General features: G+C 68.1%; 828 protein-coding genes, 8 tRNA genes, 6 pseudogenes and 1 riboswitch (2 of these 843 running past the window's edge). Of the genes and pseudogenes, 417 read left to right on the top strand and 425 right to left on the bottom strand.

The features are described from left to right. Both QM732_RS26250 and QM732_RS26245 read left to right on the top strand, forming a co-directional pair. On the top strand, positions 1-876 hold the 3' portion of the coding sequence (locus tag QM732_RS26250) for a Zn-dependent hydrolase (RefSeq protein WP_415659027.1). Its footprint begins 387 nt before the window's first position; the window shows 876 of its 1,263 coding nt (coding positions 388-1,263); its start codon lies off the left edge, out of view; the stop codon is at positions 874-876. A gap of 91 nt (positions 877-967) precedes the next feature. Continuing rightward, entirely contained in the window at positions 968-1,516 is a 549-nt protein-coding gene (locus QM732_RS26245; protein ID WP_415659026.1) for a hypothetical protein, read from the top strand. 55 nt (positions 1,517-1,571) lie between these two features. Here the strand turns inward: QM732_RS26245 and ilvD are convergent, their stop codons facing one another. Continuing rightward, a complete protein-coding gene (ilvD, locus tag QM732_RS26240) occupies positions 1,572-3,431 on the bottom strand; it encodes a dihydroxy-acid dehydratase (RefSeq protein WP_415659025.1) in 1,860 nt (619 codons plus the stop codon). A 122-nt stretch (positions 3,432-3,553) separates the two neighbouring features. Continuing rightward, entirely contained in the window at positions 3,554-3,955 is a 402-nt protein-coding gene (locus tag QM732_RS26235) for a hypothetical protein (RefSeq protein WP_415659024.1), read from the bottom strand. An 88-nt stretch (positions 3,956-4,043) separates the two neighbouring features. On the opposite strand from QM732_RS26235, the gene QM732_RS26230 reads away from it, so the two are divergent. After that, a complete protein-coding gene (locus tag QM732_RS26230; RefSeq protein ID WP_415659023.1) occupies positions 4,044-4,418 on the top strand; it encodes a MerR family transcriptional regulator in 375 nt (124 codons plus the stop codon). 3 nt (positions 4,419-4,421) lie between these two features. On the opposite strand, the gene QM732_RS26225 is transcribed toward QM732_RS26230, so the two are convergent. From QM732_RS26225 to QM732_RS26210, 4 genes are all read right to left on the bottom strand, one after another. Further along, on the bottom strand, positions 4,422-5,642 hold the full coding sequence (locus tag QM732_RS26225) for a methionine aminotransferase (RefSeq protein WP_415659022.1): 1,221 nt from the start codon (positions 5,640-5,642) through the stop codon (positions 4,422-4,424). Then, complete coding sequence (locus tag QM732_RS26220; RefSeq protein WP_415659021.1) at positions 5,602-5,976, bottom strand: carboxymuconolactone decarboxylase family protein; 375 nt, start codon at positions 5,974-5,976, stop codon at positions 5,602-5,604. Before QM732_RS26220 ends, QM732_RS26225 begins: the two co-directional genes overlap by 41 nt. A 77-nt stretch (positions 5,977-6,053) precedes the next feature. Continuing rightward, the gene (locus QM732_RS26215) at positions 6,054-6,512 is read right to left on the bottom strand and encodes a hypothetical protein (RefSeq protein WP_415659020.1); all 459 of its coding nucleotides are present in this window, start codon (positions 6,510-6,512) and stop codon (positions 6,054-6,056) included. After that, a complete protein-coding gene (locus QM732_RS26210; RefSeq protein WP_415659019.1) occupies positions 6,509-6,922 on the bottom strand; it encodes a VOC family protein in 414 nt (137 codons plus the stop codon). The genes QM732_RS26215 and QM732_RS26210 overlap by 4 nt, the downstream gene beginning before the upstream one ends. A 148-nt stretch (positions 6,923-7,070) precedes the next feature. Here QM732_RS26210 and QM732_RS26205 point away from each other — a divergent pair, with 148 nt between their 5' ends. The 3 genes from QM732_RS26205 to QM732_RS26195 are packed head-to-tail and all read left to right on the top strand — an operon-like array spanning position 7,071 to position 9,356. Further along, positions 7,071-7,670: an RNA polymerase sigma factor gene (locus tag QM732_RS26205; protein ID WP_415659018.1), complete on the top strand. Its 600-nt coding sequence runs from the start codon at positions 7,071-7,073 to the stop codon at positions 7,668-7,670. Beyond that, positions 7,667-8,179, top strand: coding sequence for a hypothetical protein (locus tag QM732_RS26200; RefSeq protein WP_415659017.1), 513 nt, complete (start codon positions 7,667-7,669; stop codon positions 8,177-8,179). Before QM732_RS26205 ends, QM732_RS26200 begins: the two co-directional genes overlap by 4 nt. 22 nt (positions 8,180-8,201) lie before the next feature. Then, a complete protein-coding gene (locus QM732_RS26195) occupies positions 8,202-9,356 on the top strand; it encodes a hypothetical protein (protein WP_415659016.1) in 1,155 nt (384 codons plus the stop codon). Positions 9,357-9,359: 3 nt separating this feature from the next. On the opposite strand, the gene QM732_RS26190 is transcribed toward QM732_RS26195, so the two are convergent. The 8 genes from QM732_RS26190 to QM732_RS26155 form a co-directional block, all read right to left on the bottom strand. Beyond that, entirely contained in the window at positions 9,360-11,045 is a 1,686-nt protein-coding gene (locus QM732_RS26190) for a flotillin family protein (protein WP_415659015.1), read from the bottom strand. 20 nt (positions 11,046-11,065) lie between these two features. Next, the gene (locus QM732_RS26185; protein WP_415659014.1) at positions 11,066-11,692 is read right to left on the bottom strand and encodes a YqiJ family protein; all 627 of its coding nucleotides are present in this window, start codon (positions 11,690-11,692) and stop codon (positions 11,066-11,068) included. Between the two features lie 30 nt (positions 11,693-11,722). Next, positions 11,723-12,400, bottom strand: coding sequence for a PspA/IM30 family protein (locus QM732_RS26180; protein ID WP_415659013.1), 678 nt, complete (start codon positions 12,398-12,400; stop codon positions 11,723-11,725). Position 12,401: 1 nt separating this feature from the next. Next, positions 12,402-12,905, bottom strand: coding sequence for a hypothetical protein (locus QM732_RS26175; RefSeq protein ID WP_415659012.1), 504 nt, complete (start codon positions 12,903-12,905; stop codon positions 12,402-12,404). 71 nt (positions 12,906-12,976) lie between these two features. Further along, positions 12,977-14,479, bottom strand: a complete 1,503-nt coding sequence (locus tag QM732_RS26170) for a GDYXXLXY domain-containing protein (RefSeq protein WP_415659011.1) — start codon at positions 14,477-14,479, stop codon at positions 12,977-12,979. A gap of 74 nt (positions 14,480-14,553) precedes the next feature. Then, entirely contained in the window at positions 14,554-15,537 is a 984-nt protein-coding gene (locus tag QM732_RS26165) for a DUF2157 domain-containing protein (RefSeq protein ID WP_415659010.1), read from the bottom strand. Positions 15,538-15,585: 48 nt separating this feature from the next. Beyond that, on the bottom strand, positions 15,586-16,638 hold the full coding sequence (locus QM732_RS26160) for a homocysteine S-methyltransferase family protein (protein WP_415659009.1): 1,053 nt from the start codon (positions 16,636-16,638) through the stop codon (positions 15,586-15,588). Positions 16,639-16,756: 118 nt separating this feature from the next. After that, positions 16,757-17,647, bottom strand: coding sequence for an alpha/beta fold hydrolase (locus tag QM732_RS26155; protein WP_415659008.1), 891 nt, complete (start codon positions 17,645-17,647; stop codon positions 16,757-16,759). A gap of 141 nt (positions 17,648-17,788) precedes the next feature. Here QM732_RS26155 and QM732_RS26150 point away from each other — a divergent pair, with 141 nt between their 5' ends. The 3 genes from QM732_RS26150 to QM732_RS26140 are packed head-to-tail and all read left to right on the top strand — an operon-like array spanning position 17,789 to position 20,888. Continuing rightward, positions 17,789-19,372 (top strand): ABC transporter substrate-binding protein, encoded by a 1,584-nt coding sequence (locus tag QM732_RS26150; RefSeq protein ID WP_415659007.1) that lies wholly within the window; start codon positions 17,789-17,791, stop codon positions 19,370-19,372. Further along, complete coding sequence (locus tag QM732_RS26145) at positions 19,369-20,268, top strand: LysR family transcriptional regulator (RefSeq protein ID WP_415659006.1); 900 nt, start codon at positions 19,369-19,371, stop codon at positions 20,266-20,268. The genes QM732_RS26150 and QM732_RS26145 overlap by 4 nt, the downstream gene beginning before the upstream one ends. Continuing rightward, positions 20,265-20,888 carry a M15 family metallopeptidase gene (locus tag QM732_RS26140; protein ID WP_415659005.1) on the top strand — a complete coding sequence of 208 codons (624 nt, stop codon included), beginning with the start codon at positions 20,265-20,267 and terminating at the stop codon, positions 20,886-20,888. The genes QM732_RS26145 and QM732_RS26140 overlap by 4 nt, the downstream gene beginning before the upstream one ends. A gap of 96 nt (positions 20,889-20,984) precedes the next feature. Here the strand turns inward: QM732_RS26140 and QM732_RS26135 are convergent, their stop codons facing one another. The 4 genes from QM732_RS26135 to QM732_RS26120 all read right to left on the bottom strand — a co-directional run bounded on the left by QM732_RS26135 (position 20,985) and on the right by QM732_RS26120 (position 25,326). Continuing rightward, a complete protein-coding gene (locus QM732_RS26135) occupies positions 20,985-21,971 on the bottom strand; it encodes a helix-turn-helix transcriptional regulator (protein WP_415659004.1) in 987 nt (328 codons plus the stop codon). A gap of 4 nt (positions 21,972-21,975) precedes the next feature. Then, positions 21,976-23,250: a winged helix-turn-helix domain-containing protein gene (locus QM732_RS26130; protein WP_415659003.1), complete on the bottom strand. Its 1,275-nt coding sequence runs from the start codon at positions 23,248-23,250 to the stop codon at positions 21,976-21,978. A 112-nt stretch (positions 23,251-23,362) separates the two neighbouring features. Continuing rightward, on the bottom strand, positions 23,363-24,928 hold the full coding sequence (locus QM732_RS26125) for a methyl-accepting chemotaxis protein (RefSeq protein WP_415659002.1): 1,566 nt from the start codon (positions 24,926-24,928) through the stop codon (positions 23,363-23,365). Positions 24,929-25,092: 164 nt separating this feature from the next. Next, entirely contained in the window at positions 25,093-25,326 is a 234-nt protein-coding gene (locus tag QM732_RS26120; RefSeq protein ID WP_415659001.1) for a DUF1653 domain-containing protein, read from the bottom strand. A 78-nt stretch (positions 25,327-25,404) separates the two neighbouring features. On the opposite strand from QM732_RS26120, the gene QM732_RS26115 reads away from it, so the two are divergent. Further along, complete coding sequence (locus QM732_RS26115; protein ID WP_415659000.1) at positions 25,405-26,442, top strand: S66 peptidase family protein; 1,038 nt, start codon at positions 25,405-25,407, stop codon at positions 26,440-26,442. Positions 26,443-26,524: 82 nt separating this feature from the next. Here QM732_RS26115 and QM732_RS26110 read toward each other — a convergent pair whose 3' ends face one another. From QM732_RS26110 to QM732_RS26065, 10 genes are all read right to left on the bottom strand, one after another. Then, entirely contained in the window at positions 26,525-27,004 is a 480-nt protein-coding gene (locus QM732_RS26110; protein WP_415658999.1) for an AAA family ATPase, read from the bottom strand. An 82-nt stretch (positions 27,005-27,086) separates the two neighbouring features. After that, on the bottom strand, positions 27,087-28,508 hold the full coding sequence (dacB, locus tag QM732_RS26105) for a D-alanyl-D-alanine carboxypeptidase/D-alanyl-D-alanine-endopeptidase (RefSeq protein WP_415658998.1): 1,422 nt from the start codon (positions 28,506-28,508) through the stop codon (positions 27,087-27,089). After that, positions 28,508-29,440, bottom strand: coding sequence for an ornithine cyclodeaminase family protein (locus QM732_RS26100; RefSeq protein WP_415658997.1), 933 nt, complete (start codon positions 29,438-29,440; stop codon positions 28,508-28,510). Before QM732_RS26100 ends, dacB begins: the two co-directional genes overlap by 1 nt. 84 nt (positions 29,441-29,524) lie before the next feature. After that, positions 29,525-32,428: a TonB-dependent receptor domain-containing protein gene (locus QM732_RS26095; protein WP_415658996.1), complete on the bottom strand. Its 2,904-nt coding sequence runs from the start codon at positions 32,426-32,428 to the stop codon at positions 29,525-29,527. Positions 32,429-32,649: 221 nt separating this feature from the next. After that, complete coding sequence (locus QM732_RS26090; protein WP_415658995.1) at positions 32,650-33,573, bottom strand: S66 peptidase family protein; 924 nt, start codon at positions 33,571-33,573, stop codon at positions 32,650-32,652. Next, positions 33,552-34,637 carry a serine hydrolase gene (locus QM732_RS26085; protein WP_415658994.1) on the bottom strand — a complete coding sequence of 362 codons (1,086 nt, stop codon included), beginning with the start codon at positions 34,635-34,637 and terminating at the stop codon, positions 33,552-33,554. Before QM732_RS26085 ends, QM732_RS26090 begins: the two co-directional genes overlap by 22 nt. Then, positions 34,634-35,875: a D-amino acid dehydrogenase gene (locus QM732_RS26080; RefSeq protein WP_415658993.1), complete on the bottom strand. Its 1,242-nt coding sequence runs from the start codon at positions 35,873-35,875 to the stop codon at positions 34,634-34,636. The genes QM732_RS26085 and QM732_RS26080 overlap by 4 nt, the downstream gene beginning before the upstream one ends. Before the next feature lie 122 nt (positions 35,876-35,997). Beyond that, positions 35,998-36,864, bottom strand: a complete 867-nt coding sequence (locus QM732_RS26075) for a hypothetical protein (protein ID WP_415658992.1) — start codon at positions 36,862-36,864, stop codon at positions 35,998-36,000. A gap of 14 nt (positions 36,865-36,878) precedes the next feature. Next, entirely contained in the window at positions 36,879-38,075 is a 1,197-nt protein-coding gene (locus QM732_RS26070; protein WP_415658991.1) for an aromatic amino acid transaminase, read from the bottom strand. A gap of 27 nt (positions 38,076-38,102) precedes the next feature. Beyond that, positions 38,103-39,224 carry a DUF2332 domain-containing protein gene (locus QM732_RS26065; protein ID WP_415658990.1) on the bottom strand — a complete coding sequence of 374 codons (1,122 nt, stop codon included), beginning with the start codon at positions 39,222-39,224 and terminating at the stop codon, positions 38,103-38,105. Between the two features lie 56 nt (positions 39,225-39,280). On the opposite strand from QM732_RS26065, the gene QM732_RS26060 reads away from it, so the two are divergent. Then, positions 39,281-39,931 carry a Crp/Fnr family transcriptional regulator gene (locus tag QM732_RS26060; RefSeq protein WP_415658989.1) on the top strand — a complete coding sequence of 217 codons (651 nt, stop codon included), beginning with the start codon at positions 39,281-39,283 and terminating at the stop codon, positions 39,929-39,931. 3 nt (positions 39,932-39,934) lie between these two features. Here the strand turns inward: QM732_RS26060 and QM732_RS26055 are convergent, their stop codons facing one another. Continuing rightward, a complete protein-coding gene (locus QM732_RS26055) occupies positions 39,935-40,426 on the bottom strand; it encodes a glutathione peroxidase (RefSeq protein ID WP_415658988.1) in 492 nt (163 codons plus the stop codon). Between the two features lie 165 nt (positions 40,427-40,591). On the opposite strand from QM732_RS26055, the gene QM732_RS26050 reads away from it, so the two are divergent. Next, on the top strand, positions 40,592-41,554 hold the full coding sequence (locus QM732_RS26050; protein WP_415658987.1) for a hypothetical protein: 963 nt from the start codon (positions 40,592-40,594) through the stop codon (positions 41,552-41,554). A gap of 105 nt (positions 41,555-41,659) precedes the next feature. Here QM732_RS26050 and lplT read toward each other — a convergent pair whose 3' ends face one another. Beyond that, positions 41,660-42,949, bottom strand: a complete 1,290-nt coding sequence (lplT, locus tag QM732_RS26045; protein ID WP_415658986.1) for a lysophospholipid transporter LplT — start codon at positions 42,947-42,949, stop codon at positions 41,660-41,662. Between the two features lie 118 nt (positions 42,950-43,067). Between lplT and alr the strand changes: the two genes are divergently transcribed. From alr to arfB, 3 genes are read left to right on the top strand one after another with little or no spacing between them, the layout of a single operon-like run. After that, complete coding sequence (alr, locus tag QM732_RS26040) at positions 43,068-44,180, top strand: alanine racemase (protein WP_415658985.1); 1,113 nt, start codon at positions 43,068-43,070, stop codon at positions 44,178-44,180. Positions 44,181-44,220: 40 nt separating this feature from the next. Further along, positions 44,221-44,481 carry a GlsB/YeaQ/YmgE family stress response membrane protein gene (locus tag QM732_RS26035; RefSeq protein WP_415658984.1) on the top strand — a complete coding sequence of 87 codons (261 nt, stop codon included), beginning with the start codon at positions 44,221-44,223 and terminating at the stop codon, positions 44,479-44,481. Between the two features lie 2 nt (positions 44,482-44,483). After that, positions 44,484-44,888 carry an alternative ribosome rescue aminoacyl-tRNA hydrolase ArfB gene (arfB, locus tag QM732_RS26030; protein ID WP_415658983.1) on the top strand — a complete coding sequence of 135 codons (405 nt, stop codon included), beginning with the start codon at positions 44,484-44,486 and terminating at the stop codon, positions 44,886-44,888. A gap of 1 nt (position 44,889) precedes the next feature. Here arfB and QM732_RS26025 read toward each other — a convergent pair whose 3' ends face one another. Further along, positions 44,890-46,215 (bottom strand): TolB family protein, encoded by a 1,326-nt coding sequence (locus tag QM732_RS26025; RefSeq protein ID WP_415658982.1) that lies wholly within the window; start codon positions 46,213-46,215, stop codon positions 44,890-44,892. 325 nt (positions 46,216-46,540) lie between these two features. On the opposite strand from QM732_RS26025, the gene QM732_RS26020 reads away from it, so the two are divergent. Next, entirely contained in the window at positions 46,541-47,197 is a 657-nt protein-coding gene (locus QM732_RS26020; protein WP_415658981.1) for a class I SAM-dependent methyltransferase, read from the top strand. On the opposite strand, the gene QM732_RS26015 is transcribed toward QM732_RS26020, so the two are convergent. Continuing rightward, positions 47,194-48,063 carry a DMT family transporter gene (locus QM732_RS26015; RefSeq protein ID WP_415658980.1) on the bottom strand — a complete coding sequence of 290 codons (870 nt, stop codon included), beginning with the start codon at positions 48,061-48,063 and terminating at the stop codon, positions 47,194-47,196. The genes QM732_RS26020 and QM732_RS26015 overlap by 4 nt on opposite strands. 76 nt (positions 48,064-48,139) lie before the next feature. Next, positions 48,140-48,769, bottom strand: coding sequence for a LysE family transporter (locus QM732_RS26010; protein WP_415658979.1), 630 nt, complete (start codon positions 48,767-48,769; stop codon positions 48,140-48,142). A gap of 124 nt (positions 48,770-48,893) precedes the next feature. Between QM732_RS26010 and QM732_RS26005 the strand changes: the two genes are divergently transcribed. From QM732_RS26005 to QM732_RS25975, 7 genes are all read left to right on the top strand, one after another. Continuing rightward, entirely contained in the window at positions 48,894-50,069 is a 1,176-nt protein-coding gene (locus QM732_RS26005; RefSeq protein WP_415658978.1) for an MFS transporter, read from the top strand. Next, complete coding sequence (gene radA / locus QM732_RS26000) at positions 50,069-51,433, top strand: DNA repair protein RadA (protein ID WP_415658977.1); 1,365 nt, start codon at positions 50,069-50,071, stop codon at positions 51,431-51,433. The genes QM732_RS26005 and radA overlap by 1 nt, the downstream gene beginning before the upstream one ends. A gap of 75 nt (positions 51,434-51,508) precedes the next feature. Beyond that, positions 51,509-51,940, top strand: a complete 432-nt coding sequence (locus QM732_RS25995; RefSeq protein ID WP_415658976.1) for a hypothetical protein — start codon at positions 51,509-51,511, stop codon at positions 51,938-51,940. A 22-nt stretch (positions 51,941-51,962) separates the two neighbouring features. Beyond that, complete coding sequence (locus tag QM732_RS25990; protein ID WP_415658975.1) at positions 51,963-52,310, top strand: antibiotic biosynthesis monooxygenase family protein; 348 nt, start codon at positions 51,963-51,965, stop codon at positions 52,308-52,310. Then, positions 52,307-52,684: a hypothetical protein gene (locus tag QM732_RS25985; protein WP_415658974.1), complete on the top strand. Its 378-nt coding sequence runs from the start codon at positions 52,307-52,309 to the stop codon at positions 52,682-52,684. The genes QM732_RS25990 and QM732_RS25985 overlap by 4 nt, the downstream gene beginning before the upstream one ends. A 37-nt stretch (positions 52,685-52,721) precedes the next feature. Then, complete coding sequence (locus QM732_RS25980) at positions 52,722-53,654, top strand: branched-chain amino acid transaminase (protein ID WP_415658973.1); 933 nt, start codon at positions 52,722-52,724, stop codon at positions 53,652-53,654. Between the two features lie 20 nt (positions 53,655-53,674). Beyond that, positions 53,675-53,890: a zinc-finger domain-containing protein gene (locus QM732_RS25975; protein WP_415658972.1), complete on the top strand. Its 216-nt coding sequence runs from the start codon at positions 53,675-53,677 to the stop codon at positions 53,888-53,890. Between the two features lie 3 nt (positions 53,891-53,893). Here QM732_RS25975 and QM732_RS25970 read toward each other — a convergent pair whose 3' ends face one another. After that, positions 53,894-55,846, bottom strand: a complete 1,953-nt coding sequence (locus QM732_RS25970) for a hypothetical protein (RefSeq protein ID WP_415658971.1) — start codon at positions 55,844-55,846, stop codon at positions 53,894-53,896. 51 nt (positions 55,847-55,897) lie between these two features. On the opposite strand from QM732_RS25970, the gene QM732_RS25965 reads away from it, so the two are divergent. Genes QM732_RS25965 through QM732_RS25955 form a run of 3 tightly spaced genes read left to right on the top strand, consistent with a single transcriptional unit; the run spans position 55,898 to position 57,858 of the window. Continuing rightward, a complete protein-coding gene (locus tag QM732_RS25965) occupies positions 55,898-56,353 on the top strand; it encodes a YybH family protein (RefSeq protein WP_415658970.1) in 456 nt (151 codons plus the stop codon). Positions 56,354-56,364: 11 nt separating this feature from the next. Continuing rightward, positions 56,365-57,330, top strand: a complete 966-nt coding sequence (locus tag QM732_RS25960; RefSeq protein ID WP_415658969.1) for a YheT family hydrolase — start codon at positions 56,365-56,367, stop codon at positions 57,328-57,330. A gap of 12 nt (positions 57,331-57,342) precedes the next feature. Next, positions 57,343-57,858, top strand: coding sequence for a DUF2946 family protein (locus tag QM732_RS25955; protein ID WP_415658968.1), 516 nt, complete (start codon positions 57,343-57,345; stop codon positions 57,856-57,858). A 73-nt stretch (positions 57,859-57,931) separates the two neighbouring features. Here QM732_RS25955 and QM732_RS25950 read toward each other — a convergent pair whose 3' ends face one another. After that, on the bottom strand, positions 57,932-58,471 hold the full coding sequence (locus QM732_RS25950) for a c-type cytochrome (protein ID WP_415658967.1): 540 nt from the start codon (positions 58,469-58,471) through the stop codon (positions 57,932-57,934). Between the two features lie 128 nt (positions 58,472-58,599). On the opposite strand from QM732_RS25950, the gene QM732_RS25945 reads away from it, so the two are divergent. Continuing rightward, positions 58,600-58,675, top strand: a tRNA-Arg gene (locus tag QM732_RS25945). A 442-nt stretch (positions 58,676-59,117) separates the two neighbouring features. Here the strand turns inward: QM732_RS25945 and QM732_RS25940 are convergent. Beyond that, positions 59,118-59,861: a DUF1353 domain-containing protein gene (locus tag QM732_RS25940; protein ID WP_415658966.1), complete on the bottom strand. Its 744-nt coding sequence runs from the start codon at positions 59,859-59,861 to the stop codon at positions 59,118-59,120. A gap of 221 nt (positions 59,862-60,082) precedes the next feature. On the opposite strand from QM732_RS25940, the gene QM732_RS25935 reads away from it, so the two are divergent. Together QM732_RS25935 and QM732_RS25930 are read left to right on the top strand one after the other, a co-directional pair. Continuing rightward, positions 60,083-60,433, top strand: a complete 351-nt coding sequence (locus QM732_RS25935; RefSeq protein ID WP_415658965.1) for a 7-cyano-7-deazaguanine synthase — start codon at positions 60,083-60,085, stop codon at positions 60,431-60,433. Positions 60,434-60,630: 197 nt separating this feature from the next. Then, entirely contained in the window at positions 60,631-61,581 is a 951-nt protein-coding gene (locus QM732_RS25930) for an Abi family protein (RefSeq protein ID WP_415658964.1), read from the top strand. On the opposite strand, the pseudogene QM732_RS25925 reads toward QM732_RS25930, so the two are convergent. The 5 genes and pseudogenes from QM732_RS25925 to QM732_RS25905 form a co-directional block, all read right to left on the bottom strand. Then, positions 61,563-62,525: pseudogene (locus QM732_RS25925) on the bottom strand (transposase); the annotation flags it as partial. The gene QM732_RS25930 and the pseudogene QM732_RS25925 sit on opposite strands and share 19 nt — an antisense overlap. Positions 62,526-62,594: 69 nt before the next feature. After that, positions 62,595-63,383, bottom strand: a complete 789-nt coding sequence (gene istB, locus QM732_RS25920) for an IS21-like element helper ATPase IstB (RefSeq protein ID WP_415654705.1) — start codon at positions 63,381-63,383, stop codon at positions 62,595-62,597. After that, on the bottom strand, positions 63,380-64,873 hold the full coding sequence (istA, locus tag QM732_RS25915) for an IS21 family transposase (protein WP_415658963.1): 1,494 nt from the start codon (positions 64,871-64,873) through the stop codon (positions 63,380-63,382). Before istA (QM732_RS25915) ends, istB (QM732_RS25920) begins: the two co-directional genes overlap by 4 nt. Positions 64,874-64,996: 123 nt before the next feature. Beyond that, positions 64,997-65,613 (bottom strand): annotated as a pseudogene (locus QM732_RS25910) (transposase); the annotation flags it as partial. Between the two features lie 515 nt (positions 65,614-66,128). After that, positions 66,129-66,419: a helix-turn-helix domain-containing protein gene (locus tag QM732_RS25905; RefSeq protein ID WP_415658962.1), complete on the bottom strand. Its 291-nt coding sequence runs from the start codon at positions 66,417-66,419 to the stop codon at positions 66,129-66,131. Positions 66,420-66,561: 142 nt separating this feature from the next. Between QM732_RS25905 and QM732_RS25900 the strand changes: the two genes are divergently transcribed. Further along, positions 66,562-66,876, top strand: a complete 315-nt coding sequence (locus tag QM732_RS25900) for a hypothetical protein (protein WP_415658961.1) — start codon at positions 66,562-66,564, stop codon at positions 66,874-66,876. A 177-nt stretch (positions 66,877-67,053) separates the two neighbouring features. Here the strand turns inward: QM732_RS25900 and QM732_RS25895 are convergent, their stop codons facing one another. The 7 genes from QM732_RS25895 to QM732_RS25865 all read right to left on the bottom strand — a co-directional run bounded on the left by QM732_RS25895 (position 67,054) and on the right by QM732_RS25865 (position 76,491). Further along, the gene (locus QM732_RS25895) at positions 67,054-67,977 is read right to left on the bottom strand and encodes a nucleotidyl transferase AbiEii/AbiGii toxin family protein (RefSeq protein ID WP_415658960.1); all 924 of its coding nucleotides are present in this window, start codon (positions 67,975-67,977) and stop codon (positions 67,054-67,056) included. Further along, on the bottom strand, positions 67,974-68,720 hold the full coding sequence (locus tag QM732_RS25890; protein WP_415658959.1) for a type IV toxin-antitoxin system AbiEi family antitoxin domain-containing protein: 747 nt from the start codon (positions 68,718-68,720) through the stop codon (positions 67,974-67,976). The genes QM732_RS25895 and QM732_RS25890 overlap by 4 nt, the downstream gene beginning before the upstream one ends. Before the next feature lie 414 nt (positions 68,721-69,134). Beyond that, positions 69,135-70,313, bottom strand: coding sequence for a tyrosine-type recombinase/integrase (locus QM732_RS25885; protein WP_415658958.1), 1,179 nt, complete (start codon positions 70,311-70,313; stop codon positions 69,135-69,137). Between the two features lie 361 nt (positions 70,314-70,674). After that, positions 70,675-71,976: a TniQ family protein gene (locus QM732_RS25880; protein ID WP_415658957.1), complete on the bottom strand. Its 1,302-nt coding sequence runs from the start codon at positions 71,974-71,976 to the stop codon at positions 70,675-70,677. Next, positions 71,973-73,148, bottom strand: coding sequence for an AAA family ATPase (locus QM732_RS25875; RefSeq protein WP_415658956.1), 1,176 nt, complete (start codon positions 73,146-73,148; stop codon positions 71,973-71,975). Before QM732_RS25875 ends, QM732_RS25880 begins: the two co-directional genes overlap by 4 nt. After that, entirely contained in the window at positions 73,145-75,919 is a 2,775-nt protein-coding gene (locus QM732_RS25870; RefSeq protein ID WP_415658955.1) for a transposase, read from the bottom strand. The genes QM732_RS25875 and QM732_RS25870 overlap by 4 nt, the downstream gene beginning before the upstream one ends. A 269-nt stretch (positions 75,920-76,188) precedes the next feature. Then, positions 76,189-76,491, bottom strand: a complete 303-nt coding sequence (locus QM732_RS25865) for a hypothetical protein (protein WP_415658954.1) — start codon at positions 76,489-76,491, stop codon at positions 76,189-76,191. A 230-nt stretch (positions 76,492-76,721) separates the two neighbouring features. On the opposite strand from QM732_RS25865, the gene QM732_RS25860 reads away from it, so the two are divergent. After that, positions 76,722-77,252, top strand: coding sequence for a hypothetical protein (locus tag QM732_RS25860; protein ID WP_415658953.1), 531 nt, complete (start codon positions 76,722-76,724; stop codon positions 77,250-77,252). Between the two features lie 302 nt (positions 77,253-77,554). On the opposite strand, the gene QM732_RS25855 is transcribed toward QM732_RS25860, so the two are convergent. Next, positions 77,555-78,514 (bottom strand): hypothetical protein, encoded by a 960-nt coding sequence (locus tag QM732_RS25855; protein ID WP_415658952.1) that lies wholly within the window; start codon positions 78,512-78,514, stop codon positions 77,555-77,557. A 69-nt stretch (positions 78,515-78,583) separates the two neighbouring features. On the opposite strand from QM732_RS25855, the gene QM732_RS25850 reads away from it, so the two are divergent. Continuing rightward, complete coding sequence (locus QM732_RS25850) at positions 78,584-79,921, top strand: SAM-dependent methyltransferase (protein ID WP_415658951.1); 1,338 nt, start codon at positions 78,584-78,586, stop codon at positions 79,919-79,921. Here QM732_RS25850 and QM732_RS25845 read toward each other — a convergent pair. The 7 genes from QM732_RS25845 to QM732_RS25815 all read right to left on the bottom strand — a co-directional run bounded on the left by QM732_RS25845 (position 79,911) and on the right by QM732_RS25815 (position 91,989). Next, a complete protein-coding gene (locus QM732_RS25845) occupies positions 79,911-81,050 on the bottom strand; it encodes a hypothetical protein (RefSeq protein ID WP_415658950.1) in 1,140 nt (379 codons plus the stop codon). The genes QM732_RS25850 and QM732_RS25845 overlap by 11 nt on opposite strands. Further along, positions 81,047-81,718, bottom strand: a complete 672-nt coding sequence (locus QM732_RS25840; protein ID WP_415658949.1) for a hypothetical protein — start codon at positions 81,716-81,718, stop codon at positions 81,047-81,049. The genes QM732_RS25845 and QM732_RS25840 overlap by 4 nt, the downstream gene beginning before the upstream one ends. Then, positions 81,715-83,787, bottom strand: coding sequence for an AAA family ATPase (locus QM732_RS25835; RefSeq protein ID WP_415658948.1), 2,073 nt, complete (start codon positions 83,785-83,787; stop codon positions 81,715-81,717). The genes QM732_RS25840 and QM732_RS25835 overlap by 4 nt, the downstream gene beginning before the upstream one ends. A gap of 621 nt (positions 83,788-84,408) precedes the next feature. Then, positions 84,409-86,835 (bottom strand): hypothetical protein, encoded by a 2,427-nt coding sequence (locus tag QM732_RS25830; RefSeq protein ID WP_415658947.1) that lies wholly within the window; start codon positions 86,833-86,835, stop codon positions 84,409-84,411. Between the two features lie 180 nt (positions 86,836-87,015). Next, on the bottom strand, positions 87,016-88,707 hold the full coding sequence (locus tag QM732_RS25825; RefSeq protein WP_415658946.1) for a hypothetical protein: 1,692 nt from the start codon (positions 88,705-88,707) through the stop codon (positions 87,016-87,018). Positions 88,708-88,711: 4 nt separating this feature from the next. Then, positions 88,712-90,109, bottom strand: coding sequence for a transglycosylase SLT domain-containing protein (locus tag QM732_RS25820; RefSeq protein WP_415658945.1), 1,398 nt, complete (start codon positions 90,107-90,109; stop codon positions 88,712-88,714). Further along, positions 90,109-91,989 (bottom strand): hypothetical protein, encoded by a 1,881-nt coding sequence (locus QM732_RS25815; RefSeq protein WP_415658944.1) that lies wholly within the window; start codon positions 91,987-91,989, stop codon positions 90,109-90,111. Before QM732_RS25815 ends, QM732_RS25820 begins: the two co-directional genes overlap by 1 nt. Positions 91,990-92,095: 106 nt before the next feature. Here QM732_RS25815 and QM732_RS25810 point away from each other — a divergent pair, with 106 nt between their 5' ends. Beyond that, positions 92,096-92,272 (top strand): hypothetical protein, encoded by a 177-nt coding sequence (locus QM732_RS25810; RefSeq protein ID WP_415658943.1) that lies wholly within the window; start codon positions 92,096-92,098, stop codon positions 92,270-92,272. 79 nt (positions 92,273-92,351) lie between these two features. On the opposite strand, the gene QM732_RS25805 is transcribed toward QM732_RS25810, so the two are convergent. The 8 genes from QM732_RS25805 to QM732_RS25770 all read right to left on the bottom strand — a co-directional run bounded on the left by QM732_RS25805 (position 92,352) and on the right by QM732_RS25770 (position 99,401). Beyond that, positions 92,352-93,455 carry an HNH endonuclease gene (locus QM732_RS25805; protein ID WP_415658942.1) on the bottom strand — a complete coding sequence of 368 codons (1,104 nt, stop codon included), beginning with the start codon at positions 93,453-93,455 and terminating at the stop codon, positions 92,352-92,354. A gap of 316 nt (positions 93,456-93,771) precedes the next feature. Beyond that, positions 93,772-94,473, bottom strand: coding sequence for a DUF6710 family protein (locus tag QM732_RS25800; RefSeq protein ID WP_415658941.1), 702 nt, complete (start codon positions 94,471-94,473; stop codon positions 93,772-93,774). Between the two features lie 276 nt (positions 94,474-94,749). Further along, positions 94,750-94,944, bottom strand: a complete 195-nt coding sequence (locus tag QM732_RS25795; RefSeq protein ID WP_415658940.1) for a hypothetical protein — start codon at positions 94,942-94,944, stop codon at positions 94,750-94,752. A gap of 11 nt (positions 94,945-94,955) precedes the next feature. After that, complete coding sequence (locus tag QM732_RS25790) at positions 94,956-95,786, bottom strand: metallophosphoesterase (RefSeq protein ID WP_415658939.1); 831 nt, start codon at positions 95,784-95,786, stop codon at positions 94,956-94,958. A 513-nt stretch (positions 95,787-96,299) separates the two neighbouring features. Next, the gene (locus QM732_RS25785) at positions 96,300-97,613 is read right to left on the bottom strand and encodes a type II toxin-antitoxin system HipA family toxin (protein WP_415658938.1); all 1,314 of its coding nucleotides are present in this window, start codon (positions 97,611-97,613) and stop codon (positions 96,300-96,302) included. Further along, positions 97,610-97,909 carry a helix-turn-helix transcriptional regulator gene (locus QM732_RS25780; RefSeq protein ID WP_415658937.1) on the bottom strand — a complete coding sequence of 100 codons (300 nt, stop codon included), beginning with the start codon at positions 97,907-97,909 and terminating at the stop codon, positions 97,610-97,612. Before QM732_RS25780 ends, QM732_RS25785 begins: the two co-directional genes overlap by 4 nt. Positions 97,910-98,076: 167 nt before the next feature. Then, on the bottom strand, positions 98,077-98,403 hold the full coding sequence (locus QM732_RS25775) for a nucleotidyl transferase AbiEii/AbiGii toxin family protein (protein ID WP_415658936.1): 327 nt from the start codon (positions 98,401-98,403) through the stop codon (positions 98,077-98,079). A gap of 107 nt (positions 98,404-98,510) precedes the next feature. Continuing rightward, positions 98,511-99,401 carry a LysR family transcriptional regulator gene (locus QM732_RS25770; RefSeq protein WP_415658935.1) on the bottom strand — a complete coding sequence of 297 codons (891 nt, stop codon included), beginning with the start codon at positions 99,399-99,401 and terminating at the stop codon, positions 98,511-98,513. Between the two features lie 95 nt (positions 99,402-99,496). Here QM732_RS25770 and QM732_RS25765 point away from each other — a divergent pair, with 95 nt between their 5' ends. Together QM732_RS25765 and QM732_RS25760 are read left to right on the top strand one after the other, a co-directional pair. Continuing rightward, positions 99,497-100,522 carry an NAD-dependent epimerase/dehydratase family protein gene (locus QM732_RS25765; RefSeq protein WP_415658934.1) on the top strand — a complete coding sequence of 342 codons (1,026 nt, stop codon included), beginning with the start codon at positions 99,497-99,499 and terminating at the stop codon, positions 100,520-100,522. Beyond that, entirely contained in the window at positions 100,519-101,256 is a 738-nt protein-coding gene (locus QM732_RS25760) for a peptidase (protein WP_415658933.1), read from the top strand. Before QM732_RS25765 ends, QM732_RS25760 begins: the two co-directional genes overlap by 4 nt. On the opposite strand, the gene nadC is transcribed toward QM732_RS25760, so the two are convergent. Together nadC and QM732_RS25750 are read right to left on the bottom strand one after the other, a co-directional pair. Continuing rightward, positions 101,257-102,132, bottom strand: coding sequence for a carboxylating nicotinate-nucleotide diphosphorylase (nadC, locus tag QM732_RS25755; protein WP_415658932.1), 876 nt, complete (start codon positions 102,130-102,132; stop codon positions 101,257-101,259). It lies immediately after the preceding gene. Positions 102,133-102,138: 6 nt separating this feature from the next. Next, positions 102,139-102,837 (bottom strand): fumarylacetoacetate hydrolase family protein, encoded by a 699-nt coding sequence (locus tag QM732_RS25750; protein WP_415658931.1) that lies wholly within the window; start codon positions 102,835-102,837, stop codon positions 102,139-102,141. 16 nt (positions 102,838-102,853) lie between these two features. Between QM732_RS25750 and QM732_RS25745 the strand changes: the two genes are divergently transcribed. Next, complete coding sequence (locus QM732_RS25745) at positions 102,854-103,750, top strand: septal ring lytic transglycosylase RlpA family protein (protein ID WP_415658930.1); 897 nt, start codon at positions 102,854-102,856, stop codon at positions 103,748-103,750. Here the strand turns inward: QM732_RS25745 and QM732_RS25740 are convergent. Beyond that, positions 103,747-104,487 (bottom strand): SDR family oxidoreductase, encoded by a 741-nt coding sequence (locus QM732_RS25740; protein WP_415658929.1) that lies wholly within the window; start codon positions 104,485-104,487, stop codon positions 103,747-103,749. The genes QM732_RS25745 and QM732_RS25740 overlap by 4 nt on opposite strands. 144 nt (positions 104,488-104,631) lie before the next feature. On the opposite strand from QM732_RS25740, the gene QM732_RS25735 reads away from it, so the two are divergent. Together QM732_RS25735 and QM732_RS25730 are read left to right on the top strand one after the other, a co-directional pair. Continuing rightward, a complete protein-coding gene (locus QM732_RS25735; RefSeq protein ID WP_415658928.1) occupies positions 104,632-105,810 on the top strand; it encodes a hypothetical protein in 1,179 nt (392 codons plus the stop codon). Between the two features lie 12 nt (positions 105,811-105,822). Further along, a complete protein-coding gene (locus QM732_RS25730; protein ID WP_415658927.1) occupies positions 105,823-106,398 on the top strand; it encodes a hypothetical protein in 576 nt (191 codons plus the stop codon). Positions 106,399-106,413: 15 nt separating this feature from the next. On the opposite strand, the gene QM732_RS25725 is transcribed toward QM732_RS25730, so the two are convergent. Beyond that, positions 106,414-108,459, bottom strand: coding sequence for a M13 family metallopeptidase (locus QM732_RS25725; RefSeq protein WP_415658926.1), 2,046 nt, complete (start codon positions 108,457-108,459; stop codon positions 106,414-106,416). Between the two features lie 61 nt (positions 108,460-108,520). Beyond that, the gene (locus QM732_RS25720; RefSeq protein ID WP_415658925.1) at positions 108,521-109,084 is read right to left on the bottom strand and encodes a YdeI/OmpD-associated family protein; all 564 of its coding nucleotides are present in this window, start codon (positions 109,082-109,084) and stop codon (positions 108,521-108,523) included. A gap of 33 nt (positions 109,085-109,117) precedes the next feature. Here QM732_RS25720 and QM732_RS25715 point away from each other — a divergent pair, with 33 nt between their 5' ends. Together QM732_RS25715 and QM732_RS25710 are read left to right on the top strand one after the other, a co-directional pair. Next, positions 109,118-110,050, top strand: coding sequence for an NAD(P)-dependent oxidoreductase (locus QM732_RS25715; protein ID WP_415658924.1), 933 nt, complete (start codon positions 109,118-109,120; stop codon positions 110,048-110,050). A 276-nt stretch (positions 110,051-110,326) separates the two neighbouring features. Beyond that, positions 110,327-111,736 carry a TonB C-terminal domain-containing protein gene (locus QM732_RS25710; protein ID WP_415658923.1) on the top strand — a complete coding sequence of 470 codons (1,410 nt, stop codon included), beginning with the start codon at positions 110,327-110,329 and terminating at the stop codon, positions 111,734-111,736. Between the two features lie 15 nt (positions 111,737-111,751). On the opposite strand, the gene QM732_RS25705 is transcribed toward QM732_RS25710, so the two are convergent. After that, complete coding sequence (locus QM732_RS25705; protein ID WP_415658922.1) at positions 111,752-112,318, bottom strand: hypothetical protein; 567 nt, start codon at positions 112,316-112,318, stop codon at positions 111,752-111,754. Between the two features lie 38 nt (positions 112,319-112,356). Beyond that, a complete protein-coding gene (locus QM732_RS25700) occupies positions 112,357-115,482 on the bottom strand; it encodes a diguanylate cyclase (protein WP_415658921.1) in 3,126 nt (1,041 codons plus the stop codon). Between the two features lie 216 nt (positions 115,483-115,698). On the opposite strand from QM732_RS25700, the gene QM732_RS25695 reads away from it, so the two are divergent. From QM732_RS25695 to QM732_RS25685, 3 genes are read left to right on the top strand one after another with little or no spacing between them, the layout of a single operon-like run. Continuing rightward, on the top strand, positions 115,699-117,051 hold the full coding sequence (locus QM732_RS25695; RefSeq protein WP_415658920.1) for an HD domain-containing phosphohydrolase: 1,353 nt from the start codon (positions 115,699-115,701) through the stop codon (positions 117,049-117,051). Between the two features lie 31 nt (positions 117,052-117,082). Next, a complete protein-coding gene (locus tag QM732_RS25690) occupies positions 117,083-117,658 on the top strand; it encodes a response regulator (RefSeq protein WP_415658919.1) in 576 nt (191 codons plus the stop codon). Between the two features lie 8 nt (positions 117,659-117,666). Beyond that, positions 117,667-119,364 (top strand): ATP-binding protein, encoded by a 1,698-nt coding sequence (locus QM732_RS25685; protein ID WP_415658918.1) that lies wholly within the window; start codon positions 117,667-117,669, stop codon positions 119,362-119,364. Positions 119,365-119,400: 36 nt separating this feature from the next. On the opposite strand, the gene QM732_RS25680 is transcribed toward QM732_RS25685, so the two are convergent. Next, positions 119,401-122,541, bottom strand: a complete 3,141-nt coding sequence (locus QM732_RS25680) for a two-component regulator propeller domain-containing protein (protein ID WP_415658917.1) — start codon at positions 122,539-122,541, stop codon at positions 119,401-119,403. A 61-nt stretch (positions 122,542-122,602) separates the two neighbouring features. Continuing rightward, a complete protein-coding gene (locus QM732_RS25675) occupies positions 122,603-123,586 on the bottom strand; it encodes a potassium channel beta subunit family protein (protein ID WP_415658916.1) in 984 nt (327 codons plus the stop codon). A 114-nt stretch (positions 123,587-123,700) separates the two neighbouring features. Between QM732_RS25675 and QM732_RS25670 the strand changes: the two genes are divergently transcribed. The 6 genes from QM732_RS25670 to QM732_RS25645 all read left to right on the top strand — a co-directional run bounded on the left by QM732_RS25670 (position 123,701) and on the right by QM732_RS25645 (position 127,461). Next, the gene (locus QM732_RS25670) at positions 123,701-124,882 is read left to right on the top strand and encodes an FAD-dependent monooxygenase (protein ID WP_415658915.1); all 1,182 of its coding nucleotides are present in this window, start codon (positions 123,701-123,703) and stop codon (positions 124,880-124,882) included. After that, positions 124,883-125,278 carry a GNAT family N-acetyltransferase gene (locus QM732_RS25665; RefSeq protein ID WP_415658914.1) on the top strand — a complete coding sequence of 132 codons (396 nt, stop codon included), beginning with the start codon at positions 124,883-124,885 and terminating at the stop codon, positions 125,276-125,278. It abuts the gene before it with no gap. 13 nt (positions 125,279-125,291) lie between these two features. Beyond that, complete coding sequence (locus QM732_RS25660; RefSeq protein WP_415658913.1) at positions 125,292-125,906, top strand: hypothetical protein; 615 nt, start codon at positions 125,292-125,294, stop codon at positions 125,904-125,906. Positions 125,907-125,930: 24 nt separating this feature from the next. Continuing rightward, the gene (locus tag QM732_RS25655; RefSeq protein WP_415658912.1) at positions 125,931-126,431 is read left to right on the top strand and encodes a GAF domain-containing protein; all 501 of its coding nucleotides are present in this window, start codon (positions 125,931-125,933) and stop codon (positions 126,429-126,431) included. Then, positions 126,428-126,838, top strand: a complete 411-nt coding sequence (locus tag QM732_RS25650) for a response regulator (RefSeq protein ID WP_415658911.1) — start codon at positions 126,428-126,430, stop codon at positions 126,836-126,838. The genes QM732_RS25655 and QM732_RS25650 overlap by 4 nt, the downstream gene beginning before the upstream one ends. A 68-nt stretch (positions 126,839-126,906) precedes the next feature. Continuing rightward, positions 126,907-127,461, top strand: a complete 555-nt coding sequence (locus QM732_RS25645) for a hypothetical protein (RefSeq protein WP_415658910.1) — start codon at positions 126,907-126,909, stop codon at positions 127,459-127,461. Here QM732_RS25645 and QM732_RS25640 read toward each other — a convergent pair. Next, positions 127,445-128,740 (bottom strand): MFS transporter, encoded by a 1,296-nt coding sequence (locus QM732_RS25640; RefSeq protein WP_415658909.1) that lies wholly within the window; start codon positions 128,738-128,740, stop codon positions 127,445-127,447. The genes QM732_RS25645 and QM732_RS25640 overlap by 17 nt on opposite strands. Before the next feature lie 56 nt (positions 128,741-128,796). Next, positions 128,797-129,591 (bottom strand): carbon-nitrogen hydrolase family protein, encoded by a 795-nt coding sequence (locus tag QM732_RS25635; RefSeq protein WP_415658908.1) that lies wholly within the window; start codon positions 129,589-129,591, stop codon positions 128,797-128,799. 123 nt (positions 129,592-129,714) lie between these two features. On the opposite strand from QM732_RS25635, the gene QM732_RS25630 reads away from it, so the two are divergent. Next, positions 129,715-130,557 carry a substrate-binding periplasmic protein gene (locus tag QM732_RS25630; RefSeq protein WP_415658907.1) on the top strand — a complete coding sequence of 281 codons (843 nt, stop codon included), beginning with the start codon at positions 129,715-129,717 and terminating at the stop codon, positions 130,555-130,557. A 55-nt stretch (positions 130,558-130,612) separates the two neighbouring features. Here QM732_RS25630 and QM732_RS25625 read toward each other — a convergent pair whose 3' ends face one another. After that, a complete protein-coding gene (locus QM732_RS25625; protein WP_415658906.1) occupies positions 130,613-134,650 on the bottom strand; it encodes a YhdP family protein in 4,038 nt (1,345 codons plus the stop codon). 37 nt (positions 134,651-134,687) lie between these two features. Here QM732_RS25625 and glnE point away from each other — a divergent pair, with 37 nt between their 5' ends. From glnE to QM732_RS25610, 3 genes are read left to right on the top strand one after another with little or no spacing between them, the layout of a single operon-like run. Continuing rightward, positions 134,688-137,408: a bifunctional [glutamate--ammonia ligase]-adenylyl-L-tyrosine phosphorylase/[glutamate--ammonia-ligase] adenylyltransferase gene (gene glnE / locus QM732_RS25620; protein WP_415658905.1), complete on the top strand. Its 2,721-nt coding sequence runs from the start codon at positions 134,688-134,690 to the stop codon at positions 137,406-137,408. Then, on the top strand, positions 137,387-137,953 hold the full coding sequence (rrtA, locus tag QM732_RS25615; protein ID WP_415658904.1) for a rhombosortase: 567 nt from the start codon (positions 137,387-137,389) through the stop codon (positions 137,951-137,953). The genes glnE and rrtA overlap by 22 nt, the downstream gene beginning before the upstream one ends. A 9-nt stretch (positions 137,954-137,962) precedes the next feature. Then, positions 137,963-138,562, top strand: a complete 600-nt coding sequence (locus QM732_RS25610) for a hypothetical protein (protein ID WP_415658903.1) — start codon at positions 137,963-137,965, stop codon at positions 138,560-138,562. A gap of 16 nt (positions 138,563-138,578) precedes the next feature. On the opposite strand, the gene QM732_RS25605 is transcribed toward QM732_RS25610, so the two are convergent. Together QM732_RS25605 and QM732_RS25600 are read right to left on the bottom strand one after the other, a co-directional pair. Continuing rightward, entirely contained in the window at positions 138,579-139,250 is a 672-nt protein-coding gene (locus QM732_RS25605; protein WP_415658902.1) for a hypothetical protein, read from the bottom strand. Positions 139,251-139,321: 71 nt separating this feature from the next. Further along, the gene (locus tag QM732_RS25600; RefSeq protein WP_415658901.1) at positions 139,322-140,974 is read right to left on the bottom strand and encodes an FMN-binding glutamate synthase family protein; all 1,653 of its coding nucleotides are present in this window, start codon (positions 140,972-140,974) and stop codon (positions 139,322-139,324) included. A gap of 85 nt (positions 140,975-141,059) precedes the next feature. Here QM732_RS25600 and sppA point away from each other — a divergent pair, with 85 nt between their 5' ends. Further along, on the top strand, positions 141,060-142,943 hold the full coding sequence (sppA, locus tag QM732_RS25595; protein WP_415658900.1) for a signal peptide peptidase SppA: 1,884 nt from the start codon (positions 141,060-141,062) through the stop codon (positions 142,941-142,943). Here the strand turns inward: sppA and QM732_RS25590 are convergent. The 3 genes and pseudogenes from QM732_RS25590 to QM732_RS25580 form a co-directional block, all read right to left on the bottom strand. Further along, positions 142,940-144,067, bottom strand: a complete 1,128-nt coding sequence (locus QM732_RS25590) for an ABC transporter permease (RefSeq protein ID WP_415658899.1) — start codon at positions 144,065-144,067, stop codon at positions 142,940-142,942. The two genes, sppA and QM732_RS25590, sit on opposite strands and share 4 nt — an antisense overlap. A gap of 71 nt (positions 144,068-144,138) precedes the next feature. Then, a pseudogene (gene ccmA / locus QM732_RS25585) lies at positions 144,139-144,846 on the bottom strand (heme ABC exporter ATP-binding protein CcmA); the annotation flags it as partial. Positions 144,847-144,928: 82 nt separating this feature from the next. Continuing rightward, positions 144,929-145,759, bottom strand: coding sequence for an HlyD family secretion protein (locus QM732_RS25580; protein WP_415658898.1), 831 nt, complete (start codon positions 145,757-145,759; stop codon positions 144,929-144,931). Between the two features lie 268 nt (positions 145,760-146,027). On the opposite strand from QM732_RS25580, the gene QM732_RS25575 reads away from it, so the two are divergent. The 3 genes from QM732_RS25575 to metW all read left to right on the top strand — a co-directional run bounded on the left by QM732_RS25575 (position 146,028) and on the right by metW (position 149,245). After that, a complete protein-coding gene (locus tag QM732_RS25575; RefSeq protein ID WP_415658897.1) occupies positions 146,028-147,362 on the top strand; it encodes a methyl-accepting chemotaxis protein in 1,335 nt (444 codons plus the stop codon). Between the two features lie 19 nt (positions 147,363-147,381). Further along, positions 147,382-147,457: riboswitch (SAM riboswitch) on the top strand. 43 nt (positions 147,458-147,500) lie between these two features. Beyond that, on the top strand, positions 147,501-148,673 hold the full coding sequence (metX, locus tag QM732_RS25570) for a homoserine O-succinyltransferase MetX (protein WP_415658896.1): 1,173 nt from the start codon (positions 147,501-147,503) through the stop codon (positions 148,671-148,673). Beyond that, complete coding sequence (gene metW, locus QM732_RS25565) at positions 148,670-149,245, top strand: methionine biosynthesis protein MetW (RefSeq protein ID WP_415658895.1); 576 nt, start codon at positions 148,670-148,672, stop codon at positions 149,243-149,245. The genes metX and metW overlap by 4 nt, the downstream gene beginning before the upstream one ends. Positions 149,246-149,254: 9 nt before the next feature. On the opposite strand, the gene QM732_RS25560 is transcribed toward metW, so the two are convergent. Genes QM732_RS25560 through QM732_RS25550 form a run of 3 tightly spaced genes read right to left on the bottom strand, consistent with a single transcriptional unit; the run spans position 149,255 to position 151,565 of the window. Further along, positions 149,255-149,461: a hypothetical protein gene (locus tag QM732_RS25560; RefSeq protein ID WP_415658894.1), complete on the bottom strand. Its 207-nt coding sequence runs from the start codon at positions 149,459-149,461 to the stop codon at positions 149,255-149,257. A gap of 38 nt (positions 149,462-149,499) precedes the next feature. Further along, entirely contained in the window at positions 149,500-149,745 is a 246-nt protein-coding gene (locus tag QM732_RS25555) for a hypothetical protein (RefSeq protein ID WP_415658893.1), read from the bottom strand. Between the two features lie 47 nt (positions 149,746-149,792). Continuing rightward, positions 149,793-151,565 carry a diguanylate cyclase gene (locus QM732_RS25550; RefSeq protein ID WP_415658892.1) on the bottom strand — a complete coding sequence of 591 codons (1,773 nt, stop codon included), beginning with the start codon at positions 151,563-151,565 and terminating at the stop codon, positions 149,793-149,795. A gap of 74 nt (positions 151,566-151,639) precedes the next feature. Between QM732_RS25550 and QM732_RS25545 the strand changes: the two genes are divergently transcribed. Together QM732_RS25545 and QM732_RS25540 are read left to right on the top strand one after the other, a co-directional pair. Further along, positions 151,640-153,115, top strand: coding sequence for a M20 family metallopeptidase (locus tag QM732_RS25545; protein ID WP_415658891.1), 1,476 nt, complete (start codon positions 151,640-151,642; stop codon positions 153,113-153,115). A gap of 8 nt (positions 153,116-153,123) precedes the next feature. After that, positions 153,124-154,080, top strand: a complete 957-nt coding sequence (locus QM732_RS25540) for a LysR substrate-binding domain-containing protein (protein WP_415658890.1) — start codon at positions 153,124-153,126, stop codon at positions 154,078-154,080. Here QM732_RS25540 and QM732_RS25535 read toward each other — a convergent pair. Then, positions 154,067-154,618 (bottom strand): hypothetical protein, encoded by a 552-nt coding sequence (locus QM732_RS25535; RefSeq protein ID WP_415658889.1) that lies wholly within the window; start codon positions 154,616-154,618, stop codon positions 154,067-154,069. The genes QM732_RS25540 and QM732_RS25535 overlap by 14 nt on opposite strands. A gap of 82 nt (positions 154,619-154,700) precedes the next feature. Here QM732_RS25535 and QM732_RS25530 point away from each other — a divergent pair, with 82 nt between their 5' ends. The 3 genes from QM732_RS25530 (at position 154,701) to rsmA (ending at position 159,240) form a co-directional block, all read left to right on the top strand. Further along, complete coding sequence (locus QM732_RS25530; protein WP_415658888.1) at positions 154,701-157,073, top strand: LPS-assembly protein LptD; 2,373 nt, start codon at positions 154,701-154,703, stop codon at positions 157,071-157,073. Beyond that, entirely contained in the window at positions 157,070-158,380 is a 1,311-nt protein-coding gene (locus QM732_RS25525; RefSeq protein ID WP_415658887.1) for a peptidylprolyl isomerase, read from the top strand. The genes QM732_RS25530 and QM732_RS25525 overlap by 4 nt, the downstream gene beginning before the upstream one ends. Before the next feature lie 89 nt (positions 158,381-158,469). Next, the gene (gene rsmA, locus QM732_RS25520) at positions 158,470-159,240 is read left to right on the top strand and encodes a 16S rRNA (adenine(1518)-N(6)/adenine(1519)-N(6))-dimethyltransferase RsmA (protein WP_415658886.1); all 771 of its coding nucleotides are present in this window, start codon (positions 158,470-158,472) and stop codon (positions 159,238-159,240) included. A 220-nt stretch (positions 159,241-159,460) separates the two neighbouring features. Here rsmA and QM732_RS25515 read toward each other — a convergent pair whose 3' ends face one another. From QM732_RS25515 to QM732_RS25505, 3 genes are all read right to left on the bottom strand, one after another. Continuing rightward, positions 159,461-159,856, bottom strand: a complete 396-nt coding sequence (locus tag QM732_RS25515; RefSeq protein WP_056268781.1) for a barstar family protein — start codon at positions 159,854-159,856, stop codon at positions 159,461-159,463. Positions 159,857-159,905: 49 nt separating this feature from the next. Continuing rightward, positions 159,906-160,340 carry a ribonuclease domain-containing protein gene (locus QM732_RS25510; protein ID WP_415658885.1) on the bottom strand — a complete coding sequence of 145 codons (435 nt, stop codon included), beginning with the start codon at positions 160,338-160,340 and terminating at the stop codon, positions 159,906-159,908. Positions 160,341-160,576: 236 nt separating this feature from the next. Further along, positions 160,577-162,874 (bottom strand): NADP-dependent malic enzyme, encoded by a 2,298-nt coding sequence (locus QM732_RS25505; protein WP_415658884.1) that lies wholly within the window; start codon positions 162,872-162,874, stop codon positions 160,577-160,579. A 91-nt stretch (positions 162,875-162,965) separates the two neighbouring features. Between QM732_RS25505 and thiL the strand changes: the two genes are divergently transcribed. Genes thiL through QM732_RS25490 form a run of 3 tightly spaced genes read left to right on the top strand, consistent with a single transcriptional unit; the run spans position 162,966 to position 164,930 of the window. Beyond that, complete coding sequence (gene thiL / locus QM732_RS25500; protein ID WP_415658883.1) at positions 162,966-163,904, top strand: thiamine-phosphate kinase; 939 nt, start codon at positions 162,966-162,968, stop codon at positions 163,902-163,904. After that, positions 163,901-164,428: a phosphatidylglycerophosphatase A gene (locus QM732_RS25495; RefSeq protein WP_415658882.1), complete on the top strand. Its 528-nt coding sequence runs from the start codon at positions 163,901-163,903 to the stop codon at positions 164,426-164,428. Before thiL ends, QM732_RS25495 begins: the two co-directional genes overlap by 4 nt. Before the next feature lie 4 nt (positions 164,429-164,432). After that, positions 164,433-164,930: a CinA family protein gene (locus tag QM732_RS25490; RefSeq protein WP_415658881.1), complete on the top strand. Its 498-nt coding sequence runs from the start codon at positions 164,433-164,435 to the stop codon at positions 164,928-164,930. A gap of 17 nt (positions 164,931-164,947) precedes the next feature. Here QM732_RS25490 and QM732_RS25485 read toward each other — a convergent pair whose 3' ends face one another. From QM732_RS25485 to QM732_RS25445, 9 genes are all read right to left on the bottom strand, one after another. Continuing rightward, complete coding sequence (locus tag QM732_RS25485; protein ID WP_415658880.1) at positions 164,948-167,350, bottom strand: putative bifunctional diguanylate cyclase/phosphodiesterase; 2,403 nt, start codon at positions 167,348-167,350, stop codon at positions 164,948-164,950. Next, positions 167,350-167,940, bottom strand: a complete 591-nt coding sequence (locus QM732_RS25480; protein WP_415658879.1) for a methylamine utilization protein — start codon at positions 167,938-167,940, stop codon at positions 167,350-167,352. The genes QM732_RS25485 and QM732_RS25480 overlap by 1 nt, the downstream gene beginning before the upstream one ends. Positions 167,941-167,972: 32 nt before the next feature. Beyond that, positions 167,973-169,043 carry a DNA polymerase III subunit delta gene (gene holA, locus QM732_RS25475; RefSeq protein ID WP_415658878.1) on the bottom strand — a complete coding sequence of 357 codons (1,071 nt, stop codon included), beginning with the start codon at positions 169,041-169,043 and terminating at the stop codon, positions 167,973-167,975. Then, a complete protein-coding gene (gene lptE / locus QM732_RS25470) occupies positions 169,043-169,528 on the bottom strand; it encodes an LPS assembly lipoprotein LptE (RefSeq protein WP_415658877.1) in 486 nt (161 codons plus the stop codon). Before lptE ends, holA begins: the two co-directional genes overlap by 1 nt. 76 nt (positions 169,529-169,604) lie before the next feature. After that, entirely contained in the window at positions 169,605-172,235 is a 2,631-nt protein-coding gene (gene leuS, locus QM732_RS25465) for a leucine--tRNA ligase (protein WP_415658876.1), read from the bottom strand. A 40-nt stretch (positions 172,236-172,275) separates the two neighbouring features. Beyond that, positions 172,276-172,701 carry an ExbD/TolR family protein gene (locus tag QM732_RS25460; protein ID WP_415658875.1) on the bottom strand — a complete coding sequence of 142 codons (426 nt, stop codon included), beginning with the start codon at positions 172,699-172,701 and terminating at the stop codon, positions 172,276-172,278. Between the two features lie 2 nt (positions 172,702-172,703). After that, positions 172,704-173,348, bottom strand: a complete 645-nt coding sequence (locus tag QM732_RS25455; RefSeq protein ID WP_415658874.1) for a MotA/TolQ/ExbB proton channel family protein — start codon at positions 173,346-173,348, stop codon at positions 172,704-172,706. Positions 173,349-173,350: 2 nt separating this feature from the next. Beyond that, positions 173,351-174,094 (bottom strand): 4-hydroxy-tetrahydrodipicolinate reductase, encoded by a 744-nt coding sequence (gene dapB, locus QM732_RS25450; RefSeq protein WP_415659438.1) that lies wholly within the window; start codon positions 174,092-174,094, stop codon positions 173,351-173,353. After that, entirely contained in the window at positions 174,082-174,660 is a 579-nt protein-coding gene (locus QM732_RS25445; RefSeq protein ID WP_415658873.1) for an outer membrane protein assembly factor BamE, read from the bottom strand. Before QM732_RS25445 ends, dapB begins: the two co-directional genes overlap by 13 nt. A 109-nt stretch (positions 174,661-174,769) precedes the next feature. On the opposite strand from QM732_RS25445, the gene fur reads away from it, so the two are divergent. Then, complete coding sequence (fur, locus tag QM732_RS25440; RefSeq protein ID WP_415658872.1) at positions 174,770-175,213, top strand: ferric iron uptake transcriptional regulator; 444 nt, start codon at positions 174,770-174,772, stop codon at positions 175,211-175,213. On the opposite strand, the gene QM732_RS25435 is transcribed toward fur, so the two are convergent. The 4 genes from QM732_RS25435 to hpf form a co-directional block, all read right to left on the bottom strand. Continuing rightward, positions 175,210-176,628 (bottom strand): nicotinate phosphoribosyltransferase, encoded by a 1,419-nt coding sequence (locus tag QM732_RS25435; protein WP_415658871.1) that lies wholly within the window; start codon positions 176,626-176,628, stop codon positions 175,210-175,212. The genes fur and QM732_RS25435 overlap by 4 nt on opposite strands. Next, complete coding sequence (gene hprK / locus QM732_RS25430) at positions 176,625-177,581, bottom strand: HPr(Ser) kinase/phosphatase (RefSeq protein WP_331177752.1); 957 nt, start codon at positions 177,579-177,581, stop codon at positions 176,625-176,627. The genes QM732_RS25435 and hprK overlap by 4 nt, the downstream gene beginning before the upstream one ends. Positions 177,582-177,588: 7 nt before the next feature. Continuing rightward, entirely contained in the window at positions 177,589-178,059 is a 471-nt protein-coding gene (gene ptsN / locus QM732_RS25425; RefSeq protein WP_415658870.1) for a PTS IIA-like nitrogen regulatory protein PtsN, read from the bottom strand. A gap of 253 nt (positions 178,060-178,312) precedes the next feature. Continuing rightward, on the bottom strand, positions 178,313-178,654 hold the full coding sequence (gene hpf, locus QM732_RS25420) for a ribosome hibernation-promoting factor, HPF/YfiA family (protein WP_415658869.1): 342 nt from the start codon (positions 178,652-178,654) through the stop codon (positions 178,313-178,315). A gap of 416 nt (positions 178,655-179,070) precedes the next feature. Here hpf and corA point away from each other — a divergent pair, with 416 nt between their 5' ends. Together corA and QM732_RS25410 are read left to right on the top strand one after the other, a co-directional pair. After that, entirely contained in the window at positions 179,071-180,045 is a 975-nt protein-coding gene (gene corA / locus QM732_RS25415) for a magnesium/cobalt transporter CorA (RefSeq protein WP_415658868.1), read from the top strand. A 439-nt stretch (positions 180,046-180,484) separates the two neighbouring features. Next, positions 180,485-181,354 carry a ferritin-like domain-containing protein gene (locus QM732_RS25410; protein ID WP_415658867.1) on the top strand — a complete coding sequence of 290 codons (870 nt, stop codon included), beginning with the start codon at positions 180,485-180,487 and terminating at the stop codon, positions 181,352-181,354. Between the two features lie 3 nt (positions 181,355-181,357). Here the strand turns inward: QM732_RS25410 and QM732_RS25405 are convergent, their stop codons facing one another. Genes QM732_RS25405 through QM732_RS25395 form a run of 3 tightly spaced genes read right to left on the bottom strand, consistent with a single transcriptional unit; the run spans position 181,358 to position 183,464 of the window. Continuing rightward, positions 181,358-182,224 carry a hypothetical protein gene (locus QM732_RS25405; protein WP_415658866.1) on the bottom strand — a complete coding sequence of 289 codons (867 nt, stop codon included), beginning with the start codon at positions 182,222-182,224 and terminating at the stop codon, positions 181,358-181,360. 20 nt (positions 182,225-182,244) lie between these two features. After that, entirely contained in the window at positions 182,245-183,114 is an 870-nt protein-coding gene (locus QM732_RS25400; RefSeq protein ID WP_415658865.1) for an ABC transporter ATP-binding protein, read from the bottom strand. Next, positions 183,111-183,464, bottom strand: coding sequence for a GntR family transcriptional regulator (locus QM732_RS25395; protein ID WP_415658864.1), 354 nt, complete (start codon positions 183,462-183,464; stop codon positions 183,111-183,113). The genes QM732_RS25400 and QM732_RS25395 overlap by 4 nt, the downstream gene beginning before the upstream one ends. 131 nt (positions 183,465-183,595) lie before the next feature. On the opposite strand from QM732_RS25395, the gene QM732_RS25390 reads away from it, so the two are divergent. The 4 genes from QM732_RS25390 to QM732_RS25375 are packed head-to-tail and all read left to right on the top strand — an operon-like array spanning position 183,596 to position 186,108. Beyond that, a complete protein-coding gene (locus tag QM732_RS25390) occupies positions 183,596-184,087 on the top strand; it encodes a hypothetical protein (RefSeq protein WP_415658863.1) in 492 nt (163 codons plus the stop codon). Continuing rightward, positions 184,074-185,042, top strand: a complete 969-nt coding sequence (locus QM732_RS25385) for a TniQ family protein (RefSeq protein ID WP_415658862.1) — start codon at positions 184,074-184,076, stop codon at positions 185,040-185,042. The genes QM732_RS25390 and QM732_RS25385 overlap by 14 nt, the downstream gene beginning before the upstream one ends. Then, complete coding sequence (locus tag QM732_RS25380; protein ID WP_415658861.1) at positions 185,039-185,899, top strand: TniQ family protein; 861 nt, start codon at positions 185,039-185,041, stop codon at positions 185,897-185,899. Before QM732_RS25385 ends, QM732_RS25380 begins: the two co-directional genes overlap by 4 nt. Next, the gene (locus QM732_RS25375) at positions 185,896-186,108 is read left to right on the top strand and encodes a hypothetical protein (RefSeq protein ID WP_415658860.1); all 213 of its coding nucleotides are present in this window, start codon (positions 185,896-185,898) and stop codon (positions 186,106-186,108) included. The genes QM732_RS25380 and QM732_RS25375 overlap by 4 nt, the downstream gene beginning before the upstream one ends. Before the next feature lie 42 nt (positions 186,109-186,150). Here QM732_RS25375 and QM732_RS25370 read toward each other — a convergent pair whose 3' ends face one another. Continuing rightward, positions 186,151-186,762, bottom strand: a complete 612-nt coding sequence (locus tag QM732_RS25370; protein ID WP_415658859.1) for a hypothetical protein — start codon at positions 186,760-186,762, stop codon at positions 186,151-186,153. 107 nt (positions 186,763-186,869) lie between these two features. Between QM732_RS25370 and QM732_RS25365 the strand changes: the two genes are divergently transcribed. Next, complete coding sequence (locus tag QM732_RS25365; protein WP_415658858.1) at positions 186,870-187,622, top strand: hypothetical protein; 753 nt, start codon at positions 186,870-186,872, stop codon at positions 187,620-187,622. 169 nt (positions 187,623-187,791) lie between these two features. Here QM732_RS25365 and QM732_RS25360 read toward each other — a convergent pair whose 3' ends face one another. The 4 genes from QM732_RS25360 to QM732_RS25345 all read right to left on the bottom strand — a co-directional run bounded on the left by QM732_RS25360 (position 187,792) and on the right by QM732_RS25345 (position 190,218). After that, the gene (locus QM732_RS25360) at positions 187,792-188,115 is read right to left on the bottom strand and encodes a hypothetical protein (RefSeq protein ID WP_415658857.1); all 324 of its coding nucleotides are present in this window, start codon (positions 188,113-188,115) and stop codon (positions 187,792-187,794) included. Beyond that, positions 188,116-188,487, bottom strand: a complete 372-nt coding sequence (locus tag QM732_RS25355) for a nuclear transport factor 2 family protein (protein ID WP_415658856.1) — start codon at positions 188,485-188,487, stop codon at positions 188,116-188,118. A gap of 56 nt (positions 188,488-188,543) precedes the next feature. After that, the gene (locus QM732_RS25350) at positions 188,544-189,452 is read right to left on the bottom strand and encodes an alpha/beta fold hydrolase (RefSeq protein WP_415658855.1); all 909 of its coding nucleotides are present in this window, start codon (positions 189,450-189,452) and stop codon (positions 188,544-188,546) included. A 178-nt stretch (positions 189,453-189,630) separates the two neighbouring features. Beyond that, positions 189,631-190,218, bottom strand: coding sequence for a TetR/AcrR family transcriptional regulator (locus QM732_RS25345; protein ID WP_415658854.1), 588 nt, complete (start codon positions 190,216-190,218; stop codon positions 189,631-189,633). Between the two features lie 152 nt (positions 190,219-190,370). On the opposite strand from QM732_RS25345, the gene QM732_RS25340 reads away from it, so the two are divergent. From QM732_RS25340 to QM732_RS25320, 5 genes are all read left to right on the top strand, one after another. Continuing rightward, complete coding sequence (locus tag QM732_RS25340) at positions 190,371-191,357, top strand: MDR family oxidoreductase (RefSeq protein WP_415658853.1); 987 nt, start codon at positions 190,371-190,373, stop codon at positions 191,355-191,357. Positions 191,358-191,465: 108 nt separating this feature from the next. Continuing rightward, positions 191,466-192,323 carry an alpha/beta fold hydrolase gene (locus tag QM732_RS25335; RefSeq protein ID WP_415658852.1) on the top strand — a complete coding sequence of 286 codons (858 nt, stop codon included), beginning with the start codon at positions 191,466-191,468 and terminating at the stop codon, positions 192,321-192,323. A gap of 10 nt (positions 192,324-192,333) precedes the next feature. Next, on the top strand, positions 192,334-193,245 hold the full coding sequence (locus QM732_RS25330; protein ID WP_415658851.1) for an enoyl-CoA hydratase/isomerase family protein: 912 nt from the start codon (positions 192,334-192,336) through the stop codon (positions 193,243-193,245). A gap of 23 nt (positions 193,246-193,268) precedes the next feature. After that, positions 193,269-193,973, top strand: coding sequence for a LuxR C-terminal-related transcriptional regulator (locus QM732_RS25325; RefSeq protein ID WP_415658850.1), 705 nt, complete (start codon positions 193,269-193,271; stop codon positions 193,971-193,973). 28 nt (positions 193,974-194,001) lie between these two features. Beyond that, positions 194,002-194,808 (top strand): SDR family NAD(P)-dependent oxidoreductase, encoded by an 807-nt coding sequence (locus QM732_RS25320; protein ID WP_415659437.1) that lies wholly within the window; start codon positions 194,002-194,004, stop codon positions 194,806-194,808. An 11-nt stretch (positions 194,809-194,819) separates the two neighbouring features. Here the strand turns inward: QM732_RS25320 and QM732_RS25315 are convergent, their stop codons facing one another. Continuing rightward, positions 194,820-195,077 carry a hypothetical protein gene (locus QM732_RS25315; protein WP_415658849.1) on the bottom strand — a complete coding sequence of 86 codons (258 nt, stop codon included), beginning with the start codon at positions 195,075-195,077 and terminating at the stop codon, positions 194,820-194,822. Then, a complete protein-coding gene (locus tag QM732_RS25310) occupies positions 195,077-195,610 on the bottom strand; it encodes a hypothetical protein (protein WP_415658848.1) in 534 nt (177 codons plus the stop codon). Before QM732_RS25310 ends, QM732_RS25315 begins: the two co-directional genes overlap by 1 nt. Before the next feature lie 126 nt (positions 195,611-195,736). Between QM732_RS25310 and QM732_RS25305 the strand changes: the two genes are divergently transcribed. The 3 genes from QM732_RS25305 to QM732_RS25295 all read left to right on the top strand — a co-directional run bounded on the left by QM732_RS25305 (position 195,737) and on the right by QM732_RS25295 (position 197,520). Continuing rightward, complete coding sequence (locus QM732_RS25305; RefSeq protein WP_415658847.1) at positions 195,737-196,567, top strand: thioesterase family protein; 831 nt, start codon at positions 195,737-195,739, stop codon at positions 196,565-196,567. Between the two features lie 154 nt (positions 196,568-196,721). Then, the gene (locus tag QM732_RS25300; RefSeq protein ID WP_415658846.1) at positions 196,722-197,108 is read left to right on the top strand and encodes a hypothetical protein; all 387 of its coding nucleotides are present in this window, start codon (positions 196,722-196,724) and stop codon (positions 197,106-197,108) included. Positions 197,109-197,169: 61 nt separating this feature from the next. After that, a complete protein-coding gene (locus tag QM732_RS25295) occupies positions 197,170-197,520 on the top strand; it encodes a hypothetical protein (RefSeq protein WP_415658845.1) in 351 nt (116 codons plus the stop codon). On the opposite strand, the gene istB (QM732_RS25290) is transcribed toward QM732_RS25295, so the two are convergent. Further along, positions 197,498-198,262, bottom strand: coding sequence for an IS21-like element helper ATPase IstB (gene istB / locus QM732_RS25290; protein WP_415656086.1), 765 nt, complete (start codon positions 198,260-198,262; stop codon positions 197,498-197,500). The genes QM732_RS25295 and istB (QM732_RS25290) overlap by 23 nt on opposite strands. Then, a complete protein-coding gene (istA, locus tag QM732_RS25285; protein ID WP_415656085.1) occupies positions 198,259-199,872 on the bottom strand; it encodes an IS21 family transposase in 1,614 nt (537 codons plus the stop codon). The genes istB (QM732_RS25290) and istA (QM732_RS25285) overlap by 4 nt, the downstream gene beginning before the upstream one ends. Positions 199,873-200,074: 202 nt before the next feature. Between istA (QM732_RS25285) and QM732_RS25280 the strand changes: the two genes are divergently transcribed. The 3 genes from QM732_RS25280 (at position 200,075) to QM732_RS25270 (ending at position 201,608) form a co-directional block, all read left to right on the top strand. Then, positions 200,075-200,290 (top strand): hypothetical protein, encoded by a 216-nt coding sequence (locus QM732_RS25280; RefSeq protein WP_415658844.1) that lies wholly within the window; start codon positions 200,075-200,077, stop codon positions 200,288-200,290. 254 nt (positions 200,291-200,544) lie between these two features. Then, positions 200,545-201,069 carry a hypothetical protein gene (locus QM732_RS25275; RefSeq protein WP_415658843.1) on the top strand — a complete coding sequence of 175 codons (525 nt, stop codon included), beginning with the start codon at positions 200,545-200,547 and terminating at the stop codon, positions 201,067-201,069. Next, positions 201,066-201,608: a hypothetical protein gene (locus tag QM732_RS25270; RefSeq protein WP_415658842.1), complete on the top strand. Its 543-nt coding sequence runs from the start codon at positions 201,066-201,068 to the stop codon at positions 201,606-201,608. Before QM732_RS25275 ends, QM732_RS25270 begins: the two co-directional genes overlap by 4 nt. Here QM732_RS25270 and QM732_RS25265 read toward each other — a convergent pair. Further along, a pseudogene (locus QM732_RS25265) lies at positions 201,590-203,166 on the bottom strand (IS3 family transposase). The gene QM732_RS25270 and the pseudogene QM732_RS25265 overlap by 19 nt on opposite strands. On the opposite strand from QM732_RS25265, the gene QM732_RS25260 reads away from it, so the two are divergent. Together QM732_RS25260 and QM732_RS25255 are read left to right on the top strand one after the other, a co-directional pair. Next, entirely contained in the window at positions 203,069-203,872 is an 804-nt protein-coding gene (locus tag QM732_RS25260; RefSeq protein WP_415658841.1) for a sensor histidine kinase, read from the top strand. The pseudogene QM732_RS25265 and the gene QM732_RS25260 overlap by 98 nt on opposite strands. After that, positions 203,869-204,621 carry a LytR/AlgR family response regulator transcription factor gene (locus QM732_RS25255; protein WP_415658840.1) on the top strand — a complete coding sequence of 251 codons (753 nt, stop codon included), beginning with the start codon at positions 203,869-203,871 and terminating at the stop codon, positions 204,619-204,621. Before QM732_RS25260 ends, QM732_RS25255 begins: the two co-directional genes overlap by 4 nt. Positions 204,622-205,024: 403 nt before the next feature. Here the strand turns inward: QM732_RS25255 and QM732_RS25250 are convergent, their stop codons facing one another. The 3 genes from QM732_RS25250 to QM732_RS25240 form a co-directional block, all read right to left on the bottom strand. Further along, a complete protein-coding gene (locus tag QM732_RS25250) occupies positions 205,025-206,530 on the bottom strand; it encodes a CHAD domain-containing protein (RefSeq protein ID WP_415658839.1) in 1,506 nt (501 codons plus the stop codon). 47 nt (positions 206,531-206,577) lie between these two features. Beyond that, positions 206,578-207,240, bottom strand: coding sequence for a glutathione S-transferase (locus QM732_RS25245; RefSeq protein WP_415658838.1), 663 nt, complete (start codon positions 207,238-207,240; stop codon positions 206,578-206,580). Positions 207,241-207,309: 69 nt separating this feature from the next. Further along, on the bottom strand, positions 207,310-208,206 hold the full coding sequence (locus QM732_RS25240; protein WP_415658837.1) for a DMT family transporter: 897 nt from the start codon (positions 208,204-208,206) through the stop codon (positions 207,310-207,312). 18 nt (positions 208,207-208,224) lie between these two features. Between QM732_RS25240 and QM732_RS25235 the strand changes: the two genes are divergently transcribed. Then, on the top strand, positions 208,225-209,382 hold the full coding sequence (locus tag QM732_RS25235) for an NAD(P)/FAD-dependent oxidoreductase (RefSeq protein WP_415658836.1): 1,158 nt from the start codon (positions 208,225-208,227) through the stop codon (positions 209,380-209,382). Here QM732_RS25235 and QM732_RS25230 read toward each other — a convergent pair. Continuing rightward, on the bottom strand, positions 209,379-210,002 hold the full coding sequence (locus QM732_RS25230) for a glutathione S-transferase family protein (RefSeq protein WP_415658835.1): 624 nt from the start codon (positions 210,000-210,002) through the stop codon (positions 209,379-209,381). The genes QM732_RS25235 and QM732_RS25230 overlap by 4 nt on opposite strands. A 208-nt stretch (positions 210,003-210,210) precedes the next feature. On the opposite strand from QM732_RS25230, the gene QM732_RS25225 reads away from it, so the two are divergent. Genes QM732_RS25225 through purB form a run of 3 tightly spaced genes read left to right on the top strand, consistent with a single transcriptional unit; the run spans position 210,211 to position 213,899 of the window. After that, positions 210,211-211,446: a YjgN family protein gene (locus tag QM732_RS25225; RefSeq protein ID WP_415658834.1), complete on the top strand. Its 1,236-nt coding sequence runs from the start codon at positions 210,211-210,213 to the stop codon at positions 211,444-211,446. After that, positions 211,443-212,489, top strand: a complete 1,047-nt coding sequence (locus QM732_RS25220) for a M48 family metallopeptidase (RefSeq protein ID WP_415658833.1) — start codon at positions 211,443-211,445, stop codon at positions 212,487-212,489. The genes QM732_RS25225 and QM732_RS25220 overlap by 4 nt, the downstream gene beginning before the upstream one ends. A gap of 33 nt (positions 212,490-212,522) precedes the next feature. Continuing rightward, on the top strand, positions 212,523-213,899 hold the full coding sequence (gene purB, locus QM732_RS25215; protein WP_415658832.1) for an adenylosuccinate lyase: 1,377 nt from the start codon (positions 212,523-212,525) through the stop codon (positions 213,897-213,899). Between the two features lie 64 nt (positions 213,900-213,963). On the opposite strand, the gene QM732_RS25210 is transcribed toward purB, so the two are convergent. After that, on the bottom strand, positions 213,964-214,473 hold the full coding sequence (locus tag QM732_RS25210; protein ID WP_415658831.1) for a GNAT family N-acetyltransferase: 510 nt from the start codon (positions 214,471-214,473) through the stop codon (positions 213,964-213,966). A 73-nt stretch (positions 214,474-214,546) separates the two neighbouring features. On the opposite strand from QM732_RS25210, the gene QM732_RS25205 reads away from it, so the two are divergent. The 4 genes from QM732_RS25205 (at position 214,547) to QM732_RS25190 (ending at position 221,727) form a co-directional block, all read left to right on the top strand. Next, on the top strand, positions 214,547-216,808 hold the full coding sequence (locus tag QM732_RS25205) for a putative bifunctional diguanylate cyclase/phosphodiesterase (RefSeq protein WP_415658830.1): 2,262 nt from the start codon (positions 214,547-214,549) through the stop codon (positions 216,806-216,808). Beyond that, the gene (pyrF, locus tag QM732_RS25200; protein ID WP_415658829.1) at positions 216,805-217,608 is read left to right on the top strand and encodes an orotidine-5'-phosphate decarboxylase; all 804 of its coding nucleotides are present in this window, start codon (positions 216,805-216,807) and stop codon (positions 217,606-217,608) included. The genes QM732_RS25205 and pyrF overlap by 4 nt, the downstream gene beginning before the upstream one ends. 83 nt (positions 217,609-217,691) lie before the next feature. Then, the gene (locus QM732_RS25195) at positions 217,692-221,006 is read left to right on the top strand and encodes a PAS domain S-box protein (RefSeq protein WP_415658828.1); all 3,315 of its coding nucleotides are present in this window, start codon (positions 217,692-217,694) and stop codon (positions 221,004-221,006) included. Positions 221,007-221,016: 10 nt separating this feature from the next. Continuing rightward, on the top strand, positions 221,017-221,727 hold the full coding sequence (locus tag QM732_RS25190) for a queuosine precursor transporter (RefSeq protein WP_415658827.1): 711 nt from the start codon (positions 221,017-221,019) through the stop codon (positions 221,725-221,727). 63 nt (positions 221,728-221,790) lie between these two features. Here QM732_RS25190 and QM732_RS25185 read toward each other — a convergent pair whose 3' ends face one another. After that, positions 221,791-223,854, bottom strand: coding sequence for an alpha/beta hydrolase family protein (locus tag QM732_RS25185; RefSeq protein ID WP_415658826.1), 2,064 nt, complete (start codon positions 223,852-223,854; stop codon positions 221,791-221,793). A gap of 66 nt (positions 223,855-223,920) precedes the next feature. Next, positions 223,921-226,977 carry a TonB-dependent receptor domain-containing protein gene (locus QM732_RS25180; RefSeq protein ID WP_415658825.1) on the bottom strand — a complete coding sequence of 1,019 codons (3,057 nt, stop codon included), beginning with the start codon at positions 226,975-226,977 and terminating at the stop codon, positions 223,921-223,923. Between the two features lie 416 nt (positions 226,978-227,393). On the opposite strand from QM732_RS25180, the gene QM732_RS25175 reads away from it, so the two are divergent. Continuing rightward, complete coding sequence (locus QM732_RS25175) at positions 227,394-228,062, top strand: esterase (RefSeq protein WP_415658824.1); 669 nt, start codon at positions 227,394-227,396, stop codon at positions 228,060-228,062. A 3-nt stretch (positions 228,063-228,065) separates the two neighbouring features. On the opposite strand, the gene QM732_RS25170 is transcribed toward QM732_RS25175, so the two are convergent. The 3 genes from QM732_RS25170 to QM732_RS25160 are packed head-to-tail and all read right to left on the bottom strand — an operon-like array spanning position 228,066 to position 231,676. After that, positions 228,066-228,830 carry an FAD binding domain-containing protein gene (locus tag QM732_RS25170; RefSeq protein WP_415658823.1) on the bottom strand — a complete coding sequence of 255 codons (765 nt, stop codon included), beginning with the start codon at positions 228,828-228,830 and terminating at the stop codon, positions 228,066-228,068. Positions 228,831-228,840: 10 nt separating this feature from the next. Further along, positions 228,841-231,198 (bottom strand): xanthine dehydrogenase family protein molybdopterin-binding subunit, encoded by a 2,358-nt coding sequence (locus tag QM732_RS25165; protein ID WP_415658822.1) that lies wholly within the window; start codon positions 231,196-231,198, stop codon positions 228,841-228,843. A 1-nt stretch (position 231,199) separates the two neighbouring features. After that, complete coding sequence (locus QM732_RS25160) at positions 231,200-231,676, bottom strand: (2Fe-2S)-binding protein (RefSeq protein ID WP_415658821.1); 477 nt, start codon at positions 231,674-231,676, stop codon at positions 231,200-231,202. A gap of 107 nt (positions 231,677-231,783) precedes the next feature. Here QM732_RS25160 and QM732_RS25155 point away from each other — a divergent pair, with 107 nt between their 5' ends. Next, positions 231,784-232,764, top strand: coding sequence for an XdhC family protein (locus tag QM732_RS25155; protein WP_415658820.1), 981 nt, complete (start codon positions 231,784-231,786; stop codon positions 232,762-232,764). A gap of 231 nt (positions 232,765-232,995) precedes the next feature. On the opposite strand, the gene QM732_RS25150 is transcribed toward QM732_RS25155, so the two are convergent. Then, a complete protein-coding gene (locus QM732_RS25150; protein ID WP_415658819.1) occupies positions 232,996-233,628 on the bottom strand; it encodes a DUF6515 family protein in 633 nt (210 codons plus the stop codon). Between the two features lie 119 nt (positions 233,629-233,747). Between QM732_RS25150 and QM732_RS25145 the strand changes: the two genes are divergently transcribed. Further along, positions 233,748-234,386, top strand: a complete 639-nt coding sequence (locus QM732_RS25145) for a glutathione S-transferase family protein (protein ID WP_415658818.1) — start codon at positions 233,748-233,750, stop codon at positions 234,384-234,386. Between the two features lie 76 nt (positions 234,387-234,462). Here the strand turns inward: QM732_RS25145 and QM732_RS25140 are convergent, their stop codons facing one another. From QM732_RS25140 to QM732_RS25130, 3 genes are all read right to left on the bottom strand, one after another. Continuing rightward, positions 234,463-235,215, bottom strand: coding sequence for a MerR family transcriptional regulator (locus tag QM732_RS25140; protein ID WP_415658817.1), 753 nt, complete (start codon positions 235,213-235,215; stop codon positions 234,463-234,465). A gap of 71 nt (positions 235,216-235,286) precedes the next feature. Further along, on the bottom strand, positions 235,287-235,685 hold the full coding sequence (locus QM732_RS25135; RefSeq protein ID WP_415658816.1) for a nuclear transport factor 2 family protein: 399 nt from the start codon (positions 235,683-235,685) through the stop codon (positions 235,287-235,289). A 14-nt stretch (positions 235,686-235,699) separates the two neighbouring features. Continuing rightward, complete coding sequence (locus QM732_RS25130) at positions 235,700-236,326, bottom strand: glutathione S-transferase (RefSeq protein WP_415658815.1); 627 nt, start codon at positions 236,324-236,326, stop codon at positions 235,700-235,702. Positions 236,327-236,362: 36 nt separating this feature from the next. Between QM732_RS25130 and QM732_RS25125 the strand changes: the two genes are divergently transcribed. Further along, positions 236,363-236,842, top strand: a complete 480-nt coding sequence (locus QM732_RS25125; RefSeq protein WP_415658814.1) for a hypothetical protein — start codon at positions 236,363-236,365, stop codon at positions 236,840-236,842. Between the two features lie 3 nt (positions 236,843-236,845). Here QM732_RS25125 and QM732_RS25120 read toward each other — a convergent pair whose 3' ends face one another. The 5 genes from QM732_RS25120 to QM732_RS25100 all read right to left on the bottom strand — a co-directional run bounded on the left by QM732_RS25120 (position 236,846) and on the right by QM732_RS25100 (position 240,788). Then, positions 236,846-238,219, bottom strand: a complete 1,374-nt coding sequence (locus QM732_RS25120) for an amidase (RefSeq protein ID WP_415658813.1) — start codon at positions 238,217-238,219, stop codon at positions 236,846-236,848. Then, positions 238,216-238,746 (bottom strand): peroxiredoxin, encoded by a 531-nt coding sequence (locus QM732_RS25115; protein WP_415658812.1) that lies wholly within the window; start codon positions 238,744-238,746, stop codon positions 238,216-238,218. The genes QM732_RS25120 and QM732_RS25115 overlap by 4 nt, the downstream gene beginning before the upstream one ends. A gap of 62 nt (positions 238,747-238,808) precedes the next feature. Beyond that, positions 238,809-239,588: a putative DNA-binding domain-containing protein gene (locus QM732_RS25110; protein ID WP_415658811.1), complete on the bottom strand. Its 780-nt coding sequence runs from the start codon at positions 239,586-239,588 to the stop codon at positions 238,809-238,811. Continuing rightward, positions 239,585-240,406 carry a DUF692 domain-containing protein gene (locus tag QM732_RS25105; protein ID WP_415658810.1) on the bottom strand — a complete coding sequence of 274 codons (822 nt, stop codon included), beginning with the start codon at positions 240,404-240,406 and terminating at the stop codon, positions 239,585-239,587. The genes QM732_RS25110 and QM732_RS25105 overlap by 4 nt, the downstream gene beginning before the upstream one ends. A gap of 124 nt (positions 240,407-240,530) precedes the next feature. Beyond that, positions 240,531-240,788, bottom strand: coding sequence for a hypothetical protein (locus QM732_RS25100; protein WP_415658809.1), 258 nt, complete (start codon positions 240,786-240,788; stop codon positions 240,531-240,533). 220 nt (positions 240,789-241,008) lie between these two features. On the opposite strand from QM732_RS25100, the gene QM732_RS25095 reads away from it, so the two are divergent. From QM732_RS25095 to sugE, 5 genes are all read left to right on the top strand, one after another. Then, the gene (locus QM732_RS25095) at positions 241,009-241,890 is read left to right on the top strand and encodes an N-acetylmuramic acid 6-phosphate etherase (protein ID WP_415658808.1); all 882 of its coding nucleotides are present in this window, start codon (positions 241,009-241,011) and stop codon (positions 241,888-241,890) included. Continuing rightward, positions 241,887-243,155: an MFS transporter gene (locus QM732_RS25090; RefSeq protein WP_415658807.1), complete on the top strand. Its 1,269-nt coding sequence runs from the start codon at positions 241,887-241,889 to the stop codon at positions 243,153-243,155. Before QM732_RS25095 ends, QM732_RS25090 begins: the two co-directional genes overlap by 4 nt. Continuing rightward, positions 243,152-244,285: an acyltransferase family protein gene (locus QM732_RS25085; RefSeq protein ID WP_415658806.1), complete on the top strand. Its 1,134-nt coding sequence runs from the start codon at positions 243,152-243,154 to the stop codon at positions 244,283-244,285. Before QM732_RS25090 ends, QM732_RS25085 begins: the two co-directional genes overlap by 4 nt. A gap of 4 nt (positions 244,286-244,289) precedes the next feature. Further along, positions 244,290-245,558: a glycoside hydrolase family 10 protein gene (locus QM732_RS25080; RefSeq protein WP_415658805.1), complete on the top strand. Its 1,269-nt coding sequence runs from the start codon at positions 244,290-244,292 to the stop codon at positions 245,556-245,558. Positions 245,559-245,768: 210 nt separating this feature from the next. Further along, a complete protein-coding gene (gene sugE / locus QM732_RS25075; protein WP_415658804.1) occupies positions 245,769-246,083 on the top strand; it encodes a quaternary ammonium compound efflux SMR transporter SugE in 315 nt (104 codons plus the stop codon). Between the two features lie 17 nt (positions 246,084-246,100). Here the strand turns inward: sugE and QM732_RS25070 are convergent, their stop codons facing one another. Next, entirely contained in the window at positions 246,101-246,484 is a 384-nt protein-coding gene (locus QM732_RS25070; protein ID WP_415658803.1) for a DUF779 domain-containing protein, read from the bottom strand. A gap of 61 nt (positions 246,485-246,545) precedes the next feature. Further along, complete coding sequence (locus tag QM732_RS25065; RefSeq protein WP_415658802.1) at positions 246,546-248,069, bottom strand: aldehyde dehydrogenase family protein; 1,524 nt, start codon at positions 248,067-248,069, stop codon at positions 246,546-246,548. A gap of 354 nt (positions 248,070-248,423) precedes the next feature. On the opposite strand from QM732_RS25065, the gene QM732_RS25060 reads away from it, so the two are divergent. Both QM732_RS25060 and QM732_RS25055 read left to right on the top strand, forming a co-directional pair. After that, positions 248,424-250,172 carry a PQQ-dependent methanol/ethanol family dehydrogenase gene (locus QM732_RS25060; RefSeq protein WP_415658801.1) on the top strand — a complete coding sequence of 583 codons (1,749 nt, stop codon included), beginning with the start codon at positions 248,424-248,426 and terminating at the stop codon, positions 250,170-250,172. Positions 250,173-250,239: 67 nt separating this feature from the next. Further along, positions 250,240-250,545 carry a high-potential iron-sulfur protein gene (locus QM732_RS25055; RefSeq protein WP_415658800.1) on the top strand — a complete coding sequence of 102 codons (306 nt, stop codon included), beginning with the start codon at positions 250,240-250,242 and terminating at the stop codon, positions 250,543-250,545. Positions 250,546-250,913: 368 nt separating this feature from the next. Here the strand turns inward: QM732_RS25055 and QM732_RS25050 are convergent, their stop codons facing one another. The 9 genes from QM732_RS25050 to QM732_RS25010 form a co-directional block, all read right to left on the bottom strand. Then, positions 250,914-251,729 carry an endonuclease/exonuclease/phosphatase family protein gene (locus QM732_RS25050; RefSeq protein ID WP_415658799.1) on the bottom strand — a complete coding sequence of 272 codons (816 nt, stop codon included), beginning with the start codon at positions 251,727-251,729 and terminating at the stop codon, positions 250,914-250,916. A gap of 413 nt (positions 251,730-252,142) precedes the next feature. Further along, entirely contained in the window at positions 252,143-252,787 is a 645-nt protein-coding gene (locus QM732_RS25045) for a response regulator (protein WP_415658798.1), read from the bottom strand. Continuing rightward, positions 252,784-253,644 (bottom strand): sensor histidine kinase, encoded by an 861-nt coding sequence (locus QM732_RS25040; protein ID WP_415659436.1) that lies wholly within the window; start codon positions 253,642-253,644, stop codon positions 252,784-252,786. The genes QM732_RS25045 and QM732_RS25040 overlap by 4 nt, the downstream gene beginning before the upstream one ends. After that, complete coding sequence (locus QM732_RS25035; RefSeq protein WP_415658797.1) at positions 253,641-254,351, bottom strand: hypothetical protein; 711 nt, start codon at positions 254,349-254,351, stop codon at positions 253,641-253,643. The genes QM732_RS25040 and QM732_RS25035 overlap by 4 nt, the downstream gene beginning before the upstream one ends. A gap of 2 nt (positions 254,352-254,353) precedes the next feature. Further along, a complete protein-coding gene (locus QM732_RS25030; protein WP_415658796.1) occupies positions 254,354-254,845 on the bottom strand; it encodes a hypothetical protein in 492 nt (163 codons plus the stop codon). Next, positions 254,842-255,453, bottom strand: a complete 612-nt coding sequence (locus QM732_RS25025; RefSeq protein ID WP_331177767.1) for a hypothetical protein — start codon at positions 255,451-255,453, stop codon at positions 254,842-254,844. Before QM732_RS25025 ends, QM732_RS25030 begins: the two co-directional genes overlap by 4 nt. 1 nt (position 255,454) lies before the next feature. After that, on the bottom strand, positions 255,455-256,117 hold the full coding sequence (locus QM732_RS25020; RefSeq protein ID WP_415658795.1) for a hypothetical protein: 663 nt from the start codon (positions 256,115-256,117) through the stop codon (positions 255,455-255,457). Continuing rightward, on the bottom strand, positions 256,114-257,049 hold the full coding sequence (gene pqqB / locus QM732_RS25015; RefSeq protein ID WP_415658794.1) for a pyrroloquinoline quinone biosynthesis protein PqqB: 936 nt from the start codon (positions 257,047-257,049) through the stop codon (positions 256,114-256,116). The genes QM732_RS25020 and pqqB overlap by 4 nt, the downstream gene beginning before the upstream one ends. A gap of 211 nt (positions 257,050-257,260) precedes the next feature. Next, positions 257,261-259,339 carry a sigma-54-dependent Fis family transcriptional regulator gene (locus QM732_RS25010; protein ID WP_415658793.1) on the bottom strand — a complete coding sequence of 693 codons (2,079 nt, stop codon included), beginning with the start codon at positions 259,337-259,339 and terminating at the stop codon, positions 257,261-257,263. Positions 259,340-259,579: 240 nt separating this feature from the next. Between QM732_RS25010 and pedF the strand changes: the two genes are divergently transcribed. The 9 genes from pedF to infA all read left to right on the top strand — a co-directional run bounded on the left by pedF (position 259,580) and on the right by infA (position 270,015). Next, positions 259,580-260,056 (top strand): cytochrome c-550 PedF, encoded by a 477-nt coding sequence (pedF, locus tag QM732_RS25005; protein WP_415658792.1) that lies wholly within the window; start codon positions 259,580-259,582, stop codon positions 260,054-260,056. Further along, positions 260,053-260,874 (top strand): substrate-binding periplasmic protein, encoded by an 822-nt coding sequence (locus QM732_RS25000; protein ID WP_415658791.1) that lies wholly within the window; start codon positions 260,053-260,055, stop codon positions 260,872-260,874. The genes pedF and QM732_RS25000 overlap by 4 nt, the downstream gene beginning before the upstream one ends. Before the next feature lie 33 nt (positions 260,875-260,907). Then, on the top strand, positions 260,908-263,028 hold the full coding sequence (locus QM732_RS24995; RefSeq protein ID WP_415658790.1) for a TonB-dependent receptor family protein: 2,121 nt from the start codon (positions 260,908-260,910) through the stop codon (positions 263,026-263,028). A gap of 11 nt (positions 263,029-263,039) precedes the next feature. Beyond that, a complete protein-coding gene (locus QM732_RS24990) occupies positions 263,040-263,981 on the top strand; it encodes a beta-propeller fold lactonase family protein (RefSeq protein ID WP_415658789.1) in 942 nt (313 codons plus the stop codon). 130 nt (positions 263,982-264,111) lie between these two features. Next, on the top strand, positions 264,112-266,613 hold the full coding sequence (locus tag QM732_RS24985; RefSeq protein WP_415658788.1) for a TonB-dependent receptor: 2,502 nt from the start codon (positions 264,112-264,114) through the stop codon (positions 266,611-266,613). A 261-nt stretch (positions 266,614-266,874) separates the two neighbouring features. Next, positions 266,875-268,011 (top strand): porin, encoded by a 1,137-nt coding sequence (locus tag QM732_RS24980; protein WP_415658787.1) that lies wholly within the window; start codon positions 266,875-266,877, stop codon positions 268,009-268,011. 465 nt (positions 268,012-268,476) lie between these two features. Then, entirely contained in the window at positions 268,477-269,148 is a 672-nt protein-coding gene (gene trhA, locus QM732_RS24975; protein ID WP_415658786.1) for a PAQR family membrane homeostasis protein TrhA, read from the top strand. A 312-nt stretch (positions 269,149-269,460) separates the two neighbouring features. After that, positions 269,461-269,679 (top strand): hypothetical protein, encoded by a 219-nt coding sequence (locus QM732_RS24970; protein WP_415658785.1) that lies wholly within the window; start codon positions 269,461-269,463, stop codon positions 269,677-269,679. A gap of 87 nt (positions 269,680-269,766) precedes the next feature. Continuing rightward, positions 269,767-270,015, top strand: coding sequence for a translation initiation factor IF-1 (infA, locus tag QM732_RS24965; RefSeq protein ID WP_415658784.1), 249 nt, complete (start codon positions 269,767-269,769; stop codon positions 270,013-270,015). 19 nt (positions 270,016-270,034) lie between these two features. Here infA and QM732_RS24960 read toward each other — a convergent pair whose 3' ends face one another. The 4 genes from QM732_RS24960 to dmeF form a co-directional block, all read right to left on the bottom strand. Then, positions 270,035-271,681 (bottom strand): acyl-CoA synthetase, encoded by a 1,647-nt coding sequence (locus QM732_RS24960; protein ID WP_415658783.1) that lies wholly within the window; start codon positions 271,679-271,681, stop codon positions 270,035-270,037. 76 nt (positions 271,682-271,757) lie between these two features. Then, positions 271,758-272,867, bottom strand: coding sequence for a threonine aldolase family protein (locus QM732_RS24955; protein ID WP_415658782.1), 1,110 nt, complete (start codon positions 272,865-272,867; stop codon positions 271,758-271,760). A 160-nt stretch (positions 272,868-273,027) separates the two neighbouring features. Next, positions 273,028-273,816 (bottom strand): fibro-slime domain-containing protein, encoded by a 789-nt coding sequence (locus QM732_RS24950; RefSeq protein ID WP_415658781.1) that lies wholly within the window; start codon positions 273,814-273,816, stop codon positions 273,028-273,030. Between the two features lie 179 nt (positions 273,817-273,995). After that, positions 273,996-274,949 carry a CDF family Co(II)/Ni(II) efflux transporter DmeF gene (dmeF, locus tag QM732_RS24945; protein ID WP_415658780.1) on the bottom strand — a complete coding sequence of 318 codons (954 nt, stop codon included), beginning with the start codon at positions 274,947-274,949 and terminating at the stop codon, positions 273,996-273,998. Positions 274,950-275,059: 110 nt separating this feature from the next. Between dmeF and QM732_RS24940 the strand changes: the two genes are divergently transcribed. The 10 genes from QM732_RS24940 (at position 275,060) to QM732_RS24895 (ending at position 287,484) form a co-directional block, all read left to right on the top strand. After that, positions 275,060-275,737 carry a DUF3348 family protein gene (locus QM732_RS24940; RefSeq protein WP_415658779.1) on the top strand — a complete coding sequence of 226 codons (678 nt, stop codon included), beginning with the start codon at positions 275,060-275,062 and terminating at the stop codon, positions 275,735-275,737. After that, on the top strand, positions 275,734-278,238 hold the full coding sequence (locus tag QM732_RS24935; RefSeq protein WP_415658778.1) for a hypothetical protein: 2,505 nt from the start codon (positions 275,734-275,736) through the stop codon (positions 278,236-278,238). Before QM732_RS24940 ends, QM732_RS24935 begins: the two co-directional genes overlap by 4 nt. Then, the gene (locus QM732_RS24930) at positions 278,231-278,896 is read left to right on the top strand and encodes an OmpA family protein (RefSeq protein ID WP_415658777.1); all 666 of its coding nucleotides are present in this window, start codon (positions 278,231-278,233) and stop codon (positions 278,894-278,896) included. Before QM732_RS24935 ends, QM732_RS24930 begins: the two co-directional genes overlap by 8 nt. Continuing rightward, the gene (locus tag QM732_RS24925) at positions 278,896-279,432 is read left to right on the top strand and encodes a DUF2894 domain-containing protein (protein WP_415658776.1); all 537 of its coding nucleotides are present in this window, start codon (positions 278,896-278,898) and stop codon (positions 279,430-279,432) included. Before QM732_RS24930 ends, QM732_RS24925 begins: the two co-directional genes overlap by 1 nt. A 161-nt stretch (positions 279,433-279,593) precedes the next feature. Beyond that, positions 279,594-280,511 (top strand): N-acetylmuramoyl-L-alanine amidase, encoded by a 918-nt coding sequence (locus QM732_RS24920; RefSeq protein WP_415658775.1) that lies wholly within the window; start codon positions 279,594-279,596, stop codon positions 280,509-280,511. 7 nt (positions 280,512-280,518) lie between these two features. Next, positions 280,519-281,532, top strand: a complete 1,014-nt coding sequence (locus QM732_RS24915; protein ID WP_415658774.1) for an ABC transporter permease — start codon at positions 280,519-280,521, stop codon at positions 281,530-281,532. Next, positions 281,532-282,428, top strand: coding sequence for an ABC transporter permease subunit (locus QM732_RS24910; RefSeq protein WP_415658773.1), 897 nt, complete (start codon positions 281,532-281,534; stop codon positions 282,426-282,428). The genes QM732_RS24915 and QM732_RS24910 overlap by 1 nt, the downstream gene beginning before the upstream one ends. Then, positions 282,428-283,381 carry an ABC transporter ATP-binding protein gene (locus QM732_RS24905; protein WP_415658772.1) on the top strand — a complete coding sequence of 318 codons (954 nt, stop codon included), beginning with the start codon at positions 282,428-282,430 and terminating at the stop codon, positions 283,379-283,381. The genes QM732_RS24910 and QM732_RS24905 overlap by 1 nt, the downstream gene beginning before the upstream one ends. Further along, the gene (locus QM732_RS24900; RefSeq protein WP_415658771.1) at positions 283,374-284,333 is read left to right on the top strand and encodes a peptide ABC transporter ATP-binding protein; all 960 of its coding nucleotides are present in this window, start codon (positions 283,374-283,376) and stop codon (positions 284,331-284,333) included. The genes QM732_RS24905 and QM732_RS24900 overlap by 8 nt, the downstream gene beginning before the upstream one ends. Before the next feature lie 157 nt (positions 284,334-284,490). Continuing rightward, positions 284,491-287,484, top strand: coding sequence for a TonB-dependent receptor (locus QM732_RS24895; RefSeq protein WP_415658770.1), 2,994 nt, complete (start codon positions 284,491-284,493; stop codon positions 287,482-287,484). Between the two features lie 62 nt (positions 287,485-287,546). Here the strand turns inward: QM732_RS24895 and QM732_RS24890 are convergent, their stop codons facing one another. From QM732_RS24890 to QM732_RS24880, 3 genes are all read right to left on the bottom strand, one after another. Beyond that, entirely contained in the window at positions 287,547-287,798 is a 252-nt protein-coding gene (locus QM732_RS24890; RefSeq protein WP_415658769.1) for a glycine zipper domain-containing protein, read from the bottom strand. A gap of 174 nt (positions 287,799-287,972) precedes the next feature. Then, a complete protein-coding gene (locus tag QM732_RS24885) occupies positions 287,973-288,257 on the bottom strand; it encodes a PsiF family protein (protein ID WP_415658768.1) in 285 nt (94 codons plus the stop codon). A gap of 82 nt (positions 288,258-288,339) precedes the next feature. Then, positions 288,340-289,677, bottom strand: a complete 1,338-nt coding sequence (locus QM732_RS24880) for a serine/threonine-protein kinase (RefSeq protein ID WP_415658767.1) — start codon at positions 289,675-289,677, stop codon at positions 288,340-288,342. A gap of 41 nt (positions 289,678-289,718) precedes the next feature. On the opposite strand from QM732_RS24880, the gene QM732_RS24875 reads away from it, so the two are divergent. The 8 genes from QM732_RS24875 (at position 289,719) to QM732_RS24840 (ending at position 296,867) form a co-directional block, all read left to right on the top strand. Beyond that, a complete protein-coding gene (locus tag QM732_RS24875; RefSeq protein WP_415658766.1) occupies positions 289,719-290,108 on the top strand; it encodes a VOC family protein in 390 nt (129 codons plus the stop codon). A 68-nt stretch (positions 290,109-290,176) separates the two neighbouring features. Then, positions 290,177-291,910, top strand: a complete 1,734-nt coding sequence (gene argS / locus QM732_RS24870) for an arginine--tRNA ligase (RefSeq protein WP_415658765.1) — start codon at positions 290,177-290,179, stop codon at positions 291,908-291,910. Then, a complete protein-coding gene (locus tag QM732_RS24865) occupies positions 291,907-292,530 on the top strand; it encodes an SPOR domain-containing protein (RefSeq protein WP_415658764.1) in 624 nt (207 codons plus the stop codon). Before argS ends, QM732_RS24865 begins: the two co-directional genes overlap by 4 nt. Before the next feature lie 30 nt (positions 292,531-292,560). Continuing rightward, entirely contained in the window at positions 292,561-293,229 is a 669-nt protein-coding gene (locus QM732_RS24860) for a thiol:disulfide interchange protein DsbA/DsbL (protein WP_415658763.1), read from the top strand. After that, entirely contained in the window at positions 293,226-293,885 is a 660-nt protein-coding gene (locus QM732_RS24855) for a thiol:disulfide interchange protein DsbA/DsbL (RefSeq protein WP_415658762.1), read from the top strand. Before QM732_RS24860 ends, QM732_RS24855 begins: the two co-directional genes overlap by 4 nt. A 71-nt stretch (positions 293,886-293,956) precedes the next feature. Continuing rightward, positions 293,957-294,562 carry a lipopolysaccharide transport periplasmic protein LptA gene (gene lptA, locus QM732_RS24850; RefSeq protein ID WP_415658761.1) on the top strand — a complete coding sequence of 202 codons (606 nt, stop codon included), beginning with the start codon at positions 293,957-293,959 and terminating at the stop codon, positions 294,560-294,562. Continuing rightward, a complete protein-coding gene (gene lptB / locus QM732_RS24845) occupies positions 294,562-295,347 on the top strand; it encodes an LPS export ABC transporter ATP-binding protein (protein WP_415658760.1) in 786 nt (261 codons plus the stop codon). Before lptA ends, lptB begins: the two co-directional genes overlap by 1 nt. A gap of 17 nt (positions 295,348-295,364) precedes the next feature. Beyond that, positions 295,365-296,867, top strand: coding sequence for an RNA polymerase factor sigma-54 (locus QM732_RS24840; protein ID WP_415658759.1), 1,503 nt, complete (start codon positions 295,365-295,367; stop codon positions 296,865-296,867). 12 nt (positions 296,868-296,879) lie between these two features. Here QM732_RS24840 and QM732_RS24835 read toward each other — a convergent pair whose 3' ends face one another. Continuing rightward, positions 296,880-297,746 carry an alpha/beta hydrolase gene (locus tag QM732_RS24835; RefSeq protein ID WP_415658758.1) on the bottom strand — a complete coding sequence of 289 codons (867 nt, stop codon included), beginning with the start codon at positions 297,744-297,746 and terminating at the stop codon, positions 296,880-296,882. A gap of 60 nt (positions 297,747-297,806) precedes the next feature. Between QM732_RS24835 and QM732_RS24830 the strand changes: the two genes are divergently transcribed. Beyond that, positions 297,807-299,087: a THUMP domain-containing class I SAM-dependent RNA methyltransferase gene (locus QM732_RS24830; protein ID WP_415658757.1), complete on the top strand. Its 1,281-nt coding sequence runs from the start codon at positions 297,807-297,809 to the stop codon at positions 299,085-299,087. Beyond that, positions 299,071-299,589: a hypothetical protein gene (locus tag QM732_RS24825; RefSeq protein WP_415658756.1), complete on the top strand. Its 519-nt coding sequence runs from the start codon at positions 299,071-299,073 to the stop codon at positions 299,587-299,589. Before QM732_RS24830 ends, QM732_RS24825 begins: the two co-directional genes overlap by 17 nt. On the opposite strand, the gene QM732_RS24820 is transcribed toward QM732_RS24825, so the two are convergent. The 7 genes from QM732_RS24820 to QM732_RS24790 form a co-directional block, all read right to left on the bottom strand. After that, positions 299,571-300,734, bottom strand: coding sequence for an MFS transporter (locus QM732_RS24820; protein ID WP_415658755.1), 1,164 nt, complete (start codon positions 300,732-300,734; stop codon positions 299,571-299,573). The genes QM732_RS24825 and QM732_RS24820 overlap by 19 nt on opposite strands. Beyond that, positions 300,731-301,444 (bottom strand): 16S rRNA (uracil(1498)-N(3))-methyltransferase, encoded by a 714-nt coding sequence (locus QM732_RS24815; protein ID WP_415658754.1) that lies wholly within the window; start codon positions 301,442-301,444, stop codon positions 300,731-300,733. Before QM732_RS24815 ends, QM732_RS24820 begins: the two co-directional genes overlap by 4 nt. Positions 301,445-301,483: 39 nt before the next feature. Continuing rightward, the gene (locus QM732_RS24810) at positions 301,484-301,981 is read right to left on the bottom strand and encodes a hypothetical protein (protein ID WP_415658753.1); all 498 of its coding nucleotides are present in this window, start codon (positions 301,979-301,981) and stop codon (positions 301,484-301,486) included. Between the two features lie 56 nt (positions 301,982-302,037). Beyond that, positions 302,038-303,711 (bottom strand): long-chain-fatty-acid--CoA ligase, encoded by a 1,674-nt coding sequence (locus QM732_RS24805; RefSeq protein WP_415658752.1) that lies wholly within the window; start codon positions 303,709-303,711, stop codon positions 302,038-302,040. A 110-nt stretch (positions 303,712-303,821) separates the two neighbouring features. Then, complete coding sequence (locus QM732_RS24800) at positions 303,822-305,243, bottom strand: NAD(P)(+) transhydrogenase (Re/Si-specific) subunit beta (RefSeq protein WP_415658751.1); 1,422 nt, start codon at positions 305,241-305,243, stop codon at positions 303,822-303,824. Then, on the bottom strand, positions 305,240-305,560 hold the full coding sequence (locus QM732_RS24795) for an NAD(P) transhydrogenase subunit alpha (RefSeq protein WP_415658750.1): 321 nt from the start codon (positions 305,558-305,560) through the stop codon (positions 305,240-305,242). Before QM732_RS24795 ends, QM732_RS24800 begins: the two co-directional genes overlap by 4 nt. A 2-nt stretch (positions 305,561-305,562) precedes the next feature. Beyond that, positions 305,563-306,678, bottom strand: coding sequence for a Re/Si-specific NAD(P)(+) transhydrogenase subunit alpha (locus QM732_RS24790; protein ID WP_415658749.1), 1,116 nt, complete (start codon positions 306,676-306,678; stop codon positions 305,563-305,565). An 83-nt stretch (positions 306,679-306,761) separates the two neighbouring features. On the opposite strand from QM732_RS24790, the gene QM732_RS24785 reads away from it, so the two are divergent. The 6 genes from QM732_RS24785 to QM732_RS24760 are packed head-to-tail and all read left to right on the top strand — an operon-like array spanning position 306,762 to position 311,826. Next, entirely contained in the window at positions 306,762-307,250 is a 489-nt protein-coding gene (locus QM732_RS24785; RefSeq protein WP_415658748.1) for an NUDIX domain-containing protein, read from the top strand. Between the two features lie 13 nt (positions 307,251-307,263). Continuing rightward, positions 307,264-308,124, top strand: coding sequence for an alpha/beta hydrolase (locus QM732_RS24780; RefSeq protein ID WP_415658747.1), 861 nt, complete (start codon positions 307,264-307,266; stop codon positions 308,122-308,124). Beyond that, a complete protein-coding gene (locus QM732_RS24775; RefSeq protein ID WP_415658746.1) occupies positions 308,121-308,822 on the top strand; it encodes a 2OG-Fe(II) oxygenase in 702 nt (233 codons plus the stop codon). The genes QM732_RS24780 and QM732_RS24775 overlap by 4 nt, the downstream gene beginning before the upstream one ends. Before the next feature lie 24 nt (positions 308,823-308,846). Next, entirely contained in the window at positions 308,847-309,968 is a 1,122-nt protein-coding gene (mnmA, locus tag QM732_RS24770) for a tRNA 2-thiouridine(34) synthase MnmA (RefSeq protein WP_415658745.1), read from the top strand. Beyond that, positions 309,965-311,176, top strand: coding sequence for a sensor histidine kinase (locus tag QM732_RS24765; RefSeq protein ID WP_415658744.1), 1,212 nt, complete (start codon positions 309,965-309,967; stop codon positions 311,174-311,176). The genes mnmA and QM732_RS24765 overlap by 4 nt, the downstream gene beginning before the upstream one ends. Beyond that, entirely contained in the window at positions 311,158-311,826 is a 669-nt protein-coding gene (locus QM732_RS24760; protein WP_415658743.1) for a response regulator, read from the top strand. Before QM732_RS24765 ends, QM732_RS24760 begins: the two co-directional genes overlap by 19 nt. Positions 311,827-311,906: 80 nt before the next feature. On the opposite strand, the gene QM732_RS24755 is transcribed toward QM732_RS24760, so the two are convergent. Beyond that, positions 311,907-312,434, bottom strand: a complete 528-nt coding sequence (locus tag QM732_RS24755) for a CAP domain-containing protein (RefSeq protein ID WP_415658742.1) — start codon at positions 312,432-312,434, stop codon at positions 311,907-311,909. A 51-nt stretch (positions 312,435-312,485) separates the two neighbouring features. On the opposite strand from QM732_RS24755, the gene QM732_RS24750 reads away from it, so the two are divergent. After that, the gene (locus tag QM732_RS24750) at positions 312,486-312,884 is read left to right on the top strand and encodes a hypothetical protein (protein ID WP_415658741.1); all 399 of its coding nucleotides are present in this window, start codon (positions 312,486-312,488) and stop codon (positions 312,882-312,884) included. A gap of 81 nt (positions 312,885-312,965) precedes the next feature. Here the strand turns inward: QM732_RS24750 and QM732_RS24745 are convergent, their stop codons facing one another. The 13 genes from QM732_RS24745 to QM732_RS24685 all read right to left on the bottom strand — a co-directional run bounded on the left by QM732_RS24745 (position 312,966) and on the right by QM732_RS24685 (position 327,458). Then, on the bottom strand, positions 312,966-316,139 hold the full coding sequence (locus QM732_RS24745; RefSeq protein WP_415658740.1) for a S8 family serine peptidase: 3,174 nt from the start codon (positions 316,137-316,139) through the stop codon (positions 312,966-312,968). A gap of 28 nt (positions 316,140-316,167) precedes the next feature. Further along, complete coding sequence (locus QM732_RS24740; RefSeq protein WP_415658739.1) at positions 316,168-316,929, bottom strand: NF038120 family PEP-CTERM protein; 762 nt, start codon at positions 316,927-316,929, stop codon at positions 316,168-316,170. A 227-nt stretch (positions 316,930-317,156) separates the two neighbouring features. Further along, complete coding sequence (locus QM732_RS24735) at positions 317,157-317,678, bottom strand: type II secretion system protein (protein ID WP_415658738.1); 522 nt, start codon at positions 317,676-317,678, stop codon at positions 317,157-317,159. Continuing rightward, a complete protein-coding gene (locus tag QM732_RS24730) occupies positions 317,675-318,052 on the bottom strand; it encodes a type II secretion system protein (protein ID WP_415659435.1) in 378 nt (125 codons plus the stop codon). Before QM732_RS24730 ends, QM732_RS24735 begins: the two co-directional genes overlap by 4 nt. A 2-nt stretch (positions 318,053-318,054) precedes the next feature. Continuing rightward, positions 318,055-318,522, bottom strand: a complete 468-nt coding sequence (locus tag QM732_RS24725) for a type II secretion system protein (protein ID WP_415658737.1) — start codon at positions 318,520-318,522, stop codon at positions 318,055-318,057. A gap of 15 nt (positions 318,523-318,537) precedes the next feature. Continuing rightward, positions 318,538-320,709, bottom strand: a complete 2,172-nt coding sequence (locus QM732_RS24720; RefSeq protein ID WP_415658736.1) for a secretin N-terminal domain-containing protein — start codon at positions 320,707-320,709, stop codon at positions 318,538-318,540. Next, complete coding sequence (locus QM732_RS24715; protein WP_415658735.1) at positions 320,706-321,221, bottom strand: hypothetical protein; 516 nt, start codon at positions 321,219-321,221, stop codon at positions 320,706-320,708. The genes QM732_RS24720 and QM732_RS24715 overlap by 4 nt, the downstream gene beginning before the upstream one ends. After that, positions 321,218-321,727: a hypothetical protein gene (locus QM732_RS24710; protein ID WP_415658734.1), complete on the bottom strand. Its 510-nt coding sequence runs from the start codon at positions 321,725-321,727 to the stop codon at positions 321,218-321,220. The genes QM732_RS24715 and QM732_RS24710 overlap by 4 nt, the downstream gene beginning before the upstream one ends. Further along, positions 321,724-322,860, bottom strand: coding sequence for a hypothetical protein (locus tag QM732_RS24705; RefSeq protein ID WP_415658733.1), 1,137 nt, complete (start codon positions 322,858-322,860; stop codon positions 321,724-321,726). The genes QM732_RS24710 and QM732_RS24705 overlap by 4 nt, the downstream gene beginning before the upstream one ends. After that, on the bottom strand, positions 322,853-324,364 hold the full coding sequence (locus QM732_RS24700) for a GspE/PulE family protein (protein ID WP_415658732.1): 1,512 nt from the start codon (positions 324,362-324,364) through the stop codon (positions 322,853-322,855). The genes QM732_RS24705 and QM732_RS24700 overlap by 8 nt, the downstream gene beginning before the upstream one ends. Further along, the gene (locus QM732_RS24695) at positions 324,361-325,554 is read right to left on the bottom strand and encodes a type II secretion system F family protein (RefSeq protein WP_415658731.1); all 1,194 of its coding nucleotides are present in this window, start codon (positions 325,552-325,554) and stop codon (positions 324,361-324,363) included. Before QM732_RS24695 ends, QM732_RS24700 begins: the two co-directional genes overlap by 4 nt. A 13-nt stretch (positions 325,555-325,567) precedes the next feature. Then, positions 325,568-325,990 carry a type II secretion system major pseudopilin GspG gene (gene gspG, locus QM732_RS24690; protein ID WP_415658730.1) on the bottom strand — a complete coding sequence of 141 codons (423 nt, stop codon included), beginning with the start codon at positions 325,988-325,990 and terminating at the stop codon, positions 325,568-325,570. A gap of 94 nt (positions 325,991-326,084) precedes the next feature. Next, entirely contained in the window at positions 326,085-327,458 is a 1,374-nt protein-coding gene (locus QM732_RS24685; protein ID WP_415658729.1) for a TIGR03790 family protein, read from the bottom strand. A 288-nt stretch (positions 327,459-327,746) separates the two neighbouring features. Between QM732_RS24685 and QM732_RS24680 the strand changes: the two genes are divergently transcribed. Next, a complete protein-coding gene (locus tag QM732_RS24680) occupies positions 327,747-328,508 on the top strand; it encodes a sulfite exporter TauE/SafE family protein (RefSeq protein ID WP_415659434.1) in 762 nt (253 codons plus the stop codon). Between the two features lie 36 nt (positions 328,509-328,544). Next, complete coding sequence (locus tag QM732_RS24675; RefSeq protein ID WP_415658728.1) at positions 328,545-329,363, top strand: HDOD domain-containing protein; 819 nt, start codon at positions 328,545-328,547, stop codon at positions 329,361-329,363. A gap of 3 nt (positions 329,364-329,366) precedes the next feature. Here the strand turns inward: QM732_RS24675 and QM732_RS24670 are convergent, their stop codons facing one another. From QM732_RS24670 to QM732_RS24645, 6 genes are all read right to left on the bottom strand, one after another. Continuing rightward, the gene (locus QM732_RS24670; protein ID WP_415658727.1) at positions 329,367-330,353 is read right to left on the bottom strand and encodes a GGDEF domain-containing protein; all 987 of its coding nucleotides are present in this window, start codon (positions 330,351-330,353) and stop codon (positions 329,367-329,369) included. 73 nt (positions 330,354-330,426) lie between these two features. Then, entirely contained in the window at positions 330,427-331,524 is a 1,098-nt protein-coding gene (locus tag QM732_RS24665) for a DUF484 family protein (RefSeq protein WP_415658726.1), read from the bottom strand. Further along, entirely contained in the window at positions 331,521-332,426 is a 906-nt protein-coding gene (locus QM732_RS24660; protein WP_415658725.1) for a pseudouridine synthase, read from the bottom strand. Before QM732_RS24660 ends, QM732_RS24665 begins: the two co-directional genes overlap by 4 nt. After that, the gene (locus QM732_RS24655) at positions 332,423-333,325 is read right to left on the bottom strand and encodes a hypothetical protein (RefSeq protein WP_415658724.1); all 903 of its coding nucleotides are present in this window, start codon (positions 333,323-333,325) and stop codon (positions 332,423-332,425) included. The genes QM732_RS24660 and QM732_RS24655 overlap by 4 nt, the downstream gene beginning before the upstream one ends. A gap of 4 nt (positions 333,326-333,329) precedes the next feature. Further along, positions 333,330-334,631, bottom strand: coding sequence for a UDP-N-acetylglucosamine 1-carboxyvinyltransferase (locus QM732_RS24650; RefSeq protein ID WP_415658723.1), 1,302 nt, complete (start codon positions 334,629-334,631; stop codon positions 333,330-333,332). Positions 334,632-334,737: 106 nt separating this feature from the next. Then, the gene (locus tag QM732_RS24645) at positions 334,738-335,535 is read right to left on the bottom strand and encodes a rhodanese-related sulfurtransferase (protein WP_415658722.1); all 798 of its coding nucleotides are present in this window, start codon (positions 335,533-335,535) and stop codon (positions 334,738-334,740) included. Positions 335,536-335,618: 83 nt separating this feature from the next. Between QM732_RS24645 and asd the strand changes: the two genes are divergently transcribed. Continuing rightward, the gene (gene asd, locus QM732_RS24640) at positions 335,619-336,455 is read left to right on the top strand and encodes an archaetidylserine decarboxylase (RefSeq protein ID WP_415658721.1); all 837 of its coding nucleotides are present in this window, start codon (positions 335,619-335,621) and stop codon (positions 336,453-336,455) included. Here the strand turns inward: asd and QM732_RS24635 are convergent. The 9 genes from QM732_RS24635 to QM732_RS24595 form a co-directional block, all read right to left on the bottom strand. Beyond that, positions 336,397-338,694 (bottom strand): putative bifunctional diguanylate cyclase/phosphodiesterase, encoded by a 2,298-nt coding sequence (locus QM732_RS24635; RefSeq protein WP_415658720.1) that lies wholly within the window; start codon positions 338,692-338,694, stop codon positions 336,397-336,399. The two genes, asd and QM732_RS24635, sit on opposite strands and share 59 nt — an antisense overlap. A 54-nt stretch (positions 338,695-338,748) precedes the next feature. Continuing rightward, entirely contained in the window at positions 338,749-340,728 is a 1,980-nt protein-coding gene (locus QM732_RS24630; protein ID WP_415658719.1) for a sialate O-acetylesterase, read from the bottom strand. Then, the gene (locus tag QM732_RS24625; protein ID WP_415658718.1) at positions 340,728-342,119 is read right to left on the bottom strand and encodes a glycoside hydrolase family 30 protein; all 1,392 of its coding nucleotides are present in this window, start codon (positions 342,117-342,119) and stop codon (positions 340,728-340,730) included. The genes QM732_RS24630 and QM732_RS24625 overlap by 1 nt, the downstream gene beginning before the upstream one ends. A 3-nt stretch (positions 342,120-342,122) precedes the next feature. Beyond that, the gene (locus tag QM732_RS24620; protein ID WP_415658717.1) at positions 342,123-343,178 is read right to left on the bottom strand and encodes an ABC transporter ATP-binding protein; all 1,056 of its coding nucleotides are present in this window, start codon (positions 343,176-343,178) and stop codon (positions 342,123-342,125) included. Beyond that, the gene (locus QM732_RS24615) at positions 343,175-344,035 is read right to left on the bottom strand and encodes a carbohydrate ABC transporter permease (RefSeq protein ID WP_415658716.1); all 861 of its coding nucleotides are present in this window, start codon (positions 344,033-344,035) and stop codon (positions 343,175-343,177) included. The genes QM732_RS24620 and QM732_RS24615 overlap by 4 nt, the downstream gene beginning before the upstream one ends. Next, the gene (locus QM732_RS24610) at positions 344,032-344,910 is read right to left on the bottom strand and encodes a carbohydrate ABC transporter permease (RefSeq protein ID WP_415658715.1); all 879 of its coding nucleotides are present in this window, start codon (positions 344,908-344,910) and stop codon (positions 344,032-344,034) included. The genes QM732_RS24615 and QM732_RS24610 overlap by 4 nt, the downstream gene beginning before the upstream one ends. Next, on the bottom strand, positions 344,910-346,151 hold the full coding sequence (locus tag QM732_RS24605) for an ABC transporter substrate-binding protein (RefSeq protein ID WP_415658714.1): 1,242 nt from the start codon (positions 346,149-346,151) through the stop codon (positions 344,910-344,912). Before QM732_RS24605 ends, QM732_RS24610 begins: the two co-directional genes overlap by 1 nt. A 132-nt stretch (positions 346,152-346,283) precedes the next feature. Beyond that, the gene (locus QM732_RS24600; RefSeq protein ID WP_415658713.1) at positions 346,284-347,636 is read right to left on the bottom strand and encodes a GH1 family beta-glucosidase; all 1,353 of its coding nucleotides are present in this window, start codon (positions 347,634-347,636) and stop codon (positions 346,284-346,286) included. Between the two features lie 68 nt (positions 347,637-347,704). After that, a complete protein-coding gene (locus QM732_RS24595; protein ID WP_415658712.1) occupies positions 347,705-350,449 on the bottom strand; it encodes a TonB-dependent receptor in 2,745 nt (914 codons plus the stop codon). Between the two features lie 209 nt (positions 350,450-350,658). On the opposite strand from QM732_RS24595, the gene QM732_RS24590 reads away from it, so the two are divergent. From QM732_RS24590 to QM732_RS24565, 6 genes are all read left to right on the top strand, one after another. Beyond that, positions 350,659-352,599, top strand: coding sequence for a glycoside hydrolase family 3 protein (locus QM732_RS24590; protein WP_415658711.1), 1,941 nt, complete (start codon positions 350,659-350,661; stop codon positions 352,597-352,599). 31 nt (positions 352,600-352,630) lie between these two features. After that, the gene (locus QM732_RS24585; protein WP_415658710.1) at positions 352,631-353,653 is read left to right on the top strand and encodes a LacI family DNA-binding transcriptional regulator; all 1,023 of its coding nucleotides are present in this window, start codon (positions 352,631-352,633) and stop codon (positions 353,651-353,653) included. A gap of 52 nt (positions 353,654-353,705) precedes the next feature. Then, positions 353,706-354,989: a tryptophan--tRNA ligase gene (locus QM732_RS24580; RefSeq protein WP_415658709.1), complete on the top strand. Its 1,284-nt coding sequence runs from the start codon at positions 353,706-353,708 to the stop codon at positions 354,987-354,989. 8 nt (positions 354,990-354,997) lie between these two features. Beyond that, complete coding sequence (locus QM732_RS24575) at positions 354,998-355,582, top strand: ECF-type sigma factor (RefSeq protein WP_415658708.1); 585 nt, start codon at positions 354,998-355,000, stop codon at positions 355,580-355,582. Then, on the top strand, positions 355,582-358,350 hold the full coding sequence (locus QM732_RS24570) for a protein kinase domain-containing protein (protein WP_415658707.1): 2,769 nt from the start codon (positions 355,582-355,584) through the stop codon (positions 358,348-358,350). Before QM732_RS24575 ends, QM732_RS24570 begins: the two co-directional genes overlap by 1 nt. A gap of 96 nt (positions 358,351-358,446) precedes the next feature. Next, positions 358,447-360,147, top strand: coding sequence for an AMP-binding protein (locus QM732_RS24565; protein ID WP_415658706.1), 1,701 nt, complete (start codon positions 358,447-358,449; stop codon positions 360,145-360,147). 355 nt (positions 360,148-360,502) lie between these two features. Here QM732_RS24565 and QM732_RS24560 read toward each other — a convergent pair whose 3' ends face one another. Continuing rightward, the gene (locus QM732_RS24560; protein WP_415658705.1) at positions 360,503-361,420 is read right to left on the bottom strand and encodes a LysR family transcriptional regulator; all 918 of its coding nucleotides are present in this window, start codon (positions 361,418-361,420) and stop codon (positions 360,503-360,505) included. Positions 361,421-361,568: 148 nt separating this feature from the next. Here QM732_RS24560 and QM732_RS24555 point away from each other — a divergent pair, with 148 nt between their 5' ends. Then, a complete protein-coding gene (locus QM732_RS24555) occupies positions 361,569-363,743 on the top strand; it encodes a malate synthase G (protein WP_415658704.1) in 2,175 nt (724 codons plus the stop codon). A gap of 74 nt (positions 363,744-363,817) precedes the next feature. Further along, positions 363,818-364,327 (top strand): hypothetical protein, encoded by a 510-nt coding sequence (locus QM732_RS24550; RefSeq protein WP_415658703.1) that lies wholly within the window; start codon positions 363,818-363,820, stop codon positions 364,325-364,327. Between the two features lie 6 nt (positions 364,328-364,333). Here the strand turns inward: QM732_RS24550 and QM732_RS24545 are convergent, their stop codons facing one another. Further along, positions 364,334-366,160, bottom strand: coding sequence for a putative 2OG-Fe(II) oxygenase (locus tag QM732_RS24545; protein ID WP_415658702.1), 1,827 nt, complete (start codon positions 366,158-366,160; stop codon positions 364,334-364,336). A gap of 132 nt (positions 366,161-366,292) precedes the next feature. Continuing rightward, positions 366,293-369,205: a TonB-dependent receptor domain-containing protein gene (locus QM732_RS24540; protein WP_415658701.1), complete on the bottom strand. Its 2,913-nt coding sequence runs from the start codon at positions 369,203-369,205 to the stop codon at positions 366,293-366,295. 345 nt (positions 369,206-369,550) lie between these two features. Between QM732_RS24540 and QM732_RS24535 the strand changes: the two genes are divergently transcribed. Continuing rightward, entirely contained in the window at positions 369,551-370,783 is a 1,233-nt protein-coding gene (locus QM732_RS24535; protein WP_415658700.1) for an NAD(P)/FAD-dependent oxidoreductase, read from the top strand. Here the strand turns inward: QM732_RS24535 and pcaF are convergent, their stop codons facing one another. From pcaF to QM732_RS24520, 3 genes are read right to left on the bottom strand one after another with little or no spacing between them, the layout of a single operon-like run. Then, positions 370,784-371,986 (bottom strand): 3-oxoadipyl-CoA thiolase, encoded by a 1,203-nt coding sequence (pcaF, locus tag QM732_RS24530; protein WP_415658699.1) that lies wholly within the window; start codon positions 371,984-371,986, stop codon positions 370,784-370,786. Then, positions 371,983-373,431 carry a 3-hydroxyacyl-CoA dehydrogenase gene (locus tag QM732_RS24525; protein WP_415658698.1) on the bottom strand — a complete coding sequence of 483 codons (1,449 nt, stop codon included), beginning with the start codon at positions 373,429-373,431 and terminating at the stop codon, positions 371,983-371,985. Before QM732_RS24525 ends, pcaF begins: the two co-directional genes overlap by 4 nt. Beyond that, a complete protein-coding gene (locus tag QM732_RS24520; RefSeq protein ID WP_415658697.1) occupies positions 373,428-374,225 on the bottom strand; it encodes an enoyl-CoA hydratase-related protein in 798 nt (265 codons plus the stop codon). The genes QM732_RS24525 and QM732_RS24520 overlap by 4 nt, the downstream gene beginning before the upstream one ends. Positions 374,226-374,339: 114 nt before the next feature. On the opposite strand from QM732_RS24520, the gene QM732_RS24515 reads away from it, so the two are divergent. The 3 genes from QM732_RS24515 to QM732_RS24505 all read left to right on the top strand — a co-directional run bounded on the left by QM732_RS24515 (position 374,340) and on the right by QM732_RS24505 (position 377,987). Further along, on the top strand, positions 374,340-375,398 hold the full coding sequence (locus tag QM732_RS24515) for a sensor histidine kinase (RefSeq protein ID WP_415658696.1): 1,059 nt from the start codon (positions 374,340-374,342) through the stop codon (positions 375,396-375,398). After that, complete coding sequence (locus QM732_RS24510; protein WP_415658695.1) at positions 375,395-376,159, top strand: LytR/AlgR family response regulator transcription factor; 765 nt, start codon at positions 375,395-375,397, stop codon at positions 376,157-376,159. The genes QM732_RS24515 and QM732_RS24510 overlap by 4 nt, the downstream gene beginning before the upstream one ends. A gap of 109 nt (positions 376,160-376,268) precedes the next feature. Beyond that, positions 376,269-377,987 (top strand): M14 family metallopeptidase, encoded by a 1,719-nt coding sequence (locus QM732_RS24505; RefSeq protein ID WP_415658694.1) that lies wholly within the window; start codon positions 376,269-376,271, stop codon positions 377,985-377,987. Here the strand turns inward: QM732_RS24505 and QM732_RS24500 are convergent. The 4 genes from QM732_RS24500 to QM732_RS24485 are packed head-to-tail and all read right to left on the bottom strand — an operon-like array spanning position 377,984 to position 381,059. After that, positions 377,984-378,979: a substrate-binding domain-containing protein gene (locus tag QM732_RS24500; protein ID WP_415658693.1), complete on the bottom strand. Its 996-nt coding sequence runs from the start codon at positions 378,977-378,979 to the stop codon at positions 377,984-377,986. The two genes, QM732_RS24505 and QM732_RS24500, sit on opposite strands and share 4 nt — an antisense overlap. Further along, a complete protein-coding gene (locus tag QM732_RS24495; protein ID WP_415658692.1) occupies positions 378,976-379,830 on the bottom strand; it encodes a 23S rRNA (adenine(2030)-N(6))-methyltransferase RlmJ in 855 nt (284 codons plus the stop codon). The genes QM732_RS24500 and QM732_RS24495 overlap by 4 nt, the downstream gene beginning before the upstream one ends. Positions 379,831-379,851: 21 nt before the next feature. After that, a complete protein-coding gene (locus tag QM732_RS24490) occupies positions 379,852-380,796 on the bottom strand; it encodes a serine hydrolase domain-containing protein (RefSeq protein WP_415658691.1) in 945 nt (314 codons plus the stop codon). Next, complete coding sequence (locus QM732_RS24485; RefSeq protein ID WP_415658690.1) at positions 380,763-381,059, bottom strand: hypothetical protein; 297 nt, start codon at positions 381,057-381,059, stop codon at positions 380,763-380,765. The genes QM732_RS24490 and QM732_RS24485 overlap by 34 nt, the downstream gene beginning before the upstream one ends. Positions 381,060-381,184: 125 nt before the next feature. Here QM732_RS24485 and QM732_RS24480 point away from each other — a divergent pair, with 125 nt between their 5' ends. Then, entirely contained in the window at positions 381,185-382,273 is a 1,089-nt protein-coding gene (locus QM732_RS24480; RefSeq protein WP_415658689.1) for an alkene reductase, read from the top strand. 62 nt (positions 382,274-382,335) lie between these two features. Beyond that, complete coding sequence (locus QM732_RS24475; RefSeq protein WP_415658688.1) at positions 382,336-383,520, top strand: hypothetical protein; 1,185 nt, start codon at positions 382,336-382,338, stop codon at positions 383,518-383,520. Between the two features lie 18 nt (positions 383,521-383,538). On the opposite strand, the gene QM732_RS24470 is transcribed toward QM732_RS24475, so the two are convergent. Beyond that, entirely contained in the window at positions 383,539-384,672 is a 1,134-nt protein-coding gene (locus tag QM732_RS24470; protein ID WP_415658687.1) for a hypothetical protein, read from the bottom strand. Then, entirely contained in the window at positions 384,669-385,238 is a 570-nt protein-coding gene (locus QM732_RS24465; protein ID WP_415658686.1) for an MOSC domain-containing protein, read from the bottom strand. The genes QM732_RS24470 and QM732_RS24465 overlap by 4 nt, the downstream gene beginning before the upstream one ends. A gap of 94 nt (positions 385,239-385,332) precedes the next feature. On the opposite strand from QM732_RS24465, the gene QM732_RS24460 reads away from it, so the two are divergent. The 4 genes from QM732_RS24460 to QM732_RS24445 all read left to right on the top strand — a co-directional run bounded on the left by QM732_RS24460 (position 385,333) and on the right by QM732_RS24445 (position 389,521). Further along, on the top strand, positions 385,333-386,580 hold the full coding sequence (locus tag QM732_RS24460) for a cation:proton antiporter (RefSeq protein ID WP_415658685.1): 1,248 nt from the start codon (positions 385,333-385,335) through the stop codon (positions 386,578-386,580). Beyond that, entirely contained in the window at positions 386,577-387,695 is a 1,119-nt protein-coding gene (locus QM732_RS24455) for a YbdK family carboxylate-amine ligase (protein WP_415658684.1), read from the top strand. The genes QM732_RS24460 and QM732_RS24455 overlap by 4 nt, the downstream gene beginning before the upstream one ends. 120 nt (positions 387,696-387,815) lie before the next feature. Next, positions 387,816-388,565 carry an SDR family oxidoreductase gene (locus tag QM732_RS24450; RefSeq protein ID WP_415658683.1) on the top strand — a complete coding sequence of 250 codons (750 nt, stop codon included), beginning with the start codon at positions 387,816-387,818 and terminating at the stop codon, positions 388,563-388,565. Positions 388,566-388,615: 50 nt separating this feature from the next. Beyond that, positions 388,616-389,521, top strand: coding sequence for an AraC family transcriptional regulator (locus tag QM732_RS24445; RefSeq protein WP_415658682.1), 906 nt, complete (start codon positions 388,616-388,618; stop codon positions 389,519-389,521). 60 nt (positions 389,522-389,581) lie between these two features. Here the strand turns inward: QM732_RS24445 and QM732_RS24440 are convergent, their stop codons facing one another. The 14 genes and pseudogenes from QM732_RS24440 to QM732_RS24375 form a co-directional block, all read right to left on the bottom strand. Further along, positions 389,582-390,019, bottom strand: coding sequence for an RNA 3'-terminal phosphate cyclase (locus QM732_RS24440; protein ID WP_415658681.1), 438 nt, complete (start codon positions 390,017-390,019; stop codon positions 389,582-389,584). 28 nt (positions 390,020-390,047) lie between these two features. Further along, positions 390,048-390,812 (bottom strand): IS21-like element helper ATPase IstB, encoded by a 765-nt coding sequence (istB, locus tag QM732_RS24435; RefSeq protein WP_415656086.1) that lies wholly within the window; start codon positions 390,810-390,812, stop codon positions 390,048-390,050. Next, positions 390,809-392,422 (bottom strand): IS21 family transposase, encoded by a 1,614-nt coding sequence (istA, locus tag QM732_RS24430; RefSeq protein ID WP_415656085.1) that lies wholly within the window; start codon positions 392,420-392,422, stop codon positions 390,809-390,811. The genes istB (QM732_RS24435) and istA (QM732_RS24430) overlap by 4 nt, the downstream gene beginning before the upstream one ends. A gap of 155 nt (positions 392,423-392,577) precedes the next feature. After that, positions 392,578-393,255 (bottom strand): annotated as a pseudogene (gene rtcA / locus QM732_RS24425) (RNA 3'-terminal phosphate cyclase); the annotation flags it as partial. A 20-nt stretch (positions 393,256-393,275) separates the two neighbouring features. Continuing rightward, positions 393,276-394,091: a nucleotidyltransferase domain-containing protein gene (locus QM732_RS24420; protein WP_415658680.1), complete on the bottom strand. Its 816-nt coding sequence runs from the start codon at positions 394,089-394,091 to the stop codon at positions 393,276-393,278. Positions 394,092-394,148: 57 nt separating this feature from the next. Further along, on the bottom strand, positions 394,149-395,366 hold the full coding sequence (locus tag QM732_RS24415) for an RtcB family protein (RefSeq protein WP_415658679.1): 1,218 nt from the start codon (positions 395,364-395,366) through the stop codon (positions 394,149-394,151). A 449-nt stretch (positions 395,367-395,815) separates the two neighbouring features. Continuing rightward, positions 395,816-395,992, bottom strand: coding sequence for a YecA family protein (locus QM732_RS24410; protein WP_327573675.1), 177 nt, complete (start codon positions 395,990-395,992; stop codon positions 395,816-395,818). 56 nt (positions 395,993-396,048) lie between these two features. Continuing rightward, positions 396,049-396,133 (bottom strand) — tRNA-Leu (locus QM732_RS24405). A gap of 12 nt (positions 396,134-396,145) precedes the next feature. Beyond that, positions 396,146-396,223: transfer RNA gene (locus QM732_RS24400), tRNA-His, on the bottom strand. Positions 396,224-396,247: 24 nt separating this feature from the next. Continuing rightward, a tRNA-Asp gene (locus QM732_RS24395) sits at positions 396,248-396,323 on the bottom strand. Between the two features lie 11 nt (positions 396,324-396,334). Beyond that, a tRNA-Pro gene (locus QM732_RS24390) sits at positions 396,335-396,411 on the bottom strand. A 111-nt stretch (positions 396,412-396,522) separates the two neighbouring features. Further along, positions 396,523-396,597, bottom strand: a tRNA-Glu gene (locus QM732_RS24385). Between the two features lie 10 nt (positions 396,598-396,607). Continuing rightward, positions 396,608-396,692: transfer RNA gene (locus QM732_RS24380), tRNA-Tyr, on the bottom strand. 27 nt (positions 396,693-396,719) lie between these two features. Then, positions 396,720-396,796, bottom strand: a tRNA-Arg gene (locus QM732_RS24375). A gap of 575 nt (positions 396,797-397,371) precedes the next feature. Here QM732_RS24375 and QM732_RS24370 point away from each other — a divergent pair. Both QM732_RS24370 and QM732_RS24365 read left to right on the top strand, forming a co-directional pair. Continuing rightward, entirely contained in the window at positions 397,372-397,737 is a 366-nt protein-coding gene (locus tag QM732_RS24370; protein WP_415658678.1) for a hypothetical protein, read from the top strand. A 587-nt stretch (positions 397,738-398,324) separates the two neighbouring features. After that, the gene (locus QM732_RS24365) at positions 398,325-400,199 is read left to right on the top strand and encodes a phosphoenolpyruvate carboxykinase (GTP) (protein WP_415658677.1); all 1,875 of its coding nucleotides are present in this window, start codon (positions 398,325-398,327) and stop codon (positions 400,197-400,199) included. A 94-nt stretch (positions 400,200-400,293) separates the two neighbouring features. Here QM732_RS24365 and QM732_RS24360 read toward each other — a convergent pair whose 3' ends face one another. Beyond that, positions 400,294-402,057: a hypothetical protein gene (locus tag QM732_RS24360; protein ID WP_415658676.1), complete on the bottom strand. Its 1,764-nt coding sequence runs from the start codon at positions 402,055-402,057 to the stop codon at positions 400,294-400,296. 150 nt (positions 402,058-402,207) lie between these two features. Between QM732_RS24360 and QM732_RS24355 the strand changes: the two genes are divergently transcribed. Then, positions 402,208-402,498 carry a hypothetical protein gene (locus tag QM732_RS24355; RefSeq protein ID WP_415658675.1) on the top strand — a complete coding sequence of 97 codons (291 nt, stop codon included), beginning with the start codon at positions 402,208-402,210 and terminating at the stop codon, positions 402,496-402,498. Here QM732_RS24355 and QM732_RS24350 read toward each other — a convergent pair. Next, positions 402,495-403,031, bottom strand: a complete 537-nt coding sequence (locus QM732_RS24350) for a DUF924 family protein (protein WP_415658674.1) — start codon at positions 403,029-403,031, stop codon at positions 402,495-402,497. The genes QM732_RS24355 and QM732_RS24350 overlap by 4 nt on opposite strands. 5 nt (positions 403,032-403,036) lie before the next feature. Then, positions 403,037-403,258 carry a hypothetical protein gene (locus QM732_RS24345; protein WP_415658673.1) on the bottom strand — a complete coding sequence of 74 codons (222 nt, stop codon included), beginning with the start codon at positions 403,256-403,258 and terminating at the stop codon, positions 403,037-403,039. Between the two features lie 115 nt (positions 403,259-403,373). Here QM732_RS24345 and QM732_RS24340 point away from each other — a divergent pair, with 115 nt between their 5' ends. From QM732_RS24340 to QM732_RS24310, 7 genes are all read left to right on the top strand, one after another. After that, positions 403,374-404,270 (top strand): AAA family ATPase, encoded by an 897-nt coding sequence (locus QM732_RS24340; protein WP_415658672.1) that lies wholly within the window; start codon positions 403,374-403,376, stop codon positions 404,268-404,270. Continuing rightward, complete coding sequence (locus QM732_RS24335; RefSeq protein ID WP_415658671.1) at positions 404,257-405,447, top strand: vWA domain-containing protein; 1,191 nt, start codon at positions 404,257-404,259, stop codon at positions 405,445-405,447. Before QM732_RS24340 ends, QM732_RS24335 begins: the two co-directional genes overlap by 14 nt. A gap of 117 nt (positions 405,448-405,564) precedes the next feature. Next, positions 405,565-405,885, top strand: a complete 321-nt coding sequence (locus QM732_RS24330) for a BON domain-containing protein (RefSeq protein ID WP_415658670.1) — start codon at positions 405,565-405,567, stop codon at positions 405,883-405,885. Positions 405,886-405,948: 63 nt separating this feature from the next. Beyond that, positions 405,949-406,503 carry a CoxG family protein gene (locus QM732_RS24325; protein ID WP_415658669.1) on the top strand — a complete coding sequence of 185 codons (555 nt, stop codon included), beginning with the start codon at positions 405,949-405,951 and terminating at the stop codon, positions 406,501-406,503. Positions 406,504-406,642: 139 nt separating this feature from the next. Beyond that, positions 406,643-407,725 carry an acyltransferase family protein gene (locus QM732_RS24320; protein ID WP_415658668.1) on the top strand — a complete coding sequence of 361 codons (1,083 nt, stop codon included), beginning with the start codon at positions 406,643-406,645 and terminating at the stop codon, positions 407,723-407,725. A 181-nt stretch (positions 407,726-407,906) separates the two neighbouring features. Then, positions 407,907-410,720, top strand: a complete 2,814-nt coding sequence (locus QM732_RS24315) for an ATP-binding protein (RefSeq protein ID WP_415658667.1) — start codon at positions 407,907-407,909, stop codon at positions 410,718-410,720. Positions 410,721-410,733: 13 nt separating this feature from the next. Beyond that, the gene (locus QM732_RS24310; protein ID WP_415658666.1) at positions 410,734-411,123 is read left to right on the top strand and encodes a DUF488 domain-containing protein; all 390 of its coding nucleotides are present in this window, start codon (positions 410,734-410,736) and stop codon (positions 411,121-411,123) included. A 253-nt stretch (positions 411,124-411,376) separates the two neighbouring features. Here QM732_RS24310 and QM732_RS24305 read toward each other — a convergent pair whose 3' ends face one another. The 3 genes from QM732_RS24305 to glpK form a co-directional block, all read right to left on the bottom strand. Beyond that, entirely contained in the window at positions 411,377-412,072 is a 696-nt protein-coding gene (locus tag QM732_RS24305) for a helix-turn-helix transcriptional regulator (protein WP_415658665.1), read from the bottom strand. Positions 412,073-412,144: 72 nt separating this feature from the next. After that, positions 412,145-412,540: a VOC family protein gene (locus tag QM732_RS24300; protein WP_415658664.1), complete on the bottom strand. Its 396-nt coding sequence runs from the start codon at positions 412,538-412,540 to the stop codon at positions 412,145-412,147. Positions 412,541-412,631: 91 nt separating this feature from the next. Next, on the bottom strand, positions 412,632-414,098 hold the full coding sequence (gene glpK, locus QM732_RS24295; RefSeq protein WP_415658663.1) for a glycerol kinase GlpK: 1,467 nt from the start codon (positions 414,096-414,098) through the stop codon (positions 412,632-412,634). A 27-nt stretch (positions 414,099-414,125) separates the two neighbouring features. Here glpK and glpD point away from each other — a divergent pair, with 27 nt between their 5' ends. Next, positions 414,126-415,592, top strand: a complete 1,467-nt coding sequence (gene glpD / locus QM732_RS24290) for a glycerol-3-phosphate dehydrogenase (RefSeq protein ID WP_415658662.1) — start codon at positions 414,126-414,128, stop codon at positions 415,590-415,592. Here the strand turns inward: glpD and QM732_RS24285 are convergent. Further along, complete coding sequence (locus tag QM732_RS24285) at positions 415,576-416,244, bottom strand: hypothetical protein (protein WP_415658661.1); 669 nt, start codon at positions 416,242-416,244, stop codon at positions 415,576-415,578. The two genes, glpD and QM732_RS24285, sit on opposite strands and share 17 nt — an antisense overlap. A gap of 55 nt (positions 416,245-416,299) precedes the next feature. On the opposite strand from QM732_RS24285, the gene QM732_RS24280 reads away from it, so the two are divergent. After that, entirely contained in the window at positions 416,300-417,268 is a 969-nt protein-coding gene (locus QM732_RS24280) for a DMT family transporter (RefSeq protein ID WP_415658660.1), read from the top strand. On the opposite strand, the gene QM732_RS24275 is transcribed toward QM732_RS24280, so the two are convergent. Together QM732_RS24275 and QM732_RS24270 are read right to left on the bottom strand one after the other, a co-directional pair. Beyond that, the gene (locus QM732_RS24275) at positions 417,243-418,010 is read right to left on the bottom strand and encodes a metallophosphoesterase (RefSeq protein WP_415658659.1); all 768 of its coding nucleotides are present in this window, start codon (positions 418,008-418,010) and stop codon (positions 417,243-417,245) included. The two genes, QM732_RS24280 and QM732_RS24275, sit on opposite strands and share 26 nt — an antisense overlap. Beyond that, on the bottom strand, positions 418,010-418,771 hold the full coding sequence (locus QM732_RS24270) for a UPF0149 family protein (protein WP_415658658.1): 762 nt from the start codon (positions 418,769-418,771) through the stop codon (positions 418,010-418,012). The genes QM732_RS24275 and QM732_RS24270 overlap by 1 nt, the downstream gene beginning before the upstream one ends. A 223-nt stretch (positions 418,772-418,994) precedes the next feature. On the opposite strand from QM732_RS24270, the gene QM732_RS24265 reads away from it, so the two are divergent. The 4 genes from QM732_RS24265 to QM732_RS24250 are packed head-to-tail and all read left to right on the top strand — an operon-like array spanning position 418,995 to position 425,143. Continuing rightward, a complete protein-coding gene (locus QM732_RS24265; protein ID WP_415658657.1) occupies positions 418,995-421,511 on the top strand; it encodes a TonB-dependent receptor in 2,517 nt (838 codons plus the stop codon). A gap of 47 nt (positions 421,512-421,558) precedes the next feature. Next, on the top strand, positions 421,559-422,812 hold the full coding sequence (locus QM732_RS24260; protein WP_415658656.1) for an MFS transporter: 1,254 nt from the start codon (positions 421,559-421,561) through the stop codon (positions 422,810-422,812). After that, complete coding sequence (gene treF, locus QM732_RS24255) at positions 422,809-424,404, top strand: alpha,alpha-trehalase TreF (RefSeq protein ID WP_415658655.1); 1,596 nt, start codon at positions 422,809-422,811, stop codon at positions 424,402-424,404. Before QM732_RS24260 ends, treF begins: the two co-directional genes overlap by 4 nt. A gap of 55 nt (positions 424,405-424,459) precedes the next feature. Then, positions 424,460-425,143, top strand: a complete 684-nt coding sequence (locus QM732_RS24250) for a CAAX prenyl protease-related protein (protein WP_415658654.1) — start codon at positions 424,460-424,462, stop codon at positions 425,141-425,143. Here QM732_RS24250 and QM732_RS24245 read toward each other — a convergent pair. After that, positions 425,112-425,888 carry a helix-turn-helix domain-containing protein gene (locus QM732_RS24245; RefSeq protein WP_415658653.1) on the bottom strand — a complete coding sequence of 259 codons (777 nt, stop codon included), beginning with the start codon at positions 425,886-425,888 and terminating at the stop codon, positions 425,112-425,114. The genes QM732_RS24250 and QM732_RS24245 overlap by 32 nt on opposite strands. A gap of 125 nt (positions 425,889-426,013) precedes the next feature. On the opposite strand from QM732_RS24245, the gene QM732_RS24240 reads away from it, so the two are divergent. From QM732_RS24240 to QM732_RS24200, 9 genes are all read left to right on the top strand, one after another. Further along, positions 426,014-427,237: an amidohydrolase family protein gene (locus QM732_RS24240; RefSeq protein ID WP_415658652.1), complete on the top strand. Its 1,224-nt coding sequence runs from the start codon at positions 426,014-426,016 to the stop codon at positions 427,235-427,237. Between the two features lie 107 nt (positions 427,238-427,344). Next, complete coding sequence (locus QM732_RS24235; protein ID WP_415658651.1) at positions 427,345-427,815, top strand: YiaA/YiaB family inner membrane protein; 471 nt, start codon at positions 427,345-427,347, stop codon at positions 427,813-427,815. 16 nt (positions 427,816-427,831) lie between these two features. Beyond that, positions 427,832-428,272, top strand: a complete 441-nt coding sequence (locus QM732_RS24230; protein ID WP_415658650.1) for a hypothetical protein — start codon at positions 427,832-427,834, stop codon at positions 428,270-428,272. Next, positions 428,269-429,051 (top strand): DUF2145 domain-containing protein, encoded by a 783-nt coding sequence (locus QM732_RS24225; RefSeq protein WP_415658649.1) that lies wholly within the window; start codon positions 428,269-428,271, stop codon positions 429,049-429,051. Before QM732_RS24230 ends, QM732_RS24225 begins: the two co-directional genes overlap by 4 nt. Continuing rightward, on the top strand, positions 429,048-430,955 hold the full coding sequence (locus QM732_RS24220) for an MFS transporter (RefSeq protein ID WP_415658648.1): 1,908 nt from the start codon (positions 429,048-429,050) through the stop codon (positions 430,953-430,955). Before QM732_RS24225 ends, QM732_RS24220 begins: the two co-directional genes overlap by 4 nt. Then, the gene (locus QM732_RS24215) at positions 430,952-431,215 is read left to right on the top strand and encodes a hypothetical protein (RefSeq protein ID WP_415658647.1); all 264 of its coding nucleotides are present in this window, start codon (positions 430,952-430,954) and stop codon (positions 431,213-431,215) included. The genes QM732_RS24220 and QM732_RS24215 overlap by 4 nt, the downstream gene beginning before the upstream one ends. Continuing rightward, a complete protein-coding gene (locus tag QM732_RS24210) occupies positions 431,212-431,481 on the top strand; it encodes a hypothetical protein (protein ID WP_415658646.1) in 270 nt (89 codons plus the stop codon). Before QM732_RS24215 ends, QM732_RS24210 begins: the two co-directional genes overlap by 4 nt. After that, positions 431,478-432,218 carry a prolipoprotein diacylglyceryl transferase gene (locus QM732_RS24205; RefSeq protein WP_415658645.1) on the top strand — a complete coding sequence of 247 codons (741 nt, stop codon included), beginning with the start codon at positions 431,478-431,480 and terminating at the stop codon, positions 432,216-432,218. Before QM732_RS24210 ends, QM732_RS24205 begins: the two co-directional genes overlap by 4 nt. Then, a complete protein-coding gene (locus tag QM732_RS24200; protein ID WP_415658644.1) occupies positions 432,215-433,681 on the top strand; it encodes a radical SAM protein in 1,467 nt (488 codons plus the stop codon). The genes QM732_RS24205 and QM732_RS24200 overlap by 4 nt, the downstream gene beginning before the upstream one ends. Here QM732_RS24200 and QM732_RS24195 read toward each other — a convergent pair. The 3 genes from QM732_RS24195 to QM732_RS24185 are packed head-to-tail and all read right to left on the bottom strand — an operon-like array spanning position 433,650 to position 436,128. Continuing rightward, positions 433,650-434,156 carry a hypothetical protein gene (locus QM732_RS24195; protein ID WP_415658643.1) on the bottom strand — a complete coding sequence of 169 codons (507 nt, stop codon included), beginning with the start codon at positions 434,154-434,156 and terminating at the stop codon, positions 433,650-433,652. The genes QM732_RS24200 and QM732_RS24195 overlap by 32 nt on opposite strands. A 37-nt stretch (positions 434,157-434,193) precedes the next feature. Next, positions 434,194-435,321, bottom strand: coding sequence for a tRNA guanosine(34) transglycosylase Tgt (gene tgt / locus QM732_RS24190; RefSeq protein ID WP_415658642.1), 1,128 nt, complete (start codon positions 435,319-435,321; stop codon positions 434,194-434,196). Between the two features lie 51 nt (positions 435,322-435,372). After that, complete coding sequence (locus QM732_RS24185) at positions 435,373-436,128, bottom strand: DUF2306 domain-containing protein (protein ID WP_415658641.1); 756 nt, start codon at positions 436,126-436,128, stop codon at positions 435,373-435,375. Between the two features lie 135 nt (positions 436,129-436,263). On the opposite strand from QM732_RS24185, the gene QM732_RS24180 reads away from it, so the two are divergent. Continuing rightward, positions 436,264-436,869 carry an IMPACT family protein gene (locus QM732_RS24180; RefSeq protein WP_415658640.1) on the top strand — a complete coding sequence of 202 codons (606 nt, stop codon included), beginning with the start codon at positions 436,264-436,266 and terminating at the stop codon, positions 436,867-436,869. Here QM732_RS24180 and queA read toward each other — a convergent pair. Beyond that, entirely contained in the window at positions 436,821-437,885 is a 1,065-nt protein-coding gene (gene queA / locus QM732_RS24175) for a tRNA preQ1(34) S-adenosylmethionine ribosyltransferase-isomerase QueA (RefSeq protein ID WP_415658639.1), read from the bottom strand. The genes QM732_RS24180 and queA overlap by 49 nt on opposite strands. 120 nt (positions 437,886-438,005) lie before the next feature. Here queA and QM732_RS24170 point away from each other — a divergent pair, with 120 nt between their 5' ends. The 4 genes from QM732_RS24170 (at position 438,006) to recG (ending at position 441,720) form a co-directional block, all read left to right on the top strand. Continuing rightward, the gene (locus QM732_RS24170; protein WP_415658638.1) at positions 438,006-438,368 is read left to right on the top strand and encodes a TraR/DksA family transcriptional regulator; all 363 of its coding nucleotides are present in this window, start codon (positions 438,006-438,008) and stop codon (positions 438,366-438,368) included. A gap of 27 nt (positions 438,369-438,395) precedes the next feature. Beyond that, the gene (locus QM732_RS24165) at positions 438,396-438,764 is read left to right on the top strand and encodes a hypothetical protein (protein ID WP_415658637.1); all 369 of its coding nucleotides are present in this window, start codon (positions 438,396-438,398) and stop codon (positions 438,762-438,764) included. 138 nt (positions 438,765-438,902) lie between these two features. Further along, positions 438,903-439,607, top strand: coding sequence for a substrate-binding periplasmic protein (locus tag QM732_RS24160; RefSeq protein ID WP_415658636.1), 705 nt, complete (start codon positions 438,903-438,905; stop codon positions 439,605-439,607). Positions 439,608-439,668: 61 nt separating this feature from the next. Beyond that, positions 439,669-441,720 (top strand): ATP-dependent DNA helicase RecG, encoded by a 2,052-nt coding sequence (gene recG, locus QM732_RS24155; protein WP_415658635.1) that lies wholly within the window; start codon positions 439,669-439,671, stop codon positions 441,718-441,720. A 40-nt stretch (positions 441,721-441,760) separates the two neighbouring features. Here the strand turns inward: recG and QM732_RS24150 are convergent, their stop codons facing one another. The 6 genes from QM732_RS24150 to QM732_RS24125 all read right to left on the bottom strand — a co-directional run bounded on the left by QM732_RS24150 (position 441,761) and on the right by QM732_RS24125 (position 446,718). Beyond that, a complete protein-coding gene (locus tag QM732_RS24150; protein WP_415658634.1) occupies positions 441,761-441,949 on the bottom strand; it encodes a hypothetical protein in 189 nt (62 codons plus the stop codon). A gap of 125 nt (positions 441,950-442,074) precedes the next feature. Beyond that, the gene (locus QM732_RS24145) at positions 442,075-443,208 is read right to left on the bottom strand and encodes a 6-phosphofructokinase (RefSeq protein WP_415658633.1); all 1,134 of its coding nucleotides are present in this window, start codon (positions 443,206-443,208) and stop codon (positions 442,075-442,077) included. A 13-nt stretch (positions 443,209-443,221) separates the two neighbouring features. Beyond that, positions 443,222-443,938 carry a LytR/AlgR family response regulator transcription factor gene (locus tag QM732_RS24140; RefSeq protein ID WP_415658632.1) on the bottom strand — a complete coding sequence of 239 codons (717 nt, stop codon included), beginning with the start codon at positions 443,936-443,938 and terminating at the stop codon, positions 443,222-443,224. Further along, complete coding sequence (locus tag QM732_RS24135) at positions 443,935-444,975, bottom strand: sensor histidine kinase (protein WP_415658631.1); 1,041 nt, start codon at positions 444,973-444,975, stop codon at positions 443,935-443,937. The genes QM732_RS24140 and QM732_RS24135 overlap by 4 nt, the downstream gene beginning before the upstream one ends. 20 nt (positions 444,976-444,995) lie before the next feature. Continuing rightward, complete coding sequence (locus tag QM732_RS24130) at positions 444,996-445,892, bottom strand: alpha/beta fold hydrolase (protein WP_415658630.1); 897 nt, start codon at positions 445,890-445,892, stop codon at positions 444,996-444,998. 121 nt (positions 445,893-446,013) lie between these two features. Then, on the bottom strand, positions 446,014-446,718 hold the full coding sequence (locus tag QM732_RS24125; RefSeq protein WP_415658629.1) for a peptidylprolyl isomerase: 705 nt from the start codon (positions 446,716-446,718) through the stop codon (positions 446,014-446,016). A gap of 138 nt (positions 446,719-446,856) precedes the next feature. Between QM732_RS24125 and QM732_RS24120 the strand changes: the two genes are divergently transcribed. Beyond that, positions 446,857-447,681: an FKBP-type peptidyl-prolyl cis-trans isomerase gene (locus QM732_RS24120; RefSeq protein WP_415658628.1), complete on the top strand. Its 825-nt coding sequence runs from the start codon at positions 446,857-446,859 to the stop codon at positions 447,679-447,681. On the opposite strand, the gene panC is transcribed toward QM732_RS24120, so the two are convergent. Together panC and panB are read right to left on the bottom strand one after the other, a co-directional pair. Next, complete coding sequence (gene panC, locus QM732_RS24115) at positions 447,674-448,513, bottom strand: pantoate--beta-alanine ligase (protein WP_415658627.1); 840 nt, start codon at positions 448,511-448,513, stop codon at positions 447,674-447,676. The two genes, QM732_RS24120 and panC, sit on opposite strands and share 8 nt — an antisense overlap. Positions 448,514-448,515: 2 nt before the next feature. Next, positions 448,516-449,325: a 3-methyl-2-oxobutanoate hydroxymethyltransferase gene (gene panB, locus QM732_RS24110; protein ID WP_415658626.1), complete on the bottom strand. Its 810-nt coding sequence runs from the start codon at positions 449,323-449,325 to the stop codon at positions 448,516-448,518. A 177-nt stretch (positions 449,326-449,502) separates the two neighbouring features. Between panB and QM732_RS24105 the strand changes: the two genes are divergently transcribed. The 7 genes from QM732_RS24105 to QM732_RS24075 all read left to right on the top strand — a co-directional run bounded on the left by QM732_RS24105 (position 449,503) and on the right by QM732_RS24075 (position 456,564). Continuing rightward, a complete protein-coding gene (locus QM732_RS24105; RefSeq protein ID WP_415658625.1) occupies positions 449,503-450,423 on the top strand; it encodes a hydrogen peroxide-inducible genes activator in 921 nt (306 codons plus the stop codon). Between the two features lie 150 nt (positions 450,424-450,573). Beyond that, complete coding sequence (gene katG / locus QM732_RS24100) at positions 450,574-452,724, top strand: catalase/peroxidase HPI (protein WP_415658624.1); 2,151 nt, start codon at positions 450,574-450,576, stop codon at positions 452,722-452,724. A gap of 209 nt (positions 452,725-452,933) precedes the next feature. Next, complete coding sequence (locus QM732_RS24095; protein WP_415658623.1) at positions 452,934-453,431, top strand: Dps family protein; 498 nt, start codon at positions 452,934-452,936, stop codon at positions 453,429-453,431. A 54-nt stretch (positions 453,432-453,485) separates the two neighbouring features. Beyond that, positions 453,486-454,091 (top strand): DJ-1/PfpI family protein, encoded by a 606-nt coding sequence (locus QM732_RS24090; RefSeq protein ID WP_415658622.1) that lies wholly within the window; start codon positions 453,486-453,488, stop codon positions 454,089-454,091. Between the two features lie 151 nt (positions 454,092-454,242). Then, on the top strand, positions 454,243-454,812 hold the full coding sequence (locus QM732_RS24085; protein ID WP_415658621.1) for a hypothetical protein: 570 nt from the start codon (positions 454,243-454,245) through the stop codon (positions 454,810-454,812). Further along, positions 454,809-455,846, top strand: coding sequence for a sensor histidine kinase (locus tag QM732_RS24080; RefSeq protein WP_415658620.1), 1,038 nt, complete (start codon positions 454,809-454,811; stop codon positions 455,844-455,846). Before QM732_RS24085 ends, QM732_RS24080 begins: the two co-directional genes overlap by 4 nt. 25 nt (positions 455,847-455,871) lie before the next feature. Further along, the gene (locus QM732_RS24075) at positions 455,872-456,564 is read left to right on the top strand and encodes a LytR/AlgR family response regulator transcription factor (protein ID WP_415658619.1); all 693 of its coding nucleotides are present in this window, start codon (positions 455,872-455,874) and stop codon (positions 456,562-456,564) included. A gap of 16 nt (positions 456,565-456,580) precedes the next feature. Here the strand turns inward: QM732_RS24075 and QM732_RS24070 are convergent, their stop codons facing one another. Continuing rightward, entirely contained in the window at positions 456,581-458,377 is a 1,797-nt protein-coding gene (locus QM732_RS24070) for a serine hydrolase (RefSeq protein WP_415658618.1), read from the bottom strand. A gap of 144 nt (positions 458,378-458,521) precedes the next feature. On the opposite strand from QM732_RS24070, the gene QM732_RS24065 reads away from it, so the two are divergent. From QM732_RS24065 to QM732_RS24050, 4 genes are all read left to right on the top strand, one after another. Continuing rightward, positions 458,522-460,150 (top strand): peptide chain release factor 3, encoded by a 1,629-nt coding sequence (locus QM732_RS24065; RefSeq protein ID WP_415658617.1) that lies wholly within the window; start codon positions 458,522-458,524, stop codon positions 460,148-460,150. A 7-nt stretch (positions 460,151-460,157) separates the two neighbouring features. Then, positions 460,158-460,877: a zf-TFIIB domain-containing protein gene (locus QM732_RS24060; protein ID WP_415658616.1), complete on the top strand. Its 720-nt coding sequence runs from the start codon at positions 460,158-460,160 to the stop codon at positions 460,875-460,877. Positions 460,878-460,944: 67 nt separating this feature from the next. Then, positions 460,945-462,042 carry a PQQ-dependent sugar dehydrogenase gene (locus QM732_RS24055; RefSeq protein WP_415658615.1) on the top strand — a complete coding sequence of 366 codons (1,098 nt, stop codon included), beginning with the start codon at positions 460,945-460,947 and terminating at the stop codon, positions 462,040-462,042. A gap of 314 nt (positions 462,043-462,356) precedes the next feature. Next, complete coding sequence (locus QM732_RS24050) at positions 462,357-464,648, top strand: TonB-dependent receptor plug domain-containing protein (protein ID WP_415658614.1); 2,292 nt, start codon at positions 462,357-462,359, stop codon at positions 464,646-464,648. Positions 464,649-464,867: 219 nt separating this feature from the next. Here QM732_RS24050 and QM732_RS24045 read toward each other — a convergent pair whose 3' ends face one another. The 3 genes from QM732_RS24045 to QM732_RS24035 are packed head-to-tail and all read right to left on the bottom strand — an operon-like array spanning position 464,868 to position 468,358. Further along, positions 464,868-465,641 (bottom strand): hypothetical protein, encoded by a 774-nt coding sequence (locus QM732_RS24045; protein ID WP_415658613.1) that lies wholly within the window; start codon positions 465,639-465,641, stop codon positions 464,868-464,870. Positions 465,642-465,647: 6 nt separating this feature from the next. Continuing rightward, entirely contained in the window at positions 465,648-467,699 is a 2,052-nt protein-coding gene (locus QM732_RS24040) for a hypothetical protein (RefSeq protein ID WP_415658612.1), read from the bottom strand. Between the two features lie 14 nt (positions 467,700-467,713). Further along, on the bottom strand, positions 467,714-468,358 hold the full coding sequence (locus QM732_RS24035; RefSeq protein WP_415658611.1) for a PEP-CTERM sorting domain-containing protein: 645 nt from the start codon (positions 468,356-468,358) through the stop codon (positions 467,714-467,716). Between the two features lie 241 nt (positions 468,359-468,599). Between QM732_RS24035 and QM732_RS24030 the strand changes: the two genes are divergently transcribed. Continuing rightward, the gene (locus QM732_RS24030) at positions 468,600-469,118 is read left to right on the top strand and encodes a YgjV family protein (protein WP_415658610.1); all 519 of its coding nucleotides are present in this window, start codon (positions 468,600-468,602) and stop codon (positions 469,116-469,118) included. Positions 469,119-469,224: 106 nt separating this feature from the next. Further along, positions 469,225-470,427, top strand: coding sequence for a diguanylate cyclase (locus QM732_RS24025; RefSeq protein WP_415658609.1), 1,203 nt, complete (start codon positions 469,225-469,227; stop codon positions 470,425-470,427). A 9-nt stretch (positions 470,428-470,436) separates the two neighbouring features. Here the strand turns inward: QM732_RS24025 and QM732_RS24020 are convergent, their stop codons facing one another. Beyond that, on the bottom strand, positions 470,437-471,372 hold the full coding sequence (locus QM732_RS24020) for an MBL fold metallo-hydrolase (RefSeq protein WP_415658608.1): 936 nt from the start codon (positions 471,370-471,372) through the stop codon (positions 470,437-470,439). Positions 471,373-471,631: 259 nt separating this feature from the next. Here QM732_RS24020 and QM732_RS24015 point away from each other — a divergent pair, with 259 nt between their 5' ends. The 13 genes from QM732_RS24015 (at position 471,632) to QM732_RS23955 (ending at position 485,968) form a co-directional block, all read left to right on the top strand. Further along, on the top strand, positions 471,632-473,827 hold the full coding sequence (locus QM732_RS24015) for a TonB-dependent receptor (protein WP_415658607.1): 2,196 nt from the start codon (positions 471,632-471,634) through the stop codon (positions 473,825-473,827). Between the two features lie 91 nt (positions 473,828-473,918). Further along, on the top strand, positions 473,919-475,430 hold the full coding sequence (locus QM732_RS24010) for a sigma-54 interaction domain-containing protein (RefSeq protein ID WP_415658606.1): 1,512 nt from the start codon (positions 473,919-473,921) through the stop codon (positions 475,428-475,430). 161 nt (positions 475,431-475,591) lie between these two features. Further along, entirely contained in the window at positions 475,592-476,791 is a 1,200-nt protein-coding gene (locus tag QM732_RS24005) for a substrate-binding domain-containing protein (protein WP_415658605.1), read from the top strand. 16 nt (positions 476,792-476,807) lie between these two features. Then, positions 476,808-477,551 carry an ABC transporter ATP-binding protein gene (locus QM732_RS24000; RefSeq protein ID WP_415658604.1) on the top strand — a complete coding sequence of 248 codons (744 nt, stop codon included), beginning with the start codon at positions 476,808-476,810 and terminating at the stop codon, positions 477,549-477,551. After that, complete coding sequence (locus QM732_RS23995) at positions 477,548-478,279, top strand: ABC transporter ATP-binding protein (protein ID WP_415658603.1); 732 nt, start codon at positions 477,548-477,550, stop codon at positions 478,277-478,279. Before QM732_RS24000 ends, QM732_RS23995 begins: the two co-directional genes overlap by 4 nt. Next, complete coding sequence (locus QM732_RS23990) at positions 478,276-479,250, top strand: branched-chain amino acid ABC transporter permease (protein ID WP_415658602.1); 975 nt, start codon at positions 478,276-478,278, stop codon at positions 479,248-479,250. Before QM732_RS23995 ends, QM732_RS23990 begins: the two co-directional genes overlap by 4 nt. After that, complete coding sequence (locus QM732_RS23985) at positions 479,247-480,329, top strand: branched-chain amino acid ABC transporter permease (RefSeq protein ID WP_415658601.1); 1,083 nt, start codon at positions 479,247-479,249, stop codon at positions 480,327-480,329. Before QM732_RS23990 ends, QM732_RS23985 begins: the two co-directional genes overlap by 4 nt. Beyond that, complete coding sequence (locus QM732_RS23980) at positions 480,326-481,171, top strand: alpha/beta fold hydrolase (protein ID WP_415658600.1); 846 nt, start codon at positions 480,326-480,328, stop codon at positions 481,169-481,171. The genes QM732_RS23985 and QM732_RS23980 overlap by 4 nt, the downstream gene beginning before the upstream one ends. Before the next feature lie 59 nt (positions 481,172-481,230). Then, positions 481,231-482,001, top strand: coding sequence for an ABC transporter ATP-binding protein (locus tag QM732_RS23975; RefSeq protein WP_415658599.1), 771 nt, complete (start codon positions 481,231-481,233; stop codon positions 481,999-482,001). Between the two features lies 1 nt (position 482,002). Next, positions 482,003-482,716: an ABC transporter ATP-binding protein gene (locus QM732_RS23970; protein WP_415658598.1), complete on the top strand. Its 714-nt coding sequence runs from the start codon at positions 482,003-482,005 to the stop codon at positions 482,714-482,716. A 34-nt stretch (positions 482,717-482,750) separates the two neighbouring features. Continuing rightward, on the top strand, positions 482,751-483,956 hold the full coding sequence (locus QM732_RS23965; protein WP_415658597.1) for an ABC transporter substrate-binding protein: 1,206 nt from the start codon (positions 482,751-482,753) through the stop codon (positions 483,954-483,956). A gap of 141 nt (positions 483,957-484,097) precedes the next feature. Then, complete coding sequence (locus QM732_RS23960; RefSeq protein ID WP_415658596.1) at positions 484,098-484,985, top strand: branched-chain amino acid ABC transporter permease; 888 nt, start codon at positions 484,098-484,100, stop codon at positions 484,983-484,985. After that, on the top strand, positions 484,982-485,968 hold the full coding sequence (locus tag QM732_RS23955; RefSeq protein ID WP_415658595.1) for a branched-chain amino acid ABC transporter permease: 987 nt from the start codon (positions 484,982-484,984) through the stop codon (positions 485,966-485,968). Before QM732_RS23960 ends, QM732_RS23955 begins: the two co-directional genes overlap by 4 nt. On the opposite strand, the gene QM732_RS23950 is transcribed toward QM732_RS23955, so the two are convergent. Beyond that, the gene (locus tag QM732_RS23950; RefSeq protein ID WP_415658594.1) at positions 485,898-486,821 is read right to left on the bottom strand and encodes a DMT family transporter; all 924 of its coding nucleotides are present in this window, start codon (positions 486,819-486,821) and stop codon (positions 485,898-485,900) included. The two genes, QM732_RS23955 and QM732_RS23950, sit on opposite strands and share 71 nt — an antisense overlap. Positions 486,822-486,922: 101 nt before the next feature. Here QM732_RS23950 and QM732_RS23945 point away from each other — a divergent pair, with 101 nt between their 5' ends. The 6 genes from QM732_RS23945 to QM732_RS23920 all read left to right on the top strand — a co-directional run bounded on the left by QM732_RS23945 (position 486,923) and on the right by QM732_RS23920 (position 491,126). After that, a complete protein-coding gene (locus QM732_RS23945; RefSeq protein ID WP_415658593.1) occupies positions 486,923-487,825 on the top strand; it encodes a helix-turn-helix domain-containing protein in 903 nt (300 codons plus the stop codon). Positions 487,826-487,902: 77 nt separating this feature from the next. Continuing rightward, positions 487,903-488,049, top strand: a complete 147-nt coding sequence (locus QM732_RS23940; RefSeq protein ID WP_415658592.1) for a hypothetical protein — start codon at positions 487,903-487,905, stop codon at positions 488,047-488,049. Between the two features lie 124 nt (positions 488,050-488,173). After that, on the top strand, positions 488,174-489,154 hold the full coding sequence (locus QM732_RS23935; protein WP_415658591.1) for a response regulator: 981 nt from the start codon (positions 488,174-488,176) through the stop codon (positions 489,152-489,154). A 16-nt stretch (positions 489,155-489,170) separates the two neighbouring features. Beyond that, positions 489,171-489,713 carry a hypothetical protein gene (locus QM732_RS23930; RefSeq protein ID WP_415658590.1) on the top strand — a complete coding sequence of 181 codons (543 nt, stop codon included), beginning with the start codon at positions 489,171-489,173 and terminating at the stop codon, positions 489,711-489,713. Between the two features lie 5 nt (positions 489,714-489,718). Further along, positions 489,719-490,111 carry a GFA family protein gene (locus QM732_RS23925; protein WP_415658589.1) on the top strand — a complete coding sequence of 131 codons (393 nt, stop codon included), beginning with the start codon at positions 489,719-489,721 and terminating at the stop codon, positions 490,109-490,111. A gap of 232 nt (positions 490,112-490,343) precedes the next feature. Then, entirely contained in the window at positions 490,344-491,126 is a 783-nt protein-coding gene (locus QM732_RS23920) for a hypothetical protein (protein WP_415658588.1), read from the top strand. Here the strand turns inward: QM732_RS23920 and QM732_RS23915 are convergent. From QM732_RS23915 to QM732_RS23905, 3 genes are all read right to left on the bottom strand, one after another. After that, positions 491,092-491,622 carry a hypothetical protein gene (locus QM732_RS23915; protein WP_415658587.1) on the bottom strand — a complete coding sequence of 177 codons (531 nt, stop codon included), beginning with the start codon at positions 491,620-491,622 and terminating at the stop codon, positions 491,092-491,094. The two genes, QM732_RS23920 and QM732_RS23915, sit on opposite strands and share 35 nt — an antisense overlap. A gap of 43 nt (positions 491,623-491,665) precedes the next feature. Further along, positions 491,666-493,132, bottom strand: a complete 1,467-nt coding sequence (locus tag QM732_RS23910) for an IS5 family transposase (protein WP_415654708.1) — start codon at positions 493,130-493,132, stop codon at positions 491,666-491,668. Between the two features lie 123 nt (positions 493,133-493,255). Further along, entirely contained in the window at positions 493,256-493,891 is a 636-nt protein-coding gene (locus tag QM732_RS23905) for a serine hydrolase (protein WP_415658586.1), read from the bottom strand. A gap of 119 nt (positions 493,892-494,010) precedes the next feature. Between QM732_RS23905 and QM732_RS23900 the strand changes: the two genes are divergently transcribed. Genes QM732_RS23900 through QM732_RS23890 form a run of 3 tightly spaced genes read left to right on the top strand, consistent with a single transcriptional unit; the run spans position 494,011 to position 497,571 of the window. Beyond that, positions 494,011-496,200 carry a heavy metal translocating P-type ATPase gene (locus tag QM732_RS23900; RefSeq protein WP_415658585.1) on the top strand — a complete coding sequence of 730 codons (2,190 nt, stop codon included), beginning with the start codon at positions 494,011-494,013 and terminating at the stop codon, positions 496,198-496,200. 55 nt (positions 496,201-496,255) lie between these two features. Then, positions 496,256-496,690: a hypothetical protein gene (locus tag QM732_RS23895; RefSeq protein WP_415658584.1), complete on the top strand. Its 435-nt coding sequence runs from the start codon at positions 496,256-496,258 to the stop codon at positions 496,688-496,690. After that, positions 496,651-497,571: a DUF2145 domain-containing protein gene (locus tag QM732_RS23890; RefSeq protein ID WP_415658583.1), complete on the top strand. Its 921-nt coding sequence runs from the start codon at positions 496,651-496,653 to the stop codon at positions 497,569-497,571. The genes QM732_RS23895 and QM732_RS23890 overlap by 40 nt, the downstream gene beginning before the upstream one ends. Positions 497,572-497,575: 4 nt before the next feature. On the opposite strand, the gene QM732_RS23885 is transcribed toward QM732_RS23890, so the two are convergent. Together QM732_RS23885 and QM732_RS23880 are read right to left on the bottom strand one after the other, a co-directional pair. Next, positions 497,576-498,862: a hypothetical protein gene (locus QM732_RS23885; RefSeq protein ID WP_415658582.1), complete on the bottom strand. Its 1,287-nt coding sequence runs from the start codon at positions 498,860-498,862 to the stop codon at positions 497,576-497,578. 126 nt (positions 498,863-498,988) lie between these two features. After that, complete coding sequence (locus tag QM732_RS23880) at positions 498,989-499,561, bottom strand: ECF-type sigma factor (protein WP_415658581.1); 573 nt, start codon at positions 499,559-499,561, stop codon at positions 498,989-498,991. A 113-nt stretch (positions 499,562-499,674) separates the two neighbouring features. Here QM732_RS23880 and QM732_RS23875 point away from each other — a divergent pair, with 113 nt between their 5' ends. Together QM732_RS23875 and QM732_RS23870 are read left to right on the top strand one after the other, a co-directional pair. After that, positions 499,675-500,733 (top strand): hypothetical protein, encoded by a 1,059-nt coding sequence (locus QM732_RS23875; protein WP_415658580.1) that lies wholly within the window; start codon positions 499,675-499,677, stop codon positions 500,731-500,733. A 37-nt stretch (positions 500,734-500,770) separates the two neighbouring features. Then, the gene (locus QM732_RS23870; protein ID WP_415658579.1) at positions 500,771-503,398 is read left to right on the top strand and encodes a protein kinase domain-containing protein; all 2,628 of its coding nucleotides are present in this window, start codon (positions 500,771-500,773) and stop codon (positions 503,396-503,398) included. 25 nt (positions 503,399-503,423) lie between these two features. Here the strand turns inward: QM732_RS23870 and QM732_RS23865 are convergent, their stop codons facing one another. Further along, complete coding sequence (locus QM732_RS23865) at positions 503,424-504,128, bottom strand: glutathione S-transferase N-terminal domain-containing protein (protein WP_415658578.1); 705 nt, start codon at positions 504,126-504,128, stop codon at positions 503,424-503,426. 55 nt (positions 504,129-504,183) lie between these two features. Here QM732_RS23865 and ubiA point away from each other — a divergent pair, with 55 nt between their 5' ends. Further along, the gene (gene ubiA, locus QM732_RS23860) at positions 504,184-505,083 is read left to right on the top strand and encodes a 4-hydroxybenzoate octaprenyltransferase (RefSeq protein ID WP_415658577.1); all 900 of its coding nucleotides are present in this window, start codon (positions 504,184-504,186) and stop codon (positions 505,081-505,083) included. A gap of 92 nt (positions 505,084-505,175) precedes the next feature. After that, on the top strand, positions 505,176-506,771 hold the full coding sequence (locus tag QM732_RS23855) for a S41 family peptidase (protein ID WP_415658576.1): 1,596 nt from the start codon (positions 505,176-505,178) through the stop codon (positions 506,769-506,771). Here QM732_RS23855 and QM732_RS23850 read toward each other — a convergent pair. The 6 genes from QM732_RS23850 to QM732_RS23825 all read right to left on the bottom strand — a co-directional run bounded on the left by QM732_RS23850 (position 506,768) and on the right by QM732_RS23825 (position 512,319). Continuing rightward, entirely contained in the window at positions 506,768-507,796 is a 1,029-nt protein-coding gene (locus QM732_RS23850; RefSeq protein ID WP_415658575.1) for a Gfo/Idh/MocA family protein, read from the bottom strand. The two genes, QM732_RS23855 and QM732_RS23850, sit on opposite strands and share 4 nt — an antisense overlap. Next, positions 507,786-508,928: an HPP family protein gene (locus QM732_RS23845; protein ID WP_415658574.1), complete on the bottom strand. Its 1,143-nt coding sequence runs from the start codon at positions 508,926-508,928 to the stop codon at positions 507,786-507,788. Before QM732_RS23845 ends, QM732_RS23850 begins: the two co-directional genes overlap by 11 nt. Before the next feature lie 111 nt (positions 508,929-509,039). Further along, positions 509,040-509,588: a hypothetical protein gene (locus QM732_RS23840; RefSeq protein WP_415658573.1), complete on the bottom strand. Its 549-nt coding sequence runs from the start codon at positions 509,586-509,588 to the stop codon at positions 509,040-509,042. 165 nt (positions 509,589-509,753) lie between these two features. Beyond that, positions 509,754-510,296 carry a chorismate--pyruvate lyase family protein gene (locus QM732_RS23835; RefSeq protein ID WP_415658572.1) on the bottom strand — a complete coding sequence of 181 codons (543 nt, stop codon included), beginning with the start codon at positions 510,294-510,296 and terminating at the stop codon, positions 509,754-509,756. Beyond that, positions 510,297-511,109 (bottom strand): pyrroline-5-carboxylate reductase, encoded by an 813-nt coding sequence (gene proC / locus QM732_RS23830; RefSeq protein WP_415658571.1) that lies wholly within the window; start codon positions 511,107-511,109, stop codon positions 510,297-510,299. Positions 511,110-511,119: 10 nt separating this feature from the next. Beyond that, positions 511,120-512,319 (bottom strand): diguanylate cyclase domain-containing protein, encoded by a 1,200-nt coding sequence (locus QM732_RS23825; RefSeq protein ID WP_415658570.1) that lies wholly within the window; start codon positions 512,317-512,319, stop codon positions 511,120-511,122. Between the two features lie 67 nt (positions 512,320-512,386). Between QM732_RS23825 and QM732_RS23820 the strand changes: the two genes are divergently transcribed. Beyond that, entirely contained in the window at positions 512,387-513,394 is a 1,008-nt protein-coding gene (locus QM732_RS23820; protein ID WP_415658569.1) for a hypothetical protein, read from the top strand. A gap of 56 nt (positions 513,395-513,450) precedes the next feature. On the opposite strand, the gene QM732_RS23815 is transcribed toward QM732_RS23820, so the two are convergent. The 3 genes from QM732_RS23815 to QM732_RS23805 are packed head-to-tail and all read right to left on the bottom strand — an operon-like array spanning position 513,451 to position 516,064. Continuing rightward, on the bottom strand, positions 513,451-515,316 hold the full coding sequence (locus QM732_RS23815; RefSeq protein ID WP_415658568.1) for an ABC transporter ATP-binding protein: 1,866 nt from the start codon (positions 515,314-515,316) through the stop codon (positions 513,451-513,453). A 39-nt stretch (positions 515,317-515,355) separates the two neighbouring features. Next, positions 515,356-515,631, bottom strand: coding sequence for a DUF2164 domain-containing protein (locus tag QM732_RS23810; RefSeq protein WP_415658567.1), 276 nt, complete (start codon positions 515,629-515,631; stop codon positions 515,356-515,358). Positions 515,632-515,641: 10 nt separating this feature from the next. Next, a complete protein-coding gene (locus tag QM732_RS23805) occupies positions 515,642-516,064 on the bottom strand; it encodes a hypothetical protein (RefSeq protein ID WP_415658566.1) in 423 nt (140 codons plus the stop codon). Positions 516,065-516,207: 143 nt separating this feature from the next. Between QM732_RS23805 and QM732_RS23800 the strand changes: the two genes are divergently transcribed. After that, entirely contained in the window at positions 516,208-517,761 is a 1,554-nt protein-coding gene (locus tag QM732_RS23800) for a methyl-accepting chemotaxis protein (RefSeq protein WP_415658565.1), read from the top strand. On the opposite strand, the gene QM732_RS23795 is transcribed toward QM732_RS23800, so the two are convergent. Then, the gene (locus QM732_RS23795) at positions 517,731-517,958 is read right to left on the bottom strand and encodes an oxidoreductase-like domain-containing protein (RefSeq protein ID WP_415658564.1); all 228 of its coding nucleotides are present in this window, start codon (positions 517,956-517,958) and stop codon (positions 517,731-517,733) included. The two genes, QM732_RS23800 and QM732_RS23795, sit on opposite strands and share 31 nt — an antisense overlap. Positions 517,959-517,993: 35 nt before the next feature. Here QM732_RS23795 and QM732_RS23790 point away from each other — a divergent pair, with 35 nt between their 5' ends. After that, positions 517,994-518,563, top strand: coding sequence for a GNAT family N-acetyltransferase (locus QM732_RS23790; RefSeq protein ID WP_415658563.1), 570 nt, complete (start codon positions 517,994-517,996; stop codon positions 518,561-518,563). Positions 518,564-518,895: 332 nt separating this feature from the next. On the opposite strand, the gene QM732_RS23785 is transcribed toward QM732_RS23790, so the two are convergent. Further along, positions 518,896-522,453 (bottom strand): L-glutamate gamma-semialdehyde dehydrogenase, encoded by a 3,558-nt coding sequence (locus QM732_RS23785; RefSeq protein WP_415658562.1) that lies wholly within the window; start codon positions 522,451-522,453, stop codon positions 518,896-518,898. 88 nt (positions 522,454-522,541) lie between these two features. Between QM732_RS23785 and QM732_RS23780 the strand changes: the two genes are divergently transcribed. Beyond that, on the top strand, positions 522,542-523,006 hold the full coding sequence (locus tag QM732_RS23780; RefSeq protein WP_415658561.1) for an Lrp/AsnC ligand binding domain-containing protein: 465 nt from the start codon (positions 522,542-522,544) through the stop codon (positions 523,004-523,006). Positions 523,007-523,033: 27 nt separating this feature from the next. Then, positions 523,034-526,135: a diguanylate cyclase gene (locus QM732_RS23775; protein WP_415658560.1), complete on the top strand. Its 3,102-nt coding sequence runs from the start codon at positions 523,034-523,036 to the stop codon at positions 526,133-526,135. Positions 526,136-526,144: 9 nt separating this feature from the next. Here QM732_RS23775 and QM732_RS23770 read toward each other — a convergent pair whose 3' ends face one another. Then, the gene (locus QM732_RS23770) at positions 526,145-526,726 is read right to left on the bottom strand and encodes a uracil-DNA glycosylase family protein (RefSeq protein WP_415659433.1); all 582 of its coding nucleotides are present in this window, start codon (positions 526,724-526,726) and stop codon (positions 526,145-526,147) included. Positions 526,727-527,121: 395 nt separating this feature from the next. Continuing rightward, the gene (locus QM732_RS23765; protein ID WP_415658559.1) at positions 527,122-527,817 is read right to left on the bottom strand and encodes a dienelactone hydrolase family protein; all 696 of its coding nucleotides are present in this window, start codon (positions 527,815-527,817) and stop codon (positions 527,122-527,124) included. Positions 527,818-527,904: 87 nt separating this feature from the next. On the opposite strand from QM732_RS23765, the gene ribA reads away from it, so the two are divergent. After that, the gene (gene ribA, locus QM732_RS23760) at positions 527,905-528,519 is read left to right on the top strand and encodes a GTP cyclohydrolase II (protein ID WP_415658558.1); all 615 of its coding nucleotides are present in this window, start codon (positions 527,905-527,907) and stop codon (positions 528,517-528,519) included. 63 nt (positions 528,520-528,582) lie between these two features. Here the strand turns inward: ribA and QM732_RS23755 are convergent, their stop codons facing one another. Next, positions 528,583-528,786: a hypothetical protein gene (locus QM732_RS23755; RefSeq protein ID WP_415658557.1), complete on the bottom strand. Its 204-nt coding sequence runs from the start codon at positions 528,784-528,786 to the stop codon at positions 528,583-528,585. Positions 528,787-529,044: 258 nt separating this feature from the next. Here QM732_RS23755 and QM732_RS23750 point away from each other — a divergent pair, with 258 nt between their 5' ends. After that, positions 529,045-530,772, top strand: a complete 1,728-nt coding sequence (locus tag QM732_RS23750; protein WP_415658556.1) for an ABC transporter permease — start codon at positions 529,045-529,047, stop codon at positions 530,770-530,772. Next, positions 530,772-532,076, top strand: coding sequence for a nitrate/sulfonate/bicarbonate ABC transporter ATP-binding protein (locus QM732_RS23745; protein ID WP_415658555.1), 1,305 nt, complete (start codon positions 530,772-530,774; stop codon positions 532,074-532,076). The genes QM732_RS23750 and QM732_RS23745 overlap by 1 nt, the downstream gene beginning before the upstream one ends. A 22-nt stretch (positions 532,077-532,098) precedes the next feature. On the opposite strand, the gene QM732_RS23740 is transcribed toward QM732_RS23745, so the two are convergent. From QM732_RS23740 to QM732_RS23720, 5 genes are all read right to left on the bottom strand, one after another. After that, positions 532,099-532,620 (bottom strand): DUF1697 domain-containing protein, encoded by a 522-nt coding sequence (locus QM732_RS23740; protein WP_415658554.1) that lies wholly within the window; start codon positions 532,618-532,620, stop codon positions 532,099-532,101. Positions 532,621-532,700: 80 nt separating this feature from the next. Beyond that, positions 532,701-533,480: a CPBP family intramembrane glutamic endopeptidase gene (locus QM732_RS23735; protein ID WP_415658553.1), complete on the bottom strand. Its 780-nt coding sequence runs from the start codon at positions 533,478-533,480 to the stop codon at positions 532,701-532,703. 148 nt (positions 533,481-533,628) lie between these two features. After that, complete coding sequence (locus QM732_RS23730; RefSeq protein WP_415658552.1) at positions 533,629-534,900, bottom strand: aspartyl protease family protein; 1,272 nt, start codon at positions 534,898-534,900, stop codon at positions 533,629-533,631. Beyond that, positions 534,897-535,730 carry a TrmB family transcriptional regulator gene (locus QM732_RS23725; RefSeq protein WP_415658551.1) on the bottom strand — a complete coding sequence of 278 codons (834 nt, stop codon included), beginning with the start codon at positions 535,728-535,730 and terminating at the stop codon, positions 534,897-534,899. The genes QM732_RS23730 and QM732_RS23725 overlap by 4 nt, the downstream gene beginning before the upstream one ends. 597 nt (positions 535,731-536,327) lie before the next feature. Then, positions 536,328-537,134 (bottom strand): helix-turn-helix domain-containing protein, encoded by an 807-nt coding sequence (locus tag QM732_RS23720; protein ID WP_415658550.1) that lies wholly within the window; start codon positions 537,132-537,134, stop codon positions 536,328-536,330. A gap of 110 nt (positions 537,135-537,244) precedes the next feature. Here QM732_RS23720 and QM732_RS23715 point away from each other — a divergent pair, with 110 nt between their 5' ends. Then, a complete protein-coding gene (locus tag QM732_RS23715; RefSeq protein WP_415658549.1) occupies positions 537,245-537,571 on the top strand; it encodes a DUF2834 domain-containing protein in 327 nt (108 codons plus the stop codon). 15 nt (positions 537,572-537,586) lie between these two features. Here the strand turns inward: QM732_RS23715 and QM732_RS23710 are convergent, their stop codons facing one another. From QM732_RS23710 to QM732_RS23670, 9 genes are all read right to left on the bottom strand, one after another. After that, positions 537,587-537,934, bottom strand: a complete 348-nt coding sequence (locus tag QM732_RS23710) for a GFA family protein (protein ID WP_415658548.1) — start codon at positions 537,932-537,934, stop codon at positions 537,587-537,589. 45 nt (positions 537,935-537,979) lie between these two features. Beyond that, on the bottom strand, positions 537,980-538,552 hold the full coding sequence (locus QM732_RS23705; protein WP_415658547.1) for a nucleotidyltransferase family protein: 573 nt from the start codon (positions 538,550-538,552) through the stop codon (positions 537,980-537,982). Then, entirely contained in the window at positions 538,549-540,216 is a 1,668-nt protein-coding gene (locus QM732_RS23700) for a long-chain-fatty-acid--CoA ligase (protein ID WP_415658546.1), read from the bottom strand. The genes QM732_RS23705 and QM732_RS23700 overlap by 4 nt, the downstream gene beginning before the upstream one ends. After that, positions 540,213-541,085: a DMT family transporter gene (locus QM732_RS23695; protein ID WP_415658545.1), complete on the bottom strand. Its 873-nt coding sequence runs from the start codon at positions 541,083-541,085 to the stop codon at positions 540,213-540,215. The genes QM732_RS23700 and QM732_RS23695 overlap by 4 nt, the downstream gene beginning before the upstream one ends. Before the next feature lie 62 nt (positions 541,086-541,147). Next, the gene (locus QM732_RS23690) at positions 541,148-541,363 is read right to left on the bottom strand and encodes a cysteine-rich CWC family protein (protein ID WP_415658544.1); all 216 of its coding nucleotides are present in this window, start codon (positions 541,361-541,363) and stop codon (positions 541,148-541,150) included. 8 nt (positions 541,364-541,371) lie between these two features. Next, positions 541,372-541,752: a hypothetical protein gene (locus tag QM732_RS23685; RefSeq protein WP_415658543.1), complete on the bottom strand. Its 381-nt coding sequence runs from the start codon at positions 541,750-541,752 to the stop codon at positions 541,372-541,374. Between the two features lie 6 nt (positions 541,753-541,758). Further along, a complete protein-coding gene (locus QM732_RS23680; RefSeq protein WP_415658542.1) occupies positions 541,759-544,380 on the bottom strand; it encodes a DUF3857 domain-containing protein in 2,622 nt (873 codons plus the stop codon). Between the two features lie 43 nt (positions 544,381-544,423). Beyond that, positions 544,424-545,125, bottom strand: a complete 702-nt coding sequence (locus QM732_RS23675) for a hypothetical protein (RefSeq protein ID WP_415658541.1) — start codon at positions 545,123-545,125, stop codon at positions 544,424-544,426. A gap of 170 nt (positions 545,126-545,295) precedes the next feature. Continuing rightward, entirely contained in the window at positions 545,296-546,642 is a 1,347-nt protein-coding gene (locus tag QM732_RS23670; protein WP_415658540.1) for a DUF4397 domain-containing protein, read from the bottom strand. A 186-nt stretch (positions 546,643-546,828) separates the two neighbouring features. Here QM732_RS23670 and QM732_RS23665 point away from each other — a divergent pair, with 186 nt between their 5' ends. Further along, positions 546,829-548,880, top strand: coding sequence for an FAD-dependent oxidoreductase (locus tag QM732_RS23665; protein ID WP_415658539.1), 2,052 nt, complete (start codon positions 546,829-546,831; stop codon positions 548,878-548,880). Positions 548,881-548,918: 38 nt separating this feature from the next. On the opposite strand, the gene QM732_RS23660 is transcribed toward QM732_RS23665, so the two are convergent. Next, positions 548,919-549,125 carry a hypothetical protein gene (locus QM732_RS23660; protein ID WP_415658538.1) on the bottom strand — a complete coding sequence of 69 codons (207 nt, stop codon included), beginning with the start codon at positions 549,123-549,125 and terminating at the stop codon, positions 548,919-548,921. Positions 549,126-549,327: 202 nt separating this feature from the next. After that, the gene (locus QM732_RS23655) at positions 549,328-550,005 is read right to left on the bottom strand and encodes a DNA alkylation repair protein (protein ID WP_415658537.1); all 678 of its coding nucleotides are present in this window, start codon (positions 550,003-550,005) and stop codon (positions 549,328-549,330) included. A gap of 72 nt (positions 550,006-550,077) precedes the next feature. Here QM732_RS23655 and QM732_RS23650 point away from each other — a divergent pair, with 72 nt between their 5' ends. After that, positions 550,078-551,619, top strand: a complete 1,542-nt coding sequence (locus QM732_RS23650; RefSeq protein ID WP_415658536.1) for a thioredoxin family protein — start codon at positions 550,078-550,080, stop codon at positions 551,617-551,619. On the opposite strand, the gene gstA is transcribed toward QM732_RS23650, so the two are convergent. Continuing rightward, on the bottom strand, positions 551,612-552,220 hold the full coding sequence (gene gstA / locus QM732_RS23645) for a glutathione transferase GstA (protein ID WP_415658535.1): 609 nt from the start codon (positions 552,218-552,220) through the stop codon (positions 551,612-551,614). The genes QM732_RS23650 and gstA overlap by 8 nt on opposite strands. Before the next feature lie 200 nt (positions 552,221-552,420). Here gstA and QM732_RS23640 point away from each other — a divergent pair, with 200 nt between their 5' ends. Genes QM732_RS23640 through QM732_RS23625 form a run of 4 tightly spaced genes read left to right on the top strand, consistent with a single transcriptional unit; the run spans position 552,421 to position 556,338 of the window. After that, a complete protein-coding gene (locus tag QM732_RS23640) occupies positions 552,421-553,896 on the top strand; it encodes an alpha/beta fold hydrolase (protein WP_415658534.1) in 1,476 nt (491 codons plus the stop codon). Then, a complete protein-coding gene (locus QM732_RS23635; protein ID WP_415658533.1) occupies positions 553,893-554,675 on the top strand; it encodes an ATP-binding cassette domain-containing protein in 783 nt (260 codons plus the stop codon). The genes QM732_RS23640 and QM732_RS23635 overlap by 4 nt, the downstream gene beginning before the upstream one ends. Next, positions 554,672-555,850, top strand: coding sequence for an ABC transporter permease (locus QM732_RS23630; RefSeq protein ID WP_415658532.1), 1,179 nt, complete (start codon positions 554,672-554,674; stop codon positions 555,848-555,850). Before QM732_RS23635 ends, QM732_RS23630 begins: the two co-directional genes overlap by 4 nt. Further along, positions 555,847-556,338 (top strand): hypothetical protein, encoded by a 492-nt coding sequence (locus QM732_RS23625; RefSeq protein ID WP_415658531.1) that lies wholly within the window; start codon positions 555,847-555,849, stop codon positions 556,336-556,338. Before QM732_RS23630 ends, QM732_RS23625 begins: the two co-directional genes overlap by 4 nt. On the opposite strand, the gene QM732_RS23620 is transcribed toward QM732_RS23625, so the two are convergent. Continuing rightward, positions 556,335-556,826, bottom strand: coding sequence for a hypothetical protein (locus QM732_RS23620; protein ID WP_415658530.1), 492 nt, complete (start codon positions 556,824-556,826; stop codon positions 556,335-556,337). The genes QM732_RS23625 and QM732_RS23620 overlap by 4 nt on opposite strands. 111 nt (positions 556,827-556,937) lie before the next feature. Between QM732_RS23620 and QM732_RS23615 the strand changes: the two genes are divergently transcribed. Further along, entirely contained in the window at positions 556,938-557,156 is a 219-nt protein-coding gene (locus QM732_RS23615; protein ID WP_415658529.1) for a DUF2061 domain-containing protein, read from the top strand. Here QM732_RS23615 and QM732_RS23610 read toward each other — a convergent pair. After that, a complete protein-coding gene (locus tag QM732_RS23610) occupies positions 557,144-557,410 on the bottom strand; it encodes a YkgJ family cysteine cluster protein (protein WP_415658528.1) in 267 nt (88 codons plus the stop codon). The two genes, QM732_RS23615 and QM732_RS23610, sit on opposite strands and share 13 nt — an antisense overlap. A 115-nt stretch (positions 557,411-557,525) precedes the next feature. On the opposite strand from QM732_RS23610, the gene mnmG reads away from it, so the two are divergent. The 8 genes from mnmG (at position 557,526) to QM732_RS23570 (ending at position 564,498) form a co-directional block, all read left to right on the top strand. Beyond that, positions 557,526-559,475 (top strand): tRNA uridine-5-carboxymethylaminomethyl(34) synthesis enzyme MnmG, encoded by a 1,950-nt coding sequence (mnmG, locus tag QM732_RS23605; RefSeq protein WP_415658527.1) that lies wholly within the window; start codon positions 557,526-557,528, stop codon positions 559,473-559,475. Next, complete coding sequence (locus tag QM732_RS23600; RefSeq protein ID WP_415658526.1) at positions 559,472-559,978, top strand: cysteine hydrolase family protein; 507 nt, start codon at positions 559,472-559,474, stop codon at positions 559,976-559,978. The genes mnmG and QM732_RS23600 overlap by 4 nt, the downstream gene beginning before the upstream one ends. Further along, positions 559,975-560,607, top strand: a complete 633-nt coding sequence (rsmG, locus tag QM732_RS23595; protein WP_415658525.1) for a 16S rRNA (guanine(527)-N(7))-methyltransferase RsmG — start codon at positions 559,975-559,977, stop codon at positions 560,605-560,607. Before QM732_RS23600 ends, rsmG begins: the two co-directional genes overlap by 4 nt. 61 nt (positions 560,608-560,668) lie before the next feature. Continuing rightward, positions 560,669-561,283, top strand: a complete 615-nt coding sequence (locus QM732_RS23590; RefSeq protein WP_415658524.1) for a LysE family translocator — start codon at positions 560,669-560,671, stop codon at positions 561,281-561,283. A 5-nt stretch (positions 561,284-561,288) separates the two neighbouring features. Beyond that, the gene (locus QM732_RS23585) at positions 561,289-562,065 is read left to right on the top strand and encodes a ParA family protein (protein ID WP_415658523.1); all 777 of its coding nucleotides are present in this window, start codon (positions 561,289-561,291) and stop codon (positions 562,063-562,065) included. A 6-nt stretch (positions 562,066-562,071) separates the two neighbouring features. Then, on the top strand, positions 562,072-562,620 hold the full coding sequence (locus QM732_RS23580) for a GNAT family N-acetyltransferase (RefSeq protein WP_415658522.1): 549 nt from the start codon (positions 562,072-562,074) through the stop codon (positions 562,618-562,620). Continuing rightward, positions 562,613-563,371: a GNAT family N-acetyltransferase gene (locus tag QM732_RS23575; protein ID WP_415658521.1), complete on the top strand. Its 759-nt coding sequence runs from the start codon at positions 562,613-562,615 to the stop codon at positions 563,369-563,371. Before QM732_RS23580 ends, QM732_RS23575 begins: the two co-directional genes overlap by 8 nt. Positions 563,372-563,475: 104 nt before the next feature. Next, positions 563,476-564,498: an OmpA family protein gene (locus tag QM732_RS23570; protein WP_415658520.1), complete on the top strand. Its 1,023-nt coding sequence runs from the start codon at positions 563,476-563,478 to the stop codon at positions 564,496-564,498. A 12-nt stretch (positions 564,499-564,510) separates the two neighbouring features. Here QM732_RS23570 and QM732_RS23565 read toward each other — a convergent pair whose 3' ends face one another. Further along, positions 564,511-564,894 (bottom strand): Lrp/AsnC family transcriptional regulator, encoded by a 384-nt coding sequence (locus QM732_RS23565; RefSeq protein ID WP_415658519.1) that lies wholly within the window; start codon positions 564,892-564,894, stop codon positions 564,511-564,513. 151 nt (positions 564,895-565,045) lie between these two features. Here QM732_RS23565 and QM732_RS23560 point away from each other — a divergent pair, with 151 nt between their 5' ends. Next, positions 565,046-565,669: a LysE family translocator gene (locus QM732_RS23560; protein WP_415658518.1), complete on the top strand. Its 624-nt coding sequence runs from the start codon at positions 565,046-565,048 to the stop codon at positions 565,667-565,669. Positions 565,670-565,687: 18 nt separating this feature from the next. On the opposite strand, the gene QM732_RS23555 is transcribed toward QM732_RS23560, so the two are convergent. From QM732_RS23555 to argC, 3 genes are all read right to left on the bottom strand, one after another. Then, positions 565,688-566,980, bottom strand: a complete 1,293-nt coding sequence (locus QM732_RS23555) for an esterase/lipase family protein (protein ID WP_415658517.1) — start codon at positions 566,978-566,980, stop codon at positions 565,688-565,690. A 70-nt stretch (positions 566,981-567,050) separates the two neighbouring features. Further along, positions 567,051-569,342, bottom strand: a complete 2,292-nt coding sequence (locus QM732_RS23550; RefSeq protein WP_415658516.1) for a hypothetical protein — start codon at positions 569,340-569,342, stop codon at positions 567,051-567,053. Between the two features lie 127 nt (positions 569,343-569,469). Then, positions 569,470-570,417, bottom strand: a complete 948-nt coding sequence (argC, locus tag QM732_RS23545) for an N-acetyl-gamma-glutamyl-phosphate reductase (RefSeq protein ID WP_415658515.1) — start codon at positions 570,415-570,417, stop codon at positions 569,470-569,472. Positions 570,418-570,468: 51 nt separating this feature from the next. Here argC and QM732_RS23540 point away from each other — a divergent pair, with 51 nt between their 5' ends. The 5 genes from QM732_RS23540 (at position 570,469) to QM732_RS23520 (ending at position 577,200) form a co-directional block, all read left to right on the top strand. Then, positions 570,469-571,008, top strand: a complete 540-nt coding sequence (locus QM732_RS23540) for an RBBP9/YdeN family alpha/beta hydrolase (protein ID WP_415658514.1) — start codon at positions 570,469-570,471, stop codon at positions 571,006-571,008. Between the two features lie 27 nt (positions 571,009-571,035). Next, the gene (locus tag QM732_RS23535; RefSeq protein ID WP_415658513.1) at positions 571,036-571,950 is read left to right on the top strand and encodes a ParB/RepB/Spo0J family partition protein; all 915 of its coding nucleotides are present in this window, start codon (positions 571,036-571,038) and stop codon (positions 571,948-571,950) included. A 435-nt stretch (positions 571,951-572,385) separates the two neighbouring features. Next, a complete protein-coding gene (locus tag QM732_RS23530; protein ID WP_415658512.1) occupies positions 572,386-574,308 on the top strand; it encodes a PrkA family serine protein kinase in 1,923 nt (640 codons plus the stop codon). 16 nt (positions 574,309-574,324) lie between these two features. Continuing rightward, positions 574,325-575,602, top strand: coding sequence for a YeaH/YhbH family protein (locus QM732_RS23525; RefSeq protein ID WP_415658511.1), 1,278 nt, complete (start codon positions 574,325-574,327; stop codon positions 575,600-575,602). Between the two features lie 89 nt (positions 575,603-575,691). After that, the gene (locus QM732_RS23520) at positions 575,692-577,200 is read left to right on the top strand and encodes a SpoVR family protein (protein ID WP_415659432.1); all 1,509 of its coding nucleotides are present in this window, start codon (positions 575,692-575,694) and stop codon (positions 577,198-577,200) included. 312 nt (positions 577,201-577,512) lie between these two features. Here QM732_RS23520 and QM732_RS23515 read toward each other — a convergent pair whose 3' ends face one another. The 6 genes from QM732_RS23515 to QM732_RS23490 all read right to left on the bottom strand — a co-directional run bounded on the left by QM732_RS23515 (position 577,513) and on the right by QM732_RS23490 (position 581,492). Then, positions 577,513-577,884, bottom strand: coding sequence for a hypothetical protein (locus tag QM732_RS23515; protein ID WP_415658510.1), 372 nt, complete (start codon positions 577,882-577,884; stop codon positions 577,513-577,515). Positions 577,885-577,904: 20 nt separating this feature from the next. Beyond that, a complete protein-coding gene (locus QM732_RS23510; protein ID WP_415658509.1) occupies positions 577,905-578,228 on the bottom strand; it encodes an ArsR/SmtB family transcription factor in 324 nt (107 codons plus the stop codon). Next, complete coding sequence (locus QM732_RS23505) at positions 578,228-578,548, bottom strand: antibiotic biosynthesis monooxygenase family protein (RefSeq protein WP_415658508.1); 321 nt, start codon at positions 578,546-578,548, stop codon at positions 578,228-578,230. Before QM732_RS23505 ends, QM732_RS23510 begins: the two co-directional genes overlap by 1 nt. Then, positions 578,545-578,856: an NIPSNAP family protein gene (locus tag QM732_RS23500; protein WP_415658507.1), complete on the bottom strand. Its 312-nt coding sequence runs from the start codon at positions 578,854-578,856 to the stop codon at positions 578,545-578,547. The genes QM732_RS23505 and QM732_RS23500 overlap by 4 nt, the downstream gene beginning before the upstream one ends. 231 nt (positions 578,857-579,087) lie before the next feature. Beyond that, positions 579,088-579,942: a class A beta-lactamase gene (gene bla, locus QM732_RS23495; protein ID WP_415658506.1), complete on the bottom strand. Its 855-nt coding sequence runs from the start codon at positions 579,940-579,942 to the stop codon at positions 579,088-579,090. 140 nt (positions 579,943-580,082) lie between these two features. Beyond that, the gene (locus tag QM732_RS23490) at positions 580,083-581,492 is read right to left on the bottom strand and encodes an FAD-binding oxidoreductase (RefSeq protein WP_415658505.1); all 1,410 of its coding nucleotides are present in this window, start codon (positions 581,490-581,492) and stop codon (positions 580,083-580,085) included. A 93-nt stretch (positions 581,493-581,585) separates the two neighbouring features. Here QM732_RS23490 and QM732_RS23485 point away from each other — a divergent pair, with 93 nt between their 5' ends. The 3 genes from QM732_RS23485 to QM732_RS23475 are packed head-to-tail and all read left to right on the top strand — an operon-like array spanning position 581,586 to position 583,078. After that, positions 581,586-581,819, top strand: a complete 234-nt coding sequence (locus QM732_RS23485) for a hypothetical protein (protein ID WP_415658504.1) — start codon at positions 581,586-581,588, stop codon at positions 581,817-581,819. Positions 581,820-581,861: 42 nt separating this feature from the next. Beyond that, entirely contained in the window at positions 581,862-582,440 is a 579-nt protein-coding gene (locus QM732_RS23480) for a cob(I)yrinic acid a,c-diamide adenosyltransferase (protein ID WP_415658503.1), read from the top strand. After that, on the top strand, positions 582,437-583,078 hold the full coding sequence (locus QM732_RS23475) for a hypothetical protein (RefSeq protein ID WP_415658502.1): 642 nt from the start codon (positions 582,437-582,439) through the stop codon (positions 583,076-583,078). The genes QM732_RS23480 and QM732_RS23475 overlap by 4 nt, the downstream gene beginning before the upstream one ends. 6 nt (positions 583,079-583,084) lie before the next feature. Here the strand turns inward: QM732_RS23475 and QM732_RS23470 are convergent, their stop codons facing one another. The 4 genes from QM732_RS23470 to QM732_RS23455 all read right to left on the bottom strand — a co-directional run bounded on the left by QM732_RS23470 (position 583,085) and on the right by QM732_RS23455 (position 585,183). Further along, a complete protein-coding gene (locus tag QM732_RS23470; protein ID WP_415658501.1) occupies positions 583,085-583,384 on the bottom strand; it encodes a hypothetical protein in 300 nt (99 codons plus the stop codon). A 25-nt stretch (positions 583,385-583,409) separates the two neighbouring features. Beyond that, positions 583,410-583,796, bottom strand: coding sequence for a phage holin family protein (locus tag QM732_RS23465; RefSeq protein WP_415658500.1), 387 nt, complete (start codon positions 583,794-583,796; stop codon positions 583,410-583,412). 7 nt (positions 583,797-583,803) lie between these two features. Then, positions 583,804-584,112, bottom strand: a complete 309-nt coding sequence (locus QM732_RS23460) for a DUF883 family protein (RefSeq protein WP_415658499.1) — start codon at positions 584,110-584,112, stop codon at positions 583,804-583,806. A gap of 102 nt (positions 584,113-584,214) precedes the next feature. Beyond that, positions 584,215-585,183: a helix-turn-helix transcriptional regulator gene (locus QM732_RS23455; RefSeq protein WP_415658498.1), complete on the bottom strand. Its 969-nt coding sequence runs from the start codon at positions 585,181-585,183 to the stop codon at positions 584,215-584,217. A gap of 127 nt (positions 585,184-585,310) precedes the next feature. Here QM732_RS23455 and QM732_RS23450 point away from each other — a divergent pair, with 127 nt between their 5' ends. After that, complete coding sequence (locus QM732_RS23450) at positions 585,311-586,357, top strand: hypothetical protein (protein ID WP_415658497.1); 1,047 nt, start codon at positions 585,311-585,313, stop codon at positions 586,355-586,357. 60 nt (positions 586,358-586,417) lie between these two features. Here the strand turns inward: QM732_RS23450 and QM732_RS23445 are convergent, their stop codons facing one another. The 3 genes from QM732_RS23445 to QM732_RS23435 are packed head-to-tail and all read right to left on the bottom strand — an operon-like array spanning position 586,418 to position 587,991. Next, on the bottom strand, positions 586,418-586,936 hold the full coding sequence (locus tag QM732_RS23445; protein WP_415658496.1) for a GNAT family N-acetyltransferase: 519 nt from the start codon (positions 586,934-586,936) through the stop codon (positions 586,418-586,420). 45 nt (positions 586,937-586,981) lie between these two features. Beyond that, the gene (locus QM732_RS23440) at positions 586,982-587,677 is read right to left on the bottom strand and encodes a PolC-type DNA polymerase III (RefSeq protein WP_415658495.1); all 696 of its coding nucleotides are present in this window, start codon (positions 587,675-587,677) and stop codon (positions 586,982-586,984) included. Between the two features lie 2 nt (positions 587,678-587,679). After that, positions 587,680-587,991, bottom strand: coding sequence for a nucleotide pyrophosphohydrolase (locus QM732_RS23435; protein WP_415658494.1), 312 nt, complete (start codon positions 587,989-587,991; stop codon positions 587,680-587,682). Between the two features lie 415 nt (positions 587,992-588,406). Here QM732_RS23435 and QM732_RS23430 point away from each other — a divergent pair, with 415 nt between their 5' ends. The 4 genes from QM732_RS23430 (at position 588,407) to QM732_RS23415 (ending at position 594,529) form a co-directional block, all read left to right on the top strand. Continuing rightward, a complete protein-coding gene (locus QM732_RS23430) occupies positions 588,407-589,573 on the top strand; it encodes an SGNH/GDSL hydrolase family protein (protein ID WP_415658493.1) in 1,167 nt (388 codons plus the stop codon). A gap of 29 nt (positions 589,574-589,602) precedes the next feature. Continuing rightward, on the top strand, positions 589,603-590,280 hold the full coding sequence (locus QM732_RS23425; RefSeq protein WP_415658492.1) for an OmpW/AlkL family protein: 678 nt from the start codon (positions 589,603-589,605) through the stop codon (positions 590,278-590,280). A 452-nt stretch (positions 590,281-590,732) separates the two neighbouring features. Continuing rightward, a complete protein-coding gene (gene ltrA, locus QM732_RS23420; RefSeq protein ID WP_415659321.1) occupies positions 590,733-592,124 on the top strand; it encodes a group II intron reverse transcriptase/maturase in 1,392 nt (463 codons plus the stop codon). A 323-nt stretch (positions 592,125-592,447) separates the two neighbouring features. Beyond that, positions 592,448-594,529: a hypothetical protein gene (locus QM732_RS23415; RefSeq protein ID WP_415658491.1), complete on the top strand. Its 2,082-nt coding sequence runs from the start codon at positions 592,448-592,450 to the stop codon at positions 594,527-594,529. A gap of 21 nt (positions 594,530-594,550) precedes the next feature. On the opposite strand, the gene queE is transcribed toward QM732_RS23415, so the two are convergent. Together queE and QM732_RS23405 are read right to left on the bottom strand one after the other, a co-directional pair. Next, positions 594,551-595,207 (bottom strand): 7-carboxy-7-deazaguanine synthase, encoded by a 657-nt coding sequence (gene queE, locus QM732_RS23410; protein WP_415658490.1) that lies wholly within the window; start codon positions 595,205-595,207, stop codon positions 594,551-594,553. Beyond that, on the bottom strand, positions 595,204-596,310 hold the full coding sequence (locus QM732_RS23405) for a 6-carboxytetrahydropterin synthase (RefSeq protein WP_415658489.1): 1,107 nt from the start codon (positions 596,308-596,310) through the stop codon (positions 595,204-595,206). Before QM732_RS23405 ends, queE begins: the two co-directional genes overlap by 4 nt. Positions 596,311-596,382: 72 nt before the next feature. Between QM732_RS23405 and QM732_RS23400 the strand changes: the two genes are divergently transcribed. Then, positions 596,383-597,747 (top strand): MFS transporter, encoded by a 1,365-nt coding sequence (locus QM732_RS23400; protein WP_415658488.1) that lies wholly within the window; start codon positions 596,383-596,385, stop codon positions 597,745-597,747. On the opposite strand, the gene QM732_RS23395 is transcribed toward QM732_RS23400, so the two are convergent. Further along, positions 597,744-598,316 carry a GAF domain-containing protein gene (locus QM732_RS23395; protein WP_415658487.1) on the bottom strand — a complete coding sequence of 191 codons (573 nt, stop codon included), beginning with the start codon at positions 598,314-598,316 and terminating at the stop codon, positions 597,744-597,746. The genes QM732_RS23400 and QM732_RS23395 overlap by 4 nt on opposite strands. Before the next feature lie 232 nt (positions 598,317-598,548). Between QM732_RS23395 and QM732_RS23390 the strand changes: the two genes are divergently transcribed. Further along, positions 598,549-599,571, top strand: coding sequence for a hypothetical protein (locus QM732_RS23390; RefSeq protein WP_415658486.1), 1,023 nt, complete (start codon positions 598,549-598,551; stop codon positions 599,569-599,571). A gap of 22 nt (positions 599,572-599,593) precedes the next feature. On the opposite strand, the gene QM732_RS23385 is transcribed toward QM732_RS23390, so the two are convergent. The 3 genes from QM732_RS23385 to QM732_RS23375 all read right to left on the bottom strand — a co-directional run bounded on the left by QM732_RS23385 (position 599,594) and on the right by QM732_RS23375 (position 602,952). Continuing rightward, positions 599,594-600,307 (bottom strand): response regulator, encoded by a 714-nt coding sequence (locus QM732_RS23385; RefSeq protein ID WP_415658485.1) that lies wholly within the window; start codon positions 600,305-600,307, stop codon positions 599,594-599,596. A 100-nt stretch (positions 600,308-600,407) separates the two neighbouring features. Further along, the gene (locus QM732_RS23380) at positions 600,408-601,646 is read right to left on the bottom strand and encodes a sensor histidine kinase (RefSeq protein WP_415658484.1); all 1,239 of its coding nucleotides are present in this window, start codon (positions 601,644-601,646) and stop codon (positions 600,408-600,410) included. Then, entirely contained in the window at positions 601,636-602,952 is a 1,317-nt protein-coding gene (locus tag QM732_RS23375) for a sigma-54-dependent transcriptional regulator (RefSeq protein WP_415658483.1), read from the bottom strand. The genes QM732_RS23380 and QM732_RS23375 overlap by 11 nt, the downstream gene beginning before the upstream one ends. A 154-nt stretch (positions 602,953-603,106) precedes the next feature. Between QM732_RS23375 and QM732_RS23370 the strand changes: the two genes are divergently transcribed. From QM732_RS23370 to QM732_RS23325, 10 genes are all read left to right on the top strand, one after another. Beyond that, complete coding sequence (locus QM732_RS23370) at positions 603,107-605,581, top strand: FtsX-like permease family protein (protein WP_415658482.1); 2,475 nt, start codon at positions 603,107-603,109, stop codon at positions 605,579-605,581. 38 nt (positions 605,582-605,619) lie between these two features. Continuing rightward, a complete protein-coding gene (locus QM732_RS23365; RefSeq protein WP_415658481.1) occupies positions 605,620-606,840 on the top strand; it encodes an efflux RND transporter periplasmic adaptor subunit in 1,221 nt (406 codons plus the stop codon). A 3-nt stretch (positions 606,841-606,843) separates the two neighbouring features. Further along, a complete protein-coding gene (locus tag QM732_RS23360) occupies positions 606,844-607,527 on the top strand; it encodes an ABC transporter ATP-binding protein (RefSeq protein ID WP_415658480.1) in 684 nt (227 codons plus the stop codon). A gap of 28 nt (positions 607,528-607,555) precedes the next feature. Next, positions 607,556-608,302 carry an AAA family ATPase gene (locus QM732_RS23355; RefSeq protein ID WP_415658479.1) on the top strand — a complete coding sequence of 249 codons (747 nt, stop codon included), beginning with the start codon at positions 607,556-607,558 and terminating at the stop codon, positions 608,300-608,302. Between the two features lie 60 nt (positions 608,303-608,362). Continuing rightward, positions 608,363-611,437 (top strand): diguanylate cyclase, encoded by a 3,075-nt coding sequence (locus tag QM732_RS23350; RefSeq protein ID WP_415658478.1) that lies wholly within the window; start codon positions 608,363-608,365, stop codon positions 611,435-611,437. A gap of 27 nt (positions 611,438-611,464) precedes the next feature. Continuing rightward, the gene (locus tag QM732_RS23345) at positions 611,465-613,444 is read left to right on the top strand and encodes a peptidase U32 family protein (protein ID WP_415658477.1); all 1,980 of its coding nucleotides are present in this window, start codon (positions 611,465-611,467) and stop codon (positions 613,442-613,444) included. A gap of 134 nt (positions 613,445-613,578) precedes the next feature. Next, the gene (locus QM732_RS23340; RefSeq protein WP_415658476.1) at positions 613,579-616,362 is read left to right on the top strand and encodes a xanthine dehydrogenase family protein molybdopterin-binding subunit; all 2,784 of its coding nucleotides are present in this window, start codon (positions 613,579-613,581) and stop codon (positions 616,360-616,362) included. Continuing rightward, the gene (locus QM732_RS23335; RefSeq protein ID WP_415658475.1) at positions 616,359-616,883 is read left to right on the top strand and encodes a (2Fe-2S)-binding protein; all 525 of its coding nucleotides are present in this window, start codon (positions 616,359-616,361) and stop codon (positions 616,881-616,883) included. The genes QM732_RS23340 and QM732_RS23335 overlap by 4 nt, the downstream gene beginning before the upstream one ends. Further along, a complete protein-coding gene (locus QM732_RS23330; RefSeq protein WP_415658474.1) occupies positions 616,880-617,884 on the top strand; it encodes a hypothetical protein in 1,005 nt (334 codons plus the stop codon). The genes QM732_RS23335 and QM732_RS23330 overlap by 4 nt, the downstream gene beginning before the upstream one ends. 17 nt (positions 617,885-617,901) lie before the next feature. Next, complete coding sequence (locus QM732_RS23325; protein WP_415658473.1) at positions 617,902-618,531, top strand: excalibur calcium-binding domain-containing protein; 630 nt, start codon at positions 617,902-617,904, stop codon at positions 618,529-618,531. Here QM732_RS23325 and QM732_RS23320 read toward each other — a convergent pair whose 3' ends face one another. Both QM732_RS23320 and QM732_RS23315 read right to left on the bottom strand, forming a co-directional pair. Further along, complete coding sequence (locus QM732_RS23320; RefSeq protein ID WP_415658472.1) at positions 618,532-619,200, bottom strand: glutathione S-transferase family protein; 669 nt, start codon at positions 619,198-619,200, stop codon at positions 618,532-618,534. Further along, complete coding sequence (locus QM732_RS23315) at positions 619,197-620,615, bottom strand: peptide MFS transporter (RefSeq protein WP_415658471.1); 1,419 nt, start codon at positions 620,613-620,615, stop codon at positions 619,197-619,199. Before QM732_RS23315 ends, QM732_RS23320 begins: the two co-directional genes overlap by 4 nt. 125 nt (positions 620,616-620,740) lie before the next feature. On the opposite strand from QM732_RS23315, the gene QM732_RS23310 reads away from it, so the two are divergent. Then, a complete protein-coding gene (locus QM732_RS23310; RefSeq protein ID WP_415658470.1) occupies positions 620,741-621,832 on the top strand; it encodes a serine hydrolase domain-containing protein in 1,092 nt (363 codons plus the stop codon). Continuing rightward, positions 621,829-622,857 carry an NAD-dependent epimerase/dehydratase family protein gene (locus QM732_RS23305; RefSeq protein ID WP_415658469.1) on the top strand — a complete coding sequence of 343 codons (1,029 nt, stop codon included), beginning with the start codon at positions 621,829-621,831 and terminating at the stop codon, positions 622,855-622,857. The genes QM732_RS23310 and QM732_RS23305 overlap by 4 nt, the downstream gene beginning before the upstream one ends. A gap of 18 nt (positions 622,858-622,875) precedes the next feature. Here QM732_RS23305 and QM732_RS23300 read toward each other — a convergent pair whose 3' ends face one another. Together QM732_RS23300 and QM732_RS23295 are read right to left on the bottom strand one after the other, a co-directional pair. Continuing rightward, positions 622,876-623,469: a hypothetical protein gene (locus QM732_RS23300; RefSeq protein WP_415658468.1), complete on the bottom strand. Its 594-nt coding sequence runs from the start codon at positions 623,467-623,469 to the stop codon at positions 622,876-622,878. A 53-nt stretch (positions 623,470-623,522) separates the two neighbouring features. Further along, positions 623,523-625,754 (bottom strand): helicase-related protein, encoded by a 2,232-nt coding sequence (locus QM732_RS23295; protein ID WP_415658467.1) that lies wholly within the window; start codon positions 625,752-625,754, stop codon positions 623,523-623,525. A 101-nt stretch (positions 625,755-625,855) separates the two neighbouring features. Here QM732_RS23295 and QM732_RS23290 point away from each other — a divergent pair, with 101 nt between their 5' ends. The 4 genes from QM732_RS23290 to arsC are packed head-to-tail and all read left to right on the top strand — an operon-like array spanning position 625,856 to position 627,712. Next, complete coding sequence (locus tag QM732_RS23290; RefSeq protein ID WP_415658466.1) at positions 625,856-626,398, top strand: dihydrofolate reductase family protein; 543 nt, start codon at positions 625,856-625,858, stop codon at positions 626,396-626,398. Positions 626,399-626,458: 60 nt separating this feature from the next. Next, entirely contained in the window at positions 626,459-626,776 is a 318-nt protein-coding gene (locus QM732_RS23285) for an ArsR/SmtB family transcription factor (RefSeq protein WP_415658465.1), read from the top strand. A gap of 11 nt (positions 626,777-626,787) precedes the next feature. Continuing rightward, positions 626,788-627,246: an ArsI/CadI family heavy metal resistance metalloenzyme gene (locus QM732_RS23280; RefSeq protein ID WP_415658464.1), complete on the top strand. Its 459-nt coding sequence runs from the start codon at positions 626,788-626,790 to the stop codon at positions 627,244-627,246. A gap of 34 nt (positions 627,247-627,280) precedes the next feature. Further along, positions 627,281-627,712: an arsenate reductase (glutaredoxin) gene (gene arsC / locus QM732_RS23275; protein WP_415658463.1), complete on the top strand. Its 432-nt coding sequence runs from the start codon at positions 627,281-627,283 to the stop codon at positions 627,710-627,712. Positions 627,713-627,721: 9 nt separating this feature from the next. Here the strand turns inward: arsC and QM732_RS23270 are convergent, their stop codons facing one another. Further along, positions 627,722-628,612, bottom strand: a complete 891-nt coding sequence (locus tag QM732_RS23270; protein ID WP_415658462.1) for a LysR family transcriptional regulator — start codon at positions 628,610-628,612, stop codon at positions 627,722-627,724. 96 nt (positions 628,613-628,708) lie between these two features. Here QM732_RS23270 and QM732_RS23265 point away from each other — a divergent pair, with 96 nt between their 5' ends. Then, positions 628,709-630,670, top strand: a complete 1,962-nt coding sequence (locus QM732_RS23265) for an alkyl/aryl-sulfatase (protein ID WP_415658461.1) — start codon at positions 628,709-628,711, stop codon at positions 630,668-630,670. Positions 630,671-630,680: 10 nt separating this feature from the next. Here the strand turns inward: QM732_RS23265 and QM732_RS23260 are convergent, their stop codons facing one another. Beyond that, the gene (locus QM732_RS23260) at positions 630,681-631,775 is read right to left on the bottom strand and encodes an MBL fold metallo-hydrolase (protein ID WP_415658460.1); all 1,095 of its coding nucleotides are present in this window, start codon (positions 631,773-631,775) and stop codon (positions 630,681-630,683) included. Positions 631,776-631,989: 214 nt separating this feature from the next. Here QM732_RS23260 and QM732_RS23255 point away from each other — a divergent pair, with 214 nt between their 5' ends. Beyond that, entirely contained in the window at positions 631,990-632,313 is a 324-nt protein-coding gene (locus tag QM732_RS23255) for a hypothetical protein (protein ID WP_415658459.1), read from the top strand. A gap of 27 nt (positions 632,314-632,340) precedes the next feature. Here the strand turns inward: QM732_RS23255 and QM732_RS23250 are convergent, their stop codons facing one another. From QM732_RS23250 to QM732_RS23235, 4 genes are all read right to left on the bottom strand, one after another. Continuing rightward, positions 632,341-634,428, bottom strand: a complete 2,088-nt coding sequence (locus QM732_RS23250; RefSeq protein ID WP_415658458.1) for a sensor histidine kinase — start codon at positions 634,426-634,428, stop codon at positions 632,341-632,343. Then, positions 634,425-635,126 (bottom strand): response regulator transcription factor, encoded by a 702-nt coding sequence (locus QM732_RS23245; protein WP_415658457.1) that lies wholly within the window; start codon positions 635,124-635,126, stop codon positions 634,425-634,427. Before QM732_RS23245 ends, QM732_RS23250 begins: the two co-directional genes overlap by 4 nt. Positions 635,127-635,181: 55 nt before the next feature. Continuing rightward, on the bottom strand, positions 635,182-635,703 hold the full coding sequence (gene sodC, locus QM732_RS23240) for a superoxide dismutase [Cu-Zn] SodC (RefSeq protein WP_415658456.1): 522 nt from the start codon (positions 635,701-635,703) through the stop codon (positions 635,182-635,184). A 96-nt stretch (positions 635,704-635,799) separates the two neighbouring features. Then, entirely contained in the window at positions 635,800-636,201 is a 402-nt protein-coding gene (locus QM732_RS23235; RefSeq protein ID WP_415658455.1) for a DUF1801 domain-containing protein, read from the bottom strand. Positions 636,202-636,355: 154 nt separating this feature from the next. On the opposite strand from QM732_RS23235, the gene QM732_RS23230 reads away from it, so the two are divergent. Both QM732_RS23230 and QM732_RS23225 read left to right on the top strand, forming a co-directional pair. Then, positions 636,356-637,606 carry an SPFH domain-containing protein gene (locus QM732_RS23230; RefSeq protein ID WP_415658454.1) on the top strand — a complete coding sequence of 417 codons (1,251 nt, stop codon included), beginning with the start codon at positions 636,356-636,358 and terminating at the stop codon, positions 637,604-637,606. 3 nt (positions 637,607-637,609) lie between these two features. After that, on the top strand, positions 637,610-639,082 hold the full coding sequence (locus tag QM732_RS23225) for a hypothetical protein (protein WP_415658453.1): 1,473 nt from the start codon (positions 637,610-637,612) through the stop codon (positions 639,080-639,082). Between the two features lie 47 nt (positions 639,083-639,129). On the opposite strand, the gene QM732_RS23220 is transcribed toward QM732_RS23225, so the two are convergent. Beyond that, complete coding sequence (locus tag QM732_RS23220) at positions 639,130-640,839, bottom strand: sensor histidine kinase (RefSeq protein WP_415658452.1); 1,710 nt, start codon at positions 640,837-640,839, stop codon at positions 639,130-639,132. 137 nt (positions 640,840-640,976) lie between these two features. Here QM732_RS23220 and QM732_RS23215 point away from each other — a divergent pair, with 137 nt between their 5' ends. From QM732_RS23215 to QM732_RS23175, 9 genes are all read left to right on the top strand, one after another. After that, the gene (locus QM732_RS23215; protein ID WP_415658451.1) at positions 640,977-641,324 is read left to right on the top strand and encodes a YciI family protein; all 348 of its coding nucleotides are present in this window, start codon (positions 640,977-640,979) and stop codon (positions 641,322-641,324) included. 126 nt (positions 641,325-641,450) lie between these two features. Beyond that, positions 641,451-641,852 (top strand): YciI family protein, encoded by a 402-nt coding sequence (locus QM732_RS23210; protein WP_415658450.1) that lies wholly within the window; start codon positions 641,451-641,453, stop codon positions 641,850-641,852. Positions 641,853-641,864: 12 nt separating this feature from the next. Beyond that, positions 641,865-642,404: an SRPBCC family protein gene (locus tag QM732_RS23205; RefSeq protein WP_415658449.1), complete on the top strand. Its 540-nt coding sequence runs from the start codon at positions 641,865-641,867 to the stop codon at positions 642,402-642,404. Then, positions 642,401-642,844, top strand: coding sequence for an SRPBCC family protein (locus QM732_RS23200; protein ID WP_415658448.1), 444 nt, complete (start codon positions 642,401-642,403; stop codon positions 642,842-642,844). The genes QM732_RS23205 and QM732_RS23200 overlap by 4 nt, the downstream gene beginning before the upstream one ends. 11 nt (positions 642,845-642,855) lie before the next feature. After that, a complete protein-coding gene (locus QM732_RS23195) occupies positions 642,856-643,245 on the top strand; it encodes a VOC family protein (RefSeq protein WP_415658447.1) in 390 nt (129 codons plus the stop codon). 9 nt (positions 643,246-643,254) lie between these two features. Then, positions 643,255-643,668 carry a VOC family protein gene (locus QM732_RS23190; protein ID WP_415658446.1) on the top strand — a complete coding sequence of 138 codons (414 nt, stop codon included), beginning with the start codon at positions 643,255-643,257 and terminating at the stop codon, positions 643,666-643,668. Further along, positions 643,665-644,150 (top strand): VOC family protein, encoded by a 486-nt coding sequence (locus QM732_RS23185; RefSeq protein ID WP_415658445.1) that lies wholly within the window; start codon positions 643,665-643,667, stop codon positions 644,148-644,150. The genes QM732_RS23190 and QM732_RS23185 overlap by 4 nt, the downstream gene beginning before the upstream one ends. 4 nt (positions 644,151-644,154) lie before the next feature. Next, positions 644,155-645,414 carry an RNA polymerase sigma factor gene (locus tag QM732_RS23180; protein WP_415658444.1) on the top strand — a complete coding sequence of 420 codons (1,260 nt, stop codon included), beginning with the start codon at positions 644,155-644,157 and terminating at the stop codon, positions 645,412-645,414. Between the two features lie 26 nt (positions 645,415-645,440). Further along, the gene (locus tag QM732_RS23175) at positions 645,441-645,827 is read left to right on the top strand and encodes a YybH family protein (protein WP_415658443.1); all 387 of its coding nucleotides are present in this window, start codon (positions 645,441-645,443) and stop codon (positions 645,825-645,827) included. 22 nt (positions 645,828-645,849) lie between these two features. On the opposite strand, the gene QM732_RS23170 is transcribed toward QM732_RS23175, so the two are convergent. The 3 genes from QM732_RS23170 to QM732_RS23160 form a co-directional block, all read right to left on the bottom strand. Further along, a complete protein-coding gene (locus QM732_RS23170; RefSeq protein WP_415658442.1) occupies positions 645,850-646,521 on the bottom strand; it encodes a hypothetical protein in 672 nt (223 codons plus the stop codon). Between the two features lie 25 nt (positions 646,522-646,546). Continuing rightward, positions 646,547-647,104 (bottom strand): DUF2242 domain-containing protein, encoded by a 558-nt coding sequence (locus QM732_RS23165; protein WP_415658441.1) that lies wholly within the window; start codon positions 647,102-647,104, stop codon positions 646,547-646,549. A gap of 425 nt (positions 647,105-647,529) precedes the next feature. After that, positions 647,530-648,141 carry an OmpA family protein gene (locus tag QM732_RS23160; protein WP_415658440.1) on the bottom strand — a complete coding sequence of 204 codons (612 nt, stop codon included), beginning with the start codon at positions 648,139-648,141 and terminating at the stop codon, positions 647,530-647,532. 440 nt (positions 648,142-648,581) lie between these two features. On the opposite strand from QM732_RS23160, the gene QM732_RS23155 reads away from it, so the two are divergent. Further along, the gene (locus QM732_RS23155) at positions 648,582-649,025 is read left to right on the top strand and encodes an OsmC family protein (RefSeq protein WP_415658439.1); all 444 of its coding nucleotides are present in this window, start codon (positions 648,582-648,584) and stop codon (positions 649,023-649,025) included. A 39-nt stretch (positions 649,026-649,064) separates the two neighbouring features. Here the strand turns inward: QM732_RS23155 and QM732_RS23150 are convergent, their stop codons facing one another. Continuing rightward, positions 649,065-650,336 carry a Glu/Leu/Phe/Val family dehydrogenase gene (locus QM732_RS23150; protein ID WP_415658438.1) on the bottom strand — a complete coding sequence of 424 codons (1,272 nt, stop codon included), beginning with the start codon at positions 650,334-650,336 and terminating at the stop codon, positions 649,065-649,067. Positions 650,337-650,519: 183 nt separating this feature from the next. Between QM732_RS23150 and QM732_RS23145 the strand changes: the two genes are divergently transcribed. Then, on the top strand, positions 650,520-652,511 hold the full coding sequence (locus QM732_RS23145) for a cation:proton antiporter (protein ID WP_415658437.1): 1,992 nt from the start codon (positions 650,520-650,522) through the stop codon (positions 652,509-652,511). A gap of 70 nt (positions 652,512-652,581) precedes the next feature. Continuing rightward, positions 652,582-653,844, top strand: coding sequence for an acyl-CoA dehydrogenase family protein (locus QM732_RS23140; protein WP_415658436.1), 1,263 nt, complete (start codon positions 652,582-652,584; stop codon positions 653,842-653,844). On the opposite strand, the gene QM732_RS23135 is transcribed toward QM732_RS23140, so the two are convergent. Beyond that, positions 653,828-654,703 (bottom strand): alpha/beta hydrolase, encoded by an 876-nt coding sequence (locus tag QM732_RS23135; RefSeq protein ID WP_415658435.1) that lies wholly within the window; start codon positions 654,701-654,703, stop codon positions 653,828-653,830. The two genes, QM732_RS23140 and QM732_RS23135, sit on opposite strands and share 17 nt — an antisense overlap. A 29-nt stretch (positions 654,704-654,732) precedes the next feature. On the opposite strand from QM732_RS23135, the gene QM732_RS23130 reads away from it, so the two are divergent. Both QM732_RS23130 and QM732_RS23125 read left to right on the top strand, forming a co-directional pair. Further along, positions 654,733-654,966 (top strand): DUF2805 domain-containing protein, encoded by a 234-nt coding sequence (locus QM732_RS23130; protein ID WP_415658434.1) that lies wholly within the window; start codon positions 654,733-654,735, stop codon positions 654,964-654,966. Position 654,967: 1 nt separating this feature from the next. Next, the gene (locus QM732_RS23125; protein ID WP_415658433.1) at positions 654,968-656,203 is read left to right on the top strand and encodes an AGE family epimerase/isomerase; all 1,236 of its coding nucleotides are present in this window, start codon (positions 654,968-654,970) and stop codon (positions 656,201-656,203) included. Here the strand turns inward: QM732_RS23125 and QM732_RS23120 are convergent. Continuing rightward, the gene (locus QM732_RS23120) at positions 656,185-657,447 is read right to left on the bottom strand and encodes a peptide MFS transporter (protein ID WP_415658432.1); all 1,263 of its coding nucleotides are present in this window, start codon (positions 657,445-657,447) and stop codon (positions 656,185-656,187) included. The genes QM732_RS23125 and QM732_RS23120 overlap by 19 nt on opposite strands. A 253-nt stretch (positions 657,448-657,700) precedes the next feature. Between QM732_RS23120 and QM732_RS23115 the strand changes: the two genes are divergently transcribed. From QM732_RS23115 to QM732_RS23040, 16 genes are all read left to right on the top strand, one after another. Beyond that, positions 657,701-660,574 (top strand): TonB-dependent receptor, encoded by a 2,874-nt coding sequence (locus QM732_RS23115; RefSeq protein ID WP_415658431.1) that lies wholly within the window; start codon positions 657,701-657,703, stop codon positions 660,572-660,574. Between the two features lie 82 nt (positions 660,575-660,656). Next, on the top strand, positions 660,657-661,610 hold the full coding sequence (locus QM732_RS23110; protein ID WP_415658430.1) for a family 43 glycosylhydrolase: 954 nt from the start codon (positions 660,657-660,659) through the stop codon (positions 661,608-661,610). A 117-nt stretch (positions 661,611-661,727) separates the two neighbouring features. After that, positions 661,728-663,482, top strand: coding sequence for an IlvD/Edd family dehydratase (locus QM732_RS23105; protein ID WP_415658429.1), 1,755 nt, complete (start codon positions 661,728-661,730; stop codon positions 663,480-663,482). 9 nt (positions 663,483-663,491) lie between these two features. Continuing rightward, positions 663,492-665,078 (top strand): aldehyde dehydrogenase (NADP(+)), encoded by a 1,587-nt coding sequence (locus QM732_RS23100; RefSeq protein ID WP_415658428.1) that lies wholly within the window; start codon positions 663,492-663,494, stop codon positions 665,076-665,078. Between the two features lie 41 nt (positions 665,079-665,119). Beyond that, a complete protein-coding gene (locus QM732_RS23095) occupies positions 665,120-666,664 on the top strand; it encodes an alpha-N-arabinofuranosidase (RefSeq protein ID WP_415658427.1) in 1,545 nt (514 codons plus the stop codon). 165 nt (positions 666,665-666,829) lie between these two features. Further along, positions 666,830-668,194, top strand: a complete 1,365-nt coding sequence (locus QM732_RS23090; RefSeq protein ID WP_415658426.1) for a glycoside hydrolase family 43 protein — start codon at positions 666,830-666,832, stop codon at positions 668,192-668,194. A 5-nt stretch (positions 668,195-668,199) separates the two neighbouring features. Continuing rightward, a complete protein-coding gene (locus tag QM732_RS23085; protein ID WP_415658425.1) occupies positions 668,200-670,566 on the top strand; it encodes a beta-L-arabinofuranosidase domain-containing protein in 2,367 nt (788 codons plus the stop codon). Positions 670,567-670,605: 39 nt separating this feature from the next. Beyond that, the gene (locus tag QM732_RS23080) at positions 670,606-671,562 is read left to right on the top strand and encodes an ABC transporter substrate-binding protein (RefSeq protein WP_415658424.1); all 957 of its coding nucleotides are present in this window, start codon (positions 670,606-670,608) and stop codon (positions 671,560-671,562) included. A 92-nt stretch (positions 671,563-671,654) separates the two neighbouring features. Beyond that, positions 671,655-673,184: a sugar ABC transporter ATP-binding protein gene (locus QM732_RS23075; protein ID WP_415658423.1), complete on the top strand. Its 1,530-nt coding sequence runs from the start codon at positions 671,655-671,657 to the stop codon at positions 673,182-673,184. 17 nt (positions 673,185-673,201) lie between these two features. After that, the gene (locus QM732_RS23070) at positions 673,202-674,197 is read left to right on the top strand and encodes an ABC transporter permease (protein ID WP_415659431.1); all 996 of its coding nucleotides are present in this window, start codon (positions 673,202-673,204) and stop codon (positions 674,195-674,197) included. After that, positions 674,194-675,210 carry a galactofuranose ABC transporter, permease protein YjfF gene (gene yjfF / locus QM732_RS23065; RefSeq protein WP_415658422.1) on the top strand — a complete coding sequence of 339 codons (1,017 nt, stop codon included), beginning with the start codon at positions 674,194-674,196 and terminating at the stop codon, positions 675,208-675,210. Before QM732_RS23070 ends, yjfF begins: the two co-directional genes overlap by 4 nt. Then, positions 675,210-676,166, top strand: a complete 957-nt coding sequence (locus tag QM732_RS23060) for a glycoside hydrolase family 43 protein (RefSeq protein ID WP_415658421.1) — start codon at positions 675,210-675,212, stop codon at positions 676,164-676,166. The genes yjfF and QM732_RS23060 overlap by 1 nt, the downstream gene beginning before the upstream one ends. Before the next feature lie 429 nt (positions 676,167-676,595). Continuing rightward, positions 676,596-676,898 (top strand): hypothetical protein, encoded by a 303-nt coding sequence (locus tag QM732_RS23055; protein WP_415658420.1) that lies wholly within the window; start codon positions 676,596-676,598, stop codon positions 676,896-676,898. A gap of 84 nt (positions 676,899-676,982) precedes the next feature. Beyond that, positions 676,983-677,648, top strand: a complete 666-nt coding sequence (locus QM732_RS23050; protein ID WP_415658419.1) for a Crp/Fnr family transcriptional regulator — start codon at positions 676,983-676,985, stop codon at positions 677,646-677,648. 119 nt (positions 677,649-677,767) lie between these two features. After that, positions 677,768-678,427, top strand: a complete 660-nt coding sequence (locus QM732_RS23045; RefSeq protein WP_415658418.1) for a peroxiredoxin — start codon at positions 677,768-677,770, stop codon at positions 678,425-678,427. A 22-nt stretch (positions 678,428-678,449) separates the two neighbouring features. Beyond that, entirely contained in the window at positions 678,450-679,580 is a 1,131-nt protein-coding gene (locus QM732_RS23040) for an NAD(P)/FAD-dependent oxidoreductase (RefSeq protein ID WP_415658417.1), read from the top strand. Between the two features lie 37 nt (positions 679,581-679,617). Here the strand turns inward: QM732_RS23040 and QM732_RS23035 are convergent, their stop codons facing one another. Next, positions 679,618-680,004: a c-type cytochrome gene (locus QM732_RS23035; RefSeq protein WP_415658416.1), complete on the bottom strand. Its 387-nt coding sequence runs from the start codon at positions 680,002-680,004 to the stop codon at positions 679,618-679,620. A 351-nt stretch (positions 680,005-680,355) separates the two neighbouring features. On the opposite strand from QM732_RS23035, the gene QM732_RS23030 reads away from it, so the two are divergent. After that, positions 680,356-681,324: a dienelactone hydrolase family protein gene (locus tag QM732_RS23030; RefSeq protein ID WP_415658415.1), complete on the top strand. Its 969-nt coding sequence runs from the start codon at positions 680,356-680,358 to the stop codon at positions 681,322-681,324. 7 nt (positions 681,325-681,331) lie between these two features. Here QM732_RS23030 and QM732_RS23025 read toward each other — a convergent pair whose 3' ends face one another. The 11 genes from QM732_RS23025 to QM732_RS22975 are packed head-to-tail and all read right to left on the bottom strand — an operon-like array spanning position 681,332 to position 693,496. Further along, the gene (locus tag QM732_RS23025; protein WP_415658414.1) at positions 681,332-682,312 is read right to left on the bottom strand and encodes a LysR family transcriptional regulator; all 981 of its coding nucleotides are present in this window, start codon (positions 682,310-682,312) and stop codon (positions 681,332-681,334) included. Positions 682,313-682,322: 10 nt separating this feature from the next. Further along, positions 682,323-683,075 (bottom strand): FadR/GntR family transcriptional regulator, encoded by a 753-nt coding sequence (locus QM732_RS23020; RefSeq protein ID WP_415658413.1) that lies wholly within the window; start codon positions 683,073-683,075, stop codon positions 682,323-682,325. A gap of 29 nt (positions 683,076-683,104) precedes the next feature. Beyond that, positions 683,105-685,000 (bottom strand): glycoside hydrolase family 97 catalytic domain-containing protein, encoded by a 1,896-nt coding sequence (locus QM732_RS23015; protein ID WP_415658412.1) that lies wholly within the window; start codon positions 684,998-685,000, stop codon positions 683,105-683,107. Positions 685,001-685,008: 8 nt separating this feature from the next. Then, on the bottom strand, positions 685,009-685,950 hold the full coding sequence (locus QM732_RS23010; protein ID WP_415658411.1) for a family 43 glycosylhydrolase: 942 nt from the start codon (positions 685,948-685,950) through the stop codon (positions 685,009-685,011). Then, the gene (locus QM732_RS23005; protein ID WP_415658410.1) at positions 685,947-687,482 is read right to left on the bottom strand and encodes an alpha-N-arabinofuranosidase; all 1,536 of its coding nucleotides are present in this window, start codon (positions 687,480-687,482) and stop codon (positions 685,947-685,949) included. Before QM732_RS23005 ends, QM732_RS23010 begins: the two co-directional genes overlap by 4 nt. Next, positions 687,482-688,813, bottom strand: coding sequence for an extracellular solute-binding protein (locus QM732_RS23000; RefSeq protein ID WP_415658409.1), 1,332 nt, complete (start codon positions 688,811-688,813; stop codon positions 687,482-687,484). The genes QM732_RS23005 and QM732_RS23000 overlap by 1 nt, the downstream gene beginning before the upstream one ends. Further along, the gene (locus QM732_RS22995) at positions 688,810-689,646 is read right to left on the bottom strand and encodes a carbohydrate ABC transporter permease (protein ID WP_415658408.1); all 837 of its coding nucleotides are present in this window, start codon (positions 689,644-689,646) and stop codon (positions 688,810-688,812) included. The genes QM732_RS23000 and QM732_RS22995 overlap by 4 nt, the downstream gene beginning before the upstream one ends. Beyond that, positions 689,643-690,530, bottom strand: coding sequence for a carbohydrate ABC transporter permease (locus QM732_RS22990; RefSeq protein ID WP_415658407.1), 888 nt, complete (start codon positions 690,528-690,530; stop codon positions 689,643-689,645). Before QM732_RS22990 ends, QM732_RS22995 begins: the two co-directional genes overlap by 4 nt. Then, on the bottom strand, positions 690,527-691,618 hold the full coding sequence (locus tag QM732_RS22985; protein ID WP_415658406.1) for an ABC transporter ATP-binding protein: 1,092 nt from the start codon (positions 691,616-691,618) through the stop codon (positions 690,527-690,529). Before QM732_RS22985 ends, QM732_RS22990 begins: the two co-directional genes overlap by 4 nt. Before the next feature lie 16 nt (positions 691,619-691,634). Beyond that, positions 691,635-692,567, bottom strand: coding sequence for an arabinan endo-1,5-alpha-L-arabinosidase (locus tag QM732_RS22980; RefSeq protein WP_415658405.1), 933 nt, complete (start codon positions 692,565-692,567; stop codon positions 691,635-691,637). Beyond that, positions 692,567-693,496 carry a dihydrodipicolinate synthase family protein gene (locus tag QM732_RS22975; RefSeq protein WP_415658404.1) on the bottom strand — a complete coding sequence of 310 codons (930 nt, stop codon included), beginning with the start codon at positions 693,494-693,496 and terminating at the stop codon, positions 692,567-692,569. The genes QM732_RS22980 and QM732_RS22975 overlap by 1 nt, the downstream gene beginning before the upstream one ends. Before the next feature lie 218 nt (positions 693,497-693,714). On the opposite strand from QM732_RS22975, the gene QM732_RS22970 reads away from it, so the two are divergent. The 4 genes from QM732_RS22970 to QM732_RS22955 are packed head-to-tail and all read left to right on the top strand — an operon-like array spanning position 693,715 to position 698,177. Beyond that, entirely contained in the window at positions 693,715-694,482 is a 768-nt protein-coding gene (locus QM732_RS22970) for an SDR family NAD(P)-dependent oxidoreductase (RefSeq protein WP_415658403.1), read from the top strand. Between the two features lie 2 nt (positions 694,483-694,484). Further along, on the top strand, positions 694,485-695,546 hold the full coding sequence (locus QM732_RS22965) for an aldose epimerase family protein (RefSeq protein WP_415658402.1): 1,062 nt from the start codon (positions 694,485-694,487) through the stop codon (positions 695,544-695,546). A gap of 3 nt (positions 695,547-695,549) precedes the next feature. Beyond that, entirely contained in the window at positions 695,550-696,467 is a 918-nt protein-coding gene (locus QM732_RS22960) for an SMP-30/gluconolactonase/LRE family protein (RefSeq protein WP_415658401.1), read from the top strand. Between the two features lie 42 nt (positions 696,468-696,509). Beyond that, positions 696,510-698,177 carry a serine hydrolase domain-containing protein gene (locus QM732_RS22955; protein ID WP_415658400.1) on the top strand — a complete coding sequence of 556 codons (1,668 nt, stop codon included), beginning with the start codon at positions 696,510-696,512 and terminating at the stop codon, positions 698,175-698,177. A 23-nt stretch (positions 698,178-698,200) separates the two neighbouring features. Here the strand turns inward: QM732_RS22955 and QM732_RS22950 are convergent, their stop codons facing one another. Continuing rightward, positions 698,201-699,565: a Kelch repeat-containing protein gene (locus tag QM732_RS22950; RefSeq protein WP_415658399.1), complete on the bottom strand. Its 1,365-nt coding sequence runs from the start codon at positions 699,563-699,565 to the stop codon at positions 698,201-698,203. A gap of 86 nt (positions 699,566-699,651) precedes the next feature. On the opposite strand from QM732_RS22950, the gene QM732_RS22945 reads away from it, so the two are divergent. After that, a complete protein-coding gene (locus QM732_RS22945) occupies positions 699,652-700,560 on the top strand; it encodes a LysR family transcriptional regulator (RefSeq protein WP_415658398.1) in 909 nt (302 codons plus the stop codon). 6 nt (positions 700,561-700,566) lie between these two features. On the opposite strand, the gene mnmE is transcribed toward QM732_RS22945, so the two are convergent. From mnmE to rpmH, 5 genes are all read right to left on the bottom strand, one after another. Continuing rightward, positions 700,567-701,931 (bottom strand): tRNA uridine-5-carboxymethylaminomethyl(34) synthesis GTPase MnmE, encoded by a 1,365-nt coding sequence (gene mnmE / locus QM732_RS22940; RefSeq protein WP_415658397.1) that lies wholly within the window; start codon positions 701,929-701,931, stop codon positions 700,567-700,569. Between the two features lie 208 nt (positions 701,932-702,139). Then, positions 702,140-703,858, bottom strand: coding sequence for a membrane protein insertase YidC (gene yidC, locus QM732_RS22935; protein ID WP_415658396.1), 1,719 nt, complete (start codon positions 703,856-703,858; stop codon positions 702,140-702,142). Continuing rightward, entirely contained in the window at positions 703,851-704,132 is a 282-nt protein-coding gene (yidD, locus tag QM732_RS22930) for a membrane protein insertion efficiency factor YidD (RefSeq protein ID WP_415658395.1), read from the bottom strand. Before yidD ends, yidC begins: the two co-directional genes overlap by 8 nt. Beyond that, positions 704,129-704,632 carry a ribonuclease P protein component gene (locus tag QM732_RS22925; RefSeq protein ID WP_415658394.1) on the bottom strand — a complete coding sequence of 168 codons (504 nt, stop codon included), beginning with the start codon at positions 704,630-704,632 and terminating at the stop codon, positions 704,129-704,131. Before QM732_RS22925 ends, yidD begins: the two co-directional genes overlap by 4 nt. Before the next feature lie 45 nt (positions 704,633-704,677). After that, positions 704,678-704,812, bottom strand: a complete 135-nt coding sequence (rpmH, locus tag QM732_RS22920; RefSeq protein WP_054021782.1) for a 50S ribosomal protein L34 — start codon at positions 704,810-704,812, stop codon at positions 704,678-704,680. A 283-nt stretch (positions 704,813-705,095) separates the two neighbouring features. Between rpmH and dnaA the strand changes: the two genes are divergently transcribed. The 3 genes from dnaA (at position 705,096) to gyrB (ending at position 710,531) form a co-directional block, all read left to right on the top strand. Beyond that, entirely contained in the window at positions 705,096-706,613 is a 1,518-nt protein-coding gene (gene dnaA / locus QM732_RS22915; RefSeq protein ID WP_415658393.1) for a chromosomal replication initiator protein DnaA, read from the top strand. A 213-nt stretch (positions 706,614-706,826) separates the two neighbouring features. Next, positions 706,827-707,939 carry a DNA polymerase III subunit beta gene (gene dnaN / locus QM732_RS22910; protein WP_415658392.1) on the top strand — a complete coding sequence of 371 codons (1,113 nt, stop codon included), beginning with the start codon at positions 706,827-706,829 and terminating at the stop codon, positions 707,937-707,939. 81 nt (positions 707,940-708,020) lie between these two features. Continuing rightward, the gene (gyrB, locus tag QM732_RS22905; RefSeq protein WP_415658391.1) at positions 708,021-710,531 is read left to right on the top strand and encodes a DNA topoisomerase (ATP-hydrolyzing) subunit B; all 2,511 of its coding nucleotides are present in this window, start codon (positions 708,021-708,023) and stop codon (positions 710,529-710,531) included. Positions 710,532-710,935: 404 nt separating this feature from the next. On the opposite strand, the gene QM732_RS22900 is transcribed toward gyrB, so the two are convergent. The 4 genes from QM732_RS22900 to QM732_RS22885 are packed head-to-tail and all read right to left on the bottom strand — an operon-like array spanning position 710,936 to position 713,149. Next, positions 710,936-711,412: a DUF6527 family protein gene (locus QM732_RS22900; protein WP_415658390.1), complete on the bottom strand. Its 477-nt coding sequence runs from the start codon at positions 711,410-711,412 to the stop codon at positions 710,936-710,938. After that, entirely contained in the window at positions 711,409-712,701 is a 1,293-nt protein-coding gene (locus tag QM732_RS22895) for a ThiF family adenylyltransferase (protein WP_415658389.1), read from the bottom strand. The genes QM732_RS22900 and QM732_RS22895 overlap by 4 nt, the downstream gene beginning before the upstream one ends. Continuing rightward, a complete protein-coding gene (locus QM732_RS22890) occupies positions 712,676-712,963 on the bottom strand; it encodes a multiubiquitin domain-containing protein (protein WP_415658388.1) in 288 nt (95 codons plus the stop codon). The genes QM732_RS22895 and QM732_RS22890 overlap by 26 nt, the downstream gene beginning before the upstream one ends. A gap of 9 nt (positions 712,964-712,972) precedes the next feature. Beyond that, positions 712,973-713,149, bottom strand: a complete 177-nt coding sequence (locus tag QM732_RS22885; protein ID WP_415658387.1) for a hypothetical protein — start codon at positions 713,147-713,149, stop codon at positions 712,973-712,975. 182 nt (positions 713,150-713,331) lie between these two features. Between QM732_RS22885 and QM732_RS22880 the strand changes: the two genes are divergently transcribed. From QM732_RS22880 to QM732_RS22855, 6 genes are all read left to right on the top strand, one after another. Then, positions 713,332-713,685 carry a helix-turn-helix domain-containing protein gene (locus QM732_RS22880; RefSeq protein WP_415658386.1) on the top strand — a complete coding sequence of 118 codons (354 nt, stop codon included), beginning with the start codon at positions 713,332-713,334 and terminating at the stop codon, positions 713,683-713,685. Continuing rightward, a complete protein-coding gene (locus QM732_RS22875; protein WP_415658385.1) occupies positions 713,682-714,626 on the top strand; it encodes an ImmA/IrrE family metallo-endopeptidase in 945 nt (314 codons plus the stop codon). The genes QM732_RS22880 and QM732_RS22875 overlap by 4 nt, the downstream gene beginning before the upstream one ends. A 115-nt stretch (positions 714,627-714,741) precedes the next feature. Next, entirely contained in the window at positions 714,742-716,100 is a 1,359-nt protein-coding gene (locus QM732_RS22870) for an IS630 family transposase (protein WP_415658384.1), read from the top strand. A 222-nt stretch (positions 716,101-716,322) separates the two neighbouring features. Then, on the top strand, positions 716,323-716,745 hold the full coding sequence (locus QM732_RS22865; RefSeq protein ID WP_415658383.1) for a helix-turn-helix domain-containing protein: 423 nt from the start codon (positions 716,323-716,325) through the stop codon (positions 716,743-716,745). A gap of 242 nt (positions 716,746-716,987) precedes the next feature. After that, positions 716,988-717,710 (top strand): Tn7 transposase TnsA N-terminal domain-containing protein, encoded by a 723-nt coding sequence (locus tag QM732_RS22860; protein WP_415658382.1) that lies wholly within the window; start codon positions 716,988-716,990, stop codon positions 717,708-717,710. Then, on the top strand, positions 717,673-719,415 hold the full coding sequence (locus QM732_RS22855; RefSeq protein WP_415658381.1) for a Mu transposase C-terminal domain-containing protein: 1,743 nt from the start codon (positions 717,673-717,675) through the stop codon (positions 719,413-719,415). The genes QM732_RS22860 and QM732_RS22855 overlap by 38 nt, the downstream gene beginning before the upstream one ends. Here the strand turns inward: QM732_RS22855 and QM732_RS22850 are convergent. Next, positions 719,375-720,138 (bottom strand): IS5 family transposase gene (locus tag QM732_RS22850; RefSeq protein WP_415654614.1). Its coding sequence is split into 2 segments (ribosomal slippage): positions 719,375-719,823 and positions 719,823-720,138, totalling 765 coding nucleotides; the frame shifts between segments, so codons are not numbered across the junction. The two genes, QM732_RS22855 and QM732_RS22850, sit on opposite strands and share 41 nt — an antisense overlap. A gap of 383 nt (positions 720,139-720,521) precedes the next feature. Between QM732_RS22850 and QM732_RS22845 the strand changes: the two genes are divergently transcribed. Continuing rightward, positions 720,522-721,058 carry a TniB family NTP-binding protein gene (locus QM732_RS22845; RefSeq protein ID WP_415658380.1) on the top strand — a complete coding sequence of 179 codons (537 nt, stop codon included), beginning with the start codon at positions 720,522-720,524 and terminating at the stop codon, positions 721,056-721,058. Here QM732_RS22845 and istB (QM732_RS22840) read toward each other — a convergent pair whose 3' ends face one another. Both istB (QM732_RS22840) and istA (QM732_RS22835) read right to left on the bottom strand, forming a co-directional pair. After that, positions 721,059-721,847 (bottom strand): IS21-like element helper ATPase IstB, encoded by a 789-nt coding sequence (gene istB, locus QM732_RS22840; RefSeq protein WP_415654705.1) that lies wholly within the window; start codon positions 721,845-721,847, stop codon positions 721,059-721,061. Beyond that, the gene (istA, locus tag QM732_RS22835; RefSeq protein WP_415654706.1) at positions 721,844-723,337 is read right to left on the bottom strand and encodes an IS21 family transposase; all 1,494 of its coding nucleotides are present in this window, start codon (positions 723,335-723,337) and stop codon (positions 721,844-721,846) included. The genes istB (QM732_RS22840) and istA (QM732_RS22835) overlap by 4 nt, the downstream gene beginning before the upstream one ends. 87 nt (positions 723,338-723,424) lie before the next feature. Here istA (QM732_RS22835) and QM732_RS22830 point away from each other — a divergent pair, with 87 nt between their 5' ends. From QM732_RS22830 to QM732_RS22820, 3 genes are all read left to right on the top strand, one after another. Further along, a complete protein-coding gene (locus tag QM732_RS22830; RefSeq protein ID WP_415658379.1) occupies positions 723,425-723,991 on the top strand; it encodes a hypothetical protein in 567 nt (188 codons plus the stop codon). Continuing rightward, positions 723,988-725,838 carry a TniQ family protein gene (locus QM732_RS22825; RefSeq protein ID WP_415658378.1) on the top strand — a complete coding sequence of 617 codons (1,851 nt, stop codon included), beginning with the start codon at positions 723,988-723,990 and terminating at the stop codon, positions 725,836-725,838. Before QM732_RS22830 ends, QM732_RS22825 begins: the two co-directional genes overlap by 4 nt. A gap of 187 nt (positions 725,839-726,025) precedes the next feature. Next, positions 726,026-726,403: a hypothetical protein gene (locus tag QM732_RS22820; protein WP_415658377.1), complete on the top strand. Its 378-nt coding sequence runs from the start codon at positions 726,026-726,028 to the stop codon at positions 726,401-726,403. 34 nt (positions 726,404-726,437) lie between these two features. Here the strand turns inward: QM732_RS22820 and QM732_RS22815 are convergent, their stop codons facing one another. Continuing rightward, positions 726,438-727,514 carry a hypothetical protein gene (locus QM732_RS22815; RefSeq protein WP_415658376.1) on the bottom strand — a complete coding sequence of 359 codons (1,077 nt, stop codon included), beginning with the start codon at positions 727,512-727,514 and terminating at the stop codon, positions 726,438-726,440. Positions 727,515-727,589: 75 nt separating this feature from the next. On the opposite strand from QM732_RS22815, the gene QM732_RS22810 reads away from it, so the two are divergent. The 3 genes from QM732_RS22810 (at position 727,590) to dgt (ending at position 731,189) form a co-directional block, all read left to right on the top strand. Next, on the top strand, positions 727,590-728,246 hold the full coding sequence (locus QM732_RS22810) for a hypothetical protein (protein WP_415658375.1): 657 nt from the start codon (positions 727,590-727,592) through the stop codon (positions 728,244-728,246). Beyond that, entirely contained in the window at positions 728,243-729,358 is a 1,116-nt protein-coding gene (locus QM732_RS22805) for a helix-turn-helix domain-containing protein (protein WP_415658374.1), read from the top strand. Before QM732_RS22810 ends, QM732_RS22805 begins: the two co-directional genes overlap by 4 nt. 388 nt (positions 729,359-729,746) lie before the next feature. Then, positions 729,747-731,189, top strand: a complete 1,443-nt coding sequence (dgt, locus tag QM732_RS22800; RefSeq protein WP_415658373.1) for a dGTP triphosphohydrolase — start codon at positions 729,747-729,749, stop codon at positions 731,187-731,189. 524 nt (positions 731,190-731,713) lie between these two features. Here dgt and istB (QM732_RS22795) read toward each other — a convergent pair. Both istB (QM732_RS22795) and istA (QM732_RS22790) read right to left on the bottom strand, forming a co-directional pair. After that, on the bottom strand, positions 731,714-732,502 hold the full coding sequence (gene istB / locus QM732_RS22795; protein WP_415658372.1) for an IS21-like element helper ATPase IstB: 789 nt from the start codon (positions 732,500-732,502) through the stop codon (positions 731,714-731,716). Next, on the bottom strand, positions 732,499-733,992 hold the full coding sequence (gene istA / locus QM732_RS22790) for an IS21 family transposase (RefSeq protein WP_415658371.1): 1,494 nt from the start codon (positions 733,990-733,992) through the stop codon (positions 732,499-732,501). Before istA (QM732_RS22790) ends, istB (QM732_RS22795) begins: the two co-directional genes overlap by 4 nt. A gap of 178 nt (positions 733,993-734,170) precedes the next feature. Between istA (QM732_RS22790) and QM732_RS22785 the strand changes: the two genes are divergently transcribed. Continuing rightward, a complete protein-coding gene (locus tag QM732_RS22785) occupies positions 734,171-734,914 on the top strand; it encodes a hypothetical protein (RefSeq protein WP_415658370.1) in 744 nt (247 codons plus the stop codon). Positions 734,915-735,407: 493 nt separating this feature from the next. Beyond that, positions 735,408-736,235, top strand: coding sequence for a restriction endonuclease (locus QM732_RS22780; RefSeq protein ID WP_415658369.1), 828 nt, complete (start codon positions 735,408-735,410; stop codon positions 736,233-736,235). A gap of 180 nt (positions 736,236-736,415) precedes the next feature. On the opposite strand, the gene QM732_RS22775 is transcribed toward QM732_RS22780, so the two are convergent. Genes QM732_RS22775 through QM732_RS22765 form a run of 3 tightly spaced genes read right to left on the bottom strand, consistent with a single transcriptional unit; the run spans position 736,416 to position 738,394 of the window. Further along, positions 736,416-737,114, bottom strand: coding sequence for a family 43 glycosylhydrolase (locus QM732_RS22775; RefSeq protein WP_415658368.1), 699 nt, complete (start codon positions 737,112-737,114; stop codon positions 736,416-736,418). Positions 737,115-737,129: 15 nt separating this feature from the next. Continuing rightward, a complete protein-coding gene (locus tag QM732_RS22770) occupies positions 737,130-737,438 on the bottom strand; it encodes a hypothetical protein (protein ID WP_415658367.1) in 309 nt (102 codons plus the stop codon). Further along, on the bottom strand, positions 737,435-738,394 hold the full coding sequence (locus QM732_RS22765) for an alpha/beta hydrolase (protein WP_415658366.1): 960 nt from the start codon (positions 738,392-738,394) through the stop codon (positions 737,435-737,437). The genes QM732_RS22770 and QM732_RS22765 overlap by 4 nt, the downstream gene beginning before the upstream one ends. 261 nt (positions 738,395-738,655) lie before the next feature. Here QM732_RS22765 and QM732_RS22760 point away from each other — a divergent pair, with 261 nt between their 5' ends. The 3 genes and pseudogenes from QM732_RS22760 (at position 738,656) to QM732_RS22750 (ending at position 740,759) form a co-directional block, all read left to right on the top strand. Continuing rightward, positions 738,656-739,273, top strand: a complete 618-nt coding sequence (locus QM732_RS22760; protein ID WP_415658365.1) for a mechanosensitive ion channel family protein — start codon at positions 738,656-738,658, stop codon at positions 739,271-739,273. A 70-nt stretch (positions 739,274-739,343) separates the two neighbouring features. After that, positions 739,344-739,787 (top strand): annotated as a pseudogene (locus tag QM732_RS22755) (GNAT family N-acetyltransferase); the annotation flags it as partial. A 441-nt stretch (positions 739,788-740,228) separates the two neighbouring features. After that, positions 740,229-740,759, top strand: coding sequence for a GNAT family N-acetyltransferase (locus tag QM732_RS22750; protein WP_415659430.1), 531 nt, complete (start codon positions 740,229-740,231; stop codon positions 740,757-740,759). 4 nt (positions 740,760-740,763) lie between these two features. Here the strand turns inward: QM732_RS22750 and QM732_RS22745 are convergent, their stop codons facing one another. Beyond that, the gene (locus QM732_RS22745; protein WP_415658364.1) at positions 740,764-741,540 is read right to left on the bottom strand and encodes a ThuA domain-containing protein; all 777 of its coding nucleotides are present in this window, start codon (positions 741,538-741,540) and stop codon (positions 740,764-740,766) included. A 47-nt stretch (positions 741,541-741,587) separates the two neighbouring features. Further along, positions 741,588-742,544 carry a DMT family transporter gene (locus QM732_RS22740; protein WP_415658363.1) on the bottom strand — a complete coding sequence of 319 codons (957 nt, stop codon included), beginning with the start codon at positions 742,542-742,544 and terminating at the stop codon, positions 741,588-741,590. Positions 742,545-742,677: 133 nt separating this feature from the next. On the opposite strand from QM732_RS22740, the gene QM732_RS22735 reads away from it, so the two are divergent. After that, positions 742,678-743,559: a LysR family transcriptional regulator gene (locus QM732_RS22735; protein ID WP_415658362.1), complete on the top strand. Its 882-nt coding sequence runs from the start codon at positions 742,678-742,680 to the stop codon at positions 743,557-743,559. Between the two features lie 22 nt (positions 743,560-743,581). Here QM732_RS22735 and QM732_RS22730 read toward each other — a convergent pair whose 3' ends face one another. From QM732_RS22730 to QM732_RS22710, 5 genes are all read right to left on the bottom strand, one after another. Next, positions 743,582-743,776 (bottom strand): hypothetical protein, encoded by a 195-nt coding sequence (locus tag QM732_RS22730; RefSeq protein ID WP_415658361.1) that lies wholly within the window; start codon positions 743,774-743,776, stop codon positions 743,582-743,584. A 49-nt stretch (positions 743,777-743,825) separates the two neighbouring features. Next, positions 743,826-744,176, bottom strand: coding sequence for a PRC-barrel domain-containing protein (locus tag QM732_RS22725; protein WP_415658360.1), 351 nt, complete (start codon positions 744,174-744,176; stop codon positions 743,826-743,828). 168 nt (positions 744,177-744,344) lie between these two features. Then, positions 744,345-744,983, bottom strand: coding sequence for a response regulator (locus QM732_RS22720; protein ID WP_415658359.1), 639 nt, complete (start codon positions 744,981-744,983; stop codon positions 744,345-744,347). Then, positions 744,958-747,411, bottom strand: a complete 2,454-nt coding sequence (locus tag QM732_RS22715) for a PAS domain-containing protein (RefSeq protein WP_415658358.1) — start codon at positions 747,409-747,411, stop codon at positions 744,958-744,960. Before QM732_RS22715 ends, QM732_RS22720 begins: the two co-directional genes overlap by 26 nt. Continuing rightward, positions 747,408-749,012, bottom strand: coding sequence for a methyl-accepting chemotaxis protein (locus tag QM732_RS22710; RefSeq protein ID WP_415658357.1), 1,605 nt, complete (start codon positions 749,010-749,012; stop codon positions 747,408-747,410). The genes QM732_RS22715 and QM732_RS22710 overlap by 4 nt, the downstream gene beginning before the upstream one ends. A gap of 151 nt (positions 749,013-749,163) precedes the next feature. On the opposite strand from QM732_RS22710, the gene QM732_RS22705 reads away from it, so the two are divergent. Both QM732_RS22705 and QM732_RS22700 read left to right on the top strand, forming a co-directional pair. After that, a complete protein-coding gene (locus QM732_RS22705; RefSeq protein WP_415658356.1) occupies positions 749,164-749,559 on the top strand; it encodes a response regulator in 396 nt (131 codons plus the stop codon). A 38-nt stretch (positions 749,560-749,597) separates the two neighbouring features. After that, on the top strand, positions 749,598-749,750 hold the full coding sequence (locus tag QM732_RS22700) for a hypothetical protein (protein WP_415658355.1): 153 nt from the start codon (positions 749,598-749,600) through the stop codon (positions 749,748-749,750). 94 nt (positions 749,751-749,844) lie between these two features. Here the strand turns inward: QM732_RS22700 and QM732_RS22695 are convergent, their stop codons facing one another. Beyond that, the gene (locus QM732_RS22695; protein ID WP_415658354.1) at positions 749,845-750,336 is read right to left on the bottom strand and encodes an RNA polymerase sigma factor; all 492 of its coding nucleotides are present in this window, start codon (positions 750,334-750,336) and stop codon (positions 749,845-749,847) included. A 5-nt stretch (positions 750,337-750,341) separates the two neighbouring features. Continuing rightward, on the bottom strand, positions 750,342-751,154 hold the full coding sequence (locus QM732_RS22690) for a hypothetical protein (RefSeq protein ID WP_415658353.1): 813 nt from the start codon (positions 751,152-751,154) through the stop codon (positions 750,342-750,344). A gap of 175 nt (positions 751,155-751,329) precedes the next feature. Here QM732_RS22690 and QM732_RS22685 point away from each other — a divergent pair, with 175 nt between their 5' ends. Next, positions 751,330-751,566, top strand: a complete 237-nt coding sequence (locus tag QM732_RS22685; protein ID WP_415658352.1) for a helix-turn-helix domain-containing protein — start codon at positions 751,330-751,332, stop codon at positions 751,564-751,566. A gap of 231 nt (positions 751,567-751,797) precedes the next feature. Here QM732_RS22685 and ssb read toward each other — a convergent pair whose 3' ends face one another. Continuing rightward, positions 751,798-752,313 (bottom strand): single-stranded DNA-binding protein, encoded by a 516-nt coding sequence (ssb, locus tag QM732_RS22680; RefSeq protein WP_415658351.1) that lies wholly within the window; start codon positions 752,311-752,313, stop codon positions 751,798-751,800. 164 nt (positions 752,314-752,477) lie between these two features. Continuing rightward, positions 752,478-753,134, bottom strand: a complete 657-nt coding sequence (locus QM732_RS22675) for a TetR/AcrR family transcriptional regulator (protein WP_415658350.1) — start codon at positions 753,132-753,134, stop codon at positions 752,478-752,480. Between the two features lie 178 nt (positions 753,135-753,312). On the opposite strand from QM732_RS22675, the gene QM732_RS22670 reads away from it, so the two are divergent. From QM732_RS22670 to QM732_RS22580, 19 genes are all read left to right on the top strand, one after another. After that, positions 753,313-755,040: a PHA/PHB synthase family protein gene (locus tag QM732_RS22670; RefSeq protein WP_415658349.1), complete on the top strand. Its 1,728-nt coding sequence runs from the start codon at positions 753,313-753,315 to the stop codon at positions 755,038-755,040. Beyond that, positions 755,040-755,810: an enoyl-ACP reductase FabI gene (gene fabI, locus QM732_RS22665; RefSeq protein ID WP_415658348.1), complete on the top strand. Its 771-nt coding sequence runs from the start codon at positions 755,040-755,042 to the stop codon at positions 755,808-755,810. Before QM732_RS22670 ends, fabI begins: the two co-directional genes overlap by 1 nt. A gap of 11 nt (positions 755,811-755,821) precedes the next feature. Continuing rightward, positions 755,822-756,892 carry an HlyD family secretion protein gene (locus QM732_RS22660; RefSeq protein WP_415658347.1) on the top strand — a complete coding sequence of 357 codons (1,071 nt, stop codon included), beginning with the start codon at positions 755,822-755,824 and terminating at the stop codon, positions 756,890-756,892. Then, positions 756,889-759,609, top strand: a complete 2,721-nt coding sequence (gene rbbA, locus QM732_RS22655) for a ribosome-associated ATPase/putative transporter RbbA (RefSeq protein ID WP_415658346.1) — start codon at positions 756,889-756,891, stop codon at positions 759,607-759,609. Before QM732_RS22660 ends, rbbA begins: the two co-directional genes overlap by 4 nt. A gap of 1 nt (position 759,610) precedes the next feature. Further along, positions 759,611-760,738 carry an ABC transporter permease gene (locus tag QM732_RS22650; RefSeq protein WP_415658345.1) on the top strand — a complete coding sequence of 376 codons (1,128 nt, stop codon included), beginning with the start codon at positions 759,611-759,613 and terminating at the stop codon, positions 760,736-760,738. 44 nt (positions 760,739-760,782) lie between these two features. Beyond that, on the top strand, positions 760,783-762,168 hold the full coding sequence (locus tag QM732_RS22645) for a bifunctional enoyl-CoA hydratase/phosphate acetyltransferase (RefSeq protein WP_415659429.1): 1,386 nt from the start codon (positions 760,783-760,785) through the stop codon (positions 762,166-762,168). Continuing rightward, complete coding sequence (locus QM732_RS22640) at positions 762,165-763,364, top strand: acetate/propionate family kinase (protein ID WP_415658344.1); 1,200 nt, start codon at positions 762,165-762,167, stop codon at positions 763,362-763,364. Before QM732_RS22645 ends, QM732_RS22640 begins: the two co-directional genes overlap by 4 nt. Next, positions 763,358-764,053 (top strand): DUF1538 domain-containing protein, encoded by a 696-nt coding sequence (locus QM732_RS22635; protein WP_415658343.1) that lies wholly within the window; start codon positions 763,358-763,360, stop codon positions 764,051-764,053. The genes QM732_RS22640 and QM732_RS22635 overlap by 7 nt, the downstream gene beginning before the upstream one ends. Next, positions 764,053-764,787, top strand: a complete 735-nt coding sequence (locus QM732_RS22630) for a DUF1538 family protein (RefSeq protein ID WP_415658342.1) — start codon at positions 764,053-764,055, stop codon at positions 764,785-764,787. Before QM732_RS22635 ends, QM732_RS22630 begins: the two co-directional genes overlap by 1 nt. A 7-nt stretch (positions 764,788-764,794) precedes the next feature. Beyond that, positions 764,795-765,130: a P-II family nitrogen regulator gene (locus QM732_RS22625; protein WP_415658341.1), complete on the top strand. Its 336-nt coding sequence runs from the start codon at positions 764,795-764,797 to the stop codon at positions 765,128-765,130. A 14-nt stretch (positions 765,131-765,144) separates the two neighbouring features. Beyond that, positions 765,145-767,967, top strand: coding sequence for a cation-translocating P-type ATPase (locus QM732_RS22620; RefSeq protein WP_415658340.1), 2,823 nt, complete (start codon positions 765,145-765,147; stop codon positions 767,965-767,967). 121 nt (positions 767,968-768,088) lie between these two features. Next, positions 768,089-769,192, top strand: coding sequence for a sensor histidine kinase (locus QM732_RS22615; protein ID WP_415658339.1), 1,104 nt, complete (start codon positions 768,089-768,091; stop codon positions 769,190-769,192). After that, the gene (locus tag QM732_RS22610; protein WP_415658338.1) at positions 769,189-769,932 is read left to right on the top strand and encodes a LytR/AlgR family response regulator transcription factor; all 744 of its coding nucleotides are present in this window, start codon (positions 769,189-769,191) and stop codon (positions 769,930-769,932) included. Before QM732_RS22615 ends, QM732_RS22610 begins: the two co-directional genes overlap by 4 nt. Then, complete coding sequence (locus tag QM732_RS22605) at positions 769,929-770,720, top strand: head GIN domain-containing protein (protein ID WP_415658337.1); 792 nt, start codon at positions 769,929-769,931, stop codon at positions 770,718-770,720. The genes QM732_RS22610 and QM732_RS22605 overlap by 4 nt, the downstream gene beginning before the upstream one ends. 85 nt (positions 770,721-770,805) lie before the next feature. Then, positions 770,806-775,899: an alpha-2-macroglobulin family protein gene (locus QM732_RS22600; protein WP_415658336.1), complete on the top strand. Its 5,094-nt coding sequence runs from the start codon at positions 770,806-770,808 to the stop codon at positions 775,897-775,899. A gap of 4 nt (positions 775,900-775,903) precedes the next feature. Then, positions 775,904-776,302, top strand: coding sequence for a hypothetical protein (locus QM732_RS22595; protein ID WP_415658335.1), 399 nt, complete (start codon positions 775,904-775,906; stop codon positions 776,300-776,302). An 11-nt stretch (positions 776,303-776,313) separates the two neighbouring features. Next, positions 776,314-776,697: a DUF5329 domain-containing protein gene (locus QM732_RS22590; protein WP_415658334.1), complete on the top strand. Its 384-nt coding sequence runs from the start codon at positions 776,314-776,316 to the stop codon at positions 776,695-776,697. Beyond that, positions 776,694-779,048 carry a penicillin-binding protein 1C gene (gene pbpC, locus QM732_RS22585; protein WP_415658333.1) on the top strand — a complete coding sequence of 785 codons (2,355 nt, stop codon included), beginning with the start codon at positions 776,694-776,696 and terminating at the stop codon, positions 779,046-779,048. The genes QM732_RS22590 and pbpC overlap by 4 nt, the downstream gene beginning before the upstream one ends. Before the next feature lie 16 nt (positions 779,049-779,064). Next, positions 779,065-779,286, top strand: coding sequence for a SlyX family protein (locus QM732_RS22580; RefSeq protein ID WP_415658332.1), 222 nt, complete (start codon positions 779,065-779,067; stop codon positions 779,284-779,286). A gap of 79 nt (positions 779,287-779,365) precedes the next feature. On the opposite strand, the gene QM732_RS22575 is transcribed toward QM732_RS22580, so the two are convergent. Further along, positions 779,366-779,860 carry a cupin domain-containing protein gene (locus QM732_RS22575; protein WP_415658331.1) on the bottom strand — a complete coding sequence of 165 codons (495 nt, stop codon included), beginning with the start codon at positions 779,858-779,860 and terminating at the stop codon, positions 779,366-779,368. A gap of 29 nt (positions 779,861-779,889) precedes the next feature. On the opposite strand from QM732_RS22575, the gene recQ reads away from it, so the two are divergent. Further along, the gene (gene recQ, locus QM732_RS22570) at positions 779,890-781,779 is read left to right on the top strand and encodes a DNA helicase RecQ (protein ID WP_415658330.1); all 1,890 of its coding nucleotides are present in this window, start codon (positions 779,890-779,892) and stop codon (positions 781,777-781,779) included. Between the two features lies 1 nt (position 781,780). Here the strand turns inward: recQ and QM732_RS22565 are convergent, their stop codons facing one another. After that, positions 781,781-782,056 carry a hypothetical protein gene (locus QM732_RS22565; protein ID WP_415658329.1) on the bottom strand — a complete coding sequence of 92 codons (276 nt, stop codon included), beginning with the start codon at positions 782,054-782,056 and terminating at the stop codon, positions 781,781-781,783. Between the two features lie 198 nt (positions 782,057-782,254). On the opposite strand from QM732_RS22565, the gene QM732_RS22560 reads away from it, so the two are divergent. Continuing rightward, entirely contained in the window at positions 782,255-785,785 is a 3,531-nt protein-coding gene (locus tag QM732_RS22560) for a hypothetical protein (RefSeq protein WP_415658328.1), read from the top strand. Here QM732_RS22560 and QM732_RS22555 read toward each other — a convergent pair. From QM732_RS22555 to QM732_RS22535, 5 genes are all read right to left on the bottom strand, one after another. Next, positions 785,782-785,922, bottom strand: coding sequence for a hypothetical protein (locus QM732_RS22555; RefSeq protein ID WP_415658327.1), 141 nt, complete (start codon positions 785,920-785,922; stop codon positions 785,782-785,784). The genes QM732_RS22560 and QM732_RS22555 overlap by 4 nt on opposite strands. Before the next feature lie 364 nt (positions 785,923-786,286). Next, a complete protein-coding gene (locus tag QM732_RS22550) occupies positions 786,287-789,271 on the bottom strand; it encodes an ATP-binding protein (protein ID WP_415658326.1) in 2,985 nt (994 codons plus the stop codon). A gap of 83 nt (positions 789,272-789,354) precedes the next feature. After that, complete coding sequence (locus tag QM732_RS22545) at positions 789,355-790,605, bottom strand: hypothetical protein (RefSeq protein ID WP_415658325.1); 1,251 nt, start codon at positions 790,603-790,605, stop codon at positions 789,355-789,357. A 153-nt stretch (positions 790,606-790,758) separates the two neighbouring features. Next, the gene (locus QM732_RS22540) at positions 790,759-790,980 is read right to left on the bottom strand and encodes a hypothetical protein (RefSeq protein ID WP_415658324.1); all 222 of its coding nucleotides are present in this window, start codon (positions 790,978-790,980) and stop codon (positions 790,759-790,761) included. A gap of 138 nt (positions 790,981-791,118) precedes the next feature. Further along, on the bottom strand, positions 791,119-793,101 hold the full coding sequence (locus QM732_RS22535) for an alpha/beta hydrolase family protein (protein ID WP_415658323.1): 1,983 nt from the start codon (positions 793,099-793,101) through the stop codon (positions 791,119-791,121). 72 nt (positions 793,102-793,173) lie between these two features. On the opposite strand from QM732_RS22535, the gene uvrA reads away from it, so the two are divergent. After that, the gene (gene uvrA / locus QM732_RS22530; RefSeq protein ID WP_415658322.1) at positions 793,174-796,056 is read left to right on the top strand and encodes an excinuclease ABC subunit UvrA; all 2,883 of its coding nucleotides are present in this window, start codon (positions 793,174-793,176) and stop codon (positions 796,054-796,056) included. 87 nt (positions 796,057-796,143) lie between these two features. Here uvrA and QM732_RS22525 read toward each other — a convergent pair whose 3' ends face one another. Next, on the bottom strand, positions 796,144-796,941 hold the full coding sequence (locus tag QM732_RS22525) for an MHFG family PEP-CTERM protein (protein WP_415658321.1): 798 nt from the start codon (positions 796,939-796,941) through the stop codon (positions 796,144-796,146). A gap of 217 nt (positions 796,942-797,158) precedes the next feature. On the opposite strand from QM732_RS22525, the gene QM732_RS22520 reads away from it, so the two are divergent. Then, a complete protein-coding gene (locus QM732_RS22520; protein WP_415658320.1) occupies positions 797,159-797,551 on the top strand; it encodes a response regulator in 393 nt (130 codons plus the stop codon). 309 nt (positions 797,552-797,860) lie between these two features. On the opposite strand, the gene QM732_RS22515 is transcribed toward QM732_RS22520, so the two are convergent. From QM732_RS22515 to QM732_RS22480, 8 genes are all read right to left on the bottom strand, one after another. Further along, complete coding sequence (locus tag QM732_RS22515) at positions 797,861-798,898, bottom strand: IS110 family transposase (protein WP_415654893.1); 1,038 nt, start codon at positions 798,896-798,898, stop codon at positions 797,861-797,863. Positions 798,899-799,040: 142 nt separating this feature from the next. Beyond that, a complete protein-coding gene (locus QM732_RS22510; protein WP_331176156.1) occupies positions 799,041-799,472 on the bottom strand; it encodes an SWIB/MDM2 domain-containing protein in 432 nt (143 codons plus the stop codon). Positions 799,473-799,771: 299 nt separating this feature from the next. Continuing rightward, complete coding sequence (locus tag QM732_RS22505) at positions 799,772-800,338, bottom strand: cytochrome b/b6 domain-containing protein (protein WP_415658319.1); 567 nt, start codon at positions 800,336-800,338, stop codon at positions 799,772-799,774. Positions 800,339-800,346: 8 nt separating this feature from the next. Further along, entirely contained in the window at positions 800,347-800,634 is a 288-nt protein-coding gene (locus tag QM732_RS22500) for a PepSY domain-containing protein (RefSeq protein WP_415658318.1), read from the bottom strand. An 18-nt stretch (positions 800,635-800,652) separates the two neighbouring features. Continuing rightward, positions 800,653-801,774, bottom strand: a complete 1,122-nt coding sequence (locus tag QM732_RS22495) for an alpha-hydroxy-acid oxidizing protein (RefSeq protein ID WP_415658317.1) — start codon at positions 801,772-801,774, stop codon at positions 800,653-800,655. Further along, positions 801,771-802,454 (bottom strand): Fe2+-dependent dioxygenase, encoded by a 684-nt coding sequence (locus QM732_RS22490; RefSeq protein WP_415658316.1) that lies wholly within the window; start codon positions 802,452-802,454, stop codon positions 801,771-801,773. Before QM732_RS22490 ends, QM732_RS22495 begins: the two co-directional genes overlap by 4 nt. Positions 802,455-802,472: 18 nt before the next feature. Beyond that, entirely contained in the window at positions 802,473-804,689 is a 2,217-nt protein-coding gene (locus QM732_RS22485; RefSeq protein WP_415658315.1) for a TonB-dependent receptor, read from the bottom strand. Positions 804,690-804,783: 94 nt separating this feature from the next. Continuing rightward, positions 804,784-805,533 (bottom strand): TonB family protein, encoded by a 750-nt coding sequence (locus QM732_RS22480; protein WP_415658314.1) that lies wholly within the window; start codon positions 805,531-805,533, stop codon positions 804,784-804,786. Between the two features lie 124 nt (positions 805,534-805,657). Here QM732_RS22480 and QM732_RS22475 point away from each other — a divergent pair, with 124 nt between their 5' ends. After that, positions 805,658-806,014 (top strand): phage holin family protein, encoded by a 357-nt coding sequence (locus QM732_RS22475; protein WP_415658313.1) that lies wholly within the window; start codon positions 805,658-805,660, stop codon positions 806,012-806,014. A 37-nt stretch (positions 806,015-806,051) separates the two neighbouring features. Here QM732_RS22475 and QM732_RS22470 read toward each other — a convergent pair whose 3' ends face one another. Further along, the gene (locus tag QM732_RS22470) at positions 806,052-807,644 is read right to left on the bottom strand and encodes a M48 family metalloprotease (protein ID WP_415658312.1); all 1,593 of its coding nucleotides are present in this window, start codon (positions 807,642-807,644) and stop codon (positions 806,052-806,054) included. A gap of 70 nt (positions 807,645-807,714) precedes the next feature. Here QM732_RS22470 and moaC point away from each other — a divergent pair, with 70 nt between their 5' ends. Beyond that, positions 807,715-808,197, top strand: a complete 483-nt coding sequence (gene moaC / locus QM732_RS22465) for a cyclic pyranopterin monophosphate synthase MoaC (protein WP_415658311.1) — start codon at positions 807,715-807,717, stop codon at positions 808,195-808,197. Here the strand turns inward: moaC and QM732_RS22460 are convergent. The 13 genes from QM732_RS22460 to recA all read right to left on the bottom strand — a co-directional run bounded on the left by QM732_RS22460 (position 808,194) and on the right by recA (position 821,035). Next, positions 808,194-809,903, bottom strand: a complete 1,710-nt coding sequence (locus tag QM732_RS22460; RefSeq protein ID WP_415658310.1) for a Wzy polymerase domain-containing protein — start codon at positions 809,901-809,903, stop codon at positions 808,194-808,196. The two genes, moaC and QM732_RS22460, sit on opposite strands and share 4 nt — an antisense overlap. Positions 809,904-809,955: 52 nt before the next feature. Beyond that, the gene (locus QM732_RS22455; RefSeq protein ID WP_415658309.1) at positions 809,956-811,365 is read right to left on the bottom strand and encodes an O-antigen ligase family protein; all 1,410 of its coding nucleotides are present in this window, start codon (positions 811,363-811,365) and stop codon (positions 809,956-809,958) included. 76 nt (positions 811,366-811,441) lie between these two features. Further along, positions 811,442-811,891: a pilin gene (locus tag QM732_RS22450; RefSeq protein WP_415658308.1), complete on the bottom strand. Its 450-nt coding sequence runs from the start codon at positions 811,889-811,891 to the stop codon at positions 811,442-811,444. Between the two features lie 238 nt (positions 811,892-812,129). Next, positions 812,130-812,915 (bottom strand): MBL fold metallo-hydrolase, encoded by a 786-nt coding sequence (locus QM732_RS22445; RefSeq protein WP_415658307.1) that lies wholly within the window; start codon positions 812,913-812,915, stop codon positions 812,130-812,132. 179 nt (positions 812,916-813,094) lie between these two features. After that, positions 813,095-813,748, bottom strand: coding sequence for an FHA domain-containing protein (locus tag QM732_RS22440; RefSeq protein WP_415658306.1), 654 nt, complete (start codon positions 813,746-813,748; stop codon positions 813,095-813,097). A 37-nt stretch (positions 813,749-813,785) separates the two neighbouring features. Continuing rightward, positions 813,786-814,595 (bottom strand): Stp1/IreP family PP2C-type Ser/Thr phosphatase, encoded by an 810-nt coding sequence (locus tag QM732_RS22435; protein ID WP_415658305.1) that lies wholly within the window; start codon positions 814,593-814,595, stop codon positions 813,786-813,788. Further along, entirely contained in the window at positions 814,592-815,725 is a 1,134-nt protein-coding gene (locus QM732_RS22430; protein ID WP_415658304.1) for a serine/threonine-protein kinase, read from the bottom strand. Before QM732_RS22430 ends, QM732_RS22435 begins: the two co-directional genes overlap by 4 nt. A 10-nt stretch (positions 815,726-815,735) precedes the next feature. Further along, positions 815,736-816,443, bottom strand: a complete 708-nt coding sequence (locus tag QM732_RS22425; RefSeq protein WP_415658303.1) for a TerC family protein — start codon at positions 816,441-816,443, stop codon at positions 815,736-815,738. 77 nt (positions 816,444-816,520) lie between these two features. Beyond that, positions 816,521-817,414 (bottom strand): succinate--CoA ligase subunit alpha, encoded by an 894-nt coding sequence (gene sucD / locus QM732_RS22420; RefSeq protein ID WP_415658302.1) that lies wholly within the window; start codon positions 817,412-817,414, stop codon positions 816,521-816,523. Positions 817,415-817,432: 18 nt separating this feature from the next. Next, a complete protein-coding gene (sucC, locus tag QM732_RS22415; protein WP_415658301.1) occupies positions 817,433-818,593 on the bottom strand; it encodes an ADP-forming succinate--CoA ligase subunit beta in 1,161 nt (386 codons plus the stop codon). A 26-nt stretch (positions 818,594-818,619) separates the two neighbouring features. Then, positions 818,620-819,195: a DUF2889 domain-containing protein gene (locus QM732_RS22410; RefSeq protein WP_415658300.1), complete on the bottom strand. Its 576-nt coding sequence runs from the start codon at positions 819,193-819,195 to the stop codon at positions 818,620-818,622. A gap of 192 nt (positions 819,196-819,387) precedes the next feature. Continuing rightward, the gene (locus tag QM732_RS22405; RefSeq protein WP_415658299.1) at positions 819,388-819,885 is read right to left on the bottom strand and encodes a regulatory protein RecX; all 498 of its coding nucleotides are present in this window, start codon (positions 819,883-819,885) and stop codon (positions 819,388-819,390) included. 100 nt (positions 819,886-819,985) lie between these two features. Beyond that, positions 819,986-821,035, bottom strand: coding sequence for a recombinase RecA (gene recA, locus QM732_RS22400; protein WP_415658298.1), 1,050 nt, complete (start codon positions 821,033-821,035; stop codon positions 819,986-819,988). A 174-nt stretch (positions 821,036-821,209) separates the two neighbouring features. Here recA and QM732_RS22395 point away from each other — a divergent pair, with 174 nt between their 5' ends. Both QM732_RS22395 and QM732_RS22390 read left to right on the top strand, forming a co-directional pair. After that, positions 821,210-821,881: a response regulator transcription factor gene (locus tag QM732_RS22395; RefSeq protein ID WP_293504703.1), complete on the top strand. Its 672-nt coding sequence runs from the start codon at positions 821,210-821,212 to the stop codon at positions 821,879-821,881. 86 nt (positions 821,882-821,967) lie between these two features. Further along, on the top strand, positions 821,968-823,494 hold the full coding sequence (locus QM732_RS22390; protein WP_415658297.1) for a sensor histidine kinase: 1,527 nt from the start codon (positions 821,968-821,970) through the stop codon (positions 823,492-823,494). Here the strand turns inward: QM732_RS22390 and QM732_RS22385 are convergent. The 6 genes from QM732_RS22385 to QM732_RS22360 all read right to left on the bottom strand — a co-directional run bounded on the left by QM732_RS22385 (position 823,484) and on the right by QM732_RS22360 (position 829,562). Further along, the gene (locus QM732_RS22385; protein ID WP_415658296.1) at positions 823,484-823,639 is read right to left on the bottom strand and encodes a hypothetical protein; all 156 of its coding nucleotides are present in this window, start codon (positions 823,637-823,639) and stop codon (positions 823,484-823,486) included. The two genes, QM732_RS22390 and QM732_RS22385, sit on opposite strands and share 11 nt — an antisense overlap. A gap of 20 nt (positions 823,640-823,659) precedes the next feature. Next, positions 823,660-824,814 carry a rod shape-determining protein RodA gene (gene rodA / locus QM732_RS22380; protein ID WP_415658295.1) on the bottom strand — a complete coding sequence of 385 codons (1,155 nt, stop codon included), beginning with the start codon at positions 824,812-824,814 and terminating at the stop codon, positions 823,660-823,662. Continuing rightward, positions 824,811-826,904: a penicillin-binding protein 2 gene (gene mrdA, locus QM732_RS22375; RefSeq protein WP_415658294.1), complete on the bottom strand. Its 2,094-nt coding sequence runs from the start codon at positions 826,902-826,904 to the stop codon at positions 824,811-824,813. Before mrdA ends, rodA begins: the two co-directional genes overlap by 4 nt. 71 nt (positions 826,905-826,975) lie before the next feature. Continuing rightward, positions 826,976-827,497, bottom strand: coding sequence for a rod shape-determining protein MreD (gene mreD, locus QM732_RS22370; RefSeq protein ID WP_415658293.1), 522 nt, complete (start codon positions 827,495-827,497; stop codon positions 826,976-826,978). Beyond that, positions 827,494-828,486: a rod shape-determining protein MreC gene (mreC, locus tag QM732_RS22365; RefSeq protein WP_415658292.1), complete on the bottom strand. Its 993-nt coding sequence runs from the start codon at positions 828,484-828,486 to the stop codon at positions 827,494-827,496. Before mreC ends, mreD begins: the two co-directional genes overlap by 4 nt. A gap of 32 nt (positions 828,487-828,518) precedes the next feature. After that, entirely contained in the window at positions 828,519-829,562 is a 1,044-nt protein-coding gene (locus QM732_RS22360) for a rod shape-determining protein (RefSeq protein ID WP_056191483.1), read from the bottom strand. A gap of 209 nt (positions 829,563-829,771) precedes the next feature. Between QM732_RS22360 and gatC the strand changes: the two genes are divergently transcribed. The 3 genes from gatC to gatB are packed head-to-tail and all read left to right on the top strand — an operon-like array spanning position 829,772 to position 833,008. Then, positions 829,772-830,071: an Asp-tRNA(Asn)/Glu-tRNA(Gln) amidotransferase subunit GatC gene (gene gatC / locus QM732_RS22355; protein ID WP_415658291.1), complete on the top strand. Its 300-nt coding sequence runs from the start codon at positions 829,772-829,774 to the stop codon at positions 830,069-830,071. Beyond that, positions 830,068-831,558: an Asp-tRNA(Asn)/Glu-tRNA(Gln) amidotransferase subunit GatA gene (gene gatA, locus QM732_RS22350; protein WP_415658290.1), complete on the top strand. Its 1,491-nt coding sequence runs from the start codon at positions 830,068-830,070 to the stop codon at positions 831,556-831,558. The genes gatC and gatA overlap by 4 nt, the downstream gene beginning before the upstream one ends. A 1-nt stretch (position 831,559) precedes the next feature. Next, positions 831,560-833,008 carry an Asp-tRNA(Asn)/Glu-tRNA(Gln) amidotransferase subunit GatB gene (gatB, locus tag QM732_RS22345; RefSeq protein WP_415658289.1) on the top strand — a complete coding sequence of 483 codons (1,449 nt, stop codon included), beginning with the start codon at positions 831,560-831,562 and terminating at the stop codon, positions 833,006-833,008. A 139-nt stretch (positions 833,009-833,147) separates the two neighbouring features. Here the strand turns inward: gatB and QM732_RS22340 are convergent, their stop codons facing one another. The 3 genes from QM732_RS22340 to QM732_RS22330 form a co-directional block, all read right to left on the bottom strand. After that, entirely contained in the window at positions 833,148-833,831 is a 684-nt protein-coding gene (locus QM732_RS22340; RefSeq protein WP_415658288.1) for a hypothetical protein, read from the bottom strand. Next, positions 833,831-834,499: an orotate phosphoribosyltransferase gene (pyrE, locus tag QM732_RS22335; protein ID WP_415658287.1), complete on the bottom strand. Its 669-nt coding sequence runs from the start codon at positions 834,497-834,499 to the stop codon at positions 833,831-833,833. The genes QM732_RS22340 and pyrE overlap by 1 nt, the downstream gene beginning before the upstream one ends. 86 nt (positions 834,500-834,585) lie before the next feature. After that, positions 834,586-836,916 carry a TonB-dependent receptor gene (locus QM732_RS22330; protein ID WP_415658286.1) on the bottom strand — a complete coding sequence of 777 codons (2,331 nt, stop codon included), beginning with the start codon at positions 836,914-836,916 and terminating at the stop codon, positions 834,586-834,588. A gap of 178 nt (positions 836,917-837,094) precedes the next feature. Between QM732_RS22330 and QM732_RS22325 the strand changes: the two genes are divergently transcribed. From QM732_RS22325 to QM732_RS22290, 8 genes are all read left to right on the top strand, one after another. Continuing rightward, on the top strand, positions 837,095-837,877 hold the full coding sequence (locus QM732_RS22325; protein WP_415658285.1) for an exodeoxyribonuclease III: 783 nt from the start codon (positions 837,095-837,097) through the stop codon (positions 837,875-837,877). 181 nt (positions 837,878-838,058) lie between these two features. Then, complete coding sequence (locus tag QM732_RS22320; protein ID WP_415658284.1) at positions 838,059-838,409, top strand: hypothetical protein; 351 nt, start codon at positions 838,059-838,061, stop codon at positions 838,407-838,409. Positions 838,410-838,445: 36 nt separating this feature from the next. Continuing rightward, positions 838,446-839,258, top strand: coding sequence for a hypothetical protein (locus QM732_RS22315; protein WP_415658283.1), 813 nt, complete (start codon positions 838,446-838,448; stop codon positions 839,256-839,258). A gap of 219 nt (positions 839,259-839,477) precedes the next feature. Continuing rightward, the gene (locus tag QM732_RS22310) at positions 839,478-839,987 is read left to right on the top strand and encodes a L,D-transpeptidase (RefSeq protein ID WP_415658282.1); all 510 of its coding nucleotides are present in this window, start codon (positions 839,478-839,480) and stop codon (positions 839,985-839,987) included. A 119-nt stretch (positions 839,988-840,106) separates the two neighbouring features. Beyond that, the gene (locus QM732_RS22305; RefSeq protein ID WP_415658281.1) at positions 840,107-841,663 is read left to right on the top strand and encodes a peptide MFS transporter; all 1,557 of its coding nucleotides are present in this window, start codon (positions 840,107-840,109) and stop codon (positions 841,661-841,663) included. A 173-nt stretch (positions 841,664-841,836) separates the two neighbouring features. Continuing rightward, entirely contained in the window at positions 841,837-843,018 is a 1,182-nt protein-coding gene (locus tag QM732_RS22300; protein ID WP_415658280.1) for an efflux RND transporter periplasmic adaptor subunit, read from the top strand. A gap of 18 nt (positions 843,019-843,036) precedes the next feature. After that, on the top strand, positions 843,037-846,327 hold the full coding sequence (locus QM732_RS22295) for an efflux RND transporter permease subunit (RefSeq protein WP_415658279.1): 3,291 nt from the start codon (positions 843,037-843,039) through the stop codon (positions 846,325-846,327). A gap of 1 nt (position 846,328) precedes the next feature. Beyond that, positions 846,329-847,732 carry an efflux transporter outer membrane subunit gene (locus QM732_RS22290; RefSeq protein ID WP_415658278.1) on the top strand — a complete coding sequence of 468 codons (1,404 nt, stop codon included), beginning with the start codon at positions 846,329-846,331 and terminating at the stop codon, positions 847,730-847,732. Here the strand turns inward: QM732_RS22290 and QM732_RS22285 are convergent. Genes QM732_RS22285 through QM732_RS22270 form a run of 4 tightly spaced genes read right to left on the bottom strand, consistent with a single transcriptional unit; the run spans position 847,729 to position 851,304 of the window. Beyond that, a complete protein-coding gene (locus QM732_RS22285; protein ID WP_415658277.1) occupies positions 847,729-848,340 on the bottom strand; it encodes a membrane integrity-associated transporter subunit PqiC in 612 nt (203 codons plus the stop codon). The two genes, QM732_RS22290 and QM732_RS22285, sit on opposite strands and share 4 nt — an antisense overlap. After that, the gene (locus QM732_RS22280) at positions 848,337-849,377 is read right to left on the bottom strand and encodes an MlaD family protein (RefSeq protein ID WP_415658276.1); all 1,041 of its coding nucleotides are present in this window, start codon (positions 849,375-849,377) and stop codon (positions 848,337-848,339) included. The genes QM732_RS22285 and QM732_RS22280 overlap by 4 nt, the downstream gene beginning before the upstream one ends. Further along, a complete protein-coding gene (locus tag QM732_RS22275; RefSeq protein WP_415658275.1) occupies positions 849,374-850,129 on the bottom strand; it encodes an ABC transporter ATP-binding protein in 756 nt (251 codons plus the stop codon). Before QM732_RS22275 ends, QM732_RS22280 begins: the two co-directional genes overlap by 4 nt. Before the next feature lie 47 nt (positions 850,130-850,176). Next, positions 850,177-851,304: an MlaE family ABC transporter permease gene (locus QM732_RS22270; RefSeq protein ID WP_415658274.1), complete on the bottom strand. Its 1,128-nt coding sequence runs from the start codon at positions 851,302-851,304 to the stop codon at positions 850,177-850,179. A gap of 199 nt (positions 851,305-851,503) precedes the next feature. Here QM732_RS22270 and QM732_RS22265 point away from each other — a divergent pair, with 199 nt between their 5' ends. From QM732_RS22265 to QM732_RS22250, 4 genes are all read left to right on the top strand, one after another. Beyond that, entirely contained in the window at positions 851,504-851,764 is a 261-nt protein-coding gene (locus QM732_RS22265; RefSeq protein WP_415658273.1) for a hypothetical protein, read from the top strand. A 77-nt stretch (positions 851,765-851,841) separates the two neighbouring features. Next, the gene (locus QM732_RS22260) at positions 851,842-852,909 is read left to right on the top strand and encodes a sensor histidine kinase (protein ID WP_415658272.1); all 1,068 of its coding nucleotides are present in this window, start codon (positions 851,842-851,844) and stop codon (positions 852,907-852,909) included. After that, entirely contained in the window at positions 852,897-853,601 is a 705-nt protein-coding gene (locus QM732_RS22255; RefSeq protein ID WP_415658271.1) for a LytR/AlgR family response regulator transcription factor, read from the top strand. Before QM732_RS22260 ends, QM732_RS22255 begins: the two co-directional genes overlap by 13 nt. A 96-nt stretch (positions 853,602-853,697) precedes the next feature. Next, on the top strand, positions 853,698-854,915 hold the full coding sequence (locus QM732_RS22250) for an acyltransferase family protein (RefSeq protein WP_415658270.1): 1,218 nt from the start codon (positions 853,698-853,700) through the stop codon (positions 854,913-854,915). 9 nt (positions 854,916-854,924) lie between these two features. On the opposite strand, the gene QM732_RS22245 is transcribed toward QM732_RS22250, so the two are convergent. Beyond that, entirely contained in the window at positions 854,925-855,461 is a 537-nt protein-coding gene (locus QM732_RS22245) for an HPP family protein (RefSeq protein ID WP_415658269.1), read from the bottom strand. A 100-nt stretch (positions 855,462-855,561) separates the two neighbouring features. Continuing rightward, positions 855,562-856,926 carry a cation:proton antiporter gene (locus QM732_RS22240; RefSeq protein WP_415658268.1) on the bottom strand — a complete coding sequence of 455 codons (1,365 nt, stop codon included), beginning with the start codon at positions 856,924-856,926 and terminating at the stop codon, positions 855,562-855,564. A 200-nt stretch (positions 856,927-857,126) separates the two neighbouring features. On the opposite strand from QM732_RS22240, the gene QM732_RS22235 reads away from it, so the two are divergent. From QM732_RS22235 to QM732_RS22215, 5 genes are all read left to right on the top strand, one after another. Then, a complete protein-coding gene (locus QM732_RS22235; protein WP_415658267.1) occupies positions 857,127-857,375 on the top strand; it encodes a type II toxin-antitoxin system Phd/YefM family antitoxin in 249 nt (82 codons plus the stop codon). Continuing rightward, a complete protein-coding gene (locus QM732_RS22230) occupies positions 857,375-857,872 on the top strand; it encodes a PIN domain-containing protein (protein ID WP_415658266.1) in 498 nt (165 codons plus the stop codon). The genes QM732_RS22235 and QM732_RS22230 overlap by 1 nt, the downstream gene beginning before the upstream one ends. Further along, on the top strand, positions 857,869-859,410 hold the full coding sequence (locus QM732_RS22225; protein WP_415658265.1) for a tryptophan halogenase family protein: 1,542 nt from the start codon (positions 857,869-857,871) through the stop codon (positions 859,408-859,410). Before QM732_RS22230 ends, QM732_RS22225 begins: the two co-directional genes overlap by 4 nt. A 132-nt stretch (positions 859,411-859,542) precedes the next feature. Continuing rightward, positions 859,543-860,649, top strand: a complete 1,107-nt coding sequence (locus tag QM732_RS22220) for a mechanosensitive ion channel family protein (protein ID WP_415658264.1) — start codon at positions 859,543-859,545, stop codon at positions 860,647-860,649. A 4-nt stretch (positions 860,650-860,653) separates the two neighbouring features. Next, entirely contained in the window at positions 860,654-861,892 is a 1,239-nt protein-coding gene (locus tag QM732_RS22215) for a potassium/proton antiporter (protein ID WP_415658263.1), read from the top strand. Here the strand turns inward: QM732_RS22215 and epsC are convergent. Then, positions 861,872-862,801 carry a serine O-acetyltransferase EpsC gene (gene epsC / locus QM732_RS22210; protein WP_415658262.1) on the bottom strand — a complete coding sequence of 310 codons (930 nt, stop codon included), beginning with the start codon at positions 862,799-862,801 and terminating at the stop codon, positions 861,872-861,874. The two genes, QM732_RS22215 and epsC, sit on opposite strands and share 21 nt — an antisense overlap. A gap of 282 nt (positions 862,802-863,083) precedes the next feature. On the opposite strand from epsC, the gene QM732_RS22205 reads away from it, so the two are divergent. From QM732_RS22205 to QM732_RS22195, 3 genes are all read left to right on the top strand, one after another. Next, on the top strand, positions 863,084-863,725 hold the full coding sequence (locus QM732_RS22205) for an MBL fold metallo-hydrolase (protein WP_415658261.1): 642 nt from the start codon (positions 863,084-863,086) through the stop codon (positions 863,723-863,725). A 122-nt stretch (positions 863,726-863,847) separates the two neighbouring features. Continuing rightward, positions 863,848-864,519 carry a helix-turn-helix transcriptional regulator gene (locus tag QM732_RS22200; protein ID WP_415658260.1) on the top strand — a complete coding sequence of 224 codons (672 nt, stop codon included), beginning with the start codon at positions 863,848-863,850 and terminating at the stop codon, positions 864,517-864,519. A gap of 152 nt (positions 864,520-864,671) precedes the next feature. Next, positions 864,672-865,304, top strand: a complete 633-nt coding sequence (locus QM732_RS22195) for a Crp/Fnr family transcriptional regulator (RefSeq protein ID WP_415658259.1) — start codon at positions 864,672-864,674, stop codon at positions 865,302-865,304. On the opposite strand, the gene QM732_RS22190 is transcribed toward QM732_RS22195, so the two are convergent. After that, positions 865,287-866,201, bottom strand: coding sequence for a M48 family metallopeptidase (locus QM732_RS22190; RefSeq protein ID WP_415659428.1), 915 nt, complete (start codon positions 866,199-866,201; stop codon positions 865,287-865,289). The genes QM732_RS22195 and QM732_RS22190 overlap by 18 nt on opposite strands. A gap of 117 nt (positions 866,202-866,318) precedes the next feature. On the opposite strand from QM732_RS22190, the gene QM732_RS22185 reads away from it, so the two are divergent. Then, on the top strand, positions 866,319-866,795 hold the full coding sequence (locus QM732_RS22185) for a flavin reductase family protein (protein WP_415658258.1): 477 nt from the start codon (positions 866,319-866,321) through the stop codon (positions 866,793-866,795). Positions 866,796-866,801: 6 nt separating this feature from the next. Here the strand turns inward: QM732_RS22185 and QM732_RS22180 are convergent, their stop codons facing one another. Next, the gene (locus QM732_RS22180) at positions 866,802-868,703 is read right to left on the bottom strand and encodes a potassium transporter Kup (protein ID WP_415658257.1); all 1,902 of its coding nucleotides are present in this window, start codon (positions 868,701-868,703) and stop codon (positions 866,802-866,804) included. A 116-nt stretch (positions 868,704-868,819) separates the two neighbouring features. On the opposite strand from QM732_RS22180, the gene QM732_RS22175 reads away from it, so the two are divergent. Further along, positions 868,820-869,269: an SRPBCC family protein gene (locus QM732_RS22175; protein WP_415658256.1), complete on the top strand. Its 450-nt coding sequence runs from the start codon at positions 868,820-868,822 to the stop codon at positions 869,267-869,269. Between the two features lies 1 nt (position 869,270). Here the strand turns inward: QM732_RS22175 and QM732_RS22170 are convergent, their stop codons facing one another. The 3 genes from QM732_RS22170 to QM732_RS22160 are packed head-to-tail and all read right to left on the bottom strand — an operon-like array spanning position 869,271 to position 871,998. Continuing rightward, positions 869,271-870,722 carry a hypothetical protein gene (locus tag QM732_RS22170; protein WP_415658255.1) on the bottom strand — a complete coding sequence of 484 codons (1,452 nt, stop codon included), beginning with the start codon at positions 870,720-870,722 and terminating at the stop codon, positions 869,271-869,273. Then, on the bottom strand, positions 870,722-871,609 hold the full coding sequence (locus QM732_RS22165; RefSeq protein ID WP_415658254.1) for an ABC transporter ATP-binding protein: 888 nt from the start codon (positions 871,607-871,609) through the stop codon (positions 870,722-870,724). The genes QM732_RS22170 and QM732_RS22165 overlap by 1 nt, the downstream gene beginning before the upstream one ends. Next, positions 871,606-871,998 (bottom strand): GntR family transcriptional regulator, encoded by a 393-nt coding sequence (locus tag QM732_RS22160; protein WP_415658253.1) that lies wholly within the window; start codon positions 871,996-871,998, stop codon positions 871,606-871,608. The genes QM732_RS22165 and QM732_RS22160 overlap by 4 nt, the downstream gene beginning before the upstream one ends. A 317-nt stretch (positions 871,999-872,315) precedes the next feature. Here QM732_RS22160 and QM732_RS22155 point away from each other — a divergent pair, with 317 nt between their 5' ends. Both QM732_RS22155 and QM732_RS22150 read left to right on the top strand, forming a co-directional pair. Next, positions 872,316-872,600 carry a FitA-like ribbon-helix-helix domain-containing protein gene (locus QM732_RS22155; RefSeq protein ID WP_415658252.1) on the top strand — a complete coding sequence of 95 codons (285 nt, stop codon included), beginning with the start codon at positions 872,316-872,318 and terminating at the stop codon, positions 872,598-872,600. 265 nt (positions 872,601-872,865) lie between these two features. Further along, positions 872,866-873,279, top strand: a complete 414-nt coding sequence (locus QM732_RS22150) for a copper chaperone PCu(A)C (RefSeq protein ID WP_415658251.1) — start codon at positions 872,866-872,868, stop codon at positions 873,277-873,279. Between the two features lie 15 nt (positions 873,280-873,294). Here the strand turns inward: QM732_RS22150 and QM732_RS22145 are convergent, their stop codons facing one another. From QM732_RS22145 to QM732_RS22110, 8 genes are all read right to left on the bottom strand, one after another. After that, complete coding sequence (locus QM732_RS22145; RefSeq protein ID WP_415658250.1) at positions 873,295-874,188, bottom strand: alpha/beta fold hydrolase; 894 nt, start codon at positions 874,186-874,188, stop codon at positions 873,295-873,297. Between the two features lie 79 nt (positions 874,189-874,267). Then, positions 874,268-874,864 (bottom strand): ATP-dependent Clp protease proteolytic subunit, encoded by a 597-nt coding sequence (locus QM732_RS22140; protein WP_415658249.1) that lies wholly within the window; start codon positions 874,862-874,864, stop codon positions 874,268-874,270. Between the two features lie 63 nt (positions 874,865-874,927). Then, positions 874,928-875,695 (bottom strand): DUF4184 family protein, encoded by a 768-nt coding sequence (locus QM732_RS22135; protein WP_415658248.1) that lies wholly within the window; start codon positions 875,693-875,695, stop codon positions 874,928-874,930. A gap of 43 nt (positions 875,696-875,738) precedes the next feature. After that, positions 875,739-876,572 (bottom strand): esterase/lipase family protein, encoded by an 834-nt coding sequence (locus QM732_RS22130; RefSeq protein ID WP_415658247.1) that lies wholly within the window; start codon positions 876,570-876,572, stop codon positions 875,739-875,741. Between the two features lie 172 nt (positions 876,573-876,744). After that, the gene (locus QM732_RS22125) at positions 876,745-878,400 is read right to left on the bottom strand and encodes a wax ester/triacylglycerol synthase family O-acyltransferase (protein ID WP_415658246.1); all 1,656 of its coding nucleotides are present in this window, start codon (positions 878,398-878,400) and stop codon (positions 876,745-876,747) included. Positions 878,401-878,528: 128 nt separating this feature from the next. After that, positions 878,529-878,861, bottom strand: coding sequence for a PspC domain-containing protein (locus tag QM732_RS22120; RefSeq protein WP_415658245.1), 333 nt, complete (start codon positions 878,859-878,861; stop codon positions 878,529-878,531). A 103-nt stretch (positions 878,862-878,964) separates the two neighbouring features. Continuing rightward, positions 878,965-880,761 (bottom strand): ABC transporter substrate-binding protein, encoded by a 1,797-nt coding sequence (locus tag QM732_RS22115; RefSeq protein WP_415658244.1) that lies wholly within the window; start codon positions 880,759-880,761, stop codon positions 878,965-878,967. After that, on the bottom strand, positions 880,761-882,569 hold the full coding sequence (locus tag QM732_RS22110; protein WP_415658243.1) for an ABC transporter substrate-binding protein: 1,809 nt from the start codon (positions 882,567-882,569) through the stop codon (positions 880,761-880,763). The genes QM732_RS22115 and QM732_RS22110 overlap by 1 nt, the downstream gene beginning before the upstream one ends. Before the next feature lie 152 nt (positions 882,570-882,721). On the opposite strand from QM732_RS22110, the gene QM732_RS22105 reads away from it, so the two are divergent. The 8 genes from QM732_RS22105 to gshA all read left to right on the top strand — a co-directional run bounded on the left by QM732_RS22105 (position 882,722) and on the right by gshA (position 894,946). Continuing rightward, positions 882,722-883,660, top strand: coding sequence for an ABC transporter permease (locus QM732_RS22105; RefSeq protein WP_415658242.1), 939 nt, complete (start codon positions 882,722-882,724; stop codon positions 883,658-883,660). Further along, entirely contained in the window at positions 883,657-884,718 is a 1,062-nt protein-coding gene (locus tag QM732_RS22100) for an ABC transporter permease (protein ID WP_415658241.1), read from the top strand. Before QM732_RS22105 ends, QM732_RS22100 begins: the two co-directional genes overlap by 4 nt. Beyond that, complete coding sequence (locus QM732_RS22095; protein WP_415658240.1) at positions 884,715-886,406, top strand: ABC transporter ATP-binding protein; 1,692 nt, start codon at positions 884,715-884,717, stop codon at positions 886,404-886,406. Before QM732_RS22100 ends, QM732_RS22095 begins: the two co-directional genes overlap by 4 nt. A gap of 137 nt (positions 886,407-886,543) precedes the next feature. Then, positions 886,544-888,619, top strand: a complete 2,076-nt coding sequence (locus QM732_RS22090; RefSeq protein ID WP_415658239.1) for a diguanylate cyclase domain-containing protein — start codon at positions 886,544-886,546, stop codon at positions 888,617-888,619. Then, the gene (locus QM732_RS22085; protein WP_415658238.1) at positions 888,616-890,655 is read left to right on the top strand and encodes a diguanylate cyclase; all 2,040 of its coding nucleotides are present in this window, start codon (positions 888,616-888,618) and stop codon (positions 890,653-890,655) included. Before QM732_RS22090 ends, QM732_RS22085 begins: the two co-directional genes overlap by 4 nt. Further along, the gene (locus QM732_RS22080) at positions 890,652-891,638 is read left to right on the top strand and encodes a Bug family tripartite tricarboxylate transporter substrate binding protein (RefSeq protein WP_415658237.1); all 987 of its coding nucleotides are present in this window, start codon (positions 890,652-890,654) and stop codon (positions 891,636-891,638) included. Before QM732_RS22085 ends, QM732_RS22080 begins: the two co-directional genes overlap by 4 nt. Before the next feature lie 105 nt (positions 891,639-891,743). After that, a complete protein-coding gene (locus QM732_RS22075; RefSeq protein WP_415658236.1) occupies positions 891,744-893,411 on the top strand; it encodes a SulP family inorganic anion transporter in 1,668 nt (555 codons plus the stop codon). Between the two features lie 41 nt (positions 893,412-893,452). Then, positions 893,453-894,946, top strand: coding sequence for a glutamate--cysteine ligase (gshA, locus tag QM732_RS22070; RefSeq protein ID WP_415658235.1), 1,494 nt, complete (start codon positions 893,453-893,455; stop codon positions 894,944-894,946). Here the strand turns inward: gshA and QM732_RS22065 are convergent. After that, positions 894,943-897,093 carry a putative bifunctional diguanylate cyclase/phosphodiesterase gene (locus QM732_RS22065; protein ID WP_415658234.1) on the bottom strand — a complete coding sequence of 717 codons (2,151 nt, stop codon included), beginning with the start codon at positions 897,091-897,093 and terminating at the stop codon, positions 894,943-894,945. The genes gshA and QM732_RS22065 overlap by 4 nt on opposite strands. A gap of 214 nt (positions 897,094-897,307) precedes the next feature. Here QM732_RS22065 and QM732_RS22060 point away from each other — a divergent pair, with 214 nt between their 5' ends. Beyond that, entirely contained in the window at positions 897,308-897,964 is a 657-nt protein-coding gene (locus QM732_RS22060; protein ID WP_415658233.1) for a YecA family protein, read from the top strand. Between the two features lie 93 nt (positions 897,965-898,057). On the opposite strand, the gene QM732_RS22055 is transcribed toward QM732_RS22060, so the two are convergent. Further along, positions 898,058-900,460: an alpha/beta hydrolase family protein gene (locus QM732_RS22055; RefSeq protein WP_415658232.1), complete on the bottom strand. Its 2,403-nt coding sequence runs from the start codon at positions 900,458-900,460 to the stop codon at positions 898,058-898,060. Positions 900,461-900,507: 47 nt separating this feature from the next. Then, entirely contained in the window at positions 900,508-901,794 is a 1,287-nt protein-coding gene (locus tag QM732_RS22050; protein ID WP_415658231.1) for a heat-shock protein, read from the bottom strand. Between the two features lie 94 nt (positions 901,795-901,888). Here QM732_RS22050 and prsT point away from each other — a divergent pair, with 94 nt between their 5' ends. Further along, a protein-coding gene (prsT, locus tag QM732_RS22045) for an XrtA/PEP-CTERM system TPR-repeat protein PrsT (RefSeq protein ID WP_415658230.1) crosses the window boundary here: on the top strand, positions 901,889-904,173 show its 5' portion. The gene runs 502 nt beyond the window's last position; only the first 2,285 of its 2,787 coding nucleotides appear in the window; the start codon lies at positions 901,889-901,891; its stop codon lies beyond the right edge, outside the window.

Genomic DNA, 904,173 nt, shown 5'->3' with positions numbered 1-904,173 from the left:
GAAGTGGCCTTCTGGACCAACGAGGAAGGCTCGCGCTTCGTGCCCGTCATGATGGGCTCGGGCGTTTTCGCCAAGGCCTTCACGCTGGAGCATGCCTACGCAGCCACCGACACCGAAGGCAAGACGGTCAAGGGCGAGCTGGAGCGCATCGGCTACATCGGTGACCAGGAGCCAGGCGACCACCCCTTCGGGGCCTACTTCGAGACCCACATCGAGCAAGGCCCGGTGCTGGAGGACCATGACAAGACCATCGGTGTCGTCACTGGCGTGCTGGGCATCCGCTGGTACGACTGCGTCGTCACTGGCATGGAGGCCCACGCCGGCCCCACGCCGATGGCACTGCGCAAGGACGCGCTGCAGGTAGCCACGCGCCTGATGCAGGAGGTCGTAGCCTGCGCCCACCGCCATCCACCGCATGGCCGGGGCACCGTGGGCATGGTGCAGGTCCACCCCAACAGCCGCAACGTCATCCCCGGCCGCGTGAAGTTCAGCATCGACCTGCGCAACGCGACCGATGCGCTGTGCGAGGCGATGGACGCGGACATCCGTTCAGTGGCCGCGAAGCTCAGCGCCGACAGCGGCCTGAGCATTGAGATCACACCGGTCAGCGCCTACCCCGCTCAGCCCTTTCACGCCGATTGCATCGCAGCGGTCCAGAAGGCCGCCGATGCGCTGGGCTACAGCAACATGCCGGCCGTATCCGGTGCCGGCCACGACGCCGTCTACATGGCCCGGCTGGCGCCTGCCGGCATGATCTTCATTCCCTGCAAGGACGGCATCAGCCACAACGAGATTGAGGACGCCAAGCCCGAGCACATTGAGGCCGGCTGCAACGTGCTGCTGCAGGCCATGCTGGAGCGCGCCAGGTTCGCATGAACCCGCGGCAGGCCTCTACCGCAAATGACGTTAGGCTTCAACGAAGATCCTGGCATTGTTGGCGCCACCCAGATACCTGCGGGAGAGCTTCATGAGAAGACAGCTTGCTGCCACCCGGCTGTGGACGCTCTGCGCGATTGCAACCTCGGCCGCGCTGGCCGGGTGCGCCAACGGCTACTCGAAGTTCTATCAGCCGGTCCAGGGCATTGGTGCCGGGGTGCGCGCCCAGCCAAGCGCGGGCGCGCCTGGAGAACTGCTTATAGAGCGCCTGGCCCCGGCAGCGGAGCTGCAACAACAGTTCGCCGCCTATGAAAGGCGCGGGTACGTGCTGATTGGGTCGTCGGCTTTCAACAGCGATCAGCGCCAATCCGAGATGGACGCCATCGCGCAAGGGCGCAGGATCGGTGCCGATCTGGTGGTCATCATGACCCCGCGCTACACAGGGTCGACAACCGGTGCGATCCCAATCAGGGCACCCGCGTCAGACAGGCACAGCCCCGTGACTTCGTTTGGAACCGGCAACGATGTGACGTTTGGTGAAGACAACCGGCCTAGGACCTACGGTACGCAGGCCGCCAACGTGACCGTCGCTGTACATCACATGGACTTTGGCGCCGGATATTTCGTCAAGCGGCGCTGAGTGCCTGGGGCGCGGTGCCGCGGTCCCCAAGCACTGCGCCAGCCGACGCCGGACGTCAGCTTTCCAGCTGGCCCAGATCGCGCACGGCCCCCTTGTCCGCCGACGTCGCCAGCAGCGCATAAGCCCTCAGCGCAGCGCTCACCTTGCGCGGGCGTGCCTCGACCGGCTTCCAACCCTTTGCATCCTGCTCCGCACGGCGCTTCACCAATTCCTCGTCGCTGACGAGCACATCAATCGTGCGGTTCGGAATGTCGATGCGGATACGGTCGCCGTTGCGCACCAGTCCAATCGCACCGCCAGCCGCCGCCTCGGGCGAGCAGTGGCCGATGGACAGGCCCGAGGTGCCACCCGAGAAGCGTCCGTCCGTCAGCAGCGCACAGGCCTTGCCCAGGCCCTTGGACTTGATGTAGCTGGTCGGGTAGAGCATCTCCTGCATGCCGGGCCCGCCCTTGGGGCCCTCATAGCGCACCACCACCACGTCGCCGGCCTTGACCTTGTCGTCCAGGATGTTGGCCACCGCCTCGTCCTGGCTCTCGACCACATGGGCCGGACCTTCGAAGACCAGCAGACTGTCGTCCACGCCGGCCGTCTTCACGACGCAGCCATCCAGCGCGATGTTGCCGCGCAGCACGGCCAGGCCGCCTTCCTTGCTGAAGGCATGCTCGAATGAGCGAATGCAGCCCTCGGCACGGTCCAAATCCAGGCTGGGCCAGCGCGTGTCCTGACTGAAGGCCACTTGCGTCGGGATGCCTGCCGGACCGGCCCTGTAGAAGGTCTGTACCGCCTCGCTGGGCGAGCGGGCGATGTCCCACTGATCCAGCGCGTCCTTCATCGTCTTCGCATGCACTGTTGGCGCGTCGGTGTGCAGCTTGCCGGCGCGGTCCAGCTCTCCCAGGATGGCCATGATGCCGCCCGCACGGTGTACGTCCTCGATGTGATACTTGTTGGTGTTGGGCGCAACCTTGCACAGCTGAGGCACGTCGCGCGACAAGCGGTCGATATCGCCCATGTCGAAGGCAATGCCGGCCTCCTGCGCCGCGGCCAGAATGTGCAGGATGGTGTTGGTTGAACCGCCCATCGCGATATCCAGCGTCATCGCATTCTCGAAGGCCTTCTTGCCGATGGCGCGCGGCAAGACGCTCTCGTCATCCTGCTCGTAGTAGCGGCGGCACAGCTCGACGACCGTGCGGCCGGCCTGCTTGAACAAGCGCTCGCGGTCCGCGTGCGTCGCGACCACGGTGCCATTGCCCGGCAACGAGAGGCCCAGCGCCTCGGTCAGGCAGTTCATCGAGTTGGCCGTGAACATGCCCGAGCAACTGCCGCAGGTCGGGCAGGCGGAACGCTCGACCTCGGCGAGGTCAGCGTCGCTGACCTTGGCGTCGGCGGCCATCACCATGGCGTCGATGAGGTCCAGCTTCTTGATCTCGATCTTGGCAGTGCCTGGCACCGCAAGGCGCACCTTGCCGGCCTCCATCGGACCGCCGGAGACGAACACGACGGGAATATTGAGCCGCATCGCGGCCATCAGCATGCCGGGGGTGATCTTGTCGCAGTTGGAGATGCACACCAGCGCGTCGGCGCAATGGGCGTTGACCATGTACTCGACCGAGTCGGCAATGATGTCGCGGCTGGGCAGCGAGTAAAGCATGCCGTCGTGGCCCATCGCGATGCCATCGTCCACGGCGATGGTGTTGAACTCCTTGGCCACACCACCCACGGCCTCGATCTCGCGGGACACCAGTTGGCCCAGGTCCTTCAGGTGCACGTGGCCAGGCACGAACTGGGTGAAGGAGTTCGCGATGGCGATGATCGGCTTGGAGAAGTCATCGTCCTTCATGCCAGTGGCGCGCCACAGCGAGCGGGCGCCGGCCATGTTGCGGCCGGCGGTGGAGGTCTTGGAGCGATAAGTGGGCATGGCAGCGGCCTGTGCGGTTCTGGAGCGGGAACCGCCGATTTTCCGGCAGCGCGGGGCCGGCGTCTCCTGGCGGATGCGTTCCCGGGGCCGGGCCGAAAGCTCGGTTGCACCATGCCGAACGCTCAGCGCTCCCGGACCGGCCAAAGCTGCACCGCCGCCCAGCCCAGTTCAGGCAACAGGAACAGCGCCAGCACGGGCAGTCCACCCTGCGTCCAGGCCCAGGCCATCCACAGGCTGAACAGCAACCGCGCGGCGCCGTCGTAGCGGCCAAACTGCACCGTGGGCCCCCGCAGCCTCAGCACGGACCAGACCAGCACCAGGCTACCCATCAACAGCGCAAACAGCATCTGTACCGGGCCGAAGGCCGGCAGCACCGGACCGCCCAGCGCCTGGTTGAGCGCACTGAGCTGCACGCGGTTGAGCTCGAAGGTCCAGGGCGTGGCGAAGGGCGCGGTGACGACGAGGTCGTACAGGGCGCTGAACCAGACGATGCGCAGGAAGCGAGGGGTGCTGAAGGAAAGCATGCGGGACTGCGAAGCAGTTGGGGTTGAAATGCCCGCATGCTCAACCCTGGATCACACTCCAGGGTCAAGTTCACTTTTCGACGACCCCATGCGCATCGGCACCCTTTCCACGCGCACCGGCCTGAGCCGTGACAGCCTGCGCTTCTACGAGAAGCGTGGCCTGCTGCAGGCCCGCCGCAGCGCCAACGGCTACCGCGACTACCCCGAGGAGGCCGTGCAGTGGCTGGGCTATGTACGTACCGCCCAGCAATTGGGCTTCACGCTGGCCGAGATCGCCGCCGATCTGCCACGGCTGATCCAGGGCGTGGACGCCGGCCCGGCGCTGCGGGCGACACTGTCGCGCAAGTTGGCGGACATCGACGCACGCATCACAGCGCTGCAGGCGCTGCGTGGTGACCTGGCGATCCGGCTTGCCGAGACGCCCGAGAGTGGCATCGATTGCCCTCTGCGACCTGCGGCCTGAGCTTCAGCGAAGTTTCGCCAGGCGCTTCGCCGCCTCCGCCAACGTCTCGTCTCGCTTTGCGAAACAGAAGCGCACATGCCGGCGCTCCTGCGGCTGCTGATAGAAGACCGAAAGCGGGATCGCCGCGACACCGATCTCGGTGGTCAGCCACTGCGCGAACTCCAGCTCCGGCAGATCGGACACGGCGCTGTAGTCCACCGTCTGGAAATAGGTGCCCTCGCAGGGAAGCAGCCTCAGCGGCGTCGCGGCGATGGACGCCCGGAAGGCGTCGCGCTTGGCCTGGTAGAAGCCGCTCAGGCCCTGCCACGGCGCCGGGTCTGCCAGGTAGTTGGCCAACGCATGCTGCGTGGGCGTATGCACCGTGAACACGGTGTACTGGTGCAGGCGCCGGAAGGCCGCGCTCAGCGCCGGCGGTGCGGCGACGAAGCCCACCTTCCAGCCCGTCACATGGAAGGTCTTGCCGAAGCTGCTGACGAGGAGGCTGCGCTCGCGCAGCCTGGGAAAGCGCGCCACGCTCTCATGCACCGAGCCATCGAACACCATGTGTTCGTAGACCTCGTCGCTGATGATGAAGAGATCGTGCTGCTCGGCAAGCCGCTCCAGCTCACGCAGGTCCTCACCCGTCGCAATCCGGCCGCTGGGGTTGTGGGGCGTGTTCAGCACGAGAGCCCGCGTGCGGGGCGTGATGGCGGCGCGCACGGCACTCCAGTCCAGCCGATAGTCACTCGTCATCGGCACGCCCACCGGTACGGCCCCTGCCAGGCGTATGGCCGGGTCGTAGCTGTCATAGGCCGGCTCGATGATGATGACCTCATCGCCCGCTCCGACACAGCATTGCAACGCAGTGAACAGCCCTTGCGTACCCCCGGCCGTGATCGTGATGTCCCGGTCCGCGTCATAGGTCGACCCGTAGAGCGCGTTGAGCTTGGCTGAGACGGCCTGGCGAAGCGCTGGCACACCGGTCATCGGCGGGTACTGGTTGCTGCCAGCGGCCATCGCTGCGCTGACAGCCTGCAGCAGGGCTGGATCGGCGCCGAAGTCCGGGAAGCCCTGGCCGAGATTGACGGCGCCATGCTCGGCGGCCAGTGCCGACATGACGGTGAAGATAGTTGTGCCCGTGTTGGGCAGCTTGGCAGGCAGGACGGGCATGGTGCCCGCCATTTTGCAGGGGCCGGCGGCCGGATCAGGCGGCCTTCGCGGTCTCGCTGCGCGCGTGGTCGCCACCGCATTGCTCGAAGGCGTCGAGGGCACGGGCGGCATACATCAGCGACGGTCCGCCACCCATGTAAACGCTGACGGCAAGCATCTCCTCGAACTCGACGCGCTTGCAGCCCAGCTTGACCAGGGCCTCGGCATGGAAGGCCAGGCAGGCATCGCAACGCGCAGCGATGCCGATGGCCATGGCGATCAGCTCCTTCGTCTTGCGGTCGAGCGCGCCTTCGCGCAGCGCCGCCTGCGACAGTGCGCCGAACCCGCGCATGGCGTCGGGGATGCCAGCGCGCAATTGGGCCAGCGTGCCGGATATCTCGTTCGAAAGGGCTCGGAAGTTGGTGCTCATGCAGGGCTCCTGAGGTCGACCACGGGCCATGCTCCCCCGGACTGCATCTAGGCGCCTTGACCTGCCGCAAGACTCCGTCAGCTGCGCGCGGGCCCGCCGAGCATGCAGCGCCGCGCCACCAGCGCGATCGGAAAACCGAACAGGACGCAGTGCGCGGCGATGGCAGCGGCGTCCAGCTTGGGCGGCCAGAACGGCGTGTGCAGGGCTGACAGCGGCAGCACCAGGGTGTTCATGCCGAAGTACACGACCAAGCCATAGGCCAGGCCCGCCACCGATGCACTGCGCAGCAGCGCCGGCAGGCGCAGCGCCGCGAAGCAGAAGATGCCAGCCCAGATCAGCGCGATGCCGTAGTGCAGCACCACGCCCAACGCGAACGTAGCCGCGCCACCACCGAAAGCGGCTTCCTTGCCGATGAGACCAGCGGCCACCGTCTGGAACACGCGCAGCGACATGCCGTAGTAACCAAACGCGAAGACGAGATCACCGCTGCCGGCCAGCAGGCCGCCCCAAAGGATGGCGCGCGTCAGCGACTTCACGCCAGCGGCCCCGGTGGGCCTTTGAGTTCGACGACGTTGCCCTCGGGGTCAGCCAGGTAGATGGACGGCCCCTCGCCCTCGGCGCCGTAACGGCTCTCGGTCTCACCGGCATCGACGCCATGCGCCGCAAGGTGGGCGCGGATGGCCGCCTCGTCGAAGGGCTGGACACGCAGGCAAAAGTGGTCCAGGTTGCGCCCTTGCGCGCCGGGTGCCGCGCCACCGACGCGGCCGAGCTTGCCATCCACCGGCACCAGGTCGATCAGCGAGCGGCCGGCGCGCAGTTGCACCAGGCCGATCTCGTCCTGCCTGCGCTCGACCGTGCAGCCCAGCGTGTCGACATAGAAGCGCAGCATGGCGCCGAGGTCGACGACGCGCAACACGAGGTGGTCAATGCCTTGCAGGTTCAGCATGCGAACGTTTCTGACAGTGTTGCGAGCATGATGCCGCGCCGCCCCCATGCCGGAAGTGACGGCGGGTTTGTCCTGAGTAACGACCCAACTTGCTCGCGCTCAATAGGTGCATGCAAGCCCCGCAGGCCCTTACACCGTGTACCCCGCCATGAACTGGCTGACCCGCCTCGGCTTCGTCGCCCCGGCCGCGTCGGCGACGGGCGAGGAGGCCGCGCTGCTGGCCCGCCTCGCCGACGGCGACGCCGACGCGCTGGCGCTGGTCTACCGGCGCGAAAGCGGCACCGTCTATCGCTATGCACTTGCACTGGCCGGCGACGAGGCCACGGCGCTAGACGCGGTGCAAGAGGCTTTCGCGCAGTTGCTGCGCGGCCCTCAGTCCTACCAGGCCAGCCGCGGTTCGCTAGGCGCCTATCTTGCCGGCATGGCGCGACATCAACTGCTGAACCAATGGCGCGACGCACGACGCCATGTGCCGCTGGACGACTCGCTTGACGCAGAGGACCCAGCCGAGGCCACACCGGCCAGCGACGCCCGCCTGAACCTGGCCCAGCAGCACGATGGCCTGTGGGCGGCCATCCGTGCCTTGAGCTGGCCGCAGCGCGAGGCCATCGTGCTGGTGGACCTGCAGGAGCGCAGCTACGCTGACGCCGCCGCGATCGCCGGCGTCGGCGTGGACGTGCTGCGCACCCGCCTGCATCGCGCCCGCCAGCGCCTGGCCGACCTGCTCGCCGTGGGAGAACGACCATGAGCAAGATCGACGATGACACCCCCGCGTGGCTGCTGCCGGCGCGCGCGGAATTCGCGCGGCTGCAACCCGACGCCCACCAGGACGCCGCGCTGCTGAGTCGCCTGACCGACCAGCTGCACGCCCGCCACCGCTCCACCGAGATGGCGGAGACGGCTGCATCCCATGAGCCGCGCTGGCTGCGCCGTTTGGCCTGGGGAAGCAGCGCCCTCGGCGCCACGGCCGCCGTGCTGCTGAGCGCCATGCTGCTGCTGGACCCGCCCGGCACCCAAACGGCCCAGGCGGCGCCCGCCAGCAGTGGCTTCATCCCACTGGTGCCGGACGGCGAACTGCGCCAGGCCCTCGCAGCTGGGCACGGCGGCGCCGTCTGGCTGCAGCCCACTGAGCTGCCACGCGAACGCCTGGCGCTGCTGGGCCTGCCCTTCGATGCTGCGCGTGCCGACGAGACGGTGCACGCCGAGCTGATGCTGGACCCGGGCGGCCAGGTCCTGGCCGTGCGCATCCTGAACTGAGTTGTTGACGACGGAGAACGACATGAAGACACCCCTGACCGGACTGGCGCTGTGCGCCCTGGGCACAGCGCTGGCGGCCTCGGCCGCCACGCCGGAAGCCGACCGCGCGTCTGAGCGCGACTTCGAACGCGACATCACGCGCCACGTGCAGCTGGCCCTGTCCGATATGCCCGTGCGTATCGCGCTGGGCGACCAGGCCCTTGCCTTCGCCGGCCGCGAGCTGGAGAGCGAGCGCGTGGTGCGCGGCGCCCCCTACTGCGCAACGGCCGTGCACGAGAACGTGCAGGCGCTGGCCGACGGCAACCGCATCGTCCGCAAGCAGCAAAGCCAGTTGTGCCGCGACGGCGAGGGCCGCACGCGCCGCGAAGTGCAGCGCGAAGGCGGCCCCAAGCTCATCTACCTGAACGACCCGGTGGCCAAGACCAGTTGGGTCATTTATCCAGACGAGAAGCGTATGCAGCGGCTGCGTGGCACGGCGAACTGGGCCACGGGCGCTGATGCGGCTGCGCAGGCGGCTTGGCAGGCTTCCATGCAGGATTGGAGCGAGCGCATGAAGGAACAAGCCACGCGTTGGAAAGAATGGGGCGCTCGCGTAGCTGAACAGGCGCGCAGCGCGGACGCCGAGCGCCTGCGCGGACGCGCGCTGGCGGGGGAGCCAGGCATCGTCATCGAACGGGAAGTCGCCGCGCCGTCCGCGCCTGGCGCCAGCGCAGTGGAACGAAGGCGTGAGCTGCGCATCATCCGCGCCAGCGAGCTGCCGGCCCTACCCGCGCCGCCGGCGCCCATGACCGTCCCCACGCCGCCGCAGCCCCCCGTCCCGCTGCTGCAGGGCATCACGCTGCTACCGCGCGAGGGCGGCACGACAACGGCACTTCCGTCCCGGGAGATCGACGGCCTCAAGGTCACAGGGGAGCGCACCACCTGGACCATAGAAGCCGGCAAGATCGGCAACGAGAAGCCCATCGTCAGCTCGCGCGAGGTCTGGCGCAGCCCCGAGCTGATGCTGACGGTGCAGAGTCGCGACGCCGATCCGCGCCAGGGCGAACAGAACTACCGGCTGGAGAAGATCAAGCGCGGCGAGCCAGACCCGGCGCTGATGAGGCCGCCGGTCGACTACAGCGAAGGTCCGCGACGCAGCGCTCGACCTGCCGCGAGCGCGCCGACGCGCTCGTCCTGAGACTCACTCCACCGGCGTCGCTGGCACGGCGGGCTTGAGCATCGCCGCGAGGTTCTGTGCCATGCCGGTGATGCCCTGGTTGGACAGGCCGGCGTCCTGCATGACGGCGTCGACGATGGGCTTGGCGATTTGGTACTGCAGCGCCGAGTTCATGACCTGCTCGGGGAACGTGCCGGCCGCACCACCGCCTTCGCCCGTACCGCCACCCTGGCCGGGCATGCCGTTGACTTGAACGATGCGGATGGAGTCGATGTTCTCCATCGGCTTCACGGCCTCGGCCAGGATGGTCGGCAGTTGCTGCAGCAGTTGGGTGCGCACCTGCAGGTCGATCTGCGCGGCGGACAGCATGTTCAAGGCCTCGTTGATCGCCCGACGCCCCTCAGCCTCGGCGATGGCCGCCGCCTGCTTGGCCTTGGCCTCGATGGTCAGCGCCTCGGCGCGGTCGATCGCCGCATCCTTCTCGGCGGAGGCCGACACCTTCACCGCAATGGCGCTCTGCTCGGCGTCCTTGCTGGCCTCGATGAGCTGGATCGCCTTCTCGCGCTCCGCCACGGCCACCTGACGCGCCGTATTGACAGTCTCCTCGGCCTTGACTGCTTCCGCGCGGGCCAGGTTGGCGGCAGCGTCCGCCTCGGATTGCTCACGCGACTTGGTGGCGATGGCGATCTGAGTGTCCTGGCGGGCAATCTCGACCTGCTTGCGCTGCTCCGCACGTTTGAGCTCGGCCTGGCGCTCCTGCTCGATCTCGCGCGTCTGGATGACGAGGTTCTTCTCGATCTCGGCAGCCTTGATCTCGCGTTCGGCCTCGATCCGGCGCTGACCCACCTGGCGCTCGGCCTCGATCTTCACCGTCTCCGCTTCACGACCCCGCTCAGCCTGTTGCGCAGCGATCAGCGCGACCTGCTCGGCGCGCGCAGTCTCGATCTCGCGCTGCTGCGACAGCGAGGCGAACTCCTGGTCCTTCTCGATGGTCAGCTTCAGTCGTGAGGCCTCCAAGTTCTTGGTGCGGACCTGCACCTCGGTGTCCTGCTCGACATCGTTGCGCTGCTTGCGGCGCGCCTCAGTCTGCTCGGTCAAACGCGTCAGGCCCTCGGCGTCGAAAGCGTTGTTGGGGTTGAAGAACTGCTTGTCGGTCTGGTCCAGACTCGTCAGCGACACAGACTCTAGTTCCAGGCCGTTCTTCTCCAGGTCTTCGGCAACAGCGTTCTGCACCGCCTGCACGAAATCGCGACGCTTGTCCTGCAGTTCCTGGATGGTCATGGTCGCGGCGGTGGCGCGCAGGCTGTCGACGAACTTGTCTTCTACCAGCGCCTTCAGCTCGTTGGGGCTCATGGTGCGCGCGCCCAGCGTCTGGGCTGCCGTACTGACTGCTTCCTCCGTCTGCTTCACGCGCACGAAGAAGGCCGCCGTCACATCCACACGCATGCGGTCGCGGGTGATGAGGCTCTCGCGTTCGCGCCGCAACACCTCCAGCTTGAGCGTGTTCATGTTGACGAGCACGCGTTCGTGGAATACCGGCAGCACGATGGCGCCACCGTCCATGATGACCTTCTGCCCGCCCAGACCGGTGCGCACAAAGGCCGTTTCCTTGGTGCTGCGCTTGTACAGCCGTGCGAAGACGAAGCCGATGGTCAGCAGACCGACCAGGGCAACGCCGGCAATGCCGACGATCTCGATGATGTTTTCCATACTTTCTAGCTCCCTCTTTGTCAGATCAGATGGGGGTGCGGGTTGGCAATGCAGCGGTAGAACGCCCCTGCCTTGCGCACGATGAGGATCTGCGCGCCCTCTTCAAACACTTCGTCGTCCAGATCCGGCTCGACCATCAGGTAGTGCGTGCGGCCATGGGCGTCGCGCACCCGTGCCTGCGCGGCCAGCCCACGCCGCGCCGCGCCTGCGCTGACGATGCCCGCTCGCCCCACCAGCGACTGCTCGCTGACGGCACTGCTCTCGTCGCGCGGCACGATGTGCGCGACGAGACTGCCGATGCCGCGCACGGTGGCCAGGCCCGGAGGAACGGCCAGCAAACCGGCGACCCAGGCGGGCACGAAGCTGCCGAACAGGTTGAATGCCACCTTCTGCAGCGCGTAGCCGAACAGCGCATAGCCCAGCAGGAACAGCAGCAGTAGCACGAGCGCCGGCACTCGGCCGAGGTGCAGCCAGCCGAGCACGCGGTCCAGCCCCGTCTCGGCAGCATGCTCCGGCAGCCAGCTGTCGATGAGGTTGCTGGGGCTGAGCGCGATCAGCATGCCCAAGCCTTCCAGCAACGCAATGGCCACGATCAGCGCGACCGCGACGCCGAAGGGCAGCGTCTCCGGCGAGATGAAGAGATTCATCGACCCTCCCTGTTGTGATGGACGTGAGTGTCAGGCCTCCCCGGCCTTGATCCGCGCCATGCGCTCGGCGATCTTGTGGTCGCGCACCAGCTCGTCCAGCTCGTCCAGCTCGCGCAGCTGCGCTGCCTGCTGCAGGCTGCCTGCGCGCTGCGTCCCGTCCAGCCCCGTTTGACGCTGGTAAATCTTGTCGAAGGCATCCGTAACCTTGCCAAGACGCTGCTCCACGTTCACCTGTCCCAGCGGCTGGGCGGCCGACTCTGTGGCGGTACGGCTCTTGCGAAACTCGGCCAGCGCGTCCTGCATCTCGCGCTTCTTGGCCAGCAGCGCGGCCGTAAAACCCTGCAGCTCCTGCTCCTGGCGAGCCAGGTCGGCCAGCGTCGTCTCCAGAACGGGGATCTGCGCCTCGATGTCGATCTGGCGCGACACCGCGGCACGCGCCAAATCCTCGCGCTGCTGGGCCAGCGCCTGCGAGACCTGATCGCGCAGCTCCTCGTGGCTGCGGTTGAGCTTGGCATGCTGCTGCTGTGCCAGGTGGCGATTGGCGCTGACAGTGCCCAACTCGTGCCGAACGTCATCGATGACGGTCTCGGCTTCACGAATGGCCTGCTCCATGGCCGCCTGCGGATTGATGTCCTCGATCTTGTCCAGCAGCGCGTGCATGCTGCCGGCGATTACGCGGCCCACGCGGGTCTTCAGGGAATCGGCCATCTCAAGCTCCTTGGGTGATGTTCAGTGTCGAGGCGAGCTCGACGGTGGCGGAGAGGTGGCGCTTCACCACCTCGGGGTCGAAGGCATGTGCCGTGCCAGTCGTGGCCTGACGCAGCAGGGATTCGCCAAGCAGCGCAGCGCGGCGCACCAGCGCATCCTCCAGCTTGGCGGCGTCGGCGGCGCTGGCTGGCGCGGCACTGATGACAAGGGCCATCAGCGACGTGACCTGCTCAACGAGCTGGCCCAGCACCTCGGAATGCCTGCCCTCGGCACCCTCGATGCGCACCAGCGCCTCGCGCAGCCGGTGCGTCAGCTCGCGCGCCCAGGCATGGGCCGCCACATAGTCGAACGCGCCGTCATGCTGGCGCTTGAGCTGACCCAGCAGCACGCGCAGCTTGTCGCTGTTCGTCGTCGCACCTTCGACCTGCAGCTGCGCCAGCCACAGGTAGAGGTCGCTTGGGATGCGCGCAGACAGCGGCTCCATCGTGATGGTCTGTGTCGCCATGGGACACCTGCCTTCGTGAGTTCCAACGAACACGAATGTATTCGTTTGAATTCATTTGTCAACAAATGACCTTAGAGCTTGCCGAGCGCCTCGTTCCGCAACCCCACGAGCAGGGCCTGGCCGTCCGGCTTCACTCGGAATTCTCCGAACCGTGCCGCCGACCAGCGTCGTGCCTCCCCCTCCTGGAAGAACCAGGCATCGGTCACGACGGTCCAGCGACCGCCCTTGGGCGTGAGCTCGATGAGCAGCTCGCCGGGCGCCAATGGCGAGCCGTCATGCAGCCTCAGCAGGCGCGCGATGCGACGCTCGTCCAGGCTGGCGACGACATGAGGGCGTCGTACGGCCAGCAGCCCGCCCGCCTGCGCAGGCACCTCGCCGGGCAGCGCGAAGTTCAGCCGCATGAAATCCCCTTGCATCAGCGAGCGCGGGTCCACTGGCGCCAAGGGCACAAAGATCGGCTGGCCATCGGCAATCAGTGCCTCCTTCTGCGCGATACCTGCATTGACCACCGCCAGCACCGCGACCAAACTGGCCGCGGCGCCGATGCGTGCATGTCCACGACCCACGCCGCCGCCGGCCTTAGAAGGTACCGTCAAGCCGCCGCGCGGCCACAAAGGCCAGGCCAGCAGCCCCAGCAGCACTCCCGCCGCCGCCAGCATCGCCGCCTTGGTGACCAGGGGCCAGCTCAGCTGGTAGTAGAAGCTGCCGACGATCCAGGTGGCAGCCAGCACGGCGGCAGTAGCCAGGCGCCACCGCGCCCGCGCCGCGCTGCCCGCCAGGGCCAGCAATGCCGCGCCCAGCGCCGGCATGAAGATGGCAAGCCCGGCCAACACAAGCGCCACACCGCCATAGGCTGGCCGGCGCAGCGACGGCCAGGCCAGACCCAGCCAGCCAGCGCCGAGCAGCGTCAGCCCCGACGACACGAAGCCGGGCCAGTCCGCCCGGGGATGCTCACCGGCGAAGCCAGCCTGCCGGCCGCCGAGCAACTGCTCCAGGTTGCACAACAAGGCCAGGCCCAGCAGGCACATGACCAACCAGCCGGTCGCCATCGCCACCAACCCCGAGCCCAGGCCGGCGCGCCGCTCCCGAAACGCGGCCAGCAGCCAGGCGCCGACACAAACGTGCCAGCCCAGCCAATAGGCCGCCGTGTCTCCGGGCGTGTGGGAGCTGGGTACCCACGACCAGAACACCATCGCCGTAAACAGGGCGGCCACGGCCCCCAGGCAGGCCTTGAGCCAGTGCTCGCGCACGGCCAATGCCGCACCCCATGCCATCAGCGCCAGCACTGCGGGCGCCGCGGGCTCCTGTAAGTCCCGGAACAGCCCGAAGCCCAGGCTGGCGCCCCCCGCCAGCAGCAAGGGCACGGCCAGTTGCTCCGCAAAGAGCGGCAGGTTCGCGCGCAGCATCGCCACGGCGCCCAGCAGCAGCATGACGCCGGCCAGGTAGGCGCCTCCGTGCTGGAACAAAGGGCCGAACATCAGCGCCACGGCCGCCAACAAGGGAACAGCCGCCAGCCAGGCCCCGGCCGCCGTGAGCAGGACCACGGGCCAGGGTCGGACCTCTGTGGCAGCCATGGGGGGCCTGGCACCGGCAGGAAGCAACCCGCGGGTCTGCGCCTCATGCCAAAGGACTTCGATCGAGGCCGGCTTCATAGATCGTCACCCTCGCGCGATCCGGGCCTGCGGGCCAGACGGAGCACGCCGCCCACTGTGGCCGCCAGCAGCCCCGCGGCGGCCAGTCCCAGCAGCAGGAAGCGCCCGAAGGGTGCGCCACCGGAAGGCCCGTTGAACAACAGGCGGGCCAACCCGCCCACCAGCACGACATTCAGGCCCAGCGCCACCGCACTGAGGTTGAAGAGGTCAAAGCCATCGGGCCGGGCGAGAGCCCACGCAGCGGCCCCGAGCGCAAGCAGAGCCAGCAGAGCCTGCACGGTCGGCTCCCTGCCGAACAACGCCGCCAGCGCCGTCGCCGTGACCAGCCCCGCCGCCAGGCAGGCCGCGGTGCGCCGCGCCCACACGCCGCAGCCTGCGCGCCGCCCCCAGTCGCCGTGCAGGGCCAGCGCCACCCCCAGTGCCGCGAGCCAGCCGAGCAGATGGACCACGACGTCGTCGGCCTCGGCACGCCAGCGGTGCCCGGCGTGTGCCGCCACCCACAGCGCGATGGCCGTCATGACCACCAGGCTCCACCCCGCCCACAACACGTCCGAACGCAGGCCCAGGACCAATGGCAGGGCCAGCCCGGCCCACAGCGCAAAGAGCTGCCAGGTGTCCGCACCGGTCTGGTAAGTCTGGCCGAAGAAGGCCAGCAGCCCGCCGATGGCCAGAAGGCTCCACAGCCCCAGCGGCAGGCACAGGCTGGGGCGCACGATGACGCCCAGGACGCCCAGCCCGAGGGCTGCCTGCAACAGGCCGAACTGCGTCGCGCGCGCCAGCCCGGACCAGTTTGCCGCGATCGCGAAGATCAGGCCCAGACCACAAAGCAGACAGGCCAGCCCCGCCAGCAGCAGCGGCAGACGCATCTGCAGCAGCGCTGGCTCGCGGTCCAGCCGCCCCAGGGCCAGCAGCTCAAGCCGCTGAGCGTCGCTCAAGCCATAGGCACGGACGCCGTCCGCCACCACGCCACGCCAATCCATGCTCGCTCCCTGAGGCCGGGCAAAGCTCCGGCCCGGGGCGCATGCTACTCAAGCAGCGTCCAGCATCTGGCTGAAAAACTTCTCACCGCTGACCCGCGGCCGGTAGGCCGACACGGCCTTGGCGATGGCCGCGATGTGGTCGGGCGTGGTCCCGCAACAGCCACCAGCAATATTCAGAAAGCCGGCCTGGGCAAACTCGCCCACCAGGCGGGCCGTGACATCCGGCGTCTCGTCGAAGCCGGTGTCGCTCATGGGGTTGGGCAGACCGGCGTTGGGGTAGCAGCTGACCGCCACCTCGCCCGCCACCTTGGACAGCTCCTCGATGTAGGGCCGCATCAGTGTCGCGCCCAATGCGCAGTTCAGCCCGATGGCGATGGGGCGGGCATGGCGCACCGAGTGCCAGAAGGCGGTCACCGTTTGGCCCGACAGGATGCGGCCGGAGGCGTCGGTCACCGTGCCCGAAATGATGACGGGCAGGCGCTCGCCAGTGTCTTCCATCAGCTCGTCCAGCGCAAAGATGGCTGCCTTGGCGTTCAGCGTGTCGAAGATGGTCTCGACCAGGAAGACGTCGGCACCGCCATCGAGCAAGCCCTTGGCTTGCTCGTAGTAGGCGGCTCGCAGCGTGTCGAAGTCGATGTTGCGCGCGCCTGGGTCGTTCACGTCAGGGCTGATGGACGCGGTGCGCGGCGTGGGCCCCAGCGCGCCAGCGACATAGCGCGGCTTGGCCGGCGTCGAATACTTGTCGCAGGCGGCGCGGGCGATTTGCGCGGCGACGAGGTTCATCTCGTAGGCCAGCTCGGGCAGGTCGTAATCCTCCTGAGCGACGGAGGTAGCGCCAAAGGTATTGGTCTCGACGAGGTCGGCGCCGGCCGCGAGATATTGTTCGTGGATCTCGCGGATGACGTCGGGCCGCGTGAACAGCAACAGTTCGTTGTTGCCCTTCAGGTCCTTGCCATGGTCCTTGAAGCGTTCACCGCGGTAGTCGGCCTCCCCCAGCTTGTAGCGCTGGATCATGGTGCCCATGGCGCCGTCGAGCACGGCGATGCGTTGCTGCAGCAGGGCAGGCAGTTCCTTGGCGCGGGTGTAGGCGATGGGCTTCATGGTGCCGGCATTTTCGCAGCCTTGGCAATGGACTTGCCCGGCGAGGCACATGACGGGCGCCGCCGAGGTCCGGCGCCCAGCCATACATGCGCAGGCCGTGGGCATGGCGCCTCCCGCGTCACCCCTCCCTGTCGAAGAACTCCGCCACCTCGGCCAGCACTTCGCCCGGCGCCTCCTCGGCGATGTAGTGCCCGCTGTCCACCGCGCGGCCACTCACGTCGTCGGCAGCCGTTCTCCAGAGTTTCAGCGGCTCGAAACAGCGCCCGACGACGCCTTCGGAGCCCCACAGCACACGAAGCGGCTGGGTGACGCGCCGCCCCGCGTCGCGGTCCGCACGGTCGTGCTCCAAGTCGATGCCGGCACCGGCGCGATAGTCGGCGCAGATGGCTGCGGCGCTGCCCGGACTGGCGATGCAGCGCTGGTACTCAGCCCAGGCCCGGGGGTCGAAGAGTCCTGCGCCGCGCCGGCCCATGCCATCGTGCAGATAGGCAATGGGGTCGGCCTCGATGAGGCGCTCTGGCAGCGGCGACGGCTGGATCAGGAAGAACCAGTGCCAATAGGCGCGCGCGAAGGCCTCGGTCGTGCCCTCGTACATGGCCAGCGTGGGCGCGATGTCCAGCAGCATGAGCCGTGTGACGGCCTGCGGATGATCCAGCGCCAGCCGGTGTGCGACGCGCGCGCCGCGGTCGTGCGCCAATACGGCGAAACGCTCATGGCCCAGCGAGCGCATCAGCGCGACGGCGTCCAGCGCCATCTCCCGCTTGGCGTAGGCGGCGCTGCCCTCGCCGGCAGGCGGCCGGTCGCTGTCGCCATAGCCGCGCAAGTCCATCAGCACCACACGGCGCGCAGCGGCCAGCGAGGGCGCCACTCGGTGCCACATGGCCATGGTCTGCGGGTGGCCGTGAAGCAGCAGCAGTGGCGTCCGAGCAGCATCCGCCGGGCCGCCCTGGCGGGCGAACAACGTGACGCCATCGCGCCGCACGCTAAGCGGTTGAAAGCCGGTCCACATGCGCTGAATTGTGATGCGCCGGCGCGACCAAGCCCGACCAAGCCCATGAGCTTTTGTTATGCCTCATGATCTCGTCCTCGCTTGCTGCTCCTGCCGGTGCTCCGAACAATGCCCGATCGTCCCCTTCCCTTGCCTGCCGCCATGAAGTTTGCCGCGCCGCTGCTGTTCGCCACCCTCGCCCTGCTCGGCCCTGCCGCCGCCCAGGCGCAGAGCAAGCCGCTGATCTACTGCGCTGACGCCAGCCCCGAGGGCTTCGACCCCGGCATGTGGGATAGCGCCAGCACCAACGCCGTCAGCAACCAGCTGTTCAACGGCCTGCTGGGCTTCAATCGGCCCTCGACGGAGCTGGCGCCCAAGCTGGCCACGAGCTGGGACATCTCCCCCGACGCCAAGAGCTTCACCTTCAAGCTTCGCCAGGGCGTGAAATTCCACAGCACAGCCTGGTTCAAGCCAACGCGGGACTTCAACGCCGATGACGTGCTGTTCACCTTCAACCGCTTCATCGACCCCAGCCAGCCGTTCAACAAGGCCTTCCCGGTCAACTTCGTCTATCCGCAGAACCTTGGCCTGGCCAAGCTGGTCGCTGGCATAGACAAGATCGACGAGCACACCGTCCGCTTCCGGCTCCACCAGCCCAACGTGACGTTCATCGCGAACTTTGCCTTCGCATGGGCCAGCATCCAATCCGCCGAGTACGCTGCCCAGTTGCTTAAGGAGGGCAAGGCCTCTCAGATCAACGTGCAACCAGTCGGTACTGGCCCCTACCGCTTCAGAAGCTACGCCAAGGACGACGTGCTGCGCATGGAAGCCAACCCCGACTACTGGGGTGGCAAGCAGCGCACGGGGATGCTGATCTTCAGCATCAGCCGCGAGCCGAATGTGCGGGTGCAGAAGATCGCCGCCGGCGAGTGCCATGTGACCTCGCCGCTGCGCGACGTGGACGTGACCTCGCTGGCCCGCAACGACAAGATCAGTATCGAGAAGATCCAGGCGCTCAACATCTCCTACCTGAGCTTCAATCTGAAGAAAGCCCCCACCGACAAGCGGGAGGTGCGCGAAGCGCTGGACATCGCCATCGACCGCAACGCCATCTTCAAGGCGTTGTTCGCGCGCGGCGATGCGATGCAGGCCGTGAGCGCCTTCCCGCCGGCCGTCCCGGGCTACAACAAGAAGCTGAAGAACGAGTTCGACCCGGTCAAGGCCAAGGCGTTGCTGGCCAAGGCCGGCTACCCGAAGGGCTTCGAGATCGACCTCTGGGCTCTGCCAGTGCAGCGCCCTACCAACCCCAACGGCCAGCTGATGGCCCAGCTCATCCAGCAGGACTGGGCCAAGATCGGCGTCAAGGCCAACATCAAGACCTACGAGTGGGGCGAGTACCTCAAGCGGGCCAACAATGGCGAGCACAGCGTCTACATGAGCGGCTGGAGCGGCGAGACCGGTGACGCCGACGAGTTCCTGACGCCCAATCTGAGCTGCGCCGCCAACAAGAACGGCATCAAGTTCTGCAACACCCAGTTCGAGAAGCTCATCGACGAGGCTCGCGCCACTCCTGACGTGGCCAAGCGCAACGCCCTCTACGAGAAGGCACAGGAGATCTTCAAGCACGAGCGCCCCTGGATCACGATGGCGCACTCCACCGTCTACATCCCCATCCGCAAGGATGTGGTGGGCTTCAAGATGGCGCCGAATGGTTCCGTCGATTTCGAGGGTGTCTACCGGAAATGAGACTGCGGCATATCGAGGTCTTCCACGCCATCATGCAGGCCGGCACCATCAGCGGCGCCGCCCAACTGCTGCACATCTCGCAGCCGGCCGTGACCAAGGTGCTGCAGCACTGCGAACTGCAGCTTGGCATGGCGCTGTTCGACCGCGTGCGCGGCAAGCTCTACCCGACGCCCGAGGCCCAGCGCCTCTTCGTCGAGATCGACAAGCTCAACCGCGACCTCGTCGGCATCCGACGGCTGGCGGCCAACCTGAAGAGCGGCGAGAGCGAACAGGTGCGCCTGGTCACCACACCGGCCCTGGCGATGGCTATCGTGCCGGCCGCGATGACACCGTGGTGCAAAGCCTATCCAAACGCCAACTGCTCGCTGGCCACACACCACACCCGCGAGATCGTGTCGGCCCTGCTGCTGGGCGAGGCCGACCTGGCGCTGTCGCTGCAGGATCCGCGCCACCCCGGCATCAAGGCCGAGTCCATCGCGAGCGGCACCATGGTGGCGCTGTGCCCGCTGAGCAGCCCCGAAGCCAAGGGTGAGGGCCCGCTGGGTCTGGCCGACATCCGCACCGAGATCGTTGGCCTGCAAAGCGACGACCCACTGGCCGGGCTGCTCCACCACGCCGGTGAAGCGCTGGGCCAGCCGCTGGCCAGCCGCATCAGCGTGCAGACCTACCAACTGGCGCGCGCCCTGGTCGAGGCCGGCGTCGGCATGACCATGGTGGACCCCTTCACCGCCGCGAGCGCCGACCCCACACGGGTCCGCGTACGCTCCCTATCGCCGGCCGTGCCCGTACAGCTCTACCTGCTCAGCGCTGCCAGCGCACCGCTCGGCCAGGCCGCTCGCCGCCTCGTCAAATTCATCACCGCCGCCGCCCACGAGCACCTGGCCCGCTTGCCGTGACCCCTGCCCTGAACAGCCTGCACATCGAAGACATCGACGGCCACCCGGACTTCCGACGCCTGGCCACGCTGCGGCATGGCATCGCCGTGGATCTGCGCTACGCGACCGCCGACAACTTCGTCGGCCACGCCGTCTACGACGGCATCGCCTGCGACTGGCTGCGCCGCGAGGCCGCCGACGCCCTGGAGCACGCTGCCGCCTGGCTGCACGAGCGCCGTCCCGGCTACCGCCTGCTGGTGCTGGACGCGCTGCGCCCGCAGCGCGTCCAGCAGCGCCTGTGGGACGAACTGCAGGGCACGCCGCTGACGATGTATCTCGCCCCCCCGGAGCGCGGCTCCATCCACAGCTTCGGCATGGCCGTGGATTTGACCCTCCTCGACCCGGCGGGCCGCGAGGTCGACATGGGCAGCGGCTTCGACGAGATGACGCTGTCCTCCCACCCCGACCACGAGGTCGAGCACCTGGCGCTGGGCACACTCAGGCCCGAACACCTGATCGAGCGCGGCTGGCTGCGTGCGGCAATGCGCGAAGCGGGTTTCCACGGCATCACCACCGAGTGGTGGCATTTCGATTTTGGCGACCGCGTGGCGGTCAGGCGCGATCTGCCGCGGGTGCTCTGAGCCTGCCGGCCAGGCGCCCATCGCATCGCAGGATGCGCTCGCCACAGCGGCGAGCGGAAATGGGGCCTGTCCGGCTCCCTTCGTTCCTGCGACGACCTACTCGCTCACCCCCTCACCGAGGTGTTGCTGCGCCAGAGCCGCCGCCCACTGCGCCACCCTGGCCCGCAGCTCCGCCGGCGCAACGACCTCGGCTTCGGGCGCCAGCGACAGCACCAGCCGCGCCGCCTGGTCCACGCTCTCGATGGGCAGCTGCACCCGTACCCAGCACTTTGGCCCTAACGGCTTCTCGGCCACCGCCGCAGCGACGGCCTGGGCCGCATAGCGGCCGCGCTCGGCAAGGCGGCGGCACCCCTCGGCCGTCACGCGCAACACCGCCCGCCCCGGCCGCAGATCGCGCTCGAAGCGCTGCAGCGAAGCCTGCCACCAGGCTGCAAGATCAAAGTCCCCAGGGCGTTCGAAGGTCTCCTCGGCCACCGCCAGCGCCAGCACGTTGGCCACTTTCAGCGTCATCGTGCGCGCGCCGCAGCGCATGACGGCATACCAGCTGCCGCCCTTGAGGACGAGGCCCAGCGGTTCGCCCCGCCAGTGGCTCTCGCCCTTCCAGCTCAGGTAGTCCAGCTCGATGCGACGGCACTCCAGCACCGCCTGCGCGAGCGCTGGCAGGTGCTGGACCGGCTCGCCGCCCTGGTACCAATCCAGCGGGTCCACATGCAGCCGAGCCTGCAGCCGACCGGCCAGCGCCGCCGTGTCACCCGGCATGGCCGACTGCAGCTTGAGCCGCAGCCGCTGGGAGGCTCCGCCCAGACCCAGCTCGCAAGCTGCTCCTGGCAGGCCCAGCAGCGGCAGCGCCTGCGCCTCGTCGCCCAGCAGGCCGTTGAGCCGCGTTGCAAAACCCTCGCGCAGCCTGAAGCCACCATCGCGGCCGCGCTCGGCATAGACGGGTACGCCGGCCGCAGAGAGTTCGTCGATGTCACGCAGGATGGTGCGCACCGACACCTCAAACTCGCGCGCCAGCGCCGGCGCCGTGATCTGTGGACGCAGCTGCAACAGGATCAGGATGGAAAGCAGCCGGCTGGCGCGCATGCGTTCAATGCCGGCCCGCCGCCGATCGCCACTTGAAGAATGCCTGCAGTCGCTGCACGGGCGGACAGGTCGCCAGCAGCTGCAGTGGCGCATTGAGCAACAGCGGCAGTAATCCGCAGCGCGCCTCGAAGGCTGCCTCTATCAGCGCCACCGCACGATCCAGATGGCCCAGCACCCCCAGCGCCGGTGCGAACAGCACGTTGCTGGCCGCACCGGCCTGTTCGCCGTTCAGCGCTGCATCGATCAGCGCCTGCGCCTGCGCGTGTTCGCCGCAGCGAGCGAGCACGTAGGGCTGCGTCGCACGCACATAGGACGGCGCGTCGGACCGCGCGAGCAACTGCAGCGACGGCGCAACCAGCTCCGGACCGGGCCAGCGGCTGGCTCGCAGCAGCAGGCGCTGGCCGATCGCGATGGCGCTGTCGGGATGATCCAGCTCGGCCTGCTCGGCCTCCTGCAGCGCAGCCTCGGTCTGACCGGCATAGCCAAGAGCACGCGACAGCATCACACGCGGGTAGACGGCAAACGGGCGCTGCGCCACCGCGCGGCGCAGCACCTGTACCGCCTCGCCGCTGCGACCCGTAGCCAGAAGGTGCCAACCGAACAGCGGCAGCAGCTCGGCGTCGTCGGGCTGCTCGCGGTAGGCCGCGCTGAACAGCTGCTCGGCGTCGTCAAAGCGCCAGTCCATGTCTGCCAACCAGGCGCGTGCGACGCGCAGGCTGATGGCGCTCGCATCGTGGCGCTCCGCGGCGTCCAGTTCAGCCTGGGCCTCTGCCACGGTCACGCCCAGCTCCATGGCCATCCCCCAGCCGACCGCAGCACCAATTGTGGCGGCCAGCGACACGCGGGCCGGTGCATAGTCGGGGTACTCGGCCGCGATGGCGCGCAGCACGGTCAGCGCTCGGCCCATCGCGCGCGGCGTGCCGTGCTGGGACAGCTCCCAAGCGTGCAGATAAGCCTCGACGACGTCCGGCGGCGCCTTCACGACGGCCAACATGCGGCTGTGCACAGCGGGCTCGGGCTGCACAAGCCGGTAGCCGAAGCCATAGACCGCCTCGATCCTGACGTCGGGCAGCGCGCGGCGCAGCTGGCTGATACAGCGCGCCAAGCTGTCATCCGACACCGCCGAGCCGCGCCAAGCATGCTGGACCATATCGGCTTTGCTCACCGCCAGCGGCTGGGCACGGATCATCAGGGCCAGCACCGCGCTTTCCTTCGGCGGCAAAAACAGTGGCGCGTCCTGCCAGGTGGGCAGGCCGTCCGGCGTCAGGTCCAGGGCCATGGCGCGTCGTCGTCCGAGTCGCAAACCGCGCCCGCGACGGCGGGCGCCTGACCTGCACTCTAGTCCAGCAGCGCGCCCACCCGCCCGCCTCACGGCGGGTTTTTCGGGGCGGTCAGGCCGCGGTCAGCGTCGGGTCGACGCGAAACACCGACACCGCCTCGGTCAGCAGCCTGGCCTGCTGGCTCAGGCTGTCCGCGGCCGCCGCGCTTTCCTCGACGAGTGCAGCGTTCTGCTGCGTGACCTGGTCGAGCTGCATGATGGCATCGCCGACCTGCCCGATACCCTGGGACTGCTCGTTGCTGGCCGCGCCGATCTCACTCATCAGGTCACTGACGCGGCGCACCTGGGACAGGATCTCGGCCATGGTGCGGCCCGCGGCGTCCACCAGGCCGGCACCCTGCTCGACGGTCGCGACGCTCTGGCCGATCAGCACCTTGATCTCCCTGGCCGCATCTGCCGAGCGGCTGGCCAGCGCACGCACCTCCGAGGCCACGACCGCGAAGCCGCGCCCCTGCTCACCCGCACGGGCCGCCTCGACAGCGGCGTTCAACGCCAGGATGTTGGTCTGGAAGGCGATGCCGTCGATGACACCAATGATGTCGGCGATCTTCTTCGAGCTGTCGGACACGCGGCCCATCATCTCGACGACTTGGCCGACAACCTCGCCCCCCTGCGACGCCACGGTCGAGGCGGTGGCCGACAGTTGCGTGGCCTGGCGCGCCGTGTCGGCGTTCTGCTGCACGGTGACGGTCAATTGCTCCATGGACGCGGCGGTCTGCTGCAGGTTGGAAGCCTGCTCCTCGGTACGCTGCGAGAGGTCGGCATTGCCGGTGGCGATCTGCGTGGAGCCCGTGCCGATGGAGTCGGAGCTGGCGCGCACGCGCTCGATCAGCCGCGTCAGGCTGCCGGTCATATCCTGCAGCGCCTGCATGAGTTGGCCGGTCTCGTCGCGACTGCTGACGATGACGCGGCGCGTCAGGTCGCCGGAGGCTACGCTGCGGGCGACCTCGACGGCCTCCTGCAGCGAGCGTGAGATCAGGCGGGCCACTCCCAGGGCCAGCACCAGGCCCAGCGCGACGCACGCGACGACCGTCGCGATGACCCAGCCGCGCGCACTGGCGTAAAGCGTGTCACCCAGGCGGTTGGCCTCGTCGGCGCCAGCCTCGTTGACCTTGACGATCTCCTGGATGCGCTCCTCCATGACCCTGAAGTTCTCGCGCGCCGCACCGCGCAGCAGCGCCAGCGCCTCGGCGGTCTTGCGCTCGCTGGAGAGCGCAAGCACGCTGGCGTGCTCGCTCATGTAGGCAGTGAACCGTGCGCTGAACTCTTCATAGGCCTTCTTCTCCTCGGGCTCGGACAGCGTGGCCTCGTAGGCCTTGCGGTCCGCAGCGAGCTTGGCGATCAGGCTGGCCAAGGACTCTTCGTATGCCTTCTTGGACCGCTCATCCTCGGCCAGCACATGCTGCAGCGCTTCGGAGCGGATGCGGGCAAGGTCGTAGCGGATGTCGCCGGCGGACTTGACCGCCGGCAGCCAGTTCGTTGCCAGGTCGGTGGCGGTCTGGTTCACGCGCGCCAGCTCAATGACCGAGAACACGCCGAGCCCGGCGGTCAGCAGCAGCACGGCGACGAACGACACCACCAGCTTGGCGGCGATCTTCAGGTCATAAAACCACTTCATTGGACGGGTCCTGGGGTTGTGTTGGGCGTCGTCTTGCCCGCATCGGCCACGGCGACGGCAATGCAAAACATCGTAGAAACCCTGATGCCCCAAGATCCTGATGAAAAACCGATGACGGCCCGTCCCCGGCCACTGGCGCGTGACTTTGTGCCGGCGCGCCGGCGTCAGCCGATGTACTCGAAGCGCGGCTGCAGCCGGCCCGCCACCTCCAGCATGCCGGTGAACATCTCGAAAGGCCTGACCCAGCAGCCGCTGTCGTTGTAGAGCGGCCGATAGACGACGAGCGCCTCCAGCGTCTCGCTGTGGCGGGCGACGGCGAGCACTTCATACTCGCCGCCCTTGTAGTGGCGGTAGCGGCCTGGCCTGAGGGTCGGCAGCGTGGGCAGGTTGTCGTTCATGCATGGATTGGAATACACCAGCCGCGCATGCTGCGCGGTGCCCTGGGGAGAATGGGCCCTTCACCCGCAGGACAGCTCATGACGACCTCCCGCCGCCACCTTCTGCAACTCGGAACCACCGCTGGCCTGCTTGCTGCGGCCCGCCCGGCCCCGGCCGCCACGGGTGGCGCGCTGCTGGCGCCACGTCTGCGCCCGGGCGACACGCTGGGCCTGGTCAGCCCCGCCAATGCGACCTTCGAACGCGAGCCGCTGAAGATCGCCACCGAGTCGCTGCAGGCGCTGGGATTCAAGGTCAAGCACGGTCCCAATGTCGCCGCCCGGCGCGGGCCGTTCGCCGGCACGGACGCCCAGCGCGCCGCCGACGTGAACGCCATGTTCGCCGACGACTCGGTGGCCGGCATCATCGCGATGACCGGCGGCTCGGGCTGCAACCGCATCGTCGACAAGCTCGACTACGAGCTGATCCGCCGCAAGCCGAAGTTCTTCGGCGGCTTCAGCGACCTGACCAGCCTGGTCAATGCCATCCATCGACAGACCGGCCTGGTCGCGTTTCACAGCCCGGTGGCGGTGTCAGAGTGGAACGACTACTCGGTGCAGAGCTTCAAGGCCATTGTCATGAACGCCGAGGCAGCACTGCTGCGCAACCCGGCGGTGAAGCCATCGGATGACCTCGTCATCCGGGAGGAACGCATCTCGACGCTACGCGGCGGCAAGGCCCAGGGCCGCCTGGTCGGCGGCAACCTGACCGTGCTGGCCTCGCTGGCCGGCACCCCCTACTTCCCCGACTGCCGCGGCGCCCTCCTCTTCCTCGAGGACATCAACGAGTACATCTACCGCATCGACCGCTGTCTCTCCACCCTGCGCCTGACCGGCGCGCTGGGCCAGTTGGCCGGCGTCGTGCTTGGCCGCTTCACCAAGTGCGAGCCCGGCGAAGGCTACGGCGCACTGACCCTGGACGAGGTCTTTGACGACTACTTCCTGCCGCTGGGCGTGCCCGTCTACCGTGGCGCGGCCATCGGCCACATCAAGCGCAAGCTGACGGTGCCGGTGGGGGCAATGGCGGAGATGGATGCGGATGCCGGGACGATCAGGCTGCTGGCGCCGGCGGTCGCCTAGGGCGGCCCTGGCGTGATCCGGATCGCGAGCCGCCATAGCACTGCTTGAGGCTGACGGAGCTCTGCCCCAAGCCATCGAGCCGTCAGCAGCCGTGGACCGATGTGCAGGTTTCATCCGGCATCAGGGGCTCGATGCGCCCAGCCAAAAGCCAAAAGGTCTGCTCGTCGATGTGCAGCGAGTCCGCTGAGTCGAGACCGTTCCTGCGCTTGACCCGTTCCCAGGCGAGCTGGGGCGAGCATTTGAAGGTGTACAGCCGGTGCGCAGCCCCTGCCTGGCGCACCTGCTCTCTCGCCCGGTCCCGCTCGCCGCGTGTCCAGAAGCCGAAGTCAAGCACGACATCGCTTCCCGCATCGACGATGCGGGATGTGTACATCCAAAGCATCGCGTGGATCGGCTCTCGCGCAGACTCGATCTGGGCGGTCGTGGGCTGCGAACCGAAGAGGCGAACCACCCACTCGTCATGACTGAGGAGCACGCATCGACGCTCGGCGGCAAGCTGCCTCGCGAAGTGTGTCTTGCCGCACCCGGGAAGTCCGTGTAGCAAGTGAACGGTGGCGGTCATTCGATGGTGAGCGTCGTGGGGCGACGCTCACGATTCTGGCCCAGCATCCGTGCTGCCCCAGGGCCGCCCCAGGTCGCGGGCGCTAACGCTGCTCCGCCACCCAGTTCACCAGAGCATCAAGCACCGGCCGGCCCTTGCGCGCGGCCTCCGGATGGTTGATCAGTGCGACGAAGACCCAGGGCTTGCCGCTAGCGTCCGGCACGAAACCTGCCAGGCCCACGGCATCACGCAGCGTACCCGTCTTGAGCCGCGCTCGGGCCGTGGCCGGGCCGTCCTTGAGTCGGCGCGACAGCGTGCCGTCCACACCCGCGATGGGCAGCGTGGCCAGCAGCTCTGGCGCCTGCGCGCCCTGCTGGCCCGCGCGCAACACGCCGGCCAGCAGGGCCGGGCTGACGCGCTCGCTGCGCGACAGGCCCGAGCCGTTGTCCAGCACCAGGGGCGAGGCGTCGACGGCGTGCGCCGCCAGCCATTGCCGCACGACGCGCTCGGACGCCGCCCGTGTGTCCTCACCGGATTGGGCGACCTGGGCGCCCAGCTGCAGGTAGACCAGGCGGGTCAGAGCGTTGTCGCTGCGCTTCATGACGCCGCGCAGCACCTCGGCCAGTGGCCGGCCACGATGTGTGGCCAGCACGACGGCGCCGACCGGCGCGACGCCTTCCGCGTCGGTCGGGCCCAGAGTGCCGCCCAACTCGGTCCAGAACTGCCGCACCATGTGCGTGGCCAGCCATTGCCGGTCAACGATCTGCAACGGCGCGCGCTGGCGGCATCCCGCGGGAAAGGCACCCTGCAGCTTCAGCGCCAGGCCTTGCGCGACGGGCTGCACGACGGCGGACTTCCAGTCCTCATCCCAGTCCTTGCAGGCGCGCGCGGACAGCGTCATCGCGCCCGCATCCACGGCCAGTCCCGGCAAGGCCGGCAGCGTGCGCGCGGCGACGCCGGTGGCGGTGGCCTGCAGCTCGAAGTCCAGCAGGCTGCCGTTCAGGTGCAGCGCATCGGGGATGACGTTGTAGTCGAACTCCGGTGCCTCGTCGAAAGGCGGCAGGCCGACGTCCAGGCGCGCGGGGCTAAAAAGGCTGCGGTCCACGAGCAGGCCGCCACGAATCTCGCGCACGCCGCTCTCGCGCAGTTGGCGCAGCAACCACCACAGCGCCGGCCAGTCCAGGTCGGGGTCGGCGCCACCGCGAAGGATCAGCTGCCCCTCGATGATGCCGTCGACGGGCGCCGCAGCCGCCAGCAGCTCCGTGCGGCCGCGATGGTTGATGCCCAGCTTGTCCAGCGCGACCGTGGCCGTCACCAGCTTCATCGTCGAGGCCGGCGCCATCGCGTCGTCCGCGCGCTGGCGCAGCACCGGGCGCGAGCCATCCAGCGGCTGCAGCACGAAGCCCAGGCTGTCGGCCGGCAGGCCGGCCTTGTCCAGCGCAGCCCGCACGGGGTCGGGCATGGGGGCCGGCACGCTGGCGCAGCCCGCCAGCACGAAGGCCACGGAGAACAGCCAGGCACGCATCAGCAGGCTCCCAGGCGATGGGCGACGAGGCGGGCCAGCGCCACGTCCTCCAGGCCGATGCCGACGCTCTTGTAGACGATGATGTCCTGCGCGGCGCGCGGGCGCGCGTTCACGAGCAGTTCTCCCAGCTCGACAAGGCGCCCGGGCGCGATGACGCCCGGCGCAGCCTGCACGATGTCGCCGGCCTCATGCAGCGCAGCCTCCTGCCACTCGACGGCGACGAGGGCTGCGCGGCCCAGCAGCGTGTCGTCCAGTTCGCGCGCCTTCGCGGTGCTTGAGCCGACGGCTGCAACGAAGGCGCCGGGCCTGACGAGGGCGCCATCGAACAACGGCACTGGCGAGCGCGTGGCCGTCGCAATGACGTCGGCCTGTGACGCCGCCGTGGCCGCATCCACCGCCTGCACCGGCAGACCCAGTGAAGCCTGCAGCTCGGCTGCAAAGGCCTCGGAACCCGAGCGCGCGCAGACCAGCACGCGCTCGAAGCGGCGCACGCGGGCGAGCGCTTGTGCATGGGCCCGGCCTTGGATGCCCGCGCCAAAGACGGCCAGCGTCCGCGCATCCGGCAGCGCCAGCAGGTCGGCCGCCACGGCGGTTGCCGCAGCCGTGCGCAACCGGGTGAACTCGTTGGCCTCCAGCGTAGCGATGGCCTCGCCGGTATTGGCCGAGAACAGGCTGACGAGGAAGTTGTACTTGCCGTTGCGCGCGGAGTAGACCTTGGTGCCCAGCACGGCAGGCAGCGCGCCATCGGCGTCCAGGATGGCGCCCATGGCGCTGATGGCGAGCGAGGCGCCGCCGATGGGTGCCATGGCGCGATGACGCGCCAGCACCTGGGCCTGGCCGCGGCCGTGCTGGAGGAAGGCTTCGCGCAACGCGGAGATGGCGCTGGACAAGTCGAGAACGGTGGCGACCTGGGCTTCGGTGATGGACTGCATGGCGGGAGAGGACGCCGCGGCGGGCGTCGGATCGGGAGACGAAAAAGCCCCCGTGAGGGGGCTTGGACGGGGGGCTAGACGAGCTTACTCCATGGCCCAGCGGAACGAGACGCCCCAGGTGCGGCCACGCGGGTCGGCGACGCGCGGGTCCCAGCCGGCACCGGCGGCGCTGTCGACGTTGTGCCAGGTGAACGGGGGCTGCTTGTCGGCCAGGTTGATGAGGCTGCCGGTGATCGTCAGGCCCTTGAAGCCGCTGTAGCTGCCCACCAGGTTGAACGTCGAGTAGGCGCTGACCTTGCGGGTGTAGGGCTCGTTGCTCGTGTAGTTGGCGCCGCCGGCAGCCGTCGGGCCGCGGTTCTGGTCTTCATAGCTGTCGCGGTAGATGCCCGAGAGCGTGACGTTCCAGGGGCCGGTGCGGTAGCCCACGCTGGCGTTCAGGCGCCAGGGCAGGTACAGCGTGGTGTTGCTCCACTTGCCGACGTACTCGATGAACGGGGCGTTGTCTCGGGTCTGCTCCTTGTTGCTGATCATCTTCGTGCCGTTCATCGACGTCGTGAAACGGCCGTCGAGCGCTTCGAAGACGTAGGTCGCACCGAAGTCCACACCCTTGGTCTTGCTGCCCGCGGAGTTCACCCAGCCGGCCTGGATGTAGTCGACGACGCCGGAAGAATTGCGAACGAAGTTGTCCTTGTAGATCTCGTAGTTGGAGATCATTTCCGTCGTGCTGAGTGCACGGATGCGATCCGACAGCGTGACTTGCCAGTAGTCCGCGTAGGCCTGGAAGCTCTTGGTCGGCGCGAACACGAAGCCGGCCGTGGCCTGGCGCGATTCCTCAGGCTTCAGGTTGGGGTTGCCGCCGGCGCGGTAGGGCATGCTCAGGCGCGCGCACTGCGAGGGGTCGGTCGGGTTGTTGACGTCGGCGCACAGCACGGGGTCGCGGAACTGGCCGGTCAGCTGGGACTCGACCACGCCCTGGTTGATCTGCTGGGGCGTCGGCGCGCGGAAGCCGGTGTTGGCCGAGGCGCGCAGCAGCACGCTGTCGATGGGCGTGTACTTGATGCCGATCTTGGGGTTGGTCGTGCCGCCGATGACCTGGTACTTGTCGTAGCGGGCCTGCAGCGTGACCTCCATGCCCTTGATCGGGCGAGTCACCAGTTCGCCGAACACGGCGCCGATCTTGCGCGACAGGCTGGGCGACGAGCTGTTGCCCGGGCAGCCAAACGTCAGCGCGGCGTTGTCATAGGTGCCCAGCGTGGTGGCGGTGATGCTGTCCACGCAGAGGAAGTTCTTCGAACCCGAGAACTCATAGGACTCCTGGCGGGCGTTGACACCCACCGCGAACTCCACCGGGCCGGCCAGGAAGTTGCCCAGCGGGCCGGAGAGCGTGGCATCGAACTGCTTGACGCTCGTCTTGCCGTCGTAGATCTTGCCGCGCATCTGCATGTCTTCGAAGGCGGCGACGACGTCGGCCGTCTGGGTCTGGCCAGGCATGATGAAGGGGTTGTACTTGCCCGAAGCCAGCAGGTCCACCATCTTCTTGGTGTTGAAGAAGCCGTTGATCAGCGTGGCCGTGCTCTTGGACTCGCCGTAGCCGGCGCCCACCGAGTAGTCGAGCTCACCGATGCTGCCTTCCAACGAGGTCTGCACGCGCAGGTTCTTGGTCTCGTTCTCGCGGATGCGGAAGCCCAGGTCGTTGAGGAAGTTGACGCGGTAGGCGATGGGCTTGGTCGGGTCGAAATCCACAGCATTGACCAGCTGCTTCATGTTCAGGTAGTACGGGCTGCTGGTCTGCAGGTGCGTGTTGGAGACGGTCGTCACGCCGTTGATCGTGGCCGTCGTGTTACCCGTGCTGATCTGTGTCGGCGAATACTCGCCGCGGTTCTTCACGTCAGATGCCATCACCTCGATGGAGGCGCGGTGGCTGTCCTTGATGTTGAACGTGCCACGCAGCATGCCGTTGATGGCGTCCTGCGGCGAGCTCAGCATGTAGTTGCGACCGTAGTCGCGGGTGCAGCGGTACTTGGCGTTGGCCTGGGTGTAGCCGAACAGGTTCCAAACCTGGATGTTGGGCGCCATCGGCACCTGGTTCGCGATGGATTCGCACTCGCCACGGATGGCCAGCAGGTTCAGGAAGGTGTACTTGGTCGGGTCGCCGGTGTTGCCCACCGTCGTGCCGGCGGAAGTCAGCGCCGTGCCCGTCGCGTTGATGATGTTGGCGTGGATGGAGCTGGAGCTGTCGGGCGTCAGGAACAGGTCGGGCTGGTAGCCGCTGGCCCACGGGCGGTCGGTGCCGCGCAGGATGCGCCGGTTGTCCACCGTCAGGGAGCCCATCACGTTGAAGCCGTCGCGGGCCAGGTCGCCCCAGCCGGCCGAGCCGGACAGGCGGGACGTCTGGCCGCCGCCCGAGGCCTCGGGGGTGATGTAGTTGCCGCTCAACGAGACGCCCTGGTAGCTGGTCTTCGTGATGAAGTTGATGACGCCGCCGATGGCGTCCGTGCCGTAGATGGCGGAGGCGCCGTCCTTCAGCACTTCGACGCGCTCGATGGCTTCCATCGGGATGGCGTTCAGGTCCACCGAGCCACCGCTCATGCCGTGCGTGGAGACGCGGCGGCCGTTCAGCAGCACCAGCGTGCCGGTGGGGCCGATGCCGCGCAGGTTGGCGAAGTTGGCGCCGCCGAAGGTCTTCTCGCCGTCGCCGCCGAACACGGCGTTGTTGGTGACCTGGTTGGTCTGGCCGCCGACGTTGGACGACAGGCTGTCGACGAGCTGGTCCACGCTGGTCAGGCCCAGCTGGCGGGCCTGCGTGGCCGTGATGACCTCGATGGGCATCGCCTTCTCGTCGGCCAGGCGCTTGATGCTCGAGCCGGTGATGGTGATTTTTTCGAGCTTCGAGGCCGCAGCGGCCTGCGTGTCAGGGGTGGTCTGGGCCAGGACAGCACTGCTCACGCAAAGGAGGGCGGCCGCGCATGCAATTCGAGTGGGTTTCATCAATAGCTCCTGCAAATAACTACGTTGACACGATGATTGCGGGAAGCTACGTCCTAGGCACAGAGGGTGGTCCCTGGGTCGTGGCTTTCATGACGATCACGCTTTGAAAACCGGGCATAACCTGCGCGAATGGGCCGGCCGCCGGGCGGGGCTTTTGAGGGCAAGAAAACCGCGGCGGGACCACCGTCGGCACAGGGCTTTCGCAAGCCCTGGCACCAGGCTCAGTCCAACGTCAGGGTGCCGGCCGCGACGTCCATCACGGCCGGCACGCCCAGCGGCAGCGGTCGATTGGGCTGGCCATGCCCCGACGGCCAGCCGGCCAGCACCGGGCAGCGCAGTGTGGGCAGGTGATCGGCCAGCACGGCATCGGCGCTCTGCGCGCCCGTGAAGCTACCAACCAGAAGGCCGGCAATGCGGCCCAGCACACCTGAAAGGCGCAGCTGGCTCAGCAGGCGGTCAACGCGGTGAGGCTCCTCGCTGACGTCCTCGATGAACAGCAGTGCGCCCTCGACATCCGGCATGAAGGGCGTGCCCAGAAGCGCGCAGAACATCGCCAGGTTGCCGCCAATCAACCGGCCTCGCACCGGCCCGGTGCGACCAGCGTTGCTGAGGGCGTGCGGCGCCGCCTGTCCAACGACGTCGCCAGCCCGCCACCCACTGGCCAGGCACCGGAACAGTGCTTCCGTGTCAGGCTCGGAGCCAGGCAGGCCCCAGTCGCTGGCCGGCATGGGCGCATGCAGGGACGGGATGCCGGCGCGGTCGCGCAGTGCATGCAGCACGGTCAGGTCGCTGTAGCCGATCAGCAGCTTGCGGCTGGCCGCGAGCAGGCCGAGGTCGATTCCGTCGAGCAGCCGGATGCAGCCCGAACCGCCGCGAAGCGCCAACACGGCATCGAAGCGCGGATCGGCAAAGGCGGTGTGGATGTCGGCCAACCGAACGGCGTCCGGCGCGGCGAGGAAGTCCAGCGGCCCGTGCCCCTGTTGACCGCCGAAACAGCTGGGCAGCAGCGTGGGCACATAGCCGCGCTCGCGCAGCCAGCCTTCGACCGGATCGCGCCGCCCCGGCCCGGGCGGGCCGGCCGGCGCGATGACGGCGATTGCCGCGCCTGGGCGCAGCGGCGGGATCAGGAGTTCGCCTTCAACCATGCGTGCACCGCACCGCCCAGGGAAGGCAGCTTCCAGGTCGTCGAGGCCTCGGGGTGGGGTGCATAGCGTTGCCCCAAGCTGGTCGTCACGGCGATGAGGTAATGCAGCCCGCCATCGTGCACGATACCGGCGTCGCTGCCGTAGTTCTGGGTGCCGCCGGTCTTGTGCGCAAAGCGCGCGGGAATGCCGCAGACCCAGCCGGGCAGCGCTCGCAGCGATTCGCTGCTGAGCACCTGGTGCAACTTCTGCGCGTCCAGCGCGCCACGGATGACGGCACGGCTGGCCGCGCTGACGATGGGCGGCACGAGCGGAGCATCGGCATCCAGCCGCCACATCAGCCGCACCGCGTCCCAGGCCGTCATCTGGATCTGGCCCACGCCCGAGCCGGCCGCGTTGCCCCAGCCGCCATCGGGCCGGGTGTTGGCGATCATCAGGCCTGGCATGCCGTGGGCAGCGAACAGAGCCTGCATCTCGTTGTGCACCTCGCGGCCGCCTTCTCGGCGTATGCCCCCGCGCGCATGCAGATGGGCTACCAGGGCCGACGTGGCCTCATTGCTGCTGACCGTGATCATGTCGAACAGCCAGTCGCCCACGGGCCGCGTCTTGCCTTCGTAGGCCAGCGGCAACGCCCAGTCGCTGCGGCCACTGTCCACCAGCAGCCCCACGCCGACGGCGACCATGGTCTTCAGCAGTGAGGCCGGATACGGCGCGACGAACCGAGGCCCGCGGCCGAACCAGACGGGAAAATCGATGCGCGACCAGTCCGCCCCCGGCAGCCAGGCATAGGAGTCGCCCGCGGCATCGCGCACGTCAGCATGGAAGCCGACATTGGCGACGGCGCCGGAGGCGTCGTCGAAACGCGCGACCAGGCCCTGCGGGTGTTCGCGCGAGAACAGCACGTTGGCGCAGACCGGCTCGCCGCTGCGCGGGAATACGGCGACGGCGAGGTCGATGCTGGGATGCAAGCCCAGCGATGCGCCGTCCTGCAGGCTGTCGGCCGTCGTCTCGAAGTGTTGCGCCAGCACCGCGGCGCGCAGCGCTCGGGCGAGGTCGTCGGTGTTCACAGCGTCAAGCCGTCAAGCGGCAGCGGACTGGTGTTGCCCGACACGAGTTCGGCAACGATGTTGGCAGTGCCGAAGGAGAAGGTGAAGCCCAGGGCGCCATGGCCCACATTGAGCCACAGCCCGGGCTGGCCGCTGGCGCCGAGAATGGGGGCGCCGCTGGGGGTGGCGGGGCGCAGGCCGGCCCAGGGTGTCGCGCGGTCGTAATCGGCCGCATTGGGGAAGGTCGCGCGCACCGACCGCTGCAGCGAGGCCAGGCGTCCGCCATCCAGGCTGAGGTCGTCGCCAACCAGATCCACCATGGCCGCCACTCGCAGCTCCTGGCCGATGCGGGCGTAGAGGATCTTCTTCTCGAAGTCGGTCACGCTGACCTCGGGCGGGCGGTGGGCATCCTCGATGGGCGCGGTCAGGCTGTAGCCCTTCAGCGGATAGATGGGCAGCTCGACACCCGCGGTCGCAGCGAGCGTGCGGCTGTGCAGGCCGGCCGCGAGGATGGTCGCATCGGCCGGGACGTCGCCCTCGGTCGTGCGCACGCCACGCACGCCCCCCTGGCCGTCACGCAGGAAACCGTTGACCGCGGCGCCCAGACGGCCGCGGAAGCCCTCGTGCTGATGCAATCGTGCATGCAGTTCCGCACAGAAGGCATGGCAGTCGGCCACAGCCTCGCCGGGGGTGAAGATGCCGCCGGCCAGCGTCGCCTCGGTATCCGCCAGCGCCGGCTCCAGGGCCACGCATTCATCATGCGACAGGGCTTGCTCGACGCCGCTGCCATTGACGCGCGCGGCGACGCGGGCGAACTCGGCCGGCTTGCGGTAGACGACCAGCTTGCCGGGCGCGCGCAACGCAATGGCGTCGAGCTGGGCTTCGGCCTGCAGCCGCGCGAACGAAGTCTGGCTGTAGGCGCCCAGCGCCAGCAGGCGCTCGGTGGCGCGACGGTTGACCGGGCCGCGGCAGTTGCGCAGGAAGGCCATCAGCCAGGACCACTGCGCCCAGCTCGCCTCGGGCTTGAAACGCAGCGGGCCGTCGGGGTCCAGCAGCCAGCGCACCGCCTTGAGCGGCACTCCAGCGTCAGCCAATGGCGACACATAACGGTAGCTTAGCTGGCCACCGTTGGCGCGGCTGGCGCCCTGGGCCACCTCGGCCTCGCGCTCGACCAGCGTTACGCCGTGGCCCCTCTCCAGCAGTGCCCAAGCCGTGGTCAGGCCCACGACGCCACCGCCAATCACCACGCAATGCTTCATCCTGCCGCTACGAGCCTTATACAGCGGCGCAGGGTAAGAGAGGGGGCCGCCCTCAGCCAATGAAAGCCAGCGAGCCATCCATAACCGGCGGGCATCCTCCGCCGGCCGGCGGACACCGTTGGTCAGAGCCCTGGCGTGGGCTGGCTGCGGCGGCGGAAGAAGCCGTCGATGAGGTCGCGGTACTGGCGGCGGGTATCGGCCGGCAGCTCCGCCATCAGGCCTTCGCGCAGCATGGCCGCGCCCTCGGGCGTGCCGAGCACGGCGTCGATGCGCCGGATGGCGGCCTGGCCCCAGGGCGTGCGCGGGCAAGCCACGCCGCTGATGACGGGCTCCACGGCGCCGCGGATGGGCAGCATGGTCAGCTCCGCCACCTCGGGTTGACCCTGAGCCTGGGCTGCCAGCACGTTGGGGAATTCGAGGGCGTAGTCGGCCCGGCCCTGCAACAGCATGGGCAACAGGTTGCTGCCGAAGTCACCTGCCGTGACACGGCGCAGCGCCGCCTGCGCCACGGGCTGCTGGAGCTGCGCGTCCAGCGTCGGGCCGTAGCTGCGCCCCTGCACGACGACGCCCTGCAGGCGGCTGTCGGCCAGCAGCGCGACCAGATCCACCCGCCCCGCGGCGTCCACCGGCAGGGCGGCAGCCCGATCGCGCCGCGTGATCAACTGCAGCGGCGGCATCAGCCAGGTGTTGCTGAAGTAGGCCAGTTCCTCGCGTTGCGCCGAACGCACGGCAGCGGCATGGCAGACCCGGTCGCCGCGCTCGATCAGCATCCAGCTGCGCTTGGCGTTGGCGATGACGCGCTCATGGGTGATGCCGGGCAGGCGCGCGCTGACCCAGTCGATGAGGCGGTCCGACGGCCGCACACCGCGAGGGCCGCGCGTGGCCACCGTGTCGCCGGCCAGCCAGGTGATGTGCTCCACCACCGGCTGCGCGGCCAGCGGACCGGTGCACAGCAGGGCGGCCGCGATGGCCAGTGCCTGGCGCAGCATGGCGGCTGGGGCGGTCAGCCGCCCAGGACCGCTGCGAATGCCTGGGCCGTGGCCTCGACGTTGCGCGTGTTGAGCCCTGCCACGCACATGCGACCGGAGCGCAGGATGTACACGCCGAACTCGGTCTTCAGACGCTCCGCTTGATCGGGCGTCAGGCCGGTATAGCTGAACATGCCACGCTGGGTCAGGAAGTAGGAGAAGTCGCGGCCTGGCAGCTTCGTGGTCAGTACCTCGTGCAGCTGGCGGCGCATGGCCTGGATGCGCTCGCGCATCTCGGCCACCTCGGCCTCCCACATCGCGCGCAGCCGGGGATCGGTCAGCACCTTGGCGACGATCTGGCCGCCGTGCATGGGCGGGTTGGAGTAGTTGCGGCGGATCATGAATTTCAGCTGGCCCAGCACGTGGGCGGCCTGGGTCGCATCCGGGCAGACCACGCTCAAGGCCCCGCAGCGCTCGCCGTACAGGCTCATGCTCTTGGAGAAGCTGTTGGCGATCAGGAAGGGCAGTCCTTCGTCGGCCAGCAGACGCGGCGCGAAGGCGTCTTCGTCGATGCCGTCACCGTAGCCCTGGTAGGCCAGGTCAAGGAAGGGCAGCAGCTCACGCTCGCGAATAACGGGCACCAGCGCGCGCCACTGATCCTGGCTCAGGTCGACACCCGTGGGGTTGTGACAGCAAGCGTGCAGCAGCACGATGCTGCGCGAAGGCAGGGCCTTGAATCGGGCCAGCAACTCGTCGAAGCGTAGCCCTCCGGTGGCCGGGTCGTAGTAGGGATAGGTCTCGCAGACATGGCCCGAGCCCTCGAAGACAGCGCGGTGGTTGTCCCAGGTAGGTTCGGAAAGGTAGACCTTGCTGTCGGGGAAGTAGCGCTTCAGCAGGTCGGCGCCGACCTTGAGGCCGCCACTGGAGCCTACGCCCTGGATGGTGGCGATTCGGCCGGCCTTGATCGCCGGGTGCTCAGGCCCGAACAGCAGCGCCTGCACGGCGCTGCGGAAATTGGCGGCGCCCTCCATCGGCAGATAGGGCCGCGCCCCCGCGGCCTCGACAACGGCCAGCTCGGCCGCGCGCACCGACGGCAACATGGGGATGCGGCCGTCATCGTCGAAGTAGATGCCGATGGACAAGTTGATCTTGCCGGCGCGGGGGTCTTTCTGAAAGGCCTCGTTGAGGCTCAGGATGGGATCGCCGGCGTAGGCGTCGACATGCTCGAACATGAATGGGCTCCGATGGGATGCGCCTGATTATCCCGGGCCTGCTGCAGCGCACCAAGCCACCCAGCGTCCATGCGGATGCGACCATCCCAGAACCCGCTCGACCAAACCGTCGGCGCCCGCCCGGCGCAGCGTCCAAAGCGTGGCCGACGCCACGACCTCGCCCGCAGGCAGATCCGGCAGCGGCGGCGCGATGCCATCGCAGGCGCTCAGCGCCGGCAGTTCCCCGCAGATCCAGGCCAGGCCGTGGCTGCGGCACAGACCGTCGACCGTCGCCCGCAGGCGCACGAGCTCGGCGCCGGACAGGTAGTAAAGCACCCAACTCGTCAGCAACACCGGCTGCACGCCTTCAGGCAGAGCGCGCAGCCAGGGTTCTATGGCGGCGACGCAGTCGTCCGCCCGCGTCACCTTGTGCGGCAACGACCGGAGCTGGGCGGCCGCACGCGCCAGGCGCTCACGGCGCGCGGCGTCATGCGGCCACAGGCAGGCCTGAAGCCAGCGCAGGCGCTCGGGGTCTGCAAGGTCGACAGGCGCCGGGTCCAGGCCGTCGCGAGACACGACCCGCCAGTTGCCAGCCGGCGGCGGCGCGTCGCCCAGCCACAGCGATTCGATCTCTGCCCGCCGGCCGTCGGGGGCGGGGCCGCGCTCGTACCGGGCGCCGTGCGCGTCGCTGTAGCGAAGCGCGTAGTGGTCCACGCCGAGGTTGAGGCCGGCACTGCAACCAAAGTCCAGCAGGGCCAGGTCGCGCACGCCTGTGGCCTGCGCCACGTCGCCCAGGGCCGGCCAGAGGGCCGCACCGCGTGCGACCTCGTTGGTCTGCGTCGCCCCATGGCGCATTTGCCACACCAGTACCGGCCATTCACGCTCCAGGCAGGCTGACAGCGCCGGCGCGAGCAGGGCGTCCGGCTCACGGCCGCCGCCGGTGCTGCGGTAGTAGACCGCCAGCTCGGGCGCAGCGCCCGCCAGCACGCGCTCGTGCAGGGCCGCTAGCAGCAGGTTGACCTTGCGCTGCTCGGGCGGCGCCTCGGCCAGCAGGGTGAGCGCCCTGGTGTCCGTGGCGGCAATGCCGCACAGCGCGGCGTAAAGGGGCTCGTGCGCGCATTCCTCGCGCCCGAAGCGGCGAAGCAGTTCCGACGGTTCGATGTGTGGCATGCAGCCAGCATAGGCAGGCAGGCCCCAGCCTTGTGTCGGCCAGCCGACAATACGCCATGCTCGAGACCCCTGCCCTGCAACGTGTGCTCGACGCTCATTTCCCCAATGTCGCGATGCCGGCCGACATCGCCGCCACCATTGCGCGCCGCCGGCTGCACGACGGACGCAGTCTGTTCGTGCAGGGCCAGCGCACGCAGGCGTTCTACGCGGTCGTGGCCGGCGAGATCGAGACCCGATTCACCGGCGCTGACGGCACGGTGTCCGTCATCGAGAACGTGGGGCCGCCACGGCTGTTCGGACTGGCGGCATTCGCGGCCGGGCAGCCGGCGGAGTACGAGGCGGTGGCGCGCGGCGCCTGCGAGGTGCTGGTGTTCGGGCGCGAGGCCTACATGCGCCTGATGGACGAGGTGCCCGGCTTCGCCCGAGCCCTGCTGGCCGAGTTCGCACGCCGCTACGACGGCACGCTGCGCCTGCTGCAGGCGGCCCGCCACCAGGGGGCCGCGGAACGCTTCGCCCTGGCCCTGGCGCAGCTGGTACGCGAGCGCGGCAGGCGCGATGACGCAGGCTGGATCGAGGTGACTGCTACGCAAGCCGAACTGGCCCGGCTGGCCCACCTGTCGCGGCAGACGGTCAACGAACTGCTGCAGGCTGCCCGAGCCGAAGGCCGCCTGCGCCTGGGCCGCGGGAGGTTATGGATACGCTGCTGAGGATCAGGCCGCCTTCAGCGCCGCCTCGATGTCGCCGCGCAGTTTCTCGGGCGCGTCGTTGGGCGCATAGCGCTTGATCACCTGGCCGTCACGGCCGATGAGGAACTTGGTGAAGTTCCACTTGATGGCCTCGGTGCCCAGGAAACCAGGCTTCTCGCTCTTCAGGAACTTCCAAAGCGGGTGGGCGTCCGAGCCGTTGACCTTGATCTTCTCCATCATCGGGAAGCTGACGCCGTAATTGAGCTCGCAGAAGCTGGCGATCTGGTCGTTGCTACCGGGGTCCTGTCCGCCGAATTCGTTGCTCGGAAAGCCGATGACCACCAGCCCTTGGGGGCCATAGTCCTCCCAAAGTTGCTCCAGGCCCTTGAACTGGGGCGTGAAGCCGCATTCGCTGGCCGTGTTGACGATGAGCAGCACCTTGCCGCGCTGCGAGGCCAGATCGGCCGGCTCACCGCGGATAGACACAGCCCGGAAGTCGAAAATGCTCTCGCTCATGCAAGTCCTCCCTAGAAGACGGCCACTATGCTAACCCCGGGGCGCCCCGAGGGTTTGTAGCATGGCGCCCGGCGCGCGGCTGGCCTTCCAATCGCGCGAACTTGCGAAGCGCGAGCCACTCGGGGGGCGCGTCGCCCGGTCAGCAACTTCGGATACCCCACGTTCATGGATCACCTGGCTTGCTTCACCCCGGCCGACCTGGCCGGCCGTTCCCCACCCGATCTCGGCACCTTCCGCTGGAAGCTGCTGGCCCAGGGGGACTCGTGGTTCTCGAACGCGCGCGCCAAGCTCAACGCACACGCCAACCTGCTGCAGGAGCTGGTCTTCAAGGCCGGCACGGCGGCCGTCAACTGCGCCGGCACGGTCAATGCGCTCTCGCACATGGTGGATCTGGAGTCCGCCCCCGATTTCGTGCGCCTGCTGTCCGGGCCCGACGCGGTGGCCTGGGACGGGGTGCTGCTGTCCGTCGGTGGCAACGACCTGATTGCCGCCGCGCGCACGCCGGCACAGGACTGGAACGGCGAACCCATCCCGCTGGAGCTGCGCCTGCTGCGCCGCCAGACCGAATGGGGCCCGCCGTCGGCCGGCGTGGCGCGCTACTTTTCCGAGCCCGGCTGGGCCACCTACAGCGCCTATCTGCGCGCCAACGTCAAGCATCTGCTCAGCCTGCGCGACCAGGGGCCGTCGGCTGGCAAACCGGTCTTCATGCACTGCTATGCCGTGCCCATGCCGCGCCCAGCCGGCGCCGAAGGTGGCGACGACCTGGGTGCCAGCGGCCCCTGGCTCTACCCGGCCCTGAAGGCCTACGGCGTACCAAGTGCCGACTGGGCCGCAGTCAGCCGGCTGATGGTCTTCCACCTCGCCCAACTGCTCAAGGACATGGCCGCCGACAAGGAAGTCTTCCCCGGACTCTTCGTCTTCGACTCGACGACCGTGCCGCTGGCACTGGCGGCCCCCGGCTCCACCGGCATCAGCGGTGACTGGCACAACGAGATCCACCTCAACCACAGCGGCTGCTTCAAGATCGCGCGCGCCTGGAGCGAGCACATCGAGATGGTGCTGGAAGGCCGCCACCTCATCCCGGCGCCCACCGGCCGCAAGGGCCGCGGCTCAGGCAACCAGAACTGAATCGACAGGCCGGGCGCCGCCCGGCTGCTCCTCGAACGATTCCCGCGGGACTGGCTTCGCCAGACCGCAGGCAGCGCCCGTTGAGAGGCACGAAGCGCAGAGGGGCTATCGGTCCTGGGGCAGGTGGTCCGTCCGGGCCAGGTCGAGCAGGTGCTCGACCTCTTCGCGGTGCTCGACGAGGTTGCGCTGGTGCCAGCGCCGGATCCACCACATCGTGCCGGCGACGACGATGCCAAAGATCGTGATCGCGCCGAAGGCCGACAGGCCGAAGCGTGTCATGGCCGTGTAGAAGGCACCCAGTCCCAGGATGCAGGCCTGCTCGTTGAAGTTCTGCACCGCGATGCTGCGCCCGGCCCCCATCAGGTTGTGGCCGCGGTGCTGCAGCAGCGCGTTCATGGGCACGACCAGATAGCCGCCGATGCCGCCCAGCAGGATCAGGAAAGGGGCCGCCACCCAGACGTTATGGATGAGGTTCATGAAGATGACCAGCAGACCCATCGCGATGCCTAGCGGGATGACCGACGTGGCGCGGTCCAGGCGGCAGTACAGCGACGCGACGACCGCGCCCACAGCGGTACCGATGGCAACGACGCCGACCAGCGAGGACGCCTGCGTCGTGCCATAGCCCAGCGCTGCGGCGGCCCAGGCCAGCACGATGTAGCGCAGGTTGCCACTGACGCCCCAGAACAGCGTGGTCGTCGCCAGCGAGATCTGGCCCAGCTTGTCCTGCCATAGCTTGCTGTTGCAGGCGGAGAAGTCCCGCACAAGGCCAAAGACGCTGTGCGCAAACGGCTGCAGCGGCGCGGAGGTACGCGGGATGCGCAGGTTGAACAGCGCCGCCAGCACGTACAGACCGATGAGGCTGGCGATGGCGGCCTCGGAGGGCGTGTCGATGCCTGTATCGACCAGCGGCAGGTCGAACGCCAGCAGCATGTGGGAAATGCGCTCGCCGACCAACTGGCCGCCGAGCAGCACGCCGAGGATGATGGAAACGATGGTCAGGCCCTCGATCCATCCGTTGGCCTTGACGAGCTGCGAGGGCGGCAGCAGCTCGGTCAGGATGCCGTACTTTGCCGGCGAGTAGGCTGCAGCTCCCAGGCCGACGATGGCGTAGGCCGCCAGCGGGTGTGCGCCGAACAGCATCATCAGGCAGCCCGCCACCTTGATGCCGTTGGCGTAGAACATCACCTTGCCTTTGGGCACCGCGTCCGCGAAAGCCCCGACGAAGGGTGCAAGCACGACGTAGAACAGCGCGAACATCGGCACCAGCGCAGCGCGCTGCCATTCCGGAGAGCCGGAGGAGCGCAGCAGTTCGACAGCGGCGACGAACAGCGCGTTATCAGCCAGCGAGCTGAAGAACTGCGCCGACATGATGGTGTAGAAGCCGCGTTTCATCGGGCGGGCGCAATCCTGAACTGTCTCTGCTTGTAGGCCGATAAACGGGTGCGGCGCGGGTTTATAGCATGCGTACCCTTCTGGACGCCGTGCATCCGGGCGCGCGCAAAATGACGTCATGCCCCGTCCCATCGAAGCCCTGATCCATACCGAAGCCCTGGCCCACAACCTGGGCCGAGCCCGTGCGCAAGCGCCCAATGCCCGCGTCTGGGCCGTCGTCAAGGCCAATGCCTACGGCCATGGCATCGAGCGAGCCTTCGAGGGCCTGCGCGCCGCCGATGGCTTCGCGCTGCTGGACCTGGCCGAGGCCGAGCGGCTGCGCGCGCTGGACTGGCGCGGCCCAATCCTGCTGCTGGAAGGCGTGTTCGAGCCGCGCGACCTGGAGTTGTGCTCGCGCCTCAAGCTCTGGCACGCCGTGCATTGCGCGGAGCAGATCGACTGGCTGGCGATGCACAAGACGCACGAACCGCATCGCGTATTCCTGAAGCTCAACTCGGGCATGAACCGCCTGGGCTTCACGCCGGCCGCCTTTCGCGCCGCCTACGTCCGGCTGGAGGCCCTGCCCCAGGTCGACGAGATCGGTCTGATGACTCATTTCTCAGACGCCGACAGCCTGCGGCAAGGCGTGGACGGCATCGCCCACCAGCTCGCTGCATTCGAAGCCGCGACAGAGGGCCTGGCCGGCGAGCGCAGCATCGCCAATAGCGCGGCGACGCTGCGCCACCCCGGCCGCACGGCCCAGGACTGGGTACGCGCAGGCATCATGAGCTATGGCGGCGTGCCGGACTTTCCCGAGCACGATGCTGCCCACTGGGGCCTTCGGCCGGCCATGACGCTGCGCTCCAAGATCATTGGCGTGCAACAGATGCAGCCGGGCGAGACGGTTGGCTACGGGAGCGCCTACACCGCCGAGCAGCCAACCCGCGTGGGCATCGTCGCCTGCGGCTATGCCGACGGCTATCCGCGCCATGCGCCCACCGGCACGCCGGTACTGGTGAATGGGGCAAGGACGCGCACCCTGGGCCGGGTGTCGATGGACATGCTGGCAGTGGACCTGAGCGCGCTGCCGGCCAGCGGCTTCGGCAGCGAGGTCACGCTGTGGGGCGAAGGCCCTGACATCGACGGCAAGGGTTCGCGCCTGCCCATCGACGAGGTAGCCCAGGCCGCGGGCACCATAGGCTACGAACTGATGTGCGCCGTCGCGCCGCGTGTGCCGGTCCGCAACGCTTAAGTCTTCCCCCCCAACCCAGCCATTGAAGGAGAAACCCGCCATGCTGCAACTGCTCGGTACCCTCGTCGTCGGCCTCATCGTCGGGGCGCTGGCCCGCTTCGTGATGCCCGGCGAGCAGAAGATGGGCTGGATCCTGACCTGTGTGCTGGGCGTGGCCGGCAGCTTCCTGGCCAGTCTGGTGGGCCAGCAACTGGGCTGGTATCTGCCCGGCGAGGGCGCGGGATGGATTGCCTCGGTGCTGGGCGCCGTCGTGCTGCTCTTCGTCGTCGGCAAGCTGCGCGGGCCCGGCGGCTCCGCCTGAACATGGCGCAGCGCTGGCACCCGCTGGACGCCGAGTTGGACTTCAGCGCCATCCGCGCCAGCGGCCCAGGCGGACAGAATGTCAACAAGGTGTCCAACGCAGTCCACCTGCGTTTCGACATCCGCGCGTCCAGCCTGCCCGAAGCCATCAAGGCACGGCTGCTTGCCTGGCCGGATCAGCGCATCACTGCCGAGGGCGTCATCGTCATCAAGGCCCAGGACTCGCGCAGCCTGGAGCGCAACCGCGCCGACGCGATCGCGAGGCTGGTCGAGCTGGTGCATGCCGCCGCCCATGTGCCCAAGGCGCGGCGTGCCACCAAGCCGACCTACGGCTCGCAGCAGCGTCGGCTGCAGGGCAAGTCCCTGCGCTCGGGCGTCAAGGCGGGGCGGGGCCGCGTGCTGGACTGAGTCACCCCAGGCAGGCACTCTCGAGCGGCAGCGGCAGCCTCAGGCCCGGGCCCTCTAGCGCGTAGTGAAGGCTGAGCAACTGCCAGCCATGCGGCCCTAACTGCCACTGCATGCTGTTCACCCCCGTGTAGGCGGGTGCCCGCTGGTCCGGATCGCGCCGGGTCTGGACCACGCTGTAGACCTGCGCGTGACCACCGAAGCGCTTCTGCCGGCGTTCGATCTCGCATTCGTACAGCCCCTGCCCGGAAGCCTGGGCCATGTCGGCCAGGAACTGCCCGGCCGAGGCACTCCGAACCTGCAGGCTGCTGGCCTGGAGCGACTGGCCGAACACCCGGGCCTCGGCGTGGAGCAGACGCGTCAGGGTCCGGACGTCCGACGCCTGGCCCGGCGCATGCCCGATGGCGCGCCACAGGGCGCTCACGGCCCCGTCCAGCGCCGTCTGGCTGTGCGTCGTGGCCGCCGGCCCGAGCTGCTCCAGCAACGCCGGCCATGAGACCCGGTAGACATGCGACAGCCCCTGGGCATCCCCACGCGTGGAGGCGAAGTACAACCAGCGGCCGTCGGCGCTGATGGAAGGCGTGAACTCGAACCCCGGCCCGTTGACTGGCGCCGGAAGGCGCAGGGCCGGGCCGTAGCTCTCCCCCACCCGCTCGGCCAGGTAGATGTCGCCCTCGCCGCCCTCCGCGCCGGCACGGTCGCTCCACCAAAGCACGTAATGGCCGTCCGGGCTGAGGGTGAAGTCGCTGTTCTGGCCCCCGTCGTTGACGGGCGCGGGCAGGGGCTGCGGTGTGGCATCACCCCCCTGCACCCGGTAGATGGACACTGCGCCGGGTCCGCCGGGCCGGCTCGATGCCAGATAGACGGTGTCGCCGTAGCGCTCCGGGCCGAGTTCGTAGCTCGGGCTCTGCCAGGCCTCGGGCAGGCGCTGCGGCGCACTCCAGCGGCCGTCGTGCCAGCGCGACTCGTACAGGTCCGGATCGGCATGCTCGCGTCCAGCCGGCCCTGGCCGGTTTGAAACAAAGGTGAGCACCCGTCCGTGCACATCCGCGCTCAGATGTGGATCGGAGTCACGCCAGCGCGGGTCGCTGAAAGGCAGGGCCTGCGCGGGCTGCCATTGGCCATCCACCCGACGCTGGACATGGATGCGGGCCTGCCTGAAATCCGCCGCCGACAGGGCGAACACCCGCAGGTCAGCCAGTTCCTGCAGGTTGTAGGCCTGCTCGCCTGGCGCTTCGCCCAAGTCCATCCGCTCCACCGCCAAACCCGCCGCCTCGGCCATAGGCCCACAGCTCAGCAAACCAGCCATCAACAGTGACGTCCCGCCCATGCCGTTCTCCTTGCGGAGCATGCTAGGACGCCGGCGCGCTCCCTGCGATGGCGATGCGACGGGCGCCGCCCCCAAGGCGACGAAGCACGCGCCGGCGGTAGCCGACCCGGCGCCGCTGCGCTCACGAGCCCGTTCGCATCCCGGGACAAGCGATTACGCGCTGGTCACATGCATGCGGTGCAATGCCGCGTCATGCAAAGCCATCCCGGACTTCACCAATGCGTCGATTGCAGGGAGCGTGCAGACTCGCCCGCTGCTCACAGCGCGGTGAGCGCGGATTGACGTCATGCCAGCTTTTCAGACCCTGTTCACTACCCTCTGCCTGATGCTGTTCGCCCGGAGCAAGGGCTATCCGACCCTGCAGCAGGCCGTGAAGCGAAGGCTGAACATCTGGGCCGACGAACGTGCCGGGCTCGATTTCCTGCGGGTCACCCAACCCCGCGAGCTTGGCTTCGACGAAACCATCGTCCACCGGGGCTCGCCGTCCGGCAACAAGTACCTGAGCGCCCTGCTGTCCGACCTGGGCGTCCTGCATGGCGACGCTGCACTGGACATAGGCTGCGCCAAGGGCAGCGCCATGCGCACCATGCTGGAGTTCCCCTTTGCACGCGTCGACGGCGTGGAGATTTCGGCACAACTGGCCAAGATCGCCAGCGCCAACTTCGAGCGCCTGGGCAAGCGCAATGCCCAGGTCTTCAACGCCAATGCCGTCGACTTCGAGGCCTACGGGCGCTACAACGTCTTCTACTTCTACAACCCGTTTCCGGATGAGGTCATGCGTCAAGTCATGGCGCAGCTGCAGCGCCAGCTCGACCCGGGCCGCGAAGCCCTGGTCATCTACAACACCCCCAATTGCCACCGCATCGTCGTCGATCACGGCTTCACGCCCATGCGCGACTATCCGGACCAGTGGGGCAACGGTATTCGGGTGTATTCCAATCGGCCCTTGGACAGCCGGCTGCTCGCCAGGACCCGGACCTAGGGCCGGCTCGCAACGAAGAGGCTGGCCAGGCACAGCACCATGCCGCAGACGGCCAGCGGCGTCGCCCGCCAGCCCTCGAACAGCGCCGAGATCACCAGCGCGATGACGGGGATCACGACGCCCGTCAGCGCGGCGCGCGCTGGCCCCTGGGCCTGTGCCAGTCTGAAGTACAACACGAAGGCGATCACCGAACCGGCTACGGCCAGGTAGAGCAGGCTCAGCACATAGGGCGCGCGCCAGTCGAAATGCAGGCCCTCGCCACTGGCGAGCGACAGGGTGACGAGGAAGACGGCGCCGTAGCCCATGCTCCACGCCAGGACCGGCACGAGCGGCAGGCCCCAGCGGGTCAACGTCAACGTCAGCACGTTGCCTACACACGCGGCCGCCACGGCAGCCAGGCCCAGCCCCAGGCCCAGGGCGGCCCCCGGCCTGGCGCCGGTGGCGGCGATTTCAGGCCAGAAGATCATCACCACGCCCAGCACACCGCCACTGGCAGCGGCCAGGAAGCGCCGGGTGGCCGGCTGGCCGAAGAAGAGCCGCCCCGACAGCGCATTGCCGTAGACCATCAGGCAGAACAACACCGCAACCAGCCCAGAAGGGATATGGCGCTCCGCCTGATAGACCGACAGGTAGTTGCCGCTGTACTGCACGATGCCGGTGGCCAGCATCCAGCCATGGGCCGACAGCGGCAGCCTCAGGGACGCCCGCTGCCAGCGCGCTAGCGCCGCCAGCAGCACGGCGGCCAGTGCAAACCGCCACGCGACGGAGTTGAACACCGGCACGCTGCTGTCCAGTTGGTACAGGATGACGTGCCAGGTGCTGGCCCAGATCAACGTCGGGCCCCAGAACAGCCAGCGGGAGGACATCAAGGTTGGCATGCGGGCAGGGCCGACCGCCACGGGCATGCCGCAGCAGCATGAAAGAATGGGGGCGATGCCTGCCTCAGGCGACGCGCTTGAAGGTCGCCAACAGCGCCCCGGCTGCGACGAACAGCGTGCCGAACACGCGGTTCAGCGCCTTGATGTGGCTTTCGCTCTTCAGCGCCGCCAGCACCCGCGCCGCCAGGGCCGTGTAGCCGGCCATGACGACCAGGTCTGTGAAGGCCAGCGTGCCGCCAATGACCAGGTACTGCGGCGCCAGCGGCGCATGCAGATCCAGGAACTGCGGCACGACGGCCAGCAGGAACACCGTACCCTTGGGGTTGACCGCGTTGATGCCCCAGCCGCGCAGCACCAGCTGGCGCCGCGTCACCTGCGCGGCGCCATCATCCGCCGCCACCATGGGCCTGGCCGGCGCACGCCACTGCTGCACGCCAAGGTAGATGAGGTAGGCCACGCCTGCCCACTTGACGAAGGCGAAGCCCAGCGATGAGGCGGCGATCAGCGCACCGAGCCCGGCACCGACGAGGACGACCTGGGTCAGGATGCCGATGACGAGGCCGAAGGTCATGAAATAGCCGCGCCTGAAGCCATGGCTCAGCCCGGCACTCATCGCCGCGACGGCGCCCGCGCCAGGAGACAGGCTGATCGCCCAGGACGCTGCGAAGAACGCCAACCACACCGAGAAATCCATGACCGGCCCTGCCTCGTAACGCGAGGGCCGGAGTTTCCCATGCGGCCGCCCAAATGGGCGCCAGGGCTCCCCGATTCGTCCGGGCGGCCCGGGCAGTCCGGCACGCCAGACCTAACATCTCCCGATGTTCAGGGCTCTTTCCTCACTGCCGCGCAGCGTCTGGCTGCTGGGCCTGATCAGCCTGGTCAACGACAGCGCCAGCGAGCTGGTCTACCCCCTGGTGCCGCTGTACCTGAGCGGCGTGCTGATGGCCGGCCCGCGCGTGCTGGGCCTCATCGAGGGCATCGCCGAAGCCCTGGCCAGCCTGCTCAAGCTGTGGGCCGGCGTCATGGTGGACCGCAGCGGACGCAGCAAGCCATGGGTAGTGGCCGGCTACGGCCTGGCCGGGCTGGCAAGGCCGCTGATCGCGCTCGTGGCCGGCTGGCCGCTGCTGCTGGTCCTGCGCCTGGCCGATCGCATCGCCAAGGCCGTGCGCGCCGCTCCTCGCGACGCGCTGCTCGCCGCCAGCATCACACCCGGCCAGCGCGGCCTGGCTTTCGGCGTCCATCGCGCGATGGACAACGCCGGCGCCGTCATCGGCCCCCTGCTGGCCTGGGCGCTGCTGAGTGCCGGCGTGCCGCTGGGCCAGGTCTTCGTCTGGGCCGTCATCCCCGGCCTGATCTGCCTGGGCCTGACGTTGGCCGTGCGCGACGCCCCGCCGCCGAATGCGCCACCGCCGCGCTTCAGCTGGGCTCTGAGCGGCCTGCCCCCGCAGCTGCGCCGCTACCTCGTCGTCGTCGCGCTGTTCACGCTGGGCAACTCCAGCAACATGTTCCTGTTGCTGAGGGCCAGGGAGCTGGGCGTGGAACAGGCCCAGGTGCCGCTGCTGTGGGCCGCGGTGTCGGGCGTGGCGGCCTTGTGCGCCGTGCCGCTTGGCGGCCTGTCCGACCGCATCGGCCGCGTGCGCCTGCTGGTGGCGGGCTACGCGGCCTACGCGGTCTTCTATGTCGGCATGGCTGCCTGGGCCGATCCGGGCTGGCGGCTTTATCTGCTGTTCGGCATCTACGGCGTCTTCATGGCCGCGACCGAGGGCGTCGAGCGTGCGCTGCTGGCCGACCTGACGCCACCCGAGCAACGCGGCACCGCTTTCGGCTGGCTGAACCTGACTACAGGCGCCCTGCTGCTGCCGGCCTCGTTGCTGTTTGGCTGGCTGTGGGAAGGCATCTCGGTGACGGTGGCGTTTGGCTTTTCTGCCGGCTGCGCACTTGCCGCCGCGCTGCTGCTGACAGCGTGGGTGCGTCCGGCCTCGACAATGCGCTGATGGCCACGAGCAAAAGCATCTACACCTGTACCGAGTGCGGCGGCACCAATGCCAAATGGCTGGGCAAATGTCCACACTGCGGTGCCTGGAACACGCTGACCGAGAGCGCCGCTGAACCCGCGAGCGGTGGCAAGAACCGCTACCAGGCCCTGGCGCGCAGCCAGCCTGTGGCGACGCTGTCCGATATCGAAGCCAGCGACTTCGAGCGTACGCCCACCGGCCAGGAGGAATTGGACCGTGTGCTGGGCGGAGGCATCGTCGCAGGGGGCGTCGTGCTGATCGGGGGCGACCCGGGCATCGGCAAATCCACGCTGCTGTTGCAGGCGGTGGAGTCGCTGTCGCAGACAGTCAAGGTCCTGTACGTGACCGGCGAGGAATCGGGCGCCCAGGTCGCAATGCGCTCGCGCCGGCTCGGCCTGGCCGGCGACAAGGTGCGCGTGCTGGCCGAGATCGGCCTGGAGAAGATCCTCGCCACCATCGAGACCGAAGCGCCGGACTTCTGTGTCATCGACTCCATCCAGACGCTGTACTCCGAGCAGCTCTCGTCCGCGCCCGGCTCGGTCGCGCAAGTGCGCGAATGCGCGGCGCAGCTGACGCGCACGGCAAAGGCGCGCGGCTGCGCGATGGTGCTGGTGGGGCACGTCACGAAGGAGGGAGCGCTGGCCGGACCGCGCGTGCTGGAGCACATCGTCGACACGGTGCTGTACTTCGAGGGCGACACGCACAGCAGTTTCCGCCTGGTGCGCGCCATCAAGAACCGCTTTGGCGCGGTCAACGAGATCGGCGTATTCGCGATGACGGAGAAGGGTCTCAAGGGCGTGGCCAACCCGAGCGCGATCTTCCTGTCCACGCATGCAGAGCCGGTGCCTGGCAGTTGCGTGCTCGTCACGCTGGAGGGCACTCGGCCCATGCTGGTCGAGCTGCAGGCGCTCGTGGACAGTGGCGGCGTGAGCCCCCGGCGACTGTCGGTCGGCCTGGACCGCGACCGCCTGGCCATGCTGCTGGCCGTGCTGCATCGCCACGCGGGCGTGGCGACAGGCGACCAGGACGTGTTCATCAACGCGGTGGGCGGCGTGCGCATCAGCGAGCCGGCGGCCGACCTGGCCGTGCTGCTGGCCATCCAGAGCAGCCTGCGCGGCAAGGCGCTGCCGCGCGGCTTCATTGCATTCGGCGAAGTGGGCCTGGCCGGCGAGGTGCGACCCGCGCCGCGCGGTCAGGAGCGGCTGAAGGAGGCGGCCAAGCTGGGCTTCAGCGTGGCCATCGTCCCCAAGGCAAACGCGCCCAAGAAGCCGATCGAGGGCCTGACACTCCACGCCGTCGAGCGAGTCGAGCAGGCCATAGACGTGCTGCGCGGCCTGGTCTGAGCCGGGGTCAGGTTTTCATGGTGCACGCTGGCGCCAACTCTGCTTAGGATGGCGCCTCGCACCGGAGGAACCTTCATGTCCGACCCCGCCGACCTCAGGCAGCATGCCCGCACCGACTTTCTCGCGGCCCAGCACGACGCCGAATCCCTGCCCGGCTGGGTGTTCAAGCCAGTGCAGTTCAGCCAGGGGCCAGCTGGCCTGGTGCTGAACATGAGCGACGGCGGCCTTCAGGTGCTGACCAGCGCCACCGAACCTCTGGCCGATTCGCGCTATGAGGTCGTGCTGCTGCTGGGCCGCTCCGACATGGACTGCAACGACGAGCAGGTGTCCTGGTTCAACGGCATCGTCGAGCGCAAGTGGTCGCGGCCCGTTCCGCGCATGGGCATCCTGCACGGACTGAGCTTCGCGGCGCGCAACTCCACCGCCGAACAGTTCCTGAGCAGCCACCAGGCGGCGCTGGAATCCGGCCAATGGGTGCGCTGCGTGCTGCTCAAGGTTCCCAGCTAGAGGTCGTGGCAGGATGCGCGCCATGAGCGCCCTGCCCCAGCCCCCTTACTACGCAGTCATCTTTACCAGCCAGCGCACGCAAGTCGAAGACGGCTATGGCGACATGGCCGAGCGCATGGTGGCCCTCGCGGCCGAGCAGCCCGGCTACCTGGGCGTCGAAAGCACGCGCGGCGGGGATGGTCTGGGCATCACGGTCTCCTACTGGCGCAGCGCCGAGGACATTGCGGCCTGGCGCCGCCACGCCGAGCATCGCATCGCCCGCGACACAGGCCGCAGCGACTGGTATGCGCACTACACGCTGCGCGTCGCCAAGGTCGAGCGGGCCTATGCCTGGACACGTGCGGACGGCACCCAGGATCCACAGGCATGAACCCGTGGATCGGCGCAGGGCTGGCGCTCGCAGCTTTGATCGTGGGTGGCGCGCTGCTGGGCTGGCAGGGCGTCATCTTCGGGATGACCGGCGTGGTCTTCTGGTTGCTGCTGCAGATGTCGCGGCTGATGCGCGTCATGAAGATGGCGGGGGCGGCGCCCATGGGATCGGTGGGCAATGCCGTGATGTTTTCAGCCAAGCTCCATGTCGGCATGAAGCTCGTGGACCTGATCGGCCTGGCCGGCAGCCTGGGGATCAAGCAGGCGCCCGAGACCTTTGTCTGGCGCGATGCCGGTGGCGACGCGGTCGAGGCGGTGCTGAGGAAAGGCAAGCTCGCCGAGTGGCGGCTGATCAGGGCCGGGCAGGCTTCGTAAAATCACCCTCTTTCCTTTTCAGCCCCTGGAGTACCCGATGGTTCCCGCTCCCCTGCACGACCGCGACGGCAAGATCTGGATGGACGGCGAGCTCGTCGACTGGCGCGACGCCAAGATCCACGTGCTGACCCACACGCTGCACTACGGCTGCGGCGCCTTCGAGGGCGTGCGCGCCTACGACACGGTCAACGGCACGGCCATCTTCCGCCTGCATGAGCACACCCAGCGCCTTCTGAACAGCGGCAAGATCCTGCGCATGAAGGTACCGTTCTCGGCCGAGCAGATCAACGAGGCCCAACGTGCCGTCGTCAAGGCCAACGGCCTGAAGAGCGCCTACATCCGGCCGCTGATCTGGATCGGCTCCGAGAAGCTGGGCGTCAGCCCCAAGGGCAACCAGGTGCACCTGATGGTGGCCGCCTGGAGCTGGGGCGCCTACCTGGGCGAGGACGGCATGAAACGCGGCATCCGGGTGAAGACCAGCTCCTACACCCGCCACCATGTCAACATCACGATGACTCAGGCCAAGACGGTGTCCAACTACACCAACTCCATCCTGGCCAACATGGAAGCGACGGAAGACGGCTACGACGAAGCACTGCTGCTGGACGCGGCCGGTTTCGTTTCAGAGGGTGCGGGTGAGAACCTGTTCGTCATCAAGGGCGGCGTGGTCTACACACCCGACCTGTCCGCCGGCGCGCTGAACGGCATCACCCGCAACACGATCTTCGCGATCTGCCAGGACCTGGGCCTGAAGCTGGTCGAGAAGCGCATCACCCGCGACGAGGTCTACATCTGCGACGAGGCCTTCTTCACCGGCACCGCTGCCGAAGTGACGCCCATCCGCGAACTGGACCGCATCGAGATCGGCAGCGGCTCGCGCGGCCCCATCACCGAGAAGATCCAGTCGGCGTTCTTCGACATCGTCAATGGCCGCAACCCCAAGTACGCCGAGTGGCTGACCGCCGTCTGAGGCTTCAACAAAACAACACCATGAGCACCATCCAAGCCCCCGCCGCCGTCGTCGAAGTGACCGCCAAGGACTGCAATGACAACGGCACCGTCTTCTGCCCCAATCCCAAGATGGCGTTGTGGAGCAACCATCCCAAGGTCTTCATCGACCTGACGCACGGCGGCCAGGGCCAGTGCCCCTACTGCGGCACGGCCTACAAGCTCAAGGCCGGCGAGGTCCTCTCCAGCGGTCACTAAGGCTCAGCGAGCCAGTGCAGCAGCCCTCTGGCTGCTGCGGCGCTGGGCGTCCAGATCGGCCTCAAGCACACGCTCGGCGGCCGACAACGACCGTACAAGCCCCCGTGCCAGCGCGCCCTGGTCGAGGTTTTGCCCCCAGGTCAGGCCGGCGCGAAGCGGCAGCGGCGCGGCCAGGCCATCGACGAAGCCGGCGGGCAGCCACGGCATGGTCTGGGCCAGCACCAGCGCCACCCGCGGCTTGATGGCCGCGTCGCCAACGCGGCCGCGCTGCCCCCATGCAACGGCGAGATCCGCACTGGCCCCGCTGAGTAGCTGCGGCGTCACCGCGACGTCGCGCAGCACGCCGTGGCGCAGCTGCATCAGCGCCTCCTCGGCCAGCATGGCCGCATCCTCCCGCGGCACGCTCTGGCCGACAGGCCAGGAATAGCTGTAGCCGTCAGTAACGCGGTCCGCGGCAAAGAAACCGGCGACGTCAGCCGGCTGGTAGCCGCGCTGTGCGGCCGTGGACGCCGCGCCGAAGAACTGCACACGCCCCAGGTCGACCATCTGCTGCGAACGGAACGGCAGCTGCGCGCGCAGCCGGTCGGACGCTGTGTCGGGTGGCATGGCCTCGTAGACGCGCAAGCCGGCGTTGAGCAGCAAGTGCAGGCGCGGCGGCACGAAATCGTTGGCGTGGGTCAGCTCGTGGTACAGCAGGCGGCCCAGTGTCGGGATCAGCGAGGCACCGTCGCGCGGCGCGCGCGCCAGAACCTCGCTGCGCCCGCCGGCCGACTGGTTGCCCTGCACGTAGCGCCACAGCATCCGGTAGGCGAGGTCACTGCCGTAGTCGCTGCGCGGATCGGGCACCTCGCTGACGCTGTCACGCTCGGCAGCCGTCTGCCACAGATAGTCGGCGTCAAGGTAGATGGCGCCGGTAGCGCTCCAGTAGAAGGCCGGCCGCACACGCCCGCCGATGACGATGGCCGTCGTGGCGTTGAGCAGTCGGCGGAAGTCGCCGTTCACGTCCTGCTCGCGCAAGAAGGCCTCGAAGCGCTGGCCCATCCAGTCATTGGAGACCAGCACGCGCGCCATCACCTGCTCCACGGTCGGCAGCTCGCCTCGTGTCTGAGTACCCAGCAGGGACAGCCGGCCCAGGGTGCAGAGCGTGGCATTGCTCAGCGCCGGCGTGTAGATGCAGTCGCGCAGCGCTGCCGCGTGGAGGCTGTCGGCCACGTAGGGATAGACGCGCGAGGACGGGTTGCCGGCGTCGAACAACGGAGCCGGCGCTGCTGCGGGTGCGGCCTGCACGAGCAGGCTGAACTCCTGACTGACGATGCGCCCGTCGGCGAGCGTGGCCTCGGCGCGCAGGCGCAGCAGGGTGTCCTGGCTGACGATGGGTGCCGTGAAGATCGCGCGCCATTGGCCGGCATCTCCAAGCACCACGTCGGGGCCGTCGACGCGGCGCCAGCGCACCTGCGCGAGCGGATAGTCGGCCATGGCCAATCCGTCCACCCAGGCGCGCAGCGAGGTCTGCCCGCCAGACCACACCGAGGGCTCGCCGCGGATCACCATCGCCGTCGCGTCGGGCGCGGTGGCGCCGAGTTCAGCCTGGCCGCTGTAGCTCGCCCCCGTGGCGTCGGTGAAGTCCACGCTGAAGGCATAGCGCCCCGGCGTGGCCGGCGCGACGCTGAGCGCCTGCGAGCGCGCCGAGCCGAGCGTCAGCGCGGCGCCGTCGATCTGGCGCCATTGCACGGCATCCAGTCGCGCCCCCGGGCAGGCAAGCAAGGCCAGTTCCTGGTTGCGCCCAGCGCCGGCCGCGGCAGGCAAGGCCAGGCGCGCAACGGAACCGCTCAGGCACTGCAAGCCAAGCGGCGGCACGGTGACCGGGCCCGGCGCAGGCGCGGCGCCCCCGCCCCCGCCGCAGGCGGCCATCAACAGGCAAAGGCACAGCGGTGCCAGGATTTTCAGCAAGGCCATCGGCGGCGGATTTTGCGGCAGCCCAGGCGGGCGACTTCCTACAATCCGGCCATGCCCCGCTCAACCGCCCAGACCGCCGCCCTGCTGGCCTCGCCCGACGACACCGAGGCCCAGTTCTACGAGGCGCTGCAGCACGCCGACCTGGACCACCTGATGGCCCTCTGGGCGGATGACGAGGAGATCGCCTGCGTGCACCCGGGCGGACCGCGCATCGTCGGCCTTGTCGCCATCCGCGCCGCTTTCGAGGCTGTGTTCCAGCGCGGCGCGGTCCACGTCCATCCCGAGCGCGTACGGCGCCTGCACAGCGGCGACTGCGCCATCCACCACGTGCTTGAGCGCGTGCAACTGCATGCCGAGGACAAGGCCTCCGCGCCAACAGCCTGGGTCATCGCGACCAATGTCTACCTGAAGACGGCACTCGGCTGGCGCCTAGTGCTGCACCATGCCAGCCCCGGCAGCGCGGGCGACGTCCAGGAGCTCGTCGCGGACGCCGGCACGCTGCATTAGGAGTCAGGCGCATGCAGTACCGCGCCCCCCACTGGCTGCCCGGTGGTCACGCCCAGACCATCTGGCCTGCCCTCTTCAGCCGCCAGCATGACGGCCTCGCCCCGAGCTGGACCCGGGAGCGCTGGGACACCCCGGACGGCGACTTCATCGACGTCGACTTCCTGGCCGGCGCGCCTGCGGATGCGCCGCTGTTCGTGCTCTTCCACGGCCTCGAGGGTGACCGCACCAGCCACTCCAGCGTCGCTTTCGCCAATGCAGCCCGAGCACGCGGCTGGGCAATGGCCTTGCCGAATTTCCGCGGTTGCTCGGGCGAGCTCAACCGAGGGCCGCGCGCCTATCACTCGGGCGACTACGAGGAGGTGGGCTGGATCCTGCAGCGCCTGCGCGAGCGTCACGGCCGCCCGCTGATGGTCGCGGGCGTGTCCCTGGGCGGCAATGCACTACTGCGCTGGGCCGAGGAGGCCGGCAGCAGCGCCGCGCGTGTCGCGCAGGCTGTCTGCTCCGTCTGCTCGCCCATCGACCTCGCCGCGGCCGGTGCGGCCATCGATCGCGGCTTCAACAAGCAGGTCTACGGGCGCCGCTTCCTGCGCACCATGATCCCCAAGGCGCTGCGCAAGCTGCAGCAGCACCCGGGCCTGTTCGACGGCGAGCGCCTGAAGCGCGCGTCGACCCTGTACGAGTTCGACAACCTCTTCACCGCACCACTGCACGGCTTCAGGAACACCGAGGACTACTGGACTCGCGCCGCCGCCAAACCCCACCTGCACCGCATCCGCATACCGGCCCTGGTGCTGAACGCCCTCAATGACCCCTTCGTGCCGGGGCGCAGCCTGCCGCACGCCGCGGAAGTAGGCAGCCACGTGACACTCTGGCAGCCAGGCCATGGCGGCCACGTCGGCTTCCCCGCGGGACGTCTGCCGGGCCACCTGCAGACCATGCCCGCGCAGGTCTGCGACTGGCTCTGGAAGCAACGCTGATGGACCCCATCGATGGATGAGATCGTTCAGGCCGCGCTGAAGAAATGGCCCAACGTGCCGCATTGCTACGGCTGGCTGGCGCTGGACGCGCGGGGCGACTGGTACATGCGCGACGAGCGCATCCAGCACGCGGGCCCATTCCCCCAGGTCAAGGGCAGCCGCATCGAGCATGACAAGCTGCGCGCCTTCATCGAGCGCAATTACGCGGCCGACGCGGCCGGTTGCTGGTACTTCCAGAACGGCCCGCAGCGCGTCTATGTGGAGCTGGAAGCCACGCCCTGGATCTGGCGCCTACAGCCGGACGGCCGTGTGCTGAGCCACACCGGCGTTCAGGCCACCGTGCAGTCGAGCTGCCTGGACGAGGAGGGCCGCCTGTACCTGCTCACGGACCTCGGACCGGGCCTGGTGCACACGGCCGACATGAGCCTGGCGGCCGACGCCGTCGAACAAGGCTTGTGGTCGCCTCAGGAGGCGCGCTCCAGCGAGCTGCCGGTGCGCTTCGCCTTCGTGCGCCGCCCCCTGCCCTGACTCGGCCAGCACGCGCGGGCCAGACGCGACAAGGGCTGCCGAAGCAGCCCTTGCATCAATCAAACCACGCGGCTCACTGCGCGGCCGAAGCGGCCGGGGCCGGCATCTTGGGCTCGTCGAACTTGGCGCCGCCGTTGTTGGCCATGTAAACCACGGCACGGCCAATTTCGAAGTCACTGAAATCGCCGCCGCCCTGCGGACCCATGTTGCCTTTGCCTGCCAGCGCGGAATGCACCAGGGCATCGAAGCCGCTCTTGATGCGCGGGCCCCAGGCCGCGGCATCGCCCAGCTTGGGCGCGCCGGCGGCACCGGTGGCGTGGCAGGCCGCGCACTGGGCCTGGAAGACCTGCTCACCAGTCTTCATCGCGCCAGCATCACTGGCGTCCTTGACCTCGACATGGCCCACCGGCGCAATGCGCGCGGCGACAGCCTGGGCGTCGAAAGCACCTGTGCCGGCGGCCGGCTTGTGCTCGGTGGTGACGTAGTTGGCCAGCATGATGATGACGATCACCGGTACCACGAAGGCGAACAGCACGGCCCAGGCGAGTTGCTTGGGAGTCTTGATCGGGCCGGTGTGGGCGTCGTCGTGGGCGTGATCGTGGCTGGCGCTCATGGATTCCTCTTGTTGGTCCTTGTCGTCACTTCGGTGCCCGCCTGGCGGGACACAAAACCTATGAATTATAGGCAGCCCCCATGGGCGTCCCGTCTCATGGGAACCCCGCTGCTAGAATGGACGGCTTCGCGCCCGTAGCTCAATGGATAGAGTACTGCCCTCCGAAGGCAGGGGTTGTTGGTTCGATCCCAACCGGGCGCGCCAGACACAAGCCATGCAAGTCACTGACTTGCATGGCTTTTTCTATTTCGCGGCCCGCGTGCAGACAGTGCAACGGATGCGATGTGGGCCAAAAGTGGGCCAAACGGTTTGCAGGCTCGCGGAGCCTGCCAAGACTGTCGCTGGAACGCATGAGGCATAGCAGCGAGACCAAACGGGATCTACCTACTCGCGCGGCTCATGCCACCGGCCACCCCCACCAGGGAACCAGACATTTCCGCTCGTGCCTTGCAAACGGACAGCGGGGACGAGCGACGCTTCGATCTGCAGCCAGGGCATGCGCCGGCCAAGAACCGCTAGCGGATAGCAGGGGGCTGAAGCTGCCGATCGAGATACCGCAGAGCCTGATCGATCGGCACACCGAACTCGCCAAGAGCCTGCAATCGCGGTTTCCGCGACACACCCTGAGCGAGGGACCGCCCAAGTCCTACTTGCGGCGCAGCGCTTCGGCAGCCTCCTCGACCTGCTTAAGAGACGAATCCGACTTGATGATCGCCTTCAGCTGCTCGATCGTCCTCGGGTCGAGGCTGGCCTGGGGAGGCATGGCGACCTGCACCATGACCGAATCGCCTTCAGGCACAGAGTCGAGCTGCAGGTCCGAGATCGGCGCCGTGTAGACGCTGCTCTCAGTGATGTCTGACGCGTGCTTGACCACGCTGAACACTTGAGCCTCCATCGAGTCCGGACCCAACCTCTTCGCAGAAGCCTTGAACCCTGGTGAGACGCGCGCGGAGCCGACCTTCTTCGTCATCTCCCATCGTGGACCGCCGAGGTAGGCCGCGGCATACATCAGCTTCGCCTTGAAGCCATCCACTCCCGCCACGAGCATGCCGTAATAGAACGCCAGATGAACCGACTCCCACGGACGCTCCTTTCGATCGCAGGCGTAGTCGTGGAACACCGATGCGTATCGGTATGCCCCTCCGTACGGGTCCCCGACAAACGACCAAGCCCATCGCGGAATGGAGGCCCCGTCGATGCGCCATCCCTTGGGTGCGATCCGTATAGCACCAGTGGGATCTTCATAGGAGAAGTCCTTCAGCAAGACCATGTACCGCGTCTCACCAGGCGGCCACACCGTTTCCACGGCGCCGCTGTATTTGCCGTACTGCGCATGCGCCACGCCTACTGCCAGTGCAAGCAACGCCACGGCGATCCATCTGATTTGCATGAGGTCCTCCCAATAGACCTGTGGAGACTAAGCTGGCGTCGCACACACGGACATCCATACTTCAGTTGAGATCGGCCTGTGAGGCCTGCGTGTTCACCTTCGGATGGCTTCCAACCGTGGCGACCTGCTGCGCCCGCAGGTAGAGTCAGCCCGGTCGACAGCGTTGAGCGAAGCTAGCAACAGCCCGCAACGCGTGGCGATAGCCCAATCGCGTGCGAGCAATGAAAGCTGCGCTTCTTCTCTCCGGCGGCATGGACTCCCTCAGCATCGCCTGGTGGAAGCGGCCCGACGTAGCCATCACGGTCGACTACGGGCAACTGCCGGCGCAAGCCGAGAGATCGGCCGTAGCATCCGTCTGTGCCCAGCTCGGCATTGAGCACCATATCGTCGGCATCGACTGCCGCGCGCTCGGTTCCGGCGACATGGCCGGATCGACGCCCAACGAACACCCGCCCGCGTCCGACTGGTGGCCTTACCGCAATCAAATGCTCATCACTTTCGCCGTTATGAGGGCGATCTCGCTGGGCGTCCAGAGGCTGCTGATCGGCACCGTCATGAGTACTTCAGGCTGACGCGCAAGTACGAGCGGTGGGCGGTTTCTCGCCAAGCCTGAAGCTGGACATGAAGAATCAAGGAAAAGTCTGGCCTGATGCCCGTGGCAACTGCTGCAGTTGCATCCAACGCACCCGCCACACGTCCTGGTCGCGAGATCAGGGATCTACCGAAAGGTAGACGTGCAAAAGGCGGGTTTTCTACGTCTGGGCATTGCATGGCCACGTCGACGCCGCTCCGGCCCTTCAGCAAATCGGCCAGCACCCCTGAGCAGTTGCTCCAAAAGCTCAAGAACTGCAGCCTCACCGTCGCCAACGATGCGGAGGCGTTAGCCTACCTGCGTGGCGTTGGCGCCTACAGGCTCAAGGGCTACTGGCACCAGGTTCAGGACCCGGTGACCAAGCGCTTTCCCGCCGGCTACGAGTTCGAGGACATCCGTCAACGCTGCGAACTCGATCGTGAGGTCCGCGCGGCGACCATCGAAGCCGTCGACCGACTCGAGGTGGCCATCCGCTCGGTGATGGCGAACCATCTCAGCTTGACCCATTCGCCGCATTGGTTTCTGGACGCTCGCATCTTCAAGCCGACGGAACAGTGGGGGATCGGCAAGATGGTGCGGAAGGTCGAGGATGAGGTCGGCAGGGCAAAGGGCAAGGCCTTCATCAAGCACTACTTCAGCCAGCACGACGACCCGTACCTGCCGCCCAGTTGGGCGATCAGCGAATGCGTGTCCTTCGGCATGTGGTCCCGCACCTACGCCATCCTGCGCGACCAAAACGACAAGAAGACGATCGCCAAGCGCTTCGGCGTTGATCAGCCGCAGGTGTTCGAGTCCTGGATCCACGCGCTGACCGTTCTACGCAACCTGGCGGCGCACCACGGGCAGCTGCTCAGCGTGCAGTTCGGCGTTGCGCCGGCGGGCTACAAGAAGGCGGGCATCACCTTCCAGCAGCCAAAGTTCTTCTTTGCCATGGCTACGGTCGTTCACTACCTGCTGACCCAGACCGGCCTGCCTCATCGTTGGAAGCCAGCGCTACAGGCCGCGTTTGCGGCCCATCCACGGGTGCCCGTCTCTGAGCTAGGCTTCCCAGCTTCATGGGATACGGCCCGGGGCTGGTACGGCGCGCGTCAATCTAGTTGTCGCCTCGGTTATGCAGCCAATGGCTGACTATCCTTGCTGCGCCGGGTCGCAGCGACGACAGAGTCGCGTTCTGGGTTGAGCGTGACGGCCGCGATGTGCGACCAGTCCCGCGTGCGGCCTGACCAGCGCGCCGGGTTGCGCTTTCGGGCCTTGTGATACACGTCGTGCCGGGCCGCGAGGAGCGCAACGTCCGCGCCGTCGTGGCGCTGCGCCGGGCTCACGTAGCGGATGCCGCTATGACGGTGGTCGTAGTTGTACCAATGCACGAACTCGCGCGCCCATTCGCGCGCGGCGCCGAGGTCGGCGAAGCCCTTGTCCGGGAACTCCGGCCGGTATTTGGCCGTGCGGAACAACGACTCCACGAAGGCGTTGTCATCGCTCACGCGAGGACGGGAGTACGAGGGCTTCACGCCCAGCCACCACAGCATCGCCAGCACCGTGGTGGCCTTGAGCGTGGCGCCGTTGTCGCCGTGCAGGACGGGCCTGTCGTCGCGCGGCAGGGCATGGATGCCCTCCGCCAACGCGGTGCGCTGCACGAGCCGCGCGGCGTGATCGCTGTCGTCCTCCTCATGCACCTCGAAGCCCACGATCTTGCGGCTGTAGACGTCCAGGATCAGGTACAGGAAGAACCAGCGCCCGACGACCTGCGTGGGCAGGAACGTCATATCCCAGCACCACAGCTGTCGCGGCGCGGTGGCGATGTGCGTGGTCGGCGGCCGGCTCTTGCGCGGCGCCTTAGCCCGCCCTCGATGGCGCATCTGGCCCTGGGCGCGCAGCACGCGTGCGAAGGTGGATTCGCTGGCGATGTACACGCCCTCGTCAGCCAGCATCGGCACGATGCGCGCCGGCGGCATGTCGGCGAAGCGCGGCTCGTTGGCCACGCGCAGGACCTCGGCGCGCTCGGCTTCGGTCAGCGCATGCGCGGGCACCGGGCGCATCGCTGCGGGCCTGCCATCGCCCGTTTCGAGGCCCTGGTGCCCGGCGTCAACTATCCTGAGCTGCCAGCGTCAACTATCTTGAGCGGTGCGGATGGGTGTTGATCACGGTGTTGGAGGTGCGCTGCGTTGCCGGCGCGCCGGCAACGCAGCGCGGCGTCGGTAGCTGTCCACGTTCATCTCCAGGATGGTCGAGTGATGCACCAGGCGGTCGACCGCAGCCACCGTCATGGCTTTGTCCGGGAAGACCTCATCCCACGCCGAGAACGGTGCGTTGGCCGTGATGGCCAGGCTCTTGCGCTCGTACCGCTCGGCGATCAGCTCGAACAGCACCGAGGTCTCGGCCTGGTCGCGCCGTGCATAGCTGAGGTCGTCCAAGATGATCAAGTCGAACCGGTCGAGCTTGGACAACTCCGCCGGCAGGCGCAGGTCGCGCCGGGCTGCCTGCAGGCGCTGCACCAGCTCGCTGGTGCGCACGAACAGCACCTTCAGCCCACGGTCGATCAGCGCGTGGCCGATGGCCGCCACGAGATGCGTCTTGCCGGTGCCCGGCGGGCCGAAGGCCAGCAAGTTGTGGCCCTGCGCAATCCAGCTGTCGGCCTCGGCCAGCGCCATCACATGGGCCTTGGAGACGGCCGGCACCGCAGCGAAGTCGAAGTCGGCCAGGCTCTTGCCCGGCGGCAGCTGGCTGTCGACCCGTGCACGGGCCAGGCGCCGCGTCTCGCGCTCGGCCATCTCATGGCCCAGCAGCGTGTGCAGCAGCCGCTCGGCCGGCCAGCCCTCGCGGTTGGACTGCGCGGCCACATCGGCCCACAAGCGCTTGATGGTCGGCAGGCGCAGCTCGGTGAGCATCAGTGGCACCGCTGCCCCCGATGCATTGGTGTCGGCACTCATGCGGCCTCCAGCAGTTCGTCGTAGACCGCCGCTGACGGCAGCACCACGACCACCTGAGGCATCGCAGCCGGTCGTGGCGCGAACCTGTCCCTGAGCACATCGATGTCGGGGAGCTCGGCGCCATCCAGCAAGCGAGCGAGTTCGATGGCCAGCTCTGCCACCACGTTGGCTCGGTCGGCCAGGTCCAGCAGGTCCACCATCAAGCGGCAGGCCGCCCGCTCGGGCAACGCCTGGCTAATGTGCTCCCAGGCCAGGGCGTACTCGCTGCGCGGGAACATCGCATCGCGCAACACCCAACGCGCGAAGGCGCCGGGCTTGCGCTTCAAGTTGGGCAGCATGTGACGCCAGTCAATGCGCTTGGGGTGGCGATCGGCCGTGCTGGCATGCAGCCGCTCGCACTCGAAGACCTTCACTCCGCCCAGCCAGGCGTCCAGATAGGTGCTGTGCAGCCTCACCTTCAACCGTTGACCGGCCAGACGCGAAGGCACGCTGTAGAGCACGCTCTTGGCGCTGAACACGCCGAACTTGCTGACGCGCGCATCCACCTCCTCGAAGTCGGAAGTGCGCCGTGCCGGCAGCGCTTGAAGGCTGGTGCGCTCGGCTTCCCAGGCACGCGCGCAGCGCGCGTTGAGCCGGCGCACGGTCTCCGCCACGAACTGCTCGTAGGCCGGCAGGTCATCAAACTCGCGGCTGCCGCGCAGCAGCAGGGCCTGGTCCAGCCCGCGCTTGAGGCTGCCCTGGCGCGCTTCAATGGAGCCGTTCTCGTGGCTCACGCCGGTGTTGTTGCGCGTGGGTCGCATGCCGTAGTGCTTGCACAAGGCCTGGTAACGCCGCGTCAGTTCTTCGCGCTCGGCCAGGTTGTTGAAGGCCGCCGACAGGCTGTCGGTGCGGTGCTCCAGAGGCACCCCGCCAGCCATCCATAGCGCGTCTTGCAGCCCAGCAGCCAGGCTCTGGAAGCTCTCGCCGCCCAGGACCACCCTCGCATGGCGCCAGCCGCTGTGGGCCAGCGCGAACTGGTACAGCCGGTGCGGGAAGGTGAGTCCGCCCAGGCTGATGTCCAGATCGTCGGCCACGGTGAAGTCCGACAGCCCCAGCCGGCCCGGCGGATGCTCCTGCGCGAAGAACAACTCGCGCTCGCCGCCGTGCTCGGCGCGCCACTGGCTCACGCGCCGCTGCAGCGTGCGCAGCACTCCATCGGCGAACCGCTCGGGGTGGCGGCGCTGCAACTCCTCCAGCACGGTGACGGCCATCAACGACGGTGCGCCTTCCAGCATGGGCACCACCTCACTGGCCCACACCTCGGCCAGCGGGTCGGCGCGGGTGCGCCAGTGTCGCGGTGGGCGTTGTGATGGCAATGTCGTCGCCGATTCCAGCCGCCGCGCGCTGGCCACGCTGATGCCCGTCTTGGCTGCAGCAGCCTCCTGGCTGTGCTTGCCCCTCAGTTCCTTGTACTTGCTCACTTGCAGGTCCGTTATGCGTTTGCCGGGCACCGTGGCTGCCTCCCTCTGGAAGCCAACCACTGTAGGAACCCACCCGCAAAACGCTCCCCGGCGGCCTGCGTCAACCGCTCACGATAGTTGTCGCTGAGCGCTCAAGATAATTGTCCGCCGCCAGCCCTGGTGAGCATTCCAGCGCTGCAGGGTGCGTGCGGTGATACCCACCACCTCGCAGGCCTGGTGAAGCCGGGCTCCGGCTCGGCGCGCGACTTCAATGTTGCGGGCATGTTCTTGGCGATCTTCGAGGCCGATCATTCGTCCTCGCCCTGCGTGTTTCTTTGGAAGATCGCCGCCGTTTTTTTTGAAAGTACCAGCAGCGCTGCTGTCTCCGCCAGGGCCTTGTCTTTGCGGCGCACTTCGCGCTCGAGCTCCTTGATGCGACGCCGATCCTCGCGGGTCTGCGACGGGCTCGCGCGCGCCTCCTCGGGCGCGGCCAGGGCCTGCGTCGCACTGGTGCGCCACTGCAGCAATTGCTGCGGGTACACGCCGTTCTCGCGGCACCAGGCGCTGCGCGTGGCCTCGTCCATGGCCGCGGTCGTGATCACCGCCTCCAGCCGCGCGGCGGCCGTCCACTCGCGCTTTTGCAGCGGCTTGGACAGCGACTGCGCGCGCCAGCGCTCCAGCGTGTCCACACCGATGCCGATCTCACGCGACACCACCTCCGGCGGCGCGCTCTCCGGCGGCAGCATGCGCGCTACCGCCCGATCCTTGAATGCTTGTCCGTATCGAGCCAACTTCTTCTCTCATCGTCACCCCCAATTCTTCGGTTCTATCGGGGCGACAACCATTCTGACGCGGGGGGGCCGAGGTTTGACCGATCGGCGCCAGCAAATCAAGCTGCCTACCGCCCTTTGTGTCGCTGGCCGAACGCATGCCGCCATGTTGATCGCAGCGGCTTGAAACCAAAAGCCTCCGCGCTCGAAGCCTTGGTCGTCCCAGACTGCGCCAAGCCGCCCCACCGAATTCAAAGAAGGCTCAACCGCCCTTCATGCCGCTCACCATTCGTATCAACTTGGAGACGACCGAATGAATGGCGTAGTCAGCTCCAGCCGCCCAGCATTTAGCGCGCTGCGTCAGATCATGCATCCGCGCCACGTAGCGATCGACATCACCGATGCCGCCCCCCCCCGATAGCAACGCTCCGACCGCGTCACGCGAATAGCTTCTACCGATGGCGCGGCGTCGATCAGTCTCGAGCGCTGGCTACAGATCGATGATGAGCTTTAGGTTTACGAGTTTCCTGTGGCTTTTAGCCTTCGGCGTAATGGTGTTCGAACTCTTGCATCAGTCCAGACAAGCTGCAGTTCAAGGCGGCGGCAATCCTGACGACACCGACAAAATTGGGCGTCGTTCGACCGGTCTCAATCATCGAAATGTTGGAGCGCCCGACGTTGGCCGCTAGAGCCAGCGCCTCCTGTGACATCCCGACGGCGACCCTCAGCGAGGCAATGGCCTTCCCAAGCGCCGTGGCGACTTTTGGATCGGTCGACTGCGATCCTGACGGCCGGCCGCGCCGGACTGCCTTCTTTCTAACTGCCATGCCAGTAGCGTCGGTCGATGATATTTTTAAAACAACATTTAATTAAATACAAAAGCGACTACCATCGATCTATGCAACCCCAGGTAGGCCCCCATGCCAAGCGGCCATGTACAGCGGTGTGCGCTTCTCGCAGGAGCAAGACATGGCAGACATTTCTACGTCGCAACCGGAAGCTTCGCAGCCCGACTCCGGCCCTGGTGAGGACGATCACAGCGTCGCAACCGCTGATCCGCACGCCGCTTGGACGCTGCTAGACGAAGCGTCAGAGGACCTGGTGCGCGCCGAAGCCATCGTCGATCTTCTCGGGTTGGAGATGCAGGCCTCAAGGCATCAGCTATACGCGGCTCAGATTGCCGGGGAGTTTCTGCGAGCGGCAAGTGGGCGGGTATCGGAAGCTCGCGATCTCGTCCGCGGTATCGACTTGGCGAGCAGGAATCAGCAGGCGACCAACAAGTGACGCGGCTGCAAGCGCTTCGGGCGCATGGATTCTGGCTGGTGCGCTTGGCACTCAAGACCTGTCCGCGAAGGCGCGCGCCCCGATCAGGGCGCGCATGGTGCAGGCAAAGGCGCGTCCAATCCGAGGTCGAGCCATCGCATGCAATGCGAAGCACGATGAGAGTCGATCAACTGCAGATCATCCCCGCGCAGTCGCGAGGCGACTGCTCAGTTCGTCGTACTGGAGCTGGAACTTGGGCGCGTTCCTCTTCAGCCGGTTGAGGTTCGACAACTTCCACTGAAGGGCCGGCAACTGCCTGAGATGGGCGTACGGCAACAACGACCAATCCGGCTCCGCGCGCACCATGGAGAGTAGGAAGTCGCAATGCCGGGGCAGCAGCTGGCGGGGAAGCTCTTCCAGCATGCGACGTCGCGTCGACAGCAAGTCATCCAACCCGACGGCGTCCATCGTCATGCCCTCGAATTCCGCCTTGAACACGTCCGCCAGCGGCTTCTCGTTCGGAAACAGCACCTCATGCGTCGGCCGGTTATGGCCCGCGAGGTAGACCACGAAACAGTCCAGCAGCGGCTCTTCCCAGCCATGGCTGTCGAGCATCAGTTGCACATCGAACAGGTCTCGCGGATGCTGGCGATCCAGTGCCGCCACCAGCTTGCTGCCGTAGAGCTCGGCATCGGCAAGGACCGGGACCCGGATGTCGGCGGCAAACATTTGCTGGGCGGCAGGTGTCAGCGAGCGGCGCGTCGGAGCCATCACCGTGCCACGGAAAACGAAGTTGACCTCGACCTTGACCTCCGCGTCGGCACTCCGGACGAACAGCTTTGCCTCGGTGCCATCCTTGTTCTTGCGGAGTTCGACGTCGTACCCCAGTGCCCTGATGCGCCCTTGCGCAGCGGCAAGTTCGGCGCTGATCGACAGTAACGCGTCCTCGCGCGGCAGATCGTAGGGAACGAAGACCACGTCAATGTCCACGGACAAGCGCGGCATGTCCTGGATGAAGAGATTGAGCGCCGTGCCGCCCTTCATCGCGAACACAGGCGTCTCAAAGACCGCCGGTGCGATGTCCAGCAACAGCTGGACTGTTCGAACGTAGGCCTCGTTCATGTGGGCCGCTTCAGGTTGAGCCGCTCGCCGGACTTGGTGGTGGACACCCAGCGACGGCCACCGCCCAGGCGCTCGCTGTGTTTGCGCGCAAGGCCAGCCCAGGACAGGCCCAGATCCTCGGCCAGCGCGTGAGCCAGCCTTGCGACCTTGATCCGCTTGAGATGGGCGAGGAGCTCCTCCAGCACGGGCTGGCGCAGCGCTCGTGCACTCTCCACCAGGTGGCGAGCTTCCTCAAGTTCCTGCCCCTTGCCCACATCGCTCAGCAGCTCGAGCAATGCCCGTTCCGGGGTGGAGACGAGCACGTCAGGCCGCCCCCCAGGCAACGCGGCCAAGCCGGCACTGGCGGGGAGTCCTGGATCAAAGAGATGGGTCGCCTGATAGTCCGCCGGGAAGACCGATGTGAACCAGGTCGGCAGCGATGCCGACTTGTCGCCCCAGAGGATCAGCCGATCTTTGACGGCGAGGTTGTGCCGCACGCCTCGCCACGCAAGCGCAGTTTTCCCGCCAACATGCAGGCCAGGTATGACCTCCGCCAAGCGGGCCAAGCTGGCATCGCGGCCCAGTTGGTCGCCTGGAAGGATGTAGACCCCATGCCCGAGGCGCTCGAGCCAGCCGTCCTGCGCAAGCCTTGACACCTGCTTAGCAGTCAGTCCGCGCGCCTGTAGCCATGTGGTGGGCATAGGCGAACCTCGCGGCACCTCCGGCAGGAGCTCGCGGAATAGAACGGATGGCGAAGTTCCCATTGAAAGGAAATTTTATAGATTTTTCTATCCCTTGGCGGGGCTCTTTCGATCGGTGCCGGGATCCTGGAGATCAGGCAGGCGCCGGGCTGTCGCATAGAAATTTCTTTGAAATATCCTCCAGGCAGGGTGTTCGCAACATTTTCTATTCCCCGCGCCACGTGATCCAGCTGCCAGCCGTTCATTGCGCCTCTACTGCAGTGAAAACCGGATCAAGACCAGCAATCGCAGCAGTCGCTCGTAAGCCCTTGATTTCGCGCGTGAGAAGACACGGAGGCCGGCCTGACCGTCGCAAAGATCAAAACCGGATCAAGAAATCGGACACCGGCGCGGGATAGCAACAGAACTTCAAGCCCTGTGCGAGGCGTAGCCGCCCTTTGGGTGCTCGGGATCCGCAGCGCGGAGAAGTTGCGCAGCCTAAAGAACGAGCTTGGCCAGCGCCTCTGCCGCATGGTCCTCGCGCAGATGCCCATAGTGCTTCTCGATCATCTCGACGCTCGTCCCGCTGAGCAGGGCGACGGTCAGCAGGTCGAGTCCATCGATGACCAGGTCCGTGATCGTTGAATGCCGCAACGTGTAGAGGACGGTCCCTGGAGGGAGGCCCGCTGCAGCAGCCGCTTCCTTCATCGGCTTCTTCCAGGCGTCCTTGTTCCAGGCCTTCCCGCTGGCCTGCGCAAAGAGAGGCGCGACCGGCAGCTTGTCGGTCGCCAGCTTCGCGAGAACTTCCGAAGTGAACTTGGGGAGCTTGATGCGCCGGTCCTGCCCGGCCTTGTCCTTGCCAATGCTCAAGACACCATGCCTCTTGTCGAACTGCCCGACGGTCAGTGCAGCCAGTGCGCCAGGCCGCAAGGGAAGATGGGCCATGCCCTTGACGAACTCAACGAAGTCCGGGTTTACGCAGGAGATCAGTTTTCGGCGTTGCTCGCGGTCGAGGTACACGGTGCGACGGCCGTCGGCGCCCTTCGTCGGGCGCAGCGCAACGCGCCAGGCCATGTCCGTCGTCACGTCGCCCACATCATGGGCGTAGTTGAGCGCTGCACGAAGCGCCGCACAGTCACGATTGACCGATGACGCGGCTCGCGGGCGAGTCCGAGGCTCCTCGGCATGCGGATCGATGACCACCGGCGTCGCAGCCAACCCAGCGCGCCAGGCATCGACCTGGCGCCGACTGAGCTTGGCAATCACGACGCGGCCGATGGGTGCGTCATTGACCCATCGGGAGAACCGCGCCTGCAGATCGTCCGCGGTGTCATCGCCTTTGGTCGTCCGCACATGCTTGACGTAGTTCTCGCACGCGACCCGAACCGTCACGGACACGACTGCACCACCTCGCCCCAGGTGCGCGAACCATTGCTCAGCCTCCTTCTTCGCGGCGTCGTAACGCTGCGCCGGCGGCAGAGCCGAAAAGTCGCCCAAGCTGGTCTTGGCCCGGTGACCGGTCTCTGGGTCCCTGTACCTCGCGTACCAGGAACCGATGGATGCCGCCGTCAGCTTGCGGTAGCCGAGCATGCAGCCCCCAGCGAGCCGCACCCAATAGGGTTCGGAGCGCGGCTTGGCCTTTGCCCGCGAGTCGACCGTGTCGATCTTTGCACCCATGTTTTCCTCCACGTTCGAGGAGCTTCCATTGTGGGCCAAAGTGGGCCAAAAGTGGGCCAAACGTCTATGGATTTCCTGGGACGTCCGAGGACCGTTTCATAGGAGAAATGGCAAATTTTGGATACCGCTGTCCTCCCACGAACCTGCCCTCCGAAGGCAGGGGTTGTTGGTTCGATCCCAACCGGGCGCGCCAATTCAAGGCCTTGCAAGTTGCTGACTTGCATGAGACTTGACCCAAAGGTTGGCCAAATCGGCACGTTTAAGTAGAAACTTCGAACGGCCTACTTTTAGTAGAACGTCGCCCAGACGGACAAAAACGGCCTCCAAAGAAGGCCGTTTTGCTTTTTGCGGCGGCGAGGGGTCAGGTGTCCGCGCGGGCCATCTTGTACGCGACCCTGAAGTACGGCGAGCCAGACGATGTGCCAAGGTGCTCACACACCGTGCGTGCACCAACCCTCAGACCGTTGGCCGAAAGCTGACCGGCGGCCTCGCGAATTCTCGTGACCAACTCCGACAAGCGGGCCTGTCGAGCTTGAGCGCGTGCCGCCTTCGCTCGCTCCAAAAGGATCTGGCGAGCCTCGCTGCTGATCTTGAGCCCAAGGTACGACTGGTCCACACCCAGGCGCTTGCTCAGTTGCTGGAGCGAAACACTCTCTCCGCTGGTAATGACTTCGCCAGTCTCGCGCCGAACTTCAGCCCAGATATGCCGTCGGCTGACCTTGAGGCGAGCCAGATGTTTCAGGCCATAAGGAGGTATCGGCCCATCTGCCAGCATGTCCTCAGCTGTGAACATGCTGGCCAGCGGAACCCGTGCAGCGCCTGCAAGACGAGCCAGAATCTGCAAACTCGGGCGCCGCGTCTTCTTCAGCAATCCGACCAGAGTGCTCTGGGGAACACTGGCGGCGGCGGCCAGGTCAGACATGTTGCGGACCCGCATCCTGACCAGCGCCTGTTCCACCAATCCGCGCAGGTCGCCGGCCACCACCGTACTACTTGGTGTGCTTGCCCAAGCGACAAAGGCTCCCAGAACCTTGCCCAAGAAGAGATCCACGTCCGTGTTGCCACGCCGCGCAAGTTGAGCGAAGGACTGCGCCACCTCGGAGCGCCCATCCGCTAAATCCTTGCCGCACCAGGGGCAATGATCCAGATCACGATGCCACGAACGTGACGGCTTGCACCGCTTCCCGCAGCACGGGCACTGCGTCTCAAGCACCTCGCCATGAATCATGCATCGCTCGAACCCTGCCAACGTCCACAGCAGTTGGAGGTGCGGCTCCTCACCCCTGGTCCGTGCGTCATGGAAGCACTTGCCGCACCAAGCACGATGCTGTCGCAACGCATGAGCCGTTGAGAGATGTCCGGCAAATCGTCCAAGCCCCAGAGTTCGGACTTCATCGCACCCAGTGAGCGTCGCCAGACGATCAGCGAACGCTGCGGCGGCTCCCGTGGGCGCGTCCAGCCGCGGTGGCCCCTGCCGGTCGAGGTACAGCGCCGGGCCATACCCGTTGACCAACTGCTGCAGCGTACATCGCACCACGCCGTGTCGCCGGGCCAGGCGGCAGATGTAGCTTTCTAGCGATTCAACAAACGGCGTCCCCAGCCCAATGGGCTTCTGGCTCAACAGTACGCTGCGCGCGGGTGCATCAGCTCGACTCGGGTTCATGCGTGCACCTCCGCTGCCAGGCCGCATGCGGCACCCGCTGACGAGGCGGCAGCCACCGGCACCGGGTCCCGCGTCGACGCCCGAACACCCACCCGACGCCCCTTGCCAGCGCCCAGTTGATGCTGTGCCCGTCGCTCTTGCGTCGCTGAGCGACCCAACACGATGCGCTCGTAGTCGACGTCGCCGGCATCGTCCTGCGCGTTCTCCTCCGCGCAGAGGATGTCGGCCATGATGGTCTGCATGGCCTTGAGCGACAACCTGGTCTGCCGCAAGTGGTCCAGCGTGAGCGCGGGCACGCGATCGTCCATCTGCTCGCGCAATGCGCTGCCATACGCACGGGCAAGCCAATCCTTGAGGATGCCGACGCAACCAGCGCTGCCGGAATAGAGCAAAGGCAGCGACTCATGCACAGAGGGGTAGCCGGGCAGCTCCATCGCCTTCAGAAGCGCGTTCGCGACGCTGGCGAACGTTTTCATGTGGCGTTGATCGGCCGGTTGATATCGCCCGAAATTGACGGTACTGCTGCGCCTAGCAAGTTGCCCCGAGGTCCCCAATGCCGGCTCCATCTGGTGCGGGCCGGCAAGTAGCAGCTTGACGCCCGTGCTGTCGGCGATCGACTTGAGCACGTCGAATTGGTCTCCAGGCTTGCCCGCACGACCGAAGATGAGGTGCTGGGCCTCATCGATCACCCACACGCGAGTACGTCGAAGCCGGAATTCTGCCTCCAGCCTCATCCGCAAGGCGGCTGCGGTCCGCGACTCCCCGGCCCGCTTGAACGGCGTCGGATCGCTGTCGTACCTGGCATAGCTGCCACGGTTAGAACGCCCGGCAACAAAGACATCCCCGAGTTCTGCCAGCGCCGTGGTGTAGAGAACCCGCCAGTCGAACAGGCGGTAGCCCGCTGCCATGGCTGGCGTGTGGATGATGGGGACAAAGTCCTTGTCTCGCTCCATCTCCATCCGATGCTCGTCAACGAAGGTGTTGAACACTCGCCGCTGGAGCGCCGACTTGCCTACGCCGGTCGGCCCGACCAGGTTAACGATGCTCGTGTTGGGCGAGAGCTCCAGCAGGAACAGCACGGTCTGCAAAGCCTGTTCCTGGAGTTCGTGCTTGACGGTCACGCGCTCGAACAGTTCTACCGCGTCTTGGATCTGAGCCTTGGTGCGGGTCACAGCGTCACCTCCAGGTTTTCGAGTTCACCGTCGATGGCCGCGATGGTCTGCCGGCCAGCGGGACGGGCATCCGGAGGCTGCGAGTCAGACGCTTGCCGACCGGGAGGTGCTTCATCAGCATCCACCACGTCATACATGTCGGCCTCGGGCTGGCGCAGCCGACGCTCCTCGGCCGCGCGCTTGCGCTCCAGCAACAGCACCTCGGTCTCCAGGATCTCCTTCAGAAATGCGATCAGCACGGGCTGAGTCAGGCGCTGGCGCTCCACCATGCTGCGACGCTTGCGCCACTCGATGGTCGCCAAGTCGATGTCGCGCTCGGTGAAACCGCGAAGCAGCGCGTCATGCCGCGTGCGCAGGCGCAGCCAAGCGCCGTCCACGAAAGCCCAGGCGACGGATTTGTCGAAGGGGTCGTAGCGGACCTCGACGGACTCCCCCAGGTGTCGCTGGAGCGCAGGATGGCCGTAGTAGAGGTAATGAATCTTGACGCCGTCAGGCTGGACCTTGGCGGTCCGCTTGGGCGGCGCCGCCGATGTCGTGATGTGGAACAACTCGTTGAAGGCGACGAGCCGCTGAGGGCTGGTGCCATGTCGTTCCATGCCGCGTTCGAACGCGAACCTCGGTGTCACGAGAAGTTCCCGATGCTCGAGCGTGTCATAGATCTCGTAGAAGTAGCGAACCAAGGCGTCATGCAGCATCGGCAACGTCCACACCGCCGAACGGTTGGGATCAACTTCGGCGGTCAGTTCCCTGACGTTGCGCCTCAACTGGGTGTTACCGCTCAGGAAATGGACCAGGTTGGTGTTGCAGGTGCCGAACATTCGCTCGCCCTGGCTGCCAAACCGCGCCTTCGCGATCGGCCTGCGGAGCACTGTCACCCGGTAGAGGGCCGCCGTCACGTCGAACCACGTCGAGTGGAACTCCTTGCCACCATCGACCACGATCACCTCCGGCAGGCGGCCATGGCGTTGCACACACCGGCGCATCACCATCAGCACGGAGCGGTACGACGGGGGATCGAAGGTCAGATGAAATGCCAGCACCCGTCGGCTGAAGTGGTCAATCATCACGGTCAGCCAACAACGCCCAAGCGGTTCGCTGGTCTCCCCGGAAACCGTCTCCACGTCGAGCAGCGTATGGTCAACATGGACAACCTCAAACGGCCGCTCGGGCGCCATCTTGTCCAGGCCGTCGCCTTCCAGCGCACGAGGCTCGAGGGAATATGCCCCTTTGCGGCCGCCGCGTGCCAGCGCCGTCCGGTAGGCAGGGAGCTTGCTGAGAAAGCGGCAGAACCAGGAGTAGGACGGGACCGGCAAGCGCGCAGCCTTGCAATCGTCCGCAATGAGCCCGTAGACCGACAGCGCGTGCTTGTTCTCCGATTTCAGGTAGTGCGCATCGACGTTGCGCTGCACGATCTCGAGAACCGCCTTCTGAAGGCGGGGCTTCCGATTGCCCGATCGCGCGAACCCGGGAATCAGCCCAACGAAGCCGACACCATGGGCGACTTGGGCCTGACGGTACTGAGCCACATAGCGACGCACTGTGCGGCAAGTCGGTGCTTTTGCGCCGGGCACCAGATAGCGCTCAATGCGTTTGTGACGGTCGTTCGCGGACCGCAAGGCCGCTTCCGGTGCTTTCGCGATGCGCTCAAACACAGCGGCGTCGCTGGACTGCGCCGCTTGTGTGGATAGCGGCTTGACCACGCCGGTACGGACGAGGTCATCGAACACGGCACGCGGTATGGCTTCATGCCTATCGGCACGCGAGAGCGACACCATGGTGTGTCCGGCTTGGAGGCATCGCCAGATGTGGCCATCCCATTCGATCGACATGCCGCTGCCAACCTCAACTATCGGCACGGCCACCCGCCCCGCGACTGGGGTCCGGGATCGGTCGCTCAGCTCGAAGGCCCGCAGCGTGCGCTGATCACGGTAGAGGAAGCACCGATGGGGTTCGGCAAGCGGCGCAGAGGCGGGGTCGAATGCAACGTCGCCTTGAGCAATCGCAGCATACAAGTGCTCAACGCATACCTCCTCTGCAAGGACATCGAGCACCTGATCGACCTGCGCACGCGCCTCCGCCGACAAGTAGCGCTGCAGGGCAACGAGCGCGACGTCGTAGCCAGCCAACGTCGAGTTGTGCGACGACAGGTAGTCGCCCAGCATGCGCAGATTTCGCAAGCTGATGGGTGAAAACGCTTCCTCGGTCCACACCTCATGCTGCAAGCCCAGAGGGCGCGCGGCTTCTTGAAGCGCTGGGCAGAACCATCGGCCGCCCCGCTGCATGTAGAAGTCCGGATCCCGTGCATTGCGCACCGCGATCTGCGCCATTGGCTTGCACTCGATCAGAACAACCACGTCGTCGCGAACCACGAGGAAGTCTGGGCGTTGCAGGTAGCTGCGCGTACGGTTGCCCCGCTTGTAGCGAACGGTCAGCGGCGGCGCTTGGTCGAAGAAGGCGATGACCGCCTCGTCGTGCTCCAGCACGCGGACCGCCGGCAATTCCAAGGTTCGGCTCTCAAAGCTGATCGACACCCCCATCTTCGTGGAGGGGTATCCGCCGGACATGCTTTTGACCGTGCTTCTGACGCGCCGAGACGGTGCCTCGGCGGCTTGACGCAGGTACTCCCGCCCTTCGGCAGGGAGGCTTTGCACGGTTGGCATGGCTCGCACCTCAGCGATGAGGCCGGGTCGATACCCAGCGTCAAGGTCCTGCCATGGGGTGATGTCGGTGCGCTGAATTGCGCCCGCGGATCCACTGTTCAAAGATTGCATGCTTCGTCCTTTCTTCAACAACACCCCCGAGGGGCAAATTGCGAGACAGGGAACCAACGCTGTCGGTCGTGCGGCGTTGCATGAGAGCTACGCATCAGCACGACAGGCGGCGACTGGATAGAACAGGACGAAGAAAGCCTCCCAACGCAAGCATCGACCCTTGCGCAGTGATGTCGGTGGGAGGTAGAGTCAGCTCGTCCCCGACGGACATGCAGACTCAATAGGCCCAGAAGCGGTTGCACCCGCTTCTGGGCCTACTGCTTTCTAGATCACGGTTTTCCCTTCTCGCTCTCCAATCCCAGGACGTCACCGTCCCGGGAAATCTTCATGAGGTAGCGCGCCACGTCGGGCGCCAAGGCGAACACGCCGCGCCGGTTCGGCGGGCGCGCCAATCTCAAGGCCAGGTGCCCACGCTGCACATAGCGATCAAAGGCCTCCACGGACGGAAACCCCAACACCTTGGTCAGCGCATCGCGGCCGAGCAGCGGCCCGTATTGCTGCATCAGGTGTGCAGCAACGTCGCGCTCGGCGTCACGTGCGCGCTCATCGTGCTGGTCGTCGCGGGTTGTCACTTCTTGAACTCTGAGTCCGTCTGGTCGGGGCCAGTGTCCTAAGGCCTGCGCCCTGCGGCAAGGCCGCCGCATGGGGTTACGTTGCGCATCATGAGTAACCCGCTCCACGAAACTTTTCGCGCACCTCCGACCATCGCAGATAAATCCGTAAAAACTTTACGAAAATGAAGATGTCGCGTCTTTGCGACTGAAGGCGACAGCCGCTGTTTCCGGCCCGCAGCCATACAACCTTGAAGTTGATTCACGACAGCCTGCGCCTTGCCAACCTGCTGGAGCAGGCATTGAGCGAGGTGCGCAAGAAGACCCGTGTCAATCAGCTTCAGCTGAGGATGCTGCTCGCGCTCGGCGATGGGTCACCGCCGGAAGGCGCTGGGCGGATTCGCAGGGCTGCGAGCTGCGAGGCGCTAGCCCGCGAACTCTGTGTCGATCGGTCGGCGGTCGGCATGCAGATGCGTGGCCTGATCGAATCAGGGTTTGCGGAGAAGGCCGATCTTTCCGAGTTCGCCGAGCTCACCGGCACCAAGCTGGACGGAAGACAGCGGTACTACCAGCTGACGCCGGCGGGAAAGAAGGCGTACGACAAGGTCCAGAAGCAGATCGACTGGATTGAACGGGCGGTCGAGGGCAAGCTCACCGTCAAAGGCGCCGAGGCCTATGGCAGAACGACTCGAGTCCTATGCGAGCTGGTCGTAGTGGGGGCTGTCGACGAGATGCTGTGGATGGGTGAGCAGGCGAAGCGTGAAAGACGGCTTCGGCAATAGTCTGCGTCAAGCGAGGAATGGGTCCATCTCGATGTACGAAACTTGGCCTGGCGACGGCCGTTCTGCCCAGTCATCGCCACACCTCGCTTTCATAAGGTAGCTGCAGCCGCCGCTGCCATGCCTGAGCCTTCACCGTGCTCGGCATTCGATGGTGATCACCGGCCTGTTGAAGTCGCTTGTATTGCCCGCCGGGAAGGAGGCAGCGATATGACTACGCTCACAGCAGGCCACTGGATCATGTGCTCGTCGCGCCGGATTGGATGTTGACGCCCACTGGAATGCGCAAATTTCCGAGCTCTCGTTCAATGACCCGTCGCCGACCGTGAATTCTTCATGCGTCGCAGCACACTCGCTGTGAGCTGCTGCGATGTCGGCGCCTCGTTAGATCGCATGGGAAACGTCCATCTGCTGGTCGCGGTTTGCCGTTCAACTGCATGGAGCAAACCGCTCACGCCATCCGTGGCCAACGCCTGAAAGCTCGCTCGGATCAGGCGGGTACCGAGGTGAACCGCGGCTTCTTCCCCGAGATTCCAGCTCCTCAACAGGCGCCAAACGCCTGTCGGCGATATCGGCAGATTTGACTGGAGATGGCCGATCAGCGGAGATTTGTTCGACAGGCGTCCATGGTGATCAATGCGCAATTTGTCGTACCGGCTTAGGTGCGAAGCCCAGTGCGACGGAAATACCAGCTCATGCTCCAGCAGGTCAGACGTCACCCGTGCGGCGCCATCGGCATCGATGCTCACGTCGCTGCGTAGCAGTGCAGAAATCATCCTCGGGCGAAATCCGCCCCAGAACGCCAGGCCAATCACGCATCGAGATCGGCTGGTTTCCTCATCGTCGTCGGCTCCGCTATCTAGCAGTAGCGACGTCAGCTCTGGCGGAATCTCGAGCGGAGCATCGGGCACCCTGGGAGGGCATCGGTAGCTTCCCAGGCACGGCACCCAATCGATCCAGCGGTTGGTCCAGCAGTGACGGAAGAACGCCCGCGTGATTCTTGCAGCCTGCATCGCGCTCGAAGTCTTGAGAGTTTCTCGGATCTTGGAGTCGATTCCCCTCCGACTGCCGACAACGGCGGCTAGATAGCCGTGCCAATGAGCTTCCGAGATGTCCGCGACGTCTTTAAGGCCGGCCTTCGACAAGTACTCCGTCATCCGCCTGACCTCGCCCGCGTAGGAGTTCTGCGTGGCTGGCGAGAGATGCGCGCAGGCATCCATCCAGCGTAGGGTGGCTGTCTCGAGTGACGGTCGTAGTGTGCTCATTTGTCTTAAATTATGTACATAATTTTTCATCTCAGTTAGAGTTGACATGACTGCACAATCAAGCCGGCCATGCGAAACCCACCCGAGCGCTACCTTCAGACACTGCGCGAGCATTTCGCACAGGCTCCGCAGTGGTTCGACGCAAAGGCCGGAGCCAGTGAAGCGGCCAAAGCTGCATCTGGCGCAGCGCTGACCACGTACCAGGACGGGCAGGACACGGCCTTTCAGCGATGGTTCCACTTCAAGGAAGCGTTCTCACCCGAGTTCGTAACCGCCGCTGTTTCGTCGCTGGGCTATCGCCCCCAGCACGTGATAGATCCGTTTGGAGGGTCCGGAACGAGTGCGATCACATCGCAGCTTCTTTCGATCGATGCCACGACGGTGGAGGTAAACCCATTCCTGGCAGACGTCATCAAAGCGAAGGTTAGCCCGTTGACCGCGGACATGCTGCGGTCAGCTGCCGCTGACTTCCTGGCACGTCTTCAGGGAACGCCTGCCGACTTGGGGCGATTGGCCCATCTTCCATCGACGTTTGTAGAGGCAGAAGGAAAGGATCGCTGGATCTTCCCGAGCGATGTGGCAGGGCGGCTTTCACAGTACCTTGCATGCATCGATGCCATTGAAGACATCGACGTGCAACGCTTCTTCCGAGTCGTGTTGGGGGCGATCCTCGTGGACTGCAGCAATGTCTACGTGAATGGCAAGGGTCGACGGTATCGCGGTGCCTGGAAGCTGAACCAGCCGACCACTGAGAAACTCGACGAGCACTTCGGTCGACAGTTCAATACGTCGTTCGAAGACGTCCTGCGCTTCGAACGACGGCCTCGCTCTCGGGTGGCTGTGATCCATGGCGATTCGCGCACTGCCCTTCGGCAGGTTGAAACGCCGGCCGACCTGATAGTGTTTTCGCCGCCTTACCCCAACTCATTCGACTACACCGACATCTACAACGTCGAACTTTGGGTGCTGGGCTACATCGGTTGCGCGGCAGACAACACCAAGCTGCGAAATGAGACCTTGCGCTCGCACGTGCAGATTCGACGAGGCTACGACGCGCCGGTCGGTGAATCGACGACGCTGACGCGTACGCTTTCTGCGCTGCAGGACTGTCGCGCCGCGTTGTGGGACAGCTCCATCCCTGAGATGGTGGGCGCTTATTTCCGTGATCTGGAACTTGTGCTGGAGCAGTCGAAGCGACTGCTGGTCAGCACTGGGCGCGTGATGATGGTGGTGGGCGATTCGCGATACGCCAACGTGCGTATCGAGGTGGCGACCGTCCTCGCCGAACTGGCGCGAAGCATGGGCTTCGGCCAGGTCACGATCAAGGAAGTTCGGCAGATGAGATCCAGCGCCCAGCAGGGCGGGGAATACCAGCTCGCCGAGAGCATCGTCGAACTCAGGGCTTAGGCCCCTTCTTCTGGGGCTTGCTCGTTCTTGCGGCCGGCGCGGCTGCAGGCGGGGGCGCGAGAGGGTAACGCTCCTTGCGGTGCTCGTCGTTCGAGGCCGTGATCCAGTAACGACGACCCATGACCCCATACTGATTGGCGGCGTCCTGCACTGTCTTGTCGATCTCAGCCATTGGGCCTGCGCAGAAGTCGTAGACGCATAGGAACGCGCCGTCGAATTTCTCTTGATCGCGATAGGCCGCAGTCTGCTGCACGCCGGATGCCGCCCAAGCCAGGTTCTCCTTCAGGCTGATCTTGCCCGGCGTCTTCGTGCCAGGCTTAGGCGTATTGCAATCGCGCGTCGCTTTCAGCTCGAGCACCGCGCTGGCGTCGATCGGGCGATTCGGCGTCACGACCAGATCAGCGCGCCCGTTGCCGATCTTGAGCTCTTGCCTGACCTTGGCTCTGTCCGCATAGGCACCCAGCAGGTATAGCCAGAGATCGTGCTGCACCGTTGCCTCCGGCGGAGTTCTGGTTACCCGCTTGGTTGCGTCTTCCCACCAGGTCTGTGTCTGGCGGGCGACCTGCTCGTAGAACTCGGTCAACTTCTCATCCAGCGTTTGCAGGCTCATGATCAGCAGGCCATCGTCGAGGGGGCGTCGGTAGGGCTGCTGGCTTGCGTCGAGGCCATGCATCCAGATCCATAACTCGGTGCTGCTCATCAACGCGATGGTGAGATGGCCACCCAGTTGCGCACCTTCGATCATCGTCTCGACGTCCGCAGTGTCGGTCACCTGCTGCGGGCTTGTATATGCTCCAACATTTAGTGCCCCGATGCCGAACGTACCAGCCAGCGGCTCAGATGCGCGAGCGCCGAGCATCGCGCGGCGATTCCAGCCAAGGCGCCTGCCTTCAGCGGCCCAGTCGGGGACGTAGACGAGCACGACGGGATGCTGGAGTTCCTCGCCCTTGGCCCGCAGTGTCCGCGCATGCTCGGCCAGCGTACGGGTCCATGCATCGACAAACGATTCTTTGGTGCCGGCGTCCGCGACGGACAGCACGGCGGCGCCGTGACTGACTACCGCTTCCACGGCGCGCTCGCTAGCGCCACCAAGGCCCACGATCGTGGCGTTTGGCTTCTTCGCAGTCATGCCGTGGTCAACGCCTTGTCGAGATAGTCGCAGTACAGGCGAACACCGTCGCGCTGAACATCGGGTCGAAGTTCCTTCAGACGGTCAATCAGCAAGCGGGCCAAGCCCATGTTCTTGTTGTCCCGGCTCCACTCGGAAAAGTCGACGACTTCGCCATCGAGAACGTGCGCGTCGCCGTAGTTGGCGTCAATGGCACCGATGTCGACACGATCAATAAGAAACCGCCCGAAGCAGGCGCAGGCCAGCTCTCTGAGCAGGTTCGACGTGCGCTTGGCCTCAGCTGAGTGGGCGACGAGGGATCTGCTGATCGCTGCGCCCTTGAGGCCCAGCCCATAGTGGGCCGACATGTGCCCCTTCGCACCGAACTCGACCTGGTCGATCCGCAGGACATCGGCGAATGCAAGTCGATCGATGTCGCGCTGGACGTCGGGGAAGAAGGGGTATGCACCGCGCTTCAGCACCCGGCCACGGACGCGGGTCACGCCGTACAGGTCCGCCAGAGTGTTGGCCAAGTACAGGATAACGTGCAACTGCGCAGTGGTCACCGGCGTCAGGCCCATGCGCTCCGACTCGGAGATACACATCACGACCCAAGCCTTCCACATTCCCGCGCTCTCCAGCGGCGGGGAGGTCTCGGGCGATGGTAAGGGGTGGACGTCCTGTGTCATGCCGCTCTGTTGCCTTCCCGGCGCTCAGGGTAGATGGCGAGATCTCGCTCGGCCTCATAGGCCTCGCGGAAGCGTTCCAGCGCGCGCGTTGGTGCTGCGATCTTGATCAGGTCCAGGACGTGAGCCTCACGATCCTCAGCTGCGATCATGTCGGGCATATCAGTGGGCGCCTCGTCGACGACCTGGCCGTAGAAGCGCTGATCTGGATAGGCGCCGAAGAGTGCAGGGATCATCTCTTCTCGATTCACGTTCGACGATGCGATCAACCGGGTCTCGCTGGCGGAGCCAGTCTTCGTGGCAAAGCGTCGAAGCAGGTCAGCTGCGCGCGGAACAAACACGGAGTCAAGGCTGGCCTCCGGCGTCTCGAGAACAAGCATCGTGGGCGCGTCAGGTGCAGCCAAGGCGAGGATGGCCATCCTAAAGGCCAGATCGATGAACTCCTTCTGGGATTCGGAGACCGACTGCCCAGCTTCCCGCACGGTGGCGCCGTTGCGATGAACGCCCGATGTCAGTGCCGGAATGAAATGCGGGAACGGGTACTGCTCCATGCCCGAACGCTGTCCAAGCTGCCTGAAGCGAGGCGAATACTTGATTTCGCACTGCTCAGCGAGGAAGCCACTGATGTATCCGGCAAAAATTCGCTCGATGTTTGCAGAGACCGCCTCGACTTCTTGGTGGACCACCTCCGCTAACTGGCCGAACTTCTCGGCCGCCTCCGCATACTCGACGTCAAGTTGGTTCAACAGGGCCTCGAAGCCCACCATCTGGCTGGCAAGATGATCGCGACGCTGCATGACGTCAGGCAAGCTCTGACCAAGCGCCTTGAGCTGCTGCTCCAAGCCGGCTACTGCTGCCGTCGCCGACACCAACTCCGCAGCGACCGTCGAGTAGTCCAGATCGGCGGCTTGCAGCGAAGGCGTCATCTTCTCCAGGTCGCGCTCTGCCGCAGCGATTTCTTCTCGCTGCCGCTCGATGTCTTCGCCAGCGTGAGGGTCATGTGCAGGCTGCTGCCCGTTCTCAAGCGGACTGTCGCAGACCGGGCAGATGTTCAGGTAGAGCTTGGCTTCGACCCTTTTGGTGACCGCCTCACCCTTGCTGCCACACACCAGGCAACCGGTACCTGCCTCGAAGTGAGCAAGGAGATAGCGCGCAGGCCCGTCCAGTGACGGGAAGAACGATTCATAGAACGTGTTGAGCTGCGCGGCCAATGTGGCGCGCCGCTCGTGAATTTCCTGACGGCGGTTTTCCATCTGTTCACGCAGACCGTCGCGCGTTCGAATCAGTTCATTCCGTCTGGCGGACAAGTCCTTGAGCTCGTCCTTGCGCTCTTCGAGCGTTTTGACCAGCATCTCGATCTGGCCGCCTTCGATGGTGCTGTTCTGTTTTTCGAGCTTCTTCCGACGGCCGTGAACGACGGCGTGCATGTTGCGGTACGCGCTGTCCTTACTCAACACATCGTTGAAGAGTTCGACATAACGCTCACGCCCGCCGACCTCACCGAACAGGATGCCCAGGATGTCACCCTGCGCAGCCTCGTCCCAGACCAGGCTCCGGCGGTCTTCCAAGTAGAAGATCACGTACCGCAGGATGAACACGAAGTCGTCGAACGACGCCAGCCCGGCACTGGCCGCTACAGCATTGCGGTACGCCGCTTCCAGCCCTGTGGCGCGCTTGTTGGGATCCTGCTGCTGATCGATCCAAAGCTCGGTCACGTCCATGTTGGCCAGCGACCGGGTTACCTCGAAGCGGCTCTGCCCTAGCTTGAACCAAATGGTCACCTTGGCGTTGACAGCATCGTCCGGCACGCGCTTGCGAAACCAGTTCCGTTCTACGGGGACCAGTCGTCTCTTTTTGTCGCCGAGCTCTTCATCGCCTCCGGGAACATCCGAAGCGCCGGTCAAGGCTCTCAGCAGGATGTTGAGAAGGGTCGTCTTGCCAAGGCCGTTGATGCCGACGATGACGTTGACTCCATCCACGAAGTGGTGGTCAAGGCCGGGCTTCTCGGGCGTGCCTACGTAGAGACCGTAGTCGGTGACTCGAACGCGTTCGAGGACAGGAAAGTTGGCCATCGACGCCTCTCAACGAAGTGCCGAAAACGACCTCGGGATTGGGGCGCACCCAAGGGACGTCGAAAGATGGACTCGGAACGGAGGCGCGGCGACGCTTCGCGTAGAAGACATGTGTTCTCCCTGAATTGTTTGAGGCGGCTTCTTGGTTTTGCTTGTCCGTTTGATGGCCACTGTAATGAACTGCCTTGTCTTGTAGTCCTCGTTTTTTCCCCATGGTGGTTCAAACACCGCACAGCGACCTTCATGCTGCCTCGCAGTTGGATCGATTCATTGATGCGCACTGTTCGTTCCTACAAAATGTTTCGCTCGCTCAGCCTTACTGCGTCAGTAAAATAAAACAATTATGCGGAATCTTTGATTATTCGCATGAAGATCTATGAACGCTGCAGACCGGTTCGATCTTTCAACCTAGTTGAGGTAAAGAGGTTGAATTCTGAGGAGACCCTGTTGGACCTATCCGCATATATGGCCGAACCATGGCCAAGATAGTGCTCGACGGCTGCCTGCTTCTGATCCTGCGCGTACTTCGGCTTTGCTCGCGCATAGCCTCGTGGCAGGCCGAGTGTCGTTCGCACTCACGCCCCCTTCAAAGAGTTCTTGGTCGGACTGGACGCTTACCTACTAGTCCCGCAGCCAGCGGTTCTTGAACGCAGTCGCTTCGGACGCGAATCGGTCGAGGAACCTGTCTCTTGGAGCATGCTTGAGGGCGTGCTCGATGCACTTGCGAGCACTATCGACGTCCTTCGGATCTGAATAAACGTACGCATAAGCACGCTGCAGTTCGCAGAGATGCCTCGGCTTGCCGAGAGACTCGGCCCGATCCAGGTCTTTGAGCGCCTCGGGCGCGCGTCCCAGCCGGGCTTCGATCATGCCGCGGGTGAACCAGGCCTCGGGCTCTTCGGCGAGCAACACGGTCGCCCGCTTGGCCTTCTCGAGCGCCTCCGGGTACCGCCGCTGGCTGAACAGAGCGTAGGCGAACCGGTCGTAGAGGTAGCCGTTGTCGGGATCCTCAGTACAGGCAGCAGCGTAGTGCTGGAAGGCTTGATCGATGTTTCCGTCCTGGAAACTCTTCCACGCAGCGCGCGCAGAGGGAACCACGAAGGCCCGAGTATTTCGATCGCGCACTTGGGTGGAGGCATCGGCGACAAACTCCCGATACCGTCTTTGAACCCAGTTCGTGTCCTCCTCGGTCGGCACGGTCTTGCCATCCAGCAGTTCGGTGCGCTCAGCACAGTAATTCGAGAATTCCGGGTTGAAGGCAACTTGCAGGATCCCCTGAATCTTTGTCACCGTCCCGATACCCTTGCTCTCCTCGATGGCCTCGCTCGCAGCCGCCACGTTCACGTTTGCGACCCGGCAGCACAGTTGGATGATGTACTGGTCGATCACGTCGCCGATGCGGTTCATGAGCAGCATCACATGGCGCATCTCGGGTGCAAGGCGGCTCCAAGCGTCGTCGTAAAGGAATTGGCCCAGATCGTGACGCTGCATCCGCTGCACGCGCTCGAACGCACGTTCGAGGCTTTCGCCGGGCGCGGAGGCGGCCTGAGCGAAGACTTCCAGCGCGATCGGCTTGTTGTTGAGCGCCTTGGAATGGCTCCGGAGGGTCGCTGCGCCAGCCTGGATGATGGACTGGCATTTGAGCGTGCGCCCGCGCTTCTTTAGGAACTCCAGCCCTTCGTCGGGCGTCCAGCTCTCCGTGGGGATGGGGAACGCTTCGATCTGCTCACGGCGCCGCGAGGTAAGGATCACCCGGCCGACGTGCTTGCTAAGCTCGTTGATCTGGGCACCGAGAGCCTTGATGTCTGCCTCGTTCTTGGCCATCGTCTCGGTGTTGTCGAGGATTATCAGATGGTCATCACGCTTGATCCGCATCCCGGCCTGCAGGCCGGCAAGCTTCGCGACGACCTCCTTCGGGCTCTTGTCGTACCAGGAGCGATCCAGCGGCTTCGTTGAGTGCAGGCGTGCGATCTCGACAGCGACGTCGGCAACCCCGACATCCTGCGCCGAGATATGCTCAAGCCCCTGCAGGCCCCACCGCGTCTTCTTCGCCGTGTAGAAGGTGATCAGCTCGGGCCGCCATTTGACCTCGGTCTCACCTTCTATGAGCCGATGCAGGAACTCGATGACCAGCGTGGTCTTGCCCATGCCACCGTCGCCGTGCACCATGCACCGACGTGAGTCCATGTCGTCCGCCCACTCTTCCAGCGCTGACAGCTCGGTCGAGCGCCCCGTGAACTCCTGGATCGTCGCCAAGCGATCAGGAATTAGAACGAATGGTCTCCAGTCCGGCTCCCAACTGGGCTCAGCGATGGAGTACTCGGGCGACGACCGCGCCGGAAGCTCCAAGAGCAAGTTCGGGACTTCGAAGATTACGCCCTCGCGCTTGAGGAGCGCACGAGAGATCTGGGCTTCGACCCGGATCTTGCCGCCGGACGTCGCAGTCAGGCGGCGGTAGCAGATAGGGTCGCCGCCATAGAGCTTCAGCGTTTTCAGGGGCGTGCCTTCACGGCCACCGAGCGATGGGATAAGGAGCGCCTCGCCATCGTCAGCCACAGTTGGCAGGAACGGCGCGGCTCGAGTGATCAGGCTTCTGATGACGGCCACGTCCGATTCGGGATCGTAGTCACCAGGCAAGCCGTGTCCCTCGACGCCGTCGTTGCGCTCTCGTACGAACGCTAGCAGGACGGTTTCAACGTTCGCCTTGGGCTTTCCGACAAGGCGCTTGAGCGGGTCCGACAGTGGCACTGTCTCCCAGTAGTGACGACCGGCCGACTTCCAACCCATATTCTCGACCGCCACAAGGAGCTCGGACAGCAAACTGACCAGGTCGCCGTCAGCGGGGGCGACAAAGTCCTTCAGGTCGACGCCGGTGAAGTTCTGAAGCTTGGAGGGGTCTGCTCGAAGCGTGTTGGCGATCCACTCGCCCAGCACAACGCAAGCGTGCTGAAGCGTGATCCGCATCAGCCCCAGAACTGCAGCCCGGACGTTCTCCGGATTCTTGAGTTGCTCGGCACCCCGAGCACGGGTCTCCAAGATTGCTTGCATGCGCCTCTCTTCTTCTCTGATTAATGTCGAACCTGGCGGTGGGCGACCGCGAGACAGCCCCGGCATCGCTGCCTTCGTGATGTCTGCGCGGTCCGTTGTTCCTCCATCTCAAGGAACGAGATCTATTGGCGAAACCCGACATTGAGTTCAAATCAAGGCGTTGTTTAAGTAGGCTGGCCTTCACACGCCCAGCTTCGCCAGCAGCGGCTCGCTGATCGAGCCAGCGGGGTAGAGCCCGTTCTTCTGCATGTAGTCGACGACGGCCTGACGGGTAGAGGCGTCGATGGTGCCGCTGGTCGCCACGTTCAATACCCGCTGCATCGCCTGGATTCGCGAAGCGGAGAGTCCGGCCTCGAACGATGTCAACGATGTGGGAGGCGCCGGTGCCGCGCTTGCCGAGCTGCCCAGCGCGTCCGGCACTTTGCCGGCCACATAGGCCGCATTGCCCAGGCCCATCAGCCAGAAGAGGCTCTGCGGCAGCTCGGGCAGGCCCTGGCTGCGCAGCACCGAGATCAGCGCATAGGCCAGCGAAAAGATCGTGAAGCCGAGCATCTGCATGCGCAGCAAGTCCACGCCCTGGCCATCCGCGGTGGCCACCAGGTCCTTGGCCGAGGGGCCGGTCGGCGCGGCCGGCACGGGCGGCGCGCCCATGCTCTGCACGCTGCGCCCAAGCACGCTGGCGCCGCCGGCGATGCCCAGCAGTTGCAGGATGTCGGGCCGCAGCTCCATCAGACCGTCGGTGGTCCACCATGAAAAGCTCAGCGCGAAGATCACCAGCAGCGTCCACAGCAGGATCTGCAGGTTGGAGACGCTGTAGCGCCCGGTGGACGGCTGCACGATCAGCTGCCGCACCATGGCCAACGGGTTGCCGGTACTCATGAACCAGGCGAACACGAGGTAGACCAGCACCAGCATGCCGGTGGCGAAGCCGACTGCCCAGCGTGGATCGCTGAGCGCCAGCTCGGCGTGCGTATCCAGCACCACCAAACCTTCGGGCGAGTAGACCAGCGCGCGGACCCGAGCCGGCCGGGTGAGCAGGTCGCGCTGCAGGTCCAGGGCTGTGAGCTCGCCAGGTTCCGGCACTGTCAGCTCGTAGCTCGCCACGTCACCCTGCTGCTGCAGGAAGCGGGCGTCCAGCACGCGGGCGGGTCGATCGCCCGCAGGGCCGACCAGGCAGAAGGTGGGCTTGCTCTTGCTCAGGTCCAGCTGCCGCGTGCTCAGCTTCAACGTGAGCTTGCCGCCACCGGCCTGGCGCGTGGGACCGAGAGTGAAGGTCGGCGCTTCCTGCGCAGTGGCGCTGGTGTTGAAGCGCTGACCGCGGGCCAGGCGGGCCTTCAGCGGCGCACCGGGCTCCGGGCTCCAGCGCAGCAGCGTGCCAGCGCTGACGCGCACCTTCGTACCCTCGGTGACCGTGAGGCGGGCGCCCTTGAGGATGCTGAAGCTGTTCGCCTCGACCGGATCGGGCACCAGCATCAGCGGGTTCTTGTCGACATCCTGGGGTATGCCCTTGTCGTTCGCGATAAGCAGGCGCTGGGTGCCCACATGGGCCACCAGCGCGCCAGAACCGCCGTCCAGCCTCAGCACCACGCCCTCCAGCGGCGCCAGGCCCAGCGGGATGCCGCGCACCGCGAGGCTGTCGGTGGCCAGCACGCCATCGCTGGCGCTGCCGACGGGCAGGGTCAGCACGAGATCCTGCGAAAGACGGGCCTCCAGGCGCATCGAGGCGTCGGAGTCGCCGGCGCGGAACTCGATCGCCGTGCCGGCAGCGAGTTCCGCCAGCGGGCTGCAGCGGTCCGCGGCAAGGGCCGCCGCGGCGAACAGCCAGCCTGTGAGCGCGAAGGCGGGCAGCAGCAGTGCTTTTCGTGTCCACATGGCATCACCTCAAGAGTTGCCAGAAGCTGGGCGTGCCAGTGGCGAGCGGCGCACCAGCGGTTGCTTCGAGATGGGCGAAGCAGTCGTTGAACCACTGGACGAAACGGTCCACGTGTTGGCCCGTGCCGATCGGGTACTGCTTGAGCTTCCAGCGGTTGAGGGTGCCGTCGTTCTGGTAGATGCCGCCGGCGTTGTAGACGCAGGCCACCAGTGGCGGGTCGTAGGCGGACCGGCCGCGCCAGCCGGCGATGCAGGCCGTACCGGCCTGGATGCCATTGCGCGGGGTGCGCAGCCAGCCCTCGTCCACGGTCACACCGCTGCCGAGCATCTGCTGGGCCGTGCCGATCAGCGTCTGCATCAGCCCGGCCGACAGCCGGCCCTCCGACTCCGGGCGCGAGGGCACGTTACGGTCACCGTTGCTCTCGGTGCAGATCGTCGCGACTATCAGCTCGGCCGGCACGCGGTACTGCGTGGCCCAGTCGCAGATGTCCGTGCCGAAATCCCGCCAGACCCGGGCCACCGTCACCGGCTCGCCGCCGGTGCGGTCGAGCAGTCCATCCACGCGCAGGCCTTGCGGCGTGAGCTGCCATTTCACGCTCCCCTCGAAGCACTGGTGCAACGCCAGTAGCGGCAGGATCTTGATGCCGAACTGCTTATCTCCCTGAGCGTTAAGTGTCGTCGGGTCCGGCGCGCCGGCCGGGGCCACGCCGGGCGTGGTCACGAGGTCCACGTCGAGCTGGTCCAGCACGTTGCGCAGCGGGCTGAAGACGCTGGCCGTCACGCCGAAGCTGGCGGCCGTGGCGGCGATGTGGAGGCCCAGGCCCTGGCCGAAGGCGTCCAGCACCAGCGCGCCGCTGTCGCCGGCCTGCGTTATCGGCTGCCAGGGCGAGCCCTGCTGGCCGTAGAGCGTCTGGCCCTTGAAATCCATCGTGAACTCGTGCTGGTCGAAGGGATCCTCGTAGACCAGGCTGACGGCCCGGTCGATCGAGTGCACCGAGCCGCTCATCAGCCGGCCGCTGAAGGCGCCACTGACCTGCACCGACATGCCGGGGTAGATGAAGCCGGCCAGGCCCGTCGGCGCGTGGCCGATGCCGGCGATGTCGGGGCTGACCAGCGCCGGATTCGTGATCTCGGCGATGGCCGCGTCGTAGCTCTGCTGGGCGCCGGGGATCGGGCTCAACCGGGTCCAGTCGGCCAGCGTCGCCACCGTCTGCCACTGGCCGGCGCCAAGGTCGGCCTCGATGCTGTCGCCGCGCGCGCCGAAGCCGCTGGGGCAGAGTACGTGCGCTGCGCTGAGCAGGTAGCGGCGCGCGGGGGCGCCGCGGGCCTGCACCAGGCAGGCCAGCGTGCCTTCGGCGCCCAGCCGGGCGTTGCGGATCTTGCTGCCTCCTTGCGCGGCCATCATTTCGCTCCCGCGGCCTTCTTCAGCAGCTCCGCCAGGCTGTCCTTGTCGAAACTGCCGCTGGCCGGGCGCTGGGCCTGGCGCTGATAGGCCATCAACGCATCGCGCAGACCGGGCGTGAATGTCCGCGCTGGCGCAGTCAGGCCCAGGGCGGCGCCAACGTGAGCGATGTCATCGGGGCTCATGCGCTTCTCCACCTCATTGCGCGCCGCGGCCGGGTCTGCCGGCACAGGGCCCAGGCCCTGGCTTGGCGTCGCGTTCACCGGCTGGGCGGCCGAGCTACTCTTCTTGCAGGCATCGACCTCGCCCTGACTCAGGTGCTGGTAGATCGTGTTCGCATCGGTGGGCCAGGCGCTCAGCCCCTTCTGCTTGGCGACGGCCGCCTGTACGGCGCTCCAGCCCCCGGCCGAGGGGAAATTCTTCTTCAGGGCCGCGCAGGTGTTTGTACCTGCCGCGCCGTCCACCGTCACGCCCAGCACGCTTTGCAGCAGGCAAGCCTCCGGGCGACTGAGCTTCTCGATGCCAGTGCAGCTGGCCAAGGCGGACTGGGCCCCGGCATCGCCGCCGGCCGCGGCCTGGATCTGCACGGTCAACAGCGCGCTGGCATGAGTGCTGTCTTCCACCCGGATCGAGTAGCTCTTGCCCGCCACGGTACTGGCATCGGCCACCACGGTGACGACCGCGCCACCGGCCGGCGCCATGACGGTCAGGCCCTTGGCCGGCGCATCGAGCAGCGAGACGCTGTAGGGCGTGGTGCCGCCACTGATGCTCACCACCGCCGTGCCGGCCTCGCCGGCGACGAAGCTCAGCGTGCTGCGGTCTAGCGCCAGCGCGTGGCCGAGCTTGGCATCGTCGACGCCGCAGCCCTTGAGATCCTGCACCGCCTGGGCGACAGGCCGGTCCGTGGCGCCGGCGAGCTGGGCCGCGCTGCTGGCCAGGCGGATGCGCGCGGCGCGTAACTGGCCCAGCGCGGCGCCCAGGTCCGCCGGCGGTGTCGCGGCGCCTGTCTTCTCCGTTCGGCTTTCAGCCTTGGCGCCACCGGATGCTGACGGCGGATTGAAGGCTGAAATCCGGCTCGCGAACATCGCATCGAGCTTGAGCCCCGGCGCGAACACATTGGCGTAGCTGGAGATGCTGCCGATCAGCTGGGGCAGCGCGCTCAGCTGCGCGAGCGTGTTGTTCAGCGCGCCGTCGATCAGTGCGCGGATCTGGTCGACCTTGGTCTCCAGCATGGCGCCGGCACCGTCCACCCGTTGGGCCATGCCCGCGGCCAGGCCCAGCAGCGCGTTGGCCTGATCGAGCTGCGGCTTCAGTTCGGCCAGCTCAGCACGCGCGGCCTGGATCAGGTCGGCGTTGCTGCTGCTCGCTAGAGCCTGGGTGGTCAGCGCCGCGGCGCTGGCAACACCGTCAATCGCCTGGATCGAGTGCTCGCGGGCCTTCTCCATCGCCGTGACTGAGTCCTTGCTCAAGCGCAGCGGCGCAACGGCCATCTTGGCGCAGCTCAGCGCCTTCATGCCTTCCAGGTAGATGCCCAGCCGGCCCTGGTTGCTGTTCCACGAGCCGAGCTGGTAGGCCACGCCGCCGGTCAGCGACAGGCCAACGATCACGTCCCTGTGCGCCGAACCGATGCCCGCCCCCAGCATCGCCGCGCCGATGCCCAGCAGCCCGGTGCTGAGCGCCTGCTGGCGCCGGAATTCCTCGCCGAGCTTGCTCTCGTAGGCGTCGTAGCTCGCATCGGCATAGGCGATGGCGTAGTCCAGGTTGCCGGGCTTTAGCTCCGGCCCGGGCCGGGTGCGCTCGATGTACGGATTGCTGGCGCAAGCGGCCAGCGTCAGAGTGCAAGGCAGCACAAGCCGGGAGCGAAGCGATGCAGGGTTCATGGCGGTCTCCGCAAAGGCGTGTCGGACCGGCTCTTGTAGCTGCGGCACTGGAAGCACACATCGTCAGCTTTGACGACACCGTGGCTGTTGGAGGCAACGTTGTCTTTTGCATACCCAATCCGCCCTGAACAACGCCGGCGCCCAGTTGCTGCAGCGCGCCGCCGAGCGCGGCGACAACCTAAGCACGATCACCGCCGCGCTGATGCGGCTGCTCGGTCGCTATAGGGCCGCGGCACTGCAGCTGGCCATCGGCGAAGCACTGCAGCGCGACGTGCCTAGATGATTGCAAGGCGCGGTCTCATCGTCGGCCATGGCAGGTGCCCGATGGGGGCTTCCCATAGCGTCTAGAACCCGTCTCACTCCTACGCAACAAACAGCTTGTCACGATGGTGTGCGAGATAGGCACTCAACGAATCATCGGGCTTCTTCCTCAGGCCCTTAGGCAGACCAAAGTGCGTACGCTCGTCGCTCTGGAGGCGCGACGAGAGCAACATCCTCCCGGCGTCGTCGAATGAGATCAACCCCTTGTCGAAGAGGGCATCGAGATGAGCTGCCAGCAGCAGTCCGTTGCACGGATCAAGTCGTTCACGCCGAGTGGAACTTGACCATGGCTTCACATGTGACGCTCGCAGCAGCTCAGGACAAGTCAGCCCAGTAACAGCGCAGCTGCCGCCCCACTTCGCCAATAGCGCGTCGCGGAAACTGCCCTGGCCGACCCGGGCGAGGATGCTCATCAAACGGGTGGTGGCAGGGGCGTCGTCATTTTCGCCAGTTGACGGCGGTACCCGCTCACGCGGTGCGCTGAGCATGGCGTCCATCAGCCGCTCCCACTTTTTCGATCGCTGGTCGCCGGGCACGCTGTTCATGACCGTCGCAGCTTCATCGTGCTCCAGTGCCTTGTAGCCACTGAACATCTTTGGCAGCCAATTGCTGCCAAGGATGGATTGCGCATTAAGGGTCACCGGTTCGCTGAACCAGAGAAAGTATTCGTCAGGGCAGATCCAGTTGGGTACCCACGTCAATTCACCACTGAACCGGCGGCGAAAACTGGCTTCGTCCTGCTGGAAGCGGTCCTTGACACCAGGTAGCGCCCAAGCATCCCGCCAGAGATCCTTGATGTCGAGCATTTTGGCAATGCGCTTACGCTCGGCCTCGTGCTTGATATCGCCAAGGTACATGGCATTCCCCGCGACGCCCACCAGTTGTTGGATACCGCCGTGGGTGGCGATCATCATGACGAAGCACTGGCCTGCGTACTCGTCAACCGGAGCTTTCTTGACTCCCTCAGTATGAAACGCGCGGAAGCGTAGCTTCCCCTCGGAAAACGCCATGTTGGGCGAGTTGTTCCACTCCTCGTGGCCGAAGCCGTTCTGGCCCGGATAGCTCTCTCTTGAGGCCCGGACACCGGACGGGCCGATGTAGTTGCGGGTGTTCCACAGAATAGGCTTGAGAAGGTACAACGCCATCATTTCCTCCCATGTTCAGTATTTCAGCCTTGGGGGCTTGGACTGTGATGCGTGAATATCCCTGGAAAGGCGTCTTCATGGGCTTCGCACTGCAACTGCGGGCAAATCGTCGTTTCCGGCGCGGTAACTATCTGGGCCCTGTGTCGCGACGACGCATGAGCAATTCGGTTTCAGATAGCTACGCGGCAAGTGCCTGGAATCCTGCACCAGATGCCCGTATCGCAGCACGCGCGCATCGAGCGCCCGCCTGGGCCTCCCCGACAGATCGACCATCACCCAGGCCACCATCTGCAAAAGTTGATGGCACTCCCGGGCCCTACACTGCCGGCGCGTCGTATTCGACGCCGAGTTCCAGCATGCGGCGTCCCAGTTCGAAAAGAACGCCGGGCTCCTCTTCCGTTGGCGCGCTTAGCCCTGTTCCGTCGTGCTTCCGTCGGAACTCGCAGCCGTCATAGAAGACGTGATGGTATGCGGCGCTGATGTCTCGAGCGTCCGCGACCACTTCGCCTTCCCCGTCCACGACCCCCGCCGCGATCGAATGATTGCCGCCTAGGACGAACGCGAGACCGAAAGGCAGAACTAGTTGCACTTGGTGGTTGTGGTCGCTCCGCCAAGCGCTAGCCCCCTTCGACCGGCCAATCGTTGACAAGGTGTTCACGAGCCGATCACGGTGCCACGGCCATGGCAAGAGCGCATCCCGTCCTAGCTGGAGCCGATGCCGGACCTTCGGCTCATCGTCTTGTCGACGCGTAAGGTCGTACAAAGATCGGCCGTCCGGTGCGATGGGCCGGAAGCTGGAAAAGAACATCTCGTCGAACTCGGCAGAAATGCTGACTTCATGTACAGGGTATTGAAGCGCCTTCGCTAGCCGACGCGCTTGCAGCGGTCGCGCGACTGCGCGACAAAAGGAGGGCAAAGCACGCTTATTGATTTTGGAGATTTCGTCGATCGCGCGCATCTGCTCCTCGAAGCGCTGAACTCGGTCCCGCCGCCTGCGACGAGTCGGGGAAAGAGCCATCGCGACTCTTGACACGACTTGGTTGGACAGGCTTTCGGCGACCGGGGCTTGAGCGTCTGAGTGAGTCATCCGGAAGGGTTCTCTGTTGGCAGGAACCACCATTCTGAGGCGCATGCCATGAAGGGGGTGAGAGACGCACCAGGCCACAGCTTGAACCGCGGAAGTCAGCTTCCCGTCGTCAAGACGAAATGCTTCGTGAACACCTTCAGGTCGCCACCACTGTGAACACGGCACCCGCTGCATGTACGCAGCTGCCTGAAGCGTCGGCGCGTCGAGCTACGGAAGTTGCCCGCGCAGATCCTTGTATATCTCCGGCCCTTGGCTATTGATGAACTTGTGCAGCGTCTGCCACGGCACGCCGTGCGCGTCCGCCAATCGCCATGTATAGCTTTCCGCCGACTCGGCATCCGGTGTGCCGATGCCGATCGGCTGCAAGGGCCATAGCACTGGCTGGCATCTGTTCGTTTCCATGACATCCGTCCTCACGCCACGTGAACGACGAAGCCACGATCAAACTGGCGGTTCTCAGAGCCGCCGTCGCCCATCCGATACCCCCTCGGATTCGAGACCACCCGGCAGCTGCCCTCGACGTAGTCGAACGGCGAGTGGGTGTGCCCATGCACCCAGAGCTGAGGCCGCTCGAAGAAGCTGGCCGGCAACGCGCTGACGAAGGACGGTGTGAGCCAGTCCTGCGCGTACCGCTCGGCTACCGACGACGCCGCCGGCGCGTGATGGGTCACCACGACCGTCGGGCCGTCGAATGGCTCCAGCAGTTGGTGGTGCAGCCAGTCGCGGTCGATCCCGTGCATCGCCAACGTGTCCTCCGGCTGCAGCAGCCGGCGATGCTCTTGGCTGTGATTGGCACTCCGCAAAGGTGACGTCAGCTTGATCTGTCGGTAGTCGCTCATGCGCTCCCTGGCATCGAACAAGGCCCTGTCCAGGTTGACCTCCGAGCTGCCCCCTGGCAGCTGCACCGGCAACTGGAAATCGGTCCACAGCGTGCAGCCGACGAACCGTACGCCATCGAGATCCAGGTGCTCGCGGTCAAGGATGTGGACGTTGCTGCCGGCGGCCGCCCTCTTCATCTCACCAAGCTCGGCCCGCAGCTCGCGGCCATAGAACTCGTGGTTGCCGGCGACCAGCATGACGGGGCGGCCACCGAAGGTCGACTCCTTCTGAGCCCAGTGCACGGCCTTGCTGCCGGGGCAATGGATGTCGCCGGCCAGGACGACGACATCGAAGTCGAGGTCGGCTGGCACGGCATAGGCTCCGCCGAGTTCAAGGTGGAGGTCCGACAGGATCAGCAGTTTCATGGCCGGCTCAGGATAGGAAACGGCGCAAACGAGCGTCAAGGCGACGGCCTGCGGCCTGGCAAGGTGCGATTCGGGGGCTTCGGGCGGGCAGCTGCGCTGCGCGCTTGGAGGGACTCTCGGCCAAGCTTTGGCTGCAGGCAGCGAGTGGCATCCGCAAGGCCTTGATGGCGTTGAAGAACTCCCGGCCACCGCGAAGTAGAACGGACGACTCTCGGCCAAGGATCAGAGCACGCGCTGGCGCCGCGGATCGCGGCGCTCCCAGGGAGAGAAACTTCTTGGCCTGTGGCGCCCATGCCGAAAGCGGCCAACCTTTGGGTTCAGCGCCTCGGCAGCTTTTGGGTCAAGTCACATTGCAAGGCCTTTTGCGTTTTTCGACCACCGCGCGGATACGACGGGAATACGAAGTGAGCCAAACGTACTCCCGAAACGCGCACGGTGACCCTCTGGGCCGAGTCAAATCCGGCCCTGGGATCTGACGCTATTCAGCGTCGATGGCTAACTCGGCGATCGAGTTCACCTGGCGCGCGGCCGACGCGATTTGGGCGCTGCCGACACGGGCGTGGCGGGCGTACTCGCGGCGTTCTCGCGGTACTCTCGATGCGCTGAAAACGCGGCCGCAGTGACCGCGATGTCTGCGCCCGAGATCCCGGCCTTGCGCGCAAGATCTGCCCACCTGTCGACCGCGCTGGCCACGTCCTCAACAATGGCAGCACCGCGGTCCGTCGTGAGGCCATAGAACTCGGCCGTCGTCAGCACCGTGGCCAGACTTGGTCGGTTGTCCGAGTCGTCAATGCTCAGCACATGCTCGGCCTTGTCGATGTTTGGATTGACGTCGAAAGCGGGGGAAGGCCGCCAGCCTTCCTTGCTGAGCAGGAAGCCATGGTTTCGGAGGTGATCGTCACGATTGCCAACCGCGACGTTGAAGGCGACCCGGCGGAAGAGTTGCTCCAGGTCGCTGGCCACGTGCGCCGGATCTCCGGCCGTCCTCAGGAACTGGGCCAATTCCAGGTAGCTGACGCCCTCGCTCTGGTCTCGGCGCAGCAGCGTCATGGCGGAGGCGTAGAAGCGCCGCTTGCCTTCCGCGCGATCGAATCTTTGGACGCAGAAGGTGTGGAACTCGTTGTTCAGTTGGACCACCTTGGCGGACGGAACATCGATTCCAGCTTTGCCGGCCATCGTATGGATCACCGCTTCCCAGGCACCGATGTCACGGTCATCGTCGCGAGATGGGAACTTGCCGATCCACAGCGCGCCATCCTGCTCCGAGAAGTTTGCCTTGGGCCGGGCACCGCCCAACGACGCGCCCGGCGCTACGAGCACCGCGAGCCAGCGGCGCAGTGCGTCAAAGTCATCGATACGCTTGCTCGTCAGAAGCGTTGCAACGGACTCCAGCTCGCGCAGGCTCGTCACCGGTGGCGCCGCCATCTTCTCGTTACCAAGGAATTCGTCGGTGCCTTCGATTCGGAACCGCAGTGCACCCTGCCGAGTGAAGTCCTGGACACCGATGAGGTAATCCCATGCGTACAGCGTTCGAGGTTTCTCATTGGCATCTTTTGCCTGAAGTGCCTCGCGCCTCTTCATCAGCGTCTGGCCCCAACGGTCCGGCGACGAGTCCAGGAAGATGCCGAAGTTCCCGGCCTCTGGCTTGGGAAAGAAGGGTTGTTCATCCAGGGAGAGGTCCGGATCAAGCATGAACGCCTTCGCGTCCCTGATCCACGCCTTGTCGTAGCTGAAGCGAACCTGGCCCCGGTCATGGGAAAGCGTGCCGACGCGACGCATTTCGTCCAGGTCGCTGTCGAGCCAGACCTCCAGATCCGAACCGCTCATTTCGCGCTCTCACGCTTGATGGCGGCGGCAGTACGTCCGGACTTCGGCGGGGAGTCCATCTGGAGATCCTGCAGCTTCCTCCCGACCTGATCGTCGCCTGCCACCCTGTCGATGTCCTTGTCCAACCCGAGTACCGCAAGCACTCGCAGATACGTGCCTAGCGTTGCACCGGGATCTCCAGCTTCGACGTTGTACAGAGAGGTACGGGAAATACCGGCTCGCTGCGCCACCGTGGTGGTCGTCAGCTTGCGGCGCAACCGGGCAAGACGCACGCGCTCGCCCAGCGCGGCGAGCATGCGCTGCTCCTGGGGAAATATAACGGGAGGTTTGCTGGGCATTGGCTTGGCCAGAATGGATGCAATGTTCACCATTGTGGACAAAGATAAGTGTTTTTGTCCATAATGGTGATGCATCCAGGCTGTATCAAAGAGGAACGCTTTCGAGGCCAGGGCTCCGGACTGCCTCAAAGCTTCACAGCTTCTGTCAGAGCCATGCCTCGGTGCCGGCGCACTGAAGCATCCCGAGGCAGCAGTTGACGCGGAAGCTCTTCCAGCATGCGACGTCGTGTCGCCAGCAGGTCATTCAACTCGACGGATACCGTCGTCATGCCCTCGAACCCTGCACGGAACACGTCCACCAGCGGCTTCTCGTTCGGAAACAGCACCTCATGGGTTGGCCGGTTGTGGCCCGCCAGATAGACCACGAAGCAGTCCAGCAGCGATTCGTCCCAGCCATGGCTTTCGAGCATCAGCTGGACGTCGAATAGGTCCCGCGGATACTGGCGAATCACCAGCGACTGGTACCTGGAACGGGAACTCCGCGTCGAACGGCGGGATGGCGATGGCATCTCGGTCGAGGCCGTTCGACATGCCGATACCGTTGCGTTCGTCAGCCGCCTCAGGTGCCGATATGGCGTGCCAGGCCTTCCACCAGGGCGTCGAAGACGACCCGGCACGGCGTGTTCTGGCGCAGGTCCTCATGCATGGCGATCCACGTCTCCAGCGGCCAGGCGAACTGGTCCGCCAGCACGCGCTCCAGCATCGGCTCACGTTTCGCCAGCACCACTTGGCAGATGCCGATGCCGGCGCCCGCGCGCACCAGCGCCAGCTGGGCCAGGTCCGAATCACAGCGCAACGCAAAACTGTCGCGGCCGATGCCGCCCAGGCGTGAGGAGCCCGCGCGAATGAAGGGCGTCACCGCATCGAAGCCGATGAGCGTATGGCTGCGCAGCTCGGCCAACGTCGCCGGCCGGCCATGGCGGTCGAGATAGTCCGGCCTGGCATGCAAGCCGAGCTCGATGCTGCCGATGCGCCGCGCGACCAGTTGGCCCTGCTCAGGCGGCGTCATGCGCACGGCGATGTCGGCCTCTCGGCGCAGCAGGTCCTGCAACTGGTTGCTCAGCGCCAGCTCCAGCACGAGGCCCGGATGGCGCTCGCGCAACGTCGCGAACACGCCGGCCAACACCTCCACGCCGATGACTTCGCTGGCAGTGACGCGAACCGTGCCGCGAACCTCGCCGCCACGCGCCGTCGCCGCCCGCTGTAACGCCGCTGCTGCAGCCTCCATCTGCTCCGCGTGGCCGCGCAGTGCCAACGCCGCGTCAGTAGCCAGCAGGCCGGTCGGCGAGCGGGTGAACAGGGGCTGCCCCAGCGCCCGCTCCAACGCAGAGACGTGACGGCCGACGGTGGGCTGGGTCAGTCCGAGAGCTCGCGCCGCACCCGACAGCGAACCCTCACGAAGCACGCCGAGAAAGGTGTGCAGCAGCTCCCAAGGCAAGGTCGACGTCATTCATAAATGTATAGCTACATGACGATCTTCAGCAATTCCAAACAGGGTCGCCGGTTTCCAGAATGACGCCCATCAACAACGGCTGGAGAGCGGTGATGCAAGGCAGGACGGAAACGGTACTGGTGCTGGGCGCGAGCGGTGGCATCGGCGGCGAAATGGCGCGGCAACTGCGCGACGCCGGGTGGCGGGTCGCGGCACTGAAACGCGATCTGGCGGCAACGCAGGAGCTGCGCGACGGCATCCACTGGCTGCGCGGCGACGCGCTAAATGCCGCCGATGTGGCGGTCGCGGCCCGGGGCTGCGGCGTCGTCGTGCACGCCGTCAACCCGCCCGGCTACCGCGACTGGGGGCGACTCGTGCTGCCCATGCTGGAGCACAGCATCGCCGCGGCACGGGTCGAGGGCGCTACGCTGGTCCTGCCCGGGACGGTCTACAACTTCGGCCCCGACTCGTTCCCACTGTTGCGCGAGGATTCGCCTCAACGGCCCCTCACGCGCAAGGGCGCCATCCGCGTCGAAATGGAAAGGCGGTTGCATACGGCCAGCGAGGCGGGCCTGCGCGTACTCATCGTCAGGGCGGGCGACTTCTTCGGGCCGAAGGCAGGCAACAACTGGTTCTCACAGGGACTGGTGAAGCCTGGCAAGCCAGTGACGGCGATCAGCAACCCGGCCGCGCCCGGTGTGGGTCACCAATGGGCCTACCTACCCGACGTGGCACGCACCATGGTCGAACTGCTGGCGCGGCGCGACACGCTGCCCGACTTCGCCAGCTTCCACATGGCAGGCCACTGGGACGCCAGCGGCCGCGAAATGGCAGAAGCCATCCAGCGCGTCGTCGCCCGCCACGGCGGCAGGCCACCACGCATCGGTGCATTGCCATGGTGGCTGCTGAACCTGGCCTCACCCTTCGTCACCACCCTCGGGGAGATGCGCGAGATGCGCTACCTCTGGCAGCAGCCCGTGCGCATGGACAACAGCCGCCTCGTTGCCACGCTGGGTCACGAGCCGCACACGCCTCTGGACGACGCCGTCGAGGCCACGCTGCGCGGCCAGGGTTGCCTGCCGCCGCTGACGGTCGGCCGTAATATGGCCGCCAGCTCATTCGCCGGGACTTCCCCATGACCTACTGCGTCGCCATGCGCTTGCGCGCGGGCCTGCTGTTCGCTTCCGACACCCGCACCAACGCCGGGGTCGACCACATCGCCAGCTTCCGCAAGATGTACCAGTTCCAGATCCCGCACCAGCGCGAGATCGTCATCCTGACCGCAGGCAACCTGGCGACGACGCAGTCCGTCATCTCCGTGCTGAACCAGCGCTTGCTCGGCGACGGCGAGCACTTGCTCAACGTGCCAACGCTGTACGACGCGGCCGTGCTGCTCGGACGCACGCTCAAGGAGATCGTCGCGCGCGACAGCGACGACCAGCATGGCGGCGTGGACTTCGGCGCCAACATGCTGATCGGCGGCCAGATCAAGGGCGAGGGTCCGCGGCTCTTCCACGTCTACCCGCAAGGCAACTTCATCGAGGCGACGGAAGACACGCCCTACTTCCAGATCGGCGAGAGCAAGTACGGCAAGCCCATCATCGACCGCGTCATCCGCTACGACACGACGGCGCTGGACGAGGCCGCCAAGTGCACCCTCGTCAGCTTCGACTCGACCATTCAGTCCAACCTGTCGGTCGGCCTGCCCATCGACATGCTGATGCTGCGCGCCAACCAGTTCGAGATGGCAATGAAGCCGCCGCACCGCATCGGGCGCGACGACCCCTATTTCCAGGCGCTGCGCACCGGTTGGAGCGCTGGGCTGCGCAAGGTCTTCGACGACTTGCCCAACGAGCCTTGGTTTGACGCCTGATCAGACCGGGCCGAGCACCCGCATCGAATAGTCGATGGCCCTGACGTCCTTGGTCAGGCGCCCGATGGAGATGCGATCCACGCCGGTCGCGGCGATCCAGCGCAACTGGTCCAACGCCACGCCGCCCGACACCTCCAGCAGCGCCCGGGACGGGCGCGCCGCATTGACGGCCACGGCTTCGCGCATCTGCGCCTCGCTGAAGTTGTCCAGCAGCACGCTGACCGCACCTGCCTCCAGCGCCTCGTGCAGCTGCGCGATGGTCTCGACCTCGACCTGGATGTCCACGCCCGACTTCAGCGCCTGCGCCGCACGCAGCGCCTCGCCCACGCCGCCGGCAGCAGCGATGTGGTTCTCCTTGATGAGGATGCCCGCGTAAAGCGCAAGCCGCTGGTTCTGGCCGCCGCCCACGCGAACCGCATACTTCTGCGCCAGGCGCAGGCCCGGCACAGTCTTTCGCGTATCGAGGATGGCGCAGCCGCGCGGGCTGGGGCTGGCACCGGCCACCGCTTCCACATGGGCACGTGTGACCGTCGCCGTACCAGACAGCAGCTGCAGGAAGTTCAGCGCCGGCCGCTCCGCACTCAGTAGCGCGCGGCCGTCGGCCTCGATGCGGCAGACGATGCTGTCCGCCGTCATCGTCGCGCCCTCGTCGTAGGACCACTCGATGCGGGCCGTCGCATCCAGCGCGGCGAACACGCCATCGAACCAGTCACGGCCGCACAGCACCGCCGCCTCGCGCACCCGCACCTGGGCGGCCACCCGTCGGCCCGCGGGCACCAGCAAGGCCGTCCAGTCGCAATGGCCGATGTCCTCAGCCAGCGCCTCGTGGATGTTTCGGGCCCGAGCCTGCGCGAGCGTCTCCTCAGAAGAAAACATCGTCATTCACTCCGCGGGGCCGATGGTCAGCCGGACCTCACCCAAGCCTTCGATACGGCCCACCAGCACATCTCCCGGCACAACGGCGCCCACGCCAGCGGGCGTGCCCGTGTAGATCAGATCGCCAGGGTGCAGGTGATAGAGATGCGAAAGATTGGAAACGATCTCGGCGGCGTTCCAGATCATGTCGGCCAGGTCGCCGCGCTGCTTCTCGACGTCATTGACGGCCAGCGTGATGGCACCCTTGTCCAGCCGGCCGACGTCAGCCACTCGAGCGATCTCACCCAGGATGGCCGACTGGTCGAAGCCCTTGGCCGTATCCCACGGCTTGCCCGCCGCCTTGGCCGCGGCCTGCAGGTCGCGGCGCGTCATGTCCAGGCCCGGGGCGTAGCCCCAGATGGCCGCCACGGCCGCCTCGGGCGTGACCTTGAACACCGGCGCGCCCAGGGCCAGTACCAGCTCCATCTCGTAGTGGTAGTTCCGCGTCTCGGTGGGATAGGGCACCGTCGCGCCCGAGGGCGTCAACGCATGAGCCGGTTTCGTGAAGTAAAACGGCGGCTCTCGCGTCGGATCGGCGCCCATCTCACGGGCATGATCGGCATAGTTGCGGCCGACGCAGAAGATGCGTCGCACCGCGTAACGGGCCGCGGCGCCACGCACCGCGGCGCTGGGAATCTCGGCCGGAGGAAAGACGAAGTTGCTCATGGCATGGCATAGCCGATTGGGACGGACCGCACAGCATACTGGGCTGGCTTTTCTGCTGCTGGCGCTGGTGCTGCTGACCGGTTGCGCGACGCGCTCCGGTGGCGGCGCCAGCAGCGGCGAACGCGATGGCCCGGAGCGCAACCCGCCGTCCAACCTCGGCGGCGTGCCTGACGCCGTGCCGCGCCTGGACCCCATCCGCATCGGCGGCCCCAACAAGCCTTACGAGGTACTGGGCGAGCGCTACGAGCCGCTGAAGGGCGACGTCATCTATGCCGAGAAGGGCCTCGCGTCCTGGTACGGCAAGAAGTTCCACGGCCGGCCCACGGCCAGCGGCGAGGTCTACAACATGTACGCGATGACGGCCGCGCACGCCACGCTGCCCATCCCCAGCTATGCCCGAGTGCGCAACCCATCCAACGGACGCGAGATCATCGTCCGCATCAACGACCGCGGCCCCTTCCACAAGGGGCGCATCATCGACCTCAGCTACACCGCGGCACTGAAGCTCGACGTGCTGCGTGGCGTGACGCCGGTGGAGGTGCGGCGCATCACGCATGCCGAGATCCGCGCCGGCAACTGGGTCAAGCCCGTCGGCGAGCCCACGCCTGTGTTCGTGCCCGACACGCCGCCGGGCGCTCCACTGCGCGAGACCACCGCGCCGGCCATGTCTGCGGGTAGCGGCGTGTATTGGCTGCAGTTCGGCGCCTTCGCCAAGCTGGATGGCGCCGAAGGCCTGCGCCAGCGCGTGGCCGAGGCCGACCTCAGCCTGCTGCCTCTGCTGACCATCGTGCGCGAGGCGGGTTTGCACCGGCTGCGTGCCGGCCCCTTCCCCACCGTCGACGAGGCCCGCGCGCAGGCCGACAAGCTGCGCACCGAGCACGGCGTGGAGTCCAGCCTGGTGGAGAAGCGCTAGCGTCCGCCCGCCACGTCCAGCAGCGCGCCCACCGTGTAGCTGGCCTTGTCGCCGAGCAGCCAGACGATGGCCTCGGCCACTTCCTCGGCACGACCCAGGCGCTGGATTGGAATGGTGGATGCGGCCGCGCTTGCATCCATGCCGCTGGCTGCATGGATTTCGGTCTCGATGATGCCGGGGCGCACGCCGTTGACGCGGATGCCCTCGCCGATCAGCTCACGCGCCAGCCCCTTGGTCAGCGTGTCGACGGCACCCTTGGTGGCGGCATAGTCCACGTAGATGCCTGCCGAGCCGAACTCGGCCGCGCGCGAGCTGAGGTTGACGATGGCACCGCCCGCACCGCCGCGCGCCGTGCTCATGCGGCGCGCCGCCTGCTGGCAGCACTGCAGCGTGCCCAGCACGTTGACGTCGAAGAGGCGGCGCCAGCGCTCAATCGTCATTGACTCCAGCCGCGCGGCCGGCGCCACGATGCCGGCGTTGTTGACCAGGCCCGCCAGGCGCCCACCAGCCGCATCCAGGCGCTCGAACATGGCCGCCACCTGCGCCGGGTCTGCCACATCGGCCTGCACGCACAGCGCGCTGCGGCCCAGCGCCTGCACGCGCGCCGCCAGCGTCTGGGCTGCCGCGGCGTCGCGTGCATAGTTGATGGCCACGTCCCAGCCCGCCGCGGCACATTGCAATGCCGTCGCCGCACCAATGCCGCGCGAGCCGCCAGTGATCAAGATCCAATCCGACATGGTCGGCATTGTGGCGTCGCCGGGCAATGGCCCGCCGCGTCATTCAAAGTCGGGATGCCGCCCCCTAGCTTGGCAGGCGCAAGGCCGCATCTCGGCGCCTAGATTCTTCGCGAGCGCGCCCGTTGCCGCGCCAGGGAGACCCAGATGCTGCGCCAACTGTTGCTGTTCGGCTTCGTGCTGCCCCTGCTGACTGCCTGCGCTGGCACGCCAGTGGTCAACGCGCTGCACAACCCGCTCTACCGGGCCGAGAACCACACCTCCACCATCACCGTGCGCGCCACCGAGACGCGCGACGGTATCGCGGAGATCCACATCCGCGCCGTGGTCGGCGAGCTGACAGCCTGTAACAGCGGCAGCTTCTCCTTCCCCAGCCTCATCCCCTGCCGCCGCAACGCGGTAGCCCTGGGCGCCATCTGCAGCTTCGCCAACATCAAGACCGAGGTGAGCTGCAGCCTGCCCATCGCCATCACGCCGCAGCGCCTGGTCACCTACTCGGCCAGCGCGCGCAGCGGCGGCAACCGCACCGCTTCCGCGCCTGCGGTGACCTACGCCGGCGGCGCGCCGCTGACGCAAGCCACGCTGTCCCTGCCCTTCGGCGGCAGCATCATCGTGCCGTGGCAGACGGCGCGGCCCATCATCTGGCGCACCGATGCGCCGTCCTCCGCCACCGACCGCGGCGACAAGATCGATTGGGGCCTGGTGCCCGACGCCGACATGCCCAGCTACCGCGCCTTCACCGACGACCTGCAGCCCCTGGTACTGGCGCTGTTCTACACGGACAACCACAACTTCACGCAGTGGACGCGTTTCTGGAAGGGCTTGTTCAACATCTGGGCCGGGCCCACCGGCGGCGACGGCGAGGGCTGCTCGCGCACCTTCGCCGAGCCCGCCGCGACCGTGCGCGCGGCCTTCGACGGCACGCAGATCCTGCATCGCAACGCCTTCCGCGACTGCGCCTCCATCTCGCTGGGCGGCGGCGCCGGCACGGTACAGACCAACCTTGGCGACGCGGCCTGGGTCATGCTGCACGAGGCCGGCCATTTTCTGTTCGGCCTGGGCGACGAGTACGTGGGTGGCGGCAATTCCTCCATCTCCACGCCCAAGAACGTGTTCGGCTCCAAGGCCGCCTGCGAGTCCGCCTCCACGACCAGCAGCCTGCCAGCGTCGCAATGCGTGCAGATCGGCAGCACCGGCACCTGGCGCAACGACGACGGCCAGGACACGACGATGGAGGACCGCGTGCTGAGCAGTGACTGGCGCACGCTGGCCGGCCGCGCGCTGGGCACCCGCATCAACAAGTGCACCAGCGGTGCCTGCTACTGACAGGAGGCGACCATGAAGCTGATTTCCATCCTCCGGCTCGCGGTGCCGTTCACGCTGGCCGGCGCCGCGGGCGCACAGACGAACGAGAGCGCCAACCCCATGCCGCTGGCTTCGGATGGTGGCAAGGCCGTTCTCGTCGAACCGCGGCCCGTGGCCGAGTCCGACGACCCAGTCAACGGGCGCGTGCTGGCCGGCACGGCCAACGGGCTGGCGCTGAGCCTGACGATAGACGGCGGCACCATCACGCTCAACTCGGTGGCCGCGGCCCGCGTGCCCATGCGCCAGGCCCGGCCGTCACGCGACGACGCGGCCGACACGGTAACCATCACAGGCCTGTCAGGGGGTCGCATCGTCGCCAGCACTGTGGTGCCCGACGCCGTGCTCAACGCCAGCGAAGGCGACGGTCTGGTGCGGCTGACGCGGCGGCAGGTCTCGGCCGTGCTCGTCGCCAGCACGCCCATCGACACGTTGCAGGTGTCGGCCCCGGCCACGGCCGCCAGCGCGACGCTGGACGTGCGAGCGGCCTACGCGCGCCTGTGCGAGGCCGCGCCCGGCCACGACTGGTGCCCCAAGCAGGGGCCACGCTGAAGGCGGCGCCCAGCCTCACCAGACCTTGCAATGCTGACCGGCCGGCTTGACAAGCCGTGCGCCCGGCTTGCACGCAAAGGCCTGCTCGAACTCCGGCATGTTGACGACCACGCCGTTGATGCGCCACCTGGCCGGGGAGTGCGGGTCCACCTTGGCTTGCACTCGCAAGGCCTCAGGGCGGGCGTCGGCGCAGTCCCACTGCGCGAAGCCGACGAAGAAGCGCTGCTCGGGCGTCATGCCATCGCGGTTCTCCAGCGTCTTGCCAGTCATGTGCACCTTCCAGGCCTCCCACGCGAGGACCAGGCCGCCAAGGTCGGCGAGGTCCTCGCCCAGCGTCAGCTTGGAGTTGATCTTGATGTCATCGACGACCGTGTAGCCGGCGTACTGATCGGCCACGCAGGCGGCACGCTGCTCGAAGGCCTGGCCGTCCTTCTTGGTCCACCAGTTCTTCAGGTTGCCCTGAGCATCGAACTGGCGGCCTTCGTCGTCAAAGCCGTGCGTCAGCTCGTGACCGATGGTGCCGCCGGTGTTGCCGTAGTTGGGCGCCTCGTCCAGGCGCGGGTCGTACAGCGGCGCCTGCAGCACGCCGGCGGGAAAGTTGATGTCATTCATCTGCGCGTCGTAGTAGGCGTTCACCGTCTGCGGCGTCATGCCCCATTCACCGCGATCCAGCGGCTGCCCGATCTTGGCCAGACGACGCTTAGCCTCGTAGGCATTGCCCCGCATCACGTTGCCGAGGAAGTCACCTCGCTCGACCGCAAGCGCTGAGTAGTCGCGCCAGCGCTCGGGGTAGCCCACCTTGTTGACGATGGCCTTGAGCTTTGCATGGGCGCGGGACTTGGTCTCGTCGCTCATCCACGTCAGGCTGTCTATGCTGCGCGCCATGGCGGCCTCGATCTCGTCCGTCATCTGCACCGTGGCGGCCTTCAGGTCGGGCGTGAAGTTTCGCGCGACGAACTCCTGGCCCAGCGCCTCGCCCAGCTGCAGGTCCACGAGCTGCACGCAGCGCTTCCAGCGCGCCTTCAGCTGCGGCGTGCCGTGCAGGGTCTGGCCGTAGAAGTCAAAGTTGGCCTGTACCAGCCGCGAATCCAGCGCCGGCGCCAGGCTGCTGGCCAGTTGCCAGCGCAGATAGGTCTTCACACCGGCCAGGTCCATGGAGCGCAGCCGCGCGCCCAACGCCCTGAAGAAGACCGGTTCTGTGACGTTGTAGCGCGCCTGTCCAGGCGGGGTGCCCAGCGCCACCTGATAGGCCGCCCAGTCAAAGCCGGGCATCAGGGCCTGCAGGCCGCGGGCATCGACGACGTGGAAGGTCTTGTAGGGGTCGCGCTTGTCGACCTTGCTGAGCGAGGCCCTGGCCAGTACCGTCTCGGTCGCCAGCACGCTGCGCGCGGCGGCCCTGGCGGCGGCAGGCGTCTCGCCAAGCAGCTCGAAGACCCGGGCCACGTGAGCCTCGTAGGCGGCGCGGATCTTGATGGTCTTGTCGTCGCGCTTTAGGTAGTAGTCGCGATCGGGCAGGCCCAGGCCGCCGGCCGAGGCGAAAGCGATCTGGCGCGTCGCGTCGGCGAAGTCCTGACCCGAGCTGAAGCCGAAGAAGAGACGGTCGTTGCCGGCCACGAGTTGCAGCTCGGCCAACAGGGCGGGCAGGTCGCGCCTGTCCTTCAGCGCAACGATGCGATCCAGCTGCGGCTGCAGTCCCTTGAGGCCAGTGGCCTCCACAGCACGCTCATCCATACAGGCGGCAAAGTAGTCGCCCAGTTGGGCCTGGGCCGCGGTGCGCTCCGTGCCGGGCTCGCCGAGCTTGGTGAGCACGCCCCACAAGTAGCGCTGGTTCTCGTTGGCCATCTTGGCATAGACCGACCAGCGCGACTGGTCTGCCGGGATGGGGTTGCTCTTGCTCCAGGCCCCGCAGGCGAAGCGGTACAGGTCATCGCAGGGATCGACACTGCGGTCCATGGCCGCCACGTCCAGGCTGGGCGTATAGGGCAGTGCCTCCAGCGGTGTCTCGCTGGCGGCGTGCGCCAGGGTCGCCGCCAGCACGGCGGGGAGCAGCAGTCGTTTCATGGCTTTCGGGGAGATTGGAAGGTGCGCGATTGTGGTGCGGCGCCGCCTGGCCGGCCATTCGTCAAGGCAGGCGCCGGCCCTCGGCCGCGGCTGCCATCAGAAGCTCCAGCCGGCGGTCCCGCGTCGCCTCCTGCTTGGCGCTCAGCACCCGGCGCAGCATCTGGCGCCGCCAGCCCGGCGGCTGCGCCTGGAACCAGGCCCAGGCCTTGCGCTGGCGCTTGAACCGCTTCTCCAGTTCGGGCGGCAGTGCCACCTCACCCTCGTGCTCGTAGGAGTAGACGATGCTGCGTCGGTCGGTGCGCTTCTCGAAGGCCGCCAGTCCTGCCGGCTGCATGCGCCCTTCAGCCGTCAGTTGGGCCACGCGGTCGATGTTGATGCGGCTCCAGATCGACGTGTGGCGGCGCGGCGTGAAGCGGATCTGGTATCGCAGTTCGTCCACCCGCTTGCGCACGCCGTCTATCCAGCCCACGCACAGCGCCTCGTCCACCGACTGCGGCCAGGTCATGCTCGGCACGCCCGAACCCACCTTGTGGAAGCCCACCACCAGCTCGGTGGCCGTGCTGGCATGCCGGGCCAGCCAAGTACGGAAATCCTCAGGCGAGGCGAAGTATTGCGGTTCGGCCATGATGGGCACATTCTGATTGCCTGCGCCCCACCCATGAACACCCTGCTGCTGCTCGTCGCCATCGTCGACGAACACAAGGCCCTGCTGTTGAACCGCTTCCGCGTCATCGACGCCCCCACTCCTGCCGCACGAGCCGCGGCCATCGCGGCCCACGGCCCGGACATCGAGCTGGTGCTGACCAATGGCGCCACCGGCTTCACAGCTGCAGAGATCGCCGCCTGCCCGAATCTGAAATTGCTGGCGGCCCAGGGCGCCGGCTACGAGAACCTCGACGTGGCGGCCGCCAGGGCACGCGGCATCCTCACCTGCAACGGCGCCGGCACCAATGACGATTGCGTGGCCGACCACGCGCTCGCCCTGCTGCTGGCCTGCGTGCGTGCCCTGCCGCTGCAGGGCGCCGCGCTGCGAGCGGGCGTCTGGCGCGATGCGCTGCCGCTGTTCCCGCAGTTCACGGGGCGGCGCCTGGGCATCATCGGACTTGGCACCATAGGCCGCAAGATCGCTGCACGCGCGACGGCCTTCGGCATGGTCATCGGCTATCACAACCGCCGTCCCAGCGAGGCCGCAGGCGGCGCCGCCTACTTCGACAGCGTCGCGGCGCTCGCCAGCTGGGCCGACGATCTCGTCGTGGCCACGCCCGGGGGTGCAGCCACCAAGCACATTGTCGACGCCGAGGTTCTGGCCGGCCTGGGGCCCGGCGGCCATGTGGTGAACATCGCTCGTGGAAGCTGCGTTGACACCGCTGCCCTGGCTGCGGCGCTTCGAGCTGGACACATCGCCGGCGCGGCGCTGGATGTCTACGAAAGCGAGCCCAGGCCACCACAGGAGCTGCTGGGCCTGGACAACGTCATCCTCACACCCCACGTGGCCGGCTGGTCGCCGCAGGCCATACGCGCGACGGTGGACAACTTCATCGCCAACGTGGACGCCTGGCAGCGAGACGCACCTCTGCCCACCCCGATCTAGGACCGCACGGCCCCCGCATCTCCGGATCGTGAGCAACCTGATGGCAACCCGGTACTTGACCGGCCGCGCGTCTGACGACAATGGGCGCATGCGGTTCACCAGACTCGTCCAGCCGAGCCGACCCTGCCGGGGCCGGTATGCGCGTCACGACCACCGCGCGGCAACGGCGGGGCCGGCTTGAGCCGCTGGTCCACCGGCACTCGCCTCACGCCGACACCCGCCACGCGCCCGGCCCCATCATGGCCGCGAGGCCGGCGCCGCGGCCCGTTGCCCGCGTTGCTTGTCTCCCTGCTCGTGCATGCGCTGCTGCTGAGCCTGACCTTCGGCGGCGAAGGCCTGGGCCTTCCCGGCCTTGCGCTGCCCTGGCAGGCCAGGCGGGCCGAAGTGCCGGATCTGCGCGTCGTGCTCGCGACGCCCCCTGCCGAGCCCACGCCGGCGCAGGCACTGCCGGCTGAAGAATCGACCGTGCAAGCCACACCGATGCCGCATGCACAGGCCGCGGAAGGCACTGGCGACGCGCCCACCGCCGTGCTGGCGGCCCCCGCAGTCATTGCCATCGACAAGCCCCTCGAGACAACCTGGAGCGTGCCACCCGCGCCGCCGGCTTCCACGCCCGTTATTGCGGCGTTCGCGGCGGCCTCCGGCCCGTCGACCGAAGTGACGCGACTGAGCGAGGCCGGTGACGCCATGCGGGCGGCCCTGGAGCGCGAGACCCGCGAGCGCGCCACCGAATTGGCCCAGCTCGAACGCGCCAGGCGCGAGGCGCAGCAACAGGCCCAGCAACAAACCGAGCGTCTGGCCGCGGCCCAGGCCGAGGCGGAACGCCAGGAGGCAGCACGCCTGGAAGCCGCAAGGCAGGAGGCGGCCCGCAAAGAAACGGCACGCCTGGAAGCGGCGCGGGCAGAAGCCGCGCGGCTGGATGCCGAACGCCAGGAGGTCCTGCGGCAGGCCGCAGCAAGGCAGGAGGCGGCACGCGTCGAGGCGGCGCGCCTGGAGGAGCAAGCCCAGGAGGCCGCACGTCGCGTCGCGACTCAGCAGGAGGCTGCCCGCCAGCAAGCCGCACGACAAGATGCGGCGCGCGTCGAAGCCGCCCGCCAGGAGGTCGCCCGCCAGGAAGCAGCGAGGCAGGAGGCTGCACGGCAGGAAGCTGGACGCCAGGAAGCGGCGCGCCTGGAGGTCGCCCGCGCAGAAGCCGCCAGGCTGGCCGCTGCCAAGGCCGCCGAAGAGCTGCGCGAGGCCAGGCTGCGCGCCATTGGCCAGCAGCTCAACGAGGAGGCCGCCAAACGCGACGCGGCGCGCCAGGCACAGTCCAACCTGCCGTCGTCCTGGAGCAGCGCCCGCCGCGGCCGCCTGTTCGGCCGCGCCGACGCGAACGCCGAGATGGTGCTCTACGCCGAAGCGTGGGCGCGCAAGATCCAGCTCAACCCCACGTTCGAGCTGGTGCGCGAGATCGTCAAGCAGCCCCACACCGACCCGCTGGTGACGGTGGCCCTGCGCAGCGACGGCACGGTGGAATCGGTCAGCTTCTTCCGCTCCAGCGGCGTAACGGCCATCGACGACGCCGTCCGCCGCATCATCGAAAGCCAGGCCAACTACCCGCCCTTCCCACCGGCGCTGGCGCGCGAGTACGACGTCATCGAGATCCGCCGCACCTGGCACTTCGATACGGCGATACGGCTGTACTGATCGCTGCCCCGAGGCTCAGGGGCGTGCGTTGCGGCAACTGCCGTAGGCCTCCTCGTAGGGTTTGTCGAAGCACCGCGCCAGCCCCGTGAGAACGTCCAGGTTGATCTGGTTCTCTGGATGCTTCGCGGTCGCGGCCCGGTGCGCCTCGTACTGGGCATCGAAAGCAGCCCTGTCCTTGCGCAGGAAGGCCACGGTGGCCAGCGCGTAGGTGTTCCAACTGAAACTCGGATGCTGCCTGGCCTCATCGGGGTTCAAAGACTTGAGTGCCTCCTCGGCAGCACGCTCGTTGTCCCCCGACATCGCGAGGGTCTGGGCAAGATGCCAGCGCACGCCGCGCAGCTCCGATTCCTGCTTCCTGACGTAGCGGCCCAGCAGCACCGACGCCTCCGCGAAGCAATTGCCCAGCTTGCGCCAGCCCGCCTCCGACTGGTCGAACTCCCGGTAGGGCAGCTTGATCGCATCAGGTGCGACCTCCTTGTACTTCGCCCCGCAGTCCGCAGTCTCGGCGGCCCCCGCCGATACGGACAGGCATAACCCGCCCGCGACGGCGAGCAGGAATCCGGTGGATGAAGACGCTCTCATGCCAATCCCGTGACGTTGATGTGCGGCGACCTGCCGCGTTAGGACCGCAGCAGGGTCAGCCGGCCGCTGGCCGACCAGGCCTCGAGCGGGCGGCGGATGTCCTGACGCAACTCGCTCTCTCCGAAAGCACGCGCGTCGAGCAGGCCGACCCAGGCATTGCGACCGGTGTCCTTGGCCTCGTACAGCGCCGCATCGGCCAGGTCGATGGCGGCATGCCAGTCGAGGGCACGCGGCAGGGCGGGGCAAAGCGGGAAGGCCGAGAAGCCGACGGAGCAGGTCAGCGCCACGCGCAGGCCACCGGCCAGCTCGAAGGGCTGGGCCGACACGGCCTGGCGCGCGCGTTCGGCCAGCTCGGCGGCCCGGCGACGCGGTGTGCCGCGCGCGACGATGAGAAACTCCTCGCCGCCCCAGCGCACCAGGTAGTCGGTGGCTCGGAAGACCTGCTCCAGCCGGCCGCGCATCTGCATCAGCACAGCATCACCGGCCATGTGGCCATGGGCATCATTGATGCGCTTGAAATGGTCGATGTCGATCAGGAAGAACAGCAGGTCCTGCTCGCAGTCCTCGCCAACAGCGGCGGGTGGTTCGTAGTGACGCACTGCCAGCGCCACGTCGGCGGGCATCTGGCGGTCAAGGAAGCGGCGGTTGCGCAGGCCGGTCAACGGGTCGGTGAGGCTGGCCTCCTCCAGCTCGGCGGACTTGGCCGTCAGCGCAGCCGAGGCAGCCTCCAGCGCCTCGGTGCGCTCCTGCACACGAGCCTCCAGCACACGACGGTGGCGCAGCAGCAGCCGCGTCCGCATGTTGACGATGCCGGCAACGAGCAGCAGCGCAGCAGCGATGGCTCCCGCCATCGCCCAGCGCGTCTGCCACCAGGCCGCATGCACGTCGACGGCGATCCTGAGCTCGCTGGGGCTCCAGACGCCGTCGCGGTTGCTTCCTTGCACGCGCAAGGCATAGCGGCCCGGCGCCAGATTCGTGTAGGCCGCCGAACGCCCCAGCGCACCAGCCTCGATCCAGCCGGCATCCAGGCCTTCCAGGCTGTAGCGGTAGCGGTTGCGGCCGGGCTGGCTGTAGTCCAGCGACGCGAAGGCCAGACTGAAACCGCGCTCGCCGGGCGCCAGGACGACGGTGCCGCCCTCTGGCAGCGCGCGCTCCTCGCCGTCCACCCGCAGCTCGGACACGACCAACGGTGGCTTGTAGGTCCAGGGCGCGAAGCGTTCCGGGTCGATGACGAGCAGGCCGCGCGCACCACCGAACAGCATGCGGCCATCGTCAAGCTGGGCATAGGCGCGGAACCACCCGGTGCCGAGGTCGGCGCCGTCGGCCGCCCCCAGTTCGCGACGCTCGCCGCTGCGCGGGTCGTACATGTTGCGCTGCGACCAGACGCGCCCCTGCTTGTCGAACAGCAGGTTGGCGCCGAAGGCACCGCCGATGTCTGAGGCGCCGATGACCTCGAAGCGCGCATGCTTGCCGTCGCTCTCGACGAGGCGATGCAGGCCGGTGCCGGTGTCCACCCAGAGGCGCCCGGCCAGGTCCACGGCCATGCCCAGCACGGTCTGGCCGGTCAGTCCCGTGGGCTCCACCCATTCCGCCACGGGCTCGTCCGCGCCGGGCCTGGCGATGCGGAACAGCCCCGCCGCGCCGCCGGCCCACAGGCTGCCATCGGGCAGTGCAGCGAAGGCGTTGACCTCGCCGGTGCCGCCCACCAGACCCGCCGTCGGGATGGCGCGCATGACGGGCCTGGACGGCGTCCAGCGCATGACGCCATCCAGCGTGGCGATCCACAGCGCACCGTCGCCAGTGGCGTGAAAGCGCCGCGGCACGGCGTTGCCGCTGCGCAGCGTCTCCTTCAAGCGCCCCTGCGTGTCAAAACGCAGCAACTGGGTGTCGACGGCGACCCAGACCGAGCCGTCCCGCGTCTGCCCCAGCGCATTGACCCGTCCCGGCGGCAGGCCGCCACTGCCCAGCGCAACCAGGCCCAGCGGCTGGAGCTGGCGGTCACGACGCTCGATACCGCCGGCCAGCGTGCCCAGCCAGATCTCGCCGTTGTCCAGCTGCAAGATGCTGCGCACGTCCAGGCCGCCGGATACGGCGCCCAGTCCTTCGCGCACCATGGACAGGCCCGGCAGCGATGGCACGTGGCGCATCAGGCCACCGCCATAGCTTCCGGCCCAGACGGTACCGGCGGGGTCGCGCATCAATGCGCGCACGTCGCTGCGCGGCGCCGAGCCGGAATTCGCCGCGCCGGCTGCGGGCAGACGCTCGATCAGCGCGCCGTCGGTCGCGCGCCGCCGCGACAGGCCCGACGCATCGCCGAACCACAGCTCGTCGGCGTCGGGCTGGGCCATGGCCATGACCGGCCAGGCGCCCGAGGTGGCGCCCGGCTGCGCGCCGGGGTTGAAGGGAAGCGGCTGCCCCTGCGGCGACAGCGCGCGCAAGCGCCCCTGAGCGGTGCCGATGATGATGCGCCCGTCCAGTGTCTCGCTGATCAGGGTGACGAGCTGGTCGCCGACCTCCACGTCCAGCGTTTCGATGGGGCCGTCCGGCGCCTTGCGCGCCAGGCCGCGCCAGGTCCCTATCCACAGCGTGCCCTGGCGGTCGACGAGCAGGGACTGCACACGCGGGTCGGGCAGACCGTCCTCGCGGCCCCGGTGGTGGGTGAAGCGCTGGGTCTTGACGTCAAAGCGGTCCAGGCCGCCGCTGCCGCCTATCCACAGCGTGCCATCCCGTTCCAGCGCGAAGGTGCGCACGGTGTTGGCGGCGGGGGCCGCCTCGTCGGCAGACCTGCCGTCGCGGGCCCAGCGGTCCCAGCGGCCAGTGGCCATGTCCATGCGCACCAGGCCGCTATTGCCCGCCGCGACCCACATCCAGCCGCGCGGATCGGGCAGCATGGCACGCACGAACTGCTCAGGCAGCAGATGACCATCGGGGCCGGCGAGCGGATAGCGGCGGAAGGCGTAGCCGTCGAAGCGCAGCAAGCCTTCCGGCGAGCCGGCCCACAGCAGGCCTCGTGCGTCCAGCGCCAGCGCCGAGACGACGTTGTCCCGCACCGCGCCGGGATCGCCAATGGACTCGAAGCGCGGCACCACGGCTTGCGCCGCCGTCAAAAGTGCCGACGAGATCAGCAAGACTGCGGCACAAGCTCTGGTGATGGCCTCCCTCATGCGACGCATTCTCAGCCACGGCGATGACCAGACATGCCGGCACAAGCCCTCACGGGAAAACTCACAGTGCCGGCGGCCAGCCAGCACAAAGCCCGTGAACTAGTTGTCAGCTCACGTCGTTTTTATCATTTTATTGAGCCTTTTCTATCATTTAAAAGGAAACTAGGGCCGAAGCCCCAGCCGCGCCGCATGCACAAGGGGCCAACGGAGTTCCTCATGAACACGCTCCTCGCGCCACCCGCCCTGCAGCCCCGAAGTACCGACCCGTCTCCTGGGCTCGCGCCCGCCACCCTGTTGTTCGTCGACGACGAGCCCGCCATCCTCAACGCGCTGCGGCGCCTGTTTCGCCCGCAGGGGCACCGCATCCTGTTGGCCGAGAGCGGTGCGGCGGCGCTGGAGATCCTGGCCCGCGAGAAGATCGACCTCGTGCTGTCGGACATGCGCATGCCAGGCATGAACGGCGCCCAGCTGCAGCAGAAGGTCTGCCAAGGCTGGCCCGACGTGGCCCGCCTGCTGCTGACAGGCTACGCCGACATCGACTCGACGATCGCCGCCATCAATCAGGGCGAGATCCAGCGCTATGTCGCCAAGCCCTGGGATGACCAGGAGCTGCTGCTGGCCGTCCGTGATGGGTTGGAGCGCTCCCGGCTGCGCCAGGAGAACCGCGAACTGCTGGCCCAGACGCAACGGCACAACGAGGAACTGGAACGTCGGGTGGCGGCGCGTACGGCCGAGCTGTCCCAGGTGAATGGCATGCTGGAGCAAGCCTTTGCCGAGCTGAGCGACAACTTCCTGCTGTCGATCAAGGTCTTTTCCGGACTGGTGGAGCTGCGAGAGGGCGACGAGGTTGGCTACTCGGAGCGCGTAGGCCAACTGGCGCGCCGCCTTGCGGCCGCGCTGGGCCTTTCGCAGACCGAGCAACGCGACTGCTATGCCGCCGGCCTGCTGCACGAGGTCGGCAAGATCGGCCTGCCCGATGCACTGCTGCGCAAGCCCGTGTCCGTCATGCGCGGCGAAGACCTGGCGCAATATCGCCGCTATCCCCTGCTCGGGGAGGCCGCATTGATGCCGCTGTCAGGCCTGCGCGGCGCGGCGAAGCTGGTGCGCTCGCACCAGGAGCGCGTGGACGGCCTGGGCTTTCCCGATGGCTTGTCGGGTGCCGAGCTGCCGCTGGCGGCCCAGGTCGTCGGCTTGGCCGCGGCCTACGAAGCACTACAGACCGGGCGCCTGTCCGAGCAAAGCCATGACGCGGCCCAGGCGCGCGCCGTGGTCCATCAGGCGGCGGGCACGCACTTCTCGCAGTTGGTGGTGGCCGCCTTCGACCAGTTGATGAGCGAAGCCCCCATCGCGGCACCGTGTGAACGCCAACTCGTCGCAGCGGACTTGATGCCGGGCATGGTGATGGCCCAGGACCTGCTGAGCCCGCGTGGCACGTTGCTGCTCGCGGCAGGCTTTGTCTTCGATGCCAACGTCATTGCCACCATCCGCGACCTGGTGACACGCGAGGGTCTGGGCATCGTCTTCCGTATCCACAACACCTCGCCGAAACCGGCCCTCGCCCAGCCCTGAGCCATGCCACGACACCCGCAGGAGCCACCCCATGACCCCATCAGCCCCCAAGCATGTGCTCCTCGTCGACGACGAGCCCGCCATCCTGCAGGCCCTGGTGCGCATGCTGCGGCGCGGCAACTCCGACGGCCGGTGGCCACAACTGCGCACTGAGGTCTTCACCGACCCCGCCGCCGCCCTGGCCCGGGCCCGGGAGCAGGCTTTCGCACTGGCCATCAGCGACTTCCGAATGCCCGGGTTGAACGGCGCCCAGTTCCTCGCCGGCCTTCGGGATTGCCAACCCGACTGCCGCCGCGTCATCCTGTCGGCCCATGCTGACTTCGAGGGGCTCATCGATGCCATCAATTCGGCTCGCATCGCCCTCTTTCTCTCCAAGCCCTGGCACGAAGCCGAACTGCTCAGCGCCGTGCATGAGCAGTTGGAAGCGCATCGCCACCAGCAGGAGATGGAGCTGCTCGCGGAGCGCCAGCGACTGGCCCAGGGCGAGCTAAGCCCGCAAGAGGCAGAGCGTCGGCGCCTGGAACGCCTGGAGCCCGGCATCACGCAGGTCCGCTGGAGCAGCGACGGGGCCTATGTGCTGGATCCGGTCGACGTGGGAGCCCCTTGACCATGGACATGTCCACCCCTCTACGACGCCCCCAGCCCCTGCCCGACCACCTGCGTGCGGGGCTGGCGGCCGTGAGCGCGGCGCTGCTTGCGCACGATGGCGAGCACATCGTGTTCTCCAACGACGCCATGCAACGTCTGCTGGGCCGCTCCACAGACGAGCTGCAGCAGCTGGCTCCCGAGGCCTGGGCCGCCCCGGCACAGCAGCAGCTGCTGCGCGACTACGGCCGTCGCTGTCTGGACTGCGAAGACCTCCCTGCGGCCATCGAGATCGAGGCTCTGAGTGCCAGCGGCACCTGCCGTCAGCTCGAGATCACCGCACGCCGCCTTGACGCCGATACCGCCGCCCCCCCGCTGGTGTTGCTGACTTGCCAGGACTTGAGCGACATCCGTCTCGTGCAGGACATCTTGCGCAACCACCAGACCGAACTGGAGTCCATCGTCGCGCGGCGCACCGCCGAGTTGAGACAGACCCACCGGGAACTGGAGGCCTTCATGCAGAACGCATCGGTGGGCATCATCTCCACCCGGGACATCGACCTGCGCATCGGCCGCGGCAACAGGAAGTTCGCCGAGATCCTTGAACTGCCGACCGAAGCGAAAGTCGATGAACTTTCCATGCGGCGATTCTTCCTCGACGACGCGGAATTCGACGAGCTGACCCGCCTGACGACAAACGCACGGCAGACTGACGCCTCTCTTGTGCACGAGATGTGGCTGCAAACCTGGAACGGCCGGCGCATCTGGGTGCAGCTGATTGCTTACGCCTCCAACCCAGCGGACGACGCGCCGAGCATGTGGTGGCTGCTTCAGGACCGCAGCGAGGTCATGCGCGCACAGGAAGAGCTGGTCAACAACTATCGCAACATCCAGCTGACCAATGCGAGGCTGGAAGAAGCTCAGAACCAGTTGCTGCAGTCCGAGAAGATGGCCTCCATCGGCCAATTGGCGGCCGGCGTGGCGCATGAGATCAACAACCCCATCGCCTTCGTCAACTCCAACCTGGGCACGCTGCGTCACTACGCCGAACAGTTGCTTGCGCTGACCCAAGCCCATGCCTGCCGCACCCTCGCACCCGTCGACACCGAGCTGGCAGCCTTGCAGCGGGCCGTCGACCTGGACTTCATCGCCGAAGACCTGCCTTCGTTGCTGAACGAGAGCGAGGACGGCTTGACCCGCGTGCGCAAGATCGTTCAGAACCTCAAGGACTTCTCGCGCGTGGACCATGCGGATTGGCAGGACGCCGACCTCAACGCCGGCCTGGAGTCCACGCTCAACGTCGTCATGAACGAGGTGAAGTACCGCGCCGACGTGCATCGCCACTACGGCACCCTGCCGCCCGTGCGCTGCCTGGCCGGGCAGCTCAATCAGGTGTTCATGAACCTCATCGTCAACGCGGCACACGCCATGGCGCCGCAGCGCCGCGGCGCCATCACCCTGAGCACCGGCATGCAGCCCCAGGCGGATGGTGACTGGGTCTGGGTAGAAGTGGCCGACGACGGGTGCGGCATGACCCCGGAGGTGCAGCGCCGCATCTTCGAACCGTTCTACACCACCAAGCCGGTGGGCCAAGGCACGGGCCTGGGCCTGTCGATGTCCTTCTCCATCGTCCAGAAGCACGGCGGACGCATAGAAGTGCAATCCGTGCCGGGCGAAGGCACGGGATTCAAGGTCTGGGTTCCCGTGGCCGGCCGCCCCGCGGCCTGACGATCCGGCGTGTGCCGGGCGCCGGCACTCCCTCGCTCAATCGGATTGCAGCAGCCGCAGGCGCCCGCTGGCGGCCCAATCGGCCAATGGCTGACGCGCATCCCGACGCAGCTCGGCATCGCTGGCAGCGCTGGCGTCGAGCAGGCCCACCCAGGCGTCGCGGCCGTCCTTCTTGGCCTGGTAGAGGGCCGTGTCGGCGAGATCGACGGCGGCACGCCAGTCCAGCGCACGCGGCAGATCCGCGCACAGCGGAAAGGCGGTGAAGCCGACGGAGCAGGTCAGCGACAGCCGCACGCCGCCGCCCAGGTCGAAGGGTTGGCCGGCGATGCACTGGCGGGCACGTTCGGCCAGCTCGGCTGCCCGTGTCCGAGGCGTCTCGCGAGCAACGACCAGGAACTCCTCGCCACCCCAGCGCACCAGATAGTCGGACGCACGGAAGACCTGGCCCAACCGGCCGCGCATCTGCATCAGCACGGCATCGCCGGCCATGTGACCGTGCTCGTCGTTGATGCGCTTGAAGTGGTCTACGTCGATGAGGAAGAACAGCATCTCCCGGCTGCGCTCAACCGGCGCGGTGAGCGGCGAGTGGCCGTAGAGCTCGCTGCTTTCGTGCCGGCGCACGGCCAGCGCGACGTCACCGGGCAGCTGCTGTTCGAGGAAGCGGCGGTTGCGCAGGCCGGTCAGAGGATCAGTGAGGCTGGCCTCCTCCAGCTCGGCCGACTTGGCATTCAGCGCCGCAGTGGCCTCGGCCACGCGCGCCTCCAGCTCGCTCTGGCGCCGCAGCAGCAGCCGTGTGCGCAGGCGGAAGGCTGCCAGCAGCAGGCCCAGCACGACCAGGCCAGCCAGCGCCTGCAGCCAGCGCGCCTGCCACCAGGCCGCCTGCACCTGCACCTCCAGGCGCAGTTCGTGCGGGCTCCAGTCGCCCTGGCGGTTGCTGCCCTGCACGCGCATCACGTAGCGGCCGGGATCGAGGTTGGTGTAGGCCGCGCGGCGAGCGGTGGCGACGGCATCCAGCCAATCGGCATCCATGCCTTCGAGGCGGTAGCGGTAGTGGATGCTGGCAGGGCGGCTGAAGTCCAGCGCGGCAAAGCCCAGGCTGAAGCTGCGCTCGCCCGGCGCCAGTACCAGCGGCTGGCCATCGGCGGGCACGGCGTGATTGGTTCCGCCCACGCGCAGCTCGGTGGCGACGACCGGGGGCTCGTAGGTCCAGGGCGCGAAACGGTCGGGCTGCAGCACCAGCACACCACGCGCGCCACCGAACAGGAAGCGCCCGTCGGCCAGCCGCATGTAGGCGCGGAACCAGGCGGTGCCGATGTCGGCGCCGTCGACGGCCCCCAGCTCCAGGCGCTGGCCGCTGCGCGGGTCGAAATAGCCGCGGTGCGTCCAGATGCGCCCTTGCGCGTCGGCCAGCAGATTGGCGCCAAAGGCGCCGATGACGTCATCGCCCGATGCGGCCGGGAAGTGCTCGAAACGCATGCCCTGCGCATCCACGCCCGTGCTGCGGTGCAGACCGGCACTGGTGTCCACCCACAGCCTGCCCTGCCCGTCCACCGCCATGCCGACGACGGTGCGGCCCACCAGGCCGGGCGTGGCCGGCGCCTCGGCCACCGGCTGGGCCGCGCCGGGCTGGGCGACGTGCAGCAGACCGGCGGCGCCACCCACCCACAGGCTGCCATCGGGCATTTCCTGCAGGGCGTTGACCTCACCGCTACTGCGCTTGCCACTGGACAACATGACAGGCAGCAGCTCGGTGCGGCCGGGCGGCAGCCGCCACAGGCCGTCAGTGGTGCCCAGCCAAAGCTGGCCGTCGCGGGCGGCGTACATGCGACGCGCCGTCACCCGACCGGTGGCGAGCGTCTGGCGCCAGCGCCCCTGCGCGTCGAAACGCATCAGTTCGGATTCGGCGGCCAGCCAGACGCCGTCAGGCCTCTGCGCCATCGCACCGATACGGCCCAGCGGCGCGTTGCGGCTCTCGGCGGTGAGGATCTCGCCGACGGGACGCAGCGCTGCGTCCAGCATGACGACGCCGCTGGACTGGGTGCCTAGCCAGACGCGACCGTCGTCAAGCTGAAGCATGCTGCGCACGTCAAGGTCACCGAAGCGGCGCCAACGCTCACCCTCGTTCTGCACCAGGGCAAGGCCTGGCAGCGGTGGCACGTGGCGCATCAGGCCCGAGCGGTAGCTGCCGGCCCAGATCGTGCCGGAAGGGTCGCGCAGCAGCGCCCGCACCTCACTGCGCGGCACGGGCGCCGGGCTGCTGCCGTCCGGCGGCAGGCGCTCGATCAGTGCGCCGTCACTGGCGCGGCGGCGTTCGATGCCGTTGCGCCCGCCCAGCCAGAGCTCGTCGTCTGCGGCCTGCGTCATGGACAGCACCGGCCAGGTACCGTCACTGGCGCCGCTGCGCTCGGCGAAAGGCAGCATGCGACCGTCCTCGGACAGCATGCGCAGGTCGCCCACGCCCGTGCCGACCAGTACACGGCCATCGCGCGTCTCGGCCAGCAGCGTGATCTGCGGCCTGCCGAGGCCCAGATCGACGGGCTCGATGCGTTCACTCCCGGCACGTTTGCGTGCCAGGCCTTGCCAGGTGCCTATCCACAGCGTGCCGCGGCGGTCGCGTAGCAACGCGGCAATACGGTCGTCGGGAAGGCCCGCGTCGCTGCCACGCATATGCGTGAAGCCGCGACGCTGCGCATCCAGCCTGGACAGGCCGCCCTGGGTGCCCACCCACAGACTGCCATCGGGCTCCAGAGCGAGCGCGCGCACGGCGTTGGAGGCTGGCGCAAGGGCGCCGAGTGCCGCCCCTTCAGCGCGAGCCCAGCGCTTCCACTGACCGGACGTGGTGTCCAGCCAGGCCAGGCCGCTGTTGCCGGCAGCCACCCACAGGCCGCCACGCGGGTCGGCCAGCAGGCTGCGAACGAACTGGTCGATCGCAGTGCCATCGGCCGGATCGCGCAGCGGATGGCGGCGGAAGCGGTAGCCGTCGAAGCGCTGCAGGCCGTCGGGCATGCCCACCCACAGAAAGCCCTGCGCATCCATCGCCAACGCCGAGACGGCGCGGTCGCGCAGCGAGTCGGCCTCGCCCACCGGCTCGAAGCGCGGCGTGACAGCCAACGCCGAAGTGGCCAGGCCCGCGGCGACCAACAGGGCGGCGCACATCTTCCTCAACAAGACCCTCATGCCTGCATTCTCAGCGACGCCGAGGATGCCGCCGCCGCGGCAATCGACAGGTTTCCCCGATCTACTGGGCCAGCGGGCGTGTGATAGCGTCGATGCGCTCGACCACTTCCGGCGTGAGCTTGGGGGTCACGGCCAGTGCGCCGAGGTTGTCGCGCAACTGCTCGATGCGGCTGGCGCCCAGGATGACCGTGGACACGCGGGGGTTGCGGTTGATCCACGCAATGGCCAGCTGAGCCGTGTTGCAGCCCAGCTCGGCAGCGATGTCGGCCAGCCGGCCGACCGCGTCGTTCTTGGCCTTGTCCTGCAGCTGCTCGCGCATCCAGGCCATGTTGTCCAGCGCCCCGCGGCTGCCGGCGGGGATGCCGCCACGGTACTTGCCGGTCAGCAGGCCCGAGGCAAGCGGGCTCCAGGTCGTCAGGCCCAGGCCAATGTCCTCGTACAGGCGGGCGTAGTCCTGCTCGACGCGGCGGCGGTGGAAGAGGTGGTACTGCGGCTGCTCGACGACAGGCTTGTGCAGGTGGTGGCGTTCGGCGATCTCCCAGGCGGCGCGGATATCACTGGCGCTCCACTCGCTGGTACCCCAGTACAGCGCCTTGCCCTGGCGGATGATGTCGCTCATCGCCCAGACGGTCTCCTCGATGGGGGTGTTCGGGTCAGGGCGGTGGCAGTAGATCAGGTCCAGGTGCTCCAGCTGCAGGCGCTTGAGCGAACCGTCCACGGCCTGCATCAGGTATTTGCGGTTCAGCGTGTCCTTGCGGTTGGTCGTCGTCACGCCGTCGCGTTGCAACCCCCAGAAGAACTTGCTGGAAACGATGTAGTCCAGGCGGTTCCAGCCCAGTGCCCTGAAGGCCTGGCCCATGACCACCTCGCTCTCGCCCTGGGCATAGACCTCGGCGTTGTCGAAGAAATTGACGCCAGCATCGAATGCAGCTGCCAGCATCTCGGTGGCAGCCTTGGTGTCGACCTGGTTGTGGTACGTGACCCAGGAGCCGAGGGAGAGTTCGGAAACCTGGAGGCCGGCGCGGCCTAGGCGGCGGTATTGCATGAGGACGTCCTGTCTGTCGCGAAGAAGCGCAAAGCCAGCAGCTTAAGCGCGGCGCCGCCGCCGTGCCGGCGGCCTTCTTCATGGGCCGCGCCCGGCACGGGTATCGTTGCGCCCATGAAGCTCGCTGTCATCGGCGCCGGCCCTGCAGGCCTGGCCCTCGCCCTGCTGGCCGTCCAGCGCCTCGAGGGCGCCGAAATCCATCTCTTCGACACCCGCCCGCTGGACCGCGACATCCGTGGTGATGCGCGCACGCTGGCACTCAACCTGGGCAGCATCCGGCTGCTGCAGCGCCTGTCGGCCTGGGTGCCGGAAAGCGCCCAGGCGATCCGCGCCGTGCACGTCAGCCAGGCGCCGCCAGCGCCCATCGCTGGCGAGGTGCGCATCAGTGCCACCGAACAGGGACTGCCCCAGCTCGGCGCCGTGCTGCCTTACGGCGCCCTCGTGGCGCCGCTGCAGCAGCGCTGGCTGGCACTGGCCGACGAGCAGCCGACGCGCCTGTTCACGCGTTTCGGCACGGCCGTGCACGCGATCCGATCGCAGCCAGATGGCGTGGAGCTGGACTGCGGCGAAGGCCCCATCGTCGACCGCTTCGACCTCGCCGTCGTCGCCGAGGGCGGCGTGTTCGCGGAGCAACAGCGCAAGTCCATCCAGAGCGACTATCACCAGAATGCCTGGGTGGGCACCGTGCGCCTGGCTGCGCCAGGCCTGCAGGGCCTGGCCATCGAACGCTTCACGCGCAACGGCCCGCTGGCCCTGCTGCCGCTGCCGGACGACGCTCAGGGGGCGCGAGCGGCATTGGTCTGGTGCCTGCCGCAGGCCGAGGATGACATCGCCTCGCTGAACGATGCCCAGCGCCTGACCGTCATCCAGCAACAGCTGCCCGCCGAGGCCGGCAGGCTGACTGGCATCTCGGCGCTGAAGTGCTTTCCGCTGGGCCTGAACGCGGAGACTCGGCTGCTGCAGGGTCGCGCGCTTCGCATCGGCAACGCAGCCCAGACCCTGCACCCAGTGGCCGGCCAGGGGCTCAACCTCGGCCTTCGCGATGCCCAGGCCCTGGTCGACGCACTGCGCGAGGCGGCCGAAACGGGCCGGGACCTGGACGCCGTGCTGACCCGCGTGGACTGGCAGCGCGCGCCCGACCGCTGGCCCATGATCGCCGCGACGGACTTTCTCGCCCGCAGCTTCGCCTGGCGCCTGCCGGGGCTGCCGGCGCTGCGCGGCCTGGCTCTGGCCGGGCTGGAGCTGGCCACGCCGCTGAAGACGGCGCTCGCACGGCGCATGATGTTCGGAGGCTGAATGCAGGTCAGACCCATAGAGCCCGGCGAGATCGAAGCAGCGCGCCGGCTGCTGCTCGACAACGACTGGGGCCCGCGCGTGCAGGACCCAGTGGTCTTTCGCGAGCTGCTGGCCCGCTCCCAGGTCGCGCTGGTTGCCGTCGAGGACGGCCGAGTCGTGGGCTTCCTGCGCGCCATCAGCGACGGGCTCTTCAACGGCTACATCTCCATGGTCGTCGTCGCCGCCTCTCACCGCGGCCAAGGCGTCGGCACGCGGCTGGTGCAGGCTGCCATGGGCAGCGACGACCGCATCACCTGGGTGCTGCGCGCCGGACGAGATGGCGTGTCCGCCTTCTACGAGACACTGGGGTTCCGCCGGTCGGAGGTCGCCATGGAGCGCCCCGGCCAGCGCCGCTGACCAGGAGAACCGCGTGCATCCCACCCTCGCCCTTGCGGCCCTCTTGCTGCTGGCCGCCACCCGTCCGGCCGTGGCCCAACTGGTCCCGCCGGCCAAGCCCATCGCCGGGGTGACGCAGGAGGAATGGTCCAAGCGCTGGTGGCGCTGGGCACTGTCCTTCGAGGACGAGGACAGCCCCGTCGCAGATACCGACGGGCGGCTGTGCGCCAGCGGCCAATCGGGCCCGGTCTGGTTCCTGGCCGGCAGCTATGACACCCGGCGCACCGTTCGCAGCTGCCGCATCCCGGCCGGCAAGATGCTGTTCTTCCCTCTGCTCAACAGCCTCGCCTTCCCACCCGACGACGAACGCGAGGCCTGTGCATCGCTGATGCTGCGCGCAGAGTCGATGACCGAAGCACCAGCCGCACTGGTGCTGGAGTTCAATGGCCGGCGCTTCGACGGCCTGCAGGCTCACCGCCAGCCGACCCGTGGCTGCTTCCTCGTCGCGCCAGACGACGATGCGCCCGCCGCCGGAAATGGCTACTACGTGGCGCTGGGGCCGCTCAAGCGCGGGCGCTACACACTGAACTTCGGCGGCATCCTGCCGGGCCTCTCGCAAGCTGTCACCTACACGCTGGACGTCCGCTGAGTCGCACGCCTAGACTGCCGTGGCATGACTCCCGCACCCATCCCCGCCAACGATGCCGAGCGGCTACAAGCGCTGCGAGAGCTGCTGATCCTGGATACGCCGCCGGAGGAGCGCTTCGATCGCATCGTCGAGTTCGCTGCTGCGGAGTTCGACATGCCCATCGCGCTGATCAGCCTCGTCGACCGCGACCGCCAGTGGTTCAAGGCCCGACTCGGCCTGGACGCTTGCGAAACCGCGCGCGAAACCTCCTTCTGCGGCCACGCCATCATGCAGCGCGAGTTCTTCGAGGTGCTGGACGCTGCGCGGGACCCGCGCTTCGCTGACAACCCGCTTGTCACCGGTGCCCCCTTCATCCGCTTCTACCTGGGTGCGCCGCTGACCCTGCCGAACGGCGCCACGATAGGCACGCTCTGCCTCATCGACGTCCGGCCGCGCCTGCTGGACACGCTGGACCGCGACGTCCTCGGCACGCTGCGCGACCTGGCCGTCGCCGAGCTGGTCGGCCCGCAGCGGGACAAGCCGTGACCGCCCCCGTCGCACTCAGGGGCCGACTGCTGCTGCTCGAGCCGCAGTTCGTGCTCAGGCGCACGGTGGCGCTGATGGCGCGCGACATGGGCCTGGCCGACGTGCAGGAGGCAACCACCCCCGCCATCGCCGAGAAGCTGCTGCAGGAGCACCGCTTCAACGCGGTGCTTTTGGCCGTCGACGACGATGGCGCGGCACTGGAGCTGGTGCGCCAGGTGCGCGCCGGCAGCACCGTCCAGGCGCCCGACATTCCGGTCGTGGCCACGGCCGCGAGCTGCGACGTCGAGCTCGCGCTGCGCCTGAAGCAGCTTGACGTCAACCGGCTGCTGCTCAAGCCATTCAAGGTGCGCGGCATGCTGGAGGCCATCTCGGCCGTCGGCGCCCGAACGCCGATGGCCGAGCGCTGAATAGACCCTGGTCGCCCCCGCTTTTGCAGCCACTGCCTCCGTGCTGCGGGCCTAGCATTGCCCCACCCATGCTCCGCCTCGCCCACTTCGCCGTCGCCCTGCTGGCCTCGCTGCTGGCCGGCTGCGGCACGCCAAGCCAACCGCTGCCCATGGCCGTCTCGGCCGCGGACGCACTGCAGATCCGCGGCTGGGTGCCAGAGGCATTGAAGACCCAAGTGGGCATCGCCCCGGTGACGGGGGGTCAGGAGACCAACCGCTGGTGGGGCTCCAAGGTCAGCGCCGAGGCGCTGCAACTGGCGCTGGACGACTCCCTCCATGCCGTCGGCATGAAGCCGCTCCTGCCCGAGCCGGTGCCGCGCTTCGAACTGCAGGCCGAACTGCTGCAGCTGGAACAGCCTCAGGTGCCGGCGCTCGGTGTGACGGTGGGCGCTGCTGTGCGCTACACCCTGGTCGACAAGGCCGATGGCCGCATCGTCTACCAGCGCCGCATCGCCAGCAGCGATGAGGCCCGCTTCAGCGAGGCCATCGTGTCGCCCAACGAGCGGCTGCGCATCGCCAACGAGCGCGCACTGCGCGTCAACATCCAGTTGCTGCTGCGCGATCTGGTCACGCTGAGGCCGTAGGAGCCTGGGAGGCGCCCTGCTCGTGGCGGCGGCGCCCTGCCACCCACCACAGCAGCAAGGCGAAGGCGAAGCCCGCCACACCAGTCAGCCCGAAGAACCACATCATGGGATCGTAGCCCGCCGGGTTGGTCGCACCCGCGCCGGCGCGGTCGTTGAGCCATCCCGCCACGAGGTTGGCGCCGCTGATGCCGGCGTTCTGCACAACCCACATCAGGCCGATTGCCGTGCCGAAGCGGTTGGGCGCCACGAGCCTGCTCGTCAGTGGCCACATGACGGCGGGAACCAGGGAATAGCTGACGCCGATCAGCGCCGTCGGCACCCACAGGCTCCATGACGTCAGTGCCAGCACGGCCAGCGCGACCGGCAGCAGCAGTGCGCCGAAGGCGAGGAAGGGAGCGTAGCGACGCTGTCTGTCGCACATCCAGCCGAAGGCCGGCGTCGCGAACACGGCGGCCAGGAAGACATAGCTGTTCATCTCGCCGGCCGTGGCAAGGTCCAGCCCGTGCACATGCTGGAAATACTTGATCGAGAACGTGCTGCGGAAGGCCAGGATGACCGAATACCAGAGCACGCAAAGTGCCAGCAGATACCAGTAGGCCTTGCCGAAATGCAGCAGGTCGCGCCAAACGAACTTCTCTGCCGTCGCCCGGGCCGTTGGCAGCAGGCCCGCACGGCGCGGGCCCCGGTCTACCTGCCAGTAGGCGAAGGCCGCCGCGAACGAGGTCCCCGCGATGGCCGCGGCGATGAGCAGGGGCGGCTGCCAGCCCTGGGCGTAAGCGGCGCCGAACCAGGTCGGCGACATGTCGGCGCCGTAGGAGCCCAGACGGCCAATGGCAAGCGTCAGGCCCATGACCAGGGCCAGGCTACGGCCGCCAAAATAGTCCGCCACTGCAGCCAGCGTCGCGATGTTGAAGGTCTCGGCGCCGATGCCGTACAGCAGCCGGCCCGCGGCCATGCCGGCGAAGTCGGGGCTGAAGGCCGTCAGCAGTGCGCCGGCCAGGCAGATGCCGGCCGTCACCAGCGTCATGCGCGCTGCGCCGAAGCGGTCCACCAGCACCCCGCCCACGAGGATGAGGACGACGTTGGGCAGGCTGTAGATCGCATTCAGCAATCCCACCTGCGTGTCGGTGAAGCCACGCTGCTGCTGCAGCAGGTCGGCAACCGGACCGATCGAATCGTAGACGTAGAAGTTGCCGTACAGCGAGATAGCCACCAGCACGCCCACGATCCAGGCCGTGGTCCGGGGCGGTAGCGCGGCACCCGCCGGGGCAGCCTTCACGCTCGGTGCTGTCCCGCCGGGCGGGAGCTGAGCCCCTTCGGGCGGCTGTGCTGCGCTCACAGCTTGCTGTGGCCCAGGGCAGGCAGTTGCTGGCGTACCTGGGTCAGCCGGGCCGGGTCCACGTCGGCGACGACGACGCCCTCCCCCTCGGCCAACACGCTGAGCACCTGGCCCCAGGGGTCAATGACCATGCTGTGGCCCCAGGTACGGCGACCATTGGCATGCTGGCCGCCCTGGGCGGGCGCGACGACATAGCACTGGTTCTCGACGGCCCTGGCACGCAGCAGCAGCTCCCAATGGGCCTGGCCGGTGGTGTAGGTGAAGGCGGCCGGCACGGCCAGCAGGTCGCAGCCTGCGTAGACGCGGTAGAGCTCGGGAAAGCGCAGGTCGTAGCAGACCGACAGGCCCACCTGGATGGCGCCGGCCTCGAAGCGCGTCGGCTGGCTGCCGGGCTCCAGCACGCGGCCCTCGTCATAGGCCTCGCGGCCGTTGTCGAAGGCAAAGAGGTGGATCTTGTCGTAGCGCGCGACGCGCTCGCCGCCAGGCGAGAACACCAGCGTCGAGTTGCGTACGCGCGCGGCGCTGGCCGACTTGATGGGCAGCGTGCCGCCGATGATCCACAGGCCCAGGTCGCGTGCCGCCGCGGCGAGCATGGCCTGGATGGGGCCGCTGCCTTCAGCCTCGGCCAGGGCCAGCTTGTCGCTGTCGTGCATGCCCATCAGGCAGAAGTACTCAGGCAAGGCCGCCAGCTCGGCACCGCGACGGGCGGCGTCCTCCAGCAGACGGCGGGCGGCGGCAAGGTTGGCGGCCACGTCGGGGCCGGAGACCATCTGAACGGCTGCAATCTTCATGGGCCGATGCTAGCGCCGTGGAGGCCATATCCAACGGCGCGCCGGCCCCTGCAGCGCACCGAGACATAAGTCACGGCGCCCCGGGCCGGGCTGGCGGAACACCGAAAGAGAATCAGAGCCGACATGCCGACTTCCTCCTGCCAGCGGCGCCAGTTGCTGGGACTGTCCCTGGCCGCCCTGCTGCCCACCACCCAGGCGGCCGGGCTGCCGCCAGCGCTGCGACTGCCCGATGCTCAGACCTTCAGCGCCCATGGCAGCTTCTTCATCGCGGTACTGAAGCTGGCGCTGGCCAAGACCGCCGACGGCGCGCCGGCACCCGTGCTGACCCACGCGGCCGCCGACCTGCCGCGCGAACGACTGCGCCAGATGCTCCAGGACGGTCAGTTGGACCTGCTCTGGAGCACCACGACGCCCGAACGCGAGGCCCTGGCGCTACCGGTGCGCTTCAACCTGCTCAAGGGCATGAACGAGCTGCGCTTCCTGCTCGTCAGGGCCGCCGACCTGCCGGCGTTGCGCCAGCTGCGCACGCTGGACGCGCTGCGCCGGCTGCGCGCCGGCGCCGGCACCTTCTGGAGCGACACCCAGATCCTGCGGGCCAACGGCTTCGCCGTCGAGACAACCATCAAGTTCGAGTCACTGTTTCGCATGCTCAAGGCGGGCCGCTTCGACTTCATCCCGCGCACCCGCGAGGAGATCGATGCCGAACTGCAGCAGCACGCAGGCTCGGGGCTGGCCGAGATGCCCGGCGTGGCGCTGCAGTACCGGCAGCCGCTGTACTTCTTCGTTGCCCGCCAGCAACCACGTCTGGCCGAGCGGCTGCGGCGCGGGCTGGCCCTGGCAGCGGCTGATGGCAGCTTCGACGCGCTCTTCATGGCCGAGCCCGCCCTGAAGGCGGCGCTGGCGCGCATGCGCGGCTACACGGGTCAGCGGCTGCAGCTGCGCGAGCTCGAAGCCGTCAAGCGCTGACGCGCTCTGGCGCGACGGCTCGGCATGGCCAGGCCGCCGAGCGGGGGCTTGCCGGTCACGGCGTGCTGGCCGCCTTGGCGGGGCCTTCGATCTTCTCCACCTTGGGATCGTTCCAGGTGCCGGTGATGAGGAATTCGCGCGTGTTGGCTGCGGCCACCGGGCGGCTCAGGATGAGCTGGGCCAGGAAGGCACCCAGCGCAACGGCAGGATTGATGGCCGCGTAGGCAAGCGACGCGCCCCCAGCCGACACCTCCGGCACGACGACGACGCGCAGCTTCTGCGTCTCGGCCGCCAGATCGGTGCTGCCGTCCACCAGCACTGCCGCCTGCAGGCCACGGATGCGGATATTGTCGCTGCGAGCCACGCCAGCGGCGATCTTCACGTCGCCCGTCACGCCGTCGAAGGTGAAGCCTTCGGCGAAGACGTCGCGGAAGTCCAGCAGCAGCCGGCGCGGCAGGGACTGCAGGCTGAGCACACCCAGCAACCGCCCGACGCCGGGCTCGGCCTTGAGGAAGGTGCCGGTGTCGAGCTGGATGTTCAGCGCGCCGGCCATGCTGGCGTAGTGCGGCGCCAGCGGCGAGCCATCCCACCCGACCTGGCCGGCCAGTTGCCCCTTGCCGCCCCGCAGCACCTGGCCCTGGCCCAGACGTTCCAGCAGCTTGCCGGCGTCGGCGATGTCAAGCTTCCAGTCGAGTTGGGTGCGGCGCCGGGCGATGGTCTCGCCGCCCCAGCGGCCACTGGCGTGCAGCGTCGCCTCCGGCGACTGGATCTGCAGCTTCTCCAGCTTCCAGTCGCGCGCGGCGGCCGGCGCCTGGGCCAGCACCTCGAGGCGGCCCATGTGCTTGCCGCGCAGCTCGAAATCGTCGACCTCGATGTCCAGCGAAGGCAGCGGACCACTGCCGGCGTCGGCCTTGCCCGGGTCGATGAGTTCGCTGACCGAGTCGGCCTCCTGGCGTGGCAGCGACAGCCGCGCCAGCCGCGCCTGCACGGCGTCGATCTGGGCGCCCCGCACGCCCTTCAGCTCGATGCGGCCGGAGATCTGCTCGGCGTCGACATTGACGCGCCAGTTGGCGCCGTCACGCGCCACCATGGCGGCCACGCGGCCGAGCTGGCGGCCGCCGATCTTGAGCGCCTGGCTACGCAGCGCGATCTGGCTGGGCAACAGGCCGGCATCGTCACCGCCCCCACCGCCGTGGCCGCCCGCCAGTGCACCCAGGCGCTGCTGCCAGGCGTCCAGGTCCAGCGCCGCGACGTTGAGCTGCAGCAGCACGCCCGTGGACGGCAGGGCGGGCAGCTTGTCCTGCACGGCGAGGGCGCCGCGCAGCACCTGCGAGCCGCCGCCGGACACGTCGCGCTGCAACTGGGCCTGCAGCAGCGGCACCGCACCGGCCCCGACTTCAAGGCGGATCTCATCGCGGCCAGCGGCTGTAGGCGTCATCAGCAGGCGCAGCGGCAGCTGGGCGTCTGCCTCCTTGCGTGCTGGCGCCGGCAGGTCCAGCGCCAGTCCCTGCAGGCTGCTGCTGACGCTGAGCTCGCTCTGGCCATTCGGGGGAATGGCGAGCTGGAACCGATAGGTCGCCTGGCCGCTTGCCGCCTGGGCCAGACGGGCGACAGCGCCCAGTTCGGTGGCATGGCGAAGGCCGTCGGCCGTCGCTTGGCCCTGCACGGCAAAGCGTAGGCCACCGTCGCGCTGCGTCCCCCCCTCGATGCCGGCATCGCCGCCCAGCAGGCGGGCCGTCATGCCGACAAGCTGCAGGCCCTTGCGGTCAAAGTCGATACGACCGCGCACGCCACCGAGCCCGGGCAGTTCGGGGCGCAGCTTGAGGTCTACGCCACCGAGCTGGAGCTGACCCTTCAGCGTCGTCTGGTTGGTATCGTCCAGCGGGATGCCTATGCCCAGCTTGAGGCCTACCGGCCCCTGGGCCGAGGTGGTACTCAACGCATGGCCCAGCCATTCGTCCAGCGGCGAGCCGCGCACGAAGCGCAGCAAGTCGGCGCCGGCGCCCCTGCCCGTGCCGTCCAGCTGCAGCACGCGGCCGTGGTGCAGGTCCTTGATGCCGCCGTTGACGCCACTCAGTTCGTAGCCCAGCACCTTGGCGCGGCCGTCCTTGATGAACATGCCGGCACGCTCGAAGACCAGCTCGGCATCCACACCCTCCATGGCCGGCCAGTTGGTCCCGACGTCACTGGGCGGCACATAGGCCAGAGTGACGCCCTGGGCTTGCGTAGCCACGCGGAAAACGCCGCTGGAGCGCGGCGCGTCGAAGGGGAACTCCGCCAGCTCGCCCTTGAGCCTGACGCTGACATTGCGCGCCTCGCCGCCGAGGATGGCGCGCGACACATAGCTGCGCGTGGCCGGCAGGCTCTGCGGGATGTAGCGGGCCACGCGCGTGGCTTCCACGCGCTGCACGCGGCCGCTGAGGTCCAGGAAGCCCGCCGTCGTGGCGCCGGCCGGGCGTCGCCAGACGACTGTGAAATCGCCGCTCAGGTCGGGCGTCTGGAGCTGCAGGTCGCGCAGCTTCAGCTCGACCTCTCCCGTCGCCTTCCCGCTGGATGCCGGCGCCGGCAGCTGCCAGCTCATGGTGGTGGCCAGCCGCGTGATGGGCAGCCGCGGATCCTCGAACAGCCCGGGCAGCTCAACCTCGCCGTCGTGCATGGCCAGCCGGGCCGAACCGCCGCGCTCGCTGGCGTCCAGCTCCAGGCTGGCGCCGCGCAAGCCTGGGCGACCAAGATGGTCTTCACGCTCGCTGGGCTTGGCGGACAGCCCCAGGCCGTCGAGCTGGGCCTTGACGCGGTAGCTGCGCGGCGCGTCCAGCGCCCCCTGCCAATGCGCCGTCAGGGCCGTCAGCACGCCGCGCGGCTCCAGCTCGGCGAGCAACTGGTGGGCACGCTCGCCCAGCGGCAGGCGCTGGGCGATCTGGGCCATCAGCGCGAAATCCAGGCGCTGGGCGTTGACCTCGCCTCCCAGCACCTGCTCGCCCTTGCCGAGCTGCAGCGCCACGCCCCAGTCCGAGCGTGGCCAGACCACGCCGTCGCCACTGACAAAGCCGAGCTGGCGGGCCTGCAGGCTCAGGCGATCCTTCGCACGGGCCAGATCCAGCCGGCCCTCGATGTGATCCAGGTTCAGCTCTGGCGCAGCCTCCAGCAGCTTCAACCGCACGGAACGCAGCGCCAGGTCCAGCGTGGCCGCGACCGGCTGGCCGTCTTTGAACTGGCCCCAGGCACGCACGGCACCGTCACCCTCGCTGAGCTGGAAAGGCAGGTCCACATGCCGGCGCAGCTGGCTCAGGTCGGCGCGTGGCAGCTCGGCGTAAAGCTGGCCGCTCCAGTGCTGGAACTCGGCCGGCCGCTTCAGCACACTCTGCGTGAACTGGCCGCGCAGCGTGAAACGCTGGCCCCAGTCGGCGGGGGGCGTTGCGTCCAGGCGCAGCTGGTGGCGACGCAGGCCATTGCGCATGATGAAATTCAGCTCGGACAGCTCCAGCGGCCGCGCGTCTGCGCGCTTCTCGTCGATCCAGCGCACGCGGCCGCCCACGATGGCCAGCTCGGCCTGGCTGAACAGCCAGTCCAGCCCGGCCTCGGTGGCCGAGGCGTCGCCACGCTCAGCGTCTGCCAGGCCTAAGCCAGCGATGAAGATTCGGCCCTGGACGTCGCGACGGATGACGAGCTCTGGCTTGTCAACCAGCAGCTGCGAGAAGCGCGGCTCCAGCACCACCAGCGACTGGGCCGACAGCACCGCCGCAACGCGCGGCAGCCGCAGGGCCGGCCGTCCGGCGGCGTCCAGCACCTGCACATCGCCCAACTCCATGCGAGGCATCCAGCCACCGGACTCAACGGTGATGCGGCCGATGCGCAGCTCTACCCCCAGGGCCTTTGAGGCTTCCTTTTCGAGCCAGGGGCGCCAGTCATTGGCGTGCGGGAGAATGCCCCAGTGCAACACGGACCACGCCACCACCGCCAGCGCCCAGACCAGGGCGAGGACCAGCAACAGCCAGCGCAGCGCCTGCCAGCACAGGCGCAGTGGCCAGCGCGTGGCGCGGTTGCAGTGGTGAAGAGCGGCCGAGAAGAAGTCAAACACGTTGTCTTGGGGCACGTGAAGAACCGGCCGGCAGGCAATCTAGCACAGGGTCATGAGCACACTGTTTCCCGTTTTTGCTGAACACAGCCGCTACGTACAGCGCGTGCGCCGCCGTTACGCGGCGGAACTGGCGCTGCTGCCCCCCGGCCTGCCCGATCGGGCCGTCATCGCGGCGCTGATCGAGACCCTGCTCGCGGACCGGCCGCTAGGGCCCGCGCTGCGCGTGGCCCGGCACCTGGTGCTGGAGCGCCTGGCGGTACTGGACATCGAGCAGGGCGCACGCGTGGACGATGTGACGCTGGCCATGACCCACCTGGCCGAGGTCACGCTGGACCGCGCATTGGCCGCCGCTCGTCTCGAACTGGACGAGATCCACGGCCCGCCGCGCACCGCCGATGGCGGCGACATCGCCTTTTGGGTGCTGGGCATGGGCAAGCTGGGCGCGCGCGAGCTGAACGTATCGTCGGACATCGACCTGATCTACGTCTACGAGGACGACGGCCAGACGCAGGGTGCCCGTCCCGTCACCGCGCACGAGTACTTCGCCAACGTGGCCAAGCGCCTGTACGCGTTGATCGGCGACGTGACCGACGACGGTCAGGTGTTCCGCGTCGACTTGGCGCTGCGCCCGAACGGCAAGAGCGGCCCGCCCGTCGTCAGCCTGGCCATGCTGGAGGAGTATTTCCTCGTGCAGGGCCGCGAGTGGGAGCGCTTCGCATGGCTGAAGAGCCGCGTCGTCGCACCGCTGGCCGGCATGGGCTCGCCGGGCGATGCACGCACGCTGCAGTTGCGCAACCTCGTCACGCCGTTCGTCTATCGCCGCTACCTGGACTACGGCGTCTTCGAGGGCCTGCGCCAGCTGCACGGCAAGATCCGCAGCGAGGCCAAGGCCCGTGCCGCCGGCCGGCCCGAGCGCGCCAACGACGTGAAGCTGTCGCGCGGCGGCATCCGCGAGATCGAGTTCATCGTGCAGTTGCTGCAGGTGGTTCGCGGCGGGCAGTTCCCGGAAATCCGTACCCGCTCCACCGTCAAGGCGCTCGCCCAGTTGAGTGCTGGCGGACTGATGAAGGCCGAGACGGCACACAAGCTCAGCGAGGCCTATGTCTTCCTGCGCCGCGTCGAGCACCGCATCCAGTTCCTGGATGACCAGCAGACCCACTGCCTTCCGCAGGGCGATGCCGACCTGGCGTGGATTGCCGCGTCGCTGGGCCTGAAGTGCTCACGCGAGGCCTGTGAGCTGTTCGAGCAACTGGGCGAGGTGCGCGAACTGGTGGCGACCGAGTTCGACGCGCTGCTGCACGAGGGAGGCAAGCCGCCGGGCAGCTGCAAGGGCGGCCAGTGCAGCGGACCGAAGCCGGCGGTGGACGGCGAGGATTTCCTGCAAGGCCTGCCAGCCCCGCTGGCGGCTGCCGTGCGCGCGCTGGCCGACACGCCACGCGTGCAGGGTCTGCGCGAGGAATCGCGCCAGCGGCTGGCCAAGCTCTTCCACCGCGCCGCCCAGGCCGTTGCAGCAGAGGAATGCTCGCTGGACGCCGCACTGCGCTTCGTCGACTGGGTCGGCCCGCTGCTGCGTCGCGAGAGCTACCTGGCCCTTCTCGTCGAGCGGCCCGCCGTGCAGCAGCGCCTGCTGCGGCTGCTCGGCCTGGCTCGCTGGCCCATCCGCTATTTGATGCAGCACCCTGGCGTCATCGACGAACTGGCCGACCCGCTGCTGCTGACCGCCCGCTTCGACCGCGAAGCCTTCATCACCGACCTGCTGGACCGCGAGCAGGGCTGGGCACGCAGCGGCGAGGCCGACGAGGAAGCCCTGCTGGACACGCTGCGCCGCGCCCACCATGCCGAGGTCTTCCGCACGCTCGTGCGCGACGTCGAGGGCCGCATCACCGTGGAGCAAGTCGCCGACGACCTGTCCTCGCTGGCCGACGCCGTGCTGCAGATCGCCATCACCTGGGCCTGGGCGCGTTTCGGCAAGGCCCACCGCGAGCAGCCCCGCCTGGCCGTCATCGCCTACGGCAAGCTGGGAGGCAAGGAGCTGGGTTACGGCGGCGATCTGGACGTGGTGTTCGTCTTTGACGACGACGACGAGAACGCCAGCGAGATCTACGGCGCCTTCGTGCGCCGCCTCATCACCTGGCTGACGCTGCGCACGTCGGCCGGTGAGCTGTTCGACATCGACACGGCACTGCGGCCCAACGGCAACTCGGGGCTGCTGGTCACGTCGCTGGCCCACTTCGAGGCCTACCAGACCGGTCGCGGCAGCAACACCGCCTGGACCTGGGAGCACCAGGCCATCACGCGGGCGCGCTTTTGCGCCGGCAACGCCGAGCTGGCCGCGCGCTGCGAAAGCGTGCGCCGCCAGGTGCTGACAGCTCCGCGCGATGCCAAGGCGCTGAAGCACGAGGTGCAGGCCATGCGCGAGAAGGTGCGCGCAGCCCGGCCGGTGAAGGGCGAGCTGTTCGACGTGAAGCACAGCGAGGGCGGCATGATGGACGCCGAGTTCGCCCTGCAGACGCTGGTGCTGACGCAGGCGGCCGCGCATCCCGAACTGCTGGACAACCTGGGCAATATCGCACTGCTGCAGCGCTGCGAGGCTGCCGGCCTGCTGCCGGCCGGCGTGGGCGTCGGGGCCGCCAATGCTTACCGCGAACTGCGCCGCGTGCAGCACAAGGCGCGGCTGGACGAGCAGTCCACCGCACTGGACGCCGAGGCCGCCGCGCCGCTGGCGGCCCACCGGGACGCCGTGCGGGCGCTATGGCAAGCCGTGTTTGGCTGAGCCTGTGCGCGGCGCTGGCCGCGCTCTCCCTGCTGGCCTGGCCGCTGCCCCGCGACGCGCTGGACTGGCAGCCAGCAATCGTCGCGGCGCAACCCTGGCGCGCCGTGAGCGCCGCCTTCGTCCACTGGACGCCACTGCACCTTGCAGTCAACCTCGCCGGCTGCGCCGTGCTCGCGCTGCTGGGCTCGCGTGCCGAACTGGGCCCGCGTGAGGCGCTGGCCGGCCTGGGTGCGCTGCCTTTGACGCAGCTGGGCCTGCTGCTGCGCCCCGACCTGCAGCGTTACGCCGGCCTGTCGGGCGAACTCCACGCGCTCGCAGCCATCGCGGCGCTGGCGCTGGTCACGCGCAGCGGCCGCGAGCGGCTCGTAGGCGTGGCCGTCGCACTCGGACTCGTCGCCAAGCTTGCTCTCGAGTCCCCACTTGGCCCGGCATTGCGCGCCGCGGGCGACTTCGACTTTCCTGTTGCGCCTTTCGCGCATCTCACGGGAGCCATCGCCGGCACCCTGGCCTGGCGGCTGACAATGCGCCGTTCTGAAGAAACCTGAGGACCCGGCATGGGACGTGAAGCCAGCTGCACCGCCCGCGTGGGCCAAGAGAACGGGGAGGTCACCGCCCTGCTCGAATCAACTACTGTCGTGCTGCGCGGGGCCATCAGACGCAAATGGGAGATCGCCTCACTGCAGAACCTGCGCCTCGAAGGCGAGGCGCTGTGCTTCGACGCCGACGCCGAGGCCGTCGCATTGGCACTCGGCAGCCAGGAAGGTGGCAAGTGGCTGAAGAAGCTGCAGACACCGCCCCCCACCCTGGCCGCCAAGCTGGGTGTCAGCGCCGAGAACCCGGCTCTGCTGATCGGCCCCACCGTGGGCGCGCTGGACCCGGCACTGGCCGAGGCACTGGCCCAAGGCCTGACCGGCAACGTCAAGGCCGCGCGCATGCTGGTGGCCGTCATCAGCAAGCCGGGCGAGCTGGAACGCATGGCGGACTTCCACGCCCAGATGATCTGCAAGACCGTCTGGGTGGTGCATCAGAAAGGCCCGGGAGCCTTCCCATCGGACGCCGAGATTCGCACGGAGCTGCGCAGCCGCGGCTATGTGGACAACAAGACCAGCTCCGTGTCGGACCGGCTGACGGCGACGCGCTACGTCAGGCGTTGAGAGCCCGCGCAGGCACCTAGGCGATCAGCAGCTCGCGCGAGCGGACGTGCAGCAGGCGGACCAGGCGCCAGACACGGCGCTCGATCTCGGCCGCGTCCAGCTTCCACAGGGCTGCAATTTCGGCCAGCAGCAGGCCTTGCGCCAGCAGCGTCAGCAGATGCCGGCTGGCCTGATCGATCTGGCGGCCGGCGGGGCTGGCATCCAGCGGTGCCGCGGCCTGGCGGGCCATGACGATGGGGCTGCGCTCGATACCGAAGGCGGCCAGTGCCTGGCGCGCGAGCTGAGGGCCGAGCCTGGCGCGGCGCTCGTGCAGGCGCTGCAGCGCCTCGACCAGGCCGGATCCGCTGCCGTCGTCCAAGTGATAGGCGTTGGCACCAGCGCTCAGTGCCGCGAACAGCTGCAGGTCGTCTGCGGTGGGTGTCAGCAGCAGCAGTTGGGGACGCACGGCCAGGCGGCCCAACTCCAGGGCGACGCGCATCGCGTGGCTGTCCGCCAGACGCAGATCGCAGGCGACGATGTCGGGCGCCAGCGCCACGATCTCCTCCAATGCGTCGGCCAGCACCTGGCCACTACCCGCCAGCGCCACGCCGCTGGCCTGCTGCAGCAGAGCCTGCGTTCGCTGCAGCGTGGTCTCGCTGAGACGGAGGAGGTAGACGGTGGGCATGGCGACGGCGAAAAGCGTCGGCATTGTGCGGGGTTGGCGCCCCTCCCCCCTAACTTGTAGCCTTCATCCCCCGCATCCAGGCGGTTGCCGTCACCTCACGCCATGCGCGCGATGGCACCCTGCGGCGCAAAGCTGTGGGCGCTTGCCAATGGCCAGTAGATGCGGAAGGTGTTGTGCGGCATCTCGCCGCGCAGCACCGCGCCCGGTTCGACGAAGGGGATGAGGTTGGCCAGCAGCCGCACCTCGTGCTTGTCCAACCGGTGCACGATGTGCTGGGCCGTGATCTCCTGCGGATGGCACAGGCCGGCCGCCTCGACCAGCTCCTTCAGTGCCTTCAGCGTGTTCTGGTGGAAATTGGCGACGCGCTGAGCTTTGTCGGGCACGACGATGGCGCGCTGGCGCACCGGGTCCTGCGTCGTCACGCCGGTAGGGCAGTGGCCCGTATGGCAGGCCTGGGCCTGGATGCAGCCGAGCGCAAACATGAAGCCGCGCCCGGCGTTGCACCAATCCGCACCCAGGGCCATCAGGCGCACGATGTCGAAGGCCGTCGTGACCTTGCCAGCGCAGCCGAGCTTGACCTTGTCGCGCAGGTTCAGGCCCAGCAGCGTGTTGTGCACCAGCAGCAGCCCCTCCTGCAGCGGTGCGCCGACGTTGTTGGTGAATTCCAGCGGCGCCGCACCCGTACCGCCCTCGGCGCCGTCTACGACGATGAAGTCAGGCGTGATGCCGGTCTCGAGCATGGCCTTGGCCAGCGCGAACCATTCCCAGGGGTGCCCGATGCAGAGCTTGAAGCCTGTGGGCTTGCCGCCGGACAGCGTGCGCAGCGTCTCGATGAACTGCATCATCTCCACGGGCGTCGAGAAGGCGCTGTGGCGAGCCGGCGAGATGCAGGCCTGGCCCACCGGCACTCCGCGGGCGGCCGCAATTTCCTCGGTCACCTTCGGACCAGGCAGCACGCCGCCATGGCCGGGCTTGGCGCCCTGGCTGAGCTTGAGCTCGATCATCTTGACCTGCGGATCGCGCGCGGCGGCCTCGAACCGGTCCGCGCTGAACGAGCCGTCTTCGTTGCGGCAGCCGAAGTAGCCCGAGCCGATCTCCCAGATCAGGTCGCCGCCATGGACGCGGTGGTGGGAGCTGATCGATCCTTCGCCGGTATCGTGCGCGAAGCCGCCGATCTTGGCACCCTTGTTCAGCGCCAGGATCGCGTTGGCGCTCAAAGCGCCGAAGCTCATCGCCGAAATGTTGAAGACGCTGGCCGAGTAGGGCTGGGCGCGCTCGGCACCTATGGTGATACGGAAGTCATGGCTGGTCAGGTGCGTGGGCGCCAACGAATGGTTGATCCATTCATAGCCGCGCGCACCCACATCCAGCTGGGTCCCGAAGGGGCGCTGGTCGGGATCGCCCTTGGCGCGCTGATAGACGATGGAGCGCTGGGCGCGCGAGAACGGCGCGGCATCGTTGTCGCCCTCCAGGAAGTACTGGCGGATCTCGGGTCGGATGAACTCCAGCAGGAAGCGCAGGTGTCCGATGACGGGATAGTTGCGCAGGATGGAATGGCGCTGCTGGCGCACGTCGCGCAGGCCCAGCAGCGTCAACGCGAGAAAGACCACCACCAGCACGCCGTGGGTCAAGCCCGCGCTCCAGCCGATGGCGAAAAAAAGCGCCAGCAGGCCGCACAGCACCCAGGTCAGATAGCGCAGCGGGAAATGTTCGTTGATGCGTCTCGTCCAGCCGGGCCAAGCAAGCATGTGGTGTCCTCACAAAACATGACCGGCAGAGCTTAAGGCCGCGGGCACGCACAATCGCCCGCATCAACCCTCAAGGTGGCTGTCGATGAAGTCTCTGTTTTCCGCGATTGGCTGGCTGTTCTCCAAAGCCTGGTGGCTGCTCGACGGCACACGCCGGGCGCTGATGAACCTGCTGGTGCTGCTGCTCATCGTCATCGTCGTGACAGCGCTGATGACGCGCGGCCCCAAGCCCCTGGCCGACAAGACCACGCTTGTCCTCAAGCTCGATGGCAACCTCGTCGAGCAGTTCTCGGGTAGCCCACGCGAGCAGCTGATGGCCCAGGCCCAGGGCCGCAGCACGCCGCGCCAGACCCGGCTGCGCGACGTGCTCGCCGCGCTGGAGCAGGCCGCCAAGGACGACAAGATCAGCACGGTGCTGCTGGACGTGGAAGACCTGGGCAGCGCGGGACAGGCCGGCCTGCACGAGGTGACGGCCGCGCTGCAGCGCTTCCGCAAGGTCAGCGGCAAACCCGTCGTCGCCTACGCGGACAGCTACAGCCAGCGTGGCTACTTCCTCGCAGCCCAGGCCGCAGAGGTCTACCTGCACCCCATGGGCATGGTGATGCTGGAGGGCTTCGGCCGCTGGCGCACCTACTACAAGGATGCGCTGGACCGCATCGGCGTGACGCCTCACGTCATCAAGGTCGGCACCTACAAGAGCTTCGCCGAACCCTACACCGCCACCGGCCCCAGCCCAGCGACGGTGGAGGCCGAGGGCCTGGTCTACGGCGAGCTGTGGAGCGGCTTCACGACCACCATCGAGACGGCGCGCAAGCTTGAGGCCGGGGCCGTCGGCAGGAGCATCGACCAGATCCCGCAGTTGCTGGCTGCCGTCAAGGGTGACGCAGCCCAGATGGCCGTGCAAGCCAAGCTCGTCGATGGCCTGAAGACGCGCGACCAGATGCGCGAGCTGCTCATTGCCAAGGGCGCCCGGGACGAGGAGAGCAAGAGCTTCCGTCAGGTCTCGCTGGGCCAGTACCTGGCCTACGTCAGGGACGCCGGCGCGCCGAACAAGCTGCAGCCGGGCGTGGGCGTCGTCGTTGCGGAGGGCGAGATCGTTGATGGCGATGCCGGCCCGGGCCGCATAGGTGGCGACTCCACGGCCCGCCTGATCCGCAAGGCGCGCGAGGATGATGCCATCAAGGCCGTCGTGCTGCGCGTGAACTCGCCCGGTGGCAGCGCCTTCGCGTCCGAGATCGTGCGCCGCGAGCTGGAGCTGACTCGCGCGGCCGGCAAGCCCGTCGTCGTCTCCATGGGCGACGTGGCGGCCTCGGGCGGCTACTGGATCTCGATGGCCAGCGACGCCGTCATCGCCGATGCCGGCACCATCACCGGCAGCATCGGCGTGTTCGGCATCCTGCCCACGGCCGAGGGCCTGATGGACAAGCTGTCCCTGCACACTGGTGGCGTCACGACGACGTGGCTGGCCGGGGGCTACGACCCGCGCCGCCCGCTGGATCCGCGGCTGAAGGCCGCGGTGCAATCCGGCGTCGACAACATCTACGCCCGCTTCACCGGCCTGGCCGCCCAGGCGCGCAAGAGCACGCCGGAGAAGATCGACGCCGTCGCCCAGGGCCGCATCTGGACCGGCGCGCAGGCGCGCGAACGCGGCCTGGTGGACCGCATCGGCAGCTTCGACGACGCAGTGCAGACCGCCGTGCAGTTGGCCAAGCTGGAGGTCAAGGCGGGCGAGAAGCCGCGGCTGGCCTACGTGGAACGTGACCTCAGCCGCAGCGAGCGCCTGATCGCATCGTTGACCGACGTGATGGCGCCCTCCATGGCCGCCGCCGTGGGGCGGTCGCTGGGCCTGGATGCGCTGCCGGCGCCCATCATCGAAGAGCTGGCGGTGCTCAAGGAGCTGTCCAGGGTCGCGGCGCGGGGGCAGTTGGACAAGGCCGCAGTGGTCCACTGCCTCTGCGGCGCACCCTAGTCCAGCGTCTGCCGGTAGCGCAGCAACGCCACGGCACCAGCGACCGCCAGGAAGGCCAGCATGGGCCACAGCTCGGGCGCCAGCTCCGCGACGCCCGAGCCCTTCAGCATGACGCCGCGCACGATGCGCAGGAAATGCGTCAGTGGCAGCATCTCGCCCAGCCACTGCGCCCACTGCGGCATGCCGCGGAACGGGAACATGAAACCCGACAGCAGCATGGACGGCAGGAAAAAGAAGAAGGTCAGCTGCAGGGCCTGCAGCTGATTGCGTGCCAGCGTCGAGAACGTGAAGCCCACACCCAGGTTGGCCAGCATGAAGACGCCGATCATGGCCAGCAGCAGCCCGACGCTGCCCACCATGGGTACATCGAACAACGCGAAGGCCGCTGCGAGGATGACGCCCAGTTGGACGTAGCCCAGCACGACATAGGGCAGGATCTTGCCCACCATAACCTCGATGGGCCGCACAGGCGTCGCCAGCAGGTTCTCCATCGTGCCGCGTTCGCGTTCGCGCGTCATCGCCAGCGCCGTCAGCATCACCATGGTCATGGTCAGAATGGTGCCGACGAGGCCGGGCACGATGTTGTAGCGGCTCAGGCCCTCTGGGTTGTAGCGGCGCTGGACACGTACCTCGAACGGCAGAGGTTGCACCGCTGCTGCGGCCAGCGCGCCGCGCAGGTCGCGGTTCAGCGCAGTCTGGCCGAGCTGGCTCAACGCGGCGATGGCGTTGCCCGCCGCCGAGGGGTCGGTCGCATCGGCCGCGACCAGCACGGCCGGCCGCTCGCCGCGCACGACGCGCGCGCCGAAGGCGTCAGGCACGACGATGAGGAACTGGATCTCTCCGCGTTGCAGCAGCGCGTCGCCGCGTGACTCTGCGATGCCGCTCTCGACGACGCGGAAATAGCCGCTGGTCTGCAACGCAGCGACCAGGCTGCGCGCCATCGGGCTGGTGTCCTGCGACACCACCGCCGTCGGCAAGCCCTTGGGGTCGGTGTTGATCGCGTAGCCGAACAGCACTAGCTGCATGACGGGAACGCCCACCGCCATCGCGAAGGTGAGCTTGTCGCGCAACATCTGCTGCACTTCCTTCAACGCGATGGCGAACGTGCGGGCCAGGGCATGCATCAGGCGGTTTCGGAGAAGTTGTCGGTGGCATGGCCAACGAGGCGCACGAATGCGTCCTCGAGGTCGCTGGCGCCTGCGGCCTGCACGATGGACGCCGCCGTGCCGCGCGCCAGCACGCGGCCGTAGGCGATGTACACCAGCTCGTCGCAGCGCTCGGCCTCGTCCATGTAGTGGGTGGACACCAGCACCGTGATGCCCTCCCCGGCGAGGCGGTGGATGTGATCCCAGAATTCGCGGCGGGCCTTGGGGTCCACGCCAGCCGTCGGCTCGTCCAGCAGCAGCAGCTTGGGTTGGTGCAGCAAGCAACCTGCCAGCGCCAGGCGCTGCTTCCAGCCGCCGGACAGCGCACCGGCAAGCTGCTTCTGCCGCGTCGCCAGGCCCAGCCGCTCCAACGCCCCATCCACAGCCTGCTTGCGGTTCTCCATCGAGAACAACCGCGCGATGAAGTCCAGGTTCTCGCGGATGGACAAGTCCTCGTAGAGGCCGAATTTCTGCGTCATGTAGCCGACCTGGCGCTTGACCTCGGCGGCCTGGCCGCGGAACTCCAGGCCGAGCACGTGCCCCTCGCCAGCATCCGGCGTCAGTAGCCCGCACAGCATGCGCAGCGAGGTGGTCTTGCCGCTGCCGTTGGGGCCCAGGAAGCCGACGACGCGACCGGCGGCAACCTGAATGTCCACGCCATCGACGACCCGGCGGCCGCCATAGGACTTGCTCAACCCCTTCACGTCGATGGCCAGCGCTGCCGGGCTCCCCGGCCGACCAGGGTTGCCGCTGCTCAATGCCCCAGGCCCCCCGTCTCCCCTGAAGGCCGGCCGGGCACGCTCGTGTTGAGCGGAGCGGGCGTTGTCAAGGACCCGATGCTCATGGCGTGACGTCCAGCGGTTGCCCCGGATGCAGCCGCTCCGAGTCCTCGGCCTTCACCGGACGCGCCTCGACGAGGAAGACCAGCTTGTCGCGCTGCTGGTTGGAGTAGATGACCGGCGGTGTGTACTCGGGGCCTGCGGCGATGAAGCTGATGCGCGCCGGGATGGCGGCGCCGCAGCCGTCGCAGTGCAACTGCACGGTGGCGTCCAGCTTCAGGCCGCCCAGCGCGGACTGCGGCACGTAGAAGCGCGCCTTGCGATTGGCCGGCGGCAGCAGCGCCAGCACGGGCTGGCCAGCCGCTACCCACTCGCCGGGCCGCAGGAAGATGTCCTGCACGCGAGCCGACACGGGCGCGCTTTGGCGCTTCTGCTCGACGCGCCAGGCCGTCTGCGCGCGGCCGCTCTGCGCCGCGTCGGCCAGCGCACGGGCGGCCACGCGCTCGTCTTCACGCGAAGGCAGCCGGGCAACCGCCAGTGCCGACTCGAGCTCGGCGACGCGGGCACGCGCCTGGGTCAGCGTCGTCGCTGCGTCGTCCACGCGGGCCTGGGCCACGAAACCCTGGGCCAGCAGTTGCTGCTGGCGCACGAGATCCACGTCGGCCAGGCGCTCGGCGGCGCGCGCCTGTTCCAGCTGTGCGCGCGTGACGGCCAGCTCGGGCGCGCGCCGGCCCTTGTCGGCGTCACGGGCCTGGGCCAAGGCGCTCTGCGCACGCGCCTGCGCCTCGGAGTCGGCCGCGAGTTCAGGCGTCGCGTCCAGCTCAAACAGCGGCTGGCCGGCCGTGACGGCCTCGCCCGAGCGCACGGCAAGGTCGGTGAGCCTCCCGGCCACCGGGGGGGGCGATGTAGACCAGCTCAGCCTCGGCATAACCCGTCCAGCCACCGGCTGGCCGGTCGCCGCAACCGGCCAGCAGCGCAGCGATCGCTGACAGAAAGATACGTTTCATGGCAACAACTCCACATGGGGCGGGACTTTTCGCGAAGTGTTCGGCAAATCGCAAGGCACAGCCAATCTCTTCTTGCCAGCATCGACCCGATCATTAGCATCCTGACTAGGAGGTCGCAACCGGCGGCCCGGCAAGGAGCAAGGAAGCAAGGCCATGAATGTCGCCACCTGGATGCGCAGTTTCACGATCCGCACCCGCATGCACGGGGCCATCGCCATGGTGCTGCTGATGTTCGCGACCCTGGCCCTCACCGGCCTGCTCGGTGGCCGCCAGCTGATGGCGCTCCATGCTGATGCCACAGCGCGCATGACGCAGGACGTCCAGCAGCTCACCGCCATCCGCCAGGCGCTGGCCGAGGTACGCCAGGCGGACGGTTCGCCCGAGCGCCCCCAGGAGAAGCTGCGCGAGATCGAAAAGCGCGTGGAGACGATGGCCGGCGCCGTGGACCAGCAGGCCCGAGCGGCCGAGGCCGAGTTCGGCGCCGAGATGCAGCGCATCCGCTGGCGTGCGCTGGCCGTGCTGGCCCTGGTGCTGGTGCTGGTGGTGCCACTGACGCTGATCAACTCCTCCACCATCACTACCCCCATGCGCTACGCCTGCACGGTGGCACAGTCCATTGCCGGCGGCGACCTGAACAACAACGTGCGCATTGCCGGCCGCGACGAAGCCTCCGACCTGCTGCGCGCCCTGGATTCGATGCAGGCCAGCCTGCGCGGCCTGGTCAGTCAGGTCAAGACTTCGGCGCTCAGCATCGAGACAGCCAGCGACGAAGTCGCCGCGGGCAACCACGACCTCAGCCAGCGCACCGAGCGCACGGCGTCCAGCCTGCAGCGTACGACCAATTCCATGGACGAGCTGACGCAGGGCGTGCGCCACGGCGCCGACGCGGCTGGCAAGGCACGCGAGCTGGCTGCGGGCGCGGCCGAGGTCGCGCAGCGCGGCGGCCAGGAAGTTTCCGAAGTGGTCTCGACGATGGACGAGATCAATGCCAGCTCGCGCCGCATCGGCGACATCGTGGGCCTGATCGACAGCATTGCGTTCCAGACCAACATCCTGGCACTGAACGCGGCCGTCGAAGCGGCGCGTGCGGGCGAGCAGGGCAAGGGCTTCGCCGTCGTCGCGACCGAGGTGCGCTCGCTGGCGCAACGCTCGGCCGGCGCGGCACGCGAGATCAAGTCGCTGATCACCGCCAGCGTCGAACGCACCGAAACTGGCGCGCGCCTGGTTCAGCATGCCGGAGCGACGATGCAGGAGATCGTCGACAACGTGCAGAAGGTCAGCGACATGATCGGCGAGGTGGCCGCTGGCGCGGCCGACCAGAGTGCGCGCATCGGCCAGATCAATGGCGCCGTCAGCCAGCTCGACGACATGACGCAACAGAACGCCGCGTTGGTGGAGCAGTCGGCCGCCGCTGCCGACAGTCTGCGCCAGCAGCTGCAGCTGCTGGCCGGCGCGGTGGCGCAGTTCCGCCTCGACGGACAGCGATGACGGTGGACGGCATAGAATGCCGCTCCATAGCGCCGATTTGTTCCGGATTGCGGGCGCTCTATAAATGCCGCTAAACAGGACTCCGAAGCAACCGGCGTCCGCAACAGTGGCCGCCGGTTTTTTCATTGGAGTAAGGCCATGACGGGCCGAAGCGTCGGCGACGTATCGCCGCAGAGTTTTCATTTCGACGAGCCGCTGCCGCTGCGCAGCGGCGCAAGCCTGGGACCCTACGACCTGATGGTCGAGACCTATGGCCAGCTCAATGCCGAGCGCAGCAACGCCGTGCTGGTCTGCCATGCGCTGAACGCCAGCCACCATGTCGCCGGCAGCTATGCCGGCCAGCCGAAGAGCGAGGGCTGGTGGGACAACCTCATCGGCCCGGGCAAGCCGCTGGACACCGACAAGTTCTTCGTCATCGGCGTCAACAACCTCGGCTCCTGTTTCGGCTCCACCGGACCCATGCACGCCAATCCGGCGACCGGCCGGGCCTGGGGCGCAGACTTCCCAGTCGTCACCGTGCAGGACTGGGTGGACGCGCAGGCCCGCGTTGTCGAGCGTTTCGGCATCCTGAAGCTGGCGGCCGTGCTGGGCGGGTCCTTGGGCGGCATGCAGGCGCTGGACTGGGCGCTGCGCTACCCGGAGCGGCTGGCCCACTGCATCGCCATTGCGACCGCACCCAACTTGTCAGCACAGAACATCGCCTTCAACGAGGTGGCGCGCCGTGCCATCGTGACCGACCCAGACTTCCACGGCGGACATTTCTACGCCCACGGCGTGGTGCCCAAGCGCGGCCTGCGCGTGGCACGCATGATCGGCCACATCACGTATCTCAGCGATGACGTCATGGCCGAGAAGTTCGGCCGCGAGCTGAAGTCCGGGGAGCTCGGCTATTCGACACAGGACATCGAGTTCCAGATCGAGAGCTACCTCCGCTACCAGGGCGACAAGTTCAGCGACTACTTTGACGCCAACACCTATCTGCTGATCACGCGCGCGCTGGACTATTTCGATCCCGCGGCCGAGCACGGCGGCGACCTGGCGCGGGCCTTCGCCAGCGCACGTGCCAAGTTCCTGGTGGCGAGCTTCACGACCGACTGGCGCTTCTCGCCGGCACGCTCGCGCGAGATCGTCAAGGCGCTGCTCGACAACCGGCTGGACGTGTCGTACGCGGAGATCGACGCACCGCACGGCCATGACGCCTTCCTGCTCGACGATCCGCGTTACCACGGCGTCCTGCGGGCCTATTTCGAGCGCATCGCGGGAGAGCTGGAAAGGCCTGTCACGCTGCAGTTCAAGGGGGTGGCGGTATGAGTTTCGACCCCGCCATCGCGGCCCTGGTGCCACCGGGCTCGCGCGTGCTGGACCTGGGCTGCGGCACTGGCGAGCTGCTGGAGCACCTCATCAAGCACAAGGGCTGTAGCGGCTACGGCGTGGAGCTGGACGATGGCAACCTGCTGGCCTGCGTCAAGCGAGGCGTCAACGTCATCCAGCGCAACCTGGAGGAAGGTCTCTCCATCTTCGAGGACCAGAGCTTCGACGTCGTGCTGCAACTGGAGACGCTGCAGCACCTGCGCAATGCCGAGCAGATGCTCAAGGAGACGGCGCGCGTCGGCAAGATGGGTATCGTCAGCTTCCCCAACTTCGCCCACTGGCCCAACCGGCTACAGGTGCTGCTGGGCCGCATGCCGGTCACACGCGCCCTGCCCTATGAGTGGTACGACACGCCCAACATCCGCGTCGGCACCTTCGCCGACTTCGGCGTGCTGGCGCGCAAGAACCGGCTCAAGATCCTGGACAGCTTCGGCCTGCAGGACGGCCAGCCGGTGCGTTCGCTGCCCAATCTCATGGCCAGCGTCGCAGTGTTCAAGTTCGAGCGCGAGTGACGACCGACCTCAACCCGGCGTCTTCTTGTGGGCCTTCTTGCCGGCCTTCTTCTTGTGCTTGGCCTTGGCGGGCTTTTTCGTGCCGGCCTTGGCCTGCACGCCGCTGCTGACGTGGCTGGCCTTGTGATGCTGGCTCACGCGCGCCTCCGCGGCAGGGGCGGCGAAAGCGGCGCCCAGCATGACGGCGAGAGCGATGGCGGCGGTCTGGATCTTCATGGCGACGAACTTTCGAAAACGGGTGCCTCCAGCCTAACTCAGGGCGGCGACGCAGCCTGATAGGAGCCCGTCAGGCCGCACACCCACGCATCTGGGCCCCGGGTCTGGCCGTCCTCGGCACGCTCATCGTTCCCCGTTCGCGAGCCAATGCGGTTGATGCGACTGCCCGTGGACGGCGGCGCACCCTGGGTGGCGGCGATGACGGTCGGCCGCTTGTCCAGCTGCAGCGCCCGCGCCCAAGCGACACGGCCATCACCACTCCAGCCGGCACCATAGGTATGCATGCCAGCCAGGCCTGAGTTTTCCCCAGCACGCCTCGGCAAGCGTGGCATCAGCCAGCGTTGCGCACGGATTGCGTCAGCGCGCCGGCGCGGACCACGCAGTTGCGCCCCTGTGCTTTGGCGGCATAGAGGGCCTGGTCGGCATCGTGGAACAGGCGGTCCAGGTCGACCAGCTCGCGTGCCTTGGCGCAGGCCACGCCGAAGCTGGCACTGATGCGAAGCGTCAGGCCTTCGGCCGTCGTGATGGGCGTGTCAGCCAGTGTCGTACGCAGGCGCTCGGCGAGCTGCAGGGCTTGGTCGGGGCCGCAGTTTGGCGCCAGCATGACGAACTCTTCGCCGCCATGGCGGGCCAGCAGCTCGCCTTGGCGGATCTCGTCGCGGGCGATGGCCGCAGCGGCACGCAGCACCTGATCACCTACCAGGTGGCCGTGCTGGTCATTGATACGCTTGAAGTGGTCCAGGTCGAAGACCAGCAGCGCCACGGGCCAGCCATGGCGGCGCGCCTGAGCCAGCAGGCCTCCGGCCCGCTCGGCAAAGGCGCGACGGTTGGGCAGGCCGGTCAGGAAGTCGGTGTCGCTGGCAACACGTAGCCGCTCGATGAGCTGCTCGCGCTCCGCCTCCAGCGCGCGGCTGCGCAGCGTGGCGTCGCGCAACGCCGCCACGGCGCGTTGCATGGCGCCGATCTCGTCGTGGCGCTCGGCCGGCGCCTCATGGTCGGACGGTGGCACGCGGCCCTGCATGATGGCCGTCATAGTCCGCGTGCTGCTGAGCAGGGGCATCAGCACGCGGTGGCGGATGAGGAGGAAGACGCCCAGCTCGATGCACAGCACGGCCACTCCCAGCGCAACATTGACGACGAGACGTTCGCGCGTGGCGGCCACGCGCGCGCCGGCCGCCTGCCGTCCGGCCTCGAACAGCGTATCCCGCAGCTCGACGATGCTCTGCATGGGCGGCACGTAGCGGGCCACGAAGGCCGCGGCGTCGACGCCATACGCCTGGCCGGCCTGGCCGCGCTCGGTCAGCTCATGCACAAAGGGCAAGTCCTCCCCGAAGTAACGCGCCTCCATGCGCTCGACAGCATCACGCAGTGGCGCATCAGCGCGCCGGACCTGCAGGCTGATGAGGCGGCGCAGCTGCTCGATGCGACCTTCGAGCCGCTGGATGGCGTGCTGCTCGCCGCGAGTCAGCGGCGCGCGCGTCGCCAGCGGCGTGTTGAACTCCGATCCGAGTCGGCCCGCGTACTCGCGCAGCTCGGCAGCGTAGCGCGCGCCGACCAGAGGCAGGGCCAGCTCAGGGTAGATGGTCTCGGCCTCGGCGGACAGCGTCGTCACGCTGCCGAACAAGGTGTCGACGACGGCGAACATGCGATCGACCGGCCCACGCGTCACACGCGCGCCGGGCGCGCTGCGCAGGGCAGAGGGCAGCCCGGCAACGCGGTCCACCTCGGTCCTGGCTCGCACGAGCTCCTCGCGCGCCTGGCGCAGCTCCGCCAGGCCGGTGGCGGCAGCACCGTCCCGCGCATCGGCAAGCGCCGCGCCGGCTGTATCGAATGCCGCATCTGTGGCGCGGCGAAACTCGGCCAGCCGGGCTCGCTTGGCCGGATCGACGGGCTCGCCATCGCTGAGCACCTGGTTGGCAGGCCCGCGCTCGGCCGAAGCCTTCTCCGCCACCTTCATGGCAAGGTAGGCGCGCTGCATGGCCACCAGGCCAGTCTCAGCCGTCACGACGGTGCGCCAGTCGGCCCAGGCGGAACGCAGCAGCAGCACGGTCACCAGGCTGAGCAGGAGTCCGGTCGTCAGAAGGAATAGGCGGGTCAGGCGCATGGGCGACGGAGCAGTGGCCCATTATGGGAGCGCCTAAACTCGTCGAATGTGTCAGCGACACCCCGGAGTAAGCCATGAATGCCCGTGATCCCAACCTGCCTCTGCAAGCCGACGAGGCCAGCGCGCTGGGCGCATTCGCGTCTGCGATCTGGGACGAGGAAATCGTCCCGGCCCTGACCGACTACATCGCCATTCCCGCCAAGAGCCCGATGTTCGATGCCGACTGGGCGGCGCATGGCTACATCGAGAAGGTGCTGACGCAGGCCGCCGCCTGGGTGGAGAGCAAGAAGGTCGCGGGCCTCAAGCTCGAGGTGGTGCGCATCCCTGGGCGCACGCCGGTCATCTTCTTCGAGGTGCCGGCCACCAAGGCTGGATGCGATAACACCATCGTCCTTTACGGCCACCTGGACAAGCAGCCCGAGTTCAGCGGCTGGCGCAGCGACCTGGGGCCGTGGACGCCCAAGTACGAGGACGGCCTGCTGTATGGCCGCGGCGGCGCGGACGACGGCTATGCGGTCTATGCGTCGCTGACGGCCATCATGGCGCTGGATCAGCAGGGCATCCCGCGTCCGCGCTGTGTGGGCGTCATCGAGACCTGCGAGGAGAGCGGCAGCTTCGACCTGCCGGCCTACATCGACCTGCTCAAGCCCCGCCTGGGCAATGTGTCGCTTGTCGTCTGCCTGGACTCTGGCGCCGGCAACTACGACCAGCTGTGGCTGACGACCTCGCTGCGCGGGATGGTGTCGGGCGTGCTCAAGGTCGAGGTGCTGACCGAGGGCATCCACAGCGGCGACGCATCAGGCGCCGTGCCGTCGAGCTTTCGCATCCTGCGCCAGGTCCTGGACCGGTTGGAGGACAGCAAGACCGGGCGGCTGCTGCCCGAGAGCTTTCACTGCGAGATCCCCGGCGCTCGCCTGGAGCAGGCGCGCGCGACGGCAGCCATCCTGAAGGACGAGGTCTACAAGCGCATGCCCTGGGCCTGTGGTGCGGACGGCGGCCCCGTGCTGCCGGTGACGACCGATCCGGTCGAGGTGCTGTTGAACCGCACGTGGCGGCCGACGCTGTCGGTGGTGGGCGCCGACGGCTTTCCAGAACTGAAGAACGCCGGCAACGTGCTGCGGCCCTACACGGCCTTCAAGCTGTCCTTGCGTCTACCGCCACTGATCGACGGCAACGCCGCGGCGCTGGAGCTGAAGGCGCTGCTGGAGGACAACGCACCCTACAACGCCAAGGTCAGCTTTGTACCCGACGGCCGCGCCGGTGCCTTCGGTGCCACCGGCTGGAACACCCCCGACCTGTCGCCCTGGCTGAGCCAGGCGCTCAACGACGCCAGTCTCGCCCACTTCGGCGCGCCGGTCGGCTACATCGGCCAGGGCGGCACCATCCCGCTGATGAGCATGCTGCAAAAAGGCTTCCCGGCCGCGCAGATGATGGTCTGCGGCGTGCTGGGTCCGAAGAGCAATGCCCATGGCCCCAACGAGTTCCTGCATGTGCCTTACGGCAAGCGCCTGACGGCCGCGGTCGCACAAGTGATGGCGGCGCATCCCTGACCTGAAGGATGGACCAGCTCCGCGCCATCAAGGTCTTTGTCCGCGTCATCGACGAAGGCAGCTTCGCGGCCGCAGCCCGGGCGCTGGACCTCGCGCCGGCCGTTGTCACCCGCCTCATCGCCGAGCTGGAAGACCACCTCGGCACACGGCTGCTGAATCGCACGACGCGGCGGCTGTCGTTGACGGAAATCGGAGAGGCCTACCTGGAACGGGCGCGGCGCATCCTGGCCGACGTGGACGAGGCTGCGGCCCTGGCCGCCTCGGCCACGCAGGAGGTCCGGGGCCTGCTGCGTGTGCTGTGCCCGCCGGCCATCGCGGTGCACCAGTTGGCCAAGCACCTGCCCAAGTTCCACCGCGCCTATCCGCTGGTGACACTTGAGATCGTCTCACCCGGCCCCGTCGAGACGGTGGACGACGGCTACGACCTGACCATCTTCCTATCCCGAGAGCCGCTGGATGGCGACTTCATCGCCCGGCGTCTGGCGCGCAGCGAATTCATCCTGTGCGCCTCGCCCGACTATCTCGACCAGCGGGGCCGGCCCCAGCACCCCAGCGAACTGAAAAAGCACGACGCACTGCTGCCTCCGACGCCCTCGCTGATGCGTGGCCTCACACTGCAACGCGGCGACGGCGCGGAGGAGATCACGCTGCCCATCGTGCCCTCGCGCGCAACGCTGTCGACGACGCACATGGACACCAACTACGCCGCTGCCCTGCACGGCCTGGGCGTGGCCGGCCTGCCCAGCTTTATGGTGGAGGACGCGCTGCTGGAGCAGGCGCTGGAGCGGGTCATGCCACAGTGGCGGCTGTTCGGCACCACCTTGTGGGCCGGCATGCCGACGCGCAAGTACGTTCCGGCACGCACGCGGGCCTTCCTCGACTTCCTGCTCGAGATCTTCGGCGGCGAGGACAAGGACCCGTGGCTGGTGGCGGCGGGCTGCGCCACCTGCCCTAGCGCAGGCTGAACCCCAGCTCGAAGAACTCGGGAAAGCGCGCCTCCATGGCCCGCTTCAGCGGCGCCAGCGCGACGTAGCGCGATGCGGTCTTGACGATGTAAGCCAGCAACCGGCGTTGCTCCGGATGGTCCTGGCCCACCAGTGCCAGATGCTGGCGCAACGCGCTCCACTCCAGCCGACGCCAATACTCGCCGAAATCGGCCGCCAGCCCCTCATCGAGCAGGCCGTCCGCGCGGCTGGCCTCCCAGTGGCGCACGGCCCAGTCGATCTCCTGCGCTTCGTCCCAGGCCAGCTCGGGCGCACGCAGCAGCGCGCCGATACGGTCTGTGACGGCGCCTCCTGGCGCGTCGTCGAGCAGGTGCTGCAACACGGCATCGAGCCCGGAGTCGGCGATGCGGGCCAGACCTGCGCGTAGCGCGGCCGCATCGACCGGCGTGGCATCAGCCGGGCTGGCGCGCAACTCGGCACAAGCTGCGCGCATCAGGCGGTCCGCGTCTTCGGGATGGGTTTGCAGGTCCTGGATCAAGGCGGAGGTCGGCAGCGTCATGGGGGGAAAGCCCTCGTGGATAATCAAATTCTAAGAACCGCCGGCCCCGGCATCCTCACCGACTCCGAGCCTTCCGCTGCCTGTGTCGCGCTCGCCCCGCCTCCTTCGCCCCGCCCCGCTGTCCCCACTGCTCGCCCTGGCCCTGTGCGCCTGGGGCGAGGCGTCGGCGCAGCAGTCCTCCGACGCCGCACTGCCGCTGCGCGGCAGCCGTGTGCTGGCGGCACCCTCCAGGCCCGGCGCCGCCAAACCAGCCCTGGTCATCACGGCCGGCCAGTTGTCTGCCCAGGTGGACCAGCAGGCGCAGGGACGCGAGGGCGTGGAGCTGCGCTACGGCGAGCTGGTGATGAACACCGACAAGCTCGACTACCGCGTCGTCGACGACTTTGCGCGGGCCGAGGGCAACGTCCGAATCAATCACAACGGCAATGTCTTCACCGGCCCGCTGCTGCAGCTGTACGTGAGCCGGTTCGAGGGCGAGTTCCTGACGCCGCATTTCCTGCTCGCTGCGACCGGCGGCGCCGGCAAGGCCAAGGTGCTGAAGTTCCAGGACAGTGAACACATGAGCGCGTCCGACGGCAGCTACAGCAGCTGCCCGGCGGTAGAGAACCAGGAGCCGGCATGGCAGATCACGGCCAAGCAGCTGCGCATGGACCTGGCCGCCAACGAGGGCGAGGCCGATGGTGCGGTGCTGCGCTTCCTGGGCGTGCCCATCCTGGCCGCGCCGTCCATGACTTTTCCGCTCAGCTCGGCGCGCAAGTCAGGCTGGCTGCCCCCCAATATCTTCCTGGACAACCGCGGCGGCCTAGAGACCGGCGTGCCCTATTACTGGAACATCGCGCCGCAGCGGGACGCGACCTTCACGCCCTTCGTCATGACCAAGCGTGGCGTGGGCCTGGACAGCGAGTTCCGCTACCTTGAGCCCGGACATGCTGGCCGCATCAACGTCGACCTGCTGCCCAGCGACCGCGTGTTCGGCCACTCGCGCTGGAGCCTCAAACTCAACAACGACGGCAACTTCGGCGACTGGCGCTATCGATTCCGCAGCGAACGGGTCTCCGACGACGACTACTGGAAGGACATGTCGCGCCGCGTCGAGAGCCAGACGCCCCGCCTCATGGCCAGCGACTTCAACATCAGCCGCCACCGCGAGCTGTCCTGGGGCGCGATCGACACCTATGGCCGCGTGCAACGCTGGCAGACGTTGCAGGGTACGGACGTGACGGCCCAGTTCGACTCGCCATACCAGCGCAGCCCGCAGATCGGTGCGCGCCTGACGACCGCGGCCGACGAGGCCGTGCTGGACAGTTTCCGCCCCTGGGGTCGCAAAGCACGGCTTGAGGGCGGCCTGGAGCTGGAGTACAACCGCTTCGACCTGCCCGGCTCGGCGCGGGCTGGACAGCCAGGCGGCGGCCAGCGCGTGCACGCGCTGGGCCATGTGGCGGCGCCGCTGGGCGGCGAGGCCTGGTGGTTCATCCCACGCGCCTCCTTCAACGTGGCCGCCTATGACCTGGACCGCCCACAGGCAGACGGCCGCCGCCGCATGGGTCGCGTCATCCCGACGCTGAGCATTGACCATGGCTGGGTGTTCGAGCGCGATACGACGCTGTTCGGCCGCGACTACCGCCAGAGCCTGGAGCCGCGCCTGTTCTACGTGAACACGCCCTTCCGCGACCAGAGCAACCTGCCCAACTTCGACTCGGCGCCCAAGGACTTCAACTTCGATTCGATCTACACCGACAACCAGTTCTCGGGCGTGGACCGCGTGTCGGACCTGCACGCATTGAGCGTGGGCGCGACCAGCCGATGGATTGGCGCAAGTTCGGGTGAGGAGATCCTGCGCCTGGGTGCCGTGCAGCGCTTCCTGTTCCGCGACCAGAAGATCACTCCCGACGGCCAGCCCGTCACGCAGCGCTTCTCGGACCTGCTGCTGGCCGCCGCCGCCCACCTGGATGAGAGATGGTGGGCCGACGGTACGCTGGAGTTCAACCCGGAGACCAACCGCTCGGTGCGCTCGGTGCTGCGCGCGCGCTACTCGCCGGGACCGTTCAAGACGGTCAGCGTCGCCTACCGGCTGGCGCGGGCGCAGAGCGAGCAGGTCGAGTTGGCCTGGCAATGGCCGCTGTACGGCACGCCGATCACCTCGCGCGGCGCCGACAGCAAGTCATGCGGTGGCGCCTGGTACAGCGCCGGCCGCGTGCAGTACTCGCTGCGCGACCGCCGCCTGACAGATTCCGTCGTTGGCTTCGAGTACGACGCTGGCTGCTGGGTGTTGCGCTGGGGCGTCGAACGCCTGTCCACGGGCCGCGCCGAAACCAACACGCGGCTGATGCTGCAGCTGGAGCTGGTGGGCCTGTCGCAGCTGGGCTCCAACGCCCTCAAGGTCTTGAAGGACAATGTGCCCGGTTACCGCAGGCTGAGCTCCGACCGCTCGCCGAGTTCAGACTTCCAACCATGATGCATCGCCTCGCCCCCCCCTTCCTCGCCGTGACGCTGGCCCTGGCCGCCTTCCAGGCCTCGGCCCAGGCTCCCACGCTGCAACCGGGGGACTACATCGCCGCCGTCGTCAACCAGGACGTCGTGGCTGCCAGCGAGGTCGTCCAGCGCACCGAGCGGCTGCGCCAGGAAGCCCGCCAGCGCGGTGAAGTCATGCCCGAGACCACCGGCCTGCGCAAGCAGGCGCTGGAGGCGCTGATCTTGGACCGTGTCCTCGTCACCTACGCCCGCGAGAACGGCCCGCGCGTGGATGAGGTGGAGCTGGATCGTGTCGTCGCCAACGTGGCCGCGCAGAACAAGCTGACGATGGATCAGCTGCGCGAACGCCTCAAGCAGGATGGCACCGACTACAAGAGCTTCCGCGAGAACCTGCGCGACCAGATGATGACCGAGCGCGTGCGCGAGCGCGAGGTGCAGGGCCGCATCAAGGTGACCGACACCGAGATCGATGCCTATCTGGACAAGAAGCGCGCCGACTTGGCCGGCGGCGGCATGATCAACCTGGCCCAGGTGCTGGTGACCGTACCCGATGGGGCCGCCGAAGCTGTCGTGACGGAAAGGCGCGCTCGCGCCGAGGCGGCACTGGCCCGCATCAAGGGCGGCGAGGACTTCGCGAAGGTCGCCCGAGAGGTTTCCGAGGACGGCAACAAGGCGCGCGGCGGCGAGATCGGCCTGCGCCCGGCTGATCGCCTGCCCGATGTCTTCGTCCATGCCGTCAAGGGCCTGAAGAACGGCGAGGTGGCGCCCGAGCTGCTGCGCAGCGGCGCCGGCTTCCACATCCTCAAGATCGTCGAGCGCCAGGGCGGAGCATCGCTGACTCAGAGCCTGCAGACTCACGCCCGCCACATCCTGCTGCGCCCATCGGCCCAGCTCACGGCGGAAGTCGCCGCGCGGCGACTGGCGGAGATGAAGCGCCAGATCGAGAGCGGTCAGGCCAAGTTCGAGGACGTCGCCAAGGCCAACTCCGAGGACGGCAGCGCCCCCGAGGGCGGTGACCTGGGCTGGATGGGCGCCGGCGGCTTCGTGCCCGAGTTCGAGGAGGCGATGAACGCGCTGCCGCTGAACGGCATCTCCGGCCCCGTCGTGTCGCGCTTCGGCGTGCACCTGATCCAGGTGCTGGAGCGCCGTACGGTCGAGGTCGAGATGAAACAGTTGCGCGACCAAGCCCGCAGCGCGCTGCGCGAGCAGAAATACGACGAGGCCTACCAGGAGTGGGTCAAGGACCTGCGCACCAAGGCCTTCGTCGAAGTGCGCGAATGGCTGGATTAGTCTGCGCCCCCTGCGCGCTGCGCACGCCCGCGGGGGAGCACTGCCAGTGGCCCGGCAAAGCCGGCTCCATGGCAGTTGCTGGGTAAGTCATGAAGTCACACATTCCGAGAAAGCGCTTCGGCCAGCACTTCCTGACCGATGCGGTGCTGATCGACGCCATCATCGACCTGATCGCTCCGCAACCCGGCGACACCCTGGTGGAGATCGGCCCCGGCCTGGGCGCGATGACGCTGCCGCTGCTGGAACGACACAAACCACTGACCGTCATCGAGCTGGACCGCGACCTCGCGGCGCGGCTGCGCAAGCGCGATGACGTCGAGGTCATCGAGAGCGACGTGCTCAAGGTGGACTTCAAGGCCCTGGCAGCCGCAAAGGGCGCCCGGCTGCGCGTTGTTGGCAACCTGCCCTACAACATCTCCACGCCCATCCTGTTCCATCTGCTGGACGCGGTGGACGACGTTGTCGACCAGCACTTCATGCTGCAAAAGGAAGTGGTGGACCGCATGGCCGCCGGGCCGGGTGGCAAGGACTATGGGCGGCTGAGCGTGATGCTGCAGTGGCGCTACGACATCGAGTCGGTGCTGGACGTGCCCCCGGAGGCCTTCGATCCGCCGCCGCGCGTGGACTCGGCGATCGTGCGCATGCAGCCACTGAAGACGCCGCCGGCCGTGAGCCCCAAACTGTTGGGTGAGCTCGTTGCCAGCGCCTTCTCGCAGCGGCGCAAGCTACTGCGGCACAGCCTGGGCAAGTGGCTGGCGGAGCGCAGCTACTCGGGCCACTTCGACCTGCAGCGGCGGGCCGAGGAAGTGCCGGTCGACGAATTCGTCGCGTTGGCGCTGGAGATCCAGCCGCGCCAATGAAAAACGGGACCCGAAGGTCCCGTTTCCCGGCTCGAGCGCTCAGAGCGACATCAGGCCGCGTTGAGCCACATCGAGGTATCGAAGGCACTGCACATCATCGGCATGTTCACGCCGAAGTTGGGATTGCCAATCGTCGATTTCGCGCTCTTAGGCGCAGGCTTTTCAACCACCGGGGCCACCTCAGCAGCCCGCTCCCATGACCCGTTTTCTTGGGAGCGGGCTACTGAAAAGAATAGAAACACCGGAAGGCGATCTTCCTGTCGGCCCAGTAGTCGGCCGTGTCGCGGAAGACATCGAGCAACTGCTCGCGAGCCTCCCGGTCGAAGCGCACGTTGTCGGGCAGCTGTTCCAGCACGACGACGAAGCCGGGCTGGGAGCCCGCCTTGTGGACGAGGTCGGTCATGCAGTCATGCAGGGCGTCCAGGTTCTTGCCGAAATGCGCCGGGAACAGAAAGGCCTGCGCAATGCCATCAAGCACATCCTGCTTGGACTGCGCTTCCGACAGGTTGGCATACAGGAAATGCTGGCCCGCCTCTTGAGCGGCCTGCATCAAGTCCTCGACCCGGTAGGCCCGTATGGCCTGCACGATATTGGGACGGACGGTCTGCAAAAGCATGGTCACGTTCCTCCTTTCAAGTCACAAAACTGCTTCGATCCCTCGACTCTCACCGGGCCGCTCCATCGCGAATGCGCTTGAAGCTGGCATAGTGATCGTCGGTGTAGTAACAGGCCTCTGGCTTCGTCGGAGGCGTACCGCCACAGACGATGCGGCGGGCGCCACGCGTGCGTGCGCCAGGGGTCTTGACCGTGTATTCGCGGTAGAAGCCGCGAGCCTTGCGGGGCAGCAAGCGCTCACGATTGCCGAACACCACGCCGTCCTTGGCATAGGGGAACGGGCCACCGGCGAAAATCAGCCGGTGCGTTTCCTGAGCCTGGCCGGGCAGCTCGCTCAGCTGAACTTCAGCCGGGACGGGCGTTGCGGTGGAGAGCCCATTGCTGGGCGCTTCCTTGGCTTGCGCGCCGCCGGCCAAGCCGGTGAGCAGCAGGGCGGACAGTGCCGCCGAGGCGCCAGAGCGCGCCAGCCACGAGAGCAAAAACACGGGTTTACCCTGAACGAAAAGCCGTAATGGTACCGAAGGGGCCCAAAAAGCTCAAGCCGGACCCTGCCGCCGGAGTCCGGAAATGGTTCTTGTGAGTATGCACTCACACTCCGCCAATTCATTGTTATTTATGACGTTATGACGGCTTCGTGACGCAATTTTCGCTGTGAAAACTTCTGTCAATTGGGGAAGCCAGGGCGCTCAGGCCCTGTTCCCTCCTGGAACTGCGCAGGCGCTCAGGTGCGGGCAGCGTTCGCGTCGGCCACGGTCAGAGCCGTCATGTTGACGATGCGCCGAACAGTTGCCGACGGCGTGAGGATGTGCACGGGCTTGGCAGCGCCGAGCAGCACAGGGCCGATGGCGATGCCGCCACCGGCTGCCGTCTTCAGCAGGTTGTAGGAGATGTTGGCGGCGTCGATGTTGGGCAGCACCAGCAGGTTGGCCTCGCCGCTCAGCGGGCTGTGCGGCATGATCTGCCGGCGGTAGCCGGCGTCCAGGGCGGTGTCGCCGTGCATCTCGCCATCGACCTCCAGCCAGGGCGCGAGCTGCTGGATCAGGGCCAGCGTGTCGCGCATCTTCACCGCCGAGGGCTTATCACTGGTGCCGAAGTTGCTGTGCGACAGCAGGGCCGCCTTGGGCACCAGGCCGAAGCGGCACATTTCCTGAGCAGCCATGATGGTGATTTCGGCGAGCTGCTCGGCGCTGGGGTCGTAGTTCACATGGGTGTCCACCAGCATGACCTGGCGGCCCGGCAGGATCAACCCGTTCATGCACGCATAGGTCTTCACGCCGGCACGCCGGCCAATGACCTGGTCGATGTAGTGCAGGTGCGTTGCGGTCGTGCCCCAGGTGCCGCACAGCATGCCGTCCACCTCGCCCTTGTGCAGCAGCATGCTGCTGATCAGCGTCAGGCGGCGGCGCATCTCGATCTTGGCGAGCTGCTGCGTCACGCCCTTGCGCTCGGTCATGCGCAAATAGGTCTGCCAGTAGTCGCGGTAGCGCTCGTCGTGCTCGACGTTGACGACGTCGTAGTCGCGGCCCTGCTGCAGGCGCAGGCCGAAGCGCTCGCAGCGCTCGGCGATGACGGCCGGGCGACCCACCAGCGTTGGGCGGGCAAGGCCCTCGTCGACCACCACCTGGGCCGCGCGCAGCACTCGCTCCTCTTCACCCTCGGCGTAGGCGACGCGCTTGTTGGGCGCGCGCTTGGCTGCGGTGAAGATGGGCTTCATCGTGTTGCCAGAGGCGTACACAAAGCTCTGCAGCTTCTCGCGATAGGCGTCCCAGTCGATAATGGGCCGGACGGCGACGCCCGAATCCATGGCCGCCTGGGCCACGGCCGGCGCGATGCGCATCATCAGACGCGGGTCGAAGGGCTTGGGGATCAGGTACTCGGGGCCAAAGCTCAGCGTCGCGCCGGCATAGGCTGCGGCGACCACCTCGCTTTGCTCGGCCTGGGCCAGCTCAGCGATGGCCCGCACGGCCGCGATCTCCATCTCGACATTGATGGTCGTGGCTCCCGAGTCCAGCGCACCGCGAAAGATGTACGGGAAACACAGGACGTTGTTGACCTGATTGGGGTAGTCCGTGCGGCCCGTGGCCATGATCGCGTCGTCGCGCACAGCCTTGACCTCCTCGGGCAGGATCTCCGGCGTCGGGTTGGCCAGCGCGAAGATCAGCGGCTTGTCAGCCATGGTCGCGACCATGTCCGCCTTCAGTACACCACCGGCCGACAAGCCCAGGAAGACGTCGGCGCCCTGGATGACCTCGCGCAGGGAGCGCGCGTCGGTCTTCTGCGCGAACTCGGCCTTGTCCGGGTCCATCAGCTCGGCACGGCCCTCGTAGACGACACCGGCCAGATCGGTGACGAAGATGTTCTCGCGCGGCAGGCCCAGCTTGACAAGCAAGTTCAAGCAGGCGAGCGCTGCGGCGCCGGCACCGGACGTGACGAGCTTGACATCCTTGACGTCCTTGCCGACGACCTTGAGGCCGTTCAGGAACGCCGCGCCCACGACGATGGCCGTGCCATGCTGGTCGTCGTGGAAGACAGGGATCTTCATGCGCTCGCGCAGCTTGCGCTCGACGTAGAAGCAGTCCGGCGCCTTGATGTCCTCGAGGTTGATGCCGCCGAAGGTGGGCTCAAGCGCAGCGATGCAGTCCACCAGCTTGTCGAGGTCTCGCTCGTTGACCTCCAGGTCGAAGACATCGATGCCGGCGAACTTCTTGAACAGCACGCCCTTGCCTTCCATGACCGGCTTGGAGGCCAGCGGCCCGATGTCGCCCAGGCCCAGCACGGCGGTGCCGTTGGTGACGACGGCAACGAGGTTGCCGCGTGACGTGTATCGGAAGGCGTTGGCCGGATCAGCCACGATTTCCTCGCAGGCCGCCGCCACGCCGGGCGAATAGGCCAGCGCCAGGTCACGCTGGTTGACCAGTGACTTGGTCGCCGCGATGGCGATCTTGCCGGGGGTCGGGAACTCGTGATATTCGAGAGCGGCCTGGCGGAGTTGGGCGCGTTTTTCTTCTGAGCTGAGCATGGCGGGGATCGCAAGGAGGCCGACGGGTTTGGAATCATGCCACTGCAGCCGCCTCGGGTTGGTGTGGATCTCCACAAGGTCTAATCGCGGCATGGGCGAGTTCGATCTGATCCGGCGCTATTTCCAGCGCCTTCCCGGGCATGGCGTCGAGGTGGGAGTAGGCGATGACTGTGCCGTGCTCGTACCCACGCCGGGTTCACGCTGGCTGGTGTCCAGCGACATGCTGGTCGAGGGGCGGCACTTCCTGTCCACCGTAGATCCGGCGCGGCTGGGCCACAAGGCACTGGCCGTCAACCTCAGCGACCTGGCCGCCTGCGGCGCGACGCCGCGAGGCTTCACATTGGCCCTCGCCCTGCCGCGCGTCGACGAAGCCTGGCTGGCCGGCTTCGCGCGCGGCCTCTGGAGCCTGGCGGACGCCAGCGGCTGCCCGCTCATTGGCGGAGACACGACGCAGGGGCCGCTGAACATCTGCATCACCGTCTTCGGCGAGGCGCCGTCCGGTCAGGCGCTGCTGCGCAGCGGCGCGAGGGCCGGTGACGAGGTCTGGGTCTCCGGACGACTGGGCGATGCGCGCTTGGCGCTGGAGGTGTTCCGCGGCACGGTGGCACTGGACGGTGCCGACTTCGAGAGCGTGCGCGTCGCGATGGAAAGCCCGACGCCTCGCGTGGCACTGGGCCAGGCGCTGCGCGGCGTCGCGACCGCGGCCGTGGACCTCTCCGACGGCCTGCTGGGCGACCTCGGCCACATCCTTGCCGCCTCAGGCGTCGGTGCGCGGCTGGACGTCGATGCGTTGCCACGCAGCGCCGTGCTGGCCGCACAGCCGGCGGCGCTGCAGCAACAATGCCTGCTGGCCGGCGGCGACGACTACGAGCTGGTCTTCACGGCGCCGCCCGGTGCGCTCGTACCCGATGTGGATGTGGCGCTGACGCGCATCGGCCGCATCGAAGCCGAGCCGGGCCTGCGCGTCGTGGACGCACTTGGCGCAGCCGTCGCGCACGGCCTGCGCGGCTACGACCATTTCGCCTCATGAGCACCGCACCGAAACGCGCCACGCCGGCCTTCATGCTGAAGCACCCAGCGCGATGGATCGCGCTGGGCTTCGGCAGCGGCTTGGCGCCCAAAGCGCCTGGCACCGTCGGCACGTTGTGGGCCTGGCTGGTGTTCGCCGTCATTGCACCGTGGATGAGTGAGTTGTCCTGGGCCCTGCTGATCCTCGGCGGCACCGTCGTCGGCTGGTGGGCCTGCACACGCACGGCGCGCGACCTGAACACGCCCGACCCCAGCGCCGTGGTCTGGGATGAGGTGCTGGCCTTCTGGCTCATCCTGTGGCTGATTGCACCGACGGGCTTCACCGGCCAGCTCGTTGCCTTCAGCCTGTTCCGCTTCTTCGATGCGGCCAAGCCGGGGCCGGTGGGCTGGGCAGACCGGCTCTTCAAGGGCGAGCGCGGCGCGCCCGTCACCTGGGCACAGGGCTTCGGCATCCTCTTCGACGACTTCGTCGCCGCCGGCTGTACGCTCGCCGTCATCGCGCTCTACCGCTACTTCATGGGGTGATGCCATGTTCGCCAACGACCTCGAGCTGATCGACCGCATCGCCGTCGCCCTGATGCAGCGGCGCGAACGCATAGGCACGGCAGAAAGCTGCACCGGCGGACTCATCGCTGCGGCCTGCACCAGCCTGGCGGGCTCCAGCCAATGGTTCGAGCGCGGTGTCGTCAGCTATAGCAACGAGGCCAAGGCCGAACTACTGGGCGTGCCCAAGGGCCTGATCGCACTGCACGGCGCCGTCAGCGCCGAGGTGGCCGAGCACATGGCGCGCGGGCTGCTCGCCCATGCCCCCATCGACTGGGCACTGGCCGTCACCGGCGTCGCCGGGCCCAGTGGCGGCAGCGAGGCCAAGCCGGTCGGCACGGTCTGGCTGTCCCTGGTGCATGCCGGCCGGCCGGCCCGGGTCTGGCGCGAGAACTTCGGCGGCGACCGCCATGCGGTGCGCGCACAGACGGTGACGGCGGGGCTGACAGCGCTGTGCGAGGCGCTGGAGGATTGCGACAACTAGCCCGGGTGGGGTACGGGTCAGCCAAGTTTCGCCATCAGGCTTTCGGCCGTGACGCCCGAGATGTCCGGCGCCTGCCAGGCCTTGGCCCAGGCGATGAAACGCTCCTGCGGCATGGGCTTGCAGACACAGTAGCCCTGGCCTTCGTCGCAGCCCAGGCGGGCCAGCATGGCCCAGGCCTTGACCGTCTCCAGGCCCTCGGCGACGACGCTCAGGCCGAGGTTGTGCGCCAGCTCGATGGTGGAGCGCACGATACGCGCGTCATCCAGGTCGCGCTCCATGGCCATGACGAAACTCTTGTCAATCTTGAGCTCGTCCACCGGCAGGCGCTTCAGGTAGGCCAGCGACGAGTAGCCGGTGCCGAAGTCGTCGATGGAAAGCTTGAAGCCCATGGCGTGCAGGTGCTCCAGCGTAGACAGGGCCCGCTCAGGGTCGTCCATGATGGCACTCTCGGTGATCTCCAGGCACAGCGAGGCCGGTGGCACTTGCAGCGGCACCACCATGGCCTCGATCTTGGCCGGCAGGTCCTGGTCCATCAGGTCGCGCGTGGACAGGTTGACCGACAGCCGCAGCACCAGGCCCGCGTCCGACGCCTGGCGCGCGAAGCGGGCCGCCCCAGACAGCACCCAGGCGCTGAGCATGCGGATGAAGCCCGTCTGCTCCGCAAAGGGAATGAACTGCATGGGCGGCACCAGGCCGCGCGTCGGGTGCTGCCAGCGCACCAGGGCCTCGGCACCGACAACCTTCCCGTGCTGCAGGTCGATCTTGGGTTGCAGATACAGGCGCAGCTCGTCGTTCTCGATGGCCCGCCGCAGCTCGGACAACAGCGACAGGGACTCCTGGCTGCCGGCGTCCAGCTGGGCGTGGTAGATCAGGCTGCCGCATTGGCGCGTCTTGGCCGCGTACATGGCCAGCTCGGCGCGGCCCAGCAGCAGGTTGACGTCGCGGCCATGCTCGGGGAACAGCGCAATGCCGATGCCCGCGCCGAGGTCGATGGTCTCGTTGTCGATCTGCAGCGGGCGTTCGAAGTCCTTCAGGATGGCCAGCGCCGCCTCGCTGGCGGCATGGGCATCGGTGTCCGCCAACAGCACGGCGAACTCGTCGCCCGACAGCCGCGCAAGCACCGATGCGCCCGGCGCGCACAGCGCCTGCAGGCGCTCGGCCACCGACTGCAGCAGACGGTCCCCAACCTCGTGGCCCAGCACGTCGTTGACGTGCTTGAAGCGGTCCAGGTCCAGCATCAGCACGGCGCCGGGCAGGTCGCTGTGGACGAGGTGATGCTGCAGGAACTCCGCGAAGCGCGCACGGTTGGGCAGCAGCGTCAGCGGGTCTACATAGGCCAGCTTGTTGACCATGGCATCCCGGCGGCGTATGCCCTCGCGCATGCTCTCCAGCGCGACTGCCAACTCGTGCACCTCGTCCAGATTGGAGGTCGCCGGCACAGGCGTGTCGTAGTCGCCGCTCTCCAGGCGGCGCGCCGAGACCGACAGCGCCGTGATGGGATTGCTGATGCCGCGCGCCAGCAGCACGCTCACCAGCGCGAAGACAGCCACGCCCAGCACGGTCAGGCCAAGCAATACCAGTTGCAGTTGCTGGTAGGGCGCCAGCGCCACGTCCAGCGAACGCAGCAGCAGCACGCCCAGAGGCTGCTCTCCGGCACCGATCAGCGGCACGAAACGGCTGCCCATGCGCTCGCCGGCCAGCTCGAGGATACCGTCCACCGGGGCGGATCGGCCCAGGCCGGCGTGCAGGGCCGTGGCGCCAGCCTCGCCGAGGTTGTCGACGATGTTCAGCCAGGGCTGGGTCGGAGCCTGCAGCAGCACGACGCTCTGCAGTTCAGACAACGCCTTGAGGTCGTCCAGCACCTCGCGGTCCAGCGCGAAGGCCATCAGCACCCAGCCCACCGGCGCCGGGGTGCGCACCTGGACGACGACGACCTGGAAGACCTGGCTGCCTTGCACGGCCAGCGCCGCGCCGACACCGTCGCTGCTCTTGATGAGCTGGCCCAGCGCCGCGCCGAAGGCGGCCGAGCCGTCGCGCGTTGCAGCGACGAGTTTCTGGTGGTCGTCGAAATAGGCCACCACGGAGGCACTGACGCGTTCGCCCTGGTTCACGAGGGCGTCCTTGATGGTCTCCACGGTGCCCGCCTCGGCCAGCGACAGACCCACGGTGCTGCGAAACCCGTAGTCCTTTGCCAGCAGCTCCGCGGCGTCGCGCAGCTTGCCGGCGCGCTGGTCCAGCAGGCGCCGCAGCACGCGCTCGCCGGTCTGCAGCTCGGCGGCCAGCGAAGCCTCGGCGTTGTGGGTGATGCTGGCATGGATGGCACCGAAGCTGACAAGCTGCACGACCAACAGCAGCGCCAGGAACAGGGCCACGATGCGCCCTTCCAGGCGGCGCAGGTTCAGCCAGGCGGGCCCGCGCATCAGTCGCCCAGCGTCAGCACGCTGGTACCGCCCGCAGCCGGCACGCTCAATCGGAGGCTCTGCAAGGCCGGTGCCTTCTGGCCCGCATGCCAGACCTTGACGATGTGTTCGCCTGCGGCCAGGTCGAAGCTGGCCCGGCCCCGGTCGTCGGTGCGCGCGAACAGCGGCGTGTCGACGACGACGATGTGGGCGCTCATGCGGTCGTGGATGTTGCAGCCCAGCGTGGCGACGCCGGGCTTGTCAAAGACGATCGGCTCGGCCGGCGTGCCTGAGTAGAGCTTGATGTCGATGACCTTGATGGGCGAGAACGAGTAGACGTGATGCCTCACGGTGTCGAAGTTCGGGAAGCTGACCGCCGTGCCGGTCTGCACGACAAGGAGCTGAGGCGTGAACTGCCGGTCGCGCTGGCCCATCTCGGCCCTGGCATTCGTCGCCCGGCTTGCACGGCCCTTCAGCTCGACGGCTACCGCGGCACCAGCCAGCGGCTGGCCGTCCGGCCCCTGCAATTGCACGGTCACGGGTACCGCCTGCGCGACCAGCGCGAGCGTTGCCAGGGCGGCAGGCATCAGGTGGCGAAGAGGCATCGTCATGGTGTCCGCCCAGGACGATAGCCCAATCGGGCTCAGCGCGCCGCCAGAACCGCCCCCACCTTGCCGCTTGCCGCCTCGGCAACCATCAAGGCGAGACGACGTAGGGCGGCCCAGGGCTCCGAAGGCCAATCGGGGTGGCGCAGCCCCTTGACGAGGCCGTCGCAGACCTGGGCCGCCTGCACCAGGGTGCCAGCCTGAGCCGAGTCGAGCCGCGGCGCGATGCGCTCGATGAGGCGCTCCTTGGCCCCCCAGACCCGTGCCTCGCGCAGCGCCAGCGGCAGTGGCCGTCCGGCGTCCAGCGCGGACCGCACGCGAGCCAGCGCGCGCGCATCCTCGGCCAGAGTCCAGTGCACCAGCACGGCCGCCTCCCCCTCGGCTTCAAGACCGTCCAGCATGCGTAGCAGGCGCGGCACGTTGCCGGACAGCACGGCCTCGCTGAGCTTGAAGACGTCGAAGCGCGCGACATCCAGCACGGCGGCCTCGATCTGCTCCAGCGTCAGCTCGCCCTTGGGGTGCAGCAACGCGAGTTTCTGCAGCTCCTGGTGAGCAGCCAGCAGGTTGCCCTCCACACGGTCGGCGAAGAAGGCCAGTGCCTTCTGGCCATCCTCGCCCTCAGGCACGGACTGCCCCTGAGCCTTGAGGCGCTGGGCCAGCCATGCCGGCAGCATGCGCCGCTCCACCGGCTCGACGCGCAACGACACCCCATGGCCGTCCAGCGCCATGAACCAGGCACTGCTGAGCTGGGTCTTGTCCAGCCGCGGCAGCGTCACCAGCGTCAGCACGTCGTCGGGCGCAGCCTCGGCATAACGCTGCAGCGCCTCTGAGCCGTCCTTGCCAGGCTTGCCGGTCGGGATGCGGATCTCGATGAACTGGCGCTCGGCGAACAGGCTCATGGCCTGAGCGGCAGCCAGCACGGGCGCCCAGTCGAAATAGGCACCGGAGACGGTGAAGATCTGCCGCTCACCGAAGCCCTGGGTGCGGGCGGCGGCGCGGATCTGGTCGGCGGCCTCCTGGGCGAGCAGTGGCTCGTCGCCGTGGACGGTGTAGATGCGGGCCAGGCCCTTGGTCAGGTGGGCGGCGAGGCCTTCGGCGCGCAGTTGCATCAGCTTGGAAGCTTCACGGCGGCCAGGCGACGCATGACCTGCGCGATCGCGTCGGAATGCATGGCCCCGTAGAGGTTGGCGGCTTCCTGCTCCTTGGCCAGCGCGGTGGATTCGGTGTAGTTCATGTCGCGCGACAGCCGCAGCTCCACCTTGGGCACCAGCAGCTCGCCTGCGGCCGTGCGGATCAGGTAGTCGAACTGCAGGCGCAGCTGCCATTCACGCACCTGGCCCACGCTGGTGGATGCGACGACGGTTCGGTCACGGACCTCGTGCGTGGCCTCCAGCACCACCTGGGCACGCGAAGGGTCTTCGACCAGCTGCACCGGCGTGCGCTTGATCTGGCGCTTCAGGCCAGCCGCCAGCGGCGAGTCGGGCGCAAAGCCCGTCAGCGCCAGCGTCTGGAAGCGCAGCTCCGGCTCGCGACGCAATTCGAAGCCGCAGCCGGCAAGGAATGCGAGGCCGATCAGCGCGAAGCGGCGGTCCAAGACACCCACGGGTCGCCCGAGGCCGTCTTGCGCCTCAGGAGCCAACGAGCTTGAACGAGCTTGGGGGCTCATGGGCTCAGACGACGACGTTGACCAGGCGGCCGGGCACGATGACGACCTTCTTCGGCGCCCTGCCTTCGCTGAACTTGGCGAACTCCGGGTTGGCCAGCGCGGCGGCCTCGATGGCAGCCTTGTCGGCGCCGGCCGGCACCTTCACCGAGCCGCGCAGCTTGCCGTTGACCTGCAGCATCAGCTCGATCTCGTCCTGCACCAGTGCGGCCTCGTCGACCGCGGGCCAGGGCGCATCCAGCAGGTCACCCAGCTCGGCGACAAACCCCAGGTCCTGCCACAGCTGGTGGGAGACGTGCGGCGTGGCGGGGTACAGCACGCGCAGCAACACCGAGAAGCCGTCGCGCACAGCGGCGGCCTGGCCCTCGGCCTTGAAGCCTTCCAGCGCATTCAGCAGCTTCATCGCGCCGGAAACGACGGTGTTGTACTGCATCCGCTCGTAGTCGTAGCTGACCTGCTTAAGCACGTTGTGCACCTCGCGGCGCAGGGCCTTGCCGTCACCGTTCAGCGCAGCGTAGTCGGCACCAGCGGATTTGATGGCGTCGGCATTGCGCGCGCCGAAGTTCCAGACGCGCTTCAGGAAGCGATGGGCACCTTCGACCGCGGCGTCGTTCCACTCCAGCGTCTGCTCCGGCGGTGACGCAAACATGACGAACAGACGGGCCGTGTCGGCGCCGTACTGATCGATGAGCGCCTGCGGGTCCACGCCGTTGTTCTTGGACTTGGACATGGTCGTCATCTCGTACTCGAGCGGCGTACCGTCCTTCTTCAGCCTGGCACCGGCGATGCCGCCCTTGTCGTCGTGGAGGACGTCGACCTCGTGCTCCCAGTAGTAGTTCTTGCCACCGCCCTCGGGCTTGTGGAAGAACGCACCCTTCAAGACCATGCCCTGCGTCAGCAGCTTCTCGAACGGCTCACTCACCGATACCAGCTTCAGGTCGCGCATCACCTTGGTCCAGAAACGCGCATACAGCAGGTGCAGGATGGCGTGCTCGATGCCGCCGATGTACTGGTTCATCGGCATCCAGTACTGCGTGCCCTCGGCGACCATGGCCTGATCGTTGGTGGGGTCGCAGTAGCGCATGAAGTACCAGGACGAGTCCACGAAGGTATCCATCGTGTCCGTCTCGCGGCGCGCCGGCTTGCCGCACTTTGGGCAGCCGACGTTCAGGAAGCCGGCATGCTTGTTCAGCGGGTTGCCGCTGCCGTCGGGGATCAGGTCCTCGGGCAGCACGACGGGCAGGTCCTGCTCGGGCACAGGGACGACGCCGCAGGCGTCGCAGTGGATGATGGGGATGGGCGTGCCCCAGTAGCGCTGGCGGCTGATGCCCCAGTCGCGCAGGCGCCAGGTGGTCTTCTTCTCGCCCAGGCCCTGCGCGGCCAGCAGTTCGGCAACCTTGTTGACCGCGTCGACATGCGACAGGCCGTCCAGCACGCCGGACTCGATGCAGCGGCCCCTGGCTTTGTCGCCGTACCACTCGGCCCAGGTCTTCGAGTCGTAGGCCTGGCCTTCGACATCGATGACCTGCCTGATGGGCAGGCCGTACTTGTTCGCGAACGCGAAGTCGCGTTCGTCGTGCGCGGGCACGCCCATGACGGCGCCGTCGCCGTAACTCATCAGCACGTAGTTGCCAACCCACACCTCGACCTGCGCGCCGGTGATGGGATGGGTGACAAACAGGCCCGTCGGCACACCCTTCTTGTCCTGCGTGGCCAATTCGGCCTCGGTCGTGCCGCCAGCCTTGCATTCCTCGATGAAAGCAGCGACTTCGGGCTTGTCCTTGGCGGCGATGGTGGCCAGTGGATGCTCCGGGGCTACGGCGCAGAAGGTCACGCCCATGATGGTGTCGGCACGGGTCGTAAACACCCACAGGCGCCCACCGCCCCCTTCGATCGAGTGCGGGAACGCAAAGCGCACCCCCTGGCTCTTGCCGATCCAGTTCTCCTGCATCAGCCTGACGCGTTCGGGCCAGCCACTCAGGTAGTTGGGATCGGCCGGGTCGGCCACGGCCGACAGCAGCTCCTCGGCGTACTGCGTGATCTTCAGGTAGTAGCCCGGAATCTCGCGCTTCTCGACCAGCGCGCCGGAGCGCCAGCCACGACCATCGATGACCTGCTCGTTGGCCAGCACGGTCTGATCCACCGGGTCCCAGTTGACGACCTGCGTGCGGCGCTCGGCGATGCCGGCCTCCAGCATCTTGAGGAACAGCCACTGATTCCACTTGTAGTAGCTGGGCTGGCAGGTCGCAACCTCGCGACTCCAGTCGATGGCCAGGCCCATGGCCTGCATCTGGCCCTTCATATGGGCGATGTTGGAGTAGGTCCACTGCGCGGGCGGCACCTTGCCTTTCATCGCGGCGTTCTCGGCCGGCAGGCCGAAGGCGTCCCAACCCATGGGCATGAGGACGTTGTAGCCCTTCATGCGCAGCTGGCGGGCCAGCATGTCGTTGATCGTGTAGTTGCGCACATGGCCCATGTGCAGCTTGCCGCTCGGGTACGGCAGCATGGAGCATGCATAGAAATGCGGCTTGCTGGCGTCTTCGGTGACGCGGTAGGCGTCGCGCTCCGTCCAGTAGGCACGGGCGGCGGCTTCGATCTCGGTCGGGTTGTAGCTGGGCGCTTCGGTCTTGGCGTTCATACGCCAAATTGTATTGGGCACCCCTTGGTGCAGCCTTCGGTCAGGGTGCCGACGCAGCAGCCTGTGCGACGAAGGCGATGCGGCTCAACCCCGCAGCCTGTACCCAGCCGATCAGCTCGGCCACCTGGCCGTAAGGCACGGTGCGGTCGGCGCGCAGTTGCACTTCCATCTGCGCATTGGCGCGCCCGAGCTCCGAGATGCGCTGCTGGAAGGCCTCGGGCGCCAGCTCTTCCTCGCCCAGATGCAGCTTGCCGTCAGGCGTGATGGCCACGGCGACGAAGCTGGGTACGTCGCTGGGCGTGGCGGCCTCGCTCTTGGGCAGGTCCAGGCGCAACGAGGCCGTCATCAACGGCGCCGTGATCATGAAGATGACCAGCAGCACCAGCATGACGTCGATGAGGGGCGTCATGTTGATGTCACTCATCGGGCGCGAGCCCTCCGGTTTCTCAAGCCGGCCGAAGGCCATGATCAGTCGTGGTCCAGCAACTCGCGCAGATCGTGCGCAAAGCCTTCGAGGTCGGCCTCACAGGCAGCGACCATCTTGCCGAAGACGTTGTAGGCCAGCACGGCAGGGATGGCGACGGCCAGGCCCGCGGCCGTCATGATCAACGCCTCGCCGACCGGGCCGGAAATCTTCTCGATGGTGATGTTGCCGGCCGCCGAGATGCTGACCAGCGCGTGGTAGATGCCCCAGACCGTGCCGAACAGGCCGACGAAGGGGGCCGTCGCGCCGATGGAGGCCATCAATACCTGGCCGAACTGCAGTCGCGCCAGCACCGCATGCAGCGCATCGCGCAGACGGCGCGTCAGGCGGGACTCGCGTCGGCCAGCAGCATCCAGCGTGGCCTCGCGCGTCTCGGCCGTGGCGGCATCCAGCAGCGGCAGCAGCAGGGCCTCCGTGTCGAAGTTCTGCAGCGCGCCGCGTCCCTCGGCCACGCCAGCGGCCGACCAGAACGCGGGGACGGCTCGCTCCAAGCCGCGGCGCGCACGCCGCAGCAGCCAGGTCTTCCAAAGGATCAGCGCCCAGGCGCTGACCGACATTGCCAGCAGCAGCAGCGCCACCGCGCGGCCGACCAGGTCGCTTTGGGCCCAGAAGTCCGCGAAGCCGCCCATGCTCAGGCGAAACCCAACACGTCGTTCATGCCGAACAGGCCCGCCGTCTTGCCCGCAAGGAAGCGCGCGGCACGCAGGCTGCCCTGGGCGTAGATGCCGCGATTGCTGGCCTTGTGGCTGATCTCTATGCGCTCGCCGATGCCGGCGAACAGCACAGTGTGGTCGCCGATGATGTCGCCGCCACGCACGGTGGCGAAGCCGATGGTTGACGGATCCCGCTGGCCGGTAACCCCTTCGCGGCCGTAGACGGCGCAGGCCTTCAGGTCACGGTCCAGCGCGTCAGCGACAACCTGGCCCATCTGCAGCGCGGTGCCGCTGGGGGCGTCCACCTTCATGCGGTGATGGGCCTCGATGATCTCGATGTCGAAGCCCTCGTTCATCGCGCGGGCAGCAAGGTCCAGCAGCTTCAGCACGACATTGACACCCACGCTCATGTTGGGCGCGAACACGATGGCCGTGCGCTCAGCGAGCTTTGCGATCTCGCCCTTCTGGGCCTCGTCGAAGCCGGTGGTACCCACGACGGCCTTGACGCCCAACTCGGCACAGACGGCCAAATGAGACAGCGTGGCCTCGGGGCGGGTGAAGTCGATCATCACGTCAGCGCCCGCGAGACCGCTCCGCACGTCGGCGCCCTTGTCCAGCGTGACGTGCAGCACGCAGTCGTCAGCGGCCTCAACGGCCTCGATGAGCATCTTGCCCATGCGCCCGGAGGCGCCCATGACGGCGACCTTGATCACGTGCCGGATCCCGTCTTGGCGTCCAGCGGGGGATAGGTACGACCCGGCGCCGGACCTTCGGCGGCGGCGGTCGGCGCGGCCTCGGCGCTGCGCTTGGGCGGCGGCAATGCCGTGCGCTCGGCCTCGCTCAACTCCAGCTTGGGCTGCTTGCCGTCGGGCTTGAAGGTGTTGATCGCAGCGACGAAATCGTTCTCGGTCGGCAGGTCATCAGGCACCGTCAGCGTCTTGAGCTTGTCACCGTCGAACTCGGCGACGACCAGGCGCTGCTGCGCCGGCGTGCCCTGGCGACGGATGGTGAAGGGGTAGTCCCAGCGCGACTCGTGGAAGACGTCGGTCAGCAGTGGCGAGCCGAGCAGATCGCGCACCTGGGCCTTGTTCATGCCGGGCTTGACGCGCGCGACCATCTCCTTGGTCAGCACGTTGCCCTGGACGACCTCGACCCGGTAGGGTGTCAGCACGCCTAGCACCTTCTCGCCGGTGACGGAGGGCAGGGACGGCAGGGAATCCCAGGTGGGCAGATAGGAGCAGCCGCCAAGCAGTGCGAGCAGCGGGAGAGAGGCAAGCAAGGGACGCATGGGGCGGCTGACAGAGGGCGGGATGGACGGAAACACCGGCCGAGGTCTCGGCTGGCTATGATCGGGCGGATTCTAGCGGGGCCACCTTCCGGCCCCGGCCCCCAGTGCCATGCCCAGCTCCTCCGCAAAGAACCAGACCAGCGACATCAAGAACAGCGGCCTCAAGGCGACGCTGCCACGCATCAAGATCCTCGAGATCTTCCAGCGCGCGGCCCAGCGCCACATGACCGCTGAAGATGTTTACAAGGCTTTGCTCGGCGAGGGTGCCGACATCGGCCTGGCGACGGTTTACCGCGTGCTGCAGCAGTTCGAGCAGGCGGGCCTGCTGAGCCGCAACCATTTCGAGACCGGCAAGGCCGTTTACGAACTCAACGAGGGGCATCACCACGACCACCTCGTCTGCCTGAATTGCGGCCGGGTCGAGGAGTTCTTCGACCCCGGTATCGAGGAGCGCCAGCACGCCATCGCGAGCGAGCGCGGTTTCCAGCTGCAGGAGCATTCGCTCGCCCTCTATGCGAGCTGCGTGAAGACCAACTGCCCGAACCGCAGCTAGGCTTCTGCAGCCCGCGCGCGTATTGCCGCGAAGCCGTCGTCGACGAGCAGGTGGCCGTCCTCGAAGACGGTACGCAACGCCTCGATCGCGCCCGAGGCGCGGGCCTCCTGGAAACCGGGCGAGTCCAGGCGCACCGTGGCGAAGTCATCGCCCTGGCGCATCAGCGTGAGACGCCCGGCCTTGCTGCGCTTGGCAGGATCAGTCACCGGAGCCTTGAAGACGTCGCGCCAGCGCCCCTCCACCTGCACGGCCGATGCCTTCATCGCAAAGCCCAGCGTGTCGCGGTTGACCTGCTGCAGCAGCGCGCCCCCCTGGCCAAAGGCGATGTTGTCGGCCGAGTAACCGGCGCCCTCCAATGCGGCCAGGATGGCGGCGATGGACTGGCGGGTGATGCCGTCGCCCTGGATGACGCGGACATGCTTCAGCACCTTGTAGCCCTTGGCGTTGACGTCGCTGCCGAAGGCAGCGTCCAGGGCGCGCACGGTACGCAGCACGATGGTGACCGGATCACCGCTGTCGGGCCGGATGACGACGGTGGCGCCGCTGGCGATGACCTCGTCGCGCAGTTGCCGCCCCCAGAGCCGGCTGACAGCTGCGTCCAGGTCGTAGGAGTCGGACACGACGGCCAGCACCGCACCGGGCTTGCCGAACTGACGCAGCATGTTGCGATAGGCGGCCTCCTCACCCTCGCGCCCCCAGGCGGTGATGGTGCTGTGTTCGGCCGCCGGGATGGAGAAGCCAGCCATGGGTTCACCGTAGAAGGCGCGGGCCCCCAGCAGGGCCGTCATGGTGTCCGTGCCTTGGAAGTTCACGAGGTGTGCCATGCCGCCCAGCATGGCCGACTCCAGCGACGACACGCCTCGCGCGCCGAAGTCATGCAGCTTGAAGGGCAGACCCTCGAGTGAGCCGCTGCGCGCCAGCGCGTCGGCGATGAGGCGGCGCGTGGCGTGGCTGTGCGTTGCCACCGTCGTCGGATACCAGACACGCAGCAGCGCCGTCTCGACGTAGCTGGTCAGCCACCAGCAGGCCGGATCGGTGTTTTCGACGGTGACCAGTGCATGGTTGATCGGCACGACCGTGCCCTCGGGTACGGCGCGAATGCGCAGCGGCAGGCGACCGCCGTGAGCGTCGACAACGTGCTGCCACCCCTCGCGGTTGAACGGCACGCCATGAGCCGCACACACTTCCGACGCCAGCACCACGTCGGCCGCCGTGACTGGCTTGGTGAAGTACTCCTTCAGCAGCGCCTGCAGGCCGAAGAAGACCGTGTAGGGCAGCGTGCCGCCACGGGCTTCGATGTAGCTGAAGACGGTCTGCGTGCCCGGCGGGTACTGCAGCCAGTGGCTGGTCTTGTAGCTGTCCGTATTGAGGACCAGCAGGCGGGCGATGTCGCTAAAGCTGTTCAACGAGTTCAATCGACAGAGCCGTTGTCGATGGCGCGCTGGTGGCGCTCGACGAATTCCTTGTAGGTGTCGATGCCACGCAGTTGCAAGATGGTGTTGCGCACCGCAGCCTCCACCAGCACCGCGAGGTTGCGGCCGGCGTCCACGGCAATGACGACCTTGCGCACAGGCATGCCCAGCACATCCTCGTACAGCGGCTCGTAGGGCAGGCGCTCGAAGTCGCGCTCCATCGTCTCCTTGCGCACCAGGTGGACGATGAGCTTGAGCCGCATCTTGCGGCGCACGGCGGTCTCGCCAAAGATCGCCTTGATGTCCAGCAGGCCAATGCCTCGCACTTCCAGCAGGTTCAGCAGCAGCTCTGGGCAGCGGCCCTCAATGGCGGTCTGGGCGATGCGGAAAAAGTCCACCGCATCGTCGGCCACGAGACCATGGCCGCGCGAGATCAGTTCAAGGCCCAGTTCGCTCTTGCCCAGGCCCGACTCGCCCGTCAGCAGTACCCCAAGGCCGAGGATGTCCATGAATACGCCATGACGAGTCGTGCGGTTGGCGAAGAGCTGCGACAGATACCCGCGCACCAGGTCGATGACGTGGCCGGCCGATTCGTTGGTGCGGAACAGCGGGATCTCGGCACGGTCGCACATCGCCACCAAGCGCGGCGGCGGCACGGTGTCGTCGGCGATGATGATGACCGGCGGCTCCAGCGTGACGATGCGGGAGATGCGGCGGTCCTGAATTTCGGTGCTCTCTTGGCTCAGGTACGCGACCTCGCGGCGACCGACGATCTGCACCCGATAGGGGTGGATGTAGTTCAGGTAGCCGACCAGGTCGGCCGCGCTCTGCGCATCGCGTACGGCGGCCTCGTCGAAGCGGCGCTCGGGATGGGCGTGGCCGGCGATCCACTCCCAGCGGAGGGCTTCGCGATGCTCCTCGAAGAGCCGCTCGGCGCTGATCGAAGTGGGCTTCAAGGCGAGATCAGGCGACCGACTTCAGCGGCTCCCAGGCCGCGATCAGCTTGTGCAGCGTCGCCGCGTCCGGCTCGGCCTTGAGCTGTTCGCGCAGCTCGCGGTCCGACAGCATCTCGGCGATCTCGGACAGGATCTCCAGATGTCGCTGTGTGGCCGCCTCGGGCACGAGCAGGAAGATCAGCAGGCTCACGGGCTCATCGTCCGGCGCATCGAAGCCAATTGGCTGGGCCAAGCGCAGCACGGCAGCGAGCGGGTTCTTCAGACCCTTGACGCGCCCATGCGGGATGGCGACGCCATGGCCAAGGCCGGTCGAGCCAAGGCGCTCACGCGCAAACAGGTTGTCGGTGACCAGCGCGCGAGCCATCTGGTGATGGTTCTCGAACAGCAGGCCGGCATGTTCGAAAGCGCGTTTCTTGCTGGACGCATCCACATTCACCAACACGTTGTCGGCGGGCAGGATGGCGGCGAGACGGTTCATGGGTTGGGACCTGACGACGGGGGCGCCCGAAGGGCGCGGCCGCAGCCGGGCAATGGGTCAATCAGAGCCACCGATTATGGAACCGCGAGCCCATTTGGGGTGGTCGACGGCCTTTGGAGGCGTGGAAAACACCATCGACGACCCCCGAATGCGGGTTTTTGCGGCACCGCAGCAACAACCATGGGCGATGAGAGGGGGCTGGCCCACAAAACAAAAGCGGCCCGCAGGCCGCCGAGTGAGATGAGCCGAGGGCTCAGGATGCCGAGACCTCGATGCGCTTGGCCGAGGCGTGATGGTGATCCTGCACCTTGTCCTTGTGGCGGCAGACCTGACGGTCCAACTTGTCCATCAACTGATCGATGGCGGCGTACAGATCCTCGTGGGATTGCTCGACGAAGATGTCGCGGCCCTTGACGTGTAGCGTCACTTCAGCGCGCTGGCGGCGCTCCTTCTCCTTTTGCTTCTCTACGGTCAGCAAGACGTTGATGTCAACGACCTGGTCGAAGTGGCGGGTCACACGGTCCAGCTTGGTGAGCACGTACTCGCGCAGAGCTGGCGTGACTTCGAGGTGATGGCCACTGATCGTCAGATTCATAAAGCCTCCTTTCAGAGGAATGGGTCGGGAAAACGAACCGGGGGAACTGAAAAAAACAGAATCTAGGGGAGGAGGAGGGAGAGGGTCTTTTCGAGTAGCAGAGTGGGTGGGAGTGGGGAAATCGACGAACCCAGTTTGCGCGCGAAGCAGCACCGTGACAAGAGGATGACGGTGAAGCTTTGTGCCCTTATGGATCAACTTTTTGCGGCTTCTTTCACGCGCTGCGCGGTGCAATAATCCTCGGCTATTTCCCCCATGGAGAGCTTCTTGGACAGCGATCACCCTCGGTGACCGTCCGCTCCCGCCGCTCGGGCCCGCCTGTGGCCCGCCCGCCCGGAGTGAGACGGTTGACCTGAACCCCACCACCCCGGACGGCAGCAGTCGTCCTCCCCGCTTGTCGCTGCCGGAGACGAGGCATGCTGAATGTGTTCACGCTGGACAACGGACGCCTGAAGGGCGGCCTGTTCCAGCAAGAGATCGAAACCGCAGAAGACCTGGCCCAGTCGCGCCCGGTCTGGGTGGACCTGGAAAGCCCCAGCGCAGAGGAAAAGGGCTGGATACGCGACCGCTTCGGCCTGACCATCCCTGAGGACATCGTCGACGAGGATCTGGAAGAGTCGGCGCGCTTCTACGAGGAGGACAACGGGGAGCTGCACATCCGCTCCGACTTCCTCATCGATGACGACGGCCAGGCTCGCAATGTGCGCGTGGCCTTCATCCTGTTCAACAACATCCTGTTCTCGATCCATAACGAGGACCTGCCGGTGTTCCGCCTGCTGCGCCTGCGCGCACGGCGCATCCCGGCACTGATCGAGGATGCCAAGGATGTGCTGCTCAAGCTCTATGACGCCGATGCCGAGTACTCGGCCGACGTGCTGGAGGGCATCTACGACAAGCTGGAGGCCGTCAGCGCCCGCGTGCTGAAGAGCAACGTGACCGACGCCGAGGCCGGTGAAGTGCTGGCAGCGATCGCCCGCGAGGAAGACTTGAACGGCCGCATCCGCCGCAACGTGATGGACACGCGCCGTGCGGTCAGCTTCATGATGCGCAGCCGCATGCTGAACGCCGAACAGTTCGAGGAATCGCGCCAGATCCTGCGCGATATCGACTCGCTGGATTCCCACACGGCCTTCCTGTTCGACAAGATCAACTTCCTGATGGACGCCACGGTCGGCTTCATCAACATCAACCAAAACAAGATCATCAAGATCTTCTCCGTGGCCAGCGTGGCATTGCTGCCGCCAACGCTGATCGCGTCAATCTATGGCATGAACTTCCGGCACATGCCAGAGCTGGAGTCGCGCTGGGGCTACCCCTTCGCCCTCGTACTGATGCTGCTGTCGGTGGCAGCGCCCTTCATCTACTTCCGCCGCAAAGGCTGGCTGAAATAAAGCAGACCCGCGTCATCGACGCGGGTCTGGGTTGTAAAAGTGGCCGCAGAACGCCTCGAAGCCAACGAGGGAGGGAGGGAGGAGGAGGAGAACGGCTCCGAGATTGCTGCTCTGAACCCAGAGAGGTTGCGCGACCCAAATTCGAGGTTGAACGACGGAAACCTGCGCCCTGCGTTGGACTCGGGTTTTCACTGTATGTAGCCTGAGAGGCGCCTCGAAGCATGAAGTTCCTGAGCGCTGTACCAGATTTAGGCGACGATTGTTGCCGTCATGACCGGATGTCAGGCGCCCCTGAGGCACTCCACTCCTGCTTTGAAAACAGTGCATGGCTGCGATGCCGGCAAGGGGCGCCAAGCCCGGACGAATGGACCTCCGTCGAGGGCCGAAATGGCAAGTCGGCGCGAACTTTTAGAATCCCGTCTCTAAACGAGGACCCGCCATGCTTTACCCCGAACTGTTCAAGCAACTCGAAGCCGTGCGCTGGAACATGGACAGCGACATCCCCTGGGACAAGTTCGATCCAACCCTGCTCACCGACGAGCAGGCCCAGACGATCAAGATGAACGCCATCACCGAGTGGTCGGCTCTGCCCGCCACCGAGATGTTCCTGCGCGACAACCGCGAGGACAGCGACTTCTCCGCCTTCATGTCGGTCTGGTTCTTCGAAGAGCAGAAGCACAGCCTGGTGCTGATGGAATACCTCAAGCGCTTCCGCCCCGACCTGGTGCCCACCGAGGCCGAGCTGCACGAGGTGCGCTTCGACTTCGATCCGGCGCCGGCGCTGGAGACGCTGATGCTGCACTTCTGCGGCGAGATCCGCCTGAACCACTGGTACCGCCGTGCTGCCGAATGGCATACCGAGCCGGTCATCAAGGCCATCTACGAAACACTGTCGCGCGACGAGGCCCGCCATGGTGGCGCCTACCTGCGCTACATGAAGCGCGCCATGACCAAGTTCGGCGACGAGGCGCGTGCCGCCTTCGCCAAGGTGGGGGTGCTGATGGCCAGCGCCCGCCGCACGGCCCAGGCCCTGCACCCCACCAACCTGCACGTCAACGCCAAGCTGTTCCCGCGCGACACCATCCAGAGCCGCCTGCCCGACCCCGAGTGGCTGGAGCGCTGGCTGGACACGCAGATCCAGTTCGACGCCGTGTGGGAGAACAAGGTCGTCGAGCGCATCCTGCACAACATGAGCCTGCTGATGGACCGCAGCTTTGCAACCGTGCAGGAACTCAACCGCTTCCGCAAGGAAATGGCGGCACGCATCGTGCCGCCGGCAAGCGAAGGACTGGCCGGTTCCCCGGCCTGACCGTCAACCGGCCCGCGAGCGCTTCGCCACCACCAAGGCGAAGCCCGCGGCGGCCACGGCAGCCCAGCCCAGGAACTGCAGCGACGCCAGTTCCGACAAGGCGCGACCGAAGTCCTGCGTGACCCAGGTCCACAGGTTGACGTCAGACATGAGCGCCTCCTTGAGGCCCGGGCCGTCGTTGACCAGCGCACGGCTGAGCTGCACGTTCCACGCACCCAGCGCCCGCATCGGCCAGTCGATGCTGTAGACCTTGTCCAGCACGAGGACGAGCACCAACCCACCGACGAGGATCAGCGGCACCCCCAGGCGCTTGAGCCAGGCCGAGGCGGCCATTAGCACGAAGACCAGCGGCGCTAGCCACAGCATCAGCGGCAGCGTGCCAGCCAGGCCTCGCAGCAGCAGCGGCAGCGCGGCGGCAACGACCTCGTTCCAGTTCACGCTGGTCACCGCGCCCGCACCTCCCTGGGCCGCCAGCACCGACATCGCGATCGGCAGGCCGAACAACGTGCCGACGACGGCGCCGCCCACGGGTGCCAGCCAGGCATGGGCCAGCACGGTGGCCGCCACGCTCTCGCTGGGTCTCCCCGGGAGCGACAGCCAGAACTCGATGGAGCGGTCCTGGGCATCGCGGCGCGCCAGTCCGGGCAGTTGGAACAACGCCACCAGCAGGCAGATCGCGAACACCGCGCTGGCGCTGATCAGCAAGATGCCAAGGGAGAGCAGCTCCCTGCGATCCGCGGGCAGGCCCTGCACATGACCGAAGGGCAGCATGGCCAGGAAAAGGAGGGGGGGCGCAAAGGCGGCGATCAGCCAGCCGCGCTTGTGCTGCATCCACTCGCGCAGCAGCAGGGTGGGGATATGGGAAGTCATGGCGTCTCCTTGTGGGGCCGTCAGGCCTGCTTGCCGTTCAGCGCCGGGTTGCGGGTCAGCGCCATGAAAAGGTCGACGAGGCTGGGCCGCACGCGCTGGCCCAGGCTGGCCACATGCTCGGGCGGCGCACCGTCGAACAGCGATGTCGTGCGGCCTTGCTCACGGTAGCGCAGCAACGGGTGGGCAGCAGCCATCGCATCGGCGGCGGCGGGGTCATGGTTCAGCGCGACAAAGCGGCGGTCGATGTCCTCCAGGCTGATGGAGAGCGCCACGCGCCCCTCGTCTAGCATGATCACGTCGCTCAGCAGCGCCTCGACCTCCTCAACCTGATGCGTCGAGATCAGTACGCTGCGCTCGCCGTCGCACCACTCGTCGATCAGCATTTCGTAGAAGCTCTTGCGCGACACCACGTCCAGGCCCAGCGTCGGCTCGTCCAGGACCATCAGCTTCGCATCGATCGCGGCGATCAGCGCCAGGTGCGTCTGCGCCACCATGCCCTTGGACAGGCTCTTGATCTTGTCGTTCTCGTTCACGCTGGTGCGCTTGAGCAGCGCACGGGCGCGTTCCGCCGAGAACCTGGGCTGAAGCCGCGTCATTAGCGTGATCAGCTCGTGGACCCTGGCCCAGCGCGGCAGTACAGCCACGTCGGGGATGTAGCTGAGCTGCTCCAGCAGCGTCTGGCGATCGTCCGCGGGCCGGAGACCCAGCACCGTCATGTCACCCTGCACCGGCAGCAGGCCCACCAGCGCTTTCATCAGCGAGGTCTTGCCGGCACCATTGTGGCCCAGCAAGCCCACGACGCGGCCCTTGGGCACGGTGATGGAGACGTCGCTCAGCGCCGTCTTCTTGCCGTAGCGCAGCGTGACGTTCTTGACTTCGATGAGGTTCATGTCGACTCCCAGTTCAGATCCTTGGCGTTCAACCCCAGCCGCTTGAGCTTGGCGCGCAGCGCCGGCCAGTCCTTCTGAAGGAACTGTTCGCGCTCCTGGTGCAACAGCCGCTCGCGGGCGCCGGCCATCACAAACATGCCCAAGCCGCGGCGCGATTCAATCAGGCCGTGATCGCTGAGCGCCTGAAGCGCCCGCGTGACCGTCAATGGGTTGATGACGTATTGACTGGCGAGCTGACGCACCGAGGGCAGGGCCTCGCCTTCCGGGGGGCTGCCATCGAGCAGTTGCACGGCCAGGCGATCGGCCAGTTGCTGGTAGATCGGCGCCTGGTCGGTCCAGGTGGGAGTCATGGGCGCTCCGGGGGTGTGTTGCTGATGTAGCACACCATATCGCCGCCACGGGCAGGGGCCTAGCGCGGCGCGACAGACTGCAGATTCGGGGGGATGAGCCGGAGTCGAGGCAGGGCACGCGGATCATCTTCGTGGACCACGCGCATGTCTTGGAGCAATCCGTTCGGAAATCCTCGAAGGCGGCCTTGAAGGGTGCTGTCGAAACAACCGCATCAGAGGTGTTCCGTGACCTCATGGATGAGACCGGCATCGCGTTGGTCTTCCTGGCCAGCGACAGCTTCGGCGGCTTGGAGCGGGTGGACGAGTCGTTGGCCGACCGTGTGTCGGTCCGACTCAGCTTGCAGCACTTCGAGCAGAACAAGGCGTGGAAGCAGTTCCTCGCCGAAATCGGCCGCCGCACGAAATCTGTCGACCTGAACATCTTGGACGAGAAGGGCTTTGCCGGACTGACCCACAAGGCCGTGCTGGGGAACAGGCGCCGCACGAAGTTGCTGCTGACCGAGGCTGTGCTGGTGGCGATCGACGACGGCGCGAAGGTCGTGGATCGCAGCCATTTCGAGGTGGCTTTCCATCGCATCAGCGGCTCAGCGAGCCAGATGGTGAATCCCTATGCCGGCGCTTGAACAAGGCAGGCTCGGTGTGTCCGTCAACCCGCAGCTTGGCGAGTCGGCGATGAGCTGGATGCTGCGGGCGTTCCAGGCCAACGGTGTGGGCTACGAGGAAGGCATGCGGTGGATGGGCTTGGATCGACGTCAGGCCCTGGGCGAGGCCGACGTCGCGGTGCTCGCCTGGGCACTTCACGCTGACGCCGACGACGTGCGCGGCCGCATGGTCCTGCTCGAATGGCGCGGTGGCGGTCGATGGGTGCACCTGGCGGGGCAGCGGCTCAGCCGCTGGGTTGCCCCCACCAGCATGCTTGCCAAGGTGTGTCCGGCCTGCCTGCGTGAGCGCGGCTTTGCCCTTGTCGTCTGGATGACAAGGGCAGCACCGGCCTGCTGCCGGCATGGCTACAGCTTGCTACAGCAATGCGGTGCCTGCAGCAGGCCCATCCGGTGGGCGCGGCCCGCCGTTCGCATCTGCCAGTGCGGTCGGTTCTTCAAGACGACGGAGGAGGGCCGACCACTGGAGCCCGAGTTGAACTTCTGGCTCCGCTGGGTGGATGCCGTCCTGCGTGGCGACGCGCCAGCCGCTCAAGATGCGATGGGCGCATTGCCGCCGCTGCTGCACGATCTGACGCTAGACGGCGCATACCGGCTCGTCGAGGCGTTCGGGCTGCTGGAGGCGCCGGGCGATCCGGTCCGCAATGTGCGGCATAGCTCGGCGGGCCTGGTGGAAGTGGGTGGTGTGCTGGTGCGTGGCCTTCGAAGGCTCATCGACCTGGGTCAGGCTGAGACCATCGCGCCCGATGTGTTCGACACCGTCCATCTCCCAGTTCTCGCGGAGCTGGCTGACGAGCCGGCCGCCGAGCTGGATGGCCAGCGGGCAGCTTGGTTGCTGGATGTCCACCGTGCCAATCGGTCGCCGGGCGTCCGCCGTGTCGGGGCACGTCCACGACGTCAGATGCCGCTGTTCCTATGAAAGGCGCTTCACAACGCTTGTCGTACGGCGTGCCGGCGCCGTTTCCGTTCGAGGCGCCGACCTCTTGGTTGACGCGGCTCGCCTGCGCACAGGGGCTGAGTGCGATGACGGAGCTGCTGCGGTTTCTGGGGCTCCCACCTGGCGTCGACTTGGACTGGCACCTGAGGGATGCGGCGGTGGCGGACCTGAGATGGCGCTGCAATCTGCCGCCTCAGAGCTTTGCGATCGCGAGCCGCGTGATGGCTGGCGCCGCGGTATCGGGCATCTCCGCAGCTCGCTTGCTGCTGGCCGGCAAGGATGGCGCCGCTCAGTTCAGGTTCTGTCCGTGCTGCTTGGCCGAGAGGAAGGTGGCCCACCTGGATATCCACTGGCGCTTTCGCTGCTGGCGCTGGTGTCCGCCCCACAACTGCATGCTGGTGACAGCTTGCCAGGCATGCTCCGCGCCGGTCGAGCATCCCAGCCTGATAGAGACCACGCCCGCCGGCCGCGTGGGGCTGGCGTCGCTGAGCCGTTGTACACGTTGCTGCAGTCGGTTCAACAGTGACCAGATCCAGCAACTGGCGGCGGGAGGCATGCAGGCCCTCGGCAGGGCGGAGAAGGCTTGGGTTTCTAGCGGGCGCACCGTACTCGCTGCGCTGTATCACCAGCGCTTTCACCTCCGTGAGCAGTGGCATCCTGTTCAACACCTCGGCTCTGAGTACCCAAGGCTTGTTGGCCCAACTCAGAGGATCGACCGGAAGCTTGAAGCGTGGCGCCTGACACGCGAGTTCCTCGCTGACCTGTCCGATGACGTCGAAGAGGAGGTCGAACCGCTGCGACTTGACCGGTGGGCAGTGGCGCCTAGGAGCGGCCGATGAAATCGTGGATCGCTTCCACAGACCGCTGCCTCGGGGCAATGGCGCGGATGCAGAACGAACTTGGCGCGCGTCTGGATGATCTGGCGACGACCGTGCGGAAAGCCGATGCGGCGCAGGCGCGGCGCGAGCTTTGGGCGTGGTGTGTTTTCGCGGCGGTTGCCGTGTCGGGGCTTGTCGTCGTCGTGGCGCTCGTGGCCACGCTCGACTGATCGCCACGGTGGCATGGGTGCCTGCCGGCATGCCAGAGCCTTTTACGGCGATTCAACCTTGGGGTACTCATCCGGCACGACCTGCCATACATCTGAGCCACGGTCGTGCCATGTCAGCCGGCCGATCATTACGCCTTCTGAGCTGTAGACCGGAATGTCCGCCTCGCTATAGACGCCCGGCCCCGGCCCGTTGTATCCGCCGATGTGGCTTCGTCCTTCAATGAAACCAAAGTCGCATTCATGGTGCTTCAGCAAGGGTGTCGCGACGTCCAAGAACTGATACCGGATCCCGCCACAGCACAACGCCCGAGGTGCATGGTGGCGGCCCATGCGCCAACGTAGGTATGACTCCACCAACGCCTGAGCGTCTTCAGCGGCGATGCCCGTCGTGTCAAACGGGTACTCGATCGTTCCGCCGGCGCGGACGGCACCATATGCATTCTCGAAGTCACGTAACGGTGCGATGTCTTCAACGATGGTGACCTTGTCGCAGTCCTTGCACCACCCTGGGCGGACAGGTGCCTGCAGCAAGTCACCGCCTTGCAGCTGACTGGCCAAGGGCGCTGCATTGCTGCTCGTCACATAGACAGCTTCTCTTCTTGAGAAATCGAAGCGTTCACCGCAAGCGGTGCAGGCGTAGTAGGTTGGAAGCATTTCTAGGAGCGTGACAGTGCGGCAGGCCTATGCGCTGCAGCTATGACCATGGTTAGCCACAGTACCCGGCGAGCATGGACCGGGTAGATTCATGGAAAACCATAGCGATGGTCGAAGCCATGCAAGGGAAGGTTGATGCAGTCACAAAAAGGCTGCTCCGAGCTGGGACGCTGCTCGAGTATCGGCGCCTGAATTGGCGAGTCGAGACGATGGTGCGCTTGTCTCATGGATTCGCCGAGTTCACTCAAGCAGCTAGGGCGGCGGGTTTCCCGATGCATTCGTCAGTCGGTGTGCACGACGTTCCAAATTGCGGACTCGTGACGCTTTCGTTCGGCTCTCTGCCCACGAATGCGCTCCGTAGGAAACATCTATCGCTCTTCGACGAGCCGGAATACGAGGACCAGCAGATTCTTGAAGGCGGCGGGCAACTCGCCGCGAGCCAGTCCCCTGATGGCCATGTGTTCTTTATCTCGAACCCGAGAAGTTCCGACTGGATGAAGCCGTCGGACGGCGAGTATTTCCTCAGTGGTCCGCTCGATCCTACGGAAATAACGCGGCCACTGATCCGTAAGATGATCCAGAAACATCTGATCGTCCTTCGGATGAGCTCCATGTTTGGCGGCCCCGGTTCGCTGACGCGTTTGGAACGATGTACGTTCTGGTGGATCGTTCTCGGTGACATCCGAAAGAGGCACGCCTTCTATCGCTCATTGGCGACGCTTTCGAACGAGTGGGGCAAAGCAGTTGTCGCGGCGGTGTTTGCAGCCGTCGTTGGCTTCGTCACGGCCAGCCTGGCGCCATCTCCGGTTCCAAAAGCAGCCGAGGCGAAGCAGAGCGCAGCCAGCGCCTCGTCGAGGTAGCAATGGGCGCGTTGACCGCATGGCTGAAAAACCTAGTCGCGCTGGCGAGTTCCGTGAAGGAGGCTATCGGCATCTTGATCGGCCTCGGTGGCTTGGCCGTTCCATACTTCATCGGCCTTCCGTTTTGGGCACTCGTGACCATCGTTGCAGTCAGCGTGGCTGTAACGCCTCAGACCTGGTCGCCAGATACTTCCGAAACTTCGAGCACTTCGCATGCCGGCGATCGGCGTTCAATGCTCGCGCGAACATCTGCCTCATCGATGCCAAGTCGGACCAGGGCGCCGGCCAGACCGGCTTCACGATTCAGCAGCAAGACGCGAAAAGCCTTCAGGGCAACGAGGCGCTTCATCGAGACCGCGCACATCGTCGCGTGAGCGGCCGGATCCGGCGGCACGATGGCTATCGCGCCAGCGGCAATGACCTCCACTTCGGCGCCCCGCGGGAAGAAACGCCCTTCGACCTGCGTGTCCTCGACGAAGCGCATCCAGATCATTTACTCGATCGGGAACATCGCGTTCCGGGTCACCGTCTGGCTCACCGGCACCTCTTCCTGGATCACGTCCCAGTGCTCGACGAACTTGCCGCCGCGCACGCGGAAGATGTCGGCACCGATCATGGTCTTGTCGCCCCAGCCCGTGTAGCGGCCGTGGATCATGACGAACTCGCCCTCTTCGATGACGAGGCCAGGCTCGTACTTGAAGTTGGCGCCAAGGCTCGGGATCATCTTCTTGAAGAACTCCACCCCATTGGGCATCCGCGGGTTGTGCTGGATGTAGCCCGGGTCCCAGTAGCGATCGAGGGCGGTGAGGTCGCGGTTGACGAAAAGTTCCGTCATCGCGGTCCTCACGATGTCTTTGTTCTGCATTGCTGCTCTCCAGTGTTGAGGGGCCGCCTCGCGCGCCCCGTTGTGTGACGGGGATGTCAGGCAGCGTCAGTGCCGAAGACGAAGGCGGCAATCGTTCGGGCCGCCTCCACCGGGTATTGGTGGTGAGGCCCGTGCCCGGCCTGCGGGAAGGTGTGCAGGTGCAGCGTGGGGAGGCTCTGGTTGAGGGCGTACCAGTTCTCGACCGGGAAGATGATGTCGTGGTCCGCGCCGATGTGCAGGATGGGCAGCTTCGTGCGCTTCAGGGCTTCGAGGACCGGGTCTGCAGGGAACAGCGGCGAGCGCGGCTTGTTGCCGAGAGCCGGTGCCGCGAAGTCCAACGGGATCTGTCGGCTCAGCCCAGCGGTGCGCAGCTTCAGGCGCTCGTGCGAGCGCTTTGCAGCGGTGCGGCTCGCCGCTGACGTCGGCTCGTAGAACAGGATGATTTCGTCTTCGAGGTCGTTCTCGGGCTTGAGCGCCGTGTCATAGAAGATCTGTTCGGCGCCCTTGACGTTGGGCCCCGGAGGCGTCGTTCCCAGCAGCACCCCGTGGCTGACGGTCGTGCCGTACTTGGCGATGAACACCTGTGCGGCCATGCCTCCCAGCGACCAGCCGGAGATCACCGCGTCCTTCAGCTGCAGCGCCTGGATCAGGTCGTTCGCGTCATCGGCCAGGCTCGCCGGCGAGTAGCTTGGCGTGCCGCCTTCAGACAGACCCAGACCCGTGTAGTCGAAGGTGACGACCTGGAAGCCTTCGACGACGAGCGCCCCGAGGAACGCCGGGTCCCAAACGTCCATGTTGCCGCGAAAGCGCACGCACAGCACGATGGGCTTGCCTTCGCCGATCGAGCGGTAGGCGAGCTTGCGACCTCCACCCACGGCGATGAACTGGTTGGGCGCGTCGATGACGCGCTGCATGGCTTCGGCCTGCTTGTCTTTGGCCGATTTGTCTTGTGGTGACGGGCTCATCCGATTCCTTCTCTGTCGCTTGCAGCGGGGCGGCGGTCGAGGAGACCGCGCTGCGCCCCTTGGCCCAAGTAGCCTGTGGCAGCGTAGAGAAAGGAGGGGTGGACGCCATGACGCCCTGGGCGAGCCGATGGGCACCGCCAGTAGCCAGGCTTTGGCTACCTCTTTTGGCCAGGGGCGTCTAGCCCTTGTGTTTCGGAGCGAGGACCACGCCGAAGATCATCGCGAGGAAGTCCTTGAACGCTTCCTCGTTCTTGGTGGCTTTGGCTCGCACGAGGGTGCCTTGCCAGGCGTTCAGGACAAACCGACCAAGGGCCTGCGGGTCGGCAGAGGGGTCGATGGTGCCGGCCGCCTGGGCTTCTGCGATGACGCGGCCGATGGCGGTCGACCAGAGATGGAAGTAGCGGGCGAACTCGACCCGCGCGGTCTCGTGGCTGTCGGAAATCTCGGAACTGAGCGAGCCCAGGAAGCAGCCGCTGCGGTAGCCCCGGTCCTTGACGTATTTCCAGTTCGCGCGGAAGTGACGCTTGATGCGCTCCAGCGGTTCGTGCTTCTCGTCGCGAAGCACTTCGATGCCGTGCTGGCTGATGTACAGCTTCAGCGCCTCCAGCGCGAGTTCTTCTTTGTTCGTGAAGTGGTTGTAGAACGATCCCTTGGGGACGCCTGCCGCGTCCGTCAGGTCCTGGACGCTGGCGCCATTGAAGCCGTGCGTCTGGAACACCTCCAGCGCCGCATCCACGAGCTGCTGTCGAACGCTTGGTCTTCCCATGCTCTACCTGACTTTGCCGAATCTTGCTGACGAGGCGCAATTGTGCCCGTGACTTCAATTATGCAGAATATGACCGGTCATCTTAAGATTGGTGATGTCCAAAGCCTGACGGCCTTCGCCGGGCGGACAGCTGTGAAATCACTGGAGCAACCATGGGGACTTTCAAAGGCGTACAGGTCACGCAGGCAGACGGCAAGCTCTCGGCGCAGGTCGCGGAGCTGACGGATGCGGACCTCGATCAGGGCGACGTCACGATCAAGGTGGACTTCTCCACGGTCAACTACAAGGACGGCCTGGCCGTCACCGGCCTGGGCGGCTTCATCAAGCGCTTCCCGATGATTCCCGGCATCGACTTGGCGGGCACCGTCGAAGCCTCATCGCATGCCGGCTTCAAGCCCGGCGACCGCGTCGTCCTGAACGGCTATGAGCTGGGCGTGACGCACCACGGTGGTTTTGCACAGCGTGCGCGCGTGCGCGGCGACTGGCTCGTCAAGCTGCCGGAGAGCATCTCCAACCGGCATGCGGCTGCCATCGGCACTGCGGGCTTCGCGGCCATGCTGAGCGTGCTGGCATTGGAGCGCGGCGGCGTCCGTGGCGGCGACGTGGTCGTGACGGGTGCTGCCGGCGGCGTGGGGTCCGTGGCCATCGCCATCCTGGCCAAGCTGGGCTATCGCGTGTTGGCATCGACGGGCCGCGCTTCCGAGGAGGCCTATCTGCGCTCGCTGGGCGCTGCGGAGATCATCGACCGCGCCACGCTGTCCAGCCCGCCCCAGCGTCCGCTCGGGGCGGAGCGCTGGAACGGTGCGATCGACACTGTCGGCAGCCACACGCTGGTGAACGTGCTCGCGCAGACCAAATACGGCGGCACCGTGGCCGCATGTGGCTTGGCCCAGGGTATGGACCTGACGGGCAACATGGCGCCCTTCATCCTGCGCGGCGTCACCCTGAACGGCATCGACACCGTCAATGCGCCCATGGAGATCCGTCAGCGGGCCTGGGCGCGCCTGGCCACCGACCTGGACCCCGCCCTGCTGGACAGCATGGCCACCGTCATCGGGCTGGGCGATGCCGCAGGCCGTGCGGTGCAGGTGTTGAAGGGCGCTGTGCGTGGTCGCACGCTGGTCGACGTGAACGCCTGAGGCGTTCGGCAGGACAAGGCGGCATCGGACTCATTGCGATGGGGTCAATGTCGCCGCATTGAATATGACCGGTCAGCTCTGGCCGAGTCGGTGGAACCAGGAGACGACATGACGACGAAACTCGGGCAGCTCAATGCCCCCAATCTCACCATCGAAGGCAGCAACGGTGTCCGGTATGCGTACCGGCGCTTCGGCAAGGCCGACGGCACGGCGCTGCCGTTGATCTTCTTTGTCCACTACCGCGCGAACCTGGACAACTGGGACCCGGTGCTGGTGGACGCCGTTGCCGAGCAGCGCGAGGTCATCCTCATGGACAACGTGGGTGTGGGTGGTTCCAGCGGAGTCACGCCCAACAGCGTTCAGGAGATGGCTTATGGCGCCATGGCCTTCGTCGATGCCCTCAAGATCGAGCGCTGCGACCTGTTCGGCTTTTCGCTGGGCGGCTTCATTGCCCAGGAGTACGCGCTGATGCGCCCCCACCAAGTCCGGCGCATGGTGCTGGCCGGCACGGGGCCGCAAGGCGGCCAGGACATGCATGTGTTCGTGCCCGAGGTGCTGAAGGTTGCGCTGGCCGAGAAGATCGACGCGGAAGGGGCGCTGACCATCTTCTTCGAGAAGAGTGCCAGCAGTCGGGCCAAGGGCATCGAGTTCGTGCGCCGGCTGCAGGCGCGGCAGGCGGACCGGGACGTGCCAGTCAGCCTCGCGACGCGTGATGCCCACCTGACGGCGATCTCCACCTGGGGCATCCCTGACCCGACGAAGCTGGCGCGCCTGGCAGCCATCAAGCAGCCCACGCTCGTGGCCAATGGGGACAACGACATCATGGTGCCGACGGTCAACACTCATCTGCTGGCACGCCACATCCCCAACTCGACGCTGAGCATCTACCCGGACGCCGGACACGCCTTCCTGTTCCAGTGCCCCGAGCGGTTTGCTGCCGAGGTCAACGCCTTTCTCGGGCAGTGAGGAGAAGCACATGAAGTTCCCCACCCAACTCCTCGCGGCCGTGGCCATCGCGCTGGCTCTCGTGCCGGCCCAGACCGTCTTGGCGCAGGCTGAGGCGCCTGCTGCGACCGCCATGATCACCGTCGAGACCGTGTCGCCCAAGGTGCGCAAGGTCGTCTTCGCAAACCCGCCCGTCAACCTCATCGTGCCCGAGACCGTGTCGCGGTTGCACGAAGTGGTGAAGTCCTTGAGTGACGACCCGGCCGTCCAGGTCGTCATCTTCACCAGCAGCACACCACGTTTCTTCTACAACCACTTCGACCTGCGCCAGGCGGCGAAGTTCCCTAACGTGCCCGGCGACGACTCCACGCCCGCCTGGGTGGATCTCGTGGTGCGCCTGTCCAAGGCGCCGTTCATCAGCATCGGTGCGATCCGCGGTCGAACCCGTGGCGGTGGCAACGAACTGAGCCTGGCCATGGACTTGCGGTACGCCAGCCGTGAGCAGGCCTTCTTCGCGCAGCCCGAGGTGGGCACGGGCATCCTGCCGGGCGGCGGCGGCTCCGAGCGCCTGCCGCGCCTGATCGGCCGCGATCGCGCGCTGGAAGCCATCCTGAGTGCTCAGGACTACGACGCCGACACGGCAGAGCGCTACGGTTGGGTCACGCGGGCCGTGCCGGATGCCGAGTTGGATCGCCTTGTGGACGCCGTCGCGGCACGCCTGGCTTCCTTTGACAAGGAGGCCCTGGTGGCAGCCAAGGCCCAAGTCAACCGGGCGACGCTGCCGCCGGAAGCCGATCTGCGTGCGGCCTATGGCGAGTACAGCCGCTCGTTGGCCTGGCAGGGCTTCCGTGCGCGCATGCCCAAGCTCGGCAAGTTCGTGGCCGAGAAGGGGTTGGACGTCGAGCTTCAGCTCGGCGACTACCTGGGCAAGGTCGGTCCCTGAGGCACCGCACGCCTGGCATCGAGATGAAAGCCGCCCGTCCTTTCACCGAGCCGCTGACCGCCACGGGCGCGCCCCGGCGTGAGCCAGCAGTTGCCACGCCGCTGACGCCTGCCTCCCGGCGAGTCGCCCGCACGCCGCGGGTGCTCGTCGTGCACGAAGACCCGCTGCTGGCGCTGGGGGCGTTCTCGGCCCTCATGAGCGCACCCGACGTGCGCGCCTTCCTTGACGGCAGCGACGCCTTCGCTTGCAGCAGCGAGGCCATCGACGTCGTCGTCGCGGATCTCGCGCACGGGCTCGGTCTCGCGACCACGCCCAAGGTGCAGCGCGGCACCGCGCTTCGCGACGCCCGTGTCCTCGTGCTGGAGTCGGCCGCCCGGGAGCACAACGTGCGTAAGGCCTTCGGCGCCGGCGTCTTTGGCTACGCGTTGAGCAGTGCCGGCCTCGCGGAGCTCAGCGAGGCCGTGGCCATGGTCTCGAGAGGCGCGCGCTACGTCAGCCCGGCACTGGCCGGGCAGGTGGCCGAGAGCCTGATGCGCGAAGCGCTCAGTCCCCGGGAGGCGGAGGTGCTGGCGCTGATCGCCGAAGGCCATTGCAACAAGGTCATCGCCCGGCAGCTTGGCATCACGGTGGGCACCGTCAAGGTCCATGTGAAGGCCATCATGAGCAAGCTGGACGCGACCTCACGAACCCACGCGCTGAGCATCGCCATCGAGCGAGGCTTGGCTTGACCGGGAATCCCACCCGAATCCACAGGAGCTGCCCATGCCTACACAACTCAAGACCGCGGTCGTGACCGGTGCCTCGTCCGGCATCGGTGCCGTCTACGCCGACCGCCTGGCCGCACGCGGCTACAACCTCATCCTCGTGGCGCGCCGCGCCGACCGGCTCGCCGCGCTGGCGCAACGACTGTCAGAGGTCCATGGCATCGCGGTCAACACCATGACCGCAGACCTGGAGAAAGAGGCTGACCTCGCGCGCGTCGAGGCTATCTTGGCCCATGATGAACGCATCCGCGTCCTAGTCAACAACGCGGGGGTGTCCAAGGTGCGCCCGCTTTCCAAGACGGCAGTAGGCGACTCGCTATCGCAGATCGCGCTGAACGTCGTGGCGCTGACCCGCCTGACCCACGCCGCGCTGCCGGCCTTCCTGTCGCGCAACGAGGGCGCCATCATCAACATCGCTTCGGTCCTGGCCATCCAGTACCTGCCGGTGAGCGCCGTCTACAGCGGCACCAAAGCCTATGTGTTGGCCTTCACCCGGGGCCTGCAGAACGAAGTGGCCAAGACTGGCGTGAAAGTGCAGCTCGTGCTGCCTGGCGTCACGGCCACCGAAATCTGGACCGAGGGCGTGTCGGGTGTGCCGCTGGCGATGCTGAACAAGGACACGGTGATGACGGCCGAGGACATGGTGGACGCGGCGCTGGCTGGGTTCGACCAAGGCGAGTTGGTCACTTGGCCGTCTGTTGCCGACGGGGACCTGTGGACGAAGTTCGACGCCGCGCGGGCCGAACTTTTCGCGGCGACTGAAACCGGGCGCCCGGCACCGCGCTACCTGAAGCCCTGAGAGGCAATGCGTCAGAACTGGATGGCCTTGACCGCCGCTTCGGGGTAGTAGCGCAGGTAGATCTTGCGCAGCGTCCCGTCCCGGCGGGCACGGTTGACCATGGCCTCGATCAACTCCAGGTCGGCCGCGACCAGGTTGCGGCGGGACAGGTAGACGCCGATGTCGACCTCGGGGCCGTCGCGCAACAGCGTGGCGGCAAAGGCATCGTCCTTGTTGAGCAGGCCCGTGGGCTCCCCCAGCGGACCGGTGGCTGCATTGGCATACGGCATCAGCGTGAACGAGGCGCGCCAGCTTTGAGCATGCGCACCATAGCGCCGTAGTCGGACACTAGGTCCAGCCGGCCTTGCGCGCCCAGCGCTTCCAGCGTTCGGCCATAGGTATCGCCTAGCCAGATGCCGCGCATGAAGACGCCTCGCAGCCGCACGTCGGCCATGAGCTGGTCCAACCGCTCTGGGATCGCGACGCCGCGCGGCGCGAACACCGCCAGAGGCTGCCGGCCGACCGACAGGAAGACGTTGCCCGAGTCCCTTTCGGGGCGGCGCACGGCGGGGAAGAAGATGTCGCCGACGTGGTCGTTGAAGAAGTCCCTTTCTGCCCGGGCTCGGGGCAACTGCGGGAAGACGAACTCGCATCCCAACGCGGCGCCCAGCTCGCGCAGCAGGTCAGGAAAGACACCGCGAACCACGGAGCCATCGACCATCACCAGGCGGCCCTGCAACGCCCCTGGAACGACGATGGTGCGTGTACAGCCGGAATGCGCCGCGCCAGCGGCCAGGAGCAGCGCGGCGGCTGCAAGTTTCATGACGAGGCGACGTGCGCCCATATGGCACCCCACAGACAAGCTCCCTGCTCAGGCTTTGGGCAGCGAGCGTTGTGGTGCGTCGCTGGCCTGCGCATAATATGACCGGTCGTCTTAAGCATGGCAACCATGAGCACTCTCCGGCACCCCTTGAATCCAGAGACGCTGCCTGTGGCGGCCTATGAAGCGCTCGCCGGCGGCAGGCTGGAGGCGACGATCCTGACCCGGGGGCCGTGGTCGGCGGAGCACCAGCATGCGGGGCCGCCCATCGCCATGGTGTGCCGGGCGCTGGAGGCGCAGGCCGCTCAGCACGACCTGGGCCACATCGCGCGGCTCACCGCCAATCTGCTGCGGCCCGTGCCCATTGGAGAGATGGAGATCGAAGTCACGACGGACTACGCCGGCCGCAATGCTGCCCACTATTCGGCCCGACTGATCGCGCAGGGCAAGGAGGTCGCCCGTTTCACGGCGCTGGCTCAGCGCGAGGTGGAACTCAGCTTGCCTGAGCAGATGCAAGGGCACCCGCTGCCGCAGGCGCCCAAGGCCCCGGGTGATTGCGCGGCCGAGCGCATGCCAGCCCGCAGCGAAATCAATGGCTATGCGGATCTTGTGGAGACGCGCGTCGCGCAAGGCCGCATGTTCCATGGCGCCTCGGCCGTGTGGTTCCGGTTGCGCCGTCCGCTGATCCAGGACGAGGCGCCTGGCCCGTACCAGCGCGTTGCCGTCGCGGCCGACTCGGGCAACGGCATCTCGGCCCTGCTGGACATCGATCGCTACAGCTTCGTCAACTCAGACCTGACGATCAACCTGCTGCGTCGACCCGTTGGCGAGTGGATCTGCATCGACGCGCGAACGCTGCTGGCGCCCAACGGCTGTGGCCTGGCGGAATCGCAACTCTTCGACGAGCTGGGCCTCATCGGGCGCGCCACGCAAAGCCTGGCCGTGCGCAGTCGCGAGTAGCCAGCCGGGGCTGCCACCAGCGAGGCAGCTCGAACCTAGACCAAAGAGGTAGAGGCGACGGCGCTGCAGGGCATGAAATCAGACGTCCACGCAGTCCGCCCCAAGGGTGGGTTGCGCCCGGAAATCCGATGAACTCAAACCCTCGAGACCTGCCATGCAAACCCGCCTCAAACTCGCGTCCCTACTCCTCCTCGCCGCAACCTTCGCCCACGCGCAGCAGCCCTCATTCCAAGGCACCTGGACCGGCCAGGCCGTCAGCGGCACGGGCTCTCAGGTTCGCGTCGTGCTGACCATCGCCGGCAACGGCGGCAAGCTGCGCCTGTCGCCCTCGGTCAACTACGTCACCACCGACCAGTGCCACGATCGCGACATCCCCGTGGTCGTTGAAGCCCAGACCGAATCCGAGCTGACCTTTGCCATCCAAGGCGAAAAGGTGCTGCACGGCTGCATCAACGAATCTGCGACGCTGAAGGTCGTGGACGCGAAGACGCTGAAGGGGACGCTGAAGGACGGCCGCTCCATGACGCTTGTCCGCAAGTAAGGGCAGTCGGGCTTCGGACCAGGCTCACTTGGTGAGCCTGGTCCAAGACACCATGGGGAGCATGACGGAAGCTCTCGACCGTGGCCGGTCGCCACGATTGGCCCGCGCTGATAACGGCATCTTGTCCCGGGTGCCCGGTCAGTACATCGCAAAGGCCAGCAAATCCCTGCCAGATCCGGCCTGTGCGCTCGACGACGAGATGTGCGTTGAGATCGACGCAGCACGGGTTGGGCGTGTGCGCCTGACGTTCAAGAAGCAGCGCTACGGCAGGCCACTGGGCAATACCTCGTATTTCTCCTGGCTCTGCCGCCATGCCGAGCCTGCCCCGATGGCCACCCCAAACTGCTCCACTCGTGGCCACCCAAACTGCTCCGGGCAGGACGAGGGAATTATGTGGGGTCTGAGGTCATGACCAGGCGCGCGGACGCCTCCTTCAGCCGGTAGCTCTTGCCCTCGAACTCGAGCATCGCGCAGCGATGCATGAGGCGGTCCAGGATGGTTGTGGCCATGGTGGCGTCGCCAAGGTAGCGGCCCCAGTCCTGGACGATCCGGTTGGACGTGATGACGATGGAGCGGCGCAGCTTGTAGCGCTGATGGACCAGCGTCTGCAGCAGCTCCGCGGCGTGCTCGCCAATCTTGCGGGCCAGGAACAGATCGTCCAACAGCAGCAGATCCGCTGCCACCCAGCCCTTGAGCAGCCGGGCGCGTTCGTCGGGCTCCGCGAGAGCGTGGCGGGCCATGACCGCGTCGGCTTCGACGTAGGCAACGTCGTAGCCCTGCAAGGTAGCCTGGTAGGCCACCGCCTTTGCGATGTGGCTCTTGCCCGTGCCGGGCTTGCCGACCAGCAGCGCGTTGTTGCCTTCGGCAATGAACTTCAAGCTGTGCAGCTCGAAGCAGGCGCCGCGCGGCAGCTTCGGGTTGAAGCGCCAGTCGAAGTCCGCCAGCGACAGCTTCTCGTCCAGGCCGGAGAGCTTGAAGCGGCGTGCCATGAGGCGGCTGCGGCGACGGTCCAGCTCGTCCTGCAGCAGTGCGGTCAGTGTGTCCAAGAACGGCTCCTGCGCGGCCTGGGCCTGCATGACGCGGGTTTGCAGAGTCTGGGCCATGCCCGACAGGCGCAGCTTGCGCAGCGTGTTCTCGATGTCTTGCGTGTTCATGCGAGGAGGTCTCCTTGATTGGCGGCGGCGGATTTGGCGAACAGCTCGCCGTACTCGTGAGGACTGCGGATGAGGGCGTGCGACTGCGTGGGTAGTCCGTCGCAGGCGTCTGCGTTGGGCGCCATTTGCTCCAGACGCTTCAGTGCCAGCGCCACCCGCTGCTCTGTGACGAGCTTGACGTGGCGATAGCTGTAGACGCCGTCGTCCAGCGCCTGGGCGCACGCGGCGTTGACGAGCTGCCGTGGATGACGCTCGGCCAGGTGCACGATGCCCCACAGCTTGCGCTGGCCGACGCGGCCCTCGATGCTGAACAGCAGCTGGCACAGCCGCTCGGCATCGGCGCCAATGGCCTGGGCTTGGGCGAGGATCTGACGCGTCTGTCGAGAGGGATTGAAGACCCGCTCGTCGTTTGGCAGCACCACCGTGCCGGGGCGCTCGGCCTTCGTGTGCGTGCGAAGCAGCGCCTGGGTCTTGAGATCGCGGATCTCCAGGCGCCGCTCGAAGATGCGCACCAACACCTTGGTGCCAATGGCCGCGGGACGCGCGGCGTAGCTGCTGTGGGCCACCTGGATGCAGCCGTCGTCGCAGACGGTGCGCTGCTCGTCGCGGAAGTACTGCATCGGGAGCGGCGGCAACGGCTGCAGATGCGCCCGCTCCTCCTCGAACATCGCCTGCACCTGGCGGCGCTCCGCGCCGTGGATGCGTGGCGCCGCCCACTTCGTCTCCCAGTGCTCCAGGTACTCGTTCTGCGCCTCCAAGGTCTGGAAGCGCTTGCCTTTCAAGGCCGTGCCTTGGGTGTGACCGATCGCGTTCTCGACGGTACCTTTGCGGTTGGGGTCACGCACCCGAGCCGGGTCTGCCACCACCTCGTAGTGCGCCAGCGTGGCGGCGTACACGGCATTGAGTTCGGGCTCGTACAAGTCAGGCTTGATCACGCCTTCCTTGAGGTTGTCCAGCACCACGTAGCGGCATGAGCCGCCGAAGTACCGCCAGGCCTGCTCGTGCAGCTCGGCCCAGACCTGCTGGCTCGACACCCACACCACACGCCGATAGCTGCGCCGCGAGTAGCGCAGCGTCGCCACGAACAGCCGCGGCTTGCGGTAGCGGTTCGTGCCCGGCACGAGCGTGGGCGCGCCCTCGCCGTAGTCGACCTGCATCTCCTCGCCCGGTGCGAAGCTCAGTCGGTCGAACTGCTCAGGAGCGTGCACCCGCAATCGAGCGACGAAGCGCTTGACGGAGTTGTACCGGCCGGCAAAGCCGTGTTCGTCCACCAACTCCTGGTAGATGGCCACGGCGTTGCGGCCTAGGCGCAGCTGCGCTTCGACAAAGGTGCGATGGGGCTCGCACAGCGACGCCGCCGAGGTTGCGCCCTGTGGCAAAGCCGGTGGCCGGGGTGGAGCAGTTTGACTGGGTGAGCCAGCCTCAGAGCCGGTGGCCACCCCGGGGCAGTTTGATTCCTGGGGCGGATCCGCTTGCGCCGCGAAGCGCTTGGCGTAGTCGCGGATCGTGTGGCGGGAGATGCCGGTTCGGCGCTCGATCTCGCGCTGGCTGTTGCCCGCGCGCAGGAGCGTCCAGATCGTGGTTTGTAGATGCGGCTTCAAGACGTTCACCTCGTGAATCCCCCTCTGTCGAGGGGCGGGAAGTTACGTCCTGCCTTCGTCAGGGCTGAGGCGCCTGACCGACCGTGCTCAGCGGGTCAATTCACCCCGGCCGGGTGGAGCAGTTTGAGTGGCCATAAGTGGGGCACTTTGGGTGGCCGCCGGGGGAGCCTGTCGTGCCATCTTGAGCCTGCGGCGTATCCTGGAACGCTGGATGCGAGCCTTCGCCATGAACGCGCCCTTGTTGCCGCAAATCCTGCTTCGGCAGGACCGCTCCCCGCAAACCGACCTGGACCTTGCCACCGAGGGCGTACTTCGCTACGTCTGGAGCAGCCAGTGGGGCGACATGCTTATCGAGGCGCGTGATGGCGTGGTCTACGTCAATGGTCAGCAGGTCGATGCGGCTCCGGCGCCGAAAGTTCAACGTTGAATGCAACGAAAAACCGATAGTTCAAAGTTGAGTGAGACAGGGGTTCAAACCTCGCTGGCTCGGCCGGAGCTAAGTGACTGATCGACGCCGTTTTTCGGTTTTGGGTTCAGCGCAAACCGACAGCCACTCGAGGCCACCCGTGAAAGGCCGCCAAATCCGGATTCCGTCAATTCATCTACTCGCGCCATCAATCCGTCGCGCGACCTGGCAGCACAGCCCCATCCGGAGCCACATTGGCAACCGAGGAGCCCCCCATGCTGCGTCGTTCTTTTCTATGCCTGCTCGCCACTACAGCCGCAACGGATGTCTTCGCGCTGTATGACCCGCCGCCACAAGAGTTGCTTCGTTTCATACCGGGCACTTGGAGCGGCACGCTCACCTATCGTGACTGGAGCAAGCCGGATCGGCTGGTCAAGCTGCCCTGCCGCGTGAACGCTTCGCTCATGGGCCCCATGAGCGTTAGCCTGTCATTCTTGTTTGACGACGGCCCAAGCAAGCAGGTGTATTCCTACGACCGCTGGCTGTTTGACTTTGCCAAGCGCGAAATGGTCTGGGTATCTGGAACAGACAAGGAGGAGCGCAGCGCCTACGTCATTGCAAGCGCATCGCGCACAGACGCTGGAAACTCCATCACCCTCACCCAGCCGGCCAATGGCAAGGTCCACCGCCAGCAATTGGTCAGCTCCCAGCAGGCACTACAACTGACCAAGGTCGACGTCAGCGGCGATGGCCAGGAAATCTTCCGCAACGCCTATGAGCTGAGGCGGGTCGACGCATGAGCCGCTCATCGCGGCATTTCCACAACAATGAAGCAATGCGCCCATCTTGGACATTCTGGACGCCGCCACCCGAAGTTCTTCGCATCTACGCCTTGGCGTGGCTGCCCGTGCTGCTGATCTATCTCGTCGCTGTCGAGACCGACGGGGTATGGGAGCGCGGTTTCAACTTGTCGAGCGCACTGCACGGCACCTTGCGCAACATGGGCCCGCAGTTCACTTTGCTGTTGCTGTTGTGGCCCGTCACAGGATGGATGGAAGCTCACCGTCTAAGCGCTATTCGACAGGTTGCTTCGCACGCCGTCTTGTCGGTCCTCTTCGTCTTTGTTTGGTACGGCCTCCTCTGGCTTTGGATCGCCATCGAGAGCGGCGTCTCTGGGGCCGAGCGCGCCCGCTCGAACTGGTTCATATGGCAGATGGAGTTCGGCATGCTCGCCTACGCAGCAGCTGCGGGAGGATTCAGCGCCTACCGTGCCGTGCGCCGTGCCATGGCCGGCGCGCGTCAATCTAGTTGTCGCCTCGGTTATGCAGCCAATGGCTGACTATCCTTGCTGCGCCGGGTCGCAGCGACGACAGAGTCGCGTTCTGGGTTGAGCGTGACGGCCGCGATGTGCGACCAGTCCCGCGTGCGGCCTGACCAGCGCGCCGGGTTGCGCTTTCGGGCCTTGTGATACACGTCGTGCCGGGCCGCGAGGAGCGCAACGTCCGCGCCGTCGTGGCGCTGCGCCGGGCTCACGTAGCGGATGCCGCTATGACGGTGGTCGTAGTTGTACCAATGCACGAACTCGCGCGCCCATTCGCGCGCGGCGCCGAGGTCGGCGAAGCCCTTGTCCGGGAACTCCGGCCGGTATTTGGCCGTGCGGAACAACGACTCCACGAAGGCGTTGTCATCGCTCACGCGAGGACGGGAGTACGAGGGCTTCACGCCCAGCCACCACAGCATCGCCAGCACCGTGGTGGCCTTGAGCGTGGCGCCGTTGTCGCCGTGCAGGACGGGCCTGTCGTCGCGCGGCAGGGCATGGATGCCCTCCGCCAACGCGGTGCGCTGCACGAGCCGCGCGGCGTGATCGCTGTCGTCCTCCTCATGCACCTCGAAGCCCACGATCTTGCGGCTGTAGACGTCCAGGATCAGGTACAGGAAGAACCAGCGCCCGACGACCTGCGTGGGCAGGAACGTCATATCCCAGCACCACAGCTGTCGCGGCGCGGTGGCGATGTGCGTGGTCGGCGGCCGGCTCTTGCGCGGCGCCTTAGCCCGCCCTCGATGGCGCATCTGGCCCTGGGCGCGCAGCACGCGTGCGAAGGTGGATTCGCTGGCGATGTACACGCCCTCGTCAGCCAGCATCGGCACGATGCGCGCCGGCGGCATGTCGGCGAAGCGCGGCTCGTTGGCCACGCGCAGGACCTCGGCGCGCTCGGCTTCGGTCAGCGCATGCGCGGGCACCGGGCGCATCGCTGCGGGCCTGCCATCGCCCGTTTCGAGGCCCTGGTGAGCATTCCAGCGCTGCAGGGTGCGTGCGGTGATACCCACCACCTCGCAGGCCTGGTGAAGCCGGGCTCCGGCTCGGCGCGCGACTTCAATGTTGCGGGCATGTTCTTGGCGATCTTCGAGGCCGATCATTCGTCCTCGCCCTGCGTGTTTCTTTGGAAGATCGCCGCCGTTTTTTTTGAAAGTACCAGCAGCGCTGCTGTCTCCGCCAGGGCCTTGTCTTTGCGGCGCACTTCGCGCTCGAGCTCCTTGATGCGACGCCGATCCTCGCGGGTCTGCGACGGGCTCGCGCGCGCCTCCTCGGGCGCGGCCAGGGCCTGCGTCGCACTGGTGCGCCACTGCAGCAATTGCTGCGGGTACACGCCGTTCTCGCGGCACCAGGCGCTGCGCGTGGCCTCGTCCATGGCCGCGGTCGTGATCACCGCCTCCAGCCGCGCGGCGGCCGTCCACTCGCGCTTTTGCAGCGGCTTGGACAGCGACTGCGCGCGCCAGCGCTCCAGCGTGTCCACACCGATGCCGATCTCACGCGACACCACCTCCGGCGGCGCGCTCTCCGGCGGCAGCATGCGCGCTACCGCCCGATCCTTGAATGCTTGTCCGTATCGAGCCAACTTCTTCTCTCATCGTCACCCCCAATTCTTCGGTTCTATCGGGGCGACAACCATTCTGACGCGGGGGGTGGCCGAGGCGGCGGCCGCAGCGCAGGCGCAGACCCTCTTGGCCCGCAGTGAGCTCGCGGCCCTTCGCAACAAGCTGAATCCCCATTTCTTGTTCAACACGCTCCACAGCATCCTGGCGCTGGTGCGAAAGGATGCGCGGCGAGCCGAGGACGCGCTGTTCATGTTCAGCGAAATGCTCCGCTACCTGCTGGACACCGAGCGCAGCGGCGACGACCAGGTGCTGCTCCGCGACGAGTTGGCATTCACTGAACAGTACCTGGCCCTTGAGGCCATCAGGCTGGGGGACCGCTTGCGCATCGACTGGCAGGTCAACGACGACGTGATGGCATTGACCGTGCCGGCACTATCAGTGCAACCCTTGGTCGAGAACAGCATCAAGCACGCGTTCAATCCACGAAGCGAACCCGGGACCCTTCGGCTGCTGGTGCGCCGTGAAGCAGGCGAACTCAGGGTCACCGTTGCCGACGACGGCCCCGGGGCAAGGCTGCCGCCTTCCGGTGGCCTGCCCCAAGGGCAGGGGCTGGGACTGCGTACGGTCGCTCGTCGGTTGAAGCTGCGTTGGGGCGATGAAGCACTGTTGGACGTGACGTCAAAGCCAGGCGCCGGCTTCAAAGTAGAAATGAGGCTGCCGACATGAGCATTCGAGCCCTGGTCTGCGAGGACGAGCCTTTGGCTCGCGAGACTCTGCGGGACTTCATCGGTGCATCGCCTGACTTGCTGCTTGTCGGTGAGGCCACCAACGGCCGTGAAGCTCTGAAGCTCATCCGGGCGCTGGCCCCAGATCTGGTTTTCATGGACATCCAGATGCCGGAGCTGACTGGCCTGGAGGTAGTTCGTCAACTGGTTGATGCAGGCGAGCACGTGCCGTCACTGGTTTTCACGACCGCCTTTGACCAGCATGCGGTGACCGCATTCGAGCTGCACGCACTCGACTACCTCCTCAAGCCCTTCACCGAAGCGCGCTTTACTGCTGCGGTCAAGCGGGCCCTTACCGCTGTTGCTCCGTCGGCGGAGCGCGGCGCTGCCGCCCTCGTTGCCTTGGGCAGCCCGTCAACCCAACCGCTGTCCCGCATCCTCGTGCGTGACCGCGGTCGCATCTTCCCCCTCGCGCTGTGCGAGATTGAGCACCTGCGCTCGGACCTCAAGTACACCCAGATCATGGTCCGTGGCGAGTGCTTCCTGGTGCGCATGCCTCTGACGGACCTTGAGGCCAGGCTCGACGCCACCCGTTTCCTGCGCATCCATCGCAGTGCGATTGTCAATCTGGATTTCGTCGCCTCTATGCGCTCGGACGACCAGAGCCAGCTGCAGATCCTGATGAAGGACGGCACCGAGTTGCTAGCAAACCGAGAGGCCAGCAAGCGCCTTAGGGACCTGGCGATTTGAGCCCTCCCTCCCGGCCGTCGGATCAAAGCAGGGCAACGACGGCTGTGATGGCGGCGCCTGTCCGTCAATGAGACATGCTGTGTATGCCGAATGCCCCGGACACCGCGTGTCATCGCACCGAGAACGACAGGAGCACCCGCCCCCCATGAGTGGCCGCTTCAGGTTGGGGACGTTGGCGCCCGCGTAGAGCTGCCCGGCAAGGCCAGTTCTGGAGGTCGCTTGACAGTGACCTCAGTGGGCTCCGTGCTTCGATGGCACCGAGGCCGGGCAAGTGCGCAATGGGCCAACCTCCAGCACCTGCGCTCTAGCAACCTGTGCCGCTCACCAGAGCTCCAAATGTCTCAAGGATCCTCATGTGCTGAAAGCTCCGTTCGGAACGCAGCGAACCACCGAAGGGTTTCCGTTACAGGATCAGCCCAAACCGACTACCGTGACAGCGCGGCAGCGGCTTGATGGCCAGCAGTACGGCCAGTTGGTCACGTGCCCTGCCGCGGGCCTCGACGAGCCGGGCACTCAGCCAGCCGACGGCGAACCAGGCGGCTGGGTCGTTACTCACCCGGGCTCGGTAGCGGTCGCGGACGAGCACGAGGTCGTTGATCTCTCCCAGGGCCAACTGCGCCGCAGCCAGCACCTGCATGTGGCGGGCGGCGCATTTGCGCGGGAGCAGCGGGCCCAGGAACTCGAGCGCATAGCGCTGGCGCTTCACCCGCTTGCGCAGCCTGTGCAGGGCCGTGGGATCGAGATCGTCGAAGCTCCGACAGCTCTCCACCAGTGCCTTGTGCCAGCGGCGCAACCGTCGGCGAGCCAGCCGCTTTAGCGTGGCCTGCGGCTCGACGGGCTCCAGACCCGCGCGCCAGGCGATCCAGGCCAGCAGCATGCGCTGCGTGGCGTCGCTGCGGACCAGCGCTACGAGGTCCGGGGCGCCACTCTCGGCAGGCAGGGTCAGCGGCGGTGCACCGGCCTGGCGGAGCTCGTCGGCAAAGGCCCCGGCCAGTACGTCCCCATCGCGCGCCCGGCCGAGCTCCGCGAACAGCGAACGCAGGCCATCCACGAGCTCGGAAGGCGGCTCCGCGACCCAGCCGCGAAAGGCGCTCAGCGCACTGCGCAGGCGGCGGATGCCGACGCGCGCCTGGTGCACATGCTCGGCGCGCGCACCGGCGTCGCCCTCGGCAATGCCGGTGACACTGCGGCCGACATGGGCCAGGCACTCGTCGCAGACCGCGACGAAGGCGTCCAGCGCGCTGGCGTCCTTGTCGTAGCGCGGCGGCCGCGCCTTGCGCAACGGCGGGTCGGCCAGGCCGGCAGCGAGGGCATAGCCGCGTTCGGCCTTGTTGCGCGGATCGAGGATGAGACCGAAGCGCCGCCGCCAGCGCTCGACCAGGTCCAGCATCGCGACCGGCGAGCCGGAGACGAGCTCGAACTCGACCTCGCGCAGCCTGCGCACCTCGATGCCTGCCGTCAGCCGGCCTTCGTCCAGCGCAATGTCGACGATGGCTCCGCGCGTGCGAACCCGACGCAGCAGCCGGCGCTGCTGGACTTGGAAGTGCGGGACGACGCCCTGCCCCTGTGAGCCGGCCCGTGCCAGAAACGCCAGCAACTGCTGCCCGGGGGGCGTGCCGGCGTGCGCTTGCGGGTCTGGGCTGGCATCGGGACGGACGACCTCATGCTCGAAACGGGTCAGCACATCATCGCCTGAGGCTTTCAGCCCCTGCACCCAGCGCCGGCCTTCGCGGCGCATGCGCCAGCCCAGGCCCGCGCGGGCGAGACGCTGGTCGGGCGTGTCGAAGTAGGCATCAGTCAGCGAGACACGCCGCGCCGTGCCGCGCTCCGTCAACGCCGCGACCAGTGCCGCGCGCGAGGCCGCCGGCACGAGGAACTTCAGCTCGACCTCAATGTGCGCGCCGCTCACGAGCACCCCTTCGAATGGCCATGCGGGGGCACATGGCGAGGGCGCCCTCAGGCGCGGTTGGCGGCGAGCGAGCGCTCCTGGTCGGCCTTGCGGTCGGCGGCAACCCGCTGTGCCGTCGGGCGTTCACCGATCAGCTTGGCATAGGGCTTCCAGTCCACGCCGCCGGCCTGCAGCAGGTCCTCGCCATAGATGATCTTGGTGGCCATGCCCACCAGCGGCAGGCTGACCCAGCCGGCGCAGTCGGCCATCGTGAAGTGGTCGCCAGCCAGGTAGGGGCCGAACCTGGCCAGGCGCTTGAAGGCCTTGATGTTCTCCGGCAGCAGGCGCGCGACGCGCTTCTTGGTGCCGTCACTGACCTGGCCACCGAAGAAGGACTCCGCGTACAGCTCGCGCGCCACCAGCTCCAGGTGCAGCTCCACGTAGGTGACGAGCTCGCGCACCTTGGCCGCCTGCCAGGGGTCGGCCGGGATCAGCCGCGGCGCGTCGGGATAGGCAGCCTCCAGGTAGTCAACGATGACTTGGCTCTCGCACAGCGCGCCATGCGGCGTCTTGATGAAGGGCACCTTGCCCAGCGGCGAGCAGCTCAGCACAGCCTCCGCCTCGGAATGCGTCTTCACGTACTCCTCGCTGAACGGAATGCCTTTCTCCAGCAGGGCGAGCTTGACCTTGTTGTAGTAGTTCGAGAGCGGGATACCGCAGAGCGTGATCATGTGTGTCTCCTGGGAACAGGCGCGCAGTCTATGCAGGGTACGCCAGGCAGCCCTGGCGCGGTGGTGACATCAGCGTCTATTGACCAACACGATACCCACCGCCAACGCCGCGAGCGCCCCGACGAGGCGGGCGCTGATACCCTCGCCCAGAAGCAGCGCACCCGCCAGCAGGCCGAACAGCGGCGTGCTCAGCGTGAAGACGGACAGCTTGGTGGCCGCGTAATGACGCACCAGCCAGAACCAGACCAGGTAGCTGGCGAAGGTCACGACGACGGCCTGGAACCCGAACAGGCCCACCAGGCGCGGCGACCACTGCAACGGCAGCGCCTCGCCGGCAAAGACCGCTGCGGCGCACAGCGCCAGCGCAGAGATGCCGAGCTGGTAGAGCAAGGTCTTCTCGGCCGGCGCCGCGCCGAGCCGGGTGGCGCGGATGGCCAGCGTCGTACCGCCCCACAGCACGGCGGCGGCCACGCCAAGGGCGTCGCCCCACCACTGCATGGGCGTGCCGGGTGCCGAGAAGCCTTCTGCGAACGCGAACGCCATCGCGCCGAAGGCCAGCACCAGGCCCATCCACTGCCGAGCCGACAACGCCTCGCCCCGCGCGATCCACGGCATGCCCAGTGCGACGACAAAGGGCGCCAGATAGATGAAGACGACCATGCGCGAGGCGCTGGTGTACTGCAAGCCGACGAATATGCAGGCGAACTCGCCCGCGAACAACAGGCCCGCCAGCAGGCCGCCGCCGAAGCTGCCGTCGCGCTCGAACAGCCGGATGCCGCGCCAGGCCGACCAGGCCCACACCAGCAACCCTGCCACCAACGAACGCAACCCCGCCTGCCACAGCGGCGCGATCTCGGTCAGCGCCGCCTTCGCGGCCACCTGGTTGATACCCCATAGCAGGCAGCACAACAGCAGCAGGCCGACGGCACGGGGATCGAGATGGGACTGGCGGGTCTGGGGGCTCATGCCCTCTATGCTGCCAGCATGTTCCAAGTGACCGTTATCGGCGGCGGCGTGATGGGTGCCGCAATCGCGTGTTTCCTGGCCCGCGACCACGGCATTGCCGTGACCGTCATCGAGCGCGACTGCAGCTACGCGCAGGCCTCCAGCTCGCTGTCGCTGAGCTCCATCCGCCAGCAGTTCTCTCAGCCGGTCAACATCGCGCTGTCACGCTGGAGCATCGAGTTCCTGCGCCGCGCGGCGAGCGAGCTGACGACGGCAAACGACACCCCGGCCATCGGCCTTGTGGAGCCGGGCTATCTCTATCTGGCGACGGCGGTCGGTGCGCAATCGCTGCGCGAGGCGCACGCCCGGCAGCGCGCTGAGGGCGTCGACGTGGCGTTGCTGGACCCGGCAGAACTCACGGGGCGATTCCCATGGCTGGCCGTCGAGGATCTCGCGCTGGGTTCGCTGGGGCTGAGCGGCGAAGGCTGGTTCGACGGCCCCGCACTGCACCGCGCGTTCCGGCACAAGGCGCAGACCTGCGGCGCACGCTTCGTGCAGGCCGATGCACTGGGCTTCGACAGCCGTGGCGACCACGTGACCGGCGTGCACTGCGCGGACGGCAGTTGCGTGGGTGGCGACGCCTTCGTCATCGCGGCCGGCGCATGGAGCGCGCCGCTGGGCCAGGCACTTGGCTGCAAGCTGCCCGTGGCGGCGAAGAAGCGCGACGTCTTCGTGCTGGAGACGCCGGCCGTCCTACCCGGCTGCCCGCTGGTCATCGACCCGAGCGGCTTCTGGTTCCGCACCGAAGGCCGGCTCATCCTGGCCGGCGGCCCGCCGCGCGGCGAGGACGCGGACGACCTACCGCTGCACGACATCGACCACGGCCTCTTCGAGGAACGGCTCTGGCCCACGCTCGCAGCCCGCGTGCCGGCGCTGGAGGCGCTGCGCGTACGCTCGGCCTGGGCCGGCTACTACGAGATGAATGCCTTCGACCACAACGGCCTCGCTGGCCGCCTGCCGGGCTGGGTCAATGCCTTCACGGCCTGCGGCTTCTCGGGCCATGGCATGCAGCAGTCGCCCGCCGTCGGGTACTCGATGGCTCGCCTGATTGTCGGCCTGGACGCGCCGCTGATCGCCTCACTGACACCGCAGCGCGTGCTCGATGGCCGGCCTCTCGTCGAGGCCAACGTCATCTAGGCCGGGACGGTGTCGATGAAGCTCTGGCGCAGGGCCAGTTTGTCCATGTGACGCGCCAGGTTGGGGTGCGCCTCGCGCCAGTCGATCTCCGGGAAGCGGAACTCCAGCCAGCCCAGGGCGCAGCCGACGGCGATGTCGGCCAGCGAGAAATGGTTGCCAGAGCACCAGGGCCTGTCGCCCAGACCCTGGCTCATCGCAGCCAGCGCGGCGGTGACCTTGGTCAGGTTGCGTGCGATCCAGGCCGGGCTGCGCTGCTCGGGCGTGCGCTGTGCCCACGTACGTTCCAGCCGCACGAGAACGCCTGCGTCCACGACGCCGTCGGCCAACGCCTCCCAGGTGCGCACCTCGCAACGTTCCCGGCCGCGCTCGGGAATCAGCCGGCCCACGGGCGACAGCGTGTCCACGTACTCGACGATGACACGCGAGTCAAACACCGCGCCGGTGATCGAGTCCTGGCCTTCCATCACCAGGCAGGGCACCTTGCCCAGCGGGTTCATCTTGAGGATGGCGTCGCTGGCCCAGACGTCCTCCAGCACCAACTGGTAGTCGAGCTTCTTCTCGGCCATCACGATGCGCACCTTGCGCACATAAGGGCTGGCGAGAGATCCGATCAACTTCATGGTCATAGGGCAAAAACGGGCATCACAAGTCGAAACGATTCTAGCCAGCGCCCCCTTTTGAACCACTCGTGAAAAAGGCCTGTCGGCTCCCGTACACAGCCCACTCACGCGGGGCTTGCCAGCCGGGGGCAGGCCCTGCAAAGTCTCGGCGCCCAAGACACCGGCTCAGTCCCATGAAGCCGGGACACGGCATCGCCAGGGAGGATGAATGTTGGAATCAGAAGGGTTCGCGGCCACGTTGCCCGCGGACGAAGCGTCGGCGCGCCCGGCCGTCAATGCAGCGTCGACCGCCGCCACCGGCTCGCGTCCGCTGCAGGTGCACTTCACCGGCAGCGGCAGGGAGTACTTCCGCATATGGCTGCTGCACCTGCTGCTGATCGTGGTGACGCTGGGGCTGTATCTGCCCTTTGCCAAGGCCCGGCGCATCCGCTACCTGTACGCCAACACCTGGATTGACGGCGATGCACTCGCCTTCCATGGCGACCCGAAGATGATGTTCCGCGGCTTCCTGGTTCTGGTCGCGCTGTTCGGTGTCTACGCCATTGGCGGGCGCTTCTCGCCCTTGGCGAACTACGTCGCCTTCCTCGGCCTGTGCGTGCTGTGGCCGGCCCTGTGGCGTGCAGGCCAGCAGTTCCGGCTTGCCAACTCGTCCTGGCGAGGCCTGCGCATGGCCTTCCGGGGCGACCTCGCCGGCGCCTATTCCGCCTTCGGTGCGGCCATCTGGCCCCTGGTGCTGATGATTGGCGTACAGCAGTTCGCCCGCTCCATCATGGAAGGCCGCATCGCCATCAGCGCGCAGTCCGCCTCGCTGGTGAGTACCAGCATGCTCGTCGTCGGCGGACTCGGCACCCTGCTCTACATCGTGTTCCTGCCGCTGGTGCTGGCCAAGGTGAAGCACTATCAGCACAACAACTACCAGCTCGCCAGCCAGCGCGCTCAGATGCAGGTGAAGACACGACGCTTCTACGGCCTGGCATTCAAGACGGCCTGCTGGGTGCTCGTGCCGATGCTCGCGCTCATCGGCACGCTGCTCATCCCGGACCTGCGCCAGTGGCTCACAGAGCACAAGGTCGTAGGCATCGTGGCAATGGGTGGCGCCATCGGCGTCTACCTGCTGTCCTTCGTGCTGATCGGTCCCTTCTTCAACGCACGGCTGCAGAACCTCGTCTGGAACCACACCGCGTCCGAGCAACTGCGCTTCTCCAGCCACCTGCGCTTTCGCAACCTGGCCTGGCTGACGGCCAAGAACTGGACCCTGACTCTGCTGACGCTGGGGCTGTACCGCCCTTTCGCCGCAATCGACACCTGGAAGCTGCGCCTTGAAGCCGTCAGCATCGAGGTGACCGGCGACATGAACGGCTGGGATGGCAGCGACAGCGCCGCCTACGCTGACGCCTCCGGCGAAGCCGCCGGCGACTTCTTTGGCATCGATCTCGGCCTATGAACACCTCCGCCTCCCCTACCCTGGCCGCGCAGTGGTTCGACGGCCTGCATCCCGTGCCCCATCCGGCCACCGTCTGGTTCGACGCGGAGCGCGTCTGCGTGCAGGCGGGTGACGCCGCGCCGCGCGACTACGCTGCCGCAAAGCTGCATTGGCCCGACCCGCTGCGCCAGGGTCAGCGCCAGATCCTGCTGCCTGACGGCGGCGTGCTGGCCTGCACCGACGCAGCCGCGTATGACGCATGGCTGCAGCAGAGCGGCCGACGCCACGCTTTCATCCCGCGCTGGCAGCAGAGCGGCTGGCTGGCACTGCTGACGCTGGTGCTGCTCATCGCCACGCTGTTCGCCGGCTGGCGCTGGGGCGTGCCGGTCGCGGCCGACACCACCGTCAAGTTCCTGCCCGACGCCGTCGACGATCGTGTTGGCGCCCAGGTCCTGAAAGAGCTGGATCGCCACTGGCTGCGTCCGAGCCAGCTCAGTTGGGCGCAGCGTCGCGCCGTCTTCGACCGCTTCGCTGACGCCGTCGACACCGCGCTGGATCGCCGCGCGTTGCCCAAGCTGACGCACTTCGACCTGCAGTTCCGCGAAGGCGGCCGCCACTTCGGCCCCAATGCGCTAGCGCTGCCCGGCGGCACCATCATCGTGACGGACGAGCTGGTGAAGCTGCTGGCAGACCAGCCCGAGGCCATCGTCGGCGTCCTCGGCCATGAGCTCGGCCACGTGAAACACCGGCACGGCATGCGGCTGACGCTGCGCGCCAGCGCGGTGGGGCTGGCCACTGGTGTACTGATCGGCGACTTCTCGGTGGCATTGGCCGGCGCGCCTGCACTGCTCGCCCAGCAGAGCTACTCGCGCGACTTCGAACGCGATGCCGACGACTACGCCCGCACTCTGTTGCGGGGCGCGGGCATCAACCCCGCCGTCATGGTCCATTTCTTCGAGCGATTGGAGAAGGATCATTCGGAAGATGCATCGAACAGTGCCTTCGCCGCAGCTTTTTCGAGCCATCCCGCCGACGAAGAGCGCAAAGCCTTCTTCAAAAAATAGAATTGCGGGTTTTCCACGACCTGCCGGCCCGCCATGACCACGACCGACTATTCCGCCATCAGCGCCCTCTCGCCGCTGGACGGCCGCTACGCCGCCAAGGTGGCCGCACTGCGTCCGCTGCTGTCCGAGTACGGGTTGATGCACCGCCGTGTGCAGGTCGAGGTGGAGTGGTTCATCGCGCTGAGCGACGCCGGCTTCAAGGAGTTCAAGCCGCTGTCCAGCGGCGCGCGCTCGCGCCTGCGCCGCCTGGTCAAGAAGTTCAGCGAGACCGACGCCGAAGAGATCAAGGCCATCGAGCGCACGACCAACCACGACGTGAAGGCCGTGGAGTACTGGATCAAGCGCAGCTTCGAAGGGCAGCCGGAACTGATGGCCGCTGCTGAGTTCGTGCACTTCGCCTGCACCAGCGAAGACATCAACAACACCAGCCACGCACTGATGCTGAAGGCCGCGCGCGACGAAGTCATGCTGCCGGCGCTGGACGGCATCATCGCAACGCTGCGCAAGATGGCGCACCAGTTCGCCGCCACGCCGATGCTTTCGCGCACGCATGGCCAGACGGCCAGCCCGACGACGGTGGGCAAGGAGATCGCCAACGTCGTTGCGCGCCTGGTCACCGCACGCGCGCGCATCGCCGCCGTAAAGCCGCTGGCCAAGATGAATGGCGCGGTCGGCAACTTCAACGCCCACCTGTCGGCCTGGCCCAAGCACGACTGGGAAACCTTCTCCAAGAGCGTCATCGAGAAGCAGCTGAAGCTGACCTTCAACCCCTACACCATCCAGATCGAGCCGCACGACTACATGGCCGAGCTGTTCGATGCGTTCACGCGCGCCAACACCATCCTGGTCGACTGGTCGCGCGACGTGTGGGGCTACATCAGCCTGGGCTACTTCAAGCAAAAGACCAAGGCCGGCGAGATCGGCAGCTCGACGATGCCGCACAAGGTCAACCCCATCGACTTCGAGAACGCCGAGGGCAACTTCGGCCTGGCCAGCGCAGTGTTGACGCACCTGAGCCAGAAGCTGCCCGTGAGCCGCTGGCAGCGCGACCTGACCGACTCCACCGTGCTGCGCAACATGGGCGTAGGCCTGGGCTACGCGCTGCTGGGGTACGACTCTCTAGCCAAGGGCCTGGGCAAGCTGGAGGTCAACGAGGCAGCCCTCGCCAGCGACCTGGACGCTGCCTGGGAAGTATTGGCCGAGCCCATCCAAACCGTCATGCGCCGCTTCGGCCTGCCCAACCCCTACGAGCAGCTCAAGGAGCTGACGCGCGGCAAGGCCATCACGCAAGAGTCCATCCGCGCCTTCATCGAGGGCCTGGACCTGCCCAAGGCCGAGAAGGCCCGCCTGTTGAAGATGACTCCGGGTAGCTACACCGGCCTGGCGCAAGACCTGGCCAAGCGGATCTGATGGCTTTCAAGGGCCGCGTGATCACGCACGGCCCAGCCTCGGCCAAACTGGCTAGACAAACTGACTAGAGCGTCAGCCTGAACACCCTCGAGGGACCGTTGTAGCCCTCGAGCTGCTCCTGGCCCTGCTCAACGAAACCCAGCTTAAGCAGCAGGGACACACTGGGCGGGTTGTCGAGGGCTGTGATGGCCATCAGTGTGGGCCAGCCCAGCGCCGTCTTCGCATGGGCCACGCAGGCCCGCGCGGCCTCCAGCGCATAGCCGCGGCCCTCGTATTCGGCCAGCAACGCATAGCCGAGGTCGGGCTCTGGCAGGGCCGCGCGCTTGAACAGCCCGCACATGCCGACCAGCACGCCGTCCTCGCGCCGCTGCACGGCCCAAAACCCGTGACCCAGTTCTCGATAGGCCTTGAAGAGCCGCCCCTGAGCCCAGGTCAGCGCGTCATCGACGCTGCGCACGCCGGGGTCGTTGATGTTGCGAATCCAACCCGGCTCGTTGACCAGACGCAGCAGGAAGGGCGCGTCAAGCGGTGTGAATTCACGCAGCGACAGACGTTCGGTGACGAGGATGTGCATGAGGCCAGACAATAACCGGTCATGCTCCAATTCCTGCCCGCCAGACCGACCGCCGCCGCCCACTAGCCTCTTCATGAGCCTCGCGCCCGACACCAGCGACAACCCCGCGCTCCGCCAGGCCCTGCGCGAGCTGGATGTCATTCTGGCCAACGCGGGCGTAGGCGTCGTCTTCGTGAAGGCGCGCACGCTGGTTCGCTGCAACCAGCGCTATGCCGAAATCTACGGCTTCGACAGTCCCGAGGCGGCCGTCGGCCGCAGTAGCGTGGAGCTGTACGAGAGCGAGGACGAGGCCCGCAACCTGGGCCGCCGCGCCTATCCCGTGCTGGCAGCCGGGGAGACCTTCCGCAGCGAACAGCTGATGCGGCGCCAGAACGGCGAGCGCTTCTGGACTCACCTGACCGGCCGCCTCATCAACCCCGACGATCCGGCGGACGGCTCGATCTGGATCGTCGACGACATCAGCGAACGCAAGCTGGCCGACGCCGCGCTGGCCGACCTTCACGCCGAGCAGCAGCTTATCTTCGACCACGCCATGGTCGGCATCGTCTTCCTGCGCGGCCGCCGCGTGACACGCTGCAACCGCGCCTTCGAACAGCTCTTCGGTTACGGGCCTGGTGAGCTTGACGGCCAGCTGTCGCGTGTCTGGTACCTCAGCGACGAGGACTGGAAGGCCGCCGGCGACCGCTGTTACGAGCCGCTGTCGCGCGGCGACTCCTTCCATGCCGAGATGCTGCTCGTCCGCAAGGACGGCACGCCCATCTTCTGCGAGGTGCGCAGCAAGGCCATCGACCGCAGCGACCTGTCACGCGGCTCGATCTGGATCACCCAGGACATCACCGCCCGCAAGCAGGCCGAGCAGGACCTGGTGCAATCCAAGGCCCAGCTCGAGGCTCTCGTCGCCCAGCGCACCGAGCAGCTCAGTCAGACCGTGGCGGCACTGGAGCTCAAGGTCGCGGAGCAGCAGGCCGCCGAGGCACGTGCCGAACGCCTGGCCCTGTTCGACGCGCTGACCGGCCTGCCCAACCGCCACCTGCTGGCCGACCGCGCCAGCCAGGCGCTGGACATCGCCCGCCGCAGCGACGAGCCGCTGGCCGTGCTGTTCCTGGACCTGGACCACTTCAAGAACGTCAACGACTCGCTGGGCCACCGTGTCGGCGACAGCCTGCTGACCCAGCTAGCCGCCCGGCTGCGCGGTGCCGTGCGCGAGCAGGACACCGTGGCCCGCATGGGCGGCGACGAGTTCGTGCTGGTGCTGCCTTTGACCGACATCGCCGGCGCGGCCCACCTCGCAACCAAGCTGATGGCGCTGGCCAGCGCCCCGTTCCAGGTCGACCAGCAGGAGTTGACCGTCACTCCGTCCATGGGCATTGCGATGTTCCCGACCGACGGCGACGACTTCGAGACCCTGTGCAAGTGCGCCGACGCGGCCATGTTCCGCGCCAAGCGCGACGGTCGCAACGCCTACCGTTTCTTCACGAGCGAGATGCAAGCCCAATCGGCCCGCGCACTGCAGCTGGAGAACGCGCTGCGCCGCGCGCTGGAGCGCGGCCAACTCAGCCTGCACTACCAGCCCCAGTTCGCGCTCGACACCAGCGGCGGAGATGCGAGCTACAGCGCGGACGGCGCAGCCCACATCGTGGGCGCCGAGGCCCTGCTGCGCTGGCACCACCCCGAGCTGGGCTGGGTGTCACCGGGCGAGTTCATTCCCGTCGCCGAGGCCTCCGGACTGATCCTGCCCATCGGCGAATGGGTGCTGAAGGAGGCCCTCTCTCAGCTGCAGCGGTGGGACCGGGCTGGCCTGCCCGAGCTGACCATGGCCGTCAACCTGTCGGCCGTGCAGTTCCGCCACGACGACCTGCCGGCGCTCGTGGCCCGCGTGCTTGAGGAGGTCGGCATGCCGGCCCGGCGCCTGGAGTTGGAACTGACCGAGGGCGCCGCGATGGACAACCCGGTCGTCGCCATCACCGTCATGAACGAACTGCATGCCCGTGGCGTGCATCTATCCATCGACGACTTCGGCACCGGCTACTCGTCGCTCAGCCATCTGAAGCGCTTCCGCGTCGGCAAGCTCAAGATCGACCAGTCCTTCGTGCGCGACCTGACGGAGGATGCCGAGGACCGCGCCATCGTGGATGCCGTCATCCGCATGGCCGGCGCCCTGGGCCTTCAGACCCTGGCCGAAGGCGTCGAAACCGAGGGGCAGCTCGCCTTCCTGCGCCGCCAGGGCTGCCATGCCGTGCAGGGGTATCTGTTCAGCCGCCCACTGCCAGCCGAGGCTTTTGCAGAATTCGTCCTGTCCCGCACCGCCCCCATCTCCGCCTTTGCCCTGACATGACGACTTTTGTTGCCCAGCTCCAAGCCCGCTCCTCCTCCCGCCTCTGCGTCGGCCTCGACCCCGAGCCCAGCAAGCTGCCGGGCGCATGGGCCGGCGATGCGTCCAAGATCTACGACTTCTGCGCCGCCATCGTCGACGCGACGCACGACCTCGCCTGCGCCTTCAAACCGCAGATCGCCTATTTCGCCGCCCACCGCGCCGAGGAGCAGCTGGAGCGCCTGATCGCCCACATCCACACGGTTGCGCCCGGCGTGCCCGTCATCCTGGACGCCAAGCGCGGCGACATCGGCTCCACCGCCGAGCAGTACGCCCGCGAGGCCTTCGAGCGCTACCGCGCTGACGCCGTCACGCTGTCGCCCTTCATGGGCTTCGACAGCGTGGAGCCCTACCTCGCCTACGAAGGAAAGGGGGCCATCCTGCTGTGCCGCACTTCCAACAAGGGCGGCGACGACTGGCAGATGCAGCGCCTGGCCGACGTGCCTGGCCAGCCACGGCTGTTCGAACACCTGGCCCACCTCGCCGAGACGCAGTGGAACCGCAACGGCCAACTGGGCCTGGTCGTCGGCGCGACCTACCCCGGGGAGATCGCCCGCGTGCGCGAGCTCGCGCCCTCGCTGCCCCTGCTTGTGCCGGGCGTGGGTGCCCAGGGCGGCGACGCCGCCGCAGTCGTGCAGGCCGCGGGCCGCACGGCGCCTCTGGTCGTGAACTCCTCGCGCGCCATCCTCTACGCCAGCAGCGGCGCCGATTTCGCCGCGCGCGCCCGCGCCGTCGCCGAGACCACCAGACTGGCACTCAACTGAGATGAGCCGACCCGCTCGCTCACTTAGCTTGCTGCACCCCGAGGGGGTGCGCCAGCACCTTCTGGCGACGGGGCGGAGCTGACATGGCACGCGCCGGCGACGACGTCAGCAGCCTCGTCGGCCCTGCAGCGCCGCCCGAGCAGCAGCGCGTACGCCTGGCCACCAGCATGCGCTGGCATGCGGCGCGCATCTTCTTGCTGGCCTGCGGCCCCATTCTGCTGCCCGTAGCGGCCCTGCTCTGGATCACCCGCCAGCCCGGTGAGTGGCTGGACGGCTGGCTGCCACCGCTGCTGGCGGTGCTGATCTCGGTGCTCGCCTTCCTGCGCCTGCTCACGCTGTCGCGCAGCCCCCGCCGCGAGCCCCGGCCGATCGTCGCGCTGTTGATGATGTCCCTCGTCATCGCGCTGCCGGTGACGGTGGCCGTGTCACGCGACCTGGGCCTGTGGACGCTGGGCCTGGGCGCGGCAGGCTTGATCGTGACCTTCGCCACCGGCATGCTGGGCCTGGGTGCAGGCCTGCTCCTCACCGTGCTGGCCGGGGGCGCACTGACCGGGCTTGCTGTCGCCGAAGCGCTGGGCTGGACCACCCATCCCATGGCCATGAACAGCTTGGCACTGCGCGTCGTCATGCAGTTCAGCCTGCTTGGCGCTGGCCTGATCGCCGGCATCGGGCTGCTCAGGATGGTGCAGCGCTCGCTGGTGGAGGCCGAGGAGCGTACGGCGCGCTTTCGCGGGCTACTGGGCATGGCCGTCGACTGGTACTGGGAAATGGACCGCGAGTACCGCTTCACCCACCTCGCCGAAGAGAGGCCGGGCAGCTCGGGCCTGGACACGGAGGCCTGCCTGGGCAAGACCCCCTGGGAGATCGAGGGCATGGGCCTGTCGGACGACGAGCTCGACGCCCACCGTGCCGACCTCGAATCACGCCGCCCCTTCCACGGCATCGTGGCCCGCCGCGCCGGCAGCGATGGCAGCACGCTGTGGGTTTCCATCAGCGGAGAGCCCCGCTTCGATGCCCACGGCAATTTCCGCGGCTATTGGGGCGTGGGCCGTGACGTGACGGGCGAGGTGGCCGCCGAGCAGACCGTGCAGGCCACCGAGACGCGCTACCGCGAGTTGTTCCGCCGCTCGCCAAGCCCGCTGGTGCTGCATCGCTGGGGGCGCGTCGTCGATGCCAACCCCGCCGCAATGGCCATGTTCGGCTATGCGCAGCGCTCCAGCATGATCGGCCAGGACCTGTTCAGCCACTACGAGCCGGGCGACGACGAGACTGCACGCCAGCAGGCCGCGCGACTGGAGGGCATGGCACCAGGCGCAATGCAGCCCATGGCCGAGTACCGGCTGCGCACGCTGTCGCGCCGCCGCCGCCTGGTGCAGGCCACCAGCGTGCGTGTCGAGACCGCTTCGGGCCCGGCCACACTGACCTTCTTCACCGACCAGACCGAGCAGAGCCGGGCACAGGATGCGCTGCGCCGCTCGGAAGGCCTGTTGTCGCACCTGGTAGCCACCAGCCCCGACGTCATCACGCTGACCGAGGCAGAGAGCGGTCGCTACGCGATGGTCAACAAGGCCTTCGAAGCGCTCACCGGCTGGGATGGCGCCGAGGTGCTGGGGCGCACGTCCGACGAAATCGGCATCTGGCACAACCCGGCCGACCGCACGGCCATTCGCGAAGCCATCCGCCGCGAGGGCACCGCCAGCAACGTGCCCATCAGCTTCCGGCGCAAGGACGGCAGTGCCGTCTCCATGCTGGTGTCCGTCGCCCCCTTCGAGATGGACGGCCAGAACTACCTCGTGCTGTACGCCCGTGACGTGAGCGAGAGCGAGCGCACCCGGCTCGTGCATGGTGCCATCCTGGAGAACGCATCCATCGGCATCGCACTGACGCGCGATCAGCAGTTCGTGCTGGCCAATCCACGCATCGAATCCATGTTCGGCTGGACACGCGGCACGCTGCTGGGCCAGCATGGCAGCGTCGTCTGGCCCAGCGTCGAGGAGTGGCAATCGGTCGGCCGCGACCTTGGCACCGCGCTCGCTGCCGGCGAACAGGTGGAGGCCGAGCGCACCATGCGCCGCCGCGACGGCTCCACCTTCCTGGCCCGGCTGCTGGCGAAGGCCGTGGACCCGGCCCACCCCAGCCGCGGTGGCACCATCTGGATCATCGAAGACGTTACCGAGCGTCGGCGCGTGGAAGGCCAGCTCGCCCAGGCCAAGGACGAGGCTCAGGCCGCCAGTCGTGCCAAGAGCGCCTTCCTCGCGAACACCAGCCACGAGATCCGCACACCGCTCAACGGCCTGCTGGGCCTGGGCCGTCTGGCCCAGCAGCTCGACATCTCCGAGGCGCAGCGGCGCGACTACCTGAACCAGATGATGGACAGTGCCGAGAGCCTGTCCGGCCTGATCTCCGACATCCTGGACCTGTCCAAGATCGAGGCCGGGCGCCTCACGCTGGAGAGCCAGCCCTTCTCGCTGCGCGAGTTGCTCGCGTCCATCCGCCTCGCCTACCTGACGCTGGCCCAAGCGCGCGGCCTGAGCTTTGCCGTCGAGATCGATCCGGCCCTGCCCGGCTGGGTGTTCGGCGACCCGCTGCGCACACGCCAGATCCTGTCCAACTACCTGACCAACGCACTCAAGTTCACCCAGGCCGGCAGCATCACCGTCAGCGTCCGCGCGATGGCCGTCAATGCCCGCGGCAGCGCCGGCGAGTGGGTCCACATCGAGGTGCGAGACACCGGCTCTGGCATCGCGCCCGAGCAGCAGGGCCGCCTGTTCCAGCCCTTCACTCAGGCCGACGAGTCGACGACGCGGCGCTTCGGCGGCACGGGCCTGGGGCTGTCCATCTGCCGCGAGCTCGCCACGCTGATGGGCGGCGAGGTCGGCGTCGACAGCACGCCGGGCAAGGGGTCGGCCTTCTGGGCCGAACTCCCGCTGCCTGCCGCGCCGGCACCCATGCCCCACCAGCCTCGCGAACCCCGCGTCCAGGGCGCTGCCGGCGAGGCCGCCCTGCAGGGCCGACGCGTGCTCATCGCCGAGGACCACCCGGTCAACATGCTGATCGCCGTTGCCCAGCTGGAGCAATGGGGCATGGAGGTCGCCCAGGCCAGCGATGGCCGCCAGGCCATCGAGGCCGTGCTGGCTGCGGCCAGCGTCGGCAAGCCCTTCGACATCGTGCTGATGGACGTGCAGATGCCTGTCATGGGCGGGCATGATGCGACTCGCGAGCTGCGCAAGCATTTCTCGGCCGAGCAGTTGCCCATCGTCGCCCTGACGGCGGCGGCGCTGGTGTCCGAGCGCGATGATGCGTTCGCCGCCGGCATGAACGACTTTCTGACCAAGCCCATTGACACACCCAAGCTTCACCAGACGCTGCTGAAACTCACCGGACGCAACGAAGCCTGAAGGAGCACGCATGAATCAGCCGCCACGATCCTTCAAGTACTACGACTTGATCATGGCGGCCTTCGTCTGCGTGCTGCTGTGCTCGAACCTGATCGGCGCGGCCAAGGCGGCGCAGCTGACGCTGCCAGTCTTCGGCACGGTCACCTTCGGTGCCGACCTGTTCTTCTTCCCGATCAGCTACATCTTCGGCGACGTGCTGACCGAGGTCTACGGCTATGGTCGAGACCGCCGCGTCGTCTGGGCGGGCTTCGGCGCGCTGCTGTTTGCGGCCTTCATGGCCTTCGTCGTCGTGCACCTGCCACCAGCGCAGAACGAGTTCATGGCTGCTTACCAGCCACAGATCGAGGCCGTGTTCGGCAACACCTGGCGCATCGTCGCCGGCTCCATGATTGCATTCGCCTGCGGCAGCTTCGCCAACAGCTATGTACTGGCGAAGATGAAGGTCGCGACGCGGGGCCGCTTCCTGTGGGCGCGCGTTGTCGGCTCAACCGTCGTGGGCCAGTTCGTCGACACCGGCTTGTTCTTCCTGATCGCGTTCTGGGGCATCTGGCCGCACGAGCAGCTGATGGCCGTCATCGTCAGCCAGTACCTGTTCAAGACGATCTGGGAAGCCGTCATGTACCCGGCCACCGCCCGTGCCGTCGCCTTCCTGAAACGCGCCGAGGGCGTGGACCACTACGACCGCAACACCAACTTCAACCCGTTCAGCATCAAGGTCTGACGCTGGCAGGATGAAAAAAGGGCACCGTGCAGTGCCCTTTGTACTGGTGGACGGTCCGCGGCCTTACAGACCGCCGCCGCCGCAGCCCTTATCGAGGTAGTCGCTGATCAGGCGGAGCTGGTCGGCGTTGGTCTTGCGCGTCCAAGCAGGGCCGTGGGCGTAGTCCTTCAGCACGTGGTACTCCACGGGCTTGCCGGCGGCCTTGGCCTTGTCGACGAAGAGTTCCGACTGGATCAGCGGCACGATCTGGTCGCGGTCACCGTGGTAGACCATGATCGGGATCTCGAGCTTGTCCGCCTTGGACAGCGGGCTCAGGCCGCGCACGGTGGGTTCCTGCCCCGACTGGAAGTAGGGGTTGGTGAAGAACTTCGCCCAGATGCGCTCGATGTCGGACACGCCGGCACCAGCGATGGCGCACTTGTAGAGGCCGTTGGAGCGCACGGATGCGGCGAAGGCCGCGTAGCCGCCGTAGGAGAAGCCGAACATGGCAACGCGCTTGGGGTCGGCCAGCTTCTCGCTGACCAGCCACTTCACGCCGTCGTCCTTGTCGTCCTGCATCTTCTGGCCCCACTCACGGTCACCCGCGAACCACAACGTGCGGCCCCAACCCTGCGAACCGCGGTACTGCGGCTGCAGCACGACGCGGCATTGCGACACCAGCATCGGCACCCAGCCCGAACGGTCGTAGTCCATCGTGTCGCGGGCCCACGGGCCGCCGTGCGGATGGATGACCGTCGCGTAGGGGCCCGGGCCGCACAGCTGCGGGTTGGGCACGGTCAGATAGGCCGGGATGTTCAGGCCGTCGCGCGCCTTGTAGTAGACGAACCGGGCGGTGCCGAGGGCTCGCTTGTCGACGTCCGGGAACTCCTTGGCCAGCAGCTGGATCTTCTGGCCACGCAGCAGGTAGTCCTCCGTCGGATAGGTCGAGCCGCTGACGCGGATCAGGTAGGTCGGCGTCTCGCCTCCCACGTACTGCACCAACCGCACGGACACGCCGTCGAACGACGGGACCACGGCCCGCTCATTGCCGCCGACGCTGCGCAGTTCCTGCTGAATCTCCTTGATGCCCAGCGCCTGCGCGATGCCGCGCACGGCGGCTTCCATCTTGGGGTTCTCCCAGTACTCGTCGTTGCCTTGATGGCCGTCCAGCGCAAAGCCGTCGAAGCCCTCGTCGTTGGGTGCGTCATCGTTGCGGAAGGAGCGCACGCCGGTCGCGTCGAAGAACTTGTGCTCGAACACGGTATCAGCCACCTTGCGAGCGGCAATGTCGTACTCGTACAAGCCCGTGACCTCGCGGCCGACGTTGCTGCGGATGATGGCCGTGCCCGCCTTGGCACCGGGAGCAACCACATCGACAACGTCACGGTTCTTCACGTAGCTGCGAAAGTGCTCCTCCCACGCACCGTCCTTGCTGCGGAAATCGATGGCCGTGAACGTGCCCTCGGCGTCGCTGCCCAGACGCTGCTTGGCCCAGACCTGGCCCGCAGAGTTGACGAGCACGCGGGCATCGGATTCGCTCAACCGCATGATGCGCGTGGCCTTGGCGGTGCGAAGGTTGTAGCGGTAGATGTCGCGGCTGTCGCCGCGCGTGTCGCTCTCCAGGATGACGTTGTCGCGGTCGCCCAGCAGGCGGTTCAGCACCGTGGGGTTGGCCAGCGCCGCAGCCTTCTTGGCGATCTCGGAGCGGGCGATGTCGGCGGACGCCATCGGCTCGATCCAGTTCTTGCCCTCGAGGTCGGTGAACAGCAGCTTGTTGATGAAGGTCTTGGTGACCTCGTCGGCACGCAGGTCGTAGATCTGCGTCATCTCGACCTGCAGCATGTCGTTCTTCAGGAACGACGCGCTGCGGATCTGCATGTTGGTGGCGCCAATGACCGTCGGCTTGGCAGCCAGGTCGGCCAGCTTCCAGACCAGGATGCTGCGGTTGTCGCCCTGGCTCTGGATGGCCAGCATGTGCTTGCCGTCGGGAGAGATCCGGAAGCCCGTCATGCCGGGGAACTGGGCCAACGTCTCGATGGTCGGGACGCGGATGGGCGGCAGGTCGGCGGCCTGCGCAGCATGGCTGAACGCCAGCACTGTGCCCGTGCCGGCGATCAGCCGGCACAAGGTGTTCAAGTAGCTTTTCATGCGAATCACGCTTAAAAAAATGCCCCGGCAACCCACGGGCTGCCAGGGCATCAGAGCACTAGGCGATTAGAACGACTTGGAGACGTTCATGAAGAAGCGACGGCCGTAGTAGTCGTAGCCGCTGTACAGGGGTGCATTGCCGACACGATTCGCGTAGCCCGAGGAGATCGAGGGCGGCGTCTTGTCGGCGAGGTTGCGCACACCCACCGTGGCCGACCACTTGCCCACGCTGTCGCTGTACTTCAGCGACATCGAGTGCAGGAAGTAGCTCGGCGTGCGCATCTGGTAGATGCTGGTCTCCGGGTTGTACAGGGCAGCGGTGGCGGCGCTGGTGGCCTGGCGCTGGTAGTACTCGTAGCTCGACGTCTTGCCGACCCACTCCATGCCGTAGTAGGCGGTCCAGCCCTTGACCGTGTACTTCACGTCCAGGGCGCCGGACCAGCGCGGCACGCCGACGCGGCCATTGCTCTCGGTCAGCGGATCGGTCGCGAAGACCTTGCTGGCTTGCGAGTGGTACTCGGTGGCCGACAGCTCAACACGCAGCTTGCCGATGCCCACGTCGTTCGTGTAGCGGATGTTGTAGTCGTAGCCACGCACGACGTCGGTCGACAGGTTGATGTAGCTGTTGTTGACCGTCAGCGCGTTGTTGCCGGCGGCACGCGTGATCAGCTTGCAATAGCCACCGCCCGAGCGGAATGCCGGATCGTCATAGCACAGCGTCAGGATGTTGCTGGCGCCGGCACGCGAGACGCCGTTGTCGACCTTGACGTCGAAGCGGTCCAGCGCAAAGGAGAAGTCACCCCAGCCGGTCGGCATCGTGGGTTGCAGGATGATGCCCCACGAAGAGTTCTTCGAGGTTTCCGCAGACAGGCCCGCATCGCGGCCACCCAGGGTGACCGAGGTGATGCTGCTGGTTTGCTGGAAGTTGGCCGGCAGGCCTTCGCTGGCGCAGTTGATCGCGCGCTGGCTGCCCGGGGTGGGGCTGTTGCACGGGTCACCGGCGGCGCTCAGGAAGCCGGTCGTCGCGCCGACGTACTGTTCAAACAGGGCCGGGGCGCGGTAGGACGTGCCGTTCGTGCCGCGCAGCGACAGCCAGCCGGTCGGGGCCCACAGAGCGCCGACCTTGTAGGTCGAGCCCGAACCATAGGACTTGTAGTCCGCACGGCGCGAGGAAGCGTTCAGCGTCAGGTCCTTGGCCAGCGGCAGGTCCTTCAGCAGCGGCACTTCGATTTCGGCGAACACGTCGGTGGCGTTGTCGTTGCCGCGGGTCGGCGTGGACGACGTGAAGCTGTAGATGTTGGCGGTCTGCTGGTCGATCGACGGGGTGTCGTCGATCGACATGCGGCGGAACTCAGCGCCGACGGCGCCCTTCACGTCGCCATAGGGCAGCTTGAAGAGCTTGCCGGTCGTGGAGGCCGACACGATGTCTTCCTTGTACTTCGTCACGCCGGTGTAGTTGTCGTAGACGAAGCCCAGCCAGGCGGCCGGCAGCTGACCGCCGACAACGGCGGAGCTCAGCGCCGGTGCGGCAACGCAGCCATTGGCCGTGTTGACGCAGTTGAAGCCGCCGCTGCCGTTGGACACGACATTCAGGCTCTGCGCCAGGCGGTCAGTACGGAAGCCGTCAAACAGGTAGGTGCCCTTGCTTTCGGCGTGCTGCACCGAGACGTCATAGTCCCAGTTGAACTTGGCGAAGGAGCCACGCAGGCCGGCCACGGCGCGCGTGAAGTCCACGGACTGGCTGGAGTAGCTGTTGCCGGCGCCGATGAAGGCGCGCACGCCCAGTGCCTGGCCATTGGTGATCGTCGTGGCTGCGGTCTGCACCGTGCTGAAGGCCAGGTTGGCGGGGATCAGCGGGCTGCCCTTGGCGTAGTCCAGCGACAGCTGACGGAAGCCGACCTGCGACGAGTCGCGGCGGTTGAACAGCACTTCCCAGTAGGCTTCTGCGTCGCCCAGGGCTTGGACGTCGAAGGCGCCTTGGGCGTACAGGTTGTGGTTGCGCACCGGCGACATCAGCGTGTTGTTCAGCACGCGCGGGTCGAAGGTGTCGCGGACGTTGTTGTCCGTCGTCGAGCCGCCGCCCACGCCTTCCCAGCCGACCAGGCCGGTGGTCACGGCCGAGTTCGGACGCCAGCGGTTGAAGGTGGTGCCGACCGCACCTGCGGCGCCGACGCCAGCAGTGGCGCTGCCAGCAGGCGAGCCGCCGGTGCCGATGGTGTTGATGGTCACGCCGTTGGAGCCCGTGCCCGTGATCGGATAGCACTTGGGCTTGCCGGTCAGCGGGTCCTTGGTGTCCCAGCTGCCCCACTCGCCAACGACGCCGTTGACGCTGGTGCGACGGTAGTCGGTGTTGCAACGGGTCCAGTCGCGCTGGCCCAGCGTCATGCGGGTGTTCTCGTTGAAGTTGTACGAGACCAGGAAACGCGAGTGGTCGTTGACCATGCCGCCCGCGGCCGAGAAGTTGTAGGCATTGCCGCCGCCGTGCTCGGTCTGCGAGACCGAGGCGTCCAGGCGGATACCGGTCAGGTCCTTCTTCGTGATGATGTTGATCACGCCGGCCACCGCGTCGGAGCCATAGACGGACGAGGCGCCGTCCTTCAGCACTTCGATGCGGTCGACGATTGCGTTGGGCAGCGTGTTCAGGTCAGCGGCGCCGACCGAACCACGGGTGCCCGAGGGCGACATGCGGCGGCCGTTCAGCAGCACCAGCGAGCGGGTGGGGGCGAAGCCGCGCAGGCCCACCGTGTTGGCACCCGGGCCGCCATCGGTCACATAGCCGCCGAAGGCGTTGTTGATCTGGCCGGCGCCGCCGGTCACGGACGTGCTCTGCAGCACCTGAGCCGTCGAGCTGAAGCCCGCCAGCGCGGCGTCTTCATTCTTGATGACCTGGATGGGGGCCGGCGAGCTGAAGGCGTCACGCTTGATGCGGGAGCCGGAAGTGACGACGACGGCGTCCAGCTTTTGAACGGAATCGGCCTTCTGAGCGGTAGTTTCCGCGGCGGTGGCGGGCTTATTCTCAGCGGGCGCTTGCTGCGCTGCAGCATTGTGGGCAAGGATCAGGCCGAGGACGGCCAGGGCGATGGGTTTTTGAACAGGCTTGAAACCAGAATATTGATTGGGCATAGAAAATACAGGCTGGGGTGGCAAGCTGACGAGCAATTCACCAAGCAGGAAGGCTCAACGGCCTTGAACTCGTCAACAAACATTCATGTTAGGGATAGGGTCGGGTTACCCAGAAGTAACAGACCCAACCTAGGGTCTTCTCTGATGCCTTCAGCCCGCCGGGGCCGCCAAACCGTTGCAAACACCCAACAAAGCGGGCCGGCCGCTCGCTGCCCGACCTTCGGGCCAGTCATCGTCCTCCCGGACGTCCGACATACTCGACAAGGTCTGAATTAACCTTCGCGGAATCCGAATTCAGCGCCTGTCCGCCGAGAAGTCAGGCGGGCTGGATATTCGTCGCCATGTAATCTTTCTTACTAGAAAGAAAACATTTAGCCGGATTCATCCGCAGGTCGCGTGGCACCAAAAATATGACCATGAGTCCCATGCCCGATGCCGCCCTCCCCGATCTGCTGTTCGTGCTGCTGCCCGACAGCGGTATCGCGCCCGACGGCCCCGACACCCTGGCGCCACTGGCCGCTGCCCTGCAGGCCCAGTACCCCAAGGCTGCGACGCTCACCGTACATCCCCCTCTGAGAGATGGCGAAGGGCGATGCCGCTGGTGGGTCGGTGCCCGCCCCAGCGCCGAGGGCGTCGACGCGGCCCTCCCCCACCTGATAGCCCGCCTGCGCATGGAGGCCGCCAAACTGGATCTGCCCTGGCAGCGCGTGGCGCTAGCCGGCATCGGCGACGGCGGGCTGCTGGCGCTGGAGGCCGTGCAGTCCGAAGCCGCCCTCGTCGGCCGTGTGCTGTCCTTTGCCGGCGGCTACCTGGCACGGCCAGAAGCAGCGCCACAGGACGTCTGCGTGCACCTGCTGCACGGGCTGGACGACCAGCGCTTCCCCTACCGCCACGTCGTCGACGCGGCCCAGTCCCTGGTGGACCTGGGCGCCGACGTCACCGCCGATCTCCTGCCCCATCTGGACCATGGCCTGCACCCGGCCCTGATCGAAAAGGCCATGGAGCAGCTGCGCACCTTCATCCCCGCGCGGCTGTGGCGCGAAGCGGTGATCGCGGCCCAGGACAGCGAGCGGCCCGCGGGTTGAGGCTCAGGCAGCAACCGCGCGCGCGGCCAGTTCCGGGATCAGCGCAGCACGATACGCCGCAGTGCCGTGCAGGTCGCTGTTCAGCCCCTGCGCCTCGATCTTGACGGCACGCGCCGCAGCCGGGCTCCAATCCTGGCCCAGCGCCTGCTCCAGCGCTGTGCAACGGAACACGCCTGGCCCGGCGCCTGTGACAGCCACGCGCACACCGGTGTCGAAGCGTGCGACGAACACTCCCACCAGAGAAAAGCGCGACGCTGGCTGCTTGAACTTCTGCCAGGCCGCTGTCTTCGGGATGGGGAAGCTGACCGCCGTGATCAGCTCGCCGTCCTGCAGTGCCGTCGCAAACAGGCCCTGGAAGAAGTCGTCCGCGGCGATCTGGCGACTGGCCGTGTGGATGGTGGCGCCCAGCGCCAGTACCGCGGCGGGATAGCAGGCGGCAGGATCGTTGTTGGCCAGGCTGCCCCCGAGCGTGCCGGCGTTGCGCACCTGGCGATCGCCAATGCGTCCGGCCAGATCGGCCAGCGCCGGAATGGCACGCCGCACGTCGGCGGCAGCCGCGACGGCTGCATGTGTCGTCGCCGCGCCGATGCGCAGGGTCTGGCCCGCCACGGCGATGCCTTGCAGCTCGGGTAGCCGACGCACGTCGACCAGGCCCTCGGGCGCGGCCAGGCCCAGCTTGATCGCGCCGAGCAGGCTCTGGCCGCCAGACAGGAACTTGTCGTCCGCGCCAAGGCGGGCGGTGACGGAGGATGCTGTTTGGTAGTTCATCGTCCTCTCCTCAGGTCCGGGCCGATTGCAGGGCCGTCCAGACTGTGCAGGGCGTGGCGGGCATGGGCAGGTCCCTGACGCCAATGGCGTTGCAGATCGCGTTGATGACAGCCGGCGGCGAGCCGATGGCGCCGGCTTCGCCGCAGCCCTTCACGCCCAGCGGGTTGTGCGTGCAGGGCGTGCCCGGCGCGGTCTGCACCTGGAAGCTGGGCAGGTCGTCGGCGCGGGGCATCGCGTAGTCCATATAGCTGCCGGATAGCAGCTGGCCTGATTCGCTGTCGTAGACGCCATGCTCCAGCAGCGCCTGGCCTATGCCCTGGGCGATGCCACCATGCACCTGACCCTCGACGATCATCGGGTTGACGATGTTGCCGAAGTCGTCCACCGCGCTGAACCGGTCCACGCGCACGACGCCGGTGGCGGGGTCCACCTCCACCTCGCAGACATAGCTGCCGGCGGGGTAGGTGAAATTGGTCGGGTCGTAGAACGCGTTCTCGTTGAGACCGGGCTCCAGCTTGTCCAGCGGGTAGTTGTGCGGCACATAGGCCGTGAGGGACACCTGTGCGAAGGGCACGCTGCGGTCGGTGCCGGCAATGCGGTACTCGCCGTTCCTGAACTCGATGTCGCCCTCGCTGGCCTCCAACAGGTGGGCGGCGATCTTGCGGCCCTTGGCGATGACCTTGTCTACCGCCTTCAGGATGGCCGTGCCGCCCACGGCCAGCGAGCGGCTGCCATAGGTGCCCATGCCGAACAACACCTTGCCCGTGTCACCGTGCTGGATGTCCACGTCTTCCAGCGGGATGCCCAGCCGGTCAGCGACGACCTGGGCGAACGTGGTCTCGTGGCCCTGGCCATGCGAATGGCTGCCGGTGAAGACGGTGACCTTGCCGGTGGGATGCACGCGCACCTCGCCGGCCTCGAACAGGCCCGCGCGCGCGCCCAACGCCCCTGCGATGTTGGATGGCGCCAGGCCGCAGGCCTCGATGTAGGTCGAGTAGCCGATGCCGCGCTTCAAGCCCTTGGCCTCGCTGACTGCCTTGCGCGCAGAAAAGCCCGCCACGTCAGCGAGCTGCTGCACCTGGGTCAGCGTCGCGTCGTAGTCGCCGGTGTCGTAGGTCAGGCCCACCGGCGTCGCGTAGGGGAACTGGGTGATGAAGTTGCGGCGGCGGATCTCGGCCGGATCCAGGCCCAGTTCGTGCGCGGCTGTCTCCACCAGCCGCTCGACAACATAGGTCGCCTCCGGCCGCCCCGCGCCGCGGTAGGCATCCACCGGCGCGGTGTTGGTGAACACGCCAGTAACCTCGGCATAGATGCTGGGCGTCTTGTACTGGCCGGCCAGCAGCGTCGCGTACAGGATGGTGGGCACGCAGGACGCGAAGGTGGACAGGTAGGCACCCAGGTTGGCCGTCGTGTGCACACGCATCGCGAGGAAGTGACCGTCCCCATCCAACGCCAGTTCGGCCTTCGTCGCATGGTCGCGGCCATGGGCGTCGCTGAGGAAGCTCTCGCTACGCTCGGCCGTCCACTTGATGGGCCGGCCGAGCTGCTTGGCAGCCCAGACCAGCGCCGTCTCCTCGGCGTACAGGAAGATCTTGGAGCCGAAGCCGCCGCCCACGTCGGGCGCGACCACGCGCAGCTTGTGCTCCGGAATGCCCAGCACGAAGGCACACATCAGCAGCCGCTCGACGTGCGGGTTCTGGTTGGCGACGTAAAGCGTGTAGCTGTCATCGGCCGGGCTGTAGCTGGCGTTGGCGGCGCGAGGCTCGATGGCGTTGGGGATCAGGCGGTTGTTGCGGAACTGCAGTGTCGTCACGTGCGCAGCCCTGTCGAAGGCCGCATCCGTGGCCGCCTTGTCGCCGCAGCCCCAGACATAGCTGCGGTTGTCCGGCGCCTCGTCGTGGACGATGCCCGCGTGGCCGGCCGCGCTCGCCGTGTCGGCGACGGCAGGCAGCTCCTCATAGTCCACGTCCACCAGTGCCGCGGCAGCCTTCGCCTGCGCCAGCGTCTCGGCGACGACCAGCGCCAGCGCGTCGCCCACGTAGCGCACCTTGCCGTCCGCAAGGACGGGATGCTTGGGCTCCTTCATGGGCGTGCCGTCGGTACTCGTGATCAGCCAGCCGCAGGGCAGCCCGCCGACGGCGCGGAAGTGCTCGCCGGTGTAGACGCCCAGCACACCCTCGGCCGCCGCGGCGGCGGCCGTGTCGACGCGCCTGAGCCGCGCATGCGCGTAGGCGCTGCGCACGAAGACGCCGTAGCTCTGGCGCGGCAGCACAATGTCGTCGGTGTACTGGCCGCGGCCAGTCAGGAAGCGCGCATCCTCGCGGCGCTTGACGCTCTGGCCGATGAAGCCCTTGTCGGGTGCATTCATGTCACACCTCCTTCATCGCGGCCGCGCCGGCCTGCACGGCCCGCACGATGTTTTGGTAGCCGGTACAGCGGCACAGATTGCCCTCCAGGCCCTCACGGATGGCGGCCTCGCTGGAACAGTCATGGTGCTGCACCAGGTCCACAGCACTCATCACCATGCCCGGGGTGCAGAAGCCGCACTGCAGACCATGGCAGTCCTTGAATGCCGCCTGCATGGGATGCAGCGTGCCGTCCTGCGCTGCCAGACCCTCGATGGTCGTGATGCTGGCACCATCTGCCTGCACGGCCAGCAGATTGCAAGCCTTCACGGCTCGTCCGTCCAGGTGCACCGTGCAGGCGCCGCACTGCGCGGTGTCGCAGCCGACGTGGGTGCCCGTCAGGGCCAGGTCTTCGCGCAGCAGCTGCACCAGCAGGCGGTCGGCGTCGACCTCCCTGCTGACAGCGCGGCCGTTGACCACGATACGGATCCGGTGGCTCATCGCATGTCTCCTGGTTGTGAGGCCGATGCTCGGCCTGCTTCAAGGGCTTGTGATTGCCGATTACCCTAAGGTCTTGTTCAAGACCTCGTAGCCGGAGTTGGCAATCCATGGACAACCTTGACCTGGGCGTGTTGCGCACCGCCGCCGGCTGGCGGGCCGAGGGCCGCAGCGTCGTGCTGGGAACGATCACGCGCACCTGGGGCTCGGCACCGCGACCGGTGGGTTCGCTGGTCGCCGTACGGGATGACGGGCAGATCGCCGGCTCGGTGTCCGGCGGCTGCATCGAGGACGACCTCGTCGCCCAGCTGCGCGCCGGCAGCCTGGACATCGTCAGGCCCACGCCGCTGCGCTACGGCGTCGGTGCCGAGGAGGCGCGGCGCTTCGGCCTGCCCTGCGGCGGCACGCTGGAGCTGATGCTTGAGCCGCTCACACCGCAGTCGGCGGTCGACGCACTGCTGGCGCGGCTCGAGCGCGGCGAGCGCGTGCAGCGCCGGCTGGAATTGGCGACCGGCGTCGTCACGCTAGCCGATGCCGAGCCCGGCGCCGACATGCTGACGCTGACCGACGCCCTGCTCATCAGCCACCATGGCCCACAGTGGCGACTGCTGGTCATCGGTGCCGGCCAGATGACCGACTACCTGGCCCAGATGGCGCTGGCGCTGGGCTATGGCGTGACGGTGTGCGATCCGCGCGCAGAGTACGCCGACGGCTTTCACCTGCCGGGCGTGGAGCTGACGCGCGACATGCCGGACGACGTCGTCACCGCTTTCCAGCCCGATGGCGCGACGGCCATCGTCGCCCTGACCCACGACCCCAAGCTGGACGACCTCGCGTTGATGGAGGCGTTGCGGGGCGCGGCCTTCTACGTCGGCGCCATCGGTTCTCGCGTCAACCAGGCCAAGCGGCGCGCGCGGCTGGCCGAGCACTTCGGGCTCACCGGGCCCCAGCTGGACCGCCTGCACGGCCCTGTGGGCCTGGACATCGGCGCGCGCACGCCACCGGAGATCGCGCTAAGCATCCTGGCCGAGATGACGTCCGTTCGCTATCGCAGCGCCGGCATTCGCCCCGAAGCAGGCTGTGCCGTGTGAGCGCTTTGCTTGGATCCCGGCGCCGGGCGGGACCGTCCGGTTGACGCCTTTCAAGCTTGTGCAGTCGGACCTATCGCCACTGCTCTCGCTCGTCTCGCAAGGCTGATTCCGAACACGGCCAGTTCGATGGAATGGCCCGCGTGCAAAAGAGTTGCAATGCAAGTCGCGGCGTGGTCCGCAAGACCGACCGGCTCGCCGCGCATTCAGCGCGGCAATGTCCCGCAAGGGGCGTCACCTCATCGTGTAGCCGCGTCCGTCCATGCAGGCCTCGACCGCACGGTTGAACACACTGGCGTCGGCCTGAGCATTCGGCTGCGTTGTGGCCCAGCGGTTGCAGTCGCGGCGATCACTCTCCTGCTGCTCGGTCGACTGGCCGTTGCGCGGATAGATGATGGGATCGGCCCGTGGCGGCGGCGGCGGCGGGGCCGGCACGACCTGGGCCGTGGCCGCCTCGGGCGGCGGTGCGACAACGGCATAGCCGTCAGGCACCGACTGGTAGTACACGCCGTTGGCGTAGTAGTAGGGCAGCCCCCCCAGGGTCAGCGTCACATAGGCCGGCGGCAGCAGCGGTATGACGAGCCCGATCGGCGGCAGCACGACACGGAAGCTGGAACCATAGGGGCGGTACCAGACCCCGCCATGGAACCAATAGCGGCCCGGCCCGGCGCCGACGCCCACGGCCCCATAGGGCACGTGCGGAGCCACATAGCCAGGCGCGGGATAGTAATGATCGTGGTGGTAGCGGCCATCGAACACCATGCCGATATTGGCGCGAACGCGCACATCGGCGTGGGCGGCAGGCGCGCCCATCGCGGTGCACAGCACCAGCAGGGCCGCGCCGCAGGAGTGGAACAAGGTCTTCATGATCTTCAGCCGTGAAGCCGTGGGAGTTTGCCAACGCGTCCAGCCTCGCCCGGGTGGACTGCGGTGGCGTTGCGGCAACGTAAAGTTCGCCGCCTCACCCGTCGCCAAGCCGTCCGGCCATGATCGAACTGCACTACTACCCCAGCAACGCCAGCTTCGCCCCCCATCTGCTGCTCGAGGAGATGGGTATTCCGTACACGCTGCGTGAGGTGGACCGCGCCAACAACGAGCACAAGTCGGCGGCCTATCTCAAGCTCAATCCGAACGGCCTGATCCCCGTCCTCGTCGACGGAGACCTCGTCCTCTACGAGACCGCCGCCATCCTGATGCATCTCGCCGACTGCCACCCCGAGGGTGGCCAGGTCTTTGCGCCCGCGCCCGGCACGCCCGAGCGCGCCCAGTACTACAAGTGGATGGTATGGCTGACAAACACGCTGCAGTCCATGCTGATCCACTACTTCTACCCGGACCGCATGGCCACCGACGCGGCCGAAGTGAAGGCACGCGCCGAGGCCCAGATCGCACCCATGCTGGACCAGATGGACGCTGAACTGGCCCGCCATGGCGGGCCCTGGTTCATGGGCCGCCAATACACGGCCGTCGACCCGCTGGCATTCATGCTGTGCCGATGGACGCGCATGCAGTCCAACCCGGCCAAGACGCGGCCAGCGCTGGGTGCCTACCTGAAGCGCGTGCTCGAACGCGCTGCAACCCAGCGCGTGGTGGCCAAGGAAAAGCTGCCCGACCCGGTCTACTGAGCGAGGACCGCCGACAGCACCTACGGCTGTTCGCGCCTGGCAAAGGCCGACCGCCATGCAGGGCGGTCGGCACGAGTCATTGATTCGCCCGGATCGCCGCGATCGCGTAGGTCGCGAGGCCAGGCGCCTCGGTGTCGAAATGCGCCGCGAAACGCCCGTCTGCCTCGTAGAGATCGGCCAGCTTGGCATGCATCTCGCGCGAGCAGGCATAGTGCCAGCGGTGAATGTGCTCGCGGTGCCGCTCGGCCAGCGCGCGCGCGCCGGCACCATTGGCAGGCTCGCCCCGGCGCATGGCACTCGCCCAGTCGGCCAGGATGCCGGCCTCCTCGGCCTGCATAGCGACCATGTCGGCCGGGCCGCGGGCCTTTCGGCGCGCCTCGGACGTGCCCCATTGCGGGCTGGCACCCCAGCGCCGTTCGGCTTCGTCGGCAAAGGGCGCGGAATCGGGATCGGGATCTGGCAGGTTCTGGTCTTGCAGTCGCATCGCGGGACTCCAGTCGAGGACGTTGAGGAGGGCGACGTCCAGCCCCCGAAGCCGCGAGGCCGCATCGGCCAACTCGGCTTCCAGCGCATTGCGTTGCTCGCGCAGTGCGGCCTGCAGCCCGGCGGCGTCCGCCAAGAGCAGGACGCCAATGCGCTCCAGCGCGAAGCCCAGGCGGCGCAGCCAGACGATGCGCAGCAACTGGGCCACGTCGCCCTCGCGGTAGCGACGGTGCCCGGCCTCGCTACGCAGCGGGGCGAGCAGGTCCAGGTCTTCGTAATGGTGCAGCGTGCGCACCGTCACGCCGGCACGGTGGGCGATGTCTGCAGGGCTGAGGAGACGGCTCATGACGGGGTCCTGGAGGTCACGGCCACAACTCTGAAACCTGACGCCACGTCAGGTGCAAGCCCTGCATCCGTTCACCGCGGCCGCTGTTGCATCTGCGCCAGCAGCTCACCCATCTTCTGGTGCACGGCCTGCATGCCCTTGAGCGGCCTGACCATGACCTTGAAGTCGACAATCTGCCCGGCGTCGTTCCAGCGGATGATGTCCACGCCATTGACCTGCACGCCCGCCAGCTCCAGCTCGAACTCCAACAGAACGTCCCGATCCCCTCGGATCTCGCGCACATAGCGGAAGGTGTCGTTGGCTAGCACCGCCAGCGCGGCGCCAAGATACTGCTTGGTGATGGCGCGGCCCTTCTGCGGAGTGTGAACGACGGGCGAATGCAACACGACGTCCTCGGCCAGCAGCGCGTCCAGCCCTGGAACGTGGCGGGTGCGGACCAGTTCGTGCCAAGCGTCAACGGGATGCGTCATGGAAGCTCCTCGGCTCAGGGCCAATGGCGTTGGAAGACAGCGGCCACCTCGGGGTGCTGCTCCACCCGCAGCAGTTGCGCAAAGAAGCTCGGACGCTCGGCCTGCAGCATGGCCCGCGCACCCGACCATTTGGACACGACGGTAGCCAGCAGTTCCAACGCCCCGGGCGAACCGGCATTGAAGCCGATCCCGAACTGGTCGGCGAACAGCCGCCAGTGCTCGTGCAGGCGGGCACGCGTGCCGGCGCGGATCTGCCCTTTCATCGCGTCATCGCAGGGCTCGCACCAGCGCTCCGGGTAGTCGATGACGCTGATGGCCGCATAGCAGTTGGCAGCGATGTAGACCAGCCCTCGCAGCACCCGCGCCCGCGCGCCTGCGTCGATGGGCAGCAACAGGCCCGGTGCCGCCGCCAGGCCCAGGTGGATGAGGATGGCCGCGCTTTCCGTCAACACCGTGCCGTCAGCGAGGACGAGCGTCGGAATCTGGCCCAGCGGGTTCACGCGCAACAGCTCGTCCCGCCCCGGACCGGGGTTCCAGGACGCCGCGTCGACGCCCGTGTAGGCCAGGCCTGCGCGTGCCAGCGCTGCCTCGATGGCCGCCGAGCCCGAACCCTTCGTACCGTACAAGGTCAACATCGTCATGACTCCTTCGTTGAGCGTGCAAAATCGTCTCACACCATGAACGCCCGTCCCGCCTTGCCGCCGTCCCGCCGCGCCGGCCCCAAACCCAGCTTCGGGCGGGTCCGTGTCGGTGTGTACGGCCGCGTGATGATGTCCGTCGCTGAAGGGCCATTCGACGCTGAGCTGATGGCGGCCACGAGGCGCGCCATCGCACTCGCTGGCAAGCGCCTGCCGGCCGACCGCCGCTTCGCCGACCTGCTGGAGATCCGCGGCAGCCTGCAGATGGACTCCGACGCGTTGGGCGCGCTGCGCGCCAGCATCGACAGTTTCGCTTCGCGTGGCATCACCGCCCTCTCCACCGTCTTCCTGGTGCGTCCCGGCATCCCGGGCATCGAACGCCTGCCGGCGCTGATGGACATCTGGCGCGCCAGCCGTCCCGTGCGTCGAGCAGACAGCTTCGAATCCGCCTGGGCCCTGGTCAACGCCGACCTCGCGGCAGCCGGGTTGCCCACCCAGGAGCCACCGCCGGTGCGCTGAGCCTCAGACCGGCCAGGGGCGCGGGGCCGGGCGCAGCCGCTCCCAGGCCGCGCCAAGGGCCAGCACGCCGGCATCGTCGAAGCGGCGGCCGATGATCTGCAGCCCGACAGGAAGCCCGGCCGAGGTGTAGCCCGCGTTGATCGCCAGCGCCGGCTGCTCGCTCATGTTGAAAGGCAGTGTGAACGCAATGTGCTCGAACGGCCGGGCAGGGTCGTGCAGCGGGCTGGCGAGGTGCGCCGGATACGCCGGCATGGCTGCCACCGGCGACAGCACGAAGTCGAAGGGCTCGCAGGCAGCGTGGGCGGCCTCACGCAAGGCCTGCATCTGGCTGTACCCGCGGAAAACGGTGGCACCGTCGTAGCCGGCCGCTGGCGCGACCCAGTCCAGGATGTAGGGCAGCACGCGGGCGCGACGCTCTGGCGCGAGAGCCGAGATGTCCAGCCAGGAACGCATGCGCCAGAAACGGTCAATGCCATCGGCCATCTCGCGCGTCGTGAATGGGCCCAGCGGCTCGACGGTGGCACCAGCCTCCTCGAAGGCGCGCGCTGCGGCGGTGATGATCACCGCCACCTCGGACTGCACCGCCTCGCCCCAGCCGGCATCCATCATCAGGCCCAGTCGCAAGCCCCGCGGCACGATGCCAGGCGGCCAGACGAAGTCGGACGGCGGCAGTTGCGTGGGGTCACGCGCATCCGGGCGCGCGAGCGCGGCCAGCATCAGCGCGGCGTCCGCCACCGTGCGCGTCAGCGGCCCGGCCACACGGCCGGCATAGCCGGGCTTGATGGGCACGCGGCCGTGGCTGGGCTTGAGGCCCACCAGGCCGCACCAGCCGGCCGGCAACCGGATGGAGCCACCAATGTCGGTGCCCAGGTGCAGCGGCCCGTAGCCGGCAGCGGCGGCAGCGGCGGCACCGGCACTCGAGCCACCAGGCGTGAGGGCCACGTTCCATGGGTTGCGCGCCGGCTCGGCGTAGAGGCTGGACAGGCCTGAGCTGAGCATGCCGTAGTCGGGCATGGTGGTGCGCGCCCAGGCGATGGCGCCGGCCTCGCGCAGCCGCGCCGCCGGCGGCGCCTCGAAGTCAGCCACCGCGGCATCGGCCGTCGCGGCGGTGCCCAGACGGTAAGCCACACCCGGCTGGGCGATGTTCTCCTTCAGCGTGACCGGCACGCCCTCAAGCGCCCTCGCGGTCCCGGTGCGCCAGCGGACCTCGCTGGCACGGGCAGCGGCCCGTGCGCCGTCAGCGTCGATGGCGCACAGCGCATGCAGCTCGCCATCGCGGCGCCTGGCCTGGGCCAGCACCGCCTCCATCACCTCGACGGGCGACAGCGTGCCCGCACGGTAGGCCGCCAGCAGCTCGGCCGCGCCGAGGGCAATCACTTCTTCAGCTTCTCGGCGGCCTTCAGCATCGCGTCGATGTGGCCGTCGGGGTTCATGCTGGCATGCACGGCAGCGACCTTGCCATCGGTGCCGATGAGATAGGAGACGCGGTCGGCCATGCTGCCCGGCACAAGCTTCAGCGCCACGTCGTAGTCCTTGATGACCTTGCCGCCGGCGTCAGCAGCGACGGCGAACTTGTTGCGGCAGGCCTCGACACTGAACTTCTTCAGCGTCTCGATGTCGTCATTGGACATGCCAATGACCGTGGTGTTGAGCGTCTTGAACTTGTCCGTGGCCTCGGCGAACTGGTGAGCCTCGACGGTGCAACCGCTGGTGAAGGCCTTGGGATAAAAGTACAGCACCACGGGTCCCTGCTTGAGCGCGTCGGCAAGGCGGAACTTGAAGGGCTGGCCGCCAACGGCGGCGTCAGCGCTGAAGTCGGGCGCCGGTGCGCCCACGCTGAGAGCGGCGTGGGCCGTTGGGATGAGCAGGGCGGCGAACAGGGCGGTGAGCAGGCGTCGTGACATGGCAGGCCTCGGTGGTGAGGCTCGCAGGATAGCCAAGCCGCAAAGCCCCGCGGGGCCGGTGGTCAGGGCTGGCGCAACAGGCCCTCGGCCAGCCAGCGCTGCAGCGCCGCCACGACGGCCGGTGCAGCCGCCTCGGCATCGCCGAGCTGCTCGGCGACGCGCTCGCACAGCCGGGCGAAGGGTTGACCCACGGCAACGGCGTCGAGCAGCGCTGCCTCCAGCGGCTCCAGCGAGCGCCAGCGCGTCTCCAGGCCCTGGCGCCAGGCCAGCAGCACGTGTTCGTGCGGCAAGGGTTCGGGCAGGCCAGGTGGGTCTTCGGCCGATTCGGGCTCCCACTCGCGCAGCGCACGCCAGGCCGGCTCAATGGCATGGGCGAGCGGCACGCGCTGCACGCTGGGTTGCAGCTGCAGCACCAAGCCGGCCCAGCCGTCCGGATCCAGGCCGGCCAGTGTCGCGGCATCGAGCGGGGGGGCATCGGCGGCGTCGAAGGCCCCGCGCAGCGCCCAGTCCATGCGGGCGACGTCGACCAGGCTGGCATGAGGCACCAGCGAGTCGCCGGCCACGGCCATGAAGTCGGCAAGCGCGTGGCCAAACCAGCGGATGGACGGGTGCCGGCTGGGTTGCGTGGCGAGATAGGCTCGACCCAGGGCGTCGAAGGCCGCGTCGCCCAGCGCCCGGGCGAGCACGGTGTAGTTGTCGGCCAGCGCGGCAACGAGGCGGGCGCGGTAGGCATGGCGGTAGACGGCCAGACCCGTCGTGAAGTCGCCGGCCAACAACTCGCCGACGTCGGCGTCGTCGCGGATGGCCGCAGCCAGGCGCCGCTGGAGCTCGATCGTGGTCATACCGAGGCCGCCAGCCGGCGCGCCACCGCCAGCTCGACCAGAAGCTCATCCAGCGGCGGGATGCGGTCATCGCGCTCGATCATCGTCGGCACGGTGCCGAAACGCTTCACCGCGTGCAGGTACAGCGCCCAGACCTCGTCGCGTACCGGGTGGTCGTGGGTGTCGATGACGATGTCGCCGCGGTCCTCGTGGCCGGCAAGGTGGATCTGGCGCACGGGTCCGACGGGAATCGCGTCCAGGTAGTCCACGGGATCGAAGCCGTGGTTGCGGCCGCTGACATAGACGTTGTTCACATCCAGAAGCATCTGCGCACCGGTGCGTTGCAACAGTTGCGCGATGAAATCCCATTCCGCCATCTCGTCGGCCGCGAAGCGCACGTAGCTGGAAACGTTCTCCAGCACCAGGGGCCGGCCCAGCAGGTCCTGCGCCTGGGCGACGCGCCCCGCCACGTGGTCCAGTGCGACGCGAGTCAGCGGCACGGGCAGCAGGTCGTGGAGCTGGCTGTGAGCGTCCGCGCTCCAGCACAGGTGGTCGGACACCCAGCCCGGTTCAAGCCGGTCGGCAAGGCGGCGCAGCTCGCGCAGATGACCAAGGTCCAGCGGCACCGGCCCGGCGACGGACAGCGACACGCCGTGCATGACCAGCGGGTAGTCCGCCCGGATGCGCTCCAGGTGCGCCAGTGGCGGGCCGCCGGGCACCAGGTAGTTCTCGGCAATGATCTCCAGCCAGTCCGGCCGCACGCCGGCATCCACGCCGGCCTCGAAGGCGGCGTAATGCTCCACGCGCAAGCCGAGGCCGAAGCCTTCAATCTTGGTCATGTCGGCAAAAACGGAGACGACGCACGGCCGCAGGGTCGCGCACCTCCCTGCGGCAGCCGTGGGACTGGCATTGCCAGTCCACCGGCTGCCCCCGGGGAGGCACGCCAGCCCCTCGGGCGTGGACTTACTTCTCCACCTTGCCGCCGGCCTTGGTGCACTCGTCGGCGCTCTTCTTGCTGACCCAGCCCTGGCCCTTGCAGCCGTTGTGGCCCTTGCAGTCGTTCTTGGCCGTCTTGCACTCGGACGTGCCCTTGCAGCTGTTCACGCCGGAGCACTTGACCATGCCGTCGGCCGCCGCCGCGGTCGTGGGAAAGGCGGTGGTGGCGAACAGGGCCGCGGCCGCGGCGGCAATGCCCAGGCCATTCTTCAGTGATGCGTTCATAGGGAGCCTCCAAGAGGGAAGTGGATGAGATCGGGTCACCACAGGTCGGTCCCATTTCCCAGGCACCGACTTGCCAGCCTGCGTCGCAATGACTCGCCGAGTCCTTACAGCCAGCGTGCAGATTCTGATTACCTGCCGTTATGGCTGCAATGGCGCGTGGCATTCGTCAGGAGCCAGCGGCGAGCTAGAGTCCGCGGGCTAGATCGCGTCCTTTTTCCCCATGCTGAACACCGAAACCCCGAGCACCCGCCACCCCGACCTGGATACCTACGCCACGCCGGCGCTGCTGGAGGCCTTCATTGACGACCAGACCGCCGCCGTCGCCGCTGTCAAGGCCGCCGCGCCGTTGCTGGCCGCGGCCGTGGACGCCGCGCTGCCGCGCATCCGGGCAGGCGGCCGGCTGCTCTATGCCGGTGCCGGCACCTCCGGCCGTCTGGGCGTGTTGGACAGCGTGGAGCTCTACCCCACCTTCTCCTGGCCGCGCGAGCGCGCCGTGGCCGTGCTGGCCGGCGGCGAGAGCGCGATGTTCGTTGCCGTGGAAGGTGCCGAGGACGATCACGGGCAGGGCGGTGCCGACATCGCGGCGCTCAAGCCTGGCCCCAACGACGTGCTTCTGGCGCTGGCCGCATCCGGCGGCACGCCCTACGTGCTGGGCGCCATCGAGGCCGCACGCGCAGCCGGCGCGCTGGCCATTGGCTTCGCCAACAACCCCGGCGCCCCCGTCACGCAGCAGGCTGAGATCGGCATCGTGCTCGACACCGGCCCGGAGGTCATCTCTGGCAGCACCCGGCTCAAGGCCGGCACATCGCAGAAGATCGCGTTGAACACCTTCTCGTCGGCGCTGATGGTGCGGCTCAACAAGGTCTACGGCAACCTGATGGTGGACCTGAAGGCCACGAACGCCAAGCTGGTGAAGCGGGCGCTGGCGCTGACGGTGCGCGCCTCCGGCGCCAGCGAGGCCGACGCGCAGGCAGCCCTCGCGCAGTGCGACCACCACGTGAAGACGGCGCTGGTCATGCTCAAGCGAGGCGTGGGCGTGGATCAGGCGCGAGCGTTGCTCGCCGCAGCGGATGGCAACGTCGGCAAGGCACTTTCGGCATGACGCGCTCACCCTGGGCGTGGATTCCCAGCCTCTACTTCGCCCAGGGCATCCCCTACGTCGTCGTGATGACCTTGTCGGTCGTCATGTACAAGAACCTGGGCATCTCCAACACCGACATCGCCCTCTACACGAGCTGGCTCTACCTTCCCTGGGTCATCAAGCCGCTGTGGTCGCCGCTGGCGGAGCTGTTTGGCACCAAGCGACGCTGGGTGACCGTACTGCAGTTCTTCGTCGGCGCGGCGCTGGCCGGCGTCGCGCTGACCATCCCGACGGACAAGGTCTTCCAGCTCTCGCTGGCGGTGTTCTGGCTGATGGCCTTTGCCTCGGCTTCGCATGACATCGCGGCTGACGGCTACTACATGCTGGCGCTGCCTCAGCACAGCCAGGCCGCCTTCGTCGGTGTGCGCTCGACCTTCTACCGCCTGGCCAACATCGGCGGCCAGGGCGGTCTGGTCTACCTGGCCGGCGAGCTGAGCGAGCGCAGCGGCAGCGTGGCGCAGGCCTGGAGCATCGTGTTCTGGCTGCTGGGCGGCCTGTTCGTGCTGCTGGCCGTATGGCACGGCTTCGTGCTGCCCCGCCCTGCGACGGACGTGCGCGGCGTGGGCGGCGCCGCCGCTCGGGGCCTGGTGGCCGAGTTCTTCTCTGTCTTCGCCAGCTTCTTCAGGAAGCCGGGCATCGCGGTCATCCTCGGCTTCCTGCTGCTCTACCGCTTTCCCGAGGCGCAGTTGCTCAAGCTCGCCAGTCCATTCCTGCTGGACCCGGTCGACAAGGGTGGCCTGGGCCTGTCCACCAAGGCCGTGGGGATCGCTTACGGCACCGTGGGCCTGACGGCGCTCACGCTGGGTGGCCTGGCCGGCGGCTGGGTCATATCCCGCGTCGGACTGAAGCGGGCGCTGTGGCCGCTGGTGCTGGCCATGCACGTGCCCAACGTCGCCTTTCTGCTGCTGGCGCTGATGCACCCGACCAGCCTCGCCATCATCAGCGCCGCGCTGGCTGTCGAGCAGTTCGGCTACGGCCTGGGTTTCACGGCCTATCTGATGTACATGATCCACGTCGCCGAGGGTCCGCAGAAGACCGCGCACTACGCAATCTGCACCGGCTTCATGGCCCTGGGCATGATGATTCCCGGCATGTGGAGCGGCTGGTTGCAGGACCACATCGGCTACGTGCCCTTCTTCGCCTGGGTGCTGGTGGCCACCGTGCCCAGCTTCGTGATGGCGGCGCTGATCAAGGTGCCGGAGAACTTCGGGAAGAAGGACGAATGAAGGACCGCCTGTTGTCCCTGGACGCCTTTCGCGGTTTTGCGATCGCGGCCATGCTGCTGGTCAACAACCCGGGCGACTGGGGCAACGTCTACGCACCGCTGCTGCACGCCAAGTGGAACGGCTGGACGTTCACGGACTGGGTCTTCCCTTTCTTCGTCTTCATCAGCGGCATGGCGATGACCATCAGCCTGGCGCGCCGCGCCCAGGCCGGTGCCGACAAGGGACTGCTGCTGCTGAGCATCTCGCGTCGCGCGCTGGTCATCATCGGCATTGGCCTGCTGCTCAACCTCATCCCCAGCTTCAACTTCGAGACGGTGCGCATCCCCGGCGTGCTGCAGCGTCTGGGCCTGTGCACGCTGCTGGCCGCGCCCATCGTCATCTGGTGCGGCGCGCGCGGCGTGGCGCTGTGGGCCGTGGGGCTGATGGCGGTCTACTCGGTGGTTCAGCTGTGCCTGCCGGTACCCGATGCGGACGGCATCGTCCACGTGGGCCTGCTGGAGCCCGGCAAGGACGCAGGCGCCTGGCTTGACCGCCTGCTGCTCGATGGCCATCTGTGGAGGCAGGCCAAGACGTGGGACCCCGAGGGCCTGCTGTCCACGCTGCCGGCGGTGGCCTCGCAGTTGCTGGGGGTGTTGGCGGGCTATGTCCTCGCATCCCAGCGCCAGCCGGCCGAGAAGACCATGACCTGGGTTCTCGCCGGGCTAGCCTCGTTGTGGCTGGGGCAGGTGCTCGATGCCTGGCTGATGCCCATCAACAAGTCGCTGTGGACGCCGTCCTATGTGTTCGCGATGGCGGGCTGGGCCTGCCTGGTGTTCGCCGTCTTCTACTGGCTGCTAGACGCCGCGCCGCAGCCGCTGGCCCGTGCGCGCTGGGCACGGCTGCTACATCCGCTGGTCGTGTTCGGCATGAACGCGCTGTTCCTGTTCGCGCTGTCGGGACTGGTGGCCAAGATGCTCTACACGGTCAAGTTCGCCGACGGAAGCACGCTGGGCCGCGTGCTGTACGCGCCGCTGCGTGACTCGGGCCTGACACCGGCCAACGCCTCGCTCCTGCACGCCCTTCTCTTCGTGCTGGTCATGTACGCCATCGCCTGGCTCATGTACCGCAAGCACTGGTTTGTGAAAGTCTGAAACCATGAAACGCCGCCACCTGCTCAGCCTTGCCTCCGCCCCCCTGCTCGCCGCATGCGCAACGCCCACGGTGCCCACCGTGGCGCCCGGCGAAGCCGCGTTGAACGCCACGCCCCCCGCGCCAGCGGCGTCTGGCGCCGCCACGCTGACCCCGCCTCCGCCGCGCGAGTGGCGGGCCGCCTGGATCGCCACCGTCGCCAACATCGACTGGCCCAGCAAGCCGGGCCTGAGTGCCGAAGCGCAGCAGGCCGAGATCAGGTCGCTGTGCGACACCGCCGTGAGCATCGGCCTGAACGCGCTGATCCTGCAGGTGCGGACCAGCACCGACGCGCTGTACGAATCCAAGCTGGAACCCTGGAGTGAGTACCTGACCGGCACCCAGGGCCAGCACCCCGGCTACGACCCGCTGGCCGTCTGGCTGGCCGAGTGCCGCAAGCGCGGCCTGGAACTGCACGCCTGGTTCAACCCCTACCGCTCGCGCCACAGCTCCGCCAAGTCACCGCTGGCGGACAGCCATGTCAGCCGCGCCCACCCCGACTGGGTAAGGCAGTATGGCGACCAGCTGTGGATGGACCCCGGCGAGCCGCAAGCCGCCGAGCACACGCTGGCCGTCGTGCGGGACCTGTTGAGCCGCTACGCCGTCGATGGCGTGCACATCGACGACTATTTCTACCCCTACCCCATCCAGGACCCAACCACCAACCAGGAGATCGATTTCCCCGACGAGCCCAGCTGGCAGAAGTACCTGGCCAAGGGCGGCTCGCTGGGCCGCCACGACTGGCGCCGCTACAACGTCAACACGCTGGTGCAGCGGCTGTACGCGCTGGCCCATGAGGTGCGCCCCGGCACGCGAGTTGGCGTCAGCCCCTTCGGCATGCCCAAGCCCGCCGCCCGTCCGCCGGGCATCAGCGGCTTCAGCCAGTACGACAAGCTCTATGCCGACGTCGAGCTGTGGTTGCGCGAGGGCTGGATGGACTATCTCGCGCCCCAGCTCTACTGGCCGCGCGCCCAGACCGCCCAGGCCTTCGAGCCGCTGCTGCAAGCCTGGCGAGCGCAGAACCCGCTGGGCCGACCCATCCATGTAGGCCTGTTCACGAGTCGCATCAACGACACCGACAGGAGCTGGCAGCCCGACGAGGTGCTCGCCCAGATCGACATCATCCGGCGCGTGTCGCCGGGTAGCGGCCACATCCACTTCAGCATGGCAGCGCTGACGCAGAACCGCAAGGGCATCGCCGACGCGCTGCGCACGCAGAGCTACGCTGCGCGCTGAATAGCGCCGCCTTGGCGCCCCATGACGGGGTTGCACCCCTGTTGCGACGCAACCACCCACGCGGCACCAGGGCATGCGCGCCTGCCGCGCCACTGCTGCCTACACTGCGTCCCGCCCCCGATGGGAGCGCCCGGCCTGGACGACCTGGCCGGCTCACCACCTCCCGGGACGACCCGAACGCATTGCGCTCAACGCGCCAGGAGATCGTTCATGGCATGGCTGGTTCTTGTCGTTGCTGGCTTGTTCGAAGTCGGCTGGGCCATCGGCCTCAAGTACACCGAGGGCTTCTCGCGCCCCTGGCCCACGGCAGGCACAGTGGCCGCCATGGTCATCAGCGTCGGCCTGCTGGGCCTGGCCATGCGCACTCTGCCCGTGGGCACGGCCTATGCAGTGTGGACGGGCATTGGCGCCGTCGGCACCGTCGTGCTGGGCATGGTGCTGTTCCACGAACCTGCCACGGTGGCGCGCCTCACCTGCGTAGGGCTCATCCTCGCGGGCATCGTGGGGCTGAAGCTGACGGCCTGAACAGCCCTGAGCCGCCGTCAGGCCGGGCAGGCCCTGATCGGCTCAAGCAGCGGCACCTCCTCATCGGCCCAGAGCCGGAAGTGCGCGACGAAGTGCTGCCCCGAACCATCCTCCAGCCCGAAGCTGCCGCTGTTGCCCGGCGCCACGTCCAGCGTCATCTGCAGGCCGGCCAGGTAGTCGCACTGCGCATGGCTGGCATAGACCGGCACACCGTCCACGCTGCCCAGCAGGCGGTCGCTGGCGTTGAGCTTGAGCTCGTGCACGGCAAAGCACATGGGCGCGCTGCCGGCACAGCAGCCGTGCGACTGGTAGAACAGGATTGCACCGTGCTCGCGGCGCAGCCGGCCGATGAGCGCCTGCGCGGCCTCGCTGGCCTGCACGCGGGGGATATAAGCGATCATGGCGACGCCCCAGGAAAAAGGGGCGGCCCGAGCCGCCCCTGAGTGTCGATCACGGTAGCGATCAGAAGAAGCCCAGTGCGTTGGGGCTGTAGCTAACCAGCAGGTTCTTGGTCTGCTGGTAGTGGTCAAGCATGGCCTTGTGGGTTTCGCGGCCGATGCCGGATTCCTTGTAGCCGCCGAAGGCTGCATGCGCGGGATAGGCGTGGTAGCAATTGGTCCACACGCGACCGGCCTGGATGCCCCGGCCCAGCCGGTAGGCGCGGCTGCCGTCGCGGCTCCACACGCCAGCGCCCAGGCCGTAGGGCGTGTCGTTGGCGATGGCCAGCGCCTCGGCCTCGTCCTTGAAGGTGGTCACGGCCAGCACCGGGCCGAAGATCTCCTCGCGGAAGATTCGCATGTTGTTGTTGCCCTGGAACAGCGTCGGCTGGATGTAGTAGCCGCCAGCCAGGTCACCGCCCAGCTGCGCGCGATCGCCGCCGATCAGCACCTTGGCCCCCTCCTCCTTGCCCAGCGCGAGGTAGGTCTGGATCTTGTCCATCTGGATGGACGAGGCTTGCGCGCCCATCATGGTGTCGGTGTCCAGCGGGTTGCCCTGCTTGATCGCCGCTACGCGCTTGAGGGCGCGTTCAATGAACTTGTCATAGATGCTTTCCTGGATCAGCGCGCGACTGGGGCATGTGCAGACCTCGCCCTGGTTGAACGCGAACAGCACCAGCCCCTCGATCGCCTTGTCCAGGAAGGCATCGTCCTGGTCCATCACATCCTCGAAGAAGATGTTGGGGCTCTTGCCGCCCAGCTCCAGCGTGGCCGGGATCAAGTTGGTGGCCGCCGCCTGGGCGATGACACGGCCGGTAGCCGTGGACCCGGTGAAGGCAATCTTGGCGATGCGCTTGCTGCTGGCCAACGGCATGCCGGCCTCGCGGCCGAAGCCATTGACGACGTTGAGCACGCCCGGGGGCAGCAGGTCGGCGATCAGATCCACCAGGATCAGCAGGCTGATGGGCGTGCTCTCGGCAGGCTTGAGCACGACGACGTTGCCGGCGCCCAGCGCGGGAGCCAGCTTCCAGGCTGCCATCAGGATGGGGAAGTTCCACGGAATGATCTGGCCGACGACGCCCAGCGGCTCGTGGAAGTGGTACGCGATGGTGTTGTGGTCGATCTCGCTAAGCGCGCCCTCCTGCGCGCGCACGCAGCCGGCGAAGTAGCGGAAGTGGTCTACGCACAGCGGGATGTCGGCGTTCAACGTCTCGCGGATGGGCTTGCCGTTGTCCACGGTCTCGGCATAGGCCAACAGCTCCAGGTTGGCCTCGACGCGGTCAGCGATCTTCAGCAGGATGTTGGCGCGCTCGGCGGCCGGCACGGCGGCCCACTTGGCCGCGGCGGCGTGTGCAGCGTCCAGTGCCTTCTCGATGTCGGCGGCGGTGGAGCGCGCGGCCTGGGTGTAGACCTTGCCGTTAATGGGCGAGACCACGTCGAAGTACTGGCCGTCGACGGGCGGCACGAACTTGCCGCCGATGAAGTTGTCGTAGCGGGGCTTGTAGGCGATCTTGGCGCCGGGGGTACCGGGGGCGGCGTAGACGGTCATGGCTGTCTCCTGTGCGGATGGGTTGGGGCTCGCTGAACAACGCAGAACCCGTGCCAGCCCGCTCTGACGGGCCAAAGCCCCCGTCAAGGATGTCGCGGCCCCGGGAAACCACCCGCCGACTGTTGCAGCCTGGAGCAGTCATGCCCAGGACGGGACAACCGGCCGCGAACAGGTGCCGCCACAGGCGCCAGCGGACGCTACGCCCGGCCCGCACGGGCTGCTGTGGCGGCTCGACTGCTCCATCCCGCCGCGAAATCTGCAGATTTGCGACTGGCATGGAGCTTGCGCTGTATCTGGCCATCCGCGCCGCATTTGCACGACCGCGGACCCCCAATCAACACAGGAGACAACACCATGCAACTCAAGCCCCTCGCAGCCCTGATGTCCTTGGGCCTCGGCCTGGTGGCCGCCGGCAGCGCGACCGCCGCCGTGACCGAGCAGATGATCCAGGCCTCGTCCAAGTCCGGCCAGGAGGTCCTGTCCTGGGGCCTGGGCACCGAGGGTCAGCGCCACTCGCCGCTCAAGCAGATCAACACCGGCAACGCCGCCAAGCTGGTGCCCGCCTGGGCGTTCTCCTTCGGCGGCGAGAAGCAGCGTGGCCAGGAATCTCAGCCGCTGATCCACAACGGCAAGATGTTCGTGACAGCGTCCTACTCGCGCATCTTCGCGCTCGATGCCGCCACCGGCCAGAAGCTGTGGAAGTACGAGCACCGCCTGCCCGAGGGCATCATGCCCTGCTGTGACGTCGTCAACCGCGGCGCAGCGCTCTACGACAACCTCGTCATCTTCGCAACGCTGGACGCCCAGCTGGTGGCGCTGGACCAAAACACCGGCGATGTCGTGTGGAAGGAGAAGATCGACGACTACGCCGCCGGCTACTCCGCCACGGCCGCCCCCATCATCGCGGGCGGCCTGCTGCTCACCGGCGTGTCCGGTGGCGAGTTCGGCGTGGTGGGCCGCGTCGAGGCGCGCGACCCCAAGACCGGCAAGATGGTCTGGATGCGCCCCACGGTGGAGGGGCACATGGGCTACACCTGGGACAAGACCGGCAAGAAGACCGAGAACGGCGTCTCAGGTACGCAGGGCAAGAGCTGGCCGGGCGACCTGTGGAAGACCGGCGGCGCGGCCACGTGGCTGGGCGGCACCTACGACGCCAAGACCGGCTTGGCGTACTTCGGCACCGGCAACCCGGCACCCTGGAACAGCCATCTGCGCCAGGGCGACAACTTGTTCTCCTGCTCCACCGTCGCCATTGACGTGAAGACCGGTCAGATCAAGTGGCACTACCAAGGCACACCCAACGATGGCTGGGACTTCGACGGCGTCAATGAGTTCATCACCTTCGACATGGACGGCAAGCGCATGGGCGCCAAGGCCGACCGCAACGGCTACTTCTACGTGCTGGATGCGAACAACGGCCAGCTCGCCAACGCCTTCCCCTTCGTCAAGAAGATCACCTGGGCCTCGGGTATCGACCTGAAGACCGGCCGCCCGAACTTCGTGCCCGAGAACCGCCCCGGCGACCCGACCGCCGGCGCCGACGGCAAGAAGGGCAACTCGGTGTTCTCAGCACCGTCCTTCCTGGGCGGCAAGAACCAGATGCCAATGGCCTACAGCCCGGACACCAAGCTCTTCTACGTGCCCGCCAACGAGTGGGGCATGGAGATCTGGAACGAGCCCATCGCCTACAAGAAAGGCGCTGCCTACCTGGGTGCCGGCTTCACGATCAAGACGCTGAACGACGACTACATCGGTGCGATGCGTGCGGTGGATCCCAAGACCGGCAAGATCGTCTGGGAGGTGAAGAACGGTGCGCCGCTGTGGGGCGGCGTGCTGACCACTGCGGGCAACCTGGTGTTCTGGGGCACGCCTGAAGGCTGGCTCAAGGCCGCCGACGCCAAGACAGGCAAGGTGGTCTGGCAGTTCCAGACCGGCTCGGGCGTCGTCGCGCCGCCGGTGTCGTGGATGCAGAACGGCGAGCAGTACGTCAGCGTCGTGTCCGGCTGGGGTGGCGCCGTGCCGCTGTGGGGCGGTGACGTGGCCAAGAAGGTCAACTACCTGGAGCAAGGCGGCATGGTCTGGGTGTTCAAGCTCGCCAAGTAAGCCGCTCCCCCATCTCCCGAAGGAGCCGGTCCATGCGGGCCGGCTCCGCTCATGCCCCGAGGTTTCCATGCATCCCACCCGCCGCATCTTCATGCTGCAGGCCACGACGGCCTGCCTGGCCTGCCCGGCCATTGCTCAAACAAACCCTGTCGACGAAGCCAGCGAAACCGCCATGGCGCTCGGCTACAAGCATGACACCACCAAGGTCGACCCCGCCAAGTGGCCCAAGCACCAAGCCAGCCAGCACTGCGCCAACTGCCAGTTCTGGCAGGCCAAGCCCACCGATGCGTGGAGCGGCTGCGCGATGTTCGGCCGCAAGGCGCAAGTCGCGAAGAACGGCTGGTGCAACGCATGGGTGAAGATGGCGGGCTGAAATGCCGACGCCGTAGGTGACAGCGATGGGAGGGGCCGGTTTGCGGCGACCTCCTCCTGCGCTGGAGCGCTCCGCACCTGACGCACGCCCTTCATCGCACGCAAGCTCTCAGCGCGGCAGACGGCGTTGCCGCAAGAGCCTATCTACCCGGGACGGGCCTCCGCCCAAGAGGTACGGGAGGCTTGAAGCGGCAGCTCGGAATCCGGATAGGACGATCGCCTTGCGTTGGCTCCACCAAGACGACAGCCAACGTGCGCCGTAGCGCGGCGACGCATCCTCCGCCAGAGCGATTGCCGCGTGAGCAACTGGCCCCTTGAAGCGTCGGCGCGGTGGCCAAGGGTTTGTGCAAAGCCAGCAGTCTGATCGACTCAATCCAGGCTCACACGGGTCACCACTGGCAGGTGGTCGGACGGGAATCGGGCATCGACCGAATCGGTGAGCGCCGCGTAACGCAGCACGCGCCACTGAGGGCTGAGCATCACATAGTCGATGCGCTCCTTCAGCGGTGCGTCGAGCTTGAATCCATTGAAGGTGCCCACAGGGCCATAGGGCGGCATCTGGCTCTGCGTACGGGCGTCGCGCAGGCCCGTCAGCAGAATCTGCACTGGCTCGGAATCGGGCGTGGCGTTGAGGTCACCCAGCAGTAGCGCCGGGGTTTCTCCGGCGATTTCTCGCATCTTGCGCAGCATCAACCGGGCGGACTCGCGCCGCGCCACCACACCTTCGTGGTCAAAGTGCACCGCGAAGGCAACGAAAACCCGGCCACTGGTCAAGTCACGCAACCTCGCCCATGTGGCCAGGCGGTTGCAGCAGCGGGCATCCCAGCCCTTTCCGGGCACGTCGGGCGTGGGGCTGAGCCAGAAGTCGCCGGTGGCCAGCAGCGCGAAGCGTTCCGTACGAAAGAAGATGGCCGCGTGCTCGCCACCGCGCTTTCCATCATCGCGACCGACGCCGACGCGTGCCAAGCCTGGCATCGCGGCGAGGTCTTCGATCTGGTCGATCAGGCCCTCCTGCGTGCCCAGCAGATCGATCTCGTGATAACGGATCAGTGCACGCACCGCGTCACGTCGATGGGGCCAGGCGTTGGACCCGTCGCTCGCGAGATTGAGCCGCAGGTTGTAGGTCGCGGCATTGAAGGGTTCGGCCTGAACGGCCAGGCTCAGTCCCAGCAGCAGGCCGGACAACCACCCTATGGCCGCAGGACTGCGCACTGGCCGGCAATGATTCGCGATCTGTCCATTCCCCTGCCTTGCCGCGGTCGCGAAGCGGCCCGCAAATGCAAGTCTTGCCGGCAGCCAGCAGTGTTCATTCATGGTTCAAGCCCTCTGACGGTCAACTCTTCAGGTGCCGCGCCTGCCTTGGTTGCGCTGGTACGGGCATGTCCATACTGGCAGCCCGCCTACCCGATTGTGGACGTCGGCGGCCAACGGGGCTGGCCGGGATCCCCACTGGCGATTGGCAGCTTGGTCGAACTCTGGCCTTCCTGGCGCGGTGCGCTGGCACGACCGCTACCGGGCCATGTCGGCATCCGCACGCCAAGGCAACGAATCCGGCGGCTGCATGGATGCGCCCAACCTGACTCACGACAGTACTGCCTTCAGCTGCTGAACTGGGCGTCGATCAGGCCTCTTCTCAACGCCAGATGCGCCATCGCCGCCGCGCTGGCCAGCCCCAGCTTGTCCCGGATCTGAGTCTGCAGGTTGGACACGGTCTTGGGACTGAGATGCAGGGTACCGGCGCAATCTGCCGGCGTCAGACCCTGGGCTAGCAGCCGGAAGACCTCGAACTCGCGGTCGCTCAGGGACTGCAGGCCATCCAGGTCGTTCGACGGCGTGGGCTGCAGCCAATGCGCCGGCAGCGCGCCGCACAGATAGCGCCGCCCCGCCATCACGCAGGCCACGGCGTCCAGCAGTTCCTCCGGCGCGCTGCTCTTGCTGACATAGCCGCGTGCGCCCATCGCGAACGTGCGTCTAACCATGGCCTCGCCCTCGTGCATGCTGAACACCAGCACCCGTGCACCGGCATCACGCTCCAGCAGATGGCGCAGCAGCTCCATGCCGCCGGGGCCGGGCAGGCCGAGGTCGGTGATGGTCAGCTCGGGCTGGTGCTCGCGGTGCAGGTCCAGTGCCTCATCCACAGTGCCGGCCTGGGCGACGACGCGGTACGCTCCATCCAGCTCCAGCAAGCGCTGGTAGCCGGCGCGTACCACTGGGTGATCGTCCACCAGCAGCAGCCGCGTCATGCGAGGCCTCGCCGCAACGGCAGCCACAGCTCCACCCGGGTGCCTTTGCCCGGCGCGCTATGCACGCGCAGCTCGCCACCCAGCACCGCCGCGCGCTCGCGGGCGCCCAGCAGGCCCAGGCCGCCGGTGTCGGCATCGGCATCGAAGCCCAGGCCGTCATCCTGCACGCTCAAGCGCACGCCATCGGCCGACGCATCCAGCCGCACATCCACGGCCGTCGCATGCGCATGGCGCAGCACGTTGGAAAGTGCCTCTTGGGCGACACGATAGAGAGCCATGTCCACCTCCTCGCCAAAGCTTCCGTGCTCATCCGCGTCGGTGCCGAAGCGGCAGTTCGGCCAGGCGCGCTGGGCGCACAACTCGCGCAACGCGGCGCACAGGCCAAGCGTATCGAGATCGGCCGGACGCAGCTGGCGCAACAACCGGTGCACGCCGATCTGCAGACTGTGCGCACTGGACGCGGCGCGGCGCGCGGCGTCCTGGGCCTGGGCCAGCTCGGTGCAGCGGGCGGCCACCGCGGCCTCGAGCCGGATCGCCGCGCAATGCTGGGCCAGCTCATCGTGCAGCTCGCGCGCCAGCGCCTGACGCTCGCGCTCCTGCACTGCGATCAGCTGTCTTGCCAGCTCGCGGTTGTGCTGCAGCAGCCGGGTGGCCTCGCGATGGCGGCGCCAGGCCTGCCAGGCCAGGCCCAGCGCCATCACGGTGAGCGCCAGTGGCAGCTCGTCGACCTGCCAATGCTCATACCGCTCCAGCAGGCCGCTGAGCCCCTCCTGCCACTGCCAGGCGCTGCCCAAAGCATAGGCGGCGAGCGTGGCCGCACCCACCCAGAGCAGGTCGCGGCGCACAGCGGGCCTCACTGCCAAGCCTCCAGCTCCAACGTGCGCGAGCCTCCCACCAGCATGGGCGACGTGGACGGCTCGCTGCGTTCCATCTTCACGAGACCCACGCCACGGCAGTACCACTCCACGCTAGTCAGCGGCTGGTCCTTGAATCCACTGATGGGATCCACGAAGACCCGCACCGTCGCGCTGCCCCGCACCCGCAGGCAGGGCGAGAAGCTGCCGGCCGGCGTACGTACCTCGTCGGCTACAGCCTCGATCTGGTAGGTCATCGGGATATTGGGATGGCTGTGCTTGAGCTCCCGCGGGTACTCGTGCGTGCGCATCAGCAAGTACGTGGTCGTGGATGCCTGCCACTGCGTACCGACCGCGAACGGCGCCTTCAGCACGAAACGGCCCGGCGCGTCGGCCACGGGGTCGGGCTGCATGTCGCTCTTGCTGGCCACGCGCACGATGCCCGTGTCGTCTGCGCGCAGCCAGTAGCTGATGCCGCTGTCGCTGCGACGCACCCAGGCAGGCTTGTCGTCCAGCACGAGCGTCTCGCGCCCCAGAGTACGCAGCGTCAGGCTTTCGCGCTCGGAGGCGTCGAGTCCGCTGCGCGTGGTGACCACATAGGTCCAGCGGTGGCCGGCCTCCAACGGGAACCAGGCTTCGTTGCCGGCGCCCGGCGAACGGCCACAGCCGGTCAGGGCTGCGAGGAGCAACGGGAGAAGGCAGCGGCGCATGGTCACTTCTCCGGCAACTGCGGCAGCGGCATGTCGCGCAGCTTGACCTGCTGCTCGTCGCTGCCCGGGCGCAACCAGGCCAGGCCCTTGCGTGGTTTGGCCTCGGCCGTGCCAAGCTGGCTGATGCCGTTGCGCACCTTCTTCAGGCCCTCGTTCAGCAGGCCGTGCAGGTCCTTGCTGTAGGGCAGCTGGAAGGCGCGGGGCTGGGCGGCAGGCTTGCCGCCCTCCACCGCATTGACCCACACGTAGAGCGCTCCCTCACGCTTGGAGCTGGGCTCCTCGATGACGGCGGCCAGCAACACGAAGCGCTCGGGCAGCGGGTCACCGCTGGGCCATCCCCAGAGTGTGTGGATGGCGGTCTCGGCGTAGAAGTAGAAGCAGCTCACACCGACCACCAGCAGGCCGCGCAGCCAGGTCGGCCAGCGGGATTGCAGCAGGGCAAGTGTGCACAACAGCAGCAGCGCGGTGAAGCTCAGGATGATGGGCAGGGTCATGGTCTTTGCATCAGGCTCTTGGGCAGGGTGTTGACGTTGACGACACTGCCGTCGGGCAGCAGCGTGAAGCGCACGGCGGTGGCCTCGTCGCCCTGGCGGGCGAGCTTGACCGTGCCGTGGAAGACGACGTCGGCGCGGGGGTTCACCTTGATGACCGACACGGTCACCGGCACCGGCTGGCCGTCGTGGGACTGGTAGTACTGCGCGTTGACGACGTGCTCGCCGGGCACGATGCCGCGGATCGTCACCACTTCCTGGCGGAAGGGACTCTGGATCTTCTGGCCGTTGATGATGGTGGAGGCGTTGCCCTCGCCACGGTCGTCACGGTCCAGGTACATCAACCCAGCCTCGCGCTGGCGGAACCAGACCAGGTTGCCGCCAGGGTCCTGCACCCAGGTGTCGATGTCATCAGGGCTGTTGTCGGGCCAGGAGACATTGATCAGGTATTCAGCCTTGGACGGCACGTCACCAGCCTTGGTGGCGCGCGGATTCATCGCAAGCAGCGCGACGATGAAGCAGAAGACGAAGCCGATCAGCAGGTTGAACAGCATGTCGTAGAAGGGATCGACCTCCGCTTCCCGCGATCCGCGGCGGCGCGTGCGGGCCATGTCAGTCGGCTCCGTGCTCGGCGAGGGCGGTGCGCTGGATGTCAGCCACGAGCGCATCGGCGAAACGGTCGAGCCGTGTGAGCTGCAGGCCGAGCAGGATGTTGCCCACCAGCCCCACCATCGTGGTCAGCAACGCCACGCCCAGGCCTGCGGTCAGACTGCGCAGCAGATCCTGCGACTGCGCCGGATCGAAGCTCTGCATCTTGCCTATGGTCAGCGCCAGCATTGAGAAGCCAATGACCTTGCCCAGCAGCCCCAGCTTGAGCTGGATGCCGTTGACCCACCAGGCCGTGCCGTGCGGGCCATGGCTGTGCTCCAGCAGCAGGTCCGCGGCAGTATCGGCATCATGTGCCAGCGCGGCCCGGTAGTCGCCAGCCCAGTTGGCCTCGCCGACACGGGCCTGCTGGGGTTGGGTCAGCAACAGCCGCTGGCGCTGCAGCTCGCGCGAGCGCTGGCCGCACCACAGCGTGGCGCACAGGAAGACCACGATGATGACCAGGGTCAGCCCCGTGGGATCAGCGCCGAGCAGCAATGCCCAGACGCCCTTGAGGCCCAGCAGCCAGGTACAGAAGGCCAGCCCTCCGCACAGGGTCAGCCATTCCAGCCACAGCGGCTCGATGGGGCGGTTGTAGGAGGTGGAGCGGGCGAGGGTCGGCGCGTTCAAAGTTCGATCTCCATGCCGTCGTGCGCAACCTCGATGCCTTGTTCCGCCAGTTCACGGCGCTGGGGGCCGCGGCGGTCGAGGATGGGGTTGCTGTGGTGGATGTGGGTGAGGACCTTGCGCGGCGCGCCGCTGGCGCGCAGCACGTCGATCATTCCCAGGCGCTCGCCGTGGCGGCTCTGCGGCAGGTGGCCCTTGTCGCTGGCGCTCAGCGATCCCAGGCCGGCGTCGCGCAGGCCCAGCTCAGTCCAGAACGTGCCGTCGACAACGACGCAGTCGGCCTCGCGCATCCAGGCCAGCTCAGCCTCGCCCACGCCGGCTAGCGCAGGCGACAGGAACAGGCGCCGTCCGCTGCGCAGGTCCTGAACCTGCAGGGCGATGCATTCGCCGGCGGCCTCGCTGCGCAGCCGCGCATGCCGCGGCGCCTGCGCCGGCACCGCCACGGCGGCGAAGCTCAGCGCCGGGAAGCCCGGAATCTCGAAAGCCGCGCTACGCGTATCGCCGGCAATAGGCAGCATGCGCCAACGCACGCGGCAGTAGCTCTCCAGCACATTCAGGAGCGGCAGTTCCGCCGTCAGGTCCTCGAACACGAGCGGCGTCGCATAGACCTCCAGCTCGCGGCTCTCGCGCAGGCTCAGCAGCCCTGCGACATGGTGCAACCGCGAGTCGAGCAGCACCACCGCGCGGATGGGCATGTCGCCAGGCTGGCCGGGCTGCAGCTCCGGGGTGGCGCGGATCTGCTGCAGCAGGTCGGGCGACGCGTTGATCAGCAACCAGCCCTCTCCGGGCCGGCCATCCTGCGAGATGGCGATGGAACTCTGCGTGCGCGCGCTCGCATCGAGCTCGCCTCGACGCCAGGCGCTGCACTGACGGCAATGGCAGTTCCACAGCGGGAAGCCGCCACCCGCGCCGGAGCCGAGCACGCGGAGCTTCATGGGCGGCCCCACAAGGGAATTCGGGACATGGGAGCAGGGAGTCAGGTCGATGCACCGACCCGTGCAAGACGCGTGCCTTGCGTAAAGCCACCGTCAATCGGGGGTTTTGCTCCAGATCGGCACAGGCCACGGCACGCACACCTCCGGGAAAGTCCCGGGCCTGCAGTGAGGCCCGGCAACAACGGTCGGCAAGGCTTGCCGCCCCGGAGCTTCACTCACCCGCAGGAGCGTTCCAGCGCAGCTTGCGGTAGATGGTGTTGCGGCTGATGCCCAGCTGCTTGGAGGCCAGCGAGATGTTGCCCCCCACCGCATCCAGCGTGGCGCGGATCATGTCGACCTCGGCCTGCTCCAGCGTACGCGCCATCGCGGGCTCGGCCGTCGCAAATGCAGGCTGCGGCGCCGGCAGCACTGGAGGCATCTCGCAGGGGGGCCAGACCGGGGCAGGCGTAGGCGCGACGGACGTGGGCAGCGGCATCACGCCACCGACGATGCGCTGGATGTCCTCGAGGAAGTCGTCTGACAGGTGCGCCGTCGTCACAAGCCGCTCACCGGCGGACATGACGGCCGCCGTACGCAGCACGTTGGCGAGCTGGCGGATGTTGCCTGGCCACTGGTAGCGACGGAACATGCCCAGCACCTGCGGACTCAGCTCGGGCGTGTCCTGCGGGCGCTCGGCCTGCAGAATGCGGCGAACGATGGCCTCAAGGTCGCTGCGCTCGCGCAGCGCCGGCAGGCGCAGCGCCAGGCCGTTGAGGCGGTAGTAGAGGTCCTCGCGGAATGTCTGCTGCTCGATCATCTCGCGCAGGTTCCTGTGGGTAGCGCCGATGACGGCGATATCCACTGCGATGGACTTTGTGCTGCCCAGCGGCGTCACGCTGCGCTCCTGCAGCGCGCGCAGCAGGCGGGCCTGCAGGGCCAGCGGCATATCGCCGATCTCGTCGAGGAACAGCGTGCCGCCGTTGGCCTGTACCAGCCGCCCAGGCGCGCCCTTGCGCCGCGCGCCGGTGAAGGCGCCCTCCTCGTAGCCGAACAGCTCTGCTTCGATGAGGCTCTCGGGAATGGACGCGCAGTTCACCGCCACGAAGGGCTGGCGCGAGCGGTTGGAGTCGTGGTGCACCGCGCGGGCCAGCAGCTCCTTGCCGGTGCCGGTCTCGCCGAGGATGAGCAGCGGGATACCGCGGTCCAGCACGCGGCGTACCTTCTGGATGACGGTCTCTAGCTGCGCGTCGCCGGTGCGCAGGTACTGCAGCCCGGAGAAGCGCTGAGCGCCACCGGCCTCCGCACCCGGCACGGCAGGCACGGGCGACGCCGCATCGGCGGCCACGGCGGCCGGCGCCGCCTCGCGCACCTGGGCCGTCTCCACGTCCGCCGTATGCAGGCCGGCCACCACCGGCCGGGACGGCCAGTCGAAGCGCGCGCTGACGAACAGGCTCTGGCCGGTCGGCAGGCACAGCTGCATGGGTGGCGACAGCGGCATGCGGAAGTGGTCATAGATCGCCGCGGGCGTCGTGCCCAGCAGGCTGGAGAGGCTGCGCGAGCGCAGCTCGGCACCGCTCATGCCGAGCTGATCCAGCGCCGCACGGTTGGCACCCAGCAACCGGCCTTCGGGCGAGACGACCAGGATGCCCTCCAAAAGCGTACCGATGAACTCGGGCCGGCTGTGGAAGTGAAGGCGCAGGCGGCTGTTGTAGTCGTCCGAGAGCCAGTGGTTCTCAATCATGCGCGCCGACATGCGCACCAGGCCCATGGTGTGCTGGTGGTATCCGCGGTGATCGCCGGTCACATCCAGCACCCCCAGCATGTTGCCGCGCGGGTCAAAGATGGGCGAAGCAGAGCAAGTCAGGAAGTTGTTGGCGTGCATGAAGTGCTCGCCGCCATGGATCAGCGTGGCAGTCTCCTCGAACAGCGCCGTGCCGATGGCATTGGTGCCCTTGGAGTGCTCGGCCCAGTTCTCACCGGGCGCCAGCGCCACACGGTGGGCACGCGCCAGGAAGCCGTCATCTCCCACGGCGTGCAGGATGGTGCCCTGGGCGTCGGTCAGCACGATCATGCTTTCGGTGTTGACGATCTGCTCGTAGAGCAGCTGCATCACCGGCGCCGCGTGCGTGTACAGGCGCTGATTGCGTTCCCGCGCGAGGTTGAGGTCGCTACGGATCAAGGGGTCAAAACCGCTCTTCTCATGGCGTTTCAGGCCCAGTGCTTCGCTGCGCTGGTGGCTGCGCTCGATGAAGGCCTGACGCGGTGGCGCAAGCGGCGCCGGTCCTGCCGGCGCTGAGGTTTCGGTAGGCATAGAGGCTTCCTTTGCCTGCCTCCACAGGCTTGTCTCCGTGATGCGCGCGGTCATTGCCGCGCTCGTGTCGTGTCTGGAGGGCATCGTGTCCCAAAGCGATTCGCCTGTCCATCGACGCAGGAACGCCTCGGGCTGGACATTGTGTCAAGTTGGAGCAATCCGGTGCTGGCATGTGGCTTGCAGCAAGCTTGGCGAGCCCTCGCTGGCCATTCAGACCTCGACAACGACGGAGACAGCTTCATGAAACTCAACCAACCCCTCGTCATCGGCGGCATCCTGTGCCTGGCCGCGGCCGCGGCGGCAATGCAGGCCTGGGCGCACGGCGACGTCACCCCCCAGGCCGTGGATACCTCCAGCCTGCCGCAGCTCGGCGAAGGCTGGCGCGCAGAGAACCCTTACCGGGCCAATGACGCTGCCATCAAGATCGGTTCCTCGGCCTACAACCAGAACTGCGCCCGCTGCCACGGCCTGGAGGCCATCTCCGGCGGCATCGCGCCTGACCTGCGCAAGCTGGACAACGACTGCGCCACGCTCAAAGACGAGGCGAAGAAGGCCGCCTGCGTGAAGGACAACGACGACTACTTCCTGAACACCGTGCGTCATGGCCGCAGCCGCAACGGCGCCGTCTACATGCCGCCCTTTGAAGGCGTGTTCACGCAAGAGGCGATCTGGGCCGTCAAGTCCTACCTCGAAGCGCACCGGGAGAAGCCGCTGTGAAGCGCAGGACCCTGCTCGGCTGGGGCCTGGTCGCGACCGCCTGGGGCACGCAGGCGGGCGCCACCACGCTGGCCCAGGTGCGTGAGCGCGGCCGGCTCATCGTGGGCCTGTACGAGGACATGCCACCTTTCAACGTCAAGGGCAAGGGCATCGACGTGGAACTGGGCCAGGCACTGGCAGAAGCGATCGGTGTCAAGTTCTCGCCATTGCCCTTCAATGCCGACGAGAACATGGCCGACGACCTGCGCAACATGGTCTGGAAGGGTCACTACCTCGGTTACGGCCCCGCCGACGTGCTGATGCACGTACCGGTGGACCGCCCGCTCATCGACGCCACGCCTCAGGCCCGCATCTTCGGCCCCTATTACAGGGAGCGTGTGATGCTGGCACGCCGCGTCGACGATCTGCCGGTGCTGGACAACCTGTCCCAGCTCGGCGCGCGCAAGGTGGCAGTGCCCGGCCAGACGCTGGCAGGCTGGCTGATGATCGGCGCGGATGGCGGCGCCTATCGCGAGCAACTGCTGACGCAGTGGAAGGACGGCTGCGAGGCCGCCCGAGCGCTGCAGCGCGGCGAGGTGGCCGCAGCGGCCGGCCTGGCGTCGGAGCTGGAGGCGGTGCTTGCGGGCGATGCGGCCTACCGCATTGAGCCGCTCCCGTCGCCGCGCGCGCCGCGCGAGGGCTGGGCCGCTGGCATGGCCGTGAAGCGCGATGCCACCGGCCTCGCCGAGGCGCTGCAAGAGGCGCTGAATGGCCTGACGCAGTCCGGCCGCGTGGGCGAGATCTTTGCCAAGTACAAGGTGGCCTGGCGCCCGGCTTGAGCGGCCGCGACCAGACACCATCGGAGACCTTTCATGAGACAGCAGTTCGCGCCCGTGGCGCGACGGACGGCCCTCGCACTGGCGACAGCCGGCGCCGCAGCGGCCCACGCCGACCCCGCCCCCGTCAAGCTGGAGCCCGTCGTCGTCACCGCAACGCGCACCGAGGCGGCCCCCTTCGACCTACCCGCATCCATCGACCGCATATCCGGCGACGAGCTGCGCGCCGGCCGTGCCCAGGTCAACATCTCCGAGGGGCTGGGCGGCGTGCCGGGGCTGCTCGCGCGCGACCGCCAGAACTACGCACAGGATGTACAGATCTCCGTGCGTGGCTTCGGCGCGCGCGCCAGCTTCGGCATCCGCGGCGTGCGCGTCTACGTGGACGACATCCCTGCCACGCTGCCCGATGGCCAGGGCCAGATCACCAACGTCGAGATCGGCACCGTAGGCCGCGTGGAGGTATTGCGCGGGCCGTTCTCTGCGCTGTACGGCAACTCGTCTGGCGGCGTCATCAGCATCTACTCCGAAGCCCCAGTCGGCCCACCGAAGCTGGACGCCAGCGCCGCCTTCGGCAGCGATGGCCTGCGCCGCCTGGCCGCCTCCAGCAGCGGCAAGACCGGCGGCTTCGCCTACACGCTGGGTGCCAGCCGTTTCGAGACCGACGGCTACCGCCAGCACAGCCAGACCGAACGCCGCCTGGGCAACGCGAAGCTGAGCTGGAAACTTGGCGGCGACACGCAACTGACCCTGGTGGCCAACAGCGTCGAGCTGCCCGAGGCCCAGGACCCGCTGGGCCTGACACGTGCGCAATGGCAGGCCGCTCCGCGCGGCGTGGACCCCGCGGCGATCAGCTTCGACACCCGCAAGACCATGCAGCAGACCCAAGGCGGGCTGGTGCTGGAGCACGGCATCGACGAGGCCAATAGCCTGCGCGTCATGGTCTACCAGGGCCACCGCACGACGACACAGTTTCAGGCCATCCCGGTCGCAACCCAGGCCAGCGCACTGCATCCCGGTGGCGTCATCGATCTATCCCGCGACTACGAGGGTGCCGACATCCGCTGGCGCTGGAAGAGCACCACCGCCAATGTCGTCGCCGGCATCGCGGCCGACGAGCTTCGCGAACACCGGTTGGGCTACCAGAACTTCATCGGCACGACACTGGGCGTGCAGGGAGCCTTGCGCCGCGACGAGACCAATCGCGTCAGCAACGCCGACCCCTACATTCAGGCCCAGTGGCAGCCCGCGCCCGCCTGGCTGGTAAGCGCCGGCATGCGCCGCAGCAAGGTGGACTTCCGCTCCACCGACGCCTACATCACCCGGACCAACCCCGACGACAGCGGCAGCGCAAGCTACTCGGCCACGCTGCCGGTGTTCGGCCTGAGCTACGCGGTGGACGAGCACCTGCGCGCCTACATCACCGCAGGCCGCGGATTCGAGACGCCCACCCTGAACGAGCTGGCCTACCGCGCCAGCGGCGCCACCGGGCTGAACTTTGCGCTGCAGGCTTCGCTCAGCCGCAGCGTCGAGATGGGTCTCAAGGCCAGGCCGCGGGACGGCATCGAGTTCGCGTTGGCGCTGTTCCAGACCGGCACGACGAACGAGATCGTCACGCAGACCAACGTGGGCGGTCGCGCCACCTACCAGAACGCCGGCGCCACGCGCCGCCGCGGCCTGGAAGCGTCGGGCTCATGGCAGATCGCGCCCACGCTGCAGGCGCAGCTCGCCGCGACCTGGCTGGACGCGCGCTATCGCGACGGCTTTCTGACCTGCACCGCCACGCCCTGCGCCGCCGCCTCCAGCCCTGTCGCCGCCGACAACCACATTCCCGGTATAGCGAAGACTTCGCTGTACGGGGCACTGTCCTGGCAGCCGGCTGGCGGTTGGCGCCTCGGGGTCGAGGGCCGCGCGCTCAGCAAGGTCTGGGTCAACGACCTGAACACCGACGCGGCGCCGGGCTACGCCACGCTGGCGGCGTACGCCAGCTACCAGCTCAGTCTGGGCGCCTGGGACGTCGGCGCACTGCTGCGCTTGGACAACCTGGCCAACCGCCGCTACGCCGGCTCCGTCATTGTCAACGACGGCAACGGCCGCTTCTTCGAGCCCGCACCCGGCCACGGCTGGCTGGCCAGCGCCAACGCCAGCTACCGCTTCTGAGGACCATCACCATGCACCGACTGCTGCCCTCGCTCACCCTCCTCGCCGCTGCCATTGCCTCGGCTCATGCCGGACCGTTGGCCTATGTCTCCAACGAGGGCTCGGGCACGCTGAGCGTCATCGACACGGAAACCGACGCCGTGCTCTATGAGCTGCCCGCTGGCGCCAAGCCGCGCGGCGCGGTGGTCAGTCCCGATGGCCGCCGCGCCTATGTCAGCGACCAGCCCGGCAACCGCCTCGTCGTCATCGACCTCGCCGCGCGGCGCCAGGCCGGCGAGATCCCGCTGGGCGAATCGCCGGAGGGGCTGGGCCAATCACCCGACGGACGCTGGGTGACTGCAGCCGTCGAAGAGGCCAACGAAGTGGTCTTCGTCGACACACGCACGATGAGCAAGAGCTTCGCAGTCAAGGTGCGCGGCAAGAATCCCGAGCACGCCGTGTTCAGCCCCGATGGGCGCTGGGTGCTGGTCAGTGCCGAGGAGGGCAGCGCGGTGGATGTAATCGACGTCGAGAAGCGCAGCCAAGTCGCGCAGATCCCGGTGGGCACGCGGCCGCGCGGCATCGGCTTCTCGCCGGATGGCAGCCGCGCATTCGTCGCGGCCGAGATGTCCAGCGAGATCTACGTCATCAACACGCAGACCTTCACGGTGTCCAACAAGCTCAAGGCCGGCGCCAAGAGCAACGGCATCAGCGTGCATCCGGATGGCCGGCGCGTCTTCATCTCCAACGGCGGCGACGCCAGCGTGTCAGTACTGGACGTGGAACGCATGGCCCTCGTGGCCACCATCCCCGTGGGCCAGCGCCCCTGGAACATGGCCCTCACGCCCGACGGCCGCAAGCTCTACGTAGCCTGCGGCCGCTCGGGCGCGGTGTCGGTCATCGACACCGAGACACAGCAGCGTGTGGCCGACGTGACCGTGGGCAAGCTCCCCTGGGGGGTGGTGATCCGCTGAGTGCTCCAGCGTGGCGCATGACGCGGTAGTTCCTCGGGGGCCGTGACGGGAAATCTTCCCGAGCCCCAAAACCGCTCGCTCCGAAGAATCACTTGCAGCACCGCATCGATTCTTAAAAACGGAGACAACCATGTACCAGCCCAACCCACGCCCGCACCGGCTCGCACTCGCAGCAGCTCTCGTGCTGGCGGCAACTGCCGCACAGTCGCAAGTGCAACAGCTCACACGCGTCGAGGTTGTCGGCGTCTCGCCCATCCCCGGGGTGGATGTACCGCGCGACGCCATCCCCGCCAACGTGCAGACATCACGCGCCGCCGATCTGGAGCGCAGCCAGGCTCTAGACCTGAGCGCCTTCATGAACCGGCGCCTGGGCAGCGTCCATCTCAATGAGGTACAGGGCAACCCCCTGCAGCCAGACGTCAGTTTCCGCGGCTACACCGCCTCGCCGCTGCTGGGTACCCAGCAGGGCCTGTCGCTGTACATGGACGGTGTGCGCTTGAACCAGCCCTTTGGCGACGTGGTGAGCTGGGACCTGATACCCAAGGCCGCCATCGCGTCCATCGTGCTCAACCCCGGCTCCAATCCGCTGTTCGGCCTCAACACGCTGGGCGGTGCGCTGGCGGTGCAGACCAAGGACGGCCTGAAGCAGACCGGCACGTCGCTGCAGGCGACGGCCGGCTCGCACGGTCGCGCTGCCGTCGAGTTCGAGCATGGCGGCAGCACGGCCGAAGGCCTGCACTGGTACGCCACCGGCAACCGCTTCCACGAGAACGGCTGGCGCGTCGACTCGCCGTCCGACGTATCGCAACTGTTCGCCAAGCTTGGCCGCCGCAGCAGCGACGGCGATGTCTCGCTGACCGCCGCACTCGCCGATACGAAGCTGCACGGAAACGGCCTGCAAGAGCAACGCTTCCTGGAGCGTGACCGCGCAAGCGTCTACACCAAACCCGACATCACGAAAAACCGCTCTGCCTTCCTCAACTTCGCGCTGTCGCATGCGCTCAGCTCCCAGTGGACGCTCAGCGGCAACGCCTACGCGCGCCACATCCGTACCCGCACATACAACGGTGACCTCAACGACGACGCGCTGGACCAGTCCCTCTACCAGCCCAGCGCCGCCGAGCGCGCTGCGCTGACTGCCGCCGGCTACAGCGGCTTCCCCACCGCCGGTGAAAGCGCAGACAACACGGCGTTCCCGAAATGGCGCTGCATCGCCCAGGCCCTGCTGCGCGATGAACCGGGCGAGAAGTGCAACGGCGTCATCAACCAGACCCGCACCCACCAGAGCCACTACGGCGTCACCGCCCAGCTCGGCTACGACGGCCCGCTGTTCGGTCTGCCAGCCAAGTCCCTCATCGGGGCCGCGGCCGACTTCAGCCGCAGCCACTTCCTGCAAGGCTCCGAACTGGGCTACCTGAACGCCGACCGCAGCATCACCGGCGTCGGCGCCTTCGGCGACGGCGTGACGGGTGGCGATGTGGACGGTGCCCCCTACGACACGCGCGTGGACCTCAGTGGCCGCACGCGTAACCTCAGTCTGTTCGCCAGCACGGTTCTCAACGTCGCCGACGGCGCCCACGTGACGCTGTCCGGCCGCTACAACCACGGCACGGTGCGCAACCGCGACGCCATCACACCTGGCGCCGGCCCCGGATCGCTGGACGGCGACCACCGCTTCAGCCGCCTCAACCCGGCCATCGGCCTGACCTTTTCGCCAGTGGCCGGCATCAACGCCTGGGCCGGCGTGAACCAGGGCAGCCGCGACCCCTCCGCCATCGAGCTTGGCTGCGCTGACCCCGCCAACCCCTGCAAGCTGCCCAACGCCTTTGCCGGCGACCCGCCGCTAAAGCAAGTCGTCACCACGACGATGGAAGCGGGCGTGCGCAGCGCCAGCGGCGCGCCGCTGGCCTGGAGCCTGGGCGTCTTCCGCTCCGACAACCGCGACGACCTGCTCTTCGTTGCCGACAACGCGGCCGGTTTCGGCTATTTCAAGAACTTCGGCAAGACGCGTCGCCAGGGCGTGGAACTGGGCGTGAGCGGCCAGCCCGCCAAGGGGTTGACGGCCGGCGCCAACCTGACGCTGCTGGACGCCACCTATCGCACGGCCGAGATCGTCAACGGCTCATCCAGTAGCGCCAACGACGCGGCGCTGGCCGGCCAGCGCGGCGTGGACGGCAACCTGCAGATCAGCCCCGGCGACCGCATCCCCCTGCTGCCGCGTCGCATGCTCAAGCTCTACGCTGACCTCGACCTGGCCGACGCCTGGTCTCTGGGCGCCGACGCCGTGGCCGTCGGTGGCGCGCTGGCGCGCGGCAACGAGAACGGCCAGCACCGGCCCGACGGCATCTACTACCTCGGCCCCGGCCGCAGCGCCGGCTACGCCGTGCTCAACGTCAACGCGGCGTGGCGGCCGACCAGGGGGTTGAAACTGTTCGCACAGGTCAACAACTTGCTGGACCGCAGCTACGCCACCGCCGCCCAACTGGGCCCGACGGGCTTCGACGATGCCGGCAACTTCCAGAGCCGGCCCTTCCCGGCCAATGCCAGCGGCGACCGGCCACTGCGCCACGCCACCTTCTTCGCACCGGGCGCGCCGCGCAGCGTGTCGGTGGGCTTGAAGTACAGCTTCTGACTCCCCCGGTGTTGCGCCTGGGTTAGCCCTGGGGCGCTGCTGCGCGCTGCCACAGCCGCGCTTCAGCGCGGCGCACCGCGGCACGCGGGCCATGCAACGGCCGGCGTCCGGCAAGACCCGTAGCGGCGTGTCACCACGGCACGCACGGGTGTCACGCCTGCGCCGCCCCGCAGCGGCCGCGCGGCGCTGCCGCTCCAGGTCGGTACTGGCACAGCCCTTGCGCGAGGGGCTGCGGCCACATCACACACTGGAGACAACACCATGCACACCCCTCAACGCCACTCGCTGTTCATCGCCGCCGCACTCGCCGCCGGCAGCGTCCACGCCGCCGACTTCAAGGCCGGTGAATGGGACATCGGCCTCAGCGGCATCGTCAACGCCTACTACACCCACACCAGCTGCAGCGGCTCCCAGGCCGTCGGCGGCCTGGCCCTCGCCAGCCAAGCACTGGGTTGCGGCGGAACCACGGGCCGCACCGTCATCGGCAACGGCCTGCTGCCCAACGCCCTCACCACCACGGCAAAGACGCGCCAGGAGGGTTTCGACATCGGCGCCACGCTGATGATCGGCGCCGCCGTCGCGTCCGGCGACGCCATCTCCAACAACAGCAACGTCGACGTGCGCCAGGGCTTCTTCACTTTCGGCAATGCCGACATGGGCACCCTCAAGCTGGGCCGTGACTACGGCCTCTTCGGTGCCCCCGCCATCCTGGGCGACATGACGCTGATTGGCGCAGGCGCCCCCGTCAGCGCCACGCAGCGCAACCGCGTCACGCTGGGTCACATTGGCTCCGGCTACACCTATCTGGGCACCTACGGTCAGCTTGCCTACAGCCTGCCCACCAGCGGCGGCTTCAGCGCCACGGTAGCGCTGATGAGCCCGGTGGACGCCAGCGGCACCAACTTCACCGGTCGAAGCTCGCCCCAGCTGCAGGCCCAGGCCTCGGTTGCCTTCAACGGCGGCAAGGTGTGGCTGGGCCTGAAGAGCCAGAAGTTCGAGGGCCCCGCCAACTCAGGCTTCACGATGAACGGCGTTGAGGTCGGCGGCAGCGTCACGGCCGGCGCATTGGGATTTGCGGCCAATGTGCAGAGCGGCAAGGGCCTGGGCGTGCTGTCCGACGGCGACAGCGGCGACCGCAAGCAGACCAACCTGCTGCTGCAAGCCACCTGGCAGGCCACGGCCAAGACCAAACTGGGGCTGAACTGGGGCGAGAGCCGGCTGAAGGACGGTGCGGCCAACGACCTGCGCAGCAACACCAACGTGACGGCCGGGCTGTACTACGGGCTGACCAAGAGCATCACGCTGGTGGGAGAGCTGAGCCGGACGACGTCCAAACCGGTCGCGGGCGAACAGGCCAGGATGAACGGCGTGGCGCTGGGGGGGATCGTGTTCTTCTGACAGACAGCGCACAGGAGCGGGGCGGCAGCGTGCTGCCTTCGCCAGACCCACCGCCTCGTTCCCAAGGCCACCAACACCCGGTCGAGCTCACCGCGATGAAATTGAGAAGGGCGGCTGCGCCGCCTGCAACAGCCGGCATCACTTGCTGACAAGCCGGCATGCGGAAAATGGAATCTTGCAGAGCCGAAGAACCCATGCGTCAGCGCCACCCGCTGCGACCGGTAGCGGCCCCGGCGAGCGCGGCGCTCGCGAGCCCGTTGGGTTCGATCCACTCTTGGATCATTTCCACGGGGCCGCATGCGCCTCAGACAACCCAAGGATCGTTTGCCGCTGATCTGATACCCATCAAGAACTGCTGCGACAGGTCAAGCTTGCTGTGCCAGCGGGTCCGACAGCAGGGCCAACGGATCGGCTGCGCCCGGCGAAACTGGCATGCTTGTGCTTTCCCACGCAGCATTCGTCGCCATGCCACGCGCCCGTCCCCCCGCCGACCGCCCCCAGACCCTGGGTGAAGAAATCGCCAACGCCGTCAGCCACGGCCTGGGCGCACTGCTGGCCGTGGCGGCCCTGCCCATCCTGGTGATCCAGGCCATGAACCATGGCCGCGTGGCGGACGTGGCCGCCGCGGCCATCTTCGCGGCAACCGCGATCCTGCTGTACGGCATCTCGGCGCTGTACCACGCGCTGCCGGCCTCGCTGGCCAACGGCCGCGTGAAGGCCTGGCTGATGCGGCTGGATCACGCCGCCATCTACGTCTTCATCGCCGGCAGCTACACGCCGTTCACGCTGGGCGTGCTGCACACGGGGCCGGGCGTGACGCTGCTGGTCGCCGTCTGGGCCGCGGCGGCGTTCGGCGTGACGATCAAGCTGCTGAACCGGTTGCGCCACCCCATCGTGTCGACACTGCTTTACCTGGCCATGGGCTGGGTAGTGGTATTCGCCATCGGGCCCCTGGTGGAACGCATGCCCGCGGCCGGGCTGGCACTGCTGGTTGCGGGCGGCCTGAGCTACACGCTGGGCGCGGTAGTCTTCCTGCTGGACAACAAGCTTCGCTACGCCCACTTCGTCTGGCATCTGTTCGTGCTGGGCGGCAGTGTGTGCCACTTCTTCGCGGCGCTCTGGTACGCCTACGGCTGAATGCCCTCGCTGCGGGGGCCTAGAGACCTGCCAGCAAGGGGGGGTTGACACGGCTGGTAGACTAGCCCCCATAGATTCGCGCAAGACCGTTTCCTCAAGGTCTTATCTGCAGCCCCGCTGGCCACCCCCTGGCCCCTTCTCGCGAGCGGCTCGCTTCAGCCAACTCCCGGTGAGTGTTCTTGAGTGTTTCTGTCCCCGCACGGCGTGAGCCGGTGGAGGGTTCGCTGCACGCGCTAAGCGTGCCCTGGGCGCCCTGCGCCCCAACGGCTGCAGCCGGCAAAGACCGGCGCCGCAGACAACAAGAAAAACAACATGAAGAAGAAAAAGAACTTCGAGGTGGGACGCTTCCTGGTCTCGCCCATGACCCAGCCGCGCGATGGCGGTGGTTTCGATGCCCTGGTGTCGATCCGCTCCGGTCGCGGCATGGCGAGCGTGGATCGCGTCATGCGTTTCACGCCGCAGTTCCTCAGCCCGCAGGCGGCCTTGCGCTATGCCCGGGCGGAAGGCCTTGCCTGGGCGCGCTGCCATTGAGCTGCGCGCACTGTCCAGGGCCGTAAATCACGCCGGCAGGGCCTCGTGCCCGGCCACTCGCCTAATCTTTGCAACGGAGTCCCACACTTGGCCAAGGAAGAACTGATCGAAATGCAGGGCGTCGTGGACGAAATCCTGCCCGACTCGCGTTTCCGCGTGACGCTGACGAACGGCCACAAGGTCATCGCCTACACCGGCGGCAAGATGCGCAAGCATCACATCCGCATCCTGGCCGGCGACAACGTGTCGCTGGAGATGTCGCCCTACGACCTGAGCAAGGGCCGCATCACCTTCCGCCACCTGGGCGGCCCCCGCCCCGCTCCCGCGGGCCGCTGAGCCCCAGGGGCCGGCGCCATCACTCGATGGCGCTGGCCGACTTGGCGCGCTCGCGCAGCACGAACTTCTGGATCTTGCCCGTCGAGGTCTTGGGCAGTTCGGCGAACACCACGCGCTTCGGGCACTTGAAGCGCGCGAGCTGGCTGCGGCAGAACTCGATGATCTCGGCCTCGCTCGCGCTGGCGCCGGGCTTGAGCTCGACGTAGGCGCAGGGCACCTCGCCCCATTTCCCATCCGGCAACGCCACCACCGAGGCCAGCATCACGGCCGGGTGGCGGTGCAGCACGTCCTCCACCTCGACGGAGCTGATGTTCTCGCCGCCGGAAATGATGACGTCCTTGCTGCGGTCCTTGATCTTGATGTAGCCGTCGTGCTGCACCACGGCAAGGTCACCGGTGTGGAACCAGCCACCGGCGAATGCCTCCTCGGTGGCCAGCGAATTCTTCAGGTATCCCTTCATGACCACGTTGCCGCGGAAGCAGATCTCGCCCATGGTCTCGCCATCAGCGGGCACGGGCTGCAAGGTGTCGGGGTCCAGTACCGTGACGGCCTCCTGCAGGGGGTAACTGACACCCTGGCGGCCGTTGAGCCGTGCGCGCTCGGCAGGAGGGAGGCTGGTCCAATGCTCCTGCTGCACGCATACCGCCGCGGGGCCGTAAACCTCCGTGAGGCCGTAGACATGCGTGATGGCAAGGCCCGCGGCCTCGCAGCCCTCGATGACGGCGGCCGGCGGCGGAGCGCCGGCGATCAGCCCGCGCACGACACGGTTGAGCGAGCCGCGCACCTCAGCCGGCGCATTGATGAGCATGCCGTAGACGATGGGCGCGCCGCACAGGTGCGTGACGCCGTGCTCGTGGATGAGCTGCCACACCTGCGCCGCGTCAACGCGGCGCAGGCACACACTGGTGCCGCCCACCAAGGCCATGGTCCACGGAAAGCACCAGCCGTTGCAGTGGAACATGGGCAGCGTCCACAGGTAGACCGGATGGTCGGGCAATTGCCAGGCGATGACGTTGTTGGCGGCGTTCAGGTAGGCGCCGCGGTGGTGGGTGACCACCCCCTTGGGGTTGCCCGTGGTGCCCGAGGTGTAGTTCAGCGCGATGGCGTCCCATTCGTCGGCCGGCAGCTGCCAGGGAGCCCCCGGGTCGCCCTCGGCCAGCAGTTCCTCATACGTCAGCGCGCCCAGGCGCGGCGCCTCGGGCGCGCCGCTGTCCAGCACGTCGATGACCAGCGGCCGGTGACGCGGCTCCACCGCCTGCAGCGCGCGGCCAACAACGGTGGCGAACTCGGGATCCACCAGCAACACACGGGCCTCGCCATGCTCCAGCATGAAGGCGATGGCCTCCGCATCCAGCCGCGTGTTCAGCGTGTTCAGCACGCCGCCGGCCATGGGCACGCCGTAGTGCGCCTCGAACATGGCAGGTGTATTTGGCAGCATGGCGGCCACCGTCACTCCGGGCCCGACACCGTGGCGGGCCAGCGCGCTGGCCAGGCGGCGACAGCGAGCCTCTGTCTCGCGCCAGGTCTGGCGCAGCTCACCGTGGATGAGCGCGACACGCTCCGGGAAGACCGCCGCGGCACGGCCGAGGAAGCTCAGCGGCGACAGCGGCACATGGTTGGCGGCGTTCTTGTCGAGGCCGATCTGGTAGGGGCTGGTGCGGGTCATGGGTGTTCCTGGACTGCAAACGACTGCAACCAGCTTAGATCCACGGGCTTACGCGGAAGCTGACAAGCCGCCGCGTTCAGCGCCGCGCCAACGCCACGGCAGCCCGCCAGACGGCCAGCGCATCGGCGTCGACCCAGTCCCGGGCTGCATCGCCAATGACGATCTCCACCATCGCGCCACCGTCCAGCAGGTGCGATGCGACGGCCCTCGCGCCGAGCCAGAAGCCATCGCGGCGCGCCGTCTCCAGCATCGCCTCGCGCAGCGCTGCCGGATCAGCCGGCAGGTGCAGCTGGAATGAATTGACCTGCGGCACCTCTGGCGAGACGCGCCAGCCAGGCTCTGCGGCGAGCCGGGCAGCCAGCGCCTGGGCGCGCTCGCGGTTGGCCGCCATCTCCGGCAACCGGCGGCGCAAGCCGTCGCGGGCAGACAGTACGAAGGGATGCAGCGTGAACACATTGCCGGCCAGCCGCGTCTTCCACGGTGCTAGGTCGTCGATCATGGCCTGTGGCCCCGCGAGCATGCTGCCCGCCAGGCCGCCCAGGCCCTTGTAGAAGGACACGTAGACCGAGTCCGCCAGCGCAGCGATGTCAGCCAGCGTGCGTCCGAAGTGCGGAGCAGACTCCCACAGTCGCGCGCCGTCGATGTGCAGCTTCACGCCGTTGCCACGGCACCAGGCGCCGATGGCGGCGAGCTCATCCCACGCTGGCAGCCGAAAGCCGCCACGGCGCAGCGGCAGCTCGACCACGACCACCGCGGGCCTCTCGGGCAGAGCCACGAGGTCGGCGACCGTGAACGGTGCGTCCACCGCGCCGACCGGCAGGCCGCGCAGGCCCATCAGCGCCTCCAGTGCACCGGCCTCGTCAATGGCGATGTGGCTTTGCGGATGCAGGGCCACGGTGCCGGCGCTGCCGTTGCCGCACCACACGCGCAGCGCGGCGAGCTGAGCCGCCACGCCCTTGTGGAAGAAGCTCGCGGCGGGCTTGCCCAGCAGCGCGGCAACATCAGCCTCCAGCGCCTGCAGCACCGCTCCGTCGCCGTAGACGTCCGGCGGCTGCGCGGCCTCGGGCAGTGCGGCCAGCGCGAGCAGGGACTCGCGCATGGAGCGCGCCGGCCGATGGCCGCTGAGCCAGCGGCTGCAGCCATTGCGCAGCTCGATCTCGGCGTGGGAGGGCTTGATGGCAGGCATGTCAGAGACTCAAGACATGAGCGGGGCGGGCACCGGGCCAGCAGGCACAGCTCACCCCGCTGCGGGTGGGGTAACTCATGCATCGCAGCAGTGCGACCTCGATGGTGGCGCAAAAGACAGACGGCCACCCAAAGGTGGCCGTCTTGCTGGGCGAAAAATCTCAGGCGCGGCGGCGGCGCGCGAAGCCGGCTGCAAGCAGCGCGCCGGCCGCCAAGGCCAGCGACGCGGGCTCCGGCACCGTATTGGGATCGATGGAAGCGAGTTTCAGCGACGTCGTCATCGTGAAATTGGAACCGGTGGTGTGGCGCTCGGCCTGGAACACGTCCAGCGTGTAGTTGCCGCCGTCGGTGAGGCCCAGCGTCGCGGCCATGGCGTTCAGGTCAACACTGCCGCCGATCGCGCCATGCACGCCGCCAAGGTCGATAGCGAGGATGCCGTTGATGAACACCCACACGTCGTCATCGCCGCTGAAGGCGAAGGTGTCGTTGTTGGAGGCCTTATAGGTAAACGCGGTGTGGAACTCGGTCGTGAAGCCGAAGTTGTGTCCGCCGTAGTTGTCCTGGCCCAGCAGCTGCCCGTCGATGGGGAAGAAGGCGTTGCTGCTGAACTGGTAGGTGGTCGGCGTGATCTGGTCCAGCGTGATGGTGATGCTGCCAGTACGGTTGACGGTCGGGTCGTCGTGATACCACTGATAGAACGACGCGGCGCTACTCACGCTCGGATGATTGCTCGACAGCACCGGCTTGCCGTCAGGCCCCAGCGTACTCTGGACGATGCCTTGAGCCGACGACAGCGAGTTCTCGAAATCGACATGGCCGGCGACACCGTTGTAGGTGCTGCCCCAGGCGTTGAAGTCCCGGATCGTGCCCGTCAACGTGATGGGCGCGGCCTGCAGTGCCAGCGGCAGGGCCGCTACGGCGGCGGTGATGAGGGAGAGCAACTTGGACATGTTGATCGCAGAAGTCAGAGATGCATGGCGAGACGCAAAACCGATGCCATGATCATCTTCTCTTTTTAAATCAACAACTTGCGATCCACAATTCACCCGCTGCGTGCCTAGGTGTCAAGCCCTCCGACAGCTGCCGCGCCTAGAGCTACCCGTCCAAGCCCGTTCAGCCGGCCAGGCGCTCAGGCCGTTGCGCACCGATTGATCTCGACGGTCACGTGCACGATCTCCTCGTGCACGGCCAGCCACTCGCGCACCTGGCCTGGCGTGAGATGGGCGTCGTGGGTGACCACGCTCAGCGCACAGGCGTAGGTGGCACGACCCACGCGCCAGACGTGCAGGTCGGCGATCAACGCCTCGCCCGCCGCGCCGCGCTCGGCGACGACCTCGCGGATTTCGTCGACGACGGGGTGGTCCATCTCGCGGTCCAGCAGCACCTTGGCCGTCTCGGCGATCAAGCCCTTGGCCCAGACGGCCACGACGACGGCGCCGACGATGCCCATGACCGGGTCCAGCCAGGCCCAGCCCAACCACCAGCCACCCGCCAGCGCGGCGATGGCGGCCACCGATGTGGCGGCGTCGGCGATGACGTGCAGGTAGGCCGACTTCAGATTGAGGTCGTGATGATGGCCATGGTCGTGTCCATGTCCATGGTGGTGGCCGTGATCATGGTCATGGTGATGGGCGTTACCGAGGATGAACGCGCAGCCCAGGTTGACGAGCAGGCCCAGCACCGCGATGGCCATGGCCTCGGGGTAGTGGATGGGCTCGGGCCGGAACAGGCGCTCGACCGAGCCGTACACCATCAGCGCGACGACCACGAGCAGGAACACCGCGCTCGCGAAGCCGCCAAGCACCTCGATCTTCCAGGTGCCGAAGGCGTAGCGCGGGTCACGCGCATGGCGGCGTGCCGCAGCATAGGCAAAGGCACTCAGGCCGATGGCGACGGCATGGCTGCTCATGTGCAGGCCGTCGGCCAGCAGCGCCATGGAGTTGTAGAACCAGCCCGCGACGATCTCGACCAGCATCATCGCGGCGGTGATCCACATCACCGCCCTCGTGCTGCGCTCGCCGGCCACGTTGCCGGTATCGAAGACATGGTCATGCCGCCATTCGGCGAGGTCGTGGGTATGCATGACCGGCATTCTGCGCCGGCCGACCTGTCCGGGGCCAATGGCCCATCCCGATGGGCTCACTAAAATCCCGCCCTTTTTCCTCGCGCGCCCGCACGGGCACGCCAACCCCGATGCCCGCAATCCAGCCGCCGCAATCCGCGCCCGAGCCTATGGCCCGGCTGCTGCTGCAATGGGGCGTGGCGGCGCCACCGACTGCCCCCGTGGCCGAGCGCCTGGGCGGCTGGCTGGGTTGGGCGGATGCGATTGGCCTGTCACAGGTGCTCGCCAATCCGCCCACCACCGCGACCAGCGACACTGCCCGCCACGAAGCCCAGGACTGGGCCAGCGCCGCGCTGGAGCGCCTGCAGGCCGAGCTGGCCGCCGCCTTTGACGACGCGCTGCTGGAGCGCGAATCCGCCGAGCCCGCGCCCGACGGCGTCCCGCTGGCCGACCTGATGGCGCCCTACCGCCTGCATCACGCCCAGCAGCAGCGTGGCATGGCCGCCCGCGTCGCCACACTGCGCGAGCGGCTGCGCCCTCGCCTGGCCGAGTCCTCTGGAACCCTGGCGCGCCTGGCCCAGTTGGACGCGCTGTTCGAGCGCGCCATCCAGGCCCAGGAACGCGCGCTGCTGGGCGGCCTGCCCGCATTGCTGACGCGCCGCGCCGAAGTCCACCATGCCACCGACCCGCGCCACTGGCGCACCCGAGTCTGGGCCGACCTGCAGCGCCTGCTGCGCGCCGAGCTCGATTTCCGACTTCAACCGGTGCAGGGGCTGATCGAAGCCCTGCACGACGACGCTCCCCGATGAACCGTGTCCTGAACGCCCTTTACCCCCTCGCGCTGGCTGCCGGCCTCGCCGGCATCGCCGGTGCGGCGCTCGCCGCCGCCCGCCACCACCCGGTGGCGCTGGCGATGACGCTGCTGATCGCGGCCTTCTTCGGCCTGGGCGTGCTGGAGCTGCGCGCCTTCCGCCGCGCCGGCCGCGAGCTGGACGCGGCGCTTGCCGCCGAACCCGGCCCGGCCTGGGTCGACAGCTTGCCCGCCGCGCTGCGCGCGGCCGTGCAGCAGCGCCTGGAAGGCCAGCGGGTGGCCCTGCCGGGCCTGGCGCTGGCGCCGGCCCTGGCCGGCCTGCTGGTGCTGCTGGGCATGCTGGGCACCTTCATTGGCCTGGTCATCACGCTGAGCAGCACCGCCTCGGCGCTGGGCCAGACGGCTGACCTGGCGGCGCTGCGCAACGCGCTGGGCGCGCCCGTGCAGGGACTGGGCCTGGCCTTCAGCGCCAGCGTGGCGGGTGTCACCGGCTCGGCCATGCTGGGTCTGATGGTGGCGCTGGCGCGGCGCGAGCGTGCGGCCGTGGGCGCGCGGCTGGACGCGGCGATGCTGGGCCGCCTGCGCCCGCTGACGGCAATGCACCGCCGCGACATCGAGGAGCAGGCCGCCGAGGCCGCCGCGGTACAGGCCGCGCAGCAGAACCAGCGCGAGCTGGTCGGCCAGTTGCAGCAGTTCGCGCAGCAGATGGCCAACCAGCTCGCCGCACAGAACGACCGCTTCCACGGCGAGGCCAGCAAGGCCTACACGGCGCTCGCCGCCAGTGTGGACGCCACGTTGCGCACCAGCCTGGCCGAGAGCGTCGCCCAAGCCGGCGCCGCCATACAGCCTGCCGCTGAGGCCGCAATGGCCGGCATCGCGCGCGAGGCCGCAGCCCTGCACGAGCGCGTGGGCGCGCAGGTGGCCGGGCAGCTTGGCACGCTAGGCGCCCGGTTCGAGGCCGGCGCTGCGCAGATCGGCCAACAGGCCGAGGCCGCCGCCCGCGCCCAGGCCGACGGCCTGGCCCAGCAGCGCGAGGTCGCGCTGAAGCTGCTGGCCGACAGCAGCGCCACGACGCAACAAGCCGTGGAGCGCCTGAGCGAGCGCTGGGCAGGGGAAGCCCAGTCCTTGCTGGACGCGCTGAACGAGGCGGCATCACGCCAGCAGGCCGCGCAGGCGGAACAAGATGCCCAACGGCGCGCACAGGTGCATGCCGAGGTCGAGGCCCTGGGCCGACAGCGCAGTGCCAACGAACAGCTGCTCGTTGCCCAGCGCGAGGCTGCCCAACAGTTGCTGGCCGACAGCAGCACCCGCGCGCAGGCCGCGCTGACGGAGCTGACCGCAGGCTTCGAGGCTCAGACGAAAGTCCTGCTGGACCGCATCGCAGACGCGCAGACTCGCCACGCGGCCCAGCAGGCCGAGCAAGAAGCCCAACGCCATGCGCAGGCCGCTGTCGAAAGCCAGGCGCTGGCACAGCAGCGCCTGGCCAATGAGCAGTTGCTGGCCGCCCAGCGCGAAGCCGCCCAGCAGCTGCTGGCAGCCAGCAGCCAGCGCGCGCAGGACGTGCTGACAGAGCTGAGCACCGGTTTCACCGCGCAGACCAATGCCGCCATTGCCGCGCTGGCCCAGGCGCACACGCAGCTGCAATCTGCCCATGCACACAACGACACCGAGCGCCTGGCCGCCTGGCGCGCAGAGCTGCAATCGGCCGGTGCGACGCAACTGAAGCAGCAGCAGCAGCTCGCGGACCACCTGCTGCAGCACACCCGAGACCTTGTCGCGCAGAACGAAGCGCAAGCCAGGTCCACGCTGACGGAAGCCGGCGAACTGCTGAAGGCCGCCGGCGAGGCGCCGCGAGCGGCCGTGGAAGTGGTCGCCGCGCTGCGCGAGCAACTGGCTCAGAGCCAGGCCCAGGACCGCGCCGCGCTGGCTGAGCGCGCCGAGCTGATGCAGACCGTCTCCACGCTACTGGCTTCGCTGCAGCAGGCCGCTGGCGAACAGCGCGCCGCGCTGGACACGCTGCTGGGCGGCGCGGGCTCTCAAGTCGACGCGCTACTGGACGGCGCGGCAACGCGGGTGAGCGCGCTGCTGGATGGCACCGCCACCCACGTCAACACACTGACCGCCAGTGCCGTGTCGCAGGTGGAGGCGCTGGTCGGCAGCTCCGCCACGCAGCTCGAAGCGCTGGGCCAGCGCTTCACGGCACAGACCGACGCGACCGGGCAGGCACTTGCCGAGGCAGCGACGACCATCGCCGCCAGTGCAGCCGAGATGGGCAGCCTGGGCGAGGGCTTCGGTGCGGCGGTGGAGCAGTTCCAGGGTGCCAACGCGCAGCTGGTGCAGCACCTGTCCGCACTGGAGGAGCGCCTCGCCGGCGCAATGGCGCGCAGCGACGAACAGTTGGGCTACTACGTGGCCCAGGCGCGCGAGGTCATCGATCTTTGCCTGGGATCCCAGAAGCAGGTGCTGGACGCGCTTCAGGGGGCCGCCGCGAATGGATGAGCCGCTGGAGATCGAGCAGGACGGCCAGGTTGAAAGCTCCGGCACGCCCGCATGGGCGGCCTTCGGCGATCTGATGGCCGGCGTGCTGGGCGCCTTCGTACTGGTGCTGGCAGCCGCGCTCGTCGGTCAGCTGGACCTGGCCAACCAGCTCAAGGCCGAGATGGAGCAGCGTCAGGCCGAGCAGGCGCGCCGCGAGGCGCTGGAGCGCGCACTGGCCGGGCCGCTGGCCGACGGGCGCATTACGCTGGTGGAAGGCCGCATCGGCATCAGCGGGGCGGTGCTGTTCGCGACTGGCTCCGATGAGCTGCATGCCGACGGCCGCGCGCTGCTGAAGAGCCTGGCCGTGCCGCTGCGTACCTACCTCTCGCAGCGGGACGAGATCCTGATGGTGAGCGGCTTCACCGACGACCGCGGCCTGATCACCGGCAAGGGCGCGCCAAGGTTCGCAGACAACCTGGAACTGTCCGCGCAGCGTGCGTTGACAGTGACCCGCGTGCTGATGACCGAAGGCCTGCCACCCGACGCCGTGTTTGCCGCCGCCTTCGGGCCGCAGCAGCCAGTCGCGTCCAACGATGACGCGGCCGGGCGTGCGCTCAACCGCCGCGTAGAGATCGCGCCCACGCCGCGGCCACGCCGCGCGGCCGCATCGGCGCCCTGATGGACACACTGGACGATCCCGTCGGCTGGGTCGCGGCTCGGACGGACACCGACCCCGTGCGCCGCCGCGTGCTGGAGGCGCTGGCCCGGCGCGCGGCCGCGCAGCCGCCGGGAGCGCTGCGCGACAAGCTCGTGGCCCGGCTCCTGCAGCGGGCACAAGCCGAGCCGGCACCACCGCCAGTACGGCCATCGGCGAGCACAGCCCGTCCGCTGGCCGCCCTGGTCGCCAAGCTGCATCCCGGCGCCGGCCCCGAGCTGCGCAACGTGCAGGCCCATCGCCGCACCTGGAGCGCGCTGCGGCTGACGCGCCGCATGGCCGAGATCGCCGCACCGGTGCCCGAGCATCTCGGCCCGCTGAACAGCCAGGTGCTGGTCGCGCGCGCGCTGCAGCAGCTCCAGTCCCTGGCACCGGACTATCTGCAGCGACTGTTGGCCCAGCTCGATGCGCTGGCTGTGCTGGCACCACTGCAGGCCGCGGCCGAGGCCGACAAGCCCGCGAGGCCCGCGGCAAGGAAGCCGGCCCCTCGCAAGCGCTGAGGCAGCTTCGCGCGGCGGCAATCTGTCACCGCCCAGCTCGGCCGGCCATCACCTGCCGGCATACCCGCTGCGGCGTCGGGCATGGCTGTCTGCGGGCTCACCCGCACAGGCCCGGCGAGTTGCGCTGCAACAATCCGGGTTCGGCCACCGCCCTCTCGAGCATGAAGTACCTCTCCCGCGTTCTCGCCGCCGTCCCCGCCCTGCTGCTCGCCGCCTGCGCCAGCGTGCCGGCGCCAGTGCCCGCCCCGGCTGCGCCTGGCTCAGCCGCGACGGCCCCCTCGGCCGCCACCGTGCGCGCCCCCCACATCGACCGCAGCTATACCTCGCAGAACCAGGACAGTCGCGCGCTCTACATCGTGCTGCACTACACGGTGCTGGACTGGGAGAAGTCGCTCAAGGTGCTGACGACCGGCGGCCAGGTGTCCAGCCACTACTTGGTGCGCGACAACCCGGCGACCAGCTATCTGCTCGTCGACGAGAACCGCCGCTCCTGGCATGCCGGCGCCAGCTACTGGGCCGGCAACACCAACCTGAACTCAGCCTCCATCGGCATCGAGATCGTCAACCCCGGCTATGTCGACGGCCCCGGTGGGCGTGTCTACGCGCCCTTCCCTCAGGCCCAGATCGACGAGGTCATTGCGCTGGTGCGCGACATCCAGAAACGCCACAACGTGCGCCCTGAGCGCATCATCGGCCATGCGGACATCGCGCCCGGCCGCAAGCAGGATCCCGGCCCCAACTTCCCGTGGAAGCAGTTCGCCGACGCCGGCCTCATTCCCTGGCCGGACGGCCCGCTGGTGACGGTGAAGACGCTGGAGCACGAAGTGGCACCGCGCGACGTGGCGTGGCTGCAGGATCGCCTCGCGCGCATCGGCTACAACGTGTCGCGCTCGGGCCAGATGGACACGCTGACCAAGGAGGTCATCTCCACCTTCCAGATGAAATACCGTCCCCGCGACATCTCCGGCGTGCTGGATGCCGAGACGGCCGCGCTGGTCGAGGTAGCGTCCACGCCCAGCGCGATGCGCGTCAGCGGCGTCTCGGAGACCGAGACGCGGCCCTACACCTCGCGCTGGTAAGCCCCGCATGCTCGGCTTCCTGCTCAAACGCCTGGCCACGCTGGTGCCGACGCTGATTGGCATCACCATCGTCGCCTTCGGCCTGATCCGCCTGGTGCCGGGCGACCCCATCGAGGTGATGATGGGCGAGCGACGCCTGGACCCAGAGGCACACGCAGCGCTGGTCAAGCGCATGGGGCTGGACCAGCCGCTGCCCGTCCAGTACGCCGACTACGTCGGCAAGCTACTCCATGGAGACCTGGGCCAGAGCCTGGTCAGCCGCGAGCCAGTCAGCAAGGAGTTCGCCGCACTGTTCCCGGCCACGGTGGAGCTGGCGACCGCGGCGCTGGTCTTCGCCGTCGGCTTCGGCTTGCTGCTGGGCGTCAGCGCCGGACTCAAACGCGGTTCGCTGCTGGACCAGGGCGTCATGGGCATGGCCACCGTGGGCTATTCCATGCCGGTGTTCTGGTGGGGGCTGATCCTCATCATGTTCTTCTCGGTGCAGCTGGGTTGGACGCCGGTGTCGGGTCGCATCGGCATCGAGTACGACCCCGTGCGCGTGACCGGCTTCATGCTGATCGATGCCGCGCTTAGCGAAGAGGAAGGCGCCTTCAAGTCCGCGCTGATGCACCTCGTCCTGCCGGCGCTTGTGCTGGGCACCAGCACGCTGGCCGTGGTGGCACGCATGACGCGCTCGTCCATGCTGGAGGTGCTGCGCGAGGACTACGTGCGCACCGCGCGCGCCAAGGGCCTGTCGCCCAAGCGCGTGGTCGTCGTGCATGCGCTGCGCAATGCGCTGATCCCGGTGCTGACAGTGGTGGGCCTGCAGACCGGCAGCCTGCTGGCTGGCGCGGTGCTGACCGAGACCATCTTCTCGTGGCCCGGGATCGGCAAGTGGCTGATCGACTCCATCGCGCGGCGCGACTACCCCGTCGTGCAGGCCGGCATTCTGATCTCGGCACTGACTTTCATCGTGGTGAACCTGGTGGTGGACCTGCTGTATGGCGTGGTGAATCCGCGGATTCGGGGCGGAGGACATTGATGAGCGCCGTACTTGAAAAACCCGTCGAGCCGCCCGGCCCGCTGCGTGAGTTCTGGCTCGGCTTCGCCGCCAACCGCGGCGCCTTCATCGCGCTGATCGTGTTTGCCGCCATCGCGCTGGCCTCTCTCTTTGCGCCGCTCATCGCGCCGCACGACCCCGTCGAGCAGTACCGCGACTTCATGCTGACGCCACCCGTCTGGGCCGAGGACGGCAATGCGCAGTTCCTGCTCGGCACCGACGAGCTGGGCCGCGACATGCTGAGCCGGCTACTGCACGGCGGCCGCGTGTCGCTGGGCATCGGCCTGGCAGCCGTCGCGATGTCGCTGGTGCCGGGCGTCATGCTGGGCCTGTGCGCGGCCTTCTTCCAGCGTTTCCTTTCGCCCGCCATCATGCGCGTGATGGACATCGTGCTGGCGCTGCCGGCGCTGCTGCTGGCCATCTGCGTCATCACCATCCTCGGCCCCGGCCTGGTCAACACCGTCATCGCCATCGCCATCGGCGCGCTGCCCGGCTATGTGCGGCTGACGCGCGCAGCGGCACTCGCCGAGATCGGCCGTGACTACGTGACGGCCAGCCGCGTGGCTGGGGCAGGCGTGGCGCGGCTGATGTTCGTGGCCGTGCTGCCCAACTGCATGGCGCCGCTGATCGTCAACGCGACGCTGTCGTTCTCTTCCGCCATCCTCGAAACCGCGGGCCTCGGGTTCCTGGGCCTGGGCGTGCAGGCGCCTACGCCCGAGTGGGGCACCATGCTGTCGGCCGCACGCGACTACATCACGCGTGCGCCCTGGGTCGTCACGCTGCCTGGCCTGACCATCCTCGTGACAGTGCTGGCCATCAACCTGATGGGCGATGGTCTGCGCGACGCGCTGGATCCCAAGTTGAAGAAGGTGTCTTGATGCCGCTGTTGAACATCAAGAACCTCAGAGTCCAGTTCGGCAACTTCCCCGCCGTCGACGGCGTGGATCTGACGCTCGAAGCGGGCGAACTGCTGGGCATCGTCGGCGAGTCGGGCTCTGGCAAGTCCGTCACGATGCTGGCGCTGATGGGCCTCATCGATGCGCCCGGCAAGGTCTCGGCCGATGCCGTCGAGTTCCAGGGTCGCGACCTGCTCAAGCTATCGCCCCGCGAGCGGCGCGCGCTGATCGGTCGCGACGTGGCCATGGTGTTCCAGGATGCGCTGACCAGCCTCAACCCCAGCTATACCGTCGGCGCCCAGATCGCCGAGGTGCTCAAGGCCCACCTGGGCCTGCGCGGATCGGCCGCAAAGCGGCGCGTCGTCGAGTTGCTGGAGCAGGTGGAGATCCCCGACGCGGCCAACCGCGCCAATGCCTACCCCCACCAGCTCTCGGGCGGCATGAACCAGCGCGTGATGATCGCGATGGCCATCGCCTGCGGACCCAAGCTCTTGATCGCCGACGAGCCGACGACGGCGCTGGACGTGACCATCCAGGCCCAGATCATGGCGTTGCTGCTGAAGCTGCAGCGCGAGCAGGGCATGGGCCTGATCATGATCACGCACGACCTCGCGGTGGTGGCCGAAATGGCCCAGCGCGTGGCCGTCATGTACGCTGGCCAGGTGGTCGAGACCGGCCGGGTGCCCGATCTGTTCGACGCGCCACGCCATCCGTACACGAACGCGCTGCTGGCCGCGATCCCCGAACACAACAAGGGCGCCAGACGCCTGTCCGCCCTGCCCGGCATCGTGCCCGGTGCCCTGGACCGGCCCGCGGGCTGCCTGCTGGCGCCGCGCTGCCCGCGGGCACAGGACCGCTGCCGCGCAGAGCGCCCAGCGCTGGAGGACGGCGTGCGCTGCTTCTTCCCCATCGAGGAGGCTGCCGCCCATGTCTGAACTTCTGCTCGAGGCCAGTGACCTCGCCCGGCACTACACGGTCGGCCGCGGCCTGTTCAAGCCCAAGGCCACCGTCAAGGCACTCAACGGTGTCAGCTTCGCGCTCAGCAGTCGCAAGACGCTGGCCGTGGTCGGCGAGTCCGGCTGCGGCAAGAGCACGCTGGCACGGCAGCTGACGTTGATCGAGCCCCCCACGCGAGGCGCGCTGAAGATCCGCGGCACCGATGCCGCCACCGCCGATGCCGCCACGCTGAAGACCCTGCGCCGCGACGTGCAGATGGTGTTCCAGAACCCGTTCGCGTCGCTGAACCCGCGCAAGACCATCGAGACGACACTGGCGGAGCCGCTGCTGATCAACACGCCCATGAGCGCTGCTGAGCGCAAGGAGCGGGTCGCCACGCTGGCCACCAAGGTGGGCCTGCGACCCGAGCACCTGCGCCGCTATCCGCACATGTTCTCGGGCGGCCAGCGCCAGCGCATCGCGATCGCGCGGGCCATGATCCTGAATCCCGGCATCGTCGTCGCCGACGAGCCGGTGAGCGCATTGGATGTGTCCATCCAGGCCCAGATCCTGAACCTGTTCATGGACCTGCAGGACGAGTTCGGCACCGGCTATGTGTTCATCTCGCACAACCTGTCGGTGGTGGAGCACGTGGCCGATGAGGTGATGGTGATGTACCTCGGCGCGGCGGTGGAAGTGGGCGACAAGAAGACTCTGTTTGCGCAACCGCTGCATCCCTACACGCGCGCCCTGATGAGCGCGACACCGGCGCTGCGCCAGGCCGACCGGCGCGAGCGCATCGTCATCCACGGCGAGCTACCCAGCCCGCTGAACCCACCTAGCGGCTGCAGCTTCCACAAGCGCTGCCCGCTGGCCCAGCCCCGCTGCGCGCAAGAGGCGCCGCAACTGCGCGAGGTGGAGGGCCGACAGGTCGCCTGTCACATGGTTTAGGGACAGCCCCGGGGCGGGGCATAACGGCGACGCATGCCCTAGCGCCATTCCGTCATGCGTGCAGTGTTGCTTGGGTGCCGACTTCCCGGCCCCGAGGCTCGCACCACCCTTTGAGCATCGCAAGAATCTTTGCGATCGGAAATCTTCGGAGACTCAGATGAAATTCAAGACCACACCGGTGAGCCAGGGCCTCGCCTGCCTGTTCGCCCTGATGCACGGCGCAGCCTTCGCCCAGCAAACCGAAACCCAGGATGCCGACAAGGCCAAGGCACAGTCTCTGGAGGCCGTCGTCGTCACGGGCATCCGCGCCTCCAACGAGCGCGCTCTGCTGATGAAGCGCGAAGCCTCGGCCAACGTGGACGTCATCACGGCCCTGGACGTCGGCAAGATGCCCGACAAGAACCTCGCTGACTCGCTGCAGCGCGTGGTCGGCGTGGCCGTGCGCACGGACTACGACGAGGCCGAGAAGGTGTCGATGCGCGGTGCAAACCCCGACATGTCGCTGATCCTGTTCAACGGCCACACCGTCTCCGGCGGCGACTGGTACTTGAGCGACCAGGCCTCCAGCAGCCGCTCCACCAGCCTGTCGCTGATGCCCTCGTCGGTGCTGAACGCAGCCACCGTCTACAAGACCTCGCAGGCCAACATCGTCGACGGCGGCCTGGCCGGCACCATCAACGTCACGACCCGCAAGCCCCTGGACGGCAAGAAGGGCTTCAGTGGCGTGGTCAGCGCCGGCGGTGTGTATGCCGACCTGCCCGGCAAGACCAGCCCGCAGCTCAACGCCAGCGTGAACTGGAAGAACGAGGACAGCACCCTGGGTTTCATCGGCCAGGTCTTCGCTGAGAAGCGCTACATCCGCCGCGACACCGCCTCGCGCTTCGCCTACGGCGCCAATTCCGGCTGGGACCAGATCAACACCGCCACCATGCTGGGCATCACCGACGCCTCGCTGGCCGGTACAGGCCTCAAGGCCTCTGACCTGAACGGTGTGCGACTGCCCGGCTCCATGTCCACCGAATTCGTGGAAGGCGTGCGCGACCGCAAGGGCGGCATGTTCTCCGGCCAGTTCAAGCCCACCAGCAACACCGAAGTGGGCATGACGGGTTTCTATTCCAAGATGAACGCGGCCAACTTCGGCCGCGCCTCCATGGGTGCCATCTACCAGATGCTGGCCGGCCAGGCCGGCCCTCTGGGTGGCACCACGGCCACCAACGTCAACGGCCAGCGCGTCTACGCCTCCATCAAGAACCCGGTCATCGTCGAGGAGACGACGGTCTACGGCGACAAGCTGCGCGTGCTGAAGTCCGCGGAAATCTCCTACGCCGATGGCCTGCCGGCACAGTACGTCGGCGACTCTGAGGGTTTCTACCGCAGCGGCGCCTACGCCAGCTCCGGCTTCCTCGACCTGGATGGCAAATGGGTCGTCAACGACAGGCTGACCCTCAAGGGCCTGCTGAGCACGACCAAGGGCGTCGGCCACACCGACATGGACCGCGGCCTGACCTACTCGCGCTACGGCCAGGGCATCAAGTACGACATCACCGACCTCGAGAAGGCGCCGGACTTCAGCTGGATCAACGCCGGCAGCGGCACCACGCCGCTGGCCAGCACCGCGGCCGCAGGCACGCCCGGCTACCGGCTGACCGGCCGCAGCGGCCTGAACCGCTACCACACCATCGACAGCGAGAAGAGCATTGCCATCGACGGCGAGTACACGCAGGACAGCGGCATCTTCAGCTCGCTGAACTTCGGCTTCCGCAACGCCGATCACCGCCGCCAGTACGGCCTGTCGACCGTAGCCCTGAAGTCCGCCTTCGTGGCAGCCAACGCCCCCGACCCCGCGCTGGCCGTTCCCTACCCCAGCGACTTCGGCCAGTACCTCGGTGGCAACTTCGACAACTCCGGCTTCTACTTCTCGAAGGACACGCTGACCAAGCTGTTCGGCGACCTGGCCAAGGAGACCAATTCGCAGTGGGAGCGCCGCATCGCCAACTCCATCGATCTGCGTGAAGTCCAAACCGCGGCCTACATGATGCAGAACCTGGAAGGCGACAAGTGGTCGGGCAACGTCGGCGTGCGCCTGGTCCGCACGGCGGTAACCTCGCGCACTCCAGTTCCCATCCCCGCAGGCGCCTGCCTGCGCATCGAGCCGGGCAAGCCCTACGTGCCCTGCGCCGCCTACCCTGACGCCATCATCGACGTCAGCGAAGGCCAGCCTTACTACGACAACGTGCCGTTCAATGGCGCCACCGGCACGATCTACCGCAAGGAATCCGTCCGCCGCGTCTTCGACGACATCCTGCCCAGCCTGAACCTGCGCTACGAGGTCGCCAAGAACGTGATCGGCCGCCTGGGCCTGTCCAAGACCATCGGCCGCCAGAACTACAACCTCTACGGGGCGACCTACTCCAGCCCCAGCTGCACCTCGCAGGGCTGCACGGTCACCGGCCCGAACCCCAACCTCAAGCCGCTGAGTTCGCGCAACCTGGACATTTCGGTGGCCTGGTACTACGCCAAGCGTTCCATGCTGTCGCTGTCGGCGTTCAGCTCGCTGATCGACGGCTACGCCAAGACCGGCGGCACGGCGTCGGGCCAATCTGTCGAGCTGTACGACGGCACCACCAACACCTACCGCACCTACATGATCAACACCTCGACCCAGCAACGGGCCCGCATCCGCGGCCTGGAGCTGAGCTGGGAGCAACCGATCGCGTGGGGCTTCGGCTTCCAGTCCAACGCCAGCTACGCGGAAACGCGCGTGGAGGACGGCCGCCCGATGAACGGCGCTTCCAAGATCGCCGGCAATCTGGGCGTGTACTGGGAAAACGACGTGCTCAGCGCCCGCCTGGTCTACAACTACCGCGGCTCCTACGTGTCCAGCACGACGGCGCCTTCGCCCACGGCCAACAGCCAGGGCATGTCGACCATCGGTGGCGTGCTGATGCCCAGCGCCCCGACGATCGCAGCACCGGTGTCCAACGTGGCTTTCTCGGCCAACTACAACATCACGACTGCGCTGCAGATCGCTTTCAGCGCCACCAATCTGACCAACCCGGTCCGTGCCACCTACCGCTACAGCGAGGCCGAGCAGCAGAAGGTCGACGCCAGCGGTCGCCAGTACTATCTGGAAGCACGCTACAAGTTCTGATTGCAGAACCTGCAGCCCTGAACAAAGGCCGGCCTAGCCGGCCTTTGTCTTTTCGCGCCGCGCTAGCGGCGCTTCTTCGAGATCTCGTTGCCAACGACGCCACCGGCCGCGGCGCCGACTGCGGCCCCGGCCGTCGTGCCCGTCACCACGCCGCCCACGACAGCACCAGCCGTCGCACCGACCACGGTGCTGGTCTCACGCGCCGACATGCCGGCGCAGCCGGCCAAGGCCAGCGTCGCCGCAGCGGCGACGGATAGAAGCGTCAGGCGCCAATATGAGGCGCCGGGAAGGGAAGTCATGGCAAGGCTGCTCATGTTCTGCTCCTTGGGGAGTGGATTCGTGAGTCAACTTTGATCGCCAGTCGCGCCGGGCGGAACCGGCCTGAGGGCCGAGCACCTGTCGGACACGGCCTACCGCCCAAGAAAAAGAGCCACCCGGGCGGTGGCTCTCGTCCTACATGGCCGGGCAGGGCCGGTCAGGTCGCCAAGTCAGCTCGGTGCCGACGCGGCCGCATCGGCCATGCACTTCTTGATGTGGCTCTTGGCCGCTGCACCGTGCAGCTTCTTGTCGGCAGCAGACTTCTCGCATGCCGCGCCCGGCGCCGCAGCCTCGGCCGGCTTGGCGGCCAGGCATTCCTTCATGAAGGCCTTGCGCTCATCCCCCTTCTTGCCCTTGGCCTCGACGTTGCAGGTCTTCATCTTGTCCTGCTGCGGCGTAGCCTGGGCCCCGAAGGCGACGGCGGTGCAAGCGAGCAGGATGGCAAATCGTTTCATCGGGAACTCCTTCCTCAAGAGTTGGTGAGGCGAGCCATTCAAGCACGCGGCCGTGACAGTGCCAAGCCTTGTTTCATCGACGTCACAGAATCCTGCGTGGATGGGCCAGGGCCTCGTGCGCGGCATGCAGACGGCGCACCAGCACGCGGATGAAGCCACGATCGAAGCGGTGCTGGCACTCGGGGCTGAGCTGCCCCAGCGACTCGGGCGTGAAGGAGATGGTGGTGCACTCCTGGCTGACCTTGATGTCCGTGCTGTGGCGGCGCAGGTCGGGGTTGGGCGCGAGGTAGGCCATCTCGCCCACCGACGTCCCCTGGCCCAGGGTGGCCACCATCCGCCCCTCACGGAAGACCTCCACCTCGCCCTGCGCGATGATGTGGAAGCTGTTGCCCTCCTGGCCACGCTTGAAGAGGGCATAGCCCACCGGGTAGCGCTTCCAGCGCGCGCGCCGCGCCACCTCCCAAAGCTGCACGTCGCCGAAGTCGGAGAAGAACTCCAGCGAACGCAGCAGGTTGAAACGCTCCGAGTCGCGCACCTCGCCCAGGCGGTTCAGCGGCACCTGCTGGCTGGCAACCAGGGCCGACAGGGCTTGCGCAAAGCTGTCCCAGTCGGCGTAACGCTCCTGCGGCGACTTGGCCAGCGCCCGCAGCACGACGGCGTCCAACGCCGCGCTGACGCCCTGCCGCTGGTCAACCAGCGGCAGCGGCGGCTGGTGATAGATCTGGTGCATCAGCGCCATCTGGTGCGGTGCCTCGAAGGGGGGGCGGCCGCCGATGAGGTTGTAGAGCACAGCTCCCAGCGCGTAGATGTCGGCGCGGCAGTCCACGTCGCCGCCCTCGATCTGCTCGGGTGGCATGTACGCCAGCGAGCCGACGCGATGGATCTGCGTCGCGTCGGCGTTCAGGTTCAGCGCTGACCCGAAATCGCTGACCTTGACGTCCACGACCTGGCCTGCGGCGTCCAGCACGGCCAGCAGATTGGCCGGCTTGACGTCGCGGTGGATGACCCCTTGCCGATAGACATAGCTCAACGCCATCGCACACTTGAAGCCCAGCTCGACGATCTGGTCCAGCGGCAGCAGGCGATCGCTGCGGCAGAAGTGCTTCAGCGTGACACCAGGCACGTACTCCATGACAAGGTAGGGCGCTTCACCTTCGGAGACGGCGTCAAGGATGGCGACGACGTTGGGATGGTTCAGCCGACCGGCCAGGGCTGCCTCGGCACTGAAGAAGCGGCTGCTGAAGTCGCTGCCCGGCGCATCCGCGGGCGGCGCCCAGGCGCGCATGCGCTTGATGGCCACGTCCACTCCCTGGAAGGGATCGCGGGCCAGGAAGACGTCGCTGGTCGCCCCCTCACCAAGGCGCTTGACCACCTGGTAGCGGCCGATGTGGGGAGGCAGGTCGTCGGCGATGGCGCTCATCGCGGGGCATGATACGGGCCGCTCCCGGAGGTAGCAGGCCCTTGTTGTCCCACGTATTTCTCGGCATCCGCGACTTCGAACGCGCCCTGGCCTTCTACAGGCCGCTGCTGACCCTGCTTGGTGCCAGGGAGCGCTTCTGCGACCCGGCACGGCCCTGGGCTGGCTGGCAAAGCGAACCGGGCCCCCGCCCGTTGCTGGTCATCAGCCCCCCCTTCGAGGGCGTGCACGAGCCTGGCAATGGCCAGATGGTGGCGTTGCTGGCCGCCCGCCGGGCGCTGGTGGACGAGGCCCACGCCATCGCCATGGCCCACGGCGGCCGCTGCGAGGGCCTGCCGGGCCTGCGGCCGCAGTACCACGCCGACTACTACGGCGCCTACTTCCGCGATCCCGATGGCAACAAGCTCTGCGTCGCCTGCCACGAAGCGCCCTAGCGACGAGTCGGCAGGGTGACCCGGCCGTACGTTCTGGATGGCCGAGGCCCGCCTCCTAAAATCGCCCCATGATCCAAGCCAAGCAGGCGCTGCTCGCCGCACTCGCCGAATCCCTCCAGGACATCGCCCCAGGCTCCAACGCCGTGGCGGCCTTCGAATCCCCCAAGCAGGCCGCCCACGGCGACTTTGCCTGCACCGCCGCAATGCAGCTGGCCAAGCCGCTCAAGGCCAATCCGCGCGAACTGGCCACCCGCCTGATCGCTGCGCTGGAAGCCAAGCCGGCCTTTCAGACCTGGGTGCAGTCGCTGGAGATTGCCGGCCCGGGCTTCATCAACATCCGCTTGAAGCCTGCAGCCAAGCAGGCCGTGGTCGCCGAGGTGCTGGCCGCAGGCACCAAGTTCGGCCATCGCCCGACCACCGGCAAGCACGTGATGATCGAGTTCGTATCGGCCAACCCGACCGGACCTCTGCATGTGGGGCATGCCCGCCAGGCCGCGCTGGGCGACTCGCTGTGCTCGGTGTTCCAGAGCCAAGGCCACCAGGTCACGCGCGAGTTCTATTACAACGACGCTGGCGTGCAGATTGGCACCCTGGCCCACTCCACGCAGTTGCGCCTGAAAGGCTTCAAGCCGGGCGACGACTGCTGGCCGACCGACCCGGACAACCCAGAGAGCAAGAAGTTCTACAACGGCGATTACATCCAGGACATCGCCGACGCCTACCTGGCCAAGGAGACTGTCAAGGCCGACGACCGCGAGTTCACCGGCTCGGGTGATGTCGACGACCTGGACAGCATCCGCCAGTTCGCCGTGGCCTATCTGCGCCACGAGCAGGACCTGGATCTGCAGGCCTTCGGCCTCAAGTTCGACAACTACTTCCTTGAGACCAGCGTCTACAAGAGCGGCCAACTCGACGCCGCCGTGCAGCGCATGGTGGACAGCGGCAAGACCTACGAGAAGGATGGCGCGCTGTGGTTCAAGTCCACCGACTATGGTGACGACCAGGACCGCGTGATGCGCAAGTCGGAGGGCGGTTACACCTATTTCGTGCCTGACGTGGCCTACCACGTCAACAAGTTCGAGCGCGGCTACACCCAGTGCATCAACATCCAGGGCACCGACCACCACGGCACCATCGCCCGCGTGCGCGGCGGCCTGCAGGCCCAGAACCTGGGCATCCCGCAGGGCTTCCCGGACTACGTGCTGCACAAGATGGTCACGGTGATGAAGGCCGGCGAGGAGGTCAAGATCTCCAAGCGCGCCGGTAGCTACGTGACGCTACGCGACCTCATCGATTGGACGAGCCGCGACGCGGTGCGCTTCTTCCTGATCAGCCGCAAGGCCGACACCGAGTTCGTCTTCGACATCGACCTGGCACTGAAGCAGAACGATGAGAACCCGGTGTTCTACGTGCAGTACGCGCATGCGCGCATCTGCTCTGTGATCCGCAAATGGGGCGGCGACCTTTCCACGGCTGCCGACCTGAGCCTGCTGAGCGCGCCGACCGAGGAAGCGCTGATGCTCAAGCTGGCCGCCTACCCCGACATGCTGACCGGTGCCGCCAACGGCATCGCGCCGCACGACGTGGCCTTCTACGCCCGCGATCTGGCCGGTGCCTACCACTCCTACTACGCCGCCGAGCGCGTGATGGGCCAGGCGCCCGAACTGAGCCGCGCCCGCATCGCACTGCTGGCCGCTACGCGCCAGGTGCTGGCCAATGCGCTGGGCATGCTGGGCGTCAGCGCGCCCGAGCAAATGAGCCGCGACACTGCCGAATCCTCGGAAACCTCGGAGAGCGAATGACTGCGTCCAAACCCGCCAGCCAGAAGAACCAGAAGGGCGGCTTCGTCCTCGGGCTGATCGTCGGCCTGCTGGTCGGCCTGGCCGTCGCCCTGGGCGTGGCCCTCTACATCAACAAGACGCCAATCCCGTTCAGGGACAAGGTGCCGCAGCGTACTGCTGAACAGGACGCCCAGGAGGCTGAGCGCAACCGCAACTGGGACCCCAACGCCCCGCTGGCCGGCAAGGCCGCGCGTAGCGCCAGCGGCGTCGTCAACGCGCCCGCCGCGGCGCCCAGCGCCCCTGCCGTCCCTGCCAGCGCCGCCACCCCGCCGCAGACCAAGCCGGCCAAGGCTGAGACCGCAGCGGCGTCCGCGCCTGCAGCGGCAGCCGCGGCGGGTGCCGACGCCTATGCCTACTTCGTGCAGGCCGGCGCCTTCACCCGCCCCGAGGATGCCGAGACCCAGAAGGCCAAGCTGGCCATCCAGGGCTTCACGGCCAAAGTCATGGAGCGCGAGCAGAACGGCCGCACCGTCTACCGGGTGCGCCTCGGCCCCTCGGACACGCGAGAAGCGGCCGAAGACCTGCAGCGCAAGATTGAGGGGGCTGGCTTCGAGGCCAATCTCGTTCGTGTACAACGCTGAAACCGCACCGTTTGAAGGACTCCTGACCCCATGAAGCGCCGCCATTTCTCCACCCTGCTCGCCACCACGCCGCTCGCGGCCACGACCGGAACGGCCCTGGCCCAGGGCGGCCCCGTCGAGGGCCGCCACTACGTGGTCCTCAACCCGCCGCTGGCGTCGACGCCGGGCAAGATCGAGGTGGTCGAGTTCTTCTGGTACGGCTGCCCGCACTGCTACGCCTTTGAGCCGGCCGTCGAAGCCTGGACCAAGCAGCTGCCGGCCGACGTGGCCTTCCGCAAGGTGCACGTTGCCTTCCGCGCCAACGTCAAGATCCATCAGCGCATGTTCTATGCGCTCGAGGCACTGGGCAAGGAGGCTGCTGCCCGCCCGGCCATCTTCAGCGCCATGCACCAACAGGGCCTGGCCTTGGACGATGCCAAAAGCCAGGCCAAGTTCCTCGCTCCGCTCGGCATCGACCCCGTCAAGTACCAGGAGGCCTACAACTCCTTCGGCGTGGTCACCAAATGCCAGCAGGCCGAGAAGCTGTCCGAGGCCTACCGCATCGACGGCGTGCCTTGCATCGGCATCGGTGGTCGCTTCCTGACATCACCCGGCCATGCGGGCGCAGGCGCCAGCCAGCGCCTGCCCGAGCATGAGCTGGGCCAGAAGGCGCTGCAGATCACCGACTTCCTGATCCAGCGCGTCCGCAGCAAGGCATGAAGCGACGCGACGCGGCCGCCGCACTGATCGCCGCCGGCTTCGGCCCCGCGACGTTCGCGCAAGGCGGCCCCGTCGAAGGCAAGCACTATGTGCGCCTGGGTCAGGCACTACCCGGCACTCCAGGCAGGATAGAAGTCGTCGAGTTCTTCTTCTACAGATGCCCCCATTGCTATGCCTTCGACCCGCTGCTGGAGGCTTGGGCACATGGACTGCCGGGCGATGTGAGCTTGCGCAGGGTGCCCGTGGGCCAGCAGGCCGTGCTCAAACTGCACCAGCGCATGTTCTATGCGCTGGACAGCATGGGTGCGCTGACTCCGGCCGTGCATGCAGGCATCTTCAACGCCGTCCATCGCGCTGGCGTGGAGCTTCATGACGAGGCCGCCATCGTCGCCCTTGTCGCCCGCCTGGGCGTCGATGCAGCCGCGTTCAAGCAGACTTTCAACTCCTTCGGCGTACAGACCAGGATGGCGCAGGGGCTGAAGCTGGCCGAAGCCGCGGGCGTGGACAGCGTGCCGGCCCTCGTCGTTGCAGGGCGCTGGCGCACCGGCCCCGGCATGGCCGGCTCGCCGGGCCAGAGCGAGGCCGTCATGGGTCAGCAGGCGCTGGCCGTGGTGGACTTCCTTGTCAAGCAGGCACGCCGCGAAAAAACTTCCTGAGGCACTTGCCGCTCCGGAAAGCCTGGCGACGGCAGCAGCCCCCTAGAATGGCCTGCAACTTCCGTGCCGCCATGCATCGCCTGCTCATCCCGCTCGCTCTCATGCTCGCCTTTTCCGCCGCCCAGGCGGAGAAGGCCGACCGGCTGAAGCCCTTCGTGTTCTCGTCGGACAAGACAGGCCTGGTGGACGCCGTCAACCAGCGCACTGAGCTGCTGGGCAACGTCGTCATCACCAAGGGCAGCCTGCTGCTGCGCGCCGAGAAGGTGGATGTGCGTGAGACGCGCGACGGCTACCACCAGGCTTTCGCCAGCGGTGTGGCCGGCCAGCCGGTCAGCTTCCGCCAGGCCCGCGACATCCCTGGCGAGGCTATCGATGGCGTGGCCAACCAGCTCGAGTACGACACGCGCACCGAGACCGTGCGCTTCATCGGCAACGCCACCGTGCGCCGCCTGCGTGGCACCGCCGTGGCCGAGGAGGTGACGGGTGCCGTCATCGTCTACAACAGCCGTACCGAGGTCTTCACGCTGGAGGGCGGCAGCGCCTCGCCCAACCCCAATGGCCGTACCCGCATCGTCATGATGCCGCGCGCGCAGCCAGGCGATGAGCCGGCCTCCGCGCCGGCAGCCCCCCTGCCGCTGAAGCCATCGACGACGCTGCAGCCGGGCAAACCTTCGTGATGGCCGACACCCTCGCCAGCCCCTCGGGGACGACGCCGATCTGTGGCAGCCGGCTCGAGGCCGAAGGCCTCGCCAAGACTTATGGCGTGCGCAAGGTCGTCAAGAACGTGCATGTGCGCGTGGACTGCGGTGAGGTCGTAGGCCTGCTGGGACCCAACGGCGCCGGCAAGACGACCAGCTTCTACATGATCGTGGGTCTGGTGCGCTCGGACGCCGGCATCATCCGCATCGACGGCGCCGAGGTGCAGCGCCTGCCCATCCATTCGCGAGCCCGCCTGGGCCTGTCCTACCTGCCGCAGGAAGCCTCCATCTTCCGCAAGCTCACCGTCGAGCAGAACATACGCGCCGTGCTGGAGCTGCAGCAGGACGAGCGCGGCAAGGCATTGCCGAAAGCGCGCATCGACGAGCTGCTCAACGGCTTGCTGCACGACCTCTCCATCGAGGGGCTGCGTGACAGCCCGGCACCGGCGCTGTCGGGCGGTGAGCGTCGCCGCGTCGAGATCGCCCGTGCGCTGGCCACACAGCCGCGCTTCATCCTGCTGGACGAGCCCTTCGCCGGCGTGGACCCGATCGCAGTGCTGGAGATCCAGCGCATCATCAGCTTCCTGAAGGCGCGCGGCATCGGCGTGCTGATCACGGACCACAACGTCCGCGAGACCCTGGGCATCTGCGACCGTGCCTACATCATCAGCGAGGGGGCCGTGCTGGCCGAAGGCACGCCCGACGAGATCGTGGCCAACGCCGACGTGCGCAAGGTCTATCTCGGCGAACATTTCCGCATGTAGGCCTGAAGGGCGGCGCGATGAAACAGACGCTCCAGGTCCGCCTGAGTCAGCACCTCGCGCTGACGCCGCAGCTGCAGCAGTCCATCCGCCTGCTGCAGCTCTCCACGCTGGAGCTGCACCAGGAAGTCGAGCAGATGCTGGCCAGCAACCCGCTGCTGGAGACGGAAGAGGAATTCACCGTCAGCGCGCCCGAGCTGGCCGCGAACGCGCCGGCGGAGGCCGGCAGCAGCGACACGGGCGGCGACGGCGAGGCGGAGTCAGCGGTCGAAGCGCCTGAGCTCAGCGGCGAAGACTTCGGCGGTACCGAGCGCGAGGACTGGGAGAACGGCACCGAGCGCGATGACTTCGACGGCATCCGTGAACTGCCGTCCAGCTCTGGCAGCGGCAGCAGCGAGGACGACGGAGAGCGCGAGAGCCAGGAGTCCGCCGAGCTGACTCTGGCCGAGCACCTGGCCCAGCAGCTTGCGGGCCATCACCTGTCGGCCGAGGACCGGGCCGTCATCCAGGTTCTCATCGAGTCGCTGAACGAGGACGGCTATCTCGAGGACTCGCTCGAGGAGATCGCCACGGCCCTGGCCGAGGACGAAGAGGACCGCGAGGAGCTGCTGGACCGGCTGCGCATCGCTCAGTGCCTGCTGCAGAGTCTGGAGCCGGCCGGCATTGCGGCGCGGGACCTGTCGGAATGCCTGGTGCTGCAGCTGCGTGCGCAACCCAGGAGCGCAGCACAGGTCATCGCCATCCTGATCTGCAAGAGCCATCTGGAACTACTTGCCAAGCGCGACATGCGCCGGCTGATGATGGAGACCGGCGCCGACGAGGCCTTGCTGCGCGAGGCCCAGGTGTTGATCACGCGGCTCGAACCCAAGCCGGGCCGGCGCTTCGCGCAGGGTGCCGCTGCAGCCATCGTGCCCGACGTCATCGTGCGCAAGGTGGGCCGCGAGTTCCGCGTCATGCTCAATCCCGAGGTCGCCCCCAAGCTGCGCATCAACGAGCTCTACGCCAACGCGCTGCGGGCCACGCGTGGCGGCATCAGCAACTCGCCGCTGGGCGGCCAGCTGCAAGAGGCGCGATGGTTCATCAAGAACATCCAGCAGCGTTTCGACACCATCCTGCGCGTCAGCCAGGCCATCGTGGAGCGCCAGCGCGGCTTCTTCACGCATGGCGAGCTCGCGATGAAGCCGCTGGTGCTGCGCGAGATCGCCGACGAGCTGAGCCTGCACGAGTCCACCATCTCGCGCGTGACCACGGCCAAATACATGGCCACCAGCTGGGGCACATTCGAGCTGAAGTACTTTTTCGGCTCGGGGCTGTCCACCGAGGCCGGCGGCGAGGCCTCCAGCACGGCGGTGCGCGCGCTGATCAAGCAGTTCGTCGCTGCCGAGGACACGAAGAAGCCGCTGTCCGACAGCGCGCTCGCAGCCATGCTGGAGGAGCAGGGCATCCAGTGCGCCAGACGCACCGTGGCGAAGTATCGCGAGGCGATGAAGATCGCGCCTGCGAATCTGCGCAAGGCGCTGTAGCCCACCGTCCGATCAATCCCGGGAAGGCCCCGCCTCCGGCGCCAGCGGCTCGAACACGAAGCGCATGCCGCGTGTGTAGCTCTCCGCCTTGGTGCCTGCATGCCGCTCGCCGTCGATGCTGCGGTTCTGCCAGACAAGCCCGGGATGCTTGAGCTCCGGCAGCAGCGCCTGGTAACGCTTGATGCCTGCCAGGAAGGCGGGCCATTCGCTTTCCGCGCCCGTCACATAGAGCCTGGCCTGGATGGGTTTGCCCGTGGCGGCATAGGCCTTGGCGCGGCCGATGATCCAGTCGTTGCCGACGACGACCGCCGGGCTGGCGGCGATAAAGCCCTTGAAGAGCTCGGGCTTCGCGTACATCGCATGCAACGCAAACAGGCCGCCCAGCGAGCTGCCGGCAAGGTAGCGCTGGGTCGGGTCCGCGCGGTAGTCGCGCTCCACCAGCGGAAAGATGTCCTTCTCCAGCGCGGCGATGAACTTGTCGGCGTTGCCGGTCCCGCCAGACAGCGGATTCAGGCGTACCGGCGACAGCTCCCAACCGCGCAGCTCGCCGTAGTCGAGGTTGTCGCCTGCATAGCCCAGCCCCACGATGATGAACTCGGGCACGACCTTGTCGTAGTTCAGGTTGTTGTAGGAACTGACCATGGTTGCGAAGTCCCAGTAGCCGTCCGTCACATAGAGCACCGGGTAGCGGCGCCCGGGCTCCTTGGCGAACGAGCCCGGCAGATGTACGTGCAGCTGATAGGTGCGGCCGTCGGCGTTCTTGGGCAGGGCGCGCAGCTGGGTGCTGGGAATCGTGTGCGGCGGGTAGGCCGGCGAGCTTTCCGCGTTCGCCTGCAGGGCGGTGAACACGAAGACCAGGGTCAAGACGATTCGCTTCATGGCGGACGGCATCCCAGTTGATGGCAACGCTGTCAGTTTAGGAGCGGAGACAATGCGCGGGTGAGCCTGCCCAACAAGTTGTACCTCTTCGTACCCTGCCCCTCCGGCGTCGAGCCGCTGCTGGAGGAGGAGCTGAAACGCTTCCTGCCGCCTGGCGTGCGCAGCAAGGTGGAGGCACTGCGCGGCGGCTGTGGCCTGCTCGGCACGGCCGAGGACGTCATGCGCATCAACCTCGAGAGCCGGCTCGCGCAGCGCGTGCTGGTCGAGGTCATCGAAGGCCCGTACCGCCACGAGGATGACCTCTACGCGCTGGCCCGCCGCGTCGACTGGCGCGACTGGCTTAGCCCCAGGCACACCCTGCGCATCGACGTGACGGCTCAGCGCTCGCCGCTAAAGAGCCTGAACTTCGCCGCTCTGCGCATCAAGGACGCCATCTGCGACCAACTGCGCGAGCACACCGGCGAACGTCCCAGCGTAGACACGCAGCGGCCCGACCTGCCCGTGGTGCTGCATGTCGGCCCGGAACGGGCGGCGCTCTATGTCGACACCTCTGGCGAGCCCCTCTTCAAGCGAGGCTGGCGCATCGACAAGGGCGATGCGCCACTGAAGGAGACGCTGGCCGCTGCGATGCTGGCTGCGGCAGGTTGGCGCGGCACGGCCGAACGGGGCGGCGCGCTTCACGACCCCTGCTGTGGCTCCGGCACCATCCCTGTCGAGGCCGCATTGATTGCCTGCGACTCGGCGCCGGGCCTGCAGCGCCGCTTCGCCTTCGAGCGCCAACTGCCCTTCGCCACGCCGGCAATGAAGACAGCCTGGGGCGATTTGACGCAGGCTGCGAGAGCACGCATCCACCCGCCCGCCGTGCCCATCTACGCCAGCGACGTGGCCTTCCGCATGGTCGACTTCGCGCGTCGCAATGCCGAACGCGCAGGCGTGGCCCAGTACATCCAGTTCAACGGCGGCGACGCGCTGGAGCGGCCCGCACCAGCCCTGCCCGAAGGCCTGCCCGGAAGCATCGTCATGAATCCACCCTACGGCGAGCGCATCGAGGTGCGCGGCAAGGCAGCGATGACACGCGATGCCGGCGGTTCGGAGGAGCGTGACGGGGGTGACGACTTCTTCCCACGCCTGGCCGCGCACTGGAAGCGGCAGTACACCCAGAACCCCGCCGGCTGGACGGCCTGGATGCTCAGCCCTGACATGAAGCTGCCGGGCAAGATGCGGCTGAAGGAGTCGCGCCGCGTGCCGATGTGGAACGGCCCCATCGAGTGCCGGCTGTTCCGTTTCGACCTCGTCAAAGGCTCGGCGCGCAAGGCCAGCGAGGGTGATGCGCCTGCTTGAGTTGTTTGCCGCCGCAGTACTGGCGCTGCCGGCCACCGCAACCCAGGCAGCCGAGCCCTGCACGCTGGTGTTCGGCCAGGGCCGCAACCCGCCGCAACAGGGTGGGCCGGACTGGGATGAGCTCAACCAGCGCTTCAGTACTGCCGTGGCCAATGCGCTCGATGGCGTCGGCCGGCGCATCGTGCCGATGACGGCGTCCAGTGTGCAGATCGACCCCGAGGCCGCCGGCGTCGCGCTGCTGCAGGAGGCAGACCGCTTGCGCTGCGCCACGCTGGCCGAGACTGCCGTCTTCGCCGACGAGCATGACACGCTGGTGCTGCGCCTGCGCGTCTACCCGCTGCTACCCGCGCTGGGCGAGGGCGGCTCCATCGTCGGCCTGCGCATAGGCACGCCGCTGTTCACCACGCAGCGCGACCTGGGCCTGAACGCGCTGCCGCGCCTCAAGCCCGAGCTAGTCGGCCAGCAGATGGCGGCCGAATACCTTCAGCACGACCGGCGCTGACGCAGCGCAAGCCAGGCCAGAGCGAGGGCGCACAGCGCGATGGGCACGAGGCTGGCCCAGTTCATCCACTGCCAGCCGCCGGTCGTGACCAGCGCGCCGGAGGAGAACGAGGTCAGCGTCATCGTCGCGTAGACGCCGGTGTCCAGCAGGCCTTGCGCGCGGGTTTTCTCCTCGGGGCGATATGCCTGGGTAAACAGCGTGGTGCCACCGATGTAGAGGAAGTTCCAGCCGACGCCCAGCAGCAGCAACGCGCCGAGAAAGTGGTCGAAGTCCTGCCCCGAAAGCGCGAAGAGGACGCAGCCCAGGTTGAGCGCCACACCCGCCGCCATCACGGGCAGCACACCCACACGCTTGATCAGCGGCCCGGTGAAGAAGCTGGGAACGAACATGCCCAGCACATGCCACTGCAGCACCATGCCGGCGTCCGAGAACGGCAGGCCGCACTGTCCCATGGCGATGGGCGTGGCAGCCATCAACAGGTTCATGACGCCGTAACCCAGTGCACTCGCGGCCAGCGCGACCATGAAGACCGGCTGGCGCAGCAGCTCGGCACCGGAACGGCCTCCGGCCCCGGGTGCGGGCCGCACGAGGGGCGGGAAGTCAATCAGCGAGATCAGCAGCAGGCCGGCCAACGCTACGACCATCAGCAGCAGATAGGCGCCGGCGAAGGGCGCCACGAGCAGATTCCTGCTGGCGCCGGCCAGCCAGGGGCCCAGCACTGCGCCCAGGCAGCCGCCGGCCAGCACCCAGGAGATGGCAGCCTCGCGCTTCTCTGGCGCCACCAGTTCCGTCGCCGCGAAGCGGTAGAGGGCCGCATTGGCGTTGTAGTAGCCAGCGATCAGCGTCGCGGCGACGACGCCCCAGAACTGCTGGTGCAGCACGCTCCACAGCGAGACGGCGCAGCTGGCCATGGCTACCAGCAGGCCAATCTGAAAGGCCCGCCGCCTCCCGAAGCGCAGTTGGTGGCGGCCGACCCACCGCGCCATCAGCGCGCCTCCAGCCACGTAGGCACAGATGGGTAGCGTCGCCATCCAAGGCCGCGGCGCCAGCGCCAGCCCCACGAGGCCGTTGATGGCCATGAAGCAGATGTTGTTGGTGAGGAATAAGCCCTGGACCAGGACGAGCAGCGCGAGTTTCTTGTTCATGCCGTCAGGGAGAGCCAGGACAGCACGGCCAGCGGCGCGGTGTCGGCGCGCAGGATGCGCGGGCCCAGCGTGATCGCCGCGAAGCCACGCGCACGGGCTGCATCCTCCTCTGCATCACTCAGGCCGCCCTCCGGGCCGCTGAGGAAGAGTGCGCGCTGCTGCGGGAACGGAGCCAGCGGCGCGGCGGCGCGCGGGCTCAGCAAGCCGCGCCATTCATCGGCTTCGGCATCAGGCAGCAGCGCAAGCCAAGCCGCCAACGACATGACGGGCTCGACGCGCGTAGGGACCGTGCGCCCGCTCTGCTCGGCAGCCGAGATAGCCACGCCCTGCCAATGCGAGCGCTTCTTGTCCGCACGCTCGCCGGACAGGCGCAGCACCGAGCGCTCTGCGACCAGCGGCTGCAGCGCCACGGCGCCCAGCTCGGTAGCCTTCTCGACGAGGAAATCCATCCGGTCGTTGGCCGGCATGACGACGGCCAGCGTCACCGCCCGCACCAGCTCGCGCTGCGGCTGCCCGGCCGTCAGCAGGCGAACCTTCACCTCGCTGCGGCCCATGGCCGTGACCTCGGCGTGCCATTCCGGACCGCTGCCGTCGAACAGCGTCAGCGCGTCCCCGGGCTGCAGGCGCAGCACCTGCACATGGCGGGCGGCACCAGAGGGCAAAGTGATCTCGCCAGCGGCGAGCGGGGTGTCGACGAAGAAGCGGGGCAAGGCGGTGAATGGTGGCAGGCGGCCCGCCAGTGTCCCAGATCAGCGCAGGCCGAGCGCCTCGCGCACGGCCGCTGCCGCCACCTCGCCCTTGGCCTTGTGCACGCGCTCCACGAGCTGCAGCGCCAGCGCCTGAAGGGCCGCCAGGCTATCGGCGCGCTCCACCTCCAGCGCAAAGGCATAGCCCTTGAAAGGCCCCAGCAGCTTGGTCGCCTCGCCGCTCAGGTAGGTGTACAGGGCGGCGCGGTCCAGCAGCGGAGCGCCGCCGGCAATGGCGGGCGCCGCCGGCGCAGCAGGAACCGGGGCGGCCTGCGGCGGCAATGGCTGCCCCCCAGGCCCCTGCGGGGCAATCAGCCCGTGCTGGCGCAAAGTCTCGAGATCGGCCTCGGTGGCGCCAGCCACCAGCCGCAGCCACTCGCCCGCCGTCTTGCTCGCATCGAGCACGAGCAGCAGATTGCGCGCAGTGCGCGACAACGGCAAGGCCCGCGCCCGGATCTCCGCGCGGCCGGCATCAGTCTTGGAGTGCAACAGGTCGAACACGTTGTCGGGCCTCGCACACGGACGGCATCACCGCCCGCGGATCATGGGAGAAGGCTTCAGCTCTTGTCCCGCAACTCCCTGCGCAGGATCTTGCCGACCGGGGTCTTGGGCAGGTCGGTACGGAACTCGATGATCTTGGGACGTTTGTAGCCCGTCAGGTTGGCTTCGCAATAGGCGCGGACGTCCGCTTCCGTGACATTCGGGTCTTTCTTCACGATGACCACCTTCACGGCCTCGCCGGCCTTGGCGTCGGGCACGCCCACGGCTGCGCACTCCAGCACGCCGGGCATCTGCGTCAGCACGTCCTCCACCTCGTTCGGGTAGACATTGAAGCCGCTCACCAGGATCATGTCCTTCTTGCGGTCGACGATCTTGAAGTAACCCCGCTCGTCAACGGTGCCGATGTCACCGGTGCGGAAATAGCCGTCGGCCGTCATGACCTTGGCCGTCTCGTCCGGACGCTGCCAGTAGCCGGCCATGACCTGCGGGCCGCGGATCGCGATCTCGCCGGGCTGGCCACCGACGGGCAGCTCGTTGCCGTCGTCATCCAGCAGCTGCAACTCGGTCAGAGGCATCGGCAGGCCGATGGTGCCGCTGTAGGCGGTGCTGTCGGTCGGGTTGCAAGTAGCGGACGGCGAGGTCTCGGACAGGCCATAGCCCTCGACGATGGGACACCCCGTCTTCTCCAGCCAAAGCTTGGCCGTGGCCTGCTGCACCGCCATGCCGCCGCCTACCGAGATGACCAGGCGGCTCCAGTCCACCGTACCGAAGTCCGGGTGGTTGGCCATGGCCATGAAGAGGGTGTTGACGGCCGGGAAACTGTGGAAGCGGTGGCCCTGCAACTCCTTGAACACGGCCGGCAGGTCGCGCGGGTTCGGGATCAGCACGTTGGCACCGCCCATGTGCATGGACAGCATCATGTTCGTGTTGAAGCCGAAGATGTGATACAGCGGCAGCGCGCAGATGGTCACGACCTGCTCACCCGCGGGAATCTTCTTGAGCGCGGGCTGGTACCAGGCCTCGCTTTGCAGGATGTTGGCGACGAGGTTGCGGTGCAGCAGCACTGCCCCCTTGGACACACCTGTGGTGCCACCGGTGTATTGCAGCACGGCGATGTCGTCCGGCCCCAGCTTGGGTGGCTTGTAGGTGAGGCCGCGACCCTTTGACAGGGCGTCGTTGAACTTGACGGCGCCGGGCAGCTCGAAGGCCGGCACCATCTTCTTCACCTTGCGCACCACGTAGTTGACCAGCAGCCCCTTCAGGCCAAGCATGTCACCCATCGCGGCCACGATGACGTGCTTGGTGGGCACGCTGCGAATGACCTGTTGCAGCACCGAGGCGAAGTTCTCGATGATGACGATGGCCTTGGCTCCCGAGTCCTTGAGCTGGTGCTCAAGCTCACGCGGCGTGTACAGCGGGTTCACGTTGACAACCACCAGACCAGCTCGGAGCACGCCGGCCACGACCACCGGGTACTGAAACAGGTTGGGCATCATGATGGCGACGCGGTCGCCCTTCTCCAGGCCCAGGCCCTGCAGATAGGCGGCGAAGGCGCGTGAAGCTTCGTCCACCTGCGCAAAGCTGATGCTCTTGCCCATCATCAGATAGGCGGGCTTGGCAGCGTTCTTCTTGAACGAGGTGTCCAGCAGGTCGACCAGGCTGGGATAGAGCGACAGGTTGATGTCGCGCGGCACGGCGGCGGGGTAATGCTTCAGCCAGATCGGCTCCATGGCCATGTCTCCTTCTTGGTTGGCGCCGATTCTGACCGAAGGCTGACAACGCACCGATCAGGGGATTCGATAGCGCCCCCTAGAGGGGCATGCCTAGAGGCGGGCGCGCATCATTCCACGGCCTTGAGCATGTCCTCCACGACCTTCTTCGCGTCGCCGAACACCATCATGGTCTTGTCCATGTAGAAGAGCTCGTTGTCCAGGCCCGCATAGCCCGCCGCCATCGAGCGCTTGTTGACGATGACGGTCTTGGCCTTGTGTGCCTCCAGGATGGGCATGCCGTAGATAGGACTGCCCTTCACATGCGCGGCGGGGTTCACGACGTCGTTGGCGCCAAGGATGATGGCCACGTCGGCCTGCGCGAACTCGGCGTTGATGTCCTCCATCTCGAAGACCTGGTCGTAGGGCACCTCGGCTTCGGCCAGCAGCACATTCATGTGGCCCGGCATGCGGCCGGCAACGGGATGGATGGCGTACTTCACCGTCACGCCTTTCTCGGTCAGCTTGGCGGCCAGCTCCTTCACCGCGTGCTGGGCACGCGCGACGGCGAGGCCGTAGCCTGGCACGATGATGACGGTCTCGGCATTGCCCATCACGAAGGCCGCATCGTCGGCGCTGCCGCTCTTCACGTTGCGCGCTTGAGCCGCGCCTGTCGCCGGGCCACCGGCCTCGCCGCCAAAACCGCCCAGGATGACGTTGAAGAACGAGCGGTTCATCGCCTTGCACATGATGTAGCTCAGGATCGCACCGGAGCTGCCCACCAGCGAGCCGGAGATGATCAGCATGCTGTTGTTCAGGCTGAAGCCGATGCCCGCCGCGGCCCAGCCCGAGTAGCTGTTGAGCATGGACACGACCACCGGCATGTCCGCGCCACCGATGGGGATGATGAGCGTCACGCCCAGCACGAAACCCAGCGCCACGACCAGCCAGAAGTCCATCGCGCTCTGGCTATGCCAGAAGCCGAACACGAAGAAGCCTGCCGCCAGACCCAGCAGCGCGTTCAATGCATGCTGGCCCTTGAAGACCACGGGCGCGCCCTGGAACAGGCGGAACTTGCTCTTGCCCGACAGCTTGCCCCAGGCGATGACGGAACCGGTGAAGGTGACGGCGCCGATGAAGGCGCCCAGCGCCAGCTCGATGCGGTTGCCGCCGGGGATCGCCCCGCCCTTGGCCGTGATCTGGAAAGCCCAGGGCTCATAGACCGCAGCCACCGCAATGGCCACGGCCGCCAAGCCGATCATGCTGTGGAAGAAGGCGACCAGCTCGGGCATCTTGGTCATCTCGACCGTCTTGGCCTTCCAGGCCCCGAAGCCGCCGCCGACGACCAGGCCCAGCAGCACCCAGGCCAGGCCTTCGGCGGAGCCGGCGATCTTGACGATGAGGGCCGCCGTCGTGAACGCGGCGATGGTCATGCCGACCATGCCGAAGACGTTGCCACGGATGGAGGTCGTCGGGTGCGACAGGCCCTTCAGCGCCTGGATGAAGCAGACGCTTGCAATCAGGTACAGCAGCGTGACGAGATTGAGGCTCATTGCTTGCCCTCCGACGTCGCCGCCTTCTTCTCTTTCTTCTTGAACATCTCCAGCATGCGCCGCGTGACGAGGAAGCCACCAAAGATGTTGACCGCCGCCAGCGCGACGGCAAGCACGCCCATGCCCTTGGCGAACGCCGTCTCGGTCAGTGCCGCGGCCAGCATGGCGCCGACGATGACGATGGCAGAGATCGCGTTGGTGACCGCCATCAACGGCGTGTGCAGCGCAGGCGTCACCGTCCAGACGACGTGGTAGCCCACGTAGATGGCCAGCACGAAGATGATGAGATTGATGATGGTGTGGTCGACTATTTCCATGCTCAGCCCCTCGTGACTTGGCCGTCTTGCGTGACGCGGCAGGCCGCGACGATGTCGTCATCCAGCGGCACCTGGAACGTGCCCTCTTTGCTGATGACGAGCTTCAGGAAATCCAGCACGTTGCGCGCGTACAGCGCCGACGCATCGGCCGCGACCAGCGCCGGCAGGTTGGTCTCCCCGACGATGACGACGCCGTGCCGGGTGATCGTCCTGCCGGCCTCCGTCAGCGGGCAGTTGCCGCCCGCCGGTGCGGCGATGTCCACGATGACCGAGCCCGCCTTCATGGCCTTGACCATCTCTTCGGTGACCAGCACCGGCGCCGCACGGCCCGGGATCAACGCAGTCGTGATGACCACGTCGGCCTGGGCCACGCGCTTGGCCACCTCGGCCTTCTGGCGATCCAGCCAGCTCTGCGGCATGGGCCGCGCATACCCGCCCACGCCTTCGGCTGCTTCCTTCTCCTCGGCCGTCTCGTAGGGAACATCGATGAACTTCGCGCCCAGCGACTCCACCTGCTCCTTCACCGACGGCCGCACGTCGCTGGCCTCGATGACGGCGCCCAGGCGCTTGGCCGTCGCAATGGCCTGCAGGCCCGCGACGCCTACGCCCAGGATGACCACCCGCGCCGCCTTCACGGTACCCGCTGCCGTCATCAGCATTGGGAAAAAGCGCTGGTACTTGTCCGCCGCGATCATGACGGCCTTGTAGCCGGCAATGTTCGCCTGGCTGGACAGCACGTCCATGCTCTGCGCGCGCGTGGTGCGCGGGGCGGCCTCGAGCGCAAAGCCCGTCAGGCCCGCCGCGGCCATCGCCTGCAGGCCCTCGCGATCGAAGGGATTGAGCATACCCACCAGGGCCGTGCCCGGCTTCATCAGCGCCAGCTCGTCGGCGCCTGGCGCACGCACTTTCAGCACCAGCTCGGCACCCAGTGCCGCAGCCTGGTCGACGATTTCGCAGCCCACGGCCTCGTAGGCCGCATCTGTCACGCTCGCCGTGACACCGGCACCCGATTCGATGCGCAGCGTGTGGCCTTGGGCCTTCAGCTTCTTGGCCGTCTCGGGCGTGACGGCCACACGTGTCTCTCCGGCCGCGCGTTCGCGCGGGACGCCGATCTGCATGGGTTCTCCTTGCGGGGCAGGGTGCGCGGCAGCTTACACAATGCCTGCGTCCGCCCGCTTCGGGAATTCGAGAGGAAGTCTTGATGGAGAGGTTCCGTCCCAACGTCACCGTCGCCGCCGTCATCGCGCACGCGGACCGATACCTGCTGGTCGAGGAGGAGACCCCCGAGGGCTTGATGCTGAACAATCCAGCCGGCCATCTGGAGCAGGGCGAGAGCCCCGTCGAGGCCGTCGTGCGCGAGGCGCTGGAGGAAACGGCGCGCCACTTCGTGCCCGAGGCTTTCCTGGGGGTCTACCTTGCCCGCTTCGTGCGGCCCGCCCGCGCCGAGGACGTCACCTACGTGCGCCTGGCCTTCAGCGGCACTGTCGGTGAGGAGATCGCCGGTCGCGCACTCGACGAGGGGATACACCGCACGCTGTGGATGAGCGAGACGGAGCTGGCCGCCTGCACCCACCGCCACCGCAGCCCGTTGGTGCTGCAATGCGTACGCGACCACGCCGCCGGGCGGCGGCTGCCGCTGGATACTGTCTACACCCATCCCTCGCTGGCCCAACCCTGGGTCAAGCGCTGACACAGGACAATTCATGCTCTCTCTCTTGCGTGGCGCCATCGCCGCCACCCTGGTGTTCGCCCTGACCCCCAATGTCGTTGCCGCCGGGTTCAGCGGCCCGCGGCAGCCGCTGGTGATCGGCGACACGCTGACACTGGAATCCCGCGCGCTGTCCGAGACGCGGCGCATCAACGTCTATGCACCGCCCGCCTATGGCGAGGAACCAGGCGCAAGCCGTCCGTTGCTGGTGATGCCCGATGGCGGCCTGGCGGAGGACTTCCTGCACGTCGCCGGCCTGCTGCAGGTCGGCGTCGCCAACGGCACGGTGCGGCCGGTGCTGCTGGTCGGCATCGAGAACACCCAGCGTCGGCGTGACCTGACCGGGCCTACCGAGCAAGACAGCGACCGCAAGATCGCACCGCAGGTCGGCGGCTCGGCGGCCTTTCGCGCCTTCCTCCGCGACGAGCTGATCCCGGCCGTGGCCGCGCGTTACCGCGTGACGGACGAGCGCATCCTCATGGGCGAATCGCTCGCTGGGCTGTTCGTCGTCGAGACGTGGGCGCTGGAGCCTGGCCTCTTCAGCACCTACATTGCCTTCGACCCCAGTCTGTGGTGGAACAACGCCGGACTGACGTCCGCCGCGCAGGCGGCGCTGCGCCAGCGCAAGGGCGCGGCACCTCGGCTCTTCCTAGCCACCAGCTCGGAGCCCAGCCTGGTCACGCCAGCCGAGGCGTTTACCGCCATGCTGCGGCGCGAGCTGGCGCCCGGCAGCACCTGGCACTACCAGCCCATGCCGCAGGAAACGCACGCGACGATCTACCACCCGGCCGCGCTGCTGGCGCTGCGCCAGCTGCTCAAGCCGGCGCCGCCCGCCGCCGGCGCATCGCAGCCATGACGCCGCCCGACTTCATCGAGGTCTACGACCAGGCCCTGAGCCCCGAGGCCTGCCGCGCGCTGGTCTATCGCTTCCAGGCCAGCCCCCTCGTGCAGCGCGGTGAGACGGGCAGCGGCGTGGACGTCGCCATGAAGGACAGCTGGGACATCGCCATCAGCCGCCATCCCGAGTGGGCCGATGCCTGCGAGCAGCTCAACCACGCCGTCATCGCCTGCTTCAAGCACTACCTGCGCCGCTACGCCCATCTGGCGCTGGCGCCGCTGAAGCTGCAGATGCAGCGACCCGACGGCACGGTGGCCCTGCTCGATGCCGATGGCGTCGCGGCGCTGGGTGATGCGCAGCTGATGGGGCTGATCGCCAAGGTGTTCCGCCCCGGCGCGATCAACCTGCAGCGCTACCAGGCCGACCAGGGCGGCTACCCCTACTGGCATTGCGAGCAGTACCCCAGGCTGGACCAGGGCGAGGCATTGCATCGCGCGGTGCTATGGACCCTCTACCTGAATGACGACTTCGCCGAAGGCGAGACCGAGTTCCTGTACCAGGGCCGCAAGATCGCGCCACGCACCGGCTCGCTGGTGATCGCGCCGGGCGGCTTCACGCACACGCATCGCGGCAACCGGCCCCGGGGCGGCGACAAGTACATCGCCACCAGTTGGGTGCTGTACCAACGCGCCGAGCACCTGTTCAAGCAGGGCTGAAGCCCGTTTGGGACAATCGGAACGATGAGTTCCGTCGAAAAAAAGCATCGAGTCGTCGTCGGCCTGTCCGGCGGCGTGGACTCGGCCGTGACCGCCCACCTGCTGAAGGAGCAGGGCCACGAAGTCATCGGCATCTTCATGAAGAACTGGGAGGACGATGACGATGACGAGTACTGCTCGACGCGCCAGGACTTCCTGGATGCTGCCTCCGTCGCCGATGTGCTTGGCATAGAGATCGAGCACGTCAATTTCGCGGCCGAGTACAAGGACCGCGTCTTCGAATCCTTCCTGCGCGAGTACCAGGCTGGCCGCACGCCCAACCCCGACGTGCTGTGCAATGCAGAGATCAAGTTCAAGGCTTTCCTGGACCATGCGATGCGGCTGGGCGCGGAGAAGATCGCCACGGGCCATTACGCCCGCGTGCGGGAGCACGACGGCGAGTTCCAGTTGCTCAAGGGCCTGGACCCGCTGAAGGACCAGAGCTATTTCCTGCACCGTCTCACGCAGGCGCAGATAAGCAAGGCGATGTTCCCGGTGGGACACCTGCCCAAGACCGAGGTGCGCCGCATCGCGACGGAGATCCGCCTGCCGAATGCCAAGAAGAAGGACTCCACCGGCATCTGCTTCATCGGCGAGCGGCCCTTCCGCGAGTTCCTGAACAAGTATCTGTCGCACCAGCCCGGTCCCATCAAGGACGAGCGCGGCCGCAAGCTGGGCCAGCACGTGGGCCTGAGCTTCTATACGCTGGGCCAGCGGCAGGGCCTGGGCATCGGCGGCGTGAAGGACAAGGGTTCGGCGCGCGGCGGTGGCGAGCACGAACCCTGGTTCGTTGCCGCCAAGGACATCCCCGGCAACACGCTGATCGTCGTGCAGGGCCACGACCATCCGCTGCTGCAGAGTCCGGCCCTCGTCGCCGACGACCTGAGCTGGATCTCCGGCCACGCGCCCACCGTCGGCGCCGCCGCAGCCAAGACGCGCTATCGCCAGGCGGACGCACCCTGCAGCGTCGGCTTCGATGCGGCGGGTCATCTGAGCCTGCGCTTCGTCGATCCGCAGTGGGCCGTCACGCCGGGCCAGAGCGCCGTGGTCTACGACGGCGATGTCTGCCTTGGGGGCGGCGTGATCGCCACGGCCCTGGCCGAATGACCAAGCTGGACCGCCTGCTCGCCCGCCTTGCCGAACCCGGCGTCGTGCTGCGGCTGGTGGCGCTGGTGTTTTGCGCGATGGAGCTGGTCAGTGCCGGCTCGGCCCTGCTAGGCCGTCGCACGGAACCCTACGACGGTCTGGCCGCCTGGGTCTGGCGCCAGCTCGGCGGCAACGTCAGCGACCGCGGCCTGGTGCTTGTCTGCGTGGGGCTGCTGCTTGCCTTCGTCGCACTGATCTTCCGGCTCGCCCGCCAAGGGCAGACGGCCGTGCCAGTCAACCAGCGCCTGGCCGGGCTGCTGCTCGTGGATCTGCTTGCTTTCGGTGTAACGCCGGGCCTGCCCTTTCTCGTCACGGCCCTGGCCGCCGTCATACTGCCGGCCCGTCTGGCCCTCGGTTTCGCGGCAGCCCAGGTTCTGCTCAACACCGGCATCTACGTCTACGCCTCGACGACCGCCTGGCTGGACCAGTTCGGCATGCTCACGGCCATGCTGGCATTGCACGGCCTGGCCTTCGGCCTGGGCCGCATGGCCGCGGCCGAGGCCGAGAAACGCCGCTGGCTGCAGGCCGTGCTGGCAGAGCAGATGGCCGGCGAGCAGTTGCTGGCCGAGCAGATGCGCTACAGCGAGCGCATGCAGATCGCCCGCGAACTGCACGACCTGATGGGCCATCACCTGACCGCGCTCAGCTTGCAGCTGCAGCTGGGTGGTGCACTGCTGGCACGCGAGGATACAGGCGGTGCCGGCCAGGCGCTGGGCCGCGCGCAGGGTGTGGCGGCGCAGCTGCTGGCGGACGTGCGCGAGGCCGTGTCGCAGCAGCGCAGCTCGCAGCGCATCGACCTCTCGGCCGCACTGCAGGCCCTGGCCGAGGGTATCGCGAGCACGCGTATCGAGCTGACACTGGACGATGCCGCCCGCGACCTCGGCCCCCGCGCGGCGCACGCGCTGCTGCGCTGCGTGCAGGAGGGCGTGACCAACAGCGTGCGTCACGCCGGCGCGCGTCGCGTCCAGGTTGAACTCTGCGGTCGGGGGGATGAGATCGCGGTCGGCATCGACGATGATGGGCGAGGCGCGCCGAACTGGCACGAAGGCCGTGCCGGCAATGGCCTCTCCGGCATGGCCGAGCGCATGGCCGAACTGGGCGGGCAGATGCGCGTGACGCGCACCAGCCCGGGATTTCGAATCGAGCTGAGATGTCCGCGATGGGTGTGATCAAGATCCTGCTGGTCGAGGACCAGCAACTGGTGCGCGAAGGCCTCAAGGGCCTGCTCGCGCTGCACGACGAGCTGCAGGTCGTCGGCGAGGCCAGCGACGGCGCTGAAGCGCTGGAATGGCTGTCTGCCACGGCCGCCGACGACGGAGACATGCCCGACGTCATCCTCTCCGACATGCGCATGCCGCGACTGGACGGCATCGGCCTGATTCGCGCGCTTGCCGCGCGGGCGCTGCGCCTGCCGGTCATCCTGTTGACCACCTTCGACGACACGGCTGCGTTTGACGAAGCCGTGCGCGCCGGCGCCCGTGGCTTCCTGCTCAAGGCCATCAGCCCCGAAACGTTGGCCCAGGCCCTGCGCGATGTCCATGCAGGCGGCACGGCACTGCGCCCCTCACTGACGACGCGCATGGAGGCGCGCGGCGGCGAGCGCGCCTTCACGGCAGCCGACCATCCCGACCCGCTGAGCCCGAAGGAGCTGCAGGTGCTGCGCCTCGTCGCCAGCGGTCGCAGCAACACCGAGATCGCCGGCCTGCTGGGCAACAGCGAAGGCGTCATCAAGAACCACTGCTCGGCCATCTTCTCCAAGATGGGCGTACGCGACCGCACTCAGGCCGTGCTGCGCGCCATCGACCTGGGCTGGATCTAGCGGACTTGAGCGCCGGATGTCCGGCGCCGGCCCGCCTTGGCGATGTGCGGGCGGGGTTTCCCCGCAGGCATTGCCGCCACCTAGGGGGGCCGTCCCTGGCGCCCTTGGGATGAGGTGCCCTGCCTTGCGGGTGCGGCCAGGTGGAGCACCCAATAGCGCTGGAAGCGCCCCGGCCCGTTGACGCAGGCCAGCCCGAACTCCTGGAACTCGGCCAGCATCAGGTTCTCGCAATGCGCCGGGCTGGCCAGCCATTCGGCGATGGCTTCGCCCAGCGTCTCGGGGCCGCCGGCCAGGTTCTCGCCAGCCACGCGCATCACGTACCCGGCCTCGCGCAGCCGCGCGCGCAAGGAACCGCTGGCGGCGCCCTGGTGGTCGATGCGGTCTCGGGCCGCCAGGTCCTGCGCATAGCTGCGGGCCGATTGCGCCAGTACTGGGCTGGCTTGCAAGGCTGCCACGGCCGGCCAGACGCGTTCTCCGCAAGCCTGCGGTCGTTCGCGCAGCGCGTTCAGCACGGCCCGAATCGCCTCGACGTCAGGCTGGCAGCCCTCCTGGGCGGTGGCGGGCGTCAGCCCCGCAAGACCGAGCAACAGGAACGGCACGACGCGCATAGGTGCATCCTAGTTGTTGCCAAGCACCCCCGCACGCCTCACCATGGGAGCATGAAACCGCATCGATTGCTCGCCCCCCTGCTCGCACTGAGCGCCCTCGCCAGCTGCGCGCAGACACCTCCCGTGGCACCGGCAGAGGCCGAGTCCCAGCGCCTGGGGCGCGAACTGCGTGGCCTCATCGGTCCGGCAGCATGCAGCGCAGACTCGCAATGCCGCACCGTCGCCGTGGGCGCCAAGGCCTGCGGCGGGCCGGCGGGCTATGCCGCCTGGTCCACGCAAGGCACTGACGCCCAGCAACTGGCCGAACTGGCCCGGCGCCAGGCGCAGGCGCAGCGGCGCGAGATCGAGGCCAGCGGCATGCTGTCCAACTGCGCCCTCGTCGTCGACCCCGGCGCGGCCTGCGTGGCGGGGCGTTGCGAACTGGCGACCCGGCAGGGCGGCGCGCGCTAGACGCCCAAACGGCAAAAAGGCCACACGCCTCGCGGCATGTGGCCTTGAGCGGGGCACGAGCCCCGCGATGGCTGGCGCGGCTTACTGCGCCACGCCTTCATCCACCAGCTTGGAGGCCACCGGGATGGGCTCGTTCTGCACCGGCAGCGCGCCATCGGTGGAGACGCGCAGCACCGTGGTCGCCTGCACCTTGCCGGAAGCATCCAGCCAGTGCGTGCCACCCACGGTACGCTTGCCCGTGGCCAGGCCCGACCAGGCCAGGCCCACCGTCGCCGTGCTGCCGGCATACACCGTGGACGGCACGACGGCGTTCAGGCCGCCGGCGTCGCCCGGCATCACGATCCAGCTGGACAGCTTGTGCCTCATCGGAGCGGCGCCGCCGTAGGCCAGCACGCATGCACGGTAGGTGGCGGCCGCCGGCGCGATGAGCTGCACCGCTTCGTTCGAGCCGTCATTGCCGGAGTACGTGTACGTGGCTGCGTTCATGTTGACGACGACCAGATCGTTGTCATCCGCAGCACTGCCCACGTCGGCCTGACGCAGCGCCCAACGCGCCACGATGGCACCTGCCGGCACGGTGAAGTTGTACTTGGCGATCGAGGCGTAGTTGGTGCTGCTGTAGCAGCGGCTGGCCAACGTCGACGAGCTGGTGGCCAGAGGCGTCAGAGACGTTTCCGGACTCATCGTCACGTCCTTCAGGCCGCCCTTGGACGCCGTCATGCGACCGCTGAAGCCGGTGCGCACGGTGAACAGCTTGCTGCCCGAAGTCTTGGTGTCGGTGAATTCGGCCGGGGCCGAGATCGCCTTGCCGGCGCGGGCCTGGACCGGAGCGCGCACGCTGTGCACGCCGTCGTTCCAGATCAGCTGGCCGAACTGCCAGACGCCTTCGGCCGCACCGGCGGCAGCGATGGTGACGTTGAAGGACTTGGTCTCACCGGGTGCCAGCGTCAGGCTGGTCGGCGAAACCGTCATCGTGAAGCCGGGCGGCGGTGTGATCGCGGCCGCATAGGTCGCAGCCGACGTGCCAACGTTGGTGACGCTGCGGGCGATGATGGTGCTGCCCGTCACCGCGCCCACCGTGATGGACGGCAGGTTGAGGTTGTAGGTCTCGTCCAGCGTGCCGATGGTGGTGCAGTCGCTTGCCGGGGAGACGGCAGCCCGGTTGACCTTGCACTGGTACTTGACCCAGTCGTTCTTGCCGGCGTTGTAGACCAGGCCCGGATCGTTGGCCTTCTGCGGGTCGATGTGACCGGCGCCCTGGGCCCAGGGCAGCAGGCCGTTCTGGGCGCCGGTCAGGCCGTCGTCCAGCGTCGAGAACGCGGAAGTCATCAGCGCCGACTTGATGGCGCCAGGGCCCCAGGTCGGGTTGGCCTGCTTGAGCAGCAAGGCCACGCCGGCCACGTGCGGGCTGGCCATGGACGTGCCATTCAGGGTGTCCCAGGCCGGGGGCGGCACCAGGGTGCCGGCGGCGACCTGGTTGCGCTGGTTCTGGTCCAGCGCAGGGGTCATCTGGGCAATGATGTCCACGCCCGGAGCGGTGACGTCGGGCTTCAGCACGTTGGCGTCACCGGCATTGGGGCCGCGCGACGAGAAGCTCGCCATGAGGGGTGCCGGCTTGGTACCGATCACCGCCTTGTTGATAAAGCCAGTGGGGCTGGCCGCGCCGCTGACATAGGTCTTGATGGCCGCGCCGCTGACGTTGTCCACCTGCACGGTGGGCACCGTCTGGAAGTCGGCGTCAATGGTCTGACCCGCCGATGCGTTGACCAGGATCATGCCCAGGCCACCGGCATCCTTGACTGCCTGGCCCTTGTCAACCCGCGCATTGTTGCCACGCGTGCAGACGACCAGCTTGCCGGCCACCTTGGCCGGATCCAGCAGCACCTGGCCGGCCGGCGGCGAGGCGCTGAAGCACAGGCTGGCGTCGCCACCGCCCACGCCAGCGTTCTCGGCCAGGATCATGGGCGTGTTGCCAAGGCCGGTGGCAGTCGTGGAGCCGCCGGTGTAGTTGGCGCCGTTGCCCAGAGTGGCACTGCCGGTAAAGGCGCGGTCATGCGTCGATGCCGCCACCGTCGTCAGCCAGGGGCTGATGTGGGCCACGGCCTGGCCGGGGCCGCTGTTGCCAGCCGAAGCGGCAACGAAGACGCCAGCCAGGGCAGCGCGGTAGAAGGCCTGCTCGACGGGGTCGTTGACCGAGGTCTGCGAGCCGCTGATCGAGTAGTTGATGACGTTGACGCCGTCGGCCACTGCTTGGTCGATGGCTGCCAGCGAGTCGGAAGGCCAGCAGCCGTTGGAGGTACCGGTGCCGTCCGTCGCCGTCGGGTCGATCTTGGTCCAGCAGACCTTGTACGCGGCGACGCGGGCGCGCGGCGCCATGCCCGAGGCCGTGCCCACCATGCCGCCATTGATGATCACAGGCACATTGGAGTTGCCGGCTGCCGTCGAGGCCGTGTGGTCACCATGGCCGCCGTGGCCGGTCGCGCCGCCCACGGAATCGCGGCCGGACACGAAGTCGGTCCAGTGGAAGAGGCTGACGTTGTTGTTGGCCAGCCACCCGGCACGGTAGTGCTTGATGCCGACCAGCTTGTTGTTGCAATGCGCAGCCGTGATGCCCTCGCCAGCGACGCAGCCGCCTGTAAAGGTGGCGGGCGCCGGGCCGTAGACCTGCGTGTCAGCCGGGTTGCTGCTGGGCACGCCATTGCTGTCGACGCGGTCGAAGAAGGCGGGGTTCTCAGGCCAGATACCGCCGTCAATGACGCCGATGACCATGTCCTCGCCCTTGAGCGCGGTGCCATTGATCGTCTTGGACCAGAGGCCGCCGGGCTCGCTCAGCTTCAGGAACTTGGAGGTCGAGATGGTGTCGAGCTTGCGGACGTCGTCTTCCCAGATGCCGACCACTTGGGAGTTCGCGACGAGCGTGCGGGCCTCGTCCTCGGTCAGGCTGGCGGCAAAGCCGTTGAACACGGTGTTGTACGTCGCCAGCACGGGCGCATTGCCGATGAGCGAGATGACGTTGTTCTGCTGCTGGCCCAGGTAGCTCACATAGGCCTGCACCGCGGCGCTGCCGAACTTGAACGACTGGCCGGGGGCCGGTTGCGTGGCCTGCAGGCCCGCGATCGTGCCTTGATAGGAAGCCGCGGGTTCGTCCTTCAGCTGGACGATGTAGGTCTTGCGGTCCTGTGCAAAGGCGCTCGTGGCCAAGCCGGAGACCAGGACCAGCGCCGCCAGCGCGGCGGGCGTGTGCTTCATCTTCATTGAGTGATCCTTTCTGCGGTAGGGCGGATTAGGCGGCGCGGCGACGGGTCACGCGGCCGGCGGCCAGGCCGGCGACGGCCAGCAACGCCAGGCTGCCCGGCTCAGGCACATGCTCGATGACGATGTCGTCAAGGGCGAACTGGGCACGGTTGCTTGAGAAGGCCGTGCAGCTGTTGCCGGCGCCCGGAGCCGCGCAGGCGAAACCGAAGGCATAGACGTAGTCGAACTCGATGTCACCGAAGGCGCCCGTGTTGATCGTGCTGAAGTTCAGCTGACCATTCGAGTCCAGGCCCGTCAGGGCGAAGGTGGCGATCGTCGAAACGCCGTCACGCACGCCTTGCAGGCGGATGAAGCCCGGCGTGTTCTGCAGCGGGTCACCGCTGCCAATGAAGCTGGCGCTGAAGCTCTTGATCGAGAAGCGGAAGTAGGAATCGGGGCCGTCCGCCATGCCGAAGGCAACGACACCGTCATCCAGCATGGCGAGGTAGTTGGTCGGGTTGTTGACCGGGCAGAGCAGGTCGGAACATGCGCCGTTGAGGATGGCACCGACAAAGTCGCCATACTGGGCACCGGCCGCGTTCGAGAAGGGGTCGAAGAACATGTTCCTGCCCGCCAGACCCTTCTGGTAGAACTCGTCGCCGTGGCCGAGGAAACCCGAGTCCCCGTACATCAGCGTTGACGTGTCGACGGGATCGAAGCTGATGGTCGTGCTCATCACGCCGGCCTGGACGCCCACCGAGGCAGCCAGGGCCACCGCAGCGAAGGCGATCGATGCCAAAGTCTTTTTCATTGAACTACCCACTTTCTTTGCAAAGTTGATCAACTCTGCGCAGGGGACAGCCGAGGTTCAGGCGTCTGGACGTCCTGCGCATAGGCCACTGGGCCAAGCTAGGCGGCCGATTCTGAGTGAGCAGGAATTCGCGAACATCCCCACTTGCCCGGCATCCAAGCAAGGGGGGAACGGGTATTCACCGAGCCGCGTGTCTTGACTAACCCGTACGAAATTCCTAACGCCCGTCAACTTGACGCCGCGCTGGCCGCCGAGGCCGCGGACGCCGGCTCCGCAGGGGCCTGCGGATGGGCTGTCGCGTTGCGCGACGAGAAGAACAGGTCACGTGCGACCCGGACCTGGGTGCCGTCCGGCCCGTACTCCAGCAGCAGGGGTTGCGTTGAGCGGCTGCGCACGGCGCTGAACGCGCCCGGCTGGCCCGGTTCGGCCACGAGTTCCCAGTCCGGCTCGCCGGTGAACGGGTCCGCATAGGCGCGGCGCAGATGGTGGCGTGGCCGCAGGCCACGAGGGTCGGAGAGCAGGTCGTCCAGGCTTTTCGGGTATTGCTGCGGCGGGTTGGGCGTGGCCTGCGCGTAGGCCGCGATGGCCCTTGCGATCTCACCGCCACGGAACAGCAGCTCACGTTCGCGCTCACGCTCGGCCGCCGTGCTCCAGGCCTGGCCCAGCGCGGCCAGGCCGGCAGCCGTCAATGCGACGAGAAAGAGGACGGCCAGATAGCTGTAGCCGTGCTCACGGCGCATCGTGCTCACCAGTCCGCGTAAAGGCGGCCATCGGCGCTGCGACCCGCGGCGCCGCTGCGCACGTCCCAGACCCGGCCGCTGGCCTGCATCTCGGCCGGCGGCGGCAGCTCGACCCAGGTCTCGCGGCTGGCGGTCAGCGGATCCTCGGGAATGTCGCGGATGTAGCGCGCGGCAGCCAGCTCCTGCAGCGAGTCGGGATAGCGGCCCTTGTCTGCGGCGTACTGGTCGATGGCATCGCGCATGGTGGTGAGCGACTGAAGGAGTGCCGTCTCCTTGCTCTTGTGCAGCGACGCGAAATACCGCGGCGCCGCGATGGACGCGAGCAAGGCCACGATGGCCATCACGACGATGAGCTCGATGAGAGTGAAGCCGCGCGTCCTCATCGTCACCAGTCCTTCAGCCGCGAGCCGTCCAGCGCCTTGCGCTCCGAGCGCGAGTGGATGTCGAACACGTCCTTGCCCGGGCGGGGGTCGTCCGGCGGGCTGTCGTAGGCACGCAGGCCCCAGGTCTCTGCGGCAATCAGCTCGGCCGGCGCAAAAGGATCGCGCGGCAGGCGGCGCAAGAAGTAGATCTTGCGGCCGTTGGGCGATTTCGCGTCGGCCACGCCGTCGACCAGCAGCTCCAGCCGCTGCGGGTAGCCGCTGTCCTCCGGGCTCAGCACGATGCTGCCGGCCTCGGCCGCGCGCTTGTAGGCATCCAGCGCGCCGCGCAGGGTGCGCAGCGCCTGACGCAGCTCGTGCTCGCGGCTGCGCTGCACCGAGAGCTCTAGCAGCGGCCGCGCCGCCGAGGCGAGCACTCCCAGCATGGCCAGCACCACCAGCATCTCGATCAGCGTGAAGCCTCGTGCGCGCATGGCCGCTATCTCAGCCTACTTGACGGCGTCGACGGTAAGCAGTCCGGTGCCATCCACGCGCACCGGGGCGGTCTCGCCATTCAGGCCAGCGGCGGACAAGCCGCTGAGGCTGATGTTCAGCACCTGGCCCGCCGCCGGCGGCAGCGCGCGCAGCGCAACGACGCGCTCGCCGCGCGGCGGCAGCTCAATGGGATAGCGCCCCGGTGACGCGCCCTGGATGGGCTGGGCCGGCGTCAGCTTGCTGGCGTCGTACTCCAGCTCTCCCTTGATCTGAAGGCCGCTGTCGTTCTTCAGCGCGACGGACACCGTGCCGCCGGCCGGCACCTGCGGCGTCACGTCCAGCTTGAGTGCAGCCTCGGCGGGCGCCATCACTGCAGGCTGGGTCGGCGCTGTCGCGGCGACACCACTGGCTGGCGCCACGCCCACCCGAGCCTCGCGCCGCAGCAGGCTGCTGAAGGCACCGGGGCTGGCGTCGATGCCGCTGGCCAGGCGCGTCAACGAAGCGTCGGGCACGGCCAGGTTGCGCACCACGCGTGGCGTGATCAGCAACACCACCTCGGTCTTGTTGCGCGTATCGCTGTGGGTACCAAAGAGACGACCCAGCACCGGGATGCGCGACAGGCCAGGAACGCCCGAGGCACTCTTGCGGTCCTCGTCGTTGATGAGACCGGCCAGCACCTGGGTTTCCCCGTCGGCCAGGCGCAGCACGGTGGAGGTGTTGCGCGTGCCGATCTCGTAGGCCGTCGTGCCACCCGGGCCGGTGACCTGGCGAATCAGGTTGCTGACCTCCAGGCCCACCTTGATGACCACATCGTTGTCGAGCTGGATGGTGGGCTCGACGTCGAGCTTCAGGCCAATATCGAGATAGCTGACGGAAGCCGCGACCGACGTGGAACCGGTGAAGTTGGTCGTCGTCGTGAACACCGGCAGCTTCTGACCGATGTGGACCTTGGCCTTGTCGCGGTTGCGCACGCGGATCTTGGGATTGGCCAGGATGTTGGAGTTGCCCGAGGTGCCGCGCAGCGTCGCGACGACAGTGGGGTTGGCGATGCTGGCGCGGAAGTTGATCGGGTTCTTGCCGCCGATGAAGACCTGGTCCGGGATGTTGCCCGCGGCGTCGCTGATGCCCAGCCGTGCCGTCTCCGGCCACTGCAACCCCAGCGTTTCCACCTGGTCGGTTGCCAGTTCCATGACCTCCACCTCCAGCATGACCTCGGGCTCGGGCAGGTCTACCGAGGCAATGAGCTTCTCCACCAGCCGCAGCACCTCCGGCGTGTCGCGGACCACCAGCAGGTTCAGGCGCTCGTCAATATGGATGTCGCGCACCTTGGCGATGGTGCGCACCATGGCCTGCACCTGCTTCACGTCCGCGTTGGTCAGGTACAGCGTACGGGTGATGAGCTCCTGGTGCTCGCGCTGCTTCGCGGCGGTGTTGGGGAAGATCAGCACCGACGTGTCGTTGAGCAGTTTGCGGTCCAGCTGCTGCGTGTTGAGGATGACGCGCATGGCCTCGTCCATGGTCACGCTGCGCAGGAAGACGGTCACGCGAGCATCGGCGCGCACATCCTTGTCGAAGACGAAGTTGACGCCGCTGGAGCGTGCCAGCGCCTCGAAGACCTGGCGCAGCGGCGCGTCGCGGAACTCCAGCGTGACCGGCTTCTGGAAGGCAGGCCCCAGCTCGCCGACGGCTGACTCCAGCGGCCGCGCCTGCGCGACCTGGCTGGCCAGCAGACGCGCGCCCGGGTGCTGGGGCGACTCGGCGAGGATCTCGCGCGCCACCGCATCGGCGCGCTCAAGGCGCCCCTCCTTGAGCGCCACACGGCCGGTGGCGAGCTGGGCCTCCTGGCGGCGGCTGCGCTCGATCTCGGTGGTCAGCGCGGCCAGGCGCGGGTGCCGCGCATCGGCCAGTGCCAGCTGGCTCAGCAGCGCCGAGGCCTCGTCCCAACGCCCGGCGCCGCGCAACGCCTCGATCTGCAGCACCAAGCGGGCCGAGGCCTGTTCACGGGCCCGAACCTGGGCGGCGCGCAGCTGCGGGTCGGTCGGGTCCCTGGACAAAGCGTCGTCCAGCACGCGCAGCGCGGCGGGCCACTGGTTGCCGCGGCCCAGATCTTCGGCCTGGCGCAACGCCGGATTGGCGCAGGCCGCCAGCAGCGCGGCACTGAAGAGAAGGATGAGGTGCTGCTTCATGGGACAGGCCTGAAGACGATGTTTTGGGGGAGCTGCGAAGGCAGCCATGTCAGGCGCACGCCGCTGCCGGACACCTGCTCGACGCGCCACTGGCCGTCGATGACGTCGCCGCGTCGGGCACTGAGCGACTTGTTGGGGCCGGCCAGCAGCGCCACCTCGACGGCCTGGCTGCCTTCACCTTCGACGACGCGGCCGATCATCTGGTAGGGCGCGGGTGGCGCGACGGGTGGCGGCGGCGTTGCCGCGGCCAAAAGCGGCGGTGCGGGTGGCGGGGGTGGCGGGGGTGGCGGTTGCCAGGCGGCCAGCTGGGACGCTGATGCCTCTGCCCAGGCCGCGCGGCCGCCAGTGGCCGGCGCGGACGCAGGCACAGCGGACGCGGCCACGATGGGCCGGCGAGCCGGAGCCGCGACGGTGGCCGTGAGGTCCTCCTCGGGCCGCGTGGCCACCCAGGCGGTAGCCACCAGCGTGGCCGCGAGAGCGCCGCCCAGTACCAGTTGACGACGCTCCATCATGGCGTCCTCCCATGCAGCGACCACTGCAACTCGGCGTCGACATCGGCGCTCATCGGGCTGACGCGGCGCAGCTTGATCGCATCCAGGCTCAGCGCCGGATCGTGCTCCAGCGCTGCGCTGATGAAGCGGCGCACCTGGGCATAGCTGCCGGTCACCGGCATCGTCACGCGCAGCCGCTCCAGGCCCTCGCTGGCGGACAGACGGTGCTCGGTGCGTGCGCTGCCGAGGTCGAGGCGGATGCCCAGCTCCAGCAGATCAGCCAGGCGTTGCTGGCGGTCGCGGGACGACGGCAGTGCGGCCTGCCATTGCTGCACGCTGACCGGCGCCGCCGAGGCAGCGGCTGCGGGCCGCGCCCTCATGCGCAGCTCGCGGGCCTCTGCCTGCAACGCTGCAGCCTGGGCGTCCCAGCGCTGGCCGAGCGCCACGGCCCCGACGGCAAGCACCAGCGCCGCGAGGCCGATCAGGCCGGGCCAGCCCAGCACCTTGACGAGGGCGGGCCGATTCACGAGCCGCCTCCGGTCGCCACGCGGGCCTGGATCTCGAAGCGCTGGCCGACGAGGCCTGTCTCGGCCGCCGAGAACCGCGACAGCACCACTTGGCGCCAACCGGGCGTGGTGCCCAGCTGCTCGGCCAGCTGCAGGGCCAGCAGCTTGTCGGGCGTCAAGCCTTCGAGTCGCAGCTCACCGCGGCCCGCGCTGGCGTCCAGGCCCAGCCAGGCAATGGTCCTGGCATCGGCCCCCACGGTCTCGACGCGGGTCAGCAACGGTTCCCAGGGCATCGCCAACAACGCGCGCGCCTCGACGGCCGAACGATTCTCGGCCGGCTCGGCACGGCTGCGAGCCGCGGGCCTGGGCGTCGGTGCGGGGCGCAGCGATGCGACTCGGTCCCGCGCGGCCAGAGCCGCCTCAAGGGCACGATGGCTGTCGACAGTGCTCCACGCCGCCGTTGCCAGTACCAGCATGCCAGTGGCAGCCAGGGGCCAGGCCAGTGGTGAGCGGCCGCTACGCGGCAGGAAGTCGGGTTGCGGCGCCGCGGGGCCGGCATTGGCCGTGAGCTGGTCGGCCGGCGTACCGACGGCGACGGGTGCCTCTGCGCCCAGATCAGCAAGGCTCTGCACACGGCGTGACTGCAGGCCGGTGACCCGGCCGCGGTCAAGCACGATGACGACGGCCGTCATGGCCCCTTCTGCGCCCTCATGCCAGACCACGCGGCCCGAGCCCGCCCGGGTGGCCGCCGGCAGCGACGCCAGCCACGCCGCCCAGGCAGGGCGCACAGCGGCCAGGCGCACCCGGGCAGCCTCGGCCTGCGCGCGCAGAGTGGCGAGGTCCAGCCCGTGCAGGGCCGAAGCCCCGGCCGCGTCGCCGAGCTTCCAGGGCGCTATCGCAAAACGCTGCGCGCTGGCGCCGAAGTAATGGGCGAACTGCTGCTGGGCGTAGGCCTGCACGGCGTCCAGGTCGGCCAGCGGCAACCCCGGCTCGGCGACCAGCTCGTGCAGGGCACGCGCGCTGACGACCAGCTCCACGGCCGTGCCCGGGTGCTCGCGGCACCACGCCTCGAACTCATCCCCGCCGGGCGTGACGAAAACGCGCCGTGGCCTGGCCAGCCGGGCGGAGAGCTGCTGCCGCAGACGTTCACTCATCGAGGGTGACACGTTCCAGCTCCTCGAAGGTGGTCTCGCCACGGCAGACCGACGCCAGCGCCATCTCGCGCAGCGACTTCATGCCCCGCGCCCTGGCCGCGGCCTTGATCTCTGACATGGGCGCGCGCGCAGCGATCAGGTCGCGCAGGCCGTCGTCGAGCTTGAGCAGCTCAGCCACCGCTCGCCGGCCCTTGTAGCCCGTGCCGCGGCAGTGGCCGCAGCCCTCGCCCTTCATGAACACCCCGTTGATGACGCCGTGGCGCGCCAGCGTGGCCGCATCGGGTGTGAACGGCCGCGCACAGTGCCTGCACGTTAGCCGCACCAGGCGTTGCGCCAGCACCGCGTTCAGCGCGGAAACGACGTTATAGAGGTCCAGGCCCATGTGCATGAAGCGGCCGATGACGTCGAAGGCGTTGTTCGCATGCACGGTGCTGAAGACCAGGTGGCCGGTCAGCGCGGCCTGCACGGCGATCTGCGCCGTCTCGGCGTCGCGGATCTCGCCCACCATGACGCGGTCGGGATCGTGGCGCAGGATGGAGCGCAGGCCGCGCGAGAAGGTCAGCCCCTTTTTCTCGTTGACAGGTATCTGCACGACACCGCTGAGCTGGTATTCGACCGGGTCCTCGATGGTGATGATCTTGTCGGCGCCCGTGTGAATCTCGGCCAGCGTGGCGTACAGCGTGGTCGTCTTGCCCGAGCCCGTGGGGCCGGTCACCAACAGCATGCCATGGGGCTGACGCGCCTGGTGACGAATGGCGGCGCGCTCTTCGTCGTCGAAGCCCAGCGCGTCCAGCGTCAGCGCGCCGGCGCGCGCGATGGCGGCGCGGTCCAGGATGCGGATGACGGCATCCTCGCCGAACACGCTGGGCATGATGGACAGGCGGAAGTCGATCTCGCGACCCTGCACGCGCAGCTTGAAGCGGCCGTCTTGCGGCAGGCGGCGCTCGCCGATGTCCAGCTCGGCCATGACCTTGAGGCGCGACACCAGTTGCTCGGCCACCTGCGGACTCTCCACCTGGCGCACCACGGCCATCACCCCGTCGACGCGGAAGCGGATGGTGGCGCCGCGCGCGGTGCATTCGATGTGGATGTCGGAGGCCGTGTCCTGAAGCGCGTCGTAGAGGGTCGCGTTCAGCAACCGCACGACGGGGCTGGCCTGCTCGCTCAGGGCCAGCGCAGACAGCTCCTCGGTCTGGTCCTCGACGGTGGCGAGTGCGTCCTCAACATCGGAAAGCGCCCGGAAGTCGGCCTCGCCCGCGCCGAGGAAATGCGTCACCGCATCGCTCGACGCACGCTGCCAGCCCACCGGCGCGTTCAGCCGCGACTCCACGCTCTGCAACAGCATGGCATCCTCGTCGCGCTCGGCCAGCAGCACCCGGCGGCCGTTGGCACCCACGGCCAGCACCGCGCGCCAGCGCTGCGCCTGGGCCTGCGGCCATTGCTCGAAATCCAGGTGCCAGGGGCCCTGCTCGGCCGGCAGCCAGTCTGCCAGGGAGGTCGTCATTGGACTTGCTCCACCAGTTGGAAGATGGGCAGGTACATCAGCACGATGATCCCGCCGATGAGCACGCCCATGATCAGCATCAGCGCCGGGTTGACGAGGCGGGACAACAGGTCCGTCAGCCGCGCGGCCTCTTCGTCATGGAAAGCGGCGGCGCGCTCCAGCATGGACGCCACCTCGCCACTGCGCTCACCCACGCGCAGCATGCGGCGCGCGACCGGCGTGGCCAAGTCCTGCGCGTCGAAGGCGGCGGACAGGCGCTCGCCACGCTCGATCTGCGCGGCCGCGCCCTGCACGGCCGCGCGCCAGGGGGCAGCGACGACGTCGACGACGATCCTCAGCGCCGCCAACGCCGGCACGCCCGAGGCCAGCAGCATGGCGAGCGACCGGTACAGCCGCGCCAGCGCCAGCACACGCAGGCGAGGCCCCAGCCCCGGCAGCGTCCACAGCGCAGCCTGCGCACGCTGGCGCACGACGGGCTGGCGGATCAGCGCGAAGATTGCAAAGCCGATGGCCACGATGCCCCCGATGACCAGGCCAGGGTGCGCGCCAGCGGTCTGGCCGAACTCGATGAGGGCGCGAGATGCCCAGGGCAGGTCCCCGCTGGTCTGCTCCAGGATTCCCGCGAAACGCGGCAGCACGTAGAGCAGCAGGAACAGGATGACCGCCCCACCGACGCCCAGCAGCATCAGCGGATAGACCATGGCCGCGACGAGGCGCGAGCGCAGCGCATCAACCCAGGCGAGATACCGTGCATGCTGGGCCAGCGCGGTGGACAGCTGGCCGGTCTTCTCGTTGGCGGCGACGATGGCACAGATCAGCTCGTCGAAGGCTTGCGGCCGCTGGCGCAATGCGACGGACAGCGGCTGGCCCTGCTCGATCTGGGCGATGACGCCATCCAGTGCCGCGCGCACGCCGGGCTGGCCTTCTTTCTCGCGCAGCGTGTTCAGCGCCTCCAGCAGCGCGATGCCGGCATCCAGCAGCACGGCCAGTTCCTGGCTGAAGAGCTGCAACGGGAACTTGCTACCGCGCCGCCAGGGGCGGGCAGCCCCCGCGCTCGCAATCTCGCGCACCTCAAGCACATGCTGCGGCTGCACGCCGAGCACGGCGGCGACGGCGCTGCGGTCGGGCGCCTCGACGCGCTCCGAACTGACGGCGCCCGCGCGCAGCACGCGGGTCTGGAACTGAGGCACGGGACGGGCTTCTTTACCAGGAGGTGAGGTCGGCGTCCTCGCCCTCGCCGCCGGGGCGGCCGTCCCTGCCAAAGCTCAGCAGGTCGTACTCGCCATGCTCACCCGGACTGCGGTACTGGTAGTCGTTGCCCCAGGGGTCCTTGGGCACGGCCTTGGACAGGTAGGGGCCGGCCCATTTGGGCTCGTCGGCCGGCTTGGTCACCAACACGGCCAGGCCCTGCTCGGTACTTGGGTAGCGGCCGACGTCGATGCGGTACTGATCCAGCGACTTGGTCAGCGCATCGATCTGGGCGCGGGCGGCCTTGACCTCGCTCTTGCCGATCTGGCCGAAGAACTTGGGACCGACGTAGCCGGCCAACAGGCCGATGATGACCATGACAACCAGCAGTTCGAGCAAGGTGAAGCCGCGGGGACGGGCATTGAAGGGGCGGGACATGGTCGTCGGGCAGGGTACAGCGGGAGGGCGACTGTTCAACGGCGGGCGGCGCCGGGCAATCGGGATTTGACCGACCCGCATTCTCAGGGGCGGATCATGACGACTGCGCCAGGGTGCAGGTGTTGGCCGTGTTGTCCGGGCAGGGTCCCTGCCAACGGATGCGCGTCGCTGCGGCGGGCGGCAGCGGCGAGCGGCCATCGAGCGGCTGGCCGCGCACCCCGGTGAACGTGGCCAGCGTCGTCCAGACCGCCCCCTGCAGGTACTGCAGGCTGTAGCGAGAACCCGGCCGCAGGCTGCGCGTCTTGATCTGGTACTCGCCTGCGACGATGACGAAACTCGGGCTGTCGCGGAAGGGCTGGGCCAGCGGCTCGCCGACGAATAGGCCCTGGCCCGGCCACTGCACGGCCTTCCAATAGGCCTCGATGGCCGTGGCGCCGCGCCAGTACTGGTCGATAAGCACCGAGGCCCGCGAGAACTTCTGCGGCAGATTGCAGGGTTCCTCGACGGTGCCGTAGCTGGCAGTGGCGCCGGCGTCCAGCCAGGCCGTAACGGGCATCTGGCCATTGCCTGAAGGCAGCAGGCCACCACTGGAGGTCAGCGTGTCGGCCAGCGCCCCCGCGCGGAACTGCAGCGTGGACAGGCTGGGGACGCTGGCAAGGCCCGTCAGGTAGAACAGCACGCCGCTCTTCCCGGACAACGCATTGGCGCTGGCCGGGCCCGCGCCGTTGTCGAAGTAGTTCAGCGTCAGCGCGCCAGCCCAGGCTGCGGGCAGGCCCGAGAAATCGTTCCAACGCACGCTGCGGTCCGCATCGGTCGTGCGCACCAGCCAGCCCTCCCCGCTCGGCCGGCTGGCATCTGCGGCCACGCCACGCTCGATGAGCGCCCTGGCTGCGTCCAGCGTGCTCGCACCCAGCAGCATGGCCGGCCGCAGCTGCAGCTCGGCCGCAGGCCGCCGGGTCTCGCTGTCGTACAGGGGCGACGCAGCCGTGGTGGCGCACAGGTCGGCTGCCGGGCTGGGGTTGCAGTAGCGGGCGTCGAAGCCGAAGGCCATGGCGCTGGTGATGCCCATGCTGCAGCCGCCGACGACGCGGCTGGGCGCGCCCCACGTCAGCAAAATGGCCTGGATGCCAGCCGGCAGCTTGGCCTCAATGTCGGCTTTTAACAACGCAAAGTCCGTCGCCGCGATGGTCTGGCTGGCCGTGTTGACCCGCACCCGAACCAGATTCGCCGCCGGCACGCCACGAGCCGCCAGATAGACCACCCCGACTGCCTCGCTGAGGGCGTCGCCTTCGGCCACGACGACCGCCAGATCGGCCGGCGCCAAGCCGGTGGCCGGCAGCGTGAGCGTCAAGGTCTGTCCGAGGCCCGGGCTGCCACTGTCGCCGCCTCCGCCGGAGCCGCCACCGCAGGCGCTCATCAACAACAGCATCGGCAGCGACAGGGGCGACAGGTGAAGCAAGCGGCGCATGCTCCTGATTTTTACTGCGCAGACCGCCCCATGGTGCGCACAGTTTTGGTGCGCATACGCACCTTTCGCAGCCAGCGAACCCGGGCTTACCCCAGTGTCGTGCACCGTCGAGGGGCACTACATTCTCGGCACTCGACGCGGTTCCGGGCTCCGGTCCAGGACTGCCGGGCGGGTTGTGAGGAGACAAGACAAGCGACAAGCGCACAAGGTTGCTTCGTAACCCCGAAGACAATCACGACGGCCACCAAGGCACCCTTGGTGGCCGTTTTCTTTGCCCTTCCCATCGACATGCTCGATCTGTTCATCGTCGCCGCAGCCTCGCTGCTGGCAGGCTTCATCGATGCCGTGGCAGGCGGTGGCGGCCTTGTCCTCACGCCGGCGCTGTTCAGCACATTTCCGAACGCCCCACCGGCCACGTTGATGGGCACGAACAAGGGCGCAGCCATCTGGGGCACGGGCTGGGCGACGCTGCAGTACGTGAGGCGCGTCTCCCTGCCCTGGCGCCGCCTGCTGCCCGCCGCCGTGCTGGCCGGTGCCGGCAGCTTCTCGGGTGCCTGGGTACTGACGCTCGTCAGCCCGGACGGCTTGCGCAAGGCCTTGCCGCTGGTGCTGCTGGCGGTGTTCATCTACACGCTGGCCAAGAAGGACCTGGGCCGCGAGCACCGGCCGCGCTTTGCTGGCCGCGCCGAGGCGCTCGCCGCCGGCGGCATTGCGCTCGGCGTGGGTTTCTATGACGGCTTCTTCGGTCCAGGCACCGGCAGCTTCTTCGTGTTCCTGTTCGTGCGCGTGCTGGGCTACGACTTCCTGCATGCGTCGGCCACGGCCAAGCTGATGAACCTGCTGACCAACGCATTCGCCATCGTGTTGTTCGTCAGCAAGGGTCACATCTGGTGGCACGTGGCCGCCGTGATGGCCGTGACCAACGTCATCGGCAGCCTGGCCGGCACGCGGCTGGCACTCAAGCATGGCGCCGGCTTCGTGCGCGGCGTGTTCATCACGGTCGTCGGGTGTTTGATCCTCAAAACTGCCTGGGACGCCTTCCTCCGCTGATCTACCATCGGGCATTCCCTAGCGCCTCAATTCACCATGCCCGTCGATCCTCAACTGCGCAATCTGGACATCGAGATCCCGACCCAGCCCGAGGTCCTGGTCAAGCTCTCGCTGCTGATGGCGGCCGAGGACATCGACCTGCAGGCCATGTCCTCCCTGGTCGAGACCGACATGGCCCTGGCAGCCGCCGTCATGAAGGCGGTCAACTCCTCGCTGTACGGCCTGCGCGGCCGCGTGCAGACGGTGCATCAGGCACTGACCTATCTCGGCATGCGCGAGGTCGCAGCCATCACCTTCGAGATGGGACTGCGCGCCGCCTTCCCGGCTGCGGTCGAACTGGAGTCGGTATGGTCGCGCGCCTCGCAGCGCGGCCTGCTGATGGGCCGCATGGGCCAGATGCTGGGCGTGGACCCCTGGGCCGCGCACTCCGCAGGACTGTTCGAGGAATGCGGCAAGGCCGTCCTGTACCGTCACGCGCCGACGCACTACCCGGCCATGCTGCGCGCCGCGACACGCGACGCTGAGTTGGTCGAGCTGGAGCGCACGGCCTTCGGGGTCAGCCACGATGCCCTTGGTGCCGCGCTGTGCGAGAGCTGGGGGCTGGCGCCAGCGGCCGTGGCCAGCGTGCGCCATCACGTCGAAATCCAGGCCACGCTGACCATGCCCGAAAGCCTGGCGCGCCGCAGCGTCGCCGCCATCTCGACAGTGGCCTGGGCCTTGCTCAACCACCCCGACCAGCTCGACGACATCGCCAGCCAGATCGCCCCTCAGGCCCAGCTCGACGAGACCCTGGTGCTGCGCGCCGCGCGGCGGGTGAATGAGCAGCTACTCGCCGCGCAGGAGCACGGCCGCTGAGCTTCAAGCCGCCAGGCTGAGCCGGTCCCGGCCCGCATGCTTGGCGATGTAGAGCGCCTCATCGGCCGCCTGCAGCAGCGCCTGGGCGCTCAGATAGGGATGTGCCGGGCTGGCCGCGGCGAGGCCGATGCTGAGCGTCAGGCTGCCTTGGCCGTCGGGTAGGCGCAGCGCGCGCAACTCGTCGCGCAATGACTCCAGCACGCCCTGGGCCTCGGCCATGCCAACGCCGGGCAGCAAGGTGACAAATTCCTCGCCGCCCAGTCGAGCCACGACGTCCGTGTCGCGCTTGAAGCGCTCCTTCAGCAGGCCGGCAACACGCTGCAGCGCGGCGTCGCCCACGTCCGTGCCGTGCGTGAGGTTGAACTGCTTGAACTGGTCCAGGTCCAGCACGGCCACGGCCAGCAGGCCGCGCTGGCGCTGGGCCCGCTTGAACTCGCGCCGCAAGGTTTCGTCGAAGGCCCGCTGGTTAGCGATGCCGGTCAACGCGTCGGTGCGCACCAGGCCAGCCAGCTCACGCTGCCGGGCCTCGAGCGCGGAATGGGCCTCCTTCAGCAGATGGCGTTGCTGGGCCAGCTCGCGCTTGAGCTCACGAGCATGCTGGTCCTGCTGCCACAGCGAACCGCGGGCACGCAGCATGGCGTGGCCGATGCGATCGAGCTCGGCGCTGAGGCCAGGCGCCGGCACGGCGGCTTCAGGCATCAGCGGCACGGGAGCCGATTCCATCGCTTCGCAGCCCGCCGCGAGCCGGCGCAGCGGCTTCAGCAGCAAAGCCTCGATGAGCAACAACTGCGCGGCGCTGAGCAGCAACACCAGCCAGGCGGTGCGTGCCAGACCTTCGGCAAGCGGCTCATAGCCGCCCAGGCTCCACTCGAAGACGCCGACGACGCAGGCCGCCAGCAACGGAACAGCCAGCACCAGCCGCAACCTCAGCGAGCCCAACCGGCGCGGGCTGGCTCCGTTCACGGGGTCGGCGAGGGAATCGGTGCTCATGGTCGGCGTTGACAACGGCTCAAATTGTCAGGGCCGCATGAGGCGCCGTGCAGTGCGGGAACCTCGGGGTTTTTCAGGACGCAGCGCGCTCGGCGGCGTCGGACTCCGCCGCGACGGTGCGGTTGCGGCCGGCACGCTTGGCGTCATAGACGGCCCGGTCAGCAGCCGAGAGCAGGTCGGCAAAGCTGACCGCGCCCGGAGGAAGCATGGCCAGGCCCACCGACAACGTCGCGCCGATGGTGCCGCCCTCAGGCGTGATGAAGGGCGCCTCCTGCACCAGCAGCCGGATTCGCTCGGCCACTTCGCAGGCACCTGCCAGGTCAGTGCGCGGCAGCAGCACAACGAACTCCTCGCCCCCATAGCGCGCCGCGAGGTCACCAGTACGCAGCGAACGCTGGATGAGACCACCCACCTGGCGCAGCACCTCGTCACCGGCCGGATGGCCGTGACGGTCGTTGATGGACTTGAAGTGGTCGATGTCCATGAACAGGCAGGCCAGCGGGTAGCGGTGGCGCACGGCCTGGCTGAACTCGATGAGGCTGCGGTGGTCGAAGTAGCGCCGGTTGTGCACGCCGGTCAGGCCATCGGTCATGCCAGCGCGGCGCAGCCGCTCGCGGTTGAGCATGCTCTCGATGCTGATCGCTGCGATGGCTGCGAGGCGGTCCAGGAACTTGGTGCCCGAGGCGGCGTCGTAGCGTTCGGGGTCACGCGAGCCGAAATGCAGGCTACCGATCAGCAGGCCCTGGCGGATCAGCGGCAGCAGGGCAGCCGAGCGCACACCAGAGCCCTCGCCGAAGGCCTTGTCCAGCAGGCCCTGCTCGGGTCCAGGACCGATGAGGCGGGTGACGCGCGCGGCCCCGAAGAGGTCCTTCAACGGGCCATGGTCGTCCAGCAGCATGGGTGCTTTGACCATGGGCAGGGCCGGCAGCGCGCGGCGCAGCTCCTCGTCCGGGTCCAGCAGCCACAGCTCGGCGGCGTCCAGGCCGAAGTCATCGCGGCCGTCGACCAGCAGCAGATTGACCAGCTCCTCCATCGAGTTCACGGCGATGAGGCGGCGCTCCAGCGCATCGAAGCGATCCAGCTTGCGCTCGTTGGCCGTCGCGGCATCGAGCAGGGACTGCAGCTGGCGGCGCAGTTCCTGGACCTGTTCTTGAAGGTTGGGCGCGTTCATGAAGGCGCGATTGTCAGGGCGGTGCGTTCGAAGCTGCGTTGCTGACCCGTGACGGGGTCGGTGAATGCGATCGCGCGAGCCACCAGTTGCAGCGGCGCGTCGAAACGCGGCGGATTCTCCTGCGGATGCAATCGCGGGTAGATGCGGTCGCCGGCGATGGGCAGACCGATGGCGCTCATCTGCGCACGCAACTGGTGCTTGACGCCACTGCGCGGACGCAGCTCGTAGCGCGCCAGGCCGGCGCCGACAGCCTCGACGAGGTCGATCCAGGTCTCGGCATTGGGCGCGCCGTCCACGGCCCGCATCTGCATGAAGGCCTCGCCTTCGCACTCCACCAGCCGGTGCGTCAGCACGCGTGGCCAAGGGCCGGCGCCAGCGGGCGCGAGGGCTTCGTAGACCTTCTCCACGGCGCGATCGCGGAACAGGTTCTGGTACGGCCCGCGCTCGGCAGCTCGAACGCTGAAGACGACCAGGCCCGCCGTCTCGCGGTCCAGGCGGTGGATGGGGCTGAGCTCGGTCAAGCCGGTGGCACGGCGCAGCCGGGTCAGCAGCGTCTGCTGCACGTAGGCTCCTGCGGGCGTGACGGGCAGGAAGTGCGGCTTGTCGGCGACGAGCAGGTGCTCATCGCGGAAGACGATACGCGCTTCGAACGGGATCTCCGGCTCGGCGTCGAGCTGGCGCCAGTAGTAGACGCGGCGGTTGGGGCGGTAGCCCTCGGCGACGGGCTGGCCGATCTCGTCGACGACCTCGCCACGGGCGATGCGCTCGGCCCAGTCGCCTACCTTGGGCAGGCGCTCAACGAGGAAGGCGCTCAGCCTGTCCCAGGGGCCAGGCGGGCAGAACACTGCGCTGGCGCCTACGCCTTCGCGCAGCGGCAGCCGTGGCTTGCTGGGCCGGCTCACTCGATCCGCGCCCCACCGCGGGCGCGCTCATCCATGTAGGCATTGAGGCGCTTCATGTCCTGCTGGTCGACGCCGCCGCCGCGCCATTCGTGCATCCAGGCCTCGCGGTCGGGGTCGCTCGCGAGGCCCCGCACGGCCGCGTCAATGGCGCGGATCTGGCGCAGGCCCTCGGGCGTGCGGCTGCAGGACACGGTGGCGAGCAGCGTGCTCAGGCCTTCTGCCACCGGCAGCGCGACGAGGGCACCGGGATCGCCGACGCGTGCCAAGTACTCCTGCACGACGCTCGGGTACTCCAGCGTGTAGTCCATGCGGCCGGCGCGCAGCATCTCCAGCATCTGGTGGCTGAACTTGGCGCCCACGGCCAGGCGCGGCACGGTGTGGCGGGAGAGCAGGCTGTCGATCTGGACGCCGAAGGCGCGGTCGCGGGCCACCAGCGGATGCAGGTCCCGGCGCTGCAGCAGCTGGGCCAGCACGAGGCGGCTACCCGGGGGTTGCCCCGCAACCAGCTCGGTCATCAGCTTGCGCGGCACGATGACATGGACCTCGCGCGAGGCCAGCGGCGGATAGAGGTGCGAGAAATGCAGCCAGCGCAGGCGTTCTGGCGTGCGCACATGCAGGGTGGAGCACAGCGTCTGCCCGCGGCGACTCTCCGCCTCGTAGCGGGCCGTGCTGGCCTCGACGAACGCATGCCGGTAGCCAGACATACGCGGCAGCAGCACGCGCATGAAGCCGTCTACCTCGCCACGGCCGAGCTCGGCCACCGAGCCGGGCGGGCGCCCCTGGACGAAGCTGAAATGAGGCGGCACGTCCTGTGCCACCCAACGTACGGTATCGGCGGTGGGTGTGGCCCGGGCCGACGCTACCGCCAGCACTGCGGCGACGCACGCCCAGCGCCACATGAACTCAGTCGCCCTCGACCCATTCCATGCGCGCACCCAGCTCGCCGATGTGCTCGACGAAGTTGGGGTGGGCGCGGCGGATGGGCGTCGCATTCCGGATCACGCTCTTGCCTGGGATGCTGGCCGCCACCATCAGCAGCGCGATCGCGACGCGGATGATGTAGGGACTCTCGACCTCCGCCGGGCTCAGCGGCTTGCCGCCGAAAGTGATCATGCGGTGCGGGTCGGAGAGGAAGGCATGGGCACCGAACTTGGCCAGCTCCGATGTCCAGCCCATCGCGCCGTCATAGACCTTGTTCCAGAACATCACGCTGCCCTCGGCCTTGACGCCGAGCGCGACGAAGATGGGCAGCAGATCCACCGGCACGTACGGCCAGGGCGCGGCCTCCACCTTCTGCAGGATGTTGCGCGTGAAGGGCTCCTTGACTTTCAACGGGCCGTTCGTCCTCACGCTGCTCCAGCCACCCTCGTGATGGATCTGCACGCCAAACTTGGCGAAGGTGCGATCCAGCAGCGGGAACATTTCCGGCGCGCCGTTCTTGACCTGCACGTTGCCACCCGTGATGGCGCCCAGGGCCAAGAAGGTGACGATCTCGTGGAAGTCCTCGGTAAACGTGTAGTCGGCTCCGCCCAGTTCCTGCACGCCAGTGATCTTCAACTTGGACGTGCCATGGCCTTCGATCTTCGCGCCCAGCAGCGACATGAAGTTGCAGAACTCCTGCACATGCGGCTCGCTGGCGGCGTTGGTCAGCGTGGAGACGCCATCGGCCAGCGCGGCACACAGCACGAAGTTCTCGGTGGTGGTGACGGAGGCGTAGTCCGTCCAATGGGCGTTGGCCGTCAGCGGCCGGTGCACGCGCAGGATCAAGCCGTCGGGCAGGCGCTCGACCTGGGCACCGAAGCGCTCGAAGACCTCCACGTGCGGGTCGATCTCGCGCGCGCCCAGCGTGCAGCCCTTGACGTCGTCTTCGATGCGCGCTGCGCCAAAGCGGGCCATGAGGCCCGGCACCAGCATGATGGAGGAACGCATCTCCTCGGGCAGGCGGTCGACGTTGGGGTCGAAACGGGTGTGCTCGTGATGGACGTCGAGGACGCCGGTCTTGAAGTCCAGCTCGACCTTGGAGCCGAGCTTGCGGAAGACCTCGACGATCTTCTTCACATCGGTGATCTCGGGCACGCCGCGCAGACGCACGGGCTGCTTCGTGAGCAGCGTGGCGCAAAGGATGGGCAGGACGGCGTTCTTGTTGGCCGAGGGGACGATGCGGCCCGAGAGGGGCGTGCCGCCATGGACGATCAGGTGGGACATCGAATGACTGGTTTCGGTGCGCGCAAGCGGCGCGCGGTGGCATTGTCGGGGTTTGCGGCGCCGCGCATGCGGCAAGGTCCGGAAGCTTTCCTCCGCGCGGGGGGAATCATTCCTCCGCGGCCGGGTCCAGGCGCCTGGCCCGCGCCAGACGCCAGGCATCGGCCGGATCGGTGAAGACGGCCTCGGCCCTCGTGCCCGTCTCGCGACCAGCGGCGTCGATGGCGATGCGCTTGTCGAAGACGTAGCACTCGCCCTGCCAGTCCCGCGCGCCATCCTCGGGGAAGGCCTCGAGGTAGTTCAGGATGCCGCCGTCGAGCTGGGCCACCGTGATGCCCTGAGCCTGCATCCAGGCCGCTGTCTTCTCACAGCGGATGCCTCCGGTGCAGTACATGGCGACAGTCCTGCCCTGCCACTCTTCGCGGTGCGCCTCGACATAGGCCGGGAAGTCGCGGAAATGGGCTACGCCGGGATCGACGGCGCCACGGAACCTGCCCAGCCTGAATTCGAAGCTGTTGCGGTTGTCGAGGACGACCGTGCCGGGGTCGGCCAGCAGCTCACGCCAGCGCTGCGGGCTGACATGGGTGTCGGTTGCATCGCGACCGCTGACGCCCGGCACGCCGAAGGCGACGATCTCGCGCTTGACTGAGACCTTGAGTCGGCTGAAGGGTGGGCGTTCGCAAGCGTTGCGCTTGACATGCAGGCCGGCAAAGCCGGGCTGGCGCTGCAACGCTGCCTCGAAGCGGGCCAGCGTCTCGGCAGGGCCGGCCACGGCAGCGCTGAGGCCTTCGCCAGCGACGATCACCACGCCGCCCAGCCCGGCGGCAGCCTCGCGCAGCCAGTCGGCCAAGGCGGCCGGGTCGACCACGGGCGTGAAGCGGTAGAAGGAGCTGTGAACCAGGGACATCGTCCGACATTGTCCGCGCTCACCCTAGGATGCCCCGACCAGACGCGCTCCTAGAATCCGCGACCCTTCACGGCCCCCATGCCATGTCCGACCGTCTCAAAGTCCTGCCGCAGTACCTGATGCCCAAGCTGGCCATGACGCGCCTGGCCGGGCACTACGCGTCCCGACCTCTTGGCGGCATCACGACAGCCACCATCCGCCGCTTCGTCGAGCGCTACGGCGTCAACATGGCGGAAGCGGCTGAGCCGGACATCGCCGCCTACAAGACTTTCAACGACTTCTTCACCCGTGCCCTCAAGCCCGGCGCGCGCCCGCTCGCCGAGGCGCCGCTGGTCTGCCCGGTGGATGGCGCGATCAGCCAGGTGGGTCGCGTCCACGGGAACCAGGTCTACCAGGCCAAGGGCCAGACCTTCACGACGACCGCCCTGGTCGGCGGCGATGCTGAACTCGCAGCGCGCTTCCAGGACGGCCTGTTCGCCAACCTGTACCTCAGCCCCAAGGACTATCACCGCATCCACATGCCGGCCCGGGGACGGCTGGTGCGCATGGTGCACGTGCCGGGCGAGCTGTTCTCCGTGAACCCGACGACGGCGCGCGGGGTGCCGGGGCTGTTCGCGCGCAACGAGCGAGTCGTCTGCGTGTTCGACGACGACTCGCTGGGCCGATGGGTGCTGGTGCTCGTCGGCGCCACCATCGTCGGCAGCATGGCAACGGTCTGGCATGGCCAGATCAAACGCAGCGGCCCTGTGCGCGAATGGAACTACGCCCCCGGCCAGGTCACGCTGGCACAGGGCGAGGAGATGGGTCGCTTCCTGCTCGGTTCCACCGTCGTCATGCTCTTCGAGAAGAGCGAGCTGCAGTTCAACCCGGCGTGGCAGCCGGGTGGCTCGATCCAGATGGGTGAGTCGATGGCGCGCTGAGGAGCGTGCCGGCCGCCTCCGGCCCCAGCGGCCGAGACAGCAGCCAGCCCTGCAGATGCGTGCAGCCTAGGCGCTCGACCTCGGCGGCCTGGGCCTCGGTCTCCACTCCTTCCGCGACGATGGCCAGGCCCAGGGCCTGAGCCAGCACACAGGCCGCACGCACAACAGCGCCCGCAGAAGGCTCGGGCAAAGGGTCCACCATGCTGCGGTCCAGCTTGAGCGTCGTGATGGGCAGCCGGCGCAGCAGCGTCAATGAGCTCTGGCCAGTGCCGAAGTCGTCGAAGGCCACGCCGACGCCGGCCTCGCGCAGTCGCGCCAGCTGGGGCAGCACCCGGTCCATGTGCGTCATCGCGGCGGTTTCGGTGATCTCGAGTTCGATCAGCGCCGGATCGACACCATGGGCCTGCACCAGCGCCAGCAGCCAGTCGGCGAAGCCGCCGTCCTCGAACTGCAGCGGCGACACGTTGACGGCCACCGGCAGCGGGGTCAGGCCCTGCAGCTCCCAGGCGCGCAGTTGCCGAGCGGCCTGGCGCAGGATGAGGGCGCCCAGCGGGACGATCTGGCCGGTCCGCTCGGCAGCGGGGATGAAGTCGGCAGGGCTGACCCGCCCCCGGCCCGGCCGCTGCCAGCGCACCAGCGCCTCGAAACCGGCCAGCCGCCGCGCACCAGCCTCGAACTTGGGCTGGTAGTCGAGCTGGAACTCCTCGTGCTCGATGGCGGCGGCCAGGGCCTGCTCGATCTCCAGCAGGCCGCCGGCGCCAGCCGCCATGCCGAGCTGGAAAGCCACGACAGCCGCACCGGCCTGTTGCTTGGCCTGGTGCATGGCCACATCGGCCGCGCGCAGCAGCGCCGCGCCGTCCTTGCCATGGGCCGGGAAGCGCGCTATGCCAACCGACAGGTGCACATAGAGCGCGCGGTGGCCGACGACGAATGGCGCGTTCATCAGTGCCAGCAGGCGCTGGCCCGCCAGCAGCGCGGCCGCATCGTCGTCGACGCCGGACTGCTGCAGCAGGAACTGGTCCTCGCCGAGACGTGCGACCAGAGCATCGGGCGGCTGCGACTGGCGCAGCCGCGCCGCGATGGCCTGCAGCAGCGCGTCGCCGGTCTCGTGGCCCAAGCTCTCGTTGACGAGCCGGAAACGGTCCAGGTCGGCCGACAGCAGCGCGAAGCCCGGGCTGCCGGGCGCCGTCAGCTCGGCCAGACGGGCCAGCACGGCGTGGCGGTTGGGCAGGTCGGTCAGTTCGTCGTGCAGCGCCTGGCGGCGCAGCGCTTCGGTGGCGCGGTGGCGTTCGGTGTCGTCCAGCATCAGCACCAGCAGCGCCGGCTGGCCCTCCCATTCGGTGTAGCTGGAACTGCCGCGCAGGTAGATGGCACTGCCGTCACGCCGGTAGCGCTCGCCCTCCCAGGTGATATGACCGCGGCGCTGCTGGATCAGCTGCGCATAGCGGGCCTGCGCGGCCTCACGCTCGGCCGGGGCCATCATGGACTCGATCGGCACCACGCCCTCGACACGGTCGAAGCCGAACATCGCCAGCGCCGCCGGGTTGGCATAGACGGCACGGCCATCGCGCAGTACTGCCAGGCCCTGCATGGACTGCTCGTAGAGCTGGCGCAGCCTTGAGTTGACCCGCTCCGTCTCGTGGTGGGCGCGCCGCACCGACAGCAGGATGAGAGCCATGGCCAGGGTCATCTGCACGTAGGTGCCGAGGATGTGGGTCAGCGTAGAGCGGGCCAGCGGGTCCAGCATCGGACCGCTGAGATGCACCAGGCCGGAGGCGAAGAAGCAGCCGGCGACAAAGCGCTCACTGGGCGCGCCGCCCCGCCACAACCAGGCTGCCGCCAGCCAGGCGCCGCCGGTCAGCACGAGGGCCGCTGCGACGATTCCCCAGTGCTGCTCCACCAGGGCCAGCGCAAGGATCACGCCCAGCAGCGCGGCAAAGAGCGGCGCGTTGCGCTTCCAGTGCCAGGCGCGCCCCCGATAGCGCGCAGCGCCAGCCAGCTGCAGGGCCAGCGACGCGATGATGCATGCGGTCGCGACGGTGGCCTGCACCTGGTAGTGAAGCGAGCGCGCATCGGCCGGCACGAGCGCGACACCCAGCGTCAGGCCGAGGGCCAGCAGCACATGGCTCCAGCCCCAGTCGCTGATGTGGGGATGGCCGGGCTCCAGGCGGGCCAGCGCGAGCAGCGTCAAGCCCAGCATGGTGATCAAGCTGGTGCTGATCAGGAGCAGGCCGGTCATCCGACCATCGTAGCGATGGCACCCCAACGCGCGCCATGGGGTGAAAGTTCCCCTTCAAAACTCCGGCCGGATGTCACGGGTGACCAACGGCCACCGGTCGGTGCGCCAGGGCGAGGCCGGCAAGCCCGCACCGTCGACGAGGTTGGCGTCCAGCGGCGTGTCGGCCCAGGCGTAGCGCGTGGCGACGGGCTGCGGCACGGCGTCGCTCCACACACGCACGCGGTCCTTGCCGACGATCTCCGCCCGAGCCGGCACGAAGCGCTGGTCCGCCCCAGCGATGGCAAAACCTTGCAGCGGGCCGCCGCCGCGCACGGCCAGCCCTCCCGCCACGTCGCCAAAAGTCAGCTCGAAGCGGCCGCCGGGCAGCAGGCGGCTGGCCTGCAGCGTCGGGCCCTTGAAGGGCATGGACCTTCCGTAGGTCCGAGCCAGTGCGATGCGGGCCAGGCGCTCGCCCACCGTGCGCTTGTCGCGCGGGTGGATGTCGTCGGCGTCGCCCACGTCGATGCTGACGGCCATGCCGGTGGCGGGCAGCGCCAGCGTCTGGCGCTGGGCGTCCCGCAGCTCGGCGAAGGCGCTGCCCCCGGGCTGCGAGGGCCGCGGGCCGAAGGACGAGAGCTGCACGAAGTAAAAGGGCAGCAGACCTGGCTGCCCCTGCTCGCGCCAATGCGCGCGCCAATCCGCGATGAGGCGGGGGAACGCCTCGCCATAGCGGGCCGCACGCGGCGCGTTCGTCTCACCCTGGTACCAGATGACGCCGCGCGCCGCGAAGGGCGTGAACGGCCGCACCATCCCGTTGAACAGCAGGCCCGGCAGGTCGTTGGGGCCAGGCTCCTGGACGGGCTGCAGGGATTCGACACGGGCCTGCCACGTGCCCGCCAGGGGCTTGGCGCCGGCGGCGGTGTCCAGGCGCAGGTTGGCCGCCGCACCATGAAAGCCCCCGTCACCGCCGGTATCGGTCACTCGCACGGCGACGAGGTTGTCCCCTTCGCGAAGCAGGCCCTCCGGCAGCGCGTAGGTGCGCGGCGTGTCCCAGCCACAGGTCTTGCCGACGGGCTGGCCGTTGACGAAGCTCTCGTCGCAGTCGTCAACGAGGCCCAGGTGCAACGTCGCCGCGCCCGCCGCTTCAGCGGCCGTCAGCGTGATGTGGCGGCGCAGCCAGACCTGGCCGTCCAGGCCCGGCAGGCCTTGCGTTTCCCAGACCTGGGGCGCGTTCAGCGTGGACCAGGCGCGGTCATCCAGCCGGGGGTCGGCGCCAGCGATGTCGAAAGGCTCGCTGCCCTGGAATCGGCGCACGCGCTCCAGCAGCCGGTCGCGGCGGCGCTGCACGAAGGTGGCCGAATCGGCGGGCATGGCACGCACCGTGTCGGCGAGGTCCGGGTCGGCCACCGCGGCGCGCGGGCTGGTCCAGGTCTCAACATGCGTGCCGCCCCAGCTGAGGTTCAGGATGCCTATGGGGATGTTCCGTACCTTCGCATCGGCCTGCAGGCGGCGCGCGAAGTGCCAGGCCACGGCACTGAAGTCTCCGGCGGTCGCCGGGCTGCTCACGTCCCAGCGCAGGGGTGGCGCGTCCTGCAGCGGCGTCAGGCTGACACGGTGCGGCATCTTGGCGTGGCGGATCCGCGAATGCGCGCCTGCGGCGGCGACCTCCGTGGCGGCATCGTTGGCATCGGCCAGCCGCCATTCCATATTGGACTGACCAGCGGCGATCCAGACGTCGCCGATCAGCACGTCGTCCAGCAGGCGTCGTTCAGACCCTGCATTGACCTGGAGCCGGTGAGGTCCGCCCGCCTGCAGCGGCGCAAGCTGCGCCTGCCAGGCGCCGTCACGGCCCGCCACCGTCTCCGCGCGGCGACCGGCCAATTCCACCCGCACTTTCTGGCCCGGCTCGGCCCGGCCCCAGACACGCAGCGGCACGTCGCGCTGCAGCACCATATGGTCCGCGAACACGCCGGCCAGCTCCAATGCCCCCGCCTGCGCCTGCGCCTGCGTTGCGATGGAGGCGGCCATCAGGGCCGCGAGCAGGGCGGTGCGCATCACCACGTGAGGGTCACGACGCCGCTGGGCGGCAGCTCGTAGCTGAAGCGCTGCCCCGGGGCCTGCACCTTGAAGCGCCGCGGCACAGCAGCGGAGTTGCTGACGATGAGTACGGTTCCGCCATCAGGGTTGGTGAAGGCGACGTGATCCAACCCGGTCTTGCTGTCGCCGCCGCCTTCGGAGTCGACGCGCCGTGCACCCTGGTGCACGAAGCGACTGGCATGGCCGAAGGCGTAGTACTCGATGTTCCGCGTGACCTTGCCGTCCTTTGGATCGATGGTGACCACTCCACGACAGTCGTTGCAGCCGCCCAGGTGCGGGCCGTACTTCGGGTCCAGGGCGATGTTCCACATCAGCACGCCGCGGGCACCGTGACGAGTGCTGCCGATGATGAGGTTGCGCATCATCCACGGCAGCGTCTCGGCCCACTGAGGCTTCCATTCGCCGCCGGAGCATTCGGTGAACCAGACGTCCAGCTCGGGGAACTGCCGAGCGACCTGCGACTGCGCGGACACGTCGCCCGCGTAGCAGTGCCAGGCCACGCCGGACACGTACTTGCGCGCTGTCGCGTCGGACAACATGGACAGCGGGCTCCAGGGCTCGTCCCAGTTGTGGTCCCATTCCAGGATCTGCGTCTTCATGCCCTTGGCCAACAGCAACGGACCGAGGTGCTTGCCGACCACCTCGGCTCGCGTACGCGGCGGCATGCGCATGCCGGGGTAGTCGCCGGGCTCGAAGTGGGGCTCGTTCTGCAGCGTCAGCGCGAAGATGGGGATGCCCTCGGCCTTCATCTCCTCGACGTAGCGCACCATGTACTTCGCGAAGCTGCCGTAGTGCTCAGGCTTGAGCTGACCCTGCACGAGGCTGTCGGTTGTCTTCATCCAGCCCGGTGCACTCCACGGCGAGGCCATGACCTGAAGCTTGGGGTTCAAAGCCAGCGCCTGCTTGGTCGCAGGAATGACGTCCTCTCGCTCGGGGGCCAGCGAAAAGTTCTTCAGATCCGGGTCGGTCTGGCCCGGCGGCATGTCGTCCAGACTGTAGTGGCGGCGCGAGAAGTCGGAGGCACCGATGGTCAGGCGTGTCAGCTCGAAACCAAGGCCATTGCCTTCGCGCGTGAACAGTTCGCGCATCAGCGCGTCGCGCTGTGCCTCGGTCATGCCGTGGCGCATCAGCCAGGCGGAGCCTTCGGTGATGGCGGCGCCGAAACCGGCCATGCGCTGATGCTGGCGCTTCGGGTCGATGCGGATGACGAAGTCGGCCTTGGCAGGCGCAGTGACCGCGCTGGGCGAGAGCAGGTTCTTCTGGTCGCCGGTGGTCAAGAAGGCCCGTACAGGTTCAGCGTTAGCACCGAATGCACAGGCGGCCGTCACCGCCAAAAGGAGTTGTTTCATGGCTCAGCTCAGTCGGAGTTCGCTGGTCGCGTCAAAGACGCTCAGCAGGGTCTCATCGATATCGAAAGCCAGCGTCTCGCCGGCGGTGATGCGGCGGCCGTCATGCACGACGGCCGAGAAGCCCTGGTCGCCGGATTTCATCCAGACGACCTGGTGGTTGCCCATGGGTTCGACCATCTCGACGGTTGCACGCCAGCGACCGTCGGCTTGCAGGCGCACATGCTCAGGACGCACGCCCAGAACGACCCGCTGGCCCGGCCGCACGCGACCGGCCGCCAGCCGCAGCGCAAGCGGTCCGTCCAGCGTCACGCCATCGGCACCGACCGTGGCCGGCACGAGGTTGACGGCCGGCGCGCCGAGGAACCCGGCGACGAAGAGGTTCGCGGGCGTCTCGTAGACCTCGGCGGGCGTGCCGATCTGCTGGATGACGCCCCCCTTCATGACGACGATGCGCGAAGCCAGCGTCATCGCCTCGACTTGGTCGTGGGTGACGTAGATCATCGTGCTGCCGAGGTTCTGATGCAGCAGCTTGAGCTCGCGCCGCAACTCGGCGCGCAACTTGGCGTCCAGGTTGGACAGCGGTTCATCGAACAGGAACACACCGGCCTCGCGTACCAGCGCCCGGCCGATAGCGACGCGCTGGCGCTGGCCACCGGACAGCTGTGCAGGCTTGCGGTCCAGCAGGGCGGTCAGCTGCAGCATCTGCGCCGCCTTGTCCACGCGGCGGGCGATCTCGGCCTTGGGCGTGCCAGCCACGCGCAGGCCAAAACTCATGTTCTTCTCGACGGTCATCGTCGGGTAGAGCGCATAGCTCTGGAACACCATGCCGATGCCGCGCTCGGACGGCTCGGCGTCGGTCATGTCCTGCCCGCCGATGTGGATGCTGCCACCGCTGACGTCTATGAGGCCGGCAATACTGTGCAGCAAGGTGGACTTGCCGCAGCCCGAGGGTCCCAGCAACACGAGGAACTCGCCCTCGCGGACCTGCAGGTCCAGGCCCTTGATGACTTCGTTGTGGCCGAACTTGATGCTCAGGCCCTGGATGTTCACGCCACTCACTTGACCGCTCCCGCAGCGATGCCACGGACGAACCAGCGGCCGGAAATCAGATAGACCAACAGGGGCACCGCCGAGGTGAGGATGGTGGCCGCCATGTTGAGGTTGTAGAGGCGCTCCCCGGTCGTCGTGTTGATGACGTTGTTGAGCTGCACCGTCATCGGCAGGTTGTCGCGGCCGGCAAAGGTCAGGCCCAGGATGTAGTCGTTCCACACGCCGGTGATCTGCATGATGGCCGCGACGATGAGCATGGGCGTGGACATCGGCAGCACCAGCTGCACGAAGATGCGCCAGAAGCCGCCGCCGTCCACGCGCGCCGCCTTGAAGAGCTCGGCCGGCAGTCCTGCGTAGTAGTTGCGGAACAGCAGCGTCATGATGGGCATGGCGAACACCAGGTGCACGACGACGATGCCGGGAAGGCTGCTGTAGATGCCCAGCGCGGCCTCAAGCTTGACGAGCGGGTAGATCATCACCTGGATGGGGATGAAAGCACCCAGCATCAGCACCCCGAACAGCCACTGGCTGCCCTTGGGCTTCCACCAGGACAGCGCATAGCCGTTGATGGCGCCCAGCAGGATGGGCAGGATGACCGATGGCACCGCGATGGCGACCGAGTTCCAGAAGCCGCCTCGCACGCCTTCGCAGCTGACGCCCGTGCAGGCCTCGCTCCAGGCGGCACGCCAGGCGTCGAAGCTTGGTGCGGAGGGCAGCGCGAAGATCTGCCCCAGGCGGATCTCGTCCATGCTCTTGAACGATGTCGTCAGCATCACGTACAGCGGCAGCAGGAAGAAGGCCGCCGCGAAGATCAGGAAGGCATAGACGCCCAGCCGCGCCCACATCCTGGTGGACCTGCGATTCATGCGTGTCCCCCCTGCACCTTCTGGCGGCTGCGCACATAGGCCAGCGGCGCCACCAACGCCAGCACAGTGACCAGCAGCATCACCGCCCCGGCCGACGCCAGAGCGAGATTGGCGCGGCCGAACAGGTGGTCCATGATGAACTTGGCCGGCACGTCGCTGGCCGTGCCGGGGCCGCCCTGGGTCATCGCGACGACAGTGTCGAAGACCTTGACGACACCGGTGGCCAGCAGCGTGAAGACGGTGGCGAGCGTCGGCCCCATCATGGGCAGCACGACGGAAAGGTAGACCCGCCAGGTTGGGATGCCGTCCAGCCGAGCGGCCTTCCAGATTTCTTCGTCGATGCCGCGCAGGCCGGCCAGCATCAACGCCATCACCAGCCCAGCCCCCTGCCAGGTGCCTGCAATGACGACGGTGTAGATAACCATGTCCTGGTCGACGATCCAGTCGAACTGGAAGTCCTTCCAACCCAACTGCTGCATCGCGTTCTGCAGACCGCTGTCCGGGTTGAGCACCCACTGCCAGACCAGGCCCGTCGCGACGAAGGACATCGCGTACGGGTACAGGAAGGCCGTGCGCAGCGCACCCTCGCCGCGCACCTTCTGGTCGATGAAGACGGCCAGCAGGAAGCCGATCAGCATTGCCGCCGCGATGTAGAGCACGCCGTAGACCGCGAGATTGTGGATGGCGTGCTGCCAGCGCTCGTTGTCGAGCAGTCGCTCGAACTGCTGCAGGCCGACGAAATCGTCCTTTGGGAAGGTGCGCGACGTGGACATGGACGTGCGCACCGTCCACAGCACGGTGCCGACGTAGCCGACGCAGACGATGAGCGCCAGGGGCAGCAGCGCACCCCAGGCCGCGAGACCACGGCGCTTCATCAGTTCCTCAATGCTGAGACGATGTCCTTCTGGACCTTCTCAACCGGGATGTTGCGATTCCAGTAGCTCGTCAGCACGTCCTGCAGCGCGCCGTTCTGGTCGGGCGTGATGTAGATCTCGCCGTTGGCGAGATGGCGCGATTTGTCCTTCATGGCCGCCACGCCCATCTGGGCGCACAGGTCCATCTTGCTGACGTCCACGTCCGTGCGGATGGGGATGGAGCCCTTCTTGATGCTGAAGGCGACCTGCGTGGCTGGCTGGGTGATGACGCTGGCCAGCAGCTGCTGGGCCTTGACCTGATCGGGCTTGCTCGTCTTGGGGAAGACCATCACATCGCCCTGGATGATGTAGGGTGCCTTGGCACCGAAGCCGGGCGTGCAGCCGTAATCTTTGCCGGGTTCCTGGCGGGCCTGGGCGAACTCGCCCTTAGCCCAGTCGCCCATGATCTGCACGCCGGCACGACCACTGATCAGCATGGCGGTGGCGTCGTTCCAGTTGCGGCCGGGCGAGCCCTTGTCGGTGTAGCTCTGCAGCTTCTTGAAGGCGAGCAGCACCTTCTTGAACTCCTCGCCCTGGATGGCTTTGGGATCCCGATCGCGAAAGACCTTGAGGTAAAGCTCGCGGCCACCGTAATGGGCCAGCGTGGCGGTGAAGACGATGCCGTCCTGCCACGGCTGGCCGCCATGGGCCAGCGGCACGAGGCCGGCGGCCTTGAGCTTGTCCAGCGCGGCGAAGAGTTCATCGAAGGTCTTGGGCTCCTCCGCGATGCCGGCCTTCTTGAAGGCGGCCTTGGAAAACCAGAACCAGCTCATGTTGTGGATGTTGACCGGCGCGGCGTAATAGTGGCCGTTGACGCGTATGGCCTGCAGCACGGTCTCGGGCAGGAACTTGTCCCAGCCGTCGCGCTTGGCGACCTCGTCGACGTTATTCAACAGCCCCTGGTCGACGATGTCGCGGAACTGCTGCGTGGTGTTGAACTGCGCAGCCGTGGGCGGGTTGCCACCGGCAATGCGATTGATGGCCACCGAGCGCGCCTGCTCACCCAGCGCCACCGCGGTGTCGACCCAGACGCCGCCCTGTGCGCGATAGGCCTCGGCCAGTGTCTTGACGGCGGCAGACTCGCCGCCCGAGGTCCACCAGTGGATGACCTCGGCCTTGAGCTGCTGTGCAGAGGCGGTGGACGGGGCGCAGGCCGCTGCGGCGAGCGCGGCCGCAGCCAGGGCGTGGCGAGTGAACTTCATCTTGTCTCCGGATCTTGTGGTTTGGCGCGCGCAGTGTCGCCCGGCGGCGCGCGGCGCGCCTGAGGGACGACCCTGTAATATTTCATTTAGAAACCGACTGTTCCCCGCCAAATGCCGATGTATTTTTGTTAATCATTCATTCAGAAATCGGCCATACCAGAGGCCGCTGTCCTTCAGAGTGCGCTGCTGGGTGGCGTAGTCCACGTAGGCCAGCCCGAAGCGGCGCAGATAGCCCTCGGCCCACTCGAAGTTGTCCAGCAGGCTCCAGGCGAAGTAGCCTTTGACGGGCACGCCAACCTCCATGGCCCGGTGCAACGCAGCGAGATGGCGCTGCAGATAGGAAAGGCGCTGGGCGTCGTGCACGCGGCCTTCGGGCGTCAACACGTCCTCGAAGGTGGAACCGTTCTCGGTCAGCTGGATGGCAGCGGGAGCGTAGTCCCGCTGGATGCGGGTCAACAGGTCCACCAAGCCCTGCGGCGAGACCTCCCAACCGAAACCGGTGCGCTCCACGCCGGGCCGATCGACGAGCTTGGCACGCATCGGGCCGTGGCTGGCGCTCGGGTCGTCGGCCACCATCTCGGGGAAGTAGTAGTTCACGCCGAGGAAATCGGTCGGCGTGGCGATGGTGTCCAGGTCACCGGGCTGCACCCGGGGTGCGGCCGCGCCCAGCAGCGCCAGCGTGTCTTCGGGATAGCCTCGGCCGAACAGCGGGTCCAGGAACCAGCGATTGCGCAGACCGTCGTGGCGCTTCAGCGCGGCCTGGTCTGCCACGCTGTCGGAGGCGGCGGCGATGGGGTGCAGGCTCAGCGTGATGCCGACCTGGGCATCCGGCGAGTTCTTGCGGATCACGGAGACGGCCTGACCATGAGACAGCAGCACATGGTGGCAGGCCTGCATCGCATCCGCCAGGCTGGTGCCGCCGGGCGCATGAACGCCTTCCCAGTAACCCATGATGCAGGAGCACCAGGGTTCGTTGTGCGTGATCCAGTGCTTGACGCGGTCGCCGAGGCGGCGCGTGACAAGGTCGGTGTACTCCAAGAAGGCGGTCACGGTGTCGCGCGAGATCCAGCCGCCCTGAGCCTGCAATACCTGCGGCAGGTCCCAGTGATAGAGCGTGGCCCAGGGGTCCATGCCCCGCTCCAGCATGCCGTCCACCAAGCGGTCGTAGAAAGCAAGGCCGGCCTCGTTCACCGCGCCACGGCCCCGCGGAAGGATGCGCGGCCAGGCAATCGAAAACCGGTAGGCATTGACGCCCAACTGCTTGGCCAGGTCGAGGTCCTGCGGCCAGCGGTGGTAGTGGTCGCAGGCGACCAGGCCATTGGAGCCGTCGCGGATGCGGCCCGGCTCGCTGCAAAAGCGGTCCCAGATGGATTCGCCCTTGCCGTCCTCACGGCCGGCACCCTCGATCTGAAAGGAGGAGGTGGACACGCCCCAGAGGAAGTCGGCGGGGAATTGCTTGCGGGTCGGGGCGATATTGGCGCTCATGCTTGGGATACGGGGCGCCGGCCGGGACAAGCCCAGGCCGGCGCGGGTTCAGGAACGGAAGCGGGTACTCAGAACTTGTAGGTGCCGCCCAGCAGCAACTGGCGGCCGTAGGTGGTGTACCGCTCGGGCAGCGTGGCATTCGGGTCCTTGGAGCCGGTCGAGATGCCCACCCGCGTGCGGTACGGCCGGTCGCGCAGGTTGTTGACCTGCAGCGTCAGCGACAAGCCCTTCAGAGTCCCGGTCTCGAAGGCATAGCCGATCTGGGCGTCGATGATGGTCTCGCTGGAGATCATGCTGGGCACGTTCTCGCCGAACGTACCCCGCACCGTCGTCACGAACGGCGAGCGGTGACGACTGCCGATGCGGGCCGAGATGCCGTTGCGCTCGTAGTAGACGGTGAAGTTGGTCGCCTTGCCGGAGAGGCCGTCCAGCGGCTTGTTGACGTCGTTACCCTCGTGCAGCGAACTGCGCGTGTCGGAGTAGCTGAGCGTGACACCGATCCCGTCCAGAGCCGGGCTGATCAACGAGCCATCCAGCGAGCCGCTTAGCTCGGTGCCGGCAATCATGCCGCCCTTGCCGTTGGCCTGGGTCGTCAGCGTGCCGATGTTGCTGATGGGCGTGTAGGCCGTCGGGTTGGGGAAGCCGGTGAAGTCGAAGTCGATGGACTGCGAGTAGACGAAGTTCTTGATGTTCTTGTGGAAGACCGCAGCCGCGACATAGCTGCGCTTGCCGATGTAGTGCTCGATCGACAGGTCGACCGCATCGGCACGCCAGGGCTCGAGCCTCGAGTTGCCGCCGTTGGCCGACCATTTGCGATCAGTCTGGCTCACGCTGATGTCAGTGAAGCCCGCGCGCATGTCCTCCATGTTGGGCCGAGCCATCACCTTCGCCAGACCGAAGCGCAGGATGGTGTTGGCCGTCAGGTCGGCTGCAAGGTTGAGGCTCGGCAGCGTGTCCGTGTAGCTGGTGCCGCCGCTCTCGGGCATGGCACTGCTCGTCGCCGGATTCCACAGCAGGCCGTTGCTCCACTGCTTGGCATGCACAACGCGCAAGCCCAGATTGCCGTGTACCGGCACCCCCCAGTCGAACTCAAAGCCGAGCTTTGCATGCGCCGCCGTGACCTTCTCGTGCACGGACCAGATGCGGCCCGGCGCCTGGTCGAGGGCGGTGGGGGTGACGTCGTACAGGCCCAGCGCGCTGGGCAGGTCGAAATTGACCATGCGGATGTTGCTGCCGGCGAAGCTCAGGTCCGTCGGCTCGCGCAGCAGGTTCGACGGGATCAGCATGGGCGCGCGGCCGTTCTTGAGGCTGTAGTTAACCTCGGTGCGGTTCATGCTCTTGTCGCGCTCGGAGTAGTCCACGCCAGCTTCGAAGCTGCTGAGCCAGCTGTCGAACGAACGGCCGGCTGTGAGCTTGAGCGCCTTGATCTGGTCGCGCACCTTGGGGAACTGGCTGCGGCCATCCCGGCCCCAGCCGGCCGGATCGCTCAGGTAGACATTCTTGGCATCGGCGAAGTCGAAGTTGGGTGCGAAGGTGGAGAGACCGTCGCCGGTCGCGATGCTCGCCTGGCCCAGGCTCACGCGCCCCAGCGAACCGGCCTGCAGCTCGGCATTCTGCTCGTCGCGCTTGGCCTTGGACCAGCTCAGGTCGCCCGCCAGCTTCCAGTCGGCGAGCTTGAGCTCGTTGTTCCAGCCGATGGCGCGGATGTCATCCTGGCGCTTGTTGAAGGTCGTCAGGGCCACCGGCGTCGTGTTGTTGACGATGCCGCTGGTGACGATCTTGTCGCCGTTGACCATCGTCGTCTGCGCATTGCTCCAGCTCACGCCGGCCCAGGTGGACATGTCGGACATGACCGTGCGGCGCGCCTCGGTTTGGTCGAACTTGGAGTAGTACAGGTCCAGCGTGCTGTGGAAATCGGCGTTGGGCTTGTACTCCAGCACACCCATCAGGCCGTCCCGCTTCTGGCGGGACGACGCGGCACCCAGCTCGAAACCCTGCAGCGCGACGGCGTCCGTCGGCGCCCCGGGCAGCGGCGAACCCCAGTCGTTGGTGTTGGCCCACCACCAGCTCTTGTAGTGCTTCTCCTGGTTAGGCGAGTCCAGGTGGGCGAAGCCCACGGCGGCACCCCAGGTGCGGTCGGCCGACTGGGTCACGTAGGAGGCGCTGAGGCGGTTGCCGGTCCCCGAGATCTCGGGATTCAACGAACCATTGGAATTGCGCTCCAGGCGCGCGCCGACGACGGCCTGGGTCGTGGCGAAGTCCAGCGGGCGCAGTGTCTTCATGTTGACCGTGCCCGACAGGCCCTGCGCCGACAGGCTGGCGTCGGGCGTCTTGTAGACGGTGGCGGCGTTGATCAGCTCCGACGGGAACTGGTCGTACTCCACCGAACGGTTGTCGCCCGTGGAGACGATCTCGCGCCCGTTCAGCAACGTCACGCCGTAGCGCGGCGCCATGCCGCGAATGCTGATGACCGAGGAACGGCCGGCGATGCGCTGCGTCGTCAGGCCCGGCAGACGCGAGATGGCGTCGGCAATGGACACGTCGGGCAGTTTGCCGATGTCCTCGGCCGACACGGACTCGACGATGGCGTCCGCGTTGCGCTTGGTGCTGATGGACGTCTCCAGGCTGGCGCGAAAGCCCGTGACCGTCACCGTGTCGAGCTTCTGCTCAGTTGCCGGCGCGGACTGGGCCAGCGCCTGCAGCGGCACGCTCAGCAGGCCGACGCAGACGGTGGCGACGGGCGTGAGGCGGGCACGCCGAAGTCGGATGGACGTGGGGGCGCGCCCTGCGGCGCGCAGTTGGGGCTTGGGCATCTTCGTCTCCTGGTTCGATCTTGTTCGCTGCCTGGACGGGGCTCCGCGGAGGTACCCCTCTTGTCAAGCAGGAGGCTGCCACCGCAGAATGGAACCGGTTCCAAACGCGGCGCAAATCTACGGCGGCAATGTCGAGGCTGTCAATCTCGGCGGCCCGGGGGTTGACGTTTTTTTGCTTCAAACACTACCGTCGCGCCCCCAACCCAACGATGACGATGACGCGCAAACCACCACCCCTCTTGCTCGCTGCTGCCCTGCTGCTGGCCACCGCCACGGGCGCGGCCGAGACCGATGCCGTCGTCCAGGCCTGGCCGGCCCGCAAGCCCCAGCGTGACGCCGCGCTGGAAGCGCGCGTCGAGATGGCCCTGAAGGGCTTGAGCCTGCGCCAGAAGATCGGCCAGATGACCCAGCCCGAGATCCGCGCCATCACGCCGGACGAAGTGCGCGAGTACGCCATCGGCACGGTACTGAACGGCGGCGGCGGCTGGCCAGGACAGGACCGCACGGCCACGCCAGCGCAGTGGCGCGCGGTGTCGGAGGCGTACCAGGCCGCCGCCCTGCAGGCGACGCCGGGCATCCCGCTGATCTGGGGCACCGACGCCGTCCACGGCCACAACAACGTGCGCGGCGCTACCCTCTTCCCGCACAACATCGCGCTGGGCGCGACACGCGATGCCGACCTCGTGCGCGACATCGGCCGCGCCACGGCCCGCGCCGTACGCGCCTCGGGCCTGCATTGGGCCTTCGCGCCTACGCTGGCCGTCGTCCAGGACGTGCGCTGGGGCCGCACCTACGAGAGCTTCGGCGTCGACCCGGAACTGGTGAAGCGCCTGGGCCGGGCCTCGGTCGAGGGCCTGCAGGAAGGCCTGAAGGAAGGCCGCGGCGTACTCGCAACGGCCAAGCACTATGTCGCCGACGGCGGCACGCGCCGCGGCATCGACCAGGGCGTCAGCCCAACGACGCCCACTGAACTGGCCCAGGTCCATGGCGCCGGCTATCTCGGTGCGCTCGATGCCGGCGTGCTGACCGTCATGGCTTCGTTCAGCAGCTGGACCGACAGCGCGGCCTATGTCGAGCACGGAAAGATGCACGGCAACCGGTTGCTGCTGACCGGCGTGCTCAAGGAGCGCCTGGCCTTCGACGGCCTCGTCGTCAGTGACTGGGACGGCATCGGCCAGTTGCCAGGCTGCAGCAACGAGGACTGCCCGGCCGCCATCAACGCCGGCATCGATATCGTCATGGTGCCCTTCCATTGGAAGGCCTTCTTCAACAACACGCTGCGGGCCGCCGAGCAGGGGCGCATTCCCATGGCCCGCATCGACGACGCGGTGCGCCGCATCCTGCGCGTGAAGTTCAACGTCGGGATGGCGTCCAGCGTGCCAGCCACGGTGGACGCCCTGCAGGCGCCGGAGCTGGCACGCCGCGCGGTGCGTGAGTCATTGGTGCTGCTCAAGCACAAGCCGGGGCTGCTGCCGCTGAAGCAGACCTCACGTGTTCTGGTCGTCGGTGCGGCGGCCGACAGCCTCGCCCACCAGAGCGGCGGCTGGAGCATGACCTGGCAGGGCCGCGACACGAGCAATACCGACTATCCGCAGGGCACCACGCTGCTGGCAGCGCTGCGCCAGCGCCTGGGCACGGCCCAGGTGGTCTACGACGCCGATGGCAGCATGCACAACCCGAAGGACTTCGACGCCGTCGTCGCCGTGCTCGCCGAGACCCCCTATGCCGAGGGCGAGGGCGACGTGCGCATCACCGAAAACCTGCGCCACAGCCACCGCCATCCGCAGGACGCGGCGGTGCTGCAGCGCGTCGCCGGCCGCGGTGCACCGGTGGTCACGCTGCTCTACTCCGGCCGACCGCTGTACGTGAGCGACCTGGCCAACAAGAGCGACGCCTTCATCGCCGCGTGGCAGCCCGGCACCGAGGGCATGGGGCTCACCGACGTGCTCGTCGCGCCGGCCGATGGCAAGCCCTGGCCCGGCTTCACCGGCCGCCTCTCCTTTCCCTGGCCCGCAGGCCCTTGCCAGTTCAGCGCCCACGCCGCCAATCCCTGGTGGCCTGTTGGCGGCGGCCTGAGCGGCAGGGAAGCCAGGGCCGACGCCAAGCCGCTGCCCGAGCCCGCTGATCCCCAGCCCATCTGCCCGCTGTGATTCAATCCGCCCCTGTAAAAGCAGAGGGCGAATGGCAACGATCAAGGATGTGGCGAGGCTGGCCGGCGTGGGCGTGGGCACGGCCTCGCGCGTCATCAGCGGAAACGGTTCCGTCGCACCAGCCACGGCGGAACGGGTGCGCAAGGTCATCGCGCAGCTGAAGTTCAGGCCCTCGCACACGGCACGCGCGCTGGGCGCAGGCACGTCCAAACTGATCGGCGTCTACATCCCCTTCCTGCGAGGCACCTACTACACACCCATCCTGCGCGTCATCGACACCGTCCTGCGCACCCAAGGCCTGCACATGGTGGTGGCCTTCGGCGAGGGGCTGGAGGACGAGCGCGTCGAGACCAACGACGGCATGCGCTTCCTGCTGGACCGCGACTGCGACGGCCTCATCGTGCTGTCCAACGCCATGCAGGACGAGGACCTCAGGGCACTGGGGCCGGCCGCGCGCCAGGTCGTCGTGCTGAATCGCCACTTCGACCGCATCAAGGACCAGTGCTTCACGGCCGACCATGTGCAGGGCGGCGTGCAGGCCGCGCGCGCGCTGCTGCAGCACAAGCATAAGGACATCGCCATCGTCTCCGGACCCGGCACCTCGCCCGACAACCTCGCCCGCCTGGCCGGCTTCATGGGCGAGCTGGCGCTGCGCGGGCTGGACACGTCCAAGGTGCTGACGGTACCCGGCGACTTTTCCAATCAGGCCGGCTGGGACGCGGCCGACGCGCTGCTGAAGCTCAAGCGCTTGCCCACCGCGGTTTTCTGCGCCAACGACGAGATGGCCATAGGCCTGCTGGCCCATTTCCAGGAGCGCGGCGTGTCGGTGCCGCACCAGGTGTCGGTGCTGGGCTACGACGACTCGCCCAGCGCCGAGTTCGCCGCCCCCCGACTCACCTCGGTGCACATCCCCAGCCACGAAGTCACGCTGGCAGGGCTGCACTGGCTGCTGAACCGCTGCTACGGGCTGGCACTGCCGGTGGCTCGTCAGTTCGACATCTCCGTCACTTGGCGCGCGTCGGTCGCCGCGCCGCCGCCGCGCAAACGCAGCTGAGCCGCGTCAGAGGCCACAATCCGGGTCGCGAACTTCCCGTTTCGACCTCAACATGCCCCATCGCGTCCTGACCGGCATCACCACGACCGGCACCCTGCACCTCGGCAACTACGTCGGCGCCATCCGCCCCGCCATCGCCGCCAGCCGCGCACCCGGCGTGGAGAGCTTTTTCTTCATGGCCGACTTCCACGCGCTGATCAAGTGCGACGACCCTGACCGCCTGGCCCACTCCAGCCGCGCCATCGCCGCCACCTGGCTGGCCGCCGGCCTTGACCCCGAACGCGTCACGTTCTACCGGCAAAGCGACATCCCCGAGATTCCCGAGCTGACCTGGCTGCTGGACTGCGTCACCGCCAAGGGCCAGATGAACAGGGCCCACGCCTACAAGGCCGCGGTGGACGCAGCGACAGCTGCGGGCGAGGAGCCGGATGCCAACGTCTCCATGGGCCTGTTCAGCTACCCGGTGCTGATGGCGGCGGACATCCTGATGTTCAACGCGCACAAGGTGCCGGTCGGCAAGGATCAGGTCCAGCACATCGAGATGGCGCGCGACGTTGGCCAGCGCTTCAACCATCTGTTCGGGCAGGGTCGCGAGCTGTTCACGCTGCCCGAAGCGCAAGTGGACGCAGAGATGGAGCTGCTGCCCGGCCTGGACGGCCGCAAGATGAGCAAGAGCTATGACAACGTCATCCCGCTCTTCGAGGGCGGCAGCACCGCGCTGAAGGACGCGGTGGCACGTATCGTCACCGACTCAAAGCTGCCCGGTGAGCCCAAGAACCCGGACGGCCAGGCGCTGGTCACCATCTACGACGCCTTTGCCACGCCTGAGCAACGCGCGGCCTTCCGCGCGGCGCTGCGCGCCGGCCTTGGCTGGGGGGACGCCAAGCAGCAGCTGGTCGCATTGATCGAGGGCCAGATCGGCCCGATGCGCGAGCGCTATGCCGAGCTGATGGCACATCCAGAGCAGCTGGAGGCCACGCTGCAGGCCGGTGCCGCCAAAGCGCGCGCCATCGCCGTGCCATTCCTGAAGACGCTGCGCGGCGCAGTCGGCCTGCGGCCCTACACGGACACCGCGACCGCAGCGACGGCCAGGGTCGAAAAGGCTGCACTGCCCGTCTTCAAGCAGTACCGCGAGGTTGACGGCAAGTTCTACTTCAAGCTGTTGTCCGCCAGCGGCAACCTGCTGCTGCAGAGCCACGGCTTCGAGCAGGGCCGCGAGGCCGGCCAGTGGGTCGCGCGGCTCAAGCGCGAAGGCCTGGTGGCCGACGCTCCTGTGCAGCGCGAGGCCGGCGACGCAGATATCGCCGCGGCACTGGCGGCGTTTCAAGAGCCCTGACCCCCGCCGTGGCCGACATCACCGAGCTGCTGGACGGCACTTCGCGTGGTGATGCCGCGGCACTGCAGCAGCTCTACGCGCAGCTCTACCCAGAGATCAAGCGCGTCGCCCGCCTGCGCCTCGCCCAGAGCGGCCCAGGTGGCCGTGCCGCCGGCTTGAACACCACGGCCCTGGTGCACGAGGGATTCCTGCGCATGGCCGACCAGCAAGGCCTGCAGGGTGAAACGCGCGGCCAGTTCTTCGCCTACGTCGGTCGCGTGCTGCGTTCGGTCGTCATCGACCACCTGCGCACCGAGGGCCGCGACAAGCGCGGCGGCGATGCGGTCATGCTCACCCTGTCTTCCGCCGCCGACGTGGCTGCTCCGCAAAGCCAGGCCGTTGACCTCATCGGCCTGGATCAGGCGCTGGAGCGCCTGCGCATCCTCGACCCGGGCCTGTACGAGCTCATCGAGATGGTCGGCTTCGCCGGCTTGACCCTCGCCGAGGTGGCAGGGCTGCGCGGCCTATCCACGCGCAGCATCAACCGCGAGCTGCTGAAGGCGCGCGCGCTGCTCCAGGAGCTGCTCGGCGACCCGCCTGGCATGGCCTACTGATGCAGGCCGGGGACTGGCAACGCCTGTCGGCGCTCTTCGACGAGCTGGCCGAGCTACCGGCCGACGAGCGCGCGACACGCCTGGCCGCCGTGCGGCCGCCCGAACTGGCCTCGCGCCTCGCGCGCATGCTGGCCTCCCTGCCAGACGGCGAGGACACCGTGCTGGCGGCCCTGCCGGGCTTCGACGCCCACCTGGCCCAGGCCCTGGCCGAGCCGGAGGGCCTGCCGCCGCAGGCGGGTGACCGCTTCGGCGCCTGGTGCCTGGCCGAGCTGCTGGGCGAAGGCGGCATGGGCCAGGTCTGGCGCGCCGAGCGCGCCGACGGCCTCTACCAGGGCGAGGCAGCCATCAAGCTGCTGCGCAACGATCTCGCCACGCCCGGCCTCGCGGCCCGCTTCGCACGCGAGCGGACCCTGCTCGGGCGCCTCACCCACCGCGGCATTGCTCGACTTCTGGACGCTGGCGAACAGAACGGACGTGCCTTCCTGGTGCTGGAGTATGTGGCCGGCCGAACCTTGTCCGAGCATGTGCGTGCACTGGCCCTGCCGCTGGCCGCGCGGGTGAAGCTGCTCGTGGACGTGGCACGCGCCGTGGAGCACGCCCACGCCCAACTCATCGTCCATCGCGACCTCAAGCCCAGCAACGTGATGCTGGACGAGGTCGGTGCCACGAAGCTGCTCGACTTCGGCATCGCGGGCCTGCTGGACGACTCCGGCCAGCAGGCCGACCACCAACTGACCCTGGTGGCTGGCCGCCGCTTGACGCCGGCCTATGCCGCGCCCGAGCAGATCACTGGCGAACCGGTGGGCGCCGCCACCGACATCTATTCGCTGGGCGTCATGCTCTACGAGCTGGCCAGCGGCGAGCTGCCCTTCGGCAGGCGTGGCCTGAGCCGCACGGCGCTTGAACACGCAGTGCTGCATGGCCAGGCCCGACGTATCGCGCGCACGACCGATGGCGTCGAGGGCAGCGGCGAGGCTGGGCCTGGCCGCCCCGTCGACGCCCACCGTGCCCGTGGGGACCTGGAGGCCGTGGCCGCCAAGGCCATGAGGCGCGACCCCGCCGAACGCTACGCCAGCGTCGGCAGCTTCGTCGACGACCTGGAACGCTGGCTGGCCCGGCGCCCCGTCAGCGTGCGCGCCGAGGACTGGCGCCACCGCGCCCACCTATGGCTGCGGCGCAATACGGCCCTGGCTGCCGGCGCTACGCTGGTCTTTGCGGCGCTGAGTGCGGGATTGGCGGTCAGCCTGTGGCAGCGCGGGGAGGCACAGGCCGCTGCACGCGAGTCTGAGCAGGTAACTGGCTATCTCGCGGAGCTGCTGAGCGCCGCCAGTCCGGACCGCAATGGCGGCCGCCAACCCACCGTCGTCGAGCTGCTGGACCGCAAGCGCCAGGAGCTGGCCACGCGCTTCAACGACCAGCCAGAGGTCAAGGACCGCATCTTCGACACGCTGACAAAGACCTATTTCGCGCTGCAGCGCTTCGACGTTGCCGCGCCGCTGGCCGAGCAGCGCCTGGCTCATGCACGCCAGTCCTTCGGCGACGAGGACACACGCACGGAGGACGCCGCCGTCTCGCTGGCCGGCATCCACACGGCAGTGGCCGGCGGCCAGCCCATCATCGATCTGCTGGAGCCACTGCTGCGCCGCTGGGACGCGCGCTACGGCCCGTTGAGCGAGAAGTCCCACGGCCTGCGCCTGCACCTGTTGACGGCCTACGGCCGGCTGGGCCGCTTCGCAGATGCCGAGCGCGAACTGGCGCTCGCGCGCCGCTCCAACGACGCCATCCACGCGAACAACCCCTTCGAGCACGCGCGCTTCGCCACCTACGAAAACGTGCTGTACGTCTACGAGGGGCGGTTGCATGATGCCGAACGCTCGCTGGAGCGTGCACGGCCATTCTGGAACGCCAGGGAGCCCGAGCGCATGCGTCCGGCCCTGGTACTGGAACGCAACCTCGCCTTCGTGCGCTGGCGCCTGGCGCGCGAGAGCGCGGCCGAGGCCACTGCCCGCAGCGATGACCTGATCCGCCGCTGGGACGCTGTGGCCCGTCCGGGCAACCATGCCAGCACGCTGATGCGCCAGATGCTCGGTGCCTACTTGCAGCAGCTTGGCGAATTCGGCCCCGCGCTTGAGCAGGTCCAGCGCGCCCAGGCCGACACCGAGGCCGCCGGTGCCGACGACGCAGTGACCGGCCTGCTGCGCCGCATGCTCGTGCTGGAGGCCCGCGCACTGGCCGAGGGTCGGGTGGATGCGGCCACTGTTGACACGGCCGCCCAGGCCCTGGCGAGCCTGGATGCCGCCCCGCTCATCGGCGACGTGCGCCGCGCCGAGGGCCTGCTGACGCTGGTCCGCGTCGCCATCGCGCCCGGTGCCGGCGCCGCCGGCCAGGCCCTGGCACGCGAGATCGATACCCGCCTCGACAAGATGCGTCCGCAACTGGACCAGGCCCGCAATCTCGTCACGCGCATCGACCTTCTCAAGGCCCGCGTCGCCGGCACGCCCGCCGCATGGCTGGCGGCGACTCGCCAGCGAACAGCCTATTTCGACGGCCTGCCTGAACCCCAGGGCCTGCCCGAATGGGTGGCCCGCCTGCAGCTGGCCTGCGCGCTGCGCGCAGCTGGCGAGCCCTGGCAGGACGCCCTCGCCCGAGCCGAAACCGCCCGCCCGCCAGGGCTTGCAGCGCTGACGCCTGCACCGCATCCGCTGACCGGGGTCACCGCGCACATGGCAGCCGGTACTTTGGCACCGGACTGCGACTGGCGCTTCTAGCGTCGCCACGCCGCAGGGTGTTTTCCCGTAGCGGCGGGCTATTGGCACGCGGTTAACTTTGCGGCTCCCTGAAAAGAACTCCGAGGAGACCGCCCCATGGCCACCATCGCCACCGATCAGCTCGCCCTGCAACGCCTCTATCACTGGGAGCGCACGGCGGGTGCGACAGTGACGCTGACGCAGCCCATGGGAGGCGCCGACCTCAAGGACTTCACCTGGGCCCAAGTCGGCGACCAGGTGCGCCGCATGGCAGCCTTCCTGAAGGCCAAGGGGGCGGCCGAGGGTTGGCCGGCCGACGCCAAGGTGGCCATCCTGTCCAAGAACTGCGCCTGGTGGCTGATGAGCGACCTCGCCATCTGGATGGCCGGTTATGTCTCGGTGCCGCTGTACCCGACGCTTGCGGCAGAGACGATCACGCAGATCCTCACGCACAGCGAAGCGCGCTTCGTCTTCATCGGCAAGCTGGACGGCTGGGAGGGCATGAGGCCCGGCGTACCGGCCGGCCTGGCCGGCGCCAGCTATGCGTTGTCACCTGACGACGCCAAGCGGAACTACGAGGGTTGGGACGCCATCTGCGCGCGCACCGAACCTTTGCAGGGCGAGATCACGCGCGGCGCCGACGAGCTCTGCACTCTGATCTACACCTCGGGCACGACCGGCCTGCCCAAGGGGGTCATGCACAACTTCGGCGCCTTTGCCTGGGCGGTAAACGCCGGACTGAAGCGGATCCCGCTGACGGGCCACGATCGCATGCTGTCCTACCTGCCTCTGGCCCATGTGGTGGAGCGCACGCTGGTCGAGCACGGCTGGCTGGCCACCGGCATGCGGGTCTACTTCGCCGAATCGCTGGAGACCTTCACCGCTGATCTTCAGCGCGCACTGCCAACGGTGTTCTTCAGCGTACCGCGGCTGTGGGTCAAGTTCCAGCAGGGCGTGCAGGCCAAGATGCCGCCAAAGAAGATGAACAAGCTGCTGCGACTGCCCCTCATCGGGGGCCTGGTGCGCAAGAAGGTGCTCAAGGCCCTGGGCCTGAACCACTGCCATTTCGCAGCCGGCGGCGCAGCTCCCATGCCCGTGGCATTGCTGGAATGGTATGCGGAGCTTGGCCTGCACATCAACGAGGGCTACGGCATGACGGAGAACCTGGCCCTGTCTCACCTGACCGTGCCGGGCAAGATCCAGCGCGGCACGGTGGGCCCGGCCTACGACGGCGTGGAGGTGCGTATCGCGCCCGACAGCGGCGAGCTGCAGATGCGCAGCCCGGCCCTGATGCTGGGCTACTACAAGGCCCCTGATCAGACGCGCGACGCCTTCACCGAGGACGGCTGGCTGCGTACGGGCGACAAGGCCAGCCAGGACCCCGATGGCTGCGTGCGCATCACCGGCCGAGTGAAGGACTTGTTCAAGACCAGCAAGGGCAAGTACGTGGCCCCCGCACCCATTGAGGACAGGCTGGGCATGAACCCCAACCTCGAGGCCTGCTGCGTGGCCGGCGCCAACATGGGCCAGCCGCTGGGCATCGCGATGCTGTCGCCGCAAGGCCTGCGGCGCGCCGACTCGCAAGCCGAGCGCGCGGCGCTGATGGCCGAGCTGGGCAAGCACCTGGACGACGTCAATGCCCGCCTGGACCCGCATGAGCAGCTCGACACGCTGGTGCTGATCAAGACGCCCTGGACGGTGGACAACGGCTTCATCACGCCCACATTCAAGGTCAAGCGCAACCGCATCGAGGAGGTGTACGCGGGCCAGTTCGATGCCTGGGTTGCGCAGCGGGCCAAGGTGCAGTTCGGCGATTGAGCCGCGCGGGCGGCGCATCGCGGCCCGGCTACTGCTCGTCCTGGTTCTGTAGGCGCTGGTTTGCTGGCTGTTCGGGCGCGCCAACGTCTCGTTCGGGAGCAGCAGGGGCGAACGGGGCGACGCCACGGTGCCATCCAAGGGGCGGACCTATGACGTGGTGCGGCGCGGCTTGATCCGGTTCCAGCAGGTATGTCGAAGGCCGGGCGCCCAACTGGTCAGGGCCACGCCCTTTCCCGTGCGCGCCTGCCGGCCTGGCCACGCTATCTGTTGGCCCCGAATGGCGTCTGCACTAGCAGCCGCTGCGCATTGCGGACCACGGCGGCTTCATCCATTGCCGCATCGGCCCTGAACCCGCTCAACCGCGCCAGTAGTCCGCCCGCCCGTAGTGGGCGCGCAGATGCTCGACCCACAGCCGCGTGCGCAGCGGCAGGTGGCGCGACTGCGCGAAGACGGCGTAGATGCCGTTGGGCGGCGCGGCGAACTCGTCCAGCACGCTGACCAGGCGCCCAGCGGCGAGGTCGGCCTCCACCTCCCAGGTGCTGCGCCAGGCGATGCCCAGCCCGGCCACGCACCAGTCGTGCAGAACTTGGCCGTCGCTGCAGTCCAGCCGCCCCTGCGTCCTCGCTTCAGGGCGCAGGTGGTGGACGGCGCCGTCGACCTGGAAGGCCCAGCCGCGCGTCTGGCTCGCCTCGGAGCTCAGCGTCAAGCAGGCATGCCGCGTGAGTTCGTCGGGATGTCTGGGCACGCCCGCACGCTTCAGGTAGGCCGGCGCGGCGACGCACAGGCGCCGGTTGTCGGCCAGCCGCGTGCTGACGAGGCTGGAGTCCGGCAGGTCCCCCACGCGCACCGCACAGTCGAAGCCCTCGTGCACGATGTCGACGACGCGGTCGCTGAGGTTGAGGGACAGGCTCAGCTCCGCATGCTCGGCCAGGAAGCCTGGCACCAGGGGCGCGACATGGCGGCGACCGAAGCCGGCCGGCGCCGTCACGCGCAGGTGGCCACTGGCCTTCAGCCCACCGGCGCTGACGGCAGCCTCCGCGTCGGCCAGCGCTGCGACGAGGCGCTGGCAGTCCTCCAGAAAGGCCTGGCCCTCGGGCGTCAACGTCAGCCGCCGCGTGGTGCGCAGCATCAGCTTGACGCCCAGGCGCGCCTCGAGCGCGTCCAGCCGCCGGCCCATGACGGCCGGCGCAAGCCCTTCCGCCTGCGCAGCCGCCGTCAGGCTGCCCTTGGCCGCGACGAGGACGAAGGACTCCATCTGCTTGAGCTTGTCCATGCCTTAATTGTGCTTAAACGACGACGCAAAAACAGTTGTTTCGCCATTGATCTTTGCGTTTTAGTCACAGATGAATGGCGTGGCGACCATCGAATCCGGACAGACAACGCGGCTAGATTGGCGGCATCTGTTCTTGCCGGAGTCCACCATGCCACGCACCACCCTCCACCGCCTGCAGGTCGATAGCGGCCTGGCCCGCTTCATCGACACCGAAGTGCTTCCCGGCACCGGCGTGCAGGCCGATGCCTTCTGGGCCGGCTTCAGCGCCATCGCCCACGAGCTGACGCCCAGGAACCGCGCACTGCTGGCCGAGCGCGACCGCCTGCAGGTCGAGCTGGACGCCTGGCATGAGGCCCATCCTGGCCCCATCGCGGACATGCCGGCCTACCGTGACTTCCTGACCCGCATCGGCTACCTCGTCGAGGCGCCAGCCCAGGTACGGGCATCCACAGCCAACGTCGACGCCGAGCTGGCGCTGCAGGCCGGCCCTCAGCTGGTCGTGCCCATCCTGAACGCCCGCTATGCGCTGAACGCCGCCAACGCCCGTTGGGGTTCCCTGTACGACGCGCTGTACGGCACCGACGCGATCTCCGAGGCCGACGGCGCGACGCGCGACGGTGCCTACAACCCGGTGCGCGGCGCCAAGGTCATCGCCTTCGCCCGCCAGGTCCTGGACCAGGCCGCCCCGCTGTCCAGCGGCTCGCATGCCGACTCGACCGGCTATCGCGTCGAAGGCGGCAGGCTTGTTGTGACGCTGGCCACCGGTGCCACCACCGGCCTGAAGGAGCCCGCCGCCTTCGCCGGCTACCAGGGCGACGCCAGCACTCCGAGCAGCGTGCTGCTGGTCCACCATGGCCTGCACCTGGACATCCGCATCGATCGCTCGACGCCGATCGGGAAGACCGACGCGGCCGGCGTGGCCGACGTAGTGCTGGAGGCGGCGCTGTCCACCATCCTGGACCTGGAGGACTCCGTCGCCGCCGTGGATGCCGAGGACAAGCTGCTGGCCTACCGCAACTGGCTGGGCATCCAGCAGGGCACGCTGACCGAGGAGGTTGCCAAGGGCGGCAAGACGTTCACGCGACGCCTGAACACCGACCGTGTCTATACCGCCCCCAGCGGCGGGATGGACGTGACCCTGCATGGCCGTTCACTGATGTTCGTGCGCAATGTCGGCCACTTGATGACCAATCCAGCCATCCTGCTGGACGATGGCAGCGAGATTCCCGAAGGCATCATGGATGCCGTCGTCACGACGACCATCGCGATGCACGACCTCGAGCGTCGCGGCAACAGCCGCACCGGCAGCGTCTACATCGTCAAGCCCAAGATGCATGGCCCGGCCGAGGTGGCCTTCGCCGCAGAGCTGTTCACGCGCGTGGAGCGGCTGCTGGGTCTGGCCGACAGCACCGTCAAGCTGGGCATCATGGACGAGGAGCGCCGCACCTCGGTGAACCTGAAGGCATGCATCGCCGCCGCAGCCAGCCGCGTGGCCTTCATCAACACCGGCTTCCTGGACCGCACCGGCGACGAGATGCACACGGCCATGCGCGCCGGTCCCATGCTGCGCAAGGGCGACATGAAGACCACGCCCTGGATCCAGGCCTACGAACGCAGCAACGTGCTGACCGGCCTGGCCTGCGGCCTGCGTGGCCGCGCCCAGATCGGCAAGGGCATGTGGGCCATGCCCGACCTGATGGCGGCCATGCTGGAGCAGAAGGTGGCCCATCCCAAGGCCGGCGCCAACACCGCCTGGGTGCCGTCGCCCACCGCCGCGACGCTGCATGCGCTGCACTACCACCAAGTCAGCGTCAGCGCCGTGCAGCAGGAGCTGGAGAAAGTCGACCTGGCCGCCGAACGCGAAGGCTTGCTGAGCGCGTTGCTGACGGTGCCTGTCGCGCCGCAGGCCGACTGGACGGCCGAGCAGCGCCAGCAGGAACTGGACAACAACGTGCAGGGCATCCTGGGCTACGTGGTGCGCTGGGTGGATCAGGGGGTGGGCTGCTCCAAGGTGCCCGACATCAACGGCGTGGGCCTCATGGAGGATCGCGCGACTCTGCGCATCAGCAGCCAGCACATCGCCAACTGGCTGCGCCACGAGGTCGTCACGGCCGAGCAAGTGCGCGAGACCTTCGCCCGCATGGCTAAGGTGGTGGACGGCCAGAACGCGGGCGACCCGGCCTACAAGTCCCTCGCTGCCCACCCGCAGGGCGCGGCGATGCAGGCGGCGCTGGATCTGGTCTTCAAGGGCGAGTCGCAGCCGAGCGGTTATACAGAGCCGCTACTGCATGCATGGCGGTTGAGGGTGAAGCAAGCCCGATAGGCGGGCATACGCCGGCCAGGAGTCGCCGTTGGCGGTCTGTCGTTCTTGGAGGCGACTGCTGCTAGGCTTGTGGCATGCGCACCCTCAGCTTGATCGCTCTTTCATTCGCCGCCTTGCCGGCCCTGGCGCAGGACAGCCTGCAACGCTGCCGTGCGATGACGGACGGCGCGGCGCGATTGGCCTGCTATGACGCACTGGCGGACGCGGCCCGCGTGCCGGTCCCGCCGGCCAGGGCCGCAACACCCGCTGCAACGGCTGCTCCGATCCGCTCCGCCACGGCCGTGGTTGCTGCACCGGTGGCGGCACCTGCTCGCTCCGGCGAGGCGGCCTTCGGTCTGCCCGAGGCACGCCGCCCGGATGCAGTGGAATCGGTCGAGAGCTCGGTCGGCCCGAGTTTTGGCGGCTGGGGCCCCAACTCGCGCATCCGCCTCGCCAACGGCCAGGTCTGGCAGGTCATCGACGGCACCTCCATCGCACTGCCGGAGGGATCACGCAAGGTCAGCGTGAAGCGAGGCGCATTGAGCTCCTACTACCTGGACTTTGAAGGCCTGAAGAGTTCTCCGCGGGTCCGCCGCGTCGAGTGATCTTCTTCAGTCCGGCAGCACGTCGAATGCCACCGTCAACCGGTAGTCATCGTCCTGGAAGGGCGTCGTACCGTGCCACAGGTAAGACGGGAACAGTGCGAGGCGGCCGGGCTTGGGCGCCTCCATGCGCCCGGCCGGCAGGCTGGAGCGCATGGATTCGGGCAGATCAGGCTCGCCGAACTTGATCCAGCCGTCCCGACTGCCCTCGGCCAGTGCGCCGGGCGGGGTCGATACGTAATAGCAGCTGCTCAGCCAGCCATGCGTATGCACGTGATTGGTGTGGAACCCACTGCTGCGCAGCCGCGAGCTCCAGCTGTCGGTGAAGTGCCAGGCCCCCGGGCGTGAAGGCATGCGACCGAGGAACGGATGCCCCGCCTCGCCCGGCTGCGCGGCCAGCCAGGCTGTGATGGCCGAGGTGATCTGGGCCTTGAGCGCCTGCACCAGGGGCAGGTCGAGATCGAAGAGGTTGCCCCGCGTCTGCGTACCATGGCGCAGCGTCTGGTCGATGGGCGCCTCGGCGTCGGTGTGCAGCTGATTGAGCTCCTTGGCCAAGGCAGCGTTGAAACTGGCGATGTCGGTCCAGCCTGGCGGCGGTTCGATATCGACGACCGCCACACAGCGGTCCAGATCGTTCAGCCAGCCGGCACGCGCGTCACCCGTCAGCCGCCAACCAAGGCCAACGAGGGCCAGCGCATGCTGGTCCGAAGGCGCCAGCGCCAATGCGCGCTCGGCCAGCGCAAGGCCCCCAATCGACTGGCCGCCCGCATACAGGCTACGCGCGGCGTTACCGAGCACGGCGACGTCCCCGGGCGCCAGGGAGACCGCCCGCTGGTGAGCCTCGCAGGCCTCCTGGTGGCGGCCCAGCAGGCTCAACGCCTGCCCCAGGCCGTCAACATAGGCCGCATTGGCTGGCGCCAGCACAGCGGCACGGCGATAGGCCGCAGCCGCGGCTTCCCCCCGGCCGGCACGAAGCAGCAGCAGGCCGAGCAGGCTGGGAGGCACATCGGACTGCGGCGCCATGCGTTCGGCAGCGTCGAGCTCGGCGGTGAAGTCGGCATGCCCCAGCACCCAGCGCAGCTTGGCGAGGTCGTAGAGGCTCAGTGAATGCAGCGGCGCCCGCGCGAGTGCACTGCGATAGGCGGTGAGGGCCGCATCGGCGCGGCCCAGCGCCTGCAGCGTGTTGCCGATGTTGTAGTGCGCCTCGACAACGTCCAGGCCCAGGCCAAGCGCGCGCTCATGCGCGGCCAGCGCCTCTGCATGGCGCCCCAGGCGATGCAACACCACACCGCGGTTGTGATGCAGTGCGGCACGGTCCGGCGCTAGTCGCAGCGCGGCCTCGAGCGTCGGGAGCGCAGCGGCGGGATCACCACCTTCCTCCTGAAGCATGGCCAGCAGCTGCAGTGCGTTGACGTCCTGCGGCATCAACAGCGCGGCGTGGCGGGCCGCCTGCAGCGCACGCGACCGCTCGCCAAGTTCGCGGCGCAGGCGGGCGTGCAGGTAGTGCGCGGCCGCCAGATCGGGCTGGTACTCAGCAGCCCGGGAGAACGCCTCGGCAGCCGCAGCGGGGTGCTGAAGCATCTCCAGCATCTGGCCGCGCGCCAGCCAGACGCGCGGCTGGCGGTCCTGCAATTGCAGGGAACTCTGGAACCAGGTTTCGGCTTCGGCCCATTGGCGGCGCTGCGCGGCCAGTTGGCCCAGGGCGGCAGGCACCTCCGGCGCGGTGGGCATCTCATGCAACGCACGTTGGAGCAGGGGCAAGGCAACGTCGAACTGGCCGGAGACCAACGCACGCAGGCCCTGAGCAAGGGAGGAGGCCGGATGAATGGATGCCATGGGTTGATGAAGCGGCCCAGCCATTGTCCGGGTTCGATGAAGCGACCCGGACAATGGCACCAATGAAAACAGGCCCCGAAGGGGCCTGCTGCAGGATCGACCGCCCCATGGGGGGCGGTCAGGCCAACCTGCCTAGAAGGTGGCCTGGACGGTCGCGGTATAGCGACGGCCGATGACGTCGTAGACGCTCGGGAACGTGTTGCCGTAGTTGGACGAGCCCGGGCCGATGCCGGTGCCGACCAGCGGCGGCTGCTTGTCGAACAGGTTGTTCACGGTCAGCGACAGCTTCAGGTTCTTCAGGATCTGCCACGAGCCATTCAGGTCGAAGTAGTCGAAGGCCTTGATGCTTTCGTTGACGGGCAGGAAGTTGCCGGCGTTGTTCGCCGCCGCACCCGTGGTCTGCACCGAGGCAGCACCGATGTGACGCCACGACAGGCCCAAGGCGTAGTCACCCAGCGTCCACGATGCACGCGCATTGAAGCGCGTCTTGGAGAACGGAGTACCTACGTCCACGCCGTAGTAGCCGGCCTGCTCCAGGGTTGCAACGGTGGGCAATGCCTTGAAGTCGGCCCGCTTCAGGAAGCTGGCCATCAGGTTGAAGTCGACGCGGCCGGCGTTGGGCAAGCCCAGAGCCTTCAGCGGCAGGCGGTAGTTCGCACCAAGGTCGATACCCGAGTAGTTGTAGTAGCCCAGGTTGGACGACTGAGTGCTGACGCCCTTGCTGCCCGTGCCATTCAGGCCGCCGTTCAGCGGGTCGCGCTGGATCAGCTGGCAGAAGGCGTTGTAGGTGAAGCCAGGATTCAGCGCCGGGTTGTAGCAGCCGTTCATGACCTGCGAGGCGGTCGGGCTGGACACGGCACCGTTGATCTCGATCTTCCAGAAGTCCAGCGTCAGCGACAGGTTGTCGACGAAGACCGGCTCCCAGACGGCACCCAAGGTTGTGGTGTCGGCCTTTTCGGGACCCAGGTTGGGGTTGCCGCCGCTGGTGTTGTTGATCTGGCTGGAAGACGGCGCCGACACGTTGCCGATCTGCGCGGTGGGCACGCCGGTCTGCTGGCAGATGTTGGTCAGCGTACCGGCTTTACCGGCATCGGCCGCGTTGATCAGGTTGCCCTGGCATTGGTCGGTCGACTGCGACGACAGGCCCGTGGTGATCGGCGCATACAGCTCGTTCACGTTCGGGGCGCGAGTCGCACGCTGCAGCTCGCCACGGAACTTCAGGCCCTTGATGGGCGCGTAGATCAATCCCTTCTTCCAGCTGCCGTAGCGCTGCGTGCCGCCGATCGATTCGAACTCGGTCTGGCGGTAGCCATAGCTGGCGTCCAGCGTGTGGACCAGGAACTTGTTCTGCACCAGCGGCATGTTGGCCTCGGTGTAGATTTCCTTGAACTTCAACGTACCGCTACGGTCGGGCGTCGGGGAACCAGAGCCCAGCAACTCGCCCTGCGTCTGCACGACTGCGTCGGAGGCATTGCCGCCGAAGACCTTGCGATCTTCATAGCCGACAGCCAGGCCCAGCGGGCTCTTGGCCCAGGGGCTCTTGGCGATGCCGATCTCGCCGCTGGCGGAAACAGCCATGACATTCTGGTCCACGCGGGTGGTCTGGAAGGTCGGCGTGGCAACGAAGGCCAGCATCTGCGGCGTGATGGTGCCTGCAGCGCCGAACAGGTTGATCGGCACGCAGCCGCCTGTCGTCACGGTACACGCGGAGGTGCTGACGGCGCGGACCGCCTGCTGCAGCTTGCTGGCCGAGAAGCCGTTGCCGGTGCGCTGGATCTGATCCGAACGGCCCGTCTGGTAGTAGGCATCGTAGGTCCAGCCGTCCAGCAGCGGGATGTCACCGCGCAGGCCAGCGGTGTACTGGGTGGTCGTGTTGTCGTAGCTGTAGATACGCGGGCCGGCTTCGACGAAGCGGCGGGCGATATTGGCGCGGAACTCGGTCGTGCTGCCGGGAACGCAGTTGGCGGCCGAGATGTTGTAGGCGGCGCAAAGCTGCGCACGGACGGCCGGCGTGATGTACGGGTTGCCGATGGGAATGTTCAACGCCACACCGAACGTGCCCGACGGAGCCAGATTCAGCGTCACATTGGAACGCGTGTGGAAGATCTCCGCATAGGCCTCGGCGTAGTCGTTGATCTGGAAACGGCCCAGCGCGGTAGCCTGGGTGCGAGTCAGCGGCGTCTCGAAGTAGTTCGGCGGGTTGGTGTTGTAGCCGTCCGGAGGCGCCGTGCCGACAGCGGCTCGCAGCAGGCCGCTCGACGAGTCGATCGTGCGGTCACCGGCGATCGGCGAAGGCATGCCAGACCAGATGGCCGGCACGGCGGTGCCCGAGAAGCCGCCCGGGTTGCCCGTTCTGGACGAGATCACCACCGGCGAGTAGTCGCGCTGGCCCAGGTTCAGGGGCGTCGTGCGCGTGGTGCCGACATGCAGCACGACGTTGCCGCGGCCGTCTGCCAGGTTGGCGCCGATGGTCAGGTCGTTCTTGTAGCGCTGGCCATCGCCTTTTTCAGAGGCGCTATACAGCGTCGTGGCATCAATGCCCGAGAAATTGCGCTTGGTCACGAAGTTCACGACGCCGGACACGGCGTCTGCGCCGTACACCGCGGAGGCACCGCCGGTGACCAGATCCACGCGATCCAGCAGCGACACGGGGATGGTGTTGGTGTCGACGACGCCACCCAGCGTGGCAGGCACGATGCGGCGGCCGTTGATCAGCACCAGGGTCCGGTTGGAGCCGAGACCACGCAGGTCGATCGACGCCGTACCGTTGGACCCGTTGTTCATATTCGGGCCAATGGCCGGATAGGAGGAGGGCAGGCCACGCACCAGCTCTTCAACCGCGACTGGCTGCTTGATGGTGATGTCTTCCTTGCCGACCGAAGTGATCGGGCTGCTGGACTCGGCACCAACCGACTTGATGCGGGAACCAGTGACTTCAATGCGCTCGAGCTTTTCGGTCGAGGCTTCTTGGGCCATGGCCGAGACGGCGCCCAGCGTGCCGATCATCGCCAGCGCGGCCGCGCTTCTGACGTTTCGTTTAAACATAACTACTCCTTCGTGAGGAATTTCTCAACGCATGTTGCGGGTGATTTGGAAACGCGAACCCCTCGCGGAGAAACGCTTTTTCGCGGCGCGAGTCTGTCGATTGCCGGCTGGACGGCCGATCCGGGTAGGCCCCAATAGACTGTGAAACTGGGCTTTCCGCGTCCTTTACACAATAGAAACCTAGGGCAATCACCGCCCCTGCAAGGGGTGACTGACGGCACTGGCGTTGTCACACGACCACACATATCCAATTCGCCCGAACGGGTCAGGTGGGTCTTCCGGGTGGTATTAACCCCTTTAGAAACGACTTCTAGAATTGCCGCCCCCAATCGAGATCCCATCGAATTGACTGCAGATACACAGGGAGGCGTCCCGCCCGCCGGGCTGGACTGCGAGGTTCTGATCGTGGGCGCCGGCCCGGCCGGCAGTGCCTGCGCACAGTTGCTGGCCAACGCCGGCCTTGCTGTCTGGCTGGTCGACCAGCACCCTCCGGGCCGCGACAAAACCTGCGGGGACGGCCTCATCCCCGACGCGCACAAGGCCCTGGCTCGCCTCGGCCTGCTGGACGAGGTGATGCGTCTGGCCAGGCCCGTAAGCCACGTGGGCTGCATCGGCCCACGCGGTGGGCGTATCGACGTTCCCGGCTCGCTGGCCGTGCTGCCGCGGCGCGAACTGGACGCACTGCTGCTGCGCGCTGCCCGGCAAGCCGGCGCCCGCTTCGAGCAAGCGCGCTTCGAGGCCCCGCTAGAGCAGGACGGACGCGTCGTCGGTGCACGGCTCAGGCAGGGCGACAACCTCATCGAGGTGCGGGCACGCTGGGTCGTGCTGGCCACCGGTGCGGTGCCCAGGGCGCTGACAGCCGCCGGCATGTGCGAGCGCCACACGCCCAGCGGAGTTGCGCTGCGCGGCTATGTGAAGGCACCGGAGATGGTCGGCAGGATCCAGGCGCTGGAAGTCGTCTGGGACAAGTCCGTGCGTCCCGGCTATGGCTGGATCTTCCCGGCTCCGGACGGCCACTTCAACATTGGCGTCGGGGTGACGGACAGCCACCGGGATCTGGGCGGCAAGGGCCAGAAGAAGGACGTCAACCTGCGCGCCATCTTCGACGCCTTCGTCGCCAAGTACGCACCAGCGGCAGAACTGATGCGCGTCGGTGAACTCGTCGGCGAACTCAAGGGGGCGCCGCTGCGCTGCACGCTGACCGGTGCGAAATGGACGCGCCCCGGCCTGCTCGTCACCGGCGAAGCCGCCGGCAGCACCTATTCCTTCACTGGCGAGGGCATAGGCAAGGCGATGGAGACGGGCATGCTGGCAGCAGACGCGCTGCTCAAACATCTCGACGATGACGTGGCCGCGCGCGCCACGTACGAAGCCGGGCTGACGGCCCTAAAGCCCAAGTTCGACCTCTACGAGCGAGCCAACCGCGTCAACGCCCACCCCTGGCTGGCAGACCTGCTGATCTGGCGCGCCAACAAGAGTCCGCGGCTGCTGAAACGCATGAGTGGCGTACTCAACGAGACCAGCAACCCGGGCAACCTCGTCAGCCTGAAGGGCCTCAGCCGGCTCTTCTTCGAGTGATCAGACGCGTTCGATCACCAACGCGATGCCCTGGCCCACGCCGATGCACATCGTGCACAGCGCGTAGCGCCCCCCGATCACCTCCAGCTGGTTGACCGCGGTCGTCACGAGTCGGGCACCGCTGGCGCCCAGCGGATGGCCCAGAGCGATGGCACCGCCGTTGGGATTCACGCGAGCGTCGTCGTCCGCCAGGCCCAGGTCCCGCAACACAGCCAGGCCTTGCGCGGCAAAGGCCTCGTTCAGTTCGATGACGTCCATCTGCGCAAGCTGCAGGCCGGTCAGCGCCAGCACCTTGCGCGTAGCCGGCGCCGGACCTATGCCCATGATGCGCGGCGCCACGCCGGCCGTCGCCATGCCGACGACGCGGGCGCGTGGCTTCAGGCCGTGGCGCGCAGCCTCAGCCTCGCTGGCAAGCAGCAGCGCGCAGGCGCCGTCGTTGACGCCGCTGGCGTTGCCGGCCGTCACGCTGCCATCGGGCTTCACGACGCCCTTCAGCTTGGCCAGCGCCTCGATGCTGGTCTCGCGCGGATGCTCGTCCAGCAGAACGCGCAGCGGGTCGCCCTTCTTCTGCGGCACATCCACCGGCACGATCTCACGCTCGAAGAAGCCGCGCTGCTGCGCTGCGATGGCCTTGCATTGAGAAGCCAGCGCCATGCGGTCCTGCGCGTCGCGCGGGATGCCGAAGTCGCCGGCCACGTTCTCAGCCGTCTCGGGCATGGAATCCACGCCGTACTGTGCCTTCATCTGCTTGTTGACGAAGCGCCAGCCGATGGTCGTGTCATAGACGGCATTCGCGCGGCTGAAGGCACTCTCGGCCTTTGGCATCACGAAGGGCGCTCGGCTCATGCTCTCGACGCCCCCGGCGATCATCAGGCCGGCTTCGCCGGCACGGATTGCGCGCGCGGCGGTGCCGACCGCATCCAGCCCCGAGCCGCACAGCCGGTTCACCGTCACGCCCGGCACATCCTGCGGCAGTCCAGCCAGCAGAGCGGCCATGCGGGCGACGTTGCGGTTGTCCTCGCCGGCCTGGTTGGCGCAGCCGTAGATGACGTCAGCCACCTGCGCCCAGTCCACACCGGGGTTGCGGGCCATCAGTGCCTTCAACGGCAGCGCACCGAGGTCGTCGGTGCGGATGGAGGAGAGCGTGCCGCCATAGCGGCCGAAGGGCGTGCGGATGGCGTCGCAGATGAAGGCTTGGATCATGTCGTGTGGCGCAGGTAGGGGCTGATGCGATAGCGCTCGCCGCGGTAGTGGGCGTCGAGCCGGTCAAGCAAGGCGACGACGGCGCCGGCGCCCCAGTGGCCCAGCCACTCGAAGGGGCCGGCCGGGTAGTTGACGCCCAGCTTCATGGCCGCGTCGGCGCCACCTTCGTCACAGACGCCTTGCTGCACGGCGTCCGCGGCCTCGTTGATGAGCATGGCGATGGTGCGCGCGACGACAAGGCCCGGCACGTCCACCATCTCGCGGGGGGCGAAACCCAATGCCGACAGCCAGCCCACGGGATCACTGAAGTTGCCGGACGTGGCATAAGCCAGGTCCGGCCCGGGGCCTAGCGGCAGGTCGAAGACGACGACTGGCGCCTGCAGCTCCCGCCCGACTGCAATCTCGCGCGCAGTGCGGCCATCGGTGAGGCGGACCTGCGCGCGGTCAGCCTCCAGGCCGACCCAGTCGCTGAGGACTTGCCGTTCGGCGTGCGGGAAGGCCGCCGCGAATCTCTCTGCGACGAAACCCTGACCATGCACGACCAGTCGCTTGGCGTCGGGAACCGCAAAGCCGCAACCCGGCAGTGCCGGTGCACCCTCAGGGTAGCGGTAGAAGCCCCGCCCGCTCTTGCGGCCAAGGAAGCCAGCGTCCACCAACTCCTGTTGCACCAGCGACGGCGTGAAGCGGCGATCGAAGAAGTTGGCCGCGAACACCGAACTGGTCACCGCGAAGTTGGTGTCATGGCCAATCAAGTCCATCAACTCGCAGGGCCCCATGCGGAACCCCGCCGCGCGCAGGCAGGCGTCGATGAGCTCAGGCCGGGCCGCACGGTCCTGCAGAAGCATCAGCGCCTCGGCGTAGTAGGGCCGCGCGATACGGTTGACGATGAAGCCCGGCGTGGAGCGCGTATGCACCGCGGTCTTGCCCCAGCGATGAGCGAGATCAAAGACGGCCTGCGCAACTTCGGGCGCCGTGCCCAGACCCGACACCACCTCGACGAGCTTCATCAGCGGCACGGGATTGAAGAAATGCATGCCAACCAAGCGCTCGGGTCGCTTCATGCCGCGGGCCAGGGCCGTCACGGAAATGGACGAGGTGTTGGTCGCGATGACGGCCTCGGCTGGCAGCAGTGCCTCGAGGTCGGCGAACAGCCCGCGCTTGACGTCCAGGTTCTCGACGATGGCCTCGATGACGAGATCGGCGGTGCAAAGGGCATCGACGGGCGTGATGCGCGCCAGCGCCTCCTGGGCAGCCTCCGCTGCCAGCCGGCCCTTGGCAACCAGGCCATCCAGCGTCTGCGCGAGCTTGGCCTTGGCGGCCTCGGCGGCGCCGGGTCGGGCATCGAAGAGGGCGACGTCATGGTTGGCCTGGGCGGCCACCTGCGCAATGCCTGCACCCATGAGGCCGGCACCGACGACGAGGATGCGGGAATCGTTCAGAGTCATTCGGAAGCCATCCAGTTGGGCTTGCGCTTGCCAAGGAAGGCCGCAAAGCCCTCGCGGGCCTCGGGCGTGGTGCGCACACGGGCAATGGTCTGGGCCGTCAGCTCGCGCACGTCCGCCGTTACCGGACCGGGCGCCAGCCGCGCGTAGAGCTGCTTGATCTCGGCCTGCGCGCTCGGTCCGCTGGCAAGCAGGTCGGCGACCAGCGCGGCTACAGCGGCGTCCAGGCCTTCGGCCGGCACCACCTGCTGCACCAGGCCCATGCGCCGCGCCTCGTCCGCGGCGACGCGCGAGGCCGTCAGCGCCAGCCGGCGCGCCTCGCGCAGGCCCACAGCGTTGACCAGGTGCGGGCCGATGACCGCCGGCAGGATGCCCATCCTGGCCTCGCTGACCGAGAAGCTGGCGGCGTCGGACGCTACAGCCATGTCGCAGGCGCACACCAGCCCTACGCCGCCGCCCAGTGCTGCGCCCTGGACGCGGGCGATCGTCGGCTTCGGGCATTCGGCGATGCGCGCCAGCATCGCCGAGAAGCGGCGCGCATCGGCGAGGTTGTCGTCCTGCGACGCGGCGGCGGCCCGCTGCATCCACTGCAGGTCGGCGCCAGCACTGAAGTGCTTGCCGGCTCCGGCCAGCACGATGACGCGCACCGAGTCATCGCCCCCCAGCAGCTCGAAGGCGGCGTCCAGTTCGGCGATCAGCGCCTCATCGAAGGCATTGAACACGGTGGGCCGGTTCATGGTCAGCAGGGCGACGTCGTCGTCGCGGCGTTCGAGTTCAAGCGCGGTCCAGGCAGGCATGCCGGCATTCTGCACTTTTCCCGACCGATCGGTCGAATAACCATCCATGCGCGTGGATCTGCCATTCGCCGCAAGCCGGCACAGCCCATATGCGGCCCCTCCTAGACTGCGTCCATGCCTGCTCCCTCACCCTTTCGCCGCTGGCTCGCCGCCGACTGGTCGCAGTGGTTCTACCCCGGCCCGCGCCGCGTCTTCTCGGCAGACGAGATGGCCCGCGCCGGCAATCAGCCTTGGCCACGTGGCATAGATCACTACGTCTACGTGAACCTGGTGCTGGTGCTGGCCGTCACCACCCCGTCCCACCGGCATTTCGCGTGGATTTGGCCAACCGCGCTGATCCTGGGCTGGATGACGCTGGCCGTGGCCCGATGGCTGTGGCGCACACCCACGACCAAGCGGCTGAACCTCGCCTGCTACGTCGTCGGCTTCATGGTTGGCGTGGGGGGCGTGCTATGCGCCAAGCTCGGCTGGCGGGAAGAAACGCAGGCCCAGCTTCCGCTGGTGCTGGCCATCATGGCCGCCGTGCTATCGGCCTGGTGGCTGCTGACCCTGTTCCGCGCCCAGCAGATCGAGGCCCGGCTGCGGGAGCTTGCCGAGCAGGACGCCGCGCTGCGCCTGCAGAGCCGCCTGGCCACGGCCCAGATCCAGCCCCACTTCCTGTTCAACACGCTGGCCTCGCTGCAGCACTGGGTGGACACCGGCGACGCCCGCGCCGCGCCGCTGCTGCGTGACTTCACGGCCTATCTGCGCGCCACGCTGCCCATGTTCGAGCGCGAGCTGCAACCGCTGGCCGACGAGATCGAGATGGTCAGACGCTACCTCGCCATCATGCGCGCCCGTCTGGGTACGCGGCTCGCGTTCGACATCGACGTGCCGGCCGAGCCGGACGTCCTGCTGCCGCCGGGCCTGGTGCTGACGCTGGTGGAGAACGCCATCGCCCATGGCATCGAGCCCCAGCTGCGTGGCGGCCATATCGGGATCACCGGACGTCGCCATGGCCAGCAGCTGGTGCTGAGCGTGCGCGACGACGGCCCCGGCCTCACACCCGGCTGGGCCGAGGGCGTGGGCCTGTCCAACACGCGCCGCCGCCTGCTGCAGGCCTGCCCCCAAGCCACCCTGACCCTGCAGGACGCCCACCCCGGCTGCCTGGCCACACTGACCCTGCCATCATGAACCTCACCGCCCTCATCGCCGACGACGAAGAAGCCCCGCGCGAGCAACTCCGCGCCGCACTGGCCCGCCTGTGGCCCGAACTGGACATCGTGGCCACCAGCGCCAACGGCGTCGAGGCCTGGGACGACTGCCTGGCCCATGAGCCCGCCATCGCCTTCCTCGACATCCGCATGCCGGGCCTGACCGGCCTGGAAGTGGCACTCCGGCTGTCCGCGCTGGCCACGCCGCCGCTCATCGTCTTCGTGACGGCCTTCGACGACCATGCGCTGTCGGCCTTCGACGCCGGCGCCGTGGACTACGTGCTCAAGCCGGTCGACGACGAGCGTCTTGCGCAGGCGCTGGCCCGGCTGCGCCCACGCCTGGCCCAGCCGGCGCCCGACACAAGCGCCCTGCAGCAGTTGCTGGCAAGCCTGCCCCAGCTGAGCCAGCCCAGGCCGACGCCGCGCCCCATCCAGGCAAGCATAGGCCGTGAAGTGCAGCTGATTCCGCCGGACGAGATCCTCTATTTCGAGGCCGACCAGCGCTACACCCGCGTCGTCCACCAGGGCGGCGATGCGCTGATCCGCACGCCGCTGCGCGAGCTGCTGACCCAGTTCGACCCGGACCAGTTCTGGCAGATCCACCGCAGCGTGCTCGTCAACAGCCGCTGCATCGCGCGCGCCATCCGCGTCGACGAGGGCACCATGGTCGTGACGCTGCGCGGCCGCGACGAGAAGCTGCCGGTGTCACGCCAGTTCCAGGCCCTGTTCAAGGGCCAGTGAGATTCGCCCAGGGCAAACCCCTGGGCGGCCGCGCATGCCGGCTCCACACAATCCGCGGCATTCCGAAATGCCCCCTCCCGAGGCCACAGCCAGGGACACCGTCTCCATCATGCCCAGCCCACTGCCCAACCCACGCTTCGACCACTTCTATCGCCACGACGAACTGACCGCCCTGCTCTTCGCCTATGCCGAGGCACGCCCCAACCTCGTGTCGGTGCGCTCCATCGGCAAGAGCTACGAAGGTCGCGACATCTGGGTCGTGGTCGTGACCCATCTGGCCACGGGCATGGACATCGACAAGCCGGCGCTTTGGGTGGACGGCAATATCCACGCCGCAGAGCTGACCGCATCGACGACCTGCCTGTACTACCTGCACTGGCTGCTGAAGGAGCATGGCGGCACGTCAGCCGAGGCCCAGCAGATCAACCGGCTGCTGGATACGCGCACGCTTTATCTGGTGCCCCGCCTGAACCCCGACGGTGCCGAGCTGGCCCTGGCAGACCGCCCGCGCCACATCCGCAGCTCCACCCGCCCCTATCCCTACACCGAGGAGCCGGTGGACGGCCTGACCGCCGAGGACATCGACGGAGACGGCCGCATCCTGACCATGCGCGTGCCCGACCCGCATGGCGGCTACAAGAAGCACTCTGGCGACCCGCGGCTGATGGTGGCGCGCGAGCCCGGCGAGTTCGGCGGCGAGTACTACCGCCTCATCCCCGAGGGTTTCATCAAGAACCACGACGGCCTGACGGTCAAGGTCAACCCCGACCGCGAGGGCCTGGACCTGAACCGCAACTTCCCCGGCGAGTGGCGACAGGAATTTCAGCAGCTGGGCGCCGGCCCCTACCCCACCAGCGAGCCCGAGGTGCGGGCCATGGTGGACTTCGTCACCCAGCACCCCAACATCGGCGCGGCCATCAGCTTCCACACGCACAGCGGCGTCATCCTGCGCCCCTGCGGCACGCGCAGCGACAAGGACATGACGCCCGAGGATCTTTGGCTGTTCCAGAATTTCTCGGCGCTGGGCGAGCGACACACCGGCTACCCGGCCATCAGCATCTACGAGGAGTTCCGCTACCACCCCAAGGAAGTCATCACCGGCACGCAGGACTGGGTCTACGAGCACCTGGGGGCGCTGTTCTGGGTGGTGGAGCTGTGGTCGCCCAGCAAGGAAGCCGGCGTTGAGGTCGAGAAGTTCATCGACTGGTACCGCGAGCATCCTGTCGAGGACGACCTCAAGCTGCTGAAGTGGAGCGACGAGCAATGTGGTGGCCAGGCCCATGTCGACTGGACGCCCTTCCAGCATCCGCAGCTGGGCGCCGTGGAGATCGGCGGCTGGGACAAGATGAACTACTGGCGCAACCCGCCACCTGCGCTGCGCGAACGCGAGGCCGCGCGCTTCCCGGCGTGGATGACGCAGATCGCGATGAGCCTGCCCAGGCTGGAGCTGATCCGCACCGAGGTGCGCGCGCTGGGCCCGGACATGTGGCGGGTGCGCATGGCCGTGGCCAACGCGGGCTATCTGCCGGCCTACGTCACGCAGCGGGCGTTGGAGCGCAAGACGGTGCGTGGCGTCATGTTCGAGATCCACCTGCCTGTCAGCGACCCGACCGTGAGCCTGGTCAACGGCAAGGAGCGCATGGAAGGCCCGCAGCTGGAAGGCCATGCACCCAAACAGAGCCAGCTCGCCTTCCTGTTCAACAAGCATCCCACCGGCGACCGCGCGGTGGCGGAGTGGGTGGTCCGCGCCCCGGTGGGTACGCGGCTGGCCCTCAGCGCCAGTGCGGAACGCGCCGGCGTCGTGCGCACGGAAGTCGTGCTCGACTAGGTCGACCTGACAACCAGTTCGGTCGGCATGATCTCGCTGGCGGCGCCCTGGCCGGCGATGAGGTCCAGCACCTTGCGCGCCAGCAGCACGCCGCCATGGTGCCAGTCCTGGCGCACGCTGGTCAGCGGCGGTGCAAAGCTCTGGGCCGCGGGCGAATCGTCATAGCCGATCACTGAGACCGCGTCAGGCACGGCCAAGCCCGCATCCGTGAAGGCGCGCACGGCGCCCATGGCCAGCAGGTCGCTGGCGGCGAACAAGCCGTCGGGCGGCTTGCCGCCCTTGGCCAGATGTGCCTGTACGGCCGTGAAACCGGCCCCGAAGGTGAAGGCCGCAGGCGTCAGCGTCTGGGTCTTCACACCGGGCGTGCCGGCCTTCTTCAGCGCCTTCACGAAACCCTGCTGGCGGTCACGGATCTCGGCATGGCGCACGTCCCCCAGGAAGAGCAGCTCGCGCCGGTTCAAGCGCAGCAGCCGTTCGGCCGCGCTGGCGCCCCCATGGGCGTTATCGCCACCGACGACGACGGCATCGCCACGGCCGTGCTCGGCGCCCCAGACGACCAGCGGCAGACCCATGGCCGCGGCCGACTTCACCGCCGAGCCGTTGGCACCCTGACCCAGCAGGATGACCCCATCCGCCGACGCGGCCATGCCCTGGCCCGGGCTCTGCATGGCCGACAGCAGCACGCTGTAGCCGCGCGACGTCAGCTCCTGCGTGATACCACCCAGCAGCTGCAGCGGGTAGGCGTCGGTCATGGGCCGGTCGGTATCAGGCTGCATCTCCAGCATGACGGCCACCATGTGGCTGCGGCGCAGCCGCAGGTTGCGTGCATGGTGGTTGAAGCGGTAGCCGGCAGCCTCGGCCAGCGTCTTGACGCGCTCGCGCGTGGCTGGCGTCACCGAGGGGCTGTCGCGCAGCGCGCGCGAGACGGTGATGGTCGACACGCCCGCCAGAGCGGCGATCTGCTCCATCGTGACCGGCTTGCTCTCCGTCATACCGCCTTTTGCTCGAGCACGTAGTTGGCACCGTCGTACTGGCCCAGGCGCTCCACCAGCAACGGCAGGCATTCGGCCAGCTCGTCGTGCAGTGTGAACGGCGGGTTGGCAATGAACATGCCGCTGCCCATCATGCCAAAGCCTCGCTCGTCTGCCTGCGTGACGGTGAGGCGCACATGCAACCAGCCCTTCTTGGCAGCAGCATCCGCACTGGCTTTCAGCCGCGTGGCGAGCTGCGTGGACTCCAGCAACTGCAACTGCGGGTACCAGACCATGACGACGGTGTCCGGCGCACGCTCCAGCGCCTCGCGCAGAGCCGCCAGCACCTTGGCGTAGTCCGTCTTGATCTCGTAGGGTGGATCCATCAGGAGCGCGGCGCGCCGCGTCGGCGAGGGCAGCTCGGCCTTGATGGACGCGAAGCCGTCGCGGTCGCTGACCTGGGTATTGGGGCGGCTCTCCAGGTAGGTGGCGAGGATGCGGTGGTCGGTGGGGTGCAGTTCGTAGGCGCGCAGCCGGTCGGTGTCGCGCAGCAGGAAGTTGGCGATGGCCGGCGAGCCCGGGTACTGGCGCAGTTGGCCATCGGGATTGAAGGCGCGCACCAGGCTCACATAGTCGGCGAGCGGTGCCGGCAGGTCCTGGCGGTCGTAGAGCTTGGCGATGCCCTCGGAATACTCCGCGTTCTTCTGCGCATAGCGCCCCTCGACCGAGTAGCCGCCGGCGCCGGCATGCGTGTCGATGAGCGTGTAGGGCTTGTCTTTTTCGCCCATGTAGCGCAGCACGCGGGTCAGCACCAGGTGCTTGAGGACGTCGGCATGGTTGCCGGCATGGAAGGCGTGGCGATAGGCGAGCATGCTCCGATTGTCGCTAAGCCTTCACAAAGCGGCGCGAGCAAAGATGCCGGCCACCGTGGCGGCGATGGCGTCGGGGTTCACGGCCGACTGATTGGTCAGCACGGCGACCGACCAGACCGATGCGCGACCGAGATAGCGGGCGTAGCTGGCACGGTAGCCCGGGATGAAGCCGCCGTGCCCCACCTTGGGTACACCCCAGGCGCTGCGGCTGACGATCCAGCCCAGGCCGTAGCCCAGCGGCCGGCCGTCCTCCCCCAAGCCCTGCCCCATGGCCGTCGGCCTGGCCCACAGCTGGGGCAGCGCCGCCAGATGCGCCGTGAAGCGGGGCGGCAGGTCTGCACCGTCGGCGGCACGCCCGGACAGGCCCGCATCCCAGCGCATCAGGTCGCGCAGGCTGAGCTGGATACCGCCACAGCCACCACCATAGAAGGCCTTCTGGACCGGCGGGAGCTGCGCGCCGATATCCAGCACACGGCCGTCGGCAGAGACCGCACAGGGCGCCGCCATGTCGGCGAAGTCGGTGCCGGCCTTCAGGAAGCGGGCTGACGCCATGCCCAACGGCTCGAAGACGCGCTGCCGCATGAAGTCTGTGTATGGCGCCCCCGTGACTCGGCCCACCAGCATGCCCAGCACGTTGTAGCCCGCATTGCTGTACAGAAAGCGCTGCCCTGGCGGCGAGCGCAACGCAAAGCCCTGGAACGCGGCCAACTGCTCCGCCTCGGAGAAGGGCGCGCCGCCGCGGGCTTGCATCTGCCGGAGCAGGCCGGCATCGGCCAGCATGTCGTCGGGCTGTGTGGGGTCACCCGCGCTGCGCAGTCCGGCCGTGTGGTTGAGCAGCTGGCGGACGGTGATGGCCCGCCAATGCGGGGGCACGGCCTCCAGATGGCGCCGGATGGGGTCATCAAGGCGCAGCCGGCCGTCCACGGCCAGCATCAGCAGCGTCTGCGCCAGCAGGGGTTTGGACACCGAGCCGATGCAAAACGCGTGCCCTCGTCAATCGCGTCGGATTCGCCCGGCCGGGCGGTGCCCCAGCAACGCGTGAACTGGGGCAGACCGTCGCGCAGCACGGCCAGCGCCAGCCCGGGGATGCGCTGGTCCGCCACGAGATCACCGACGAATTCCCCGGCACGACGGGCGGGATCGCCCTGCGCCGCACGGACCCAGCCCATGCTGCCCAGCAGGTTCAGGGCCAGAAAACCACGGCGCGCAACACTCGAAGTCAGAGTCATTCGAAGATTCTGCAGACGCGGCGGGCTTGCGATTGGGATAACACATCCCAAATCAACCGCATGCGCCACAGGACAAGGCTGCTTGCGTAGCCTTGCGCCCATCCACTTTCCGCTTGCTCGTCCACATGCCCACGTTGTTCGACCCCGTCCGCTTCGGCGACATCCATCTCGCCAACCGCGTCGTCATGGCGCCCCTCACTCGCAACCGCTCGCCGCAGCAGACACCGCAGGCGCTGAACGTCGAGTATTACCGCCAACGCGCAGGCGCCGGCCTCCTCATCACGGAAGCCACCCAGATCCGCCCCGACGGCCAGGGCTACTTCGATACGCCCGGCATCCACAGCCCCGAGCAGATCGCCGCGTGGAAGCAGGTGACCGATGCCGTCCACGCGGAAGGCGGCAAGATCGTCGTGCAGCTCTGGCACGTAGGCCGCATCTCGGTCAAGCGCCTGCAGCCGGGCGGCCAGCAACCGGTGTCGTCCACCAACCGCGCGGCCAAGACCCGTACCTATGCAGCCCATGGCGAGCTGGTGCCCACCGACGAGCCACGCGCGCTGGCGACGCATGAGATCCCCCAGCTCATCGCCGACTACGTGCAGGCCGCCAAGAACGCCGTGGCCGCCGGCTTCGACGGCATCGAGGTCCACGCCGCCAATGGCTATCTGCTGGAGCAGTTCCTGCGCGACAGCGCCAACGACCGCAATGACGAGTACGGCGGCTCCATCGAGAACCGCGCCCGGCTGCTCATCGAGGTCATGACGGCCATCGCCGCCACCATTGGTGCCGGCCGCACAGCGCTGCGCCTGTCGCCGGTCACGCCGGCCAACGACATCGGCCAAGACAGCAGCCCGCAGGCCCTCTTCAACTACGTGGCCGAGCAGCTCAGCCCCCTGAAGCTGGCTTTTCTCGAGGTCGTGGAAGGCGCAACTGGCGGCCCGCGCGACAACGCGCCCTTCGACTACGCCGAGCTGCGCCGCCGCTTCAACGGTCCGTACATCGCCAACAACGGCTATGACCGCACGATGGCGCTGGATGTCGTCGCCAGCGGGCGCGCCGACGCGGTGGCCATCGGCCGGCCCTTCATCTCCAATCCCGATCTCGTGGAGCGCCTGCGCGCCGACCTGCCCTGGGCTCCGGCACAGAAGGAGACCTTCTACGGCGGCGGCGCAGCGGGCTACACCGACTACCCTGTCGCCCAGCGCCAGCGGGCCTGACGCCGGGCAGCCCCCGGCGTCTCGGCCCGCTCGGGCGGATCCCGCAACAACACCGGCAAGCCATGAGCAAGGCCCTTCTCGCTCTAGCCCTGATCACGTCGCTTGCGGGGCCGGCGCCCGCGGCCACCCCCATCAAGATCCTGTTCGTCGGCAACAGCTACACCTTCGGTCGCGCGAACCCGGTGATGGGCTACAACGCCGCCGCCGTGCACGACCTGACGGCGAGCTTCAACGCGGTCAGTGCGGCCGGCACCAACAGCCATCCTGTGGGTACGTCCGGCCGGGGCAGTTTCGAGCCCCATCCGTGGGGCGGCGTGCCCGGCATCTTCAAGAGGATGACCGACGCGGCCGGCCTGAGCTACGACGTATCGCTGTCCACCCGCAACGCGGCCTCACTGCGCGGCCATTTCCTGAACCTCTACGGCAAGGCCTGGGACCTGCGCGGCAACGTTGCCAGCCAGGCCTGGGATGTCGTCGTCCTGCAGGAACAGAGCGACGGCGCTCTGCCGTCCGGCAAGGCAAGGCACGCCGGCTTCGCGGCCTTGCGCGCCTACGCCATCCAGTTCGAGCGCTTCATCCATGACGGCGCGGAACGGAACTTCACCGAGACCCAGCTCTTTGGCGGCCTGGCGGCCTGTCTGGCCGCGGGCCAGCCGCAGACCGCCTGCGATACCCACCACCACATCCACGCCAATGCAAATGCCAGCCCAGCCACCAGGATCTACCTGGAGCAGACTTGGGCCCGGCCCGACATGGTGGAGGCGCACAGGATCACGAGGCCCGACCTGGCGACGGCCGATGGCCGTCCCATTGCCGCTGGCGGTACCGCAATGTCGTACTACACCGATCTTGCCGGCATGACGGCCGACCTGCGTCAGGCCTTCAACGACATCGCGGCCTCCCACCCGGGCTTCGCTGGCGTCGTGCCGGTGGGCGACGCCTTCCAGAGGGCCATCGACGAGGGCCTGGCCCGCGGCCGCGGCTTCTACGACACCGAAGGTCGCTTTGCGACGGACAGCACCGGGCCAGTCGACCTCTGGTGGCTGGACCGTACGCATGCGAGCAAGTACGGCTCCTACCTCAGCGCGCTGACGCTGTTCGGCGCCATCACCGGCCTGGATCCGCTGAGCCTGGGCTCTCACGAACAGGCGGCCGTCGACCTGGGGCTGGACGCAACGACTGCGCGCGCGCTGCAGCGCGTGGCCAGCCGGCAACTTGGGTTCGATGGAGCGCCGGCGCAGCGCTAATTCCTCAAGCCCTGTGTCTCAGATCTGAAAAGCACCGGGATTGCGCGCCGGCCCGCCTAGGGCCACCGTGGTGTGCGGATGGCGGTACTCCCGCACGGGCATCAGCCTCATGCCGCCGCCCTCGCCCGCGTCTTGCGCCTTGCCGCGCAGTGCCGAATCGGGCTTGAGCCGCCAGTCATCGCGCGAGGCGCGGACGAACTCCTCCCAGCCCGCCGTGAAGTTGGCGCGCCGCACCCAGTGCCCTTCGGTCGCGAGCTTGGGCGTGCCGACGAGCAGGTTGTTGACCAGCACCACGTCGGTCTGCGGCGGCGTAACCCGCAGCCATATGCCGCCGCCGGGCAACTGGTCCACCAACGTGTTGTTGACGAGGTAGAGCGCCTGCTTCTCCCAAGTCGCACCCTCCGCACCGAAAGAAATCACACGCGGGTTCTCCGTCGTCGAGCTCTGCGCGATGAGATTGCCCATGACGACCGCCATGCCGCCGTTGGGGAACTCAAGTTCGTAACTCGCGCGGCCGCCGATCTCGTCAGTGAGGCGGTTGTAGAGGATGTGGTTGACGGCGGCGCGGCTCTTCAGCAGATGGCCCATGAGGCCGTGGTGGAAGTAGCTGCCGCGGACGGCAAGCCGCCCGATGGCGCCGACGTAGACGTTATGCGCCTTGCCGTCGCCCGGCCGGATGGTGCCGAAATCGCAATCGACGATGTCGAGCTCGATGCTCTCGTCATTGGCCGTCAGCACACCGTTCTCGTTGTCGCGGAAGCTGCAGTCCACCAGCGTCAGCGAGCCCGCTTCCAGGCGGATACCGGCGCCGTTGCGGTGCGGTACCGCGGCGCCGATGAAGTCGAAGCCCTCGATGCGCTGGTGCCGGCCCGCCGTCACGAACAAGCCCTTGCCCTGGACATGGGCGCCGGCGGCGATCAGCGTCACCCGGCCTCCCACGGCGCGCAGGGTCAGCCCATGCTGGGGCCAGGCGGCGGCGTCGGCGATGTACTCGCCGGCATCGACCTCCACCAGCATGCCGTCCCTGGCCTGACGAGCCGCAGCAGCCAGCGAGCGGACCGCGCGCGTGGGGCCCACACGCAGCACGGGCCCGGCATGCACCGTGAACGGCAGCAGTCCCGCGGCGGCCAGCCACTCCCGTCGCCGCGTCATGCCTTGTTCTTCATCTTGGCCTTGAACAGCTCCACGATGCCGACCTCGCGCGGCCCCGGCAGCAGCTCGAAGGCCTGGCCGGCTGCCAGGCTGCCCTCGCGCTTCACGGCCAGGTAGAAGCCGCAGTAGCCGCTCTGGACCATCAGCTTGGCCGCCTGGTTGAAGCCCATGTGGGCATTGAACTTGAAGCAGGGGTAGCGCGGCTCGGAGACGATGAGTTCGCAGTCCGGGAAGCGCAGCACGTCGCCGATCCAGACCTGCCCCTCCAGCAGACCGGCGAGCGTCAGGTTCTCGCCGCAATCGCCCGGCTGCAGCGGCGGTGCGTCCACCTTGGCCTGGCCGCGCACCGTCTGCCAGAACGGGTAATGGGCCTGTGGATAGGCATAGACTGCCTTGGCCACCCCGCCATGTACGGTAAGGTCGGCCTGTTCGTCGCCCTCCAGGCCCAATGGACCGACGACAACCGCACCCTGACGCGGCCGCTTGCGGATGGCCGAGTCCAGGGCCTGGCCATTGGTCGCGACGAAATGTTCGACGCGGGCGGTGTTGACGCTGAGGAGCTGCATGCCGCCATTGTCCAGGAGGCTTTCGGCTTCCCGGCCTACATGGCGTGCCATGCCTGTCCCTTAGGCTGGCGCGCAAAACCTTCAAGGGAGAGTCATGACTGCACTCGACACCGGCGCCCGGGTCTGGGCCGGGCTGGCCGTTCCGCCCTCCAGCGGGCTGATGTTCATCGTCGGCGTGTTGCTGGCCGGCGCCCTGGCGGGCGAATTCATCGCCGCGACAACTCGGCTGCCCCGCGTCGTGGGCTATACGCTGGCGGGCTGCGTGGCCGCCGCCTTCGGCCATGGCGTGGGCATGCCGCTGGCCGGCGCGGCCCAGACCGTCACAGACCTGGCGCTGGGCCTGCTGCTGTTCGAGATCGGCAGCCGCGTACACCTGCGCTGGCTGCGCCGCAACCCGGGCCTGGCGCTGACCAGCCTGGCCGAGGCCTTGCTCAGCGCGGTCGCGGTGGCATTCGTGCTGCGCCTGTTCGACCTCAGCTGGCCCACGGCCATCGCATGCGCCATCCTGGCCATGCCGGCACCGGCCGCCGTATCGGGCCGCGTCGCGATGGAGCTCGGCGCCGAGGGCCAGGTCACGCAGCGTGCATCGCTGCTGACGGCGCTGAACACGCTATACGCCGTCGTCGCGTTGACCCTGATGCGCACTTGGTGGGCGGCCGACGACGGCGGCAGCCTGCCCCAGGCGCTGGCGGGCCTGTCCATTTCGCTGCTGACGACGCTGGGCCTGGCGGCGCTGCTGGCCGGCGCCGTCTACCTGGTCGCGCGGCGGCTGGACCTGCGCAACGAGAGCGCCGTGCTGCTGCTGTTCGGCTTGGTCGCGTTCTCCATCGTCGCCGCGCGCGCCATAGGCGTTTCGACGCTGCTCATGCCGCTGGTGGCGGGCCTCTTGCTGCGCAACACCAGCGAGCGGCCCTGGGTCTGGCCACGTCACTTCGGCACCTCGGGTGGAGCGCTGGTGCTGATGCTGTTCGTCATCGTCGGCTCGGCCTGGTCACCCAAGATCCTGGTCGCCGGGGGCTTCGCCGCGCTGGCACTGATGGCGGCACGCTTCATCGCGAAGACGGCAGCCATCGTGCTGCTCGCGCCCATGGCCAAGGCCAGCTGGCGCCAGGGTCTGGCGCTGTCGATCACGATGACTCCGCTGTCGGCGACGGCTCTGGTGATGCTCAGCGAGCTGATGCGTGCCGAACCGGAACTCGCAGCGGGCGCCGTGCCCATCATCCTGGCGGCCATCGCGGTGCTGGAACTGGTTGGACCTATCGCCGTCCAGTTCGCCCTGCGCCTGGCCGGCGAGTTGCCCCCGGCGCCAGCGCGCCGTCAACCCAAGGAGGACCGTGAATGAGCCTGGGTGTGTTCTCCCAATCGCAACCGCTGACGCTGGGCGTCGAGCTGGAGCTGCAGATCGTCAACAGCGACGACTACGACCTCGCACCCGTCTCGGGCGACCTGCTGCGCCTGATGGAAAAGCGCAGCATCCCGGGTGACGTGAAGCCCGAGATCACCAGCAGCATGATCGAGCTGGCCACAGGCGTCTGCGCGGGCTACGGCCAGGTGCTGTCTGAGCTGGGCCAGATCCGCGATGCGCTGGTGGACTGCGCTGAGCAACTGGACGTGAGCCTGTGCGGTGGCGGCACCCACCCCTTCCAGCACTGGACGCGCCGGCGCATTTTCGAGACGCCGCGCTTTCACGAGCTGTCGTCGCTGTACGGCTATCTGTCCAAGCAGTTCACCGTGTTCGGCCAGCACGTGCATATCGGCTGCCCGAGCGCCGACGAGGCCCTGGTGCTGCTGCACGGCATGAGCCGCTTCATCCCGCACCTGATCGCGCTTGCCGCCTCCTCGCCTTTTGTACAGGGCGAGGACACCGGCTTCGACTCGGCGCGGCTGAACTCGGTGTTCGCCTTCCCGTTGTCGGGCCGTGCACCTTTCGTGCAGACCTGGGACGACTTCGAGGTCTTCTTCAACAAGATGACCCGCACCGGCGTCGTCACTGGCATGAAGGACTTCTACTGGGACATCCGCCCCAAGCCCGAGTTCGGCACCATCGAGGTCCGCGTCCTGGACACTCCACTGACCATCGAGAAGGCTGCAGCGCTGGCCGGCTTCATCCAGTGCCTGGGGCGCTGGCTGACGCTGGAGAAGCCCTTCACGCTCAGCGAAGACGACTACCTACCGTACACCTTCAACCGTTTCCAGGCCTGCCGCTTCGGACTGGACGGCACCTTCGTCGATCCTGAGACAGGCGAGCACCGCGTGCTGCGCGATGACCTCAGTCAGGTGCTCTCCAAGCTCGACACCCACGCCGGCGACCTGCGCGCCGAGGCTGCGCTGCAGTACCTGCGCCGCGAAATCAATGGCGCTGGCAACGACGCGACCTGGCTGCGCCGCATCGAGGACGAGAACCATCTGCTGCCAGAGGTGGTGCGGCGCGCCACCAAGCGCTGGCACGGACGGTGAGCGGTCCGCGCCAGCGCTTGCATATGGACGTTGAGAAAACAAACACGGACTCTTGATTGTTGGAAGTCCTGTCGGTGATGGCTATCGTTCTCTCACCGCCACCCACCACAGGACCCCATCATGAAAACCGTTCTGATCACCGGCTGCTCATCCGGCTATGGCCTGGAGACCGCCCGCCACTTCCACGCCCAGGGCTGGAACGTCATCGCCACCATGCGCACGCCGCGTGTTGACCTGCTGCCCCGATCCGATCGCATGCGCGTGATCGAACTGGACGTCACCCAGCCCGGGAGCATCGCGGCAGCGCTCGGGGCCGCCGGCCCCATCGATGTGCTGGTCAACAACGCCGGCATCGGCGTCGTCGGTGCCTTCGAGGCCACGCCTCTATCCACGGCGCGCGAGATCTTCGAGACCAACACTTTCGGTGTCATGGCGATGATGCTGGCCATCGTGCCGCAGTTCCGCGAACGCCGGTCCGGCGTGATCGTCAACGTGACCTCCAGTACCACGCTCGCGTCCTTCCCGCTGGCCGGCGTCTACACGGCCAGCAAGACGGCGATCGATGGGCTCTCCGGCTCCGTTGCCCACGAGCTGGCGGCGTTCGGCGTGCGCATCAAGCTGGTCGAGCCCGGCTACGGGCCGGGCACGCGCTTCGCGGAGAACGGCGGCGCCCGCATGCAGGGCTTGATTCCCGATGCCTACAAGTCCTTTGCCGAACCCATCTTCAGCGCCTTCGCAAACCCCGACGCCGTGACTCAGGCAGGCGATGTCGCAGAGACGGTCTGGCGGGCCGCGAACGACGAGTCGGACCGACTGCACTTCGCCGCCGGCGCAGATGCCGTGGCCCTCGCGCACGCCAAGGCGGCCTGAGCCGTCCTCGGCGGTGGCATGCTGCGCATGCTTCATCGACCGGATGCCAGATGAGTGATCCCCTGACCGAAGTCGTGCAACTCCTGCGGCCGCGGGCCGTGTTTGCCAACCTTATCAGCGGCAGGGGCGACTACGCGGTGCGCTACGCCCAGTACGGCCAGCCCAGCTTCTGCATCATGCTCAAGGGCAATTGCCGGCTGGCCGTGGACGGTCACGAGGAGGTGACACTGGGCGCAGGTGACTTCGTACTGCTGCCGTCGACGCCTGCGTTCACCATCTCCAGTCTCACGCCGGCGCCGCTGCCGGTCCACATCGATCCCAAGCTGGTTCCCGGCGGCGACGGCGAGCGCCGCTACGGCATGCCGGGCGGCGAGCCCGAGATGCTCTCGCTCGGTGGCGCATTCATGTTCGACGGCGCCGACCCTGAGCTCCTCGTGTCGTTGTTGCCCGGCGTCGTGCATGTGCGGGGCTCGACCCGCCTGGCGCAGTTGGTGCAGATGGTGGGCGAGGAGTACCTCGACCCCAGGCCGGGCCACGAGTTCATGCTGTCTCGACTGGTCGGCATGATGCTTGTCGAAGCCATGCGGTCCACCACGGCAGGCAGCGCGCCCCCGGGGTTGCTGCGCGGGCTGGGCGACGAACGTCTGGCCCTTGCGCTGCGGCAGATCCACATGCGCGTGGAGCACCACTGGACGGTCGCCCAGCTCGCCGACGCCGCGGCGCTGTCGCGCTCGGCGTTCTTCGACCGCTTCACGCGCGCCGTCGGCGTCGCACCCATGGAGTACCTGCTGTCATGGCGGATGGCGATCGCCAAGGAACTGCTGCGCCGGGAGGGCCTGTCCGTCACCGAGGTGGCCGAACGCGTGGGATACGCCTCCACGAGCGCGTTCAGCACCGCCTTCAGCCGGCACATGGGCCAGTCGCCCCGGCAATACCTGCGATCCAACCCAGCCTAGCTGGCATCCCCGAAAGCCAGGCCTGAGCTGTCATCGGCTGGCGAGCAGCGGCCGAGGCAGTCATGGCAAACCTCGGCGACCAAATAACGGCGCGACCACGACCCGCCAGCCTTCGCCGGCCTTCGCCGTCTGGATGCGCACCGGCAAGAACCTCTGGATAGTTTCGAAGTTTGTTGTTGCGTGATCGGTCAGCTCGGTGGCGGTGTAGCAGGCGCCGCGTTGACGCTGCCAAACGGCCAGGGACAGGGGTAGCACCCACTGATCCGTGAGATGAGGGCCCAGGGCTGCGCTGCTGACCTGGAAGGCGCGGACTTCACGCACCACCTCCCGAGCCACCTGTTCCGCGCTGACGCCCTTATCGCCGAAGGCCGTGAACACTTCGCTGACGTTCTCGTAGGCCAGGGTCGCCAGCAACGCATTGCCCGGGCCTTCGTTCTGGCGACAGGCGGCTTCTCGCAGCCCCCGATGGCCACCCCAAACTGCTCCACTCGTGGCCACCCAAACTGCTCCGGGCAGGACGAGGGAATTATGTGGGGTCTGAGGTCATGACCAGGCGCGCGGACGCCTCCTTCAGCCGGTAGCTCTTGCCCTCGAACTCGAGCATCGCGCAGCGATGCATGAGGCGGTCCAGGATGGTTGTGGCCATGGTGGCGTCGCCAAGGTAGCGGCCCCAGTCCTGGACGATCCGGTTGGACGTGATGACGATGGAGCGGCGCAGCTTGTAGCGCTGATGGACCAGCGTCTGCAGCAGCTCCGCGGCGTGCTCGCCAATCTTGCGGGCCAGGAACAGATCGTCCAACAGCAGCAGATCCGCTGCCACCCAGCCCTTGAGCAGCCGGGCGCGTTCGTCGGGCTCCGCGAGAGCGTGGCGGGCCATGACCGCGTCGGCTTCGACGTAGGCAACGTCGTAGCCCTGCAAGGTAGCCTGGTAGGCCACCGCCTTTGCGATGTGGCTCTTGCCCGTGCCGGGCTTGCCGACCAGCAGCGCGTTGTTGCCTTCGGCAATGAACTTCAAGCTGTGCAGCTCGAAGCAGGCGCCGCGCGGCAGCTTCGGGTTGAAGCGCCAGTCGAAGTCCGCCAGCGACAGCTTCTCGTCCAGGCCGGAGAGCTTGAAGCGGCGTGCCATGAGGCGGCTGCGGCGACGGTCCAGCTCGTCCTGCAGCAGTGCGGTCAGTGTGTCCAAGAACGGCTCCTGCGCGGCCTGGGCCTGCATGACGCGGGTTTGCAGAGTCTGGGCCATGCCCGACAGGCGCAGCTTGCGCAGCGTGTTCTCGATGTCTTGCGTGTTCATGCGAGGAGGTCTCCTTGATTGGCGGCGGCGGATTTGGCGAACAGCTCGCCGTACTCGTGAGGACTGCGGATGAGGGCGTGCGACTGCGTGGGTAGTCCGTCGCAGGCGTCTGCGTTGGGCGCCATTTGCTCCAGACGCTTCAGTGCCAGCGCCACCCGCTGCTCTGTGACGAGCTTGACGTGGCGATAGCTGTAGACGCCGTCGTCCAGCGCCTGGGCGCACGCGGCGTTGACGAGCTGCCGTGGATGACGCTCGGCCAGGTGCACGATGCCCCACAGCTTGCGCTGGCCGACGCGGCCCTCGATGCTGAACAGCAGCTGGCACAGCCGCTCGGCATCGGCGCCAATGGCCTGGGCTTGGGCGAGGATCTGACGCGTCTGTCGAGAGGGATTGAAGACCCGCTCGTCGTTTGGCAGCACCACCGTGCCGGGGCGCTCGGCCTTCGTGTGCGTGCGAAGCAGCGCCTGGGTCTTGAGATCGCGGATCTCCAGGCGCCGCTCGAAGATGCGCACCAACACCTTGGTGCCAATGGCCGCGGGACGCGCGGCGTAGCTGCTGTGGGCCACCTGGATGCAGCCGTCGTCGCAGACGGTGCGCTGCTCGTCGCGGAAGTACTGCATCGGGAGCGGCGGCAACGGCTGCAGATGCGCCCGCTCCTCCTCGAACATCGCCTGCACCTGGCGGCGCTCCGCGCCGTGGATGCGTGGCGCCGCCCACTTCGTCTCCCAGTGCTCCAGGTACTCGTTCTGCGCCTCCAAGGTCTGGAAGCGCTTGCCTTTCAAGGCCGTGCCTTGGGTGTGACCGATCGCGTTCTCGACGGTACCTTTGCGGTTGGGGTCACGCACCCGAGCCGGGTCTGCCACCACCTCGTAGTGCGCCAGCGTGGCGGCGTACACGGCATTGAGTTCGGGCTCGTACAAGTCAGGCTTGATCACGCCTTCCTTGAGGTTGTCCAGCACCACGTAGCGGCATGAGCCGCCGAAGTACCGCCAGGCCTGCTCGTGCAGCTCGGCCCAGACCTGCTGGCTCGACACCCACACCACACGCCGATAGCTGCGCCGCGAGTAGCGCAGCGTCGCCACGAACAGCCGCGGCTTGCGGTAGCGGTTCGTGCCCGGCACGAGCGTGGGCGCGCCCTCGCCGTAGTCGACCTGCATCTCCTCGCCCGGTGCGAAGCTCAGTCGGTCGAACTGCTCAGGAGCGTGCACCCGCAATCGAGCGACGAAGCGCTTGACGGAGTTGTACCGGCCGGCAAAGCCGTGTTCGTCCACCAACTCCTGGTAGATGGCCACGGCGTTGCGGCCTAGGCGCAGCTGCGCTTCGACAAAGGTGCGATGGGGCTCGCACAGCGACGCCGCCGAGGTTGCGCCCTGTGGCAAAGCCGGTGGCCGGGGTGGAGCAGTTTGACTGGGTGAGCCAGCCTCAGAGCCGGTGGCCACCCCGGGGCAGTTTGATTCCTGGGGCGGATCCGCTTGCGCCGCGAAGCGCTTGGCGTAGTCGCGGATCGTGTGGCGGGAGATGCCGGTTCGGCGCTCGATCTCGCGCTGGCTGTTGCCCGCGCGCAGGAGCGTCCAGATCGTGGTTTGTAGATGCGGCTTCAAGACGTTCACCTCGTGAATCCCCCTCTGTCGAGGGGCGGGAAGTTACGTCCTGCCTTCGTCAGGGCTGAGGCGCCTGACCGACCGTGCTCAGCGGGTCAATTCACCCCGGCCGGGTGGAGCAGTTTGAGTGGCCATAAGTGGGGCACTTTGGGTGGCCGCCGGGGTCGCAGCTGGCTGTCGGTCCAGGCCAGGCTCGCACCCAGCTGCTCCAACTCGCGACGAACAACAGAGCGCGGCAGCGCCGGTGCGAAGCACTCAGCAAAGCTCCCCAGCTTGGCCCCACGATCATTCAAGTCGAAAGGTTGCAGGCTGTCCCTGGCCGGCCAGATCGTGGCTTCGATCTCACCGCCGCCAGCCGGGTAGAAGCCCAGCCGGCGCAGCACAAGGTCGGCCTCCGCGCCGAGCTTGCGCAGCAGTGGCGCGTAGCTGCGCTCCAGGAAGTGGAAGGGTGGCGCCATCGGGTTGTGCGTGCCACCACCCAGCCTCAGCCGGCTGGTTGAATCGGCCAACATCAACGCGGGCCAGACAGTTTGCAGCACCAGCGTGCAGCTGCCGGCGGTACCAACGTTGAAGACGTAGTCACCTGCCTGTACCGGGCCCGGCGTGAAGGTCAGGGCTTGCGAGCTGAGCTCGGCGCCCTCGACTTGCGCACCACACACCTCGACGGCCGCAGTCACGCAGGTCAGGTGTTGGCGCATCAGGCCCGGCTTGGCGCGGCCGGCGCGGATCTTGGTCAGCGTGAAGGGCTGGCCCGTGCACATGGACAGGGCCAGCGAAGTCCGCAGCGAAGTCCGCAGGATTTGTCCTCCGCCCTCGCCGACGGAGCCGTCGATCTCGATCATGTTCTTCTTCTCTTGTTGTTCTAGGCTTCTGCGCCGAAGTGCAGAACGGCGTCATGCAGGTACCGGTCCAGCAGCCGTCCGTCCGCCTTCGGCCCCTTGTCCGGTGCGAAGCTCATTGCATCAACAAGCTCGGATTCGATGAAACTGTGGATACCCACCCAGCGCGGGCTCGTCGCCGATTCGCCGGCACGCATCTTGATCTCCAACAACGCGTTGACCTCGTCGAGCACGGTGCGGTCGGTCAGCGTCTGGGTGGCGAGCTCGGCAAAGCGCATCGGCGGCACGCCGCGCCCTTCGCGGATCCACCGCGCCGCGAGCAGCGGGCGCAGCACGTAGAGGTACTTTTTGTATCGCACGACTTCGCCGTACAAGTGCTCCCGCAGGTTCTTCTTGGCCATCGACACATAGTGGTGATAGCCCCGCACCGGCGAGAAGCCCTCCTCGGCCAGTGTGCGCAGACGCGAGACCCACCCGACGTCCTGCTGATAGACGATGGGCGAGCGCAACCACTCCAGCAGCGTCGGGTTGGATTCCTTCAGCAGCTGCAGCGTCTTGCGCAGGTCCCAGCCGTTGATGTCCAGCTCGCCGCTGATCGGCTGCTCGATGACATCCCGGCCCGGCTCCACGGTCAGGTACCAAGGCAGGCGGTTCACATAGATGAACCGCACGTCGTAGTCGCTGTCAGGCGACGCGAAGCCCCAGCCGCGGCTGCCGGATTCGCAGGCGAACAGCACCTTCACCTGGTGCTGTTGCTCCAGCGCCGCCAGGTTCTGCAGCACGGTAGCGCGCATCTCATCCGATACCGGATGGGCGCTCAGCACGGATTCCCTTTTCATGCCCTCCCTCCTCATTGGTTTCGGCTGAGTGGGTAAGAGCAGAAAGCTCTCACCTGCTCATCCCTTCACGCACACCACTTGCTTGAGCGTGTGCACCACTTCCACCAGATCGCTCTGCGCGGCCATGACGGCGTCAATATCCTTGTAGGCCATCGGGATCTCGTCGATGACGCCGACGTCCTTGCGGCACTCGACGCCTTCGGTGGCCTTGACCTGATCCTCGATGGTGAACATCTTCTTGGCCTTGGTGCGGCTCATGACGCGGCCCGCGCCGTGGCTGCAGCTCTCGAAGCTCTCCGGGTTGCCTAGGCCGCGAACGATGTAGCTGCGTGCACCCATGCTGCCTGGGATGATGCCCATCTCGCCGCGCTTGGCGCTGACGGCGCCCTTGCGGGTCACGAACACGTCCTCACCGAAGTGGCGTTCCTGCTGCACGTAGTTGTGGTGGCAGTTCACCGCTTCCACATGCGCCTCGAAGGGCTTCGTGATGACCGAGCGCACCGTTGCGATCAGGTTGGCCATCATCACCTCGCGGTTCTTCATGGCGAACTTCTGAGCCCAGGACACGCCGCGCACGTAGTCGCCGAAGTACTGGGCGCCTTCCTCGAAGTAGGCCAGGTCCTTGTCGGGCAGGTTGCGCTGGTTGCGCTCCGCATCCTTCTTGGCCAGCTCGATGAAGTGCGTGCCGATGGCATTGCCCACGCCGCGCGACCCCGAGTGCAGCATGAACCAGACCAAGCCGACCTCATCGAGGCAGACCTCGATGAAGTGGTTGCCGGTACCCAGCGTTCCCAGATGCTTGCGGTTGTTCGTGTTCTTCAGGCGCGGGTGCAGCTCGCACAGCGCATCGAACTCGTCCACCAGCGTGGCCCAGACCTGGTCCACAGTCTCCGGCGGGTTCTCCCAGCTGCCGGGGTCACGGCCGCGGTGCTTGGGCGCCGAGCCGTGCGGCACGGCCTTCTCGATGGCCGAGCGCAGCGGGCCGAGGTTGTCGGGCAGGTCCTCGGCGCGCAGCGTGGTCTTCGCGGCCATCATGCCGCAGCCGATGTCCACACCCACAGCAGCCGGGATGATGGCCTTCAGCGTCGGGATCACCGAGCCGACGGTCGCGCCGATGCCCAGGTGCACGTCCGGCATGGCCGCGATGTGCTTGAAGACGATCGGCAGCTTGGCGGCGTTGGCGAGCTGCTGCTTGGCCTCGGGTTCCACGGGAACGCCTTGCGTCCACATCTTGATGGGCACGCCGCCTTCGGGTCGTTCTAGTTGATAGTTCATGGTGTTCTCTTCAGGAATTCTTGGTGGACGCGACGGGATTCGAACCCACATCAATGCAGCAACCACGGTTTCTAGGCCAGTGGCCTCGTCGGCGATTGGAAACGCGCGCCAGTGACGACCCGTCATCGGAGCCGGCACCTGCATCCTCAACCGTGCTCGCCGACCAACTTGCCTGCCGCACCTGGCGCTACCCAGGCTGCCGGCATGTCATTCATTTTTGGCAGTGGCGCTCCCTTCTGTGCCAGCGCGCCCGAAGTCAAAGGTGATGCCCTGTCGCGACAAGGGGTGGTGACACGTCAAGCTCTGCCACCGAGCTACCGTACCCATGATCTGGGACTGGCGACTCGAATCCGCGACCACGAGCGTCGAAGTCCACGGCTCTTCCAGTTGAGCCACGCCCCACCTGGGATGCAGAACGGGACATGGTCATCGCTGGTAGTGATGCCGGTTCACGCCGTCAAAAGTAGCCGCCGCTCAGGCAGCAGCGCTTGAAACGTCCTCCCTGAGCCGCAGGGGCAGGGGTCATTGCGACCGAGCTTCTCGAGCAGCTCCTTGTGGCCGCCCACGATGCGGTCACCGCGCTTGACCTGCGTTTCAGACGGGAAACCCTTGCGGCGTTTGCTCATGACCTCGAAAGCTGTGGTCGTTCTGGATCTTCTTCATGGTGTTCTCCTGACTGTGTTGGTCCCCTCGGCCCGGGTCGAACGGGCATGCCTTGCGGCCACGGCTTCTGAGACCGTTGCGTCTGCCATTTCCGCCACGAGGGGTGCGGATGCGCTTGGGGTTGACCGACCGGATTCGAACCGGTGATGCAAGGGTCACGACCTTGAGCCTTAGGCCACTAGGCGACGGTCAACCCCAAACACACGTCATCTTCAAACTGGCGCCGCCAGCGGGCTTCGATCCCGCGGCCTCCGGTTCGACAGACCGGCACTCTTCCAACTGAGCTATGGCGGCTACTTCACTACTGGTCCGTGCGGCAGGGCTCGAACCTGCAACCCTCTGCTCCCAAAGCAGCAGCGCTCCCTGATTGCGCCACACACGGGTCATCCTTCAATGCTCTGAATGGTTGTCGGTGACGGGTTCCGACGCCGCCCAATCGTTGCGGCCGGTTTGCGCCTGTCGAAGCGTGAGCTCGACGACAGGCTTCTGGTACTGGCATCCCGTGCGGGAGTCGAACCCGCCTCTTCGGCTTGAAGGTCCGAGGACCTCACCGGAAGTCCAACGGGACGTTGTTGATGTGGTGGACGCTGATGGATTCGAACCACCGTGCCATAAGGACCTGGTTTACAGCCAGGTGCAATCGACCAACTCTGCCAAGCGTCCGTGATGCGGAACGATCTCCGCTGTTCCTGGCGCCTCGTGAAGGGGTCGAACCTCCGACCTCCGGCTTCGTAGGCCGGCGCTCTTCTCCACTGAGCTAACGAGGCGATGTCATCTCGGCTGTGTCCGCACGCGATCCATGCGAGGCGATCTCGGCTGAACCGCTGCATGCCGGCTCCGTCTGCAGAACGTGCTGGGGCACACATGCACACCAGGCAGACCAGTGCTTGTGCACGGGCACACCCGAGATGGCATCCGGTGCGACTCTCCCCTCGACAGCGCCCGTCGGCGCCCGGCTTGGTGAATCGACCTGAACAGCAGGAGCCAAGCAAAAAGCCCGGTTCCTGCGGGAGACCGGGCTTCAGGGGATCGCAAGATCCCTGGAGGTTGAAAGCTTCAGCGGGCTGGAACTTTCCCCGGTGGTGTTGCATCACCCTCGTATCGGTCATGGCGCGGCCGGCTCGGAGCCAGCGCGCTCTCATGGCGACCCGCAGCGGCACGCAAGGCCATCTCGCCCGAGAAGGGGCGCTTGGCGTTAGTGGCGATAGCTGAGCAGGACATGACGAGACCGAGGTGGTTGGGGTTGAATCAACGAATGTGCGAATTGTGAAGAGTGTTCACGAACCAGTCAACCCGGCGCGACCACCTAGAATGAGTGTGAAGTGTTTTAACAACACCCGCCGTGTCCAGCATCTCGACCTTTCGCCGACTCAACGCCCTCTCGCTCTTCCAGGCGTTCGCCGAAGAGCGCATTGCGGCGGGCGACCCGCCCAAGGGGCTGGAGGCCGCCTGGGCCGCACGGATCGAGGTGAGCGGGGCCACGTGGTCGATGGCCAAGAGCGGGGCCAGGCCCATCGGCAACAAGCTGGCCCGGCAGATCGAGAAGCATTGCGGCAAGGAAGCCGGCTGGCTCGATGAAGAGCGCGAGCCGGCGGGTCTATCACCCGGCGAGCAGCAGTTCTTGGCGCAGGCCCTGAAGACCTACCGAAGTACGAACAGTGACGGCCGCAAGCGGCTCAAGCAGTTCCTGAGGTCGTTCACGGCGTAGTAGCGCGGCGAGCAGTTCGCGGCGGCTGGCATCGGATGCCGCACGGCTGCCACGACCACCGTTCATAGCGGGCGATGTGACAACGGCGCCATCCCCATGCGCCATCGCGCAGCAGCCGCCGAGAGGGATCGCCCCAACGAACGGACGACCGCATGCGTCGGAAGCAACATCGCCGGGAATGCTGTGCTTGTGCACAGTATCCGTGCCGGTCTACCGGTAGCGCCACCCGACCCCAACGGATCCCGAAAGGAGCGCGCTGCTACATCTTGGGACGAGGATCGGGGCGGCAACAGGCTCGCGTGGAGAGAAGACCGCAGCGCGCTGCCTCAACGTTGGCGCGCGAGCCGCCGCCACAAGTTGCGTTGGATTACAGGCAACCTTCGCGTAAACCCCAGCACCACTTCGCAAGGCACGTGAGCCAGAAGGACGCCCCAGCATGGTGTTATTCATGTTTTGCATGACCTCACCAGTCTCGTCGGTTACGGCGTGATTACATTGGATTCGACAATCCGCGCCCAAGGCCCGGTGTGCTTGGGCCAGCTCCGAACGGCTGACCCAAACACATCACCATGATCGGAGCCTCAACCATGAACCAACCGCTGATGCAGGGCTTGCGCCTGAATCTGCCCACCTATGTAAAACACGCCCGGCTGATCGCCTGGGTCGCCGAGATCGCTGCGCTGACCGAGGCAGCCGACGTCTACTGGTGCGACGGCAGCGACGAGGAATACCAGCGCCTGTGCGACCAACTCGTCGCGGCAGGCACCTTCAAGAAGCTCAACCCCGTCCTGCGCCCTGGCAGCTACCTGGCCAACTCGGACCCCAGCGACGTGGCCCGCGTCGAAGACCGCACCTTCATCTGCTCCGAAAAGAAGGAAGACGCCGGCCCTACCAACAACTGGATGGTCCCGTCCGAGATGCGCGCGCTGCTGCAGACCGGCGAGCAGGCACTGTTCAAGGGCTGCATGCGCGGTCGCACGCTGTACGTCGTGCCGTTCTCCATGGGGCCGCTTGGCAGCCCCATCGCCCATATCGGCGTGGAGCTCAGCGACAGCCCCTACGTCGCCGTCAACATGCGCACCATGACGCGCATGGGCCGCGCCGTCATCGAACTGCTGGGCGGCGACGGCGACTTCGTGCCCTGCGTGCACACCGTGGGTGCACCGCTGCAACCCGGCCAGGCCGACGTGTCCTGGCCCTGCAACAAGACCAAGTACATCGTCCACTTCCCTGAAACGCGCGAGATCTGGAGCTATGGCTCGGGCTACGGCGGCAACGCTTTGCTGGGCAAGAAGTGCTTCGCGCTGCGCATCGCCTCCACCATGGGCCGCGACCAGGGCTGGCTGGCCGAGCACATGCTGGTACTGGGCGTCGAAAGCCCCACCGGCAAGAAGATGCACGTCGCTGCCGCCTTCCCCAGCGCCTGTGGCAAGACCAACTTCGCGATGCTGATCCCACCCAAGGCCTTCGCCGGCTGGAAGATCACCACCATCGGCGATGACATCGCCTGGATCAAGCCCGGCGCCGATGGCCGCCTGTACGCGATCAATCCCGAGGCGGGTTACTTCGGCGTGGCCCCGGGCACGAACTCGCACACCAACCCCAACTGCATGGACAGCCTGGCGCGCGACGTGATCTTCACGAATGTGGCGCTGACGGACGACGGCGACGTTTGGTGGGAAGGCATGACGGACGCGCCACCGGCCCACTGCATCGACTGGCAGGGCAAGGACTGGACGCCCGCCATCGCTCGAGAGACTGGTGCCAAGGCCGCCCACCCCAACGCACGCTTCACTGTCGCTGCGACCAACAACCCGGCGCTGGACGCCAACTGGGACAACCCCGCCGGCGTGGCCATCGACGCCTTCATCTTCGGCGGCCGCCGCTCCACGACCGTACCGCTGGTGACCGAGGCGCGCGACTGGACCGAAGGCGTCTACATGGCCGCGACCATGGGTTCCGAGACCACGGCCGCGGCTGCCGGCCAGCAAGGCGTTGTACGCCGGGACCCGTTCGCGATGCTGCCCTTCATGGGCTACAACATGGCCGACTACTTCCAGCACTGGTTGGATCTGGGTGCGAAGCTCCAGGCCGCGGGCGCCAGGCTGCCCGCGATCTACTGCGTCAACTGGTTCCGCAAGGGCGCGGACGGCAAGTTCGTCTGGCCCGGCTACGGTGAGAACATGCGCGTGCTGAAGTGGATGCTGGATCGCCTGGAAGGCCAGGGCGGCGGCGAGGAGCATGTCTTCGGCGTCACGCCAGGCTATGGCGACCTGAACTGGGACGGCCTGGACTTTTCCCGGCAGCAGTTCGATACCGTCACCCGCATCGATGCCGCCGAATGGCAGGCCGAGATGAAGCTGCACGACGAGCTGTTCGCCCAGCTCGCGTACCACCTGCCCGCCGCGCTGCCGGCCGTCAAGGCCCGCATCGAGGAGCGCCTCGCCCGCGAGGACCGCTGAACGATCGTTTCACCCGTCCGGTGACACCTTGAACGGGCGCCTTCGGGTGCCCGCTTTTTTTGGGGCACGCGCAGGGGCCGTTCTCCTCCCGCCCTCAGGGATAGGCCTTCAACGTCGCCGTGTTGCTGCTCCCCTTGCAGCGGGCCGCCTCGCCGGTGTCGTTGATGACGTGCTCGATACTGCCCTTGTCGACTAGGCAGACCGTGATCATGTGATGAAAGCGCACGCCCGGCCGGCGCGGCGCCTCGATGGCCCGATCCAGCACGACGTCGGGCTTGAGGAAGACGCTGTAGACGCCCAGGCCCCATGCCTCGTGACGGGTCACCGAGTCGCCCACCTGATAGGCCGCATGGCCGCGACCGGTGGCGCTGGTCCACTCCGGTTGGGTGGGCGGGTCGTACGGGATCTCCGACTGGTAGAAGTAGACCCGCCCGCCGTTCCCCTGCCAGACGACCTGCGCCTTCTGAAAGTGCTCCACGAAGAGCCCATAGATCGTCACGTCCTCGCCATTCACCCAAAGGCCGTGGGCGGCCGGGTTGCTCGTCCAGCCGACGCCGGCACCATGGTCGGCGCGCCAGACCCAGGTGTGGTCTACCAGCGTGTCGTGAGCGTGGATACGCAACGCGGTCGTCACCTGACCGGCGGCTGCACCGCCAACGCGGAAGAACAGGTCGTGCAGCACGATGGGGTCGGTCTTGTGGCGCTTCTTGGAGCCGGGCGGCGCCACTTCCATCAACACACCGGAGTCGGCCTGGCCGGCATCCAGGAACAGGCCTGAGATCGTCAGTCCGCTCACGTCCGCCGTCTTCAGCAGCGGCTGGCCGTTGTCAGATCGCAGCGTCGGGAAGCCGATGCCCAGCACGACGGTGCCGGGGCGTTTCACCTGCAGCGTCTCAGCCAGCAGGTATTCCCCCGGCGTGAACAGCAGATGCCGGCCGGCCGCCAGCTGGGCGTTGAGGGTCTTCGCCGTGTCGCCGGGCCTGGCGATATGGAACTGGTCGATAGGCAGCGTCCGGCCCGGCGCCGTGGCGCCATTCGCCCAGGAGATACCGACGCTGTCGCGTCGCAGCGCCGGCACGCGCACGGCGTAGCCGCCCTTGGGATCAATGAAGAGATAGGGCTTCTCGCGCACCAGCGGCGTCTTCGCGATCCGGGTGAAGCGCTGGCCCGGCGTCGGGAACTCGCCCTCGGGGGCACCATGCACGCCGACGAACACCATGTTCCAGTTCGAGCCCGTCCAGCTGCCCCAACGGCTGTTGCGCGAGATCCACTGCTGCTGCGTCGCCGAGTCGACCCGGCCGTCCACCAGCACGTCCGCGAACCAGCCGCCGCTGGCCCAGCCGTTGCGCTGGTTGAGCCGGATGTTGCCGCGCACATGCATGCGCCGGAACGGGATAGCCTGGGATACCGCCCACTGCAGGGTGTTGTCACCAATGCCCAGCGTGGGTGTCACCGAGAAGTTCTCGGCGCCGCGCCAGAAGTTCTGCGTCGCGTTGTCGTTGTCGAGGAAGGCCGTGGAGCGCAGGTCGCCGATGACGTGCACATCGTCCGGATGTGCCCCAAGGCCCAGCACCTGCGTGTAGAAGCCCACCGGAATGCGCAGGCCCTCGTAGGTGCCTGGTTTGAGCAGGATGGCATCGCGGCGTGGGCCGAAATGGTTGGGCTGCTGGGCCGCGTAGATGTCATCGATACGCTGCTGCAAGCCGGGCATGGCCGGGTCCAGGACGTGGACATGGGGACCGAAGTCCGGCACCTCGCCTGCCGCGGCCCCGGCCGCCACACCGGCGGCCAGCACCCCGCCCGCCACCATCCGTGCCGCCACATCGCCGACGCGGCTTGTTCCTGTCTTGCCCTGCATGTCCCGTCCTCGCCAATCCTCTGTTTGGAATCGGTTCCAATTGCGCAATTGGATCATGACGAAGGCGCTCGGGCATCAGGGTTACGCCGGGCGCGGCGGGCGCACAATGGTCACCACTTGCGCAGCCTGCAAAGGTGAGGAGGCCGGATGATGAACCAGGGTTTCGGTCATGAACTGCCATCGCGGCACGCCCAGCAGGAACACCGCCAGGTCTCCCGCTACTTGGTCGTCATCGCATCGAGCGCCGGCCCTGTGGCCAAGCTGTTTCTCGACAGCCGCGAACTGGTCGGCGAGTTCGACGCCGGTACCGAGGAGATCGCCGTCATGACGCAGAACGCATCGGCATCGGCCGGCGCCGACGGCCCGGAGTGGGACAAGGCCCTGCGCGGCCACAGCGCCAGCGAGCGCGCCGCTGCGGTGGTCTACCGGCTGGACATCTAGAAGCTGGACCCCGGCTGGGTCAGGAAGACCGCTTCCTCGGTCGTCGACGCGCGGCCCAGGACGGCGTTGCGGTGCGGGTAGCGGCCGAAACGGTCGACGATGGCCTTGTGCTTGAGCTCGAACTCATGCGTGTGCTGCGGAGCACGCTCGCGCATCAGCGGCTCGCCCACGGCATGGATTGCCGCGGACTCACTGTGCATATATGGCAGGTAGAGGAAAGCGCGCCGCTCTATGGGGAGAGCCAGGTCCGCGCCAACGGCGACCGCCTCCTGCGCGAGGGCCAGCGCCAGCGGGTCGCCCGCGAACGCAAGCGGCGTACCGCGATGGATGTTGCGCGCGAACTGGTCCAGCACGATGACCTCGGCCAGCCGGCCCTCGGCCGTCGCGCGCCAGGCGAAGAGCTCGCAACGTGCCGCCCGCTCGTGCAGCGCGCCGAAGCGGCTGCGGACCCGTTCGTCGAAGGCCGGATCGACCTTCCACCATTGGGCAGGCGAGGTCTCCTCGAACCAAAAGCGCAGCACCGTGTCGTGCACGGCCTTCAGCCCTTGCGGCCGCCGAAAAGCAGCAGCAGCCCGCCCACCGCGATCGCACCCACGCCCAGCCAGACTGGCAGGTTGACCTCCTCCTTCTCCTTGGCCGACAGCTCTAGCGGCCCCAGCTTCACGACGGTGCTGTCCTTGGTGTAGCTGAAGCCACCCGTAGCCAGGCTGGCCGCGCCGGCGATGAGGAGAAGCACTCCGACGATCTTGGTGAAGTTCATGGCTGGCTGGATGCGTGGATGAGGCCGCCAGCTTAAGCGCTCGCCCCGTCCACGTGGTGAAACCTGGCGCGGCACACCGCATACTCACGCCACACAGCCACCCGCAAGGCCCGCCGTGCCCAATCCCCTCCCGGACAGCATCGACGCCGTCGCCGAAGGCCTGCAGGCCCAGGCCTATCTGCCCTCGCGCGAGCTGGCGACCGCCGCCTTCCTCGCGCTGCGCCTGGCCCGTCCTCTGCTTCTGGAGGGCGCGCCCGGCACCGGCAAGACCGCCATCGCTGCGGCACTAGCCGCTGCGCTGCAGCGGCCGCTGATCCGCCTGCAGTGCTACGAAGGACTGGACCTGGCGGCGGCGGCCTACGAGTGGAATTACGCGCGGCAGATGCTGGAGATCCGTCTCGCACAGGCCCACGAGCGTGAGCGCACGGCGGATGAGCTCTTCGCGCGCCGCTTCCTCATCGAGCGCCCCCTGCTGCAGGCCCTGACCACCACGCCCGCGCCCGTCCTACTCATCGACGAGCTGGACCGCGCCGATGCGCCCTTCGAGGCCTTCTTGCTGGAGTTCCTGGCCGACTTCCAGATCAGCGTGCCGGAACTGGGCGCGATAGCGGCCGCCACACCGCCACTGGTCGTTCTGACGAGCAACCGCAGCCGCGAGATCCACGACGCCGTCAAGCGCCGCTGCCTCTACCACTGGGTGGAATTCCCCGATGCCGCGCGCGAGCTCGCTATCGTGCGTACCCGCCTGCCGCACATCGAGCAGCGGCTGGCCCGGCAGGTCGTCGCCTTCGTGCAGGGCCTGCGCGCGCTGGACCTCTACAAGCTGCCGGGGTTGGCCGAGACGCTGGACTGGTCGCGCGCGCTCATCGAGCTGAACGCCGTCAGCCTGGATCCCGCCACCGTGCAATCCACGCTGGGTGTGCTGCTCAAGTATCAGGACGACATCGTCCGCATGCAGGGCGGCGAGGCTGCGCGCCTGCTGGCTGAGCTGCGCGAGCATGCGCGCGCCTGACGCCATGGACAGGCTGGCGGAGAACGTCCTGCACTTCGGCCGCGTGCTGCGCACCGCGGGCCTGCCCGTCGGCACGGACCGGCTGATGCTCGCCACCCGGGCCCTGGAGGTCGGCGGGCTGGCCTCACGGGCCGACTTCAAGGCGTCGCTGGCCACATGCCTCGTCGACCGACCCGAACACCGGCCGCTGTTCGAGCAAGCCTTCCATGTGTTCTGGCGTGACCCGGACCTGCTGAGCCGCATCATGGCCTTGCTGCTTCCCCAGGCCCAGGCGCAGGCGGCTGCCCCGCCGCCGCCCGAGAACCGGCGCCTCGCCGACGCGCTGTTCCCGCCGCGCCCTGCTGCGCCGTCCCGCACCGAGCAGGTCGACGTCGAGGCCCGCCTGGACGCAGGCGACCACGAGCTGCTGCAGCGCCGCGACTTCGACACCATGAGCACCGCCGAATGGAATGCGGCGCGGCGCGCGCTGGCCGCGCTGCAGCCGGGATTGGCGCGGCGCCTGGCACGCCGCCACGAACCGGCACCGCGCGGCCGCATCGACTGGCGCGCGACGCTGCGCGCAGAGGCCCGTCACGCGCCAGCCCCTCCGCAGCGCGAGCATGCCTGCTCACGCGCCACACCGCTGGTGCTGCTGGCCGACATCTCGGGCTCCATGGGCCGCTACTCGCGCGTGCTGCTGCAGCTTGCCCATGGCCTGCTGAACCCTGGTCCCGGCCTGCGCGAGCGGCCCGTCGTCGAGGCCTTCGTCTTCGGCACTCGCCTGACGCGCATCACGCGCCAGCTGCAGGGCCGCGATCCCGACGCCGCGTTGGCCGCCGCGGCGTCGGTCGTGCCGGACTGGGCGGGCGGCACGCGCATCAGCCACAGCCTGCATGTCTTCAACCGCGACTGGGCGCGCCGCGTACTGGGCAGCGGCACGGCCACGGTACTGCTGGTCACCGATGGGCTGGAGCGTAGCCCCGATGGTGATGCTCCCTGCAGCCCCGGCCTCGCCCGCGAGGCCGAGCGGCTGCGGCTGTCCTGCCGCGAGCTGCTGTGGCTCAACCCGCTGCTGCGCTTCGACGGCTTCGAGCCGCGCGCGGCGGGCGTACAGGCGCTATTGCCCCAGGTGAGCCGCCACCTGCCCGTGCACAACCTGGACAGCATAGGCCGCCTGCTTGACGTGCTGGCGCGCTGAGCCGCAGTCCTACATGCGGGCGGCGCGCCGTCCGCCGCACCGCGCCAGCCCCGCTGCCTAGATTCTGGTTTCAGCGGTGCGCATAGGGTGCTGCCGCTTGCGCCGAAAGGATTTCCCATGAAGATCACGAAACTCGCCTCCCTCATCGTCATCGGCGCCCTGGTGACGCCGCTGGCCACCCAGGCCGCAGACAACCCCGCCGGCACCGCCAAGGTCTGGGTCAAGGACTCCGTCGTGACAACCAAGATCAAGGCACAACTGGCCGCAAGCAAGGTGTCGTCGCTGGCCATGGTCCACGTCGAAACCGATGCCGATGGCTGGGTGCAGCTGACCGGCAAGGTCGCCACTCCTGCCGAAAAAGACCGCGCCGAGGCGATCGCCCGCACGGTTGACGGCGTGAAGTCGGTCGACAACCAGCTCATCGTCGCAGGCAAGTGACGTCGGCCCGCGGCCCGACCTGCGGGCCGTGTGTTTTCCTGCGCCGGCCGTCAGAATCGGCACATGAACCTGACCGGCCAGCAAACCCTGCCCGTCTCCCAGGCCCAGGCCTGGGCGGCGCTGAACGACACCGCGATGCTGCAGGCCGCCGTACCCGGCTGCGAGGCCATCACGCCAACCGGTGACAACGCCTTCGACGTGCTGATGGCCGTCTCCATTGGCCCGGTCAAGGCCAAGTTCAAGGGCCGGCTGCAGCTGACGGACCTGGTACCGCCGCAGAGCTATCGCCTCGCCTTTGAAGGCTCGGGCGGCGCGGCCGGTCACGGCAAGGGTCAGGCCCACGTCGTACTCGAGGCTCTGGCGCCGCAGCAGACGCGGTTGAACTACGAGGTCAGCGCCAGCGTCGGTGGCAAGCTGGCGCAAATCGGCTCGCGCCTGGTGGATCTGGCCGCACAGAAGCTGGCCGAGGATTTCTTTGCTCGCTTCCATTCCGCGCTGCTGGAGCGCCATCCGCCTGCCGCGCCCGCAACCGACCCGATGCCGGCGCCGCCCGCAGCAGCACCGGCAACCGGTCCGCTGCGCCGCCTGATCGACTGGCTGCGCCGCCGGTTCCGCTGACGCTTCAAGGCGGTTGCGAACAGACGCCAGCGCTTGGTGACCACCTGAAACAGCGGGGCAGTTCCCAGAGCTGCGCCGGTACAATTTCACATGTCCGAAACAGCGGGCCTGCCTCAGCGCAGGCCCGTTCTTTTTCGCCATGTCCAATTGTTCCCGCCGCCTGCCGCACGTCGACGCCCTGAAGGCCCTGGCCGCCCAGGTCATCGTGCTGCACCACCTCGTCAGCTACGGCCCCATCGCCCGTGCCGCCCATGAAGCCCTGCCATGGCTGGCCGGCGCGATGCACCAGTACGGCCGCATGGCGGTGCAAGTCTTCCTTGTCGTAGGCGGCTTCCTGAGCGCGCGCGGCCTGTCGCCTCGCGGCAAGGCCCTGCACGCCAATGTGCCCGAGCTGCTCTGGCGGCGGTACCTTCGCCTGACCCTGCCCTTCCTTGCCGCCCTGGCGCTGACACTGGGGACCTGCGGCCTCATAGCGTCCTCATGGCCCGAGCTGGTACCGGCCGACATCGGCCTGGGCCAGCTCCTCGCCCATGCGCTGCTGCTGCATGACGTGCTCGGCTACGAGGCGCTCACAGTAGGCGCCTGGTACGTGGCCATCGACCTGCAGCTCTTCGCACTCCTCGTTGGCCTGCTGTGGCTGGCAAGGCGAGGCTGGCGCCATCCCGGTCGCCTGGTTGTCGGGCCACTGCTGGTCGCAGGCGCCGCGCTGGCCTCCGCCTTCGTCTTCAACCGCGATCCAGCGCTGGACAGCTTCGCGCCCTACTTCTTCGTCTCCTACGGCCTCGGCGCGCTGGTGCACTGGTTGGGCCTGTGGCGCCACCGCCGCGCTGGCCTGGTGCTGCTTGCCGCAACCATGGGGGTCGCGCTGCTGCTGGACTGGCGCGATCGCCTCGCCCTCGCGCTTGCGACGGTCCTGTGGCTAGCCTGGGCGCAGCAGCGACACGCCGAGCGCCGACCGCTGCTGCCGACGACCTGGGCCGCGACGCTGGCCCGTGGCTCGACAACGTCCTATGCCCTCTTTCTGCTGCACTTTCCGGTGCTGCTGCTGACCAACGCGCTACTGGCCCAGCTGCCCGGCGCGGCGCCGGCCATGGGCCTGCTGCTGCTGCTGGCCACCTGGCTGCTGGCCAACTGCCTGGCCGCGCCTTTCCACCGCTGGGTGGAGGCACCGGCCGCGCGCCTGGACCCACTCGCCTGGCTGCCTCGCCTGCGCGCGGCCTGAGCGACTCGTGCAAGCGGAAAACAGGCCCTGCGTGCGCCATCGGCCCGCTCGCAGCAGCCCCAGGAAACCACAAGCGGCGGCAACGCCCCTGCGTGCTAATGTCGCGCGCAGCCACCAGGACGCGTTTCGATGACGACTCCCACCCAGGCCGCCAACGACAAACCCTTCCGCGACAGCATGCATGCAAGCGATGGTTTCAGTGCCGACTGACGCCCTCGACACCCGCGATGCGCTTCAGGACAAGGCCGCGCGCACGCTGGTTGCCATCGTCAGCATCGTCGGCGCGACCGCGGTTGCGGCCGGCATTCTGCTGCACGCGTCCGCAGGCACCCTGCCCTGGCGGGACCAGCGCTTCACCATCGGCGTGACGCTGCTGGCCCTGGGCGGCCTGGCCGCGCTGGTGCGCCGGGCAGGCTGGCTGCGTCTGGCCATGACGCTGGTGCTGGGTGGTACCCAGCTCAGCCTGGTCGCACACTCGATAGCCACCGGCCTGGGCGTGCACACCCTGGTGCTGGCCGCCAGCCCGGTGCTGATCGCCGTGGCGGGCGGAGTCGCCGGCAGCGCCGCCGCCCTCGCGCTGGCGGCACTGCACGTCACCGCCATCGTGGGCCTGGCAGCGCTCGAAGCTCAAGGCTGGCTGCCCGGCCGCGTCATCGCGCTACAGCCGTCGGTACAGGGCCGCGTCATCGGCCACCTGCTGATCACGGTCGGCGGCCTGGCCTCGGCATTGCTACTCAACCGCATCCTCGGTGCAGCGCTGCGGCGCGCCATCGGCGAAGAGGCCCGGCTGGCGCGCCTGGTACAGGCCGCGCACAACTGGGCATGGGAGGCCGACGCCAAATTCCACGTGACCCACCTGTCCGACGAGTTTGAGACCCTGTCGGGCCACAAACGCGAGGACTTCCTTCGCATGGGCCAGCCCGGCGGCGCCGCCCTCGTGAAGGACGCCGAGTTCCAGGCCTTGCTGGAAGACATCCGTGCCAAGCGCGCCTACCGCGACCGTATCAACGGCTTTCGCGCGCCTGATGGCCGGCTGCTGTGGACACTGAGCTCGGGCGAACCCATCTTCGACGCTGCCGGCCGCCACACCGGTTGGCGCGGCGTCAGCCACAACATCACCGGCGAGCGCCTCGCGCTGCAGCAGCACCAGCGCACCGCCAGCATGCTGGACCGCGTACTGCGCGCCAGCCCAGACGCCATCTGCGTGGCCCACATCGGGGATGGACGCATCCGCTTCGCGAACTCGGGCTTCTGCACGCTGGCCGGCTTGTCTCGCGACGAACTGATGGGCCGTTCGGCCCGCGAGCTGGGTCTGTGGCCAGACAGCACCGAACCGAGGCGGCTGGCCGCAGCTCTGGCCGGCTCCGGCCTGGTGCGCGACTTCCGTTCGGCCATCTTCGTCAACGGCCAGTGGCGCGACCTGCTCGTGTCCGCCGCATCGCTGGATTGGGACGGCGAGCCCGCGACGATGCTGATCGCGCGTGACATCACCGACAGCGAGCGCGACCGCATCGAGGCCGAGGCCATCCTCGACCATGCCAGCATCGGCATCGCGCTGACTCGCGGCGAGCGCTTCGAGCGCGTGAACCACCACTGGCAGGAGATCTTCGGCGGCACCGAACCCCGGCTCGCCGAAGGTCAGCTCTCCCTGCCCTCGGCCCAGCAGGTAGCCAGCGCCGCACAGGCCCTGGAGCGCGACTTCCTCCACCCCGACGGTCGGCGCATCACCGTGCAATTCAACGCCCGCGGCCTGCCGGCCACTCTGGCCGGGCGCGGCGAGGCAGATACCGATCGCGCCACGCTGTGGCTGGCCGAGGACGTCACCGAACGCCGCCGCCAGGAGCGCGAACTGCAGGCCGCCAAGCAGCAGGCCGAGGGCGCCAGCCACGCCAAGAGCGCCTTCCTCGCGACGATGAGCCACGAGATCCGCACGCCGCTGAACGGCGTGCTGGGCCTGGCACGCCTGCTGCAGCAGGGTGGCCCCGCCGACACCCACCGCGACAAGTATCTGGCCCACCTCGTCGGCGCTGCCGAGTCGCTCAACGAGATCGTCTCCAACGTTCTGGACCTGTCCAAGATCGAGGCTGGTCACCTGGAGCTCGAGCAGATCGAGTTCGACCTGCACGCGCTGGCCCAGGCCAGCTTCGAGGGCTGCGCGGCACTGGGCCGCGAGCGCGGGCTGGACATGCAGATCGAGCTGACCCCCGGCCTGCCCCGGCTCGTCATCGGCGACCCGCTGCGGGTTCGCCAGATCATGGCCAACTTCCTTGTCAACGCACTGAAGTTCACCGAGCACGGCCACATCCGGCTGAAGCTATCGGTGGCCGACACCGACCGCGTGCGCATCGTCGTCGCGGACAGCGGTATCGGTGTGCCGGCGGAGCTGCAGGGCCGGCTCTTCCGCCCATTCGCGCAGGCCGACGACTCGACGACACGGCGCTTCGGCGGCACCGGCCTGGGGCTGTCCATCTGCCGCGAGCTGGCGACACGCATGCAGGGCCGCGTTGGCGTACAGAGCGACGGCGTGCACGGCTCCAGCTTCTGGGCCGAACTGGCCCTGCCCACCGCGCTGACAGTCGACGACACGGCATCCCGCAAGCGCATTCCGCTGCCGCCGCGCCACCCGCTGGCCGGGCAGCGCCTGCTGGTTGCCGAGGACAACCCGGTCAACCGCCTCATCATCACGGCCCTGCTGCAGCGCCTGGGCGCCGAAGTCGTCGAGGCCGAGGACGGCGAGCAGGCCATCCACATCGCCCGCGAGCAGGCCCAGCACCTTGACGGCGTGCTGATGGACCTGCACATGCCCAAGGTCGACGGCCTGAAAGCCACGCAACTGCTGCGTGCCGACCCGGCGACGGCCCAACTGCCCATCCACGCCTTCACCGCCGCCGTGCTGGACCAGGAGCGCCAGGCAGCGCTCGCTGCAGGCATGAACAGCTTCATCGCCAAGCCGGTGGCCGAGGACGAGGTCATTCGCGTGCTAGGCCGACACTGAAGAGGAGCAACACATGCCCATCCGCATCGTGAGGCTTGGCAGCCCGCGCGCCGACGGCGAAGGCACGCGTATCGGCACCGTACGTCGTCCGCCGCGCGGCGTGCCAAAGGCGGAGTTCGCGTCACGCGACTTCTACGACGTGTGGTTCCCCAACCTCGCGCCCAGCCTGGAGGTCATGAAGCTAGGCCAGGCCGCCGGGACGGAGGCCGAGTGGAGCGTTTTCCAGAAGAGGTACCGTGCCGAGATGGCCCAGCCCGATGCCCAGCATGCGCTGGCACTGCTGGCCACGCTGTCGGCGCAGACGAGCTTCTCGGTGGGTTGCTACTGCGAGGACGAAACGCGCTGCCACCGATCGGTGCTGCGCGCGCTACTGGCAGAAAAAGGGGCGACGGTGGCGGGCTAGCGTCCTTCGCCCGTACCAGGGACGCTCGCTCTGGTCGTGGAGCGGTTCAGCACTCGTTCAACGGAGTCCGTCCAGTCCGTCCACAGGGCCGGGTCAGCAGGCATGCCGTCAGCAAGCAGACTCAAGACCCCACGTCGCAAGCGCCCCAAGCACGCAATCGCGCGCCGGGAGCCGCATCGTCGCCGCATAGGCTTTCTCTACAGCCCACGCCGTCTTCATGACGGCGCTCATGCTGCTGCTAGAGGAGCAGGTATCAAGCCCCACCGTGCTCCTGGGCCTCGCGCTGACGGTTCATGTCCGCCAGCGTCTTGCCCGGCTCGTCGCGGAAGGTCTCCTCCAGCACCTGCAACGTCTCGACCCGGTCGACGCGGAAGCTGCGAAAGTCGTTGCGCAACTCGCACCAGGCCGCCAACGTCCAGACCGGCCCCCAGAACAGGCAGGCCAGCGGCCGCACGACTCGCTCGCTCTTCACGCCGCCCAGGTCCAGATAGCCCACCTTGAGCTTGCGCCGCGCCTCGGTGGCCTCGCGCATCGCGGTCAGGTGTGCACTGGTGGCAGGGTCCAGCGCCGGCAGCGGCGCGTACAAGGCCAGGCTCTCGGCCGCGGCGCGGGCGTCCAGGGGCAGCACGGCGAGGATCTTGGAGAGCGCGTTCTCGGCCTGACGAGCCAATGCCGCATCCAGGCGCGACTCGGACATGCGCACCGTCGCAACCAGTGCCTGGGCCTCCTGCTTGCTGAACATCAGCGGCGGCAGGTCGAAGCCCGCCCGCATGCGGTAGCCCACGCCGGCCTCGCCCTCGATGGGCACGCCCTGCTGACCCAAGGCCGCAATGTCGCGATAGACGGTGCGCATGGACACCTCCAGCCGCTGGGCCAGATAGTCGGCCGTCGTGAGGCGGCGTCCGCGGATGAGCTGGACGATCTGGAATAGGCGGTCGGCGCGGCGCATGGGCGGGCATTGTGCGGGAGCGCGGCCTCGCCGACCGCCGGCCCTGATCCCATGGCTCACGCTCCGGTCGACTCAGCCCATGGCCGTGCAGAGCTCGACCAGCGTGCCATCCGGGCAGCGCACATAGGCCACCGTCTGCCCCCAGGGCTTGGTCACGGGCGAGGCCAGGGCGCGCGCGCCGGCGGCGACGGCACGGTCGAAGGCGGCCGGCACGTCGGCCACCGTGAAGCCGATCTCCATGCCCAGAGGCTTGTCGCTGGCGTCGGCGGCGACGTAGTCGTGCTGCACGCTGTCGCGGGCGGTCGCGTGGTCGACGAAGGCCAGCGTGGTGCCGCCGGCGCCGGTGTCGACCTCGCCATAGGCACCGCTCTCGTGCAGGAACCGTGTCCGCAGGCCGAAGGCACGGTCGAAGAAGGCCAGCGAAGCGCCCACGTCGGACACGTAGACGAGGGTGTATGCGAAATTCATGCAAGGCTCCTTGAAATCGAAGGCCCGCATGCTGCACCTGTCGACTGCCACTGCATGTCAGCAGCACCGCCCCGGTACCGACGACACGCGGCTACTCGGCCAGCACCTGGCGCACGGCACGCTCCCATTGCGCCATGCGCGCGGCGGCCGCATCACGCGACATCCGCGGCTCGAAGGCGCGCTCCAGCTGCCAGATCGCGCCGGTCTCCGCGGTCGAGGCATAGAGGCCGCAGCCCAGGCCGGCCAACAGCGCGGCACCCAGGGCTGTCGTCTCGATGACATCGGGGCGCAGCACCGGGATGCCAAGCAGGTCAGCCTGGAACTGCATCAGCAAGTCGTTGGCGCTGGCGCCGCCGTCCACGCGCAACTCCGTCAAGCGTTCGCTCGCGCCCACGTCGGCATTCATCGCGGCCAGCACTGCCGCGCTCTGGAACGCGATGCTCTCCAGCGCCGCATGTGCAATATGGGCTTGCGTCGTGCCTCGCGTGAGACCCAGCAGGGCGCCACGCGCGTCGGGCCGCCAGTAGGGCGCGCCCAGTCCGGCGAAGGCCGGCACGAAGATCACGCCGCCCGCATCGGGCACGCTGCCCGCAAGCGCCTGCACCTCGCTGCTGGAGCGCACGGCGCGCAGTCCGTCGCGCAGCCACTGCACGACAGCGCCACCGACGAAGACGCTGCCTTCCAGCGCGTACTGCGCGGCGGCATCCACCTGGGCTGCGCGCGTCGTCACCAGGCCCTGCGTGGAGGCGCGCGCCTGCGTGCCGGTGTGCATCAGCAGGAAGCAGCCAGTGCCATAGGTGTTCTTGGCCTGGCCAGGGGCCAGGGCGGCCTGGCCGAAGAGGGCGGCCTGCTGGTCGCCGGCGATGCCCGCGATCGGCACATCGAACTCCACCGCCCTGCCGAAATCACCGGCCGACGGTCGCACTTCGGGCAACAAGCTGCGCGGGATGTCGAAGGCGGCAAGCAACTCGTCGCTCCAGTCGCCACGGTGAATGTCGAACAGCAGCGTGCGCGAGGCATTGCTGGCGTCGGTGGCATGCACCTTGCCGTCGGTCAACTTCCATAGCAGCCAGCTGTCGACGGTGCCGAAGGCCAGCTCGCCGCGGGTCGCACGCTCGCGGGCGCCGGGCACGTTGTCGAGCAGCCAGCGCAACTTGGTAGCGGAGAAATAGGGGTCCAGCAGAAGGCCTGTGAGCTCCCGCACGCGCGGCTCCAGGCCCTGGCGCTTCAGCTGCTCGCAAAACTCCGCCGTGCGCCGGTCCTGCCAGACCAGCGCCTTGTGAAGCGGTGTGCCGGTCCTGCGGTCCCACAGCACCACAGTCTCGCGCTGGTTGGTGATGCCGATGGCGGCCACCCGCACCCCCGCCCGGGTCAGCGCCTCGCGAGCGCATTCGACCTGGTGGGTCCAAATCTCCTCGGCGTCATGCTCCACCCAGCCCGGCTGCGGGAAGTGCTGGGGCAGCTCGCGCTGCGCGACGGCCAACAGCCGGCCCGAGCGGTCGAAGACCAGCGCGCGCGAACTCGAGGTCCCTTGGTCCAGCGCAAGCAGAGCATCCATGGCGGCCGTTCACTTAGAGTGGTCGATATGGATGATTTTGACGTCGTGGTGGTGGGGGGCGGCATCAACGGCACGGGCCTGGCGCGGGACCTGGCCGGGCGTGGCTGGCGAGTGCTGCTGGCGGAAGCGCAAGACCTGGCCCAGCACACCTCGTCGAGCTCTACCAAACTCATCCACGGCGGCCTGCGCTACTTGGAAACCTACGAGTTCTCGCTGGTCGCCAAGGCCTTGCAGGAGCGAGAGGTGCTGCTCAGGAGCGCACCCCACATCATCCGGCCGCTGCGCTTCGTGCTGCCTCATGCCCCGCATCTGCGGCCAGCCTGGATGATCCGCATCGGCCTCTTCCTCTACGACCACCTTGCACGGCGCGAGCTGCTGCCGGGCTCGCAGGGCCTGAAGCTTTCCGGCACGGTCTACGGCGCAGCGCTGCGGCCCGAGTTCACGCGCGGCTTCGTCTACTCCGACGGCTGGGTTGACGACGCCCGCTGCGTGGTGCTGAACGCGCTGGATGCCCGCCGGCTCGGCGCTGAAGTGCTGACGCGCTGTACGGTGACCGAGGCAAGGCGCGGCGCCAGCGACTGGCACGTGACGCTGGAAGGCGGCCGCCAGCTTCGCAGCCGCGCCCTGGTCAACGCGGCCGGACCGTGGGCCGAGAGTTTCCTGCGCGGGCAAGGCCTTCCGGCGCACGGCATGCGCCTGGTCAAGGGCAGCCACATCATCGTGCCGCAGCGCTTCGCGCACGACCATGCCTACATCTTTCAGAACCCCGACGGCCGCATCATCTTCGCCATTCCCTACGAAGGCCGCTTCACGTTAATCGGCACGACGGACGTGGAGCTGCCCGACGACGGGCCGCCGCCCGACCGCGCCGAGATCAGCGTGAATGAGGTGGACTACCTGTGCGAGCAGGCCAGCCGCTATCTGGCCCATCCCGTGCGGCCGGCCGATGTGGTCTGGAGCTATGCCGGCGTGCGCCCCCTGCTGGACGAGGGCGGCTCTGCCTCTTCCGTCACGCGTGACTACTTGCTGGAGGCCGACGCTGCGGGCGGCGCGGCTCTGCTGAACGTCTGGGGCGGCAAGCTGACGACCTATCGCAAGCTGGCGGAGGACGGCGCCAGCCAGCTCGGCGCGCTGCTGGGCGACGCACGCAGACCCTGGACCCATGACGCCAAGCTGCCCGGCGGCGACCTCGGCTCGCACGGCGTCGACATCGACGGCTTCATCGCCATGCTGCAGGCCCGCCATGCCGACCGGCCGCCAGCGCTGGTTGCGCGGCTGGCGCGCGCCTACGGCAGCCGGGCCGAGGCCTTGCTCGCGGCCGATACAGGCGCGGAGGTGGCGCCGGGGCTGTTCGAGGTCGAGCTGCATCACCTCGTCGAGCAGGAATGGGCCTGCAGCGCAGAAGACGTGCTGTGGCGACGCAGCAAGCTGGGCCTGCATTTCACGGCCGCGCAGCACGAGGCCGTGGCGGCCTGGTTCAGAACGCAAGCTTGAAGCCGGCTGTGGCGAGCCGTGCGTTCACGCCTCCCAGCCGCCGTGCCATCGATACATCGACGAACAGGCGCTCCTGCCGCAGCGCCACGCGCAGCGCGGCGTTGGCCCAGGGCCGGCCCTGGTCGTCGCCGAAGAGCTCGGCCATGGGCTGCCAGCGCCCGCCTTCGCCCAGGCCGTTGTGCTCGGCTGCCAGTGCCCAGATCGTGCTGCGCCGGTGCAGCAACTCGTCGCGCTGGTGGCCGAGATTGGCATGCAGGACCCAGTCGCCAGCCAGCGGCGCACTGGCCACCAGGACCAGGCCCGCGCCGCTGCGCCGCCACGCGGCCTCGACATGTCGGTGCGCCAGGTTCCAGGCCACCGTGACCCGGGTTTCGCCATCCCGCCAGAACTGGGTCTTTCCCCCCAGCGCGAGTTCGCGCGGCCTGATGAGCTGCAACGCGACCTCGCTGTTCCCTCCGATGCCGCAGCCAAGCTGCAGGCTGGTCTGGCGCTGGGCGGCGCCCTGTTCTCGCCAATGGCTGTGTGCGCCTTCGAGCTCGCAGGCCCGGGGGTCCATGATGTCGGCGTCCTCGGCCTGCAGCGGCCGACCGGCCCGGGCCGCGCCAAGGGCACTCAGAAGACAGACGATGGCAATGGCGCGCGGGCGATGCATGGGGCGCGAAGCCTAACGGGTCCATGTGAAAGCGGCATCGGTGATGATGCCGGCCATGCTTCTTGGCTTGCTGTTCGCCCTCGCTGCCGGATTGATGTGGGGGCTGGTCTTCGTCGCACCCGTCATGCTGCCCGGGTATGCGCCGGCCCTGCTGACGGTGGGCCGCTACCTGGCATTCGGACTCATCGCCCTGCCGCTGGCCCTGCTGCTGGACCGGCGCGCGCTGCGCGAGCTGCAGGCCGGCGACTGGTGGGAAGCAGCCAGGCTCAGCCTGGTCGGCAACTTCCTGTACTACCTCTGCCTGTCGGCAGCCATCCAGCGCGCCGGTGCGCCACTGCCGACCATGATCATCGGCACGCTACCGGTGGTCATCGCCGTCTGTGCCAACCACCGCAACCGCTTGCGCGACGGTCATCTGCCGTGGGCGCAGCTGGCGCCATCGCTGGCACTGATTGGCGCGGGCCTGGGCCTCGTGAACCGCGATGAGGTGGCCATGCTGCAGATACAGGCCGGCGACCCGCGTCGCTACGCAGAGGGTGCACTGCTGGCCATCGCGGCCGTGGCCTGCTGGACCTGGTATCCCATTCGCAACGCCGACTGGCTGCGCGCCCACGCCGACCGCAGCCCGCGCGCCTGGGCGACGGCGCAGGGGCTGGTTACGCTGCCCATGGCCTTGATCGGCGTTGGACTGCTGGGCGGCGTGCAACTCGCCGCGCCGGGCACGCTGATCCCGGCTGACTACGCGCTGCCGCTGGGTGAGAGGCCCTGGGCCTTTGTCGGCCTGATGGCGGCCATCGGCCTGTGCTCGTCCTGGCTGGGCACGCTGTGCTGGAACGAGGCCAGCCAGCGCCTGCCAACCTCGCTGTCGGGCCAACTCATCGTGTTCGAGACGCTGGCAGCCCTGGCCTATGCCTTCACCTGGAATCAGCGGGTGCCACCACCGGCCACGCTGGCAGGCGTGGCGCTGCTCGTGGCGGGTGTGATGTGGGCACTGCGCATCAAGCCGGTGAAAACACCTCAATGACGCGGCCACCGTCGAAGCCGTCGGCCTCGCCCCGCTTCATGTGGCCGCGGGCGTTGCTGACGATGCGGGTGCCGCCGATCCGGTAGTCGTGCCGGCAGTGCAGATGGCCGTGCAGCCACAGGTCTGCGCCGGGCAACAGGTCCTCGTCGTCGTTGCAGAAGCTGGCCGTGCCGGGCTGGCGACCATAGCGCGGGTCGGCACTCTTCAGGCTGGGTGCGAAATGCGTGATGACCACCGTCGCGTCCCAGTCGCCTGTTCGGGCCAGTTCGCCGGCCAGCCAGGCACGGCTCTCCAGCGCCAGCGCGCGCACTGCGTCCACGCCGAAGACCTCGCCGTGGCGGGTGGCCTGCATGACCTTCTGGAAATACCCTCCGGCACGCATGGCGCGCTCGCGACCTGCGGGGCCGAAGGCGTCGAAGTCGCACCATCGCGTGCAGCCGACATAGCGCACGCGCCGACCCCGGTCGTCAGTCATGACGACGGCCTCGTCGTCCAGGATGCGCAGGCCCATTGCCCGCACATGGGCACGCAGCGCCTCGCGGGCCTCGTCCACGTCGCGGCAGTCGTACTCGTGATTGCCCGGCACGAACAGCACCGGCACCGGCCAGCCGCGGAACTGCTCGAAGCTGCGCCAGGTCGTGTCGATGTCGCCGGCCAGGACCAGCAGCTCCGCGTCGGGCGCGGGCGTAGGCACGTAGCTCTCGGTCTCCAGGTGGAGGTCCGAGAGCAGTTGCAAACGCATCAGTTGCTACCGTGGCACTGCTTGTACTTGCGGCCGGAACCGCAAGGGCAGGGGTCGTTGCGCCCCACCTTGGGCGTGTCGCGGCGGATGGTGTCGACGCGGTAGCGCTCAGCCTCGGTCAGGTCGGCCAGGTCGGCCACCGTGACGACCAGCTCCTCGATGGCTTCGTCCAGGTCCTTCAGGGGATGCTCGCGATTCAGCGTCGCGACGACCTCCTTCTCCTCGGCGGTCTCGGCCGGCAGGTGACGGTACAAGCGCGCCATGGCAGCAGCGACATCCTCATTGGGCAGGTTGGACAGCTCCGGGAAGCACAGTGCGGCGTGTTGGAAGCCAGCCACCCAAGGCATCAGCGCGCGCGAGATGGGGCCCAGCTCGTCGTAACTGGCGCGGGCGGAGCGCTCTTCGTCACTGGCATCGTCGGGCAGGGGCTCGGGGGCCTGCTCCTCGTCGACGTCGAGGATGACGGGATCGAACCAGCCGTCCTCCACGAGGCTGCGGTTCAGCGCGGCATGGCGGCGCTCAACCAGCTGGGTCAGCTTGTCCAGCCAGGCCGCGTCCACCGTCTCGGGCAGCAAGCCTCCGTCGTAGTCGAAGATGTTTGGCAGCCACTCATCGGCCTCGATGAGTCGGGGCTGCACGATGACACCGCACAGGTAGCCGTCCAGCATGGAGGCGTCCAACGGCTGCAAGGGCTCGGGCGTGGCGGCGAGGAGTTCGTCGAGTTCGGCGAACTCGGCATCGGTGAGGTCATGGGTGCTCATGGTCGCGGATTGTCGGCGTTCGTCCCCGCCCGGCAAGCCGAGCCACTGGCCAGTGGCTGTGGCCGCATCGGCATGAAGCCGCATATGCCATCGATGTCAACCACCAGGCACCCTGGTATTTACCCAAATGACATCGATAACATTTGCGCTCAAAGTCCGGCCCATCGAAAGTGGCGACGGCCGCGCCGGCTTTCGGGATCGACAACAACCACCGGAGACATCCATGCCCCAGCACCAAGTCGCGCCGCGCATTGGCGCCCCGCTGCGCCGCCCGCAACTGATCGCCCTGGCCGCTGCCGCCCTGTGCGCCACCGGGCAGGCCCAGGAGGCCGCCAAGCCCTCCCCCGCCTCGCCCGAAGTAAAGGAGCTCGAGGCCGTCGTCGTCACCGGCACGGCACGCCGCGAAGGCGTGCGCAAACTGGAGGCAGGCTTCTCGATCACGACCGCCACAGAGGAGCAGATCAAGCAGGCCGCCCCCACCAGCACGGCCGACATCCTGAAGACCGTGCCCGGCGTGTTCGTCGAGACCTCCGGCGGGCAGGCCGGGGCCAACATCCGCGTACGCGGCTTCCCGACCCCGGGCGATGGCCCCTACTCGACCTTCCAGCTCAACGGCGCGCCGCTGTACCACCTACCCACGCTGAGCTTCTTCGAGCACTCACAGCTGTTCCGCCTGGATGACACCATCGAGCGCATGGAAGTGCTGCGCGGCGGCCCCAGCCCCATCTTCGGCAGTGGTCAGCCCGGCGTAACCGTCAACTTCATCCAGAAGGATGGCCGCAACCCCGAGGCAGGCCTGCGAGTCACCACCGGCACCGGCAACCTCAAGCGCGTGGACGGCGTCTACGCCGGCAAGCTGAGCGAGCAGTGGAGCGTCATGGTGGGGGGCTTCTGGCGCCAGAGCGACGGCGTGCGCGACACCCAGTTCCCTGCCGACGACGGCGGCCAGGCCAGTGTCATGCTCAGCCGCAGGCTCGACCATGGCAGCCTGCAGCTCTATGCCCGCGCGCTGCGGGACCGCAACGCCTTCTTCACGGCCATCCCGGTCGTCGGCGGCGCGGACGGAAAGAGCGTCTCCAGCTACCCCGGCTTCAATGCGCTGAAGGATTACTTCTACGGGAACGAGCTGCGCAACATCGTGCTGGAAACCGGCCGCGCGACGGGCCGTACGCTGCCAGGCGGCAGGCCCGAGATCCAGCGCACGACCGTCGCCAAGGACCTGGCCGATGGTCGTGGCGCCGACGTGCAGACCTACGGCGCCAACCTCGACACCAAGCTGGGCGACTGGACGCTGACCAACAAGCTCAGCCATACGACCGGCGACACGCCAACCTATGCGCTGTTCTCGGGCGCGAACCCGCAGACGCTGTCCAGCTATGTCGCGTCGCAGGTGACCGCCGCCAATGGCGATGCCTCGGCCGTTGCCGCGGCCGGCCGCACCGCCATCGCCGGCAGCGCCACATTCGTGAACGGCGGCGGCGCGGTGGCCGGCAGCACGCCCGTCATCGTCAACGGCATGTGGGTCGTGGACAAGGCGCTGCGCTCCACAAGCAACGAGACAAGGCTGTCGCGCGAGATAGCGCCCGGCAACAACCTCACCTTCGGCCTGTACCTGGCCGGCTACAGCTCGCACGACGTCTGGACGCTTGGCCAGGCCCAGTTGATGACGGTGCAGCCGCATGCCCGCCTCATCGACGTGGTGCTGGACAACGGCGTCAAGGCTTCGCGCAACGGATACGTCACACCACCGTTCTCGTTCAACCTGGACGCGAGCTACAGCGGCAACACCCACGCCCTCTTCATCGCCGATGAATGGCAGCTCAGCAAGCAACTGCGCGTGGACCTGGGCGTGCGCCGTGAGACGCAGCGCATCACCGGCAGCATTGCCAACGTCAGCAACGGAGACCTCGATGCCGACCCGACGACGCTCTACAACAACAACCTCGCCTACTTCAACGGCACCAACACCCTGCTCGACAGCAAGCTCACGCGCAACTCCTTCACCGGAGGTGCCAACTACGCGCTCAGCCGCGAGCTCAGCGCCTTCGTGCGTGTGAACAAGGGCCATCGGATGCCCGACTTCGATGTGCTGCGCGGCCGCGGCGCCAACGAAGCCAGGGACCCGGTCGAGGACATCACGCAGTACGAAATCGGCCTGAAGACTGCGACCAAGCTCTACAGCGCCTTCCTGACGGCCTATGCCAACAAGCTGACCAACTCGCAGACCCAGCAGTTCACCAACGCCGGCAACGTCGTGCTGCGCCCCAACAGCAAGGCCACGGGCGTGGAGTTCGAGCTGACGCTGCGCCCCGGCGCTGGCTTCGAGATCGCAGCCACCGGCAACTTCCAGGACGCCAAGTACAAGGACTTCCAGCAGTACAGCGGCAACCGCGTGGAACGCGCGCCCAAGTTCCAGGCTCGACTTACGCCCAGCTGGCAGACCCAGACCGCCTTCGGCCAGCTGCGCACGTTCGCGACGCTGAGCCATGTGGGCGAGCGCTTCGCCGACCAGACCAACACGCTGAAGCTGCCGGCCTATCGCACCATTGATGCGGGTGCGGTGTTCTCGATGGACAACGGCCTGGAAGTGCGTCTGACCGGCACCAACCTGACCAACAAGATCGGCCTGACCGAGGGCAACTTCCGCGTGCCGGGCCAGGGTGTGGGGCAGGACGGCGTGTTCCTCGCGCGGCCGCTGTTCGGCCGGTCCTACGAGCTCAGCGTGGGTTTCCAGTTCTGACGACGCCAAGATAGATGGCGAAGCCCTTACTCAACGCTGCTCTCGACATGACACAACCCACATCCCTCCCGGCGGTGCCTGTTTCGAGCGGCGGCCTGCGCATCAGGGTCGCCATCATCCTGACCTACATGCTGTTCGGTGCGCTGCTGAACAGCGTCGGCGCGGTCAACCTGCTGGTCGTGCAGACGCTCGGCGTTGCGCGCGCCGACGCCGCGCTGCTGGACGCATGGAAGGACCTGCCCATCGCGGTCACGTCCTTCCTTGTCGCCTCACTGCTGCCGCGGCTGGGCCTCAAACGCTCCATGCTGCTGGCCCTGGCTGCCGTTGGCGCAGCCTGCCTGGCCATGCCAGCTCTCTCGGCCTTCTGGGCCATCAAGCTGCTGTTCTGCACGCTGGGCGCGGGCTTCGCGCTGGTGAAGGTGTCTGCGTACTCCATGATCGGTCTGGTCACGCAGGACCGCGCCGGCCATGCGCGCTTCACCAACTTGCTGGAAGGCCTGTTCATGGTGGGTGTGCTGGGAGGCTTCCTGCTGTTCAGCCAGGCCGCGCATGCCGAGGGCAAAGGCTGGCTGCAGGTCTACCCCCTACTGGCTGCGCTGGCGGCAGGCGCCTTCGTGCTGCTGCTCGTCAGCCCGCTGGACGAAGGCCCCATCCAGTCACCTGACACGACGTTGCGCGAAGACCTCGTCGCAATGGCACCGCTGCTGAGGCTGGCGCTGGTCGTCGTGTTCCTGCTGTCGGCTTTTCTCTACGTACTCATCGAGCAGGGCATCTCGACCTGGCTGCCCAGCTTCAACAACGAGGTACTTCACCTGCCCACTGCCATGAGTGTGGGCCTGGCTGTCATCATGCCGGCCAGCACCGCACTGGGCCGACTGACCAGCGCCGCTGTCATCGGCCGGCTTGGCTGGTTCGCCGTCGTCATCGCCTGCCTGATGGGCATCGCCGCCCTCATCCTCGTGGCACTACCCCTGGCCAAGGGCGCCCAGCCAATGGGTAGCGACGTCGGCTGGCTCAATGCGCCGCCAGCGGCCTATCTGCTGCCGGCCACAGGGCTGCTGCTGGCGCCCATCTACCCGGCCATCAACTCCGCCATGCTCAGCGCGCTGCCCCAACGGCGGCATGCGGCAATGACCGGCCTCATCGTCGTCTTCTCCGCGCTCGGTGGCACGTTGGGCAGCTTCATAACCGGCCGCCTATTCGTCGCCTTCGACGGCACCACCGCCTTCGGCCTGCTGCTGGTTCCTGTTGCAGCACTGGCCCTGTCCCTCGCCCGGCTGCGCCGGCACCTCGCGTCATGAATCGCTCCTCCTCGCGCTCCGGCGACCTCTTCCCGGCTGCGCCCGTCCACGCCGTCGCGCCCGCGCGGGCCACGGCCGCCACGCCCCACGAGCTGTACGGCGAACTCTTCGTCGCCGTGCAGATGACGCGAGTCTTCGACGACGGAAAGAGCTTCGTCGATGCCACGCCCAAGAGCGCCCCGGCGCTGATCCGGGCGCGCTTCGAGGCCGAACGCCGGCTACCGGGCTTCTCGCTGCCGGACTTCATTCAGGCTCACTTCGCGCTACCCGGCCACGACGCTGCCGTCGGACCCCGCCTGGGGCTGCGCGAACACATCCGCGCGCTGTGGCCGCTGCTGGTGCGCGAGCACACCCGCGCACAGGACGGCGAGAGCCTGCTGGCGCTGCCCCAGCCCTACGTCGTGCCGGGCGGGCGCTTCCGCGAGCTCTACTACTGGGACAGTTATTTCACGATGCTGGGCCTGGTCGCCGACGGCCGGCACGACCTGGCCCAGCACCTGCTCGCCAACTTCGCCCACCTGCTGGCCACCTACGGCTTCATCCCCAACAGCAGCAGAAGCTACATGCTGAGCCGTTCGCAGCCGCCCTTCTTCTTCAAGATGGTGGAGCTGCTGCACGCCGACGACCCCGCCGCCGGCTTCGCGGCCCACCTGGATTCGCTGAAGACCGAGCACGCCTTCTGGATGGACGGTGAGGCGGAGCTCGCGCCCAGCCAGGCCCATCGCCGCGTGCTGCGTACGCCCGAAGGCGCGCTGCTGAACCGCTACTGGGACGACCGCTGCTCGCCGCGCGAAGAGAGCTGGCGCGAAGACGTGCTGACCGCCCAGGCCGCGAAAGCAGCGACCGGTCGCGCACCCGATGAAGTCTGGCGCGACCTGCGCGCCGGCGCCGAGAGCGGCTGGGACTTCTCCGGCCGCTGGTGCGCCATTCCCACGGACATCGCCACCATCGAAACCACCGCCCTCGCACCCGTGGACCTGCAGGCCTTGCTCGCCGGCCTCGAGAATGCCATCGCCCAGGGCGCCGCGCGAAGTGGAGACGGGACCACCGCATTGGCCTTCAAGGCACGTGCGAGCGCGCGCCAGCAACTGCTGCAGACGCTGTTCTGGCGAACTCCTCCTGACGGGTCTGCCGGCCATTTCGCCGACCTGAACTGGCGCAACGCGCATGATTCGCGCCCGCTGACGGCCGCCGGCCTGATGCCGCTTTACCTGGGCCTGGCTACCCAGCACCAGGCCGATGCGATGGCCGCCCAAGTGCAGCGTCGTCTGCTCGGTGCCAACGGCCTGCTGACAACCGACCAGGCCACCGGCCAGCAATGGGACGCCCCCAACGGCTGGGCGCCGCTGCAATGGGTGGCCGCGCAGGGCCTGGCGCAGTACGGCCACCGGGCGCTCGCCTATGACATCGCCGCGCGCTGGTGTGCCAGTGTGCATCGCGTCTACCTGGCCACCGGACGACTGCTGGAGAAGTACGACGTCGCCGAGGATCGCCCCGGCGGCGGCGGCGAGTACGAGACCCAGGACGGCTTCGGCTGGACCAACGGCGTCTACGTCGCGTTCGAGCAGGGCCTGTTGAGCGAAGCCCCCTGAGCCTCGGGGGTACGCCAGGCCGGGTCGTCATGCCCCCGGGCTAAGCTGCCGCCCGATGCCCACCACCCCGCCCACCCTCAGCCCCGCCGCACTTGCTCGCTGCATTCCCTTCGTCGTCTTCATGGCGCTGCTGGCGCTGCGCGGCTACCTGCCCGCCGACCTCGGCGTGGACTCGCGCTGGATCTACGGCGTCCAGACCCTGATCGTCGCCGGCCTCTTGGCCTGGTACTGGCGCGGCTATGGCGAGCTGGTGCGCCAGAACCTGCCGGATGCCCGCGAGACTGGCTGGGCCGTCGTCGTCGGCATCGCTGTCTTCGCGATCTGGGTGCAGCTGGACGCGCCGTGGATGCAGCTGGGCGAAGCCACGGCCGGCTTCGTGCCGCTGGATGCCTCTGGTCAGCTGATCTGGCCGCTGGTCCTGCTGCGCCTGACCGGCGCCGCACTGGTGGTGCCGGTCATGGAGGAGTTGTTCTGGCGCAGCTTCCTGATGCGCTGGGTGCAGCACCCGGGTTTCGAGCGTGTCGACCCGCAGACCGTGAGCCTGCGCGCCATCGTCATGTCGACGTTCGTCTTCACGCTTGCCCACACGCTGTGGCTGGCCGCCGTCGTCGCGGGCCTGGCCTATGCGTGGCTCTACCGCCGCAGCGGCAAGCTGTGGACAGCCGTCATCGCGCACTCCGTGACCAATGCGCTGCTGGGCGTCTGGGTCATTTCGACCGGCCGCTGGGAGTTCTGGTAAGTCCGAGCCCCGGTCTTTCCAGATCCCTGAACGCCTCGAAGACCCAGGACCGCAGCCCGATGACGACGCTATAGGGCCGCTTCTCGGCCGACGGTAGCTTCTGGTCCAGCAGGTGCTGGCGCGCGAAGTCGTCGGCGGCGCGCCGCAGCCGCTCCGCCAGTTCGCGCGCGTGGCCAGCGCCGAACTCGCCATGCACCAGAGTCAGCAGCTCGCCCTCGCCATCGAAGCCCCCGGCGAAGAAATCGGCCATCACGCGCTCGCGGAAGAACTGCATGACGGGGCCTTGCGGCCGCCAGCGCAGCGTCTTGGCCACTTTGAGCTTGTAGCGGTTGTGTGGCCTCAATTCGATGACGCCCAGGCGGTCCAGCTGGGCCAGGGCCGCGACAGCATCGGCCTCGGCGACGCGGTAGCGCGCCAGCACGTCCTCCAGCGCCCAGTGGCTGAGGCAGCAAATGGCCACCAGCAGCAGCACCGGCGATGCGACGACAGCGCGCTCCTGCTCCAGGCTCAGCTCGCGCAGCTCGGGCGTCTGCTGCGCCAGCCGCGTTGCCAGCTCGGCGAACTCCAGCTTCAGCACCCGGCAGATCTCGTCGACGCGCGACAGCGGCATCTCGCCGCCCGGCGCCAGCATTCGCTTGACGCTGGATTCCGACAGGTCCAGCGCTTGCGCCAGCTCGGCGTAGCTCAGGCCCTGGCTCTTCAGCTCGGCCTTGATCAGGGCCACGAGGGATTGCGTGCTCGACATGGGCGCGAACGGTAGCGCATGACGACACCCCCGGGCGCACCGGCCGCGTCGCGTCGACAAAAACGCCGGCGCTGGATCAGTCCGCCGCGAAGCTCGCGCCCCTCCCCACTTCCCACCTCGTCGATATGCTCAACCGACGCCACCTGTTGTGCTGCGGCGCGGCCGCCGGCCTCTTCACCGCGCTCGCCGGCCCAGTGCGCGCCGGCCTGCTCAACCCCTGCCGCCGCGGCCTGCCGGACGCACTCAGGCCGCTGGTCGAGCGGACCTTCGAAGGCCTGGACCCGGCCCAGCTCTGGGACGTGCACACCCATCTGCTGGGCACAGGTGACTCCGGCTCGGGCTGCACCATCAACGCCCAGCTTGACCAGTGGTGGCACCCCGTCGAGATGCTGCGCAAGCGAGTCATCCTGGGCGCCGCCTGCATACCGCCGGATGCGCCCAGCGTTGATCGCGCCTATGCGCAGCGGCTGCGCGCGCTGGCCGAGGACTTCCCCGTCGGTGCGCGCTGGATGCTGTTCGCATTCGACCAGGCCTGCGACGACGCCGGCCGCCCGCATGCGGGCCACACGACATTCCATGTGCCCGACGCCTACGCGGCTCGCATCGCCGCCGATGCACCGCAGCGCTTTGCCTGGGTGGCGTCCATCCATCCTTACCGGGCCGATGCGCTGGCACGGCTGGACGCGGCGCTGGACGCCGGCGCCGTGGCGCTGAAGTGGCTGCCCTCCAGCATGAACATCGATCTGCGCGACGCCCGGCTGCGGCCTTTCTACGACCGTCTGGCCTCAGCCCGGCTGCCCGTCATCGTGCACTGCGGCGAGGAACGCGCCGTGCCAGGTGCTGGCCGCGATGCGCTGGGCAACCCGCTGCTGGTGCGCGCGGCACTGGAGCATGGCGTCCGCGTCGTCATCGCGCATTGCGCATCGCTGGGAACGGCTTTGGATCTGGATCGCAAACGGCCGCGCGATGTGCCAGCCTTTGCGCTGTTCGCGCGGCTGATGGACGAAGGCTGGGGCGAACGCCTGTTGGGCGATATCTCGGTCGTGCTGCAGGCCAACCGCAGGCCCGAGGTCGCACGCACGCTGCTGACCCGCGAGGACTGGCAGCCGCGCCTGCTGCACGGCTCGGACTACCCGTTGCCCTGCATCCCCGCCGCCGTGCGGCTGCCTGCGCTCGCCAGTGCCGGCCTGCTGGGCGCCGACGACGTACTGCCGCTGCAGGCCTTGCGCGAGCACAACCCGCTGCTGTTCGACCTGGCGCTGAAGCGGCGGGCCCGCTGGCGGGGCGCCCGCCTCTTGGAGGCAGTCTTCGCCACCCGCCCGCACTTCCAGCGACCCGCAGGCGCATGAAACGCTACTGCCCGGTGCTTGCCACGCGTCTAGGAACTATTCCCGGACACGGCAGCCCCGGCATCGCGCAACATCGCGCCCATTCCATAACCAGACAGGGAGTTCACATGGCATCCACCCCATACATCCGCCGCGACACCAGCGCCTGGCGCCTACAGGTCTGGACCTCGTTCGGCCTCAGCGTCATGCTGTGCGGCTCGGGGCTGGCCTGGCTGCCGGGCGCCGACTTGGACCGGGCCTTCATGGTCATGGGCTACGTGTTCTGCCTGTCGGCCGCGTTCGCACTGGCCAAGTTCATCCGTGACAACCAGGACCGTCCAGTCGACACGCCAATGTGGCGCCTCGTCGTCTGGGCCGGCTTCGTGCTCGCAATGGGCCTGACGGCCTGGGGCCTGTGGCGCATGGACGTGCAGCCGGTGTGGAAGGCCTACCTGCTCGTCTGCTGGCTCTACCTGATCTCCAATGTCTTCACGCTGGCCAAGATGCTGCGCGATGCCCACGAGGCCGACCTGCTCGAGGCCCGACTGCAGGGCCGCCGCGAGGCCACGATGCAGACCGCCAGCGCCGAAACCCCGTAACCCGAAGGACTGTCTGATGAAACGCTTGTTTGCCACCACCGGCCTGTGCCTGGCGCTGAGCCTCCCGGCGCAGGCTCACAACGCCCCGTCCGAGGCCAGCGCCGCCCTGTCGATCGCGCCGGTGGTGCTGTCGGTCGGCGCGGTCAGCGCCACCGGCGCCGCGCTGAGCGCACTGCCCGTGGGCATCCTGTCGGCCGGCGCTACGCTGGTGGTGGTCAGTGTCGAGGTCGTCGGCGGCGCCACGGTCTGGGTGCTGGAGCGGGCCTCGGACGGCATGCGCATCAGCATCAAGGCCGCCGGCAGGCTGGCCGAGGGCGTGGTCGTGTCCACCGGCGCGACCGTCGCGGTGTCAGTCATCGGTGCCGGCACGCTGCTGTCCGCCGCCGGCGAGGTCATCGCCTTCATCCCCAACGAGATCGGCAAGGCCCTGCTCTACAACGAACAGGTGAGCCGTTGAGGCTGGCCGTCGCCACCGCGGCGCTGCTGGTCGCCGCCGCCGCGCAGGCCGGCCGCCCCTGCGAGGACAAGCAGCCGACGGCGCGCCAGATCGAGCAGGGGCTGGACCTCGCGCAGGCTACCGCCCGCCAGCTCGACGCCAGCGGCGCCCAAGTCGCCATCCTCGCCCGCGCGGGGCAGGACCTGAGCAAGTACGGGCTGCGCTGGTCGCACCTGGGCTTTGTCTACAGGGACACGACCCAGCAGCCCCCCGTCTGGCGCGTCATGCACAAGCTCAACCACTGCGGCAGCGACCACGCAGCGCTGTACCGCCAGGGCCTGGGTGAGTTCTTCATGGACCGCCCCTACCGCTACGACGCCGCTTTCGTCGTGCTCCGGCCCGAGCTGCAGCAGGCCCTGCTGCCCATACTGGCGGACAACACCCGCGTGGCGCGCTTCAACGAACGGCGCTACAGCATGGTCGCCTATGCCTTCGGCACCCAGTACCAGCAGAGCAACCAGTGGGTGCTGGAGACGCTGGCCGGCGCGGCGGCTCCCGGCATCGCCAGCCGGCGGGCGGCGCAGGACTGGCTCCGGAGCCAGGGCTACACGCCGACCGACCTGCGCCTGTCCACGCTGACCCGCCTGGGCGGGCGCTTGACGCAGGCCAACATCGCTTTCGACGATCATCCCAGCGCGCGCCGCTTCTCCAGCCACATCGACACGGTCACCGTGGATTCGATGTTCGCCTGGCTGCCACAGGCCAACCTTTCCGACTCCCCGCAACTGGTCAAACCATGAGCCAAGACGCCCACCCGAATCAGTTCGCCCTGCTCGGCCAACGCCGCTTCGCGCCCTTCTTCTGGACCCAGTTCCTCGGCGCCGCGAACGACAACGTCTTCAAGTTCGCGTTCACGCTGATGATCACGTACCAGCTGCAGCTGGAGTGGCTCCCGCCCAGCCACGCAGGCCTGGTCATCGGCGCACTCTTCATCCTGCCCTACGTGCTGTTCTCGGCCACCAGCGGCCAGCTCGCCGACAAGCACGACAAGGCGCGGCTGATGCAGCTGGTGAAGAGCCTGGAGATCGCGATCATGGCCATCGCGGCCTGGGGCTTCTACGCAGCCCACGTACCGGCGCTGCTGGCCTGCGTATTCCTTATGGGCCTGCATTCCACGCTGTTCGGCCCGGTCAAGTACGCCTACCTGCCACAGCAGCTCAACGAGCGCGAACTGACCGGTGGCAACGGCATGGTGGAGATGGGCACCTTCGTCGCCATCCTGCTGGGCCAGCTGCTGGGCGGCCTGCTGGTGGACACGCCAGTAGTCGGCCCGCAGCACGTGGCCTGGGCCTGCCTGGGCCTGGCCATCCTGGGCCGCGCAACCGCGCAGGCCATCCCCGCAAGCCCGTCCACCGATCCCCATCTCGTCATCAACTGGAACCCCTTCACCGAGACCTGGCGCAACCTCAAGCTGGCGCACGAGGGGCTGGCCGTGTTCCGCTCGCTGCTGGGCATCTCGTGGATGTGGTTCTTCGGCGCGGTATTCCTGTCCAACTTCCCTGCCTTCGCCAAGGAAGTTCTGCACGGCAGCCCACAGGTTGCCTCGCTGCTGCTGGCCGTGTTCTCCATCGGCATCGGCATCGGCTCGCTGCTGTGCGAAATGCTGTCCAAGCGCCACGTCGAGATCGGCCTGGTGCCGCTGGGCGCCATCGGCATGAGCGTGTTCGCCATCGACCTGTACTTTGCCGCCACCGGCCTGCCCGCCGCCGAGCCCTACAGCGTCGGCGCCTTCCTCAGCGTGGCGGCGCATTGGCGCGTGCTGGCGGACCTGACACTGCTGGCACTGTTCGCGGGTCTCTATAGCGTGCGCATGTACGCGCTGATCCAGCTGCGCGCCCAGCCGACGCATCGCGCCCGCATCATCGCTGCCAACAACATCCTGAACGCGGTCTTCATGATCGCCAGCTCCCTGATCGCCGGTGCGATGCTGAGCGCGGGCCTGACGATTCCGCAGGTCTTCCTCGCGGTCGGCATCGCCAATGCCGTCGTCGCGGCCTACATCTTCCTCATCGTGCCGGAGTACCTGCTGCGCTTCATAGCCTTTGTGCTGACGCGTCTGGTCTACCGCTTCCGCATCACCAACGACGAGCGCATCCCCACCGCCGGAGCAGCCGTGCTGGTGTGCAACCACGTGAGCTTCGTCGACGCCGTGCTGCTCATGGCCGCCAGCCCCCGCCCCATCCGCTTCCTGATGGACGCGCAGATCTTCCGCATCCCGGTGCTGGGCTGGATGTTCCGGCTCGCCAAGGCCATTCCCATTGCGCCGCAGAAGACCGACCCGGCCACCTACGAGGCCGCTTTCGCTGCCGCCCGCGCGGTGCTGGAGGACGGCGAGATGGTCTGCATCTTCCCGGAAGGCGGCATCACACGCGACGGCGAGCTGCAGCCCTTCAAGGGCGGCGTCATGAAACTCGTCGAAGGACTGCCGGCGGTGCCGGTCATCCCGATGGCGCTGGGCAATCTGTGGGGCAGCTTCTTCTCGCGCGTCGAAGGCGGCCAGGCCATGGTCAAGCCGCTGCGGCGCGGCTTCTGGAGCCGGGTGTCTTTGACGGTGGACCGGCCGATGGCTCCCGGCGCCGTCACGCCCGAGGGGCTGCGCGAGCGCGTGGCTGGGCTGCTGGCACCGCGAGAGGGCCGAGTGTGACGCTGGCGACGCTGACGCGAGGGCTGCTGATCAGCGTGCTGGCAGCAGGTGTGCTGGGCTTCGGCCTCATGGGCCTGTGCGGGGGCTACTTCGCGGTATGGATGGGCCGTGCGGCGTTTGCGCCGGGCGGGGCGGGCGCCCTCAAGACACTGGTGCTGTCCGTCCCCTGCCTGATCGGCGGCCTGGCAATGGTCAGAATATGCGGCGGAAAACTGCTTGCGCTGATGCGCAGGCCTCAAGCGGAGGACCATCCCTCATGAGCACCGATATCGGCTCCCGGTTGGGGCGCTTCATCATCATCAGCCTGCTCATCGTCGCGACACTGGGCTTTGGCCTGGCAGGCCTGTGCGGCGCGGCCTTCACGCTGATGTCCCTGCCCGACCTCTCCAAGCCCGGCACGTATGCCGGCGCGGCTCTGGTCGTTTCCATTCCCAGCCTGCTGATCGGCGGGCTGGTGGCCTGGCTGTGCGGGCGCCAACTGGCCCGGCTGCTACGCAGCGACGACAACGACAGCGCGCCTTCTTGATCGCCGACGCTGCCACCGCCGCCTGGGCGCACAGTGCGCTGGCCTACGCGGGCATGGGCCTGGGTGCAGCGCTGTGGCGCGCCACGCTGAGGCGCCAGCACCGCGGCGGCGCGCTTGCGCCCGGCAACTTCGGCGTACTCGTGGGACTGCTGATCGGCGCGGCCCTGGGCAACAAGGCGGTCTTCCTCATCGAGCGTCCCGATCTCGTACTCCAGATGTGGCGAGGCAGCGTGTTGGTGTTTCCGGGCCAAAGCATCGTCGGCGGCCTGCTGGGCGGCCTGCTGGGCGTGGAGATCGCCAAGAAACTGACCGGCCAGACACGCAGCACCGGCGACGCGATGGTGCTGCCCATCGCCATCGGACTTGCCATCGGCCGCGTCGGCTGCTTCCTGGCCGGCCTGCACGACGACACCTACGGCCTGCCGACCACGACACCGTTCGGCGTGGACTTCGGCGACGGCGTGCCGCGCCACCCCACACAGCTCTACGAGATCGTCGTCGTGTTGGCCTTGGGTGTCTCGCTGCAACGCACGCGCTTCGCCACGCCAGGCTTGGCGTTCAAGCTGTTCCTGAGTGGCTACCTGCTGTGGCGCTTTCTCGTGGAGTTCCTCAAACCGGTGCCGGTGGCCTACCCGCTTGGCCTGTCCGGCATCCAGTGGACCTGTCTCGTCGCGCTCGCCTTCTACGCGCCGCTCGTGACGCGCGCCTGGCGCCAACCCACCCTTGCCAAGCCATGAACCGCAAGAACCGCCCCTACCTGTTCTACGACACGACGCAGTCCGTCTGCACGAGCTGCCTGCGCCATGTCGAGGCCAAGATCCTCATCAAGGACGAGCACGTCTACATGGACAAGTGGTGCCCTGCCCATGGCACCGAACGCGTGCTGGTCAGCGACGACGCGACCTGGTACCGGCAGTCCCGCGAAATCTTCGTGAAACCGCCGGAGATGCCGCAACGCTTCGCGACGCCCATGCAGTACGGCTGCCCCTACGACTGCGGCCTGTGCCCCGACCACATGCAGCACAGCTGCCTGTCCATCGTCGAGATCAGCGACCACTGCAACCTGCGCTGCCCCACCTGCTACGCCGCCTCGGGGCCGGAGCGGCTCACGCACCGCTCGCTGGACGAAGTCGTTGCGATGCTGGATGCCATCGTCGCCAGCGAGGGCGAGGCCGATGTGGTTCAGATCTCTGGCGGCGAGCCGACCCTGCATCCGCAGTTCTTCGACATCCTCGACGCCGCCAGGGCACGGCCCATCAAGCACCTGATGGTCAACACCAACGGGTTGCGCATCGCCCAGGACGCGGCCTTCGCCGAGCGGCTTGCGGACTACGCTCCGGGGCTGGAGGTCTACCTGCAGTTCGATTCGCTGCGACGCGAAGCGCTGATGGACCTGCGCGGCGCCGACCTGCGTGGCCCGCACGAGGCGGCGTTGGCCCGCCTGGATGCACTTGGCCTGTCGACGACACTGGTCATGACGGTCAAGCGCGGCATCAACGACGACGAGATCGGCGACGTGATCCGCCATGGGCAGCGCCACGGCTGCGTGCGCGGCGTGACGCTGCAGCCCATCCAGAACGCCGGCCGCGTCGAGGCCTATGACTCCGCGCGTCATCGCCTCACCGTCAGCGAGTTGCGCCGCCGTATCGCCGAGCAAAGTGGCGTGTTCACGCTGGCCGACGTGCTGCCCGTACCCTGCAACCCGGACACTCTGGCCATGGCCTATGCGTTGCGCGTCCAGGGCGCCGAGACGGGCCTGGTACCGTTGACGCGCTACCTGGACGCAGCCACGCTGCTGTCCGGCGACCGCAGCACCATCGTCTTCGAGGGTGACCCGGCCCTGAAGGCTTCGGTCTTCAAGCTGTTCTCGACCAATCATTCGCCCGAGAGCCAGTCCAACTGCCTGTCGGAGCTGCTGTGCTGCCTGCCCAAGATCGATGCGCCGCGCCTGAGCTACCGCGACGTATTCCGCGTCCTCATCGTGCAATTCATGGATGCTCAGTCGCTGGACATCCGCGCGCTGAAGAAGAGCTGCATCCACATCGCGCGCCCCGATGGCCGGCTCATCCCCTTCGAGGCCTACAACCTGTTCTACCGCGACGAGCGCCAGGCCGAGCTGGCCCGGATCCGAGCCGAGATCGACGCCCAGCGCGAGCAGCGACTGCGCTTCATGCCGAGGGTGTCTGCCGCCCGCGCCTGAACAGCCGCTTCACACGCAGCTTGATGGCCCGCGCCGTGCGCCACACGCCGCTGGCGCGCACCCAGCCCAGCAGCTCTGCCTTCCAGGCCGTCCAGCGCGCATAGAGGCGGGCAAACCAGGCCAGCTGCATCAGGGCCGGCTGGATGAGCTGGAACAGCCAGGCCAGCAGTGCGGTGCCGCCCACCTTGGCCGCGACGATGACGCCAACGCCGAAAACCACGTGGCCCTTGGCAACGAACCAGACTGCTGCCAGCTTGACGGGCAGGATCAGCAGACTGGGCAGCAGCAGCACGATGAAGGCCCAGCGAGGTGGCAGACGCCTGAGCAGGACCTCGGCATGGCGGATGACCGGCAACCGTGCCAGCAGCGCGAACACGCGCCGCAGCGGCTCCCAGCCCCATTCCTCGAAGAGGATGAGCAGCGCGAAGACGACCCGGAAGAGCCATCGCAGCGGGGCGAGCAGCAGTCTCAGCATGCCGTCATGTAGGGACGCCCGCGCCCCTCAACAAGCCCTAGACGCCACGCGCCCGGTCCGCATGGAACTGCGCCCGCCATGCCTCGAAGCGGCCGGCGTCCAGCGCGTCGCGGATCTCCTGCATCAGGTTCAAGTAGTAGTGCAGGTTGTGCACGCTGGTCAGCATGGGACCCAGCATCTCGCCGCAGCGGTCCAGGTGGTGCAGGTAGGCGCGGCTGAAGCCGCTGCAGCATTCGCAGCTGCAGGTCTCATCCACCGGCTTCTCGTCGGCCTTGTAGCGCGCATTGCGCAGCCGCAGGTCGCCGAAGCGCGTAAACAGGTGGCCGTTGCGCGCATTGCGCGTGGGCATCACGCAGTCGAACATGTCGATGCCCTGGCTCACGCCTTCCACCAGGTCCTCCGGCGTGCCCACACCCATCAGGTAGCGCGGCTTGTTCGCCGGTAGCCGGTGACCCGTATGTTCAAGGATGCGCTGCATCTCGGCCTTTGGCTCGCCAACCGACAGGCCGCCGATGGCATAGCCAGGCAGGTCCAGCTCGGCCAGCCCCGCCAGCGACGCGTCGCGCAGGTTCGTGTACATGCCGCCCTGCACGATGCCGAACAGCGCGTTGGGGTTGCCCAGCCGCTGAAACTCGGTGATGCAGCGCCTGGCCCAGCGCAGGCTCAACTCCATCGACTGCTTGGCCTCGCGCTCCGTCGTCAGCACACCCTTGCTCTCGTAGGGCGTGCACTCGTCGAACTGCATCACGATGTCGCTGTTCAGCACTGTCTGGATCTGCATGCTGACCTCGGGCGTGAGCAGCAGCTTGTCGCCGTTCACCGGCGACGCGAACTTGACCCCTTCTTCGCTGATCTTGCGCATGGCACCCAGCGACCAGACCTGAAAGCCGCCGGAATCGGTCAGGATGGGCTTGTTCCAGCTCTCGAAGCGGTGCAGGCCGCCGAACTGCTTGACCACGTCGAGGCCCGGGCGCATCCACAGATGGAACGTATTGCCCAGGATGATCTGCGCGCCCATCTCGTCGAGCGAGCGCGGCGTGACACCCTTGACCGTGCCATAAGTGCCCACGGGCATGAAGATGGGCGTCTGCACGACGCCGTGGTTGAGCGTGAGCGTGCCGCGGCGGGCGCGGCCTTCGGTCTTGAGGAGGTCGAACTTCAGCATGGAATACGGATTGTCGCAGCCAGGGCCGCGGCGACGCCGGCCACCACGACCTCAAAGGCGAGGCAGCCACATACCCATCGTCGCCCCGAGGATGCCTCCCGCCGTCGCCATGCAGGCCAGGACCAGGACGGCCGTCACGGCCCAGCCGCGCAAGCGCAGGTAGAGCTCCAGCACGGCCAGCGGAACCAGGAACTGCGCGAAGGCGAGCACGGTCAGGAACGGTCCGGTGAAGCTCGCGGGATCGAATCCGACGGGCCGGCGGAACACCATCAGCCACAGCATCAGGCCCAACCGGAAGAACCACACGCCGTTGGCCGCCAGGAACAGGCGCAGCGCCCAGCGCCGATGCGCCACGATGTCCCGCGCCCGCGCCGACCGCCAGGCCAGCAGTGCGAAGCCGATGATGAGCAAGGCGTTGAGGGTCATGCCCAGGTGCTGGCTGATGTCCCCCACGGTGCCGCGCACCCACAGCAGGTACAAACCGCTGCCACTTCCCGCCAGCGCCCCGACCATGAACACGCACCCCACACCGCGGTGCATGGCCGGCAGGCGCCGCCGCAGCGCCGGGACCAGCTGCAACACGCCGCCCGCCGTCATCAGCAGTGCCAGCAGCAGATGCAGGCTCAGCATCGCATTGCCCAGGCCGTCGCCCGCCACCCACCGGGACTGGCCGGGCCGCCCGCCCAACGCAGCAGTGCCGTAGGTGACGGCGATGTAGCTCGCAAAGATGGCCAACCCGGTGGCCGCGACAAGGAACCAAAGGCCGGCGGCGACCGAGGCGGGTTGGCGTGTGGTGAGGGTGGGCAAGGCAGCCTCGACGCAGTTGCGATGGAGAGCGGATTCTTCAAGGCGGTATCCCCGGCGTCGCCCGCCGGCCGACGAACTGCAGAGACGGCCGGATCAGCTGCAGCAGCGCCAGACGGTCCGGCGGACAATCGGGCCATGTCCCTCACCCTGGCTGCGCCCGTGCAGCACGAGCTGATCGTCAAGAAGAGCCGCTTCCTAGGCCGTGTGGAGCCCTGCGCCGACCGCGCGGCCGCGCTGGCCCGCGTGGCCGCGCTGCGCGCCGAGCACCCGGGCGCCGCGCACGTGTGCTGGGCGCTGCTGGCTGGCGGCCACTCCGCGGCCAACGACGACGGCGAGCCTGGCGGCACTGCGGGCCGGCCCATGCTGGACGTGCTGCGGCATCAGGGCCTGGACGGCGTTCTGGCCACCGCCGTCCGCTACTGGGGTGGCGTCAAGCTGGGTGCCGGCGGCCTGGTGCGGGCCTACACCGACTGCATCGCCCAGGCGCTGCTGACGGCCGAGAAGATAGAGCGCGTGGCCCTGGCGGAGCTGGGCTGCGAGCTGCCCTACGAACTGGAGGGCCGTCTGCGCAGGCTGGCCGAACAGCACGTCGCCCAACTGCTGGACGTGCGGCACGAGGCGCGCGTGCACATGCGCTTCGCGCTGCCGGTCACGGCACGAGCCGCGTTCACTGCTGCCGTGGACGACGCGGCTCAGGGCCGGGTGGCCTGGGCGCGTGAAAGCAGCATCGCGTCGCCGTAGCTGAAGAAGCGGTAACGCTCGCGAATCGCACGCGCATAGACCGCCCGGATGTGCTCGTAGCCTGCCAGCGCGCTGACAAGCATCATCAACGTGCTTTTTGGCAGGTGGAAGTTCGTGACGAGACGGTCGACGACGCGGAACTCGAAGCCCGGCGTAATGAAGATGTCGGTCTCGCGGGCACCAGCTTGCAAACTGCCACCGCGTGCCGCGGACTCCAGCGCGCGCAGCGTCGTCGTGCCCACGGCGACAACGCGGCCGCCGCGGGCGCGGCAGGCGGCCACCGCATCCACAGTGGACTGCGGCACCTCGAACCATTCGCTGTGCATCTTGTGCTCGGAGAGCTGCTCGACACGTACCGGCTGGAACGTGCCGGCGCCGACGTGCAACGTCACGTGTGCGCGCTCGACGCCGCGCTCGGCCAGGCTGGCCAGCAGGGCCGAGTCGAAGTGCAGGGCCGCCGTCGGCGCCGCGACGGCACCGGGCTCCTTGGCGAAGACGGTCTGGTAGCGGCGCTCGTCGTCCGCGCTGTCGGCATGGGCGATGTAGGGCGGTAGCGGCACATGGCCGTGCGCCTCCAGAAGCGCGAATGGGTCGCCGTCGAAGCGCAGGTGGAAGAGCCCGTTGTCCGGTCCACAGCGGCCCAGCACCTCGGCCCCGAAGGCGTCGGCGAAACGCACACGGCTGCCCGGCTTGGGGCTCTTGCTGGCGCGCAGGTGCATCCACACCTCCTGCGTGCCGGGCAGAACGCGTTCGACCAGCGCCTCCACCGCACCGCCGCTGCTCTTCGCACCGTACAGCCGGGCCTTGATGACGCGCGTGTTGTTGAAGATCAGCAGGTCGTCCTGCGACAGCAGCCCGGGCAGCTCGCGAAACACCCGGTCCACGGGTTCGCGGCCGGTGGCGTCCAGCAGTCGGGACGCACTGCGTTCGGCCGCGGGATGCTGGGCGATCAGCTCGGGGGGAAGATCGAAATCGAAGTCGGCCACCGTGTGGGCCGGCGAGGCGGGAAGGCTCATGGACGCGCTTGAGGGCCGGACAGACCCGTGCCAAAGAGAGTGGATTCTCCCATCGCCACACCTTGATGCAGCTCAAGGCGGCGCCAGCGGCGCGGTGCCAGCATGGTCGCAGGAGGTTCCATGAGCACTGCCCTCACACACGGACAACATGCGCTGCTGGAGAGCGAGCTGCGGCTCGCGCGCCAGCGCGCGCAGGCCGCACTGCAGGCTCAGCGCGACGGCAGTGACCGTCTGGCGCATGCCGCCACGCTGCTGGAGGACGACCCGCAGGAGCACGAGTCCGAGCGCGAGCTGGATCAGGCCCGCAGCGAGCTGCTGCTGGCCGAGCTGCAGGACATCGATGACGCGCTGATGCGCCTGAAGACGCCCGCCTATGGCCGCTGTATCGACTGCGGCGCCGTCATCCCCTTCGATCGCCTGCAGCGCCAGCCCCAGGCGTTGCGCTGCGTCGACTGCCAGGCCGCCACCGAGGCCACCCGCTGATCCCACACCATCCCCAGGAGACCCCAGATGTTCCACGCCGTCGTCCACCTCGACCACCACCATGCCCAGGTGCTGCATTTCGACGCCCACCAGGTGCATGCCGCCCGCATCGAGCCCCACGACCGCCGCGCCCCGGGCCATGATGCGCACGCCGAGCACGCCCTCTTCGAGGCGGTCTGCCAGGCCGTTCAGGACACGCCCGAGGTACTGGTCACGGGTTCGCACCCCGTCATCGGCCAGTTCCGCCACTACGTCGAGGCGCACCGGCCGAGGCTGGCCCCGCGCATCGCCGACTATCGGCCGGCCGCGCCGCTGAGCCAGGGCCAGATGCTGGCGCTGGCGCGCCAGTTCTTCGTCGCCCACGACCGCATGGCTGGCGTGCCCACCCCGAGCTGAGCGCGCCCGGGCGCGGGCATATCGCACACGCGAGGCATCCGCCTGCGAAGGCCCGTCATATCAGGCCCATAGACTCGGCGCGCTCCACCTGCCGCCGTGAACCGTCGTTCCTGCCTTGTCCTGCTCACCCTCCTCGGCATGCGACTGCCGGTCGCTGCGGCCGATGACTTCCTGCTGGGCCTCACCGAGAACCTGCCACCGCTGAACTACCTGGACGGCGGCGAGCCGCAGGGCTTCAGTGTCGAGCTGCTGCGGATGATGGCGACGGCCGCCGGCATCGGGATCGAGCTGCAGGTCCTGCCCTGGCTGCGAGCCGTGCAGGCAGCCGAGGCCAGTCCCAACAGCGTGCTGTTCTCGCTGACTCGCACGCCCGAGCGCGAGGCGCAGTTCCAGTGGGTGGGGCCGATCGCACAGCGACGCATCCTGCTCTACAAGCTGGCCAGTCGCACGGACCTGTCGCTGGCACAGCTTGGCGACCTGGGCAGCGCTCGCATCGGCGTGGTGCGCGACTCCGCGGCCGACCGACAGCTGCAGGCCTCGGGCCTCAAACCCGGGCTACACCTGGAGCACGGGCTGGACGACGCCACCAACGTACGCAAACTGCTCGCCGGTCGCATGGAATACGTGGCCCTGCTGGACTGGGCCGCCAGCTGGAACCTGCGCCAGCTGCAGCTGCCCTATGGCACGCTGCAGCCCGTGCTGGAACAGGATGCTTCCCGCACCTACTGGTACGGCCTGCACCCGGCCACGGACCCGACCCTGGTACGTCGGCTGCAGGCTGCGCTGGATGCAGTGCGGCGCGACGGACGTTACGAGCGCCTGAGACAACGCTACTTCCGCTGACCTTCGCAACCGCTGCGGGCACGCCCGGGCCGCGCGTCGGCGTGCCGCCAGAATCGCACCCATGACCACGCCGCCCCCGCCCCAGGACAAGCCGAAGTCCGCCCCCCAGAAGGCGATGGAGAAGCTCGGCTTGGTGCGCGACATCGACCTGGCGCTGCACCTGCCCATGCGCTACGAGGACGAGACGCGGCTCACGAGCATCGCCGCCTTGCGCGAGGGCGAGCCGGCGCAGGTGGAGGGCGTCGTCGTCGACTGCCAGGTGGAGCTGCGCAGCCGCCGCCAGCTGCTGGTGCGCATGAAGGACGAGTCCGGCACGCTGCTGCTGCGCTTTCTGCACTTCTACCCCTCGCAGCAAAAGCAGATGGCGACGGCGACCCGGCTGCGTGTACGCGGCGAGGCCCGCGTCGGTTTCTTCGGCCGTGAGATGGTGCATCCGGTCGTCAAGGTGGTAGACGATGGCACGCCGCTGGCGCAGTCGCTCACGCCGGTCTATCCGGCCTCGGCCCAGCTGCCCCAGGCCTATCTTCGCAAGGCCGTGGCCACCGGCCTGGCACGCGCCGACCTGCGCGAGATCCTGCCGGCGGGTGTCGTGCCGCACGGCCTGCCCAGCCTGAAGGACGCGTTGCACTACCTTCATCATCCGCCGCCCAGCGCGTCTCAGGACGCGCTACATGAGCACCACCACCCGGCCTGGGAGCGCCTCAAGTTCGAAGAGCTGCTGGCCCAGCAGCTGTCGCAGCTGCAGGCCCAGCGCGAGCGCGCGCTGCTGGTGGCGCCGGCACTGCGCGCCCGGCCGGGTGGCCTGCACGAGAAGCTGCTGGCAGCATTGCCCTTCCATCTGACCGGTGCGCAGCAGCGCGTGTCCGAGGAGATCGCGCAAGACCTGTCCCGGCCACAGCCCATGCACCGGCTGCTGCAGGGCGACGTGGGTTCTGGCAAGACCGTCGTCGCGGCGCTGGCCGCAGCCGTTGCCATCGATGCCGGTTGGCAGTGCGCGCTGATGGCGCCCACCGAGATCCTGGCCGAACAGCATTTCCGCAAGCTCATTGGCTGGCTAGAACCGCTGGGACTGAAGGTAGCCTGGATCACCGGTAGCGTGAAGGGCAAGGCACGGCAGAAGATGCTGGATGCCGCCGCGTCGGGCGAGGCTCAGCTCGTCGTCGGTACCCACGCCGTCATCGAGGACAAGGTGCGCTTTGCCAGGCTGGGCCTGGCCATCATCGACGAGCAGCACCGCTTCGGGGTCGCGCAGCGGCTGGCGCTGAGGAACAAGCTCAAGGCCATGGACCTCGAGCCTCATCTGCTGATGATGAGCGCGACGCCTATCCCGCGCACGCTGGCAATGACGTATTTCGCGGACCTGGACGTCTCAACCATCGACGAGCTGCCTCCTGGCCGCAGCCCCATCGTGACCAAGGTCTTCACGGAGTCAAAGCGCGACGAGGTCGTCGACAAGATACGGGGCGCGGTGGGCAACGGCGCCCAGGTCTACTGGGTCTGTCCGCTGGTGGAGGAAAGCGAAGCCGTGGACCTGCGCAATGCCACTGAAACGCACGCCGAGCTGAGTGCGGCGCTGCCCGATGTCAATGTGGGCTTGCTGCATGGCCGCATGTCGCCCAGCGACAAAGCCGCCGTGATGGCGCAGTTCTCCGACGGCACGATGAGCGTGCTGGTGGCGACCACCGTCATCGAGGTGGGCGTGGATGTGCCCAACGCCAGCCTGATGGTCATCGAACATGCCGAGCGCTTCGGCCTTGCGCAGCTGCACCAGCTGCGCGGCCGCGTGGGACGTGGCGCCAAGGCCAGTGTGTGCGTGCTGATCTACAGCCCGCCGCTGTCCGACACGGGGAAGTCGCGGCTCAAGGCCATGGCCGAGACGACAGACGGCTTCGAGATCGCGCGACGCGACCTCGACATTCGCGGCCCCGGCGAGTTCATGGGCTCGCGTCAAAGCGGTGCCGAGCTGCTGCGCTTTGCCGACCTGCAGGAGGACGCCCCGTTGCTGGTGGCAGCGCGGGCGCTGGCACCGCAGCTTCTGGACAAGCACCCCGAGGCCGCACGCCGCCAGGTGGCTCGCTGGCTCGGGACGAAGGCGGAGTTCCTGAAGGCCTGAGCGCGACCGCCGCCAGGCACTGCGGCCCGACCGGCCGGCTTCACTTACAGCTGAAGCTCTTCGCATTCACTTCCTTGACGTTGCCGGCGCCGCAGGTCGCCAGGGCCTGCTCGCTCATCTTGCTGATGGCGTTGGCGTCGGTCGACGTCGTGACGGGCGGCGCAAAGACGCAGGCGCTGAGCAGGGCGGCGGCGGCCAGGATGGCGGAAAAGGAAGCGATGCGGGTCATGCGGGGTCCAGAGGTTGAAGAGGAGGAAGGCCGCAGCCTAGGCGAGCCGCGGCACGGCGTCGCCCGGCATGCGACGAGATGCACGCCGGCGGTGCCAGCCTGCAGCCGCGCGGGATGCGCCGCGCTCAGTCGCCCAGGCAGATTCCGAGGTCACGGGCGGTGGCCAGCGTGTCGCCGTCCAGCGGCACGGCCTTCATGCGGCCGGCCACATCGGCCAGCGGCACGGGGCGGACATCGCCGCCGTCCAGCGCCACCATGATGCCGCTTGCGCCCGCCGCCAGCTCGCGAACCGCCGCGGCACCGAAGCGCAGCGCCGCGACACGGTCGAAGGCCGTCGGGCTGCCGCCCCGCAGCAGATGGCCCAGCACCACGCAGCGCGTGTCCTTGCCTGTCAGCCGGGCCAACGCCTGGCTGACCTGCTCGCCCATGCCGCCCAGCCGCTCGGCGTGGCCGGCCTCGGCCGGTGCGGTAAGCGCCCGCGCGCCGTCGCGCGGGCAGGCGCCCTCGGCGACGACGACGATGGAGTAGGCCTGGCCCTGGGCCTCGCGCCTCGCCACCATGCCGGCGACGCTTGTCAGGTCGAAGGGCAGCTCGGGCAGCAGGATGGCGTGGGCGCCGCCGGCGAGCCCGGCATGCAGCGCGATCCAGCCCGCGTAGCGGCCCATCACCTCCACGACCAGCACGCGGTGGTGGCTGGCCGCCGTCGTGTGCAGGCGCTCGATGCAGTCGCTGGCGAAGGCCACGGCGGTGTCGAAGCCGAAGGTCGTCACCGTGCGATCGAGGTCGTTGTCTATGGTCTTGGGCACACCCACCACGCGCAGGCCGCGCAGCGCCAGCTGGTGAGCGATGGCCAGCGAACCGTCGCCGCCCACCGCCACCAACGCATCGATACGCTCCCGGGCCAGCGAATCCAGCAAGTCCTGCGAGCGGTCGAGCAACGCGACGCTGCCATTGGCCTGGGATGTCGGGTAGGCGAAAGGGTCGCCCTTGTTGGTGGAGCCCAGCAGCGTGCCTCCTACGGCCGCGATGCCTTCGACGCGCTCGCGAGTCAGCTCGATGCACCCATCGCCCGCGCGATAGCGCTCGGGGCGCAGCAGGCCGTCGTAGCCGTCGCGGATGCCTATGCAGCTCCAACCGCGCTGCAGCGCGGCACGTGTGACGGCGCAGATCACGGCGTTGAGGCCGGGGGCGTCGCCGCCGCCAGTGGTGATGGCGATGCGACGGAGGGTGGGAAGGGCTTGGACGTCGGTGGCAGGCATGGCCGCGAGTCTGCTACAGCTCCAGCTTCTCGCGCAGCAGCCTGGCCTGCCGCCGCGACACCTCGACCTGATGGCCATCGCGCAGCGTGACTCGGTAGCCGTCGCTGCTAGACGGCGCAATGGCCTGGATCCAGCGCAGGTTGATGAGGTGGCTGCGGCTGGCGCGGAAGAAGAGCTGCGGGTCCAGCTTCTCCTCCAGGCCCGTGAGGGTGCGCGCGAGCAGCGGGCGCTGGCCGTCGAACCAGGCCTGGGCATAGTTGCCGCAGGCCTCGAAGCCGGCGATGTCGCCCAGACGCACGAACCAGCAGCGTTCGCCGTCGCGCAGGAACACCATGTCGTCGGCCCCCTTCAGGCCTGCGGACGCGGCGACTGGCGCCGGACGCAGGCGCTCACGCGCCTTGGTCAGCGCCGCCTCCAGGCGTTCGGGGTCGATCGGCTTGAGCAGGTAGTCCAGCGCATTGCGCTCGAAGGCGGCCAGCGCGTGCTGGTCGTAGGCGGTCGTGAAGACCACCAAGGGAAGGTGCTCGAGCCGGTCCAGCAGGTCGAAGCCGGTGGCCCCGGGCAGCTCGACGTCAAGCAGCAGCAGCTCAGGAGCCAGCGCCTCGATGGCCTCGCGGGCCGGTGCCAGTTCGGCGGCTTCGCCGACGATGTCGGCATCTGGGATGGAGGCGAGCAGCGTTCGTAGCTCCTGCCGGGCCAGACGCGAGTCCTCGACGATGTAGATCCTCATGCGGCCAGATCCATCGCGACGGTCACGCGCCCGTTCGCCTCAGTGACTTGGCAGCCGGCGCCAGCGCCTCCCGCGCGCACCAGGCGCTCGCGCAGGTTGACCAGGCCCAAACCCGTGCCTTCAGAGGCTCCTGGAGCCCAACGGCCCGGGTTGGCAACGACCACGCTGACGGTGGCGCCGTGGCGGCGGATGGCGATGTCCACCACACCGCCGCCCGGCGTGCGCGCGATGCCGTGCTTGATGGCGTTCTCAACCAGCAGCTGCAGCAGCATGGGCGGAACGCAGGCATCGGCCGTGGCGGGGTCTACCCTCCAGTCCACGCGCAGCCGTTCCTCGTGATGCAACTGCTCCAGCGCGATGTAGTCGCGCACGACGGCGAGTTCGTCGGCCAACGGCACGCGCTCCTTGGCGCTGTGCTGCAACGTGTGGCGCAGCGTGTTGGACAAGCGGCTAAGCATTTCGCGGGCGCGGGCCGGGTCCTCGTTGACGAGAGCGCGCAGGTTGTTCAGCGCGTTGAACAGGAAGTGCGGGTTGATCTGGGCGCGCAGCACCTGCAACTCCAGCTCGCGGGCGGCAGCCTCGGCCTGCCATTTGGCGATCTCGCCCAGGCGCCACCGGTCGAGCATCTGCAATCCCACCCAGACGGCCATCCACAGCCACAGCAGGATGGTGGTGTTCACGGTGTAGCTCGCCAGTACCGCCCAGCCATGGGGCATGTTGGGCGGGAACTCCAGCAGCCCCAGCCACAACCCGGCGCGGTTGACTCCGTACAGGGCCAGCTGCAGGCCGAAGGCGAACACGGGCGGCATGAACACCAGGCAGAACAGCAGCGAGCGCGGCGACCTGTCCAGCCAGCGCTGCCACAGTGCCAACGCGCGCAGACCCTCGCTGGCCGCGAAGAGCCCGGCGCCGACGCACAGCATCACGAAAACCAGCGAGCCGTTGACCGGCTGGAAGCTCGCCACCATGGCGAGCGAGACGGCCATATAGCCACTCCACAGCAAGGCCTGCACGGCCAGGCGTCTGCGCGTCGTCATGCTCCTCACTCACCCCCCGCTCAACGGCCGGCGATGAAGGCCTTGACCTCGCCGACCAGCCAGTCTGCATCGTCCCACATGAGGAAGTGGTAGCCGCGCTCGCTCATCGAGACCTTCGCGCCGATCAGGCCGGCGTACTGCGTCTCGAAGATCTTCCGGGTGCTCTCCAGCGTCGAGCCCATGGGTTCGAAAGCGGCCCAGGCACCCAGCACGAGCGTGGAAGCGGTGATGCGAGGCAGCAGTGGACGCAGGTCCTCGCCCCAGAGCTCTGCCATGGCCTGCGCCGAGGTGGCCCGGTCGCTGGCCAGGCTCCATTCGAAGACGCGCTCGCTATTGGCGGGGCTGCGGCTCATGCCCAGGGAACCCTGGCGGGCGCCGGTTTCCCACTGTTCCTTCGTGGCGCCCAGCATCTGCCGACGCATCGCCACCGCAGCACCCTGGGCAGCCTCGGGCGTCATGCCGCGCAGGCCGGCCAGGAAGGGCAGCGAGTCGACGATGACCAGCCTGTCGATGCGGCTGGGCCGCTCGGCCGCCATCTGCAAGGCCAGCGCGCCGCCCAGGCTGTGGCCCATGACGACGGGACTGTCGAGCTTGCGGTCGTCGAGGTAGGCCAGCAGGCGGTCACGCATGCCGCTCAGGAAGTGCTCGGTCGCCACGGCCGGTGCACCGGCGAAGCCGGGCAGCTGCACCATATGGCATTGCACGCCGGGTTGTAGCGCGGCGCAGGTCTGCTTCCAGGTGGCGGCAGCGCTGTTCAGGCCCGGGATCATGAGGACAGGTCGCCCCTGGCCCACGACGTCAACGCGCAGGTCGCGGAACTCGGCGGGTGCAGCTTGGCCGTTGCTAGCGCCGAGCGCCGTCGCGATGGCCACGGCGGCGGCGAAGAGGCCGCCCCAGGAACGCTTGCGGACTGACATGCGGATCTCCATCTACGTTTTGACGGAGGCATGTTGCAGCGGCCCGCGTGCGGCGCCAGCGGCCCGATGACGAACGGCGGGCCGCGCGGATGAATGGCTGGCAGGCAGGGCCGATGGCGGCCTACTTCAGCCGCTGTGCCCAGTAGACCAGCACCTCGGTGCGCGGCTGGATGTCGGTCGGGCTGTAGGTGTAGGTCGGCACGACGTTGATCGCGTCCAGCGTGTTCAGGCCCGAGATGATCCGGCCGAAGACCGCATAGCCTGGGTTGGCGGCGCTCTGATAGTCGAGGCTGGTGTTGTCCAGCACGTTGAAGAAGAACTGGCTGGTGGCCGAGTCAGGGTCGCTGCGGCGCGCCATCGCGATCGTGCCGCGCAGATTGGACAGGCCGTTGTTGCTCTCCAGCTTGATGGGCGCATACAGCGGCTGCTTGGACACCATGCCGCTGGTGTAGCCGCCGCCCTGGATGACGAAGTCGCGGTCGACGCGGTGGATCAACGTGTTCGAATAGAAACCCGCAGCGACGTACTTGTAGAAGTTGGTCACCGTCTGCGGCGCGTACGTGTCGTAGAGCTCGACGACCATCTCGCCGCTGCTGGTCAGCATGCAGACCGTGGGCCAGGCACTCGCGGTGGACGCGGCCAGGCCGGCAGCGCTGCAGGACAGGGTCGGGGGATTCGGATTGGGATTGGGGCGCGGGTACTGCGTACCACCACCACCGCCACCACCGCCGCCGATCTCGACTTCGACACCGCCCCCGCAAGCACTGAGCAGCGCTGTCGCGCCGAGGGCAAGGACGAGGCTGGCAAGACGAAGGGGCAGGCGCATGTCGGTCTCCGTGGAATGCCGGCTCAACGCCTGACGCCATGTTCTGTTGACTCTGCTTACAAGCAATTACCTGCGGTGGCTATAGTCCGCGCCGCCAGCCTACCGCTGTCGTCTACTTCCACCCCCTGTTGTCACCCCATGTCTTTTGCACTCAGCCGCCGTTCCGCCCTCCTGCTCGCCCTGAGCGCCAGCCTCGGTCTCGCCGCCTGCGGCGGTGGCGGCGGCGATGCGGGCACGCCCGTCAATCAGGACCCCAACGGCTGGAGTGGCGTGACGGCGCTGAAGACGACGGACACGGTCGTCGGCACCGGCACCGCGATCGAGACCGGCAAACTGGCCTCCGTGGCCTACACGGGCTGGATCTACGATGCCCGTGTCGCCGATACGAAGGGCACCAAGATCGACAGTAACGTCGACGCAGCGCCGCTGTCTTTCGTTGTGGGTAGCAACGCCCTCATCAGTGGGTTCGAACAGGGCGTCGTCGGCATGAAGCCAGGTGGCAAGCGCACCGTCACCATGCCAGCCAGCATGGCCTATGGCAGTGCGGGCAAGGCCCCCTCCGTGCCGGCCAACGCGGCGCTCGTGTTCGACATCGTGATGGACCCGAACGGCTGGACCGGCGTGACCGCCCTGAAAACCCAGGACACCGTCGCCGGGGCCGGCGCATCCGCCGATGCCGGCAAGAACGTGACGGTCACCTATACCCTCTGGCTCTACGACGCACGCATCGCCAGCACCAAGGGCCTGCAGATCGAGAACAACACGGCCGGGTACACGTTCAAGCTTGGCGCAGGCAGCGTCATCGCAGGCTTTGATCAGGGTATCTCCGGCATGAAGCAGGGTGGCAAGCGCACCATCACCATCCCGGCCAGCCTGGGTTACGGCAACGGCGGCGACGGCAGCGGCAAGATCCCTGGCGGCGCAGTGCTGGTGTTCGACGTCCAGCTGACCGCCGTCAACTGACCTCGAGGTTGTCGATGAGCCGCGTGGTCCCCAACCGCGCGGCACCAAGTGCGACCAGCGGCTGGCCGTCGACGGCTGGCCCGAGGTCGTGCTGGCGGCGCAGCGTCACGTAGTCCGGTGCCCAGCCAGCGTCGCGCAAGGCCTGCATGGCATCCGCCTCCATGGCCACAAGGTCGCGCTCACCAGCCTGCCAGCGGGCGATCAGGGCCTTCAGCGTGCCTGACAGGCGCAGCGCCTCCGTCTTCTCGGCCTCGCTCAGGTAACCGTTACGCGACGACAGGGCCAGGCCCTTCTCGCTGCGGCGCGTCTCACCACCATGGATGACGATGGGCAGGGCCATCTGCGCCGTCATGCGGCGCAACACCATCAGCTGCTGGTAGTCCTTCTTGCCGAACACCGCCAGCGTGGGCTGCACGATGTTGAAAAGCTTGTGCACGACTGTGCAGACGCCGGTAAAGAAGCCCGGGCGGAAGTGGCCCTCAAGGATATCCGCCAGCTCGGCCGGCGGGAGCACCTTGTAGCCCTGGGGCTCCGGATACAGCTCCTTCTCGCTGGGCGCGAAGACGATGTCACAGCCAGCGCCTTCGAGCAGCTCGCAGTCGCGCTGCAGCGTACGCGGATAGGTGTCGAAGTCCTCGTGGGGCGCGAACTGCAGCCGGTTCACGAAGATGCTTGCGACGACCGCGCCCGCCGCCGGGCCAACCAGCTCGCGAGCCTGTTTCACGAGCGCCAGGTGCCCGTCGTGCAGATTGCCCATGGTCGGCACGAAGCCGCGCTGGCGATGGATGGCGAGTGCGTCGCGCAGCTCGGCTATGGTGTGGATGACCCGCATGTTCAGAACCCGTGGATCTCGTTCACGGGGAAGGCCTTGGCCTTCACCTCGTCCACATAGCCCTTCACCGCGGCCAGCACGGAATCCTTGCCGGCCATGAAATCCTTGACGAAGCGCGGCTTGCGGCCGGGCGTGATGTTGAGCATGTCGTGCAGCACCAGCACCTGGCCCGACGTGCCGACGCCGGCGCCGATGCCGATGACGGGCACAGGCGAAGTGGCCGTGATCTCCGCGGCGAGTGCGGCCGGCACCATCTCATAGAGCAGCATCGCGGCACCCGCCTCGACCAGCTCCATCGACTCGCGCTTCATGCGGGCGGCCCCCGCCTCATCGCGCCCCTGCACCTTGAAGCCGCCCAGCGCGTTCACGGTCTGCGGCGTGAAGCCGAGATGGCAGCACACCGGAATGCCGCGCTCGCTGATGAAACGCACCGTCTCGGCCGTCCAACCACCGCCTTCGAGCTTGACCATATGGGCGCCGGCCTTCACCAGCGCAGCCGCACTCTTCCAGGCCTCTTCCTTGCTGACGTGGTAGCTGTCGAAGGGCAAGTCGGCAATGATCCAGGCCCACTTGTGGCCGCGCGACACGCAAAACGTGTGATAGACCATGTCCTCCAGGCTGACCGGGGCCGTGGAGCCGCGGCCCTGCAGCACATTGCCCAGCGAGTCACCGATCAGCAGGATGTCGACTCCTGCCTCGTCCAGCAGGCTCGCGAAAGCCGCGTCGTAGCAGGTCAGCATGGTGATCTTCTCGCCGCTGGCGTGCATCTGCGCCAGGCGCGGCAGGGTCATGGGCTTGCGGTCGGTCGTCATCTCAGCCCCTCGTCCGATGGGTGCATCGGCCGATCCCCCGAGGGGATGTGGGCCGACTTGGGAGCGGCCCGGCGCTCGGCCCGCTGGCGTTGAATTGGCGATGGTCGTGTCATGGCCACCTCTCGGTGAAAACCCTGGGTCACCCCTCAGGGCGGGCGCAGTGTAGCGTTCGGACCTATGACCCTGACCGAGTTGCGCTACATCGTCGCCGTCGCCCGCGAGCGGCATTTCGGCCGCGCCGCCGAAGCTTGTTTCGTGTCGCAGCCGACCCTGTCGGTAGCGATCAAGAAGCTGGAGGAAGAGCTGGACCTGAAGATCTTCGAGCGTGGCGGCAGCGAGGTCACCGTCACGCCGCTGGGCGAGGAGATCGTGCGCCAGGCTCAGTCGGTGCTGGACCAGGCCGGCGCCATCAAGGAGATCGCCAAGCGCGGCAAGGACCCACTGGCGGGCGCGCTGCGCCTGGGCATCATCTACACCATAGGGCCCTATCTGCTGCCCGAGCTGGTCAGGCACACCATCGAGCTGTATCCGCAGATGCCGCTGATGCTGCAGGAGAATTTCACGATCAAGCTGCTGGAGATGCTGCGCACCGGCGAGCTGGACTGCGCCATCATGGCCGAGCCCTTCCCTGATGCAGGCTTGGCCACGGCACCACTCTACGACGAGCCGTTCGTCGTTGCGCTGCCTGCCTCGCACGCGCTGGCATCTCGCCAGACCATCAGCGCCGAGGAGCTCAAGCGCGAGACCATGCTGCTGCTGGGTACGGGCCACTGCTTCCGCGATCACGTGCTGGAGGTGTGCCCCGAGTTCGCACGTTTTTCCAGCGACGCCGAAGGCATACGCCGCAGCTTCGAGGGTTCGTCGCTGGAGACCATCAAGCACATGGTGGCCTCGGGCATGGGCGTGACTGTCGTGCCCCAACTGAGCGTGCCGCGCGACCCAACCCCGCATCTGCGCTTCGTGCCCTTCAGCGAGCCCATCCCGACGCGTCGTGTCGTGCTCGCCTGGCGGCGCAGCTTCACACGCTACGAGGCCATCGCGGCGCTGCGCAACGCCATCTATGCCTGTCAGCTGGAGGGCGTCCGGCGCCTGTCCTGAATGGGGGCAGCAAAAGTTTGAAGACACCCATTTGCTTTTGCTATCGCTTCGTTTTGATCAATCGATTTGATCAATTTTTCGCTGCGGCCTAACCTTTGCGCACCGATGGCTTGGCCGGTAGCCGGCCCGGCCCCTACAGAGGAGAACCCCATGACGAGTGAAGCCAAGTGCCCCTTCCATCACGCCGCCGGCAACGGCACGGCCAACCGCGACTGGTGGCCCAACCAGTTGCGGGTGGACTTGCTGAACCAGCACTCCGGCAAATCCAACCCGCTGGGCGAGGCCTTCGACTACGCCGCGGCATTCAAGACGCTGGACTACGCTGCGTTGAAGGCCGACTTGGTCAAGCTGATGACCGACAGCCAGGACTGGTGGCCTGCCGACTTCGGCCACTACGGCCCGCAGATGATCCGCATGGCCTGGCACGCCGCCGGCACCTACCGTCTGTCGGACGGCCGTGGCGGCGGTGGCCGTGGCCAGCAACGCTTCGCGCCGCTGAACAGCTGGCCCGACAACGTCAACATCGACAAGAGCCGCCGCCTGCTGTGGCCGATCAAGCAGAAGTACGGGCAGAAGATCTCCTGGGCAGACCTCTTCATCCTCGCCGGCAATGTGGCACTGGAGTCCATGGGCTTTCGCACCTTCGGCTTCGCTGGCGGCCGCGAGGATGTGTGGGAACCGGATCAGGACGTCAATTGGGGTTCGGAGACCGCCTGGCTGGGCGACGGCAAGCGCCTGCACGGCGACCGAGAGCTGGACCGCAACCTCGCCGCCACCCACATGGGCCTGATCTATGTGAACCCGGAAGGGCCGAACGCCAGCGGCGACTACCTTGCTGCTGCCAAGGACATCCGCTCCACGTTTTACAACATGGCCATGGACGACGAGGAGATCGTCGCGCTGATCGCGGGTGGCCACACCTTCGGCAAGGCCCACGGCGCGGCGCCCGAGTCGCACAAGGGCCCGGAACCCGAGGGCGCGCCTATCGAAGCGCAAGGCCTGGGCTGGATCAGCGGTTTCGGCCAGGGGCATGGCAAGGACACCGTCTCCAGCGGCCTGGAAGTGACCTGGACCAAGACGCCGGCGCTGTGGAGCAACAACTTCTTCGAGAACCTGTTCAAGTTCGAATGGGAGCTGACACGTTCGCCGGCCGGCGCCAAGCAATGGGTGGCCAAGGACGCGCCGGAGATCATTCCGGATGCGCATGTCCCGGGCAAGTTCCACAAGCCCACGATGCTGACCACCGACCTGACGCTGCGCTTCGACCCGGAGTTCGGCAAGATCTCCAAGCGCTTCCATGAGCAGCCCCAGGCCTTCGCCGAAGCCTTCGCGCGCGCTTGGTTCAAACTGACCCACCGCGACATGGGCCCCAAGGCGCGCTACCTCGGCCCCGAAGTGCCGGCCGAAGACCTGATCTGGCAGGACCCGCTGCCGGCTGCCCAGCATGCGCCCACGGCGGCAGACATTGCCAGCCTCAAGGCCAGCATTGCAGCCTCGGGTCTGGGGGTGGGCGAGCTGGTCTCGGTGGCCTGGGCCTCGGCCTCCACGTACCGCGGCGGCGACAAGCGCGGCGGCGCCAATGGCGCCCGCCTGGCCCTGGCGCCGCAGAAGGACTGGGCGGTCAACCGCCGTGCCGTCCAGGTGCTGCCCAAGCTGGTCGAGATCCAGCAGGCCTCGGGCAAGGCCTCACTGGCTGACGTCATCGTGCTGGCCGGCGTGGTGGGTGTGGAGCAAGCAGCCAAGGCCGCCGGCGTCATCGTGACCGTGCCGTTCTCGCCGGGTCGCGTGGATGCCACCCAGGCGCAGACCGACGTTTCGTCCTTCGCAGTCATGGAGCCCGTGGTCGACGGCTTCCGCAACTTCCGCGGCGGCCCCATCGGCGCGCCGACCGAAGCCCTGCTGGTGGACCACGCCCAACAGCTCACGCTCACGGGGCCGGAGCTGACCGCCCTGGTCGGCGGCCTGCGCGTGCTCGGCGCCAACGCTGACGACAGCGGCCACGGCGTGTTCACAGACAGGCCGGGCGTGCTGTCCAACGACTTCTTCGTCAAGCTGCTGGACATGGACACGGTCTGGGCCGCGACGGACGCGACGGCCGAGATCTTCCAGGGCCGCGACCGCAAGACCGGCACCGTGAAGCACACCGGCACCCGCAACGATCTGATCTTCGGCTCCAACTCGGTGCTGCGGGCCTATGCCGAGGTCTATGCAAGCGCTGACGGACGGCAGCGCTTCGTCAAGGACTTCGTCGCCGCCTGGGCCAAGGTCATGGACCTGGACCGTTTCGACCTGCGCGCCTGACCCGCGCGAACTGCAAGGAGAACCCGATGAAACAAACCGTCCGCACCGCCCGCCGGGGCCTGGGCTGGTTCGTCTTCGCCAGCGGCGGCCTCGCCACCCTGGCGCTGCTGTTCCGCGGCGCCTGAACCCGGTCTGGCAAGGATGGCGGGCGGCCTCGTGCCGCCCGTTTCCGTTAGGCTTGCACCATCACCCCTGTACGGAGCTCCCCCATGGCCAAGAAGTCCGCCACCACCCCCTCCATCAGCATCGGCATCAGCGAGAAGGACCGCGCGGCCATCGCCGCCGGCCTGTCCAAGCTGTTGGCCGAGACCTATACGCTGTACCTGACGACGCACAACTTCCACTGGAACGTGACCGGGCCCATGTTCAACAGCCTGCACGCCATGTTCATGGCCCAGTACACCGAGCTGTGGAATGCGGTCGATCCGATCGCCGAGCGCATTCGCTCACTGGGCTTCCCGGCGCCCGGCAGCTACGCCCAGTTCGCCAAGCTCAGTGGCCTGCCCGACGTGCCGGCCACGCCACCCAAGGCCATGAAGATGGTGGAAGTGCTGGTGCAGGGCCACGAGGCCGTGGCCCGTACGGCGCGCGCGCTGTTCCCGCTGGTCGACAAGGCCGGCGACGAACCCAGTGCCGACCTGCTGACGCAACGCCTCACCGTGCACGAGCAAACCGCTTGGATGCTCCGGAGCTTGCTGGAGGAGTGACGTGAGGCCGCCCAGCCGCCCGGCCCTGCCTGCTGGAGACATGAGGGCGGCCGCATGAAGGTCGCGATCCTGACCTTCGACGGCTTCAACGAGCTCGACAGCTTCATCGCGCTGGGCCTCATCAACCGGCTCTACGCCCGGGGCTGGTCGGCCGCGATCACCAGCCCCAGCGCACAGGTGACGTCGATGAACGGCGTCACCGTCACGGCCCAGCAGCCGCTGGAGTTCGCCAACGAGGCCGACGTCGTGCTGTTCGGCAGCGGCATCCACACCCGCGCCATCGCCACCGACCGAGCACTGCTGGACCGGCTGCAGCTGGATCCGCTGCGCCAGCTCATCGGCGGGCAATGCTCGGGCACGCTGCTGATGGCGCGCCTGGGCCTGCTGGCCGACATGCCCGCCTGTACCGACTCGACGACCAAGCCCTGGGTCATCGAGGCTGGCGTGCGTGTCGTCGAGGAACCCTTCCATGCTCGCGGTCCCGTCGCCACCGCCGGTGGCTGCCTGGCCTCGCAATACCTGGCCGCCTGGGTCATGGCCTCGCGTGCAGGGCTGGACGCTGCGCGCCACGCATTGCACTACGCCGCACCAGTGGGCGAAAAGGACGCCTACGTCGACCGCCTGCTGGCTGTCGTCACGCCCTTTCTGCCGCCGGTCTGATGCCGGCCGCCGGATGCTCTGCCTCCACTGGTGTCGGTTTTCGGCGGCCTGCTGCGCGCCCAGGCTCCGTTCGCCCCGTCGTGCCGCGGCCCGGGCCACCCGGCCCTAGCCTGCAGGCGAACCGATTCGGGTTCGCAACGGGAGATGAAGGATGAAGACCTATGCCATCGTGGCCGCCATCGCGGTCGGCACCCTGGCCACGGCACTGGCCAGCCCCTCGGGGCTGCCCGCGGGCTGGCTGCAGACCGGGGACGCCCAGACCTGCCAAGGCCGCGTCGTGTCGGCCAGCAGCGCCCCCAGCGCCAACGTGTTCAGCCTGGACTGCCAGCCCGGTACCTCGGGCTTCTCGACGCTGATGCAGCAGGTGGCCGGCACCGACTACGCCGGCAAACGCGTGCGCCTGAGCGCCCAGCTGCGCGCCGAGCAGCTCGCCGCCTGGGGCGGGCTGTGGATGCGCGCAGACAGCGGCCAACGCGCCACGGCCTTCGACAACATGTACAACCGGCCGCTGCGCGGCAGCTTCGGCTGGCAGCCGGCCGAGGTCGTGCTGGACATCCCGCCCGACGCCACCACGCTGAGTTTCGGCTTCCTGCTCAATGGCGCCGGCCAACTGCAGGCCACGCAGTTCAAGCTCGAAGTCGTCGCCAACAACGTGGCGGTCACGGGCGAGGGCGGCACCCCCGTGCTGCCGCGCCAACCCCGGGCCATGACGCCGCCTTGAGCACCACCACGCCATCGCCGGGCAGCGACCTAGCCCAGGCCCTGCGGGAAGAAGGCCTGGGCTGGCAACGCGCCACGCCGCTGCTGGCCGGCCTGGCGCTGTTCGGGCTGACGGCGCCCTGGCTGCGCGGGCAGCCGGCCTGGGCGCTGTCGCTGGGCCTGTGGCTGGGCCATGCCGCCACCGACGGCCTGGCCGGGCTGCTGGGCCGGCGCCTGCGCCCCGAGCATCGCGTCGCGCTGCCCAGCCTGCTGTTCCTGGCCCTGCTGCTGGGCGCCATGCTGGGCTGGAGCGTGGAGCAGGGGCTGACGACGGCGCCGCTGAGCGGCAACGACCGGGTCACCCGCGCCTGGCTGCACTTCGGCTTCGGCGCGCTGCTGCTGGGCCTGCCGCTGCTGCAAGGCCTGCGCCGGCTGCGCGCGGTGCGCCGCGTGGAGCAGGAGCGCGCCCGGCTGCGCGCCGAGCTGCAGATGCTGCAGGCGCAGATCGAGCCGCATTTCCTGTTCAACACGCTGGCCACGCTGCGCAGCTTCGTGCGCCAGGGCTCGGACCGCGCGCTGCCGCTGCTGGACGCCGTCAGCGGCCTGCTGGAGACCACGCTGGAGCGCGTGCGCCAGGCCGAGGACTCGACGCTGGGCCAGGAATGCCAGGTCGTCGAGCACTACCTGTCCATCATGGCGCTGCGCCTGGGCGGACGGCTCAGCTACCGGCTGGACGTGGACGCCGCGCTGCTGGACCTGCCACTGCCGCCGCTGATGCTGCAGCCACTGGTGGAGAACGCCATCCAGCATGGCATCGAGCCCAGCGAGGGCGGCGGCGAGGTCCTGCTGCAGGCCGAGCGGGCCGCCGGGCAGCTGCGGCTCAAGGTCGTCAACAGCGGCCGCGGGCTGAGTGACGCGCGGCCCGCCGGGCACGGCCTGGCGCTGGCGAATCTGCGCCAGCGCCTGCTGGCCTTGCACGGCGACCAGGGCCGGCTGCAGCTCGCGACCAACGCCCAGGGCCTGACCGAGGCCACGCTCATGCTGCCCTTGCCATGACACCGCATCCGCCTCGCGCACCGACATGACCACCGCCCTGATCGCCGACGACGAACCCCAGCTGCTGGAGGAGCTGCGGCAGCTGCTGGCCGAGGCCTGGCCCGAGCTGGAGATCGTGGCGCTGGCGCGCAACGGCAGCGAGGCGCGCCGGCTGCTGGACGAGCTGCGCCCCGACATCGCCTTCCTGGACATCCGCATGCCCGGCATCGACGGCCTGGGCCTGGCCCAGCTCGCGCCGGCCGACACGCGCCTGGTGTTCGTGACGGCGCATGCCGAGCATGCGCTGGCCGCCTTCGAGCGCGCGGCGGTAGACTATCTGCACAAGCCCGTCACGCCCGCCCGCCTGGCAGCCACCGTGCAGCGGCTGCAGGCCGCGCAAGCGCCGCGCGAGGCCTTGCGCTTCCTGCAGGCCTGGACCGGCAACACGATGAAGCTGCTGGAGGTGGACCAGCTCGCCGCGCTGCGCTCGGAGCTGCGCCACACGCGGGCGCTGAGCCAGGCCGGCGAGCAGTTGCTGCTGCGCACCTCTCTGGGCGAGCTGCAGCGGCAGCTGGACCCGCAGCTGTTCTGGCAGATCCACCGCGGTTCGGTCGTCAACGCGCGCGCCATCGAGCGCATCGAGCGCCGCGACGACGGCGAGCTGTGGGTGCAGCTGCGCGGGCTGGACCAGGCCTTGCCAGTTAGCCGCCCGCACCGCGGGCGCTTTCGCGGGATGTAGGCCGCGCTACGCCACCCTACTCGCCGAGCTGGCGCAGCGCCGCCGCGGCCGAGCCCATGCCGGGCTGCAGCGCCAGCGCCTTGCGGTAGGCGGCGCGCGCCTGCGCCTTGTCGCCCTGCATCAGCGCGACCTCGCCCAGGCTGTCCCAGGCGTTGGCCGAGTCCGGGTAGAGCTCGGTGTTCAGCTGCATCAGGGCCAGCCCCATCGCCTTGTCGCCGCGCCGCACCAGCCCGTAGGCCTGGTCGTTCAGATAGGCCTCGCTGCCCGCTTCGTCCTTGCCGTCGCGCAGCGCACGGTAGGCCGCCAGCGCGGCAGCCTTGTCGCCGGCCAGCAGCAGTTCGCGCGGCGCGCGTTGCGCGGCGCCCAGCCGCGGCAACAGCTGCGCGGGCCCGCGCGGCTGCGCCAGGCTCAGGGCCAGGCGCCCGTCGGGGCCGGGCTCGAAGGCGCGCGCCTGCTCCTGCCCGCGCTCGAAGTAGCGCCCGCCGGCCACCGGCACCAGTTCGCGGGCCTCCTCGCCGACCGCGCCGATGAAAAGGCGCTCGCCCCGGCGCGTCACCGCCAGCACCTGTTCGGCATTGAGCCGGTAGCGGCCTGGCGCCCGCTCCAGCGCCTCGGCCGTGGCCGGCACCGGCACCAGGGTCTTGAAACCCGGCCAGCCGTATTCGTGCGCGATGGCGCGCCGCAGCTCGTCCATCAGCGCGGGCTGGTTGGCATTGATCATGATGGCCGCGCCCTGGCCCGTGCTCTGGCTGGCCATCAGGCTGGCGCAGAAGCCCTCGTTCCAGCCGCCGTGGGCGAAGTAGGCCGCACCGTTTTCCTGCGGCAGGCCGAAGCCCAGGCCGTAGTCGCCGCCGGCACGGCCAGTGAGCATGTCGCGCGCCAGCGCCGCCGGCAGCAACTGGCTGCGGCCTTGCAGCGCCTGCTGGACGCCGATGGCGAAGCGGGCCAGGTCTTGCGACGTGGTCCACAGGCCGGCCGCGGCCAGCTCCGGGTAGCGGTGGTGCTTGCCTGCCACGGCGCTGCCGTCGGGCCGCACGCCGGCGGCGGCGCGCGCCAGCTGTGCGGCCGGCAGGGGCTGGACGAAGCTGCTGTCGGCCATGCCCAGCGGGCCGAGCACGCGCTGCTGCATCAACGGCGCGAAGGCCTCGCCGGCAACCTCGCTCATCAGCAGCTGCGCCACCGTGTAGCCCCCGCCCGAGTAGCGGAAGGCCTGGCCCGGCAGCTGGTTCACGCGTACGGCCGCGGAGTTGGCAGGCGGCTTGCCATCCAGCACAGCAAGGATGTCGGGCACCGGCGCACCAGCTGCGTAGCCGGCGAAACCATGCCCGGTCAGCCCCCCAGTGTGGCTGAGCAGATGGGCGAGCGTGACCGGCACCTGCCGGGTCCAGTCGTTCTCGGGAATGCGCCAGGACTTCAGCCGCTCGTTGACCGGCTCGTCCAGCGACAGCTTGCCGTCCCGCACCAACGTCAGCGCGCCGAGGGCGGCCACCGGCTTGCTGATGGAGGCCGCCTGGAACAGCGTGTCCGGCCTGACCGGCAGGCCCAGCTCGCGGTCGGCCAGGCCGTAGACGCGGGTCCAGGCCAGGCCGTTCCTGTCGATGACGGTGACGGTGAGGCCCGGCACGCCGTAGTGCTTCATGCGCTCCTGCAGCGTCCAGGTGCCGTCGCCGACGAAGCTGACCGGCGGCCGCAGCCCGGCCAGCACGCGGGCGATGCGGGCCTCGGTGTCGTCGTCGGGCGGGGCCGCGTTGGCGGCACCTATCGCCAGCGTGCACAAGGCCAGGGCCAGCGGGTGGAACAAGGGACTCTTCATGGCGAGAGGCAGGGGGCGGTCAATGGAAGGTCCAGCCTAACCGGACGGGGCGTGGACCTGCCAGCGCGGGCGGACGGATTGCCGCCTCGAAGGTCCCAGATGCAGCCAGCACCGATAATTCGCGGTTCGCTCCGAGCCCGCACCATGTCCGCCGACCTGCCCTCCCGCATCGAATCCGAAGTCCGCCGCCGCCGCACCTTCGCCATCATCAGCCACCCCGACGCCGGCAAGACCACGCTGACGGAAAAGCTGCTGCTGTTCTCGGGCGCGATCCAGATCGCCGGCTCGGTGAAGGCGCGCAAGGCCTCGCGGCATGCAACGTCGGACTGGATGGAGATCGAGAAGCAGCGCGGCATCTCGGTGGCATCGTCCGTCATGCAGATGGAGTACCGCGACTGCGTCATCAACCTGCTGGACACGCCGGGCCACCAGGACTTCTCGGAAGACACGTACCGCGTGCTCACCGCCGTGGACGCGGCGCTGATGGTCATCGATGCGGCCAACGGCGTGGAACCACAGACGCGGCGCCTGCTGCAGGTCTGCCGTGCGCGCAACACGCCCATCCTGACCTTCGTCAACAAGATGGACCGCGAAGTGCAGGAGCCGCTGGCGCTGATGGACGAGATCGAGCGCGAGCTGGGCATGACCGTGGTGCCGTTCACATGGCCCGTTGGCATGGGCAAGCAGTTCCATGGCGTGATGGACCTGCGCCAGCAACGCATGCGTGTGTTCTCGCCAGGCGAGGACCGTGTCGCCGGCACGGAGGAGGTGCTGGACGGCCTGGACAATCCAGCCTACGCCGACCGCTTCGGCATGCAGTACGACAACGCCAAGGGCGAGATCGAACTGGTGGCCGACGCCGCGCCGGCATTCGACCGCGACGCCTTCCTGACCGGCAAGCAGACGCCGATGTTCTTCGGCTCGGCCGTCAACAACTTCGGCGTGCAGGAGGTGCTGGACGCGCTGGTTGAGCTGGCTCCTGCGCCGGACGCGCGCGTCGCGATGCAGCGCACCGTGCAGCCCGAGGAGCCGAAGTTCACCGGTGTGGTGTTCAAGATCCAGGCCAATATGGACCCGGCGCATCGCGACCGCATCGCGTTCCTGCGCGTGGCCTCGGGCCACTTCGAACGCGGCATGCGGCTGAAGGTGGTGCGCTCCGGCAAAGAGCTGCGGCCCAACACGGTCGTGAGCTTCCTTTCGCAGCGCCGCGAGCTGCTGGACGAGGCCTTTGCCGGCGACATCATCGGCATCCCCAACCACGGCGTGCTGCAGCTGGGTGACACCATCACCGAGGGCGAGGCGCTGCAGTACACCGGCCTGCCGTTCTTCGCCCCAGAGATGTTCCGTTCGGTTGAAGTGGCTGACCCACTGAAGACCAAGCAGCTCAAGGCTGGCCTGCAGCAGCTCGGCGAGGAGGGTGCGATCCAGGTGTTTCGTCCCATCGCCGGCAGCGTGCTGCTGCTGGGTGCCGTGGGCCAGCTGCAGTTCGAGGTCGTCGCGCATCGGCTGGAGCACGAGTACGGCGTCAAGGCACGCATCACCGGCAGCCGCTTCCAGGTGGCACGCTGGGTGACCTGCGACGATCCGCAGGAGCTCAAGCGCTTCATCGACGCCAACGATCACCGCATGGCCTACGACGCCGTGGACGCGCCGACCGTGCTGGTCGAATACGCGCCCGAGCTGCGCGCCATCGAGGCCAACTGGCCCAAGATCAAGTTCCACGCGCTGCGCGAGCACGCCGGGCTGGTGTTCCAGCAACGGCTGGACGGCTGACGCACCTATGACGCGGCCCTGCCCTTCCTGCCGCCAGGCCATGCAGGTGCACGTGCTGCCCGCCGTCTACGGCGGCGCGGTGGAGATCGACTTCTGCTTCGCCTGTCACGGCCTCTGGTTCGACCACCTGGAGAATCTCAAGCTGGCTCCCGAGGCCATCGCGACGCTGTTCAAGGAGATGCATCGCCACCGCGACGAGCCGCGCACGCCGCTGGCCGGGCGGCTGAGCTGCCCGCAGTGCCATGGGCGCCTCGCGCAAGGCTTCGATGTCGTGCGCAGCGGTCGCTACATCACCCACCGCTGCGAGCAGCGACACGGCCGCTTCAGCAGCTTCGCGTCCTTCATGATCGAGAAGGGCTTCGTGCGTCAGCTGACCCGGCCCGAGATCTCCGACATCGCCGCCAAGGTGGGTGTCATCCACTGCAGCAGTTGCGGCGCACCGGTGGACCTGCGCCGCGAAGACGCCTGCTCGCATTGCCGCTCGGCCCTGTCGTTGCTGGACCCGCAGGCCGTGGAGCGGGCGCTGCAGAGCTACTCGAAGGCAGTGGCCCGCCCCGCGTCCAGCAGCGCGGATGTGGCCGATGCCCTCGTCGCCATGGCGCGGGAGAACTCGCGCGCGCAGCGCGAGAACCCCAGGCCCCCCATCCCCGGAGCCGTGGGCAGCATCCTGGCGGTGGACCTGCTCAGCGCGGGCCTGGGCCTCATCAGCAGCCTGTGGGAAGACTGAGGCCGCCGCGGCTGTGCAACACGGCTGCGATGATGCACGACCGCCTTTTGGCCCGAGTCCGATTTCGATGAGCAAGCACCTCCTCTTCCCCCTTGTCGCCGCCCTCGCCGCGGCGCCTGCCGCGCAAGCGGCCCCCGAGCTCGAAACCGTCGTCGACGGGCTGAAGACGCCCTGGGCCCTGGCCTTCCTGCCCGACGGCCAGTTCCTCGTCACGGAGCGTGACGGCGCCATGCGCACAGCCAGACCGGGCGGCAAGCCCAGTGCGCCCATCCAGGGCGTGCCGGCCGTCGACGCGGTCGGCCAAGGCGGCCTGCTGGACGTGCAGCTGGACAGCGACTTCGCGCGCAACCGCACGATCTACTTCTGCTACGCCGAGCCCGGCGCCGACAAGACCAACGGCACGGCGCTGGCCCGGGCCCGGCTGAGCGAAGACCTGAAGCGCCTCACCGACGTCAAGGTCATCTTCAGCCAGAAGCCCAAGATGGAAAGCTGGCTGCACTTCGGCTGCCGCATCGCCGAAGCGCCGGACGGCAAGCTCTTCCTCAGCATGGGCGAGCGCTACAAGGGCATGCAGAGCGCGCAGACGCTGGACAACCACCTCGGCAAGATCGTGCGCATCGGCAAGGACGGCAGCGTGCCGGCCGACAACCCCTTCGTGAAGACCCCTGGCGCCCTGCCCGAGATCTGGAGCTACGGCCATCGCAATTCGCAGGGCTTGATCGTCGACGCGCAGGGCCGGCTCTGGGAGCACGAGCACGGGCCCCAAGGCGGCGACGAACTCAACCTCATCAGCCCCAAGCTCAACTACGGCTGGCCCGTCATCACCTATGGCGAGAACTACGGCGGCGGCAAGATCGGCGATGGCATCGCGGCCAAGGCCGGCATGGAGCAGCCGGTCGTCAAGTGGGTGCCGTCCATCGCGCCCGCCGGCCTGGTGCGGTTGAAGAGCGCCAAGTACGGCGCGGGCTGGCAGAACAGCTTCTTCATCGGCTCGCTGAAGTTCGGCCACCTGGAGCGCGTGAAGCTCGACGGCGACAACCGCCCGGCCGAACAGGAGAAGCTTTTTCCCGACGCCGGCCGCATGCGCGACGTGCGCGAAGGCCCCGACGGGCTGCTCTACCTGGTGCTGGAAAGCGCGGGCAAGGTGGTGCGTGTGAAGCCCTGAGCGGGGTAGGCCCCAAACGCAGGGGCATGGGATCGATGCCAAGTTCGGGTGAGGCCATAACGGCATGCTATGCCGCGCGCTGCATCACGCGCACCTGAAGCGGCCTGTCGGGGCATGCCGTGCCCAGGGCAAACCTCGACAACGACGTGCCGCGCGCACCGCCCGACATGCTTCTCCCGCGCCTGCGGCCATGGTCCCTTGCGCGGCTGAAGCAGCCCTCGCAAGGGTCGGTCGGGCTCTTACAGTTCGGCCTGCCTTGACTCACCCGGCGCTTGGGCCGACCGCGCAATGGCTGCGAAACGCGCCCCCTTGGCATGACCGCACACCGCATCCTCCCCGCCATGGCCCTGCTGCTGGCCAGCCTGAGCGCCACCGCCCAAACACCGCCGCCCCAGGCCACACCGGCACCGGCACCGGCACCGGCACCTGCCCTCGCCGCATCCGCAGCGTCCGCGGCGTCCGCGGCCGCGAAGGGAGCCGACGCGCCCCCCGCCAACACGCTGGAGCGTGTGCAGGTCACCGCAGCCACCGAGACCGACGACAGCTTGCGCCGGCGCCAATCCATCGCCATGTCCATCTACGGCCGCGAGGAGCTGGACCGGCAGGGTGACATCGACGTGACCGACGTTCTCAAGCGCCTACCCGGTGTCTCCATGGACGGCGGCGCGCCACGGCTGCGCGGCCTGGGCGGCGGCTATACGCAGATCTTGATCAACGGCGAGCCGGCCCCGCCCGGCTTCTCGCTCGACTCGCTGGCCCCGGCGGACGTGGAGCGTATCGAGGTCGTCAGCGGCGCCACGGCTGAATACCCCGGCGTGGCCGGCACCATCAACGTCGTGCTGCGCGAGCCGCCGCGCACGCTGCAGCGCGAATGGCGCGGCAACGTCAACTACCGTGCGGTGCAGCCCGGCGGCAGCACCGCCTTCCAATGGGGGGACCGTATCGGCGCGGTGTCCTTTGTCGTGCCAGTGAGCGTGTCGCGCTCCGCGCAGGCCACGCACTACGAGCAGGTCCGTATCTCGCGCACGCCGGGCGGGCAGGTGCAGTCCCAGGCCATCCAGGGCCGCGACGAGGGTCGCAGCACCACCGCCCAGCTCGCGCCACGGCTGCAATGGAAAGCCACCGATTGGGACACGCTCAACCTCAGCGCCTTCTGGCAGCACGGGCAGTCGCGCAACGCCAGCGAACGCAGCATCGCGACACTGCTCGGCACGCCCTGGCTGACAGCGAACGACGACGCCCGCTCGGAGGGCAGCGGCGATGTCAGGCGCGCCGCTGCCAACTGGGTCCACAAGCAACAAGATGGTGGCAAGGTCGAGCTGAAAGGTTCCTGGCAGGACACCACGCGCGACAACGCGCTGCACTACGACAGCTATCGCGCCGACGGCCGGCTGCTGGTGACCCGCGAAACGCGCACCGACTTCGGCGAGGAACGCGCCGCTCTGGGCGGCCGCTGGACCCAGCCGATGGGCGACGACCACACCGTCGTCACCGGCTGGGACATCGAGACCCGTGAGCGCGACGAGCTACGCCGCATCTGGGACTTCGGCGTCGAGCGCCTGGACAGCGCCACCGGCTTGCCCTTTGCCGCGCGCATCGGGCGGGCCGCCGTATTCATCCAGGACGACTGGACACTCGGGCCCCAATGGGGCGTGCTGCCGGGCCTTCGGCTCGAAGAAGTGCGCACCCGCAGCGACGATGGCAGCCATGCAATCGACAACCGCGCCCGGGTGGTCGCGCCGACCCTGCATCTCAACTACAAGTTCGACCCCAAGGGCCGCGATCAGATCCGTTCCAGCCTCTCGCGCAGCTTCAAGATGCCCGACCTCACTGCGCTGGTGGGCCGCTACGTGCTGAACGGCAACTACGAACGCACCGAGACCAACACCCCCATCGCTGCCGACTCAGCCGGCAACCCCCAGCTGCAGCCCGAGCTGTCCACGGGGTTGGACCTGCGCTTCGAGCACTACCCGGCCAGCGGCGGCGTGTTCAGCGTCGGCTTCTTCTACCGCCAGATCGATGACCTGATCCGCCGAGGCATCCGCCTGGAGAGCGGCATGGCGCCGGACATTACCAACATGCCGCGCTGGGTCTCTCGCCCGATGAACATCGGCCGCGCCACCACCCGCGGGCTCGAACTGGAGATCAAGGGCCGCGGCGAGGAATGGCTGCCCGCACTGTTCGACAAGGACAGCGGCGTCAATCTGCGCGCGGCGCTGAACCTGTACCGCTCCGCGGTCGAACAGGTGGACGGCCCAGACAACCGCCTGGAGGCCCAGCCGCCATGGCTGTCCAACATGGGCTTTGACTGGCGCATCGCCGACAGCGGCTGGACCGTGGGTGCCAGCCTGGTGCTGCAGCCCGGCTACGCGACCAACCAGACCGACCTGCAGGTCGCACACCGTAGCGCCGTGCGCACGCTGGACGCCTTCGCCGCCTGGAAGGTGGACCGCTTTTCGCAACTGCGCGTGGGCTTCACCAACCTGCTGGCCCGAGACAACGTGGCGACCAACGCGGTGGAAGACCTGGACGGCTTCTCGGCCGGCAGCAGCACGTGGCGCAATACGTTGCGGGCGGTGAATGCGAGTTGGGTGGTGAGGTTCTGACGCGAGGCACGGCGCGTTCTCAGCCGCGTGCGCCTCCCAGAAGCAGACATCCACAACCGGAGGGTGCCGCCATCGACCAGGATGGGGCAGCCCTGAGGCCGAGCAGCTTCAGAGCGAACCCGAGCGTGGCGACCCTGAAGAGAGGCGGGGTACCGCCTGCTGTGGCTCCGCCGGACAAACCGTCCTGGTGGGCACCTCGCCCGATGCCCTGCTGCAGGCTCAGCCGCCCGATTGCTGCAGCCGGTAGTCGCGCAACGTGCGCAGCAGCGCCTGCTGGCGCGCCCCCGGCGGCAGCTGGCGAGCCACCTGCTCGAAGCGGGACACGTTGCCGGCATTCAGGAACGGGCCAACGTTCTCGGCCACGGATTGCGCGGCCTGCCAGCCGCCGGTGTGCACCAGGCCAGCGAACATGTCGTCGTAGCCGCTGGACAGGCCCAGCTGCTGCCACTGCTGCAATACCGGGTAGGCCTTGTTCAGCAGCACGGCGTCATAGCTCTTGCCCAGCGCCGCCACGGCAGCAGACACCGTCTCGGCCGAAGGAGGCAGCTTGGCCGCCAGTGCCAGCGCCGCGGCCTGCACATGGCCGTCCGGGAAGGCCAGCAGTTCACGCACGGCGGCCACCTGCTCGGCCGTGCTGCCCTGCGCAGCCAGTCGTTCCAGTTGCTGGAGCACCCCCACGACGACCTCGAAATGCTCGTCCATGCCCTCACGGCTGCTGACACGGCAGGCATTGGCGGCGTAGCACTGCTGCAGCGCCCGCAACGCCTGTGCCGGTGGCACGGCGGCGAGCGCGGCCGGCGTGACCGCCCCGTCCGCCAACGCACTGGCCGCGTCGGCCTCGGCCGGCACCGGCAGGGTGGGCGGCAGGGCCGCGGATGCGGCGCCGGCCGCGACGGGCGCCTGCCCGGGCGGCGCGGCAGCCTCGTCGTGCAAGACCCACCACAGGCCCAGCCCCACAACCGCAGCAAGGGCCGGCGCGAGAAGCTTCCTCATCGCCGCTCAGGGCTGCAGCGCCAGGAAGGTCGCTGCCGGCCAGCGGTTGCTGCGGCAGTAGGCCGCGTTGCCGGTACGTGCCAGGCAGGCGTTGACCAGCGCCGTGCCGAACGGACCGTACACATCGGTCTCGGTGGCGCCGTTGCGCGTAACGGTTTCGGTGCAGTGGAAGCGGTGTGCCATGGAGCGCGCCGCACCGCGCGGGCAGTCGCCGTTGCCGGTGGCGGCCAGCGCCAGGGCCTTGCTCCAGATCGGCATCGTGACGGCCACACCGTCCACCACGGTGGGCCGGTTGGCCGTGCAGACCGCGCCGCCGCCGGCGTTTACGCAGGCCTGCGTGCTGGCCGCGGTGAAGGGACCGTAGGTCTGGCTGGCGCTCATGCACTGGCGCAGGTGGTTGTCGTAGCGCGTACCGTTGGGGCAGTGGGCGTGCTTGGCCGCAGAGGGCGCGGCTGCCGGCACGGCCCAATTGGCCAGCGTGGATGCCGGGTAGAGGTTGCCGGCGAAAACCCAGCCCTCGCGCAGCACGCCATCGGTGTGCGTGTACTCGACGCGGTAATAGAGGTTGTTGGCCGACGCCGTGCCGAAGACCTCCTTGACCTGCACGACGCTGTTGGCCGGGATAGCCACCAGCAGCGTGCCGCCAGGCGTGGCGCGCATGTTCAGGTTGGGCACGATCTTGACCCAGTCACCGGCGTAGGCGATGGCACCGGCTTCGGTGGGCGCCGCACCTACGGCCAGCGAGGCCTGTGTGGCAGTGGTGCCGGCGTCGATCCAGCCATCGGTCAGCACGCCGTTGACCAAGGCACGGATGCGGTACAGACGACTCTGCTGCTGGGCGCCGACCACCATGAAGTCCAGCACCTGATAGGTGCCGGCCGCGGCTTGGCCAAGCACCATGCCGTTGGGGGCGGAACGCAGCTCCAGAGGCTGCAGCGTTGCGATGGCGCTGGCCAGCGACTGCAGGCCAGGCACCTGGGCTCGGCAGAGCTCGTGGCGGTTGTGGTCGATGCGCGCATAGCTGGTGGTCTGCGCGACGTAGACGGGCGTAATGCTGGCCTCGTCGAAACTGGCCCGTCCAGCCAGGCAGGCGGCGTCACGCACGTCGTCCACGCATTCCAGCGTGGCGCCATTGAGCACGCAGGCGGCACTGCCCACCTGCAGCAGCCGGCCAGGCTCGACGCTGCCGCCCGTAGGCACCGGGCAGGACGGACCGTCATCCATCAGGCAAGCCACGTCGATGGCCGCAGCCTTGGTGAGGTCCGCCACGTCGGGCAGCCACAGCCGGTTGTCGTAGTTGTCTCGGTAGCCGTTGTCCTTGGCGACGTTGACATCGGCCGTGTTCTGCCAGCGGCAGACCTTGGTGGGGCCGCCGTTGTAGGCCGACCAGGCCGAGCGCGCGCGGCCGCGCCAGTACTCGTCGACCTGGGCCGTCGTGCCAGTGGGTTCAGCCACGCCGCCCAGGCAGGCGGCCGGTGCAGACTCCCACGCGGCATAGTAGATGTCGATCGCGTAGGTGAAGTTCTGCATCATGTTCCAGCCCTTGCCTTCCTGGAGCTGGACGAAGTGGTAGCGATCGTCGACCTGCATCATGCCGTGGCCGTGGCCGCTGTCGCCGCGCATCATCTTCAGCACATAGGGCTGGCCTGTTGCGAGCTGGGCGTCGCGGTAATGCGACCAGAAGGTCTCCTGGCGCAGCGTCGCGTAGGTGCCGCGCTGGAACGCCTCCAGCTCGCGTGCCGACACAGCGGGTTTGCGTGAGCGCAGATAGCGCTCGCTAGCGTCGCGGATGACCGGATACATGGCCTGCATGTAGCGCTTGCGCTCATCGACGAGGCTGGCGGCGGCGTCGTTGAAGACGACACCCGTGTAGTTGCCGCGCACGAAGCTGTCGGGGCCGAAGGCCGAGGCGTCGCAGCCTGAGGGCGCGCGCCCGTGGGTCCAGGCACCGCCGACCTTGTTCGTGCAGGCCCAGTCGTTGGGCGTGGCGGTGTATGCGGCCTGTGCGGAGCCGGCCAGGCCCAGGCACAGCGTGGCGAAGAAGGCGAGTCGTTTCATGGCTAGCCTCCGTGTCAGATCGAGCGGCGGCGGGCGACGCCCGCGACAGCGGCCAGGCCGGCCAGCAGCAGCATGACGCTGCCGGGTTCCGGCACGGCAGCCACATCACCCACGCGCACGGCCCAGGCCTGACCCAGGGTGTCCATGGAGAGCTGGTCCTGCGCGCCCATGCCCATGAAGAACGCCAGGCCCCAGCCGGACTCGCCGGCCGTCCCAGTCCAGAACACCGGACCGACGGGGTTGCCGGGGTCCACGAGCCCGCTGAAGCTGCCCGTGTTCGTGAGGCCGGCCGCCGTGTTTCCGAGGCTGGCGTAGTAGAGGTGGCCGAGTTCGCTGTTCAGGCCGGCGTTGTTGATACCCACGTCGGTCGAACCGTCTTCCGAGTAGTCGAACTGCAGGCTCAGGCCGTTGACCGGCAGGACGGTCGGCAGGCGCCAGTCATCAAAGCCGCCGAAGCTCAGCGACTCCGCCCACTGCACCGCATCGGCCTGGGTGCGCAAGCCGCCGAGGCTCGCGTTGGCGATCCAAGTCAGGTTGGTCTCGGTGTCGTAGACCATGCTGCCGTTGGCGCGCAACTGGAGCTCGGCATGCGCCGGGCCTCCGATCAACAGGCCCGTCAGGGCGAGGGTGGCGAGCAGCTTGTTCTTGAGCGGGATCATGGCGGATGCGAGCGTGTCGCGGAGCTGAGGCGGGTCGCATGGTCCGCAAACCGGCTGCGCAGACGTCAGCGGGTTAGTCCGCAACGCTGCTGCCAATTCAAGCGGGCGGCATAACCACCAGGTATGCGCCGCTGCACCTCGCACGACCTGACCCTCCTGGCGTGGGCAGGACAATCCGGCCCTCGCCCCACCCTCCCCCCTTGTTCTTGGGGGGGGGCATCGACCTCCGCGTTCCTGCTGCATGCCCTTTTCCGACTGGTTCTCGCCCGCGCAGCTGTTCGGCTACGCAGCTTTCGTGCTGGGCGTCGGCTGTTTTTTGCAGACCGACGACAGGCGCTTCAAGCTCTTCATGACGGGCGAATGCATCGCCTACGTCGCACACTTCGCGCTGCTGGGAAACCCGACTGCGGTGGCCAGCTCGCTGTTGTCCATGCTGCGCTCGGTACTGTCGCTGCACACGCGGTCAGGCTGGGTGGCGGTGGGCATCGTCGCGGGCAACATCGGCTTTGGCCTCACCATCGCGACCCGGCCCAGCGACTGGCTGCCGCTGACGGCGTCCTGCCTGGGCACCATCGCCCTCTTCACGCTCCAGGGCATCCCGATGCGACTGCTGATGTTGTGCGGCACCGGGCTCTGGATCGCAAACAACCTGATCGCCGGCTCCATCGGAGGCACGGCGCTGGAGGTGGTGGTAGCCGCGGTCAACCTCGGCACGATCTGGCGCATGGCGCGGCACCGCCGCACGGGCACCGCCGGTTGACGCCTGGCATGGCCCAGGCAGCCGTTTCCGTTCTTGCAGTCAAACTGCACGACTGAGGCGACAGCACGGCCTGCCACGTCCAGGGTCACACCGATACTGGCGAGCCATGACCGAGCTGCATTCCTCGCTGGCGCGGGAACGACAGTCCGTCGAGGCCGCACCACCTCTCTCCGCCCCCCCGACCGGCAGGGCCGAGGATGCCGCGGGCCCTCCCGCCGAGATCGATGTGCGGCGCATTGCGTTCAGGCAGTGCGTGACCTCCATGCATCGCGCGATGCTGACGACGCCGCTGGGCTGGGCGCTGGCCGCATGGCTGTGCCGGGAGCTCAAGGCCATCGATCGGCTACCCGGCTGGCTGGCCCTGGCCGCCCCCGGCTGGGTGCTGAGCCTGCTGCTGCTGGCGTTCGTGCGCCGGCATGGTGCGGACGTGACGCGCCACGGCGCGGCGGTGACCGCCGCCGCCGTGATCGACGGGCTGTGCTGGGGCGCCATGGCCTGGTGCCTGATGAGCGACGACGTGATCCTGAACGTCGGCATCGGTGCGATGCTGTGCGGCGTGGCCGCCGTCAACACGCCGGTCTACATCACGCGCATCCACCTATTCTTCTGCCAGAGCGCCGCGATGTGGCTGCTGGTGCTGGTCAACGCGCTACGCGACCCGATGCCTCCGATGGCGCACGGCGCCGCGCTGGGCCTCGCGCTCCTGCTGGCGCTGCTGTCCTTCTATCTGCAGGGCGTGGGCGCGCGAATGGTGGACGGCATCCGCCTGCAACTGGCCAACGCCGCCCTGGCCGCGCAGCTGCAGCACGCCCTGGACGCCATGGCGCGCCAGGCCGGCACCGACGCACTGACCGGCCTGCCCAACCGGCGCTCGCTGGACGCAGCGCTGGCCGCGCAGTGCGCCATGGCTGCCCGCGAGGGCCGGCCCTGCGCCGTGCTGATGCTGGATCTGGACCACTTCAAGGCCATCAACGACACCCACGGCCATGCCGTCGGCGATGCCGTGCTGCGCGCCTTCGGACAGCGACTGCAGGCGCAACTGCGCCGGTCGGACCTGTGCGCCCGCTACGGGGGTGAAGAATTCGTCGTACTGTTGGCTGGGACGCCGTTCGAACCCGCGGAGGAGGTGGGCGAACGGCTGCGCGTGCTTGTAACCGCCGAGCCACTGGTTGAGGGTGTCACGGCAACGGTGTCCGTTGGCACCGCCTCGTTCCGTCCCGGCGATGACATGGCCTCGCTGCTGGCGCGTGCTGACGCGGCCCTGTACGACGCCAAACGCAGCGGACGCAACCGCGTCGTGTCCGGCTGACCCTGTGGCTCAGCGGTTGGCCGAGTAGTTCACCGGCAGCCAGTCATAGCCCTTGCCGTCGACGCGCAGCCGGCCGATGCCAGGGAAGCTGACGTGCGCGACGGCCACGTAGTAGCCGCCCTGGGCCGCAGCGGCATAGGCCTTCTCGCGGGCCGGAGCGGCCGCCTTGGGATCGGAGTCGAACTGGATGGTCACCGCCGGCTCCTTGAACTGCACCGCAGCCACGTGCATCAGGTCGCCCCAGAACATCATCTTCTGACCCTTGCTCTCAGCCACATAGTTGCTGTGGCCAGGCGTGTGGCCATAGGCCGGGAAGGCCTTCACACCGGGCACGATCTCGACGCCGTCCGTGCTGCCGTCGAATGGCTTGAAGCGACCCGTGTCAGCGTAAGCCTTGACGACGGCGGCGATGGCCTTGGCGCCATCGCTCTTGGCGACCTGCTCGGGCGCAAGCCAGAAGTCGGCATCGCGCTTGTCCAGGCGCAGCGTGGCATTGGGGAAGGCTCCGGCGCCTCCGATATGGTCTCCATGCATGTGCGTGATGACGACCTCGTCGACCTGCTCAGGCGCATAGCCCGAGGCCTTGAGGTTGGCCAGCACGCGGCCGGCCGTAGGACCGAACAGGCCGGCAGTGCCGGTGTCCACCAGCACGATCTTGCTACCCGTGTTGATGAGATAGGCATTGACCGAGGTCTCCAGCGGCACGCCCAGGTAGGCGTGCTGCAGCGCACGCAGCGTATTGGGCGCGGGCTGCTGCAGCAGCTTGTCGACGGGCAGGTCCAGCGTACCGTCGTTCAGCGCCGTAATCTCGAAGTCGCCAAGCTGCAGGCGATACCAGCCGGGTGCCTGGCTCTTGAGCTGCGGACCGGCAGCGAGGGCCGGCGCGGCACCCAGGCCAAGACCGGCAATGAGGGCAAGGGCGGCGGGAAGCAGGCGTTGGGGCATCGTGGGTCTCCGGGCATGAGGGGAAGCGGCGCAGGATAGCGGCGGCCGCGCGACCCCGCAGCCCCCAGGGCTGCTGTCTGCCCTCTGGACAGCCCTGAGGACGAGGATTGGCTGGAATCCAGACAGTGCCGGCATTCCAGACGGCAAAACCGCGGGTTAGCTCGCAAGGGTTTGCGTGGGGTTTGCCCCGTGTTGGCGCAGGCATGGCTTTTGCGCTTAGGGGGCCTGGCACCCAAGACAACAAACCAGGAGACAAGCCATGCCCCGACGCCATCCGGCGCGTTCGCGCCTGCATTTCGCCATCCTCGCCGGCCTCGGCGCGGCCGCTGTTCTGCCCGCGGCCGCCCAGACCGCCCCCGCGGCCGAACCGGCTGTGACGACCCTGGACGTCGTCAAGGTCACGGCGCGCAAGCGCGAGGAGACGCTGCAGGACGTGCCGGTAGCCGTCACGGCACTGACCGCCGACCAGCTCGACAAGCTCGCCATCAAGGACCTGGGCGACCTGCAAGGCCAGGTCCCCAACCTGACCATCTACGCCGCACGCGGCAGCAACACGACCCTGACCACCTTCATCCGCGGCGTGGGCCAGGCCGACCCGCTGTGGGGCGTGGATCCCGGCGTGGGCATCTACTTCGATGACGTCTACATAGCCCGCCCACAGGGCGCGCTGCTGGATGTCTACGACGTGCAGCGCGTGGAAGTGCTGCGCGGCCCGCAGGGCACGCTGTACGGCAAGAACACCATCGGCGGTGCGGTGAAGTACGTGTCCAAGCCCCTGCCCCAGCAGACCGAAGGGCAGGTGACGCTGGCCGTGGGCAACTACGGCCAGGTGAACGCCAAGGGTGCCGTCGGCACGGCTGTCAACGACGGGCAGTTCCGCTTCCGCATCGCCGGAGCCAGCCTGAACCGCGATGGATACGGCAAGAACCTGACCGATGGCAGCCCCGTCAGCGACCAGGCGACTACCAGCGGCCGCGTGTCCCTGGGCTGGTTCCCGACAGGCTCGACCTTCAGCGCCCAGGTGTCTGCCGACCGCACGCGCGACAACTCGCACATGCGCGGCTTCCAGCGCCTGAACGTGAACCCCTCCGATCCGGCGAAAACGCCACCCACGGCCGGTCGCTACGACATCGCCAGCGGCATGCCCAACGCCAACTACACGAACAGCGAGGGCGAGTCGCTGACGCTGAACTGGGGCGCCAGCGCCGACTGGAGCCTGAAGTACATCCTGGCCCATCGCGCATCCGACACCGACACCAGCATCGACTTCGACGGCCTGCCCGCCAAGATCGCCGACGTGCGCGCCGAATACCACGACAGCTCGCAGAGCCATGAGCTCCAGGCCATCTACGAGGGTCAGAACCATTCGGGCGTCATCGGCCTGTACTACTTCGATGGCCGCGCTGGCGGCACGGTACGCAACAACTTCTTCAACCTGCTGTTCGGTACCACCAATGGCACCGTCTTCACCAAAGGCAAGGCCATCTACGGTGATTGGAGCTGGCGCCTGACGCCACAGTTCGCGATCAGCGCGGGCCTGCGCTACACCGACGAGTCCAAGCGTGCGCGGGTGCTGAACCTGGGCTTCCCGAACGCAAACTTCGGCCCCACGCCCATCTCCGTCGCGGCCGACTTCGACAAGACCCGCTCCGTCACCAACACCTCGCCGCGCCTGTCGCTGGAATACAAGGCCAGCGATGCCGTCAAGCTCTACACGACGGCCTCGCGCGGCTTCAAGAGCGGCGGCTACAACATCCGCGCCCAGGCCGTGGCCGTGCCGCGCTCGGCCGAACCCTTCCAGGACGAGAAGCTGGACTCGCTGGAGTTCGGCGCCAAGATGGTGTTCGACGAGGGTCGCCTGGAGCTGAACACGGCGCTGTTCCACAACAAGTACAAGAACGTTCAGTTGTCGGTGTTCACGTCCTACATTGGCGCCAACGGCCAGCCGGCCTTCTTTGGCGACTTCACGAATGCCGGCAAGGCCACCATCAATGGCGCCGAACTGGAGTTCGTGTGGCGGCCCACCACGGCCTGGCGCCTGAGCGGCAACCTCGCCGCCCTGAACGCCAAGTACGACGAGTACCTCGACGGCGGCGTCAACGTGGCCAGCCAGAAGAAGTTCAGCAACACGCCCAAGTTCCAGGCCGGCCTGAACATCGAGCACGAGGCCAAGCTGGCCGTGGGCACGTTGCGCTCGCGCCTCGGCGTCACGCACCGCACCAAGGTCTACCCGACCACCGACCTTGCCGAGTCCCTGGCCCAAGACGCCTACACGCTGGTCAACGCCGGCCTGATCTGGGAGAAGGACAGCAAGCTCAGCTTCTTCCTGCAGGGCAGCAACCTGACCAACAAGGCTTACAAGACCGACGGCTACAACATCGCCGCCCTGGGCGTGCTGGACGCCTTCTACGGGGCACCGCGCACCGTCACGATCGGCGGCACGCTCAAGTTCTAGGCCGGTGAAGCCTCAGAGCTTTGCGGGCGGCCCGGCGGGCCGCCCGTTCTCGCTTCAGGATGACCGGGCGGCGCGGTACATTGCGCCGGCCATGCCGCTGTCCAAAAGCCAGACACCCGCCGCGCTCGACATCCCCCAGGACGTCGACGGGCTGTTGCGCCTGGCCGCGCAGTCCATGTTTGACGTGCTGGCCCGCTCGACGGAAGGGATGATGGTCATCGACCGCAACCACCGCGTCGTATGGATCAGCGACGGCTACAAGCGCTTCCTGCCGGCCCTCGGATTCGCAGACGAGCGCGAGTTCGTCGGCAAGCGCGTGGAGGACGTGGTCCCCAACACTCAGATGCTGCAGGTGCTTGAGAACGGCAAGCCCGTCCTGGTGGACCTGCTGACGAACAAGGCAGGCACCTTCCTCGTCAGCCGCCTGCCGCTGAGGAACGACGCGGGCGAGGTCATCGGCGCGCTGGGCCTGGTGCTGCTGGATCATCCCGAGACGACGATGCAGCCGCTGATCCAAAAGTTCGCGCGGCTGCAGCAGGAGCTGGAGGACACGCGCCGCCAACTGGCCGCGCAACGCCGGCCCAAGTACACAATTGCCAGCTTCATAGGAACCAGCCCCGCGGCGCTGGAGGTCAAGCGTCAGGCACGCCGCGTAGCCCAGACCGACTCCACCGTGCTGCTGCTGGGCGAGACCGGCACCGGCAAGGAGCTGATGGCGCACGCCATTCACTCGGCCTCGCGACGTGCTCACCGGCCGCTGGTCAGCGTGAACATCGCCGCCGTGCCGGAAACGCTGCTGGAGGCCGAGTTCTTCGGCGTCGCGCCTGGTGCCTACACCGGCGCCGACCGCAAGGGCCGCGATGGCAAGTTCAGGTTGGCCGACGGTGGCACGCTGTTCCTCGACGAGATCGGCGACATGCCGCTGGCCCTGCAGAGCAAGCTGCTGCGCGTGCTGCAGGAGCAGGAGGTGGAGCCTCTGGGCAGCAATACTGTCATGCGCGTGGACGTGCGCGTCATCGCCGCCACCAGCCGCGACCTGGCCGCCATGGTTGCGGCCGGCCAGTTCCGGGCCGACCTCTACTACCGGCTCAACGTCCTGCCCATTCGCGTGCCGGCGCTACGCGAGCGGCTGGAAGACATCGAGGCGCTGGCCGAGGCGCTGGGGGAGGACATCGCCCGCCGCAGCGGCATGCCGCAAAAGCTGCTGAGCCCCGACGCCATCGAATGGCTCATGCAGCAGGCCTGGCCCGGCAACATCCGCGAGCTGCGCAACACGCTGGAGCAGATCAGCCTGATGAGCGATGACATGCAGCTGACCGCCGCGCATTTCCAGGGCGGTGCGGCGTTGCCGGCCACGGTCGACTCGCCCGTTGTTCCGCCCCAGCAGGTGGCAGCAGCGCCCACGGTGACGACGGCGCAGGCCGTCGCACCGTTGCCCGAACTCATCGAGGCGCTGGAGCGCGACGCCATTGCCCGCGCACTGCAGGCCACCGGCGGCAACCGCATGGCGGCCGCGCGGCTGCTGCAGATCTCGCGGGCGTCGCTGTATGAAAGGCTGGCGCGCTGGCCGGACCTGGAAGTCCAGCTTTCGGACAACGCCTGAAATTCAGACACTCATGTCCCGCCTAACGGCGTAAAACCTGGGGACAACCCGGACGAAATCCGTGCCCGGCAACCCTTCCCTGCCGGGCACGGCCCTTGCACAAAGGGAAGACACCGTCTGCCAACAGAGCAGATGAAAACGAAACCCAGGAGACAAGCCTCATGCGCCCTATCACGCGCCGCTTTGCCCTCGCCGCAACCATCCTCGCGGCCGCACTCCCCGGCCTTGCGCCGGCCGCCGGTACAGAGATCCGCATCGCCCACGTCTATAGCAAGACAGGCCCGCTGGAGGCCTACGGCAAGCAGACGCAGATCGGCCTGATGATGGGCCTGGACTACGCCACCGGCGGCACCATGACCGTGGCGGGCAAGAAGCTGGTCGTCATCGAGAAGGACGACCAGGGCAAGCCCGACGTTGGCAAGAGCCTGCTGGCCGCTGCCTACGGCGACGACAAGGCCGACATCGCCGTAGGCCCCTCGTCCAGCGGTGTCGCGCTGGCCATGCTGCCGGTGGCGGAGGAGTACAAGAAGATCCTGCTGGTGGAGCCGGCCGTGGCCGACTCCATCACCGGCGAGAAGTGGAACAAATACATCTTCCGCACCGGCCGCAGCTCCAGCCAGGATGCGCTGGCCAACGCCGTCGCGTCGGACGTGGCGGGCCTGAACATCGGCGTGCTGGCCCAGGACTACGCCTTCGGCCGCGACGGCGTGAAGGCCTTCAAGGAAGCGCTCAAGAAGGCCAGGATCGTCCACGAGGAATACCTGCCGACGGCCACCACCGATTTCACCGCCGGCATCCAGCGCCTGGTCGACGCGTTGAAGGACAAGCCGGGCCCCAAGGTCATCGCCGTCGTTTGGGCCGGCGCCACGACGCCCTTCCCGGCGCTGGCGGCGCTGGACCTTCAGAAGCGCTACGGCATCGCGGTGGGCTCGGGCGGCAACATCTTGCCGGCCATGACGGCCTACAAGCAGTTCCCCGGCATGGAGGGCGCCACCTACTACTACTTCGGCATCCCGAAGAATCCGGTCAACGAATGGTTGGTGGCCAACCACTACAAGCAGTTCAAGCAGCCGCCCGACTTCTTCACGGCCGGCGGCATGAGCGCGGGCATCGCCCTTGTGGAGGCGCTGAAGAAGACCGGTGGCGACACGACCACCAACAAGCTCATCAAGACCATGGAGGGCATGAGCTTCGAGACGCCCAAGGGCAAGATGACCTTCCGCCCCCAAGACCACCAGGCCATGCAGTCCATGTACCACTTCCGCATCAAGGCGGACCCTGCCTTCCCGTGGGGCGTGCCGGAGCTGGTGCGGGAGATCAAGCCCGAGGAAATGAACGTGCCCATCCGCAACAAGCGCTGACGGTGGACGACGGCCCGTGCTCGAGACCAAGAACCTGACGATACGCTTCGGCGGCCATGTGGCCGTCGACGGCGTGTCCTGTGCCTTCCAGCCCGGCACGCTGACGGCCATCGTCGGCCCCAATGGCGCCGGCAAGACGACCTACTTCAACCTGATTTCAGGCCAGCTGGCCGCGACCAGCGGCGAGGTGTGGCTGGACGGCGAGAACCTGACGGGTCAGCCGGCACCGGCCCGCACGCGGCGCGGCCTCGGGCGTGCCTTCCAGCTGACGCAGTTGTTCGCCCACCTGACCGTGCTGGAGAACGTGCGGCTGGCTGTGCAGGCCAGGCACGGCAAGGGTCTGCGCATGCTGTCGGTGTGGTTGTCGCACCGAGAGCTGATCGCCGAGGCGCAGGCTATCCTGGAACGCGTGCGCCTGGCCTCGCGCTCCGACGACCTCGCCGCCAGCCTGCCGCATGGCGACCAACGCAAGCTCGAAGTCGCGATGTTGATCGCGCTGGACCCCAAGGTCTATCTGTTCGACGAGCCCACCGCCGGCATGAGCGTGGACGAGGTGCCCGTGGTGCTGGACCTGATCCGCGCGCTGAAGGCGGAGAAGAAGCACACGCTGCTGCTGGTGGAGCACAAGATGGACGTGGTGCGCGAGCTCGCCGACCGCATCATCGTGCTGCACCAGGGCAAGCTTGTCGCCGACGGCGACCCTGCCACCGTCATCGCCTCGCCCATCGTGCAAGAGGCCTACCTGGGGGTGGCTGCATGAACTTGTTGCAACTCCAGGGCGTCCACACCCACGTCGGGGCGTACCACATCCTGCATGGCGTGGACCTCGAAGTGCCAGCCGGTCAGGTCACCATGCTGCTGGGCCGCAACGGCGCCGGCAAGACCAGCACGCTGCGCACGTTGATGGGCCTGTGGACGGCCAGCAGCGGAGCAGTCACGTTCAAGGGCGAAGACATCACCCGGCTCGCCACGCCCGACATCGCTTCGCGCGGCATCGCCTACGTGCCCGAGACCATGGGCATCTTCGGCGAGCTGAGCGTGGCGGAGAACCTGCTGCTGGCGGCCCGTGGCGCCAAGCGCATTGCCGACCTCGACACCAGGCGCCTGGACTGGCTGTTCGGTCTCTTCCCCGCGCTGAAGACCTTCTGGAGCCATCCGGCTGGCAAGCTGTCGGGCGGGCAGAAGCAGATGCTGGCCATTGCCCGCGCCATGATCGAGCCGCGCGAGCTGCTGGTCATCGACGAGCCCAGCAAAGGCCTGGCACCGGCCATCGTGCAGAACCTCATCACGGCGCTGCGCGAGCTCAAGGGCACGCAAACGACGGTGCTGCTCGTCGAGCAGAACTTCCGCGTCGCCGCCGAACTGGGTGACCAGGTGGCCGTCATGGACGACGGCCGCATCGTGCACCGCGGCGCGATGCGCGAGCTGATCGAAGACTCCGGCCTGCAGCAGCGCCTGCTGGGCCTTTCGCTGGCTGCCCACCAATGAAGCTCGACCCCCGCCCCCTCGCGCTGCTCGCCGCACTGATGCTGCTGGCGCTGCCACTGACTGGCAGCGCCAGCACCTGGCTCAACCTGACCCTGGCCGGCCTGGCCATGGGCCTCATCATCTTCGTCATCGCCTCCGGCCTGACACTGGTCTTCGGCCTGATGGACGTGCTGAACTTCGGCCACGGCGTGTTCATCGCGCTGGGCGCCTTCATGGCAACGACAGTGCTGGCCGCACTGGCGCCCTGGGCGAGCAGCCCCGACGTCTTCGCCAACCTCGCTGCGCTGGCTGCCGCGTGCCTGGCCGGAATGGGCATCGCGGCGGCCGTGGGCGTGGTGTTCGAGCGCGTGCTGGTGCGGCCCGTATACGGCCAGCACCTGAAGCAGATCCTCATCACGATGGGCGGCATGATCATCGGCGAGGAGCTGATCAAGGCAACCTGGGGACCGGCCATGATCCCCCTGCCGCTGCCCGAGGCGCTACGCGGCATCTTCCTGGTCGGAGACGTGGCGGTAGAGAAGTTCCGCGTGCTGGCCATGGTCATCGGCCTGGTCGTGCTCGTCGCGCTGCTCTTGGTGCTGAACCGCACCAAGATCGGCCTGCTCATCCGCGCCGGCGTACAGGACCGAGAGATGGTGGAGGCGCTGGGCTACCGCATCAGGCGCCTCTTCGTCGGCGTCTTCGTCGCCGGCTCCGCGCTCGCGGGCCTTGGCGGGGTGCTGTGGGGATTGGTACAGCAAGGCGTCACGCCGCAGATCGGCGCCCAGGTCAACCTGCTGCTGTTCATCGTCATCATCATCGGCGGCCTGGGCTCCACGCTGGGCTGCCTGGTCGGCGCGCTGCTGGTGGGGCTTGTGGCCAACTACGCCGGTTTCCTGGCGCCCAAGGCGGCCCTCTTCTCCAACATCGGGCTGATGGTCGCCATCCTGCTGTGGCGCCCGCAAGGCCTCTACCCGGTAGGAGCCAAGTGATGCGCGCGCTGCTGTCCCATGACCTGCCGCGCAGCCGCATCCTCGGCGCGCTGCTGATCGCCTGCTTCGTCGGCCTGCTCGGCGCACCCTTCATTTTCCCGGGCACCCAGGCACTGAACGTCGCTGCCAAGATCCTCGTCTTCATCCTGCTTGTCGCCAGCTACGACCTGCTGCTGGGCTACACCGGCATCGTCAGCTTCGCGCACACCATGTTCGTCGGCATAGGCGCCTACGGCATCGCGATCGCGTCGACTCGTCTGGGGCCTGACTGGGGGTCGCTGAGCATCGGTTTCGCCGCCGCCCTCGCATTGAGCGCCGTGCTGGCGCTGGCCATGGGACTCGCCAGCCTGCGCGTGAAGGCCATCTTCTTCGCGATGATCACGCTGGCCGTGGCTTCGGCCTTCATGACGCTGTGCTCGCAGCTCAGCGACTTCACGGGCGGCGAGGATGGGCTGAACTTCCAGCTGCCAGAGCTGCTTCGCCCGTCGACCGAATTCATGGAAGAACCGGTGCTGGGCGTCATGCTCGACGGCCGGCTGCTGACCTACTACCTGCTCTTCGTCGCGGTCGCAGCCCTCATCGTCGTGCTGTTGCGCATCGTCAACTCGCCCTTCGGCCGCGTGCTGCAGGCCATCCGCGAAAACGAGTTCCGTGCCGAAGCCATCGGCTACCGGCCCGTGGTGTACCGCACCGGCGCCAACGTCATCGCAGCGCTCCTGGCCTGCTGCGGCGGTGCACTGCTGGCGCTGTGGCTGCGCTACACCGGCCCCGAGACGGCCATGAGCATGGAGATCATGCTGGACCTGCTGCTCATCGTCGTCATCGGCGGCATGGGAACGGTCTACGGCGCCATCATTGGCAGCGTGCTCTTCATCGTCGCGCAGAACTATCTGCAAGCGCTACTCAAGGGTGCAGGCACGCTGGTCGAGGGCGTGCCGGTGTTGAGCACCCTGGTCGCGCCGGACCGCTGGCTGCTGTGGCTGGGTCTGCTGTTCGTGCTGGCCGTCTACCATTTCCCGGGCGGCGTCGTCGGGCGGCTGCGGCTGGCGGCATGGAAGCGAGGGGGGGCCCGCACATGATGCGCTCGCGCTACCTGACCTGCCTGGGTCGCGAGATCCACCTCACCGAATGGGGCGACGCGGGCTTGCCACCGGTCATCGCCTGGCATGGCCTGGCGCGCAGCAGCCGCGACTTCGACGACTTCGCGACAGCGCTGGCATCACGCTGGCACGTCATTTGCCCCGACACCCTGGGCCGCGGCCTGTCTCAATGGGCCGTCGACCCCGCGCGCGAGTACTGCCTGGAGTTCTACGTCGAGCAGGCCGAGGCGCTGCTCGATCAACTGGGCCTGCAGAAGGTGCACTGGGTAGGCACGTCCATGGGCGGTGCCATCGGAACGCTGGGCGCGGCGACCCGGCTGCGCGGCCGCATCAAGCGGCTTGTGCTGAACGACAACGGCCCCGAGCTGGCCGCGCCGGCGTTGGCACGCATCAAGGCCTATGCCGGCCTGCCACCCAGCTTCGCGGCCGTGACTGAGCTGGAGCGCTACTTCCGCGAGATCTACGCGAGCTTCGGTCACCTGAGCGACATGCAGTGGCGCCACCTGACCGAGACCTCGCTGCGCCGCCTGCCCGACGGCCGAGTGACCACGCACTACGACCCCGCGATGGTCCAGCAGTTCGACCACCATCCCGACGACTACCTGCTGTGGAGTGCCTGGGACCAGCTCGACCTGCCGGTGCTGTGCCTGCGCGGCGAAGACTCGACGCTGCTGACCGCCGAGACTGCCCAGGCCATGCGCGAACGAGGCCCGCGCGCGGCCGTGGCGCTGATCCCCGGCTGCGGCCATGCACCCGCGCTGAACACGCCCGAGCAGATCGGCCTGATCGAGCGCTTCCTCTCCGCTGACCAAACCCCGTGAATGCCCGTAAGCCAGTCTCGCGCCTGAGGGCCTAGAGTCGCGCAGCAACCGGTAAGTCCATGAGTGAATACATCCTCGAGACCCAGGACCTGACCAAGGAGTTCAAGGGCTTCACCGCCGTGGACGCCGTGAACCTGCAGGTGCGGCGCGGCCACATCCACGCGCTCCTTGGCCCCAATGGTGCAGGCAAGACAACCTGCTTCAATCTGCTCACCAAGTTTCTGACGCCCACGCGCGGCCGCATCGTCTTCGCCGGTGCGGACATCACTGGCGAGACCTCGGCCCAGATCGCGCGCCGCGGCGTCATCCGCAGCTTCCAGATATCGGCCGTCTTCCCGCACCTCACTGTGCTGGAGAACGTGCGCATCGGCCTGCAGCGCTTCACTGGCACGAGCTTCCACTTCTGGAAGGGCCTGACGGGGCTGAAGACGCTTGACGCCAAGGTGCTGACGCTGCTGGAGCTGGTCGACCTGCGCGACATGGCGAACGCGCGCGCCGCCGACCTGCCCTATGGCCGCAAGCGCGCGTTGGAGATCGCCACGACCATGGCCATGGAGCCGCAGCTGATGCTGCTGGACGAACCCACGCAAGGCATGGGTCACGAGGATGTTGACCGCGTAACGGCCCTCATCAAGCGCGTGGCCGAAGGCCGCACTGTGCTGATGGTCGAACACAACATGAAGGTCGTCGCGAGCATCGCCGACCGCATCACCGTACTGGCGCGCGGCGCCGTGCTGGCCGAGGGCGACTACGCCACGGTGTCCAAGCATCCGGCCGTGCTCGAGGCCTACATGGGCACCGAAGCCACCGAACTGCAGGGAGCCCACTGACATGGCCACGCCTGCCCTCGAGATCACCGGCCTCCACGCCTGGTATGGCGAGAGCCATATCCTGCACGGCATCAACCTGAGCGTGCAACCCGGCCAGGTCGTCACGCTGCTGGGCCGCAACGGCGCCGGGCGCACGACGACGCTGCGCGCCATCATGGGCCTGACCGGTGCGCGCAAGGGCTCGATCAGGATCCACGGCGACGAGGCCATTGCCCTCCCTCCCCATCGCGTCGCCCGGCTAGGCATCGGCTACTGCCCCGAGGAGCGCGGCATCTTCGCGTCGCTGACGGCGGAGGAGAACCTGCGCCTGCCGCCGCTGCTGAAGAGCCGGCGCGGCAAGGTCATGAGCGAGGCCGAGATCTACGCGATGTTCCCCAACCTCGCGGAGCGCCGCCACAGCCCCGGCACGCGGCTGTCGGGCGGCGAGCAGCAGATGCTCGCCGTCGCGCGCATCCTGCGCACGGGAGCCGACATCTTGCTGCTGGACGAGATTTCCGAAGGTCTGGCCCCCGTCATCGTCCAGGCCCTGGCCCGCATGATCCGCGAGCTGAAGAAGCAGGGCTTCACCATCGTCATGGTGGAACAAAACTTCCGTTTCGCCGCCCCCCTGGCCGACCACTTCATCGTCATCGAGCACGGCGAGGTCGTGCTCTCCTTCCCCGCAGCCGACCTGCCGGCCCACCAGGCCCAGATGGACGAGTTGCTCAGTGTTTGAACCCACGAAGACTCACACCCAGGAGACAACATCCATGAAAGCGATTCGCACCACCCTCGCCTCAGCCGCTCTCGCCAGCTGCGGCCTTGCCGCCCAGGCCCAAATCTCCGGCGACGTCATCAAGATCGGCTTCCTGACCGACATGTCCAGCGTCTACGCCGACATCGACGGCGCCGGCGGCGTGGAGGCCATCAAGATGGCCATCGCCGACATGAAGGGCAATATCGGCGGCAAGAAGATCGAGCTGATCTTTGCGGACCACCAGAACAAGGCCGACATCGCCAACGCCAAGGCCCGTGAGTGGATAGACACCCAGGGCCTGGACCTGCTGGTAGGTGGCACCAACTCCAGCGCAAACCTGGCCATGGCCACCGTCGCGGCCGAGAAGAAGAAGCCCTTCATCTCCATCGGCGCCGGCAGCTCCGCGCTGACCAACGCGAACTGCACCCCGTACACCATCCACTACGCCTACGACACCGTCGCGCTGGCCCGCGGAACGGTCAACCCCATGGTCAAGGCCGGCGGCAAGAGCTGGTACTTCCTGACCGCCGACTATGCGTTCGGCGCCGCGCTGCAGGCCGATGCCACCGCAGTCATCCAGAAGGCCGGCGGCAAGGTGGTGGGTGCCGTCAAGCACCCGCTCAACGCAAACGACTTCTCCTCCTTCCTGCTGCAGGCCCAGGGCTCGGGCGCGCAGATCCTGGGCCTGGCCAATGCCGGCGGCGACACCATCAACTCGGTCAAGGCCGCCAACGAGTTCGGCATCACCAAGACGATGAAGCTGGCCGGCCTGCTGATGTTCATCAACGACATCCACTCGCTGGGTCTGAAGACCGCCGAGGGGATGTACCTGACCGACTCCTGGTACTGGAACCAGAGCCCCGAGGCCCGCGCCTGGAGCCGTCGCTTCTTCGAGAAGATGAAGCGCATGCCCTCGTCGCTGCAGGCCGCCGACTACTCTGCCGTCACGCATTACCTCAAAGCCGTCGAGGCGCTCAAGACCGACGACGCCGACAAGGTCGTCGCGAAGATGAAGGCCACGCCCATCAACGATTTCTACACCAAGGGCACCATCCGCAAGGAGGACGGCCGCGGCGTGCATGACATGTTCCTGATGCAGGTGAAGTCCCCCAAGGATTCCACCGAGCCCTGGGACTACTACAAGGTCGTCTCCAAGATCCCCGGCGACGAGGCCTTCACCAGCCTGGCCGACAGCAAGTGCCCGCTGGTCAAGAAATGACCCACTCCCGCTGCACCGCGCACCCGCCTTCAAGGGAGCCCACCCGGTGGCCCGGCAACGCCGGCTCCACGGGTGCCGCTTGAGGGGCGGGCACGCGGTGCACGGCCCTTGAATGCTGACTGACACGACGGCGCCACTGACATGACCGAGATCTTCGGTATCCCCCTGCCGGCCCTGCTGGGCCAGCTGCTGCTGGGCCTGGTGAACGGCTCGTTCTACGCGATGCTGTCGCTGGGACTGGCAGTCATCTTCGGCATGCTCAACATCATCAACTTCGCCCATGGGGCGCTGTACATGATGGGAGCCTTCTTCGCCTGGATGGGGCTGGAGTACCTGGGGCTGAACTACTGGCTCATGCTGGGCCTGGCGCCACTGGCCGTGGGTCTTATCGGCATCGTCATCGAACGCACCATGCTGCAGTGGCTCTATAAGCTGGACCACCTCTACGGCCTGCTGTTGACCTTCGGCATCACGCTGGTCATCGAGGGTGTGTTCCGCAGCTTCTACGGTGTGTCTGGCCAGCCATATTCGGTGCCGGATCAGCTCACCGGCGCCACCAACCTAGGCTTCATGATCCTGCCCAACTACCGGGCCTGGGTCGTCGTCGCGTCGCTGGTGGTGTGCTTTGCGGTGTGGGCGTTGATCGAAAAGACGTCGCTGGGCGCAAAGCTGCGCGCCGGTACCGAGAACCCCAAGCTCGTGCAGGCCTTCGGCATCAACGTGCCCGCCATGGTCACGTTGACCTATGCCGGCGGCGTGGCGCTGGCAGCCTTCGCCGGCGTGCTGGCCGCGCCCATCCTGCAGGTGTCGGCGTTGATGGGGTCCAACCTCATCATCGTCGTGTTCGCCGTCGTCGTCATCGGCGGCATGGGCTCCATCCTGGGCTCCATCCTGACCGGCCTGGGCCTGGGGTTGATCGAAGGCCTCACCAAGGTCTTCTACCCGGAGGCGTCAAACACCGTCGTCTTCGTCGTCATGGCCATCGTGCTTCTGGTCCGCCCGGCGGGCCTGTTCGGAAAAGAGAAATGAACAAGAAGCTCATCGGCTACGCCGCGCTGTTCGGCGCCATTGCGCTGCTACCCATGCTGAGTGCCTACCCCATCTTCGTCATGAAGGTGCTGTGCTATGCCCTCTTCGCTTGCGCCTTCAATCTGCTGATCGGCTTCACCGGGCTGCTGTCCTTCGGCCACGCTGCCTTCCTGGGCACGGCCGGCTACGTCTGCGGCCATGCACTCAAGGTCTGGGGCCTGCCCACCCCTCTGGGCCTGGTCGCCGGAACGGCCGCCGCGGCCGCTGTGGGCCTGCTGTTCGGCCTGCTTGCCATTCGCCGCTCAGGCATCTACTTCGCGATGATCACGCTGGCGCTCGCGCAGATGCTGTACTTCTACTTCCTGCAGGCACCCTTCACTGGCGGCGAGGACGGCCTGCAGGCAGTGCCGCGAGGCAGCTTCCTCGGACTGAATCTCGAGAACGACCTGGTGCTGTTCTACGTCGTGCTGGGCCTGTTCATCGCCGCCTTCTGGCTGATCTACCGCACGGTGCATTCGCCCTTCGGGCAGGTGCTGACCTCAATCCGCGAGAACGAGGCCCGCGCCACCTCGCTGGGCTATGACACGGCCCACTTCAAGCTGCTGGCCTTCGTGCTGTCAGCCGCGCTGGCCGGCCTGGCCGGCGCCACCAAGACGCTGGTGCTGGGCTTCGCGACGTTGACCGACGCGATCTGGACCACCTCGGGCCTGGTCATCCTGATGACGCTGGTAGGTGGCATGGGCACGCTGGTGGGGCCCATGGTGGGCGCTCTGGTCATCATTGCGCTGGAAAACAAGATCGGCGACCTCGGCAACCTGCTGGCCGACGTCACCGGCATCGCCTGGTTCAACGGCCTGGGCGAGTCGGTCAGCCTCGTCACCGGGCTGATCTTCATCGTCTGCGTGCTGGCCTTCAGGCGCGGCCTGGTGGGAGAGGCGATGGCGCTGTGGGAGAAGCTGGCAACGAAGCGGCGCGCCGCCTGAAGACCAGCACGTTGCCAGCCATCACCAGTGCCAGGCCCACCAGGGCTGGCGCCGTCCAGCGATAGCCCTCGGCCCAGGTCGACACGTTCAGCGCGACGACCGGAAACAGCACGGTGCTGTAGGCCGCCCGCTCCGGACCCAGCCGTCCCACCAGCGTCAGATAGGCCGTGAACCCGATCACCGAGCCGGGGATGGCCAGATAGAGCCAGGCACCAACATAGCGCGGGCTGGTGTCGAACGCCAATGGCAGTCCTGCCGCCAGTGCATAGGCCAGCAGCAGTGCGGTGCCTACGGCCATGCCCCAGGCATTGGTCTGCACGGGCCTCAGTCCCTGGCCCTGCAGCGCGGCCGACAGCAAGTTGCCGGTCGAGAAGCACAGCGTACCTCCCAGCGCCCAGGCCAGGCCGGCCAGCGTCGCGGCACCCGCATGGTGGCCGACGATCTCGGGCCAGAACAGCAGCAGTAGGCCCGTCAGGCCCAGCGCACCGCCGGCCATCACCTGCGGCACGATCGCCCGGCCATGCACCAGCCGGGCCAGCAGGGCGTTCCATAGCGCCGCGCTGGAGAACACCACGGCCACCAGCCCGCTGGCCAGCGTCTGGCTGGCCTTCAGGAAGCAGACGAAGTTCAGACAGAACAGGCACACACCCTGGGCCAGCACCCAGCCCAGCGCCCGGCCGCGCGGCACAACCAGCTGCCTCCGCCAGGCCAACCAAGCAAACAGCAGCAGCGCCGCCAGCCCGAAGCGATAGGCGATGGACAGCGCGATGGGCACGGGGCCTAGCTGCCACTTCAAGGCGATCCACGTCGTGCCCCAGATCAGCACGACCAGCACATAGAGAACGGCATTCATGCCGCCAGCATGGCCCGCCGGCCGCCGTCGCGGTTGCACATTCCTGCGCATCGCCGCACCTCCTCCGGTGCCGGCCGGCACCTTGGCCCTAGCATGGCGCCATGCTCGCCCCCACCGCCGGTGCAACCCCACAACAGCCCGTCTTCGACGCGCTGGGGCGCTCCAGCGCGCGCCGCGAGCGCGAGCTGGCGCTGTCCGACGGACTGCGCCTGGTGCAATGGTGCAACCACGGCGGCCGCATGGACTACCGGCGCCCCGGGCATCACACGCTGTCCGTCTACCTGCAGGGCGGCCACGATACGCATCTGATCGAGACACCCCAGGAAACCGGCGCCCCCGGTCGACACTGCATCCTTCCGGCAGAGCATGAATCGCACTGGAACGTGGCGGGGCCGCTGCGCTTCGTCCACCTCTACCTGTCGGACGGCAGCTGGGCCGACCGCGTCGTGCGACTGCTGGATGCCGAGCCCCGAGCGATCACGCTGGAGCAACGCATATTCGGCCGGGACGACACCCTGTCGGCCTGGGCGCAGGGCGTGGCCGCACGCGACTGGCAGGATCCGGCCGAGCGCCTGCGCATCGACGCGCTAAGCCAGTCCGCGCTGGACCACCTGGTGCTGCAGGCTGCGCGGCCGCGCGAGCGGCAGCGGGCCGAACGTCCGGCGGGCGGCCTGTCCAGCGCGGCACGGCGGCGCGTGCTGGACTTCATCGATGCCCACCTGGACGGCCCTGACCTCAACCTGCCCGGCCTGGCAGCCCAGGCGCATCTGTCCGAGTTCCACTTCGCCCGCATGTTCCGCGTCTGCATGGGCTGCAGCGTGCACGACTGGGTGGCCGCCCGCCGCCTGGCCCGCGCCCGCACACTGCTGCGCGGGACAGCGCTGCCGCTGGCCGACATCGCTGCAGCCTGCGGCTATGCCGGCGCCAGCCACCTCAGCCGGCACGTCAAAGCCACCACCGGCGCCACGCCAGGACAGCTGCGACGCACCCTGTGCGGTGACTGACTGCTGCCACCACGCCGTCAGCATTCACAAGCGACTTAGGGGGACCACGCCGCGCCCGAATGGCCCACCATCGGGGCATGGTCACGTCCGCCCGCTTCAAGTTCACCGCGACCCTGCTGGTGTCGGTGGCTGCCGTCGTGCTGACGCTTTTCGTGCCCGGCGAGAACGACTCGGCCGACAGCCCGATCCACACCGCCAGCGTGCTGCCGCCACCCCAGCGCTGAGTCCTGGCCCCGCCCGGGCGTGACAAACGACGCCACCAGCCCGCTGCCGAAGAGCCTGCGCGAGAAGCACGGCAGCCAGCGGCGCGATGATCGGCGTCCCTGACGTAGCGCCATCACCCCGACGATGAACGAGCTGTTGACCTGGACCCTGGCCCCCGCCGCGGTGGCCGTCGTGCTGCTGTTGCTCTGGGTGGGCAAGCGCCGCCAGCGCCGCGCCCAAGACGCCGCCGAGCAGCGCGAGGCCCACCGTATCGCGCAGGAGGCGGCCGAACACGCCGCACGACAGCAGCGCGCCGAGGAGGCGCGCGTCGCGGCCGAACGCGAGGAAATCGCCCGGTTTGAAGCCCAGGCCGCCCGCGACGCCGCTGCGGCCGCGGAGGCCCGGCGCCTCGCCCAGGAAGCAGCCACCCGCCAGGCCGAGGCCCGCCGCCGGGCTGAACAGCAGGCCGAAGCCGAACGGCTGGATCGCGAACAGGCGGCACGCGAGGCCGCGGAGGCGGAGCGGCTGGAGGCAGAGCAACTGGCCCGCGAAGCCGAAACCCTGCGGCTGGCCGCCGAGCACGCCGAGGCAGAACGTGAAGCCGCCAGACGCCTGGTGGAACAAGAGGCCGCCGCGCGGGAGGCCCTTGAAGCCGCCCGCCAGGCTGCCGAGCAAGCCCGGCGCCGAGCCGAGGCCGAAGCGGCCGCCGCCGCACAAGCCACCCGCGCGCTGCGCGTCGACGAGACCCTGGTGCTGGTGGCCGACGACTCCAAGATCGTCCGGGTCAAGATCAGCCGCCTGCTGGCCGCCCAGGGCTATCGCATCGCACTGGCCGAGAGCGGCGAACAGGCGCTGGAGCTGATGGCCGCCGAGCGCCCACATGTGCTGATCACCGACGTCGAGATGCCCGGTATCGACGGCTTCGAGCTGACCCGCCAAGTGCGCGCCAGCGTCGCGACTGCGGAACTTCCCGTGCTGATGATCACGTCCTCCGACGACAAACTGGACGAGGCCCGCGCGGCCGGCGTGACCCAGCTGCTGGGCAAGCCCTATTCGGAAGAGGCGCTGATCGCCGCCATCGAGGCCGCCAGGGTGGCGGTGCGCGTGCCCGCCACCCTGGACTAGCCGGAGCCCCGCGGGTATGGAATTCCAACGCTTCACCGCCCCCGACGCCACGACACTGGAAGCCAGCATCGCCGAGCACCGGGCCAGGCTGGCAGCAGCTCGGCAGGCCGGGGACGAGCCCGCCATCGCCGAACACGCGGCCGACCTCGGCGCCCTGCTCACCACGGCGCGGCGCGAGGCGGAGGCGCTGGTGCTGCTGCGGACCCAGCTGGACCGCATCCAGGCCTTCTCCGGCCTGGAGATGGCTGGCTGGTTCTGGAATGCCTATGCCACGGCGCTGCAGTACAACGGCCTGCGCGGGGAGGCCAACGCGGCCTTTGCTCAGGCACTGGCCCTGTCGTGCGCCGGTGGCTGGCGACGCCTGCAGTCCTTCGTGCTGCAGCACTGGGGCCGCAACCTCGTCGAGCAGGGTGACCTCGACGCCGCACAGGCGAAGTTCGAGCAGGCGCTGGCCATCCGCCGCGAGCTGAACGACCCGCGCACCGCCTCTACCGAACAGGCGCTGGCCGGCCTGGCTGAGCTGCGCGCCCGGCAGGCCCAAAACGGCCCCGCACGTTGAACACCATGCCCGCACCAGAACCCGCCTCCTCGCTGCCGCTGCTGCAAGGCACTTGCCACTGCGGCGCCGTGCGCCTCACGCTGCCGGCCGCGCCGGACAAGGCGACCCGATGCAACTGCTCTCTGTGCCGTCGCCTGGGCGGCCTGTGGGCTTACTACGAGTTCGGCAGCGTGACGGTGGAGGGCCACCCCGAGCACACTGCCGCCTACATCTGGGGCGACAGGACGCTGCGCACGCTGCGCTGCGTCCACTGCGGTTGCGTGACGCATTGGGAGCCGCTGGTCCCCGAGGCTGGGGCCCGTCATGGCGTGAACCTCAACAACTTCGACCCGCGACTGGTGGCGGCAGTTCAGGTGCGGCGCTTCGATGGAGCGGATTCATGGACGTTCCTGGATTGAGCGTAGTCGCGAGGGGTCGGCCCGTCTTGACTCGTCGAGTTTGAGAGCCCCTGGCAAACAGCCTCTCGGGTGATCCCGACTGGTTGCCGGTGCGCGACTGGGAACAATCCGCCGGAGCTGTACCGATTTAGCCGTGTTCCTGAGCGACCTTCGCGAGCGTTTGACTGCACACGATCAAGCACGCGCGGTTCGTGAGTGATCACGCCCCCGCTGCGCACTTCCGAGGCCATGAATGGATATCGCCTTTGGCGCGCTTGTGCTTGCGCTTTGCTTGGCTCCCGCGTTGACCTTCCGCGCCGCCCTCCGGTCCGGGACCGATGGCAGCAGCAGCCCTGAAGCCGTGGAGCCCACGTTTCTGACTCTTGGCGAAGAGCTGCGCTGGCTGCTGCCGCTCAGCCTGACCATTCATCTTGTCGCGATCGCAGTTTCTGACCAGTTGGGATATTCAATCGACTGGGTCTCGTTCCTGTCGCTGCTCACCGGGAATGATGACCTGGTCAAGTCAGCCATTCCCAAACTCGCTGATAGCGTTTCACTGGCCGCGACCTATGCGGTCGCCACCGTGTGTGGCTCCCATGCATTGGGCAGCACTGCTCGATTCATTGTTCGACGGACTCAGCTCCATCGCCGATTTGGATGGTTCGAATATCGCAGTCGCTGGACCTATCTCTTGCGTGCCGAAACGCCGACCGTCTCGACTTCCCCCCAGCCTGACTATCTCGTCCTTGAGCTGTTCATGTCGGGCTCGGATGAACCGCGGCGATACAGAGGCGTGCTCGATAGCTTCTGGCTGGATGCAAGTGGTGAGTTGACCGCTGTTGGTTTGAATATTCCGATGCTGAACGGATCGGTCGACTCTGCGCATGAATTTGCAATCATCGATTGCAGGCAGGCCGAAGTGGCAGTGATTCAAGGCATGAAGATCGAACCGCTAGCCAGCACGCTCGATCCCGTGGCTCACGAGCTTGAGGAGCCTCCCCTCAACCCCTCACCGCCGCCAGCAGCCTCCCAATGAATTCGTTCAACGCCGGCCCGTTGTCTATCCAACGCACCACGGCCACGAGGTCATTTTCCCAGTCGATATAAATGATGTTCTGCCCGTTGCCGCGGAAGGTCACGCTGCTCTCGGGCGCCGCCGGCAAGGCCTTGCGACCGGTATTGAGGAACCAGTTGCAGTAGCCGTATTCGACATTGGCAGGCCCCGGTGCGCGGGCCTTGGCAATCCAGTCACGCGATAGCAGCTGGCGGCCGTCCCATTCGCCCTGACGCAGGAACAGGTAGCCAAAGCGGGCCAGGTCCCAGGCGTCGATGAACATGCCACCGCCCCAATGCCCGCCGCCGGAGACGGACTGCATGCGCTGCCCGTCCAGCTCCACCCAACTGTTGTCATAGCCATGCCAGCGCCAGCGGCCGGACGCACCGATGGGATCCATGACCTGCTCTCGCAGCACTTCGGGCAGCGGCCTGCGCCACACCTGCAGCGCAGCCAGCGCCAGCACGTTGACACGCACGTCGTTGTACTTGGTCGGCCCTGCAAATTTCTATTCCACCAACTCAGCGCAGCGTGAAGGCGAGCCGGTGATCGATGGCCGTTGATCGGCCTGAGGCGGTCGCGGAGCGATGCAGGGCCAGCCAGGCCAATGCAGCGAGGCTGCGCAAGTACAAGAGAAGGGCCGCCAGGCCCAGACGCACGATGGCACGCAGCAGCCAGCGGATGTTGAAGCCGGCCGCGCACAGCACGGCGTGCAAGGCGTCGCCCTCGCTGCCCTTGAGCCAGCAGCGATGCATCCCGTTGTCGTGCTTGGTGTGGCCGATCACCGGCTCGATCGCCTGACGACGCTTCAGCCAGCGGCGCTGCGTGTTGGTCAGCGTCTTGTGCTTGCCGCGATGGATCACCTGCACCGGCGCGACCTCGTGATCCACGCCGCGGTAGCCCAGATCGACGATGGCCGTCGTGGGCTTCACACCGAGGTCCTGCAGCAGCACCGTGGTCTGCTCGATTTGTGCGGCCAGGGTGTGGCCGTCGAACGGGTTGCCGGGGAAGCTCCTGGCGCCCACCATGAGGCCTTGCCTGTGCGTCACCGCCAGGCTCACCTTGCAGCCGAACTCGTAGGGTTGGCGGGCCTTGCCCTTGCCGATGCACTCCGCCTCCGGCGCGTGCAAGGCGTAGAGCTTGCCCTTGTCGTGCGGACGCTGTGTGCGGATGCGCTCGGCCCGCTGCAGCCAGATGTTCAGCTGATCCTGGGCCTGCTGCGGCAGCGTCACCATCTTGCGCTGCACGTCGCGCAGCAGCGCCCCGAGGATCGTTCGCTGGCGGCGCAGCACGCGCTTCAAGCGCTTGAACTGCTTGGCGTGGGCATAGCCGGCCGCGCGCCGGCGCAGCGTCTTGCCCTCGCGCTGATGCGTCTGCTTGAGCTGCAAGCCCGCGCGCTGCGCCAGCCGCGCGATCTTCTCGCGCGCCACCTCCAGCAGCCGGCTGTCGGTCGGGTGAGCGATGGCCTTCTCCTGCACCGTGCTGTCGACGATCACGCGCTCGAACTCCGCGGGCCGGATCGCCTTCATGCCCACGGCCGCCTCGATCGTGGACTTCAGCAACTGCTCCACGCCGGCCTCGCCGAGCACCCGCCGGAAGCGCCCGATCTGCGTCGCGTCGCAGGGCAGCCGCGGTTCGAAGTACACCTGTCCGCTGAAGAACTGGAAGTACACGTCCTGGGCCCAGCGCTCGACCACCGACTCGTCGCTCTCGCCATAGGCGTGCTTCAAGTACAGCAGCGCCACCATCAGCCGGATCGGCAGCCGTGGGCGGCCACGCTGGCTCACGCCGGCTCCGGCCACCGCCAGTGTCGGGCCGAACAGGTCGGTGTCCTCGATCACACGGCCGGAGCGATCCTGGTGCGCGAACAGCGGCGCCAGCGACGCCTCGATCTGCGCCCACGGCATGCGCGTGGCCAGCACCGCCAGCGCGTGGCGCATGTCGATCATTTGCTCCAGGCGCGCGCGGAAGAAGTCGTCGGTGGCCATCGGCGGTGGTCTCCAAACTCCCAGGAACTGCGCGTCATTGCAACGCAAACTGGGAGTTCGGACTATCGGCGATCACCCGCAATGCCAGTGTTCATGCGGGTTCCAGGCGTTTTGCAGGCCTGACTACTTGTAGTGCGTGCCCGGCGCGTGGACCGGGCGGCTGGGCCAGTCCTGCGGCGTCTTGCCCACAGGCCGGTCTGCCCAGTCGGGCTTGCCCCACAGCGTGCCCTGCCAGTCGCTGGTCTGGCGCAGCAGATGCTCCCAGGTAATGGGCGCGTTCTTGGGCGACGCGAACAGGTCCACGCCGGGCGGCATGGCGTCGGCCGCGCGGTCGTCGGTACTGCCGATCAGCCCTTGCTGCCAGGCAAGGCCCACCACGGTGGACAGAAAGGTCTTGGTAATGCTGTGGCTCATGTCCACGCGCCGCGTGTCGCCCCATTCGGCCACCACCCGGCCGCGACGGATGACCAGGCCATTGATTGCGGCGCGCTCGCGCGTGGGGCCGATCTGGCCGCCGAAATAGGGTTCGGCCTTGCCGAAGCTCTGGGCCAGCGCCAGCGCCTGGTCGCGTGGCGCGGGGTTGTCATGCGCCTGGGCATATGCCACGGCCTCGGCCAGCTTCGCGGCATCCAGGCCCACGGCCGCAGGCTCGGCACGCTGCCAGTCGCCACGCGGCGGAAAGTAAGCGGATTGCGCCACGGCCTGGGCCGCCGCCAGCCAAAAGGGCGCGAGAAGGAGGGTTCGGCGCATCATGCTCATGCGGCCATTGTGGCCAGTCGCCAAGGCCGCTTGCGCGGGGTCAAGGCCCAAGCGCTTGACCTTGCCATCATGGGAAGCCTGAGGATTCGCCTGCCCCTCCCGGACAACCAAAAACTGCCATGAGCACCGCCACCCTCTCTTCCGCCCTCAACGACGTGACGCTGCAAGTCAGCGGCATGACGTGCGCATCCTGCGTGCGCCGCGTCGAGAAGGCCTTGCAGGCCGTTCCCGGCGTGCAGACGGCCAGCGTCAATCTCGCGACCGAGAAGGCCTCGGTGCAGGCGCTGCCCAATGTGCCCGTCGCAGCGCTGACGGCAGCACTCGACAAGGCCGGCTACCCCGCAAGTGTCATCACGCCTGCCAACCCTGTGGCGCCCGATGCCGCGGCAGGCACGCTGCCCGCGTGGTGGCCCGTCGCGATCGGCGTCGTGCTGACGTTGCCGCTGCTGTTGCCCATGCTGCTGGGGCCATTCGGCATCGACGCGATGTTGCCTGGCTGGTGGCAGCTGCTGCTGGCCACCCCGGTGCAGTTCCTGCTAGGCGCACGCTTCTATCGCGCCGGCTGGAGCGCGCTGCGCGCCGGTAGCGGCAACATGGACCTGCTCGTGGCGCTGGGCACGTCGGCGGCCTACGGGCTGTCGGTCTACCTGCTGCTGCGCCACCCTGGCCACGGTCACTTGTACTTCGAGGCATCGGCCGCCGTCATCACGCTCGTGCTGCTGGGCAAGTTCCTGGAGCAGCGCGCCAAGCGCCAGACCACCGATGCCATCCGCGCGCTGAACGCGCTGCGGCCCACGACGGCACGCGTGCTGCGCGGCGACGTGGAGTTGGAGGTGCCCGTCGCTGAGGTGCGCGTGGGCGACATCGTGGCCGTGCGCCCCGGCGACCGCATCCCGGTGGACGGCGAGATCGTCGCCGGCCGCAGCCATGTGGACGAGTCCCTGATCACCGGCGAGAGCCTGCCGGTGGCCAAGGCACCGGGCGAGCGCGTGACCGGCGGCGCCATCAATGCCGAGGGCGCGCTGACGGTCCGCACGACGGCCACAGGCGCCGAGACGGCGCTGGCGCGCATCATCCGCATGGTCGAGTCGGCCCAGGCCGCCAAAGCACCCATCCAGCGCATCGTCGACCGCGTCAGCGCCATATTCGTGCCGGTCGTGCTGCTGATCGCGGCCCTGACTTTCGCCGGCTGGTGGCTGTATGCGGGGGACCCCGGGCAGGCCCTCGTCAACGCAGTGGCCGTGCTGGTCATCGCCTGCCCCTGCGCGCTGGGCCTGGCCACGCCAACCACGCTGATGGCCGGCACCGGCGTCGCGGCTCGCCAGGGCATCCTCATCAAGGACGCCGAGGCGCTGGAGCTGGCACATGCGGTGACGGTGGTTGCCTTCGACAAGACCGGCACGCTGACGGTGGGCCAGCCCACGCTGACCGCCGTCGTGCCCGCACCGGGTCGCAGCCGCGAGGAGGTGCTGCAGCTGGCCGCTGCGCTGCAGCGCAGCAGCAGCCACCCGCTGGCGCTGGCCGTGCTGGCCGAGGCCAAGCCGCTGGCGGCGCTGCCTGTGGAGCAGGCGCGCGCGCTACCAGGCCGCGGGGTCGAGGGCGTCGTGCAAGGCCACCGGCTGGCGCTAGGCAGCGAGCGGCTTGCGAAGGAGTTGGGCGTGGACGACGCGGCGCTGGCCGACGAGGCGGGCAGGCTGGAGGCCCAGGGGCACACCGTCTCCTGGCTAGTGGCGGATGGCCGCGCGCTGGCCCTGCTGGCCTTCGGCGACCGCGTGAAGGACTCGGCTGCCGCGGCCGTCGCGCAGCTGCAGGCACGCGGCATCCGCACTGTCATGGTCAGCGGCGACAGCCACGGCGCGGCCGCCGGCGTGGCCCGGCAGCTGGGTATCACCGAGGTGCATGCCGAAGTGCTGCCCGGCGCCAAGGCCCAGGTCGTGCAGGGCCTGCGCGGCGGCGGCACCGTGGTCGCGTTCGTTGGCGATGGCATCAACGATGCGCCCGCGCTGGCGGCAGCCTCCGTGGGCTTCGCGATGGCCGGCGGCGCCGACGTCGCAACCGAGGCTGCCGGCGTCACGCTCATGCGCGGCGACCCGCGCCTGGTGGCCGACGCGCTGGACGTGTCGCGCCGCACCTACGCCAAGATCCGCCAGGGGCTCTTCTGGGCCTTCGCCTACAACGTGGTCGGCATCCCGCTGGCGGCATTGGGGCTGCTGAACCCGGTCATCGCCGGGGCGGCCATGGCCTTCAGCAGCGTCAGCGTGGTTGCCAACGCGTTGACGCTGAAGCGTTGGCGCGGCACGGCGCACTAAGAGCGGCTGCGTATCCGCGCTATCGTCGAACCCCCTGCAGTCCGCGAGTTCTCCCATGCGCCTTGCCCTCCTCGCCTCCCTCGCCCTGGCCGCGGCCACGGCGGCCCAGGCCACCTCCTTCGCCTCGTCGGCCGCCGAGGCTGGCTCGTCCGCATCCGGCAGCGTGTCAGACTCCCTCAAGGCCTCGTCCGGCAGCAGCGGCGGCGGCGAGCATCGCGCCGAAGGCCGCTACCGCGTCACCGAGGTAGCCCGCGCCGACGTGGCCGGCAAGCTGCGCCTCACACTGACCCGCGACGGCGCCGCGCCCGTCGAGCTGACACTGCCCGAGCAGGCACTGGCCGCTCGGGCCGTCAACGTCGGCGATGAAGTGCAAGCCTCGCCCCAGCCCTACGGAGTGGCCTTCGCCCACGCCGACACCGGCCGAGCCTTCTTCCTGGTGCTGGAAGACGCTTGGCATCGCGAGCTGGCCGCGCGCGTCGTCACGCCTTGATCCGTGGCATCGCCGCGCTGGCACTCGCGCTGGCCGCAGCCTCCGTCGAGGCCGGCTCGCTGCTGCCGCGAGGCTGCGATCGCCCCGTCGACGTCACGGCCGCCCAGCAGGACCGCCTGCTGCGCTTTGCCGCCGTCGTGCGCGAGGCCCTCGCCGCCTCGGGCAACTCCGCCGCGCTGATCGCGCGCTCCGGCACCGACCTGTCCCGCTTCGGCATACGCTACTCGCATGCGGCCGTCGCCCTCGGCGAAGGCCTGGACACACCCTGGGCAGTGCGCCAGCTCTACTACGCCTGCGCCGAGGACCGCCCGCGACTGTTCGACCAGGGCCTGGCCGGCTTCGTGCTGGGCAGCGACGATGCCGACCTCGGCTTTGTCAGTCTGCTGCTGCTGCCGCCCGAGGCCGCCTCGGCGCTGGCGCGGGCGGCACTGGACCGGCAGCTCGCGCTGGGCCTGCTGAACGCGCGCTACAGCGCCAACGCCTACCCCTTCAGCACGAGCTACCAGAACTGCAACCAGTGGGTGGTGGAGTTGCTGGCCGCCTCCGTCACCGGCAGCGCCGCCCGCTCCGACGCCCAGGCCTGGCTGCGCACCGAGGGCTACGCGCCCGAACCGGTGCGCGTCTCGCCCTGGTTGATGCTGGCCGGCCGCTTCGTGCCATGGCTGCACTTCCACGACCACCCGCTGGAGCAGCTGGACGCCGGCCTGGTGCAGACCAGCCTGCCCGCCAGCCTGGAGGCTTTCGCGCTGCAGCGCTGGCCCAAGGCGCGCCGCATCGAGCTGTGCCACGGGCGGCTGGGCATCGTGCAACGTGAGGGCGGCGCGCCGCTGGCGGCGGGCTGCGTGCCACAACCGGGGGATCGAGTGACGTCGCTGCGCTGATGCGTCAGGGGACGGCCTGCCACCCGGTCGGTGTCCAGCGCAGCAGCACGTCGGTCAGCCGGCCTGGCGAGCGTCTGGCCACGTCACGCGCGTAGGTGCGCAACGCATCGATGCCGGCTGGCGAATCATCGGCGCTGTAAAGCACGGCATCCTTGGCAGGCAATGCGACGATGAGCACGCCGCCCTGAGCCTGCGCCAGCGGCGCCCAGTCGTTGGGTGACAGCACTCGACTGGACTCGTAGAAGTCACCGCCGATGGTGCCGATGGCACCGGGCTTGACGGGCTGGGCGACCTCGGCCAACGGCTTGAGGATCGCGCGCACGTTGGCCAGCGCAAGTTCGTGGGTCTGGTCCGGCGACAGATGCAATGCGTCGCAGTCACCCTCGGTCACCAGTCGCGCGCTACGCACGCTGTCCAGCATCGGCACGGCCACCAGCCCCGCAACAAAGGGCCTATGCAGCGTCACGGCTTTGGCCGCAGCGGGCGGCAAACCGGTGCTGCCGAAGTCGGCCGCGCGGACCGTGAGGCGCAGCGCATCCTTGGTCGCTGGCATGCCGGCCTTGGTGTGAACATCGACGACGGCCTGCACGTAGCGCTGCAGTTCACCGTCGCAACTCTGCACGTTGGCGCGGCAGAAGCCGAAAACGCGGTCAAGGTTGGCCTGCAGCTCGCCGACCTTGAGCGTCAACGGCTCCGCAACAACGACTTCGCTGTCCGTGAGACGCGCGCGAAGAAGGCCCGCAACCTTTTCGGTGAATGCCGCACGCTCGGCCATGCTGCCTTCACCGACGCTCCATTGCACGGTCTGGAACAGGGCTCGCACGGCTTCGTGCTCGCGCAGAACTTCACCACGGCCCTCGAATGTCAGCAGGCCGATCTGGCCGCTGGGCGCCAGCAGTACGTACTGCAGGAGATAGCCGGTGCCGCGCATCAGCCTGTTGACCTCGCTGCCGATGAAGCGCAGCTGCGTGCCGTCGGGCAACACCTGCCTGCCCAGCGGCAGCACCACCTTGCCCGCCTTCTGCGCCTGCGCCGTCACCATGCCTTCGACGGACTCCTCCAACTTGGCCCTCGCTTCTTGGCCATTGTTGGCTGACGCCCCCGGCCGCATCACGGTGACCAGCACCTTGGCGCCGCCCGGGCCGCTCAGCTCAAAAGGCGGCCGCGCCGACTTGACAGCGTAGCCTGCCGGCCAATCCAACGACAGCGAACCAAGGCGGATTTCCACGGCCTGCGCCCGCCCGGCGGCCAGCGCGATCGCGCAGCTCAACAGCAACGCTGCCACCCGCATGTGCCTCCCGAACGCAAGAAACCGTGAAGCGCCGGACTATGCACGACCCGGCCCGCAATGTGCCCCGGGGCTCGCCCCACGCACCACGACTCCGCATCCAGCGGGACGGGATCGGGCAAGAAGCCCTCAGGGAGCGGTCAACTCGCGGTGCAGCCAGGCCCGTGCCAGCGCCCAGTCGCGCTTGACGGTCGCCAGCGATACGGCCAGCACCTCGGCGACCTCGTCGTTCTCCAGTCCGCCGAAGAAGCGCAGCTCCACGACCTTGGCCGCGCGCGCATCCACGGCCTCCAGCGCCAGCAGCGCCTCGTGCACGGCGACGACGTCGCGGTCGGCCGGCAAGGCCAACTGCTCCAGGCCCGACAGCGTCAGTGGCTGCAGTTCGGCCGCACGCTTGCTGGCCCGTCGCGCCAGCTCGTGGTTGACGAGGATGCGCCGCATCATCATCGACGCCACCGCCAGAAAGTGGCCGCGGTTGCGCCACTGCGTGCGTGTCTGTGCGGCCAGCCGGAACCAGGCCTCGTGCGACAGCGCCGTGGCCGACAGCGTGTGCCCGGCATCCTCGTGGCGCAGATGACTGCGCGCCAGCCGGCGCAGCTCGTCATACAGCGTCGCGAACAGGCGGTCGCCCACGCCGTCGGCATCGGCCGGCTGCTGGCTAAGCCAGACGGTCACGTCGGACAGTGGCACTGCGTCGCTCATCGCGGCGCATCCTAGCGGCAGGTTTTATCGGACCCGTGTGAGCCTTTCGGCGCCGCGGCGCGGCGTAAGCAGACAGATCCGGCTTTTTCCGGCTTTCCGCGATGAGGTTCACCATGCGTCCCGCACCCCGACCCAAGACCCTGGCTCCACTCTCGCTGCTGCTGACCACCGCACTGGTCGCCTGCGGTGGCGGTGGCGATCCGACACCGACCCCCACGCCTGCACCGGTACCCGCACCTGCTCCGGCACCGACGCCAGCCCCGGCACCCGCACCCGCACCCGCACCCGCACCCGCACCCGCACCCGCACCCGCGCCAGCGCCAGCGCCAGCGCCAACACCTGCTCCGGCACCGACGCCCGCGCCGGCCCCAGCTCCCACCCCCGCACCAGCCCCCGCACCAGCCCCTGCGCCGACCCCGGCACCGGCACCGCCTCCGGCCGCGGCCGGCAGCGAATGCGCGCCGCTCGTCGCCAAGGCCGGCGATTCGCTGACTCTGCGCCAGACCTCCAGCCAGGCCGGCACGCTGGCGACGACAGTGAAATACGACTTCACGGCCGGCAGCTACAAGGGTCAGGCGGCTACCGTCGCCACGCTGACCGCCAACGGCGTCGCCGCAGGCACGGTCTACCTGGACCCGGTCACCGGCGCCGTACTCGGCGAGGACCCCGCCACGCCCGGCGCCAACGACACCGTCACCACTTACGACCCGCCCGACTGGCAGCAGCGCCTCACCGCCGCGGGCATTCCCGGTGGTGGCAGCGGCAAGATCAACGTCACGGCCACCGTCACCGGCAAGAGCGTCAGCGATGGCTTCGCGCCGCTGGGCGGCGCCACCGCGATCGTCATCAAGTACGAGTTCCAGATCAACCGCGATGCCAACGAGACCGTCACGACACCGGCCGGCAGCTTCGCCAACTCGTGCAAGTTCCGCGTTGAGTTCGCGGTCAAGGACTTCCAGGCCCAGGGCCCGGCGGCCTCCAGTCCGTTGCTCGCAACGATGCTGCCACTGCTGAAGGACAGCTTCGCGGTGCCGACACAGGTGTCGCTGTGGACCACCAACGCGGTGCCCTTCATGCTGCCCAAGACCGTCACGACAATGACCCTGCCGGCGCCGGCGGGCGTGGTGATCAGCACACAGGAGCTGATCGCGCTGACCAAGGCGCCGCGCTGAGCCAGGACCAGGCACGCGGGGCGGGCACACTGCACGCATGACGACGCCCAAGTGCCCCCCTGAGCTGTGGCCGGCCGTGCGGCGGCTGTTCGACGCGGCGCTGGCACTGCCCGCTGACGCGCGCGCGACCTGGCTGCAAGGCAGCGGCGAGCCGCCGGAGGTCGTTGCCGAGGTGCTGTCGCTGTTGACGCACAGCCTGGACGGCACCCGGGCCGACAGCGGCTTCCTGGCCACGCCGGCCGCCGCCACCGGCCATCCTGGTCTGCGCCTCGGGCCCTGGCGGTTGACCGAACCGTTGGGCAGCGGCGGCATGGGCGAGGTCTGGCTGGCGCTGCGCGACGACGGCGCCTACGAGGGTGAGGCAGCCATCAAGCTGCTCAAGCGCGGCATGGACTCAGCCGCCGTGCTGCAGCGCTTCGCACAGGAACGCCAGGCGCTGGCGCGGCTGGACCATCCCTGCATCGCACGGCTGATGGACGCAGGCCTCAGTCCCCAGGGCCTGCCCTACTTCGTCATGGAGCGGGTGCTGGGCCGGCCGCTCGACGCCGCCTGCGCCGGGCTTCCGCTGGAGACGCGCCTGCAGCTCTTCCTGCAGCTCACCGACGCGGTGGCCCACGCCCATCGCCACCTGCTCGTGCACCGAGATCTCAAGCCGGGCAACGTGCTGGTAACCGCCGACCGGCAGGTCAAGCTGCTGGACTTCGGCATCGCCAAGGCGCTGGACCCCACGGATGGCGAGGCGGGTGCCGAGCACACCCTGGCCCGCCCCTTCACGCCCAGTCACGCCAGCCCCGAGCAGGTACGCGGTGAGCCGGTCAGCACGGCCACCGACGTCTATTCCCTGGGTGTGCTGCTCTATCAGCTGCTGACCGGCCAGCGCCCCTACGGCCGCGACGCGCGCACACCACAGGCACTGGCCCAGGCGGTGCTGAATGAGGCCCCAACACGCCCGTCCAGCCTGGGCGAGCCTCGAGAGCCCCCTGCCGACTGGTGGCGCACGCGCCTGCGCCTGAAGGGCGACCTCGACAACATTCTGCTGAAGACGTTGGAGAAGGACCCCGCGCGCCGCTACGCCAGCGTCGATGCGCTGGCCGCCGACCTGCGCGCCCACCTGGACGGCCGCCCTGTCAGCGCGCGGGCGCCCACGCCAGGCTACCTGGCGGCGCGCTTCGTCGGCCGCCACCGCCTCGCCGTGGGCCTCGCGGGCGTCGCAGCCTTGGCTCTGGTCGCCGGCCTCGCCGGCACACTTTGGCAGATGCGCGAGGCCCGCGCCGCCCAGTCGCGCGCGGAAGCCCGCTTCACTCAAGTGCGCGAGCTGGCACGCCAGCTGGTGTTCCGCTATCACGATCAGATCGCCCAGTTGCCTGGCAGCCTGGCCACGCGAGAGGCGCTGCTGCAGGACGCGCTGCGCTACCTCGACGGCCTGGCCACGGAACTCGGTCCCGAGCTGGCCCGCCAGCCAGCGCTCGCTCGGGAGCTGGCCGAGAGTTACTCCCGCATTGCCGAGCTGCAGGGCGACGGCTTCTCGCCCAGCCAAGAGCGACTGGATGCCGCACGACGCGACATCGACAAGGCCATCGCGCTGCAGCCGCTCTACTTGCCGGCCGTCGCACGCGACGCCACCGCCTTGCGCGAGGCCGCCGACATGCACCAGGGCCGCGCGCTGCTGGCCAGTCGTGCCGGCCGGCTGGGTGACAGTGTCGCAGCGCTGCAGCGTGCCCGCGCCCTGAACCAGCAGGTGCTCGAGCTGGACCCGCAAGACCCGCAGAACCTGGCCCAGCTCGCCACCGTCACCGGCCGCATGGGCCTGATCCAGGGTGGCAGCCCGGTGCAGGCTCAGCTCGGCGACGTGGCCGGCGCCGGACGCACGCTGGCCGAAGCCGTGGAGTTGTTCGGCCGGCTGCGCGCGCTGCAGCCAGAGTCCGCGGAATGGGCACACCAGGCCGCTTGGGGCCACCAGCTGCGCGCCAACTGGGCGCTGCTCAGCGGCAACCTGACGCTGGCCCAGCGCGACACCGCAGCCATGCTGGAACTGCGCGACATCGCCACGCGCGGCAATCCGCAGAACAGCAACTATCGCTACCAGCAGGCTCTGGCACGCATCTCGGCCGCGCGCATCGCCAGCGCCACCGGTGAGCACGACGAGGCGCAGCGCCTGCTGGACGATGGCGGCGCCACACTGCGCCAGGAGCTCGCGCGCGACCCGCGCAACCAAGCCGCTCGGCGCGACCTCGCGCTGCTGGGCCTGGCTCAGGCCCGTGCCCGCTGGCAGGCCCGTCCGGGCCCTGATGCCGCCCGCGAGCTGCGCAACGCGCTGGCCGCCTTCCCGCCGCCAGACGCGCTGACGGGCGACTTCTACCTGAGCCGCTGGCGTGCCGAGGCCGCCTGGTGGGCCGGCCGCTCCAGCGCCCGCCCGGCCGACAAGCTGCGCCTTGCCCGTGAGGCCGGGGCGTTGATGCAGGTCGGCTCAGGGCCGGATGACAACGCCAGCCGTCGCTGGATGCTGGCCCTCGCGCTGGGCCTGCAGGCCCAGGCCGAACAGGAGGCCGGTGACTCGGCGCTGGCAGCCTCCAGTGCCGCCCGGGCGCTGGCGCTCTGGGGCGACACCGTGCCGGCGCTCTACCGCGACGAGGCAGAGCTGGCTCGTCGCATCGCCGCCCGCTGAGACTGCGGTCTTGGGAGCGCCGACGTCAGTCTCGCGCTGGGATCTTCAGTCCTCGCTGTACGGCCGGCCGCGCAAGGAAGGCCTGTAGCACCCGGTCCACCTCGCGAAAGTCGCCATAGCCGACCAGTTCACCGGCGCCGTAGAAGCCCAGCAGGTTGTTGATCCAGGGGAAAGTGGCGATGTCGGCGATGCCGTACTCGTCGCCCGCCAACCAGGCCCGGCCCTGCAGGTGGCCGTCCAGTACCGCCAGCAGGCGGCGCGCCTCGGCGACGTAGCGGTCGCGCGGGCGCTTGTCCTCGAAGTCCTTGCCGGCGAATTTGTGGAAGAAGCCGACCTGGCCGAACATGGGCCCGATGCCGCCCATCTGGAACATCAGCCACTGCAGGGCTTCATAGCGACCGGCCGGATCCGCAGGCAGCAGCTGGCCGGTCTTGCCGGCAAGATAGACCAGGATGGCGCCGCTCTCGAACAGCGCCAGCGGCCGCCCCCCGGGGCCATCGGGGTCGATGATGGCGGGGATCTTGTTGTTCGGGTTCAGCGACAGAAACTCGGGGCTGAGCTGGTCGTTGGTGTCGAACCGGACCAGATGCGGCTCGTAGGGCAGGCCGATCTCCTCCAGCGCGATGGACACCTTCACGCCGTTGGGCGTGGGCAGCGAGTACAGCTGCAGACGGTCCGGGTGTACGGCGGGCCATTTCTTCGTGATGGGGAAGGCGCTGAGATCGGTCATGGGACGAGGCGGTCAAGGGGCGAAGCGGCGATTGTGGAGTTGAGAGAATGTCCCCATGACTTCTGTTCCCGCGCCCGCGCCCTCGCGCCTGGCCCTCTACCTTCAGCTGATCCGCTGGGACCGCCCGGCCGGCTGGCTGCTGCTGCTGTGGCCGACGCTGTCGGCGCTCTGGATCGCCGCCGACGGCTGGCCGGGCTTGCATCTGGTGGTCGTCTTCACGCTGGGTACCGTGCTGATGCGCTCGGCCGGCTGCTGCATCAACGACGTGGCTGACCGGGACTTCGACCGCCATGTGCAACGCACCGCCCAGCGACCGGTGACGACCGGCGCGGTGACTGTGAAGGAGGCACTGCTGCTCGGCGCGGCGCTGTCGCTGGCGTCCTTCGGCCTGGTGCTGACGACCAACCCGCCGGCCATCCTGCTGAGTTTCGCGGCGCTGGCCGTGGCCATCGTCTACCCCTTCGCCAAACGCGTGCTGGCCATGCCGCAGGCGGTGCTGGGCGTCGCGTTTTCCTTTGGCATCCCGATGGCCTTCGCGGCCGCGCTCGGTGGCATGGAATGGCACCTGCATTCAGTGCCTCTGTCCGCCTGGGCGCTGCTGGTGGCCAACCTGTTCTGGGTGCTGGCCTACGACACCGAGTACGCCATGGTGGATCGCGATGACGACCTGCGCATCGGCGTGCGCTCCTCGGCCATCGCGCTGGGCCGCTGGGACGTGGCCGGCATCATGGCGTTCTACGCGATCTACCTGGGCTTGTGGACGGCGTTGAGCCTGCGCCTGGGCCTGGGCGGCTGGTTCCTGCTCGGCATCTTGGCGGCGGCGGCGCAGGCCGTCTGGCACTTCACGCTGATCCGCAAGCGCCAGCGCAACGACTGCTTCCGTGCCTTCCGCGCCAATCACTGGGTGGGCTTCGCGGTGTTTGTCGGCACAGTCGTCGACTTGGCCCTGCGCTGAGGTGAATAACGCCAGGTTCGCGCGGCATGGCAAGGCCGCCATGGCATGAAATAGCGCTTACATTCCCTGCGAATCTGCAGGGAGTGAGAACGATGTCAAATGCACTGCGCGGAGCCTCGGCGCTGACCCTGGCTCTGGGCTTGGCCCTGAGTGGCTGCGGCGGGGGTGGAGGTGGGAGCGGCTCGTCGGGTCCGACGGATCCCGGCGGCAACTCGGGCGGCCTTTCGACCGAGCCGGCCGGCCCGTCGTCCAGCTTTGCCCAGCAATGCGCGGCCAACAACACGATGGCCGCCGCCGGGCTGCGCACCAGCACGCTGGATACAGAGAAGAAATGGCTGCGCGCCTATTTCGACGAGGCCTACCTGTGGCGCGACGAAGTGCCGCGCGTGGACCCGAGCGGCGCGCGCTACAGCGGCAGCGACGTCTATGCCGCGATGGACAACTACTTCGAGGCGCTGAAGACGCCCAACCTGACTGACACCGGCCAGCGGCGTGACCGCTTCAGCTTCACCTACCCGACGGACGAGTGGCGGGCGCTCAGCGCCGACGGCATGGAGGCAGGCTACGGCATCGAGTGGAAGATGACGAACGCGACGCCGCCGCGCCAGATCCGCGTCGCCTATGTCGAGCCCGGCAGCCCCGCGGATCTGGCGGGCGTGGTGCGCGGCGACCAGCTCTACAGCGTGGACGGCATCAACGCCGACGCGACCGACAACGCCGGCATCGATCTGCTGAACGCGGCGCTCTACCCCAGCACGGCCGGCACGCCGCGCAGCTTCACGTTCACACGCACCGGCAGCAGTACCGTCACGCGCAGCCTGACAAGCGCGGTCGTCACCAAGACGCCGGTGCCCATCGCCCGCGTCGTGACGACTCCGCTGGGCACCCGGGCAGGCTATCTGCTCTTCAACGACCACGTCGCGCCGGCGGAAGGCATGCTCATCACGGCCGTGCGCAGCTTCCAGGCCCAGGGCGTGCAGGAGCTGGTGCTGGACCTGCGCTACAACGGTGGCGGCTACCTCTACATCGCCAGCGAGCTGGCCACCATGATCGCCGGCGCCTCACGCACCGGCAACCAGGCCTTCGAAACGCTGCGCTTCAGCGCCAAGCGCAGCGCCGAGAACCAGGTCACGCCCTTCTACAACACGTCGTGCATCCTCGTCGGAAACCGTTGCACCAAGGAAGAAGCGCTGCCGGCGCTGAACCTGAGCCGCGTCTACGTGCTGGCACAGTCGGGTACCTGCTCCGCCAGCGAGGCGGTCATCAACGGCCTGCGCGGCGTGGGGGTGGAGGTTGTGCTGATCGGCGGCAAGACCTGCGGCAAGCCCTATGGCTTCACGGCCAAGGACAACTGCGGTCTCAGCTACTTCCCCATCGAGTTCGCCGGCGTGAATGCCCAGGGCTTCGGCGACTATGCGGACGGTTTCGAGCCCACGGCCAGCGGCACAGCCGGCACGCGCTTCGTCAAGGGCTGCAGCGTTGCCGATGATTTCGGCCGCGCGCTGGGCGACACGACCGAGGCCATGCTGGCCACTGCGCTGGACCACGTGGACCGCGGCATCTGCACCGTGCGGGCGACCTCCTCGGAAGCTGTAGTGCGCACGCAGGGTGCGGCCGGAGAAGGCAGCGTGGCCATGACACTCAAGCGCAATCCGGCACGCAGCAACCGCATCTGGCTGCCGCGCTAGGACTGGTTGCCAGCGCCGGGAAAGCGCGCGCGGATGGCGTCCATCCAGCCCAGCAGGGCCAGCGTCTCTGCGTGTGACATGCGCGGGCTCTCGACCAGGCCCTGGCGGATGCAGGCCTGGGCCTCGGCGATCTCGCCCTCGAAGCCATTGACGGCAAAGGGCGCTGCGAAGCGCTCGGGCGGTGCCTTGCGCGTGACCAGCTCGACGGCCTCCGAGCCCCAGAAATCCACCGGAAAGCGCAGCCCGGCCCTGGAACCGATGGCCTCGAAGGAATTCACCGACGCCGCGTCGAAGCCGCAGCGGAACTGCGACGTGACGCCGCCGGGGAAGTGCAGCGTCGCCGTCACGGCCGCATCCACGCCGGTGGGCGCCATCTTGGCCTGCACGTCCATCGCCACCGGCTCCGGGCAGACGCCATCGTTCATCTGCTGCAGCACCCAGCGCGTGACGGCCAAGTTGTAGATGCCGATGTCCCACAGCGCGCCGCCGGCCAACGCCGGGTTCCACTGGCGGTGCAGCGGGTCGTATTCCGCGGCGAAGCAAAAGCTCGACTGCATCGCGCGCAGCTCCCCGATGGCACCGTCGCGCAGCAAACGGCCGGCAAGTTCATAGGCGGGCAGGAACCGCGTCCACAGCGCCTCCATCAGGAAGACCTGCCGCTTGCGCGCCAGGTCCACAAGGGCCTGGCCCTCGGCCCGCGTCGTCACCAGCGGCTTCTCGCACAACACAGGCTTTGCTGCCGATAGCGCGGCCCGGACGTACTCACCGTGGTGGGAATGCGGCGTGGCGACATAGATGGCGTCAACGGTCGGGTCAGCCAGCAGGTCTGGCAGCGCTGTCGTCACGCGCGCCGCCTCGCCGTCGCGCTGCCACTGCGCCGCGTAGGCCTTGCCTTTGGCGGCATCGCGCGCGAACACGGCGGCCAGGCGGGCACCTGGCACGCCGGCCAGCGCGGCGGCAAAACGGTTGGCGATGCCGCCGGGGCCGATGACGCCCCAGCGGAAGATGTCGTGGTCATGGGCCATGGCTGAGCGCTTTCACGAGGTCGGATTGCGTGAGGATGCCGACGAGCCGGGCCTGCTCGCCGACGATGGGGATGTGGTGGTGGCCGGTGTCCGAGAAGAGCGGCACCAGCCCGGCGATGGGTCGATCGGCACTGGCCACGCGCACCTGGCGGCTCATGATCTGGCCCACCACTTCGGGCTTGGTCGAATGCGTGGACGGCGAGGGTCGCAGCAGCGCCTGCAACCGCTCGCCCAGCCCCTCGCGTCGCTGGCCTTGCGCGGCGCGCATGAAGTCGGCCCTCGTCACGATGCCGACAATGCGCTGCACCCGGTCCACCACCGGCAGGGCCTTGATGTTGTGCTCCTGCAGCAGAGTCCAAGCTTCGGCCAGTGGCGTGCCGAACTCGACGGTGATGACCGGGCTGGACATGATGTCCGCGCAACGCAGCCGCCCCATGCGGTTGCGGTAGCTCAGCAGCTCGGCCTCGTGCAGCAGGTCGGCAAGGTCGTCGCGCGGCACGTCCAGCACCTGGTTGTAGCGGGCCAGCACGGCATCCAGTTCGGCATCACCGAAGCGGGGCGGCGCCACCTGCGCGCCGGCCGGCGCGGGCGCCTGCTGGGCATGCGGGTAGCGGCGACCGGTCAGGCTGTTGTAGATCATGCCGGCCAGCACCAGCAGCAAGGAGTTCAGCGCCACGGGCAGTAGCGCGAAATGCCAGTCCTGGGTCGCGGTCAGCACCATCAGCAACGCTGCAGCGCCGCCGGGCGGATGAAGGCAGCGCAGCAGGAACATCGTGCCGATGGCAAGCGCCACCGCGGCGGCGGCTACCGCCATGGGCGGCAGCGGCAGCCAGTGCAGGCAGGCGATGCCAACCAACGCCGAGGCCGTGTTGCCGCCCAGCACGGCCCAGGGCTGGGCCAGCGGGCTGGCCGGCAGGCCGAAGACCAGAACCGCGCTCGCGCCCAGCGGCGCCACCAGCCAGGGCAGGCCCGGCGTCAGTGCCGTCTGGCTGAGCGCTCCGGCCAGCAGGATGCCGATACCGGCCCCCAGCAGCACGCGCAGGCGCTCACGCGCATTGACGGCTTGCGGCGCAGGCCGCAACGCGTTCAGCAGCGCGAGCGCGCGGTGGGGCAGGGAGGCGGCAGGTGGCATGGGCAGCAGGCGGCATCGGAGCCAGGGCCGCCGATTGTGTCCGCCGCCAGCACCCGCGTCGGTTCAAGCGGGTTTCAGCCGCCTGAACCGCCCGGTGAATTGAACCGGGCGTCAGGCCTTGCCGAGCAGGCTGCCCATCTTCAGCTTCAGCGCCTGGGCCTGGGCACGGCGCTCGCGGGTCGCAGCGCGCTGGTAGGCGGCCTCGGCCTTCTCGCGCAGCGCGACGGCGCGCTGCAGCGCCTCCTGGTAGCGCTCGACGGTGTAGGTGTTCTCCGTGCCGATGTAGACGCTGCGCGCAAGCGGCGTCTCGCCGAAGCGCGGCAGCGTCACGGCGAAACTGCAGTCACGCACGCGGCTGCCGGCACGCTGTCGCACGATAGGACCCGAGATGCCCGAAGGCAGGTCGCTTTGCTTCTTGCGGCTGGGCGTGCGGCGCAGCCGCGACGGCGCGGGCAGCGTCGCAATGCGCCTGAGCAACTCCTTGGTCGCCATCGCCAGCGCACGTCTTGCCCCGCTGCCATCCTGGCTGTGGTCGGAAAACAGCTTGGTACCGCCGTAGCGCAGCTGCCACCCGTGCGTCGACAGATGGTCGATTCTCTGAATGCACTGCGGCACGACAAAGCGTTCGCCGCTGAAGATCACCACGTCTCGCGTGTTCATGATTGCCCCCAATTCCAGTCACCCTGCCGGCCTGTGCATCGCTGCACGGCTCGGTCTACTAACGCCCCTCTGGTACGGACCAAGTTTATGAGCGTTTATGGGCGAAGCACGAATTTATGACGTCATGAAAACACTTCCATCATGGGGGCGTCAGCTCTACGACAGCTAGCTGACGGGCCGGCCCGGACGGTGAGCGGCCAGCGCTGGCGCGAACAGCTCCATGACTCGCAACTGCGTACCGGCGCGGCTGAATACCGAGTTGCGCGACCACAGCATCTGCGACGACATGGCAGCGCCCGTGGCTTCCTGCCATTGGCGGGCCGCGTGACGGCGGGTGTGTCCCTGGCGGGACAGGCGGCGCGGCTGCAGTTCGCTGCGGCTGATGAACGGGTCGTCGTAGAGCAGGTGGGCCAGCGGCCGCGCGCCCAGGCCCTTCAGCGCCCGCCAGGGACCGGTGGTGGCGCGCTGGTGCACGGCCGAACGCGCCCAGACCAGGGGCTCGCCGTCCACTCGCAGGATCACCTCGCGCACCACCGTCAGCCCGCGCGGCGGCAGGCCCAGCGCAGCACGCTCCAGTGCCCGGAACGGCACGACGCCCTGGCGCAGCACCTGGACCTCGAAGCGCTCTCCGAGACGGGCCAGACGGCGGCTCAGCGAGCCCGGCGCGCGCAACCAGTCGCGCAGACTGTCTCTCGTCGCAATGCCCATTCAGCCGAATTCTCGACCCAGTTCCGCCGCACGCTTGTGCGCCGCCAGCACCGCGCGGCGGATGGTCGCATCGACGGCATCGTCCTGAAGGGAGGTGATAGCCGCGTGCGTCGTGCCACCCTTGCTGGTCACGCGCTCGCGCAGCGTCGTGGGCGACTCGTCCGACGCAAGGCCCAGAGCGGCCGCACCGGCACAGGTGGCCAGCGCTAGGCGCCGGCCCTGCTCGGCCGTGAGGCCCATCTCCACAGCGGCGGCCATCATGGCCTCGACGAAGAAGAAGAAATACGCCGGCCCCGAGCCCGACAGCGCCGTCACAGCGTCGAGATCATCCTCGCGGGCAACCCAAAGCGTCTGGCCGGTGGGCGCGAGCAGGCGCTCGACGGTGGCACGCTCGTCGGCCGACACGGCCGGCCGCGCGAACAGGCCGGCGATGCCCTGGCCGATCAGCGCCGGCGTGTTGGGCATGGCGCGCACGACGCGCTCGCTGCCGGTAGCGGCAACGAGCGCGTCCGAGCGGATGCCGGCCATGACCGACAGGTGCAGCGCACCGCCCACCCAGTCCTTGACGGGCTCCGACGCCGCACCGAACAGCTGCGGCTTGACGGCCCAGACGACGACGCCGGCACGCGCCAGGCCTGCGTCGCCTGCCGCCAGGGCCGCGACGCCGAACTCGCCGACGAGCTTCTCCCGCTGCGGCGCATGGGGCTCGACGATGGTGAACTGGGCGGGCTTCATGCCGGCGCGCAACAGCCCGCCGATGATGGCGCTGGCCATGTTGCCGCCGCCGATGAAAGCGATCTGTTCTGCACTCATGGGAACGAGTCTAGGGCCTGTCAACTCCGCCAGCGGGCATGACGCAGTTGCGGCCGGCGGCCTTGGCCGCGTAGAGCGCCTGGTCGGCGCGCCGGTACAGGGCCGCAAAGTCCTCGCCAGGCGCTGCCTCGGCCAGGCCGGCGCTGAGCGTCACGCCGCGGCCGTCGCGGGCGCGCAGGCCAGCCACCGCCTCGCGCAGCCGCCCGCCGATACGCAAGGCAGTCGGCAGCGAACAGTTGAACAACAGCACGGCGAACTCGTCACCGCCCATGCGGCCGGCCAGGTCCCCCTGACGCAGCGCGCCGCGCAGCTGGTCGGCAAAGCGCTGCAGCAGCGCGTCGCCCTCGGGGTGACCGAGTTGGTCATTGACGGCCTTGAAGCCGTCCATGTCACACAGCATCAGACAGGCCGGCAGCCGGCTCGCGCGCGCCTGCCGCAGCAGCACGGCACTGGCCGCCTCGAAATGGGCGCGACTGGCCACCTCGGTCAGCGAGTCGACATTGGCGCGCCGCTCCAGCTCGGCACTGGCCTGCTGCAGCCGAGCCTCCACGCGGCCATGCAGCATCAGCAGCATGGCTGACACGCGCGTCACGGCCACTGCGATGTTCACCACCATCAGCACGGCCAGCAGGTGGCCCGGCGGCGACATGCCCGTGCCGGCATAGGGCCAGTTCTGCATCGCCCGCCACAGGCTCATGAAGATGATGAGCAGCGCCCCACCGCCGATCAGCTGCAGCGCCAGGCGCGAAGGCCGATCGGCGGTATCGCGCAGTTGGGAGTACAGGTACTGTGCGAACAGCAGCGCCTGCAGTGTGTTGACGCCGGTGAAGACGACCGAGCGGGCCGCATAGTCCCAGCCCTGCGACCAGGACCACCACCATGCCGCGAAACCCAGCGCAGCCAGACCCCAGCGCCAGGCCAGGCCCGGCCACAGGCGGCGGCCGAACCAGACCCGCAGGCCCAGCTCCAGCATGGGCATGCCGATGAGGAAGGCGGCATTGCCGGCTGCGAGGATGGGCCAGGCGGGATTGACAGCGCTGACCATCAGCATTAGCGCGCCCGCGCCCAGCGCCGCCTCGTTGAGCACCCACCAGCCCATGCCCGCCGTCTGCCGCCGCCGCGCGCTGCGCCAGAACAGGCCGAGCAGGGCGCCCATCATCACGTGGACGATGACGCTGATGGTGAAGGTGGTGGCAAGGTCGAGAGGCATGAGCGGCGCCATGCTAGTGCAGCGACAGGTTCGCACACGGCCACGTCGTGGGCGTTATCGTCCGGGCATGCTGCCTGCCCGCGCCCTCGCCCTCGCCGCCACTCTCGCCCTGACCGCATGCGCTGGCGGACCGCCGCCCCCGAAGCCCTGGGCCGAGACTGCAGCGCGCGAGCTGAACCTGTCCCTTGCCAGCTTTGAGCTGCAGGGCCGGCGCGTGACGGTCACGCGCAGTGCCGTCGTCTCCGGGCCTCTGCCGGTGGTTGTCTACCTGCCCGGCATCGGCCAGGGCAGCGAGGCCGGCCAGCGCTGGGCCGCCACATGGGCAAAGGCCGGCTACGCCGTACTGGCCGTGCAGCCGCTGGAAGAAGATGCCGCCGCCTGGCGATCGGCACTCGCACGCGCCGGCGAGTTTCGCGAACTGGGCGAGCTTCACTACGGCGACACGATGCGTGCCGCCCGCCTGAACGCGCTGCGGCGCCTGCTTGCGGCGCTGCACGCCACCCCACTGGCCATCGGCGCGGAGCTGGACTGGCAGCGCGCAGCCGTGGCCGGCTACGAGACCGGCGCGCAGGCGGTGCTGGATTTGGGGAGCGACACCGGTGCCTGGCTGCCACGTGCCGTCATCGCCATCAGTCCGCCCCCGATGGCCGCGGCCGCCGCGACGCCGCCCGCGATGCTGATCACGAGTGACACCGACGGCGATGCGCTGGGCCTCGTCAGGCAGCCTGCCGAGCGTCGCCGCGCCTTCGACACCCTGCGCCCTGGCGCCGGCTGGCTGTTGAGCCCGCCTGGCCCGTCGCATGCCGCGCTGTCCGGCACGCTGGCGCCCGAGGGCTGGCACACCCAGGACCAGCACCATGGCCGCGAGGCCATGGGCGGGCAGCGCAGCGGCATGGGCGGCGGACGCGGCGACCAGGGACCGGCCGGCGGCTCGCCCCGCGGCCCGCGCAGCGGGAGCGCGACGGAGGCCGCACAGGCTGATCTGAACGAGGCCATGCGGCTGAGCACGGCCTTCCTGGACGCACAGCTGCGAGGTGCAGCGATGCCTGAGAGCACTTCGCTGACACCGCGCTAAGTCAAGCAGCCTGCACGCCGCTTGGACAACGCGCAGGCGCTGTCCTCGGTCCGTGCTCAGTCCTCCAACCCGAGGAAGCCGCCACTCTGGTGCGCCCAGAGCCTCGCATAGATGCCGTTCTGAGCGAGCAGCTCCGCATGTGTGCCCTGTTCGACGATACGGCCGGCGTCCATGACGATGAGGCGATCCAGCGCTGCGATGGTTGACAGGCGGTGGGCGATGGCCACCACCGTCTTGCCCTCCATCAGCGTATAGAGGCTTTGCTGGATGGCGGCCTCGACCTCGCTGTCGAGCGCGCTCGTCGCCTCGTCCAGCAGCAGGATGGGTGCGTCCTTCAGCATCACACGAGCGATGGCGATGCGCTGGCGCTGGCCGCCGCTGAGCTTGACGCCGCGCTCGCCGACAAAAGCCTCGAAGCCAGTGCGGCCCTTGGGATCGGACAGCGCCGCAATGAACTCTTCGGCATGCGCCCGCTCGGAGGCGCGCACCAGCTCGGCGGGGCTGGCGCCCGGGCGTCCGTAGAGGATGTTGTCGGCTACCGAGCGGTGCAGCAGCGAGGTGTCCTGCGTGACCATGCCGATGTGCTGGCGCAGCGAGTCCTGCGTGACGTGGGCGATGTCCTGACCGTCGATGGTGATGCGACCACCGCTCTTCCCGTTCACGTCCTGCAGGTCGTACAGGCGCAGCAGCAGATTGACCAGCGTGCTCTTGCCCGCGCCGCTGCGGCCCACGAGCCCGATCTTCTCGCCGGGCCTGATGGTCAGGTCCAGCCCGTCGACGACGACCTTGCCGTTGGGGTAAGCAAACCGCAGGTTCTCGAAGCGAACCTCGCCATGCGTTACCGTCAGCTCGGCAGCGCCTTGTGCATCGGCGATGGCCTGCGGCTTGGACAGCGTGGCCAGCCCGTCCTGCACGGTGCCGATGTGCTCGAAGAGGGAGGCCATCTCCCACATCACCCAGTGCGAGATGCCGTTGAGTCGCATCGCCATCGCGGTGGCCGCAGCGACGGCGCCCACACCGACGGCCGACACGCCCCACAACCACAACGCCAGCAGTGCCGTGCTGCCCACCAGCAGCGCCGACAGCAGCGTATTGACGACCTCGAAGCCGGTCACCAGACGCATCTGGCCGTAAGCCGTAAGCATGAAGTCCTGCATGGCCGCCTTGGCATAGCTGGCCTCGCGCCGCCCATGGGCAAACAACTTGACGGTCGCGATGTTGGTGTACGCGTCGGTGATGCGGCCCGTCATCAGGCTGCGCGCGTCGGCCTGGGCCTGGGCGATCTTGCCCAGCCGAGGCACGAAGAAGCGCAGCGCGAGCAAGTACAGGCCCAGCCAGGCGGCGAAGGGCAGTATCAGCCAGGCGTCGAAGCTGGCGACGATGCCCACCAACGTGCCGAAGTAGACGGCCACGTAGACCAGGATATCGACGACGATGAGCCAGGTGTCGCGCACGGCGAGCGCCGTCTGCATGACCTTGGTGGCGATGCGGCCGGCGAACTCGTCGCCGAAGAAAGCCAGGCTCTGCGACAGCATGCGGCGGTGGAAGATCCACCGCAGCCGCATCGGGAAGTTGCCGAACACCCCCTGGTACTTCAGCAGGGCCTGGGCCGACGCGAGCACGATGCTGGCAGCCAGCACTCCCAGCAGCATCAGCACGACGGGCTGCGGCTGGCTCCAGAGCTCGGCCGGCTTGAGCGTGGACAGCCAGTCCACCAGTGAGGCCATCAGGCTGAACAGCAGCGCCTCGGCTGCCGCGATGCCGGCCGTGAACAGCATGACCGCGAACAAGTGCGGCCGCACGCCGTCGGCGCAGCGCCACAGGAAGGCGAAGAAGCGCGTCGGCGGGGCGACGCCGGCGGTCTCGGGATAAGGGTCGACAAGGCGCTCGAAGCGCGAGGTCAGCGGCTGAAACAACGACATCCGGCTAGTGTCGCCGGACTGTGTTGACAGCTGATGGCATCAGCGTCGCCCTGGCCGCCTGGCGTCCCGCCGGCCCCAGTACTGGAAGGCGTCTTCATGCACGTCCACGTCCACCTCGGCCACCCGCTGCGCCAGCCGCTCCTGCACGTCGGCAACCGCCTGGTTGTAGACAAGCGGGGCGATCTCCTCAAGGAAGAAGCCCAGCAGCGCGCCGGCTGCGACATTGCCCAGCCTCAGCTCCAGCTCCTGATCGACATAGCGCGTCAGCGACTGGATGGCTTGGTCGCGCTGGCCGCGCTCGAGTTCGATGGCCATGGCAAGGCCCTCAGCGGCTGGCGGCCGAGGCCGGCTGGGTCGGCTGGGGCACCGTGACCCCGGGCGACAGCGAGATCTCGTCGACCAGCGTGACGCCCGTCACGAAATGCCGGGTCTCGCCGAAGCAGGAGGTTGGCAGGCCTACCTTCTCCTCGTAGTGGAGGTTGACGCGCCGGCCCATCACCTTGTTGATGGCATCGGCCGCGGCCTCGTCATGCACGGTGAACTGGAATTTCTCGACGGTACTGGAGCCCGGCAGCGACACCAGCGCCTGCTCGCCCTCCCAGGTCTTGCAGATCCAGCCCTTGCGCGAGAACTTCTGCACCCAGCCGGCGCGCTCGCCCGACGCATAGCTCCAGCGCCAGGCGAAGGCGAACCAGGCCGCCACGAGCAGCAGCAGGGCGATGAAGGACAGGGCGAGCTTCAGGCGCATGAGACAAGGCGTTGAATCCGGGAGCAGCGATTGTGCAGTCCTGCCGCAAATCGCATGCCCGTCCCAGGTGGCATCTGTCGCAATCGACCGCCGCGATGAAGAATTCTTGGTCGCCCCGGCCGGGGCATGGGAAGGATGACCGGATGAGCTTGAAAAACACCAAGATCGCGACCTTGCTGATGCTGGGCTTCGCGGCGATGGGCCTGCTGATCGTGCTGATGGGTGCGCTGGCCTTGGCGCGGCTGGGTGCGATGGACGCGCAGTTCAAGCTGGCGATGGAAGACCGATATCCCAAGGTGAAGGCCTTCGGTTCGATCCGCGACACGAACAACAACGTGGCGCGCGCGCTGCGCAACCTGGTGCTGCTGGGACCCAATGGCGACAAGGCTGCCATCGATGCGGAGTACGCCGTCATCGACGCGGGCTCCAAGTCCACCGCCAAGACGCTGGAGCAGCTCGGCAAGATCATGACCACCGACGCTGGCAAGGCCGGCCTTGCCAAGCTCAACGATGCGCGTGGCGGCTACCGCACCGTGCGCGACCAGATCATCAAGCAGCTCAAGGCCGGCGACGTCGCCGGCGCCACGCAGGGCCTGCTGGTGGACCTGCCGCCCAAGCAGGCCGCCTACATGGGCGCGGTGGACGAGCTGGTCGCTCTGGGCGACAAGCTGATGGCCCTGTCCACCGCGGCAGCCGAGGCCGAGGCGAGCAGCGCGCGCACCCAGGTCATCGTGCTGGTGCTGGTGGCGCTGGGCCTGGCTGGCTTCATGAGCTGGTGGCTGATCCGCACGGTGACGGCACCACTGAACGAGGCAGTGCGGGTAGCCACCGGCGTCGCCGCGGGTGACCTGGCGATGCATATCACCAGCGGCGGCAGCAACGAGACGGGCAAGCTGCTGACGGCGCTGCACGAGATGCAGGGCCGCCTGGCGTCCATCGTGCGCGAGGTGCGCGAGGGCGCCGAGGGCGTGGCAACGGCTTCGGCCGAGATCTCGTCGGGCAACCACGACCTGTCGGCACGCACCGAACAGCAGGCTTCTGCGCTGGAGGAAACGGCAGCATCGATGGAGGAGCTGGGCAGCACCGTGCGCGGCAATGCCGACAACGCGCAGCAGGCCAACCAGCTGGCACTGGCCGCATCGGGCGTCGCTGTGCGCGGCGGCGATGCGGTGGGTCAGGTCGTGCAGACCATGCGCGAGATCAGCGACAGCTCGCGCAAGATCGCCGACATCATCGGCGTCATCGACGGCATCGCCTTCCAGACCAACATCCTGGCACTGAATGCCGCGGTGGAGGCAGCGCGGGCCGGCGAGCAGGGACGCGGCTTCGCGGTCGTCGCCAGCGAGGTGCGCACGCTGGCCGGCCGCTCGGCCGAGGCCGCCAAGGAAATCAAGGCCCTGATCACCGCCAGCGTCGAGCGCGTGGAGCTGGGCAGCAGCCAGGTGGATGGCGCGGGCGCAACGATCAACGAGGTGGTCTCCTCGATCCGCCGCGTCACCGACATCATGGGCGAGATCAGCGCCGCCAGCCGCGAGCAGAGCTCCGGCGTGGCCCAGGTGGGCGAGGCCGTCACGCAGATGGACCGCGCAACGCAGGAGAACGCCGCACTGGTGGAGGAGTCCGCCGCCGCCGCGGAAAGCCTGAAGCAACAGGCCCAGCAGCTCGTTCAGTCGGTGGCGGTGTTCAGGCTGGCCTGATCGGCACCGGAGGCAATCGCCGGCTGGCGCTGCCGCCATTCGCGCAGCGCGCGGCGGTACTCGTCCATCGCCAGGTCATGGAGATCGAAGATGCAGGGGTCGCAGCCGTTGCCGCAGCAGGCCTCCAGGTCGGGCTGGAGCGGCGGCTGGGGCATGGGATCCGCGTCGGGCGCTGGGGGCGGTGTCATCGGCAGCATCGCCATGGATTGTGCGGGTGAGCAGAATCCCCTCCATGCAATTCACCGCCCTGCCCGAGTCCGGTCATCCTCTCGTGAGGCTGCGCCCCATCACGGCGGCTGACGTTCCGGTCTGGTTCGACTATCTGTCCCTGCCCGCCGTCCAGGAGCACACCAGCTGGAGTCCGCAGGCCTCCAACGAGCTTGATTCCTACGCCGCCGAACACACGCCGCGCACGCCTTCATCCCCGCTGCGCCTGGCCATTGCCGAGCGGGCCGGCGGCCACATGGTGGGCTCCATCGGCTTTCACACCGTCTCTCCTGAGCACCGCACGGCCGAACTGGCGTACGACCTGTCACCGGCCGTCTGGGGGCAGGGCATCGCCAGCCACTTGACGCGCACCCTCGTCGAATGGGCGCACGGCCATGTCGGCCTGCTGCGCGTGCAGGCGACGGCCCTGGCCTCCAACCTGAGGTCCATGAACGTGCTGGAGCGCTGCGGCTTCGAGCGTGAGGGCCTGTTGCGCAGCTACCGCCTGGTCCGGGGCCAGCCAGGCGACTTCTGGATGTTCGCGCACGTCGTGGCGCCTGGCACCGGCCTGCGTCGACGCGTCGTTTCACCCTGATCTGCCTGGCGCCCACGCGGCTACCGTCGCACCGCCACGCACGCCAACCGGAGTGGTTGCTCACCTTGCCCGGGAGGTCAACCACGCGTTGAAGCGTCCGGGCCCGCGCGTCACCAGCAACCGGCCGACGCCGTCAAGGTCGCCACGACGCAGAAGGTGATTCCGCAAGTGACTCCGTTCTGTCACACAAACCGGCCCGGATTCGGTTATGCTGCATCGCAACATTGCGACGTCGCAATACCGCTTGTCTCCTCCACCGCCCCTGGGTGGATTTGGCCCTCTCCCGGTGCTTGCCGCCTGCAGAGGGCCTTTTCTTGTGTGCTGTCAGTGCATCAATGCACACCGGCCAGCAGGGCGGCGTTGCCGCCCGCCGCCGCCGTGTTGATGGTCAGCGTCTGCTCCGCCGCAAAACGGTAGAGCTGGCGCGTATGGCCGGCCGCCGTCACCAGCGGCAGGATGGCACCGGGGCGTGCAGCCAGGGCCTGGGACAGCACGTGAGCCGCCGCCGCGTCGGAGGATGCGAGCGCAATGCCAGCGAGATGCGGCGCGGCGATCAGGCCCGGCAGCGTCGTGTCGGGCAGCAGCGTTAGGGCAGTGGCCGGCAAGCCGGCACGCAGCAGGGCTTGGCGGGCACGCTCGTCGCCGCCCAGCCAGATGGCGCTGTTGCCCGCCAGCAGTGCGCTGACGACCGCCGCCAGGCCTGCTTCGCCGCGGCCCAGCACGGCGAAGACGCCCCGGGCGTGATGGCGCAGCGTGTTGCTCTCGCCGGTGGGGCCGGGCAGGGTGATGTCGGCGAACTGCGCCTGTGCCGCGGTGAAGAGGCCGCGCAACGCGAGGGCTGTCGACGCATCCAGCGTGTCGGCGGCGCGGCGCAGCGTGGCGATGCGCTCCGCCAGCGGCGTGTCGCGCCAGGCGTCGTCCGCGGCCACGGCCAGCGCCTCGCCGCGGCCGTCCATGGCGAGCGTGGGCAGCGGTGCGTCGAGCTGCGGCTCAGCGCAGAAGCGGCGCAGGTAGTCCGGCCCGCCAGCCTTGGGGCCGGTGCCCGACAGGCCTTCGCCGCCGAAGGGCTGCACGCCCACCACCGCGCCGATGATGTTGCGGTTCACGTAGACGTTGCCGATGCGTGCCTCGTCGGCCAGGCGAAGGGCTCGGCTGTCGATACGGGTCTGGATGCCCAGCGTCAGACCATAGCCCAGCGCGTTGATCTCCTGGATGACCTCGTCGACCGAATCCTCGAAGCGCACGACGTGCAGCACGGGGCCGAAGATCTCATCGCCCAGGTGGGCGATGCGCGGCAGCTCGAAAGCGACCGGACGGATCTGGCGCGGCATGGATTCGGCCACGGGGGCCTCGGCCAACAGCCGGGCATCGCGCTTCAGGCGCTCGACGTGCTGGCTGATGCTGGCATGGGCCTCGTCGTCGATGACGGGGCCGACGTCGGTGGCGAGACGGGCTGGCTGACCGACGTGCAGCTGCGCCAGCGCACCCTTGAGCATCTCGATAACGCCGTCGGCGATGCTCGACTGAACGCACAGCAGGCGCAGGGCCGAGCAGCGCTGGCCGGCGGAGCGGAAAGCGCTCTGCACGACGGCATCGATGACCTGCTCCGGCAGGGCCGTCGAGTCGACGACCATCGCATTCAGGCCGCCAGTCTCGGCGATCAGCGGGACGGGCGAGTTGGGCTTGGCGGCCAGGGCCTTGTTGATGATCTGCGCGACAGCCGTGGAGCCGGTGAAGCAAACGCCGGCCGTATGGGCATGGGCCACCAGGCCCGCGCCCACCGTCTCTCCCGCGCCGTGCAGCAGCGCCAGCGCGTCGTCCGGCACACCGGCCTCGTGCAGCAGCTCGACTAGTTTTAGCGCGACATAGGGCGTCTGCTCGGCGGGCTTGGCGGCCACAGTATTGCCCGCCACGAGCGCCGCGACGACCTGGCCCGCAAAGATGGCCAGCGGGAAGTTCCACGGACTGATGCAGACGAAGACACCACGGCCCTGCATCAGCGCCGCGTCGGCCTCGGCCTGGTCCGCGTAGTAACGCAGGAAGTCGACGGCCTCGCGGACCTCGGCAACGCAATCGGCCTGGGTCTTGAAGGCTTCCTTGACCAACAGCGCGCAGAACTCGGGCAGGCGCGCGTCCAGCGCGTCGCCGGCGCGGCGCAGGATGGCGCCCCGCTGCACGACGGGTGTGGCGTTCCAGCCGGCAAAGCCGGCCTGCAGGCGGCTCATGGCAGCGTCGACATCCGCCGCCGTGGCTTCGGCGACGGCACGGATTTCGCACGCCTGCAGCGCAGCCTGCAGCGGCACGCGCTGGGCCGGCGCGGTCAGGTCGGCGCCCGTGGAGTTGGCGCGGCCGCGGCCCTGCTCATCGAGGTACAGCTCCGGCGGCAGTGGCAGCGCGCTGCTGTCGCGCAGTTCGGCCAACGGCGAACCCAGCAACTCGGGCACCAGCACGCTGGGGTCGGCAAGCTGGTGAACGAACGATGAGTTGGCGCCGTTCTCGAGCAACCGGCGCACGAGGTAGGCCAGCAGGTCGCGGTGCTCGCCCACCGGCGCGTAGACGCGGCAGGGGATGGTGCCGTCCTTCAGCACCTCCCGGTAGACGCCTTCGCCCATGCCGTGCAGGCGCTGCATCTCGAAGCGGGCGCCAGTCGCGCGGGCCATCTGCACGATGGCGGCAATGGTGCCGGCGTTGTGGCTGGCGAACTGCGGGTAGATGACGTCGGCATGCTGGATCAGCGCGCGGGCGCAGGCCAGATAGCTGACGTCGGTGTGCTGCTTGTGCGTGAACACCGGGTAGGCATTCAGGCCCAGCTCCTGGGCGCGCTTGATCTCGCCGTCCCAGTAGGCACCCTTGACCAGGCGCACCATGAACCGCAGGCCGTGCCTGCGGGCGATAGCCGCCACCTCGTCGACGACGGCCAGCGCGCGCGTCTGGTAGGCCTGCACCGCGAGGCCGAAGCCGCGCCACTGCGGGTGGACCATGGCGATCCTGGCGGCCAGCGTGTCCAGCACGTCCAGCGACAGCTCCAGGCGATCGACCTCCTCGGCGTCAATGGTGAGGTTGATGTTGGCCTCGGCAGCCAGCTCGATGAGCCGCCACACGCGCGGCAGCAACTCGGCGAACACGCGATCACGCTGCAGCACCTCGTAGCGACTGAACAGCGCGCTGAGCTTGATGGAGATGCCGTCGGAGCCCTCGGGCGACTCGGCACGGCGGCCGCCGGCGATGGCCTGGATGGCGCCGACGTAGGCGGCCTGGTAGCGCTCGGCGTCATGCTCGGTGCGAGCGCCTTCGCCCAGCATGTCGTAGCTGAAACGCAGCTGCTTTTGCTGCCTGCGCGCCGCATCGGCCTCGCCCATGGCTTCCTGGATGTTGCGGCCGAGCACGAACTGCCGCCCCAGCAACTGGATGGCACGCACGGTGGCCGCCACGACCGTCTGCGCGCCCAGGCGCTTGAACAGGCCGCCGTCATCGTCGGCACCGGGCAGGAAGCGCTTGGACAACGAGATGGCCGAAGCCGACAGCGCGGCCAGCATCTTGTGCGGGCTGCCCTCGCTGGCGCCGTCAAAGTCCGCCCGGCCGAGCTGGTCGGCCGTCAGTGCGATGGCCGTGGGTGCGTCTGGCACGCGCAGCAGCGCCTCGGCCAGGCGCATCAAGGCCAGGCCCTCGGCGCTCGTGATCGGGTACTCGCGCAGCAGCGATTCCATGGCCCAGAACGGCGCCGGGTTCTTGCGCACCTGCTCCACCCAGGGGCCCGCCATCGTGATGACACCAGGCCAGTTCAGCGCACCACCGACGCGTTCGGCCAAGGCCTGCACGACGCCGGCCTCGGCCCGGTAGGCATCAGGCAGCCGGGGCTGTTCGGGTGGGGCGACGAAGGGCGTGGACATGGCGTACTCCTGGTGAGATACGGCAATGTATCCAGGGCTCCCTTGGATTAAATTCCGAGAATCAACGCATCAACAGTTAAAAATCCAGATGATCGACAACCTGGACAAGATCGACGAACGCATCCTGCGCGTGCTGCAGGCCGACGGGCGCATCTCCAACCTCAAGCTGGCCGAGGCGGTGCACCTCTCGCCCACCGCCGTACTGGAGCGAGTGAAGCGGCTGACTCGCGACGGCTACATCCTGGGCTACGAAGCGCGACTGAATCCGGCCAAGCTGGGCGCGGCCATGCTGGTCTTCATCGAGGTACACCTGGACCGCACGGTGCAGGATGTGATGGACACCTTCAAGGCGGCCGTCCAGGCACGGCCCGAGATCCTGGAGTGCCACCTCGTCGCCGGCGGCTTCGACTACCTGCTGAAGACGAGAGTGCGCGACATGGGTGCCTACAGGGAATTCATCGGGAGCGTCATCTGGTCGCTGCCGGGCGTGCGGGAGACGCGGACCTATGCGGTGATGGAGGAAGTCAAGTCGACGAATGCCCTGCCGTTCTGAGGCCGGCCTTGTGATGGAATCCGCCCCATGACAGCACGCCGTCCCACGCATTGGCGCGGCCTGGCCGCGCTGCTGCTGGCCGCCCTGGCCCCGCTGGCCGCAGCGCGGCCCTTCACCGATGCGCTGGAGCCGCAGTTCGCCACCGTGGCGGTGCCACGCGACGTGGTAGGCAGCCTGGCCCAGGACAAGCAGGGCCTGATCTGGATAGGCACCAGCGACGGCCTGGCCCGCTTCGATGGCTACCGCCTGCGCCCCATCGAGCGCGAGGGCGCCACGCCCGTGCAACGCAACCTAGGCTGGGTACGCTCGCTCGCGTCGGCGGCCGACGGCGGCATGTGGATAGGCACCGAGATCAATGGCCTGGCCCGCTACGAGCCGGCCTTCGACCGGGTGCGCATGCTGGGCGGCGGCAGCGATCGCCCCACGCCCATACGCGCACTGGCGGAGGACCGCGCCGGCCGGGTCTGGGTGGGCACGCTGGGCCAGGGCCTGCTGCGCTTCGAGCCCAGGACCGGCCGCTTCGACGCCGAGCCACTGGTCGTGGACGGCGAGCCGGAGCGCCGCGTGCTGGCGCTGGCCGTGGGCACCGACGGCACGCTGTGGGCTGGCCATTGGCAGGGTCTCGCGCATCGTGACGCAAAAGGCAGCTGGACGCAGCTGGTACTGCCTGAAGGTGCCGTCGGCGTCAGCACGCTGCTGGAGGACCGCAGCGGGCGACTCTGGTTCGGCAGCGTGGACGGCCGCGTGGGCCGTATCGAGATCGACGGCCAGCCGCGCTGGCTGGCTGCGCGCTTCAAGGGCGGCGTGCAGGCACTTGCGCAGGGCGAGGACGGCATGATCTGGGCTGGCCTGACCGACGGCATCGCCTGGCTGGACGGGTCAAGCGGCGCACTGGTGCGCCAGCTTCGCCACAACCCCTACCTGCCCGGCGGCCTGGCCGGCAACGACGTCAACGTGCTGTTGCGTGACCAGACCGGCTCCATGTGGGTTGGCGGTTATGGAGTAGGCCTGCAGCGCCATCACCGGCATCCGGCCCTGGCCGTGCGCGGTCCCGACGCCGACCCGGGCAGCCCGCTGGCCAGCAGCGACCTGCGCGGCCTGCTGCCCCGCCGCGATGGCCTGCTGATGGTGGCCACGCACAGCGGCCCGGTGGCGCTGCTGGACGCGCAGCTGCACACAGTGGGCCGCTGGCCGCGCGAGGCCGACACGCCGGTGGACAACCTCGCCGAGGGGCCGGACGGCAGCGTCTGGCTGGTGGCCAATGGGCGTCTGGAGCGCCGTGAGCCGCGCAGCGCCCGCCTGCTCGCCAGCTGGGCGCTGGAGGGCGGCCGCGCCCACCGTGTGCTGGTGCTGCCGACCGACGCGGGGGGCGAAGTCTGGGTCGGCATGCAGGACGGGCTGTACCGCTTGCCATCACCGCAGGCCCCACGCGTTGAACGCGCCCGCCGTGCCGACGGCGAGCCGCTGCGCGGCGGAGTGCATGCGCTGCGCGCTGAGTCCGGCGGTCGGCTCTGGGTGGGCGCGCTAGCCGGCCTGTTCCGCTGGGACGGCCAGCGCCTGACCGAGGTGCAGACGGTCCCTGGCGAAGCGCTGGGCTTTCCCGCGGTGTTGGGCCTGCTGCAGACGCGCGACGGCAGTCTCTACGTGGACACCGCCGTTAGCGGCCTGCACCGGCTCAAGGGCTACGACGAACGGGGCCGCGCGCGCTTTGAGCGCATCAGCGAGCGCCTGGGCGCGCCGGGCCGGCCCTTCGGCGTGAACCTGCACGAGGACGGCAAGGGCCGGGTGTGGAGCCAGCAGTCCGTCTACGACCCGGCTGCCGACCGCCTCGACGAACTCAGCGGCGCCGAAGGTCCGCCCATGGGCACGCCGCGCTTCTTCGCCGATGCCGCCCTGCCCGATGGCCGCCTGCTCTTCTCCGGCAGCCGCGGACTGCTGGTGGTGGAGCCGCTGGCCTTCGCGCCGTCGCGCTACGCGCCACCAGTGGTTGTCAGCAGCCTGCGCCGTGACGGCCAGCCCTTTCGCCCAGAGCAGGATCTGAGCCAAGGCCTCAAGCTGCCGGCGGGCACGCGCAGCTTCGCCGTCGAATTCGCCGCGCTGGACTACATCGACCCCGCCAAGCTCCATTACATGATGCGGCTGGACGGCTGGGACGCGCGCTGGGCATTCACCGACGCCAGTGCCCGCTTCGCGAGCTACGGCGGCCTGTCACCGGGCCGCTACCGGCTGGAGGTTTACGCCACCAACCACCATGGCGTGTGGAGCGATCGGCCGCTGCTGCTCGACGTCGAGCTGCTCCCTGCCTGGTGGCAGACACGCTGGGCCCAGGCCGGCGCACTGCTGGCGCTGCTTGGCGCGGCCTGGGCGCTGCTGCGTTGGGGTGTGGCGCGACGCACCGCCCAGCTGGTGCGCCGCGAGACGGCGCTGCAGGCCCTGGTAGAGCAGCGCACCGCAGAGCTGCGCGAGGCCAGCACCACCGACCCGCTGACCGGCCTGCGCAACCGCCGCTACCTGGACTCGCGCGTCGCCTCCGACCTGCAGCTGTGCCTGCGCCACTACACGGAGCCGCGCCACCGCAACCCCGACGACGAGGCCGACCTGCTCGTCATGCTGATGGACATCGACCACTTCAAGCGCATCAATGACCGCTACGGCCACGCCGCAGGCGACCAGGTGCTGGTGGAGTTTGCGCGCCGGCTGCGCACGGTCTTCCGCGAGAGCGACGTGCTGGTGCGCTGGGGGGGCGAGGAATTCCTGGCCCTGGCGCGCGGCGGCGCCCGCAGCGGCGCGACCGAGCTAGCTGCGCGCTTCTGCGCCACGGTGCGCGACCAGCCTTTCACGCTTCCCGACGGGCGCACGCTGCCGGTCAGCGTGTCCATCGGCTTTGCCGTCTTCCCGTTGGACCCCGACGCGCCGCGCGTCTGGGACTGGGACGCCACGCTGAGCCTGGCAGATGCCGCCCTGTATGCCGCCAAGGAACAGGGCCGCGACGGCTACGTCGGTGCCCTGCGCGCCACCGGTCTGCGGCCCGACGAGCTGGACCTGGACGCCGATGGCTGGCCGGATGAGCCGCGCCTGCAGATCCGGCGCAGCGTGCGGGGCACTGCCGAATCCGCCCCGGCATGGTGACGGGAACGGTCAGCTCGGCTCGCGCCCGGCGGACCTGAGGGCGGTGGTCACGGCCTCGCGCAGCGCCGGCAGCACGTCGGCCTCGAACCAGGGCCGGGTCTTCAGCCAGTTCTGGTTGCGCGGGCTGGGGTGGGGCAGGGGCAGCAGGCCGCGCGCCAGGCGCTCGCGCCAACCCGACACGAGCGCGTCCACCGGCGCCCGGCTGTGCAGATGCCAGGCCAGGGCATGCTGGCCGATGGCCAGCGTCAGCGCGATCTCGGGCAGGGCGCTCAGCACGCGTTCGCGCCACAGCGGCGCGCATTCCGGCCGCGGCGGCAGGTCGCCCGATGCGCCCTTGCCTGGGAAGCACAGTCCCATCGGCAGGATGGCGAAGCAGGCCGGGTCGTAGAAGGTCTCACGCGACACGCCCAGCCATCGGCGCAGGCGGTCGCCGCTGGCGTCGTCGAAGGGCCTTCCCCTCTCGTGCGCAACACGGCCCGGTGCCTGGCTGGCGATGAGGATGCGCGCGCGCCGGTCGAGCTGGAAGATGGGCTTGGCGCCCAGCGGCAGGGCCGGTTCGCAGGCCGTGCAGGCACGCAGCTCAGGCAGCATGCGCTGCAACACCACGATTGAAGAGCAATCTGCTTTCACACGGGTGAGGTTGTCCAGGCAGGCGCGGGCTGCATCGCGCAAAGCAACTCCGGATGGCCCACCAAGTCCCGCTGCAGCGCATGGGGCGCAGCGCGCGGCATGGGCTGCACGGACTCGACCCGCGCCAACAACGGAAGAGGCCGACGTATCGGCACCGAACAGCTCCGCTTCACCTCCGGCGGTACGGCAGCCCCGAGCATCGCGCCCCGGCACCAACCTCCATCTGGCATCGCCTGCAAATGCACCGGCCGAGCGCCGGGCACTGTCCAGCCTGCACCCAGGAGCTCCGCCGAAACCGCCAGGGTGCCAGCCATCGCCGTGTCCCAGGTGTCAGCCCCCGAATGGCTCAAAGTGGCTCATCCCAGGTGCTTGCCAAAGAACCGCATAGACCGGTCCCAGGCCTGCTGCGCCCAGGCCGCGTCGTACTGGGTCTGCGGAATGCGGTGCGGCCCCTGGGCTGTCTCGTTGGCAAAGGCGTGGTGGGCCAGGTAACGGTGGCCTTCATAGTTCACGCCGGCCTGGGCAAAGCTGGCCTCCAGGTTGTCGACGCCAGCGATGGCGAAGAATTCGTCCTGAGTGGCCCAGTGGGCCTGCAGCGGGATCCTGAGCTTGCTGGCGTCCACGTACTCCAGCGGCGGCATGCCGTACCAGACGACGGCTGCGTCGGCCTCGGGCACCAGCGTCGATGCCAGCACCGTCAGCGCGCCGCCCATGCAGTAGCCGGTGATGCCCACCTTGCCGGTGCCCAGCCTCAGGCCCTTCAGGTAGTTCACGGCGCCGCGCACATCCTGCGACGCGGCGTCACCGAAGTTCAAGCCCGTCATCAGGTGGTGGGCCTCCTCGGCCTCGACGGTGCGCTTGCCACGGTACAGGTCGGGCACCAGCGCCGTGAAGCCGGCGCTCGCGAAGCGGTCGGCAACACCGCGGATCTGGTCGTTCAATCCCCACCACTCCTGGATGACCACCACCGCGCCAAGCGGCCGGTTGGCCTCTGCGAGGTAGCCGCTCAGGCTGCCCCCATCAGGACGCTGGAAGTGGATGTTCTGGGCCATGGTGTTCCTCGATGTCGGTGTTGTGGAGGCCTATCCTGCCGCATTCGCCCGGGGTTTTCCCGCTCAGGGGGACAATGCGGGCTCGCCATGAAGATCGAACACATCGTTTCCACCCGCCTGCCCACGCCCTATGGGGAGTTCGTCATCCACGGCTTTCGCGAGAGCGACGGCGGCCAGGAGCATGTGGTGCTGAGCCTGGGCGACCTGGCCGGCTCGCCTGGCGAGGAACCGCCGCTGGTGCGCGTGCATTCCGAGTGCATGACGGGCGAGGTCTTCGGCTCGCTGCGCTGCGACTGCCGGCCCCAGCTGGAGAGCGCGATGAAGCGCATTGCCGCCCAAGGGCGCGGTGCCATCGTCTACATGCGTGGACACGAGGGCCGTGGCATCGGGCTGGTGCAGAAGCTGCGCGCCTACGCCGAGCAGGACGCAGGCAAGGACACCATCGAGGCCAATGCCGCCCTGGGACTGCCCATCGACGCACGCCGCTACGACGCCGCCGCCTGCATGCTTCGCGCCCTGGGTGTACACCGCATCCGGTTGCTGACGAACAACCCGCTGAAGATGGCGGCGCTGGCCGAGTTCGGCATCGAGGTGGTGGAGCGGGAGGCCTCGCTGACCCGCCCCGGCCCCGAGAACGAACGCTACCTGCGCACCAAGGCCGAGTCCATGGGCCACCACGACCTGGGCCATCTCTTCGAATGAGCGCAGACGCCCTGCCCGGCGCCAAGGCCGGACAGGGCGTGAGTTGAGTGCCGGACCTTGCGGTCAGCGCGGCTTGCTGCCCTGCTGGCCGGTTTGCGGGCTCGGGTTGTCGCGGCCGGCGGACGTTCCACCCTGCTGCGGGGTGTCACGACCTGGGCCGGACTGGCCCTGCTGGCCGGGGCTCGGGTCGCGGCTGTGACCACCCTGCTGAATGTTCTGCTGACCGCCTGGCTGCTGCTTGTTGCTGGATTGACGCTGGTTGGACATGAGGGTTCCTTGACGAGAGATGCGACGGCGCACCGCGCACCGCCACACTGCCAACCCTAGGCCGCCGGCTGCAGCTGCCTGTAGGAGAAGGCGCCGCCTGCGTGGTTGAATTGCAAGCCGTGGCGACAAGCCGTGCCGTTAGGCTTCAAGACGCCTGATCTGAAACCGGGCGTGGCCGGGCGCCAGTCCGCCGCAAGGCTGGCGACAGCGGGGCTTCATGCTGCGGTGACACTGGCCTCTTAGCCTGCGCAGCCCACCATGCCAGCCCGCCGCTTCTTCCCCCGCCCCGCCGTCGAGGCCACGTTCAATCGTTGGGATTGGGCGTTGCTGCCGCTCGTCCTCGCTGTCCTAAGCCTGCTGGGACTTGCTGCTTCCCAGATGACCCGGCCCTTCCACCTCGGCGAGCCGCTGCCGCTGACACTGGACGTCGCCTGGCTGCCCTACTACCTGCTGCGCACGACGCTGCGCATGTTCATCGCGCTCGCGGCATCTGTCGTGTTCGCCTGCGTGTTCGCCGTGCTGGCGGCCAAGGTGCGCGCGGCCGAGAAGGTGCTGGTGCCGCTGCTGGACATCCTGCAGTCCATACCCATCCTGGGCTTCCAGGCAATTGCCGTGGCGCCTTTCATCGCGCTGTTTCCCGGCAACCTGCTGGGGGTGGAACTGGCCGCGCTGTTCGCGATCTTCACGTCGCAGGCCTGGAACATGGCCTTCAGCCTCTACCAGTCGCTGCGCACGGTGCCTGCGGAGCTGCAGGAGGCAGCGCGCATCTTCCAGCTGTCGGGCTGGCAGCGCTTCTGGCGGCTGGAGCTGCCGTTCGCGATGCCGGGACTGCTGTGGAACATGATGATGAGCATGAGCGGCGGCTGGTTCTTCGTCGTCGCAGCAGAGGCCATCTCGGTGGCGGGCCAGGACATCAAGCTGCCCGGCGTGGGCTCCTACATCGCAGTCGCCATCGAGGCCCGCGACCTGGGCGCCATCGGCTGGGCCATCCTGGGCATGCTGATAGGCATCCTGCTGTATGACCAGCTGTTCTTCAGGCCGCTGCTGGCCTGGGCCGACCGCTTCCGCTTCGAGGAGTCCGGCAGCGAGCATGCACCGCAGTCCTGGCTGCTGACCTGGCTGCGCCGCACCGAGCTGCTGCAAAGGCTGGGGACTTGGCCGGGACGCTGGATCACCGCCAGCTTCGCGCCGCTGAAGCGGCGCTACGACGGTCGCTCCATCCGCGCCCGACCGCGCGCGCCCAACCCGTTGTGGGCACGTGCCTGGGATGCGGTGGTCGCCGCCCTCGTGCTGTTCGCGATCTGGCGCCTGGTGAGCTTCATCCACACCGAAGTCGGCTGGGGCGAAGCCGCGCATGTCTTCCGCCTCGGCTTGCACACGCTGGCACGCGTGCTGCTGCTGATCGCGGTCGCGTCGCTGATCTGGGTGCCCATAGGCGTGTGGATTGGCCTGAATCCGCGCATCGCCGGCCGTGTGCAGGCCATCGCGCAGTTCCTCGCTGCCTTCCCGTCCAACCTGGTCTTCCCGGTGGCCGTCCTCGTCATCGTCAAGTACCGGCTGGACCCCGACATCTGGCTGTCACCGCTCATCATCCTCGGCACGCAGTGGTACCTGCTCTTCAACGTCGTGGCGGGCGCCTCCACCATCCCGACCGAGCTGCGCCTGGCCGCGCAGAACCTCGGGCTGAAGGGCTGGCTGGCCTGGCGGCGCTACCTGCTGCCGGCCATCTTCCCGAGCTTCGTCACTGGTGCCATCACGGCCAGCGGCGGTTCCTGGAACGCCAGCATCGTGGCCGAGTACGTGACCTGGGGCGACACCAAGCTGCAGGCGGCGGGCCTGGGCAGCTACATCCAGCAGATGACGACGGCGGGCGACTTCCCGCGCATCGCGCTGGGCATCGGCGTCATGTGCATCTTCGTGATGGCGCTCAACCACTGGGTCTGGCGCAGGCTGTACCGCATCGCTGAAGAAAGGATGCACTTCTGATGGACACCTTGATCGAACTGAAGGACGTCGCCAAGGGCTTCAAGTCCGCAGACGGCAGCCTGCGCACGGTGCTGGAGCGCGTGGACTTCACGCTGGCCAAGGGCGAGATCGTCGCGCTGCTGGGCCAGTCGGGCTCAGGCAAGAGCACGCTGCTGCGCATCATGGCAGGCCTGATCCCGGCTGATGCCGGCGACGTGCACTACCGCGGCCAGCCGCTGTTCGGCCCTGCCCATGGCATCGCGATGGTGTTCCAGAGCTTCGCCCTGTTTCCCTGGCTGACCGTGCAGCAGAACGTCGAGCTGGGCCTGGAGGCGGCCGGCGTCGGCGAGACGGAACGCGCACAGCGCGCCGAAGCCGCCATCGAGCTGATCGGCCTCGCAGGCTTCGAGGGCGCCCTGCCGCGCGAGCTGTCGGGCGGCATGCGCCAGCGCGTGGGCCTGGCGCGGGCGCTGGTCATGCAGCCGGCCGTGCTGCTGATGGACGAGGCCTTCTCGGCGCTGGACGTGCTGACCGGAGAGCGACTGCGCAACGAGATCCTGGAGCTGTGGGACGGCGGCCAGATGCCCACGCAGGCGATGCTCGTCGTCTCGCACAACATCGAGGAGGCCGTCATGATGGCCGACCGCGTGCTGATCTTCGCGAGCAACCCGGGCCGCGTGCGCGCCGAACTTCCCATCACGCTGCCACGCCCGCGCCGCGCCGACAGTGCGGAGGTGCGGCTGCTCATCGACGAGGTCTACAAGCTGATGACCAGTGCCACGCCTGTTGGCGGCATCCCGGGCGCTGCCGGGGAGCCCGCAAAGCCGCACCTGTCCGATCGCCTGCCCGAAGCCGAGGTGGGCCGCATGGAGAGCCTGCTGGAGCTGCTGGCCGACGACCCCTTCAAAGGCCGCGCCGACCTGCCGCAACTGGTGGAGGAAAGCGAGCTCACCGACGAGGCCGTGCTGCCGCTGGCCGATGCACTGCATCGCCTGGGCCTGGCGCAGCTCAGCGGCGGCGATCTGCTGATGACGCCGCTGGGTCATCGCTACGTCGAGGGAAGCCACGAGTTCCGTCGCGAGATCTTCGGCCAGCAGTTGCTCGCACATGTGCCGCTGGCAACCTTCATCCGCCACAGCCTTGAGCAGGAGGCCCACGGCGAGTTGAAGGAAGAGCCCTTCCTGAAGCTGCTGATGGACAGCATGGACGCCGCCGAGGCGGAGCGCGTGCTGCGCGTGGCCATCGAATGGGCGCGCTACGGCGAGGTCTTCGAGTACGACTTCCACACCGGGCTGATCCATCTTCCCGAGGCCGGCGAGGACTGAGACGCGGCGGACGGCGGCAGCGTCAGGCCTCTGCGCAGCGGGCTACGGTGTCCAGCGTGCGCGTCGTGATGGACTTGCCGAAGGCCTTCTCCAGCAGCCGCATGAAGGCCGGCCCCTTGTCGTTGGGCACGTAGACGCAGAAAACCTCGCCACCGCTGCGCTCGAGCACGGTGGCATCGTCCAGCGTGAGGGGCAGCTCGACCTCCACCACCGCATCGGGCTCGCGCAAGAAGGTCACGACGCACTTGCCGCCCGCCGGCAACTCGTGCCGCGCGAACGGTTGGGCGTGGAGCAGCTGCTGCAGGTGCGCGGTGCTGCGCACGATGGTCGCGAATCGGTAGCCAGCGCCTGCCAGCATTGCGGTCTCGACGCGCTTCTGAAGCGCCGCCGCCGAGGCCGCCCGTGGCGTGCTGAAGGCGACATTGCCGCTGCTCAGCAGCGTCTTCACGTCCGTGAAGCCGGCCGCCTCCAGGCAGCGCTTGAGGACCGCCATCCGGCAGTTCATCGGACTGACTCCGCGAAGCAGGGCGACATAGCGGGGCATGGGTCAGGACGTGGCTTGCTAAGGGCGGCAACGATAGCGCGCCTGCGACAGATACCGGCGCAAGACTGCAGGCGCCTTGCCTACACGTGTGCGCCCCCACGCTCGTCCCGCCACCAGAGGCGCGCCACGACCATCCCCCATGCCATCACCGCCGCACTGCACAGCATGGCGGCGCTGCCCACTCCGGCCCCGGAAGCCACCATCAGGTTGTAGCTGGCATGCCAGAGGGCAACAGGCAGCACGCTGCCGGCGCTGCGCAACTGCAGCTGAGCCAACACGAAGGCGCCGCAGAACAGGCCGAGGGCCCACCCCAGCAGGGTCGGACCGAGCATGGCGTGCATGCTCTGATTGAGCCAGAACAGCGGCGCGTGCCACAGCGCCCAGAGGGCCCAGACGCGCCAGGTCGCGCCAAAGCGGCCATGCCTCTGGAGCAGCCGCGGCAGGGCGAAGCCGCGCCAGCCGCCCTCCTCGCCGAGGCCGTTCACCACCAGGATCACGATCATCACCGCCGCCAGCGGCCATCCTTGCGGCAGGCCGGGAAAGCGGGTGAACTCCGACACCTCCGGCCAGGCATGTCCGGCAAGGCGCAGGAGGCTGAAGGCGAGCGCTCCGAGCAGCAGCGGCGAGAGCCCTTGCCACCAGAGCGGCAGACCTGGCCACCGGAAGGCCAGACCGATCCAGCGCCACACCCCCTGCGGCCCGGATTCGAGCGCTACGACGATCAGCGCCGCGACCAGTGGCCCGAGCAGCCCCGGGAAGTGCGTCGCTGGCGAGCCCGGCCCTACCCGCTGCCCCATAGCCAGCAGGCCGAGCCAGTAGCTCCAGGACAGCCCGAGCGTCAGCAAGTAGAAGCACAGCACCGGGCGCCTGCGAATGCGAGCCCGCCACCCGGCTGGTGCATGCAGGACCCTTGCACTCATAGCCGCATGCCGGGCTGCCCAGCAGCAAGGACGTTGGGGGCTTGCATGGGCCTCGGTCGTGATGTTGGGTGGGTGGGCGTGGCGCGCGCTAGCGCAGCAGGATCAGGCACATGCGCTCGAAGTCCATCACGTAGCCATGCCCCTGGCGCAGCAGATCCTGACCCACCGCGCCGTGCCGGTCGGTGGCGGCCTTGGACAGCAGCACGACATCGTGCAGTTCGACGACGCTGTCGCCGAGCCGCAGATCCAGCCGCGGCAGCACGCGCGCCTCGTCGTCGGTGCTGGAGCCTCCGGCACCGCTGAGCGTGTGTGGTCGAGCGGCTGCGCCCTTCATCAGCAACGGCGACTCGTCGGCGGCATTGCGAAACAGCTGGCTGCTGCGTGCACCGGTGTCCACGAACAGGCGCAAGGTCTGCCCTGCCGCCTCGCTGCGCGCCAGCAACAGTGGCTGCACCCCGCTCAGGATGAGGTTCGGAGCCTGCGTCGTGGTCGGTGCGGCGGCCCCGAGCATCAGCTGCTCCTGCCCGTCGCGCGTCTCGATGGCCAGGCGCCCCAGCTGAAGGAAGACCGGCAGGCCCAGGATCGCGTCGATTCGGTAGGCGCCGCCGGCGAAACTGAGCGCTTCGTCCGGCAGCACGATGAATACGACGTCGTGCAGGACTGCCTGGCCCAGCCGCAGCTCCGCCCCCACCGCGAAGCGGGTCGCCACTGCATCGCGGGCGACGCCGCCAACGCTGGCCTCGGTGTCCAGCATCTGCAAACCGAGCCGCTTTGCGGCCGAAACGGTCACCGTAGAGAACGCCGCGCCGGTGTCGACGACGAAATCCTGTGCCCCGCCCGCCACACTGCCATTGACGCGGGCCAGGCCAGCCGCGTCACGCGTCACGGGCAAGCGCGCCCGGGGCGAAGCCTCTACCCGCATTGGCGGCACCGCTGCCAGCGCGTGCAGGAAGCTGCGCGCCTGCTCGCTCTCCCGATCCAGCGGCTTGAGCCGGGCGGCAGCATCCAGCGCCTGCGCAGCCGTCTGATAGCGCCCCTGGCGCGTGTTCAGGGCCGCAAGCTCCTGCAGCGCCGCGAAGCGCTCCTCTGGAGCGGCCACAGATGCGACAGCAAGCTCCAGCGCGGGCCGTGCCTGCGTGTCCCGGTGGCGCAGCGACAAGGCCACTGCCCGGGCCACGCCAGCCTGCAGCCCCGAGGACTTGGCCAGCTGTTCCAGGCGCTCCACATCGTTGCTGCTCAGTGCCTGCTGCAACGACAGCGGCTCGGCCCGTACCGTCCCCGCCAGGTGCAGTGCAGCGACAACCAGCAGCACTCGCCAGGACGCGGCGGCTTTCGGAAGAAGCGACGATCGCGAGGTCATGCAACGGACTCCGGTTCGCGCCCCACCAGCCCGCGCAACCCGTCAGGCGCCGCGCTCAGCAGGCCAAAGCGGCGCAAGGGGTCTGTCGCCCCTTCTGCCAGCGTCGCCGACAGCCGCATCTCGGCCGCCAGGCCGGAGTGGTGCAGGCAGGCCAAGTAGGCCGAATCGCTCCAGAAACCGTGGTGCAGCGAAAGCCCGTTGGGCGCCACCAAGGCCAGCAGGACTTCGCGGCCGTCTGCGATCAACGTGATCTGGTGGCCCGGCCAGCGCTCGGCGACTGAGCCGGCGCCCGGCGACAACAGGTGCGTGAAGCCCGCATCGCCCAGCGGCTCGTACGTCGTGCCGCCCACCAGCACGCCGCGCGCATGGGCCGCATCCAGTTCCGGGCGCAGCTGCGCTAGCGGCATAGGGAACAAGTCGAACAGCAAGGTCTCGCGGGCACTGGCAATCAGCGTGCGAGCGCGCTCCAGCGCCTGTGGCAGGTTCTTCAGCTGATAGAGCCGGTCCTCCGGCGATGGAGCGAACAGCGCTGACAGGCGCTGCTCGGCCACCTGCGCCTGCTCGTCGAACGAATGCCGCAGGCGCGAGAAGAGTTCGGCGGGCGGCACGGGCCGGAAGCTGCGCGGTTCGGACTCATCGCCGATGACCGCGCCCTTCTGAACCAGCACGGCGAGCGCCTGGTAGGTGTTGGCGGCCGCCTTGCCGACGGCGCGTGCCAGCTTGTACCCCGTCGCTGGCGATTGGCTCAGCAGGGCGCAGTACACCCGCGACTCCAGTTCGGTGAAACCGAACGGAAGCAGCGCCCGGCCCTGTAGATCGTCATCACTCATTATTAGTATTGTTTACAACTAACAAATCGATGACCATCAGGGATACTGCCTAGATGACCTGGCGCTCCAGAGAGGCGCGTCGGTTTTGGCAAGTGCATTCGTCACCGCAAAGCGAACCCCATGGCCAAGTCATGCGCCTAGGCGCTCGATTGCACCTTCCTCCACCCGGGCGTCCACGAAGAGGTGCATTGCGAGATTCCGGTGAGCCCCGGACCGACGGGCACGCCCACGACAACGACGGGGACTGCCGGTTGACCGTCGAGCTGTTCGCGCCGCAGCACGCCTCCTGGCTGGGACGGGACGATGTCCTGCGCGTTCCCGCTCGTCCTCAGCGACCTCGACGTCAGCGCAATGTGCGCACGCTGCGGGCACGGCCGAGTACGTTGCATTGCTGGCACCGCTGATCTACCTCGCCGGGATGCAAACGACCGCATCATGGGCCGGCAGGAGCGTCGTTCAGTCACCGCGCCGCGCGATCTGTTTCTGGTCGGCATGCTGGGCTCGTCCACGCTGGCCAAGCCCCCTGCCGTGCGCCCTGGGCGCGTTCGGCACCTATCTCGTCGGCGCCGCACTCCGGCACATGCCCACATCGGGCCTCTAGGGCCAGGGAAATCGTTGCGGAAATCCTTCAGGCTCGCCGGGACCAGCAATCTCAGCCAGCGCACATCGGGTGTCCTCGTCGGCGGGAAACAGGTGCTCCACCTTCAGCGACGCCAGCGTGATGTCAAGCGGCGTGCCGAAGCTGGTGATGGTGGAGAAGAAGCTGAGCACGCGCCCGTCGGCCGCCTGCAGGCGAAAGGCCAGCACGGGCAGGTTGCCCGCCTCGGTGGCGACCCAAGGCTGCAGCTCGGGACGCAGCTCGTCGAGCAGCGCGCGCAGGCGCGGCAGGTGCTCGGCCTCGCGGCTGGCCCGAGCCCACATCTCGTTGCACAGCCAGGCCTCGTCCACGCACAGCGTACGCAGGCCACCCGGTGCGAAGACGGCGCGCAGCAGGTTCAGTGGTTGGGCAAGCAGCTGCTCGGCCGGTAGTCCCAGCAGCGCCAGCAGTCGCGCGAGGCCGGCATTGGCCATGACCACGTTGTACTCGCCGTCCAGCACCAGGGCCGGCGCCGCGCCATTGGCATGGATCAGTTGCTCCAGTGCGGCGCGCACGGGCGCCATCTCGGGCGCGTCAAGCGCGCGCTGGGCGTGGGCCGGCGCATAGCCTGCGGCAAGCAGGGCCTGGTTGCGTTCCTCCAGTGTGGCGCCTAGGGCATCGAGCAGGGCGAACAGCGTCTCCCGGCCGGCTCGGGAACGGCCGGTCTCGATGCAGCTGAGGTGGCGTTGCGAGACGCCGGTGCGCAGCGACAGCTCAAGCTGGCTGACGCGGCGCGACTTGCGCAGGGCGGCGAGGGTGGCGGTCATGCAGCCATTCTGCGGCTCGGGCGGACACAGGCGCGATGACCCCGGAGGTCATTGCGGCGATGCACGCGGCTGTCGAGCATGGCGCCATCGTCAACCCGCAGGAGATTGCCATGCGAACCGTTCTGATCCTCGCCCTCGCCGCCTTCGGCGCCTTTTCGAGCTATGCGATGTGGGAGGTCGGCTATCTCGGCATCTGGCAGGCCGGCATGGGCAGCATCGGCGCCTGGCAGGTGCTGCTCGACCTGGTCGTCATGTCATGCATCGCACTGGGCTTCATCTGGCGCGACGCGAAGCGCACGGGCCGCACGTTCTGGCCGTTCGCGCTCATCACCCTTGCGACAGGCGCGTTCGGGCCGCTGCTGTATCTGTTGCTCAGGCCCTCGGAGCGCGCGGACTTCGCGGCACACGGCGCCGCAACCGGCGCCACGGGCCGCTAGCCGCCTCGAACGGGCTCAGGCCGCACGTCCGTCGTAGCGTGTCACAGCAAGGACGTCGAGGTCGACTCCTTCCAGGCAACGCACGTTCACCGCCACCATTTCATTGCCCTTGGGATCGCGGCCCTCGCCGTAGGGATGCATGCCGCAGTGGGGGCAGAAGCGGTGGCGGATGACGTGCTTGTTGAAGGTGTAGCTGCTGGCCGCCTCGTCGGGCGTCTGCAGCGTCAGAGCCACCCGCGGCAGGAACCACATCAGCGCTCCCTTGCGCTGGCAGATCGAGCAGTTGCAGCTCATCACGCCGTCAAGCTCGCCTTCGACATGAAAGGCGATGCGTCCACAGTGACAGCTTCCTTGGTAAAGCATGGGGTTCTCCTGCAGGCTTGTTCGCCGCGCCATGCACTCTAGCGCTCAGGCCGGCTCCACGACGACGCGCGGCCAGCGCTCGGTGTAGCGCTTGCTCGCGCAGCGCTGGCGGTAGGTCTCCAAGCTGGCACGGACCGGGTTGCGGCGGATGCGCATACCCAGCAGGTCGCCGAGCCCGTACGGCGCGATGATCTGGAGCGCGTCGGTATCGTCCAGCCAGACACCCACGGCCGTGGCCGGCTCGGGCCAGGTGGCGACGGCCTCATGCAGCGAGTGCAGCGGGGCCACGGCATGGCCGAAACAGCGCTCGAACCACAGGTGCACGCCGGCCTGATTGGTGACCTCCCAGGGCAGGCCGGGAAGACGCTCGCCCAACCGACGCTGCAATGCGGCATCACGTTCGGCGCCAAGATCCAGGGAGCAGAAGTAGGCGAAGTCGACATCGGCAGGCTCGGACGGATGCGCGTGGCCGTGCAGCGCGTCCCAGACGAGGTTGCGCAGCGCGCCGGCACCGATGCACCACTGCGCAAGTCCCAGCTCGCGGCCCGCCCGCAACGCCTCCATGAACCCTGGTGCCGCGCGCACCAGTCCCGCCAGCCGCGCCTCGTCGTGGCTCATGCCTTGGTGCGCTCGCGCTCCTGCAATGTCCGCCACATCACCTTGCCGGCACCGCTCTTGGGCAGGCTGTCGACGAACTCGATGCGTGCAGGCACCTTGTAGGCAGCCATGTGCGCGCGACACCAGTCTCTCAGTTCGGACTCGGTCAGCGCTTCGTGGCCGGTACGCCTGACAGCGACGGCCTTGACCGTCTCGCCGCGATAGGCGTCGGGGGCCGCGATGACACAGACCTCGGCCAGACCCGGGTGAGCGTGCATCAGGTTCTCGACCTCCGACGGCCAGACCTTGAAGCCGCTCGCGTTGATCATGCGCTTGAGACGGTCGGTCATGAAGAAATAGCCGTCGGCGTCCACGTAGCCGATGTCGCCGGTGCGGAAGAAACGTCGGCCGCCGACCTCGATGAAGGCAGCGGCGGTGGCATCGGGCCGGCCCCAGTAGCCGTCGAAAACCATGGGGCCGCTGACGATGATCTCGCCGGCCTCGCCGGCGGGCAGCTCGCGCTGCGTGTCAGGGTCGATGACGCGGGCGTCGCAGCTTAGGTAGGGCACGCCCAGGCATTGCTGCTTTGGCGCGTCGTAGGGGTTGCTGTGGCTGGGCGCGGCGGTCTCGGTAAGGCCGTAGCCTTCCATGTAGCGCAGGCCCCAGCGGCTCAGCAGCCGCTCGGCCACGGCCTGCGGCATGGCGGCACCGCCACCGCCGATGCTGACCATGCTGCTCATGTCGAAGCTGTCGACCTGCGGACTGGCGAGCAGGTCGATGACCATGGTCGGGATGTTTGTCCAGCGCGTCACGCGGTGCTCGGCGATGAGCCGGGCGGCGTACTCGCGCTGCCAGCGCGGCATCAGCACGAGGGCCGCGCCCGCCGCCAGCGTGCCATGCATGACGACCACCATGCCGGTGATGTGGAACATGGGCACCACGCCCAGCACCACGTCCTCGTGGCACACGTTGGCCCAAAGGCCGCCGGCGACAACGTTGTGCTGCAGGCTGCGGTGCTTGTGCATGCAACCCTTGGGATTGCCCGTGGTGCCGCTGGTGTAGGGCAGCAGCGCGAGGTCCTCTGCGCCCACGTCCACAGCCGGCAGCGAAGCTGCGCAGGCCAGGGCCTCGCCCCAGGGCGTGGAGCCGGCGGGCAAGGCCACGTCGGCATTGAGCCAGTCGACCCAGCCCGCAGGCAGGCCTGGGTTGTCGGCGCAGCCGCCGGGCAGCACTTCGCCCAGGCGGGTGACGAGCAGGTCCCGCGCCGCCATGCCCGCGGCCAGCCATTCGGCGCTGAGGTCGGCGCTGGTGACCGCAAGGACGGCGCCGCTGTCTTCGATGAGATGCTTCAGCTCCGCGGCGCGGTTCATCGGGTTGACGGGCACCACGACGGCGCCCAGGCACAGGATGGCGTAATGGGCGATGACGAGCTGCGGGCAGTTCTGCAGGCCCACCAGCACGCGCTGGCCCTTGGCGATGCCCCGCTGCGCCAGCCAGGCGGCCACGCGCTCGACGTGGCCGGCCAGCTCGGCATAGGTCGTCACCTGGCCCAGGAAGACCAGTGCCGGTCGATGCGGGAAGCGGCGCGCGCTGACGAGCAGGTTGTCGTGCAGCGCCGTGGCGGGCGGCTCGATGGCATGCGGCACGCGCGCCGGCCAGAATTTGTAGTGCGCACGAGGGCTCATGCACGGGTCTCCGGTTTCTTCGCAACGACGAGGTAGACGCCCAGCAGCGTCACACCCATGCCCGCGATGGCTTGTGCGCCCAGTGTCTCGCCGAACAGCAGCCATGCCATCACCGAGGTGACAGAGGGCACCAGATACATGGTGCTGCTAACCGCCGTCACACGGCCGTGGCGCAGCATGTAGAACATCAGGCTGATGCCGCCGGCCGTCAGCACGAGCACGCTCCAGGCCATGGCGACCAACACCTCGGCATTCCATTCGATGCGCATGGGCTCCAGCATCCATGCCGCCGGCAGCGTCACCGCTAGCGCCGCGGCGAACTGCACGACCTGACCGGTGCGCAGGTCGAAGTGCGGCACGAAGCGCTTCTGGTACAGCGTTCCGCCGGTGATGGCGAGCAGGGCCATCACGCTCAGCAACAGCGGCAGTCCGAAGCCCGCGCCCAACGCCAGCTTGTGCCAGATGACGAGGATGACGCCCACCAGGCCCAGCGCCACCCCCGCCCATTGCCGCGGCGCGACGCGCTCGCCGATCAGCGGCGCCAGCGCGGCGACCAGCACCGGCTGCAGATTGACGATCAGTGCCGCAGTGCCGGCCGGCAGGCCTTGCCGGATGGCCACCCACACGCCGCCCAGGTACAGCGCCTGGATGCCGATGCCGGCCAGCGCCAGATGCGCCATCTCGCGCGGCGCGGGCCACGGTGCACGGGCCGCCAGCGCGAGGGCGAGCATCAGCGCGACGACGCCGGCATAGCGCCAGCACAGGAAGGTCAGCGGATCGGCATGCGGCGCCGCCAGCTTGGCGACGATGTAGCCGGTGGCCCAGATGAAGATGAACAGCGGCGGGGCCAGGCGGTCGAGTGCGGTCATTGGACAGCCATCATGCCTGCTGGGTGAGCGGTCCCGCGCGTCTCACCCAGGAACCCTTCGCGTCAGTCGGAAGCCCCGGCCGGCCTTACAGCAGCCTGGCGCGCCTGGTCTGCATCGATCAGTTCATTCAGGCAGGGAAGACACAGGCAGCCGCGGTAGTTCGCAGCCAGCTCATCACGCAGCGCATCGGTCAGGCGGATACCGAAGCAGGCGCAATGGCCGGCGTTGACGCCACATGCGAAGTCACCCCCACAGCGCGGGCAGCGCAGGTCGAGCATGGGGCCTGTCATGAGCGTCGCCCCTGGATCGGCAGCCCGCAAAGCTGCCCGGGCGATTCAAGGTCCGCATCGGCCCGGCCCTTCACGACGGCGCCATCCTTGCCAAGATGGCACTCGCCGAACATGGCCGGCAACGGCTTGCACTTCGCCGAGATGGCGCCCACGTTCCAGAAGATGCTGATGTCGCCCCTGTTGCCAACATCGCTGGCGAGGCAGGTTTCGAAAATGGCACCCTCACGGCAGCTGCCGTGGACATAGGGATGATGGCCGAAACCAGCCATGCCGCCCCGCAGGTGCGGCCATAAGCCTGCCACGCAGGTTTCAGGCTGCGCCACGAAATACGCGTCGGCATCGGCGGAAACAGCGTTCTTGACGACGGCACAGGCCATGGTGGCTCAGGCGGGCAGGTCCGGTGCCGATTGTGCGACGACCTGCGATGGAGCGGCAGGGGTGAGGCGCCGGCAGACAAAGGTTCTGCGCACGCGGTCGGAGCGGAGGAAGTAGGCAATCCAGACCACGCCGAAGAAGCAGCTGCGCACGAGCTCTCCGGTGTCCTTGCCCGTCCATTCGTCCGACAGGGCTGGAATCAGCTGATGCGCCGCCGCATCCAGCAGCATGGTCGTGCAGGCGAGCACCCACCAACCGATGTAGAGCCGGGGCAAGCTGCTGCGCCGGCTGATCATCAGCCGCAGCAGCAGCACGGCACCGACGCAGATTGCGAGATTCAGCACCATCTCCATCAACAATGTGGGAGCCCACAGCGGGTGATAGGCCGACGAGCCGGTCAGGGCAATCGTGCTCCAGACCTGCACGGTCATCGCCGGGATCGACTCGACAAGCGTGCTGGCCACGCGCACCAGGGACGCCAGCAGGCCGATCACCGGCAGCCACAGCCAACCGCCAATAGCTGCGTGGACCGGTGCCCCCGGCACCTCGGGCTCAGGATCCCAGCGGTACAGCCGGAAAGCCACCCAGACCCACCCGCCCAGGGCAAGCAGCCCTGTCAGCAACGGCAGCCAATGCGGTGAATCACCACCGGCGACAGGTGCGGCGACGTCCTCCAAGTAGAGGTTGTAGCCAACGCCCGTGCGGGCCTTGTCGAGCTGTGACACGTAGCGCGCAATGTCGGCGGCGGGCACGTGATCGGCACGACTTTGATAGTGGTCTGTGAGCACCAGCTTCTTGCTGTCGGGCCAGGATTCCTCGCGCCGCAGCACGAAGGCGGCATCTTCGTAAATCAGGTCGTCGGGCTTGACGGACCATGCCTGCGGCAGGCGAAACTCACTGACCAGCTTGAAGTCGACCGGATGGCGCAATGCCAGCGGGCCTTGCCGGTTCACCCCCTTGGGGCGGCGTAGCCACTCGTGCAGGTCCGGGACCTCCATTGCGCCGGTCCAGCGGGCACGCTTGTCGTCGCGCACCCAGTAGGTGGGCATGCGGTAGTACTCCACCAACTGCAGCGCGTTGGCGTCGGTGTCGTCACGCACCGTGAACGGCTGGTCCACGACCAGGCCGGGGTAGCTGGATGCGTAGAAGTCGAGGTACTGCTTCTGCAGGTCGTCGCGCGAAGTGGTGGCCAGCGCGCCGCGGAAAACCTCGGCCGACAGGCCTTGCAGCCGGGTGGTGATGGTCAGCGTAGCCGGCTTGTCAAAGCCCGCACTGGCATCCAGCAAGGTGTGCAACTCGCGCTTGACGGCCTGAACTTCCGGGCCAGCCATGGGAAGGAACTCACGCGTGGCGGAATCAACAAGCAACGCACGCCCAAAATCGGCCTGCACCCATTGCGCCACACCCCTGCCCGCCTGCGGCGCGCGCGTGGGGTCCAGCCACACACGTTGGTTGCCGAGGTCAGCCTGCACAAGGACGTGATTGAAAGCACCTGGTGTGGGCAAGCGCTCGCTCGCTGCCTGACGCAGGGCGGTATTCACCAATGCAGCGCGCGCCGGAATGCCAAGGCCGCGCAGCAGCGCAAGGCTGAGCAGGGTCTTGTCCTTGCAGTCGCCGAAACGGCGCTGCAGCACAAGGTCGGGCGCATGGGGCGCGTGGGAGTTGGCGCCCATTTCGATGCCTAGGTAGCGCACTTCGCGCTGCACGAATCGCAACGCAGCAAGCAGGCGTTGCTCGGGGTCGGTCGTCGTGGAGGCGATGCGCTCCACCTCACGCTGCACTGCAGGTAGCGGTTTGGCGGGCAGGCGATACAACGGCACAGCCCAGCGGGCAACGGCAGCCCAATCCTCGAACTCGCCCCACTCGACCCATGAATAGGGGTCGTACCAGCCGGGAGCGTCGCTATCCACGAGACGAGCCGGCACATTGCGCAGCCGCCAGCGATGGTCTTGCTCCCCGTTCAACTCGGCGACATTGGCAGGCTGAGCAGCGTTGTGCAGCTTCCAGTAGAGCGGCCGCCCCTTCGGCCACAGCAGCCGGGCATGGCGGTAGGCGACGGGCACTCCCCACTCAAGATCGAAACCGCCGAACAGCCGTTCGCCGAAGACAGGATTGCGGCCTTGCACCGTGTACACCATCTCAACCACATCGCCCACGCGCACGTCGTGCAGCGCGACGTGCGCGGTAAGCCGGCCATCGAAGATCAACGACTCGAGGCTGGTCTCGCGCTGCAGCAGCTTCACGGCGTCGCGTGGCGCGCTGTACACGTGCTTGCCGTCACGGCGCACCTCGATGCGGTGGATGGCCAGCGTCTGGTAGCTGGGGTCGAAACTGATCTGCACGTTGGCGATGTCCTCGACACCGCGCTCGTTGACCGCGCGCGCGGCCACGTGACGGTAGTCAGCCAGCATCGCCCCGGCCACACGGACCTGTTGGTCCGCCAGCAGGTAATGCCGGCCCTGGCTCAGGCCATCGGCTGGCGCCACGGCATCCAGTGGCACCGTCTGCGAATCCACCCAGGCCGGTACTGGCGAGAAGCTCAGGCCCTTCGGCGGCGCAGCGTTGGCACCCGCCGCATGGCCGCACAGCAGGCAAGCGCTGGACAGCCATTCCCTCCATCTGCGCATCATCCGGCGCCTCCCTTGTCTTGTGGCGACGATTATGGGCAGCTTCTCAGGAAAGCTCGGCTTGCGTGTCGTCGTCGGGCACCAGCGGCGTCGCGCGGGCCAGTGCCATCCAGGTTGCAAAGTCGGGCTTGTGAGCACGCTTGGGTGCCGGGCGGGCGAGCTCAAGGTGGCTGTCGTGGCCGATCAGCACGCCGTACTCGGGCGGGATCTCTTCAGCTTCGGCAATGCCGGCCTTGATGACGAACCAGCACTGGCCGCACAGCGCCCGGTAGGCAGCGGACTTGGCCGGGCGGCGCAGCTCGCCCAGCAGGTCGGCGCGGCTGACCTTGATCTCATGGATGGCAGGTTCGAGATAGTCCTCGACGGTGCTGTTGCGCAGGGAATAGACGTCGGGCATCGCGTTGACCCAAAGCGTCTTGCCACCTTCCGCCGCGTCCGGCGCGGGCAGCCCCGCACGCAGTGCAAGGCCGCGCCAGGCGATGCGTCCGGCACGCTGCATCTCGATGGCGACACGCTCTACCAGCAGTTCATGCGCATCTCGCGCGGCCCGGTTGCGGTTCAGCGAGGCGGCGATATGGGCGACCCCGGCATCGGTCACGCGCAGACGTTCGCGGCCATCGACCTCCTGCAGGCGCTCCACCCAGCCGGCCGCAAGCAGCTCCACCTCGACGAGGTCCTGGCTCGGCCAGCCGGCGCTGCGCCAGAGCAGGCGCAGTCGCTGCAGGTGGATGCGGGTGGGTGCGGACATGACGTCATCATGCCCGCGATGCCGCTCGGACAGGACAGGCCGATGCAAGCGCCCTGTCGGCGCGCAGGCCCGCAGCGCCGCAATCCGGCTTGCCGGCCAGCAAAAAAACTAAGCCCCTCGGGCCTTTGGGCGCGAGGGGCTTCGAAGGAAGGCCGGAATCCGGATCGGGATCAGCGGTCCTTGATGAACATGCCGGTGGCGCCGGGCATGGTGGGCGGCGTCGTGCCGGTGTTGACGGTGGAGTCGCCCATGATCAGCGCCGTGTAGACGCCGTTGGCCGTCAGCGGGGTCAGGCTGGTAGTGCTGCCGTTGGTGCCCGGGTTGTACAGCGGATTGGCCAGCAGCGGCGACGTGATCTGCACCGTCGAGCCCGTGGTGGACGAGATCATCGCCGGGGCCGAGCTGGAGCCGGTCAGCACGTTGGAGGCCAGCGTCGTGTAATCCACCACCAGCGAGGCCAGCGGGTTGTTGCCCGACAGCGCGTTGATGAGGCGGATCTTCACGCTACCGCTGGTGGTCGGCAGGCGGTTGTCGTCGACCAGCACATTGAACAGCGGGCTGGTCGGGGTACCGTACAGCAGCAGGGTGTAGTCCGTGCCGGCCACCAGATTGGGGGCTGCAAAGTTCTGCACCGTGCCATTGACGTTCACCACCAGGTTGCTGGCGCCAGCGGGCAGGCTGATGTAGTCGGCCCGGTTGGGCGACGGCGAGTTCAACAGCAGCGTCTTGCCCTGCACGGTCGAGCTGGCATAGGTGCCGCCGGCCAGGCCGTTGACCATGCGCACGCGGCTCAGGGCGTTGGGATAGCTGGTCACGGCACCCTTCTGGATCAGCTTGTAGCCGTTGACCAGGGTGCCGCTGCTGGTGGAGGTCAGGATCAGCGAGTTGACGCTGGCGGAATCCAGCGTGACGGCCGGGATGTCCAGACGCAGGTCGGTCTTGTTGTTGTAGCCGGTGACGCGCACGCGGTAGGTACCGGCGTTGAGCTGGATGTAGCCACTGCCCGCGCCGCCGACCAGGCCGGTCGAGAAGGGCGTGGCATCGACCAGCGCCGTGTCGGCCGTGGTGATGTAGATGTCCAGCTGGCCCGCATCCGGAGCCAGGTTGAGCGCCAGCACCTTGACCTTGCCGGAGTCCGGCGCATCTTGGGCTTCCTGCAGCAGGCTGGTGCGCACGGCACCGGCAAAGCCGTAGGCGATCAGCGTGTAGCTGCTGTCACCGGCCAGCGACGGCGCCAGCGCGGCGACGCTGTTGCCGACGTCGCTGGTCTGAACCTGGGTCGCCGTGTTGGCGGTGTCCACGCCGCCGTAGCTGCCGACGGTGGTCTGACCGACCTTGGAGTTGATGGTCTTGTCGTTGACCACCAAGTCGAGGTTGGCATAAGACTGGGTGGCGTTGAGCAGACGGATCTGCGTCGAGCTACTGCTGCTGCCGCCGCCGCCGCATGCGGTCAGGAATGCAGTGGCCGACAGGCTCAGCGTCAGGACCAGTCGCGTGGCCCAGGGGGTGAATCGCATCGAAAACTCTCCGAAAAAACCAAACCGCCGGGCTGAATTCCCAAAACGCGGATTCGTGATTAGAACTCAAGCTGAGGATGTCACGATTTCCACCAACTAGCGGCCGGTGAAGAACTGTTGCTGAGGCAGGGTACACGCTGGAGAACCCTCCGCTTGCGACACCGCCGCGTCGCTAGCATCGCCGGCATGAACTACCCCCACCTCCTCGCCCCCCTGGACCTCGGCTTCACGACGCTGAAGAACCGCGTGCTGATGGGCAGCATGCACACCGGACTGGAAGACGGCAGCAAGCACTTCGAGCGCATGGCGGCATTCTTCGCCGAGCGCGCTCGGGGCGAGGTGGGGTTGATCGTGACGGGCGGCTTCGCACCCAACATCGAAGGCTGGGCCAAGCCCTTCGCGGGCACGCTGGCCACTTCGGGCGCCGCGCGGCGGCACAGGATCATCACGGACGCCGTCCATGCCGAGGGCGGCAAGATCGCGCTGCAGATTCTGCACACGGGCCGCTACGGCTATTCGCCGCTGTGCGTGGCCCCATCGCGCATCCAGAGCCCCATCAGCCCGTTCACACCGCGCGAGTTGAGTGCCCGTGGCATCGAACGACAGATTCGTGCCTTCATCCGCTGCGCCAGGCTCGCCCGCGAGGCCGGCTACGACGGCGTGGAGGTCATGGGCTCCGAGGGCTATTTCATCAACCAGTTCCTGGTGGCGCACACCAACCAGCGCACCGATGGCTGGGGTGGCTCCTACGAGAACCGCATGCGGCTGCCGCTGGAGATCCTGTCGCGCATGCGTGAGGCCGTGGGGCCGGACTTCATCATCATCTACCGCCTCTCCATGCTGGACCTCGTGCCCGATGGCAGCAGCTGGGACGAGGTGGTGGAGCTGGCCCGCCGCGTGTCGCGCAGCGGCGCGACGATCATCAACACCGGCATCGGCTGGCACGAGGCCCGCATCCCGACGATTGCGACCAGCGTTCCACGCGCGGGCTTTTCCTGGGTGACAGCCAAGCTGCGCGCACGGTTGCGGGCCGAGGGCATCACGACGCCGCTGGTCACCAGCAACCGCATCAACACGCCCGAAGTGGCCGACGGCGTGCTGGCCGACGGCAGCGCCGACATGGTGTCCATGGCACGCCCGTTCCTGGCGGATTCGCACTTCGTCAGCAAGGCCCGCCAGGGCCGTGCCGACGAGATCAACACCTGCATCGCCTGCAACCAGGCCTGCCTGGACCACACCTTCGCGCAGAAGATCTCCACGTGCCTGGTCAACCCACGCGCGGCCTACGAGCAGGAGATCGTGCTTAGGCCGGTCAACGGCACGAAGAAGCGCATCGCGGTCGTCGGCGCCGGTCCGGCGGGCCTTGCCGCGGCGACCACGCTGGCCGAGCGTGGCCATGCGGTGACGCTGTTCGACGCGGCGGCCGAGATCGGCGGCCAGTTCAACATGGCCAAGCGCGTCCCGGGCAAGGAGGAATTCAGCGAGACGCTGCGCTACTTCCGCCGTCGCATCGAGGTGACCGGCGTGACGCTGAGGCTGAACTGTCGCGCCTCGACGGACGAGCTCAAGGGCTTCGACGAGGTGCTGCTGGCTACCGGTGTCAGTGCCCGCGATCCGAGGATCAAGGGCCAGGTCGAGGGCATGGCGCGTGGCCAGGTGCTGAGCTACATCGACGTGCTGCGCCATGACAGGCCGGTGGGCGCCCGCGTGGCCATCGTCGGCGCAGGCGGCATCGGCTTCGACATGGCCGAGTACCTGCTGGAGGCCGGCCATTCGCTGACGCTGGACCCGGCCGCCTGGCGCCGCCACTGGGGCGTCGGCGATCCGGAACAGGTGCGCGCCGGACTGCTGCGGCCGGCTCCCGAGGCACCCACCCGGCAGATCACGCTGCTGCAGCGCAAGGCCGGCAAGCCGGGCGCAGGTCTGGGCAAGACGACGGGCTGGATCCATCGCGCGGCGCTGAAGATGAAGCACGTCGACATGCTTGCCGGCGTCAACTACGAGCAGATCACGCCCGAGGGGTTGTGGGTCAGCTATGGCGAGAAGCGGGTGGACGCCCAACTGATCGAGGCCGACACCATCGTGCTGTGCGCCGGCCAGGAGCCACTGCGCGAGCTGGAGGCTCCGTTGAAGGCAGCGGGCGTCGCCGTCCACCTGATTGGCGGCGCACTGGAAGCCGGCGAGCTTGATGCGAAGCGGGCCATCCTGCAGGGCACCCGGTTGGCCTGCGCCCTCTAGGCCCCGAGCCGACCTCCGCAAGGCCGGTCGGGACGGGCTCAGTTCAGGGAAAGTTCCCAGAGCTGATACAGGCTGTCGCTGTCCTGCTCGACGACCAGCAGGCCCTGGGCCAGATCGAAGCTGGAGTCGTACCAGCCGCAGAAATCGGGCACGCGAGCGCTGGCGGCATCGCGGGTGCGTGGCGGTACCACGCGCGACAGCCCGGGGCCGGACCAGGAGTGCCAGGAGGTGCTGAAGGCTTGCATGGCGGGTGTCCTGAAGATGTTCGAGGTTGCGCGAAGGCGTCACCCCATCAGCATCGACGCCAGCCCGCCTCCGGGCCATCGCCCTTTGGGTGGGTCCGAGGGGGAGGCTGCCAGCGACATCCCCCGAGTCCCCTCCAAAGAGGGAATGAAAAAAGGGGGGCGGCGAAGCCTGTCTTCCCGATGCCCCGCAGCCCCGCCCGGCTCACGCCGCACGTCGGTTCAGCTCGCGCCGCGCGTCGTTACCTATCCAGCGTGCTGATTTCTCGTTACGCTGACACAGGTGCTCTGCCACAGCGAGCGCTTGCTCACACAGGCTGGTACTGCGCTTGCCGATCTGACGCAGCGCCCAGTTGACGGCCTTCCTGACGAAGTTGCGGTCATCGCCCGCCGCGGCCTCGATGAGCGGCAGGCGGGCCAGGAAGTCGGCATCCGGCCGTGTCTTCTGGTGCACCGCGACCACGGCAAGCAGCGCAAAGCCGGCACGCTTCTCGAACTCGGGTTCGCGCGCCGCCCAGCGCATGATGGCGTCCCATGCCAGCGGACTCTTCACGAACGCGTTGAGACAGGCCTGGTCACAAACGTCCCAGGCGCGCATGCCGGCCACCCAATGGTCCATCTGCGCCATGGTCAGCTTGGCCGGTTCGGCCACCATGCCGGCGAGGATCTGCGCGTCGGGAATGCCGCTGTCCCAAAGTGCCAGCGCCAGCTCATGGTCGCGCCCCAGCTGGCGGGCCAGGGTGCGCAGCGTCGGCACGGCCAGGCCCAGGCGGCCGTCACCGGTCAGGCCGAAGCGGGCCATGGCATCAAGCTGGTCGGGCCGGGCCTGCGAACGCAGCGCCTGGAGCGCCTCATCCAGGCGCCGATTGAGCTTATTCGGCATGCGCAGATTCTGCAGTGGCGCGGGCGACGCAGAATCCGGACTCCGCCACGAGCGCCTGGTCCTCTTCACACGATGAAGCTCTCCCCCCTGTTCGCCGCCATCGCGGCCGCCCTGCTGCTGTCCAGCGCACCCGCGGCTCACGCCGGGCCCGGCCCCGGCGTGAGCTGGCAGGCTGCCGCCGCCGACGCCGACATCGACCGCTATTTCGCCCAGGCCCGGGTCGAGAAGAAGCCCGTGCTGCTGTACTGGGGCGCCAAATGGTGCCCGCCCTGCAACCAGCTCAAGGCCACGCTGTTCAACCGCGCGGACTTCATCGAGCAGAGCAAGTCCTTCGTCGCGGTGGGCATTGACGGCGACGCGCCCGGCGCCCAGAAGCTGGGTACGCGCTTCAAGGTGCGCGGCTACCCGACGCTGATCCTGTTCAACCCCAACGGCAGCGAGGTCACCCGCCTGCCCGGCGAGGCCGACGCGGCCCAGGTCATGAAGGTGCTGCAGCTGGGCCTGTCCAGCGGCCGCCCGGTCAAGGCCGTGCTGGCCGACGCCAGGGCCGGCAAAAAACTCAGCGCCAACGAATGGAGGCTGCTGGGCTTCTATGGCTGGGAAACCGACGAGCAGCAACTGCTGCCCATGGCCGAGCGCGCAGCGACGCTCGCCCAGCTGGCCAAGGCCAGCGAAGGAGGAGACGCCGAAACGACGACGCGGCTGTGGCTGAAGTCCATTGGCGCGATGGCAGACGGCAAGGTCGCCGATCCGGCCCAGTTGCCGCGCCTGCGCGCCGTGCTGGCCGATGCCGCCCAGTCGCGCGCGCAGATGGACGTGCTGACGAACGAGGCCCCCGACCTCGCCAAGGCCTTCGCGCCCCAGCCCGGCGCGACACGCAATGCGCTGGTCACCGAGTTCGACGCCGCGCTGAAGCGCCTCAACGAGGATGCCTCGCTGTCGCGCGCCGACCGCCTCAACGCGCTGCAGGGCCGCATCGATCTGGCCCGCCTGGACTCCGCCAAGGACGATCCGCAGCCCAAGGGAATCCCCGCCGCACTGCTGAGCGAGGCGCGCGATCAGGCCAGCAAGGCCAACCGCGAGATCACCGACGGCTATGAGCGCCAGGCCGTCGTCACCGGCGCCGCCTACCTGCTGGGCCGTGCCGGGTTGTGGAAGGAAAGTGACGAGCTGCTGAAGTCCGCGCTGGCGCGCAGCCACTCACCCTACTACCTGATGAGCCAGTTGGGCGGCAACGCGAAGAAGCAGGGAAAGAAGGCTGACGCGCTGCGCTGGTACGAGGAGGCCTTCGACAAGAGCGAGGGCCCGGCCACGCGGCTGCAATGGGGCTCGAACTATTTCAGCGCGCTGGTAGAGCTGGCACCGGAGGACACGCCCCGCATCGAGAAGGCTGCTTCGCAACTCTTCGCTGAGGCCGCCAAGGATCCCGGCGCCTTCTACGAGCGCAGCGAGCGCTCGCTGAAGAAGGTGACCGGCCTGCTGGCGAAGTGGGGCCAGACGCCGGCGCAGACCGCCGCCGTCGGCCGGCTCAAGGCCCAGCTCGACGGCGTGTGCGGAAAGCTGGACGCGAGCGACGCCAAGGCACGCTCGGCCTGCCGCGCCCTGCTTACTTGATCAGGCCCTCGGCCTTCATCGCGGCCTGCACGGCGGGGCGCTGGCGCACCCGCTCCATGAAGGCGCCCAGCTGGGCCAGGCCGGCGATGTCCACACCGACGAACTGGCTCCAGTTGGCCACCGTGAACAGGTAGGCGTCGGCCACGCAGAAGGCCTCGCCCATCAGATAGGGCTTGCCCGCCAGTTGGCCGTCCACCCACGTGAAGCGCTCGACCAGCTTGGCACGGAACAGCGTCTTTGCCTCCTCAGGCACTGCCGGGTTGAACAGCGGCGAGAAGCCCTTGTGCAGCTCGCTGGTGATGAAGTTCAGCCACTCCTGCACGCGGTAGCGGGCCAGCGTGCCGGCAGGCGGGATCAGGCCGCGGCCGGGCACCTGGTCGGCGATGTACTGCACGATGACCGGCCCCTCGGAAAGCCGCTCGCCGTTGTCGAGTTCGAGCAGCGGCACATAGCCCTTGGGATTGATCGAGTAGTAGTCGGTGCCGTCCTGCAGCTTGTGGGTCTTGGTACTGGCCAGCACGGCCTCGTAGGGCAGGCCGGCTTCCTCCAGCACGATGTGGGGCGACAGCGAGCAGGCAACGGGGCTGTAGTAGAGCTTCAAGGGCGTCTCCAGGGAAGGTTCGAATGACGGGGCCGCGAGGCTAAGCGACCGCACCAAATCCCTGCCCGGGACAGGTCTTCGCTCCTCGGACAGTCCCCGCTGCCATTCATGCTGCGGACCCCGCCATTCATCCTGCGAGCCGCCATCTCGCCCAGGGGTGGGCGCCATACTGCGGGCCGTTTCAACAACCCGGACCCGGCATGCGCGAATCCAGGCAGCGCCTTCTCCTTCTTCCAGTCCTGCTGATGGGCCTCGGCAATGTCGCGCAGGCCGAGCCGCTCAAGCCCTGTCGCGTTGTCGGCATCCCCACCGAGGTGCGTTGCGGCAGCCTGCAGCGCCCGCTAGACCCGGCCCGGCCGGACGGCGCCCAGGTCGACATCCACTACCTCGTCGTGCCGGCGATGGCGCGCAACAAGCAGCCCGACGCCGTGCTGATGCTGGCCGGCGGGCCCGGCCAGAGCGCGATCAAGATCGCGCCGCACATGCTGCCCCGGCTCTCGCGGCTGAACAACCGGCGCGATCTGGTCTTCATCGATCAACGCGGCACAGGCCAGTCCGCGCCGCTGGAATGCCCCGATGACAGCCAGTTGCCCCTCACTGAGCAGATCGACGGCGCGGCGCAGCTGCGCCGCCTGGACGCATGCCGCTCGGCGCTGGAGAAGCTGCCCTATGGCAAGGAAGGCGGCCTGCGCTTCTTCACGACCACCATCGCCATGCAGGACATGGAGGCCGTGCGCGAGGCCCTGGGCGTGCCGCAGTGGAACCTCGTCGGCGGCAGCTACGGCACACGCGCCGCACTGGAATACCTGCGCCAGTTCCCGAGCAAGGTGCGACGCACCGTCATCGACGGCGTGGCGCCACCGGACATGGTGCTGCCGGCCAGCTTCTCCACTGACGGCCAGGCCGCGCTGGACAAGCTCTTCGAGGCCCATGCGAAGACCCGGCCCCAACTGCGGGCCGACTGGCAGAAACTGCTCGCCTCACTGCCCCGCGAGGTGGTCGTGCCCCAGCCGTTGACCGGCGTGCCCGAGCGCTTCACGGTGACCCGCGAGCTGCTGCTACGCACCGTGCGCGTGCCGCTGTACCAGCCCTCGCTGGGCGCCGCCCTGCCCGCCGCCATCCATGCGGCCGCGGTGGACGGCAACTTCACCGGCCTGTTCGGGCTGAGCACGGCCTTCGGCAGCAGCCCGGCAACGCGCCTGGCCATGGGCATGCATTTCTCTGTCATATGCGCGGAGGACGTGCCCCGCCTCGCGGGCGCCAAGGACGCGCCCGGCGCCGACTTCCAGGCCGTGGACGCACAGATGTACAGCAGCGTCTGCAAGACCTGGCCGCGCGGTGATGTGCCGACGGACTTCTACAAGGTCCCGCCCGCACCCAGCCCGGTGCTGGTGATGAGCGGCGGTGCCGACCCGGCCACGCCGACGCGCCATGGCGAACGTGTCGCCCAGGCCCTGGGGGCCGGCCATCCGGAGCGCGTGCAGCATCTCGTCGTGCCCGAGGCGGGCCACGGCGTCATGGCCTTGGGCTGCGTGCGCGACCTGATGTTCCGGTTCATAGACGCCAAGACCGACGCCACCGCCCTGCCCAAGACCCTCATGGACGACGCCGCCTGCGCGATCCGCATCCCACGCCCCCCCGCGTTCCAACCCGTCCAGGGAGGGACGGCCCAATGATCGACATCCAGGACGTTCACAAGCAGTTCACGGCACAGACCGGAGGCAGCCTGTTCAAGCGCGGCAGCAAGCGCGTGGTCCATGCCGTGCAGGGCGTGAGCCTGCGGGCCGAGGACGGCCGCATCACCGGCCTGCTGGGTGCCAACGGCGCGGGCAAGACGACCACGCTGCGCATGCTGGGCGGGCTCTTCCCTCCGGACGCCGGCCGTATCACGGTCGACGGCCTGGCCGTGAAGGACGCCCCGCTGAAGGCCCTCGCCCGCATGGGCATCCTCGGCGACGCTCATGGCCTGTATCCGCGCCTCAGCGCCCGCGAGAACATCGTCTACTACGGTCGGCTGCAGGGCATGACACCCGAGGCCGCCAACGCCCGTGCCGAAGAACTGGCCCGGCTGCTGGAGATGCAGGCCATCCTGGACCGCCGTGCCGAGGGCTTCAGCCAGGGCGAGCGCATGAAGACGGCGCTCGCCCGCGCACTGGTCCACGACCCCGCCAACATCGTGCTGGACGAGCCCACCAACGGCCTGGACGTGCTGGCCACGCGTGCACTGCGCGAGGCGCTGCGCTGGCTGCGCAGCGCCGAGGGCGGGGGCAAATGCATCGTCTTCTCCACGCACATCATGCAGGAGGTGGAACAGCTCTGCGACGAGGTCGTCGTCGTGTCCAAGGGCCGCAGCGTGGCCCATGGCAGCGTGACCGGCCTGCTGGAACAGGCCGGCGAGGCCCGGTTCGAGGACGCTTTCGTGAAACTCGCATTCCCTGAAGAGGTGGCCGCATGAAACAGGCCCTGATCGTTTTCGCGAAGGAACTCTCCGATGCGCTGCGCGACCGCCGCACCCTGCTGCGCTTGCTGATCCCCGCCCTGCTGATGGGTCCGCTGCTGCTGATGGCCTTGTCGAGCCTGATCGCATCGCTCGAGACCCAGGCCGAGAAGCGCACAGTGGTCGTGTACGGCACGCAGAACGGACCCTCGCTGGTCAACTTCATCCAGCGGCAGACCTACACCGTCATCACGCTTGGGAATGCCAAGATGCGCGAGGACTACGAGGCTGCACTGCGCCGGGGCAAGATCTTCGCGCCCCTGCTTGTGATCCCGGCGGACTTCGAGAAGAAGCTGCTGCATGGCGAATCGCCCGTCGTCGAGCTGGTGACGGACAGCGCCAACCAACGGGCCAGCGCCGGCGCTGGTGCGCTGCGCGGCCTGCTGCGCGGCTTCAGCCAGGAACGCGCGACGCTGAGCCTTGCCCTGCGCGGCGTCTCCACCGAGCTGCTTGAGCCCATCGACGTCTCAGAGCGCGACCTCGCCAACGCCCAGGCCCGTGCGTCGCGGCTGACGGCCATGATCCCGATGTTCATCATCATGGCTGTGCTCTATGGCGCGCTGACCGCAGCACTGGACAGCACGGCCGGCGAGCGCGAGCGCGGCTCGCTGGAGCCGCTGTTGATGAACCCCGCGCCGCACGGCGCCATCGTGGCCGGCAAGTGGGGCGCCGTCGCGCTGCTGGGCATGGCCGTGGCCCTGCTGTCCTCGCTGAGCTTCGTGCCGGCGCAGTGGCTGCTGCGAAGCGACAGCCTGCAGGCCATGTTCCAGTTCGGGCCTGGCGAGGTGCTGGCCTTCTGGCTGCTGCAGATCCCGCTGGCAGCCGGCCTGTCGGCGCTGCTGATGGCGCTGGCCATACGCTCCAAGACCTTCAAGGAGGCGCAGGCCGGCAGCACGCTGGTCGTTACCGCCGTCAGCCTGATGCCCATGGTCAGCCTGCTCAACCCTGGCGGCGATGCTCCCTGGTATCTGTGGGTGCCGGGGCTGGCGCAGAACACGCTGATGCTGGCGGTGCTCAAGGGCGAGGCGCTGCGCTGGAGTCAAGTGCTGCCCGGCGTTGTCGTCGGCTTCGCGCTGGCGGCCGTGGCGCTGATGTACGTGGCGCGTTCGATGCGTGCGGCGGTGGCACGATGAAAGCCCTGGCGCTGGCCGCCACGCTGGCCCTCGCCGGCTGCGCGAGCTTCGAGGCCGCCACGCCGCCCGGATACGACGGCCCCACGGTCAACGTGGCCGACCAGGCCCAGCAGGTCAACGACCGGCTGCTGCACGTCTTCGAGATGACGCAGGTGGACGGGCGCCGCCTGTCCACCACCAGCCGGGCCACGGTGAGTGCCAACCAGGGTCGCGGCTTTGCCGTATCTCCTGTGGCGCTGACCAACGAGCTGCCGTTGCGGCCGGCCCGCGTGCAGCTGCAGGCCATGACGCAGTACGCCGCCCCCATCCTCGCCATGACCAGCCCAACCTGCCGCGTGCAGGGGGAGGTGGCCTTCACGCCAGAGGCGGGCAAGGCCTACCGCGTGTCGGGGCGCATCGCGCCCGAGGCCTGCGAAGCGTGGATCGAGGACCGCGACACAAAGCAGCCGGTAACCGACAGGATCACCGGCAAGGGCACCAGGTCCTAGAGCTGCCGGGCCGCCGCGGTCAGCAGTGCCCGCGAGTACCAGCGGTGGAACCCCAGCAGGGCATGGAAGACGACGCCAAAGCGGGGCTCGCCACCGGCCACGCGCCGGCGTGGCAGAACGGCGGAACCGAACCACAGCGTCGTGCCGCCCGCGCCGGATTCGGCCCGGAACCAGGAGCGCGTGGCACCACTGTCCTCGTGCATCAGCAACTCGTCGCCCTCGCGGGCCTCGACGGTCCAAATCGCCAGTCGGGGGCCCTCGCCGCGTGCCACCGCCCGCGCCATCGCATCGGTAGACGGCTTGCCGAACAGACGCAGCAGCACACGCTCCGCCTTGAAGAGCCGCGTCGTATAGAAGGCCTCGACGAACTCGGCCAGCGTCACGGTCCGCGGAAGCTGCAACGCATAGGCATCGGCGAAGGCTCCACGATCGCGAGCGAGCCGGGCCAGCAGGCTGGTGGGTGGCAACGGCATGCTCTGTGGCGTCATGATCCTGCGAAGCCTAAACGCCCATCACGGCGATTGAGGCAAGTGATTGGCCCGCGGCGGCAAGAATGATTAGCATTTGACTATCCAAGCCTTCTTGTCGATAGATCAGCCATGGCCAAGACCGTCAGCTTCGGCGTTCTCCACCTCGGCACCTCGTTCAGCGTCACCTATGCGCTGACCGGCAGCCTCAGCGTGGCCGGCGCGGTCACCTTCATCGAACCGCTGGCCAACACGGTGCTGCACTACTTCTTCGACAAATACTGGGACCACCCGCGCGCCCGGGCCTGGCGGGCGCGCTTGGGCCGCCCCTCCCAGCCTCAGCCAAGCTGAGACGGCGCGGTCTCGCGCTCCATCCAGCCCAGCCAGCGCATCGCCTGCTCGCGGCTGTCGCCGCACATGATGTCGCTGGGTTGCAGCGAGCCGCAGACGGCCGGACGCTCGGGTCGGCCGAAGATGCGGCAGCGATCCTCGTCGTCCAGCTGCGTACAGCGCACGCCCGCAGGCTTGCCGTTCGGGTGGCCGGGGATGGGCGAGCTGATCGACGGAGCGATGCAGCAGGCGGCGCAGCGGGGACGGCATTCCATCGGCGAATTGTCCCTGCGCCGCCATGTCGGACGGGGTGACTTATCCACAGCCGCTTCGTAAAATTCGGGGTTTGCCCCAGCGCTCGCGCAGGCTGTACGTTCTTTCAGGACCGAGATGCTCTACCCCAAGGAATTCGATGTCATCGTCGTCGGTGGCGGCCATGCCGGCACTGAGGCGGCGCTCGCGGCCGCGCGCATGGGCGCGCAGACACTGCTGCTGACCCACAACATCGAGACCCTGGGCCAGATGAGCTGCAACCCGAGCATCGGCGGCATTGGCAAGGGCCACCTCGTCAAGGAAGTCGATGCACTGGGCGGCGCGATGGCGCTGGCCACCGACGAGGGCGGCATCCAGTTCCGCATCCTCAATGGCAGCAAGGGCCCGGCCGTGCGCGCCACGCGCGCGCAGGCCGACCGTATCCTGTACAAGGCCGCCATCCGCCGCCGGCTGGAGAACCAGCCCAACTTGATGCTGTTCCAGCAGGCCGTGGATGACCTGATGGTGGACGGCGACCGGGTTGTCGGCGCCATCACACAGGCCGGCATCCGTTTCCGTGCCCGTGCCGTCGTGCTGACGGCAGGCACCTTCCTGGACGGCCGCATCCACGTCGGCCTGGAGAACTACAGCGCCGGCCGCGCTGGCGACCCGCCGGCCGTGTCGCTGTCGGCGCGGCTGAAGGAGCTGAAGTTGCCGCAGGGGCGCCTGAAAACGGGCACGCCACCACGCATCGATGGCCGAACCATCGACTTTTCCAAGTGCGAGGCGCAGCCGGGCGACCTCGATCCGGTGCCCGTGTTCAGCTTCATCGGCAACACGGCCATGCACCCACAGCAGGTGCCGTGCTGGATCACGCACACCAATGCCCGTACGCACGAGATCATCCGCAGCGGCTTTGACCGCAGCCCCATGTTCACCGGCGTCATCGAGGGCGTAGGCCCCCGCTACTGCCCCAGCATCGAGGACAAGGTCAACCGCTTCGCTGACAAGGACTCGCACCAGATCTTTCTGGAGCCCGAAGGCCTGACGACGCACGAGTTCTATCCGAATGGCATCTCCACCTCGCTGCCCTTCGACATCCAGCTCGCCGCCGTGCGCAGCATCCCCGGACTGGAGAACGCCGACATTCTGCGTCCCGGCTATGCCATCGAGTACGACTACTTCGATCCGCGCGGACTGAAGGCCAACTTCGAGACCAAGGTGATCCAGGGCCTGTTCTTCGCCGGCCAGATCAACGGCACGACGGGCTATGAGGAGGCGGCGGCGCAAGGCCTGTTCGCCGGCCTGAACGCCGCGCTGCAGGTGCGCGGCGACGGCCCGTGGACGCCGGCCCGCGACCAGGCCTACCTGGGCGTGCTGGTGGACGACCTCATCACCAAGGGCGTGACCGAACCCTACCGCATGTTCACCAGCCGCGCCGAGTTCCGGCTACAGCTGCGCGAGGACAACGCGGATGCGCGGCTGACCGAGACAGGCCGCCTGCTGGGCCTGGTGGACGACGAGCGCTGGACCGCCTTCAACCGCAAGCGCGATGCTGTTTCACGTGAAACCGAGAAGCTGAAGAGTACCTGGGTGCATCCCGGCATCCTGCCGGCGGCTGACGCCGAGCGCCTCGTCGGCAAGGCGCTGGAGCGTGAATACAGCTTGGCCGACCTGCTGCGCAGGCCGGGGGTAGGCTTCGACACGGTGGCCGAGGTTGCTTCGATTGCACGACCCGACGTTGGCGTTTCACGTGAAACCCTGGTCGCCGAGCTGGGCCGTGGTCTGGCGGACCTTGTCGCCGAGCAGGTCGAGATCAGCATCAAGTACGCCGGCTACATCAACAAGCAGATCGACGATGTCGCCCGGGCCGCCCACTTCGAGCACCTGAGGCTGCCGGAGGATCTGGACTACAGCCTTGTGCATGCCCTCTCCTTCGAAGCGCGCCAGAAGCTGAATACCCACCGGCCCGAGACCCTGGGCCAGGCCTCGCGCATCTCCGGCATCACACCCGCCGCGATCTCGCTGCTGCTGGTGCACCTGAAGAAGGGCAAGTTCAAGGGCTTCACCGAAGCGGAAGCAGCATGAGCACCGCCCTCGTCATCATCGACACCCAGGTAGGCGCCTTCAGCGGCGATTGGGCCATGCCCGATGGCGATGAACTCATCGCTGCCTGTCAGCGTGCAGTCGCCCATGCCCGAGCCCAAGGCTGGTCTGTGTTGTGGGTGCAGCACCACGAACCCGCCGGTGCCATGGACGGCGCCGGCTTCGCCATCGACTCGCGGCTGGCGCCTGCCGCCGACGAACCACGCATCGTGAAGGTGGAGGCGGATGCCTTCAGCAATGCCGCCCTCGTCCAGCTGCTGGCCGGGCACGACCGCATCCTGCTCGCCGGGCTGCAGAGCGATTGCTGTGTCCAGGCCACCGCCCTGGGCGGGCAGCGCCGCATCCTGCCGGTGACGCTGGTTTCCGACGCCCACCATACCTGGCCGCAGAACAACCTCACCGCCGCCGCCGTGCGCGAACGCGTGAACCACGAACTTCGAGAGGCCGGTATTCCACTGACGACCCTGGCCGAGGTGCTGGCTTGAACCTCGCAGACCGACTGGCCCAGGACGTGGCGTCCCTGGGCCTTGAACTCAGCCCGCACCAGCAAGAGCAGCTGCTGGCCTACCTGACCCTGCTGCAAAAGTGGAACAAGGTCTACAACCTGACCGCCGTGCGTGATCCGGCGCAGATGCTGAGCCACCACCTGGTCGACAGCCTGTCGGTCATCGCGCCGTTGCGCAGGCACGGTGCGCCCGCGCGCCTGATGGACGTCGGCGCTGGCGGCGGACTGCCCGGCGTGGTCATCGCGATCTGCTGCCCGGATACGGATGTCAGCTGCGTGGATGCCGTTGCCAAGAAGGCCACCTTCATCCAGCAGGTCGCCGCCGAACTGAAGCTGCCCAATCTGCACGGGGTGCACAGCCGCGTCGAGGCCCTGGGGACGGAGCCCTTCGGCGTCATCACCTCACGCGCCTTCGCCTCGTTGCTCGACTTCACCAGCCTGACCCGCCAGCACCTGGCCGAAGGTGCGGCCTGGATGGCCATGAAGGGCCAGCATCCGGCCGACGAGATCGCCGCCCTGCCCTCCGACGTGGACGTGTTTCACGTGGAACAACTGACCGTCCCGGGCCTGGATGCTCAACGCTGCCTGGTCTGGATGCGTCAGAGATAACACGCCACCTTGGCTGGATGCGCGTCGCTTAAACTGGCTGCCCTTCCCCTTGCCGCCCCCTATGTTTGGCATCGCTGACTACGGCGCGTTCGTCGCCGCCATCGTGCTGTTTCTCGCCATTCCGGGCCCCGGCAACCTGGCGCTGATCACCTCCACCAGCAAGGGCGGCATCGCTGGTGGCATGGCCGCCACCTTCGGCATCATCGCTGGCGATCAGGTGCTGCTGTGGTTGGCCGTGGCGGGCGTGGCGGCGCTGCTGGCGGCCTATCCGGCGGCCTTCAACGCCGTGCAGTGGGCGGGTGCTGCCTACCTCGCCTGGCTGGGCTGGCGCATGCTGACCGCCAAGCCGGGGCAAGGACCGGTGCTCGACATCAAGCCCCGCCACTACTTCCGGCAGGCTGCGGTCATCACTCTGCTGAACCCCAAGGCCATCGTGTTCTACATGGCCTTCTTCCCGCTGTTCGTCGACCCTGCCCGCCACCAAGGTACGGCCACCTTCGCCGCCATGGCCGCCACCATCGCTGCGCTGACTTTCCTCTACGGCCTGGCGGCCGTGCTGCTGACCCATCAGCTCGCCGAGCGGCTGCGATCCAAGCCCTCGATCACCACCCTGCTCAACAAGATCGCGGGCATCTGCCTGCTCGGCTTCGGCATCAGGCTGGCGCTGTCCAGGTAGACCCCATGGCATCCAAGATTTTCTGTATCGCCAACCAGAAGGGCGGCGTTGGCAAGACCACCACCACCGTCAACCTCGCCGCCGGGCTGGCGCAGATCGGGCAGCGCGTCCTCGTCGTCGACCTGGATCCCCAGGGCAACGCGACCATGGGCTCGGGCATCGACAAGCGCAAGCTGGAAATGACGGTCTATGACGTGCTGCTGGAGTCAGCCACCGTCGCCGAGGCCAAGACCCGCGCCGAGAAGGCCGGTTACGACGTGCTGGGCGCCAACCGCGAACTGGCCGGCGCCGAGGTCGAGCTCGTGGAGCTGGAGCGCCGCGAGGCTCGCCTGAAGTCGGCACTGGCCCAGGCCGGCGCCGACTACGACTTCGTGCTGATCGACTGCCCGCCCTCGCTGTCCATGCTGACACTCAACGGTCTGTGCAGCGCCCACGGCGTCATCGTGCCCATGCAGTGCGAGTACTTCGCACTGGAAGGGTTGACCGACCTGGTCAACACCATCAAGCAGATCCACGCCAACCTGAACCGCGACCTGGAGATCATCGGCCTGCTGCGCGTCATGTTCGACCCGCGCATCACGCTGCAGCAGCAGGTCAGCGACCAGCTCAAGTCCCATTTCGGCGACAAGGTCTTCGACACCGTCATCCCGCGCAACGTGCGGCTGGCCGAGGCCCCCAGCTATGGCTTGCCCGGCGTCGTCTTCGATCCGAGCTCCAAGGGCGCGCAGGCCTTCGTCGACTTCGCCAAGGAGATGGTGCGGCGGATCGAATCCATGCGCTGACGCGCCATGGCGCTGCCCGACATCACGCTCCGCCCAATGACGCCGGCCGACGCCGATGCCGTCGCGGCCCTCCATGCTGCCAGCTGGCGCAGTGCCTACCGTGGTGTCTTCACGGACCAGTACCTCGACCATGAGGCCGCCGCCGAACGCCGCCAGGCATGGCACGCGCGCCTGCAGGCCGGCACCGCCAGCGCCGAATGGGGCCTGATCGCGGAGGATTCAGCAGGTCGCCTGCTGGGCTTCGCCTATGTCATGCCCGACCATGACCCGGATTGGGGCGACTACATCGACAACCTGCACGTAGCCCCCGATCTCAAGGGCGGCGGCATCGGCCGTCGGCTGATGCAGGGTGTGGCAGCGCAACTGCAGCGAGAAGGCTCCACCCGCCCGCTCTATCTCTGGGTGCTGGACGTCAACTGGGCCGCCCGGGGCTTCTACGAGCGCCTGGGTGCCGAGATCAGCGACCGGCAGCTGAGTGAGCCGCTCGCTGGTCAGCAGCACCCGGTATGGCGCTGCGTGTGGCGCCGCCCCTCGGCCCTGCTCGGCGATGCCTGACGCCCGCCTCCAGGCCCTCGCCCTGCGCGCCGAACAGGCCGGACTGGACGCCAGCGCCCCACCCCAGCAGGCTGACATCGATGGCTGGCTGATCCGCCTGTCGCCGGGCAAGGCCAAGCGCTCGCGCTGCATCAACGCGCTGCGCCAGGGCTCGCTGCCGCTGGACGAGCTGCTATCCCGCTGCCAGCAGGCCTACGACGCCGCCGGCCTGCCCCTGGCCGTACGCGTGACGCCCTGGAGCCAGCCGGCCGACCTGGACATGCTGCTCGCCGCCCGGGGCTGGGGCGCCTTCGACGCCGCCGACGTGATGGTGCTGCACGCCCTCGCGCCCGCCGCCCCGCCAGTCGCCCTCCAGGCCCTGGATGCATCCGCCTATGCGGCCCTGGTCGGTGCGCTGCGCGGTTCATCCGACACCGCCATTGCCGCGCACGCCGAGCGCATCGCCAACGCGCCGGTCATCTACCAGGGCTTCGCGCTGAAAGACCCCGACAACCGGTTGCTCGCCTGCGGCCAGATGGTTGTCGACGGCGACATCGTTGGCCTCTACGACATCGCCTCGGCCGCGCCGCGCCAGGGCCACGGCGAGCGCCTGTGCCGAGCACTGCTGGCCCTCGCCCATGGCCAGGGCGCGCGCCAGGCGTATCTGCAGGTCGGCAGCGACAACGCGATCGCACAGCGGCTGTACGCGCGCCTGGGCTTCGTCTTCGCCTACCGCTACCACTACCGCAGCCCCGAGCCCGAACTGCGCTGAGCGCCGCGTCGCCTCTTCCGGCTCCCACATTTGCAGGCTGGCCGTGCGTCGGATGGGCGCACTGGCTGCGTCAACATCGTGCCTTTGCAACAGACGCCGTCCTCATGCTCCACGCCAGCGCCGTCCTTCTTCCCATCGTCGCCGCCCTGAGCCTCGCCAGCGCCCGGGCCGAAGAACCCAAGGCCGACGTGGCCGGCGCAGCTGACCATCCGCTCGTCCGGCGTTTCGCTGGCTCCTGGCTGGCGGGCCAGCGTGTCTCCGAATGGGACTCCGCCACCGTGCCGGCAACGCCCGAGCTGCAGAAGGCCGACCGGTACAAGTTCAAGGACCTCGTCGAGCTGGAAGGCAAGGTCACGCGGCTGCTCTACATCGCACCACGCGGCAAGGCAGCACTGGAGGTGTGGCGCAACTACGAGCAGGCGCTGGCCCAGGCCGGCTTCAAGAAGCGTTTCGCCTGCGAACGCGATTGCAGCGATCTCTACTTCGCCTGGGCCCGCCAACTCGACCCCGCCAAGGGCTTCGCCTGGGCCCAGGGTTCCATCGAAACGCCCACAGGCAGCCGCTACAGCCTGAGCTCGGCCCTGACCTACGACCAGGGGCGCATGCTGGTCGGCACGCTGGGTCGGCCGGGCCAGGAGGCGACGGTGCTGCTCTACAACTCCCTTGCCGCCAATGCCAACACCGGGCTGGTCGCCACCTACCTGCAGATCATCGAGCCCCGGGCCATGGCCACCGGCCAGGTCAGCGTGGACCCCGCTGGCCTGCAAGCCGGCCTGGCGGCGGAAGGACGGGTCACGCTGACCGGCCTCTTCTTTGACACCGGAAAGGCCGAGCTCAAGCCCGAATCCAGGCCCCAGCTCGACGCGATGGCCGAGTTGCTGAAGACACAGCCCGCGCTCAAGGCCTGGATCGTCGGCCACACCGACAACGTCGGCAGCTTCGAGGCCAACGAGAAGCTCAGCCTCGCCCGCGCCCAGGCCGTCGTCGCGTCGCTGACCGCGGCGCCCTACAAGGTCGATGCGAAGCGGCTCGTGCCCAGGGGGCTGGCCAGCTTGGCCCCCATGGCAGGCAACGCAGACGAGGCGGGGCGCGCGAGGAACCGGCGCGTGGAGTTGGTCGCGCAGTAGCGCGCGGCCTTCCTAGAACCGCTGCACCCCACGGCGCGGGATTTGCGATGACATCACGATGGATGTGCGCGTCTCGCCATACTGATTGATGCTGGCGAGGAACTGCTCCAGGTCCTGCATGTCCTTCGCGACCACGGTGAACAGGCAGGAGTCCGCCCCGGTCACGTGCAGGCACTCCAGCACCTGCGGCTTGGCCCTCAGCACCTCGATGAACTTCTGCTTGTAGGGATGCTGGGTCGTGATGGCCACCACGGCTTTGATGACATAGCCTAGGGCTTCCGGCGCGATATCGGCGTGATACCCACGGATGAGGCCGGCTGCCTCCATCTTCCGGACCCGTTCGGCCGTGGCCGGCAGTGACAGCCCGGCGATCTCGGCCAGCGTCTTCAGGGACACGCGAGCATCCTCCTGCAGCGCCGACAGAATGCGCCAGGCCTTCTCATCCACCATGCCAATCACTGATTCACCTTAAATATTTAGACAATTCATCTATCTTGCCTGAGATTCTGCATTCTAGGTTGCGGTTCTACTGCATAGACTTTCTGGCATGGAAGCTTCGCCCCTGCCCCTGCTCCTCAAATCGGCCCTGATCGGCCTGTCCATTGCCGCACCCGTCGGCCCCATCGGCCTGCTATGTATCCAGCGCACGCTGGACCATGGCGCGCGCGTCGGCTTGGCCACCGGCCTGGGCGCGGCCGTCGCGGATGCCCTCTACGGCGCGATCGGTGCCTTCGGCGTGACGGCGGTGATCCGGCTGCTGACCGAGGCGCGCGCCCCGCTGGCGGTGGGCGGAGCGCTCTTTCTGTTGTGGCTGGCCTGGACCGCCTGGCATGGCGCACAAGCCGGGCAGGCGGCCGCCGCCAAGGGCGGCGTCAGGGGCTGGCATGCATTCGGCGGCACCTTCTTGCTGACGCTGTCCAACCCAGCAACCATCCTGTCCTTCATCGCGGTTTTCTCGTCGCTGGCTGCGGGCCTGACGATGGCATCGCCAGCATGGATGATCGCCGGCGTCTTCCTGGGCTCTGCGGTCTGGTGGTTGGTGCTGGTGGGCTTGGTGAGCCGCTTGCGCGAGCGCATGCAGGCAGTACACCTGCGCTGGATACGGCGCGGGTCGGCGGTGCTGCTCGCGGGATTCGCAGCCTGGCAGCTCGCGTCGCTGGCGACGCCTTGAATTGCGACAGCGGCGAGTTCAGTTCTGGATCGACAGCCGATCACCCAGATAGCCGATCACGCGCTCGTCCCGAAAGTAGTTGGTGTGATGCGTGGTCGGTCCCACGCCCAGGGCCTCGAACGTGATGTTGCCGCCCTCGCCCAGCCGGAACATCGAGTCCACGTCCACCACGAGGTCATTGGGGCCGGGGAACACCATGTCGGCTGCGCCGTACTTGATCTGGTCGCCGATATGGCTGAAACGCCTCCAGAACTTCCAGATCGGCTGCGCGCTCTCGTCGGGCTGGAAGGCCGCGCCAATGCCAGACATCTGGGGCGTGCTGAGCCAGGGGTCGGCAAACAACTGCCGCACGTCGCTGTTGTTCTTGACCAATTGCTGCGTCGCAAGCCCTGGCACCAGCCCCACCGCCGCGTCGACGATGGGCGTGGTGCTGCCCAGGTGCAACACCTTGCCGAAGATCTTGGCCAGCAGCGAAACGCCCTCGGCGAATGGCACGATGCCCGTGGCGTGTGCGCTGACCTTGGACACCGCATCGGCGTAGCTGGCGATCATGTCGAGCGCGGCGCGCAGCTTGTCCGGCGCCGCCAGGCTGGTGCCTACCAGCGGCGACGCCACGAAGACCACGCGCTCCACCGGCACGGCCCGCAGCCGCATCAGCCAGCCCACCACCAGGCCCCCACGGCTGTGGCAGACCACGTCGATGGGTGCGCTCACGTTCAGCAGCGCGCGATGCAGGTCCAGCGCGTTGGACCAGGCCGCCACGGACAGCGTTGGGTGGCCAAAGGCCAGGATGGCGCTGTACTTCTGCTGCCAGCTGGCCAGCAGCTTCTTGCCGGCATCGCTTGCCTGCAGCTCGTCGAACCACATCTGCGACTTGCTGAAGGTGCCATGCACCAGCAGCAGAACGCGCCCCTTGTCGATGCTGGGCTGGACGTCGTCCACCAGGTGGCCGTCCTGCCAGCGCTGCATGCGTTGGTCGGGCGTCAGCCAGCCATCGGCCGCGATCAGCTTGTCGGTGACCGCGTTGGCGCCGAAATCGTTGAAGCGAAAGCTCTGCACCACGTCGGCAGGCGCCACGCGGATCGACCGATAGGACCGCCGCCCCGTGCCGCCTGGCGTGGTCGGCGGCGAGTAGACCCAGCGCAGCAGGCCGTCCTCGTCACGCACCAGCTCGACCTTGGCGCGGCCATCGGCATCGCGGGCAGCGGCACGCCGGCGGCGCTGACCAATGGGCAAGGCGCTGACCAGGTTCGGCGCCTCGTCGAGTGCCAGCCGGGTGCTCACGTCGGCCCAGATGTCATGGCTGCTCATGGGTGCTCCCTTCGCGCTGCGCCCTGCCCCTCCAAGCGGAAATGAACCCCTTCGGGCGCTCGTGCCGGGCTCATGGCCTCTCCTCCACGATGGGCAGGGGCGTGATGCCGCTCATGCGCGCTGTCACGATGTCCAGCACCGAATGGAAGTCATCGGCCTCGGACAGCGCATCGATGCCCGACTCCACCGCCTCCACGAACCCGCAGTGCTCGGTGAGACGAACCGTCTCGATCGGCACCAGGCGCCTGGCGCGAATCAGTTGCCTGACCTCGCGGTACGGGGCATTGCCTATCGCCTGCCAGGCAAACCGCTGCAAGCTGGCGGACGAGTTGGGATCCGCGGCACCGGCCATCGCGGCATGTGCGCCGTCGCCACTGACCGCCAGGTAGTCGGCCTGGAAGCTGTTGTGCCGCCAGTAGCCCGGCAGCGCATGGCCGTTGAGCAGGAAGATGACCGGATAGACATCGATCAGCTCAAGGCAGGCGGCGAACAGCAGGGCCAGGTCGATGCAGGTGCCGGAGCGTGCGCCAAGGATGGTGCTGGGCGTGCGCAGGCGCTGCGAGTCGAGCTTGCTGCTATACGACGGCGGCGGGTTGATGTAGCCCAGCCGCCATTCGTGCAGCAAGGCCGACCAGATGGCCTGAACCTGCAGATCGACCTCGCGCAACTGTTCTTCCTCGGTGGTGGGAGCGGCCTGGTAGCCCTCGAAACCCGCGGCCGGGTTGTCGCGCAGGATGCGCACATATCGTTGCGCCAGCTCCACGGCGCCGACCACGGCTGGATCGCGCGGCAGCACGAAGGAGGGCAGCCACTGGCCGTCCTTCTCGTTGTCGCGCCATTGGTCCACCGGCAGCAGCCGCAGCCGATGGCTGTCGCGCGTCAGCACCTTGTCGTTGTGGCTGAGCTGGACCATCAGGGTGCTGTTGACCGCCTCCTGCAGCGAGCGCATCAGCGCGGCCGTGAGCGGCACATGCACGTCGCTGGTCAGGTCGAAGCGCGTCGCAGCAGCCGCGAACCGCTTGCGATAGCTCGCCTGCTCGGGCCCGAGCTGCAGCTCCACGTCGACGCTCAGCCAGTCGTCAGGCCTGGCGCTGCCACGCTCCACGACGATCTGGCGGAACAGCCGCCCGTTATTGTGCAGCACCGAATAATTCAGCTCCTCCTCGGGCAAGGCCAGCAGGCGCGGCGGCGTGTCGGCATCAGGCAACTCGGCTGCGGCAGGCTCGCCTCGCGTGAACGCGGCCTCGTTCAGCGGCGCGCCCATCCACAGCGCTACGCCGGTGGCGCGCGTCGCGTTGGGCTCCTTGCGCGCACGCAGCCAGGCGCTCTCGAACGCCAGCGGCAAGTTCCAGACAGCCTGATCGAGCTGGCTGTAGACCAACTCGAAGAAGAAGTCTGCCAGCTGGTTCTCGACTGCGTCCTGGAAGCCGACGGCCGATAGGGCCGCGCGCTCGGCCGCGATCAGCGCTGCCGTGCGCGCGGCCGAGTTGTCGATGCTCACCGCGACGAAGTAGGCGCAGTGGCTGCCGCCCGCGTTGAGCGCCTCGGCCAGCCGCTGCGCTCCGATCACCGCCGTACCGCTGCTCTCGCCTGCCAGCAACATGCCGTCAGGCACGCTGGCTTCCTTGGCAAGCACGTCGTCCAGCCGCATCGGGCCGAACTCGGCCTCCACAGGCTCACCATCCGGTACCAGGTCGCGCAAGGCCTTCAGGCCGGCCAGATTGTCGAAGCCGCTCAGGTGGATCAGGTCGGGCTTGCGCTGCTTCACCACGTCATGCAGCTGCTGCCAGCTCGGGTCCTTCAGCTCGATCAGCTGGATACCGCCCAGCGCGCGCTTGAGTCGCTTGGTCTCGGCGCTGAAATCCCAGGCCTGGCGCAGGCCGCCCGGTGCGCTCTGCACGTAGAGCAGGCTGGGCTGCGCGGACTTGCGCCACCTCGCCGGTGCCTTGGTCACCACTTCGCGCATCACCGTGAAATGGTGGTTGTCCACGTTGCGATAGCGCCGCGTGGCCTTGGCCAGCAGGTATTCCCAGGGAAAGATGCGGCCCTGCCAGCCCTCACGTTCAGAGACGTAAGGCATGCGCACGACGACGCGCGGCGCGCGGGCCAGCGCCTCCAGATCGGTGTCCTTCAGGCCAAAGCCCTTCAGCGTGCGTGTAGCCTGCTCCTCGCGCCCTGAGCTGGCATCGCTGGAACCGAGCCAGCGTTCACGCGCCCTGAGCACATAGGTCCAGCGCATGGCCTCGGTGTCGAGCCGGCATGCAGGAACGCCCTCGGGCTCGCCGCCCAGAGTGATCGTGCGACCCGGGATGACCAACGAGATCCGGGCCAGAACCGCATCGGTGCCAGCAGTCTTCGACATCACACGCCCCCCACTGAGAGGCGTCATCCTATGCCGGCGGGAGCTGCTTCAAGCGCGCTCCACCTCCGCAGTCTTGCGGATGAAGCTCAGCGCGCCGCAGCGTTCGACGCAACGCTGCGATGCGGGCTCAGACCAGGCCCAGCGTCTCTTCAACGCCCAGGTGCACGTTCATGCTCTGCACGGCCGCGCCGCTGGCGCCCTTGCCGAGGTTGTCCAGGCGGGCAATGACCAGCGCCTGGGTATCTGACGCGAACACGAACAGGTCCACGCGGTTCGTGTCGTTGCAGGCCTGCACGTCGAAGAAGCCGGTCTCCAGCGTGGCCGCGTCGCGCAGCGGCTTCACGTCAATGAAACGCTCGCCTTCGTAGTGCGCGGCCAGCGCGGCCCGCACCTGCTCCGGCGTCGTGCCTGCCTTGAGCTGGCTGAGATGCAGCGGCACGCTGACGGCCAGGCCCTTGTAGAAGCTGCTGACGATGGGCACGAACACCGGCGGCGCGGACAGGCCGGTGTGGGCCATCATCTCCGGCAGGTGCTTGTGCTTCAGGCCCAGCGCATACGGCCGCGGCGCCTGCAGATGGGCGGGCAACGGCTGCTGCTCGTACTCGGCGATCATGGTCTTGCCACCGCCCGAGTAGCCGGTGATGGAAGTCGCACTGACCGCCGCGTCGCGCGGCAGCAGGCCGGCGTCCACCAGCGGACGCACGGCCAGGATGAAGGCACTTGCATGGCAGCCCGGATTGGCGATGCGCTTGGATGCCTGGATGGCGCCGCGCTGTCCACGGGCCAGCTCTGGAAGGCCGAAAGCCCAGCCTGGCGCCGTGCGGTGGGCCGTGCTGGCGTCGATGAGGCAGGTGTTGGCGTTGTTGACCATGAAGGCCGCCTCGCGCGAAGCCGCATCGGGCAGGCACAGGAAGGCCACGTCGGCTGCGTTCAGCAGGCGCGAACGCTCGGCCGGATCCTTGCGCTTGTCGGCGTCGATGCGCAGCACCTCGATGTCGGTACGGGCCGCGAGGTACTCGTGGATCCGCAAACCAGTGGTGCCTTCCTGGCCATCCACAAACACCTTGAACGTCATTGCCGCTGCTCCAAGCACTGAAAATCGAGCCGTCAAGGATAAGGGCAAACCATGAATCCATCGCGCGTACTGCTTCTCCCCGGCTGGCAGAACTCCGGCCCCGAGCACTGGCAAAGCCGCTGGGAACGGCTGCACGGCGACCAGCGCGTGGAGCAGCACGACTGGCACTGGCCCCGACGCGGCGACTGGATGGCAAGGCTGGATGAAGTGCTGCTGCAGGACGATGCGCCAGCGCTGCTCGTGGCTCATTCGCTGGGCTGCCAGCTGGTGGCCAGCTGGGCGGAGCACTCCCAGCACACGGCGCGCGTGAGGGGTGCCCTGCTCGTCGCACCACCGGACACCGAGCGTGAGGACATGCCGCCGCAGCTGCACAACTGGCGCCCCATACGCCGCTCGGCGCTACCCTTTCCCAGCGTCACCGTCATCAGCAGCGATGACCCGTATGGCGCCGCAGAGCGCGCCACGCAGATGGCGGCCGACTGGGGCAGCAGCGTCGTCATCGCCGGACCGCGGGGTCACCTGAATGCCGAGTCGGGCCTGGGCGACTGGCCGGAGGGCCGCGAGCTGCTGCTCGGCCTGCTCAGGGCATGAAGAAGGGCTGAAGGACAATCCGCGTCCATGGCGACCAAGAAACCCAAAGGCCTCGGCCTCGGCCTCGAAGCCCTGCTCGGCCCCAAAGTCAGCGACAGCCCCGCGCCCGAGCGCGACGGCACGCCCAGCACGCTCAGGCTGGAACAGATGCAGGCCGGCAAGTACCAGCCGCGCACACGCATGGACGAGGGCTCGCTGTACGAGCTGGCCGAGAGCATCAAGGCACAGGGCATCATGCAGCCCATCCTGGTGCGGCCCCTTTCGTCCAGTACAGCACCCGGCGGAGCCGCAGCCTACGAGATCATCGCCGGCGAGCGGCGCTTTCGCGCGGCCAAGCTTGCCGGCCTGCGCGAGGTACCCGTGCTGGTGAAGGCCGTGCCCGATGAGTCCGCTGCCGCCATGGCGCTGATCGAGAACATCCAGCGCGAGGACCTGAATCCGCTCGAAGAGGCTCAGGGCCTCAAGCGCCTGACCGACGAGTTCGGCCTGACGCACGAGCAGGCGGCCCAGGCCGTGGGCCGCTCGCGCAGCGCGGCGAGCAACCTGCTGCGCCTGCTCAACCTCAGCGCGCCGGTGCAGAACATGCTGATGGCAGGCGATCTCGACATGGGCCATGCTCGCGCGCTGCTGCCGCTGGACGGCGCCGTGCAGATCACCACGGCCAGCGAGATTGCGGCCAAGAAGCTCAGCGTGCGCGAGGCCGAGAAGCTGGTCGCCAAGACCCAGGGCGCCGCGCGCCAGGCGCCGCTGCTGCGCGTGAAGAGCGACAAGAGCCGCGATGTGCTGCGCCTGGAAGAGGAGCTGGCCGACGCACTTGGTGCCACGGTCGAAGTGCGCGTGAAGAAGGCCACCAAGCGCGGCGGCCAAAGCGGCGAACTGGCCATCCATTTCGATTCGCTGGACGCACTGTCGGGCATCCTCGACAAGCTGCGCGGCGCCTGACACGCTTGCCGCCGTGCCGTGCGGCAATGCGCTGCACCACGGTGTGTGACAACGCTGCCCCGGCATTCCGGGGACGGTTGATGAAGCCTGCGCCACCATGCTCCGGCACCGCAACAGTTCTTCACGGGCGACAGTGTCTGCGGCCCGCCACAAGGCCTCCCTGTTCGTGTGGTTTGCCCGGCGGGTGACAGGTCTTGCCTGGTCTGCGGGCGTATGCTGGTCCGGCACCCTGTCAACGAAAAAGCGGGCAGACGTGTTGGTGGGCTAGCGGCGGCTTATCCTTGCGTTGAGACGCAGCCGGCAGCCCGGAGTTGCTGGCCAGCCGAGTGGAGAGTTCTGATGACGCCTTGCAGTTGAGGCGCGATCAGAACCCCCCAGTCCCCCGGGCACGGATCGTGCCTGCGGCCCTGTGGAGTTCAAACCGCAGGAGGTCGCATGGACGTCATCAGCCATTTCGCAGCGCGCTTCGAGCGCAGCAAGGTCGAGGAGCTCTCGCTGGAGGACTACCTCGCGGAGTGCAAGAAGAACCCGCTGGCCTATGCCACGGCTGCCGAGCGCATGCTGCAGGCCATCGGCGAGCCGCAGATGCTGGACACCCGCAACGATCCGCGGCTGTCGCGCCTGTTCGCCAACAAGACCATCAAGATCTATCCGGCCTTTGCCGAGTTCTACGGCCTGGAAGAGGCCATCGAGCAGGTGGTGTCCTATTTCAGGCATGCCGCGCAGGGCCTGGAGGAGAAGAAGCAGATCCTCTACCTGCTGGGGCCAGTGGGCGGCGGCAAGAGTTCCATCGCCGAACGGCTCAAGCAGCTGATGGAGCACGTACCCTTTTACGCGCTGGCCGGCTCGCCGGTGAACGAGTCGCCACTGGGCCTCTTCGACCCCATCGAGGACGGCCCGCTGCTGGAGCGCGACTACGGTATCCCGCGCCGCTACCTGAACCGCATCCTGAGCCCGTGGGCCGTGAAGCGGCTGGACGAGTTCGGCGGCGACATCCGCAAGTTCAAGGTCGTCAAGCGCTACCCCAGCGTGCTCAAGCAGATCGGCGTATCCAAGACCGAACCGGGCGATGAGAACAACCAGGACATCTCCAGCCTGGTCGGCAAGGTCGACATCCGCAAGCTGGAAACCTTTGCGCAGGACGACCCCGACGCCTACAGCTACAGCGGCGGCCTGTGCCTGTCCAACCAGGGCCTGCTGGAATTCGTCGAGATGTTCAAGGCGCCGATCAAGGTGCTGCATCCCCTGCTCACCGCCACCCAGGAGGGCAACTACAAGGGCACCGAGGGCTTCGGCGCCATCCCCTTCGACGGCATCGTCCTGGCACACAGCAACGAGAGCGAGTGGAAGACCTTCCGCAACAACAAGAACAACGAGGCCTTCCTCGACCGTGTCTACATCGTCAAGGTGCCCTACTGCCTGCGAGTCAGCGAGGAAGTGAAGATCTACGAGAAGCTGATCCGCGGCTCGTCACTGGCCGAAGCCAAGTGCGCCCCCGGCACATTGAAGATGATGAGCCAGTTCGCCGTGCTCACCCGGCTGAAGGAGCCCGAGAACTCGTCGCTGTATTCCAAGATGCAGATCTACGACGGCGAGAACCTGAAGGACACCGACCCGCGTGCCAAGAGCTACCAGGAGTACCGCGACTACGCCGGCGTGGACGAGGGCATGAGCGGCATCAGCACGCGCTTCGCCTACAAGATCCTGTCCAAGGTCTTCAACTTCGATTCATCAGAGGTCGCCGCCAACCCGGTGCACCTGATGTACGTGCTGGAGCAGCAGATCGAGCGCGAGCAGTTCCCCAAGGAGCTAGAGGAGAAGTACGTCGGCTACATCAAGGAGCAGCTGTCGCCGCGCTATGCCGAGTTCATCGGCAAGGAGATCCAGACCGCCTACCTGGAAAGCTACAGCGAGTACGGCCAGAACATCTTCGACCGCTACGTGACCTATGCCGACTACTGGATCCAGGACCAGGAGTACCGCGACACCGACACCGGCGAGGTGTTCGACCGCAGTGCGCTGAACGCCGAGCTGGAGAAGATCGAGAAGCCGGCCGGCATCTCCAACCCCAAGGACTTCCGCAACGAGATCGTCAACTTCGTGCTGCGTGCGCGCGCCAACAACGCGGGCAAGAACCCGCTGTGGACCAGCTACGAGAAGCTGCGCACCGTCATCGAGAAGAAGATGTTCTCCAACACGGAGGAGCTGCTGCCCGTCATCAGCTTCAACGCCAAGGCCAGCGCGGAAGACGCCAAGAAGCACGAGAACTTCGTGCAGCGCATGGTGGACAAGGGCTATACCGCCAAGCAGGTGCGCCTGCTGTGCGAGTGGTATCTGAGGGTTCGCAAGTCCAGCTAAGAAAGCAGGCCGCGCGATGTCGCTTCAACAGATCATCGACCGACGACTGTCCGGAAAGAACAAGTCCATCGGCAACCGCGAGCGCTTCCTGCGCCGCCACAAGGAGCAGATCCGCGAGGCGGTCAAACGCGCCGTGGACGGCCGCGGCATCCGCGACATGGAGCGCGGCGAGGACGTGCACATCCCGAAAAAGGACCTCAGCGAACCCATCTTCGGTCACGGTGATGGCGGCATCCGCGAGGTCGTGCGGCCAGGCAACCAGGAGTATGTGAAGGGCGACCGCATCGCCAAGCCCAAGGGTGGACAAGGTGGTGGCGGTGGCGGCGAGGCCAGCGATTCCGGCGAGGGCGAGGACGACTTCGTCTTCCACCTCAGCAAGGAAGAGTTCATGCAGGTCTTCTTCGACGATCTGGCCTTGCCCAACCTCGCCCGCACCACGCTGGCCGACACGCCAGAGTGGCGCACCCAGCGTGCCGGCTTCGTGTCCGATGGAACGCCCACCAACCTGCACGTGGTGCGCTCCATGCGCGGCGCCCTGGGCAGGCGCATCGCGCTTGGCATGGACAAGCGCCGCGAGCTGCACGAGCTGGAGGTGCGCGAGCAGGAGTTGCTCAAGGAAGACCGGCCCGAGACCCCCCGCTTGCTCGCCGAGACGCGGGCGCGCATCCAGCATCTGCGCGAGCGCATCAGCGCGATTCCCTTCCTCGACCCCATCGACCTGCGCTTTCGCTCGCGCGTGCGCATCCCGGTGCCCACAACGCGCGCCGTGATGTTCTGTCTGATGGACGTTTCAGGCTCCATGGACGAGAGCCGCAAGGACCTGGCCAAGCGCTTCTTCATCCTGCTGTACCTCTTCCTCACGCGGCACTACGAGAAGATCGACGTCGTCTTCATCCGCCACCACACGCAGGCCCAAGAAGTGGACGAACAGAACTTCTTCCACGCCACCGAGACCGGCGGTACCGTCGTCTCCTCGGCCCTGGTGCTGATGGAGCAGATCATCCGCGAGCGCTACTCGCCCACCGAGTGGAACATCTACGGCGCCCAGGCCAGTGACGGCGACAACTGGCACCACGACAGCGGCCGCTGCCGCGAGCTTCTGGCCGACAAGCTCCTGCCGCTATGCCGCTACTTCGCCTACGTGCAGGTTGCCGAGCCCGAACAGAACCTGTGGGACGAGTACCAGAAGCTCGCCGAGGACCAGCCCCACTTCGCGATGCGCAAGGCCGTCGAGGCCTCGGAGATCTACCCGGTCTTCCGCGATCTGTTCAAGAAGGAAGGGGCGGCAGCATGAGCAGCAAGGAGGACCGCCGTCGCCACGGCCATCCGGCATTGCCGCCGGCCGGCACGCCCGACCGCCGCCAGCGCCAGCCACTGCGGCACATGAAGCCACTGCTGCAGCGGCCCAGCCAGCCCCTGCCATCGCCCAACGACTGGACCTTCCAGCTCATCGAGGACTACCACTCCGTCATCAAGCAAACGGCCGAGCGCTTCGGCCTGGACACCTATGCCAACCAGCTGGAGGTCATCACCGCCGAGCAGATGATGGACGCCTATGCCTCCGTGGGCATGCCAGTGAACTACCGCCACTGGAGCTACGGCAAGGAGTTCATCGCCACCGAACGCAACTACCGGCGTGGCCAGATGGGCCTGGCCTACGAGATCGTCATCAACTCCGACCCCTGCATCGCCTATCTGATGGAGGAGAACACGCTGGCCATGCAGGCCCTGGTCATCGCGCACGCCTGCTACGGTCACAACAGCTTCTTCAAGGGCAACTACCTGTTCCGCATGTGGACGGATGCCTCATCCATCATCGACTATCTCGTCTACGCCAAGAACTACGTCGCTGACTGCGAGGAGCGCCATGGGCTGGACGCCGTCGAAACCCTGCTGGACAGCTGCCACGCGCTGATGAATCACGGCGTGGACCGCTACCGCCGCCCGGCCAAACTGTCGCTCGCCGAAGAGCGCGCGCGGGTCAAGGATCGCGAGCACCACGCGCAGTCCCAGATCAACGACCTCTGGCGCACGCTGCCGCGCAAGCCCGACCGCCCCGACGAGGCCGCCGAGAGCCGCCGCTTCCCCGAGGAACCGCAAGAGAATCTGCTGTACTTCATCGAGAAGAACGCACCTCTGCTGGAACCCTGGCAGCGCGAGATCGTGCGCATCGTGCGCAAGATCGCGCAGTATTTCTATCCGCAGCGCCAGACCCAGGTCATGAACGAAGGCTGGGCCACGTTCTGGCATCACCGGCTGCTGAACCAGATGTACGACGACGGCTACCTGTCGGACGGCATGATGATCGAGTGGCTCAAGTCGCACACTAACGTCGTCTATCAGCACCCGGGCGCCAACCTCAACCCCTACGCGTTGGGCTTCGCGATGTACACCGACATCCGGCGCATCTGTGAGAACCCCACCGACGAGGATCGTGACTGGTTCCCCGACATCGCCGGCAGCGACTGGCTGCCCACGCTGGACCATGCAATGCGCAACTTCAAGGACGAGAGCTTCATCGGCCAATACCTGAGTCCGAAACTGATGCGCGACTTCCGGCTCTTCTCCGTCCTCGACGACGAGTCCAAGAGCGAGTACGAGATCTCCGCCATCCACGACGAGAGCGGCTATCGCCACCTGCGCCAGGCCTTGTCGCGCCAGTACGACCTCTCCACGCGCGAGCCCAACATCCAGGTCTGGAACGTCAATCTGCGCGGCGACCGATCCCTCACGCTGCGCCATGTGCAGCACCTGAACCGCCCGCTGCACGACAGCGCGCAGGAGGTACTCAAGCATGTCGGCCGGCTGTGGGGCTTCGCGGTCAACCTCGAAAGCGTCAACGGTCATGGCGACGTGACGCGGCGATGGAACGTGCCGGCGCAGGCGGACTGACCCAGCTGCCTCGCCCTGTCGCGGGCCCTAGCCGTGCAATGCCAGGAACGTCGGCACCAGCAACGCGATCAGCTCACCTTCCATGCCTGATGCCACGGCGTTCCGGCCTTGTCTCGACGCTCCGGCGCCTCCAGACGCCGCCGGATGTCCGCACGCCCGGGCTGTGTCTGCAAGGCCTGCCTGAGCAATGAGATAGCCCACGCAGTACGACCATAGGCCGCATAGACCTCTGCCCCGCTCAGCGGATCGGATGTCGTCCTGACTGCAACTGCGCCAACGGCCTGGCCGGTCGCGCTGCATGGACGCGCGCCATCAAGCCGCACCCAGCAAGCCATCGAGAAGTCCGATCCGTCCGGTAGGCGTCAACCGCAACTCTCGCGACCCGACAACTCGCTGCAACCAACCCTTGGCCAGCAAGGCGTCGAGCCAGGCCACCGCCAGTGGCCCCGCGAAATGGTCGCGGCGCTCTGACCAGTCGACGCAGTCGTACAACACGCGGCCGTTCGGCCGCAAGCCGTCCGGCGCCAGCTCCGCCAGCGCCGCGCGACCGGCGACGGTCAGCTCGTAACGACCATCCTGCGTGGCCGCGACCCAGCCCTTGGCCAGCAACGCTTCTCGCCACTGCACGCCCAGCTGGCCCGCCAGATGTCCGTAGCACGTGCGCGCATGGCGCAGGCCGCGCATGTCGGGGCGCTGCCAGCGCTTCAGGTCGGCTGCCGGTTGACTGCCGGTTGACTGCCAGCGCCATCGCGCGCATCAGCAACGCGCAGCAACGCCTCCAACGCATGCGCCACGTCGCCGTCGGCCAGGCCGAAGTAGCGGTGCCGGCCCTGCGGGCGCACATGGGCCAGGCCTTCGTCGACCAGCAGCTTCAGGTGCGCCGACATCGTCGCAGCGCTGACGCCGGCATTCACCGCCAGCTCGCCCGCTGTGTGCAGCCTGCCGTCCAGCAGACGCGCCAGCGTGCGCGCCCGCGTCGGGTCGGCAATCGCTGCAGCGACGCGGGCCAACCGCGGCTCGGCATTCATCACGGTGCCTGCGTTCTGTCGTTCAAGCCGTAGTCGCGCACGACGTAGGCGACGCGCAGCCGGTAGTCCGCAAACAGCCCGTCCCGGCCGACCGCCTGGGCCTGGCGATGTCGCTCCATCTCGCGCCAGCGCCGCACGGCCTCCTCATCACGCCAGAAGGACAGCGACAGCAGCTTGTCCGGTTGCGTCAAGCTCTGGAAGCGCTCGACCGAGATGAAACCGTCCATCTGCTCCAGCAGCAGCTTCAGCGCAGCGGCGTGATCGAGATAGGTCTGACGGCCCTCGCGCGCGGGTTGAACTTCGAAGATGACGGCGATCATGGCTGCACATCCTCACAGAAAGTACGCGTCTCGCGCAGGATGAATCGCTGCGCCTTGGCGAACTCGAAGTTGGCCAGCGCCTCAGAGTCGGCCTTCAGCCGCACGCGGTAGGCCTCGTAGTCGGCCAGCGAGTCGAAGCCGACCAATCCCCAGGCTTCGTTGTTCGTGCCCTCCCAGGGCAGCCAGTAGCCCAGCAGTCGGCCGCCCAGGCGCGGAATGATGCGGCCCCAGGCCTGGGCGTACTCGCGGAAGGCTTCGCGCTGGAAGGGGTCCAGCTCGTAGCGGATGAAGCAGGTGATAGCGGACATGGCGGCACCGGAGGTTTGTCGAGCCGACAATGTGCGCCGTCATCAGCGCCGGACGCTTAGGCGTGCAGCGAAGCGTCGCCGCTTACCGGCTGCACGACTGGAACGCACGGCTCGCTGTCGAACGCGCCGGTCCGGACATCGAAACCCGACCGTGGCCAGGAATGCTCGAAGCTTGGCCGCCCGTCCAGCTGCACGCGGTGCGTGTGCTCCTCGTGCTGACGCCGAATCGGATCAGGTCCAGGCCTTGACCAGCAGCCGCATGGCATCGGCCAGTACGGTGCTGAGGTCGTCCGTCGTTGCCGTTGAGTCCGACTGCAGCGCCACGACCACCCAGGGCGGACGCCCGTGCGGCGGGAACACCAGCGCCACGTCGTTGACGGCCCCGCGCGCTCCCGTGCCTGTCTTGTCGATGACGCGCCAACCGCTGTCCGGTACTCCAGCACGCAGCCGCTTGAGGCCCGTCCGCGAGGCCTGCAGGTCCGCCCACAGCCGTGCCTGGCTGGTGCGCGTGAGGCCGGCGCCGAGCAGCAGATGCCGAAGCGACTTCGCGAACCCGCGGGGCGTGCTGGTGTCGCGCAGGTCCCCTGGTACGTTCTCGTTGAGTTCGGTTTCCCAACGGTCCAGGCGCGTAACGTCGTCGCCCTGCTGGTGCAGCCACGCCGTCAGGCCCGCGGGCGACTCGCAGCAGTGGCGCAGCAGCACGTTGGCGCCCGGGTTGTCGCTCTCTACGACGATGCCCTGCACCAGCTCGGCCAGTGTCGCGCGTCCGCGGGGCAGCAGGCGGTCGAAGGTCGGCGAATGCGGCACGCGCTCGCTCTCCCGCAGCGGTACCGTGTCGTCCCAACCCCAGCGGCCGGCCTCCACGCCGTGTGCGACACGCGCGGCCAGCAAGATCTTGAAGGTCGACGCGATGGCAAAGCGTTCGTCGGCTCGATGCCCGAGCATGCGGCCACTGCCCGTGTCGATGGCGAAGAACCCCAACCGCCCCCGCACCCGTCGCTCCAGCACGGCGAAATCGGGGAGCTGGGCAGCGAGAACAGCCGACGGCGCGAAGGCCAGGCCAGCGAGAAGGGGACGGCGTTGCATGCGCCGCATTCTGGTTCAAGGCAGTGGGTGCAAACCCATTCACGCCACTGAGTGCACCCTCCGCAGATTCATGCATCTCCGGGGCGAATGCCAGGCCGGGCGGCTCGCGGCGATGAGCAAGGCATCAGAGATGCGGCATCTCAGGCCGCAAAAATCTTCCCCGGGTTGAGGATCCCCGCCGGGTCCATCGCCACCTTCACCGCCCGCATCACCGCTACAGCCCCCTCGCCCGTCTCTTCGAGCAAGAAGCGCTGCTTGTGCAGGCCAATGCCATGCTCGCCGGTGCATGTGCCCTCGAGCGCGATCGCCCGCGCCACCATCTGCGCGCTCAGCTGCTCGGCCATGGCCAGTTCCTCGGGCCGCGCCGGGTCCAGCAGATAGGCCATATGGAAGTTGCCATCGCCGACGTGCCCGACGATGAAATAGGGCAGGCCGGTGGCCTCGACCTCGGCGATGCTGGCATTGATGTTCTCGGCCAGCCGCGAGATGGGCACGCAGGTGTCCGTCGTGACCGCGCGGCAGCCAGGGCGCATCTGCAGGCCTGACAGATAGGCGTGATGCCGTGCCGTCCACAGGCGCGTACGAGCCTCGGGCGTCGTGGCCCACTCGAAAGCCTCGCCGCCATGGTCAGCCGCGACCTCCTGCACCACGGCTGCCTGCTCGGCCACGCCCGCCTCGCTGCCGTGGAACTCCATCAGCAGCATGGGCAGCTCCTTCAACCCCAGACTGTCATGCGCATTGACGGCCTTGATCGCATTCGTGTCCAGCAGCTCGCAGCGCGCGATAGGTACCCCGATCTGTATGACCTGCATGGCCGTGCGCACAGCGGCGTCGATGCTGGGGAAGAAACAGACCGCCGCCGACACCGCCTCAGGCAGCGGATGCACCTTGACCGTCAGCTCGGTGATGACGCCCAGCGTGCCTTCGCTGCCGATGACCAGGCGCGTCAGGTCATAGCCCGCGCTGCTCTTCTTCGCACGCGAGCCGCTGCGGACGACCTCACCGGCGGCCGACACGAAGCGCAGCCCGAGCACGTTCTCGCGCATCGTGCCGTAGCGCACCGCATTCGTGCCGCTGGCACGTGTCGCGGCCATGCCGCCAAGCGATGCGTCCGCGCCGGGATCGATGGGAAAGAACAGGCCCTCGTGCCTGAGCGCCTCGTTCAGCGCCTTGCGCGTGACGCCGGGCTGCACCGTCACTGTCAGGTCTTCTGCATCGACACGCAGGATCTGGTTCATGCGCGAAACGTCCAGGCTGATACCACCCCGCACGGCCAGCAGATGACCCTCCAGCGACGAGCCCGCGCCATAGGGAATGACCGGCACGCGATGCTCGGCACACAACCCGACGACGCGTGCCACCTCGGCCTCGCTCTCGGCGAAGACGACAGCCTGCGGCGGGGGCACATCGAAGACGGATTCGTCGCGGCCATGCTGTTCGCGCACGGCCAGCGCCGTCGAGCAGCGCGTGCCGAACTCGGCCTGCAGCACGGCCAGCAGGCTTTGCGGCAGCGCCACGGTGACGGCATCAATGGGGGCGGGCGCGTTCATCGGTGACTCTCCTGATCCACATCAGCCGATTGTGTTGCAGTGCGCCGCCGACAGTGCCAGCATGGACCTTGTCCACACCGGGAGCCTCCCACCATGAACATGACCTGGCTGCTGCTGATCCTGGCCGTCGCGCTGATTGCACTCGGGGCCTTGCGCTTCGACGTGCTTCTGGCGCGCTGGCGCGAACTGACGGGCCGTCAGCCCGGCGTGGGCGGGGCACCGCCGCCCGACCCGGCCGCCGAGCGCCAGCCCGGCAACACCGGCCTGCGCCCGCATGCAGCGCCCACGCACAAGCCCGACTTCCATCGCAGCGGCCGCCGACATTGACGGCCTGACGAGAATGGCGGCTTTGCATCCGCCAGGACAACCATGGGCAACCGACTCTCCCAGATCGCCACCCGCACAGGCGACGACGGCACCACCGGCCTCAGCGACGGCAGCCGCGTCCCCAAGGACCACCTGCGCGTGCAGGCCATGGGCGATGTCGATGAGCTGAACTCCAACCTCGGCCTGCTACTGGCCGAGCCCCTGCCCGACGATGTACGTGAGCTGCTGATCACGATCCAGCACGAGCTATTCAACCTTGGCGGCGAGCTCTCGTGGCCCGGGGGCGAGCTGCTGAAGGAAGCCGCCGTGTTGCGCCTGGACGATGCACTGGAGCACTACAACGAACACCTGCCTCGGCTCAAGGAGTTCATCCTGCCGGCGGGCACCCGCAGCGCAGCGATCGCCCATGTCTGCCGCACCGTCGCCCGCCGTGCCGAGCGCGCCGTCATCAAGGTGGCCGCGACGGAGACCGTGCGCGCCGCACCCCGCCAGTACCTGAACCGGCTGTCCGACCTGCTCTTCGTACTGGCCCGCGTGCTGAACCGCGCCAACCTCGACGGCCTGGGTGGCGACGACGTCTACTGGCAAAGTGAGCGCATGAAGCGGCTGGACGCGGAATGAAGCGCTGGCTTGGCGTAGTCCTGATTGCCGCCCACGGCGCCGCCCATGCCGCCACCTTCTTCGAGCCCTGTGAGTCGGCGCTGCAGACGCTGCCCTTCAAGGCATTGCAAGCCTTCTACGCCGGCAAGCCCGGACTTGCCCGGCCGCAATCCTGTTTCCGGCTCAACGACCGGGCGTTCCTTGTCACGCTGCCCGATCTAGCCCGCCGCGTGGCAGGTCTGTACGCTTTCGACGCAGGCACTGGCAGCTATGGCCTGGCCAACGCCCGGTCCAGCCCGAACCTACGCGTGCGGTTCGAGTTCGATGGCCCGAACCACAAGCACTTCGCGCTGCTGGAGTCCTCGGATATGCATCGTGGCGACCATGCCAGCAGCTACGAGGTACTGTTCCTCACGCCCAAGTCCGACGGCCAGGTCTTTGCGCGGCAACTTCTCGTCGAGACGCATGCAGGAGGCGACGGCCCATGCCCGCCGGAGGCGACAACTGCGTCCTCACTCGAAGGCCTGCGTGCCGAAAGCGAGAACACCGGCGCCGTGCAGCTGGTCTTCGACATCACGACCACACGTTGCACGGATGGCCAAGCGGGTCGTGTGCAAAAGCGCTTCGGCTGGAATGGTCAGCGCTTCGTGGCGCTCTGAACCGGCTCAGCGACGCCGCCAGATCCGCCAGGCCAGCCAGGCCCAACGCAACCCGCGCCAGAGCTGGCCACGCCGCTTCTGCCCCGCTCCCGCGAAGAAGGCTGCGCCCGTGCCTGCAGCGGCCGCCACCCAGGGGTTGGACAGCAGGCTGCGCCAAGCCCTCACCCGGTTCACCCAGCCGTCGGCACGCTGGCCGAGGTCGTCTACCGCCAGCGCTGCCTGACCACGCATCACTTCCGATGCCAGCAGCAGATTGGCCTTGCGCTCGGCGCGTTCGACCGGGTCCGCTGGGATGCGGGGGATCACAGACTCACCTTTCCTTGCGCGACCCTCATGGCCCCGTTCGACGCCGCAATGCTTCGGCATCCGAGCGCAGTTCGCCGATGCTGGCCTGGAACAGGCTCGCGGGCTGTGCGATCAAGGCTCGGACCTTGAGCACCGCGAAAACAGCAGCGGCCACGAGGACCAGCGTGCCACAGCCCAGGGCCAGCAGCGGATGGCTGTCCCACAGCGCCACTGTGACGAGCACCAGCAACATCAGCAGGCCGAAGCCCGCCAGCAAAGCGGCCAGCACGGCCCACAGCAGCAGGCCCGCAATGCGCTCCTTCTCCTCCTGGGCCTCGATGGCGAACAACTCGAGCCGGATGCGGCCGAGCGTCAGCAAAGAAGCCCCGAGCCGCCGCAGCGGCGCGGAGACGGGTTCCTTGTCGTCGCTCAAGCGAGGCTCAACGGCGGCCGATCAGCACACCCAGGGCCAAGCCCACGGCTGCCGCGACGCCAATGGCCTGCCAGGGCTTGGCATGCACGTAATCGTCGGTGGCGGTGGCAGCATCCTTGGCGCGCTGCACGGCCTCGTGCTGCACGTCGAGGAACTTCTCCTTGGCACCCGACAAGCGGTCCTGGATGCGGGCGCGCAAGGCCTTGACCTCGCCGTCCGCCTTGTTCGTCGTGGCCGTCATCAGCGCGTCGATGTCGTCCATCACCGCACGGAAATCAGAGGCCAACTTTTCTTTCGCCTGGGTTGCGTCACTCATTGCGGCTCCTCGGTCGGGGGGTCAAACACGGACCAAGCCTAACCCGATTGAGCGCTGCCGATATGACGCATCGCAAATGAATGGAGCTTGTCCTACATGGCCCTACAGCACCGCGACGGCCTGCCGCAGCCGCTGCGCATGGGCCTCGCGCAGGGCTGCGGGCGCCACGACCTCCACCTGGCCGGCATGGCGCAGCAGGTCCATCAACAGCTCGGTATCGTCCACATAGGGCAGGCGCAGCCGCCAGCGGCCATCAGGCAGAAATTCGCTTTGCTGGGCCGGATGCCATTCCTCGCGCGACACCCAGGCCGCCGCATCGGCGCTGAACAGCAGCTCGGCCTCGCGAGGCGTGCCGCCGGCGAAGATGCCATAGCCCTGGTCCAGCTCCGCCTCCAGTTCGGCCAGCGGCACGGCCTTGGCTTCTGCATCCAGGAGCACGGCGCTCTCGATGCCGTCCATCGCGAAGCGGCGATAGGCGTCGCTGGCATGGCACCAAGCGTCCAGGTACCAGGCATGGCGGTGGTGTACCAGACGCTGCGGCGATACCTCGCGCTCGCTGCTGGTGCCATCACGCTTCTTGCGATAGCGGATGGCCAGGCGTCTGCGCTTGACGACGGCGCTGCCCACGGTCTCGAAGCTGTCGCTGGCCATGCGCCGCCGCGCCGTGCCGATGAGCCTGACGCGGCGCCGCAGCTCGTCGGCCTCGGCTGCATCCACGCCAAGCATGCCGGTGATCTTGTCGAACATGGGCTGCAGGTGGCGACCGACGACGCCTTGCTCATCCAGGCCAGCCAGCATCTGCTGCATGGTCAGCAGCGCATGCAGCTCGGCCTCGTTGAACCAGACGCCCGGCAGCTCGTGCTTGCCGCCACGCCACTGCTGGCCGAAGCGGTAGCCGTTGTCGGCGGCGTCGTACTCGATGGGCGCATCCAGCCGCTCACGCAGATAGGCCAGGTCGCGCTTGAGCGTGGCCGGCGACACCTCCAGAGCCTCTATCAGCTCGGCGAAGGACACGCAGCCGCGAGAGCGGATCAGGTGCTCGATCTTGTAGAAGCGCTCGGTACGGTCCATGCGGCCTGGTCCTGAAAATATTCACAGTGGTTTTCCAGGTGGATCATCTCATGAGCCAGCTGGCTCACAAACTGCTCTCCAAGGCCCGCGAAATTCATCGGCGAGCCCAACCGACAGGAGCCCGACCATGCAAGCCGTCCTCAACACCCGGATCCAACCTGCCCACCCCGCTCTCGCACAGTTCGCGCTGGACATGGGCGACGCCCCTTCCACCACCAGCGCCCATGAGCGCGTAGGCCTGGCTCTGGGCCGCGACTACGCACTGCATGGCCTGACGCCGCCCATTGCCCACCTCTACCCGCAATCGCCGCTGCAACGCGGCTGGATGGCCGCCCGCGGCAAGGCCGTGCGCACGCCGGCCACGCCCCAGGTCGAGCTGTGGCTGTCCCTGCGCACCCATGCCTGGACGCGCGGCCGCAGCTACGAGGACATCCAGCTCACGCCCCATCATCTGGCCCAGCTCGACGTCTCGCACTGCCCGATCACTCGCGAGCTGCTGGCCGACGACAACCGCAGCATCGACCGCGTCCGCGACGACGCCGGCTACGCAGCCGGCAACCTTGTCGTCATGAGCCGACGCGCCAACCGGGCCAAGGGCAGCCGCGGCCAGCAGGCCCTGGAGGACATGGCCGCCAGTTGCGCCGCCGGCCCCATCACGCGCATAGCCGGCCTGCCCGAAGCCGACTGGAAGCGCCTTGCCGTGCTGAGCAGCTTCGTCACGCCGCTCAGCCATGAAGATGCCGCGCAGATCCCGCTGTGCGTGCTGCCGCCCAACCGGCTTCGCCTGTTCAACCCCATCCAGGCCCTGCAGGCCTTCGTGACCCGTCAGCTCGCCACGCCAGGCTGGAGCGCCCGCTTGAGCCGCGTCGAAGCCTTGCTGCCGACAGATCAGCTTCGCACCGACTTCAACCGCTTCCTGCTTGCCCTCGCCCCCCGTGTGCTGGCCGCAGCCGAGCTGCAGGAGCCGCACCAGATACGCTGGGCCCTGGAAGACGCCTGGGCTCTGCCGCTGGTGCAGAAGCGTTGGACGCGTTTCGCGCTGCAGCTGACGCCTGAACAGGCCGAAGCTCTCGTCGAGCGCGCCGCGGTCAAGAAGCTCAGCCCTGTGCACGTGCAGCGCCACGATGACGCCACCGACGGCTGGGCCCTGGCTACGAACGGCTACATGGCCTGAGACCGACGCCCGCGAGGAAGAAAGCGCCCCGAGAGGCGCTTTTGCTGTTGCGCGCCGACTTCAGACCAGCGAGCGTTGCAGGCGGATCTCTTCGACACGCGCGCCGCCGACTTCCGTCGTGCGGGCGCTGCCCAGCTCACGCTTGAAACCGGCCAGCTCGAAGAAGCGCAGTGCGCGCTCGTTGCGCAGATAGCACCACAGCGTGGCCTTGGTGCAGCCCTCTTCCTGCAAGCCGTCGCGCGTGGCATCCCACAGCGCCAGGCCCACGCCCTTGTCCCAGTGCACCGGGTCGGCGAACAGGGCCCAGACCTCGCCGGTCGTGGCCGGCGTGCCCTTGTCGCGCGAACGGTCGAAGCCCGCAAAGCCCATGATCTTGTTGTCCAGATGGGCGACGATGACCTGGGGCTCGCACAGGTCGATGGCTTCGCGCCAGAAGGCCTGGCGCTTCTGCACCGACATCGCATCCAGCGCGGCAGCGGGCAGCAGGGTCTTGTAGGCATCCTGGCTGGCGGCGACGTGGATCTCGGCGATGGCCTTGGCATCGCGCAGGGTGGCGGGGCGAACCTGGATCACGGACATGGAACTCTTGAGCAATGGCACGGGGGACGAAAGGGCGTGATTGTCCTAGCCCATCGCGCCCGAGTCAGCTCTTGACAGAAATTTTTCCTGCACTCCCGCGGCGCTTCTTCGCGCCTTCACGTGATCAACCACGCCCCGCCGCAGCCAGCGCAACGGCGTGCGCTGCAGATCGGCAAGCAGCGCGTGGTCCACAGGCAGGCCGTCCAGGTCCATTGCGAAACGCCGCCCCACCTCGTCCTGAACCTTCAGTAACAACTCAGCCGTCACGCGCGCATCGGCCATCGCGCGGTGGGCACGGCCCGTGAAATGCAGGTCGTGGAACTGTGTCATCGCGCCCAGACCATGGCTCTTTGCTTCCGGCCAGAGGCGGCGTGACAGCAGCACCGTGCAGGCGAACTCGTGCGCCGGGTCGGGTTCGATGCCGGCACGTGCCATCTCGGCCTGCCAGAAACCCCGGTCGAATGAAGCGTTATGTGCAACGAGCCGGCAGCCTCGCGTGAAGCGGGCCAGTTCGCGCATGACCGTGGCCGAGTCTGGTGCGTCGGCCAGCATCTCGTTCGTGATGCCGGTCAGGGACTGGATGTAGGGCGGCACCCAGCTGCCACTGTTCATCAGACTGGCCCAGGCATCGATGACGGCGCCGCCGCGCACCAGCACGGCCGCAATCTCGGTCGCTCGCCCTCCGCTGGTGGGTCCCAGGCCGGTGGTCTCGAAGTCGACGACGGCGATGGTTTCCATCATCTTCAAGACTTGGGCGGGTGCTTGATGGCATTCATCGCGAGCTTGCGCTCTATGGCGGCTTCCAGGTCCACGCCGCCATGGTCGGCGATCTGAACGAGGTACAGCAGCACATCGGACAGCTCCTCGCCGAGATGGCGGCGCTGGTCGTCACTGAGGTCCAGCGATTGCTCGGGGGTCAGCCACTGGAAGATCTCCAGCAGCTCGGCGGCCTCCACCGTCATGGCCATGGCGAGGTTCTTTGGGGTCTGGTAAGGCTGCCAGTCGCGGTCCGCAGCGAACTGGCGCAGACGATGCTGCAGCGCGGGAATATCCATGCTGGAAGTGTCCAACGTATTCCAAACGGTATTCAAGATTTCAAATTGGTGGTCGTAGTAGAGGGCGCTCCACGCTGTGGACAAGCCGGAAAAGTCCTTGTGTGGCAAGAGTTTGCCTTCCGAACAAGGCTGTGCGCCGCAGCCGGGATGAAACAGCTCGCGATTGGGAACAACTTGTCGCCGGGCTCCAAGCCTGTGGATATCCATGAGGTTGTCCCAGCGCCATCCACAGACTTGCCCAGGCGCGGGTCGCGCGTCAGCCGTGGATCCCGCGCAGGTGGCTGCCAGGCCTCCAGTCTTGTTTCTTTACGTGAGCCACCGGATGAAAGAGGCAGTCTTGCGGGGAGGCCGCGGCTAGAGTTGCCGTCCCAGAATTTCGTGGCGACCGTGCCGTGCTGTCGCCCAGGAGACAACGATGAAGTCCTCCCTCACCCGGATCGCCGCCGCATCGGCGGCGCTGTTGGGCAGCCTGCTGGTGGCGGGTTGCGGCGGTGGCGCAACGGCCGATACGACGCCTGCGGTCAAGATCTCCTCCGTCAAGGTGTTCGGCGATTCCCTGCAGGACAGTGGCACCTTCGGCTACAAGTTCACCGTCCAGAGCAGCGACAACCTGATCTACGCCGAGCGCGTCGCGGCCAACTACGGCCAGACGCTGTGCAACTTCTTCATCTTCACCGGCACCACCTTTGCGGCCAATACGGCCAAGACGGGTTGCACCAATTTCTCCATCGGCGGCGGGCGCATCACCTACACCGGTGCGGGGGGCGCGGCCAATCCGCTGAACATCGGCACACAGATGGCCACCTATGCCGCTGCCGGCAGTTACACGGCCAGCGACCTCGTCATCATCGATGGTGGCGGCAATGATGCGGCCGACCTCGTCGGCGCCTATCTGAACATTCCCAAGGACGCTGCCGCGGCTTATTCGGCCCTGCTCGGTACGCTGCTGACGCCGGCCCAGATCGGTGCCGCGCTGCAGGGCGGTGCCACGGCGGTAGCCCAGATCGGCGCCACCTACATGACGGCGCTGGCCGACAAGTTCGCCGCGCAGATCAAGGCCAGCGTGCTCGACAAGGGCGCCACCCGCATCGTCGTCATGAACATGCCTGACGTGAGCATCACGCCGCGCTTCCAGATGGTGCTGGACGCCATTGCCCAGGCCAGCGGCGGAGGCACGGCCGGGGCGGCGGCGCGCGCGCAGTCGCAGGCGTTGTTCCAGAGCTGGATGACAGCCTTCAATACCCAGCTCGCCGCCAAGTTCGCCGGCAACGACAGCGTCATCGTCGTCGATTTCTACAAGGGTTTCCAGGATGAAGTGGCCACGCCGGCCCAGTTCGGGCTCAGCAACGTAAAGACGCCGGCCTGCCCGATCACGGGCCTGGGCAGCGACGGCCTGCCCGTCTACGACTTCCCGACCTGCACTGCCACGGCCCTGTCCGCCGCGCCGCCGGCCGGCGTTGGGGGCGGTGCCGACTGGTGGAAGAGCTATGCCTTTGCCGACAGCTTCCACCCCACGCCCTACGGCCACCAGCTGACGCAGCAGCTGATCGCCAAGTCCCTGGCTACCAAGGGTTGGCTCTGAGCCTCGGCCCACCCATTCGGAGACGACTCATGAAAACCAAGCTCTTCACTGGCGCCGTTGCCGCCGTGGCCGCCCTTGTCGCCAACAGTGGCGCCTTTGCGCAATCTGCCGGCAGCGTCGTCGTCTACGGTGGCGCCGTGCAGATCAAGCCGCAGGTCGAGAGCGGTGACCTGACCGCGCCCAGCCTGGCCGGCACCAAGGTGGACGTGAAGAAGGCCAGCCAGTTCTCCGGCGGCATCACTTACTACTGGACTGACAACATCAGTATCGACCTGCCCCTCGCGTTGCCGTTCAAGCACGATGTCGTTGGTGCCGGCGCCATCGAAGGCGTGGGCAAGCTCGGTACCGTGAAGTCGCTGCCGATCACGCTGCTGGCGCAGTACCGCTTCGGCGACGCCGGCAGCACGTTCCGGCCCTACGTCGGCGCGGGCCTGAGCTACGGCTACTTCTTCAAGCCGCGGGCCACGACCGCCCTGTCAGGCATCACTGGAGGCACTGTCGGCAACCCGACGACGCTGTCCATGAAGAGCCGCCTGGGCACGACGCTGGAACTCGGCGGTGCGGTCAACCTCACCAAGGACTGGTCCGCCAGCCTTTCGGTGACCAAGACCTTCATCAAGACGACGGGCAGCCTGTCCACGGGCCAGACCATCGAGGCGACGCTGGACCCGGTGTCTATCAAATTCGGGATTGGTTATCGATTCTGAAACCAGTCGTCCGGTAGAAATTAAAAGGGAGCCTATGGCTCCCTTTTTTCAGTGCGCCCAGCATGGGCGCACTCCTACGGGTGCAAGTCCCGTCGTAAGTTGATCACGACGAACGAAGCGAAGCGCAACTGCGTGAGGGCGACCGAGCGTGGGAAGGAAGCGTGGAGCGCAAACCGCGAGCCGATGAACAAGAACCGCATAGAAGGCGCTGCCGAGCAGGGCGAGCGGGCTGAAAACCGCGAAGCTCTCGTGATCAAGGCGAGGCGGCGTAGATGCGGCGGTTGTGCGGTGAAGGAGCGCGTGCCTTACCTGGGGACGCCTCGCCTTATGGCTGAAAGGCCGACGGCGCTGCCGGAGCGAGGTCTCAGCAGAGGTCGTAGTAGCTGGGTAGCGGGGCCGCCGAGGCCGCCAGCGAGAGGCGAAGGACCGAACGGGAGTGAGTGACCAAGGACGTGGGAATGCCAAAGGCCATGCGTCAGATGCCGGCAGCGTCCGGGCGGGTAGGCGTAGCGCACGGTGAAGCCGGGCGTGATCCTGCCAGTGACGAAGCCTGCGGCCCGTCCCATGAACACCAGGGCACAGGGTCGGCAAAGCAGACGGTGGGGGCTGGCACCCTGCTGGAAGCGGCGCTGACGAGAGAGAACCTGCAAGCGGCCTGGAAGCGGGTCAAGGCCAACAAGGGCGCAGCGGGCGTGGACGGGCTCGACATTGAGCACACCCAGCGCCTGCTGCAAACGAAGTGGCCGCAGATCCGCCAAGAGCTGCTGGCGGGGCGATACCGGCCATCGCCGGTACGGCGGGTGATGATCCCCAAACCGGACGGCAGCCAGCGCGAGCTGGGCATCCCGACGGTGACGGACCGGTTGATCCAGCAGGCACTGCTGCAAGTGCTGCAACCGCTGATCGACCCCAGCTTCAGCGACCACAGCCACGGGTTCCGCCCGGGCCGGCGAGCGCACGACGCGGTGAAAGCCGCGCGGGCGTATGTCCAGTCCGGCAAGCGCGTGGTGGTGGACGTAGACCTGGCGAAGTTCTTCGACCGGGTGAACCACGACATCCTGATGGACCGGCTCAAGAAACGCATCCCGGATATGGCCGTGCTGCGGCTCATCCGCGCGTACCTGAACGCCGGGATCATGGAGGGCGGGGTCAAGGTGGATCGAGACCAGGGCACGCCGCAAGGCGGGCCACTGAGTCCGCTGCTGGCCAATGTGCTGCTCGACGAGGTGGACAAGGCACTGGAGGCGCGGGGCTACAGCTTCGCGCGCTATGCCGACGACGCCAACGTCTATGTGGGCAGCGTGAAGGCCGGCGAGCGGGTGATGGCGTGGCTCAGGAAGCTGTACGGCAAGCTGAAGCTTCAGATCAACGAAGCCAAGAGCGCGGTCTGCAGCGTCTTCGGACGCAAATTCCTGGGCTACACGCTGTGGGTGGCTAAGGGGCGCGAGGTGAAATGCAAAGTGGCTCACAAGGCCCTGAACAACTTCAAAGCGCGCATCCGGCAACTCACCGGCCGCTCAGGCGGGCGCAGCATGGCGCAGGTGGTGCAAGGGCTGCGGCCCTATCTACTGGGTTGGAAGGCGTACTTCGGGATGGCGCAAACACCAACCGTCTGGCGCGAGCTGGACGAATGGCTACGCCACCGGCTGAGGGCCCTACAGCTTAAGCACTGGAAACGCGGAACGACTATGTATCGGGAACTGCTGGCGCTGGGCGCCCGCGCTGATGTTGCTCACCGTGTAGCGGCCAACAGCCGACGCTGGTGGCGTAACAGCGCAAAGGGACTCAATGCGGTCCTGGACATTGCGTCGTTCGACCGACTTGGCCTGCCCCGACTCTCCTGACCTCAAGCTCTCGAACCGCCTGGTGCGGACCCGCATGCCAGGTGGTGTGGCAGGGGCGCCTCCTCAAGGAGGCCCCCTATGCCGATTGGGTCGCCGGTTCTCCTCGAAAGGTTTTCGCCAGTATCTGGGGCATGGTCCAGTCCCATGCCCATCAAGGCCTTAGGCTGGATCTCCCGATGCACGCACCGACTCGTGCAGTTCCTGCGCTCAATTTAATCTAAACTATATACCTGCTAACGCCACAAATAAACATACTGCAACAAATTGTTGCGAAATTGAAACCAATGCGCAACATGGTATTAATTAGAAATCGAATAACCGCGGTGGGAATCGCCATACTCACTTCCGTAGCAGGCTGCGGCGGGGGCAGCGGCGCGAGCCAAGCTCCCCAGAGCGGTCCCAATGGAGTCGACGACGGCGCTTCGCCAGGTACGGTCGCCGCCGGGACGGGCAGCGTCTACCCCGCTGTTCAGGGCCTGGTTTTCGTCGAGTACGACGCCGACGGCAACGAGCTTCAGCGCTCTACGGCCACGGCCGCCGATGGCAGCTTCAGCTTCGCCGACCCGCTGTCCGGGGCGCGGCTGCAGGCCTTGCGAAGCACGCCCGAGAGTCGAGTGCCTCCGGTGTACTCGACGCAACTTCGGTCGGAGTCGCTGCAGGCCGAGGGCCTGCAGGTCACCGCGCTGACCACCTGGTACGACCAGCTGCGCGAACATGGTGTGGCCGAGAGCGATGCGGCCAGTCGCATCGCGGCGCTGGTTGGCGGAAGCTGCCTGGCACAGTCCGATGCGGCGGAGCGCGAGCAGGCCGGACATGTCTATGCGGACATGATCGTGCCCGAGAAGAACCACGATTGGCTGCTCAGCGCCGCTTCGGCTTACCTTCAGGCCACGCGCGAGATCGGCCTCGGCCCGCTGGGCGACTTCACGGGGTGGGCGAATGTCCTCGGCAAGCACGGTGAGCTGCTGTCCCAGCTGTGCCAGTATTCCGCCACGGTCTCGGGTACCGGCTGGAAGGCAACGCAGCTTGCCAGGCTGCAGGCGGAGATGAACATCCAGGCCGTGGACGCCACCCGCCTTGAATCCGCCATCGTCGGTGCCAGAGCCCAGGGGCTGGCCCTGCTGGGCCGGCGCATGCAGCTCCTCGAGTACCCCGATCAGACGGAGGCCCTGAAGCCACAGGCCGCCGGGGTGGCGGGGCAGGAGTTGTCGCTGAGCTCCGACTTCGTCATGGCCCAGTACAAGCAATCGCCTGCCAGCAAGACACAGGCGCTGGCGACCTCTTCCACGTCCGCCCTGCTGACGGTCACGTCGGCGGGCGAGATCGTCAGCACCCTGCAGGCGACAGCTACGTCGACGGTCGATGCACTGGCATCGCTGCGCCTGTGGAACCATGGCGATGTCGACAGGCAGGTGCGCCTGGCCTTCAACGGCCAGAACATGGCCAACCTGAACGGCGTTCTGGAGGAAATCCTCGCCCTGCCCGTTGCCTACACCGACGAACCGCTGTACCGAAAGGCATGGCGCTACGTCATCGCCCATCGCCAGCGCACCGTGCCGGTCGCTGCCGGCAATTTCCAGTATCAGCCCGACCTGTGGTTGCGCTCCATCGGCTCCAGCTACTGCGAGGCGCAGGCCACCGCGCTGCACTTCATCTGGAAAGCCATGGGTCACGAGGCGCGAGTCATCGGGCTCACGGGTCATGTCGTGCCCGAGATCAAGATTGACGGCCGCTGGCAGGTCTTCGACCCCTACCTTGCGACCTACTACACCGACCGCAGCGGCCAGAAGATCGTTGGCGTCGCTGAACTCGAGCAGGATCCCAGCCTCGTCAGCAACCCGGCGACGCCGCTGCTGCCCCTGTCAGACACGGCCTATTCGCAGCTGGTCGCAGACATCTACCGCAGCACCGACGACAACTTTCTGATGTACTGGGTGATGGACCCTGCGGTGAAGCCCATGGGGAATGAACTGCAGATCCCTTCGGGCGGCTATGCCGAGTTCGAGGCGGGGGCCAGCCTGGCACGACCGTCGACGGAGTCCGGCTATCAGGTCGACATGGCGCAGATGCGGCTGTGGGTGCCTCCGGGCTATGTGGGCACGATCAAGCTACCGCTGGTGCTCGTGGACGTCCAGGGCACAGGCCAGGTGAAGATGCTGGGGCGCAGCCTGAACCCGGCAACGACGGATGTTCGGGCCCTGCTGGACGACTTCCTGCTCCGGGGCATGTCGGATATCGGCGTCACCGAGCTGACCGTTGACACCGCTGGCACCGGCGGGCTGACGCTGACGCTGATGCTCAACCCGCTGTACTTTGGCACTGGCCAGCAACTGACCGTCCGGGCCTTTGGCCAGGATGTGAACGGCCTGATGTTCGAAGGAGCGGCATCCAAGGCGGCGATATGAGCGCAGCGCCGGGAAGGCTCGCTATGGAATTCCCAGCAGCTTGTGCAGCTGCACCGACATCCGCCATTGCGGATGGGCCCGGCAATAGTCCACCGCCGCCTTCGTGTGTTCGCGCTTGAGCACCGAGTCCATGGGCTGCAGGAAGAAGTTCTGGAAGTCCAGATGCGCAAACCGCTCCGGCGGCGCCAGCGGCTGCGGATAGACCAGCTTGAGCTCGTGCCCCGAGGTCAGTACCAGCGGCGCATCGGCCTTGGGGCTGACACAGATCCAGTCCAGCCCGGCTGGCGCCGGCTGGGTGCCGTTGGTCTCGACGGCCACCTCGAAGCCGCGCGCATGCAGCGCGGCGATGAGCGGCGTGTCCAGTTGCAGAAGCGGTTCGCCGCCCGTACAGACGACGTAGGGTCGGCCCCGGTCATCGGAAGCGGCACCCTCGGCGCCACCGGGCCAGGCTTTCGCAACGGCATCGGCCAGTGCGTCGGCGGTCGCGAACTTGCCGCCGCCCTCGCCGTCCGTGCCGACGAAGTCCGTGTCGCAGAACGTGCAGACCGCCGCCGCGCGATCCTGCTCGCGGCCGGTCCAGAGATTGCAGCCGGCAAAGCGGCAGAACACCGCCGCGCGGCCCGCCTGGGCGCCCTCGCCCTGCAGCGTGTAGAAGAGCTCCTTCACCGAGTACGTCATACGGGGATCAACTCCTCGGAATCCGCCCGGCTGACGATGGCACCCGAGCCGCGCGTCTCGTAGAGGTCCACGCGGTCGATCTGCGGCAGCACGTTGCCGCCCTCGCGCAGCACCCAGGCGGCGATCGTGGCTGCATCGCCGTCGGGCAGGTTGGCAATCTCGAACAGCGGGTGGTGGTCCAGTCGCTTGAAGATGGGGTTGAACAGGGTCTTCACGTCCCCGAAGTCCACCGTCCAGCCCATGACCTGGTCCAGCGGCGCAGCCAGGTGCAGCCTCAAGGTGAAGGTGTGGCCGTGGATGCCGGCAAGTGGGTGGCCGGCGGGCGCGTGCCTCATGCGAACGGCGCTGTCCAACGTCATCTCCTTCCAGATGCGGTAGCTCTGGCCGTTGAAGTTGGCGCCGCTGGAGCCGGTTTCGTAGACGGTCACCCAGCTCAGCTCCGGTAGCGCGGGCTTGAGCCTCTGCCACAGCCAGGCCGAGATGTTCTCGCTGGTCGGGTTGGCGAGGCCGTCGATGTCGTTCAGGCAGCGGTAGTTCAGCTCGAAGTGCAGCGGCGCCCAGATCTCGTCGAGGTGGTCGTAGTCGATGGCCAGGTCACGCTCACCGATGTCGGCTCCCATGTTCACATTGGCGTGCAGGATGACCTCGAAGCCATGGCCGTGCATGCGGCCGCACTGATGGCCGGCCGGCACGTTGGGCAACTGGTGCGCGGCCTGGAAGCGGTAGCGCCGCCAGACATGGGCGTGGCCCGCGCCGTCCAGGTCCACGCCGCTGTGCGTGGTGCTTTGCACGCCCACCTGCACGATGCCCGGCACGTCCAGCCGCGAACGCACCCATCGGGCCAGGTTCTCGTCGGTGGGCTCGGGCAGGTGGTCGTTCAGCAGAGCGTGGTCCAGCGGCGCGACGGTACTGGCCATGCGGGACCGCAGCGCCTCCACCTCACCGCCGGGAAAGGCCGACCAGCCCGTCGGCAATGCCGTGCGCACAGTGGCGAAATAGCTGTGGCCGTGCAGGCCATGGCTGCGATGCGAGGCGGGCAGGGCGGGAATGCGGCAGGCCGACTCGAAGCCGGCCGAGGCACAGTGCAACACGGAAAGGGACATGCCCCGATTGTCGCCCGCCCCTTTCCCGGCCTGCTTGACTTGAAGTTGGCTTGAGCTTTTAGGCTTTGCCCCATGAACCTTTCCGATTCCGTCGCCCCCTCCTCTTGTGCCGACAAGCTTTTCGCCCCGGGCCGCCGCGCCGCTTGCCTGGGTGCGGTGGCGCTGATCTCCATGCTCGCCTTCGAATCCATCGCCGTCGCCACCGCGATGCCTGCCGTGGCCGAGGCCTTGCATGGGCTGCCTTATTACGCGCTGGCCTTCGGTGCCACACTGGCGACCTCGGTTCTGGGCATGACTGCCGCCGGCCAGCTCTGCGACAAGCGTGGTCCCTACCGTGCGGCGCTGGCCGGGCTGGCGGCCTTCCTCGCCGGATTGCTGCTGGCCGGCTTCGCGTCGTCTATGCCGGCTCTGGTGCTGGGCCGTGCGCTGCAGGGCCTGGGCAGTGGAGTGCTCGGTGTGACGCTCTATGTCGGCGTCGGCCGTGTCGTGCCACCGCAGCTGCACCCCAAGCTGTTCGCGATGTTCGCGGGCGCCTGGGTCGTGCCGGGCCTCGTCGGCCCGGCGCTGGCATCCTTCCTCGTGCAGTTCCTCGGCTGGCGCTCGGTCTTCCTGGCCGTCGCGGCCGCCGTGCCGGTGGCGGCCGCCATGATGCTGCCGGCCCTCAGACGCGTGGGTTCGGGCACCGGCGAGGTACTGCGCTGGGGGGCCATGCGCTGGGCGCTGCTGGCCAGCGGCGGCGCGCTGACGTTGCACGCGGCCAGCCAGCAAAGCGGCAGCGGTGCGGCGGTGCTGTTCGCGGCGGGGCTGCTGGCGGCTGGAGTCGCCGCCCGGCTGCTGCTGCCCGCCGGCACGCTGAGCGCGGCGCGCGGCCTGCCTACCGTGATCCTGCTGCGCGGCCTCATCGCAGCAACCTTTGCAAGCGCCGAGGCCTTCCTGCCGCTGCTGCTGACCCAGCATTTCGGCTGGAGCCTTACGCAGGCCGGCATGGCGCTCAGCGCCGGCGCGGTGACCTGGAGCCTGGGCAGCGCGCTGCAGGCGCGCGCGCAGCGGCCCGAGACGCGGCGCTTGCTGCTGCCGGGCGGCTTCGCGCTGACGGCGCTGGGCCTGCTGGTCGTCATCGCGCCGCTGTTGTTCGCGCTGCCGTCGTGGCTGGTGTTCGCCGGCTGGAGCACGGTGGGCCTGGGCATAGGCCTGTCGTTCCCCATGCTGTCGGTGCTGCTGCTGCAGTTGTCGCCGCCCGACAGCCAGGGCAGCAACACCTCGTCGCTGCAGCTCAGCGATGCGCTGACCAGCAGCGCCGCGCTGGCATTGGCCGGCCTGCTGTTCAACCCGGCCACGCGTCAGGTCCTGCCCGTGCTGCTGATGTCGCTGGCGCTGGTGGCCGCCGCTGCGCTGATCAGCCCCCGCGCCCAGCCGCGGCTGGGCGCCAATGCCTAGCCTTCCCCGGTGATCTCGGGGAAAGGTGTCGTCGCCATCGGTGCGAAGCTGGCGCGAGGCTCGTGTTCCACCTTGCGCGCCAGCAGCCGTGCGCATTGCCGCAGGCAGGCCAGCGCGCTCTGCTGCAGGTCCGGCTGCGCGGCGGCGCTGAAGCAGCAGACGGTGCCATAGACGCGACCATCCGGCAGCACGACAGGGGTACTCAGGTGGGCGCCGACGGGGATGCCGGTGTCGGGCAGCTCGCCACGCGCCACCAGCACCGCGGCGTCGGGCAGCAGCTCCGGAATGCGTCCCTCGACGATGCGCTGGCAGTAGCTCTGCTCCAGTGGCGCCGAGTCCCCCACATGCAGGTCCATGGCGTCGCCGCCGTCCACGAAGCGGAACACACGTTCGCCGTTGACGAACTCCGACACGAAGACCACGTCCATGCGAAGCTGCTTGCGCAGCATCAGCAGCACGCCCGTGATGCGACGGTCGAGCTGGGGGTCGTAACTGTCGGCGGTGGCTACCAGCAGCTCGGAGATTTGGACGTCCAGCGTCTGCTGGTCGAGTGGGTCCAGGAGGGACATGCGAGCGGCTCCGCAATAGAGGTGTCCGCATCATCGATGTTGCACGTGCCCGCGGTCGAGTAACCGTGAGTCGCGCGGGTGATTTCATGGCCGCCGCCCGCCTTCCGGCCGACGGAGGAGCCATGCCGGAGCCATGGCCCACGCCGCACGCGGTGGCTCCTCGTGGGCGATGCGGCGCGGCGCACGGCGGCCGACGATGCCGGCCATCCATCCCATCCTGCCGGAGCCCCACATGTCCACTGCCCCCACCCCGTCCGCCCCGCGCATCGCACTGCCATTGCTGGCCGCCATCGCCAGCTTCTGGCTGCTGGCGGACGTCACCGAGGCCCAGGCCGTCCAGCAGCGCCGTCTCGTGCTCGACGTCGAGCTGCAGCGCCAAGGCCCCGTGCAGGCCGGCGCCGAGCGTGGCGAGCAGACCCTCAACCAGCGCTGGCAGTTCAGCGCCTTGATGCAGAGCGATGGCGTGCCCATGCCACACAATCCGCTGGACCCCGATGACCACCGCCGCCAGGCCCAGGCCGCCGAGCGCATCACTGCCGCCGCGCCCATGCCCGACTGGCGCGCCATGCAGGCCAGGGCCCAGGCCTTGCAGGCCCGTTGCGGCCAGGACAGTGCCTGCCTGATGCGCGAGGCCTCGGCCCAGAGTGCCGCGGCCATGCCCGGCGTCAACCCTGGCAGCCAGGGCCGCTTGCAGGCCTATGGCCAGGCCGCGGCCGCCTGCGAGCGCCAGCCTGCCGGCAAAGCGCGCGAGGCCTGTCGTGCTGGGGCGCGCCGCCAGGCCGGCGGCGGCTCCGAGGCACCCGACGATGGTGGCACCGCCGCACCCTATCTGCACTTCAACGGCGTAGCCGCCTGCGGCTTGCAGCTCAGCGCCCGGTTGGACGAGCGCGTCCAGGGCCGCTTCAACGACGTGCAAGGCGTCGTGATCTACACCGAGGCCGCCCACGGCCAGGAGACTCGCCGCGACGACACACCCTGCCTCACGTTGCAGGCAGTGCTCGACACGCGCAACGGCCGCGTCTGGACGTTCCTGGCTACCGTGCCACAGGACGTGCAGGGCGTGCGCACCCGCGAAGAAACCAACCGCCGCGCCCAGCGCCACGAGGGCCGCATCGGCCTGCAGTGGCGCGAGGCCCAGGACTGGCTGCAGCAGCGATTGCTGCAGCTCAGCGCCGAGGGCCAGGACCAGGCGCGGCTACCCGCGGGCAGCGGCCAGACGGAGATCAAGCTGAAATGGAGCTTCCGGCCGGCCTGAGCCGGCGATTCCTGGACGGGGCTCAGGCCCCGGCGGGCGGGCGGATGTCCGTCACGCGCCGGCCGCGCCGGTTCGCGGCCGTGCGCAGGTGCACCAGCGACTCCACGCGCTTGAGCAGCTCGCGGTCGTTCCAGGGCTTCTTGAAGATGCCGTAGACGCCCTCGATCTGGCCCACACGCCCGTGCAGCTCGTCATGGCCAGTGATGGCGATGACCGGCAGATCCTCGGTCGTGAGGCTGCCATGGACATCGGCGATGAGCTCGAAGCCGTCCTTGTTTGGCATCTCCAGGTCCGTGATCAGCACGGCGATCTCGGGCTTGTCTTCGAGCTGGGTGAGGGCCTCGTTGCCATCGTTGACCTGCACGACGACGAAGCCAGCGCCCTCCAGCAGCCGCTTGAGCTTGGTGCGCACGACGGCCGAGTCGTCGGCGACCAGCACCGTGGGCGGTCCCTCCGGGATGACGGGCGCGGCGGCCGGCGGCTGCATGGGCGTGGGTGCCGTGACGAACGGGCTGGCCATGGACGGCCCGGCGTTGGGCGACACCGGCAGCGGCGGCAGCGCCACAGGCGCAGTGGCGCGGGGCACGCCAGGCGGGCGGGCCGGCGGCGTGTATTCGCGCGACGGCCGATAGTCGTCACGCTTGAAGGCTGCGATGAGCACGATGATGGCTAGCGGTATCGCGATCAATACCGGCATCAGATAGGCGCCCAGCAACTCCTGCAAATCGTGAAACATCTCCATCCCCGGGGTGTGACAGCGGGCAGCCTAACACCCGCCCGGGGGAGCGCACCACCGAGAAAAGCCGGGCCCTGTGCAGGCGAAGGCGCGCTTCGCGCTAGAAGGTCAGCACGAAGCAGGCTCCGCCGCCGGGCCGCCTGGCATGGCGCACGGTGCCTCCCAGGCCGTGCACCAGCTGGCGAACGACGGCCAGGCCCACGCCGCTGCCGCCCTCGCGCGTCGTGAAGAAGGGCGTGAAGATGTGCCCCTCCAGCCCCGGCGCGACGCCCGGGCCGTTGTCGGCCACCTCCAGCCTTAGCCGTGCTCCACGGCTCAGCCGGGCCTCGATCCGCAGCGCGGGCGCCGGCCGGCCGGTGCAGGCCTGCAGCGCGTTCTGCGTCAGGTTGATCAGCACTTGCTCCAACTGCGCGGCGTCAGTTCGCAAGGCCAGGCTGGCGGGCTCGACGGCGATGTCCACGCGGCCGCCCGCGGCGTCCCAGGCCGGCGCAACGAGGCGCTGCACGGCCTGCAGCAGCGGCAGCAGCGGCGTGTCGGCCAGCGTCGGCGCTGGCGGATGGCTGACGCTGCGGTAGCGCTCGACGAAGCCCTGCAGGTGCGCCGCCCGTCGGGCCAGCGCCGCAAGAGCCGCCTGCAGCTCCTCGAGCTCGCCGGCCTCCAGCAGCGCCGGCGCGCTGGCGGCCAGCGAAGCGATGGGTGTCAGCGAATTCATGATCTCGTGGGTCAGCACCTGCACCAGCTGGCGCCAGGCGACCAGGGCCTCGGTCTCCAGCTCGGATTCGATGGGTGCGAGCGCTGCCAGCCGCCAGGCCTGGCCCCGCACCGTCAGAGCCGATACGGCCAGCACGGCGCGCTCCTGGCCATGCTCGGTAGGCAGGGTGACGACGCGCCGGCCAGGGCTTGCATCCAGCAGCGCAAGCAGCGAGGCGGCCTCGGCGGCGCGGCCCGGCGCGATGAGCCGGCGCGCGGCGGCGTTGAGGGCCAGCGGCTGCGCACCGGGCATGAGCCGCCAAAGCGCGAGTGGCGCGTGTTCTAGGGCTGCGTCCAGATCCGGCCGCGGGGCCGGCGGCGGCTCGGGCGGCAGTGATACGGGGCGGTGGGCCAGGCGCCCCAACGCGGCCCAGCCCAGCGCGGCCGCGACCAGGCCCGCCAGCGCGCAGGCGACAGCTCCGCGTGGCGAGTCCAGCGTCGCGACGACGCCGGCCGAACTGGCCGCCAGCACCAGGGCCGCGAGGGCCGCGCGAGACTTGTCGTGGCCCGCGCCCTGCGTGGCACCGGCCCTTCGACCGGTGTCAGTCAGGCCATCGGGGGGGACCTTCGGCCCGGTCTCAGAGGCCATGCTTTTCCAGCCGACGGTACAGCGCTGCGCGGCTGACGCCCAGCAGCTTGGCCGCCTGGCTGATGTTGCCGTTGGCCTGGGCGAGCGCGGCCTGCACGGTTTCGCGCTCGCGCCGGGCGAGGTCCAGGCCCGGCTCGACGGCTGGCGCCGCAGCGATCTCGGCCAAGCCGAAGTCCGTGAAGGTAAACACCGGGCCGCGGGCCATCAGCGTCGCGCGCTCGCAGGCCTGGCGCAGCTCACGCACGTTGCCAGGCCAGCGGTAGGCGCACAGCCTGTGCAGCGCGCCGGCCTCGATGTCGCGCGCCGGCCTGCTTCGCGCGAAGTGGGCAAGGTAGTGGCGCAGCAGCAGCGCCACGTCGCCTGCGCCGCGCTCTCGCAGTGCCGGCACGCGCAGCACCACGGTGTTGAGGCGGTACAGCAAGTCGGGCCGGAAGCGCCGTGCGTCGAACAACTCGGCCTCGGGCACGTTGGTGGCGGCCAGCACGCGCACGTCCACCTCGACGGGCTTGTCGCTGCCTAGCGGCGTCACCTCGCGCCGCTCCAGCGCGGCCAGGAGCTTGGCCTGGCCGGCAAGCGGCAGGTTGGCGATCTCGTCGAGGAAGAGGGTGCCGCCCGCCGCCGCGACGAAGCGGCCAGGGCGCGACTCGCGCGCATCCGTGAAGCTGCCGCGGCGGTGGCCGAACAGCTCGCTCTCCACCAGGGCCTCGGGCAGTGCACCCATGTCCACGGCCAGCAGCGGACCGTCGACGCGCGCTGATGCGCGATGCAGCGCGCGCGCCACCAGCTCCTTGCCCACGCCGTTCTCGCCCAGGATGAGCACGCTGGCGTCGCTTGCGCCCACCTGGGCGATCTGCGCGCGCAGTGCGTGCATCGAGGCCGACTCGCCCAGCAGCTCGCCCGCCGCCGCCGATCCTTGGATGGGGGCGCGCCGCGCCAGCGCCGCCTGCACGCAAGCCACCAGGCGTTCATTGGGCCAGGGCTTGGTGATGAAGTCCACGGCGCCGGCCTTCAACGCCTGCACGGCCAGTTCGACCTCGGCATAGGCCGTCATGACGATGACAGCCGGCGCCGGCTGCCCCCCCTGGCGCGCGACGACCTCGCGCAGCAGCGCCAGTCCCGCCGCGCCGTCGCTGGCGCCCGGCGTGAAGTTCATGTCCAGCAGCAGCACGTCCGGTGCGATCTCGTCCAGTGCCGCCGTCAGCTCGGCGGGCGAATGACGCACTGCCACGGGCGCCAGCTTGCGCAGGGCCAGGCGCGCGGCCAGGGCCACGTCGGGGTCGTCATCGAGGATCAGCAGGCCGCTCATGGAAGGGCGGGACTCTAAGCGCCGGGCGTGCGCCTGGGCAAGGCAGTGTCCGGAACCGAACAGTCCGGGTGTCCGCAAGCGGACGATGCGCAGCCGGGTGCTGCCGTTTTACCAGGCATCGCAGGCTGGCCCGTCTTTTGCACTGAACTTCGCCATGAAGCTGCTTCCTTCCCCCACCTTCTGGCGCGGCGCCTGGCGCCAACTGCGTGCCGAGCCGGGCCCGGCCGCCCTCGTCATCTTCGGCCTGGCCCTGGGCCTGGCCTTGACGCTGCTGACGACAAGCTTCCTGCAGGACACGCTATGGCCCGATGGCGACCTGCCAGAGGGAGACCGGCTCGTCACCTTCGAATGGCGCGCCCGCGGCCCCGGAGGCATCACGACAGCATGGTTCGGCGACGTGCCTGCCGTGCCCTTGTATGCCGGGTTGCGCGACGCCGGGGCACCGGTGGCCGAGATGAGCCGCCTGCTGTTCACCCAGCTGCCGGCGCAGGCCGCCGATGCGAAAGGTCTGCAGCGCAGTACGCGGCTGTCCATCGCGCTGGCCGACGCCGATCTGCAGACCTTGTTCGGCATGCGGCCGCTGGCGGGCGACCTGGGCGCTGCGCTGTCCACGCCCGAAGGCATCGCGCTGACGGCCAACACGGCCGAGAAGCTCTTTGGCACCGCACAGGCGCTGGGCCGCTCGTTCACGATCTCGCTGCCGCCGATGCCCGGCGGCGCGCCCGGCGGGCAGTTCTCGCTGACCGTGAAGGCGGTGCTGCCCACCCCCAACCGCAACGGCACGCTGGTGTTCGACGCCATCGCCGGCTTCCATGCGCCGGCCGCCAAGGCCTACCTGAAGCTGTCGGACAACTGGTACCAGACCAGCGGTCGACTGTTCGCCCGCATGCGGCCGGGCACGACGCCCGACACGCTGACCGGGCTGGCGCAGCGCCTGGCCGACCAGCAGCCGCTGCCACCCGGCTTCCCGGCCGATTTCCTCAAGGGTGGTGGCAAGGCGGCCTATCTGCGCGCGCTGCCGGTGGCCGACATCGGCCTGCTCGGCGCCGGCAGCCCGCAACGGCGGTTGCAGCTGGGCAGCCTCGCTGCGGCGTCGGCAGGTGTGCTGGCGCTGGCCGTCATCAACTTCATCAACCTGTGGAGCGTGCGCACCTTGCGCCGCCAACGCGAAATCGGGCTGCGCAAGTCGCTGGGCGCCGGGGCGTCACAGCTGGCGCTGCAGTTCTTCGTCGAGGCCTCTCTCGTGGCCTGTCTTGCAGGCGCTCTGGGCCTGCTGCTGGCCTGGTGGGCCACGCCCTGGGCCGAGGTACTGCTGCAGCGCCAGTTTCATGCGCCGGTGCTGAGCGCCGGCATGGGACTGCTGACGGCGCTGCTGTGTGGAGCGATCGCCGCCGTGAGTGCGCTGCCGCTCACCCACATCGCGCTGCGCGTGCGGCCGGCGGAGTCGCTGGCCGGCCGCAGCCACACTGAGGGCGCGGCCAGCCGCTGGCTGCGCCGGCTGATGACGACACTGCAGTTTGGTGCCGCCGCGGTGTTCGCGTCGCTGGCGCTGACGGTGTTGTGGCAGGCCCAGCAAGCCGTCAGCATGCCGCGGGGCTTCGACATCGAGGACCGCGTGGCCGTTGAGCTGCCCTGGTGGGCCCAGCCGGCGCAGACGGCGTCGCTGGTCGAGCAGGTGCGTCGCTGGCCCGAGGTCATTGCCGCTGCCGCGTCCGACGACGTGCCCGGCCGCGACTTCTCCAGCTGGTACGGGGAGTTCCGGGGCGCCAGCGGCCAGCCGGTGAGCCTGCGCACGGGCGTGGACTTCACGCCGGGCTATCTGCAGACCTACGGAATGCGCATCCTCGCTGGCGGGCTGTCGGCGGATCATGTGTCAGAGGTGGCGCGGCGCGGCATAGTGCTCGACCGCAGCGCCGTGCGCGCGCTGGGCTTTGCCAGCCCCGAGGCGGCCATCGGCCAGCAGCTGGGTGCGCCGTCGAACATCGACGAAGGCAGGCCGGCCACGGTCGTGGCCGTCATCGACGACATCCGCCTGGAGGGCCCGCGCAGCCCGCCGCAGCCGCACGGCATCCGGCCCGTCGTCGAGCGCGGCTCCGGCGTCATCGGCGTGCACAGCCGAGACCCTCAGGCCACGCGCGCCAAGCTGGCGGCGCTGGTCCGGGAGCGCTTCCCGGACATCTACGTCGAGGCGCTGCCGGCGCGCGACATGCTTTTGCAGAAGGTGGCCGACGACGCGCGACTGGGCCGACTCGTTGCCATTGCCGGCCTGCTCGCGCTGGGGCTGGCGGCCGTGGGCATCTACGCGTTGGCGGCCTACACGCTGCGCCGGCGCGAGCGTGAGATCGTGCTGAGAAAGCTGCATGGAGCGGGTGCGGGCGCCGTGGCGGGCCTGCTCGTGCGGGAGTTCGCGGGCGTGCTGGCGGTGGCCTGCGCGGTGGCGCTGCCGGTGGCAGCGTGGCTTTCGCAGCGCTATCTCTCCGACTTCGTCGAGCGCGCCCCCGTGGGGCCGTTCTCGCTATGGGTGCTGCTGGCGGCGGTGGCGCTGCTGGGGGCCGTGACGGCATTGGCCGTGGCGCGCCATCTTCGTGCGGCGCTTGCCTTGCGGCCGCTGCAGGCCCTGACCGGATGAGTGCCGCGCTCAGTTCCGGCGTTGCGATGGATCGGCACGTGACAGCGCCGTCGCGGCGCTGGATCGTCTTGTCGGGCCTCGCGGCGGCCGTCGTGATGGTGGCCCTGATCGCGCGGTACTGGCCGCGCGGCGTGCCGGTGGCCCGGGCCGACGTGGAGATCGCCACCGTCAAGGTCGGCGCCTTCCGCGACGTGGTCGTGGGTCGTGCGACGGCGCAACCGCTGCAGTCCGTGATGCTGGACGCGACCGAAGACGGCCGCGTTGAACAGGTGCTGGTTAAGGACGGTGCGCGCGTCGAGGCCGGGCAGCTGCTGGTCGTGTTGGCGAGCAGCCAGCGCGCGCAGGAGCTGATGGCGCGCTCCAGTGAGGCAGCCCAGCAACTGGCCAACCTGGCCACCTTCCGCGCAGGGCTGGCGCAAGCGCAGGCGGCGCAGCGCCGCGAGCTGACGCAGGCGGAGTTCGAGCTGGAGCGCGTGCGCCGCCTGCACCAGCGCAACCGCGATCTGGCCGTGCAGGGCTTCCTGTCGCCCTCTGCGCTGGAGGACTCGGCCGACAAGCTGGCGCTTGCAGAGCGCCTGCACGCCCAGCTGCTGGCGGACAGCCGCGTGGAGTTGCGCACACGGGAGCAGTCGGTGCAGGCCATGCAGCGCGCCGTCACCGACCTGGAGCAGCGCCTCGCTGCGATGCGCGCCGCCAGCGAAGGCCTGGCCGTGCGCGCGCCCGTGGCGGGCCGCGTCACGGGCCTGGCGCTGCAGGTCGGCGAGAGCGTGCGCAGCGGTACCCGCATCGCGCGACTGGACAGCCTGGGCCGCTTCAAGCTGGAGCTGCGGCTGGACGAGTTCCATCTTGCCCGAGTCCGCGAAGGCCTGGCCGCCGAGCTGGTGCACGGGGGCCGCAGCCACGCGTTGCATGTCACCCGCATCGACCCGCAGGTCAAGGAAGGCCGCTTCTCCGCCGAGCTGGGTTTCGACGCGGAGTCGCCGCCGCTGCAGGTCGGCCAGGGCCTGGACGTGCGACTGACGCTGGGCCAGGCCAGCCAGGTGCTGCTGCTGCCCGATGGCGGCTTCTACGCCGATACGGGCGGCGCCTGGGCCTTCGTGCTTGACGCCGACGGCCGTCGCGCGCGGCACCGTCCGCTGCAACTGGGCCGGCGCGCCGACGGCGTTGTCGAAGTGCTGGGCGGCGTGCAAGCCGGCGAGCAGGTCGTCGTTTCCCCCTACCGCGCCTTTGCTGGCGCTTCCACCCTCCAACTGGATTGAGCCATGTTCAAGCTCCGTCACCTCACCAAGACCTTCCGCACCACTGACGTCGAGACTACGGCACTGGACCGTGTCGACCTCGACATCGAGACCGGCGAGTACCTCGCCATCACCGGACCTTCGGGTTGCGGCAAGTCCACGCTGCTGGGCATCCTGGGCCTGCTGGACGCGCCGAGCGGCGGCGAGTACTGGTTCGATGGCCAGAACGTTGCCGGCTGGAACGAGCGCCAGCTCAACACGCTGCGCCGCGGCCGCATCGGCTTCGTGTTCCAGAGCTTCAACCTCATTGACGACCTGACGGTGGCCGACAACATCGGGCTGGCGCTGGAGTATGGCGAGCTTCAGGCGCGAGCGCGCCGCGAGCGCGTGGTGGAGGTCATGGAGCGGCTGGGCATCGCTCACAGGGCCGGCCACCGGCCCAGCCAGCTCAGCGGCGGCCAGCAGCAGCGTGTGGCCATTGCCCGTGCCATCGCCGCGCGGCCGGCCCTGCTGCTGGCGGACGAGCCGACCGGCAATCTCGACAGCGCCCACGGTGCGGAGGTCATGCGCATCCTGCGCGAGCTCAACGCGGAGGGCACGACACTGGTCATGGTCACGCACTCGCTGGAGCACGCCGCCCAGGCGTCGCGCACGTTGCGGCTGCTGGACGGGCGGGTGGTGGTGGATGCGGTGAGTTCGATGGCCTGAAGCCCGCCGGCCTTGGCATAGTCGGCGCATGCTGGCTTCCCAATTCGTCTTCCATCTCGAACTGCAGCGCGACAAGATAGGGTCCTTCGAGCGCTATCCCTTCAACCTGCCGGCCGTGCGCACGCTGGACCGTCTGGTGCTGCACCCCAGGGTGACCTTCTTCGTCGGCGAGAACGGTTCGGGCAAGTCCACGCTGCTGGAGGCCCTGGCTGTCGCCATGGGGTTCAACGCCGAGGGCGGCAGCAGGAACTTCAACTTCGGCACGCGGGCTTCGCACTCGGCGCTACATGAGGCCCTGCGCGTGGCCAGGGGCGTAAAGCGTCCGCGGGACGGCTGGTTCCTGCGCGCCGAGAGCTTCTTCAACGTCGCCACGGAGATCGAGCGGCTGGACGAGGGGCCGGGCGGCCCGCCCATCATCGGCGCCTACGGTGGGCACTCGCTGCACGAGCAGTCCCATGGCGAGTCCTTCCTCAAGCTGCTCAACAAGCGCTTTGGCGGTCGCAGCCTCTTCATCCTCGACGAACCGGAGGCGGCGCTGTCGCCGCAGCGCCAGCTCGATGCGCTGGTGCGGCTGCATGCGCTGGTGCGCCAGGACTCGCAGTTCGTCATCGCGACGCATTCATCCATGCTGATGGCGTACCCGGACGCCTGGATCTACCACTTCGATGCCGACGGCATCCGCCGCGTGGACTATGAAGACACCGCCCATTTCCGGGTTCTGCGCGACTTCATGGCGGATCCGCAACGCCGGCTGCGTGACTTGTTGGCCGACTGAGGCCGTCGGCACTCGAGTCGCGGCCGTTGCGTCAACCGGCGCCCTTAGGATGCCGGGCCTATGCAACTCCTGGTTCGTGGCCTGGCCGGCCTGCTGATCTGCTGCGGGCTGGGCCTGGCCCGCGCCGACGCCGGCGTGGGTGTGCTGGAGGTGCAGTTCCGCAGCGTGGCCGTGCCGCAGAACACGGTGCCTGCAATCGCCCAGGACCGCGCCGGCTTCGTCTGGATCGCCACGAGCAAGGGCCTGACGCGCTACGACGGCTACCGGCTGCGTCCCATCGAGCTGGCCGGCGACACGACGGCCAGCCGCAGCCTGGGCTGGGTGCGGGCGATGGCGTCGGCGGTTGACGGCCGCATGTGGATAGGCACCGAGTTCCAGGGCCTCATGGCCTATGACCCCGAGCAGGACCGCGTCGAACGCCATGGAGGCGCGCAAGGTGGCAACGGGCCGCAGGCGCCCATACGTGCGCTGGCGACGGGGCAGGATGGCGTGGTCTGGGTCGGCACGCTGGGCAGAGGCCTCTATCGCTACGACCCGGCGGCCCGACGTTTCGAGGCGCACGAGCTGCGCTGGCGCGACGAGGCCGAGACACGCGTGCTGGCGCTGCGCGTGGGTAGCGATGGCGCAGTCTGGGCTGGTCACTGGCGCGGTCTGGCTCGCTTCGCCAAGGGGGCCTGGGAGAACGTCGTCCTGCCCGGCCTGCCTGACGGCATGCCGGTGCAGGCTCTGGTGGAGGACCGCGCCGGCCGTATCTGGCTGGGCACGCAGGACGGGCACCTGGGCGTCGTCGAACAAGGTCAGGTGCGCTGGGTGCAGGCACTGGGCATGCCCATCAATGCGCTGGCCGAGGCTGCCGACGGACGGTTGTGGGTGGGTGGCAAGGTGGGCCTGTTCTGGGTCAATCCGGCCAGTGGCGCCGTTGAGGCCCGGCTGCGCCAGGATCCGCGTCGCGTCATGGGCCTGGCCGGCAACGACGTCAGCGGCCTGCTGCGTGACCGCAGCGGTGCCATGTGGGTCAGTGGCTATGGCTTGGGCGTGCAGCGGCATCTGTCCCACCCGGCCCTGGCCGTGCGCGGCCCCGACGCGGACCCCGCCGGCCCCATGGCCGAGGCCGACGTGCGTGCCATGCTGGCACTGAGGAACGGCGAGGTACTGGCGCCTACGCAAAGTGGCCATGTCGTGCGCCTGGACGGCCGCCCGGGCCGCGAGCTGGCCACGTTGGGCGAATTGCCGCGCGAGCGGCAGAGCGTCGTCGAGGCCCTGGCCGAGGCGACCGACGGCAGCCTCTGGATGGCGGCAGCCGGCCGGCTGGAGCACCGTGCCGCAGACGGCCGCCTGCTGCGCGACTGGCCCCTGGACGGCGGCCGGGCCCAGCAGCTGCTGCTGCGACAGGACGGGAGCGTCTGGCTGGGCATGCAGGAAGGGCTCTACCGCCTGGCCGGCGTCGCTGCAGCGCCCGAGCGCGTGCATCCACTGGATGGCCTGCTGCTGCAAGGCGGCGTCTACACGCTGCGTGTGGCGCCGGACGGCCGGCTGTGGGTGGGTGGCCAGCAGGGCCTGTTCCGCGAGCGCGTGGCTGGTGCGGGCGGGCTGGAGGTCGTGCCTCAGGCGCCCAGGCAAACGCTGGGCAGTCCCATCGTCATGGGACTGCTGTGGGGGCGCGACGGCCGGCTATGGGTGGACACGCCCGTCAGCGGCCTGCACCGTCTGAAGGACTGGGATACCGAGGGACGCGCTCGCTTCGAGCGAATCAGCGAGCGCCACGGCATGGAGGGCGTGTTCGGTGGCAACCTGCACGAGGACGGCCAGGGGCGCATCTGGAGCCAGCTCTACGTCTACGACCCTGCGGCAGACCGGCTGGACAGCTTCGGCAGCGCCGAGGGAGCCAACTTTGGCAGCTTCTGGTTCTTCGCCAGCGCGGAGCTGCCTGGCGGCGGCCTGCTGTTCGGCGGCAGCCGCGGCCTGTTGCGCGTGTTGCCGGAGTCCTGGCGCACCCTGCCATCCAGCCCGCCGCTGGTCATCAGCGGCCTTCGCGTGAACGGTCAGCCGTACGAACAGCCCCACACGTTGCGCGAGGGCCTGCGTTTGCCGCCGGGCAAGCGCAGCCTGTCCGTCGAGTTCGCGGCGCTGGATTACGCCGACCCGACGCGGCTGCGCTACGAGTACCGGCTGGAGGGGCTTGACAGCGACTGGACGCGCGTCGACGCAGCGGGCCGTAACCCCAGCTTCGGGCCGCTCAAGCCCGGTCGCTACCTGCTGCAGGTGCGTGCGACGGCCCACCACAGCCTGTGGGGCAGCGAGCAGCTGCAGCTGCCCATCACGCTGGAGCCCGCCTGGTGGGAGACCACGATGGCGCGCGTGGCCGGCGTGCTGCTGACGCTGCTGGCCCTGTGGGCCTGGATGCGCTGGCGCACGCGCTCGCTTCGCCGGCGCGAGGCCGAGCTCAAGGCCCTGGTGGATGAGCGTACGGCCGAGCTGCGCGAGCTCAGCCTGACGGACGCGCTGACAGGCCTGCGCAACCGCCGCTATCTGGAGTTGCGCCTGGATGACGACCTGCGCCTGTGCTTGCGCCGCTTCGAGACGCCGGACGACGCCGGCCCGGGACCTGACGCCGACCTGCTGCTGCTGCTGCTGGACCTCGACCACTTCAAGCGCATCAACGACGTGCACGGCCATGCGGCGGGTGACGCGGTGCTGGTGCAGCTGGCCCAGCGCCTGCGCCAGGTCTTCCGCGAGACTGATTCGCTGGTGCGCTGGGGCGGCGAGGAGGTGCTGACCCTGGCCCGCGAGACTGATCGGCGCGATGCCGCCGAGCTGGCCGCGCGCGTCTGCGCAGCAGTGCGTGACCAGCCCTTCGAGATCGCGCCCGGCGAGACCGTGCACGTGACGGTTTCCATCGGCTTCTGCGCATTCCCGCTGGATCCGCGTCACCCGCGGCTGTGGGACTGGCGCGCCTGCCTGGCACTGGCCGACTCCGCGCTCTACGCGGCCAAGGCCCAGGGGCGCGATGGCTATGTGGGTGCCATCCGCGCAAGCGGCCTGTCGCCGCGCGAGGCGCCGGACGGCCTGGCGGCCTGGCGCGGCGAGAAGCGGCTGCAGATGGCCAGCAGCAGCGCCCTCGTCGACCCGGCTTGAAGGGTGCGCAGCGGTGAAAATCCGCGCATGGCCGCCGCTCACCCAACACGCGTTCCGCTCGAACTGCTCGCCCCCGCCCGCGATGCCGACATCGGCATCGAAGCCGTCAACCATGGCGCCGACGCCGTCTACATCGGCGGCCCCGGCTTTGGCGCGCGCGACAAGGCACCCAACACCCTCGAAGACATCGCGCGGCTGGTGAAGCATGCCCACCGCTTCAACGCGCGGATCTTCGTCACGATGAATACCATCCTGCGTGACGACGAGCTGGAGGGTGCGCGCCGGCAGGCCTGGCAGCTGCATGATGCGGGCGTGGATGCCCTCATCGTGCAGGACATGGGTCTGCTGGAGCTGGACCTGCCGCCCATGCAGCTGCACGCCAGCACGCAGACCGACATACGCACGCCGGAGAAGGCGCGCTTCCTGCAGGACGTCGGCTTCTCGCAGATGGTGCTGGCCCGCGAACTGGACCTGAAGCAGATCCTGGCCATCCGTGAGCAGGTGCAGCAGGCCACGCTGGAGTTCTTCGTGCACGGCGCGTTGTGCGTGGCCTACAGCGGACAGTGCTTCATCAGCCATGCCCACACCGGCCGCAGCGCCAACCGCGGCAGCTGCAGCCAGGAGTGCCGCCTGCCCTACACGGTGAAGGACGCGAAAGGCCGCGTCGTGGCCCACGACAAGCATGTGCTGAGCCTGAAGGACAACGACCAGAGCGCCAACCTGGAAGCTCTCATCGACGCCGGTATCCGCAGCTTCAAGATCGAAGGCCGCTACAAGGACATGGCCACCGTCAAGAACGTGACGGCGCACTACCGCACGCTGCTGGACGCGATCATGGACGCCCGTCCCGAACTGGCTGCCACCGGCCACGGCCGCTGTACGTTCACGTTCACGCCCGAGCCCGAACAGGCCTTCAACCGCGGCGGCACCGACTATTTCGTCAACGGCCGCAAGATCGACATTGGCGCCTTCGACAGCCCCAAGCACGCCGGCTTGCCGCTGGGCGACATCGTGCGCGTCGGCCCGGAGGACTTCGACATCGACACAGGCGATGCGGTCAAGGTCGTCAACAACGGTGATGCGCTGACCTGGTGGGACCGCCAGGGCGAGCTGCAGGGCGTGCCTGTCAATGTCGCAACGCCCCTGGGCGGCACGCGCTGGCGCATAGCGCCCAACCTGTCCAAGGACCAGGCGTTCGGCGACCTCAAGGACCTCTTCCCGGGCACGGCCGTCAACCGCAACCGCGACATGGCATGGGAGCGCATGCTCGCCAAGCCCAGCAGCGAACGGCGCATCGCCGTGGACGTCTCGCTGGCCCAGGTCCAGGATGGCTTTGAGCTGAGCCTCAAGGACGGGACCGGTACCAAGGCCTCTGTGCACCTGCCGCATGCTCACGAGCCAGCCCGCGACGCCAAACAGGCCGAGACCCAGCTCAAGGAAGGCCTGGCCCGGCTGGGCGACACGATCTTCACGGCCCGCCGCGTGCGCCTGTCGATGCGCGAGCCGCTGTTCCTGCCCGCCAGCAAGCTCAATGCGCTGCGCCGCGACGCGGTTGCCGCGCTGGAGTCGGCCCGCGACACCGCCTTCCAGCGCCTGCCGCGCGCCACGCCCGTGGAGCCGCCCGCGCCCTACCCCGAGGACACGCTGAGCTACCTTGCCAACGTCTACAACAGCCGCGCCGCCGCGTTCTACGCCCGCCACGGCGTCAAGGTCGTCGGTTCCGCCTACGAGAGCCACGAAGAGCTGGGCGAGGTGCCGCTGATGATCACCAAGCACTGCGTGCGCTGGAGCCTGAGCCTGTGCCCCAAGCAGGCCAAGGGTGTGACCGGCGTGCAGGGCACGGTGCGGGCCGAGCCGCTGACACTGACCCACGGCGAGGACACACTGACGCTGCGCTTCGACTGCAAGCCTTGCGAGATGCACGTCGTCGGCGCGATGCGCAAGAACGTGCTGAAGCAGTTGAAGGCGGAGCCCATGACCTTCTACCGCAGCCGCCCCGCGCCGTAACCCGGCAGAACTGCCGGGGTCCAACGGACGTTATTGCCGTCCCTAGCGCCTTGTTGCGGTGACACACTCGCTCCCCATCACAACGATGGGAGGCAGGTGTGTCGGACACGGCGAACTCGAACGGACCGTTCAGGTTGACCCGCCGCCGCGTCATCGGCGCGGGCGCCGGTGCGGTGACGCTGTTGGTGAACGAGCTGGCCCTGGCCAAGCCGGCTGCGCTGAAGAACCCCGGCGCTCGGCCGCAGCCCGAGGGCACGCCTACCCAGCCGCGCACGCCCTCCGGGGCGCCGAGCTGGTCCGGCGCCCCCGGCAAGGCGCGCTTTCGCATTGACGGCCTGGCCAAGGTCACAGGGCAGAAGATCTATGCCCGCGACTTCCGTGCCGCCGACATGCCTGGCTGGCCTCAGGCCGAGCGCATGGCCATGATCCTGCGCGCGACTCAGCCCGGCCTGGCCTTCGCGGGCCTGGATCTGTCGCCCCTGGACGCTGCGCAGGCCCGGCCGCTGCTGACGATCACGCAGCAGCCGCTGCCTGGCTTCCCCTGGCCGCAGCGCGACCTGGCCGCGCTGAACCTGCAGCTGCCCTTCTCCACCCAGGGTAACGACGGCGTGTACCAGCTGCTGGTGCCGGTCGGGGCGGCACCGCAGTTCTACGGCCAGCCGGTGGCAATCCTGGTCTTTGCCGATGCCAACACCTACCGCCGCGCCAAGCGTGCGCTGCAGTTCCAGCCTGGGGTCGTGAAGACAGCCGCCGCCCCGCCCGCGCCGCCACGGCTCAAGGCCTACAACCCCGCCACCACGCTGACGCGCTACGAGGCTGCGGGCGTGCCGCCCTTCTCGCAGGTACAGGTGGGCTTTGCGTCCGATCCGTTCCAGCCCGATTCATCCTCGGCGCCCTACAACACGACGGCCAAGGCCCTGCGACAGCGCATCGACGCCACGCTGAGGACCGCAAGCCCTGCCGTGCTGCAGCTGGGCGGCAGCTACGGTACGCAGGTGCTGGATCCAATGTTCATGGAGCCCGAGGCCGGCCTGGCGTGGCTCGACAGCGCCGGCACCGGCACGCTCAACCTCGTACTGGGCACGCAGGCCACCAACGGAGACAGCGGCGACAGCCTGGCCCTGTTCGGCAAGGACTGCCCAGTGCAGGTCAAGACCGTGGTGCTGAACTCGTGCTATCCCGGCGGCGGCTTCGGTGGGCGCGACGTGTCCACCTTTGCGTCGCTGCTTGCCGTCACGGCCGCGCTGGCTGATGGGCCAGTGCGTATCGCGCAGGACCGCTACGAGCAGTTCCAGGGCGGGCTCAAGCAGCTGGCCAGCAACATCAGCCAGCGCATCGCTGTCGACGCGAAGACAGGCAGGTTCCTCGCCTTCAGCAGCCAGCAGGTGCTGCCCGCTGGCGGCCAGAACAACTACAGCCAGTTCGTCGCCATGCTGGCGGCCTACTGCGGCCTCAGCGGCTACGACATCAGGCAGGCCTATGTGGACGCCATCGCCCAGCCCACCACGGGCGTGGTGGCCGGCTCCATGCGCGGCTTTGGCGGGCCGCAGGCCAGCTGGGCAGTGGAGACGCTGGTGGACGAGGTGGCCGTGGCGTTGAAGCGCGACCCCATCTTGCTGCGCGAGATCAACGCGTTGCGCGAGGGTGACCGCACCATCACCGGGGCGCCGCTGACGCAGGCGATGACGCTGCGCGAGATCTGTCGCCGGGCCCGCGAGCATCCGCTGTGGCGCGAACGCGAGGCCGTGAAGGCCCGCAAGGCGCGCGAGGGCGTGCGCTACGGCGTGGGGTTTGCGCTGGCCAACCAGGCCTACGGCACGGGCAAGGACGGCGTCATGGCCGAGGTGGCCCTTGCGCCTGACGGCCGCCTGGCCGTGCGCACCAACTGCGTGGACATGGGCAACGGCTCGGCGACGACGCTCGCCCTCTCCACCGCGGGCTGGCTGGGCCACAACGCCCACGACGTCGTCATGGGCGACGTTGGTAGCTTCAACGCGCTGGACGTCAGCAGCTACAAGGGCGGCGACTGGAGCCAGCCCAACTGGACGGCCGGCTTTGCGATGTCCAGCAGTGCCTGCCTGACGGCCTTCCACCAGGTGCACGTCACCGAGCAAGCCAGCCGCGTGCTGTTTCAGGCCGGCCTGCTGCCGGCGGCGGCGGCGCTGTGGGGGGTGCCGTTGGCGCAGCTGCAGAGCCAGGCCCGCTGGGAGGCGGGCCGCCTCACGGCGCCGGGCCTGGCGCCCCTGCCACTGGTTGCGCTGGCCGCCAAGGTCCATCAGGCCGGGCTGACGACGGCGGCCATGGTGCACGGCCTCTACGAGGGTGCGTGGGTGTCGGCGACCTACGCCGTGCCGGCCGGGCCCGCGCTGCTGCTGCCCATCGACGGGTTGTCGCTGCGCGCGGGTGGCCAGGCGGGTTGGACGCCCATTCCGCGCCAGGACGTCGCCCCGCCCAACCCCGAGGCGGGGCTCTACGGTCGCAGCCTGTACGCGCCCTCCGGCGTGCTGGTGGCGATCGAGTTGGGGCCCCGCGGCTTCGAGCCGCGCGTCGTCGCCGTCGAGCTTTTGCTGGATGCCGGCAAGGTGCTGCAGCCGGACCTGCTCCTGGGCCAGGCCCAGGGTGGCGTGGCCATGGGCATCGGCTACGCGCTGCTGGAGAACCTGCCGCTGGAGGCCGGCGGTGCGGGCGACGGGCGCTGGAACCTGGACCGCTACCACGTGGCGCTGAGCGCCGATGTCCCGCTGACTCGCCTCAACATCACGACGCTGGCGGGCGACGAGTCCACGGCCAAGGGCATCGCCGAGGCCGTGCTCTGCCCCATCGCACCGGCCATAGGCAATGCCATCGCGCATGCCACGGGCAAGCGCTTTCGCACCCTGCCCATCACCGCAGCCGACATCGAAAAGGCCTTGTCATGAGCGACCTCGTTCCCGTCCAGTTCCACGTCAACGGCCGGCCGGTGCAGGCCGACGTGCCCACCGACCTGCCCCTCGTCGACTTCCTGCGCGAGGAGCTGGGCTTGTCCGGCACGCGGCTGTGCTGCGGCATCGGCGTCTGCAAGGCCTGCACCGTGGCCGCGCGGCGCGTGCCCACCAGCCAGGCCCAACCCCTGCTGGCCTGCTCCACGCCGGTGGCACTGCTGCAGGGTCAGAGCATCACGACGGTGGAGGGCACCGGCAGCATGGACAAGCCCAGCGCCGTGCAGCAGGCTTTCCTGGACCACTTTGCCTTCCAGTGCGGCTACTGCACGCCGGGCTTCGTCATGGCCACCGAGATGCTGCTGGCCCGGCTGCGCGTGCAGCCCGTGCGGCGCGAGCTGCTGGACGCCGCCATTGAGGATGCCGTCGGCCAGCATATCTGCCGCTGCACCGGCTATGCCCGCTATCACCAGGCCATTCGTGCCGTGGCGATGGCAGAGAAAGGGCTGGTGATCGTATGAAGCGCGCACTGCTGCTGCTGCTGCTGGCCGGTGCCGCGCAGGCCGAGACGCTGTTCGAGTACGGCCGCCAGTGCGCCGCGCAGATCAGCGAGATCCCGGCCTTCAACTGCATGGCTGGCCAGGAGATTCCCATCACCATCGACGGCCGGCCCGTGCCGGCGGAGCACGCGCCAGCGCGCTGCGACCGGCCATCGCTGCTGCCCCAGCATGACCAAGGCAGCCAGGGCCAGTGCGTGCCCGGCAGCCGCGCGCTGGTGTTGCGCGACGACAAGGCCGCGCAGATCAGCGCCATCTGCCGCAAGCAGGTCGCGCGGCCAGCGGGCAGCGCTCTGTTCGACGAGATCAACGTCATCTCCCACAGCCTGAAGGACGGCAAGACGTGCTGGTTCACCGCCAAGGCCAAGGCGCCGCTGACCAAGGAGAAGGGCATAGATGGCCGCTGGGTGCCTTCCCCCAGTACGCTGACGCGCAAAGCCCAGGCCGCCAGTCCCGAGGGCGTCAAGGCGCTGCCGGCCGACAGGGTCTGGCAGACGCCCCACCAGGTGGCCTGGAGCCAGCCCGCTTGCGTGAACTGCCACGACAGCGGCCCTTTCATGTACAGCCCCTACATTGCGCAGACCACCCAGCTGCCCGGCGATCCCTTCGGCTTTTACGAGCCCAAGGCCATAGGCGCGGACTTCAAGAAGGCCTGGGCCCGGCTGGACGCCTTCGGCATCACGACGCGCGGAAACACCTGCACTGCCTGCCACCGCATGGGCAACATGAACTCCTGCAAGGTGGCCATGGACCAGTCCACGGGACGCGGGCACCAGGAGGGCGGGGACGACTGGTCGAAGAGGTTCCCGCAGTCGCACTGGATGAGCCCGGGCGATCTGCACAGCCAGGCGCAGTGGGACCAGCAGTTCGCCGACAGCCTGAAGAAGCTGGCGGCGTGCTGCGAGGATCCGAAGGGGGCGGGGTGTCAGGTGGTGGAGTACGGGCGCAGGCCGGCCGGGCGTTGAACGCTGGGGAGCGCTTCATGAGATCGACCGGCATCCTGCGCTCCTGGAATGACGAGCGAGGTTTCGGTTTCATCGCGCCAACCCAGGGGGGCGCTGAGCTGTTCGTGCATGTCAGCGCGCCGCCGCGCGACGGGTCTCGTCCAGTCGTCGGCGAGACTTTGAGCTTCGAGCTGGGCCGCGGCCGTGACGGTCGCGTGCAGGCCGTCAACGTGCTGCGCACGGCCATAGGGACGTCCACTCGGTCAAACGTCCAGTCAGGTGCCCAGTCAGGTGCCCGGCCAAGTGTCCAGCCTGTACATGGACGAGCCCGTGCTGGCCAGTCGAGTCGGCTGGGGCTGGGCCTGGCGTTGCTGGCCGTCGTCATGGGCAGCTGGTGGGGCCATGGTTGGTACCAAGCTGCCGCCCATAGACGGCATCTCGAGAGCATGCCGCCTGCGATGGCCCAGCCGGCGCCAGGAGCCCCGCGGGAGGCGGCCACGCCCATGGAAACAGGCTTTCGTTGCGATGGTCGAACGCACTGTTCACAGATGACGTCCTGCGCGGAAGCCACCTGGTTCATCAACCACTGTCCGGGCACGCAGATGGACGGCGATCACGACGGCGTGCCCTGCGAGCGCCAGTGGTGCGCATCGCCAGGCGCGCGCTGATCAGGTCATCAGGCTGTAAGGCCCGCCGCGCTCCAGCGCCCTCTTGTACGCCGGCCGCGCATGAATGCGGTCCAGGAACTCGTGCAGCTTGGGGTAGCCATCCATCGAGCCGCCCCGCGCCGCCGCCGCTTCCAGCGGGAAGCTCATCTGTACGTCCGCCGCCGAGAACTCCGCGCCAGCGAACCAGGGCCGCGCCGTCAGCTCGGCTTCCAGGAACTTCAGCTGCGCGTCAATGTTGGGCTGCACGAAGCTGCCGAGCACCTTGTCCGCAATGCCCCTGGCGACGGGCTTGATGAAGAAGGGCATTGGCGCGCGCTTGACCTTGTTGAACACCAGCTTCATCAGCAGCGGCGGCATGGCCGAACCCTCGGCGAAATGCATGAAGTAGCGGTAGTGCAGCAGTTCCTGCTCGCCCGCAGGCTTGAGCCTTGCGTGGCCGTACTTGTCCACCAGGTACTCCAGGATGGCGCCGCTCTCGGCCACCGTCAGTGCACCGTCGGTGATGACGGGCGACTTGCCCAACGGATGCACCTGGCGCAACTCAGGTGGCGCCAGCGAGGTCTTGGCGTCGCGCTGGTAGCGCTGGATCTCGTAGGCCAGCCCCAGCTCTTCCAGCAGCCACAGCACGCGCTGTGAGCGCGAGTTGTTCAGGTGGTGGACGGTAATCATGCGGCCTGCTCCTCGTCCGGCGCCAGCAGCCTGCCGAACACCAGCTTCACGACCAGCAACCCCGCGCCCGCGCAGGCCACCAGCACGGCGTGCAGGGCCCAGAAGTTGGAGCCTTTCATCACCTCCAGCAGGCCCGCCAGCCAGCCGACGAAGATATTGCCCAGGAACAGGTGCAGGTAGTAGATGCCCAGCATCACGCCCTGGAAGCCGCGCGGCGCGACGCGTGAATACAGTGCCAGGCCCACCGGCATGATGTTGGCGAAGCCGATGTTGTTGACCAGCGCATAGCCGAACGACCACAGGATGCTGATGCGCGCGCCGCCGTCCTCGATGGACAGCGCCGGAATCATCAGCAGTGCTGGTGCGCCAGCCGCGACGAAACAGCCCAGGGCCATCTTGGTGATCTCGTCCGGCTCACGCCTGCGGTTGGCCCACCAGCGCCAGAACGCCAGTGAGGCCAGCATGGTGGAGGTGCTCAGCAGCGCGTCGACGGCCTGCAGCCAGGTCACCGGCACGGTGAAACTGCCCACCGTCATGTCCATGTGCTGTTGCGACCACAGCGGGAAGCCGTTGTTGTACTGCTGGTTGCCCACGATGGACAGCATCAGGATGGGCAGGATGGCCATCAGCAGCACCACCTGCAGCAGGCCGCGCCGGCCGACGGGCGGGTGCTCCTCGGCCTGAGCCCTGGCGTTGCCGCGTGGTGCTTCGGGTGGCAGCCAGCGGCGGCCGGCCAGGTAGACGAACAGCCCGATCAGCATGCCCACGCCTGCCGAGCCGAAGCCCCAGTGCCAGCCCACCTTCTCGCCCAGCGTGCCGCAGACGATCGGCGCGGCGATGACGGCGATCTGCACCGCCAGCATGAAGATCTGGAAGGCACTCGCGCGGCGCTTGTCGCCGGGCGCGTAGAGGTCGCCCACCTGGGCGGCGATGTTGCCCTTGAACGCCCCCACGCCCAGCAGCAGGCAGGACAGCGCTGGCAGCAGCGCCGTCTCGAAAGCCATCAGGAAATGACCCGCCGCCATCAGCAGTGCTCCGATGACGACGGTCTTGGTGCGGCCCAGCCAGCGGTCGGCGATCAGCCCGCCGAAGATGGGTGTCAGGTAGACGAGGCCTACGTAGAGGCCGAACACGGCCGAGGCCAACTGCTGCGGCGAGCGCGGCCCGGTGATGTTCTCGATGGCCGCGCGCAGGGCGTCCATGCCGGCCACGTTGCCGATGTTCTCCGGCATGAACAGATAGTTGCTGAGGTAGAGCACCAGCAGGGCCTGCATGCCGTAGTAGCTGAAGCGCTCCCAAAGCTCGCAGAAAGACAGCCAGCCCAGGCCGGCGGGGTGGCCCAGGAAGGCGCGGTCGTGGCGGGCGCGGACGTCGTTCGTGGCGCTGGCAGCCGCGGTCGGGTTGGCGGAGGTCAAGAGGATTCCCGTGGATTCGAAAGCCGCGACTGTCCCCGCACGGCCGGGCCGTGGCAATGGGAGTGGCCCGGGCATGACGTAGGGCATGGAATGATGAGGCCTGGCCAGCGCAACGGGAGAGCGGTGTGAGAAAACCTGTGACGGGACGGCTGGCGCCAGCGGCGCTGGCCCTGGCGCTTGTCCTGCCGTCGGCGATGGCTGCAGACCTGGCGCTGCGGCCGTTGCCCGGCGCGCAGCGGCTGGCGGGCCAGCTGTCGGCCTTCGATGTGCCGGGCATTGCCATCGCGACGCTGAAGCGGTGCGAGCCGGACGAGGCCATGGTGGCCGGCCAGGCAGAGCTGGACCCGCCGCGCGCCGTCACGCCGGCCACGGTGTTCGAGGCGGCGTCGCTGTCCAAGCCCGTCTTCGCGTGGCTGGTCATGCAGCTCGTCGACGAGAAGCTCATTGACCTGGACCGGCCTTTTGCCCAGACCTTCGACTACGCGCGCATCCCCGACAAGGCCGCCTACGCGCTACTGACGCCGCGCATGGTGCTGACCCACCGTACCGGACTGCCAAACTGGGTCGATGGCGACACCCACTTCCCAGAACGCACCGCGCCCATCACCTTCGAGCACCCGCCCGGAACGGCCTACAGCTACTCCGGCGAGGCCTTCCAGTTGCTGCAGACCTTCGTCGAGCGCCAGACCGGGCTCACGCTGCAGGCGCTGTTCCGGGCGCGCCTGGGTCGCTGGATGCCGCACTCCAGCTTTACCCTCCCCCTGCCGTCGGGCACGCAGGCCTCGCGCGGCTATCGCAGCGCCCGGCAGGCCGGCGGCGGCCGTGACATGAGCAACCTGACCGACTATCCGATGGCTGCAGCTTCGCTGGTGACGACCGCGCAGGACTACGCCCGCTTCCTGTCGCTGGTGTGCAAGCGCGAGGGCCTGTCCCGCGCGGCCTATGACGACATGCTGCGGCCTCAGGCGCCGATGCCGCGGGGCGAGTCGCCATTCAGCGCGTCGCGCGGCCTGGGTTGGGTCATCACGTATCTGGGCGGCAGCACGCGGGTCAGCCACAACGGCAGCAACGGCGAGTACCGCGCGTTCGCGGGGTTCGTCCCGGGCAGTGGCGACGGCGTCGTCATGCTGACCAACGGTGTCAATGGGCGACGTCTGATCGAGGCGCTGCTGCAGCCCCCACCCGCTGTCCCGGCCAGCGCAGCGGAGGCTCGATGAGCCCGCGCGTCCTCGTCACTGGCGGCAGCGGCTTCATCGCAGGTGTGCTGATCCGCCGGCTTCTGGCCGCCGGCTGGCAGGTTCACACGACGGTGCGCGATCCAGGGCGAGAGCCGGCGCTGCGGCGGCTGCTCGGCGCGGATGTGGGCGACGCGCGCGAGCAACTGCGCTGCTTCGCTGCCGACCTGACGGCAGATGCCGGCTGGGCCGAAGCTGCAGCCGGCTGCAGCCATCTCGCCCACCTCGCGTCGCCGCTGCCGGTGGGAGTGCCGCGCGATGCCAGCGAACTGATCGTTCCTGCCCGCGATGGAGCGCTGCGGGCGCTGAGGGCCGCGCGCGATGCGGGCGTGCGGCGGGTCGTCATGACCTCGTCTGTCGCCGCGATCTCGTACGGCCACGGCCCCGGAGAGCACCGCTTCACTGAGGATGACTGGACGCGGCTGGAGACGCCCGGCATCCCGCCTTATGTGCAGTCCAAGACCGTTGCCGAGCGCGCGGCGCGCGACTGGGTGGCGCGCGAGGGCGGCGGGCTGGAGTTCTGCACGGTCAACCCCTCGGTCGTGCTGGGGCCTGTGGCCAGCGCCGACTACTCGGCCAGCGTGGTCATCGTGCAAAGCCTGCTGCAGGGCCGCATCCCGGCGCTGCCCCGCATCGGCTTCGGCATCGTGGACGTGCGCGATGTGGCCGAGCTTCATCTGGACGCGCTGACGGCCCCCGGCATGGCCGGCGAGCGCTTCATCGCCTGTGGCGGCTTCCTGTGGCTGCGCGAGATCGCGGCGATCCTGCGCGCGGAACTGGGCGAGCAGGCGCGGCGTGTTCCCACCCTGCAGATGCCGGACTGGGCAGTGCGGCTGCTGGCCCGGATCAGCCCCACGGTGCGAGTCGCTGCGAGCGAACTGGGAACAGTGCGGCACCAGGACTCCAGCCATGCGCAGGACGTGCTGGGCTGGGCGCCGAGGGCGCCGCGCGATGCCATCGTGGCGACGGCGCGGGACTTGATTGGACTGGGCTTGGTGCAAGCCTGAGCGGGAGGCGGGCCAGCCCTATTTCGTGGCGCTGCCCACTGGCTTGTCACCCCTGGCATCCTTGGCCATCTGGAGTTCCCGTGCCCTGGCCTGCGCCAAGGTGGGTACGTTCAGCTCACGGCGAAGCTGATCAGGCACGTTCGGATCGACAGGCCTCAGCGCGGGCGGGCGCGATGGATGGTTGCTTCTGAACTGGGTGCCGAAGCGCTGGGGGCGCCCGATACTGACCAGGAACCGGTCCAGGCTGGCGGCGGCCAGCCACTTGGCGCGTGTCTCGCCCTTGCTGATGGCAACCACGCACAGGTCGTGGGCCAGCAGGTAGTCGTCCGGTTCGCTGGCGTGCTGCATGACCATGGCCGCGTGGTAGTAGTCGGTGCCGGTCGACAGGTTGCCGCTCGCGATCAAATCCTTGACGCGCTGCTGGCGTGCCTCGTCCCTTAGCATCACGGTGCCCCAGTCCGTGGCCTTGCCCGGGACCGGCGCGCGCTCGGCCTGGTCTTCGTCGAAAAGACGTTTGAGCTCGGCGCTCGCGGCCGACAGGCTTACTGCGGCATCGGTGCCGGATGTGTCCTGCGCCAGGGCGGCGCCGGTCCAGAACAACAGGGCGAGCAAGGATGGCAGCTTCATGTGGGACTCTGGTCAAGAGCCGTACATGCTAGTGGCTACTAACGCCCCCTCCGCTGCCATAGCGCCTTCTTCCCCTTCAGCTGGCGCTCGATGCCGTCGTTGAGCCGCCCGCGCAGGTCGATGACCTCTTCCACGTATCCGTAGACACCGGGGAAGCGCAGGTCCAGCCACAGCCACAGTGTGCAGATGCGCAGCGCCTGCTCCATGCGGTCCAGGCGGCCGTGCTGGTCGTACTCGTCGAGGAAATGGGGTTGACCCGCCTGGCCGGTGCGGGCGTGATGGGTCGCCCAGCTCTCGAACTGCTCCACAAGCATCGGCAGCCGTGCATCCACTGGCGCCTGCGCATAGCGGAAGCGTTCCTGCAGTGGCAGCGTGCCGGCGTTGCGATCCAGCATCTCGGCCAGCTCGAGCATTTGTTCCAGCTCGGCCACGGCGAAATGGGCGTCGTCCAGGCGCAGCTGCTGCATGAAGATGCTCAGCACCGCATAGAGCTTGTTGACGCCCATGCGCTGCGAGATGGTCTGCACGTGACGCCAGTTGGGCGCCACCGACGCCTTGAAGTCGCGCGGCGCGCGCGGCTCCTTGGGCAGCAGCGCGCGCAGTGTTTTCAGCGCGTCAGCCTCGGCTTCCTTCAGCACCGAGACAAATCCCTCGTCGTGCAAACCGTAGCGGCCCGCGCGCCCGGCGATCTGGTGCACCTCGCTGACGCTCAGCTCGCGGTCGCCGATGCCGTCGAACTTGGTCAGCGTCGAGAACAGCACGCGGCGGATGGGCAGGTTCAGGCCCATGCCGATGGCGTCCGTCGCGACCAGCACGTCGCTGGCGCCGACGGCGAAGCGCTCGGCCTCGCGGCGGCGCACCTCGGGGGGCAGTGCGCCGTATATGACGCTGACGGCATGGCCGTTCTGCGAGATCTGGTCGCGCAGCATCAGCACATCGCGGCGGCTGAAGGCGACGACGGCGTCGCCAGCGTGCAGATGTGTCATCGGCACCGGCGCTGGCATCAGCTGCACGTGCTGCTTGCGTTCGAAGCTGCGTCGCTCAGGCTTCTCCCCGCACAGCTGCAGCAGCCGCTCGATAGCCGGCGCAGCATAGGCTGAGCCGATGATGATGAGCTCGCGTGCCGGTACGCCGACGATGGCCTGGGTCCAGGCCCAGCCGCGCGAGTCGTCGAAGATCATCTGCGCTTCGTCGATGACGGCCACGTCGACCACGTCGCGCGTGTTGACCATCTCGATGGTGCTGCTCACTACGCGGGCATCCGCTGCTGGCACGTTCTCCTCGCCGGTCAGCAGCGAGCAGGGCACGCCGCGGCCCACCAGGCGGTCACGACCTTCCAGCGCCAGCAGCCGCAGTGGCGCGAGGTAGGCGCCGTCCAGCGCCTGGGCCAGCCGCTCGAATGCGGCGTGCGTCTTGCCACTGTTGGGCGGGCCGAGGTAGAGCGTCACCTTGCGGCCCAGCTTGCGCGCCGCATCGAAACTGTCCGGGTAGCCCTGGAAGGCCAGCTCGCGACCCAGGCTGGCCAGCGTGTCCTGCTCCTCTACCTGTTGCTCCCAGCGGTCCTGGGCGCGGGTCAGCGCGGCCTTGAGGTCGTCGAAAGGCATTGGCACGCCGCATTCGGCCTGAAGGCGTGGCAGCAAAGAGGCCAGTTGGGCCTCGTTGACCAAGGCCTCGCTGCGTGCGACGAGGTGGTTCAGGTGCAGGGCCAGCTCGGCCTTGTACGAATACTCGGGCGCCTGTCCCAGCGCATGCCGCAGGGCGGCCGTGTCGCCATCGCGGAAGAAGGACCAGACAGGCCCCTCGGGTACCGGGACGCGGTGCGACAGGTCGATGCGCCAGCCCTGGTGGGCCAACGTGATCGGATGCACGCACAGCCTGGTGAACACCAGGCCTTCGCGTCGCAGCCCAAGGCTCTCGAGCTGGTGCAGGCGCTGCTGCATCTGCGAGCGCAGCGTGTTGGCCAGCGGCGTGGCGTCCAGCTGGGCCAGGGCGACGGGGATGTGGGCCGGCAGCAGCCAGCGACTGGGCCGGCCGCCGCCGGCGGCCTTAGAGATCTGGATGCAGCCCAGCCGGTCCAGCGATTCGTCGCTGCCGTCGTCAAGGTCGGCCGGCACCAGCACCTGCGGCAGCGCATAGGCAGCCTGACGGATGCGGGCCCAATCTTCGGGCGCCAGGCCCGTGGGCAGGCGCGCGGCATGGCGGGGTTGGGGGAGGGGAAAGGCCGGCGCGGGCTGCCGGGAAGGCTTGTTCGATGAGACTTCGGGATTCACGGCGGAAGTGGAACACAGGAGGCGTCGCAGCGGCTTGCCTCTGCTGACAAGGTCTGGCCGGGATGGTCGGAACAATGTGTCCGCTTTGCCCCCTGCACGCCATGAACGACCAGCTCCTGCCAGCCATCCGCACCCGCCGCCTTCGCTACAACTTCGCCTGCAGCCTGGACGGCTTTATCGCCGATGCCGACGGCGGCTACGGTTGGATCGTGGACGACAAGGGCATCGACTTCGACGGGCTGTTCTCGCAGTTCGACACCTTCGTCATGGGACGCAAGACCTGGGAGGTCATGCAGGCGCAGGGCGAGGCCAACCCGCTGCGTGGCCGGCGGGTCATCGTGGCCTCGCGCACGCTGTCCGAAGGCGGCGAGGCGACCATCGTCCGCGATGGCATCGAGGCCGCCGTGGCAGCGCTCAAGGCCGAAGACTCGGATCGCGATATCTGGCTGTTCGGCGGCGGCGAGCTGGCCGCCGCGCTGTTCGCGGCCGGGCTGGTCGACCGTGTCGAGCCGGCGGTGATGCCGGTGTTGCTGACACGTGGAATTCCGATGCTGCCGGCCGGCGGGCCGATCGAGCTTATGCTCGTCTCGGCCGACAGCCGGCCCAGCGGCATCCAGCTGCTGGTCTACGACGTGGTTCGCTGATCCCTGGCGGTGCCGGGCAGGGGGTTGCGCCTCCATCAATTGTTCGAGTATTCTGGAAATATGGATGAAGATGATGTCGTCAAGGCCCTGGCTGCGCTGGCTCAGCCTGTGCGGCTGAAGGTGTTCCGTGCGCTGGTCGTGACCGGCGATGCCGGGCTGACTCCCGGCACCATGGCCGAGGGGCTGAGCATCCCGGCCAACACGCTGTCCTTCCACCTGAAGGAGCTGGTCAATGCCGGCCTGGTGACGCAGGAGCGAGCCAGCCGCAACCTCATCTACCGTGCCGCCTATCCGCGCATGAATGCGCTGCTGGGCTATCTGACCGAGAACTGCTGCCAGGGCGCCGGTTGCGCCGTGCCGGCGGCCTCATGCTGTTGAAGGAGCCCGCGATGAAGCGTTTTCACGTCCATGCCCATGTCGAGGACCTGACCCAGAGCATTGCCTTCTATTCCAAGCTGTTCGGCCAGGCACCGGCGCGTCAGGAGAGCGACTACGCGAAATGGATGCTCGACGACCCGCGTATCAACTTCGCAATCTCCACGCGCGGCGGCAAGCCGGGCGTGGACCATCTGGGCATCCAGGCCGACAGCGAGGATGAGCTGGCGGAGCTCAAGTCCCGCGCTGCGGCCGCCGAGCTGAGCCTGGAGGATGAGGGTGAGACCAGTTGCTGCTACGCGCGCAGCGACAAGTACTGGGTCGTCGATCCGCAGGGCATCGCCTGGGAGCAGTTCCACACGCTGCGCGACATCCCGACCTTCGGTGTCGACCGGCAGGCGGCGCCAGCGGCATCGGCTTGCTGTGCCGGCGCGGCGCCCATTCCGGTGAAGGCGGCAGGCAGTTGCTGCTGAACCACGCCCCGGGCACAGTTCCCGCCACTTCACCATGACCGACATCACCATCTTCCACAACCCGGCCTGCGGCACTTCGCGCAATGTGCTGGCGCTGATCCGTCACGCCGGTTTCGAGCCGCGCGTCGTCGAGTACCTGAAGAATCCGCCATCGCGGGACGAGGTGCGCGCACTGGCGGCAGCCAGTGGCCAGCCGCTGCGGACGCTGCTGCGCGAGAAGGGCACGCCCTTCGCCGAGCTGGGCCTGGGCGACCCGGCGCTGGATGACGACGCGCTGCTGGATGCCATCGAACGCCACCCCATCCTTCTGAACCGCCCCATAGTCGTCACGCCGCTGGGCACGGCGCTGTGCCGGCCGTCGGAGGCCGTGCTGGAGCTGTTGCCTCTCGGGCCGCAAGGCCCGCTGCCGCCGTTCACCAAGTCCGACGGCGAGGTGGTGATCGACCATGGCCGCCGGCGGGGCTGACGCCGCAGCTCAAGCCGTCGCCGTGAGCAGCCGGATCGCCGTCTGTGCTGCCGGTGCCAGCGTGCGCCCGCGCAGCCAGATGGCGTGGGCGTCCACGTAGAGGTCGCCGATCGCCTTCACGCCCTTCAGCGGCTGCAGCCCCAGGCTGGCGATCCACGGCAGCTCGCGAGGCAGGGCGGCGAGCAGGTCGCCATCGGCCGCAAGGCGGGCCAGCGTGGCGAGGTCGTCGCATTCCACGACGACCGGCAACTCGGCCGGGCCGGCAAAGCCCAGCCCCTGGGCCATGTAGGTCCGCAGCTGCGCAGACATGGCGACCATGCCAAGGCCATGCCGTGCCAGGTCTGCCGGTGACACGCGGGCGGCGCCCAGCAGCGGATGGCCGGTGCGGGCATAGACGGCCCCGTGGATGCGCGCCACCGGCTGTATCTCCAGCCGGCTCGCGTCGCTCAGCATGCGTGGGTCGGCGACGAAGAACTCGATGCCCTCGTCGGCGAGCTGGCCCAGCAGGCTGCCCACGTTGCCGTAGCGCGCGCGTGCGACGACGCCGGGTGCCTGCCGGCGCAGCTCGGTCAGCAGTGGCGGCACCAGCACTGCGGCTGGCACCGGCCCGGCGCCGAAGGCCAGATCGCCAGTCAGGCCCTCGCGCAGCAGCGCCACGTCGCGGGCCAGGCAGTCGGCGTCGAACACCAGGCGGCGGGCACGCTCCACCAGCGTGCGGCCTGCGGGCGTCAGCGCCGCACCCGCAGGCCCACGCTCGAACAGCTTCAGCCCCCAATGGGTCTCAAGGGCCTGGATGGAGCGGCTGAACGCGGCCTGGCTCAGATGCACCCGTTCCGCGGCAGCGACGAAGCGTCCCTCGTCGGCCAGCGCGATCAGGTGGCTGAGCTGGCGCAGGTTCATATGCAGTTTGTGCAACGAATGTCCGCAAATTATGCGTTGGACGAAATGCGCCGCTGCCGGCATCCTCGACTCCAAACGACCGCAGGAGACGCACTGATGAAGATGACGACGCTGGCCGCGCTGACGGCGGCCCTGGTCCTGGCTGGCTGCAGCCGTGGCGCGGACAAGGCGCCGCCGCCGTCGGGCAACGCCAGCGCGGCGACAGTGCAGGCCAATGCGGCCTTCGCCGCCACCCTGCCGCTGGCCGAGCCACAGGGCTTCGAGGACGCCAAGCGCGGCCTCATCGCCCGACCCACGGGCAAGATCCTCGCGGCCGATGGCAGCGTCATCACCGATTTCGACGCCTTCGGCTTCGTCACCGGCGACGCGCCTCCCACCGTCAATCCCAGCCTGTGGCGCCAAGCCAAGCTCAACGCGCAAGCGGGGCTGTTCAAGGTCGTCGATGGCGTCTATCAGCTGCGCGGCTTCGACATCGGCAACATGACGCTGATCGAGGGCCGGACCGGCTGGATCGTCGTGGACGCGCTGACCTGCCGCGAGACCGCGGCCGCAGCGCTCGCCTTCGCCCGCCAGCACCTGGGCCAGAAGCGCGTCACGGCGCTGCTGTTCTCGCACAGCCACATCGACCATTTCGGCGGAGCCCTGGGCGTGTTGTCGCCGGAGCAGGTGAAGGGCGGCGTGCCGGTCATCGCGTCCGCCGGATTCATCGAGGAAGCCACCAGCGAGAACGTGCTGGTGGGCACCGCAATGGGCCGGCGGTCCGGCTACCAATTCGGCAAGAACCTCGAGCGTTCGGCCGGGGGCCTGGTGGACACCGGCCTGGGCAAGGGTGTGGGCTACGGCAGCTTTGGCATCCTTGCGCCCACGGACCTCATCACCCAGCCCTCCGAAGAGCGCACGCTGGACGGTGTGAGGTTCGTGTTCCACAACGTGCCGGGCGCCGAGGCGCCGGCCGAGATGAGCTTCTCGGTACCGTCACTCAAGCTCTATGGCGGCGCCGAGAACCTCGCGCAGACCATGCACAACCTGTTGCCCGTGCGCGGCGCCAAGGTGCGTGACGCGCTGCGCTGGGCCGGCTACCTGCAGGCGGCGCTGGACGAGCTCGGTGACGCCGAGGTCTACGTGGGTCAGCACAACTGGCCCGTCTGGGGCCATGAGCGCATCGTCGAGTTCATCACCCGCCACCGCGACGTCTACAAGTACACCCACGACCAGACCGTGCGTCTCATCAATGCCGGCCTCACGCCCGCCGAGATCGCCGACCAGATCCGCCTGCCCAAGTCGTTGCAGGCCTACTTCGGCACCCGCGGCTACTACGGCGATCTACGCCACAACGTCAAGGCCGTGTACCAGTTCTACCTGGGCGCGTACGACGGCAACCCCGCCCACCTGGATCCGCTGCCTCCGGTGGAGATGGCCAGGCGCTATGTGGCGTTGGCCGGCGGCGCCGACAAGGCCCAGGCCGCTGCGCAGACCGCGTTCGACCAGGGCGACTACCGCTGGGCCGCTGAGCTGCTGAACCATGTCGTCTTCGCTGACGCCGGCAACCAGGCCGCGCGGGAGTTGCTGGCACGCACCTATGACCAGCTCGGCTACGTGGCCGAGGCCTCCACCTGGCGCAACAGCTATCTGACGGCAGCCGCCGAGTTGCGCGGCGGCCCGCCCAAGCGCGGCATCGACCGCGCCGGCCTCATCGATGTGCTTGCGCAGACGCCCATCGAGCGCTTCCTCGAAGCCATGGCCGCCGGCCTCAACGGTCCCGCCGCCGAAGGCAAGGACTTCAAGATCAACCTCGTGTTGACGGACACCAGGGAAAGCTACGTGCTGTGGATAGAGAATGCCGTGCTGCACCACAAGCGCGCCGCGCCGGCGGCCGATGCCAACGCGACGCTGACGCTGACCCAGGGCTTCTTCGTGCGCATGATGGCCGGCACCGCGGGCGCCAAGGACATGCTGACCTCCGATGAGATCAAGGTCAGCGGCAGCCGCATCGACCTGATCCGCTTCCTTGGGCTGATCGACAAGGCGCCGGGCACCTTCCCCATCGTCACCCGCTGAGGGCGGGCCCTCAGTCCAGCGGCCAGGGCAGCGGCTTTGTCGGCCGGCCTGCATCCCTCGGCTCGGCGGACTTCTTGGGGGCGCGCTTCGGCGCGTCGGCCTCGCGCCACCACGGCGTGGCCGGTTCGCCCTTGGCGGGTTCGACGGCCTCGCCCAACCGCGGCATCAGCAGCTGGGCGCCCTGCCTCGGCCCAAGTTCCAGCAGCGTCTCGGCCGGCATGTCCCAGTCGTGCAGGGCCAGGCTGAATGTGCCCCAGTGCACGGGCAGGAAAGCGCCGCCGCCCAGGAGCTGCAGCGCCTTCAGCGCGTTCTCGGGCCCGAGATGGATGTCGCCCCAGGACGGATGGAAGGCGCCGACTTCCAACATGACGAGGTCGAAGGCTCCGAAGCGCTCGCGGATGGCCGCGTACTCGCTGGTCAGCCCGGTGTCGCCGCTGAAGAAGACGCGGTGCTTCGGCGTCTCGATGACCATCGACGACCACAGCGTTGCGTTGCGGTCGCCCAGCGACCGCCCCGAGAAATGCTGGGACGGCGCCGCGTGGATGCGCAGTTCGGCACCGGGGGCCTGCCAGTACTCCCACCAGTCCAGCTCGACGATGCGCGCTGCCGGCACGCCCCAGGCCTCCAGGTGGGCACCGACACCCAGCGAGGTGATGAAGGGAACGTCTTGCAGCCTGATGAGCTCGCGGATGGTGGGGAGGTCGAGGTGGTCGTAGTGGTCATGGGAGATGACGACGGCGTCGAGCCTGGGCAGCGTCTTCAGTGCCAGCGGCACGGGCTGGAAGCGCTTGGGGCCGGCCAGCCGCGACGGCGAGGCACGTTGGCCCCAGACGGGGTCGGTCAGCACGCGCAGGCCATCGATCTCGACGAGCACGGTGGAATGCCCCAGCCAGGTCGTGCGCAGGCCGGTGTCGGCGGGCTTGAGCCAGGCATCCAGCGGATTCAGCGCCGGCAGCGGGCCGGCCGGAGTGCGACGACCTTCGGCACAGAGGAAATCGGTCAGGGTCGGCCGCTCGCTGCTGTCGCGCAGCCCGGGTTGGATGGGATGGACGTTGCGGAAGCCTTCGCCCGTCTCGGTCACCCGGTACAGCGGCGAGGCCCGCATGCGTTCGAGGCGGAGGCCGGAGGCTCGCTTGCCAAGGGATTTCATCGTGGGGCGGAGCAGCTGGGGAGGTTCGGAAGTGGTGGCGCGGCGCAGGCGTTCAAGTCTGCGCCCGATTGTGCGCGGCCCTGGCGGGACGGATGCCGCGGCGGGCTGCCTTGAAAAACCGGCGTCCGGGGGCATCTGCGCTGCAGGAACTTCTCACACCGGGTGCCGTATGCCCTCAGTCATCAAGCTCGCCGTCCCCGCTGAACTGCTGTCCCTGGTTCGCCTGGCGCAATTGCTGCAGGCCCTGGAAGGCGAGGGCCGTGCGGCCGACCCGCACCAGTACCGGCTGCTCGTCGAGAAGCTCGGCGCCGAGTTGCGCGAGCACCAGGGCCACGCGGCGCTGCCGGGGCTGCTGGACCATTTCCCCGCCGCAGCCGAGGTCTATGAGAACCTGCAGTACGCCTACGCCGGGCTGTGCCGCGCGCCGTTGGAGCTGTCGCTGGGCTCCGAGCTGGCGACGCGCGAGCTGCTGGACCGGGTACGCAAGGGCTAGAGCCTGTTAGCAAAACGGCAGTAAGCCCTAACTACGGCGCAGACCGATCTCGAACGTCACGCCGTTGGCGACGTTGCGCGCCGTGATGCTGCCGCCCATCTTGGCCAGATAGGTCTTGGCCACGAACAGCCCCTGGCCGCGGCGCGCGCCGTCCTGGGGCTGGGCGTCGCTGACGCCGTAGTCGAAGATGCGGGCGAGCTGGTCGTCGGCGATCCGCGGGCCCTGGTTGTGGATATCCACCGTGGCCAGCCCACCCTCGACGCGCAGCGCCAGCGTGATGGGCGTGCCGGGGGGGCGGTAGCGATCCGCGTTCGTCAGCACATGGGTGATGGCGTCCTCCAGCGGGTACTCGTCGGCCTGCACCCAGACCGCGTCGGGTGCCGGTGCGTAGACGACGCCGGCGATGCCCGCGTAGGCGGCGTTGGCCGCCACCTGGCGCAGGAAGGCGTCCAGGTCCAGCCGGCCCACGGCCAGCGTCGCCGCGGCCAGGGCCTCGCTGGGCGAGGCCTGGCCGTAGAGCACCTTCACGGCCTGCTGCATGCGCTGCACGTGACGTCGGCTCGGGTCGGCCTCCGATCCGTGCAGCAGCATCAGCGACTGCAGCGGCGACATGATCTCGTGACCCACCGCATGCCACTGGTCGTGCTCGCGCTCGGCGCGCAGCTGCTCGCGGTGCAGGCTGTCCTTCACGCGCTGCAACAGGTCGGACAGGCTGCCGGCCAGGATGCCCAGCTCGTCGCGGCCACGCAGGTCGGCGACGTCCAGCGTGCCCAGCTCGAAGCGCTCCGGCGTCTGCAACTGGTGCGACAGCGCGGCGGCGCGCCGGGTCAGCGTCGCGACCCGGCGGATCAGGCCAATCTCGATGATGAGCCAGGCCAGCGCGATGGCGGCGAGCATGGCGGCGACCGGCCAGGCCAGGCGGGCGGCGCTGGCGCTCAGCGTGCGGTCCAGGCCCTGCAGGTCGCCTGTCAGCGTGATGTCGAAGCGCCCCCCCGGCGTGGTGACGCCGTCCCGGGCCGACAGCGTACGCGGCGCAGCCGGCGCGGGCAGGTGCTGGATCAGTGCCATCAACCAGGGCGAGGGCGGTGCGCCGGTCGCGTCGGCACCTTGAAGCAGCGCGACGACATGGCCGCCGCGCGTGATGCGCAGCGTCTCGCCCGGCGCCAGCGCGGCGGCCAGCTTGCCGATGGTCAGCGGCGGCTGCGCGCCCGGGGCGGCGCTGTCGAACCACGTGGCGCCATCGGGGCCCAGCAAGGCCAGGCGCAGGCCGGTACGGGCCAGGTCGGCTGGCGGCCACTGCGGTCCGCCGGGGCGAAAGAGCGCCTCGCGGAAGGCCTCCACAGGCAAGCGGATGGAGACTGTGGTGCGGCGCGCGCATGGTTCTGCCTGCGGCGGTGTGTTGGCGAGGCAGGGCCCCTCGCGCCAGACCCAGCCGCGGAAGTCTCTTTGTGGCCGCGCCCGGGCGCGCAGCAGCGTCGTGTTGCCGGCGCCGTCCACCGTGAAGCCGGGCAACTGGCCGCGCTGCACGTCCAGCATCTCGACGGGCGCCAGCCAATGTTGCTCGGTGTCGCCCTGCCTGAGGCTGACCTGCACGCGGTGCACGCCGGCCAGGTCCAGCGCGCCGCGCTCGCGGCTCACCAGGGGCGGCGCGTCCATGCCGGCCACGAGGTAGATGAAGCCGCCCGCATAGGCATTGCTTCCGACAGCCGCGCAGAGGCTGCTGCCGTCCGGGTACTGCAGTCCGCAGCCCGCCATCTCGACGGCGCGCTGGGCCTTGGTGGCGTCGTCAAAGTCGATGGCGGCGAAGGGCAGAAGCTGCGGCGCCACCCAGCCCGCGTCCACCTGCGCCGGCTCGGGGTTCATCAGTGCGAGTTGGCCCGATGGGTGGCGCAGTTGGGCCACGATGCCGGCGAGCGACTTGGCGAAGGTCTGCTCGTAGCGCTGCGCGTTGCGCTGCCGCTCCTCGTTCAGCAGTGCCACGGCCAGCGCGAGCGTGGCCAGGGCCAGCGCGACGAAGACGAGGTGGAAGACGATGCGGTTGCGAAAAGCCGCGAAGCCCAGGCGAGGCATGTCCGGCAGCTCGGGAAAGGGCAGCTCGACGCGGCCCAGCTTCATCCGCCCGTCCAGCGGAAGCCGCGCATGGGGATGTTCTCGATGTCGTCAAAGCTCGGGTCCACGTCGCGGAAGGCGTCGCGGATGGTGGCTACGTGCTTGCGTACGTTGTCGCGGTTGCGGCCGCTCTTCACGACGTCGAACAGCTCTTCGTAGCTGACCACCTCGCCGGCGCGCGCATGCAGCGTGGCGAGGATGCGCTGGGCCGTCAGCGGCAGGTTGATGCGTTGGCCGCGCCACATGGGCGTGCGCTGCTTCAGCGGGTCGAGCTGCAGGCTGTCGTCGACGGCCCTGGCGGCCGGCCGTGGCGCCGGCTCGCGCAGCCGCGCTGTGCGCAGGATGTCCAGGAAGGTCTCGACGAACTCGGCTTCATCGAAGGTGGTTTTCTGCAGGTAGTCCCAGGCGTCCAACGCTTTCATGATGCTGCGGTAGATCGCTGCCGGCATGGCCGACACCACCAGCACCGGCGTGCCCAGGCCTTGCTTGTTGATTTCGTTGATCAGCGCGACGCCGGCATTGCGCTCGCGGCCCAGCTCGATGTCCAGCACGACGAGGTCATAGCGCTCGCGCCGCAGAGCGGCCTCGGCGGCGTCGCGGTCGAACCACTGGTCCACCGCCAGCTCGGGGCGGGCGGCGCGTATCCAGCCGGCCAGCTGCTCGCTGGTGGTTGGATCATCCTCGATGACGGCGATGCGGGGCATGGCGGGATTATGTGGAGCCCGCCCGGCGCGGCGGTGGAAGGAATCTTCCGCCGGCTCAGCCGCCGATGACGCCGCAGGCCACGCGCGCGCCGCCGCCGCCGAGGGGGGCGGGGTGGTCAGCGTGGTTGTCACCGCCGGCATGGATCATCAGCGCGCGATTCTTCACGTCGGCCAGCTTGAGGCGGGGGCCCAGTACGGGCGCGGTGGCCGAGCCGTCGGCCGCGACGTAGAGCGGTGGCAGGTCGCCCAGATGGCCATCGCCCCAGGGCTCGCCATGCTTCTTGGTGCCCGCCGGGTCCAGGTGGCCACCGGCGGCAAGTGCCGGCACTACCGCGCCGTTGCTCTCGCCGGGGGCGCAGGAGGGCTTTTCATGGATGTGGAAGCCGTGCAGGCCGGGCGGCAGGCCCTTGAGCTCGGGGTAGAAGGCCAGGCCGTAGGGCGTCTCGACGATGCGCACGCTGCCGAGCGCCGCGCCGTCGCCCTGCTTTTCGGCAGCATTGACGGTCACGGTGAGGTCGGCCGCGAGGGCCGTGGTGCCGGCGAGCAGGCAGGCCGTGGCGATGAGCACGCTCTTCATGGGGGTCTCCTTGGATGTGATGCGCGAAAGCCTAGCAACCGTGGCGCCGCCCGGGCGCCGAAGTGCGTACCGGCTTGGTGGTACAGGCCCCCGGGATCAGAGGTGGCCGATCCACATCCGTAGGATGGCTTGCAGTGCGGGCAGCTTTGCGGCGAGATCGTCGGCCGAGTGGAACTCGACCTTGGCGCGATCCTTGCCCAGCCACTTCAGTAGGCCGGTGGGGTCGGGGATGTCCAGGCCGCCGTCGGGCAGCGTCCGCGCCTTGGCTCCCAGGTGCAGGATCAGCCCCAGGCAGGACTTGTCGCGCAGATGCGTGGTGGCGAAGTAATCGGTCGTGCGCCAGCTCGGCGCATTCCACTTGATGCCTTCGGCAATCGCCGGGTCGACCTCCAGGATGGCCCGTCGCAGCGCCGCGATCTCGGCCTTGAAGGGATGGTCCAGCGCCGCGATGAAGCGGTCCACGGCCTGGGGGGTGTCGGCGGCGGTCAGCTGGGGCATGGGCGGATTCTGGCGCCTCCGGAAGATTTCTTCCGCCTTGCCGGAAGACATCTGCCCCGCGCACCTCTCGTCCCTTCCCGACCGACGGGCAACCATGGCCGCCATGCGTCGGACGCGCCAGCCGTCCGATGCGAATACCGCCAAGGAGCCCACCATGCTGCAACGCCTCAAGACCCTCGCTGCATCCCTGCGTCAAGCCTTCGGCCGCGGCGCCAGCCGCGGCCTTGGCGCCATACCCACCGCCGCGCGCTCGCTGCGCCGTGCCCTGCCCCCGCTGCTGATGCTTACGGCCGTGACCGCGGCAGGCTATGCGCTCGTCGCCCACCCGCCCGTGCGGGCGGTTCCAACCGGCCAGGCCGCGCTGCGTACCAACCAGTTCAGCGGCGCCACGAGCGAGTTCCGCGCGGGCAGCTTCCTGCGCATCCCGGGCCTGCACGAGGTGCGTCTGTTCCCGCTGCGCGACCAGAGCTACCACCCCGCGGCCATCGCCAAGGCGGACGGCCCGGCACCGCTGCAGTCGGTCGAGGGCCTGTCGCTGGGCCTGGACATGAACCTGCGCTGGACGGTCGACGCCACGCGCCTGGCAGAGCTTTCGCGCCAACTGCCCGACGACATCGAGGCTGACGTCATCACGCCGGCTGTGCAGGCCGTCGTCTACAAGCAGATCGCCATGCACACGGTGCGCGAGATCTTCTCCAGCCAGCGTGCCGAGATCGCCGCAGCGCTGGAGGCCGAGCTGCGTACCAGGCTGGCTGGCGACGGCATCTTGCTCAAGGGCGTGCAGATCGGCTCGGTCGACCTGCCGCCCGACTACCGCCGCGGCATGGACCGCCTGCTGGCCGACAGCCTGGCCAGCGAGCGCATGCGCTACACGCTGGAGATCAGCGAGAAGCAGGTCAAGCAGACCGAGCTGCAGGCAGCCGCCGACAAGGTGCGCCGCGAGACCGCCGCCGAGGCCGCCGGGCGAGAGCAGATCATCGCGGCCAGGGCGCAGGAGGAGGCGATGAAGCATGTGCTGCCCTTCAAGCAAAAGCAGATCGAGCAACGTGCGCTGGAGGCCCAGGCCGACAGCGCTGCACGCATCAAGCAGGCCGAGGGCGCGGCGCAGGCGCGCCGCATCGAGATCGATGCCGAGGCCGCTGCGCGCCAGAAGCTGGCCGACGCCGAGGCCTACCGCGTGGCCCAGGTCGGCAAGGCCAACGCTGGCCAGATGGCGGTCGAGGGTGCTCTGTTGACCCGGCATCCGCTGCTGGTGCAAAAGGCCATGGCGGACAAGCTCTCGGACAAGGTGCAGGTCATCATCGCGCCGCCGGGCTCGGGCGGCTTTATCGGCAACTCGCTGCTTTCTGGGATGGCGCCGGCCGCGAAAGCAGCGTCCGAAGGCCCCGATGCGGAACGGGAGTAGGCCATGCGTCGTTTTGCGCTGATCGTCGTTGGCGCCATGGCTGCGGCCGTGGTCATCACCCGGGCCGAGGCTGCCGAGCTGCCGGCCTTCCCTCGCGCCGGCCTGGTGTCGCAAGACTCGCCTCTGCGCGGCGCGCCGCGCGACACCGCCTCACTGCAGGCCCAGATGGGTCGTGGCGAGGCGCTGGAGATCCGCGCAGAGCGAGGCGACCACTGGCAGGTCTGGGACTATCGCCGCGAGCGTGGCGGCTGGCTGCGCAAGAGCCAGATGCTGCTGCTGCCGCGCGGTGATGGCGCTGCAGCCGAGCTACTGGCGCAGCTGCGACTGGCCCGCCAGCAATTCGGTACGGAGGGCCTGGGGCTCGGTCTTGCCGCCGCCTACGTGCAGGCCGCGACGCCGGCTGAGCTGGCTGGCCCCGGTGGCGCCGAGGCGCTGGAGGCCATGGGCCAGTTCGCTGAGCGCATCGCCGACCGCGCCTCAACCCCGGCTGCTAGGCCCAATGAGGGCCAGCTTGCCGCCCAGCTCGACGTGGCCGCGCGCTACGGCCTGAAGTTCGAGCAGTTCGATAGCGAGGAGGGGCGCGTGCAGGTCTGCTACGAGGGCGAGGCCTTTCGTCGAGTCCTTGGCACGGCTTCCACGCCCGAGCAGCGCGTGCGCGCGGCGCTGGCGCTGACGCGTCAAGACTGCGTGAATCCGCTGGCGACGCCGCGCGAGGCCGAGGAACGTGACCAGTGGCGCCGGCAGGTGCTGGCCCAGGTCGATGCGACCGCGCTGGCGCCTCACTGGAGGAATCGCCTGCAGATGCGCCGCGCCGCGGTCGCGGCCAGCCTGGCGTTCGCGTCGGCCCGGCGCGGTGCGCCCGGCGACGCCGCGCCGGCCCTGGCCGAGTTCGCCGCCATCGTGCCCGGCGAGCTGACCGAGGACGACCAGGCCGCCTATGCCGACGCGGCCATGCGGGTGAACGCCGTGCGCTGGCTGGGCATGGGTTCGGGCGCCCGCGACTTCGGCGCCGTGCAGCTTGCGCTGCAGCCTGGCGCCGACGGCGGGCGCTGCGTGGAGCTGAAAGAAGGCGGCAGGTTGGCCGCGCGCCGCTGCGGCTTTGGCCAAATGGCCCTGGCCTCCGCGTCGCTGAACCGTGAGGGCCGTGCGCTGGCGTTGGCCGTGCAGCCGCTGGACGGCTGGCGTGAGCTGTGGCTCTTCCTGAAGGGGCGCGACGGCTGGCGCGTGGAAGTCATGCCGCCTGCGCCGGCTCGACCAGGCCTGGGCGTGGCCGAGTTCGCCGGCTGGGTGCCGGGCGGTGCGCAGATGCTGCTGGCGCGCGAGTTCCGCGCCGAGGGCCGGTACCGCCGCAGCTTCGAGGTTGTGTCGCTCGACAACTTGGCTACCGAGCGCCAGGCCGGCGAGCCTGCGCTGCTGGGGGCCTTCCAGCGCTGGTCCGATCCGGCCTGGCGTTCAGCGTCGCCGATGCGCCGCTGACGGGCGCCTCCTCGTCCAAGGCAAGCCCTGGACGAGGAGGCCTCGCTTCATGTGGCCAGCGCCAGCGGCGCGTCGGCCCGCAGTGGCAGCTCCAGTCGCGCCACGGTGCCTCGGCCGGGCTGGCTCTCCAGCTCCAGGCTGCCGCCCAGCATGCCGCTGGCGAGGCTGTGGGCCACGAACAGGCCCAATCCGCTGCCGCCCTGGCCGAAGGTGGTGGAGAAGAAGGGCTCGAAGGCGCGGGCCAGGTCGGCCGCCGGCATGCCGGCGCCGTTGTCGCGCACCTCGAGCGTCAGCCGGTCTTCGGCACTGCGGTGTGCGCCGATGCGGATCTGGCCGCCGCGGCCGTTGCGGAAGGCGTGCAGGCAGGCGTTCTCCAGCAGCTGCTCCAGCACCTGCTGCAGCACTTCGGCATAGCCGTGCAGCATGAAGCCGTCTGGCAGCTCGCAGGCCAGCTGCACATGCTCGACGCTGAGGTGGCTCTGCACCCGTGCCCAGGCCTGCAGTACGGCTTCGCGCAGGTCGAAGCGCGAGCGCACCGCGCGGCCGCTCCCCTCGGTCAGCTCCTTGAAGCGGTTGACCAGGCGCAGTGCGCGATCCACGTTCTGCTCGACGAGCTCGGTGCCGGTTGCCGTCTGCGCCACCCAGTCGACCAGCTCCTGGCGCTTGAGCGGTGCACCGTCGGCCATGCGCTGCGCGAAGCTGGCGCTGCCCGCCCGCAGCGCGCTGGCGCTGAGCAGGGCGTTGCCGAGCGGCGTGTTCATCTCGTGGGCAATGCCGGCGAGCAACTGGCCCAGCGCGGCCAGCTTGCGGCTGTTGACCAGCTCGTCCTGCGTGGCCAGCAGCTCGGCGGTGCGCTGCTGCACCTGCTCTTCCAGCCACTGCGCGGCGCGGCGCCGCTCCTCGGCACGACGCTCCTGGTCGATGGCGATGCCGGCGAGGTGGCTGACGGTGTTGAGGGCGGCCAGCTCCTCGGACGAGGGCCGGCGTACCTCGCGGTAGTACATCGCGAAGCTGCCGATGACGCGCCGGTCCGGCCCGTGAATGGGCGAGGACCAGCAGGCCCGGAATCCGTAGGGCAGGGCCAGGCCTCGGTAATGTGTCCACAGCGGATGCGTGGCGATGTCATCGACGATGACGAGGCGGTCGTCGAACATGGCCGTGCCGCAGGATCCCACCGTAGGGCCGATCTCCAAGCCGTCCAGTGCCTGCATGTACTCGGCCGGCATGCGGGGCCCGACGCCCACGTGCACGTGGCGGCCGTCCAGGTCCAGCAGCAGCACGGTGCTGTACAGCCCCTCGAACTGGGACTCGATGAGTGTGGTCAGGCGGGTCAGCACGACCTGCAGCGGCTGGCCGGTGGCCACCATTTCCAGCAACTCGTTCTTGGTGTGGTTCAGCACCTCGGCGAACTCCATGCGGCTGATGTCCACCAGGCAGACCGCCACCTGTGGCTCTCCATCGCGCTCGGTCAACGTCAGGTGCAGCTCGTGGGGCCGGGTCTCGCCAGCGCGGGTCAGCAGGCTCCAGTGCTGGCTCAGCGAGCCGGCCTGCTGCAGCTCGGCCAGCATGCCCTCCAGCGTCTCGGCCGAGGTACGGCCATCGGGCTGGCGCAACGGGCACAGCAGCGACAGCGGCATGCCGCGCAGGGCCTGCGGGTCGTAGCCGAGCAGCTTGGCGTGCCCCGAGGCCGTGCCGACGATGGGCAGTTCGGGCGTGGCCTTCACGAGCAATATCGCGACACGGGTCATGTCGTCCATCTCGGCCTCCGCTGTTTTTTGACCTGAGATTGCTAGGCTCCCAACTGTGCCGCATCTCGACGGCGGCCCCAACTGCCAAGTCCGGTAGGGGACAGGCGCCAGAATGGTGCTCATCGCCACCCACAGCAGGCCACGCCATGCCCCAGATGCTGCTCATCGTCGAACCTATCGGCCAGCGCGCCGAACGAGGCCGTGCGGCCGGCGAGGCTGTCTACCAGCGCATGGTGGACTTCGCCGCCGAGCTGCAGGCCGAGGGCCTGCTTCTGGGGGTCAACTCGCTGGGGACCGCGGCCCGGCGCCTGAGCAAGCGTGACGGCGGCGCCCAGGTCTGGGACGGCCCGTTTGCCGAGGCCAAGGAGATGGTGGGCGGCTACTTCCTGCTCGATACGGAGGACGCGGACGTCGCCCTGGCCTGGGCCGAGCGCTGCCCAGCGGCCGAATGGGCGACGGTGGAGATCCGCGGCGTGGGGCCCTGCTACACCTGAACACGTCCGATACGCCGACTGGGGGAATTTAAGTAGTTTCCCGAGGTTCGTCGAAGTCTTGTCGCATGGATCGTCGTAGGCATGAAGGCAGCCCACGTGCTGCTCTACCCTTCCAGGAGACCTGCCATGCGATTCATGATCCAAGTTCGCGCCAACGCGGTGAGCGAGCGCGGCGACCCGCCCGGTCCCGAGTACGCCAAGCTGTTCGAGGAGATGGGCGCCTTCCATGAGGAGATGGCGCGCGCCGGCGTGCTGCTGGACGGCGCCGGCTTGCGCCCCAGCCGCGACGGCTGGCGCCAGCGCTACGGTACCGACGGACGCATCGCGAGCGTCGACGGCCCCTTCGCCGAGACCAAGGAGCTGATCGCCGGCTATACGCTGATCCAGGTCCGCTCTGTCGAGGAGGCCCGGGCCTGGGCCAGCCGCTTTCCCATGCCGTTCGTGGGCATGGACTGCGAGATCGAGGTCAGGCGCCTGTACGAGGACGCCGACTTCGCCCCCGGCGGCGACATGGCCATACGAGCCTGAAAGGAGCGTGACATGAGCAACCTGTCCATCTTGCTCCTCTGCGCCAGCCTGGCCGTACTGCTGCTGCTGGGCTATGCATCAACCCGGCCCGACGAGTTCCGCGTCGAGCGCCGTGCGCGCATCGCCGCACCGGCCGACCAGGTCTGGCCGCTGATCAGCGAGCTGCGCTCCTTCAACCGCTGGAATCCCTATGAGCGCAAGGACCCGCTGCTGAAGAGCCAGTATGGCGGCGCAGCCAGCGGTGTCGGCTCGCGCTATGCATGGGAGAGCGACAAGGTCGGCAGCGGCAGCCTGGAGATCACGGGCCAGCAGGCCGGCCGCGCGGTGCAGCTGAAGCTGGACTTCGTGAAACCCTTCGAGGCCCACAACCAGGCCGAGTTCGCACTGCGGCCAACGGCCGACGGTGCCACCGAGGTGCGCTGGACGATGAGCGGCCCCGCCAACTTCGCAGCCAAGCTGATGGGTGTCTTCATCGACATGGACAAGATGGTGGGCAGCGACTTCGAGGACGGCCTGCGGAACCTGCGCCAGATCGCGGAGGCCAGGGCATGAAGGACCTGGACTTCAGTATCGAGATTGCCGCGCCCGTCGCCCGCGTCTGGGACTGCATGCTGGACCCGCTCGCCTACCGCGACTGGACGAGTGCCTTCTGCGAGGGCTCCTACTTCGAGGGATCCTGGGCACAGGGCAGCCGCATGCGTTTCCTGGACCCTGAGGGCAATGGCATGGACGCCGTCGTCGAGGAGAACCGCCCGCAGCGGCGCCTGGCGCTGAAGCTGGTGGGGGAGCTCACCGAAGGCCGCCCGGCGCCGGGCAGCACCCTTGCCAGCGACCCCGCGCGCGAGATCTACGAGTTCAGCGTGGCGGCTGACGGTGGCACGCGCCTTGCCATCCATCTGCGCGGCTGGGACGACGCCTTCGCCGACATGATGGCGGGCCTCTGGCCCAAGGCCCTGCAGCGCCTCAAGGCGCTGGCCGAATCCACGCATTGAAGGAGCACGACATGCAGATCAAGGTCACCAGCGTCATGGTCGACGATCAGGAAAAGGCGCTCGCCTTCTACACGTCCAAGCTCGGCTTCAGGAAGATGGCCGACATCCAGATGGGTCCGACCTACCGTTGGCTGACGGTGGTGTCGCCCGATGGCATCGAAGGTGTCGAGCTGTCGCTGGACCCCTTGCACTTCGAGCCGGCCAAGGCCTACCAGAAGGCCTTGTACGAGGCCGGCATGCCCATCAACGCCTTCGTCACGAGCGATGTTGCCGCCGAGGCGCAAAAGCTGCGCGACCGCGGCGTCGTCGTCCGCGGCGAGCCAGTGGACATGGGACCGATCAAGGCCGTCATGTTCGAAGATGGCTGCGGCAACCTGCTCCACCTCGTGCAACCCCTCTGAGGCAACGCCATGCACAAGCAGATCTACGTCAACCTGCCCGTCAAGGACCTGGCCGCCAGCAAGGCCTTCTTCGAGGCCGTGGGCTACACCTTCAACCCGCACTTCACCAACGACAAGGGTGCCGGCATGGAGCTGGGAGAGAACCTCTATGCGATGTTGCTGGCCGAGGATTTCGCCCGTACCTTCACGCCCAAGGCCTTTCCGGACGCCAAGACCGCGACTACCGGCTGGGTGTGCCTGAGCTGCGAGAGCCGTGAGGAGGTCGATGCCCTTGTCGCCAGGGCCCGGGCCGCCGGCGGCAATATTCCGGGCGAGGCGCAGGACCATGGCTTCATGTACGGCCATGGCTTCGAAGACCCGGATGGCCACCACTGGGAACTTGTCCACATGACCGGCATGCCGCCGCAGGAGTCAGCCCCATGAAGATCCAGCAGAAGATCACGCCCTTCATCTGGTACGAGAAGGGGGCCGAGGATGCGGTGGAGCACTATCTGAAGGTGTTCGGCAGCGGCCAGGTCAAGCACACGCAGCGCTGGGGCGAGAACTCGCCCGGCCAAGCCGGCACGGTGATGGTGGTGCAGTTCGAGCTGCTCGGCCAGCAGATGACGGCCTTCAATGGTGGTCCGCATTTCAAGCTGACCGAGGCTTTCTCGCTGATGGTGGCCTGCGAGGACCAGGCCGAGATCGATCACCTCTGGGCGCAGCTCCAGGCCAACGGTGGCAGGCCCAAGTCCTGCGGCTGGGTCGAGGACGCCTGGGGCCTGTCCTGGCAGATCATCCCGGCGGCCTGGTTCGACATGATCCGCGACCCGGATTCGGCCCGTGTGCAGCGCGTTTTCCAGGCCATCTGGGCCATGGAGAGAATCGACCTGGCCGCCTTGCAGCGCGCCTACGACGGCGCTTGAATCCGTGAGCCATGCGGACATCGCCGCCGGCGTCTGGCGCATCGAGCGTAGCCGCCTGGTCGGTGCGGCGGCCAAGCTGCTGCGCGACCTCGATGAGGCCGAGGATTGTGCCCAGGACGCCCTCATGGCCGCTCTCGATGCCTGGCCGCGCGACGGCCAGCCCGCCAATCCCGCCGCCTGGCTGATGACCGCCACCCGCAACAAGGCTCTGGACCGGCTGCGCCGTCGCGCCATGCTGGAGCGCGAACACGCGCACCTGGCGGCCGACGACGAGGCCGCCGGTGCGCATGTCGTGCCGGACTTCGTCGACCACCTCGACGCCGCGCGCGACCAGGCCGAGATCGGTGACGAGCTGCTGCGCCTGATCTTCATTGCCTGTCACCCGGTGCTGCCACGTGAGGCCCAGGTCGCGCTGACGCTGCGCCTGCTGGGCGGCCTGGAGACGGCGGAGATCGCGCGCGCATTCCTACAGCCCGAGGCGACGGTGGCCCAGCGCATCGTGCGGGCCAAGAAGGCACTGAACGGTCAGGCCTATGAGCTGCCCGGGCCGACGGAGCGCGAGCAGCGCCTGTCGGCCGTGCTGGCCGTCGTCTACCTGATCTTCAACGAAGGCCATAGCGCCGGCAGCGGCGCCAGCCTGCTGCGCCCGGCCCTGTGCGACGAGGCGCTGCGCCTGGCGCGCCAGCTGCAGCATCTGCTGCCGCAGGATTCCGAGGTGCACGGCCTGGCGTCGCTGCTCGAGATCCAGGCCTCGCGCCTGCCTGCGCGGCTGGATGCCGAAGGCCGTCCGGTGCTGCTGCCCGACCAGGACCGCCGCCGCTGGGATGCGCTGCTGATCCGCCGCGGCCTGGCCGCGCTGGAGCGCGCGCTGTCGCTGGGCGAGCCGGGGCCCTACACGCTGCAGGGATCGATAGCCGCCTGTCATGCGCGCGCGGCACGGGCCGAGGACACCGACTGGCACGCCATCGTGGCCGGCTATGACCGCCTGCTTGCGCTCAATCCCTCGCCCGTCATCGCGCTGAACCGCGCGGTGGCCGTCAGCTTCGCGCATGGCCCGGCCGCGGCGTTGCCGCTGCTGGAGGCGCTGGCCGCCGAGCCGCAGCTCAAGCGCTATCCCTTTCTGGCTGGCGCGCAGGCCGACGTGCTGGAGCGACTGGGCCGCGTCGGCGAGGCGCGGGAGGCGTATCTGCGCGCGGCTGAGCTCACCGACAACGAGGTGCAGCGCACCCTGCTGCTGGAGCGCGCGAAGCGTCTGGCGAGCTGAACACCCACCTTCTGCAGGAGACTGACATGGCATCCGAGGAACAAGCCGTCCGCGATACGCATGAAGCTTGGATGGTGGCCGTCAACGCTGGCGACCTGGCGCGGCTGATGACGATGATGGCGGATGACGTCGTGCTGCTGAACCCGGGCGGGCCGCCGCTGGGCAAGGCCGGCTTCCCCGACAAGTTCTCGCCCGCGCACGAGCGATTCCTGTTGCGCTGTTCCAGCGAACCGCTGGAGATCACGGTTATGGGCGAGCTCGCCTACACGGTGTGCCGCGACACGCTGCACCTCGAGCCGCGGGCTGGCGGTGACGCCATCGACCTGGCCGGTCACCGCCTGACCGTCTACCGCCGTCAGCCCGATGGTCGCTGGCTGCTGGCGCGCGACGCCCACACCCTGACATCCGTGTAGGGCCTGCCTTGCAGGCTGCTGGTCAGTGGCGCGGCAACAGCGCCTTGGCGGCCTCGATGCGCAGCGCCAACGGGGCCGCCTCATCGTTCAGCACGCGCTGCAGGAAGCTGCGCGGGTCCACGTCGTCCGCGGCCTGACTCGGCGTTGGCAGCTCGCCAGCGATGTCGCCGGTTGCTGCGTCCTGCATCGCCGCGTCGAAGGCAACCTGTTTGATCGGCTGCAGCCTGGCCAGCAGGTCCGCCTGGCCATCTGCGCTGGGCTGGATGTCAAGCCAGGGGGCGTCGGCGAACACCGGCGCGAGGTCGGGGGCGACGAAGGCCGACCAGTTCTCCGTGCCCGCCTGCTGCGCGGGCACGGGCTGCGCCTGCCACGCGGTCCCGGTCGATGGCGAGGCCTGCAGCCGGCTCGGCGCGATGCCTGCCAGATAGCGAGACCGCAGCATCACCAGGAAGGCCGCCGCCCGGGAGACGTTCACCGGCGCCTGCAGCGAGAACCACAGCTGCATCCCGTCCGTACCCGATACAGCGATGCCGGGCGCCGGCAGCTGCAGGTCCAGCTGCACGCCGCGCCATACCTGCGACAGGGCCTCCCAGTCGGCCGGCCGGGCCAGTTCAAGCACCATCGCACGCGTCCGGCCAGGGTCGGGCGACGCCATCAGGTACAGGCGCTGCTGCTCGGACTGGAGTCGATTCATCGCGAAGGACGAGGACCAGCCGGCTTCAGCGCTCGGCTGTGTTCTCACGCAGCATGCGCTGCATCAGCGTGAAGAAGCGATCGTAGAACTCGCCGGCGGGAATGGTCTCGGACGCGACCTTGACGAGGGAGTCCTGCGTCGACGACAACGGCACCGAGATCGAACCCAGCGCGCTGACACCCAAGCTCGCGGCCTGCGGGTTCTTCTTGAGCGCGTACTGGTCCTGCTGTGCGCTGACGTAGGCGGTCGCGATCTGCTGCTTGGGGCCGTCGCCGACGCAGACGATGTTGAACGAGATCTCCACGTGCACCTCGCCCTCGGGCTGGAAGTGCTTGTTGCCGCGCACCAAGCCGCCGTCGGCTTTGCTGATGACGTACCCCTGGCTCAGCAGCGCGCGGCGCGCGGCCTCACAGGTGGCGTCGACATCGGCATCGAACAGGCGCGAAAAGGTCTCTTCGGCGGTGAAGCTCTCGCCCTGGTAGACGGCCTTCCTGGGCCTTTCCGGCAGGGAAGGCAGGGCGCCGCAGCCGGCCAGCAGCAGGCCGAGCAGCGAGGTCAGGATCAGGAAAAGAGGGCGACGCATGCAGGGATTATTCCGCCGTCGGCGTCCCGGCCGGCGCCGGTGTGAAGAGAAACCTGCGCGCAAAGTAGCGTGACACAGGGTTTCAAACGCCGACGCCTATGAAGGCGAAGCCGACTTCCCAGTCATATGGGGCTGCAAGGCGTCGAGCCTTTGCGGGCCGGGTACTGCGCCTGTCGGGCCGCTGGCGTGTCCGCCGCCGCTGCACAAGCTACGTCCCCGTCAGTGGCAACCAACGCAACTCAGCGTCCCATGCACGCCATCTCCATCCAGATACTGCCTTCGTTGACGGCCGCCAGACGCACTTGGCAAGGCGAACGCGGGCACGCCTTGGGTCATTGAGCCGCGCGGGGCCCTGCAAGAGGTCGCCCTGCTCAAGACCCAGCCGCCCCCATGGCCCTCGGCGGAGCTTGGGGCCTCCCTGCGGCTCAGCGCATCACGATCAGCTGAACCCGCCGGTTGGTGCTGCGGCCTTCGCGGGTGCTGTTGTCGGCCAGCGGGGCAGATTTGCCGTAGCTGATGGTCGCCATGCGCGCCAGCGGCAGGCCGGCGCGGGACAGGTGCAGGCGTACGGCCTCGGCCCGCTTGAGGCCCAGTTGCTGGTTGAGCGCGTCACTGCCGGTGGAATCGGTGTGGCCCTGGATCTCGACGAACACCGGCTGGTTGTCGGCCTTGAGCTTGGCGACGAGTTGATCGAGTTCCCGGCCGGCCTGCTCGGTGAGTTCGGCGCGGCCCGAGGTGAACTTGATCTTGTCATCGCTCAGCAGGGTGCTCATCAGCAGGCCGGGCGGCGCGGGCAGATTGTTGGCGGCCTGGGCCCGCGCCGCAGCCTCCTGCTGCAGGGCCTGGATGCGCGCCTCGCTGCCCTGCAGTCGGCCATCCAGGGCCTTGAGGCCGTCGTCATGCGCCTGCACGCGGGTGCCGAGGCCGTCCACGCTGGTCTGCACCGGGGCGACGGTTTCTCTGACGAAATCCTTGGTGGCGCAAGCACTCAGCAACACGGCGCTGCTGACGACGATCAGGGGCGAAAGTTTCGACATCGGGGGACTCGTGGAGGAAGAAAGAGGCGCGACTTTAGGCAGTCCTCCAGGGCAAACGTACCGAGCTGTGAGCAATCCTTGCGCCGTTAACCAGGCCGAACAAAGCCTTACCGTTGCGCCCCAAGACGCGACGCGTCCGGGAGGTGCCGTTCATCACCGCCAAGATGTTCTTCGGAGGGTGAGCCGCGGGAATCGGCGGCTTCCGCTTCGCAAGACGGATCGAAAGGCCGGTCAAAGCCTGCAACCGGCTGATCATGGCGCCGAGACATGGCGCCAAGGCGGCACCAGTGGCGCCGTAGTTGCGCTCACTTGAGCGATGGCCGCGTGGTTCGGCCGACACCTCGCCATCACCCGCCTTCGAGGTCGGGCGAGGATGTCCGATACATTGGCCGCCGCTGCGACACTTTGCTATCAACTACCTCGCGATTCGAGAGGCCTGAATGGACACCCCCAGCGTCACCCTGATCCAGCGTCAGGGCTACCAGTTCGAACACCACTACGCACCGGACCTGCCGGTGCTGCTGTCGGACGAACCGCCGCCGGCCGGTACCGGCCTCGGCCCCGATCCGGTCGAGCTTCTGGCCTCGGCAGTCGGCAACTGCCTCAGCGCCTCGCTGTGGTTCGCCAGCCAGAAGTACAAGGACGACCCGTCGCCGCTGCGCACCGAGGTCAAGGCGACGGTGGGCCGCAACGAGCGCGGACGCAACCGCGTGCAGGGCCTGGCCGTGGACCTGCACCTGGGCCGGCCGGCCGGCGAGCTGGCCCATATCCAGCGCGTGCTGGACAGTTTCGAGGACTACTGCACCGTGACGCAGAGCGTGGCGCCCGCCATCCCCGTCACGCTGCGCGTGCTGGACAGCACGGGCGCCGTGCTCAAGGGCTGAGGCCCGGCCAAACCTGCACCGGGTCGCGTCGCGCCTGCCTCAGGGATACAGGCCGCGTTCCTCGCGCGCCTGCAGGACCCGCGTGCAGGCCACCGTGAAGGCGGCCGTGCGCAGCGGGATCTTGTGCTGCTCACCGGTTTCCCAGATGTGCTTGAAGGCGCCGATCATGATCTTGTCCAGCCGCACGTTGATCTCGTCCTCGGTCCAGAAGAAGGACGAGAAGTCCTGCACCCACTCGAAGTAGGACACGGTCACGCCGCCAGCGTTGGCGATGACGTCGGGCACCACGGTGATGCCGCGGTCGGCCAGCACAGCCTCGCCGTCCGGTGTGGTCGGGCCGTTGGCGCCCTCCAGCACCACGCGGGTCTGGATGCGCTGGGCACGCTCGGCGGTGATCTGGCCTTCCAGCGCGGCCGGGATCAGCACGTCGCTCTTGACGTCCCAGAAATCCTCGCTGGCGATCATGTCGCCGCCCTTGAAGCCGGCCACGCCGCGGGTCGCGGCCACGTGGTCCAGCAGGCTCTGCATGTCGAAGCCATTGGCGTTGACGATGGTGCCGGTGTGGTCCTGCACGGCGACGACCTTGGCGCCATTGGCGGCGAACAGCTTGGCGGCGATGGAGCCGACGTTGCCGAAGCCTTGGACGGCGATGCGGGCGCCGTCCATTTCCACGTTCAGGCGGCGCATGGCCTCACGGCCAACGACGAAGACGCCGCGGCCGGTGGCGGCCACACGGCCCAGCGAGCCGCCCAGTGGGATGGGCTTGCCCGTGACGACGCCGGTCGCCGTGGCGCCGGTGTTCATCGAATAGGTATCCATCATCCAGGCCATGATCTGGCCGTTGGTATTGACGTCGGGCGCCGGGATGTCCTGGTTGGGGCCGATGATGATGCCGATCTCGCTGGTGTAGCGGCGCGTCACCTTCTCCAGCTCCTTCATGGACAGCTGCGCGGGGTCGAGGCGGATGCCGCCCTTGGCGCCTCCATAGGGCAAGTTGACGGCGGCGTTCTTCACCGTCATCCAGGCCGACAGGGCCATCACTTCTTCCAGCGTCACGTCGGGGTGGTAGCGCACGCCTCCCTTGCCGGGGCCGCGCGTCAGGCTGTGCTGAACGCGAAACCCCTCGTAATGGGCGATGGTGCCGTTGTCCAGCTCGATCGGGATGTCGACGATGAGGGCGCGCTTGGGGCGGCGCAGCGTCTCGACCCAGCGACGCAGATGGCCCAGATAGGGTTCCACGGCATCGATCTGGGACAGATAGGTTCCCCACGGGCTGTTGCGCGTGGGCGAAACGAACGACAGGTTGGGCATGAAATGCTCCGTAACTTTTAGTGGGGCGAACGGTATCGCGAAGCTTCCCTGCGCTGCCAGGACTTGTCTAGCCAAGTGCTCATGCCGTCATGCACGCAACGCATGGCGTCGGTTTCCAGTGGCGGATTTCACGCCCGCCCGGGTGTGGCGGGGAAGCCCCAGGCGCCCGAATACCATCGCCCGGTGACCTCCCTCGACCTCGCCCTGCTCTACCTCGTCGCTGCCGTGCTGGGCGTCGTCGTCTGCCGCTCGCTGAAGCTGCCGCCCATGCTGGGCTACCTGGCCGTGGGCGTGCTGATCGGGCCGAACGCGTTGGCCTTCGCCCACGATTCGGCCAGCATCCAGTACTTGGCCGAGTTCGGCGTGGTCTTCCTGATGTTCGCCATCGGGCTGGAGTTCAACCTGCCCAAGCTGCGGGCGCTACGCACGGCGGTCTTCGGCCTCGGCATGAGCCAGGTGCTGCTGACCATTGCCGGCGCCCTGGCGGGCAACGCGCTGCTGACCACCGGCTTCGCGCTGCTGGGCCGGGCCTGGGAGCTGCCCTGGGAGGGTGCGCTGGTGCTCGGCGCGGCCATGGCCATGAGCTCCACGGCCATCGTCGTCAAGCTGATGGCCGAGCGGCTGGAGCTGGAGAACCCGCACGGCCGGCTGGTGATGGGCGTGCTGCTGTTCCAGGATCTGGCCGTCGTGCCGCTGCTGGTGCTGATCCCAGCCCTGAACAGCAGCGGCGGCCAGATGGCCGAGGCCCTGGCCTGGGCGGGGCTGAAGGCGGTGGTGCTGCTCACGCTGCTGCTGTACGGCGGCCAGCGGTTGATGCGCTGGTGGCTGACACTGGTGGCGCGGCGCAAGAGTGACGAACTATTCATGCTCAACCTGCTGCTGGTCACGCTGGGCCTGGCCTGGATGACGGAACATGCCGGCCTGAGCCTGGCGCTGGGCGCCTTCGTCGCTGGCATGCTGATCGCCGAGACCGAGTACAAGCACCAGGTGGAGACCGACATCCGGCCCTTCCATGACGTGCTGCTGGGGCTGTTCTTCATCACCATCGGGATGAAGCTGGACTGGCACCCGCTGGTGGAGAGCTGGTGGCTGGTCATCATGCTGACGGCCCTGCCCGTCTTCGCCAAGTTCGCCCTCATCGCCGGCCTGGCGCGGCTGTTCAAGTCGCCGCCGGGCGTGGCGTTGCGCACGGGCCTGTACCTGGCCCAGGCCGGCGAGTTCGGCTTCGTGCTGCTGACGCTGGGCGCCCAGCAGGGACTGGTGGCGCCGCAGTGGGTGAGCCCGGTGCTGGCGAGCATGGTGCTGTCCATGCTGCTCACGCCCATCCTCATCATGAACAGCAACCGCATCGTCATGAAGCTGTCCAGCAGCGACTGGCTGATGCAGTCCGTGCAGCTGACCACCATCGCCAGGAAAAGCATCAAGACGGAGGCCCACGTCATCATCTGCGGCTACGGCCGCTCGGGACAGAACCTTGCGCGGCTGCTGGAGGGGGAGCACATCCCCTACATGGCGCTGGACCTGGATCCCGACCGGGTGCGCCAGGCCGCGGCGGCCGGGCAGAGTGTCGTCTTTGGCGACGCAGCCAAGGTGCAGAGCCTGATGGCCGCGGGCCTGGCGCGCGCCAGTGCCGTCGTCGTCAGCTACCACGACACGCCGTCGGCGCTGCGCATCCTGCACCTGGTGCAGACGCACGCGCCGCGCGTACCGGTGGTCGTGCGCACCATCGACGACAGCGATCTGGAGGAGCTCAAGGCCGCCGGCGCCACCGAGGTGGTGCCCGAGGCCATCGAGGGCTCGCTGATGCTGGCCTCGCACGCGCTGGCGCTCGTGGGTGTGCCGATGCGGCGCGTCATCCGCATCACACGCGACGCCCGCGACCGGCGCTACGGTCTGCTACGCGGCTATTTCCACGGAGCAGACGACGACACCGCGGACGAGATCGACCAGGCCCGCCTGGCCTCCGTCACGCTGCCCACCGCCAGCGCCCATGCTGGCCGCGCGCTGGACGATCTGGCGCTGCAGGCCATGGGTGTCGCCGTGGTGTCATTGCGCCGCGCCAACGGCAAGGCCGTCCTTGTCGACGGACATGCGACCCTGGCTGGGGGCGACACGCTCGTAATCAGCGGGATGCCAGCAGCCCTCGCGCTCGCCGAGGCCAAGCTGCTCGGCTGATGCCGCCTGCGCGACAAGCGCGCGCGCCGCGCTGCGCCACACTGGCGCCATCCGCCAGAGGAGCCGCGCCATGAATTTCGATTACAGCCCCAAGGTCGCGCAGATGCGCGAACGCCTGCTCGCGTTTTTCGACGAGCACATCTATCCCAACGAGCGCCGCTACCTCGAGGAAGTCGAAGCCAACCGCCGTGCCGGCAACCCCTGGCAGGCCACCCGGGTCATCGAGGAGCTCAAGCCCAAGGCCAGGGCCGCCGGGCTGTGGAACCTGTTCCTGCCTCAGTCCAGCCGTGCGCCCGAGGGCCTGTCCAACCTCGAGTACGCGCCGCTGTGCGAGATCATGGGCCGCGTGTTCTGGGCGCCCGAAGTCTTCAACTGCTCGGCGCCAGACACCGGCAACATGGAGACGCTGGAGCGTTACGCCACCGAAGCGCTGAAGGATCGCTGGCTGGAACCCTTGCTGCGCGGCGAGATCCGCTCGGCCTTCCTGATGACGGAGCCGGCCGTGGCTTCGTCGGACGCGACCAACATCGAGTGCCGCATCGAGCGCGACGGCGACGACTACGTCATCAACGGCCGCAAGTGGTGGAGCAGCGGCGCCGGCGACCCGCGCTGCGCCGTCTACATCGTCATGGGCAAGACCAATCCCGAGGCCGGCAAGCACGAGCAGCAGTCCATGATCGTCGTGCCGGCCGCTGCGCCCGGCATCACCGTCGTGCGCCCGTTGTCCGTGTTCGGCTACGACGACGCGCCTCACGGCCACATGGAGGTGGAGCTGAAGAACGTGCGCGTGCCGGCCGCCAACATCTTGCTGGGCGAGGGCCGCGGCTTCGAGATCGCGCAGGGCCGCCTGGGCCCGGGCCGCATCCACCACTGCATGCGCAGCATCGGCGCGGCCGAGCGCGCGCTGGAGCTGATGTGCGAGCGTGCCATCGCGCGCACGGCCTTCGGCAAGACACTGGCCCAGCAGACCGTCACGCAGGAGCGCATTGCCGAGGCGCGCTGCTTGATCGAGCAGGCCCGCCTGCTGACGCTGAAGGCCGCCTACATGATGGACACGGTGGGCAACAAGGTCGCCAAGGCCGAGATCGCGATGATCAAGATCGTCGCGCCCAACATGGCCCTGCAGGTCATCGACTGGGCCATCCAGGTGTTCGGCGGCGCGGGCGTCTCGCAGGACACGCCGCTGGCCACCATGTGGGCACATCAGCGTACGCTGCGACTGGCCGACGGCCCGGACGAGGTGCACCGCAACTCGCTCGCCAAGCTGGAGCTGGCCCGGCACATGAAGCTGCCGACTGACAGGATCAGCATGCCGATCACGCGCGGAGCCTGAGCATGCCGGGACGGCAGGCCAGCAGGCCTGCCACGCGTGCCAGCACTTCGGGCGCCCAGCTCATGCCCAGGTGGCTGGCCTGCACCTCGATGTCGCGCGCCAGCGGCCAGCGGCGTGCATGAGTGCAGGCTTCCCATGAGACGACGCCGTCGCGGCGGCTGTAGAGCGAGATCGTCGGCACCGGCGGCGGCTCGGCCAGGCGTGCGCGCAGGGCTGCCTCATCGGGCGGGCGGCGGCCGTTGAGCAGGCGGAACAGCCAGCCGACGTTCGTGTCGTCCGCGCTGCCGTTGAACGGCGTGCCCAGGGTGATGACGTGGTGCACGCGGTCGTGCCAGCGCTTGGCCAGCTCGCGGGCATAGAAGCCGCCCAGGCTCCAGCCGACGAGGCTGAGCTCGCGTGCCGGCGCGACGCGGGGATGCAGCGTCTCGGCCAGTTGATCCAGCCAGGCATCGACGTCGCCGCGCGGCCCGGTATTCCTGCCCTGTCCCCAGTCAAGCGCCCGATAGCCCGCGCGCTCCAGGTGGCGGCGTAGCGGCCACAGCGTCAGGCCGTCGGTGCCCAGGCCCGGGAACAGCAGCACCGTGTGACCGTGTCCGGTGGCTTGCGGCGGGGCGCGCCAGTGCCCGAGGGCCTGGACGGCCTCCAGCGTGGCCCGCAGCGGCTCCGAGGCCAGCAGCGAAAGAGCCGGCCGTCGGCGTGGCGCGGCGACGACGCCGGCGGCACCAGCGTGGGGAAGCAGTGGCAGCGAGCTTGAAGTCATGGCGGCGGGCGGCAGTGCCGGTGGTCGATCCGTGACCCGATGCTCGCGCGTGGCGAAACCGCTGCATGCCAGCGCGGCGGCTGTGACGGTGTAGGACAAGGCGGTTGGCGCGAATGACAATGCGCCGCATGGCCAAGCCCGCACCCCGACTCAGCCCCCAGCAAACCCAGAGCGTCATCGCCACAGCCTTCGAGGATGTGCCGCCCTACAACAAGGTGCTGCTGATGCATGGCATCGGCCATGGCGAGCTGGTGGCCCTGCTCAAGCGCGAGCTGACGCCGGCGGCCTACAAGCTCTGGGCCGGGCGCGCCAAGACGAGCAAGGGGCCGACCAAGAAGGCCACCTGGCCGCATGGGCGCTGACGTGAGGCTCGCACGCCGCCCAGTCCTGGCGCTGCTGGCAGGCCTTGCGGCCTGCACCGATCCAGATGCGCGCATCCGCAATCGCATCGATACCGGCTGGCACCGCGACGATCTCGATGCCCTGATGCTGCGCTGGCAAAGCCATTCGCCGCGGCCGGACGGCAGCTTCCAGCTGTACTTCGACCGCTCCTGGAAGCCCAGGCCACAGCCCGAGACGGGCCTGACTGGCCATGCGCGGCTGGTCTACGCCTTCGCGGCTGCCCACGAGTTCATGCCGGACGCGGGTTATCTCGCGATCGCCCGGCGTGGTGTCGATTTCATGCTGGAGCGCTTCCGCGACCCGACGCATGGCGGCTTCTTCCACACGCTGGGGGCCGACGGTCGGCCTGGTTCCATGATCAAGCGTGCCTACGGCCATGCGTTCGCGCTGTTGGCCCTGGCCGAGGTCTACCGCGTGGGTGGCGGCGTGCGTTATCGCGAGGCGGCGATGCAGCTCTGCCGTGAGATCGAGCCAGGTTTCACCGACCCGGTCGGAGGCCTCTACAACGAATGTGAGCGCGACTTCAAGCCCATGTCCGGCGGGCGCACGCAGAACCCCGTCATGCACATGTTCGAGGCCCTGCTGGCCCTGCGGGGCGCCACCGGCGACATGCTGGCCGAGACCATCGCACGGCGCCTGGGCGACTTCGTCGCCTACAAGCTGCTGCAGGGCCAGGCCGACGGCGGTGCCCTCATTCCCGAGTGGTACGACGAGGCCTGGCACCCGCTACCCACCCAGGCAGCGGGTGGCTACGTCGACCTGGGACACCAGTTCGAATGGAGCCACCTGCTGACCATGGGTGCGGCCGTGTCGCCCGTCTATGCGCAGGTGGCCGAGCGCGTCCTGGCCTATGCGCTGGCGGTAGGCTATGACGAGATCGACGGCGGTTGCGGCCAGCGCGCCTTTACCGACGGCAGCAAGGCAGACCTGCGCAAGGGATGGTGGCAGCAGGCCGAATGCCTGCACGCCCTGCTCGTCGCCGGTCAGGCCACCGGCCGCAACGACGTGTGGCGACGCTACGAGCAGACCCAGGGCCTCATCAAGAAGCAGCTCGTCGACATCGAGCAGGGCGGCTGGCGTGCCGCCGAGGCCCTGCCCTGCAAGAGTGGCGGCTGCAAGGATGAGCAGCCTGACCCATATCACATGGTGCGCCTGCACCAGGCGGCGATAAAGGTCGCTCAGGGCATGCCGGCATAGCGCCGCAGCGCGCCGGACAGGGCGATCAGCAGCAGTCCGCCTGCCAGGCAGACGGCGGTCAGCACGGCATAGAGCGACAGCCCCGTCGGCAGCAGCCAGCCGTAGAGCTGGCCGGCCAGGAAACCCGCCGCAGCCTTGGCCAGCATCCAGGCGCCCATCAGCGTGGCGGCCCAGCCGGCGGGTGCGTAGCGCGACACCACCGCCAGACCGATGGGGATGACCAGCAGCTCGGCGGCGGTCTGCACGCCGATGACGCCCACCATCATCCACGCCGGGATGACTTCGCCCTGCGCGGCGCGCCCCTGCAGCATGTGCAGCAGTACGAAGCTCGCGCCCAGCACCAGCATGCCCAGGCCCTGCACGCGGAACTCCGGCCAGTCCAGCCGCGACAGCAGCCGTGCCGACAGCGGCGCCAGCAGGATCACGAGGACGGGGTTCACGGCCAGGAACTGTGCGGCCGTCAGCTCGAAGCCCAGGAACTGTGGCGAGACGTGGTCGCGCACGAACAGCGTCATGGCGCCAGCGGCTTGCTCGTAGCCCAGGTAGAAGCAGATGGCCACCAGTGACATCATCAGGATGACCTGGATGCGGCGTCGCGCCCGCGCATCGGTCCAGGCGGCGCGCGCCGGTCCGGGGGCTGGCGCGGCGACGGCTGGCAACCAGCGCCAGCCGGCCATGAAGACGACCATGCCGATGGCCATGCCCACTGCCGCCGCCATGAAGCCATAACCCCAGCCGTAATGCTGGGCAAGGTATCCGCCGATCAGCGCCGACAGCGCCGCACCGATATTGATACCCATATAGAAGACCGTATACCCGCCCTGGCGCCGCGCGTCGTCCGGCGTGTAGAGCGCGCCGACCATGGCCGTCGTCGTGGGTTTGAACAACCCGGTGCCCACCGCCAGCAAGCCCAGCGCGAGGCCGACCGGCTGATCCAGGCCGAGCGCCACATGGCCCGCCATCATCAGCAGCATGCCCAGCACGACAGCCCGGCGCTGGCCCAGGAAGCGGTCGGCCAGCCAGCCGCCGACGATGGCGCAGAAGAATGCCGAGCCGGTATACATGCCATATACCGAAAGCGCATCGGAGCGCGAATATTGCAGGGCCTCCACCAAATACAGAACCAGCAGCGAACGCACGCCGTAGAAACTGAATCTCTCCCACATTTCAGAGCCCGCGAGAACGAACAGGCCGGCGGGCTGGCGGGGTTTTGAGGTGGGCAGGGACATCGCCTCGGCGGACATGGTTTCAGGTTCTTGGAGTGGGTTTTCGATAATACGGGCGTGGCGCCGGCGGGCTTCCGAAGCCCGCGTGCGGACCTTAGGGGATACCCGCGGTAACGATGCGAAAAGCAGCATCGGGAAGTCCAAAAATGTGATTAGTCGCGAATCGGTTGGCCCCCTAGCATGAGTTTCAGACCCCAGCCCCACGGCCCGAGTAGAGGTCTTGAACGGCTGCTGAGGTTGGCCGCTCCCCATAACGATTCCCGGAGACAAGATGAAGAACCCAGCCCTGGTGCTGCTGCGCGCAGGCACCCACACCCAGCGCTTCGCCCTGAGCCTGACCGCCGCTGCCGCGCTGGCCGCCCTGTCCGCCACTGCGGTGGCCCAGGAAGCCGCCAAGGCCGATACGCAGCTGGAGACGGTGACCGTCACCGGCGTGCGGGCATCGCTGACCAAGAGCCTCGCGAACAAGCGCACCAACGACCAGGTCGTGGAATCGGTCGTGGCCGAAGACATCGGCAAGCTGCCTGACAACAACGTCGTCGAAGCGCTGCAGCGCGTGACGGGCATCCAGGTCACCAACCGCGCCGGTGGAGAAGTCGGCACCCTGTCCATCCGCGGCCTGCCCGACATCGCCACCACCTGGAATGGCCGCAACATCTTCACCGCATCCGGCACGCAGGTGGCGCTGCAGGACATCCCGTCGACGCTGGTCCGCCAGATCGACGTCTACAAGACCCGCGACGCCAGCCAGCTGGAGAACGGCATTGCGGGCCAGATCGACGTCAAGTCGCTGCGTCCATTCGACTTCAAGGGCGCCAAGTTCTCGCTTCTGGCGCGCGAGACCTATCTCGACCCCGCCGAGAAGTGGAACCCGCAGCTGAGTGCGATGGCCAGCAACCGCTGGAAAACCGGCGCTGGAGAATTCGGGGCCCTGGTCAACCTGTCGGCGCTCAAGACGGAGTACCGCAATGAGAGCGTGACGCCGGGCGCCATGGTGCCGTTCACCAGCCCCAACGCCGCCGAAGTTCCGGCAGGCTACACCCCGCTGCAGCGCATCTTCGACAACGCCATCTGGACGCCGGGCACCTACACCGGCCTGCCGCAGAAGGCGGGCTCGACGCTGAATTTCAACGGCAAGGCCTATCCCTACTACCTGTCGCGCGACGCCATCTTCCAAAGCGACGTGCAGGGACAGCGCGAGCGTCCGGCCGCCAATGTCGCGCTGCAATGGCAGCCCAACGAGGATGCCGTCTACACGTTCGAGGCGATGTACAACGGTTATCGCGACAAGGTGTTCAACAAGCTGCTGTTCAGCTTCGTTGACTGGTGGGGCAGCCTCGGCAGCAACCCCGCCGGAACGATCACCACGTTCCCCGGAACGAACGTCATCAAGACGCGGACCGTGAATGACGTCTATGGCTTCAACAGCGGTGACTACACCACGTCGGCCACGGATTCCTATATCTATGCCCTGAACGGCAAGTGGAATATCGGCGACCGCCTGCGGCTGGACGGCGACGTCTCGTACCAGACCAGCAAATTCCACTCGGAGTTCACCGCCACCCGGATCGAACGCGTTGCGCCGTCGATCACCGTCGATTTCAACTCGGGCGGCGGCAACATGGCCTTCGGCTTCAACAACAACGCCGATCTGGTGGACCCTGCCAAGTGGAACGTGGCGCAGTTCTATGACAACGCCAACCGCAACGAGGGCAGTGCGGCAACCGCCAACCTGTCGGGCGTCTACGACGCCGACTGGGGGCCGCTGAAGACGCTGCACTTCGGGTTGCGTTTCGACAGCCGCAAGGCGTCTGAGGCCAACCGGACGCAATCGGCCTTCCTGGGCCGCAGCCTGGCCTCGCTGGGCGCGAACTACTACCACGTCAACTCGAATTTCGGCACGGATATCTCGGAAGTCCCGCGCGCCTGGATGGAGCCGAACGCCTATTACATTCGCGACAATATTGATGCGTGGCGCAAACTGTATAACTCCGTCGATGCGAATTTCCTGACGACCGACAAGCTGGCCCTGCAGAAAACCTTCCAGGTCAAGGAAGACACTGCCAACTTCTTCCTGATGGCGGATACCGAGCATGAATTGTTCGGCCGCCCCTTGCGCGGCAATTTCGGCGTGCGCTACGTGCAGGTCGACACCAGCATGACGGCCTACAGCGTCGATGCCACCACCAAGGTGGTGACGCCGACGAACGGCGAGAAGACGGCCAAGAAGTTCCTGCCCAGCCTGACGCTGCGCTACGAGCCGGTCAAGGACGTTCTGGTGCGCTTCAACTATGGTGAAACGTTGCGCCGGCCGGGCTTTGGCGATCTCAACCCGGTCCTGCAGCTCAGCGATGACGTCTCGCGGGTCGGCTACGGCGGCGGCAGCGGCGGCAACCCCGGCCTGGAGCCGACGCGCTCCAAGAACCTCGACCTGACGGGTGAGTGGTACTTCCAGAAGGACAGCGCGCTGTACGGCACGCTGTTCCAGCGCAAGATCGACGGCCTGGTCGTGCCGCTGCGTCGCCGGGTTCACGTCGATCCGGCCAACGACCCGTTCCGCAACTCGACCTCCGGTGGCGACCACACCAACGGCTATGACTACGTCATCAGCTCGCCGGTCAATGCGTCCAACGGCAAGATCAGTGGCATCGAACTCGGCGCGATCTATTTCCCGAAGGGCCTGCCGGGCCTGCTGGACGGCCTGGGTGTGCAGGGCAGCGTGACGCGGCTGACCTCGTCGCAGAACGTGCCGACCGCCAACAATGCCGGCGAGATCGTCTCCCAGCTCGAGGCGCCGTTCTTCGGCGTGTCTAAGCTGTCGTGGAACGCCACCCTGGCCTATGAGAAGGGCCCCATCGGTGCACGCCTGTCCTATGTCCGTCGCGCCGCCTTCCTGGCCGCGAACGAAGCCGCGCTGTTCGCCAATCCGATCGGCATCTGGCGCCGGCCGGAGAAGAGCGTGGACTTCCAGCTGACCTACAACATCAACGACCGCATGGCGTTCGATATCAGTGGCGTCAACCTGACCAACGAGATGCAGCAGCAGTACTACCACTTTGGCGATGCCGGCAACCCGGATACGACCAACTTCGGAACGGTCCAGACCGGACGTTCGCTGTCGGTCGGCTTCCGCTGGAAGCTGTGACCTGAGGGACTGACATCTTTTCTCGTTTGGGGCGTTGCGCGGGCTTTCCCGGGCAACGCCCGTTTTTCATGCCGAAGTACCCATGTCCGACCTGCTTGAGCCGTTGATCCGCCAGCGTGCCGACCCCCACATCTCCCGCCACGCTGACGGCTTCTACTACTTCATCGCGTCGGTGCCGGCGTACGACCGCATCGAGATCCGTCGTGCGGCGAGCATCCAGGGGCTGGTCGACGCGCCGGCCTACGTCGCCTGGCGCAAGCCGGACACCGGCCCGTATTCCGAGCTGATCTGGGCGCCCGAGCTGCACTTCAACGAGGGCGCCTGGTACGTCTACTTCGCCGCCGCCCATACCCGTGCGCTGGACGCCCTGGGCATGTTCCAGCACCGCATGTACGCCATCAGGAATGTCGCGGCCGACCCGTTCACGGGCGAGTGGGAGTTCCTCGGCCAGGTCGACACCGGCATTGACAGCTTCTGTCTGGACGCCACCACCTTCAGCCACCTCGGCCGGCTCTACTACCTGTGGGCGCAGAAGGATCCGACCATCCCGGGCAACTCCAACCTCTACATCGCACCGATGAAGACGCCCTGGCAGCTGGCCGGCGCACCGGTGCGCTTGAGCCGTCCGGAGTACGACTGGGAGTGCCGCGGCTTCCTCGTCAACGAGGGGCCGTCGGTGCTGATCCGCAACGGCCGCGTCTTCATCAGCTACTCGGCCAGCGCGACGGACGAGAACTACGCCATGGGCTTGCTCTGGGCCGATGAAGGCGCCGACCTGCTGGACCCGACGAGCTGGCGCAAGTCCGCCCAGCCGGTGATGCGCAGCTGCGCCGCGGACAGCGTCTTCGGCCCCGGCCACAACAGTTTCACCGTGACCGACAAACCGGACGAGGTGCTGCTGGTCTATCACGCCCGCACCTACACCGAGATCGTCGGCGACCCTCTTTGGAATCCCGACCGCCACACCTTCGTGAAGCCGCTGCGCTGGAGCGCCGACGGCATGCCGCTCTTCGGCAGGCCCTCCCGGCAGGATTGATACGGATTTCGATATCAATACGCCGAGGAAATTGATTGGATTGCGTATCCCCCGGCCCCTAGCATCGTTTTCAGACGGCAGACCTGCGTGCCGCCGGAACGACCCCCGAGACAAGACATGACGACTGACGACAAGAAGAGCAAGGTCAAGCTGCGCTCCGCCGAGTGGTTCGGCACCCAGGACAAGAACGGCTTCATGTACCGCTCCTGGATGAAGAACCAGGGCATCCCCGACCATGAGTTCCAGGGCAAGCCCATCATCGGCATCTGCAACACGTGGAGCGAGCTGACGCCCTGCAACGCCCATTTCCGCAAGCTGGCCGAGCACGTCAAGCGCGGCATCATCGAAGCGGGCGGCTGGCCGGTGGAGTTCCCGGTCTTCTCCAACGGCGAGAGCAACCTGCGCCCCACCGCCATGCTCACGCGCAATCTCGCGAGCATGGACGTCGAGGAAAGCATCCGCGGCAACCCCATGGACGCCGTCGTGCTGCTGGTGGGCTGCGACAAGACCACGCCCGCCCTGCTGATGGGTGCGGCCAGCTGCGACGTGCCGGCCATCGTCGTCACCGGCGGGCCCATGCTCAACGGCAAGCTCAACGGCAAGAACATCGGCTCCGGTACGGCCGTGTGGCAGCTGCACGAGCAGGTCAAGGCTGGCGAGATCAGCATGCACGACTTCATGGCCGCGGAGGCCGGCCATTCGCGTTCGGCGGGCACCTGCAACACCATGGGCACAGCCTCCACCATGGCCTGCATGGCCGAGGCCCTGGGCACCTCGCTGCCGCACAACGCCGCCATCCCCGCCGTCGATGCACGCCGCTACGTGCTGGCACACCTGTCCGGCATGCGCATTGTCGAGATGGTCTGGGAGCAGCTGACGCTGTCCAAGGTGCTGACCAAGGAAGCGTTCGAGAACGCCATCCGCGTCAATGCGGCCATCGGCGGCTCCACCAACGCCGTCATCCACCTCAAAGCCATTGCGGGCCGCATTGGCGTGGATCTGGAGTTGGAGGACTGGACCCGCATCGGCCGCGGCACGCCCACCGTCGTGGACCTGCTGCCTTCGGGCCGCTTCCTGATGGAGGAGTTCTACTACGCCGGCGGCCTGCCCGCCGTCATCCGCCGCCTGGGCGAGGCCGGCCGCCTGCCCAATCCCGAGGCGCTGACCGTCAACGGCAAGAGCCTGTGGGCCAACTGCGTCGACGCGCCCATCTACGACGACGAAGTCATCCGCCAGCTCGACAACCCGCTCATCGAGGACGGCGGCATCTGCATCCTGCGCGGCAACCTGGCGCCGCGCGGCGCCGTGCTCAAGCCCTCGGCAGCCACGCCCGAGCTGATGAAGCACCGAGGCCGCGCCGTCGTGTTCGAGAACTTCGAGGACTACAAGGCCCGCATCAATGACCCGGGCCTGGACGTGGACGCCAGCTCCATCCTCGTCATGAAGAACTGTGGCCCCAAGGGCTACCCCGGCATGGCCGAGGTCGGCAACATGGGCCTGCCGCCCAAGCTGCTGGCTGCCGGCGTGAAGGACATGGTGCGCATCTCCGACGCGCGCATGAGCGGCACGGCCTACGGCACCGTGGTGCTGCACGTGGCGCCCGAGGCGCGTGCCGGCGGGCCGCTGGCCATCGTGCAGGAGGGCGACTTCATCGAGCTGGACTGCGCCGCCGGCCGCCTGCACCTGGATGTGCCGGAGGCCGATCTGCAGCAACGCCTTGCCGCCTGGGCCGCCGCGCAGACCGTGGACCCCCAGGACGCCAGCGGCTATCGCCAGCTCTACGTTCAGCACGTGCTGCAGGCCGACGAGGGCTGCGACTTCGACTTCCTGCGCGGCAAGCGCGGCTCCGCCGTGCCGCGCCATTCGCATTAAGGACGCTTCATGAGCAACACGATCCAGGGCCTGGCCCTCATCAACGGCCAGCCGGTGCGTGGCAATGGCCGGGCCTTCCAGGCCTTCGACCCGAGCAGGAATGAAGCCATTGGCCCGGACTTCAACGCCGTCGACATCGCGCAGGTGGAGCAAGCCTGTGCGCTGGCCGGTGCCGCATTCGACGGTTTCCGTGCGACGAGCGACCACGAGCGTGCCGACTTCCTGGAGCAGATCGCCGCGCAGATCCTGGCGCTGGGTGACGAGCTCATCGTGCGCGCGATGGCCGAGACCGGCCTGCCTCGCGCCCGTCTGGAGGGCGAGCGCGGCCGCACGATGAACCAGCTCAAGCTCTTCGCGGAACTGCTGCGCGAAGGCAGCTGGCAGGACGCCCGCATCGACACCGCCCTGCCCCAGCGCACGCCGCCGCGGCCGGACCTGCGCTTGCGCTACGTGGGTGTCGGCCCCGTGGCCGTGTTCGGTGCCAGCAACTTCCCGCTGGCCTTCTCCGTCGCCGGCGGCGACACCGCCGCGGCACTGGCCGCCGGCTGTCCCGTCGTCGTCAAGGCGCACTCGGCTCATCCGGGCACTTCGGAGCTGGTCGGTCGCGCAGTCGTTGAAGCCGTGAAGGTGTCCAAGCTGCCGGCGGGCGTGTTCGCGCTGCTGACCGGCAGTGGCCACGGCATCGGCGACACCCTGGTGCGCCACCCGGCCATCCAGGCCGTCGGCTTCACCGGCTCGCGCAGCGGCGGCACGGCGCTGATGGCCACGGCCGCGGCCCGGCCGCAGCCGATTCCCGTCTACGCGGAGATGAGCAGCATCAACCCCGTCATCCTGCTGCCCCGTGCGCTGAGCCAACGCGGCGCCGACATCGCGACGGGCTTCGCCGCGTCGCTGACGATGGGCGTGGGCCAGTTCTGCACCAACCCCGGCCTGGTGCTGGGCATCGCCGGAGCCGACTTCGACCGCTTCGCGGCTGCCGCTGCCGAGGCACTCAAGCCCGTGCCCGCCGCGACGATGCTGACCCCTGGCATCGCCAGCGCCTATCAGCGCGGCGAAGACCAGCTCGCGGCCCAGGCGCAGGTCGATGCGCTGGTGCGCGGTCAGTCTGGCGGTTGCCTGGGCGCGCCCAGCCTGTTCAAGACGACCGGCGCGGCCTTCCTGGCCAACCATGCGATGTCTGCGGAGATCTTTGGCCCTGCCTCGCTGCTGGTGGCTTGCAGGGATCTCGCCGAACTGCTGGCCGTCATCGAGGGCCTGGAGGGTCAGCTGACCGCCACGCTGCAGCTGCAGGACGACGACGAGGCGGACCTCGCTGCCGCCCGCACCCTGCTGCCGGCGCTGGAGCGCAAGGTCGGCCGCATCCTGGCCAATGGCTATCCCACCGGCGTCGAGGTCTCGACGGCCATGGTGCACGGCGGCCCCTTCCCGGCCACCAGCGACGGCCGCAGCAGTTCTGTCGGCACGGCGGCCATCCAGCGCTTCCTGCGCCCGGTGTCGTACCAGAACCTGCCGCGTGCGCTGCTGCCTGCAGTGCTGCGGGAACCGAATGAACGCGGCGTCTGGCGGCGCCGCGATGGAGCCCTCACGCGCAACTAAGACGCGTCGGCTCCAACACAACAACCAAGGAGACAAGAGACATGAAGAAGCAACTGGCCGCCATTGCGGCAAGCCTGGCCTGGGCCTTCGGCGCGCAGGCCGCCGACATCAAGCTGGTCGTCAACGCCGACCAGCCCGGCCCCGTCATCCACCGCAACATCTACGGCCAGTTCGCCGAACACCTGGGTACCGGTATCTACGAGGGCATGTGGGTAGGCCCCGAGAGCAAGATCCCCAATGTGCGTGGCTGGCGCAAGGACGTCGTCGCGGCGCTGAAGGAACTCAAGGTGCCGCTGGTGCGCTGGCCGGGCGGTTGCTTCGCCGACGAGTACCACTGGCGCGATGGCATTGGCCCGCGCAACAAGCGCCCGATCAAGGTCAACACGCACTGGGGTGGCGTGCCCGAGAACAATGCTGTCGGCACGCACGAGTTCTTCGACCTCGTCGAGCAGCTGGGCGCCGAGGCCTATGTGAACGCCAACATGGGTACGGGCTCGCCGCAGGAAGCAGCCGAGTGGCTGGAATACATGACCGGCGAGGGCAATGCCACCATCGTCGAGCAGCGTCGCAAGAATGGCCGCGACAAGCCCTTCCGCGTGCACTACTACGCGCTGGGCAACGAGACCTGGGGTTGCGGCGGCAACATGCGGCCGGAGTACTACGCCGACATGTACCGGCACTGGGCCACCTTCCTGAAGACGCCCGAGCACAACCGGCCCAAGTTCATCGCCAGCGGCGGCAACGACCAGGACACCACCTGGACCGAGGTGCTGAGCAAGAACATCCGCCACAACTTCGACGCCATTGCCCACCACGCCTACACATTCCCCAGCGGCAAGTGGGAGGGCAAGGGCTCGGCTGCGGGCTTCCCCGAGGCCGAGTGGATTTCCATGCTGTCCCAGGTCAAGAAGATCGACGACGTGCTGGCCAGGAGCACCGTCATCCTCGACAGGAACGACCCGAAGAAGAAGCTGGCCATCTACTTCGACGAGTGGGGCAGCTGGTACGACCCCGAGCCCGGCAGCAACCCGGGCTTCCTGGTCCAGCGCAACACGCTGCGCGATGCGCTGCTCGCCGCCCTGCACTTCAACGTCTTCCACAGCCATGCAGACCGCGTGAAGATGAGCAACGTCGCGCAGATGGTCAACGTGCTGCAGGCCATGATCCTCACCAGCAAGGACAAGCTGGTGCTGACGCCGACCTACCACGCGTTCTCCCTCTACACGCCCTTCCAGGACGCCACTTCGCTGCCGGTCACCCTCGAGAACAACCCGGTCTACAAGGTCGGCGCGACCGAGATGCCGGGCCTCAGCGCCACCGCGGCGCGCGGCAAGGACGGCAAGCTCTACGTGGGTCTCGTGAACTCCGACGCCACCCAGGCCGCCGCGCTGACGTTGCAGGTGGGCGCCAATACGCCCAAGGCCGCCAAAGGCAGGCTGCTGACGGCCGGCGCGATGGACGCGCAGAACGAGCTCGGCAAGCCGGCCCAGGTCGTACCCCAGGCCTATGAGGTCCAGGCGGCCGACGGCAAGCTCACGCTGAAGCTGCCGGCGAAGTCCATCGTCGTCGTTGCCATCGAGGGCTGAGCCATGGGCATCGCCAATCGACGCGAGTTCATCGCGGGCGGAGCTGCGCTCGCCCTCACCGCCTGCGGCGGTGGCGGTGGCAGCTCAGCCCCGTCGCCAGCACCCACCCCTGCTCCCGCGCCGGCCCCATCGCCGGCGCCTGCACCCGCACCTTCGCAGTCCCCGGTGAGCTTCACCAACGCCTCCGTGCACGACCCCTCGGTCATCCGCGCCGACGGTCAGTTCTATGTCTTCGGCTCCCACCTCGCCGCAGCGAGGACGCCCGACCTGATGAACTGGACCAAGCTGGCCGATGGCGTCAACAACACCAACCCGCTGTTCGGCAACAAGGTCACCACCGAGTTGGCCGAAACGCTGGCCTGGGCCGAGTCCAGCACGCTGTGGGCGCCCGACGTTGCCAAGCTGGCCGACGGCAAGTTCTACATGTACTACTGCGCCTGCAAGGGCGACTCGCCGCGCTCCGCACTGGGCATCGCAGTGGCCGACAAGGTCGACGGCCCCTATGTCAACAAGAAGCTGCTGCTGAAGTCCGGCCAGTGGGGGCTGCCCAGCGAGGACGGCAGCGTCTACGACGCCACCAAGCATCCCAACGTCGTCGACCCCGCGGTCTTCGCCGACGCGACGGGCAGGCTGTGGATGGTCTATGGCTCCTACTCGGGGGGCATCTTCGTCATGCAGCTCGATGCCGTGACGGGCTTGCCGCTGGCCGGCCAGGGCTACGGCAAGCACCTGATGGGCGGCAACCACGCTCGCATCGAGGGCGCCTACGTCCTCTACAGCCCCCAGAGCCAGTACTACTACCTGTTCGTTTCGTTCGGCGGCCTGGACGCGGCGGGCGGCTACAACGTGCGCGTGGCCCGCTCGCGCAACCCTGACGGTCCCTTCGTGGACGGTGCCGGCACCGACATGGCCAGCGTCAAGGGCGCTGCCGGCACCCTGTTCGACGACGCCAGCATCACGCCCCACGGCATGAAGCTGATGGGTGGCTACCAGTTCGCGCTGGCCACCGGTGAGACCGGCACGGCGCTGGGCTATGTGTCGCCGGGTCACAACTCGGCCTATCACGACGCGGCGACGGGCCAGTACTTCATCGTCTTCCACACCCGCTTCCCCAACACCGGCGAGGTTCACGAGTTGCGCGTGCACGAGATGCACCTCAACGAGGAAGGCTGGCCGGTCATCGCGCCGTTGCGTTATGCGCCGCTGAGCTTGGCCACGCCGGCACAGACGGCCGACGTCAGCGCGGCCCAGGCGGCCGGCAGCTACAAGCTCGTCAACCACGGCAAGGACATCACGGCCACGAGCAAGCCCTCCATCGCCGTCACGCTGAACGCCGATGGCACGCTCGGGGGCGGCATGACGGGCACGTGGGCGCACAAGGGCGCCAACAAACTCAGCGTTGTGAGCGGTGGCGTGACCTATGCGGGCGTACTGTCGCGGCAGTGGAACACCAACGCCAATGCCTTCGTCGTGAGCTTCAGTGCGCTGTCGTCGAGCGGCGTGTCGCTGTGGGCCGTCAGGACGGGCTGACATTGATGAAACGCCTGCTCGCCTGCCTGACCCTCGCGCTGTGCGCTCACGGCGTGGACGCAGCGACGCAGGCCTTCCCGCTGGACCGAGTGCGGCTGCTTGGCGGGCCTTTCCTCGAGGCCCAGGCCACCGACCTGCGCTATCTGCTGGCGCTGGACCCCGAGCGCTTGCTCGCTCCTTTCCGTCGCGAGGCAGGCCTGCCGGTGCCGACGCCCAGCTATGGCAACTGGGAATCCAGCGGCCTGGACGGCCACATGGGAGGCCACTATGTCTCGGCGCTCGCGCTGATGTGGGCCTCCACTGGCGATCCCGAGGTCAGACAGCGGCTGGATGACTTCGTTGCCGAACTCAAGCGCTGCCAGGAGGCGCTTGGCACCGGCTACATCGGCGGCATACCTGACGGTGCAAGGGCCTGGAGCCAGGTCGCCAAGGGCGAGCTCAAGGTCGACAGCTTCTCCGTCAACGGCCGCTGGGTGCCCTGGTACAACGTCCACAAGATGTTCGCCGGACTGCGCGACGCCTGGGTCTACGCCGGCAACGCCGATGCCAAGGCCATGCTGGTGCGCATGAGTGACTGGGCGTTGCGGCTGACCACGCCGCTGACCGACGCGCAGATGCAGGACATGCTGCGCGCCGAGCACGGCGGCATGAACGAGGTCCTGGCCGACGTGTCCGAGATGACCGGTGACCTGCGCTACCTGGCGCTGGCGCGGCGCTTCTCGCACCAGGCCATCCTGCAGCCGCTGGCCGCGGGCCAGGACCGGCTGAGCGGCCTGCACGCCAACACGCAGATCCCCAAGGTCATCGGCTTCGCGCGCATCGCGCAACTGGGTGGCGAGGACGAGGGCCGCCGCGCCGCGGAGTTCTTCTGGCGCACGGTGGTGGAGCGGCGCACGGTCGCCATCGGCGGCAACAGTGTCAAGGAGCACTTCCATCCAGCCGACGATTTCCGGCCGATGCTCAACGAGGTGGAAGGCCCGGAGACCTGCAACAGCTACAACATGCTCAAGCTGACGGCGCTGCTGCAGCGCGAGCAGCCGGCCCAGGGGCGCTACGCCGATTTCTACGAGCGCACGCTCTACAACCATATCCTTGCGTCGCAGCATCCCGGCGAGGGCGGGTTCGTCTATTTCACGCCGATGCGGCCGCAGCACTACCGCGTCTATTCCAAGGTGGACGAGGGCATGTGGTGCTGCGTGGGATCGGGGCTGGAGAGCCATGCCCGCCACGGCGAGTTCATCTATGCGCACGACGGGGACTCGCTCTACGTCAACCTTTTCATCGCTTCCAGGCTGGACTGGCGCGAGCGCGGCATCCATCTCACGCAGAGCACCCGCTTTCCCGACGAGTCGAGCACGCGGCTGACGGTGCACGACGCGGGCGATTTCGCACTGATGATCCGCTACCCCGGCTGGGTCGCGCCCGGTGCCCTGAAGGTCAGGCTCAACGGCAAGGCCGTCAAGGTGACGGCGAAGCCGGGCGGCCATGTCGAACTGCGCCGGGCCTGGAAGGCGGGCGACCAGATCGATGTCGAGCTGCCCATGCGCACGACGCTGGAGCCCATGCCCGGCCTGAAGAACTACGTGGCCGTGCTGCACGGCCCCATCGTGCTGGCTGCCAAGACGCCGCAGGCTGGAGAGCAGCTGAACTTCAGGGCCGACGGCTCGCGCATGGGCCATATCGCGCACGGCGCGGTCTGTCCGCAGGATGCGGCTCCGGTGTTTGTCAGCCCGAACCTGAACGAGGCCGACTTCATCCGCCGTTTCAAGCCCGTGCCTGGCCAGCCGCTGACCTTCACCGCGCCCGACCTCATCCAGGGGCGCAAGGACGCGGAGCGCCTGCAGCTGATGCCGTTCTTCCGCCTGCACGATTCGCGCTACATGGTCTATTGGGCACGCAGCACGCCTGCCCAGCAGAGTCTTTTGCGGGCCGAACTCGCCAAGGCCGAGGCCGACCGCCTTGCACTGGACGCGCAGACCATAGACCAGGTCGCCCCCGGCGAGCAACAGCCTGAGTCCGACCATGGCTTCAAGGGCGAAGGTGCCGAGAACGGCATCGCGCCGGCCGGCCGCTGGCGCCATGCCAGGCAGTGGTTCAGCTATGACTTGAGCGACCCCAAGGCCGAGGCCCGCACGCTGCGCCTGAGCTTCGCCAAGGGCGACGCCGGCCGCCGCTTCGACCTCATCGTCAACGGCCAGCTCGTCGCCGAAATAGTCCTGGACCGCCCCGACGCGCAGGAAGAGATCTACACGCGCGAGTTCGCGCTGCCGCCGGATCTTGTGCGAGCCGCTGGCGGCCGGCTCAACCTGAAATTCGTTGCCAGGCCAGGCAGCATTGCGGGCGGGCTCTACGGCCTGCGACTGCTGCGCTAGGCCGTTCACCCGTTCAGCCCCACCCACGGAGACCCCCGAATGATCAAGCTCATCGCCCGCCGCACGCTGCTCGCCGCAGCCCTGGCCCTGCCCGCCTTCTGCGCCCTGGCCGCACCGCTGACCATGGGCTTCTCCCAGGTAGGCGCCGAGAGCGAGTGGCGCACCGCAAACTCTGCCTCCATCAAGGCCGCGGCCAAGGAAGCCGGCATCACGCTGAAGTTCGCCGACGCGCAGCAGAAGCAGGAAAACCAGGTCAAGGCCATCCGCAGCTACATCGCGCAGAAGGTCGACGTCATCGCCTTCTCGCCCGTCGTGGAAAGCGGCTGGGACACGGTGCTGAAGGAAGCCCAGAAGGCCGGCATCCCCGTCATCCTGACCGATCGCGCCGTCAAGGTCAGCGACCCGTCTCTGTATGTGACCTTCATCGGCTCCGACTTCGTTGAGGAAGGTCGCAAGGCCGCGCGCTGGCTGCTGGAGCGCGCCGCGAAGACGCCGGGCGCCGCTTTGAACATCGTCGAGCTGCAGGGCACCGTGGGCTCCGCCCCGGCCATCGATCGCAAGAAGGGCTTCGAGGAAGTCATCAAATCCAACCCCAAGCTGCAGATCATCCGCTCGCAGTCCGGCGAGTTCACGCGCGCCAAGGGCAAGGAAGTGATGGAGTCCTTCCTGAAGCAGCGCGACAAGAAGATCGACGTGCTCTACGCGCACAACGACGACATGGCCATCGGTGCCATCCAGGCGATCGAGGAAGCCGGCCTGAAGCCGGGCCAGGACATCGTCATCATCTCCATCGACGGCGTGCGCGGTGCCTTCGAGGCGATGAAGGCCGGCAAGCTCAACGTCACCGTGGAATGCAACCCGTTGCTGGGGCCGCAGCTGATGCAGCTGGCCAAGGACGTCGTCGCCAAGAAGCCGGTGGAGAAGCGCATCACCGTCAACGAGGGCGTGTTCCCGGCCGAAGTGGCGGCGAAGGAGCTGCCGAACCGGAAGTATTGAGGCAGGGCCGAGGGCGGGACCCGGACCTGCGTCCCGTCCGACACCTGCCGAAGGGCTCGGCGCCCGCGGGCGCTGAAGGCTGAACGAACGCTATGAACGTCGATAAAACCGCGCCGGTGCTGGCGCTCTCCGGCATCCACAAAGGCTTCCCTGGCGTCAAGGCGCTCAGTGACGTCAGCCTGCGTCTGTTCCCGGGCGAGGTCCATGCGCTGATGGGCCAGAACGGCGCCGGCAAGTCCACGCTCATCAAGGTGCTGACGGGCCTGTACCAGCCCGATGCCGGCACCATCACGCTGGACAGCCGTGCCATCGCGCCCAAGCGCACCGAGGACGCGCAGGAGCTGGGCATCCGCACCGTCTATCAAGAGGTCAACCTCTGCACCAACCTGAGCGTGGCGGAGAACATCTGCGCCGGGCGCTTCCCGCGCAAATGGGGGCGTATCGACTGGGCCGCCGTCAACGCCGAAGCCAGGCGCGTGCTCGCGCAGATGGACCTGGACATCGACGTCACCGCACCGTTGTCGCGCTACTCGCTGTCCATCCAGCAGATGGTTGCCATTGCTCGTGCGCTGCGCATCTCGGCGCGCGTGCTCATCCTCGACGAGCCCACGTCCAGCCTCGATGACGCGGCCGTTCAGCGTCTGTTCACGGTGCTGCGCCGCCTGCGCGACCAGGGCCTGGCCATCCTGTTCGTCACCCACTTCCTGGACCAGACCTACGCGCTGGCGGACCGCATCACGGTCATGCGCAACGGCGAGACCGAGGGCGAATACCTCGCTTGCGATCTTGGCCGCCTGGCGCTGGTCAACAAGATGGTGGGTGCGCCGCCGGACCAGCAGCCCACCCGCCTGGATAGCCGCGCTTCGCATACCGGCGCTGCGGTGCTGAAGGCCGAGGGGCTGACCCGGCACGGTGCGCTGCACCCGCTGGACCTCGAGCTCAGGCGCGGCGAGGTGCTGGGTCTGGCCGGCCTGCTGGGTTCCGGCCGCACCGAGGCCGCGCGCCTGCTGTTCGGTGCCGACCCGGCCGATGGCGGACACGTCGCGACGCCAGGCCGCCGTGGCCGCTGGCATTCGCCGCGCGAGGCCATCGCCGCGGGGGTGGCCTTCTGCTCGGAAGATCGCAAGCACGAGGGTGCCATCCTTGACCTCTCGGTGCGTGACAACATCCTGCTGGCGCTGCAGGCCAGGGCGGGCCTGCGTCTCGTCATGAACCTCGAGCAGCAGCAGGCGCTGGCCGACGAGTACATCCAGCGCCTGGGCATCAAGACCGCCAGCGCCGACACGCCCATCGGCCAGCTCAGCGGCGGCAACCAGCAGAAGGCCTTGCTGGCGCGTTGGCTGGCCACTGAACCGGCCGTGCTCATCCTTGACGAGCCCACGCGCGGCATCGACGTGCGCGCCAAGGAGGACCTGATGGACGCCGTGCGTGCGCTGGCCCACAAGGACGACGGCGAGGGCATGTCCATCCTCTTCATCTCCTCCGAACTGCCCGAGGTCCTGCACTGCAGCGACCGTGTTCTCGTGCTGCGCGACCGCCGCGCCGCTGGCGTCTATCGCCGCGGAGAGCTGGACGAACGCAGCGTGCTCGAAGTGATCGCCGCGGAGCCGGCCGCGGCATGAATTCCACCCATCTCACCATGCCAACACCAAGCGCCCCGTCTGCGGTCTCGCGGGCCTGGAAACACCCGCTCGCGCGCCCCCTCGCGGCGCTGGCCCTGCTGCTGGCCGTCGCGGCCATGTTCGTGCCTGGCTTCCTGCACCTGGAGATCAAGGACGGCCACCTCTACGGCAGCCTCGTCGACATCCTGCACCGCGCGGCACCACTGATGCTGGCCGCCTTGGGCATGACCCTCGTCATCGCCACGCGCGGCATCGACGTGTCAGTGGGCGCCATCGTGGCCATCTCCGGCACCGTGGCCTGCGCCCTCGTTGGCACGCACGGCGTGGCGGTCGCCTTCGCGGCGGCGCTGGGCGCGGCGCTGCTGTGCGGCCTGTGGAACGGGCTGCTCGTGTCGGCGCTGGGCCTGCAGCCCATCATCGCGACGCTGATCCTGATGGTGGCCGGCCGCGGTCTCGCACAGCTGTTGACCGACGGTCAGATCCTCACCGTGTACGAACCCGCCAGCTTCTTCTGGCTGGGCGGTGGCTACCTGCTGGGCTTGCCGGTGTCGCTGTTCGTTGTCGCCACCGTGGGGGGCCTCACCGCACTCCTGATGAAGCGCACGGCGCTGGGCCTGTTCATCCAGACGGTGGGCATCAACCCCGTCGCCGCGCGCCTGGCCGGCGTGCGCACGGCGGCCATCGTCTTTTTCGTCTACGTCTATTGCAGTTTCGGTGCGGGCCTGGCGGGGCTGATGATCTCGTCCAACATCAAGAGCGCCGACGCCAACAACGCCGGCCTGCTGCTGGAGCTTGACGCCATCCTCGCCGTCACGCTGGGCGGCGGTCAACTCAGCGGAGGCAAGTTCAGCCTGGCCGGCAGCCTCATCGGCGCCCTCATCATCCAGACGCTGACGTCCACCATCTACGCCCTCGGCGTGCCGCCGCAGGTGACCATGGTCGTCAAGGCCGTCGTCGTGTTCGCTGTCTGCATCTCGCAGTCGTCGTTCTGGTCGACACGGAGGTCTGCATGAAAGCGTTGCACGCGGGAAGGCCTGTCGGGGCCGCGTTGCGCGCGGCGATGGCCGCTCCCTCCTTCACCACCTGGGTCAGCGTCGTGCTGATGGCGCTGCTCTTCGCCGTCGGCGCTGGCAGCTACACGGGCTTCGGCTCCACGCAGGTGGTGCTCAACCTGCTCATCGACAACGCCTTCCTGCTCGTCATCGCTGTGGGCATGAGCTTCGTCATCCTGTCCGGCGGCATCGACCTGTCGGTGGGTTCGGTACTGGCGCTGACCACCATGGTCGCAGCCTGGCTGCTTCATGTGGCGCACTGGCCGGCGGAGGCCGTCATCGTCGCGGTGCTGCTGGGCGGCGCCGCCTTCGGCGCCCTGCAGGGCCTGGTCATCCACGTCTTCAAGCTGCAGGCTTTCATCGTCACGCTGGCCGGCATGTTCCTGGCACGCGGCCTGTGCTTCCTGATCAGCGTGGACAGCATCACCATTGACGCGCCGCTGTTCGTCACGCTGTCGCAGACGCAGATCCCATTGCCCGATGCTCTTGGCGATGCCTTCCTGTCTCCCGGCGCGGTCATCGCACTGTGTGTGCTGGCAGTCGGCCTGTGGGTTGCGCACTGCACCGCCTTCGGCCGTACCGTCTATGCACTGGGGGGCAATGAGGCGTCCGCGCTGATGATGGGCCTGCCCGTCGGCCGCACAAAGATCGCCGTCTATGGCTTGAGCGGTTTCTGCGCGTCGCTGGCCGGCCTGCTGTTTGCGTTTTACATGCTCAGCGGCTACGGCCAGCATGCGCAGGGCGTGGAGCTGGACGCGATCGCGGCGGTGGTCATCGGCGGCACCGTCCTGACGGGAGGCTATGGCTACGTGGCTGGCGCACTGTCGGGCGTGCTGGTTCTGGGCCTGATCCAGACGCTGATCGCCTTTGACGGCACCCTCAGTTCCTGGTGGACCAAGATCGTCATCGGCGCGCTGCTGTTCGTGTTCTGCGCCGTGCAGCGCCTGCTCTCTTTGAAGAAAGCCAAAGCCTGATGTTGAAGAAGACCGCCGTGGCAGCTGCGCTGCTGCTGAGCCTGGGGGCCGCCCAGGCCACCAACCCGTTGTTCGCGCCGCTCTACACCGCGGACCCGGCGGTGCTGGTGGATGGCGGCCGCGTCTACCTCTTCACCGGCCGCGACGAGGCCCTGCCCGACGGCAAGGACTACGTCATGCACGAGTGGCGCGTCTTCTCGACGTGCGACATGGTGAACTGGAAGGACGAGGGAGTGCCCGTCAAGGCGAAGGACTTCGCCTGGGCCAAGGGCCGAGCCTGGGCTTCAGACATCGTCAAACGCCACGGCAGGTATTGGTTCTACTCGACCGTCGAGCATGCGACGGTGCCGGGCTTCGCGGTCGGTGTGGCCGTGTCGGATTCGCCGACCGGCCCCTTCGTCGATGCGCGCGGCTCCGCGCTCGTCACCAACGACATGACCAAGCAGACCGACATCGCCTGGGACGACATCGACCCTGGCGTGTTCGTCGACGACGATGGCCAGGCCTATCTCTACTGGGGCAACACGGTGTTGAAGTACGCGAAGTTGAAGGCCAGCATGACCGAACTGGACGGTCCCATCACGGCCGTGCCGGTGGCGAACTTCGTCGAGGCACCCTACCTGCACAAGCGCAAGGGAACGTACTACCTCAGCTACTCGCAGCACTGGCCCGAAGAGACGGCCTACATGACCGGGCCGTCACCCACGGGGCCGTGGACGCCGCAGGGCGTCGTCATGGAGCGAAACCTGAAGACCAAGACCATCCATCAGGCCTTCTTCGAGTTCAACGGCAAGAGCTACGTGGCGTATCACAACGCCGAGTTGCCGGGCGGCGGGGAGCACCGGCGGTCGGTGGCGGTCGAAGAGTTCTCGTACCGGGCGGACGGGACGATCCCGTTCATCCATCAGACGAAGGCAGGGCCGAAGGCGAATCCTTCGGCGGCTTGCAAGCCGTGATCGTTTGAAAGCGCCCTGGAACGGGCCTTCCGACTTGCTACCGGACTGAAACGACGGAACTGCCGGCGGGGTGCTAGTTCATCGCCCCAAGCCGGTTGCGCTGGGCTTCGGGCGGCCAGGCTGCTGGTGAACCGAGGGAGCGTCTCCAACGGGTTCTCGCTGGTATTCACGCATATGCGCCAAATGCCAAATGCCGCTGCCGCAAGGTCGTCCATGGCGCATGGCAGCCAAAGAAGGGCGATGTCCGCATCTCGCCAGATGTCGTGCAAGGACATGCATCTCGAATGCATTTCTGGCGATCGACATCCTTGGTATTTCCGCATTCATTGGCCAAAAGCGAACAGAGCGGCCGCTTTCACGCCAGCGAGGCGTTGGCGCCGTTCAACGCAGCCTTGCTGCAACGCGGACTCCCGATTCGACAATCCGGCGATGCTCCATCTCACCTTCGACCTCACCGACAGCTCCGACGGCATCCTCACGCTTGAAGCCATGGCTTCCACACGCGAGGTCGAGCATGCGGCCGCAATGGCCGAGGTGGCAAAGGTATTGGGCTGGGCGCAGGCCGAGTTCGGCGACCGGCAGGGGCCGGTGGAGGATGGCAACGCTTGGGACCATGAGCTGCTCGTGCAGCACGAGGCAGGCGGCTGGGTGACGGTAACGCTGACCTTCAGCGCGTCTGCCGAGTTTGCCGAGGCACTTCAGGCAGCATTTGGTGAGCCCGGCGAGGACTGAAGCCGGCGCCTGGACCCGCCAGCCCCTCAACTTCAGCGACGCGCCAGAATCCGCCGCAGCTCCCCCACCCGACCGAGCCCGCCCATGATCGACGCCGACACCCGCACCCGCCTGCTGCACCAGTACCCCGTGCTGGGCGAAACCTCCCGCGACACGCTGGATGTGTTGATGGCCAGTGCCACCTACATGCAGGTGCCTGCCGGCTCGATGATGTTCGACGAGAACCAGCCCTGCATGGGTTTTGCGCTGCTGCTGTCGGGCACGGCGCGCGTCGTCAAGGCGGCACCCAATGGCCGCGAGCTGCACCTCTACGACGTGACGCCCGGCGAGGCCTGCATCCTCACCAGCAGCTGCCTGCTGGGCAAGTCCACGTACCAGGCGCGCTGCACGGTGCTGACGCCGGCCGAGCTGGTGGTGCTGCCGCCGGCCAGCTTCCGGTTGCTGTTCACGGCCAGCGAGTCGTTTCGCGAGCATGTGTTCAGCCGCTATTCCGAGCGCATCTCGGACCTGCTGCAGCTCGTCTCCGCCGTTGCCTTCCAGAAGCTGGACCAGCGCCTGGCCCACTGGCTGGTGCAACGGCCCAGCCCCGTGCGCGTGACGCACCAGGCGCTGGCCGACGACCTCGGCAGCCTGCGCGAGATCGTCAGCCGCGTGCTGAAGAACTTCGCCGATCAGGGCTGGGTGGCGCTGGGCCGCGAGCAGATCGAGGTGCTGGATGCGCCCGCCCTAACCCGACTGTCAGCGGCATAGGCCGCCCCGATGCGGCGAGCTACGGGTTTGCACCAAGAAGCGTCGGTAACCTTCATCACAGACGGCGCTGCTGGCGTTGCAGACACTGGGGCCATCAACCACCCCATGGAGCCTGCAACATGTCCCTGCGCATCAATGACACTGCCCCCAACTTCACGGCCCTGACGACGCAAGGCGTCATCGACTTCCACACCTGGATCGGTGACAGCTGGGCCATCCTGTTCTCGCACCCCAAGGATTTCACGCCCGTCTGCACGACCGAGCTGGGCTACATGGCCCGCATCGAGCCCGAGTTCACGAAGCGCAACGCCAAGCTCATCGGCCTGTCGGTGGACCCCATCGACGCCCACGGCCGCTGGGTCGCCGACATCGAGGAGACCCAGGGCGCCACGGTGAAGTACCCCATGATCGGCGATACCGAGCTGGCCGTCGCCAAGCTCTACAACATGCTGCCCGCCGATGAGGCTGGCACGTCAGAGGGCCGCACGGCCGCCACCAACGCCACGGTGCGCTCGGTCTTCATCGTGGGCCCCGACAAGAAGGTCAAGCTGATGCTGACCTACCCGATGACGACGGGCCGCAACTTCGACGAGATCCTGCGCGTGCTGGACAGCATGCAGCTGACCGCCAAGCACAAGGTCGCCACGCCGGTGAACTGGAAGCAGGGCGATGACGTCATCATCGCCGGCTCGGTGTCGGACGAGGACGCCAAGACGCTGTTCCCGCAGGGCTGGAAGGCACCCAAGCCCTATCTGCGCATCACCAAGCAACCTGGCTGACGCCCAGGGCAAGGAAAACGCCATGGCCACCCGCATCACCATCCTGGGCGCCGGCTTCGCCGGCCTGGAGTTGAGCACGCAGCTTTCTGAGGCGCTGGGCGATGCCGTGCAGGTGACGCTCATCGACAAGGGCGACGCCTTCGTCTTCGGTTTCTCCAAGCTGGACGTCATGTTCGGCCATGCCGAGGCATCCGCCGTGCGCCTGCCCTATGCCCGCTTTGCCAAGCCCGGCGTGCGGCTGCTACGCGAGACGGTCACCGCCATCGACCCCGTGACGCGCCGCGTGACGACCGACGTCGGCGTGCATGAGGCCGACCATCTCGTCGTAGCCATGGGTGCCGACTACGACATCGCCGCGACTCCTGGCCTGGCGGACGAGCACGAGTTCTACTCCGTGCCGGGTGCAACGAGGCTGCGTGACGTGCTGCCTGCGTTCAGGCGCGGCCACGCTCTGGTAGGCGTGTGCGGTGCGCCGTACAAATGCCCGCCCGCACCTAGCGAATGCGTGCTGATGCTGCATGACTACCTGACCCGAGCCGGCGTGCGTGGCGAATGCGACATCAGCCTTGTGCTGCCGCTTTCCAGTCCCGTGCCACCGTCGCCGGAGACATCGCGCGCGTTGATCGCGGCGTTCGAGGAGCGTGGCATCCGCTTCCTGCCCAACCGCCGCATCGCCGAAGTGGATGCGGCTCGCCGCGTCGCGACGCTGGACGACGGCAGCGAGATGGCCTACGACCTGTTCCTGGGCGTGCCGCGACATCGAGCGCCGGCGGTCGTGGAGGCGGCGGGCTTGGTCGAGAACGGCTGGGTGACGGTGGACCCGCGCACGCTGCAGACCCGGTTCCCGGGCGTCTATGCCTGCGGCGACATCGCCAACACCGGCACGCCCAAGGCGGGCGTGTTCGCGGAAGGGGCTGCCGGTGCCGTCGCGAGCGCGCTCATCGCGCAGATCCGCGGCGAGGGCGAGGGGCAGCTGTACGGCGGACGGGGCACCTGCTACATCGAGTTCGGGGCTGGTCGCATCGGGCGCGTGGAGGTGGACTTCTTCTCGGGCCCAAAGCCGACGGGCACCTACTACGAGCCAAGCATGGAGCTGCGGGCGGACAAGCAGCACTTCGGCTCCAGCCGCCGGGCGAGATGGTTCGGGTTCTGATGCGCCGAGCCCGAGCGCCCCGCCGGGCGCTCCTGCCTCACTTCGCCGCGTCGAGCTTCAGGATCCACTCGACCAGCTGGTGGGCATCGGCCTCCTTGATGGCGACTTCGTTGGGCGGCATGGCCAGGCCGCTGGCCTTGCCTTTCCAGTGGCTGTTGTACGGATTGGAGCCCGCCATCACGGTGCGCGTCAGCTGGTCTGCCGCGCCGGGCGTGCCGCGATACCGGGTGGCTACGTCGCGCCATGCCGGGCCGATCGGCGCGAGGCCATCAGGCCCCTTTGCCCCGGGCTCGATGTGGTGGCAGGTCATGCAGCCGCTGCCGCTGGCCAGCCTGAGCATGGCGGCGTCGTCGGCCGCTGGCGCCCCCCATGCCGGCAAGGCGGCGACCGTGATGGCGATCAGTGAAATGGTGCGTGGTGTCATGGCGTCCCTCCTTGGACGAAGCCGAGTTCGACCACAGGCTATGGAGGCCCTTCTGAACCGACTTTGACGAGCGTCAAGTGCACCGGCGGAATTGCCAGGGTGGAACAGGCGCGCGTCATGGCCGCGACGCGAGCGCTCCGGCGTGGAGCAGTGCCGGTCACCCTGGTTGTCACGGTTCGGTACAGCGCTTGCGAGCCCGTGCGCGTTGGCAAGCCTGCCGGCCGCGAAGCCGGCTTGTGCGACAGGCAAGTCCCGACGGCTTGCCGGAGGGCGCGGTGCTACGTTGGCGCCTGCACCGGATCGGCGGTTCTCCGGTGCCATCGGATCCACCCGACCGCGACGGAGATAAGCATGGCTTGGCAATGGTTGAAGTCGACAGGTCTGGCGGCGTGGGTCGCCGTCGCAACTTTGGCTGCGGTGCCAGCGTGGGCCGCGGGCGAAGTGGGCTTTGGTCCCGCGCCGCCCACGGACATCTCGTTCGTCCAGTTCCAGTCTCCCAACCTGGCATCTCCCGGCACGCCGTTGACGATCCAGGGAAAGTTGAGCGTGCCGCGGCATGGCGAGTGGGGGCATGGCCGCCGAAAGCTGCCGGCCGTGGTGATCCTGCACGGTTCGTCCGGCGTCGACGCGCGGGGCGATTTCTACGAGACGGCCCTCAACGCGGCCGGCATCGCCACCTTGCAGATCGATATGTGGCAGGCGCGCGGCATCACCAGTCCGAGCCAGCGGCCCGCCGCGCCCATCCTGACCTATCCCGATGCGTTCTCCGCCCTGGCCTTCCTCGCGCAGCAGCCAGGCATCGACGGGACGCGTGTCGGCGTGCTCGGCTTCTCATGGGGCGGCCTTGTCAGCCTCGGCACGGCCGAGCGCCTGTACGCCGGCCAGTTCGGCGGTGGCCTCACGTTCAAGGCCCATGTGGCGCACTACCCTGTCTGCTACGCGTGGAACAACACGGCGCTGCTGGCCGCAGTGCACAGCACGCCGGCTCAGTATGGCGTGCAATGGCTGGCCCTGACGGGTGCGCCTGTGCTGATCCAGGTTGGCACGAAGGACGACTACGACAACAGCAGCGCGCCGTGCGAGGCGCTGGCGCGTGCGGCCAATGCCAGCAACGGCGCCGTCGTCAGCGTGAACGCCTACTCCGGTGCCACACATGGCTGGGACCGTTTGATGGTGCCCGTGACGGTGACGGACCCGTTTGCCAACCAGGGCAGCTACTTCAGTACCGGCGTTGCGCCGACGGTGCGCTTCACGCCCGACGTCGATCAGGCCTACCAATCCCGCGAACGCGTCGTGCGGTTCTTTGCGAGGCGGCTGTAGCAGCGCTTCAGTACAGATCCCGTGCTGCCAGCCGCACCTCGTGCAGAAGCTGCCTCGCCCCTGGCGACATCAAGTGTCCTTCCCGCGTGATGATGCCGAACGCATCCATGTGGCAGGGCAGCTCGATGGGCAGGATGGCCAACACATTCAGCGACGCGTAGTAGCGTGCCACCTCCACCGGCATCACGTGCAGTGAGTCCGTCTGCTGCAGCAGCGCGGTAATGAGCAGCAGCGCTGTCGTGTCCACCGCGTTGCCCGGCGGCTCCAGCGCCGCGCGGCGGAACATGACCTCCCAGCGGTGGCGCAGCACGCTGCCGGGTGGCGGCAGGATCCAGGGCTGGTCGGCAAGATCGGCGAGCTTGAGGTTGTCGGCCTTCAGCAGGGGGTGGCCCACGCGGGCGACGGCGCAGGCGGGTTCGACCGTCAGCTCCTCGTAGTGCAGGCCTGAGGCGCCGTCTTCCTCGACGATGCGGCCGATCATGAAGTCGAGCTTGCCGCGCTGCAGCATGTCCAGCAGCACCTTGCTGCTCTCCATGTGTACGCCTATGCGCAGCCTGGGCGCCTGCAGCTTGATGCGCGAGATGGCGCGTGGCAGCAGGCCCATGGCCGGCGTCATGATGACGCCCACCTCGACCTGACCACTGAGGCCGTGCTTGAGCGCGACGATGTCGTCATGTGCAGCGGACAGGCTGGTGAGCGCCATCCGTGCGTGGCGGATCATGGTCTCGCCGTAGAGCGTGGGTTCCATGCCGCGCGGGTGGCGCTCGAAGAGCTTCACGTCCAGCATGTCCTCCAGGTCCTTGAGCTGCTTGGAGGCGGCTGGCTGCGTCATGCAGAGAACCTCGGCCGCGCGGTGTATGTTGCGCTCGTCGTCCAGCGCGATGAGCAGCAGCAGCTGGCGCGTCTTCAGGCGCGCGCGCAGGAACCAGTTGGGGTTGGGGCTGGCGTCTGTCAGCCCGCGGTCGTCATCGTCGTCGTCGCGGGCCATGGCAGCTTTCTTAAGCAAGGTTCACCCGGCCGTCGTTGGCCAGCACGTTGCTGAGGTCGTCCTCAGTCTCGTCCAACTGCACCAGCGTGGCCTGGCGGGCGCCCAGCGGGTCGCGGGCCTGCAGCGCGGTCAGGATGGCCTTGTGGCGCGGCAGCGAGAGTTCATGCGTGTTGGGCAGCTGGCTGGACAGGATGATGGATTCGCGCAACGCCAGCGACAGCATGTTGCCGATGTAGGCCAGCAAGTCGTTGCCCGTGGCCTCGGCGATGCGCCGGTGGAACAGCAGGTCGGGCTCCAGCAGCTCGGCCGTGGTCCTTGCGGCGGCCATGCCTTCGTAGGCGGTGGCGATGCCGGCGAGCTGTTCGTCGGTCGCAGCCTTGGCGGCCAGTGCGGCGGCGGCAGGTTCGAAGATCTGGCGCACCTCCAGCAGCGTCTGCACGAAGTCGCGCTGGGGCTGGGCCTGGATGAGCCAGTACAGCACGTCAGGGTCCAGTAGATGCCACTCGTTGCGCGGCCGCACGATGGCGCCGGCGCGCTGGCGCGACACGACCAGGCCCTTGGCGACCAGCACGCGCACGGCCTCGCGCAGCACCGGGCGGCTGATCTCGTAGCGCTCCAGCAGCTGGGCCTCCGGCGGCAGCTTGTCGCCGGGCTTGAGCTCGCCGCCGACGATGGATAGCCCGAGCTCGCTGACGATGCGGCCGTGCTGGCTCTTGCCCTCCGTCTGGGCGCTGTAGGTGGAATGGTCCGCGCGGGTTCTCATCAGCGGCAGGCTTTTCGGAAAAGCCCTCATTATCGAAATCGGGCGACGAAGCCCCCCCGGGGCGCCAGCGTGATGGTGGTTGCCGGTGCCGCGAGCCTGCCTTCGCTGAACTCGCGCTCACCGGCACCGTCGGTGATGAGCTGGCCTTGCCGGGCGCCCAGCCAGGCGAGGTCGAGCTTGATCTCGCGCGGCGTGTCGTCGGCGTTAAGACCGGCGACAAACCACTGCTTGCCGGCGCGGCGCGCCAGCACGACGAACTTGCCGGGCTCGCCGTCGATGAAGCGTACGTCGTCCCAATGCCGCGGCAGCTCGCGCAGGAAGGCTTTCACGTAGGCCGGCACGGTGGCCATGCCCTCGGGCGTCTCGGCGTAGTGCTGGATGCCGGACAGGAACAGCACGCTCTCGGCCAGCTCGAAGCCGTTGCGCGTGGCGCGCCGGATGTTGGGGATGTCATGGAACACCATGGGCGTGAAGTCCATGGGATCGAAGAGGTTGCGCGTGAATGGCAGCATGGCCGCGTGGCGCGCGACCTTGTCCTGGTCGTCCTGCGTGAAGGTGGCGAACTCGAAGCCCTTCACCGCCTCCACCGTCATCAGGTTGGGGTAGGTGCGGCTCCAGCCGCGCGGCAGCGTTGCGCCATGGAAGTTCAGCAGCAGGCCGGCGGCGGCCGCCTCCTTCAGCAGATCCACGTAGTAGGCCTGCACGGACGCACCGTCGCCCCCGAAGAAGTCCACCTTCAGGCCCTTGATGCCAATGGCCTTCACGCGAGCGAACTCCCTGGCGCGCGCCTCCTTGGTCAGCAGCGCGTCCTTGGGGCTGTACTCGGTGTCGTTCCAGGCGCCCGAGGAGTTGTACCAGGCGAGCAGGCCGACGTTCTTCGCCTTCGCGTAGCTGGCCAGCTCCTTCATCTTCGCGTCGCCGATCTTGCGGTCCCAGTCGGCGTCCACCAGCGTGTAGTTCCAGCCCATGTCGGCCGCATGGTCGATGAAGCGTTTCTGCACGTCGTAGACGGTGCCCTCATCCTTCAGGATGGCCCAGCTCCATGAGGCGTGGCCGGGCTGTAGCTTGGCCTTGTCGAACGCGACGGCGGGTGTAGCGAGGTCGGTGCCGATGGTCGACTCCATCACCGTCTTCAGCGGACCGATGGCCAGCACGCGCCAAGGCGTGGTCAGCGGCCCGTCCACAGTCGCCAGCAGATGGCCGTTGGTGTTGACTTCGCTCGCTTCCGGCAGGCCGATGCGGTAGGTGCCGCCGGTCGAATCGGCGGCCAGGCGCGATGCGTGGAAGCTGCCGTCCATGGCCGACTCGGTCAGCGCCACCCAGTTGGTGCCCGTGCGGAACAGCGCCGGGAAGACCCAGCCGGCATGAGATGGCGCCGCGGTGCCAACCGGGATGTCGGCCAGATAGTGTTCCTCGTAGGAGGGGTTGGTGCGCTTCCAGCCCGTCTTGGCGACGGACATGGGCTGCAGCCAGGCGCGCGCCTGGGGCGCGAAGGCGAAGCTGGTCAGCTCGTCCTTGAAGGACTTCCGGCCCGTGCCCGGCACCGAGTAGCGCAAGGCCACGCCGTCATTGGAGGCGCGCACCGTGAGCACCATGTGCTGGCCGGTCGCGTTCGCGACGGCAAAGCTCTGCTCGTTGGCTACATAGTCGATCTGGGTGCGCTTGCCGGCGGCCAGCGTGTAGCGCTCGCGGTGAACCTTGACCGGCGATGTCGAGGCCAGCTTCAGGCCGTTGGCGTAGTCGCCCTGCTCCAGCATCAGGCCCAGCCGAGAGGACAGGAGCACCGGCTGGCCGGCGCGCTGCACCGCGTAGACGAGCTGCTGCCGGTCGTTGACCGACACGGCGACCTGCAACTGCCCGTCGGGGCTGCTCAAGGCCTGGGCGAGGGCGGGTGCGACGAGCAGGAGCAGGGTAATGAAGCGCATGGTCGATCTCACAGCGAATAGGGGCCATCGGCCGCGGGCGTGCCGAAGTCTGGGAAGCCGTCCGCACGCCAGCCAAAGGCCTGCACGCGCGCATGGCGGTTGGGGTCGTTGAGCGGGTCGCCGACGATGTCGCGGTAGTTGCGCGCGTGATAGACCAGCAGGTCGGTCCGGCCGTCGGGTGTCGTCGTGAAGCTGTTGTGGCCGGGGCCGTACTGGCCGACCGTCTCGTCCGTTCGGAACACCGGCACGGACGACTTGCTCCAGCTCGCCGGGTCCAACAGTTCGGCGCCTTCGTCTGCCCACAGCAGGCCCATGCAGTAGTTTGCGTCGGTCGCGGCCGCCGAGTAGGCGATGAAGACGCGGCCGTTGCGCTTGAGCAGTGCGGGGCCTTCATTGACGCAAAAGCCGATGCGCTCCCAGGCCAGTTCGGGCCGCGTGATGATGACCGGCGCGGTCTTCAGGGTCCACGGGTTGGAGAGTTCGGCGAGGTAGAGGTTGCTTTCCGTCGGCGGGCTTTTCTGCGCCCAGCACAGATAGCGCCTGCCGCCGTGCTCGAATTGAGTGGCGTCCAGCGAAAAGCCTTCCTCGGGCGTCGTGATCTGGCCGCGCTCCACCCAGTCGTCGTGCAAGGGGTCGCCGCCGGCGCACTCGAGGACGTACATGCGCAGCTTCCAGATGTCGCCGCGCTCGGCCGCAGCGAAGTAGACGTACCAGCGACCATCGATGCGGTGCAGCTCAGGCGCCCACACATGCCAGCTCATCGGTCCGCTGTCGTGCTTGTGCCAGATGGTCTTGGGCGTGGCGGTGGCCAGACCCGCGATGCTGTCCGAGCTGCGGACCTCGATGGCGTCATAGCCGGGTACCGAGGCGGTGAACCAGTAGCGGCCGTCTACGAGCGTGATCTGCGGGTCGGCGCGCTGCTCGATGAGGGGGTTGTTCCAGCAGGTCATGGGCGCAGGACTTTCGTGACGATGATGTTCCACGAGGCAGGCTTGAGCCTCACATGCAGCTGCTCGCCGGCTATGGCGACGCCTTCCAGGGGTTGCGGTGCGACACGGTCGGGCGCGTCGGCGGTGTTGCTGGCGTTGAGGTCCGCCGAATGCAGCTCCTCGGCCAGCACCAGTTCTCGATCCATACCCAGGCCGCGCAGCGTGATGGACAGCTCCATCGGGTCGGTCAAATGGCGGTTCAGCAGGAACACCGCCGTCTGGTCCGTCGCCGCGTCGTGGACGACGCTGGCGCACAGATAGGGCAGCTCGCCATGCTTGGCGTTCGCATAGCCGGGCGACTTGACGACTGAGCGAAGCACGTCGCCATGCGCCCAGCGTGCGGCCTGGGCGAATGGGTGGAATATGGTCTGCCGCCAGGCCGGCCCGCCGGGCTCGGTCATGATGGGAGCGATGACGTTGCACAGCTGCGCCATGCACGCCACCTTCACGCGGTCCGCATGGTTTATGAACATCGTCAGCATGCCGCCGATGAGCAGCGCGTCCTCCGCTGTGTATATCTCTTCCAGCAGGCGCGGCGCCTCGGGCCAGCCCGCTTGCTTCAGGTGTTCGCCATGGCGGGCGCGATACCAGACATTCCACTCGTCGAAGGACAGCTTCAGGCGCTTCGTCGATCGTTTGCGCGTCGCCACCGCATCGGCAATTGCGACGGTGTCCTCGATGTAGCGGGCATTCGTCTCGATCTGAGCGAAGAAGCTTTCGGTGCTGGTGTCTGAACCCTGACCAGCTGGCGGCTTCACGAAATAGCTGTGCAGCGACAGGTAGTCCACGAACTCGAAGCAGTGCTCCAGCACGCGGTCTTCCCAGACGCCATAGGTCGGCATGTCGTAGGCCGACGAGCCGCAGGCCGCGAGCTCTATGCTCGGATCCACCCACCGCATCAGCTTGGCGGTCTCCTTGGCGATGCGGCCGTACTCGTCAGGCGTCTTCTGGCAGATCTGCCAGGGGCCATCCATCTCGTTGCCCAGGCACCAGAACTTGATGCCGAGCGGTTCCTGCGCGCCATGCGAACGGCGCAGGTCCGACAGCGCCGTGCCGCCAGGGTGGTTGCAGTACTCGAGATAGTGCCGGGCCTCGTCCGGCCCGCGCGTGCCGAGGTTGACGCCGAACATGGGCTCGATACCAACCTTGCGGCACCAGGCCATGAACTCGTGCGTGCCGACCTGGTTGGTCTCGGTAGAGAACCAGGCCAGGTCCAGCCGGCGCGGTCGCTGCTCTTTGGGCCCCACGCCGTCTTCCCAGTTGTAGCCCGACATGAAGTTGCCACCGGGGTAGCGCACGATGGTGGCGCCGAGCTCCTTCGTCAGCTCGGCCACGTCGCCACGAAAGCCATGCTCGTCGGCTGTCGGGTGGGCAGGCTCGTGGATGCCGTTGTAAACGCAGCGGCCCAGGTGCTCGACGAACACGCCGAACAGGCGGCGGTCCAGCGGCGCGAGAACGAAGTCGCGATCGACGATGAGCTTGGCTTCAAACATCAGCGGCGCGCCTTCTTCAGGGCTTTGTTGACACGCTTCTCGACGCTCTTCTGCACGTCTTCCACCGGCTTGCCGGAGATCATCACGTTGGCCACGTCCTCGCCGATCAGCAACTCGATGGCGCGCTGCGTCGGCACATTGCCCGGCATGCCGATGCCGGTCTGCGTAATCTCGGTCAACGCCTCGCGCATGGGCAAGGCGCGGAAGGCCGCGCTCTCGGCCACGGTCTTGCTGACGGGCAGATGGCCCGTGCGTGACCACTCGGCGGTGCGGTCCCAGACGAACTTCAGGAACTTGACGCTGGCTTCGTGCGCCTTGGCGTCCTTGGCGCCGCCCTTGAACAACGCCCATGAATGCCCATCGGCGAACACCGCGGGTTTCTCGTAGAGCTGCGGGAATGGCCTCACCGTGTATGCGCCCCTGAGCTTGGAGTCGGGCTTCTGCGACTCGCGCAGGAACTGGTCGATGGTCCAGGTGCCGACGACGACGACGCCTGCCTCACCATTCAGGAAGGCCTGGTTGGCCGCGGCGTAGTCGAGGTTGGGCCGCACATGCCCTTCGCGATAGAGCGTCTGCATCAGTGTCAGCGCATTCACGACAGCGGGCTGGTGCATGTCGATGGTCTTGCCGTCGTCGGAGAACAGCCGGGCGTTTTGCTGCGCCACCAGCGTCAGGAAGGTGCGGTCGTTGGCCGCCGTCTCGTTGGCCACGGCCCAGGCGAAATAGGGTTTGCCGGTGCGCTGCTTGAACTGACGCGCCTGCGCCAGCAGCTCCCCGGGCGAGCGCGGCAGCGTGGGCTGGCCATCGGCGCTCGCGAGGCCGGCCTTCCTCATCAGGCCGGTGTTGATGTGCCAGAGCCAGGCCCAGGTGTCGAAGGGCAGCGCATAGGTCTGGCCGTTGAACGACGTGCCGCGGCGTGCGTGTTCGGTGAAGTCGTCCACCGGCACGCCGACGCGCGCGAAGTCCTCGTCAAGTGGCAGCACGAGCTTGCGGCGCACGTAGTCGCCAAGGGCCGACTCGTGCATGACGGCGATGGTCGGGATGTCCTTGGCGACAAGGCGGGCGGTGAGCTGGTCGTAGTACGGTCCCCACTCGCCGATCTGCGTCTTCACGACGATGCCGTCGGTGTTGGTCGCGTTGAACTCGTTGACCAGCGCCGTGATGATGCCGCACTCGCCCACGCCTTGGGCAGCCTTCGCCACCTGGCCGTACTGCGCCTCGCAACTGCCGAAGAAGCGCATCAGCGTGATCTCGGTCTTGCCCGCGCCGTCCTTGCCCGCGCCGCAGGCGGCGAGAAGGACAGTGCAGATGAGAGCTGCCAGGCGCTTCATGACTTGCCCGTCCCCGCGACGGCCGTGACCAGGTGGCGCTGGAAGAAGAGATACAGCATCAGCGCTGGCAGCCCCGCGAACACGGCCTGCGCCATCAGGAATCCCAGCCCTTCCGACTGCGCGAAGTTGGTCTGCGTGGACGCAAGGCCCCGCGTCAGCGTGTACATGTCCGGCTGTGTCGCAATGACCAGTGGCCAAAGGTAGTCGTTCCAGCAGGCGAGGAAGGTGAAGATGCCAAGCGTGGCCTGGGCCGGCAGCGTCAGCGGCAGGATGATGGTCAAAAAGGTCTTGAAGCGCGACGCGTTGTCCAGCATCGCCGCCTCTTCCAGTTCGGCCGGGATGGCCTTGAAGTACTGCGTCATCAGGTAGACGCCGAAGGGCGCGGCCAAGCCCGGCAGCGCGAGGCCCGCAATGGTGTTCTGCAGGTTCCAGTCGGAGAACAGCCGGTGCAGCGGGATGAAGACGGACTGCGCCGGCACGGCCAGGCCGAACATGACAAGAGCGAACAGCCACTTGCGTCCCGGGAACTCGCAGCGCGCGAACCCATAGCCCGCCAGCGACGACAACACCAGCACTCCCACCGTCTGCAACAGAGCGACGAGGGCGCTGTTTCCCAGCCACCGGAACACCTGCGAGGTCTGCAGGATGTCCAGGTAGTTGGCCAGGGTGTAGGGTGGCGCGAGGAAGACGTCGGTGCGCGTCAGCAAGAACTCGTTGGGCTTGAAGGACAGCGCCAGCACCCACAGCAGCGGCGCCATCCAGGCCAGGGCCAACAGCGTCAGCGCCGCCAGGACGAAGCGGTCGAACCAACCGCGTCTCAGCAAGGGGTTCATCGCTGGCCTTTCTTGTCGCGTTCCAGCCAGAGCTGCGTCGACACGCCGACCAGCATGATGGCCAGCAGCACCTGCGACGCTGCCGTGGCGTAGCCCAGAGAGAGCTGCATGAAGGCCTGCTCGTAGATGAACTGCACGACGGAGCGCGTCGTGTTGTTGGGCCCGCCGTTGGTCATCAGCATGATCTGCGGGAAGACCTGGAACTGGCGGATCACCTCGATCAGCGCGACGAGGATGATGGCGCGCTTGAGGCAGGGCAGCGTGATGTGCGTCAGCACGCGCCAGCGTGGCGTGTTGTCCAGTGCGGCGGCTTCGTAGATGTCCGAGGGGATCTGCTGCAGAGCCGACAGGAACATGATCATCGGCAGGCCGATGATCCACCACACGGTCACAAGCGCCACGGTCAGCATCGCGAGGTTGTCACTGGTCAGCAGCGGCAGCTCCGGCAGGCCCATCGCGTGGAAGGCCTGCGCGACCAGGCCGCGTTCGGGCATCAGCGCGAGCTTCCAGACGAGGGTGATCAGCGTGACCGAAAAGACCGACGCGCAGAAGAAGGTGGCGCGCAGGAAGGTTGCAAGCCTGCCGGGGCGGTTGAGCGCCAGCGCCAGCATCAGCGACAACCCCACGAAGATCGGTGTGCTGATGGCGACGAAGCGGAGGGTGTTCCACACGACCTGGTGGAAGACCTCGTCTTCCCACAGCTCCCCGTAGTTGGCCAGGCCCACCCACAGGCTGTCGTCGGATAGCAGGTCGTGGTCGTGGAAACTGATCCACACGCCCTTGGCCAGTGGCCACAGCAGCAGCAGCAGGTAGATGGCCACGAAGGGCAGTACGAAGAGGGCGTAGGCCGGGCGCGAGGCGCGCAGCCCGACGGCGGCGCTCATGCCAGCGACTCCTGCGCGTGGTGGGCCAGGCCGTCCTCGTCGAAGAGGTGGGCCTCGGCCATATCCACGGTGATGGCAACGGGGGCACCCAGCCGGGGCGACGCGCCGGTCGGCACGGTGACGACGAGCGGGGTACCGCCGTCGAGCTTGAGGTGGGCCAGCGTGCGTTCGCCGAGGAACTCGACCAGCTCGACGCGGCCGCGCAGCGGCCCATGCTCGGCGATACGCAGGTTCTCCGGCCGGACGCCCAGCACCAGACCTTGTGCTGGCAGTCCCTGCGCCGGCACGCGCGTGGTGATGGCCTGGCCACCCGGGACCGTGACGACGGCGTGCCCGCGGTCGTCCGCGGCGCGCTCGACGGGCACGAAGCCCATGCCCGGCGTGCCGATGAAGCTCGCGACGAAGCGCGTGGATGGGCGGCGATACAGCTCGGCCGGCGTCGCGACCTGCTCGATGGCGCCATCCTTCATGACGACGATGCGCGTGGCGAGCGTCATCGCTTCGATCTGGTCGTGCGTGACGAACACCATCGTCGCGCCCAGGCGCTGGTGCAGCTGGGCCAGCTCCAGCCGCGTGCGGCCGCGCAGCGCGGCGTCGAGGTTGGACAGCGGCTCGTCGAACAGGAAGATGCCCGGCTCCTTCACCACCGCGCGGCCGATGGCCACGCGCTGGCGCTGTCCGCCGGAGAGCTGGCCCGGCTTGCGCTCCAGCAGCGTGTCCAGCTCCAGCATGCGGGCCGACTCGGTGATACGCCTGGCGATCTCGTCGGCCGGGATGCCGAGGTTCCTCAGCCCGAACGAGAGGTTGTCGCGCACCGTCATGTGCGGGTACAGCGCATAGTGCTGGAACACCATGGCCAGATTGCGCTGGCCCGGCGGTGCCGCGGTCACGTCGCGGTCGCCGATGAGGATGCGGCCACCGCTGACCTCCTCCAGCCCGGCGACCATGCGCAAGAGACTCGTCTTGCCGCAGCCCGAGGGGCCGAGGAAGACGACGAACTCGCCCTGCGCCACGTCCAGCGACAAGTCCGCGATGACCTGCACCGCGCCGTAGCGCTTGCAGACGTTCTCCAACTTCAAGCCAGCCACGGTGGGTGTCTCCGGTTCATTCTTCTTGGGGAATCACGGGCCAGCCTTCTGTGGACCAGCTCAGGCGCTTGATGCGCAGGTGCGGCTTGCCGCCGCGCTCGGTGTCGTAGGCGTGGTGCACGAGCCAGTCGCCGACGACGTCCTGGTGGCCCGGACCTTTCCAGCGCGTGCCGCCGGCCAGCAGCTTTGTTCCGCCCGCGTCCATCAGGGCCTTGCCGTCGCGGTCGAGATACGGCCCCGTCACGCTGCGCGCGCGGCCGACGCGGATGTTGTAGGTGCTCTCGGCGCCCTTGCAGCACAGGTCGTAGGACGCGAACAGGTAGACCCACTCGCCGTGCCGAACAATCGTCGGGGCCTCGATGCCGCCCTTGCGGCGGGCGATGAAGCGAGTCTCTCCGACGGGGCGCAGCGTCTCGGGGTCCAGCTCGGTCAGGCGCAGGCCGCCCCAGAACGAGCCGTAGCTCAGCCACAGCTTGCCGTCCGTGTCGACGAAGAGGTCGGGGTCGATGGCGTTGAAGTCGTCCTCGGCGCGGCTGAGCACGACGAGGCCGTCGTCACGCCACTCGCTGCCGTCCGGCTGGTCGCTGCTGACGAGGCCGATGGCCGAGCGGTTCTTGCCGAAGGTGGAGATGGAGTACAGCACCCAGACGCGGCCGCGATGCGTGAAGAGCTTGGGCGCCCACACGTCCACACCCTTGTGCTCGGGAACGGCCTCGGCCCACCAGGCAGGTGCCTGCGCAAAGACCGGCGAGAGCCGCTGCCAGGTCTTGCCGGCATCGGCCGACGACAGCCGCTGCAGGCCCTTGCCGGTCGTGAAGACGAACCAGCGGTCGCCCTGGATCAGTAGTGTCGGGTCGTGCGCACCGGGGTCGGCCTGCGGCTCGACGGCGTCCACGTGCGCGGCCAGCAGCAGCGCCAGCGTCGCCACCAGTGCCCACAGGGCACGCATCACTTGCCCCAGCGCAGGACCAGGGGGTCGAGTCGTTTGGCGGCGTCGAGCAGGCCGGCGCGCGTCTCAGGCGACATCTCGGGGAAGGGGTGGCGCGGCGCGTCGCTCTCGATGACGCCGCCGGCCTTCATCAGTGCCTTGGCGGTCAGGATGCCGCCCTGGCGGTTCTCGTAGTTGATCAGCGGCAGCCAGCGGCCGTACTCGACGACGGCGGTCTCACGGTCCCCGGCGTGGAAGGCATCGAAGATCTGGCGGATGCCGTCGGGGAAGGCGCCGCCCGTCATCGCGCCGGTAGCGCCGGCGTCCAGGTCAGCCAGCAGCGTGATGGCCTCCTCGCCATCCCAGGGGCCTTCGATGGCCGCGCCGCCAACGCGGATCAGCTCGCGCATCTTGGCGGCCGCCTGCGGCATCTCCAGCTTGAAGTACTTCACGTTGGCGATGTTGGTCGCCATGCGCGCAAGCAGCGGAACCGAAAGCGGCGTGCCAGCCACCGGGGCGTCCTGGATCATGATGGGGATGTTGATCGCGTCGGACAGGCGCTGGTAGAAGCCCTCGATCTGGCCTTCGGACACGCGGTACGTGGCGCCGTGGTACGGCGGCATCACCATCACCATCGCCGCACCCAGCTCCTGTGCGAGCCGGCTGCGCTCGATGCAGATTTGCGTGGAGTAGTGCGTGGTCGTCACGATGACGGGCACACGGCCGGCCACGTGACCCATGATGGCGCGGGTCAGCGTCTCGCGCTCGGCATCCGACAGCACGAACTGTTCGGAGAAGTTGGCGAGGATGCACAGTCCGTTGGAACCTGCGTCGATCATGAAATCGACGCAGCGAAGCTGGCCGGGCAGGTCCAGCGTGCCGTCGGCGTGGAAGATGGTTGGAACGACGGGGAAGACGCCGCGATAGGGTCGGATGGCGGAGGCGCTCATGGTGCGGTCCCTTGTCTCTGGGGAAGGTTGGATCCAGCGCCGCAGGCGGCGCGCGGCCGGCTGTTGCCGCCGGCTGCCCGAATTAAAGTATGACTATTTATCGATGATCATCGGGGTTAACCCGAGAATTTGCGGCTTTGCAAACAAAAAAGTATGACTAATAATCGGACATCGCCAGGCCAGAGAAGCTTGGCCCGCATCCGACCGGAGACAGCCCGATGAGTTCCCTCGCGCACTACCCCAGCCTGCAGGACCGGGGTGTCCTGATCACGGGCGGGGCCACAGGCATCGGCGAGACGTTGGTCCAGGCCTTTGCCGCCCAGGGCGCCAGGGTCGCCTTCATCGACCTGGCCGCGGACGAGGGTCACGCCCTGGCTGCGCGTCTGGCCGCCACATCGCGCCACGCGCCGCAATTCATGGCGGCGGACCTGAGCCGGGTCGACTCGCTGCGCGGATCAATAGCCGCCCTGCGCGAGCGCACCGGCCCGTTCACCGTCCTGCTGAACAACGCAGCCAACGACAAGCGCCACGTCGTGGAAGACACGACGTCCGAGTTCTGGGATGCCAGCGTCGCCGTCAACATCAAGCACCAGTTCTTCGCCGCCCAGGCCGTGCTGCCCGACATGAAGGCGGCCGGTTGTGGCTCCATCGTCAACTTCGGCTCCATCAGCTGGATGCTCAAGCAAGGCGGCATGCCGGCCTACACCGCCAGCAAGGCCGCCGCGCAAGGGCTGACGCGCTGCCTGGCGCGGGACTTCGGGCCGCACAACATCCGCGTCAACACGCTGGTGCCTGGTTGGGTCATGACCGAGAAGCAGCTCAAGCTCTGGGTCACCGAGGAAACCAAGCAGGAAATCGCCAAGGGCCAGTGCATCAATGAGCCACTGATGCCGCAGCACATCGCATCAATGGCGCTGTTCCTCGCGGCAGACGATTCGGCCATGTGCACGGCCCAGGACTTCATCGTCGACGGCGGGTGGGTCTGAGCATGCGCTGCATCGAGTACGGGCGCCTGCCCGATGGCCGCGTCGTCCATGAATACACGCTGGAGAACGGCCTGGGCCTGAAGCTCACCGCCATCACGCTGGGCGGCATCGTCACCGGCTTGTGGACGCCCGATGCGCAAGGCCGCAGCGGCAACGTCGTGCTGGGCTTCGACAACCTTGACGACTACGTCCACCGCAACCCGTCGTTCGGCATCATCGTGGGTCGCTACGGCAACCGCATCGCCGGCGCGAGCTTCGAGCTGGATGGCGAGACCCACGCGCTGGCCCGCAACGACGGGCCCAACTGCCTGCACGGCGGCACCGAGGGCTTCGGCCATCGGCTGTGGCAGGCCGCCGCGGCCCAGCCGCGTGTCGGCGAGGCCGCGGCGCTGGCCTTCAGCTATACGAGTCCGCATGGCGAGCAGGGCTTTCCCGGCGAGTTGAGCGTGCGCGTGCGCTACGCGCTCAGCGCCACTGACCACAGCTGGCGAATCGACTACGAGGCCACGACCGACCGCGCCACCGTCGTCAACCTGACCCATCACGACTACTTCAACCTCGCCGGCGACGGCAGCGTGCTGCGCCACCGGCTGACGATTCCCGCATCGCGCTACAGCGAGGTCGACAAGCATCTGATCCCGCAGCGGCACGCCCCGGTCGAAGGCACGCCCTTCGACTTCCGCCAACCCACGGCTATCGTGGCGCGCATCCGCCGTGCCCACCCGCAGCTGCTGCGCGCCAAGGGCTACGACCACAACTTCTTGCTCGACGGCGAGCAGGACGCCGACGGTCTGCGCCTCGCCGCCGTGCTGGAGGATCCGCACTCCGGCCGCCGCATGCAGGTGTTGACCAGCGAGCCCGCCGTGCAGTTCTATTCCGGCAACTTCCTCGACGGCAGCCTGGCCGGCCCGGGCGGGCGCATCTACCGCCAGGGCGACGGCCTGTGTCTGGAGACCCAGCACAACCCCGATTCGCCGCACCACGCCGCCAGCGCCGACTGGCCCTCCACCGTGCTGCGGCCCGGCGCCGTGTGGCGTAGCACCACCGTCCATCGCTTCGGCTGAACCATGCGCACTCAACATCCCTTCGGCCTCGCCCTGGCCCAGGCCAACCACCTCGGCGAAGGCCTGCAATGGCACGCTCCCAGCGGCCGCTGGTGGTGGGTCGACATCCAGGGCGCCTGCATTCATGCCTGGACACCCGGTGCGGGCGCCACGTTGCAGCTGCGCTTGCCCGAGCGCGTCGGCTGCTTCGTGCACGGCCGCTCTGGCGCCCTGGTGCTGGCCCTGGCCAAGCGTGTCGCGCGCCTGACTCTGCCCGACCTGCAGGCCACCGGCAGCATCGCCGTGCAGCCCGAGGCGATTGCGGAGCTGGAAGCCCATTTGCCCACCACGCGCGCCAACGACGGCCGCTGCGACCGCAGTGGTGCCTTCGTCTTCGGGACGCTGGACGAGGCCGAGCCGCGCCGGGCCGTGGGCGGCTTCTACCAGTACACGCTGGCCAGCGGCCTGCGCCGGCTGGCGCTGGACGGGGTGGCCATCGCCAACAGCATCTGCTTCAGCCCCGATGGCCGACGCATGTACTTCTGCGACACGACGACGCGTCGCATCATGGTCTGCGACTACGACTCGGCCAGCGCCCGCGTCAGCGAGCCGCGCCTCTTTGTGAAGAAGGAGCCGGACGAGGGCTGGCCCGACGGCTCCACCATCGACGCCCAGGGCTGCCTTTGGAATGCCGAATGGGGCAATGCTGCCGTCGCACGCTACGCGCCGGACGGCCGGCTGCTGGCGCGCTACTCGGTGCCCGTGAGCCATGTCACCTGTCCCGCCCTCGGCGGCCCGGGCGGCGAGCAGGTTCTCGTCACGACCGCCCGCGAAGGCCTGAGCAGTGCCGACCTGATGGCCCGGCCGCTGTCGGGCAGCCTGTTCGGCATGGCGCTCCAGCACGGCCTCGCGCTGCCAGAGCCTTTGTTCAACGACGGCTGAGCGCAGCCGCAGAATGGGCGACCCATCGCATCTGGAGAACCCATGCCGCCATTGCTGACACTGTCCCGCGCGTTGACCCTGCTGTCGCTGGGCGCCGCCCTGCTGCCGGCTTGGGCCGCCCCGCTGCCCGACAGCCCGGCGGCGCTGGAACAGCGGCTGGCGGCGCGCCTCAGCGGTGACCGCAGCGGGGCCTGCGTGCAGGCCGCGGTCATCGAGCGCGACCGTGTCGTGCGTGGCAGCGCCTGCGCCGGCACGCGCAGCGATAGTGCGCCGGGCCCGGGTGCGGCCTTCGAGATCGGCTCGGTCAGCAAGACCATGACGGCCTTCCTCGTGGCCGGCCTCATCCAGCGCGGCCAATGGTCGCTGGACGACCCCATCGCCCGCCACCTGCCCGAAGGCACCGCGGTACCACGCCAGGGCGAGCGCCAGATCCTCGTGCGGGACCTGCTGACTCACAGCGCCGGTCTGCCTGGGCTGCCGCCCGGGATGCCCATGCCCAAGCCCGAGGATCCCTACGCCGCGCTGACCGAGGCCCAGCTGCTGGCCGCGCTGGGCCGCGTGACACTGACCCGTGCCATAGGCAGCCAGGCCGAGTATTCCAACTTCGGCATGATGCTGGTCTCCCTGGCCGTCGCGCGCAGCCTGGGCGGCGACCTGGAGGCGGCGCTGCGCGAGCGCCTGTTCGTGCCGCTGGGCATGGGCGGTGCCTACGTCACGAGGCCGCTGACGGCCCGGCCTGCTGGCGGTCACCTGCCTGGCGGCGCGGCCACGCCGGCCTGGACCATCACCCCCAACCTGGCCGGCGTCGGCATGGTCAAGGCCACGCTGGACGACATGGTGCGCTATGCCCGCGCCGAGCTGGGCAGTCTGCCCGACACGCCCGTCGCGCTGACCGAGGCGCTGCGCCTCACGCAGCAGCCGCTGGCCAACGGCTTTGCGATGAACTGGGTGGTTGGCAAGCCGCAGGGCCGCGAGCTGCGGCTGCACGAAGGGGGCACGGGCGGCTTCTCGTCACTGGTGGTGCTGGAGCCCGGCCAGCAGCGCGCCGTCGTGCTGCTGGCTGATACGGCGTTGACCGACCTCGGTGGCCTCAGCGACCTGGGCCTGGCGCTACTGGGCCTGGACGTTCCGCTGCTTCCGCGCCGCGAGGTCGCCATGCCGGCCGCGCTGCGCCGGGCGATGGTCGGCGACTGGGACGTGGGCGGCGTGACGCTCCAGATCCGCGAAGCCGCCGATGGGCGGCTGCTGGGCCAGGCGCGTGGCCAGAGCGAGTTCGAGCTGCGCCAGGACAGTCGCGGCGATCTCTACCCGACCAGCTTCTCCGCGCTGCTGCGCCCGGAGTCACCCGAAGCGGAGGGCCGGCCGGTGCAGCGCCTGAGCTGGCACCAGGGCGGTGGCTTGATGCAGGGGCGCCGCATCGGCAGCGTCGAGGCGGCCCCCGCCATTGCCAATCCGGCCTGGCGTGACTGGGCCGGCGAGTACCAGCTTGCACCGCAGTTCAGCCTGCGCATATTCGAGCGCGACGGCCGGCTGATGGTGCAGGGGAGCGGTCAGAGTGCGATTGCTGCCGAGCCGGCGGGGCCGGACCGCATCGAGATCAAGGGCGTCGGTGCCGTTGTCGAGTTCGAGCGTGACGCGGCCGGCCAGGTCGTCGCGGCCGTGCTGCGCCAGGGCGGCCAGGTGTTGCGTGGCGCGGCGCTGAAGCGCTGAAGCGCGGATCGGGAGCGCACGCGCTACTCGTACAGCAGCGCGCCGTGCACGGCGCCGCCGCCCTCGTTGTCGCCACCGACGATCAGGATGCGGCCTTCCGGCAGGGCTGACACGGTGTGCCACGCACGGCCGGCCGGCAGTGCGGCGAGCGCCGTGGCCCCACCCGTCGCCGGCGCGTAGGCGCTGGCCGTGCGTGCGGCAGCCTCGGCCGCGGTCTGGCCGCCGAACAGGCGCAGCTGGCCGTCCGGCAACAGCAGGCCGCGCACCAGGGTGCGCGCCACGTCGAGCCGGCCGTGCAGCGTCAGTGCCTGCGTGGCGGGGTCGTAGACCAGCACGGTGTCCAGCGGCTCCAGCCCGGTGCCGGTGCGCAGCTCGCCGCCGACCACCAGCACGCGGCCATCCGCCAGCGCATGGGCCTCGTGCATCGTGCGACGCTGCTCGTTCAGCGGTGACGCCACCGGCGTGAAGCTCTCTGTCTGCGGATCGAAGATCTCGGCCAGACGCTGCGTTGCGCCTTCGTGGTCCCCGCCAACGATGAGCACGCGGCCATCCGCCAGCCGCGTTGCCGTCGGGAACTCGCGCACGTTGGCCATGCGCGCCGCGACAAGGCGAAAGCGCTGCGTCGCCGGGTCCCAGAGTTCGACGCTGTCGCGCTGCGCACCGCCGACCACCAGCACGCGTCCGTCCGCCAGCGCGACGCTGGCATGCCGGATGCGCGGCAACGTGGGCCAGCCGGCCGGCTCGATGCTGCCGCGACGTTCGTCGATCAGCTCCGCGAAGCCGCCGTTGCTGAGGCCGACGTTGCCGCCGACCACCAGCACGCGGCCCTCGGCCAACGGCGTCGCCGTGTGCAGCGCGCGGCCCGTGTACATGTTGCCGATGCGCGTGAAGCGTCGCGTCGCCGGCTCGTAGCGCTCGACGGCTTCGGACAGCACGGCCATCCCGCGCGATCCGCCGATGACGAGCACCCGTCCGTCCGACGTCGTGGCGGCCGCGTGGTATTGCCGCGGTGTCGCGTCGTCCAGCAAGACGTAGCGGTCGCGGTAGACCGGCTTCACGTCCAGCACCCGGCTCGCGCTGGGCCGCCCCTGGGCTTCGACGACCAGTGTGTAGCGCCGCGGCGCGGTGACCGGCGGCAAACTGACCGGCACGCCGCTCTGCACCGTGCCCACATCGGGCTCGATGCGTCCGGTGCCGCCGCTGAAGATGGCCGTCATGGTCACCGCTTCGCCGACCCGCGCCACGCCAGCCTCCAAGCTGTGCACGGTCGGTCCGTCCGGCGTCTTTTCGCCGCTGCCGCCGCCACACGCGGCCAGGCCCCAGCCCAGCCCCGCGCCCCATCCGGCCTTCAGCACCGCGCGACGCGTGGCGGCTTGCATTCGTGTCATGTCTGCTCTCCCAATGGTCCAAGGGCCGGCATGCTGGGCCTTGGCGGCGATGGCGTGAATTGCCGAATTGGTGATACCTTTTCGGCATGACGCCCCCTGGCCACCGCAGCATCGACATCCGCCAGCTGCGCTACTTCCTCGTGCTGGCCGAAGAGCTGAACTTCCGCCGCGCCGCGGAGCGTCTGCACCTAACTCAGCCGCCGCTGTCACGCCAGATCGCGGCGCTGGAGGCGGCGCTGGGCGTCACGCTGCTGGACCGCGACGGTCCGGCGACGCGGCTGACCGCTGCCGGCCAGCGCGCGCGCACGGCCTTCCAGGCCGCCGTGCGGGCCTTCGATGCCGCCCTCGTCGAGGCTGCCGCCGACCGCCCACGCGGGGCCTTGCGCCTGGGCCTGCCCTGGTGGATGGACATGAGCGCCTTCCAGGCACTGGATGCGGGCTGGCGCGCCACCGCTGGGCGCATTCCGCTGGAGCCGGTGCTGGAGATCGGCCCGCAACTGCTCGACGGCCTGCGCCGGCAGACGCTGGATGCTGCGCTGATCGCGATGCCGCACGAGCTGCACGGCCTGCGGCATGTGCCCGTGGCGAGGCTGCGCCACGTTGCGCTGCTGCCCAGCGGCAGCGTGCTGGCGCGCAAGCGGGCGCTGCGGCTGCGCGAGCTCGAGGCGCTACCGCCCTTCCTTCGTTTCCCGAGGCGCCAGAACCCGGCGCTGTGGATGCACTACCAGCGTCAGTACGAGGCGGCAGGCTTTCGACCCACGGCCGAGGCTGCGGCGCCCGGCACCTCGGCCACCATCGCCCAGATCGCCGCGGGCCGGGGTTGCACGGTGATGCCGGCCGCGATGACGGCGCTGCGCTACCCGGGCGTCGTCGCCCGCCGCCTGCTCGACGACATCGGTGTCGAGGTCCACCTTGTGTTCAGTGAGGCGCTCGAGGCCGAACTCGTGGGCGCGCTGACGGCCGAGCGCCCGCTGTTCGAGGCGGCGCTGCGCTGAGCCGAGTCACTTGCCGATGCAGAAGCTGCTGAAGATGACGCCCAGCAGCTCGTCGGCCGAGAAGGCACCGGTGATCTCGCCCAGCGCGTCGTGTGCCAGGCGCAGCTCTTCGGCAAGAAGGTCCAGCGCGGCGTCGCGCTGTTCGGCGATGCCGCGGGCCAGCGCCAGGTGCTCGGCCGTGCGGGCCAGCGCCTGCACATGGCGTTCGCGGGCGATGAACAGCCCTTCCGGCACAGCCTGCCAGCCGGCCGTCTGCAGCAGACGTTGGCGCAGCGTCTCCAGTCCCTCGCCGGTCTTGAGGCTCAGCGCGATCTCGCCGGCCGGCGGCATTGCGAGGTCGGCCTTGTTGAAGACCTGCACGATGCGCTCCGCTTCCACTCCATCCAGCCGCGCGCGGATGCGCTCGTCCTCGGCCTCGTAGCCGGCCTCGCCAACGCGGCCCAGGTCGTGCAGGAACAGCACGACGTCGGCGTTGCGAATGGCATCCCAGGAGCGCGATACACCGATGCGCTCCACCTCGTCGGCCGCGTCATCGCGCAGGCCGGCCGTGTCGGTGATGTGCAGCGGCACGCCTTCGATCTGTATGGTCTGGCTGACCTTGTCGCGCGTGGTACCAGGGATGGGGGTCACGATGGCCAGCTCGGCCCCGGCCAGCGCGTTCAGCAGCGAACTCTTGCCCACGTTGGGCTGGCCGGCCAGCACGACCTTGAGGCCGTCGCGCAGTAGCGCGCCCTGGCGCGTGCGGGCCTGGACGGCCTGCAGCTGCCTGTTGAGGCGATCGAGCCGGCCGAAGGCGTCGGCCTTCTCGAGGAAATCGATCTCCTCCTCGGGGAAGTCCAGTGTCGCCTCCACCAGCATGCGCAGCTGGATGAGTTGGTCGCGCAGCGTGCCCACCTCATGGCTCAGTGCGCCACCCAGCGCACGGCTGGCGCTGCGCGCGGCGGCCTCGGTGCTGGCGTCGATGAGGTCGGCCACGGCCTCGGCCTGGGCCAGATCCAGCTTGCCGTTCAGAAAGGCGCGCTGCGTGAACTCGCCCGGTTCGGCCAGCCGTACGTTGCCACCGGCCTCGATGACGCGGGCGAGCAGCAATTGCATGACGACGGCGCCACCGTGGGCCTGCAGCTCCAGAACATGCTCGCCGGTATAGGAATGCGGTGCGGGGAAATGCAGCGCGAGGCCCTGGTCTATTGACCCGCCGGCCGCGTCCCGGAACGGCAGGTAGGTCGCCTCGCGTGCCTTCAGCGTTCGTCCGCAGACGGCCTCGATGAGTGGTGTCAGGTCTTGCGGCGATGACACGCGCACGATGCCGACGGCGCCGCGGCCCGGAGCGGTGGCGATGGCGGCGATGGGATCGGCGTGTCGGGCGAGCATGGCGCGATTGTCGCGGCGCCAAAGGAAACAGCCGCCGTCACGGGCAGTGAGGGCGGCTGTTTCACGGTGTTGGCGCGGGGGAGGCCGGGTTCGGGCGCTCTCGTGAGCCCCGTCCGGGCCGGTGTTCTCTGCCCCGCGAAGCCATTGAACTGCTGATGGCGGGCAGAAAAAAGCCCCCGGGTGCGGGGGCCGTGCAGATTCACGTGACTCAGTTCACGCCGAGCTGCTTGTTGATCATCCATTGCTGGGCGATGGACAGGATGTTGTTCGTCAGCCAGTACAGCACCAGGCCGGCCGGGAAGACGAAGAACATGATGCCGAAGGCCACAGGCATGATCCACATCATCTTCTGCTGCATGGGGTCGGCAGCCGGCGGGTTGAGCCAGACCTGGAACAGGCTGGAGGCCATCATCAGCAGCGGGAGGATGAAGTAGGGGTCGCGCACCGACAGGTCGGTGATCCAGAAGATCCACGGCGCCTGGCGCATCTCGACGGTGGACAGCAGCACCCAGTACAACGCCATGAAGATGGGCATCTGCGCAAAGATGGGCAGGCAGCCGCCGATGGGGTTGATCTTCTCCTCGCGGTAGATCTGCATCATGGCCTGCTGCATCTCCTGCGGCTTGTCCTTGTAGCGCTCCTTCAGCTCTGTGATGCGCGGCGCGACAGCCTTCATCTTGGCCATGGAGCGGTAGGCGCTCGCGTTCAGCCAGTACAGCGCGACCTTCAGCAGCAGCACGAGGGCCACGATGGTCCAGCCCCAGTTGCCGATGAAGCCGTGCAGCTTGTCCAGCAGCCAGAACAGCGGCTCTGCCAGGATGGTCAGCATGCCGTAGTCCTTGACGCGCTCCAGCCCCGGAGCCAGTTTCGCCAGGTTGTTCTCCTCCTGCGGGCCGGCGAACAGCGTGGCCTGCTGGGTCGCGGTGGCATTGGGCGCCAGCGTCGGCAGCGTGAAGACCAGGCCGGTGGCGTAGGTGTCGGCGCTCACGCCGGGCTGGCCCGGCAGCTTGCGAACGAAGAACTCGCGGTTGCCCGGTTCGTTGACGAGCCAGGCGCTGGCGAAGTAGTGCTGGACCATCGCGACCCAGCCGTCGCCGGCCTGCTTCTCGATGTCGACCTTGCCCTTGTCGATGTCCTCGAACTTGATCGTGTGGAACTTGGCCTTGTCGTTGTAGACCGCCGGGCCGGTGAAGCTGGGCGTGAAGGCTGCGCCGCCCGTGACGGTGCTGCCGTCGCGCACCAGCTGCAGATAGACCTGGGGCGTGACCGGCGCCGTGCCGGTGTTGATGACCTCGTGCGTGACGCCGACCGTGTAGGCGCCGCGCTTGAACGTGAGGGTCTTGACAAGCTTGACGCCGCCGACCTCGGCCGACTCCAGGCGCAGCTGCACCTGATCCTGGCCGGCCTTGAGCTCGCGCTCGCCGGCCACCGCCGTCATGGGCGTCGTGTGCGCGGGAAGCGGACCCTGCGCGCTGACCAGGCCGGTCTGGGCGCGGTAGTGCTGGGCGGCGTTGAAGAGGACGACGGGCTCGGGCGTGAACTCGGGCTTCTTCTGCAGATGCACCATCTGCAGCAGCTGGTCGGTCACCGTCGGATCCGGCGACGTCAGGTACTTGGGCAGTTCCGCGCGCACGATGTCGCCACCCAGCGTGTCCACGGTGACCGTCAGCACGTCGGTACGGATCGTGATCTTCTCGGACGGCGCAGCCGCTGGCGTGGCAGCCGGCGCGGGCGCCTGGCCGGCGGCTGCGGTGGCCGCAGGCACTCCGCTGGAGGCCGGTGTGCCGGGGGCTGCCGACGACGCGGCCTTGGGCGCCGCGGGGCTGAACATCGAAGGATGTCCGTTGTGCTTCTGCCAGCCGTCCCAGAGCAGGACGAGGGACATCGTGAACACCACCCACAGCACGGTGCGGCGAATATCAGTCATGGAGAGACTCGGACGAGGAGAGTAGGCGGGAAAAGAGCCGCGGCGGATTGTCGGGCACGGGATCGTGGCCGCCGTTGCACCAAGGCTGGCAGCGCAGGATGCGATGCACGGTCAGATAGCTACCGGCCAGCGCGCCGTGTCGTTCCAGCGCGGCCAGCGAGTAGCGCGAGCAGGTCGGCTCGAAGCGGCATGCATTGCCCAGCCAGGGACTGAGCATGAGCCGGTAGCCGCGCACGACGGCCATCAGCACGCGGGCGGGCCAGCTCGGCGTCATGCGGCGGGCGTCGCCGATTTGGGCGACGGCGGCTTCATCGCACGGTCCAGCAACTGCGCCAGCTCAGCGCGCGCTGCTGCACGCAGCGCGTCGGAGGCGGCGCTCGGGAACTTCTGGCGATCAAAGGGTGAGCGCAAGCGGACGACCCACAAACCCGGCGGGATACCGGGGCGTTCAGCAAATGCGGCGCGAATCTGACGCTTCAAGAGCTGGCGCGTCACGGAGCGGCGCGCATGCCGTTTGGGCACGACGATACCCACCCAGCAGCCTTCAACTTGGACCGAAGGCATGCGAGGCGGGTCGTGTTCCACAAGCTTGTGGGCAGGCTGTGCGTCGCCTGTTGATAACTCGGCTGAGGCTGTGCGTAACTTCGCAGCGTGCCAGGCGCTGGGCGCCGGGTTGGCCGGAAGGTGGTGCAGCGCGAAATGCGCGCTGCGCGCCCGGCTCTGGCGGCCGAGCACGCGCTCGAAATCCACCGGGCGTTGCAGCTTGCCGATCATCGGGTGCCCGGAGGCTGACGACGCGCGAGGGCGCCGTCGCGCGGCTTAGACGGCCAGGCGCTTGCGGCCCTTGGCGCGGCGAGCGGCGATGACGGCACGGCCGCCACGCGTCTTCATGCGCACGAGGAAGCCGTGGGTACGGGCGCGGCGGGTCTTGGAGGCTTGGTAGGTACGCTTCATGGGAAACCTCTTGTGAGGGTTTGTGCGGGCCGGGCACAGCGGTTGGCACCCAGCAAGACAACCAGGGCCGTCATGTACGACCCCGGCGAAAAAAGCGCACAGCGAACCAGTCGCAATGCGCGAAAACCCGTGATTACAGCAGATGCCGCCGGCCCGGTCAATAAGTCGCCCGGCCCGGCCCGGGTTTGCCAGGGATTGACCCCCTTCGAAATTCTGTGGATAACCCGCCTTTCGGCAGCCTCGGGTCCGTACAATCCGGCCGCTCGAAAAGAAGTTTTCCACAATGAGAGAAGAAGAGCATGGGGTGGACGGGGTGCAGGCATTGAAGGCAGGCGCAGAGGTCACCGATTCGGCGGACTGGGCAGCGGAGCTCTGGCGGCGCGGCTGCGAGCGTCTGGCGGCCGAGCTGCCGGAGCAGCAGTTCAACACCTGGATCCGCCCGCTGCCGCCCGCCACGCTGGTGAGCGATGACGCTGCCGGCGCGCTGGTGGCGACACTGAAGGTACCCAACCATTTCAAGCGCGACTGGATCCGCCGCCAGTACGCAGCCCGCATCGAGGCCATCCTGACCGAGCTCGCCGGGCGCCCGACGCGACTGGAGTTGGCGCTGGCCGCGCGCGAGCCTGTTGGCATGTCCGCGCCCGTCGCCGGCCAGTCGGCTGGCGCGGCGCCTGTGCCGCAGCAGGCGGCCCTGCCGATCGAGGCGGGCGCGGCGCTCAAGCCCGCCGTCGCGCCGACGGCGAGCACCATCGTGCTGCCGTCGCAGGCGCCGGCGGCGAGCAGGCACCGCATCAACCCGCAGCTCACTTTCGACACGCTGGTGCCCGGTCGAGCCAACCAGATGGCTCGCACGGCTGCGCTGCACGTGGCTGGCGCGCCCGGCATCACCTACAACCCGCTGTTCATCTATGGCGGCGTCGGCCTGGGCAAGACCCACCTGATCCACGCCGTCGGCAATGCGCTGCTGAAGGACCGTCCGGACGCCCGCGTGCTGTACCTGCACGCCGAGCAGTTCATCTCCGACGTGGTCAAGAACTACCAGCGCAAGACCTTCGACGAGCTGAAGGCCAAGTACCACTCGCTGGACCTGCTGCTCATCGACGATGTGCAGTTCTTTGCCGGCAAGGACCGCACGCAGGAGGAGTTCTTCAACGCCTTCGAGGCGCTGCTTGCCAAGAAAGCGCACATCATCATGACGTCGGACACCTACCCCAAGGGGCTGGTGGACATCGACGAGCGCCTCACGTCGCGCTTCGATGCCGGCCTGACGGTGGCCATCGAGCCGCCCGAGCTGGAGATGCGTGTCGCCATCCTGATCAAGAAGGCCGAGGCCGAGGGCACGCCCATGCCGGAGGACGTGGCCTTCTTCGTTGCCAAGAACGTGCGCGCCAACGTGCGCGAGCTGGAAGGTGCGCTGCGCAAGGTGCTGGCCTACGCCAAGTTCTCGCACAAGGAGATCAGCATCACGCTGGCCCGCGAGGCGCTGAAGGATCTGCTGTCCATCCAGAACCGCCAGATCGGCGTGGAGAACATCCAGAAGACGGTGGCCGACTTCTACAAGATCAAGGTTGCCGACATGTACTCCAAGAAGCGCCCGGCCAGCATCGCCCGGCCGCGCCAGATCGCGATGTACCTGGCCAAGGAGCTGACGCAGAAGAGCCTGCCCGAGATCGGCGAACTCTTCGGCGGCCGCGACCACACCACCGTGCTGCATGCCGTGCGCAAGATCGGTGGCGAGCGTCAGAAGAACACCGAACTGAACCAGCAGCTGCACGTCCTCGAACAGACGCTGAAAGGCTGACCCACCGTCCCAGGAGCGCTTCGGCTGCTCCCGCCAGAGGATGGCCTGGCGAGTGGCCCGGCGCTCGGCCCGAAAACTCGGGTTGACCCGTATCACCAACCAAGCCCTTGCCGCCCGGCAACGTCCCCATTCCGGGCGACAATCGCAGCTTCACGCGCGCGCGCGTTTTCTGGGTGTACCCAGTCAAAAAAACTCTCCCTCCAAGAGGCCTCCATGATCGTTTTGAAAGCTCCCCAGGATCAGGTGCTCGGCGCGCTGCAGGCGGTGTCCGGCATCGTCGAGCGGCGCCACACGCTGCCCATCCTGGCCAACGTGCTGATCCGCAAGACCGGCAACCAGGTGGAGCTCACGACCAGCGACCTCGAGATCCAGGTGCGCACGACCGTCCAGTTCGACGGCGACGCCGGCAACCTGTCCACCACCGTCGGCGCGCGCAAGCTGATCGACATCCTGCGCTCCATGCCTGCCGACCAGACGGTCAGCCTGACGAGCAACCAGAACAAGATGACGCTGCAGGGCGGCAAGAGCCGCTTCACGCTGCAGACGCTGCCGGCCGACGACTTCCCGCTGGTGCAGGAGGCTGCCGACTTCGGTCCCGCGTTCAGCGTGCCGCAGAAGGCGCTGAAGGGCCTGATCAACCAGGTGCACTTCGCAATGGCGGTGCATGACATCCGCTACTACCTGAACGGCATCCTGTTCGTCGCCGAAGGCAAGAACCTGACGCTTGTTGCCACTGACGGCCACCGCCTGGCGCTGGCCCAGGCCGAGCTGGACACGGACATTCCCAAGCAGGAAGTCATCCTGCCGCGCAAGACCGTGCTGGAGCTGCAGCGCCTCTTGAAGGACGGCAAGGACGATGACGCGATCGAGATGCGCTTTGCCGGCAACCAGGCCAAGTTCAGCTTCAGCGGCATGGAGTTCGTGACCAAGCTGGTCGAAGGCAAGTTCCCCGACTACAACCGCGTCATCCCGAAGAACCACAAGTTCCGCCTGACGCTGGGCCGTGCGCCGCTGCTGTCCAGCCTGCAGCGCGCCGCCATCCTGACCAGCGAGAAGTTCAAGGCTGTGCGCCTGACCTTCGAGCCGGGCCTGCTGAGCATCGCGTCGAGCAATGCCGAGCAGGAAGAAGCCAAGGAAGAGATCGAGATCGACTATGGCGGCGACAAGATCGAAACCGGCTTCAACGTGACCTACCTGATGGATGCGCTGGGCAACATGAGCCAGGACATGGTCTGTATCGACCTCAACGACAGCGCGTCGAGTGCGCTGCTCACCATTCCGGACACGACGGGCTTCAAGTACGTCGTCATGCCGATGCGGATCTGACGCCTCCCAGACGACCGCATGCCTAGCAGGCGGGCCCACGCGGCCCGCCTTGCCGTTTCAAGAGTTTCCTGAAAGTCCCCGATGAGCGACAACGCCACCCCTGAAAACACCCCGGCACCGGCTCCGCAAGCAGCCTACGACGCCAGCTCCATCCAGATCCTGGAGGGGCTGGAGGCGGTGCGCAAGCGCCCGGGCATGTACATCGGCGACACCTCGGACGGCACCGGCCTGCACCATCTCGTCTTCGAGGTCGTCGACAACTCCATCGACGAAGCGCTGGCTGGCCACTGTGACGACATCGTCGTCACCATACACACCGACAACTCCATCTCCGTCATCGACAACGGCCGCGGCATTCCCACCGGCGTGAAGATGGACGACAAGCACGAGCCCAAGCGCTCGGCGGCCGAGATCGCGCTGACCGAGCTGCACGCCGGCGGCAAGTTCAACCAGAACTCGTACAAGGTCTCCGGCGGCCTGCATGGCGTGGGCGTGTCCTGCGTGAACGGCCTGTCCAAGTTCCTGCGCCTGACTGTGCGCCAGAACGGCAAGGTGCACTTCCTCGAATTCGCCAAGGGCATCCCGCAGAACGGCGAAAGCGTCATGGTTGATGGCGTCGAGACGCGGCCCATGAAGGTCATCGGCGAGACCGACAAGCGCGGCACCGAGGTGCACTTCCTGCCGGACACGGAAATCTTCCAGCAGAACAACGACTATCACTACGACATCCTCGCCAAGCGCCTGCGCGAGCTTTCGTTCCTGAACAACGGCGTCAAGATCCGCCTTGTCGACGAGCGCAGCAACAAGGAAGACAACTTCGCCTACGCAGGCGGCGTGAAGGGCTTCGTCGAGTTCATCAACAAGGGCAAGACGACGCTGCACCCCAACATCTTCCACGCGGTCGGTGAGAAGGCGAGCGACCAGGGCGCCACCATCGGTGTCGAGGTCGCGATGCAGTGGAACGACGGGTTCAACGAGAACGTCCTCTGCTTCACCAACAACATCCCGCAGCGTGACGGCGGCACGCACTTGACCGGCCTGCGCGCCGCGATGACCCGCGTCATCAACAAGTACATCGAAGACAACGAGCTGGCCAAGAAGGCCAAGGTCGAAGTCGCTGGCGATGACATGCGTGAAGGCCTGGCCTGCGTCGTGTCCGTGAAGGTGCCCGAGCCCAAGTTCAGCTCGCAGACCAAGGACAAGCTGGTTTCTTCGGAAGTGCGCGCGCCGGTGGAAGACATCGTCTCCCGCCTGCTGACCGACTATCTGCTTGAGAACCCGCTAGACGCCAAGACCATCTGCGGCAAGATCCTCGACGCTGCGCGTGCCCGCGAGGCCGCCCGCAAGGCGCGCGAGATGACGCGCCGCAAGGGCGTGCTCGACGGCCTGGGTCTGCCCGGCAAGCTGGCCGACTGCCAGGAGAAAGACCCGTCGCTGTGCGAGATCTACATCGTGGAGGGTGACTCCGCCGGCGGCTCCGCCAAGCAGGGCCGCGACCGGAAGTTCCAGGCCATCCTGCCGCTGCGCGGCAAGATCCTGAACGTAGAAAAGGCGCGTTATGAAAAGCTGCTGACCAGCAACGAAATCATCACGCTGATCACGGCCCTGGGCACGGGCATCGGCCGCGGCGCCGGCAGCGACGACTTCAACCCGGACAAGCTGCGCTACCACCGCATCATCATCATGACCGACGCGGACGTGGACGGCGCCCACATCCGCACGCTGCTGCTGACCTTCTTCTACCGCCAGATGCCCGAGCTCGTCGAGCGCGGCCACATCTACATCGCGCAGCCACCGCTGTACAAGGTCAAGGTCGGCAAGCACGAGCAGTACCTGAAGGACGGCCACGAGTTCGACGCGTTCCTGCTGAAGGTCGCGTTGCAGGACGCTCACCTGGACACTGGTACGGGCACCACGCTGACCGGCGACGCGCTCGACGCACTGGCGCGCAAGTACGTCACTGCGCAGAGCGTCATCGAGCGCCTGTCCAACTGGATGGACGGCGAGGCGCTGCACGTGCTGGCCAACGGCCTTGCGCTGAAGGTTGACACGCGTGAGGATGCCGAAGCCAGCGCAGCCGCACTCAAGGCAGCGCTGCACAACGCGGAGGTCACTGTCGAGGTCGACCCGCGCACGGACAAGCTGTTCCTGAAGATCGCGCGCATGCACCATGGCAACGTGCGCGCCAGCGTCATCCACGCCGACTTCGTCCATGGCGCCGACTACGAAGTGCTGGCTGACGCCGGCCAGAGCTTCCAGGGCCTCATCAAGCCTGGAGCCCTCGTGCGCAAGGGTGAAGGCGAGAAGGCCAAGGAATCCAAGGTCGACGACTTCCGCGCAGCCATGGCTTGGCTGATGAGCCAGGCCGAAGGCAGTGTCGGCCGCCAGCGCTACAAGGGCCTGGGCGAGATGAACCCCGAGCAGCTGTGGGAAACGACGATGGACCCCACCGTGCGTCGCCTGCTGCGTGTGCAGATCGAGGACGCCATCGAGGCGGACAAGGTGTTCACGATGCTGATGGGAGATGAGGTGGAGCCGCGGCGGGACTTCATTGAGACCAACGCGCTGCGCGCCGGGAACATTGACGTTTGAGGTGTCGGGTGCCACAGAAACTGAAATCTGTGCCAAGTAAGTGAAAACTTCTTGCCACGGATGGTGAAACGATCGGACCGGCTGTCACACCATACGAACGCCCGGACTTGCCGGGCGGTTTTCCTGATAACTCGGGCTGATCTCAGTCGTTCGCCGTTCAGCGCCTGACCGGCCGCTCTGACCAAAACCGACCACTGCGTTCCGGTGGGCTGACAGTCAGGTTCATCATTCGAACCTGTCGCTCGACAGTGGCGACCGCCCGGTGCCTGCTTGAACGACCGTTCCTGGGCTACGTCACTGGCTCAAACCGGCTCTGCCTTAGGGACCTGGCGCTGTCTGACTAAGTCCGCCGACGCACCTTACGTCCGCGGCACCGACGACGTGCTGCGCCGGCTGCGAATCCATCAGGCGCTTCCAAAACCCAACAGGCTTCGCACCCACTTCCAGATGCCTAAGATGCCTGACGGTGCTCCTGATGCGTCGGCAGAGGCGGATGGCGCTGATGTTCCGGCGGCGCTGGTGGCTCGCGCGGTGTTGTTGGCATTGATCTGCAACCGTAGGGCGACCTCGTCTCGTTGCTTGACCCGCTTGATCTGATGCGCTGTCATCGAAGCTGCCCAGCGCACCTGGTTTCGGCGAATCACGTAGTGAGACCTACACGGGTAGTCCCAATTGCCCACCGACGGCCAAAGCGAGACAAAGTCGCCGTCGCGACTCAATTGCCACTCTGCCGGGGATAGGGGCAGGACGACCTCGTCGCCACATCCACAACAACACTTGTGCGAGCAGGTTCGAAACCGTTCGCTGATGTACAGCACGCCCTCGTCCAGTTGGTCAGGGATGAACTCAACGAACTGTGGCTTCAGGTGCGTCTGTCTCATCCAGCCGCTCCCGAGCATTCGGTCGCTGGTTCCGCGGCATCACCGCAGGCGGCAGGCGCGGGGCCAAGGCCACGAGCCGCGAGTTCGCCTCGAGTCAGCGACTGTGTCGCCACCGTGTAAGTGGCCTGGTGTGACCTCGCACGGTCCTCGTAGAAGCCGAACAGCTGCTTCCACTTGATGACCGCAAGCTGGGCGTTCAGTGCGTTCAGGTCCGCGACTTGGATGTTCTGGCGGTAGAGCGCGTCTGACTCGTCGTTGTCCATCGGGATGGAGCCGGCGATGTGGTCGTGCTTGAACGGCGTAATGGTCGTGACTCGGCAGGTTCCGTCAAGCTGCTGCGTCTCGGCGTCCATCGCGACGTCCATGCCGACGTCGACGAAAGGGATGCCTTGCGCGGTCAGGTAGCCGCAGATGGTCTTGCGCGCAACCCCCTTGTCGACGCACACGAAGACGAAGTCGAAGCCCGACAACTCGGACACGTTCGCCTCATCCAGGAAGTACGGATGGGGCACAAGGCCCGCACGCATTGGGCTGTAGCGCTCGACGAAATAGTCGACCTTCTTCATGCGCCGGCGCAGTTCCTCTGCAGTCGCGGCACCGGGCGCGCGGAAGGCGTTGTGCTGCTTGAAGTCGTCCCCATCGAACGGATGAATCTCCCAAACGGGCGTCTTCGCAATCTGGTCGAAGACGTAGCCGCCGGTGCCGCCGAGACCCACGATTGCGACCTTGCGCAGTTTGAGCCTGGCCGATGTGGCTACGATCTCGGCGCGCACGCTGGCCGTATCTGCGTATCGGAAGACCGAGTCTGATTCCGCGGGTGGGATGACGCGGCGCGTGCGCGCGTCAACGTTCGCATCGAGTACCTTGGCTTGGCTCTGAATGAGGGTCACATAGTGCGTGACCTTCTCAAAATGGTCCGGATAACCGGTTTGGCTGTACTCGTCCGGCTTGTTCGAAAAGCGATGCTGAGAGTCGCAACCTGCGAACACCGTGAACGGCGTCGGCTGCGCATTGGCGACGAGTTCCGCCAGCATCAGAGTGCCATCGCTGCGGCACGGAAACGAGCCCGTCCACCAAACCTGATGATCGTCACCAGCGGCCGTCGGAGGCAGGATGGTGCCGGCATCCTCCACGTACTTGCAGACAAGCGAGGCGCGCTCGACCGTGCCGTTCGAGGTGACGTAGGGGACGGAGTGCACCAGCAAATGCTGCTGGCGCACTTCGACCTCATAGCCCTGCTCCAGAAGGGCGGCGAGTCCAGAATCAGGAGCGATTGGTCTTACGGACACGGAATTCCATCCCGTTGTGAACGGCGGTGGACTGGCCCGGTGCGAGCGTGCCGTCGTGGCCGTGGAGGTTGGCGAAGGCCACCGTGTACAGGATGTCGAAAGGCCCCTCCGGGAACGCGAGGCGCACGACGTCCTCGTAGCTGATTTGCTCGTGGTGGTACTTGCGCGGCTTGCCGTTGACGAAGATCTCGTACTGGACCGGGTGCGGGTGAGGCGGGGGCCGATGTTCGGCAGCGCCCTGGGATGGCTGTTGAGTGCTCACGCTGGTTCCTTACTTCTTTTCGCGGCGGACGCCCTTGAAGGGCGTCGTGTCGCTGGTTTTGACGTCGAGGAAGCGGCCGTTGTTGGTATCCCGCTTCACGTAGTGGCCTGAAGGCGTTTGCGTCTGGCTGCGCTCTCGCACAGCGCCTACGCGGTGACCGTCGCCTGTCTTTCCGTTCTTTGCCATGTCCAAGATCCTTTGCAAATCCGCAGCGGGAGAGGCGCTGCTGGCCGCTACTTTGAGACGGCGCGCTAAGTTTGTCAAGCGCATGGTGCGTGCTTGATGAACCTAGCGGCTAAACCTAAACTGGGTTGGTCGGGCGGCAGACGATGGGCGTCCGCCGCTGACGGCATGCCCACAAGGAGACCGTGAAGCCAACACTAGGACAGTACCTGGCGTCCATCAGGCTTGATCGAAAGATGTCGCTTCGACAGGTCGAGGAGGCTAGCAACAAGGAGGTTTCAAACGCCTACCTTAGTCAGCTCGAAACCGGCAAGATCCTTCAGCCCAGCCCAAACGTCCTGAACACGCTCGCTGACATCTACAAGATCAGCTACGTGCAGCTTATGGAGCTTGCCGGCTACCTGCCGGCCGCCAAGGCCCGCGACGCTACGCAGCGGCATGGCCGCATTGCTACCTTCGCGGAACATAACCTAACCCCAGATGAGGAAGGCGAACTCATGCAGTACCTTCAATACCTGAGAACCCGGAAGAAACCGTGACAAAGCCCGACGACAGCACCCTCACGACGGCCGAACTGCTTGCAGTGGAGGCCCGTGCGAGGCTGTCGCTCGACAAGGCGGGCGCTTGGGGCCGATTCCCGACGCCCGTTGACGACATCCTGCTCGCCGCCAAGCTGCGGGTGGCCCCGAAGGGGCTGTTCGATGCGGCGGGCTTCCTCGCGTACGTGAAGAAGAAGGCTGACAGTGCGAAGCAGTTGCTGAAGTCAGCGCTCTCGAAGGTCCTGGGGATCTACGACGCGAACGAACAAATCATCCACATCGACGACTCCGTCGTCGAGTCGAAGCAGACCTTCCTGAAGCTGCACGAAACGGGGCACCACGAGCTCCCGACGCATCGCAAGATCTTCAGTCTTTTCCAAGACTGCGAGCAGACGCTGGCGCCCGCGATCGCCGACCAGTTCGAGCGAGAGGCCAACAATTTTGCGAGGTTCGCCCTGTTTCAAGGATCCGCTTTCCAGGAGCGGGCCGCTGACATGCCCATGGGCATCAAGACCCCCATCGGCTTGGCCAAGACGTTTGGCGCTTCGAACTACGCCGCGGCACGCGAGTTTGTGCGAGTTCACCACCGGCCCTGCGTTCTCTATGTGCTGGAGCCGCTTGAGTTCTTGCCTGGCAAGGGGGTGCGCGGACTGGTTCGCCGCATCGAGGTGTCCCCGAGCTTCAATCTTCAGTTTGGTCGGCCAAATGACGAGCGCATTGACAACGACCATGCGCTTTCGCCGCTCCTGCCAATAGGCAAGAAGATGACGTGGCCGACGCCTTTGCGCTACCGCGACAAGAATGGCGTAGACCACGAATGCCTCGGTGAGGCGTTCGCGACGAAGTACAACGTCTTCTTGCTGATCTACCCGACGAAGGCTCTCACGTCGTCGAGCATCTTCGTGCCCGCCACGTTGAACATCGTCCAGCCCGGGCGCTGAGCATCGCGATCTTTGACCAGAGGGAATCTGGCTGCGTCCACGCCCACGGGTCATTGAGTCAGAAGCTGCATGATTCCAGGCACGCCGGACCAGCAAAGCCGGCAAGGAGTTGGTCATGTACTCCGATATTTCGCAATGGCAGCGCCTGCGCCGGCATGTGCTCGTCGAGGGGCAGTCCATCCGCTCGGTGGCCAAGCGTGAGGGGATGAGCCGCACAACCTTGCGGAAGGTCATCACCTTCGAGAAGCCGCAGCGCTACGGAGGCCGGCCGACTCCCGTGCCTGTGGCGACTCAGCCCCAGGTTCCACGAAAGCTGAGCCGCCATGAGACTGAGCGCGCACGATGGCTTGAATGGCTCTACCGGCTGGAGCGGGGCGACTTCGGTGCGACGCCTCTTGGCGCAGCGCTCGCTGGCTGCAGTCCGTCAGGTCGCAAGATCGTCATGGCAGCGTTGGCGAGCGATGCAGGATTCTCACGCCGCGCCATAGCTGAGCACCTCGGCCTTGCGCGCGGGACGGTTGGCAGTCGCCTCGCTGCGTACGCTGCCGGTGGAGTGGAAGCATTGCTCCAACGCAGGCCCCGGCCACACAAGGCGGACGACGATGAATTCAAGAAGGTACTGTTCGGTCTGCTGCATGAGCCACCAAGTCTGTCTGGGTACAACCGTACGAGCTGGCGGCTGGAAGATCTAAAGGACGCGCTCGCTCGGAAAGGTGCCCCAGCGAGCATGGAAGTGATCCGCGAGGCCATCCGCAGTGCCGGCTTTCGGTGGAAGGCAGCGAAGGTGGTCCTCACCAGCACCGATCCGGAATATCGTGAAAAGCTCGCGCGGGTGCAGGACGTGTTGTCGAACCTCGGAGAGGATGAGCGGTTCTTCTCGGTCGACGAATACGGGCCGTTCGCAGTGAAGGCGAAGGCCGGAAGGTTGCTGGTTGGGCCGGACGAGCAGCCAAGCGTCGCGCAATGGCAGAAGTCAAAAGGCTGGCTCATCTTGACCGCAGCGGTGGAGCTGTCGCGCAATCGGGTGACCCACTTCTACTCCAGGGCGAAGAACACGACGGAGATGATCCGAATGGCAACGGTGTTGCTGGAGGAGTACGCCGGAATGCGGACGCTGTACCTGTCGTGGGATGCCGCATCCTGGCATCTTTCCAAGCAGTTGCATGCCTTCATTGAGGATCGCAACAGCCGCGGCGACGGGTCGCCTCGCATCGAACTCGTGCCGCTGCCGGCGTCCGCTCAATTCCTCAACGTTATCGAGTCAGTCTTCAGCGGGATGGCGCGAGCCATCATCCACAACAGTGACTACGCGTCGGTGGACCTCGCGAGAGCTGCCATCGACCGCTACTTCATCGAGCGGAATGACCACTTCGCGCGCCACCCGAAAAGGGCGGGCCGGGCGATCTGGGGGAAGGAACGAGTGCCCGCCATGTTCGACCCGGCGAACAACAGCAAGGACCCCCGGTACCAGTAGGCGCGGTGCGAAATTTCGGGTGACTAGGACGTTAGCCAGGCCTGGGTCAGGGCAAGCTCGACGCCTGTGTGATCTGAGGCGCGGAAGACGCCTTCAAGAGGGCGCTTCAACTGGCTTGGTGACACATATATATCACTAAGTCATTGATGCGGTTGGTGTTTTTGACTTTCATATCGAGTCCGCATACGCTCCTCGGCGTAGCAAAACGCGATTTGAGTCAACGTGAGTCCCTTCGCCCACCTGTTGCACGAACTGCGGCTTCGGCATGGCGTCCGCCAGTCGGAGCTGTCCGAACTCATCGGCTACGACCAGACCTACATCTCTGCCGTCGAGGTCGGTCTGAAAGGCGTACCCGCTGCTGATTTCATCGACAAGGTATCCAAGGCGCTCGACCTGTCGGATGAAGAGAAGCTCGCCCTTCACGAGGCCGCTGAAGCATCGCAGCGCAAATTCGTCATCGACATCGACGCCCCACAAGACGCGTACTGGCTCCTGAAGGAGCTGCGGGACCAGTTTCACAACCTGTCCACCACGCAGATCCGTGTCCTGCGCGATGTGCTGCGCATGCGGGTCGAGGGGCAAGTAGCCGCGCAAGATCCCGTCCGGCGCCTGCGGCGTCGCTCCCGCCAGGAGGCCACCATGTAAGCGCCCAAAGAAAAGCGGGACAGCCTTTCGGTCCGCCCCGCCGGGTGAAGCATCTGTCGATACCTCGTTGTGCGACGCCAGTATCCAGAGCCGCTTCCCCAGCGTCAAGGCTTCCTCCCCATCGCCACTCTCGCGAATCGTCGGTTTATGACCGTGCGAGGGCGTACTGTCGCCCGCTTGCGAGGCAATCCAGCTGATTGACCCCATCGCAGCCGCAGCGCGGTCGATGGAAGGGGAAACCTATGCCTACGCATTTCTGGCGTGGTCAGTGGCAAGGCCGTCATCCGGCAGGCCAGCCGCATCAACGCGCCCGCGAAATCGTGCGTCCCACCGGCGGCATCCTTCGCGGCTTCGTGCCCAGCCGCAAGAACGGCCGCCTGGTGCACCACGAAGGCCTGCTGGAGCGTGATGCAATCACGCTGTTCGAGGCGCACCACGGCGTCGCGCAATACCGCGAGCAGCCCATCACTCTGCAGTACCCCGATGGGCCGCGGCTGCGTCGCTACACGCCGGACTTCGAGGTCATCCTCGATACCGGTGAGGCTCTCCTGGTCGAGATCAAGCCCGACCGCAGCCTGCAGGACCCGGAGGTGCGCCACAAGCTGCAGCGCATTTCGGAACACCTGACCCGGATGGGCAAGCCCTTCGTGGTGCTGAGCAGTTCCGTGATTCGACGCGAGCCGCGGCTCTCCAACCTGCGGCAGATCCTCCAGCAAGCCCCGCGCGTCATGCCAACCCGCATGGCGGCCGAAATCGCGTTGCGTCCGCAGCGTCAGCGCTTTCCCATGGCCTTGGCCGAGGCGCGGAAGGTCTTCGCCGGAGCTGGCGCCAGCCCTGCCGCCCTGCTGCTGATGGGCTTCCTCACCTGCGAGCTAGACGAGCCCCTGACGCCAGCGACCCTTCTTCAACTCAACTCGGAGACCGACCATGAATGGTTTCGCCTTTCGCAAGCACATGGTCTTTGACTGGTCGGGCGCTCGGTACCGAATGGAGCGGCTGCAGCCCAACGGAGAGATCTTGGTCGAGCGGGTGGCCGACGGGCACCTATCCATCGTGACCAAAGACCAGTTGCTCAAAGAGTTCGCGGCCGGCGCGATCCAAGCCGCCGAGCCCGGTGATGCTGTGTCCGATGGACCGATGCCGGGCAATGTCTACGCCCGTCCGCTCGTCGACCTGACGCCACTGCAGCGCAGCCAGACGGAGCGCAAGCGCGCATATCTCCGCGGCGTCCTCGAACATGGCAAGCCTCGCTTCACGGCCAGCTATCTGCAGCCGATTTTGGTCGACGTAGCTGGCCGAATCGGTGACGCATCGCCGCCGTCGACAGTCACGTTTTGGCGCTGGTACAGGCGCTACCTGAGGAATCAGGACGAGCGCTCCCTGATCCCGCGGCACGACCTGCGTGGGCGAAGGGGCAGCCGTCAATCGGAGCGGGTCCTTGAATTGGCTCAGGAGGCGATCACCGAGGCCTATCAGCTCTCGCCGAGAACGACCATGACCGTCATCGAGACCTTGCTGCGGCGCAAGGTCGACCAGGCCAATCTCAATCCGCTGAACCCAGGGCTTATTTGCATGCCGTCACGCCGTACGCTGTACCGCTTGATGGCCAGCGTCGAGGCCTATACCTCGGTTGCGCTGAAGGACGGGCAGACTGCGGCGGACCGGAAGTTTCGGATCTTGAGAGGCGGCGTTCAAACCACCCGCATCCTGGAGCGCGTAGAGATCGACCACACGCCGCTTGATCTGTTCCTCGTCGACGACCGAACCGGGCTGCCCTGCGGTCGGCCGACGCTGACGATGTGCCTGGATCACTTCAGCAAGATGCCCTTGGGCTATCACCTCAGTTTCAGCGCGCCCTCGTTGGCCGCGGTCATTGGCGCCTTGCGACATGCCATTCTTCCCAAGGAAACCATGGCCGGCGGGAATGGCAGGGCCGAAGGCTTGGCTACCGCCCATAGCTGGCCCTGCTATGGCGTGCCACAGGTCGTCGTCGTCGACAACGGCCTGGAGTTTCATTCGCAGGCACTTCAGAGCCAGATGATGGACCTCGGCCCGGAGTTGCTGTTCTGCCCGAAGTACCAGCCTTGGTACAAGGGCTCGATAGAACGCTTCCTCGGCAGCATCTCGCGCAGGTTCCTCCACGTCATGCCAGGAACCAGCCTGGCCCGCTGGCACGAGCGTGGTGACTACGACCCGCTGAAGCATGCAGTGCTGACGCTGGGGGAGTTCACGCAGCTCTTCGAGAAATGGCTGCTCGACGACTACGCACAGACGGTCCATCGCTCGACGCAGCAAACGCCGTGGGCGCGGTGGCACGAGGGGCTCCGGGTCGTTGAGCCGACCTTGCCCCGCAGCAGGCAGGCGCTCTCGCAGCGCATCGGCGACGTGACCGAACGCTCGTTGCGCCAAGATGGGCTGGTCATCGAAGGCATCCGCTACAGCGGCCCCGAACTGGGGGCGATGCTCAGGACCCATGGCGCCGGCGTGCGGGTTCGCGTGGTCTTCGACCCGGAGGACATGGGCGAGATTCAGGTCTGGGCACCGGACGCCCAAGATCCAATCACTGTGCGTGCGTTGAACTGGGCCTATGCGAACGGGCTGACCCAGTACCAGCACCGACTAGGGCCTGTTAACACAAACGCAATCCGTCAGCGATCAGAGCGAAGCTGATGAAGGCGGTGAACATGATGTCGAGCTTCTCGAAGCGGGAGAAGATTCGGCGATAGCCCTTGAGGCGGCGGAACAGGCGCTCGACTTCATTGCGGCGCTTGTACATCTCGCGGTCGTACTCCCAGGGCTCGATGCGCGTGCTCAGGGGCGGCACGACAGGGATGAACCCCAGGTCGAGTGCGAGCTGCCGAGTTTCGTTGCCCTCGTAGGCGCGATCCATCAACAGATGCAAAGGCCGATTGGGCGCACCGAGCCGCTTCAGCAGAGCTCGCCCCTCGGGAGCATCGTGCGCCTGCCCTGGTGACAGCGAGAAGGTTATGGCCGTGCGCGCGTCCGCCGCGACGAGATGGATTTTGGTGTTCCACCCACCACGGGATTTGCCGATAGCTTGCGGACCGTTTTTTTTGGCGCGCCGGTGCCATCGGGGTGCACCTTGACGCTGGTGCTGTCCAGCGACACCGCTTCAATCTTGATCTGCACGATCTGCGCCTGCTGCAATTGCTCGAAGGTCCGGTCCAAAACGCCCGACTTTGCCCAGCGGCTCATGCGCGTGTAGATCGTATGCCAGTTGCCGAAGCGCTTGGGCAAGCCGCGCCATTTGCAGCCGTGCTCAGCAACGTAAAGGATGGCATTCAACACCTGCAGATTCGACAGGCTGACGTTGCCGCGTTGCAGCGGCAAGCAGTGCTCGATCTGCGCGAATTGGGCTGCTGTGATCTCCATGCACTCACTGTCGCAGCCCAATTGCTTTGGTGCAATTAGTGTTAACAGGCCCTAGTGCGCAGATTGCTCCAGGAGAAGGGAGCACCACAGACGGATGCCAAGGCTCTGCAACAAGCGCGTTCCGAGTTGATCGGCATGGTCCAAGAGCTGATGGGCAGCCGCAAGCTGCGCGACCGCAAACGCTCTGCACGCATTCTTGGCCAAACGAGCTCAAAGCCCGATGTCCAGCCAAATCCCGGTGCCGATAGGCCTCCGCCGCCGGCACGCCCCAAATCCGCAAAGCGCAGTCAGCACCCGCAGCCGCTGGAGGTGGCCCTCAACCGATCGCCGGTTGCGGCGCCCGGTGATAACGACCGGCCAGCTCCTAAGTTCCGTCTGGCGCGTTGGGACGACCCACCATTTCCTGGAGGTCGGCGATGAGCTTGAACTTCCATGAGGCTGTCCAGCAACTGCAGCAGACCTGTCTGATGTTCCCTGCCTTTGAGGCGGCATACCAGCGGATGGAAGCGAACCTGCGCTTGTTCCGGCGTACGGGCGTCGCCCAGAACCTACTGGTTCTGGGTGAGAGCGGAACGGGGAAGACGACCTTGGCACGCTGGTTCGCCCGGCGCTACCCCAAGCAGCAGTTGCTGGAGCGGGACGTGCTGCCGGTGCTGTATGTGAGCGTGCCTGCCGCGGCCACCATTGCTGGAACGGTAGAGGCCATCCTCACACAGCTCGGTGACATCGAGCCTGAGCGCGGGACGATTTCTGTCAAGACAGCACGGGCGGCCCGGTTGGCCAAGGCGTGCGCAGTCGAGATGCTGGTATTCGACGAGGCTCAACACATCCACGACCGAGGCAGGGCCCAAAGCCTGCCCGGCGTCAACTATCCTGAGCTGCCAGCGTCAACTATCTTGAGCGGTGCGGATGGGTGTTGATCACGGTGTTGGAGGTGCGCTGCGTTGCCGGCGCGCCGGCAACGCAGCGCGGCGTCGGTAGCTGTCCACGTTCATCTCCAGGATGGTCGAGTGATGCACCAGGCGGTCGACCGCAGCCACCGTCATGGCTTTGTCCGGGAAGACCTCATCCCACGCCGAGAACGGTGCGTTGGCCGTGATGGCCAGGCTCTTGCGCTCGTACCGCTCGGCGATCAGCTCGAACAGCACCGAGGTCTCGGCCTGGTCGCGCCGTGCATAGCTGAGGTCGTCCAAGATGATCAAGTCGAACCGGTCGAGCTTGGACAACTCCGCCGGCAGGCGCAGGTCGCGCCGGGCTGCCTGCAGGCGCTGCACCAGCTCGCTGGTGCGCACGAACAGCACCTTCAGCCCACGGTCGATCAGCGCGTGGCCGATGGCCGCCACGAGATGCGTCTTGCCGGTGCCCGGCGGGCCGAAGGCCAGCAAGTTGTGGCCCTGCGCAATCCAGCTGTCGGCCTCGGCCAGCGCCATCACATGGGCCTTGGAGACGGCCGGCACCGCAGCGAAGTCGAAGTCGGCCAGGCTCTTGCCCGGCGGCAGCTGGCTGTCGACCCGTGCACGGGCCAGGCGCCGCGTCTCGCGCTCGGCCATCTCATGGCCCAGCAGCGTGTGCAGCAGCCGCTCGGCCGGCCAGCCCTCGCGGTTGGACTGCGCGGCCACATCGGCCCACAAGCGCTTGATGGTCGGCAGGCGCAGCTCGGTGAGCATCAGTGGCACCGCTGCCCCCGATGCATTGGTGTCGGCACTCATGCGGCCTCCAGCAGTTCGTCGTAGACCGCCGCTGACGGCAGCACCACGACCACCTGAGGCATCGCAGCCGGTCGTGGCGCGAACCTGTCCCTGAGCACATCGATGTCGGGGAGCTCGGCGCCATCCAGCAAGCGAGCGAGTTCGATGGCCAGCTCTGCCACCACGTTGGCTCGGTCGGCCAGGTCCAGCAGGTCCACCATCAAGCGGCAGGCCGCCCGCTCGGGCAACGCCTGGCTAATGTGCTCCCAGGCCAGGGCGTACTCGCTGCGCGGGAACATCGCATCGCGCAACACCCAACGCGCGAAGGCGCCGGGCTTGCGCTTCAAGTTGGGCAGCATGTGACGCCAGTCAATGCGCTTGGGGTGGCGATCGGCCGTGCTGGCATGCAGCCGCTCGCACTCGAAGACCTTCACTCCGCCCAGCCAGGCGTCCAGATAGGTGCTGTGCAGCCTCACCTTCAACCGTTGACCGGCCAGACGCGAAGGCACGCTGTAGAGCACGCCCTTGGCGCTGAACACGCCGAACTTGCTAACGCGCGCATCCATCTCCTCGAAGTCGGACGTGCGCCGAGTCGGCAGCGGTTGAAGGCTGGTGCGCTCGACTTCCCATGCGCGCGCGCAGCGCGCGTTGAGCCGGCGCACGGTCTCCGCCACGAACTGCTCATAGGCCGGCAGGTCATCGAACTCGCGGCTGCCACGCAGCAGCAGAGCCTGGTCCAGTCCGCGCTTGAGGCTGCCTTGGCGCGCTTCAATGGAGCCGTTCTCGTGGCTCACGCCGGTGTTATTGCGCGTGGGCCGCATGCCATAGTGCTTGCACAGGGCCTGGTAACGCCGCGTCAGCTCTTCGCGCTCGGCCAGGTTGTTGAAGGCCGCCGACAGGCTGTCGGTGCGGTGTTCCTGCGGGACGCCACCGGCCATCCATAGCGCGTCTTGTAGCCCTGCAGCCAGGCTCTGGAAGCTCTCACCGCCCAGGACCACCCTCGCATGGCGCCAGCCGCTGTGGGCCAGCGCGAACTGGTACAGCCGGTGTGGGAAGGCCAGCCCCCCCAGACTGACGTCCAGATCGTCGGCCACAGTGAAGTCCGACAGCCCCAGCCGGCCCGGCGGATGCTCCTGCGCGAAGAACAACTCGCGCTCGCCGCCGTGCTCGGCGCGCCACTGGCTCACGCGCCGCTGCAGCGTGCGCAGCACTCCATCGGCGAACCGCTCGGGGTGGCGGCGCTGCAACTCCTCCAGCACGGTGACGGCCATCAACGACGGTGCGCCTTCCAGCATGGGCACCACCTCACTGGCCCACACCTCGGCCAGCGGGTCGGCGCGGGTGCGCCAGTGTCGCGGTGGGCGTTGTGATGGCAATGTCGTCGCCGATTCCAGCCGCCGCGCGCTGGCCACGCTGATGCCCGTCTTGGCTGCAGCAGCCTCCTGGCTGTGCTTGCCCCTCAGTTCCTTGTACTTGCTCACTTGCAGGTCCGTTATGCGTTTGCCGGGCACCGTGGCTGCCTCCCTCTGGAAGCCAACCACTGTAGGAACCCACCCGCAAAACGCTCCCCGGCGGCCTGCGTCAACCGCTCACGATAGTTGTCGCTGAGCGCTCAAGATAATTGTCCGCCGCCACAAAGCCAATACTTCGTCGGCGACTGGCTCAAGACCTTCATGGATGCTTTGGCGGTGCCGGTGACGATGCTCGGGCTGCCGCGCACCCAGGTGCTGCTCCAAGTGAACGAGCAGCTGCGCCGCCGTTTCGCACACCAGGTCTCGTTGTCGGTGACGAGCGGGAGTGCAGAGCTACGTTGCACGGAAAGCCAGGCGCTTTTCGTATCGCTGGCTGATGCGCTCCCGCTTCCGTTGGATCCACGGCCGTACGACTGGGCCGAACTGGGAGAGAGACTTCACTCGGCCACGCAGGGGCGCGTTGCCTACGTGAAGCAGCTGCTGGTCCACGCGTACTGCTGCGCCACCGATCGCGGCAGCGAATGCATGGCTGTCGAGGATCTGGAAAAAGCGTTCACCGAGTCGATTTGGCCGGCCGGAGTCGGCGCCCTCAACCCCTTCGACGGCCGCTTCGAATGGCGGCAACTTGATCGTGCAGGCGAACCATTCCAGGCCGGCGATCCAGGTGCACCTTCGGGTCGGAGGCGTTCATGAAGATCCTCCCAGTTCGACCCCAACCTATTCCGACGGAGTCTTTGATGGACTACATCGAGCGCTTGGCTGAGGCCAACGACTGGACGCCCGAGGGTCTCACCAACTACATCCAAAGCGGCGGACCTGACCATGCAGAAACTCTGTCCAAGCTGATCGGCGGTACGACATTGCCCAGGTTCAGCGGGCCACGTGTTGGTGGCCTAGACATTGAGGTGGAATGGTGGGGGATTCAGTCGACAGCGTGGTTGTGGAGCCAGCGGATCTGTCCAGCGTGCATGGAAATGCAAGGGTGGGTCCGGCTGTACTGGCGATTTCGACCTTTCACAGCATGCCCAGAACACGGCTGCGTGCTGATGATGATCTGCCCGGAATGTAAAAAGCTCATCAGCTATCGCTCAGCGTTGTTGGTGCGCTGCTCGTGCGGAGTGCGATTCAGTGGTGTGGCGTCGCGGGCGGAGCCCGGAGAGTTGCGAATCGCACGCGTCATAGCGGAAGGCCTCTCGCAGCCGTCAGAGATGCAACTTGGCGAGATCAGCGTTTCGCTGAGCACCGCGCAGTGGGTCAAGCTGTTTCAGTGTCTCGGTAGCCTGGTGCCCCTAACTTACCCGAAGGAACGGATGACCCTTGTGGAGACGATCGAGTTCAATATTGATCGGGTTCGCTTGCTGGGTGTGGTCAACCTGATGGACCGATGGCCAAATGCCTTCCTGCAGTATCTTGGGGGCTTGGCTGCGGATGCACCCTCTGGTGCGAGTTTGGACCAGATGTTCAAGCCGGCGCACGCCGTCGTGAACCAGCAGCTGAGCGCCCAAGAGTTCCAGTTCGTCCGAGACGCCTTCTACGAAGCACTGAAAGTCCATTTCCGGGGCAGCCTCAGCAAGCGACATCGCTCCCTGATGCCCGAGTTGGTCACGGGGCATCGCTTTCAAGCGTTGGCGAAGGTCTCGCGCCAAACCGGCGTCAGTCGGGTTGGCCTCAAGCGGATGGTCGAATGCGCTGCAGTGCCGGGTTATCGGTCTCGGCCTACGCCTGTTGCCGGCCGCGAGGTCATCACGATGGACCCGGCCGACGTCACGGCGCTGGTCGCATCAGCTTCGGACTACAAGTGCCTGAAGAGCGCAGCGGCCCTCTTGGGCCTGAAGCGATCACGGCTTCGCCAGCTCGTGTCGCTGGGCGTACTGACCGCTGAATCTCACCCCGAGTGGGACCGAACTTCGCATTGGTTCTTCGCGGGCAAGACCCTGGAGAACCTGGTCGAGCGCCTGCGCAGCAGAAGTCAGCAAGCGCCGCCGGCGAACGGCATCGAGTTCAAATCCATCCTGCGGTTCTGGCGACTTGCGCCGCTGGAGCTGAAAGCACTGATGGACGCGTTGCTCGCCGGCCCGGTGGCTCTTCATTTGCCGGAAGAGGCACGCATGTCGGCGATGTTGGTGGATAGGGAGCAGGCGCGCGCCTGGTTGAAGGCGTACCGGGCCGAGTCGGTGTCGTGGCTGACCCCAACGCGGGCAGCCCGAGTTCTCGGCCTGAAAGAGCAGGTCGTCTATGAACTGATTGAGCGGGACCTGCTCGGAGCGAAGCGAACGCGCGGTGGGCGAGGCTGGTTGAACCGTATCGACCCTGGCGAGTTGCAGGCTTTCCGTGAGACCTACGTATCGCTGGCGACTCTGGCCAAGGCGACCGGCAAGGCGCCGCGGGCGTTGCTCAAGGCGTTCCAGGTTGCTCCAGTGACCGGGCCAGCGGTCGACGGGGCGCGTCAATACTTCTTCCGCCGCACCGACCTTCACCGAGCTGGCTTGGAAGACCTCGAAAAGGTGTCTGCCGGAAGCTTGTCGGAGGTTGTTGTATGAGTTCCGTTCGAAGGGAGATCGGCTGCGCGCACGCAGTTGGCGCTTTGGATGTCCAATGCCCTCGCGGGCAAAGCTGCTTGGTTGCGGCAGGCCTTGGACGCTCGCGCGAGCCGGCAATTCGCAACAGTTCATCGCGTGAGGTCGGACCGCACGGGGCCACTGCCGACCTGACGCAATCGGAGGCCAGATGATTGGCTGGTGGATAGTGATTTCGACGCAGACCCCAGAAGAGCGCAGTCGCCATGCCGACAGCGAGCGGAGGGATCACATCCTGGCGACGTGGGAAGTTGGCCTGGGCGGGCTCGATTGGGTTGAACGCTTGGTGGCGAAGTCCGCTGCGCAAAAGGTTCGCAGCGATGGCTATCCCAACGTCTACGTGGCCTCGGCCGAGACGGTGATTCCGCTACTGGTCGACGGACCGCCAGCGCACGACGGGGCCATGGTTATTGGAGACGACTACGTGATGCCGCCGAAATGGATCGGCAAGGTCGAGATGCATCGCGATCGCATCGAGGCTTGCCCTACATCGCAAGCACTCACCATTGAGGCGTGGGACCTTTCCTGACAGCGATGCTCGCTCGCGAAGTTCGCCGGCACGGTCAGATAGCAGTCGCCAAGAAGGCAACTTCGGCAGTTTCCGCCGCACGACGAGCAACGGCTCTCAGGGCTTCCGGCTCCCTCGGGCGGTGGAGCGCTGGAACGTCCCGTAGTGTGGCGCGCTGCCAGAGTTCGACGGTCTTGTCCCAGTACGAATCAGTGGTGTGCTCCGGGTGCTTGGTTACGGCGGCGAAGGGCGTTGATCCACCTTGAATGTTGACTAGGTGGAAGTGCTCAGCGAACTTTGCCAGCTTGTCATCGGTCGTTGCGACCCAGCACTCATGGACGATGCCATCTTCCACCGTGCCATCGATGGTGTCGGCACTGGTCAGCAGGCTCAAGTCATTCGCGCCATTGAAGGAAACATGGAGTAGCTCGGCGGCGCTTCTGGGCAGTGCATCGTCCTTGCGCTTGACGAAGTTCCGTCGGAAGGCCTTTCTGATGCTGATCGTCTCCTTCGCGTCCGCCGGCGGATTGGCGAAGCAGAAGCGCGCAATCTGCACCTCCTTGGCGCTCAGTATTCCCACGTGCTCGATGACCAACTTCAGATACCGACCAAATCGCTCGACAGGGGTGAGGCCGGGCTCTCGGTCCACCAACTGGAGGTAGGTCAACGAAGCGAAGGGCACGGCGAGGGCGGCCTGCGCCACCTCATCGAGATCGAAGAATCCGTAGTCGCCAGCCTTCCCGGCGTACTGTGCATCCTTTGACTGAGGGTCGTCGTGGAACTCCGGCAAGTGGGCTGCGAAGAACACCTCATAGGCTTGGCGACAAGGGCCCGCGAGCCCTGGCGGCATCTCGCTGAAGCCCCATGCTGGGCACAGGTATGTGCTCTTCGGCGGGCCGCGCCGAAGGAACGTGATCAAGTTCTCCAGCCCGTACTGCTTCAACAGCGCCGGCTTGTTTCCGGCGGCGACGACGCGCTCCATGCTAATCAAGATGTTCGTGTCGAACAGCAGCGACGTTGCGACGCCTTGCGACCAGTTCTGCGCAACCCGTACCGGGTCCAGTTTTAGGCGCCCGCTGGTGGGGTGGCTGCTCTTGAGAAAGTGAGTCCGCTTCTTGGAGAGGTTCGACATTGTTCCCTGACTTCTGGTTTTTCTTCCTGAAGTATGGTAAAAAAACCGGAAGTCAGCAAGGCGTAGGAGTTCCCGATGCAGCAGCGTGTTTTGTTTCAGGCCGGTGATGTACAGAGCCGTTTGGCGGAGCTAGGGCTCGATGCTGACGCCCTGGCGCAGGTGATCAAGCGCGGCTATGTGGCATTCACGCTGTGCACGCCCAACGACCCGCCCCTGTACCCTGGCTTTGCAGCGTGGGCGCAGACGGTGCGTGCGCTGCGCGAGTACCTCGTTCCCGAGGGATGGGACCGGTGTGACGAGAACAACTATTCCCTCGTCATCAATCCAGCGGGCACCATGGCGATTGCCGTTGCGACTGGCGATGACGGCACCGGCCGGCTCGAGGCCATGCCGACGACCAAGTCGTCGAAGGGGCCAAGCACCGCTGAGGCTGTGATCGCCAACCAGGCGCAACTGACCTTCGATTTCTACGTGCCAGAGACGGCAGCTCCCGCGGACGGTGATGTAGCTCGCGATGAGCGCATCACCTGGATGCTGCTCGTGCACCGCGGCGTCGGTGAGGTCCGCAGTGAGCTGTCCTTGCCCATGTCCATGGGAGCCGACGGCCGCATTGAGAGCTGGCAGGAGCGCATCATTCTGGGCTCGATGCCGACCGATCCTACCGAGATCGACATCAATCCGCCCAGCCCCGTCATGCCGGATATCCAGATCGACGTGAAGCGTCGGGCATGAACGCGGATGGACTCTTCAATCCATCGCGTCTCACTCTTGCCAGGAAGCGCCGTGGATTGACGATGACCAAGCTTGCTGCGCAAGTTGGGCTGGAGCTGCGATCGATCTCTGCATACGAGAAGGGCGAATTCAAGCCGGAGGCAGAGCGACTGGCAGCTATTGCAGGCGTACTTCGGTTCCCCGAGGCCTTCTTCTTCGGCGACGACTTGGACGAGCCGACGCCTGACGTGGCGAGCTTTCGCTCGTTGTCGAAGATGACGGCAGGCCAGCGCGACACGGCTCTTGGTGCAGGCGCCATGGCTCTCCTGTTCAACGATTGGATGGAGGTGCGCTTCGATCTTCCTCAAGCTGAGTTGCCTGACCTCAGTCGCGAAGCGAGCCCGGAGGCGGCCGCGCAGGAGTTGCGGCGAGCGTGGGGCATCGGAGAGCTGCCGATCAAGAACATGATTCATCTTCTGGAGGCCAAGGGCGTCAGGGTGTTCTCCTTGGCGTTGGACGCCGCCGAGGTCGATGCGTTCTCGATGTGGCGCCAGTCCACGCCCTACGTGTTCCTGAACACCAAGAAGTCTGCCGAGCATGGTCGCTTTGATGCTGCACACGAGCTGGGCCATCTAGTGCTTCATCGCCACGGCTCACCGCAGGGACGCGCAGCTGAGCAGGAAGCCAATGCTTTCGCATCTGCGCTCCTCATGCCGCGGGCGAGCGTGCTTGCTCAAGCGCCTCGTATCCCAACGCTTGAACACCTCATCCGGCTGAAAAAGTTCTGGTCAGTCTCACTCGCTGCTCTGACCTACCGACTGCACGCAGTGGGAGCGATCAGCGACTGGCACTATCAGACGTTGTTCGTTGAACTGTCGTCTCGGGGGTATCGCAAGAAGGAGCCCGATGAGGGGCAACGCGAGACGTCGCAAGTACTGCAGAAGGTATTTGCAGCTCTGCGTGAGGAAGGCGTGTCGCGGGCGAGCATCGCTCGCGAGCTCTGTATCCCCGCGGAAGAGCTGGACCAGTTGGTGTTTGGCTTGGCGCTTACCGTCCTGAGCGGGTCTGCTGGCGCAGAGCCAGCTACGCGCGCGAAGGGCGCAAACCTCCGCGTCGTCCCATCGCAGGGTTGACGGTTGCACGATGGTTGACCCACGCACGGGACTTTGACACACCCCTTACCCCCGTGGGGCAACCCCAACGCCGTCCTCCACATACGTCTCGTATGATCACGGCCTTGATGCCATGAAGGAGTGACGATGACACAAGCGACGTTCAAGCGCGGTTCAGCGCCGGCGGACTCTGTGGCCTTCCAGTACCTCCGCGAGCAGGTTGCTCGTCAGATGGCGGGCGTACACAACGCTCTCGGATCAGGGGCTGCGCAGGGTACCCAGAGGACGCATCAGCCTCAAGGGGCCATCCCCCAGCGAGAAGCCAAGAGCACGACGTAGCGAACTCACTGGCTCCTGCCTGGGTAGACGCCGAGTAAAGTCGGTGTCCTACACAAGGGAGGAGCTGAAGGTGGAGAACCCGCTCTACGCTGGCTTAGATCAGCTTGCTCGTTGCTCAGGAAATCTGGGTGTCCGCGAGAATGAGGAGGGACGCGATCCCTTCCAGAAAGACTACGCCCGGCTGCTTCATGCCCCGGCCTTCCGGCGGCTGCAGGGTAAGACTCAGCTGTTCCCGGGAGCTGAATCGGACTTTTTCCGAAACAGGTTGACCCACTCGCTAGAGGTCGCCCAGATTGCGGCTGGTATCGCGGGTCGTCTCAACGTGAAGGCTTTGCCAGAGGTCTTTCCCGGCGCCGCCATCAACACGAAACTGGTCGAGTTTGCGGCTCTGGCACATGACCTCGGTCATCCACCGTTTGGTCACAACGGCGAGCATGCTCTTGACGCCTTGATGCGCGAGCACGGAGGCTTCGAGGGCAATGCGCAGACATTGAGAATCCTCGCAGCGGTCGAGCGCAAGTTGGTCCGGGACCCAAACGGAGCGACGGTCTCAACCCATGGTCTCGATCTGACGTACCGGTCCCTTGCAGCGGTCCTGAAGTACGACCGCTTGATTCCGGCGGTTAGGGGACAGGCGGACAAGCTTGCGAAGGGGTACTACCGAACAGAGGCCCGCCTCGTTGCCGAAATCAAGAAACGCGTAGCGCCTGGGCTCGCAGAGGGCGCGCCATTCAAGACGATCGAGTGCGCAATCATGGATATTGCGGACGACATCGCGTACTCGACATACGACCTTGAAGACAGCCTGCACGCGGGCTTCGTATCCCCACTCTCATTGGCCAATTCCTTGGCGAACGATGGCGCAGTTAGAGAAGAAGTGCTTCGTAAGACCAACAAGGCACTCAAGGAAGCGAGCCACGCCGAGGTCAAGTCGGTCAAAGAGCTGCTGGAAGTCATCGTTGATGTCTTTGGCATTGAGCTGCCGCCGACGGTGATCGAGGTCCTCGATAGAGCAGATAAGGCGTTTGTAGACGACGAGCCGCTCAAGGCCAATTTAGAGGGATGGCTGCGTGATCAGGCGCTGACAACGGACCCTCTGTTTCGCACACAGCTTACGGCTGAGCGGGTAGGCCGCTTGATTGGTGCGGTTGAACTGAAGCCGAACAAGGATTTTCCTCAGCTCTCAAGCGTCACCATGAACCGCGAGGCGATGCTGCAGGTCGAGGTCCTCAAGCATTTGAACTATGAACTTGTGATCCGGTCCCCGCGGCTCGCTGTTGTCGAGCACCGTGGGCGAGACGTTGTCACGAAGCTTTTCAATACGCTGCTTGAAAGCAAGGGGGCTCTACTGCCAAAGGACTGGCGGCTACGCTACAAAGAAGCAGCCGCGGTGGGCATTACGGAGGCCAGCCGCTTGGTCTGCGACTACGTGGCGTGCATGACTGACCGATACGCGGCGGAACTCCATGCCCGATTGTTCGGCGACGGCGCGTCGATTTTCAAGCCACTCTGAAGGCGTTCCCGATGGGTGACTGCCTCCTGCCTGGGAGCGCCAGCTCTTTGCAGCTTCCCTGTCACGAGATCCGGCCTTTTACACTTCCGGTGGCGCAACCCCGGAACCGCCGTGACACGAGACCTGAAAAAACCGCCCGCTGACGCTGCCCGGCATTTCACGTTCTCTGTCGTCTGACATGAGGCAGAGGACGCGCGTAGGGCGCCGCGGTGTTTGAGACCGGCGCCGAAGTTGTGCGATTGCCCTACGTTTCTCCGGCGCCCATGGCTAGCTCGCTGACCAAAGTAGGGCCGCTGACGCGCTAGTTGGCAATTTGTGGTTGGTCAGGGACGGTCTTTAGAGATCAATCCCCTTAGTCAGGGCGGGCATCAGCTCGGCAAACGCGTCAGACTTGATGCCCGCAAACTGCGCCGAAAGCGAGGCCCAGGTGACTCTGACTTACCCAACGAGCCGTGAGGCTGCCCGGCGTCAACTATTCTGAGCGGTCAGCGTCAACTATCTTGAGCGGTGCGGGTGGGTGTTGATCATGATGTTGGAGGTGCGCTGCGTTGCCGGCGGGCCGGCAACGCAGCGCGGCGTCGGTAGCTGTCCACGTTCATCTCCAGGATGGTCGAGTGATGCACCAGCCGGTCCACCGCGGCCACCGTCATGGCCTTGTCTGGGAAGACCTCATCCCACGCCGAGAACGGTGCGTTGGCGGTGATGGCCAGGCTCTTGCGCTCGTACCGCTCGGCGATCAGCTCGAACAGCACCGAGGTCTCCGCCTGGTCACGCCGGGCGTAGCTGAGGTCGTCCAGGACGATCAGATCGAACCGGTCGAGCTTGGCGAGTTCGGCCGGCAGGCGCAGGTCGCGCCGCGCCGCCTGAAGGCGCTGCACCAACTCGCTCGTGCGCACGAACAGCACCTTCAGCCCACGGTCGATCAGCGCGTGGCCGATGGCCGCTACGAGATGCGTCTTGCCGGTACCCGGCGGGCCGAAGGCCAGCAAGTTGTGGCCTTGCGCAATCCAGCTGTCGGCCTCTGCCAGCGCCATCACATGGGCCTTGGAGACGGCCGGCACTGCTGCGAAGTCGAAGTTTGCCAAGCTCTTGTCTGGCGGCAGTTGGCTGTCGGCCCGCGCCCTGGCCAGACGCCGCGTTTCGCGCTCAGCCATCTCATGGCCCAGCAGCGTGTGCAGCAGCCGCTCGGCCGGCCAGCCCTCGCGGTTGGACTGCGCGGCCACATCGGCCCACAAGCGCTTGATGGTCGGCAGGCGCAGCTCGGTGAGCATCAGCGGCACCGCCGCGCCCGATGCGCCGGTGTCGGCGTTCATGCGGCCTCCAGCAGTTCGTCGTACACCGCAGCCGTTGGCAGCACCACGACCACCTGGGGCATCACCGCAGGTCGCGGCGCGAACCTGTCCCTGAGCACATCGATATCTGGGAGCTCGGCGCAGTCCAGCACGCGACCCAGTTCGATGGCCAGCTCCGCCACCACATTGGCGCGATCAGCCAGGTCCAGCAGCTCCACCATCAGCCGGCAAGCCGCCCGCTCTGGCAGTGTCTGGCTGATGTACTCCCAGGCCCGGGCGTACTCGCTGCGCGGGAACATCGCATCGCGCAGCACCCACCGCGCGAAGGCGCCGGGCTTGCGCTTCAAGCTGGGCAGCATGTGGCGCCAGTCGATGCGCTTGGGATGCCGGTCGGCCGTGCTGGCATGCAGCCGCTCGCACTCGAAGACCTTCACCCCGCCCAGCCAAGCTTCCAGATGGGTGCTGTGCAGCCTCACCTTCAACCGTTGACCGGCCAGGCGCGAAGGCACGCTGTAGAGCACGCCCTTGGCGCTGAACACGCCGAACTTGCTGACGCGCGCATCCATCTCCTCGAAGTCGGACGTGCGCCGAGTCGGCAGCGGTTGAAGGCTGGTGCGCTCGACTTCCCATGCGCGCGCGCAGCGCGCGTTGAGCCGGCGCACGGTCTCCGCCACGAACTGCTCATAGGCCGGCAGGTCATCGAACTCGCGGCTGCCACGCAGCAGCAGAGCCTGGTCCAGTCCGCGCTTGAGGCTGCCTTGGCGCGCTTCAATGGAGCCGTTCTCGTGGCTCACGCCGGTGTTGTTGCGCGTGGGCCGCATGCCATAGTGCTTGCACAGGGCCTGGTAACGCCGCGTCAGTTCTTCGCGCTCGGCCAGGTTGTTGAAGGCCGCCGACAGGCTGTCGGTGCGGTGTTCCTGCGGGACGCCACCGGCCATCCATAGCGCGTCTTGCAGCCCAGCAGCCAGGCTCTGGAAGCTCTCGCCGCCCAGGACCACCCTCGCATGGCGCCAGCCGCTGTGGGCCAGCGCGAACTGGTACAGCCGGTGCGGGAAGGTGAGTCCGCCCAGGCTGATGTCCAGATCGTCGGCCACGGTGAAGTCCGACAGCCCCAGCCGGCCCGGCGGATGCTCCTGCGCGAAGAACAACTCGCGCTCGCCGCCGTGCTCGGCGCGCCACTGGCTCACGCGCCGCTGCAGCGTGCGCAGCACGCCATCAGCGAACCGCTCGGGGTGGCGGCGCTGCAATTCCTCCAGCACGGTGACGGCCATCAACGACGGCGCGCCTTCCAGCATGGGCACGACCTCGCTGGCCCACACCTCGGCCAGCGGATCGACGCGCGTGCGCCAGTGCCGCGGTGACCGCTGCGACGGCAATACCACCGCTGATTCCAGCCGCCGCGCGCTGGCCACGCTGATGCCCGTCTTGGCTGCAGCAGCCTCCTGGCTGTGCTTGCCCCTCAGTTCCTTGTACTTGCTCACTTGCAGGTCCGTTATGCGTTTGCCGGGCACCGTGGCTGCCTCCCTCTGGAAGCCAACCACTGTAGGAACCCACCCGCAAAACGCTCCCCGGCGGCCTGCGTCAACCGCTCACGATAGTTGTCGCTGAGCGCTCAAGATAATTGTCGGCCGCCATGAGGCCCTGCTGTACAGCCCCAACGGGGGCATTGATTTTTGCTCTCGTGTCCTCGTGGACTTCGTTGCCGAAGAGGGCGTAGAGGCACTTAAGCAAAGCCTCAGGAGCGTGAGCCAAGGCGGGCAATGTGTGCGCCAAGCCGTTGCTGCGGATTTGCTTCTTGGCGAACTCGTCCAGAAGCTGTTTCCGATTTTCCGCACAGCGGAGGCGTTGCTGAAGGCTGCGCGGCAAGAGTTGCGCGCGGCCGACGCCGCCTTTGGGAGCGCTAGCGCCGAGTTGGATGCCGCGCTGACAAGGTGGCAGCCTGGCGCAAACCAATTTCGGGACTGTCTGCGGGATCGCGGGAGACGGGCGCAGGAGCATGAGATTGCTGAGTTGAAGAAGTCCTGGCCCATCGCAAGGGCCGCGGAATTTCGCGCATCACTGGATCTGAGCTTCGCATGCTTGTCCGTCGATTCGTCCCAAAGCTACGGGCGGAGCCGTGAGTTTGTGCTTTCTATGGTCGAGCGGATACGTGTAGCAGCGGCTGATGACATGTTGGGCGGGGGCACCGAGGTTCTGGGAATGGCGACGTTCGAAGAGTTGTTTGAAGGGCTCAACCGTATTCAGGCTCAGATCGAAGCCGCACAAGAAGGTGTTGCGGCAGCAAGCACCAATCTGTCGAACGCGTGGCAGGCATACGGCGCGCGGCGCTCAGCGCTGACGAAGCAGCTGCAATATCTTTCGGAAGGCGCGAAGTGGGCTCTGTTCTGGCTGGTTTGTCCGGAGGACGCGGAGAAGGTAGACGCGCTGGCATGAGCAGCCGTTTGTAGCCAAGCTCTTCGAGATTCGTGGGCGCGGTCTTCGCGTCAGGCATGAGTCGCAGTGAGGCGCGAAGATCTTGATGACCAACGCGCCCGGGCCGTGAATCGGACCAGTTCGAATAAGCATGGCGCCGCGGGCGTTGGCACAGGCGCAGGTTGTTCATAGCGGCTAGCTCACCGTCGTGCCGCTGGCGTTCTCGAACTCCCGCGGGCGCGACGCGACAGCTTGCACCAGCGTTCGGAAAAACTGTGGATCGTTGAGCATCACCATGGGTAAGGCGGCGATGTTGCAATGGCTCGGGACGCGCTTGCCAAGTGTCGATAGTCGGCGCTACAGCGTCTGACGCCGTTTCGGCGCATTCAGCCTTGCCTCGGTGGTTGCCATACGGAGAATGCCTGCAATCTGCCGGTTATGCTGGCGCCAGCAAGAGTACAAATCAGCCCGAAGAGGCTAACGACTTGAGGCGTCGGCAGCAAGGGAGGACGACATGGCGAGACGACGTAATCGCAGCGTAGCCGAGGACATCATGGACCTCGTGGCGAAACTGCCGTGGTGGGCGGGAGTACTTCTGGCCGCAGGCTTCTATCTCGCGCTGCACGCGTATGTGTCGCGGCCGGTTCCGCAGGCGACACAGCCGGGCCAGCTGGGCGCGATGGCTGCTCAGGTGATGTGGCGGACATTGGCCTTCTATGGGCAATACCTGCTGCCCTTGCTGTGCCTCATCGGCGCAGCGGCTTCAGCAATCAAGAGGCGCAGCCGCGGTCAGCTTCTTCAACGAACCACGGCCAACCCGGCCGCCGACGCGGTCAACGGCATGAGCTGGCAGCAGTTTGAACAACTGGTGGGCGAAGGTTTTCGGCGGCAGGGCTATCAAGTTGGCGAGACCGGCCAGGCTGGGCCGGATGGTGGCGTGGACCTCGAGCTTCGCCGCGACGCCGAGCTGAACCTCGTGCAATGCAAGCAATGGCGCGCACAGCGAGTCGGTGTCACGGTCGTGCGGGAGCTGTACGGCGTCATGGCGGCTCGGGGTGCGGCGGGCGGTTTCATCGTCACGTCCGGCCGCTTCACTGACGAGGCCAGGCGGTTTGCAGATGGGCGAAGTGTCCAGCTGATCGATGGCGAGCGACTGAAGGGCTTGTTGGCCGGGGGAGGCGTGTCGCAGGCGGCATCAGCCCCTCCTCGCGGCGAGCCAGCGTGCCCGCAGTGCGGCAAAGGAATGGTGTTGCGCTCGGCAAAGCGCGGTGCACAAGCGGGCAACCAGTTCTGGGGGTGTTCTGCTTTTCCCAGTTGTCGAGGCACGCGTGCAATGCCTTGAAGTTGAACGTCCGTGGCGAAACAAGCCCCAAGTAGCCGTGGGAAACGACGGTGAACGCCGCCGCCCGTCGTCCGCCACGCGAAGATTGATAGCGCCGTCGAGGCGGGTGGGGTGTTCATGATTCTGATGGGCGACGAGGCGGATCAGTGACGCGACTGAATGTCGGCTGAGGCTGTCTACTCAGCGCGGTGGCAGAGGCTGCGCGTCAAGGTCGAGATCGACCCTTTGTCCCACCAGCTCGAACCCGTCCGCACGCTCGCGCACGTCATACAGCTTCCCGCGTGCGTTCTTGAACGGCCGGTGCACGACCAGCATCCGGCTCCCATCCAGCGTTCGGAACAACATCCCGTGCCCGGACCCCTTGCCGAGCCACACGGGCAGGTGCTCCCACGGCCCGAACAGGTCGCCGGACCTGGAGCGGGACTGCGTCTGGAAGTAGCCGTCGTCGCCCCAACTGGACCACAGCATGTGCAGGCTGCCGTCAGCCGTGCGGTACAGCTGCGGGCCGTCGGTGACGATGATGCCCTCGCCTTGTTGCGGCTTGGCGGAAGGCGAGGCGTCGCCGCGGAACAGCTCGCGCGGCGTGCCGATGGCGCGCAGCTCGTCGTCCAGCGGCACGGCGGCGAAGGCGCCGACGCGCAGCTGCAGCCACTCGTGGGCGAACACCATCCATGGTTTGCCGGCCGGGTCCATGTAGAGCGTGCCGTCGAGCGTCATCAGCTCCCTGGATACGACCGGCTCGCCGTCGCGCACCAGCGTGAACGGGCCTCCCAGTTGATCGGCCACGGCCAGCACGGTGCTGCGTCGATAGGTGCGCTGGCCCGGCACGGGGCTGGGCTCGGCCAGCGGCAGGCTCTCGTTGTGGACGGTGACGAACAAGTACCAGCGCCCGCGCTAGCGGTGCACTTCGGGCGCCCAGCAGCCATCGTTGGCCCAGGTGCTGGCGGGAAGCTGGAACACCAGTTCCGGCCGGCTCCAGTGCTTGAGGTTGCGGCTGCGGTAGGCCATCACACCCAACGCCTTCTTGCCGCTGACCGCCGGGTTGTTCTTCGTGAACAGCCAGTAGGTCCTGCTGGTGGCGTCGGTCACGATGAAGGGGTCGTGCAGGTCCATGTCGGGCAGCGTCATCGTGTCCGCGGCCCGGGCCCAGGCGGGCAGCGCGCCGGCCAGGGCCGCGCCCGTCAACAGTTCGCGGCGTTTCATCGAGCCGCCTCCTTGGTCAGCAGGCCGCGCTGGCGCAACCAGTCCTCGGCGCGTCGCGGCCAGGCGGATGCATTGCCCAGGCCGTCCCGCATGCCGATGCCATGGCCACCCTGCTCGAACACGTACAGCTCGGCCGGAACGCCGGCACGCGTGAGCGCCTCGTAATAGAGGAGGCTGTTCTGCACCGGCACGGTCCTGTCGAGCTGCGTGTGCAACAGCAGCGTGGGTGGCGTGGCGGCCGTCACCTGCTGCTCCACGGACAGCTGCGTCAGCAGCGCCGGGCCGGGCGCTGCGCCCAGCAGGGCCTTGCGCGAGCCTGCGTGGGCGGCCGGGGCGGTCATCGTGATGACGGGGTAGACGAGGATGGCGAAATCGGGTCGAGCGCTGATGCTGTCCAGCGCCGCACCGGTGCGGCCGTCGGCGTGGTCGAACAAGGTGCTGGCGCTGGCGGCGAGGTGGCCGCCGGCGGAGCTGCCCATGACGCCGATGCGCTTCGGGTCCACGCCGAACTCAGCCGCGCGTGAGCGCACCAGGCGCAGCGCGCGCAACACGTCCTGCAGCGGTGCCGGATGGCCCCATTCCTGCAGCCGACTCTTCAGGATGAAGGTGGTGATTCCCAGCGTGCTCAGCCAGGCGGCGTACTGCTGGCCTTCTCGGGCGGCCGACAGGACGCTGTAGCCGCCGCCGGGGCACAGGATGATGGCGGTGCCGTTGGGTCGGTCCACGGCTGGCGGCACGACGGTCACCGTGGGCTGTGACACGTTGGCGATGCTGCCGTTGGCGTCCATCCGCTCGGCACCGATGTCGCCGCGAGCAGCCGCGGTGTCGGCACGCACGGCGCTTGGCACGCCTTCGGGCCAGAGCGGCAGTACGGCCGGCGCAGCCGCTGCGGGCAGGAACGCCGGCAGCAGGCCGGCCAGCGGCAACAGGGTCAACAGGCGGCGCGTCGGCTTCATGGCGGCGAGTGTGCCGGCGCCATGGCCTCGCGGGGACGCGCGACCTCAACCGCTCAACACGTTGACGAGACGGCGGGTCGCGGTGTCCGCAACGCGGTTGCTGGTTGATGCCGGCTTGCCAGGCGCGGGCGTGCGGGTAGCCGTCGTGCGGTATGGTTCCGCCGTGCGCCAGGCCACCGACCGGCAAGGCGGCGTCCTTCACGCCCCGTGAGCCCCTGCGGTGCTCCACGCCTCGCGGCTGCAATCCCCGCCCCCATGTCCATGAGAAAGCTCATCCAATCCCTGCACGACCGCTCGCCGGCCTGGGCCGACTGGCTCGATGTCCTGGTGCCGCTGGTGGAGGTCAGCCTCATCGGCCTGGCCGCGTGGCTGGTGATGCGGCTGGTGCACCTGCTGACCCGCCGCCTCACGCGAATCTATGCGCTGCCGGTCAGCGTGGCGGCACTGTTCTTGCGCGCCGTGGCCGTGCTGGTCTACGGCGGCGCGGCGCTGTGGGCGCTGGAGCGGCTGGGTGTATCAGGCGCGGTGCTCTGGACGGCCTTCACAGGTTTCGCCACGGTGGGGGCGGTGGCGTTCTTCGCTGCATGGAGCGTGTTGTCCAACCTCTTCTGTGCGTTGCTGATCTTCGTGACCCGCGCGTTCCGGGTCGGTGACGAGGTGGAGCTGCTTGAGGCCGGCGACAAGCCCGGTATGAAAGGGCGCGTGATGGACATCAACCTCGTCTACACGACGCTGCTCGAAAGCGGAGATGCCCAGAATGGCACCAGCCTGCAGCTGCCCAACAGCCTGTTCTTCCAGCGCGTGCTGCGGCGCTGGCATGGCGACGCGCAGTCGCCGGCCGCGCAGGGTGAGCTCGAGCGGCCGACCCTGCAGCGCTGACCGCCGCGACGGCATCGAGCCGCGCTTGTGCCCCACATGACTTTGCGCAACGGGCCGCGGGTTGCGCAGAATGAACCGTGCCCGTCGAGATGGGCCAATCCGCTTCGACGCCTGCTCCTTGCCCATGCCCGAACTGCGCCTCGTCTCCACCGACCAGATCGCCCCCGACGTCTTGCACGCAGCCTTCGGGCGCGCCTTTGCCGACTACGTTGCCGGCCCCTTTGTGCTGCCGCTGGCGCAGTGGCCCGGCTTCCTGCAGCGCCAGGGCATTGACCTGGCACTGGGCCGGGCCGTGCTGGATGGTGGGGAGGTGAGTGCCTTCGCCCTTGTGGCGCCGCGGCCAGGCCTGGCGCGCTGGCGCCTTGGCACCATGGGCGCGGTGCCCGAGGCGCGCGGCGGCGGCGCGGCGGTAAGGCTGTTGCAGGACTTCGTGCGGCGCGCCCGCGCTGCCGGGCTGGCAGCCGTGGAGCTGGAGGTGTTTGCGCAGAACGAGCGTGCCCTGAGGCTGTACCGCCGCAATGGCTTCGTGGAGCGCCATGCGTTGCAGGGCTGGCAGCGGGTGGCCGCGGACGCTGGCGGGGCACCCACCGCACCTGCGCCGGTCGTAGTAGGCGCCGACGATGCGCTGGCTTGGCTGCGGCAGGCCGAGCAACGCGTCGCGGATTTGCCGCTGCAGGTTGCGGCCGACGTCATTGCGACGCTGCCGGCGGGCTGGACGGCCTGGCGCCGCGGCAGCGCGCAGCTGGTGTTCAGCGGCGATGCCGCAGCTGGCCTGGTCGTGCGCTCGTTGATTGACCTCGATCCGGCCCAGCACGACGCCGAGGCCCTGCTGCACGCGCTGCTGGCGGACCACCCGGGCGCACACGTCAGCGTGCCAGCGTTGCAGCGACCCGACCTGGGCGGCGCAGCGCTGCGCCGCTGCGGCTTTGCGCTTGAGCCGCTGCACCAGTTCATCATGCGGCGAGATCTGGCTGGGCCGCTGATCCGCGACGAGACTGCGGCCGACCGGCCCGTCGTTGCGGCGCTGTTGGATGCGGCCTTCCGCGACCACCCGTTCAGTCGGCATGACGAGGCGCGGATCCTGCAGCGGCTTGGCGAGCGCGGCGCGCTGTCGCTGTCGCTGGTGGCGTGCGATCCGGCCAGCGGCGAGCCCATCGGCCACGTGGCGTTCTCGCCAGTGCGCATCGCCGGGCAGGACCTCGGCTGGCTGGGCCTGGGCCCGCTGGCCGTGCGGCCCGAGTGCCAGCGCCAGGGCGTGGGCCGCTTGCTGGTGCAGGCCGGCCTGGCGCGCCTGCGCGCCGCAGGGGCCGCGGGTTGCGTGCTGCTGGGCGACCCGGCCTACTACGCGCGCTTCGGCTTCCGCGCCGAGCCAGGCCTGGTGCTGCCCGGCGTGCCGGCCACGCACTTCCAGGCGCTGCGGCTTGATGCGGCGCGTGCGCTGCCGGCGGGCGCGGTCGGCTACGACGACGCCTTCAGCGCAGGCTGAGGGCTCAGGGCCCGGGCAGCCGCCCGCGGCCGGTGGCGGCCCACCACACGCCGCCCCACAGATGTTCCAGATAGCGTCCGTCGCGGTACGCATCGCCGTTGTGTCCCAGCGCCGTGACGAAAACACGGCCCTTCTCGTAGGCATGCCACCAGCTCACCGGATGGTCGGCGCCCATGCCCTTGGCAACCTGGCCAGGCCAGATCCTGGTGGGGTCGTAGCTGCGCTCGTCCACGGCCAGCACGGGGTTGATCTTCACGCCGTGCGGGTTGCTGAACTCGTACCACTCGTCCGACCAGATCCAGTGTTCCGGCAGGCCGAAGGCGGCTGGGTGGCTCGCGTCGACCTGGGTGACGGTGGCCGTCTGCAGCATGGGGTGGATGACGAAGCTGCGGCCCACGAGCTTTTCGTACCAGGGCCACAGGCCCGGCTTGCTGATGATGGCGCGGTGCACGACGACGGCGTTGCCGCCGGCCTTCATGTAGCGCTCCAGCCCCGCGCGCTGGGCCTCGTTGAATTCCTCGCCAGAGCTGTTCAGCAGCACCACGGCGGCGTACTTGCCGAGGTCGCCCTCGAAGGCCCAGGGCTGTGCCACCCAGGTCAGGTCGAACGAATGCAGCCGGGCCAGCTTCTCGAAGCTCTCGCGTGCCACCGGGATGTACTCGTAGTGGTACTTCGTGGGCATGGCCAGCACCAGCAGCTGGAATTGGCCATCGCCCGCCTGGGCGGGAGCGGCGGTCGCGACGGCCGCCGCCGTGGCCAGGGTCTGCAGCGTCTTCTTCATCGTGCCGCGGATTCTTGCAGCAACCCGGCCGCCCGGCTCTGTGTGGCTCAGCGCGGGCAGGGCGCGGCGCCGAGGCGTGTGCTGCCCGGACGCCGGGCGGCTGCGGTGCCAGGCGCCCACACCGTCAAGGCCAGGCCCAGGCCGACGAGGGCGGCACCCGCGATCTCGTTGGCGTGCGGCGCCTCGCCCAATGCTGCGTGCAGGGCGATGACCGACACGGGCACCATGTTCAGGAACAGCGTGCCCATGGGCGCACCCAGCCTGCGCACGCCGGCGTTGAAGGCCAGCGCTGCAGCCACGGTGGGTATCGCAGCGATGTAGGCCAGTTGCGGCGCCAGCTCCGCTAGCAGCCCGGGCTGGGGCGCGTCAATCAGGCCCGCCAGCGTAGCCCCCGCGGTGCCCAGCGCCAGCCAGGGCAGCGCGGCGACGGCGGTCAGTGCGGTGTACTCCAGCGGGCTGTGGTCGGGTAGCGTGGCGGCATTGCGGGTGTAGAGCACCCAGCCCAGCGTACCCGCCAGCGTGAGGGCGTCGCCCAGCAGCATGCGGCTGTTGACCACGCCAGCGTGGCCCAGCAGGTTGGCCACGGTGGCCACGCCGGCCAGCGCAAGCGCGGCGCCGGCCACTGCGCGCAGGGGTGGGCGCTGGCCGTCCAGCGCCCAGCGCAGGGCCAGCGTCGTGAAGGGCATGGTGGCCATGATCACCGAGCCGTGCGACGGCTGGGACAGCTTCAGCCCGTGGAAGACGAGGATGCTGAACAGGCCGTAGCCGCCCAGCCCGGCGAGGCTGTGGCGCAATGCGTGGCGTCGCAGCTTGGCCCAGGGCTGATCGCCCGCCAGCTGCACGAGCAGGGCCAGCAGCGCCGTGGCCAGCGTGTAGCGCACCAGGGTGAACCACGTCGGGTCCAGCTGGGCTGTGATGGGCTTGCCGATAAGGAACAGGCTGCCCCAGGCAACGGTTGCGAACAGAAGCGCCGCGATGGCGCCCGGCCGCGTGTGGGTGGTCATGGAGGATCCCCGGACGGATTCGGATGTCGCCACTTTGGTGCTCCCGCGCGAAACCATCCATTCGTTTCGGTGGACCGCCTCGTTCGGAAAATCCGCACCCCCCGCGTCGCGCTTGCTGCGCAGAATGCCGGGCATGGAGATCTACCAGCTCAAGACCTTCGTCGCCGTGGCGGCCGAGGGCAACCTGACGCGGGCCGCCGAGCGCGTGTTCACGAGCCCGCCGGCAGTCAGTGCCCAGCTCAAGGCGCTGGAGGATGAGTTCGGCGTGCGACTGTTCGAGCGCAGCGCGCGCGGCATGTCGCTCACACCGGCGGGCGAGCGGCTGCTGGCGGAGGCACGTCGCACGCTGGCCGCCGCCCAAGCCATGCAGGCTGCAGCCGCGCAGATCCGCGGCGAGGCGCGTGGCCAGGTGCGAATGGGCACGGTCAGCGACGCGGTGGCGCTGCGGCTGGGCGAGGTCTTCGTGCACCTGGCCGAGCATCATCCTCTGGTGCAGCTGCAACTGCAGCAGCTGGTGTCGCTGCGCGCCATCGCCGCCGTGCGCCGTGGCGAGCTGGATTGCGCCTGCGTGCTGCACGAGCATGCGGAGATCGAGGGCCTGGAGCTGCGGCGGCTGCAGGCCTGCGAGATCGTGCCCGTCGTGCCGCAGCGCCTGCTGCTGAACCATGGCCTGCCACCCGACCTGGCGGGCCTCGCGGCGTTGCCCTGGGTGACGACGCCCCCGGACTGCGGGCTGCGCGTCCACCAGGAGCGCCTGTTCGCCCAGGCCGGCATGACGCTGGAGGTGGGGCTGACGGCCGACACCGAGGTGGCTGTGCGCAGCATGGTGGCCGCGGGCATGGGCGCCGGCATGGTTCGCCGCGACCAGGCCCTGCTGCTGGAGGAGGCCGGCCAGGCACGGATATGGCCGGGCTGGGCTGCGTCGACATGGTTCTGCTGGATCAGCAGTCCGGCGGGCATGGCTGTGCCCGCCGTGGCGGCCGTGCGGGACGCGGTGGCCCAGACCTGGGTCTGACCGGCCGCCGCCCCCGGCCGGGTCAGCGGCCGCGCCGCGGCGTCAGCGTGTCCACGCCAGCGCCGGGGTCCTCTTCGCCGGCCACGGAGTCGTCGAAGACGCCGCTCTTCACGTCGCGCGCCGGCCGCTGCTTGGCGGGCGGCCGCTCAACGTCGACGGCCGGCGCCGAGGGGGCGGGCTCGGGAGGGATCGGTGGTGTGCGATGCGGTTTGGGCATGGCGCCCTCCTGGTCAAGTTTAAGCATGCCGCGGGGCGGCAGGCTGGGCTTACATCCACCACGTCGAGCCGTAGTAGTCATAGACCTTTCGGCCGTACTCGTCGTTGTAGGTGGGCGCCTCGTCCATCGGGTAGCGTGGCGCGCGCTCCAGCTGGGTCTTGTCGACGTTGACGACGTAGCCGTCCTTGGAGGTGTCGTAGTGAAGCTGGTCCCAGGGCAGGGGGTAGCGGTCGGTACCCATGCCGAGGAAGCCGCCGAACTCCAGTGCCGCGTAGCGGACCTGACCGGACTGCTTGTCGATGACGAGGTCGTCGATGGAACCGAGCTTGTCGCCGCTTGGGCTGTAGACCTTGGTGCCTTCGACCTTGGACGAGGAAATGGTGGGGCTGATGCTGGCCATGGTGGAACTCCTGAAGTTTGGACACGGGGCACGGGACGGCTGCGGGCCGCCTCGCCAGGTGCTGGGCACCATGGGTCCAATATGCGCGCGCCGGCCCGCCGGCACCGTCGGGCCGGGCGCCCAGGCGCTGTAGGAGCGGGCCGGCCGCGAATTGACGCGCGGCCCCGGTCAGCGGTCGTCGAGGCTGATCAGCCCTTCACGCAGGGCCCATTTCACGAGGCCCGTGATGTCGTTCAACCCCAGCTTCTTCATCAGCCGGCTGCGGTAGGTGTCCACGGACTTGGGGCTGAGGTGCAGGGCCTCGCCGATGGCGTTGCTCGTGGCGCCCTGGGCCACCATCAGCAGGATCTGGCGCTCGCGCGGCGAGAGTGCCTCCTCATCCGCGCCGCCGCTTTCGGTCAGCGCCGAAGCGGCGAACTCGGCTGCCTGCGGACTGAGGAAGCGCCCACCCACGGCCACGGTCTCCACGGCCTGCAGCACCTCGGAGCTGGCCGAGCCCTTGAGCAGATAGCCGCGGGCACCCAGGCGTAGCGCCTCCGCGACGTGGCGGGGCTGGTCGGACATGGTCAGCACGATGACGCGCAGCTGCATGCCGCGCTTGTGCAGTTCGGCCAGCAGCTCCAGACCCGAGCGCTGGCCCAGCCGCAGATCCAGCAGCACGACGTCGGGCTGCAGCCGGCCGAGGTCGGCCAGCGCCGGTGTGGGTCCAGCGGCTTCGCCGATCACCTCATGGCCTGCGGCCTCAAGCACGACGCGCAGGCCGTCGCGCATGATGGCGTGGTCATCGATCAGGTAGATGCGACTCATCGTCGTGGAGGTCCTCCCAGGTCAGTTCCACGATGGTGCCATGGCCCGGCGAGGCGTCGATGTGCAGGTGCGCGTCTATGGCCAGGGCCCGCTCGCGCATGCCGACCAGGCCGAGGTGGCCAGGTCGGCCGGCACGCGCCTCGGGCGCGAGGCCGCGACCGTCGTCGCTGACACCCAGCGCCAGGTGGCGCCCGTCGCCATCCAGGCGCACGACGATGGTCCGCGCGCCGGCATGGCGCAGCGCGTTCAGCAGCGCCTCGCGGGCGATCATGAAGACGGCGTACTCGACGTCGGCCGGCCAGCGCTGCAGTTGTGCCGGCTGGCTGGCCTGCAGCTCGACGCGGGCCTCGTCGTCGGTGCCGTGGTGTTGCCGGATCTCGTTGTCGATGGCGGCGACGAGGCCCAGCTCATCCAGCAGCGGCGGGCGCAGCTCGGCCAGCACGCCGCGGACCTGGCGATTGGCCAGCGCGACGAGGGTGGTGATGCGCTCATCCATGCGGACGCGCTGCTCGGTACCGGCACCGCGCCAAGCCTCCCAGTGCAAGCGCAGCGCGGCCAGCGTCTGGCCCAGTTCGTCGTGCAGGGCCTGGGCGAGCTTGCGGCTGGTCTGCTTCTCCTGCTCCAGGAGGCGGCGGTTGAGTTGAGTGAGCTCGTCGCGTGCCGTCTCGATGACCTGCGCCTGGGCGGCGCGCTCGCTGACGTCACGCAGGATGAGGCCGAACTGCGTCGTGTCCTGCGCCGTACCGAGGCGGTAGACCGAGCCCTCGAAACGGCGCTGGCGACCGCCCGTGCGGGCCTGCAGCGCCAGCTCGCAGCTGCCTTTGACGCGGGCACAGCGAAGTCCGGCGGCGGGCTCGACACCGGGCAGCAGCGCGTCCAGCGTCTGGCCCAGGGCCAGCTCCGGTGGGTGGCCGGTAAGGGCCTCGGCGCCGCGGCTCCACTCCAATACGCGGCCGTCCGCGTCCAGCGTCGCGAGCAAGGTATCCAGGGCCGCGTCGGCCAGCGCGCGCAGCCGGTCGGCCATGGCGTGAGCATGCGCTCGTGCGCTGTGTTCGGGGCGGATGTCGTACACGACGGACAGGGCACCCACCCGACGGCCCTGGACGTCGAACATGGGCACGAGGTGGCATTGCACTGCCACGGTCTCGCCGCCGGGCGTCTGCGCCTGCAGCCGCTGCACGAACTCGCCGGGCCGGTCACCGAGCTGCCGGTGCAGCTGCGCCAGCCCCTCGCGCCCGGCCGGGCCGACCAGGGCCTCGCCGACCAGGGCCTCGCCGACCAGGCCGCCGCGCGTGCTCTCGGTCGTCCAGCCCAGCAGCCGCGTGTAGGCCCGGTTGACGTACTCGCAGCGGTAGTGGCGGTCGGCCAGCGCGATGGCGACGGGCAGGTGATCGATGGCGCGGCGCAGGTCGCCGGCGTCCTGCGCCAGCCAGCCCAGCAGACGTTCGGCCGGCGTGGGTTGGACCCGTTGCGCGACCAAGGCCTGCACGCGCGCGGCAAGGCTGGCCTGGTCGCCATCATGACGATCCAGCACGGCGCCGAAAACGGGGTCCCAGGGCATCAGCAGGCGACGTGAGGCCCAGGCGCCCACACCGGCCAGCAGCAGGGCGGCGCCGCTGCCAAGCACCAGCATGGACAGGCTCAATGCGTGCAGCGGCGCCAGCGCGGCCTCTTCGCTTTGCAGCACGACGGCCTCCCAGGGTGGCAGCGCCGTGTCGCGCGACAGGCCCTGCAGCGCGGAGCGCGCCAGCAGCCAGCGCTGTCCGTCGCCGGCTTGCCAGACGCGCGGCGGGCCGTTGTCGTCCGGCATTCCTTCGGGCACCACCATGCCGGGGACGACACCGCGCGATCCGCTCAGCACCAGGCCTTGCAGGCCGGCGTCGCGCGCCTGTTCGGGCGACCCGAGGTTCAGCTCCAGCTGCTCGCGCACCCAGTGCAGACCGAGGTGGGCGGCGACGACGCCGACGACGTCGCCGGTCTCGTTGCGCACCGGCTCGCCGATGGCGATGTATTCATGGACGCCGCCGGATGGCCTGGCCGGCGGCGCGGGGGCCGCGGAGCGCCCTTCCAGCCGGCCGTGGCTGGCGGCAAGTGCCTGGCCACCAGGGCCGGCGAGGCCGGCCCAGACGAAGCGCGGCGAACGCTCGACGACATGGTCCAGCTCCGCCTGCATGCGCGCCGATGGTGCGCCTGGCTGCATCAGCGGTGAGCGCGCCAGCTGCCGCACCTGCACGACGGCGTCGCGCAGCGACATCTGCAACTGCAGCGCCAGCAGATCGGCGCGCTGCTGGTGGCTGGCCAGCGCGCGGCGCGTCAGCTCCTCGCCGAGCAGGCGGTGGCCGCAGGCCAGCATGACCACCGTCAGCGTCGCCACCGCCAGCGCGGGCAGCAGCGCGAAGCGCCAGGCCAGCCGGGCGGCGGGGGTCATGCCGTCACGGCGGCGCCACTGTTCAGCCTGAACACCCGCACCGACTGCGTCACGAGCTCGGCGCGGTGGGCCAGCGACATCGCTGACGCCGACAGCTGCTCGACCAGGGCCGAGTTCTGCTGCGTGAAGCCGTCGATGCTGGACACATTGCCGTTGAGCTCGCTGATGCCGCCGCTTTGCTGCTGCACGGCGACACTGATGCGGCCGATAAGCTCGTTCATGCGGTCCACCGCGGTCTCGGCCTCCTTGGCCGAGCGGCCGGTGTCGGCCACGATGCGCGCGCCCTCCTCGACGCGGCTGCGCGAGTCTTCGGCCAGTTTCTTGATCTCCTGCGCGGCTTCGCGGGTGCGGCCCGCCAGCACACGCACCTCGGACGCCACCACCGCGAAGCCGCGGCCCGTCTCGCCCGCCCGGGCTGCCTCGACGGCCGCGTTCAGCGCCAGGATGTTGGTCTGGAAGGAGATGCCGTCGATGACGGCGACGATCTCGTTGATGCGCGTCGTCGCTTCGCGCACGGCGTCCATGCGCTGGCTGGCGGCCACGCTGGTGCTGCCGGTGTGGCGCGCGGCGGCGGCCGTGTCGCGGGCCAGCTCGCTGGCCTGCGAAGCGCCGTCGGCCGTGTGCTTGACGGTGGCGGCCACCTCTTCCAGGGCTGTGGCGGCCTGCTGCAGGTTGCCGGCCTGCTGTTCCGTGCGCCGGCCCAGATCCTCGCCGCCCGCGGCGATCTCGGAGCAGGCGAGGTTGACGCCGTCCACTTCGCGCCGCACGTCGCCGATGACGGCCTGCAGGTTGACCTTGAGCTGGGCAAGCGCGCGCAGCAGCCGACCCTCGGCGCCGCTTCTGCGGGCCTGCAGGTCCTGCGTCAGGTCGCCCGAGGCCAGGCGCTCGGCCGCCAGCGTGGCTTCGGCGAGGGCGCGGTCGTTGCGCGTGCGCAGCCAGGCCAGCAGCGGCAGCATGGTGAATACGGCGCCGCCGAGCGCGGCGACGTCCGGGCGCAGGCCGAGCGCACTAACGGCCGCCATGGCCACGGCACCCGCCGCCGTGCCCGCGGCGAGCATGGCGCCGCCTTCCTGCCACAGCGCGGCGCGGCTGGCCAGCCGGCCCCTGACGCCGGCCCAGCCGGCGCGCTGCAGCGCGCCCTTGTGCAGACGCGTCGGCAGCCTGGGGGCCTTGCCGCCGCCAGCGGCGCGGTACTCCTGACGCATCTGGGCATACAAGGCCTCCGCGCCGCGGATCTCCTCGCGGCCGGGCTTGGTGCGCACCGACATGAAGCCGCAGATGCCACGGGCATCGCGTACCGGCGTGACATTGGCCCGCACCCAGTAGAAGTCGCCGTTCTTGCGGCGGTTCTTGACCAGCGCCGTCCACGGCTCGCCGGCCTTCAGCGTGGCCCACATGTCGCGGAAGGCCTCAGCCGGCATGTCCGGGTGACGGATCAGGTTGTGCGGCTGGCCAAGCAGTTCGTCTCGATCGAAGCCGCTGGCGGCGATGAAGGCCGGATTGCAGTAGGTGATGCGGCTTTGCAGGTCGGTGGTCGACACCAGCGGCGTGTCGGCGCTGATCTCGTATTCCTGCTGGGTCACCGGTCCGTTGTCGCGCATGGTTGTCTTTCTTGTCGTCGGGGCATGGCGGCACTGTCCGACAAGACATGTAACGGCGGTGTAGGGGATTCTTGTGTGGTGCTGTCGGGGATGCGGGAAACCCCTCATCACCCTCTCGCACGGGTGACCCGGGGCGCACAAGATGAGCGCCATGCCCATGGTTCACCTCTCCGACAGCGCTGCCGCACCCCTCGTCCTGCTGGCGGGCGAAGCCTCGGAGGGCGCCGCCGAGTTGCTGCGCGAGGCTGGCTGCCGCGTGCGCACGGCGGCCTCGCCCGCTGCGCTGCTGCGCCTGGCCGGCAGTGCGCCCGCGCCGCAGCTCATCCTGCTGGGCGAGACGGTGGCCGACCAGCCCGGCCTCAGCCTGCTGAGCAGGTTGCGCGACGAGGCGGCCACGCGCGCCATTCCCGTCCTCTTCGTCGCCGGCGGCGACGAGGAACTGGCCCTGGCCCTGGGCGCGTCGGACTGCCTCAGCCTGCCGTTGCGTCCGCTGGTGTTGCTGGCACGCGTGCAGACCCAGCTGCGTCTGGGCGAATTGCGCGACTGAGGCCGGCTTCGGGTCGGTCCGCGAACGGGCTGGGCGGCATGGACTCCCGAACACTGTGGCGGGTGGCGGCGGCGCTGATGGTGTTGTCCTCGCTGGCGGCCTGCCGCAAGGAAGTACCGCTGCCACCGCTGCCAGCACCCGACAAGGAGCCCAAGCCGGTCACCCAGGCAGCTCCGCCCGCTTCTCCGTGATCAGAAAGAGAGGGTGGCCTCGGCGGCACTGTCTTCCTCTCGGGCGCTGCCCTCGTTCTATGGGCTGGGCCGTCATCGCCCCCAGGCGGATGACTCATGGATACCAGCCGTGCATCCAACCCGCCATCCTGAAGATGGCCTTCGACACCTGGTGGTGAACGGTGCTGGTGTTCAGGCCATGCCTCGCCGCGATCTCGTCATAGGTCAGACCTTCCAGGTGGTATTCGAGGACCATCTGCCGGGTCCGGTCGCTGAGCCGCCCCAGGCACACATCCATGCGCCGCAAGCATTCCCGCCCCAGCACCCCGGCTTCGATGTCCGGCTGGGGATCGACGAGTTCCACGTCTTCCGGCTGAACCTCGTCGCCTCTGCTCCTCCTTGCCCGATGGGCATCTATGGAGAGATTGAAGGCCGTGGTCATGAAAAGGGCCTCTGGGTTCTCGACGTGGTGCTCTTTGGAAAAGCGTCGGAGACGGAGGTAGGCGTCCTGCATCAGGTCGTCCGCGTCCTGCGCTGACTGGCCGCGCCGCAGCAGCATGGCCTTCGTGCTCTGGAACATCCTTCGCCAGTCGATGTCCACGGCCATGCACTTCAGGCCAACGCACGTGCAGCCACGGCACCGCCAGGCACCGCGACGAGGCGGCCGGACTGTGTTTTGAATGCTGCAAGCGCCACGTCACCGGCCTCCGGCTGAAGGTGCTGTTCGGCGCGCATGAGTTTGCCGACGACGAAGTCGAAGGCCTCCGCCGAATCCGCAAACGAACCACGTCGCTGGATTGCCCTCAGCAGACGCTCCTGGATGCCCAGGGCTGCCCGATCGGCAGCTTGCGCCAGGCGCGGATACGGCTCGGGCAGGGCCAGCAACGGCTCATGCCGTGCGACGACTTTGTCCCATTCCTCCAGGACTTCCGGGTACCTTTGGCGCAGATCAGCGCCGGAGCCCTGGTGCAAGGAAGCAGTCCCCTGCACTGCGTCGGTATGCCCGGCGGCATTGCGGAGCATGCTTGACATGGCCGCACGGTGCCTGGGCTTCACCGCATCGATGGCGGCGGCAAACCCCTGCTCGAGCGACGGGTACAGCGCGGCATTCCGGAAGGTCGCCAGGAATGCCGGCTCGGCGTCGGCAAGGTTTCCCAAGCCGCAGCGAATGAACTCGACCCCCCGGAGATGAAGATCACCGAACACCGTGGTCGGCAGTCCGGCCTCTGCATTCAGCCTCCACGCACCCAACAGTTCGCACTCGCCCTTGATCAGCGAACCAAGCGCCCAGCAAATCGTTCCGTGCGCGGTCTGGGTTCTGAGTGGCAGCTTCGACAAGGTGCTGAACACGACAACAGCGTATCGCCGGCAACGGGGGAGGCTCAGCCATCTGTCGCGCCGCACCTTCGCGTCAAGAATCTTCATAGCGCTGTCCTCCGCTTGGATCACAAGTGGGTACCCGACCACGCGATGGGTGCCGTTGTTCAACACGCGCAACCCAAGCAAATCGCGGTCAAATGAGATTTATAGACAGTATATGTTTAAGCAGTAGATTTGTGTGCTGTAGATTTTTAGAGTGAAGCCGTAGACGCTCCGGTTCATGAAAAAACCGGAATCCGTGAGGGCGATCCTTGCGGCGAACGTACGGACCTTGAGGCTGTCGCTGGGGGTGTCCCAGGAAAAGCTTGGAGCGATGGCCGGACTGCATCGCACGTACATCAGCCAGCTCGAGCGGGAGAAGCTGAACGTCACCTTGGATACGCTGGAACTGCTTGCAGCCGTGTTCAGCGTTCGCGTGGCTGAGTTGCTTGACGAGCGTGGGCGCAGTGCAGGCTAGATCAATCCTGAGCAGGGGATGAGCCTCAAGTCAGCATTTCGCCGCGATAGCAGTGGGTGCCGCTGGCCGCGTCGCAACTTGTCCGCCAAGCACGGCGAAAAGCTTTGCTGTGGGTAGCAAAGAAGCCCGCTCTCCCCACTACCAAACAAGGAAAGCGATGCAAGCAACGAAAAAGGCCCGCAGCTATTGGGCTGCGGGCCTGATGTTGACGACGACTACGTAGCTGTTTTCTTAGAACGGGATGTCGTCGTCCATGTCGTCGAAGCCGGTCGACGCCTTGGGCGCCGGGGCCGGTGCGCGCTGGGGCGCCGGGCGCGGCGCAGCTGCGGCTGGGCGGGCTGCCGGGCGGCCACCACCCATGTCGTCGCCACCGCGGCTGTACCCACCGCCGCCACCGCCTTCATCGCCACCGTCACGGCTGCCGAGCAGCTGCATCTGGTCGGCAATGATTTCGGTCGTGTAGGTGTCGCGGCCTTCCTTGTCCTGCCACTTGCGGGTCTTCAGGCGGCCTTCGATGTAGACCGGGCGGCCCTTCTTCAGGTACTCACCGGCGATCTCGGCCAGGCGGTCGTTGAAAACGACGCGGTGCCATTCGGTTTCCTCCTGGCGCTCGCCGGTCTCGCGGTTCTTCCAGTTGCGGGTCGTGGCCAGGCTGATCGTGCACCAGGCGCCGCCGTTGGGGTTGTAGCGGACCTCGGGGTCGCGGCCGAGGTTGCCAATGAGGATGACTTTGTTGACGCTGGCCATAACGCTCGTCCGAAAGGTTCAGGGGGAATGATGTTGTCTAGGGGGTCATGGCCGGATGCTGTCCCCGCCTTCCAGGCGGAGTTGGTCCGGCCGTCCCGCCGAGCGCTTGCTATTCCCGAAAGCATACTGCATGCGTCCCGCCGCCCCCCGGGGCCGGCCTGAGCTCAACGTTGGGTCAGCAACTCGCGCAGTAGCGCGATGTGCTCACGCCGCCGCTTGGCCAGTTGATGCGGGGTCCAGGGGCCTTGCACCATCATGTCGAGCATCGCATGCACAGCCGGCGAGATCAACAGGTGCGGTGCCTTCGCCAGCATGCTGTCCCTCAGCGTGCCCTGCTCCACGCCGCGCCGGACCAGGCGTTGCACCTCGTCAATGTACGGCGCGACGACGGTCGCCCGCCAGCGCTCCACCATCTGCGGCATGTGGGCGCCATCGGTCAGCAGCAGGCGTAGCGTGCGCAGCGGATAGCGCTCTGCGAACAAGGCATACATGGGTGCGATGACCTGTTCGGCCAGGACGTCCACCGTCACTGGGGCGCCGGCCGGCAGTGGCCGGGGCTGATGTTCCCCCGGCGCGAGCATGCGCGTCAGCAAGGCCTCGAAGATCTCCTCCTTGCTGCGGAAATGCGTGTAGATGCCGCCCTTGGACAGCTGCGCGGCGGCGCCGATGTCATCGATGCGCGCTGACGCATAGCCCTTGTCCGAGAACACCTGCAGTGCGGCGTCCAGGATCTGCTCGACGCGCATGGCGGCCGGCAGCCGGCGGCGCGGCGCGCGGGCTGCCGGCCGCTGTCCGGGGTTGTCTCGTGCTGTTGTTGTCATATGGGACTGGCAAGGTGCTGACGCACGCGAAGCAGGCTCCGGGGCGTGCCGTGGATTGTGATTCGTTCGCGGCGCTTAAAAACCGGCCAGTCGGTTTTATCGGCATCCGTTGACTTCGATCAAGCCGGCCCGTCCCGTGGTCTCCTAGATTGAAAAGCCCGACGAGGACCACGCATCCATGACCGCCACGCCACCGCCTTCTGCCACTGCCACCCTGGACACGCTGACGCATGCCGCGCTGGCCCGCATGACCGGCTCGCTGTCGCCGGCCTCCCTGCTGCTGGCCTGGCAGGACTGGAGCGCTCACCTGGCCACCTCGCCTGGCAAGCAGATGGAGCTGGCGCAGTTGGCCCAGCAGCAGGCGCTGGCGGCCTTCTTCCAGCAGCGTCTGCTGGCCGGGGCGCAGCGCGCCGAGGTCGAGCCGCCGGCGCTGGATCGGCGCTTCGCCGCGCCGGCCTGGCGCGAGGGACCATTCAACCTGTGGCACCAGTCGTTCCTGCTGACGCAACAGTGGTGGGACGCCGCCACCCAGGGTGTGGTGGGCGTCGAGTCGCACCACCAGAAGCTGGTGAACTTCTGGGCACGCCAGTGGCTGGACATGTTCTCGCCCGGCAACCAGCTGGCGACCAATCCTGTGGTGCTGAGACAGACGCTGGACGAGGCCGGCCGCAACCTCGTGCGAGGCGCGCAGTACCTGGCCGACGACCTGCAGCGCCTGGCCACACACGCGCCGCCGCAGGGTAGCGAGGCCTTCCGCCCGGGTCACGAGGTGGCCGTCACGCCAGGTCAGGTGGTGCTGCGCAATCGCGTCATGGAGCTGATCCAGTACGCGCCGACGACCGGCACCGTGCACCCCGAGCCGGTGCTGCTGGTGCCGGCCTGGATCATGAAGTACTACATCCTGGACCTGTCGCCGCATAACTCGCTGGTCAAGTACCTGGTGGACCAGGGCCACACGGTGTTCTGCATCTCCTGGAAGAACCCGGGCGAAGCCGAGCGCGACCTGGGCATGGACGACTACCTGAGTGACGGCTTCTTTGCCGCGCTGGACGCCATCAACGCCATCGTGCCCAAGCGGCAGGTGCACGCCGCCGGCTACTGCCTGGGCGGCACGCTGCTGGCCATCGCCGCGGCCGCGATGGCGCGCGACGGCGACACCCGTCTGGCCAGCACCACCTTCTTCGCCGCGCAGACCGACTTCAGCGAGCCCGGCGAGCTGGGCCTGTTCATCGACGAGAGCCAGGTCAGCCTGCTGGAGGCACAGATGGCGCAGACCGGCTATCTGAAGGCCAGCCAGATGGCTGGCGCCTTCCAGATGCTGCGCTCCTATGACCTGCTGTGGTCCCGGCTGGTCAACGAGTATCTGCTGGGCGAACGCGGCGCCAGCAACGACCTGATGGCCTGGAACGCCGACGCCACGCGCATGCCGGCCCGGATGCACAGCCAGTACCTGCGCCGGCTGTTCCTGAACGACGACCTCAGCGAGGGCCGCTACCCGGTGAACGGTCACCCTGTTTCGCTGGGCAGCCTGACACTGCCAACCTTAATGGTCGGCACCACGACCGACCATGTCGCGCCCTGGCGTTCGGTGCACAAGCTGCACTACCTCAGCCCGGCCGAGATCACATTCGTGCTGACCAGCGGTGGCCACAACGCCGGTATCGTCAACCCGCCCGCGCCCGACTCGCGGCGTCGCTACCAGCTGCTGACGCGCCCGGCCGGCGGGGCCTATCTGGCGCCTGACGAATGGCTGGCCGCCGCGCCCACGCAAGCCGGTTCCTGGTGGCCGGCCTGGCAGCAATGGCTGGCCGCGCGTTCGGGCGCGCCGGTGAAGCCGCCGCGCGTGGGCCACGCCCGCTACAGGCCGCTGGACGCAGCGCCGGGCCGCTTCGTGCTGGAGGCGTGATGGACAAGTCGAGTCTGCAAGGCAAGAAGGGTCTGGTCGTCGGGATCGCCAACGACAAGAGCATCGCCTGGGGCTGCGCGCGTGCCTTCCGCGAAGCCGGCGCCGAGCTGGCGCTGACCTGGTTCAACGACAAGGCCCGCCCACACGTCGAGCCGCTGGCGCAGCAACTGCAGGCAGACATCGCGCTGCCGCTGGACGTGGAGCAGCCCGGCCAGCTGGAGGCCGTGTTTGATGCCATAGCGCAGCGCTGGGGCCGGCTGGACTTCCTGCTGCATTCCATCGCCTTCGCACCCAAGAGCGACCTGCACGGCCGCGTGGCCGACAGCTCGCGCGAGGGTTTCGCCCGTGCGATGGACATCTCATGCCACTCTTTCGCGCGCATGGCGCGCCTGGCCGAGCCGCTGATGAGCCATGGCGGCAGCCTGATGACCATGAGCTATGTCGGCGCCGAGGAGGTCATCCCCGACTACGGCCTGATGGGCCCGGTCAAGGCCGCGCTGGAGGCCAGCACGCGCTATCTGGCGGCCGAGCTAGGCCCCAGGGGCATACGCGTCAACGCGGTCTCACCCGGGCCGCTGGCCACGCGCGCGGCCTCCGGCATCCCCAACTTCGATGCGCTGATGGCCGATGCGGTGCGCCGCGCGCCGCTGCGCCGGCTGGTCGAGCTCGACGAGGTCGGCGCGCTGTGTACCTTCCTCGCGGGCGATGGCGCCCGTGCCATCACGGGTTCGACGCTCTACGTCGATGCCGGCTACCACGTGCTCGGATGAGCCTGCCTCCCATGCCCTCCATCAAGAACAAACTGCTCCCTGCCATCGTTGCGGCCCTGCTGGCCGGTGGTGGCTGGGTTTTCTGGCAGCAGCGCCAGGCCAAGGCCCAGGACGAAGGTTTCCTCGCAAGCAATGGCCGCATCGAGGCCACCGAGATTGACATCGCCACCAAGCAGGCCGGCCGCGTGGGCGACATCCTGGTCGATGAAGGCGCTTTCGTGAAGGCTGGCCAGCTGCTGGCCACCATGCAGGTACAGACGCTGGATGCGCAGCGTCGCGAGGCCCTGGCCCAGCGCCAGCAGACGCTGACTGCCGTGGCCAGCACGCAGGCCCAGGTCGCCATGCGCCAAAGCGACAAGACCGCCCTGCTGGCCAAGGTGCGTCAGGCCGAGGCCGAGCTGGATGCTGCGCGTCGCCGGCTGGCACGCTCCGAGACGCTCGCAAAGGACGGCGCAGCCTCGGCCCAGACGCTGGACGACGACCGGGCCCGCGTGCGCGCCGCCGAGGCCGTGGTCGCAGCCGCCCAGGCCCAGGCCGTCTCGGCCGATGCCGCCATCACCGCGGCGCGGGCTCAGGTGACCAGCGCGCAGTCCCAGGTCGAGGCCGTGGACGCGACGCTGCAGCGCATCCAGGCCGAGCTCGACGATGCCCAGCTCAAGGCGCCGCGCGACGGCCGTGTGCAGTTTCGCGTGGCTCAACCCGGCGAGGTTCTGGGCGCCGGCGGACGCGTGCTGAACCTGATCGACCTTTCCGACGTCTCCATGACCTTCTTCCTGCCCACCGAGGTGGCCGGCCGCGTCGCGATGGGCACCGAGGTGCGCATCGTGCTGGACGCGGCGCCGCAATACGTGATCCCGGCCAAGGTTTCCTTCATCGCCAGCAACGCGCAGTTCACGCCCAAGACGGTTGAGACCAGCAGCGAACGCCAGAAGCTGATGTTCCGCGTGCGCGCAAAGGTCGACCGTGAGCTGCTTCGCGAGCACATGGAGCAGGTCAAGACTGGCCTGCCCGGCTCCGCGTGGGTGCGCCTGGACCCCGCGCGCGACTGGCCGGCCCACCTGGCTCTGCCGGTCCGCCGATGACGGGCGCAGACGCGCCGGTCGTGCGGCTGCAGGCGTTGAAGCAGCACTACGGCAGGCAGCAGGCACTGGCTGGCATCACGCTGGACATCCCCGCCGGCCGCATGGTGGGCCTGATCGGGCCGGACGGTGTCGGCAAGTCCAGCCTGCTGTCGCTGGTCAGCGGCGCCCGCGCGGTGCAGCAGGGCCGTGTCGAGGTGCTGGGCGGCGACATGGCCAGCAAGCGCCACCGCGACGCCGCCTGCCCGCGCATCGCCTACATGCCGCAGGGCCTGGGCAAGAACCTCTACCCCACGCTGTCCGTCGAGGAGAACCTGCAGTTCTTCGCCCGTCTGTTCGGCCACGACGCCGCCGAACGCCGCCGCCGCATCGACGAGCTGACGCGGGCTACCGGGTTGCAGAGCTTCCTGGCGCGGCCGGCCGGCAAGCTGTCGGGCGGGATGAAGCAAAAGCTCGGCCTGTGCTGCGCGCTCATCCACGATCCCGACCTGCTGATCCTGGACGAACCCACCACCGGCGTGGATCCCCTGGCCCGCGCGCAGTTCTGGAGCCTGATCGCCCGCATTCGCCGTCAGCGTGCCGGCATGAGCGTGCTCGTCGCCACCGCCTACATGGACGAGGCCCAGGGCTTTGACTGGCTGGTGGCCATGGACGACGGTCGCGTGCTGGCCACCGGCACGCCGGCGGAGCTGCTGCAGCGCACCGGCGCGCAGTCGCTGGAGGCCGCCTTCGTCGCACTGCTGCCCGAGGCGAAGAAGCGCGACCATGCAGCGGTCGTCATCCCGCCGCTGGAAGCGGACGAGAACGACATCGCCATCGAGGCGCAGGACCTGACCATGCGTTTCGGCGATTTCGTCGCCGTGGACCGCGTGAGCTTCCGAATCCGGCGTGGCGAGATCTTCGGCTTCCTCGGCTCCAACGGCTGCGGCAAGAGCACGACGATGAAGATGCTGACGGGCCTGCTGCCGGCCAGCGAGGGGCGGGCTTGGCTGTTCGGCAACGAGGTGGACCCGCGCGACATCGCCACGCGCCGCCGCGTGGGTTACATGTCGCAGGCCTTCTCGCTGTACGGCGAGCTGACGGTACGGCAGAACCTGGAGCTGCATGCACGGCTGTTCCAGGTGCCTGTGGGCGAGATCCCGGCGCGCGTGGCCGAGATGGAGCAGCGTTTCGGCTTGCAGCAGGTGCAGGCCAGCCTGCCCGAGAGCCTGCCGCTAGGCATGCGCCAGCGCCTGTCGCTGGCGGTGGCCATGGTGCACAAGCCCGAGCTGCTGATCCTGGATGAACCGACCTCGGGCGTGGACCCGGTCGCGCGCGACGCCTTCTGGCGGCTGCTGGTCGCGCTGTCGCGGCGCGACAAGGTGACCATCTTCATCTCCACCCACTTCATGAACGAGGCCGAGCGCTGTGACCGCATGTCCATGATGCACGCAGGCCGCGTGCTGGACAGCGACGCGCCGGCGCGGCTGGTGGCCAAGCGCGGTGCGGCGACGTTGGAGGAGGCCTTCATCGGCTACCTGGTCGAGGCCGGCGGCGGGACAGATACGGCCGGGGCTGCGACGCCCGATGCGCCCACTGCCGCGCCAGCGCCCGCGCCGCCGTCGCGCGGCTTCAGCCTGCAGCGTCTTTACAGCTACCTGTGGCGCGAATCGCTGGAGCTGCAGCGCGACCCCGTGCGCGCGACGCTGGCGCTGGCCGGCTCGCTGATCCTGATGTGCGTCATCGGCTTCGGCATCAACATGGACGTGCAGGACCTGCGCTACGCGGTGCTGGACCGCGACCAGTCCACGCAGAGCCAGAGCTACACGCAGAGCCTGGCCGGTTCGCGCTACTTCATCGAGCAGCCGCCCATCGCCAGCGACACCGAGCTCGAGCGGCGCCTGCGCAGCGGCGAGCTCGCCCTGGCGGTGGAGATCCCGGCCGGGTTCGGCCGCGACCTGCAGCGCGGCAGGGACGTGCAGATCGGTGCGTGGATAGACGGCGCCATGCCCATGCGGGCCGAGACCGTGTCGGGCTATGTGCAGGGCATCCACCAGTACTGGCTGGCCGAGCGGGCCGGCGCCGTGGCGTCGGGCCAGCCGGGGCTGCAGACGCGCTTTCGCTACAACCCCGACGTGAAGAGCCTGCCGGCCATGGTGCCGGCCATCCTGCCCATGCTGCTGCTGATGCTGCCAGCCATGCTGACCGCGCTGGCCGTGGTACGCGAGAAGGAGACCGGTGCCATCATCAACCTCTATGTCACGCCGGTCACGCGCAGCGAGTTCGTGCTTGGCAAGCAGCTGCCCTACGTGGCGCTGGCCATGCTGAACTTCGGGCTGATGGCGCTGATGGCCGTGACCGTTTTCGGCGTGCCCATCACGGGCAGCTTCGCGCTGCTGGCGCTGGCCGCGCTGATCTTCAGCTTCTGCGCCACTGGCATGGGGTTGCTGGCCTCCAGCGTCACACGCAGCCAGATCGCCGCGATGTTCTTCGCGATGATAGGAACCATGATCCCGGCCACGCAGTACGCGGGCATGATCGATCCGGTGTCGTCCCTGCAAGGCGCGGCACGCTGGATCGGCGAGATGTACCCGGCCTCGCACATGATCGCCATCAGCCGCGGCGTGTTCAACAAGGCGCTGGGTTTCGCCGACCTCGGCTCGGCGTTGTGGCCCATGCTGGCTGCCGTGCCGGTCATCACTGGCGCGGCGATCCTGCTGCTGCGCAAACAGGAGCACTGACGTGCGCCAGACCCTGATCAACGTCTATCGCCTGGGCGTCAAGGAGCTGTGGAGCCTGTGGCGCGATCCCATGATGCTGGTGTTGATCGCCTATGTGTTCACGCTGGGCGTCTACAGCGCGGCCAAGGCCATGCCCGAGACGCTGAACCAGGCCGTCATCGCCATCGTCGACGAGGACCGCTCGCCGCTGTCTCAACGCATCGCCTCGGCCTTCTACGCGCCGCAGTTCGCGCCGCCGCGGATGATCGACTGGCCGCAGATGGATGCGGGCATGGATGCCGGCGACTACACCTTCGTGCTGGTGATCCCGCGCAACTTCCAGCGCGACCTGCTGGCCGGCCGCGCGCCGCAGGCCCAGCTCAACGTCGACGCCACGCGCATGAGCCAGGCCTTCAGCGGCAGCGGCTACGTGCAGCAGATCGTCATGGGCGAGGTTGCGGAGTTCGCGCAGCGCTACCGCGGCACGGCCACGCCGCCGGTGGAGCTGGCCCTGCGCACGCGCTTCAACCCGTCGCTGGACAAGAGCTGGTTCGGCAGCCTGGTGCAGGTCATCAACCACATCACCATGCTGTCCATCGTGCTGGCCGGCGCGGCGCTGATCCGCGAGCGCGAGCACGGCACCGTCGAGCACCTGCTGGTGATGCCCGTCACGCCGGCCGAGATCATGCTGGCCAAGGTGTGGTCCATGGGCCTGGTGGTGTTACTGGCCGCGTGGTTCTCGATCACCGTCGTGGTGCAGGGGCTGCTGCATGTGCCCGTGGCCGGTTCGCTGCCGCTGTTCTTCACCGGCGCCGCCCTGTGCCTGTTCGCGACCACGTCCATGGGCATCTACATGGCGACGCTGGCACGCAACATGCCGCAGTTCGGCATGCTGATGATGCTGACCATCATGCCGCTGCAGATGCTCTCGGGCGGCAGTACGCCGCGCGAGAGCATGCCCGAACTGGTGCAGAACATCATGCTGGCCGCGCCGACCACGCACTTCGTGCAACTGGGTCAGGCCATCCTGTTCCGCGGCGCCGGACTGGACGTGGTCTGGCCGCAGTTCGCGGCGTTGGGTGCCATAGGCTCGGCACTGTTCGCGCTGTCGCTGCAGCGCTTTCGCAAGACCATCGCGCAGATGGCGTGAATCATGGAAAGGACCCACCCGTGACCGAGGCTCCCGCGCTGCAGATGCTGCGCAACCACACCTTCGACGAACTTGCGGTGGGCGACAGCGCCAGCCTCGAGCGCCAGCTCACCCAGGAGGACATCCAGCTCTTCGCCGTGATGTCCGGCGACGTCAACCCGGCCCACCTGGACGCCGAGTACGCCGCGGCGACGCAGTTCCACGGCGTCATTGCGCACGGCATGTGGGGCGGCGCGCTGATCTCGGCGCTGCTGGGAACGCAGCTGCCCGGGCCGGGCACGGTGTACCTGGGCCAGACGCTGAAGTTCCGCGCGCCGGTACGCGTGGGCGACCGGTTGACCGTCACGGCGACGGTGGCCGCCAAGGACGAAGCCAGGCGCCGCGTCACGCTGGCCTGTCTTTGCGTGAATCAGGACGGCCAGACCGTCATCGACGGCGAGGCCAGCGTGCTGGCACCCACCGAGAAGATCGAACGCCCCGCCGCCACACTGCCCGAGGTGCGGTTGCGCACTGACGGCGGCTTGCGCCGGCTGCTGCAGCACGTGCGGCCGATGGGGCCAATCCGCGTGGCTGTCGTTCATCCCTGCGACCCGCTCAGCCTCTCGGGCGCGCTGGACGCACGTGAGGCCGGTCTGATCGAGCCGCTGCTGGTGGGGCCGCGTGCGCGAATCGAGGCGGCGGCGCTGGAGGAAGGCATTAGCCTGGCCGGCGTCGAGATCGAGGACGTGCCGCATAGCCATGCCGCCGCCGAACGCGCCGCCGAACTGGCCGGCCAGGGCGCGGTGCAGGCGCTGATGAAGGGCAGCCTGCACACGGACGAGCTGGTCGGCGCCGTGCTGGATCCCGCCGCGGGGCTGCGGACCAAGCGCCGGCTGTCGCACTGCTTCCTGATGCAGACGCCGGCCTACCCGCGCCCCTTCATCATCACGGATGCAGCGATCAACATCGCGCCGACGCTGGAGCACAAGGCTGACATCGTGCGAAACGCTGTCACGCTGGCACACGCCATCGGCGTGGCCGAGCCGCGCGTGGCCATCCTGGCCGCCGTCGAGACGGTGAATCCCGCCATGCCGGCCACGCTGGACGCCGCTGCGCTGTGCAAGATGGCCGAGCGCGGTCAGATCGCTGGCGCCGTGCTGGACGGCCCTCTGGCCTTCGACAACGCCGTGTCGGCCGCGGCTGCGCGCGTCAAGGGCATCGACTCACCGGTCGCAGGCCAGGCGGACGTGCTTGTCGTGCCCGACCTGGAGAGCGGCAACATGCTCGCCAAGCAGCTGGAGTACATGGGCGACGCCGCCTCCGCCGGCATCGTGCTGGGCGCGAAGCTGCCCATCGTGCTGACCAGCCGCGCCGACAGCCGCGAGGCGCGTATCGCCTCCTGCGCCATTGCAGTGCTGCTGGCCCATCACTTCAGGAGCAACCCGCCGTGAGCGCCTTCATCGTCGTGCTGAACTGCGGTTCGTCCAGCATCAAGTTCGGCCTGTTCGACGCGGCCGGCACCGCGCGCCGGCCGGCCTGGAACGGCAAGGTGCAGGGCATAGGCGGCGACAGCCCCGACTTCGGCGCCAGTACGGTGCCGGTGCGACCGGTGGAACTGGGCCGCGAGCATCCTTACGCCGCGGCGCTGCAGATCATCCGTGACGAGGTGCTGCGCTGGCTGGACGGCCGCGCGGTCGCCGCCGTCGCGCACCGCGTGGTGCACGGCGGCGTCAGGCACTTCGAGCCGGTGCGCGTGGACGCGGCGCTGCTGGCCGAGTTGCGCGCGCTGGTGCCGCTGGCGCCGCTGCACCAGCCCTTTGCGCTGGAAGCCATCGAGATCCTGTTGCGCGAACGGCCCGGGCTGCCGCAGATCGCTTGCTTCGACACCGGTTTCCACCACACCGTACCGCTGGTCGAGCAGGTGTTGCCGCTGCCCTACTCGGCCTATCAGCGCGGCCTGCGCCGCTATGGCTTCCACGGCCTGTCGTACGAGTACATGGCCGTGGCCCTGCCCGAGCGCCATGGCGAGCTGGCGCGCGGGCGGACCCTCGTCGCACACCTGGGCTCCGGCGCCAGCCTGTGTGCGATGCAGGGCCTTCAGAGCGTGGCAACCACCATGGGCTTTTCGGCGCTGGACGGGCTGATGATGGGAACCCGCACCGGCGCCGTCGACCCCGGGGCCCTGCTCTACCTGATGGAGATCGAGAAGCTCTCGCTGGCCGAGGTCGGTGAGCTGCTGTACCGGCAGTCGGGGCTGCTGGGCGTGTCGGGCATCTCGGCAGAGCCGCGCCGGATCGTCGCCCACGAGGGCGACGCCGGCGAGACCGGCGAGCGAGCGCGCCTGGCGCTGGACCTGTACGTGCGCCGCATCGTGCGCGAGATCGGCGCGCTGACGGCGGTGCTGGGCGGGCTGGACTTGCTGGTCTTCACGGCCGGCGTCGGCGAGCACAGCGCGTTCGTCCGCGAACGCGTCTGCGCCGACCTGGCCTGGCTCGGCGTGCGCCTGGATGCCACCGCCAACCAGGCTGACGCGGCCGTCATCTCGTCGGACGAGAGCACGGTGCGTGTCGGCGTGGAGCCGACCAACGAGGAGTGGATCGCCGCACGCCATGCGCAACGGCTGCTGCTCGAGAGCGAGGCATGCTGAGGCTGGTCCTGCAGCGCCTGCCAGAGGTGCTGCGCGCCATCGCGCCGCTGGTCGGCGTCGTCTGCGCGCTGCAAGTCGTGCTGGTTCACGCGCCGCTGGCGCTGTTCCTGCAGTTCCTGCTCGGTGCGGTGCTGGTCGTCGCGGGCATGGTGTTGCTGTTCGTCGGCATCGACCTGGGCGTGCTGCCCATGGGCCGCTTCATCGGCGCCGAGCTGCCGCGTCGGCGCTCGTTGTGGCTCATCGTCGCGGTGGCTTTCGGCCTGGGCTTCGTCGTCACCATCGCCGAGCCCGACGTGCTGATCCTGGCCGAGCAGGTGCAGCGGGCCACCGACGGAGTCCTGCCGGGGCGGCCGCTGAGCTATGCCATCGCCGCGGGGGTGGGCCTGTTCGCGGCGCTGGCGCTGCTGCGCATCGTCGTCGGCGTGCCGTTCAAGTGGCTGCTGGCGGGCACCTACGGCCTGATGCTGCTGCTGTCGTGGTGGGCACCGCCGGGCTTCGTGCCGCTGGCGTACGACGCCGGCAGCGTCACCACCGGCGTGCTCACGGCGCCCGTGCTGCTGGCGCTGGCGCTGGGCCTGTCGTCGGTGCTGGCCGGCCGTTCGGCGCAGGCGGACGGCTTCGGCCTGCTGGGCCTGGCCTCGGCGGGCCCTGTGTTCGTCATCCTGCTGCTGAGCCTCGGGCAGGGCTGATGGAGGCCGCACTGAGCATTGCCCTCGTCGGCGACACGGCCGCCAGCGTGTTGCTGGCCGTGCTGCCGCTGGCGCTGTTCTTCCTCGTTTTCCAGGTCTTCGTGCTGAAGCTGCCTGGCGATGAGGTCAAGCGCATCCTCGTCGGTACGGCGCTTGCCGCGGCAGGCCTGTTCCTGTTCCTGCTCGGTGTCAGCATCGCCTTCCTGCCTTTCGGTCGCGCCGTCGGCCAGGCACTGGGCGCGCTTCAGTCGCCCTGGCAGGTGGTGGCCATAGGCATGCTGCTGGGTTTCGTAACGACCTGGGGCGAGCCCGCGGTGCGCATCCTGGCCACCGAAGTGGAGGAGGCCTCCAGCGGCGCCATCCGCCGCAGCTGGGTGCTGGTGTCGGTGTGCGTCGGCGTCGCTGTCGCCGTGGGTGCGGGCATGTTCCGCGTCGGCCGCGACCTGCCACTGCTGTATCTGCTCCTGCCCGGCTACCTGCTGGTGGTGGCCATCATGATCGCCAGCCGCAGCGACTTCGTCGCCATCGCCGCCGATGCCGGCGGCGTCGCCACCGGCCCGCTGGCCAACAGCTTCTTGCTGGCGCTGGCGCTGGGCGCCGCGGCCGCCACCGACGGCGCGGACCCGCTGGTCGACGGCCTCGGCCTCGTGTCGCTGATCGCGCTGGCACCCATGGTCTCGCTCACTTCGCTGGGCCTGCTGATCCGTTTCAAGGAGCGGCGCTTTCCGCGCTGAAACCCCCATGACCGAAATCTCCATGTCCCTCATCGTCAGCATCGTCCGCAAGGGCTGGGGCAGCCGTGCGCTACAGGCCTCCGTGGACGCCGGCGCACGCGGTGGCACCGTGCTGGCGGCACGTGGCGCCGGCATCAACGAGCACGAGAAGATCTTCGGCGTGGCCATCGAGCCCGAGAAGGAGGTGCTGCTGACGCTGGTGCCTGCCGATCGCGCGTCGGTCATTCTCGATGCCATCGTCCAGGCGGCGGAGCTAGACGCCACCGGTCGTGGCATCGCCTTCGTGCTGCCGGTGGACCGTGTCGCCGGCATCGCCCACTTCATGCGCGCATTCGGCGCCTGAGCGGGGAGTGCGGCATGCAGGGTGCTCAGGACAAGGCCCTCCACCCTTCGCTGCTCGACGGGGCGGCCGTCGCCGCCACGCTGGGCGTGGACCCGCAGCGCGGGTTGTCGCCGGCCGACGTCGCGCAGCGCCAGGCCCGCCACGGCCGCAACGAGCTGCGTGCCGTGCCGCCCGAGCCCGTCTGGCGCCGGCTGCTGGCCCAGCTGCGCGACCCGCTGGTGTTGCTGTTGATCGCCGCAATCGGCATCTCGCTGCTCGCCTGGGGGATCGAGGGCCGCCACGGCTGGCCGGTGGACGCGCTGGTCATCCTCGTCATCGTCGGCCTGAACGCGGTGCTGGGCCTCGTGCAGGAGGCGCGCGCCGAGAGCGCGGTGGCGGCGCTGGCGCGCATCACGGCCGTCACGTCGGCGGTGCTGCGCGACGGCCAGGTGCAGCGCGTTCCCAGCAGCGAGCTGGTACCAGGCGACATCGTGCTGCTGGCCGAGGGCGATGCCGTCGGCGCGGACGCGCGGCTGCTGCAGGCGGCCGCGCTGCGCGTGCAAGAGGCGTCGCTGACCGGTGAGAGCGAGGCCGTCACCAAGGACGCTGCCGCGCTGCCCGCCCTCGCGCCGCTGGCGGACCAGGCCGGCATGGTCTTCAAGGGCACGTCGGTGGCCCAGGGCAGCGGCCGCGCCGTCGTCACGGCCACCGGCATGGCCACGCAGGTGGGCTCCATCGCGACCATGCTGGAGGCCACCTCCGAGCCGCCGTCGCCGCTTCAGCGCGAGATTGCGCGAGTCGGCCGCATGCTGGGCGTCGCGGTGGTTGTGATCGCCGTCATCGTCGTCGGCACCGTGCTGTTGCTGAACGACGTTCACGGCCTGGCGGACATCGTGCAGGCCATGCTGCTGGGGGTATCGCTGGCGGTGGCCGCCGTGCCTGAAGGGCTTCCTGCCATCCTGTCTGTCGTGCTGGCGCTGGGCGTGCAGCGCATGGCGGGGCGCAGGGCCGTTGTGAAGAAGCTGTCGTCGGTGGAGACGCTGGGCTCGGCCTCTGTGATCTGCTCGGACAAGACCGGCACGCTGACGCGCTCGGAGATGACCATCCAGCGCCTGGCCACGGCTTCCGGGCTGGCGCGGGTCAGCGGTGTTGGCTACGTCCCCGAAGGCCGCATCGAGGCCGTGGATGGGGATGTCGCCGCCGACGCGATGCGCGCCGAGCACCTCGTCATGCTGGGCGGCGGCAGTCTGGCCAGCAATGCAGACCTGCGCGAGGTAGAGCCGGGCCTTTGGGAGATCCAGGGCGACCCGACCGAGGCGGCCTTTCTGGTGGCCGAGCGCAAGCTGGGCGGCCACGAACGCCGCAGCCGGCGCTTCGAGCGCGTGCGCGAGCTGCCGTTCACGTCCGAGCGCAAGATGATGTCCAGCATCGAGATCGACCACGAGCAGGGCGATGCGCGGGTGCTGGTCTGCAAGGGTGCGCCCGATGTGCTGCTGTCGCGCTGCACCCATTACCGCGAGGGCCTGGCTGTGCTGCCGCTGGACGAGGCCGCGCGCGGACGCATCATGGCTGACGTGGACCGCCTGTCCGACGATGCCATGCGCACGCTGGCCGTGGCCTACCGGCTGCTGGACGCCGGCGAGGCGCCGGAGGACGGCGCCGATGCCGACGCGCTGGAGCGCGGCCTGGTCTTCGTCGGCACCGTGGGCATCATCGACCCGCCGCGCGAGGAGGCGGCAGTGGCCATCGCCGAGGCGCGCCGCGCTGGCATCCGTGTCGTCATGATCACCGGCGACCATCCGCGTACCGCGGCACGAATCGGTGCCGACCTGGGCCTCGTGGAGCGCGGTGCGACGGCGGTGTCGGGCGTGCAGCTGGATGCGATGGACGAGCGCGCGCTGGCGGAGGCGGTGCGCGTGCACTCGGTGTTCGCCCGCGTGGCGCCGGCACACAAGCTGCGCATCGTCGACGCGCTGCAGGCCCAGGGCCACGTCGTTGCCATGACGGGCGATGGCGTCAACGACGCGCCGGCGCTGAAGGCCGCCGACATCGGCGTGGCCATGGGCATCACCGGCACCGAGGTGACCAAGCAGGCGGCCAAGATGATCCTGGCCGACGACAACTTCGCCACCATCGTCGATGCGGTGCGCGAGGGCCGGGGGATCTTCGACAACATCCGCAAGTTCCTGCGCTATCTGCTGTCATCCAACATGGGCGAGGTGCTGACGGTGTTCCTGGGTGTCGTCGGGGCAGGCGTCATCGGCCTGCAGTCGGGCGTCGGCGAGGGCATGGTGCTGCCGCTGCTGGCCACGCAGATCCTGTGGATCAACCTGATCACGGATTCCACGCCCGCGCTGGCCATGGGCGTGGACCCGACGACCGAGGATGTGATGGCCCGCCGGCCACGCCGGGCCGATGAGCGCGTCATCGATGCTGCCATGTGGCTGGGCGTCATGGAGGTGGGCATCGTCATGGCCCTGGTCACACTGCTGACCATCGACCTGTACCTGCCGGGCGGCCTGATCGAAGGTCAGCAGGGCCTGGACAATGCCCGCACGGCCGGCTTCACCACACTGGTGCTGGCTCAGCTGTTCAATGCGCTGAATGCGCGTTCGGCCTCGGCCAGCGCCTTCCAGGGACTGTTTGCCAATCACTGGCTGTGGGGCGCCATCGGGCTGTCGGTGGTGCTGCAGGTGGCGGTGGTGAACCTGCCGCTGATGAACGTCGCCTTCGGCACCGTGCCGCTCAGCCTCGAGCAATGGGGCGTCTGCCTCGCGATGGCCAGCCTGGTGCTGTGGGTGACGGAGCTGCGCAAGCTGCTCACGGGACGGCGCCCGGGATCGCGTCGGACGGGCTGATCCTTCGGGAAAGGCCCTTCGGCCGGCTGGTAGCACCCCCGAGACCGCATCCCGCACCCTGGAGCCCGCACTTCGTCTCCCCAAACACCGCCGGGCCGGCCGGCCTCCCTAAGATGAAGCCATGAACACCCTGGCCCCTCATCCCGGCAGCCGCCGCAGCCAAGCCCGCATGTGGCTGGCCTATGCCGGCTGCTGTGCACTGGCTTGGTGCCTCTTCGTGCTGGCCGGCAGCGAGTTCGACCGCGGCCTCGACCCCTTCTGGCTGGCCGTCTACCAGGCCACCACCATGCTCTGGGCGCCCATGCTGCTGGGCGTCGCCGTCTGGCCGGTGGCGCGTCGGCTGCATGCCGCCGACAGCGGCCTGGCCGCGACGACGCTGGCCCACACCCTGGCGGCGCTGGCCTTCGCGGCGCTGTGGCAGGCAGGCGAGTTCGCCGTCAATGCCGCGCTGTTCGGCACCGACCATGCCGGCGCCGTGCTGCTGGCCGGCCTGCTGTGGCGCTCGGTCTGGGGCATCGTCGTCTACGCCACCATTGCCACCGCCTTCACGGCCGTGCTGCAGGCGCGCGCAGCGCGCGCTGCGGCTGTGGCCACGGCCCAGGCCGAAAGTGCCCTGGCCAAGGCCGAGCTCTCGGCCATCAGCGGCAAGCTCAACCCGCATTTCCTGTTCAACACGCTGAACTCGCTGATCGCGCTGACCCGCAAGGATCCGGCCGGCGCAGAGGCCGCGTTGCTGAAGTTCGCGTCCATGCTGCGTTACGTGCTGGACACCAAGCGCGGTGCCGAGGATCGCGTCATGCTGTCCGACGAGATCGATTTCTTGCGCGACTATCTGGCTCTCGAGGCGTTGCGCCTGGGCACCCGGCTGCGTGTGGACTGGGATCTGGAGGAGCGCGTGATGGCGGACGAGCTGCCGCCGCTGACGCTGCAGCCGCTGGTCGAGAACTCCATCCTGCATGCCGTGGCGCCGCGCAAGGGTGGCGGCCGCGTGACCATCAGCGCGCGCCGCAACGCGCTCAATCACGGCCTGGACCTGGCCGTCGCCGACGACGGCCCGGGTTGCGAACCCGAGGCGCTGGAGGCCAAGCCAGGCCAACGCCGCGGCGTTGGCCTGGCGGCACTGAAGAAGCGCTTCGCGCTGGACTACGACGGCCAGGCGCGATTGCGCATCCACACGGCCCCAGGCGCGGGGTTTCGCGTCGATCTCTTCATCCCCCAGACATGAATACCACCACTGTTCTCATCGCCGAAGACGAACCCCTGGCCGCCGAGGCGCTGGCCGACTGGGTCAAGGCCACGCCGGGCCTGCAGCTCGTAGCCGTCTGCGAGGATGGGGACGACGCGCTTCAGCAGATCCGCGCTCTCAAGCCCGCCCTGGTGCTGACCGACATCCAGATGCCGGGCCTGACAGGGCTTCAAGTCGTGCAGGCGCTGCAAGGCGATGCCCACCAGCCGCGCATCATCTTCACCACGGCCTATGACCAGCATGCGCTGACGGCCTTTGAGCTGCATGCGGTGGACTACCTGCTCAAGCCCTTCTCGCGCGAGCGCTTCGACGAGGCGGTACGCCACGCGCTGCGCGAGGCCGGGCCCAGCGTGGCCGAAGTGGCCCAGGCGCTGGGCGCGCCGGCCGACGCGCCGCTGACCCGCCTGCTGGTGCGCGACCAGGGCAAGATCTTCCCCCTGCAGGTTGACGCCATCGAGTGCCTGCGCTCCGACAACAAGTACACCGCCATCACCAGCAAGGGCCGCAGCTTCCTGGTGCGCCTGCCCATCGCCGATTTCGAGACGCGACTCGACCCCAACCGTTTCCTGCGCCTGCAGCGAGGCTGCATCGTCAATCTCGACTTCGTCGAGAACATGACGCCCGACGAGAACTCACAGCTGGTGGTGCAGCTGCGCGACGGCACTCGCATCACCGCCAACCGCGAGGTGTCCAAGATGCTGAGGGAGCAATCGCTATGAAGTTTCTCCTGCTGCCCCTGCTGATGGCCGCCGGCCTGGCGACGGCCCAACCCTCTTCACCGGCGGCACCGGCGGCACCGGCCAGCCCGGCGCCGCCTGCCCACCCCGCGCAAGCCGCCAGGACTGCACCCGTGGCGCTGCCTGCCGGGCCGGGCAAGGTCTACGCGCCAGGCGCCTTCGATCGCCTCGAGCTGGGCGGTGCGGCCCGCGTGGTCCTCGTGCAGGGCGACCGTGACCAGGCCTTCATCGCTGGCGACGACGAGGCGCAGAAAGGCGTCGAGGTCGAGCTGGCCGACCGCCAGCTCGTCATCCGCCCGACCGGAGGCTGGAAGATCTGGCGCAACGGCAAGCTGTTCGTGCAGGTGGAGATGCGGGATCTGCGCCAGCTGTCGGTCTCCGGTGCCAGCGACGTGCAGGCGCCGGGTCCGGTGCGCGCCGATCAGCTCAAGCTCAGCATCAGCGGCGCCGGCAACGTGAGGCTGGACCAGCTGGATGCGCGCCAGCTGGTCTTCACCATCTCGGGCGCCGGCGACGCCCAGCTGGGCGGCCATGTGGGCGAGATGGCGCTGCAGATCTCCGGCAAGGGCAAGGTCATCGCCGACCGGCTGCAGGCCCAGCGCGCCCGCGTCAATGTCAGCGGCCTGGGCAACGTCGTGCTGTGGGTCACGGATGAGCTCTCCGCCCACATCTCCGGCGTCGGCTCGGTGGACTACTTCGGCAACCCGGCGGTGCAACGTTCGGTGTCGGGCATGGGGTCCATCAATGCCCGTGGCGAAAGGCGGAACTGAGGCCGGCACTCTTCACCCCTTGAACAGGGCCGGCGGCGGCCCCGGTCATGCCTAAACTCCCCGGCACATTGCGGGGAGGAACTCCATGGTCGCGTGGAAGAAGGCCGTCATGGCCCTGGTCGGAGCGGGTGCGGTGGCTGGAGCGGGCTGGTGGGCCTGGCACGAGCACGCCGGACCGGACCTGACCAGCAGTGCCGAGATCGGCGAGCAGGCCGCGTTCGCGTTGATGGACTGCAGGCCGCGCCTGCTGGACGGCTCTCCGGCCATTGCCGTCAGCTTCACGCAGCCGCTGGATTCACGCCAGGACTTTGGTGCGCTGGTCGCCGCGCAAGAAGGCGCCGCGCCGACGAAATCCGAGCATGACGGCAAGACCACGCCGGCGCCCGACTCGAGCTTCAAGCCGCTTGCCGCGCGCTGGGTGCTGGGCGACAACCCGCGCGTGCTCTATCTGCCGTTCGCGACGCCGGACCGCAGCTTCCGCATCGCACTCAAGCCCGACCTGGCCGCGCGCTCCGGCGCCAAGCTCGCCACCGCGCAGAGCTGCGAGGCCGTCAGCGAGGCGATGCCCGACAGCTACTACTTCGCCAGCCGCGGCGTCGTGCTGCCGGCCGGACAGAACGGCGGCCTGCCGGTCGTAACCGTCAACACGCCCGAGGTGGATGTGCAGTTCCTGCGCATCAAGCCAGCGTCGCTGCCGGCGTTCCTGGAGCAGGTTGGTGGCCGCCGCGAGCGCGGCAATGCAGGCAGCGACGAGGACGGCGACGGCGGCTACTACTACGACGGCTACAGCGACAACCAGCGCCGGCTGAAGGGTACTGTGGGCGGATGGGTGCTGGACGAGCTGCGCGCGATGAGCGACAGCGTCTATGTGGGCCGCTTCACCACCGATGCCCGGCCCAACCGCCGCAACGTCACCTTCCTGCCGGTGGAGGGCATCAAGGAGCTGCAGGAGCCGGGTATCTACGTGGCCGTCATGAACCAGCCCGGCCGCTTCGGCTGGGACTACCAGGTCACGCATTACTACGTTACCGACATCGGCCTGCACCTGCGCCGCCATGCGGCGCAGCTCGACGTGTTCGCGACATCGCTGAAGAGCGGCGGCGCGCTGTCGGGCATCGAACTGAGCCTGGTGGATGAGGCCGGCAAGGCGCTCGCACAGGCACAGACCGATGGCGACGGCCACGCGGTGTTCACGGGCGCAGACGGCAAGGTTGGAGACAAGGCGCGCGCGGTGCTGGCGCGCCGCGGTGGCAAGGAGATGTCCCTGCTGTCGCTGCGTGACGCGGCGCTGGACCTCAGCGAATTCGATGCCACCGGCCATCCGTCGCGCAGCAACAAGCTGTTCGTCTACGCCGGGCGCGACCTGTACAGGCCGGGCGAGAGCTTCCAGGTCTCTGTGCTGGCACGCGATGCCGACGGCAAGCCGCTGCCAAAGCCGCTCCCCGTCACGCTGACTGTGAAGAAGCCCGATGGCAGCAAGCTCGTCGAGCAGCTGGTGCAGCCGGGCAAGACTGGCACCGGCTATTACCAGCAGGCGATCGCCCTGCCGGCCGATGCACCCACCGGCGGCTGGACGCTGCAGGCCCGCATCGACCCCGGCGCGAAGACCCCCGACGCGCAATGGGCGTTCAAGGTCGAGGAGTTCCTGCCCGAGCGCATGAAGCTTGCGCTGGCCGCGCCGGAGGCCACGTTGGCGGGTGACGCCGGCGTGACGGTGCAAGTACAGGGCGACTACCTCTACGGTGCGCCGGCCGCCGGCAACCGGCTGCAGGCCAGCGCCTATTCCGAGCGCCTCTTGATGCCGCTGCCGACCAAGCTGCCCGGCTTCGTCTTCGGCGACCTGGCCGATGACAAGGCCAAGAACCGGATCGACCTGCCCGAGCAGGAGCTCGACGCCGACGGCAAGGCCAGCGTGGACATCGCGACCGCCTTCGGCGAGCGCAAGTCGCCGATGAAGCTGCGCGCGGCGTTCAGCCTGCTGGAGTCCGGCGGCCGGCCCGTCGTGCGTACGCTGGAGCGCAGCTGGTGGCCGGCGCCGGTGCTGGTCGGCGCGAGGCCGCTGTTCGACCGCAACGTCGCGCCCGAGAACGGCCTGGCCGAGTTCGAGCTGGCCCGCGTCGACGCGGCAGGCAACTTCAAGCCGGCCAAGGAAGTGCAGCTGAAGCTGATCTACGAGGAGCGCCAGTGGTACTGGCGCTATGACGACGGCCGCGGCTGGAACTCGGGCTTCACCGTCAACGAGGAGCTGGTGGAGGCGCGAAGCCTGGCGTTGACGGCACGCACGAAGATCGCGCTGCCCGTGCGCTGGGGACGCTACCGCCTGGAGGTTGCCGACCCCGACACCGGCCTGGCGCTGCGCTATGGCTTTTATGCCGGCTACGGCGCGCAGGACGCTGACGACATCGGCAACCGGCCCGACCGCGTGCAGCTGAAGCTGCAGGGCGCACCGTTCAAGCCTGGCGACGTTGCGAAGCTGGCCATCAAGCCGCCGCACGACGGCGAGGCCATCGTTACGGTAGAGGGCGACCGCGTGCTGTGGACCAAGCGCATCCCCGTGAAGGCCAGCGGCACCGACCTGTCCATTCCGATCTCCACCGACGTCGCCTGGGCGCGCCAAGACCTCTACGTGACCGTGGCCGCATTCCGTCCCGGCAGCCAGGGCGACCGTGTGACGCCCGCGCGTGCGCTGGGCCTGGTGCACCTGCCGCTGAACCGCGAGGATCGCAAGGCCAGGGTCGCACTGGGGGTGCCGGCCAAGACGCAGCCGTCCGTGCCGCTCCCTGTCAGCGTGAAGGCGCCACAGCTGGCCGGCAAGCCGGCCATCGTCACAGTCAGCGCGGTGGACGTCGGCATCTTGAACATCACCAATTTCAAGACACCCGACCCGCAGGACTTCTTCTTCGGCAAGCACCGCTACGGCGCCGACATGCTGGACTTGTACGGCCGTCTCATCGAGAAGATGGAGGGCAACGTCGCCAAGCAGCGCTTCGGCGGCGATGCCGGCAAGCGCGACACGCAGAGCATGCCGCGCAAGGTCCTGCTGGTGGACCTGTTCAGCGGGCCCGTGCAGCTGGACGCCAAGGGCGAGGCGACCGTCAACCTGAAGCTGCCGGACTTCAACGGCACCCTGCGTGTGATGGCGGCCGTCAGCAGCGCCGACAGCTACGGCTCGGCGCAGGCCGACACGGTCGTTGCAGCACCCTTGGTGGCCGAGCTCAACATGCCGCGCTTCGTGTCGCCGGGCGACAAGGCCACCATCGCGCTGGACGTGACCAACCTCAGCGGCGCCGCGCAGGACGTGAAGGTGGCCGTCACGGCCGGCGGCCCGTTGAAGATCAGCGGCGGCACAGAGCCGATCCGGCTCAACGACAAGCAGCGCCAGATCCTGCGCTTCCAGGTCGAGGCACTGGACGCGTGGGGGGTGGCGCCCATCACCGTGAAGGTCAGCGCCGGTGCACTCAACCTGACGCGCGAGGCTGCGCTGCAGGTGCAGCCGGTCACGCCGCTGACGCGCGAGAGCCGCCGCGTCCGGCTTGAGCCGGGCGCCACGCAGGCGCTCGACAAGGCGCTGCTCGATGCCTACTGGAGCGGGTCGGCCAGCGTGTCCCTGAGCGTTTCCAACACGCCGCCTATTGACATCAAGGACCAGGTGCAAGGCCTGCTGATGTATCCCTACGGCTGCCTGGAGCAGACGACGTCCAGTGCCTACCCGTTGGTATTCATCGATGACGACGCGGCCAAGCGCTGGGGCCTGAAGCCGCTGCCACGCGAGGAGCGCGCGAAGCGGCTGGATGCGGCGTTCGCGCGCCTTGCCGGCATGCAGCAGCCCAAGGGTGGCTATGGGCTGTGGGCCGCAAGCGGTGCGTATGAGGGCTGGCTGAGTGCCTACGTGACGGGCTTCCTGCAGGATGCGCGTGATGCCGGCTTCGCGGTGCCGGAGGTGATGCTCAAGCGCTCGCTGGACAACCTGCTGGAGCAGTTCCAGCGCGCGCCGGCGCAACAGACCCAGCCCGCCAAGGAGCCTCGCCGCGACGACAAGGGCCGCATCGCCGACTGGCGCGACGCCGAGACGTTGCGCCTTGCGCACCAGCGCTTCGCCGAGGCCGCGCATGCCGGCTACATCCTGGCCCGCGAGCAGAAGGCGCCGCTGGCCACGCTGCGTACGCTGCACGACCAGTACCGCAGCCATGCGCTGTCGCCTTTGCCGCTCGTGCAGTTGAGCCTGGCACTGAAGCTGATGGGCGACGAGAACCGCGCCAAGGCCGCGCTGGAGGATGCCGTGACCCGTGGCTATGGCTACCAGCCCGACGACCCCAACAACTACTGGGGCCAATGGCTGGGAGACTACGGCAGCAAGGTGCGCGACCGCGCGCTGGCCTACGCGCTGCTGCTGCGCCACAAGGTCGCCCACGAACGGCGCGAGAACCTGCTGTTCGACCTGTCGGAGGACTTCGGCCGCCGCAACTACTATTCAACGCAGGAGAGACTGGCGCTGTTCCTCGCCGTGCAGGCAGCCACCGACGGCGCGGGCAAGGACGATGCCTGGAAGGCGGCGCTTGCGGTGGGCGCCAAGACCGACGCCTGGACAGGGACCGGCGTGGGCCAGCAGGGCTTTGCGCCGGCGCAGCTCAAGAGCGGCATCACGCTGAAGAACGAGGGCAGCACGCCGCTATATGTCGACGTGACGGCGCAGGGCTACCCGACCAGGCCGTTGACGCCGACGAGCGACCGAATCTCGGTGGAGCGGACCATGTTCACGACCGACGGCAAACCGGTGACGGCGCGCCAGTTCACGACCGGCGAGATGTTCGTCGTGCGCCTGCGCGTGAAGGCCAGCCAGAACATCAAGGATGGCCTGGTCGTGGACCGCATCCCGGCCGGCTTCGAGATCGAGAACCTGAATCTCAGCCAGGGCCCGCAGGCTGGCGAGTTCACGGTGGACGGCGTCAACGTCGCGCAGGCCAATGCCAGCGAACGCATCGTCCACACCGAGTACCGCGACGACCGCTTCGTCGCCGCCGCGCGGCTGGGCCAGCCGCTGGACATGTTCTATCTCGTGCGCGCCGTCACTCCGGGCCGCTACGTGGTGCCGGCGACTTTTGCGGAGGACATGTACCGGCCGGAGGTGCGGGGGATCGGCAAGGCGGAAGGGGAAGTCATCGTGGTGGACAAGAAGTAGGGCGATGCTCCGTTCGCAGTTCATCTACGTGAAAGTCATCCGGGGCCAAGCTTCGGCCTTGGCTGTGGAGACTGGGGAGCGTGCCGCTGTGCTGTCCAGTGCCTTTGCCCATCCACGGACGCTCATGGGCGATTTCAAGGAAGTCGTGGCAGGCTTCAGGCGCTTGTTGAATCAGCTCGGGCACGGTGCCTGGTATCGGCGCAAGCCCTGGGCATTGGTTCACCTGGTCCCATCGCAGGAAGGCGGATACACGAACGTGGAGCTTCGAGCGTTCCGAGGAGCCATGTTGGAAGCAGGTTGCGAGCAGGTGTTCCTGCTGGACTCCCGAGAACCCCCATTGAGCGATGCCCAGCTCGCGGAGGTGAAGAAGGAGTTCGGGAGGACCGTGCTCTTCTCCGATTGATGAGACATCCCGTGCAAAAACACCGTCTGCTGCTGGCCGTCGCCGCAATCACCGTCGTCGCCCAAGCCGACCCGCTGCCGCCGGCCGCGCGTGCCGAGGTCGACGCGCTGCTGGCCCGCCTGCAGACATCCGGCTGCGAGTTCAACCGCAACGGCAGCTGGTACGCCGGCGCTGACGCCAGGGCCCATCTGCTGAAGAAGCTCAACTACCTTGAAGGCAAGAACTTGGTGCAGACCGCCGAGCAGTTCATTGAGCGCGGTGCGTCCGGCAGCAGCATGAGCGGCACGCCCTACCTCGTGCGCTGCGCCGGCAAGCTGCCCGTGCAGAGCGCGCAGTGGCTGAAGGCGGAGCTGCAGCAGGTTCGAACGGCAAGGGCGGCATCCAGCCCGCAATGAATCTTCCCGCCATGAGTCGCCTGCGCCGCATCGAGCTGGGTCTTGCCGCGCTGTTGCTTGTCGTCCTCGCACTGGACTTCGTCTTCCCTCTTCCCACCCCTGCGGCCGACTCCGCCACGCTGACCGTCCTCGCCGCCGACGGCAGCCCGCTGCGGGCCTGGCCTGGCGACGATGGCGCACAGCGGCATCCAACGACACCGCAAGCCGTGTCACCGAACTATGTGCAGGCATTGCTGTACTACGAGGACCGCTGGTTCTACTGGCACCCGGGCGTGAACCCGGTGGCGCTGCTGCGTGCTGCCTGGCAGTTGGCGCGGCATGGTCGCATCGTCTCGGGTGGGTCCACGCTGACGATGCAGGTCGCGCGGCTCGTCGACGAAAAGGCCGCCGGCCGCAGCGTGCCGGCCAAGCTGCGGCAGATCGCCCGCGCGCTGCAGCTGGAGCTGCACTGCAGCAAGCTCGAGATCCTGTCGCTGTACCTGAATCTCGCACCGATGGGCGGGCCTTTGGAAGGTGTGGAGACGGCCAGCCGTGCCTACCTCGGCAAGGGCGCGGGCGATCTGTCCAAGGCCGAGGCGGCGCTGCTCGTTGCGCTGCCGCAGTCGCCCACGCGGCTGCGTCCCGACCGCGCCGTGCAGGCCGCACAGGCGGCGCGCGACAAGGTCCTGACGCGCATGCAGCTGCTTGGCGTCTGGAGTGCCGCTGACGTGGCCGACGCCAAGCTGGAGCGCGTGTTCGCTCCGCCGCTGCGCGCCCGCTGGCTGGCACCGCTGGCGGCCGAGCGCGTGCGCCAGCATGCTCGCCGCGAGGGCCGCATGCCCGCCGTCATCCAGACGACACTGGATGCCGGCCTGCAGGCGCGGCTGGAGCAGCTGCTGACAGACCGTCTCAACGGGCTGCCGGACGCGGTGTCGCTGGCTGCGCTGGTGGTGGACAACCGCACGCTGGAAGTGCGCGGTTATGTCGGTTCGGCCGATTTCACCGATGCGCGCCGCGGCGCCCACGTCGACATGGTGCGCGCGCGGCGCTCTCCGGGCTCCACGCTGAAGCCGTTTCTCTACGGCATGGCGCTGGACGAGGGGCTGGTCCATTCCGAGAGCCTGCTGATCGATGCGCCGCAGAACTTCGGAGGCTATGCGCCTGGCAACTTCCAGGCCGACTTCTCCGGCCCGGTCAGCGTTGCCGAGGCGCTGCAGCGCTCGCTGAACGTGCCGGCCGTGGACCTGCTGGACCGGCTGGGCCCGGAGCACTTCGCCGGCCGGCTGCGCAATGCCGGCGTGAAGCTGCGCATGCCGGCCAACGCGGCGCCCAACCTCAGCCTCATTCTCGGCGGAGGCAGCACGACGCTGGAGGAGCTGGTCGGCGCCTACACGGCGCTGGCGCGCGGCGGCCTGTCGGCGCGGCCGCGGCTGACGGCCGACGAACCCCTGAAGGAGTCGCGCCTGATGAGCGAAGGTGCGGCCTTCATCGTGCGCGAGATCCTGGAGAACGGCGGCCGGCCCGGCAGCCCCTTTCGCGAGAGCGGCCAGCGCGTCGCGTGGAAGACAGGCACGTCTTTTGGCTTCCGCGACGCCTGGGCGCTGGGCGTGACGGACCGGTACACCTTCGGCGTCTGGATAGGTCGGCCCGACGGCACCCCCAACCCCGGTCACTTCGGCGCCAACTCGGCCGCACCGCTGCTGCGCGACCTGGCGGCCGCGCTGGGCCCCGACGGCGTGTCGAACCAGGCACGCCAGCAGCTCGCGCCGCGCCGGCGCCCCGACGGCGTTGCCGCGGTGGCCATCTGCTGGCCGCTGGGCAGCGCCGAGGCCACGACGCCGCCCGAACAGTGCCTGCAGCGCCGCACGGCCTGGACGCTGGATGGCGCCGTACCGCCGACGCTGCCGGACCGCCTGCGACCGGGGCCGTTGCAGGAACCGGTCTGGGTCGCCGCGGGCCAGCGGGTGCAGCCCGACTGTGCGCAGGCGGCCGAGCGGCACGAGGCGGTACGCTGGCCGGCGCTGCTGGGGCCGTTCCTGGACGCCGAGCAGCGCCATCCGCTGGAGCGCCTGTCCTGGCGCGCCGACTGTGCGCCGCGCGAGCCGGTCGCGAATCGCCTGCGCGTCGTGGGCCTGGAGCCCGGCACCGTGCTGCGGCCCGCGCCGGGTCGCCAGGACGTGACGTTGAAGCTGCAGGCCATCGGCGCGCAGCAGGGCCTGACCTGGCTGCTGGACGGCCAGTGGATGGCTGCCAGCACGACGGCCGGCGTCGCGCAGACGCTGCACGTGGCGCGCGCGGGCGAACACCGGCTCACGGTGATGGACGGCCTGGGCCGCTGGGTACGCGTCGAGTTCCGGCTCGCCGCGCCATAGCGTGTCCAATACGGCCATGGATACCCTGCAAGCCCTGGAACAGCGCATCACCGACCTGGAGATCAAGGCCAGCTTTGCCGAAGACACCGTGGAGCAGCTCAACCAGGTCGTCGTGCGCCAGCAGGCGCAGATCGACCGGCTGGTGCGCGAGCTGGTGGAGCTGCGCGACCGCACCGCGTCAGCGGCCGAACCCGGTGGTGTGCGCAGCCTGAGAGACGAGCTGCCGCCGCACTACTGAATCCGGGCCGGGGACGGCGCCCGCGTGCCGTCCAGCGCCAGATGAACGACCGCGTCCTGCAGGGTGGCGGGCGCGTGCCTCAGGGTTCGCCGTCCCAGTACTCCAGCCCCGCCTCGCGTCGCTGCAGCAGCCGCAGCCCGGGGGCGAAGCTGCCAACCTTGCCGGAGTCCGGGTAGACGCAGATCTCCGGCTCCTTGTGCGTGCTGACGGACAGGTAGTGCAATGGTGCGTCCGAGGTGTTGATGATGTGGTGCGGGTAGTCCGGCCCTGCCGGGATGGTGATGACGTCGCCGGCCTGTATGGGCACCCGCTCGCCCGCCACGCGCAGCGTGCCGTGCCCCTGGATGACGATGAACATCTCCTCTTCGGCGTAGTGATAGTGGTAGGGGCAGCTCTGCTGTCCGGGTGCCACGATGTCGAAGCTCGCGCCAAGTTGCCGTGCGGCCGTGCCTTTGGTCATCGAGGCGGTCTCGCTGTCATAGCGCGGCGCACGCAGGAAGCGCTCGCGCGGCGCGTCGTTGAAATTGCGGATCAGGCGCTGGTGCAGTTCGGCGGCACGATCAGAAGGGGTCATGGGAAGGCTCCTGGGACAATGGCGGCTGAATGAATCCGCCAGCGCATCTTCCAAGCCCAGCCGACGACCTGCAATCCGCCGCGCACCAGGTCCTGTCAGCAGTCTTCGGCTATACCGCCTTCCGCGGCCAGCAGGCCGACATCGTCGAGCAGGTGGCCGCCGGCGGCGATGCCCTCGTGCTGATGCCCACCGGCGGCGGCAAGAGCCTGTGCTACCAGGTGCCAGCCATCCTGCGGCACACGCGCGGCCAGGGCGTGGCAGTGGTGGTGAGCCCGCTGATCGCGCTGATGCACGACCAGGTCGGCGCGCTGGAGGAGGCCGGCGTGCACGCCGCCTTCTTGAACTCCAGCCTGACCGGCGAGGAGGCCAGCCGCATCGAGCGCGAGATGATGAGTGGGCGCCTCACGCTGCTGTACGCGGCCCCCGAGCGCATCACGACGCCACGCTTCCTGGCGCAGCTGGCGTCGCTGCACGAGCGCGGCTTGCTGTCGATGTTCGCCATCGACGAGGCCCACTGCGTCAGCCAGTGGGGCCATGACTTCCGCTCGGAGTACCTTCAGCTGTCGCTGCTGCACGAGCGCTTCCCCGAGGTGCCGCGCATCGCGCTGACGGCAACGGCCGATGAGCTGACGCGCGCCGACATCATCGAGCGGCTGCAGCTGCAGGACGCGCGCGTCTTCATCAGCAGCTTCGACCGGCCCAATATCCGCTACCTCATCGTCGAGAAGAACGGCTCGCCGCGCGAGCAACTGCTGCGCTTCATCAGCGACGAGCACGAAGCAGAGGCCGGCGTCGTCTACTGCCAGAGCCGCAAGAAGGTGGAGGAGACGGCCGAATGGCTGCAGAGCGAGGGCCTGAACGCGTTGCCCTACCACGCCGGTCTGGATGCCGACGTGCGCCGCCGCCACCAGGACCGCTTCCTGCGCGAGGACGGCCTGATCATGGTGGCCACCATCGCGTTCGGCATGGGTATCGACAAGCCCGACGTGCGCTTCGTTGCCCACCTGGACTTGCCCAAGAACATCGAGGCCTACTACCAGGAGACCGGCCGTGCGGGCCGCGACGGCGCGCCGGCCGAGGCCTGGATGACCTACGGACTGGCCGACGTCGTCAATCAGCGCCGCATGATCGACGAGAGCCCGGCCGACGAGACTTTCAAGCAGGGCCAGCGCGGCAAGCTGGACGCGCTGCTGGCCCTGGCGGAGGCCACGGACTGCCGGCGCGTGCGGCTGCTGAACTACTTTGGCGAGGCCAGCCAGCCCTGCGGCAACTGCGACAACTGCCTGAACCCGCCGGCGACCTGGGATGGCACCGAGGCGGCGCGCAAGCTGCTCTCCTGCATCTACCGCTTCCACCAGCGCGGCGAGCGCTTCGGCGCGGGCCACCTGATCGACGTGCTGAGGGGCAAGGCGACAGACAAGACGCGCCAGTACGGTCACGATTCGCTGTCCACCTGGGGCTGCGGCGCGGACCTCTCCGAGCAGCAATGGCGGGCGGTGCTGCGCCAGCTGATCGCACTGGGCCACGTGGCCACCGAGGGCGAGTTCAGCACGCTGGCGCTGCAGGACAGCGCGCGGGGCGTTCTCAAGGGCGAGGTGGAGATCCGGCTGCGCGAGGCCGAGGAGAAGAAGTCCAGGGGGCGGTCAAAGACGGCGCGGGGCGGCGCCAGGCCCAAGACCGACCCGGCGCTGGGCCTGGATGCGCAGGGCCACGAACGCTTCGAGGCGCTGAAGGCCTGGCGTTCCGAGGTGGCCAAGGAGCATGGCCTGCCGGCCTATGTGATCTTCCAGAACACGACGCTGGCCGAGATGGCGCGGGCCGTGCCGGGTGATCTCGCCGAGCTGGGCGAGATCAGCGGTGTCGGTGCGAAGAAGCTCGAAGCCTACGGCCGCGAGATCCTTCGGGTGCTGGGACGCTGACTCAGCAGACGGCCGGCGCCGTGCAGGCGCTCGCAACCTGGGTGCCCGCGCTGCGGCGGCCTTCGACGACGACGCGGGGCAACTGGGCCACCGCCGTCTCCGGCGTGCTGACGCCTTCGATGACGACGCGATCCAGCTTCACCACATCCGGGGCCTCGGCGGGAACCGTGATGTTCATCCAGGCGGCGCCGGTCAGGGCGGTCATGGCGACCAGGGCGGCGGCGCTGACGGCTTGCAGGCGGTTGGTGCGGGCGGTGGTGGTGCTGATGCGGTTCATGGTGTTGTCCTCTCTGTGTCTGGTCGCCAGTGTGTTCCCGGGGCTCCTTTTGATCTAAGGGTTTGCGATAGGTTGCAGGTTTTCGCGGATGAAATGCAGCCGGCGCGGACGAGCCATCGTCAAACCTGAGGGTCGTTTCCTGACGACGCCGTCTGGCGGTGCCGGATACTTTCCCCGTCAAACCCAGGGAGAGAAGGCATGGCACGCGGCAACGACGTCCAACTCGGCGGCATCACCGATCTGGTGCTGCTGGCAGACATCAAATCCGGTTTCGTCGACGCGCTCGAGGTCGTCACCTACGTGGACCGGCTGCGCAAGGTGCTGCGCACGCTCAACGGCCTGCGCCTGGGCTCGCGCGAATCCAGCTCGCCTGCCTCGCCCTACACCGACATCGTCGCCCGCTGGCGCATCGTCCACTCCTTCCGCTGGGCCATCGTCGAGGGCCGGGACGGTGCACCCGACCGGCTGCTGCTGTGTGTCAACTTCGATGGTGGCTGGGAGCCGTATATGCGGGTCATCTGGGACCAGCTCGGCTCCACGCTGGACCTGATGCTGTGCCACACCGAGGGGTACCAGCTCTCGTGCAACTGCAGCTTCGAGACCTACTCGCGCTGGGTGCGCGCGCACGAGATCTCGGCGGATTTCCTCTTCATCGAGTCCGGCCGGACCGTGGGTGACGCGGAGTACTTGGCGCTGCTGGAGGCCGCCCAGCGCGGCCGCGCGGACGAGCTCAAGGCCGACCGCCTGCGCGCGCCGTCCTCGGGCCAGGTCAGGCCCCTGCCCGGTACCGACAAGCCGGCGGAGCGCTTCGCGATGGCCGCACGCGGCCTGGTACCGCTGGCCGGCCTGTTCACGCTGCAACGCTTCTTCCGCCTGGGTGCGCCCGATGGCGCCTGCCTGCTGCGCGCCACCCAGGACGTGCTCTTCGAGCTCACCGAACTCGGCACGGCCGCACAGTTCCCGGTTCCGGCACCGGGCACGCCAGCCGCGCAGCTGACCCCCGGCGAGAGCCTGCGCGTGCGGCATCACGAGATGCTGGCCTGGTTCGAGGTCCAACTGCCGCGCGCCGTCACGCCGCCCGCACGGCTGGCGCTGGACCGCGGCCAGCTGCAGGCCGGCATGCTGACCCGGTTGCCCGCCAACCGGGGTGCGCTGCTGCTGCTGCGCATCGAGCAACCGGCCCGCGCGCTGGCCTGGCTGGCCACGGCACCTGTGCAGGCCGAGGGCGCCCCCGCCGGCCCGGGTGGCGTCTGGCAGCAGCTGGCGCTGACGCTGGCCGGCCTGAAGGCACTGGGCATCCCGGAGGCGCGGCTCGCACGCTTCCCACAGGCCTTCAAAGAGGGCATGGCCGCGCGCGCCGGCCTGCTGGGCGATGTGCGCCACAACCACCCCACCCACTGGGCGCTGGCGCCGCACGTCAACCAGCACGATCGCTTCGACCCGGCTGGCGCCCACTTGCTGGTGCAGGTGCGCTTCCACAACCCGACCGGTGGCGAGGCGCTGACGGACGACGACCGTGAACGCATCGCTGCCGCCGGCCGGCGACTGACCGAGGGTACGGGCCTGTCGCTGATGGCCGTCGAGCCCATGCGCAGCAACAGTGCCGACAAGGAGAACTTCGGCTTCAAGGACGGCATCAGCCAGCCCAGCCTGGACAGGACCGAGCACAAGCACTGGGATGACCAGGTGCCCGAGGGCGAAATCGTGCAGGGCTTCTCCACGTTGCGCGACAAGGGCTGGCCGGTGCCCGAGCAGGCCGACCCGCTGCTGGACTGCGGCAGCTTCCTCGCGGTACGCAAGTTGCGCCAGTACACCGGCCGGTTGCACGACTGCGTCGAGCGCGAAGCCAAGCGCATCAACCTGCCTCGCGAGCTGCTGCTGGCCAAGCTGATGGGCCGCCGCCTTGACGGCAAGGCGCTGGCCGACGAGAGCACGGACCGCAACGACTTCAACTACGAGCGCGACCCGCGCGGCTCGGCCTGCCCCTTCCATGCCCACATCCGCCGCGCCAACCCGCGCGATCAGGCGCCGGATTCCGCGCTGACCGGTCGCATGCCGCGAATCCTGCGCCGTGGCATGAGCTACGGACCGCCGCCGGACCGCCTCAACCCCAACGACAAGGAAGATCGAGGCCTGGTCTTCATGGCCTACAACGCCCACCTGGCCGAGCAGTTCGAGGTGGTGCAGCGCTGGATGGCCGGCGCCAACGCCAGCGGCGGCTATTCGGCGCAGAGCGACCCGCTGCTCGGCGTGGTGGACCCCAGCCAGGGCAAGCGCCTCTACCCCTTCGAGCATGCCGGCAAGCCCTTCGAGATCGACCTCGGCAGCCAGCCCTTCGTGACGCTGCAGTGGGGCGCCTACTTCTTCGTGCCCTCCATCCCGGCGCTCAGGGCCTTGCCCGCGCTGGCCGAACTGCCGCTGCCGCTGCCGGCCCCTGCACCCGTGCCGCTGAAGGCCCCGGCGCTGGACGACTTCGCTGCTTGGCAGCGCTGGCTGGAAGACACCAACACCCGCGACCTCGCCTGGGCCTGGGTGCGCGCGCAGCCGGGTGGCGTCGCCCGCACCGCCTACGGTGTGCTCGTCGGTGCGCCGGAGCGGGTCTGCGACGTACTGCGCAACCAGCCCGCGCGCTACTCCAACAAGGGCTATGGCGAGCGCATGCGCGACTCCATCGGCGAAGGCTTCCTCGGCATGGACGACGACAACGGCCACAAGGAGCAGGCGCCCGAGGTCAACCGGGCATTGGAGCGCGTCAGTGAGGCCGAGGCCTTCGTCGCCGCATACAACATCGCCCGCAAGGGCCTGGCCGACCTGAAGCAGGAGGCCCGCGCGCTGCTGGCTGCCTTCCCCGCCGGCCAGAAGCCGGACGGCATACCGGCAGACACGCCGCTGGACCTGGAGCGTCTCAGCGAGGGGGTGCTGGCCGCGCTGTGCCGCTACTGGTTCGGCATGCCCGATGGCCGGCTGGTCTGGGGCACCGAGCTGCATCCGCCGACGACACCAGAGCCCCCGCGCTGCCCGCGCGCGCTGTTCCAGGTGTCGCGCCACGTCTTTGGCCCGCACCCCAGTGCCTTGGTCAGCGACACCGGCCGCAAGGCCGGCCAGAGCTTCCTGGCCGCCACGACGGCCTGGCTGCAGGGCACGCCGCGCGCCCAGTGGCCGGCGCTAACGGAGCAGATCGTCAAGGCCGCCGAGGCTGTGCCCGGCGCGCCGGCCGACCTGGCTGCGCGCACGCTGGCCGGCGTCATGCTCGGCTTCCCGCCGACGACGCACGGCAACCTGCTGACGGTCCTGGGTGCCTGGGTGCAGACGCGCAAGCTGTGGGACTTGCAGCCGGTATGGCACGAGGTGCCGGAGGCCGTGACCGACGCCCAGCGGTACATCGAGGCGGTCGCCCGGCTGCGTCCGACGCTGGTGGCGACGCTGAACCAGCGCCCCACACCCTTCCAGATCTGGCGCCGCGCGCTGGGCGAGCATCGCCTTGGGCAAGTCGACGTCGCGGCGGGCGACACCCTCATCGTCGGTCTGGGGTCGGCCACGCAGCAGGATCCGCTGCGCCATCACGTCGCCTTTGGCGGTGACCGCGCCGATCCGCTGGGTGCGCCGCCGCACGCTTGCCCGGGCTATGGCATGGGCATGGGTGTCATGCTGGGTGTCATCGCGGCGGTGCTGGATGCCGGGGTGATGCGCTTTACGGGAGCGCCGACAGTCGTGGCGCTGGGCGTCTAGACACCCAGCACCGCCCAGGCACCTTTGGCGGCGGCGGCCGGGCCGGGCATTGCCGGCGCCGCCAGCTCGATCATGGCCAACGCCGTGCTTAGGAGGGGCGTGTCCGGCTGGACCGCCTTGCTTTGTGCCTCGACCACCCTGACCTGCTCCTGAAGTGCCGCCCGCTGAGCCGGTTGGAGCGCTCGATGCCTCGAGCAGTCGCTGGATCTGCTCGAGGTCGCGGGTCAGCGGCTCGGGCGGCGCAGCCACGCTGCGCACAGTCGCCGTTGTGGGGTCGCCGACCACCATCTGATCGGCAGAGATCTGGCCGCCCCGAAGGCCGCCGCGGGGCGGCGCAGCAGCCACGGCGCCCAGACCGCCCATGAATACCTCTCCATGGGAGCTGTTGTGGGTTGGGCGTCCAACACCCTGCAGGAGGGGGCGCAGGTCATCCGCTACGTTGCGGAGAAGGCCTCACGGCCGCTGCGAGCAGCAGGCAGCGAGAGGACGCTTGGTGGGGCGTCACAGGCCGCTGGCGCGTTCGGCGAAGCCGGTCATGTCCAGGCGGGTGAACTCGGCGCGAGCGAAATCCAGCGCTGCCCGCCAGTGCCTGTCCAGCTGCAGCTCCGCCTCGAGCAGCGCCGTGACGGCGGCCTCGTGGGCTGAGTTGCGCTGCTCACCAGCGCCGCGAGCCAGGCCCAGGTAGCGCTTGGCGCGAGCGTCGTCGCCGACTCCTGCCGCCAGCCGGGCGGCGGCACGATAGGCCATTGCGCCGCCGATCCAGTCATGCTGGCGGCCGCGCTTCAGGGCCAGGGCCACGTGGTGTCGGGCGGCGCCAGCATCGCCCTGGGTAGACAGGATGTCGGCCAGCCAGCCATGGTTGAAGCTGCTGTACAGGCCGCCGCCGCGCGGCGCCAGCCAGGCGGTGGCGTCGAGGATGTGCTGGCGGGCGGCCGGATCGGCCTCCTGCATCCAGGCGCCGTAGGCACCGGCCGCCTGCCCCATGGCGCAGGTGAACATGCTGCGCACCTGGGCGCCAACACGGTGGGCCACGGCCGCGGCCTCGCGGGCCTCGGCCCAGCGGCCCTGCCACAGCAACACGGCGGCCCGCCAGCCCTGAATGCTGGCTTCGACAGCGTGGCCGCTGCCGTCGAAGGGCGCCAGGGCCTCGGCGAAGATCTCGTGGGCCTGCGCGAAATAGCCCTGGTCGCCCAGCACGTAGGCGCGGCAGCACAGCGAGAAGGACAGGCCGATCCGGTTGACTGCGCTCTTGCTGGCGCGGGCGCGCTGGCGCTCGATGGCCAGGTCCAGCATGGGCAGGGCGCTCGCGTAGTCGGCCGCGGCGGCCTGCAGCTGGCCGACCGTGCCGGGCAGCTGCGCCAGCAGCGCATGGTCGCCGCAGCGCTGGGCGATGTCGACGGCGGCCTGCGCGTGACGCAGGCTGTCGCGCGTCTCGCCCAGCGCATAGCCGACGTAGGCCAGCCAGTACTCGGTGCGGGCGATGAGGCCGGGATCGGCCGTGGCATGGGCCAGGCTGGCGGCGTGCTTGAGCACGCGCAGGTCATCCTGTGAGGCGTCGAAGACGCAGGCCATGCCCAGGCGCTGCGCGATGGCGATCCAGCGGCGCTGGCGCGCGTCCCCGTCGGGCTGGAACTCGAGGGCCGCCAGCGCAGCGCGGAACTGTTTCTTCGCGCGGTCCAGCGCTGACACGGCCAGGGCCTGGTCGCCGGCGGACTCGGCATGGCGGGCGGCGGCGAGCCAGTCGTTGGCGGCGGCATCGTGGTAGGCCAGCTGCTCGTGGAGTTGATCCTCGGCGCCGCCGTGTGCGCTCAGGGCGGCGCTGATGTGGCGGTGCAGGGCCTGGCGTTCGTGCAAGCCGGTGGCTTCGTAGACGACGTCGCGCGTGATGCCGTGCTTGAAGCGCAGATGGCCGGGGCGCTGGTCCGGGAAGATGAAGTCCTGTGCGGCCAGCGCCTGCACGTCGGGATGGCGCTCGCCGCAGCCGGACAGGGCCTCCAGCAGCCAGACCGGGATGACGTTGCCGATGACGGCTGCCAGACGCACCAGCCGGGCCTGCGTGGGTGGAAGGCGGCCGACACGCGACTCGACCAGGGCCGCCAGCCAGGCAGCGCTGCTCTGGCCCGCCGCGAAGCCGCCGTGGCCGCCAGCGCTGTCGGCCGCGGCATGGCAGAGCTCCTCGATGAAGAGCGGGTTGCCGCCGGCGTGGCGCTGCACCTCGGCGGCGATGAAGGGGTCGGTCTGCGGCAGCAGCTGCTGTACGGCGCGGGCGGCCTCGGTCTCGCTCAGCGGCGGCAGCTCGATGATGTCGGCGTCGCCATCGTTGGCGCCGGGCAGCACGGCGAGGCTGGTCGCCGGCCGGCTGGCCGTCAGCAGCAGCAGGGGCAGGCCCTGGGCCCGCGCGGCCGCGCGCAGGCGGTGCAGCAGGCGCAGCGAGGCGTCGTCGGCCCACTGCAAGTCATCGATGCAGACCAGCTGCGGCGTGCGCCGCGCCAGCGCCAGCAACAGGGCCAGCAGGGCGTCGGCACGCTGGGCCGGCGCGCATTGCTGAGCGGCAAAGAGCTCGGGCGGTGCGTCGGCCAGGTCGCCGTCATGCGCGTCCATGGCGCGCAGCATCTGCAGGAAGGGTTGCAGCGGCTCGGCGCTGAGATAGCTCTCGCAGTAGCCGCGGTGGATCTGGATGGCCTGGTCGGCCGCGCGCCGCAGGAACTCTTCGGTGAGCCGCGTCTTGCCGACGCCGGCGCCGGCGCGTATGCCCAGCCATTGCGACCGGCCTGCGAGCGTGCGCGCCAGGGCCGCGTCCAGCGCCGCCAGCTCACCGCGGCGACCGACGAAGGGTGCCAGGCCGCGGCGCATGCTGGCCTCGAAACGCCGCCCCACCGGCGCGCGGCCGTGCACGCGGTAGGCCGCCAGCGGCGTTGCGCGGCCGCGCAGCTGCAGCGAGAAGCGCGGGCCGGTCTGGAAGAACTGGCTCTGCAGGCCCAGGCTTTCCTCGCTGGCGATGATTTCGTCGCGCCGGGCGGCCTCGGAGAGGCGGGCGGCGATGTTGGGCGCATTGCCCAGCAGCTCGAAGCGGCCGCGCATCTGGTCGCCCTCGTTGACGAGGACGATGCCGGCATGGATGCCGCTGTGCAGCGCCAGGCCTGCGAAGTCGGCCGGCTTGGGGCCGGGCGGCACGATGTCGCGCACGGCGGCGTGCAGTTCCAGCGCGGCCTCTGTGGCTCGACGGCCGTCGTCCTCGCGCACATCGGGGTGGCCGAAGACGGCCAGCATGCCGTCGCCCTGGATGCGCGCGATGACGCCGCCATGGTGGGGCACGATGCGCTCATACAGCGTGCGCAGCCCGGCCAGCATCGCCGCATAGTGCTCGGCCTCCATCCACTCGGCCATGGCCGTGGAGCCGCTCAGGTCGACGAACAGCAGGGTCAGCAGCCGGCGCTGGCCGACGGCGTCGGGACTGGCAGCGGTGGAGGCGGGGGACTCGGTCACAACGCCGGGAATGCTAGCCGCTGCGGCCAGTGCGCGGTCGCGAAAACGGGCGTTTGGAGACGTAACTCCAGACCGTTTCGCGCCTAACCGCGCAGCGGCGTGAACTCCGTGTCCGCCGTCGTGCGATGGGCATCCGGCGGCAGGTCCTCCTCGCGCAGGCCCAGATAGATGGGCTCGCCATTGCGGCGGTGGATGTTGATCTTGGCGTTGTAGACGCGGTGGATGAGCCCGTGCTTGTCGGCCATCTGGTACTCGCTGATGCCCCAGAGTCCGGCTGCGTCGCGGCGGCCGGTCAGGTAGCAGGCGATCTCGTCGACTTCGGAGCCAGCCAGCTTGAGGCCATTGAGGCTGCGCAGCGGAGCGCGCGTGCGCTCGACGAAGTCCAGGCTGTCGATGCGCAGGTCCTCGCCGGTGGCCTCGTCGTGCATCAGCGTGTTGAACTTGCCGACGAGGATCTGACCGGGCTCGGCACGCTCGATCATGCGCGCGAGCTCGATGGTCACCTGACCCACCAAGTAGCTGAAGGACGTCGGGTTCAGGCCCTCGGACTGGTGGAATTCGTAGTGCGAACCGACGTGGAAGCAGGCGCGCAGCCGGGGTACCGACTCGGACCGCGTCGCGCGCTCCTGGGCCAGCGCGTTGTCGGCCAGGATGAACTGCATCAGCTGGTACAGCTCCACGTTGGCCTCGACGCCGCGCATGCGGTTCCAGATGTAGAAGCCGTCGCCCGTGGTCGTGCGGGCGAAGTTGATGTTGATCTCGCGGTCCAGCAGCTTGGCGTAGGCCGCGTTGACGGAGCAGGACAGGCTGTTGAGCTGCACGACCTGCTGCAGCGGCGTCAGCAGGGAAAAGCCGACGGCGTCGAACAGGATGACGGCGCGGTCCTCGACGAGGCGGATGCCGTAGCGTGCCGCGATGGCGGCGATCAGCGGCAGTCCCAGGCCGCGCTCTGGTGCAAACGGCAGCTCGATCAGCTTGGGCTCGACGTCGAGGGCGGTGCAGACGGCGTCGAAGGCATCGCGGTCGAGGTGCTCCTGGTTGGACAGCAGCTTGTCCAGCAGCCGGGTGCGCCGCTTGATCTCGGCCTGCTCCAGCGTGCCGTCGCCCAGGGCGTACTCGGTCAGCATCTGGTGCGGTGCCACGAGCACGCGCAGGCCGCGTCCTTCAGGCATCCAGGCGTAGACGAGGTTGTCGCCCAGTCTCCACAGCGCGTAAAGGGCTTGGTCCAGCAGGATGATGTTGTCGCGCAGCGTGGTTTCGCTGAGACCGGCTGGGGCCGGGTAGGCCATGAAGCCGTCCAGCCAGGATCGGCGTTTGCGCAGCTCTTCTTTCACTCGCGGGCTCCATTCAAGAAGCCCGGATTGTCTTTCAGAGACCGCGACTGCGGCGAGGGCAAGCCGACTCGACGGCGCAGCTGCGGCCGCTGGCCTGCTGCGCCGGCGACTCGGCTCGGGGGTTCATCGTCGAATACATCGTCACCAGGCGAATCAGGCGCGATGCACGGGGTTGGTCACACGGGTCAGCAGCGCGAGCTCGCGGGCAGCATAGCCGGTCACGACGACGCGCGGCAGCTGCGACACCTGCGCGGCCTTGCCAGTGACGACGACGCGGGGCAGCTTCTGGACTTCTTGGGGCGCGGCGCTGGCGGCGAAGGCGGTGAACGCGAAGGCGGCGACGGCGGCGGCTTGGATCAGGACGGTGGCTTTCATGATGCTTCCTTTCGGGGTTCGTACAGCGGGATTGCTGTGTCGATGGAAGCAGTTTCGTCATCGTGACCACGCGCCGCCATGGCGTTGCGATGAACCGCCGGCCGCGGGCCGCGAGCTGCATGCGGCCGGGATGAACGGTCAGTTCACGGGGGCGAGATGCCGGGCCAGGAAGCGCTCAACGCGGCCCCAGAAGTCCTCATTGGTCTTCAGGTTGAACCAGCCGTGGCCTTCTTCGGGGTAGACCACCCACTCCAGCGGCTGGTCGGCGCGCAGCGCGGCCTTCATCTCGGTGCCATGCTTGAGCGGCACGCGGCGGTCCTCGCCGCCGTAGGCCATCAGCAGCGGGATGCGGATCTCGCGGGCACGAGCCAGCGGCGAGGTCTTGCGGATCTGTTCGGCGTCGGCGTCCGGGTCGGCCACGAGGCGCTTCATGCCGTACTGCTTCCAGCTTTCGGAGAAGTCGCTCCAGTGGATGCTGCTCATCAGCCCGATGTCGGTGACGCCGACCCAATTGATCGCGCACCGGAAAAGGTCCTGCTGTGTAACGGCGGCCATCATGGCTGCGTAGCCACCGTAGCTGGCGCCCATGACACAGACGCGCTTGGGGTCGGCCCAGCCCCGTTCGACGGCCCAGGCCAGCGTATCGGCGAGGTCATCCTGCATGGCCAGCCCCCACTGCTTCCAACCAGCCCGGAAGTGCCTGAAGCCGTAGCCGGTGCTGCCGCGAAATTCGGGTTCCAGCACGAGATAGCCGCGGCTGGCGAGGAACTGCGCATAGGGCGACCACGGCCAGTGGGTGCCGCGCACATAGGGGCCGCCATGCACCAGGACGACGGTGGGTGTCCGACCCTTCAGGCCGCCGGCTGGCTGGGTGACGAGCACCGGCAGCTCCAAGCCGTCGCGCGCCTTGACGCGGTGGTAGTCGCGCTGGCCCATGGCGGCGACGGGCAGGTCGGGGCGGGCGCCGACCAGCGGCTGCAGGCGCTTCTCGGCAGTCTCGTACAGGAAATAGAGTGGCGGCCGCACATCTGACAGCGAGGTGACGACCAGGTGGCTGGCCCGCACACAGCGCAGGCATTCGATCAGGTTGACGCTGCCGGGCAGGCGGGCATCAATGGCGGCCTGGTGGTCCTTCATCGTCTTGTCCAGCCACACGACCCCAGGGGCGTCGGTCTCGAAACGCACGCCCAGCAGCCGGCCGCTGCCGGGCTCTGTGAGGAGGCTGCCAGTGAAGTCGTAGCCGGGTGTGGAGATCAGCGGCCCGCCTTCGGCGCGGCCGCTATCCGGATCGAGGCGGAAGACGGCGCCGAAGCCGCGATGCGCCTGCTCCCCCAGAACCAGACCGTCCGGCCCCCACCAGATCGGCCAGGGGTGCTGGCGTGCATGGGGATCGTCGTCGTACCAGCGTTGCCAGCGCCCCCCTTCGTCGCGGCGATACAGCCGGCTGCGGCCCTGGTCCAGGGTGTCGATGATGCGTGGCACGCCGCGCCAGTCGAGCAGCCAGTGCCAGCTGTGGTCGGGAATGCCTTCGCTGAGCGTGCGGGTGAGCCCGGTCCGCGTGTCCAGCCGTGCCATCTGCACGCCGGTTGCGGCACTCTCGTTCCACCAGGGTTGGCGCAGGACAACCACCTCACTGCCATCCAGTCCTGGCGGCACGCTATGCAGCACCCAGTTGGCGTCCAGCCGGCGGTCGGCGATCAGCGTGGCGGCGGTCAGGAAAGGCTTGTCGGTCTTGATCAGCTGGCGGAGGTTGGCGCCATCCCGGTCCACCGCCCACAGACCCTGGCCGTTGACGCGCGTCGTGCCGTCGGGGGAGTCGGACACGTCGAACACCAGCCGATCCTCGCTGATCCAGTGCTGGGTCGCGATGTCGGCGTCGTTGAAGCCGGCGATGAACTTCGGGGCCTGCAGGGTCTGCAGGTCCAGCACGGCCAGCCAGATGCGGTCGTCCTTGCCGGACGCTTGGATGGCGAGATAGCGACCGCTGGGACTGAGCTTGGGCGCGCGCACGGCGGCACGCTTGAAGAAGGCCGTGGCAGGCGGTGGTTCAGCCGCGCCGGCCACGGCGGATACCAGCATGGCGGTCCCCGCGAGCAAAGATGCGGCCAGAAGGTTCTTCATGTGGACCGTGTCATCGTTTGAGCGTCGGATTGTGGCGACCTATCATGGCCGGTTCGCTCGTGAAAACTCCCCATGTCGCTCCCTGAGTCGAAATTCATCCGCGTGCGCGGTGCGCGCACCCACAACCTGAAGAACATCGACGTCGATCTGCCGCGGCATGCGCTGGTCGTCATCACGGGGCTGTCGGGGTCGGGCAAGTCCTCGCTGGCCTTCGACACCCTGTACGCGGAAGGCCAGCGGCGTTACGTCGAGAGCCTGTCCAGCTACGCCCGGCAGTTCCTGCAGCTGATGGACAAGCCGGACGTGGACGTCATTGAGGGCCTGTCGCCGGCCATCTCCATCGAGCAGAAGGCCACCTCGCACAATCCGCGCTCCACGGTGGGCACGGTCACCGAGATCCACGACTACCTGCGCCTGCTGTATGCCCGCGCCGGCACGCCGTTCTGCCCCGACCACGACCTGCCGCTGGAGGCGCAGTCGGTCAGCCAGATGGTGGACGCCGTGCTGGCCATGCCGGATGAGGCGCGGCTGATGCTGCTTGCACCCGTCGTGCGCGACCGCAAGGGCGAGTTCGTCGAGCTGTTCCAGGACCTGCAGGCCCAGGGCTATGTGCGCTTCCGCGTGGATGGCGCCACGGTCGAGGTGCCGGACGTACCGGCGCTGAAGAAGGCCGAGAAGCACGACATCGACGTCGTCATCGACCGCATCAAGCTGCGCCACGACGCGGCGGATTCGCTGCGCCAGCGCCTGGCCGAGAGCTTCGAGGCTGCACTGCGGCTGGCGGATGGGCGGGCCCTGGTCATGAACATGGACTCGGGCGAGACCACGCTGTTCTCCAGCAAGTTCGCCTGCCCGGTCTGCTCCTACTCGTTGCCCGAACTGGAGCCGCGGCTGTTCTCCTTCAACTCACCGGTGGGTGCCTGCCCCAGTTGCGAGGGCCTGGGCCAGGTGACGGTGTTTGATGAGGACCGCGTCGTCGCCTTCCCGACGCTTTCTCTGGCCAGCGGTGCGGTGAAGGGGTGGGACCGGCGCAACCCCTACACCTTCTCGCTGCTGGAATCGGTGGCGGCTCACTACGCCTTCGACGTGGAGGAGCCCTGGGAAAACCTGCCGGCCGAGGCCCGCCAGGTGCTGCTGCATGGCTCGGGCGCCGAGGACATCAGCTTTGTCTACCAGGCCGAGACCTCGACGGGCAAGAAGCGTTCGGTCAAGCGCAGCCACCCCTTCGAGGGCATCCTGCCCAACCTGCAGCGACGCTACAAGGAGACCGACTCGGCCGCCGTGCGCGAAGACCTGGCCCGCTACATGGCCGCCAAGCCCTGCCCGGCCTGCGAGGGCTCCCGGCTGCGGCGCGAGGCGCGCAACGTGGTGCTGCAGCCCGCCGACGCGCCGGCGGGCGTGCGCGGCCGGCCCATCTACGAGGTTGAGCATTCGACGCTGCGCGAATGCCTGGACTACTTCGAGGGCTTGAAGCTCAAGGGTAACAAGGCCGAGATCGGCGACAAGGTCGTCCGCGAGATCGCCTCGCGGTTGCGCTTCTTGAACGACGTGGGCCTGAACTACCTGAGCCTGGACCGCAGCGCCGATACGCTGTCGGGCGGCGAGGCGCAGCGCATCCGGCTGGCATCGCAGATCGGCTCGGGCCTGACCGGCGTCATGTACGTGCTGGACGAGCCCAGCATCGGCCTGCACCAGCGCGACAACGATCGCCTGATCGCGACGCTGCGGCGGCTGCGCGACCTGGGCAACTCGGTGCTGGTCGTGGAGCATGACGAGGACGCCATCCGCGCTGCCGACTGGGTGCTGGACCTCGGCCCGGGGGCCGGCGTGCACGGCGGCCAGATCATGGCCCAGGGCACGCCCGACGAGGTGGCGGCGAACCCGAAGTCACTGACGGGCCAGTACCTGAGCGGTGCCGCCCGCATCGAGGTGCCCGCCAGGCGGCATGCGCCGACCGATGCGGTGATGCGCATCGTCAACGCCCGTGGCAACAACCTGAAGGGTGTGACGGTCGAGATCCCGGTGGGCCTGTTCACCTGCGTGACCGGCGTGTCCGGCTCCGGCAAGAGCACGCTGGTCAACGACACCCTCTACACGGCCGTTGCCAAGAAGCTCTACCAGAGCCATGCCGACCCGGCCGCGCACGACGAGATCGAGGGCCTGGACGCCTTCGACAAGGTCATCAACGTCGACCAGTCTCCCATCGGCCGCACGCCGCGCTCCAACCCGGCGACCTACACGGGCCTGTTCACGCCAATCCGCGAGCTGTTCGCCGAAATGCCCACGGCGCGCGAGCGCGGCTACGGTGCCGGTCGCTTCAGCTTCAACGTGGCCGGCGGCCGCTGCGAGGCCTGCCAGGGCGACGGCGTGCTGAAGGTGGAGATGCACTTCCTGCCGGACGTCTACGTGCCCTGTGACGTCTGCCAGGGTCGACGCTACAACCGCGAGACGCTGGAGGTGCTCTACAAGGGCAAGAACATCACCGACGTGCTGAACATGACCGTGGAGGACGCGCACGAGCTGTTCAATGCGGTACCCACGCTGGCGCGCAAGCTGCAGACGCTCCTGGACGTGGGCCTGGGCTACGTGAAGCTGGGCCAGAGCGCGACGACGCTGTCCGGCGGGGAGGCCCAGCGCGTCAAGCTGGCGCTGGAACTGAGCAAGCGCGACACCGGCCGCACGCTCTACATCCTCGACGAGCCCACCACGGGCCTGCACTTCGCCGATATCGCGCTGCTGATGAAGGTGCTGCACCAGCTGCGCGACGCGGGCAACACCATCGTCGTCATCGAGCACAACCTGGACGTCATCAAGACGGCCGACTGGCTCGTCGACATGGGGCCGGAAGGCGGTGCCGGCGGCGGTACGCTGCTGGTGGCCGGCACGCCGGAGGACGTTGCCGCCTGCGAGGCAAGCCACACGGGGCGCTATCTGGCGCCGCTGTTGCGGCGCTGACTACACGCAACCGGGGCCGGTCCGTCATGGCGCCGGCCAATCCGGCGAGCGCCACGACGGGCCAATGCATGCCGTGACCGGCGGGTGTCAGCGCCTCTGGCGGGTGCGGAAGGCGATGACCAACAGGCCCAGGAGGATCATGGCCCAGGTGCCAGGCTCGGGCACGGCCGGAACGCCATCGCCCGGCCCGGTGGAGTCGGTGGGCGTCACGCGGCCGGGCGGCAGTGCGGGAATGCCGAGGTCGACCAGGCCCGTGCCGCCGCCACCGCCACCGCCGCCGACCGTGGGATTGCCGCCGGGCAGGGTGAAGCCACCCGTGGCCGGAGCGTCGCCCAGCGCGGGCACGCCGGATGCGGTGGCAAAGGTCTCCGGCGCCGCGCCGGCCATCGGGCCGGCAGCGGGCGCCTCGAATTCCAGAGGCGCTTCCTCGCCCTCGCGAGTCGACGAGGCGACGTTGGCGGCGCCGGCCGCGGCGGGCTTTTCCAGGCGGCGGATGCGGCTGACGTTGCGGCAGACGGTGGGCACCAGGATGCACTCGCCGTCCTCGCAATAGACAAGGCCGCGCTCCTGCGTCGTTGCCGCCCACTTCGTGCGCGTCACCGTGCGGCAGACGGAGCCGGGGCCGAAATGCATGTCGCGGATCTCCGGCGCATAGTCGGCCCGGCCCTTGATGGCGTCGCGCTCGATGAGGGCGATGTCGTCGTAGCTGCGGGCCTTCATGCGAGCCTTGAGCTTCTCGCGCGTCGCGGCGGGAATGTCCTGGTAGCGGTCCACGGCCGCGACCACGTCACCCATGAAAGGGTTGACGCCCGGGCGGTCCCAGCTGCACTGGGGCAGCGTGGAGCCGGCAGAAACGGCGAGGGCGAGGGTGGCGATCAGCGACATTCGGCGGTCCGGAGAGAAAGCGCGCCCGAACCAGGGCGCATGAACTAATTGTTAGGGATCGCTAGGGTTACTACTCTTTGAGCCCCCGCAAAGAGGGGGTGCGTGGCAGGTGAGAAAAATCACGCAAAAGGCCGGAAACCTTTGTCGCTCCACCGTGCCGGCCGGCACGGCATTGCTGCTATCGTGCCGACCGCTTCCTGCCGCCCCCGAGTCCGCCATGCCCGATCGCGCCCCGCCGCTGGTGCTCTATGTCGAAGACGACCGCATCCACCTCATCCTGATGGAAGAGGTGTTCCGGCGGCTGCCAGGCTGGGAGCTGCGCTGCGCCGAAACCGGCGCAGAGGCGCTGGCGGCGCTGGCGCAAAGCCGGCCTAGCCTGGTGCTCGTCGACATGAACCTTCCCGACATGACGGGACTGGATCTCATCGCCCAGGCGCGGGCCGACGGCGGCCTGGACGAGGCGCTGCGGGATTCTCGCTGGGTGGCGCTGTCGGCCGACGACCCCAGCGGCGTCGTGCGTGCCGCGCGCGAGGCGGGCTTCCACGACTACTGGCTCAAGCCCATCGACGTGCCGCGGCTGCAGACCGCGCTGCATCAGCTGATGGGCTGAGGAGACCATCCGCTGCCGGCTGCGGTGACAAAAATCTATGGTCACCCCCGTTTTTGCAAGGGCTGAATGCAGGTTGAGGTGAAGATGGTTTGCGTAAATCTATCCGGCGTCTGGATAGGGATCGTTGATCCCTGCGCCACGATGAGAGTCGCACCTGGCAGTCCTTAAAAAAGCCTCGGCGTTGGTCGCCGTTTTTACGATCTGGATGCCTGCCAGGCCGAATGGGCCGTTCACGTCATCACTGCTACAGCGGTCGCAAAACCTGTTGGGTGCCCCGGTTGGGGTTGAAGAGCAGAAGGGAGCTGGAGTTCAGGCGGCTGCCGGTTCTGGTCGCAACTTGCCCGGCTCATAGACCGAGTGCCCGCGCGCCAGCGCCCAGGCCATGCGCGCGAGCTTGTTAGCCAGCGCGCAGGCAACGACGTTGGAGTGACGGCGCGTGAGCAGCGCGTGCACCCAGTCGGCCAGCGGGCTCGGGTGTTTATGCATGCACAGCATGAAGACCCGGGCGCACTGCACGAGCAGCCGTCGCATGTTCTTGTCGCCGCGTTTGCTGATGCCCAGCAGCGTGGCCTTGCCGCCGGTGCTGTACTGGCGCGGCACCAGCCCGAGCGAGGCCGCGAAGTCGCGACTGCTGGCGAACTGATGCCCGTCGCCCATCTTGGCGGCCAGCACGCTGGCGGTGATGGGCCCCACGCCCGGCAGCGTCATGAGCCGCTGGCCCAGGTCGTCCTCGTGAACTTGCTGGCTCAGTTGCTTCTCGACTTCGGCGATCCGCCCGTCGAGGTACTTGAAGTGCTCGTGAAGACGCTCCAACACTGACACGAACTGTGGCGGGAGATCCTCATGCTCGGCCAACAGCGCCGGCAGCCGCTTGATAACGGCGAAGCCGACAGGCAGACCAATGCCGAACTCCAGCAGGAAGCCGTGCATCTGGTTGGCGGTCTTGGTGCGATCGTGAACCAGTGACTCACGCACACGGTGCAGCATGGACAGCGTCTGCTGTGCCTCGGTCTTGGGGACGACAAAGCGCATGGTGGGCCGCGAGGCGGCCTCGCAGATCGCCTCGGCGTCGATGAAGTCGTTCTTGTTGCCCTTCACGAACGGACGCACGTACTGGGGCGAGATCAGCTTGACCTCGTGACCCATCGCGATGAACTTGCGCGCCAGGTAGTGCGCGCCGGCGCAGGCCTCCATCACGGCCGTGCAGGGATGGAACTTGGCGAAGAACTCGACCAACTGCTTGCGGTTGAGCTTCCTGCGGAACACGGCCAGGCCCTTGCGGTCCTGGCCGTGCAGGTGAAACGAATGCTTGCCCAGGTCGATGCCGACCAGCGTCACAGAGTCCATGATGACCTCCGCCACATAGAAGAACACCCCGGCAACTTATGTCACCGGGGTGTTCGGGGCAAACACGGAGATGGGGGTGACCATCTCATTAAAGCCCGGCATCGCCGGGCTTCGTCTGACGGGCCGCTGGCGCGGCACGCCATCACTTCAGGTGGCTGTTGATCAGCTTGGTCATCTCGAACATGTCGGCCTTGGCCTTGCCGAAGATTTCCTTCAGCTTGGCGTCGGCATTGATGACGCGCTTCTGCAGCTCGTCCTGCAGCTTGTTCTTCTTGATGTACTCCCAGACCTTCTTGGTCACGTCGGTGCGGGGCAGCGGGGCTGCGCCGACGATGGCCGCGAGGGCGGCGCTGGGGGTCAGGGCCTTCATGAAGGCGGCGTTGGGCGTGCGCTTCTTGGCGGGTGCCGCGGCCTTCTTGGCCGGGGCTGCCTTCTTCGCGGGCGCGGCCTTCTTGGCCGGAGCCGCCGCCTTCTTCGCAGGCGCCTTCGCGGGCGCTGCCGCCTTCTTCGCCGGGGCCTTCTTGGCCGGAGCCGCCGCCTTCTTCGCGGGCGCGGCCTTCTTCGCAGTTGCCATGTCGATTCACTCCATCAAAGGTTGTTGATGTGCCGGGCCTGGGTGAAGGCCGCGTAAGCCTTCAATACTCGCTAGCACCCTGCGGCGGCGATGGTACTGCTCTCCCCAGGGGAAGAGAAGGCTTTCCTAGAGGGAATGACCCGCAATAGCCCATGAAATGGGCCCTTTGAGGCCCCGCTTGTCGCGGGGCCGCATCACTCGGGCCTTCGCGAGGCTTGCAATCACTGGCGCGCTCTTCGCGTCTGCGGTGCTGTCCCGCCTGCTGGCAGCGGACTTGCCGAGGCGTCCGGCGGCACAGATCAGGCGATGTCGTCGCCTTCGGGCATGCGCTTCGTGCCGCTGAACATCGCGCCGACGAGGTTCTCTCGATGCCGCCAACTGGTCACGAGTACGCCGCCGAGATGGCCCACGACAAGGGTGACGATGAGCCACGCGAAGGCCGCGTGCAGGTCCGACAGCCATTCATAGCCCCACAGCCAGTCGGTCGTGTACAGCCAGCCGCTGAGGGCCAGCGCGGCAGCGGTGCTCCACAGCAGCAGCACCATCCATCCGCCCAGGGGGTTATGGCCAAGGTAGCGCGGCTCCCGTCCCGAGCGCATGGCGCGGGCGTAGGCCAGCACCTCGCGCGGGCGGCGCACGAACTGGGCGAGGCGTGCGTAGCGGGCCCTGGAGCTGCCTGAGAAGCCCCAGGCCAGGCGCAGTGCCACGGCCGCACCGGCGACGTAGCCGGCCGTGTGGTGGACGGCATCGAAGTCGCGAGGGGGCCAATGCCCGCTGATCCAGCAGGTGGCGATGGCCGCCGCGAGCGTCCAGTGCAGCACGCGCACGAGGACATCCCAGACGCGGATGCGCGCGGCGTCCGTCATCGCGGTCCTTACTTCTTGTCAGCCGGCTGCTCGCCTTCCGGGTAGACGCGCTCGAAGGTCTTGGGGTGGAAGAAGGCTTCGGCCTTCTTGCCCTGGTCGTCGAAGCCGTAGACCTCGTAGCAGTTGTTGTAGTTCTGGACCTTGCGGACCTTCCAGCCTTCGGATTCGAGCTTCTTCTGCAGCTCCATCTGGCCGCGCTTCTCCTCCTTGGGCACGACCGGGCAGGAGACGGCGCCGTGGGCGAAGGCGGTGCCCGCGGCGGCGACGAGAGCGAGGGTGGTGAGGAGGCGTTTCATGTGGAGGTCCTTTCAGGATCAGACAGGGGAGCCGGGCCAGAGCAGTGCCGGGCCGGCGTCGGCGAGGGTCTTGCAGCCGGAGAGGGCCATCGCGATCTCCAGCTCGTCGCGCAGCAGACGCAGCGCGTGGGCCACGCCCAGGGCGCCACTGGCGGCAAGGGCGTGGACATAGGGGCGGCCGAGCAGCACGGCGTTGGCGCCCAGCGCCATGGCCTTGAGCACGTCGGTGCCGCGGCGGATGCCGCCGTCGACGAGCAGCGGCACGTCCGGGCCGACGGCGGCGCGCAGGGGCGGCAGCAGCGCGGTGGTGGGCGGCAGCGTGTCCAGCGCGCGGCCGCCGTGGTTGGTGACGACGAAGCCGGTCACGCCGCGGGCGAGTGCCTCACGTGCGTCGTCGGCATGCGTGACGCCCTTGAGCAGCAGCGGCAGCTTGCTCTGCGCGCGCAGCCAGTCGATCTCGCGCCAGGTGGCGGCGCGCGGCATCAGTCCGTCGAACAAGGCACTCTGGCCGGGCTGGAGGTTCAGCGGCTTCTTCAGGCCGCCGAGGTTGACTGCGCGGATGTCGTCGGGAAGCTTGAAGCCGATGCGGCGCTCGCGGTCGCGGGCGCCGTGCACCGGCGCGTCGACGGTCAGCACCAGGGCCTGGAATCCGGCGGCCTCGACACGGCGCAGCAGGGAGCGCATGAAGTCGTGGTCATCGCGCCAGTAGAGCTGGAACCACAGTGGACCGGCGCCCGGATCGGCTCGCATGGGTGCGGCGACGGCCTCCATGTCCACGCTGGCCTGGGCGCTCAGGATGAGGCCGGCCTCCTGGGCCGCGGCGGCGTGGCCCAGGGCCAGCTCGCCGTCGGCATGGAAGAGGCGCTGGTAGGCGATGGGTGCGAGCAGGATGGGATGGCGCAGCTCGCGGCCGAGCAGCGTGACGCGCGTGTGGCCGTGGCTGAGGTCGCGCAGCACTCGGGGCTGCAGCCGTATGGCGTCCCAGGCGGCGCGGTTGGCGCGCAGCGTGATCTCGTCGGCGGCGCCGCCATTGAGATAGGCCCAGGCGGCATCGCTGACGCGGGCCCGGGCGGGGGCCTCGAAGTCGGCGAGACTGGCCAGGCCTTCGGGCAGGGATTCGATGACCGGCGCCGGGTTCACGTGTCGGCCCACATCCTGAGCAGGTTGTGATACGTGCCGGTGAGCTGGACCAGGGCCTCGGCCTCGCCGTGCTCGGCGCGCAGCCGCATGAGGCTCATGTCCATCTCGTAAAGCAGGCGGCGCTGCTCGTCGCTGCGCACCATGCTCTCGATCCAGAAGAAGCTGGCCAGCCGCGCGCCGCGTGTGACGGGCTCGACGCGGTGCACGCTGGTGCCGGGGTAGACGACCATGTCGCCCGCAGCGAGCTTGACGCGCTGCTCGCCGTAGGTGTCGGCGATGACGAGCTCGCCGCCGTCGTAGTCGGCCGGGTCGCTCAGGAAGAGCGTGCACGATATGTCGGTGCGTACGCGCTGCGTGCCGCCCGGCAAATAGCGCACGGCCTGGTCGACATGGTCACCGTAGGTGTTCGTCGCGCCGGCATAGCGGTTGAACAGCGGCGGCAGCACGCGCTTGGGCAGCGTGGCCGAGAAGAACAGCGGATGCTTCTCGAGCGCCTGCAGCACCAGCGCCTGCAGCTCGCGGTGCTGCTCGCTGCCGGGTTGCAGTTGCTGGTTGTTCTTGACCAGCGCGGCCTGGCGGCCGGCGGTCGTGCGGCCGTCGGCCCAGGGGGCCGCGGCCAGCAGTTCGCGGGCCCTCGCCAGGCCTGCCGCATCCAGAACGTCGTCGATCTTCAGCAGCATGGTGGCGAGGGGACTCCGTCAGAACTTGTAGGTGCCGGTAACGCTGGTCACACGGCCCGTGCCGGGCACGTAGAAGGACGTGTACAGCTGGTCAGCATAGAGCTTGTTGGCCACGTTGCTGACGTAGAGCTTGAACAGCAGCTGCTCCGGGATGACGGTGTACTCGGCCATCACGTCGGCGGTGATGAACTTGGGCGCGTAGAAGCCGGGGTTGCGGTTGGGCTGTTGGCCGCTGCGGGCGTTGGCTCCGACGCCCAGGCGCAGCGAGGGCAGCACCTGGTAGGCCGTCCACAGGCTGCCGGAGTAGCGCGGCGTCAGTGACGGGCGGGTGCCCTGGCCTTCGGAGCCGGCCACGCCGATGTCGATCTTGGCGACCGGCATCCACGTGAAGTTGCCGAAGACTTCCCATTGCGGCGTGATGCGGCCGAGGATGTCGACGTCCAGGCCGGCGGCATGGCGCTTGCCAGACAGGGTCACGAGGTTGACCAGCGGGTCGGTGTTGCGCTCATGCAGCTTGGTGTTGCGGAAGGCGCTGGCGCGCACGCTCAGCTTGCCGTCGGCGCTGTCCCACTTGGTGCCCAGCTCGACGTTGACCGAGCTTTCCGGCGGGATGTCCACGTTGGCCGCGCTCAGCGAGTAGGCGTCGCCGGAAGTGTTGAAGGACGTGGCGCCCATCAGGTGGAAGGACCATTGCTCGTTCGGCTGGAACAGCACGGCGGCGCGCTTGCTCACTTCCGACACCTTCATGCGGTAGGACGTGACTACCGGTGGCGTGGCGGCCGAGTACTGGAAGTAGTCGCCAGTCAGGTTGTCGTAGCGCAGGCCGGCCAGCAGCTTCCACATCGGCGCGACCTGGATCATGTTCTGCACATAGCCGCCGTAGGCCTTGGACGTGTAGTCGCTGCTGGTGCGGAAGTTGCGCAGGGACTCGTCGTAGGACGCGCCATCGAACGGCGTGCCGACCGTCGTGCTGGGCTTGGCCGTCTGCGTGCCGACGGTGGCGAACACCTGCTTCTTCTCGTTTGAGAAGTCGATGCCGGCCTGCAGCACGTTGTCGAAGCCGCCGAGCTTGAACTTGCTGCTCAGGTCGCTCTGCGCCGTGATGGTCTGCATGTCCTGCTTCTTGAGCTGCAGGGCGCGCGTGATGATGGTGTTGGCGTTGATGTTGTCCAGTGCGACGTTCAGCTTGGTGGGCTGCTGGGCCGCCGCGGCGAAGTTCCACAGCGTGGCGCGCTGGTCGCGCGTGTAGTTGGCGGCGCGCACCTTGGTGACCAGCTCCGTCTCCGGCGAGAAGCGGTGGGTGTGGCTGAGCATGGCGTAGTAGGCCGTGCCCTTGTTGAAGTCGCTGGCCATGCCGTAGTAGGCGTCGGGGTCCAGCGCCGTGTTCAGCTGGTTGGCCGCGCCGGTGGCCGTCGGGCGGATCCAGCGCACGCCGTAGTTGATGCCGTTGTCGTTTTGCAGGCCGTAGACGGTGATGCCGAACTCGTCGGTCTCGTCGATGCCGAAGCGGTAGCTGGCGCCCACGCCGCGCTTGTCGAGCATGGAGCCGGCACCGTTGCTGTCGGCGGTGTTGTGCATGCCGACGACGCGGAAGGCCGAGTTCTCGCCGGTGCGCGTGTTGAAGTCTCCGACGGCGCGCAGTGCGCCATGGCTGCCCATCTGGACGGCGACCTCGTTCTGGTCGGCCAGCACGGCCTGCTTGGTCACCTGGTTCAGCGCGCCACCGGTGGAGCCGCGTCCGAACAGCAGCGAGGCCGAGCCGCGCAGCAATTCCAGCCGGTCGAGGAAGAAGGTGTCGCGGTCGTAGAAGGCCGGGTCGCGCATGCCGTCGATGAAGACGTCGCCCGTGCCCTGCAGGGAGATGCCGTGGATCTTGATGTCTTCCTCGCCGCCCTCGGCGGCCTGGAAGGTGATGCCGGACGTGTTGCGCAGCACTTCCTTGACGCTGCTGAAGTTGCGGTCGTCCATGACCTTCTCGGTCACGACGGTCAGCGCCTGGGGAATGTCACGGATGTCCTGCTTGCCCTTGCCGATGCGGGTCTCGGTGGCCTGGTAGTCGTCCTTGCCCTGCTTCTCTGCACTGGCCTTGGCGCGCACCGTGGGCAGCACGTTGTCTTCCTTGGGCGGCGTGGTCTGGGCCAGGGCGGCGGAGGCCAGGCCGAAGCCGGCGGCCAGCGCACCCAGGGGGAGCAGGGCGTGGGCCTTGGGCAGGCTCGTCTTTTTCTTGCGGGACATGGATCTCTCCGATGGATCGTGAATGGGCATGGCTTTGCCCACGACGGCGTCGGGCGCCGCCCACGGCATGGCTACTCAGGGGAAAGGGCTGGGGTCAGCGGTCGACTTCGTAGGACATCGGTGCGATGACCTCCCACTCGACGGGCTGACCGTTTTCCATATAGGGGGCAAAGCGGGCGCTGCGCATGTCCAGCAGCGCCTGCTCGTCGAGCCGGGTGTAGCCGGAGGACTTCGCCAGCGTGATCTCACGCGGCTGGCCACGCACGTCGACGACGACGCGCAGATGCACGACGCCGGATTCCCGCAGGCGCTTGGACATCAGCGGCACCGTCATGCGCGGCTCCTTGAGATAGCGCACGGCACTGGCCGGGATCTGCTTGATCTGCGGCGCCGGCGGCGGCGCGACCTGCACGACGGGCGGAGCGGGCGCCACCTGCGCCTGCACGACCACCGGTGGGGGCGGCGGCAGGGCCGCGACGACCGGCGACGGTGCGGGTGCCACCGCGATGGCGATCAGCGGCGGCTCGATCAGCGTCGTCGCCGGAACCTTCAGCTCCGGCATTGCCATGGGCGGCGGCGGCAGGGGCTTGGGCGGCTCTGCCGGCGCGACCAGGCGCACAACGACCGGTGCGACACGGGCCACTGCACGGCGCACGTCCTGCATCTGGCTCAGGCCCCACAGGCCCAGCAGATGCAGCGCGGCGACGCCGACCAGCACCAGGCGGCGACTGCGCGGCGGCTGCGACAGCTCGCCATAGCTCGGTCGTGATTGCGCCACGCGCGACACGGCCAGCCGGGATGGTGCGGCGACCGGAGTGGGGGCGACAAAAGCGAGCGGCTTCACGGACAGGACGACGGGTTCGATCCGCAAAAATCTTAACACAAATGCGAACGATTCCTATTTGATCCATGTCATGCTGAGGCGCTGGCGCGACACTGCGATGGGTGGTGCCCGATATGCTCGCCGCATGACCAAGGTTCTCGTTCGCTGGCTGCTGCTCGCCGGGGCGCTGCTGCTGGTGGCCCACCTCTACCCCGGCGTCGTCGTCAAGAGCTTCACTTCGGCGCTGATCGCAGCCCTGGTGCTGGGCCTGTTGAACACGCTGCTGCGGCCCATCCTCGTGCTGCTGACACTGCCGGTGACGGTGCTGAGCTTGGGGCTCTTCCTCTTCGTCATCAACGCGCTGATGTTCTGGGCTGCCGCCTCGGTGCTGGACGGCCTGGCCGTGACCGGCTTCTGGGCAGCGCTGATCGGCTCGCTGATCTACAGCCTGTGCGGCATGGTCATCGACGTCGTCATCGAGCGCCTGTTCCCCGGGGAGTAGGCCCGCCCCGGCGGCCGTCAGGTCGTAGCTGCAGGTCTCAGTTGGGCAGCTCGACGTCCGGCGGGATGTAGCGGCCCCGGTACATCTCGCCCAGGATGGACTGGCGCTCATAGACCAGCGTGCGCAGCCGCGCGTCGATCACCGAAGCCTCGACCTGGTCGGCGTCCGGGCCGCGCGACTGCCGCAAGCCGGAGCGCAGGCGGTCGATGGCACCGTTGAGGTCACCCGCGGCGGCATGCACCTCGGCCTGCGCGCGCACCGCACGCAACGGCTGGTCGAGCTTCTGCCAGACCAGGGCCAACTGGGCCCAGGCGTGCGAATCCTTGGGTTGCAGGCTGACATGGGTTTGCAGTGCGTCAGCCGCCTCGCGCAGGGCGGGCACGCCGGTACCGGGCACCAGTGCCAGGCCCACGCGCTGCATCAGCATCGGGCGGGATTTCTCGCCCTGCAGGCTGTCCAGCGCCGCTGCTCCTTCCATCGGGCGGCCGCGGGCCTGGGCGAGCTCGGCGCGCAGGTAGGTGAGTTGCCGGCGGGCGGCCACGGTCTCGGCGGGGCTTGGGTTGATGAGCTGCAACGTCACCTCGGCGCTGCGCAGCGTCGCCTCGGCGCGGTCGAAGTTGCGCAGCTTGATGGATGCCAGCGTGGCGGCATAGCGCGCGCCCAGCTGCTCGTAGCCGCCGCTCTCGCGGATGTTGCGGGCACCGGCGTCGTAGTTCTCGAGCACCTTCCAGGCGTCCACGCGCGGGTCCATCAGCACGCGGGCGCGGGCCGCCATCAACGCGTGTTCGGCCAGGCCACGAGGACGCGTGAACGGTTCGAGCGCCAGGCGCGTGCGCGCATCGCCGATGCGCTCGCTGGTCAGCGGGTGGGAACGAAGGTAGGGGAACGCGCCGTTGTCCATCAGGTGGTAGGCCTGTTCCATGCGCTCGAACATGCTCACCATGCCGCTGCCGGCGAAGCCCGCCTCCACGAGCACGTTGAAGCCCACGCGGTCGGCCTCGCGCTCCATGTCGCGCGAGAAGTTCAGTGACATCTGCGTGGCCGCGGCCTGGCCGCCGACGATGCCGGCGTTGGCGAGGTCGATGTTGCCGCGCGAGGCGGCCAGCACGCCGAGCAGCAGGCCGGCGATGGCGATCATGCTGTTCTTCGAGTCGCCCGCGATGCGCCGGGCGATGTGGCGCTGCGTCACGTGCGAGATCTCGTGAGCCAGCACCGACGCCAGCTCGTCGCGCGACACCGTCATCGCGATCAGGCCCAGGTGGGTGCCGATGAAGCCGCCCGGCAGCGCGAATGCGTTGACGCTCTTGTCCTCGACGAGGAAGAACTCCCAGGCGAATCGGGACTGGATGTCCTCGCCGATGTGGCCCAGCTTGCTCGATGCTGCCACCAGTGGCTGGAAGATGCCTTCCATGTATTCCTGCAGCAGCGGGTCCTGCACGACGGCAGGGTCCAGGCGGATGGAGCGCATGTAGCGCTCGCCCAACTGGCGCTCGGCGCCCACGTCCAGGTCTTGCGAGACCGAGTCGCCGAGGGCCGGCAGATTGACCTGGGCATTCAGCGGGGCGCCGGGCAGGGCCAGCGTCGCCGCGGCGAGCAGGCTGAGCAGAGGGCGGTGCAGGGACTTCTTCATCGGACAGGGGCGCAAGCCGGGAACGAGGCTCCTATGATGCCTGCAACACCTTGCCCCTTTGTTTCCAGGCATGACGACCCCGTTGACCCACTTTGACGCCCAGGGCCAGGCCCACATGGTGGACGTGTCGGCCAAGGCCGAGACCCACCGCGTCGCCGTTGCCGCCGGCGAGATCCGCATGCGGCCCGAGACCTTTGCGCTGATCGTCGGCGGCACGGCCAAGAAAGGCGATGTGCTGGGCGTGGCGCGCATCGCGGCCATCCAGGGCGCCAAGCGCTGCAGCGATCTGGTGCCGCTTTGCCACCCGCTGCCGATCACGCGCGTGGCGGTGGATTTCGAGCTCGACGAGGCCGGCAGCCGCGTGCTGTGCCGTGCCCAGGTCGAGACGCTGGGCCGTACTGGCGTCGAGATGGAGGCGCTGTGCGCCGTGCAGGTGGGCCTGCTGACCATCTATGACATGTGCAAGGCCGCCGACCGCGGCATGGTCATCGCCGACGTGCGCGTGCTGGAGAAGCAAGGCGGCAAGAGCGGCGACTGGCGCGCCGCAGGCTAGCGCAGCGTCCGCCAGTCCACCACGCCAGAGGCCGGCTGGCATTGCGGCATGGGCGGCGCAGAGGCTGCTTCCTCGCAACTGGAAAACCAGGTGTCGCCGGTGGGGTTGCGGAACTCGCGCAGCCGGTCCGCGACATAGCGGGCGCCTTCCACGTCGCCAATGGTCTGCAGCGAACGCGACCAGTGCATCAGCAGTCGCGCGTCCACCAGGCTGAAGGCGGTGCGGCGCGTTGCGGCAAGGGCCAGCTTGCCGGGCGGGAAGCCGGTGGCGGCGGCGTAGTCGGCCTGGTGGCTGAAGAATGGCGAGCGCTGGCCTGTGGTGATGCGCTCGTTCAGGGGCGCGGCGTCATCCGGCGGCGCGTAGATGACGACGATGCGGTGGTAGTCCCAGACGGCGAAGGCGCTGCCCGCGATCAGCAGGCCACCGACCATTTGCCAGGGCATGCCCGGCGCGGGCCTGGCGGGTGCATCGGCCTGAGTTTTGACCGGCAGGGCCAGGCCGAGGGCGAAGCAGGCCGGCAGCAGGAAGTAGGCATACCAGAGCGGGTACTCCAGCAGGCTGTGCAGCGAGATGGTCAGCACAATCATCAGCGCCGCGCGGCGCAGCGGCGCGTCCTCGCCGGCGCGAGCCGCTCCGCGCCAGGCTTTCCAAAGCGCCCAGCCCAGCAAGGCGAGCACCGCACCCGCCCACGGCAGGCCCAGTTCGACCGCCAGCTGCGAGGGCAGGTTGTGCGTGTGGTCGAAGAAGGCGACGGGGCGGTCCGGGAAGGGAGTCAGGCTCCAGGCGACGTTGAACTCGCCCCAGCCGACACCCAGTAGCGGGTTGGCAAGTGTCAGGGCCCAGGCGTCGCGCAGGATGGCCAGGCGCGACGGCGAGCCGGCCCCCTCGGACAGGCGCGAGGCGGCGCCGAAGGCATGGCCCTCTGCCGACCACTGCGCCATCAGCCACCAGCTGACGCCCAGCATCAGCGGCGTGGCCAGCAGGGCGAGGCGCGCGCTGCGCGAGAGCCTGCCGTCGACCAGGCCCCACACGGCCAGCATCGCGATGCCGATGAAGCCGGTGCGCGAGGCGCTCAGCACGACGGTGAAGACGCAGGCGAACAGCAGCGGCGCGAGCAGCCAGCGCCAGCCGCGCCTCTCGGTGACGAAGACTGCGGCGACCGAGGCCCACATCATCAGGCTGGCGAGGTGGTTGGGCTGGCGCAGGTTGCCGACTGCCCGGCCCGCAATGCCCGAGCGCGCGATGACGTTGCCGTCGGCCCAGCCGGGCATGAAGACCTGCACGAGGCTGACGACCACGCTGGCCAGGCCGGCGGCAAGCAGGCCCCAGCACAGTGCTTCGGCGGCGAGGTTGCGCTGGTCGCGCGACAGGCCCTGGGCGACCAGCAGCACGGCCAGGCCGGCGCCGATGATGGCGATGGCGCCCAGCCCCAGAGACGCAGGCAGGGAGCGCCAGACGACAGAGCTCATCGGTGCGACGAGCAGCAGCAGGAGCGCCAGCGCCGCGGGACTTTTCAGTCCGTTCAGCCAGCCGGGCGTGGCGCGGGCAAGCAGGACGAGAGCCAGACCCCAGCCGGCGAGGGCGAGGAGCTGGTTGTAGAGCGTTGCCGAAGGGGTCTGGTTATAGGCCAGCAGCGGCGGCAGCGCTGCGGCGAAGAACAGGCCGAGCGGCGCGGCTTCGACCGAGGTGGGAGTCTGGGAGGACATGGGCGCAGATGATGGCATGGGTCCGCGCTCCGTCGCGATGTGGCGCGCGACGCTAGATCCAACCATCCAGCCAGAACCTGGGGCGATAGGTTTCCCCCGGAGGAGGGACTGGGCTGTCTGCGCGTATGCGAGGCGGTTCTCGGGCCGCCTGCATTGCTGTCGTGACGCACAGACCGAACTGGGTGGCCAGCAGCAAGGACGCTGCCCAGTGCTTGAGCGACCACGAACGGCGTTCACGTAGGGGTACCGCCGCAGGCTCGCATCGGGCTACGGCGCCGGCCATCAGTCCCCAGGCGGTGGCGATCCAGAGCTGCGATAGCGGCATCACGAAGTTGCCTGAGAATGCGCCATCGACCAGAGCAGCCATGGTCGCGGCAAGTGCGCCGGCCAGCAGCGGGCGCGATGGGGTGGCGCGGTACAAGCATCGAAGGCCCTGCGCCAGCGGCATCAGCATCAAACCCATGACAAGCAACGATGCAGGCAGCCCGAGTTCGGCAGCGAGCTGTAGATAGACGTTATGTGGATGCGCGGCAGTGGGATTGATCTGCGCGGCGAAGTGCATCGGCCCCTGCCCCAGCCATGGGGATTGAAGAAACTGATCGAGGGCGGCGGTCCATAGCAAATCCCGCGAATGGGCAGAACTGAGGCCTGTGGGACTTGCAAAGGACGGGCGCCATGTGAGATCCAAGGCGCTGGGCAAGGCCAAGAAAAGCAGGAGCGCTCCTAGCAGTCCTGATACAAGGCAAGTCCAGCCTTGGCGACTGATCCGGCACTCACGCGAGAGCGTCAAAACGATCAGGGCAACAAGCCAAGCTAGGAAGGTGGCACGTGCCAGCGTCAGGACTGTCAGCGCGATTTGCGCCATTGCAGCGCCAGAGGCCAGCGCGCGCCAGCGTTTATCGGCATCCGATGCAGCAACCACCCACAGCAGGGGCACCGCAACGGTCTGCACATGATTCAAGAAACGGGGGTTCGAGAAGCCAATCATGAATCCCCGCGCATCCAGCAGTTGGCCGGACATCAACGAGGTCAGGTAGAGCAGCAGCACGGTGGCCGCGTAGGCAGCCATCGCAGCTGCCATGGCTCGCAGCAGTGTGCTTTCGTCGCCGGCCACGGCGCGCTGGCGGCACACCCATGCCCATCCCAGCAGCCCAAGCCATAAGGCCACCTCCTGCAGGGCTGCGGCCGTGTACCGGCTGTGCCAGCATGACATCAGAATCAGTAGTACCAGGCTTGCAGCTGCCAGGGCGGACCTGCTTCGGTACTCGGGCAGGCATGTCGGCTTCCACCAGAGTGAGAACGAAGCCGCCAGCAGGATCAGACATTCGGCAGCACGTTGGAAGTCGTGCGCCGACTTGTGTCCAGCAGGCCACAAGGGCAGGACCCCCATGATGATCACGAGGCCGCAGGCGAGCCATCTTTGGATATCGCCTACAGGCTGCTTGAGCTGGGTGGCGGTCACATGAGTGGCGGATTTGTTTCAGAAATGAAAACAGGGGGCAAGCCCCCTGTTTCGATTAAGCAGTCAACTGAATGAATCAGGACGCGCTGTTCTTTTCGATGGCGGTCTTGACAGCGCCGGTAGCGTCCGTTGTGATCGTCCAGGTCACGGCAGTTTCGCCGACGTTTGCGGACCACTTGATGTACGTTGCAGCGCCCACAGCGCCGGACTTCAGCGTGGCTTCAATGTCGCCGGCAGTGGCCGTGTTGACGGCAGTCACTTCATTCGTAGCCTTGAAGTCAGCATCGGCGGGAATGCCGTTGCTGCCGCCCACGCAGTTGGTCTTGACACCGCCGTTTTCCTGGATGCACAGGGCGATGGCAGTCTTGAGCGAGTCGACAGCCGACAGCGCATTGCCTGCCTTGGCCTTGGCCGTGTAGTCCTTGTACTGCGGAATCGCCACAGCTGCCAGGATGCCGATGATGGCGACGACGATCATCAGTTCGATCAGGGTGAAGCCTTGTTGGGCGCGTGCTTTCAGGTTCATGTCGTTACTCCAGTCAAAGTGGGTGGGAGGAGGGCACTCCCCCTGAATGCAGGGGGCGTGCCAGCTTTTTCGGCCTGTAGGCCTGTGCGAAAGCGCACGAATGGGAGCCCCGAACGCGGGGGGCTGACAAAAATGGTCACTTTGGGCTGACGCGTTCTGTCATCTCCAGCCGGCCGGCCGAAAAACGTCAGGCGAAAAAATGGCGCCTCGAAGGCGCCTGTAACTTGGTGTTGCGGGACTAGAGCTTCATGTCCTGCCCGGCCTGGAGCGTACTGATCCGGTGCGGGCTGCTCAGCGCCTGCACGCCCTGCATGACGGCCTCGACCTCGCCGGGCTTGATGTGGGTGATGCGCACATCGACGCTGCCGGACAGTTGCGCCAGCTCGTGGCCGAGGTCGTGCGGGCAAAGGTGCTTGCTGACGTGCGCGAGCGCGGCCTCGTCGTCGCTGAAGGCGGTCTCGATGACGAGGTGGGACAGGCGCAGGTCGGCCAGCCGGCGCCACAGCGCCGGGTTGGGGCCGGTGTCGCCGGTAAAGACCCAGTGGGCATGGCCGGCGGAGGCGCCGGCGTCCACGGCGAAGCCGACCGCCGGCACGGTGTGGACCGCCGGCAGGACTTCGATGACGCGGCCCCCGAGGTCGAGGCGGTCCCCGATCTGGAAGGGATGCAGCGACAGCACCGGCGCGGCAGCAGTGGGCAGCGCGGTGAAATCGGGCCAGATGATGCCGTTGAAGAGGTGCTGGCGCAGTGCGTCCAGCGTTTGCGGCAGGGCGTGGACCCGGATGGGCGGGCGGCCTGCGGCGACGCGCAGGCGCAGCACGGCGTCAGCCAGCAGCGGGATGCCCAGCACGTGGTCCAGATGGGAGTGGCTGAGCAGAATATGGTCGATGGCAGCCAGCGCATCCAGCGGCAGGTCGCCCACGCCGGTGCCGGCGTCGATGAGGACATCGTCGTCGAGCAAGAAGGCGGTGGTCTTGTAGCCGGCGGCAATGGCGCCGGAGCAGCCCAGGACGCGGATGTTCATGCGGTGCATGGCTTGGATTCGTGAGCCTCGCGCAAGGCGGGGCAGATGCCCAAGAATGTACGCAGCCCCCGGCGGCTCGTGACGGTCGGATTACCGAGTTGGGGGGATGCCGTGCGTGAGGAAATCACACGCGGCCGACCGCCGCGGAATCCGGCCCGGCCGGCCGCCAGGAAGGGCGGTCAGCCCTGGACGAACTGCATCTGCGTGCCGGCCAGCTCGATCAGGTCGCCGGTGCGCAGGGCGATGGATTCGCCGGTCAGCGGGATGCCGTTGACGCTGGGGCGCTGGCCTCCCTCGACATGGGCAAAGACATAGCCGGTGGGGCGCTTGGTGATGGAGGCGACCTGCACGCCGGGCTTGCCCAGCGTCGTGACGACCTTGGTCAGCGCGACCTCCCGGCCGGCGGCAGCACCTGTCAGCACCTTGATGGACGCCGGGCCGATGGTGTTGCCGCTGCCCAGCGAGCCGAAGGAGGAGGTCAGGCCCAGGTTCGGCGGCGCGCCGGACCCGGGCTTGAGGATCATCGTCTTCTCGTAGTCGCCACCGTCGCTCAGCAGGAACTTGATCTTGTACTTGCCGATCTCGACCGTGTCGTTGTCGGCCAGCAGCTGCTTCTTGATGGCCTTGCCGTTGATGTAGGTGCCATTGGTGGAATTGAGGTCTTCGATGAAGACGTCGGCACCGACCATCTGCAGTACGGCGTGCTCGCCGCTGACGGCGAGGTTGTCGATGACGATGTCGTTGTACGGCCGCCGACCGAGCGTGGTCTTGTCCTTGGTGATCTGGACTTCCTTGATCACCACGCCGTCGAGCGAAACCACCAGTTTGCCCATTTATGACCTCAAGTTCTGTTGTGCGTGCCGCGACTCTTCAGGCGACGGAGTCTTTGCCGCCACGCCGACCGAAGGGCCACCAGCCCCGTCCCTCGGTACGTTGGCGGCCCTCGGCGCGGGCCAGGATGAGCGCGATGTTATCGCGCCCGCCGCTTTCATTGGCCGCGTTGATCAGGGCGCGCGCCGCTTCCGGCAGCGTCGGGTTGTTGTTGAGCAGGTTGGCCAGGCTGTCGTCGTCGAGCATGTCGGACAGGCCGTCGGAGCACAGCAGATAGGTGTCGCCAGGCTGGACTTCGTGCAGATGCAGCTCCATCAGCACCGTGTCCTCGACGCCGACGGCGCGCGTGACGAGGTTCTTGTTGCTGGAGAAGGCCGCTTCCTCGACGGTCAGCAGGCCCGCGTCGATCTGCTCCTGCAGCAGGGAGTGGTCGCGGGTGATCTGCATCAGGCGCCCTGCGCGCAGGCGGTAGGCGCGTGAGTCGCCGACATGTCCCAGCAGCAGGCCCTCGGGCCGGAACACGCCCAGCACCAGCGTCGTGCCCATCCCGGCATAGCGCGGGTTGGTATTGGCGGCGTTGAAGATGGCGCGGTTGGCGTTGTCGACGCAGATGTCCATGGCGCGTCTGACTTCACCAGCCCGGGCTTCCCGGCCATTGCTCTTGAGCCAGCGGCCAAGCTCGCTGCTGACGAAGCTGGTCAGCATCTGGCTGGCCACCTCGCCAGCGTTGTATCCGCCCATGCCGTCGGCCAGCACAACCAGACTGGCGGCCTCGTCCAGGGCGACCGAGTCCTCGTTGTTGTCGCGCGCACGGCCCACGTCGGTGGCGCTGAAGAACTCCAGTGTCATGAGGCTTGGCGGGGGTCTGACGGCACGTCGCCGGGGGCGGGGGAGCGGGGATTCTGCCCTGCTTCCTCCGGCGTCAAACGCAGTGTTTGTGCGAAGGTTTGCGCAAAGGCCGGATCCTGTGGGGCGGCGGTTTCGGGCATCGCAGGCTCGGCCTGCAGGGCCATGACGAGGACGGCTTCCAGGTCGCGCGCCATCTGTTCGCCCGAGGGGTAGCGCAGCTCGGGACGTTTCTCGAGCGCCACGGCCAGCACCAGCGCCAGGGCCTCGGGCAGGCTCGGGCGGTGGGTGCGTACGTCGGGTGCAGGCTCCGTGGCGATCTGCTGCATCAGCCGCGCCATCGAGTCGCTCTGATGCGGCAGCACACCGGTCAGCAACTGGTAGAGCAGCACGCCGAGGGAGTAGAGGTCGCTGCGGCCATCCACCGTCAGGCCGGCCAGCTGCTCGGGCGACATGAAGGACGGCGTGCCCAGTACCAGGCCCGTGCGCGTGCGGCTGCCGTCGCCGACCCGGGCGATGCCGAAGTCCATCAGCTTGAGGCCGCCGTTCACGCGGTCCAGCATCACGTTGGCCGGCTTGATGTCTCGATGGATGACGCCCTGACTGTGCGCATAGTGCAGCGCGCGGGCCAGGCGGGCGCCCAGCTGAACGACCTCGCGTGCCGGCAGCAGCTGGCCAGGCCTGGTGAATAGGCTGAGGTCGCGACCCAGCACGTACTCGAGGGCGAGCCAGGCGTCACTGCCATCCTGGCCGGCGTCGACGACCTGCAGGATGTCGGGATGCTGGAGCTGGCGTGCTGCACGCGCCTCGCGCATGAAGCGTTCGCGCACGTCGGCCAGGTCCTCGCTCGAGAACTCGCGGCTCAGCGCCAGACGCTTGATGGCGACCTGGCGGCCGGTGGAGCGTTGCGTGGCCTTGTAGACGATGGCCATCGCGCCGCGACCGATTTCGGCGCCGATGTCGAAGTCCTGAAGATCCGGTGAGGCGTCTGCGGCCTGCACTGGCGCCTCGTCGGTGGCCGGCGTCGGCGACCCCCCGGGCAGCGTGGGCGGCGGCGTTGGGGCCGCGGCGGGCGGCGCGTCGGTACCGCGGCCGACGAGGCGCTGCCAGAAACCGGGTTTGCCGCTAGCCATGCCGGCGATCTTAGGTCGCCTCGGGCCTGCCGCGACGCGCCAGGGCCAGGCCGGTGGCCACGACGAGCACGGCGCAGCTGATGCTGACCGCGTAGTCCAGCCCGTGCATGTGGGCCTCGAACCATTCATGCACGGCGGCATCCGTCGTCGCCATTTCGCCGGCGACGAAGCCCAGCAACGCCGCGCCCATGGTGATGATGGCCGGGAAGCGCTGCATGAGCTTCAGCAGCATCGTGCTGCCGAAGATGATGAGCGGAATGGACAGGCCCAGCCCGATGACCAGCAGGATCACCCGGGCGCCTTCGGGTGCGCTGTTGGCGGCGGCCGCGACGGCGATGACGTTGTCCAGGCTCATCACGAGGTCGGCGATCAGGATGGTGCGGATGGCCACCCAGATGCTGCTGCTGGCGTGCACGTCGGCATCGTTGTCGCCATCGGCCAGCAGCTGCACGCCTATCCACAACAGGAGCACGGCGCCGACCAGCTTCAGCCAGGGGAGCTGCAGCAATTGCACGGCGAACAGCGTCAGCACGACGCGCAGCACGATGGCGGCACCGCTGCCGAAGATGATGGCGCGCCTTTGCTGGTCGGCCGCCAGGTTGCGCGCCGCCAGCGCGATGACGACGGCGTTGTCACCGGACAGCAGGATGTTGACCCAGATGATCTTCAGCAGCGCGATGAGGAAGGCGGTGCTGAATACGTCGATTTGGAGGTCCATGTCTTGCGAGGCGGCGGGCGGAAAAAGAAAAGCCGCCGGGGTCGAACCCGGCGGCTTTCAGGGGAACGAAGCCCGGATTACAGCAGGGCTTTGAGCAGCTTGCCCATCTCGGACGGGTTGCGCGTGACCGTGAAGCCGCACTCTTCCATGATGGCGAGCTTGGCATCGGCCGTGTCGGCGCCGCCCGAGATCAGCGCGCCGGCGTGGCCCATGCGCTTGCCCGGAGGGGCGGTGACACCGGCGATGAAGCCGACGATGGGCTTCTTCATGTTGGCCTTGCACCAGCGGGCCGCTTCCGCCTCGTCGGGGCCGCCGATCTCGCCGATCATGATGACGGCGTCGGTGTCCGGGTCGTCGTTGAAGGCCTTCATCACGTCGATGTGCTTGAGGCCGTTGATCGGGTCGCCGCCGATGCCCACGGCCGACGACTGGCCGATGCCCAGCTCGGTCAGCTGTGCCACGGCTTCATAGGTCAGCGTGCCGGAGCGCGACACGACGCCGACGCGGCCCTTGCGGTGGATGTGGCCGGGCATGATGCCGATCTTGATTTCCTCGGGCGTGATCAGGCCCGGGCAGTTGGGACCCAGCAGCAGCGTCTTCTTGCCGCCGGCGGCTTCCTTCGCCTTCATCTTGTTGCGCACTTCCAGCATGTCACGCACAGGAATGCCTTCCGTGATGCAGATGGCCAGGTCCAGGTCGGCTTCGACGGCTTCCCAGATCGCGGCAGCGGCGCCGGCGGGCGGCACGTAGATGACGGACACGGTGGCGCCGGTCTGCGACGCGGCTTCCTTGACGGTCGCGTAGATGGGGATCTCGGAGAACTTCTCGCCGGCCTTCTTCGGGTTCACGCCCGCGACGAAGGCATTCTTGCCGTTGGCATAGGCCTGGCAGCCCAGCGTGTGGAACTGGCCGGTCTTGCCAGTGATGCCCTGGGTGATGACCTTGGTGTCTTTGTTGATGTAGATCGACATGGTGTGGAACTCCTGGGCTTACTTGACGGCGGCGACGATCTTGGTGGCAGCTTCGGCCATCGTGTCGGCGGCGATGATGGGCAGGCCCGATTCGGCCAGCATCTTCTTGCCCAGTTCTTCGTTGGTGCCCTTCATGCGCACGACCAGCGGCACTTGCAGGTTCACGGCCTTGCAGGCGGTGATGACGCCTTCGGCGATGGTGTCGCACTTCATGATGCCGCCGAAGATGTTGACCAGGATGCCCTTGACGGCCTTGTTCTTCAGCATGATCTTGAAGGCCTCGGTGACCTTCTCGGCGGTGGCGCCGCCGCCGACGTCCAGGAAGTTGGCCGGCTCGCCGCCGAACAGCTTGATGGTGTCCATCGTGGCCATGGCCAGGCCGGCACCGTTGACCAGGCAGCCGATGTTGCCGTCCAGCGAGATGTAGGCCAGGTCGAACTTGGAGGCCTCGACCTCAGCGGGGTCCTCTTCGTCCAGGTCGCGATAGGCGACGATCTCGGGGTGGCGGAACAGCGCGTTGGCGTCGAAGTTGAACTTCGCGTCCAGGGCCATCAGGTTGCCCTTGCTGTCGCGGTTCAGCGGGTTGATCTCCACCAGCGACGCGTCCGTGTCCATGTAGCACTTGTAGAGCTTGGCGAACAGGTCGACGGCCTGGTCGACCGTGTGGCCTTCCATGCCGATGGCGGCGGCGATCTTCTTCGACTGCTCGGCGGTGATGCCGGTCAGCGGGTCGATGATCTCGGTGATGATCTTCTCGGGCGTGCTGTGGGCCACCTCTTCGATGTCCATGCCGCCTTCGCTGGAGGCGATGAAGGCCACCTTCTGCGTGGCGCGGTCGGTCACCAGGGAGATATAGAACTCCTTGCCGATGTCGGCGCCGTCCTCGATATAGAGGCGGCGGACCTTCTGGCCTTCGGCGCCGGTCTGGTGGGTGATGAGCTGCATGCCGAGGATGCCCTCGGCCTTGGCCTTGACGTCCTCAATGGTCTTGGCCACCTTGACGCCGCCGCCCTTGCCGCGGCCGCCGGCGTGGATCTGGGCCTTCACGACCCAGACCGGGCCGCCCAGCTTCTGGGCAGCCTCGACTGCCTCCTGCACGGTGAAGGCCGGGATGCCGCGCGGCACCGGCACGCCGAACTGGCGCAGGATTTCTTTGCCCTGGTATTCGTGGATTTTCATGGCTGGGGTCTCTCGGGTCGGGGAAGTCAGGAAGCGGTCGCGGTGGCTTCTGGGGTCGCCAGATGCCAACGGGGGTAGAACTGGGCGACGGTGGCACCGTCGCGGCGCAGCGCGTGGCAGCGGTCGAGCTGGAAGGGCGGGTTGCCGGAGGCATCACCCTCGCGGGTGTCGATGACGGAGCCGGCCAGGGCCTGGATGACGGCCGTCGGCAGCACCTGGCAGAGCTCGGTCAGATGGGTGCAGCCACGCGTGGCGGCCAGGCGTTCATGGACAGCCTGGCGGAAGCCCTTCATCAGATTCAGGCCGACGAGGCGGGCATAGGCGTCGCCATGCTCGCCGCAGGCGGCCGGATAGGGCATCCACAGCGTCTCGGACGTGGCGGCGGTGATGGTCAGCGTCGCGTCCACGGTCAGGTGCAGGCGCATTTCGTGGATGGGGTCACCCGCCTTGCGCGGTACGCCGGCCAACGGCACATCATGCGATTTGGTGTCCGTCAGGCTGGCTTCCACATCGAACAAGCCGTCATCGCGCGCGAACACCTGCACATCGAGGGCGCGGCGGTGCAGCGGGCGACGCGTGATGGACGGGTTGACGGCGGGCATGAGACGGGATTGGCGGATCAACCCGGCCGGTGCCGGGACGGGGTCAGACCGGCTTTTGCAGCGCCTTGCCGACATCGGCAAAGGGCTTGTAACCGGGTGAACCCTCGTTTTGGGGCAGGCGGCAATGTAGCACGGAGGGTAAAAACTCCCCTCCGCACTCGGTCAAGCAGGGCTTGGAAGCTGTGCAAGCACTCAGGCCCGCAGCAGGCGTCGCACCAGATCGGGGGAAAACCCGCGGGCCAGCAGAAAGCGGGTCTGACGTGCCTGCTCAGCGACATCCCGGGACGGCTCCGGACCGAAGCGCTTGTGCCAGACCTCGCGGGCTCGCTCCATCTCCGTGGCGCGCAGCGCCGCTTGCTGCTCGGCATCCAGTTGCAGCCCATGCCGGGCGAGTTCTTGCTGGATGCGCTGGGCGCCAAAGCGGCCGGCTCGAACATGCAGACGCGATTCGACAAAGCGTGTTTCGTCGAGGTAGCCCTCGGCGGCGAGGGTGTCGAGCAGTGCATCGATGGCCGCCTCGCTGGCTCCCGCTGCGTCCTCGGCGTCCTCGCGCATGTCGGCGTCGAGCGTCGCCATGCGCGAGCGCCGCTCGATGCTCAGCAGCTTGCGCCGGAGCTCGATGCGGCTGTGCTCGCGCTGGGCCAGCAGGCCGATCGCGCGCGCCTTCAGCGACAGAGGCGCGCGCGCCATGATTGGCTTGCAACCGGGTTGGATGCGTGGTTTCGGCCGCGGCCCGGGCACTGCTGTGCGGTCATGCGGACCACGCCAGGCTGCGGCGCAGCCGCGGCGGTCACGCCTTGTTGGCTGTAGCGTCGGCCTCGCCCAAGGGGGCTACACCGACCGCCTCGCGGATCTTGTTCTCGATCTCGCGCGCCACGTCGACGTTCTCGCGCAGGAATTCGCGGGCGTTGTCCTTGCCCTGGCCGATCTTCTCGCCCTGGTAGGCGTACCAGGAACCGGACTTCTCGACGATCTTGTGAACGACGCCCATGTCGACGATCTCGCCCTCGCGGCTGATGCCCTCTCCATAGAGGATGTCGAACTCGGCGGTCTTGAACGGCGGGCTGACCTTGTTCTTGACGACCTTGACCTTGGTTTCTGAGCCGATGACTTCCTCGCCCTTCTTGATGGAGCCGATGCGGCGGATATCCAGGCGCACGGAGGCGTAGAACTTCAGCGCATTGCCGCCGGTGGTCGTCTCGGGCGAGCCGAACATGACGCCGATCTTCATGCGGATCTGGTTGATGAAGATGACCATGCAGTTGGTCTTCTTGATCGTGGCAGTCAGCTTGCGCAGCGCCTGGCTCATCAGGCGGGCCTGCAGGCCGGGCAGGCTGTCACCCATCTCGCCTTCGATTTCGGCCTTGGGCGTCAGCGCGGCGACCGAGTCGACGACGATGAGGTCGACCGAGCCGGAGCGCACCAGCGCGTCGACGATCTCCAGCGCCTGCTCGCCGGTGTCGGGCTGGCTGATCAGCAGGTCGCTCAGGTTGACGCCCAGCTTCTGCGCGTACTGCACGTCCAGTGCATGTTCGGCGTCGATGAAGGCACAGGTGCCGGCGAGCTTCTGCATCTCGGCGATGACCTGCAGCGTCAGCGTCGTCTTGCCGGACGACTCGGGGCCGTAGATCTCGACGACGCGGCCGCGCGGCAGGCCGCCGACGCCCAGCGCGATGTCAAGGCCCAGCGAGCCGGTGGAGACGACCTGGATGTCTTCCAAGGCCTCGCCTTCGCCGAGCCGCATGATGGAGCCCTTGCCGAACTGCTTTTCGATCTGGGCGAGGGCGGCCTGCAGGGCCTTGGCTTTTTCGGTGTTGAGGGCTTTGACCGGGGCGTCCATGCGAATCTCCGTGGGGAATGGTCGAATTATGGGGCAATCTGTATGTTTGTACAGTATTTTGTCCCCTGATCCACGCTGGTGGGCGGTTCAGGATTGAGGAGCATCCTAGGCACGGGGTGGCTCATGGGATGAGCCACCTGCGCAAGGCCTAACATCGGAGCAGGAGACAAGACCATGCGCATCCTGATTGCGGAAGACGACCAAGTGCTGGCCGACGGGCTGTTGCGCGCGCTGCGCGCCTCGGGCTATGCCGTGGACCGTGTCGCGACCGGCAGCGAGGCCGATACGGCATTGGCCACGCATGAGTTCGATCTGGTCATCCTGGACCTGGGCCTGCCGCGCCTGCACGGGCTGGAGGTGCTGCGCAAGCTGCGTGCGCGCGGCTCGACGATGCCGGTGCTGATCCTCACCGCGGCGGACAGCGTGGAGCAGCGCGTCAAGGGCCTGGACCTGGGCGCCGACGACTACATGGCCAAGCCCTTCTCGCTGCAGGAGCTGGAGGCGCGCGTGCGCGCGCTGACGCGGCGCGGCCTGGGCACGGCCAGCAGCATCATCAAGCACGGACCGCTGAGCTTCGATGCGACCGGCCGCGTGGCCTATATCAACGAGCAGATGCTGGAGCTTTCTGCGCGTGAGCTGTCGCTGCTGGAGGTGCTGCTGCAGCGAGCCGGCCGTCTGGTCAGCAAGGACCAGCTCGTCGAGCGGTTGTGCGAGTGGGGTGAAGAGGTCTCGAACAACGCCATCGAGGTCTACATCCACCGGCTGCGCAAGAAGATCGAGCAGGGACCGATCCGCATCGCTACCGTGCGAGGTCTCGGCTACTGCCTCGAGAAAATCGCGTCATGACGCAATTCGCCGGCCTGCTGCGGCCGTCGAGCTACTGCGGGGGGCGGGACCAGCCAGGGAGCGGCCCGGCGCCGCGACCCGTGTAAATGCCCACCAAGGACGGCGCGAGCCCGCAGCAGGGTTCGCTGTTTGGCGAGATCCTCGACTGGATGCTCGCGCCGCTGCTGCTGATCTGGCCGATCAGCGTGGCGCTGACCTGGCTGGTGGCGCAGGGCATCGCCGGGCGACCCTATGACCGTGAGCTGGGCGAAATGGCGCGCAGCCTGGGGCAGCAGGTGGCGGCCGCGGCGCCAGTGCCCGCGGCGGTCGGCAAGGGCAAGGACCGCTACGCCCTCGCGCCCGAAGCGGCGGCGCTCTTGCGGGCGGATGCGTCTGACACGGTCTTCTACCAGGTGCTGGGCCTGCGCGGCGAGCTGCTCAGCGGCGATGCGGCGTTGCCGGTGCCTACCGAGGAGGCACCCGTCGTGCCGTGGGAGCTGCACTTCCGCGACGACGAGGTGGGATCGGACGCGGTGCGGGTGGCCTACCTGTGGGTCGCGGCCGAGGGGCAGTCCGGGTCGGCCCGGACCATGCTCGTGCAGGTGGCCGAGACCATGGGCAAGCGGGCTCGGCTGACGAACGAGATCATCAAGGGCGTCATCCTGCCGCAGTTCGTCATCTTGCCGCTGGCCGTGTTGCTGGTGTGGCTGGCGCTGGCGCGCGGCATCTCCCCGCTGAACGAGCTGCAGCGCCGCATCCGCTCGCGCGAGAGTTCCGACCTGTCGCCCATCGACGAGCAGCGTGTGCCCGACGAGGTGGCGCCGCTGGTGCGCGCGATCAACGACCTGCTGGCGCGGCTGGACTCGTCGATGAGCCGGCAGAAGCACTTCCTCGCCGATGCAGCCCACCAGCTGAAGACGCCGCTGGCCGGCCTGCGCACCCAGGCCGAGCTGATCCAGCGCGAGATCGATGCCGGCCGCGCCTCGCCTGAGGAGATGAAGCGCTCACTGGCGCAGATCGCCCGCGCCAGCGAGCGGGCGGCGCACATGGTCAACCAGCTGCTTGCGATGGCGCGGGCCGAGGACGTCGAGCAGGCGCTGCGGCGAGAACCCGTCAACCTCGCCGAGATCGCCATCGACACGGTGCGCGACTTCGTGCCGCGCGCGCTGGAGCGGCGCATCGACCTGGGTTACGACGGCGTCGTGCCTGACGACAGCCGGCTGCGCGTGCATGGCCATCCGGTGCTGCTGGGCGAGCTGATCCGCAACCTCGTCGACAACGCGCTTCTCTACACGCCGGCCGGAGGGCTGGTGACGGTGCGCGTCGTCGAAGATCCCTTCGGCCAGGTCGTCGTGCTGCAGGTGGAGGACACCGGGCCCGGGATTGCACCGGGCGAGCGCGAGAAGGTCTTCCAGCCTTTTTACCGGTCGCTGGGCAGCGGCGTCGAGGGTTCCGGTCTCGGCCTGGCCATCGTGAAGGAAATCGTGCAGCAGCACGAGGCCGAGATGGCACTCGACGACACCCGCGTGCGCCGCGCGGCGGGTGGCGAGTCGCCCGACGGGCAGGGGCCGGGGGCGCGGTTCACGATCCGCTTCCCGGCCGGGGCCGTGCATCCGGAGCGGCCTACCTCGTGAACCAAATTCGGGCGCGATCGCCCGACGGTGTGAAGGTCTCGATGGAGATGATGCGTACGCTGGGATTGGCCGCGAGCCACGTATTGATCAGACCCGCAAGAATCTTGGCGGAGCCGCCCGAGAACTCTTCCACGTCAACTTTCATGCGTACCTCCGGGAAAGCCGCTAGGTCTTCACCAGCTTCCTGACCCGCGCGATGGACATCAGCAGGCCCAGCGACAGGCCCAGCGTCACCATCGCGGTGCCACCATAGCTGATGAAGGGCAGCGGCACGCCGACGACGGGCAGGATGCCGCTGACCATGCCCATGTTGACGAACACGTAGGTGAAGAAGGACAGCGTCACCGCACCGGCCATCAGCCGGGAGAAAAGCGTCGGTGCGTCGGACGCGATCATCAGGCCGCGCAGGATCAGCGCAGTGAAGCCGGCCAGCAGCCCCAGCGCGCCCATGAAGCCGAACTCCTCGCCGAAGGCCGCGAAGATGAAGTCGGTGGTGCGTTCGGGGATGAACTCCAGGTGGGTCTGCGTACCCTGCATGAAGCCCTTGCCGGTCATGCCGCCGGAGCCGATGGCGATCTCGCCCTGGATGATGTGGAAGCCCTTGCCGAGCGGGTCCTTGGTCGGGTCCAGCAGCGTGCAGACGCGATGCTTCTGGTACTCCTTCAGTACCACCCAGACGGTGTCCGGCTCGCAGATGCGCTCCTCGCTGAGCACCAGCGTCGTGATCCCGGCGATGGCCAGCACGAAGGCCGGCACGATGAGCTTCCACGGCAGGCCGGCGAAGAAGATCACGTACAGGCCTGCGGCCAGCACCAGCAGGCTCGTGCCCAGGTCGGGCTGCTTGGCGATCAGCAAGAAGGGCAGCAGCAGCAGCGCGAACGCGGCGATGAAGTCCGGCCAGCGCAGCAGCCCTTCGCGCTTCTGGAACCACCAGGCCAGCATCAGCGGCGTGGCGATCTTCAGCAGCTCGGACGGCTGGATCTGCGTGACGCCGACGTTGAGCCAGCGCGTGGCGCCCTTCTTGGTGATGCCGAATACCGCCGTGGCGATGAGCAGCGTCACGCCGAAGACATACAGCGGGATGGCCAGCGCCATCAGCCGCTGCGGCGAGATCTGGGCCACGATGAACATCAGGCCGAGCCCCAGCAGCATGTTGCGGCCGTGGTCGACGAAGCGGGTACCGTGGTCGTAGCCGGCCGAGTACATGCACAGCAGGCCCCAGAAGCACAGCCATGCCACGGCCAGCAGCAGCGGGACATCGAAGCCGCTGAGCCAGGGCTTCAGGCGTTGCCACAGAGGCGGTCGCTCGATGACGGTCATTCTGTGCGCCCCCTGGGCCGGCTCGCGGCCGCTGCGCCTGCCGAGGCCGGCAAGGAAACCTGGGACGGCCCGGCGTTCCCCGGCGAGGCTCCCGAGGCCGGTGCGGACGCAGCGGATGCCGCGCCCGGCGAAGTGGCGGCCAGGCCCGGCAAGGGCACGTCCACGGCACGGCGCGGCGTGCCGATGGGCGCGAAGGTCTGGCCCAGCTGCGTCTTGGCGATGTCTTCCTCGCTGGGGTAGGCACCGGTCAGCAGGTAGTCGAACACGCGGCGCGCGATGGGTGCGGCCGAGGCCGAGCCCCAGCCGGCGTTCTCGACGATGACGGCCAGGGCGACGGTGGGCTGGTCCACCGGCGCGAAGCCCACGTAGAGCGAGTGGTCGCGCTTGCGCTCGTCGGCCTTGATGGCGCTGTACTTCTCGCCCGCCCTCAGGCCCACGGCCTGGGCGGTGCCGGTCTTGCCGCCGCTCTGGTAGGCCGCGCCGGCGAACACCTGGCGCCCCGTGCCCTCCAGCGTCACGCCGTTCATCGCGTTGCGGATCACGTCGACATCGGCGGGCTTGAGCGGAAGAGGCTCCAGCGCGTCGCTGGCGATGCGGCGTTGCTCGTGCTTCACCACGTCCTCGATCTCGCGTACCAGGCGCGGCTTGTAGCGCTGGCCGCCGGACGCGATGGTGGAGTAGGCCGTGGCCATCTGCAACATCGTGAAGTTGTTGTAGCCCTGGCCGATGCCCAGCGAAATCGTCTCTCCGGGGAACCACTTCTGGTTCGCCGGGCTTCTGCGGAAGTAGTTGCGCTTCCATTCCTGCGAGGGCAGAACGCCGGAAACCTCGCCTTGCACATCGATGTCGGTCTTGCGGCCCAGGCCAAAGGGCTCGAGCTGGTCGTGGATCAGGTCCACGCCCATCTCGTTGGCCAGGCTGTAGAAGTAGACATTGGACGAGGTGACGATGGCCAGTCGCATGTCCTTGGGACCGGCGCGGTCGGTCTCGGGGCTGCCGAAGCTTCGGCCACCGAAGCTGTAGGTCAGGTTGTCCATGATGACCGTGCCGGGTGCGCGCTTGCCGCTGTTCAGGGCGGCCATGGCCATCAGCGGCTTGAAGGTGGAGCCGGGCGGATAGGTGCCTCGCAGCGCGCGGTTCAGCAGCGGCTTGTCGATGTCCTCGTTCAACTCGCGCCAGGAGTCGGCGTCGATGCCATCGACGAACAGGTTGGGGTCGAAGGTGGGCTTGGACACGAAGGCCAGCACCTCGCCGTTGCGCGGATCGATGGCAACCAGCGCGCCGCGCCGCTCGCCGAACAGCTTTTCCACCAGCGCCTGCAGCTTGATGTCGATGGACAGGTTCAGCGTATTGCCGGGCGTGGGCGGGCGGTGGTCCAGGCGCCGCACCGCGCGGCCGCCGGCGCTCGTCTCCACCTGCTCGAAACCGGTCGTGCCGTGCAGCTCTTTCTCGTAGGCCTGCTCCAGGCCCAGCTTGCCGATGTACTCGGTGCCGCGGTAGTTGGCGATGTCCTCCTCCTCCCAGTCGTCCATCGCCTTCTTCTCGGCCTGGTTGATGCGGCCGATGTAGCCGATCAGATGCGCGCCGACATCGCCCAGCGGGTAGGAGCGGAACAGCCGCGCCTTGATCTCGACGCCGGGAAAGCGGAAGCGCTGGGCCGTGAAGCGTGCGACTTCCTCGTCCGTCAGCTTGGTGCGGATGGGCAGGGAGTCGGTGTGCTTGGACTCGTCGAGCAGGCGCCGGAAGCGGCGCTTGTCACGGGCCTGGATCTCGATGACATCGCCAAGTGCCTCGATGGTGGCGTCCAGGTCGGCGACCTTCTCTGGATTGATCTCCAGTGTGTAGGCAGAGTAGTTGCTGGCCAGCACGACGCCGTTGCGGTCCTTGATGAGGCCGCGATTGGGCACGATGGGGACGACGGCGATGCGGTTGGACTCGGCCCGCTCGGCGAAGCTGTCGTGCTGCACGATCTGCAGCCAGACCAGGCGCGCGACGAGCAGGCCGAAGCAGAACAGCACGAAGGCGACCGCGGCCAGCACGCGCAGGCGAAAGCGCGACAGCTCCTGGCGGAGGTTCTTGATGACGACCACGGGCTAGACCCGATCCTGCCCGACCACCCGGGCGGCGAGGGATGCCGTGAAACGGCGCGACCGTGGAGACGTCATAGCGGCCGGTTGGCGTCGCGGTCCGGCGCGCGGCGCTGAGGCGCCAGCAGCAGCACGCTGGCCACCGGCCACAGCGCGGCCTCGAAGACGGGTGCCAGCAGCACGCTCCAGCCCGGCCACATGCCGCCGACCAGCATGCGCACGATCAGCGCCAGCGCATGCGCGGCGAAGAACAGCGGCAGCACCTGCACCGCCTGGCCGCCGAGCGGGAACCAGGTCAGACGGCGATGCAGCAGTATCGCGCCGTAGCTCAGGCCGCTGTAGGCCAGCGCATGCTGGCCCAGCAGCGCGCCGTCGTGCACGTCGACGAGCAGCCCGAAGATGAAGGCCCACAGCACTCCGACGCGGCGCGGCTGGTGCACGCCCCAGAAGACCAGCACGACGGCCAGCACGTCCGGCATCGCCGCGAGCCGGCCAGCCGGCACCATGTCCACCATCAGCGCGACGATCAGCGTGAGGGCGATGAACCAGGGGTTGGCCGGCAGCAGCAGCTGGTCGGCGGCGCGCGGCATGATCATGGCGCGGCTCCCGAGGACTTCGCGGCTGCCTTCTCGGCGCGTTCGGCCTTCTTGGCGGCGCGGGCGACGGCCTTGGCCGCCGCAGCCGACGCCGCTTCGTCCGCGGCAGCTACCTCGGCCTCCTGCTTGGCGGCCAGATGGCGGTCCTGCGGCAGCAGCACGAGCACGTGGCGGGCGCTGTCCGGCTGGGCGATGGGGGTGAGGAACACCTGGGCGAAGCTGGAGTCGCCGCGGCGCTCGACGACGGCGACCTTGGCGACTGGCAGGCCCGGCGGATAGACGCCGTCCAGGCCCGAGGTCGTCATCAGGTCTCCCACCTTGATGTCGGCGTTGGCGGCCAGGAAACGCAGCTCCATGCCGGTGCCGTCCGAGCGGCCGGCGGCGGTGTTGCGCATCTGCGTGCGCGCATTCAGCAGCGGGATGGCGGCGTCCTTGTCGGTCAGCAGCGTGACCTCGCTGGACAGCGGGTAGACGCGCGTCACCTGGCCCAGCACGCCGGCCTCGTTGATGACCGGCGAACCGGCGGCCACGCCCTGGGTGGCACCGCGGTCGATGACGACCCGGCGGGAGAAGGGGTCGGGCGCCTCGAACAGGACCTCTGCGGGGATGGACGGCACGCTCAGGCTGGGCTGCAGGCCCAGCAGCTTGCGCAAATGGTCGTTCTCCGTCTGCAGGGCCTCGGCACGGGACAGCCGTTCGGCCTGCTGGGCGAGCTGGCGCTTGGCGAGGTCTTCCGCCGCCATCGCGCGCTGCGTGCCGCGCAGGTAGTCGCCCAGGGTCTCCCAGGCATCGACGGGCGTCAGCAGCAGGCGCTGCACAGGGTGCAGCACGAGCGCGAAGCCGGCCCGCACCGGCTGCATCAGCTTGAAGCGGGCGTCAGCCACCATCATCAGCAGCGCGAGCGCCGAACACAGCGCGAGCTTGGTCAGCGCCGACGGACCTTGGCGGAAGAACGGCGGTGGCGTGCGGTCTAGTGTGCCGAGGGGCATGGCGCGCCAGGCGGCGTATCAGGAGGTTGGGTTTATTCCGACGTGAAGATGGAGCCCAGGCGCTCCATGCGCTCCAGCGCCATGCCACAGCCGCGAACGACGCAGGTCAGCGGGTCTTCGGCGACGAGCACCGGCAGGCCGGTTTCCTCGCCCAGCAGGCGGTCCAGGTCGCGCAGCAGCGCGCCGCCACCGGTCAGCATCATGCCGCGCTCGGCGATGTCGGCACCCAGTTCCGGGGGCGTCTGCTCCAGCGCGTTCTTCACGGCGGAGACGATCTGGTTCAGCGGGTCGGTCAGGGCTTCCAGGATCTCGTTGGACGAGATCGTGAAGCTGCGCGGTACGCCTTCGGAGAGGTTGCGGCCCTTGACCTCCATCTCCTTGACCTCAGAGCCGGGGAAGGCGCTGCCGATGTTCTTCTTGATCGCCTCGGCCGTGGGCTCGCCGATCAGCATGCCGTAGTTGCGGCGGATGTAGTTGATGATGGCTTCATCGAACTTGTCGCCGCCGACGCGCACGCTGCCCTTGTAGACCATGCCGCCCAGGGAGATGACGCCCACTTCGGTGGTGCCGCCGCCGATGTCCACGACCATGGAGCCCGAGGCCTCGGCCACCGGCAGGCCTGCGCCGATCGCGGCGGCCATGGGTTCCTCGATCAGGTAGACCTCGCTGGCGCCGGCGCCGAGGGCCGATTCGCGAATGGCGCGCCGCTCGACCTGGGTCGAGCCGCAGGGCACGCAGATGATGATCCTCGGCGACGGCTTGAACGTCTTCGAGTCGTGGACCATCTTGATGAACTGCTTGAGCATCTGCTCCGTGACCGTGAAGTCGGCGATGACGCCGTCCTTCATCGGGCGGATGGCTTCGATGTTGCCGGGCACCTTGCCGAGCATGGCCTTGGCCTCGCGGCCCACGGCCTGGATGGTCTTCTTGCCGTTGGGGCCGCCTTCGTGGCGGATGGACACCACTGACGGCTCGTCAAGGACGATGCCCTTGCCGCGCACGTAGATCAGGGTGTTGGCGGTGCCGAGGTCGATGGCGAGGTCGGTGGAAAAGTAGCGACGCAGGGAGGCGAACATGGTGTGGCGCAGGGAGCCTCGCCGGCGGGGCGCGGCTCGAAAACGGGGGGCTGAATATGCAGCGAGGCCGCCCGGCCGGCGACAAAACGCGTCGCTGAATGGGCAGCCCCGAAGGCCTTGAAGATGGGCGGCGATAATAACCGATCACCCCATTCTGAGGCCCGCCAACGCTAGGTTTCTGGCTTCAGGCTTACATCTGAAAACCCTTCATGAGCCTCACCCCTGACGACGTGAGCCGCATCGCCCATCTGGCCCGGCTGGAACTGCAGCCGGCCGAATCGGAGGCGCTGCTGGGCAACCTGAACGACTTCTTCAAGATCGTGGACCAGATGAGCGCCGTCGATACCGCCGGCATCGAGCCGCTGTACACGCCGCTGTCGGCCATCCAGCAGGTGCAGTTGCGGCTGCGCGAGGATGCCGTCACCGAGAGCAACCAGCGCGAGCTGAACCAGCGCAGCGCCCCGGCCGTCGAGGACGGCCTCTTCCTCGTTCCCAAGGTCATCGAATGAAGCCCGTTCACGACATGGGCGTGGCCGAGCTGGCCGCCGCCCTGAAGAGCCGTGCCCTGTCCAGCCGCGAGGCGACGCAGGCGCTGCTGGATCGCATCGCCACGCACGACCAGGCGCTGGGCGCCTTCCTGCACGTTGACGCGGACGGCGCGCTGGCCCGCGCCGCCCAGGCCGACACCGCTCTGGCCGCCGGCAACGCCGGGGCGCTGGCCGGCGTGCCGCTGGCGCACAAGGACATCTACGTCACCGCCGGCATGCCCACCACGGCCGGTTCGAAGATGCTGGACGGCTACCTCAGCCCCTTCGACGCCACCGTCGTCGCGAAGCTGAATGCCGCCGGCACCGTGAGCCTGGGCAAGCTGAACTGCGACGAGTTCGCGATGGGCTCGGCCAACGAGAACAGTGCCTATTTCCCGGCTCACAACCCCTGGGACGCCAGCCGCGTGCCCGGTGGCTCTTCGGGGGGCTCGGCCGTGGCCGTGGCCGCCCGCCTGGTGCCCGGCGTGACCGGCACCGACACCGGCGGCTCCATCCGCCAGCCGGCCAGTTTCACCGGCATCACCGGCATCAAGCCGACCTACGGCGTGTGTTCGCGCTACGGGATGATCGCGTTCGCCTCCAGCCTGGACCAGGCAGGCCCCATGGCCCGCTCGGCCGAGGACTGCGCACTGCTGCTGTCGGCCATGAGCGGCTTCGACGAGCGCGACGCCACCAGCGTGCAGCAGCCGCCGCAAGACTTCCATGCGCAGATGCTGGCGGCACGCGAGGGCGCCAGCGCAGGCAAGCCTCTGGCGGGCCTGCGCGTCGGCCTGCCCAGGGAGTTCTTCCCGGGCGGGCTGTCGGCCGACGTCAACGCCGCAGTGCGCGCCGGCCTGGCCGAGCTGGAGAAGCTGGGCGCCACGCTGGTGGATGTCAGCCTGCCGCGTACCGAGCTGGCCATCCCCGTCTACTACATCATCGCCCCGGCCGAGGCGAGCTCGAACCTGTCGCGCTTCGATGGGGTCAAGTTCGGCCATCGCGCGGCCCAGTACGACGACCTGCTCGACATGTACAAGAAGTCGCGCGCCGAGGGCTTCGGCCCCGAGGTGAAGCGCCGCATCATGATCGGCACCTACGTGCTGTCGCACGGTTATTACGACGCCTACTACCTGCAAGCCCAGAAGCTGCGCCGCATGATCGCGGACGACTTCCAGCAGTGCTTCACGCAGTGCGACCTGATCGCCGGCCCGGTGGCGCCCACCGTGGCCTGGAAGCACGGCGAAGGCAAGGACGACCCGACGCAGGCCTACCTGGCCGACATCTTCACGCTGCCCGGTTCGCTGGCCGGCCTGCCCGGCATGAGCGTGCCGGTGGGTCTCGGCGCAGGCGGCATGCCGGTGGGCTTGCAGCTGATCGGCAACTACTTCAAGGAAGGGCAGCTGCTGCACACGGCGCATGCCCTCCAGCAAGCCACCGACTGGCACCTCGCCGCGCCCTCGGGACTCTGATATGCCTACATCCAAGCTCATCCGCGGTTATGAGGTCGTCATCGGCCTCGAGAACCACGTCCAGCTCTCCACGCAGAGCAAGATCTTCAGCGGCAGCTCCACCGCCTTTGGCGCGGCGCCCAACACGCAGGCCTCGCCGGTGGACCTGGCCCTGCCCGGCACGCTGCCGGTGCTGAACCGCGCCGCCGTCGAGCGCGCCATCCGTTTCGGCCTGGCGGTGGGTGCCAAGGTTGCGCCGCTGTCCATCTTTGCCCGCAAGAACTACTTCTATCCGGATCTGCCCAAGGGCTACCAGATCAGTCAGTTCGAGATCCCGGTCGTTCAGGGCGGCGCGGTGGAGTTCTTCGTCGGTGATGTGAAGCACAAGGTCAACCTGACCCGGGCCCACCTCGAGGAAGACGCCGGCAAGAGCCTGCACGAGGATTACCACGGCCAGTCGGGCATCGACCTGAACCGCGCCGGCACGCCGCTGCTGGAGATCGTGTCCGAGCCCGACATGCGCTCGGGAGCCGAGGCCGCCGAGTACGCCAAGACGTTGCACGCGCTGGTGATGTGGCTGGGCATCTGCGACGGCAACATGCAGGAAGGCTCGTTCCGCTGTGACGTCAACGTGTCGGTGCGCAAGCCCGGCGAGCCCTTTGGTACGCGCCGCGAGATCAAGAACCTCAACAGCTTCCGCTTCCTTGTCGACGCGGTGAACTACGAGGTCAACTGGCAGATCGACGAGATCGAGGATGGTCGCAAGATCCAGCAGGCGACCGTGCTCTACAACCCGGACACCGGCGAGACCCGCGCGATGCGCAGCAAGGAGGACTCGGCCGACTACCGCTACTTCCCCGACCCGGACCTGCCGCCGCTGGTCATCGCGCCGGAATGGGTGGAGCGGGTGAAGGGCGAGATGCCCGAGCTGCCGTCAGTGATGGCGGCCCGCTTCGAGGACGCCGACGGCCTGCCGGCCTACGACGCGACCATGATGACGCAGAGCCTGGCCACCGCCCGGTACTACGAGGCCGCCAAGGCCGCGGGTGCGGTTCCGAAGCTGGTCGCGAACTGGGTCATGGGCGAGATCAGCAAGCGGCTGAATGCAGAGGGTGGCGAGATCGCCGCGGCGCCGGTGGGTCCGGAATTGCTGGCCAAGCTGATCGGCCGCATCTCGGACGGCACCATCTCGAACAACGCGGCCAAGCAGGTGTTCGAGGCGCTGTGGACCGGCGAGTCGAGCGACGTGGATGCCGTCATCGAGGCCAGGGGCCTGAAGCAGGTCAGCGACACCGGCGCCATCGAGGCCATTCTCGACGAGGTGCTGGCCGCCAACCAGAAATCGGTCGACGAGTACCGCGCCGGCAAGGACAAGGCGTTCAACGCACTGGTCGGCCAGGCGATGAAGGCGACCAAGGGCAAGGCCAATCCGGCCCTGGTCAATGAGCTGCTGAAGAAGAAACTGGGCTGAGCCTCGGACCGGGGCGAGTGCTTGCGCACTCGCCGACGCCGGAGGACGGGCGGGCCGCGCCTTGCACGGGTCGGCTGGACGGGGGTGAGGTCGGTCCGGTGCCCTGCGAAGCCTGTGAAGGGCAGCCTTCGGTCCGAGCTCAGCGCTTGGGCGTGGGCGGCGGCGCGGTCGGCGGCAGTTCGCCCAGGGGCGGCAGCGAGCCCGGCGCGGCGCCGGCCCAGAGCTTTCTCAGCCGCGTCAGTTCAGCGTCAAAGCGCGCGTTGATGCGCACGAGTTCGGCCTTCTGATTCTCGATGAGCACCTGCTGGGCCTCGATGCTGGCGTCGTTGGCGTCCAGTGACTGCTTGAGCTTCGCCGGCAGTGGCTTGCCCTTGTAGAACTCGGCCTCGTCCAGCAGCGGCTTGCGCTCGGACGTCAGGTCCTTGATGCGGCGCTCGGACAGGCGCATGGCCTTGTTGGAGTCGTCCAGGGCCGTGTTGCGCGCGCGCTGGTGCGACGCTTCGTTCGGGTAGCGCAGCATCAGCGTGCGGTCGCGCCGGACGGCGTCCTGCTGGGCGATGCGTTCGGCCGCAGCGCGGCGATCGGCGGCGTCCTTGGTGGCGCGCTCCTCAGGGCTGAGGAAGGGGGGGAGCGTCGAGCGATGCGAACCGTCGGGGTTGAGCATGCGCTGCTCGCGTGCGGTGCATTCGGGAATCGGACGGTCGCTGGTGAGCTTGCGGCCATCCGCTGTCGTGCAGGTGTAGATGCCCCGGCCGGGCGCGCCGTCCTGAGCCAGCGTGGAGCCGGCGACGAGCAGTGCTGCGGCGACGGGCAGGATGCGCATCAGACGCCGTACCGTTCCCGATAGGCCAGCACGGCCGGGCGGTGCGCGGCCAGCTCGGGCGCGCCGTCCAGATAGGACAAGAGGTCAGCCAGTCCCGCCACGGCGACAACCGGCAGGCCATAGCGCTGCTGCACCTGTTGCACGGCCGACAGCGGGCTGTCTACGCCGCCCTCGGCGGCCTTTTCCTGACGGTCCAGCGCGATGGACACGCCACAAGGTGTGGCTCCAGCGGCCTCGATCATCTGGATGGACTCGCGCACCGAGGTGCCGGCGGAGATGACGTCGTCGATGATGAGGACGCGACCCTTGACCGGCGCACCGACGAGGTTGCCGCCCTCGCCGTGGTCCTTGGCTTCCTTGCGGTTGTACGCGAACGGCACGTTGTGGCCGCGATGCGCCAGCTCCATCGAGACGGCGGCGGCCAGCGTGATGCCCTTGTAGGCGGGGCCGAAGATCATGTCGAACTGCAGGCCCGACGCGATCAGGCGCTCGGCGTAGAAGCCGGCGAGGCGGCCAAGCTTGGCGCCATCGTCGAACAGGCCGGCGTTGAAGAAATAGGGGCTGAGCCGTCCGGCCTTGGTCTTGAATTCGCCGAAACGCAACACGCCCGCCTGCACGGCGAATGCGACGAAGGACTGGGCGAGGGAATCGGCGGGCACGGTGGACATGGTCAAAGATTCTAGGGGCCAAAAAACAGGCCCGGCTCCCGTGGGAGCCGGGCCGTCGGCCGGGGCCTGCCGTGTCTCGGGAAAGCCTAGAAATTGGCCTTGAACTGCACGCCGTAGCTGCGCGGCTCGTTGACGATGCCGGTCAGGTTGTCGAAGTCGATGGCAGCGACGATCTGGCGATGGTTGGTGATGTTGCGGGAGTAGGCCGCAACCTCGTATCGGCCGTTGTTCCAGCCATAGCCCACGCGCAGGCCGCCTTCCAGCGCCGACTTGGCGCGGTACTCGACGGCCTCGTACAGGAACATGTTGTACTTGTCCTTGTAGGCCCAGTCAGTCAGCACGGTCAGCTCACCAGCCCCGACGGACGTGCTGTACTTCAACGTCCAGTTCCACACCACCTTGGGCGCGCGCGGCAGCGGGTTGCCGTTGATGCTGACGGTGCCGGCCAGCGGGCCGGCCGGGTCCAGTACCGTGCAGCCGGTGTTGGCTTCCAGGAACTGGAAGCCGGCGTTGCCGCAGGGCAGCACGAAGAGGTTGGGATCCTTGATCTTCGTGTCGTTGTACGAGAAGCCCAGCGTGGTGCGCCAGTCGCGCGCGATGATGGCCTGCGCGTCGATTTCGAAACCCTGGCCCTCGGCCTTGGCGGCGTTGACGAGGCGGTTCTGGTTGGTGGAGCCGGAGCCGGCAGTGAGCTGCATGTCCTTCACGCGGTACTTGAACACCGTACCGCTGATGCGCGCGGTGTTGTCCAGCAGGTCGGCCTTGAAGCCGGCTTCGACGGACAGCACCTTCTCGGAATTGGCGATGGAGATCGAGTCGCCGAACAGCACGCGCCCCTGAATGGAGGGGGCGCGGTAGCCCGTCGCGACGCGCGCGAACAGGCTGGTGGCCTTGTCGACGTTGTAGTTGGCGCCGAGGTCCCAGCTCCAGTTGGACGACGAGGGGTGGGCGAAGAACGGGCCGATGATGTCGACGTTGTTGGCCTTGCCCGGCGTCCAGGTTCGCACGGCGTCGAAGTCCTTCTTGTCGTTGGTATAGCGCAGGCCGCCGCGGATCTTGAAGTCGGGCGTGACGGCGAAGTTCACATTGCCGAAGGCTGCCCAGGACTTGGCTTCCTGGTGCTGCACGGCGTAGCCGTTCTGGGGGTCGCCGGGCGCGAAGCTGTCGAAGTTGAAGCTGTCCACCTGCAGCTTCTCGTTGAAGTAGTACAGGCCCGCGATCCATTGCAGTGGATCGTTGGTGTTGGACTGCAGGCGGAACTCCTGCGTGGTCTGGCGCAGGTAGGGGATGCCGTCGGCCGTCTGGGAATCGAAGGGGATGACGGAGGGGTAGGGCGTCGTCGAGCCTGCGGGGTAGTACTTCGGGCCGTCAGGAATGCCGCCGAAGCGGCTGCCGAAGCCGCCGTCCACGTCGCCGCGGCTGTAGAACTTGGCGCGGTCGTGGGCGGTGATGGAGTACAGCGACAGGCCGTCGAAGTCCCAGCGCAGGCGCGCGCTCACCTCGCTGGACTTCAGCGTCTGCGAGTTGTAGCCGTCGGTGGGGTAGTAGCTGTCGTCGTAGCCGTCGACGAGGTCGTTGCTGCCGCGCTTGATGATGTTTGCGCGGAAGGTCGTCGCGGTGCCCTTGAAGTCGCGGGCCTGGACCTTGAAGAGCCCGGAGAAGCCGCCGTTCTTGTAGGCTGCCTGCAGGCGTAGCGCCTTGTCGTTGTAGCCCTCGAGGTCGGCCGTGGCGCCAGCTGTGGCGGCAATGGGGTTGTGCACGCGGTTGTCCTGGCGTTGCACGATGCCGGCCATGCGCATCTGCCAGTCCTGGTTCAGCGGCACGTTGACGGCGGCCTCCAGGTTGGCGGAGTTCCAGCGGCCGTAGCTGAAGTTGGCGAAGCCCTCCAGCCGTTTGCCAGGCTTGGCCGAGTCGAACTTCATGACACCGGCCGGCGAATTGCGGCCGAAGAGGGTGCCCTGCGGGCCTCGCAGCAGTTCCACCTGCTCCATGTCGAACACCGGGAAGCCCTTGAGGGCGATGCTCTCCTGCACGACATCGTCATAGACCAGGCCCACCGGCTGGGACGCGTTCATGTCGAAGTCGGTGTTCCCCAGCCCCCGCACGTAAAAGCGCGGGAAGGTGCGGCCGTAGTCGGACTCGATGTTCAGGCTGGGGACGCGCCCCGACAGCGTGCGTACGTCCTGGCCGCTGGCGTTGTAGGTGTCCAGTTCCTCGGACTTGATGGCCGAGATGGACAGCGGCACTTCCTTCAAGTTCTCCGCCCGTCGGCTGCCGGTCACGATGACGGCTTCGAGCTGGCTGACGTCCTTCTTGGCTTCAGGCGCCGGCGCGGCCTGTGCAACGGCGGCCTGCATCGGGAAGGCGGCGCCCAGTGCGAGGGCGAGAAGAGTTGGGGAAATGCGGGTGTTCGGCATGAGAAATCCTCGGGTTGGCGGGGGAGGGGCATGCGGGACGAAGGCGGGCGCTTGTGACGCCTCTTGATTCCTACGGGATCGTAGGGATCGCGTGACAGTTCCATGATGAAAGCTGGCGCTGTGTTGTGCTTTTGCTGCACTGCGATACTTGTTCGTATCAACCCTCTCCCTAGTTCCGATGCGCTTCATCACTGCGAATCTCAACGGCGTACGGTCTGCCGCCGGCAAGGGCTTCTTTGACTGGTTGGACCGGCAGCAGGCCGACGCGGTCGGCGTGCAGGAGCTCAAGGCCCAGGCCGATGTCGTCGAGGCCAAGTTCCGCAGCTGCGACAAGCTCGAAGGCCACTTCCACTACGCCGAGAAAAAGGGGTACTCGGGTGTGGGTCTGTACGCCAAGGAAGAGCCCAGCGACGTGATCACGGGGCTGGGCATCGCCGAGTTCGACAGCGAGGGCCGTTGGGTCGAGAAGCGCTTCGACAAGCCGGGCCGCAAGCTCAGCCTCATCAGCGTCTACTTCCCGAGCGGCACCAGCGGCGAGGAACGTCAGGCAGTCAAGTACCGCTTCCTCGATGCGATGTACCCGCACCTGCAGGCGCTCAAGGGCGAGCGGGAGTTCATCCTGGTGGCCGACGTCAACATCGCCCACAAGGAGATTGACCTGAAGAACTGGCGCGGCAACCAGAAGAACAGCGGCTTCCTGCCCGAGGAGCGAGCCTGGATGACGCGGCTGCTGGACGAGGGCGGGCTGGTTGACGTGTTCCGAACGTTGAACCCGAACGCCGAGCAGTACACGTGGTGGAGCAACCGTGGCAACGCACGCGCCAACAACGTCGGGTGGCGGCTGGACTACCACCTTGCCACGCCCGGCATCGCCGCGCTGGCGAGGGCCGAGGCCATCTACACCGGCCAGATGTTCAGTGACCACGCGCCGCTGACCATCGACTACGACTTCTCCCTCTGAGCCGTGGCGGTTCCGTAGCGCGGCGTAACCAGCCGCTACGGGGTGGGGGTGTCTCCTACAGCGCGTCGGGCCGCGTGCCGACGTCGCGCGAAATGGGTGCGTCCTAGAGTGGGCTCAGCCGGTGGAAATGGCCGGCGCCGCCGCCCGGCCTTTCGCCGGGCCTGCTTCAAAGGAGTCCCCCATGTCCCATCTCAAGACTGCCACCACCGCCCTGACCGCAGCCGTTCTTGTGGGCGGCATCGGCCTGGCATTTGCCCAGAGCGATGACCAGAACCAGCCCGCCGAGCCCATGACTGCGGCGACCGCGTCGCCAACCAGCGAGCAGACGCCCGCTGACCCGAATGCGCTGCCCACGGCTGATACGACCACGCAGATGCCGCAGCAGATGCCCGCGGATGACCCGGCCCGCACCGCGCCACCGGTGGACACCACCACCACGCCGCTGCCGAGCGACACGCCCGCGGCCAGCGACAACAGCTATCGCACACCGGCCCCCGCCGCAGAGCCGGCCCCCCGCGCCGACCGCAACTGATCGCGCGTACCGCGGCAGCCCGCTCCGGCACCGGCCATGCGTTTCGGAGCGCGCGCTGAGGTCGAAGCCGCCGCGAGGCGGCGCGACATCCTCGCCGGGCTGTGCCAGGGCGGCCTCATCGCCGCGTTGGCGCTCGCCATGATGTTCCTCGTTTTCGGAGACAGGTTCAAGCCCCGCCGGACCGCACCGGAGAACCTGTCCCATGCGACCAGGCCGGTACCGCCGCCGGCAATCGAACGCCGGCTGGACTTTGGCGATGTCCGCGCCCCGAACGACGTGAGCCGCGTCGCGGCGTGGGCCGTGCGCGAAGCCGACAACGGCAGCGCGCCGTTTGCCATCGTCGACAAGCGCCGCGCCCAGGTCTACGTCTTCAGCCCCGGTGGCCGCCTGCTCGGCACCAGTCCGGTGCTGCTGGGCTATGCGGCGGGTGATCTGTCGGTGGCGGGCATCGGCCAGAAAGCCATCGAGGACATCAAGCCCCAGGAGCGCACGACACCGGCCGGCCGCTTCGTGTCGGAGCCGGGACGGAACTCGCTGGGCCATGAGGTCGTCTGGGTCGACTACGGTGCGGCCGTTTCCATGCACCGCGTGCGCGCCACCAATCCCAAGGAGCGCCGCCTGGAGCGCCTGGCCACCAAGACAGCGGCCGACAACCGCATCAGCTGGGGTTGCATCAACGTGCCGGTGGACTTCTTCGACCGCACGGTCTGGCCCCAGCTCGGCCGGGCCCGCGCCATCGTCTACGTGCTGCCGGAGCGCAGCCCGCTGACCGCCTTCTTCCCGGCCGCTGCGGCACCGCAGTTGCTGGCCCAGGCCGGTCCGCGAAGAGGTAACAGCGGCAAACCGTGAACTCCTTGCCTGCCGGTTACAAGGCCGGCTTCCTAGACTGCCCCGCGGGGATCGCACGAAGTCTGTGCGGCCCGGGACAAGGGGTGTCGAGTGGGAAGCAGTCGGGCAGGCCGGGCCAGGGTGTTGGAAGTCTTCGTCGCGTGGAGCCTCCTGGCCGCGTCGGGCGCGGGCGCGCAGGGCCTCCCGACCGCACGGACTGTCCCGACTGCATTGAGACCGGTGGCGGCTGATGCCCAGGACGACCGCCCCTTCGCCATCGTCGACAAGCGCGCTGCGACGCTGTCCGTCTACGCCGCCGATGGCCGCCTGGTCGGACGCGCGCCGGCCCTGCTGGGGCTGACGCCGGGCGATGCCGAGCCACCGAGCGCGCGTGGCAAGGACCCATCGGCGCTGCAGGCCCATGAACGCGTGACGCCGTCCGGCCGCTTCGAGGCCCGCCCGGGCCGCAACCTGAGCGGCGAACGCATCGTCTGGTTCGACTACGAAGCCAACCTCGCCATCCACCGGCTGCGCCCGGCGCCGGCCAGTCAGCGCCGGCCCGAGCGCCTGGTCTCCGCCAAGCTGCAGGACCGCCGCATCACGCTGGGTTGCGTCGTCGTCGATCCTGAGTTCTTCGACCAGGTCGTGCTGCCCACGCTGGGAATGGGCAGCAGCCTCGTCTACATCCTTCCCGAGCGTGAGGCACTCGTCGCCGCGGCCGGGGGCGTGCCGCACGCGGCGGCGCCCTAGAGAAAACCCAGGGCAATCCCTGGGCCTGTCGTCCCTGGAAAACGACCCTGCGGCAGGACAATCCCGGCCTTCCGCGGCGGGCCACCGCCCGCCTCCCCGGTTTACCTGGAACGACAGACGTGACTACCACTTCCCCCGTGTCCGGCCAAGCGGCGACCCCGCAGGCCGGTACCGCCATCCTCGGCCAGCCCAACCAGCTCTTCGTCCTCTTCTTCACCGAGATGTGGGAGCGGTTCTCCTACTACGGCATGCGCGCCCTGCTCGTGCTCTTCCTGATCACGGAAGCCAGCAAGGGCGGCTGGGGCTGGAGCCGCGCCGACGCGACCAACCTCTACGGCTGGTACACCATGCTGGCCTACCTGACACCCATCCTTGGCGGCTACATCGCCGACCGGCTGCTGGGCACGCGGCGCTCCGTGCTGCTGGGCGGCTTCATCATCGCGGCCGGCCATATCGCGCTGTTCATGGACACGCTGCCGAGCTTCTATCTGGGCCTGGGGCTGGTGGTGCTGGGCACGGGTCTGTTCAAGCCCAACATCTCGGCCATCGTGGGCCAGCTGTACGGCAAGGACAACGAAGGCGCGCGTGACGGTGGCTACACGCTGTTCTACATGGGCGTGAACGCCGGAGCCTTCTTCGGCATCTCGCTGTGCGGATACATCGGCGAGAAGATCTCCTGGAACCTGGGCTTCGGCCTGGCGGGCCTGTTCATGATCCTGGGCGCCATCCAGTTCTGGCTCAGCCAGGGCCTGTTCGGCCGTATCGGCGACAAGATCGACGCGGCCAAGAAGGCCGTCGAGGAGAAGCTCGACGACACGCCCGAGCATGTCGTGGCCGACCGCCTGAAGGCGATCTTCGTGTTCTCCTTCTTCACGATCTTCTTCTGGTTCGCCTTCGAGCAGGCCGGCGGCTCCATGACCATCTTCGCGGCCGACTACACCGATCGCACGCTGGTCGGCACCAGCGGCTTCATCTTCAAGATCGTCAACACGGCCATGACGCTGATCCCGGCGGCCATCCTGTCCTGGCTGCTGTTCAAGCTCTACCGCTCCACCGGCGGCAAGTACGCCATGGCCAATCTTTCGCTGGCCGTCGCCTTCGCCATCATCTGGGGCCTGTGCCTGTGGATGCTGGGCCGTGAATTCGCGATGGAGCAGAGCGAGGTGCCGGCCACCTGGTTCGGCGTGCTGAACAGCTTCTTCATCGTCGTGCTCGCGCCGATGTTCTCCAAGATGTGGGAGAAGCACTGGAACCCGTCGGGCCCGGTCAAGTTCGGGACGGGCCTGGTGCTGCTGGGCCTGGGATTTGCAGTGCTGTCCTACGGCTCGGCAGGCATCCCGCAGGGCGCCAAGACGGCCCAGGTCAGCATGATGTTCCTGTCGCTGGCCTACCTGTTCCACACCATGGGTGAGCTGTGCCTGTCACCGGTTGGCCTGTCCTACATCTCCAAGCTGGCGCCGACGCGCCTGCTGGGCCTGATGTTCGGCGTCTGGTTCCTGAACTCCGCCATTGCCAACAAGATCGCCGGCTCCACCGGCGCCTACATCGACCAGATCTCGTCCGCGTACTCGATGTCGGTGTTCTTCCTGATCTTCACGGTCATCCCCATCGGCGCCGGCGTCGTGCTGATGGCCATGACGCCGCTGATGAAGAAGTGGATGCACGGCGTGCATTGAGCCGCGCGCACCATTTCCGTGCCCTAAAGCCGCCTTCGGGCGGCTTTTTCTTCGTGTTCACATTTTTTAACTGTTGACAAGGAATGTCAGCAGCCTGAACGGGCTTTCAGGTTTGGGGTGACGGGACGGGGGGCGAAATGCTTACAGTCGCCGCCTTGCCCTCGGAGCCCCCCATGACGAAGAAGAATCTGGCGCTGACCCTGACTCCCCTTGTTGCCCTCCTGCTTGCCGCCTGCGGCCAGAAGCCGGATGGTGCTGGTGGCCACGGTGGCCCGCCGCCCGTATCGGTCGCGCCGGCCACGCAGCGCGAGGTGCAGGAGTTCGATGAGTTCACCGCCCGGCTGGAGGCGCCCGACACGGTCGAGGTGCGTGCCCGTGTGGCTGGCACCGTCGAGGCGGTGCGCTTCAAGGAAGGCCAGGTCGTCAGGAAGGGCGACCCGCTGTTCAGCATCGACGCTCGCGCCTTCAAGGCCGAGGTTGCCCGCGCCGAGGCGCAGATCGCCGCGCTCAAGACGCAGTCCGAGCTGGCCCGTGCGGACCTCGCCCGCTCCGAGAAACTGGTCAGCGTCAATGCCGTCAGCCAGCAGGAGATCGACCAGCTGCGCTCGGCGCTGCGCAGCGCCGAGGCCAACCAGAAGGCCGCCGAGGCCGCGCTGGTGCAGGCCAGGCTGAATGTCGAGTACGCCAATGTGACGGCCCCCGTCGGCGGCCGCACCTCGCGCGCCAACGTGACGCCCGGCAACCTCGTCGGCGTGGGCGACCCGGTGCTGACCACGGTGGTTTCCAGCGACAAGGTCTACGCCTACTTCGACGCCAGCGAGGCGACCTATCTCAAGTACATGCGTTCGGCAAAGCCCGTCCTGACCGCCGTGCAGATGGGCCTGTCCAACGAGCAGGGCTACCCGCACACCGGCAAGCTGGACTTCGTCGACAACCGCCTGAATCCGGCCACCGCCTCCATCCGCGCCCGCGCGGTGTTCGACAACAAGAACGGCCAGTTCACACCGGGCCTGTATGCCCGAGTGAAGCTGGGCGGCAGCGGCAGCTACCAGGGTGTCGTCATTCCCGACCGCGCCATCACGACCGACCAGACGCGCAAGATCGTCCTCATCGTCGGTGCCAACAACGTCGTGCAGCCGCGCCCCGTCACGCCGGGCGCGCTGATCGACGGCATGCGCGTCGTCGAGGGCGTCAAGGCCGGCGAGCTGGTCATCGTCGACGGCCTGCTGCGCGCCTTCCCAGGCGCACCGGTCACGCCCCAGGTGCTGAAGGTCGATGCCAGCGGCATGCCGATTCCGGCCGCGCCGCCGGGTGCCGCGCCCGCCGCAGCCCCGGCCTCCGCCGCCTCGAAGTAAATCCAAGGCGCTCGCCCCATGGACATCTCACGCTTTTTCATCGACCGGCCGCGCTTCGCGACCGTGTTGTCCCTGTTCGTCTTCCTGCTCGGCGCGCTGGCCATCCCGCTGCTGCCGGTCTCGGAATATCCCGAGGTCGCGCCGCCGCAGGTCGTCGTGCGCGCCCAGTACCCCGGCGCCAACCCGCGCGTCATCGCCGAGACGGTGGCCACGCCGCTCGAGGAGCAGATCAACGGCCTCGAGAACGTGCTCTATTTCGAGAGCCAGGCCACCGGCGACGGCGGCATGACGCTGACGGTCACGTTCAAGATCGGCACGTCCCCCGAGGCCGCCGAGACGGCGGTGCAAAACCGCATCAACCGCGCGCTGCCACGCCTGCCCGACATCGTCCGCACCATCGGCGTGACGACCGAGAAGTCCGCACCCAACCTGACCATGGTGGTCCACCTGGTCAGCCCGGACAACTCGCGTGATGCGCTCTACCTGCGCAACTACGCCACGCTGAACGTGCGTGACGACCTGCTGCGCATCCCTGGCATGGGCTCGGTGCTGAGCTTCGGCGCCGGTGACTACGCCATGCGCATCTGGCTGGATCCGCAGAAGCTCGCCGCGCGCAGCATGACGGCCGGTGAGGTCGTCGGTGCCATCCGCGAGCAGAACACGCAGGTTGCCGCCGGCGTGGTCGGCGCCTCGCCGTCGCCCAAGGGGACAGACTTCCAGCTGGCCATCAACGCCCAGGGGCGGCTGGCGACGGAGGAAGAGTTCGGCAACATCATCGTCCGCAGCGACACCAAGACCGGCGCCATGGTGCGCGTGAAGGACGTGGCGCGGGTCGAGATCAGCGCCAACACCTATGCGCTGCGCAGCCTGCTGAACAACAAGGAAGCCGCGGCCATCGCCATCTTCCAGGCGCCGGGCTCCAACGCGCTGGCGATCTCGGACAACGTCCGCAAGACCATGGAGAAGCTCAAGCCCAGCTTCCCCAAGGGCGTGGACTACGACATCGTCTACGACCCGACGCGCTTCGTGCAGACCTCCATCGAGAAGGTGGTCAGCACCTTGTTCGAGGCGGTGGCACTGGTGGTGCTGGTGGTCATCTTGTTCCTGCAGACCTGGCGCGCATCGATCATCCCGTTGGTGGCCGTGCCGGTGTCCATCGTCGGCACCTTTGCCGTGCTGCTGCTGCTGGGCTTCTCCATCAACACGCTGACGCTGTTCGGCCTCGTGCTGGCCATCGGCATCGTGGTGGACGACGCCATCGTGGTGGTCGAGAACGTCGAGCGCAACATCCAGGACGGGTTGACGCCACATGCGGCGACCGTCAAGGCGATGCAGGAGGTCTCCGGCCCCATCATCGCCATCGCGCTGGTGCTGTGCGCCGTGTTCATCCCGCTGACGCTGGTGCCGGGCCTGTCGGGCCAGTTCTACAAGCAGTTCGCGGTGACCATCGCGATCTCGACGGTGATTTCGGCCTTCAACTCGCTGACGCTGTCGCCCGCGCTCGCCGCCATCTTGCTGCGTCCCCATGACGCGCCCAAGGACGCGCTGATGCGTGGCATGGACAAGCTGTTCGGCCCCTTCTTCCACTGGTTCAACCGCTTCTTCCACCGCCGCTCCGAGGACTACGGCCGTGGCGTGACCGGCATCCTCAAGCGCAAGTCGCTGGCGCTGATCGTCTATGCGCTGCTGCTGGGCGGCACGGCCCTGCTGTTCACGCGCATCCCCAGTGGCTTCGTGCCCGCGCCGGACAAGCAGTACCTGATCGGCATCGTGCAACTGCCGGCAGGTTCCAGCCTGGACCGTACCGAGGAGGTCCTGCGTCGCATGACCGACATCGCGCTCAAGGTGCCTGGCATCGTCGACTCGGTCGCCTTCCCCGGGCTGTCGGGTGCCGGCTTCTCGGCCGCGCCCAACGAGGGCATCGTCTTCTTCGGCCTGGAGAGCTTCGACAAGCGCACCACGCGTGACAAGAGCAAGGAGGCCATCCTCGGCCAGGTCAACGGCGCCATCCAGCAGATCCAGGGTGCGCGCATGTTCGTCGTGCCGCCGCCGCCGGTCGACGGCCTGGGTATTGCCGGCGGCTTCAAGGTGCAGGTGCAGGACCGCAGCAGCCAGGGCGAGCAGGCCCTGTACGGCGCGGTCTGGGGCACGCTGGGCCAGGTCTATGGCAACCAGAACACCAGCATCGGCACGCCGTACTCCAACTACGACATCAACGTGCCGCAGCTGTTCGCCAACGTGGACCGCGTGAAGGCCAAGCAGATGGGCGTGCCGCTGGGCTCCATCTACGACACGCTGCAGATCAACCTTGGCTCGCTGTATGTCAACGACTTCACCAAGTTCGGCAAGACCTACCAGGTCATCGTCCAGGCCGATGCGCCGTTCCGCGCCAAGGCCGAGGACATCACCCAGCTCAAGACCCGCAACGACGCGGGCGAGATGGTGCCGCTGGGTTCGCTGATGAGCGTGGAGCCCACCTTCGGCCCGACGCGCGTGACGCGCTACAACGGCTTCCCGTCGGCGGACATCAACGGCGCACCCAAGCCCGGCTTCTCCAGTGGCCAGGCCGAAGGTGAGATCGAGGCGCTGCTGAAGAACCTGCCGCGCGGCTTCGGCTACGAGTTCACCGACCTCAGCTACCAGGACCGCCTGACGCGCAACGTCACCGTGCCGGTGCTCAACATCGAGATCCCGACGCTGGCCGCGGTGCTGCTGTTCTCGGTGTTGCTGGTCATCCTCGTGCTCGCCGCGCAGTACGAGAGCTGGAGCCTGCCGCTGGCCATCATCCTCATCGTGCCGATGTGCATCCTGTCGGCGCTGTTCGGCGTATGGCTGTCGCATTTCCCGCCGTTCATGCAGGCGGGAGACCTGAACATCTTCACGCAGGTGGCGCTGGTGGTGCTGGTGGGCCTGGCGTGCAAGAACGCCATCCTGATCGTCGAGTTCGCCAAGGAGCTGGAGGAGCAGGGCCGCACCATCCGCGAGGCCGTCATCGAGGCCTGCCGCCTGCGGCTGCGTCCCATCCTGATGACGTCCATCGCCTTCTGTGCAGGCGTCATCCCGCTGATTCTCGGCAGCGGCGCCGGCAGCGAGATGCGCCGCGCCATGGGCATCGCCGTGTTTGCCGGCATGCTGGGCGTGACCTTCTTCGGCATCTTCCTGACGCCGGTCTTCTACAGCCTGCTGCGTGCCGGCACCGAGAAGCGCCGCGCCCGCGCTGCAGCGTTGCGCGCCCAGGTCGACGCCTCGGCCCACGCCTTCCACCCCGGCATCGATGATGATGAACCCACGAAGAAGGAGGGCCACTGACATGCTGGTCCGTCTGACCCCTCTCGCGCTCGCGGCCCTGGTCGGCTGCGCCGCGCCGGGCCTGTCGCAAGGCCCGGCCAATCTCGCCCCCGCGAAGTTCGCCCAGCTGCCTGCAATCGACGCCCAGCCCGGCCTCGGCGCCGCGACGATGACGGCCGCCTTCGTCGACAGCGCCCAGCTGCAACGCGTCGTCGACGAGGTGCTGGCCAACAACCGCGACCTGCGGGCGGCCGCCGCGCGGCTCAAGCAGGCCGAGGCCCTGGCCGACGCCGCCGGTGCGCGTCGCCTGCCCACGGTCAGTGCCGGCGCCAATGCGAGCCGCCAGCGTGCGCCCAACGACCAGGGCGTCTTCAACAACTTCAACAGCTACGGCGTCAACGCGACGGCTGGCTGGGAGGTCGACCTCTGGGGGCGTGCCTCGGCCACCGCCCAGGCAGCCGGTTATGACGCCCAGAGCGCCGCCCAGGACCGCGACGCCGCCGCGCTCAGCCTGGCCGGCACGGCGCTGAACCTGCAGGCCCAGCTCATCGGCCTGGGCCATCGCCTGGCGCTGGCCAAGGAAACGCTGGTCGTGCAGAACCAACTGCTGGACCTCGTGAAGGCCCGCGTCGGTGCCGGTCGCGGCACCGCGTTGGACCAGGCCCGCGCCGAAGCGCTCGTCGCCCAGACTTCGGCCAGCGTGCCGGCACTGCGCAACGCGGCCTGCCTGGTGCGCCTGCAGCTCGACGTGCTGCGCGGCCAGGCCCCGGCCGACTGCGACAAGGCCGACAGTGATCCGCTGCCCGCCATGCCCGAGCCGCGCCTCGTCAGCCTTGGCACGCTGCCGGACCCGGCCGCGCTGCTCGGCGCGCGTCCAGACGTCAAGGCCGCCGCCACGCGCGCGCAGGCCGCCGCGTCGCGGGCCCACGTCGCATGGGCCGCGCGCTGGCCCAGCCTGGGCTTGACGGGCCAGATCGGCTGGAGCGCTGGCCGCGCAGGCGACCTCTTCAAGAGTGGCACGCAGATCCACAGCATCGCCGCCGCGCTGAACTGGAACTTCCTGGACTTCGGCGCCCGCAAGGCAGAGGAGACGGCCGCCCGTGCAGGCTTCGACGCCGCCGTGGCTGCCGCTGAGCAGGCTCAGCTGACGGCGCTGCAGGACGCCCAGGGCAGCCTCTCCACGCTGCGCGAGACCGAGTTGCAGGCCGCCGCCCAGGCCGCCGCGGCCGAGGCCACGGCCCGTGCCCGCGAGCTGGCGCTCAAGCGCTACGAGGCCGGCGTGACCGACTTCTACTCGCTGCTGCAGGCCGAGCAGGACCGCCTGGCGGCACAGGACGCGCTGATCCAGGTGCAAACCAACCGTGCCAGCGCGCTGCTGGGCGTGCACAAGGCCTTCGCGGCCCGCCTCACGGCGTCGGCGTCCTAGGACGCCGCCACGATGCGCGCCGCCAGCAGCGTCACGCTGCGGCGGTAGGCGTGGGCCAGCGCGTCGGCCTGCGGGCCGCAGGGCAGGGTCAGCTCTGCCATGCCCCGCGCCGGCAGGGCCGTGCCGGCCGGCGCGCGCAGCGGCACCCAGTGCCAGCGCGCACGCAGCGTCAGCAGCAGGCCGTCGCCATCGGGGCGGGCCAGCCATTCGTCCACCTGCAGCAGCAGGCGCAGCGACTCGGCGTCGCGGTCCTGCGGCGTGCCCAGCGAGACCGGGTAGGGCTGGCGCAGCCGCCCCAGGTCCTCGGCCAGCACGCGCGGCAGCGCGTCGCGCAGCGGTTCGGCCCAGCGTGCCTCGGGCCAGGGGCGCAGCCCCGCGCTGCCCTCGGCGACCAGGATCTCGTCGCGGTCCAGCAGCTCCGGCAGGGTGATCTGCGGGCTCAACACCCAGGCGCGCCCGTCCTGGCCTGGCTTGGCATCGAGCGGCAGCGGCGGCGTGCCGGTCAGGCCGTAGAGGCGGCGCGGTGGCGTATCGCGCGTCGCGCAGCCGGCCAGTGCGGCCGCGGCCAGCAGCAACAGGTCGCGGCGCTGACGGAGGTGGGTCTTCATCGGACGGGCTCCACGGCAGGGGCGGGATCGGGCTTGCGGCCGCGCAGCAGCGCCTCGGGCTGCGTGTCCAGCGTGTCGGCCAGCTGGCGCAGCGCCCGCGCCGCCTGCGACAGGTCGCGCATTGTGCGTTCGGTCTGCTGCAGCAGCGGGCCGTCGCTGCTGGCGGCCTCGTGCAGCGCGGCACTGGCGCGGCTCAGGTCGGCCAGCGTGCGCTGCAGATCGCGCACGACGGCGCCGTCCGGGTCGAGCAGGACGCCGGCCTTGTCGGCGCCCGCGCCCAGCTTGTCGGCGGCGGCGGAGACCTTGTCGCCGGCACGATCGACGCTGGCCATCGCGCGCTGTGCGCCGCGTGTCAGCGGCGTGGCGTGCTGCTCCAGCTGGGCGGCCAACTGGCGTGCATGGCCTGCGGTGGCGGCGAAGTCCTTCATGCCCTGCTTGAGCTCCGGCGCGGTCAGCAGCGAGCGCGCCGCGTTGGCGATCTGGCTCAGGTCGTCGAGGATCTTGCGCAGGTCCACGCTCTCGAGCTGGTTCTTCAGTGCCTGGAAGGCGGTCGCGCTGGTCGGGATCTCGGTGGCGTCGCCCTCGTAGCCGCCGTGCAGCACGCCGGGGGGCTTGCTGCGGAAGTCCAGGTCCACGTAGAGCTGGCCCGTCACCAGGCTCTGCGTGCCGAGCTGGGCCGTCAGCCCGCGCTTGATGAGCAGGGGCAGGGCATGGCCGATGTCGTCGTGCGTGAAGCGCCCTTCCAGTCCGCGCACGGCATCGTCGTCGAGCTCGGCGATGACGGGGATGGCGAAACCGTCGGTCTTGCTGTCGTAGTGCACGCTGATCTCGGTGACGTCGCCGACGCGCACGCCGCGGAAGACGACCGGTGCGCCCTTTTGCAGCCCGAACACGGAGCCCGAGAAGAACATGACGACACGCTGTGGCTGCCTGAACCAGTGATGGCCGGGCAGTGCGATGAGGGCCGCGGCCAGCACGGCGATGGCGCCGGCGACGAAGGCACCGATGAACAAGGGATTGGCGCGGCGCCGTTTCATGCGGCCTCCGTGTCCGCTTCGGCTCGGCCGCGCGTCAGGAACTCGCGCACCGGCCAGGGGCCGTGGTCGCGCAACTCGGCCGGCGGCCCCAGTGCCGTGGCGGTGCGGGCCTCGACATCGAGGAACAGCACCCGGTCGGCCACCGCGAACAGGCTTTCCAGCTCGTGCGTGACGAGGACGATGGCCGTGCCGACGTCGCGCTTCAGCCGCCTGATGAGGTCGTCCAACCGTGCCGAAGTCAGCGGATCCAGGCCGGCCGATGGCTCATCCAGGCACAGCAGCGGCGGATCCAGCATCAACGCACGGGCGATGGCCGCGCGCTTCCTCATGCCGCCCGACAGTGCGGCCGGCTCGGCATCGAAGGTGGCAGGCTCATCCAGCCCGGCCAGCGCGAGCTTGAAGCGCGCCTGGCGCTCCCGCTCCGACTCTCCCAGCCCGGTGTAGAGCTCCAGCGGCAGCATCAGGTTCTCGCCCACGGTCATGCTGCTCCACAGCGCGCCGGCCTGGAAGGCCACGCCGATCTCGCGGCGCGGCGGGTCGTCGCCATGTACGTCGCGTTCTACGCCGCCCGCGGTCCACAGCACTCGGCCGGCCTTGGGCGTCTGCAGCCCGATCATGTGGCGCAGCAGCGTGCTCTTGCCGCAGCCGCTGGCCCCGACGATGGCCAGCACCTCGCCGGCCTTGACCTCGAAGTTCAGGCCGTGCTGCAGCTCGCGGCCGCCGGCGTGCAGGCTGAGGTTCTCGACGCGCATCAGCACCTCCGAATCATGCGGATCGTGCGCCGGGCCGCCACTTCCCTTCATATGTCCAGCCTCTGGAAGATCACGGTCAGCGCGGACGCGGCCACCACCATCCACACGATGGCCTGCACGACCGCAGCCGTCGTCGCCTCGCCCACCGCCTGGGCGCTGCGGCCCGCGTTCAGGCCCTGGCGGCAGCCGGCCAGTGCGACCAGCACCGCGTAGACGCTGCCCTTGAGCAGGCCGACGAACAGGTCCCAGCCGGCCAGCGCGTCGCGCGTCGTCGCCAGATAGGCCGCCGGTGGCACGCCATAGAGCACGACCGCAACGCCCCAGCCCACCAGCAGCCCGGCGATGCCCGCACACAAGGTGAGCAGCGGGCCGGTGACCAGCAGCGCCAGCATGCGCGGCAGCACCAGGTGCTCCACCGGGTCGACGCCCAGCGTCGTCAGCGCGTCGATTTCCTCGCCGGCGCGCATGCTGCCGATCTGCGCAGCGAAGGCCGCGCCGACGCGCCCGGCCAGCACGATGCCCACGACCAACGCCGCGATCTCGCGCACGACGCCGATGGTGACGAGGTTGGCGATGAAGCTCTGCGCGCCGAAGCGCTGCAGTTGCTCGGCCCCCATGTAGGCCACGATCAGACCGACCAGCGAGCTGACCAGCAACACGATGGGCAGGCTGCGCGGCCCCGTCTGCTCGATCTGCCAGAGCCAGTCGCTCATGCGCATCGCCGTACGTCCGCGCGCCAGCCGTCCGACGGCGGCCAGCGTGTCGCCGATGAAGACCAGCGTCTTGCGCCACTCGGGGTCGGCTTCGGTCGCATCGGCATCGTCTTGCTTGCTTCGCTGCGGCGCCGCGTCCGGCTGCGGCAGGCTCAGCGTCAGCAGCGGCCGCAGGCCGCGCGGGAGGCCGGCAAGGTCGAGCTGAACACCGCCGCGCGCCAGCGGCGCAAGCAGTTGCCACAGGGCGCCGGCCAGCGGTGGTTGCCAATGCGACAGCGCGGTACTGTCGAAGCCGACCTGCGTGTCACCGGCCACCGGCAGCTCCGGCGGCGGCTTGGGCAGGCCGGCATCGGCCCAGTCGCCCGACAGCACCAGCCGCCAGTTCTGGCCCTCCCCCTCCCAGCGCGCTTCGCCCGCGCCGGGGCTGCCGGACGGGATGTCGGAAGGAGGGGCAGGGGACAAGAGGGGCGTAGGTGACATTGCGCCCCATGCTCTTCTTCGCCGGCCCCGGCGCGGCCCGGACGCCGACGGCGCACCTTGTAGGACGTGGCGCCGCCGCGAGGGTGGCCTGTCGGCATGCGCCGACAGATCGGCAGGCGAGTGGACGACAGCGTCGCCGTGGCGGGGCGCCCAAGCTTGGACCAGCAGCAGGTTCAACGCGATGAGCAAGACCACCAACCCCGATGCCGCCCGCTCCGAAGGGCCGTCGCTGCCCCACGAGCGGGACCAGCAGATCGACGCCACCAACCCGAGGCCGGACCCGCAGATGCGACGCGCCTCCCGGGACCTCAGGCGCGGGCAGGTCGACACCGACCTGCGCGCCACGCCGGGCCTGGACGCCGAGCGGCGTGGCAAGCTGGTCGACGGCGGCGAGCACGGTGCTGGCCAGCACCGCGACGACGGGCCCAAGCCCGGCCGCTGAGACCAGCAGGGGACGAATGGCGCCCGTGCCGGGGCGAGCCGCAGCATGACAGCGCGCGGGCCGGCTACTCTCGCGCCATGTCCCTCCTGCCGCGCCGCTGGCGCCTGCCCTATATCGCTTTGCTGGTCGTCGTCGGCCTGCTGCTGAGCGTCTCGGCACTGCAGTCCTACCGCCAGGGTGGCGGTACCAGGCCCTGGGAGCCCTTCCTGTGGGAGTTCAGCTCGATCGGCGTCATCGCAGGGCTGGCGCTGGGCGTGCATGCGCTGATGGGGCGGCTGAGTGGGCGGCCCTGGCAGCAGCAGCTCGCGGCCCATGCCGTCGCGCTGCCGCTGTTCAGCCTGGCGCACATTGGCGGCATGTTCGGCCTGAGGCTGCTCGTCTACGGCATCGTCGGCGTGGATTACGAGACCGGCGACCTGTCCACGCTGCTCGTGTACGAGGGCGGCAAGGACGCGGTGACCTACTTCAGCTTCTGCCTGATCTCGCGTGGCATCTGGATGGCCCGGGCGGCAGCGCTGCGGGCACAGGAGCTGGAGCGCGCCCGCCGCGAGCTTGCCGAGGCGCGGCTCGCGCGGCTGGCCGACCAGGTGCAGCCGCATTTCCTGTTCAACACCTTGAACCTGATCTCCTCGGTCATGTACGAGGACGTCGCTGCCGCCGACCGGTTGCTGTGCCAGTTGGCCGACCTGCTTCGCCAGACGCTGGCGGCCCGGCAGCGCGTCGAGCACACGCTGGGCGAGGAGCTGGCCCTGGTGCAGCCCTTTCTGGCGCTGATGCAGGCCCGTTTCGGGCCTGAGCGGCTGATCGTGCGCATCGAGGCCGACGCTGCCGCGCGCGCCTGCCGGCTGCCGGCGCTCTTGCTGCTGGCGCCCGTGGAGAACGCGGTCAAGCATGACGTGGCGCGGCATCGCGGTCGCGTGACGGTCAGCGTTGCGGCGACGCACGACGGCGGGCGGCTGCAGCTGCGCATCAGCAACCATGGCGATACGCCGGTGCCCGAGGCACCGCCCGACCCCGACGGTGGCCTGGGCCTGCGCAACCTGCGTGAGCGCCTGCAGGCGCGCTATGGCGATGCTGCTCGGGTCGAGTTCGGCCCCGACGGCGCGGGCATGTGCCTCGCGGTGGAGCTGCCATGCGGGTCCTGATCGTTGATGACGAGCCCGCCGCGCGCGCGAAGCTGCGCCGTCTGCTGGCGGCCGAGATCGACGTCGCCGAGCTGTTGGAGGCACCTGATGCGCCCGCCGCGCTGGCCGCTGTGCGCGGGCTGGCCGTGCCGCCTGACCTGGCTTTGCTGGACATCGAGATGCCAGGCGGCAACGGCGTGCAGCTGGCCGCGGCGCTGCGTGGGATGGGCGTGCGCTGCATCGTCTTCTCGACGGCCCATGCCGAACACGCGCTGCAGGCCTACGAGCTGGCCGCGCTGGACTACCTGCTCAAGCCCTACACGGCCGAGCGCCTGGCCGCCGCGCTGGCGCGCGTGCGTGAGTTGCTCGCCCGGCCTCTGGAGCCGGTGGGGGAGTGGTGGGTGGCGGGAGAGCGGCTGCGGCTGGCCGAAGTGCAGTGGATCTCCGCGGCCGACAACTACGTCGAGCTGCACCTGCCACCGCGCAGCCTGCTGGAGCGCGCCACGCTGGCGGATGCGCTGGCCCGCCCCGGGTGGGCTGCGCGTTTCCTGCGCGTGCATCGCAGCCATGCGGTCAACCCGGCGCATGTGCAGCGCATCGAGCGGCTGGGCGGCGGCGAGGCCCAGCTGACGCTGAGCTGCGGCGCGACGCTGCGCGTGTCGCGCGGTTTCCGGCCGGTACTGGATGCTTGGGAGCGCGGCGGCCCAGCCTGAGGCGGCCGTGGCGGGGCGGCGCTCTTGGCCCCTGCCGAACCGCGACTCGCCCCGCCGGCCTCGCGCGGCGCCGGCACGGCCGCGAAGCTGGCGGCCATGAGCACCACCCAGTCTCCGCGCCTCGCATTCCTCGATGGCCTGCGCGTCAGCGCCTTCGCGCTGCTGATCCCGTACCACGTGGGCATGTACTACGTGAGCTGGGACTGGCACGTGAAGAGTCCTGCCGCGAGCGACGCGCTGCAGCCCATCATGCAGCTCAGCTCGCCGTGGCGGCTGGGCCTGCTGTTCCTGATCGCTGGAGCCGCCTGCCAGGGCCTCTTCGCCAGGCGCGGGGCGCTTGGCACGCTGAAGGACCGCTCGTTGCGCCTGCTGGCGCCGCTTGTCTTCGGCATGGCCGTCATCGTCACGCCGCAGGCCTACTTCGAGGTGCTGACCAAGGTACCGGCCCAGCTGCCCGGCGACGGTGGCTACATCGACTTCTGGCTGGCCTATCTGCAGGGTGGGAAGTACTGCCGCGGCAGCGACTGCATGCAGGTGCCGACCTGGAACCACCTGTGGTTCCTGCCCTACCTGTGGCTGTATGCGTCGATGGGTGCCGTGGCCGTTGCCTGCCTGCGCTGGCGGCCGTCGATGGCCGTCGTTCTGCCCGCGTGGGCCTGGCTGCTGCTGCCGGCCCTGCCCCTGGCGCTGCTGCGCGTGTTCGTCTTCCCGCACCATCCGTCCACGCACAACCTCGTGCACGACCTCTACAACCACCTGCAGTACGGCTGGCTGTTCGCGCTCGGCTGGGCCAGCCGCACGCCGCTGGCCGCCGGGCTGTGGCCGGCCGCGCTGCGGCTGCGCTGGGTGACGCTCGGCGCTTTCCTGGCCGGCTGGGCCGCGTTGATGGTCTTCGAGGGCCGCTACGCGCAGGCATCGCCGCCAGAGGGCGTGCTAGCCGCGGCGCGCACGTTGCGCGGGGCGCTGGGCTGGTGGGGCATCATCGCCGCCTGCGGCTGGGCGCAGCGCGTGTTCACGCGGGAGTCGCCGCAGCTGCGCCGGGCCGCTGCTGCAGTGTTCTGCCTCTACATCCTGCATCAGAGCGTCATCGTGCTGCTGAGCCAGTGGCTGAAGCCGCTGGGCCTGCCGTGGGGGCTGGAGGCGGTGCTGCTGATCGTGCTGACGTTCGTGGCTTGCGCGGCCGCCTACCTCCTGCTGCGTCGCGTGCCCGGGCTGGCGTTGCTGGTGGGCATCCAGCGCCGCCCGCACGGACCGCAGGCAGGGATCATGCGTCCCGCATCACCCACCCCCGCATCCCGCTCCTCCGCGGCCTGACGCGCGGACCTAGTACCAGTAGGCCGGGTACGTGCGCCGGGTGGCGCGGTGGTAGAGCATCGCAACGGCCACCATCGTCATTGCACCGAACAGTGTCGGGAAGAACAGGAAGCTCCACTTCGGCGCAGCCAGGAAGACGATGACGGGATTGGAGCCCGCGGGGGGATGCACCGTGCGGGTGAGCATCATCAGGGCACATGCGGCGGCGGCCGCCGCCGCGACCGCCCACCAGGTCGGGCCGAACAGTGCAAGCGCCGCCAGCCCTACGGCCGTGGAGATGACATGTCCTCCGATGACGCTGCGCGGCTGGGAGAAATGCAGATCCGGGAACGTGAACACCATCACTGCGGTGGAGCCGAACGAACCCAGCAGCAGCAGCCATCCCAGCTTGAAGGAGCCGATGGCCAGCACGGCGATGATGCTGAAGACACCTGCGCAGGCGATGACGCCCGCACGCAGGCCGTAGCCCGGTGCCCGCGAGGGGGAGCGGCTCCCGGCCCTCGGTGAAGCCTGCGCAATGGCGGTGTTGGTCGCAAGATCGCTCATGGAGCTGCACCGGAAAAAAGAGGGCAGAGCCATGCGACTCCGCCCTTCAACGCCGCTGACACCTCTCAGCAGCGGCGGGTTTCAAGGGGGAAGGGGTGGCTCAGGCCGGGCTGTCGGCAGGCCTGCCGGAGACGGCCTCCAGCTCGCCTGACGCACGCGCCTTGCGGCCGTAGAAGATCTCGAACAGCGGCGTGGCCATCATGGTGGTCACCACGGCCATCAGCACCAGCATCGAGAACAGGGCCGGGCCGATGATGCCCTTTTGCAGGCCGATGTTGATGATGATGAGCTCCATCAGGCCGCGCGAGTTCATCAGCGCTCCTATGCCCAGCGCGGTGCGGTTGTCTTCGCCCGCCATGCGGGCGGCCAGGTAGCAGGCGCCGAACTTGGCCAGCACCGAGGCGGCCAGCACGCCCAGGGCGATCAGCAGCAGCTCCAGCGAATTGATCATGTCCAGCCGCGTGTTCAGGCCAGAGTAGGTGAAGAACATCGGCAGCAGCAGCACGACGGCCAGAGGTTCGACCTTCTTCTTCAGCTCCTGTGCGAACAGGCCGCGCGGCATGACGGCGCCGAGGATGAAGCCACCGAAGATGGCGTGGATGCCCACGGCGTCCATGATGAATGCCGACAGGCAGAACAGCGCCATCGTGATACCCAGTACCGTGGTGCTCATGTGGCCTTCGCGCTCCACGATGCGGCCCAGCGGCGCCAGCAGCTTGCGGCCAAACAGCATGATGAAGGCCGCGTAGAGCACGGCGCCTCCGATGGCCAGCACGGCCACGCCGGGGCCGGCGCCGAAGGCCGCGAGCACCAGGGCCAGAACGCACCATGAGACGGCGTCGTCGAAGGCGCCAGCCGTCAGCGACAGCGTGCCCAGCGAAGTGTTCGCGAGGCCGCGCTCGTTGATGATGCGGGCCAGCATGGGGAAGGCCGTGAGCGCGATGCAGGCGCCCATGAACAGGGTGGCATTGGCCACCGAGATGCCTTCGGCGAACAGGCCCGGTACCGTCAGCAGCAGCGGCGTGATCAGGAAGGCGATGAAGAAGGGGGCCGTGATACCGGCAACGGACACACCGATGGCGCTCTTGGCCTTGGTGGCGAAATGGTCCAGCCGCAGCGTCGTGCCGACCAGGAACATGTACAGGCCCACGCCCAGCTGCGCGCCGCAGTAGAGGACGTTCTTCATCTCCTTGGGGAAGATGGCTGCCTGGGCTTCAGGGGCCAGCAGGCCCAGCAGCGATGGGCCCAGCAGCACGCCGGCGATCATCTCGCCGACGACCTGGGGCTGGCCCAGGAACTTGCGGCCGGCCCAGCCCACCACGCGACAGGCCAGCAAGATGATGGCCAGCTGCAGGAAGAAGTGCACGCTGAAATCGGTGGGTGAGTAGGTGTGCGCCACTGCCGGGGCCGCGGGGCCGTGCTTGGCGAACACGTCGGCCAGGATGGCCAGAAGGTCGAATTCCATGGGCTGCCTTGTCGATTCTTGTGGCTACGTCGCCGGTTGGCTGGCGACAACGTTGTCTCCTGCGGATCTGGCAATGCGCCGATCTGCCGAGTGCACTTTGCCAGTCGTGATTGCGCTGTCCATCGGGTCGGACGGTAATGAGCCTACGTACCTACATGTGCCTTGCGACCGCGCAGGCAGGTAGGTACATTCGTGCCGCCATGAAGCTCATCACCAGCCGCGAGTTCAATCGTGACGTCAGCCAGGCCAAGCGCGCGGCCCAGGTCGAGCCCGTGGTCATTACGGACCGCGGGCAACCCAGCCATGTGCTGCTGAGCATTGCCGAGTACCGCCGCCTGACCGGTGAGGGCGAAAGCATCCTGGAGCTGCTGGCGATGCCCGAGGCGGTGGCGCTGGACACCCGGGACGCCTCAGCCGACGGCGCCTGGGACCACCGCGAGAGCCTCTGATGTTCCTGCTGGACACAGGCATCGTCCTGGAGCTTCGCAAGGCCAAGGCCGGCCAGTCCGACGCCGGCCTCGCGGCCTGGGCCGCCGGCCTGCCTCGCCAGAAGCTCTTCATCTCCGCGCTGAACCTGCTGGAGATCGAGACCGCCGCGGCCCGCCTGGCGCGCCGCGACCGTGCCGCCGGCCTGGTCGTGCGTGACTGGATAGACGGCCGTGTCATGCCGGCGTTCGAGGGGCGGGTCCTGCCAGTGGATGCGGCCGTCGTGCGCCGACGGGCGCAGCTGCCCTACGCCAATACGCGCGACGGCCTGCTCGCCGCCACGGCGCTGGAGCATGGCCTGACCTTCGTGACGCACCGCGTCTCGGCCTTCCGCGCCGGGCGCGTGAAGCTGCTCAACCCCTCCGGCTACATTGCCCAGCCCAGCGAGGAGGACGAGGACTGGGCGCATGGCGCCCAGACCGGCCACCAGTGGCTGAAGAACCTGTACACCCGCGCATGACATCCACGCGACGCATCCTCATCGTCGGCGGCGGCACTGCCGGCTGGCTGACCGCCGCCTACCTGGCCCGATTCCTGCGCCTGTCCGAGCGCAGCCAGCTCGAAGTGACGGTGCTCGAGTCTCCCGACATCGGCATCGTCGGCGTGGGCGAAGGCACCTTCCCCACCATCCGCAGCACGCTGCAGTTCCTCGGCATCGACGAGGCGCAGTTCATCCGCGAGACCTCGGCCACGCTCAAGCAGGGCATACGCTTCGTGGACTGGGCGCAGGCGCCGGCCGCCGGCGCGCACCATCAGTTCTTCCATCCCTTCGAGGCGCCGTTCTTCGCGGAAGACCTCAACCTCGTGCCCTACTGGCTGCTGCAGGACCCGGCCACGCGGGCGCCCTTTGCCGAGGCCATGACGCTGCAGGCGCGCGTGGCCGCGGCCCAGCGCGCGCCCAAGCGCGCCGGCGAGGCGCCCTATGCAGCGCCGTTGAACTACGCCTACCACTTCGATGCGCGCAAGCTGGCCGCGCTGCTGGCCGGTCGCGCACGCGAGCTGGGCGTGCGTCACGTCGAAGCCACCGTGACCGACGTGGCGCTCGATGCCGCGGGCGCCATCGCCCATCTCGACGCCACGCAGCACGGCCGCCATGAACGCATGCAGGCCGACCTCTACATCGACTGCACGGGTTTTCGCGCCGAACTCATCGGCCGCGCCATGGGGAGCGAGCTCAAGTCGGCACGCCACCAGCTCTTCGCCGACCGCGCCCTGGCCTGCAAGATCCCGCTCGGCGCCGACGCCGTCATGGAGAGCTGCACCGTGGCCACCGCGCATGAGGCCGGCTGGTTGTGGGAGATCGGCCTGAACGGCGCGCGCGGCATCGGTTGCGTCTATTCCAGCGACCACCTCAGCGACGACCGCGCCGCGGACCTGCTGCGCGCCTACTGCGGTCCAGGCCACGAGGACGTGGCAATGCGCAGCATCCCCTTCTCGCCCGGCTACCGCGAGCAGCAATGGGTCAAGAACTGCGTGGCGGTCGGCCTGTCGGCGGGCTTCCTGGAGCCGTTGGAGGCCACCGGCCTCGTGCTCGTCGAGGCGGCCGTCGGCATGATCGCGGAGATGCTGCCGCACAGCGGCCCCATTGCCGCGCCGGCGCGACGCTTCAACGAGCTGATGACGGCCCGCTTCGAGAACATCATCACCTTCTTGAAGCTGCACTATTCGCTGAGCCGGCGCCCGGAGCCTTTCTGGCGCGACAACGCCGCGCCGGCCTCCATCCCCGGGCGCCTGGCCGGACTGCTGGAGGAGTGGAAGCTGCGTCCGCCGGGCCGCTTCGACTTCGTGCTGGACACCGAGACCTTCGCCTTCTTCAACTACCAGTACATCCTCTACGGCATGGGTTTCGCCACTGACCTCGGCGCCGGCCGCGATGACTTCCCGCGTGTGGACGAGGCTGGCAAGGTCTTCGCCAAGATCCAGCGCTTCGCTGAACGCGCAGTGGCCGACCTGCCCAGCCACCGTGCGCTGATCCAGCAGATCAACGCGGGGCGCTGAGGGGGAGCACGCCGGGGCGCCTGCCCGCGCCAGTCTGTCAGCCAAGGCCCACAGCCGCCGCTGCCGGTTGGCCGACAGACGTCACGCGCTGGCGGGCCTAGGGTCGGGCATGAAGACCCGAGGAGCCCGCCGATGACCTGGAGTGAACTGCTTGCCCGCGCCGATGCCGCCTGGCCCGGTGTGGGTTGGGCGGACGTGTTGCCTGCGGTGCTGGCGGGGCTGCTGACCATCCTCATCATCAAGGCCGGGCTGCGGCTGCTGGTGCAGCGCCTGCGCGCGCTGTCCGCGCACACCCGCAGCGTGCTGGACGACCACCTCGTCAGCGTGCTGGAACGCACCCACGCCGCGCTGATCTGGGTTGTCGGCCTGCTCGTGGGCCTGAGCCTGCTGCCGCTGGATGATCGCTGGCACGGCCGTGTGGCCCAGCTCTGGTTTGCCGTCGTGGCGCTGCAGCTGGGCCTGTGGGCCCAGCAGGCGGTCGCGGGCGTGCTGACGGCCCACCAGTTGCGCCACGGCGGCAGCGGCCTGCCGTCGGCCTCGGCCACGCTGCTCGGCTGGGGCTTGCGGGGCGCGCTGTGGGCTGTGGTGGTGCTGGCCGTGCTCTCCAACCTCGGCGTCAACATCACGGCCTTCGTCGCGTCCCTGGGTATCGGCGGCATTGCGCTGGCGCTGGCGGTGCAGAACATCCTCGGCGACCTGTTCGCGTCGCTGGCCATTGCGGTGGACAAGCCCTTCGAGGTGGGGGACTCCATCACCGTTGGCGACGTGACCGGCACCGTCGAGCGCGTGGGCCTGAAGACGACACGCATCCGCAGCCTCGGTGGCGAGCAGATCGTCATGTCCAACGCCGAGCTGCTCAAGCGCACGGTGGCCAACTTCAAGCGCCTGCAGACGCGCCGGGTGCTGTTCAGCTTCGGCATCGCCTACGGCGCCTCGGCCGACGAGGTCGCGGCCGTGCCGCCACTGGTGAAGGCCCTCGTCGAAGAGGACCCGCTGCTCGAGCTCGTGCGCGCACATTTCAAGGGCTTTGGTGACAACGCGCTGAACTTCGAGGTCGTCTACCGCGTCAAGGACCCGAGCTACGACGTCTACATGGACCGACAGCAGGCCCTCAACCTGGCGCTGATGCGAGCGCTGCAGCAACGCGGCATCCGCTTCGCCGTCCCGGCCCGCACGGTGAACGTCGTCGGGTTGCAGGCCGCGCCGGACGGGCCTGCCACCTTGCCGTCGGCCGGTTGATGCCATGAACCCCGCCCTCGCGGCTGGCCCGGAGCTGCTGACGGCAGTCGTCGCGGCGCTGGTGCTGATCGCCATCGCTGGCGCGCTCTACAGCCACCGCCTGGGCCTGTCGCACCTGCTCGTGTTCATGGTGGTCGGCATGCTGGCTGGCGTGGACGGCCCGCTGGGCCTGCCCTTCGACAGCCACCGCCTGGCGGCCAGCGTCGGCAACCTGGCCGTGGCCCTCATCCTCTTCGACGGCGGCCTGCGCACGCGCTGGGTCGATGTGCGCCGCGGCATGCTGCCGGCCAGCCTGCTGGCCACCCTGGGCGTGGCCGCCACGGCCGTCATGGTTGCTGGCATCGCGCGGGTGGTGCTGGACCTGCCCTGGGCCGGCGGGCTGCTGCTGGGCGCGGCCGTGTCGTCCACCGACGCGGCCGCCGTGTTCGCGCAGTTCAGTGCCAGCCGGCTGCAGCTGGCGCCGCGCCTGGGCGCCACGATCGAGGTCGAGTCGGCGATGAACGATCCCATGGCTATGGTGCTGACGCTCGGCCTCATCGCCTGGCTGACGCCGCTGGGGCAGGCCGGCGAGCTGCGTGTGGCCGGTCTGGCCGACATGCTGCGGCTGCTCGGCGAGCAGCTCGGCATCGGCCTGGCCGTCGGCGCTGCTGGCGGGTTGACGGCCGCGTGGTGGGTGCGGCGCCTGCCCATCGCTGACGACCACGACGGCCTCACGGCGCTGCTGCTGGCGGCCCTCGGCTTCCTGCTCTTCGCCGTCACCAACCGCAGTGGCGGCTCGGGCTTCCTGGCCGCCTACCTTGCCGGCCTGCTGCTGCGCCACCGCGCCGGGCGCGTGGCAACTCTGGGTCTGCCGGGACTGAACGGCTACACCTGGCTGGCCCAGGCGGTGCTCTTCTTGCTGCTGGGCCTGCTCGTTACACCGCACGAGGTCTGGCGCCTCATCGGTCCGGCCTTGCTGGTAGCCGCCGGCCTGATGTTCATCGCCCGGCCCGCGGCGGTGCTGCTGTGCCTGGCGCCGCTGGGCTTCGACTGGCGCTCGCAGTGCTTCGTGGCGTGGTCCGGCCTGCGCGGCGCGGTGCCCATCGTGCTGGCCATCTACCCGGTGCTGGCCGACCTGCCGGACGGCTGGCGCTGCTTTGACGTGGCTTTCGTCGTCGTGCTGCTGTCCCTGCTGGTCCAGGGACCGACGTTGGCGCCGCTGGCCCGGCTGCTCGGTCTGGACTCAGCCCGGGCAGCCGATTGAGTCGGCCTGGGTGACGACGCTGCCGGGCGGCACGCCTCGTGTCAGCCACACGTTGCCGCCGATGACCGAGCCTCGACCTATGGTGACGCGGCCCAGCACGGTGGCACCGGCGTAGATGACGACGTCGTCCTCGACGACCGGATGGCGGGGCTGGCCCTTGACGGCGAGGCCGTCGCCGTCGGTCGGGATGCTCTTGGCGCCCAGCGTGACGTTCTGGTAGATGCGCACGCGCTCGCCGATGACGGTCGTCTCGCCGATGACGACGCCGGTGCCGTGGTCGATGAAGCACCCGCTGCCCAGGGTGGCGCCGGGATGGATGTCGATGCCGGTCTCGGCATGGGCCAGCTCGGCGATGACGCGGGCGATCAGCGGCAGGCCGAGGCGGTAGAGCTCGTGGGCGAGCCGGTGGCTGATCAGCGCACGCAGGCCCGGATAGCACAGCAGCACCTCGTCGACGCTGCGTGCCGCAGGATCGCCGCGGTAGGCGGCGAGCACGTCGCTGTCCAGCAGCACGCGCACGGCGGGCAGGGTGCGCAGGAAGCGGCCTGCCAGTTCGGCGGCGTCGCCGGCAGGCTCGCCACCACCGCGCTGGCGGGCGTCGTGGCGCAGCTCCAGCGCGGCTTGCTGGCGCAGCGTCGTCAGTGCGCTGCCCAGGGTGTGGCCGACGTAGAAATCCTCGTCCTCGGGCTGCAGCGTCGGCGGACCCAGTCGCATCGGGAAGAGCGCGCCCGACAGGCTCTGCACCATGGCAGCAAGCAGCTCGCGTGACGGCAGCTCACGGCCGTCGCCGCCGCGGCGGTGTTCCTCGCGCCAGCGTTTGCGTGCGCCGCGCAGCCCCTCGACGACGGACTGCAGTTCATCGCCGGGAGCCGGCGTCGACGCGGGGGTGGGAGCGGCGGCTTGGGTCATGGGTTTTGAGTATAGAAATCCACCCCCCGCCGCATGCGCTCCAGGCCTTTGGCCCCTGCGGCGCCGAGGACCGCGGCGGTGGCCAGCATCGCCGTCATGTGCACGGCCACTGCCGTAAGCGCATCGACCCAGCCAGTGCGCGGGCGGCCGCGGCGATCAGCGAGTCCATGGTGAGGGTGTTGAGGCAGCGTGGCGCGCGACGGACAGGACTGCAGTCATGGCCCGATTGCCTCGGTGGCGTGGTGGCGGATCGAAGCGCCGGACGCTGGGGACAATGCACCCATGCTTCAGTACTTGACCCTGCCCGTCACGCCCTTCCAGCAGAACTGCTCCATCGTGTGGTGCGACGCCACCATGGACGCCGCCGTCATCGACCCTGGCGGCGAACTGCCGCGGCTGCTGGCGGCGGTGCGCGAGCGCGGCCTGAACCTGAAGGCCATCTGGCTGACCCATGCCCACATTGACCATGCCGGCGGCACGGGCCAGCTGGCGCGCGAGCAGGACCTGCCGATCATCGGCCCGCATCCGGGCGACCAGTTCTGGATCGACGGCCTGGCGCAGCAGAGCCAGATGTTCGGCTTTCCGCCCGCCGAGGCCTTCACACCGGATCGCTGGCTGGATGACGGCGACACGGTGCAGATCGGTCAGGAAACCCTGGCCGTGCGCCACTGCCCTGGCCACACGCCGGGCCACGTCGTGTTCCATTCGGCATCGGCCAGGCGCGCGTTCGTCGGCGACGTGCTGTTCGCCGGCAGCATCGGCCGCACCGATTTCCCCGGTGGCAACCACCAGCAGCTCCTCGACGCCATCCGCCAGCGCCTGTGGCCGATGGGCGATGACACGGTCTTCATTCCCGGGCACGGACCTGAAAGCAGCATCGGAAGGGAGCGCCTCGGCAATCCCTATGTTGCTGATGGCGTTTGAGCGACGGTCCGCCGTAATTCGTTCACAAGCACGTCGAGCAACATTTACGCCCGCGTCCAAACGTGCTCTCCTACGCTTTGATGATGGCTCGCAAGGGTGGGCCGAGGAGTGCTTCGATGTGGATGTCCGAGTTTGTGCAGTCGGGCCAGGTCCCCGGCTCCCGTCATCGCGAACGCCGCGCCGCGGCTTCGCTGTCCAATCAATGGCTGGGTTTGGTGCTGGAGGAGCTCGACCATGGCGTCGTGCTGCTCAACGGCGCCGGCCGCGTGCTGCATGCCAACCTGGCGGCACGCGCATCGCTGGATGACAGCCACCCGCTGGAGCTGGTCGGCCAGCATCTGCGCGCGCGCCTGCTGACGGACGCCGTGCCGCTGGCCGAGGCGCTGGAGGGCGCGGAGGCGAGCGGCCGGCGCTGCCTGCTGCGCCTGGGCGACGAGCGTGCCGAATGTGGCCGCGCGAACGTCGTCGTCGTGCCGCTCAACCGCGACGTCAGCCAGGCGGCCGTGCTGCTGATCCTGGAGCGCCGCCAGCTCTGCGGCGACCTCGCTGCCCAGTGGTTCGCGCTGCGCTACCAGCTCACGCCGGCCGAGACCGAGGTGCTGAAGGCGCTGTCCAACGGCGTCAAGCCCACCGAGGTCGCGCAGCGCCAGGGGGTGGCCATCTCGACGGTGCGCAGCCAGATCCAGAGCATCCGCGCCAAGAGCGGCGCCGACAGCATCGGCGAGCTGATGCGCCAGCTCGCGCTGCTGCCGCCGCTGGTGTCGTCGCTGCGGCCGGCCAAGCTGGTCAGCTGAAGCCCCACGGCCCAGGGCGGCCCTGACCGGTCCCCAGGGGGCTGCATGGGATGTGGCGCCGTTGGTCCGCGGGCAGGGGCGTGCGCGGGGCTCGCCGCGCAAGCACTAACATGCGATCGCGCTGGCGGGCCTCATGCCCCGGCGCTGACCGGATGGCTGACGATTCCCTCGACAACGAACTTCAGGCTCTGCCGCCGTCGCTGCGGCTGCTGGCCGCGCGCGGCATGGCGCGCAGCTACCGCAAGGGCGTCGTGCTGATCGAGGAAGGCTCGATCGGCGACAACCTCTACCTGATCCTGGCCGGCTCGCTGCGTGCCTACAGCAGTGATGCGCGCGGGCGCGAGATCACCTACGGCGTCTACGGCCCCGGCGAGTACGTCGGCGAAATGAGCCTGGACGGCGGGCCGCGCTCCGCCAGCGTCATCACGGAGACGGGCAGCCGTCTCGTCATGGTCACGCGCGCGAGCCTGCTGACCCACATCAGCGAGCACCCCGAGTTCGCTTTCGAGCTGCTGACCAAGGTCATACGCCGAGCGCGTGCGGCGACGCTGTCGACCAAGCAACTGGCGCTGAACGACGTCTACGGCCGGCTGAAAAACCTCGTCGACGAGTCCACCGGCGACGGCAGCCACCTGGAGCTGACGCACCAGGGCATGGCCCAGCGCCTGGGCTGCTCGCGCGAGATGGTGTCCAAGCTCGTCAAGGACCTGGAGCTGGGAGGCTATCTGCGTCGCGTGGCGGCCGGCGAGTACCAGCGGCTGAAGACCCTACCCGCCCGCTGGTGAGGACTTGAGCGGCGGCGCTATCGGGAAGCGCCTGTCCGGCCGCGGCGCCCGGGCGTAAAGCCCTTCCACCTTGGGCAGGTTGGCCTGGATGTCGCGGATGCGCGTCGCGCTGGTGGGATGGGTGGACAGCCACTTCGGCGGTGCGCCCTTGTTGGCCGTCATCATCTTCTCCCACAGCCGCACCGCGGCGGCGGGGTCGTAGCCGGCACGGGCCGACAGCTCGATGCCGACGAGATCGGCCTCGCTCTCGTCGCTGCGGCTGAAACTCAAGTTGGCGAGCTGTCCGAGGGCGTTGGCACCCATACGACCCAGGTTGCCCAGGCCGAACAGCGCGGAGCCGAGCTCGACGATCACGTTGGTCGCGGTGGACTTGCCGACCCGCTCGCGCGCATGCTCGCGCAAGGCGTGCGCCACCTCGTGGCCCATGATGGCGGCGACCTCATCGTCCTCCAGCTTGAGCTTCTCGAGGATGCCGTAATAGAAGGCGATCTTGCCGCCCGGCATGCAGAAGGCGTTGAGCTGCGCGTCGCCCAGCAGGTTGACCTCCCACTTCCACTGCCGCGCGCGGGCATTCCACTCATAGCTGAAGGGAATGATGCGCTGAGCGATGTAGCGCAGCCGCTGCAGTTGCGGGTGCTCCATGGGCGCGAGCGCGCGCTGCTGGCCGGCCTGCTGCATCATCTGTGCGTACTGCTGGCCACCGGCTTGCTCGAGCTGCTCGGCCGACACCAGGCCAGTGAACGTGCTCTTGGGGCCGACGTCCACGCCCTCGCGCGCCCACGCCGGCGCGAAGGCCGAGGCGCCGGTGGCGGCCAGCAGGCCGGTGAAGAGCCGCCGGCCGCGCCGGGCGGGCGGCGCGCAGCGACCGGCGGCGCAGTCGGCGCAGGCGCCGAACATGCGGCGAGGCGGATGGGTGAACTGCAGGTCGTCGCGGACCTGGAAGTCTTCGGCGTGCATGCCGGCATTGTGCGGCGGTGTTGGCCGGTCTTTCGTAGGACTGGCGACAATCGACCCATGGACAGCCAGCAATTTCGCGCCGCTCTGGGGCTCTTCGCCACCGGCGTGACCATCGTCACCGTGCGCTCGGCGGATGGCAGCCTCGTGGGCCTGACCGCCAATTCCTTCAATTCCGTGTCGCTGGACCCGCCGCTGGTGTTGTGGAGCCTGGCGCGGCGCGCCGGCTCCATGCCGATCTTCACGCGCGGCTCGCACTATGCGATCAACATCCTTGCCGCCGACCAGAAGGACCTGGCCCAGCGCTTCGCGACCCGCGACATCGACCGCTTCGCCGGCGTGGCCTGGCGTGAAGGCGCCGGCGGTGCGCCGGTGCTGGACGGGGCCGTCGCCACCTTCGAGTGCGCCAACCGCAGCCGTTACGAGGAAGGCGACCATGTCATCTTCGTCGGCGAGGTGGAGCGCTGCACGGCCCGCCAGGGCGCGCAGCCGCTGATCTTCCATGGCGGGCGCTACTTCACCGAGCTGCCGCTGTAGCCGGACTCAGAGCTGGACCTTGGTGCCCAGCTCGACCACCGCGTTGCCGGGCAGGCGGAAGTAGTCCGCCGCGCCGCTGGCGTTGCGGCTCATGGCGGCGAACAGCGCCTCGCGCCAGTGCGCGAGGCCGGTGCGGGGTACCAGAGTCTCGCGGCTAAGGAAGTAGCTGGTCTCGGCGGGTTCCGCACGCAGGCCGCGCGTCTCGCAGCGCGTCAGCGCTGCCGGCACGTCGGGCTGGTCCATGAAGCCGTAGGTGATGATGAGCCGCCAGAAGCTGGGGGCGAGTTCTTCCAGCTGCAGCTGCTCTGCCTCGGGCACGTAGGGGCGCTCGCAGAACATGACGGTCAGCACCACGTTGCGCTCGTGCAGCACCTGGTAGTGCTTGAGGTTGTGCAGCAGTGCTGGCGGCACCAGGGCCGGGTTGGCTACCGGGTAGATCGCGGTGCGCGTCGCACGCGGACGCGCGGCGTCGCCGAAGGCCTGCAGGCTCTCGATGAAAGGCTGCAGCTCGATGCCGTCCTCCCTCAGCAGCGTCTGCACGGCAGCTCGCCCGCGTGCCCAGGTGACCATCAGCACGAACAGCAGCGCGCCCAGTGCCAGCGGGAACCAGCCGCCGTCGACGATCTTGATCGCGCAGCCGGCCACCAGCAGCGCGTCCAGCGCCAGGAAGAAGGCGGTGGCGCCCCATGCCAGCGGCCTGGGCAGCCGCCAGCCGTCGCGAATGACGAAGAAGGTCAGCACCGTCGTGATCATCATCGTCAGCGTGACGGCAATGCCGTAGGCACCGGCCAGCGCCGACGAACTGCGGAACAGCAGCACCGCGCCCACCACGCCCAGCAGCAGCGCCCAGTTCACGCTGGCGATGTAGATCTGCCCGGCTTCGGCGGCCGAGGTGTTGCGCACGCGCATGCGCGGCAGGAAGCCCAGCTGTATCGCCTGCTTGGTCATGGAGTAGGCGCCCGAGATGACGGCCTGCGAGGCGATCACGGCAGCCAGCGCGGCAAGGCCCACGGCGGGCAGCACCAGCGCGGCGGGGAAGAGGCGGTAGAAGGGGTTGTCGATGGCGGCCGGCTCGCGCATCAGCAACGCCCCCTGGCCCAGGTAGTTCAGCGCCAGCGCCGGGAAGACGATGCTGGTCCAGGCGATGCGTATCGGTCGGGCACCGAAGTGCCCCATGTCGGCGTACAGCGCCTCGGCGCCGGTCAGCGCCAGCACGATGGCGCCGACGACCGCCAGCACATGCCAGCCGCGGTCGAGCAAGAAGGCCAGCGCGCGCAGCGGGTTGAGCGCGGCCAGGATGGTCGGCTCCTGCGCGATCTGCAGCACGCCGGTGACGGCCAGCACCGCGAACCACAGCAAGATGACGGGGCCGAACACGCGGCCCACCGCATGCGTGCCGTGCTTCTGCACGACGAACAATCCCACCAGCACGACCAGCGACAACGGCAGCACGTAGCGCTCCAGCTCCGGGCTCGCCACCTCCAGGCCTTCGATGGCGCCCATGACCGACACGGCCGGCGTGATGACGCTGTCGCCGTAGAACAGCGTCGCACCGCATACACCCAGCAGCAGCAGGAAGCGTCGCAGCAGGGGGCGCCCACGCACGGCCTGCGTGGCCAGCGCCGTCAGCGCCAGGCCGCCGCCCTCGCCGCGGTTGTCGGCACGCAGGATGAGCACCACGTACTTCAGCGTGACCACCAGCGTCAGGGCCCAGACGATGGCGGAGATGGCCCCGACCAGCGTATCTGGCGCGACCGCGACGCCGGTGGCCGGCGTGAAGATCTCCTTGACCGTGTAGAGCGGGCTGGTGCCGATGTCGCCGTAGACGACGCCAATGGCGCCAACCGTCAACGCAGCGAGCCCGGCGCGCTCGGGATGGGCCGTGGCGGGGGCGGAAGTGGCGGTCATGGGCTGGACGAGGGTGGCGGGCCGGCCCGGGTTTGTCCGGGCTTGGTGCTGTCGATTCTGCCGAGGTCTGATCGTCGAGTGTGCAGAGGATCCACCTCTGCCTCAAGGAACGTCACATGGCTACCACGAACACCGTCGCCCTGCACCGCGTGCTGCGCTGCCCGCCCGAGCGGGTCTACAGCGCGTTCACGACGCCCGCCGCCTTCGCCAAGTGGCTGCCACCACATGGCTTCTATGCCACCGTGCACGAGGCGGACGTCAAGGTCGGCGGCAGCTACAGGATGTCATTCACCAACCTGACGACCGGCAATGGCCACAGCTTCGGCGGCCGCTACCTGGAGCTCGAGCCTGGCCGGCGCCTGCGCTACACGGCCCGCTTCGACGATCCCAACCTGCCCGGCGAGATGACGACCACGGTCGAGCTGAAGGCGGTGTTCTGCGGCACGGAGATGCACATCCGGCAGGAGGGCATCCCGGCCGTGATCCCGGCCGAGGCCTGCTACATGGGCTGGCAGGAGTCGCTGCTGCTGCTGGCCCAGCTGGCCGAGCCCGAGATCAACCAGTAGCTCAGGCCAGGCGGCCGGCCGGCAGCGCCGTCGGCGCCGCGACGAGCCGGCGCCAGCGCCAGGCCAGCAGCGCGGTGGTCAGCGCGACCAGCGGCACGGCGATCTGCCACAGCGGTAGCTCCTGCATCCGGGCCAGCGCAAACAGCACACCGCCGAGCGCGAAGAAGGCGAACATCGGCAAAACCGCCGTCATGGCCGTCGGTGCCTGCATCATGGCGGGCCGGCGGGTCAGGTTCAGCGCGGCTACGGGGAGGGCCGCGAACAGCATGTAGAGCAGGTAGTCGTCGCTGGCCCTGTGGGCGAGTCCCGTCAGCGCAAGCATCGTCAGCAGCCAGGCGACGAAGAAGTCGCGCAGCTGCCGCGATGCGACGGCGCGGTTGAGCGCAGCGCCTTGTGGCATGCCGGGCAACAGGCGCAGCAAGGCCTGTTCGCGCCGGCTCTGCCACAGCATGCCGGGCAATGCGAAGCATGGGCTGAGGCCGGCGATGCCGATGCCGATGCCAATGCCGGACATCGAGCCGTGCAAGACGGCAGCGACGTCGAAGCGGTAGACCAGCCACGTGATGGTGAAGGCGACCGTCGTGAATCCCACCAGGGTGACCAGCGCCGTCAACTGGTTCAGCCAATGCTGCGGGCCGTGCAGCACGATTTCGGCGCGTGCCATCACGTTGCGCGGATCGGTGTTGTCGGCCCGCTCCATCAGGCGCCGCATCCATGCGGCCTTCAGCAGCTCGAAGGGGTTGAACAGCCGCTCGAAGAAAGGCCCCCATGCGGCGGCTGGCGGCTGGCGGCCGGCGGACGCCAAGCGCATGGTCTGCCGCATCACGGCCTGGCGGCTGTAGCGGGCGCGGTGCCGGGCACCTCCGTCGTCGAGGGCCTTCACCACGATCCAGGCTTGGGCAAGCAGGCTCAGCAGCAACACGCCGTAGGTGTTCGCCTGCCAGGCTTCGTACAGCGCATTCCCGATCGGTGCCAGCCGGATGCCGAAGAAGCCGAGGAGCGGCGATTGGAAGATCAGCAGCATCCACAGCCACCACAGACGTGACGCCCATAGCAGGAAGACGGCGATGAGGCCGTTGACCAGCAGCTGCGACTGCCAGGAGATGACTGACGGCAGGATGGCCGCGCTCAGTAGCGTGGTTGCGCCCGAGCACAACGCCCAGCCGAGCACGGCAGACCGCCGCAGTGCACGCAGATGGCCGGGCACGCACCGGGCGGCATGCGGGTGGTTTTGCTCCTGCAAGCTGCTGGCGAGGGCCATCCAGGCGCCGTGCAGCGTCACCAGCAGGACGCCCAGCGGCACGCGCCAGCCGATGGCCGCCGGTAGCCAGAGCAGGCTGCCCAGGCTGATGAGCAGCAGCAGGCCCCCGATCAGCCAGCGCCCCCAGACGGAGAAGAACTGGCCCTGTCGCCAGGGGGTCAGCGCGATCTGCGAGAACTGGCCGGTGGTCATCAGGTCAGCTCCGCGAAGAGGTCGTCGAGGTTGACCCGGTCCACCGCCACACCGGCGGGCAGGTGCGCGTCGGCCGGTAGCCGCGCGAGCACGCGCTCGCGGCCGGCTTCCAGCGGCGTGCGCTTGAGCGGCTCGGTCCCCAGGCGGGCCATCAGCGTGGCCATCTCGGTGACGCTGCCGGTGAAGGCGCGCACCTGCTCCAGCAGCTCGTCCAGCGGCGCCTGCAGTGCGATGCGCCCCTGGGTCAGGAAGGCCACGTTGAAGGCCACACGCTCCAGGTCGGACAGGATGTGCGTGGAGAACACGACGGTGGCGCCGCGGTCCAGCACCTCGCCCACCAGCTCGCGAAGGAAGTCGCGCCGGCCGGCCGGGTCCAGGCTGGCGACGGGCTCGTCCAGCACCAGCAGGTCGGGCTCGTGGGCCAGAGCGCGGATGATGGACAGGCGCTGCTTCTGGCCGCCGGAGAGCTTGCGGATGGGCTGGTCGGGTCTGATGTCCCAGCGCGACATCAGGCCCTCGACCTTGGCCGTGTTCCAGCGCAGGTAGAAGCTGCGGAAATAGGCCAGCAGCTGGGCGGGCGTGAAGCTCTCGAAGAGGTCGCTGTGCTGTGGCACGTAGCCGATGCGCGCGCGCGCCGCGTCGTCCAGGTGCTGCACGTCCTGGCCGAACAGGCGCACCGTGCCGGCATCCGGCTCACGCAGGCCCAGCAGGGCCTCCAGCAGGGTCGTCTTTCCGGCGCCGTTGCGGCCAAGCAGGCCCACCACCTGGCCGGGCAGCAACTGCCAGTCAAGCCGCTCCAGCACGGCGGGGCCCTTGGGGTATTGCAGCGTCACCTGGCTCAGCTCGGCGCTGGCGGTTTCGGTGTGGGGGAAGTGCGGACTCGTCATGGGGCTTCTTCCAGGATGGTCTTGAAGAGTTGCAGGGCCTGCGCCTTGGGCAGTTCCAGTTGGCGGGCTTCGGCGGCGGCCTTCTCCAGCGTCGGGCGCAGCAGTTCGGCGCGGTCGGCCGTGGGCTGGGCGCGCAGGTGCTGGGCCGCGACGACCATGGACAGCCCGCGCCGGCGCTCCAGCAGCCCTTCCATCTCCAGCATCGAATAGGCCTTGGAGATGGTCATGGGATGCACGGCCAGCGCCTGGGCGAGTTCGCGCACGGACGGGATCTCGTCGCCCGCCTTGAGCTGCCCTGCGGCCACGCGCCGCCGCACCTGCTCGATGAGCTGGCGGTAGATGGGCTCGGGCGAGCCGGTGTTGATCTGGACGAAGTGGGAGGGGTCCATGGGTTACTGCTTGTGTGTACTAGTACGATAGTACACGTGGACAGTTAACGTCAAGCGAGCGTCGCTCAACTCTTCTGAGCATGGCGAGGCATGCTGAAGTTGGAAAGCTCAGCGAAAAGTTGGAAACCGCCCAGCAAAAAAGTCGGAAAGCGCGACCGCTTGAACGCATGCCTGTGACTCAATGAGGCAAATCGTCTATAGCCAAGGCGGGCTCAGACGCATGTCCCTAGCGAGCCAATGTGCTCCGAGCGACAAGCTCACAAGCATGAATGCAATATTGTTCGATGCATGCATCGAATGCATTTGAGGTAACCGCCATGGCCATGCTGACAGTTCGCAATCTTTCCGAGGAAGTGCACCGTGCTCTGCGCGTCCGTGCTGCCCAGCACGGTCAGAGCATGGAGGCCGAGGTGCGCGAGATCCTGGAATCTGCGATCAGCCCCAAGGGGCGCGTGAAGCTGGGCTCCCTCCTTGCTGACATGGGTCGCCAAGCCAAGCTCAGCGATGAAGAATTTGCGGTGTTCGAGCAGGTCCGCGATAAGACGCCTGGTCGTACTGCAAGATCTTCTGCGCATCCATGTGCGAGATTGGATGCGACATGATCCTCCTATAAGAATGCTTGTTACCCTCCCATTGATCTGCGAGATATCACGCCTGTTATGCCTCCCCTAAGCATCACAGTTGTGACTAGAACATCCCTTAGGGTGCTTAGGGAGCGCACCCCCGGCAGCATCAGTGCCGGGTCCGAATGAGGCTGTTTTTGGCGTCGCCGGACGGGTGGAGTGCATGAACGGGTCCGCCTGGGGGCCAGTTTTCGACTTTGATTGTTCAGATCAAAATGGCAGCTTTCCCGTTGAAGTCACCGCCATGCACCGCCTGTTGTTCGCCTCCGCCCTGCTCGTGTCCTTCGCTGCTCAGGCCCAGGTCAAGGTCGACGACCCCTGGGTGCGTGCCACCGTCGCGCCGCAGAAGGCCACTGGCGCGTTCATGCAGCTGACTTCGGCCAAGCCGGCCAAGGTCGTCGCGGCCAGCTCGCCAGTGGCGGCCATGGTCGAGATCCACGAGATGAAGATGGACGACGGCGTCATGAAGATGCGCGCCGTCGATGCGTTGGCACTGCCGGCCGGGCAGGCCGTTGCGCTCAAGCCAGGCAGCTACCACGTCATGCTGATGGGCCTGAAGGCGCCGATCAAGGTCGGCGAGACCGTGCCGTTGACGCTGACCGTCGAGGGCGATGACAAGCAGCGCAGCACGGTCGAGGTCAAGGCGCTGGCGCGCTGACCGCGTGCGCCGGCCCTAGAGCCCGGCGTTGCGCGCCACCTCCGCCGCCAGTCGCGGCCACAGCGGCTCGGGCAGGTCGTGGCCCCAGCCGGGCAGGATCTCCAGCCGTGCGCCGGGAATGCGCCGCGCCAGGTCGTGCGCGGCGGCCACCGGGATCAAGGGGTCGTCCTGGCCGTGGATGACCAGTGTGGGCGCGGTAACGCGCGGCAGCCGCTCGGCGCGGTGGGTGTCGGCCGCAATGGCGACCAGTTGGCGCGCCACTGCCTGGGGGCGGAAGGAGCGCCTCACGCCGTGTGCGATGCGCTCGCGCAGCGCGTGGGGCTCGGGCGGGTAGCCAGGGCTGCCGATGACGCCGTACAGGCGCACGTAGTGGTCCAGCACGTTCTCCAGCTTCTGCTCGGGCGTGCTCGCGGGCCGCGGCCGCGACAGCAGCGCACGGCGCACCTTCAGGCTCTCCTTGGGCAGGCGGCGGTCGCCGCTGGTCGTCATCATCAGCGTCAGGCTCTTCACGCGCTGCGCATGGGCGAAGCCCAGGTGCTGGGCGATCATGCCGCCCATGGAGGCGCCGCAGACATGGGCCTCGCGCAGCCCCAGGGCGTCCAGTACGCCGACGGCGTCGCGCGCCAGGTCGGCGAGCTGGTAGGGCGCCCTGACCGGCAGGCGCAGCGTGTGCAGCAGCGCGGCCAGCGGGATGTTGGGCAGGCCCAGTTGGTCGAAGGACTGGGACAGGCCCACGTCGCGGTTGTCGAAGCGGATGACGCGAAAGCCCCGCGCCACCAACTGCTCGACGAGGCCATCGGGCCAGGCGATGAGCTGCATGCCCAGGCCCATGATCATCAGCAACGGCTCGCCGTCATCGGGGCCGTGGAGGTCGACCTCGATGCGCACGCCGTTGGCGCTGACCTGCATCAGCGCCTGCCGGGCCGGGTCAGGGGCGCGTGAACCCCCGTGAAGGGCGGTTCACGCAGGGAGCGCAGGGATAGCGGCATCAGCCCAGGTCGCTCTGCTTCTCGATCACGCGCGAGACCAGGCCGTACTCGATGGCCTCGCCGGTGCTCATCCAGAAGTCGCGCTCGATGTCCACGGCCACGCGCGCCAGCGGTTGCCCGGTGGCCTGGGCGATGGTGGCGGCGATGCGTTCGCGGGTGCGGATGATCTCGCGGGCCTGGATGGCGATGTCGCTGGCCTGGCCGCCGGCACCGCCCGCGGGCTGGTGGATCATGAAGCGCGTGTTGGGCAGCGCGAGGCGGCGCTCCTTGGGGGCTGCCAGGTAGATGTGGGTGCCGGCGCTGGCGACCCAGCCCGTGCCCACCGTCGTGACCGGCGCCCGCACGAAGCGGATCATGTCGTGGATGGCATCGCCGCTCTCAACATGGCCGCCGGGCGAGGAGATCAGCAGCGTGATCGGGGCATCGCTCTCCTGCGACAGCGCCAGCAGGCGGCGGCAGGTGGCGTGGGCCATCTTGTCGTCGATCTCGCCGAAGATCATGACGTAGCGGCCCTTGAAGAGCAGCTGCTCCTCCATCTTCTCGGGGGCGTCTTTCTTGGCAGCCTTGTCTTCGGCAGCGAGGGTGTGGTGATGCATGGTCAAGGGTCCGGTTGAAGGCGATACCTTACCGCGAGAAGCCGGTGCGGCGTGGACGCAGGGTCAGGCGTCGCCGTGGCGACGCCACCAGAGCCAGCTGGCGATGACGTACAGCGTGGCCAAGCAACTGGTGCTCCAGACTACCGCGTGCACCAGCAGGTGGGCGGCGTAGGCGGGCTGCGCCGGCGTGAGCGCGTAGGCCGACGCGGCGCCGACGGCGAGGGCGCCAGCCAGGCAGGCCAGCAGCACGCGGACGCGCTGCGCGTCGCGCCGTGTCGGCGCGGCCTGGCCCCTGGCCCGCAGTGCGCGCGCGTACATCGCAGCCAGCACGGCCACGCCCACGACAGTGCTCAGGTACTGGAGCAGCGCAACGACGTGGACGTGCTGCTCCAGTGCGATAAAGGCCGGCCGGTTCAGCGTGTGCAGCCATTCGAGACCCCAGCGGCCCGGATGCGTGAACGAGTCCCAGAGCACGTGGCTGGCCGCCCCGAGCAGGATGGACAGCACTGCAAGCGCCAGGTTCGCCCAGGCCGTTCGCACCGGCGGCCGCAGCGCCTCACGGGCCATCGCCCGGTGCAGCCCCGGCAACAGGGCGGTCAGCGGCCCGCAAAAGCGCAGCAGCAGCATGAGCAGCAAGAGGCTCAACGGCAGGCAGACCGTCACGACGCCAAGCGGCGTGTGGCAGAACTTCGACGCCCAGCCGTGCAGGCCGACGTAGTAGCTCAGGTCGGGCGCCATCGATCCGAGGATCAGGGCCGGCCAGGACAGCCAGCGGGGGCAGAGTGGCCGCAGCGGCAGGATGGCCGCCGGGTGGGCGAAAGTCCAGGGCATGGGTGTGCCTAAGCCTGCGGGTGCAGCCCGACGGGCGCGCCCTTCATTCCGGTTGCGTCGGCGTCTTGTAGAACCAGCGCCGCGCGCCCTTGGGCTCGAAGTGCTTCCACTGTCCCTCCGGCTGCGCGAGCCGGTCCGCCAGCGCATACAGCGCGATGGGGTTCACGCCCAGGCCGATGTGGCTGGCCTGCACCTCGATGTTCTCGGCCAGCGCGGAGGGTTCGTTGACGCTGCAGCGCCAGGCGACGACGCCGTCGGTCCTGGAGTAGATGGAGGTCGTCGGCACCGGTGGCGCCTTGCGGATGGCCTCCATCAGCTCGGGGTCGTTGGACGTGTGGCCGCTGACCAGCTCGAAGAAGCGCCAGGCGTTGGTCGCGCGCGGGTGGCCGGTGAAGGGCGTGCCCAGCGTGACGACGCAGCGTGTCAGCTCCGGGCATTCCTTGGCCAGCTCACGCGCATAGATGCCGCCCAGGCTCCAGCCCAGCAGGCTGACCTTGCGGTGGTGGCGGCGGTACAGGGCCTGCAGGTCGGCCTTGATCTGCTCCAGCACGCCAGCGCGCGGGCCGAAGTTGAAGCCCTGGCCCCAGGGCTGGGTGGCGTAGCCGAGCGAATCCAGCATGGCGCGCAGCGGCGCCGTCGTCAGGTCGTTGGCGCCCAGGCCGGGAAAGACGAGGACGGGATGACCGTCGCCCTGCGGCAGCTTCCTCATCCAGGGCAACGTGGCCAGCAGCGCCGCGTACTCCCACGGCGCACGGCCTTCCAGCATCAGCAGCCAGGCGTTGGGCGCGCGCAGGTCGTGCCAGTCCGGGGACGGGGCGGGTTTCGTGGGCTGGCGCGAAATGGGGCGCGACGTGCGTGGCAAGCGGATGGCGGGCATGCGGAAAACGGGAGCGGGCAAAGCCCCTGCATTGTTAGCCAGCCGGGACCTCTGGTCCGGCGCGTGCTTGCCCGGGGCCGGAGTGTCGCGTGGGTGACGGCGTCAGGGTGTGCGTGCGGCTTCGGCCACAGCGTATTTCAGGCAGGCCCTGCGGCGATTCGCCCATGCCGTCTCACGCGGACTTGGCTGCGCGGCGCTTGGCCGGCGCTGCAGCCGCTTTCTTCGCGGCTGCCTTCTTGACCGGCGCCTTCTTCGCCGCGGGGGTCTTCTTCGCCGCGGCCGGCCTCTTCGCTGCGGCCTTTGGCGTCGCTGCGGGCTGCGGACCGGGCTCGGCCACCGGCAGGGCCTGGAACTCCATGAAGGCTGCCTCGACGTAGGCGGCGAACTCGGCCGTCTCGGGCATGGCCTCGCCACAGGCCATCAGGCCGATGTCCAGCGACTGGTTGTAGGTCTGCACCGTCACGTTCAGCGCCAGGCCGTGCACGGCGATGGAGGTGGGGTAGTTGGTCAGCATCTCGGCGCCGGCCAGGTACAGCGGCACCTGAGGTCCCGGTACGTTGGAGATGACGACGTTGGCGATGACGGGCAGCTTCTCGGCCACCTTGGCGCGGCCGTAGAGCATGGCACCGGCCTGCATCAGCCACGGGATGCCGAGGCTGGGGAAGTCCGTGGGCATCAGGCTCTTGAGCTGGCTCATCTGCGCCTTCATGGCCTTGGCCGATGCGATCACGTGAGCCAGCCGGTCGGCCGGATCGGCAAGGTGCGTGCCCAGGCTCATGAAGGTCATCGTGGCCTGGTTGTTGGACGTCGTGTCGCCTGCGGCCCGGGTGGACACGGGCACGGCGGCGATGAGGCTCTTGCGCGGCAACGGGCCGTGCTTGGCGAAGTAGCGGCGCAGCGCGCCGCCGATGATGAAGAGGACGGCGTCGTTGAGGCTGGCCTGGTGGCGGCGGCGCGTGCGGTTCAGCTCGGCCAGCGGCAGCGTGACGCCGGCGAACGAGCGTGTATCCGACAGGCTGACGTTGAAGCGCGTGCGCGGCGCGGGGCCGAGGCTCGATACCGAGGTCCTGCCGCGCACGAACGCCGTCGTCTGCGCAGCGACATCAGCCAGCAGCGTGCGCAGCTTGGTCGCAGAGGCGCCGGCTGCCGCACCGCCGACGTAGCCGGCCGCCATGTTGCCGAGGATGCCGGCGGCGCTGGGCAGCGAGCGTGCCAGCTTGACGGTCTGCTTCCACTGCTGGGAGACAGCCGCGCGCAGCATGCCCACTGTGCCCAACTGGCCGCGTTTCTTGCCGCGGGCGGCCAGCGATTCGATGGCGCGCGGTTCGGGGTTGAGGTCGAGGATGACCTGGGCCAGCGCCACGGCGGCCTGGCCGTCCACCGCGGCATGGTGCAGCTGCGTGTAGAGGGCCACGCGTGGCTTGCCTTCATGTCCCGGTTCATGGCCGGGCTCCAGGCCGGTGAAGACGTGGAACTTCCACAGCGGGCGGCTGCGGTCCAGCAGCACGGGGTGGAGTTCGGCGACCTGCGCCTCCAGCTCGGCCATGCCACTGCCCTCGGGCAGCGCGATCTCGACGATGTGTTCCTCGAGGTCGGGGTCGGCATCCACCCAGCCGGGGTTGGACAGGCCCAGCGGCATCGCCAGCAGCCGCCGTCGCAGGGCCGGCAGCAATGGCATGCGCGAGCGCATGTGCTCGCGCAGGTCCTCGACATAGTCGCCGTCGTAGCTGGCAGGCAGCTCCAGCAGGTGCAGCGCGCCGACATGCATCGGCATCTGCGGCGTTTCGAGGTACAGGAAGCTGGCGTCAAGCCCCGCAAGCTGCTTCATCGGCTGTCTCCTGGATTTTGCGATCCAGCATACCGATGAATCTTCAACAGGCCCTCCGGGCTGACCCCTTCGGCGATCCCCGCGTCCGCCCGGCCCCTTGGGGGCGGGCGAAGCCGACAGGATGTGGCTTACTCCTCGGGCACGAAGATCCAGAGCAGGATGTAGAGCAGGATGCCGCTGCCGAAGGCCAGGAACAGCACCGTGAAGATCAGGCGCCAGACCCAGGAGTCCAGTCCCGTGGCGCGGGCGATGCCGCCGCAGACGCCGCCGACCCAGCGGTCCAGGCGGGAGCGGCGCAGGCCGTTGACGGCGCCGAGGTTGGGGGGCGTGGTGCTGGCGCCCGCGCCGCTCGGGGCATGGCCACCCAGCAGGCGGGCCTTGGCCTTGGCGAATTCCTCGTCGCTCAGCACGCCGCGGGCGTGCAGGTCGGCCAGTTTGCCGAGTTCTTCTGCGTCGTTCATTTGAGGCTCCTTAGCGGTTGATGAGGCGAAGCCTAGCGGTCCTGCATGCAGGCGCGAGCCGTCTGCGACAGGCGGTCGAATCGGTGGGATGCGGCCTCGGAAATCAGCGGACAGGCTGCTTGGCCGGCTCGACATCCACGAACTGCCAGAAATCCAGCCAGAACAGGGGCCGGCGATAGCCGCTCATCCAGGGCTGCTCGATGTCGGTGAGGATGCGGTGCACATGCACCTTGTAGGGCATGTAGGTGATGGCGATGCGCTTGGCCTCCTTGAACAGGGCCTCGCGCTCCGGGCCATCTGGCATGGCCTGCATGCGGTCGTAGATCGCGTCGTAGCGGGCATCCTTGAAGCGCGGCAGATTCTGCGTGCCCGATGCCGGGCCGTACAGGCGCTGCATCGCGCCCTGGCCGTCGGGCTGGGCTGCCGTCGAGCCTACCGGCCACATCTGGTAGTTGCCGGCCTGGGCGGCCTTCAGGTTCTCGGGCCACTGCTGGATCTTCAGGCGCAGCCGGATGCCGATGGCGCTCAGTGCCTTGTCCCAGAGCTCGTCGATGGAGCGCGACAGCGAGTTCGGTTCGGTGTTGCGCGTCAGCACGAGCGGACTGCCGTCGGGCAGGTCACGCCAGCCGTCGCCGTCCTTGTCGACGTAGCCGTACATGTCGAGCAAGGCCTTGGCGCGGGCCGGGTCGTAGTCGCTCATCTCGCTCTTGAAGGCGGGGTCGTAGCCGCTGGTGTGCGGCACGATGGGGGCCTGGGCCGGCACTCCCTGGCCACGGCGCGCGAGCAGGATCTCCTTGCGCACGTCGTAGGCGAGCGAGATGGCCCGGCGCAGCGCCACCTTGTCGGGCGTGTAGCCGCCCACGACGGGGTCATTCATGTTGAAGCAGGTCAGCAGCATGTCGGGCGCCAGCGTGAACCGTGCCTTCATGCCCTGCTTGGCGAGGTTGGGCGCGAGATGGCCTCCTGGCGCGGCCTGGGTGATGAACTCCTCAGGCACGCGCTCGATGAAGTCGTGCTCGCCGCGCAGATAGGCCAGCCAGCGAGGCTGGCGCTCGACGATGACGTCGACGACGACGCGGTCGACCAGCGGGATGCGCTGCCCCTTGAACCTGGCGTATATGGCCTGTGCCTCGGCATCGTCGGGCGCCGGGAATGCCTCGTAGTGGCGCTCCCGGTAGCTCGGGTTGCGCTCGAAGACGATCTGCGAGCTGCGCCGCCATTCCTTCAGCACGAAGGGGCCGGTGCCCACCGGGTGCTCCATGATCTTGTCGCCATAGAACTCGACGACCTCGCGCGCCACGGCGCCGTAGAGGTCGTTGCCCGCGAAGATGGACTCGATGAGCCGCGGACGGGCCTCGTTCGTCCTTACCTGCAGCGTGTAGCGGTCCAGCGCCTTCACGCCCGCCACCTCGGTGTCATAGGGGAAGGGCTGCTTGGACTTGATGACCTTGTCGCGCAACTCGGCCAGGCCGACGAGTCCGGCGTCCTCGTAGCTGATCCAGCCCTGGGCATTGTTGGCCGGATCGGCGTAGCGCTTGATGCTGTAGACGAAGTCCTGGGCCGTGACCTCGCGCTTCATGCCCTTGAAGGCCGGGTCGTCGGCGAAGTAGATGCCGGGGCGCACCCGGATCGTGAAGGTCTTGTAGTCGGCGCTGACCTCGGGATCGGCCGCCGCGATCAGCGGCACGATCTTGGTCGGCCGCGCCAGCGGGTCGTAGGTGTAGAGGGCCTCGAAGATGTGCGCGGTCAGCGTGCGCGAGTAGATGTCCGACAGGCGCACGGGGTCGAAGCCCGTTTCGGCGACCTGGAAGGCATAGCGGAAGGTCTTCACGGGCTCGGCCGCCTGGGCGGGCGCGAGCAGCGCGGAGCAGACGGCGAGGGCGGCGAAGAGTTGCTTCATCAATGGGCCTGCGGCTGGGCGGAGGGGTCGACGTCCACGTACTTCCAGAAGTCGCGCACGAAGATATTGCGGCTGTAGCCCTTGACCCAGGGCTGGGCCATGTCGGTCCAGATGCGGTGCACGTGGAACTTGTAGGGTGCGTAGGCGATGAGCAGGCGCTGGCCCTCGGTCATCAGGGCCTGGCGCTCGGGACCATCGGGCAGGGTTTTCTGCTTCTCGTAGATGGCATCGAAGGCGGGCAGCTCGAAGCGTGGCTTGTTGGCCTTGCCGCTGGCGGCGCTGGAGCCCAGCGCGAGGAAGGTGTCGCCGTCGGGCGTCGTGCCCACCCAGCCGACGCCCCACATCTGCAGCTTGCCGGCGTTGGCGGCCTTGAGCTGCTCGGGAAACTTGCCGATCTTGAAGGTCATGCGGATGCCCAGGGCGGCCATGTTCTTCTGCCATTGCTCGGCGAGCTGGCGGCGCTCGCCGTCGGCCAGCGTCGAGTACTCGATGGTCAGCGGCTTGCCGTCGGGCTGCTCGCGCCAGCCGTCGCCGTTGCGGTCCTTGTAGCCATACATGTCCAGCAGCGCCTTTGCCTTGGCCAGGTTGAACTCGGTCATCTCGGACTTGAACGCCGGGTCGTGCCCGAACGCGACGGGCGGGATGGGCCCCTGGCTCATGATGGCCTGGCCGCGGCGCACGAGGCGGATCTCCTTGTCCAGGTCCACGGCCAGGTTGATCGCGCGGCGCAGCGCGATCTTCTCGGGCGTGTAGCCGCCGACGACCGGGTCCTCCATGTTGAAGTAGGAGAGCGAGATGTCGGCGCGCGGGTAGCGCGTCATCGTGATGCCCTGCTTGACGAGGTTGGGCGCCAGGTGGCCGCCCGGCATGGCGACGCCGGCGAAGTCGATGGGCACCTCCTCGATGACGTCGGCCTCGCCGCGCAGGAAGGACAGCCAGCGCGGCTGGGCCTCCTCGATGACGTCGATGACCACGCGGTCCACCAGCGGCAGCTTGCGGCCCTGCAGCGCCGCGACCTCGGCCTTGAGCTGCGGGCTGGCGTCGGGCGGCGCCACCTCGGCGTAGCGCACGTCGCGGAAGTTCGGGTTCTTCTCGAGCACGATGCGCGAGCTGCGCCGCCAGTCGGCCAGCCGCCAGGCGTTGGTGCCGACCGGGTGCTCCATGATCTTGTCGCCATAGAACTCGACCACCTCGCGCGCGACGGCGCCGAGGAAGCCGGCGTCGGCGAACTGCTGGACGAAGCGCGGGTCGCCGACGCCCAGCTTGAGCTGGAAGGTGTAGCGGTCCAGCGTCCGCAGGCCCTCGACCTCGCGGTCGTAGTCGAACGGCTTCTTGGCCTTCATCAGCGCGGTGCGCAGCTCCGACAGGCCCAGGATCTTGACGTTCTCCAGCAGGTAGAGGTTGCCGCTCTTGAGCTTGGGGTCGTAGTGGCGCTTGACCGAGTAGACGTAGTCGGCGGCGGTCAGCTCGCGCTTGACGCCCTTGAAGGCCGGGTCGTCGGAGAAGTAGATGCCGGGCCTGACCTTCATCGTGATGGTCTTGAAGTCGGCGCTGATCTCCGGCATCTCGCTCAGCGTGGCAGGGCGCAGCTTGAAGGGGCGGGCGCCGAAGTCGTACTCCAGCGGCGCGTCCAGGATGCCGCCGACGATGGCCTTGGAATAGGCGTCGGTGATCTGCACCGGGTCGAAGCCGGTCTCGGCGATCTTGAACGCGTAGCGCAGCACCTTCTCTTGCGAAGGACTTTGGGCGTTGGCTGCATTCATTGCGCAGGCCAGCAGCAGGCCGGTCAGCAGGGGGAAAAGCTTCATCACGGGGGGCGCAGACTCGAAAGAAGGGCGCAGTCTAGTGAAACCGTCAGGGCAGGGCACAAGTCGCCTCGCATAGACTCCGGCCCGTTTCTTCGTGCAACCCCGCATCCACGGCGGGGTTTGCAATTTCTGGAGCCCCGCTGGAGTCCTGAATGGCGGCCTATCTCATCCGACGCCTGTGGCAGATGATCCCGACCCTGCTCGGTGTCGTGCTGCTGGTGTTTTTCCTCTTCAAGTATTTCGGCAGCGATCCGGCCATCATCCTCGGCGGGCTGAATGCGAGCCCGGAGCAGATTGAATCCATCCGCGAGCAGCTCGGCCTGAACAAGCCGGTCTGGGAGCAGCTGTGGATCTTCATCCAGCAGATCGTCACCTTCGACTGGGGCAAGAGCTGGGCCACCAACGAGTCGGTGGCCAACCTGTTCGCCACGCGGCTGCCGGCCACGCTGACGGTGACGCTGCCCATCCTCGTGCTGGAGGTGATGCTGGCCATCCCGTTCGCGCTGGCCGTGGCCACCGTGCGAGGCAGCCTGACGGATCGCGCCGTGATGATCTGCACGACGGTGGCCGTGTCCATCTCGCTGCTGGTCTACGTCATCCTGGCGCAGTATGTGTTCGCCTTCCGACTGGGCTGGTTCCCGGTGCAGGGCTGGACGGGCAGCCACTGGACCAACCTGACGACGTATGCGCCGCTGCCGGTGCTGGTGGCGGTGGCCGTGTCGATGGCGCCGCAGATCCGCCTGTACCGCAGCTTCTTCCTCGACGAGATCGGCCACGACTACGTGCGTACAGCGCGCGCCAAGGGCATGACCGAGGGCACCGTGCTGCTCAAGCATGTGCTGCGCAACGCGATGATCCCCATCCTGACCAACGTCTCGGTGCTGCTGCCGGGCGTGCTGGTGGGCAGCTTCCTCATCGAGGTCTTCTTCTCCATTCCCGGCCTCGGCCGTGAACTGCTGCTGGCCGTGAACCGCGGCGACTACCCCGTCATCCAGGCCTTCGCGATCTACCTCGCCGCGCTGACGATGACGGTCAACCTCCTCGTCGACCTGCTCTACAAGCTTGTCGACCCGCGCGTGGTCCTGAAATGAGCGCCGTCACCTCTTCCTCCTCATCCGTCCCGGTCCGGGCCGCCGCGACGTCGAGCGGTGGCGTCTGGGCCGCCTCCTGGCGGCGCCTGCGCACCGACCGCGTCGGCGTCGTGTCGATGTGGGTCGTCGGCGCCTTCCTCGTCCTCGTGCTGCTGGCCGCCGTCAACGTGGTCGCGTCGGGCTGGCAGCAGGAGGTGGGCGTGCCCAATGCGCCCCCCACCCTGCTGGGGCCGCAGCCGCCAGAAGACACCGGCACCATCGCCGCGCCCAAGGGCCCCAACGTGGACCTGTCCGACATCGATCCGCTGAGCTCCCGCTACGGCGAGTGGGCCGAGCGCGCCAAGGCCTTCAAGACTGACGAGGTGCCCAAGGCCGAGACCCTGCCCCTGGGCGGCGACCGGCTGGGCCGCGACGTGCTGGCCAAGGTCATCAAGGGTGCCGAGGTCTCCATCGTCGTGGGCCTGGCGGCAGCCATCGTTGCGACGCTGATCGGCACCGTGCTGGGCGCCGTGTCGGGCTTCTTCGGTGGCAGGGTCGGCGATTTGCTGGAGTGGGTCTACAACGTCTTCACGGCCATCCCCAGCATCCTGCTGATCTTTGCCTTCGCGGCCATCTTCCCGCGCGGCATGGGGGCCATCGTGGCCATCCTGGCGCTGACCGGCTGGACCGGCATCTACCGCTTGATCCGCGCCGAGTTCATCAAGCATCGTGTGCGCGAGTACGTGCGCTCCGCCGAGGCCATCGGGGCCTCGCAGTGGTCGCGCATGTTCAAGCACATCCTGCCCAACGTGTCGCACGTGGCGCTGGTGCAGCTGTCGCTGCACGTCGTCAGCTTCATCAAGAGCGAGGTCATCCTGAGCTATCTGGGCCTGGGTGTCGGCGTGGACCAGGTCAGCTGGGGCACCATGCTGGCCGAGGCGCAGAACGAGATGATCCTCGGCTACTGGTGGCAACTCGCCGCCGTGACGGCCTTCATGGCCGTCTTCGTCACCGCGTTTGCCCTCTTCACCGATGCGCTGCGCGATGCGCTCGACCCCAAGCTGCGAGGCCTCGAATGAGCACGCTCCTCAGCATCCAAGACCTCAAGGTCGCCTTCCGCATGGGCAAGGCCGATGGCGTCATGCAGCGCCAGCTGGCCGTCAAGGGCGTCAGCTTCGATGTGCCGCAGAACAGCACGGTGGCCCTGGTCGGCGAGTCCGGCTCGGGCAAGAGCGTGACGGCCATGTCCATCCTCAACCTGCTGCCCAGCAATGCCGAGCGCGAAGGCCGCGTGCTTTTCCAGGGCCGCGACCTGCTGCAGGCGGGCACCAGGGAGCTGCAGGGCATCCGCGGCAAGGACATCGCCTGCGTGTTCCAGGACCCGATGAGCTCGCTGAACCCGGTCTTCAACGTGGCCACGCAGATCTGCGAGCCGCTGATGAAGCACATGGGCATGAGCCGCCGCCAGGCCCTGGTGCGCGCCGAGGAGCTGCTGCACGAGGTCGGCATCCCCGAGCCCAAGCGCCGCCTGGGCGCCTACCCGCACGAGATGTCGGGCGGCCAGCAGCAGCGCGTGATGATCGCCGTGGCGCTGGCCTGTGCGCCCAAGCTGCTGATCGCCGACGAGCCCACGACCGCCCTGGACGTGACCATCCAGCGCCAGGTCATGGAGCTGATGGCGAAGCTCAAGGAATCGCACAAGATGAGCCTGCTGTTCATCTCCCACGACCTGGGCGTCGTCGGCGAGATCTCGGACCAGGTCGTCGTCATGCGCCACGGCCAGGTGCGCGAGAACGCTCCGGTGGCGCAGATCTTCAACGACCCGCAGGACGCCTACACCAAAGCCCTGCTGGCCTGCCGGCCGTCGCTCACCGAGAACCCGGCGCGGTTGATGGTCATCGACGACCACATCGCCGGCCGCGCTGCGGCCACCGACGTCAAGGCCAAGGATGCGGACGCGCCCGTGGTGCTGGAAGCGACCGGCCTGCAAAAGAGCTTCTGGCTGAAGCAGGGCCTGTTCGGCAAGCGCGAGTTCAAGGCCGTCAAGGGCGTCAGCTTCAAGCTGCGCAAGGGCCACACGCTGGGTGTGGTCGGCGAGTCCGGCTCGGGCAAGACCACCATGGGCCTGACGCTGTTGCGCCTGCACGAGCCCACCGGCGGCCAGGTGCTGTTCGAGGGCCGCGACCTGCTGAAGATGAGCGGTGCCGACTGGCAGCAGATGCGTCGCCGCATCCAGGTCGTGTTCCAGAACCCCTATGCCTCGCTAAACCCGCGCTTCACCATCGGCCAGACGCTGCGCGAGCCGATGGAGATCCACGGCATCGGCAAGGACAGCGCCGAACGCGAGGCGCGTGCCGTTGCCCTGCTCAAGAAGGTGGGCCTGGACGAGTCCGCGATGGCCAAGTACCCGCACGAGTTCTCGGGCGGCCAGCGTCAGCGCATCGCCATCGCGCGCTGCCTGACGCTGCAGCCCGAGGTGCTGGTGCTGGACGAGGCCGTGTCGGCGCTGGACGTGTCGGTGCAGGCCCAGGTGCTCAACCTGCTGAAGGACCTGCAGGACGAGTTCGGCCTCAGTTACATCTTCATCAGCCATGATCTGGCCGTCGTGAAGTTCATCTCGGACGAAGTGCTGGTCATGCAGAACGGCGATGTCGTCGAACAGGCGGCCACGCCCGAGCTCATCCGGGCGCCGCGCGAGGACTACACGCGCCGCCTGCTCGGTGCGGTGCCGCGCGGCTACAGTGGGCCTGCCAGCCAGAACTTGTAACAAGTTGATTCCGCGCCGGCGTGCAAATTCAACGCTCCCCGGGCATGTCCTGTGCGGCGCGGCCGGCGAACCGCGATGAAATCTCGTCCCCGGGGCGGCACGAGTGCCCCGCTGTCGACTTGATGCACCCATCATCCTTGGCTTCTCGATCCACGCTGTGCGCGGTACTGGCGCTGCTGTGCGCTTGCTCGCCGGGCGGCAGCGTCGACACGCCGCCGGCGGTGGTATCGGCGGCGCCGGACGACAGCCTGGCCCGCGACCTCGAACGCATCGAACGTGCCGCCCGCGCCAAGCCCGCCCAGCTTGAGCTGGAACTGCGCATCCGTACCCAGGGCCTGACCGCCTGGAGCTCTGCCCACCTCGAGGTACTGGCCTTGCGCGGCTGGCTGGTGGCCATGGCGCGCGATCGCGCGCAGAGCGAACAGATCGGCCAGCAACTGCGCGAATGGCCGGCGGGCGAGCTGCGCCCGACCGCCATCGTCGCGGCTGCCAGCGTTGGCGCCGAGTACCTGCGTGCCCATGGCGACCTGCGCGAGGCGCGCAAGCTGCTGCTGACAGTCGATGCCGCCCAGCTCAACGCGGCCGCACCGATCTTCCGCTGGCGCTACTACGACCAGCTCGCCGCCATCAGCGGAGACTCGGGTGAGCTCGACGGCTCGCTGAACTATGGGCACTCGGCCCTGCGCCTGGCCGAGCAGATCGGCCAGCCCTGGCGCGTCGCGCTCACGCTGGTGGACCTGGCCTTCACGTCCAACCGTGCCGACACGCCGGCGCGTGCGCGCCAGCTCATCGCCCAGGCACTGACGGAGGCCCAGAAGGACCCCGACCCGATGACGCTGAACCGCGTCTACACGATGCGCGGCATCCTCTACGCCAACGACAGCGACTCCAGCATCACGCTGCAGGCCAACTCCGATGCGCTGGAACAGGCCACGCGCGCTGGCGCAGACTCCGTGCGTGCGCTGGGCCTGGCCAACTTCGCCGACTACCACCTGCGCCAGGGCCATCCGGCGCGGGCTCTGGAGCTGGCCCAGCAGGCCCTGCCGCTGGCGCGCGCCACCCGCAACTTCAATGCCGAGAGCGTCGCCCGCTCCAACATCGGCCTGGCCAAGATCGCCATGGGCCGCATCGCCGAGGGACGCGAGGACGTGCGTGGCGGCATCATGCTGGACGAGCAGCAGGGCGCGCTGTCGTATGCCTCGGCCGGTTGGGAGGAACTGGCCGGCTACCTCGAGAAGGCCGGCGACTTGTCCGGCGCCGTCAACGCCTATCGCGAGCACCGCCGCGTGAGCGAGCGCGTGCTGCGCGACGAGACCCGCAAGCTGCTGCTGGAGGCCCAGGAGCGCCAGGACGCCGAGCAGCGCGCCCGGGACATCGAGCTGCTGAACCGCGACAACGCGCTCAAGGCCGAGCAGGTCCATCAGCGCAACCTCGCGCTGATGCTGTGGGCGGCGCTGGGCGGCTGCGTGCTGGTGTCGCTGGGCCTGCTGTACCAGGCCTTTCGCCGCGTGCGCCGCACCAACGAGGCACTCGCCCACAGCAATGCCTCGCTGAAGCGTCAAAGCGAGACCGATCCGCTGACCGGCCTGGCCAACCGCCGCCATTTCCAGGCCGCCATCAAGAGCCTGTCCAGCGCCGAGGGCCTGGCGGCCAGCGTCTTTCTGATCGACATCGATCACTTCAAGCGTATCAATGACGGCTTCGGCCATGCGGCCGGCGACGCGGTCCTCATCGAGATCGCCGGCCGGCTGCGCCAGGCCGTGCGCGACGACGACCTTATCGTGCGCTGGGGCGGCGAGGAGTTCCTCATCGTCGCGCGCAGCCGCGAGGGCTTGTTCGCGCCCCAGCTCGCGCAGCGCCTGCTTGACCTCATCGGTGGCCGGCCCGTGCAGCAGGACGGGCGCGACATCCCCGTCACGGCCTCCATCGGCTTCGTCAGCCTGCCCGTGCCGCCGCACGGCCTGCGCCTGACGTGGGAGCGTGCCATCGACCTCATCGACACGGTCATGTACCTTGCCAAGGCGCATGGCCGCAACAAGGCCTATGGCGTCGAGCGCATCGATGCCGTGGACCCGCTGGCCGCCGCACAGATGACGGCCCGCCTGGAAGCCGCCTGGAGCGAAGGGCAGGTCGGCCTGCAGGTGCTGAGCGGGCCAGGCATCGCACGGCAGGCCGAGGCGGGCGAGCCGGCCTCGCAGGTGGACGGCACATGAAGAGGATCGCGACCATCCTCTTGCTGGCGCTCGGTCTGGCCTGTGCGCAGTCCGCACCGGACCCCGAGGCCGAAGACACGCTGCTGGCCAACATCGCACGCCGCGCCTTCGACGACCCCGAGGCCATGCTGGCCGAGCTCGCGCGGCGCTGGCCCGCCCATGCCGAGCCCGGCCAGCCACGCGAGGCGGTGTGGCTGATGACGCGTGCGCGCGTGCTGCTGCATGCGGGCCGTGTCGAGGCCGCCGATGCCATCGCCACGCAGCTGATGGCCCGCGAGGACGGCAAGGACCGCGGCTGGCTGCTGCGCGCCCTGGCCCAGGAGCGTGCCGGCAAGCCTGCCGGCGCCCTTGCCGCACGTGCCCTCGCCGGCCTGGACAGGCATTGCCCGGCCGGTGACGAGAAGCGCGCTGTGCGCGAGCTGGGCTGCGACTTCCGCAGCGCCTGGGAGGCCTTGCGCATCCTGCAGCGCGAGCAGTACAACCAGGGCGCCTTTGTGCTGGCCGAGGCCGGTGTCAGGCGGGCGCTGGCCCTGGCCCGTGCCGGCGAGGACAGGCACCTGGCCGCGCTCAGCCTGGGCATGCTGGCCGTCGCGCTGCAGGCCCAGGACCGCATCGACGTCGCGCGTGTCGAGTTGCAGGCCGCCGAAGCCGAGGCGGTGAGTGATCCCGTGGCCGCTGCGCGGGTGCGCAACTACGAGGGCGCCATCGAGCGCCGAGCCCGCGACATGAGCGCTTCGCGCAGTGCCTTCGAGGCGGCCCTGCTGCTGGCCGAGCAGGCCGACGCGCCCCATCTCGCCGCGCAGTTGCGCTCCAACCTCGTCGACTCCTACATGCACCTGGGGCTGCTCAAGGAGGCGCTCGCCGCCGGCCAGCGCGCCATGCCGGTGCTGCAGCGCTTTGGCGACCGCTTCTACGAGCGCAGCCTGCACCACAACCTCGCCGTCGCCTACATCAAGCTGCGCCAGTTTGAACAGGCCCGCCAGGAGCTCGTCAAGGTCAGCGAGTTCGGGGTCGATCCGGCCGACCTCGTGCTGCGCGCCCGTGAGCTGCGCGAGCTGTCCGACACCTGGGCAGAAGCCGGCCAGTACAAGGAAGCCCTTGCAGCGCTGCATGGCGAGCGCGAGCTGAATGCGCGCGCCAACGAGCGCAACCGCGCTGCCGCGCTGGAGGAACTGGGCCGCAAGTACGACAGCGCCGCCAAGCGGCGCGACCTGGACCTGCTGGCCCGTGACGGCCAGCTCAAGGACCAGCAACTGGAGAACCGCCTGCTGGCGCAGAAGGTCGGGCTGGCCGTCGGTGCGCTGCTTCTGCTTTCCCTCGCGCTGATCGGCGTCACGCTGCTGCGCATGCGCCGCGCCCAGGCGCGCCTCACAGCCAACCAGAGCCTGCTGCGCGCCCAGAGTGAGCGCGACCCGCTGACCGACCTGTCCAACCGCCGCCATTTCCTGGCCGTCATGGACCAGCGTGCCCGCGAGGAGAAGGTCGAGGGCTTCCAGGGCGCGCTGATGATGATCGACATCGATCACTTCAAGAACGTCAACGACTGGCATGGCCACGCGGCCGGCGACGCCGTCATCGTGGAGGTCAGCCGCCGCATCCGGGCGGCAGTGCGCGACACAGACCTCGTCGTGCGCTGGGGTGGCGAGGAGTTCCTGGTTTTCGCGCCGTCGCTGCCGGGCGACGACTTGGCGCTGATGGCCGAGCGCATCCTGCGCAGCATCGGCAGTGAGCCGATCGATACGCCTACCGGCCCTCTGCGGGTCACCGCCTCCATCGGCTTCGCGAGCTTCCCGATCGGAAGCCCGGCTGGTTCGGGCGGCGCGGCAGCGCCGGCGCTGCGCCTGCACTGGGAGCAGGCCGTCAACTGGGCCGACATGGTGCTCTACAAGGCCAAGGCGGAAGGGCGCAACCGCGGAGTCGGCATCACGGCCGTCGAGGCCCCGGACGCGAATATGCTTGCGACCCTGCTGCAAGACTTTGACGCCGCCTGCATCAACGGCCAGGTCCAACTCCGACAATTGCCCGGTCCGTCATGAGTGCCCTCCTGCAACGCCGCGGCCTGCTGTTCTGGCTGGCCACCTCGTCGGTGTCCGCTCAGTCCTGGCCGGCGCGACCGCTGCGCCTGGTCGTGCCCTATGTCGCCGGCGGCGCCTCCGACGTCGCCGCGCGTCTGCTCGCGCCCGAGCTGCAGCGCCGCCTGGGCCAGCCGGTCTCGGTCGACAACCAGCCTGGCGCCGACGGCAATATCGGCAGCGCCGAGGTCGCCAGCGCCACCGATGGCCACACGCTGCTGATGGGCAGCGTCGGCACGCACGTCATCAACCCGCTGCTGTCGCGCCGCCTGCCCTACGACCCGGTGAAGGACTTCGCACCCCTGTGCCTGGTCGCGACCGTGCCGCTAGTCCTGGTCATGAACCCGGCCGTCGCCCAGGCCCTGGGCGTGCGCAAGCTTGCCGACCTCGTGCACGCCGCTACGGCCCAGCCCGGCCGGCTGCACATCGCCTCGGGCGGCAATGGCAACCCTTCGCACCTGGCCGGCGAGCTGTTCAAGCGCTTGACCCAGACCTACATGCTGCACTTCCCCTACCGCAGCACGGTCTCTGCGCAACAGGACGTCATTGCAGGCAACATGGACCTGATGTTCGACACGTTGCCCGGGGCTCTGCCGCAGATCAGGGCCGGCAAGCTGCTGGCCCTGGGGGTCACCAGCGCGCGCCGAAGCCCCAGCATGCCGGAGCTGCCCACCGTCGAGGAGGCGGGCGGCCCGGCGTTGAAGGGCTATGAGGCCAGCGCCTGGATCGGCCTGTTCGCGCCCAGCAGCCAGCCGGCCGAGCAACTGGCCCGCCTGCAGCGAGACAGCGTTGCGGCGCTTGCCGGCTCTGGGCTGCGGGAGCGTCTGACCAGCCGCGGCATGCTGGTGCATGGCAGCGGCAGCGCCAGCTTTGCCGCGCTCATCGCCGCCGAGACCGAGAAATGGGCGCGCGTGGTGCAGGTGTCGGGCGTCAAGGTGGACAGGTGAGCAGCACCACGTCCAAGGCATGCCTTGGCCGCTCCCCCGTGGGGGCGGCGATGCTCATCGCCCAAGCCGGCCGGCTTGGTGCGGTGCGGCAATGGCTCCACTGACATGAGGCTGCCCATCACCTGGCGCGCCGACCTGATCGCCGGTGCCGTCGTCGCCGTGCTGCTGATTCCGCAGAGCCTGGCCTATGCCATGCTCGCCGGCCTGCCGCCGCAAGTGGGCCTGTACGCCAGCCTGCTGCCGCTGCTGGCCTATGCGGCGCTGGGTTCCAGCCCGGTGCTGGGCCTGGGACCGGTGGCGGTGCTGGCACTGATGATCGCGCAGGCCCTGGGTGGCCTGCCGGCGGGAGTCAGCGCCTCGGAAGGTGCGCTGGTGCTCGCCGCCGAGGTGGGGCTGGTGCTAGCGCTCGCCGCGCTGCTGCGGCTGGATGCGCTGGCCTCGTTGCTGTCGGTGCCGGCACTGCGGGGCTTCGAGAACGGAGCAACGCTGATGATCGCGGCCGGCCAGTTGCCGGTGCTGCTGGGCAGCGCGGCCACGGGCTTCACGCTGCCGGACCTGCTCGTCTCGGCCGTGCATGGCGGCTGGGGTCCGGCGAGCGCCGCCTGGGGTGGCCTCGCCATCGTGCTGCTGCTGGCCTCGCGCCGCATGGGCTCCCGGCTGCTGGCTCGGCTTGCACCGCTGCTGCTGCTGATCGTGGCGATGGTGCTCTCGGCGCTCACGCCGACGGCCCGTGGCGTGGCCCAGGTGGGTGCGCTGCCGTCGCTGGCCCTGCCGCTGGGCCTGCCGCTGCTGGACGCGGCGCTCTGGTTGCAGCTGCTGCCGGCCGCGGCCCTGGTGGCGCTGATGGGGTTTGTGTCCAGCCTGGCGGTGTCGGAGTCGCTGGCACAGCGCCGTGGCGAGAAGCTGTTGCCGGCGGCGGAGATGCGCGGCCTGGCGGCGGCCAACCTGCTGGCCTCGGTCAGCGGCGGCATGCCGGTGGCGGGCAGCTTCTCGCGCAGCATCCTGCTGCACGAGGCTGGCTCGCGCAGCCGCTGGAGCCTGGTCTTCGTCGCCGTCTTCATGTTCCTGGCCATGCTGCTGCTGGCCGAGCCGCTGGCCCACCTGCCCAAGCCCGTGCTGGCGGCCACCATCGTCGTGGCCGTGCTGGGCGGCTTCTCGCTGCGCCCCTACCGCGAGGCCTGGAGCTATGCGCGCGCCGAAGGGCTGTTGATGCTGGCCGTCACGGCCGCCGTGCTGCTGTGGAGCATCGGATTCGCGCTGGCCCTGGGCGTGGTGGGCTCCATCGCGCTGCTGATCCAGCGTACCGCCAGGCCGCACGTGGCGCGCATCGGCCGCGTGCCGGGCACCCAGCACTACCGCAACGTCGAGCGCTACGCGGTGGAGTGCCGGGCCGAGGTCGTCGGACTGCGCGTGGACGAGAGCCTGGTGTTCACCAACGCCCGAGGCCTGGGCGATGCGGTGCTGGCTCATGTGCGTGAGCACCGAGAGCGGGTCGGCCCGCCGGACCGCGTCCTGATGCTGATGGCCCCGGTCAACCACATCGATGTCTCCGGCCTCACGGCGCTGCAGGAGCTGCATGCGACGCTGGCGGCGGAGGGGCTGAGGCTGGAATTCTCCGAGGTCAAAGGGCCTGTGCTGGACCGGCTGAAGGCGGTCGGCTGGCTGGAACGCTACGACGTTTCCCTCTACCTCAGCCACCATGAGGGCATCCAGGCTGGTGAACATGCCCTGAGGCCCAGTCTGGCCGACATGGACGCGCCCGGGCAGCTGTAGCGCGCATCTGCTACCGTGTCGCGCCCAGCAGCCCAGACGCCATGGACAACAAAGAGATATTGCTCGGCATCCGCCGCGGCATCGAGAAGGAAAGCCTGCGCGCCCTGCCCGGAGGCAGCTTGGCGCTGACGCCGCATCCCGTGGCTCTCGGCGCGGCGCTGACGCATCCCCACATCACGACGGATTACAGCGAGTCCCAGCTCGAGCTCATCACCGGCGTGCATGCCGGCGTCGAGGACTGCCTTCAGGAGCTGACCGAGATCCACCAGGCCGTCTACCGCGCGCTGGCTGACGAGCGCCTGTGGGTGGGCTCCATGCCCTGCGGCCTGCCGGCCGACGAGACCATCCCCATCGGCCGTTACGGCAGCAGCAACGTCGGCCGCGCCAAGAGCGTCTACCGCATGGGCCTGGGCCAGCGCTACGGCCGGCGCATGCAGACCATCTCCGGCATCCACTACAACTGGTCGCTGCCGGGCGTGTCGACCGACGGCTATCTCGGTGCCATCCGCAACTTCCGCCGCGAGGGCTGGCTGCTGCTCTACCTGTTCGGTGCCAGCCCGGCGCTGTGCGACAGCTTCGTTGCTGGTCGCGAGCATGGCCTGCAGCGGTTGTCGGGCCACACCCTCTACCTGCCGCATGCCACCTCGCTGCGCATGGGGCGCCTGGGCTACCAGAGCGATGCGCAGTCCAGCATCGCCGTCAGCTACAACTGCCTGGAGAGTTACGCGGCGTCGCTGCAGGCGGCGCTGAGCCAGCCCTATCCGGCCTACGAGGCCATCGGCGTGCAGACGCCGGGCGGCGACTACAACCAGCTCTCCACCAGCCTGTTGCAGATCGAGAACGAGTTCTACAGCACCATCCGCGCCAAGCGCGTGATCCGCTCCGGCGAGCGGCCGCTGCATGCGCTGCGCGAGCGCGGCGTCGAGTACATCGAGGTGAGGTTGATGGACCTCGACCCCTTCGAGCCGCTGGGCATAGGCGCCGACGCCATGCGTGTGCTGGACACCTTCTTGCTGCACTGCCTGCGCAGCGACAGCCCCGACGACACGCCGCAGGAGATTGCAGCGAACGCGCGCAACCAGCACAGCGTCGCTGCCCGGGGCCGCGAGCCGGGCCTGATGCTGGAGCACTGGCGCGGCGGCGAGCGGTCGCTGTCCGACTGGGCCGGCGAGATCCTGGCCGCCTGCGCCGCGCAGGCCGAGGCGCTGGACGCGGCCCATGGGGGCGATGCGTATCGTGCGGCGCTCGGACGCGTGGCGCTGCGGCTGCAGCGGCCCGAGCTCTGTCCGTCGGCTCGCGTGCTGGCCGTCATGGCCCAGGACTTCGACGACAGCTACGTCGCCTTCATCCGCCACCAAAGCGATGCGACGCGCGCGGCGCTGCTGGCCCTGCCTTTCGCGGAGCCGCTGCAGCAGCGCTTCGAGAAGATGGCGGCGCAATCCCTGGCCGAGCAGGCCCGCATCGAGGCGGCCGACACCCTGGGCTTCGAGGAGTTCCGGCGCTTTTACGTGGCGCCGGAGCGCATGGCCGTCTAGGCGGCCTGCGTCGCGTATAGCGAGGTGCTGAAGCGCGGCCGGCCATCGCGCGCATGCATGGCCCAGCGCGTCAGCTCTTCGGCCGGCATGGGCCGGGCGAACAGGAAGCCCTGCAGCTTGTCGCAGTGCTTGCCGCGCAGCACGGCGGCCTGGCCCTCCGTCTCGACGCCCTCGGCGACGACCTGCAGGCTCAATGCATGGGCCAGCTCGATGACGGCCTTGACGATGGCGCGCGCATCGGCGCTGGTCTCCAGGTCCTGGACGAAGCTGCGGTCGATCTTGAGCTGCGACAGGGGCAGTCGACGCAGATAGGCCAGGCTGGAATAGCCCGTGCCGAAATCGTCGATGGACAGCGCCAAGCCCAATCCGGCCAGGCGGCGCAGCGTGCGCTCCGTGGCTTCTGCATCGTCCATCGCGACGGACTCGGTGATCTCGCAGGTCAGGTGCTGGGCATCGACGCCGTATTGGGCCAGCGCCTCCTCGAAGCGCCGTACCAGCGCGTCCGGCTGGCGCAGCTGCTGCACGGACAGGTTGAGGGCCACGCGCATCTGCAGGCCGGCATCGCGCCAGGCGGCTAGCTGGCGACAGGCCTCGGCGATGACCCAGTCACCCAGCGGCATGATGAGGCCGAAGCGCTCGGCCACCGGGATGAAGGCCCCCGGGCTCACCGGCCCGCGTAGCGGATGCTGCCAGCGCAGCAGTGCCTCCACGCCGGTGATGGTGCCTTCGTCCGTGGCGATCTTGGGCTGGTAGTGCAGCATCAGGCTGCCGCTGCCCGCCTCGCCGGCCAGGGCGGCGCGGAGGTCGCGGGCCAGCTCGAGCTGTTCGCGCACGCCCGCCTGCATGTGCGCCTCGAAGAAGGCGAATCCGTTGCCACCGGCGCGCTTGACCGATTGCGCCGCCGAATCGGCCTGGGCGATCAGCGCCTCGCCCGGCCCCGAGCCGTCGGCCAGGGCAATGCCGATGGAGGCTGACAGCCGCAGCGGGTGGCTGCCGGCGCCGGGCACGCCGTCCATGGGCTCGGCCAGCGCGTCCAGAAGGCGTTGCGCGACCTGGGCCAGCGCCGCCTCGGCGACCTCACCCTCCAGCATCAGCACGAACTCGTCGGCCGCCAGGCGAGCCAGCGTGTCGTCGCTACGCGCCAGGCCCTGCAGACGCTGCGCCACCCCACACAGCACATGGTCGCCGGCACCCAGGCCGAAGCTGTCGTTGATGGGCTTGAATCCGTCCAGGTTGATGAGCAGCAGGGCCAGCCGGGCGCCCTCTCGGTGGCCGCGCGCGGCGGCGTGCTGCAGGCGGTCGTCGAGCAACTGGCGGTTGGCCAGGCCGGTCAGCGGATCGCGCAGCGCGCGGACCTGCAGCTCGGTGGTGGCGGCCTGCAGTGATTGCTGCAGCCGGCGGGTGTGGCGCTGGCTGCGGGCATCCAGCGCCGACGTGACCAGGGTCAGCAGCAGCAGCGCGAAGGTGGCGCCGGCGACCAGCGTGCCGAGGTTGTCGCCGCGCAGTGCGTCTGCGCTCAGGCAGACCGAGCTCTCGCCGATGCCGGCGGCGGCCATGCCGGTGTAGTGCATGCCGCTGATGGCTGCGCCCATGGCGAGGGCGGCGCCCAGCTGCGCCCAGCGCGCCCAGGCGCGTGGCAGGCGCCGCAGCGCGAAGAAGATCCAAAGGGCGGCGGCGGCGGCGCCGACCGCGACGGCCGCCGAGGCGGCGACTAGCGTCCAGTCCCACTGGATGCCCGGCGCGAGTACGAGGGCGGCCATGCCCATGTAGTGCATGGCGCAGATGCCGCCTCCCATGCTGAGCGCGCCCAGCGCCAGCCAGGCGGGCGTCAGCGTCTCCCGGGCGGCGACGCGCAGCGCGATCGCCGACACGCCTACCGCCGCCAGCCAGCTCAGCAGCGTGACGGCCGTGTCGTAGCCGACGGAAAAGGGCAGCTTGAGCGCCAGCATGCCGACGAAGTGCATGGCCCAGATGCCGGTGCCCAGTGACAGCGAGCCGGCGATCCACCAGGCGCGTGCAACCAGCGCATCCGGCGTGCGCACGCGCTGGGCGAGGTCCAGCGCCACATAGGACGCAAAGGCAGCGGTCAGGTAGGAAAGCGCCACGACTGCCGGATCGAAGCGCAGCGCGAGTACGGCAGCGGGCATGCCCGCTAGTATGAAAGCCAGGCGCAAGGTCGAGTCCGACTCACCCGCCGTGGGCGTGAAGGGTTGACGCAGAACGCAAAAAAAGACCCGGTCAGCAGGCTGCCGGGTCATGAAGCCCTCGGGGTCGAGGGCGTCGTTGGGATGAGTGGGACTGTAGGGCCCGGGCCGGCGCGGCGGTGGGCACTATTCACGGCGCACTGCCGATAATCCCGCCATGTCCACCGCCCCACACCGCGCCCCCGAAACCCTCACCGAAGACGACCTGGAACGCCTGCAGGCCCTGCTGGACGCGCTGCCTGCGCCGCTGGAGCCGCTGGACGTGAGCATGCTGGACGGCTATCTGTGCGGCGTGCTGCTGCAGCCCGAGGCCGTGCCGCTGGCGGCCTGGCTGCCGCCCATCCTTGACAGCGAGGGGCGACCCACGCCGGCACGCGTCGGCGACGAGCTGCTCGCGCTGCTGCGTCGCCGCCACAAGGAACTCAATGTCGCCATCGCAGGCCGGCAGTGGTTCGACCCCTGGATCTTCGAGCTGGATGACGATGCCGACCCCAGCGAGACGGTGCTGCCCTGGGTGGCCGGTTTCGCGCACGCGCTGGATGCGCATCCAGCGCTGATGCGCCTTCCCGAGGAGCCCCTGCTGGAGCCTTTGGCCGCGATCTACCTGCACCTGGACCCGGATGACCTCGAGGACGCCGATGCGCTGCTGGAGGAGATCGACTCGCTGGAGCCGCCGGCCGACCTGGAGGAGGCCGTCGAGGGCCTGGTCAGCGCGGTGCTGATGCTGGCCGACGTGTCGAGGCCGTTGAAGGCCGCTTCGCGGCCGGCCCCCCATGGCGCCCAGCGTCGCCGGGGTCCGCCGCCGCGGCGCTGAGGAGTCCCTCGCCCGGGCTTGAGCCGGGCGAACGCCCGCGGGCAGTTCGCCAGGCCGGGCCGGCTTGGGGCGGCCCGGAACGCCAGGGTTGAATTAGCGCGGCGCGCGCGGATCGCGCGTTTGCCGGGCCATCCAAGTGCTCATCTCCCACAGCGTGTGGCCGACGGACTCGCGCGCGCTGTAGCCATGCGACTCATGCGGCAGCACCACGTAGCGCACCTGGCCGCCGGTGCCGGCCAGCGCCTGGTAGAAGCGTGCCGACTGGATGGGGAACGTGCCAGGGTTGTCGTCGCTCTCGCCGTGGATGAGCAGCAACGGCTCCTTCAGCTTGTCGGCGTAGTTGAACGGCGAGAGCTTCAGATAGACGTCCTGAGCTTCCCAGTAGGTGCGGCGCTCGCTCTGGAAGCCGAATGGCGTCAGCGTGCGGTTGTAGGCGCCGCTGCGGGCGATACCGGCCTTGAACAGGTCGGTATGGGCCAGCAGGTTGGCCGTCATGAAGGCGCCATAGCTGTGGCCGCCCACGACCATCTGCTGCGGGTCGCTGACGCCCAGCTCGGCCGCCTTGTCGATGATGGCCTGGGCATTGGCCGTGATCTGCTCGACGAAGCTGTTGTTGACGGTCTTGGGATCGCCCACGACGGGCATGGTGGCGTCCATCAGCACGACGTAGCCGTCCAGCGCCATCATGACGGGGCTGGCGCCGGCCAGCGTCACAAAGCGGCTGCCGGAACCGCTGACCTGGCCAGCGGTGGAAGCATCGGTGAACTCCAGCGGGTAGGCCCAGACCAGCGTGGGACGGCGCTCCCCAGGCTGGTAGTCGGGCGGCAGATAGAGCCAGAACGACAGCTCCACGCCATCGGCGCGCTTGAACTTGACCAGCTCGCGCTTGATGGCCCGCAGCTGCGGCGCGGGATCGGCATTGCGGGTCAGGGCCTGCAGCTGCTCGAAGCCAGCGCCGCTGCGCAGCACCAGGTTGGGCGGCTCGGTGGCACTTTCGCGGCTGCTCAGCAGGCGGCCATCGGCCAGCAGCGTGATGGGGCGCTCGTAGTGCGTCGGGCCGGAGCGGAACAGGCGAGTGGCCTTACCTTCCTTCAGGCTGTAGCTGTCGATGAAGGGCAGGTCGCCGTCCTTGCTGGCGCCGTTGCCGGCAAGCAGCAGGCGGTCGCCGCCGTCCACGCGCACGATGCCGCGGCCGTTGGGCAGCACGCGCGTCAGCGGTTGACCGGGGTCGTTGTAGCGGTCGCGCATGGAGCGGCTTTGCAGGCGCTGCGGCTGGGCTGCGCCGTCCAGCGCGACCAGGTCCGTGGCGATCCACAGGCGGTCGCGGTCGAAGTCGGACACGATGGCGCGGTCGCCGGCATCGACGAAGGCCATGCTGCCCAGGCGGCCCACCGTGCGGTGCACCTCCTTGGCGTCGCCCTGGTAGGGCGGGTCCAGGCGCATCAGCCGGTCGCGCAAGGGCACCTTGTTGCGTTGGTCCCCGCCGTCCAGGGCTTCGACCCAGTAGATCGCGCCGTCGGCTCGCGGCGAGGCCCAGAAATTGCGCGGCCCGGTGATGACACCCTCGACCGGCACGCCTTCCTTGAGCTTGACCTTGCCCAGGTCGCGCAGCAGCTTGCCGTTGAAGTCGCGCAGCTCGACCTGGCGGGCGAAGTCGTTCCAGGTGACCTGGTAGCTGAACGGCGGCACCAGGCGTTCGGTGATCAGCGTGCCCTGGGTGCCGACGACCTCGAGGCTGGCGTAAAGGCCCGGCATGCCGATCTCGCGCGAGGCCCCGGTGGACAGCTTGATGCGGCGCAGCGCCGAACTGGCGTAGTGGCTGAACAGCGCGTCGTCCTGGCTGTTCTTGAGCAGGTCCTGCAGGGTGCGCTCGGGCGAGTTGCGGCCCATGGACTCCTGGATGCTCGGGCCGCTGGGCGCGTCGAACGCCGGTGCCGGCCCGCGCTGCTCGGGCACGGTCAGCGCGATGATCTCGTCGTTGGAGATCCAGGCGACCGAGGCCTCGAGGATGGTGTTGAGCTTCACGCCCTTGACCGGCCCGACCTTGCCGGTGGCCACGTCGCCCAGCCACAGCTCGGTGGCGTTGGCGGTACGGCGGTTCAACAGGAAATGCCTGCTGTCAGGCGACCAGCGCAGCGACGAGAAGGTGCCGCCGGCCGGCAGCTTGACCACGCGCTCTGCGGCGTCGGGGTTGGCAAGCTCGCGCAGCGTGATGGCCTGGATGTTGGCCGTCAGCTGCGGGCTGCTGGCGGCGGCGTCGATGCGCCGGCCGGCCAGACGCAGGATGGGCCGGGCGAGCTCGGCCACACTGCGGTAGCGTGCCAGGCTGATGCTGGCCAGCGTGCGCTGGTCGGGCGACAGGGAGTGGCCGGGCAGGGGCGCTGCGTCGAGCACGGCGCGGATTTCGGCGGAAGGCTGCTGGTAGATCTGCGGCTCGGCGGCGTGGGCCGCGGTGGCGGCCAGAGCGGCTGCGGCCCAGGTCAGGGCTTTCAACATGGGTGGCGTTCTCGGAGGGAGGCGAAACCGCGCAGCCTAACAGTTGCCTAGGATGCGCCGAACAGGCGCCGGGCGTGAAGCCCCAGGCCAGTGGCGACCGAGGCGAACCGGTCGCCGGTGACGCGCGCGGCCTGGGGGAAGCCGGCTGCCATGCCGTCGACCAGCAGGCGCAGCCCGGTCGAGCCGCCGGTGAAGTAGAGCGCGTCGATCTGCGCGGGCTGCAGGCCGGCCTGCGCCACCGTCTCGTGGGCTGTTGCGATGATGCGGTCCAGGTCGGCGCGCAGCGCGTCCACGGCGGTCTTCTCGCTCAGCGGCAGGATCAGGCCGCGTTCGATGTGGCTCAGGTCCACTGTCGTGTCGGCTCCACCGGAGACGGCGATCTTGGCGCCTTCGGCGCGCGCGGCCAGCTCGTGGCCCAGGCGTTCCTCCAGCACCGTCATGAGCCGCGCATGCTGGCGCACGTCGCTGAACCAGCTCTTCATGCCGCGCCATTCGGCCACGCGCAGCGGCGCGTAGCAGGTGTTGATGAGGTGCCAGGTGGCGAGGTCGAAGTAGATGCCGCTTGGAACTTCGCGACCACTGGGGCCGGTGCTGCGATAGCCGAACTCCTGCAACAGGCCGGCCAGTTCGATGTGGCGGTCGAAGTCGGTGCCGGCGATGTGGACGCCGTGGCTGGCGAGGATGTCGTCGCGGCGTGCCAGGCGCTGCGCGCGCTCGGGGCCGACGCGCACGATGGAGAAGTCGCTGGTGCCGCCACCGATGTCGGCCACCAGCACGATCTGCTCGCCCCTGCCTTCGCGAATGGCCTGCTGTTCGAAGTCGAAGGCCGCCGCGATGGGTTCGTACTGGAACTGCACGTCGCCAAAGCCCACCGCGCGGGCGCAGGCTTCCAGCTGGGCCTGGGCCTGGGCGTCGCGTTCGGGTTCGCCGTCGACAAAGAACACCGGCCGGCCCAGCACGACGCGTTCTGGTTCGCCGGCCAGGCGGCGCAGCCGCTTCAGGTAACCGGCCACGATGTCCGAGTACTTGGCGCCGCGCCCGCCGCCGACGTCGGTGGTCTGCTCAATGAGGCTGGAGCCGAGGATGCTCTTCATGGAGCGCATCAGCCGACCGTCGTGGCCTTCCACGTAGGCGGCCACGGCAGCGCGGCCGAAGGCGCGCGGCGGCCCGTCGGCATCGTGGGGCCCTTCGGCGAAGTAGAAGACGGCCGTGGGCATGGTGCGCTGGCCGGGCTCGAGATCGACGAGGCGCATGCCGCCTGCGCCTTCGGGCACGGCAACGGCCGAATTGGAGGTGCCGAAGTCGATGGCACAGAAACTGGAGGAGATGTTCATGACGTCACGCCGTGGCGGAGGTGTCCCTGGGGGCTTCACTGACGAGGGGCGCGGATTCTAGGAACACAATCGCGCGCCTGACCTGGGAGATTCAATGAAGACGCGTCATTTCGCCCCCCTGCTGCTGGTTGCCGTGCTGGCGGCCTGCGGCCAACGCTCCGAGCAGGATCTGCTCGCTTCCGCGCAGAAGCGCATGGAGCAAAAGGACGTCAGCGGCGCCGTCATCGAACTGAAGAACCTGTTGCAGCAAAGCCCGGACAACGCCAAGGGCCGCCATCTGCTGGGCAAGGCCTTGCTGGACGCCGGAGACCTGGCCGGCGCCGAGATCGAGCTGCGCCGCGCCTGGGAGCTCGGTGCCCCGCGCGACGAGCTGGCGCCGCTGCTGGCCCAGACCCTGCTGTTTTCTGGCCAGTCGCGCAAGCTCATCGCCGAGTTCGCCGACCAGAGCCTTGCCGACCCCACCGCCATGTCCACGCTGCAGCAGCACCTGGCCATGGCCTTCCTGGCCCAGGGCAACGTGACCGAGGCCAAGGCTGCCGCCGTGCGGGCGCTGCAGCTGAAGCCCGACTCCGAGGATGCCGTCGTCGTCAGTGCCCGCACCAAGCTGGCCGGTGGCTTCCCCGACGAGGCCTTGCAGGCACTCGACGAGCTGCTGGCGAAGAAGCCCAAGGCCGTCAAGGCCCTGCAGCTCAAGGCGGAGGTGCTGCTGGCGCGCGGCAAGCTCGACGAGGCCCAGCCGCTGCTCACCGAGGTGCTCGCGCTGGACCCGTCGTCCTACGAAGCCCGCTCGCTGCTGCTGCGCCTCGCGCTGGGCCGCCAGCAGCTCGACGCCGCGGCCAAGCTCGTCGACGGCATGCCGCCGGCCTTGGCGAAGAACCCGCGGGGCCGCTTCCTGCAGGCCCAGCTGGCACTTGCCAAGGGTGACGCCGCAAAGGCGCGCGAGCTGGCGCTGCCGCTGCTCAAGCTGATGCCCAACTACCTGCCGCTGCTGCGCCTGGCGTCGGGCGCCCACCAGCAGCTCGGCGAGCTGGCCGATGCGGAGAACCTGCTCAACCAGGCCATCAAGCTCGCGCCGGAAGACCTCGCGCTGCGTCGCCAGTTCGCCGGACTGCAGCTGCAGCGCCGCGCGCCGAACAAGACGCTGGAGACGTTGAAGCCCGTTCTCGAGGCAGCCAGGGCCGATGCCGAGACCCTGCTGCTGGCCGGCAAGGCCCACCTCATGCTGGGCAATTTCGAGGCGGCCGACCAGGCCTTCAGCGCTGCCGCCAGGCTGCGCCCCGACGATGCCAAGACGGGCGCGGCGCTCGCCCTTTCGGCCATCGTGCGAGACAGCACGGCGCCCAGTGGCGCCAACCGCGCCAAGGCCGACGCCGCCATCGCGCAGCTGCGCGACATCGCCGCCAAGGACAGTGGCAGCAACTACGACCTGATGCTCATCAACGCGCTGATGCGCCGCGGCGAGCTGCCCGCCGCACTGGCCGCCATCGACAAGCTCGCGCCCAAGATGCAGGGCAGCCCGGTGCCTGACGGCCTGCGTGGCCGCATCCAGCTGGTCCGCAAGGACAACGCGGCCGCCCAGGCTTCCTTCGAGGCTTCGCTGAAGGCCGACGCTGGCTACCTGCCGGCCGCGCTGGGCCTGGTGACGCTTGACATGCAGGCCGGGCGCAGCGAGGCTGCCATCAAGCGCCTGGAGGGCTTTGTCGCCAGCCAGCCGCATTCGCCGCAGGGTCGCCTTGCGCTGGCCGAACTGCTGTCGCAGACGGGTGCACCCGCCGAGCGCGTCACCGAGGTGCTGGCCGCCGGCGTGCGCGAGGAGCCGACCGATGCGGGTCTGCGCATGGCCCTCATCGACCAGCAGCTGCGCCTGGGCAATGCGGCCAAGGCCGCCCAGGCCGCGCAGGAGGCGTCGGCGGCCCTGCCGCTGAACCCTGACCTGCTGGAGCGCCTGGCGCGCACCCAGCTGGTGTCGGGCGACAAGGCGCAGGCGGTCAAGACCTATTCGCGGCTGACCGTGCTGGCACCCGCCCGTGCCCAGGGCTGGCTGGGTCTGGCGCAGATGCGCTTCATCGAGCAGGACTACGCCGGCGCTGAGCGCGAGGTCAAGCGGGCGCTGGAAGCCGAGCCGGGCTCGGCGGCCGCCCAGCGCCTGCTGATCCAGCTCGCGCTGCGCCAGGGCCGTATCGATGAGGGCCTGGCCGCGCTGCGCGAGCGCCAGAAGAAGTTCCCGCAGGAAGCCTTCGCGCTGATCGCCGAGGCGGACGTGGAGATCAACCGCCAGCATCACGATGCTGCCATCGCCGCGCTGCGCAAGGCCACGGCCCTGCGTGACCCGGGCGAATCTGCGCCGCGCCTGTTCGCGGTGCTGCTGGCCAGCAAGAG

The organism is Roseateles sp. (genome assembly GCF_047654805.1).
In the GTDB taxonomy this organism is placed as follows: Bacteria; Pseudomonadota; Gammaproteobacteria; order Burkholderiales; family Burkholderiaceae_C; genus Pelomonas.
This window is presented reverse-complemented; position numbering and strand designations above follow the sequence as displayed.

Bases quoted from the DNA above. Each gene is read 5' to 3' on its own strand.
- QM732_RS26245 (WP_415659026.1), top strand. From the start codon at position 968: ATGAGAAGACAGCTTGCTGCCACCCGGCTGTGGACGCTCTGCGCGATT.
- ilvD (WP_415659025.1), bottom strand. From the start codon at position 3,431: ATGCCCACTTATCGCTCCAAGACCTCCACCGCCGGCCGCAACATGGCC.
- QM732_RS26235 (WP_415659024.1), bottom strand. From the start codon at position 3,955: ATGCTTTCCTTCAGCACCCCTCGCTTCCTGCGCATCGTCTGGTTCAGC.
- QM732_RS26230 (WP_415659023.1), top strand. From the start codon at position 4,044: ATGCGCATCGGCACCCTTTCCACGCGCACCGGCCTGAGCCGTGACAGC.
- QM732_RS26220 (WP_415659021.1), bottom strand. From the start codon at position 5,976: ATGAGCACCAACTTCCGAGCCCTTTCGAACGAGATATCCGGCACGCTG.
- QM732_RS26210 (WP_415659019.1), bottom strand. From the start codon at position 6,922: ATGCTGAACCTGCAAGGCATTGACCACCTCGTGTTGCGCGTCGTCGAC.
- QM732_RS26205 (WP_415659018.1), top strand. From the start codon at position 7,071: ATGAACTGGCTGACCCGCCTCGGCTTCGTCGCCCCGGCCGCGTCGGCG.
- QM732_RS26200 (WP_415659017.1), top strand. From the start codon at position 7,667: ATGAGCAAGATCGACGATGACACCCCCGCGTGGCTGCTGCCGGCGCGC.
- QM732_RS26195 (WP_415659016.1), top strand. From the start codon at position 8,202: ATGAAGACACCCCTGACCGGACTGGCGCTGTGCGCCCTGGGCACAGCG.
- QM732_RS26190 (WP_415659015.1), bottom strand. From the start codon at position 11,045: ATGGAAAACATCATCGAGATCGTCGGCATTGCCGGCGTTGCCCTGGTC.
- QM732_RS26185 (WP_415659014.1), bottom strand. From the start codon at position 11,692: ATGAATCTCTTCATCTCGCCGGAGACGCTGCCCTTCGGCGTCGCGGTC.
- QM732_RS26180 (WP_415659013.1), bottom strand. From the start codon at position 12,400: ATGGCCGATTCCCTGAAGACCCGCGTGGGCCGCGTAATCGCCGGCAGC.
- QM732_RS26175 (WP_415659012.1), bottom strand. From the start codon at position 12,905: ATGGCGACACAGACCATCACGATGGAGCCGCTGTCTGCGCGCATCCCA.
- QM732_RS26170 (WP_415659011.1), bottom strand. From the start codon at position 14,479: ATGGCTGCCACAGAGGTCCGACCCTGGCCCGTGGTCCTGCTCACGGCG.
- QM732_RS26165 (WP_415659010.1), bottom strand. From the start codon at position 15,537: ATGGATTGGCGTGGCGTGGTGGCGGACGGCGTCCGTGCCTATGGCTTG.
- QM732_RS26160 (WP_415659009.1), bottom strand. From the start codon at position 16,638: ATGAAGCCCATCGCCTACACCCGCGCCAAGGAACTGCCTGCCCTGCTG.
- QM732_RS26155 (WP_415659008.1), bottom strand. From the start codon at position 17,647: ATGTGGACCGGCTTTCAACCGCTTAGCGTGCGGCGCGATGGCGTCACG.
- QM732_RS26150 (WP_415659007.1), top strand. From the start codon at position 17,789: ATGAAGTTTGCCGCGCCGCTGCTGTTCGCCACCCTCGCCCTGCTCGGC.
- QM732_RS26145 (WP_415659006.1), top strand. From the start codon at position 19,369: ATGAGACTGCGGCATATCGAGGTCTTCCACGCCATCATGCAGGCCGGC.
- QM732_RS26135 (WP_415659004.1), bottom strand. From the start codon at position 21,971: ATGCGCGCCAGCCGGCTGCTTTCCATCCTGATCCTGTTGCAGCTGCGT.
- QM732_RS26130 (WP_415659003.1), bottom strand. From the start codon at position 23,250: ATGGCCCTGGACCTGACGCCGGACGGCCTGCCCACCTGGCAGGACGCG.
- QM732_RS26125 (WP_415659002.1), bottom strand. From the start codon at position 24,928: ATGAAGTGGTTTTATGACCTGAAGATCGCCGCCAAGCTGGTGGTGTCG.
- QM732_RS26120 (WP_415659001.1), bottom strand. From the start codon at position 25,326: ATGAACGACAACCTGCCCACGCTGCCGACCCTCAGGCCAGGCCGCTAC.
- QM732_RS26115 (WP_415659000.1), top strand. From the start codon at position 25,405: ATGACGACCTCCCGCCGCCACCTTCTGCAACTCGGAACCACCGCTGGC.
- QM732_RS26110 (WP_415658999.1), bottom strand. From the start codon at position 27,004: ATGACCGCCACCGTTCACTTGCTACACGGACTTCCCGGGTGCGGCAAG.
- dacB (WP_415658998.1), bottom strand. From the start codon at position 28,508: ATGCGTGCCTGGCTGTTCTCCGTGGCCTTCGTGCTGGCGGGCTGCGCC.
- QM732_RS26100 (WP_415658997.1), bottom strand. From the start codon at position 29,440: ATGCAGTCCATCACCGAAGCCCAGGTCGCCACCGTTCTCGACTTGTCC.
- QM732_RS26095 (WP_415658996.1), bottom strand. From the start codon at position 32,428: ATGAAACCCACTCGAATTGCATGCGCGGCCGCCCTCCTTTGCGTGAGC.
- QM732_RS26090 (WP_415658995.1), bottom strand. From the start codon at position 33,573: ATGGTTGAAGGCGAACTCCTGATCCCGCCGCTGCGCCCAGGCGCGGCA.
- QM732_RS26080 (WP_415658993.1), bottom strand. From the start codon at position 35,875: ATGAAGCATTGCGTGGTGATTGGCGGTGGCGTCGTGGGCCTGACCACG.
- QM732_RS26075 (WP_415658992.1), bottom strand. From the start codon at position 36,864: ATGCTGCGCCAGGCACTGGCCATCGCGGCCGCCCTGCTGTGCACCGGT.
- QM732_RS26070 (WP_415658991.1), bottom strand. From the start codon at position 38,075: ATGTTCGAGCATGTCGACGCCTACGCCGGCGATCCCATCCTGAGCCTC.
- QM732_RS26065 (WP_415658990.1), bottom strand. From the start codon at position 39,224: ATGCCACACATCGAACCGTCGGAACTGCTTCGCCGCTTCGGGCGCGAG.
- QM732_RS26060 (WP_415658989.1), top strand. From the start codon at position 39,281: ATGCTCGAGACCCCTGCCCTGCAACGTGTGCTCGACGCTCATTTCCCC.
- QM732_RS26055 (WP_415658988.1), bottom strand. From the start codon at position 40,426: ATGAGCGAGAGCATTTTCGACTTCCGGGCTGTGTCTATCCGCGGTGAG.
- QM732_RS26050 (WP_415658987.1), top strand. From the start codon at position 40,592: ATGGATCACCTGGCTTGCTTCACCCCGGCCGACCTGGCCGGCCGTTCC.
- lplT (WP_415658986.1), bottom strand. From the start codon at position 42,949: ATGAAACGCGGCTTCTACACCATCATGTCGGCGCAGTTCTTCAGCTCG.
- alr (WP_415658985.1), top strand. From the start codon at position 43,068: ATGCCCCGTCCCATCGAAGCCCTGATCCATACCGAAGCCCTGGCCCAC.
- QM732_RS26035 (WP_415658984.1), top strand. From the start codon at position 44,221: ATGCTGCAACTGCTCGGTACCCTCGTCGTCGGCCTCATCGTCGGGGCG.
- arfB (WP_415658983.1), top strand. From the start codon at position 44,484: ATGGCGCAGCGCTGGCACCCGCTGGACGCCGAGTTGGACTTCAGCGCC.
- QM732_RS26025 (WP_415658982.1), bottom strand. From the start codon at position 46,215: ATGGGCGGGACGTCACTGTTGATGGCTGGTTTGCTGAGCTGTGGGCCT.
- QM732_RS26020 (WP_415658981.1), top strand. From the start codon at position 46,541: ATGCTGTTCGCCCGGAGCAAGGGCTATCCGACCCTGCAGCAGGCCGTG.
- QM732_RS26015 (WP_415658980.1), bottom strand. From the start codon at position 48,063: ATGTCCTCCCGCTGGCTGTTCTGGGGCCCGACGTTGATCTGGGCCAGC.
- QM732_RS26010 (WP_415658979.1), bottom strand. From the start codon at position 48,769: ATGGATTTCTCGGTGTGGTTGGCGTTCTTCGCAGCGTCCTGGGCGATC.
- QM732_RS26005 (WP_415658978.1), top strand. From the start codon at position 48,894: ATGTTCAGGGCTCTTTCCTCACTGCCGCGCAGCGTCTGGCTGCTGGGC.
- radA (WP_415658977.1), top strand. From the start codon at position 50,069: ATGGCCACGAGCAAAAGCATCTACACCTGTACCGAGTGCGGCGGCACC.
- QM732_RS25995 (WP_415658976.1), top strand. From the start codon at position 51,509: ATGTCCGACCCCGCCGACCTCAGGCAGCATGCCCGCACCGACTTTCTC.
- QM732_RS25990 (WP_415658975.1), top strand. From the start codon at position 51,963: ATGAGCGCCCTGCCCCAGCCCCCTTACTACGCAGTCATCTTTACCAGC.
- QM732_RS25985 (WP_415658974.1), top strand. From the start codon at position 52,307: ATGAACCCGTGGATCGGCGCAGGGCTGGCGCTCGCAGCTTTGATCGTG.
- QM732_RS25980 (WP_415658973.1), top strand. From the start codon at position 52,722: ATGGTTCCCGCTCCCCTGCACGACCGCGACGGCAAGATCTGGATGGAC.
- QM732_RS25975 (WP_415658972.1), top strand. From the start codon at position 53,675: ATGAGCACCATCCAAGCCCCCGCCGCCGTCGTCGAAGTGACCGCCAAG.
- QM732_RS25970 (WP_415658971.1), bottom strand. From the start codon at position 55,846: ATGGCCTTGCTGAAAATCCTGGCACCGCTGTGCCTTTGCCTGTTGATG.
- QM732_RS25965 (WP_415658970.1), top strand. From the start codon at position 55,898: ATGCCCCGCTCAACCGCCCAGACCGCCGCCCTGCTGGCCTCGCCCGAC.
- QM732_RS25960 (WP_415658969.1), top strand. From the start codon at position 56,365: ATGCAGTACCGCGCCCCCCACTGGCTGCCCGGTGGTCACGCCCAGACC.
- QM732_RS25955 (WP_415658968.1), top strand. From the start codon at position 57,343: ATGGATGAGATCGTTCAGGCCGCGCTGAAGAAATGGCCCAACGTGCCG.
- QM732_RS25950 (WP_415658967.1), bottom strand. From the start codon at position 58,471: ATGAGCGCCAGCCACGATCACGCCCACGACGACGCCCACACCGGCCCG.
- QM732_RS25940 (WP_415658966.1), bottom strand. From the start codon at position 59,861: ATGCAAATCAGATGGATCGCCGTGGCGTTGCTTGCACTGGCAGTAGGC.
- QM732_RS25935 (WP_415658965.1), top strand. From the start codon at position 60,083: ATGAAAGCTGCGCTTCTTCTCTCCGGCGGCATGGACTCCCTCAGCATC.
- QM732_RS25930 (WP_415658964.1), top strand. From the start codon at position 60,631: ATGGCCACGTCGACGCCGCTCCGGCCCTTCAGCAAATCGGCCAGCACC.
- istB (WP_415654705.1), bottom strand. From the start codon at position 63,383: ATGAGTGCCGACACCAATGCATCGGGGGCAGCGGTGCCACTGATGCTC.
- QM732_RS25905 (WP_415658962.1), bottom strand. From the start codon at position 66,419: ATGGCAGTTAGAAAGAAGGCAGTCCGGCGCGGCCGGCCGTCAGGATCG.
- QM732_RS25900 (WP_415658961.1), top strand. From the start codon at position 66,562: ATGGCAGACATTTCTACGTCGCAACCGGAAGCTTCGCAGCCCGACTCC.
- QM732_RS25895 (WP_415658960.1), bottom strand. From the start codon at position 67,977: ATGAACGAGGCCTACGTTCGAACAGTCCAGCTGTTGCTGGACATCGCA.
- QM732_RS25890 (WP_415658959.1), bottom strand. From the start codon at position 68,720: ATGGGAACTTCGCCATCCGTTCTATTCCGCGAGCTCCTGCCGGAGGTG.
- QM732_RS25885 (WP_415658958.1), bottom strand. From the start codon at position 70,313: ATGGGTGCAAAGATCGACACGGTCGACTCGCGGGCAAAGGCCAAGCCG.
- QM732_RS25880 (WP_415658957.1), bottom strand. From the start codon at position 71,976: ATGAACCCGAGTCGAGCTGATGCACCCGCGCGCAGCGTACTGTTGAGC.
- QM732_RS25870 (WP_415658955.1), bottom strand. From the start codon at position 75,919: ATGCAATCTTTGAACAGTGGATCCGCGGGCGCAATTCAGCGCACCGAC.
- QM732_RS25855 (WP_415658952.1), bottom strand. From the start codon at position 78,514: ATGAGCACACTACGACCGTCACTCGAGACAGCCACCCTACGCTGGATG.
- QM732_RS25850 (WP_415658951.1), top strand. From the start codon at position 78,584: ATGCGAAACCCACCCGAGCGCTACCTTCAGACACTGCGCGAGCATTTC.
- QM732_RS25845 (WP_415658950.1), bottom strand. From the start codon at position 81,050: ATGACTGCGAAGAAGCCAAACGCCACGATCGTGGGCCTTGGTGGCGCT.
- QM732_RS25840 (WP_415658949.1), bottom strand. From the start codon at position 81,718: ATGACACAGGACGTCCACCCCTTACCATCGCCCGAGACCTCCCCGCCG.
- QM732_RS25835 (WP_415658948.1), bottom strand. From the start codon at position 83,787: ATGGCCAACTTTCCTGTCCTCGAACGCGTTCGAGTCACCGACTACGGT.
- QM732_RS25830 (WP_415658947.1), bottom strand. From the start codon at position 86,835: ATGCAAGCAATCTTGGAGACCCGTGCTCGGGGTGCCGAGCAACTCAAG.
- QM732_RS25825 (WP_415658946.1), bottom strand. From the start codon at position 88,707: ATGTGGACACGAAAAGCACTGCTGCTGCCCGCCTTCGCGCTCACAGGC.
- QM732_RS25820 (WP_415658945.1), bottom strand. From the start codon at position 90,109: ATGGCCGCGCAAGGAGGCAGCAAGATCCGCAACGCCCGGCTGGGCGCC.
- QM732_RS25815 (WP_415658944.1), bottom strand. From the start codon at position 91,989: ATGAACCCTGCATCGCTTCGCTCCCGGCTTGTGCTGCCTTGCACTCTG.
- QM732_RS25805 (WP_415658942.1), bottom strand. From the start codon at position 93,455: ATGGCGTTGTACCTTCTCAAGCCTATTCTGTGGAACACCCGCAACTAC.
- QM732_RS25800 (WP_415658941.1), bottom strand. From the start codon at position 94,473: ATGGCTCTTTCCCCGACTCGTCGCAGGCGGCGGGACCGAGTTCAGCGC.
- QM732_RS25795 (WP_415658940.1), bottom strand. From the start codon at position 94,944: ATGGAAACGAACAGATGCCAGCCAGTGCTATGGCCCTTGCAGCCGATC.
- QM732_RS25790 (WP_415658939.1), bottom strand. From the start codon at position 95,786: ATGAAACTGCTGATCCTGTCGGACCTCCACCTTGAACTCGGCGGAGCC.
- QM732_RS25785 (WP_415658938.1), bottom strand. From the start codon at position 97,613: ATGAGCGGTTCGGATCTGGAGGTCTGGCTCGACAGCGACCTGGACGAA.
- QM732_RS25780 (WP_415658937.1), bottom strand. From the start codon at position 97,909: ATGCTCGCCGCGCTGGGCGAGCGCGTGCGTCTTGCCCGGTTGCGCCGC.
- QM732_RS25770 (WP_415658935.1), bottom strand. From the start codon at position 99,401: ATGACGTCGACCTTGCCTTGGGAGCTGCTGCACACCTTTCTCGGCGTG.
- QM732_RS25765 (WP_415658934.1), top strand. From the start codon at position 99,497: ATGCAAGGCAGGACGGAAACGGTACTGGTGCTGGGCGCGAGCGGTGGC.
- QM732_RS25760 (WP_415658933.1), top strand. From the start codon at position 100,519: ATGACCTACTGCGTCGCCATGCGCTTGCGCGCGGGCCTGCTGTTCGCT.
- nadC (WP_415658932.1), bottom strand. From the start codon at position 102,132: ATGTTTTCTTCTGAGGAGACGCTCGCGCAGGCTCGGGCCCGAAACATC.
- QM732_RS25750 (WP_415658931.1), bottom strand. From the start codon at position 102,837: ATGAGCAACTTCGTCTTTCCTCCGGCCGAGATTCCCAGCGCCGCGGTG.
- QM732_RS25740 (WP_415658929.1), bottom strand. From the start codon at position 104,487: ATGTCGGATTGGATCTTGATCACTGGCGGCTCGCGCGGCATTGGTGCG.
- QM732_RS25735 (WP_415658928.1), top strand. From the start codon at position 104,632: ATGCTGCGCCAACTGTTGCTGTTCGGCTTCGTGCTGCCCCTGCTGACT.
- QM732_RS25730 (WP_415658927.1), top strand. From the start codon at position 105,823: ATGAAGCTGATTTCCATCCTCCGGCTCGCGGTGCCGTTCACGCTGGCC.
- QM732_RS25725 (WP_415658926.1), bottom strand. From the start codon at position 108,459: ATGAAACGACTGCTGCTCCCCGCCGTGCTGGCGGCGACCCTGGCGCAC.
- QM732_RS25720 (WP_415658925.1), bottom strand. From the start codon at position 109,084: ATGGCCGAACCGCAATACTTCGCCTCGCCTGAGGATTTCCGTACTTGG.
- QM732_RS25715 (WP_415658924.1), top strand. From the start codon at position 109,118: ATGAACACCCTGCTGCTGCTCGTCGCCATCGTCGACGAACACAAGGCC.
- QM732_RS25705 (WP_415658922.1), bottom strand. From the start codon at position 112,318: ATGAGAGCGTCTTCATCCACCGGATTCCTGCTCGCCGTCGCGGGCGGG.
- QM732_RS25700 (WP_415658921.1), bottom strand. From the start codon at position 115,482: ATGAGGGAGGCCATCACCAGAGCTTGTGCCGCAGTCTTGCTGATCTCG.
- QM732_RS25695 (WP_415658920.1), top strand. From the start codon at position 115,699: ATGAACACGCTCCTCGCGCCACCCGCCCTGCAGCCCCGAAGTACCGAC.
- QM732_RS25690 (WP_415658919.1), top strand. From the start codon at position 117,083: ATGACCCCATCAGCCCCCAAGCATGTGCTCCTCGTCGACGACGAGCCC.
- QM732_RS25685 (WP_415658918.1), top strand. From the start codon at position 117,667: ATGTCCACCCCTCTACGACGCCCCCAGCCCCTGCCCGACCACCTGCGT.
- QM732_RS25680 (WP_415658917.1), bottom strand. From the start codon at position 122,541: ATGAGGGTCTTGTTGAGGAAGATGTGCGCCGCCCTGTTGGTCGCCGCG.
- QM732_RS25675 (WP_415658916.1), bottom strand. From the start codon at position 123,586: ATGCAATACCGCCGCCTAGGCCGCGCCGGCCTCCAGGTTTCCGAACTC.
- QM732_RS25670 (WP_415658915.1), top strand. From the start codon at position 123,701: ATGAAGCTCGCTGTCATCGGCGCCGGCCCTGCAGGCCTGGCCCTCGCC.
- QM732_RS25665 (WP_415658914.1), top strand. From the start codon at position 124,883: ATGCAGGTCAGACCCATAGAGCCCGGCGAGATCGAAGCAGCGCGCCGG.
- QM732_RS25655 (WP_415658912.1), top strand. From the start codon at position 125,931: ATGACTCCCGCACCCATCCCCGCCAACGATGCCGAGCGGCTACAAGCG.
- QM732_RS25645 (WP_415658910.1), top strand. From the start codon at position 126,907: ATGCTCCGCCTCGCCCACTTCGCCGTCGCCCTGCTGGCCTCGCTGCTG.
- QM732_RS25635 (WP_415658908.1), bottom strand. From the start codon at position 129,591: ATGAAGATTGCAGCCGTTCAGATGGTCTCCGGCCCCGACGTGGCCGCC.
- QM732_RS25630 (WP_415658907.1), top strand. From the start codon at position 129,715: ATGCCGACTTCCTCCTGCCAGCGGCGCCAGTTGCTGGGACTGTCCCTG.
- glnE (WP_415658905.1), top strand. From the start codon at position 134,688: ATGAGCACACTGTTTCCCGTTTTTGCTGAACACAGCCGCTACGTACAG.
- rrtA (WP_415658904.1), top strand. From the start codon at position 137,387: ATGGCAAGCCGTGTTTGGCTGAGCCTGTGCGCGGCGCTGGCCGCGCTC.
- QM732_RS25610 (WP_415658903.1), top strand. From the start codon at position 137,963: ATGGGACGTGAAGCCAGCTGCACCGCCCGCGTGGGCCAAGAGAACGGG.
- QM732_RS25605 (WP_415658902.1), bottom strand. From the start codon at position 139,250: ATGCCGACGCTTTTCGCCGTCGCCATGCCCACCGTCTACCTCCTCCGT.
- QM732_RS25600 (WP_415658901.1), bottom strand. From the start codon at position 140,974: ATGCTTGCTTGGCCCGGCTGGACGAGACGCATCAACGAACATTTCCCG.
- sppA (WP_415658900.1), top strand. From the start codon at position 141,060: ATGAAGTCTCTGTTTTCCGCGATTGGCTGGCTGTTCTCCAAAGCCTGG.
- QM732_RS25590 (WP_415658899.1), bottom strand. From the start codon at position 144,067: ATGCATGCCCTGGCCCGCACGTTCGCCATCGCGTTGAAGGAAGTGCAG.
- QM732_RS25575 (WP_415658897.1), top strand. From the start codon at position 146,028: ATGAATGTCGCCACCTGGATGCGCAGTTTCACGATCCGCACCCGCATG.
- metX (WP_415658896.1), top strand. From the start codon at position 147,501: ATGACGGGCCGAAGCGTCGGCGACGTATCGCCGCAGAGTTTTCATTTC.
- metW (WP_415658895.1), top strand. From the start codon at position 148,670: ATGAGTTTCGACCCCGCCATCGCGGCCCTGGTGCCACCGGGCTCGCGC.
- QM732_RS25560 (WP_415658894.1), bottom strand. From the start codon at position 149,461: ATGAAGATCCAGACCGCCGCCATCGCTCTCGCCGTCATGCTGGGCGCC.
- QM732_RS25555 (WP_415658893.1), bottom strand. From the start codon at position 149,745: ATGCATACCTATGGTGCCGGCTGGAGTGGTGATGGCCGTGTCGCTTGG.
- QM732_RS25550 (WP_415658892.1), bottom strand. From the start codon at position 151,565: ATGCGCCTGACCCGCCTATTCCTTCTGACGACCGGACTCCTGCTCAGC.
- QM732_RS25545 (WP_415658891.1), top strand. From the start codon at position 151,640: ATGAATGCCCGTGATCCCAACCTGCCTCTGCAAGCCGACGAGGCCAGC.
- QM732_RS25540 (WP_415658890.1), top strand. From the start codon at position 153,124: ATGGACCAGCTCCGCGCCATCAAGGTCTTTGTCCGCGTCATCGACGAA.
- QM732_RS25535 (WP_415658889.1), bottom strand. From the start codon at position 154,618: ATGACGCTGCCGACCTCCGCCTTGATCCAGGACCTGCAAACCCATCCC.
- QM732_RS25525 (WP_415658887.1), top strand. From the start codon at position 157,070: ATGATGCATCGCCTCGCCCCCCCCTTCCTCGCCGTGACGCTGGCCCTG.
- rsmA (WP_415658886.1), top strand. From the start codon at position 158,470: ATGAAGTCACACATTCCGAGAAAGCGCTTCGGCCAGCACTTCCTGACC.
- QM732_RS25515 (WP_056268781.1), bottom strand. From the start codon at position 159,856: ATGCTTTTGCAGACCGTCCGTCCCAATATCGTGCAGGCCATACGGGCC.
- QM732_RS25505 (WP_415658884.1), bottom strand. From the start codon at position 162,874: ATGCTCAGCTCAGAAGAAAAACGCGCCCAACTCCGCCAGGCCGCTCTC.
- thiL (WP_415658883.1), top strand. From the start codon at position 162,966: ATGGGCGAGTTCGATCTGATCCGGCGCTATTTCCAGCGCCTTCCCGGG.
- QM732_RS25495 (WP_415658882.1), top strand. From the start codon at position 163,901: ATGAGCACCGCACCGAAACGCGCCACGCCGGCCTTCATGCTGAAGCAC.
- QM732_RS25490 (WP_415658881.1), top strand. From the start codon at position 164,433: ATGTTCGCCAACGACCTCGAGCTGATCGACCGCATCGCCGTCGCCCTG.
- QM732_RS25485 (WP_415658880.1), bottom strand. From the start codon at position 167,350: ATGCGCGGGCCCGCCTGGCTGAACCTGCGCCGCCTGGAAGGGCGCATC.
- QM732_RS25480 (WP_415658879.1), bottom strand. From the start codon at position 167,940: ATGACGATGCCTCTTCGCCACCTGATGCCTGCCGCCCTGGCAACGCTC.
- holA (WP_415658878.1), bottom strand. From the start codon at position 169,043: ATGCAACTGCGCGCCGAAGGCCTCGCCGCCCACCTGACCAAGGGCCTG.
- leuS (WP_415658876.1), bottom strand. From the start codon at position 172,235: ATGAACGCCAAGACCGAAGCGCCCAGCTACAACCCGACCGAGATCGAA.
- QM732_RS25460 (WP_415658875.1), bottom strand. From the start codon at position 172,701: ATGGCCTTCGGCCGGCTTGAGAAACCGGAGGGCTCGCGCCCGATGAGT.
- QM732_RS25455 (WP_415658874.1), bottom strand. From the start codon at position 173,348: ATGGGCGGCTTCGCGGACTTCTGGGCCCAAAGCGACCTGGTCGGCCGC.
- QM732_RS25445 (WP_415658873.1), bottom strand. From the start codon at position 174,660: ATGCGTCCCTTGCTTGCCTCTCTCCCGCTGCTCGCACTGCTTGGCGGC.
- fur (WP_415658872.1), top strand. From the start codon at position 174,770: ATGCCCAGCTCCTCCGCAAAGAACCAGACCAGCGACATCAAGAACAGC.
- ptsN (WP_415658870.1), bottom strand. From the start codon at position 178,059: ATGAACCGTCTCGCCGCCATCCTGCCCGCCGACAACGTGTTGGTGAAT.
- hpf (WP_415658869.1), bottom strand. From the start codon at position 178,654: ATGAATCTGACGATCAGTGGCCATCACCTCGAAGTCACGCCAGCTCTG.
- corA (WP_415658868.1), top strand. From the start codon at position 179,071: ATGCTGAATGTGTTCACGCTGGACAACGGACGCCTGAAGGGCGGCCTG.
- QM732_RS25410 (WP_415658867.1), top strand. From the start codon at position 180,485: ATGCTTTACCCCGAACTGTTCAAGCAACTCGAAGCCGTGCGCTGGAAC.
- QM732_RS25405 (WP_415658866.1), bottom strand. From the start codon at position 182,224: ATGACTTCCCATATCCCCACCCTGCTGCTGCGCGAGTGGATGCAGCAC.
- QM732_RS25400 (WP_415658865.1), bottom strand. From the start codon at position 183,114: ATGAACCTCATCGAAGTCAAGAACGTCACGCTGCGCTACGGCAAGAAG.
- QM732_RS25395 (WP_415658864.1), bottom strand. From the start codon at position 183,464: ATGACTCCCACCTGGACCGACCAGGCGCCGATCTACCAGCAACTGGCC.
- QM732_RS25385 (WP_415658862.1), top strand. From the start codon at position 184,074: ATGCCGGCGCTTGAACAAGGCAGGCTCGGTGTGTCCGTCAACCCGCAG.
- QM732_RS25380 (WP_415658861.1), top strand. From the start codon at position 185,039: ATGAAAGGCGCTTCACAACGCTTGTCGTACGGCGTGCCGGCGCCGTTT.
- QM732_RS25375 (WP_415658860.1), top strand. From the start codon at position 185,896: ATGAAATCGTGGATCGCTTCCACAGACCGCTGCCTCGGGGCAATGGCG.
- QM732_RS25370 (WP_415658859.1), bottom strand. From the start codon at position 186,762: ATGCTTCCAACCTACTACGCCTGCACCGCTTGCGGTGAACGCTTCGAT.
- QM732_RS25365 (WP_415658858.1), top strand. From the start codon at position 186,870: ATGGTCGAAGCCATGCAAGGGAAGGTTGATGCAGTCACAAAAAGGCTG.
- QM732_RS25360 (WP_415658857.1), bottom strand. From the start codon at position 188,115: ATGATCTGGATGCGCTTCGTCGAGGACACGCAGGTCGAAGGGCGTTTC.
- QM732_RS25355 (WP_415658856.1), bottom strand. From the start codon at position 188,487: ATGCAGAACAAAGACATCGTGAGGACCGCGATGACGGAACTTTTCGTC.
- QM732_RS25350 (WP_415658855.1), bottom strand. From the start codon at position 189,452: ATGAGCCCGTCACCACAAGACAAATCGGCCAAAGACAAGCAGGCCGAA.
- QM732_RS25345 (WP_415658854.1), bottom strand. From the start codon at position 190,218: ATGGGAAGACCAAGCGTTCGACAGCAGCTCGTGGATGCGGCGCTGGAG.
- QM732_RS25340 (WP_415658853.1), top strand. From the start codon at position 190,371: ATGGGGACTTTCAAAGGCGTACAGGTCACGCAGGCAGACGGCAAGCTC.
- QM732_RS25335 (WP_415658852.1), top strand. From the start codon at position 191,466: ATGACGACGAAACTCGGGCAGCTCAATGCCCCCAATCTCACCATCGAA.
- QM732_RS25330 (WP_415658851.1), top strand. From the start codon at position 192,334: ATGAAGTTCCCCACCCAACTCCTCGCGGCCGTGGCCATCGCGCTGGCT.
- QM732_RS25325 (WP_415658850.1), top strand. From the start codon at position 193,269: ATGAAAGCCGCCCGTCCTTTCACCGAGCCGCTGACCGCCACGGGCGCG.
- QM732_RS25315 (WP_415658849.1), bottom strand. From the start codon at position 195,077: ATGCCGTATGCCAATGCAGCCACCGGTCCGCTGGGGGAGCCCACGGGC.
- QM732_RS25310 (WP_415658848.1), bottom strand. From the start codon at position 195,610: ATGAAACTTGCAGCCGCCGCGCTGCTCCTGGCCGCTGGCGCGGCGCAT.
- QM732_RS25305 (WP_415658847.1), top strand. From the start codon at position 195,737: ATGAGCACTCTCCGGCACCCCTTGAATCCAGAGACGCTGCCTGTGGCG.
- QM732_RS25300 (WP_415658846.1), top strand. From the start codon at position 196,722: ATGCAAACCCGCCTCAAACTCGCGTCCCTACTCCTCCTCGCCGCAACC.
- QM732_RS25295 (WP_415658845.1), top strand. From the start codon at position 197,170: ATGACGGAAGCTCTCGACCGTGGCCGGTCGCCACGATTGGCCCGCGCT.
- istB (WP_415656086.1), bottom strand. From the start codon at position 198,262: ATGAACACGCAAGACATCGAGAACACGCTGCGCAAGCTGCGCCTGTCG.
- QM732_RS25280 (WP_415658844.1), top strand. From the start codon at position 200,075: ATGCGAGCCTTCGCCATGAACGCGCCCTTGTTGCCGCAAATCCTGCTT.
- QM732_RS25275 (WP_415658843.1), top strand. From the start codon at position 200,545: ATGCTGCGTCGTTCTTTTCTATGCCTGCTCGCCACTACAGCCGCAACG.
- QM732_RS25270 (WP_415658842.1), top strand. From the start codon at position 201,066: ATGAGCCGCTCATCGCGGCATTTCCACAACAATGAAGCAATGCGCCCA.
- QM732_RS25260 (WP_415658841.1), top strand. From the start codon at position 203,069: ATGCCGATCTCACGCGACACCACCTCCGGCGGCGCGCTCTCCGGCGGC.
- QM732_RS25255 (WP_415658840.1), top strand. From the start codon at position 203,869: ATGAGCATTCGAGCCCTGGTCTGCGAGGACGAGCCTTTGGCTCGCGAG.
- QM732_RS25245 (WP_415658838.1), bottom strand. From the start codon at position 207,240: ATGATCACGCTCTGCGGTATCCCGCTCTCGAACTACTACAACAAGGTC.
- QM732_RS25240 (WP_415658837.1), bottom strand. From the start codon at position 208,206: ATGAGCCCCCAGACCCGCCAGTCCCATCTCGATCCCCGTGCCGTCGGC.
- QM732_RS25235 (WP_415658836.1), top strand. From the start codon at position 208,225: ATGTTCCAAGTGACCGTTATCGGCGGCGGCGTGATGGGTGCCGCAATC.
- QM732_RS25230 (WP_415658835.1), bottom strand. From the start codon at position 210,002: ATGAAGTTGATCGGATCTCTCGCCAGCCCTTATGTGCGCAAGGTGCGC.
- QM732_RS25225 (WP_415658834.1), top strand. From the start codon at position 210,211: ATGTTGGAATCAGAAGGGTTCGCGGCCACGTTGCCCGCGGACGAAGCG.
- QM732_RS25220 (WP_415658833.1), top strand. From the start codon at position 211,443: ATGAACACCTCCGCCTCCCCTACCCTGGCCGCGCAGTGGTTCGACGGC.
- purB (WP_415658832.1), top strand. From the start codon at position 212,523: ATGACCACGACCGACTATTCCGCCATCAGCGCCCTCTCGCCGCTGGAC.
- QM732_RS25210 (WP_415658831.1), bottom strand. From the start codon at position 214,473: ATGCACATCCTCGTCACCGAACGTCTGTCGCTGCGTGAATTCACACCG.
- QM732_RS25205 (WP_415658830.1), top strand. From the start codon at position 214,547: ATGAGCCTCGCGCCCGACACCAGCGACAACCCCGCGCTCCGCCAGGCC.
- pyrF (WP_415658829.1), top strand. From the start codon at position 216,805: ATGACGACTTTTGTTGCCCAGCTCCAAGCCCGCTCCTCCTCCCGCCTC.
- QM732_RS25195 (WP_415658828.1), top strand. From the start codon at position 217,692: ATGGCACGCGCCGGCGACGACGTCAGCAGCCTCGTCGGCCCTGCAGCG.
- QM732_RS25190 (WP_415658827.1), top strand. From the start codon at position 221,017: ATGAATCAGCCGCCACGATCCTTCAAGTACTACGACTTGATCATGGCG.
- QM732_RS25185 (WP_415658826.1), bottom strand. From the start codon at position 223,854: ATGAAAAGCTACTTGAACACCTTGTGCCGGCTGATCGCCGGCACGGGC.
- QM732_RS25180 (WP_415658825.1), bottom strand. From the start codon at position 226,977: ATGCCCAATCAATATTCTGGTTTCAAGCCTGTTCAAAAACCCATCGCC.
- QM732_RS25175 (WP_415658824.1), top strand. From the start codon at position 227,394: ATGAGTCCCATGCCCGATGCCGCCCTCCCCGATCTGCTGTTCGTGCTG.
- QM732_RS25170 (WP_415658823.1), bottom strand. From the start codon at position 228,830: ATGAACTACCAAACAGCATCCTCCGTCACCGCCCGCCTTGGCGCGGAC.
- QM732_RS25165 (WP_415658822.1), bottom strand. From the start codon at position 231,198: ATGAATGCACCCGACAAGGGCTTCATCGGCCAGAGCGTCAAGCGCCGC.
- QM732_RS25160 (WP_415658821.1), bottom strand. From the start codon at position 231,676: ATGAGCCACCGGATCCGTATCGTGGTCAACGGCCGCGCTGTCAGCAGG.
- QM732_RS25155 (WP_415658820.1), top strand. From the start codon at position 231,784: ATGGACAACCTTGACCTGGGCGTGTTGCGCACCGCCGCCGGCTGGCGG.
- QM732_RS25150 (WP_415658819.1), bottom strand. From the start codon at position 233,628: ATGAAGACCTTGTTCCACTCCTGCGGCGCGGCCCTGCTGGTGCTGTGC.
- QM732_RS25145 (WP_415658818.1), top strand. From the start codon at position 233,748: ATGATCGAACTGCACTACTACCCCAGCAACGCCAGCTTCGCCCCCCAT.
- QM732_RS25140 (WP_415658817.1), bottom strand. From the start codon at position 235,215: ATGAGCCGTCTCCTCAGCCCTGCAGACATCGCCCACCGTGCCGGCGTG.
- QM732_RS25135 (WP_415658816.1), bottom strand. From the start codon at position 235,685: ATGACGCATCCCGTTGACGCTTGGCACGAACTGGTCCGCACCCGCCAC.
- QM732_RS25130 (WP_415658815.1), bottom strand. From the start codon at position 236,326: ATGACGATGTTGACCTTGTACGGTACGAAGGGTTCGGGCTCGGCGGCC.
- QM732_RS25125 (WP_415658814.1), top strand. From the start codon at position 236,363: ATGAACGCCCGTCCCGCCTTGCCGCCGTCCCGCCGCGCCGGCCCCAAA.
- QM732_RS25115 (WP_415658812.1), bottom strand. From the start codon at position 238,746: ATGTCACGACGCCTGCTCACCGCCCTGTTCGCCGCCCTGCTCATCCCA.
- QM732_RS25110 (WP_415658811.1), bottom strand. From the start codon at position 239,588: ATGACCACGATCGAGCTCCAGCGGCGCCTGGCTGCGGCCATCCGCGAC.
- QM732_RS25105 (WP_415658810.1), bottom strand. From the start codon at position 240,406: ATGACCAAGATTGAAGGCTTCGGCCTCGGCTTGCGCGTGGAGCATTAC.
- QM732_RS25100 (WP_415658809.1), bottom strand. From the start codon at position 240,788: ATGAACGCATCACTGAAGAATGGCCTGGGCATTGCCGCCGCGGCCGCG.
- QM732_RS25095 (WP_415658808.1), top strand. From the start codon at position 241,009: ATGCTGAACACCGAAACCCCGAGCACCCGCCACCCCGACCTGGATACC.
- QM732_RS25090 (WP_415658807.1), top strand. From the start codon at position 241,887: ATGACGCGCTCACCCTGGGCGTGGATTCCCAGCCTCTACTTCGCCCAG.
- QM732_RS25085 (WP_415658806.1), top strand. From the start codon at position 243,152: ATGAAGGACCGCCTGTTGTCCCTGGACGCCTTTCGCGGTTTTGCGATC.
- QM732_RS25080 (WP_415658805.1), top strand. From the start codon at position 244,290: ATGAAACGCCGCCACCTGCTCAGCCTTGCCTCCGCCCCCCTGCTCGCC.
- sugE (WP_415658804.1), top strand. From the start codon at position 245,769: ATGGCATGGCTGGTTCTTGTCGTTGCTGGCTTGTTCGAAGTCGGCTGG.
- QM732_RS25070 (WP_415658803.1), bottom strand. From the start codon at position 246,484: ATGATCGCTTATATCCCCCGCGTGCAGGCCAGCGAGGCCGCGCAGGCG.
- QM732_RS25065 (WP_415658802.1), bottom strand. From the start codon at position 248,069: ATGACCGTCTACGCCGCCCCCGGTACCCCCGGCGCCAAGATCGCCTAC.
- QM732_RS25060 (WP_415658801.1), top strand. From the start codon at position 248,424: ATGCAACTCAAGCCCCTCGCAGCCCTGATGTCCTTGGGCCTCGGCCTG.
- QM732_RS25055 (WP_415658800.1), top strand. From the start codon at position 250,240: ATGCATCCCACCCGCCGCATCTTCATGCTGCAGGCCACGACGGCCTGC.
- QM732_RS25045 (WP_415658798.1), bottom strand. From the start codon at position 252,787: ATGACGCGGCTGCTGCTGGTGGACGATCACCCAGTGGTACGCGCCGGC.
- QM732_RS25035 (WP_415658797.1), bottom strand. From the start codon at position 254,351: ATGCGCCGCTGCCTTCTCCCGTTGCTCCTCGCAGCCCTGACCGGCTGT.
- QM732_RS25030 (WP_415658796.1), bottom strand. From the start codon at position 254,845: ATGACCCTGCCCATCATCCTGAGCTTCACCGCGCTGCTGCTGTTGTGC.
- QM732_RS25025 (WP_331177767.1), bottom strand. From the start codon at position 255,453: ATGGCCCGCACGCGCCGCCGCGGATCGCGGGAAGCGGAGGTCGATCCC.
- pqqB (WP_415658794.1), bottom strand. From the start codon at position 257,049: ATGAAGCTCCGCGTGCTCGGCTCCGGCGCGGGTGGCGGCTTCCCGCTG.
- QM732_RS25010 (WP_415658793.1), bottom strand. From the start codon at position 259,339: ATGCCTACCGAAACCTCAGCGCCGGCAGGACCGGCGCCGCTTGCGCCA.
- pedF (WP_415658792.1), top strand. From the start codon at position 259,580: ATGAAACTCAACCAACCCCTCGTCATCGGCGGCATCCTGTGCCTGGCC.
- QM732_RS24995 (WP_415658790.1), top strand. From the start codon at position 260,908: ATGAGACAGCAGTTCGCGCCCGTGGCGCGACGGACGGCCCTCGCACTG.
- QM732_RS24990 (WP_415658789.1), top strand. From the start codon at position 263,040: ATGCACCGACTGCTGCCCTCGCTCACCCTCCTCGCCGCTGCCATTGCC.
- QM732_RS24985 (WP_415658788.1), top strand. From the start codon at position 264,112: ATGTACCAGCCCAACCCACGCCCGCACCGGCTCGCACTCGCAGCAGCT.
- QM732_RS24980 (WP_415658787.1), top strand. From the start codon at position 266,875: ATGCACACCCCTCAACGCCACTCGCTGTTCATCGCCGCCGCACTCGCC.
- trhA (WP_415658786.1), top strand. From the start codon at position 268,477: ATGCCACGCGCCCGTCCCCCCGCCGACCGCCCCCAGACCCTGGGTGAA.
- QM732_RS24970 (WP_415658785.1), top strand. From the start codon at position 269,461: ATGAAGAAGAAAAAGAACTTCGAGGTGGGACGCTTCCTGGTCTCGCCC.
- QM732_RS24960 (WP_415658783.1), bottom strand. From the start codon at position 271,681: ATGACCCGCACCAGCCCCTACCAGATCGGCCTCGACAAGAACGCCGCC.
- QM732_RS24955 (WP_415658782.1), bottom strand. From the start codon at position 272,867: ATGCCTGCCATCAAGCCCTCCCACGCCGAGATCGAGCTGCGCAATGGC.
- QM732_RS24950 (WP_415658781.1), bottom strand. From the start codon at position 273,816: ATGTCCAAGTTGCTCTCCCTCATCACCGCCGCCGTAGCGGCCCTGCCG.
- dmeF (WP_415658780.1), bottom strand. From the start codon at position 274,949: ATGCATACCCACGACCTCGCCGAATGGCGGCATGACCATGTCTTCGAT.
- QM732_RS24940 (WP_415658779.1), top strand. From the start codon at position 275,060: ATGCCCGCAATCCAGCCGCCGCAATCCGCGCCCGAGCCTATGGCCCGG.
- QM732_RS24935 (WP_415658778.1), top strand. From the start codon at position 275,734: ATGAACCGTGTCCTGAACGCCCTTTACCCCCTCGCGCTGGCTGCCGGC.
- QM732_RS24930 (WP_415658777.1), top strand. From the start codon at position 278,231: ATGGATGAGCCGCTGGAGATCGAGCAGGACGGCCAGGTTGAAAGCTCC.
- QM732_RS24925 (WP_415658776.1), top strand. From the start codon at position 278,896: ATGGACACACTGGACGATCCCGTCGGCTGGGTCGCGGCTCGGACGGAC.
- QM732_RS24920 (WP_415658775.1), top strand. From the start codon at position 279,594: ATGAAGTACCTCTCCCGCGTTCTCGCCGCCGTCCCCGCCCTGCTGCTC.
- QM732_RS24915 (WP_415658774.1), top strand. From the start codon at position 280,519: ATGCTCGGCTTCCTGCTCAAACGCCTGGCCACGCTGGTGCCGACGCTG.
- QM732_RS24910 (WP_415658773.1), top strand. From the start codon at position 281,532: ATGAGCGCCGTACTTGAAAAACCCGTCGAGCCGCCCGGCCCGCTGCGT.
- QM732_RS24905 (WP_415658772.1), top strand. From the start codon at position 282,428: ATGCCGCTGTTGAACATCAAGAACCTCAGAGTCCAGTTCGGCAACTTC.
- QM732_RS24900 (WP_415658771.1), top strand. From the start codon at position 283,374: ATGTCTGAACTTCTGCTCGAGGCCAGTGACCTCGCCCGGCACTACACG.
- QM732_RS24895 (WP_415658770.1), top strand. From the start codon at position 284,491: ATGAAATTCAAGACCACACCGGTGAGCCAGGGCCTCGCCTGCCTGTTC.
- QM732_RS24890 (WP_415658769.1), bottom strand. From the start codon at position 287,798: ATGAGCAGCCTTGCCATGACTTCCCTTCCCGGCGCCTCATATTGGCGC.
- QM732_RS24885 (WP_415658768.1), bottom strand. From the start codon at position 288,257: ATGAAACGATTTGCCATCCTGCTCGCTTGCACCGCCGTCGCCTTCGGG.
- QM732_RS24880 (WP_415658767.1), bottom strand. From the start codon at position 289,677: ATGAGCGCCATCGCCGACGACCTGCCTCCCCACATCGGCCGCTACCAG.
- argS (WP_415658765.1), top strand. From the start codon at position 290,177: ATGATCCAAGCCAAGCAGGCGCTGCTCGCCGCACTCGCCGAATCCCTC.
- QM732_RS24865 (WP_415658764.1), top strand. From the start codon at position 291,907: ATGACTGCGTCCAAACCCGCCAGCCAGAAGAACCAGAAGGGCGGCTTC.
- QM732_RS24860 (WP_415658763.1), top strand. From the start codon at position 292,561: ATGAAGCGCCGCCATTTCTCCACCCTGCTCGCCACCACGCCGCTCGCG.
- QM732_RS24855 (WP_415658762.1), top strand. From the start codon at position 293,226: ATGAAGCGACGCGACGCGGCCGCCGCACTGATCGCCGCCGGCTTCGGC.
- lptA (WP_415658761.1), top strand. From the start codon at position 293,957: ATGCATCGCCTGCTCATCCCGCTCGCTCTCATGCTCGCCTTTTCCGCC.
- lptB (WP_415658760.1), top strand. From the start codon at position 294,562: ATGGCCGACACCCTCGCCAGCCCCTCGGGGACGACGCCGATCTGTGGC.
- QM732_RS24840 (WP_415658759.1), top strand. From the start codon at position 295,365: ATGAAACAGACGCTCCAGGTCCGCCTGAGTCAGCACCTCGCGCTGACG.
- QM732_RS24835 (WP_415658758.1), bottom strand. From the start codon at position 297,746: ATGAAGCGAATCGTCTTGACCCTGGTCTTCGTGTTCACCGCCCTGCAG.
- QM732_RS24820 (WP_415658755.1), bottom strand. From the start codon at position 300,734: ATGAACAAGAAACTCGCGCTGCTCGTCCTGGTCCAGGGCTTATTCCTC.
- QM732_RS24805 (WP_415658752.1), bottom strand. From the start codon at position 303,711: ATGGAGCCGATCTGGCTGAAGCATTACCCCGCCGCCGTGCCGCGCGAC.
- QM732_RS24800 (WP_415658751.1), bottom strand. From the start codon at position 305,243: ATGAGCCTCAATCTCGTCACGCTGCTGTACCTGATTGCAAGCGTCTGC.
- QM732_RS24795 (WP_415658750.1), bottom strand. From the start codon at position 305,560: ATGGAAATAGTCGACCACACCATCATCAATCTCATCATCTTCGTGCTG.
- QM732_RS24790 (WP_415658749.1), bottom strand. From the start codon at position 306,678: ATGCAGATCGGCGTCCCGCGCGAACGCGCGGCCGGAGAGACACGTGTG.
- QM732_RS24785 (WP_415658748.1), top strand. From the start codon at position 306,762: ATGGAGAGGTTCCGTCCCAACGTCACCGTCGCCGCCGTCATCGCGCAC.
- QM732_RS24780 (WP_415658747.1), top strand. From the start codon at position 307,264: ATGCTCTCTCTCTTGCGTGGCGCCATCGCCGCCACCCTGGTGTTCGCC.
- QM732_RS24775 (WP_415658746.1), top strand. From the start codon at position 308,121: ATGACGCCGCCCGACTTCATCGAGGTCTACGACCAGGCCCTGAGCCCC.
- mnmA (WP_415658745.1), top strand. From the start codon at position 308,847: ATGAGTTCCGTCGAAAAAAAGCATCGAGTCGTCGTCGGCCTGTCCGGC.
- QM732_RS24765 (WP_415658744.1), top strand. From the start codon at position 309,965: ATGACCAAGCTGGACCGCCTGCTCGCCCGCCTTGCCGAACCCGGCGTC.
- QM732_RS24760 (WP_415658743.1), top strand. From the start codon at position 311,158: ATGTCCGCGATGGGTGTGATCAAGATCCTGCTGGTCGAGGACCAGCAA.
- QM732_RS24755 (WP_415658742.1), bottom strand. From the start codon at position 312,434: ATGCGCGTCGTGCCGTTCCTGTTGCTCGGTCTTGCGGGGCTGACGCCC.
- QM732_RS24750 (WP_415658741.1), top strand. From the start codon at position 312,486: ATGAAACCGCATCGATTGCTCGCCCCCCTGCTCGCACTGAGCGCCCTC.
- QM732_RS24745 (WP_415658740.1), bottom strand. From the start codon at position 316,139: ATGAAGATGAAGCACACGCCCGCCGCGCTGGCGGCGCTGGTCCTGGTC.
- QM732_RS24740 (WP_415658739.1), bottom strand. From the start codon at position 316,929: ATGAAAAAGACTTTGGCATCGATCGCCTTCGCTGCGGTGGCCCTGGCT.
- QM732_RS24730 (WP_415659435.1), bottom strand. From the start codon at position 318,052: ATGAGGACGCGCGGCTTCACTCTCATCGAGCTCATCGTCGTGATGGCC.
- QM732_RS24725 (WP_415658737.1), bottom strand. From the start codon at position 318,522: ATGCGCGCACGAGGCTTCACGCTGATCGAGATGCTGGTGGTGCTGGCC.
- QM732_RS24720 (WP_415658736.1), bottom strand. From the start codon at position 320,709: ATGAAGCAGCACCTCATCCTTCTCTTCAGTGCCGCGCTGCTGGCGGCC.
- QM732_RS24715 (WP_415658735.1), bottom strand. From the start codon at position 321,221: ATGATGGAGCGTCGTCAACTGGTACTGGGCGGCGCTCTCGCGGCCACG.
- QM732_RS24705 (WP_415658733.1), bottom strand. From the start codon at position 322,860: ATGAGTGAACGTCTGCGGCAGCAGCTCTCCGCCCGGCTGGCCAGGCCA.
- QM732_RS24700 (WP_415658732.1), bottom strand. From the start codon at position 324,364: ATGACGACCTCCCTGGCAGACTGGCTGCCGGCCGAGCAGGGCCCCTGG.
- gspG (WP_415658730.1), bottom strand. From the start codon at position 325,990: ATGTCCCGCCCCTTCAATGCCCGTCCCCGCGGCTTCACCTTGCTCGAA.
- QM732_RS24685 (WP_415658729.1), bottom strand. From the start codon at position 327,458: ATGCGCCGCTTGCTTCACCTGTCGCCCCTGTCGCTGCCGATGCTGTTG.
- QM732_RS24680 (WP_415659434.1), top strand. From the start codon at position 327,747: ATGCTCGATCTGTTCATCGTCGCCGCAGCCTCGCTGCTGGCAGGCTTC.
- QM732_RS24675 (WP_415658728.1), top strand. From the start codon at position 328,545: ATGCCCGTCGATCCTCAACTGCGCAATCTGGACATCGAGATCCCGACC.
- QM732_RS24670 (WP_415658727.1), bottom strand. From the start codon at position 330,353: ATGAGCACCGATTCCCTCGCCGACCCCGTGAACGGAGCCAGCCCGCGC.
- QM732_RS24665 (WP_415658726.1), bottom strand. From the start codon at position 331,524: ATGAACGCGCCCAACCTTCAAGAACAGGTCCAGGAACTGCGCCGCCAG.
- QM732_RS24655 (WP_415658724.1), bottom strand. From the start codon at position 333,325: ATGTGGCGCTGGGCGTGCGTCGCCGCAGTGCTGGCGGTAGCGTCGGCC.
- QM732_RS24650 (WP_415658723.1), bottom strand. From the start codon at position 334,631: ATGTCCCACCTGATCGTCCATGGCGGCACGCCCCTCTCGGGCCGCATC.
- QM732_RS24645 (WP_415658722.1), bottom strand. From the start codon at position 335,535: ATGTCCCTGGTTCACAGCTCCTTCTACCGCTTCACGCCCGTGGTCGAC.
- asd (WP_415658721.1), top strand. From the start codon at position 335,619: ATGTCCGACCGTCTCAAAGTCCTGCCGCAGTACCTGATGCCCAAGCTG.
- QM732_RS24635 (WP_415658720.1), bottom strand. From the start codon at position 338,694: ATGACCGGCCTGCTCCTGATCAGCACCAGCTTGATCACCATGCTGGGC.
- QM732_RS24630 (WP_415658719.1), bottom strand. From the start codon at position 340,728: ATGCGCACCGCCCTGCTCGCGGCCCTGATGGCCGCCTCCATCGCAACG.
- QM732_RS24625 (WP_415658718.1), bottom strand. From the start codon at position 342,119: ATGAAACAACTCCTTTTGGCGGTGACGGCCGCCTGTGCATTCGGTGCT.
- QM732_RS24615 (WP_415658716.1), bottom strand. From the start codon at position 344,035: ATGAATCGCAGGTCCACCAGGATGTGGGCGCGGCTGGGCGTCTATGCC.
- QM732_RS24610 (WP_415658715.1), bottom strand. From the start codon at position 344,910: ATGAAGCGCCGTGGTCTCGCGGCCTGGGGTGCGCTGCTGCCCCTGGCG.
- QM732_RS24605 (WP_415658714.1), bottom strand. From the start codon at position 346,151: ATGAAGTTCACTCGCCACGCCCTGGCTGCGGCCGCGCTCGCCGCAGCG.
- QM732_RS24600 (WP_415658713.1), bottom strand. From the start codon at position 347,636: ATGAGCGCCAATATCGCCCCGACCCGCAAGCAATTCCCCGCCGACTTC.
- QM732_RS24595 (WP_415658712.1), bottom strand. From the start codon at position 350,449: ATGCCCAAGCCCCAACTGCGCGCCGCAGGGCGCGCCCCCACGTCCATC.
- QM732_RS24590 (WP_415658711.1), top strand. From the start codon at position 350,659: ATGACGATGACGCGCAAACCACCACCCCTCTTGCTCGCTGCTGCCCTG.
- QM732_RS24585 (WP_415658710.1), top strand. From the start codon at position 352,631: ATGGCAACGATCAAGGATGTGGCGAGGCTGGCCGGCGTGGGCGTGGGC.
- QM732_RS24580 (WP_415658709.1), top strand. From the start codon at position 353,706: ATGCCCCATCGCGTCCTGACCGGCATCACCACGACCGGCACCCTGCAC.
- QM732_RS24570 (WP_415658707.1), top strand. From the start codon at position 355,582: ATGCAGGCCGGGGACTGGCAACGCCTGTCGGCGCTCTTCGACGAGCTG.
- QM732_RS24565 (WP_415658706.1), top strand. From the start codon at position 358,447: ATGGCCACCATCGCCACCGATCAGCTCGCCCTGCAACGCCTCTATCAC.
- QM732_RS24560 (WP_415658705.1), bottom strand. From the start codon at position 361,420: ATGGACAAGCTCAAGCAGATGGAGTCCTTCGTCCTCGTCGCGGCCAAG.
- QM732_RS24555 (WP_415658704.1), top strand. From the start codon at position 361,569: ATGCCACGCACCACCCTCCACCGCCTGCAGGTCGATAGCGGCCTGGCC.
- QM732_RS24550 (WP_415658703.1), top strand. From the start codon at position 363,818: ATGCGCACCCTCAGCTTGATCGCTCTTTCATTCGCCGCCTTGCCGGCC.
- QM732_RS24545 (WP_415658702.1), bottom strand. From the start codon at position 366,160: ATGGCATCCATTCATCCGGCCTCCTCCCTTGCTCAGGGCCTGCGTGCG.
- QM732_RS24540 (WP_415658701.1), bottom strand. From the start codon at position 369,205: ATGTTTAAACGAAACGTCAGAAGCGCGGCCGCGCTGGCGATGATCGGC.
- pcaF (WP_415658699.1), bottom strand. From the start codon at position 371,986: ATGATCCAAGCCTTCATCTGCGACGCCATCCGCACGCCCTTCGGCCGC.
- QM732_RS24525 (WP_415658698.1), bottom strand. From the start codon at position 373,431: ATGACTCTGAACGATTCCCGCATCCTCGTCGTCGGTGCCGGCCTCATG.
- QM732_RS24520 (WP_415658697.1), bottom strand. From the start codon at position 374,225: ATGCCTGCCTGGACCGCGCTTGAACTCGAACGCCGCGACGACGACGTC.
- QM732_RS24515 (WP_415658696.1), top strand. From the start codon at position 374,340: ATGCCTGCTCCCTCACCCTTTCGCCGCTGGCTCGCCGCCGACTGGTCG.
- QM732_RS24510 (WP_415658695.1), top strand. From the start codon at position 375,395: ATGAACCTCACCGCCCTCATCGCCGACGACGAAGAAGCCCCGCGCGAG.
- QM732_RS24505 (WP_415658694.1), top strand. From the start codon at position 376,269: ATGCCCAGCCCACTGCCCAACCCACGCTTCGACCACTTCTATCGCCAC.
- QM732_RS24500 (WP_415658693.1), bottom strand. From the start codon at position 378,979: ATGACGGAGAGCAAGCCGGTCACGATGGAGCAGATCGCCGCTCTGGCG.
- QM732_RS24495 (WP_415658692.1), bottom strand. From the start codon at position 379,830: ATGCTCGCCTATCGCCACGCCTTCCATGCCGGCAACCATGCCGACGTC.
- QM732_RS24485 (WP_415658690.1), bottom strand. From the start codon at position 381,059: ATGACTCTGACTTCGAGTGTTGCGCGCCGTGGTTTTCTGGCCCTGAAC.
- QM732_RS24480 (WP_415658689.1), top strand. From the start codon at position 381,185: ATGCCCACGTTGTTCGACCCCGTCCGCTTCGGCGACATCCATCTCGCC.
- QM732_RS24475 (WP_415658688.1), top strand. From the start codon at position 382,336: ATGAGCAAGGCCCTTCTCGCTCTAGCCCTGATCACGTCGCTTGCGGGG.
- QM732_RS24470 (WP_415658687.1), bottom strand. From the start codon at position 384,672: ATGACGCGGCGACGGGAGTGGCTGGCCGCCGCGGGACTGCTGCCGTTC.
- QM732_RS24465 (WP_415658686.1), bottom strand. From the start codon at position 385,238: ATGCAGCTCCTCAGCGTCAACACCGCCCGCGTCGAACATTTCGTCGCG.
- QM732_RS24460 (WP_415658685.1), top strand. From the start codon at position 385,333: ATGACTGCACTCGACACCGGCGCCCGGGTCTGGGCCGGGCTGGCCGTT.
- QM732_RS24455 (WP_415658684.1), top strand. From the start codon at position 386,577: ATGAGCCTGGGTGTGTTCTCCCAATCGCAACCGCTGACGCTGGGCGTC.
- QM732_RS24450 (WP_415658683.1), top strand. From the start codon at position 387,816: ATGAAAACCGTTCTGATCACCGGCTGCTCATCCGGCTATGGCCTGGAG.
- QM732_RS24445 (WP_415658682.1), top strand. From the start codon at position 388,616: ATGAGTGATCCCCTGACCGAAGTCGTGCAACTCCTGCGGCCGCGGGCC.
- istB (WP_415656086.1), bottom strand. From the start codon at position 390,812: ATGAACACGCAAGACATCGAGAACACGCTGCGCAAGCTGCGCCTGTCG.
- QM732_RS24420 (WP_415658680.1), bottom strand. From the start codon at position 394,091: ATGAAAAGGGAATCCGTGCTGAGCGCCCATCCGGTATCGGATGAGATG.
- QM732_RS24415 (WP_415658679.1), bottom strand. From the start codon at position 395,366: ATGAACTATCAACTAGAACGACCCGAAGGCGGCGTGCCCATCAAGATG.
- QM732_RS24410 (WP_327573675.1), bottom strand. From the start codon at position 395,992: ATGAGCAAACGCCGCAAGGGTTTCCCGTCTGAAACGCAGGTCAAGCGC.
- QM732_RS24365 (WP_415658677.1), top strand. From the start codon at position 398,325: ATGAACCAACCGCTGATGCAGGGCTTGCGCCTGAATCTGCCCACCTAT.
- QM732_RS24360 (WP_415658676.1), bottom strand. From the start codon at position 402,057: ATGCAGGGCAAGACAGGAACAAGCCGCGTCGGCGATGTGGCGGCACGG.
- QM732_RS24355 (WP_415658675.1), top strand. From the start codon at position 402,208: ATGAACCAGGGTTTCGGTCATGAACTGCCATCGCGGCACGCCCAGCAG.
- QM732_RS24345 (WP_415658673.1), bottom strand. From the start codon at position 403,258: ATGAACTTCACCAAGATCGTCGGAGTGCTTCTCCTCATCGCCGGCGCG.
- QM732_RS24335 (WP_415658671.1), top strand. From the start codon at position 404,257: ATGCGCGCGCCTGACGCCATGGACAGGCTGGCGGAGAACGTCCTGCAC.
- QM732_RS24330 (WP_415658670.1), top strand. From the start codon at position 405,565: ATGAAGATCACGAAACTCGCCTCCCTCATCGTCATCGGCGCCCTGGTG.
- QM732_RS24325 (WP_415658669.1), top strand. From the start codon at position 405,949: ATGAACCTGACCGGCCAGCAAACCCTGCCCGTCTCCCAGGCCCAGGCC.
- QM732_RS24320 (WP_415658668.1), top strand. From the start codon at position 406,643: ATGTCCAATTGTTCCCGCCGCCTGCCGCACGTCGACGCCCTGAAGGCC.
- QM732_RS24315 (WP_415658667.1), top strand. From the start codon at position 407,907: ATGCAAGCGATGGTTTCAGTGCCGACTGACGCCCTCGACACCCGCGAT.
- QM732_RS24310 (WP_415658666.1), top strand. From the start codon at position 410,734: ATGCCCATCCGCATCGTGAGGCTTGGCAGCCCGCGCGCCGACGGCGAA.
- QM732_RS24305 (WP_415658665.1), bottom strand. From the start codon at position 412,072: ATGCGCCGCGCCGACCGCCTATTCCAGATCGTCCAGCTCATCCGCGGA.
- QM732_RS24300 (WP_415658664.1), bottom strand. From the start codon at position 412,540: ATGAATTTCGCATACACCCTCGTCTACGTGTCCGACGTGGGCGCTTCG.
- glpK (WP_415658663.1), bottom strand. From the start codon at position 414,098: ATGGATGCTCTGCTTGCGCTGGACCAAGGGACCTCGAGTTCGCGCGCG.
- glpD (WP_415658662.1), top strand. From the start codon at position 414,126: ATGGATGATTTTGACGTCGTGGTGGTGGGGGGCGGCATCAACGGCACG.
- QM732_RS24285 (WP_415658661.1), bottom strand. From the start codon at position 416,244: ATGCATCGCCCGCGCGCCATTGCCATCGTCTGTCTTCTGAGTGCCCTT.
- QM732_RS24280 (WP_415658660.1), top strand. From the start codon at position 416,300: ATGCTTCTTGGCTTGCTGTTCGCCCTCGCTGCCGGATTGATGTGGGGG.
- QM732_RS24275 (WP_415658659.1), bottom strand. From the start codon at position 418,010: ATGCGTTTGCAACTGCTCTCGGACCTCCACCTGGAGACCGAGAGCTAC.
- QM732_RS24270 (WP_415658658.1), bottom strand. From the start codon at position 418,771: ATGAGCACCCATGACCTCACCGATGCCGAGTTCGCCGAACTCGACGAA.
- QM732_RS24265 (WP_415658657.1), top strand. From the start codon at position 418,995: ATGCCCCAGCACCAAGTCGCGCCGCGCATTGGCGCCCCGCTGCGCCGC.
- QM732_RS24260 (WP_415658656.1), top strand. From the start codon at position 421,559: ATGACACAACCCACATCCCTCCCGGCGGTGCCTGTTTCGAGCGGCGGC.
- treF (WP_415658655.1), top strand. From the start codon at position 422,809: ATGAATCGCTCCTCCTCGCGCTCCGGCGACCTCTTCCCGGCTGCGCCC.
- QM732_RS24250 (WP_415658654.1), top strand. From the start codon at position 424,460: ATGCCCACCACCCCGCCCACCCTCAGCCCCGCCGCACTTGCTCGCTGC.
- QM732_RS24245 (WP_415658653.1), bottom strand. From the start codon at position 425,888: ATGTCGAGCACGCAATCCCTCGTGGCCCTGATCAAGGCCGAGCTGAAG.
- QM732_RS24240 (WP_415658652.1), top strand. From the start codon at position 426,014: ATGCTCAACCGACGCCACCTGTTGTGCTGCGGCGCGGCCGCCGGCCTC.
- QM732_RS24235 (WP_415658651.1), top strand. From the start codon at position 427,345: ATGGCATCCACCCCATACATCCGCCGCGACACCAGCGCCTGGCGCCTA.
- QM732_RS24230 (WP_415658650.1), top strand. From the start codon at position 427,832: ATGAAACGCTTGTTTGCCACCACCGGCCTGTGCCTGGCGCTGAGCCTC.
- QM732_RS24220 (WP_415658648.1), top strand. From the start codon at position 429,048: ATGAGCCAAGACGCCCACCCGAATCAGTTCGCCCTGCTCGGCCAACGC.
- QM732_RS24210 (WP_415658646.1), top strand. From the start codon at position 431,212: ATGAGCACCGATATCGGCTCCCGGTTGGGGCGCTTCATCATCATCAGC.
- QM732_RS24200 (WP_415658644.1), top strand. From the start codon at position 432,215: ATGAACCGCAAGAACCGCCCCTACCTGTTCTACGACACGACGCAGTCC.
- QM732_RS24195 (WP_415658643.1), bottom strand. From the start codon at position 434,156: ATGCTGAGACTGCTGCTCGCCCCGCTGCGATGGCTCTTCCGGGTCGTC.
- tgt (WP_415658642.1), bottom strand. From the start codon at position 435,321: ATGCTGAAGTTCGACCTCCTCAAGACCGAAGGCCGCGCCCGCCGCGGC.
- QM732_RS24180 (WP_415658640.1), top strand. From the start codon at position 436,264: ATGTCCCTCACCCTGGCTGCGCCCGTGCAGCACGAGCTGATCGTCAAG.
- queA (WP_415658639.1), bottom strand. From the start codon at position 437,885: ATGAGCCTTCCCGCCTCGCCGGCCCACACGGTGGCCGACTTCGATTTC.
- QM732_RS24170 (WP_415658638.1), top strand. From the start codon at position 438,006: ATGAGCACTGCCCTCACACACGGACAACATGCGCTGCTGGAGAGCGAG.
- QM732_RS24165 (WP_415658637.1), top strand. From the start codon at position 438,396: ATGTTCCACGCCGTCGTCCACCTCGACCACCACCATGCCCAGGTGCTG.
- QM732_RS24160 (WP_415658636.1), top strand. From the start codon at position 438,903: ATGCGACTGCCGGTCGCTGCGGCCGATGACTTCCTGCTGGGCCTCACC.
- recG (WP_415658635.1), top strand. From the start codon at position 439,669: ATGACCACGCCGCCCCCGCCCCAGGACAAGCCGAAGTCCGCCCCCCAG.
- QM732_RS24150 (WP_415658634.1), bottom strand. From the start codon at position 441,949: ATGACCCGCATCGCTTCCTTTTCCGCCATCCTGGCCGCCGCCGCCCTG.
- QM732_RS24145 (WP_415658633.1), bottom strand. From the start codon at position 443,208: ATGCCTGCCACCGACGTCCAAGCCCTTCCCACCCTCCGTCGCATCGCC.
- QM732_RS24140 (WP_415658632.1), bottom strand. From the start codon at position 443,938: ATGAGGATCTACATCGTCGAGGACTCGCGTCTGGCCCGGCAGGAGCTA.
- QM732_RS24135 (WP_415658631.1), bottom strand. From the start codon at position 444,975: ATGACGACGCGCAGACGCCTGGCCGTGCAGGCCTTGCTGTGGAGTGGC.
- QM732_RS24130 (WP_415658630.1), bottom strand. From the start codon at position 445,892: ATGTCAGTCCGCAAGCGTTCCTGGGGCGGCCTCTTCGCCGCCGCCGTG.
- QM732_RS24125 (WP_415658629.1), bottom strand. From the start codon at position 446,718: ATGCGCCTGCCCCTTCGTCTTGCCAGCCTCGTCCTTGCCCTCGGCGCG.
- QM732_RS24120 (WP_415658628.1), top strand. From the start codon at position 446,857: ATGTCTTTTGCACTCAGCCGCCGTTCCGCCCTCCTGCTCGCCCTGAGC.
- panC (WP_415658627.1), bottom strand. From the start codon at position 448,513: ATGCGGGTCATCCACACCATAGCCGAGCTGCGCGACGCACTCGCCATC.
- panB (WP_415658626.1), bottom strand. From the start codon at position 449,325: ATGACGACCGACCGCAAGCCCATGACCCTGCCGCGCCTGGCGCAGATG.
- QM732_RS24105 (WP_415658625.1), top strand. From the start codon at position 449,503: ATGACCCTGACCGAGTTGCGCTACATCGTCGCCGTCGCCCGCGAGCGG.
- katG (WP_415658624.1), top strand. From the start codon at position 450,574: ATGACGAGTGAAGCCAAGTGCCCCTTCCATCACGCCGCCGGCAACGGC.
- QM732_RS24095 (WP_415658623.1), top strand. From the start codon at position 452,934: ATGGCCAAGAAGTCCGCCACCACCCCCTCCATCAGCATCGGCATCAGC.
- QM732_RS24090 (WP_415658622.1), top strand. From the start codon at position 453,486: ATGAAGGTCGCGATCCTGACCTTCGACGGCTTCAACGAGCTCGACAGC.
- QM732_RS24085 (WP_415658621.1), top strand. From the start codon at position 454,243: ATGAAGACCTATGCCATCGTGGCCGCCATCGCGGTCGGCACCCTGGCC.
- QM732_RS24075 (WP_415658619.1), top strand. From the start codon at position 455,872: ATGACCACCGCCCTGATCGCCGACGACGAACCCCAGCTGCTGGAGGAG.
- QM732_RS24070 (WP_415658618.1), bottom strand. From the start codon at position 458,377: ATGAAGAGTCCCTTGTTCCACCCGCTGGCCCTGGCCTTGTGCACGCTG.
- QM732_RS24065 (WP_415658617.1), top strand. From the start codon at position 458,522: ATGTCCGCCGACCTGCCCTCCCGCATCGAATCCGAAGTCCGCCGCCGC.
- QM732_RS24060 (WP_415658616.1), top strand. From the start codon at position 460,158: ATGACGCGGCCCTGCCCTTCCTGCCGCCAGGCCATGCAGGTGCACGTG.
- QM732_RS24055 (WP_415658615.1), top strand. From the start codon at position 460,945: ATGAGCAAGCACCTCCTCTTCCCCCTTGTCGCCGCCCTCGCCGCGGCG.
- QM732_RS24050 (WP_415658614.1), top strand. From the start codon at position 462,357: ATGACCGCACACCGCATCCTCCCCGCCATGGCCCTGCTGCTGGCCAGC.
- QM732_RS24045 (WP_415658613.1), bottom strand. From the start codon at position 465,641: ATGAGGAAGCTTCTCGCGCCGGCCCTTGCTGCGGTTGTGGGGCTGGGC.
- QM732_RS24040 (WP_415658612.1), bottom strand. From the start codon at position 467,699: ATGAAACGACTCGCCTTCTTCGCCACGCTGTGCCTGGGCCTGGCCGGC.
- QM732_RS24035 (WP_415658611.1), bottom strand. From the start codon at position 468,358: ATGATCCCGCTCAAGAACAAGCTGCTCGCCACCCTCGCCCTGACGGGC.
- QM732_RS24030 (WP_415658610.1), top strand. From the start codon at position 468,600: ATGCCCTTTTCCGACTGGTTCTCGCCCGCGCAGCTGTTCGGCTACGCA.
- QM732_RS24025 (WP_415658609.1), top strand. From the start codon at position 469,225: ATGACCGAGCTGCATTCCTCGCTGGCGCGGGAACGACAGTCCGTCGAG.
- QM732_RS24020 (WP_415658608.1), bottom strand. From the start codon at position 471,372: ATGCCCCAACGCCTGCTTCCCGCCGCCCTTGCCCTCATTGCCGGTCTT.
- QM732_RS24015 (WP_415658607.1), top strand. From the start codon at position 471,632: ATGCCCCGACGCCATCCGGCGCGTTCGCGCCTGCATTTCGCCATCCTC.
- QM732_RS24010 (WP_415658606.1), top strand. From the start codon at position 473,919: ATGCCGCTGTCCAAAAGCCAGACACCCGCCGCGCTCGACATCCCCCAG.
- QM732_RS24005 (WP_415658605.1), top strand. From the start codon at position 475,592: ATGCGCCCTATCACGCGCCGCTTTGCCCTCGCCGCAACCATCCTCGCG.
- QM732_RS23995 (WP_415658603.1), top strand. From the start codon at position 477,548: ATGAACTTGTTGCAACTCCAGGGCGTCCACACCCACGTCGGGGCGTAC.
- QM732_RS23990 (WP_415658602.1), top strand. From the start codon at position 478,276: ATGAAGCTCGACCCCCGCCCCCTCGCGCTGCTCGCCGCACTGATGCTG.
- QM732_RS23980 (WP_415658600.1), top strand. From the start codon at position 480,326: ATGATGCGCTCGCGCTACCTGACCTGCCTGGGTCGCGAGATCCACCTC.
- QM732_RS23975 (WP_415658599.1), top strand. From the start codon at position 481,231: ATGAGTGAATACATCCTCGAGACCCAGGACCTGACCAAGGAGTTCAAG.
- QM732_RS23970 (WP_415658598.1), top strand. From the start codon at position 482,003: ATGGCCACGCCTGCCCTCGAGATCACCGGCCTCCACGCCTGGTATGGC.
- QM732_RS23965 (WP_415658597.1), top strand. From the start codon at position 482,751: ATGAAAGCGATTCGCACCACCCTCGCCTCAGCCGCTCTCGCCAGCTGC.
- QM732_RS23960 (WP_415658596.1), top strand. From the start codon at position 484,098: ATGACCGAGATCTTCGGTATCCCCCTGCCGGCCCTGCTGGGCCAGCTG.
- QM732_RS23955 (WP_415658595.1), top strand. From the start codon at position 484,982: ATGAACAAGAAGCTCATCGGCTACGCCGCGCTGTTCGGCGCCATTGCG.
- QM732_RS23950 (WP_415658594.1), bottom strand. From the start codon at position 486,821: ATGAATGCCGTTCTCTATGTGCTGGTCGTGCTGATCTGGGGCACGACG.
- QM732_RS23945 (WP_415658593.1), top strand. From the start codon at position 486,923: ATGCTCGCCCCCACCGCCGGTGCAACCCCACAACAGCCCGTCTTCGAC.
- QM732_RS23940 (WP_415658592.1), top strand. From the start codon at position 487,903: ATGGTCACGTCCGCCCGCTTCAAGTTCACCGCGACCCTGCTGGTGTCG.
- QM732_RS23935 (WP_415658591.1), top strand. From the start codon at position 488,174: ATGAACGAGCTGTTGACCTGGACCCTGGCCCCCGCCGCGGTGGCCGTC.
- QM732_RS23930 (WP_415658590.1), top strand. From the start codon at position 489,171: ATGGAATTCCAACGCTTCACCGCCCCCGACGCCACGACACTGGAAGCC.
- QM732_RS23925 (WP_415658589.1), top strand. From the start codon at position 489,719: ATGCCCGCACCAGAACCCGCCTCCTCGCTGCCGCTGCTGCAAGGCACT.
- QM732_RS23920 (WP_415658588.1), top strand. From the start codon at position 490,344: ATGGATATCGCCTTTGGCGCGCTTGTGCTTGCGCTTTGCTTGGCTCCC.
- QM732_RS23910 (WP_415654708.1), bottom strand. From the start codon at position 493,132: ATGGCCACCGACGACTTCTTCCGCGCGCGCCTGGAGCAAATGATCGAC.
- QM732_RS23905 (WP_415658586.1), bottom strand. From the start codon at position 493,891: ATGAGCATGATGCGCCGAACCCTCCTTCTCGCGCCCTTTTGGCTGGCG.
- QM732_RS23900 (WP_415658585.1), top strand. From the start codon at position 494,011: ATGAGCACCGCCACCCTCTCTTCCGCCCTCAACGACGTGACGCTGCAA.
- QM732_RS23895 (WP_415658584.1), top strand. From the start codon at position 496,256: ATGCGCCTTGCCCTCCTCGCCTCCCTCGCCCTGGCCGCGGCCACGGCG.
- QM732_RS23885 (WP_415658582.1), bottom strand. From the start codon at position 498,862: ATGCGGGTGGCAGCGTTGCTGTTGAGCTGCGCGATCGCGCTGGCCGCC.
- QM732_RS23880 (WP_415658581.1), bottom strand. From the start codon at position 499,561: ATGAGCGACGCAGTGCCACTGTCCGACGTGACCGTCTGGCTTAGCCAG.
- QM732_RS23875 (WP_415658580.1), top strand. From the start codon at position 499,675: ATGCGTCCCGCACCCCGACCCAAGACCCTGGCTCCACTCTCGCTGCTG.
- QM732_RS23870 (WP_415658579.1), top strand. From the start codon at position 500,771: ATGACGACGCCCAAGTGCCCCCCTGAGCTGTGGCCGGCCGTGCGGCGG.
- QM732_RS23865 (WP_415658578.1), bottom strand. From the start codon at position 504,128: ATGACCGATCTCAGCGCCTTCCCCATCACGAAGAAATGGCCCGCCGTA.
- ubiA (WP_415658577.1), top strand. From the start codon at position 504,184: ATGACTTCTGTTCCCGCGCCCGCGCCCTCGCGCCTGGCCCTCTACCTT.
- QM732_RS23855 (WP_415658576.1), top strand. From the start codon at position 505,176: ATGTCAAATGCACTGCGCGGAGCCTCGGCGCTGACCCTGGCTCTGGGC.
- QM732_RS23850 (WP_415658575.1), bottom strand. From the start codon at position 507,796: ATGGCCCATGACCACGACATCTTCCGCTGGGGCGTCATCGGCCCCGGC.
- QM732_RS23845 (WP_415658574.1), bottom strand. From the start codon at position 508,928: ATGCCACCTGCCGCCTCCCTGCCCCACCGCGCGCTCGCGCTGCTGAAC.
- QM732_RS23840 (WP_415658573.1), bottom strand. From the start codon at position 509,588: ATGAACACGCGAGACGTGGTGATCTTCAGCGGCGAACGCTTTGTCGTG.
- QM732_RS23835 (WP_415658572.1), bottom strand. From the start codon at position 510,296: ATGGGCATTGCGACGAGAGACAGTCTGCGCGACTGGTTGCGCGCGCCG.
- proC (WP_415658571.1), bottom strand. From the start codon at position 511,109: ATGAGTGCAGAACAGATCGCTTTCATCGGCGGCGGCAACATGGCCAGC.
- QM732_RS23825 (WP_415658570.1), bottom strand. From the start codon at position 512,319: ATGCCTCTCGACCTTGCCACCACCTTCACCATCAGCGTCATCGTCCAC.
- QM732_RS23820 (WP_415658569.1), top strand. From the start codon at position 512,387: ATGCTGCCTGCCCGCGCCCTCGCCCTCGCCGCCACTCTCGCCCTGACC.
- QM732_RS23815 (WP_415658568.1), bottom strand. From the start codon at position 515,316: ATGTCGTTGTTTCAGCCGCTGACCTCGCGCTTCGAGCGCCTTGTCGAC.
- QM732_RS23810 (WP_415658567.1), bottom strand. From the start codon at position 515,631: ATGGCCATCGAACTCGAGCGCGGCCAGCGCGACCAAGCCATCCAGTCG.
- QM732_RS23805 (WP_415658566.1), bottom strand. From the start codon at position 516,064: ATGCGCCTGAAGCTCGCCCTGTCCTTCATCGCCCTGCTGCTGCTCGTG.
- QM732_RS23800 (WP_415658565.1), top strand. From the start codon at position 516,208: ATGAGCTTGAAAAACACCAAGATCGCGACCTTGCTGATGCTGGGCTTC.
- QM732_RS23795 (WP_415658564.1), bottom strand. From the start codon at position 517,958: ATGCTGCCGATGACACCGCCCCCAGCGCCCGACGCGGATCCCATGCCC.
- QM732_RS23790 (WP_415658563.1), top strand. From the start codon at position 517,994: ATGCAATTCACCGCCCTGCCCGAGTCCGGTCATCCTCTCGTGAGGCTG.
- QM732_RS23785 (WP_415658562.1), bottom strand. From the start codon at position 522,453: ATGTCCACGCCCTTCGTCGCCCCACCCGAACAGCCCCGGCTGCCTGAT.
- QM732_RS23780 (WP_415658561.1), top strand. From the start codon at position 522,542: ATGATCGACAACCTGGACAAGATCGACGAACGCATCCTGCGCGTGCTG.
- QM732_RS23775 (WP_415658560.1), top strand. From the start codon at position 523,034: ATGACAGCACGCCGTCCCACGCATTGGCGCGGCCTGGCCGCGCTGCTG.
- QM732_RS23770 (WP_415659433.1), bottom strand. From the start codon at position 526,726: ATGCTGCCTGAGCTGCGTGCCTGCACGGCCTGCGAACCGGCCCTGCCG.
- QM732_RS23765 (WP_415658559.1), bottom strand. From the start codon at position 527,817: ATGGCCCAGAACATCCACTTCCAGCGTCCTGATGGGGGCAGCCTGAGC.
- ribA (WP_415658558.1), top strand. From the start codon at position 527,905: ATGAAGATCGAACACATCGTTTCCACCCGCCTGCCCACGCCCTATGGG.
- QM732_RS23755 (WP_415658557.1), bottom strand. From the start codon at position 528,786: ATGTCCAACCAGCGTCAATCCAGCAACAAGCAGCAGCCAGGCGGTCAG.
- QM732_RS23750 (WP_415658556.1), top strand. From the start codon at position 529,045: ATGCCAGCCCGCCGCTTCTTCCCCCGCCCCGCCGTCGAGGCCACGTTC.
- QM732_RS23745 (WP_415658555.1), top strand. From the start codon at position 530,772: ATGGACACCTTGATCGAACTGAAGGACGTCGCCAAGGGCTTCAAGTCC.
- QM732_RS23740 (WP_415658554.1), bottom strand. From the start codon at position 532,620: ATGCCCCGCTATGTCGCCCTGCTTCGCGGAGTCAGTCCGATGAACTGC.
- QM732_RS23730 (WP_415658552.1), bottom strand. From the start codon at position 534,900: ATGACCTCGCGATCGTCGCTTCTTCCGAAAGCCGCCGCGTCCTGGCGA.
- QM732_RS23725 (WP_415658551.1), bottom strand. From the start codon at position 535,730: ATGAGTGATGACGATCTACAGGGCCGGGCGCTGCTTCCGTTCGGTTTC.
- QM732_RS23720 (WP_415658550.1), bottom strand. From the start codon at position 537,134: ATGACCGCCACCCTCGCCGCCCTGCGCAAGTCGCGCCGCGTCAGCCAG.
- QM732_RS23715 (WP_415658549.1), top strand. From the start codon at position 537,245: ATGCGAACCGTTCTGATCCTCGCCCTCGCCGCCTTCGGCGCCTTTTCG.
- QM732_RS23710 (WP_415658548.1), bottom strand. From the start codon at position 537,934: ATGCTTTACCAAGGAAGCTGTCACTGTGGACGCATCGCCTTTCATGTC.
- QM732_RS23705 (WP_415658547.1), bottom strand. From the start codon at position 538,552: ATGAGCCACGACGAGGCGCGGCTGGCGGGACTGGTGCGCGCGGCACCA.
- QM732_RS23700 (WP_415658546.1), bottom strand. From the start codon at position 540,216: ATGAGCCCTCGTGCGCACTACAAATTCTGGCCGGCGCGCGTGCCGCAT.
- QM732_RS23695 (WP_415658545.1), bottom strand. From the start codon at position 541,085: ATGACCGCACTCGACCGCCTGGCCCCGCCGCTGTTCATCTTCATCTGG.
- QM732_RS23690 (WP_415658544.1), bottom strand. From the start codon at position 541,363: ATGCTCGACCTGCGCTGCCCGCGCTGTGGGGGTGACTTCGCATGTGGC.
- QM732_RS23685 (WP_415658543.1), bottom strand. From the start codon at position 541,752: ATGGCCTGTGCCGTCGTCAAGAACGCTGTTTCCGCCGATGCCGACGCG.
- QM732_RS23680 (WP_415658542.1), bottom strand. From the start codon at position 544,380: ATGATGCGCAGATGGAGGGAATGGCTGTCCAGCGCTTGCCTGCTGTGC.
- QM732_RS23675 (WP_415658541.1), bottom strand. From the start codon at position 545,125: ATGTCCGCACCCACCCGCATCCACCTGCAGCGACTGCGCCTGCTCTGG.
- QM732_RS23670 (WP_415658540.1), bottom strand. From the start codon at position 546,642: ATGCGATTCACCCCCTGGGCCACGCGACTGGTCCTGACGCTGAGCCTG.
- QM732_RS23665 (WP_415658539.1), top strand. From the start codon at position 546,829: ATGAACTACCCCCACCTCCTCGCCCCCCTGGACCTCGGCTTCACGACG.
- QM732_RS23660 (WP_415658538.1), bottom strand. From the start codon at position 549,125: ATGCAAGCCTTCAGCACCTCCTGGCACTCCTGGTCCGGCCCCGGGCTG.
- QM732_RS23655 (WP_415658537.1), bottom strand. From the start codon at position 550,005: ATGCCGAATAAGCTCAATCGGCGCCTGGATGAGGCGCTCCAGGCGCTG.
- QM732_RS23650 (WP_415658536.1), top strand. From the start codon at position 550,078: ATGAAGCTCTCCCCCCTGTTCGCCGCCATCGCGGCCGCCCTGCTGCTG.
- QM732_RS23640 (WP_415658534.1), top strand. From the start codon at position 552,421: ATGCGCGAATCCAGGCAGCGCCTTCTCCTTCTTCCAGTCCTGCTGATG.
- QM732_RS23635 (WP_415658533.1), top strand. From the start codon at position 553,893: ATGATCGACATCCAGGACGTTCACAAGCAGTTCACGGCACAGACCGGA.
- QM732_RS23630 (WP_415658532.1), top strand. From the start codon at position 554,672: ATGAAACAGGCCCTGATCGTTTTCGCGAAGGAACTCTCCGATGCGCTG.
- QM732_RS23625 (WP_415658531.1), top strand. From the start codon at position 555,847: ATGAAAGCCCTGGCGCTGGCCGCCACGCTGGCCCTCGCCGGCTGCGCG.
- QM732_RS23620 (WP_415658530.1), bottom strand. From the start codon at position 556,826: ATGACGCCACAGAGCATGCCGTTGCCACCCACCAGCCTGCTGGCCCGG.
- QM732_RS23615 (WP_415658529.1), top strand. From the start codon at position 556,938: ATGGCCAAGACCGTCAGCTTCGGCGTTCTCCACCTCGGCACCTCGTTC.
- QM732_RS23610 (WP_415658528.1), bottom strand. From the start codon at position 557,410: ATGGAATGCCGTCCCCGCTGCGCCGCCTGCTGCATCGCTCCGTCGATC.
- mnmG (WP_415658527.1), top strand. From the start codon at position 557,526: ATGCTCTACCCCAAGGAATTCGATGTCATCGTCGTCGGTGGCGGCCAT.
- QM732_RS23600 (WP_415658526.1), top strand. From the start codon at position 559,472: ATGAGCACCGCCCTCGTCATCATCGACACCCAGGTAGGCGCCTTCAGC.
- QM732_RS23590 (WP_415658524.1), top strand. From the start codon at position 560,669: ATGTTTGGCATCGCTGACTACGGCGCGTTCGTCGCCGCCATCGTGCTG.
- QM732_RS23585 (WP_415658523.1), top strand. From the start codon at position 561,289: ATGGCATCCAAGATTTTCTGTATCGCCAACCAGAAGGGCGGCGTTGGC.
- QM732_RS23580 (WP_415658522.1), top strand. From the start codon at position 562,072: ATGGCGCTGCCCGACATCACGCTCCGCCCAATGACGCCGGCCGACGCC.
- QM732_RS23575 (WP_415658521.1), top strand. From the start codon at position 562,613: ATGCCTGACGCCCGCCTCCAGGCCCTCGCCCTGCGCGCCGAACAGGCC.
- QM732_RS23570 (WP_415658520.1), top strand. From the start codon at position 563,476: ATGCTCCACGCCAGCGCCGTCCTTCTTCCCATCGTCGCCGCCCTGAGC.
- QM732_RS23560 (WP_415658518.1), top strand. From the start codon at position 565,046: ATGGAAGCTTCGCCCCTGCCCCTGCTCCTCAAATCGGCCCTGATCGGC.
- QM732_RS23555 (WP_415658517.1), bottom strand. From the start codon at position 566,980: ATGAGCAGCCATGACATCTGGGCCGACGTGAGCACCCGGCTGGCACTC.
- QM732_RS23550 (WP_415658516.1), bottom strand. From the start codon at position 569,342: ATGTCGAAGACTGCTGGCACCGATGCGGTTCTGGCCCGGATCTCGTTG.
- argC (WP_415658515.1), bottom strand. From the start codon at position 570,417: ATGACGTTCAAGGTGTTTGTGGATGGCCAGGAAGGCACCACTGGTTTG.
- QM732_RS23540 (WP_415658514.1), top strand. From the start codon at position 570,469: ATGAATCCATCGCGCGTACTGCTTCTCCCCGGCTGGCAGAACTCCGGC.
- QM732_RS23535 (WP_415658513.1), top strand. From the start codon at position 571,036: ATGGCGACCAAGAAACCCAAAGGCCTCGGCCTCGGCCTCGAAGCCCTG.
- QM732_RS23530 (WP_415658512.1), top strand. From the start codon at position 572,386: ATGGACGTCATCAGCCATTTCGCAGCGCGCTTCGAGCGCAGCAAGGTC.
- QM732_RS23525 (WP_415658511.1), top strand. From the start codon at position 574,325: ATGTCGCTTCAACAGATCATCGACCGACGACTGTCCGGAAAGAACAAG.
- QM732_RS23520 (WP_415659432.1), top strand. From the start codon at position 575,692: ATGAAGCCACTGCTGCAGCGGCCCAGCCAGCCCCTGCCATCGCCCAAC.
- QM732_RS23515 (WP_415658510.1), bottom strand. From the start codon at position 577,884: ATGCGCGGCCTGCGCCATGCGCGCACGTGCTACGGACATCTGGCGGGC.
- QM732_RS23510 (WP_415658509.1), bottom strand. From the start codon at position 578,228: ATGAATGCCGAGCCGCGGTTGGCCCGCGTCGCTGCAGCGATTGCCGAC.
- QM732_RS23505 (WP_415658508.1), bottom strand. From the start codon at position 578,548: ATGATCGCCGTCATCTTCGAAGTTCAACCCGCGCGCGAGGGCCGTCAG.
- QM732_RS23500 (WP_415658507.1), bottom strand. From the start codon at position 578,856: ATGTCCGCTATCACCTGCTTCATCCGCTACGAGCTGGACCCCTTCCAG.
- bla (WP_415658506.1), bottom strand. From the start codon at position 579,942: ATGCAACGCCGTCCCCTTCTCGCTGGCCTGGCCTTCGCGCCGTCGGCT.
- QM732_RS23490 (WP_415658505.1), bottom strand. From the start codon at position 581,492: ATGAACGCGCCCGCCCCCATTGATGCCGTCACCGTGGCGCTGCCGCAA.
- QM732_RS23485 (WP_415658504.1), top strand. From the start codon at position 581,586: ATGAACATGACCTGGCTGCTGCTGATCCTGGCCGTCGCGCTGATTGCA.
- QM732_RS23480 (WP_415658503.1), top strand. From the start codon at position 581,862: ATGGGCAACCGACTCTCCCAGATCGCCACCCGCACAGGCGACGACGGC.
- QM732_RS23475 (WP_415658502.1), top strand. From the start codon at position 582,437: ATGAAGCGCTGGCTTGGCGTAGTCCTGATTGCCGCCCACGGCGCCGCC.
- QM732_RS23460 (WP_415658499.1), bottom strand. From the start codon at position 584,112: ATGAGTGACGCAACCCAGGCGAAAGAAAAGTTGGCCTCTGATTTCCGT.
- QM732_RS23455 (WP_415658498.1), bottom strand. From the start codon at position 585,183: ATGGACCGTACCGAGCGCTTCTACAAGATCGAGCACCTGATCCGCTCT.
- QM732_RS23450 (WP_415658497.1), top strand. From the start codon at position 585,311: ATGCAAGCCGTCCTCAACACCCGGATCCAACCTGCCCACCCCGCTCTC.
- QM732_RS23445 (WP_415658496.1), bottom strand. From the start codon at position 586,936: ATGTCCGTGATCCAGGTTCGCCCCGCCACCCTGCGCGATGCCAAGGCC.
- QM732_RS23440 (WP_415658495.1), bottom strand. From the start codon at position 587,677: ATGATGGAAACCATCGCCGTCGTCGACTTCGAGACCACCGGCCTGGGA.
- QM732_RS23435 (WP_415658494.1), bottom strand. From the start codon at position 587,991: ATGGATATTCCCGCGCTGCAGCATCGTCTGCGCCAGTTCGCTGCGGAC.
- QM732_RS23430 (WP_415658493.1), top strand. From the start codon at position 588,407: ATGAAGTCCTCCCTCACCCGGATCGCCGCCGCATCGGCGGCGCTGTTG.
- QM732_RS23425 (WP_415658492.1), top strand. From the start codon at position 589,603: ATGAAAACCAAGCTCTTCACTGGCGCCGTTGCCGCCGTGGCCGCCCTT.
- queE (WP_415658490.1), bottom strand. From the start codon at position 595,207: ATGACGTACTCGGTGAAGGAGCTCTTCTACACGCTGCAGGGCGAGGGC.
- QM732_RS23405 (WP_415658489.1), bottom strand. From the start codon at position 596,310: ATGTCCCTTTCCGTGTTGCACTGTGCCTCGGCCGGCTTCGAGTCGGCC.
- QM732_RS23400 (WP_415658488.1), top strand. From the start codon at position 596,383: ATGAACCTTTCCGATTCCGTCGCCCCCTCCTCTTGTGCCGACAAGCTT.
- QM732_RS23395 (WP_415658487.1), bottom strand. From the start codon at position 598,316: ATGTCCCTCCTGGACCCACTCGACCAGCAGACGCTGGACGTCCAAATC.
- QM732_RS23390 (WP_415658486.1), top strand. From the start codon at position 598,549: ATGTCCACTGCCCCCACCCCGTCCGCCCCGCGCATCGCACTGCCATTG.
- QM732_RS23385 (WP_415658485.1), bottom strand. From the start codon at position 600,307: ATGTTTCACGATTTGCAGGAGTTGCTGGGCGCCTATCTGATGCCGGTA.
- QM732_RS23380 (WP_415658484.1), bottom strand. From the start codon at position 601,646: ATGGCCTCTGAGACCGGGCCGAAGGTCCCCCCCGATGGCCTGACTGAC.
- QM732_RS23375 (WP_415658483.1), bottom strand. From the start codon at position 602,952: ATGAGCGGCCTGCTGATCCTCGATGACGACCCCGACGTGGCCCTGGCC.
- QM732_RS23370 (WP_415658482.1), top strand. From the start codon at position 603,107: ATGAAGCTGCTTCCTTCCCCCACCTTCTGGCGCGGCGCCTGGCGCCAA.
- QM732_RS23360 (WP_415658480.1), top strand. From the start codon at position 606,844: ATGTTCAAGCTCCGTCACCTCACCAAGACCTTCCGCACCACTGACGTC.
- QM732_RS23355 (WP_415658479.1), top strand. From the start codon at position 607,556: ATGCTGGCTTCCCAATTCGTCTTCCATCTCGAACTGCAGCGCGACAAG.
- QM732_RS23350 (WP_415658478.1), top strand. From the start codon at position 608,363: ATGCAACTCCTGGTTCGTGGCCTGGCCGGCCTGCTGATCTGCTGCGGG.
- QM732_RS23345 (WP_415658477.1), top strand. From the start codon at position 611,465: ATGGCCGCCGCTCACCCAACACGCGTTCCGCTCGAACTGCTCGCCCCC.
- QM732_RS23335 (WP_415658475.1), top strand. From the start codon at position 616,359: ATGAGCGACCTCGTTCCCGTCCAGTTCCACGTCAACGGCCGGCCGGTG.
- QM732_RS23330 (WP_415658474.1), top strand. From the start codon at position 616,880: ATGAAGCGCGCACTGCTGCTGCTGCTGCTGGCCGGTGCCGCGCAGGCC.
- QM732_RS23325 (WP_415658473.1), top strand. From the start codon at position 617,902: ATGAGATCGACCGGCATCCTGCGCTCCTGGAATGACGAGCGAGGTTTC.
- QM732_RS23320 (WP_415658472.1), bottom strand. From the start codon at position 619,200: ATGATTACCGTCCACCACCTGAACAACTCGCGCTCACAGCGCGTGCTG.
- QM732_RS23305 (WP_415658469.1), top strand. From the start codon at position 621,829: ATGAGCCCGCGCGTCCTCGTCACTGGCGGCAGCGGCTTCATCGCAGGT.
- QM732_RS23290 (WP_415658466.1), top strand. From the start codon at position 625,856: ATGAACGACCAGCTCCTGCCAGCCATCCGCACCCGCCGCCTTCGCTAC.
- QM732_RS23285 (WP_415658465.1), top strand. From the start codon at position 626,459: ATGGATGAAGATGATGTCGTCAAGGCCCTGGCTGCGCTGGCTCAGCCT.
- QM732_RS23280 (WP_415658464.1), top strand. From the start codon at position 626,788: ATGAAGCGTTTTCACGTCCATGCCCATGTCGAGGACCTGACCCAGAGC.
- arsC (WP_415658463.1), top strand. From the start codon at position 627,281: ATGACCGACATCACCATCTTCCACAACCCGGCCTGCGGCACTTCGCGC.
- QM732_RS23270 (WP_415658462.1), bottom strand. From the start codon at position 628,612: ATGAACCTGCGCCAGCTCAGCCACCTGATCGCGCTGGCCGACGAGGGA.
- QM732_RS23265 (WP_415658461.1), top strand. From the start codon at position 628,709: ATGAAGATGACGACGCTGGCCGCGCTGACGGCGGCCCTGGTCCTGGCT.
- QM732_RS23260 (WP_415658460.1), bottom strand. From the start codon at position 631,775: ATGCGGGCCTCGCCGCTGTACCGGGTGACCGAGACGGGCGAAGGCTTC.
- QM732_RS23255 (WP_415658459.1), top strand. From the start codon at position 631,990: ATGCCCTCAGTCATCAAGCTCGCCGTCCCCGCTGAACTGCTGTCCCTG.
- QM732_RS23250 (WP_415658458.1), bottom strand. From the start codon at position 634,428: ATGAAGCTGGGCCGCGTCGAGCTGCCCTTTCCCGAGCTGCCGGACATG.
- QM732_RS23245 (WP_415658457.1), bottom strand. From the start codon at position 635,126: ATGCCCCGCATCGCCGTCATCGAGGATGATCCAACCACCAGCGAGCAG.
- sodC (WP_415658456.1), bottom strand. From the start codon at position 635,703: ATGAAGAGCGTGCTCATCGCCACGGCCTGCCTGCTCGCCGGCACCACG.
- QM732_RS23235 (WP_415658455.1), bottom strand. From the start codon at position 636,201: ATGCCCCAGCTGACCGCCGCCGACACCCCCCAGGCCGTGGACCGCTTC.
- QM732_RS23230 (WP_415658454.1), top strand. From the start codon at position 636,356: ATGCTGCAACGCCTCAAGACCCTCGCTGCATCCCTGCGTCAAGCCTTC.
- QM732_RS23225 (WP_415658453.1), top strand. From the start codon at position 637,610: ATGCGTCGTTTTGCGCTGATCGTCGTTGGCGCCATGGCTGCGGCCGTG.
- QM732_RS23220 (WP_415658452.1), bottom strand. From the start codon at position 640,839: ATGGACGACATGACCCGTGTCGCGATATTGCTCGTGAAGGCCACGCCC.
- QM732_RS23215 (WP_415658451.1), top strand. From the start codon at position 640,977: ATGCCCCAGATGCTGCTCATCGTCGAACCTATCGGCCAGCGCGCCGAA.
- QM732_RS23210 (WP_415658450.1), top strand. From the start codon at position 641,451: ATGCGATTCATGATCCAAGTTCGCGCCAACGCGGTGAGCGAGCGCGGC.
- QM732_RS23205 (WP_415658449.1), top strand. From the start codon at position 641,865: ATGAGCAACCTGTCCATCTTGCTCCTCTGCGCCAGCCTGGCCGTACTG.
- QM732_RS23200 (WP_415658448.1), top strand. From the start codon at position 642,401: ATGAAGGACCTGGACTTCAGTATCGAGATTGCCGCGCCCGTCGCCCGC.
- QM732_RS23195 (WP_415658447.1), top strand. From the start codon at position 642,856: ATGCAGATCAAGGTCACCAGCGTCATGGTCGACGATCAGGAAAAGGCG.
- QM732_RS23190 (WP_415658446.1), top strand. From the start codon at position 643,255: ATGCACAAGCAGATCTACGTCAACCTGCCCGTCAAGGACCTGGCCGCC.
- QM732_RS23185 (WP_415658445.1), top strand. From the start codon at position 643,665: ATGAAGATCCAGCAGAAGATCACGCCCTTCATCTGGTACGAGAAGGGG.
- QM732_RS23175 (WP_415658443.1), top strand. From the start codon at position 645,441: ATGGCATCCGAGGAACAAGCCGTCCGCGATACGCATGAAGCTTGGATG.
- QM732_RS23170 (WP_415658442.1), bottom strand. From the start codon at position 646,521: ATGAATCGACTCCAGTCCGAGCAGCAGCGCCTGTACCTGATGGCGTCG.
- QM732_RS23165 (WP_415658441.1), bottom strand. From the start codon at position 647,104: ATGCGTCGCCCTCTTTTCCTGATCCTGACCTCGCTGCTCGGCCTGCTG.
- QM732_RS23160 (WP_415658440.1), bottom strand. From the start codon at position 648,141: ATGTCGAAACTTTCGCCCCTGATCGTCGTCAGCAGCGCCGTGTTGCTG.
- QM732_RS23155 (WP_415658439.1), top strand. From the start codon at position 648,582: ATGGACACCCCCAGCGTCACCCTGATCCAGCGTCAGGGCTACCAGTTC.
- QM732_RS23150 (WP_415658438.1), bottom strand. From the start codon at position 650,336: ATGCCCAACCTGTCGTTCGTTTCGCCCACGCGCAACAGCCCGTGGGGA.
- QM732_RS23140 (WP_415658436.1), top strand. From the start codon at position 652,582: ATGAATTTCGATTACAGCCCCAAGGTCGCGCAGATGCGCGAACGCCTG.
- QM732_RS23130 (WP_415658434.1), top strand. From the start codon at position 654,733: ATGGCCAAGCCCGCACCCCGACTCAGCCCCCAGCAAACCCAGAGCGTC.
- QM732_RS23120 (WP_415658432.1), bottom strand. From the start codon at position 657,447: ATGTCCGCCGAGGCGATGTCCCTGCCCACCTCAAAACCCCGCCAGCCC.
- QM732_RS23115 (WP_415658431.1), top strand. From the start codon at position 657,701: ATGAAGAACCCAGCCCTGGTGCTGCTGCGCGCAGGCACCCACACCCAG.
- QM732_RS23110 (WP_415658430.1), top strand. From the start codon at position 660,657: ATGTCCGACCTGCTTGAGCCGTTGATCCGCCAGCGTGCCGACCCCCAC.
- QM732_RS23105 (WP_415658429.1), top strand. From the start codon at position 661,728: ATGACGACTGACGACAAGAAGAGCAAGGTCAAGCTGCGCTCCGCCGAG.
- QM732_RS23100 (WP_415658428.1), top strand. From the start codon at position 663,492: ATGAGCAACACGATCCAGGGCCTGGCCCTCATCAACGGCCAGCCGGTG.
- QM732_RS23095 (WP_415658427.1), top strand. From the start codon at position 665,120: ATGAAGAAGCAACTGGCCGCCATTGCGGCAAGCCTGGCCTGGGCCTTC.
- QM732_RS23085 (WP_415658425.1), top strand. From the start codon at position 668,200: ATGAAACGCCTGCTCGCCTGCCTGACCCTCGCGCTGTGCGCTCACGGC.
- QM732_RS23080 (WP_415658424.1), top strand. From the start codon at position 670,606: ATGATCAAGCTCATCGCCCGCCGCACGCTGCTCGCCGCAGCCCTGGCC.
- QM732_RS23075 (WP_415658423.1), top strand. From the start codon at position 671,655: ATGAACGTCGATAAAACCGCGCCGGTGCTGGCGCTCTCCGGCATCCAC.
- QM732_RS23070 (WP_415659431.1), top strand. From the start codon at position 673,202: ATGCCAACACCAAGCGCCCCGTCTGCGGTCTCGCGGGCCTGGAAACAC.
- yjfF (WP_415658422.1), top strand. From the start codon at position 674,194: ATGAAAGCGTTGCACGCGGGAAGGCCTGTCGGGGCCGCGTTGCGCGCG.
- QM732_RS23060 (WP_415658421.1), top strand. From the start codon at position 675,210: ATGTTGAAGAAGACCGCCGTGGCAGCTGCGCTGCTGCTGAGCCTGGGG.
- QM732_RS23055 (WP_415658420.1), top strand. From the start codon at position 676,596: ATGCTCCATCTCACCTTCGACCTCACCGACAGCTCCGACGGCATCCTC.
- QM732_RS23050 (WP_415658419.1), top strand. From the start codon at position 676,983: ATGATCGACGCCGACACCCGCACCCGCCTGCTGCACCAGTACCCCGTG.
- QM732_RS23045 (WP_415658418.1), top strand. From the start codon at position 677,768: ATGTCCCTGCGCATCAATGACACTGCCCCCAACTTCACGGCCCTGACG.
- QM732_RS23040 (WP_415658417.1), top strand. From the start codon at position 678,450: ATGGCCACCCGCATCACCATCCTGGGCGCCGGCTTCGCCGGCCTGGAG.
- QM732_RS23035 (WP_415658416.1), bottom strand. From the start codon at position 680,004: ATGACACCACGCACCATTTCACTGATCGCCATCACGGTCGCCGCCTTG.
- QM732_RS23030 (WP_415658415.1), top strand. From the start codon at position 680,356: ATGGCTTGGCAATGGTTGAAGTCGACAGGTCTGGCGGCGTGGGTCGCC.
- QM732_RS23025 (WP_415658414.1), bottom strand. From the start codon at position 682,312: ATGGCCCGCGACGACGACGATGACGACCGCGGGCTGACAGACGCCAGC.
- QM732_RS23020 (WP_415658413.1), bottom strand. From the start codon at position 683,075: ATGAGAACCCGCGCGGACCATTCCACCTACAGCGCCCAGACGGAGGGC.
- QM732_RS23015 (WP_415658412.1), bottom strand. From the start codon at position 685,000: ATGCGCTTCATTACCCTGCTCCTGCTCGTCGCACCCGCCCTCGCCCAG.
- QM732_RS23010 (WP_415658411.1), bottom strand. From the start codon at position 685,950: ATGACCTGCTGGAACAACCCCCTCATCGAGCAGCGCGCCGACCCGCAG.
- QM732_RS23005 (WP_415658410.1), bottom strand. From the start codon at position 687,482: ATGTTTGAAGCCAAGCTCATCGTCGATCGCGACTTCGTTCTCGCGCCG.
- QM732_RS23000 (WP_415658409.1), bottom strand. From the start codon at position 688,813: ATGAAGCGCCTGGCAGCTCTCATCTGCACTGTCCTTCTCGCCGCCTGC.
- QM732_RS22995 (WP_415658408.1), bottom strand. From the start codon at position 689,646: ATGAACCCCTTGCTGAGACGCGGTTGGTTCGACCGCTTCGTCCTGGCG.
- QM732_RS22990 (WP_415658407.1), bottom strand. From the start codon at position 690,530: ATGAGCGCCGCCGTCGGGCTGCGCGCCTCGCGCCCGGCCTACGCCCTC.
- QM732_RS22980 (WP_415658405.1), bottom strand. From the start codon at position 692,567: ATGCGTGCCCTGTGGGCACTGGTGGCGACGCTGGCGCTGCTGCTGGCC.
- QM732_RS22975 (WP_415658404.1), bottom strand. From the start codon at position 693,496: ATGAGCGCCTCCGCCATCCGACCCTATCGCGGCGTCTTCCCCGTCGTT.
- QM732_RS22970 (WP_415658403.1), top strand. From the start codon at position 693,715: ATGAGTTCCCTCGCGCACTACCCCAGCCTGCAGGACCGGGGTGTCCTG.
- QM732_RS22965 (WP_415658402.1), top strand. From the start codon at position 694,485: ATGCGCTGCATCGAGTACGGGCGCCTGCCCGATGGCCGCGTCGTCCAT.
- QM732_RS22960 (WP_415658401.1), top strand. From the start codon at position 695,550: ATGCGCACTCAACATCCCTTCGGCCTCGCCCTGGCCCAGGCCAACCAC.
- QM732_RS22955 (WP_415658400.1), top strand. From the start codon at position 696,510: ATGCCGCCATTGCTGACACTGTCCCGCGCGTTGACCCTGCTGTCGCTG.
- QM732_RS22950 (WP_415658399.1), bottom strand. From the start codon at position 699,565: ATGACACGAATGCAAGCCGCCACGCGTCGCGCGGTGCTGAAGGCCGGA.
- QM732_RS22945 (WP_415658398.1), top strand. From the start codon at position 699,652: ATGACGCCCCCTGGCCACCGCAGCATCGACATCCGCCAGCTGCGCTAC.
- mnmE (WP_415658397.1), bottom strand. From the start codon at position 701,931: ATGCTCGCCCGACACGCCGATCCCATCGCCGCCATCGCCACCGCTCCG.
- yidC (WP_415658396.1), bottom strand. From the start codon at position 703,858: ATGACTGATATTCGCCGCACCGTGCTGTGGGTGGTGTTCACGATGTCC.
- yidD (WP_415658395.1), bottom strand. From the start codon at position 704,132: ATGACGCCGAGCTGGCCCGCCCGCGTGCTGATGGCCGTCGTGCGCGGC.
- QM732_RS22925 (WP_415658394.1), bottom strand. From the start codon at position 704,632: ATGATCGGCAAGCTGCAACGCCCGGTGGATTTCGAGCGCGTGCTCGGC.
- rpmH (WP_054021782.1), bottom strand. From the start codon at position 704,812: ATGAAGCGTACCTACCAAGCCTCCAAGACCCGCCGCGCCCGTACCCAC.
- dnaA (WP_415658393.1), top strand. From the start codon at position 705,096: ATGAGAGAAGAAGAGCATGGGGTGGACGGGGTGCAGGCATTGAAGGCA.
- dnaN (WP_415658392.1), top strand. From the start codon at position 706,827: ATGATCGTTTTGAAAGCTCCCCAGGATCAGGTGCTCGGCGCGCTGCAG.
- gyrB (WP_415658391.1), top strand. From the start codon at position 708,021: ATGAGCGACAACGCCACCCCTGAAAACACCCCGGCACCGGCTCCGCAA.
- QM732_RS22900 (WP_415658390.1), bottom strand. From the start codon at position 711,412: ATGAGACAGACGCACCTGAAGCCACAGTTCGTTGAGTTCATCCCTGAC.
- QM732_RS22885 (WP_415658387.1), bottom strand. From the start codon at position 713,149: ATGGCAAAGAACGGAAAGACAGGCGACGGTCACCGCGTAGGCGCTGTG.
- QM732_RS22870 (WP_415658384.1), top strand. From the start codon at position 714,742: ATGTACTCCGATATTTCGCAATGGCAGCGCCTGCGCCGGCATGTGCTC.
- QM732_RS22860 (WP_415658382.1), top strand. From the start codon at position 716,988: ATGCCTACGCATTTCTGGCGTGGTCAGTGGCAAGGCCGTCATCCGGCA.
- QM732_RS22855 (WP_415658381.1), top strand. From the start codon at position 717,673: ATGAATGGTTTCGCCTTTCGCAAGCACATGGTCTTTGACTGGTCGGGC.
- istB (WP_415654705.1), bottom strand. From the start codon at position 721,847: ATGAGTGCCGACACCAATGCATCGGGGGCAGCGGTGCCACTGATGCTC.
- QM732_RS22825 (WP_415658378.1), top strand. From the start codon at position 723,988: ATGAAGATCCTCCCAGTTCGACCCCAACCTATTCCGACGGAGTCTTTG.
- QM732_RS22820 (WP_415658377.1), top strand. From the start codon at position 726,026: ATGATTGGCTGGTGGATAGTGATTTCGACGCAGACCCCAGAAGAGCGC.
- QM732_RS22815 (WP_415658376.1), bottom strand. From the start codon at position 727,514: ATGTCGAACCTCTCCAAGAAGCGGACTCACTTTCTCAAGAGCAGCCAC.
- QM732_RS22810 (WP_415658375.1), top strand. From the start codon at position 727,590: ATGCAGCAGCGTGTTTTGTTTCAGGCCGGTGATGTACAGAGCCGTTTG.
- QM732_RS22805 (WP_415658374.1), top strand. From the start codon at position 728,243: ATGAACGCGGATGGACTCTTCAATCCATCGCGTCTCACTCTTGCCAGG.
- istB (WP_415658372.1), bottom strand. From the start codon at position 732,502: ATGAACGCCGACACCGGCGCATCGGGCGCGGCGGTGCCGCTGATGCTC.
- QM732_RS22780 (WP_415658369.1), top strand. From the start codon at position 735,408: ATGGCGAGACGACGTAATCGCAGCGTAGCCGAGGACATCATGGACCTC.
- QM732_RS22770 (WP_415658367.1), bottom strand. From the start codon at position 737,438: ATGAAACGCCGCGAACTGTTGACGGGCGCGGCCCTGGCCGGCGCGCTG.
- QM732_RS22765 (WP_415658366.1), bottom strand. From the start codon at position 738,394: ATGAAGCCGACGCGCCGCCTGTTGACCCTGTTGCCGCTGGCCGGCCTG.
- QM732_RS22760 (WP_415658365.1), top strand. From the start codon at position 738,656: ATGAGAAAGCTCATCCAATCCCTGCACGACCGCTCGCCGGCCTGGGCC.
- QM732_RS22750 (WP_415659430.1), top strand. From the start codon at position 740,229: ATGCGGCGAGATCTGGCTGGGCCGCTGATCCGCGACGAGACTGCGGCC.
- QM732_RS22745 (WP_415658364.1), bottom strand. From the start codon at position 741,540: ATGAAGAAGACGCTGCAGACCCTGGCCACGGCGGCGGCCGTCGCGACC.
- QM732_RS22740 (WP_415658363.1), bottom strand. From the start codon at position 742,544: ATGACCACCCACACGCGGCCGGGCGCCATCGCGGCGCTTCTGTTCGCA.
- QM732_RS22735 (WP_415658362.1), top strand. From the start codon at position 742,678: ATGGAGATCTACCAGCTCAAGACCTTCGTCGCCGTGGCGGCCGAGGGC.
- QM732_RS22730 (WP_415658361.1), bottom strand. From the start codon at position 743,776: ATGCCCAAACCGCATCGCACACCACCGATCCCTCCCGAGCCCGCCCCC.
- QM732_RS22725 (WP_415658360.1), bottom strand. From the start codon at position 744,176: ATGGCCAGCATCAGCCCCACCATTTCCTCGTCCAAGGTCGAAGGCACC.
- QM732_RS22720 (WP_415658359.1), bottom strand. From the start codon at position 744,983: ATGAGTCGCATCTACCTGATCGATGACCACGCCATCATGCGCGACGGC.
- QM732_RS22715 (WP_415658358.1), bottom strand. From the start codon at position 747,411: ATGACCCCCGCCGCCCGGCTGGCCTGGCGCTTCGCGCTGCTGCCCGCG.
- QM732_RS22710 (WP_415658357.1), bottom strand. From the start codon at position 749,012: ATGCGCGACAACGGACCGGTGACCCAGCAGGAATACGAGATCAGCGCC.
- QM732_RS22705 (WP_415658356.1), top strand. From the start codon at position 749,164: ATGCCCATGGTTCACCTCTCCGACAGCGCTGCCGCACCCCTCGTCCTG.
- QM732_RS22700 (WP_415658355.1), top strand. From the start codon at position 749,598: ATGGACTCCCGAACACTGTGGCGGGTGGCGGCGGCGCTGATGGTGTTG.
- QM732_RS22695 (WP_415658354.1), bottom strand. From the start codon at position 750,336: ATGGCCGTGGACATCGACTGGCGAAGGATGTTCCAGAGCACGAAGGCC.
- QM732_RS22690 (WP_415658353.1), bottom strand. From the start codon at position 751,154: ATGAAGATTCTTGACGCGAAGGTGCGGCGCGACAGATGGCTGAGCCTC.
- QM732_RS22685 (WP_415658352.1), top strand. From the start codon at position 751,330: ATGAAAAAACCGGAATCCGTGAGGGCGATCCTTGCGGCGAACGTACGG.
- ssb (WP_415658351.1), bottom strand. From the start codon at position 752,313: ATGGCCAGCGTCAACAAAGTCATCCTCATTGGCAACCTCGGCCGCGAC.
- QM732_RS22675 (WP_415658350.1), bottom strand. From the start codon at position 753,134: ATGACAACAACAGCACGAGACAACCCCGGACAGCGGCCGGCAGCCCGC.
- QM732_RS22670 (WP_415658349.1), top strand. From the start codon at position 753,313: ATGACCGCCACGCCACCGCCTTCTGCCACTGCCACCCTGGACACGCTG.
- fabI (WP_415658348.1), top strand. From the start codon at position 755,040: ATGGACAAGTCGAGTCTGCAAGGCAAGAAGGGTCTGGTCGTCGGGATC.
- QM732_RS22660 (WP_415658347.1), top strand. From the start codon at position 755,822: ATGCCCTCCATCAAGAACAAACTGCTCCCTGCCATCGTTGCGGCCCTG.
- rbbA (WP_415658346.1), top strand. From the start codon at position 756,889: ATGACGGGCGCAGACGCGCCGGTCGTGCGGCTGCAGGCGTTGAAGCAG.
- QM732_RS22645 (WP_415659429.1), top strand. From the start codon at position 760,783: ATGCTGCGCAACCACACCTTCGACGAACTTGCGGTGGGCGACAGCGCC.
- QM732_RS22635 (WP_415658343.1), top strand. From the start codon at position 763,358: ATGCTGAGGCTGGTCCTGCAGCGCCTGCCAGAGGTGCTGCGCGCCATC.
- QM732_RS22630 (WP_415658342.1), top strand. From the start codon at position 764,053: ATGGAGGCCGCACTGAGCATTGCCCTCGTCGGCGACACGGCCGCCAGC.
- QM732_RS22625 (WP_415658341.1), top strand. From the start codon at position 764,795: ATGACCGAAATCTCCATGTCCCTCATCGTCAGCATCGTCCGCAAGGGC.
- QM732_RS22620 (WP_415658340.1), top strand. From the start codon at position 765,145: ATGCAGGGTGCTCAGGACAAGGCCCTCCACCCTTCGCTGCTCGACGGG.
- QM732_RS22615 (WP_415658339.1), top strand. From the start codon at position 768,089: ATGAACACCCTGGCCCCTCATCCCGGCAGCCGCCGCAGCCAAGCCCGC.
- QM732_RS22610 (WP_415658338.1), top strand. From the start codon at position 769,189: ATGAATACCACCACTGTTCTCATCGCCGAAGACGAACCCCTGGCCGCC.
- QM732_RS22605 (WP_415658337.1), top strand. From the start codon at position 769,929: ATGAAGTTTCTCCTGCTGCCCCTGCTGATGGCCGCCGGCCTGGCGACG.
- QM732_RS22600 (WP_415658336.1), top strand. From the start codon at position 770,806: ATGGTCGCGTGGAAGAAGGCCGTCATGGCCCTGGTCGGAGCGGGTGCG.
- QM732_RS22595 (WP_415658335.1), top strand. From the start codon at position 775,904: ATGCTCCGTTCGCAGTTCATCTACGTGAAAGTCATCCGGGGCCAAGCT.
- pbpC (WP_415658333.1), top strand. From the start codon at position 776,694: ATGAATCTTCCCGCCATGAGTCGCCTGCGCCGCATCGAGCTGGGTCTT.
- QM732_RS22580 (WP_415658332.1), top strand. From the start codon at position 779,065: ATGGATACCCTGCAAGCCCTGGAACAGCGCATCACCGACCTGGAGATC.
- QM732_RS22575 (WP_415658331.1), bottom strand. From the start codon at position 779,860: ATGACCCCTTCTGATCGTGCCGCCGAACTGCACCAGCGCCTGATCCGC.
- recQ (WP_415658330.1), top strand. From the start codon at position 779,890: ATGAATCCGCCAGCGCATCTTCCAAGCCCAGCCGACGACCTGCAATCC.
- QM732_RS22565 (WP_415658329.1), bottom strand. From the start codon at position 782,056: ATGAACCGCATCAGCACCACCACCGCCCGCACCAACCGCCTGCAAGCC.
- QM732_RS22560 (WP_415658328.1), top strand. From the start codon at position 782,255: ATGGCACGCGGCAACGACGTCCAACTCGGCGGCATCACCGATCTGGTG.
- QM732_RS22540 (WP_415658324.1), bottom strand. From the start codon at position 790,980: ATGAAAGCCACCGTCCTGATCCAAGCCGCCGCCGTCGCCGCCTTCGCG.
- QM732_RS22535 (WP_415658323.1), bottom strand. From the start codon at position 793,101: ATGAAGAACCTTCTGGCCGCATCTTTGCTCGCGGGGACCGCCATGCTG.
- uvrA (WP_415658322.1), top strand. From the start codon at position 793,174: ATGTCGCTCCCTGAGTCGAAATTCATCCGCGTGCGCGGTGCGCGCACC.
- QM732_RS22525 (WP_415658321.1), bottom strand. From the start codon at position 796,941: ATGTCGCTGATCGCCACCCTCGCCCTCGCCGTTTCTGCCGGCTCCACG.
- QM732_RS22520 (WP_415658320.1), top strand. From the start codon at position 797,159: ATGCCCGATCGCGCCCCGCCGCTGGTGCTCTATGTCGAAGACGACCGC.
- QM732_RS22515 (WP_415654893.1), bottom strand. From the start codon at position 798,898: ATGGACTCTGTGACGCTGGTCGGCATCGACCTGGGCAAGCATTCGTTT.
- QM732_RS22510 (WP_331176156.1), bottom strand. From the start codon at position 799,472: ATGGCAACTGCGAAGAAGGCCGCGCCCGCGAAGAAGGCGGCGGCTCCG.
- QM732_RS22505 (WP_415658319.1), bottom strand. From the start codon at position 800,338: ATGACGGACGCCGCGCGCATCCGCGTCTGGGATGTCCTCGTGCGCGTG.
- QM732_RS22500 (WP_415658318.1), bottom strand. From the start codon at position 800,634: ATGAAACGCCTCCTCACCACCCTCGCTCTCGTCGCCGCCGCGGGCACC.
- QM732_RS22490 (WP_415658316.1), bottom strand. From the start codon at position 802,454: ATGCTGCTGAAGATCGACGACGTTCTGGATGCGGCAGGCCTGGCGAGG.
- QM732_RS22485 (WP_415658315.1), bottom strand. From the start codon at position 804,689: ATGTCCCGCAAGAAAAAGACGAGCCTGCCCAAGGCCCACGCCCTGCTC.
- QM732_RS22475 (WP_415658313.1), top strand. From the start codon at position 805,658: ATGACCAAGGTTCTCGTTCGCTGGCTGCTGCTCGCCGGGGCGCTGCTG.
- QM732_RS22470 (WP_415658312.1), bottom strand. From the start codon at position 807,644: ATGAAGAAGTCCCTGCACCGCCCTCTGCTCAGCCTGCTCGCCGCGGCG.
- moaC (WP_415658311.1), top strand. From the start codon at position 807,715: ATGACGACCCCGTTGACCCACTTTGACGCCCAGGGCCAGGCCCACATG.
- QM732_RS22460 (WP_415658310.1), bottom strand. From the start codon at position 809,903: ATGTCCTCCCAGACTCCCACCTCGGTCGAAGCCGCGCCGCTCGGCCTG.
- QM732_RS22450 (WP_415658308.1), bottom strand. From the start codon at position 811,891: ATGAACCTGAAAGCACGCGCCCAACAAGGCTTCACCCTGATCGAACTG.
- QM732_RS22445 (WP_415658307.1), bottom strand. From the start codon at position 812,915: ATGAACATCCGCGTCCTGGGCTGCTCCGGCGCCATTGCCGCCGGCTAC.
- QM732_RS22440 (WP_415658306.1), bottom strand. From the start codon at position 813,748: ATGGGCAAACTGGTGGTTTCGCTCGACGGCGTGGTGATCAAGGAAGTC.
- QM732_RS22435 (WP_415658305.1), bottom strand. From the start codon at position 814,595: ATGACACTGGAGTTCTTCAGCGCCACCGACGTGGGCCGTGCGCGCGAC.
- QM732_RS22430 (WP_415658304.1), bottom strand. From the start codon at position 815,725: ATGGCTAGCGGCAAACCCGGTTTCTGGCAGCGCCTCGTCGGCCGCGGT.
- QM732_RS22425 (WP_415658303.1), bottom strand. From the start codon at position 816,443: ATGGACCTCCAAATCGACGTATTCAGCACCGCCTTCCTCATCGCGCTG.
- sucD (WP_415658302.1), bottom strand. From the start codon at position 817,414: ATGTCGATCTACATCAACAAAGACACCAAGGTCATCACCCAGGGCATC.
- sucC (WP_415658301.1), bottom strand. From the start codon at position 818,593: ATGAAAATCCACGAATACCAGGGCAAAGAAATCCTGCGCCAGTTCGGC.
- QM732_RS22410 (WP_415658300.1), bottom strand. From the start codon at position 819,195: ATGCCCGCCGTCAACCCGTCCATCACGCGTCGCCCGCTGCACCGCCGC.
- QM732_RS22405 (WP_415658299.1), bottom strand. From the start codon at position 819,885: ATGGCGCGCGCGCCTCTGTCGCTGAAGGCGCGCGCGATCGGCCTGCTG.
- recA (WP_415658298.1), bottom strand. From the start codon at position 821,035: ATGGACGCCCCGGTCAAAGCCCTCAACACCGAAAAAGCCAAGGCCCTG.
- QM732_RS22395 (WP_293504703.1), top strand. From the start codon at position 821,210: ATGCGCATCCTGATTGCGGAAGACGACCAAGTGCTGGCCGACGGGCTG.
- QM732_RS22390 (WP_415658297.1), top strand. From the start codon at position 821,968: ATGCCCACCAAGGACGGCGCGAGCCCGCAGCAGGGTTCGCTGTTTGGC.
- QM732_RS22385 (WP_415658296.1), bottom strand. From the start codon at position 823,639: ATGAAAGTTGACGTGGAAGAGTTCTCGGGCGGCTCCGCCAAGATTCTT.
- rodA (WP_415658295.1), bottom strand. From the start codon at position 824,814: ATGACCGTCATCGAGCGACCGCCTCTGTGGCAACGCCTGAAGCCCTGG.
- mreD (WP_415658293.1), bottom strand. From the start codon at position 827,497: ATGATCATGCCGCGCGCCGCCGACCAGCTGCTGCTGCCGGCCAACCCC.
- mreC (WP_415658292.1), bottom strand. From the start codon at position 828,486: ATGCCCCTCGGCACACTAGACCGCACGCCACCGCCGTTCTTCCGCCAA.
- QM732_RS22360 (WP_056191483.1), bottom strand. From the start codon at position 829,562: ATGTTCGCCTCCCTGCGTCGCTACTTTTCCACCGACCTCGCCATCGAC.
- gatC (WP_415658291.1), top strand. From the start codon at position 829,772: ATGAGCCTCACCCCTGACGACGTGAGCCGCATCGCCCATCTGGCCCGG.
- gatA (WP_415658290.1), top strand. From the start codon at position 830,068: ATGAAGCCCGTTCACGACATGGGCGTGGCCGAGCTGGCCGCCGCCCTG.
- gatB (WP_415658289.1), top strand. From the start codon at position 831,560: ATGCCTACATCCAAGCTCATCCGCGGTTATGAGGTCGTCATCGGCCTC.
- QM732_RS22340 (WP_415658288.1), bottom strand. From the start codon at position 833,831: ATGCGCATCCTGCCCGTCGCCGCAGCACTGCTCGTCGCCGGCTCCACG.
- pyrE (WP_415658287.1), bottom strand. From the start codon at position 834,499: ATGTCCACCGTGCCCGCCGATTCCCTCGCCCAGTCCTTCGTCGCATTC.
- QM732_RS22330 (WP_415658286.1), bottom strand. From the start codon at position 836,916: ATGCCGAACACCCGCATTTCCCCAACTCTTCTCGCCCTCGCACTGGGC.
- QM732_RS22325 (WP_415658285.1), top strand. From the start codon at position 837,095: ATGCGCTTCATCACTGCGAATCTCAACGGCGTACGGTCTGCCGCCGGC.
- QM732_RS22320 (WP_415658284.1), top strand. From the start codon at position 838,059: ATGTCCCATCTCAAGACTGCCACCACCGCCCTGACCGCAGCCGTTCTT.
- QM732_RS22315 (WP_415658283.1), top strand. From the start codon at position 838,446: ATGCGTTTCGGAGCGCGCGCTGAGGTCGAAGCCGCCGCGAGGCGGCGC.
- QM732_RS22300 (WP_415658280.1), top strand. From the start codon at position 841,837: ATGACGAAGAAGAATCTGGCGCTGACCCTGACTCCCCTTGTTGCCCTC.
- QM732_RS22295 (WP_415658279.1), top strand. From the start codon at position 843,037: ATGGACATCTCACGCTTTTTCATCGACCGGCCGCGCTTCGCGACCGTG.
- QM732_RS22290 (WP_415658278.1), top strand. From the start codon at position 846,329: ATGCTGGTCCGTCTGACCCCTCTCGCGCTCGCGGCCCTGGTCGGCTGC.
- QM732_RS22285 (WP_415658277.1), bottom strand. From the start codon at position 848,340: ATGAAGACCCACCTCCGTCAGCGCCGCGACCTGTTGCTGCTGGCCGCG.
- QM732_RS22280 (WP_415658276.1), bottom strand. From the start codon at position 849,377: ATGAAACGGCGCCGCGCCAATCCCTTGTTCATCGGTGCCTTCGTCGCC.
- QM732_RS22275 (WP_415658275.1), bottom strand. From the start codon at position 850,129: ATGCGCGTCGAGAACCTCAGCCTGCACGCCGGCGGCCGCGAGCTGCAG.
- QM732_RS22265 (WP_415658273.1), top strand. From the start codon at position 851,504: ATGAGCAAGACCACCAACCCCGATGCCGCCCGCTCCGAAGGGCCGTCG.
- QM732_RS22260 (WP_415658272.1), top strand. From the start codon at position 851,842: ATGTCCCTCCTGCCGCGCCGCTGGCGCCTGCCCTATATCGCTTTGCTG.
- QM732_RS22255 (WP_415658271.1), top strand. From the start codon at position 852,897: ATGCGGGTCCTGATCGTTGATGACGAGCCCGCCGCGCGCGCGAAGCTG.
- QM732_RS22250 (WP_415658270.1), top strand. From the start codon at position 853,698: ATGAGCACCACCCAGTCTCCGCGCCTCGCATTCCTCGATGGCCTGCGC.
- QM732_RS22245 (WP_415658269.1), bottom strand. From the start codon at position 855,461: ATGAGCGATCTTGCGACCAACACCGCCATTGCGCAGGCTTCACCGAGG.
- QM732_RS22240 (WP_415658268.1), bottom strand. From the start codon at position 856,926: ATGGAATTCGACCTTCTGGCCATCCTGGCCGACGTGTTCGCCAAGCAC.
- QM732_RS22235 (WP_415658267.1), top strand. From the start codon at position 857,127: ATGAAGCTCATCACCAGCCGCGAGTTCAATCGTGACGTCAGCCAGGCC.
- QM732_RS22230 (WP_415658266.1), top strand. From the start codon at position 857,375: ATGTTCCTGCTGGACACAGGCATCGTCCTGGAGCTTCGCAAGGCCAAG.
- QM732_RS22225 (WP_415658265.1), top strand. From the start codon at position 857,869: ATGACATCCACGCGACGCATCCTCATCGTCGGCGGCGGCACTGCCGGC.
- QM732_RS22220 (WP_415658264.1), top strand. From the start codon at position 859,543: ATGACCTGGAGTGAACTGCTTGCCCGCGCCGATGCCGCCTGGCCCGGT.
- QM732_RS22215 (WP_415658263.1), top strand. From the start codon at position 860,654: ATGAACCCCGCCCTCGCGGCTGGCCCGGAGCTGCTGACGGCAGTCGTC.
- epsC (WP_415658262.1), bottom strand. From the start codon at position 862,801: ATGACCCAAGCCGCCGCTCCCACCCCCGCGTCGACGCCGGCTCCCGGC.
- QM732_RS22205 (WP_415658261.1), top strand. From the start codon at position 863,084: ATGCTTCAGTACTTGACCCTGCCCGTCACGCCCTTCCAGCAGAACTGC.
- QM732_RS22200 (WP_415658260.1), top strand. From the start codon at position 863,848: ATGTCCGAGTTTGTGCAGTCGGGCCAGGTCCCCGGCTCCCGTCATCGC.
- QM732_RS22195 (WP_415658259.1), top strand. From the start codon at position 864,672: ATGGCTGACGATTCCCTCGACAACGAACTTCAGGCTCTGCCGCCGTCG.
- QM732_RS22190 (WP_415659428.1), bottom strand. From the start codon at position 866,201: ATGTTCGGCGCCTGCGCCGACTGCGCCGCCGGTCGCTGCGCGCCGCCC.
- QM732_RS22185 (WP_415658258.1), top strand. From the start codon at position 866,319: ATGGACAGCCAGCAATTTCGCGCCGCTCTGGGGCTCTTCGCCACCGGC.
- QM732_RS22180 (WP_415658257.1), bottom strand. From the start codon at position 868,703: ATGACCGCCACTTCCGCCCCCGCCACGGCCCATCCCGAGCGCGCCGGG.
- QM732_RS22175 (WP_415658256.1), top strand. From the start codon at position 868,820: ATGGCTACCACGAACACCGTCGCCCTGCACCGCGTGCTGCGCTGCCCG.
- QM732_RS22170 (WP_415658255.1), bottom strand. From the start codon at position 870,722: ATGACCACCGGCCAGTTCTCGCAGATCGCGCTGACCCCCTGGCGACAG.
- QM732_RS22165 (WP_415658254.1), bottom strand. From the start codon at position 871,609: ATGACGAGTCCGCACTTCCCCCACACCGAAACCGCCAGCGCCGAGCTG.
- QM732_RS22160 (WP_415658253.1), bottom strand. From the start codon at position 871,998: ATGGACCCCTCCCACTTCGTCCAGATCAACACCGGCTCGCCCGAGCCC.
- QM732_RS22155 (WP_415658252.1), top strand. From the start codon at position 872,316: ATGGCCATGCTGACAGTTCGCAATCTTTCCGAGGAAGTGCACCGTGCT.
- QM732_RS22150 (WP_415658251.1), top strand. From the start codon at position 872,866: ATGCACCGCCTGTTGTTCGCCTCCGCCCTGCTCGTGTCCTTCGCTGCT.
- QM732_RS22145 (WP_415658250.1), bottom strand. From the start codon at position 874,188: ATGCAGGTCAGCGCCAACGGCGTGCGCATCGAGGTCGACCTCCACGGC.
- QM732_RS22140 (WP_415658249.1), bottom strand. From the start codon at position 874,864: ATGCATCACCACACCCTCGCTGCCGAAGACAAGGCTGCCAAGAAAGAC.
- QM732_RS22135 (WP_415658248.1), bottom strand. From the start codon at position 875,695: ATGCCCTGGACTTTCGCCCACCCGGCGGCCATCCTGCCGCTGCGGCCA.
- QM732_RS22130 (WP_415658247.1), bottom strand. From the start codon at position 876,572: ATGCCCGCCATCCGCTTGCCACGCACGTCGCGCCCCATTTCGCGCCAG.
- QM732_RS22125 (WP_415658246.1), bottom strand. From the start codon at position 878,400: ATGAAGCAGCTTGCGGGGCTTGACGCCAGCTTCCTGTACCTCGAAACG.
- QM732_RS22120 (WP_415658245.1), bottom strand. From the start codon at position 878,861: ATGAACGACGCAGAAGAACTCGGCAAACTGGCCGACCTGCACGCCCGC.
- QM732_RS22115 (WP_415658244.1), bottom strand. From the start codon at position 880,761: ATGAAGCAACTCTTCGCCGCCCTCGCCGTCTGCTCCGCGCTGCTCGCG.
- QM732_RS22110 (WP_415658243.1), bottom strand. From the start codon at position 882,569: ATGAAGCTTTTCCCCCTGCTGACCGGCCTGCTGCTGGCCTGCGCAATG.
- QM732_RS22105 (WP_415658242.1), top strand. From the start codon at position 882,722: ATGGCGGCCTATCTCATCCGACGCCTGTGGCAGATGATCCCGACCCTG.
- QM732_RS22100 (WP_415658241.1), top strand. From the start codon at position 883,657: ATGAGCGCCGTCACCTCTTCCTCCTCATCCGTCCCGGTCCGGGCCGCC.
- QM732_RS22095 (WP_415658240.1), top strand. From the start codon at position 884,715: ATGAGCACGCTCCTCAGCATCCAAGACCTCAAGGTCGCCTTCCGCATG.
- QM732_RS22085 (WP_415658238.1), top strand. From the start codon at position 888,616: ATGAAGAGGATCGCGACCATCCTCTTGCTGGCGCTCGGTCTGGCCTGT.
- QM732_RS22080 (WP_415658237.1), top strand. From the start codon at position 890,652: ATGAGTGCCCTCCTGCAACGCCGCGGCCTGCTGTTCTGGCTGGCCACC.
- QM732_RS22075 (WP_415658236.1), top strand. From the start codon at position 891,744: ATGAGGCTGCCCATCACCTGGCGCGCCGACCTGATCGCCGGTGCCGTC.
- gshA (WP_415658235.1), top strand. From the start codon at position 893,453: ATGGACAACAAAGAGATATTGCTCGGCATCCGCCGCGGCATCGAGAAG.
- QM732_RS22065 (WP_415658234.1), bottom strand. From the start codon at position 897,093: ATGCCCGCTGCCGTACTCGCGCTGCGCTTCGATCCGGCAGTCGTGGCG.
- QM732_RS22060 (WP_415658233.1), top strand. From the start codon at position 897,308: ATGTCCACCGCCCCACACCGCGCCCCCGAAACCCTCACCGAAGACGAC.
- QM732_RS22055 (WP_415658232.1), bottom strand. From the start codon at position 900,460: ATGTTGAAAGCCCTGACCTGGGCCGCAGCCGCTCTGGCCGCCACCGCG.
- QM732_RS22050 (WP_415658231.1), bottom strand. From the start codon at position 901,794: ATGAACATCTCCTCCAGTTTCTGTGCCATCGACTTCGGCACCTCCAAT.